The sequence below is a fragment of the Micromonospora eburnea genome, assembly GCF_900090225.1.
In the GTDB taxonomy this organism is placed as follows: Bacteria; Actinomycetota; Actinomycetes; order Mycobacteriales; family Micromonosporaceae; genus Micromonospora; species Micromonospora eburnea.
Map to the genome: position 1 here is coordinate 1,651,261 of NZ_FMHY01000002.1, position 913,410 is coordinate 2,564,670.

Consider the following 913,410-nt stretch of genomic DNA (forward strand, 5'->3'; position numbering starts at 1 on the left):
GTTCAGCCGGGCCGCCGCACGGGCCCGGGGCAGCGTCGCGTTCCTCGGCACCGCCCGCGCCGGCCGGGCCGCCACCACCGGCCCGCTCGTCGTGGTGGTGCTGGCCGTCGCCACCGCCGCGTTCTGCGGGGTGGTGGCGACCGGCATCGAGAACGGCCGGGACCGGGCCGCCGGGCGGGTCGTCCCCGGGGACGTGCTGGTCAACGGGGACCGGTTCGCCCCGGACACCAGCGAGGCGCTGGCCGCGCTGCCCGGGGTGCGCGCGGTCGCCCCGGTGCTCGTCGAGCCGAGCCAACGCCCGTCCGCCGACCAGGCCGGCCGGCTCAGCCGCGTACGGGAGATCCGGGTCCTGCTGGTCGACGGCGAGCGTTTCGCGGAGGTGGCCCGTCGCGCGGGCGTCCCGGTGACCGTCCCCGGCCCGCTGCGGGCCGTCGGCGACCCGACGGCGCCGATGCCGGGGCTGGTCTCCCCGGATCTGGCCGAGGAGTTCGCCGACGCCGGGCTCGCCGACCGGGACGGACGCAAACCCGCCTGGCTGGACGTGCAGGGCAACCGGCTGCCGGTACGGGTCGCCGGCACCGTCGAGGAGTTCCCGCTGATCGACCAGAAGATGACGCGTTTCCTGGTGCTGCCCTGGCCGGCGCTGCCGGCGAACGTTCCGCATCCGCTCGCCCCCACCGGCTTCGTGCTCGCCGGCACCGGAGTCGACCCGGACGCCGTGGCCCGCGTCGCCCAGGAGGGACAGCAGCGCTATCAGCGCAGCGGCACCCTGGTCGCCGGTGAACGGCCCCGCCCGCCGGAGGTGCTGGCCCGGTCGGCGGTCCGCGCCGAGCTGGGCGGCAGCGGGGTGAACGGCCTGCTGGTCTTCGGGTTCGTCGTCGGCGCGGTCGGTGGTGGCCTGCTCGGCCTGCTCGCGCTCGCGTTCGCGGTGCTCGCCGAGGCGCGCAGCCGGGGGCAGGTGCTGTCCCGGTTGCGCACCATGGGGCTGTCCCGCCGCCAGTGGCGGGGCCTGCTGCTGGTCGAGCTGGCCCCGTTGGTGCTGGTGTCGGTGCTCACCGGCGCGCTGGTCGGGGCGTTGCTGCCGGTGCTGCTCACCCCGGTGCTCGGCCTGCGCGCGTTCACCGGTGGGGTGGCGGTGCAGGCAGGTTTCGAACCCCGGCTGGTGGCCGGCGTGCTGGGCCTCGCCGTACTGGCCCTCGGCTTCGCGGTCACCGTCGAGGCCCTGAACAACCGCCGGATGCGCCTCGGCGAGGTGCTCCGGCTCGGAGAGGAGAGCTGACATGACAGGGACCGCCTACGGCCATCCGGGCTCGGCGCGTCTGGCGCCGCGCAGCGACCCCGGACAGCCGGCGCCCGCCGTACCGGACCTGGCTGCCCTTCAGCAGCGCGCCGCGCAGCGTGCCGCCGAACGGGCTGGCGGGCGGGACCGGCTGCGCGGGCACATCGTCTGCGACGGCCTGGTCCGGATCTTCAAGACCGAGGGGGTTGAGGTCGTCGCCCTCCAGGGCCTCGACCTGGTCATCGACCGGGGCGAACTGGTGGCGATCGTCGGCGCTTCCGGCTCCGGCAAGTCCACCCTGCTGAACATCCTCTCCGGGCTGGACACCCCCACCGCCGGCATCGCCCGGGTCGCCGAGTACGACCTGCTCGCCCTGTCGAACCGGCGTCGGCTCAGCTACCGCCGCCAGGTGGTCGGCTTCGTCTGGCAGCAGACCGGCCGCAACCTGCTGCCGTACCTGACCGCGCTGGAGAACGTGGAACTGCCGATGAAGCTGGCCGGCCGGCGGGGCGGGCGGGCGCGCCGGGAACGGGCTCGCGAGTTGCTCGACATGGTCGGCGTCGGCTACTGCGCGGACCGGAAGCCCGGCCAGATGAGCGGCGGCGAGCAGCAGCGCTGCGCGGTCGCCGTCGCGGTCGCCAACGACCCGGAGGTGCTCTTCGCCGACGAGCCGACCGGTGAGCTGGACGAGGCGACCGGCGCCGAGGTGTTCGCCGCGCTGCGGACCATCAACGCCGAGCTGGGCGTCACCATCGTCGTGGTCACCCACGACCACGCCGTGGCCGGCCAGGTTCGCCGGACCGTCGCCATCCGCGACGGCCGGACCTCCTCCGAGGTACGCCGAACCGCGCGGATCGCCGCCGACGGCAGCACCGAGCTGGTCAGCGAGGAGTACGCGGTGCTCGACCGGACCGGTCGGATGCAACTGCCGGCGTCCTTCGTGGACGCCCTGTCCCTGCGGGACCGGGTCCAGCTCAACCTGGAGCCCGACCATGTCGAGGTACGGCCCGGCGACCGGGCGCACGCCGAACGGAGTGAGGCATGAGCGAGCGTCAGCGAGCGAATCATCATTGCAGCGTCGCGCCTCATGCCGACGCCGAGCGGAGCGAGGTGGCGGCATGAGCGAGCAGGTTTCCGTGGCGCCGGGGGGTGCTGCCACCGTCATCGACGAGGTGGTCCGGGTGGAGGGGGTGAGCCGGACCTTCGGCAAGGGCGAGCACGCCGTGCACGCCGTACGGGAGGTGTCGTTCTCCGCCGGCCGCGGCGAGCTGGTCGCGGTTCGGGGCCGGTCCGGCGCGGGCAAGACCACCCTGCTCAACCTCGTCGGCGGCCTGGACCGGCCGGACGCCGGCCGGGTCCGGGTGGCCGGGCACGAGGTGACCGCCGCGAATGAGCGGGAACTGCTCGCGCTGCGCCGGGGCACCGTCGGTTTCGTCTTCCAGACGTTCGGGCTGGTGCCGATCCTGTCGGCGGCCGAGAACGTCGGGGTGCCGCTGCGGCTGGCGAAGGTGCCGGCCGCGGAGCGGGAGGAGCGGGTGGCCGTGCTGCTGGAGCTGGTCGGGCTGGGCGGGCACGCCGCGCAGCGCCCGTACGAGCTCTCCGGCGGGCAGCAGCAGCGGGTGGCGGTGGCCCGGGCGTTGGCGAACGAGCCGGATCTGCTGATCGCCGACGAGCCGACCGGTCAGCTCGACTCGGAGACCGGGCGGTCGATCATGGACCTGCTGCGGGCCGTGGTGCACGCCCGGGGCATGACCGCCCTGGTCGCCACCCACGACCCGGCCCTGATCGAGATGGCCGACCGTACCCTGACCCTCCGCGACGGCCGCCTGATCAACGACTGACCTCCGCCCGCCCCCACCCCCGTGGCTGCCGAGCCGGGGTGGGGGCGGGGCGGGTCAGTCGTGGGAGCGGCGGCGGTGGTAGGCGTAGGTGACGGCGAGCAGGAGCGGACCCCAGAGGAGCAGCGGGGCGTAGCAGGCCACCAGCAGCGCCAGGCCGGGCGGCGAGAAGCCCAGCCCGTCGCCCCGGACGAGAAGGCTGTGGACGGTCATTCCCCATGCGCCGTACCCCCAGACGAGGGTGACCCCGATGGCGCCGGCGGTGGCGACGGTGACCGCGAACGACGGTGGCACCCGGCGCCCGCCCAGCAGCGGAAGCCAGCGGGGAAACACCTCGCCCCACGGGCGGACCAGGCCGAGCGCGAGCAGGGCCAGCGCCTCCGAGACCACGCTCAGCGAGAGGATGTAGACGCTCTCCCCGCCGTGGGTGCGGGCCGGTGCGCCGTGCTCGTACGCGCCGATCGGGATCCCGGCGACCAGGGCGACCCGCCACAGGCCGGACGGCAGGACGACCAGCGGAATCAGGTGGGCGGCCCGGATCGCCCAGGTCGGCGCGGGGCGCCCGTCGCGCGGGTGGGCGACGGCGTGGGCGGTGGCGCTGGACACGCGAACTCCTCCGTTCGTCGGATGCCCGTCCAGCCTGCCGTCGCCGGACTCCGGCGATCATCCCGCCCGGCGGTGAGACGCCTCCCCGTAACGGGGGAGATCGGTCGTCAGAGTGCCAGCTTCATCCCCTCATGGCTGGCCACAAAGCCGAGGTTGCGGTAGAAGCGGTGCGCGTCGGCGCGGGTCTTGTCGGTGGTGAGCTGCACCAGCGCGCAGCCGCGTTCCCGGGCCCGGTCGATCGCCCAGACCATCATCTGCCGGCCCAGCCCTCGGCCGCGCAGGTCGGAGCGGACCCGGACCGACTCGATCAGCGACCGCTCGGCGCCGTGCCGGCCCAGCCCCGGGATGTACGTGATCTGCATGCAGCCGACCAGCTCGCCGCCCACCTCGGCGACGACCAGGTGGTTGCGCGGGTCCGCGTCGATGTCGGCGAACGCCCTCTCGTACGCGTCGTCCACCTCGGTGAAGTCGCGGGCCTTGCCCAGCATGTCGTCGGCGAGCAGTGCGATGACGGCGGGCAGGTCCGCGCGGACCGCCTCCCGGAAGATCACGTCGGTCATGCCGGGAGCGTGTCACAGCGACGCCCGACGATACGCCGTCACCCCGTGAGTCACCGGGCCGGGCAGCGCAGCCCCGTCCGGGGCACGGTCAGCGAGATCAGGTACGCGTCGACGGCGTCGGTGACGCAGGCGGTCTGCGGATAGGCCGTGTGCCCCTCGCCCTCCCAGGTGAGCACCCGCCCGACGCCCAGCATCGAGGCGAGCGCGGCGGTCTGCTCGTACGGGGTGGCGGGGTCGCCGGTGGTGCCGATCACCACGATCGGCGGTGCGCCGGACGCCTTCCCGGTCGGGTACGGATCCCGTGCGCCGGGCCACTCCACGCAGCCGAGCATGCCCACGGCCAGAGCCGGACCGAAGAGCGGGTACTTCTGCCGCCACTGCGACTGGAGCTGCCGGATCTGCTCCCGGCTCGGCTTCTCGGTCTCGTCCGCGCAGTTCACCGCCAGGTTGGCGTCGAACAGGTTCGAGTAGTGCCCGTCGTCCCCGCGCTCCGCGTACGCGTCGGCGAGGTCGAACACGCCGCCCGGGTCGCCGCCCTGCAACGAGTCGATGGCCCGGGCCAGCTCCTGCCAGCCCGCCTCGGTGTAGAGGGAGGAGATGATCGCGTAGAACACCCAGCCCGCGGTGGCCTCCCGGCCGTCCTTGGCGCGTACCGGGGAGACCCTGGCCTTGTCGATGGCGGCGGTGACCGCCCCCCGGGCGTCCGGGGCGATCGCGCAGCGGCCGGCGTTCGCCGCGCACCACTGGGCGAAGTTGTCGAAGGCCCGCTCGAAGCCCTTCGCCTGGCTCTCCGACCCGGCGATCAGCTTCTGCTGCGGGTCGACCGCGCCGTCGAGCACCAGCGCCCGCACCCGCTGCGGGTAGAGCTGGGCGTACACCGCGCCGAGCAGGGTGCCGTAGGAGTAGCCGAGGTAGGTGAGCTTGTCGTCGCCGACCGCCGCGCGTACCGCGTCCATGTCCCGGGCCGCCTGCTCGGTGCCGTAGAGCGGGAGCTGGTCGCCGTACCTGTCGCCGCAGCCCTTCCCGATCCGCCGGTTCAACGTGACGAACCCGTCGAAGGCGGCCTGGTCGCGGGGGTCGGGGTCGTAGCCGAAGTTGGCGTCCAGGTCGGCGTCGGAGATGCACTTGACCGGGCTGGACCGGTTCACCCCGCGGGGGTCGAACCCGACGATGTCGAACCGGTCGGTCACCGCGGTGGGCAGCCCGCCGAACGCCGGGCCGAACGACAGGTAGACGGCGGTGTCCACGCCGGAGGCCCCTGGCCCGCCCGGGTTGACCACCAGCGACCCGATCCGGTCGTGCTGCTTGTTGGAGCGGATCCGGATCAGCGCGATCTCGAAGGTCTCCCCGGTGCCGGGCCCGGCGGTCGCGCCGGTGGCCGCGCCGTTGCCCCAGTTCCGGGGTACGAGGATCCGGGCGCACTCGTAGCGCATGCCCGCCGCGCCCCGGCCGACCAACTCGTCGGGGACCTCGGGGCAGGCGCGCCAGGACGGGGCGGTGCCCGGGGGCGCCGCCGGACCCCGGCTCTCGGCGCGCGGGGCGAACGCCGGCAGCGTGCAGCCGGCGGTGAGCACCAGCGCGGCGACGAACCCGGTGAGGGCACGCCCTGGGGCGGGCCGGACCCGGCGGATCCGGTCGGAGAAGCGGGTCACGTGGGAGCCTTCCGTGATCATGTCCGAAGCCAGGCTACGCCCGGCCGGACGCGCCACCGACGATCGCCGCCGGATCCCCGCGCAGCACCTGGTCGACGTCGTAGCGGATCGGGCGCTCCAACTGGTCGTAGCGGCAGGAGCGGGGTTCGCGGTCGGGGCGCCAGCGGACGAACTGTGCGGTGTGCCGCAGCCGGTCGCCCTCCATCGCGTCGTAGCCGACCTCGACCACCAGCTCGGGGCGCAGCGGCTCCCACTCCAGGTTCTTGGTGCCGGTCCACCGGCTCACCCCGCCGGGGATGCGCTGGCCCCGCTCGTGGTCGCCGTGCACCCACGGATGGTCGCCACCGGTGTCGCGGTACGGCTCCAGCTCCGTCAGCAGCTCCTTGCGCCGAGCGGCGGTGAACGACGAGCTGACCCCGATGTGGTGCAGCACGCCGGCATCGTCGTAGAGGCCGAGCAGCAGCGAGCCGACCACCGGGCCGGACTTGTGCCAGCGGAAACCGGCCACCACCGCGTCGGCGGTGCGGGCGTGCTTGACCTTGAACATCAGCCGCTTGCCCGGCTCGTACGGCAGGTCGGCCGGCTTGACGATGAGGCCGTCCAGCCCGGCCCCCTCGAACACGTCGAACCAGCGCCGCGCGGTCTCCGGGTCGGTGGTCACCTGGGTGACGTGCACCGGCGGTTGGACCTTGGCGAGGGCCTGCTCCAGCCGGGCCCGGCGCTCCGGGTAGGGCCGGTCGGTGAGCAGCTCGTCGTCGAGGGCGAGCAGGTCGAAGGCGACGAAGTCGGCCGGGGTGGTCTCGGCGAGCAGCCGCACCCGGGAGGCGGCCGGGTGGATCCGCTGGGCGAGCAGCTCGAAGTCGAGCCGGGCCTGGCCGTCGGGGCCGTCCCGGCGGATCACGATCAGCTCGCCGTCGACCGCGCACCGGGGCGGGAGCTGGCGGCGGGCCTGCTCGATCACCTCCGGGAAGTAGCGGGTCATCGTCTTGCCGCCCCGGCTGGCCAGCTCGACCTCGTCGCCGTCGCGGAAGATGATGCAGCGGAAGCCGTCCCACTTCGGCTCGTACGTCAGGCCGGGGGCGGTGGGGAGTTGGGGCACGCTCTTGGCCAGCATCGGCTCGACCGGCGGATTGATCGGCAGGTCCACGGCGACCAGTCAATCAGACGCCACCGACAGTGGTGAGGCAGATCACCGTCGGTGCCGGGTGGCGTGTCCCGGTCCGGCCCGTTCGTCACCCGGGGCCGGATGGCAAAACCGCAGGTCAGCGCTACCGTTCGGCGCGTGCCGGAGTGGAGCTGCGGGTGCTGCGGGCGTTGGCGGGTCAGCGTGGAGCTGATTCGGGGGCAGTACCGGTACCGGCTGGTGCACCGCTACCGCCCGGAGCACGGCGGCGGCGCCAACGTCATCGGCGAGGTCGCCTCGGTGGCCGAGCTGGAGGAACTGCTCCGCCGGTACGCCCCGATCGGTTTGGCCGACCTTCGCGAGGCAGCGGCCCGACCCTGATCGGTCACCGGGCAAGCCCACCAGCCCGCCCCGCAGATGCCGGGCGGCCCCACCGGTCCCGGCCGTACCCTGGCGGGGTGTCCCCACAACGGGAGGTGGCCGTGCCCGAGCTGACGTACCCCGAGGTGGGGGCGACCCGCGACGGGCGCCTGCCGGCCGGCTACCACCACCTGCGTCACCGGGTCCGGCTGCCGGACGGCTGCTTCCCGGGCGCGGCCGACGCCGTGCTCGGCTGGCGGCTGCACCGGGCCGCCGGGGTGGCGATGCGTACCGACGCGCCCCGCGCCCGCGCGGGGGGTGCGGGTCACCCCCGGCCTCGGCCTCGGGCCGCTGCGGATCTGGGGCCCGACCGAGGTGGTCTGGGCGGTGGACGAGCCGGACCGGGCCGGATTCGGCTACGGCACCCTGCCCGGGCACCCGGAGGTCGGCGAGGAGGCGTTCCTGGTCAGCCGGGCGGGCGACGGGGTCTGGTTCGAGGTGACCGCGTTCAGCCGCCCGGCCCGCTGGTGGGCGCGGGCCGCCGGGCCGGCCGCCCAGGTCGTGCAGCACGTCTACGCCTGGTGGCTGGGGCGGACGCTGCGCCGGCTCTGCGCCGGTCAGTAGCCCGCGAACGAGCGGAGAGGCGCCCGGGGGCCGTACCGGGGCGCTTGTATGCCGGCCGCCTCCAGCAGCAGGCAGACCCGCCCCCGGTGGCCCCGGAAGGGCTCCAGCAGCGCCAGCATCCGGGCGTCGTCCCCGCGCGGCTCACCGGCGAGCGCCCAGGCCACGGTGTTCGGCACGTGGTAGTCGCCGACGCTGACCGCGTCCGGGTCGCCGTACGCGATCCGGACCACCTCGGCGGCGGTCCACCGGCCGATGCCGGGGATCGCGGTGAGCCGGCGGGTGGCCTCGGCGGCGTCGACGCAACGTTCCAGCCGGTCCGCGGCGGCGGCCGCGCGGCGCAGCGTGTCGGCCCGCCGCTGCTCCACCCCGAACGGGTGGAAGACCCAGTACGGGCTGGCCGCCACCGCCGCCGGTGCCGGGGGCAGCAGCAGCGACACCGGCCCGGGCGCCGGCTCGCGGAAGTGCCGGACCGTCGCGGCGTACGCCCGGTAGGCCTCCTTGCCGGTCACCTTCTGCTCCAGCACGGCCCGCAGCAGCCGGGGGAAGACCTGGCCGGTGGCCGGCATCCGCAGCCCGTGGTGCTCGCGGGCCAGCCGGGCCACCACCGGGTGGGCGGCGGCCAGGTCGGCGAAGCCGGCGAGATCGTCGCGGAGGCCGGCCACCGCGTCGGCCCGCTCGGCCACCCAGTCGGCCCCCGGCCCGTACGCCTCGGCGACCAGCTCGCCGGCGGCGGGGCGCAACGCGAGGGTGGCCGGCCCGGCCGGGGTACGGGTGGCCCACCAGAAACCGTCGGCGGTGATCCGGGCACACGGGTCGTACCGGCTGAAGGTGAGCGGCCGGACCGATGCGGCCAGCCGGTAGTCGGCCGGAGGGCGCAGCGTTCGGGTGACGGTGGGCAGCACCCCACAACTGTGCCAGGCCGGTGAACGCGGCGGCGGAGGCCGCGGCCGGAGCCACCGCGCGGATCAACGACGTACGGAGAAGATCCCGGGCGGCGGTGGGGTGGAGTCGGTGGCGTCGGCGTCGCGCACCACGGGAGCGCCCCCGGCGAACCGGTCCAGCTCCTCGCCGGCCAGCACCCGGCCCGGGAACCAGTCGCCGGCGGCCCGCCGGCTCAGTTCCGGCACCGGCGGCTCGACCCGGGACGCGACCAGCACCAGGTTGCCGTAGCGCCGGCCGCGCAGCACCGCCGCGTCGCCGACCAGGCAGGCCCGGGGCAGCAGCGTACGGACCGTGGCGACCTGGGCGCGGGCGTGCCGCAGCGGCGGGCCGTCGGCGATGTTCGCCAGGTAGGAGCCGCCGGGGCGGAGCACCCGGGCCACCTCGGCGGCGTATTCCACCGAGGTCAGGTGGGCGGGGGTGCGGGCACCGGCGAAGACGTCCGCCACCACCACGTCGTAGCTGGCGTCGCGGCTCGACGTCAGGGTGGCCCGGGCGTCGGCCACCCGCACCCGCAGCCGGGGGTCGGCGGGCCAGGGCAGCGCCCGGCGGACCAGCTCCACCAGGGCGCCGTCCACCTCGGACACCCGCTGCGTCGACCCGGGCCGGGTGGCCGAGACGTACCGGGGCAGGGTCAGCGCGCCCCCGCCGAGGTGCAGTACCCGCAGCGGGGCGCCGGCCGGGGCGACCAGGTCGATCGCGGCGGCCAGCCGGCGGACGTACTCGAACTCCAGGTGGGTCGGCTCCGCCAGATCCACGTGCGACTGCGGCGCGCCGTCCAGCAGCAGCGTCCACGAGCCCGGCCGGTCCGGGTCGGGCACCAGCTCGGCCTGCCCGGTGTCGACCGGCTCGACGATCCGGTCGGTGTCGCGTCTGCGGCCCATCAGCGCCCCCGGGCGGCCGAGGTCAGCACCCGGTGCAGCAGGCGGGCGTCGCCGAGCAGCCCGCGCAGCCGCCGCTCCAGGCCGGCGATCGGGACGAGGTTCTGCGGGGCCCGCGGGTCCTTGTACGGGGTGGAGGCGAACCTGGGCAGGGTGACCAGCGAGAGGTCGGCCAGCCCGATCGCCTCGGCCTCGGTCAGCTCGGCGGAGCACTCCACCCGGACGATCCCCGCCCAGGGCGCGCCGCCGGCCACCGGCAGTCGCAGGTACCAGGAGTAGCCGCCCCACGCGGTGCCGAGCCGGAACACCGGGCAGCGCTGGCCCGGGGCCAGCCCGGTCACCACCGCGCTCAGCCGGGCGTCCAGGTATTGGCTGTGCTGGGTCTTGATGTAGCCGAGGGTGCGGGGGAGGTTTCGGCGGCTGCGCAGCGGGCCGTCCACCACCAGCAGGTCGCCGTCGGTGCGCGCGGCGTCGGAGACCGCCACCTCCAGCGCGGTCAGCGGCGCCTGCACCGCGGCCGGTAACCTGCTCAGCTCACCGGTGCCGCTGACCCGGTGCACCGGGTAGCGGATCTGGCCGGCCACCACGTCCTGCGCCGACGGGCTGGCGGTGAACAGGCCCCGACCCACCCGGGTGCCGGCCAGTTCCGCCGCCCCGCGGTCCAGGTCGCAGCGGACCACCCCGGCGGCGTACGAGGCGGCGATGCCCGGGTACGAACTGCCGTCCTCCTCGGCCGTCCAGACGCTGGCGTCGATCCGGCGTACCCCGTCGACCAGCAGCACCACGTCCGGGGGGGCCACGTCCCGCCGGACGTCGAGCGCCCGCCAGTCCGTCGCCGGCAGCTCGACGTCGGCCTCGACCTGGGCGGTGCTCGGCGCCGCCGGCCCACCCCCGCCGGCCGCCTCGAACGACGCCCCGTACGCCGGATCCCACGCGTCGACGTAGAACCGCGTCACGTCGCCCCCGCCCCGCTCACGCTCCTCGCGTTCACCGGCCGGTCCGTTCCACGCGGGCCGTGCGGGCGTCCTTGCGGACCTCGAAGCGGACCGGGATCCGCTCGGCCAGCGCCGGCACGTGGGTGACCACGCCGACCATCCGGTCGCCCCGGGCGGCCAGGCTCTCCAGGGTGGCCGCCACGGTGTCCAGGGTGGCCGCGTCGAGGGTGCCGAAACCCTCGTCGAGGACGATCGACTCCAGGCTCGCCGCGGTGGTCGACATCCCGGCGAGCTGCTCCGACAGCGCGAGGGCCAGCGCCAGCGACGCCTGGAACGTCTCCCCGCCGGACAGCGTCCGCACCCCGCGCCGCAGCCCGGCGTCGTGGTGGTCGACCACGAAGAACTCGCCCTTGTCGTGGACCAGGTCGTACTGGCCGCCCGAGAGTTCCCGCAGGATCCGCGACGCGCCGTCGACCAGCAGGTCCAACGCCTCGGCCAGCAGCCAGCGTTCGAAGTTGTTGGCCCGCAGGTGCCCGGCGAGGGCCCGGGCCACCTGGGCCTCCCGCTCGTGGCCGGCCCGCTGCTCGTGCAGCTCGGCGGCCTGCGCCCGGCGTTCCTCCAGCCGGCGCAGCTCCGCGTCGGCGCGCTCCACCGCCACCGCGGCGTCCCGCAGCGGGTCGCCGGGCGCGGCCAGCCCGGCGGCGGTGAAGAGCGCGGCGATCCGTGCCTCGACCTCGCTGGTGGCGGCCTCGGCCTGCCCGACCGTGGCGGCCAGCCCGTCCCGGTCGGCGCGTCGCCGCTCGGCCTGCTCACCGGCCCAGCCGGCCAGGGCCGCCCAGGCGGCGGCCACGTCGTCCCGGTCGGCGGCCGGCGGGCCGAACCGGGCCAGCTCGTCCCGGGTGGCGTCGAACTGGCGCCAGGCGCGCCGCAGCCGGTCCTCCGCGCCGTCGAGCGTGCTCCGCGCCCGGCGGGCGGCGTCCCGGCCGGCCCGCACCGCGCCGGCGGCCTCCTCCAGGGTGCGGCGTAGCCGGGCATGCTCGTCCAGCGCCTCCCGCAGCGCGGCCGGGGCGGCGGCGTCGGCGAGCTGCTCGTCCAGCTCGGTCAGCCGGGCCCGCAACTGGTCGTGCTCGGCGCGGGCGCCCAGCAGCACCCGGTCCAGCTCGCGGGCGGCGGCGTCGCGCTCCTGCACCACCCGTTTGGCCGCCTCGCTGGCCGTCCGGGCCGCCTTGCCGGCGGCGACCGCCCGGGCCACCGCCGACCCGGCCGGCATCGCCGGCACCCGGGACACCTCCTGCTCGCAGACCGGGCACGGGCCGCCCGCGACCAGGTGCGCCCGCAGCGCCACCGCCTGGTCGGTGGCCTTCGCCTCCTCGTGCGCCCGGAACGCCGCCTCCAGCTCCGCCTCGGCCCGCTCGGCGGTCGCCCGAGCCGCCGCGAGGGCCCCGGCCGCCGCGTCGTGCTCGGTCTGCGCCGTGGTCACCGCCGCGAGAACGGTCGCCACCTCGCCGGTCAGCCGCTCCCGGTCGGCGTGCGCCTTGAGCAGCAGCCGCAGCGCGCTCTCGTCGCCGGCCGCGGCCAGCTCCCCGCGCAGCTTCTCCTCCCGCTCCTCGGCCAGCCCGACCGCCGCGGCGGCCTCGTCGGCCGCGCTCCGGGCCGCCGCCACCGCCCGCGCCAGCTCCGCGATCCCCTCGGGCGGGCGCACCTCGGCCAGCACGGTCAGCTCGGCGTCGAGCGCGGTCAGCGCCGCCGTCACCTCGCGCGCCGTCGCCCGGGCCCGGTCCAGCTCCGGTACGGCCACCGAGACCGCCTCGGCCAGCTCGCGCATCCGGTCCACCCGCTGCCCGGCGTCGGTCAGGGCCGCGTCGTCGACGTCGGCGAGGCCGCCGAGCATCTTGTCGACGGCCGCCAGCTTCGCCTCGGCCTGCCCGGCGCGCTCGGTGGCCTTCTTCTGCACCGCCTCGTAGACACCGAGGCCGAGCAGGTTGACCAGGATCTGCTGCCGGGTGGCCGGCTTGGCGTGCAGGAAGTCGGCGAACTGCCCCTGCGGCAGCACCACGCAGCTGGTGAACTGCTCGTACGGCAGCCCGACCGCGTCCAGCACCGCCTGCTCCATCTCGGCCGGGGTGCCGGCCACCACCTCGCCGAGATCCTCCGGGCTGAGCCCGGTGTCGAGCTTGGTGACGTCGAATCCGGCCGGCATGAGTTGGAGCCCGGCGTTGGCGGTCTTCACCGTGCCCCGGCCGTCCCGGCGGACCACCCGGGTGGCCACGTACCGGTCGCCGGCGGACTCGAAGACCAGCCGGACCCGGGCCTCGTTGGCCGACGGCGCGAGCGCGTTGGACAGGCCCCGGGCGCCGCCCCAGCGGGGCACCGTGCCGTAGAGGACGAAGCAGATCGCGTCGAGCACCGTCGACTTGCCGGAGCCGGTCGGCCCGACCAGGGCGAAGAAGTCCGCGTCGGTGAAGTCGACGGTGGTCTCCTCGCGGAAGACGGTGAAGCCCGCCATGTCCAGCCGCATCGGGCGCATCAGTGATCCACCTCCTCGATCAGTTCGTCGAAGAGTTCCCGGACGCCCTCGTCGGCGTGGCCCCGGCTGGTCAGGTAGTCGGCGAACAGCTCCCGGGGCGAGCGGCCGGCCCGCTGGGCGGCCCGGGTGGCGCTGCCGGGCGCCGGCACCAGCTCCGGGTCGATCCGGATCTCCAGCGCCCGGGGCAGCAGCTCCTGCACCTCCTCGCGCAGCCCGGCGCGGGGTTGCTCGCGGACGTACACCCGCAGCCAGCCGTCGGGCGGGTCGATCTCGGCGAGCTGGGCCAGGGTGCCCCGGACCGTACGCAGCGGGGTGGCCCCGGGCACCGGCACCTCCCGGATCCGGGCGGCCGTCGTCGCGGTCACCTCGACCAGGGTGACCGAGCCGACGTTCTCCTGCTCACCGAAGTCGACGGCGAGGGGGCTGCCGCTGTAGCGGATCGGGCAGGGGCCGATGACCCGCTGCGAGCGGTGCAGGTGGCCCAGCGCCACGTAGTGCGCGTTGCCGGGGAACACCGTGGCCGGGACCGCGTAGCCCAGCACGGTGTGCGCGTCCCGCTCGCCGCCGCCGGTGCTCGCCCCGACCACGGTCAGGTGGGCGGTGACCAGGTGCACCCGGTCCGGCTCGGTGAAACCCTCGGCCAGCTTGGCCAGCACCCGGCCGAGGTGGTCGGCGTACGTCTGGTTGGCCTCGGCGGCGGTCAGCTCGTACATCTCGACGGCGCGGACGGCGTACCGCTGGGAGAGGAACGGCAGCGCGGCGAGCTGCCAGCGCTCGCCGGCGGCGGTGACCCCGTCGACGACGTGCTCGGCCGGGTTGTCGCGGACGCTGCCGCGCAGCGTGATCCCGGCGGCCTCGGCCCACGGGCGCAGCGCGTCCAGCGCCGGGCCGTTGTCGTGGTTGCCGCCGATCGCCACCACATCCGCCCCGGTACGCCGCAGCGCGGTCAGCGCCCGGGTGACCAGCCGGGTCGCCTCCGGGGTGGGCGCGCCGGTGTCGTAGAGGTCACCGGCCACGATGACCAGGTCGGGGCGCTCGGCGTTGGCGATCTCGATCACCTGGGCGAGCACCCGCGTGTGTTCCTCGGCGCGCGACTGCCCCTTGAGGACCTTGCCGACGTGCCAGTCGGAGGTGTGCAGGATCTTCATGGGTTGTCACCGCCTCCCTAGAACGGGATGTCGTCGTCGGCGCCGCCGGAGCCGACCACCGCGAACGGGTCGGCCGCCTGGGTGATCGAGCGCAGCGTCTCCGAGGGCGCCCGGCCGGCCTCGGAGACCCGGGTCGCCCAGGCCGGGAAGGGGAACTCCAGGCAGAGCGGCACCGGGATGTCGGGCTGGTTGACGAACATGGTGCCCGGCTTGGCCAGCAGCGCCCGTTGCCGCTGCGCCGGCGGGAGGAAGCCGTATTCCGGGCGGGACGCCTCGGCCGGGTCGAGCCGGCCGACCACCCGGATCGCCGAGTTGGTGACGATCCGCCGCTCCACCTCGCTGGCGGTCTGCTGCGCGCCGACCAGGATCACCCCGAGCGAGCGGCCCCGCTCGGCGATGTCCAGCAGCACCTCCTTGATCGGGGAGGAGCCCTCGCGTGGCGCGTACTTGTTGAGCTCGTCGAGGACGACGAAGAGCAGTGGCTTGGCGGTGCCGGCCTTCTCCTTGCGTTCGAACTCGCTCTTGAGCGTCACGCCGACCACGAAGCGCTGCGCCCGGTCGGGCAGGTTGTGCAGGTCGACCACGGTGACCTGGGCGCTCTCCGACGTGTTGATCGAGTGCGGGCGGCGGGCGGCGAGGTCGCCGCGAATGAGCCGGCCGAGGTCCTTCTTGCTGCCGATCAGCCGGCGGGCGAACGCGTTGACCGTGCCCAGGCCGACCGCGCTGCCCGCCCAGTCGCCCCGGGTCTCGTCGTCGTTGAGCTGCTCGACGATGTGGTCGACCAGGTCGGCGTACGACCCGAGCCGGACGCCGTCGACGCTCACCCCGCCGTCGGCGGGCTGGGCGTACCGGGCCAGGTGGGCGGCGACCGAGTGGACCACCATCGTGTACTGCTGCCGCTCGTCGTCGGCGTCGGCGAAGACGTACGGCAAAAGACGGTCGGCGCAGAACTCGCACAGTGTCCAGTAGAAGCTGTCCACGCCGGTGAGCCGGCTGCTCACGTCCGGTGTGCCGGAGGAGTCGCCGACCCGGGGCGGCGCGTAGACCCGGACGTCGGGGAAGGCGCCGGCGGCCAGCCCGAGCCGCGCGTACCCGGCGCGGGTGGCGTCGTCGAGCCGGGCGTTGGGGTGGTCGAGGAAGAGCAGGTCCTCGCCCTTGACGTTGAAGATCAGCGCCTTGGCGTTGACCGCGTCGCCGCCGAGCACCCCCGAGCGGAAGACCGAGTAGAGCAGGAACGTGGCGAAGCTGGTCTTGGTGGCGACCCCGGAGATGCCGGAGATGGAGACGTGCGCGCCCCGGGTGCCGTCGAGGAAGTCGGCGTTGAGGTAGACCGGGACGCCGTCGCGGCCCATGCCCATCGGGATGCGCCGCTCCATCCGGTCGAAGTGCAGCGCGCGGGCCCGGGCGTCGCCTTCGGCCCGGTGCACGACCGCGCCCGGGGTGGGCGGCACGTACAGCTCCGGGTCCACCCGGGTGGTGGTGACCTCGGCGGCCTCCTGCACCTGGGCGGGCAGGGTGCCGTCGGCGATGGCGAAGACGTCGGAGTCGAACTGCGCCCCCTCGTGCCGGGCGCGGACCTGGGTGACCACCCCGGCGATCGTCACCGGCTCGCGGTCGGGCAGCTCGCGGCGGGTGACCACCACGTCGTCGAGCTGGAGGTAGCTGCCGGGGGAGACGGCCGTCCAGAAGGTGAGCGGGGTGGCGTCGGCGGTGCCGAGCACCCGGCCGACCTCGTCGCCCGGGCCGTCAAGCGGGTCGTCGGTCATCGGCGGTCTCCGGTCGGCTGGTCGTCTCGGTCGCGGCGCACGAGGAGCATCCTGCCCGAGGGATGCGACAGGTTGCCACGCGACGCGGCGGACACCACGTGCCCGGCCGGCGGATCGTGCGCGGCGGAGTCGGCCGCTCACCGTGGGTGTGCGGCCCGGTCAGGCGTTTCGCCTGCTCGGTGCATTACCGCTTTTCTGTCCTCCATTGACGGTCTGGTATCGGATGTGATTGCGCACTAAGCTGCCGAGTTCTGTTGTGTCGTCTCATGTGGAAGGTGGAGGTCAATGCGTCGAAGTCGTCAGATACTGTGCGGTTTGTTCACCGTTTCCGTATTGGTGGCCGTGCCGTCGACCAGCACGTCGGCCGCGCCGGTGGAATCGGACGTTACCGGCACGAAGGCCACGGCGACCATTCGATACACCGAACACGGAATTCCGCACATCATCGCCGACGGTTTCACCGGTCTCGGATACGGCTACGGATATGCGGTCGCGAAGGACAACATCTGCGTCCTCGCCAACTCGTACACGACCGTCCGCGCCCAGCGTTCGCGATTCTTCGGGCCCGGCGGCTCCGGCGACGTCACCGTCTCCTCGGCGACCACCAACCTCGCCAGCGACCTCTACTTCCAGCAGGTCAACAACTCCGGCGTGGTGTGGAGCCTGGTGTCGCAGGCCGCGCCGAGGGGTCCCCAGCGGGAGGTCCGCGACATGGTCGCGGGCTACGTCGAGGGCTACAACCGCTATCTGCGTGACGTCGGCGGCGCGGCCGGGATCGGTGACCCGACCTGCCGTGGCGGTGAATGGGTCACCCCCATCACCGAAACGGACGTGTGGCACATGCTCCACGCCATGGCGACGTACGCCGGCACGGGCAGCATGGTGGACGGCATCGTCAACGCCAGGCCGGGCACCGCGACCGGCGGCCTGGCCGCGAACGCCGAGACCGCGGCCCGTTTCCGGGCCGGCCTCGATGAGCGTTTCGGGGAGAACTCCCCGGGCAGCAACGGGATCGCCGTCGGCGCGGCGGGCGCGGCCCACGACAACAGCATTCTGCTCGGCAATCCGCACTTCATCTGGCAGGGTGTCAACCGGTTCTGGCAGGCGCACCTGACCGTGCCCGGCAAGCTGAACGCCGCGGGCGCCGGCCTGCTCGGCACGCCGTTCCTCTCCATCGGCTTCAACGACAAGATCGCCTGGACGCACACCTGGGCCGCCCCGGTGACGTTCGGCCTGTACGAACTCAGGCTCGCCCCCGACGACCCGACCTCCTACCTGGTGGACGGGAAGAAGGAGCGGATGCGCCGGACGAGCGTGTCGGTGCCGGTCAAGCAGCCGGACGGCAGGCTGGCCGTGGTCACCCGGACGCTCTACGCGACCCGTTACGGACCCGTGACGAGCAACGCGGCGTCGATGGACCTGCCGTGGACCGGCACCTCGGCCTACGCCGTACGGGACGCCAACGCCACCAACATGCGGCTGATGAACACCTCGTTCGGGCTCGCCACCGCGCAGGACACCGCGGGCGTCGTCGACGCGCTCTCCCGTACCCAGGGTCTGCCGATCTTCAACACCCTGGCGGTCGACCGGTCCGGCAACGCGCTCTACGCCGACATCCAGGTGGTCCCGCACGTCACCGACGCGCTCGCCCAGCGCTGCGCCACGCCGCTCGGGCAGTACCTGTTCCACGTCGCCGGGCTGGCCCTGCTCAACGGCGCCGACTCGACCTGCGCCTGGGGAGCCGACTCCGACTCGGTCGAGCCGGGGCTGCTCGGGCCGTCCCGGATGCAGCGGCTGGTACGCCGGGACTACGTGACCAACTCCAACCAGAGCCCGTGGTTGTCCAACCCGCACGCGCCGATCACCGGTTACCAGCGGATCCTGGGTGACGTCTACACCGAGCGCACGCCGCGTACCCGGGAGTCTCTCCTCAGCGTCGAGGAGGGGCTGGCCGAGGGCGGCTTCACCGCGGCGTCGATGCGGCAGATGCTCTTCACCAACCGGAGCCGGGTCGCCGAGCTGGCGGCGGCGGACACCGCGCGGATGTGTGCGGAGTTCCCCGGTGGGCTGGCGCCCTCGACCGGCGGACCGGTCGACGTCACCGGGGCCTGTGCCGCCCTGGCCAGCTGGGACCACACCTATTCACTGGACAGCCGCGGCTCCCTGCTCTTCGAGCGGTTCGTCATGAAGCTGGTGCCGAGCGCCCCGGTGCCGGCCTCCCTGCCGTGGCGGGTGCCGTTCGATCCGCAGGCGCCGCTGACCACGCCGAACACGCTCGACACCGGCCGGGCCGACGTGCAGCGGGCCTTCGGTGACGCCGTCGCCGAACTGCGTGCCGCGGGCATCCCGCTGGACGCCCGGCTCGGCGACCACCAGACGGTGACCCGGGGCAACCAGCGGATCCCGCTTCCCGGCGGGTCGTGGCAGATGGGGATCCTGAACGTGGTCCACCCGGTATGGCACCCGCAGGCGGGCAACGTCGAGGTGGCCACCGGCAGCACCTACATCCAGGTGGTGGCGTTCGACGGGAGTGGCTGCCCGAACGTCACCACGCTGCTGGCGTCGTCGCAGTCGGCCGACCCGACGTCGCCGTACCACGCCGACCAGACGGCGATGTTCTCGAACGGCCAGTGGGTGCAGAGCCGGTTCTGCGAGGAGTCCGACCTCGCCGCACCGGCGTCGCGGGTCGTACGGCTGACGAAGTAGTGATCCGGTGGAGCCGGGAGGGAGGCCTCCCGGCTCCCCGTCGAGGTGGTGAACGGGACGCCAGATCATGGAAGAGCAGCACGGGCGCGGGCACGCCTTCCCGGTGTGCCCGCGTCCGTGGCTGTGGCCGGGCGGGCTGTCCGCGTATCCGGGAGGCAGGCGGCTGCCCCGGACGGACGCCGGGCCGTCAGGCGGTGGGGGCGGCGCCGGCGGACGGTGCCGCGTCCACGTCGCGGGCGTAGCGGAGCAGCAGTACGCCGTCCTCGGCGGCCAGCACGTGGCGCAGCGGAAGCCGGCGCGGGGGGCTGTCGTCCCCGGCGGTGATCCGGCCGGGGCCGGCCCCGGCGAGCAGCGGTGCCACGGTCAGGCACAGCTCGTCCACCAGGTCGGCGGCGGTCAACGCGCCGAACAGGTACGGACCGCCCTCGCAGAGCAGTTGGGCCAGCCCGCGGCGGCGCAGCTCGGCGAGGCCGGCGGCGAGGTCCACCCGCTCCTCGCCGCAGCGGACGAGGTCGGCGACCTCGTCCAGTCCGGGCGGCGGCTCGACCCCGGTGCGGGTGAGCACCAGCGGCCGGACGGGCGCGTCGGCGAAGCACGCCTGGGCCGGGTCCAGGTCGAGCGAGCCGGAGACGACCACCAGGGTCGGGTACTCGGGCAGCCCGTGCCCCCGCCGCCAGGCCCGGCGGTCCTCGCTCAGCCGGGCCGCCCGGTAGCCCTCGTGGCGCAGCGTGCCGGCGGCCACCACGAGCCCGTCGCAGAGCATCCGGAGCAGGCCGAAGACCCGCTTGTCCGGCTCGCCGGAGAGCCCGGCGGAGTAGCCGCCCAGGGCGACCGCGCCGTCGGCGCTGGCCACGAAGTTCATCCGCAGGTGGGGTCGGGTGGCGCGGCCGTAGAGGGCGGCCAGCTCCGGGTCGGTCAGCGGCCCGGCCGGGGGCGCCGGCCAGATCCGCGCGATCGGCGTACCCGTGCTCATTCGCCGGCCGGACCGGTGACCGGAGGGGTCGGTTCGGGGGTACGGTGCTGGCAGTCGCACCACTTCCGACCTGGACAGTCGTCGTGCCGTCGTTCCCGGCACGCTCGGCAGATCATGCTGGCAGCCTAGTGCCGAGGGAGGATGGGGCAGCATGCCGCGTCAGATCTTCCAGCTCAAGGTGTCCCTGGCCGGGGTCCGTCCGCCGGTGTGGCGGCGGGTGCTGGTCCCCGGCGGCTACACCCTGGACCGGCTGCACCGGGTGTTGCAGCACGCGATGGGCTGGCGGGACTGCCACCTGCACTCGTTCGAGATCGACGGCCTCCAGTACGGCGAACCCGACTCGGACGGCGAGTTGGCGCTCCGCGACGAGCTGGACGTGCGGCTGGACGCGGTGGTGGGCAAGGGCAGCCGGTTCCGCTACACCTACGACTTCGGCGACTGGTGGGAGCACGACGTGGTGGTGGAGGACGCCTGCACCGCCGACCCGGACGAGCGCTACCCGTCCTGCCCGTACGGGGAACGGGCCTGCCCGCCGGAGGGCGTCGGCGGCCCGTCCGGATACGCCGTCCTGCTCGCCGCGCTCGCCGATCCGACCCATCCGGAGCACCAGGTGATGCGGGATTGGGCCGGCCCCGGCTTCGACCCGGACGCCTACGACGCGGCCCGGGCGACCACCCTGCTGCGCCGCTTCTGCTGACCGCGCCGCCATCGCCTCCGGATCGGCGCGGTAACGATCTGGGAACGCTCCCATAGGTCTATTGACACCCCTGGCGGCTGGGCGGCAATCTCATGGGAGCGCTCCCGCGAGTGGTCTGGATCTCATCTCCGCCCGCTCCCGGGTCGCCGCCGGTGACCCCCCTTTCTCAGGTCGATGGTGGCGAGACGCGCAACAGGCAACCCCACCACATGACACAGCCTCACCAGCGAAAGAGGGTCTCGGATGAGCGTCCCATCCCGCCGTCGTCGGCTCGCGGCCATCGCGCTCGCGTCCGTGACGGTGCTCGCCACCGCCGCCGCCTGCAGTGACGACTCGTCGGACAGCGGCAGTGACGGCCAGATCACTCTCGTCGTCGACGTCTTCGGCGACCAGGGCTTCGGCTACGAAGAGCTCTACAAGCAGTACGAGGCCGAGCACTCGAACATCAAGATCCAGGAGCGGGGCAAGGGCCTCGGCCTCGGGGACTACAACACCCGACTGACCCAGCAGATCACCGCCGGGTCCGGCGCCGGTGACGTGGTGGCCCTGGAAGAGGGCACCATCGTTCAGTACTACGCGCAGACCGACAAGTTCCAGAACCTCGCGGACTACGGCGCGAACGACTTTAAGGGCAACTTCCTGCCGTGGAAGTGGGAGGCGGGCACCACGCCGGACGGCAAGGTGCTCGGCCTCGGCACCGACGTCGGCTCGATGGCGCTCTGCTACCGCAGCGACCTCTTCAAGGCCGCCGGGCTGCCCACCGACCGGGAGCAGGTCGCCGCCCTCTGGCCCACCTGGGACGAGTTCATCGCCACCGGCCAGAAGTTCGCCGCCGCCGACAAGAAGCACAAGTTCATCGACTCGGCGACCAACTTCTACAACGTCGTGCTGATGCAGAAGGCGGGCGACGGCAGCGGCTACACCTACTACGACAAGAGCAACAAGCTGGTCATCGGCGAGAACCCGGACGTCAAGGCGGCGTACGACCTCACCACCAAGATGATCGCCGCGGGCCTGTCGAACAACCTCCAGTCGTTCTCCAACGAGTGGAACGCCGGTTTCAAGAACGGCACCTTCGCCACCATCGCCTGCCCGGCCTGGATGACCGGTGTCATCAAGGGCAACGCCGGTGACTCGGCGGCCGGCAAGTGGGACATCGCCAAGGCGCCCGGCAACGGCGGCAACTGGGGCGGCTCGTGGCTGGCCGTGCCGAAGTCCAGCAAGCACCCCAAGGAGGCCGCCGAGCTGGCCAAGTTCCTGACCAGCGCCAAGGGCCAGGTCGAGGCGTTCAAGGCGGTCGGCAACCTGCCGTCCTCGCCGCAGGCTCTGAGCGACCCGGCCGTCGGTGCCGCGACCAACGACTACTTCAGCAACGCCCCGACCGGCACCATCTTCGCCGCCGGTGCCACCTCGCTGAAGCCGGTCTACCTCGGCCCGAAGAACAACGCTGTCCGCACTGAGGTGGAGAACACCCTGCGCGCCGTCGAGCAGGGCAAGTCCGCCGACGAGCAGTGGCAGGCCGCGCTGAAGAACGGTGAGGCCGCCGGTAAGTGATCCGGCTGCCCCGGCCGCGGGTGGCGTCGACAGCCCTGGCTGTCGGCGCCACCCGCGGTGCCCGGAGAGCCCGGCGCCGCCCGTGTGGGCGGGTGGCGCCGGCCGAGGAGAAGGACTCCCCATGAGCCTCGACCTGCACGCCCCGGCGCCTCCCGGACGGGGACCGGCCAGCGCCGGCCGCCCCGCACACCGCCGCCGCGCCTCGTTCACCCGACTGGACCTGAAGTACTCGCCGTACCTCTACGTCCTGCCGTTCTTCCTGATCTTCGCGGTGTTCAGCCTGTATCCGATCATCTACACGGTCTGGATCGCGCTGACCGACCGGTCGCCGCTGAACCCGACGATCTCCTTCGTCGGCCTGGACAACTTCGTCGAGCTGATCACCGACGACCCGAAGTTCTGGAACGCCGTCGTCAACACGTTCGGCATGTTCCTGCTCTCCACCGTGCCGCAGCTGTTGCTGGCGCTGATGCTGGCCAACGCGTTGAACCGGAAACTGCGCGGGCAGACCTTCTTCCGGATGGCCATCGCCATGCCGATCATCACCTCGACCGCGGTCGTCGCGCTCGTCTTCTCGATGATCTATGCCAAGGAATTCGGCCTGATCAACTGGCTGCTCGACGCCGTCGGTATGGACAAGATCGACTGGCGGGCCAATCGGTTCGCCTCCTGGTTCGCCATCTCCACCATGGTCGACTGGCGGTGGATCGGCTACAACGCCCTGATCTACCTGGCCGCCATGCAGTCCATCAACAAGGACGTGTACGAGGCGGCGGCGCTGGACGGCGCCTCCCGCCGCCGCCAGTTCTGGTCGATCACCATCCCGCAGCTCCGCCCGACGATCATCTTCACGCTGATCATCTCGACCATCGGCGGGTTGCAGCTGTTCACCGAGCCGCTGCTGTTCACCAGCGGTGCCGGCGGCATCTCCGGCGGCTCGCAGGGCCAGTACCAGACCATCACGATGTACCTGCTCGACGTGATGAACCAACGCTTCCGGTGGGGCTACGCCGGCGCGGTCGCGCTCGTGCTCTTCCTGCTCATCGCGCTGATGTCGACGGTGAACTACCTGCTGGCCCGCCGCATCAGCTCAGACAAGTGAGGTGACGAGATGACGACCACCATGCTCCGCCCACCCTCCCGGCAGGCCGGCCCGGTGCGCGCAAGCCACCAGGCGGCGCGGCTCTGGAAGGCCAGCCCGCTGACCATGGTCGGGCTGATCCTCGGGGTGCTCCTGTCGCTCTTCCCGTTCTACTGGATGATCGTGATCGCCTCGCGTACGAACGACGCGGCCAACTCCTGGCCGCCGCCGTTCCTGCCCGGCGGCAACCTCGGCGAGAACATCCAGCGGGTGCTCGAAAACGGCGACGCCAACATCGTCAAGGGCCTGATGAACTCGTTCCTGGTCTCCGGCACGATCACCGTGGCCACGGTCTTCTTCGGCTCCCTCGCGGGCTTCGCCTTCGCCAAGCTCCGCTTCCGGGGCAAGAACGCGCTCCTGCTGATCATCCTGGCCTCGATGATGGTGCCCATCCAGCTCGGCGTGCTGCCGCTGTACATCCTGATGGCGAAGCTCGACTGGCTGAACTCCATGCCCTCGGTGACCGTGCCGTTCCTGATCGGCGGCTTCGGCATCTTCATGATGCGCCAGTACGCCGAGCAGGCCGTCCCCAACGAGCTGATCGAGGCCGCCCGGGTCGACGGCTGCTCGACCTGGGGGGTGTACTGGCACGTGGTGGCGCCCGCCCTGCGCCCCGCCGCCGCGGTGCTCGGCCTGCTCACCTTCATGGAGCAGTGGAACCAGTTCTTCTGGCCCTTCGTGGTGCTGGCCGACCCGGCCAACCCGACCGTCCAGATCTCCCTGCGAAGCCTGAACACCGCCTACTTCGCGGACAACTCGCAGATCTTCGCCGGTACGTTGATCGCCACCCTGCCCCTGTTCGTCGTGTTCGTCCTGTTCGGCCGCCAGATCATTGGCGGAATCATGGAAGGCGCCGTCAAGTCGTGAGCAACCCAGCCAGCCCGCCCGCCGTCGGCGTCCTCGACGAGGGTCCCGAGCTCACCTTCCCGCCCGGCTTCCTCTGGGGCGCGGCGACCGCCGCGTACCAGATCGAGGGCGCGGCGACCGAGGGTGGCCGTACCCCGTCGATCTGGGACACCTTCAGCCACACCGAGGGACGGACGGTGGCCGGGCACACCGGTGACGTGGCCTGCGATCACTACCACCGGATGTCCGACGACGTGCGGTTGATGGCCGACCTCGGGCTGAAGTCCTACCGCTTCTCGGTCTCCTGGTCCCGGGTCCAGCCGGGCGGGACCGGGCCGGCGAACCCCGAAGGGCTGGACTTCTACCGCCGGCTGGTCGACGAGCTGCTGGCCCACGACATCGTGCCGTGGCTGACCCTCTACCACTGGGACCTGCCCCAGCCGTTGGAGGACGCCGGCGGCTGGCCGGCCCGGGACACCGCCGGCCGGTTCGCCGACTACGCGCAGCTCGTGGCCGACGCCCTCGGCGACCGGGTGCAGCACTTCACCACGTTCAACGAGCCGTGGTGCTCGGCCTTCCTCGGCTACGGCTCCGGCGTGCACGCGCCGGGCCGCTCCGACCGGGCCGACGCGGTGCGGGCCGGGCACCACCTCATGCTCGGGCACGGGCTCGCCGTGCAGGCGCTGCGGGCTGCCCGCCCGCAGGCGCAGCTCGGCATCACGGTCAACCTCTACCCGGTCACCCCGTCGACCGACTCGCCGGAGGACGCGGAGGCCGCCCGCCGCATCGACGGGCTGGCCAACCGGTTCTTCCTCGACCCGGTGCTGCGCGGGGCGTACCCGGCGGACCTGCAGGCCGACCTGCGTCAGGTCACCGACTTCGGGCACGTCCGCGACGGCGACCTGGCGGTCATCTCGACCCCGCTCGACATGGTGGGCATCAACTACTACAGCCGGTACGTGGTCGCCGCACCGGCCGAGCGGCAGGAGCAGGAACGCTACTGGCGGGCGCCGACGTGCTGGCCGGGCAGCGAGGACGTCCGGTTCGTCAAGCGGGGCGTGCCGGTGACCGACATGGACTGGGAGATCGACGCCCCCGGCCTGGTGGAGACCCTGGAACGCGTCCACCGGGACTACACCGACCTGCCGCTCTACGTCACCGAGAACGGCTCGGCGTTCGTTGACGCGGTGATCGACGGCCGGGTCGACGACTCGGACCGGCTGGCATACTTCGACGCGCACCTGCGCGCCGCGCATGCCGCGATCAGCGCCGGGGTGCCGCTGAAGGGTTACTTCGCCTGGTCGCTGCTGGACAATTTCGAATGGGCCTGGGGTTACACCAAGCGCTTCGGGATGGTTTACGTCGACTATGACAGCCAGGCCCGAATCCCCAAGTCGAGCGCCAGCTGGTACGCGGAGGTGATCCGACGTAACGGCCTGGCCGCACAATAGGCTGGGGCAGCAGTTACGGACCGGCCCGGCACCCGACGCCGTAGCAGGTGCCGGGCCGGTCCGACGTCGGAGGAGCAGACGATGACAACGCAGCGCACGCGGTCGCTCGGGCGCCCGACCCTCGACGCGGTCGCCGCCCGCGCCGGCGTGGGACGCGGCACGGTATCCCGCGTGGTCAACGGCTCACCCCAGGTCAGCCCGGAGGCCCGGGCCGCCGTCCAGGCGGCGATCGCCGAACTGGGGTACGTGCCCAACCGCGCCGCCCGGGCACTGGTGACCCAGCGGACGGACTCCGTGGCACTGGTGGTCTCCGAGTCGGGGGAGCGGGTCTTCACCGAGCCGTTCTTCGCGGCCATCGTCCGGGGCGTCAGCTCGGAGCTGCTGGAGACACCGATGCAGCTCTGGCTGGCCATGGTGCAGTCGCCGCTAGAGCGGGAACGGGTCGAGCACCACCTGACCAACCAGCACGTCGACGGCGTGCTGCTGCTCTCCCTGCACGACGCCGACCCGCTGCCGACCCTGCTGGAGGAGCGTGGCCTGCCCACCGTGCTGGGCGGCCGGCCGGCCCGGATGCTGCACCCGGACGCCCAGCCCGCCTGGTTCGTCGACATGGACAATGTCGGCGGTGCCCGGCAGGCGGTCGAGCATCTCTTCGCGCAGGGGCGGCGGCGGATCGCCACCATCGCCGGCACCCAGGACATGGGCGCCGGCCTGGCCCGGCTGACCGGCTACAAGGAGGCCGTCCGGGCCGCGGGCGGCGACGTGAATCCGGACCTGATCGCGTACGGCGACTTCAGCGAGGGTGCCGGTGCCGCCTGCATGCGACAGCTGCTGGAGACCTGCCCCGACCTCGACGCCGTCTTCGTCGCCTCCGACCCGATGGCCTTCGGCGCCCTGCGTACGCTGCGGGAGGCTGGCCGCCGGGTGCCCGAGGACGTGGCGGTGATCGGCTTCGACGACGCCCCCATCGCCCGGCAGGCCGAGCCGCCGCTGACCACCGTCTTCCAGCCGGTGGAGGAGATGGGCCGCCAGATGGCCCGCCTTCTGGTCTCCCGCATCCGCGGCGACGAGGTTTCCAACCCGCAACTCGTCCTCGACACCGAGCTGGTCCACCGCGCCTCCGCCTGACCCCACCCCGTCGCGTCGATCATGGGGTTGTTGTCGCCGACCCACCGCTGGTTCCAGGGCGACAACCTCATGATCAACCGCTGCGCCGGGCGGGTCAGGACCAGCGGCGGAGTTCGCGCTTGGCCAGGGACGACCGGTGGACCTCGTCGGGGCCGTCGGCCAGGCGGAGGGTGCGGGCCTGGGCCCAGAGGGCGGCCAGCGGGGTGTCCTGGCTGACGCCGGCTCCGCCGTACCCCTGGATGGCCTTGTCGATCACCCACTCCGCCATCGCCGGCGTGGCGATCTTGATGGCCTGGATCTCGGTGTGCGCGCCCTTGTTACCGACGGTGTCCATCAACCAGGCGGTCTTGAGCACCAGCAACCGGGCCTGCTCGATGCGCACCCGCGATTCGGCGATCCACTCGCGTACCACGCCCTGCTCGGCGAGCGGCCGGCCGAACGCGACCCGGTCCAGCGCCCGCCGGCAGAGCAGCTCCAGGGCCCGCTCGGCCATCCCGATCAGCCGCATGCAGTGGTGGATCCGCCCCGGGCCGAGCCGGGCCTGGGCGATCGCGAAGCCGCTTCCCTCGGTGCCGACCAGGTTCTCCGCCGGCACCCGGACGCCGGTGAACTCGATCTCGGCGTGCCCGCCGTGTGGGGCGTCGGAGTAGCCGAAGACGGTCAGGCCCCGGCGTACCGTGACGCCCGGGGTGTCCCGGGGGACCAGGATCATGCTCTGCTGGCGGTGCCGCTCGGCGTCCGGGTCGGTCTTGCCCATCACGATGAAGATCTCGCAGCGCGGGTCCATCGCCCCGGACGACCACCACTTGCGGCCGTCGATCACGTACGAGTCGCCGTCGCGGGTGATCCGGGTGGCGATGTTGGTGGCGTCGGAGGAGGCCACATCCGGCTCGGTCATGCAGAAGGCGGAGCGGATCTCGCCCGCCAGCAGGGGCTTGAGCCAGCGGTCCCGCTGCGCGGCGGAGCCGAACTCGGCGAGCAGCTCCATGTTGCCGGTGTCCGGGGCGGCGCAGTTCAGCGCCTCCGGCGCCAGATGCGGACTGCGCCCGGTCAGCTCGGCGAGCGGGGCGTACTGGAGGTTGGTCAGTCCGGCGCCGTAGCGGGGGTCGGGAAGGAACAGGTTCCACAGGCCACGCGAACGGGCCTCGGCCTTCAACTCGTCCAGCACCGGCGGCCGGGCCCACGGGTCGCCGGCGGCGGCCACCTGCTCGGCGTGCACCGGTTCGGCCGGATACACGCACTCGGCGAGGAAGGCCCCCAGCCGGTCGCGCAGCTCGACCGTCCGGGCGTCGTACGCGAAGTCCATCAGTTCTCCCTGACCGCGTGCAGACCGTGCTCGACCAGCGGCGCCACCAGCTCGCCGATCCGGTCGAAGCCCCCGCCGAGCGTCTGCCCGAGGGTGTGTCGGTAGTGGATGCCCTCACAGATCACCGCGAGCTTGAAGCAGCCGAGCGCCACGTGCCAGTGCAGCGGGCCGACGTCGACGTCGCCGTGGCCCGCGTACCGGTCGATCAGCTCGGCTCCGGCGGGGAAGCCGGCCCGTGGGCCGAGACCGTCGGCGACCGGGTTGCCCTCCGCCGCGTCGCTGTCGCCCAGCACGTCCCAGTAGGTCAGCAGCAGCCCGAGGTCGGCGAGCGGGTCGCCGAGGGTGGCCATCTCCCAGTCGAGCACCGCCCGGACGGCGACCGGGCCGACCGCGGCGAGGAGGTTGTCCAGCCGGTAGTCGCCGTGCACGATTCGCCCGGCGTTCGCGCCCTCCGGCACGCTGCCGGCGAGCGCGTCGCGCAGCTCGTCGATGCCGGGCAGCGGGCGGCTGCGGGACCGGTCGAGCTGGCCGGCCCAGCGGCGTACCTGCCGCGCCAGGTAGCCGTCGGGGCGGCCGAAGTCGGCCAGCCCGACCGCGGCCGGCTCGACCGTGTGCAGTGCGGCGAGGGTGTCCATCATCGCCAGGGCCAGGTCGCGCCGCTGCCCGTCGGTGAGCCGGTCGGTCTGCGACCGGCTCCGGTAGACGACGCCGTCGACCTTCTCCATCAGATAGAACGGGGCGCCGATCACCTCGTCGTCGGGGCAGAACAGCAGCGCGCCGGGAACCGGCACCTCGGTGGGCGCCAGCGCGGAGATCACCCGGTGCTCGCGGGCCATGTCGTGCGCGGTGGCCAGCACGTGCCCGAGCGGCGGCCGGCGCAGCACCACCTCGCGGTCGCCGCCACGCAACAGGTACGTCAGGTTGGACCTGCCCCCGGTGACCAGCCGCGCCGAGAGGGGGCCGGTGACCAGCTCGGGCAGGTGCGTGGACAGGTAGGCGGCGAGCCGGTCGAGGTCGAGCCCACGGGGAGCCGGCCCGGTCGGGTTCCGCGCTGGATCGACGGCCGGATCGGTCATCCGGTTAGTTGATGGCAGCTCACCTTCCTTGTCAAGGCTGGAGTTTCCCGATGGGACATGCCGCTGCAACAGGGGCGAAATGGCCAGCCGGCAGGCTGGTGCCCAGCCTGCCGGCCACCGCCCGGCCGGCCCGCCGCAGCGAAGGGATCGGACATGTTGCTGAGAGTTCGGGTGACCCTGCCGGACCGACCCGGCACGCTCGGCCAGGTGGCCCGGACACTCGGCGTGGCCGGCGCCGACATCGTCCAGGTGGTGGTGCTGGAGCGGCTCGGCGGCCGGGCGGTGGACGACTTCACCGTGGTGTGGCCGGGCGCCGCCCGGATGGAACGGCTGCTGGCCGGCCTGGCCGCCGTCCCCGGCGTACGGGTGGACGGGGTGTGGCGGGCGATCGGCACGCCCACCACCTCGGGCCAGGACGCCGAACTGCTCGCCCAGATCGCCGCGAACCCGGCCGACGGGGTGGCCACCCTGGTCGACGCGGTGCCCGGGCTGCTCGCCGCGGACTGGGCGGTGGCCGCGGTCGTACCCCTGGACTGGGCCTCCCGAGCCGGCGCGGGCGCGCCCACCGTCGGGCACGCGAGCTGGCGGGCCCCGGTCCCGCCCCGGCTGCCGGAGGTGACCCCGCTGCGGGCCCGGGCGAGGACCGGCCCGGACGGGCACCACTACGCGGTCGCGCCGTTCGGCCGCGCCGGCCTGGTGCTGGTGGTGGCGCGGGACCACACCGAGCCCCTCACGGCCGCCGCGTTCCACTCCATCGAGGTGGACCGGCTCGCGCAGCTCGTCCGGGCGAGCGCGGTGATTCTCGGCGACCGGCTGGACCTGGTCGGCGCACCACCCGTGACCACCATCACCTGACCTGTCGCGCCGTTTCACCCGCGGGCAACGGCCGCGCAACACGCGGCCGGCAGGGTGATCACCGGGGAAGGGAGCGAACCATGGCGCTGTGGCGGATTCGGGCCACCGTGGACGACCGACCGGGCTACCTGTCGGTGCTCACCGCGAGTCTCGCGTTGCGCGGGATCAACATTCTCACCGTGCAGGTGCACACCACCGAGGTGGGAGCGGTCGACGACTTCCTCGTCGACGCGCCCGACCAGCTCACCGAGGCGGACCTGCGGGCTGCCGTCGAGCGGGGCCGGGGCCGGGACTGCTGGGTCGCGCGCAGCGAGGCGCGAGGGCTGGCCGACCAGCCCACCCGGGTGCTCGGCCTGGCCACCCGGCTGGTCCGCGACCCGGACGCGGCCGGCGAGGCGCTGCGTGCCCTGCTCGGCGCCGACCCGGTCACCTGGCGGCCGGCGCCGGCCGACCCGCCCGGCGGGGTGGGCGCCACGACCATGCTGCTGGCCGACGCGTCCGGTGGCTCGTACGAGCTGTCCCGGCGGGAGCCGACCTTCACCCCGGCCGAGTACGCCCGCGCCCAGGCCCTGATCGAGCTGGCCGGGGCCGTGATCCGGCGGGACGCCGACCGGGTCACCCTGGTGCTGCCCGACGCGGCCGAGGTGCTGGTCCGCTCGGCGACCGTCGACGATCTGCCCAGCGTGGCGCGGCTGCACGAGACCTGCTCGGACCGCAGCCGACGGCGGCGGTACCTGGGCGCGGCGGCCCTGCCGTCGCCGGCCCGGCTGCGCCGGCTGCTGGAGCCGGAACGGGGGCTCACCCTGGTCGCCACGGCCGGCCCCGGGGCGGCGGAACCCGTCGTGGCGATGGGCAACCTGCTCGGCGAGGGGGACGAGGCGGAGGTGGCGCTGCTGGTCCGCGACGACTGGCAGCGGCGGGGCCTCGGCTCGGCCCTGCTGCGGCGACTGCTCGGGCATGCCGACCGGGCCGGTTACGCCGCCGTGCTGCTGCACGTGGAGGCCGAGAACACGCCGATGCTGCGCACCGTACGCCGGTTGGGCCGGCCGGCGTCGGTGCAGCGGGACGGCACACTGCTGACCGTGGCGGTGCCGCTGGACGCCCAGCGGGCCGGGCTGCCCCGGCAGGCCGGCCCGACCGGTCGGTCGGGCCGGTCGGACTGACCCGACGGCCGGGTGCCGGCGCGGCCCGTACCGCAACGGCGCGGTGCGGGGACCGGCACACGGCCGGTACCGGCGCCGGGGCGAACCGGCGTCGCCTGGGCCGGCCCCCGGTGCGGGGGACGGTCACCCGGCAGGGCCCCCGGTGCGGGGGCCCTGCCGGGGCCGGGCCGCCGGGTGGGTCAGGTCGCCGGGTAGCTGCTGTAGTCGGGGAAGTTGCCGTAGAGCCGGCCGTCCCCGCCCACGGTGACCGCCTGCACCAGCAGGTCCCCGCCGACGAAGGCACCCTTCCAGGACGCGCCCCGGCCGCCGAACGGCTCCTCCCGGTCGCCCCGGGAGCGCGGCTTGTTGATGCCCACCTTGAACGCCTGGAGGTCGACCGCGAGCTTCCCGGCCAGTTCCTCGTCGTCGCAGGCGAGGGAGGCGACCAGCGCGCCGTTGGAGGCGTTCATCTGGGCCAACAGCTCGTCGGTGGTGTCCACCACGACGATGGTGTCGACCGGGCCGAACGGCTCGGCGTGCATCAGCCGGGACCGGCCGGGTGGGGCGAGCAGCACCGCCGGCGCCACGTACGCCGAGGTGTCCTGCCCGTCGAGGAAGGGCGCGTCGTCCAGCTTGCCCCGGTGCAGCGGCACCGCGCCGCCGCGTACCGCCTCGTCGACCTTGCGGCGCAGCTCTTCGGCCTTGGCCGCGCTGATCAGCGGCCCGAAGTCCAGCTCGGGCAGCGGGTCGCCGGCCTGCCAGGTCTCGTCCACCGCGAGTGGATGGCCGAATCGGACCGATCGGACCACCGGCAGGTACATGTCCAGGAACTCGTCGACCAGGTCCCGCTGGACCACGAACCGCGGGTACGCGGTGCAGCGCTGCTTGCCGTACTCGAAGCCCTTCTTCAGGTGGGTGGCGAGCAGGTCCCACTGGGAGAAGTTCCAGATGCCCCAGGCGTTGAGCCCCTCCTGCTCGATGAAGTGCCGCTTGTCGGAGTCGAGCAGCGCCGCGGCCACCTTGCCGCCGTTGGAGCGGCCGCCGACGAACGCCACCGCGCCGATTTCCGGGGCGCGTACCAGCACCTCGGACAGTTCCTCGCCGCCGCCGGAGAGCAGGGTGGCGGGCAGCCCGGCGCGGCGCAGCAGCGCGTGTGCCACGGTGAGGCAGACCGCGCCGCCCTGGGACGGGGTCTTGGCGATCACCGCGTTGCCGGCGAGCAACTGCACCAGTTCGGCGTGCACCAGCACGCTCATCGGGTAGTTCCAGGAGGCGATGTTGCTGACCGGGCCGGGCAGCGGCTCGCGGCCGTCGGCCAGCATCCGGTCGATCTCCTGCACGTACCAGCGCACGCCGTCCAGGGCGCGGTCGACGTCGGCGCAGGCCAGCCGCCACGGCTTGCCGATCTCCCAGACCAGCAGCATGGCGAGCAGGTCGCGGTGGGCGGTGAGCGCGTCGAGGGCCGCGCCGACCCGGGCCTTGCGCTCGGCGAGCGGGGTACGCGCCCAGTCGGCGTGCGCGGCGGCGGCGTGGGCGACGGCCGCCCGCGCCGCGTCGGCGTCGAGTCGGGCCAGGTGCACGAGCACGGTGTTGTCGATCGGGGTACGGGCCGGGGTCGGCGCGCCGACCGCCCGCCACTCGCCCTCGATCAGGTTGTGCAGGACGGCGCCGCCGTCGGGCGCGGTGCCGAAGGCCTCCGGCGCGGCGGCCACCGCGCGGGCGAGGGTGTCGGACCAGGAGGTGCCGTCGGCGATTCTGAGAGCCATCGCGATCTCCTCAGGGTTGACCAGGGAGCGGCGGCGTCGATGGCACCGCTGGTGTCGCGTACTGTCCCGCGTGGCCGAGCGCGCGGGCAACCGTACGCTCGTATGCCAGGACGGCCGGTCCATCGATTGGCGTCGGCCGTGTACGTCCCCTACGCCTCCGAGCTGGGCGTCCGTTTGGAGTCAATCGAGGTTGTTCGATCATGTGATCCGCCTCGGGGTGGCGCGGGCCGGCCCCGGATACGCGAACCGGCCGCCGGATCGAGGTCCGGCGGCCGGTCATGGCTGGCGAGTGGGATCAGCTGGTGAAGGTGATCTTGTCCCGCCGGCGCCGCAGCACCATCAGCGCAACGCCACCGCCGATGAGGACGAGGCCGGTGAGCGCGATGCCGGTCACCGCCACGCCGGTCACCGGCAGGCCGCCGCCGTTGTCGCCGCCGACAGAGGAGGACGGCAACGGGGTGTCGCTGGACTCACCCGGGGTCGGGGTCTCCTCGCCCGGGTTCGACGGCGTCGGGGTGGGAGTCTCCTCGCCCGGGTTCGACGGCGTCGGGGTGGGAGTCTCCTCGCCCGGGTTCGACGGCGTCGGGGTGGGAGTCTCCTCGCCCGGGTTCGACGGCGTCGGGGTCGGGGTCTCCCCGCCCGGGTTCGACGGGCTCGGCGACGGCGACCCGCCGGGCTTGGCGGCGCAGGTGTGGGTCAGGTTGAAGAAGTTCTGGGGCGTCGACCCCTGAACGGTCGACTCGCCGGTCTCAAGCTTCCAGCCGGCCGGCGTCGCGAACCAGACCTTCTTGGCGCCGTTGTCGGTCGTGTAGTGACCGTCGGTGAGCGTCTTGAAGGTGTCGGCGGTGCCGTCGTTGTTGGTGTCCCAGCCGATCTTCAGCGCGTCGATGCTCTTGACGCTGTTGCCCGGCCAGACGAAGACCCAGACGTCCTCGCCCGCCTGCTGGGTCGTCTTGCCCGTGCACTTGCCGAAACCCTGGTTGTATCCGTTGTTCGACGCCAGGATGTGCTGGTTGGCCTGGTGCAGGACGGGATGGGTGATTGAAGCTGCCCAGGCCGGAGTGGCAAGGGCGAGGCAGGCCGTGGCGGCGGCTGCGGTGAAGCCCGCACGCGCGACGCGCCGACGCTGTGGCATAAAGGATCCTCCGAAATCGTAAAAGGGGGGACGGTACATGATCCCATGGCGTACCTCCGCAGGCGACATCGGTCGATCGGATCGAGCTGGGACACCTGTCGTGTAACGCGGGAGACGAACGGGCCGGGTCAATTTCGTGGCGTGCCGGGTCTGACGGCGAATGGCGCTGCGACGTCGGCTCGGGGGGAGAGGTTCGTCTTCCCAAACGGGTGGCATCGACATTACATTGTCGGCTATCCATGGGAGCGCTCCCGCGCCTCGTGGTCCACCCACCACCACCCGCCGCCGGCAGGCCCCGACCACCCGACGACGCTCCGTCGGCCGGGCCGCCGTGCGACGCCACCCACAGGAGTTCGCCATGCCCCGTCCGATCCCGCCACCCGGTGGCCGGTCCCGGCTGCGCCGGCTGCTGGCCGCCGGCGCAGCCCTGGCCGTCGGCCTCGGCGCCGGTGTCGCCGTCGCCGTAACCGGCCCGTCCCCGGCCTCGGCCGCGCCCACCTTCAACTACGCCGAGGCGTTGCAGAAGTCGCTGCTGTTCTACGAGGCGCAGCAGTCCGGCAAGAAACCCACCTGGAACCGGGTCTCCTGGCGGGGCGACTCGGCGCTCACCGACGGCGCCAACGTCGGGCTCGACCTCACCGGCGGCTGGTACGACGCCGGCGACCACGTGAAGTTCGGTTTCCCGATGGCGTTCAGCGCCACGATGCTGGCCTGGGGCGCGGTCGAGTACCGGGCCGGCTACACCGCCTCCGGTCAGCTCCCGCACCTGCTCAACAACCTGCGCTGGGTCAACGACTACTTCGTCAAAGCCCACCCGTCGCCGAACGTCCTCTACGGACAGATCGGTAAGGGCGACGACGACCACAAGTGGTGGGGGCCGGCCGAGGTGCTGCCGATGGCGCGGCCCGCGTACAAGATCGACGCGAGCTGCGGTGGCGCGGACCTGGCGGGGGAGACGGCGGCGGCGATGGCCGCCTCGTCGATGGTGTTCCGCCCGACCGACGCCGCCTACGCCGACAAGCTGCTCGGGCACGCGAAGCAGCTCTACACCTTCGCCGACACGGTGCGGAAGAACTACCACGAGTGCATCACCGACGCGACCAACTTCTACAAGTCCTGGAGCGGTTACCAGGACGAGCTGGTCTGGGGCGCGATCTGGCTCTACCGGGCCACCGGCGACGCCACCTACCTCGCCAAGGCGGAGAGCGAGTACGACAAGCTCGGCACCGAGCCGCAGAGCACCCTGCGGTCCTACAAGTGGACCATCGCCTGGGACAACAAGCAGTTCGGCGCGTACGTGCTGCTGGCCAACCTGACCGGCAAGCAGAAGTACGTGGACGACGCCAATCGCTGGCTCGACTGGTGGACCGTCGGCGTCAACGGCTCGAAGGTGAACTACTCGCCGGGCGGGATGGCGGTCCTCGACTCCTGGGGTGCGCTGCGGTACGCCGCCAACACCGCCTTCGCCGCGCTGGTGTACAGCGACAAGACCACCGACGCCACCCGCAAGGCCCGTTACCACGACTTCGCGGTCCGGCAGATCAACTACGCGCTCGGTGACAACCCGCGCAACTCCAGCTACGTGATCGGCTTCGGGAACAACTCCCCGAAGAACCCGCACCACCGCACGGCGCACGGCTCCTGGTGGGACAGCATGACCGTGCCCACCGAGACCCGGCACGTCCTCTATGGCGCGCTGGTCGGCGGCCCCTCCTCGGCCAACGACGCGTACACCGACAGCCGGTCCGACTACGTGATGAACGAGGTCGCCACCGACTACAACGCCGGCTTCACCTCGGCCCTCGTGCGGCTGACCAACGAGTACGGCGGCAACCCGCTCAGCGGCTTCCCGGTCGCCGAGCAGCCGGACGTGGACGAGCTGACCGTGGAGACCACGGTGATGCAGGCCGAGACCCGGGCCACCGGGCTCAAGGTGATGATCTACAACAAGTCGGCCTTCCCGGCCCGGGCGCTGACCACCGCCAAGTTCCGCTACTACTTCCGCCCGGACGGCACCGGCCCGGTCCAGGTCACCCCCGGCTACACCCAGGGCTGCCCGTCGCCGACCACGGCCAAGCAGTACAGCGGCGACATCTGGTACGTCGAGGTCGACTGCACCGGTTACACCATCGCCCCCGCCGGGCAGTCGCAGCACCGGATGGAGGTCCAGTTCAAGGTCGGCGTGCCCGAGGGCGGCACCTGGGACCCGACCAACGACCCGTCGTACCAGACCACCGCCGGCCCGAACCGCAAGGTGCCGCTCTACCAGGACGGCGTACGGGTCTGGGGTGACGAGCCCACGCCGGGCACCTCGGACACCATCCCGCCCACCGTGCCCGGCACCCCGGTCGCGTCCGGGCTCACCGCCAACTCCGTCACGCTGAGCTGGACCGCCTCCACCGACACCGGCGGCAGCGGCCTGGCCGGCTACGACGTCAGCCAGGAGACGGTCGGCAGCGACGTGGTGGTCAAGTACCCGACCAGCACCAACACGCTGACCGTCGGCTCGCTCCAGCCGGCCCGCACCTACCGGTTCCGGGTGAGCGCCCGCGACAACGCCGGCAACCAGTCGGCGTCCTCGCCCGCGGTGGAGGTGACCACCCCGTCCGGCAGCGGCTCGGACACCACCCCGCCGACGGCGCCCGGCACCCCGACCGCCTCGGCGATCGGGCCGAACGGGTTCACCCTCGCCTGGGGGCCGGCCACCGACAACGTCGGCGTCACCGGCTACCGCGTCTACCGGCAGACCTTCCCCACCGACACCCTGGTCACCACGGTCACCGGCACCACGTACGCCGTCACCGGGCTGACGCCCGCCACCAGCTACACGTACTACGTGGTCGCGGTGGACGCCGCCGGAAACGCGTCGACCCCGTCGGCGACCGTCACGGTGACCACGGCGCCGGCCCAGCCCACCGCGCCGTGTCGGATCGACTACGTGACGAACGACTGGGACAGCGGGTTCACCGCGAACATCACGCTCACCAACACCGGCACGACCGCGATCAACAGTTGGACGGTCGCGTTCACCTTCCCGAACACCGGGCAGAAGGTGGGGCAGGGCTGGTCGGCCAACTTCACCCAGACCGGCACCGCGGTCACCGCGACGAACCTGTCGTACAACGGGACGCTGGCGCCGGGGGCGTCGACCGGCTTCGGCTTCAACGGCACCCACACCGGCGCCAACCCGAAGCCGACCTCCTTCACCCTCAACGGCACCGCCTGCACCGTCTCCTGACGTAGGCCCGGGTCGTGGCCGGTCACCGCGGAGCGGTGACCGGCCACGATGTCGTCGACGGCCGACCCGCCCGGGCCCCGGACATCGACGGTCTTGTGTCCACGTCCACGTGATCTCTATACTGCTTCAAAATTTCCACGATCATCGATGCCGCGGGGGGCAACCGATGGCTGTACGTCTGGGCGCTGGACGCGAAATCCAACTTCCACGCCACCACCGGCCGGATCCCGGGCCGCGCGTCCATCGTCGGGCGGCGCGGCCGGCGCTCGTCCGGCGGCCCGCCCAGCCTCGTCGCCCGGCGGCCCCGCCGCGGCGCTCCGGCGCTATCCGGTACCGGCCGTAGGTCCACCGCGCCGATCTCCTCATCCACCGACCGGTCCCGGCCCGATCTCCCGGGTCCGGCCGACCATCCTGCCTGCCCGTCGACGCTGAGTGTCCCGGCCCATCAGGGCCGGACGGCGGCGGCGGTGCGAGAACCGAGGCCGACGAGAGCCTCGGTTGTCGAGATTCATCGAACGCGGTAATCAAGCATGCTTCGAGGAGCACACATGGATGCGGTCCGCCTGCCGCTACCCTTCCGGCTGCGTCCCGGCCGGGCACGACTGCTGACCGCCGCGGCCACCGCGGTCCTCATGGTCACGGCGCTGATCAGCGCACCCCCGGCCGCGTCGGCCGCGACCGAGTACCGGCCGCCCGCGCCGCAGCAGGTGCCGACGGTGCCGGTGTCCCCGGTGGCCCCAGCCGCCTCGACAGCGCGGGCGGCGATGCCCGACGCGACCCGTAAGCCGGCACCGGCCTGGCCGGCCCCGGGAGCCGCCGAGGTGGACCTCGCCGCCGGTGCCGCCGCGCCGGTCGGCGCGGGCGCGCTTCCGGTACGCGTCCGCCCGGCGAGCGCGGGCGCGGTCTCCTCCGCCGGGCGGGCTCTCGCGCCCGCCGCCACCCCGTCACGCGTACGCGTGGAGGTGCTGGACCGGGCCACCACCGACCGGGCCGGAGTCCGGGGCGTCCTGCTCCGGATGGGCCGGACCGACGGTGTCCCGGGCGCGGGCAGTGCCGCGCTGACCGTCGACTACGCGAAGTTCGCCACCGCCTACGGCGCGGACTGGGCCGCCCGGCTGCGCCTGGTCTCGATGCCGGTATGCGCGCTCACCGAACCTGGCGCGAAGGAGTGCGTGGGTACGCCGCTGCGGTCGACGAACGATCTCAAGGCCCAGACTGTCTCGGCGGCCGTGCCGGTGTCCGGGACGAACAGCCTGGTGGCGGTGATGGCCGGCGACTCCAGCGCCGCGGGTGACTACAAGGCCACCTCGCTCCAGCCCTCCTCGACCTGGACGGCCGGCGGGAACTCCGGCGCGTTCACCTGGAACTACCCGATGCGGGTCCCGCCGTCGCTCAACGGGCCGGCACCGAGCCTCGCCCTGTCGTACTCGTCGCAGTCCGTCGACGGCCGCCAGGCGGCGAGCAACAACCAGCCCTCCTGGGCCGGTGAGGGCTTCGAGGCCAACCCGGGCGGCTTCATCGAGCGGCGCTACCTCGGGTGCGGCCAGGACATGGACGGCTCGGCCAACAACACCAGGAAGACCAGCGACCTGTGCTGGGCGACCGACAACGCCACGCTCTCCCTCGGCGGCCACTCCGGCGAGCTGCTCTACAACGCGACCGAGGGCCGCTGGCACCTGCGTTCGGACGACGGGTCGCGGATCGAGCGCAAGACCGGCGCGAGCAACGGCGACAACAACGGCGAGTACTGGGTGGTGACCACCACCGACGGCACCCAGTACTGGTTCGGGGTGAACCGCCTGCCCGGCTGGGCGTCCGGGAACCCGGTCACCAACTCCACGCTGACCGTGCCGGTGTTCGGCAACCACGCGGGCGAGCCCTGCCACGCCACCGCGTTCATCGACTCCTCCTGCGCCCAGGCGTGGCGGTGGAACCTCGACTACGTGGTGGACTTGCACGGCAACTCCGCCTCGTACTGGTACACCAAGGAGACCAACAGGTACGGCCGTAACCTCGACGCCAACGACGCCACGTCGTACGACCGCGCCGGCTACCTCGACCACATCTCGTACGGCACCCGCCGGGACAACGGCGTGGAGTCGGTGCTGAGCACCCCGGCGCCGGCGCAGGTGGTCTTCGGGGTGGCGGACCGCTGCCTGTCGAGCTGTGCCACCCACGACGCGGCGCACTGGCCGGACACCCCGTGGGACCAGCAGTGCACCGGGTCCAACTGCGGCACGGTCTTCTCGCCCACCTTCTGGACCACCAAGCGGCTGGCGACCGTGACCACCCAGGTCCGCTCCGGCAGCTCGTACTCCAATGTAGAGCGCTGGACGTTGACCCACACGTTCCCCGACCCGGGTGACGGCACCCGGGCCGGCCTGTGGCTGTCGAAGATCTCTCACGCCGGCCTGGTCGGCACGACCACCACCGTGCCGGACATCGAGTTCACCGGGGTGCAGCTGCCCAACCGGGTCGACACGATCGACTTCGCCGCGGCGATGAACTGGTGGCGGATCGCCAAGATCCAGACCGAGACCGGTGGCACGGTCAGCGTCACCTACTCCGGCCCGGACTGCGTGGCCGGCCAGACGCCGACACCGCAGACGAACACGAAGCGCTGCTACCCGTCAGTCTGGACGCCGGAGGGCTACAGCAACCCGGTCACCGACTGGTTCCACAAATACGTGGTGACCACCATCTACGAGCAGGACAACACCGGTGGGGTGCCACCACAGGGCAGCCCCCGGGTGGTGCACACCTACAGCTACCTCGACGGCGCGGCGTGGCACTACAGCGACGACGACGGCCTGATCGAGAAGAAGTACAAGACCTGGTCGAGCTACCGGGGCTACGGCCGGGTCGCCGTGACGTCCGGTGACCCGGGGGAGCAGACCTACACCGAGACCCGCTACTTCCGGGGCATGGACGGCGACCGGGCCGCGCCGTCGGGTGGCACCAAGTCGGTCACCGTCGACGGGTTCGCCGATGCGGACTGGTTTGCCGGCCTGACCCGCGAGGTCAAGACGTTCAACGGGCCGGGTGGGCCGGTGGTGTCGCGTGAGACGAGCGACCCGTGGGGTTCCGCGGCGACCGCGACCCGCACCATCAACGGCGACACGGTGACCGCCAGGTTCACCCGGGTCGCCACGACCCGCAACTACACCACGCTGGACGCCGGACGCGGCGAGCGGGTCACCCGGACCACGACCACCTACGACTCACTCGGCATGGCCACCCAGGTCGACGACTTCGGCCAGGACGGGGTCGCCGGCGACGAGCAGTGCCAGAAGATCGACTACGGCCCGCGCAACGACACCCTCTGGCTGATGGACAAGGTGCACCGCACCCGGTCGTACGCGGTGCAGTGCTCGGCGACCACCGGCACCCTCAGCGACGCCGACGTGATCACCGAGGAGCGGACCAGCTTCGACGGTCAGGCCTTCGGGACCGCGCCTACCCGGGGCCTGGCCACGAAGACCGAGAAGATGACGGCCTGGAACGCGGGCACGCCCACCTTCGCCACCGTCTCCCAGGGCACCTACGACGCGTACGGGCGGGTCACCGCGGCCTGGGACGCGATGAACGCCAAGACCACCACGGCGTACACCCCCGCCACCGGCGGGCCGGTGACCGCGACCACGGTCACGAACGCGATGCAGCACGTGGCCTCGACGACCGTGAACCCGGCGTGGGGCAACAACTCCGCGATTATCGACGCCAACAACAAGCGAACCGACCTCGCCTACGACGGCCTCGGCAAGCTCACCGCGGTGTGGCTGCCCGGCCGGGACAAGGCGACCCAGTCGGCCAGCGTCACCTTCAGCTACCTGATCCGCAACAACGCGGCCACCGTGGTCTCCACCTCCCGGCTGAACCCGGCCGGGGCGTACAACACTGCCTACGCCCTCTACGACGGCCTGCTGCGGCTCCGGCAGACCCAGTCGCCCTCGCCCTCGGGCGGGCGGCTGCTGACCGACACCTTCTACGACACGGCGGGCCGGGAGGCGAAGAAGTTCGACGGATATCACGTCGCCGGGGCGCCGGGCACCACGCTGGTCACCGCCACCGAGCGGGCGTTGGTGCCGACCCAGACCCGGACCGTGTACGACGGTGCCGGCCGGCCGACCGCGTCCATCTTCCAGCCCTACGACGCGGAGCGCTGGCGGACCTCCGTCTACTACGCCGGTGACCGCACCGACACCACGCCGCCGGCCGGGGGCACCGCCACCTCCACGCTCACCGACGCCCGGGGTCGAACCGTCTCGGTGCGCCAGTACCACGGCACGACCCCGACCCCGAATACGGCTGGCTCCTGGGACACCACGTCCTACGCGTACAACCGTAAGGGGCAGCTGACCGGCGTCACGGACGCGATGGGCAACCAGTGGCTCTACGAGTATGACCTGCAGGGCCGCCGGACCAAGCAGACCGACCCGGACACGGGCGTCAGCACCTTCGGGTACGACGCCGCCGACCGGATCACCTCGTCCACCGACGCTCGGGGCAAGAAGCTGGCGTACCTCTACGACTCGCTGGGCCGCAAGCGGGCGGTGTACGACAACGTCATCGGCGGCACCATGCGGGCGCAGTGGTACTACGACACGATCGCCAAGGGGCGGCTGTCGCAGTCGAACCGGTACGTCGGGGGCTCCGCTTACCAGACGAAGATCACCGGCTACACCGACCAGTACCAACCGACCGGGGTCCAGGTGGTGATCCCGGCCTCGGAGAACAACCTGGCCGGCACCTACGACTTCTCCAGCGCCTACAACGTCGACGGGAGCCTCGCCTCGACGAGCCTGCCGTCCACCGGTGGTGACCTGCCAGCCGAGACCCTCTCCTACACCTACGACGCGCTCGGTCAGGCCACCACGATGACCTCGCAGTACGGCGCGACGAACCTGTCCTACGTGGCGGGCACCACCTACAACGCGCTCGGCGAACTCGACCAGCTCACGCTCGACACGGACGACATCGCCGGCGGTCGGGTATGGCAGGCGTTCACCCACGAGCTGGAGACCGGGCGGTTGACCGGCGTCCGGGTGGACCGGGACACGGTCGCGCCCAACACGCTCTCCGACGTCCGCTACACCTACGACAATTCCGGCAACATCACCAAGGCGGTGGACGTCGCCCCGGATCCGGTCGACGACACCCAGTGCTTCACGTACGACCACCTGCGCCGGCTCACCGACGCCTGGACGCCGAGCAACGGCGACTGCACCGCCACGCCGTCGGCCACCGCGCTCGGCGGTCCGGCACCGTACTGGCACTCGTGGACGTTCGACCAGGCCGGCAACCGCAAGACGCAGGTGGTGCACACCAGCGCCGGCAACACCACCACGACGTACGGCTATCCGGCCGCCAAGGCGGCGCAGCCGCACACGCTGTCGACCACCACGACCGGGTCGCTGGTCCAGAACTACAAGTACGACGAGTCGGGCAACACGATCTGCCGGCCGGCGGGGACGGCCACCAACACCTGCCCGGCCGGGACCGGGTCGCAGGTGCTCACCTGGGATCCGGAGGGGCATCTGGAGACCAGCACCGACTCGACCGGCACGACCACCTACATCTACGACGCGGACGGCAACCGGCTCATCCGCCGCGATCCGGCCGGCAAAACCCTGTATCTGCCCGGCCAGGAGCTGCGGTACAGCAACAGCACCGCGACCACGGCCTGCACCCGCTACTACATGTACGGCGGATCGTTGGTCGCCTCGCGAACGGCCGCCGGCCTGACCTGGCTCGCCGCCGACCATCAGGGCACGGCGAACGTGTCGGTCAGCGCCAACGCCGCACAGACGGCCACGGTGCGCCGGCAGAACCCGTACGGCAACCCGCGGGGCGGCAGCCCGACCTGGGCCAACGACAAGGGCTTCGTCGGCGGCACCATCGACAACACCGGGCTGACCCATCTCGGCGCCCGGGAGTATGACGCCGCCACCGGCCGGTTCGTCTCCGTCGACCCGGTCTTCGACATGCAGAATCCGCAGTCCTGGACCGGATACGGGTACAGCAGCAGCTCGCCGGTCACCTTCAGTGACCCGAGCGGATTGAAGGAGTGCGCCGGCGCCTACACCTGCGACGGCAAGGGCGAGGGAGTGGGGAAGCCGCCGAAGGACGAGTGCTTCAACTACACCGGGACCGCCCAGCGTCGCTGCGATGAGAAAGGCCCCACCGGGCAGAACACGAGCGCCGGGCAGGCCACGGGTGGCTCGGGCTCCGGCAAGAACCCGACGTCGAACCTGCCGACCATCCCGCCGGAGAAGAAGCGGCAACTGGACAACTACATCCGGATGGTCATCGACCAGAACCCGGACACCTGGAACATCCCCGGCTCGCCCGCCTACAACGCCATCATCGTCCGCCTCAAGCACGCCCTGTTCGGGTCGCCCACTTGGAAGGACTATTGGGAGGCGCTGGACCAGATGGTGGTCACCACCGTCGTGGCCGTCGTCGGCGCCGCCCTCTGCCCGGAGACGGCCGGCGCGGGCTGCATGCTCGCCGTCGCGGCGTACGCCGGCGCCGCCGGGCAGTGCATGGACGACTGCGATGACACCCAGGCCGTGGCGCTGGCTGCGGTACTCAGCGCGGCGACCGGTGGTGGACCGAAACCGGCGCGGATCGCCCCAGGGTCGCTGCCGGCCGCGGAGGAGGCCGCGCTCAACGTCACCCTCGGGCACCTCGATGGCGGAACCATACCGACCGGCCCGCTTGCCACCCGCTGGGGCGTCACCTTCGAGAACAGAGAGGGACGGCTGCCGGGTCGCTCGTACCAGCTGGACCCTCAGAACTCGCCCTATACCGAGTACCGTGTGCTGGTTTCCGGGTCCCAAGGTGCCGGCCCGCTGCGAGTGGTGAGGAACGACGTCACCGGCGAGTTGTACTACACCTGGACCCACTACGGGCAGAGCGGCACTCCAGCCTTCGTGCAGATCAGGTGAGGTTGTGAAATTTCGTCCAGGGGTGAGCGCCGTGGCGGCCTCGGAGATCGAGGCCGCCACGGCGGCCGCCCGCGCACAGAACATGCGCGTGTATTTGCTGTCGACCGGAGCAGGCGGCGGGCGGGACGCCTTCTTCGACGCCGTCCGGGCGGCGCTGCCACTCGACCCGCCCCTGGTGAGCAACAACAGCTGGGACGCGCTGGCGGACTCGATGTTCGGCGGCCTGGTGCTCCTCGACGTCGGCCAGGTCCTCGTGGTGTGGACCGATGCGGCGGAAATGATCGTCACCGCACCCGAGGACGCCGACACCGCCGTCAGTGTGCTGGTGCAGACCGCAACCGATCTGGCCGAGCCGAAGTACACGCAGGGCCGCCCGCTCTCAGTCACGGTGTTGCTGGCCACGGACCAGTCGTAGTGGCGAGGCCTGAAGGGGTGAGGCCTGGCCTCCAGCGCCCGGTCCGCACCACCACCCGCCGTCGTCGCCGTGGGGTGGGTCGCGCCGTCAGTTGACGGGTGGATGGTGAGGCACCGGGGCAAGCTGACCTGATGGAGTGCGAGTTGCTGACCGTCGGGCACGGGGCCGCCGGCCGGGAGCGCCTCGCGGAGCTGCTGGCCGGCGCGGGGATCGCCCTCGTCGTGGACGTACGGCGCTACCCGGCCAGCCGGACCAACCCGGACGTCCGGCGCGAGGCGCTCGAACGCTGGCTGCCGGAGCGGGGGATCGACTACCGCTGGGAACCCCGCCTCGGTGGCCGCCGGCACGTACGCGCCGGGGAACCGGAGCCGGACACCTGGTGGACCGTCGCGGCCTTCCGGGCGTACGCCGCGTACACCCGGACGCCGGAGTTCGACGCGGCGCTGGACGCGGTGCTCGCCGACGCGGCGCGGCGGACCACGGCGGTGATGTGCAGCGAGAGCGTGTGGTGGCGCTGCCACCGACGCCTGATCGCCGACGTGGCCGTCCTCGGTCGCGGGGCGGCCGTGCGGCACCTCATGCCGGACGGCCGGCTCAGCCCGCACCGGCCGGCCGAGGGCGCCCGCCGCCTCCCCGACGGGCACCTGATCTGGGACGGCTGACCGGGCGGGAACCTGGTGGCAGAGCCGCGGATCACGCCGCTAGCCTGCCCGCATGCCGGAACTGATCACGCCGACCGCCCGCCTGCACCGGTCCTGGCTGGCTGCCCGGGACGACTGGGGGCGCGGCGTCCACCAGGACGGCAGCGGGCTACAGCCCACCGACGACGTGGACTCACCGGAGGGCTTCGCGGACTGGGTCGGGCGGCTGCGGGACGGCGCGGACGAGTCCCGGCCGCTGCCCAACGGCCTGGTCCCCGCGCTCTACTGGTGGATCGTCGAGGGCGACGAGGTGCTCGGCGCCATCTCCCTGCGGCTGCGGCTCAACGACTTCCTGCTGAACGCCGGCGGCCACATCGGCTACGGCGTCCGCCCCTCGGCCCGCCGTCGGGGCGTGGCGACCTTCGCCCTGGGTGCGGCGCTCGCGGAGGCGGCCCGGCGGGGCATCGACCCGGTCCTGGTCACCTGCGACGACAGCAACGTCCCCTCCGCGCGGACCATCGAGCGGCACGGTGGGGTGCTGGAGGACGTGCGGGACACCGAACTGGGGCGCACCCGGCGCTACTGGATCTCTCCCCGCTGAATCAGTCGCGCAGGTCCTCGGCGAGGAGGTCCATCAGCAGGCCGTCGTGCCAGCGGCCGTCCGCGCCGCGCTCGTAGCGGCGCATGATGCCCACCGGGCGGAAACCCACCTTCGCGTACGCCCGGATCGCCGCCGTGTTCGCCGCCGCCGGGTCGATGGTGAACCGGTGGTGGCCGTGCTCGTCGATCAGGTGCCGGACCAGGGTGCGGATGGCGTCGCCGCCCAGGCCCGCGCCGCGTACCTCGGGAGCGAGGAAGAGGTCCAGGCTGGCGTGGCGGTAGTCCGGTTCGGTCTCGGCGGAGCACTGGATCGCGCCGACCACCCGGCCGTCGTGCTCGATGGCGTAGACGGTCAGCTCGTCGTCGGCCAGGTCGGCGCGGATCTCCCCGGCCAGGTCGTCGCCGCCCCGCCACCAGCGCCGGACCTCCGGGGTGGCCCGGATCGCCGCGAGGGTGGGCACGTCCGCGTCCGTCGCCGGTCGCAGTGTCACCGCCCGCCCGCGCAGCACCGGTCAGCCCCGGATCTCGCCGTGCTCGACGCAGACCGCCGACCAGCCGGTCGGCACCACCTGCACCTTCATCCGCCGCCGGCAGTGCGCGCAGTAGCGCGGCGGCTCCAGCGCCCGGGCCGCCGCGCACGCCTCGTGGGCGCCGGCCTCGGCCGGCTCGCCGCAGCGGTCGCACCAGCGCTGCGGCGCCGTGGACTCGACAAGCTCGGTCACGTCGTCCTCACCGGGATGGATAGCGTCACAGGGTCGCCGACAGCGCCTTGACCGGCATCTTCAGGTCGTCGAGCAGCTTCAGGTCGTCGGTCGCCGACCGGCCCAGCGTGGTCAGGTAGTTGCCGACGATGACCGCGTTGATGCCGCCGAGCAGGCCGTCCCGGGTGCCCAGGTCGCCGAGGGTGAGCTCCCGGCCGCCCGCGTACCGGAGGATGGTGCGCGGCATGGCCAGCCGGAACGCGGCGATGGCCCGCAGCGCGTCCTTGCCCTCCACCACCGGCCGGTCGCCGAGCGGGGTGCCCGGGCGCGGGTTGAGGAAGTTCAGCGGGACCTCGTGCGGGTCCAGCTCGGCGAGCTGCGCGGCGAACTCGGCCCGCTGCTCCACCGACTCGCCCAGGCCGAGGATGCCGCCGCAGCAGACCTCCATGCCGGACTCGCGGACCATCTTCAGGGTCTCCCAGCGCTCCTCCCACGAGTGCGTGGTGACCACGTTCGGGAAGTAGGAGCGGCAGGTCTCCAGGTTGTGGTTGTAGCGGTGCACGCCCATCTCGACCAGCTCGTCGACCTGCTCCTGGGTGAGCATGCCCAGGGAGGCGGCGACCTGGATGTCGACCTCCGCCTTGATGGCGGCCACGCCCTCGCGCATCTGCTTCATCAGCCGGGCGTCCGGGCCGCGTACGGCGGCCACGATGCAGAACTCGGTGGCGCCGGTGGCGGCGGTCTGCCGTGCCGCCTCGACCAGCGCCGGGATGTCCAGCCAGACCGAGCGGACCGGCGAGGTGAACAGGCCGGACTGCGAGCAGAAGTGGCAGTCCTCCGGGCAGCCGCCGGTCTTCAGCGAGACAATCCCCTCGACCTCGACCTCCGGGCCGCACCAGCGCATCCGCACCTCGTGGGCGAGCTGGAGGGCGGCGGGCAGGTGCTCGTCGGGCAGGTTGAGCACGGCGAGGACACCGGCCTCGTCGAGACCGACGCCGTTCTCCAGCACCTGGGTCCGGGCCTGGTCGAGGATCTCTGGCATGGCTCGTACCCTACAAGGCCACCCGGCGGCGAGGAATCGGCTCCATGGCGGGGTCGGGCAGATCGTCCGAGGTCCGGCGGGTGGGTGGTAACTTCGCCCCGCGAGGTGGTCGACGGCGGGAGTGTGACAGTGGCGGACTGGCTGGCGGCCCTGGACCGCCGCGCCGAGCTGCGGGCCAGAGCGGGACTCACCCGTACGCTGCGCCCGCGCGCCTCCGGCGACGCCGTGGTCGACCTGGCCGGCAACGACTACCTCGGCCTGGCCGCGCACCCGGAGGTCACCGCCGCGGCGACGGCGGCGCTGTCCGCGTACGGGCTGGGCGCCACCGGGTCGCGGCTGGTGCGCGGCTCGACCGACGCGCACCACGCGCTGGAGGACGCCCTCGCGCAGTGGCTCGGCACCGACCGGGCGTTGGTCTTCTCCTCCGGCTACCTGGCCAATCTCGCCGCCGTCCGGGGCCTGGTGCGGCCGCGTACGCTGCTCGTCTCCGACGCCCACAACCACGCCTCGCTGATCGACGGCTGCCGGATCTCCGGCGCGGAGACCGTGGTGACCCCGCACGCCGACGTGGACGCGGTGGCCGACGCGCTCGCCGCCGCCCCGGGCCGGCCCGCGGTGGTGGTCACCGAGTCGGTCTTCTCCGTCGACGGCGACCTCGCCCCGCTGGCCGAGTTGCATGCCGTGGCCCGTCGGTACGGCGCGCTGCTGCTGGTCGACGACGCGCACGCGCTCGGCGTCACCGGCCCGGCCGGGGCGGGCGGGGTGGCCGAGGCGGGCCTGGCCGGCGAGCCGGACGTGGTGGTGACCGCCACCCTCTCCAAGGCGCTCGGCGGGGCCGGCGGGGTGGTGGCCGGGCCGGCGGAGTTCGTCCGCCACCTGGTGGAGACCGGCCGTACGTTCATCTTCGACACGGCGCTGCCGCCGGCGGTGGCCGCCGGCGTGCTGGCGGCGGTCCGGGTGGCCCGGTCCGGCGACGGGTTACGCGCCGAGCTCGCCGAACGGGCCACGCTGGCGGTCCGCCGGCTGGGCGTGGCCGGGCTGGACGTCTCCGCCCCCGACGCGGCGGTGGTGTCGGTCACCGCGCCCGGCCCGGAGGCGGCGACCGCGTGGGCGGCCGGGTGCCGGGAGCGGGGCGTCGCGGTGGGCTGCTTCCGACCGCCGTCCACCCCGGACAGCCGTTCCCGGCTCCGGTTGACCATCAACGCCGGGGTGACCCGGGCGGACTTCGTCCGGGCCCTGGACGTCATCGTGGACTGTGCCCCGAGGGAGGGCTCATGACTACTGGCTGGACCGGGCCGGTGCTGGTGACGGGCACGGACACCGAGGTGGGCAAGACCGTCGTGACCGCGGCGATCACCGCCGCCGCGCAGGCCGCCGGGCTGCGGGTCGCGGTGATCAAGCCCGGCCAGACGGGTACGGCCACCGGCGAGCCGGGCGACGTCGACTCGGTCACCCGGCTGGCCGCCCCGCTGACCGGCCGTACCCTGGCGGCCTACCCGGACCCGCTCGCCCCGCTCGCCGCGGCCCGGGTCGCGGAGCTGCCGCCGCTGGAGCTGTACACCGCCGTCGACGCGATCCGCGAGGAGGCCGACAAGCACGACCTGGTGCTCGTCGAGGGGGCCGGCGGGCTGCTCGTACCGATGGGGCTGCGGCCGTCGGGCGAGCCCTGGACGGTGGCCGACCTGGCGGTGTCGCTGGGGGCGCCGGCCGTGGTGGTGGCCCGCGCCGGGCTCGGCACGCTCAACCACACCGCGCTCACCCTGGAGGCGCTGGAGCGCCGGGCGATCCCGGCCGGCGTGGTGATCGGCGCCTGGCCGGCCGAGCCGGAGCTGGTGCACTGGGCCAACCTGACCGACCTGGCGCCCAACCTGCTCGGCGCGGTGCCGATGGGCGCGGGTGCGATGGACCCGGGGGTGTTCCGCCGCTCCGCGCCGGGCTGGCTCACCCCCGCCCTCTACGGGGTGCTCGACGACTGGCGGGCCTGGGCCGAGGACGCGAGCTGAACACCTGACTTTCGTCGGTGCCCGGCCCGGCCGGTCGTCGGTAGCGTGGCCGCCGTGGAATCCGACGACCCGGCCGGCCCGCCGAGGGGCCGGCGATGGCTCGGCGACCTGCTGCTGTGGGGCGCGTTGTCCGCGCCGGTGGCGTACGCGGGGGTCACCCCGCCCTATCCCCGGTACGCGGTGCCGCTGCTGCTCGGGTCGCTGGCGCTGCTCGCCCTCGCGGTGGCGGTCGGCCGCCGGCTGCCGCTCGCGGCGCTGGTGGCGGTGGTGTTCGGCTCGCTGGTCGACGGCAACTTCGTCTTCGCCATCCCGGTGTTCAGCTATCTCGCCGGCCGGCGCAGCGCCGGCGCCGGCCGGGTGGCGGTGCTCTTCGGCGTGATCGCGGTCGCCGGGACCGCGCTCAACCTCGGGCTGCTCGGCACCGGCCCGGCGACCTGGTTCCTGCTCGCCTCGGTGCTGCTCTTCGCCGGGGTGTTCCCCTGGCTGCTCGGTCGGCTCCGCCGGCAGCAGCGAGCGCTCGCCGAGGCCGGGCGGCGGCACGCCGAGACGGAGGAGCGGGAGCGGCGGGCGGCGGTGGACCGGGTGCGACTACGCGAACGGGCCCGGATCGCCCAGGAGATGCACGACTCGCTGGGCCACGACCTGAGCCTGATCGCGTTGCGCGCCGCCGCGCTGGAACTGGCCGCCGACCTGCCCCTCGCCCACCGGGCGGCGGCCGGCGAGCTGCGGGCCAGCGTGGCCGCCGCCACCGACCGGCTGCACGAGATCATCGGCGTGCTCCGCGAGGAGCGCTCCGGTTCCCTGCGACCGGCGGACGAGACGGTGGCGGAGCTGGTCTGCGGGGCTCGGGACGCCGGGATGGCGGTCGAGCTGCGGGACGGATCGGCCGAGGTCGAGCTGCCTCGGCTCACCGCGCACACGGTGCACCGGGTGGTCCGGGAGGCGCTGACCAACGCCGCCCGGTACGCCCCCGACGCCCCGGTGACCGTCACCGTCGACCGCGCCGACGGCGCGGTGGCGGTCAGCGTGGTGAACGGTCCCGCCCCGGCCGGCCCACTGCCGGGACCGGCCTCGCACGGCTCCGGGCTGCTCGCCCTGCGTGAGCGGGTCCGCCTCGCCGGCGGCGTGCTCGACGCGGGCCCCAGGGCCGGCGGCTTCGCGCTCTCCGCGCGCCTGCCGCTGGCCGGCGACGACGGTCGGGGCGTTCCGGGCGGTGTGGCGGAGCCGGCGACGGCCAGTGGCGTGGTGCGAAGCGACGCGACGAACGCCGTCCGGCCCGGCGGGCCCGGGGGACCGGTCGGGGAGGCCGACGACGGGGGACCGGACACCGGCCGGCCCGACCGGGCATCGGAGGACCGGACCGGCGCGGCGGCGCGGCGGCTGCGGGACGCCCGACGGCGGGCCCGGCGCAGCCTGCTGGTGGCGTTCGGCGCCCCCGCCGTCCTCGGCCTGGTGCTCGCCCTGGTCTACTACCCGCTGGCCACCGCGGGCGCGGTGCTCGACCGGACCGGGTACGAGCGGCTGCGCCTCGGCGACACCCGGGACAGCCTGGGGCTGCCCGAACGGCAGGCGGACCCGCCGACCGCGGACACCCCGTCGGGCTGCGAGTACTACACCGACGGCAACTTCCCCTTCGCGGAGCCGACCTGGCGGCTCTGCTTCTCCGACGGCCGGCTGGCCAGCAAGGAGCGGATCGCGTCGTGACCGCCGACCACGAGGGCCCCCTGCGGGTGGTGCTCGCTGACGACGAGGCGATGGTCCGCGCCGGGGTACGGGCGATCCTGGCCGCCGACCCGGGGATCGAGGTGGTCGGCGAGGCCGGGGACGGGCGGGCCGCCGTCGAACTGGTCCGCGCCCACCGACCCCGGGTGGCGCTGTTGGACATCCGGATGCCCAGGTGGGACGGGCTCGGCGCGGCGGGGGAGATCCGCCGGCTGGTTCCGGAGACTGCCACGGTCATGCTCACCACCTTCGGCGAGGACGACCTGATCGCCCGGGCGCTCGGCCACGGGGTCAGTGGCTTCCTGCTCAAGTCGGGCGATCCCCGGGAACTGCTCACCGGGATCCGTGCGGTCGCCGATGGCGGGGCTTACCTGTCACCCCGGGTGGCCCGCCGGGTGATCGAGCTGAGCGGCGGGCGGATGGCCCGCACCCCGTACGCCCGGGACCGGCTGGCCGGGCTGACCGACCGGGAGCGGGAGGTGCTGGCCCTGGTCGGGGCGGGACTGTCCAACGCCGAGATCGGCCGCCGGTTGCACCTCGTCGAGGGCACCGTGAAGAGCTACCTGACCAGCATTTTCACCCGGTTGGACGTGCGCAACCGGGTGCAGGCGGCGATCCTCGCGTACGAGGCGGGGCTGGTCCCGCCGACCGGCTGACCAGCCCCGCCCCGCTCACGCGTCGCGGCGGGCCAGCGCCCACCGGCCGACGGCCAGCGCGGCGGCCGCCCAGCCGGCGAGCAGCAGCAACCCCACCACCGCCGGGTACGGGTCGCGGTCCCCGCCGAGGAAGTGGTTGCCGGCCACTCCGGGGAACGCGTCGGCGATCCGGGTGAGCACGGTGATCCCCGGTTCCTGTAGCGACAACGGCACGATCATCAGCAGGGCGAAGAGCACGGTGAGGGTGAGCACCGCACCGCGCAGCGCCGCCGCCAGGCCCAGCGCCAGCACCCCGACCAGCGCCAGGTACGCGGCCGAGGCGACCACGTCGCGCACCGTCCCGCCCAGCGGGGCCCTGCCCCACTCGCCCAGCACCGGCCGGGCGACCGCCGCGCCGATGCCGCCGAGCAGCAGCCCGACCAGGAACGTCACGACGCCCACCACGACCGCCTTGGCCAGCAGCACCCGAGAGCGGGACGGGGTGCAGCGCAACGTGGTGCGGATGGTGCCGGTGGCGTACTCGCTGGTGATCGCGAAGAGACCGAGGGCGAGGACGACGTACTGGGTGAGTTCCAGCGAGCCGGTCACGATCTCGCCGACCCCGACGATCCCGGGGCCGACCGCGGGGTCGTCGTCGGTGTTGGCGTTGACGGCGTAGATGGCGAGCTGGGCGGTGGTGGCCGCCATGGTCAGCGCCGCCGCCAACACCGTCCACCAGGTGGACCGGACCGACCACAGCTTGGTCCACTCGGCGGCGACGGCCCCGGTGAACGGGCCGGTCGCCGGGGCGGGCCGGGACGCCGGCCGGGTGGTCGGCGGGACGGTGGGCAGGGCGGTCATCGGGCCTCGCTTCCGGTCGGGCCGGCGGCGTACTCGACGCTGTCGGCGGTGAGTTCCAGGAACGCCTCCTCCAGCGAGGCGGCCACCGGGGCCAGCTCGTGCACCCGCACCCCCAGCTCGTACACCAGGTCACCGACCCGAGCGGCGGAGGCGCCGGTGACGGTCAGCCCGTCCGCGTCGTACGCGGCGACGGTCGCGCCCTCGGCGGTCAGCCGGGCGCCCAACGCCGCGAGACCGGCCGGCTCGGGGCCGCGTACCCGAACCGACGCGGCCGGGCCGGCGGTGATCAGCTCGGCCAGCGGCGCGTCGGCGATCAGCCGTCCCCGGCCGAGCACGATGACCCGGTCGGCGGTCTGCTGCATCTCGCTCATCAGGTGGCTGGAGAGCAGGACGGTCCGTCCCTCGTCGGCGAGGGTCCGGGTGAACCGGCGGATCCAGCGCACGCCGTCCGGGTCGAGGCCGTTGACCGGCTCGTCGAGGAGCAGCACCGGCGGGTCGCCGAGCAGCGCTCCGGCGATGCCGAGCCGCTGCCCCATGCCCAGCGACAGCGTCCGTCCGGGCTTGTCGGCCGCGCGTCCGTCCAGCCCGACCAGGTCGAGCACCTCGGCCACCCGCCGGTCGGGGATGCCGCTGCTGCGGGCCATCGCCCGCAGGTGGGACCGGCCGGAGCGGGTCGGGTGGATGCCGGTGGCGTCCAGCAGCGCGCCGACCTCGTGCAGCGGGTGCCGCAGTGCCCGGTACGCCCGGCCGTTGACCAGGGCCTGTCCGGCGGTGGGCCGGTCCAGCCCGAGCACCATCCGCATGGTGGTGGACTTGCCCGCGCCGTTGGGGCCGAGGAAGCCGGTCACCTGCCCCGGCCCGATGTCGACGGTCAGGTCGTCGACCGCGGTCGCCGTCCCGAACCGCTTCGTCAACCCACGTAGTGTGATCATGCCTCGACGCTAGGCAGCGCGTGGGTGGTCGCGCCGCTGCCGATCGGCGTCGGCCCGCCCTGACTTTCGTCAGGTCCGCGGCGGATCTTCGGTCAGGTCCCGCAGCGCGTCGCCGGTCGTTCGGTCGGCGGGGTAGAACGCCTCGATGGCGAGTCCGGTCACCGTGACGTCGAGTGGAGTGCCGAAGACCGTGGTGGTGCTCAGGAAAGCCAGGTCCCGGCCGCCGTACCGATAGCGCAGGGGGACGACCACCGAGCCGGCGGCGGCCACCGCCGCGGGGTTCTCCTCCCCGCCGGGATATGCGCGCAGTTCCTCGTACAGGTCGTGGAGCGCGTCGTCGTCGGTGGCCGCGACCTGCTCGCGCAGCCGGTGCAGCAGATGGGCCCGCCACTGGGCCAGGTTGCGGATGCGGGGTGCCATGCCGTCGGGATGCAGGCTGAGTCGCAGGACGTTGATCGGTTCCGCCAGCAGGTGGGCGGCGCACCCGGCGGTGAGCAGGCCGACGGCGGCGTTGGCCTCCACCAGGTGCCAGTGCTGGTCGACGAGCAGCGCGGGGAAGGGGCCGTGCCCGTGCAGGATCTGCCGGGCCGCGTCGCGGACCGGGGCCAGCTCCGGATCGTCCAGGTCGTGCCGGGAGTACGCGGGCGCGTAGCCGCCGGCGAGCAGCAGCGTGTTGCGCTCGGCGAGCGGGACGTCCAGGTGCTCCGCCAGCCGAAGGATCAGCTCGGGGCTCGGGCGGGACCGGCCGGTCTCCACGAAGCTCAGATGCCGGGTCGAGATTCCGGTGTCGACCGACAGGCCGAGCTGGCTGAGTCGCCGGCGTCGACGCCAGTCGCGCAGGAGTTCGCCTACCGGCCGGCTGGGCACCGCCACCGTGGTCACGACACCAGACCCTAACGGGGCGCCTCGTCCACCGGCCATTACCCCTGAGGTAATCGACGCGCCGCCGCCCGAGCCGGAACGATCTCATCCCGAGGGCGCCACGACCGGCGCCGTGCACGAGATGGGGAGGAACCATGTCGGAGTTCAAGGAGCTGGCCGGCCGGTACATCGCGATCTGGAACGAGACCGACCCGGGGCAGCGCCGCCGGGCCATCGACGAGCTGTGGGCCGCGGACGCCCGGTACGTCGACCCGCTCGGCGTGGCCGAGGGCAGGGAGGCGATCGACCAGCTGGTCGGCGCGGTCCAGGGCCAGTTTCCCGGGATGCGATTCCGGCTGGTCGGGCCGGTCGACGGGCACCACGACCAGGTCCGTTTCAGCTGGGAGCTCGGGCCGGCCGAGGGTGCGGCGCCGGTTGCCGGCTTCGACGTCGCGGTCACGGACGGCGACGGGCGGCTGCGCCAGGTCTTCGGTTTCCTGGACCGGGTCCCGGCGGCCTGACCCCAACGAGAGGAAACGAGAGGAGCGGCAATGAGCGCGTACGCACTGGCCCATCTGCGCCGGGCACCCGTCCACGCCGAGGTGCTGGAGTACATGGAGCGCATCGAGGCCACCCTGGCTCCGTACGAGGGGCGGTTCATCGTCCACGGCGGGACCGTGGACGTGCTCGAAGGCGAGTGGCCGGGTGATGTCGTGATCATCGAGTTCCCGGACCTGGACAGCGCCCGCTCGTGGTACGCCTCGGCGAGCTATCAGGAGATCAAGCCCCTGCGTACGCGGCACCTGGCCGGCGAGCTCATCATTGTCGACGGGGTGGAGCCGGACCACGACTCGTCCCGGATGGCGGCCGACGTCCGCCGAGCCGCCAACCTGTGACGAGGGCGAACGCCGCTCATGCTGGCGTTCCTGGGGCGGTTCGTCTGCGGTGCCGGGCCACCGGCCCCCTCCGGGCGCGCGGGGTCCTGGTGGGGGTCAGGCCCGGCGGATCACGAACGCGTCCGGCATCCGGAAGGTGAGGTTGTCCGGGCACCACGGCGGTCGGACCACGGTCACCCCGTCGAGCAGCGGCGTCGCCTCGGCGACCACCACGGCCGCCTCCATCCGGGCCAGTTGCGCGCCCACGCACCGGTGCGGTCCGGCGCCGAAGGCCAGGTGCCGCCGGGAGCCGCGCTGCCCGGGCCGGAACTCGGCGGGGGCGGCGACCACCTCCGGATCCCGGCCGGCCCGGGCCAACCAGGCCACGATGCTGGTGCCGGCCGGGACGGCGGTGCCGCCCAGCGTGGTGTCCACCGCCGCCACCCGCCGCCAGGTGACGATCGGCGGTTCCAGCCGTAGCCCCTCCTCGACCACGTCGGCGACCCGGATCTCGCCGGAGCGGAGCCCGGCCCGCACCGCCGGTTCGCCGGCCAGCCGGTGCAGCAGCAGGGTGAGGAACTGCGAGGTGGTCTCCTGGCCGGCGACCAGCAGGAAGAACAGCGCGCCGACGACCACGTCGGCGGAGTGCCCGGCGTCGCGCAGCCGGGCGGCCAGCCCGCCGCCGGTCTCGGCGAACGTACGCAGCACGGTGTGGAACCGGCCGACCTCGGTGGCGAGGGCGAGCTGCCGATCCTCGTCGAGCGGCGCCCAGAACAGCTCCAGGGCGGCGCGGGCGAAGTCCTTGACCGCGCCGACCGGGGCGTCCGGCAGCTCGACCAGCCGGGCCAGCACCAGCAGCGGCAGGTCGGCGGCGAGTTCGGCGTACAGGTCGACCGGTGTGCCGGCGTCGAGGGCGGCGGCGAGCCGGGCCACCCGTCGCCGGACCAGGTCCGCCAGCCAGGGCTGCTGCGCGGCCACCCGGTCGGGGTGCAGCGCGTCGGCGACGATGCCGCGGATCTCGGGATGGCTGGCGGCCGAGTTGTTGGCCAGCGTCGGCGGCAGCCGGAACCGGTGACCGGCGAGGATCCGCAGGGCGGTCACCGGGATCGGGGTCACCGCGTCGAGGGCGTTGTCCGGCCGGAACGTCGCCGGATCGGTGAGCAGCCGCCGGACCAGCGCGTGCCGGGTCACCACCAGATGCGGCACGCCGACGTGGTCGACCACGGTCGCCGCGTCGGGCCACCGGCCGTCGACGGACTCCTCCCAGCCCCGGAACAGCACGGCGTCACGCTAGCGGGCGGCTCCCGGCGGAGCCGGGTCCAGCTCCCACACGGTGGTGTGCTTCACCCGTACGCTCTCCAGCGCCTCCGGCACCGGCACGTCGTACCCGGCCAGCTCGTGGAACCGCTCGCGGGGCAGGAACGCCCGGCCCGGGTCGCCGACCAGCACCCGGGCCCCGGACCGGGCGGCCCGGAGCAGGAAACGCAGCATCCGGCGGGCCATCGCCTCGCTGTAGAACACGTCGCCGGCCAGCACCACCTCGGCGTCCCCGGCGTCGCCGTCGAGGATGTCGCCGAGTTCGGCGTCGACGCGTACCCCGTTGGCCTCGGCGTTGAGCGCGACGGCCGCGACCGCGCGCTCGTCCACCTCGACGGCCCGGACGGCGGTGGCACCGGCGCGGGCGGCGGCGATGGCGACCAGGCCGGAGCCGGAGGCGAGGTCGAGCACCCGCCGTCCGGTGACCAGCTCGGGGTGGTCGGTGACGTAGCGGGCGAGCGCCTGCCCACCGGCCCAGGCGAAGGCCCAGAACGGCGGTGGTTGGGCGCTGCGGAACTGACCCTCGGTCAGCTCCCAGAGGCCGATCGGCTCGTCGGCCTGGTGCAGCCGCACCTCGGGGACGAAGGCGACCGGGGCGAGTCGGGCGTGCAGCCGGACGAAGGCCGCGGACAGGTCGGACACGGGGGTGATTCTGTCGTACGCCCCGGGGCCGGGATCAGTCGAGCTGGGCCGGTTCCAGCCCCAGCTCCCGGGCGGCGACGAGGCGGATCCACTCGGCGATCTGCCGCCGGGTGATCACCCGCTCGTGCACCGCGAGCTGCACCGCCAGGCCGTCCATCACCGCGCTGATCCGCCACGCCGCGCCCGCCGGGTCCGGGCAGTCGAACGTGCCGTCGGCCACCCCGTCGGAGATCACCTTGGCGAGGTCCTGCCGCCACCGCAGGTCCAGCCGGCGGGAGAGCTTTTCCAGCTCGGGGGTACGCAGCGACTCCGCCCAGCCGTCGATCCACATGGACCACGAGGTCGACCGGCCGGTCGGGGCGTAGAGGCGCAGCATCCGGCGCAGCTTCGCCAGTGGCGGGGCGGAGGAGCGGACCACCGTGTCGAGCCGGGTCAGGTCCTGTTCGACGGCGTACTCGAACGCCTGCGCGAGCAGTCGGTCCTTGGTGGCGAAGTGGTAGAAGACCAGGGCTTGGCTGACCCCGGCGGCCTCCGCCACGTCGACGGTGCGGGTGTTGGCGAGTCCGCGTTCCGCGATCACGTCACAGGCCGTGCGAAGCAGGGCATCCAGGCGGATTTCGGCGGCGCGTCTCGTCACGTCCGTTACCGTAACCCATCGATGTGACCACGGGGAGTTACCGGGGCGGCAGGTCGGGCGGGTGTCGGTCGCAAGCCGGACACTTCTCGTTTGGCGTGTCGGTACGCCCGCCCCCGCCGGGCTCGGAAGATCCCACCCAGGCTCCTAGGAAGCTCTACGCGAAGTCGGACGGCATCTCCCGGACGCGCCCGAAACGACACCCCGATTTGGCAACCGTTCCCGGCCTCGGCTAAAGTTCTCATCCGTCACCGGGAAACACCGGGGACACGCGGACGTAGCGCAGCTGGTAGCGCATCACCTTGCCAAGGTGAGGGTCGCGGGTTCGAATCCCGTCGTCCGCTCGGAGATGCCGCCGCCACGCATGTCGGGGGCAACCTCGGTGGAGTGGCCGAGAGGCGAGGCAACGGCCTGCAAAGCCGTGTACACGGGTTCAAATCCCGTCTCCACCTCGGCAGTAGACGAGGGCGATTGGCGCAGTGGGAGCGCGCTTCCTTGACACGGAAGAGGTCACTGGTTCAAACCCAGTATCGCCCACCAGCTCGATGAGCAGAAGGCTCGTCACCGGACACCGGTGGCGAGCCTTCCTGTTTCTCCGAGGCGCGTCTCGGCGGTTTCTCCCGGGCCCGTCGGCCACCGCTCACCCCGACGCGGTCAACAAGGCCTCCGCGACCGCCGTCCGGCTGCTCATCAGCGACCGGCCGTTCCGGTGTGTCACCACCAGGCCGGCCGCGCGCAGCGCGGTGAGATGCTGCGAGACGCCGGCCGGGGAGAGGCCCGTCCGCCGGGCCAGCTCGGTGGTCGACCGGGGCGCGTCCAGCGCCGCGAGTAGCCGCGCCCGCCCTCGACCGAGTACGGCGCCCAGCGCGTCCGGCGCGGCCGGTGGGCAGGCCCACAGCGCGCCGAGCCCCCGGGCGGGGTACGCCAGCTGCGGCACGTCCCCGGCGGCGATGCTGAGCACGGACGGCCAGACGAATACCGACGGCACCAGCACCAGCCCGCTGCCGTCGGGCACATCCGGAGCCGTGCAGTGCCGCTGGCTGATCAGCAGGGCGTCGCCCTCCCAGCGGACCCGCTCGTGCAGGTCGTTGAGGAGTCCGGCCGCGCCGTCCTCGGCCAGCCGGCGGGCCCGCCGGAACACCTCCGCGTCGAGCAGGGCCCGGATCCGGGGCCAGTCGCCGGCGAGGGCCAGCCGCCAGTACGCCTCGATCTCCTCGGTGAGCCGGCGCAGCCCGTCCTCGGGGTCGGCGTAGAGAGCGGACAGGGCCGGTGGTCGAGGGTCGGGATAGAGGTCCAGGTGGGCGCGGACGGTCCCGGGTGGGGTGGCGCGCAGGGCGGCGAGCTCCTGCCCCAGGTCGGGGGCCAGCCCGGCGGGCGGCGGGGTGAGGAAGTCCGCCAGGTACCCGGGCGCCGGCGGGACGAGGTGCCAGAGCAGGCCGTGGTCCGGGCCGACCAGGTTCGCCTCGGCCAGGCGTGGCCGGACCCGGTTCACCCAGGGCAGGTGGACCGCGTGCTGGCCGGCGTCGCGGAGCACCCGCACGCTGGCGACCGTCTCCCAGAGGCAGGACAACGCGAACCGGACCCGTGCCACGGCACCCGCCGACAGGCCGATCGCGACCACACCGCCTCCCTCGTTTCAGCCGGGACTGAAACATTACGACGATCGCCGGCGTGGACCCAGACTGGCCGGGTGAACGATCACCACAGTCTTGCCCTGCGCTTCCGTTCCCTGCACGTCCCCGGCGAACCGCTGGTCCTGGTCAACGCCTGGGACGCCGCGAGCGCCCGGATCGTCGCCGCCGCCGGCGCCCGCGCGGTCGCCACCACCAGCGCCGGCGTGGCCTGGAGCCTCGGTGTGCCGGACGGCGACGCCCTCGGCCGCGACACCGCCGTCGACCTGGTGCGCCGGGTCGTCGCGGCGGTTCCGCTACCGGTCACCGCCGACATCGAGTCCGGGTACGGCGGCACCGCCGACGAGGTCGCCGAGAGCGTCGCGGCGGTGGTCGCGGCCGGTGCCGTCGGCGTCAACGTCGAGGACGCCCGGCATGACGGGGCGACCCCGCTGCGGGAGGTCGACGATCAGTGCGACCGCCTGGCAGCCGTCCGTTCCGCCGCGGACCGGGCCGGGATCCCGCTGTTCGTCAACGCGCGCGTCGACACGTTCCTGCGTGGCGTCGGGGGCGTCGCGGAGACGGTGGCGCGGGCCCGGGCGTACCTGGCGGCCGGCGCCGACGGGGTGTTCGTGCCCGGAGTGGTCGACCCCGGCACGCTGGCCGCGCTGGTCGAGGCGATCCCGGCGCCGCTGAACGTCCTGGCCGGTCCGGGCGCCCCGGCCGTGGCCGAGCTGGCGAAGATCGGGGTGGCCCGGGTCAGCCTCGGCTCCTCCGTCGCCGAGGCCGCCTACGCGGTGGCCCACCGGGCCGCCGTGGAGGCGTTCGCCGCCGGGACGTACGCCGCCCTGGCCGACACCCTCGACTACGGCACGCTCAACGAGCTGATGCGCGGCTGACCCGCCACCCGTACGGGGTGCCGGCCACGGCCGGCACCCCCGGGCCCGTCCTGCCCGCGACCGGTCAGCTCCGCCGACCACGGGTGCCCGCGTGTCACAGCGGCGGCGCCACGTCTCGAGGCTCCTCGACCCGCCGGTACTCCACCGGCTCGGCCGTGGTGACCACCTCCCGGCGGCGGCGGCCCCAGATCAGCGCGGTCATGATCAGGCCGAGCACGCCGGCCGCCATCAGGATCCAGCCGACGACGTCCAGGCTGACCCCGCCGATGTCGGCGTCCAGCGCGAAGGTGAGGATCGCGCCGACCGCGATCAGGAAGATGCTGGTTCCGATTCCCACGACAGCCTCCTTCGGGGGACGGGTTGTGCTGTCGGTGGGAGTCAGTACCCCGACGGCGACCAGCGCAATCACGCCGTGGTCGGTCCGAGCGGCACCCGCGGGTGGGGGCACCCGCACGGCGATCTTGTCATCGGGTACAGTTCTACCCGTCGCCGACGAAGGCCGGCGGCACGCGGACGTAGCGCAGCTGGTAGCGCATCACCTTGCCAAGGTGAGGGTCGCGGGTTCGAATCCCGTCGTCCGCTCGCGATCTGCCCCTCGGGGGCCGACCGCCGCCGGTGTTCCGACCCGGCGGGCGCTCGGGCGATTGGCGCAGTGGGAGCGCGCTTCCTTGACACGGAAGAGGTCACTGGTTCAAACCCAGTATCGCCCACCAGAAATACGTACCCCGCACCGACGCGTGGCGCGAGCGGTCCGGACGTCCGGTCCAAGATCTGCAGGAACGCCGCTGGCCGGCACCCCGGGTTGCGGGGTGCCGGCCAGCGATGTTCATGTGGTTCGTGTTCTGTGGTTGTCAGCTGTTCCAGTGCTGGGCGACCAGGTCGGCGGCCTGCTGCTCCCACTGGGCGTAGGCATCCGGGTACGCCGACACCTGCACCGTCTGGGCGGCCTTGGTCAGCGGCATGTCCTGCCACCCGTCAACCTGCTTCAGACCCTTCAGGAACGCCGTCGTCGAGTACTCCGGATCGGTGATCTGCTCCGGCGAACCCCAACCCGAGCTCGGGCGCTGCTGGAACAGACCCAGCGAGTCATGATCGTTCTTGTCGCCGAGGTGGCCCAGGTTCTCCAGCTTCGACTCCTGCAGGCTCGTGGCGATCGACACCACCGCGGCCCGCTCCGGCATCCCGGCCTTCTTCGTCGCCGCGATGATCGCCTTCACGTTGCCGGTCTGCTCGTCGTTCAGACCGATCCTCGACTGCGCGCCCTGCACACCGTGCGGGATCAGCTTGCCGCTGTCCGGCTTGTCGGCCTGTACGACGGCCGGGTTGGCGTGCACCGGCTCAGCGGCGTGAGCCGCGATCGGACCAGCGAACACACCACCGGTGAAAGCCAGACCAGCAACACCAAGAACGCTCTTACGCAGCATCGTGTTCATGACAAGCTCCATTCGGGGGTTGGCGCACACCCGCCGACAAGAGGGGAGACGGCAATTTCCGTGTGCGCAAGCACCGTCAGGCGCTCAAAAGAGAAGGGGGAAAGTCTTCGACCGGAACGCTCACGGGGCGAGGGGGATCGCCTCTTCGCGGCGCCGGGACCATGTACAACGACCGACCACCCGGCGTCATTCCCGGGATCGGCCCACCCGCCGACGCGGGCGGCCATCACCCCCGGGGTTTGGGGGGCTCCTCGGTCGTGCAGCCCTGTACAACGACCCCCGCCCGTCGGCCATTCCGGCCGCAGGATGCCGCCGCCCACTCCCGAACCGGACATCCAGCACAAAACGTGGCGCCGGGTGGACGCGGAACTCCGTGATCCACTCCATGTGCCGCAAACGGTGGTCACCGGCCCCGCCGAGACCACCACATGCCGCACACGGAGTCGATCAAGACCTAGTGGAGGCGGACGGGCTCAGAAGCCCGACATCCGGCACCCGCCGGCACCGCCACATACCCGCACAGGAGGTCGACCAAGGCCCCGTCGAGGCCCGGGCGGGCCGGACCGCGAAGAGCTCCAGCCACGACCGGACCCAAGGCGACCCACTCCATGTGCCGCAAACGGTGGTCACCGGCCCCGCTGAGACCACCACATGCCGCACACGGAGTCGATCAAGGCCGGATCGCGAGGCAGGCAGGCTCGGAAGGGGGCGGCGTCCGGCCCCGTCGAGATCGCCGTATGCCGTGCACGGAGTCGATCAAGGGCGGGGTGGGTGCGGCGGGGGACAGGGGGCTTCTGCCCTCGGCAGATCCGCTCAACGTGAACGTGGCTCGTCGGTGAGGGCGGTAACGGGCAGGGTGGGGCGTATGAGACTGCTGGTGCTGGGTGGGACGGGGTTCGTCGGTGGGGCCGTGGTGTCCGAGGCGGTACGCCGTGACTGGTCGGTGACGGTGTTCAACCGGGGGCTGCACGGCGACGCGCCGGCGGGCGTACGCCAGTTGCGGGGGACAGGACGGCGCCGGACGGGCTGGCGGCGCTCTCCGGCGGTGCGTGGGACGTGGTGGTGGACACCTGGGACGGCGCGCCCCGGGCGGTGCGGAACGCGGCGCGGGCCCTGGCCGGTTCGGTGGGGCACTACGGCTACGTCTCCAGCTGCTCGGTCTACGCCCAGCCCGTGGAGCCGGGCTCGGCCGAGGACGCGCCGGTCGTCGAGGCGTCGGCCGACGCGGTGGACGGCGACTATCCACAGCTCAAGGCGGGCGGGGAGCGGGCGGCGGTGGAGGTCTTCGGCGAGCGGGCGCTGCTGGCCCGCGCCGGGCTGATCCTCGGGCCGGGCGAGGACATCGGGCGGCTGCCGTGGTGGTTGCGGCGGATCGCCCGGGGCGGCGAGGTGCTGGCCCCGGGGCCGCGGGACCTTCCGGTGCAGTACATCGACGCACGGGACCTGGCGAGCTGGCTGCTGGACCGGTGTGCCGAGGGCGCTGGCGGGGCGTACAACGTGGTGGGGCGCACCGGGCACACGACGATGGGTGAGCTGCTCGACGCGGCAGTCGCGGTCACCGGCGCGGACGCGGCGCTGCGCTGGACGGATCCGGGACCGATCCTGGCCGCGGGGGTCGTGCCCTGGAACGACCTGCCGATCTGGATCCCGCCGGGGCACGAGTTCCGCTGGATGCAGGACCTCGACGTCGAGCGGGCGTACGCGTCGGGGCTGGTCTGCCGGCCGGCGGCCGAGACGGTCGCCGACACCTGGTGCTGGCTGGGCGAGGTGGGTCAGGTGCCGCCCCGCGCCGGCCGGCCGGCCCGGGCCCCGCTGGGGCTCGACCCGGAACGCGAGGCGGACCTGCTGGCCGGTGTCGCCCGGCCGGCCTGACCGTCTCGGACCGGGGCGCGGGCGGCGTGTGGGCGGCGTGGGCTCAGGCCGGCGCGACCGGCACGTCGAGCACCTCCTCGACCGGGCGGCGCGGGGTGGTGCTGCCCGGCTGGCCGTATCCGATCCGCATTCCCATCTGCGGGGTGCCGAACCGGCCCAGGGACAGCCGCAGCGCCTCCCGCGCCCCGGACACCTCGATCGGCTGGGAGATCATCGACACGGCCAGCCCGGCGTCGGTGGCGGTCAGCAGCACCCGTTGCAGGGCCTGACCAGCGATGATCTGGTCGGCGGCCGTGTTCCCGGCCGACCCCAGCACCGCGACCAGCGGCTCCGGTTCGAAGTCCCGCCCCGGCCCCCGGTTACGCCCCCCGAAGCCGCGCTGCGGCAGCAGGTCCTGCGGCTCGCTCGGCGGGCCGCCGGCGGCGGTCGGCACGCCGTCGGGGCAGGGCTCGGAGCGGATCCAGGCGGTCCGCTCGGCGACGTACGCGGGGTCGCGTTCGAGGACCCGGTGGGCGCTGCGGGCGATCTCGGCGAACGCGTTGACCGCGCCGGTGCCGATCAGCAGCTCCAGCCAGCACTCCTCGGCCCGGGCGGCCTCGACGAGCCGCCACCGGGCGTCGGCGGGGACCGGGTCGGGCCAGAACGGGGCGCGGTTGCTGAACCGGCGGCCGATCGCCGCGTACAGGCTCTGCTCGGTGGGGGTGGGGCGGCGCGGCACGTCCGGTTCCAGCCGGGCCACCACGTTCGGGTCGGCGGGGTACGGCCGGAGCCGGACCCGGGCCGGGGTGCCCGCCACGGCGAGCGCCAGCCGCAGGTTGAACAGGGCCGCCCCGCAGGCGATCCGGGCGCCCCAGCCGCTCGGGTCGGTGGCGGCCAGCCCGCGCAGCGGGTCGACGGACACCTCGATCCCGCCGTCGCGCAGCCGGAACCGCCACGGCTGGGTGTTGTGCAGGGACGGTGCCCGGACGGCGTCTGCGGCGGCGGCCGTAAGCTGCTCGACGGTGAAGCCGGTGGTCATGGTGCTGCTCCTTCCGTGGCAGGCCGTGCCGCCTCCTGGTCGGCTCCCCTCTACGGTGCGTCAACCAGGGGTTACCCGAGCAGGGCCCAAGGTCCTCATCTTGTGGGGACCGTCTACCCGCCGCGGCGGCGCGGTCGGGACCTTCGGCCCGTGCACGATCGTGGGGCGCCGGGGTAGAAAGGACGGATGATCCGGGTGTTCCTGCTCGACGACCACGAGGTCGTCCGTCGTGGCCTTGCCGACCTGCTCACCAGCAGCGGCGACATCGAGGTGGTCGGTGAGTCCGGCTCCGCCCAGGAGGCGGCCCGCCGCATTCCGGCGCTCCGCCCCGACGTGGCGATCCTCGACGCCCGGCTGCCCGACGGCAACGGCATCGACGTGTGCCGGGACATCCGGGCCCTGGACTCCTCGATCAAGGGCCTGATCCTCACCTCGTACGAGGACGACGAGGCGCTCTTCGCCGCGATCATGGCCGGTGCCGCCGGGTACGTGCTCAAGCAGATCCGGGGCACCGACCTGGTCGACGCGGTCCGCCGGGTGGCGGCCGGGCAGTCCCTGCTCGATCCGGCGATCACCACCCGGGTGCTGGAGCGGATCCGCAGCGGCGTCGAGCAGCCGCGTGAGCTGAAGTCGCTCACCGAGCAGGAGCGGCGGATCCTGGAGTACGTGGCCGAGGGGCTCACCAACCGGGAGATCGCCGGCAAGATGTTCCTCGCCGAGAAGACCGTGAAGAACTACGTCTCCAGTGTGCTGGCCAAGCTCGGCCTGGAGCGTCGTACGCAGGCGGCGGTGCTGGCCACCCGGCTGCTCGGCCAGCGGCACTGAGGCGTCGCCGGCCACGGGCCGGGCTGCCGTGCCCGGCCCGGCCGGTCAGTCGCGCAGCGGGACGCTCCAGCGCACCTCGGTGCCGTGCGGGGCCACCCGGCTCAACTGGAAGTCACCACCGAGGCGTTCGGCCCGCTCGCGCAGGTTCACCAGGCCGCTGCGGGCCGCCTCCGGGTCGCAGCCGACCCCGTCGTCGGTGACCGTCACCGTCACCCAGCCGGCGTCGACCTGTACCGTCACCGACACCCGGTCGGCCTGCGCGTGGCGTACGGCGTTGGACAGCGCCTCGCGCAGCACGGCGGTGAGCTCGGGACGCAGCTCGTTCGGGACGGCGCTGTCGATCGGGCCGACCAGGTCCAGGCGGGGCCGGTAGCCCAACGACTCGGCGGCCACCTCGATCGCCTCGCGGATCTCGGTACGCAGCGCGGCGCTCATCGGTGTGCGCAGCTCGAAGATGGTCCGCCGGATGTCCCGGATGGTGGCGTCCAGGTCGTCGACGGCCTGGTTGATCCGCTTGGCCACCTCGGGGCGCGCGTTCATCGCCCCGCTCTGCAACTGCAGGCCGGTGGCGAAGAGCCGCTGGATCACCACGTCGTGCAGGTCGCGGGCGATCCGCTCGCGGTCCTCCAGGACCACCAGCAGCTCCCGCTCCTCCTGGCCCCGGGCCCGCTCCATGGCCAGCGCGGCCTGGCCGGCGAAGCTGTTGAGCAGCGCGGCGTCGTCCTCGCCGCTGGGCGCGCGGTCGGGTCGGTGGGCGATCACCAGGACACCGTGCAGGGTGTCGCCCGCGGCCAGGGGGGAGACCACGGCCGGGCCGGCGACCACCGGGCGGGGCCAGGACGCGGCCTCGGCGAGGTTGTCCAGCGACTCGTGTCGGCCCTCGGTGACCGAACCGCCGAAGGTGGTCTCGGCGGCCGGCAGCACCGCGCCGACCAGCGCTGCCGCGGTCTCGTCGGCGCCGTCGACCACCTCGACGGTGAACTGGCCCTCGTCCTCGTCGTAGAGCAGCACCAGCGCCAGCTCCGCCTCGGCGACCTCCCGGGCCCGCCGGGCCACCAGGGTCAGCGCGTCGGTCCGCCGGACCTCGCCGAGCAGCACCGAGGTGATCTCGGCGGTGGCGGCCAGCCAGCGTTCCCGCCGGTGCGCCAGCGCGTAGAGGCGGGCGTTCTCGATCGCCACGCCGGCCGCGGCGGCCAGCGCCACCACGATCTCCTCGTCGTCCTCGGTGAACTCGGCCGCGCCCTGCTTTTCGGCGAGGTAGAGGTTGCCGAAGACGTGGTCGCGGATGCGGACGGGCACGCCGAGGAAGCTGTGCATCGGGGGGTGGTGCGGCGGGAAGCCGTACGACTTGGGGTGCCGGGTGATGTCCGGCATGCGCAGCGGCCGCGGATCGTCGATGAGCAGGCCGAGCACTCCCCGGCCGTGCGGCAGCTCACCGATTTTCGCGTGCAGTTCCTCGCCGATGCCGTGGATGACGAAGTCGTGCAGCATCCGGTCGGCCCCGATCACGCCGAGCGCGCCGTACTTCGCCCCGACCAGCTCGCACGCCGACTGCACGATCCGCTGTAGCGTGCTGCGCAGGTCGAGGTCGGAGCCGATGCCCACCACCGCGTCGAGCAGGGCGCGTAGCCGCTCCCGGCTGGTGACCACCTCACCGACCCGGTCCAGCATCTCCTGGAGCAGCTCGTCGAGCCGCACCCGGGACAGCGGGGTCAGCCCCAGGGACGGGGTGACGTGCTCGTGCCGGGGATTCGGTGCGCTGGCCACCGACCGATGCTATCGCCCGGTGGCGGCCGGAGACGAGTCGCTACCGGTCCCCGCCGTGCGCCGCGGAGGTGTCGACGATCTCCTCGGTGGCCAGGCGCGGGGTGTGCGGGGGCCCGGCGTGTGCCGGGTCCTGTAGCCCCAACCGCAGCGTCAGGTACGGGTAGCCGAGCCCGGCCAGCAGTCGGCGCACGGTCAGCCGGGTGCCTTCCAGCTCGACCACGCCGCTGAGCGGCACCACGGAGACCCCGAGCCGGGTGGCGGTCAGCCAGGCGGACGAGAGCCCCTCTCCGGCCCGCAGCCAGTTGTCCGGCTCGTCCTCGGTGCCCCAGAGGATCCCGTAGCGGGCGGCCTGGTCGTGCCCGGGGCCGACCGGCAGGGTGCCGGGACGGCCGAAGTCCCGGCCCGGCACGGTGGTCTGCGGGGCCTGCTCGGGCAGCACCTCGGGTGGCAGCCCGGTGCCGGTGCCGGCCCGGCTGGTCCAGTACTCCAGTTCCTCGCGGGTCTGCGGGTCCTCGGCCGCGACCGTGCCGGCCTGCGAGGCCGCGGCGGCCAGATCCATCACCTGGTCCGGGTCGAGGATCTGGAGCCGTACGTCGTCCGCGTGGGCCGCCGCGACGATCTCGTCGAGGGCCGCGCCGGGCAGTGGCTCGTCGCTCACCGGGCGGCGGTCGGTGTGCCGGACCTGCATGCACTGCACGAGGCGCATCGCGTCCGGGTCCGCCCCGGTGTGCCGGAACCCGGTGAGCCGGGCGAGGAGTTCCGGCTGGCCCGGGTCGGGCATCCGCTCCACGACCGCCGTCCAGCCCTGGGCGGCCAGCGCCACGCACGCGTGGTGCAGCGCCGCGCCGCAGCTCAGCGTCACCAGCCGGCCCTCCGGGTCGGTGGCGCTGATCCGCAGGTCCCGCGCCATCCGCAGCTCCAGCGCGTCGGGGAGGACCTTCCAGCGCCACGGCTGGGTGTTGTGCACCGAGGGGGCACGACCGGACGTCGCGGCGGCCTCCGCGAGCGCGGTGGTCAGCGGGCGGCCGGTAGCCGGCGTCTCGTGGCTCATCGTCACGACCTTTCCGTTTTCCCCATCGTGCCGCACCCGGCCGTGTCCGGGTGGCGGTGCCTCCCCATCCTCTGCCACGCGGCGTCCGGTCACCCGGTGCGCCGGGCCTGCCGTGTTCGGGCCGTTGGACCCGTGCGGATTACCCGGGATGCCCTGCCCGGCAACGCGCCCCGCTGAGACGATCCGCACGTGGATGCGGAACCGCGCGAGTGCGTACCCGAGCGGCCGGTGCGGCAGCGCCGGCTGGACTGGCGGGAGTGGGCGCCGATCACCCTGCTCACCCTGGCGGTGCTGGTCGGCGCCGGGTTGTGGCTCGCCGGGCAGCGCGGCGCGGCCGACCTGGTCTGGGCGGCGGTGACCCTGGTGGCGCTGCTGCCGGCCGGCTGGACCACCGTGCGGCAGCTGTGGCGCCGGCAGTTCGGGGTGGACGTGATCGCCGTGCTGGCGCTGGTCGGCGCGCTGCTGGTCCGGGAGTACCTGGCCGGCGCGGTGATCGCCGTGATGGTCGCCACCGGGCAGGGGCTGGAGGACTACGCGCAGCGCCGCGCCAGCCGGGACCTGCGGGCGCTGCTGGAACGCGCTCCCCGGCAGGCCCGGCGGCGCGCCCCGGACGGTGGCATCGAGGTGGTGCCGCTGGACCAGGTGGCGGTGGGGGACCGGCTGGTGGTCGGTCCCGGCGACGTGGTGCCGGTGGACGGGACCGTCGAGGAGCCCGCGACGCTGGACGAGTCGGTGGTCACCGGCGAGTCGCAGCTGGTGACCCGCGGCGCGGGCGAGCAGGTGGCCAGCGGGGTGGTCAACGCCGGCGCGGGCTTCGGCATGCGGGCCCGCAAGAGCGCGGCGGAGAGCACGTACGCCGGGATCGTCCGGCTCGCCGAGGAGGCGACCGCGCGCAAGGCCCCGATGGTGCGGCTGGCCGACCGGTACGCCGCCGCGTTCGTGCCGTTCACCCTGCTGGTGGCCGGGGTGGCCTGGGCGGTCTCCGGCGAGTTCCTGCGGGCGGTGGCGGTGCTGGTGGTGGCCACCCCCTGCCCGCTGCTGCTGGCCACCCCGATCGCCATCGTCTCCGGGCTGTCCCGGGTGGCCCGGCGCGGGGTGCTGGTCCGCGACGGCGGGTCGCTGGAGCTGCTCGGCCGCGCCCGTACCCTGCTGATGGACAAGACCGGCACGCTCACCGCCGGCCGGCCGCGCGCCGCCCAGACGGTGGTCGCGCCCGGTGGCGACCGGGACGAGGTGCTGCGGCTGGCCGCCTCCGTCGAGCAGCTCTCCCCGCACGTGCTGGCCGCCGCCCTGGTCCGCCAGGCCCGCGCGCAGGGGCTGCCCCTGAGCGAGCCGGCGGACGTCACGGAGGAGCCGGGGCGCGGGGTCACCGGCCGGGTGGACGGCCGGCTGGTGCGGGTGGGCCAGCTCGACGGCGAGCCCCCCGAGTGGGCGCACCGGGTACGCGAGCGCGCCGAACTGGCCGGCCGCTCCACCGTCTGGGTCAGCGACGACCGTGGCCCGCTCGGCGCGATCCTGCTGGAGGACCCGGTACGCCCCGACGCCCGGCGTACCGTGCGGCGGCTCCGCGAGAGCGGGCTGGATCGCCTGGTCATGGTCACCGGCGACCGGCCGCGTACGGCCCGGCAGGTCGCGCAGACGGTCGGCGTGGACGACGTGTGGGCCCAGTGCTCGCCGCAGCAGAAGGTCGCCCGGGTGCAGGAGGAGTCGGGTCGGGCGGTGACCGTGATGGTCGGCGACGGGGTCAACGACGCGCCGGCGCTGGCCCAGGCGCACGTCGGGGTGGCGATGGGGGCCACCGGGGCGACCGCCTCCGCTGACGTGGCCGACGCGGTGCTCACCGTGGACCGGCTGGACCGGCTCGCCGACGCCGTCGAGATCGCCCGGTACGCCCGCCGTATCGCGGTGCAGAGCGCCACCGTCGGGATGGGGCTGGCCGTGGTCGCGATGGTGGCCGCCGCCGTGGGAAAACTGCCCCCGGTCGCCGGCGCGTTCCTCCAGGAGGGCATCGACGTGCTGGTGATCGTGAACGCGCTGCGTGCCCTGCGGGGCGGCCTGCGCCACCGGGACGTCCCGCCGCGGACCCGGGAGCTCATCGACCGGTACGCGGGCGAGCACGACGTCGTCCGTGAGGTGCTGAACCGGCTGCGCGACACCGCCGACCTGGTGGCGACCCGTCCGGACGACCCGGAGTGCGTGCCGGCGCTGCGGGAGGCGCACCGCCGGCTGGTTGACGAGGTGCTGCCGCACGAGGCGGCCGAGGAACGGCACCTGTACCCGGCGCTGGCCGACCCGTTGGGCAGCGTTGAGGCGACCTCGACGATGAGCCGGGCGCACGTGGAGATCGCCCGGCTGGTGGACCGGATCGGTGGGCACCTGGCGCAGCACCCGGACGGCCGGTTGCGCCGCGATGAGGTGCCCGACCTGCTCGCTGCCCTGTACGGCCTGGACGCGGTGCTGCGGCTGCACCTGGCGCAGGAGGAGGAGGACTACTTCTCGCTCAACCCGGAGGCGGGACAGGAATCCTCCGGCCGGTGACCGGCCCGTGTGTCGCGGCCACAGCGTCACGCGTTGGGCTGCGGGCTCAGCGTTCCCGGACCACCGCGACGGGGCAGTGCGAGTGGTGGATGAGCTGCTGGCTGACCGAGCCGAGCAGCATGCCGCGCAGCCCGCCCCGGCCCCGGCTGCCGACCACCACGAGCTGCGCCTCGCGGCTCGCCTCGACCAGCAGCGCCGCCGGGTTGCCCGGGGGCACCTGGACCTCGATCGGCACGTCCGGGAATGTCTCCCGCCACTGGGCCACGTCCTGTTCGACCGCTGTCCGCTCCGCGGCCTCCGGGTCGGAGTCGGGCGGCACCCGTCGCTCCCCGGACGGTCCCCAGGCCCGCAGCACCCGTAGCGGGACGTCCCGCTGGGCGGCCCGCTCGACGGCGAAGCCGAGGGCCAGCAGCGAGGATTCGGAGCCGTCCACGCCGACCACCACCGGCCCGGAGGTGGCCGCCTGCCCGTCGCGTACCACGATCACCGGGCAGTGCGCGTGGGCGGCGACGGAGACCGCGGTGGAGCCGGCGAGCAGGCCGCCGAAACCGCCTTGCCCCCGGGTGCCGAGCACCACCATCCCGGCCTCGGCCGAGCGTTCCTGCAACACCAGGGCGGGCGGTCCGTCGAGGACCTCGCCGTGCACGGTGAGGCCGGGCCGGTCGGCCGCGGCGGACTCCGCGGCCGACCGGACCAGCTCCTCGACCTGCTGCCGGGCGGTCTCGTCCGGCCAGATCCCCGGCGTGACCCCGGGGCCGACCCAGCCGGCAACCGTCAGCCACTCGAAGACGTACGCCAGCCGGACCGGTCGGCCCGAGCGGCCCGCCTCGTCCAGCGCCCAGTTCAGGGCCACCTTCGCGTCGGTCGAGCCGTCGTAGCCGACCAGGATCATCTCGGAACTCACCGTGTCTCCTTCCGCTCCGCGACGCCGTTCACCGGCCGTTCCGCAGGCCCTGCTCGGTCTCGCGGATCCACCGCCACTCGGCGACCCGGGGGTCGTCCTCGCCGTACCGGCGGGTGTAGTCGCGGCAGGACTGCCGGACGTCGATCATTTCCTGGCGCAGGTGCGCGGCGCGCGAGGCGAGCCCCGGCACCCGGTCGATGACGTCGATGACCAGGTGGAAACGGTCCAGGTCGTTGAGCATCACCATGTCGAAGGGCGTGGTGGTGGTGCCCTCCTCCTTGTAACCGCGCACGTGCAGGTTGTCGTGGTTGGCCCGGCGGTAGGTGAGCCGGTGGATCAGCCACGGGTAGCCGTGGTAGGCGAAGATGATCGGCTTGTCGCGGGTGAAGATGGTGTCGAACTCGTTGTCCGGCAGGCCGTGCGGGTGCTCCGACGGTGGCTGTAGGCGCATCAGGTCGACCACGTTGACCACCCGGACCTTCAGCTCGGGCAGGTGCTGGCGGAGCAGGTCGGCCGCGGCCAGGGTCTCCAGCGTCGGCACGTCGCCGGCGCAGGCGAGCACCACGTCCGGCTCGCTGCCGTCGTCGTTGCTGGCCCAGTCCCAGATGCCCAGGCCACGGCGGGCATGCTGGATCGCCTCGTCCATGGTGAGCCAGTTCGGCGCGGGCTGTTTCCCGGCCACCACCACGTTGATGTAGTGCCGGCTGCGCAGGCAGTGGTCCATGGTGGAGAGCAGGGTGTTGGCGTCCGGTGGCAGATAGACCCGGACCACCTCGGCCTTCTTGTTGACCACGTGGTCGATGAAGCCCGGGTCCTGGTGCGAGAAGCCGTTGTGGTCCTGCCGCCACACGTGGCTGGAGAGCAGGTAGTTCAGCGAGGCCACCGGTGCGCGCCAGGGGATGCGCCGGGTCACCTTGAGCCACTTGGCGTGCTGGTTGACCATCGAGTCGACGATGTGGATGAACGCCTCGTAGCTGGTGAAGATGCCGTGCCGGCCGGTCAGCAGATAGCCCTCCAGCCAGCCCTGGCACAGGTGCTCCGACAGCACCTCCATCACCCGTCCACCGGGGGAGAGGTGGTCGTCGCCGGGGACCGTGTCGCCGACGAACGCGCGGTCGGTGACCTCGAAGGCGGCGCCGAGCCGGTTCGAGGCGACCTCGTCGGGCCCGAACAGGCGGAAGGTCTGCGGGTTGCGGCTGATCACGTCGCGGACCCACGGGCCGAGCGCGCCGCTCGCCCCGGCGATCGGTTCGCCGGGTTGCTGGACGTCGACCGCGTAGTCGCGGAAGTCGGGCAGATCCAGGTCGCGGAGCAGCCGCCCGCCGTTGGCCACCGGGTTGGCGCTCATCCGCCGGTCGCCCCTGGGCGGCAGGGCGGCCAGCTCGGCGACGGGGGCGCCGGTGGCGTCGAAGAGTTCCTCCGGCTGGTAGCTGCGCAGCCAGCGCTCCAGCTCGGCCAGGTGCTCGGGGTTGGTCCGCACCTGGTCGACGGGCACCTGGTGGGCGCGGAAGGTCCCCTCGACCGGCTTGCCGTCGACCTCCTTCGGGCCGGTCCAGCCCTTCGGCGTACGCAGGATGATCATGGGCCATCTGGGGCGCTCGACGGGGCCGCCGGAGCGGGCCCGGCGCTGGATCGCGGCGATCTCGTCGAGCGCCCGGTTCATGGTCGCGGCGAGGCTCTGGTGGACCACGGCCGGGTCGTCGCCCTCGACGACGTACGGCTGGTGGCCGTAGCCGCGCATGAGTTCGAGCAGTTCCTCGGTGGGGATCCGGTCCAGGACGGTGGGGTTGGCGATCTTGTAGCCGTTGAGGTGCAGGATGGGTAGCACCGCGCCGTCCCGGGCCGGGTTGAGGAACACGTTGGACAGCCAGCTCCCGGCCAGCGGGCCGGTCTCCGCCTCGCCGTCCCCGATCACGCAGGCGACCAGCAGGTCCGGGTTGTCGAACGCGGCACCGTAGGCGTGGCTGAGCGCGTAGCCCAGCTCGCCGCCCTCATGGATCGAGCCGGGCACCTCCGGCGCCACATGGCTGGGGATGCCACCGGGGAAGGAGAACTGGCGGAACAGCCGGGCCAGACCGGTCTCGTCGCGGGTCACCGAGTGGTAGAGCTCGCTGTACGTACCCTCCAACCAGGTGTTCGCCACCAGCGCGGGACCGCCGTGGCCCGGGCCGGTGACGAAGATGGCGGACAGGTCCCGGTCGACGATGACCCGGTTGAGGTGCGCGTAGATCAGGTTGAGGCCGGGGCTGGTGCCCCAGTGCCCCAGCAGCCGCGGCTTGACGTGCTCCGGCCTGAGCGGTTCGCGCAGTAGGGGGTTGTCGAGCAGGTAGATCTGCCCGACGGTGAGGTAGTTGGCCGCCCGCCAGTAGGCGTCGAGCCGGCGCAGCTCGTCTTCGGTCAGGGGGCTGTGCAGGTCGAGAGCGGTGTCCATGCTGCATTAGCCTCTCGCGCGTCGGGGACTTCTGCCACCCGAGGGCGGATTTCCGTCCGGGCATGTCCAGCGTCGCCCGGTCGCCGCGAGTCTGGTCAGGGCCGTTGGTCCCGGAACGTGCGAGCGTCATCAATCCTCCACGCCCGTGGGGCCGAGTCCACGAACGACGATCACCGGTGCCGGCGAGTGGTAGAGCAGCGTCTGGCTGACCGCGCCCAGCATCCCCCGCAGTGGTTCCTCGCCCCGGGCCGCGACCACGGCGAGCTGCGCCGAGCGGGACTGGTCGACCAGGACGGTGCCCGGATCGCCGTGCAGCGTGTGGCACTCGGCGGCGACGGCGGGATGCCTTGCGCCATGTCGGGCCACCGCCTCGGCGAGCAGGTCGCCACCGTCGTCGTGGCGGCCGGGCTCGATGACCCGGATCGCGAGCAGCCGGGACCCGTGCCGCTCCGCGCAGTCGAAGGCGTAACCGAGGGCCGTGTCGCCGGCCTCCGACCCGTCCACGCCGACCAGCACCGGCCCCTGCGGCGCCGGCTCGGCCCGGCCCACCAGCACCGGGCAGCCGGCCCGGGCGGCGAGTTGCACGGCCGGGGCGTCGGACGGTACGCAGGTCGGGCAGTTGGCGATCCCGCCGTCACCGAGCGCCACCAGGTACGCCGAATCGGAGGCCCGGAGCAGCGCCTCGACCGGGGAGCCCTCGACGATCTTGCCGTGTACCGGGACCTCCGGCTCGACCTCGGCGGCTGCCCGTTCGGCGCGTTCCAGCAGCTCCTCGGCGGCGGCGCGCGGCCCGGCCACCGAGGGCTCCGCGAGGGCCGCCGCCCAGTTGAAGGCGTGCAGCAGGTGCAGCGGACGATCGTGCGCGGCGGCCTCGCCGGCGGCCGTGCGGACCACCTGGAGGTCCTCCTCCGAGTCGCCGACACCGACCACCACCGCGTCGAGGGTGGGCGTGGCCATCCCGCCTCACCTCCCGACCGCGCTCTCTCACCCACCGTAGTCGGGGGCGTGCCCGCCGTGGACCGAGACGGCCGAACCGGTGCCGGTTCCACCGGGCGGGGGCGGTGGTCAGCGGGGAGTGGGGACGGTGGGGTGTACGCGGACCACCACGGCGGTGGCGTTGTCGTCGCCGCCCTCGGCCAGGGTGGCGGAGAGCAGCGCGCCGACGGTCTGCGCCGGGTCCCGCCGTGCGGCCAGCAGGTCGCGTAGCCGGTGGTAGCCGAGCTGGTCGCTCACCCCGTCGGTGCAGAGCAGCCAGGTGTCACCCGTGCGCAGGGGGACGGCCAGCACGTCCGGCTCGGGCTTGTCCGGGTGGCCGACGTAGCGCAGCAGTTGGTAGCGGGCCCGGGCCGCCTCCGGTGAGGTCGCCGGCCACCAGCCGTGCAACACGCCGAGCCATGCCATGGTGTGGTCGACCGTCATCAGTTCCAGCAGCCCGTCGCGCAGCCGGTACGCCCGCGAGTCGCCGAGCTGGACCAGCCAGCCCTGCCCGCCGTCCGGCTCCGCGACCAGGGCGGTCAGCGTGCAGCCGGTCAGCCCGGCCAGCGCCGCCCCGGCCTGGCGTACCCGGAGTTGGGTCTCGGCGGTGGCGGCGCGCAGCTCGCGGGCGTCGACGGCCGGCCAGCCGGCGCGGACCTGCGCCACGAAGGTGTTCACGGCGGTGGTGCCGGCGACCCGGCTGCCCTCCCCGTCACCCATGCCGTCGGCGACCACGGCGAGCGGCAGCTCGGGGTCGACGTGCAGCACGTCGAAGTTCTCCGGATAGCGATGCCCCACCACGCTGCCGCCAGCGATCTCCAGGCTGAGCCGCCCGCCGGCCAGCCGGTGGGCGGCGTCGACGGGGCGGTCCGAGGAGTGGCGGCGGAACACCACCGGACGGTAACACCGGCCGAGGTGCGCGACCGGCGGGTCGCCGTCGTGTCGGGTCGGTCAACCCGCGGTTGTCAACCAGGGTTGACAACGCCCGGCTGTCAACCTATGTTGACATCATGAGTCAGGCGACGGAACTCGCGGCGGCCGCCGGCAGCACCGACCCGAGGGTCGGCCTCCGGGCGGTCCTCGCCCTGCGCCGACTGCTCGAGCGGCTGGAGGTGGTCCAGGTGGACAACGCCCGACGCCAGGGTTGGTCCTGGCAGGAGATCGCCGACGCGCTCGAGGTCAGCCGGCAGGCGGTCCACAAGAAGCACGCCGGGCGACCGGCGGTCCGAGGAAGCTGGGAGGCGTGATGTTCGAACGGTTCACCGACCGGGCCCGGGCGGTGGTGCAGCACGCGGTCGACGAGGCCCGCAGCGAGGGCCGGCGTCCGGTCGGCACCGAGCACCTGCTGCTCGGCGTGCTCGCCGACGGCGACAATCTGGCCGTCCGGGTGCTGACCGAGCAGGGCATCCGGGCCGAGGCGCTGCGCGCCGCGGTGGCCCGGCATCTCGCCTCCGGTGTCGACGGTCTCGGCACGGCCGACGCCGCGGCGCTGCGGGAGATCGGCATCGACCTGGCGGCGATCGTCGCGCGGATCGAAGAGTCCTTCGGCCCCGACGCGCTGCGCGAGGCGGAGCCCACCCCGCGCCGCCGCTGGGGCCGCCGCCACGATGGCGGCCGGTTCTCACCCCGGGCGAAGAAGGCCCTCGAACTCTCCCTGCGCGAGGCGCTCCGGCTGCGTCACCACCACATCGGAACGGAACACATCCTGCTCGGCCTGCTCCGGGAGGGCAACGGCCCGGCCGCGCAGGTGCTCGCCGAGGCCGGCGCCGACCTCGACGACCTGCGCCGCCGGGTGGAGGCGGCGCTGCGTACGGCGGCCTGACGGCCCGCTCGCCGCCGTCGCCGGCGTTCAAACCTGTTTGCGGTCTATGCGACATCGGTCGCCGTCGAGTCGCTGACCCCGTGCGGCTGCTGCACACTGGCGCCGTGAACGGTGGACACGACAAGCGCCCGGTGCCGGAGGTCAACCCGGCACCGCGCTCGGCGGTGGTGGTCAACCCGGTGAAGGTGACCGACCTCGACGGGTTCCGCCGGACCGTGAACGACGCCCTCGCCGCAGCCGGCTGGCCGGAGCCGGCCTGGTACGAGACCACGGCCGAGGACCCGGGCCACGGCCAGACCCGCGCGGCGGTGCGATCCGGCGCCGAGGTCGTCCTCGCCTGCGGAGGCGACGGCACGGTTCGCGCCTGCCTCACCGCGCTCGCCGGCACCGACGTGGCGCTCGCCGTGCTGCCCCAGGGCACCGGCAACCTGCTCGCCGCCAACCTGGGCCTCTCCAACGACCTGGCCGCCGGGCTGGAGGTCGCCGTCGAGCGCGGGCTGCGGCGCATCGACGTCGGCGTCGTCGGCGACCGGTGCTTCGCCGTGATGGCCGGAATGGGCTTCGACGCGCAGCTGCTCGACGCCACCTCCGAGCGGACCAAGAAACACCTCGGCTGGCCGGCGTACCTGGTGGGCGCGCTGCGGCACCTGCGGGACCGGCCGATGCGGGTCACCATCCGGATCGACGACCGGCCGCCGCTGCGCCGGCGGGCCCGCTCGGTCCTGGTCGCCAACGTCGGCCGGCTCCAGGGCGGCGTACGGCTGCTCACCGACGCCGAACCCGACGACGGCTGGCTCGACGTCGCGGTGCTCACCCCCCGTACGCTCGGCCACTGGCTGGCGATGGCGTGGGCGGTGCTGCGCCGGCGCGGCACCGTGCCCCGGATGGAGCTGTTCCGGGCGCGGCAGGTCGAGATCACCAGCAACCGGGACCAGCCCCGCGAGCTCGACGGGGACCTGATCGAGCCGGGCCGGTCACTGACCGCCGAGGTCCGGCCCGGCTCGCTGTGGATGTGCGTACCGCGGCCGGAGCGCCACCCCGACCTGTCGGTGGACGCCGACGCCGCGGCCGAGCGCGGTGAGCGCCTGGTCGAGGGGGCCCGCCGTGAGTAGCACCACCCCGGTCCCCGAGACCCGGCTCATGGCGGCCGACGAGCTCTGCGCCGAGGACGCCTGGCACACCCTGCGCCGCCACGGCTGGCGCCTGCTGCGGGACGCCCTCGTCCGGTTCCGCTACGGCGACGGCTTCAGCCACTCCCGGGCGTTGGCGTTGCAGCTCTGCCTGGCCGTGGTGCCGTTCCTGATCGCGCTCACCGGACTGATCTCCCATCTGGGCGTCGACGCTGGCGGCGAGGTGGTCGCCGACACCGTGCTCGCGCTCACCCCCGGCCAGAGCGAATCCGTCGTGCGGCAACTGCTCGCCGACGGCAGGCACACCGAACGCGTCGGCGAACTGGCGCTGTTCCTCGGCCTGCTGACCGGGCTGGTCGCGCTGACCACCACCATGGCCCAGATCGAGCGGGGCGCGAACCGCATCTACGGCGTCGAGCGGGATCGGCCCTTCCTGGCCAAGTACGTCCGCGCCGCCGTGCTCGCGGTGACCGCCGGCGTACCCGCGCTGACCGGGTTCCTGATCCTGGTCGGCGGGCGGGCGATGGGCGACTCGGTGCAGCGGCACCACGCCTGGGGTGGCTTCGCCGACGCCGGGTGGGACGTGATCCGCTGGCCGCTCAGCCTCGGGTTGACCGTGCTGGCCGTGGCGGTGCTGTTCCGGCACGCGCCCCGGCGTCACCAGCCCGGACTGTCCTGGCTGTTCTTCGGCGCCGGGATCGCCACCGCGCTCTGGTGGCTGGCGAGCCTGTTGCTCGCGGCGTACGTCAAGTACAGCGGTGGGTTCGGGCAGACGTACGGCCCACTGACCGGCATGATGGCCCTGCTGATCTGGGCCAACCTGACCGGGACGGCGCTCTTCGGCGGGCTGGCCTTCGCCGCCCAGCTCGAGGCTACGCGGATCGGCGTGGCGGAGCCGGCCCAGCCCGACCTCTGGGAGCCGGAGTCCGAGCCGTCCTCGACACCGGCGCGATGACCGCTCCCGGGCCGACAACGTGTACGTGACGCGCGAATCGGGTACAGCGCGCCTCGCGACCGACAAGGGAGGTGCGGGGTGACCGCGGTCAAGGAGGCCATCCGCCGGCCCATCGGCCATTTCGCCGGGCGCAGCCTCGCGGGGCTGGTCGCCGTCGCCGGCGCGGGCGTCGGGTTCGGCGTGCTGCTGATGCTCGTCCGGTTCCACTGGGAGCCGCTCTACCACGCCGACCACGAGGTGGCGGAGTGGTTCAACGCGCTGGTGGCGCCGCACCACCCCCTGGTCACCGTGCTCCAGGCGATCACCGACCTGGGCGGACGGCCGGTGCTGATCTGGCTGGTCACCATCGCGGTGCTGGGCCTGCTCATCCGCCGTCAGGGGCGGCTCGCGGTCTACCTGATCATCACCGGGGTCGGCGGGCTGATCCTCGACCCGTCCCTGAAGGCGCTGGTCGGGCGCCTCCGCCCGGTCGTCGACGTGCCGATCACCCACGCACCCGGCAACAGCTTCCCCAGCGGACACGCGCTCGGCTCGTTTGTCGCGTACGGGGCGTTGCTGCTGGTCTTCCTGCCGGCCATGGCGCCGCGGTGGCGCCGGCCGGCCATCGCCCTGGCCGGCCTGCTGGTGTTCCTGGTCGGGCTGACCCGGATCGCGCTGGGCGTGCACTTCGTCTCCGACGTGCTCGGCGGCTGGCTGCTCGGGGTGGCGTGGCTCGGCGTCACCGCGTACGCCTTCCGGCTGTGGCGGCGTGAGCGCGGCCGGCCGGTGCCGCCGATCGGCGAGGGCCTGGAGCCGGAGGCGGGGAAGGAGATCAGCCCCGCGTCGGACGAGGAGCACGTGCTGGAGCACCCCCGCTCGTCCCTCGCCGAGCTGCTGGTCGGCTGGGTGCTCGTCTTCGGCGTCCTCTACGCCTTCGGCATGTACGTCAGCCATCACGCCGGAGGCACGTTTCTCGACACCCTCGACACCGCGGTGCCGCGGTGGTTCGCGGCCCGGCGTACCGACTCGCTGAACGACCTGAGCTGGTGGTGGAGCAAGTTCGGCGACACCCACGCCATCCTGCTGGTCTCGCTGGTGTTCTGCCCGCTGGTACTGGCCGTCTGGAAGCGCTGGCGGCCGGTGCTCTTCGTGGTGCTGGCGATGTTCGGCGAGCTGAGCCTCTTCCTCGTCTCCGCCCGGGTGGTCGACCGCCCGCGCCCGCCGGTGACGAACCTGGACGGCCACCTGCCGACCTCGTCCTTCCCGTCCGGGCACATCGCGGCCACCATCTGCCTGTGGAGCGCGATGGCGATCATCGTGTTCGCCCGGACCGACCGCTGGTGGCGGTGGCTCTTCGTGGCCATGGTCGTGATCATGCCGGTCGGGGTGGCCACCTCCCGGATGTACCGGGGCATGCACCACCCGACCGATTTCATGGGCGCGATCCTGCTCGGCACCCTCTGGATCGGGCTGCTCTGCTGGGTGGTCCGCCCCAATGCCGACGTCCGGCAGGGCAACCGCCCGGCCATCGAGTCGGAGCAGGTGCACGAGCTGGACGACGAGCTGGCCAGGGCCGGCCGGGAGGACTGAGCGAACGCCGATGCTGCGCGTGATGACCTGGAACATCCTGACCGGCGGACGGGACCGCGACGGGACGGACCGGTGGGACCGGATCGTTGCGGTCGTCGCCGCGCAGCGCCCCGACGTGCTGGCCCTGCAGGAACTGCGCGGCCTCGACCGCGACGGCCGGATGAAGGAGCTGGCCGGCCGGTTGGGCATGACGCCGCACCTGGCCCGCTCCTGGCTCGGGCAGCCGGTCGCGGTGCTGGTCCGCGCGCCGCTGCGGGTGCTCCGCTCCGGCCGGGTGCGCCGCCCGTTCCACCACGCCACCGCCCAGGTGCAGGTGGCCACCGGGGCAGGCCCGCTGACCGTGTTCAGCACCCACCTGAATCCGCACTCGGGTGGGCGGCGGCGGATGGAGGCGGACTGGCTGGCGGTGGCGGTCCGGGCGGTACGGGGGGCGGCTGGCCCTGCTCGCCGGGGACCTGAACACCCTCGACCCGAACGTCGACCACACCGCGCGGCTGGCCGGCCTGCCCACCCTCTACCGGCGGCGGCACCTGCGTCGGGACGGTCGTACCGTCGACACCCGCGCGGTGTCCCGCCTGCTCGACGCCGGCCTGGTCGACCTCTGGCGGTATGCCGGTGGCGGCGAGCCCGACGGCGGCGGCGACCGTGAGGCGACCGTGCCGACCCGGCACGGCGGGGCGGAGTTCGCCCCGATGCGCCTGGACTACCTGCTCGCCACCCCGGAGCTGGCCGCCCTGACCGACGCCGTCCGGGTGGTCCGGGGCGGCGACGCGGACAACGCCTCCGACCACTGGCCGGTGCTGGCCGACCTGGCGTTGCCGCCGGCCTGAGCCGGCAGGCGGCGCCGCCGGCGTTGCCACTGCTCAGGATGCCGCAAGGCGCGGTGTCTCGGCCCGGGGAGACCGCGACCTGCCGCAACCCGAGTCGATCAAGGCGTGGGTCGGGCGCGGGTGACTCAGCGGAACAGGTTCACCAGGACCGTCAGCACCACCGAGGCGAGGACCGAGAAAAGGATCATCAGGAGGCAGCCGAGGCCGCCCCCGACCGGACGGATCTCGGTGTTTCCGATACGCATGGACTCACCCTGCCAGGCGGGCGGGTCACAGCGCGCGCAGCCGGGGGAGCAGCTCCTCCTGCGCCCAGTCCAGGAACATCGGCTGGCCGCCACCACCGACCTGGACGAGCGCCACGTGGGTGAACCCGGCGTCGACGAACTTCTTGAACGCCTCGACGTGCCGGTCCACGTCCGGCCCGCAGGGAATCCCCTCGGCCGCGTCCTCCTCGCGCACGAACTGGGTGGCCCCGGCGAACGCGGCCGGGTCGGGCAGGTTGGCGTTGACCTTCCAGCCCAGGCCGAACCAGCGGAACTGGTCGTGCACGATCTTGCGGCACTCGGCCTCGTCCGGGCCGTAGCAGATCGCCACCTGCCCGTAGCGCGGGCGGCCCGCACCGCCGGCCTCCTCGTACATCGTGATGAGGTGGGGCAGCGGTTCGGTGGCGATCAGGCCGTCGGCGTACTCGGCGGCGAGGGTGGCCGACTGCCGACCGGAAGCGGCGACGGCCATCGGCACCGGACGTCCGGGCCGATCCCAGACGTACGCGTCGGGGACGTCGAAGTGGTTGCCGGAGAAGGTCAGCGTCTCGCCGTTGAGCAGCGGCCGGATGATCTGAAGCGCCTCCTCGAACATCTCGTGTCGCTGCTCCACGTGCGGCCAGCCGCCGACCACGTGCTCGTTCAGGTTCTCCCCGGCGCCCAGGCCGAGGGTGAACCGGCCGTCCGAGAGCACCCCGAGCGTGCTGGCCTTCTGCGCCACCACGGCCGGGTGGTAACGGCGGATCGGGCAGGTCACGAAGGACATCAACCCGACCCGGTCGGTGGCGTGGGCGACCGCGCCGAGCACCGACCAGGCGTACGGCGAGTGGCCCTGCGAGTCGAGCCACGGGTAGTAGTGGTCGGACATGACGAGTTGGTCGAAGCCGGCCGCCTCGGCGCGTACGGCGTGGTCGATCAGTTCCTTCGGACCGGACTGCTCGCACATGAGGGTGTAGCCGACGCTGACCATGGCGCATCTCCTTCCCGGGCGGATCGTCCCCGGATACCCCGCCGCGCGGAGGCCAACCCTGTGTCCCCTTCCGGCCCGGGACACCTTGACGCTGAGCGGGATGCTGCCTACAGTCCGGCCTTAACCGGTTCAGGCCGGGTGGCGCAGTGTCCTGTGGTGGGGATGGCCGCCCTTGTGACGGCTCACGGCGACGTGAGCCGTCACGGGCCGCCGCACTGAGGGGCCGATCAACTTAACCGGTTGCCTTACGCGTTCCATCGCCCTACGCTGATGCCTGCGTCCGCTGGGAGCCGGGCGGCGGCTGTCGGGCTCAGCCGCTTGTCATCACCACCGCACCCCGATCTGGGCACGGGGAGACCTCCCTGAGGACACGTATGAAGAAGATGCTCTCCGTCGCGGGCGTCGCCCTGCTGACGGTTCTCGCCGCCGTCTTCGCCTTCGGGCAGCCGGCGCACGCCGCCGCCGGATTCTCCGTCTCGAACGGCAAGCTCTACGACGCCAACGGCACCGAGTTCATCATGCGCGGGGTCAGTCACGCGCACACCTGGTACGCGCAGCAGACCAGCTCGTTCGCCAACATCAAGGCCCTCGGCGCGAACAGCGTGCGGGTGGTGCTGTCCAGCGGCGACCGCTGGACCAAGAACGACGCCGCCGACGTCGCCAACGTCATCGCGCTCTGCAAGACCAACCGGCTGATCTGCGTCCTGGAGGTGCACGACACTACCGGTTACGGCGAGCAGAGCGGCGCGATCACCCTGGACCGGGCGGTCACCTACTGGCTGAGCATCGCCAGCGCGTTGCAGGGCCAGGAGAAGTACGTCATCGTCAACATCGGCAACGAGCCGTACGGCAACCAGGGCTACAGCACCTGGGCGACCGACACCGCCAACGCGATCAAGCGGCTGCGCGCCGGTGGGCTCACCCACACCATCATGGTGGACGGCCCGAACTGGGGTCAGGACTGGTCCTTCACCATGCGCGACAACGCCGCCACCGTCTTCAACGCCGACCCGCAGAAGAACACCGTCTTCTCGATCCACATGTACGGCGTCTTCGACACCGCAGCCGAGGTCACCGACTACCTGGGCCGGTTCCGCACCGCCAAGCTGCCCATCGTGGTCGGCGAGTTCGGGAACATGCACTCGGACGGCGACCCCGACGAGGACACCATCATGTCCTACAGCCAGGCCAACGGGATCGGCTACCTGGGCTGGTCGTGGAGCGGCAACGGGGGCGGCGTCGAATACCTCGACATGGTCACCAACTTCAACCCGAGCAGCCTGACCAGCTGGGGCCAGCGGATCTTCAACGGGGCCAACGGCATCAAGCAGACCGCCAGGGAGGCGTCGGTCTTCTCCGGCAGCACCCCGCCGCCGACCACCGCCCCGCCCACGACCGCCCCGCCGACGACCGCCCCGCCGACGACCGCGCCGCCCACCACGGCTCCGCCGACCAGCCCGCCCCCGGGCAACGGTGGCTGCACGGCCAGCTACGCGATCACCAACTCGTGGCAGGGCGGCTTCCAGGCCGAGGTCAAGGTGACCGCCGGCTCGTCGGCGATCAACGGCTGGACGGTGAAGTGGACCTACGCCAACGGCCAGACGGTCAGCCAGTTCTGGAACGCGACGATCACCAACAGCGGCTCGACGTACACCGCCCGCAACGTCGACTACAACGGCCGGCTCGGCGCCGGCGCCAGCACCACCTTCGGTTTCCTCGGCAGCGCGAGCAGCACCAACACCGCCCCGGCGGTGACCTGCACCGCGAGCTGACCCACCGGTGGCCGGGTCCGCACGGGCCCGGCCACCCCGCCGAAGCGGCCGGGGGAGGGGTGCTGTCCCGCCACCCCGCCGATCTGAAGTGGATCAGCCCTGGGCCAGCCGCGCGGCCCGCATCCGCAGGTAACGCTGCTCGGGAAGGCTCGTGGTCAGGCCGGCCGCCGCCCGGTAGTGGTCGACCGCCCGCTCACGGTCGCCGGCCATCTCGTACAGGTGGGCCCGGGCCGCGTCGAGGCGGTGGTGCCCGGCCAACCGGGGGTCGGCGTCCAGGGCGGCGAGGGCGGCCAGCCCGGCGGCCGGTCCGTGCACCATCGCGGTGGCCACCGCGCGGTTGAGCGACACCACCGGGTTCCCGGAGAGGCGCTCCAGCACCTGGTAGAGGGCGAGGATCTGCGGCCAGTCGGTCTGCGCGGCGGTGGCCGCCTCGTCGTGCAGCGCGGCGACGGCGGCCTGGAGCTGGTACGGCCCGACCGGTCCCCGGGACATCGCCCGGGTGACCAGCGCGGTCCCCTCGGCGATCGCCGTCGCGTCCCACCGGCCCCGGTCCTGGTCGGCCAGCGAGACCAGCTCGCCGGAGGGGCCGGTCCGGGCGGCGGCGCGGGCCTCGGTGAGCAGCATCAGGGCGAGCAGCCCGGCCACCTCACTGTCGTCGGGCAGCAGCGCGTGCATCCCCCGGGTCAGCCGGATCGCCTCCTCGGACAGGTCCACCCGGCGCAGGTCCGCGCCGAGGCTGGCCGTGTGCCCCTCGGTGAAGATCAGGTAGAGCACGTGCAGCACCGTGGCGAGCCGGCTCTCCCGTTCGCCCTCGTCGGGCATCCGGAACGGCAGCCCCGAGGTGCGGATGCGCTGCTTGGCGCGGCTGATCCGCTGCGCCATGGTGGCCTCGGGCACGAGGAAGGCGCGGGCGATCTCGGCGGTGCTCAGGCCGCCGACCGCCCGCAGGGTCAGCGCGATCGCCGACGCCGTCGACAGCGTCGGGTGGCAGCAGAGGAAGAGCAGGATCAGGGTGTCGTCCCGGTCCGTGACCAGCGGCTCGTCCGCGGCCGGCGCGGTCCACCGCTGGTCGCCCTCCCGCCGGGCGGCGCGGTCCTCCCGCTCACGTCGGGCGACCTCGGCCCGGACCAGCTCGATCATCCGGCGGTACGCGACCTGGATGAGCCAGCCACGCGGGTTGTCCGGCAGCCCGTCGGCCGGCCATCGGGTAGCCGCGACCAGCAGCGCCTCCTGCACCGCGTCCTCGGCGGTGGCGAAGTCACCGAACCGGCGGGCGAGCACGCCGAGGACCTGCGGCGCCAGCTCGCGCAGCAGGTCCTCGACGGTCCGGTCGAGGGCGGCCAGCGGTCAGATCTCCTGCGGCGGCGCGGACATGACCGGGTGCACCTCGATCGGCATGTTCAGCGGTCGCCCGCCGGGCCCCGGCGCGGTGGAGATGTGCGCGGCGATCTCGGCCGCCCGCTCCGGCGTCTCGCAGTCCACGATCCACCAGCCGGCGAGGAACTCCTTGGTCTCCGCGAACGGCCCCTCGGTGACCACCGGGGCGCCGCCCTCGCCCGCCCGGACGATCCGGGCCTGCTGCGGCCCGGCCAGCCCCTCCGCCTGGACCAGTTCCCCGTCGGCGGTGAGCTTCGCGTTGACCTCCCGCATGAACCGGATGTGCGCCTGGAACTCCTCCGGCGTCCAGGTGTCGATCGACGGGAAGTCGGTCGTGGCGGCGCTGAACTGCATCAAGAGCATGTACTTCACGATTCGCTCCTCACGGCTGCGCACCGATTCTCGGTGCTCCCATCCCCGGGTAGAAGCCGCCACCCCGGTTCTCGACATCCCCGCCGGAGGAATTTGGGACGAGCGCGCCGCACCGGGACCGAACCTCAGCGGAAAGCGGAGGGTTCCCGCAGGTCGGAGACGTGCGGGAACCCTCCCGTCGATGTTCGGCCGGGCCCGGTTCACCCAGGGTCGCCACGCGACGACCAGCGGTCGAGGAGTGGGTCAGCCGGCTCGGCAGGACACCGTCGGCCAGGTCCAGTTGCCGTTGTGCTGGATGGTGATCCCGAAGTTGTTGCCGCTGCCGTTGGGCCCGGCGACCAGCGTCTGGGAGTTGGGCCAGCTGGCGTTGATGTTCCAGGTGGCGATGACCTTCGCCGGGGAGGGGATATTCATCGTGACGGTCCAGGTGTTGGCGCCGGACACCGAGACGTTGAGGTTGTAGCGGTCGCTCCACTGCTGGCCGGCCGAGAGCGTCGCGGTGCAGCTACCGCCACCGCTGCCGTCGGGGGCCACGGCGCGGCCGGTCTGCGGGGAGATCATGCCGGCGCACAGGCCGCGACTGGCCAGATTCTGCGCGATACGCGGGATCGCCGCGAGCGTGTTGGCGGGCCAGTCGTGCATGAGGATGACCTGGCCGTTGGTGAGCCGGGCGTTGGCCTGCACGATCGCGTCGACGCTGGCGCCGTTCCAGTCCTGCGAGTCGACGTCCCAGATGATCTCGGTCAGGCCGTACTTGGCCTCCACCGACTTCAGGGTCGAGTTGGTCTCGCCGTACGGCGGGCGGAACAACTTCGGTGTGCCGCCACCCGCGTTGGCGATGGCCTGCTGGGTACGGGAGAGCTCGGAGTCGATCTGCGTCTGGCTCTGCTGGACCAGGTGCGGGTGGGTGTAGCTGTGGTTGCCGACCCACATGCCGGCGTCGACCTGGGCCCGGACCAGGGCCGGGTTTGCGGCCGCGTTCTGGCCCGTGTTGAACATCGTGGCCCGCAGCCCGTTCTGTCTGAGCGCGTTGAGCAGGGCGGAGGTGTTGCCGGACGGGCCGTCGTCGAAGGTGAGCCCGACGTACCCGTTGCAGGCGGCGGCCTGGGCCGGGGCGGCGGTGACGGCGAGGGAGATGGCGACGCTGCTCGCCGCGACCAGCGCGGCGGCGGCGAAGCCCGCGATCAGGGATCGCTTCGGTGGCTTTCGTGAGGTTCGCATACGGGGTGCGCCTCCTCCTGGCGGGGGCTGGCGGGGACGGGCGACGTGATACGACCCCCGACGGGGTTGCGACTGGTGGTGGTTGACCCGAAGGCCGGGTCGCCGGGCGATCCGTATCGACTGATATCGAGGCCTCTCGATGGCGACAGTATTGGTCCAGCCGTGTCGCGAAGTCAAGAACTTCCGGAAGTAGCGCGGCGATCTCTCCCGAGGAAGCCGTGGTTCTGGAGCCAGGAGGCGAGCCGGTGGCTCCGAAAATATTTCGGCACCATTCCGGTCGGCCGGGTGGCCCTCACTCGACGGCGGTCGCCTCCAGCAGCAACGCCTGCTCCGGGTGCAGCGCGGGCACCTGCACCCCCACCCGCCCCAGCACGCCCCCGCCGAGGGTCACCCCGTCGGCCGAGGCCAGCCAGCCGGGCGGGGCCAGCTCCAGCAGCGCCGGTTCCGGCACCCCGGCCGGCGGGCGCACCCGGTAGCGGCGGGACGGGTCGAGCCCCGGCAGGCGTACCGGGCCGGGCACCTGCGCCACCGACGTGGCCAGCCGCGAGACCGCGTACACCGCTCGGGACCGGTCGTGGGCGACCACGCCGTGTGCCTGCACGGCCGGGTCCGGGTGGTCGACCCGGACCACCCGGCCGGCGTGCAGCAGCGGACGCAGCCGCTTGTGCAGCGCGACCCAGGCGGCGAGTTCGGCGCGTTCGAGCGCGTTGATCGCGCTGATGTCCCACTCGATGCCGTGGTGGCCGAAGAGCGCGGTGACCGCCCGGAAACCCAGGTCGTGCACCCGGTTGGTGGTGTGCGAGCGGTCCGGCCCGAGGTGGGTGCCGATCAGCTCGGGCGGGAGCAGCAGCCCGGTCCAGCGCTGGATCGACAGACGTTCCAGGGCGTCGTTGCAGTCGCTGGCCCAGACCCGGTCGGTGCGGCGCAGGATCTCCAGGTCGACCCGTGCCCCGCCGGACGAGCAGCTCTCGATCTCGACGTGCGGATGCCGGGCGCGCAGCTCGTCGAGCAGCCGGTAGGCCGCCACGGTCTGCGCGTGCACCCCGGGCCGGCCGGCGTGCCCGGCCTCGGTGAGGTCCCGGTTGTGGTCCCACTTCAGGTACGCGATGCCGTCGTGCCCGCCGAGTAGCGCGTCCAGCCGGCCCAGCACGTGGGCGTACGCGTCGGGGTGGGCGAGGTCGAGCACCTGCTGGTGCCGCCACTCCGGGGGCAGCCGGCCGGGTGCCTGGAGCACCCAGTCCGGGTGGGCCCGGAACAGGTCCGAGTCGGGGTTGACCATCTCCGGCTCGACCCAGAGCCCGAACTGCATCCCGTGGCCGCGTACGTGGTCGATGAGCGGTTGCAGCCCGTCCGGCCAGACGTCGTCGTCGACCCACCAGTCGCCCAGCCCGGCCCGGTCGTGCCGGCGGCCCCGGAACCAGCCGTCGTCGAGTACGAAGCGTTCCACGCCCACCTCGGCGGCCCGGTCGGCGAGCCCGGTCAGCCGGTCCAGGTCGTGGTCGAAGTAGACCGCCTCCCAGACGTTCAGCGTCACCGGGCGAGGGGTGCGCGGGTGACCCGGGCGGGCCCGCAGGTGGCGGTGCAGCACGTCGCTGAGCCCGTCCAGCCCGTCGGCGGAGTGCACCGCGTAGAGCAGGGGAGTGGCGTACTCGGCACCGGGGGCGAGCCGGATCTCGCCGGGGGCGAGCAGTTCACCGCCGCCGAGGGTGGACTCGCCGGTCGGTCGACGTTCGGCCACCGTGACGTGGTCGCCGCTCCACGCGGTGTGCACCGCCCACACCTCGCCGTGCCCGAAGCCGAACCCGGGTGTGCCGGCCACCAGCAGCAGCGTGGCGTCGTGGCCGGTACGGCCGTGCCGGCCCTCGCGTACCCAGGCACCCATCGGCCACGGGTGCCGTTGCGGGGCGCGTTCGCGGCACCAGCGGCCGGTGAGGTCGAGCAGTTCGGTGGCGACCGCCGGTACCGGCAGCACCGGGGTCAGCTCCCGCACCTCGTACGGCCGGTCGCCGTCGTTGCGCAGCCGGTGCCGCAGCGTCAGCAGCCCGGTCGGGTCCATCGTGATCTCAACGGTCAGCGACAACCCCGCGCCGACGTCCACCCCCCGTACGGTGGCAAGGACGGGCCCCCCGTTAACGCCTGGTGCGGGTAAAGGGGCCCCTCCTAACACGTCCTGCCCGCCCGGGGCGGCGTCGTCGGCGATGTCGAGGCCGGTGAGGCGGAAGGCCGTCGACCAGTCCCGGCCGTCGCGGTGGCCGGACAGGCCCGGTCGGCCGCTCCAGCCGGCGCTCGCCTCGGGCAGCAGGGACAGCACGGTGGGTGCGTCGAAGCTGCTCGGTACCACCGGCGGGATGGTGGCGTCGACCAGGGCGGGCAGGTCGTCGGCGGGCAGCGGGCCGAGGTCGGCGCCCCAGTGCACGACCCGGGGCAGCCCCGGGCCGCGCGCGTCGAGCACCAGGCTGGTCCGGCCGCGGCGCAGGTGGAGGATCGTCATCCCTTGCTGGCTCCCAGGGTCAGGCCCCGGACGAACTGCTTCTGCAACAGGAAGAAGATCACCAGGGTGGGGATCGCGACCAGCACCGAGCCGGCCGAGACGAGGTTGTTGTCGGTGAAGAACTCGCCGCGCAGGTTGTTCAGCGAACTGGTCACCGGGAACTTGTCGCCGCTGCGCATCAGCACGGTGGCCCAGAAGAACTCGTTGTAGATCCAGGTCACCTCAAGGGTGGCGAGGGCGGCCAGGGCCGGCCGGCACAGCGGCATGGTGACCTGCCAGTACTGCCGCCAGACACTCGCCCCGTCGACCATCGCCGCCTCGTACAGCTCGTGCGGCAGGGCCTTCATGTAGTTGCTCAGCACGAAGACGCAGAAGCCGCACTGGAAAGCGACGTTGACCAGGATCAGCCCCCAGTAGCTGTCGTAGAGCAACTCCGAGTCGCTCAGCCAGGCCGGCAGCGGGATCTGGGTGAACATCCGGAACAGCGGGATCAGCAGGGCCTGCTGCGGCAGCAGGTTCGCCGCGGTGAACAGCCCGAGCAGGACGAGGTTGACCCGCCAGCTGAACCGGGCGATCACGAACGCCACGCAGGAGGCGAGGAAGAGGGTCAGCAGCACCGCCGGGACGGTGATGTAGACGGAGTTAAGGAAGTGTTTGCCGAACTCGGCGGTCCGCCAGGCGGTGACGTAGTTGTCGAGGGTCCAGCCGCCGAGTGAGACGTAACCGTGGGCGGCGGTGTACTGGTACGAACGCAGCGACGTCAGCACCGCCCAGAGGATCGGGAAGAGCCAGCCGACCGCCACCGTACCCAGGAAGAGGTGCAGGACCAGCCGGGCGGGCCGCAGCGGTCGGCGGCGCCCGCGTGGCGCGGCGGCTGTGGGCTCGCGGGTCGGCATCCCGGTCATCGCCGGCCCTCCCGCATCACGGTGGCCAGGTAGACGGTGATGAAGACCAGGGAGACGACCAGCATGATGGTCGCCAGCGCGGAGCCGAAGCCGATCCGGCTCGCCTCGCCCACCACGTTCGCGGTGACCAGCGCGGAGAGCAGTTCGAGGCCGTTGCGGCCCTTGTTGATGACCCAGACCAGGTCGAACGCGCGCAGCGACTCGATCACCGTCACCACCAGCACGATGATGTTGATCGGCCGCATCACCGGGAAGACGACCCGGAAGAAGGTGCTGGTCTCCGAGGAGCCGTCCACCGCGGCGGCCTCGCGCAGCGACGGGTCGACGCCCTTCAGGCCGGCCAGGTAGAGCAGCATGATGTAGCCGACGTGCCGCCAGCCGGCGGCGACGAGCACCGCCCAGATGTTGACGTGCGGGTCGCCGTACCAGTCGACCTGGCTGCCCAGTACGGCGTTGAGCAGGCCCTGGTCACGGCTGTAGATGAGCTGCCAGATGAACCCGATCAGCGCCAGGGAGAGCACCACCGGCAGGTAGAGCGCGGTCTGGTAGAACCGGCTGCCGCGCAGTTCCTTGTCGAGCAGCACGGCGAGGAACATCCCGAACGGGGTGGCCACCACGAACAGGGCGGCCAGCCAGAGCAGGTTGTTCTGGATCGCCGGCACGAACGGCGGGTAGATGTGCACCATGTCGTCGTAGTTCTGCCACCCGACCCAGTCGATTTCGCCGAGCGGGCCGATGCCGTCCCAGTTCGTGCCGGAGAGCAGCACGGTGGCCAGCGCCGGCAGCCAGACCAGGCCGACCACCAGCAGCAGGGGTATCAGCACCATCAGCGTGATCACCACGCGGTCGGTGCGGGACAGGAGCCGTAACCGGCGGCGGCGACCACCCGGGGAGGTGGTCGCGGCCGGCGCTGGTACGGCGTGATCCGCTTGGACCAGGGGCAGGTCGGACATGGTGTCCTCCCCCTTTCCGCCGTCAGCTGGTGAAGATCGACTTCTTCTGGTTCTCGATGCTGGTCAGCAGCCCGCCGATGTCCTTCGGGTCCTTGATGAACTGCTGGAACGCCGGGATGATCACCGTGGAGGCGAAGTCCGGCCGGGTGTCCCGGTCGAGGAACTGGGCGATCTCGGTGGCCGAGCCGACCAGTTCGGCGGCCTTCTTCTTCAGCGCGGTGTAGCCGCTGGTGTCCCCGCCGGAATTGGCGACCAGCGTGCCGGGGTCGCCCTTCACCATGATGTTCGCGGCGTCGACGCTGCCGATGAATTCGAGCAGCTTCTTGGCGTTCGCCTCGGACTTCGGCTTGCGGGCCATCATGTAGCCGTCGATGGGCGCGTCCAGGGCCTTGGCCCCGATGGTCGAGTCGATCTCGGGAAAGGTGAAGAAGTCGATGTCGTCCTGCTCGTCGTCGTTGAACTGTTGGGCGACGAAGAGGCCGAGCAGGTACATGCCGCTCTTCTTCTGCTGCAACGACTGGGCGGCCTCCTGCCAGGTCCGGCCCAGCGCGTCCGGCTGGTGCAGCGGCAGCAGCCCGGCCCAGGTGTCGAAGACCTTCCGCACCTTGTCGGAGGTCCACGCCTCCTTGCCGGCCATCAGGTCGACGTGGAACTGGTAGCCGTTGATCCGCAGGTTGAGGATGTCGAAGGTGCCCATGGCCGGCCAGCCGTCCTTGTCGGCGAAGGCGATCGGGTTGAGGCCGTCCTTCTTCATCTGCGCGCCGAGCGCGTTCAGGTCGTCGAGCGTGTTCGGCACCTGGTAGCCGTGCTGCTGCCAGACCGACTTGCGGTAGAAGACCGCCCACGGGTAGTACGACGCCGGCACGAAGTACTGCTTCCCGTCGTCCCCGGTGGACGCCTTCTTGAACGCGTCGGAGAATCCGGAGAGCTTGCCCCAGACGTCGCTGACGTCGCCGGCCAGCCCCTTGGCCGCGAAGAACCGCATCCGGTAGCCGGCGAACCAGGTGAACACGTCGTCCGGCTTGCCCTGCAGGTAGTTGTTGATGTTCTCCTGGAACGTGTTGTGGTCGACGGTGTTGATGTTGGCCTGAATCCCGGACGAGCTCTGGAAGGCGGCCGTCAGCTTGGCGAGGACGTCCTTCGGCGTCGGGTCCGAGGCGTTCGAGCCGACCGACACGGTCTTGGTGTCCGAACCGGAGCCGGAGTCGGAGCCGCAGCCGGCGAGCAGTCCCGTGCCGAGCAGCGCGCCCGCGCCGGCCGTCCCGGCGAGCAGCGAGCGGCGGTGGAGGCCGGCGACGGACGGGGGTACGAGTCGGGCGAGGTACTCGGCTTGCGATCGAGGACGGGACATCGTGCGCTCCTGCGTGATCGGCGGGCAGAGACAGTTCCACCGTGAATCCACATGTCCGAACACAAACAGCCGGTGGCGGTTGAAGCTACCCCCTGGTTTCGCGCTGTCAAGGGGTTGGCCTGAATCTCTGTCGATGTTGGAAAGTGTTGACTTGGGTGTGCTTCGGGGGCACCCTCTGCTGTCATGCGGAACTGGCAGGGAGCGGGCATCTGGTACGGCGCCGACTACAACCCGGAACAGTGGCCCGAGGAGACCTGGGCCGAGGACGTCACGCTGATGCGCCGGGCCGGGGTCAACCTGGTCTCGGTCGGGATCTTCTCCTGGGCCCTGCTGGAGCCTGCCCCCGGGCGCTACGAGTTCGGCTGGCTGGACCGGGTACTGGACCTGCTGCACGACGGCGGGATCAGCGTGGACCTGGCCACCGCCACCGCCAGCCCGCCGCCCTGGTTGGCCCACCGGCACCCCGAGACGCTGCCCCGCCGCGCCGACGGCACGCTCCTGTGGCCGGGCGGGCGGCAGGCGTACTGCCCCAGCTCGCCGATCTTCCGGGAGCGTTCGCTGGCCCTGGTCGAGGCCGTCGCCGGCCGGTACGCCGACCACCCGGCCGTGGTCATGTGGCACGTCTCCAACGAACTCGGCTGCCACAACGTGCACTGCTACTGCGACGTCAGCGCCGAGGCGTTCCGCCGCTGGCTGCGCTCCCGCTACGGCGACCTGGACGCGCTGAACGCCGCCTGGGGCACCGCGTTCTGGAGCCAGCGCTACCACGACTGGGCAGAAATCAACCCGCCGCGTACCGCCCCGACCTTCGCCAATCCCACCCAGCAGTTGGACTTCCTGCGCTTCTCCTCTGAGGAGCAGCGTGCCCAACTGCGTGCCGAGCGGGAACTGCTGATCCGGCTCGCCCCGCAGCCGGTCACCACGAACTTCATGATCGGCACGGGTGTGAAGCACCTGGACTACCACTCCTGGGCGTCCGACGTGGATGTGGTCGCCAACGACCACTACCTGATCGCCGCCCACCCGCGCCCGCACGTCGACCTGGCGTTCGCCGCCGACCACACCCGGGGCGTCGCCGGCGGCGGACCGTGGCTGCTGATGGAGCATTCCACCAGCGCGGTCAACTGGCAGCCGCGCAACGTCGCCAAGACCCCCGGCCAGCTACGCCGCAACAGCCTCGGGCACGTGGCGCGCGGCGCCGACGGGGTGCTGTTCTTCCAGTGGCGGGCCTCCCGGGCGGGCGCGGAGAAGTTCCACTCCGCGCTGGTCCCGCACGCCGGACCGGAGAGCAAGGTGTTCCGCGAGGTGTGCCGGCTCGGCGCCGACCTGGCGGCCCTCGCCGAGGTACGCGGCAGCCGGGTCGAGGCCGACGTCGCGATCCTGTTCGACTACGAGGCGTGGTGGGGCGTCGAGTTGGACTCCCATCCCAGCGTCGACGTCACGTACGTCGACCGGCTCGCCGCCCTGCACGGGGTGCTCTGGCGGGCCGGGGTCACCGCCGACGTGGTGCACCCGTCGACCGACCTGTCCCCGTACCGGCTGGTCCTGGTGCCCACCCTCTACCTGGTCCGCGACGCCGACGCGGCGGCCCTGCGGCGGTACGTCGAGGCCGGCGGGACCGCGCTGGTCACGTACTTCAGCGGCATCGTCGACGAGCACGACCACATCCGGCTCGGCGGCTACCCGGGCGCGTTCCGTGACCTGCTCGGGGTGCGGACCGAGGAGTTCTTTCCGCTGCGCGCCGGCGAGCGGGTACGCCTCGACGACGGATCGGGCGCGGACGTGTGGACCGAGTGGCTGCACGCCGAGGGCGCGGAGGTGCTCGCCGCGTACGCCGACGGGCCGCTGCCCGGTGTGCCGGCGCTGACCCGGCACGCCGTCGGCGCCGGCGCCGCCTGGTACGTCGGCACCCGGCTCGACGAGGCCGGCACCGACCGCCTGGTGGCCCGGCTGCTGGCCGAGTCCGGGGCCCGGCCGCCGGTGCCCGCTCCCGAGGGGGTGGAGGTGGTCCGGCGGCGCGGCAACGACCGGAGCTGGCTGTTCGTCATCAACCACGGCGACGCCGAGGCCCGGCTGGCCGTCACCGGCACCGAGCTGCTGAACGGTGGCGGGTGCGCCGGCGAACTGGTCGTGCCGGCCGGTGAGGTGGCGGTGGTCCGCGAGGAGACCGGATCGGCCGAGGCGGCCTGACCACCGCGTACCGTGCCGCGTGCGCCCGAAGGAGGTCCGATGCTCGCCCGGCAACGGCAGAGCGCCATCCTGGAACTGATCCGCCAGCGTGGCGGCGTCCGGGTCAGTCACCTGGTCAGCCGGTTCGGGGTGTCGGACATGACCATCCGGCGGGACCTGGAGGTGCTCGCCGAACGGGGGCTGATCGACAAGGTCCACGGTGGGGCGACCCTCGCCGGCCCCGGGTCGGCCGACGAGCCCGGCTTCGCCGCGAAGTCGATCCGGCAGCAGGCTGAGAAACGGGCCATCGCCGAGCGGGCCGCCCGCCTGGTCGAGCCCGGGATGGCGATCGCGCTCTCCGCCGGCACCACCACCGCCAGCCTCGCCGCCCGGCTGGCCGAGGTACGCGACCTCACCGTCGTCACCAACTCGATACCGGTCGCCGACGCCTTCCACCAGAATCCCCGCGCCGACCAGACCGTGGTGCTCACCGGCGGCCTCCGTACGCCGTCGGACGCGTTGACCGGGCCGGTGGCCGAGGCGGCCATCGCCGCGCTCAACGTCGACCTGCTCTTCCTCGGCGTGCACGGGATGAGCCCCCGCACCGGGTTCACCACCCCGAACCTGCTGGAGGCGGCCGTCAACCGGCGGTTGATCGACGCGGCCCGGCGGCTGGTGGTGCTCGCCGACCACACCAAGTGGGAGACGATCGGCATCGCGACGATCGCCCCGCTCGCGGAGGCCGACGTGCTCGTCACCGACGCCGGCCTGCCGGCGGAGGCCCGCCGGCAGGCCGGTGAGCAGGTCGGCGAGCTGGTGGTGGTGGACACTCGTTGAGCTGCGCCGACAGCCCCGGGACTACGGCGGATCTTCGGGCGCGCACGGACCGCTGTGACCGGCCGGCAGGGGGCACCGGCGGCGGTCCGGCATGATCCAGTCGCAGAACACCCAGTGCCGTACGTGTTGGGTGTCCTCCTCGGAGACGGTGGTGCCGGCGGCGTCGACCTCTGGCCAGGTGGCCAACGCCCGGGCCAGCCTGCGGGCCAGGCCGAGCGCCGCGTCGAGGCCGCCGACCAGCACCGGCAGATGGATCACGTGGCGGGGCGGGGAGGTGTCGGTCCTGGTGAACGCCGCGACGGCGGCCCGGGGCAGGGGCGCGAAGACCGGCCCGCCGGGCACCGGCGGCGGCTCAGCGGGGCCGCTCACGACTGGCGCCGCTGGGCCTGGGCGCTCTGCCAGTCGCGCAGCGCCCGCTTGATCCGGACGTTCTCCTCGTTCAGCCGGGCCACGTCGTGGTGCAGGCTGGCCAGTTCCAGCGCGACCCGGTGCAGGAAGTGCCGTACCTCCTGCGGGTCCAGGCCGCGCCGACCGAACCCCACGGTGGAGAACTGCCGGTCGCGGACGTTGCGTGGGTGCAGCCGGGGAGGTGCGCTGCCGTAGACGTTGCTTCGGTTCATCGGTCGGCTCCCTTCGCCGCGTTGGAGGGGCGGTCCTGCCCGGAGGGGGAGTTTCCGGGCAGGACCGCCCGCCCGGCGACCGCAGCCTCAATCGGCGGGTACGGCCACCGGGCTGCCGGTGGATGGTCCTGATGTCGGACAGGACGGGGTCGCAAAGACCCGTCTTTCCGTGATAGGTATTCGTCAAGTCGGATCGGGGCCGGGATCCGCGCATCCCGGCGCCCCATGTTGAGACCCGACGAGAGCCGGTATGCGTCTGCCACACGCGAGGCCGTCTCTCGTCACCTTCTCGGCTGTTGGCACAGCCGCGGTTGCCGCGCTTGCACCGGGCGTCCCCGGGGGCCGGTGATCACCCTCACCCGAAAGGCCACATTTCCAGTGGGTTCGAACTGGAGCAATGGTTCCTTCGCGGGCTTCGCCAACTTTTTCGAGAGGTGGATCATGCCGCACAAGCCGTTCATTCGGACGCTGCGGGCGCAGTGGCTCGGGCAACAGTTGCGTGCGTTGCGAGAGGAGCGGGGGATGACCTTGAAGCTCGTCTCGGAGCACCTGCAACGCGACATGTCGGCGCTGGGCCGCTATGAGCGCGCCGACTGGCCCATCCGGAAGGGCGACGTCATCGCGCTGCTGGATCTGTACGGTTTTCACAATGCGGCCGAGCGGGCCCGCCTGCTGGCGTTGGCCGAGGAGGTCTGGCGCACCGACCGCTGGGACGAGGACTACGGCGACGTCGTCGACTCCTCATTCATCGAGTACCCATGGCTGGAAGGCCGCGCCGAGAAGGTCTGTTGCTTCCACCTGACTCTGATCCCCGGGCTCCTTCAAACGCGGGAATACGCCGAGACCGTCATCCGTAATGCAGCAGAGGAAGGCGTTCCGGAGACGACGATCGCCCGCTGGGTGGAACTCCGCATGTCGCGCCAGGAGGTGCTGACGAAGAGTCGACCGATCAAGATCTCTACAGTGATTGACGAGGCGGTTCTGCGCCGGCAGGTGGGCGGAGCGCAGGTGTTTCACAGTCAGCTTCAACATCTCTTGCGTGTCCAGCGGATGCCAAACGTCCAGATCAGGATCTTGCCCGCCGCGGTCGCTCTCCACCCTGGACTCGACGGAACGTTCTGGATATTTTGTCTGCCTGACCCATACCCGGCTGTGGCTTACGTCGAGTCTCTCGGTGGGCGGCTCTACATTGAGTCGCCGAAGGCTGAGCGGTTCGTCCAGACCTACGACCGGCTGTGGAAAGCGGCGCTCAGCGAGGGCGAGTCCGTGGCGATGATCGAAACTATTGCAGAGGAGTTGTCATGAGCGAGAGCCTTCCTCCGGTTGCGTGGCATATCAGCACCAAGAGCGACAGCAATGGTGGGAGTTGCGTTGAGGCGGGGCCGTTGCTGGACGGGTCCGGGCGGGTGGCGGTCCGGCACAGCAAGGCGCGGGACGCCGCGACGATCATCTACACCGCCGACGAGTGGGCGGCCTTCGTCGGCGGCGTCAAGGACGGCGAGTTCGACTTCGGCGAGACTCTCGGCTGAACAACCCGCGGGATGACGGGTCCGTCCGGACGGGCGACGCGGGATGCGGCACATTGCGGTGTCCCGGAGGCCGAATACCCCCGCTTGCCGCACATGAAGTGGATCTGAACGGGGTGTGGGGAGTCCTGGTCGCCGGCTCGGCGTGTCGCGCGCTCGGCGGCCCGCATGTCGCGGCCACCCGCGCGGCCGCCGAGCGGCGACGCAAGATGCGGCATGTCGCGGTGTCCCGGAGGCCGGATACCCGCATATGCCGCACGTGGAGTGGATCAGGACGACGGGGAGGCCTGGCGGATGTCGTATTTGGAACGGTGCCTTTCAGACAGTTCACAGCCACGCCGGTTAACGTGCGCTGAGCAGGCGTCCGACGCTCCACAGTGGAGCGCCGACAAGCGGGAGTGGCGATGGTCTTCAAGAAGATGTTGAGCGCGTTCGGCGTGGGCGGTCCGAGCGTCGACACGGTGCTGACCAACCCGAACACCCGGCCCGGCCTTTCCCTCGACGGGCATGTCAACCTGGTCGGTGGCGACGCGCCGGCCAGCATCGAGCAGATCAGCATCAGCCTGGTCACCCGGGTGGAGGTCGAGAGCGGCGGCTCCGAGTACGCCGGCATGATGGAGTTTCACCGGATGCCGGTCAGCGGCCGGCTGGAGTTGGCCCCGAAGCAGCAGCTCTCCATCCCGTTCCAGTTCCCGATCCCGTGGGAGACCCCGGTGACCGACGTCTACGGGCACCGGCTGCACGGCATGACCATGGGGCTGCGTACGGAGGTGGCGGTGGCCCGGGCGGTCGACAAGGGCGACCTGGACCACGTGGCCGTGCACCCGCTGCCGATCCACGAGCGGATCCTTGAGGCGTTCCAGGCGCTCGGGTTCCGCTTCAAGCACGCTGACCTGGAGCGCGGCCACATCTACGGCGTGCAGCAGACGCTCCCGTTCTACCAGGAGATCGAGTTCTTCGCCGCGCCGCAGTACGCGCAGGCGGTCAACGAGGTCGAGCTGACCTTCGTGACCAGCCCGCAGGGCGTCGAGGTGATCCTGGAGTGCGACAAGCGCGGTGGCTTCTTCACCGGTGGCCAGGATGTCATCGGCCGGTACGCCGTCCCGCACAGCGACGCCAGCCGGACCGACTGGGTCCAGGTGGTGGACGGCTGGCTGCGCGAGACCACCTCGCGCTACGGCAGCCTGCGCGCCCAGGGCTACGGGATGCCGCCCGGCGGCCACTACCCGCCGCAGGGCCACTATGCGCCGCAGGGCCACTACGGCCACCAGGGCCACCAGGGTCACCGTGGCTCGGGGATGGGTGGCATGTTGGCCGCCGGCGCCCTCGGTGTGGTCGGCGGCATGGTCGCCGGTGAGCTGATCGAGGACGCCTTCGAAGGCTTCGGCGACGACGACGGTGGGGACGAGTAGCCCGACGAACGACGACGGTGGCCCCGGGACGGATCCCGGGGCCACCGCCGCTCTCAGGTGTTACTCACTCAACGTCGGGCCGCTCGGCGCTCGGCCATCGAGTGGCGTTCGCTACCGGCCTTGGCCAGACCACGGCTGAACAGGTACGCACCGGTCAGGACCGTCAGGAACCACCACGACAGGTTCGGGTTGGCCAGGTTCAGGCCGTTACCGCCCCCGCCGGGCCAGAACGCGGCGACGATGACGCCCGCCACGGCGATGGCGTAGACCCAGAACTCCGTGGTGAGCAGGGAGTGCTTGGTCTCGGTGCCCGGCGACGGAGCCGGATGCCGGTGACCGTCCTCCATCATCGGCATCTGACGGGTCTGGGCCTCCTGCATGGCCATCCGGTTGGGCGCTTCCTGCGCCGGCCGGTTCATCGGCCTGGTGGACGCAGCCTGCGTGCTCATCTTGTCCTCCTCGGATGCGATGAGTTGCCCTCGCCCCGCTACCGCGTTTCGGCCACGGCACGGTTCGCGTTTCGTGGCGGGGGCACCCCGGGTCTACCCGAGGGGATCGGAGAGGTAACACCGACCGGCGGCCGAATGTCGTCCCCCGGAGGCCCCTTCCGGTCGGCCCAGCGCGGCTTCCGGTCGGCCCAGCGCGGCCGACTGTGCGGTCCGGCCGGCGACCGATGCCGGGATCCTCACCGGCTGAGACGCTCGGCAGGAAACGGTTTGGACCGCCGGCCGTCGGGCACGCAACAAGGATCCCTAGAACGCTGCGAGGTGGTTGACGTGCGTGAGGACGACATGCGGCAGGACGCCGCCCGCCGGGCCGAGGAACGGATCGCCGGCGGCGTGTACGGCGAGGGTGCGCTCGACGAGGTCACGGTGCCGCAGACCGACGTGCTGCGGGTGATCCAGGAGGAGGATCCGGACGACCCGGCGCGCGTCCCGATCGACCCGAACGTGCTGCGCGACGGCGGGCCGACCCGCGGTCAGGGCGCGGTCACCACGACCGGGGGCACGGCCGGGCCGGCCAGCGCCCGCCGGGTGGCCCGGCAGCCGGAGCGGCACCGGGGCAAGGTGGCACCGACCACCACCGGCGACGCCACCACCGGTGGGCTGAGCACCCCGGCCGGTGGCTCGACCAGTGATGCCTCGTCGAGCGGCAGCCAGGTCGGCAACTTCACCGACGACAGACCCCACCCGGCCTGACCCGCCCCAGCCTTGGTCGATCATGAGGTTGGCGGCGCTCGCGAGACCGCCGTCAACTCATGATCAACGGGGTTGGGCTGGTTGGGGCCGGTGGTTCAGGTGGGGCGGACGATGCCCAGGCGCTGGGTGGCGCGGGTGAGGGCCACGTAGAGGTCGCTGTGCCCGCGCGGGGACTCCGCGACGATCCGGTCCGGGTCGACCACCAGGACCGAGTCGAACTCCAGGCCCTTGGCCTGTTCGGTGGTGAGCACCACCACGCGGTTGGCCAGCTCTGGTTGCTCGCCGACGGCGGCCTCGGGCAACGCGGCGGTGACCGCCGCGCCCAGGTCGTCGACCCGGCCGGCCGGCACGATCACCCCGAGCCGCCCGTCGGTCAGCCCGGCCGCCTCCCGCGCCGCCGCCTCCACCAGCTCCGCGGCGAGCCGCTCCGCGTCGACGGTACGGTCCCACGGCGGCACGCCGCTGGCGCGTACCGAGCGGGGTGGGCGCAGCGCCGGGTCGATCTCGGCGAGCACGTCCGCGGCGACCGCCATGATCTCGGCCGGGGTGCGGTAGCTCACGGTCAGCTCCTCCAACCGCCACCGGCCCGCCACGTACGGTTCGAGCGCCTCGGACCAGGACGGCGTGCCGGCGAGGGCGCCGGTCTGCGCCACGTCACCGACGATCGTCATCGACCGGCTCGGGCAGCGCCGCATCAGCAGCCGCCACGCCATCGGTGACAACTCCTGCGCCTCGTCGACAATGATGTGCCCGAACGCCCAGCTCCGGTCGGCGGCGGCGCGCTGCGCGGTGGTCAGCCGGTCGGACTCCTTCTGCCGTTCCAGCAGCTGGTCGGCGTCGAGCAGGTCGGTGACGCCGAGGATCTCGCCACCGTCCACCTCGTCCTCGACGTCGATCGAACGGGAGCCCCGGGCGATGTCCAGCACGCCCTCGGCGTACTCGCGTTGCAGGGACCGGATCCGTTCCCGGCGGCCCGCGGCGGCGCGCTCGTCCTCGCCGAGCAGTTCGGCCACCTCGTCCAGCAGTGGCACGTCGGCCGGTGTCCAACCGCCCGGCTCGCGGTGCAGCAGCGCCCGCTCGGCGTCGGTGAGCATGGGCGCGGCGGTGGCGATCCGGGCCGGATCGGCGTACAGGTCGGCGAGCAGGCGTTGCGGGGTGAGCACCGGCCACAGCTCGTCCAGCGCGGCGCGGACCGCGGGCTCCTCGCGCAGCTCCCGGCGGATCTCGGCGACGTCGGCCTCGGAGAGGAGGTTCTCCCCGCCGAGCGGGTCGGCGCCGATCCGCTCGGCCAACTGGGTGCCGAGCGTGTGCACGATCTCGATGTCGAACAGCGCCCGGGCCAGGTTGTGCGGGCGGTTCGACCGACGGATCCGGTCCCGGGCCTGGCGCACCACGGCCGGGTCGAGGGTGAGGATCTCCCGCTGCGGCAGCTCGATCTCCAGCGGCTCGTCGGGCACCCACTGCCGGTCCCGTACGGCGTTGGCCAGCACCTCGACCAGCACCGCGCGTCCCTTCAGCGCGGCGGTCTGCGCCGGCTCGGTCCGCCGGGCCTGCACCCCGGGGAAGAGATCGGCCTGGGTACGCAGCAGCACACCGGTTTCGGCCAGTGCCGGCAGCACCTGGGAGATGTAGCGCAGGAAGGTGGCGTTCGGGCCGACCAGCAGCACGCCCCGGGTGGAGAGCTGCTGCCGGTGGGTGTAGAGCAGGTACGCGGCGCGGTGCAGCGCCACCGCCGTCTTGCCGGTGCCCGGGCCGCCCTGCACCACCAGCACGCCCGGCAGGTCGGCGCGGATGATCCGGTCCTGCTCGGCCTGGATGGTCTCGACGATGTCGCGCATCCGGCCGGTGCGACCGGCGTTGAGCGCGGCGAGCAGGGATGCCTCGCCGGTCAGTTCCTCGTGGGCGGTGGGGGAGGCCGCGGCGATGTCCAGCACCTCGTCGTTGAGCCCGGTGACCTTCCGCTCCCGGGTGCGCAGGTGCCGCCGCCGGCGTACGCCCTGCGGGTTGGCGGCGGTGGCGAGGTAGAACGCGCGGGCGGCCGGGGCCCGCCAGTCCATCAGCAGCGGGTCGTAGTCGCCGCTGGTGTCGAAGATGCCGATCCGGCCGATGTAGCGGCACGTGCCGTCGTCGCCGTCGAGCCGGCCGAAGCACAGGCCGTTCTCCACCGCGGAGAACTGCTCGACCTGGTCGGCGTACATCTGGACGGCGGACTCGCGCTGCGAGCGGGCCTGCTGCGTGCCGCCGGTGGCCCGCAGCTCCTCGGTGAGCCGCCGGGAGGCCTGTTCGCGCAGGCCGTCCAGCCGGTCGTAGAGCGTCGAGACGTATTCCTGCTCGCGGCCGATCTCGTCGTCCTGGTGCAGCTCATCCGATGCGTCGCGGTGCGTTGACAAGCCGGCTCCTCGTTGCTTAAGCTAGCGTCAGGAATGGCTTATTCAAGCCATTCCTTTTGGTGTTTGAACTGAGAAAGATACCGCGTCGCGTCGCCGTGGACCAAGCCTGGCGGTCGGCCCGCCACCACGTCATCCCGCCACGCCGCGGCTCCCGGCATGACGAGGCGGGGGCCCGGCCGGCTCGCGCCGACCGGACCCCCGCCGGGTTCCCGCTTCCGGGTCAGCCCTTGGCCGCCTGGTAGAGCCGCTCCGGCGTGACCAGGCCGGCCAGCACCCGGCCGTCGTCGGTGATCAGCACGCTGAACAGCTTCCCGGTGAGCAGGTGCCCGCTGCCCCAGTCACCGCTCACCTTCGGCAGCCCGCCGAGCACCTGGGCCACCGCGTCGGCTCCGGCCGGCGCGCCCGGCTTCGCGTCGGCCTTCGGGCCGGCGGCCGGTCCGGCCGCGTCGAGCCGCGCCACCAGCACCGTGGTCCAGCCGGTGCCGACCGTACGCACGTCCGGGCCGTGCGAGCCCAGGTCGGTGTCCGGGCGGTGCTTCCCGGCCGGCCCGCCATCGTCGGTCGCCTCGGTGACGGAGACGCCCGGCGGCGGGTTGAACCGGAACTGGTCCTCGGCCGGGGTACGGAAGTCGACCTGGGTGAAGGCCACCTCGAACGCCGGCCGGTCGGCGCCGTCGGCGAGCACCTCGAACCGCAGCGGCACGTGCTCCTTCGCGTCCAACGCGATGCGTACCTGGTGCACCAGGGAGTCGGCGTCGCGCGGGGTCAGCACCAGCTCGTACGCGTCACGCCCGGCCACCCGGGCGGTGCGGCCGACGGTGACCGCGGTGGTCGGGTCGATCGCGGCGAGCGCCCGGTCGGCGGCGTCGGCCGGGGTGGCCGGCGGGGACGGCACGGTCGCCTCGCCCGCCGCCAGCGTCCGGTGCGACGCGGTGTTGGACCGGCTGTTCCACACCCAGACGTCCCGGCCGTTGCGCAGCATGTCCTGCTCACCGAGCGTGTCGACCAGGGCGAGCCGCTGCCGCTCCGGGCCCGCGTACCAGACCCGCAGGGTGTGCGTGCCGGTGAGCAGGCCGGCCAGTTCGTTCCCGCCAGCCGAGCCGGCCAGTTCGGCGATTGGCGGCAGCCCGAGGTCGGCGCGCTGCACCACCGTGCCGGAGAGCCCGTCGAGGCGGGACGTGCGCAGGTCGTCGAGCAGTTGCGCGGCGGTACGCGGTGGCAACGCCGGGTCGGCCCCGGCGGCGAACGTGCCGACCGCGGCCCCACCGCCGATCACGATGACCCCCGCGGCCACCGGGACCACCCAGCGCAGCACGGCACGGTTCTTGATTGTGGGCATGTTGGACACCTCCTGACCGTAATGGTGCACGTCGGTCGCTGTGCGGACGCTGAGGAGATTCCCTAGGGGGTGTCACCTGGTGGCACCCTTGGACGGGTGCGATTGCTGGTGGTGGAGGACGAGTCGCGGCTCGCGTACGCGTTGCAGCGGGGCCTACAGGCCGAGGGCTTCGCGGTGGACGTCGAGTCGACCGGGCCGGCCGGGCTGGACGCCGCCCGGCACGGCGGCTACGACGCGATGATCCTCGACGTGATGCTGCCCGGCCTCTCCGGCTACGAGGTGGTGCGCCGGCTGCGGGCCGAGGAGCACTGGTTGCCGGTGCTGATGCTCTCGGCCAAGGACGGCGAGTACGACCAGGCCGACGGGCTGGACTGCGGGGCCGACGACTACCTCACCAAACCGTTCTCGTACGTGGTGCTGCTGGCCCGGCTGCGGGCGCTGCTGCGCCGGGGCGCGCCGCAACGCCCTACCGTGCTCACGGTCGGTGACCTGCGGCTGGACCCGGCGCGGCGGCGGGTGACCCGGGCCGACGTCGAGGTGGCCCTGACCACCCGCGAGTACGCCCTGCTCGACTATCTGATGCGCCGGCCCGGCGAGGTGGTCTCCAAGACCGAACTGCTCGACCACGTCTGGGACGCCAGCCTGGACACCGCCCCGAACGCCGTCGAGGTCTACGTCGGCTACCTGCGCCGCAAGATCGGCCGCGACCGCCTGGAGACAATCCGCGGCGCCGGCTACCGCCTGCGATGAAGACGCAAGGAAGGGCCCCCTCTTATCGCCTCCGGTATAGGAAGAGTCCCCTGTTGACGCTCGGCCTGCGGGCCCGGCTGATGGTGCTCGGCGTGTTCGGGCTCAGCGCCGGGTTCGCGCTCGGCGGGGTGCTGCTGCTCGGCGCGCTCGGCTGGACCCTGCAACGCACGATCGACGCCGAGGCGTTCCAGACCGCGGACGCGGTCGCGCGGCTGGCCGCCGAGGACAGCCTGCCCGATCCGCTGCCGGTCGCCGGTGGCCAGCTCCGCGTCCAGGTCGTCGACGCCCAGGGCCGGGTCCGCGCCGCCTCCATCGACGCCGACCGGCTGATCCCGATGCTCCGTCCCGACCAGCTCCGAGCCGGGCAGCGCCAACGGCTCATGGAGGACGGGCGGCGGGTCGGCCTCAGCGGCCCGGTGCGGGTGGTGGCCGTACCGGTGGGTGCCCCCGCCGGCCCGCTCACGGTGCTGGTCGCCAAGTCGATGGCCGATGTCCGGCAGAGCCTGCACGTGGTCCGGACCCTGCTGCTGGTGGGGTTCCCGCTGCTGGTCGCCGGGCTGGCCGTGGTCGCCTGGCGGGTGGTCGGCGCGACGCTGCGCCCGGTCGAGGCGTTACGCAGCGGCGCCGCCGAGATCACCGGTCGGGCCGGGCCGGGGCGGCTGCCCGTACCGGCGGCGCGGGACGAGATCCAGCGGCTGGCGGTCACCCTCAACGACATGCTGGACCGGCTGGAGGCGTCGCGCGCCCGGCAGCGGGCCTTCGTCGCCGACGCCGCCCATGAGCTGCGCAGCCCGCTGACCAACATGCGTACGGAGCTGGAGGTGGCCCGGCGGCTGGGCGGCGCGACGGACTGGCCGGCGGTGGCGGAGAACCTGCTCGCGGACACCGACCGGCTGGCCCGGCTCGTCGACGACCTGCTGTTGCTGGCCCGCCTCGACGAGCAGTCGGCCCGGCCCGCCGGGCATCCGTCGCGGGCGGTGGGACCGGTGGAGCTGGGCGAGCTGCTGCGCACCGTCGCCGGCCGCTACCCCGCCCCGCCGGTACGCGTCACGCCGCCGGCCGGGCCGCTGTGGACCGAGGGCGATCCGGGGGAGTTGCATCGGGTGTTCGCCAACCTGGTGGAGAACGCGTTGCGGCACGCGTACGGCGAGGTGCTGCTGGCGGTCAGCGGCCCGCACCTCGACCCGCCGGTGCGCAACGGGAGCGGCGCGACGGAGCCGGCGAGGTCGACAGGACGGCGCGGGGCGTACCACCTGGTGACCGTGACCGACGACGGGCCGGGCATCCCGGCGGCCGACCGGGAGCGGGTCTTCGCCCGGTTCACCCGGCTGGACGACGCCCGGGCCCGGGACGCCGGCGGCACCGGGCTGGGGCTGGCCATCGTGCGGGAGCTGGTGCGCCGGGCGGGCGGCTCGGTGGAACTCGCCGACGCCGTTTCCCGGGACCGGGCGGCGACCGGGCCGGGGCTACGGGTGACGGTACGGCTGCCGGCGCTGGACGACCCGGAGACCGACTGACCGTGGCGGTCCCGCGCGTGGCCCCCGTCGGCCGGCCGCCGGGCCCGTCGTCCCGGCGGGGCGACGGGCCCGGTACGCGGGTCAGCAGCGCGGCACGTTCGGGATGAAACCGCTGTGCCCGGTCAGCACGTACGCGTCGGCGACGTACTGGTTGGTGCCGATCCGGTTCCAGACGTTGCTCGTGCCGTACGTGCCGGTCACGGTGGTGCCGGTGGTCTGGCAGTAGATGCTGACGGTCGCGCCGTGGGCGACGGAGCCGGCGACGGCGTAGCCGGTCCCGGGGCCGGAGCGGACGTTGAGGGTCCCGCCACCGGTGTTCACGGTGCCGCTGCCGATGCCGGTCACGCCGTTGACGAGCTGCATGTAGTACGTCCAGTTCCAGTACGGGCCGGGATCGGTGTGCGTCGCCCCCGGCACCTCGATGTGCCCGATGATGTGCGAGCGGTCCTTCGGGATGCCGTACTTGTTCGCGAGGTTGCGGGTCAGCGCCGCGGAGGCCCGGTACATGGCGTCGGTGTACCAGCTCGGGTTGTCGACGTAACCCTCGTGCTCGATCCCGATGGACTGGGTGTTGTACGTCCAGTTGCCGGCGTGCCAGGCGATGTCCTTCTCCCGGACCGACTGGGTGATCGCCCCGTCCGAGGAGCGGACCGTGTAGTGCGCGCTGACCTGGGCCGACGGGTTCTGGAACCAGCTGATCGAGCCGGCGTAGGAGCCCTGGGTGATGTGGATGACCACGTAGTTGATCCGGTAGTCGGTGGTGCGGTTGGCCACCGTGTAGTTGCCGGAGTAGGCGGGCGCCCAGGCGGCCGGCCCGTAGTCGGTGCTCAGGGTGCCGACGCCGCCGGTACCGAGTGCCGGCACCTGGGCCAGTTCGCCGCGCTGTGGGGCGGTCGGCCGGCCGGTGACCGTCAGCGTGCCGCCCCGGGTGGCGGTGAATCCGGTGGCGAGCAGGTCGTAGACGGTGTCGGCGTAGAGCCGGGCGACCGGCGGGCTGGTCGCGCCGCCGTACCGGGCGACCGCGCCGTACCACCGGCCGGCGTTCCCACGGTCGGTGGCGGTCAGGCCCGCCCGGTCGGCGTACGACCGCAGCACGGCGGCGGCTCCGGTGATGTTCGCGGCCGGGTCGGTGCGCAGTGCCGCGCGGTCGAGCCCGGTCAGGGTGGCCGCCTCGTCGAGGGTGCGCCCGGCCGGGTTGCTGGTGAGGTGCATCGGGCCGTACCCGCCCGAGGCGCTCGGTGCGCCTCCGTGCCCGTCCAGCCGGGTATCGGCGTAGCCGAGCGCGACGAGCAGGTCACGGGGCACGTCGTACCGGGCGGCGGCGGTGTCGAAGGCGGCGCTCAGCGGGCCGGCCGCCGGGCCGGCGGGTGCGGCGAGGGCGGGCCCGGCGCCGAGAGCGGACTGGGCGGACAGGCAGAGGGTCAGCGTCAGCATGGCGCCGACCAGGCGGTCCGGTCGACGCGGGGAGAACCGAAGGCGCACCGTAGCTCCTTTTCGGAGGACCCGGATGGGGGTCGGGTGGCCGTACGGTATACCGCGATGGCTGTCGATGTATAGATTTTGCGACAGAGCCGTGCTGCGTGGCGAGAATTTTCAGGCGGGTCAGCTCCGGCGGGTGCAGACCGGAGCGGCCCGGGCCACCGTGTCGGTGGACCAGACCACCGCGACCGTGAAGCAGTAGTCGGTGCTGCGGCTGAGCCCGTAGGCGGTGTAGCTGTCGGTCCCGGCGGGCAGTTCGAGGAAGGTGTGCTGCTCCTGCCCCGAGCGGCCCCCGGCCACCACCACCGGCCCCTCCGCGCCGGCCGGGTACGTCCAGTTCAGCACGATGCTGTCCCGCCGGTCGGTCAGCCGGACCGCTCCGGGTGGGGTGCCGGGGGAGGCTGCGGGCGCGGCGTTCGGCGTACCGGTGTGGGTCGGTGTGCCGCCGGTCGGCGTGCCGGTGGTGCCGGGCCCGGGGCCCGGGGTCTCGCGCGGCCGGTCCACCCGGGACACCCCGGCGATCACCGCGATGGTGCCGAGCAGCAGCGCCACGACCACCCCGGCGATCACCAGCGGCAGCCACGGGTTGGCCCGTGCCGCGGGCGTCGGTGGCCGGGGCACGGGCACCGGCAGGTAGCGCGACGGCGACTCGGGCTCGGCGGCGCGCGGCACCTGGCGTACGCCCTCCGGCTCGCCCTCGGTCAGCCCGAACACGGTGGGCGGCAGTGCGCTCTCCGCCGGCCGCCAGGGCTCGGCGGCCGGCTCGTGCGGCGGCCACGGGAAGTCGTCGAGCGGGTCGTCGGCGGCCTCGGGCGGAATCCGGGGGCTGGGCACACTCGGGTGGTCGCCCTCGGCCCGGTCCGGCGGGTGGTAGAGCGGAGGTTCGGGGAGGGTGGGCTCGGGCGGGCCCTCGGCGGCCGGTGGCACCCGGGCGGCGGGTACGACCGGAGTCTCCCGGGCCGGCGGCTCCGGGTCGGCGCCGAATTGTTCCGGGGCGACGTAGGCGGGTGCCGGGGTGGCGCAGACGTGGTCCGGGTCGGCGGCGGCCCGGGCCACCCCGGCCACCTGCGCGGCGAGCGGGTCGTCGGCGGGCAGGTGCAGCCCGCACAGCTCCTCGGCGAGCGACAGGTGCTCGTGGGACTCGGCGTACCGGCCGCAGTCGCGTTCCATCGCGCCGAGCCTGGCCAGCATCTTGATGCCGCTCGGGTGGCCGTCGCCGTACACCTCGCGGTGCAGCTCCCAGGTGTCCTGCAAGCGGTCGCGGGCGACGTCGCACTGGCCGCGGGAGTATTCCACGGTGGCCAGGTCGGCGTGGGCGGCCAGCACCCGCTGCGACTCCGGGCCGTCCCGGGCGGTCAGTTCGATGATGACCTCGGAGTAGAGCCGGGCGGCCCGGGCGTCGGCGCCGACCCGGTGCAGCACCGCGGCCAGGGTGGCGGCGGCGGTGATCGTGCGCTCGTCGGAGCGGCCGTGCAGCCGGGTGGCCGCCGCGTACGCGAAGGCGGCCCAGCCGCGCGCGGTGTGCGGCTCGCCGAGGGCGACCAGCACCCGGGCCTGGAGCCCGGCGGCCTCGGCCAGCTCGGGGGAGGCGTTGGCGGGATGTGGATCGGCGTCGGTCAGCGCGTCGGCGAGCAGCCGTTGGGCCCCGGCGAGGTCACCCTCGGCCACCAGGTGGTGCGCCTGGACAGTCAGTTCACCGAAGCCGGAGGTCACGCCCCATCGTGCTCGGCCGGCGACGGTAAGTACAACCCCCGCTGTGGATCAGTTTGGTCGGGATCCGGTCAGGTGATCGGCCAGCGTCTCGCTGATCCGGCGGAGCTGGTCCACCTGCGCGGGGCTCAACGCGTCGAACAGGTGCCGGCGTACCCCTTCGACGTGGCCGGGCGCGGCGGCGGCCAGGGTGGCGTGGCCGGCGTCGGTGAGGACGGCGAACTGCCCCCGCCGGTCGGTCGGGCACTCCTCGCGGCGGACCCAGCCCTCGGCCTCTAGCCGGGCGACCGCGTGCGAGAGCCGGCTGCGGGACGAGCCGGTGGTGTCGGCCAGCTCGCTCATCCGCAGCCGTCGCTCCGGGGCCTCGGAGAGCCGGACCAGGATCTCGTAGTACGCGTGCGGCATCCCGGCGTCGCGTTGCAGCTCGCGGTCGAGGGCGTCCATCAGCGCCCGGGAGGCGGCGAGGTACGCGCGCCAGGTTCGCTGCTCGTCGGGGTTCAGCCACCTCGTCATGGCGTCCATCATAGGGCAACTTGTTGAACGCTCAATCAAATCGCGCTACCGTCGGAGACATGGGAATCCACCGCCTCAACCACGCCGTCCTCTACGTCCGCGACCTTGAACGCAGCGTCGCCTTCTACCGCGACGTGCTCGGTTTCCGCCCGGTCCCGATGACGCCGGACGGCTTCCGCGGCGCCGCCTTCCTTCAGGCGCCCGACTCCACCAACGATCACGACCTCGGCCTGTTCGAGATCGGCGCCGCCGCCAGCCCGTCGCCGGCCGGCCGGGCCACCGTCGGCCTCTACCACCTCGCCTGGGAGCTGGACACCCTGGATGAACTGGCCGCCACCGCCGAGCGGCTGGCCGCCGCCGGCGCCCTGGTCGGCGCCTCCGACCACGGCACCACCAAGAGCCTCTACGGGCAGGACCCGGACGGCCTGGAGTTCGAGATCGTCTGGATCGTCCCGGCCGACCTGCTCGACGAGGCCGCCCTCGCCGCCCGCAAACGGATCGGCCGGCTCGACCTGGACCGGGAGCGGCAGCGCTACGGCGGCCAGACCCGCGGCGGGGTGGGGATCTCCGTCCCGGCCTGAACAGCCGATGCGGTAGAACGGCAGGATGTCGACCGACGCCGTCCTGCGCGAGCTGCTCGTCCGGCAGCTCGACCACTGGCTACCGGGGGCGCTGCACCGTTCCCGGCGGGCCACCCTCGCCCTCGCGTACGCCGGGAGTGACCCCGCGGGCGCGGCGGCCGCGCTGCGGGTGGTGGCCGAGTTCGCCGACCGGCTGCGCGGGCGGCGGCTGACCGTGCTGGTGCTCGCCCCCGACGGCACCGAGCTGCCGACCCGGCTCGGCGCGGTCGAGGCGACCCTGCCGGCCGACGTCGCCGTGCACGTGGTCCCCGGCCACCCGGACCGGCTGCCGGTGGCGCTCAAGGCCGCCGGCGCGGCGGGCGCCCCGCTGCTGACCGTGGTCGACGGCGGCGACCCCGACCCGGCCCTGCTGGCCGCCGCCGCGTCCGGCCGCCCGGCCGAGCTGCTGCTGGTCACCGAGCCCGGCCGGGCGCTGCGGCCGCTGCTGACCACGGCCGGTTTCCCGCTGGCCACCGAGGTGGAACTGGTCCCCGCCACCGATACACCGGCCCGGCTGCTCGGCTACGCCACCGGCTCCGACCGGGCGTTGGAGGCGCTCAAGGACGCGCTCTGGGACCTCGACGAGTACGCCGGGGTGCGCTACCGGGACCCGGCCGACCCCGCCGGCCGCCCGGTGGACATCAGCCTCGACCCGGAGCCCGGCCCGCTGCGCCGCGAACTGCTCGCCGAACTCGCCCGCTCCGGCCCCCGTACGGTGACCGAGCTGCGCCGCTTCGCGGTCACCTCGACGATCTACCGGGCCGCCGACGCCAACCGGGCGCTGGTCACGCTGCTCGCCGCGGGCGCGGTCACCCGCGAGCCCGAGCACGGCCGGCTCGGCGGGGACGTAATGATCACCGCCGACCCGGGCGGGACTGCTGAGCCAACTGCCTGACCACGATGGACGCGCCGGTCGCGATCACGCCGATGCTGAACAGCATCTGCCCGCACACCACCAACCGGGCGACCTGCCCCTGCGCGTGCACGTCGCCGTACCCGACGGTGGTGATCGTGCTCAGCGCGAAATAGAGGGCGTCCACCCGGGTCTGTAGCCCGACGAACTCGCCGGCCCGGTTGGTGGCGATCACAAAGTCGCCGAGGGCGAAGGCGAGCACCCCGGCGACCAGCGCGACCGCGAGGCGGACCAGCGAGCGGGTCGCCGCCTCGCCGGTCGGCCCGGCGGGTGCGAGCTGATCGCGTACCCGCCGGGTGATCGCGACGGCGACAGCCACCACCACGACCACGGTGCCGATCGTGCGCAGGACGAGGCGGACCGTGTTCGGGTCGTACGCCAGCGGCACGAGGAAGTACGCCGCGAGCAGCAGCAGGCACGCCACCAACGCCCGTCGGCGCTCCCGCCGGTACGTCCCGTCGGCCATGCGGCGATTCTCCGCCCCGACGCGGCCGGATCGGTGAAAACGGCCAAGCCACTCGGCCGGCACGCCCGAGGCTCGTGCCGCCGGACCTGGCCCGCTGGTCCGTCGTCTCGGTCGGGGTGTGGTGGCCGGCGCGCCAGGACAGGACAGCGGCCCCCGGTCAGCGGGGCTTTCCGCGGGCGATCAGCCGGCGTACGTGGCCGGGAGGCGTCCGCCGGGCCGGATCGGGCGGGGGCGCACCACCCCGGCGGGCAGCGGTTGCTCGCGGGCGGCCCGGAACGCGCCCGGGCTCACCCCGACCTCGCGGCTGAAGAAGCGGCCGAAGTTGGTCGGCTCGGGGAAGCCGAGCCACCGGCCGATCCGGCCGACCGGCTCGTCGGTGGCGGCGAGTAGCCGGCAGGCCTGCAACGCGACCCGGTCGTCGATCACCTGCTTCGCGCTGCGCCCGGTCACCGCCAGGCAGGCGCGGGTCAGCGTACGCACCGAGCAGCCGATCCGGGCGGCGTAGTCCTCCACCCGGCGGGTGCGCTGGTAGCCGCGCTCCAGCTCGCGGCGCAGCCGCTGGAAGGTGTCCGTCTCCGGGCGCGACGCGTGCCCCGACTCGCCGGACAGCAGCGCCAGCCGTAGCAACAGCACGGCGAGCTGGTGGCGCAGCAGCGCCGTGGCGGCGGGCACCCCCGCGTGGCGCTCCGCGTCCACGGTCAGCTGGGTCACCTCGCTGATCACCGCGTCCTCGTCCTCCCCGGCCAGTTGCCGGTACGCCGGCACCGCGTCCAGGTCGACGTCGAGGCCGCTCAGCGTGCCGGTGCTCCAGCTCACCACCGTCGCGTCGAGCTGCGGGCCGAGGCAGCGCAGCACCTGGCCGGGGCGGGCCCGCAATAGCGCGCCGGGCCGGCAGGGCAGCGCCCGGAAGTCCAGCTCGGCGCTGCCGTGGCCGCCCGTGATCAGGATCAGCAGGTCGGCGTCGAGCAGCACCGGGCGAGGCCAGCCGGGCTCGGGCGCGAGGTCACCGAGCGCGCCGGTGGTGATGCCGTCGATGTCGTGATCGAGGATGGGCGGGTCGGTGCGGGTGGCCGGAGGGAGCTGACCGGGAGTGACCATCGTCCCGACGTTAATCGCCGGCGGCGGATGTTGCACTTCGGCGGATTCGGGCATCCGGGACGGGTCTTGTCGCCGGGGACGCCGGCCGGCTAGGTTACCGATCGGTAGTGCCGGGGTCGCGCCGGAGCGGCCCGCGGCCCCCACCGACTCGCGATGGGGTGGGCATGACGGATCTGTTCTCGGTCGAAGGCAAGACGGTCCTGGTCACCGGCGGCTCGCGAGGGATCGGGCTCATGATCGCCCGAGGCTTCGTACGGGCGGGCGCGAAGGTCATCATCTCCTCGCGCAAGGCCGACGTCTGCGAACGGGTGGCCGAGGAACTGTCCGCCGAGGGGAGCTGCGAGGCGATCCCCGCCGACCTGAGCGCCGACGAGGGCGCCTCGGGGCTGGCCGCCGCCGTCCGCGAGCGCACCGACCGGCTCGACGTCCTGGTCAACAACGCCGGCGCCACCTGGGGCGCGCCGCTGGAGGCGTACCCGGAGAGCGCTTTCGACAAGCTCTGGGCGGTCAACGTCAAGGCCGTCTTCCGGCTCACCACCGCGTTGCTGCCGGCGCTGCGCGCGGCAGCCAGCGCCGACGACCCGGCCCGCGTGATCAACATCGGGTCGATCGACGGCCTCCGCGTGCCGTGGATGGAGGTGTACGCCTACTCGGCGACCAAGGCGGCCGTGCACATGCTCACCCGCAGCCTCGCCCACCAGCTCGCCGGCGAGCAGATCACGGTCAACGCGATCGCTCCCGGGCCGTTCGAGAGCAAGATGATGGCCTTCGCGCTGGACGACCCGGCGTCCCGGGCGGCGATCGAGCAACAGGTGCCGCTGGGCCGGATCGGTCGTCCCGAGGACATGGCGGGCACCGCGATCTACCTGTCGTCCCGGGCCGGGGCGTACCTGACCGGGGCGGTGATCCCCGTCGACGGCGGCATCACCACGCACGGCTGAGTCGGGGCGTACCCCGGGCCCGTGAGTTGCCGGAGCCGCGCGGACTCGGCAGATCCGCGCGGCCCGGGTGTGCGTCGTCAGCGGCCGGCGAGCAGCCGGTTGACCGCCGTGTCGACGTCCAGGTGCTCGGCCTCCCGGCCGCGCGGGACGACGACGTAGGTCCGGCGCAGGAAGCGCACGAGGACGCTGCGCGGGACCTCGAAGAGGGCGTTGCCGTCCGGGGACGACAGCGCGAGCGCGACGAAGTCGCCGCGCGGCGTGGCCCACGGCCAGACCCGGACGTCGCCGATGCCGGCCGGCTCGTCGAGCCCGGTGACCAGCAGTTCACGGGCGAACGACCAGCTCACCGCCTCACCACCGGCCGATTCGGCGTGGAACAGGACGTGGACCGCATACGGGTCAGCAGGGTCGTAACGCAAGCTGGCACGCACCGGCAATGCGGTGGCGTCAGGCGCGACGAGCCTTAGCGACGTCTCGACCTCTACGGTCGTCGGTCGAATGACACTCATGGACGTTCTCCCCCCGGCACCGCTGCGGAACGCGCGTGTCCCGCTTTTCCCATACTCAGGTGCTACTCCTGGCTACGCTCCGCCATACGCTGACTTCACCCAGTGGTGGGAAGGTGATGGGAAACGCCTCCGAGAATGCGAAAATTCTTGTAGGATTCCCTGTTCTGCCCAGTTCCGTGATCCCGCCCGGCAACGGGTGGTTCAGTCGTCGACTTACTCCGGTAACGTCCAGTCCTCAACGGGGGTGACGGTCCAGGGCGACACTGGGGGTGGAAATGGTCGCGACGGGTTCCTCAGTGGAGCCGGGGGCCACGGCCGACCCGCCGAAAGGAGCGGCCGGGGCAGCCGAAAGGCGGGGGTGCGAGGTGTCTGTGGAACGCGGTGGGCGGGGTGCCGGCGAGGGGCCCGGGGACGTCTCCGGCGTCGCCGTCGAGCCGCGGCCCGGAGGTGGCTGGCGGGAGCGGGTGCACACCACCCTCGACCTGATCCGGGCCAACCCCACCGGCCGGATCACCCTCAAGATCGTCATAGCCGTCGTCGGTGCCATCGTGGTCACCGTCGGTATCGCGCTCATCCCGCTGCCCGGCCCTGGCTGGCTGATTGTGATCGCCGGGCTCGGCATCTGGGCCGTCGAGTTCATCTGGGCCCGCCGGCTGCTCACCTTCACCCGGCGCAACGTGCAGGCCTGGACGCGCTGGGTGCTCCGGCAGTCACTGCCGGTGCGCTTCCTGCTGGGTGCGGTCGGGCTGGTGTTCGTGGCCGTGGTGCTGTGGCTGTCGCTCAAGTACAGCCTCGGCATCGACGTGGTGGCGCGGGCGCTGCACTACCTCGCGACGCACTGACCCCGGATTTTTGGTCTGGGTTCTCGATCAGGTAGAGTCATCGGCGCTGAGGGCGATTAGCTCAGCGGGAGAGCGCTTCGTTCACACCGAAGAGGTCACTGGTTCGATCCCAGTATCGCCCACCATAGGTAGCAGTGCGCGAACCGCGTCAGCGGTTTGTATTTGATCAAGGGCTGGGCCTTCGAGGTCCGGCCCTTGTCCGTCTCTGAGCACCGGAATCCTGAAGATCGGCGTGAGGCTGTCATCGAAGTTGACCACTATTTCGTGGATCAGGGCTTCGAAGAGGGCTTTCCTGGCGATGTGGTTGCCGTGGTTGAGGACGTCGCGGATGCGAGCGTGGATTTTGGACAGGTCGGCGGGGGCTGGTGCGGCGGGCGGCTGGTCCAGGTCGAGTTCGAGTTGTGCCTTGCGGGCGTGGAGGAGTCGTGACTGGTCGCGTAGGTTGGCCAGCCGGGTTCTGATGTTGTCGTCCTCGTCGTCGAGGGTGCCTTTCTCGAAGGCTGTCAGGTAGCGGTCGACGGCGGTGCTGTTGTCGGTGAGTTGTCTGTTGATCGCGGCGAGTTCGTCTTGGTAGGCGCTGGTCGACTGGGTGTGGCTGGTCTGGAACTCGGTAATGGCTTGGCTGATGACGGGGTAGTCGGTGGAGTAGAAGTCGAGGACGGCTTGGCGCATGGCGTGTTCGAGTTGTCGGCGTTGAAGCGGTGGTTGTCGCATTCGGCGTTGGTGCCGTAGCGGGCGCGGCTCCAGCAGATGTAGTAGCGGTAGCGGTGGTTGCGGCCGTGGGCGGCGGTGCCGATGTAGCGTCTCCCGCACTGGGGGCAGCGGATCTTGCCGGTGAGTTCGTAGTCGGAGGAGTTGGCCGCGCGCCGGCCGATGTCGGCGCTGCGTTTGGCGAGGATGCGTTGGGCAAGGTCGAACTGCTCGGTGGTGATGATGGCGGGGTGGGCGTCGGTGACGGCGATGTCACGGAAGTGTTTCTCGCCGAGGTAGACCCGGTTGGTGATGATCAGCTCGATGGTGTGTGGTGACCAGGACTTGCCCATGCGGGTGCGCAGGCCGCGGTCGTTGAGCATGGTCGCGATGGACTTCGTGCCCAGGCGGTCTCTTGTGTAGCTGTCGAAGATGAGCCGCACGGTCGCGGCTTCGGCCTCGTTGACCACCAGCTTGTGAGTCTTCTTGTCGACCAGGTAGCCCAGCGGTCGGGCGCCGCCGTTCCACAGGCCCTTCTCGGCTTTCTTCTCCATGCCGGCGACGAGGATGGCCGAAGAAACGTCGAAGGCGCGTTCCCAGATCTTCAGCATGCCGTCCATCCTGCACCGATTCCGGCAGCGGGAACATCAGCGATACCTGGGCACTGTCGCTCCATTGCAGGCCCTGTCGTCTGCGGGGAGCGATGCGCAACCGGGCGGTAAATCAATCGGGCGCAGCTCTCTCAGTAAGACCATCGCCTTGGCTGCGAGACGGCCTATGGGCGACGGGCGGTTAGGCCGGCGAGGGTGACGGTAACCAGGCGATGGACGGCTTCGTGGCTGGACATGGTGCCGGCTGCGGTGAGGGCATGCAGACAGTAGGTAGCCAACTCGTCGGTGGCCACGTCGTCGCGGAGGTCGCCGGCGTGCACGGCCTCGGCGATCAGCTGTTGGACGAAGTCGCGTAGTCGTTGCTGAGCGTGGTCGACGTGTTCGCTGCGGTGCAGCAGCGCGGCGAGTTCGCCGCCATGGTGGCGCGCGGAGTGGTGCTGGATGTGCGCGTAGGTGTGCAGAACAGTGTTGAGGCGCGCGATTGCCGGGGCGGCGGGATCGACGGCGGCGGTGAGTTGGTCGAGGTGTGCGGTGATCTGACGTTCGTGCCAGGCGGTGAGAACGGCTCGGGCGTCTGGGAAGTACTTGTAGAGCGTCGCGCGCCCGATACCGGCCTGCTCGGCGATCTGCGACATCGTCACCGCGACCAGGCCGTGCTTGGCCACCAGCGCGGCCATGGCATCCATGGCAGCGTCCCGAACCGCGGCGCGGTGCGCGTCGATCGTCTCGGTCCACAGCTTGGGCACGCCCCGATCCTACACAACGTCGACTAGTGAAACATAGTGTTGTTGACGAAGACAGATTGTCTCGATAATTTAGTGCATGGCTCGGCCTCCGTGGCAGCGGCGGCGTCAATTCGGGCAGATCAGAACGACATAGACATACAAGACAAGCCATTCGGGACCCCCGACGTCGAGGGCTGCACGAGGTGCGAGGGATGGATGGCCGGACTGAGAAGGGTCTACGTCTGGGCCGGGATGAGGCTCGAGCAGCCCAGCTGGCGCCAATAGGCCACGGCGTTTGCGTGCGGTAGGCGCCCGGCGCTGTACGTGGCTGCAGGAGCGGCAACCTCGGACCCTCCGCCACGCCGGCACCACCTCCCCCCTAGCCCCTAGCGGGGCCGGGCTCACCCTTAACAGACGATCAAGAAGGAGTTACCGTGCCGATTCTGATAGCCGAGGTCCGGACTGCTCGAGCACGTCGCTACCTCGCCCAGTTCTGCAAGCATGCCGCTGCCATGGGACGCGGCAGCCACACTCCCCGCATGCATCTGCACACCGAGACAGTCCGTCAGGACGTGCAGGTTGCCGCCGAATGGTCGGAGACTAGTGGCACGATCACCTTCACCCCGTGGGGCCAGGCCACACTCACGGCCGACAGCACAACGCTCACGTTGCGCATCGACAGCGCCGACGAGGATGGTCTGGCGCAGATCCGCGACATCATCACCCGCAACCTCGAGCGGTTCAGCCGACGGGACCCCCTGTCCGTGACCTGGCAGCGGCTCGACACTCCCGGCACCGCCCAGGTTCAGCACGCCGCCGGAACAACGCCTAAGCCCCGGCGCGGCTTTCGACGATCCCAGACGATCCTCCTCGCACTCGCCTCCGCTGTAGTCATCGGCCTGCACATCGGACTGGCGGGCACGGTCCTGGCCGAATCTCGGTGGACCGGCGTGGCCGTTAACGTCGCCGCCGCACTGGTCGTAGTCAAGATCGCGCTGGTCGTCTTGGCCCGCTTTGGAATCCGGCGCGGCAGGGAGCCGAAGAACTCCAACCGGAGGTAGGCGGCACCGCGGCTCACCACCACCGGCGAGGTGGTTTGCCTGCAGGCCCTGCGGGGCGATTGTAGCCTGTGGAACTGCCCGCCGGCTCAATACTCAGGCACTTGAGCGACCGAAGTCCTCGTCGGCACCTCGATGCCCGGGCGACTTCGGCGACAGGCCCGACCTCATTCGCGAACACCACCCGGCACCCACAGGTGTTGTAACGGCAAGCGGCCAACCTCGGCGCAACCCGCGACATTTGCCACCGCGCCGGCATGTTCAGTCGACCTCGACAAGCTGTGGCCCGACGCGTCCGCTCCTCGGCCGCCTACGGCACCCAACCCAGCCTCGCGCCCGACCCCGCGAGGGGGCGCCGACAGCAGCAGCCTACAGATGACCTTTCTACGGTGATCACTTAGTATTTGTGAGAGGGCGGTTCGGAGGGTTAGGTCCTTTTCGGGGCGAGAGCGAAAACCCCGGGCTCGGTCTCGGTCAGAATCTGGCGGCTGACCAGGCGTTTCAGCCTCGCGCGGGCACCTTCGACGTGCTTGGGTGAGGGCTCGACGCCGACGGCGATGCAGATGTCTTTGGCGCGCATCCCGGTGGGCGCGGCGTGGAGGACGGCTAGGATCTGCTGGTAGGGGGCGCTGGCGATGGTCGGATCCTCGGCCGTGAACTCGGCGGCGATCAGTGCTTGCAGGGTGGTGCGGGTGGTCGCCAGGTCGGCCAGTTCGCTGTCGATGCGGGTGAGTTCGGTGGTGAGCGTCGTGATCTGCTGGCGTAGCCGATCGGCGGTCTGACCTGCGGCGGTTTCGCGTTCGGCGATCAGGTCGAGGATCGTGGTGATGTTCACCGGTGCCGCCAGGATGGGGGTTGGTGCCGGTCGGCCGCCGGACCATGTTGGCCATCGACGCTCACAGCGTGCGGGACACCGATGACTCCGGTCGGCTCTCGTACTCGCGGGCGAGGCGGCGGTGCAGCATCAGCGTGCCGTTGACCTGTTCGACGATCCACCGCTTGCGGACCGGCACGAACCCCTGGCCGGTGTCGGAGCGTTTGACGATCTCGACGTCGATGCCCAGGACGGCGCCGTGGACCGCGACGTCCTGTTTGAAGCCGGCGTCCACCCGGGCCCGGGTGACCGTTGGGGTGTGCTCGGCGACCTTGTCCAAGAGCTTGATCCCGATCGCGTTGTCGGTGATCGAAGCGGCGGCCACCACCACGGCGATGATCAGGCCGAGGGCATCCACGGCCAGGCCCCGCTTACGGCCCGGGCACTCGCTTCGCGGCGTCCTTACCGGTCGTCGCCACGGGCACGTGGTTGGCCGCGCGCAGCGACTGGGTGTCCAACGCGACCGCGGTCGGGTCCTCCCGGCGGCCGGCCTTCTCCCTCGCCTGGCAGCGCAGCAGGTCATGGATCGCCTGGTCGGTGCCGTCGTCACGCCACAACGCGAAGTAGTAGTACGTCGCTGACTTCTGCGGCAGGTCGTGCGGCAGATACGCCCACTGACAGCCGGTCCGGTTCTGGTACAGGATCGCGTTCACGATCTCCCGCAGGTCGTAGTCGCCCTGATGACCCGAAACCGAGACGCGCTTGGCCTTCCACGCGTCCAGGAACGGGCCGATCAACGCCCACTGCTCGTCGGTGACATCACTGGGATACGGCTTTAGATCACCCATGACCAGCCCAACGCCGCTAACAGCCAACGGTTATGACCAGGATTCACCTTCGAGGCATCGAGCGGTTACGATTCGTGGTGAACCCGCAGGACGATCCCCAATCGGACTCAACCCGCAGACCAGATCAAAGATCTTCGAACCGCCCGCTGAGAAGAAACCGATCAGCACCTATTCGCGTGGGGCGGCCAATATTGTCGGCGCGATGAAACGGCATCGCGTGCGTCGCCTCGCCGTGGTCAGCTCTGCTGGGGTCGCCCCGCACTCGTACTCCGATGGCGGGTTTCTGTTCAACCGAGTCCTACTGCCATACGTGACGCGGGTGCTGGGTAAGACGATGTACGACGACATGCGGCGGATGGAAACGCTGGTCCGCGCCAGCGACCTGGACTGGACGATCGTGCGCCCGAACGGGCTCTACCACCTGCCGTCGCCCACCGACTACACCCTCGTCGAGGGCCACGCCGACGGCAGGTTCACCGCCCGTGTGGACCTGGCCGCCAGCATGCTGGCCCTGCTGGACGACGACCGCTACCTCCGCACCACCGTCAGCGTCATCACCACCGTCGACAACCCCACCCTGCTCCAGTGGATCCGCCGCGAAGCACTCGCCAAGAGCTGAGCCGATTCATCCGCATCGCTTCGAGGCGCTGGTAGCGGTCAGCGGATCCCCGCCCTCATCAACGCCGCCAACCCGCTCGGACGGTCTGCACGGATGTTGACCTGGCGTTGCAGCGTCCGCGAGGGTTGCGGCAAGTGTGTGCGCGGCTGGGACCGTGGACGTCAAGCACGCCGCCCGGGATGACCCAGGCTTCGTGCGGGCCCCGCGCTACGACGTGTCCCTGCCGTCCCAGGCCCGTGTGGCAGTGAGGCAGTTCGATGATGGGTCGGCCATGATGCGCTCCAGGGTGCGTTGGCCCATCCGACTCATGCCCGGGTTGCTGGCGACGTAGTACCAGACCAGTCCCATCGCCTGTACGAAGGCCCATGCCTTACCGCGCTCCCATTCTGGCTCGTCGCAGCCGAGGTTTTCGCGGAGGACCCACCGTGGTCCGGCTTCCAGCAGATGCCAGGCACCTACGAGATCCAGAGCGGGATCGGCGGGTGCGAGCCCACCGACGTCAAGAACACCTCTCAGGCGCCCGCCGGACACCAGCACGTTGCCGGAAATGAGATCACCATGGGTCACCACGTCTCTGGCTGCGCCGCGCGGCTGCTCCCGCATGACCGCCCACATCTGGCGAAGCCGCGCCACGTCCAGAAGGTGCTCGCTTTGTTGGAAACAGGTCTCCATCCATGCGTCGTGCGATTGCAGGTCTCCACCCCGGCCGTTGCCACTGAAGGTCCGGCCGCGCGTATCGATCGCGCGCACCTCCCTGATGAACTCGGCCAAGTCACGCGCGAACGTGACCGAATGGCCGGGGTCCTCGTCGGTGGCCACCGTGCCCGGTATCCAGGTCTGCACGGACCATGGAAGCTCGTAGCCTTCCCCAGGTTCACCGATCGCGACCGGTTCGGGCGTGGGGAACCGGGTCCGACCGAGCAGCTCACGAGCCGCCTCCGCTTCGGATTCCAGCCAGCGGCGCGTCGCTCGACGCCCCGAGACTCCAACGGGAACCGGGCCGCGAACTGCCCACCGATACGGAAGATGGCGTTGACGGTCCCCTGGGAAGCGACGGGCCGGATGGGTAGGCCGTGCCATTCGGGAAACTGCTCATCTACAAGCTTGCGGACAGTCTCAAGGGTTACGGTCAGCTGATCGGCATGCATCTGCACCCCGCGAGCGTCGCGTCCAGCGCCCGGCGGCCGCAACCCAGTTAGCCGCGTCTGTTGAGCCACTACGACCGCGACGTGGATGCGACAAGGCGACATGATCGCGGCAGCTCAAAGTCAACCCGATACGGGTGCACAGCGACGTCCGGAATGACAGGGGGCGCGAGAGTTCATACAATCCACCTGTCGTGGGCAGTGTGTGGAAGGCCTTAGCCAGCGGCTTTGGCGATGATGCGATTCATCTCCTCTCGACCGAAGGCCCGCATGGTCGTGGTACGGACGTTGCCCGCCCCGCCGAGCTGCAGGAACGCCGCGGTGGCGGTTTCGTCGTCGGGTGCCTCGACGACGGCCACGAGGTCGTAGGGACCGACGGTCCAGTAAATGTTCATGAGATTCGCCCCGAGATTCTGGGTCGCTGTGGCGAAGGCCTCGGCGCGCTTCGCGGTGTCCTTGTAGCCTCGGATCCCCTGATCGGTCCAGTTCAGCAACGCGACATACGTCGGCATGGTCCTTCACCTCCATGAAGAGACCTCATCGTAGGGCTGATTATGGGCATAATGGCCGGAATCCACCTCAAGTACGCATCAGAGCGAGTGAGGTTGCGTCCACGGGAGTGGTGTACGACTTGCCCGTGATGGGCGTGTTGCGTAGATGAGAGACGGCCATCGCGTCGATCCTTCAAGACGACCAAGTCAGAGAAGGAAGAAGAGGACGCGATGGCCGCTTCAGCGAGTGTGAACCCTGTTGACCTGCTGCGCGAGCAGATCGAGGGCGCGTCGCCTGATGTGTTGCAGGCGATGGTGAAGACGTTCGCGCAGGCGTTGATGTCCGCCGAGGCGGACGCGGTCTGCGGCGCGGGATATGGGCAGCGCAGCGATGAGCGGGTGAACTCCCGCAACGGTTACCGGCATCGGGAGTGGGACACCCGCGCCGGGACGATCGACCTGGCGATCCCGAAGCTGCGGCACGGCAGCTACTTTCCGGAGTGGTTGCTCACCCACCGGCGGCGGGCCGAGCAGGCCTTGGTCTCGGTCGTGGCCACGAGTTACCTGCTGGGGGTGTCGACGCGGCGGGTGGAGAAGCTGGTCGAGCAGCTCGGGATCCGGCAGCTGTCGAAGTCGCAGGTCTCGGAGATGGCCGCCCACCTGGACGCGCAGGTCGAGGCGTTCCGCAACCGGCCCTTGGACTCAGGGCATTACACGTTCGTGTGGATGGACGCGCTGACGATGAAGGTCCGCGAAGCCGGTCGCACCGTCAACGTCCACGCGCTGATCGCTGTCGGCGTCAACGCTGACGGCCAACGCGAAGTCCTCGGCCTCGACGTCGCCTCCGACGAAGACGGCGCCGGCTGGCTGGCGTTCCTGCGATCGTTGACCGCCCGCGGCCTGTCCGGTGTCCGCCTGGTCATCTCCGACGCCCACGCAGGCCTGGTGCATGCCATCGGGGCGGCTCTGCCCGGGGCCTCGTGGCAGCGGTGCAGGACCCATTACCTGCGCAACCTGCTGACCAAGGTGCCGAAGTCCGCGCAGCCGTGGATCGCCACCCTCGTCCGGACGATCTTCGACCAGCCCGACGCCGACGCCGTCCGCGCCCAGTTCGACAGGGTCGTGACCACCATCGAAGCGAAGTTCCCGGCCGCGGCCGAGCACCTCGATGCCGCCCGCGACGACCTCCTGGCGTTCACCGGCTTCCCGCGTGAGATCTGGCGCCAGATCTGGTCCAACAATCCTCAGGAGCGACTGAACAAGGAGATTCGCCGCCGCACCGACGTCGTCGGGATCTTCCCCAACCGGCCGGCGATCATCCGCCTCGTGGGCGCAGTCCTGGCCGAGCAGACCGACGAATGGACCGAAGGACGCCGCTACATGGGCCTGGAACTACTGGCCAAAGCCCGCCTGATCACCGTCGACACCAGCCAACACGACACCGACCAGCCCGACGCGGCGCCGATCGCCGCATAGCATCAGAACGGATCACGCGATGGCCGTCTCTTACACCACCAGCGCGGACGTGACCGCGAGTGATGCGAGCGATCACAGGATGGCGGCTCGCCCGGCGAGCTGGGCCTAGTACTCCAACGTCACTTGGCTTCGGCGTTGGGCGTGGCGTGGGCATGAGGACGGCCACCGCGTTGATCATCGATGGTTTGTGAGGACAACCGAAGATCGTGCGGTGGCCGTGGGCCACAGCCTAGACCTTGATCGGTGGCGGGTCATCCTGGACGAGGCGGTGACGCGTGTCGCTGACCGGTTCGTGCGGGCAGAACCGCGCCGGACGGCCGGACAGTTCGTGGAAGGGCTGCTGTCGGGCGTGGAGCGTAAGACCTGCTGGTCCCTGGCGGAACGGGCGGGTCACGCCGATCCGCAGGCGATGCAGCGGCTGCTGCGTACGGCGGTGTGGGACGCCGACGCCGTCCGAGACGACATCCAGGCATGGCTGATCGAGCAGCTCGGCCACCCCGACGGTGTCCTGGTCATTGACGAGACAGGCTTCCTCAAGAAAGGGGTGTGCTCAGTCGGGGTCCAGCGGCAGTACACCGGCACCGCCGGTCGCATCGAGAACAGCCAGGTCGGGGTGTTCCTTGCCTACGTGTCACCCGCGGGCCGCGCGCTGATCGACCGCAGGCTCTACCTACCCGAGACGACCTGGTGCGACCGTCCCGACCGGCTTGCCGCCGCCGGCGTCCCCGAGGTCGTTGAGTTCGCGACGAAACCGGCGCTGGCCCGGCAGATGATCGCCGACGCGTTGAACGCCGGCGTCCCGTTCGGGTGGGTGACCGGCGACGAGGTCTACGGCGCCGACCCCGACCTACGCGCTGACCTCGAACAGCACGGGATCGGCTACGTCCTGGCCGTGGGCTGTGACCGGCGGGTGGCGGTCAACGACGGCCGCACCCTCGTGCGTGTCGATGACCTCGCCGAGCGGATCCCCACCAGCGAGTGGCAGCTGCACAGTTGCGGGCCGGGCGCGAAGGGTCCCCGCGACTACTTGTGGGCCTGGATCACCACCGCCACCGGATCGGGTGAGCATCGGTGGCTGCTCATCCGCCGCAACCGGACCACCGGCGAGCTGGCCTTCTACCTGTGCTGGGCGCCTCGCCCGGTGCCGTTGCACACCCTCGTGACCGTGGCCGGCTCTCGCTGGAGCATCGAGGAGTTGTGAGGTTCCCCCGGTAGCTCGGAGAACATCACGGGATGGCTGAGGCGCAGCGGGCGGGGGCGCGGTGACAGTCCCAAAGCGGGTAAGGCTGCCACTTAGGGGCAAAGAAATCTCTTGACTTAGATATTTCCTGGCATCTAAGCTTCTTCATGTGGCGAGCACATATGACGAACTCAGGGACGCCGTCGAGGACTCGGGCGGCTTGTACGTGACGCACATGGCGGAGCTGCGAGACATTCGCGGCGCCGGGCGACTCTCGACTGGCATCTGCGCCGCAATCAGCGATGACCTCGCCTCGCACGGCCTGGGGCACCTCCCTCCGGATCTCCCCACCAGCCAGTGGGAGGAGGCACGCATCTACCGGCTGGGCAGCCCGATCGCGTCCGTAGTGACCGCGATCCTCTATCCGTCGGAGGCGGGCGACAAGACGCTCCGTAACCTCGCAGAGGACAACCCCCGGGAGATCTTGCAGCGCGTCCGGGAGCTGGTCAGCGAAGCCTGAGCAGCAACGACGGTTCAGCGTGTGGGTGACGAACTGAGTGACAACGTCCGCGATCAGCGCCGGACTCCCGCGGACGGCGGCGGACCGTTCGAGCAGGTGAAGCGGACATCTCGGCCAGCTCACTGACGCCCGATCATTCCTTCACACCGAAGAGGTCACTGGTTCGATCCCAGTGTCGCCCACGCAGGTCAAAGGCCACGTCCCGGCTTCGGGAGGTGGCCTTTCTGCTGTCATACAGCAGTCCGGTCATCGGGTCAGTGAGTCGCCGAGCCGCTTGAGGGCTTCTCTCGTCGCCTTCGATGAGACCTGGGTGTAGATCGCCATCGTTATTGAGAATCTTGCGTGCCGGAGTTCTTCTGGCGTCGTGGGCGGTGATCGGCTTGGCGCTTGCTCTCTCGCACCTGGTCTGCGAGGAGCGTTGGAAGTTGCGCGGCTCGATCGGTGTGCCGTGGCGGGTGGTGAAGACGATGGCAATTTGGTCCGGCTGTCTGTGATCGTTTACCCCATGATCCGCGCCGCCTCGGCTGACCTAGCCAGCCCTACGCAAGTACTTCTGTTCGCCGTTGGCTGGGCTTTTATGGGGACCGTGGGGATCATCGCGGGCCTGGTTGAGCTGCGGGATCGCGAGGCACGTCGACCGTCGAGCCTGCCGCGATGGTTGAGGTCATCGCCTTGGCTCGCAAGCCCGAGGCTGATGATCTTCGTCTCCTCCTTAGGCGTTGTCGTTGCGCTGGTTCTTGCGGTGCTCGGGCTGATCCGCCTCACGAACGAATGAACACAACCGTGGGCTTCGCTTCAACGTCCGGCCCTCGGGCTGGGTGACCAACTGAGTGACGACCGGGACGGCTGACAGCGGACGCCCACGGACGATGGCGGACTGTTCCGGCAGCTCACTCCGGCTACTCGCCCAGCTCATCGATGGCCGATAATTTTTTTCGGGACGAAGAGGTCCCTTCGGACGCTTTGACTACCCTGGCAATGGTCACCGCCGACGTGTGGGCCAAGCGGCCCATGCCGCAGCGACGGCGCAGAGCATTAGGCGGACGAATAGGCAACTCAGCGCGCCGCAAAGCAACGTGGCCGCAGCCCCAAGGCCTTCCACGGGCATCATCGTAGGGCGCTGAGCCAGCCGTGCCCGTAGCGTGCCCGATTCAGCGGTCAGTACCGGGCAGGACGGGGCGCTCGACGGGCCGAGTAACACTTCCCGTCAAACTCCGCATGGAGGCGTCGCTACGCACCGTGTAGATCAACCCGATTCCCAAGCTGAGAGTGCGCGGCCGCCCTGCCAGGGGCGGGTTCCGGCGGGTGGTGGAACGGGGCGTGGAGATCGTGCGGCTCAGCCAGGCGTTGGATGACATCTTCGACGGCGCGTCGTGCATCACGGGTACACCGACTACATCCGCGACTACGAAGTCATCGTCTACGTCGCCGCAGACCCGCCTACCGGCATCCCACCGGTCCACCTCCGCTACCTCTTCAAGTACTGCGTCGCAGCCGAGGTCCAGACGGCGGTGAGGCCCGATACCTGGCGTTGCTCGCTCGACGAGCGACGGTGAAGCCGCCACGACCGGCGCGGCACACCAGCCGCAGCGCGCTACCTCGGCGTTACACCCCCCAGGTGGTTGTTGTTCCGGCACCGGTGTTCATCGCAGGGTGAGCGGGGTTTCGGATTCGATGTGGGTCAGCTTCTCCGGGTTACGGACGTAGTAGACGCCGGTGATGCGGGCGTCCTCGATCCGGATCGCCATGACGCCGTCGATCTCGCCGTCTAGTCGTACGAGGAGGGCCGGGTTGCCGTTGACCACCGTCGGCTCACCGGTGAGCGTGCCGCCGACCCGGCCCAGATTGCCGAGGAACAGGCGGGCGACCTTGTCAGCGCCGGTGATCGGCCGCAGCACGGCCTGCTTGATGCCGCCGCCGTCGCCCACCAGGACGACGTCAGGGGCGAGCACGTCGAGGAGACCCTGCAGGTCCCTGGTCTCGACCGCGTGCTGGAACGCCCCCAGAGCCGCCCGGGTCTCGCTGGGGGAGGCCACCTGGCGGGGGCGGCGGGCATCGACGTGTTGGCGGGCGCGGTGCGCGATCTGGTAGACGGCCGCGGGGCTCTTGCCGACGGCGGCCGCGATCTCGTCGTAGCCGAGCTCGAAGGCCTCGCGGAGCACGAAGACGGCGCGCTCGGTCGGTGACAGTGTCTCCAGGACGATCATGAGCCCCATCGACACGCTCTCGGCGAGTTCGACGTCCTCGGCCACGTCCGGCGTGGTGAGCAGCGGCTCGGGCAGCCAGGGACCGACATAGGCCTCCTTGCGGCGTTTCATCGTGCGCAGCCGGTTCAGTGCCTGCCGGGTCGTGATCCGGACCAGGTAGGCGCGCTGGTCGCGCACCTGGCCCACGTCGACCTTGGTCCACCGCAGCCAGGTCTCCTGGAGGACGTCCTCCGCGTCGGCCGCCGAGCCGAGCATCTCGTACGCGACGGTGAAGAGCAGGTTCCGGTGGGCGAGGAAACTCTCGGTCGCCGGGTCGGCGGCGTGGTTCATATCTCGACCGTCCTTGCTTCGCGGGTGGGCCTGGTTACAGCAAGGCCCTGATCCTGGCTGGGCTGGCTGTGCTGCTGACGACGTTCTGGTTCTGGCGGGACCGGCGACGCCACGCTCGTACCCTGATCCGGGTCTGATCGGTGCGGTTGGCTGGCGAGCGGCCGGTCAGTCCGGTCGAAGCCGCGGCCGGGGCGGCCCATGCGTGGGATCACCCCGCGCCGACAGTCCACCACCCCGCCCGCGGCGCGTCTTCGTCAGCCGGTGAAGGGCTCAGGGCCGAAGCGGCCCCAGGCGATGAAGGTCGCAAGCACGACACAGCCCAGGTTCACGATGACCAACGTGGACTGACCGAGCCGGCCATGGATGATCGCCGCGCCGACCATGAGCAGAATCCAGCAGGCGGCGGTCACTGGCACCATGATCGGTGCGATGTCGAGCACGGCGGGCAGGATCAGGCCAACCGCGGCCAGGAGTTCGAGGACCCCGATGGTCTTGATGAAGCCGGCGCTTGCGTGTCCGGTCCATTCCCCGCCCTTGATCGCTGCCAGTTTCTCCTTGGGTATGAACGTCTTGGTGATGCCACCGGTTAGGGAGACCGCTGCCAGCAGTCCGGCAGCAATCCAAAGAGCGAGGTTCATGCGGTATTCCTTGCCTTGTGTAGGGGTGACTCCGGTGTCTTGGGCCCACGGGCGCGGGCGGAGTTCCAATGGGACACCGTCGATGGTCGGTAGCCGTTCGAGCTGGAATCGCTCGACGTGTGGCGCATGCTGTCGGTTCAGCGGGTGGCCAGCGCCTCGCCGTGCTTGGCCCGCAGCAACTCCTGGCGCTTGTCGTCCTTGACCCAGGTGAGCGAGCCGGGCTTGCGTGCCTCGGCCGCCAGATGCTTGACGGTGACCTTGCAGACCAACTCCTTGAGCTTCGCGCCCGGGCCGCCACCGAGGTACAACCCGTTCGCGGCGTCGTCCTTGGAAGCGAACTGGAAGATGCCGGCGCGACGCCCCAGGCTGATGCACTGGCCAAAGAACCCCAGGTTGATGGGCGTCGGCTGCTCACCCGCGATCCGCGCCAGCACCGTGTCAGCGGCGTGCGCGCCGATCCTCGTCGCGGCCTGGCAGCTCATCCGGAACGGCAGGTCCGACGGGGCCGCCGAATCCCCGGCCGAGAGGATGCGTACGTCGTCCACGCTCGTCAACGTCTCATCGGTGAGCAGGCGGCCGGCGGCGTCGGTGCTCAGCCCGCTGCGCGCGGCCAGGTCCGGCACGCCGAACCCGGCGGTCCAGACGGTCACCTGGCTCGGCAACGTGCGGCCGTCGCTGAGCCGCACGGCATCGCGGGTCACCGCCGTCACCTTCGCGCCGGGGCCGTCGACCACGGTCACGCCGAGTCTGGCCAGCCGCCTGGCAACCGAGCGCCGACCGCGCGCGTGCAGATACGGGCCGAGCACCCCGCCGCAGACCAGGGTCACCCTACGGCCCGCCTCCGCCAGCTCGGCGGCGGTCTCGATGCCGGTCGGACCGGCTCCGACAACCGTCACCGCCGCCGTCGTCGGCATGGCGTCGAGGGTCGGCCGCAGCCGCTGCGCCTCCTCCAGGCTGGCGATCGGGTACGCGAACTCGGCCGCTCCGGGCACACGCGGGTCGGCGCTGCCACTGCCCACCGCGTAGATCAGATAGTCGTAGCCGACCGTGCCGCCGGCCGCCAACGTCACGCTGCGCTCGGCCGCGTCAATACTGTTCACCGTGTCGACCACCAGCCGGACGCCCTCGGCCAGGACGTCTCGGTAGTCGACTACCGCGTCGTCGGACCCGCCCACCAGTTGGTGCAGGCGGATCCGCTCGACGAAGGTCGGGCGCGGGTTGATCAGAGTCACTGCCACGTCGTCGCGCTGGGTCAGGCGGTTGGCCGCCATCACACCGGCGTACCCGCCGCCGACCACGATCACATCGATGTTCCCAGTCATAGTGGCTCCTCCGTTGCCAGGGGTTCGGCCTCAAGACACCGGGGGACCGATCCTTCTGACAACGTGTGAGGCAGACCACTCCACGGGCGTGGGCCCGACACGCGGAGCCCTCACGGCCGGGCGACAGCTTCGAGGGGCCAACCGGGCTGTGCCCTGCTCACCGGCGGCGACTCACCGAGGCGGCAAGCTATGGCGTCCACAGCGTGCCGAGCGGCACGAGGTCGCGAATCCAGATGCTCTTCGTTCCGTCGGGCGTCGGCACAAGCACCCTGATGTCGGGGTGGTAGTCGAAGAGCACCTGGCGGTCGCGTCCGCATGGCCCGACCGGTCCGCGCCCGAAGTTGCCCACGGCCACGATCGTCGTTAGCTGGCGAGCGCCGGAGGCACGGGCATGAGCGAGCGCGACGAGTTCTGCGCACGGTTCGCCCGTGAAGTGGTAGAGGTTGATCCCGCCGTAGATGTGGCCGTCGGCGGCACGTACCGCTGCCCCCATGGTGTGTACGCCATCGACGCCGTCGGTGTTGGCATCGACGATCTGTCGGGCGTACTCGATCAGCTCTCGGTCATCGTTGTCCAGGTCACGCATGGACGCCAGCATCCGGCGAGACTACCGGCCGCACGCGCCGCCGCCGGGAGCGAAGCGGCCGAGGCGGAGCCTGACCGCCCACCTCAGCGACTGGCAGGGCGCTGTTGCGGGCGGCCGAGGCGGTGCACTCCGAGCCGGAGCGGCGGGCGTTCCGGCAGGTCGGTCAGGGGGTGCCCGTGTCGTTGTCCAGGTGGGCGGTGCTTGCATCCCGGACTCGGGCGACCAGCTGTTCCAGAGCGGCGATCTCGGCGCGCAGCGCCGCTCGGCCCTGTCTGGTCAGGCGTAACCAGGTGATGGGGCGCCGGCCTTCGTATCCCTTGACTACCTGGAGCATGCTCGCCTGTTCGAGGACACGAAGGTGCCGGTTGAGGTTGCCGTCGGTCAGCTTCAGCTCGTCGCGAAGGGTGGAGAAACTGCACTCCTGCGTCTCGCTCAGCACGGTGAGAATCGCGAGCCGTACGCGCTGGTGCACGACATCGTCCAACGCCAGCGCTGGATGAGCCGGGGGCTCTGGCTCGGGTGGCGATGGCGAATCAGCCACCGTTGGCCGCCCGCCAGCTCCGCCAGCCCCGGATCGCCGCGAACGTGAGCAGCGGCAGAGCCATCAGGGTGAGCCACATCCCCGGCCGCCAGTCGATTCGTCCGCCGAGGGAGTTCGGATGCCCACTCATAATGCCGGTCAGGTCGCCGTCGAGGATGTCGGTGGCCCAGCCTGGTAGGTATCCCATCGGGACCCAGCCGCACAGCCAGACCGTGAGGAGCGCGATCCACCCGCCGGCGATCATCAGACTCCGGCTGCGCTCTGCCCAGGCCAGGGCCATCACGGCCGCCGCGATCGGCAGCAAGGGGGTAAGCAGGCCGGCCAGCCAGAAGTGGTCCGGGCTCGGGTTCAGAGCGTCGGACTGTTGCTGTTCCTGTGTCGGCACGGCCGCGAGCACGGCCAGCAGGAGCAGAACGCCGAGGCCGGTACCGGCGAACAGTGGCCAGGCCACCCGCAGGCCCAGCGAGCGCGACCGCCACCGATACCAGGCGCCGACGGCGGCGAGCAGCATTGGTGTGCAGAGGAACCAGAACAGGTACGACGCGAGCGGGTCGCGTTGCTCGTCGGGCAGCCCGGCCCAGAAGGGGGAGTCGATGGAGATGCTGTAGGTCGCGGCGAATGGGTGGCGGTAGAGCGCGCTACTCGCAAGCAGTAGCGCGGCGATGCCGAGGGCTGGCAGCCATGCCCCGCCGTGTGCGCGTATCCGTGTCCGTCGTCGTAGTCGCTCCAGCTCGGCCAACGTCTGCGTTGCCTGTCCCTCGCTCGTCTGATCCATGGCGCTCCCAAGCTTTGCATCAGCACGATACTTTGCAACGCAAAGTGTAGTCGCCTCCCGACGCCTGGCAAGCGTCAGCATCGGGATGTGGCGTCGGCCAGGCCGGCGAGGAGGTGTCGAGCCGCGATCAACCGCCGGACAGTGCCGTGGATCGCCGTCGATCCGCCGGCGGTCGTTGCCCGGCCCGGTCGCGCGTCTTGGCCCGCACCGCGGCGAAGCCGCTGGCCCCGACCATCAGGTACAGCCCCCCGAACAGCCAGAAGGCCGCGAACAGGAAGCCACGTTCGACCATCGCGAGGATCATGACCAGCGCGCCGGCCAGCGCGGTCACCGCGTACGCCGCCCGGATTCCGCACGCGCACAGCACGCCGAGGGTGATCGGCCCGGCGACCCACAGCGCGACACCGACCCAGTCCATACCGAATTTGCCGGCGGCTACCGAGGACGCGGCCAGTAGTCCGGGCAGAGCCACGAACGCCGCCGCGGCGAGGTGCCACGACCGTACGGCGACCCGGCCGATCCCACGCCGAATCCTCGACGGCGCGATCGCCGCCACCCAGAGCAGGAGCGCGAGCGGGAAGTAGTACAGGCCGATCTCGCCCCCGACGAACGTGAGCGCGGTGAGAACCACCGCACCGGCGATCCCCGTCACGCCGCGCGCCCTGGCGGGCAGTGCGAACGGCGCGGCCGCGATGAGCGCCGGCAGCAGGGTGAGCATCGCGAGCCCGGGGCCGTACCGCTGCACGATGCTCTGCTCGTCAGGGCCGGCCTCGGTCAGATCCAGTGGCAGCGCCGTACGCAGCAGGAAGCTCACGCACACGGCGGTCAGCACGCCAACCGCCACGGCGATCGCACGTAGGGTTCGGCCGGCACGCGCCGCGTGGTCCAGAGCGCCGTCCGGAAGTGCGAGCTCGTCACGCGCCTGCCCCGCCACGGCCTGCGGGCTGCCGAGGCCGGCCAGGGCCTGTTTTATGGTTCGCCCGCTGGCCAGGGCATCGGCGATGTGCGCGCGGACATCCTCGATGATCTCCCGCACCGTGTCGGGCGGCGCGTCCGACAACTCCACGCCGAGTGCTCGCAGGTAGGTCTCTGCCGCCTCGGGTAGGACGTCGTTGGTCATGCTTCCTCCGCTATCAGCTCATCCACGTGCGGCTGGATGTCGCGCCACACCGCCGCGAACACGCGCAACTGCGCCCGTCCCTGGGCCGTGATCGCGTAGTACCGCCGGGCATGCCCCTGCTCGGGGGTCAGCCAACGGGTTTCGACGCTGCCCGCCTGCCGCATGCGGGCGAGCAGCGGATACAGGCTGCCCTCGCTCGCGGTCAGACCGCGGGCGACAAGCCAGTCGGCCAGTTCCAGGCCGTACATGTCGCGCTGCGCGAGCAACGCGAGCACGCAGTACTCGAGTACGCCCTTGCGGATGTTGGTGGTGATCCGCTCGCGCGTGTTGTCCATGGCAAACAAGATACCTTGCATAGCAAGGCATCGGGCGGCGGGGGGGGGGGGGGGGGGGGGGGGGGGGGGGGGGGGGGGGGGGGGGATGCCCCGCCGGTTGTCGGCGACGAACCGGCGGGTGAACACGAGGCAGGCTCCCGTGATCGCGGCTCGGGCGACCGGTGACACGCCGTCGTGCCGGGCGGCGTGGGTGCTGCCGTAGGCAGGCGTCCGGTCCGGGCGGCCGGGGCGAACGCCACCCGACAACCCGGCCGACCGGGTTCAGCCGTCGCCGGCGGACGTCCCGGAACCGGGCTCGGATCCGACCTGGTCGAGCTTGTGCGCCTGATCGGTGACGGCCGTCAGGAGGGCGGTCAGTGCGGGAGTTGGCGGGCTGTCTCGGGTGACCATGACCAGTCGGCGTCGGAGGGCGGCTTCGGCGACGTCACGGACGGCGAGAGCGGGGTCATGCGCCGGCAGGGTCAACGCCGGCATCAACGCGACGGCTGCCGCGACGCGGACGAGTTCGAGTTGAATGTTGGCGTCGCTGGAGCGGTGTCGCAGGTCGGGTTCGTAACCGCCGAGGGTGCGGCAGGTCCCGACAACCATGGCGTGATGGCCGGTCCCTTCGGCGGAGGCGGTCCAGACGTCGGATCGCAGCATGGCGACCGCGACGGGTCCACCCGACCTGGCCAGTGGATGCGTCGCTGGCAGCACCACCTTCAGCGGCTCTTCGAGTAGGAGCGCGTAGCGCAGTCCGGCCGGGCGGGGGCGGGGATGGCCGTCGTACTCGTCGCCGATGACCAGGTCGACCGCGCCCAGACGCAGGCCCGGCAACGTCTGTTCGAGTTCGAGCTCGAAGATCTCCAGGCGCACCTGTGGATGGTCGACCATCATGCGGGCCACGGCGGGCACCAGCAGGCGACGAGCCGCCGATTGCAGGCCGCCGGCCCGTACGGTGCCCCGGATGTCGCCGCTCAGGGCCGCCAGGTCCGCCTCTGCCGCCTCGGCCGCCGACAGCAGTACGCGCGCGTGCTGGGCCAGGAGGTGGCCGGCATCGTTGAGCCGTACGCCCCGCCCGGCCTTCTCGAACAGCGGGGTGCCGGCGTCCTTCTCCAGGATGGCCAGCTGCTGGGAGACGGTGGACGGGCTGTAGCCGAGCGCTGCGGCGACCGCCGCCAGGGTTCCCCGCTCCTCGAACTCACGCAGGAAGCGGAGGCGGCGGAGATCCAGCGCGACCATGCAGGAATCCTAACGAGTTAACCTCATCAATCATCGCTAGACCTGGCAAGTCCGGTCGCTGATCCTTGACGGCGTGGGTCCAGCATTGTGTCTTCTCTCCGCGGCGTGCTTCGGCGCCATGGCCATCTTCGGAAAGCTCGCCTACGACGCGGGCGTCTCGCCCGGGGCGCTGCTCCTGGTGCGCTTCGGTCTGGCGGCCGCGGTGCTGGCGACACTCCTGCTCCTGCGACCGGGCCTACGCGGTCCACAGCGAGAGCCGACCGGCCGTCCGGCGGCAGCGCGTGGCCGCGTGTTGGCCATCGCCATCGGCCTGGGCGCGGTCGGGTACGCCGCGCAGGCGGGCATGTACTTCTCGGCCCTGCGGCTGATGGACGCCTCGCTGCTGTCCCTGATCCTCTACACGTACCCCGTCCTGGTCACCGTGGCGGCGGTGCTGCTCGGCCGGGACCGGCTGACACCCGGGCGCTGCGCCGCGCTGGTGGCCGCGTCCGGCGGAACGTTGCTGGTCCTCCTCGGCGCTGGCGGTGTGAGCTTCCACCCGCGTGGGGCGCTCCTGGCCTTCGGTTCCGCGATCACCTACACGGTCTACATCCTCGTCGCCGACACCGTCGTGCACCGGCTGCCGCCCGTGGTCCTCTCCATGCTGGTGATGACCGGGGCTGCCGGCACCCTCGGCGCGCGCGCCCTGGTCACCGGTGGGGTCGACCTCGACTTCGGGCTGCCGGGCTGGTTCTGGCTGGCCTGTATCGCCGTCGTCTCCACCGTCTTGGCGATGCTCACCTTCTTCGCGGGTCTGAAGCGGACCGGCCCCTCGACCGCCGCCATCCTGTCGACCTTCGAACCCGTGGTCACCACGGCACTGGCCGCGCTCGTTCTCGGCGAGTCCCTGAGCCCCGTCCAGCTCGCCGGCGGGGCGTTGGTGCTGTCCTCCGTCGTTGTCCTGCAGGCCCGGCCGGCCCGGGAGCGCCGCCAGGACCAGGGCTCACGTCCGGTGCCCGGCCGGCCCGACTCCAAGATCCACGATGCGCTGGATCCGGCACCGGACGGCCCCACGGGACCGGCAGCGGTGGCGCGGTAGCCACTGCCGCCGCAGGTCAGGCGTATCGTGGTCGTCGTGTGGAGGTCGGCAACGCTCGGGGGAGGCAAACCGTGAGGCTCGGTCCCCACCTGCACCGCATCGGCAATGACCTGGTGGCGGTCTATCTGATCGACACCGACGAGGGCGTGACCGTCGTTGACGCCGGTCTGGCCGGCCACTGGCGAGAGCTGACCACGGCGCTCACCAGCATGGGCCGGTCACTCGGCGACATCCGTGGCGTCATCCTCACGCACGGAGACACCGATCACCTCGGTTTCGCCGAGCGGCTCCGGCGTGATCACGGCGTTCCGGTCTACGTCCACGGGGCGGACGCCGCCCGAGCACGAGGCGAGATCAAACCCAAGAACACCTGGGGGCGGATCAAACTCGGTGCGACGGCCCGCTTCCTCTGGTACGCGAGCCGCATGGGTGGGATGCGTACGACGTATCTCAGCGAGGTGGTCGAGGTCGACGACGGCCAAACGCTCGACCTGCCAGGCGCTCCGCGCATCATCGGGCTTCCGGGCCACTCACCCGGCAGCATCGCCGTCCATGTGCCTGTCGTCGACGCGATCTTCGTCGGGGACGGGCTCACGACCCGCCATGTGTTGACCGGCCGGCACGGCCCACAACCGGCCCCCTTCACCGATGACCCGGAGCAGGCGGTCGCCTCGCTCAACCGGCTCGAAGGACTGCCCGCGGCCTGGGTGCTACCCGGCCACGGCACACCGTGGAACGGAGGCGTCAAGGAGGCGGTGCGCCAGGTCAAGGCAGCGGCGGCGACCGGCACGAAAGGCTGATGGCCACAGTCGAGAGCCACGAGGCAGGACGGCAGGCGGGGCCTTCGGGTCGGTGCCGCGAACGCGGCGTCTGATCACCGCCAGACGACTGGCCTCCTGGCGACCAGAATTTCCATCATGAACAAGGCGCTTGACGGCAAGGTTGCTCTGGTTACCGGTGGTGGTCGTGGCATTGGCGCCGCGGTGGCCGTGCGCCTGGCCGAGGAGGGCGCCGATGTGGCGCTGACGTTCCAGCAGAACCAGCAACGCGCCGACGACGTGGTGGACCAGATCAAGGCCGCGGGACGGCGGGCAATCGCCGTGAAGGCGGACAGTTCCGACCCGGCGGCGGTGGTCGACGCGGTGAACCGGGTCGCCGGTGAGTTGGGTCGGTTGGACATCCTGGTCAACAATGCCGGGGCGTTCCTGCTCGGACCGCTGGAGCAGTTGAGTCTGGAGGAGTTCGAGCAGACCGTCGCGGTCAACATCCGGGCGCCGTTCGTCGCGTCGCAGGCCGCGGTACGCCACATGTCGGCCGGTGGGCGGATCATCAACATCGGCAGCAACGTGGCCGAGCGTGCGGTCTTCCCGGGCTTCTCGCTGTACGCGATGAGCAAGACCTCGCTGATCGGCCTGACCAAGGCGCTCGGACGCGAACTCGGTGGCAGGGCGATCACCGTGAACCTGGTGAATCCAGGAGCCACGGACACCGAACTGAACCCGGCCGACGGCCCCAACGCCGACACGATCAACGGGTTCACCGCCCTCGGCCACTACGCGGCGCCAGCCGACGTGGCCGCCGCGGTGGCGTTCCTCGCCAGCCCGGACGGGCGTTACATCACCGGGGCGACGGTCAACGTCGACGGCGGCTTCACCATCTGATCATCGGCTCACCGCCATACTGTCCAGCCTTGGCAAGACGCTCACCGGGCCCGACCGTTGATCAACGAGCGCCTGTCAGGAGCGTCAGGCGGCGATCGGCGTCCGAACCGACACGTCCGGCCGCGTTGGTTCGGACGCCTTGCTGGGCGGCGCGGGCGCTGTCGTCAGGGCAGCTCCGGCAGCGGCAGCGCGACAGCGGTGACGATCAGGCCGTCGGCGACCAGGAAGCGGCCGTGCAGCGCGGTCAGCGGCGGGCCGCCGTCCGTACGGGTGCCGTCGACCAGCAGCCGGGCGGTGAAGCTACGGGACGCGGGATCGATGGACAGCTCCGCCTCCTCGAAGCCCAGCCAGCGGCCGGTCACCGGGTACCACGCCTTGTAGACCGACTCCTTGGCGCTGAACAGCAGCCGGTCCCAGTGCGTCGACGGATCGGCGTGGGACAGGCGGCGCAACAGCTCCGGCTCGCCAGCGACGGTCACCGCCTCGCACACCCCGTCGGGCAGTACGCCGTGCGGCTCGGCGTCGATGCCGAGGCTCGCCAGCGCGGTGTTGCGGGCGACCGCGGCGGCCCGGTAGCCGGAGCAGTGGGTGATGCTGCCGACCACGCCGGCCGGCCACAGCGGTTCCCGCTTCGGCCCGGGACGGATCGGGGCCGGGGCGTACCCGAGGTGGCCGAGGGCTTCCCGGGCGCAGCGGCGGGCGGTGACGAACTCGCGGCGGCGGCTCTCGACCGCCCTCGCGACGAGGTCCTCCTCGCCGGGGTACGGCGTCTCACCGGGCTGGTCCGCGAACGCCTCGACGGAAACCACCGACGGTGGCAGCAGCGACTCGATCACGACGCCACCCCGAGGATCCGCCGCATCGGCTTCGGTTCGCCGCCCCGGCGCCCCCACTCGCGCGGGTAGCCCAGCGACACCTCCTCGAAGCGCACCCCGTCATGGTGGGTGGTGCGCGGGATGTGCAGGTGCCCGTAGACGGCGACGACCGCGCGGTGCCGGACGTGCCAGTCGGCGGTGCGTTCGGTGCCGCACCACTGGGCGAACTCCGGATACCAGAGCACGTCCGTCGGCTCGCGGACCAGCGGCCAGTGGCTGACCAGCACGGTCGGCAGCGCCGGGTCGGTCGCGGCCAGCCGGCGCTCGGTCTCGGCGAGCCGCGCCCAGCACCAGGACTCCCGATCCGGGTACGGGTCGGGATGCAGCAGCATCTCGTCGGTGCAGACCACCCCGGCGTCGTACGCCCGCCGCAGCGACTCCTCCTTGGTGCTGGTGCCCGGCGCGCGGAACGAGTAGTCGTAGAGCTGGAACAACGGCGCGACGGTGACCGGGCCACCCTCCCCGTACCACACCGGATAGTCGTCCTCGGGGGTCAGCACGCCGTTGTCCCGGCACATCCGTACCAGGGCGTCGTAGCGGTTTCGGCCGCGCAGCGTCACCGGGTCCGACGGGTGCGTCCACAACTCGTGGTTGCCGGGCACCCAGACCACCGTGGCGAACCGGTCGCGGAGCTGGCGCAGCGTCTCCTCGACGGCCCCGAAGAGTTCACCCACGTCACCGGCCACGATCAGCCAGTCGTCGGCTGTCTCCGGCCGCAGGCCGTCCACGATCCGGCGGTTCTCGGCGTACGACACATGGAGGTCACTGACCGCGAACAGCGAACCCGTCACCCGGTCGATCTTGCCATTGTCGCTCCCGAATGGATAGACGGGAGCCTGAGCAACAGGGGTCAGCCGGGCAAGGATGCCGGGCAACGGTGCCGCGACCCCGGCGGCGTGCAGGGCCGGACGGGATGAACGTCGACTCCTCACGGAAGGGACGACGGTATGCACCCGATGCTGCGTCGACTCGACGACCTCGCCGCTCACCTCGCCACCCGGCCGGACACCGCGGCGCTGCTCGGCCTCGGCTCGGCCGGCGTCGCGTACGACCGGCTGGACGCCCATTCCGACCTGGACTTCTTCCTCGTGGTCGCGGACGACGCGGTGCACCGCCACATCGAGTCGGTCGACTGGCCGGCCGCGCCCTGCCCGGTGGCCAACCGGTCGTTGTGGCCGGCCGGGTCGTCGGATCTGCTGCGTAAGAATCTGAACAACCTGTCAGCTCCTCGCTCAGCTCGTGAGCAGGCTGGCGAAGTGGTCGGTGGCGCGCAGCAGTTCCCGGGCGATGCCGGGTTCCGCGGCGGAGTGGCCGGCGTCGGGAACGATCCGCAGCTCCGCCTCGGGCCAGCGCCGCGCCAGGTCGTAGGCGGACGACGTCGGGCAGCAGAGGTCGTAGCGGCCGTTGATGATGACGGCGGGGAGGTGGCGGATCCGGTCCACCCCGTCGAGGAGTTGGGTGTCGCTGGCGAGGAAGCCGCCGTGCACCGCGTAGTGGGACAGGATCCGCGCGATGGGCAGCGCCTGTTCGTCGGCGGTGAAGTGGGCGAGCAGGTCGGGGTCGGGGCGCAGGGCGGAGTTGATCGCCTCCCAGCGTCCCCACGCCGCCGCGCAGGCCCGGGCCTCGGCGTCGTCGGGCCCGTGCAACCGCCGGTGGTACGCGGCGAGCACGTCGTCGCGCTCCGCCGCCGGGATCGGGGCGAGGAACCGGTCCCACTCATCCGGCTGGAGGTGGCGCAGGCCGCCCTGGTAGAACCAGTCCCGCTCGCTGCGCCGCATCAGCAGGACGCCGCGCAGGATCAGGCCGGTGACCCGGTCGGGGTGGGTCTGCGCGTACGCCAGGCCGAGGGTGACGCCCCACGAGCCGCCGAACACCAGCCAGGAGTCGATGCCGAGCCGGGCCCGGATCGCCTCCAGGTCGGCGACCAGGTGCCAGGTGGTGTTGGCGCGCAGCTCGCCGAACGGGGTGCTGCGGCCCGCGCCGCGCTGGTCGAACAGCACGACCCGGTAGCGGTCCGGGTCGAAGAAGCGCCGTGCCGCCGGCACCAGACCACCGCCGGGCCCGCCGTGCAGGAAGACCACCGGTACGCCGTCCGGCCGGCCCACCTCCTCCACGTACAGGTCGTGGCCGTCGCCGACCGCGATCCGATGGGTGGCGTACGGCTCGATCGGCGGGTACAGGGCTGGCTCGTTCATGACGACCCATCCTGCCCGGCCCGCCGCCGGCCGTGGGGGGCGGGCGACGGTCAGCAGGCGATCTGGCTGCCGAGGCCCTTCAGCAGGGCGTCGGCGACCCAGCCGGACACGCCGGTCGTGGTGTCCTTCAGGTAGGTCCAGCTGTGGGTGGTGTAGCCGTTCGCGGTGACCCCGTCGCCACTGGTGTAGCACCAGAAGTCGACGTTGTGGCTGAGCTGCCCGTATCCGTTCGAGGGGCAGGAGGTGTGCGGGCCGGTGCGGATGTTGATGTTGCTGCCGTTGAAGAGCTTGCCGCTGCCGCTGTCGATGTTGGAGTGAGGGTGGCTGCAGGTCGCGCTGGCCGGGGCGGCCACGCCGGTCACCACCACGCCGGTGCAGCCGACCGTCAAGGTGACGGCCGCCGCGATCGAGGACACCTTCCGCACGTCGATCAACTCCCCGTAAGTCTCAGCGGTACGCACAGTGATCCACATATTTGCATGCGGCGAGGTATGTGGGCAAGGCTGGCCGGTTCCTGACCGGCACCCCGGGGGCGGTGCCGGTCAGGAACGGTGCCGCGAGTCAGGCGTTGGCCGGGATGCCGGCGCCGGAGCCCGCCGTCGGCTCAGCGGCCGTCGACTCCTCGTCCGGGGCCGACCGTTGCGTCGGCGTGCGCACCGCGAACGCGTCGAAACTGGGGCCGTCCAGCACCACCCGCTCGCCGGTCGGAGCAGTGGCAGGTCGGTCCGGGGCGGCGTCCGTGAGCCGATCCGCGGGCGCCTGGTCGACCCCGCCGCGGTCGGCAGGCTCGGCAGCGGGTCGGCCCACCTGCGGGTACTCGGCGGTCTCGCTCCCGCCCGCCGCGGCTGCCATCACCGCGGCGGCGGCCAGGTCGGCCACCCGCTTCGCCTCCCGCTGCACCCGGGCGCGGGTCTCCTTGGCGTGCTGCTCGGCGAGGTCCGCCGCCCGGCGCGCGTCGTCCAGCCGCTTGGACTCGGCGGCCAGTTCCCGGCGTACCTCGACCAGGCGCTCCTCCAGCGCGGCCCCGTTCTGCTCGATCGTGACGATCTCCTGGCGGGCGCGTTCGAGCTGCTGGCCGACGGTCTCCAACTCGGCCTGGAGCTGCGCGAGAACCTCCTGCCGCTGTTGGATCTCCTGCTGCACCGTGGACAGTCGCTCCTGGTGCGCCGCCGTCTCCTCGTCGGCACGCTCGCGGACCTCGGTGGCGTACTGCTGGGCCTCGGCGACCAGCGCGGCGATGTCCCGTTCGGCGGCGCTGGCCCGGTCGGCCAGCTCCTGCTCGGCGGCGGCCCGCCGCTCGTCCAGCTCGCGGGCCATGGTGGCCTGCCACTGGGCCAGCTCCTGCTGCGCCTTGCTCCGGTTGGCCTGCACCTCCTGCTGGATCTGGGTACGGGCCGCCTTCACCAGCGCCTCCGACGCGGAGCGGGCCTGCTCGACCTGCTGGGTGCTCTGCTCGGTGATCCGCTTGGCCTCCTGCTGCGCCCGCTCGTGGGCGGCCTGCCCCTCGGCCCGCAGCTTCTCGGCCAGCTCCCGGATCGAGGCGAGTTCCGCCTGCGCGGCGGCCCGCTGCTCCTCCTGCGCCTTCTCCTGCTCGACGCGGCGTGCCGACAGTTCCTCGTCCAGCTCGCGCAGCTCCCGGGCGGCCTCCTCCCGCGCCGTGGCCAGCACCTTCTCCGCCTGGGCCTGGAGCTCGGCGGCACGCTTGGAGGCGGCCTCGCTGATCTGCCCGGCCTGCTTCTCGGCCAGGTCGAGGATCTGGTCGACCATCGGCCCGAGGTCCCGGAAGGACGCCCGGTCCACCTGCGCGGGCCGCTGCCGCAGCTCCGCCGCCTCGGCCTGGGTCCGCTGCATCTGCATGGTCAGCTCCCGCACCTGCCGGTGCGCCCGGTCCCGGTCGGCCGTCACCGCGGACAGTTCGCCGTCCATCTGCTGGACGTACCGGTCCACCTGGCGTTTGTCGTAGCCGCGCAGCACCAGGTCGAACCGCGGCCGCGCGGACACGTCGTCATGGGATGCGAACGGTTCCTCGCCGTTGGACATACGCCATCCTCCGTCAGTTCGCCAGCGCCGGGCCGGCGGGATGACCGCCCGGCAGGGCATGATGAGGCGCAACGGTACCGTCGTCGCCGCGCGGGCCCTGCCCCGCCCCGGCCCTCCGTCGGCGGGACCGGTGAACGCCCCGGTCCGGGGATCGAGGCGTTCGGCCGGCGGCCCCCGGCAGCCTGGGTCGAGACCACTGGCCAGGACCGCGACCCGCCCCGCATCATGACCGCTGCGACGACGACGCGAGAGCAGACGCGCACCGGACCGCGCGCCCGCCCGACCTCTACCTTCATCGTCGACCTCGGGTCGCGCTGAGCCTCAGGGCAGCGGGTGCGAGATGCCGCGAGCGTGGTCGGTGACCGACGCGCCGACCACGGTGGCGGTCAGCGGCAGCACCTCCAGGCAGCGGCGGACCGCCACCGCCACCAGCGGGTTCGGCACCCGCATGGAGAGCGTGCAGTGCGGCACCCAGCGCCCCGGCTGGTAGTGCTCGACCAGGCCGATGCCGGCCCGGGCCAGCCGGCGGTGCACCTCGGCGTGATGGGCCAGCAGCTCGGCGGTGGGCGCCGGCCCGAGCCAGAGCACCCGACCGACGAACTGGCCGGCGTGCTGGAACTCCAGCCGCAGCGGGGCCGCGACCACCATCCCGGCGAGGGCCTCGGCCACCCGGTCCGGGTCGAAGCGCGGCGCCACCGCCAGCGAGACGTGCGGGCGGTGCCGCTGCTCCAGCAGCGACCGCATGCTCTGCACACCCTCGGACTCCAACGCGTCCCAGAGCACCCGGATCCGCCGGGTGGCGTCGATGTCGAGATACAGCTCCAGCGCCGCGACCACCCGATCACCCTAGAGGTGAGGTTTGCCCGGCCCGGTGGGCGGTACTGCCCCAGGTGGCACCGACGGAGGAGCGTGGACCGTGGACGTGAACGACCTGCTGACCGACGCGTACGGCCGGCTGCCCGAGCTGGTGGAGTCGGCCGTCGCCGGGCTGAGCCCGGAACAGCTGCGCCGGGCCCCGGCGGCCGGGACGAACCCGGTCGGCTGGCTGGTCTGGCACCTGACCCGGATCCAGGACCACCACGTCGCCGACGTGCTGGGGGAGGCGCAGCTCTGGACCACCGGCGACTGGGCGGGCCGGCTGGGGCTCGCACCCGACCCGGACGACACCGGCTTCGGACACGGCCCCGACCAGATCGCCGCGGTACGCCCGGAGAGCGGCCAGGTGCTCGTGGACTACCACCGGGCGGTGGTCGACCGGACCCGGGCCTTCCTGCGCGGGCTGCGCCCCGCCGACCTGGACCGGGTGGTCGACGCGAACTGGGATCCGCCGGTCACCCTCGGCGTCCGGCTGGTCAGCGTGCTGGCCGACGACCTCCAGCACGCCGGACAGGCGGCGTACGTGCGCGGGCTCATCGCGCGGGGCTGATCGCCGCCCGGGCCCGGACCAGCGCGGCCTGCCCGAGCAGATGGAACGCCTGCGCCTCGGGCGAGGTGCCCGGCCCCGCGAAGTCCGGTGCCCCGCTCACCCCGGTCACCCGCCCGTACCGGTCGATCCGCCGGCCCGCGGCGGCCAGCAGATCCGCGCCGACCGCCAGCCAGGTCGCCGGCAGCCAGCCGTCCGCCACCCCGGTCAGCGCGGCGTACGCCAGCATCTGCGCGGTGTTCGCCTCACGGAACGTGCCGGGATCGTCGAGCACGTCGTGGAACAACCCGTCGTCGGCCCGGTGGGCCAGGCAGGCGTCCAGCACCGTCCGGGCGTGCCCGGCCAACTCGTCCCGAAGCCCGGCCGGCCAGGCCGGCGCGAGGCGTAGCGCCCGGGCGATCCCGGCGACCACCCAGCCGTTGCCGGTGCCCCAGAACTCCGCCCGATCCAGCTCGCCCCGGTCCTCGTCCCACCGCGCCGCGTACAGGCCGATGCGCTCGTCGTACAGCCGGCGGCGGTGCCCGACGACCTGGGCGGCGGCGACGTCGGTCCGGCCCAGCAGGGCGAGCAGCGGCACCACCATGTACACGGTGTCCGGCCAGACCTGGCGGTTGTCGAGCAGGTGGAACAGGGTGCCGTCGGCGGCCCGGGGCGCCCGCGCCACCAGCCAGTCGAGCTGCGCCGCCAGGGCGGCCGACCAGCGCGGATCCCCGTCCGTCGACGCCGCGTGCCGGACCGCCTCGCCACAGGCGGCGCCGTTGACCGCGCCGGCCTCGCCGGAGACGTCGCCGAGCCGGCCGTCCGGGTGCTGCCGGGTCACCGCCGCGTCGGCGACCAACACGGCCAGCTCGTCCCGACCCAGATCGAGCAGGGCGTGCCCGGTCACCCCCTGTTCCCACGACTGCCGCTGCATGGCCAGCAGCGCGGTCAGCACCCGATCTGTCGTCGTGTCCCGTGTCATGCGTATCCCGTACCCGTCGGTCGCCCCTGGGGCAAGGCCATCTCACCCGGATCGGGCGAGTTGGGTTCACCCGTCCGGCGGGGAACCTGCGGGGACCATTGGACACGGGGAGGACGAATGGGCGACTCGATGGCGCAGCGGCTGATCGAGCAGGTTGGCGGCCGGCACCCCGAGCTGCCGGAGACCACGGCCGGCACCGTCCGCCTCGACCTGCACGACGGCGGCAGCACCGAGCACTGGTACCTGACCATCGACGACCAGAACGTCCAGGTGACCCGCTCCACCGACGACGCCGACATGGTCGTCCACGCCAGCCGGGCCGTCTTCGACCGGCTCGCCGCCGGCAGCCCGCGCCTGGTGGCGGCGCTGCTGCGCAACGACATCAACGTGCAGGGCGACGTGCGGTTGCTGCTGACGCTGCGCCGGCTCTTCCCGGGCCCGTCAGGGGCCCGGCGTCCCCGTCAGGCCGACGGAGGTACGCGGCCCGGGACCGGGACGGAGACGCGATGAAGCAGAACCTGGCACACGTCCTCGCCGGCAACTCGTTCGCGCTCAGCGACGCGGAGGGCGACATGGAGGTCGACCCGCGGGTGCCGACGGGCCTGTTCTCCTTCGACACCCGGTTCCTGTCCCACTGGGTGCTCACCCTCGACGGGGAACGGCTGCACGCGCTGTCCCGGGACGACCTGGCGTACTTCGAGACGCGGTTCGTGGTCGTGCCCGGGGCCGCCAGCCACTACGTGGACGCCGACGTGTCGGTGATCCGGCACCGCTCCATCAACGAGGGCCTGCACGAGCGGATCACCGTCCTCAACCACTCGGCGGAACCGGCCGAGCTCATCGTACGGATGGAGATCGCCAGCGACTTCGCCGACACCGCCGAGATCCGCCAACCCGGGCCACGCCAACCGGTGATCACGGCAGCCTCGGACCACCGGCAGCTACGGATCTGCTACCGGCGTGAGCAGTTCTCCCGGGAAACCATCGTCTCCAGCACCGCGCCGGTGGACGTCGACCAGGGCGGCATGACCTTCCGGATCCGGGTCGACCCGGACGGCGAGTGGCACACCGACCTGTACGTCGAGATGGTCATCCACGGCGCCGGTGGGCGGGACCTGCGGCGCAGCCTGGCGGCGCACCGCCAGCGGGCACGCCTGGACATGCGCGCGGACCTCAAACAGTGGTTCGACCAGGCGCCGCAGCTCGCCAGCAACCGGCGATCCCTGGTGCGGGCGTACGAGCAGGCGTTGGCCGACCTGGCGGCGCTGCGCTACCTGCCGCTGTCGTACACCGAGCGGGTGCCGGTGGGCGGGCTGCCCTGGGCGATGACCCTGTACGGCCGGGACGCCCTCATCACCTGCCTGGAGACGCTGCCGTTCACCCCCGAGCTGACCCCCGCCACGCTGCGCATGTTGGCGCTGGTCCAGGGCAGCCAACCCGACGACCTGCACGACGAGGAGCCCGGCAAGATCCTCTCCGAGCTGCGGTACGGCGAGGCGGCCGCGTTCGAGGAGCAGCCCACCGCGGTCTACTACGGCGCGGCCGACACCACCCCGCTCTTCGTCATCCTGCTCGACGAGTACGAGCGCTGGAGCGGCGACGTCGACCTGGTCCAGGAGCTGCGCCACCCCACCCGGAGCGCGCTGGACTGGATCATCGAGTACGGCGACCCGATCGGCGACGGCTACCTGCGCTACCAACCGCGCAACACCGTCAACGGGGTGGCCAACCAGGTGTGGCGCAACTCGCCCGACGCCGTCGTGGACCGGCACGGCCACGAGCCGGCGTTCCCCCGGGCCACCAGCGAGCTACAGGGGTACGCGTACGACGCGATGGTCCGGGGCGCCCGGCTGGCCCGCCAGTTCTGGGGCGACCCGGCGTACGCCGAGCGGCTGGAGGCCAGGGCGGCGGCGCTGCGGGAACGGTTCAACCGCGACTTCTGGCTGCCGCAGCGCGAGTACTACGCCTTCGCGTTGACCCCGGACGGCGTGCCGGTCGACGCGCTCACCTCCAACCTCGGGCATCTGCTGTGGAGCGGGATCGTCGAGCCGGAGCGGGCCGGCGCGCTCGCCGGGCACCTGCTCGGACCGGAACTCTTCTCCGGTTGGGGGGTGCGGACGTACGCCGCCGGCCAGCGGCCGTACAACCCGGTCGGCGCACACCTGGGCGCGGTCTGGCCGTCGGACAACGCGGTCGTCGCCGCCGGCCTGCGCCGCTACGGGCACCACGAGGAGGCGGCCCGGGTCGCGGCCGGGATGTTCGCCGTGGTGGAGACGCTCGGTGGCTCGGTGCCCGAGGTGATCGCCGGCTACCCGCGTCCGGTGACCAAGTACCCGGTCCAGCTCCCGATGGCCGGTCGGCCGCAGTCGTGGTCCTCCGGGGCGCTGCTCATGCTGCTCGCCACCATGCTCGGGCTGAGCCCGTGCGGCGAGCACCTGCTGGCGGACCCGATGATCCCGGAGGGGTACGGCCGGATCGAACTGCTGGAGGTGCCCGGCCGGTGGGGGCGCGCCGACGCGTACGGCCGGGATCGCAGCAGCGTCGGCGGGCGTTCCCGCAAGGGCTGAGTCGCCGGTTCGCGTCCCGGGCCGGGCGCCACCGCGACCGAGGCCGCCGGGTCGAGGCCGTTCACCGCGGCCGTGTCACGCCGCCGGCGTACGTCATTCGGAACGCCCGTACGGCGGCGGCCTCGCCGACGAGTTCCTGCGGGCGGGGCGCGGCTCGGGCGGCGGCGAGGAGCCGACGGAGCATCTCCAGGCCGCCGTGCCCGTCGGGAACGGAACCGGCGAGCAGTCGCTCGACGGTCTCCGGGTCCATCCGGTGCGCGTCCATCTCGTGTCCCTCAGCGCCGCCACCGGTCGTCACGTCACACCGCCGCCCGCACCTCGGGCCCGGCGGGGGCGACGGCTGCCGCGCCGGCCGGTCAACCCATCGTCTTCGCCCCGTCGATGGACTCGCGGATGATGTCGGCGTGACCGGCGTGCTGCGCGGTCTCGGCGATCAGGTGCAGCAGCACCCGCCGCACCGACCAACTGGCCCCCGGCTCGAACCAGGGCGCCGACGGCAGCGGATGGCTGGCGTCCAGGTCGAGGGTGGCGATCAGCGCGTCGGTCTCACCGGCCACCCGGTCGAACTCGGCCAGCAACCCGGCGAGGGTCTCACCCTCGGTCATCCGGAACTGCCCGACCCAGTCGATCGGCTCGCTCCGCATCGCCTCGGCACCGCCCACGGCGAACCGCATCCACCGATCCTCGGTGGTCGCCACGTGCTTGATCAGCCCGCCGAGGCAGAGCTCGCTGACCGTGCTGCGCCGGGCGGCCTGCTCGTCGGTCAGACCCTGGACCGTCTGCCGGAGGAAGCCGCGATGCCGCCGCAGCGTGGTGCGCAGGTCCGCCCGCTCGCCGGTGAGGACCTGGTCGGAAACGCTCATGGCACCCGCCTTTCCATCGAGGGACGCGGACACCGTACGACCACCCACCGACAGGTTCGTGCTCGATCCCGGAAGCAGCGGCATCGGGTCGGTTCGAGGCCACTGGTTCCTGGATCGAGCACGATCTTGAGCTGTGTGGAGCGCGGTGAGCGTTGCCGACGGAGGGTCAGCCGCGCCGGGTGACGCCTTCCGGGTGCATGCCGGTGGCCTCCTCCAGCGCGTTGTCCGGGAGGTCCCCCTCGGCGCTGTCGTCCGGGAAGGTCCGTGCGGACGGACCCGGATCCGGCGGCGCGCCCGGGCCCGCCTCGGCGGCGCGGGTCGGCTCCACCGAGCCGAAGCCGTGCCGGCCGGCCGGCGGCCCACCCGGCGCTGCCCCGGCCGCCCGGCGTTCGCCGCGCCGGCCCTCGGCGACCGCGGGCTCCTCGCTGCCCTCGTCCATCGGCGCGTCCTCGCCGGCGCCCCAGGGCGGATCGGCGTCGAAGCCGTCGGTGGTGCCCCACGGCGCGACTTCCTCCGGCCCCCGCCCCTCGCCCCTGTCCGGGCGCTTCCTGCTGCTCATCGCCACCTCACCTGGCTGGGTTTCCGTGCCCGGGCTGAATGCCCGCCATCCGCCCGGTCATGCCGGGTCGGCGTCCCGCCGCGGGCGCTCGGCGACCGGGGGTCCGTGGCGGGCCTCGTCGACCACGCGGCACCCGGCGCGCCCGGCACGTCCCGCACGGACGGACGACGGGTGCCGGCGGCCACGCCGTTGTGCGCCGCCGGCCGCTGTGCTCAACGACCGGCCGTGACCAGGTGCCGGGTCGCCGCGCCCATCGCGGCGATCTTGCCGACCTTCGGCGCGCCCATCCCGACGATCTTCCCGATCTTCGGCACGCCCATCCCGACGGCCTTGCCGATCGTCTTCGACGACGATGTCAGCCCGCCGGCCCGGCCGAGCATGCCCCGAAGCACCTGGCCCGGCTTCTGCTGCTCGCCCATGTACGCGGTGACCACCACGAGCGCGCCGGTCAGCGCCGGGACCGCCCACTGGAGCAGCTTCAACTGGCGCTGCCAGGAGGCGACGTCGGTGGGGGTCTGAGAGTTCGGTTCGGTGACCCCGTCCGTGGGCGGACCGCCCGCCCGCTGCAGCCGCATGCCGAGCAGCCGGCTGTACCCGGTCACCGCCAGCGCGCCCAGGGTCAGCCCGGTCTTCACCGCACTGACCTTTCCCACCCCGGCCTGAGCGGCCATCCGCGGGCTCTCGGTGACCAGTTCGCCGACCGCGCCGGCGAGGTGCGTGCCGATCGCCGCCGCGTTGACCGGGGTCCAGCGGGCCCAGCCCGCCGACGCCACCGGCAGCCGTTGCGTGGCGTCGTCGATCTTCGCCGCCGCGCCGTTGACGCCGAGCGCGCCCATCAGCGATCCGCCGAACCAGGCCGCCAGGCCCAGATCGTGCATCGAGCGCAACGCCGTGTGCTGTTCGAACATCTGATCCCCCTCCGCGGTGTTCGGGCGGTGGGGCTTACCCGTGTTCGGACCGGCTACGCCCCGGTACACCGGCCACTCCCGCCGGACGGCCCCGGGTCGGTTCCGTTGCCGGCGACGACCCGAGCAAGGGCGCAGCGAGTTCCGGTCGCCTCAGCGTCGCGGCAGGGTGGCGGCGAACGCGGCGACCCGGGCCGCCAGCGGGGTGGCGGCGCGTACCCAGGTGAAGTGGTCCAGCGGGGCGCCGGCCTCGGACACCGGGTAGCGGTGCCGGGTCATCGGGGCGGCGGTCAGTTTGGCGCAGAGGTGGTCCAGCGTCTCGTGCGGGGTGTACTGGTCGTCGTCCACGCTGACCGCGAGGACCGGGGTGCGTACCCGCCCGACCGCCGCCTCGGCGTCGACCCCGTCGAGCACCGGGAACCGGCCGGTCCGGGCGGTGTGCGCCCAGTCCCGGATCACTCCGCGCACCTGCCGGCCACCGAACCCCCAGCCGGGCCAGACGCCGAGCAGCCGGGTGACCGCCGCGATCCCCTGGGTGAACGCCAGCACATTCCAGCCGTGCCGCCCCGGGTAGAGACGCCACCAGGGCAGGCCGACCGCCACCAGGGCCAGCCCGTCCACCGTGTCGGCGTCGTGCAGGGCCTGGTGCAGCACCGCGACCTGCCCACCGAGGGAGTGCCCGAGCAGCACCCGGACCCGGCCGTCCAGCCGAGGCTTGAGCGCCTCGAACACCGCGCCCACGTCGGCGGTCAGCTCGGCGTAGCCGTACCGGCAGGTGCGGGCGGGTCGCGGGGTGCTCTCGCCGGTGCCGCGCAGGTCGGCCACGATCACGGCCATCCCGGCGTCGCGCAGCGCGGCCGCGAAGGGCCGGTAGTAGCGGGCCCGTACGCCCATCGCCGGCCAGATCACCACCACCGGCGCACCGGGCGGCCCGTCCGGCTCCGGGTAGATCTGGACGCCGAGGCGTGCCCCGTCGACGTCGACGAACTCCTGCGTGTACTCCCCGCTCACCGGCTCAGCGTACGGCGGCAAGCTACCGATGGGTAGCAAGGGGTGGAGCAGTGACCAAAGTCCCTGGCCGGCGGCGCGGGAAGCGCTGAGAATACGTAAAGAGGTAACGCTGACTCCGGTTTATGGCGTGCCTCGCCCCAACCGTCTCCCGGAGGTGACCGGTGGTCCCCGCAACCTCGCTCTCCACGCTGGCCGAGGAGCAACTCGCGCTGGCCCGCGCCACCGGCAGCGGACGCAGCGCCCGGACAGTGCACGGCGGTCCCGACACCGCGCTGCGGCAGACGCTGATCGCCCTCGTCGCCGGGCACGCGCTGGCGGAGCACGCCAGCCCCGGTGACGCGACGCTCCAGGTGCTGCGCGGCCGGGTCCGCCTCACCGCGCAGGACCGGTCCTGGCCGGGGGAGGCGGGGGACCTGCTGGTGATCCCGGACGCCCGGCACGCGCTGTCCGCCGACGAGGACGCCGTCGTGCTGCTCACGGTCGCCCGCGGATGAGCGCCCCGTCGTCGACGGCCCGGTCGGCGCCACCGCGGCAGGCGGCCCGGCCGGTCCGGTCCCGCCGGCACCGCTACCTCCCGCCGCAGCACGGCGCCTGGGCGATGCTGCTCCTCCCGTACGCCGCGGCGGTCTGTGTCACCGGTCCGCGGTGGCCGCACCTGCCGCTGCTCGGCGCCTGGCTGGCCGGCTATCTCTTCTCCTACTACGCCCTCCTGGCGGTGAAGACCGGCCGCACCGACCGGGTACGTCCGCAGTTGCTGCTCTACGGCGTCGCCGCCGCGTCACTGGTCGCGCCGGTGCTGGTCGCCCGGCCCGGGGTCCTCGGCTACGCCCCGCTGTACGCGCTGCTCGCCGCCGTCAACGTCGGGTACGCCCGGGGGCGCCGTGAGCGGGCCCTGCTCAACGACCTCGCCTCGGTGGCGCAGAGCGTGCTGATGGTGTTCGTGGTGGCCACCGTCGCCGGGTCCCCGCCCGCCGAGCTGTCCGCGGTCGCCGGAGTGGTCGGCGCGTACCTGGTCGGCACGGTGCTCTATGTCAAGACGATGATCCGGGAGCGGGACAGCGTCGGCTACCGGTGGGCTTCCGGGGCGTACCACGTCGCGGCGCTGGTGGCGGTGGTGGCCGCCGGGTGGGGGCCGGCGGTGGCGGGCGTCTTCGTGCTGCTGTTGCTCCGCGCGGCGCTGCTGCCCGGCCGCCGGTTGGCGCCGGTCCGGGTCGGGATGGTCGAGCTGGTCGGTGCCCTGCTGGTGTTCGCCGCGGTGGTCGGGCACTGGGCCTGACCCGCGACGTAGGGGCCGGCGTCGGTGGTCTCCGACGCCGGCCCCGCGCTGCCGCCACTAGGGCTGGTCGCGCAGCATCCCCGGGCCGAACACCTCGTACGCGATCCGTTCGCTCGGTACGCCCCGGCGCAGCAGGCCGCTGCGAACTCCGGCCATGAACGGCACCGGGCCGCACAGGTGCACCCGCGCCCCGGGGGCGAGCGGGATCAGCTCCGGGTCGACCAGGCCGGCGGCGACGTCCGCCTTCAGCCCGGCCAGTTCTCCGTCGGCGGCGTTCTCGTACCACAGGCGCACCGACAGGTTCGGCAGTCGTTCCTGGAGTCGGGGCAGTTCGTGGCGGCGGGCGTGCGCGGCGGCGCTCCGGTCGGCGTGCACCAGCGCCACCTGGCGTTCCGGCTCGGTGGCGGCCAGGTGTGCCAGCGCCGCCATCGCCGGGGTGAGTCCGATGCCGGCGCTGACCAGCAGCAGCGGCTCGCCGTCGCCGATCGCGCTGACCTCGCCGAAGGGCGGGCTGAGCCGGAGCGTGTCGCCGGTGGCCACCTGCTCGTGCAGGTGGGTGGAGACCGCGCCGTCGGGCGCGCCGTCGGTGCCGCGCACCCGCTTGACGGTGATCCACCAGTGGTCGGTGCCGGGCTCCCCGGAGAGGCTGTACTGCCGGATCTGCTGGCCCTGGCCGTGCTCCAGGTCGACCGCGACCGAGACGTACTGGCCCGGGGTGAAGGTGGGCACCGGCCCGCCGTCGGCCGGGACCAGGGCGAACGACACGACGTCCGCGGTCTCCTGGATCTTCTCCGCGACCCGCCAGTCCCGCCAGACCGAGCCGCCCTCGGCCACCCCGGCAACGGTGTAGAGGCGTGCCTCCCGGGCGATCAGCTCGCAGGCCAGCAGCCAGTACACCTCGTCCCAGGCCGCCGCGACCTCGGGGGTGACGGCGTCGCCGAGCACCTCGCCGACCGCGGTGAGCAGGTGCCGCCCGACGATCGTGTACTGGGTGGCGGTGATGCCGAGCGAGGCGTGCTTGTGCGCGATCCGGTCCAGGATCGGGCCCCACGGCACCGTGCTGCCGCCGGTCAGGTGCTCGGCGTACGCGACGACGGCGGCGGCGAGCGCGGCCTTCTGCTGCCCGGTGGCCTGGTTGCCCCGGTTGAAGATGTCGAGCAGCTCCGGGTGGGCGTCGAACATCCGCTGGTAGAACCGGCCGGTGATGGCCTCGCCGTGGGCCTGTACGGCGGGCAGGGTGGCGGTCACCACTGCTGTTGAGGATTCCGAGAGCACGACTTTCTCCTCTGGGTCGACTGGGTCGAACCCCACGTAAAGGGAATATAGGATTCCTCTTTAGGGTCGAAGGTCCCGGGTCCGGGGTAGCCCTGGTCACAGCGCGGCAGCCGGGCGCATCGGCCCATGTCGGTGGGCCGCGCCCGGTGGCTACCTTCGACTGGTGAAACTCAACCGGTCGACGGACATGGCCCTGCGGATCGCCATGCTCACCGCCGCGTCCCCGGCCCGTACGACGGTGGACGAGCTCGCCACGCGGTTGGCGCTGCCCCGCAGCCACGTCGCCAAGGTGGTGCAGCGGTTGCAGCGGCTGGGCGCGCTGGTGACCGTGCGGGGGCGCTCCGGCGGGGTCGCGTTCGCCGAGCACGCCGGCGAGTTGACCGTCGGGCAGGTGGTCCGGGCCTTCGAAGGGGACGGCGAGGTGGTGGCCTGCGAGCAGTCGGCGTGCCCGCTGGTTCCGGGCTGCCGGCTCCGTGGCGAACTACGCCGGGCCCAGGCCGCCTTCCTCGACGTGCTCGACGGGGTACGCCTCAGCGACCTGGTCGGCGGCGCCGCCGGGCCGCTCCTGCTCCAGCTCGGCGGGCCGGCGACGGACACCTGAGCACGCCCACCGGGCGGACGGGCCCTCAGGCCCGGCGGAACTCCGCCCGCCAGCGGATCCCACCATCGGCGACGACGATCTCCTCGACCCGCACCGGGGTCAGCGGGCCGGCCGCGAAGGCGTCGACCTCGGCCCGGGTCAGCGGCCAGGGCGGGCCCTCGACGACCTCGTCGTCGCGCCGGCCGACCGCGATCGCCAGCAGCGCCCCGCCCGGTGCGACCAGCCGGCCGACCGCCGGGATCGCCCGCTGCCGCAGCTCGGCCGGAAGCGCCTGCACGTTCATGCTCTCCAGCACGAAATCGAACCCCTCCAGCCAGTCGGCGGGCGGGTCGAGCAGGTCGGCGGTCTCGTACCGGACCGGGGAGTCGGGGTGGCGGCGGCGGGCCGCCCGTACCGCCGTGGGGGAGATGTCGAAGGCGACGGTGGCGAAGCCGAGGCGGGCCAGATGTTCGGCGTCGCGGCCGAAGCCGCACCCGACGACCACGGCGCGCCGACCGGATCCGTCCGGCCGGGCCCGGTCGGTCCATTCGCTGAACAGGGAATGCGCCCGGTCGAGGTCCCACGGCACGACCGCCTCGCCCCGCTCGGCGTCGGCGTAGAGCCGCTCGAACCAGCCGGCCGGATCGCTCTGCACGGTGGCCGGGGAAGACAACCGGTGGGTCGGACCGTTGTCGTGCATGGACGCCTCCTCGCCTCCGGGCGGCCCGGGTGGGCGGACCCGCCGCAGCCTAACCGGACGGCGCACCGCACCCGGTGCCACAGGTCTGTCGGGGTGCCGGGCTAGGCTCGCTCCGGCGCGCCGCCCGTGGCGATCGAGCCGGTGAGCGGCACCACACCGCCGAGACCTGGGAGTACGACCAGTTGACCGCACAGCCTGAGACCCTGTACGGGGCCGACGACCTGACGCACCTGGAAGGGCTGGACGCCGTCCGCAAGCGTCCCGGCATGTACATCGGCTCGACCGACAGCCGTGGCGTGGGTCACCTCGTCAACGAGATCCTCGACAACTCGACCGACGAGGGTGTCGGAGGTCACGCCACCAAGGTCGACGTCATCCTGCGCGCCGACGGCTCGGTGCAGGTCGACGACGACGGCCGGGGTATTCCCACCGACGTGCACGCCAAGTCCGGCATCTCCGGCGTCGAGCTGGTGCTGACCCGGCTGCACGCGGGCGGCAAGTTCGGCGGCTCGGGCTACAAGACCTCCGGCGGTCTGCACGGGGTGGGCGCCTCCGCGGTCAACGCGCTCTCCCGGCGGTTCGACGTCACGGTCCGCCGCGGCGGCAAGATCCACGCGATGTCGTTCCGGCACGGCGTGCCCGGAATCTTCGACGGCGACGGGCCGGACGCGCCGTTCAGCCCGGGCCCGGGGTTGCAGATCGTCGGCGCGATGAAGCGCGGCCAGCGCACCGGCACCTCCATCCGCTGGTGGCACGACCCGCGCTACTTCGAGACCGGCGCGGCGCTCGACACCGAGGCGGTCCGGCTCAAGCTGCGCAACACCGCCTTCCTGGTCCCCGGCGTGGCGTACCGGCTGCGCGACGAGACCGGCGAGGAGGTCGTCGAGGAGAACTTCCACTTCCCCAACGGCCTCACCGACATGGTGGAATACCTCGCCCCGGCCGGCGACCGGCCGGTCTCCGGCACCCTGCTGGTCACCGGCGAGGGGACCTACCGGGAGAACGCCGCCGACGCCAACGGCGTGATGCAGTCCAACGTGCAGCGCCGGGCCGAGGTCGAGGTCGCGTTCCGCTGGGGCACCGGCTACGAGCGCACCGTCGAGTGCTTCACCAACACCATCCGCAACGCGCACGGCGGCACCCACCGCAAGGGCTTCGAGCGAGCCCTGGCGCGTACCCTCGCCGAGGCCGCCCGCAACGCCCGCGGCCTGCTCAAGCCCAAGGAAGACCCGCCCACCCTGGACGACGTCCTGGAGGGCATGACCGCGGTGGTGCACGTGCGGATCCCGGAGCCGCAGTTCACCTCGCAGACCAAGGACGAGCTCTCCACCGCCGGCATCACGAAGGTGCTCCAGGGCCTGGTCGAGCAACACCTGAAGTCCTGGCTGGAGGACCGGAAGACCAAGGCCGAGGCCCGGACGGTGCTCCAGAAGATCGTCGACGCGGCCCGGGTCCGGCTCACCCAGAAGCAGCAGAAGGACGCGGCCCGGCGCAAGACCGCCCTGGAGGGCGCGTCGATGCCGGCGAAGCTGGTCGACTGCCGGGCCACCGGGGTGGACCGCAGCGAGCTGTTCATCGTGGAGGGGGACAGCGCGCTCGGCACCAGCCGGATGGCCCGCTCCTCGGAATACCAGGCCCTGCTGCCCATCCGCGGCAAGATCCTCAACGTGCAGAAGGCGAACCTCCAGCAGGTGCTGGACAACGCCGAGTGCGCGGCCATCGTGCAGGTGCTCGGCGCCGGCTCGGGGCGTACGTTCGACCTCTCCGCGCTGCGCTACGGCCGGGTGCTCATCATGGCCGACGCCGACGTCGACGGCGCGCACATCCGTACCCTGCTGATCACGCTCTTCGCCCGGTACATGCGGCCGCTGATCGAGGCGGGCCGGCTCTACGCCGCGATGCCGCCCCTGCACAAGATCACCACCAGGGGGCGTAACCCGCAGACCATCTACACCTACACCCAGGCCGAGATGGAGGCGACGGTCCGCAAGCTGGAGAAGGCCGGCAAGCAGATCGTCACCCCGATCCCGCGCTTCAAGGGCCTCGGCGAGATGAACGCCGACGAGCTCTGGGAGACCACCATGAACCCGGCCACCCGGGCGGTCCGCCGGATCACCCTCGACGACGTCGAGGCCGCCGAGCGGATCCTCGAACTGCTCATGGGTGAGAAGGTCGAACCCCGCCGCAACTGGCTGATCGACTCGGCCGACCGGGTCGACCGCGACGCCATCGACGCCTGACCGCGATCGTTGGGGAAGGAAACGCTGAACCATGGCACGCCGTAGGGACGACCGCGCCCGCGCCGACCTGTCCGCCTTCGACCAGGCCGGCGCGCGGGTCTTCGACAACCCGCTGGTCACCGAGGTCTCCGACTCCTACCTGGAGTACGCCTTCTCGGTCATCCACTCCCGCGCCCTGCCCGACGCCCGGGACGGCCTCAAGCCTGTGCACCGGCGCATCCTCTGGTCGATGTACGAGCAGGGCCACCGCCCCGACCGCGGGCATGTGAAGTCGGCCCGGATCGTCGGCGACGTGATGGGTAAGTACCACCCGCACAGCGACGGGGCGATCTACGACGCGATGGTCCGCCTCGCCCAGGACTTCTCGCTCAACGTTCCGCTCATCGACGGGCACGGCAACTTCGGCTCGCCCGACGACGGTCCGGCCGCAGCCCGCTACACCGAGGCCCGGATGTCGCGGGAGGCGATGCTGCTCGTCGGCGAGCTGGGCGAGGACACGGTCGACGTCGAGCCCAACTACGACGGCTCGCTCACCCAGCCCACCGTGCTGCCGGCGGCCTTCCCCAACCTGCTGGTCAACGGCGCGTCCGGGATCGCGGTCGGCATGGCCACCAACATGATCCCGCACAACCTGGGCGAGGTCGTCCAGGCGGCCCGCTGGCTGATCAACCACCCGACCGCCACGCTGGACAAGCTCATGGAGTTCGTCCCCGGCCCCGACCTGCCCACCGGCGGGCTGCTGCTCGGTCTCGACGAGGTGCGCCGGGCGTACGAGACGGGGCGCGGCGTGGTGCGGATGCGCGGCCGGGTGGAGATCGGCCCGCTGGAGGGCAGCCGGGGCCGGCAGGCGATCACGGTCATCGAGCTGCCGTACGGCATCGGCGCCGAGAAGGTGATCGCGGCGATCACCAACGAGGTGAACAAGACCAAGCGCCTGACCGGCATCGCCGACGTCAAGGACCTCACCGACCGGGAGAACGGCACCCGGCTGGTCATCGAGTGCAAGGTCGGGGTCAACCCGCAGGCACTGCTGGCCGACCTCTACCGACTCACCCCCCTGGAGCAGTCCTTCGGGATCAACAACCTGGTGCTGGTGGACGGCCGGCCGCGGACCCTGGGGCTCAAGGCGCTGCTGGAGGTCTTCCTGGCCCACCGCTACGAGGTGGTGACCCGGCGCAGCGCGTACCGCAAGCGCAAGCGCGAGGAGCGGCTGCACCTGGTCGACGGTCTGCTGATCGCCCTGCTCGACATCGACAAGGTGGTCAAGCTGATCCGGGCCAGCGAGGACGCCCAGGCCGCCAAGGACGGCCTGATGCAGAAGTTCAAGCTCTCCGAGATCCAGGCGACCTACATCCTGGACACCCCGCTGCGGCGCCTCACCAGGTACGACCGGCTGGAGCTGGAAACCGAGCAGGCGAAGCTGCGCGCCGAGATCACCGAGCTGTCGCGGATCCTCGACGACGAGAAGGTGCTGCGCAAGCTGGTCTCCGACGAGCTGGCCGCCGTGGTCAAGCAGTTCGGCGCCCCGCGCCGCACCACCCTGGTCGACGGGGACCTCAAGGAGGTGCTGGCGGCCTCCGTACCGGCCGGGCCGCTGGAGGTCGCCGACGACCCGTGCCAGGTGATCCTCTCCGCGACCGGGCTGGTCGCCCGGACCGCGGCCGAGTCGGAGGAGGCCGCCGAGGGGCGCCGGCGCAGCGGCCGGGTCAAGCACGACGCGGTACGCGCCGTCGTGCACTCGACCGCGCGGGGCCGGGTGCTGCTGGTCACCAGCACCGGACGGGCCTTCAAGATCGACGTACTGCCGTTGCCGGTGCTGCCCGAGCAGTCCGGCACGGTGTCGCTGCGTGGCGGCATGTCCGCCGCCGAACTGGTGCCGCTGGAGCCGGGGGAGACGGTGGTGGGGCTGGCGCCGCTCGGCACGTCCGCCGAGGGGTCGCCCGGCCTGGCGCTGGGCACCCGGCACGGGGTGGTCAAGGTCTGCGCGCCCGAGTGGCCGGTCCGGTCGGACGAGTTCGAGGTGATCTCGCTGCGCGACGGCGACGAGGTGGTCGGGGCGACCTGGCTCACCGACGGCGAGGAGAGTCTGGCGTTCGTCTCCTCGGAGGCGTCGCTGTTGCGTTTCGGGGCGTCCCTGGTCCGGCCGCAGGGCATCAAGGGTGGCGGCATGGCCGGCATCAACCTGCCCGCCGGGGCGCGGGTGGTCTTCTTCGGCGCGGTACGCACCGACGACAAGGGGCACGGCGAGCCGATGGTGGTCACCTCGACCGGGGCCACCGTCAAGGTGACGCCGTTCAAGGCGTACCCCGCGAAGGGGCGGGCGACCGGCGGGGTGCGGGCGCAGCGGTTCCTCAAGGGCGAGCTGGATCTGTCGGTGGCCTGGGTGGGCCCGCGCCCGGTCGCCGCGACCGCCAACGGCGAGCCGGTGGACCTGCCGCCGGCGGACCCGCGCCGGGACGGCTCCGGTTTCGCCGTCATGCTCGGCCCCACCGTCGTAGGCCACCTCATCGAACGCGACTGACCCCCGCCCTCTTGCTGATCAAGGAGTTTGCGTCGCCCAGACGGCTGCTGGCGACGCAAACTCCTTGATCAGCTGAGTGGCTGGGTCAGAGCTCGGGTTCGGGGGTGGGGCGGGACGCCGGGGTGGTGCCGCGGAGGCGGGCGATCAGGCGCATGCCGTGGTAGATGACCAGGGCGGCGGCGGTGCCCAGGGCGATCCCGTTGAAGGAGAGGTCGCCGGCGGTGAGGGTGTAGTTGGCCGCGCCGACGATCACGGCGACAGCCGCCGTCATCAGGTTGACCGGGTCGTGGAAGTCGACCCGGTTCTCGATCCAGATCCGGGCGCCGAGGATGGCGATCAGGCCGTACAGCGCGGTGGTGGCGCCACCCAGCACCCCGGCCGGCACGGTGAGGATCAGCGCGCCGAACTTCGGGCAGAGGCCGAGCAGCACCGCCGCCACGCCGGCCACCCAGTACGCGGCGGTCGAGTAGACCCGGGTCGCCGCCATCACGCCGATGTTCTCCGCGTAGGTGGTGGTGCCGGAGCCGCCGCCGGAGCCGGCCAGCATGGTGGCGAGGCCGTCGCCGAGGAACGCCCGGCCCATGTCCCGGTCGAGGTTGCGGCCGGTCATCGCGGCGACCGCCTTGACGTGCCCGGCGTTCTCCGCGATCAGCACCAGGATCACCGGGATGACCAGCACCACCGCCCGCGCGCTGAAGCTGGGCGCGTGGAACTGCGGCAGCCCCACCCAGGCGGCCTCCTTCAGCCCGGTGACGGCGTTCGGGTCCAGCGCGCCGGTGAGGGCGGCGAACACCCAACCGACCACCACGCCGAGCAGGATGGACAGCCGGGCCAGGAAACCCCGGAAGACCACGGTGGCGAGCAGGATCGCGACCAGGGTGAGCACGGCGACCAGCGGTTGCGCCTTGACGCCGGTGCCGCTGCCGCCGCCGTCCCAGGCGACCGGGGCGAGGTTGAGCCCGATCAGCGCGACGATGGCGCCGGTCACCACCGGTGGCATCAGCGCGTCGATCCAGCGCGTACCGCCCAGCTGCACCGCCACGCCGACCAGGGCCAGCGCCGCACCGACCACCACGATGCCGCCCAGCGCCGGGCCGATGCCACCGCCGGCCTTGGCGGCCAGCACCGGGGCGATGAACGCGAACGACGAGCCCAGGTACGACGGCAGCCGGTTGCCGGTGATCAGCAGGAAGAGCAGCGTGCCCAGCCCGGAGAAGAAGAGCGTGGTGGCCGGGGGGAACCCGGTGATCAGCGGCACGGTGAAGGTGGCGCCGAACATCGCGACGACGTGCTGCACGCCGACGCCGACGGTACGCGGCCAGGACAGCCGCTCGTCGGGGTGCACCACGTCGCCGGGGCGCACGGACCGGCCGTCGCCGTGCAGTCGCCAGGGGGACCAGCGGGATCGTGGCTCGAGGGGGGACTGGGTCATGCTGCGCCCTTCGCGTCGTCAGGTGACGGGGGCGTGATCGACCCTGAGAGGTGTTTGTAGCACGTCACGGGGCGGGTGCCCGGGGCGGGGCCGGGGGTCAGGCCACCCCGGCAGGGCGGAACTGGACGCTGACCCGGGGGCCGACCGGGCGCGCGGTCTTCGGGATCGCGTGCTCCCAGGTGCGTTGGCAGGAGCCGCCCATCACCACCAGGTCGCCGTGGCCGAGCGGGAAACGCAGGCTCGCCCCGCCGCCCCGGGGGCGCAGCAGCAGCGGGCGCGGCGAGCCGAAGGAGACGATGGCGACCATGGTGTCGACGTGCGCCGAGCGGCCCAGGGTGTCGCCGTGCCAGGCCACGCTGTCCCGGCCGTCCCGGTAGAGGCACATCCCGGCGGTGACGAAGGGCTCGCCCAGCTCGGCCGCGTAGTGCCGGGTGAGCGCCGCACGCGCCTCGGTGAGCACCGGGTGGGGCAGCGGCCGGCCGGCGGCGTACCAGCAGAGCAGGCGGGGGACGTCGACCTCGCTGTCGTACATGGTGCGGCGCTCGGCCCGCCAGGGCACGTCGTGCAGCAGCGTGTCGAGCACCGCGTCGGAGCCCCGCACCCAGCCGGGCAGGTGCTCGACCCAGGCGCCCCGGCTCAGCTCGTGCCGACGCAGCCCGCCGGCGAGTGGGCCCAGGGTCGGCCCCTGCGCGGCGAAGTCGAGCATCGAGGGCTGGTACGTGAGGTCGGACACGCCGCCGATCCTACCGCGTGTTCGAACAGGCGTACGAGGACTGGCGGCGGAGGAACCGGAGGCGCGTACGGCGGCGGTCCGCGTCCAGGGGCCCAGGTCGATCGAGTCCGCCACGCGGCGCGGCCCGCGGCTGGGTCGCGCGGCGCGGCCGGTGACCTTCCACCGTGGTCGTCCATCCTGGTCAGTGGCCGGATCCGGGGCGCGCGACACGCCCGGCGGCGGTGCGGTGCGGCGGTATCGGCGGTAGGTTGGAGCCGTGCTTCCGATCGCGCTCACCTGTCCCGTGTGGTGGGTGGCGCGCTGGACGGCCCGCATGCTGGCCAGCCTGGCCGTGTTGGTCGCCTGCTCGCTCGGCGCCACCGCGTTGCCCCTCGGCCCGGCCGCGGCCGCGCAGGCCGCTCCCCGGTTCGCCGTGGACCCCGCCGGGGCCCTGACCCTCCGGACCGGTGCCGCCGTCTCGGCACCGGTCTCCGTGACCCGGCTCGCGCCGCGAGCCGGTGCCGCCGGCTGGTCCGGCGCCGACCAGGCCCGCGTCGCTGATCGGGCCGGCGCTGACCGGATCCGCGTCGCTGATCGGGCCGGCGTTGATCACGACGGCGCCGTCGACCGGGTCGGCGGCGGCGTCGACCGGGCCCGCGCCACTGATCGGGCCGGTAGCGCCGAGCGGCAGGTCGCCCCGGTCGGTGTGCCCGATCCGGTGGTGCCGCGTCGGGCCGTGGCCGTGCCGGTCGACCGGCAGAGTGTCCTGGTCGGGCTGGTCCCGGCGACCGTCGGCTCCCGGGCCCCGCCCGCCCGCTGACGATCCGCGGGCCGCGGCCCGCCCTCGCCGTACCGACCGAACCTCACCCCGCACCCGCCCGACGGCGGCCCGGCGGCGCCCGTTTCCGGTCGCGCCCCGCCCGCGGGCCCGTGCGGACCTCTCCGTCACGTCGTTCCTGTGAGGTGCCCGACCATGCGGCAGACCCTTCTCTACCACTTCCTCAGCAATGTTCCCGTGGCCGCCGCCATCTGGTCGGTCCTGCTCGTGTTCGCGCTGGGCCTGCTGGCCGTGCTGGTCGCCCGGCCGGAGCGGGACGTTGCGGCGGAGGCCGCCCCCGATCCGGCCGCCGAGGAGGCGGTCCGCCGTGCCGACCTGCGCCGGTACGCCGACGAGGTGGCGGTGGCCGCCGCCGGGGCCGCGCAGACCGCTCGCCGGCGCCGCGAGCAGTGGCAGACCGCCCAGGCGGCGGCCGACCGGGCCTGGCGGGCGTACGACGAGGCCGAGGCGGCCGCCCGGCGTCTCGCCGGTGCCGCCGTGCTGCCCGAGCCGCGGACCCTTCGCACGCCGGCCGAGTACGCGGCCCGGGAGCGGTGGCTGCACCACGCCGCGATGGCGGCGCACTGGCGGGGCGACCTGTCGGCCCGCCAACTCGCCGACGTCCTGGCCCACCGCAACGGGTGGGATCCGCGCCGGCACCCGGCCGAGCAGGAGATCGTCCTGGCCCGCGTCGTACGCGACGGCCGGCGGGCCGGCTGGCGGGCTGCCGCCGAGAGGGAGCGGCGGGCCTGGCGCGATGCCGAGCTGGCCGCCGAGGCGGCCCGCGCCCTGGCCGCGGAGGCGTGCGCCGCCGCCGAGGCGCTGCGCCCCGGGCCGGCCCTGGTACGCCGTACCGAGCCGGTGACGGCGGCCCGTGCGGCGGTGCCGGCCGGGCGGCCCGCGCGCTTCCGCCCGGCGCGGGTCGGCTGAATCGTTACCAAAACTCGGTGACCCCGGTCACTGTCTGCCCGGAAACGGTCATCTGGATCAGTGTGGGCGATCGGCTCCCGTAATTCCGGGTTGATCATCCATTCGGTGTCCGATTCTTGCCCGACAGTTCCGGTATAACGGCTCGTCCCATTGAGTTACGTCAGTCGCGAACTGTTCCGGTCGGCGCCGGTAATTCCGATGTTTAAGCAGCTCGGGGCGGTTGGCACGAGGCGGACCCACCGGTAGTGTCGGCGCGTCCGGTGCGGTTTCCGATCGCAGGTGGCGACGCCGCGCCGACCCGCTTAATCGTGATCTTTCACGAACCGGGGACCCAGTGCAACACCGGGGTGAATCCGCGAGCCACGGCCCGCGGTAGGGCGTTACTTCCCGCCCGAATCCGTCAGCTAACCCGGTAGGCGGCCACGGAAGGAGTGCCATCCGCGTGCCCACCTCCCCCCGATCCTCCCCCCGCCTCCACGGCGCCGCGGTGCCCTCGCTCGCCTGACCGGCGACCGAGCTTCCGGCAACCCGCCCCCCGCAGCCCGGCTCACCGGGCGCTTCCCTTTCCCGCGGCCACCCCGCCCGGCGAAGCGCGTGACCCCGTCCGCGCGTCGGGCCGGCGTGCGCTGCTTAGGCCCTCCGTGGAGGAATACGTGAAGCACCACCTGAAGCGTCAGCTGCGGCGCCTCGCGACCGAGCGCCCCTATCAGATCGTCGCCGGCTCCGCGGCGGCTCTCGTGCTCGCCGGCGGTGCCAGCGCCGCGCTGGCCAGCACCGACGAGGCGCCCGCCGGCCAGGAACACACCGCCGCCGTCGCCGAGCTGGCCCCCCGGCTCGGCGAGGTCGCCAGCCGCGGCGAGGCGCGCGTGGCCGCCCCGTCGCCGTCCGACTCGCCGAGCGCGTCACCGTCCGAGTCGCCGAGCGCGTCGGCGTCGCCGAGCAAGACCAAGGCGGACCCGGACGTGACCCGTACGGCGAAGCCGAAGCCCAAGCCGCCGGCGACCAAGATCCTCGACTACAACTACCAGGCGCAGACCGCCTTCTGGAACTGTGGTCCGGCCGCCGTGCGCAACGCGTTGAGCGCCAGCGGCATCGAGACCACCCAGGACGCGATGGCCGCCCCGCTGAGGGCCGGCGTGAACGGCACCAACTCGGCCGAGGACACCACCCGCGGGCTGAACCAGATGGTCAAGGGCAACCCGTACCGGACCCACATGATCCCCGGCCAGGCCGCGACCCCGGCCCAGATGGACCAGCTCCAGGCGGACCTGGTCAAGGCGATCAACGACGGTCGTGGCGTGGTGGTCAACATCGCGGGCTCCGCCACCGACACCAACGGCGGCTGGCACTCGTTCCCGGGCGGCCACTACATCGCCGTGGTCGGCTACAAGAACGACGGCCGGACGGCGCTGATCGCCGACTCGGCGAACCCGGCGCTCCCGTCGTACTGGATCACCACCATCGACCTGGCGAACTGGGCCGCCACCCGCGGCTACTCGGCCTGATCGCATCCCTCCCCCCCCCATCGGGCACCGGCTCCTGCGAGCCGGTGCCCGACCTTGTCTGCGCGGTGTCTTTCGCGGTTGGCCGGTCCGATGCGACACTGCGCCGTATGGCCGACGAGACGGGTAGGCGCCAGCTACTGCTGCTGCACGGCCTGGGCGCCACCGGCGAGGTGTGGCTGCCCTGGGCGCCGCTGCTGGAGCACCGGTGGGCGGGGCGCTGGCTGGCCCCCGACCTGGCCGGTCACGGCTGGTCGCCGCCGCTGTCGGCGTACTCCTTCGAGGCCCTCGGGGAGCGGGTGGTGGCGGGGCTCGGCCCGGTCGCCGACCGGCTCGGCCCCCACGACCGGCTGGTCGTGCTCGGGCACTCGCTCGGCGGGGTGGTGGCGTTGGCGCTCGCCGCGCGGACGCGTCGGCTGCCGGTCGACGCGGTGATCGGGCTCGGCATCAAGGTCGCCTGGTCCCCGGGCGAGCTGGACAAGGCCCGCGAGCTGGCCCAGCGGCCGGTGACCTGGTTCGCCAGCCGGGACGAGGCGGCCCGCCGCTACCTGCGGGTCGCCGGGTTGGCCGGGCTCTTCGCCCCCGACCATCCGGTGGTGGACGCCGGGCTGCGCCAGGAGGACGGCCGCTGGCGGCTGGCCATGGACCCGGCCGCGTTCGCGGTGGGGGAGCCGCGGCTGCCCGCCCTGCTCGCCGCGACCGACGTGCCGGTGCTGCTGGCCCGCGGTGAGCAGGACCCGATGGTGACCGACGCGCAGCTCAAGGAGCTGGGCGTGCCGGTGGTGACCCTGCCGGGGCTCGGCCACAACGCGCACGTCGAGGACCCCGCCGCCGTCCTCGACCTGCTCGCGCCGTACGCGGCGCCCGACCGGCCGTGACCTCGTCGCCTAGCCGGCGGGGCCGGTCAGCGGCCGGGCGGTGACCTTCCGCACGCGAGAAGACCGCCCCGCCGGTGGTGGCGGGGCGGTCAGGAGACGAGGGTGTCTCAGGCGGGGGGCGGCAGCGGCGAGCCGTCCGGCGCGACCGCGTCGGCGCGGCGCGGGGCCGGCGGGGCCCAGCCCGGTTCGAGCTGCCGCCGGGCGGCGTCGAGGAACGCCTCGGCGTACGACTCGGTGGGGAAGTCGCCCAGGTAACGGGTGCGGGTGGCCCAGCGGGCCGCCGCCTTCGGGTCGGTGTCGAGCAGCTCGGTCAACACCTCGTCCACGTTGGACATGTCCCGGTGCAGCACGTAACCCGAGGCGGCGAGGGGGAACCGCGCGACGAAGTCCGCGCCGTCGGCGCCCATGTCGGTGACCGCGTACGGCTTGCCGGAGTAGAGCCAGTCGGAGATGACCCCGGAGACGTCCGAGACCAACGCGTCGGCGCGGTTGACGCACTCGGTCAGGGTCAGCTCCCGGGTGGCCGCCGCGCCCCACAGGTGTGCCCGGCCGGTCGCCGCCTTGTCCGCGGCGAGCAGCTCGGTGAGCCGCGCCAGCTGCCGTGCCGAGGCCGGGTTCTGCGCGGTGTACGGGTGGTGCCGAAGGATCACCGTGGCGCCCCGGTCCAGCAGCCGGCGGAGCACGGTCTCGGCCACCGGCAGCGAGCAGTAGTTCGCGTCGGCGTGGTGCCCCGTCCAGGTGGGGGTGTAGAGCACGGTCGGCTGCGCCAGGCCGGCGACCGGCTCGCGGCGTACCTCGATCGCCTCCACCTGGGGCCGGCCGACCACGACGAACTTCTCGGCGGGGATCTCCACGCCGGCCCGGGCGTACCGGTCGATCGCCGCCTGGCCGGCCACGAAGATCTTGTCGAAGATCGCCGAGACCGGGTTGGCGCTCGGCGCCTTGTCGCTGTCGCCGTGGTGCAGCTGCACATGGGTGAGGTGGGAGAAGCGGATGCAGTGGCTGTTCTTCGCGCCGTGGTTGACGTAGAAGGCCGCCCGCAGGCTGGGGACCAGCGCCTCGTCCATGGCCTTCAACGTCGGGCAGAGGACCACCGGCGCGCGGGTCGCGGCGGCGATGGTGGGCAGGAACTCCGGCTCGCGCAGCAGGACCAGGAACGGCCGGCCGATCCGTTCCAGGTACGGCAGCCACATGGTGACCTGGTATTCCGACCCGGGCGGGGCGGAGAAGTAGAGCACGAACTCGGGCTGGTGCCGGCGCAACGCCCGGCCCACCGGGCCGCCCCCGGCCGGCGGCCGGAACCGCCGGCGCGCCAGGTCGAGCCCGACCGCGCCGCAGCCCGCGCCGACCAGCAGGGTGGCGGCCAGCGCCACCCAGCCGGGCAGGGCGAGGCCGGCGGCCACCGCCACCAGGGCGAGCAGCGCCGGCACCACGTCGCCGAGCCGGGCAGCGACCAGCGGGGCCCACGAGCGGACCGGAAGGTTGGCCGCGCGGATCTCCAGGGCGCCGGCGTCGCGCAGCGGCCCCACCAGCAGCACCAGGCCGAGCAGCACCAGCGCGGTGGCGGCCAGCGCCGGGTCGAAGCCGGCGTCGAGCCGGCGGGCGTACCCGACCAGGATCCCGGCGGCCACGAGCACCGACTCGGCGACACCGTCGGCGGTGGGGCGCACCCGGCGTTCCCACGCCGCGGCGGCCAGGGCGAGGACCCCGATCGCCAGCCCCCAACCGGTCGCCCCGGTGAGCGCCACCACGAGGAACGCCAGCACCGCCAGCCCGGTGGTCAGCACTCGGGCGAGCAGCTTGCGGACCAGGTCACCACGCATCGCTACCGCCTCCCGCCCGGCCCGGCGTCGCCGCCGCCGGCAACTGCTCCGACGACTCCAGCTCGGCGCGGCTGGCGCCGCGCCGCGACCTGGAGCCGTCGTCCGACAACTCCAGCTCGGGGCGGCTGGCGCCGTTGTCCGCCGGGTGTGCGTCCGGCTGGGTGGGCACGGCGGCGACCTGCTCGCCGGCCGCCGGCTCGCCGGGGGCCCGGCGGACGTCGATGACCTGGCCGGTCAGGTCGGAGACGAGTACGTCGAGGGAGGCCTGTGCGACCGCCTCGGCGGAGAGCAGGGTGTGCTCCGGCTCGTCGCCGAACGCCCTGGTCCGCATCGGGGTGGCGGTGCGCTCCGGGTTGACGCAGTTGACCCGTACGCCGAACTCGGCCCACTCGTCGGCGAGCGCCTGGGTCAGGTTGACCAGCGCGGCCTTGGTGGCCGAGTAGAGCGCGTACCGGGCCCGGCCCCGGGTGTACGAGCTGGAGGTGTAGAGCAGCAGCTGGCCCTTGGTCTGCTGGAGGTAAGGCAGCGACTGCCGGGCGATGGTGACCGGGCCGACGAAGTTCACGTGCAGGAGCTGGTCCATCGTCTCCTGGTCCATCTCCGCGAGGGCGCCCCGCTCCAGGATGCCGGCGGTGACCACCACGTGGTCGATCCGGCCGGTCGCCTCGAAGGCGGTCCGCAGCGCGGCGGCCACGTCCTCGGCCCGCTCGACATGGGTGCCGGTGGTGGAGCGGCTGAACGGGAACACCCGGGCGCCGTAGCCGCGGGCCAGCTCGGTCAGGTCGTGGCCGATGCCGTAGCTGCCGCCGAAGACCACGATGGTCCGGCCGGTCAGCTCCTCGGTGTAGCCGTGGTGGTCGGTCAGCCGGGGCGCCTGGGCGGCGGCGAGCTGGAAGAGCTTGTCGGCCAGGTGTACGTCGACCGGGTGGGTGACCTTGATGTTCTCGTCCGAGCCGTCGATCACCTTGATCGGCGTGCCGGGCAGGTAGCGCAGCACCACCCCGCAGTCGTCGGTGGCGGCGAAGTCCGGGTCGCCCTCGGCCCGCCGGTACGCCTCGCGGATGGTCGGCGAGCGGAACGCCTGCGGGGTCTGGCCCCGGCGGAGGGTGGAGCGGACCGGGATGTCGGTGATGCAGTCGTTCTCGTCGACCTGAATGATCGTGTCGGCCGACGGGATCGCCACGTCGACCGCCGCGTACGTCCACAGCGCGTTCACGCACTCGCGCACGATCCGGGCGCTGACCAGTGGGCGGACCGCGTCGTGGAAGAGGATGTTGACGTCGCCCTCGCCGATCGCGTCGAGCGCGATCCGGGTGGTGTCGTTGCGGGTGTCGCCGCCCTCGATCACCTTGCTGATCTTGCGGAAGCCCGCGCCGGCGACGATCCGCTGGGCCTCCGCGATGTGGCCGGCGGCCATCAGCACGATGATCTCGTCGATCTCCGGCGCGGCCTCGAAGACGGCCAGGGTGTGCTCGATGATCGGCTTGCCGGCGATCTTCAGCAGCTGCTTCGGGATGCCCAGCCCGAGGCGGGTTCCGGTCCCCCCGGCGAGGATCACGGCCACCGTTCGCGCGGGGCGCCACGGTGCCGGGTTGGCCGGCGTGGCGTCCGGTGCGGTGGTGCGGTCCTGCGTCATTGCGGTCCTCACTGCTCCACGGGTTGTCGGTGCACGGCGTCCGGACGTGACGTCCCGACGGCCGGCGCCGCCCGCGAGAGGGGTGACACCGACCGTCGGAACCGACCGCCGCGTCAGCGGCTGGCCATGTAGTCCTCGTACGCCTTGGTCACCTCGTCGGTGGGGCCGTCCATCCGGATGACGCCCGACTCCAGCCAGATCGACCGCTCACAGGTGTCGCGGATCGAGCCGATCGAGTGGCTGACCAGAAACACCGTACCCGCGTCCTCGCGCAGCTGGCGGATGCGCTGCTCGCTGCGCCGACGGAACCGGGTGTCGCCGGTGGCGAGGGCCTCGTCGATCAGCAGCACGTCGTGCCGCTTGGCGGCGGAGATCGAGAACCGCAGCCGGGCCTGCATACCGGAGGAGTACGTCCGCATCGGCAGCGAGCCGAAGTCGCCGCGCTCGTTGATCCCGGAGAAGGCGACGATCTCCGGGGCCTTCTTTTGGGCCTGTTCCGGGGTCATGCCCATGGCCAGGCAGCCGAGCACGACGTTGCGCTCGCCGGTCAGGTCGCCGAGCAGCGCGGCGTTGACGCCGAGCAGGGAGGGCTGGCCCTGGGTGTAGATCGCGCCCCGGTTGACCGGCATCAGCCCGGCGATGGCGCGCAGCAGGGTCGACTTGCCGGAGCCGTTGCTGCCGATCAGGCCGATCGCCTCACCCCGGTACGCGGTGAAGCTGACCCCCTTGACCGCGTGCACCTCGCGCAGCGTGGGCCGGTTGGGCTTGCGGGAGACGATCCGCCGCAGCGCGGCGACGGGGGAGGCGGGAGTGCCGGTGCCGGCGCCGTAGACCCGGTAGATGAGGTGTGCCTCGTCCACGATCACCGTGGGAATCCGCTCGCCGGTGGCCGTGGTGGCCGTGTCAGCGGGTGCGTTGAGCTCAGCCACGACCGTACTCCTGTTCGCCGCGCCAGAAGTAGACAAAACCGCCCAGGCCCACCACGACCGCCCAGGCCGTCGCCATGGCCCACAGCTGCGGTGCCGGCGAGGTCAGGGGGGTGTGCTCCAGCAGGGCGTGCCGGACCAGCTCGATGTAGATCAGCAGCGGGTTGACGTGCACGATCTGGGCCAGCAGCGCCGGGAGGTTCTTCTCGAACACCTCGACGCTGTAGAGCACCCCGGAGCCGTACATCCAGGTGCGCATGACGAACGGCATGATCTGCTTCATGTCGGTCAGCTTCGACCCGAGCCGGGCCAGGATCATCGCCATCCCGGCGTTGAAGATCGTTATGAGGGCCATCGCCGGGACCACCAGCAGCCACTGCACGGTGATCGGCTCGCCGGTGAGGAGCACGATCAACACCAGCACGGCGATCGCGTAGAGCAGGTTCCGGAACTGGGTGAGGGTCACCGCGAGGGGCAGGCTGGCGCGGGGGAAGTGCAGCGCCCGGACCAGCCCGAGGTTGCCGGTGATGGCGGTGGTGCCGCCGAGCACCACGGTCTGGGCGTAGTTGAAGACGAACACACCCACACACAGGTACGCGATGAAGTTGGGCACGTTCCTGCTGGTACCCAGGATGTAGCCGAAGATCAGGTAGTACACCGCCGCGTTGGTCAGCGGGGTCAGCACCTGCCACAGTTGGCCCAGCCGGGCCTGACTGAACGCGGCGACCGACTTGGCGTGCGCGTACGTGGTGATGAAGTGCCGGTAGGACCACATCTGCTTGACGTACGCGGTCAGGGTCGGTCGCGCGCCGGCGACGGTCAGGCCGTGTCGGGCAGCGAGTTCTGCCCGGGCGAGCCCGGAGTCGGCGTCGGCCACCGCCGTGTTGGCCATGGGTAGGCGCTCCGATTCTCTAGTGCGATAGAAGATCGTTGACGGCAGAGAGCGTGGGCGCGGATGAGGGCCGCCGCTCCGTCGATGCGTGGACGGTAGTTCAAAACACGTCGGGACGCAACCGTACCGTCGCTGCGGTACATTGTCCCACGTGACGACCGAGAAGAGGCGCGCTCCAGCCGGAGCGGCGGTGCTGCGGGGCGAGATCACCACGGCCATCCGCGGTGCTGTCATGCAGGAACTCGCTGCGGTCGGCTACGGGAGGCTCTCCATCGAGGCGGTGGCCCGCCGGGCCGGGGTGAGCAAGACCGCCATCTACCGCCGCTGGCGATCAAAGCTCGAGCTGGTGCTGGAGATCGTCGCGTCGGTGGCGGGGCGGAGCCTGCCGTTGCCGGACACCGGCGACCTCCGGGGCGACCTGGAGATGCTATTCCTGATCATGTCCCGGGCGCTGCGGCACCCGCTCGCGGCGCAGATCATTCCCGACCTGCTGGCCGAGGCCGCCCGCAACCCGCGCATCGCGCAGACCCTCGAGGAGGCCCTGCGGGCCAACCAGCGCGACGTGGGCGGCCAGCTCATCGGCCGGGCGATCGAGCGCGGCCAGCTCAGCCCCGACACCGATCTGGACCTGGCGGTCGACCTCATCGTTGGCCCGCTGTACTGGCGGCTCACCGTCTCCCGGGCGCCGCTGTCCGCGGCGGACCTGCCCCGACTGGCGGCCGCCGTCGCCACCGCACTGGAGGTAGCATGCCAACCGGCAGTCCGGACAGAACCGGACGTTCACCTATCCCCCATCACCGCGGTCATCGATCCCATAGGGTCATGACCCCGTCTCAACCCGCCAGTTCGGTCTCAACTGGACCGGCTAGCATCGCGTCCCGAACGAGCATCCTGTCGACAGGAGGAAGCCCATGTCTGGGCTGAACGCAGAATTCATCCCCCCGGCCCGACCGTTCATCGGTGAAGCCGAGATCGAAGCGGCTGTCCGGGTGCTGCGCAGCGGCATGGTGGTGCAGGGACCCGAGGTAAAGGCGTTCGAGGACGAGTTCGGCGAGCTGGTCGCCGGCCGGCACTGCGTCGCGGTCAACTCCGGCACCTCCGCCCTGCAGCTGACCCTGATGGCGCTCGGTTTCGGCCGCGGTGACGAGATCATCGTCCCCTCGTTCTCCTTCGCCGCGAGCGCCAACGCCGTACGCCTGGTGGGCGCCGAGCCGGTCTTCGTCGACATCGAGCCCGGCAGCTTCTGCGTCGACCCCGAGGCCGTCGCCGCCGCGGTCACCCCGCGCACCGTGGCGATCATGCCGGTGCACCTCTACGGTCACCCGGCCGCGATGGACCGGATCATGCAGATCGCCGAGCGGCACGGCCTCGCCGTGGTCGAGGACGCCGCCCAGGCGCACGGCGCCGCGCTCAACGGGCAGCCGGTCGGCTCCTTCGGCACCGCGGGTTGCTTCAGCTTCTACCCGACCAAGAACATGCACTCGCTCGAAGGCGGCATGATCACCACTGGTGACGCCGAGCTGGCCCGGACCCTGCGCCTGCTGCGCAACCAGGGCATGGAGCAGCGGTACGCCAACGAGATCGTCGGCGCCAACATGCGGCTCACGGACGTCGCCGCGGCGATCGGCCGGGTGCAGCTGCGCCAGCTCCCGGAGTGGACCGAGCAGCGACGGGCGAACGCGAAGTTCCTCGACACGAACATCACCGGCCTGGTGACCCCGCCGGTGGCCGACAACGCCAAGCACGTGTACCACCAGTACACGGTCCGGGCCCAGGGCAACCGCGAAGCCGCCCAGCGCCGCCTCACCGAGCTGGGCATCGGCAACGCGGTTTACTACCCGACCCCGATCCACCGGCTCAAGCCGTACCTGGCCGAGGATGGCAAGCCCGGCCCGTGGGACCTGCCGGAGACGGAGCGGGCCGCCGCCGAGGTGATCTCGCTGCCGGTGCACCCGTCGCTGAGCCAGGCTGACCTTGAGCGCATCGCCGAGGGCGCGAACCTCGCCGGGGGCGCCCGATGAGCGGGGGACGGAAGCTGCGCGCCGGCCTGATCGGCCTCGGTGCGATGGGCCGTAACCATGCCCGAGTCCTGTCCGGCCTCGATGGTGTGGAGCTGGTCGGCGTCGTCGACCCGGCCGGCGACGTCACCGGCACGCTGCGTGCCCCGGTCGTGCCCGAGCTGGACGACCTGCTGGCTCTGGGCATCGACTACGCGGTGGTCGCCTGCCCGACCGCGCTGCACGAGAAGATCGGCCTGGAGCTGGCCCGCAACGGGGTCGGCGCGCTGATCGAGAAGCCGCTGGCCCAGTCGGTGGAGGCGGCCAGCCGGCTCGTCGAGGCCTTCGAGACCGCCGGCCTGGTGGCCGGAGTCGGCCACATCGAGCGGTACAACCCGGCTCTGCAGAACCTGCGCGTACGCCTGGAGGCGGGGGAGCTGGGCGAGGTGTTCCAGGTCGTCACCCGACGGCAGGGCCCATTCCCGCACCGGATCGCCGACGTCGGTGTGGTGATGGACCTCGCCACCCACGACATCGACCTGACCAGCTGGGTCACCGGGCAGGAATACACGTCGGTCTCGGCGCGGACGGTCTCCCGCAGTGGCCGGCTGCACGAGGACATGGTCGCCGTGGTCGGCCAGCTCGCCGACGGCACGATGGTGAACCACCTGGTCAACTGGCTGAGCCCGCTCAAGGAGCGGTCCACCGTGGTCACTGGCGACAAGGGTTGCTTCGTGGCCGACACGCTCACCGCCGACCTCACCTTCTACGCGAACGCCGCCATCGACACCGAGTGGGAGGCGCTGCGCGCGTTCCGTGGGGTGGCCGAGGGTGACATGGTCCGGTACGCGATTCCGAAGCGGGAGCCGCTGCTGGTGGAGCACGAGCGGTTCCGCGACGCGGTCGAGGGCAAGGAGAGCGACATCGTCACCCTCCGGCAGGGGCTCCGGACGGTCCAGGTGGCCGCCGCTCTGCTCCAGTCGGCCGGCGACGGCAGCACGATTCAGGTCGGCAAGATGACGTCCCCCGACGCCATGCAGTCGGTGGGTCGGCCCTGATCCCAGGCGGTACCAGCGCCCGCCGACCCGGCCCTCGGGCCGGGCGGCGGGCCCGTCCGGCCGGACAGCAGCATCCCAATCTCTCACTAGGAGGACCCTGCATGGCACCGCCTGCCCGGCGGCCCCGACTCGCGGTGATCGTCGCCAACGGCATCACCGGGGATTCGCGCGTACAGAAGATCGCCATCGCCGCCGCCCGTGAGGGCTGGGACGTCACCTTGATCGGGGCCGCGACCGGCAACGTGGTCAAGCGGACCAAGATGGGGCCGATCGACGTCATCCGGGTGCCGGTCCGCAACTACCTGCGCCAGCTGCCGAAGGGCTCGCGGCTGCGCAAGATGGTGACCCAGTTCGCCATCGCCGACAAGCAGGATCTCGCCCGGAAGAAGGCTCTGCACCAGGCCTGGGTACGACAGACCACCGCGCAGATCGGCTGGTTGCGCGGGCACAGCGGCCAGTCCGGTGCCCGTAAGCTGCTGGGAATGCCGCCGAGCCGTGCGCTCGGTGCGGTGGTCCGCGTGCGCCGCGCCGCCCACCAGCTCCGGGTCAAGGCGTTCGGCTGGGAGCAGGGGCAGGGGCGGAAGTCGGGGCCGACCGGCAATTGGCGCAAGGACTGGCCCCATCTGCTCGATCTGGACCTGGCCTTCGGCCCGGTGATCGAGCGGCTGAAGCCGGATCTCATCCACGCCAACGACATCACCATGATCAACACAGCCGCGCTGACGGTGGCCCGGATGCGGGCGCGCGGTGAGCGGGTCGCGTGGCTCTACGACGCCCACGAGTACGTGCCGGGTGTCGACTGGCCGCGACCCGAGATGCAGAGCGCCTTCCCCGCCGTGGAGCGGGAGTTCATCCACCGGTCCGACGCGATCGTCACGGTGTCACCGGAGATCGCGGCACGGCTCCAGTCGGACTACCGGCTGCCGGAGCTTCCGTTGGTGGTGCGGAACACCCCCATCCGTGAGTCCATCGGCGCCCTCGACGACCCGCCGTCGGTGCGACTGGCCTGCGGGCTCGACGCGGACGTTCCGTTGCTGGTCTACTCCGGGTGGCTCTCCGCCGAACGGGGCCTGCGTACGGCGATCAACTCCCTGCCCGAACTCCCGCAGTTCCACCTCGCCATCGTCTCCGGACGGACCAGCCCGGAGCTGGAGTCCCTGCTGGACCGGGCGGATCTGCTGAACGTGCGGGACCGGATCCACGTGGTGCCCTACGTGCCGCAGCACGCGGTTCCGGACTACCTCTCCACCGCCGACATCGGCCTGATCTGCTCCAAGCGGACGCTGAACTACGAGCTGTCCCTGCCCACCAAGCTGGCCGAGTACCTGCACGCGGGCCTGCCCGTGGTGGCCAGCGACGTCAAGACCCTGGGCGAGTACGTCTCGCGGCACGGGGTCGGTGAGGTCTTCCGCTCGGACGACGAGGAGAGCTTCGTCGCCGCGGTGACCCAGGCGATGACCCGGCGGCAGGAACTGGTCGCGAACATCACCGAGCCGGTCCTGACGGAGCTGTCCTGGGAGGCGCAGGTCGATGCGCTGATGGGGCTCTATCGCAAGCTCTGCCCGGTGAAGCCCGTGCCACCGCAGCCGCCGGTGCCGTGGACCGTCGAGGAAGAGCTCGTGGTGCCGGAGGCGAATGCCGGGGACCGCCCGCTGGATGCGTGGCGGCCGCTCGGCAAGACCAGCGTCCGGCTGGGTCTCGGGCCCGCGAACTACGCCGGCCAGGCCGCTGCCTTCGCCAAGGCCATCTGCCGGGAGAACCCGGACGTGTCGGCCGAGGTGGTGATGCGCAAGGGGCCCAACACCTTCGTGTTCCCCGCCGACGTCTACATCGACATCGCCAGGCTCCGCCGGTTCGACGTGCAGATGGAGCAGCTTCAGCGCGTCATCGGGCGATACTCCCACATGATCGTCGACGCGTTCCTGCCCGTCTTCGGTCACCTGAACGGCGACAGCATCCAGGCCGACCTGCCGGCCCTGCGCCGGGCGCAGATCAAGGTCGCCCTCCTGGCCCACGGCAGCGACATCCGGCACCCCGGGCGCCACCTTGAGCGGCACGAGTACTCGCTCTTCCGGGACGCGCCCGACGGGATCCTGGACGTGCTCACCGTGCGGGCGGAGCGCAACCGCCGGATCGCCGACGAAGCCGGGCTTCCGCTCTTTGTGACCACTCCGGACCTGCTGGAGGACCTGCCCACGGCCACCTGGGCGCCGCTCGTGGTCGACGTGCAGGCATGGGCGAGCGACCACCCGGTCATGCAGCGGCCGCGCCCGGTCGTGCTGCACGCCCCCTCGGCCCGCTGGACCAAGGGCACGGATCGCATCCTGCCGGTCCTCAACGAGATGCACGACCAGGGCACGATCGAACTCAAGCTGGCCGAGCGGCTCGACTGGGCCGAGCTCCAGGAGCTGGTCAAGACCGCGGACATCGTGCTGGACCAGTTCGCCACCGGCGCCTACGGCACCTTCGCCGTGGAGGCGATGGCCGCCGGGCGGCCGGTGGTGGCATTCCTCAACGAGGAGATGCACCTGAAGTTCGGCGCCCGGCCGCCGATCGTCAACGCGACCCCGGGCACCCTGCGGAAGGCCATCGAGTCGCTGCTCGACGATCGGGAGAACGCGGCGCGGATCGGCGCGGAGTCGGTGGCGTACGCCCGTGACTTCCACGACGGTCGGCGTACCGCGAGCGCCTTCATGCCGTTCCTCATGAGCTGACGAAACAGCGGCGACGGCCGGCCAGCGCGCTGCTGGCCGGCCGTCGCCGGATTTCGTCCCCGGTCGGGCCGTCGTAGCGCCCGGGTCCGGTGATTTGGTGGCCTAGAGTTCCATCCCGGTCGTGACCGGGATGGTGGAAAACCGCTTGGCCAGCCGGGCACCCAGCGTGACGGTATAGACGTCGCTGGCCACGATGCGGTCCACCGAGCCGAAGTCGATGGCGTTGATCGCCCGGTTGAAGTCGCGGGAGAGTAGCAGCGGGCGCAACGCCCGGTAGGCCGGCATGAAGAGCCGGCCGTGCACCGCCCCCGAGACCCGCCGCTGCGCCCGGCCGAGCAGTGCCGCGGGCCGGCGCAGCGGGCGGGCGAAACTCCGCTCGGAGAGGCGTTCGACGGCGGCGGTCACGGCACCCGGAACGCGGAAGACCAGCAGCCTCTCCACCCGGCGTACCAGGAACTGCTCCTCCGGCCGGTCCGGGGCGTGGATCCGGGGCGCCGGCTGGATGTCCAGCTCCCGCCACTGCTCGGGCCTGGCCACCAGCAGTTCCACCTGGTCCCCCCGGGCGACCAGATGACCGATGTATTCCGCGACCCGCTCGGGTGGCTGGTTCAGCAGCGACAGGACGACCAGCCGGCCCGGCCGGCCGGCGTCGGACACCACGCCGCTCGCCTGCTTTTCGCCCGCCGCCTCGTCCCGGCCACTGATCCGGTCTCCGGCCGTCACCGGTCCACCCCCTCGCCCGTCCTGTCGGCCGCGCCCGCCAGCACCCGCAGCTTCGCCTCGAGCGGGGCGAGCACCGCCGACCGGGCGTACGTCTCGGCGTGCCGTCGTGCCGCCGCCCGCAGCTCCGGCGTCATGTCCTGGGCCAGCTTGCCGGCGGCGATCATCGACTGGGCGATCTGCTCCGGGTCCAGGCTGTCCGCGTTGAACCACAGGGGATAGCCGGTCAACACCTCGGTCGCCGCGATACCGGGCGCGTGCACCGAGACGATGGGCCGGCCGCTGGCCATGTACTCGAAGATCTTTCCCGAGGTGACGTAACGGGCGCCGCCGACGAGGAAGACCAGCACGTCGCTCTCCGCGTACGCCCGGGCGACCTCGGTCTTGGACACGGGCCCGCGATAACGCACACCCGTCTCGGGGTTGGCCGGACGCTCGACCCCCGGGTCGAGACCCAGCCGGTCCAGGAGCTTCATCTGGCTGCCCTGGAAGAAGCCGAGGTGGCCGAAGATGTCCAGGGTGGCGCTGGCCAGGTCGGGGTGGCGTCGGGCCAGGCGGAAGGCCTCGACCATCTCCTCCACCGGCTGCGCCTCGGTGACGGTGCCGACGTAGGAGAAACGTAGCCCGGCCGCCGTCCTCGTCGGCGCGGCGTCACCGGCCCCGCTGGGCCCGACCGGTTCTGGTTCGGCGAGCAGGTCCGGATCCCACCCGTTCGGCACCACCATCATCCGCTCGGCCACCTGGGGATACCGTTCGGCGTGCCAGGAGCGGAGCGCCTCGTTGACGAAGAGCACCGCCGAGGCGCTGGAGAGCACCCGCTTCTCCCAGGCCCAGACCGGATGCCCGGCGGGATAGGCCGGTTTCTCGGCGAAGAGGTCCAGCGTCCAGGAGTCGCGGTAGTCCAGGACGTACGGCACGCCGGTGAGGCGGTGGATCAGCCAGGCGGCGGCGAAGGAGGCGAACGGGTTCCCGGTCGCGACGATCACGTCGAACCGGCGGCGGGTGTGCAGCCGCAGCGCCTTGCGCACCGATGCCCAGGCCCACGAGGCGTAGTGCTCGGGGAACATGCGCTGACCGAACTGGTACAGGTTACGGGCGGTGACGGGCAGGAGCTGGCGGAACCGGCTGTACTTTCGGACGTCCCGCTCCCAGATGAACTGGTTCAGCCCAGGCCGCTCGACGCGGATACGCTCGTTCACCGCGTCGGCGAGCTTCTCGTCGAGAGAGCCGACCGCATCCTTCAGGAACCTCAGCGGTGCCGCGAACACGGTGACGTCCCAGCCCCGGGCCGTGAGGTGGTTGGCCGCGGCGAGCGACCGGTAGACGCCGCTGGCGCGCGAGGGCGGGAAGTAGAAGGAGAGGTAGAGCGCCCGGGGACGCCGGCCCTTAGCTCTGATCGGCATCAGCTTTTCCGGAAACGGTAGACAGGGGCAGGTCAACGAGGCCGTACGAGACGGGTACCTCGGTCAGTCCGTCGGCGACCAACCGTGCGGCCACCGGGACGGAGGCCGGGTCGCTCACCACCATCAGGTCGAACGACGAGTGCCGCAGCACGAACCGGTGCAGCACCTCGTGCCGGACATCCTGGGTGAACCGGCGAAGGGCGGGCGCGACGAGCCGGTTGTGGACGCGTCGGGCGACTTTCTGCTCGTATGCCTGGCCGGCCTTCTCCGAGAAGGACTTCAGCCGCCCTCGGCCGAGCGCGCCGAAGGCGCGGCGAGGCGCGTGGTACATGATCCGCTGTGCCGCCAGGAAGGGCGGGTGCAGCAGCTCCAGGCTCGCCAGCTCCTCCACCCGGACCTGCGGCGCAAAGCTCTCGTTGCGCCACGCCCTGAGCTTCGCGACCACCACGACCGCGTCTCCGCCGTCGGCCACCACCTGCGCCGACTCCTCGACGACCGCCCGTCGTCGGGTGGCCCCGAGGGCGAGGAAGACAACCTGGGTGCTCATCGGACCGCACGCTCCGGATTCGGCTCGGCCGGCACGGCGGGTGCCGGCGCGGGGAACCAGACATTGTGGTGCGCCTCGGCGACCGCCTCGTAGCCGTAGCGCCCGGCCAGGGTCCGGCGGGCCGGCGACAGGTCCATGCCGGCGGCGAAGCGGGCCCGCAGGCGCCGGTATCCTTCGGCCAGCGACTCCGCGTCCTCCGACACCTCGACCAACTCGCCGGCGGACTCCTCGATGCCGGCCAGGATCTCCTCGGGGCCACCGCAGCGGGTGACCAGCACGGGCATCCCCGCCGCCGATGCCTCCACCACGGTCATCCCGAAGGTCTCGAACTGGCTGGCATGGACCAGCAGGTCGTGTTCACGCATCAGCCGCAGGGCCTCCGCCGGGGGGAGCGGACCGGTGAACCGTACGGCCTCGGCGACGCCCAACTCGGCGGCGAGGTCGGCCAGCTCGCCGCGCAGCTTTCCGTCGCCGACCAGCGTCAGGGACAGCGTGGGGTCCTCCGAACGGCACGTGGCGAAGGCGGACAGCAGCCGTCGCACTCCCTTGCGGGGGATGAGCCCACCGACGTACAGCCAGCGGCGCAGTTCGGTGACCGGAGTCGGTCGGGTGGTGGCGAAGGAGACCGGATTCGGAATGAACTTGATCCGGTCGGCGTGCTGCGGGAAGGCCGCCACCAGCGGGTCCCGGACGGCCCGTCCCACCGCGAAGAATCCCGCGCACCGGCGCAGCACTTCCTCGTACATGGCCCGGGATTCGGGCTGAGCGAGCAGCGTGTCCAGATAGGTCGCGTGCTCGGTCACGAAGACCGGGGTGTCCGGGTGCGTGTTCTGCAGGGCGGCCCAGGCACTGGGGAGACCCACGTGCGCGTGCACCACCGACGCGGAGAGCTTTTCGCCCCGCAGCGCCGCACGGAGGGTCGCCTCGTGCCGGCGGGCGACCTCCGCGTGCGGCAGGCCGATCGGCAACAGGACCGGCAGGTTCAGCAAGGCCGCCCCGCCGGCGGTCGGGACCGGGCGCAGGGTGTGCGGGAGCAGCTGGTGGTGCGCCTGCGTGACCGCGCGTTCCTGCTCCGGGGTGGGGCGGTAGCCCCACTCGTCACAGTGGTAGACGGTGACCCGGTCGCATCCCGGGGCGGTCGCCTCGACCATCGCCTGGACGAAGGCACCGAGGAAAGGCCGCTGTGCCGTCGGGTACCAGGCGGTGACGATGGCGACATCGCTGGTGGAAGCTGGGGTCACTCGACTGTTCCTCCCTGCGGTGCGGCGTGTGGGCCGCGTCACGCTACCACCCGGTTCCGCCGCCCAGAGCCGAGCCGGGGTTGCTGCGGTTACGGCTACCCGAGGCGCTGGGCGAGGATCTCCACCACCCGCTCGGCCGCGTGGCCGTCGCCGTAGGGGAGCCCCTGCTCAGCGCTGGGCGTCGGGCGGGTGGCCGCCTCGATCCAGGCGGGCCGGCCGAGCGCGTCCGGGTCCGGGATCAGGCGGTTCCAGTCGCCCTCCAGGGTCTCCACCCACTCGGTCTCGGGGCGGAGGGTGGTGCAGGCCCGGCCGAGCAGGTACGCCTCCTTCTGCAGGCCGCCGGAGTCGGTCACCACACCCACGGAGCCGAGGACGGCGGCGACCAGGCCGGCGTAGCCGAGCGGGCGGCCGGCGTGCACCGCGCCCTGGTTGAGCTTGAGGCCCTGCTCGGTGGCGCGGGCCACCAGCCGCGGGTGGGCGAGCAGCGCCACCGGGACCGGGAGGTCGGCCAGCGCGGCGACGAGCGCGGCCAGGCGGGCCGGATCGTCGGTGTTGTCCGGCCGGTGCAGCGTCGCCACCAGGTACGGCTGGTCGGGGTCGATGCCGTCCGGCAGCGTCGGGCGGGCGTGCTCGCCGGCGAGCACGGCGTCGCGGACCCGCAGGCAGACGTCCACCATCACGTCGCCGCTGAGCACCGCGCGCTCGGCGAGCCCTTCGTTGGCGAGGTGCCGCAGCGCCTCCTCGGTCGGGGCGAGCAGCAGGTCGGCGGCGTGGTCGGTCAGGACGCGGTTGTGCTCCTCCGGCATGCGGCGGTTGAACGAGCGCAGCCCGGCCTCCAGGTGGGCGACCCGGATGTGCTGCTTCACCGCCGAGAGCGCACCGGCGAGCGTCGAGTTCGTGTCGCCGTAGACGAGGACCCAGTCCGGGCGCTGCTCGGCCAGTACCGGGTCGATGGCGGTCAGCACGCCGCCGGTCTGCGCGCCGTGGCTGCCGGAGCCGACGCCCAGGTGGACGTCCGGGTCGGGGATGCCCAGGCCGGTGAAGAACACGTCGGAGAGGTCGGCGTCGTAGTGCTGCCCGGTGTGCACGATCACGTGCTCGTGGCCGCTGCCGGCGAAGGCGGCCGCGATCGGCGCCAACTTGACCAGCTGCGGACGGGCTCCGACTACGCTGACGACCTTCACTGAACATCTCCTGCACGTCGAGTACCGGTAGGGGGTGTGCGGTGGCGGGTCCAGCCGCCGGGGGAAGCAGCGGTCCCGGCGTAGGACCATACGTCACGGGCCGCGCCGACACCCGGCAGCCCTGGGGGTTTCCGACCAGGTTTCGCCGAATCGTCGCCGTCCATTCCTACACCGGGTGACCGGGGTTCGGCCACCCGTGAGCCGGTCAGGCCGCGCCTCGGCGCGGCCGCGGAACCGTGTCGAGCCCCTGGACGTGGGCGCGCGCTCAGAAGATCGCCCTCAGGTACGGCACCCGGGCCGCGCCCAGCGACACCGCGAAGGACCCGACGATGACCCCCACACAGGTGAGCAGCGTGGCGGTGAGCGACTTGCCGAGCGGCCACTCCGGGAACGCCCACTGGATCAGCGCCAACAGCAGCAGGTGCACCAGGAAGACTCCGAAGGAGGCGTCGGAGAGCCGGACGATGAGCCGGCCGATCCGCTCGGACGGGCGGAGCCGGGCGCCGAGGCTGATCCCGACCAGGAAGACGCCGATCGCCGCGAGCGCCACGGTGGTGCCCACGTAGCTGACCGGGAAGAGCGCCTGCACCACGGGCAGGTCCGGCTTGCTGCCCCACCGCCACACCCCCTCGGCGAGCAGGACCGCGGTGCCCAGCAGCACCGCCACGAGCCGCCAGCCGCGCAGCCGTACGTGGTGCAGGGCCCAGCCGGCGAGGAAGTAGCCGACGTACGGCCACCACATGGTCCAGGCGCCGAGGCTGATCGGGCGGGGCGCGTGGAGCAGGCTCGCCGCGCCGCTGATCATGAACGCGCCCATCGTCCAGCCGAGCGCCACCGCCGCGGTGACGTACGCCCGGCGCCGGCCCCCGTCCGCGAGGAAGGTGGCCAGGACCGGAGTGATGACGTACAGCCCGGCGATCAACCACAGGAAGTACAGCGCCGTGTAGACGCGGGCGTCGATCAGCAGTGTCCCGATTTTCGTCGGGTCGAGCTCCTCGCCGCGCAGCGCCACCCGTACGACGAGCAGATAGACCAGGTGCCAGACCACCAGCGCGGGGAGGATCCGGACGAACCGCTTCCGATAGAACACCGCGGGTCCGGCCCGGTGCGCCCGGGGGGAGAGGAGCAGCGCGCCGCTGATCATCACGAAGACGGGCACCGTCCAGATCGCGCCGATGTCGATCGCCGTGGCCAGCCACCAGCGGCCGCCGCTCCGGTGATCGGCCTTGACGACGTAGAGCCCGACCACGTGGATCGCCACCACCCCGCAGATGGCGAGGATGCGTAGTCCGTCGAGACCGTACTGGCGGGCGGGCGGTGCGGCCGGGGACGCCGGCAGGGTTGGCTCGGCCGCGGCCGGGTGCAGGACGGCGGGGCTGGGAGTGTTCACCGTCGGAAGGTTAACCGGCGGGCCGATAACGGTGACCGTCGAGGTCCGACCTGGACCCCGCGTGCGGCGAGACCCGTTCGGAGATCGATTCCACTAACATGCACACGCCGCAGCGAGCTGTGGCCCGGAACGTGGCGCGCGGAGAACTCCGGGGGTGGGTCGTCGAGTGAGCGGCAGAGAAGCTGGCGTGCGGGATGGGCTCGACGATCCGCCGGATGGCGGTGTCGCCCCGGCCGGCGTGACCGCCGCCGGCGAGGCCCCGGCGCCCGAGGCGGGTGGCTGGCGGTGGTGGCCGTTGCTGGCCCTGGTCGGGATGGCTGCCTTCCTGGCGGCCTTCCTGTACTACGGCCGGCACCGGTCGCCGATCCGGTTCGGCGCGTTCAGCCATCCGCCGATCTACGGCGTCTGGGACCCCACCTGGGATCCGCTCACGCTGGTCGTCGTACCGGCCGCGCTGCTGCTTGCCGGGGTCGGCTGGGCGGTGACCGCCTCCCGCCGGATCCCATCGTGGGCCGTGCTGGGGTTGGTGGTCGGCGGGGGCGTGCTCGTCGCGACGGCCGTGGGGCTGGTCCGCGGGGACTGGCACGACCTCGTGCGGGGCGTGTCGACCGACGAGAACTCGCCGTACTACACCAGCGATCTGCACTTCCTGGACGAGCTGGGGGTACGCGGCTTCGCCGAGCGGCACCCGGAGATGACCACCCAGCTGCACTCCTACAACTCGCGTACCCACCCGCCCGGGATCCACATCTTCCTGTACGGGCTGTTCCGCCTCGTCGGCGCCGAGCACTCCCTGCGGATCGCCGTCATCATCGCCGTGCTCGCGCTCGCGGCGGCGGTGAACGCGTGGGCGATCGGCCGGCTGCTGGGCGGGGAGCGGGCCGGTCGGATCGCCGCCGTGCTGTTCGTGGCCGCGCCCGGACCGCTCCTGCTGGCCTACAGCAGCATGGACATGATCTTCGCGTTGGTGATCTCGGGCAGCGTCGCCCTGTTCGTGCTCGCCATCCACCGGCGCTCCACGCCGGTCGCGGCAGTCGCGGGCGCTGTCCTCGGGCTCGCCACGTTGCTGACCTTCGCCACCTCGTTCATCGCGCTGGCCGCTACGGTGGCGGTGCTGGTGCAGACCCGAAGCGCGCGTGCCTCGGTCCGGCTGCTCGGCGCATCGGTGGCCGGCGGGCTGGCCGTGGTCGTCCTGGCCCGGCTGACGCTCGGGATCGACGTGCTGGCCTCCTACCGGTCGTCCCCGGGAGCCGAACGTGCGTACGATCCGTACTGGATCGTGGCCAGCCCGTCGGCGTGGCTCATCTACGCCGGTCTGCCCCTGGCCGCGCTGGGCGTCGTCGCCCTGTTCCGCCCGCCCCTGGGCAGCCGTCGGGCTGTGCTGCCGCTGGTGCTCGTCCTGATCATGGTGGTCTGGGCATCCCTGCCACCCGTTGTCACCAAGCTGCGTCCCGGCGAGGTCGAGCGCACCTGGGCGTTCCTCTACCCGTTGGTCGCCGCGTCGGCGGGGCTCCTGGTCGATCGGTGGAGCCGAGGTCTCGGGCGCTGGTCCGGCCCGCTGGTGGCCGGACTGGTCCTGCTCTCGGTGGGGCAGGCGGTGCTGATTTCCGGCCTCTGGGACAACCTGAACTGAGCGCCGGGGCCGGCGTCCGCGTCCCCGTTCCCGAGGGCCACGCCGACGGCAGCGGGCCGGTGCGCTGACGTACCCTCGGCAGGGTCCTGCGCGGGCGCGGGGACAGCGGGCGTCGGCGTGAGATCGCCGGCTTCTCGGGCGAAAGGCAGAGAATTCAGCATGGGGTTCGACGACGCCGCACCGGTGCGGGCCGCCCGGGGCCGGGTGGTCATGCTGGTCGACAACGGGGTCCACGGCGACTCCCGCGTGCAGAAGGCGGCCCGCTCGGCCGCCGACGCCGGCTGGGAGGTGATCCTGCTCGGCCGCGCCCCGAACGGGCAGCCGCAGACCTGGCGGCTCGGCGGGGCGGAGGTACGCCTGATCGCCGTACCGGACCCGCTGCGCCGCAAGCGGCACGAGTTCCGCCGGGTCCTCCGGCGCGGCCCGCTGGCGTACCCGCCCAACGGGGTCGCCGCGCACCGCGCCCAGGCGATGCGGGCGTGGCGCACTGACCTGCGGTTGCGGGCGGCGGAGTTCACCCTCGCCGATCGGGCGGGCCGGCCGGTGTCCGGCTGGCGACGGCGGGCGCTGCGGGCCGAGGAGATCGCCGCCCGGGCCACGCAGAAGTGGGTCTCGTTCCGCTACTGGCAGCTCACCCGGGGGCAGCAGGCCCGGAAGAAGCTGAGCGGTCCGGTCGACAGCTTCTACACCTGGTTCTGGGAGGCCGTCCGCGGCGACGGGGCCTGGCGCCGGCTGGAGCCGGCCCTGTGGGACTGGGAGCTCGCGTTCGGCCCGGTCGTGGACGAGCTGCGACCGGATCTCATCCACGCCAACGACTACAAGATGCTGGGCGTCGGCGCCCGGGCCGCGCTGCGCGCGCGGGCCGCGGGGCGTCCGACGAAGCTGGTCTGGGATGCCCACGAGTTCCTGCCCGGGCTCAACCCGGCGCTGAGCCGCGGGCGCTGGCTCCGGGCCCAGTGCGCCCACGAGCGGGAGTACGCCCCGGTGGCCGACGCGGTGGTGACCGTCTCCGAGGCGTTGGCCGAGCTGCTCCAGCGCGAACATCGGCTTTCCGAACGTCCCGCGGTGGTGATGAACGCGCCGAATGTCGCCTTTGCCGGCGGTGGGTCGGCCGCTCCCGCTCCCGACCTGCGGGCGCTCTGCGGGATCGGTCCGGAGGTTCCCCTGCTCGCCTACTCCGGCGCGATCGCCCCGGTGCGTGGTGTGGACGTGGCGGTCGCCGCGTTGCCGAAGCTGCCCGAGGTGCACCTGGCGCTGGTCTCGCTGCCCCCGGGAAGGACTCGACCCCGTCGATCGCCGCGCTCCAGGCGCGTGCCGCCGCGCTGGGGGTCGCCGATCGGGTGCACGTGCTGCCGTACGTCGCGCACCACGAGGTGGCCGCCTTCCTCTCCGCCGCCGACGCGGCGCTGAGCCCGCTGCGCCACCTGCCCAACCACGAGATCGCGCTGAGCAACAAGTTCTTCGAGTACTCGCACGCCCGGCTGCCGCTGGTGGTCAGCGACGTACGGACCATGGCCGACACGGTCCGGTCGACCGGCCAGGGTGAGGTGTTCCGGGCCGACGACGTTGACGACTTCGTTCGCGCCGTACGGGCGGTGCTGGCCGACCCGCAGCGCTACCGGGCGGCGTACGACCGTCCGGAACTGCTCGACGCCTGGACCTGGGAGCGTCAGGCGGAGGTGCTCGACGGCGTGTACACGAGGCTGCTGGCGAAGCGGCCGGCGGGGACGAATCCGGGCGTATCGGTGAGGGCTGGCGCGGCCGGCTGAGGTGGCGGATCCGGCTGCGCCGCACCCGCTGCCGGCCGGGACGGTGACGGTCGATGGCCCGAAGGGTGCCGTAAACTCGCCGGGTCCTCGGAACGTCCGAAAAGCGGAGAGGCGGAAGATGGAGCTCGACACTGCGGTCGCGGCCTCGCGTGCCCGGGGACGGCTGGTGATGCTGGTCGACAACGGCGTCAACGGCGACTCGCGGGTGCAGAAGGCCGCCCGTTCGGCCGCGGACGCCGGGTGGGACGTCGTCCTGCTCGGCCGCTCCCCGCACGGGGCGCCGGAGACCTGGCGGCTCGGTGGGGCCGAGGTGCGGCTGCTGCCCATGCCCGATCCGCTCGCCCGCCGGCGGCACGAGTTCCGCCGCGCCTGGTTGCGGTGGCCGCTGGCGTACCCGCCGAGCGGGATCGCCCCGCACCGGGCCCAGGCGGTCAAGGCGTGGCGAGCCGATCTGGCGGTGCGTGCCGCCCGGCTGGCCCTCGCCGACCCGGCCACGCCCCGGCTCGGCCTGCGTCGGCGGGCGCTACGGGCCGAGGAACTGGCCGCCAAGGTCACCCAGAAATGGGTTTCCTTCCGCTACTGGCAGCTGACCCGCGCCCGTACCCGCCGGAAGTTCCGCAACCCCTGGGACCGGGCGTACACCCTGTTCTGGCAGCTGGCGAAGGGGGATGGCGCCTGGCGGCGGCTGGAGCCCGGCCTGTGGGACTACGAGCTGGCCTACGGGCCGGTGGTCGACGAGCTGCGCCCGGACCTGATCCACGCCAACGACTTCCGGATGCTCGGCGTGGCTGCCCGGGCCAAGATCCGCGCCGCCGTCGAGGGTCGCGAGATCAAGGTGGTCTGGGACGCCCACGAGTTCCTGCCCGGGCTCAAGCCGTGGCGGGACAACGCCCGCTGGCTCCCCGCGCACCGGGCGCACGAGCGGGAGTACGCCCCGTACGCCGACGCCGTGATGACCGTCTCCGGCGACCTGGCCGAGCTGCTGCGGCGGGAGCACGGGCTCGCCGAGCTGCCGGACGTGGTGCTCAACGCGCCGGCCGCGCACCACGAGGAGCTCGTCCCGGACGCCCCCGCGCCGGACCTGCGCGCACTCTGCGGCATCGGTCCCGACGTGCCGCTGCTGGTCTACAGCGGGGCCGCCGCCCGCCAGCGCGGTCTCGACATCATGGTCGACGCGCTGCCCCAGCTGCCCGGGGTGCACGTGGCGCTGGTGGTCAACAAGCCGACCGGCCCGTACGTCTCCGGGGTGCTGGCCCGGGCCGCGAAGCTCGGCGTCGCCGACCGGGTGCACGCGCTGCCCTACGTGGCCCACTGGCAGGTGGTGCCGTTCCTGTCCGGCGCCGACGCGGGGGTCATCCCGATCCACCACTGGCCCAACCACGAGATCGCGTTGATCACCAAGTTCTTCGAGTACTCGCACGCCCGGCTGCCGCTCGTGGTCAGCGACGTGAAGACGATGGCCGAGACCGTGCGGTCCACCGGCCAGGGCGAGGTGTTCCGCGCCGAGGACGTGGCCGACTACGTTCGCGCGGTGCGCGTCGTCCTCGCCGACCCGGCCCGCTACCGGGCCGCCTACGACCGCCCCGGCCTGCTGGCGAACTGGACCTGGGAGGCGCAGGCCGAGGTGCTCGACGGTGTCTACTCCCGGCTGCTGCCGGACCGCCCTCGGGCCGTGGCCGGCACGCCGGCGGAGCCGGGCGCGCCGCAGCCGCCGGTGGGAGCCGCCCGGTGACCCCACCCGACGTGACGGTCATCACCGCCGTCTACAACACCATGCCGTATCTCACCCGCTGCCTCACCTCGCTGGTGGAGCAGACGATCGGGCGGGACCGGCTGGAGGTCGTGGCGGTCGACGACGGTTCCACCGACGGCAGCGGCCGGGAACTGGACCGGTTCGCCCGGCTCTACCCGGGCACGGTCAAGGTGATCCACCAGCCCAACTCCGGCGGGCCCGCCGCGCCCAGCAACCGCGGCCTGGAGCACGCCACCGGCCGGTACGTCTTCTTCATCGGCTCCGACGACTACCTCGGTCCGGAGGCGCTGGAGCGGCTCGTCACGGCGGCCGACCGGTACGACTCCGACGTCGTGCTGGGCCGGACGGTCGGGGTCAACAGCCGCTACATCCACCAGGCGGTCTTCGCCCGAACCGAGCCCGACCTGGATCTGTTCGACTCGGCGTTGCCCTGGTCCCTGTCGAACACCAAGCTGTTCCGGCGGGACCTGATCGAGCGGCACGGGTTGCGGTACCCGGAGGACATGCCGGTCGGCAGCGACCAGCCGTTCACCATCGAGGCCTGCGTACGGGCCCGCCGGGTCTCCGTGCTGGCCGACTACGACTACTACTACGCGGTGCGCCGGCTCAACGCCCGCAACATCACCTACCGCAGCCGCCATCTGGAGCGGCTGCGCTGCGCCGAGTCGCTGGTGGAGTTCGTCGCCGGCCTGGTCGAGGCGGGCAAGCACCGCGACGCGATCCTGCTGCGGCACTTCACCTGGGAAGTCGCCAAGCTGCTGGAGAACGACTTCCTAGCGGTGGAGCGGAGCGTGCAGGAGCAGGTCCAGGCCGGCGTACGCGTGCTGGTCGAGCGCTACCTGACCGACGAGGTCCGTGACCAGCTGCCGATCCAGTCGCGGGTGCGGTTGGGTGCCGCCCGGTACGGGGAGCTGGACGACCTGCTCGCCGTCATCCGGCAGGACGCCGAGGAGGGCATCCCGCCGGCCGTGGTCGACGGCGACCGCTGGTACGCCGGCTACCCGGGCTTCCGGGACCCCCGGCTCGGCATGTCGGACCGCTGGTTCGAGGTCACCGACCGGGTCGCCGACTGGATCGCCCGACTGGACACCGTCTCCGTGTCGTTCCTCGGCAACCGGACCCTGGCGGTGACGGCCCGCAGCCCGCGGGGGGACCTGCCGCGGCTGGCCGCCGCGGTTCGGCTGCGCGCCGGCGAGGCCGTCAGCGCCGACGCCACGGTCGAGGCGGACGGCACCGGTGCCCTGGTACGGGCGCACCTGCCGCTCGCCCGGCTGCTCGCCGGCGTCGCCCCGGGCGGCGAGCGGCAGGTGGTCCGGGCGGAGGTCGAGGCGTTCGGTACGGTTGGTGAGACGGCCCTGCGCGGCCCGGCGCGGCCGGTGCCGCAGCGTACGGTGCAGCGGCGGGGAGGCCACCTGCACGTCCTAACCGCCACGACGAACCACAAGGGTGAGCTCGTGATCGCCGTAGCACCTCTGACGCCGCGCCGGCTGCTGGCCCGCCTGCGGCGCAGGCTTCCACTAGGAGGAAAGAAGTAGCCATGAACATCTGCGTCGTCGCCCTGGGCAAGATCGGGCTGCCGCTCGCCGTGCAGTTCGCGTCCAAGGGCCACCGGGTGATCGGAGCGGACGTCTCCGAGCGGGTTGTGCAGCTGGTCAACGACGGCGCGGTGCCGTTCCCCGGTGAGACCGACCTGGACACCAAGCTCAAGGAGGTCGTGTCCGCCGGGCTGCTCAGCGCGACCACCGACACGGCCGCCGCGGTCGCCGAGTCCGAGGCCGTCGTCGTGGTGGTGCCCCTCTTCGTGGACGCCGAGGGCGTGCCGGACTTCGGCTGGATGGACGACGCCACCCGCGCCATCGCCCGCGGCCTTAAGCCCGGCACCGTGGTCAGCTACGAGACGACGCTGCCGGTCGGCACCACCCGTAACCGCTGGGCGCCGATGCTGGAGGAGGGTTCCGGCCTCACCGCCGGCACGGACTTCCACCTGGTGTTCAGCCCGGAGCGGGTGCTCACCGGCCGGGTCTTCGCCGACCTGCGCCGCTACCCGAAGCTGGTCGGCGGCATCGACGAGGCGTCCGCCGCGCACGGCGTGCGCTTCTACGAGGCGGTGCTGGACTTCGACGAGCGGGCCGACCTCAACCGCCCGAACGGCGTCTGGGACCTGGGTTCGGCCGAGGCTTCCGAGCTGGCCAAGCTCGCCGAGACCACGTACCGGGACGTGAACATCGGCCTGGCGAACCAGTTCGCCCGGTTCGCCGACACCGTGGGCGTCGATGTCACCAAGGTCATCGAGGCCTGCAACACCCAGCCGTACAGCCACATCCACCAGCCCGGCATCGCGGTCGGTGGGCACTGCATCCCGATCTACCCGCGGATGTACCTGTGGAACGACCCGGCCGCCACGGTGGTCCGTTCGGCCCGCGAGGCCAACGCCGCCATGCCGGATTACGCCGTCGACCTGCTCGCCGCCGCGTACGGCGACCTGACCGGCGTGGGCGTGCTGGTGCTCGGCGCCGCGTACCGGGGTGGTGTGAAGGAGACCGCCTTCTCGGGGGTCTTCCCGACCGTCGAGGCGCTGCGCCAGCGGGGTGCCGTCCCGTACGTCTCCGACCCGATGTACACGAACGAGGAGCTGGCCGCGCACGGCCTGCCCGGATACGCCGGCGAGCCGGTGGCCGCCGCCGTCATCCAGGCCGACCACGCCGAGTACCGCACCCTCACCCCGGCCGACCTGCCGGGCGTGACCGTGCTGGTGGACGGCCGTCGGGTGACCGACCCGGCTCGCTGGGAGGGTGTCCGCCGGGTGGTCATCGGCGGCTGACCCCGCTGGGCCGTTGACGGGCCCCGGACCGGATCACCGGTCCGGGGCCCGTTCCGTCGTGGGGCGGCTCAGCCCTGGGCCAGGCCCGCGGGCGGGTTGTCGACGTCCCGGGAGACGACCTCACCCTTCTCGTCGACCCAGCCCTTGGGCCGGGCCGGGTTGCCGGCCACCAGCTGGTACGGCTTGACGTCCTTGGTGACCACCGAGCCGGCGGCGATCATCGCGTACTCGCCGACCTCGATGCCGCAGACCAGGGTGGCGTTGGCGCCGATCGAGGCGCCGCGCCGGACCAGGGTCGGGGTGATCGTCCAGTCCGGGTTCTGGGCACGCGGGCGGAAGTCGTTGGTGAACACCGCGCAGGGGCCGACGAAGACCTCGTCCTCGATGGTGACACCCTGGTAGACCGAGACGTTGTTCTGGATCTTCACGCGGTCGCCGACGGTGACGTTCGCGTCGACGTACACGTTGCGGCCGATCACGCAGCCGGCGCCGACCTGGGCGCTGGACCGGACGTGGGCCAGGTGCCAGACCTTGGTGCCGTCGCCGACCTTGGCGCCCTCCTCCACGTCGGCCGTGGGGTGGACGAAGATGTTGTCAGTCATCTCAACTCGCTCGCTGCAGGGCGCGTCGTCGCGCCGTCGGTGCCTGGTCGAGGCAGCATATCGATCCGTCAGTCCAGCAGTTCCGCCACCGCGTCGGCGGCGGGTCGGTCCGCCGGCAGCGGGTGCGCCGCCACCACCGCGTCGACCGGCAGCGCCGCGTACAGGTGCGGGAAGAGTGTCCCGCCCCGGGACGCCTCCCAACGCAGCGCGTCGCCGAGCCGGTCGGGATCCACCGCCAGCACGGTGAGACCGGTGACCCCGGCGAAGAACCGGCGGGCCGTCTCCACCACCTGGTCGGCGGCGGAGAGGTGGACGAACCCGTCCTGCTGATCCATCGCGGTGCCGGCGAAATGCCCTGTCGCCCGCGCCCGCTCCCACTCGTCGCTGCCCAGAATCTTGTAGATCACCACCGCAGCCTAGGGCGGGCCACCGGTCGCGGCGAGCCGGTTCCCGCGTACGCCCGCGCCCGCGCGGCGGAAGCGGGCATGCTCGGGTGGAGGTCCGCGGAGGGATGGCGATGCAGAGTTACGACGAGGACTGGACCGACGGCCAGCGGGCCGTCTACGACGAGTGCTACCAGGCCGCCGCCGAGTGGGCGGGCGACCCGGACACCCCCAGTGAGGACGTCCAGCACGTGATCAACCTCGGTCAGGCGGACGACGACACCTTCGGTGACTCGGAGACGGACTTCCCGCCGCTGCTCGACGCCGTCACCCAGGCCACCGGGGAGAACGTGACGAGCGTGCCGGCCAGCCACGCCGACCCGGGCTTCCGGGGTTTCGTCGACGGCGTCCGCGACGCGACGGCCGACGAGGTCTTCGGTCTCTGAACGGACCCGGGCATTCCCGTCCCGCCGGCGCTTCTGCCACCATTCGCAGGGCAGTATGTCGAACGGATTGGGGGCACGGGTGCGGATCCTCCTGGTCGAGGACGATCGTCGGGTGGCCGCCGCCCTGTCGTCCGCGCTGAGCCGGCGCGGCTACGAGGTGGAGCACGCCGCCACCGTCGAGGCCGCCCTCTCCGCCGCCCCCTGTGACCTGGTGCTGCTCGACCTGACCCTGCCCGACGGGGACGGCACCGACCTGTGCCGGGAGCTGCGCCGGCGCAGCGGCCAGCTCGGCATCATCGCGGTGACCGCCCGGGGGAGGAACGCGACCGGGTGCTCGGCCTGCGGCTCGGCGCCGACGACTACGTGGTGAAGCCGTTCTCGATGGTGGAGCTCCAGGCACGGATCGAGGCGGTGCTGCGCCGGGCCGCGTACGCCGCGCCGGAGCGTAACCTGATCGAGGCCGGCCCGGTCCGCATCGACGTGGGCGGCCGGACGGTCAGCGTGGCCGGCCGGCCGGTGGCGCTGACCCGCAAGGAGTTCGACATCCTGCTCTCCCTGGCCCGGCAGCCCGGCGTGGCGGTGTCCCGGGACCGGATCCTGCTGGACGTCTGGGGCACCACCTGGGCCGACCGGCACACCATGGAGGTGCACGTCGGATCGCTGCGCGGCAAGCTCGGCGACCCGACGCTGGTGGAGACCGTACGCGGGGTCGGCTATCGACTCCGCGGCGAGTGAGGGGGCCGGGGTGCGCCGCCGGCTGGTGATCAGCTACCTGCTGCTGATGGTGCTGGTGCTGTTCGCCCTGGAAACACCCCTGGCCGTCACCCTGGCCAGCCGGGAGACCGACCGGGTCCGCGCCGACCGGCTCGCCGACGCCACCCGGTTCGCCTCGCTCGCCAACCCGGCGTTGCGTGGACGCGGCTCCGGACCGCTCGCCGGGGAGCTGGGCGCCTACGACGACCTGTACGGCATCGGCGCGGCCGTGGTCGACCGGGACCGGCACACCGTGGTCGCCTCGACGAGCTGGCAGCCTGGCGCGGGCACCACCTTGGCCCTGGACATCGCGCTGTCCGGGCAGCAGTTCAGCGCGCCGGACTCGGTGTGGCCGTGGATGGACGGGCCGCTGGTGGTGGCGGTTCCGATCAACGACGGCGGCGAGGTGCTCGGGGCGGTGGTCACCGCCACCCCGGCTGGCAAGGTGCGGCGTACCGTCGCCACCTGGTGGCTGCTGCTCGCGGCGATCGGTCTGCTCGCGGTGCTGGCCTGCGTCTCCACCGCGTTCGGGCTGGCCGGTTGGGTGCTGCGCCCGGTCACCGAACTGGACGCGGTGACCCACGAGATCGCCGAGGGTGACCGCACCGCCCGGGTACGCCCGCGGCTCGGCCCGCCGGAGCTGCGCCGGCTCGCCGCCAGCTTCAACAACATGGCCGACGCGGTCTCCGATGTGATGGACCGGCAGCGGGCGTTCGTGGCGCACGCCAGCCACCAGCTGCGCAACCCGCTGACCGCGTTGCGGCTGCGGGTGGAGGAGCTGGGGCCGAGCCTGACCGGCGTCGACGGCCGCGCCGAGCACCGGCTCGCGCTGGAGGAGACCGACCGGCTGGCCACCCTGCTCGACGCGCTGCTCACCCTGGCCCGCGCCGAACGCGCGGAGAACCAGCGGGTCGTCGTCGACGCCGCCGAGGTGGCCGCGTCCCGGGTGGCCGCCTGGCAGCCGCTGGCCCGGCACCGGTCGGTCACCCTGCGGCTCGACACCGCCGACGCGCCCGCGTACGCCCGGACCGTGCCGACCGCCATCGACCAGGCGCTCGACGCGCTGATCGACAACGCGGTCAAGTTCAGCGGCGCCGGGGGAGAGGTGACGGTGACCGTGCGCGCGGCGGAGGGCGGCATCCTGCTCCAGGTGCGGGACACCGGACCCGGCATGACGACCAGCCAGATCGACCAGGCCACCGAGCGCTTCTGGCGGGCACCGGACGTGCAGAACGTCGACGGCGCCGGCCTGGGCCTGACCATCGTCGCGGTGCTGGTCGACGCCTCTGACGGCCGGTTGACGATGCGCCAGGGCCGGCCCCGGGGCCTGGTCGCCGAGGTGTGGTTCCCGGCACCGGGCGACCTGCGCGTCGAGCCGATCGCCGTCGACGCGGCCCGGCCCTGACCGGAGGTCAGGGCTTCGTCGACCGGTACCAGTCGGCCGCGCCGGGATGCAGCGGCAGCGGGGTGGTGGCGATCGCCGACCGGGGACTCATCCGGCCGGCTGCCGGATGGGTGGCGGCCAGTTCCTCCCGGCGTTCCATCAACAGCCGGGTCACCTCCCGGACCAGCGCCTCCGGCAGGTCCGCCCGGACGATCAGGTAGTTGGGGTTGGCCACCGTGCTGACCGGGTCCACCCCGTACACCGAGCGGGGGATGTCCCGGGTCACGTAGACCTGCCCGTACCCGCGGCGCAGCGGCTCGGTCCAGTCGCCCAGGTCGATCATCCGGATGGCGGTGCTGTCGGCCAGCTCCACCACGCCCCGCACCGGCAGGCCGCCGGAGAAGAAGAACGCGTCGATCCGGCCGGCGCGCAGCGCCGCCAGCGAGTCGTCCAGGCCGAGGTGCTCCTGGCGTACCCGGTCGCCGCCCAGCTGCGCCACCTCCAGCAGCCGGGTCGCGGTGATCTCCGTGCCGGAGCCGTCGGCGCCCACCGACACCCGCCGCCCCCGCAGGTCGGCCAGCGTCCGCACCGGACCACCGGCGGTGGTGACCAGGTGCAGCAGGTCGTCGTAGACGCGGGCCACGGCGAGCACGGCGGGATGCTCCGAACCGCGCGGCGGCAGCACGTCGGCCTGGGTGAAGCCCAGCTCCGCCTCGCCGGACCCGACCAGCCGGACGTTCTGCGCGGAGGCGGCGGTGACCACCACGCTGGCCCGCACCCCGGGCAGCTCCCGGTTGAGGATGGTGGCCAGCGACTGGCCGAAGGCGTGGTAGACGGCGGTCGGGCTGCCGGTGGCGATCCGGATCCGCACCGGCTCGGTCGGCTCATCCCGACAGGCGGCGAGCCCGAGCGCCGACACCAGCAGCATCACCAGAGCGGCCGGCGTGGCAGCTGCACGCCGGCCGCACACGGTCCAGTGTCGGCTCACGCGGTGCACTGTGCGACGGGCACCGCCTGTCGCGCAAGCCCGGCTGGTCAGCCGTCCGTCGCGGACGTACTGCTGAGCCGTTCGCCTCCGGCCGTACGGCTCAGCAGGCCGCCATCGACGGGAGGGCGGCGCTGTCCACGATCCGCATCCGGTGCGGACCGTTGGCGACGCTCACCAGGAAGCAGCCGGCACCCGGCCGGAGCGTCGCCGGGACCTCCAGCAGCGCCGCACCGCGTACCAGCACCGCGGCCAGGTCGCGGTCGGCCAGCCGGACGCCGAGACAGTGCCGGCGCACGTGCCGCCCGCCGGCCAGCAGAGCCGCGCGCCAGGCGGCCGCGGCCAGCCGGGTACGCCACATCCGCCGGGTCCGGGAGGCGCCGGGCACCGGGCCGCCGAGCAGCTCCCGGCGGCCCTGCCACCAGCCGCTCTCCAGCAGGGCCGCGTACGTCGACCGGTACTCCCGCGGCACCCACAGCCGGTGCAGCTCGTACCGGCGGCGCAGGCCGCCGGTGGCCAGCTCGTGCTCCACCGGCACGCTGAGCCGGCCGAGCAGCTGACCCATCCGGTGCGCGGCGTGCTCGCCGTTGAACTCGGCCGTGCCGCCGCGGTACGTCTCGCTGCCGAGCCGGCGGGTGTCGGTGGCCGGGGGCGGGGTGCACCGCACCAGGCAGGCGACCTCGAACGCGTCGGCCAGGGTCGGCCAGTCCATCGGTGCGGGTGCCGGCGACGACGGGCGGAGCCGGTCGAGCAGTGTGGTGGACTCGGGGGCCATCGGATGACTCCTTGTCGCGTCGGGGTTCTCCTACCGTGACCCCCGCTGCCGGCAGGACGGAACCGCTGCGCCCGAGCCTTGAGCAAAAATTGCGACTACAGCTCCGTCACCACGATGTCGAGCTGGCGGGGCCGTCCGGTCGCGCCCGGTTGCTCCTCCACCGCGTACTTCAGGTCCCGCAGCGTCCCGATCAGTGCGTCGGCGGAGCGCGGCCGGACCCCGGCCGTCAACAGGTCGCGGACCAGCCGTCCCTTGGTGGCCTTGTTGAAGTGGCTCACCACCGACCGGGTCGGCACTCCGTCGACGTCGCGTTCGTGCAGTACGCGGACCGTCACCGTCCGCTCCGCGACCTCCCCGCGTGGCGTCCAGGTGGCCGCGTACGCGCCCGAGCGCAGGTCCAGCACCGGGCCGTTGCCGGCCGCCGCCACCATCGCCGGAGCCAGCGCCCGACGCCAGTACGCCGACAGCGCGCCGAGCCCCGGCAGCCGCGTGCCGACCGGGCAGCGGTAGGGCGGGATCCGGTCGGTGAGGCGTACCGCGCCCCAGAGGCAGGAACTGACCAGCACGTAGCGGCGGGCCAGCCGGTCCGCCGCCGGTGGCAGCGAGGCCAGGTCGAGCGCCTCGTAGAGCACCCCGGTGTAGATCCGCCCGGCCGGCGCGGTGGCCGCCTCGCGCAGCCGGGCGTTGCGGCGCAGCTCGCCGCGCTGCCCCTCGCTCAGGCCCAGCGCGGCCCGGGCCGCCGCCTCGTCCGGCCCGGCGCAGAGCGCGACCAGGGCGGCCAGCACCGCGTCCCGGGCCGGGGTCAGCTCCGGCAGGGAGAGCCGCGACAGGTCCAGCCGGCGGCCCGTGCCGGTCTCGGCCTTCCCCTCGGACGGCGGCAGCAGGATGAGCATCGGCCCAGCGTACGGCCCGGGTTCAGCGCCACGGCCGGAGGGCGATCGGCGGGTGGTAGACGCGGAGGTCGCCGACCTCGGCGACGACGGCGGCGTCGGCCCGGTCGCCGAGCAGCAGGCGCAGCCGCCGTTCCGCCGGCGACCCGGCCTCGAACACGTACCCGGGCCGCTCGGCCCGCCCCACCCGCTTCCAGTACGCCGGATAGCGGTTCTGTCCCGGTGTCAGGTTGCCGTCGAGCACCCCGCAGGCGACCGCCTCGTCGGTGTTGAAGATCATCCGGTTGCAGGTCCAGTAGTCCCCGTACACCTCGTGCAGGCCGGCCCGGCGGACCGTGTCGGCCAGCTCCCGGGCCTGCCGCTCCTCGGCCCGGATCGACGGCGCGTCGGCGACGAACATCACGGTCGCCGCCACCGTCGCGGCGGTGATCGCGGCCAGCACGGCTCCCGCCGCCGCGCCCCCGATCCGGGCCGCCACGCCGGCCACGCCGGCCGGCCCCTGCCAGGCGCGTACGGCGGCCAGCCAGAGCGGCCAGAGCACCACCGGCAGCGAGATCTGCAGCACCGACAGGTAACGGGCGTTGCCCAGCGGGTCGGTCGCGGAGAGCGCGCTGCGTACGTAGGCGAGCAGGGTCAGCGCCGCGCCGGCGACCAGGGCGAGCCGCGCGACCGCCCGGACCCGGTCGGCGGCGTCGGCGGCCCGCCGGTACGCGACCACCCCGAGCACGGCGGCGGCCACCAGCAGCACCAGGTAGAGCGGCGCGAACCACTCCTGCCAGCGGGCGCAGCCGCTCGCCGGGCAGAGGCCACCGGCCAGCGGCACCCCCTCCAGCAGCCCGCCGTGCGCCCGCTCCGACCAGGAGGGAGGCGCGCCCGGCCGGGTGCTGATCCGCTGGAACACCGACAGCGAGTCCTGCCCGGGCGGGGCGGCGAGGTTGTCCTTGATCATCGGGGCGACCCCGACCAGGAACCCGGCCACCAGCAGCAGCCCCGGCCAGCCGATCAGGTCCCGGGGCGCCGCCCAGACCAGCAGCAGCCCGGCCACCGCCAGGTAGGGCACGATCAGCCAGTCCGACCACAGGGCCAGCCCGGCGAGCAGCCCGAACAGGCCCATGGCCAGCCAGCGGCGCCGTACTCGGCGTTCGCCGAGGGCCACCGCGATCAGCAGCATCGCCAGCACCGCCGGCTTCACCTCCGGCCGCCCGCCCACCACGGTGAGCTGGTCCCGGACCACCCGCTCGGAGCCGAGCGCCAGCAGCCCCACCACGAAGACGGCCAGCCAGGGGGAGAACAGCCGGCGGGTCAGCCGGTACGCCAACCAGAGGAAGACCGCGTACAGCGCCAACAGTGGCAGCCGCAGCACCGGCCAGCTCGGCCCGGCCCAGCCGACCAGCGGGGCGGCCAGGTACGACTCCAGCATGCCCATGTAGCGCTGGCCGTACAGGAAGATCGGCCGTTCGTGGTTGGCGGCGATGTGCAGGGCGGCGAGGCCGAACGTCGCCTCGTCGCTGTTCGAACCGGGCACCGTGAACAGCAGCAGGACCAGCCGGAAACCGACCCCGGCCACACCGAGCAGCAGCGCGACCAACGCCGGGCGGTCGAGCGTCGGACGCCACCGTCCCGGTCTCCGCACTGGTGTCGCCACGACCACGCCCCCGTCGTCGCCTGCGACCGCAGTCTGTCACGTGGCCGGCCCGCCCCGGGGTGGATCGGCGAGGTCGACTCGCATGGCCGCGTGCGGCCCGGTGTGGCAGGGTGGCAGCGTGCCACCGACACCTGCCGGAGAACTCGCCGTGCCGCGGCTGCATCGGGCCGCCCGGATCGAGGACGCCGTGCACGGTCTGGTGGAACGCCGGCTGCGTCGCACCGGGTGGAAGATCAACATCATCGCGTACGCCGGCTACGGCGCCCCGGGCTGGGCGCGGGTGCTCTGCCGGGTGCTGCTCGGCCGCCCCGACGTGCGGCAGCGGGCCCGGCCGGAGAAGGTCCGCGGCTGGCGCAGCTTCGCCACCCTGCCCGCCAAGTACGCCACCGTGACCATCGAGGCCGGCGACGTACGCCAGGAGGCGACCGCGGACCGCAGCGGCTTCGTCGACACCGTCATCGAGGCCGACTTCACCCCCGGCTGGGGCTCGGTACGCCTCAGCGTGCCCGATGCCGAGCCGGTCGAGGCCCTGGTCCGCGTCCTCGACCCGGAAGTCCGGTTCGGCATCCTCTCCGACATCGACGACACCGTCATGGTCACCGCGCTGCCCCGGCCGCTGCTCGCCGCCTGGAACACCTTCGTCCTCGACGAGCACGCCCGGGCCGCGGTCCCCGGCATGGCGGTGCTGTACGAGCGGCTGGTGACCGCCCACCCCGGCGCCCCCGTCTTCTACCTGTCGACCGGCGCCTGGAACGTCGCGCCGACGCTGACCCGGTTCCTCTCCCGGCACCTCTACCCGGCGGGGCCGCTGCTGCTCACCGACTGGGGCCCGACGGCCGACCGGTGGTTCCGCAGCGGCAAGGAACACAAACGGGCCACCCTGGCCCGGCTGGCCCGGGAGTTCCCGGACGTCCGGTGGCTGCTGATCGGCGACGACGGGCAGCACGACCAGGAGATCTACCGCGAGTTCGCCGCCGCGCACCCGGACAACGTGGCCGGGGTGGCGATCCGCCGGCTCTCGCCCACCCAGTCGGTGCTCGCCGGCACCCTGCCCGCCCCGGCCGGCCGCCCGTCCGCCGGCCCGGTGGGGCAGAAGTGGCTCTCCGCGCCGGACGGCGCCGGCCTGTGGAAGCTGCTGCGCGACGCGGGCCTGGTCTGACCCCGGGCCGGCCCGCCAGGGTCGGTGGCCGATGAGGGCTGGGACTTGTGACTCCAGGTCGGCGACAGCAAAGTGGTCAAACGGGTACTCACGGCTGGGCGTAGTCACGAGCCGGGGTTAAGGATATGCTTAACCTTCGGAATTGATCAGAGGGGGCCGGGTGCGCTGGGAGATCTTGATGACCACCCAGGTGGAGAGGTTCCTCGACGATCTTTACCAGGCGGATTCGACCAGTCATCGCCTGGTGAACCAAGCGATCCTCGTGCTCGAGCGGAATGGTTCTGCCGAAGGGCGACCTCTCGTAGACACGGTCACTGCATCGAGGATCTCGAACATGAAGGAGTTGCGCCCGCCATCGAGCGGGCGTACGGAGATCAGGATCCTGTTCGTGCTCGATCCATGGCGATCTGCGATCCTCTTGGTCGCAGGCGACAAGTCGGGGCAGTGGAAACGGTGGTACCGAGACGCGATACCTGAGGCGGAGGACCTGTACACGACCTATCTGAAGGAGCGCGAGAAGGAGTTGGGGTCATGAGCGAAGTCCGACGTTGGCGAGAGTCCGGGCATCTGGAGCGGGCGGTGGAAACGGCCGGCGGCCAGGAAGCGTTCGACGCCGCCATGGGAAAGATGCTCGACGAGGCGCGGGGCTGGCGGCTGGCCGACCTGCGAAAGCGGCGCGGCCTGACGCAGGAGCAGGTCGCTGACCGGATGAACGTCTCGACGGCACGTGTCTCACAGATCGAAAGTGGCGCGGTCTCCACGCAGGACGTGCTCAACCGTTACATCGAAGCCCTCGGCGGCACCTTGAAGCTCATCGCCGACTTCGGTGACGAGCAACTTAAGGTCGCGTGAGTCGCGGTCGCCGAGACCGCCGGCCGCGCCCGGACGTGGGGGAAACCGCCCCGAGAAGTGCCCCATCTCGTGCGCGAGCACCGCCACAGCTCCGGGGCCCGCTCCGGGGTGAGCTGGACACCGACCGGCGGGGACGTGCGTAGGGTGAGCACCCGGCCCAGGGTGAACACGAGCACGAGCAGTAGCGCGATGGCGACACCGACCACTAGCGGTCGGAAAGTCCGGGCGCCGGAGCCGTCCCAGTCGGTGCCGTACCCCAGGCCGACCGCCCCGATCCCGACCACCAGGCCGATCGTCAGGACGAAGAAGCCGATGAGCAGCGCGACGGACAGCACGGCCCGCAGCATGGTCTTCAATGTCGTTCCTCCCCGCGTGCGGCGAGCAGGCTATCGACGGGGAGGGATCGGCTACAAGACCCTTTCGGTGCCGGTCTGGTCAGGGCGGAGCCAGAGCACGCCCAGCGGCGGCACCCGCAGCGCCGCCGACGCCGGCATCCCGTGCCAGGGCACGCTCTCCGCGTGCACCGCGCCCAGGTTGCCCACGCCCGACCCGCCGTACTCGTGGGCGTCGGTGTTGAGCACCTCGGTCCAGGTGCCGCCGGCCGGCAGGCCGATCCGGTAGCCCTCTAGCGGGATGGCGGAGAAGTTGGCCACGCAGACCAGGGTCTGGCCGTCGGGGGCGATCCGGACGAACGACACGGTGTTGTTGGCGGCGTCGTCGCCGGAGATCCAGCGGAAGCCGGCCGGCTCGGTGTCCTGCGCCCACAGCGCCGGGCTGGCCCGGTAGCTCCGGTTCAGGTCGCCGACCAGGCGTTGCACGCCGGCCCGGGCGGGGTCGTGCAGCAGATACCAGTCGAGGCCGCGTTCCTCGCTCCACTCCCGGTCGTCGGCCAGCTCGCAGCCCATGAAGAGCAACTGCTTGCCGGGGTGCGCCCACATGTACGCCAGCAGCGCCCGTACGGTGGCCAGCCGCTGCCAGGTGTCGCCGGGCATCTTGCCGACCAGGGAGCCCTTGCCGTGCACCACCTCGTCGTGGCTGATCGGCAGCACGTAGTTCTCACTCCAGGCGTACGCCAGGGAGAAGGTGAGCTGATGGTGGTGGTGCTGCCGGTAGATCGGGTCCTTCGAGGTGTAGAGCAGGGTGTCGTGCATCCAGCCCATGTTCCACTTGAAGCCGAAGCCCAGCCCGCCCTCCCCGGTCGGGCGGGTGACGCCGGGCCAGGCGGTGGACTCCTCGGCGACCATCACCACCCCGGGATGCTGCTTGTAGACGGTGGCGTTGACCTCCTGGAGCAGCGCGATGGCCTCCAGGTTCTCCCGGCCGCCGTGCACGTTGGGCACCCACTGCCCCTCCTGGCGCGAGTAGTCCAGATAGAGCATCGAGGCGACCGCGTCCACCCGCAGCCCGTCGACGTGGAACTCGGCCAGCCAGTAAAGCGCGTTGGCGACCAGGAAGTTGCGCACCTCCCGGCGGCCGAAGTCGAAGACGTACGTGCCCCAGTCCGGGTGCTCGCCGCGACGCGGGTCGGGGTGCTCGTACAGCGGGGTGCCGTCGAAGCGGCCGAGCGCCCAGTCGTCCTTCGGGAAGTGGGCGGGCACCCAGTCGAGGAGCACCCCGATGCCGGCCTGGTGCAGCCGGTCGACCAGGTGGCGGAAGTCGTCCGGGTCGCCGAACCGGGCGGTCGGGGCGTAGTAGCCGGTGACCTGGTAGCCCCACGAGCCGCCGAACGGGTGCTCCATCACCGGCAGGAACTCCACGTGAGTGAAGCCCAGCTCGGTCACGTACGCGGTGAGCTGGTCGGCCAGCTCCCGGTAGCCGAGGCCGGGCCGCCACGAGCCGAGGTGCACCTCGTACACGCTCATCGGCTCCTGGTGCGGCCGCTGCCGGGCCCGCCGCGCCAGCCAGGCCGCGTCGCCCCACTCGTACGTCGAGCGGTGCACCACCGAGGCGGTGGCCGGCGGCACCTCGGTGCGCGCGGCGAGCGGGTCGGCCTTGTCCCGCCAGTGCCCGTCGGCGCCGAGGATGCGGTATTTGTAGCGGGCGCCGACCGGCACCCCCGGCACGAAGATCTCCCACACGCCGCTGGTGCCGAGCGAGCGCATCGGCCAGCCGTCGTCCGGCCCCCAGCCGGTGAAGTCGCCGACCACCCGCACCCCGCGGGCGTTGGGTGCCCAGACGGCGAACGCCACCCCGTCGTCGAGGACGCGGGCGCCGAGCGCCTCCCAGAGCCGCTCGTGCCGCCCCTCGCCGATCAGGTGCAGGTCCAGCTCGCCGAGGGTGGGCGGGTGGCGGTACGGGTCGTCGTGCACCGCGCCGTCGACCTCGACCCGGTAGTCGAGCACCTCGCCGGGAAGCACCGTCTCGAAGACACCGACCTCGTGCACCCGCTTCATCGGGCGCCGCTCGTCGCCGACCAGCACGGCCACGTCGGCCGCGCCCCGGCGCATGGTCCGGATGGTGGTACGCCCGTCGGCGGGGTGCGCGCCGAGCAGGCCGTGCGGGTCGTACGCCTCGCCGGCGATCAGCTGCTCCATCGTGCCTCGTCCTCCACGGCCGGTGCGGTGCCGCCGGAGAGGTCGGCGGGTACGTCCGCGACGGTCAGCTCCGCCGGCACGGCGGCCACCGGCTCCGGTACGGCCGGCGGGGTGGGCCGCCGCACGGTGAACACGTGCGCGGGTTGCAGGTACGGGTCGAGCCGGACGGCGTTGCGCTGCCCCCAGTCGTAGCTGGTCCCGGTCAACTCGTCGTGCACGGTGAACCGCTCGTGCCAGTCGAGGCCGAGCGCCGACATGTCGAGGGTGGTGTTGCCCCACTGCACCTCGCGGGAGTCGAACGAGCAGACCACGAGCACCGTGTTGCCGGTGTCCGGGTCGTGCTTGGACCAGCAGAGCAACGCCGGGTTGTCGATGTCGTGGAAGCGCAGGTTGCGCAGCCGGTGCAGGGCCGGGTTGTCGCGGCGTACCCGGTTGAGAATGGCGATGAACGGGGCGAGCGAGCGGCCCTGCGCCTGGGCCTGCGCCCAGTCCCGGGGGCGCAGCTCGTACTTCTCGTTGTCCAGGTATTCCTCGGCGCCGGGGCGGGCGACGTGCTCGAACAGCTCGTAGCCGGCGTACACGCCCCAGGAGGGGGAGAGCAGCGCGGCCAGCACCGCCCGGATCTTGAACATCGGCGGGCCGCCGTGCTGGAGCGAGGAGTGCAGGATGTCCGGGGTGTTGGGCCAGAAGTTGGGCCGCATGTAGTCGGCCGCCGCGACCAGCTCCTCGCAGTACGCCCGCAGCTCCGCCGCCGTCGTGCGCCAGGTGAAGTAGGTGTACGACTGGGTGAAGCCGACTTTGCCCAGGCCGTGCATGATCGCCGGGCGGGTGAACGCCTCGGCGAGGAAGAGCACGTCCGGCTCGACCCGCTTGACCTCCCAGATCAGCCAGTGCCAGAAGTCGAACGGCTTGGTGTGCGGGTTGTCCACCCGGAAGATCCGGATGCCCTCGCCGACCCAGTGCAGCACCACCCGCAGGATCTCCGCCCGGATGCCCTCCGGGTCGTTGTCGAAGTTCAGCGGGTAGATGTCCTGGTATTTCTTCGGCGGGTTCTCCGCGTACGCGATGGTGCCGTCGGCCCGGGTGGTGAACCACTCCGGGTGCTCGGTCACCCACGGGTGGTCCGGGGCGCACTGCAACGCCAGGTCCATCGCCACCTCCAGGCCCTGACCGGCGGCGGCGTCGAGGAACGCGCGGAAGTCCGCCGGCGTACCCAGGTCGGGGTGGATGGCGTCGTGGCCGCCCTCGGCGGCGCCGATCGCCCACGGCGAGCCGACGTCGTCCGGACCGGCGGTGAGCGAGTTGTTGCGGCCCTTGCGGTTGATCCGGCCGATCGGGTGGATCGGGGGCAGGTAGAGCACGTCGAAGCCCATCGCCGCGACGCCCGGCAGGCGGTCGACGGCGGTGCGGAGGGTGCCCGACCGGGCCGGCGCGTCCACGGTGGCCGGGACCGCCCCCTCCGAGCGCGGGAAGAATTCGTACCAGGCGGAGAAGAGCGCCCGGGGCCGGTCCACCCAGAGCCGGTGCTCGTCACCGGTGGTGACCAGCTCGCGGACCGGGTGGTCCCAGAGCAGCGGGGCCAGGTCGAGCGCCGGGCCGACCCGCCGGGGCAGCGCGTGGTCGTCGGCCCGCAGCGCGACCACCGCGGCCCGGACCCGCTCCCGGTCGGCTGCCGGGACCAGCTCCAGGGCCGCCTCCAGCACCCGGGCCCCCTCGGCCAGGTCGTTGGCCAGCTCGGCCGGGCCCTGGCCGGCGGCGAGCTTCTTGGTTACCGCGTTCTGCCAGGTCAGGTACGGGTCCTGGAACGCCTCGACGGTGAACCGCCACTCGCCCACCGCGTCCGGCCGGATGGCGGCGTGCCAGCGGTCCTGGCCGGGGTCGCCGGGGCGCATCCGGGTGAACGGGCGGGCCGCGCCGTCCGGGCCGAGCCAGACCACGTTGCAGCCGAGCGCGTCGTGCCCCTCCCGGTAGGCGCGGGCCGACACCGGCACGACCTCGCCGACGACCGCCTTGGCCGGATAGCGACCGCACGAGACGACAGGCGAGACGTCCTCGATCGGAAACCGTCCACTCACCGCCCCAACCTAACCCGCGAGATCGCCTCACGCTGACTACGGTGGTGAGAGGGGAACCCTTCTCTACCGGAGGCGTTAACAGGGGGCCCTTCCTTACAACAACGAGCGGTAGATGCCGAGCGTCCGGGCGGCGATCGCGTCCCAGGAGAAGTGCTCCACCGCCCGCCGCCGCCCCGCCCGGCCGAACTCGGCGGCGCGCGCCGGGTCGGCGAGGACCCCGTTGATCGCGGTGGCCAGGTCGGCCACGAAGCGCTCCGGCTCCAGCGGCCGGCCGCTGCCGTCGGCGGCCTGCTCGATCGGGACCAGCACGCCGGTCTCGCCGTCGGCGACCACCTCGGGGATGCCGCCGGTGGCGGTCGCCACCACGGCCGTCTCGCAGGCCATCGCCTCCAGGTTCACGATGCCCATCGGCTCGTAGACGGAGGGGCAGGCGAAGATGGTGGCGTGGGTGAGCACCTGGATCACCTCGTGCTTGGGCAGCATCGCGGCCACCCAGACCACGCCCGAACGGGTGGCCCGTAGCTCCGCGACCAGGCCCTCCACCTCGGCGGCGATCTCCGCGGTGTCCGGCGCGCCGGCGAGCAGCACGAGCTGGGTGTCGGCGGGCAGCTCCCGGGCCGCCCGCAGCAGGTACGGCAGCCCCTTCTGCCGGGTGATCCGCCCGACGTACACCACGCTCGGGCGGGACGGGTCGATGCCGAGCCGGTCCAGCACGTCGGTGCCGTGGTCCGGGGCGTACTGGGCGGTGTCGATGCCGTTGTGGACGACCCGTACCCGGTCCGGGTCCACGTCCGGATACGCGGTCAGCACGTCCCGCCGCATTCCCGCGCTCACCGCGATGATCGCGTCGGCGGCCTCGTACGCGGTCCGCTCGCACCAGGAGGAGAGCGCGTAGCCGCCGCCGAGCTGCTCGGCCTTCCACGGACGCAGCGGTTCCAGGCTGTGCGCGGTGACCACGTGCGGCACCCCGTGCAGCAGCTTCGCGGTGTGCCCGGCCAGGTTGGCGTACCAGGTGTGACTGTGCACCACGTCGGTGCCGGCGCAGTCGGCGGCCATCGCCAGGTCGACGCCCATGGTCCGCAGCGCCGGGTTCGCGCCGGCCAGCTCGACCGGCTCGGCGTACGCGGTGACCCCCGGCTCGTCGCGCGCCGCGCCGAAGCAGTGCACCCGTACGTCGGCGAGGCGGCGCAGCTCGCGTGCCAGGTACTCGACGTGCACCCCGGCCCCGCCGTAGACCTCCGGCGGGTACTCCCGGGTGAGCAGGTCAATGCGCAGCCCAGCGGAATCCGTCATGCCCGGCACCCTAGTGCAGAAGGTCGCCGCGCACCCGGCGCGGAACTGTGCCCGTACGAGTGGTGCCGTCGGGGCGGGACGGATAGCGTCGGTACATGACTGCCAAGGTGCTCGCGATCGTCCTGGCCGGCGGAGAGGGCAAGCGCCTGATGCCCCTCACCACCGACCGGGCGAAGCCCGCCGTCCCCTTCGGCGGGATGTACCGCATGGTCGACTTCGTCCTCTCCAACCTGGCGAACGCCGGCTATCTCAAGATCGTCGTGTTGACCCAGTACAAGTCGCACTCGCTGGACCGCCACATCACCACGACGTGGCGCATGTCGACCATGCTCGGCAACTACGTCACCCCGGTGCCGGCGCAGCAGCGCCGCGGCCCGTGGTGGTTCGCCGGGTCGGCCGACGCGATCTACCAGAGCTTCAACCTGATCTACGACGAGCAGCCGGAGTACGTGATCGTCTTCGGCGCCGACCACATCTACCGGATGGACCCGCGGCAGATGGTGGAGGACCACATCGCCTCCGGCGCCGCGGTCACCGTGGCGGGTATCCGCCAGCCGCTGTCGAGCGCGAACCAGTTCGGCGTGATCGAGGTCGGCGAGGACGGCCGGCGGATCCGGGCGTTCCGCGAGAAGCCCACCGACGCGGTGGGGCTGCCCGACGCGCCGGACCAGATCTACGCCTCCATGGGCAACTACGTCTTCACCGCCAAGGCCCTGGTCGACATCGTCGAGCGCGACGCCGAGGACAAGACCAGCAAGCACGACATGGGGGGCAGCATCATCCCGATGCTGGTCGAGCGGGGCGAGGCCAACGTCTACGACTTCCGGGACAACGAGGTGCCCGGCAGCACCGACCGGGACCGTGGCTACTGGCGGGACGTGGGGACGCTCGACTCGTTCTACGACGCCCACATGGACCTGATCAACGTCCACCCGGTTTTCAACCTCTACAACTTCGACTGGCCGATCTACAGCAACCAGCCGCCGTACCCGCCGGCGAAGTTCGTGCACGCCTGGGGGGAGCGGGTCGGCCGGGCGGTCAGCTCGATGGTCTCGCCCGGGTCGGTGATCTCCGGCTCGCTGGTGGAGAACTCGATCGTGTCGCCGAAGGTGAAGGTGCACTCCTGGGCGCACGTGGACGGTGCGGTGCTGATGGAGGGTGTCGAGATCGGCCGGCACGCGGTGGTCCGCCGGGCCATCCTGGACAAGAACGTCTACGTCCCGGAGGGCGCCGAGATCGGCGTCGACCTGGAGAAGGACCGGCAGCGCTACACCGTCTCCGACAACGGCATCGTGGTCATCGGCAAGGGTCAGCGCGTCGAGCCCTGACCGCCCACAACTTCGAGGAGGTTTCCGCAGTGGCCCATCCCCGTGCCGGGCAGCCGGCCGAGCCCGCCGACCTGGTCGACGTGCCCCGGCTGGTCACCGCCTACTACGCCGAGCACCCGGATCCGAGCGACCCGGCGCAGCAGGTCTCCTTCGGCACCTCCGGCCATCGCGGGTCCAGCCTGCGCAACGCCTTCAACTCCGACCACATCCTCGCCGTCACCCAGGCGCTCTGCGACTACCGCCGGGAGCAGGGCCTGGACGGTCCGCTCTTCCTGGCCCGGGACACCCACGCGCTCTCCGCCCCGGCGGCGGTCGACGCACTGGAGGTGCTCGCCGCCAACGACGTCACCGTGCTGGTGGACAGCCGCGACGGCTACACCCCGACCCCCGCGCTGTCGCACGCGATCCTCACCCACAACCGCGGGCGTACCGCCGGTCTCGCCGACGGCATCGTGATCACCCCGTCGCACAACCCGCCGGATGACGGTGGCTTCAAGTACAACCCCACCCACGGCGGGCCGGCCGACACTGACGTCACGAAGTGGATCCAGGACCGCGCGAACGCGATCCTCGCCGCCGGGCTCAAGGAGGTGGCGCGCATCCCGTACGCGCGGGCCCGCGCCGCCGACACCACCGGCGAGTACGACTTCCTCGCCCGGTACGTCGACGACCTCCCGGCCGCCCTGGACATCGCCGCGATCCGGGACGCCGGGGTGCGCATCGGCGCCGACCCGCTGGGCGGGGCGAGCGTGGCGTACTGGGGCGAGATCGCCGAGCGGCACCGGCTCGATCTCACGGTGACCAACCCGACGGTCGACCCGACCTGGCGGTTCATGACCCTGGACGGCGACGGCAAGATCCGGATGGACTGCTCCTCCCCGAACGCGATGGCCTCGCTGATCGCCGCCCGTGACCGCTACCAGGTCTCCACCGGCAACGACGCCGACGCCGACCGGCACGGCATCGTCACCCCCGACGGCGGCCTGATGAACCCCAACCACTACCTCGCCGTGGCGATCGGCCACCTGTTCCGTACCCGGTCCGACTGGGGCCCGGACGCGGCGGTCGGCAAGACCCTGGTCTCCTCCTCCATGATCGATCGGGTCGCCGCCGACCTGGGCCGGCCGCTGTTGGAGGTGCCGGTCGGCTTCAAGTGGTTCGTGCCGGGCCTGCTCGACGGCGCGGTCGGCTTCGGCGGCGAGGAGAGCGCCGGGGCGTCCTTCCTGCGTCGGGACGGCGGCACCTGGACCACCGACAAGGACGGCATCCTGCTCTGCCTGCTCGCCGCCGAGATCATCGCGGTGACGGGGCGGACCCCGAGCGAGCACTTCGCCGAGCTGGCCGACCGCTTCGGCGCGCCCGCGTACGCCCGGCTCGACGCCCCGGCAAGTCGGGAGGAGAAGGCCGTCCTCGCCAAGCTGTCGCCCGAGCAGGTGACGGCGACCGAGCTGGCGGGCGAGCCGATCACCGCCACCCTCACCACCGCCCCCGGCAACGGCGCGCCGATCGGCGGGCTCAAGGTGACCACCGCGTCGGGCTGGTTCGCCGCCCGACCGTCCGGCACCGAGGACGTCTACAAGATCTACGCCGAGTCGTTCCAGGGCCCGGAGCACCTCGCCCGGATCCAGGAGGAGGCGAAGGCGCTGGTCGACACCGCGCTCGCGAAGTCCTGACGGCGGCCCCGGCGTTCGTCCCGGACACCCGGGTGGGCAGCTCCCGCCTCAGCGGGGCGGGGGGAGTTCGCGTCGGCTCAGCTGCTCACGCAACTCCTCGGGAAGCAGCTCCCGGAGCTGGTCCGGCAGCAGCGGCAGGTCGAGCAGGCTGAGCTTGAGCTGGCTGCGCTCCTGAAACCGGCGGGGGTCGAGCCGGACCACCTGGCCGGCGTCGGGCACGTACCGGACCTCCACCGCGCCCTCTGTGGCGGCCTCGCGGATCACCAGGCCGTCCACCTCCATCGCGACCGGCGCCGAGCTGGGCCGCAGGTCGAGCCGGATGGTCTCCTCGGGGGAGAACACCACCGACCGGGAGATGCCCGACATGGGCGCGGAGGGGGTCACCACGACCGCCTGGGTGGCCGGTGACACCAGCGGGCCGCCGGCCGCGTAGCTGTACGCGGTCGAGCCGGTCGGCGTGCTCACCACGAGCGCGTCGCAGCGGTAGTAGCCGTACCGCTGATCGTCGACCGCCAGGGTGGCGGTGACGAAGCCGCGGCCCGGCTGCCGGACCAGGGCGACGTCGTTGAACGCCACCACGTCGTCCCCGCAGACGTCGCAGGCCAGGCAGGCGTGCGACTCGACGGTGAAGTCGTGCGCGGCCAGCCGGTCCAGCGCCCGCGGCAGGTCCGGCGGTTCCACCTCGACGAGGAAACCGACCCGGCCCACGTGCACCCCGAGCACCGGCTTCGGGTCCCGCACCGCGCCGCGCAGCGCCCCCAGCATCGTGCCGTCCCCGCCGATGCTGATCAGCGCGTCCGAGTGGGCGACCAGCTCCGCCGCCGGGACCGGATGCACCGATGCCGGGACCCGGTGCCGGTCCTCGGCGCGGACGGCCAGCGTCCTGCCGTGTCGGGCCGCCCAGCGGTCGATGGTCCCGACCACCTCGGAGACGTCCCGGGTGGGATGCAGCACCAGCCCGAACACATTCCCCGCCACCGGTACAGCTCACCATACGGGCGGGGTGCGGGGAGCGCGTACCGGAAGGTGCGCGGCGTGCGACCTGCGGCGCAGGTCCGGGCTGGGGACGGCCGTGGTACGCCGACCGCGGCGAGAGCAGCTACTTTGTGGGCAACTTATCCCTTTTCACGCCGTTGTTCCGACTGATGGCGTCGGCGAGAGGGCTGGGCATGGGCGGGGCAGTTGGTCTGCTACGGGCGGTCAGTGCGAAGCGGGCCGCCCTCAGCGAGGGGATCGGGCGCACCCGCCGACGAGACGGCTCGCTTGCCGCTGTGCGGTTCACCATGCGGTGGTTGGTCGCCGGAGTGCTGCGCCCGGCCCACTTCATCCTGCACCGCCGGTTCGACCGCCGGTTGGGCATCGAGACCACCGGCCGGACCGAGGTCACGTCCACGATGCGGTCCGCCGCCGCCCACGCCGACGGCACCCGCTACGAGTCGCTGCCACCGCACCAGGTCAGGGCGCTCCTGCGGCGCGTGCCGGTGGACTCGCCCGAGCGCTTCACCTTCATCGACCTGGGCTCGGGGAAGGGCCTTCCGCTGTTGCTGGCGGCGGACCACGGCTTCGGCGAGGTGATCGGGGTCGAGCTGGACCCGGGACTGCTTGAGCTGAGCCGGAGCAACGTACGGTCGTTCGAGGCCAGGACGCCGGAGCGAGCCGGTGTCGTCAGCGTCCTGCACGGCGACGCGGCGAGGTTCGTCCTGCCACCGCGCCCCACCGTGCTGTTCATGTTCAATCCGTTCGGCGAGGCCACGCTGCGGGTCGTCGTCGACAACGTCGAGCGTTCGCTGAAGGAGATCCCGCGACCGTTCTTCCTGCTCTACTGCAATCCCCTGCATCGGGAGGTGCTGGACGGTCGCCCGATGCTGCGGCGGATCTCCGCCGCCACGCGGTGGGCGTGCTACGCGGCTCGGGTTCCCGGATCAGCGGAGCCCGGACCGGATGACGTGTGCTGAAACATCCGAAAAGGTCGTCTCTTCCGTTTCTTCCGACCGGCTCGTCTCGTTGCACCGATGGGCATGGGCAGCGCCGGGGCGACGGCGTCGCCGGATCGAGCGACGACAAGGAGCGTCCGTGAGCGTTCTCCCTCCTGGAAGTCGGGTTTTGATAACCGGTGGCACCGGTTCATTCGGACAGACCATGGTGCGGCGACTGCTCGATCGTGGTGTCGCCGAAGTTCGGATCCTGAGCCGCGACGAGGCGAAACAGGACGCCATGCGCCGCGTGCTGGGCGACGATCGGGTCCGGTACCACGTAGGAGACGTCCGGAACGCCGATTCGGTGCTGCGGGCGAGCCGCGGCGTGGACCACGTCTTCCACGCGGCAGCGCTCAAACAGGTGCCGTCGTGCGAGTTCTTCCCGCTGGAGGCGATGCGGACCAACATCGTCGGCAGCGCGAACGTGATCGACGCCGCCGAACAGTGCGGAGTCCGGTCGGTGGTGCTGCTCAGCACCGACAAGGCCGTCTACCCGGTCAACGCGATGGGCCTGACCAAGGCCCTCATGGAAAAGCTGGCCCAGGCCCACGCCCGCGGCTGTCCGCGCGGCGCGACCACCGTCTCGTGTGTCCGGTACGGCAACGTGATGTACTCGCGCGGCTCGGCGATCCCGCTCTTCATCGAGCAGGTCAAGGCGGGCCGGGCACCGACGGTGACCGACCCCGGGATGACCCGCTTCCTGATGTCCCTCCACGAGTCGGTCGAGCTGGTGGAGCACGCCTTCCGGCACGCCCGTCCGGGCGACATCTTCATCCGCAAGGCGCCCGCCTGCACCATCGGCGACCTCGCCGCCGCCGTCTGCCACCTCTTCGACGTGCCGGCCAAGCTCGACATCATCGGCGTACGGCACGGCGAGAAGCGTCACGAGACACTCGCCAGCCGGGAAGAGCTGCTCCAGGCCGACGACTTCGGTGACTTCCTCCGGGTGCCCCTGGACGCCCGCGACCTCAACTACGCGCTCTACGTCTCCGAGGGCGAGCTGGGCGAGGGGCCGACAGAGGACTTCAACTCGGCCAACGCGCCGCGCCTCGGCGTACCCGAGATCGTCGAGCTGCTGAAGACGCTGCCGGAGGTGCGCGCCGAGCTCGCCCTCCGGGATCCGGTGCTGTCGTGCTGAGGATCGCCGTCACCGGAGCGGGTGGATTCCTCGGCTGGCACGTCCGGGTGCTGGCCTGCGTGCTCGGCTGGCCCGAGCCGCTCGTTCTCACCCGTGCCGAGCTCGCCGAACCGGCGGCGGTCGCCGCCAAGGTCGCCGGCGCCGACGCCGTGCTGCACCTGGCCGGCGTCAACCGGGGCGAGCCCGGGGCGGTGGCGGCGGGCAACGTCCAGCTCGCCGCCCAACTGGCACAGGGCCTCAAGCAGTGCGCCGAGCCGCCCCGCTCGATCGTGTTCGCCAACTCCGTGCAGGCCGGCAACGGCACACCGTACGGCGACGCCAAGGCGGCCGCCGCGCGGCTCCTGGCGGACACCGGCCTGCCCTTCGACGACGTGCTTCTGCCCAACCTCTACGGGGAGCACGGGCGCCCCTGGTACAACTCCGCCGTCGCGACGTTCTGCCGGGTCCTCGCCGAGGGCGGACAGCCCGAGGTGCACGTCGACCGGGAGCTGAGCCTGGTGCACGTCACCGACGCGGCAGCCCGTCTGCTGGGCGCCCCCGCCGACGGAACCTGGGATCCGGCCATGCCGGCACTGCGCGTCGGCGTCCGGGAACTGGCGGACCGCCTCGCGGGCATCGCCGCGATCTACCGCGTCGGAGAGCTACCGTCGCTGGTCGAGCGGCACGACGTCCGGCTGTTCAACACCTACCGGTCGCACTGCTTCCCGGGGCACTATCCGCTGGCCCTGCCGCGCCGGGCCGACGCCCGTGGCGAGCTGGTCGAGGCGGTCCGGGTGCACGGGGGACCGGGTCAGACCTTCTGTTCCGTCACCCATCCGGCCATGAGCCGAGGTGACCATTTCCACCTGGCCAAGGTGGAGCGCTTCGTGGTGCTGCGCGGATCGGCCGAGATCCTCCTGCGCCGGGTGGGCCACGACGGGGTCGTACGGTTCGCCGTGTCCGGTGACGATCCGGTGCTGGTCGACATGCCCACCATGTGGGCCCACAAGATCGTCAACACCGGGACGGAACCGCTGGTCACCCTGTTCTGGACCAACGAGCTGTTCGACCCGAGCCGGCCGGACACGTGGGCCGAGCCGGTCGAGGCGCCGATGGCGGTCCGCGCATGAGGGTCGGTCTGGTCAGCCAGTGGTATCCGCCGGAGCAGGCCCTCATCCCCAACAGCCTTGCCCAGGGGCTGGCCGAGTGGGGCCACGAGGTGCGCGTGTTGACGACGTTCCCGAGCTACCCGTACGGGCGGATCTATCCCGGCTGGCGGCAGCGGTGGCGTCACCAGGAGACACAGGGCCGGGTCATGGTCCGGCGCGTACCGGCATACCCGAGCCACGACACCTCCGCGGTCCGGAGGGCGCTGAGCCACCTCTCCTTCGGGGTCAGCAGCGCGGTCGGCGGCATCGGCTGGCTGCGTCCGGTCGACGTCACCTACGTCTACCATCCACCACCGACCGCGATCGCCGCCGCGGCGCTCGCCCGGATGGCGTCGCGGACACCGATGGTGCTGCACGTGCAGGATCTCTGGCCGGAGTCGGTGCTCGAATCCGGCATGGCGCCCGCCGGTCGTACCGGAAGGGCCCTGGAGCGGGGCGTCGAGGCGCTCATGCGGACGGCGTACCGCCTGGCGGCTGCCATCGTCGTCATCTCGCCCGGGATGGCAGACCGGGTGGTCGCCGGCGGGGCCGACCCCTCCCGGGTCCGCGTGGTGTGGAACTGGACCGACGATCACCTGTTCCGTCCCGTCCCGCCGTCGTCCGAGGCTCGCGCCGCCCTCGGCCACCGCGGGCGCTGCACCGTGATGTTCGCCGGCAACCTCGGTCTGTTGCAGGGGATCGAGACAGCCATCCGCGCCGCTGCGGCCGTTCGCGACCGGATCGACCTCGTCTTCGTCGGCTCCGGAGCGGACGAGGACGCCGCCCGACGCCTCGCCGGCGAACTGGGCGCGGACAACGTGCGGTTCGTCGGGCGCCGCCCACCCGACGAGATGGCCGAACTGTACGCGGCGGCGGACTGGCAACTGGTCTGCCTGCGTGACCGGCCCGCCCTCCGCGTCGCCATCCCGTCCAAGCTGCAGGCGGCACTCGCCTGCGGTGTGCCGGTGATCGCCTCGGTCGGTGGGGACGCCGCGGCGCTGGTCGAATCGACCCGGGTCGGCCTCGTCAGCCCTCCGGAGGACGTGGCCGCGCTCGCCGCCCGGTTCGCGGAGGCGGCGGCCACGCCGGCGGTGACTCGAACGGAGATGGGCCGGCGTGCCCGGACGGTGTACCAGGAGCGGATGTCGGTGTGGGTGGGAGTGGGGCAGCTCGAGGAGATCCTCACCAAGCTCGCAGCGCAGAAGGGACGGGCATGACCCGGGTCATGACGGTGGTGGGCACCCGGCCGGAGGTCATTCGGCTCTCCCGGGTGATCGCCAGGCTCGACGCCACGGTGGATCACCTGCTGCTGCACACGGGTCAGAACTGGGACACCCAACTGTCCGACATCTTCTTCAAGGAGCTGCGGCTCCGTGAGCCGGACCGGCTCCTCCGGGTCGACACGTCATCCCTCGGCCGGGTCCTGGGTAACGTGCTGATCGGGGTGGAGAACGCGATCGTCGAACTCCGGCCCGACGCCCTGCTCGTGCTCGGCGACACCAACAGCTGTATCGCCGCGCTGATAGCCCGCCGGATGCGGGTGCCGGTCTACCACATGGAGGCCGGCAACCGGTGCTTCGACCTGAACGTGCCGGAGGAGACCAACCGCCGACTCGTCGACCACGTCGCCGACTTCAACCTGGTCTACACCGAACACGCCCGACGCAACCTGCTTGCCGAGGGCCTGCACCCGCGCCGCATCCTGCACACCGGCTCACCCATGCGGGAGGTGCTGGCGCACTACCGGGACGACATCGCCCGCTCCACCGTGCTCGATCAGCTCGAACTGCGCCCCGGCGGATACTTCGTGGTCAGTGCGCACCGGGAGGAGAACGTGGACCGCCCGGACCGGTTGCACCGCCTGCTCGACTGCCTGCGGGCGGTACGCGACGAGTGGGGCCTGCCGCTGCTGGTGTCCACACATCCCCGCACCCGCAAGGCGCTGGAGGGGCTGGCGGTCGACGACAGCACGCTGGAGGGCGTCGTCTTCCACGAGCCGTTCGGTCTGTTCGACTACGTGCGTCTGCAGAGCAGCGCCCGCTGCACGCTGTCGGACAGCGGCACCATCAGCGAGGAGGCGGCGATTCTCGGCTTCCCGGCGGTGACCCTGCGGGAGTCGATCGAACGGCCCGAGGCGCTCGACGCCGGCGGCATCATCATGACCGGGCTGGACCCGCAGGGCGTGGTCGAGGCGGTCCGACTGGTGGTCGAGCAGGTTGCCGCCGACGGAGTGCCCTGTCCGGCGGACTATCGCGTGCCGGACACCTCCCGCAGGGTCGTCGACTTCATCCTCTCCACGGTCCGTCGGCACCATGCCTGGGCCGGCATCCGGGTCTGAGCGGGTTCACGTCCGGGGTGACCGCTGGCGGTGGTCGGTGATGGGGCGGGGGCCGCCGAGATCGCTCCGATCCATGTACGGGCATTGTCGGTCCGAAAGGCAGGGGAGCAGCGTGAGCAACCATCCGGTGTGGGATCGGGTCTACGAGACGTACACCTCGGATCATGCCGGGCTGAGCGACCGGCGGGCGTGTTCGTTCGCCTACCGGAGAGACATTCGGCCGCATCTCCGGCCGGCCACCGAGCGTCCGTGCCGGGTGCTCGACATCGGTTGCGGCCAGGGCGACCTGGTCGGACTCATGCAGGCCGACGGGATCGAGGCGTACGGGGTCGACATCAGCCCCGAACAGGTGGAGGTGGCACGCTCGCGGGGGTTGGACCGGGTCTGCCTGGGCGACTTCCACAGCCGATTGCGAGCGGAGCCGGGGACCTGGGACGCGGTGGTCGCCACCGACATCCTTGAGCATCTGTCGAAGGACGATGTGGTGCGGACGTTCGACGAGGTCCGGGCTGCGCTACGACCGGGTGGCCGGTTCCTGGCCCGCGTGCCCAACGCGGTGAGCCCGACCGGCGGTCACATCATGTACGGGGACATCACCCATCGCACCTGGTTCACTCGCCGCAGCGTCGCCCAGCTCGCAGCGGTGGCCGGGTTCGAGTCGGTCCGCATCTCCGCCTGCCCTCCGCCGGTGCACGGCTTCGCGAGTCTCGTGAGATCCGTTGTCTGGAGTTCGATCAGCGCGACCTGGAAGGTCGCTCTCGCGGCGGAGACGGGCCAGTTGCGCGGTCATATCGTGACCCAGAATCTCGTCTTCGTGGCGCGTCGCTCCGAGCATGCCGGTATGGGAAAGTTATAGCCCTTCGTGACTGTTGGTGCCACCCCTCGTTGAACTGGTCGTGGTGAGAATGATCAGGCCTGCGGCGGCGCCGGCCGCCATCGGAGGGCTGGCCCAGGCTCAACGGGACGCGGATCGGACCCGGCAGACGGGCCTGCCGCAGAGACGCCGGAAGGTCGCCCTCGTCACGCACGGGTTCGAGCAGGGCGGCGGCGTCCGGACCATCGCCCGGTGGCTACGTGGGGCCCTTGCCGAGACCGGTGGTTACCAGGTCGACGTGCACGATCTCGCGGTGTGGAGCCGGGACCCGTCCAGCCGTCGCCTGATCAGGCCGGCGACCTGGCTACGTGGCAGCCTCCGCGAGCCGCTGCACGCCTCACCCGGCTGGCACTGGGGCGCCAACGCGGTGGAGGTGGAGTGGATGCGTTACCGGCCCCGCCGGGAACTGTCCAGGCTCCTGCGCCGGTACGACCTCGTGCAGGTGGTGTGTGGGGCGCCGGCGTGGGCCGGGGTGGTGACCGGCCTGGGGGTTCCCGTCGTGCTCCAGGTGGCGACCCTGGCGTCGTGGGAACGCGCCGCACTGTTCGCGCAGGCCGGCGACGTCCAGGGCTACTGGCGCCGCCTGATGACGGCGGGCGTGTCGGCGCTGGAGCGGAGGGCGCTTCGGCAGGTCGACGCGGTGCTCGTGGAGAACGCGACCATGGCGGCCCTCGCGCGGTCGTCAGGGCAGCCGAGGGTCGTTCTGGCCCCTCCCGGGATCGACACGGACCGCTTCAAGCCGGCGTCGACGGGTTGGCGGGCCGATGGCTACCTGCTCTCGCTCTGCCGGCTGGCAGACCCCCGTAAGGGCCTGGATCGCCTGCTGGCGGCCTACGCCATGATGGTTCGAGCGGACCCCGGAACACCCGCCCTGATGCTGGCGGGCAAGGGCCGGTTGCCCGACGACCTCATGTCCCTCATCAACAGTCTCGGCCTGGTGGACCGGGTGCTGCTCCGGCCTGACGTGGCTTCCGCCGACCTGGTCGACCTGTATCAGGGTGCCTCGGTGTTCATGCAGGCATCCCATGAGGAAGGGCTGGGCCTGTCGGTCATCGAGGCGATGGCCTGTGGCCTGCCGGTGGTCTCCACCGCGAGTGCCGGCGCCTGCGAGTCGGTGGTGGACGGGTCGACCGGCTGGCTGGTGCCCTTGGAGCCGGCCGGCGACGTGCCGGCGGTCCTGGGTGCCCGGGCGCGGGCCGTCCTGAACGGCCCCGGTGGTGACTTCGGACGACGGGGCCGCGACCGCGTGGTGGAGCGGTTCTCCACGCGGATCGCACTTCAGGGCATCGTGGCGGTCTACGACGAGATTCTGTCCCCCTCGGGCGGAGACGGTGCGGTGCCCTGCCCGTCCCTGGCCGGCTCGGGGGAGTAGTCCGATGACCTCGTCCAAGGCGCCCTCGTCGACAACCGCCCCCGACCTGCGCAACGGCGGGGCCCCGACGTGCCACGTCCTGGCCACCTGCGGCGTCTTCGAGCCGGGCTTCCGGGGTGGCGGTCCGGTGAAGTCGGTGGCCCACGTGATCGACACTCTGCCGCAGGACATCGAGCTGATGCTGATCACTGGTGATCGTGACCTCGGCTCGTCCGATCCGTATCCCGGCCTTTCGGGCACCTGGGTCCGGCGCGGCCAGCGAGCCTCGGTCTTCTACCTGAACGCGCGTAGTCCGCGCAGCTGGTCGCGTCTCGTTCGAGTGCTCCGCAAGCAGCGGATCGATCTGCTCTACCTCAACAGCCTGTGGTCGTTCTACTCCCTGGTGCCGATCCTGGCGATCGTGGCCGGCCTGTTGTCGGTACCTGCCACACTGATCGCTCCGCGCGGAGAACTGTCTCCGGCGGCGCTCGGCCTGAAACGGCGCAAGAAGCAGATCTTCTTGCTGTTCTGGTCCCGCGTCCTGAAGCGGCTCGACGTCTGGTGGCACGCGTCCAACGATTTCGAACGGGCCCAGGTCCTGAACGTGTTTCCCTGGGCCCGGGTGCTGGTCCAGGGGTGCGAGGCCACGGCACCCGAGCAGCCAATTCCACCGAGCGGTCCCAACCCCGGGCCGCTACGTATCGTGTTCATCAGCCGGATCTCTCCGATGAAGAACCTGACACTCGCCCTGGCCGCACTGCGTTCTCTCGGCCAGCCGGTGGAGTTCGACATCTTCGGGCCGTTGGAGGACGGCCAGTACTGGGCCGGCTGCCAGCGGCTGATCGCGGACCTGCCCTCCCACGTCCGGGTCCGCTACCGCGGGGAACTCACACCGGAGCGGGTGCGCCCGACCTTCAGCGAGTACGACGCCTTCCTCTTTCCCACCCTCGGCGAGAACTTCGGACACGTCATTCTGGAGAGCCTGTCCGCCTCGTGTCCGATCATCTGCTCCGACGCCACCCCGTGGAGTGCGCTGATCGAAGAGGCGGGCGGAGTTATCGTCCGCCCGCTGACCGCGGCCCGGCTCGCGGCGGATCTGGAAACGCTGGCTCGAAGATCGCCACTGGATCGGCTACGGGCACGGCAGCAGGCCGAGGCGGCATACCGCTCCTGGCGGCAGCGGGTGTCCTCCGGAAACGTGCTCGCGGACGCGCTCACCGGTGAGGGGCGGGGGACATGACGAGGTCTGTGCTGGCGGGACTGGTCCTGCAGGCGGTGGCGGTGTGGTTCACCCATCGGGCGATCAACGGACAGTGGCTCACCCGCGTCGGTGGGCAGATGCTGTTGATGGCGGTGCTGTTCCACGGTGTCACCGAGATCGTGCAATGGGTCTGGCCGGGACGGAACGGGTACCGACAGCTCGTCAGCCAGGACACGCTCGACGACTGGACGCTGACGGTGTCGGCGGCGATCCTCCTGTACGCGCTCGCCTACGGGGCCATCTGTTTCGTCTGGCTCCCGCGGGCGCAGCCGCCGCCCGGCGCGGCCGGTCTCAGGGGCTCCTACATCGAGGGTCTCCGGCTGCGCTGGTTGCTGCTGCTGGCCGTGCTGCTGGTCGGCGTCACCGTCTCGGGTTCGGGGCTGGCCCCGCCCGCGCTCTACGGGCAGGACTCACCCACCGAGGGCAACTACGTGCTCTCCGGCCTGGTCAGTCAGTTTGTCATCACCATCGCCGGGCTCGTCGGGGCCGTCGCCCTGGTGCGCTTCGGCCGCCGTTGGGCGCTGCTGCTCCTGCTGGTCCAGGGCGGATTTCTCATCCTCGCCGGATCCCGGTCGATGGTCGTCTTCAGTGCGGTCCTGTCGCTGTACGGGGCGGCGCTCGCCGGCGTACGGCTGCCCCGCCGGCAGCTTGTCGGCGCGGCGTTGCTGGTGGGGTTCCTCGCGGTCTCGCTCTCCGCCGCCCGCGACGCTGTCGGACGTGACGCGTTCCTGCCCGAGCACGGCGCCGTGCGGGCGGAGGGCCTGGCGGACGGCGTCCGCGCGCTTTCGTCGCCCCAGAGCCAGGAGGCGATCCTCGATGACACCGTCTACCGGTTCGACGGCAACACCTTCGGCGCGCTCATCTACAACAGATTGCAGGAAGGTGCGCAGCCGGTCGGGTTGACCACCGTCTGGAACAACGTGCTTCTCGGCGTTCCGAGCTTCATCGACAAGGGCAAGCTGCAGCGGAGCCTGGAGGTGCGCAACGAGGAGAGCTACCTCGACATGCACTTCAGACTGGACCCGTCGATCGACTACCTCCCGGGCATGTTCGGTTCGATGCTCGGCTACTACGGGGTGGTGGGCCTCATGGTCCTGGCGATCCTGCTCGGGCTGGGGCTCGCCGCCATCGACCGGCTGGTCGCCGCGTCGGCCTCCGCCGTTCGGCTGCTGCTGGGCATGGGATTCGTGCAGTGCGCGCTGTCCTACGAGACCGGCCCACCCACGTTCATAACCACGCTGCGTGGCGTGGTGGCACTCATCGCCGTCGTCCTGGTCGTCAGATGGGCCGGCGCCCTCGTGCGCCGGCTCCGCCCGGAGGCTGCGGGAGCGGCGTGGCGACCGGAGACCCCGCGACGCGGGCCCGCCGGTCCGACGGCTGGTGAGGATCGGGCCCGGTCTCCCCGCCCGGCGCGAGACGCAGCGGCGGGGCAGGTGGCGGCGCGGGCCACCTGGGTGAACTGAGCGGCCGGCGGCAGCCGCTGCCGAGGTGAACCGGCAGCCTACGCGAGCCGGTCGAGCACGACCGGCAACCGGTTCTCGTAGGTGTGCTCCGAGTGGGCCCGCTTGCTGGCCGCGTCGCCGACCTCGGCTGTCCGGCGCGGATCATCGAGCAGTTCCCGCACCCGCTCCAGCAGCTCGGCGAAGGTCGTGAACGGGACGACCTCCCGGTCGGGGTCGAACATGTCCGGGAGGACTTCACGCCGCTCGCACAGCACGGCGGCACCGGCGGCCGTGGCCTCGAAGAGTCGGCAGTTGACGCTCTGCATCTCGGCAGGATGAAGGTTGTTCAGCACGCCGGCCGCGGTTCGGAAGACCCGCGACTTGGCCTCTCCGACGATGACACGCCCCTGGTGGATGCCCCGCGGCAGCATCCGAGCGACGTCGCGCGCGGGGGGCGCGCCGTAGATGGCGAGGGGGACATCCGCCTCGATCAGCCGGCGGACCAGCAGCATGCGGCTCGGGTAGGTGTTGCCGACGATGACGATCCTGCGCTGTGCGCCGGCCTCACCGATGGGGCGGTGTACCTGCGGGTTGCAGGCTTCGGGAAGGTAGCACGCCGGAGCGTCGAGCATGTCGACCAGACGCCGGACGAGCAGCGGATCCTTGAAGAAGAGCGCCGTGTAGGGTGCGGCCAGCATCCGTTGCCGGCCGAGGTTCGCCACGCAGTCCGGGAACCAGAGGGCCACCGGAACCTTGTTGCGCCGCAGCTCGCTCACCGTGTTCGGGGTGAGGTTCGAGTCGGTGGAGATGACGGCGTCGCACTCGTGCTCGAGTGCCCGTCGCGCCAGGTGTCGCTGTGCACGCGCCTCGACGCGCCGGGAGGCGCGCAGGGCGGTCGCGGCGACCTCCTGCCAGATGTACCCGCCGCGCTCCGGGTGGGTTGAGCCCAACAGGACCACGTCGTGTCCCATCCGGGACAGTGATGCCGAGACGTTCTCGGCGAAGTGATCGGGTCCGCTGGGTCCGATGATGCCGATCCGCATTGCGTTTCCTGCCTTCATCCGCGGTCGTACCGTCGCCATCCGGCGGCTGCCGTCTGCCGGGGATCGACCTGCTGGCCGTCGGGATCGGGGGCCGGCCTGCCGGTCGACGGCGACGAGGTTCATGGTCAGGTGTTGGTCGCTGGTGACGAGCACCGCCGTGTCAACGACTCATCGACATCGGGGGTGACGGCGCCGGAGCGGTGCTGCGCCTGAGGGGCGCGACCACCCCGTTGCTCACGGTCCGACGTCACGGCCCGGAGTTGACGGAGCATCAGCCCGAGCCCGAGGGCGGCCGCGCCGCTCGCGGCGCCCGCCGCGCCAGCCACACCGAAGACGGGAACAAGCGCGGCAAGCAGAGCGACGTTCAGCGCGGCCGCGGCGAGCTGGGCGCGGGCGACCGCCATCGGACGGCCGTAGCCACGCAGGACGTCGCCGCAGACCGCGGTGCCGGCGAGGCAGAGACCCGCGGGTACGAGCAGGGCGACCAGCGGCACGGCGGGTCGATAGGCGTCGCCGAAGACCGCCGGAATGATCCACGGGGCGCCGACCGCCAGCGGAATCAGGAGCAGCGCGGCGGCGACCAGGCCCGCCGCTATGGTGCGGCGGTGCAACCGCGTGGCCAGGTGGGTGCTGAGTGCCCGGGACGCGAGCAGGGGAAAGACCACGGCACCCAGGGCCGTGGCCACCGGCTGCGTCATGGCGGTGAGCGAGGTGGCGATCGCGTAGGTGCCCAGGACGGCCGGGGTGACCGCGATGGAGAGCACCAACTGGTCCAGCCGGACGGCGACCACGCCCGGCACCGCCGAGGCCAGATGGCTCAGGCCGAAGCGAGCCATCGGGCCGACCAGACGGACCCGGAATCTGCCGCCGGCCAGCCCCGCCCGGCGGGCCAGCAGGTACGCGAGGACGGCCTGCGTGGCCATTGAGGCCGTCAGTGCGACCAGGGCGCCGGTGAGGGTGAGGCGGTCAACCACGGCCAGGGGGAGTACCAGGGCGACGAACACCACGGGTTGATAGAGCCGCACGAGGTTCCACCAGGTGATGCGGCTGGCCTGGAGACCGAAGACGTAGCCCGCCTGGATGAACGACACCATGCACACCGCGAACATGAGGCGGTATCCGTTGACGACCGCCGTGCCCTGTCCCTGAGCGAGCCATGGCGCCACCAGCCACCCGAGGGCCAGGCCCACGAGTCCCGTCACCACCATGATGAGTCGGCAGGTCGCGACGTAGTCCTGGGCGTTCTTCGGGTCGCGGGCCACGTAGAAGGTGGTCGCTGCGGTCTGACCGAGTTCGCCGATGATCAGCGCGAGCCCGAACCACGCGATGATCGCGGCGTAGGCGCCACGGTCGGTGGGACCGAGCGCCCGCGCGATGACCACCCCACCGAGCACGTTGGCAGCCGCTGCGACCAGGTTGAACGTCGTCGCCGTGCAGAGCCGGCCGAGGAGTCCGTGCCGCTCCGGTCCGGCGGCCGCGGCGGAGGGTGGACGGTCCCGCTCCGCCCTCTGCGCATCTGTGCCCGCCGGCACCGTCGTCACTGGCCCACCCTGTCCAGGCATTTTGCTATCGCGGGCGACGGGTGGCTGTGCTGCCGCGCGTCGTGCCACCGCGGTCGGCCGTCACGAATGATCGGCCGCTGCCCACGAATTCCGGCATCGTCGCGTGGCCCTCCGCGGAGATGCCCTCGTGGCGGAGGACCTTGACCACCGTCACCAGCAGGATCCGCAGGTCCAGCCACAGGCTGCGACTGTCGACGTACCGGACGTCGTAGGTGAACTTCTCCTCCCAGCTGAGTGCGTTGCGGCCGTGTATCTGGGCCAGCCCGGTGATCCCCGGCCGAACCTCGTGCCGGCGTGCCTGTTCGGGCGTGTACCGGCTCAGGTACTCGGGCATCAGTGGTCGCGGACCCACCAGGCTCATGTCGCCCCGCAGCACGTTCCAGAGGGTCGGCAGCTCGTCGAGGCTCGTGCGCCGCAACCAGACGCCGAAGGGGGTCAGCCGGTCCTCGTCCCGGTGCCGGTCGACGCTCACCGGGAGCATCGTTCGGAACTTCCGGAGTTCGAAGAGCCTGCCCTCCCGGCCGGGCCGCAGCTGACGGAACAGCACCGGCCGCCCCAGGGCCAGCGCCACCGCGACGCCGACGACCAGCAGGATCGGCGCAAGGACGATCAGCGCGACGCCCGCGAGGATCACGTCCATGCCACGCTTGCACAGGTCGTACGCGCGGCGATCACCAATCACGATGTGCTCCAGCAGTTCGGTGGTCTGGTTCGTGGTGCCTCAGGCGGGTTGCCTTCTCCGGTCGTCAGCCCCGGCGGCGCCTGGCCCGGGCGGGAGCTCCTGGCGGTAGGCCGGAAAGAATCCGGTGCGAAGCAGGTCGCCGGTGCTCAGCCGCAGTCGCGCGGCGTGACGGGCCACCAGGTCGTCGTACCGCTTCCGGTCCAGGACGAGCGCACCGGTCCAGAATTCCGTCCGGGTACCGCCGAACGAGCACTTGAACCGGAACAGGCCGTCATCGGCCCGTACGCCGCCGCCCAGGTGCACCCTCGCGCATCCGTGCTCCGCCGCCCAGCTGAGAACGGTCCACAACAGCAGGCTGTTTGCGCCGTCGCGGCCGGCGGCAGGATCCGACCCCGCCAGGTGGTAGTGCAGCAGATCGGCGTGCCGCATCAACAGCGACGCGGCGACCACCGAGCCGTGCGGGTCGCGCACCTCGCAGGTGAGCAGCGACCGGCCGAGCCCGTCGTGCAGCAGCCGGTAGTAGCGGTCGGGGAAGAAGTAGCTCGGCGCGCTGCCGACGCGTTTCATCGTCTGCTCGTACAGATGGCGGAACGGGGAACCCACGTCGAGATCCGTGCTCTGTACGGTGCGGACGGCAGCCTCCAGCCCGACCCGCCGCGCCTTTCGGATCGCGGTGCGAGCCCTGCCGGCCATGCCGTTCCAGATCTCGTCGGGCGTACGGTCGACCGCCACCGTCAGGGTGTCGGGGCGCCGGACCATCGGGACGAGCCGGAGTGCGCGTACCGCGGCGACCGACGCCGGATCCATCGGGGAGAACCGCAGGAACAGGCTGACCAGTCCCTCGTCCCGCCACCGCTCGACCGCCTGCGACCAGCACCGGGCCAGTTCGTCCGGGGGGCGGTCGGCGGCCAGGTGGATGCCCGAGTACCCGTACGGGCTGGCCGCGTCGTGGACCTCGTCGTCGACCGACCGGACGAGGTACGGGACCAGCATCCCTTCCGGCGCGTACGCCAGTCGCCAGACGGCGGCGTCGGCGGCGGCTGCCGCGGCGCCGTAACCGGGGGTGAAGTAGACGTCGGGATACCGGGCCGGCCCCGTCGGGTTGTCCAGTTCGAGGAACTCCACCGTCAGCCACCGTTCAGGAAACGCTCGATCGCGGCGGTCACCCGATCCGCCTCCCCGTCGGTCAGCACCGATCCGCTGGGCAGGACGAGTCCGTGCGCGAACAGGTTCTCCGCCGCGCCGGTGAGGTACGCCTCGGCGCCGGCGAAGACCGGCTGTAGATGCATGGGTTTCCACACCGGTCTGGTCTCGATCCCGCCCGCCGCCAGCCAGGTGGCGAGGTCCGCGGCGCGCCAGCCGGCGACGGCCGGGTCGACGGTGATCGCCGTCAGCCAGCAGTTCGCGCCCTGGTCCTCCTCGGCCAGCACGTGCACGCCGGGGACGGTGGCGAAGAGCTTGGCGTAGCGCTCCCGCAGCCCACGCCGGCGCGCCATCATGCCGTCCAGCCGGCGCAGCTGGGCCCTGCCGAGGGCGGCGAGCAGGTTGCTCAACCGGTAGTTGTAACCGACCTCGACGTGCTCGTAGTGCGGCACCGGCTGGCGTGCCTGGGTGGACAGCCGCCGGCAGTGGGCCACCAGTTCGGCGTCGTCGGACAGCAGCATGCCGCCGCCCGAAGTCGTGATGATCTTGTTGCCGTTGAACGAGAGCACGGCGGCCCGGCCGAACGAGCCGGCGGCCCGCCCGTTCCGCACCGAGCCGAGCGCCTCGGCCGCGTCCTCCACCACCGGCACGTCGGCGTCCGCGCAGAGCGGGAGGATCCGGTCGTAGTCGGCGCACGCCCCGAACAGGTCCACGGGGACGACCGCCGCGATCCGGCGGCCCGAGCGGCGGAGGTCGTCGAGAGCCTGGTGCAGCAGGTCGGGGTCCAGGTTGCCGGTCGCGGGATCGCAGTCGACGAAGACCGGTTCCGCTCCCGTGTACACCGCCGCGTTCGCCGTGGCCACGAAGGTCAGCGTCGGCACGACGACGACGTCCCCCGGGCGGGTCCCGAGCGCGAGCAGCGCCAGGTGCAGCCCCGCGGTGCCGGACGACAGGGCCACCGCGTGGGCCAGGCCGATCCGCTCGGCCACCTCGTGTTCGAAGGCTCCGAGGTCCGGGCCCGCGGGCGCCACCCAGCCGGCTCGGAGCGCGTCCAGCACGTACGACTCCTCCAGCGCGCCCACGTCGGGGGCGGAGAGCAGGATCCGCTCGGTCATCGACGCCCCATGCGGGCCGGGGAGACCGGGGGCTGGCACGTCTGGTGTGGGGCAGTCACGGAGCGGCCTCCGACCTTCTCGGGGCGGGCGACGACCGGATGGGCCCGCTGAACGCTTCTTGTTGTCGTAACGAGCCCCGATCCTTGCCAGTAGCGGCTCTTGCTCGGAATTAGTGGCAATTCGGCGGAAAGGCGAGCGTCGCCCGGACCTGCTGGACCGGACCGGTCAGGGCCAGTCGTCGCCGGCGGCCAGCCGGCGGGTGAGCAGGTCGCGCAGCGGGATGGACTCGCCGTCGCGGCCGCCTCGCCCCACGATCAACGGCGCCGGCTGCGGTGACGGGTCGGCGCCGAACAGGCGTGCCCGGAGGCTGGGCGGAAGGCTCAGCAGGTAGAAGTTGCCCTGCGCGTCGACGGCGCGGATCCGGGCCCGGTCGACGTACCACCCGGTGAGCCGGCTGCGGTATGGCCGACCGCCGTCGTAGGGCTGGACGGTGAGCCGCACGCGACGCAGGCCGCGCTGGGTCGCCTCGGCCGCGAACCAGGCCACCAGCCGGGCGGCCTCCGCCGCCTCGTCGGCACGGCGCCGTTCGTCCGCGTCGGCGTGCGCGCGTACGGCGCGTTCCCGTTGCTCACGCCAGGCGTGCATCCCGTCGTCCACGAACCAGACGGTACGCGACGGATGACCGGGAGAACCTGCCTGGTTAGCACATCTTTGAGGGGTTCACGGCGTATTGTTCGCCGTGTGATGGAGCAGGCCTATCTGGGGGACGTCTCCCCAAAGCGACGGCCGCCGTGGAACCCGAACGGCCACCGGGGTGGCGGCCGCCGGCGTTGGTGGCCCCGACGCCGGTGGGCGCAGGTGGCGGCCGTGCTCGCGATCCTCGCGGTCCTGGTGACCGGTGGCGGTGGCCTTGCCGGCTGGCTGTATCTGCGATCGCTGGAGCACGAGGTCGACCGGGTCGACGCGTTCCAGGGCCTGCCGGAGGAGCAGCGGCCGGTGCGGGCGGCGGACTCGGCGCTCAACTTTCTGGTGGTCGGCAAGGACAAGTCCGAGCCGGGCGACAGTGTCTCGCGTACCGACACGATCATGCTGGTCCACGTGCCGCACAGCCGGGACCGGGCTCAGCTGATCTCGATTCCCCGCGACACCTGGACCACGATCCCGGAGTCGTTGCCGGAGGACGGCGGCGGACCGAGGAAGGCGAAGATCAACGCGGCGTACGCGTGGGGCGGGAGCCGGCTGCTGGTCCGCACGATCGAGCAGTTCACCGGGGTGCGCGTCGACCACGTCGTCGTGGTGGACTTCGCGGGCTTCGGCAAGGTGATCGACGTCCTCGGCGGGGTCGACGTCAACGTCGACAAACCGTTCACGCCACAGCAGGTGCCGGGCCCGGTCCTGCAACCCGGCGTGCACCGCATGGACAGCGCCCTGGCACTGGACTACGCCCGGCAGCGCAAGCAGTTCGCCGACGGTGACTTCAGCCGGATGCGGCACCAGCAGGCGCTCGTCGCCGCGGTGATGCAGGAGGCCGGCCGGAAGGGCGTGCTGGCCAACCCCGGCCAGCTCGACGACTTCCTCCGGGCCACCGCCGGTGCGGTGCAGGTGGACCAGAGCCTGTCGGTGGTCGACACCGTGTGGGACCTCCGCCAGATCCGGTCCCAGGACATCACCATGCTGACGAGCCCCACCACCGGGGTGGGCATGGTCGGCGACCAGAGCGTCGTCTTCCCGGACCTGCCGGCCTCGGCGAAGCTCTTCGCCGCGGTGAAGAACGACAAGATGGACGACTGGCTGGCCGAGAACCGCGCCGAGACCAACGGGAACTGAACCGGTGGCCCGGGACCGGGGTCCCGGGCCACCGGAGGTCAGGCCAGACCGGCCCGGCGCAGCGCCTCGGCCATCTCGCTGTTGACGGGCGCGGCACCGCCGCCGCGCCCCTGCCGCTGCTGCGGGCCGCCGCGGGAGCCCGCCCGGTCCCCGCGCCCGCCGCCCTGGCCGTCCCGCGGACCGCCGGCCTGGCCACCGCGAGCGCCCCGCTCCCGTCGGCCACCGTCACCCGTCGGCCGTCCGCCGCCGGCCGGCGCCTCGTCGTCCAGCCGCAGGGTCAGCGAGATCCGCTTGCGAGGTACGTCCACGTCCAGCACCCGGACCCGGACCACGTCGCCGGACTTCACCACGTCACGCGGGTCCTTCACGAAGGTGTGCGACATCGCGGAGACGTGCACCAGGCCGTCCTGGTGCACGCCGACGTCGACGAACGCGCCGAACGCGGCCACGTTGGTGACCACGCCCTCCAGCACCATGCCGGGCGTCAGGTCGCCGATCGTCTCGACCCCCTCGACGAAGGTCGCCGTCCGGAACTCGGGGCGCGGGTCGCGGCCGGGCTTCTCCAGCTCGGCCAGGATGTCGGCCACCGTGGGCAGGCCGAAGGTCTCGTCGACGAAGTCGGTGGCCCTGAGCCCGCGCAGGATCCTGCTCTGCCCGATCAGCGCGCGCAGGTCCTGCCCGGTGTGGGCGAGGATCCGCCGCACCACCGGGTACGCCTCGGGGTGCACGCTGGAGGAGTCCAGCGGGTCGTCCCCGCCGGGGATACGCAGGAAGCCGGCGCACTGCTCGAACGCCTTCGGGCCGAGGCGGGCCACCTTCTTCAGGTCGGCCCGGGTCCGGAACGGCCCGTTGGCGTCCCGGTGCAGCACGATGTTCTCCGCCAGCCCCGCGCCGATGCCGGAGACCCGGGTGAGTAGGGGAGCCGAGGCGGTGTTGACGTCGACGCCGACCGCGTTGACGCAGTCCTCGACCACCGCGTCCAGCGACCGGGACAGCTTCACCTCGGACAGGTCGTGCTGGTACTGCCCGACGCCGATCGAGCGCGGGTCGATCTTCACCAGCTCGGCGAGCGGGTCCTGGAGGCGGCGGGCGATGGAGACCGCGCCGCGCAGCGACACGTCCAGCCCGGGCAGCTCCTGCGAGGCGTACGCGGAGGCGGAGTAGACCGACGCCCCGGCCTCGGAGACCACCACCTTGGTCAGTTTCAACTCCGGGTGCCGCTTGATCAGGTCGCCGGCCAGCTTGTCTGTCTCCCGGCTGGCGGTGCCGTTGCCGATGGCGATCAGTTCGACCTGGTGCGCCGCGGCCAGCTTGGCCAGGACGTCGATCGAGGCGTCCCACTGCCGGCGCGGCTCGTGCGGATAGATTGTGTGGGTGGCGACCACCTTGCCGGTGGCGTCGACCACGGCCACCTTCACGCCGGTGCGCAGGCCCGGGTCCAGCCCCATGGTGGCGCGGGTGCCGGCGGGCGCGGCGAGCAGCAGGTCGCGCAGGTTGGTGGCGAAGACCCGGACGGCCTCCTCCTCCGCGGCCTGCCAGAGTCGCATCCGCAGGTCCGCGCCGAGGTGGATGAGGATCCGGGTACGCCAGGACCAGCGCACCGTGTCGGCCAGCCACCGGTCGGCGGGGCGCCCCTGGTCGCTGATGCCGAACCGGCCGGCGATGGCCGCCTCGTACCGGGTCGGGCCGGTGACCGCCGCGTCGGAGTCGCCCTCCGCCTCCGGGTCCATGGTCAGGTCGAGTACGCCCTCCTTCTCGCCCCGGAACATGGCGAGGATCCGGTGCGAGGGCAGCTTCGGGTACGGCTCGGCGAAGTCGAAGTAGTCGGCGAACTTGGCGCCGGCGCTCTCCTGGCCGTCGCGTACCCGGGAGACCAGGCGGCCCCGCGACCACATCTGCTCCCGGAGCGTGCCGATCAGGTCGGCGTCCTCGGCGAAGCGCTCGATGAGGATGGCCCGGGCGCCCTCCAGCGCGGCGGCCGGGTCGGCGACGCCCTTGTCCGCGTCCACGTAGCCGGCGGCGGCCGTCTTCGGGTCCTGCGTCGGGTCGGCGAGCAGCGCGTCCGCCAGCGGCTCCAGCCCGGCCTCGCGGGCGATCTGTGCCCGGGTACGCCGCTTCGGCTTGTACGGCAGGTAGATGTCCTCCAGCCGGGACTTCGAGTCGGCGGCCATGATCTGCGCTTCGAGGGCCTCGTCGAGCTTGCCCTGGGACCGGATCGACTCCAGCACCGCGGCGCGCCGCTCGTCCAGTTCGCGCAGGTAGCGCAGCCGCTCCTCCAGGGTGCGCAGCTGCGCGTCGTCGAGCAGGCCGGTGGCCTCCTTGCGGTAGCGGGCGATGAACGGCACGGTGGCGCCGCCGTCGAGCAGCTCCACGGCCGCCCGCACCTGACGTTCGGCGACGCCGAGTTCCTCGGCGATCCGCTGATGAACAGACTGGGTCACGATCTTGATCCGCCTTCTCGGGTGGGTTCCGTCCTGCATTGTGCCGCTCGCCCCCGACGGCACGCGCGACCCCCGGCCCGGCGCGGCGCCGCCCGGTCGCGTCCGTGACCCGTCGCTGCTGACCGGCCCGCTGCGCTACCGTGGGCGGATCATGGATGTACCTGCGGATCCGCGGACCCGGCGGCTTTTCGGGGGCAGCGCCCGGACGCTGGGCGACCTGGCTGCCAGCCCGTTCCGGGCCGACCGGGACCGGATCGTCGCGTCGCCGTTCTTCGCCCGGCTGAACGGCGTGACCCAGGTGATCAGCCCGGGCGGGTCCGGGCTGCTGGTGCACAACCGGCTCACCCACAGCCTCAAGGTCGCCCAGGTGGCCCGGGCGATCGCCGAGCGACTCACCGCCGACCCGGCGTACCGCGACCTGTTGGACAAACTGGGCGGCTGCGACCCGGACGTGGTGGAGGCCGCCGCGCTGGCCCACGACCTCGGGCACCCGCCCTTCGGGCACCTGGGGGAGCGGGTGCTGGACCGGCTGGCCCGCCAGCGGCTCGGGCTGCCCGACGGCTTCGAGGGCAACGCCCAGTCGTACCGGATCGTCACCAGCACGGAGATCCGCGGCGCGGCGACGACTGGGCTGGACCTGACTGCGGCGGTCCGGGCGGCGCTGCTGAAGTATCCGTGGACCCGCCTGGACCACCCGGACCCGCACCCGCGGCACCTGGACCCGGCGCCGCGCGGCGCGGCGGCCCCGCCGGACGACCCGGAGAGCGGGTCGGTGAAGTTCGGCGCGTACCGGACCGAGCTGGACGACCTGCGGCAGGCCCGGGAGCCGTTCGCCGGGCGGCTCCCGGACTGGCAGCAGACCCCGGAGGCGTCGGTGATGGACACCGCCGACGACATCGCGTACGCCATCCACGACGTGGAGGACTTCTATCGGGTCGGGGTGCTCCAGCAGGGCGCGGTGGCCGCCGAGCTGATGGCCTGGCAGCGGGAGAGCGGACGGTTCCGCGCGATCACCGACGCGGCGCTGACCGCTGCCGGCCGGCGGCCGGGCGCGGCCATCGAGCGGCTCCGCCGCCAGCTGCACCGCAAGGACGCCTGGATCGCCGACGACGAGGCGTTCGCCGCCGCCGTGGAGCACGTCCGCGAGGAGCTGGTGGACGGGCTGCTGGCGCTGCCGTTCGACGGCTCGATCGAGGCGGAGCAGTACGTGGCGCGCTTCTCCGCCCGCTGGTCCACCCGGTTCGTCGAGGCGATCACCGTGGCACCGGAGCCGGACGTCCGCTCGGGCCACGTGCTGCTGGCCAAGGCGCAGTGGCACGAGGTGCAGGTGCTCAAGTTCGTCCACCACCGGTTCGTGCTGGCCCGCCCCGACCTGGCGCTGCACCAGCGGGGCCAGGCGCGGCTGCTCGGCGCACTGGTGGAGGCGCTCTGGGAGTGGCTGCTCGACCCGGAGGAGGAGTCCCGGCTGCCGCGCCGGCTGCACGACCTGGTCGAGCTGGCCGAGGCGGAGCTGCACCCGCGTACGCCGGACCGGATCGGTCGGGCCCGGGGCCGGGCGATCGTGGACTTCGTCGCCCAGCTCACCGACGGTCAGGCGGTGGCGATGCTGGACGCCCTCTCCGGCCGCTCCGGCGCCCTCTGGACCGACGCCTTCGTGCTCTGAGTCAGGCGATGGCCTGCCACCAGCCGTCCACCGGCGGCGGATCGTCCACCACGACCCGCTCGCCGGGACGCGGCACCGCCAGCCGGACGTCCCGGGCCTTGGCCTCGGCCCAGAGCCGGTCCACCGGCTCGGACCAGTCGTGCAGGGCCAGGTTGAAGGTGGCCCAGTGCACCGGGACGAACAGGTCGCCACGCAGGTCCAGGTGGGCGGCGACCGCCTCCTCCGGGAACATGTGGATGCTCGGCCAGGCCCGGTCGTACGCCCCGATCTGCATCAGCGTGACGTCGAACGGGCCGTGCTCGGCGCCGATCCGGGCGTAGCCGTCGAAGTAGCCGGAGTCGCCGGTGTAGAAGACCTTCCGCTGCGCCCCGGCCACCACCCAGGAGCTCCACAGGGTGCCGTCGCGGCGCAACCCGCGGCCGGAGAAGTGCTGGGCGGCGGTGGCGGTGAGGGTCAGCTCGCCCACCCGATGGCTCTCCGACCAGTCCAGCTCGACGATCCGCTCCTCCGGCACGCCCCAGCGGTCCAGGTGGGCGCCGACCCCGAGCGGGACGACGAACGGCGCGGACTGGTGGGTGAGCAGCCCGAGTACGGTGGCCATGTCCAGGTGGTCGTAGTGGTCGTGCGAGATGACGATCGCATCGACGCGGGGCAGCTCGTCGAGGCGTACCGGCGGTTCGTGGATGCGGCGCGGACCGATCAGGGCGGAGGGGGAGCAGCGGTCGCTCCACACCGGGTCCACCAGCACCCGGCGCCCCTCGATCTCGATCAGGATCGAGGCGTGGCCGTACCAGACGATGCTCAGCTCGCGGGCGCGGTCCGCCGGGGCCGGATCGGCCGGGCGCAGCAGCGGGACGGCGTTGCCGGGCCGCCGCTTCTGCTTGCCGAAGAGCAACTCCTTGAGCAGGTTGCGCCCCGGGTCGCCGACCATCGTGCGGGTGCTCGTCGGGTTGTGGAAGGTGCCGTTCCGGAATCGGGGGGAGCGGGCGGCGCGTTCGGCCCGCGCTCCGGTGAGCCGGCCGCCGAGCTGCGCCGGCACGTCGCGGCCCACCCAGGCCAGCCCGGCCAGGGCCGCGACCCCGGCCGTCCGCCACAGCCGGCGGCTCAGTGCCCGCTCGACCGCCTGCTCCTCCGCTGCGCCCATCGCCGTCCTCCCGCCGTGTCCCGCCGGCCACCATCGCGTGCACCCGTGGCGTGGCGCAAGGTGGCCCAGGCCGCGCTGGCCCACCGCGGCCGCCGCTGGTGGCCGCCGCCACCGAGTACACGGTAGCCACCCGACGCCGGACATGGGTGATCCACTCCATGCTGCGCAAGCGGCGGTCACCTGGGCCGCCGAGACCACCACGTGCCGTACCCGGAGTCGATCAAGGCGTGGCCGGGGCCGGCCGCTGCGGTGGCGTACCCCGGAAACGGCCGACCGCCGCACCCGGGTGATGGTGCGGCGGTCGGTCGGTGGGTCGGTGGCGGGCGGAGCCGCCGTGGGCTCAGGAGCCCGGGGTGCCGGCGCGCAGGGCGGACGCCTTGAGGTAGTCCCGGTTGAGCCGGCCGATGTTGCTCAGCGGGATGCCCTTCGGGCAGGCCGCCGCGCACTCACCGATGTTGGTGCAGCCGCCGAAACCGGCCTCGTCGTGCGCGTCCACCATGCCGATCACCCGGGTGTACCGCTCGGGCTGGCCCTGGGGCAGCAGCGAGAGCTGGGTGATCTTGGCGGCGGTGAACAGCATTCCGGAGCCGTTCGGGCAGGCCGCCACGCAGGCACCGCAGCCGATGCAGGCCGCCGACTCGAAGGCGGCGTCCGCGTTGGCCTTGGCCACCGGGGTGGCGTGCGCCTCCGGGGCACTGCCGGTCGGCGCGGTGACGTACCCACCGGCGGCGATGATCCGGTCGAAGGCGTTCCGGTTGACCACCAGGTCCTTCACCACCGGGAAGGCCCGGGCCCGCCACGGCTCGATGTCGATCGTGTCGCCGTCGGAGAACTGCCGCATGTGCAGCTGGCACGCGGTGGTGCCGCGCTGCGGGCCGTGTGCCTCGCCGTTGATCATGAGGCTGCACATGCCGCAGATGCCCTCGCGGCAGTCGTGGTCGAACGCGATCGGCTCCTCGCCGGCGAGGATCAGCCGCTCGTTGAGCACGTCGAGCATCTCCAGGAAGGACATGTCCGGGGACACGTCCTCGACCTGGTAGGTCACCATCCGACCCTTGTCCTCAGGGCCCTGCTGGCGCCAGATGCGCAGGGTCAGATTCACTTGTAGCTCCGCTGCGTGGGGTGGACGTATTCGAACTGCAGGTCTTCCTTGTGCAGCACGGGCTGACCGGTGCCGGTGTACTCCCAGGCCGCCACGTAGGCGAACCGGTCGTCGTCGCGCTGCGCCTCACCGTCGGGGGTCTGGTGCTCGGCCCGGAAGTGGCCGCCGCAGGACTCCTCGCGGTGCAGGGCGTCGATGCACATGAGCTCGGCCAGCTCGAAGAAGTCGGCCACCCGGCCGGCCTTCTCCAGCGACTGGTTGAGCCCCTCGCCGTCGCCCGGGACGCGGACCCGCTGCCAGAACTGCTCGCGCAGGTCGCGGATCTCGTCGATCGCCTTGCGCAGCCCGGCCTCGGAGCGCTCCATGCCGCAGTGCTCCCACATGATCTGGCCCAGCTCCCGGTGGAACGAGTCCACCGTCCGGTCGCCGTTGATGGAGAGCAGCTTCTGGAGCCGCTCCTCGACGGCCGCGCGGGCCGCCACCGCCTCCGGGTGGCTGGCGTCGACCTTCCCGAACGAACCGGCGTTCGCCAGGTAGTTGGGCAGCGTGTTCGGCAGCACGAAGTAGCCGTCGGCCAGGCCCTGCATCAGCGCCGAGGCGCCGAGGCGGTTCGCGCCGTGGTCGGAGAAGTTGGCCTCGCCGATCACGAACAGGCCCGGGATGCTCGACTGGAGGTCGTAGTCGACCCAGAGGCCACCCATCGTGTAGTGCACGGCGGGGTAGATCCGCATCGGGACCTCGTACGGGTCCTCGCCGGTGATCCGCTCGTACATCTCGAAGAGGTTGCCGTACTTCGCCTCGATGGCCTTGCGGCCGAGCCGCTTGATGGCGTCGGCGAAGTCCAGGTAGACGCCGAGCCCGGTCGGGCCGACGCCGCGCCCCTCGTCGCAGACGTTCTTCGCGGCACGGGAGGCGATGTCGCGGGGGACCAGGTTGCCGAAGGAGGGGTAGATCCGCTCCAGGTAGTAGTCCCGGTCGTCCTCGGGGATGTCCCGGGGAGCGCGGTTGTCGCCCTTGGCCTTCGGCACCCACACCCGGCCGTCGTTGCGCAGCGACTCGCTCATCAGGGTCAGCTTCGACTGGTGGTCGCCGGAGACCGGGATGCAGGTCGGGTGGATCTGGGTGTAGCAGGGGTTGGCGAAGTACGCGCCCTTGCGGTGCGCCCGCCACGAGGCGGTGACGTTGCAGCCCTTGGCGTTGGTGGAGAGGTAGAAGACGTTGCCGTAGCCGCCGGAGGCGAGCACGACCGCGTCGGCCATCTCGGTGGTGATCTCACCGGTGACCAGGTCCCGCACCACGATGCCGCGCGCCCGGCCGTCGACGACGACCAGCTCCAGCATCTCGTGGCGGGCGTTCATCTCCACGTTGCCCAGGCCGATCTGCCGTTCGAGTGCCTGGTACGCGCCGAGCAGCAGCTGCTGACCCGTCTGGCCCCGGGCGTAGAAGGTGCGCTGCACCTGCGCGCCGCCGAACGAGCGGGTGTCCAGCAGGCCGCCGTACTCCCGGGCGAACGGGACGCCCTGGGCGACGCACTGGTCGATGATGTTGACCGACACCTCGGCCAGCCGGTGCACGTTCGACTCCCGGGAGCGGAAGTCGCCGCCCTTGACGGTGTCGTAGAAGAGCCGGTGCACCGAGTCGCCGTCGTTGCGGTAGTTCTTCGCGGCGTTGATGCCGCCCTGGGCGGCGATCGAGTGGGCCCGGCGCGGGCTGTCCTGGTAGCAGTAGGACTTGACGTGGTAACCCTGCTCGGCCAGGGTGGCCGCGGCGGAGCCGCCGGCCAGACCGGTGCCCACCACGATCACGGTCAGCTTCCGGCGGTTGGCCGGGTTGACCAGCTTCGCCTCGAAGCGGCGCCGCTCCCACCGGGTCTCGACGGGGCCGTCCGGGGCCTTGGTGTCGGCGATCGGGTCGCCTTCGGTGTAGAGATCCATGTCACGCCACCAATCCGGTGAGTACGGCGAACGGGACCACCAGGTAGCCGGCGCAGAGCACGACGGCGAAGACCAGGGCGGCGGCGCGGGCCCGCTGCTCGCCCTTCGGAGTCTGCTGGCCGAGGCTGCGGAACGCGCTGGCGGCGCCGTGCCGCAAATGGAAACCGAGCGTGACGACGGCCAGCGTGTAGAAGAGCGTGACGTACCAGCGCTCCGGGGCGAAGTCGGCGACCACGTTGCCGTACGGGTTGCTCGGGTCGCCCTGCGGGTTCAGGTGACCGGTGGTCAGGTCCAGGATGTGGTAGATCACGAAGAGCAGGATGATCACCCCACCCCAGCGCATCGTGCGGGCCGCATAGTTGACGTGCACCTTGCGGCGGTGCGCGTACGCCACCGGGCGGGCGGCGCGGGAGCGCATCGCCAGGACGGTGGCGGAGCCGATGTGGCCCAGCACCGCCGCGACCAGCACCGTGCGCTGGATCCACAGGTACCAGGTCGACGGCAGCAGCGGCGTACCGATGTCGCGCAGCCAGTGCGCGTAGTGGTCGAACGAGGTCTCGCCCGTGAACACCTTCAGGTTGCCGAGCATGTGCAGGATCAGGAACAGCACCAGGAGGATGCCCGTCACCGCCATGACGGCCTTGAGGCCGATGTTGGAGCGGATGGGCGACCGAGTTTTCGTGATTACCACGCGACCGACGCTAGGAGCCGTTCGATCAGTCGTCCAATGCATCGACCTCGCAGCCTTGATAGTCGTAGGCTATGAAGGTGCAGCTTCATCAGCTCCGATACTTCGTTGCGGTCGCAGAAGTACGACATTTCACCCAAGCGGCCGAGCTCGTGGGCATTACCCAGCCCTCTTTGAGTAAGCAAATTCACGCCCTGGAGACCGGCCTCGGGGCCCCGTTGTTCGAGCGGGTAAGGGGCAACATCGCCCTCACCGCGGCGGGGGAGGTGCTGCTGCCGCTGGCCAAGCGGATCCTCGCCGACGTCGACACCGCCACCCGGGAGGTGCAGGAGTTGGTGGGGCTGCGCCGCGGCCGGGTCCGCCTCGGCGCCACGCCCAGCCTGGCCACCTCGCTCGCGCCGCAGGTGCTGCGCCGGTTCCGCGACGCCCATCCCGCCGTCGACCTGCGCGTCGAGGAGGGCGGCTCCCAGGACCTGGTACGCGACCTGCTCCGCGGCGACCTCGACCTGGCGCTGATCATCATGCCCGCGGCCGGCACCGACCCGGGGCTGCGCGCCGACCCGATCCTGCGGGAGAGCCTGGTGGTGGCCTCCGTGGACCCGCTGCCGGCCGCCTCCGTCAACGGCGAGGTGCGCATCACCGATCTGCGCGAGCAGCCTCTCGTGATGTTCCGCGAGGGCTACGACCTGCGCGACGCCACCCTCCAGGCGTGCCGGGAGGCCGGCTTCGAGCCGACCCTCTCGGTGGATGGCGGGGAGATGGACGCGGTGCTCAGCTTCGTCGAGGCGGGGCTCGGCGTCGCGCTGGTGCCGGGCATCGCGGTGGCCCGCCGGCCCGGCATCCGGGTCACCCGGCTCGCCCGGCCCGGCGTGGGCCGGACCATCGCGGTGGCCCGCCGCCGGGACGTGGTGCCCACCCACGCTGGCCGCGAGCTGCGCCGCATCCTCCTGGAGTACGTCCACGACGCCACCGTCGGCAACGAACTCCCGCCCGGGGTCGAGCCGCTGCCGTAGGGCGTCGTCCGGCGCCTGAGCCGGCCGAGTCCGTCGTGCCCGGCCGGGTCGGCGCCACGTGTTCACCGAGGTGATTGGGAGCTCGACGGGGCAGTCCTCGCAATGAGGGTCATTCAGGTATTGGAGGGATGTGGCTGCCGTTCCGGCCCGATCGATGGTGAAACCGGATAATAATCACGTATTGGTCCATCGACGTGTATCCGGGCACGCGGTGCAGAGGCGCGGGGGTGTAGTGAATGTCGGATCTTGTAGAGACGCCGGTCAGGCCACTGAGTCGGCGTATGTTCATCAAGTCGGTGGGCGTTGCGGGAGCCAGTGTGGCGCTCTACGCCTACCTGCCGGGTGGCGGCACCCAAGCGCTGGCCCAGATTCCTGGGGGCACGCTTGACCCGACCACGGTGCCGAAGTTCGTTACACCGCTGCTCATCCCGCCGGCGATGCCACGGGCGGATGTCATCTGTTCGCGCGGCGAGCAGATCGACTACTACGAGATCTCGGTCCGCCAGTTCCAGGAGCAGATCCTGCCGGCGGGACTGCCGGCTACCACGGTGTGGGGATACGGCCCCGTTGGCGGGGGGAAGAAGCACGGACGCAAGCAGGCCGACCTCCATCACGCGCCGTCGCTGACCATCGAGGCGCGATACGACCGACCGGTCCGAGTCAAGTGGATCAACGAGCTGGTCGACCAGTGCGGCAACTTCCTGCCGCACCTGTTGCCGGTCGACCCGACCCTGCACTGGGCCAACCCGCCGCAAGGGACGGATCCCGCGGTAAACGGGTCGGGCCCGCGGGATTCGCGGCCCGAGTTCACCTCGACGCCGGGGCCGTACACGGGCCCGGTACCCCTGGTGACCCACGTGCACGGTGCGGTCGGGGTGGGCGACGAGAGCGACGGGTACACCGAAGCGTGGTACCTGCCCGACGCGGACGACATTCCGGCCGGCTTCGCCACTGTGGGCACCTGGTACAACTTCTTCAAGGGCAAGGCGGCGGCGAAGTTCGACGTGACCTGGAGGCCCGGGCTCGCCATCTTCCAGTACCCCAACACGGACCGCGCCTCGACCAACTGGTACCACGACCACACGCTGGGCCTGACCCGGCTCAACGTGTACGCCGGCCCGGCGGGCTTCTACCTCCTCCGCGGCGGCCCGGCCGGCGACGACGCGGTACGCGACAGCCGCACCGGTCGCCGGGCGGTCCTGCCAGGGCCGGCGCCGCAGGAGAACGATCCGCCGAACAGGCGCTACCGCGAGATCCCACTTGCGATCCAGGACCGGTCGTTCAACGCCGACGGGTCGCTGTTCTACCCCGACAGCCGCGCGTTCTCCGACGGCATCGTGGGCCCCTACATCCCGGACGGGCCGTTCTCGCCGATCTGGAACCCGGAGTTCTTCGGCAACACCATCATGGTCAACGGCAACACCTGGCCATTCCTGGAGGTCGAGCAGCGCCGCTACCGCTTCCGGGCCCTCAACGGCTGCGACGCGCGCTTCCTCATTCTCGACTTCAACCAGATCCCGGGCGTCGAGGTGTGGGCGATCGGAAACGAGGGCGGCTTCCTCGCCGCCCCGGTGAACCTCACCGCGACCAACGGGAACCAGCTGCTGATGAGCCCGGCCGAGCGGGCTGACCTCATCGTCGACTTCACCAACGTGCCGGTCGGGAACCATGTGCTGCGCAACGCCGGCCCCGACGGGCCGTTCCCGAGCGCCGCCGTCGCCGACCCGGCCACGACGGGCCAGATCATGCAGGTCCAGGTCGTGCCGCGAGTGGGGCCGGACCACACCACGCCACCGGAGTTCCTCCAGTTGCCGGGCATCACCCCGCTGCCGGCGGAGACGCTTACCCGGGGGCTGGCGCTCGTCGAGCAGGCGGCCACGGGATTCGACGCGAGCGGCGATCCCGTCGAGGGGCCGGTGGAGGTGCTCCTCGGCACCGTAGCCCCCGATCCGAACACCGGCGCCCTGGTGTGGACCGCGAGAGGATGGGCGGAACCGGTCACCGAGAACCCAGCGACCGGCGCCACCGAGGTGTGGGAGCTCTACAACACCACCGTTGACGCTCACCCGATCCACATTCACGAGGTGAAGTTCGAGGTGGTGAACCGCCAGGACATCATCGCGGACCCGGCCACCCAGACGGTTCAGGTCGTGGGTTCGACGCAACCCCCGCGGTCGTGGGAGACCGGCTTCAAGGACACCGTTGTGGCGCTCCCGGGCCAGGTGACGCGGGTGAAGGCACGGTTCAGCACCCCCGGCCAGTTCGTCTGGCACTGCCACATCGTGGAGCACGAGGACAACGAGATGATGCGGCCCTACCGCATCGGCCCGAGACAGCCCGGCCAGCCGGAATGACCCTGGCCGCCGCAGGCGGGATCAGAGCCGTCCGACCGGCAGAGCGAGGCGGACCGCGTCGGCGACCGCCCACTCTGCCGGTCCAGCCGGCAGCGTCCGGACGCGCTGTCACTCAGCCCCGTCAGCGCCCCTCGGCCTCGTCCATCGCCCGGTAGATGCGCTGCTCGGAGACCGGGTACGGGGTGCCGAGCGCCTGGGCGAAGATGTTCACCCGCAGCTCCTCGATCATCCAGCGGATCTGCCGTACCGCCGCCGACTGCCGTCTCGCCGGCGGCAGGGCGTTCAGCATGTCCTGGTACTCCCGCTGCACCACGGCGATCCGATCCTGCTGCTGCTTGTCCCGCTGCGGATTGCCGGGCAGCCGGTCCAGCCGGCGCTCGATCGCGGTGAGGTAGCGCAGCAGGTCGGGCAGGCGGGCGTACCCGGCCTCGGTGATGAAGCCCTTGTGCACCAGGCCGCCGAGCTGGTTGCGGATGTCGGCCAGGGCGGCCACCACGGCGAGGTTCCTCGTCGCACCGAGCCGCTGCTCCACCGCGTACGCGGCCGCGAGCACCTGGCGGACCCGGCCCATCACCTCGACCACGGTGTCGACCAGGTCGGCGCGTACCTTGTCGCGCAGCGCGGCGAAACCCTCGGCGTCCCAGGCCGGGCCGCCGGCGTCGGCGGTCAGCCGGTCGATCGCCGCGCCGGTGGCGTCCTCGATCAACGCCTGCACCCCGCCGTGCGGGTTGCGGGACAGCGCCAGCTTGGCCTCGTTGGAGAGGCGACCCTGGAGGAACTTCGCCGGGGACGGCAGGGTCAGCCGGAGCAGCCGCCGGGTGCCCGCCCAGTGCGCGGCCTCCTGCTCGGCCGGGGAGTCGAACACCTTCACCCCGACCGTGGTGCCCTCGTCGACCAGGGCCGGGTACGCGGTCACCGCGTACCCGGCGCGGACCTGCTCGATGGTGCGAGGAAGATCGCCGATGCTCCACTCGGTGAGCCCGGTCCGGGCCACGTCCGGCGCGGCGGCGGCGACGACCTGGCGTACCTCCTGGCGGAGTTGGCGTTGCAGGGCCGGCAGGTCCTTGCCCTCGGCGACCGGTTTGTCGTCGTCGCCGAGCACCCGGAAGGTGACCCGCAGGTGTGGCGGCAGCTTGTCCAGGTCCCAGGACTGCGGCGGCACGGTCACCCCGGTCATCCGGCGCAGCTGCCGGGCGAGCGCGTCGAGCAGCGGCTCCTCGCCGGGGGTGATCGCCGCCAGCGCCGCCCGGGCGTAGTCGGGCACCGGGACGAAGTTGCGCCGCAACGCCTTGGGCAGCGACCGGATCAGCGCGATGACCAGTTCCTCGCGCAGCCCGGGCACCTGCCAGTCGAAGCTCTCCGCCGGCACCTGGTTGAGCAGCGGCAGCGGGATGTCCACGGTGACCCCGTCGGTCGCGGTGCCCGGGTCGAAGGTGTAGGTCAGCGGAAGGGTCACCCCGTCGGCCCGCCACTCGTCCGGGTAGTCGGCCTCGTCCACCCCGCCGCGACCGGTGTTCACGAGCAGATCGCGGGTGAAGGTGAGCAGGTCGGGCCGCTCCCGGCGGACCTTCTTCCACCAGGTGTCGAAGTGCCGCCCGGAGACCACGTCGGCGGGGATCCGCTGGTCGTAGAAGTGGAAGATCGTCTCGTCGTCGACCAGGATGTCCCGCCGCCGGGCCCGGTTCTCCAACTCCTCCACCTCGGCGAGGAGCCGTTGGTTGTCCCGCCAGAACTGGTGGTGGGTCTGCCAGTCGCCCTCGACCAGGGCGTGCCGGATGAACAGCTCACGGGACAACGGCGGGTCGATCCGCCCGAAGTTGACCTTGCGGGAGGTGACGATCGGGATGCCGTACAGGGTGACCTTCTCGTACGCCATCACCGCGGCCTGCTTCTTCTCCCAGTGCGGCTCGCTGTAGCTGCGTTTGACCAGGTGCTGGGCGAGCGGTTCGACCCACTCGGGCTCGATCCGGCCGGCGACCCGGCCCCAGAGCCGGGAGGTCTCCACCAGCTCGGCGGCCATCACCCAGCGCGGCGGCTTCTTGAATAGCGCCGAGCCGGGGAAGACCGCGAACTTCGCCCCGCGCGCCCCCAGGTACTCGTGCTTCTGGGCGTCCTTGAGCCCGAGGTGGGAGAGCAGGCCGGGCAGCAGCGACTGGTGCACCTTCGGGGTGTCGATCTCCTCCGGCAGGTCCGCGCCGGCCCCGCGGCGCCCGTCCCCCTTTTCTCCGGTACGCAGCACCTGACGCAGCTGGCTGACGATGTCCTGCCACTCGCGGACCCGCAGGTAGTTCAGGTATTCCGCCTTGCACATCCGCCGGAACGCGCTGGACGACAGGGCCCGCTGCTGCTCACGCAGATACCGCCACAGGTTGAGGTACGCGACGAAGTCCGACTCCTTGTCGGCGAACCGGGCGTGCGCCTGGTCGGCCTGGGCCTGCTTCTCCGCCGGCCGCTCGCGCGGATCCTGGATGGAGAGCGCGGCGGCGATCACGATCACCTCGGTGGCGCAGCCGTTGCGCTCGCCCTCCAGGACCATCCGGGCCAACCGCGGGTCGACCGGGAGCTGGGCCAGCCGCCGGCCCAGCGCGGTGAGCCGCTTCGCCGGGTCGGTCTCGGCCGGGTCGAGCGCGCCCAACTCGTGCAGCAGGTTCACGCCGTCGGTGATGTTGCGCCGGTCCGGCGGGTCGATGAACGGGAACGCGGCGATGTCGCCGAGCCCGATCGAGGTCATCTGGAGGATGACCGAGGCGAGGTTGGTGCGCAGGATCTCCGGATCGGTGAACTCGGGACGGGAGGAGAAGTCCTGCTCGTCGTAGAGGCGGATGCAGATGCCGTCCGAGGTACGCCCGCAGCGCCCCTTGCGCTGGTTGGCCGACGCCTGCGACACCGGCTCGATCGGCAGCCGCTGCACCTTGAGCCGGCTGGAGTAGCGGGAGATCCGGGCGGTGCCCGGGTCCACCACGTACTTGATGCCGGGCACGGTCAGCGAGGTCTCCGCGACGTTGGTGGCGAGCACCACCCGGCGCCCGGCGTGCGGGGCGAAGACCCGGTGCTGCTCGGCGGTGGACAGGCGGGCGTACAGCGGGAGGATCTCGGTGCCGAGCAGGGACCGCTTCTTCTGCACCAGCTTGCCGAGCGCCTCCGCGGTGTCCCGGATCTCCCGCTCGCCGCTGAGGAAGACCAGGATGTCGCCGGGCCCCTCGGCGGCCAGTTCCTCGACCGCGTCGCCGATGGCCTGGATCTGGTCGCGGACGTTCTCCTCGTCGGCCTCGTCCTCATCCTCGCCCTCGGTGACCTCGACCAGCGGCCGGTACCGCACCTCGACCGGGTAGGTCCGGCCGGACACCTCGACGATCGGCGCCGGGTTGCCCTCGGCGTCGGCGAAGTGCTTGGCGAACCGGTCGGTCTCGATGGTCGCCGAGGTGATGACCACCTTGAGGTCGGGGCGGCGGGGAAGGAGCTGCTTGAGGTAGCCCAGAATGAAGTCGATGTTGAGGCTGCGCTCGTGCGCCTCGTCGATGATCAACGTGTCGTACTGGCGCAGCATCCGGTCGGTCTGCAACTCGGCCAGCAGGATGCCGTCGGTCATCAGCTTGACCAGGCTGTTCTCGCTGACCTGATCGGTGAAGCGCACCTTGTAGCCGACCACGTCGCCCAGCTCGGTGCCCAGTTCCTCGGCGATCCGGTCGGCGACGGTCCGGGCGGCGAGCCGGCGGGGCTGGGTGTGCCCGATCAGCCCGGTGATCCCGCGCCCCAGCTCCAGGCAGATCTTGGGTAGCTGGGTGGTCTTGCCGGAGCCGGTCTCGCCGGCCACGATCACCACCTGGTGGTCGCGGATGGCGGCGGCGATGTCGTCCTTGCGCTCGCTGACCGGCAACTGGGCCGGGTAGGTGACCACCGGCACGGCGGCTCGCCGGGCGACCAGTCGGGCCTCGGCCCGCGCCACCTCGGCCGCGATCTCGGCCAGCGCCGCGTCGCGCCGCTGCGGGTTGCGCAGCTTCCGGACCCCGTCCAGCCGGCGCTGGAGCCGGCGCTGGTCGCGGAACATCAGGGGGGAGAGGCGGCGGTGCAGGTCGCGGGCGGTCTCGGCGGCGGCGGGTACGGCTGGATTCTGCATGTCGTCGCCAAGGATAGGCAGCCGCGCGCCGGAGCGCTCCCGGGTTACCGCCGGCGGCCGGGATCCACGACACTCACCCGGCACTGCGTGAACGCCGCCGGACGCCGCACTAGAGTTGGCCGCCGACCGAGGTCGACGACGGGACGTGATGATCATGCGGGACACCGACCGGGCGCTGGTGCAGGCCGCCACGGCCGTCGCCAAGCTGCGCTGCCGAAGCGACAACCACAGCGTCGCCGCCGCCGCGCGGACCACCGACGGCCGGGTCTTCACCGGCGTGAACGTCTACCACTTCACCGGGGGCCCGTGCGCCGAGGTGGTGGCCATCGGCGCCGCCGCCACCCAGGGCGCCGGTGAGCTGGAGACCATCGTCGCGGTGGGCGACCGCGGCCGGGGTGTCATTCCGCCGTGCGGTCGATGCCGGCAGGTGCTCCTCGACTACTTTCCGTCGATCAAGGTGATCGTCGGTCCGATGGACGCGCTGCGCGCGGTCCCGGTCGCCGACCTGCTGCCCGAGACGTACGTCTGGTCGGACCACCAGGTGGAGGTGCCGGCCGCGCCGCGAACCGGGGTGTGGCCGCTGCCGGTGGTGCCGGGCAGCCGCCAGGCCGCGGAGGACTAGTCAGTCCCCGGACGCCACCTCCAGCATGGACGTGGGCACCGGGACCTGCTCGAAGCGGAGCACGCCCTCCGGCACCATCCAGCTCATCACCCGGGCGACCAGCCGCCCGGCGCGCACCGCGGGATCGTTGGCGTAGATCTCGCGGGCCATCTGTGGGTCCACCGAGAGCACGGCGAGACCGTGGATCCGCTCGTCGTCGCCGCCGAGGAACGGGCCGGCGGCCAGCAGCGCCCCCTGCTCCACCAGCCCCGCCTGGTGGGCCAGGTGCGCGTCCTGCAACCGGTCGACCGCGTCCTGGGGCAGCTCGGGCGGGTCGTCGGGACGCACCAGGAGGACCACGGTGTGCTGGTCGAATCGCATGCTCTCAGCGTAGGGCGCAAATGGGTTGAAAAAGGGTCACCCCGGGGTTCGGGCCCGCAGGGCGCGGATCGACCAGTCGAGGATCGGGGCCAGGTTCTCGGTCGCCGACCAGCCGTTGATCACCGAGAGCAGGTGCAGGTATCGCTCGCGACGAGGATCGTTCGCGGATTTCAGCCGGTCCAGCAGCCGTCGCCGGAGGTCGGTGTCGTCGGGGCGGCCGCAGAGCCGCGCGTACCGGTCCGTGATCGCGGCGACGACCGGATCGGCTCGGCGCGAGGTCGGATCGACGCCGGCGGCCAGGGCCGGCCCGACCTGCTCCCGGGCGACCGCGACCGCGTCCCGGCGTACGGCCGGCGTGCCGGCCCGGTCCGCCGCGTGCTGCTCCGCCAGCCGCCGCAGGCTGGCCCGAAAACCCGGGTCCTGGGCGAGTTCGGCCAACTCCACCCAGGCCTCGACCTGTTCGGCGTCGGCGTCGTCGGGGAGTTCCGGGGTCAGGGTGCGCCTGATCCCGGCGAACGCGGGGTCGGCCGGCAGGCCGGTGAAGGCGGCGTCCAGGAACTCGTCGATCAGTCGCCGGCGCTCGGCGTCGGAGAGCTTCGCCAGCTGGTGCACGAGCCTCATCTCCTCTGGTGTGGACCCGCGCCGGGCGACCGCGGTCAGCACCGCGCGCCGCAGCCGCAGCACCCGGATCTGGGCCGCCAGCGCCTCGGCGTGCGCCGCGGCGACCTCGGGCAGGGAGATCTCCCGGTCCACGATGCCGCGGATCGTGGCCAGGTCCAGTCCGAGGTCGCGCAGCGTGCGTACGAGGTCGAGCCGGGCGGCGGCGTCCAGGTCGTAGCGGCGCTGGCCGGTGGGGCTGCGGTCGGTGGGCGGCACGATCCCCTGGTCGGAGTAGAAGCGGATGGTCTTGACCGTCATCCCGGTCCGTCGGGCCAGGTCGCCGATCGAGTAGAGCCGCTCGCCGTTCATGCCCTTACCTTTGCGCCTCCCGTCAGGGGAGCCGCAAGCGCCACGCAGCGTCGCGTCGCCGTTCGCCCCGGCGGCGGAAGATCGACGATCCCGAGTTAGGTTCGCCTAACCTTCTCCGTTAAGGTAAGGCGAACCTAAGCCAACAGGACGGACTGCTCGTGACCAGCGTCGCCGTCCGGCCCGCCCGGGCCGGCACCCCCACCCGCCGAGGCGTCGGCCGCCGCCTCGCGGTCACCCTGGCGGCGGCGCTCCTGCTCACCGTCGCGCTGGCCGCCAGCCTGGCGCTCGGCAGCCGGCCGCTGCCCGTCGAGGCGGTGTGGGCCGCGCTCACCGCCCCGGACGGCGGGGAGGCCAGCACGATCGTCCGGGAACTGCGGCTGCCGCGTACCGCCCTGGGGTTGGTCGTCGGGCTCGCCCTGGCCCTCGCCGGCGTGCTCTTCCAGGCCGTCACCCGCAACCCCCTCGCCGAGCCGCGCATCCTCGGCGTCAGCGCCGGCGCGTCCGTCGGCGTGGTGCTGGCCATCGCCGTCTTCGGCGTCGGCACCCTCACCGGGTACGTCTGGTTCGGCGTCGGCGGCGCACTCCTCGCCGGCCTGCTGGTCTTCGCCGTCGCCAACCGCACCCGCGAGGGCGCCAGCCCGGTCACCCTCGCGCTGGTCGGCGCGGCCCTCGACGCCAGTCTCGGCGCCGTCGTGTACGCGCTGCTCAGCATCGACGCCCGCACCTTCGAGGAGTACCGATTCTGGGTGGTCGGCGGCCTGACCGGCCGGGACGTCGGCGTCGCCGGGCAGGTGCTCCCGTTCGTCCTCGCCGGCGTCGCGCTCGCCGCCCTGGTCGCCCGAGGGCTGGACGCGCTCGCGCTCGGCGACGACGTCGCCCGCGGCCTGGGGCACCGGATCGCGCTGGTCCGCCTCGGCGCCGGGGCGGCCGGCGTGCTGCTCACCGGCGCCGCGGTCGCCGCCGCCGGGCCGATCGCCTTCGTCGGGCTGGCGGTGCCGCACCTGGCCCGGGCACTGGTCGGCGCCGACCACCGGTGGACCCTGCTGGTCGCCGGACTGCTCGGCCCGGCCCTGCTGCTCACCGCCGACATCGTCGGCCGACTCGTCGCGCCGCCCGGCGAGATCCCGGCCGGCATCGTCACCGCGCTGCTCGGCGCGCCGCTGCTCGCCTACCTGGTCCGCCGCGCCCGGGTGGTGACCACGTGAGCGAGCGGAGCGAGCGAACCATCTGGCTCAGTAGCGTGGCGCCTCGCGCCGCCGGTGAGCGAAGCGAGGAGGCACCGTGAGCGAGCGAACCATTGGGCTCGGTAGCGTGGCGCCTCGCGCCGCCGGTGAGCGAAGCGAGGCGGCGGCGTGAGCGGGCCGAGTCTCGCCCTGCCCGGGCGGTCACTGCTGCGGGTCGGGCCGGTCACCGTACAGGTCCGCCGTCGCCCGGTGCTCGTCGCCGCCACCCTGTTCCTGCTGCTCGCCGGTGCCGTCGTGGTCAGCCTCTCGCTCGGCACCCCGTACGTCGCACCCGGTGACGTGCTGCGCTCGCTCTCCGGGGCCGGCACCCCGTACGACCTGGTGGTGCTGCACCTGCGACTGCCCCGCGCGGTGCTCGCGGCGCTGGCCGGGGCCGCGTTCGGCGTGGCCGGCACCCTGATCCAGAGCGTCGCCCGCAACCCGCTGGCCAGCCCCGACGTCATCGGTGTCACCCAGGGCGCCGGGCTGGCCGCGACGGTGGCCCTCACCGGCGGCGCCGCCGCGATCCTGGTCGCGCCGGCCGCGCTGCTCGGCGGCCTGGTCGCGGCGGTCGCGGTGTTCGCCCTCGGGGCCCGGCACGGGCTGGCGGCGCAACGTTTCGTCCTCGCCGGGGTGGCGGTGGCGTTCGCGTTCCGCGCGCTCACCGAGGTGGTGATGCTCACCGCCGACCCGATCGACGGGCTGCGCGCCCAGGTCTGGCTGATCGGCACCCTCGCCGGCAAGGGCTGGACCGAGGCCGCCTGGATCGGGGCCACCCTCGCCGTGCTGCTGCCGGTGCTCGCCTGGGCCGGTTGGGCGCTGCACAGCACCGCGCTGGACGACGACACCGCCCGCGGCGTCGGGCTGCGTCCGGTGGCCCGCCGGGTCGGGCTGGCCGCCACCGGTGTGCTGATCGCGGCCACCGTCACCGCCCAGGTCGGCGCGGTGGACTTCGTCGCCCTGGTCGCCCCGCAGGTGGCCCGCCGGCTGGTCCGGGGGGAGCGGCCACCGCTGCTCTGCGCCGCGCTGCTCGGGGCACTGCTGCTGGTGCTCGCCGACCTCGGCGGTCGCCGCCTGTTCGCGCCCACCCAACTCCCCGCCGGGGTGCTCACCGCCGCCATCGGGGGGCCGTACCTGATGTTCCTGTTGCTGCGTACCCGAGGGAGGCGGTCGTGACCGCGATGCTGTCCACCCGCGACCTGGTCGTCGGCTACGACGGCCGGACCGTGCTGGACGGGCTGGACCTCGACCTGCCCGCCGACGCGTTCACCGTCATCGTCGGGCCGAACGCCTGCGGCAAGTCCACCCTGCTGCGCACCATGGCCCGGCTGCTCGCCCCACGTCGCGGCGCCGTGCTGCTCGACGGTACGGCGATCCGCGACCTGCCCACCCGCGAGGTGGCCCGGCGCCTCGGCGTGCTGCCGCAGAGCCCGCTGGTGCCCGAGGGGATCACCGTGGCGGACCTGGTCGGCCGCGGCCGGCAGCCGTACCAGCGGTGGTGGCGGCAGTGGTCCCCGGACGACAGCCGGGCCGTCGAGCGGGCCATGGCCCTCGCCGACGTCGCCGGGCTCGCCGACCGGGCGGTGGACACCCTCTCCGGCGGGCAGCGGCAGCGGGTCTGGATCGCGATGACCCTCGCCCAGGACACCGAGGCGCTGCTGCTGGACGAGCCGACCACCTTCCTCGACCTCGCCCACCAGGTGGAGGTGCTGGACCTGCTGCACCGGCTGCGGGCCGAGCGTGGCCGGACCGTGGTCGCCGTGCTGCACGATCTCAACCAGGCCGCCCGGTACGCCGACCACCTGGTCGCCATGCGGGACGGCGCGGTGGTGGCGGCCGGGCCCCCGCGCGAGATCCTCACCGCCGACCTGGTCCGGGCGGTCTTCGGGCTCGACTGCGTGGTCGTGCCCTGCCCGGTCACCGGCGCCCCCCTCGTCGTGCCCGCCCTCACCCACACCTCGGCGGCCCCGCCCGCCCCGGCCGATTCTCCGGCCCGGCCTGCTGCTCCGGCTTCGCCTGTTGCGCCGGCCCCTCCTTCCGCCCTGGCCACCCCGGAGGCTTCCCCGGTTCCGGCTGCCGCGCCGGTCCCCCCTGCTCCGGCCCCGGCCGGCTCCTCCGTCGGCGACGCCTGAGCGCCCGCCGACCCGTACCACGAAAGGACCCTGATGCGTCGTCTCGCCGTCGCCCTCACCGCGGCCCTCGCCCTCGGTGTCGGTCTCACCGCCTGTGGGGAGAGCGACCCCGCCCCCGGTGCGGCCACCGGGGACACCCGGGAGATCACCCACGCGATGGGCACCACCAAGGTGCCCGCCGAGCCGAAGCGCGTGGTGGTGCTCGACACCGACAAGTTCGACACCGCGCTCTCGCTCGGCGTCACGCCGGTCGGCGCGGCGACCGCCGGTGAGGCGAAGAGCTGGCCCACCTACTTCGGCGCGGAGAAACTCGCCGGAATCAAGGCGGTCGGGGTGCTCACCGAACCCGACCTGGAGGCGATCAACGCGCTCAAGCCCGACCTGATCCTCGGCAGCAAGTTCCGCCAGGAGAAGTTCTACGACGAGCTGTCCGCCATCGCGCCGACCGTCTTCACCGAGCAGGTGGGCGTCACCTGGAAGGAGAACTTCCTCCTCGACGGCAAGGCCCTGGGCAAGGAGCAGCAGGCTCACGACCTGCTCGCAGCGTACGAGAAGCGGGCGAAGGAGTTCGGCGCCTCGCTCGGCGACGCCGCGTCCCGCCAGATCTCCATCGTCCGCTTCATGCCCGGCAACATCCGGGTGTACGGCCCGGAGTCGTTCTCGGGCATCGTCATCGGCGACACCGGGCTGGGCCGCCCCGTGCGGCAGCGCCTCGACGGCAAGAAGGACAAGCGCTTCGACCAGGTCAGCCCGGAGCGGGTCAACGAGGTGGACGGCGACGTCATCTTCGTCACCGCGTACGGCGAGAAGGCCGCCGCCGAGCAGACCAAGGTCACGGCCGGCAGCCTCTGGCAGGGTCTCGCCGCGGTCAAGGCCGGCAAGGCCCACGTCGTCGCCGACGAGACCTGGATGACCGGCATCGGCGTAACCGCCGCCAACAAGATCCTCGACGACCTGGAGAAGTACCTCTCCGCCTGACCCGTCGCGCCGCATCGCGCTCCTGCGGCCCGCAAGATCGCACTCGATTCAGGAAGTAGTGGCCTCGTCCGCATGGGAGGCCACTACTTCCCTGTTCGAGCATGATCTTCACGTCACGGCAGCGCGCCAGCCGCGGGCACGCAGTGCCGCGCGCACCTCGGTGAGGATTCCGTCGAAGTCGTGCCGAAAGCGTTTCGCTGTGACGTGCAGGACGATCCACTCCGCCCCGAGCAGCCGGTTGAGCCGTTGACGGTCCCGGTGGAACTGCTCCGGGTCGTCGTGCCACAGCCCGTCGTATTCGACCGCGACCCTGAACTCCGGCCACGCCAGATCCAGCCGGGCGATGAAGCGCCCCTGTTGCGACACCACCCACTGCGTCTCAGGGCGGGGCAGACCGGCACGCACCAGGCGCACCCGCGTGCGGGACTCCTGCGGGGACTCGGCGCCGGCGTCGGCAAGATCGACGGCGCGCAGCAACGATCGCCAGCCGCGCCTGCCGGCCCTGGCCAGGGCGTACTCCCGTAGGGCGGTGACGTCGGTGAGCCCACGGGCCAACAGGCCGTCGATGAGCACCACCGCCTCGATCACGTCGAGCCACCGCGCCAGGTCCCAGCAGGTACGCGCTGGCGAGGTGACCAGGATGCCCGCCCGCTCCACGACGTCGCCCGGGTCCACCTCGGCGCGGTGCACCCGCAGACCGCTCATTGGTCCCCGCTGGCCGGGCGCGCAGCCCGGCCTCGCCGGGGCGGCGTCGGAAGTCCGTGCCAGACGGACGGCCGGCGCGGAGCCAGGTGCCGGCGCGGCCGGTGCGGGGACGGGTGCCGAGAGGGCTCGTGGCGGTGTGGGGGTGAGCACGTCGACGGGCTGCTCGGGAGCGACGTGCCCGACGCGGTAGAGGGCGGCGGCCGAACGGCCGGCGATGGCGGTGCCGGCGGGCACCAGCCAGCGGAGCACGGCGGCGCACCGGTCGGCATGGGTCACGCTCAGCTGTGCGTCGGCGTAGACGTCGCGAAAGAGCGGCCGCCAAGCCGAGCTGCGGAGATCGTTACGGGTCAGCAGACCACGCCGCACCGCAACGGAGCCACGAAAGATCCGACCGCGCAGTTGGGGCGGTCGCCGAGGAGCTTTGGGCATACGCACACGCTGCCCGATTCCGTGCCCCGGCGCTGCCCCTGTGGATAACCCGGAACGCCGCTCGCCAAGATCGTGCTCAAACGCGGAAGTAGTGGCCTCCCAGGAGCTGGGAGGCCACTACATCATGGATCGAGTGCGATCTTGCCCGCCGCGGGACAGCGCCGGCGGGACCGCGCCGCGGGCGGGGGTGGGAGGTCAGGCGGCGGTGGACCAGATGGCGCGGAAGGCAGCGGCCTCGCCGGCCAGCCACTGTTCGAGTTGGTCGGGGCGGGCGGTGGTGGGCATGCGGTGGGCCTCGCCGCGCCGGACGTCGACCAGGACCGGCTCGGCGTGCGGCAGGACCGCGTCCATGTGCCGGGCCATCAGGTGCAGCGTGGCCAGGGTGGCCTCCTCGCTCGGCGGTGCCTCGTCGAAGTGCAGGCGGATCGCCTCGGCGCGGCCGTCGGCGTATCGGACACCGAACTGTGGGTTGATCTTGACGGGCAGGTCGCCCAGCATGGCCAGGGCGTCCCGGGTCTGCGCCAGGTCGACTCCGGCCGGGTCGCCGAGGGAGTGCAGCCAGGTGGTCGCGCCCGGCACGAGCGCCTCGTAGAGCGGACGCCAGCGGGGCTTGACCAGGTCGGTGACCTGGGCCAGGTGGGTGCCGCCGGTGTGGAAGGCGACGTCGGCCTTGAGCGCCTTGACGAACTGGCCGTGCGGGTTGAAGCCGTGCCGGCTCGCCCGCTGCTTGCGCAGGCCCCCGACGAAGGTGGCCTTGGTGGGCCCGGTGCGGTCCACATACCGGGTGAACCCGAGCAGGGTGGCGTAGGGAGTGACAGGGGCGGTGGAGGTGGGCGCAGTCACGAGCATCCTCCCAGGTCAACAGCTCGATTAGTACACACATTCTAATCGACGGGTCTGACATCGCCCAGGGTTCGTCGGCAGGCGCCCGCGTACCTGGATCCGGCTCACCCACGCCGGCCGGAGGGCGGTGGACGCCCACCGGGCGTCCCTCAACGACCTGCGCCAACGCTCGCAGGCGTGGACGGGCGAAGAGTAGACCGGCTCCGACCAGCGGGCGGCGCCGGCCGCCGGGGCGGACGGCCGGCGCCGCGGACGGCCCGCGAAGCAGGTGCTACAGCTGCCCGACGTCGGTGATCCGCACGACCGCCCCGCCGACCTCGTCGGAGGCCGCCAGGTCGATCTCGGCGCTGATCCCCCAGTCGTGGTCGCCCTCCGGGTCGTCGAGGATCTGGCGTACGGTCCACTTCTCCCGGCCCTGCTCGATCATGAGCAGCGCCGGCCCGCGCGCGTCCGGCCCGACCCCGATCCCGTCGTACGCCTCGAAGTACGGCTCCAGCGCGTCCGCCCACGCGTCCGCGTCCCAGCCCGAGCCGGCGTCGAGTTCGCCCAGCTCGTCCCAGCGGCGCAGGGCGGCCAACTCGACCCGGCGGAACAGCGCGTTGCGGACGAGTACCCGGAACGCGCGGGCGTTGCGGGTGACCGCCGGCGGCCGGTCGTCCAGCGACGCCGCGAGCTCCTCGACGTCGGACGGGTTGCGCAGCCGCTCCCACTCGTCGATGAGGCTGGAGTCGACCTGGCGGACCAGTTCGCCCAGCCACTCGATGAGGTCGACCAGTTCCTCGGTCTTGGCGTCCTCGGGGACGGTCTGCCGCAGCGTCTTGTACGCGTCCGCGAGGTAGCGCAGGACGAGCCCCTCCGAGCGGGACAGGCCGTAGAACTGCACGTACTCCGGGAAGGTCATCGCCCGCTCGTACATGTCCCGGACGACGGACTTGGGGGAGAGCTGGTGGTCGGCCACCCACGGGTGCCCCTGCCGGTACATCTCGTACGCCGACTCCAGCAGCTCGGCGAGCGGCTTGGGCCAGGTCACCTCGTCGAGCAGTTCGAGGCGGGCCTCGTACTCGATGCCTTCGGCCTTCATCGCGGCGACCGCCTCGCCGCGGGCCTTGAACTGCTGGGCGGAGAGCACCTGGCGCGGGTCGTCGAGGATCGACTCGATCACCGACAGCGCGTCGAGGGCGTACGACGGGGACTCGCGGTCCAGCAGTTCGATGGCCGCCAGGGCGAGCGGTGACAGCGGCTGGTTGAGCGCGAAATCGAGCTGGAGGTCGACGGTGAGCCGGACCCGGCGGCCCTGCTCGTCCGGTTCGGGCAGCTCCTCGACCACCCCGCCGGCCCGCAGCGCCCGGTAGATGGCGATGGCCCGGCGGATGTGCCGGCGCTGGGCGGCCCGGTCCTCGTGATTGTCGGTGAGCAGGTGGCGCATCGAGGCGAACGCGTCGCCGGGCCGGCCGATGACGTTGAGCAGCATCGAGTGGCTGACCTGGAAGCTGGAGGTGAGCGGCTCCGGCTCGGCCTCGACGAGCCGGTCGAAGGTGGGTTTGCCCCACCCGATGGATCCCTCCGGGGGCTTGCGGCGGACCACCTTGCGGCGCTTCTTCGGGTCGTCGCCGGCCTTGGCCAGGGCCTTCTCGTTCTCGATGACGTGCTCGGGGGCCTGCACCACCACCCGGCCGAGAGTGTCGAAGCCGGCCCGGCCGGCCCGGCCGGCGATCTGGTGGAACTCGCGGGCCTTGAGCAGTCGGGTCCGCGTGCCGTCGTACTTGCTCAGGCCGGTGAAGAGCACCGTACGGATCGGCACGTTGATGCCGACGCCGAGGGTGTCCGTGCCACAGATGACCTTGAGCAGCCCGGCCTGCGCGAGGGTCTCCACCAGGCGGCGGTACTTGGGCAGCATGCCGGCGTGGTGTACGCCGATGCCGTGCCGGACCAGCCGGGACAGCGTCTTGCCGAAGCCGGAGGTGAACCGGAAGTTGCCGATCGCGGCGGCGATCTGGTCCTTCTCGGCCCGGGTGCAGACGTTGACGCTCATCAGCGCCTGTGCGCGTTCCAGTGCGGCGGCCTGGGTGAAGTGTACGACGTACACCGGGGCCTGCTTCGTCTCCAGCAGTTCCTCAAGGGTCTCGTGCAGCGGGGTCATCGCGTACGAGAAGAGGAGCGGGACCGGCCGCTCGGCCGAGCGCACGACGGCGGTCGGCCGGCCGGTACGCCGGGTCAGGTCGTCCACGAAGCGCGTGGTGTCGCCGAGCGTGGCGGACATCAGGATGAACTGGGCCTGCGGCAGCTCGATGAGCGGCACCTGCCAGGCCCAGCCCCGGTCCGGCTCGGCGTAGAAGTGGAACTCGTCCATGATCACCTGGCCGACGTCGGCCCGGGTGCCCTCGCGCAGCGCGAGGTTGGCCAGGATCTCCGCGGTGCAGCAGATGATCGGGGCGTCGGCGTTGACGCTGGCGTCGCCGGTGAGCATGCCGACGTTCTCCGCACCGAAGACCTCGCAGAGCGCGAAGAACTTCTCCGACACCAGGGCCTTGATCGGCGCGGTGTAGAACGTGGTGCGGTCGTCGGCCAGGGCGGCGAAGTGCGCGGCGATGGCGACCAGGCTCTTGCCGGAGCCGGTCGGCGTGTTCATGATCACGTTCGCCCCGGAGACGATCTCGATGACCGCCTCCTCCTGGTGGGGATAGAGGTCGAGACCGCGCTCGGACGCCCAGCCGGCGAACGTGTCGTAAAGGGTGTCGGGGTCGGCGCTCTTCGGCAGCGCGGAGGTGAGAGTCATGGCGACTCCCATCGTGCCTGGATCATGCCCCGCCGCGCCAACCGGGCTCCCGCCTCCGGCCGCCGCGCCTGTTAGGAGGGGGCCCCTCTACAACGCCAGGCGTTAACAAGGGGCCCCTCCTTTCACCGGCGCCGGTGGATGAGGTCGAAGATCTCGCGGCCGGCGGTGAGGGCGCGGCGCTCGAACTTGGTCAGCGGGCGGTGCGGGGGGCGGGGCGCGTACCCGCCGTACACGTCGGCCAGTTCCGGGTCGGCGGTCAGCGTCTCGCGCATCGACACGGCGTACTCGGCCCAGTCGGTGGCGCAGTGCAGCGTCCCGCCGGGGGCCAGTCGGGACCGTAGCAGCGCCACGTGGGCCGGCTGGATGATCCGGCGCTTGTGGTGGCGGGCCTTCGGCCACGGGTCGGGGAAGAACACGTGCACCGCGTCCAGCGACCCCTCCGGCATCGCCCGGACCAGGTCCAACGCGTCGCCGTTGGCCACCCGGACGTTGGTGAGCGCGTGCCGGTCGACCAGGTCCAGCAGGTTGGCGATTCCGGGCGTGTGCACCTCGACCGCCAGATAGTGTCGGTCCGGATCGGCCGCCGCCATCGCCACGGTGGCGTCGCCCATCCCGGACCCGATCTCCAGCACCAGCGGGGCCCGCCGCCCGAACAGCGCCGTCGGATCGTACGGCCCGTCCAGGTCGGCGATCTCCAGGCCGTACGCGGGCCAGAGCCGGGCCAGCGCCGCGCGCTGCCGGTCGGTCATCCGGCCACGGCGCGGATGGAAGGTGCGGACGTGGGCGGCGTGGGCGGGCGGCACGGAGTTCTGGTCGGTGGCGGTCACAGCGATCCGAGCGTACGCGACCGACGCCGCGGCGCGGATGTGAGGTTGGCGGTAGGCGGCGACGGGCTCCAGGCCGAGGCGCCGGGAGGGGGCATGGTGTCAGTCACGCGAGGCACGGCGCTGCTGATCGCGGCCGCCGCCTGCGCCGCCCCGCTGCTCGGGGCGGCGCCCGCGCTGGCCGGTCCGCCCGCCGTCGCGCCCCGCCCCGCCGTACTGCCCGTCGCCGAGCCGGCTCCCGGTCCGCCGGAGGGTCAGCAACAGCCGCCCGCTGACCTGATCTTCGTTGAGGTGACCCCGAGCACTGTGGAAGCCGGTTACCTGGTCGGCCTCCGCGCGAGCTGCCGGGACAACTCGGTGCCGGCGATCGTGGTCTCCGACGCCTTCGGCCGGGTCCAGGTGCAGCCGCAGCGCGGGCTGCTCACCGCCTCACCGATGGTGAGCGAGCGCACCCGACCCGGCAACTACCGGGTCAAGCTGGAGTGCCCGAGCGGGCAGACCGCCTCGACGATGCTCCAGGTGGTCAAGGCGGTGAGGCCCAGCCGCGGGCCGGCCACCGGCTTCGGCGGGACCGCCGGGTCCGGGTTCGGCAAGTTCCTGGTGCCGGTCGGGCTGGCGCTGACCGTGGCCGGCGCGGTGGTCGGCGTGGCGGCGGCGCGTCGTCCCCGTACCGTCCGCCGCTGAGCGCGCCATGGCCTCCCACTCCGTCACCCGAGCGCCCGCCGGGGTGGCCCGCGCCCAGCGGCGTCGTCCCTGGTCGGCGCCGCTCGCCGTGGTGCTGGTGCTGCTCGGGATCTTCGCCACCGGGGCCGGGCTGGGCCGGACCGCCGGGCCGTTCGACTGGGTCGAGACGACCGGGGTGACGGGTACGGCCCAGCCGGCCCGGTCCCGGCAGCCGGCGAGCCGCCCGGTGAGCCTCTCCGTGCCGGCGATCAACGTGAGCGCGCCGGTCACCCCGGTCGGCCAGGCGAAGGACGGCTCGGTGGACGTGCCGCCGCTGAGCCAGCACGACCAGACCGGCTGGTACGACCGCGGCCCGGTGCCCGGCGAACCGGGCCGGGCGATCATCGTCGGGCACGTGGACACCAAGAGCGGCCCGGCGGTCTTCTACCGGCTGCGCGATCTCAAGCCGGGGGACCGGATCGAGGTGACCCGGGCGGACCGGAGCGTTGTGACCTTCAAGGTCGACACCGTCGAGTACTTCGACAAGGCCGACCTCCCCGCCGACCGGGTGTACGGCGAGGGCGGCCCGCCGGGGCTGCGCCTGATCACCTGTGGCGGGCAGTGGGTCGGCGGGCGGACCGGCTACGCGGACAACGTGATCACCTTCGCCTCGCTGGTCGACACCCGAGAGCCGTGACCGGCTCGGCGTGGCCGGTCAACCGCCGCCGACCACCGGTTGCCACGGGCGCAGCGACACGACCGTCACTCCCGGAGTGATGTAGTAGGGATCGGTCGCCATGATCTCCCGTACGGCGGTCGTGTCGCCGTAGAAGACGAGCATGGCGCCGGAGTCGTCCTGCCAGGGGCCGGCCGCCGCCAGGTGTCCCTCTTCGTACAGCCGGGCGAGTCGTTCGCGGTGCGCCGGACGGGCGGCGAGCCGGCGGTCATCATCGGTGAAGGCGAGTTCCAGTACGACCATGCCGTCACGCTAGGCGGCGGTGCGGGTCCGCGCTGTATCGCCGGATACGCCGGTCGGTCGTCGGTGCGGGCACCCGTCGCCCTGGTCGCCGGCCGGTGGCGTCGAGCGTGCCGGCCGGTGGGGTCGAGCGTGCGGGCCGGTGTGGCGTCGCCAGGTGATACTTGCCCGCGTGGACGGCGACGGGCTCGCGGCGGTGCCGCTCTTCGCGTTGCTCGATGAGCCGCGCCGGGAACGCATCGCCCGGCGTCATCCGTTGCGGCCGGTGCCGGCCGGCCAGGTCGTCGCCCGGTTCGGGGAGCCCGCCCGCAACCTGATCGTGCTGGAACGCGGCACCCTGACGGCCGGCTGTCACACCGTGGACGGGTCCCTGGTGCGGTTCGGCACGGTCACCGGCCCAAGCCTGATCGACAAGGCGTCCGTGCTGGACGGCGGGCGGCACACCGCGACCTGGACCGCCGCGCGCGTCTGTCGGATCCGGCTGCTGCCCACGGAGGTGCTGCGCGAACTCCTGCACGAGCTGCCCGTCGTGCGGGACCACGTGCTGCGTCAGATCGCCGCGCAGGTGAACCGAGACCGGCGGGCCCGGACCCGGGCCGCCGCGCCCCGCCCGGTCGCCCGGGTCGCCGACTGGCTCGCCGAAGCGCTGACCGGCCCGGGTCCTCGGATCGCTCTGCCCGGCGGCCAGCAGGGGCTGGGCGAGGAGCTGGGCCTGTCCCGGGTCACCGTCAACCGGGCCCTGCGGGTGCTCGTCCAGGCCGGTGCCGTACGCACCGAGCCCGGTGCCGTGGTGGTGCTGGACCCGAGCCGGCTCGCCGCGGCAGGGGCATGGGCGCCGTGAACCGGTCAGCTCTTGCCGGGCACCTGCTGGACCACCTCGAACTCCAGCAGGGTGGCCCCGCTGGCGACCGGCTTGCGCGGCTCGCCACCCTCGCCGCCGGCGTGCGCGGCGCGGGACGGCCCCTGCGCCCACGCCTGGTACGCCTCCTCCGACTCCCACTTCGTGTAGACGAAGTAGCGGGTCTCGCCGGCGACCGGGCGGAGCAGTTCGAAACCGAGGAAGCCGGGGGAGTTCTCCACCGCGCCGGCCCGGGCGGCGAAGCGCTTCTCCAGCTCCGCGCCGGCTCCGGGCGGGACGTCGATCGCGTTGATCTTCACGACTGCCATGCGTCCCACCCTACGGGTTCAGAACGCCTCGACGGCCGGCACCAGGTCGGCGTCCACCACGATCGGGGCGTGGTCGGAGGGAGCCTTGCCCTTGCGCGCCTCCCGGTCCACGTACGCCGAGCGGACCGCGCGGGCGAACGGCGCGGAGGCGTAGACCAGGTCGATCCGCATGCCCTTGTTCTGGTGGAACATCCCGGCCCGGTAGTCCCAGTACGTGAACGGGTGCGGGCCCTTCATCGGGGTGGGCACGACGTCGCTGAGCCCGAGGTCGCGCAGCGCGGCCAGGGCGGCCCGCTCGGCCGGGGTGACGTGGGTGGAGGTGACGAAGAGCGCCGGGTCCCAGACGTCGGCGTCGGTGGGGGCGACGTTGAAGTCCCCGCACACCGCCAGCGGCAAACCGGTGATCAGCTCCGGCTCCAGCGCGTCCCGTAGCGCCGCCAACCAGGCCAGCTTGTAGACGTAGTGCGGGTCGTCGGTGGCGCGGCCGTTCGGCACGTACACCGACCAGACCCGCAGCCCGGCGCAGGTGGCCGAGATGGCCCGCGCCTCGGGCAGGGGGAAGCCGGGCTCGCCGGGGAAGCCGACGGCCACGTCGGCCAGCCCGACCCGGGAGAGTACGGCCACCCCGTTCCACCGGCCGTCGCTGTGGCTGGCCGCCTCGTAGCCCAGCGCGCCCACCTCGGCGACCGGGAACGCCCCGTCGGGGCATTTGGTCTCCTGTAGGCACACGACGTCCGGCTCCGTGGTAGCCAGCCAGTCCAGCAGCCGGGGCAGGCGGGCCTTCACCGAGTTGACGTTCCAGGTCGCCAGACGCATGTCTCCAGCCTGCCGCATCGCCGGCCGCCCCGCCGTACCGCGTCGCCGGGGTGTCGCGCGGCTGGTGCCGCGTGACACCCCGGCCGGCCTGCCGTGGTCAGCGTTCCGGGGTGTCGCCCGGCCGGGTCTGCTCGGCGAGGAAGCGTTCCAGCTCGGCGCCCAGTTCGTCGGCGGTGGGCAGCGGGCCGGTCTCGGTGGCGAGCAGGTTCTTTCCGCCGTGCCCCCGGGCGAACGCGTCGTACTGCTCTTCCAGGGCCTGGACCAGGGTGGCGGCCTCCTCGGTCTGGGCGACCTGGCGGTCGATCTCCACCCGGACCACCTCGGCCGCGGAGCGCAGTTCCTCGGCGGGCAGCAGCAGACCGGTGCTGCGGGACACCGCGGCGAGCAACGCCTCGGCGGCGGCCGGGTACTCGGTCTGGGCGACGTAGTGCGGCACGTGCGCGGCGAAGCCGAGAGCGTCGCGGCCCTGCTCGCCGAGGCGGAACTCCAGCAACTGGCCGACGCTGCCGGGCACCTGGACCCGCTGGAGCCACGGCTCGTGTCCGCCGATCAGCTCGCGGCGGGTCGCGTGGGCGGTGACCCCGCTGGGCCGGGTGTGCGGCACCGCCATCGGGATCGAGTTGAGGCCGACGGTGAGCCGTACGCCGAGCCGGGTGGCCAGGCCGGCGACCGCGGCCACGAAGCGTTCCCACTGCAGGTCCGGCTCGGGGCCGGTGAGCAGCAGGAACGGGGTTTCGTCGTCGTCGTTCAGCTGGTGCAGCTCCAGCGCCGGGGCGTCGTATTCGGCCCAGCGGTCCTCGACGAAGGTCATCACTGGCCGGCGGGAGCGGTAGTCGAAGAGCTGGTCGACGTCGAAGCGGGCGACCGGCCGTGCTTCGAGGGAGGTGAGCAACTGCTCCCGGGCCAGCCGGGTGGCGCTGCCGGCGTCGACGAAGCCGGTCAGTGCCTGGATCAGCACCGGTTGGCCGAGGTCGGGCAGATCGTCGGTGAGTTCGTAGAGCTCGTGTGGGTCGAGCACCGGTGGAGACCTCCCTGGGTACGCGCGTACGGGAGGGCCATGCGGGGACGGCCTTCCCGTCCCGGCAAACGTACCGGCCGCTGTGGTCCATTCCGTTACGGGCCAAATGATGATCACGATTCGGCCACGCCCGGTGCCGGCCGGCCCGAATTGCCGATCCTGCCCGCCGCGTCCACCGACAGGAGGGTGTTGGCCCTCGGCCGAAAGTATGAGCTTATCGATCATCGACTAGCCCGTGGAGTGCTGCGACGTTCCTGCCCCGAGGGGTGCGGCCCGGTGCGGACCGGAGGTTCGACCGCTTCGCGAGGACTCGGCCGAGGGGAGCCGCACTATACGGCCGGGTCCGATTCCGCAGGTGGGAAGTGTGGTCAGGGCCACGCGTTCAACCTCGGTTACCGGTGTATTCGCCCCTTAGCCTCGTCGAATGCGTGACGACGGCACCCTCGACGACCAGCACGGCCTCGGCGGATCGACTGACCGTTCGGACGATATTCACTCCACCGTTCGGTCAACTGGCTCCGCAGAGCCCACCCCCCGACGCCTTTCCCTCGACCTCCTCCGTACCCGCCTGAAGGACCTCGCAAACCCCCACGCCGCCCGGCCCGGCCGCACCCGGCTGGCGGTCGCCGCCGGCGCGGTCTGCTGCCTCGGCCTGATCGGCGGCAGCCAGGTCGGCGCCGGTGCGAGCAACGATTCGTCGGCCTCCGTGTCGGCGCAGGAGGTCGCCCAGCGCGCGACCGCCGACGCCGCCTCCCGTGGGCTGGCCCGGGAGGCCCTCCCCACGACCCCGAGCGCCACCCCCAGCGCCGACCCGGACGTCACCCAGACGCCGACGGCGAAGCCCACGCCGACCGCCAAGCCCAAGGCGACCGCGAAGCCCAAGCCGAAGGCCAAGCCCACGCCGCGACGGATCGCGCCGGTGGCCGGGCTGGACGCGGACCAGATGGCCAACGCCGTGGCCATCGTCCGGGCTGGCCAGGAGATGGGCGTGCCGCGGCGTGGCCTGGTCATCGCGGTGGCCACCGCCATGCAGGAGAGCAACCTCTACAACTACGCCAGCGGCGTGCTGCCCGAGTCGCAGAACTACCCGCACCAGGCCATCGGTTGGGACCACGACTCGGTCGGGCTGTTCCAGCAGCGCCCGAGCAGCGGTTGGGGCACCGTGCGCGACCTGATGCAGCCCGCGTACGCCACGAAGCAGTTCCTCGCCGTCCTGGTGCAGATCCCCGGCTGGCAGAACATGGCGCTCACCGACGCCGCCCAGGCCGTGCAGATCTCGGCGTTCCCGTGGGCGTACGCCCAGCACGAGTGGCGGGCCACCGAGGTCGTCGACGCGGTTCTCGGCTGACGGCGCGGACGCGACCGCCGCTTGTGGATGGTTGTCCGGCACCCGTCCGGGTGCGGGGAATTGCCGGTCCCGGGTACACATGACTGGGGAATGACCCACCGCGCGTCGCCCAGCTCAACCATCGGGAGCCCTCGTGACCGACCCCGCGCCCGTCCACGGCGAGCCACCCGACCCCATCCCGCCCGCCGGGCCGCAGGACGTCCCCGAGACGCCGCCGGCCACGCTGTGGGACCGGATGCGGAACGACCCGCAGTACGCCCCGGAGCACCTGGCCCTGGAGGCGGTGCGCCGGCTCGGGCCGGAGGCGGCGCGGTGGGCCGCCCGGGAGCGGGCGCTGCGTCCGGGCCTGCCCCCGGGTGCGCTCGCCGACCAGGCGGTCCGCAGGTTCGTCAACCAGGCCCGGCTCTCCGGCGCGGTGTCCGGGGCGGCCGGGCTGCCCGGCGCGGTGATCGACGTGGGCGTGCTGGCCTGGACCCAGGCCCGGCTGGTGCTGCACGTGGCCGCCGCGTACGGCGTCGACCCGGCCCACCCCGACCGGGCGACCGACCTGCTCGTGTTGCAGAAGGTGCACAAGGCCGCCGAGAGCGCCCGGCTCGCCCTCGGGGTGGCCGCCGGGCGGGAGCGCGCCGGCGCACTGTTCGGCACGGCGGGGGACCGCCAGTTCGGCAGGGTGATGCTCCAGTTGGGTGTCCGGCTCGCCCGGATGGCCGGCGTGCGCGCGGCGAAGCGGGTCTTCGCCAAGGTGGTCCCCGGCGCGGCGATCATCCTCGGCACCTGGGCCAACTCCTCGGCCACCAGCGGCCTCGCCGACCGGGCCCGGGAGCTGTACCGCGCCGGCCCGGGGCCGTTGCCGGACCAGCGCCGGCCCTGATCGGCCGGACCTGTTGCCGGGCCGGCCCTGGGCTGGGTCGGGTCCCGCCGGCCCTGATCCGGGTCGGGTTCCGCCGGCCCTGAGCCGGACCGGCGCGGCCGGGGTCAGTCGGTGGCCCAGCCGGCGGCGGCCCAGGTCACCTCGGCGAGCCGGTTCTGGCCGGAGGGGTCGGGATGGAACCAGTCGAGGGAGTTCACGTCGGCGAGGCTGAACCGGGCCCGGTGCGCCGCCCCGTCGTCCCACCGGCAGCGGGACCCGTACGCCCGGCAGGCGGCGCGGAGCTGGTCGTCGTAGTCGTCGATCCGCTCCCGGAACCGGGCCCGCCGGGCCACGGCGTCCGGCGCGGTCGACGTCGCGTCGGCCAGCAGCGCCGGGCAGACACCGTGCGACCAGGCCCGTACCGCCCGGGGCTCGGTGTGGCCGAGTTCCCAGAGTCGGTACAGGTCGGGGATGCTCACCACCAGCACCCGGGCCTTCGGCCGCCCCTCCCGCAGCACCCGCAGGCCGGCGTCGACCTGTTTCCGGAAGGTGGCCACCGGGGTCATCGCATCGACGTCACCCCGGCAGGCGTCGTTCGCGCCGACCAGCACCGTGACGTAGTCCGCCCTGTCGCGTACCGCCGCGCGGGCCTGCTCGGCGAGCCCGGCCGCGCGGGCCCCCGGCGTCGCCCGGTCGTACGCCCGCAGCCCGGGAGCGTGCTCGCGCAGCCGGCGGTAGTGGCTGCGTACCCGGGTGCCGTCGCCGGTGGACCAGGAGTTGCGCTCGCAGCTCACCAGCACCAGGCAGGAGCCGAAGCCGGTGGTGATCGAGTCGCCCAGCGCGGTCATCACCGCCGGGGTGTCGGCAGGCGTCGAGCCGGACGCCCGGGGCGTCGCGGAGCCCGAGGGTCGGGCCGCCCCGGCCCCGTCGCAGGCCAGCGCCACGAGTGCCGCCAGGCAGGCCAGCGCGGCGACCCCACGTCGAGGCATCCTGTCCCCCGTCCGGTGCAACGAGCGGTACGCCGACCCTATGCGCGCCGGCCCTGCCCCAGAATCCCCTGTCACCAATCCGCCATAGACGACCGTCGTTAATAACCCCGTGGTAGGCGCGGATGTCCCCGACGCCGGGGTGGCGGGCAACTCGGGGCGGGACCGGGCCGGTTAGGGCGGTCGCTGCGGGGGTAGCCCGAAGAGATGACGCGATCACAGCCCCGCCGAGCCCGTGGCACGGTCGGCCACGCGTACAGTGCGCTGAACCTGCGGCTCGCGCTCGCCCTCTTCGGCCTGGTCACCATGACCGCCTTCGCGGTGCTCGCCTTCGCGGCGCACCTGGCGTGGCTGGGCGTGGTCTGCGCGATCCTCGCCGCCGTGGCCGTGGTCGACCTGGTCATCATCCAGCGCCGCCGCGCCGCCCGCCACCGCGAGCAGCCGGGCGTGCGGCACTCACTGTTCGAGTGACAGGAGCACGACATGCCGATCGCCACCACGAATCCCGCCACCGGGCAGGTGCTCAAGACGTACGACCCGATGTCGGACGAGCAGGTCGACTCCGCCATCGAACGGGCCCACCTGGCCTTTCGGCAGTTGTGCGACGACACCACCGTGGCCCAACGCGGCCGATGGCTCATCGCGGCGGCCGAACTGCTGGAGGCCGAACGGGACGAGACCGCCCGGATGATGACCACCGAGATGGGCAAGACGTACGCGGCGGCCCAGGCCGAGGTGACCAAGTGCGCGACAGCCTGCCGCTTCTACGCCGAGAACGCGGTGCGGATGCTCGCCGACGAACCGGCCGACGCCGCGGCGGTCAAGGCGAGGCGGGCGTTCATCCGGTACCAGCCGATCGGGCCGGTGCTCGCGGTGATGCCGTGGAACTTCCCGCTCTGGCAGGTCATGCGCTTCGCCGCCCCGGCCCTGATGGCCGGCAACACCGGCCTGCTCAAGCACGCCTCCAATGTGCCGCAGACCGCCCTCTACCTGGAGGAACTGTTCCGCCGGGCCGGCTTCCCCGAGGGCGCGTTCACCACCCTGCTGGTCGGTTCCGACGCCGTCGACCGGATCCTCAGCGACCCGCGGGTACGCGCGGCCACCCTGACCGGCAGTGAGGTCGCGGGCCGCTCGATCGCCCAGATCGCCGGCCGGGAACTGAAGAAGACCGTGCTGGAACTGGGCGGCAGCGACCCGTTCGTGGTGATGCCCTCGGCCGACCTCGACCGGGCCGCCGAGGTGGCCACCACGGCCCGCTGCCAGAACAACGGGCAGTCGTGCATCGCCGCCAAGCGGTTCATCGTCCACACCGACGTCTTCGACGCCTTCGCCGACAGGTTCGCCGCCCGGATGTCCGCGCTGCGGGTCGGCGACCCGATGGACGACGCCACCGACGTCGGCCCGCTGGCCAGCGAGCGGGGCCGCGCCGAGGTGCACGCGCAGGTCCAGGACGCGGCGGACAGCGGCGCCACCATCCTCTGCGGCGGGGAACTGCCCGCCGGGGACGGGTGGTTCTATCCGCCGACGGTGGTCACCGACCTGCGGCCGGGAATGCGAATGTGGGCCGAGGAGGTCTTCGGTCCGGTCGCCGGCCTCTACCGGGCCTCCTCATACGAGGAGGCGATCGAGATCGCCAACGGCACCAGCTTCGGCCTCGGCTCGAACGCCTGGACCACCGATCCGGCCGAGCAGGAGCGCTTCGCCGCCGACCTGGACGCCGGCAGCGTCTTCATCAACGGCATGACCACCTCATACCCGGAGTTGCCGTTCGGCGGCGTGAAGAACTCCGGCTACGGCCGCGAGCTGTCCGCCGTGGGCATGCGGGAGTTCTGCAACACCAAGACCGTCTGGGTCGGTGCGGGGGAGGCCGGTGCCGGCGCCGGCGCGCACGCCGAGTAGCCGGGACCGACCGAACACCGTCGTGGGCCGGGAACGCGCGGAACCACGCGGCCACCCCGGGAGCGGCGTTCCCCTACGCCGGATCCGGACGCCACAGCCAGAGCCCTTTGTAGTTGCCGTAGGCCACCAGGAGTGTCTTCGGGCTGAGCGCCACGGATTCGGCGGCCCAGGTGTAGACCGTGACCATGTCCACCTCGCGGCGGAGCGTCACGTTCCAGAGCCGGACCGTCTTGTCGTAGCCACCGGTGACGAGCCAGCCGCCATGGAAGTCGGAGGCCTTCACCGGCCCGTCGTGGCCGCGGAGCTCACCGAGCAGTCCGCCGCCCGGGTCCCGGATTTCCACCGACCCGGAGGAGGTCGGAACGTACCACGAGCTGGCGATGCCGGGGCTGCTGTAGCGCCTGGCCCCGGTGCGGGCGTCCCACATGCCGGCGCTGCCGTCCTCGGCCCGGCCGAGCACGGTTTTGCTGTCACCACTGAAGCGAACCTTGTTGATCACCTTGGCGAGGCCGGTGATGGACGTCAGCGCCTTGGTGCTGCCCACCTTCCACACCTTGATCGTGGTGTCGGCACCGCCGGCCAGCATGGTGCCGTCCGGGCTGAAACTCACCGTCGTCGACCTGGCGACCTTGAAGTCCAGCGTGGCGGTCTCCTGCCGGGTCGTCATGTTCCACAGTTTGATCTGACCACTGTCGTTGGCGCTGGCGAGCGTGTCGCCGTCGGGGCTGAAGCTCAGCTCGTCGATCACACCGTCCTGACCGAACAGCGTCCCGAGGAGTTTGCGGCCGTCGACGTCCCACAGGCGGATCATCTCGTCGTCGTCCGCGCTGGCCAGGATGGTGCCGTCGGGGTTGAACGCGAGGGCGGTCGGCTTCTTGTCGTACACGCGCACCGGTTTGGACTGCTGGTGCCGGTAGATGAGATTGGCGGCCGACGCGATGAGCAGCAGCGCGCACAGCGCGATGAGCACCCGTCGGGGCCAGCGTACGCGGGTGGCCGGAGTTCCCTCGCTGAGCATGGCGTCGCCCTGCGGCGGGCCGACCGGTTCGCCGGAGGGCGCGTCCCCAACGCCCGGCGGCCGGCGGTCCTTCTCCGGGGGCAGCAACCCCCGCGGGTCCATGGGCGAGGTGGGCGACGCGACGGACGGCACCGCCGCCGGGCGTACCGGGGATGGGTCCCGCCGAGTCGGCATGCCCACCTCCGCGGCCGCGTCCGTCCGGGTCGGCGCGAGGGGCGCCGACGCGCCGTCGACGCGGGTCGGGGCGGGTGGGAGGTCGTGCCGGGTCGGTGGTGGCGGCTGCGCCGGTACGTCCCGGCGGCCACCGGGTGGCGGCGACGGGAGCGGTGGCTGTGCCGGCACGGTAGGGGGCGGTCCGGGCGGGGGCGGGGCGTCGACGCGTGGCACCAGGAGCTCCGTGGCGGCGCTGTAGGTCAGCTCGGCGACCTGGCGGCGCAGCTCGCTGACGTCCGTCCCGTCCGCGCCGGCCACCGCGAGCAGCCGGGAGCGGACGGTGGCCAGCGCCGGCCGGGCCGCCGGCTCGTGGGCCAGCATGTCGGTGAGCACCGGCATGAGGTCGTCCGGCACCCCGGCCAGATCGGGCGCCACCTGCGGGTCGGCGATGCGCAGCAGCAACGAGTGCACTCCGCCCGCGCCGGGGTAGAGGTCGTGCCCGGTGGCGGCGTAGACCAGCGTGGCGCCGAGCGCGTAGATGTCCACGGCCGCGGTCAGGGCGCGCTCGCCCCGCACCTGTTCGGGGGACATGTACGCCGGGGTACCGATGAGCAGCCCGGTCTGGGTGAACCGGCTGTCCTGCTCGGTCAACACGGCGAGGCCGAAGTCGATGAGCACCGGGCCGTCGGGGCCGAGGATCACGTTCTGCGGCTTGAGGTCCCGGTGCAGCACGCCGGCCTGGTGCACGCGGGCGAGCCCGTCGGCCAGCATCGCCCCGGCCATCGCGGCCAACCGGACCGGCAGCGGCCCGCGCGCCGCGACGTACTGGTTGACCGTGGCGCCCGGAACGTACTGGACGGCGAGCCAGGCCGGATCACCCAGCGGGTCGGCGTCCTCCAGCCGCGCCACGCGGGACCCGTAGACCAGCTTCAGGTTCTCGATCTCGGCGGCGAACCGGCGCCGCAGGTCCTCGTCGCTGACCAGTTCCTGCCGGATCACCTTCACCGCGACCCGGTCCCCGGTGGAGGACACACCGAAGTAGACGTATCCCATGCCGCCGGCGCCGAGGAGGCGGAGCAGCCGGTAGTCGCCGAGTTGTCCCACCTCGTCCGCCACTGCCACCCCGCTCCGTCCCCCCGCGACGCAGCCGATCCTTCCACAGCGGACGGTCCCGGTGGTGCCGTCGTGGCCCTCCGGACAGCGCTGGCGGCTGCGGCCCCCGGCTGGCCACGGCCCGCCTTCAGTCCAGGCGGCGTTCCAGCACCTGACCAGGCCACGGGTCACGGCCGGGCCGGCGCACCGTGAACGGGTCGGTGGCGGTGAAGCCGCAGCCCTCGTAGAAGCGGACCAGGGCCCGGTCGTCGCCGCCGTAGCAGTCGACCCGCAGCAGCCCCAGCCCCCGGTCGCGGGCCAGCTCCGCCGCGTACGCCAGCAGCCGCGCCCCGATCCCGTTGCCGGCGTACGCGCGGTCGGTGACCAGCAGGTTGACGTACAACTCCGGCTCGGTGGCCGGTGGCACGTAGTCGGTGGCCGAACCCACCACCAAAGCACCCACGGTGGCGTTGCCGAGCATGGCCAGGTGGAGCCCACCGCCGCTGGCCCACGCGTCGGCCTGAGCGATCCGGCGCGGGTCGGCCGACGCGGGCTCGGTGCCCCACTGGCCGGTCCGGCCGCGCTCGGCCAGCCAGGCGGTGGCCCCGTCGAGCAGCCGCAGCACGGTGGCCGCGTCGTCCGGCCCGCCCGGCCGGATGGTGATGGTCCGCTGGTCCGTCATGCCGCCATGCTGCTATCAGCCGGGGCCCGCGGGCAAGATCGGGCGGCCCGCCGGAACCTCACGCCGCTGCCGCGCGCTCCCACGGCTGCGGTACGCGGACCGATGCCATGCCCGCCGCCGTCGCGGCCTGGATGCCCAGCTCGGTGTCCTCGAAGACCAGGCAGTCCGCCGGGGGTACGCCGAGCCGGCGGGCGGCGAGCAGGAACGCCTCCGGGTCGGGCTTGGGCCGGGTGTAATCCCCGGCGCAGACCAGCGCCTCGAACCGGTCGAGCAGACCCAGCGTGCCGAGCGAGGCGGTGACCCCCTCCCGGGTGCTGCCGGAGACCACCGCGAACGGGATCCGGCCGTGGGCGTCCTCGATATGCGCCAGCACCTCCGGCACGGCGGTCAACTCGGGCAGCGAACGGTGGTAGAGCTCCTCCTGCCGCCGGGCGACCGTGTCGACCGGCATGGTCAACCCGTGCCGCGCGTTGAGCGTGGCGATGATGTCGGCGATCGGGCGGCCACCCCAGGCGTAGAACAGCTCCTCGGGGAATTCGCAGCCCCACTCGTCCAGGGCCGAACACCAGGCGGCGTAGTGCAGCGGCATCGAGTCGACGATGGTCCCGTCGCAGTCGAACAGGTACGCGCGGAAGTCGCCGGGCGGCAGGGGCAGGCTCACCGGGGCAGGGTACTGCCTCCGCCGGAAAATGCGCTGGCCGGACCCGTGCCGGTCTGGTTGGGTCGGGCACCGTGGAGCGCAGCAGGATCGCCCGGGCGACGAGTTGACCGAGGTGCAGCGGATCGAGGTGGCCTCCGGGGCACCGTTCCGCGAGATCGGCATGACCGACGTCGCCGACATGCCGCCGTTGCCGCTGGACGTGCTGGCCGACCGCCAGCGGGCCGGCCGGGTGTGGGTGGCGGTGGACGCCAGAGAACGGCCGCTGGCCTTCGCGGTGGTCGACCTGGTGGACGGCTGCGCGCACGTCCTGCAACTCAGCGTGGACCCGGCGTACGCCCGGCGGGGGATCGGGCGGGGGCTGCTCGACGACGTGGCCGAATGGGCGGCCGGGCGGGGGCTGCCGGCGTTGACGCTGACCACCTTCCGCAGCGTGCCGTGGAACGGGCCGTACTACGCGCGCTGCGGGTTCCGGGAGCTGACCGGTGGGGAGGTCACCGCGGGGCTGGCCGAGCTGTTAGCCGCCGAGGCGGCGTTGGGCCTGGACCCGGCCGACCGGATCGCCATGCGCCGCTCCATCGAACGTTAAGGGTGGCGTGGCGACGCCTCAGATGATCATTCTCGACGGCGGTTCCAGCTCGGGGAAGTCCGGAACCGGGCATCCGGTTTCGCCCCCCGCTCGGCATACGCCGAGCCGTGCAGATCTTGGCGGGAAAGTGCCCCTACCGGGGCCACTTCCTTCCAAGATCGCCCAGCTCTGGCGATCTGACGGTCAGTGTGTGCCGCCGAGGTTGAGGACCACCACCCCGGCGATCACCAGGCCGGCGCCCATCACCTTCGTGACACTGAGCGGCTCGCCCAGGAAGGCGGCCCCGATCGCCATGATCGCGGCGGTGCCGAGCCCGGACCAGATCGCGTACGCGACGCCGACCGGGATCTCCTTGACGGCCAGGGCGAGCAGCCCGAACGACGACACGTACGCCACCGCCAGGCCGAGCGTCGGCCAGAGCCGGGTGAAGCCGTCGGTCGCCTTGAGCAGGCTGGTGCCGATCACCTCCGCGGTGATCGCGGCCAGCAGGAACACGTACGCCATTCCGGAAACTTACCGGTTCGGGTCAGTGGCGGCCGGACTCCTCGAGACCGCCGACGAACGACTGCCAGGCGGCCGGGGTGAAGCGCAGCATGCCGCCGCTGCGGTCCTTGGAGTCGCGGACCAGGACCACGCCGGGGAGGTTGTCGGCGACCTCGACGCAGTTGCCGCCGTTGGAGCTGCTGCGGGTGCTGGTGCGCCAGTTGGCGCCGGTCAGGTCAGCCATGGTCGCGCCTTCAGGAGTTGGATCGTCTGGTCGCGCGGCAGCGCGATCGACCTCAGAGTGTCCCAGACCTGCCACAGGGGAGCAACGTCCTTTGTCGTCCGCCCGGCCGCCTGGTCGTCCAGGTAGGCGACGTCGTCGCCGTCGTCGACGGTGGCGATGACGAACGGGCCGGCCTGCCCGGGGTGGAAGCCGGCGCGCAGCGGCAGCACGTGCAGCAGGACCCGGGGCCGCTGCGCCATGGCGGCCAGGTGGTCGAGCTGCGGCTGCATGATCTCCGGTTCGCCCCGGCGCAGCGCGGCCTCGTCGATGACGAATATGGCCAGCGGCGGCCGGGGCCGGTCGAAGACGGCCGCCTGGCGGGCGAGCCGGGCGGCCACGTAGCCCTCCACCTCGTCGTCGGCGAGCGGGCCGCTGCTCAGCACCGCGTGCGCATACTCCTCGGTCTGGAGCAGGCCGGGCAGCACGGACGGCTCGAACGAGCGGAGCGCGCTGGCCTCCTCCTCCACGTGGGCCCACGGCCGGAACCAGGCCGGCTCACGGCGGCGGACCACCTCCGGCCACAGCTCGCCGACCTCGCGGCCGAGCGCCTTGGACACCGCCGCCCGGTGCCGGGGGTGCGGGACCCGCCCCGGCGTCACCCAGCGGGCGGCGGTCTTCGGGTCCACCCCGACCCGTTCGGCGAGGGACTCCGCCGTCTCGCCCGCCTCGGCCATCGCCACTCGCAACGCGTCGTTCACAGCGGCCTCCACGAAGGACGTTCCAGACGTCCGCCGACCCTACCGTTACGCGGTGTGCTCGTCGCGCGACGCGCGGCAGGCTTCCGGTCAGTGGAACCGCCGCCGTGGCCCGAACCGTCGGCGGGACCGCGGGCCGCCCGGCCAACGGCGTCCGGGCGGCCCATCCAACGGCCACCGGGTACGACACCGCCTCTTCGGCCCGGTGCCCGCCCGCGACCACGAAGGAGGCTTCGCCCGTGCTGTTCCGGTCCCGACGTCGTGATCCCGTCCCGCCCCCGCCCCGCGTACCGGGTCCCCGGGCTTCCTGGGAGAACGCACGCACGCAGGTCTTTCCCACCGTGACCCCCGGCAGCGCCGGCAACCTGACACCGGCCCAGCGGTGGCGGGCCGGCGGCTGGCGGGAGGTGTGGCGTTCGACGAACCCCGCTGCGGTCAGCCGCCGCAACGCCGGCCCTGGTGGCGGGGCGGGGCGGTGAGCCGGCCGGGGCGACCGCACGTGTACATGCGGCCGCTGTGGCGGTGCCGGGCGTGCGGTGCGGACTGGCCGTGCCAACCCGCGCGGCTGGCGCTGCTGGTCGAGTACCGCGACGACCGGACCGCGCTGCTGGTCTATCTGAGCACCCTCATGCAGGAGGCGGGCGACCAACTCGCCCAGCTCAACGGCCACACCCGCCCGCCCGGCCTGACCGACCGCTTCCTCACCTGGGCCCGCGCCCGAGGCGGGACCCCGGGCGATTCCCCGGCATGATCGTGCTCGAACACGGAAGCAGTGGCCTCCCGATGAACTGGAGGCCACTGCTTCCTGGATCGAGCGCGATCATGCGCGTGGGGCGCGTGCCCCGGGGCGGTCAGGACAGGGCGCAGGCCTGTCCGTTGAGGGTGATCAGGGTGGGGTTGGGGTTGGGACCCTTGCCCGTCGAGCCGATCAGGCCGAAGGTGACCTCGGCACCCGGGGCGATCTTCGCGTTCCACGACTCGTTCGTCGCGGTGACCGTGGCGCCGGACTGGCTGACCTGCGCCGACCAGTAGCTGTTCACGTGCTGGTCGCCGGTGAAGGCCCAGCGCACGTTCCACCCGTTCACCGCCGTCTTGCCGGTGTTGCGCACGGTGACCTGGGTGTTGAAGCCGTCCGGCCAGCTCCCGTGGGTGGTGTACGTGACGGCGCAGGTCGGGGCGGGCACCGCCGCCGCGTCACGCTGGTCGGCGAGGAACGACGCCAGCCAGGCCAGCGCCGAGTTCCAGTTGATCGCCACCTCGTTGGTCGAGTACGAGTTGATGTCGTCGATGTAGCAGAACATCGGCTCGCAGCCGGCCAGCAGGTTGGCCACGAACGGGTCCTGGAGGGCGGCGTTCGCGCCACCGGCGAGGGAACCGGCCGGCGGGTGCGGCATGTTCGGGTCGAGCTGGTGGCCGAAGAGCCGGCTGTGCTGGTTCTGCGCCGCGTGCTCGCCCCAGCCGGTCACGTACGAGATGTTCAGCGCGTTGCGGCCGAGCAGGTAGTCGGCGGTCTGCACCGCCCCGTCCCGGTACTTCGCGTCCCGGGTCAGGTCGAACGCGGTGGCGAGCACGACCGCGTTGTTGATGATGTTGCCGTTGCCGCCCCAGACGTACGAGTTGGCGTCACCGGGCAGCGGCAGGCCGTACGCCTGGCCGCGCAGGGTGGCCAGGTAACGGTCGGCGGCGGCGGTCACCGAGGCGCGGATCCGGGCCCGCTCGGCGGCCGGCAGCGCGTTCGGCACGGTGGCCAGGTCGAGCCGGCCCAGCGCGGCGACGCTCTGCCAGCCGAAGGCGCCCCCGGCCTCGAACACGTCGGCGGTGTGCAGCGGCGACGCGGTGAGGTCGGTCAGGTACGCCTGCTCCCCGGTGGTCAGCCACAGCTCGACGGCCGCCCAGTAGAACTCGTCGGTGACGTTCGTGTCGTCGTACGCGCCACCGCCGTTGCCGTCGGTCGGCGAGGCGTACACCTCCGGGTGTGCCTTGGCCGCCGCGTACGCGGTCTTCGCGGCGGTGCCGCAGCGGGCCGCGAAGGCGGCGTCGTACGGGGCGAACAGCCGGGCGCACTGGGCGGCGACGGCGGCCAGGTTGAGGGTGGCCGCGGTGGACGGCGGGTGCAGCTCGCGCGGCTGCGGGTCGTCCTGCGGGGCGAGCGGCAGGCCGGTCCAGTTCCGGTCGTGGATCTTGTGGTGGGCCATGCCGGCGAGCGGCTGACCGGCCGGCACCTGCATCCGCAGCAGGAACTCCAGCTCCCAGCGGGCCTCGTCGAGGATGTCCGGGACGTTGTTGCCCCGCTCGGGCACGCGCAGCGTCGAGTCGCCCAGGGCCGTGCCGCCGGCGGCCGTCTCCGCGGTCTTGGTCCGCTCGAAGGCGTTCAGCAGCTGGTAGGTGGCGATGCCGCCGTTGACCACGTACTTGCCGTGGTCGCCGGCGTCGTACCAGCCGCCGCGCACGTCCAGGGAGTAGTCGCAGACGCCCTGCTGGCAGGGCACGTTGGTGTCGCCCTGGTTGGGCGCCACGCCGAGGTGCCCGGCCGGGCGGGCGTATTCGGCGCCGATCAGGTCGCCGTCGATCGGGGTGCCGCTGCGCTGGGCGTAGAAGAACTGGAGGGAGTCGGCGCGCAGCCGGTCGTAGAGGGTGCCGGAGAGGTCGAACGGGTGGCTGGTCTCACCGTCCACGACGAGCGTGTAGCCGGTGCCCGGGGTGCGGAACGACGAGAAGTCGACGGTCTGCACGTGCTGGCCGGACGCCGCGTCGACGCCGCGCGGCGTGGCCTGGCCGCTGGCCACCACCTTGCCGGACGCGGACTTCAGCTGCCAGGGCAGCGGATCGGTGGCGTCGGTGACCACGGTGGCGTTCTTCGGCCCGCCGGGCAGGTAGCCGACCTGGTTGACCCGCACCCGCGGGCCGGTGTCCGGCTCGTACGGCTGGGCCGGCTCGCCGCCGCGCAGCGAGACGTTGTCCAGGCAGACGGTCTGCGCCTGGGCGCTGCCGCCGACCTGGAAGATGACCTGCGCGGCGGGGTTGTCGTCCGAGGCGGTGAACGTCTTCGCGAAGTGCTGCGCGGTGCCGGTCGCGTTGGCGTTGACGCTCGCGTACGTGGTGTAGGGGGCGCTGCCGAGCTGGAGCACCGCCGTCACGGCCGCACCGGGGGTGGCGGAGATGTCGAAGGAGAGCTCGTACTCGGCGCCCGCGATCAGCGGCACCGCGTCCTGGCCGATGCCGGCGTCCCACGGGTTCGCCAGGCCGCCGGGGACGGTGGTGCACAGCCGGCCGTCGACGACCCCGAGGTCGCCGGTGCCGTACGAGAACCAGGGGCTGGTGCCGGCGCTGAAATCGCCGTTGCGGATCTGCTCGGGGGCGTCCGGGGGCACCTCGGCGAGGGCCGGGCTGGCGGCGGCACCGGTGAGGACGAGGGTGGTGGCCGCGGCGAACGCGGTGAGACGACGTCGGGATGGGGTCACGGAGATTCCTTCCGTGCGTCGGGGGTGGTGGGGGACGGGCGGGAGCTGGGAGCGCTCCCATTCGGGGTGATGTTTCCAGCGTGTTCTCCCGATGTCAATTGACCCGAGGCGATGAGATCGGGGCGTGCCCGGCAGTGAGATTCACCGCGCCACGCGGCATCCTCCTGATCTCCTAGAGACAACTGCGCCCTTCGCCTGGCAGGCTGCCTCCCATGACCCTGAAGCTTCGTTCCGTGGGGGCGAGCGACCGTGGGCTGATCCGCAGTGGGAACCAGGACGCCCAGCACGCCGGGAACTGGCTGGTCGCCGTGGCCGACGGCATGGGCGGCATGGCGGCCGGTGACCTGGCCAGCCGGATCGCCATGGACGCGATCGCCCCGCTGGACCTGGAGACCCCCGAGGACGCGTTGGTCGCCGCCCTACAGGGCGGCATCGAGCTGGCCACCGCGCGGATCCGGCAGGCCGTCGTCGAGGACCCCGAACGCCAGGGCATGGGCACCACCCTGACCGCGCTGCTCTTCGCCCGCACCGGTAGCTGCCTGGCCCTGGCCCACGTCGGCGACTCCCGGGCGTACCTGTTCCGCGAGGGCGTGCTGAAGCAGGTCACCCGGGACGACACCTTCGTGCAGATGCTGGTCGACCAGGGCGTGATCACCCCCGAGCAGGCGAGCAGCCACCCCCGGCGGGCCGTGGTGACCCAGGCGTTGCAGGGCGAGGAGGTCAACCCGGCGTACGCGACGATGGTGCCCCGGGCCGGCGACCGCTGGCTGCTGTGCAGCGACGGCCTCTCCAACGTGGTACGCGCGGACACCCTCGCCGAGGTGCTCGGCGAGTACGCCGACCCGCAGGCGTGCGTCGCCAAGCTGATCGACCTGGCGCTGCGGGCGGGCGGCCCGGACAACGTGACCGCGGTGATCGCCGACGTGATCGACGAGTAGCCGGCTCAGCGTCGGCGCGGTGTGGCGTGTCGGGTGGGCTCGGCGGTGGTCGGGTCCTCCGGCCACGGGTGCCGCGGATAGCGTCCACGCAGCTCCGCCCGCACCTGCGGGTAGCCCACCCGCCAGAACGAGGCCAGGTCGGCGGTGACCGCGACCGGCCGGCCGGCGGGGGAGAGCAGGTGCAGCAGCACCGGAACCCGCCCGTCGGCGATGCGCGGGGCGTCCCGCCAGCCGAAGGTCTCCTGGAGCTTGACCGCGAGCACCGGGGCGGCCGGGTCGGCGTAGTCCACCCGGATCCGGGAGCCGCTGGGCACGACGAGCCGTTCCGGCGCCAGCTCGTCCAGCCGGGCGGCCTGTCGCCAGTCGAGCAGCCGGCGTAGCGCCGCCACGACGTCGACCCGGGCCAGGTCGGCCCGGCGTCGGGCCCCGGCCAGCTCCGGGCCGAGCCAGGCGGGCGCGTCGGCGAGCAGCGCCGGGTCGGACACGTCGGGCCAGTCGTCGCCGAGTGCCTGCCGGCAGAAGGCCAGTCGCCGGCGTAGCGCCGTCGCGTCCGGCGTCCAGGTCAGCAGGCCCAGGCCGGTCTGGCGCAGCCCGGTGAGCGCGGCCTCGGCGAGCTGCGCCGGGTCCGGCGCCGGCAGCGGCCGGTCGACGAGTTCGATCGCGCCGAGCCGGATTACCTCGCGGGCCACCACGTCCCCGCCGGACCAGCCGACCTCGCGGTCGGTGCGCAGCAGCGGGCCGCCGGCCTCCCGCGCGGTCGCCTCGTCGACCGGGGTGGCGAGCCGGACCCGGGCGGTCGGCGCCCCGGGGGAGCGGTCGGCCACCGCGACCGCCAGCCACGCCGAGCCGACCAGCGCCGACCCGGCCGTCAGCTCCGCCGCGGTCCCCCCGGTCATCAGGTACGCCGAGCCGCCGGCCCGGCGCACCCGGGCGAGCCGTTCCGGGTACGCGAGCCCGACCAGCAGCCCGGCCGCGAGGTCGTCGGGGAGCCGGTCGGCGTCGCCGCTGCGTCCGGCCGGGGCGATCCGGCCCGGCCCGCCGCCGTTGCGGGGCACCGGTGCGGTGCCGCCGCCGTCCCGGGTCGTTCGTGCGTCCCGGCCGGCCCGCGCCGCTCCGGTGGGCAGGGCGGCGCGGAGGCGGCGTACCTCGGCGCGCCAGCGGGCCGTGGCGGCCGGGTCGGTGTTGCCGCGCAGGCGGCGCCACAGGGCGGTGAGGTCGTCGCCGGCCCCGGTGAGGGTCTCCTCGGCGAGCAGGGCGACCACCTCGGCGGCCCGGTCCGCGCCGACCCGCTCCGCGCCGTCGAGCAGTGCCCGGGCCAGCCGGGGATGGGTCCCGGCCGCCGCGATGGCCCGCCCCCGGGCGGTGATCCGGCCGTCCGGGTCCACCGCACCGAGCGTGGTCAGGGTCTCCCGGGCGACCGTGAGGGCGGCCGGCGGCGGCGGGTCGGGCAGCGCCAGCCCGCTGCCGTCCGGCGTGCCCCAGGCGGCCAGCTCCAGCGCGAACCCGGTGAGGTCGGCGGTGGCGATCTCGGGCTCCGGCTGCGGGGCGAGGTGGGTGTGGGCCACCTCCGACCAGCACCGGTAGACCACGCCGGGGGCCTCCCGCCCGGCCCGTCCGGCCCGCTGGGTGGCCGCCGCCCGGGACACCGGCACGGTCACCAGCGCCCCCAGCCCCCGGGCCAGGTCGGTCCGGGCCACCCGGCTCAGTCCGGCGTCGACCACCACCCGTACCCCGGGCACGGTCAGGCTGCTCTCCGCCACCGAGGTGGCCAGCACGACCCGCCGCCGATCGACCGTTCCGAGTCGCCGCGCCCCCTCCGGCGTGCCGGGTCGCGACGGTGCGGCGGCGACCGTACCGGGGCGGTTCGGGTCGTCCACCGGGCCGGCTGGTCGGAGCCGCAGCGCGGCGTCCTGCGCCGCGGCGGGCAACCGGCCGTGCAGTGGCAGTACGTCGACGTCGTCGCGCAGGTCGGCCAGACGGGCGGCGACCGCCGCGATCTCGCCGGCCCCGGGCAGAAAGACCAGGACGTCCCCGTCCCGCTCGCGCAGCGCCCGCCGGACCGTGGCGGCCACGTGGTCCAGCAGCGCCGGGTCGACCCGTCCCGCGCCGGGCGCGGCGACCGGCCGGGGCGGCGGTGCCCAGACCCGGGTCACCGGGTGCAGGGCCGCCTCGGCCCGGACCACCGGCGCGGGCCGGTCCGGCGGGTCGAGCAGCGCGGCGAACCGGCCCGCCGGCGGGGTGGCGGACATCGCCAGCAGCCACAGGTCGGGCCGCAGCGCGCCGCGGGCGTCCACGGTGAAGGCCAGCGCCAGGTCGGCGTCGAGCTGCCGCTCGTGGCACTCGTCCAGCAGGACCGCGCCGACACCGGGCAGCTCGGGATCGTGTTGCAGCCGCCGGACCAGCAGGCCGGTGGTGACCACCTCGACGCGGGTGTCCGGCCCGACCCGGCGTTCGCCGCGTACGGCGTACCCGATCCGGCCGCCGACCCGCTCGCCGAGCAGGGTGGCCATCCGGTGGGCGGCGGCCCGGGCGGCCATCCGGCGGGGCTGGGCGACCACCACCCGCCCGGTGACCTCGTCGGCCACCGCCAGCGGTGCGAGGGTGGTCTTGCCGGTGCCGGGCGGTGCCACCAGCACCGCCGCGCCGGCGGCGCGCAGCGCCCCGGTCACTGTCGGCAGCACCGCCCGGACCGGCAGGTCGAGGATCACGTCGGAGAGCACGGCCCCAATCTCGCATCCGGCGCTCGGGGGACGAGGACCGGTCCGCGCGGTCCCCTCCTAGTACGTCCCGTCGAGCTGCCCGCGCAGCTTGCTGAGCGACCGGGCGAGCAGCCGGGACACGTGCATCTGGGACACGCCGACCTGCTCGGCGATCTGCGACTGGGTCAGGTTGCCGTAGAAACGCAGCGTGAGGATCCGCTGCTCGCGTTGGTCCAGGGTGGCCAACGCCGGGCCCAGGGCGACCCGCAGCTCGGCCAGCTCGAACTCGCCGTCCTCGCCGCCGAGCAGGTCGCCCAGCTCGGTGGCCCGGTCGCCGTCGCCGGTCGGGGTGGACAGTGACACCGCGTTGTACGCGCGGGCCCCCTCCAGGCCCTCCAGGACCTCCTCCTCGGTGAGCTTGAGGTGGGCGGCGATGTCGGCGACCGTCGGCGAGCGGCCGAGCGTCTGCAGCAGTGTGCTGTTGGCGTCGGAGATGGCCAGCCGCAGCTCCTGGAGCCGACGGGGGACCCGGATGTCCCAGGTGCGGTCGCGGAAGTGCCGCTTGAGCTCGCCGATGATGGTCGGGATGGCGTAGCCGGCGAAGTCGACGCCCCGGGTCGGGTCGAACTTGTCGATCGCCTTGATCAGGCCGACCGCGGCGGTCTGCGCCAGGTCGTCGGTGGGCTCGCCCCGGCCGCCGTAACGGTGGGCGAGGTGGTTGGCGAGCGGCAGCCAGGCTTCGATCGCCCGGTCCCGCAGCGCGGGACGCGACGGGTGGTCGGTGGGCAGTGCGGCCATCGCGTTGAGCAGATCGGTGGCGCTGTCGGTGAGCGTGTGGGGGTCGAGCTTGCCGGGGGCGGGCGACGGTGTCGTCCGCTGCCCGCTGAGCGTTTGCGCGGTCATGGGCGGTCCTCCCTTGCACCTCGTCCACGGAGAGATGACGTGACGCTTCGGTTCAGCCTCGGTTGGCCCGTTCGGAAGCCACCCTAACCCGATCGGCCGCAGATAATCTAGCCGAAAGTATGATGCACTTAAGGGATGTGAGGGGATTGACCGTCTGAAACCGGGCGTGATGCCGACCCGGCGGAGCCGGCCACTGACGGACCGGTCGGCCGAGGAGTGCCGACCGACCAGCCATGACAGGACCCGACAAGCGGTTCGCACTGTCGACTTTCCGTCCTTGTCCCGCTGACGGGACCGCCCGTAGCGTCGGTTGTATCCGTCTTCGGAGGCATCGTGCTCGATCCCGCCGCCCCGCAACTTGTCGTCAACGCCCGGGTGCTCCAGTTCAGCTGGCTCCCGGCGGACCCCGACGCGGCTGCGGCGCTCGTGCCGGCCGGGTTGCGGCCCCGCCCCGACCGCCAGGTGTTCCTCTGCCAGTACGTGGTGGACGACGGCGAGCAGACCTCGGGCTTCGACGCGTTCTCCCTGACCTATCTCGGCCTCGCCCTCGACGGCATCGACCCGCTGCCGGTGGAGGGCATCCCGGGCGGCTGGTGGACCCACTACCTGGCCTCCACCCCTCAGGTGCGCGCCTTCGCCGTCGCCCGGGGTGCTCCGGTGGCGTCCGGCGAGACCCGGCTCGACCTGCGGGGCGAACATCTCACCGGCGAGACGATCGTGGACGGGGCGCCGATCATCCGTACCGTGGCCCGGGTCGGGCACACCGGCAGCCGGGTGTGCAGCGGGCACCAGCGGTACCTCACCGCCCGGGACGGGCAACTGTTCCACGCCGACTACCCGTACGTGGCGGAGCCGGTGACCCCGTTCGAGGTCGAGTCGGTCGAGTTCCTCGCCCCGCGGCACCCGCTCTACGCGCTGCGCCCCGCCAACCCGCTGGTGATCTGCGGGGGGCTCTACTCGCCACGGGCGTCGTTCGCGTACCCGCCGGGGCCGAACGCGCTCGACGATCCGTCGGCTGCCGCCGACCCCGGTACGGCCCACCCGTCGCCGGCGCGTCCGGCGAGCCTGCCGTCCGGCGCGTAGCCCGCCGACGGCGCTGACCGGGCGGCAGCGTACGCCGGTGTGGCGCGACGTGTCGGCTCGGCGAGGTTTCCCGCCGTCGAAACAGGTAACACAACCTCCGAACGGCAGGACCCCGGACGGCTTCCGACGCCGACAGACCCTGGTCGGCGGGGCCTTCCCGCGGGCCCGGCCGGACCCCCAGGCGTTCATCAGGAGGAGGCCACAGCATGCCCGCCGAGACGACGAACACCGTGACCGAGTACCGCGAGCAGGCGGTGGAGGGGGAACGGGGTGCGCTGGTGGCGGTCTTGTTGATGGTGATCCTCGGCGTGGCCGGCATCTTCGCCGTCTCCTGACCGACGGCGGGCGCCCCGGGAGACCCCGGGACGCCCGCCGCCTGCCGACCGCTCAGGGGCGGCTGCCCTCGCCGCCGGTGTGCGGCAGCCGCTCGGCCGGGATCACGCCGAGCCGGCCGGCCTGGTAGTCCTCGAACGCCTGGATCAGCTCGTCCCGGGTGTTCATCACGAACGGGCCGTAGTGCGCCACCGGCTCCCGGATCGGCTGCCCGCCCATCAGGTAGAGCTCCAGGGCCGGGGCGTTGCTGTCCTGCTTGGCGTCTGCGGTGAACCGCAGCGCGTCGCCCGGGCCGTGCACGGCGAGCTGGCCGAGGTGGATCGGACGGCGGTCGGTGCCCACCGTGCCCCGGCCGGCCAGCACGTAGACCAGCGCGTTGAAGTCCGGCCGCCAGGGCAGGCTCAGCTCCGCGCCGGGCTGCAACGTCACGTGGGCGATGGTGATCGGTGTGTGGGTCGAGCCCGGGCCCTGGTGCCCGGCGATCTCCCCGGCGATCACCCGGATCAGCGCGCCGCCGTCGGGCGTGGTCAGCAGCGCCGACTCCCGGCCGCGGATGTCCTGGTAGCGCGGCGGGTTCATCTTCGCCGCCCGGGGCAGGTTGACCCAGAGCTGGAGGCCGTGGAAGAGGCCGCCGCTCGTCACGAGGTGCTCCGGCGGCGCCTCGATGTGCAGCAGGCCGCTGCCGGCGGTCATCCACTGCGTGTCGCCGTCGGTGATGGTGCCACCGCCGCCCTGCGAGTCCTGGTGGTCCATGATCCCGTCGATCATGTAGGTCACCGTCTCGAAGCCGCGGTGCGGGTGCCAGGCCGTTCCCTTCGGCTCGCCCGGGGCGTAGTCGACCTCGCCCATCTGGTCGAGGTGGATGAACGGGTCCAGCTCGGTCAGCGGGACGCCGGCGAAGGCCCGGCGGACCGGGAAACCCTCGCCCTCGTAGCCGCTCGGCGCGGTGGTCACCCGGCGGACCGGGCGGTAGGTGGTGGACTCGTCCAGCTTCGGCAGGCGGGGCAGGACGAGGACGTCGTCGACGGTGATGGCGGGCATCGCGGGCTCCTTACTTGTCGGCCGGGGTGGACGACGCGTCGCGGTCGGCGCGCAGGCGCCGGCCGAGCCGCTCGAAGACCCGGGTGAGGCAGGCGACCTCGGCGTCGTCGAGGTCGTCCATCAGGTGGGTGCGTACGGAACGCAGGTGGTGCGGCGCGGCCTCGCGCAGCGCCAGCAGGCCGGCGGCGGTCAGCACGGCCTCGCTGCCGCGCCGGTCCTCCGGACAGGGCTGCCGGGCCACCAGGCCGCGCCGCTGCATGGTGGAGATCTGGTACGTCAGCCGGCTCGGCGAGAAGACCAGCCGGCTGGCCAGCTCGCCCATCCGCAGCCGCTGCCCCGGCGCCTCGGAGAGCAGGACCAGCACGTGGTAGTCGGCGAAGCTCAGCTCGCCGGCCGCGCGCAGGTCGTCCTCGAGCTGGGTGAAGAGCCGCTGGCTCGCCTCAATGTACGCGCGCCAGGCGGCCATCCGCTCGGGGTTCAGGCTCTCGGTCACGACTAGGAGAGTAGCACTGTTTCAAATTTCAACAAGTTCTTTCCGGCTGAGCGTGACCGGCGCGACAGAGCCGATAGGCGATGTGGTTGGAATTTGAAGCAAGCGCTCCGGCTACGGTCGGGGGATGGATGATCTCGACCTGCTCGACTGGCGGGAACAGGTGGCCCGGCTGCACCTTTCCGATCTCGACCTGGCCGGGTTCCGGGCTGCCCGTGACGACTTGTTCCGTTCGCACCCGTGCAGCCCGCTGCCCGCCGCCGAGCGATCCGGCTTCACCGGGCTGCGCTGGTTCCCGAACGATCCGGCCGCCGTGGTCGAGGCGCCGCTACGTCCGGCCGCCGGCACGGAGACCATCGACACCGGCGGACCCGACGGGGTCGTCCGGTACCGCCGGGTCGCGGTGGCCGAGACACCGTGGGGCCCGCTCACCATGTGGTGGATCGAGGCGTACGGGGGCGGGCTGTTCGTGCCGCTGCGCGACGCCACCTGCGGCGTCGAGACGTACGGGGGTGGGCGCTACCTGACCGACACCGTCAAGGGCACCTTCGGGCGGGGCCTGACCGTGCTGCCCGGTGGACGGGTCCGCCTCGACGCCAACTACCTCTACAACCCGAGCTGCGCGTACGACGACCGCTGGGCCTGCCCGCTCGCCCCGCCGGAGAACCGCGTCGACGTCCCGATCCGGGCGGGGGAGTTGGCGTACCGGGGCTGACGGCTGGGCGCCGCGGAGCCGGCCCGATCTGCGAAGGGCCGGCCCGCCGGTCGCAAAATCTTCCCGCTCATCGCCCCGCGCTAACGGGAGGTCGCGGTGGTGGGGAAGTGCATCCGGCCGAGCAACTGCCGGGCCTGGTCGGCCAGGTCGGCCTCCACGGTCACCGCGTACTGGTTGGCCCGTAGTGAGCTGGACGAGGTGAAGTCGCGCCGGCCGCCGGTCATCCCGTGGACCACCGCGCCGAACACGGCACCCCAGATCGCGCCGACCACCAGCCCGATCACGATCACCGCGACCCAGTTCCCGGCGGTGAAGATGCCGAAGAGCAGCCCGATGAAGAGCCCGAACCAGGCGCCGGTGCCCGCGCCCACCAGGGCGGCCCGGCCGGTGGTCAACCGGCCCATGATCGTCTCGACCAGGGTGAGGTCGGTGCCGATGATCGACGTTCGTTCCACCGGGAACCGGTTGTCGGCCAGATAGTCCACCACGCGCTGGGCGGACGGATAGTCCGGGTACGACCCGATCGTGACGGTCGGCGGGCCGGTCTGGGGTCCGTGTCCGTCCCCGCTCGGGGCGGCCGGACGACCGCCCGGCCCGGACGGGAGGTTGTCGCTGCCGGGCATCCCGGGTCGCCAGGCCGCGCTCGGCGTCGAGGGCGTGGTCATGAGCATCCTCCTTCGTCAAGCTGCGGCGTTCCCGTCCGTGCCGGTGGGTAACACCCGACGACGGCCGGGTCGCGTCGCGCATGCCCCCGGGCCGGGCGGGTAGCCACCGGCGTGGACGCCGGACGGATCAGCGAACACGGGTTCCTCGCGGACGGGCGTACCGCCGCGCTGGTGGACCGGGCCGGCGCGGTGAACTGGTGGTGCCCGGCCCGCTTCGACGGTCCGTCGGTCTTCGGGCGGCTGCTCGACGACGCCGCCGGGCACTGGAGCATCCGGCCCGAGGACGACTTCACCACCGAACGGTCCTACCTGGACGACACGCTGGTGCTGCGTACCGTCTTCACCACCCGGACCGGGCGGGTGGCCGTCACCGACGCCCTGGCGTTGGCGGCCGACGCGCGCGGCCACGAGATCGGCCTGCGCTCCCCACGGGTGCTCGCCCGGGTCGTCGACGGGCTCTCCGGCGAGGTGCCGATGCGGGTGGAGTACCAGCCCCACTTCGAGTACGGCCGGGTCCGCGCCTACCTCACCAGCACCGAGCAGACGGTCGACGCCGTCGCCGGCGGCACCCGGCTGAGCCTGCGCGCCAACGTCCCGATGACCTGCGGCGGCGGGACGGCGTTCGGCCGGTTCACCGCCCGCGCCGGCACCGCCCACCACTTCACTCTCGGGTACGCCCCGGCCTACGACGGCGGCGAGCCCGCGCTGCCCGACGCCGACCGGGTGCTGGTCGAGGCGGCGGCCGGCTGGCGGTCCTGGGCCGGGCTGCACGACTACCGGGGGCACTACCGTGACCAGGTGCGGCGCAGCGCGATGGTGGTGCAGGGGATGACCTACCAGCCGAGCGGCGCGGTCGTCGCGGCGGCCACCACCTCGCTGCCCGAGGAACTCGGCGGCGACCGCAACTACGACTACCGTTTCGTCTGGTTACGCGACTTCAGCCTCACCCTCCAGGCGCTCTGGCTGGCCGCCTGCCCGGACGAGGCGAACCGGCAGTTCGCCTGGGTGTCCCGGGCCATGGGCCTGATCGGTGACGAGCCCGCGCCGATCATGTACGGCGTCGAGGGCGAGCGTGACCTCACCGAGCACCGCCTCGACCACCTCTCCGGCTACGCCGGCAGCCGGCCGGTGCTCGTCGGCAACGACGCCTGGCGGCAGCGGCAGACCGACGTGCTCGGCGAGATTCTCGACGCCGCCTGGCTGATGCGGTACTACCTCGACCCGATGTCGTCCGAGGTCCGGCACCTGCTGCACGCCATGGCCGACCGGGCGGCGCTGGACTGGCGCCGGCCGGACGCCGGGATGTGGGAGGCGCGTGACGTCGAGCGGCACTACCTGTCGTCCAAGGTGGAGTGCTGGACCGCGCTGGACCGGGCGGTCCGGTTCGGGACGCGGATCGGCGACGCCGCCGACGTGGCGCGCTGGGCGGCGGCCCGGGACGAGGTACGCGAGGAGGTGCTCACCCGGGGCTGGAACGACCGGGTCGGCGCGTACACCGGGGCCTTCGACTCCGACGAACTGGACGCCTCGGTGCTGATCATGCCGCTGGTCGGCTTCCTGCCCGCCGACGACCCCCGGATGCGCGCCACCATCGACGTGGTGGAGCGCCGGCTGTCCCGCGACGGCCTGCTGCGGCGCTGGGACGGCGACCCGGCCGGCTTCGTGATCTGCTCCTTCTGGCTGGTCGGCTGCCTCGCCGAGTCCGGCGAGCTGGGGCGGGCCCGGCGACTGTTCGAGCAGCTCGCCGCGCAGGCCAACGACCTGGGGCTATATGCCGAGCAGATCGACCCGGCCACCGGCGAGCAACTGGGCAACTTCCCACAGGCCTTCTCACACATCGGGCTGATCAACGCCGCGGGCCGGATCACCGCGGCCGCCGAACGGCTCTGACCCGCCCAGCCCGCCCCTGGGGGCGGGAGGATACGGGCATGGATCTGCTGATCACTGCCGACACGCACGTGCCGAACCGGGCGCGGGACCTGCCCGCGCCGCTCTGGGCGGCGATCGACGCCGCCGACGTGGTGCTGCACGCGGGGGACTGGGTCGACATGTCGTTGCTGGACGCCGTGGCGGCGCGGGCCCGCCGGTTGGTCGGCGTGTACGGCAACAACGACGGGCCACAGCTGCGTGCCCGGCTGCCCGAGGTGGCCCGGGTCGAGCTGGCCGGGTTGCGGGTCGCGGTGGTGCACGAGACCGGGCCGAAGACCCGCCGGGAGGAGCGCTGCGCGGCCCGCTTTCCCGACTGTGACCTGCTCGTCTTCGGGCACTCGCACATCCCGTGGGACAGTGTCGCCCCGACCGGGCTGCGCCTGCTCAACCCCGGGTCACCCACCGACCGGCGGGCTCAGCCCTACGCGACCTATCTCACCGCGCGGGTGGCGGCGGGACGGGTCGACAAGGTTGAGCTGCACCGCCTGCCCCCGCGCTGACTGCCACCGGCCCGCCCAGCGTTCAGCTCTGCGGGATGAGGATCTCGAACCAGACGGTCGAGCCGCGCACCGTGGGGTCGGTGCCCCAGGCGTCGCTCAACTCCTCGATCAGCCCCAGGCCGCGCCCCCGGCTGCTCAATGTGTCGGTCTGCGCCCGGGTCACCTGGCCCCGGGTGCCGGAGTCGGCGACCGAGACCAGCAGCCGTTCCGCGCTCAGGTCGATCTCCACCCGGGCGGCGGTGCCGGCGTGCAGCAGCGCGTTGGTGGTCAGCTCGCTGGTGCACAGGACCGCGCCGCCGATCACCGTCTCGGGCACCTGCCACTCGGTGAGCTGAGCGGTCATCCAGTGGCGTACCCGGCTCGGCGCGGTCGGCTCCGCCGGCACCGCCATGCTGGCCGAGCGGCTCGGCCGCACCGCGTGCTCCACGGCCAGCAACGCCACGTCGTCCTCGGTCGCGCCGGGCACGGCGGCGGTGGCCGCCGCGCAGAGCGCCCGAGGATCGCCGCTGCTGGCGGACGTCACCGCCGCGCGCAGCCCGGTCAGCCCGGCGGACAGGTCCTGCCAGCGCCGCTCCACCACCCCGTCGCTGTACAACAGCAGGGTGTCGCCCGGCCCGAACGGCACCGCCGTGGTACGCGGGCGGTAGCCGAGACCCAACGGGGGGCCGGGGGACACCTCGACGTACTCGGCGGTCGGCTCGCCGCCGGCCGGGCAGCGCCGGATCAGCGGGGCCGGATGCCCGGCGCTGGCCAGCGTGATCCGCCCCTGGTCGGCCTCGATCACGCCGAACACCACCGTGACGAAGAGCTCCTGGGTCCCGCCCTCGGTGCCCAGGCTGGCGACCAGCCGGTCCAGACCGGCGAGCACGGCGTCGGGGCGGGGGTCGGTGAGCGCCAGCGCGCGTAGCGCCGCGCGTACCTGCCCCATCCGGGCAGCGGCCTGGACGTCGTGCCCGGCCACGTCACCCAGGACCACCCCGAGCGCGCCGCTGGGCAGCACGAACGCGTCGTAGAAGTCGCCGCCGGCGGCGTTGCCGTCCACACCGGGGTCGTACCGGGCGGCGATGCGTAACCGGGGCAGGTCGGGCAGCCGTTCGGGCAGCATGCTGCGCTGCAGGAGCTGGGCGGTGCCATGTTGGGTCTCGAAGCGGCGGGCCCGCTCGGCGGCCTGGCCGACCAGCTCCGCCGCGGCGGCGAGCAGCGCGCGTTCCGCCGGCGACCACAGGTGCGGCGTCTGGTAGCCGACGGTCATCGAGCCGCGGACCACCGACGAGCGCAGCGGCAGGGAGGCCAGCGAGCGGATCTTCTCGTCGTGCCGGTCCGCCGCGGAGTCCCGCAGCGGCTGCCCGTCGGTGGTGAACACGGGTACGCCGCTGCGGGCGGTCACCACCATCGGGACGGGCGACTCGGCCGGTACCCGCCGCCACAACGGTGGGAGCCGCTCGTCGGCCTCGTCCAAGAGTTCGCCGCGGACCCGGCGGACCATCCGCCAGGCCGATCCCTCGTCGACACCGAAGGAGACCCGGTCGGCGCCGAAGGAGTCGAGGCCGTAGCGCAGGGTGACCCGGGCGACGTCGTCGAGGGTGAGCGTGCCGGAGAGCGCGGCGGCGAAGTCGCTCAGGCTCTGCAACTGCCGGGTGACCTGGGTGGTCTGCGCGGCCACGCTGAGCACGCCGATGGTACGGCCGCCGCTGTCCCGCACCGGCGAGAAACCGCGGGTGAACACGCCCGGTTCGGTGGGCCCGGTCCGGTGCCGGTCGACCGGCAGCACCGCCTCCCGTTCCAGGAAGGGCTCACCCCGCCAGTACGCCCGTTCGACCACCTCCCCGGCACCCGGCTCGTGCCAGATATCGGCGAACACCTCCGCCGCCGGCCGCCCGAGCGCCCCGGGGTGCCGCGTCCCGATCAGCTCGGCGTACCCCTCGTTGTAGACCAGGATCAGGTCGTCGCCGTAGAGCAGGGCCATCGGCACGGGCGAGGCGAGCACCAGGTTGACCACGGCACGGAGGGCCGGATCCCACTGCTCGGGCGCTCCCAGCGGCGTGTCGGCCCACCGCAGCGACGACAGGTCGGCCGGGCCGGGCGCGGCGGAGCGCGGACCCGTCGGCGCTCCCGAGGTGGGGGCTGATGGCGTGGGCACCCGCCCGACCGTGCCTGGCATGACCGCAGCCTATCCGGAGGGTGGCGAAAAGGTGCCGTTCAGGCGACGCGGGGCGTCGGCCGGCGATCGGGGGGACCGTACCGATTCGTCGCGAATGCCAGGTAGTCGCGGTGGGCGGCGTGCCAGCGCGGCGACCGGGTATCCCGGCATCGCAATTCACGCGACGGGAGGGACAAGGTGGGGGAAACCCTCGCGGTCGGGCAGGTCAACATCGGGGCCGCCCTGACCGATCTGTGGAGAACACTGGTGCTCTTCGTGCCGAGAGCTGTCGCGTTCATCGTGATTCTCGTCGTGGGCTGGCTCGTCGCCCGAGCCGTCCTGAAGATCGTGGACGTGGCGCTGGAGCGGGTGGGTTTCGACCGGGCCGTCGATCGGGGCGGCATCAAGCGAGCGCTCGAACGCACCAGGTACGAAGCCAGCGACATCCTGGCCAAACTGGCCTACTACACGATCCTGCTGTTCACCCTCCAGTTCGCCTTCGGGGTCTGGGGACCGAACGCGATCAGTGATCTGATCCGGGGCGTCATCTCGTGGCTGCCGCGCGCCTTCGTGGCGATCATCATCGTGGTCGTCGCCGCCGCCATCGCCAACGCCGCCCGGGACCTGGTCGGCGGCGCGCTCGGCGGGCTCTCGTACGGCCGGGTGCTGGCCGGCCTGACCGCGGTCTTCATCCTGGCGCTCGGCGTGATCGCCGCGCTGAACCAGGTGGGCATCGCCACCACGGTCACCGAGCCGGTACTGATCGCGGTTCTCGCCACCGTGGCCGGCATCCTGATCGTCGGTGTCGGCGGCGGCCTGGTGAAGCCGATGCAGGCCCGCTGGGACGGCTGGCTCAACCGGATGGCGGAGGAGTCCCAGGCCGTCCGGGAACAGCGCCGGGCGGAGAACGCCGGCCGCCGCGACTACGAACGGCAGCTGGCCGACCGGGGCGCGCAGCCCACCCGGGCGACGCCGGAGCCGGCGTCCGGCGTCCCGGGCGGCACGTACCGGTCCGGGAAGGTGGGCGAGCAGAACCGGCAGTCCGGCCGGCCGAACGAGTGAGTCGGAGCGGGGGAGGGTCGCCCGTCGTTCGTGCCCCCGGGCGGCTCTCCCGGGCTCAGGCGAGATGCCGGGGATCCAGCGTGCGGGCCAGGGCGCAGACCGCGATCAGGCGGGTGAACAGCCAGTCCGGCCGCGACCAGTCGACCGGTTCGGCCGGCGGCTGCCAGCCGTGCTCCTCGGCCGCGGCGCGGACCCCCTCGGCGTACCCGGCGAGCGCGGCCACGGTCAGCGGGCGACTGTCGGCCTCCAGGCTGTCCCGTACGGCGGCGGCGTGCTGGTCGACCGCGGCGAGCAGGACCGGGTCGGCGGCGGCCGCGGCGAGACCGGCGGTGCCGACGGAGCCGGTGAGTGCGGTGAGGGCGGACCGCGCGGCGCCCGCCGCGGAGCGGCTCGACTCCCGGTTGTTCGGCACACGCATGGTGACCGAGGCTAACGTGGCGGGTGCCCGGCTCGGTAGACAGGTCGAGGCCCGGATCGTTCGGGTGTCGTCCAGTGCCCACGGGGACCGACCCGGTCGCCAGGGAGCAGGAGGCAACCGCGCGAACCGGGGCGGTGGGGCCGTGGAGGAACGGATGGGACAGCAGGCGGACGGACCGGACGAGGCGCACCGCCGCCCGGCGGGCGTGAACGATGCCACGGTCGCGGCGCTCGGCAAGCTCAGCGAGGCCCTGGAGACGGTCGAGCGGGCGCGTGGGCACCTCTATTCGCTGCACCAGATGATCGGCCACGCCGACCTGATGCTCGACGACGCGGTGGCGCTGTTCCGGTCGGCGGGCCACGACGAGATCGCCGAACTGGTGGACCGGGACCTGCTCGGCCGGAACGTGATCGCGGGACGCTGGACCTTCCAGATCGTCGAGGACTTCGACGACGGCTACTACGCGCTCTTCCGGGAGGTGGACCGCCGAGCCCGCGACGAGCTGGTCGGCGGCCGGCGTCACCTCCACGAGGCGGAGATGAAGGAACGCCGACGCAGCCCTGGCCGGCCGGGGCACGAGGCCCGGCCGAGCGCCGGGGGCTAGCCGCTCGGCGGAGCGTGCTCAACCACGCCGCCGCGAGCCCGCTACTCCATGGATCGAGCGCGATCTTGCGAGACCCGGCCGGCGGCGTCGTCGGCGACGATCACCGTCGCCACCATGAGGGCCACCACGAGGCTGAACAGCCAGGAACCGTCGGAGACCAGCTTGGCCGCGACGGGCGCCTGGGCGGCGGCGAGCAGGAAGCCCAGCCAGGCCAGGCGGCGCTGACGTGGGGTGAGGAAACCCGAGCCCTGTTGCATTCCGAAAGTTTTACTCGGGGCCTGGGCAGCGCCGTCCCCCGTTCGGCCGATTCTGGCTGGGCTGTCCGTTTTATCGGCCGGGTTGCCTTGTTTCGTAGCGCTTCGGTCGAGTCGCGCCGGTCCGTCCGGTCACCGCACCTCCGGGTGCCGTCGGGCCGGAAACCGTCGGCGGGCACCGGGAGCCTTCGGCAGGCACCCGGCGCCCGCCGGCTCACGCGTCCGGGCCGGTCCGGCCGATGGTCGACGGCCGGTACGCCCGGTCCGCGTCGGTCATCTCCCGCCGCTCGGCCTCCGGACCGGCGCCGCGGTCCACCGCCTCGGGTCCGTGGCCGAACGCGGACTCCTCACCGGCGTCGTTGCCGGTGACGTCGTCGGCCTGCCCGTCGACGGTCGACCGGGCCAGTGCCCGGTCCAGCTCGTGGAGCGGAGTACGGGTCTCGTCGCGCCACACGTGGCGGTCCTTGTCGGTCATTCTCTAGCGGTACCCGGGTGCGGTGATCGCAAACGGCCGAGGCGGCGACGTCAGGGGGTCGGCCGGTCCACCGTGCCCCGCCAGGCACCGGTCTCCTGACCGCGGCGCTCGATGAACTGCTTGAACCGGTCCAGGTCGGCCCGGGCCCGGCGGTCCACCAGACCGAGCTTGTCGCCGGCCTGCTCGACCACGCCCTGCGGCTCGAACTCCAACTGCAGGGTGACCCGGGTGTGTCCCTCGTCGAGCCGGTGGAAGGTCACCACGCCGGCCTGCCGGGTGCCCTCGGTCGACCGCCAGGCCACCCGCTCGTCCGGTAGCTGCTCGGTGATCTCGGCGTCGAACTCGCGCTTCACGCCGGCGATCTCGACCGTCCAGTGCGTCATCGTGTCGGTGAGCTGCCGAACCTCGTGGACGCCCTCCATGAAGCGGGGAAACGCCTCGAACTGCGTCCACTGGTCGTACACGGTACGGATCGGGACGGCGACGTCCACGTGTTCCATCACGCCACTCATCGCAGGCTCCTCCTGTTCCCGCCGGTGTCCGCACGGCCATCGTGGGCCGCTCCGCTCACCAGCGCGTCGTCTCGTTCTTGTGCCCGAGGGCGGCCCACACCTCGGAGATCGTCTGGTAACGGGTACCGACGGGCAGGCTCTCCAGGGCGGCGACGATGTCCGTCGGCGCCTGGTTCTCCCGGGCGTTGGCCACCAGCGCCTCACGGTCACCGGGCAGGGCGGTCATGGTGATGAACCGACCGAGGCGGCTGCGCGCCTCCACGTCGTCCATGCTCATCCCCTGCGGGTTGCCGCCGCGGCTCGCGCCGGCCGTCAGGGTCTTCGGCTCCGGCTGGTCCTCACCCGCCGGCTCCGGCTGGCGGGACTCGTCGACCCGTGAGCCACCAGCCCCCGGCCCCTGGACGAGACCGCTGACGTCCTGGCTCATGTTGTCGTCGACCCTGGGTGAGTGCTTGCTGTTGCCACGTTCCATGCCGACAGACATGCCCGAGGGGACCGGCGGTAAACCGGGCCGGACGGTCGGGCCGGTCATCGGGCGACGAACCAGCCGAAGCCGGTCACGCGTCGGCCGGGGCGCGCGGCGGCAGGACGGGCTCACCCGGGTCCCCGGCACCCGTCTGCATCACCCGGCCGCGCTGGAGTTCGGCGTTGACCTGTACGCCGAGCAGGAGGGCACAGTTGGACAGGTAGAGCCAGACCAGGAAGGCGATGACCGCGCCGAGACTGCCGTACGTCACGTCGTACGAGCCGAAGTTGGCGACGTAGAGGCCGAATCCGGCGGAGGCGAGAACCCAGGCCAGCAGGGCCAGGCCGCCGCCCGGGGTGAGCCAGCGGAACCGGGGCTGCCGAACGTTCGGGGCGATCCAGAACAGCAGCGACAGCAGCGTCATCGCGATCAGGGCGAGCAGCGGCCACTTCGCCACCGTCCACAGGGTGCGGGTCACCCCGCCGGCGTGCAGCCGGTCGCCGAGCGCGTCGGTGACCGGGCCGCTGACGATCAGCCCGGTGGCGGCCACGGCGAGCAGCAGCAACGACACCGCGGCCAGGCCGATCTGCAGCGGGCGCAGCCGGTAGAAGGGCCGCCCCTCGGCGACCCCGTAGACCGCGTTCGACGCCCGGGTGAACGCGCCGATGAACCCGGACGCCGACCAGAGCGCGCCGAGCAACCCGAAGCCGAGCAGCACCCTGGCCGAGTCCTGCTGCGCCACCACGCCGCGGACCGCGCTGACGAAGCCGTCGTTGCCGACCACCGAGCCCGCGCCGATGTCCCGGGCCAGGCCGACCACCGTGTCGACGGTCCGCTCGCCGTCGGAGACCAGGCCGACCAGGGCCACCACCACCACGGTGGCGGGAAAGAGCGCCAGCACCCCGTAGTAGGTCAGCGCGGCCGCCCAGTCCGCGCAGTTGTCCCGGACGAAGTTCCGCCCGCTGCGGGCCAGCACCCCGCGCCAGGTGGGCCAGCTCAGTTGGCGTATCCGCCGGGGGAACCGGGCCCGCCGGCCGGTGACCACCGGCTCCGTCGTCGCCGCCATGACCGCTCCCTCCGAGGTCCGACGCGCCGTGCGCGTGGCCCGGCGGTACCCCGTCAGGAAAATCGACAAACGCCGGTGCCGGTTTGCCGCCGGGACGTGGGGGAACGGTCACAGGAACCCATCGAGACTCCAGGAGGACGAGATGCCCGGGCGCGAGGTACTGCCCAGCACGCTGCGGCGTTCCCCGGACAAGGCGCAGCGGACCTGGGAGAAGACGCACGACTCGGCCGTGGAGACGTACGGCGAGGGACAGCGGGCGCACCGCACCGCCTTCGCCGCGTTGAAGCACGAGTTCGAGAAGGTCGGCGACCACTGGGAGCCGAAGGGACGCAAGGGCCCGAGCGACCAGCAGGCTGCCGGCGGTGGTCCGGCCCGACGGGCGCCGACGGCCGTCGGGGTGGACGCCAACGCGCCCAAGGAGCACCTGATGGAGGTCGCCCGGAAACTGGACGTGCCGGGCCGGTCCCGGATGAACAAGCCGGAGCTGGTCAAGGCGATCCAGAAGGCGAACGACAAGGCGACCCGCGAGGCGCGCGGCGGTCGCTGACCACGCCCGACGTGACGGGAGCCCGGGATCGGCCTCGGGCTCCCGTTGCCGTGCTCACCAGTGGCCGCCGCCGGGGGCCTCGATGTGCACGGCCTTGACCGTGCTGAACTCGTCGAGCAGCTCCGGGCCGTACCCGAAGCCCTGGCCGCTGCCGCGGCGCGGCTGCGCGGCACCGCCCGGCGCACCCCCGAAGACCGCGTTGATCTTGACGGTGCCCGCCGGCAGTTCCCGCCAGGCCCGGTGGGCGTGGCTCATCGAACCGGTCAGCACCGTGGCGGCCAGCCCGTACGGGGAGTCGGCCGCGCAGCGCAGCCCCTCGCTGAACGAGTCCACCACGACCACCGGGGCGACCGGCCCGAACGTCTCCTCGCGGACCAGGGCCATCTCGTGCCGGCAGTCGGCGACCACGGTCGCCGGGTAGAAGGCTCCCGGCCCGTCCGGTATCTCGCCGCCGGTGCGGACCCGCGCCCCTTCGGCCGTCGCCGCGGTGACCTGCCCGTGCACGTGGTCCCGGTGCCGCCGGTCGACCAGCGGCCCGAGCTGCGTGCCCGGGTCCCGGCCCGGGCCCACCCGGAGCGCCTCGGCCCGCTCGACCAGCGCGTCGACGAAGTCCTCGGCGAGGTCCCGGTGCACGTAGATCCGTTCCACCGCGACGCAGATCTGCCCGGCGTTGGCGAAACAGCCCAACGCCGCCTGCTCGGCCGCCCAGATCGGATCGACGCCGGTGTCGACCACCAGCGGGTCGCTGCCGCCGTTCTCCAGCAGCACCTTCGCGCGGGTGCGGGCGCCGGCGGCGGCGATCGCCCGGCCGGTGGCGGTGGACCCGACGTGGGCGACCACGTCCACGTCCTGCCCGGCCAGCGCCGCGCCCACCTCACCGCCACCGGTGAGCAGCGACAGCACGCCGGCCGGCAGCGCGGAGTCCAGCGCCCTCGCCAGCAGCCAGCCGGTGGCGGGGACGCGCTCGCTCGGCTTGTAGAGCACCACGTTGCCGGTGACCAGGGCCGCGCCGAGCAGCCCGCAGGAGACCGCCACCGGGTCGTTCCACGGGGTGATCGCGGCGACCACGCCGCGCGGCTCGGGGGCCATGAAGTCGAGCGCGGAGTGGGCGCCGTGCAGCGTCCGCCCGCCGCGTACCGGGCCCAGTTCCGCGTACTGCCGCAGCGTGCCGACACCGGCCGCCACGCCGCCGCGCGCGTCGTCCAGCGGCTTGCCCATCTCCGCCGTGGTGGCCCCGGCCAGTTCCTCGGCGACGGCCGCCACCGCGTCCGCCGCACGGTGCAGCGCCGCCGCCCGCTGCGCCGGATCGGTCGCCGCCCACTCGGCCGCCGCCTCCCGGGCGGCCTCGACCGCCTTGGCCACCTCGTCCGCCGTCGCCACCGGTACGGTGGTTACCGGGGAGCCGTCGGCCGGATCGTGTACGACCAGTTCGCCTCCCGCGCCCCCGGCACCCCACACTCCACCTATGAGCTGTGCAACCGTGTACATGCGGCAGTGGATGCCCCGGTGCGGGCGCGGCAAACGCGTTTCGCCCGGTAACCGGCCGGGTAGGAGGATCTGATGGAGCCCACCGGCACGGCGGACGCCGTCGTCGTCGGCGCCGGTCACAACGGGCTGGTGGCCGCGAACCTGTTGGCCGACGCGGGCTGGGACGTCCTCGTACTGGAGGCCACCCAGGTGCCCGGCGGGGCGGTCCGGTCCGCCCAGGTCACCGCCCCCGGCTACCTCAGCGACCTCTACAGCTCCTTCTATCCGCTTGGGTACGCCTCGCCGGTGCTGCGCGGGCTCGACCTGGACCGGTACGGGCTGGCCTGGACGCACGCCCCGGACGTGCTGGCCCACCTGTTTCCCGACGGGCGGGCGGCGGTACTCAACCGAGACCCGGACGTCACCGCGGCCTCGCTGTCGGCGTTCGCCCCCGCCGACGGGGACCGCTGGCGGCACGCGTACGCCGACTGGTGCCGGGTCGCCGAGCCGATGCTGGACACCATCACCACCCCGTTCCCGCCGGTCCGTGGCGGGCTGAACCTGCTGCGCCGGCTGCACGTGTCCGGGGCGCTCCGGCTGGCCCGGCGGCTGGTGGTGCCCGCACGCCGGCTCGGCGACGAGTTGTTCGACGGCGAGGGCGGGCCGGCACTGCTCGTCGGCTGCGCGGTGCACACCGACCTGTCCCCCGAGGACGCCGGGTCCGGGGTGTACGGGTGGCTGCTGGCCATGCTCGGCCAGCAGGTCGGCTGGCCGGTGCCGGTGGGCGGCGCCCAACTGATCACCGACGCGCTGGTGGCCCGGCTAATCGAGCGGGGCGGCCGGATCGACTACGGCACCCCGGTCGACCGGGTGCTCGTCGCCCGGGGCCGGGCGTTGGGGGTGCGTACCGCCGACGGCGCCACCTGGCGGGCCCGCCGGGCCGTGCTGGCAGATGTGCCCGCCCCGGCGCTCTACCTGGACCTGGTCGGCGCCGCGGCGCTGCCGACCCGGCTGGTCGAGGACCTGGCGCACTTCCGGTGGGACGGCTCCACGTTGAAGGTGGACTGGGCGCTGTCCGCACCGGTGCCGTGGAAGAACCCGGCCGTGGCGGGTGCCGGCACCGTACACCTCGGCGCCGACCTGAACGGGCTCACCGCGTACGCGGCGGCGCTGGCCCGGCAGGAGGTGCCCCGGGACCCGTTCCTGCTGGTGGGGCAGATGTCGGTGGCGGATCCGAGCCGCTCGCCGGCCGGCACCGAGTCGCTCTGGTCGTACACCCACCTGCCGTTCCGCCGGCACTGGCGGGCCGAGGAGATCGCCGCCCACCTGGAGCGGGTGGAGGGGGTGCTGGAGGAAGCCGCCCCGGGCTTCCGTTCGCTGATCGTCGGGCGGCACGTGGCCGGCCCGGCCGACCTGGAGGCCGGCGACCCGAGCCTGGTCGGCGGCGCGATCGGCGGCGGCACCGCGGCCGCGTACCAGCAGCTCTTCCTGCGGCCGATCCCCGGACTGGGCCGCGCGGACACCCCGGTGGACCGGCTCTTCCTGGCCAGTTCGTCGGCGCACCCGGGCGGCGGGGTGCACGGTGCGCCCGGCGCGAACGCCGCGCGGGCGGCCCTCGCCCGGGATCGCACCCTCACCGGCGGCCTGTACGCGGGCGCGATCGGCGCCGCGCACCGGACGCTCTACCGCTGAGCCCCGCCGCGGTGGGTGCGAGAACCGCACGCTGCGTCACGGTGGCGCAGCGTGGGGTCAGCGGGTGGTGCGAGGGTCGGCTCAGCCACCCAGGTTGCGGTGCCGGCTACGCAGCCGGAACGGCATCAGCGCGCTCTCGATCTTGGTGGCGGTGGTCATCTTCGAGTCGCCGTCCCGGCGCTCCTCGAAGCGGATCGGCACCTCCAGGATGGTGTGCCCGAGCTTGGTGGCGAGGTAGTGCATCTCCACCTGGAAGCTGTAGCCGTTGGACTGCACCCGCTCCAGCCCGATGTCACGCAGCGCGTCCGCCCGCCAGATCTTGAAGCCGGCGGTCAGGTCCCGGATCCGCACCCGCAGCAGCGTGTGCACGTAGAGGTTGGCCCAGCCGCTGAGCGCGCGCCGGTACAGCGGCCAGTTCTCGTCCAGCTCGCCGCCGGGCACGTACCGTGAGCCGATGACCACGCTGGCCTGGGTGGCGAGCAGCGCGCCGAGCATGCCGGGCAGCGCCTCGGGCGGGTGGGACAGGTCCGCGTCCATCTGCGCGACGAACTCCGCGCCCCCGTCGAGCGCCCGCCCGATCCCGTCCACGTACGCCCGGCCGAGCCCCTCCTTGCCCGGGCGGTGCGCCACCTGCACCCGCTCGGGGTGCTCCAGGGCCAACTTGTCGGCGACCTCACCGGTCCCGTCGGGGGAGTTGTCGTCCGCGACAAGCACCTTCAACCCGGGCAGCGGCAGGGCGAGAAGTCGCTCGACCAGCGTCGGAAGGTTGCCCGCCTCGTTGTAGGTCGGAACGACCACGGTCAGGCGTGCGTCGCGCCACGGCGAGGGCAACTGCACGGGTTCGATCATCACGGACATCCTCGGTCGGCCGACATCTTCACCTGAGAGGGTAGCCATTCGCCGCCGTCTGGTTGTACGGACGCCCGCTCGATCCCGTCCTGTCAAGATCTGTACACCCGTCCGGTGGCCGTACTGGTCAGGCCCTGATCGACCACCTGCCGCACACCTGGTCGGGCCCGGGTTCGGGCGGCTCTGGCGTTGGTGTGACTCGTTCGCGATATCAGTTCCAGCGGCTGCGACGAGTCATGCCAGCCTCAGCCGCACCACGCGGCCAGCCGCTCGCATCCCGGCCGGGTTAGCTTCTCGGGGGCGGCGGGTATCGCCGGACCGGGCCGGCGCGGCGGGGACGGGACGCCGGCCAGGCGGCACCGGCGGAGGCGGCTCCGCCGAAGTTGATGTTTACTCCTCGGGGGCTCGGGAACCATTCGCCCGTGCGACGGGACCACGAGCGGGATCAGTTCAGGTCAGCCCGGGTTGACCCGGCCGCTGTCCGGTTCCCGTCCGGCCTGTACGACGCGGTGCTGCTGGACCGGGACGGCACGCTGATCGAGGACGTGCCCTACAACGGCGACCCGGAGAAGGTCCGCCCCGTACCCGGAGCGCGGGAGGCCCTGGACCGGCTGCGCGCGGCCGGCCTGCGTCTGGCGGTGGTCAGCAACCAGTCCGGCCTGGCCCGGGGCTGCTTCACCGCGGACGAACTGCGCCGGGTCAACGCCCGGGTGGAGGAACTGCTCGGGCCGTTCGACAGCTGGCAGATCTGCCCGCACGGCGAGCCGGACGGCTGCGCCTGCCGCAAGCCGGCCCCGGGCCTGGTGCACGCCGCCGCCCGGGCGCTGGGCACCACGCCGACCCGGTGCGTCCTGGTCGGCGACATCGGTGCCGACATGGTCGCCGCCGCCGCGGCCGGCGCCGCCGGCATCCTGGTGCCCACCCCGGCCACCCGGCCGGCGGAGGTGACCGGCGCGCCCACGGTTGCCGGTGACCTGCCGGGCGCGGTCACGGAGATCCTGCGCCGGATCCGCCTGGTGGCCGCCCCCGCCGCCGTGCCCCGGCGCGGCACGGTCCTGGTGGCGCGCAGCGACGCCGCCGGGGATGTGCTGGTCACCGGCCCCGGCATCCGAGCGGTCGCCGCCAACGCGGAGCGGGTGGTGCTACTCTGCGGACCGCGGGGCCGGGCCGCCGCCGAACTGCTGCCCGGCGTGGACGAGATCGTCGAGTGGCCACTGCCGTGGATCGACGCCCCGGCCGGCGCGGTCGACCCGGCGGACCTGCGTCGACTCACCGACCGGCTCGCCGCGCTCGGCGCGGAGGAGGCGGTCGTCTTCACCTCGTACCACCAGTCGGCGCTGCCCCTCGCCCTGCTGCTGCGGATGGCGGGGATAGCCCGGATCAGCGCGATCAGCGACGACTACCCGGGCTCCCTGCTCGATGTCCGGCACCGGGTGCCGGTCGGGGTGCCGGAACCGGAACGGGCGCTCTCCCTCGCCGCCGCCGCCGGCTTCGCGCTGCCCGCCGACGACGAGCCGGGCCTGCGCCTGCGCGTCGACCGGCTGCCGCCCGCCCCGGCCGGGCCGGGGGAGCCGGGCTACGTCGTGCTCCACCCGGGCTCCTCGGTGGAGACCCGGGCCTGCCCGCCCGAACTGGCCGCCCGGATCGTCCGGGTGCTCAGCGCCGCCGGCCACCGGGTGGTGGTGACCGGCGGACCGGACGAACGGGAGCTGACCGCCCGGGTCGCCGCCGCCGGCGGCCTCGACCTGGGCGGATGCACCGGACTCGGCGAACTCGCCGCGGTGATCGCCCGGGCTGGCGCGCTGGTGGTCGGCAACACCGGGCCGGCGCACCTGGCCGCCGCGCTCGGCGTACCGGTGGTCAGCCTGTTCGCCCCCACCGTCCCGTTCGGGCAGTGGGGGCCGTACCGGGTGCCGGCCGTCCGGCTCGGCGACGCCGGGGCGGCCTGCCGGGACACCCGCGCCACCCGCTGCCCGGTCCCCGGCCACCCCTGCCTCTCGGCCGTCGAGCCGGGGCGGGTGCTGGAGGCGTTGCGGCTGCTCGGCGTACCCGCCGACGCGCCGGAGCCCCCGGCCGCGCGGCCGGCCGTCCCCGCCTGCGGGGTGGTGCGATGAACGTGCTGGTCTGGCACGTGCACGGGTCGTGGACCACGTCATTCGTGCACGGCAAGCACCGCTACCTGGTGCCGGTCACCCCGGACCGGGGCCCGTACGGCCTCGGCCGCGCGCGCACCTACCCCTGGCCGGACAACGCCGTCGAGGTGACCCCGCAGGAGTTGCGCCGGTCCGAGGTGGACGTGGTGCTGCTCCAGCGCCCGGAGGAGTTCGACCTGGCCTGCGAGTGGCTGGGCCGCCGGGTGGGCCGCGACGTGCCGGCGATCTACGTCGAGCACAACACCCCGAAGGGCGACGTGCCGAACACCCGGCACCCGATGGCCGGCCGGGACGACCTGCTGCTCACCCATGTCACCCACTTCAACGAGCTGTTCTGGGACAACGGCGGCAGCCGTACCGCGGTGGTCGAGCACGGGGTGGTCGCCCCGGCCGTCGAGTGGACCGGCGAGCTGGACCGGCTCGCCGTCGTCATCAACGAGCCGGTACGCCGCTGGCGGGTCACCGGCACCGACCTGCTGCCCCGCTTCGCCGAGATCGCCCCGCTGGACGTCTACGGCATGGGGGTGGCCGGACTGGCCGACCGGCTCGGCCTGCCGCCGGAGCGGCTGACCAGCCACGACGACGTGCCGCAGCACGCCATGCACGGTGAGCTGGCCCGCCGGCGGGCGTACCTGCACCTGTGCCGGTGGACCTCGCTCGGGCTCAGCCTGATCGAGGCGATGACCATCGGCATGCCGGTGGTGGCGTTGGCCACCACCGAGGCCGTGGAGGCGGTTCCGCCGTCCGCCGGCGCCCTCTCCACCCGGGTCGACGCGCTGCTGGAGGCGGCCCGCGGCCTCGTCGACGATCCGGTGGCGGCCCGCCGGGCGGGCGCCTCGGCCCGGGCCGCGGCCCGGAACCGCTACGGCCTGGAGCGTTTCCTCGCCGACTGGGACCGGCTGCTGGAGGAGGAAGTATGCGCATCGCGATGATCTCGGAGCACGCCAGTCCGCTCGCCGTTCTCGGCGGAGAGGACGCCGGCGGCCAGAACACGCATGTCGCGGAGCTCTCCGCCGCGCTCGCGGCCGCCGGCCACGACGTCCGCGTCTACACCCGGCGCGACGCCGTGGACCTGCCGGTGACGGTCCGCGCTCCCGACGGCTACGACGTGGTGCACGTGCCCGCCGGGCCGGCCGAGCCGGTCGCCAAGGACGACCTGTTGCCGTACATGCCCGCGTTCGGGGAGTGGCTCGCCGAGCGGTGGCGGGTCGGCGACTGGCAGCCCGAGGTGGTCCACGGGCACTTCTGGATGAGCGGCCTCGCCGCCCTCGCCGCCGGCCGCCGCACCGGGGTGCCGGTGGTGCAGACGTACCACGCGCTCGGCACGGTCAAGCGGCGCCACCAGGGCGCGCAGGACACCAGCCCGCCGGGCCGGATCGGGCACGAGCGGGAGCTGGGCCGCTCGGTCGACCGGGTGGTGGCGCAGTGCCAGGACGAGGTCGCCGAGCTGGTCCGGATGGGTGTGCCCCGGTCCCGGATCACCGTCGTCCCGTCCGGGGTGAACCTGGCCACCTTCGCCCCGCTCGGCCCCGCGGCCGAACGGGACGGCGCCCGGCCCCGCGTCCTCACCGTCGGCCGGCTGGTGGAACGCAAGGGCTTCCAGGACGTCATCCGAGCCACCGCCCTGGTCCCCGACGCCGAGTGCGTGGTGGTGGGCGGGCCGCCGGCCGGGTTGCTGGAGACCGACGCGTACGCGCTGCGGCTGCGGGCGCTCGCCCGATCCTGCGGGATCGCCGATCGGGTCAAGCTGGTCGGCGCGGTACCGCGCGAGGAGATGGGGCGTTGGTACCGCTCGGCGGACGTACTCGTCGCCGCCCCCTGGTACGAGCCGTTCGGGCTCACCCCCCTCGAAGCGATGGCGTGTGGCGTACCGGTGATCGGCACCGCGGTCGGCGGCCTGATCGACACGGTGGTGCCCGGCCGGACCGGCGACCTGGTGCCGGCCCGGGACCCCGCGGCGCTCGGCGCGGCGATCCGCCGGCTGTTCGGCGACCGGATCCGTCGCTTCGCGTACGCGACGGCGGCGCTGGACCGGGCCCGCACCCACTACTCCTGGTCGACCACCGCGGAGCGGCTCGCCGGGCTGTACGGCGAGGTGACCGCCGTGCGTCGGCGCACCCGGGTGGTCGCCTGATGGCGGCGCCGGGCTCCAACGGCAGCCGGCCGTCGATGGGGTCGCCGGGCTCCAACGGCAGCCGGCCGTCGGGGGTGTCGCCGGGCTCCAACGGCAGCCGGCCGTCGGCGGTGTCGTCGGGCTCCAACGGCGGCCGGCCGTCGGCGGCGTCGCTCGGGCCGGCCGTCGGCGGGACGGTGCTGGAGGACCACCTGACCCAGCTCGCCGCCGCGCTGCTGCCGTTGCGCCGCTCGGAGCAGCTGCTGGCCCGCTGGGGCGGGGAGCTGGCGCACCGGCTGGCCGCCGGTGGGCGGCTGCTGGTGGCCGGCAACGGGGGCAGCGCCGCCGAGGCGCAGCACCTCACCGCGGAACTGGTCGGCAAGCTCCGCGACGACCGGGAACCGCTCTCGGCCATCGCGCTGCACGCGGAGACCTCCGCGCTGACCGCGATCGGCAACGACTACGGCTTCCCGGAGGTGTTCGCCCGCCAGGTCCGCGCCCACGGCCGCCCCGACGACATCCTTCTGCTCATGTCCACCAGCGGGGCCAGCGCCAACCTGCTCGCCGCGGCCCGCGCCGGACGTGAGCACGGGCTGCGCTGCTGGGGCTTCACCGGCCCGGCCCCCAACCCGCTCGCCGACGCCTGCCACGAGAGCCTCGCCGTCGACTCGCCCGAGAGCCAGGTGGTGCAGGAGCTGCACCTGGTCGCCACCCACGTGCTCTGCGAGTACGTGGATCGGGCCCTGCCGGTCGCGCTCGCCGCACCGGCGGCGCACCGGGCGCCGGCCGGTCCGGTGCGTACCGGCGTCGAGGTGGTGCTCGGGGACGCCGCCGGTCGGGAGGTACAGACCGGATGAGGAGGTCGAGCGTGACGGGACCTGTGGTGGTGCTCGGTGACATCCTGTTGGACCGGGACGTCGAGGGCGTGGTGAACCGGCTCTGCCCGGACTCCCCGGTGCCGGTGCTCGACGAGAGCACGTACGCCGACCGCCCGGGCGGCGCCGGCCTGGCCGCCGTCTTCGCCGCCGCCGGGGGCGCCGAGGTCGCACTGGTCACCGCCGTCGCGGACGACGCGGGCGGGGCCCGGCTCGGCACCCTGCTCGCCGCCGCCGGCGTGCAGCTCTACGCGCTGCCGTTGCCCGGGGCCACGCCGGAGAAGGTCCGGCTGCGGGCCCGGGGCCGGGTGCTGCTGCGCCACGACCGGGGTGGGCCGGCCAGCCCACCCGGCGAGCCGAGCGAGGCGGTGCTGCGGCTGCTCGCCAGCGCCTCCGCCGTGCTGGTCAGCGACTACGGCCGGGGCGTGGCGCGGCAGCCGGCGCTGCGGGCCGCCCTCGCCGCCACCCGCGCCCCGGTGGTCTGGGATCCGCACCCGCGCGGCCCGACCGCGGTGCCCGGGGCGCACCTGATCACCCCCAACGAGCCCGAGGCGCGCGAGCTGGCCAAGGTGCGGCCGGAGGCCACCCGGCTGGTCACCGCGTCCCGCAGCGCCCAGGCGCTGCGCGAGCGCTGGCGGGCCGGCGCGGTGGCGGTGACCCTGGGCGGGGACGGGGCGCTGCTCTGCCACGCCGGATCCACCCCGCTGGTGGTGCCCGCCCCGACCAGTGCCGAGGGGGACACCTGCGGGGCCGGGGACCGGTTCGCCGCGTCGGCGACCCTCGCCCTGGCCCGGGGCGCGCTGGTCTCCGAGGCGGTGCAGGAGGCGGTCGCGGAGGCGTCCGCGTACGTGGCCGGCGGGGGAGTGGCCGCCGCGCTGCCCGCCCCGGTGCGGGCCGCCGCGCCGACGACGGTCACCGGCGGCGGGGCGCGGATCGGCGCGGCCGCCGCCGGCGCGGTGGTCGCCGAGGTACGCGCGGCCGGCGGCACCGTCGTCGCCACGGGCGGCTGCTTCGACCTGCTGCACGCCGGGCACGTGGCGACCCTGCAGGCGGCCCGGCAGCTCGGCGACTGCCTCGTCGTCTGCCTCAACTCCGACGCCAGCGTGGCCGGGTTGAAGGGACCGGGGCGGCCGGTCGTGCCACAGGGCGACCGCAGCCGGCTGCTCGCCGCGCTGGGCTGTGTGGACGCCGTGCTGGTCTTCGACGAGTCCACCCCGCACGCGGCGTTGTCCTGGCTGCGCCCGGACATCTGGGTCAAGGGCGGTGACTACGCCACCGGCGGCGGCGAGGAGACCCTCCCCGAGGCGGAGATCCTGGCCCGGTGGGGCGGGCACACGGTGGTCGTGCCGTACCTGGACGGCCGCTCCACCACCGACATGATCGCGGCGGCGGCGGAGGGGGCGGCGTGAGCGAGCGTCAGCGAGCGAACCATCAGCGCAGCGCCGTGCGGTCTCACGCCGGCGCCGAGCGGAGCGAGGGGACGGTGTGAGCGAGCGTCAGCGAGCGAACCATCAGCGCAGCGCCGAGTGGAGCGAGGGGGTGGCATGAGCAGCAGTCAACCTGGAGCCGGCCCGACCGTCCTGGTCACCGGCGGGTCGAGCGGGCTGGGTGCGGCGGTGGTCGTCGCGGTGGCCCGCGCCGGGGGCCGTCCCCTGGTGCTGGACCGGCAGCGGCCCGGCGACGGGGTGCCCTGGGTCGAGTGCGACCTGGCCGACACCCGGGCCGCCGAGGCGGCCACCCGCGAACTGGCGGAACGCTCCGGTGGCCTGGACGCCGTGGTCACCGCCGCCGGTGTGGACGTGCCGGGGAAACTGGCCGACGTCCCCGCGGAGACCTGGGAGCGGGTGGTCACGGTTGACCTGCTCGCCACGGCGGCGGTGATCCGGGCCGCCCTGCCCTTCCTGGAGGCGTCCCGGGGCAGCATCGTCACCATCGCCTCCACGCTCGGCGTCAAGGCGGTCAGCGACGCCACCGCGTACTGCGCGGCGAAGTTCGGGGTGGTCGGCTTCACCCGGGCGCTCGCCGCCGAGCTGGCCGGCACGGTCGGCGTCACCCTGCTGATTCCGGGCGGGATGCGCACCGCCTTCTTCGATGCGCGGGACGCGCAGTACCGTCCCGGACCGGACGCCGTGCTCAACGAGCCCGCCGACACCGCCGCCGCGGTCATGTTCGCGCTCTCCCAGCCGCGCGGCTGCGCCGTACGCGAGATGGTGGTCTGCGCCGAGCAGGAGTCGTCGTACCCGTGATCCTGGTGCTGCGGGCGCTCGGGGTCGGCGACCTGGCGACGGCCGCGCCGGCGCTGCGCGGCCTGCGGGCCGGCTTCCCCGGCCGGGAGCTGGTGCTGGCCGCGCCGGCCTGGCTGGCGCCGCTGGTCGACCTGGTCGGCGCGGTCGACCGGGTACTGCCCACGGACGGGCTGGCCGACCGGGCCACCTGGTCGGTCCCGCCGCCCGAGGTGGCGGTCAACCTGCACGGCCGGGGTCCACGGTCGCATCGGATGCTCGCCGCCACCCGGCCCGGCCGGCTGCTGGCGTTCGCCCACCCCGACGCCGGGCCCCCCGACGGCCCGGCGTGGGACGACGACGAGCACGAGGTCCGCCGCTGGTGCCGGCTGCTGCACTGGTACGGCCTGCCGGCCGACCCGGGCGACCTGGCGCTGCGCCGCCCGTCGGCGCCCGGATTCCCGGCCGGTGCCACCGTGCTGCACCCGGGCAGCAAGATCCCCGCCAAGCGCTGGCCGGCGGAGCGCTTCGCGGCGCTCGCCCGGTCGCTGGCCGCCCAGGGACACCGGGTGGTGCTCACCGGCTCCGCCGACGAGCGGGATCTGGCCCGACGGGTCGCCCGGGCGGCCGGGCTGCCGCCGGACGCCGTGCTCGCCGGCCGGACCGACCTGGCCGCGTTGGCCGCGCTGGTCGCCGACGCCCGGCTGGTGGTCAGCGGCGACACCGGGGTGGCCCATCTGGCCACCGGGTACGGCGTCGCCTCGGTGGTGCTCTTCGGCCCGGTGCCGCCCGCGCACTGGGGGCCGCCGGCGGACCGCCCCCGGCACCGGGTGCTCGGGGCCGCGCATCGGGTGCCGCTCGACCGGGACCGTGCCGGCGGGGCCCACCCGGGCCTGGCGGCGATCCCGGTCGACGAGGTGCTGGCCGCCGTGGACGAGGCGGAACGGGCGGTGCGGGTCTCCGGTGCGGTTACGGCGTAGCGATCCGGGCCGGCCGGGGTACGGACGCCGGCGGCGCGGGAAGGGCTGGCTCTTCGTCGATCCGAAGGGCGAGCCGGTCCGCGACCTCGACGAGCTGGCCCGGCTGCGGGACCTGGTCATCCCGCCGGCCTGGCGGGACGTCTGGATCTCGCCGTACCCGAACGGGCACATCCAGGCCACCGGCATCGACGCGGCCGGGCGCAAGCAGTACCTCTACCATCCGCGCTGGCGCGAGCAGCGGGACGAGGCCAAGTTCGACCACGTGCTGGAGGTGGCCCACCGGCTGCCGGCGCTGCGCGACCGGGTCGACCACGACCTGGCGCTGCGCGGGCTGCGGCGGGAGCGGGTCCTCGCCACCGTCGCCCGGCTGCTCGACATGGGCACGTTCCGGGTCGGCAACGACCAGTACGCCACCGGCGAGGACCCCACGTTCGGGGTGTCCACCCTGCGCCCCGAGCACGCCCGGTCCCGGGCCGGCTGCGTGGTCTTCGAGTTCCCGGCCAAGGGCGGCGTCGAGCAGATACGCCGGATCGAGGACCCGGAACTGTGTCGGGTGCTGACCAACCTGCGCCGCCGGCGGCGGGCCGAGGAGCGGCTCTTCGGTTACTGGGACGGCCGCACCTGGCGGGACGTCCGCAGCGACGAGGTGAACGACTACCTGCGCGACGCCAGCGGCGGGGAGATGACCGCCAAGGACTTCCGTACCTGGCACGCCACCGTGCTGGCCGCCACCGAGCTGGCGACGGTCGGCGCGCAGCGGTCGGCTACCGCCCGCAAACGGACGGTGGCCGGGGTGATGCGTTCGGTCGCCGAGTTGCTCGGCAACACGCCCACGGTGGCGCGTGCGTCCTACGTCGACCCCCGGGTGGTGGACCTCTACCACGACGGCGTGCTGGCCCCGGTGGAGCCGGAGATGCCGCGGGAGGCGGTGGAGAAGGCCGTGCTGGTGCTGCTGGAGGAGGAGAGCTGACCGACCCCGCCGTCAGTGCTGGGGGAGACCACGACGGGGTCGGGGGTTCGGGTGGCCGTGGGCGGCCGGTGGCGGCCACGCTGGCACGAAACGGCGTCGGCACCGGGCGGCCGTCCGCGACGGAAGGGTCGCGGACGCCTCGCCGCGGTCCCCCGATACCAGTGGGTCGTGTCGGTCTCCCGGCCTGGCCCGCAATCAGTATGTCGGCTCCGGGTTGACCAGGGACGCCGGTGTGTTGACGATGCGTGCCCGTTCCAGGTGCTGCGCCCGGTACGCCTGTGGCGTGGCCTCGTGCGCGGCCCGGAACGCCCGGCTGAAGTGCGCCTTGTCCCGGAACCCCCAGCGCGCGGCGATCGCCTGGACGGGCAGGTCCCGCAGGGCCAGGTCGGTGAGGTCGCGGCGGCAGCGTTCCAGGCGTTGGTCCCGGATGTACGCCGCGACGGTGGTCTCCTCCGTCTCGAAGAGCCGGTGCAGCGACCGGACCGAGATGTGGTGTGCCTCGGCGATGAGCTGGGGGGTCAGCGCCGCGTCGCCCAGGTGCTGGCGGATGTGGGCGCGCACCTGGGCCAGCAGCGCGCGCCGGCGTACCTCGGTGGGCACCGCGTCCACCGAGACCAGATGCCGGCCGAGCATGGTGGAGAGCAGGTCCAGACCGACCCCGCCCAGCCGCTCGGCGTCCACGGCGTGGTACTGCTCGGGATTGCCGGTGAGCTGGATGAGGTAGTTGGACAGCAGCGCCCCGATCCCCTCGGTGCCGGACATCCGGCCGGCGAACAGCGGGGCGAGCCGGCGGTTGGGCAGGGGCAGCGCGTCGTACGGGACGAAGGCGACGATCGAGCTGACGGATTCCCGCCTGTTGTCGTCGCCGTGGTGGCTGAGTTCCTGCGGGCGGGCGCAGTCGTAGAAGGTGAAGTCGCCGGGGCGGCAGACGCCGCGCTGCCCGTCCTGGTCCGCGATGCCGGTGCCGGTCAGGGTCAGCGCGAGCAGGTAGTAGTCAGCTTCGGAGCGCTGGATCAGCTTCCGGGTCCGGATCCCGTCCAGCGAGGGGTAGCGGTGGCGGACCAGCTGTATCGGTCCCAGGTCGAGGAACTCGGCCCGCGCGACGAAGTCGTCGGCGTGCTCGGTGCGGATCCGCATGAGCGCGGGCGTGGCGGCGAGCATGTCCAGCCATGCCCCGAACCGGTCGCGCGGGGGCACGGGCGCCGTGTCGAAGACCTGTCGCTTCAGCGTTGCGTCCATTGCCGGCCCCTGTGCTCGTCCTAATCGCGGATGACGCCCCACGGGCGCGCGTGGCGGCAGCCGTGGGGCGTCGGGCATCCGTCATCGACGGCCATGATCACTTCTGTTGCCCGGGTGTGCGGATCCGGGGTCAGTCGTTCAGCACCCGGGCGAGCCGGTCCCGGAAGCGCCGCTCCGAGTCGCTGACCACGTCGCCGCCGAGACCCAGGATGCCGCCGCTGGGGGCCGCGCCGACCACCTGATCGGCGATCTCCACCAGCCAGTGCCGGTACGCGCCCGCCTGTCCCTCGTCCACCTTGCCGGCCAGCAGGGCTGACGCCTTGGTGGCCCGGTCGAGCACGTCGTCGATCACCGCCTGCGGGTCGGCGGGCGCGACGACGGGCAGCTCCGCGCCGATCTCCGGGTCGCCCACCCGCGAGACGACCTCACCGGCCACGGCGGCCACCAGGGGGCTCGCCGACTCGCGTCCCGTGGCGATGGCCTCCAGCCCGGCGGCGCTCTCGGCCATGGTGCGTCGGGTGCCGTCGGACTCGGCCGCGCTCGCCGCGTTCACGACGGACTGCGGCAGTCCGACCAGCAGACCCCACTCCTCGTCGGAGAAACCGAACCCGGTGTACGCCGGCTGCTCGATCACGATCAAGCCCCTCTCGCCTGGTCGTCGTTGTCGACGGGCACCACGTCGGTGCCCGGGTCAGGCTAACGTGGTGGACCTGAGGCGGCATCGGGTCAACCCAGCCGGGGCAGCACCTCGCGCTGGTAGAGGTCGAGCAGGCCCTGCCAGTTGGGCCCGGTGTTCGTCACGTAGACCTCGTCGAAACCGGCCTGGGCGTACCTGTCGATCATCTCCAGGTGGGCGTCCGCGTTGTTGCCGCAGACGAAGAACTCCTTCATCGACTCCGGCCGCACCAGTTGCGCGGCCTGCTCGAAGTGCCGCGGCGACGCCAGCACCCGGGCCAGCTCGCCCGGCAGGCCCTCGTTCGGCCACTTCTCGTACGCGAGCCGCACGCCCTCTTCCTCGCTGTCGGCGTACGCCGCCTTGAAGCCGGCCTGGCACGGCTTGTCGCCGCCGCCGTTGTCCCGGAACCGGCGGACCATGTCGGCGTCCGGTCGGGTGCTGATGTAGCCGTCGCCGATCCGGGCCGCCAGGTCGATGGACTTCGGGCCGAAGCCGGAGACGTAGATCGGCGGGGGAGTGTCCGGGAGGGTGTAGATCCGGGCGTGCTGGACGGTGTAGTGCTCCCCGTAGTGGTTGACGAAGCGGCCCCGCCACAGCTTGCGCATCACCTCCACCGCCTCCTCCAGCATGCGCAGCCGGACGTCGGTCTGCGGCCAGGGGCCGCCGAGGATGTGTTCGTTCAGCGCCTCGCCGCTGCCGACGCCGAGCACGAACCGGCCGGAGTGCAGGACGGCGCTGGTGGCGGCCGCCTGGGCGATCAGCGCCGGGTGCAGGCGCACCGTGGGGCAGGTGACCGCCGTGGTCACCGGCAGCGAGCAGACCTGGCTCAGCGCCCCGATGGTCGACCAGACGAAGGGGCTCTGGCCCTGGGCGTCGACCCACGGGTGGTAGTGGTCGGAGATCCACAGTGCCGCGAACCCGGCCCGCTCGGCGGCACGGGCCTGCGCCAGCAACTCCGCCGGGGCGTACTCCTCGCTGGACAGGAAATAGCCGATCCGCATCGCTCCCCCTCGCCGCGTCCGTGGCCGGACGTCCGTCCGGCTGACGACAGCCGTACCCGGGAAGGTGGCGGCCCGAACGCCGGCGCGGCGTGCGATCAGCGGCGGAACATCGCGCGGATCGCGATCAGCAGGAGCAGGCCACCGACCACCAGGCCGAGCAGGCGTACGCCGGGGATGTCCGCGGCGGTGGTGGCGTCGGCGAGCAGCGTGGGGGACATGCTCGCACTCTCGCACGGCCGGTCCGGGTGCGCCAGGCGCTAACAGTAAGGATTGTTGACTATTTCCGGGTGTGGTGTGAACAATGGCAGCACCGCCGCAGGCGGCCGGCCGTGGGGAAAGACGGGGGTACGACAACGCATGAGCGAGCGCAGCGAGCGAATCTCGGGAGCGACCGGAGACCTGGCGGCTCTCGCCGCCGCCGTCCTGCAACCCGGGTTCGTCGGCACCACCCCGCCGTCCTGGGTGCGCCGGTGGCTCGGCGAGGGGCTCGGCTCCGTGGTCCTCTTCGCCCGCAACATCGTCGACCACGACCAGGTCGCCGCCCTCACCGCGGTCCTGCGGGCCGAGCGGCCCGACGTGATCGTCGCGATCGACGAGGAGGCGGGTGACGTCACCCGCATCGAGTCGGCCCGGGGCAGCTCGCGGCCCGGCAACTTCGCCCTCGGCGTGATCGACGACGAGCGCCTGACCGAGGAGGTCGCCCGCGACCTCGGCACCGAGCTGGCCGCCCTCGGGATCACCCTCGACTACGCCCCGGACGCCGACGTCAACTCCGACCCGGCCAACCCGGTCATCGGGGTCCGCTCGTTCGGCGCCGACCCGGCCCTGGTCGCCCGGCACACCGCCGCCTGGGTGCGCGGGCTCCAGGCCGGCGGGGTGGCCGCCTGCGCCAAGCACTTCCCCGGGCACGGCGACACCCACGTCGACTCCCACCACGACCTGCCCCGCATCGACGGCGACCGGGCCCGGCTGGACGCGGTCGAGCTGGCCCCCTTCCGGGCCGCGGTGGCCGCCGGGGCGCAGGCGGTGATGACCGGGCACCTGCTGGTGCCGGCGCTGGACCCGGAACTGCCGGCCACTCTCAGCCCCCGCGTCCTGGGCGGCCTGCTCCGCGAGGAGCTGGGCTTCCCCGGGGCGGTGGTGACCGACGCGGTGGAGATGCGGGCGGTCACCGACCGGTACGGCTTCGCCGGGGCGGCGGTCCGCGCCCTCGCCGCCGGGGCGGACGCGATCTGCGTGGGCGGTGAGCGGGCCACCGAGGCGGACGTGATCGAGCTGCGCGACGCCATCGTCGCGGCGGTGCTCGCCGGCCAACTGCCCGAGGAGCGGCTGGCCGAGGCGGCGAAGCGGGTCGGTCAGCTCGCCGCCTGGACCGTCGCCACCCGCGCCGGCCGGCCGGCCGTCGCCCGCCCGGGTGACGGATCGGCGGTCGGGCTGGCCGCCGCCCGCCGGGCCCTGCGGGTGGTCGCCGGCCGGGCCGGGCTGCTGCCGCTGGCCGGCCCGGCGCACGTGGTGGAGTTCGTCCCGCCCCGCAACATCGCGATCGGCGCGGAGACCCCGTGGGGGATCGCCGCTCCGCTGACCGAGCTGGTGCCCGGCACCACCACCGTCCGGTACGCCGCGGACGACGTCGTCGTCGACCCGGCTGCCCCGGCGGCCGGCCGCCCCCTCGTGCTGGTGGTGCGGGACCTGCACCGGCACCACTGGATGCGGGAGGCGGTGGCTCGTGCCCTGGCGGCCCGCCCGGACGCCGTGGTGGTCGAACTCGGCGTTCCCGAGCTGGTCACCGGTGCGGTGCACCTGGCCACCCACGGCGCCACCCGGGCAGCCGGGTACGCCGCCGCCGAACTCCTCACCGGCGCACGGTGAACGGCCGCTCGGCGAGGCGACGCCACGCGGCCCGGCGGCGGTTCACGGCTCGGCGACCACCAGGTCGGCGTACTCGGGGTGGCGCTCGATGAACGCCGCCACGAAGGGGCACTTCGGCACCAGCCGGTCGCCACGCTCGCGGAGCTGGTCCAGGGTGCCCCGGACCAGCGCCGCGCCGACGCCCATGCCCCGGTAGCGCTGGTCCACCTCGGTGTGCGTGAAGACCAGCAGCCCGCCGCGTGGCTGGTACGCGGTGAACCCGGCCAGCGCGTCATCGACCAGGATCTCGAAGCGGCGCTTGGCGGGGTTCTCCTCGACCAGGAAGCTCACCGGGCCATTGTCTCCCCGGAGCCGGCCGGCCGGTCCGGTTCGGCCGGCAATCGGTCCACCTCCTCGCCTCGTACCCTTGGCCGGGTGACGAACCGACGCCTTTCCCCCTCGTCGACCTCCACCCGCCGCGCCGCCGGCCTGCTGGCCGGCCTCGCGCTCGGTGCCGCGCTGCTGGCCGGATGCAGCTCGGAGGGTGCCTCCACCGACTGTGGCCTGGACGCCTGCACGGTCACCTTCGACCGCGGTGTCGAGGCCCGCGCCAGCATTCTCGGCGTCGAGGCGAAGTTGGTCGGGGTCCAGGACGACCAGGTCACCGTGGAGGTGGCCGGGGAACGGCTCTCGCTCACCCTCGGCCAGCAGGCCACCGAGGCCGGCGGCTTCCAGGTGACCCTGGACAGCCTCACCGACCAGCAGGTCGCGGTGCGGGTGGCCCGGAACCCGAACGGCTGAGCGGGAAGTCCGCCCCGGCGGGAGATCGTGCCGCCAGGTCACCCACCCGGAACGCTGCGCGACGGTCGGGGTGCCGGGAACGGCGTGACGCCGGTCGGGACCGCGATCCGTCGGGCCGGTCGCGCTGTCGGGCCGGTCGCCGTCGTCCGTCGCGGGACATTCGCGTCGGCTGCGTTTGTTCCGCCGATTTCGGGGGATCTGCTGCGCACGCCCCGGTTCCGGTCCGCCTCGGGCGGCCGGGCGTCCGGTGGTGCGCGGCCGGGCGTGACCGCTCCGCACAGGATTGACGGGCGGTGACTCCGGGCATACAGCGCGGTGATGAGGAAGGGAGGACAGCATGGCTGACGTCGCAAGTCGCAGCACGTCCCGGACCGGGAACGAGCCGTCCACCACGGAACTGGTGCAACGGGCCGCCGAGCAGGCCACCCGCCTGGTGCGGGACGAACTGGCGCTGGCCCGGGCGGAACTGACCCGCAAGGGCAAGCAGGCGGGGATCGGAATCGGTCTGCTCGGCGGCGGCGGGATGATGGCCTTCTTCGGCGCCGGCGCGGGGGTCGCCACGGTGATCCTGCTGCTGGCGCTGGTGCTGCCCGCGTGGCTGGCCGCGCTGATCGTGTCGGTGGCCCTCTTCCTGCTCGCCGGGCTCCTCGCCCTCGTCGGCAAGCGACAGGTGAGCCGTGCCGTCCCACCCGTGCCCGAGGCGACGGTCCGCAGCGTACGGGCGGACGTCGACACGGTCACCGCCGCGATGAGGGACGGGAGGCGGTCATGAGCGGCAACGGGACCGGGGACGTGGAGGCACTCCGCGAGGAGATCCGCCGGACCCGGGTCGAACTGGGTGAGACGATGGAGCTGTTGGCCGCCAGGGCCGATGTCAAGGCCCGGCTGCGGGAGTCCGCCGCGCAGGCGAAGGGCCGGATGCGTGAACAGGCCGCCCAGACCATGGCCCGGGTGCGCGGGCAGGCGTCGGGGAAGGCCCGGTTCGCCCGCGAGCAGGCGGCCGGGAAGGCCCGCCTCGCCCGGGCACAGGCCCAGGGGAAGGGCGCGACGGTCCGAGGTGGCCCGATACCGTGGGCGGTGGTCGCGGCCGGCGCGGTGGCGACCGTGGTGGTGCTGCTGATCGTCCGTGGGAGGCACAGGTGAGCAACAAGGTCGGCAAGGCCGCGTACAAGCCGGTCGGGGTGCTGCTCGGTCTGGCCGCCGGTACGGTCGCCGGGGTCATCTTCCGGCAGGTCTGGCGGGTCACGGCGGGCGACGGGGAGGCGCCCAGCGCCACCGACGAGAACCGGCGCTGGGGCGAGATCCTGGCCGCCGCCGCGTTGCAGGGCGCGATCTTCGCGGTCGTCCGGGCCGCCGTGGACCGCGGCGGGGCGATCAGCGTACGCCGGCTCACCGGGCACTGGCCCGACTGATCCCGCGCGCGAACAGGGCCTCTTCCCGCCGCGGGAAGGGGTCTTTCGCATGGCCCCGCCGACCCGGCCAGTGGACCCGTCGCGACCGTTCAGGTCACATGTCGGAGAATTTCGTCGGGTAGGCTGTGCAGAGTTTTTGCGTACGTGGTTTGCTGTCTCACGCTGTTGAGAGACGCGTGGGTTGAGAGAAGTCTCCTTTACCGGGGGCCGCCTCAGGCGCCGCTGCTCGAAAACGGCCAATCGGCCGCACGGCGTGCTCGGCCGCCAGTTTTAGAAGGAGATACACATGGCGCAGGGAACCGTGAAGTGGTTCAACGCTGACAAGGGCTTCGGCTTCATCACCGTCGATGGCGGGGGTGCTGACGTGTTCGTCCACTTCTCGGCCATCCAGACCAGCGGCTACCGCACGCTGGAGGAGAACCAGCGGGTGGAGTTCGAGATCGCCCAGGGTCAGAAGGGTCCGCAGGCCGAGCAGGTCCGCCCCATCTGAGCATGGCGCCGGCCCACGCCGGTCGCCGCGCAGCCCCGCGTCCCGTTCCGGGAGGCGGGGCTTTCCGCATTCACCGGTGATCCTCGACCTCAGCCACGGCCGCGCCGGGCCCGCAGACCGAAATAGAGCGTGACGAGTCCGATCAGGACGACGACCGGGCCGACGACCGCCCAGATCCGATGGCCGGTCATCACGCTGTCGCCCGCGTAACCCAGCCCCTGCACGGTCCAGAGCGCCCCCAGCACGACGGCCAGCAGCCCCAGGGTGAGCCGGAACCAACCCCTCATCGTTCCCCCTCCACCGACGGGCACCTGACTCCAGCATGCCCCCGGGAGCCGACCGGCGACGGCGCCGCGCCGACCGGCCCCCGGGCCCGGATCACCAGCGCTCGTGTACCTGCGGCCGGATCAGCTCGTCGTACGTCTCGCGGACGGCGGCCAGCTCCGCCCGGGACAGCGGCGGCAGGTCGGCCGTGGTGGCGTTGCGTCGCGCCTGCTCGGCGTCGCGGGCGCCGGGGATAACCACGGTGACGCCGGGCTGGTCGAGGATCCAGCGCAGCGCGAACTGGGCCATCGTCCGGCCGTCGCCGACCAGCGGCGCGAGCCGGCGTACGGCGGCCAGGCCGAGGTCGTAGTCGACCCCGGAGAACGTCTCGCCGACGTCGAAGGCCTCGCCGTGCCGGTTGAAGTTGCGGTGGTCGTTCGCCGGGAAGGTGGTGTGCTCGTCGTACCGGCCGGAGAGCAGACCACTGGCCAGCGGCACCCGGGCGATGATGCCCACCCCGGCCGCCGACGCCGCGGGCAGCACCCGGTCGAGCGGCTTGAGCCGGACCGCGTTGAGGATGATCTGCACGCTGGCCACGCCGGGCCGGGCGATGGCGGTGAGCGCCTGGTCGCAGGTCTCGACGCTGACCCCGTACCCGGCGACGCGCCGCTCGGCGACCAGGGTGTCCAGCGCGTCGAAGACCCGGTCGTCGGCGAAGACCTCGGTGGGCGGGCAGTGCAGCTGCACCAGGTCGAGGGTGTCCACGCCAAGGTTGGCCCGGGAGCGGTCGGTCCAGGCCCGGAAGTTGTCCAACGTGTACGCCTCCGGCGTCTGTGGCACCCGCCGGCCCATCTTGGTGGCCACGGTCAGCCCGTGCCCGGGGCGCTCGCGCAGGAACCGGCCGATCAGCCGCTCGCTGCGCCCGTCGCCGTACACGTCCGCGGTGTCCAGGAAGGAGACGCCGGCGTCGACCGCGGCGGCGAGCACGTCCAGGGCCGTGCTCTCGCTGACCTCGCCCCAGTCGCCGCCGAGCTGCCAGGCGCCGAGTCCGACGATGCCCACGTGCCGGCCCAGCCGGTCGAAGCTGCGCTGTTCCATCCCGGCAGCTTAGTGATCGGCTTGCCGGCGGGCGCGCCGGGTCGTACCGTTTAGCAAAACGTACGTACGGTTTTGGAGGCTGTCATGTGGGACCCGACCACCTACCTGCGCTACGGCGACGAGCGCTCCCGCCCCTTTTACGACCTGGTCGCCCGGGTCCCGGCCGAACGCCCCCGAGCCGTGGTGGACCTCGGCTGCGGCCCCGGCACGCTCACCGCCACCCTCGCCGGGCGGTGGCCGCAGGCCCGGCTGAGCGGGATCGACTCGTCCCCGGAGATGATCGCCCGGGCGACCGCCCTGGACACTCCGGCCACCTTCGCCGTCGGCGACGTACGGTCCTGGCGCCCGGAGCCGGACGTGGACGTGGTCGTCTGCAACGCGGTGCTCCAGTGGGTGCCCGGCCACCGGGAGCTGCTCACCCGCTGGGCCGCCACGCTGCCGGCCGGCGCTTGGCTGGCCGTCCAGGTCCCCGGCAACTTCGACGCCCCGTCGCACCGGGCGCTGCGTGCGGTCGCCGGGCGTGACCGGTGGCGGGAGACGGTAGCCCCGCTGCTGCGCGAGGCGCCCGTCGACGATCCGGTCGACTACGCCGCGCTGCTGGTCGGTGCCGGCTGCGCGGTCGACGCCTGGGAGACTACCTACGTGCACCTGCTCCCGGCCGCCGCCGGCGCGGACCACCCGGTGCTGGCCTGGATGGAGGGTACGGCGCTGCGCCCGGTCCGGGCCGCGCTGGATCCGGCCGGCTGGGCCGATTTCCGCGCCGAGCTGGAAATCCGACTCGCGCAGGAGTACCCGGTGCGGCAGGGTCAGGTGTACTTCCCGTTCCGCCGGATCTTCGCGGTGGCCCGCACCGGCGCCCGCGCTGAGGAGTGACCAGTGATCGACCCGTCCGCCTTCATCGCCGGACTGCCCAAGGTGGAGCTGCACGTGCACCACGTCGGCTCCGCCTCGCCCCGGATCGTCGCCGAGCTGGCCGCCCGGCACGAGGGACGCAGCCCCGTCCCGGCCGACCCGGAGGCGCTCGCGGACTACTTCGCGTTCCGCGACTTCGCCCACTTCATCGAGATCTATCTCAGCGTCGTGGACCTGATCCGCGACCCGGAGGACGTCTGGCTGCTCACCCACGAGGTGGCCCGGGAACTGGCCCGCCAGCAGGTCCGGTACGCCGAGCTGACCGTCACGCCGTACTCGCACGTGAACCGGGGGATCCCGGCGCCGGCGTTCTGCGAGGCGATCGAGGACGCCCGCAAGCGGGCCGAGGCGGACTTCGGCATCGCGCTGCGCTGGTGCTTCGACATCCCCGGCGAGGCGGGGCTGCCGGCCGCCGAGGAGACCCTGCGGATCGCGCTGGAGGAGCGGCCGGACGGGCTGATCAGCTTCGGCCTGGGCGGCCCCGAGATCGGGGTGCCGCGACCGCAGTTCAAGCCGTACTTCGACCAGGCCCGGGCCGCGGGGCTGCGCTCGGTGCCGCACGCCGGCGAGACCACCGGCCCGGAGACGATCTGGGACGCGCTGCGGGAGCTGGGTGCGGAGCGGATCGGCCACGGCATCTCGGCCGCGCTCGACCCCGAGCTGCTCACCCACCTTGCCGAGCGGCGGATCCCGCTGGAGGTCTGCCCCACCTCCAACGTCCGCACCCGGGCGGTGGCGACCCTCGACGAGCACCCGCTGCGGCAGCTCGTCGAGGCCGGGGTGCTGGTCACCATCAACTCCGACGACCCGCCGATGTTCGGCACCACCCTCAACGACGAGTACGCCGTCGCGGCCCGGCTGCTCGGTGTCGGTCCGGACGGGCTCGCCGGGCTGGCCCGGGCCGCGGTCACCGCGTCCTTCCTGGAGCCGGTCGAGAAGGCCCGGATCAGCGGCGAGATCGACGCGTACCTGGCGAGTGCCGGGTGACCGAGGTGTACCCGGCGGGTCCGGTGTCCTGACCGGGCCGACCCGCGCCGGACGGCCGGGCATGGCCCGGAGGCGGCGAGGCGGAGGAGTGGCGCGCGGCGGGAGCAAGGTGTGGGGGACCGAGGACTCCCGCCGCGCGCACTGATCCCGTCGGTCGAGGGTGTTACCGGGGCGTTCCGACCGACGGAACTGATGGGTTCGGAAGCGATCCTGACAGCCGGTCGGGCCGGCGTGGCGGTTGTTAACCCAGATCTAAGGAAGACTTGCGCCAGGCCACAGCAAAGGCCGGGCGAGGTCAGCGCGGCCGGGGCAGGCGGCGGCTCTTGTGCTCCCGGCCGTCCCGTGCCATCCGGCCGACCAGGCCGAACCGGTTGACCTGCCGGGGCGTCGCCTCCGGGTCGGCCAGCAACATCACCACGCTGGCCCCGCCGAGCCGGGCCTGGTCGATGCTGACCGACCCGTTGGCCTGCAACGCGACCCGCCGGGCGATGTCGAGCCCGAGCCCGGTGGAACCCTGGTCGCTGGCGCCCCGGCACAGCGCCCGATCCGGATCGGCGATGCCCGGGCCGGCGTCGTCGATGCGGATCGCCACCCAGCCGTCCCGCCGGCTGACCGCCACCTCGAACGCGGTGCCCTGGGGCGTGTAACGGAAGACGTTGCCGATCACCGCGTCGAGCGCGGCGGCCAACTCGGCCCGGGGCACCGGCGCCGGGATGCGTAGCTGAGCCCCGACGACCCGATGCGGCCGGTTCTGGTCACCCGCGAGGGCCGACCAGAAGACCATCCGCTCCCGGACCACCTCGCTCACGTCGCACGTCGCCGGTCCGGTCTCCTGGCTGACCGCCTTGCGGGTGGTCTTGATCAGCTGGTCGACCTCGCCCTCCAGGGTGACGATGGCCTGACGGATGCGCCGGATGCCGCGCCGGCGGTCGAGTTCCGCCGCGCTGAACGTCCCGATGCTGGTGTCGTCGGACTCCAGCGCCTCGGCGTCCAGCCGCAGCGCGGTCAGCGGCGTACGCAACCGGTGGGACAGGTCCGCGACGAGTTCCCGCTCGTCGGCGCGGAGCGCGACCAGCCGCTCCGCCATCCGGTTGAACGCGTGCCCGGCCTCGGCCAGCTCCCGCGGGCCGGTCGGCTCGACCCGCACGCCCAGTTCGCCGTCGCCGATCGCGAGGGCCGCCTTGACCAGCTCGCCGGTGGCGTCCACGGCGCGCGCGGCGACCCGGTCGACCACGATCACCACGGCCGCGACCAGCGCCGCCGCCACCGTGAGCAGCAGCAGCCACCGTCGGCCGGAACCCTCGTCGAGCACCCGGTCGGGGACGAAGACCTCCACCACGGCGACCTTGTCGCCGAGCAGCACCGGGTCCAGCCGGAGCACGCCGCCGGGCACGTCGGTGACCAGTGACCGCCGGTCGGCGCCGGCCCGGGCCAGCGCGGCAGGGTCGGCGTGACCTCCGGACTCGTCACCGCCGATGCCGTGTACGACCGGCCGCAGCGCCGGGTCGTCGTCGCTGGCCGCGACCGCGCGTTGGACGACCTCCGGGTCGGTGCTGACCGCGAGCGCGCCGGTGACCAGGGCGCTGCGTCGGGCCGCGTCGGCCAGCTTGTCGTGCCGCGACTGGTCGCCGAGGGTGAGCCCGAGCGGAATGAGGAAGGCGAGCGCGACGAGGGTGCACATGCCGGCCGTGAGCCAGGCCAGCGCGGGCCTCAGTCCGGCGCCACCAGCCGGAAGCCGACCCCCCGCACGGTGCGCAGGTAGCGCGGCTTCGCCGCGGACTCGCCCATTTTGCGGCGCAGCCAGTAGAGGTGAACGTCGATTGTCTGGTCCTCGCCGACCGACGGCTGCCGCCATACCTCCTCCAAGAGTTCCCGCCGGGACACTACCCGGCCGGGACGTGCGGCGAGATACGCCAGCAGGTCGAATTCCTTGCGGGTCAGCGCCAGCGGCTGCCCGTCCAGCACCGCGCTGCGCTCACCCACGTCCATCCGCAGCCCGCCGACGGTGTGCACCGCCGGCTGGACCGTACGGCTGGCCCGGCCCGCCCGGCGCAGCACGGTGGTGATCCGGGCATCCAGGTGGGCCCCGGTGAACGGCTTGACCATGTAGTCGTCGGCGCCCGCCCGCAGCAGCCGCACCACGGACTGCTCGTCGTCCCGGGCGGTGGCGATGATGATCGGCACGTCGGTGATCCCGCGCAGCATCCGCAGCGCGTCCGAGCCGTCCAGATCGGGCAGGCCGAGGTCGAGCACGACCAGGTCGGGGGTCTCGGCGGCGACCCGGCGCAGTGCGTCCAGCGCCGTACCGACGGCGTGCACGGCGTGCCCCCGGTCGGTGAGGGACCGCAACATCGCGCCGCGTACGACGTGATCGTCTTCGACCAGGAGCACGGTGGCCACGTCAAGACGGTACTCGGGGTGGCAAGTTGATCGCGTTGCGGCAGTTGAGGGAACCGGGCAAGCTGGGACGACGATGACGTTCACGCTGTTCCCCGACACCCGCCTGGCGCTCGCCCGGGACGCCCTCGCCGGCCTCTCGGTCGGTGACGCGCTCGGTTCCCAGTTCTTCGTACCGGGCCGGCGCCCGGCCGATCTCGCCGCGGGCCGGCTACCGGCGCCGCCCTGGCAGTGGACCGACGACACCGAGATGGCCTGTTCCGTGGTGGCCGCGCTGGGCGAGGCGGGACGGGTCGACCGGGACGCGCTGGCGCTCGCCTTCGCCGAGCGCTGCGAGCCGTACCGTGGCTACGGCCCGGGGGCGGTGGTCATCCTGCGGATGATCCGCACCGGTACGCCGTGGCCGGTGGCCGCCGCGTCCGCGTTCGACGGGCAGGGCTCCTGCGGCAACGGCGCCGCGATGCGGGTCGCCCCGCTCGGCGCCTGGTACGCCGACTCGACCCGGCGCGCCGCCGACCAGGCCCGCGCCTCCGCCGAGGTGACCCACGCCCATCCGGAGGGGATCGCCGGTGCGGTCGCGGTGGCGGTCGCCGCCTCCCTCGCCGCCCGGGCCCGGCTGGACGGGGGCCGACCCGAGCCGGCCCGGCTGCTCGGCGCGGTGGCCGGCGCGCTGGACCCGGGCGGCGAGCTGCACCGGGGCGTACGCCGGGCCGTCGCGCTGCTCGGCCACTCGGCGGCGGTGGCCGCCGACGCGCTCGGCAACGGCTCCCGGGTGACCGCGCAGGACACCGTCCCGTTCACGCTCTGGGTGGCCGCCACCCACCTCGACGACTATCCGGCCGCGATCCGCGTCTGCGTCGAGGCGGGCGGGGACGTCGACACCACGGCGGCCATCGTCGGCGGGGTGGTCGCCGCGTACGCCGGGGTCGGCACGCCGGGCGGCGTCCCCGAGGGCTGGCTCGCCGCCCGCGAGCCGCTGCCGGACTGGCTCCCCGCCTGACCGCCCCGCCCTCCACAGGATCCGTCCGGCGGGCCGTCGTGCGGGTGGGATTTCCTTGGCCAGCCCGTGTGGCCTGCCCTGTTCGGCCGCTACGAACTTGATGACGTGAGTGAATCGCCGGGTAGCCCGCTCACCACCGGCCGCCGTTGGCCCGCCAGGTCTGTGCCGGGGTGAGCCAGCCGGCCCGCCCGACCTGTTCCCCTCAACGGCTCCTCTGCCAGGAGCACGGAGTCTCGACCATCGTCGTCCGCCAGGCAATCTTCGCGCTCAGGACGGAGGGCCTGGTCGAGGGTGTCAAAGGCGTTGGCGTGTTCGTCGCCGAGCGGTTGCCGGGCGCCTCCGACAAGCCCGACCGCTAGAAGCCCGTGTTGCCACGCCGGGTTCCGGAGCGGCGACGTGGCGGTGCTCGGGCCGCCTGGTGAATCGTCTACGCCATCAGGTTCGTAGCGTCTGTGGGCCCATGTCGACGCTCACCGGACACCCGCCTGCGACGTGGTCGGACGGTCAGCCGAGCCGAGCGGCTGTCACCACAGCGGTACGGGACCGATAGCATCGCAGGGGCCGGTACCCGGCACCTTTGAACCCATCGACGACAGGAGTCACCGTGTCCGCACCCCGTACCCCCGTCGTGGCCGACCCCGTCGTCGTCGCCGCCGGGACGACGGCGGCCGACGCGGTGGCCGCGGCCGGGCTGCCCACCAACGGCCCGAAGGCCGTCGTGGTGGTCCGCGACCCGCAGGGCCAGCTGCGCGACCTGGACTGGAAACCGGCCGAGGAGACCCCGGTCGAGCCGGTCGCCCTCGACTCGCCGGACGGGCTGAACGTGCTGCGGCACTCCACCGCGCACGTGCTCGCCCAGGCCGTGCAGGACGTCTTCCCCGAGGCGAAGCTCGGCATCGGCCCGCCGATCGAGAACGGCTTCTACTACGACTTCCAGGTCGACAAGCCGTTCCAGCCGGACGACCTGGCGAAGCTCGAGAAGCGGATGCAGGAGATCATCAAGTCCGGTCAGCGGTTCCGCCGCCGCCGGTTCGGCAGCCTGGACGAGGCCCGGGGCGAGTTGGCCGCCGAGCCGTTCAAGCTGGAGCTGATCGAGGTCAAGGGGGAGGGGCTGGACTCCTCCGAGGTGATGGAGGTGGGCGGCGGCGAGCTGACCATCTACGACAACCTCGCCGCGAACGAGGACAAGGTCTGCTGGTCGGACCTGTGCCGCGGCCCGCACCTGCCGAACACCCGGCTGATCGGCGCGTTCAAGCTGATGCGCTCGGCCGCCGCGTACTGGCGGGGGTCGGAGAAGAACCCGCAGCTCCAGCGGGTGTACGGCACGGCGTGGCCGACCCGGGACGAGCTGAAGGCATACCTGAGGCTGCTGGAGGAGGCCGCCCGGCGCGACCACCGCAAGCTCGGCGCGGACCTCGACCTGTTCAGCTTCCCTGACGAGATCGGCTCGGGCCTGGCGGTCTTCCACCCCAAGGGCGGCGTGCTCAAGCGCGTGATGGAGGACTACGTCCGGACCCGCCACATCGAGGAGGGCTTCCAGTACGTCGGGACCCCGCACATCTCGAAGGAAGGTCTCTTCCACACCTCGGGCCACCTGCCCTACTACAAGGACACGATGTTCCCTCCCATGGAGATGGAGGGCAGCGACTACTACCTCAAGGCGATGAACTGCCCGATGCACAACCTGATCTACAGGTCGCGCGGGCGGTCCTACCGTGAGCTGCCGATGCGGCTGTTCGAGTTCGGGTCGGTGTACCGGTACGAGAAGTCGGGCGTCATCCACGGGCTGACCCGGGTGCGCGGCTTCACCCAGGACGACTCGCACTCCTACTGCACGCCCGAGCAGGCGCCGGCCGAGATCAAGCACCTGCTGGGCTTCGTGCTCGGCCTGCTGAAGGACTTCGGCATCGACGACTTCTACCTGGAGCTGTCGACCCGCGACGAGTCCCGGCCGGACAAGTTCGTCGGCTCGGACGAGGACTGGGCGACCGCGACCGCGGTGCTGGAGCAGTGCGCCCGGGAGACCGGGCTCGACCTGGTGCCGGACCCGGGCGGCGCGGCCTTCTACGGCCCGAAGATCTCGGTGCAGGCGAAGGACGCCATTGGCCGCACCTGGCAGATGTCGACGATCCAGTACGACTTCAACCAGCCGAAGGGCTTCGGGCTGGAGTACCAGGCGAGCGACGGCAGCCGGCAGCAGCCCGTCATGATTCACTGCGCCAAGTTCGGGTCGATCGAGCGCTTCATCGGCGTGCTCACCGAGCACTACGCCGGGGCGTTCCCGGCGTGGCTCGCCCCGGTGCAGGTGGTCGGCATCCCGATCCGCGAGGACCACACCGACTACCTCCAGGAGTTCGTCACGACGCTGCGCGCCGAGGGGATCCGGGCCGACGTCGACGCGGGCGACGACCGGATGCAGAAGAAGATCCGCAACGCCCAGCAGCAGAAGATCCCGTTCATGGTGATCGCCGGCGACGACGACGTGGCCGCCGGCACGGTGTCCTTCCGCTACCGGGACGGCTCGCAGCGCAACGGCGTACCGGTGGCCGAGGCGGTCGCCCACGTGCTCGACGTGGTCAACTCCCGGACCAACTCGGGGCCCTCGGCCGAGAGCTGAGCCCCGGCCCGGCCGTGGGCCGGCGTGACCTGCCGCGAACGGTGGTGCCCCGGCATCGGGACACCACCGTTCGCCGTGTCCGATGCCCGGCACGGCGGCGAACCCGACCAGCCACCCCGGCTCGGCGAAGCGCGGTGACCGTAGGATCGGCGGTGTGACTGGGGCGGATCGGCACTTCGACAGCGGCACCGACAACGGTCTGGCGGACGGGCTGGAACGGCTCTGGACGCCACACCGGATGACCTATATCTCCGGCGAGGACCGGCCCGCGGGCGGCTACGAGAAGCCCGCTGGCTGCCCGTTCTGCCTCGCCCCTGGCCTGCCCCCGGACGAGAGCCTGGTGGTCGCCCGGGGCGAGCACGTCTTCGCGGTGCTCAACCTCTACCCGTACAACCCGGGCCATCTGCTGGTCTGCCCGTACCGGCACGTCGCCGACTACACGGAGTTGGACGCGCCGGAGACCGCCGAGCTGGCCGCGTTCACCAAGGACGCCATGCGGGTGGTCCGCCAGGTCTCCAACGCGCACGGCTTCAACCTGGGCATGAACCAGGGCGGCGTGGCCGGTGCCGGCATCGCCGCCCACCTGCACCAGCACGTGGTGCCCCGGTGGGGTGGTGACGCCAACTTCATGCCGGTCATCGGCCGGACGAAGGTGCTGCCGCAGTTGCTCGCCGACACCCGGGACCTGTTCGCCAAGGCCTGGCCGGCCTGATCCGGCCCGGCCGGTCCGTGCGTGGTCGCGGTGGCGTCAGCGCGGCCGGCCACGGCCGCGGGCCGGCCGCCGCTCGACCATCCGGTCGGCATGCCGGGCGATCCAGAGGCAGACCCCGGCGAGCGGCAGTTCGACCAGCGCGGCCAGCAGCACCGACACCACCAGGTCGGGCCCGGTCGCGGCGGTCGTCACGTCGAACCAGGCGTCCACCACCAGCATGGTCGCGGTGCCGGTGGCGGCCAGCACCACCTGCCGGTTTCCCCGGTACGCGCACCAGGCGGTCAGCGAGAGCAGCGCCGCCAGCCCCAGGTCGAACCCGACCCAGGCGGCCCGGTAGTGCGCGCTCACGGCGTGCCGGGGCAGGGTCAGCGCGAGGTAGCCGGCCCACGGCAGGGTGAGCAGGGCCAGCGCCACGAAGGTGGGTGCCACCCAGCGCGGCAGCGGCTCGCTCGCCCGCTCGGTTTCGTCCGCCGTGGTGCTCATCGCTCCTCCAGGTCGCGGTGTGTCGCTGCCAAGATCGGCAGACCACGGAGCGCCCTCATCGACAGTACGATCTCGCGTATGGCTCTGCTGCACCGCGCGGAATTGCGCCCGTCGAAGCTTGACCTGCTCGCCGCCTGGGTCCCCGGCCGGCCGTGGTTCGCCGGGTCGGCGGCCGCCGGCCTCACCCGGGTGGGGGCCTTCCGCTTCGACGACCCGGCCGGCGAGGTCGGGATCGAGACCCTGCTCGTCCGGGCCGGGGACGGGCCGGTCCTACAGGTGCCGCTGACCTACCGGGGCGCCCCGCTGCCCGGCGCCGAGCAGTGGCTGGTCGGCACCACCGAGCACTCCGTGCTGGGCCCACGCTGGGTGTACGACGCCTGCGGCGACCCGGTCTACCCGCCCGCCCTGGCTGCCGCCGTACTCGCCGGTGCCGGCCAGGCGGAGGAGTACTTCGAGGTGGACGGCCGGCGCGAGGTCCGCGCGTCGGACACGAGCGTGACCGGCAGCCGGGTCGACGGGTTCGAGCCGCCGGTGGTCGGCGCGCCCTGGGCGGTGGTCGACGGCGATCCCACCCTGATCCGGGCCGATCAGGTCGAGTTGGCCCTGGTCCGGCGGCCCGCCCCCGCCGTGTCCGCCTCGGGCCCCTGTCTCGCCGCCACCTGGCCCGGCCAACCCACCCCTCTCCCGCTGGCCTACGCCACCTCCCACTAGGGCCACCAGATCCCGCCGCGTCCGGCACGTGATCCACTCCAGGTGCGGCATGTGGGGGTATCCGTCCTGCGGAAGACCACCACATGCCGCATCCTGCGTCGCCCGTCAGGAGTGGGTGTGTTCCTTGCGGAGCTGTTCGGCGAGGTGGGCCGGCATGGGTTCGTACCGGGCGAACTCGCGGCGGAAGGCGCCGGTGCCGGCGGTCATCGAGCGCAGCTCGACCGCGTACCGGAGCAGTTCGGTGGCGGGCACCTCGGCACGGACCAGGGTGCGCCCCTCGGCGTCCGGATCCGGCTCGGTGCCGAGCACCCGCCCGCGCCGGCTGGAGAGATCGCCCATCACGGCACCCACCGACGGGTCGGGCACCCGGATGGTCACCTCGTCGACCGGCTCCAGCAGCGTCGGCTGGCCCTTCTCGGCCGCGTCGCGCAGCGCCAGGGCCCCCGCGGTCTGGAACGCCGCGTCGGAGGAGTCGACGCTGTGCGCCTTGCCGTCGAAGAGGGTCACCCGCAGGTCCACCACCGGGGAGCCGGCGACCAGGCCGCGTTCCATCTGCGCCCGGACGCCCTTCTCCACCGACGGGATGTAGTTGTGCGGGACCGCGCCGCCGACCACCTTGTCGACGAACTCGAAGCCGGCGCCGCGGGGCAGCGGCTCCACCTCGATGTCGCAGACCGCGTACTGGCCGTGGCCGCCGGACTGCTTGACGTGCCGGCCGTGCCCCTTCGCGCCGACCGTGAACGTCTCGCGCAGCGCCACCCGGACCGGCTCGGTCTCCAGCTCCACGCCGCCGGCGCGTAGCCGGTCGAGCACCACGTCGGCGTGCGCCTCGCCCATGCACCAGAGGACCAGCTGGTGGGTCTCGGCGTTGCGCTCCAGCCGCAGCGTCGGGTCGCCGGCCACCAGCCGGGCCAGGTTACGGGCCAGGGAGTCCTCGTCGGACCGGCTCTTCGCCACGACCGCCACCGGCAGCAGCGGCTCCGGCATCTCCCACGGGGCGATGAGCAGCGGCTCCTCCTTGGCGGAGATGGTGTCGCCGGTCTCCGCGCTGCCCGACTTGGTGATCGCGCAGATGTCACCGGCGACGGCGGCGGGTACCTCGCGCAGCGCCGCGCCGAGCGGGCTGTAGAGATGACCGACCCGCTCGTCGGCGTCGTGGTCGGCGTGGCCCCGCTCGGTCATGCCGTGTCCGGACACGTGGATCACCTGGTCGGGGCGGAGGGTGCCGGAGAAGACCCGGACCAGGGAGACCCGCCCGACGTGCCGGTCCACGGTCGTCTTGACCACCTCGGCGACCAGCGGGCCGTCCGGGTCGCAGTCCAAGGGCGGCCGCGGCGAGCCGTCCACCCCGGTGACCGCCGGCAGCTCGTGCTCCAGCGGCGACGGAAACGCCGTCACCAGGCCGTCGAGCAGCACGTCCAGGCCGACCCCGGTCTCCGCGCAGACCGGTACCACCGGGTAGAAGTGGCCCCGGGCCACCGCCTTCTCCAGGTCGGTGACGAGCACCTCGGTGTCGATCTCCTCGCCGCCGAGGTAGCGGTCCATCAGGGTCTCGTCCTCGCTCTCCGCGATGATCCCCTCGATCAGCTCGTTGCGCGCCTCCGCGATCGCGGGCAGGTGCTCGGGGTCCGGTTCCCGTACCGCCGCCGGCAGCCCGGCCGAGTAGTCGGAGACCCGGCGGGTGATCAGCCCCATCAGGCCGACGACCGACACGCCGTCGTCGCCGAGCATGGGCAGGTAGAGCGGAAGCACGTTGTCGCCGAAGACCCGCTGGCAGAGCGCCACCGCCTCGTCGAAGTCGGCGCGCGGGTGGTCCAGCCGGGCCACCGCGACCGCACGCGGCATGTCGACCGCGGCGCACTCCTCCCAGAGCGCGGCGGTGGCCGCGTCCATCCCGTCGACCGCCGAGACGACGAACAGCGCCGCGTCGGCGGCCCGCAGACCGGCCCGCAGCTCGCCGACGAAGTCGCCGTAGCCGGGGGTGTCCAGGAGGTTCACCTTGACGTCGCGGTGCAGCAGCGGGGCGCAGCACAGGCTCACCGAACGCTGCTGGCGTACGGCGGCGGGGTCGTGGTCGCAGACCGTGGTGCCGTCGGTGACGGTGCCGGCGCGACCGATCGTGCCGCTGGCCGTCAGCAACGCCTCGACCAGCGTGGTCTTGCCCGCCCCGGAGTGCCCGACCAGCACCACGTTGCGAACCCTGCCGGGCTCGGTCACCACCGGCGCGCCGCCGGTGACACCCTTCTCCTGATTTTTCTGCGCCATCGCGGCGCACCTCCCTCAGCCGGTGGTGGTGGACCGCCGCGCGCGACGGGGAAGCGGGCCCGGGCGGGTGCCGCGGCGATATCCTCCGGTGGTCTCCTGAACGGCGGGTTCGCGGACGGGTGGTTCGGTGAGCTGGCTCACCTCCCACGCTCGATCTCACACCCGTTACCGACCCCGCACAAGGGCCGTCGGCCCTTCGAGCCGACCAGCCGTGCCGTCGTGCGCGTCGGGCCGTTATCGTGGGACCGCCATGGCGAAGATCTTCCAAGTAACGGCCCGGGCGGGCATGGCCCGCGTCGTGGAGCCGGTCGCGCGCGGTCTGCTCCGCGCCGGCGTGTCCCCCAACGCGGTCACCGTGACCGGCACCGTCGGCGTGCTCGTCGGCGCGCTCGGCTTCGGCGCCCGCGGCCACCTGGTCGCCGGTGCGCTGATCGTCACGGTCTTCGCGCTCACCGACCTGCTCGACGGCACGATGGCCCGGATGAGTGGTGGTTCCACCCGGTTCGGCGCCTTCCTCGACTCGAGCATGGACCGGGTCGCCGACAGCGCCGTCTTCGGCGCGGTCGCGTACTGGTTGGCCACCGAGGGCAATCATGCCGGGGTGGCCGCCGCGCTGCTCTGCCTGGCCGCCGGCGGGCTGGTCTCCTACGTCAAGGCCCGCGCCGAGGGGCTGGGCATGACCTGCAAGGTGGGCATCGCCGAGCGCACCGAGCGGCTGCTGATCGTCGGGGTGGGCGGTCTGCTCACCGGCCTCGGCGTCGACCTGGCGTTGCCGATCGCGCTCTGGCTGCTCGCCGCCGTCTCGATCTTCACGGTCGGGCAGCGCATCGTCCACGTGTACCGGCAGGCGCAGCAGGTCGGCCACGAGTGAACCTCACCGAGCTGGGCTACGCCGCCGGCTGGCGGCTGGCCCGCACCCTGCCCCGGCCGGTGGTCGCCGCCGCCTTCCGGGCGGGCGCCGACCGCGCGTACCGCCGGGGTGGCCGGGGTACGGCCCAGCTCCGGGCCAACCTGCGTCGGGTGGTCGGCCCGGACCTGCCCGAGGCGGAGCTGGACGAGCTGGTCCGGGCCGGCCTGCGGTCGTACGCCCGGTACTGGATGGAGGCGTTCCGGCTGCCGTCGCTGAGCCGCCAGGAGATCCTCGCCGGGTTCCGCCTCGACGGCGCGGACAAGCTCGGCGCCGACGTGGCGTCCGGCCGGGGCGCGGTGATCGCGTTGCCGCACAGCGGCAACTGGGACGCGGCCGGCGCCTGGGTCGCGGCCACCGGCTGGCCGATCACCACGGTCGCCGAGCGGCTCAAGCCGGAGGCCGTCTACGAGCGTTTCCTCGCCTTCCGCCAGGGCCTGGGCATGGAGATCCTGCCCACCCACGGCGGCGAACGGCCGGCGTTCGAGGTGCTGGTCGACCGGCTCCAGGCGGGTACGGTGGTGCCGCTGCTCGCCGACCGGGACCTCTCCGCACGCGGCGTGGAGGTGGACTTCTTCGGCGGCCGGACCCGGATGCCGGCCGGCCCGGCGCTGCTGGCGATCCGGACCGGCGCGCCCCTCTACGTCACCACGATGTGGTACGAGTCGGACATCGCGCGCGCCGCCCTCGACGGCCCGCTGGAGTTGCCCGACCCGAGCAGCGGCTCGCTGGAGGTCCGGGTTCGGGTGCTCACCCAACGGATCGCCGACGGTCTGGCCGCGGGCATCGCCCGCCACCCGCAGGACTGGCACATGTTGCAACGGATGTGGCTGGACCAGCGGACCGGCGGCCCGGGCGCTGCGCCGCAGCCGCCGGCCACCACCGGGACGATCTGAGGAGGGCCGGCGATGAGCGCGAGGAGTGCAGCGCAGCGGAGCCCCGCCGTCGCGAACGAAGGGCACTGACATGCGGATCGGCATCGTGTGCCCGTACTCCTTCGACGTGCCGGGCGGGGTGCAGAACCACGTCATGGACCTGGCCGAGGCGTTGATCGGGCTGGGCCACCAGGTGAGCGTGCTCGCCCCGGCCGACGAGGACTCGCCGCTGCCGCCGTACGTGGTGGCCGCCGGGCGGGCGGTGCCGCTGCCGTACAACGGCTCGGTGGCCCGGATCGCCTTCGGCCCGGTCTCCACCGCCCGGGTGCGGCGCTGGATCACCCGGGGCGACTTCGACGTGCTGCACGTGCACGAACCGTTCACGCCGAGCCTGTCGATGCTGGCCGTGCTCTCCGCCCGCGGCCCGGTGGTGGCCACCTTCCACACGGCGATGACCCGTTCCCGGGTGCTCTCCGCGGCGCAGGGGATGCTCCAGATCGTGCTGGAGCGGATCACCGCCCGGATCGCGGTCAGCGCCCTGGCCCGCAAGGTGCAGGTGGAGCACATGGACGGCGGCGCGGTGGAGATCCCCAACGGGGTGGCGGTGGCGAGGTTCGCCGGCGTCGAGCCGTTGCCCGGTTGGCCGGGGGAGTGCGCGCCGGGCACCGGCGGGACGGTGGGCTTTTTGGGCCGGTTCACCGAGCCCCGGAAGGGTTTCCCGATCCTGCGGGACGCGTTCGTCGCGCTCGCCCCGCACCGTCCGGGGCTGCGCCTGCTGGTGGCCGGGCCGGGCGACCCGGGCGACCTGTACGGGCAGTTCCCGGCCGGGCTGCGGGACCGGGTCACCTTCCTCGGCATGGTCCCCGAGGCGGACAAACCTCGCATGCTACGCAGCCTGCACCTGTACGTGGCACCCAACACCGGCGGGGAGTCCTTCGGGATGATCCTCACCGAGGCGCTCGCCGCCGGCACCACCGTGGTGGCCAGCGACCTCGACGCCTTCCGCCGGGTGCTGGACGGCGGGCGGGCCGGGCGGCTGTTCCCGACCGGCGACGCGGCGGCCCTGCGTACCGCCCTGGCCGAGCTGCTCGACGACGCGGACCGGCGGGCCGCGCTGACCGCCTGCGGCGACCAGGTGGTGGCCGGTTACGACTGGCCGGTGGTGGCCCGCCGGGTGCTGGAGGTGTACGCGGCGGCGATCGAGGCCACCGACGGTCGGGTCATGGACCAGGAATGGGTGGAACTGGGCTGAGCCGGGTGGCTGGCGAGGGCGGTGTGACCAGCGTGTCGGCCGGCGACCGGGCCGGCTCGGGCGGGAACGGAGCAGCACTACGATGCCGGGCATGTGGTGGGTGGTGGGCGCGCTGGTGGTCGTCGGGCTTGTCTCGGCGTACCTCTTCTGGACGGCCAACCGGGTCGAACGGCTCCAGACCCGCGCGGAGTCGGCGGCCCGGGCGCTCGACGCCCATCTGCTGCGTCGCGCGGCGGCCGCCGCGGTGCTGGCCGAGAAGCGGTACGGCGTGGAGCTGTACGCGGCCGCGCGGATCGCCCTGGACGCCGTCCCCGAGGAGCGGGAGGCCGCCGAGAACGACCTCACCCGGCAGTTGCGCGCGGTCGAGCTGGACCCGGACGATCCCGCCTGCGAGGCGGTGATCGCGGCGAGCCGCCGGCTGGCGCTGGCCCGGCAGGTGCACACCGACCTGGTCCGGGATGCCCGGGCGGCCCGCCGCCGCCCCTGGTGCGCCTGTTGCGGATGGGGCGCCGGCACGATCTCCCCCGGTACTTCGACGTCGACGATCCGACCCTCAGCACCGCGGCGGACGCCCCTACCGGCTGATCCCCGCCGGCCGCCCGGCTGGCCCCAACCAGGGGTGAGGCCGACCACAGAGCAGGCCACCGGGGGTCTGATTGGCTGTCGGAACGGCGTTGACCCGGCCGTAGCATTTCCGCAGCCACCCCCCGAGCATGCCGAGGAGCGATGACCCGTGCCCGAATCCACCTCCCCGAACGCCAACGTCACCCCCGTCGTCGGCACCGCCCGCGTGAAGCGGGGGATGGCCGAGATGCTCAAGGGTGGCGTGATCATGGACGTGGTCACCCCTGAGCAGGCCAAGATCGCTGAGGATGCCGGCGCGGTCGCCGTGATGGCGCTGGAGCGGGTGCCCGCCGACATCCGCGCGCAGGGCGGCGTCTCCCGGATGAGCGACCCGGACATGATCGACGGCATCATCAACGCCGTCTCGATCCCGGTGATGGCCAAGGCCCGGATCGGCCACTTCGTCGAGGCGCAGGTCCTACAGTCGCTCGGCGTGGACTACGTCGACGAGTCCGAGGTGCTGACCCCGGCCGACTACGAGAACCACATCGACAAGTGGGCGTTCACCGTCCCGTTCGTCTGCGGCGCGACCAACCTGGGCGAGGCGCTGCGCCGGATCACCGAGGGCGCGGCCATGATCCGCTCGAAGGGCGAGGCCGGCACCGGTGACGTCTCCAACGCCACCACCCACATGCGCAAGATCCGTAAGGAGATCCGCCGCCTCCAGTCGCTGCCGGCCGACGAGTTGTACGTCGCGGCCAAGGAGCTGCAGGCGCCGTACGAGCTGGTCAAGGAGATCGCCGAGACCGGCAAGCTGCCGGTGGTGCTCTTCACCGCGGGCGGCATCGCCACCCCGGCCGACGCCGCCATGATGATGCAGCTCGGTGCCGAGGGCGTCTTCGTCGGCTCGGGCATCTTCAAGTCCGGCAACCCGGCCCAGCGCGCCGCCGCGATCGTGAAGGCCACCACCTTCCACGACGACCCCGACGTGCTGGCCAAGGTCTCCCGTGGCCTGGGCGAGGCGATGGTCGGCATCAACGTCGACGAGATCCCGGTCCCGCACCGCCTGGCCGACCGCGGCTGGTGACGTGAAAGGAGGGGCCCCTTCTTAACGCCTCGCGTAGAGCAGGGGCCCCCTGTTAACACTTGAGAGGAGTGCAGGTGGCCGTACCCGTCATCGGGGTGCTCGCCCTGCAGGGGGACGTGCGCGAGCACGTCGCCGCCCTGGCCGGCGCGGGCGCGGAGGCTCGCCCGGTCCGCCGTCCGGCCGAGCTGGACGCGGTCGACGGGCTGGTCATCCCGGGCGGGGAGTCCACCACCATCAGCAAGCTGGCCGACGTCTTCGAGATGCGCGAGCCGATCGACAAGCGGATCACCGCCGGTCTGCCGGTCTACGGGTCCTGCGCCGGCATGATCATGCTGGCGTCCGAGGTGCTCGACGGCCGCCCCGACCAGCGCGGCTTCCAGGGCATCGAGATGACCGTCCGGCGCAACGCCTTCGGCCGGCAGGTCGACTCGTTCGAGGCGCCGGTGCGGATCGCCGGGATTGAGGGTGAGCCGTTCCACGCCATCTTCATCCGGGCCCCCTGGGTCGAGCGGGTCGGCGAGGGCGTCGAGGTGCTCGGCCGGGTCACCGACGGGCCGGCGGCCGACCGGATCGTCGCGGTCCGGCAGGGCAACCTGCTGGCCACCTCGTTCCATCCGGAACTCACCGGCGACCTGCGGCTGCACCGCTACTTCGTGGACCTGGTCCGCGCCGCGGTCTGAGCGCGAGGCATCCCCCGCGGGCATGTTCACCGTCCTGCGGTTGTTGTCCTCTGGCAGCGGCCGGTCCACCCCGCTGACCCGTTGCCCCGCGCCTTACCGGGTGCCGGGTGTGACAGACGGCTACACCTTCTCGGTAGGATTGCCGCGGTTCGGCAGGGCCCCAGCTCGCCGCAGCCGTCCACGCGGAGCCGTCCGGCCAGCGCCATCCGTACCGGTTGACCGCGGAATCGGCGCGGGAAGTCGACGCAGGCGTGGATCACTAACGGAGGTATGAGATGTCTGGCCACTCAAAGTGGGCGACCACCAAGCACAAGAAGGCCGTCATCGACGCCAAGCGCGGCAAGATGTTCGCCAAGCTGATCAAGAACGTCGAGGTGGCGGCCCGGACCGGCGGCGGCGACCCGGCCGGTAACCCGACGCTCTACGACGCCATCCAGAAGGCGAAGAAGAACTCCGTCCCGAACGACAACATCGATCGCGCGGTCAAGCGCGGCTCCGGCCTGGAGGCCGGCGGCGCCGACTACCAGACGATCATGTACGAGGGCTACGGCCCGAACGGCGTCGCGCTGCTCATCGAGTGCCTGACCGACAACCGCAACCGCGCCGCCACCGAGGTGCGCACCGCGCTGACCCGCAACGGCGGATCGTTCGCCGACGCCGGCTCGGTGTCGTACCTGTTCTCCCGCAAGGGCGTGGTGATCGTGCCGAAGGCCGGCACCACCGAGGACGACGTGATGATGGCGGTGCTGGACGCCGGCGCGGAGGAGGTCAACGACCTCGGTGAGGCGTACGAGGTGGTCTCCGAGCCGGGCGACCTGATCGCCGTGCGCACCGCCCTGCAGGACGCCGGCATCGAGTACGAGTCGGCCGAGTCCTCCCTCATCCCGAGCGTCAACGTGCCGCTGGACGAGGAGGGCGCGCGCAAGATCTTCAAGCTGATCGACGTGCTTGAGGACTGCGACGACGTGCAGAACGTCTTCGCCAACTTCGACGTCTCCGACGAGGTCATGGCGGCCGTCGGCTGACCCGCCGCCCCCGGCTGTACGCACCTCCCGGACAGGTCGTTGTCCGGGAGGTGCGTCTCATGGCCAGGGTGCTGCCGGATCCCGATGCGCTGGCGGACGCGACCCGCTGAACCAGAGTGCCGTCAGTCGCGCCTGGTGCGCTCGGCGATGGCCGGCAGGGCGCGTACGAACGAGGCCAGGCTCTTGTACGGTTCACCGTCCAGGACCCGCGCGGCCAGCCCGAACGGGAACCCGGTCACGCCGAGCACCGAGACCGCCGGGGCACCGGGCGATGTCTCGTGCTCGACCCACTCGCCACCGTAGGCGCGGATGACCACTTCGCCGGTGTAGGCGCCGATCAGCCGCCACCACAGGTCGAGGCGCTCGTCGGCGAGCGGCCCGTCGGCGAGCAGGTCGACGCACACCTCGTCGAGCGTCGACAGGCTCTCCGGTGACCAGTCCAGCCGGCGGTCGAACTGCCCGGACACCAGGTCCACACATTCGTCGGCGAGGGCGCGCAGGTACGTCGGGTCCGGTGCACTCACGGTTGGCGATCCTCGCATGGATCACCCCGCCCCGCCGCCTCGCCCGGCGGCCTCCGCTCGGCGGCGTACGGGTCAGGGCGGTGGCCTTCGTACCGGAGGTGGGACGGGGCGGGGGCGGGGCGCGAGGGTGGGGTCAGTTGACGGGTTCTCGGGTTCGCCAGGCGGTTCGTAGCGACGTCCGGCCGTTGGTGCGTAGCAGGGAGCCTTCGTAGACGCGGGCGCCGGCGGCGACGAAGGCGACCGCCGTGAGCAGCAGCAGGGCCAGCGACGGCAGCGGCTCCCAGCCGGCCGCGTCGCCGGTGAACATCCGCAGCGGCATCGCCGTCGGCGCCGAGAACGGCACGTACGACAGGATCCGCATGGCGGCGGCGTTGTCGTGCAGGAAGAGCACCGCGAAGAACGGCAGCATCACCGCGAGTTGCACCGGCAGCGACACCCCGCCGATGTCCTCCTGCCGGCTGACCAGCGCCCCGGCCACCGCCCACAGCGCCGCCAGCAGCAGGAAGCCGACCAGGAAGAACGGCACGAACCAGCCGATCGCCGGGCCGACCAGGGCGAGCAGATCGCCGTTGTCGGTGAGCTGCATCCCGGCGACCGTGGCCACGGCGACCAGCGCGATCTGCCCGAGCGCCAGCACGCACGCCGCCACGATCTTGCCGGCCAGCAGCGCCCGTACCGGCACGGCGGCCACGAGGATCTCGACGATCCGGGTCTGCTTCTCCTCGGTCACGCTCTGCGCGATCTGCACCCCGAACAGCTGGGACGTCGTGAAGAAGACGAACGCGAAGGCGAACGGCACGAGGAAGGCGGCCACCGGGTCCACCGCGTCCGGATCCAGCAGCCGTACCGTGGGTGCGCTGCTCAACGCCTTCACCAGGTCGTCGGGGGCCTCGTCCATGGCCAGCACGGTCGGCCCGGCGACCACCGCGGCGTCCACGTCGCCGGCCCGGACCGCCCGCTCGGCGGCGGCGTCGTCGGCGACCGTCCGGACGTCGAGGCCGGCCTCGCGCAGCGGGGCGGCGACGGACGCGGTCGCCGCGACCGTCGAGGGCGAGCCGGCCAGCAGGGCCGGCAGGACCGTGGCGGCCACGGCGATGAGCAGGAAGAACAGCGTGCCGATCAGGAACGTCCGATCCCGCAGCTTGACCCGGATCTCGCGGCCGGCGATCAGTCGGACCGCCTGGTAGGTGTTCATCGGTTGACCTCTCGGAAGATTTCGGCGAGGGACGGGGTGACCGGCCGGAAGACGCGGACCGGGCCGCGCGCGAGCGCGTCGCGCAGCACCCGCTGGTCGTCGGCGTCGGCGGCCAGGTCGAAGACCGCGCGGGGGCCGTCGAGGTCGACCAGGGTCACCCCCGCCTCGTCCCGCAGCCAGCCCGCGTCGCCGTCGACGACCAGCTCGAACCGGGGCAGGGTGTACGCCGCCCGCAGCTCCTCCCGGCCGCCGGCGGCCCGGATGACGCCGTCCGCGATGATCACCAGGTCGTCGCAGAGCCGTTCGACGACGTCGAGCTGGTGGCTGGAGAAGAGCACCGGTACGCCGGCCCGCGCCCGTTCCCGCAGTACGGAGACGACGGTGTCCACCGCCATTGGGTCGAGTCCGGAGAACGGCTCGTCCAGCACGAGGACCTCCGGGTCGTGCACCAGCGCCGCGGCGACCTGGGCCCGCTGCTGGTTGCCCAGTGACAGCGTCTCCAGCAGGTCGTTGCCGCGCCCGTCGAGTCCGACCCGGTCCAGCAGGTCGTCGGTGTTGCGGCGTGCCGTGGCGGGGTCGAGCCCGTGCAGGCGTCCCAGGTGGACGATCTGCTCCCGGACGGTCATCTTCGGGTAGAGGCCGCGTTCCTCCGGCAGGTAGCCGAACCGTCGCCGGTCCTGCCGGGTCAACCGGGAGCCACGCCAGAGGAGCTGGCCGGCATCCGGGGCGAGCACGCCGAGGATGATCCGCATGGTGGTCGTCTTGCCGGCGCCGTTGCCGCCGACGAAGCCGGTCATCCGTCCGGCCGTCACCTCGAAGGAGATGTTCTTGAGCACCTGGCGGTCGCCGAAGCTGCGATCGACGCCGTCCAGGCGGAGCGAGCTGGTCATGGCAGTGGACGCTAGCCGCGATCGCCCGGGGCGCCGTCCGTCCAACGGTTGATCATCCTGGTCCGTCGCGTGGCGGACCAGGTCAGCCGCCGGGCTGGACGATGCCCTGCTCGTACGCGAAGATCACCGCCTGCACCCGGTCCCGCAGGCCGAGTTTGGCCAGCACCCGGCTGACGTGGGTCTTCACGGTGGCCTCGCCGAGGTGCAGCGCGGTGGCGATCTCGGCGTTGCTGCCGCCCCGGGCGAGCAGTTCCAGGACCTCGTACTCCCGCTGGGTCAACGCCGCGGGCGGCGGGCCCGCTGGCCGCCGGCCGAGGCCGCCGGGCTGGGCGAAGGCGGCGATGACCCGCCGGGTGAGCGCCGGCGCGATCAGCCCGTCGCCCCGGGCCACCACGCGCACCGCGTCGATGAGGTCCTCCGGGGTGCCGTTCTTGAGCAGGAACCCGCTCGCTCCGGCGCGCAGCGCGGCGAACAGGTAGTCGTCCCGGTCGAACGTGGTCAGGACCAGCACCGCCGGGCCGTCCGGACCGCACTCGGCGGTGATCCGGCCGGTGGCCGCCAGGCCGTCCAGGACGGGCATCTGGACGTCCATCAGCACGACGTCGGGTCGGGTCGCGCGGGCCATGGACACCGCCCGCTCACCGTCGGCGGCCTCGCCCACCACCTCGATGTCGTCCTCCACCTCGAGGATGACGCGGAACCCGGTGCGGACCAGGTGCTGGTCGTCGGCGAGCAACACCCGAATGGGCCCCTCGACCTGGCCGGTTCGCTCGCTCATGCCGACCGCTCGCGGGCGAGCGGAATCCGGGCACGGACCCGGAAGCCGCCCTCCGGGCGGTGGCCGGCCTCCAGCACACCGTCGTGGGCGGCCACCCGCTCCCGCATGCCGATGAGACCCAGCCCGCCGCCGCCCGGCGGCTTGCCGGACCGTCCGTCATCGCTCACATCGACCTCGAGTTCCCGGGCCAGGTAACGGATCCGCACGTCCAGCACGGTAGCGCCGGCGTGTTTCACCGTGTTCGTCACCGCCTCCTGCACGATCCGGTACGCCGCCTGGGACACCGAGCGGGGCAGCGGCACGGGCTCCCCGTACACCCCGACGGTGGCGGTCAGGCCGGCCTCACGGGCGTTCTCGACCAGCTCCGCGACCTGCTCCACGCCGGCGGCGGCCGACCGGACGGTCTCGGCGCCGCCCGGGTCGCGCAGCACGCCCAGCATCCGGCGTAGCTCGTCGACGGCGGTCCGCGCGGTCTGCTCGATCGCGGCCAACGCCGTGCCCGCCTTCTCCCGGTCCCGGTCGAACACCCGCCGGCACGCCGCCGCCTGCACGCCCATCACCGAGACGTGGTGGGCGACGACATCGTGCAGCTCGCGGGCGATGCGGACCCGTTCGCCGATCACCGCCCGCTCGGCCGCCTCGGCCCGGGAGCGGCGTAGCTCCTCGGCCTGCGTACGCAGCTCGTGCTCGCGCCGGGCGGCCAGCCACGAGAGCTCGCCGAAGTAGTAGGCGAAGCCGAAGAAGAGCACGTTGAAGAGCACGCCGTTGATGATCGCGGCCAGCAGCGGCGGCACCGGTCCGGCGGCGCCGGTGAAGGCCACCGCGGACAGGTCGTCGATCCGCAGCGCCAGGGCCAGGCCGAGCCAGGCGAACATCGCCACGATCACCCCGATCCGCACCCGGCCGGCCGTGCGCCGGTCCGGCCCCCACGCGCCGAGGGTGTAGAGCGCGGCGAAGAGCGCGCCGGACGGCAGGTTGGTCAGCGGGATGGCGCGGGCCTGCCCGGCGATGAACGCCACCGAGATGACCACGGTGGTCGCCACCGGCCAGCGGCGTCGCCACACCAGTGGCACGGTGACCGCGAGCGACCACCAGATCTGCTCCGCCAGGGAGGGTGGGGTGCCGAACGGGAACGCTCCGGTGCTGCGGGCGAGGGCGAGGTCGAACAGGGCGAGTACGGCGACGGCGAGGGCGATCCAGGCATCGGCGCGCCGCTGGCCGGTGGTCGGCGCCGGGCGGCGCCAGGGGGCGGCGGGCGCGGTGCTCACCCGCTGACCATGCCATCCGTCGCCCTGAGGCGGGACGTCGGGCCACCGCGCCGAGGACAGCTCTGCCGGTCCGGGGTCGTGCTCGACGGCAGCGCGGCGAAACTCGGCTGACCGCCGCGCCGGCCGGTCCGTACCCTGCCGGCATGCTCGTTCCCGACCTGCCACTACGTACCGAGCGGCTGCTGCTGCGCCCGTTCACCGCCGACGACCTCGACGCCCTGATCGCCTACCGCTCCCGGCCGGACGTCACCCGGTTCCTCCTGCACGACCCGTACGACGAGGCCGCCGCCCGGGCGGCGCTGGAGCGCCTGCGCGGGCGTACCGCGCTGCGCGAACCTGGTGACGCGCTGAACCTGGCGATCGTCCTGCCGGAGACCGGCGAGCTGGTCGGCGACGTGCTGTTGGTGTGGACCAGCGCCGAGCACCGGCAGGGCGAGGTCGGGTACGTGCTGCACCCGGACCACACCGGCCGGGGGTACGTCACCGAGGCGGCCCGGGAGATGCTGCGGCTCGGCTTCGACGGCCTCGGCCTGCACCGGATCGTCGGTCGCCTGGATGCCCGGAACACCGCCTCGGCCCGGGTGCTGGAACGGCTCGGCATGCGCCGCGAGGCGTGCCTGCGGGAGAACGAGTTCGTCAAGGGCGAGTGGGCCGACGAGGCGGTGTACGCCCTGCTGGACCGGGAGTGGCGGGCCGGGGCAGCAAAGCGCTGACCCGACCCGCCCGGCGGTGTCCCGGCCCGGCACCCCCGTGCGCGCCGGGCCGGGATCGCGTCAGGCGGCGTGCCGACGCACCTTGACGGCGCTGTCGATGAAGCCCCAGACGACGATGACGGCGGTGAGCACGACGGTCGTGCGGGCCAGGTCCTGGTTGCCGCCCTCGCGCAGCCACTCGAACCGCTGGACCAGCTCCGGGTTGAGCAGCCGGTCGTTGAGCAGCAGCAAGACGAGCGGCACGGCGAACGCGAGGTCGAGCACCGTCTTGACCGTGACCAGCGGCCAGGTCCACCGGCGGGCCCGGTACTTCGCGATCTCCAGCCCGACGCTGGCGACCAGCACCGCCGCCAGCAGTGGCAGCCAGGAGCCCCACAGCGCCGGGTCGATCATCGGCAGCCGGGAGCCGTCGCCCGAGATCCAGGGATTGAAGTGCTGCCAGGGCAGGAACGCGATGGCGATCACCAGGAAGGCGATCGAGGCGCAGGTGTCGACCAGCGTCACCTGCCGCTCCTCCGGCGCCTCGGGCAGTTGATCGACGCTCCACTCCGGCAGGTTCAGCGGCTTGTTGGTGCGTTCGAACACGGCGAAGACGAGGGTGACCCAGAACGCGATCTGCACCGCGGTCTGCATCGCGCTGACCACCCCGGCGCCGATCGCCGAGCCCGGCTCGCCGTCGACCGTCGCCTTCACCACACCGGCGGCGACGCCCACGATGGCGGGAATGAAGGTGAGCAGCGTCCGTAGCAGCCGCCACCAGGTCAGGAAGTAGCGCGGGCCGATGAGCTGCAACCGGCGGTCGGCGTAGCGGGCGGCGAGCTGCTCGGGATTGCCCAGCTCGGTGAGCACCTCGCGCTCCGCGCTGCCACGGTCCTGCCCGCCGTCGGTGCGTCCGTCGATCATGTCCTCGATGGAGGCGCGCAGTTCGCTGGCGATCTCGGTGCGGCGCTGCGCGGGGACGTCGCGGAGGGTGGCGGCGACATAGCGGTCGGTCAGGGAGGTCATTGGTCCGCTCCTTGGATCAGGCTGGTGACGGAGGTCTGCACGGCGGCGAGGTCGTCGAGGAGGCGGTCCAGCACCGCTTCGCCCTCGTCGCTGGTGCGGTAGAACTTGCGCGGCCGGCTCTCCTCGGTGTTCCACTCGCTGGTCAGCAACCCCTGCTCCTCCAGCCGTCGGAGCAGGGGATAGAGCGTGTTCGCGTCGACCGGGAAGCCGTGCGCGTTCAGCCGTTGCAGCAGCGCGTAGCCGTAGTCGGGGTGGCGCAGGGCGACGAGGCTCGCCACCACGACGGTGCCGCGCCGCAACTCCTGTAGGTGGGTCCGGAGGACGTCCTCGCTAACCATGTCTCACACTATACCGTGTGCCACACACTATTGTGTATCTCGCATCGGCAGGCAGGCTGACAGGCGTGCCGTCTCCTCCTCCAGCGGGGCGAGCGCCGCCGGGGAGGAGACGGAGGCCACCTCCGGCGCGGACGGTGGAGCCGGTCGGACGGCCTGGGTAGGGTAGGCCCCGGTCCGGTCCGGGCCGTCAAGATCCATACCGCCGGGGGGCGCCACGCATGGCCGATTCGTTCGCGCATCTGCACGTGCACACCGAGTACTCGATGCTCGACGGGGCGGCCCGGCTGAAGGACCTCTTCGCCGAGGTCAGCCGCCAGGGGATGCCGGCGGTGGCGATGACCGACCACGGCAACATGCACGGGGCGAACGACTTCTACAAGCAGGCCATGGCCGCCGGGGTGAAGCCCATCCTCGGCATCGAGGCGTACGTGGCGCCCGAGTCGCGGTTCCACAAGCAGCGCGTCCGCTGGGGCCGGCCGGAGCAGAAGAGCGACGACGTCTCCGGCAGCGGCGGCTACACCCACATGACGATCTGGGCGGCGAACAAGACCGGCCTGCACAACCTGTTCACGCTCACCAGCCGGTCGTACACCGAGGGCTTCTTCGTGAAGTGGCCCCGGATGGACGCCGAGGTCCTCGCCGAGCACGCGGACGGGCTGATGGCCACCACCGGCTGCCCGTCGGGCGAGGTGCAGACCCGGCTGCGGCTCGGCCAGTTCGACGAGGCGCTGAAGGCCGCGGCCAGATACCAGGACATCTTCGGCAAGGAGAACTACTTCCTGGAGATCATGGACCACGGCATCTCCATCGAGCACCGGGTCCGCCAGGAGCTGCTGGAGATCGGCCAGAAGCTGGGCATCCCGCCGGTGGTCACCAACGACTCGCACTACACGCACGAGGCGCAGGCCGAGGCGCACGACGTGCTGCTCTGCGTACAGACCGCGGCGAACGTCGCCGACCCGAACCGGTTCCGCTTCGACGGCAGCGGCTACTACATCAAGTCGGCCGACGAGATGCGCGCGGTCGACAACTCCGACGCCTGGCTCGAGGGCTGCCGCAACACCCTGCTGGTCGCCGAGAAGGTCGACCCGGCCGGCATGTTCGAGTTCCGCAACCTGATGCCGCGCTTCCCGATCCCCGAGGGGGAGACGGAGGAGTCCTGGTTCCGTAAGGAGACCTTCAAGGGCCTGGCCCGCCGCTTTCCGAACGGGATCCCGGACACCCACGTCAAGCAGGCCGAGTACGAGCTGGGCGTCATCGTCCAGATGGGCTTCCCGTCGTACTTCCTCGTGGTCGCCGACTTCATCCAGTGGGCGAAGAGCCAGGGCATCGCGGTCGGACCGGGCCGTGGCTCGGCGGCCGGCTCACTGGTCGCGTACGCCCTGGGCATCACCGACCTGGACCCGCTGCCGCACGGCCTGATCTTCGAGCGGTTCCTCAACCCCGAGCGCGTCTCGATGCCGGATGTCGACATCGACTTCGACGAGCGCCGGCGCGGCGAGGTGATCAAGTACGTCACCGACAAGTGGGGCGAGGACAAGGTCGCCCAGATCGCGACCTTCGGCACGATCAAGGCGAAGGCCGCGATCAAGGACTCGGCCCGCGTTCTCGGCTACCCGTACGCGGTGGGCGACCGGATCACCAAGGCGATGCCCCCGGCGGTGATGGGCAAGGACATCCCGCTGTCCGGCATCTTCGACCCGAAGCACCCCCGATACGCGGAGGCCGGCGAGATCCGCGGCCTCTACGAGTCGGAGCCGGACGTCAAGAAGGTCATCGACACCGCGCGCGGCATCGAGGGGCTGATCCGGCAGACCGGCGTGCACGCCGCGGGTGTCATCATGTCCGCCGAGCCGATCATCGAGCACATCCCGCTGATGCGCCGTGACTCGGACGGGGTGATCATCACCCAGTTCGACTACCCGACGTGCGAGTCGCTCGGGCTGTTGAAGATGGACTTCCTCGGCCTGCGCAACCTGACCATCATCGACGACGCGGTCAAGAACATCCAGCTCAACCACGGTAAGGAGCTGGACCTGCTGGCCCTGCCGCTGGACGACAAGGCCGCCTACGAGCTGCTGGCCCGGGGTGACACGCTCGGGGTGTTCCAGCTCGACGGCGGGCCGATGCGTTCACTGCTGCGGCTGATGAAGCCGGACAACTTCGAGGACATCTCCGCCGTCCTCGCGCTCTACCGGCCCGGCCCGATGGGCGTCGACTCGCACACCAACTACGCGCTGCGCAAGAACAACCTCCAGGAGATCACGCCGATCCACCCGGAGCTGGAGGAGCCGCTACGGGAGATCCTGGCCCCGACGTACGGCCTGATCGTCTACCAGGAGCAGGTGCAGCGGGCCGCGCAGATCCTCGCCGGCTACAGCCTCGGCCAGGCCGACCTGCTGCGCCGGGCGATGGGCAAGAAGAAGAAGGAGATCCTCGACAAGGAGTTCGTGCCGTTCCGCGACGGCTGCCGCGAGCGCGGCTACTCGGACGAGGCGATCCAGGCGGTGTGGGACGTGCTCGTGCCGTTCGCCGGGTACGCCTTCAACAAGGCGCACTCCGCCGCGTACGGGCTGGTGTCGTACTGGACCGCGTACCTCAAGGCGCACTACCCGGCCGAGTACATGGCCGCGCTGCTCACCTCCGTCGGCGACGACAAGGACAAGATGGCGCTCTACCTGTCGGAGTGCCGGCGGATGGGCATCCAGGTGCTGCCGCCCGACGTGAACACCTCGGCCGGTCCGTTCACCCCGGTCGGGAAGGACATCCGCTTCGGTCTCGCCGCGATCCGCAACGTCGGCGCGAACGTGGTGGCCTCGATCATGCGGTGCCGCGACGAGAAGGGCGCGTACACCGACTTCTACGACTTCCTGTCCAAGGTCGACTCGGTGGTCTGCAACAAGAAGACCATCGAATCCCTGATCAAGGCCGGGGCGTTCGACTCGCTCCGCCATCCGCGCAAGGGCCTGCTCGCCGTGCACGCCGACGCCATCGACGCGTACGCCGACGTCAAGCGCAAGGAGGCGGTCGGCCAGTACGACCTCTTCGGTGCCGGGTTCGGTGACGCCGAGGCCGCCACGAGCACCACGGTTATGCCGACGATCGGCGAGGGGGAGTGGGACAAGCGGGACAAGCTCGCCTTCGAACGCGAGATGCTCGGCCTGTACGTCTCCGACCACCCGCTGTTCGGCCTGGAGCACGTGCTCGGCGCGGCGGCCGACTGCACCATCGCCGCCCTCTCCGAGGAGGGGACCGTGCCCGACGGCGCGGTGGTCACCCTGGCCGGCATCCTCTCCGGCGTGCAACGCCGGGTCACCAAGCAGGGCCGGGCCTGGGCCTCGGCTACGCTGGAGGACCTGGCCGGTGGCGTCGAGACGTTGTTCTTCCCCAACACCTACGAGGTGATCGGCCAGTACATCGCCGAGGACGCGATCGTGGTGGTCAAGGGGCGGGTGGACCGGCGCGACGACACGCCGCGGATCATGGCGATGGACATGTCCATGCCGGACATCAGCAGCAACCCCGCCAACAAGCCGGTCACCCTGACCATCCCGGTGCACCGTTGCACGCCGCCGCTGGTGGAACGGCTCAAGGAGACCCTGGTGCTGCACCCCGGCGACACCGAGGTGCACGTCAAGCTGCTCAACGGCGGCAAGGTCACCACGCTGCGGCTCGGCCCGTTCCGGGTGGCGCCCACCACCGCGCTGATGGGCGACCTGAAGAGCGTCCTCGGCCCGGCCAACGTGAGCTGACCGCGGGCGTACGGCCGCTGCGACGCGGCGCGGGCCGGCGTACGTACGCCGGCCCGCGCCGGTCGGGGCCGGTGCCGGCGTCGACCGCTGCTCCACGCGGTGGACGCCGACCCGGCCCTCGACGCGCTGACCACCCGGCGGTGCCCGGAAGCCGGTCAACCGGCGAGGGCGGACCTCACTTGGCCGTGCCGGTCACGATGCCCGGGTTGATGCACAGGCCCGGCGAGCTGCCGTTCTTCTCGGCGATCTCCAGGCAGCGGGTCACCTTGTCCACCTTGGCGTTGGTCTCGGTGATCTGCTTCTGGATCTCGGCGTTGCGGCGGTCCTGTTCGAGGTTGCGGGTCTGGGCGAGCTTGTCCTGGAACGCCTTGATGTTGCCTTCGGTCTTCTCGTCGTGGTTGACCCGGGTGATGGTGACCGACAGGATGTCGACGTCCTCGGACAGTCGGCGCTCGGCGTTGCTCTTGATGTTGTCCGCGAAGGGCTTGAGATCGACGTTCAGGCTCCCGGTCTTCGAGTCGATCCGCTCCAGCGGGTTGTAGGTGGAGAAGGCGTCGTTCACGGCGCTGTCGAGCTGTACGCCGACCCGCTGCCCGCGGAAGCTGTCGAAGTCGCCCTTGTAGTCCATGAACTGCTTCGGGGCGTTGTCGGGCTGGACCTGCCACTCGACCAGCACCTCGACGCACGCGTCGGCGAGGGTGCCGGTACGCACCCGGACGCAGTTGTTGTTGCCGATGTGGTCGTACTTCTGCCGTCCGGCGTCCCACTCGCCGACCCGCTGCCACGGCGCGACCCACTTCAGGCCGGAGCCGGTGACCTCACCGGTCGGCTTGCCGAAGCTGGTGACGATTCCGACCGAGCGGATCGGTACCGAGTGGGCGCTCGACGCGATGGTGAGGAAGAGGGTGGCGGCCAGGCCGGCGGCCGCCGCCAGCAGGCCCTGCCGCCGTAGCATGCGGCGCGGAGTCAACAGTGCGACGGCGACGGCGATGATCGTGGCGATGGCGGTGACGATCGCGAGGGTGAAGCCGGACGGCATGTGCGGCCCTTTCGTTCCCGGGGTGGCTGGTTGAGTCGATCATCAAGGTAGTCGCCCTGCACAACGTGCCTGGCCTGCCCCGTACCCGCCCCGATCGCGGTCGATGTGGGAAGTGGTGGTCTCCACCGTTCGAGCACGCTCTTGCCGTGACCGAGACGAGATACGACCAGCCGCGGGCGGCGCTCAGGTCCACCGGTACGGAATTGGCGCTGACCGCCCCCGCTGCGGCGGCGCTAGCGTCGGTCGCATGGAGCTGGAACAGGCGCGGAAACTGTGGCAGCCGGAGCCCGGCTGGCTGAACACCGCCAGTTACGGGCTGCCGCCCGAGCCGGCCTGGGTGGCGTTGCAGGCCGCCCTGGCGGACTGGCGGGTGGGACGGATCTCCTGGGAGGGCTGGGGCGAGGCCGTCGACCAGGCCCGTGCCGGGTTCGCCCGGCTGGTCGGGGTGGCCCCGGCGGACGTGGCGATCGGCAGCACCGCGTCTCAACTGCTCGCCCCGGTCGCGGCCGGGCTGCCGCCGGGGGCCACCGTGGTCGTCCCCGAGGTGGAGTTCACCTCGAACCTGTTCCCCTGGCTGGTGCAGCAGGAGCGGGGCGTCCGGGTCCGTACCGTACCGCCGGGCGGCCTCGTCGACGCGATCGACACCGACACCGACCTGGTCGCGTTCAGCCTGGTGCAGTCCTCCGACGGCACGGTCGCCCCGTACGACGAGATCGTCGCGGCGGCCCGGGCGCACGGCACCCTCGTCGCGGTGGACGCCACCCAGGCGTGCGGCTGGCTGCCCTTCGACGCGAGCCGGGCGGACGCGGTGGTGGTGTCGGCGTACAAGTGGCTGATGGCGCCGCGCGGCGTGGCCTTCGCCTACCTGGACCCGGCGCTGCGCGACCGGCTGCGCCCCGACGCCGCCGGCTGGTACGCGGGCCAGGACCCGCACGTCTCCTACTACGGCCCGCCGCTGCGGCTGGCCGACGACGCCCGGCGTTTCGACATCTCCCCGGCCTGGTTCAACTTTGTGGGAGCGGCACCCGCCCTGGAACTGCTCGCCGAGATCGGGCTGCCGGCCGTGCACGCGTACGACCTGGCGCTGGCCAACCGGTTCCTCACCGGGCTGGGCCGACCACCCGGCGACAGCGCGATCGTGACGGTGGAGGTGCCCGACGCGGCGGAGCGGCTGGCCCGCGCCGGGGTGCGCGCGGCGGTACGCGCCGGCCGGGTCCGGGCCTCGTTCCACCTCTACACCACGGAGGAGGACGTCGACCGGGCGTTGGACGCGCTGACGAGTTGAGCGCTGACCGAAGCCGCCGCGGGCGGTGCATCGAGGTGACGTGCGGCAGCCGGCGGTGCCGCCGGTAGACCGCCCACTGGGCCCGGGCGAGCGGTTCGGGGCGGGCCCGCCAGCCAGGCGACGAGGTGGCCGGCAGCGGCGCGTCGGCCAACACCATCTTGGATGGTTGCTGTTCGCGCCGTCCCAAACGCCGCTGGCCGGCACCCGGGTTGCGGGGTGCCGGCCAGCGGCGTTCATGTGGTTCGTGTTCTGTGGTTGTCAGCTGTTCCAGTACTGGGCGACCAGGTCAGCGGCCTGCTGCTCCCACTGGGCGTAGGCGTCCGGGTACGCCGACACCTGCACCGTCTGCGCGGCCTTGGTCAGCGGCATGTCCTGCCACCCGTCAACCTGCTTCAGGCCCTTCAGGAACGCCGTCGTCGAGTACTCGGGGTCGGTGATCTGCTCCGGCGAACCCCAACCACTGGACGGACGCTGCTGGAACAGGCCCAGCGAGTCATGGTCGTTCTTGTCGCCGAGGTGGCCCAGGTTCTCCAGCTTCGACTCCTGCAGGCTCGTGGCGATCGACACCACCGCGGCCCGCTCCGGCATCCCGGCCTTCTTCGTCGCCGCGATGATCGCCTTCACGTTGCCGGTCTGCTCGTCGTTCAGACCGATCCTCGACTGCGTGCCCTGCACACCATGCGGGATCAGCTTGCCGCTGTCCGGCTTGTCGGCCTGCACGACGGCCGGGTTGGCGTGCACCGGCTCAGCCGCGTGAGCCGCGATCGGACCAGCGAACACACCACCGGTGAAAGCCAGACCAGCAACACCAAGAACGCTCTTACGCAGCATCGTGTTCATGACAAGCTCCATTCGGGGGTTGGCGCACACCCGCCGACAAAAGGGGAGACGGCAACTCCGTGTGCGCAAGCACCGTCAGGCGCTCAAAGCAAAGGGGGAAAGTCATCGACCGGAACACTCACGGGGCGATGGGGGGATCGCCTCTTCGCGGCGCCGGGACCATGTACAACGACCGACCACCCGGCGTCATTCCCGGGATCGGCCCACCCGCCGAAGCGGGCGGCCCGGGGCCTGGGGGCTCCTCGGTCGTGCAGCCATGTACAACGACCCCCGCCCGTCGACCATTCCGGCCGCAGGATGCCGCCCCTCACCCCCGAACCGGACATCCGGCGCGAAACGCGACACCGGGTGATCGCGAAACTCCGTGATCCACTCCATGTGCCGCAAACGGTGGTCACCGGCCCCGCCGAGACCACCACATACCGCACACGGAGTCGACCAAGGCCCCCGCCGAGCGCCCGGCAGGCAGGCACGGAAGAGCTCCAGCCACGACCACACCCAAGGCGACCCACTCCATGTGCCGCACACGGCGGTCAGCCGCCCCGTCGAGACCACGACATACCGCACACGGAGTCGACCAAGGCCCGCCGAGGCCCGGACGGGCAGGCACGGAGAAGTGCCAGCCACACCCGAAGACAACCGGACCAGGGTGATCCACTCCATGTGCCGCAAACAGCGGTCACCGGCCCGCTGAGACCATCGCATGCCGTACGTGGAGTCGATCAAGGCGCGCCCGGTGCGTGACCTGGCGCACAAACGATACGAACCGGTTCCGTATCGAATCTAGCTCGCCTACGCTCAGGCGTCGTTACGAGTCTGCCCCGTATCGTATTTCGACGCGGGTGAACCGGGGGGAGAACCAGACATGGAACCGCACCAGAACACCGGACACCCGAGGAGGTGGGCGATCCTGGGGGTGTTGGTGATCAGCCTCCTCGTGGTCGTCCTCGACAACACCATCCTCAACGTCGCGCTGCGTACCCTCGCCGACCCGGTGCACGGGCTCGGCGCCAGCCAGGGCGAGCTGGAGTGGGCGATCAACTCGTACACGCTGGTCTTCGCCGGCCTGCTCTTCACCTTCGGTGTCCTGGGTGACCGCCTCGGGCGCCGGCGCTTCCTGCTTATCGGCCTGGCCCTGTTCGGACTGGCGTCGTTGGTCTCGGCGTACGCCCAGGACCCGGCGCAGCTGATCGCGGCCCGCGCGCTGATGGGCGTCGGTGGTGCGGCCATCATGCCGGTGACCCTGTCGATCATCTCCAACGTCTTCGATCCCCGTGAGCGGGCCCGGGCGATCGGCGTCTGGGCCGGTGCGGTCGGCCTCGCCGTGGCGATCGGCCCGGTCCTCGGCGGCGTCCTGCTGGAGCACTACTGGTGGGGCTCGGTCTTCCTGATCAACGTGCCGGTGGTGGCGCTCGGCCTGGTGCTGGTCGCCACGCTGGTGCCGGAGTCCCGCGACCCGAACCCCGGCCGGGTGGACCTGCCGGGCGTGCTGCTGTCCGTGGTCGGCCTGGTCGCCCTCACCTACGGCATCATCGACGGCGGCGAGCACGGCTTCGGCCGGCCGCAGGTCTGGGCCGCCATCGTCGGCGGGCTCGCGGTGCTGGCCTGGTTCATCATCCACGAGCTGCGCAGCGACCACCCGTCGCTGGACGTCCGGCTGTTCCGGGTGCCCCGGTTCGCCGCTCCGGTGGCGATGGTCGGGCTGGTCTTCTTCGCCGCGATGGGCGTGATGTTCTTCGGCGCGTTCTACCTCCAGCTGGTCCGTGGCTACAGCCCGCTGGAGAGCGGCCTGCTCTTCCTGCCGTTCGCGGTCGCCCAGCTGATCTTCGCCCCGCGCAGCGCCGCCATGGTCCGCCGCTACGGCGGCCGGGCCGTCTCCACCGTCGGGCTGCTGCTCACGGCCGCCGCGCTCGGCGCGTTCGTCCTCGTCGACGCGGAGACGCCGATCTGGATCTTCTCGGCGCTGGGCTTCGTCCAGGGCGCCGGGATGGCGAACATCATGCCGCCGGCCACCGAGTCGATCATGTCGGCGCTGCCCCGGGAGAAGGCGGGGGTCGGTTCGGCGGTGAGCAACACCGTCCGCCAGGTGGCCGGCGCGCTCGGCGTGGCGGTACTCGGCTCGGTGCTCTCCGCGGTCTACCGGGACCACATCGCCACGGCGCTCGCCGGTCTGCCGGCCCCGGCCCGGGCGGCGGCCGAGGAGTCCATCTCCGGCGCGTACGCGGCGGCGGCCCAGCTCGGCCCGGCGGCGCCGAGGCTGATCGCGGCGGCCAACGACTCGTTCGTCTCGGCGATGCACTGGGCCGCGGCGGTCTCCGCGCTGGTGGCCGCGTTCGGCATCGTCATCGTGCTGCGCTGGATGCCGGGCCGTCCGGTGCCCGCGCAGGCCGACGTCCGAGCGACCGAACCGGAGCTGGCTGGGACGGCCTAGGCTCGGCGACAATGTCTGACATGAGTTCCGCCGCCGGTGCTCCGCGGTCGCCCGGGCGACCGCGGAGCACCCGCGCGGACGAGGCGATCGTGCAGGCCACCCTCGACCTGCTCGCCGAGGGCAGCACGATCGAGGCGCTCTCCATCGAGGCGATCGCCGCCCGGGCCGGGGTGGGCAAGGCCACCATCTACCGCCGCTGGTCGGGCAAGGACGCCCTGCTGCTGGACGCGCTGCGGACCCTCAAGGGCATCCCGCCCGAGCCGGCGGGCCACTCCGTGCGGGACGACCTGGTGCTCCTGGTCGGCGCGATCGGGCACAACGTCGACCCCCGGGCCGCGAAGATCATGCCCTGCCTGGTGCCCGAGGTGAACCGCAGCCCGGTCCACTACCAGCTCTACCAGAACATGGTCGAGCCGCGCCGGAAGCTCATGCGGCAGGTGCTCCAGCGCGGCGTACGCACCGGGGAACTCCGCGCCGACCTGGACATCGAGCTGGCGATGGCGCTGTTGAGCGGGCCGATGCTGATGCAGCGGATGCTGCGGTGGCAGCCGGAACTGGATGACCGGATGCTGCCGGAGCGGATTGTCGACGCCGTCCTGGACGGCATGCGCGTCCGCTGACCGTCACCCGGCCCGGCCCGGCCCGGTCGGCCGCCCTGCTTGACCGCGGCGGCAGGACCGTGCCGGCGAGGCTCAGCCGGCCGGTGTACGCAGCCGGTGCAGCCGCAGCGCCAACTGCACCTCCAGTGCCCGCTCCGGCTTCTGCCAGTCCGCGCCGAGCAGCTGCCCGACCCGCTCCAGCCGCTGGGTCACCGTGTTGACGTGCACGTGCAGCAGCTCGGCCGCCCGGGCCAGGCTGCCGCCCATCCCGAAGTACGCCTCCAGCGTCTTCACCAGCGCGGTGCCCCGCCGGGCGTCGTAGTCCACCACCGGCCCCACCGTCGCGGTGAGGAAGCGGGCCACGTCCCGGTCGCCCGAGTCGCCGACCCCGCCCAGCAGCAGCCCGACGAAGCCCAGCTCGGCGGTGCTCGCGCCCTGCCCGGCGCGGCCCAGCGCGCCCAGCGCGGTCAGGCAGCGTTCCGCCTCGGCGAACGCGGTGGCCAGCGACGCCGGGCCGGTCGACGGCCCGCTCGCCCCCGCGGTCACCGGCCGGCCGGTGACCCGGGACAGGTCGCGGGCCACCGCGCGCGCCGCCCCGCCGGCGTCCCTGCCGGGCAGCATCAGCACCACCCGGCCGTCCCGCGCCGCGGCCAGGCCGCCCCGGGTCGAGGCGTACGTGGTGGCCCAGGAGAGCACCCGCTGCCGGGCCGAGCCGGTCGCGGCGAACGCGTCGTCGCCGACGGCCACCAGCACGTGCGGGGCGTCCAGGTCTACCCCGAGCCGGCGGGCCCGGCTGCGCAGCGCGTCGGTGTCCCGTAGCGGCCGGGCGATCAGGTCGTCCAGCAGTTCGCCGCGGACCCGTCCCTCCGCCTCGGCCACCGTCCGCCGGAACAGCAGCAGCAGCGCGGTCACCAGCGCGGCCCGTTCCAGGATCCGCTGGTCGGCGTCGACCAGCTCGCCATCCGGGCGCAGCACCAGCGCGCCGAGGTTCTCCGCGCCGGCCACCACCGCGGCGTACCAGAGCGGGCCCCGGCGGACGCTGCGCCCCTCGGTACGGGACGCGGCCACCGCCTCCACCAGGTCGGCCCGGTCCGGCTCCTCGATCTCGCCCACCCGGGCCAACCGTCGTCCCTCGGCGTCCAATGCCAGCAGCGCCCCACCGAGCACGTCGGTGACGGCCGCCGCCACGTCTTCCATCCCGCCGCCGCGTACCACGAGGGCGGTCATCCGGTCGTGGGCGGCGGCGGCGCGCTCCACCGAGCTGCTGTGCGCCCGGATCGTGCTGTTCGCCGCGGACAGCTCCGCCAGCGCCGAGCGGGTCTCCGCGAGTAGCCGGGCGGTGTCGATCGCCACCGCCGCGTGCGCCGCGAGGGAGACCAGCAGCGACACCTCCTCCCGGGCGAACGGTCGGGCCGACCGGTTGGCCGCGTACAGCACGCCGATCACGCTGGACCCGAGCCGCAGCGGTACGCCGAGGATGGCCACCAGGCCCTCCTCGCCGACCCCGCCGTCAATCTCGTTGGTGTGCCGGAAGCGGGCGTCCTCCTGGTAGTTCGAGGTGACGTACGGGGTGCCGGTCTGGGCCACCAGCCCGCCCAGGCCGTCGCCCATCTCCAGCCGCAGCCGTTGGAACCGGGCCGAGATCGAGCCGTCGGTGACCCGCATGTAGGTGTCACCGCGCTCGTCGTCGTTGAGCGTCATGTACGCCACGTCGGTCCCGAGCAGGATTCGGGCCCGGTGCACGATCGCCCGGAGCACGTCGTCCAGGTCGCGCAGCCCGGCCAGGTCGCTGGCCGTGTCGTACAGGCCGGACAGCTCGGTCTCCCGGCGGCGTCGGCGTTCCAGCAGCGCGCGGACCCGCAGCGCCACCACCTTCGCCTGCTCCAGCTCGGCCAGCCGCTCGGCCGGCAGGCCGGCTGCCCGGGCGGCGACCAGCGGCCCTTCGAACTCGACCGCGGCGGCCTCCCGGGCCAGCAGTTCCAGGAACTCGACCGGCGATGACATGACCGACATTGTGCGCGCGGCCACTAGTTGGCCGTCCAGCCCCCGTCGAGGGCGATCGAGGCGCCGGTGATGAACGCGGCCGGCGGCGAACAGAGGTACGCGACCAGCTCCGCCACCTCCTCCGGTTCGATCAGCCGCTTGATCGCCGCCCGGGCCAGCATGATCTTCTCGACCACCTCGTCCTCGCCGATGCCGTGGGTGGCCGCCTGGTCGGCGATCTGGCTCTCCACCAGTGCCGTCCGCACGTACGCGGGGTTGATGCAGTTGGCGGTCACCCCGTGCGCGGCGCCCTCCAGCGCCACCACCTTCGACAGCCCCTCCAGGGCGTGCTTGGCCGACACGTACGCCGCCTTGTAGGGCGAGGCCCGCAGCCCGTGCACCGAGGAGATGTTGACGATCCGGCCCCAGCCCTGCGCGTACATGTGCGGCAGGGCCCGTCGGATCAGCAGGAAGGGCGCCTCCACCATCACCCGGTGCAGGTATTCGAAGCGCTCGGTGGAGAACTCCTGCACCGGCGCGACGTGCTGCAGCCCGGCGTTGTTGACCACGATGTCGACGGTCGCGTCGAGTCGGTCCACCGCCGCCGCGTCGGCCAGGTCGATGCCCACGGACCGGCCGCCCGCCTCGGCGGCCACCGCCTCGGCCGCCGCCACGTTGCGGTCGACCACCAGCACCGTCGCGCCGGCCGCCGCCAGGCGCAGGGCACAGGCCCGTCCGATGCCGCTGCCACCACCGGTCACCAGGGCGCTACGACCGGACAGGTCTACGCGTACGACGTGGGGGACCGCCACGGGTTCTGCCGTCATGGCGCATGAAGTTACGAGCTGTGTGGCCGGGCGCACATGGCGTGCGGACACATACTCGGCCCATGGGATGTGTGGGCGAGCTCCGGAGGTTGACGGGGTCGCCCGGCTGGCTCCCCAGCAGTGTCAGAGGCGCCTGGCAGAGTGACCGGCGGCAGACACCAGAGGGCAGCGGGCGGTGGCGCGCGACGAAGGTGGGACGTGGCGATGACCGGAGCGGGCATCGCACGCCCAGCCCCGGGCGTGTCCCGGCCGGCGGTCGTCCGGCGGCATCGGTAGGGTGTCGAACACACGTACTGCTGGTGGTCGGGGAGGAGGCGGCGTGCGCGTGCTGGGCGTCGACCCGGGGCTGACCCGGTGCGGGGTCGGCGTGGTCGAGGGCGTGCCGGGGCGGCCCTGCACGCTGATCGCCTACTACGTCGTCCACACCGACCCGGACGACGAGCTGCCGCTGCGCCTGCTGCACCTGGACCGCTCCCTCACCGACCTGGTGGCCGAGCACCGGCCGGACGCGGTGGCCGTGGAGCGGGTGTTCAGCCAGCACAATGTCCGCACGGTGATGGGCACCGCCCAGGCCAGCGGGATCGCCGTGCTCGCCGGTGCCCGGGCCGGGCTGCCGGTGCAGACGTACACCCCTAGCGAGGTCAAGGCGGCGGTGACCGGATCGGGTCAGGCCGACAAGGCACAGATGACCATGATGGTCACCCGGCTGCTGCGGCTGCCCGAGCCGCCCCGGCCCGCCGACGCGGCCGACGCCCTGGCCCTGGCGATCTGCCACGTCTGGCGCGGCGGCACCCGGTCCAAGCTGGCCGCCGCGGCCGAGCGGGTACGACGAGGAGGAACGCGATGATCGCCAGCGTGCGCGGCACGGTGACCGCGACCGGCCCGGACCACGCGGTGGTGGAGGTGGGCGGCATCGGCCTGGCGGTGCAGTGCGCCCCCGGCACCCTCGCCGAGCTGCGGGTCGGCCAGCCGGCCCGGCTCGCCACCAGCCTGGTCGTCCGGGAGGACTCGCTCACCCTCTACGGCTTCGCCGACGACGACGCCAAGCAGCTCTTCGAGCTGCTTCAGACCGCCAGCGGGGTGGGGCCCCGGCTGGCCCAGGCCGTGCTCGCCGTGCACACCCCCGACGCGGTGCGCAAGGCCATCGCCAACGCCGACACCGCCGCGCTGACCCGGGTGCCCGGGATCGGCAAGAAGGGTGCCGAGCGGCTCGTTCTCGAACTGCGCGATCGGATCGGCCCGGTGCCGGTCGGCCCGGACGGTGCCGCCGGGGTCACCGCGGGCGCCTGGCCGGAGCAGGTGCGTCAGGCGCTGGTCGGGCTCGGCTGGACGGCCGCCCAGGCCGAGCAGGCGGTCGCCGCGGTCGCCGAGACCGTCGACGGGGCGACCCCGCCGGTGCCGGTCCTGCTCAAGCAGGCCATCCGCCTCCTGGGCCGGTCCCGTTGATGGGTGCGAGGACGCGTGTTGCGGGGCGGCTCGCCGGGGACGCGGCCGAGCCGGAATACGCGCTTGAGCCGGGTTTGCGAGCCCCGCAGCGGAAAATGAGGATCAGTTCATGACGGGCGACAACCTGGTCTCGGCGTACGTCAGCGACGCGGAACGGGACGCGGAGGTCAGCGTCCGGCCGAAGCGACTCGACGAGTTCATCGCCCAGCATCGGGTCCGCGATCAGCTTGACCTGCTGCTCAAGGGGGCGATGCGGCGCGGCTCCCCGCCCGACCACATCCTCCTGTCGGGCCCACCTGGCCTGGGTAAGCCGGTCTCGGTGGACGCCCTGGTGCTGCTTGAGGACGGTTCGCGGCGGCGCCTCGGCGAGATCACCGTTGGGGATCGAGTGATTAGCCGCACGGGCGAAGGCGCCACCGTGACGGCGGTGCACGAGCAGGGCGAACTCGACTCCGTTCGCATCCTCACCGCCACTGGCCGGGAGGTCGTGGCCGCTCCCGATCACCCGTTCTGGACCCCGGAAGGCTGGGTCAAGGCTGGAGACCTCACCGAACGCGACTCCGTGGCCAGTGTGCTGTGCCCGGATCTCGTCGCCGACAGCGCCCGGGACGTGGACGAGTACAAGCTCGCCGGTTATCTCGTCGGCGACGGCCGCACCACGGACCAGGTGACCTTCACCGGCGGCGACGAGGACGTGCTTGCCGACCTCCGGTCGACCTGCGACCGGCTTGGGCACGCCCACAACACGCGGCCCAACAGCGCTCGGAGTTCGGTGGTCAGGATCTCCGGGCTCAAGCCCTGGCTGGACGAGCACGGGCTGCTGGACAGGAACGCCGGGCAGCAGCGGGTCCCGGAGTTCGTCTTCCGAGGTGACAGTTGGCAGGTGTCGGCCTTTCTCGGCGCCTACTTCGCCTGCGACGGGACCGTGAGCCGCCGGGGACGCGACCGGTACGACGTGGTGGTCGAGTACCACAGCGCCTCTCGCGGGCTGCTCAGCGACGTACAGCACCTTCTTCTTCGGCTGGGAATCCAGTCGCGGTTGATGCCGAAGCGCGGCCGTTACCAGGGGCGGCCCCACGAGCCCTGGCGGCTGACCATCACCAGCCAGGATGATGTGGCCAGGTTCGTCCATCGGGTCACCGTGCCCGGCGAGCGGGGCCGAAGGCTGGCTGAGTGGGGGCCTCGCCGGGATCGTTTCGAGGAACGCCTGGCTGCCGACAGGGTGGTATCGGTCGAGCCCGCAGGGCTTACCGAGTGTCGCTGCCTCACCGTTGACGGAGACCACACCTTCACGGTCAACGACCTTGTCGTGCACAACACGACGTTGGCCAACATCGTGGCGGCCGAGCTGGGCTCGGGCATCCGGGTGACCAGCGGCCCGGCGATCGAGCGCTCCGGCGACCTGGCCGCCATCCTGACCAGCCTCGCCGAGGGCGACGTCCTGTTCATCGACGAGATCCACCGGATCGCCCGGCCGGCCGAGGAGCTGCTCTACAGCGCGATGGAGGATTTCCGGGTCGACGTGGTGGTCGGCAAGGGGCCCGGGGCCACCGCCATCCCGCTCGACGTTGAGCCGTTCACGCTGGTCGGCGCGACCACCCGCTCCGGCCTGCTCACCGGGCCGATGCGGGACCGGTTCGGCTTCGTCGCCCACCTCGACTTCTACACTCCGGCCGAGCTGGAGGCGCTGCTGTGCCGCTCGGCCCGGATCCTCGGCGTGCCGATCACCGACGAGGGCGCGGCCGAGATCGCCGGCCGGTCCCGGGGCACCCCGCGGATCGCCAACCGACTGCTGCGCCGGGTCCGGGACTTCGCCGAGGTCCGGGCCGACGGGGTGGTCACCCTGGAGACCTCCCGCGCCGCGCTCACCGTGTACGACGTCGACGCGCTCGGGCTGGACCGGCTGGACCGGGCGGTGCTCACCGCGCTGGTCGACTCGTTCCGGGGTGGCCCGGTCGGCCTCTCCACCCTGGCGGTGGCGGTCGGGGAGCAGCCGGACACGGTCGAGGAGGTCTGCGAGCCCTTCCTGGTGCGGGCCGGTCTGCTGGCCCGTACGCCCCGGGGGCGGGTGGCCACCGAAGCTGCCTGGCACCACCTGGGGCGTACGCCGCCGAATGGTACATTTGGCACGGATGTCCCTCCCGCGCCCGATCTGTTCTCCGTCTAGACCGCCCGGCCGTGATCCGAACGTGATCTGCACCGCATTCGGTCTTCCCAGGCACAGGGATTAGACTTCGCCGCGGTTTGTACAGGACGTAAGAATCCGCCTCCGCTCCGGTGCCCTCGGCACGGCGCGGAGACCAATGGGAAGGTCAGCACCGTGTTCTACGCAGCAGCGAGTGGTGGAGGAGCCGGCGGTCTGACGCCGATCCTGATGATCGCTCTGCTCTTCGGCGTCATGTATTTCATGATGATCCGCCCCCAGCAGAAGCGGCGTCGCGAGGCCGAGCAGATGCAGAAGGCGCTCGCCCCGGGCGACGAGGTCGTCACCATCGGCGGGCTCTACGGCACGGTCACCGGCGTGGACGACGAGACCGTCCTGCTGGAGGTCGCCCCGGGTGTGCAGACCCGGTACGCGCGTCCGGCGGTCGCCCGGGTGGTCACCCGCGCCGAGCGCCCCGAGACGATCGAGCCGGCCAGCGAGGACGCGGAGCCGGTCAAGGAATGACCACCGGCCCCGGACGGGGCAGCGAATTCAGCGCCATAAGTGGATAGTTGAGTCGGCGCTCGACGCCGGCACGCGGGGAACTTCGTCCGGCGCCGCCGCGTCGTCACCCCTGGGGGCGTGTCGGCGGACGGCGCCGACCCACCCGACCAGTCGGGCGGACACCCCCGGCCCGATATTCGTCGCCGCCCAGCGGCGCGACCGTACAGGGAGACAAGACAGCCGTGGCACCACCTCAGGGACAGATGCGGCCCGGACGGCAGCTCGCCGTGCTCGGGCTCATCTTTGTCGTCCTCTATCTCTTGGTGTTCTTCTCGGGCGGCGCCAGCGGTGGCTGGAAGGATCGGCTGGAGCCCCGGCTCGGTCTGGACCTGGTCGGCGGCACGCGGTTGACGCTCGAGGCCACCAACAGCGTGGACGGCAAGCCCCCGACGGCCGCCAACCTCGAGGAGGCGCGCCAGATCATCGAGAGCCGGGTCAACGCGTACGGCGTGGCCGAGGCCGAGGTGGTCACCGAGGGCAACCGGAACATCGTCATCTCCCTGCCCGGTGAGAACCGGGACCTGACCGACGTGGGCAGCGCCGCCGAGCTGCGCTTCCGCAAGGTCCTCAAGGCCACCGACGGCAGCGGTGCCACCGTCGCGCCCGCACCGAGCGCCAGCGCCAGCCCGGAGCCGTCGGGCAGCGCGACGCCGACCCCGTCGGGCAGCGCGACGCCGAAGCCGTCCGGCAGCGCCGAGCCGAAGGCCACCACCTCGCCGAGCACCGGCGGGCAGGGTGGCATGGCTCCGGCGCCGAGCGCCAGCGCCAGCGCCACGCCGACCCCGTCGGCCTCGGCGAGCGCGAGCGCCGCCGAGGAGCCGGTGTCGCAGAGCGTCGAGGAGCAGCGCAAGGCCGTCGAGCAGAAGGTCGGCAAGGACGCCTGGTCCGCCGCCAGTGGCCTGCAGGCCCCGGCCGATCTCACCGCCGACCCGGCGCTGGCCGAGAAGCTCAAGCCGTTCGGCACCCTCTCCCCGCAGGAGATCGCGGTGCTGCCGGTCGACATGCAGTTCAACGTTCCGACCATCACCTGCGCCCAGCTCGACAAGCGGCCGCCGGCGTCGATCAAGGACGAGAAGCAGCGGGCGGTGGCCTGCGAGTCCGGCGCCAAGTACCTGCTGGACGTGGCGAAGGTGGTCGGCACCGACGTCAAGAACGCGTCCGCCCAGCTCGACCAGGCCAGCGCCTGGGTGGTGAGCCTGAACTTCACCGGCAAGGGCCAGGAGCGGTGGACCGCGCTGACCCGCGAGTCGTTCAACAACGAGGGTCAGGCCTGCGACCAGACCGCGCTCGGCCAGGACGGCAAGTGCCGCGTCGCCGTGGTGCTGGACAACGAGATCGTCTCGTCCCCGGAGATCCAGGGCGTGCTGACCGGTGACTCGCAGATCACCGGCAACTTCGACAGCAAGAGCGCCAACCAGCTGGCCAGCCAGCTCCGCTACGGCGCACTGCCGGTGACCTTCGTGCCGCAGGAGCAGCAGAACGTCACCGCGACGCTGGGCGACAGCCACCTCAAGGCGGGTCTGCTCGCGGCCGGCATCGGCATGCTGCTGGTGATCATCTACTCGTTCTTCTACTACCGCCTGCTCGGCTCGGTCATCTTCCTGAGCCTGGTGCTCTCCGGTCTGCTGGTCTTCGGCTCCCTGGTGGTGCTCGGGCGGTCGATCGGGTTCACCCTCACCCTCGCCGGCCTCGCCGGCATGATCGTCTCGCTCGGTGTGGCGGCGGACTCGTTCGTCATCTACTTCGAGCGGCTCAAGGACGAGATCCGGGAGGGTCGCAGCCCGCGCAGCGCGGTGCCGCGGGCGTGGATCCGGGCCCGGCGGACGATCATCTCGGCGAACGCCATCACCCTGATGTCCGCCGTGGTGCTCTACATCGTCTCGGTCGGCGCGGTGAAGGGCTTCGCCTTCGCGCTCGGCCTGGCGACCGTCCTCGACCTGGTCGTCGTGTTCCTCTTCCGTCACCCGATCATGACGATGTTCGCCCGGACCCGGGCGTTCCTGTCCCCGCGGGTCAGCGGTCTCGGTCGGGCCCTGCCGGCCCGGTCGGCCGAGCAGTCCACCGCTCGCAACCCGCGCGTCAAGGAGGCCTGAGATGGCTAAGACTGGTCTGGCGTCCCGGCTCTACCGGGGCGAGGCCGATCTCAACATCGTCGGCCGGCGCAAGGTGTGGTTCGGCGTCGCCGGTCTGCTGGTGCTGGTCGCCGTGTTCAGCTTCGCGTTCCGTGGGTTCAGCCTCGGCATCGAGTTCGCCGGTGGTAACTCGTTCCAGGTGCCGGCCAGCGTCGGCACCCTCGACCAGGCCGAGGAGAAGGTCAACGCGGCGCTGGCGGCCGAGGGTGGCGGGGCCAAGGTGGTCACCGCGCAGAAGGTCGGCAGCACCAGCGGTGAGTACTACGAGCTGCGTACCGCGCAGCTCGAGCCGGAGCAGGTCAACGCGGTCAAGACCGAGATGGCGCAGTCGTTCGGCATCCAGCCGGATCAGATCAGCGGCAGCCAGGTCTCGGAGGCGTGGGGCAGCCAGGTCACCGAGCGGGCGCTGCTCGGTCTGTTGATCTTCATCGCGGTGGTGGCGATCTACCTGATCCTGCGCTTCGAGTGGCGGATGGCGATCGCCGCGATCGCCTCGCTGCTCACCAACCTGGTCCTCACCGCCGGCATCTACTCGCTGGTCGGCTTCGAGGTCACGCCGTCGACGATCATCGGTTTCCTCACCATCCTGGGCTTCGCGCTCTATGACGTGGTGGTGGTCTTCGACAAGGTCCAGGAGAACACCCGCGGCATCACCGCGAACAACAACACGACCTACGGTGAGGCGGCCAACCTGGCGCTCAACCAGAGCCTGATGCGGTCGCTGAACACCTCGGTGGTCGCCCTGCTCCCGGTCGGTGGTCTGCTCTTCATCGGTGCGGGCCTGCTCGGCGCCGGCACCCTGAAGGACCTGGGCCTGGTGCTCTTCGTCGGTATGGCGGTGGCGTTCCTGACCTCGATCCTGCTGGCCACCCCGGCGCTGGTGCTGCTGAAGAACCAGGACCCGCGGATCAACGCGCACACCAAGCGGGTGCTGGCCCGCCGGGGCGCGATCGCCCGGGGCGAGGTCACCCCGAAGGGCGCGCCGCGGGCTGTGGTGGCCGGCGACGACGCGATCGACCCGGAGGCGGCCGCCCTCGCCGGGGCCGCCCCGAAGGTGGGCTCCCGGCCGGCCGGCAAGCGTCCCTCCGGCGCCCGGGGCGGTCGACCCGGCGGCGGCAACCGGCCCGGCGGCGCGAAGCGCCGCTGACCGGCGACCGCCGACCCTGACCGGGCAGACCCGGTAGGAACCAACCGGACGGCGTCCGTCATGCTGTGCGAGCGGCATGACGGACGCCGTCGTCGTTTCGAAGGGACATGGGACGTACCGTGACGGAGACCCACACCACCGGTGTACGGGGAGACAGCGGCCCCGAGGTCGCCCAGCTGGTCGCCAGCCGGGTGCTGGACGTGCCGGACTTCCCCCAGCCCGGGGTCATGTTCAAGGACCTGATGCCGCTCTTCGCCGACGGTGCGGTCTTCCGCGAGGTGATCGACGGGATCATCGCGTACCACGGGCGGGACTCGTTCGACACGGTGGCCGGGATCGAGGCGCGCGGGTTCGTGCTCGCCGCGGCCATCGCGTACGCCACGGGGGTCGGGGTGGTGCCGGTGCGTAAGGCCGGCAAGCTGCCCCGCGCCACGCACGCCGCCTCGTACGCGCTGGAGTACGGCGAGGCGACCCTGGAGGTGCACCAGGACGCCTTCACCGCCGGTCACCGGGTGCTGGTGGTGGACGACGTGCTCGCCACCGGGGGCACCGCCGAGGCCACCCTCGACCTGGTCGAGCGGGCCGGCGGCACGGTCGCCGGCTTCACCGTCCTGCTGGAGCTGGGCTTCCTCGACGGGCGCGAGCGGCTCGCCCCGCGTCCGGTCCATGCCTTGCTGACCGTTTGACCCCCGGGCCGGCCGGGCCGACCCGACGACGTCCGTCCGGCGGAGGGGCGACGTACCCTGCGTACGGGTAGCATTGCCCTTTGCTGACCGGGCGGGCGACCGTCCGGCGGCGCGACGACCGGCCCGGCGGCCGGCGCGGCGCGCGGGCGCGCCGGGACCGCGAGGTTCCGGCGGCCGGCGCGGACCACGTCGACGGGGCGGCCGGCGCGGAACAAGGCCGGCCCTCGGGCCGGTTGAACAGGACGTCGGCCGGACGGCCGGCGCGATCCCGGCGAGCGGTGAGGAGGCCGGTGTCCCACGATGTCGCCCCTCCGGTGGAGGGCACGGTGCACCCGACAGGCGACGCGGACGGTTCGGCGACCGGGCAGAACGGCATGCTGCCGACCCGGATGACCGGCTCCGACGGCGGGCCCGACGCCAGGGCGGACGGCGGGGCGGTCGTGGTGCCGCTGCGGGCCGACGGCGCCGGGGAGTCCTCCGCCGGCGGTGGCTTCGCCCTCTCCAACGCCCCGACCGGGCGCCGGGTGCGCGCCCGACTGGCCCGGTTCAACGCGCCGTGGCAGACCTCCCAGGTCAGCGAGGTGCTGGAGCCGCTGATCGCGCTGCACCGGGAGAACCACCCCAAGGCCGACGCCCGGCTGCTGCAACGGGCGTTCGACACCGCGGCCCGCTGGCACTCGGGTCAGTACCGCAAGTCCGGTGACCCGTACATCACCCACCCCCTCGCCGTGGCGACCATCCTGGCCACCCTGGGGATGGACACCACCACGCTCGTCGCGGCGCTGCTGCACGACACGATCGAGGACACGGAATACACCCTCGACCAGATGCGCGCCGACTTCGGCGGTGAGGTGGCCCTGCTGGTCGACGGTGTGACCAAGCTCGACAAGGTCAAGCTCGGCGACGCGGCCAAGGCGGAGACCATCCGCAAGATGGTGGTCGCCATGGCCAAGGACCCGCGGGTCCTGGTGATCAAGCTGGCCGACCGGCTGCACAACATGCGTACCCTCACCTTCCTGCCCCGCCCGAAGCAGGAGCAGAAGGCCAAGGAGACGCTGGAGATCCTGGCCCCCCTCGCCCACCGCCTCGGTATGAACACCATCAAGTGGGAGCTGGAGGATCTCGCCTTCGGCACCCTCTTCCCCAAGCGGTTCGAGGAGATCAACCGGCTGATCGGGGAGCACCAGCCGCAGCGGGAGGCGCTGCTGCGCCAGGTGACCCAGAAGGTGTCGACCGACCTGAAGGCCGCCAAGATCAAGGCGGAGACGACCGGTCGGCCGAAGCACCTCTACTCGATCTACCAGAAGATGATCGTGCGGGGGCGCGACTTCAACGACATCTACGATCTGGTCGGGGTGCGGATCCTGGTCGACACGGTGCGGGACTGCTACGCGGCGCTGGGCGTCATCCACGCCAACTGGCAGCCGGTGCCGGGCCGGTTCAAGGACTACATCGCGATGCCCAAGTTCAACATGTACCAGTCGTTGCACACGACGGTCATCGGGCCCACCGGCAAGCCGGTGGAGATGCAGATCCGCACGTACGCGATGCACCGCACCGCCGAGTTCGGCATCGCCGCGCACTGGAAGTACAAGGAGCACAAGGGCACCCAGATCGTCGGCCCGCCGGCGCACATCGACGAGATGACCTGGCTGCGCCAGCTGCTGGACTGGCAGCGGGAGGCGGCCGACCCGAGCGAGTTCCTCGACGCGTTGCGCTTCGACCTGTCCAGCCAGGAGGTGTACGTCTTCACCCCGAAGGGTGACGTCATCCCGCTGCCGACCGGGTCGACGCCGGTGGACTTCGCGTACGCGGTGCACACCGAGGTCGGGCACAAGTGCATCGGCGCGCGGGTCAACGGCAAGCTGGTGCCCCTCGAATCGACGCTGTCCAACGGCGACGTGATCGAGATCTTCACCTCGAAGTCCGACACCGCCGGCCCGACCCAGGACTGGCTCGGGTTCGTCAAGAGCCCGCGCGCCCGCACCAAGATCCGCCAATACTTCAACAAGGAGCGGCGCGAGGAGGCGATCGAGGCCGGCAAGGACTCGATCGTCAAGGCGATGCGCAAGCAGGGCATGCCGTTGCAGCGGATGCTCACCCCGGACGCGTTGATGGCGATCGCCCGGGACCTGCATCTGGCCGACGTCGCCTCGCTCTACGCCGCCGTCGGCGACAGCCAGGTCTCCGCCCAGTCGGTGGTGCAGAAGCTGATGGCCACGTACGGCGGCGAGGAGGGCGCGGCGGAGGACATCGCCGAGACCGCCGTCGCCACCCGGCCGCCGCGCAGCCGGGCGTCCAGCCACGACCCGGGCGTGGTCGTCCGGGGCGTCAGTGACGTCTGGATCAAGTTGGCCCGCTGCTGCACGCCGGTGCCACCGGACGCCGTCTTCGGTTTCGTCACCCGCTCCGGCGGGGTGAGCGTGCACCGGGACGACTGCGCCAACGCGGAGGATCTGAAGGCGCAGAGCGAGCGGGTGGTCGAGGTGAGCTGGAAGCTCACCTCCGCGTCGACCTTCCTGGTCGCCATCCAGGTGGAGGCCCTCGACCGGCACAAGCTGCTGGCCGACGTCACCCGGGTGCTCTCCGACGAGCGGGTCAACATCCTCTCCGCCACCGTCACCACCACCCGGGACCGGGTGGCGGTGAGCCGGTTCAGCTTCGAGATGGCCGACCCGAAGCATCTCGGGCACCTGCTGGCCGCCGTCCGCAAGGTCGACGGCGTTTTCGACGCGTACCGGGTCACCTCGGGGGCCTGAGGCGCCATGTGAAAGCGCCCGCCGGCTTCGGCCGGCGGGCGCTTTCACATGTCCGTCAGGCGGGTCAGGCGCCCTGGATTTCGCTCATCGTCAGCTTCTTGATGACGACCTCCTTCTTCGGGTGCCCGCCCCCGGAGTTCTGGGCGAACGCGCCGTCGTCACCGGCCGCCCCGACCTGCTTGACCAGGTCCATGCCGCCGGTGATCGTGCCCAGCACGGTGTAGTTCGCGTCGAGCTGGGAGTCGCCGTACACGATGAAGAACTGGCTGCCGGTGGTGTCCGGGCCGGCGTTGGCCATCGCGATGACACCCTCCGGGTACGGCGGGCGCTTGTTGGTGGGCAGGTTCTCCTCGGCCATGCTGTAGCTCGGGCCGCCGGTGCCGTCGGTGTCCCGCCAGCCGTTGCCCGTCGCGCTCGGGTCGCCGCACTGGAGCACCTGGATGCCCGAGGTAACCAGGCGGTGGCACTTGGTGTTGTCGAAGAAGCCCTTGCTGGCGAGGTGGGTGAAGCTGCCGGCGGTGCAGGGCACCTGGTCGCGGTTGATCTTCGCGGTGATCGGACCGAGGTTGGTGTCGATCGTCATCGTCTGGCTGCCCTTGTTGTCCTGCTGGGTCGGCGGCAGCCCGACGTCCTTGATCTGTGCGGGGCGCCCCTCCTTGGGGACCTCGGTGTAGGCGCACTGCGCGTAGCCCGCGGTGTTGGCGGTGTTCTGCTTGTCGTCGTCACCACCGAGGGAGGTGACCAGCCACACCGTGCCGGCGACCACGAGCACCAGCACCGCCGCGGCACCGACGATGGCCTGCGTCTGCCGGCGCTTGCGCGCCTTGGCGGCGCGCTCGGTCATCTCCCGTTCGAGTCGGGCCCGCGCCGCCGCGCGCTGCCGCTCTCTGGTGGACGTCACGGTCACTCCTTACGGTGTTTCTCGGGCGCGGACGTTGCCGCTGCTGGGGTGTGTGGGGCGGCCGGGGTCAGCCGGCGCTGGGGCTCGCCGCCGGCGCGGCACCTGGCTCGCCGACGGTGAGGCTCTGGATCACCACGTCCGTCTTCGGCTTGACCTTGGCCCCGCTCCCATTGTCCACGGTTTCCAGGGCGCCGATTTTCTCCACCACGTCGAGCCCGGCGGTGACCTTGCCGATGACCGGGTAGACCGGCTTCTCGGGGTTGAAGTCCTTGAAGAAGATCAGGAACTGGCTGCCGTTGGCCCCCGGCGGGTTGGCGATCATGGCGACCGTGCCCTTCGGGTACGCCGGGGGCTGCTCCGGCGCCGGCGAGGCGGACGGGCTCGCCTCCGGCGCGGTGGGCAGGTTCTCGTCGTAGAACGAGTAGGCCGGGCCGCCGATGCCGGTGCCGCTCGGGTCACCGCAGCGCAGCGCGCCCTCGGCGGTGATCTCGTGGCACTTGGTGTTGTCGTAGAACGACTTGCCGGCCAGGTAGGAGATGCTCGCCGCCGCGCACGGCGCCGAGGCGAGGTCCAGTTCGGCGGTGATCGGGCCGCCCTGGTCGGTGGTGACCGTCATCGCCCGGGTGCCGTCGGTCGGCAGGCCGGTGGTGGGCGGGGTGCCGACGTCCTTGAGGTTGGTGTTGGCGCTGGCGTCCTGCGGGGTCCAGAGGCAGATGTCCTCGGCGGCCTTCGGCTCCGGTTTCGAGTCGAAGACGCCCAGTCCCCAGAGCGAGCCGACCACGATCAGCGCGAGCACGACGAACGCGCCGACCCCGGCCTGGATCTGCCGGCGACGCCTCGCGGCGGCGGCCCGCCGGGCGAGCTGCCGGTCGAGCTTGGCCCGCGCCAGTTTGCGCTGCCGGTCCCTGCTGGAAGCCACCCGTGCTCCCCTTCCTCTACGCTGGTCCTCGCCGGCGCTCTGCGTCTGCCCGCCCCATCGGTGCGCAGGTGCGCCACGCCACACGCCCGCCAGAGTGTACGGCCACCGGCTGGGAAAGTGGTGTACGAGGTTCGGTCCAAGATTTTTCGGACGTTCTCGCCGTGCCCTGCTGAGGCTCCTGGGACGGATGCGCCGGCGCAAGCCGATGGCCCGGACGACTAGGCTGCTGACAGGGGACGACGACTCGAACGGAAGGGGAGCGGACGTGCTCGTGGCCGGCTTTCCCGCGGACGCCTTCGGCACCAACTGCTATGTGGTGGCGACCGCGCCGGGGGAGCAGTGCGTGGTGGTCGACCCCGGGATCGGGGTGCTGGACCGACTCGACGCCGTGCTCGCCGAGCACCGCCTGCACCCGGCCGCCGTGCTGCTCACCCACGGCCACCTCGACCACACCTTCTCGGTGGCGCCGGTCTGCGGCGCGCGCGGCATCCCCGCGTACGTGCACCCGGAGGACCGGGAGCTGCTGGCCGACCCGGCCAAGGCGCTCTCGACGGATCTCACCCAGCTCTTCGGCGGTCGCCTGCCCTACGCCGAGCCGGACGACGTGGCCGAGCTGACCGACGGGGCCACGCTCCGCCTCGTCGGCCTGGAGATCACCGTCGACCACGCGCCCGGCCATACCGGCGGGTCGGTGCTGTTCCGGATGCCCGGCGCCGGCTCGCCCTGGGAGGCCGAGGAGATCTGCCTCTCCGGTGACGTGCTCTTCGCCGGCTCGATCGGCCGCACCGACCTGCCGGGCGGCAGCATGCCCCGCATGCTGGCCAGCCTCCGGGAGAAGGTCCTCCCGCTGGCCGACGACACCGTCGTCCTGCCCGGCCACGGCCCCGCGACCACCATCGGCCGCGAGCGCGCGACCAACCCGTACCTCATCGAGGTGGCGGGGATCGGCGGCGCGCGCCCGGCCGCGCCCACCCGCGGCCTGTAGACGCCGCGACCACGACCTGACCGCGCGGTCCGCGCGGCGCCCAAGGAGTACGCCATGAGCAAGCCCACGCCCATCTCCGGGTTCCCGGAGTGGACGCCCGCCCAGCGGATGATCGAGCAGTTCGTCCTCGACCGGATCCGGGCCACCTTCGAGCTGTACGGCTTCGCCCCCCTCGAAACCCGTTCGGTGGAGCCGCTGGACCAGCTCCTACGCAAGGGCGAGACCTCGAAGGAGGTCTACGTGCTGCGCCGGCTGCAGGCCGACCCGGAGTCGGCGACCGGCGACGACGCGCTCGGCCTGCACTTCGACCTGACCGTGCCGTTCGCCCGGTACGTGCTGGAGAACGCCGGCAAGCTCCAGTTCCCGTTCCGCCGCTACCAGATCCAGAAGGTGTGGCGGGGCGAGCGGCCGCAGGAGGGGCGCTACCGCGAGTTCCTCCAGGCCGACATCGACATCGTCGACCGGGACACCCTGCCGGCCCACTACGAGGCCGAGATGCCGCTGGTGATCGGGGACGCGCTGCGCTCGCTGCCGATCCCGCCGGTGCGTATCCAGGTCAACAACCGCAAGGTCTGCGAGGGCTTCTACCGAGGGGTCGGGCTGACCGACCCGGAGGCGGCGCTGCGCGCGGTCGACAAGCTCGACAAGATCGGCCCGGCGAAGGTGGCTGAGCTGCTGGCGGAGACCGCCGGGGCGAGCGAGGCGCAGGCCAAGGCGTGCCTGGCGCTGGCCGAGATCTCCGCGCCGGACGCGTCCTTCGCCGACGCGGTGCGCGCCCTCGGGGTGAGCGACCCGCTGCTCGACGAGGGCATCGAGGAGCTGATCGCGGTGGTGGAGACCGCGGCCGCGCACTCGCCCGGCCTCTGCGTCGCCGACCTGCGCATCGCCCGGGGCCTGGACTACTACACCGGCACCGTCTACGAGACGCAGATGATCGGCTACGAGCGATTCGGCTCGGTCTGCTCCGGCGGCCGGTACGACAACCTGGCCAGCGCCGGCAACGTCCGGTTCCCCGGCGTGGGCATCTCCATCGGGGTGACCCGGCTGCTCGGCCTGCTCTTCGGCGCCGAGGCGCTGTCGGTCTCCCGCAGCGTGCCGACCTGCGTGCTGGTCGCGGTCAACAGCGAGGACGAGCGGCCGGCGAGCAACCGGATCGCCGAGGCGCTGCGCTCCCGGGGCATCCCGACCGAGGTGTCGCCGAGCGCGGCGAAGTTCGGCAAGCAGATCCGGTACGCCGAGCGGCGCGGCATCCCGTACGTCTGGTTCCCCGGGGCCGAGGGCGACGAGGTGAAGGACATCCGCTCCGGCGAGCAGCTGGCCGCCGCGGCGGGCGAGTGGACCCCGGCCCGGGAGGACCTGAAACCGCTGGTGGGTCCCGCTTCGACTGGCGTGTGACGAGGATTCACCCTACGGTGGCGTAAGTTACGCCACCGTAGGGAGAACTTCGTGACCGTGCTCAGCCAGACCGCCCTTCTCCTCGAACTCGAGCCCGTGGTCGAGAAGAACCTCGACCGGCACCTGTCGCTGGCGAAGGAGTGGTTCCCCCACGAGTACGTGCCGTGGAGCGAGGGGCGCACCTTCGACGGTCCGCTCGGCGGCCAGGCGTGGACGGAGGCGGACGCGAAGCTGCCCGAGGTGGCCCGCACCGCGCTGATCGTCAACCTGCTCACCGAGGACAACCTGCCCTCGTACCACCACGAGATCGCCACGCTCTTCGGCCGGGACGGCGCGTGGGGCACCTGGGTGCACCGGTGGACCGCCGAGGAGGGCCGGCACGGCACCGCGATCCGGGACTACCTGACCGTGACCCGGGCGGTCGACCCGGTGGCCCTCGAACGGGCCCGGATGGTGCACATGTCGGCGGGTTACCGCAACGGCCACGACGACGAGGTGCTGCACTCGCTGGCGTACGTCTCGTTCCAGGAACTGGCCACCCGGATCTCGCACCGCAACACCGGCCGGGCTGCCGCCGACCCGATCTGTGACGCGCTGCTGGCCCGGGTGGCGGCCGACGAGAACCTGCACATGGTCTTCTACCGCAACCTGCTCGCCGCGGCCTTCGAGCTTGCGCCGAGCCAGGCCATGCGGGCGGTCGCCGACGTGCTGGCCGACTTCCAGATGCCGGGTGCCGGCATCGAGGGCTTCGCCCGAAAGTCGGTGGCCATCGCCCTGGCCGGCATCTACGACCTGCGCCAGCACCGGGACGAGGTGGTGAACCCGGTGCTGCGGCAGTGGAACGTCTTCGAGGTGTCCGGGTTGGACGCCGACGGCGAGGCCGCGCGTGACCAGATCGCCGCCCACTTGGCCGACCTGGACCGCCAGGCGTCCCGCTTCGAGGAGAAGCGCGCCGCCCGCGCCGCCCGGCTCGCCGCGATCCGCTGATCCGGTCCGCGCCGTTGATCATGATGTTGCCGTCCTGACACACCCAGGCGACTCGGCAACATAGATGACGCTCTGTGTCCATAATGTTGCGCCCTGATTGCTTTTCGAGCGGGCTCAATCAGGGCAAAGCGTCACCTTGCCAATGATCTTAAATATGTGAATACTTTGGTCACTCGGCCGGCTCCCCCAGGTCGGCCGGGTTGTCCTCGGGCGCGTCGGTGTGACGCTGCCCGTCACCCCCTCCTTGGAGGTTGTTACATGCGACCCACGAGGTCCTCGCTCCGCCGCGCCGTCGCCATCGCCGTGGCCGGCACCCTGGTCACGGGCTCGCTGCTCGGCGCACCCGCCATGGCGGCCCCTGCCTCGCCCGCATCCCCCGACGCCGCGGCCGACCTGGCCACCAAGCTCGGTGACCGCGCCGCCGGCGCCTACGCCGACAGCAGCGGCAAGATGGTCATCGCGGTGACCGACGCCGCGGCCGCGCGCCAGGTACGCGCCGCCGGCGCCACCCCGAAGCTCGTCACCCGCGGCGCCGACAAGCTCAAGGCGGCCACCGACGAGTTGGAGCGGTCCGCCAAGATCCCGGGCACCGCCTGGTGGGTCGACGCGGCCACCAACCAGGTCGTGGTCTCCGTCGACAGCACCGTCACCGGCGCCAAGCTGGAGCGGGTCAAGGCCGCCGCCGCCCGCACCGGCGGCACCGTCCGGATCGAGGCCGAGGCCGGCGTGCTGAGCACCCGCATCTCCGGCGGCCAGGCGATCTACGCCGGCGGCGGCCGCTGCTCGCTCGGCTTCAACGTGCGCAGCAGCTCCGGCACCACCTACTTCCTGACCGCCGGACACTGCACCAACATCGGCTCGACCTGGTACTCCAACTCCAGCCAGACCACTGTCCTCGGCACCCGGGCGGGCACGAGCTTCCCGGGCAACGACTACGGCATCGTCCGGCACAGCAACTCCGCCAACGCGACCGGCAACGTCTACCTGTACAACGGCACCTACCGGGACGTCACCGGCGCCGCCAACGCGTACGTCGGCATGAGCGTCACGCGCTCCGGCAGCACCACCGGTGTGCACAGCGGCTCGGTCCAGGCGGTGAACGCCACGGTCAACTACGCCGAGGGCAGCGTCTCCGGCCTGATCCGCACCAACGTCTGCGCCGAGCCCGGTGACAGCGGTGGCTCGCTGTTCAGCGGCAACAGCGCGGTCGGCCTGACCTCCGGCGGCAGCGGCAACTGCAGCTCCGGCGGCACCACCTACTTCCAGCCGGTCACCGAGCCGATGAGCGTCTACGGCGTCAGCATCATCTGACCCGGACCGACATCGGGTGGAGCGGGTCGCCGGCCTCCGGCGGCCCGCTCTCCGCGTCCCGCAGCCGGCGTGCCGGGAGCACGTCCCGAGCCGCAACCACGCCCGGTGGCGGTGGGGGACCGGGCGCCCTGACAGAATGCGGGGAGCAGACGTGGACCGCAGATGAGGAGACGCAAGTCGTGATCCGTACCCATGACGCCGGCAGCCTGCGCGCGACGGACGCCGGCACCACGGTGACGCTCGCCGGCTGGGTGGCCCGCCGGCGCGACCACGGCGGTGTCATCTTCGTCGACCTGCGCGACGGCTCCGGCGTGGCCCAGGTGGTCTTCCGCGAGGAGGACGCGCACGCGCTGCGCAACGAGTTCTGCGTGAAGGTCACCGGCGAGGTGACCCGCCGCCCCGAGGGCAACGAGAACCCGGAGCTGCCCACCGGCGAGGTCGAGGTCACCGCGAGCGCGCTGGAGGTGCTCTCCGAGGCGGCGCCGCTGCCGCTGCCGGTGGACGACCAGATCGAGGCCGGCGACGACATCCGGCTCAAGTACCGCTACCTGGACCTGCGCCGCAGCGGCCCGGCGAAGGCGCTGCGGCTGCGCTCGCGGGCCAACCAGATCGCCCGGAAGGTGCTGCACGAGCGGGACTTCCTGGAGATCGAGACCCCCACCCTGACCCGCTCCACCCCGGAGGGCGCCCGCGACTTCCTGGTGCCGGTGCGGCTCCAGCCCGGCAGCTGGTACGCGTTGCCGCAGTCGCCGCAGCTGTTCAAGCAGCTGCTCATGGTCGGCGGCATGGAGCGGTACTACCAGATCGCCCGCTGCTACCGGGACGAGGACTTCCGCGCCGACCGGCAGCCCGAGTTCACCCAGCTCGACATCGAGATGTCCTTCGTCGCCGAGGACGACGTCATCGAGCTCGGCGAGTCGATCGTCTCGGCGCTCTGGTCGGACCTGGCCGGCCACGAGATCTCCCGGCCGATCCCGCGGATCACCTGGCACGACGCCATGTCGCGGTACGGCTCGGACAAGCCGGACCTGCGCTACGGCGTCGAGCTGACCGAGCTGACCGACTACCTGCGCGGCACCGAGTTCCGGGTCTTCGCCGGCGCGATCGACGCGGGCGGCTACGTCGGCGCGGTGGTCATGCCGGGCGGCGCGAGCCAGACCCGCAAGGAGCTGGACGGCTGGCAGGACTGGGCCAAGGCGCGCGGCGCGCGGGGCCTGGCGTACGTGGTGCTCGACGCGGAGACCGGCGAGGCGCGCGGCCCGGTGGCCAAGAACCTCTCCGAGGCGCACCTGGCCGGCCTGGCCGACGCGGTCGGTGCCAAGCCGGGCGACGCGATCTTCTTCGCCGCCAGCACCAACACGCGGGAGGCGCAGGAGCTGCTCGGCGCGGCCCGGATCGAGATCGCCAAGCGGGCCAACCTGATCGACGAGAGCGCCTGGGCGTTCTGCTGGGTGGTCGACGCGCCGATGTTCGAGCAGACGGACGAGGGCGGCTGGACGGCGGTGCACCACCCGTTCACCTCGCCGAACGCCGAGTGGGTGGACCGGTTCGAGGAGGCGCCGGACCGCGCCCTGGCCTACGCGTACGACATCGTCTGCAACGGCAACGAGATCGGCGGCGGCTCCATCCGTATCCACCGGGGCGACGTGCAGCAGCGGGTCTTCCACCTGCTCGGCATCACGCCCGAGGAGGCGCAGGACAAGTTCGGCTTCCTGCTGGAGGCGTTCAAGTACGGCCCGCCGCCGCACGGCGGCATCGCCTTCGGCTGGGACCGGATCTGCATGCTGCTCGCCGGCGCGGACTCGATCCGCGAGGTCATCGCGTTCCCGAAGACCCGGGGCGGGTTCGACCCGCTGACCGGCGCGCCGACGCCGATCACCGCGCAGCAGCGCGCCGAGGCGGGCGTCGACGCCAAGCCGAAGGCGCCGACCGGGCCGCACGCCGGCACCGCCGGCCCGGCCGCACCGGTCGCCGACCCGACCTGATCCTGATCTGATGGAAGGCCAGCGTCACGGTGACGCGGGCCTTCCTGATCTCTGGGGGACGACGTGACGCTGCTCGTGGTGGGAGCCAGCGGGTTTCTGGGCGGGGAGGTGTGCCGGCAGGCACTGACGGCGGGGCAGCGCGTGATCGGCACGTACCACTCGGCCGCCGTCGAGGTGCCGGGAGTGTCCGCCTGCCGGCTCGACGTCACCGACCGCGCCGCCGTGCGCGCGCTGCTGACCGAGGTACGCCCCGACGCCGTCATCAGCACCCCGTACCGGTTCGACGACTGGAGGGTCACCGCCGACGGTGCGGCCCACGTCGCGTACGCCGCGGCCGAGGTGGGGGCGCGGCTGGTGCACCTGTCCAGCGACGCGCTGCACGGCGGGCGGCCGACGCCGTACCGCGACGACGACGTGCCGACCCCGGTGTACGCGTACGGGGCGGCGAAGGCGGCGGCCGAGACCGCGGTCCGGGCGGTCGATCCGGGCGCCGTGCTGGTGCGGACCTCGCTGATCGTGGGGGAGGGCAGCAAGCAGATCCAGCTCTGCCACGACGCTCTCGCCGGCCGGGCGGCCCTGTTCTCCGACGAGCTCCGCTGCCCGATCGACGTGACCGACCTCGCCGCCGCCGTGCTGGAGCTGGTGCCCTCCGACTACGCCGGCCCGCTCAACGTGGCCGGGGCGGATCCGGTGAGCCGCGCCGAACTGGGTCTCCTGGTCGCCCGGCGGTCCGGGCTCGACCCGGCCGGACTGAAGATCACGACCGCGGTCGCGGCCGGCGTGCACCGCCCCGCCGAGGTACGCCTCGACTCCTCCCGCGCCGCCGGCCTGCTGCGTACGCGGCTGCGCGGGGTCACCGAACTCCTCGCCTGACAGCCCTCGCCCGATCGCCTGTCGGATCATGCACACTTCCTGTGCACAACTCTTGTGCACAGGAAGTGTGCACAGATATTGTGCATCCATGGGGAACGACAGTAAGCCGGCACCACGTAACGTCCAGCTCGACCACCGCCAGGTGCGGGTGCTGGCGCATCCGCTGCGGATGCGGCTGCTCGGCGCGCTGCGGGTCAAGGGCCCGGCCACGGCCACCGCCCTCGCCGAACTGCTCGGCACCAACACCGGAGCGACCAGCTACCACCTGCGCCAACTCGCCGAGGTCGGCCTGGTCACCGAGGACCCAGACCTCGGCACCGGCCGGCAGCGCTGGTGGCGGGCCGCGCACGACGTGACCAACTGGGCGGCTACCGACTTCGACGACGACCCGGACGCCCGCGCCGCGATCGAATGGATCCAGGGTGACCAGGTGCGCCACCTCGTCGAACACGCCGAGCACTGGTTCGCGGCGCGCCAGGAGTGGTCACCGGCCTGGCGTGACGCGTTCGGCATGAGCGACTTCTTCATGACCATCACCTCCGAGCGGCTCAAGGCGCTCAGTGCCGAGGTGTGGCAGCTCCTCGAGCGCTACCGCGACGAGGCCGACCCCGACGAGCCCGGCGCGGAGCAGGTGCAGATCTTCCTCACCGCCCTGCCGCTGCTGGCCGACCTGCGGCTCGCCACCCCGCTGCCCGAGGAGGAGCGATGAGCGCCCTCTCCGTACGCCAGGTCCGGTTCCGCTACCTCACCCTCTACGGCCTGCGCTGGCTGCCCAGCGGCCTGCTGATCCCGGTGATGATCCTGCTGATGCAGGAGCGCGGCCTCTCGCTGTCCCAGATCGGCCTGGTCGCCACCGCACAGGGCCTCGTCGTCCTCGCGCTGGAGCTGCCGACCGGTGGGTTCGCCGACGCGCTCGGCCGCAAGCCGGTCCTCGCCGTCGCCTGGGTGATCGGCCTGATCTCGCTGGTCATCTTCGCGGTGGCCGACTCGTTCTGGCTCTTCTTCCTGGTCTGGGCCTTGCAGGGCGTCTACCGGGCGCTCGACAGCGGCCCCATGGAGTCCTGGTACGTCGACGCCACCCTGGCCGCCGACCCGCACGCCGAGTACGAGCGCGGCCTCGGCCATGCCGGCACCGTCATCGGCCTCGCCATCGGTGCCGGCGCACTGCTCAGCGGCGGCCTGGTCGCGATCGGCCCGGTCGGGCCGATCAGCGCGCTGACCCTGCCCGTGCTGGTGGCCATCGCCCTGCACGCCGTCTCGCTGATCGCCCTGTTCGTGCTGATGCAGGAGACCCGACCGGCCACGGGAGCCGCCGCGCTGCGTGCCTCGGTGGTCGAGGCGCCCCGGATGGTCGGGCAGGCGATCGGCCTGCTGCGCCGCTCGCGGGTGCTGCTCGCCCTGGTCGCCGTCGAGCTGTTCTGGGGCTTCGGCATGGTCACCTTCGAGTCGCTGCTGCCGATCCGGCTCTCCGAAGTGGTCGGCGACGCCGACCGGGCCGCCGCGCTGCTCGGCCCGGCCGGCTCGGCCGCCTGGCTGGCCAACGCGGCCGGCGCCGCGCTCACCCCGTTCCTGCTGCGCCGGCTGGGCGCCGCGCCCGCCGCCGCGCTCATGCGGATCCTCCAGGGCGTGACCGTGGTCGGGATGGGACTGCTCGCCGGCCCGGTCGGCGTGCTCATCGCCTACCTGGCCTGCTACACCGTGCACGGGGCGTCCAACCCGCTGCACATGGGGCTGCTGCACCGGCAGGTCGACGGCCCGTACCGGACCAGCGTCATCTCGCTGAACTCGATGATGGCGCAGCCCGCCGGCGCGCTCGGCGCGGTGGTCCTCACCGTCCTGGCCGACCGCACCAGCGTCAGCCTCGCCATGCTGGTCGGCGGGGTGGTGCTCGCGCTGGCCGCGCCGCTCTACCTGCCGGCCTGGCGCGCCAGCCGGAACGCCGCGCCCGTCGGTCAGCCGCCGCAGGTCGACCACGCGGAGCCCGAGGACCCTGCCGCCGCCCCGCCCGACCCCGCCGCCGAGCCGGCTCAGGCGCGCTGAGTGCAGACCCGTTAGGAGGGGGCCCCTGCTATGCATGAGGCGTTAACCGGGGGCCCCTCCTTCTCCTCAGCCGAGGTTGACCGAGGTGCGGGGTTCGGTGCCGGTGAAGCCGAGCCGGCGGTAGAGCCGGATCGCCCCGAGGTTGTCGGTGAAGACGCCGAGCGCCACGTGGTCGTACCGGGCGAAGAGGGCGCGGGTCATCCCGGCGGTGAGCGCCGCGCCGAGGCCCCGCCCGCGCCGGTCGGTCGCCACGGTGAGGCCGGCGAGGAAGCCGATGTCGCCCCGGCTGCGGTCCGCCCCGCAGGCGACCAGGCGGTCGCCGTCGCGGATGCCGTACCAGTCGACGATCCGTCGGTCGCCGGGACGGGAGGTGGTGCTCGGGTAGGACGCCTCGATCAGCGCCTCCAGGGCCGGGTGGTCGGCCTCGGTGAGGCGGACCATCCGCTCCTCCTCCGGCTGTCGTGGTGGCGGCGTGGTCGTCCACAGGAAGTCCCACTCGTCCACCCGCGCCACGGTCAACCGCCCGGCCACCTCCTCGGGCGAGACGCGGGGCAGGTGCAGCCACTGCCCGGCGTGCAGCGTCCCGTCCGCGACCAGCCCGGCGAAGAGGTCCAGCGCCGCCCCGGCCGCGCCGAGCGCGCCGCCGGCCGGTCCCTGATCCGGCGGGAGCAGCCAGCCCACCGCGCCGTCCCGCCGCCACCCGTGCGCGTCGTGGCCCCGCCACAGCGCGTGCCGGGCGTACGGGTGGTGGCCGGTGGCGGCGAGCAGCGTGTCCCGACCCGCCAGAACCTGGTCGGCAGTGATCATGCGACCAGCCTACGAGAGGCGAATCCGTGAGCCTGATCCGATCCGTACGCCCGGTATGCCTGCCCGGCCCGCGTTGCGCCCTGCGCGAGTGGGCGGACTCCGACGCGGAGGCGCTGCACGCGCTGGCCAACGAGCCGCAGGTTGCCGACCGTACGCTGGACGAGAACCCGCCCTCGCTGACCGAGGTGCGCGCGGTCCTGCCGGCCTGGCGGGACGCGGCCGGCGGCGAGCCGCGGCTCGCGTACCACCTGGCCGCGGTCGCCGGGGACCGGCTGGTGGGCCTGGGCACGCTGACCGTGACCAGCGCGGCACACCGGCGCGGGGAGATCGGCTACGTGGTCCACCCGGAGCACTGGGGGCAGGGCCTCGGCACCGAGGTGGCCCGCCTGCTGCTGCGCCTCGCCTTCGAGCAGGTGGGCCTGCACCGGGTGGAGGCGAGCACCCGGCCGGACCACACCGCCTCCTGGCGGGTGCTGGAAAAGGTCGGGATGCGGCGGGAAGGGCTCAGCCGCGACCACCTCTTCGTCCGAGGGAGTTGGTGGGACTCGCTGCGCTACGCCGTACTCGCCACCGACCGCTGACCCCGCCGGCCGGGTCCGGTTCCACCGTGGAGATTGACGAGCGGACCGATCGGGTACATCCCTCGCCAACCCCGCTGGGACCCCCACCCGAGGAGCGACCATGTTCGCCAGTCTCGCCGCCATCGTGTTCGGCTTCGCGCTGCTGCTCGACTTCCTGGACACCAACCTCGGCGCCCCTGCCCTGTTCAACGCGCAGACCCTCAGCCTGATCGGTTTCCTGCTGCTCGCCCTGCACCTGGCCGGGTTCGGCAGCGGCCGGGGCCGCTGGTACCGGGGGCGGCGCCCGGGTCGTGGCTGACCGGAACGGATCATCGCGGGCCGAGCCACGGCGCGATTCCAGCGTCGTCGGCCCGGCCCGGTAGTGTTCTCGTGATGCAGTCCGACGCCCTCTTCACCATCGGCGAACCCGCCGGAGCGCCCGGCGCCCCCGCGGGCGCCACCGGCGTGGACGGGTTCGCCGCCGCGCACGCGGACTCGCCCCTGCCCGTCCGGATGCGGCCGGCGAGCATCGACGAACTCGTCGGGCAGGATCACCTGCTCGCCCCGGGCGCGCCACTGCGCCAGCTGGTCGAGGGCGCGGCGCCGATGTCGGTGATCCTCTGGGGGCCGCCCGGCAGCGGCAAGACGACCATCGCCCACCTGGTGGCCCGGGCCACCGACCGCCGCTTCGTCGCGATGTCCGCGCTGACCGCCGGCGTGAAGGACGTCCGCGCGGTGATCGACACCGCCCGCCGGCAGCGGCGTGCGGGCGGTCCGCCGACCGTGCTCTTCATCGACGAGGTGCACCGGTTCAGCAAGACCCAGCAGGACTCGCTGCTCGCCGCGGTGGAGGACCGGACGGTCACGTTGCTCGCGGCGACGACCGAGAACCCGTATTTCTCGGTCATCTCACCGCTGCTGTCCCGCTGCGTGCTGCTCACCCTCCAGTCCTTGGACGACGACGCGGTGCGCGGCCTGCTGCGCCGGGCGGTCGTCGACGAACGCGGGCTGGGCGGTGCGCTCACCCTGGAGACCGGGGCGGAGGAGCATCTCGTCCGCCTCGCCGGCGGCGACGTACGCAAGGCGCTGACCGCCCTGGAGGCGGCGGCCGCCACCGCCACCGCCCTCGGCACCGGGCGGATCGACCTGGCCACCGCCGAGCAGGCCGTCGACGTCGCCGCCGTCCGGTACGACCGGGACGGCGACGCCCACTACGACGTGATCAGCGCGTTCATCAAGAGCATGCGCGGCTCGGACGTGGACGCGGCGCTGCACTGGCTGGCCCGGATGCTGGTGGCCGGCGAGGACGCCCGGTTCATCGCCCGACGCCTGGTCATCTTCGCCAGCGAGGACGTCGGTATGGCCGACCCCGCCGCGCTCACCGTCGCCACCGCCGCCGCGCACGCCGTCGAGTACGTCGGGCTGCCCGAGGCCCAGCTCAACCTGGCCCAGGCGGTGATCCACCTGGCCACCGCCCCCAAGTCCAACTCGGCCACCACGGCGATCGGCGCGGCCATCGCCGACGTACGCGCCGGCCGGGGCGGGCCGGTGCCGCGGGCCCTGCGTGACGCCCACTACGCCGGCGCCCGTGGTCTCGGGCACGGCGCCGGCTACCGCTACCCCCACGACGACCACCGGGGGGTGGTGACCCAGCAGTACGTTCCGGACGATCTCGTCGGGACCGACTACTACCGGCCCAGCGGGCACGGCGCGGAGCGTGCGTTGGCCGGCCGGCTGCCGCTGCTGCGCCGGATCGTCCGTGGGCTGCCGACACCGGCGGTCCGCGAGGGGGCCGGCGCTCCGGTCGCCGCGTCCGCCGCTCGTCCGGTCGGCGCGGCTCAGGGCGACGGGGTGAACGAGGGCGGCGACGACGCCGTCGAGGAGGGGCAGCAGTGATGGCGCGTGGTCCGGAGCGGCCGGAGGACGGCCCCGACGAGCGGCGCGACCGGGGCGCCAAGGGTCGCCGGTGGGGGCGGGGCAGAGCCGAGGCCGAGCCGGACGAGGCGACCGTCGGCGAGGAGTTCGGCTGGATCGACGACCTGCGTACGGCCAAGCAGCAGCGCGCCGACCTCGGCCCGGACGCCGACGGTCCCGCCGCCCCGCCGCCGGCGCGCAGCGGGCCGCCCCCCGCGGGCCCGGTGCCACGGCCCGGCCCGCCCGCCCCTGAGCCGCCGCACGGTTCCCACCCGGGTCCGGTGCCGCGGCCCGGCCCGCCCGCACCCGAGCCGCCGCACGGTCCCCACCCGGATCCGGTGCCGCCGCCGCGGCCCGGCCTGTCCGCCCCCGAGCCGCCGCCCGGCCAGCCCGGTCCGGGTCGGCCGTCAGCCCGGCGCGGTCCGGCCGGCGCTGGACCGGCCATGCCCCCGGTACGCCCCACCGGGCCCGATCCGGCGGCGGCCCGCCGCCCGGTCGACGGGCCCTGGCCCGGTACGCCCGAACCGCCCCGCCAACCCGCCGAGCCGCCCCGACCGCCGCGCCGAGGCCCGGACGTGCCCACCGGACAGCAGAGCCTGATTCCTCCGGCCCCCGCCCGTCCGGGCGAACCGGCCGGCCCGCCGGGACGGGCGATCCCGCCAGCCGTACCAGCGCCGGATCGTGCCCCGGACGGCCAGGTGCCCGGGTCTGGCTGGCAGCCGCCCGGTCCCGCCGTACCACCCACTCCCCGCGGCCGGCACGGCGCCGGCGGACCCGGCCCGTACGTCGACGGGGCAGCCCCGCCCGGACGACCCGGGTCCGGTGGCGGCCGGCGGTCGCTGCCCGACGACGTCGAGGCCCGCCCGGTCTCCGGGGCCGGCCGGCGGGCCGCCGCCGAGCCGGCTGCCGGCCGGGTCAGCGTGCCGTCGGCATCCGGTGCCGCCGGGCCGCCCGTTGCCGGCCACCCCGGCGTCGACCCGGGGACCGGCGTCCCGGGGGCCCCCGAGCCCCGGCGTCGCCGTGGAGTTCGGGAGCCTGAACCCTCGGGGCTGTCCGGGGTGGACGGCCCCGCCGGGCCGGAGGGCGGCCGACGCCGGGCCGCCGAGCCCGACCAGCCGGTGGCGGTGCCACGCAGCGGGAACGCCCCGCCGGTCCCGGGTGTCCCGTCCGACTCGCCCCCCGGACGCCGGGCGGAGGTCCCGGGCACGCCGGCGGCGCGGCGTGCCGCCCCCGATGCTCCGGCCGGTCGTCGGGCGGCTCCCGTCGACGAGCCGACGGTGGCCGGTCGTCGGGCCGTGCCCGAGGAGCAACCGGCCGGTCGCCGGGCGGCTGCCGAGGATCCGGGTGGTCGCCGGAGCGCTTCCCCGCCGGCCGGCCGCCGGGCGGCCCCCGATGGCGGGGCGGCGGGGGCCGGCCACCGGGCTGCCCCGGTCGATGAACCGACGGTGGCTGGTCGTCGGGCGGCTCCGGTCGACGAGCCGACGGTGGCTGGTCGTCGGGCCGTGCCCGAGGAGCAACCGGCCGGTCGCCGGGCGGCTGCCGACGATCCGGGTGGTCGCCGGGCGGCACCCGGCGACGAGCCGACCGCGGCTGGTCGCCGGGCCGCCCCCGAGGCGCGGGGTGCGCGGCGGTCCACCGGCGGGGCTCCGCAGACCCCGGGCCCGCGCCGCGCGGCCCGCGAGGAGACCGACGACACGCGGTCGCCGCGCCCAGAACGACCGGCCGACTGGCTCCGGCAGGCCGGCCAGGCCGCCCACGGCGACCCGGCCGCGCCACCGGCGGGCCCCACCGGCGCTCCGGTCGGCGAGCCGACCGGCCGACCCGGCACTCCCGCCGGGCCCGACCGCGCCCCGGCCGGCCGGGCCGGCGCGGCCGTGCCGCCCGTGAAGCCCGACCAGACCGGACCCGCCCGGGGCGCCGCACGTCCCGCCGGCCCGTCCGGCCGCCCTGCCGGCCCCGAGGCGGCCAGCCGGGCCGCCGGCCGATCGGTCGGTGCGGGCACCGACACCGGTGGCCTGCCGACGACCGGGGATCCCGGCCGGGCCGGCGGTCCCGGGTCAGCCGGCGACGCCGACCGCACCGGGGGCCTTCCCGTTGGTGGGGCCGGTGGTCGCGGCGGCGCCGACCGCACCGGGGGTATCCCCGTCGGCGACGCCGACCGCACCGGGGGTATCCCCGTCGGTGGGGCCGGTGGTCGCCGCGCCGCGGACGATCCGGCCCGCACCGGAGGCTTCCCCGTCGCAGGGGATCCCGCTCCGGTCGGCGGCCGGCCGCACGGCGGCGACGCCGGACGTGATCCGTCGATCCGGGGCGGCCGTCCCGGACCGGCCCCCGGCCAGCCTGGCCGGCCCGGCCCGGGTGTGGCTGACGCACCCGGCACCGCCCCGGCCCAGGGTGCCGCCCGGCCCGGCCCGGACGGTCCCGTCCCACGGCCGGGCGGCGACGACGGGCGCGGCCCGCAGACCGGCGGCGAGCCCGCTGGGCGTATCGGGGCGGCCGGCGCTCCGGCGGTGGCCCGGGCGGCCGCCTCCGTGGCCCGTCCCGGTGGGCCCGACGAGCGGCCGGCCGGCCGGGCGGTCCCGCCCGGAGCGGAGCCGAATCGGCCCGGACCGGCCGGCGCGGCAGCCGTACCCCCGCCTGGGCGGCCCGGCGAGCCGGCGGCGGCTCGGGCCGCCGTGGTCGTAGCACCGGGGGAGCCGGCGGAGCCGCGACCCGGACCGGCCGACGTGGCCGGACCGGCGCGGCGGGCCGAGGCGCCGCCGGCACAGGTCGGTGGCCTGCGCGGTGCCCGCTCCGAACTGCGCCGGCAGATGCGCGAGCGGCGGCGGCTGCGGTTGGGCATCCTCGTCCTGGTCAGCGTGGTGCTGCTCGGGGCGGTCCCGCTCTACTTCGGGCTGCGCGCGCTCAGCCACGACCCCGTCTTCAACACCCTCGACGGGCTGGACGTGCCCAGCTGGGCGGCGGTGAAGACCGTCGACCACGAAAGCGGCAGCCGCTGGTGCCTCCAGGACTGCCGGCTGCGGGAGCGGACCATCGAGTCGCAGCGGGCGCCGAAGGAGACCGCGCAGGCGTACGAGCAGGCCCTGGCCGCGGACGGCTGGCGGCGCTGGAAGAACGACCGTTGCCCGGAGCAGCCGGTCGAGGGCAGCTACACCTGCTGGCGTCGGGACGAGCTCACCCTCGACCTCTGGGTACGCGAACCCACCTGTGTGCCGGCACCGGTGGACGGGCAGCCCGCCCCGTCTCCGGCGACCGCGCCCGCAGCGGAGGAGTGCACCGGGTCGTTGGTGCAGGTGAAGGTCCGCAACGCGATCGACGACGAGCGGACCGGGCCGCAGCCGACCACCGACCCGTCCCTCACCGGCGTGGATCCGTTCCCGTCCCTCACCGACGATCCACTCGGGGAATTGACACCCTCACCGTCGTGAGCAGTGCTCCATCACGGACGGTAGGGTCTGTGGCGGGCGGGCCCGGCCGTGCCCGCCGGCCGCGGTGGGCCGGTGTGGGGCCGAGCGGGTGTGACGGTCGCGTATTCCGGGGCGTGGGGCCTCGGGACACTGCTTGAGGAGGACATGGGCATGAGTGGTGGCGAGATCGCTTGGCTGATCCTGTCCGGCGCGTTTCTGATGCTGGTGCTCGTGCTGGCGGTGCCGATCCTGCGGCTGCGGCACACCGTGGACGCGACGACCCGCATGATCAACGACCTCAACGACCGGACCGCGCCGCTGCTCGGTGACGTCAACGCCACGGTGAAGAACGTCAACACGGCCCTGGAGCAGACGCAGACCACCCTCGACGGGGTCAACCTCCAGCTCGCCAAGGTGGACACCATGACCACCCACGCCCAGAACGTCACCGCGAATGTGGCGAACCTCGCCGCCGTGGTCTCCGCCGCCGCCGCGAACCCGCTGGTCAAGGTGGCCGCCTTCGGCTACGGCGTACGCCGGGCCGCGGCTGCCCGCCGGCACGCGGAGGACGATCGAGAGGCCCGCGACATCATCAAGCAGCGGCGCCGCGCCGAGAAGCGCGCGAACCGGTGACCCGGCCGAGCGGGAGGATGTGACATGAAACGCGTGTTCTGGCTGGGCATCGGCCTGGCCGTGGGGGTGCTGGTGGTCCGCAAGGCCACCCGCGCCGCGCAGGCGTACACGCCGACGGGCATCGCCAGCGGTCTGTCCGAATCCGCCGGCGGCCTCGTCGAGTCGGTCCGCAGCTTCGTGGAGGACGTCCGGATCGGGATGGCTGAGCGGGAGCAGGAGATCCACGAGGCCTTCGCCCGCGGCGAGTTGTACGACGACCAGTTCGCCGAGTTGCGGGACGATCCGCGCATCGGCGACCGAGAGATTTTTCCGGAGGAGCACCAGCGATGAAGACGGCGGAGATCAAGCGGCGGTACCTCGCCCATTTCGAGGCGAACGGCCATGCCGTGGTGCCGTCCGCTCCGCTGCCCGCCATCAGCGACCCGAACCTGCTGTTCGTCAACGCCGGCATGGTGCAGTTCGTCCCCTACTTCCTGGGCCAGCAGACCCCGCCGTACCCCCGCGCGGTCAGCGTCCAGAAGTGCATCCGCACCCCGGACATCGACGAGGTCGGCAAGACCAGCCGGCACGGCACGTTCTTCCAGATGAACGGCAACTTCTCCTTCGGCGACTACTTCAAGGAGCGGGCGATCCCGCTCGCCTGGGACCTGGCCACCAAGTCGGTCGAGGCGGGCGGCTTCGGGCTCGACCCGGAGCGGATCTGGGCGACGGTCTACCTCGACGACGACGAGGCGTACGAGATCTGGCGTAAGACCGGCGTGCCGGTCGAGCGGATCGTGCGGCGCGGCAAGGCGGACAACTTCTGGTCGATGGGCATCCCCGGCCCGTGCGGTCCCTGCTCCGAGCTCTACTACGACCGGGGCCCGGCCTACGGGCGTGAGGGCGGCCCGGAGGTGGACGAGGACCGCTACCTGGAGTTCTGGAACCTCGTTTTCATGCAGTTCGAGCGGGGCCCCGGGGTCGGCAAGGAGGACTTCCCGATCCTCGGTGACCTGCCGGCGAAGAACATCGACACCGGCATGGGCCTGGAGCGGATGTCCTCGATCCTCCAGGGCGTCGACAACCTCTACGAGATCGACGAGGTCAAGCCGATCCTGGACCGGGCCGCCGAGCTGACCGGCAAGCGGTACGGCGCGCGCTCCGGCCACGCGGCCAGCGAGTCGCACCCGGACGACGTTCGGCTGCGGGTGATCGCCGACCACGTGCGTACCGCGCTGATGCTGATCGGTGACGGGGTGACCCCGTCCAACGAGGGCCGCGGCTACGTGCTGCGCCGGATCATGCGCCGCGCCATCCGGGCGGTCCGCCTGCTGGGCTACCAGGACCGGGCGCTGCCCGAGCTGCTGCCGGTGGCCCGGGACTGCATGGCCCCGTCGTACCCGGAGCTGGCCGAGGAATTCGGCCGGATCTCCCAGTACGCGTACGCGGAGGAGGACGCCTTCCTCGCCACGCTGCGCGCCGGCACCACGATCCTGGACACCGCCATCGCCGAGACCAAGTCGGCGGGGCAGTCGTCGATCTCCGGCGACAAGGCGTTCCAGCTGCACGACACGTACGGCTTCCCGATCGACCTGACCCTGGAGATCGCGGCCGAGCAGGGGCTCCAGGTCGACGCGGAGGGCTTCCGCCGGCTGATGGCCGACCAGCGCAGCCGGGCCAAGGCGGACGCGCAGGCGCGCAAGACCGGCCACACCGACGTGTCGGCGTACCGGTCGGTGCTCGACGGCGGCGGTGCGGTGGAGTTCACCGGCTACACCGAGCTGAACCGGGAGTCCCGGGTGCGGGCGCTGCTCGCCGGTGGGGCGCAGGTGGCCGCAGCGGTTGAGGGGGACACCGTCGAGCTGGTGCTCGACACCACCCCGTTCTACGCCGAGGGCGGTGGCCAGCAGCCGGACCAGGGCCTGATCACGGTCGGCGGCGGCCAGCTCGAGGTCTTCGACGTGCAGCAGCCGGTGCCGGGTCTGATCGTGCACCGGGCCAAGGTGGTCCGGGGCGAGGTGCGCGCCGGCGAGACCGGGTACGCCGAGATCGACGTGTCCCGGCGGCGGGCGATCTCCCGGTCGCACACCGCCACCCACCTGGTGCACCAGACCATGCGCAACTTCCTTGGCGAGTCGGCGACCCAGGCGGGTTCGCTGAACGCGCCGGGCCGGCTGCGGTTCGACTTCAACACCCCCACAGGGGTGGCGCCGAGCGTCCTGCACGACGTGGAGCAGCAGGTCAACGAGGTGCTGCTGGCCGACATGGAGGTGCACGCCTTCATCACCACACAGGAGGAGGCGCGCCGGATCGGCGCGATGGCGCTCTTCGGCGAGAAGTACGGCGAGCGGGTCCGGGTCGTCGAGGTCGGCGACTACGCGCGGGAGCTGTGCGGTGGCACGCACGTGGCCCGCTCGGCCCAGCTCGGCCTGGTCAAGATCCTCTCCGAGTCGTCGGTCGGTTCCGGTGTCCGCCGGATCGAGGCGCTGGTGGGCATGGACGCGTTCGGTTTCCTGGCCCGCGAGCACCTGCTGGTCTCCCGGCTTGCCGAGCTGTTCCGGGTCCCCGGCGACCAGGTCGCCGACCGGGTCGAGCAGACCGTCACCCAGCTCCGCGACGCCGAGAAGGAGCTGGAGAAGCTGCGCGCCCAGCTGGTGCTGGGCGGGGCGGCGGCGCTCGCCGGGCAGGCGAAGGACGTGCACGGCGTCGCGTACGTCGGCACCGAGGCGCCCGAGGGCGCGGCCACCAACGACGTGCGGACCCTGGCCCAGGAGATCCGGGGCCGGATCGACCCGGCCCGCCCGGCGGTGGTCGCCGTGGCGGCCCGCGCGAACGGCAAGGCGTCCTTGGTGGTGGCCGTCAACCAGGCCGCCCGGGGGCGGGGCCTGACCGCGAAGGACCTGGTGAAGGCGGCCTTCTCCGGCCGGGGCGGCGGCAGCGACGACCTCGCCCAGGGCGGCGGCCTGCCCGCGGCGGAGGCGCCGAACCTGCTGCTCACCGTGGAGAAGGCGATCGCCGAGGCGTGATGGACGCACCGATCGAGGCCAGGGCGGACCGGATGGTCCGCCCTGGCCCGTGCCGGAGGGACGTGCCGGTAGATGGCTGAACTGACCCGTGGCGTACGACTCGGGGTCGATGTCGGGCAGGTCCGGGTCGGGGTCGCCCGGTCCGATCCGCACGGCATCCTGGCCACCCCGTTGGTCACCCTCGCTCGCGATCTGACCGCGGCGCCGGATACGGTGCCCACCGACATGGCCGAGCTGGTCCGGCTGGCCGCCGAGCACGAGGCGGTCGAGATCGTGGTCGGTCTGCCGGTCAACCTCGCCGGTAAACATGGCCCGGCGGCGACGAACGTATCGGCGTACGCTGCCCGTTTGGCTGATGTAATGGGGTCGATTCCGGTGACGCTGACGGACGAGAGGATGTCGACCGTGGTCGCGAGCCGTAGGCTGGCCGAACGGGGCGTCCGGGGAAAGCGCCAACGGGCGGTGGTCGACCAGGCCGCCGCGGTGGAGATTCTGCAGAGCTGGCTGGACGCGCAGCGGAGGCGGACGCAATGATCGACGACCTTGACCTGGTGTTCGACGAGCAGGAGAGAGGGGAGAAGGGCCGGCACCGGCGCGGCGCGGTACGTAAGCGCCAGGGCAAGTCGGGTGGCCGAGGCAAGACGATCTTCGCTCTCCTGATGGCGTTCGTGCTGCTGGGCGGCATCGGCGGCGGCGTATACGTCGGTTTCGACCGGATCAGCAACTACTTTGTCACGCCGGACTACGACGGTCCGGGTTCGGGCGAGGTGCTGGTGCAGGTCAAGTCCGGCGACACCCTCACCGACATCGGCAACACGCTGTACGACGCCGGGGTCGTGAAGAGCACCAAGGCGTTCATCGAGGCGGCCGACGCGAACTCCCGCGCCAAGAACATCCAGGTCGGCAGCTACAAGGTCCGCAAGCAGATGAAGGCCGCCGACGTGGTCACCCTGCTGCTCGACCCGAAGAGCCGGGTGGTCAACGGGGTGACCATCCCCGAGGGCACGATCAGCCTCAACATCTACGCGATCCTGGCCAAGGAGACCAAGATCCCGGTCGCCGAGTTCAAGAAGGCCGCGGCGGACCCGGTCAAGCTGGGCGTGCCGGAGTTCTGGTTCAACCGCGGCGACGGCAAGAAGAACCCGAAGAAGAGCATCGAGGGCTTCCTCTACCCGGCGACCTACGAGATCCCGCCGAAGGCGACCGCCGAGCAGATCCTGTCGATGATGGTGCAGCAGTTCCTCGATGTCACCGAGCGGATGAACTTCGTGGAAACGGTGCAGAAGGAGCGGAAGATCTCGCCGTACGAGGCGTTGATCACCGCCTCCATCGCCCAGGCCGAGTCGGTCGACCCGAAGGACTTCCCGAAGGTGTCCCGGGTGATCTACAACCGGGTCTACACCGACAGATACCACTGCCACTGCCTGGAGATCGACAGCGCGATCAACTACTGGCTGCGGCTGCAGGGCAAGGACCCGAAGGACTCCGACGTCCTCAAGCAATCGGAGATCAACGACCCGAACAACCCGTACCGGACGCACGGCGCGGACGGGCTCACCATCACGCCCATCAGCAACCCGGGCGAAGGGGCGCTCAAGGGTGCGATGGATCCGCCGGAGGGTCCCTGGATCTATTTCATGACCATCGACAAGAAGGGCACCATGGGCTACGGCTCCAACGACGCCGAATACAAGCAGCTCCAGAGGACCATGTGCCAGAACAAGGTGCTGACCGGAACGAACTGCAAGTTTTGAGGGCCGCCGTCGTCGGGAAGCCGATCGCCCACTCGCTCTCCCCAGTCATCCACGAGGCCGGGTACGCGGCGGCCGGGCTCGCCGGGTGGTCGTACACCCGGATCGAGTGCGCGGCCGACGAGCTGGCCGGCCTGGTCGCCGGCCTGGGCCCGGAGTGGGCCGGGCTGTCGGTGACCATGCCGGGCAAGGAGGCGGCGCTCGCGGTGGCCGGCGAGGTCTCGCCGGTCGCCGCCGTCGTCGGTGCCGCCAACACCCTGGTACGCCGGCCCGACGGCTCCTGGTACGCCGACAACACCGACGTGACCGGCATGGTCGACGTGCTCACCGCCGCCGGCTGCGCGGCGGGCGCCGTGGTGACCGTGCTCGGGGCGGGCGGCACCGCCCGGGCCGCCCTCGCCGCGGCGGCCCGGATCGGCGCGGCCGAGGTGACCGTGGTGGCCCGCCGGCCCGAGGCGATCGACGAGCTGCGCCCGGTGGCCGCCGCGGTCGGGGTGCCCCTCGCCGGCGCCGACTGGGACGGCGCACCGGCGCACGCCCGCGCCGATCTGGTGATCTCGACGGTGCCGAAGGGGGTGGCCGACCCGCTCGCCGGGCACTTCGACTGGCGGCCGGGGTCGGTCTTCTTCGACGCGCTCTACGATCCCTGGCCCACTCCGCTCGCCACGACGGCGCTTGCCGCCGGCTGTCGGGTGGTCTCCGGGCTCGATCTGCTGCTGGCCCAGGCGGTCGGCCAGTTCACGCAGTTCACCGGCGTGCCGGCCCCGGTCGACGCGATGCGCGCGGCACTGGCGTCATCCCGCGCCTGACCCCGCCCCGCCCCACCCGGGCTGCCGCCGTCGGACAACGGGCGTTGATCAAGAGGTTTGCGTCGGCATCGATCTCCAACCAGACGCAAACTCCTTGATCGACCGGGTGGGACTGGGGAGGGGTGTGTGGTGGGGGATCCGCGGGAGCGTGGGGACGGGATCGGCTGGGTGAGCCGGGCGGTCTTTGGCGACGAGCGGTTGTGGCTCCGAACTGCCCGCGACGCCACCTCCCCGCCGGCGGGTCACCGGTCCGTTGCCCGGTACGCGGTGGTGCCCTCGGTCGAGCGGGCGAAGTTCCTGCTGCCGCTGGCGTCCCGCCGGATCGGGGCGGCGTCGACGCTGGCGTACAACGCGTTGCGGCCGCCCAGGGTGCGGGCCAACCGGCTCGCGGTCGGCGTGCTGGCCGGGCTGGGGGCCACCCGGCTGGCCCGGATGCCGGTGCTCACCGTGGCGGCCCCGACCGACGTGGATCTCGCCGAGCTGCTGCTCACCGCGGACCTGTCCCGGGTGGCGGGCCGGCCGTTGCACGCCGCGATCGGCATCCGCCCGCCCGACCCGCACCACAAGCCGACGTTGCAGCTGTTCGACGACCGTGGCGTCGCGTGGGCGTACGCGAAGGTGGGCTGGAACGACGCGACCCGGGCGATGGTCCGCGCGGAGGCCAGGGCGCTGCACGGGCTGCCCCGCGACGTCGGCGACCTGCCCGCGGCGCCCCGGCTGCTGCGCGAGTTCGGCTGGCGCGACCTGGCGGTCACCCTGGTCGAGCCGATGCCCGCCGGGGTACGCCGGCTGCCCCGGCCGGAGCGGCCGGAGGTGGCGGCGATGCTCGCCGTCGCCCGGCGCGGCGGCCCGGCGGCCCCGGCCCGCCCCCTCGCCGGCTCCGCGTTCCTGGCCGACCTCATCGCCCGCGCCGAGCGCGCCGGCGGCCCGGTCGGCGCCGCGCTGGCCGCCCTCGCCGACCGCGACGGCGCGACCCGCCTGGAGTTCGGTGACTGGCACGGCGACTGGGTGCCGTGGAACCTCGGCATCCATCGGGGGCGCCTGTTCGCCTGGGACTGGGAGAACAGCGGCGTCGGGCGGCCGGTCGGCTTCGACCTCGCCCACCAGGCGTTCCAGAGTGCCCTGTCGCTGCGCGGACGGTCGGTGCCCGAAGCGGCCGGCGAGATGACCACGGTGCTGGACCGGTACGGCGGGAGGCTCGGCCTCGACCCGGCCCGCCGGCGTCTGGTCGCTGACGCCTATCTGGTCGAGTTGTGGCTGCGCACCGCTGAACTCGCCGCGGCCGGCGGCGGCTGGAGCGGCAGGCTGCATCCCGCGCTGCTGCGCGTGCTCGCCGACCGGCTGGGCTCGTCGCGCGGCTGAGCCGGCTGTCGGGGAGCCGACCGGCACGCCCGTATCGACATCTCAGAGTGTCTTCCCCACTACCCGCCGCGAGGATGATCCGGTAGGGTCACCGGTTGGCTACTATCCGTCCTCGGTGGCGGGTGTGATCCGGCCCGGGAGGCGTGGGGGAACCCCTGGGACCCCGAGGTGCGGGGAGGTCCAGCCGGTGGCTGGCAGGGCATGGGAACCGATGAGCGCGCTGCGCGCCACGCAGCCCGGGACGGCTGGTGCGGGCCGGTGATGACGCTCAGCTATGCCTGCGCGGTCCTCGCCGTGCTCGTGCCGGCCGCTCTCGTGCCGTGGCTGGCCAGCAGGTGGGTGCCGGTCGTGGCCGCGAGCCGGGCGACCCAGCGGTTGCGTGTCGCCGTCGCCGGGCTCACCGTCGCGTTCGGCCGGCTCGGTGCCGCCGTGACCGTGCTGCTCGCCGGCTCGGCTCTGGTCGTCGCCGTCTGCTGGCCGCTCGGCGAGGCCCTGTCCCGGCTCGAATCCCGCGTCGACCAACCGGTGTTCGACTATGTGCACGCCCGGCAGGTCGAGCCGTGGACCGAGGTCACGGCCTTCGTCACCGCGATCGGCGACCGGTACCCGCTTGCCTGGGTCACCGTGCTGGCCGCCGTCGCGCTCGCCGTCGTCCGGCGTGGCCGGCGCCGGTGGCTTCCACTGGTCGCGCTGCCGCTGCAGTTCATCGTCGAGCAGTACGTTCAGGAGATCCTCAAGCGGGTGGTGGACCGTGGCCACCCCCCGACGGACCTGGGCACCTATCCGTCCGGCGGCTGCGCCCGGGTGTTGATGACCTTCGGCACCGTCCTGGTGCTCACCGCGCTCACCTGGCGTATTCCCCGCCAGGTCCGGGTCGGTCTGGTCACCGCGCTGGCCGTGCTGGTCTCGGTAGAGGGCTACACCCGCGTCTATGCCGAGAAGCACTGGTTCACCGACGTGCTCGGGGGCTGGGTCTTCGGCACCCTGCTCACCGGCGTCATGGTGCTCGCCGTACTGGTGGCCGAGGGGCGGGTCCTGCCCGCAACGGACCGTCCCGTCCCCGCGCCGCGAGAGCAGGTGACCGCCAGCAGCTGACCCCGCGACACCGTCCCCTGCCACCCCTCGCACGGAAGTCGGGCCACGATGTGACCACCCTTCTCGTCGCCTCCACCGGTGGGCATCTCGCCGAGTTGTACGACCTGCGGCCTCGGCTGGGTCTGCCGGACGACTGCGTCTGGGCGACTTTCGACTCGCCGCAGAGCCGGTCCCTGCTGGACGGTCAGGAGGTCATCCACGTCCCGCCCGCGACCACCCGGGACGCCGTCGGCGCGATCCGCGACCTGCTTGCCGCCCGCCGCGTGTTGCGGGGCGGGCGGTTCACCCGGGTGGTCAGCACCGGTGCCAGCGTGGCCATGTCGTTCTTCGTCCCGGCCAGCCGCCGGGGCCTGGAGTGCCACTACATCGAGAGCGCGACCCGGACCGACGGGCCCTCGCTCACCGGCCGCCTGGTCGCCCGGGTGCCGGGCACGGGGCTCTACACCCAGCATCCGGGTTGGGCCGACGCGCGGTGGCGCTACGGCGGCACGGTCTTCGACGGCTACCAGCCGGTTCGGCAGGCCCGCACCCGGCCGGTGTCCCGGATCGTCGTCGCCCTCGGCGCCCACCGGCGCTTCGCCTTCCCCCGCCTGCTGGCCCGCCTGGTCGAGGTGGTGCCGCCGGAGGCGGACGTGCTCTGGCAGGTCGGGTCGACCCGCATCCCCCGGATGCCGGCCGGCGCCCGCGCCCAGGTCCCGTACGCGGAGCTGCACCAGGCGATGCGGGAGGCGGACGTGGTGGTGACCCACGCGGGGGTCGGCTGCGCGCTGGCCGCCCTGCGGGCCGGCCGGCGGGCCGTCTGCGTGCCGCGTCGCCGGCGGTACGCCGAGCACGTCGACGACCACCAGGTCGGACTCGCTCGGCAACTGGACCGCCGGGGCCTGGTCCTGGCCAGGGAGGCTGACGCGGTGACCGTCGAGGACCTGGTGGAGTCGACCGCCTGGCGGGTCGCGGTGACCGGGACCGTCGCGCCGTTCCGGTGGACGGCGGCGGCATGAGGAGCATCCACAACCCGTGATCTCACAACCTCTCTGGGAGGCGCCAGTGCTTGACAGAACGTCTCGACCGGGACGGCGGCGGTGGCTGGCCGCCCTCGCCGTGCCGGTGCTCGCCGTCGGGCTGTTCGCCGCGCCGGCCCGCGCGGCGGGCCTCACCCCGGTCACCAGCACGCTCACCTCGGCGAACCCGGCGGATGACATCCCGCACGCACAGAACGGTGACACCAAGGCGTTCGCCGAGATCGGCGGCACCGTCTACGTGGGTGGGTCGTTCACCTCCGTGAAGGCGGCGGCCGACGCCGGCTGGACCGCCCGCAACTACCTCTTCGCGTACGACCGCGCGACGGGCGCGCTGAAGACGGGCTTCGCCCCGGTGCTGGACGGCGCGGTGCACGCCCTCGCGGTCAGCCCCGACGGCAAGCTCATCGTCGGCGGCGCCTTCGCCAACGTCAACGGGGTCAGCCGTAAAAACCTGGTCGAGCTGGACCCGATCACCGGCGCCACCGTGACCAGCTGGGTCGGACGCGGCGACGGCGGCCTGGTCCGGCGTACCATCGTGGTCGGCAACCAGCTCTACCTCGGCGGCGCGTTCCACTGGATCAACGGCACCCAGCACTCCCTGCTCGCCCGGCTGAACGCCAGCACCGGCGAGATCGACCCGACGTTCCAGATCGACGCCAGCGTCGCCCGGTACAGCAGCGAACTGGTCTGGAGCCTCGCGGTCTCGCCGGACCACCGGACGCTCGTCGCGGTCGGCAACTTCACGCAGGTCAACGGGCAGGCCCGAAACCAGGTCGTGATGGTGGACCTGGCCAACACCCCGGCGGTGGCGAACTGGAGCACCCAGCGGTACGTGGCGCCCTGCTACAACGCGTCGTTTCCCTTCTACGCCCGGGACGTCGACTTCTCCGACGACGGCACCTACTTCGTCGTCATCGCCGACGGCGGCCGGGGCGACGGGGCGTACTGCGACGCGATCGCCCGGTTCGAGACCGCCGACCGGGGTGCCGGCATCGACGCCACCTGGGTCGACTACACCGGCACCGACTCGGTGACCTCGGTCGAGGTCACCGACAACGTGGTCTACGTGGGCGGCCACTTCCGCTGGCTGAACAACGCCAACGGCAGCGACACGGCCGGCGCCGGCGCGATCAACCGGTACGGCCTGGGCGCCCTCGACCCGATCAACGGCCTGCCGCTGGTCTGGAATCCGACCCGCTCCGGCGCACCCTCGGGCACCACCGCCTGGGGCCCGATCGTCTGGGAGCTGTGGCGCGGCAGCACCGGCCTCTACGCCGGATTCGACTCCGACGGCCTCGGCAACGAGTACCACGGCCGGATGGGCCTGTTCCCGCTCTCCGGCGGTCGTACGGTCGCGGCGACCAACGCGCCGTCCGCGGCGTCCGGCTATCTCTACCTCTCCTCTTCGGACGGGCAGGCGACCAGGGTGCCGTTCAACGGGACCACCCTCGGCACCCCGGTCAGCACCACCCAGCCGAACCTCACCGCCGCCGGGGCGTCGTTCTCGATCGGCAACAAGCTCTACTGGTCGAAGACCGACGCGGGCGCGCCGAACGGCAGCTACCTCGATGTGTCGATCTTCTCGGGCGGCTCGGTCGGCGCGCCCTGGGTCAGCAGCGGCTACAACGACTGGTTCAAACCGGCGACGATGAACGGCGCCTTCTATCTCGACGGCCGGATGTACTACACCAGGTCCGGCACGAACAGCCTGTTCTACCGCTACCTGGAGCCGGACGGCTACATCGTCGGCTGCACCGAGTTCACCCTGCCCAGCACCGGGCTGGCCTGGGGCAGCGTGCGCGGTATGGCCTGGGTGAACGGCAAGATCGTATACGGCTGGACGGACGGCTCGCTGCGCTCGGTGCCGTTCAACGCCTCGGCGGTGGACGGCGCTGCCGCGGTGCAGCTCGCGCCAGCCGGCGGCGCGGTGAACTGGTCGAGCAAGACGCTCTTCTTCGCCACCTCCTGAAGGTCCGACACCACATGGACGCTGGTCGAACTCCCACCCCACATCGCGCGAGGACCTGACCGATGGACGTGACCGACGTCGCCGCCCGGCAGCACCCCGTCGGCCTCGCCGAGCTGGCCCGTATCCCGTTGCGACGCTGGCGGGCGGTGCTCGCCGTGGCGGCGTCGGTGCTGGCGGCCGTCCTGGTCTACCTGTTCGTGCTGCCGGCGAGCTTCACCGCGACCACTGCCGTGGTGGTCCGCCCGGTGGTCACCGACCCGTTCTCGGTGCCCTCCGGCGGTGCCGACCGGGCGGTGAACATGACAGCCGAGAGCGGGATCGCGACCAGCAACGAGGTCATCGACAAGGTCGCCGGCATCACCGGCCGGCAGGCCGAGGACGTGGCCGACGCGCTCCAGGTGGAGGCCCCGGTCGGCGGCCAGGTGATCCGCTTCGAGTACTCGGCGCACAGCGAGCGGGAGGCGGTCGACGGCGCCAACGGGGCGGCTCAGGCGTACCTGGACCTGCGCCGAGGCATCTACGAGAACCAGCGTACGGCGGTGCTGAAGTCGTACGACGACACCATCGCGGTGGTGACCGCCCAGCGCGCCACCACACAGCGGTCGCTGCCCACCAACCAGTCGACGGCGAACCCGTCGCCACGGACCAGCGCCCTGCTGGACCAGTTGCGGGCGCTCAACGACCAGCTCGCCACGCTGGCCGAGCAACGCTCCAAGATCGCCTCTGCGGACCTCAGCCCCGGCTCGATCACCAGCGCCGCCCGCGCGCCGGTCCCCTCCAGCCGGGACGCCGCCCCGCTGATCATCCTCGGTGGCCTGCTCGGCGGGCTGCTGCTCGGCGGGCTGGCGGCGTTCGTCCGGGAATCCCTGGACCGGCGGCTGCGGACCACCAGCGAGGCGGTGTCGGCGATCGGCGCACCGCTGCTCGGCACCGTCCGCCGCGCCCGGGGCGGCCAGCCCGACGAGGCCGACCTGCGCTACCTGGCGCTGGCGCTGGCCCGTTGGGTGGACGGCCCGGACCGTGGCCCGCTGGTGGTGCTCTCCGCCGCCGCCGACGAGGGACGCGAGCAGGTGAGCGCCGGGCTTGCCGTGGTGCTCGCCGGCCGTGGCCACGAGGTGTGGCTCGGGGTCACCCCGGAGAGTCTGGGCCGGATCCGCCCGCTGCTGCTGGACGCCCAGCACCGCAACCCGCCGGTGGAGCCGGTGCCGGCCAGGCCACCCCGGCAGTGGCCGCCCCCACCGGTCGGCTTCGGCGGCCCCGCCGTCCCGGTCAGTGGCCCCGCCGTCCCGGCCGGTGATGAGCCGGAGACCCTGGTCATCCCGAAGGTACGCAAGCCGCGTCCGTTCCCGACGCCAGGCACCGGGAACGGCGCGGCGTACCGGTCCACCGCCACCGCGGACCCGGCCCGGGACTCGCTGGCCGCCCGGCCGGCGGCGGGCGCTGCCCCCTCCCGCACCGGTGGGCAGGGGCTGTGGATCGGCGCCGGCACGATCCGGCTCGTCCCACTCGACGCCCCGCCGGCAGGCGACGGCCTCACCCTGCTCGACGCGCCGCCCGCACTCGACGACGAGCGGGGCGTACGGGCCGCCCGGGAGGGACGCGCGGTGCTGGTGGTCGCCCGGGACCGGACCCGCCTGCCGCAGCTGGCCCGACTCGTGGAGCGGCTGCGCTCGGTCGGGGTGGAGCCGTTCGGATTCGTGCTGACCGGAGGGGGCCGTGACTGAGCGGGGCCGGCCGGCCGGGGCGTACCCGGCGGTGACCGTGGTGGTCGCCACCCGGGACCGCCCGGGGCTGCTGGAACGGGCCGTCGGCGCGGTGCTCGACCAGGACTACCCCGGCCCGGTGGAATGCCTGGTGGTCTACGACCACACCGACGTCCGGCCGCTGGACCTGCCGGTGCCGGCCGGCCGGACGCTGCGCCACGTCCACAACAGCCACTCCCGGGGGCTGCCCGGCGGCCGCAACACCGGCGCCACCGAGGCGTCCCACGACCTGCTGGCCTTCTGCGACGACGACGACCACTGGCTGCCCGGCAAGCTGCGCCGGCAGGTGGAGTTGCTGACCGCCCGCCCGGACGCCGCCGCCGTCAGCTGCGGCATCCGGCTGGCGGGCCCGGGCGTCGCCAGGGAACGGCGGCTCGAAGTCGGCGAGGTGACCCTCGCCGACTTCGTCGAGGACCGGATCATGGAGGTGCACTCCAGCACCATCCTGTTGCCTCGCGCCACCTGGGACGCGGTCGGCCCGGTCGACGAGGAACTGCCCGGCGGCTACGGCGAGGACTACGAGTGGCTGCTGCGGATCGCCGCGCGGGGACCGGTGGTCATCGTGCCCGAGGTACTGGTGGTGGTGGACTGGCACGGCGGCTCGTTCTTCTTCGGCCGCTGGGCGACGATCGTCGAGGCCACCCGCTACCTGATCGACAAGCACCCCGAACTGGCCGGCAGCCGGACCGGACTGGCCCGGCTGCACGGGCAGATCGCCTTCGCCCTCGCCTCCGGCCGGCGGCGCCGGGAGGCGGTGCGGGAGCTGGGCCGGGTGCTCCGGCTCAACCCCTGGGAGAAGCGGGTGCTGGTGACCGTGCCGGTGGTGCTCGGTCTGCTCTCCGGGGAGCGGGTGCTCCGGCTGGCCCAGCGGACGGGGCGGGGTGTCTGACCCAGCGGCCGGGACCGCCGCGTGGCCGGCGGCCGGTGGCCGGAGGGGCGGCCCGCGGCCGTTACCCGTCTGGCCGCTGACGGCGATGTTCGCGCTGGTGCCGCTCTGGTGGGCGCTCGGCGCCTTCTACCTCGGCTGGTCGGTGTTCGGGGTCGTCCTGCTCGCCCTGCTGGTGGCCCGCGGCCGGGTGCCGCTGCCCACCGGCACCGCCTGCTGGCTGGTCTTCCTCGTCCTGGTGCTGCTCAGCGCCACCCGGCTGGACCGGGCCACCGCCTACCTGACCTTCGGGCTGCGCTACGGCTTCCTGGTGACCGCCCTGGTGGTCGGCGTGTACGTGTACACCCTGGTCCGCGAGCAGACCTCGTGGGACCGGGTGCTGCGCCCGCTCGGCTGGTACTGGCTGGGCATCGTGGCGCTGGGCTGGCTGGCGGTGCTCGTGCCCACCTTCGCGCTGACCACGCCGGTGGAGATGGCCCTGCCGGGCGGGGTGGCCGGTGAGCGCTACCTCCAGGCGCTGACCCACGTCCACGCGAACGAGTTCAACCCGCTGTCCCGGGCGCCGATCTACCGCCCCACCGCGCCGTACCCGTACACCAACAACTGGGGGACGGCGTACGCGCTGCTGGTCCCGTGTGTGCTGGCGTACCTGACCTCGGTGCGGACCGGGTGGTTCCGGGTGGCGCTCTGGGTGTCGCTGCCGCTGTCGGTGGTGCCGGCGTTCCTGACCCTCAACCGGGGCATGTTCGTCGGCCTCGGCGCCGGGCTGCTCTACCTGGCGCTGCGCGCCCTGGTCCGGGGCAACGCGCGGCTGATCGTGACGATCGGCGGGCTGGTCCTGCTGGTCTGGATCGTCAGCCTGGTCGTCCCGGTACAGGAGATGATCAACGCGCGAGTCGCCAGCACCGGCACCAACGCCGACCGGATGGACCTGTACGCGCGGACCTGGCAGGCGGTGGAACGCTCCCCGCTGCTCGGCCACGGCGCGCCGAAGAGCGTGGACACCACGCTGGCCGAGGAGCCGCTGGGCACCCAGGGCCTGCTCTGGCAGATTCTCTACAGCCACGGCATCCCCGCGCTGCTGGTCTTCCTGGCCTGGCTGGTGCTGGTCGCCCGGCGGCTGGCCGTCGCGGTCTCGCCGGCCGGGCACTGGCTGAGCACCGTCCCGGTGATCGCGCTGGTGGTCATCCCGGTCTACGCCTACCTCGACCCGAACCTGTCGGTGATCTTCTTCGCCGTGGGGGCCGGGCTGGCGGCGGTCGCCGGGCCGGTGAACCGGGCCCCGCTCGGCCCGTCCAGCCTGTCCAGGCCGGCCCCGTTGACCCGGTGGCGGGAGGGGACGACATGACCGGGCCGGGTACGTCGGCCACCGCCACCACCGGCGAACGCGAGGTCCGGCGTGGTACCCGCAGCGGGCTGGTCGGGCTGGTCGGGGCGGCCGTCAACGGACTGCTCGGCTTCGCGCTGACCGTGTTGATCGTCCGTGGGCTGGGACCCGCCGGCTCCGGCGCCGTGTTCACCGCGATCGGTGTCGTCACCGTGCTGGGCGGGCTCTGCTGTGCGGGCGCGGACACCGCGCTGGTCTGGGCGCTGCCCCGCCGGACCACGGGCCGCGACGGGGACGCCGCTCGCCTGCTGCCGGTCGCGCTGCTGCCGGCGCTGTCGTTCACCGTGGCCGTGGCGGCGGCCGGCGTCGTCCTGGCCGGGCCGCTGGCGCCGGTGTTCTTCGACCCGGGTACGAGCGGCGGCGCCGACCTGTTCCGGTTGGCCTTCGCCGGCCTGCCGTTCGTGGTGGCGCTGGCCGTGCTGCTCGCCGCCGTTCGCGGGGTCCGCCCGGTAACCGCCCTGGTCGCCGTGCAGTACGTGCTGCTTCCCGCGGCCCGGCCCGCGCTGGTGCTGGTCGCGCTCGCCGCCGGCGCGGGGGTGACCGGTGTCTTCGCCGGCTGGCTCGCCCCCGCGCTGGTGGCCGGGCTGGTCTGCGTGGTGTTGCTGGTCCGGCCGCTCGGCCTCGCCGCCGGTGCCACCCTGCGTCCGACCGGCCGGGACTGGCGCATGCTCTGGGGGTTCGCGCTGCCCAGGGCCGCGTCGGCGGCCGTCGACGCCGGCAGCATGTGGCTGGCCGTGCTGCTCACCGCCGCACTCGCCGACCAGGTCGAGGCCGGCGTGATCGGTGCGGTCGGCCGGTACGCCCTCGCCGGGCTGCTCGTCATGCAGGGCCTGCGGGTGGCCGTCGCCCCGCAACTGTCCCGGCTGCTCGGTCAGGGCCACGCCGTCGAGGCGGCGATGGTCTACCGGCGGGTCACCAGCGTGGTCATCGCGTTGTCCTGGCCGGGGTACCTGCTGCTCGCGATCTTCGCGCCGGGCTTCCTGCTGCTGTTCGGCGCGGATTTCACCGCCGGTGCGTCCGCCCTGGTGGTCCTCGCCGGGGCCATGATGGTCAACTCCGGTACCGGCATCGTGCAGACGATGCTGCTGATGAGCGGCAGCAGCGGGCGACACCTGTTCGCCGCCGCCACCGGTCTGGTGCTCAACGTCGGGCTGGCCCCGGTGTTGATCCCGCCGTACGGCGCACTCGGCGCGGCGCTGTGCTGGGCCGCCGGCATCACCGTGGAGAACGTGGTCGCCGCCGTGGCCGCCCGCCGGGTCGTCGGGGAACCGCTGGTCACGCGGGGGGTGCTGCGCGTCGCGCTGGTCTCGGCGTCGGCCACCGCCGCCGTGGCCGGGACCGTGGCGGCGGCGGCCGGCCGTGGCGTGGCCGGACTCGCCCTCACCCTCGGGGTCGCGGCGCTGCTCGCCGTCGCGCCGCTGCCGCACCCCCGGGTACGCCGACGCCTGCGGGCCGCCCTGGTGGGGTGGACGCCGCGATGACGAGGAGGAGCGCATGGCGACGCTGCGGGACCGGGTGAAGGCGCTGGCACCCGCGCCGCTCGTGACCGGGGTGCGCGAGTCCCTGGTCCGGTACGGGGAGCGCACCAGCGACCGACGCCCGCTGCCGGACTTCCTCATCATCGGCACCAAGCGCGGCGGCACCACCTCGCTCTGGCGCTACCTGCTGGAGCACCCGCTGGTGCCCCGGCTCTTCCCGGCCTGGAACACCAAGACCTCGCACTACTTCGAGGACAACTTCGTCCGGGGCGAGGCGTGGTACCGCTCGCACTTCCCCACCGTGAAGCAACGGCAGGCGCTGGAGCGCCGGCACGGTGGGCCGTCCCGGGTGGGGGAGGCCGCGCCGCTGTACATGTTCCACCCGCTGGCCCCGGGGCGGGTCGCCGACCTGGTCCCGTCGGTGAGGCTGATCGTCCTGCTGCGGGATCCGGTGGAGCGGGCGTACTCGCACTGGAAGGAGCGGCGTGCCGAGGGCGTGGAGCCGCTGGGCTTCGCCGCGGCCCTGGCCGCCGAGGAGGAGCGGACGGCGGGGGAGCGGGAGAGGCTGGTCGCCGACCCGACGTACGTCAGCAACGCCTACGACTGGTACAGCTACCGGGCCCGGGGCCGCTACCTGGATCATCTGACGCCCTGGCTGGACCGGTTCGGCCGGGAGCAGTTGTTGGTCCTGCCCAGCGAGACCCTCTACCGGGAACCGGCCACCACGTACGCCCGGGTGCTGGACTTCCTCGGCCTGCCGCCGTACCGGCTCGACCGGTACGAGGTGTTCAACGACCGGCGCGGCGGCGCCATGGACCCGGCGGTCCGGGCCGAGCTGACCCGGTACTACGCGCCGCGCAACCAGGCCCTCGCCGACCGGCTGGGTATGACCTTCGACTGGGCGGGCTGACCCCCGCGCCACCACTGCCCGCTCCGTCCTGCGGACGTCCGTGTCCGCTGGGCGGGACGGGACGGGCGGCGCACCGGAGCGGCCACCGGGCGTGACAGACTGACCGTTGTGTTGCGCTGGTTGACCGCAGGTGAATCGCACGGACCCGCCCTCGTCGCGCTGCTGGAGGGGGTGCCCGCCGGCATCGAGCTGACCACCGGGGAGATCTCCGGTGAGCTGGCCCGCCGCCGGCTCGGCTATGGCCGGGGCGCCCGGATGTCGTTCGAGCAGGACGAGGTCGAGTTCATCGGTGGCCTGCGGCACGGCGTGACGATCGGCAGCCCGGTGGCGATCCGGGTCGGTAACTCCGAGTGGCCCAAGTGGCAGACCGTGATGGCCGCCGACCCGGTCGACCCGGAGGAACTGGCCGGGCAGGCCCGCAACGCCCCGCTCACCCGCCCCCGCCCCGGCCACGCCGACCTGGCCGGCATGCAGAAGTACGGCCACACCGACGCCCGCCCGATCCTGGAGCGGGCCAGTGCCCGGGAGACCGCCGCCCGGGTCGCCGTCGGCACGGTCGCCAAGGCCCTGGTGAGGCAGGCGCTCGGCGTCGAGATCGTCTCCCATGTGGTGGAGTTGGGCCCGGTAGCGGTCAAGCCCGGCCTGCGTCCGACCCCCGAGGACGCCGCCCGGATCGACGCCGACCCGCTGCGCTGCCTCGACCCGGAGGCCAGCGCCCGGATGGTGGCGGAGGTCGACGCCGCGAAGAAGGCGGCCGACACCCTCGGCGGCGTGGTCGAGGTGCTCGCGTACGGGGTGCCGCCGGGGCTGGGCAGCCACGTGCAGTGGGACCGCAAGCTCGACGCCCGGCTGGCCACCGCGCTGATGTCGATTCAGGCGATCAAGGGCGTGGAGATCGGCGACGGCTGGCAGCAGGCCCGCTCGCGGGGCTCCGAGGCGCACGACGAGATCATGCCCACCGCCACCGGCGTACGGCGGGTGACCGACCGGGCCGGGGGGCTGGAGGGCGGCATCACCACCGGCGAGCCGCTGCGGGTGAAGGCGGCGATGAAGCCGATCTCCTCGCTGAACCGGGCCCTGTCCACGGTCGACGTCACCACCGGCGAGCCGGCCACCGCGATCAACCAGCGTTCCGACGTCTGCGCCGTGCCGGCCGCGGCGGTGGTGGCCGAGGCGATGGTGGCCCTGGTGCTGGCCGAGGCGGCGGTGGAGAAGTTCGGCGGCGACTCGATCGCCGAGATGCGCCGGAACCTGACCGGCTACCTCGATGCGTTGGTGATCAAATGAGCACCCGGCCGGTCTGTGTGCTGGTCGGGGCGCCCGGCTCCGGCAAGACCACGGTGGGGGAGGCGCTCGCCGCGGCGCTCGGCGTCGCGTTCCGGGACACCGACACCGACATCGAGGAGATGGCCGGCAAGCCCATCCCGGAGATCTTCGTGGACGAGGGGGAGGAGCATTTCCGTACCCTCGAACGGGCGGCGGTGGCGGCGGCGCTGGCCTCGCATCCGGGCGTGCTCGCCCTCGGCGGCGGCGCGGTCCTCGCCGAGGAGACCCGCGCCGCGCTGGTCGGGCACACCGTCGTGCACCTGTCGGTGGAGTTGCCCGACGCGGTGAAGCGCATCGGCCTGGGCGCCGGCCGCCCGTTGCTGGCGCTCAACCCACGGGCCACCCTCAAATACCTGATGGAGCAACGCCGCCCGCTCTACGCGGAGGTGGCGACCGCGACGGTGGTCACCGACGGGCGCACCCCGGAGGAGATCGCCGCCGATATTCAGGCGGTCCTGAAACACTGAGCGTGTCCCCACAACCCACAGTGGAGTATGCCGGGGCATACTACTAAGCGCATTCCTGCGCTTACCGGTGAGGTGGGTGGATGGACTTCGACATGTGGATCCGGGCGCTGAAGGCCGCACGTGCGAGTGCGGACGTCTCGCAGGAGCAGCTGGCGAGCCTGGTCAAGTGGAGTCCGTCCACCGTCGCGGCGATCGAGACCGGCCGGCGGAGGCCGACCCGGGAATTCGCGATCGCGGCGGACGAGGTCCTGGGGACCGGCGGCCTGCTGGCCGAACTGCTGGAGGCGGCCGACCGGGAACGTTCGCCGAGCTGGTTCGCCACGTGGCGTTCCTACGAGTCGCAAGCCGCACGGCTGCGCGCCTTCGAGCCCTGTCTGATCCCGGGGCTGCTCCAGACCGAGGAGTACGCCCGCGCGATCATCTCGGCCGGCGGACTGAACTCGCCGGAAAAGGTCGACGAGTTGGTCAGCGTACGGATGGAGCGGCAGCAACTGCTGACCCGCGACGATCCGCCGGAACTCGTCGCCATCCTCGACGAGAGCGCGCTGCGTCGGCCGGTCGGCGGCCCTGCGGTGCTGGATTCGCAACTCGGGCACCTGCTGGAGCTTGCCCGGCTCCCGCACGTCCGGCTCCACGTCATTCCCAATGATGTCGGCGCGCATGTCGGGCTTGCGAGCGGGTTCATTCTGGCGGACCTGCCCGGTGACGAGCAGGTGCTGTATCTGGAGACCGCCGCCCGGGGGCAGGTCGTGGACGATCCGGACGCGTTGCGTCTGATTCGGCGTAAGTGGGATAGCCTGCTGGGTGAAGCTCTCTCCGAGCGGGCCTCGCTGGATCTGATCACGAAGCTGAAGGTGACCCCATGATCGTCATCGGTGGCCCTCGCTGGCGGACGTCGACCCGGTCCGCAGATGGCGGTGGCAACTGCGTCGAGGTCGCGGACAACCTGCCGGGTCGGGTGCTGGTCCGCGACAGCAAGGATCGGCAGGGGCCCGTGTTGGCCTTCGGTCCCGCGGCCTGGCGCGCATTCCTCGGGTACGCCAAAACCCGCTCGTAGCCCGGCCTCGGTGGGAATTTCACGGCATTGCGCCTGCCGCTGCCTGGAACACGTTGCTTGTCGCTCCCTGTGGACCTGATGACGCAAACGATTCAGGCGCGCTCGGCCGAGAGCGATTCGTTTACGACATCAGGTTCACAGGGAGCGGGAACCTGACTGTCCAGGGGGCTTGGCGACACTGTCCAGGGCGCTCGGCGACGTCAAAGCCCGTTCCCGGCTGGCCGATGATCAGCTCACGATCGGGCAGCAGCGACGGGGCCCGCGAGGCGTATCGATCCCGCCACGTTGTGGACACCCGCCACCCGTAACTGTCCGCTCGACTAGGCTGCCCGCGATGGACGAGGTGACCCGCATTCCGGTCGGCGGCGAACGGCCGTACGACGTGCTGGTGGGGCGTGACCTGCTCGACGCGCTGCCCCCGCTACTGCCCGACGCCTCCCGGGTGGCGGTGCTGCACGCGCCACCGCTGAAGGCGCTGGCCGATGCGCTCGGCGAGCGGCTGCGCGCGGCCGGGATGGCCCCGCTGCCGATCGAGGTGCCCGACGCCGAGGCCGGCAAGCACGTCGACGTGGCCGCCGCCTGCTGGGACCGGCTCGGCGAGGCCGGGTTCACCCGTACCGACGCGGTGGTCGGGGTGGGCGGCGGCGCGGTGACCGACCTGGCCGGCTTCGTGGCGGCCTGCTGGCTGCGCGGGGTGCGTTGGGTGCCGGTGGCGACCTCGCTGCTGGGCATGGTCGACGCCGCGGTCGGCGGCAAGACCGGGATCAACACGGCGGCCGGCAAGAACCTGGTCGGCGCCTTCCACCCGCCGGCCGGGGTGCTGTGCGACCTCGCCACCCTGGACAGCCTGCCCCCGGTCGACCTGGCCGCCGGTCTGGCCGAGGTGGTCAAGTGCGGGTTCATCGCCGATCCGGTGATCCTCGACCTGGTCGAGCGGGACCCGGCCGCCGCGCTGGACCCGACCGGTCCGGTCACGCGGGAGCTGATCGAGCGGGCCGTGCGGGTCAAGGCGGACGTGGTCTCCGGAGACCTCCGCGAGTCCGGGGTACGCGAGGTGCTCAACTACGGGCACACCCTGGCGCACGCGATCGAGAAGGTGGAGGGATACCGCTGGCGGCACGGTCACGCCGTCGCGGTGGGCCTGGTCTACGCGGCCGCCCTGGCCCGGCTCGCCGGTCGGCTGGACGACGCCACCGCCGAGCGGCACCGGGCCGTGCTGGGCCTGCTCGGCCTGCCCACCGGCTACCGGGCCGACGCCTGGCAGCGCCTGCTGGCCACCATGCGGGTGGACAAGAAGGCCCGGGGGAGCACGCTGCGCTTCGTGGTGCTGGACGGGCTGGCCCGCCCGGCGATCCTGGCGGGCCCGTCCGACGAGCTGCTGGCGTGCGCCTACCGGGAGGTGTCCGGGTGAGGGTCTACGTGCTCAACGGGCCGAACCTGGGGCGGCTCGGCACCCGCCAGGTCGACGTGTACGGGATGACCAGCTACGCCGACCTGGTGAGCATGTGTGTGGAGACCGGCCAGGAGTTGGGGCTGGACGTGGTGGTCCGGCAGACCGATGCCGAGCACGAGCTGCTTGGCTGGCTGCACGAGGCGGCGGACGAGGGGGCGGCGGTGGTGCTCAACCCGGCCGCCTGGTCGCACTACTCGATCGCGGTCCGGGACGCCTGCGCGATGCTCCGCGCCCCCCTGGTCGAGGTGCACATCTCCAACATCCACGCCCGGGAGGAGTTCCGGCACCACTCGGTGGTCTCCGCCGTGGCGACCGGGGTGATCTGCGGCCTCGGCGTGGACGGCTACCGGCTGGCCCTGCGCCACCTGGCGAGCCGGGCGGCCGTCGAGGGTCGCTCTGCGTGATGTTCGGCACGTTTTCGGCCCGTCGCGCCGGTCAGCGGATCAGCGGGGCGCGCAGCGCGGCGGATCGGGTCTGGCACTACTAGTAGAATTCCTAGGTCTGTCCGCCAATTGATGATCAAGGCAGGAAATGGCCACCACCAACGACCTCAAGAACGGCATGGTACTCAACCTCGACGGCGAGCTCTGGGCAGTCGTCGAGTTCCAGCACGTCAAGCCCGGTAAGGGCGGCGCGTTCGTGCGTACCACGCTGAAGAACGTGCTGTCCGGAAAGGTGGTCGACAAGACCTTCAACGCGGGCACCAAGGTCGAGACCGCGACCGTGGACAAGCGCACCATGCAATACCTGTACGCCGACGGCGAGGATTACGTCTTCATGGACCTGGAGACGTTCGACCAGATCACCGTGCCCGGCGGGACCGTCGGCGAGGCGGCCAACTACCTCCTCCCCGAGGCCGAGGCGACCGTCGCGACCCACGAGGGCGTGCCGCTCTACATCGAGCTGCCGACCTCCGTCGTGCTGGAGGTCACCTACACCGAACCGGGTCTGCAGGGCGACCGGTCGACCGGCGGCAACAAGCCGGCCACCGTCGAGACCGGCGCGACCGTCCAGGTGCCGCTCTTCATCACCACCGGCGAGAAGATCAAGGTCGACACCCGCGACGGCCGTTACCTCGGCCGCTCCTGATGGCTGAGGGTCCCAAGCAGCAGATGCCGGCGCGCCGCAAGGCGCGCAAACGGGCACTGGACGTGTTGTTCGAGGCCGACCTGCGGGACCGGCCGCCGGTCGAGGTGCTGGCCGGCTACCTCGAACGGATCGAGAAGCCCCGCCCGGAGCACCTGGGTTACGCGGTGAGCCTGGTCGAGGGCGTCGCTGCGCACCTCGACCGGATCGACGAGCTGATCGCCAGCTACGCCGAGGGTTGGACGCTGGACCGGATGCCGACGGTCGACCGCAACCTGGCCCGGATCGCCGTGTACGAACTGCTCTACATCGACGAGATCGACGACGCGGTGGCGATCAGTGAGGCCGTCGAGCTGGCCCGGCAGATGTCGACCGACGACTCGCCGCGCTTCCTCAACGGCATCCTCGGCCGGATCGCCGAGTACGCCACCCGCTGACCCGGCGTAAGTCGAGTCACACCGACCACGTAAAGGGCCCGTGCCGGACGGCACGGGCCCTTTACGTGGCGACAGCGGTCAGTTCGCGAAGAACGCCCGCGGGTCGGCGACCAGCACACCGTGCTCGGTCAGCCGCTCGATCAGGCCCGACGGCGAGGCGTCGTAGACGATCGCGAGGGCGCGCAGGTCGTCGGCGCGGATGGAGAGCACCCGGCCGTTGTAGTCGCCGCGCTGCTGCTGGATGGCGCGGGCGTACCGGGCGACGTAGGCCAGTTCCTCGGAGGCGTCGTCGTAGAGGCGCTCCAGGTCCAGCACGATCTTGCTGGTGGGCTCGTGTCGCACCCCGCTGCCGTCGGGCAGCAGCTCCGAGACGGGAACGCGGTAGAACTCGGCCAGTTCCGCCAGGCGGGACACGGTGACGGCGCGGTCGCCACGCTCGTACGAGCCGACCACCACGGCCTTCCACCGCCCGTTCGACTTCTCCTCCACACCCTGCAGGGACAGACCCTGCTGCTGGCGGATGGAGCGCAGGCGGGCGCCCAGCGACTTGGCGTATTCAGAGGGCATTCGGACACTCCCAGTGCTGCTCGGGGTTCACCCAGCTATCGCTACGGAGCGTGACGGTACGGGGATTGCGACACCTGGTCAAGTGCCGTGACCTTACCGTTGGGGAGCCTGGGGGAGGTTATCCGCATTTCTGCCATCCTGACCCCGGGGTCAGTGCCGGCGGAGGTCGGCCCGGTGACCGCTGGTAACGTGGCGTGAAGCCCCGGTACGGCCCCACGCGGCCACACCGGAAATCCAGACATCCTTTAACGACCCGTCCCGTGAGGCGGGGAAGGAGGTCCGCCGTGGCCTACCCACCGGCTGCCCAATCGTCGCCGCCGCGACAACCCTCGGTGAAGGTGATCCTCGCCGCAGCGGACGTGTCGCGGGTGGTCGACCGCATCGCCCACCAGATCCTGGAGAAGACCCAGGGTGCCGCCGACACCGTCCTGCTCGGCATACCCACCCGCGGCGTCCCGCTGGCGAGGCGCCTCGCCGCCCGGATCAGCACCTTCGAGGACGTGACCGTCCCGGTCGGCGTGCTCGACATCACCCTCTACCGCGACGACCTGCGCCGGCAGGCCACCCGCGCGGTCGGCCCCACCGAACTGCCCAGCGGCGGGATCGACGGCAGCCGGGTGATCCTGGTCGACGACGTGCTCTTCTCCGGTCGTACCGTGCGGGCCGCCCTCGACGCGCTCAGCGACGTCGGGCGGCCGGCCTCCGTGCAACTCGCCGTCCTGGTCGACCGCGGCCACCGCCAGTTGCCGATCCGCGCCGACTACGTCGGCAAGAACATCCCCACCGCGCTGGCCGAGAACGTCAAGGTCACCCTCGCCGAGACCGACGGCGTCGACGAGGTCCGGCTGTACCCAGGAGCCGCCGCATGATCAGGCACCTGCTCTCCGGGGCCGACCTGGACGCCGCCACCGCCACCCAGATCCTGGACACCGCGGCCGAGATGGCCACCGTCGCCGGCCGCGAGGTCAAGAAGCTGCCCGCGCTGCGTGGACGGACCGTGGTGAACCTCTTTTACGAGGACTCCACCCGGACCAGGATCTCGTTCGAGGCGGCCGCCAAGCGACTCAGCGCCGATGTGATCAACTTTTCCGCGAAGGGCTCCAGCGTCGCCAAGGGCGAGAGCCTGAAGGACACCGCGCTGACCCTCCAGGCGATGGGGGCCGACGCGGTGGTCGTCCGGCACCCCGCCTCCGGCGCCCCGCACCGGCTGGCCAACTGGGTGGACGGGTCCGTGGTCAACGCCGGCGACGGCACCCACGAGCACCCCACCCAGGCGCTGCTCGACGCGTACACGATGCGCTCCCGGCTGGGCCGCCTCGCCGGCCTGCACGTGGCGATCGTCGGCGACGTGCTGCACTCCCGGGTGGCCCGCTCCAACGTGCTGCTGCTGTCCACCCTCGGCGCCAAGGTCACCCTGGTCGGCCCGCCCACCCTCATCCCGGTCGACATTCCCCAGGCGCTCGCGCCGGGCACCGATGTCTCGTACGACCTCGACGCCGTTCTACCAGGTGTGGACGTGGTGATGATGCTGCGGGTGCAGCGGGAGCGGATGAACGACTCCTACTTCCCCTCGGCCCGCGAGTACGCCCGCCGTTTCGGGCTGGACGGGCCGCGCCTGCGCCGGCTGCCCGAGCACGCGATCGTCATGCACCCCGGCCCGATGAACCGGGGCATGGAGATCACGCCCGAGGTCGCCGACTCGCCCCGCTCCACCATCGTCGAACAGGTCGCCAACGGGGTCTCCGTGCGGATGGCCGTGCTCTACCTGCTGCTCGGAGGGAACAACCGGTGACCGCGTACCTGATCAAGAACGTCAGCGTGGTGGGTGGCGAGCCGACCGACCTGCTGATCCGCGACGGCGTCGTGGCCGAGACCGGTGCGGGGCTGACCGCGCCGGACGCCACGGTGCTCGACGCCACCGGCCTGGTCGCCCTGCCCGGCCTGGTCGACCTGCACACCCACCTGCGCGAACCCGGCCGGGAGGACGCCGAGACCGTCGAGTCCGGCTCCCGGGCGGCGGCGCTCGGCGGCTACACCGCGGTCTGTGCGATGGCCAACACCTCGCCGGTCGCCGACACCGCCGGGGTGGTCGAACAGGTGTGGCGGCTCGGCCGGGAGGCCGGGCTGGTCGACGTGCAGCCGATCGGCGCGGTCACCGTCGGCCTGGCCGGCGAGCGCCTCGCCGAGCTGGGCGCGATGGCCGACTCGGCGGCCCGGGTGCGGATCTTCTCCGACGACGGGCACTGCGTCGCCGACCCGATGCTGATGCGCCGGGCCCTGGAGTACGTGAAGGCGTTCGACGGGATCATCGCCCAGCACGCCGAGGAGCCCCGGCTCACCGAGGGCGCGCAGATGCACGAGGGCGAGGTCTCCACCCGGCTCGGCCTGACCGGCTGGCCGGCGGTCGCCGAGGAGGCGATCATCGCCCGGGACGTGCTGCTGGCCGAGCACGTCGGCAGCCGGCTGCACATCTGCCACGTCTCCACGGCCGGCAGCGTGGCGGTGCTGCGGCACGCCAAGGCGCGCGGGGTGCGGGTGACCGCCGAGGTGACCCCGCACCACCTGCTGCTCACCGACGAGAGGGCCACGACCTACGACCCGGTCTACAAGGTCAACCCCCCGCTGCGGACCGCGAGCGACGTGGCCGCGCTCCGGGCCGCCCTCGCGGAGGGCGTGATCGACATCGTCGCCACCGACCACGCCCCGCACGCCGTGGAGGACAAGGAGTGCGAGTGGGCGTACGCCCGGCCGGGCATGCTCGGCCTGGAGACGGCGCTCTCCATCGCGTTGGACGTGCTCGGCCCGCGGTGGGACCTGATCGCCGAGCGGATGTCGCGCACCCCGGCCCGGATCGCCGGGCTGGACGGGCACGGCGTCGACCCGGCCCCCGGCGTGCCGGCCAACCTGACCCTGGTCGACCCGGCCGCCCGCCGCGTCATCGAGCCGGCGGAACTGGCCAGTCGCAGTCGCAACACCCCGTACGCCCGCATGACGCTGCCGGGTCGCATCGTGGCGACCTTCCTGCGCGGCGAGCCGACGGTCCTGGACGGAAAGGCTGTTCGGTGAGCGCGAGGAGTGCAGCGGAGCGGAGCCCCGCAGTCGCGAACGAAAGGCAAACACAGTGACCGCGAAGCGCAGGCCCGCGATCCTCGTACTCGAGGACGGGCGCACGTTCCACGGCGAGGCGTACGGCAGCGTCGGGGAGACCTTCGGCGAGGCGGTCTTCAACACCGGCATGACCGGCTACCAGGAAACCCTGACCGACCCGTCGTACCACCGCCAGGTGGTGGTGCAGACCGCGCCGCACATCGGCAACACCGGCGTCAACGGTGAGGACGACGAGTCGTCCCGGATCTGGGTCGCCGGGTACGTGGTCCGCGACCCGGCCCGGATCAGCTCCAACTGGCGGGCCACCGGCAGCCTGGCGGACCGGCTCGCCGCCGAGGGCGTGGTCGGCATCAGCGGTGTGGACACCCGGGCGCTCACCCGCCACCTGCGGGACCGGGGCGCGATGCGGGTCGGCATCTCCAGCGTTGACGACGACCCGCGCGCCCTCCTGGAGCGGGTCCGCCGGTCGCCGCAGATGGTCGGCGCGGACCTCTCCGCCGAGGTGACCACCGCCGAGCCGTACGTGGTGCAGGCGCAGGGGGAGCACCGGTTCACGGTCGCCGCGCTGGACCTGGGCATCAAGCGCAACGTGCCGCGCCGACTGGCGGCGCGCGGGGTCACCACCCACGTGCTGCCGGCGACCGCCTCCATCGAGGATCTGCTGGCCACCGGCGCGGACGCGGTCTTCTTCTCGCCCGGACCGGGCGACCCGGCGACCGCCGACGGTCCGGTCGCGCTGGCCCGGGAGGTGCTGACCCGGCGGATCCCGCTCTTCGGCATCTGCTTCGGCAGCCAGATCCTCGGCCGGGCGCTCGGCTTCGGCACCTACAAGCTCGGCTACGGCCACCGCGGCATCAACCAGCCGGTGCTCGACCGGGTCACCGGCAAGGTCGAGGTGACCAGCCACAACCACGGCTTCGCCGTGCAGGTGCCGGGCGCGCAGGTCGGGGCCGTGGTCCCCGACCAGGTGATCGACACCGAGTTCGGCGGTGTCCAGGTGTCACACGTCTGCCTCAACGACAACGTGGTCGAGGGGCTGCGGGCCATGGACGTGCCCGCCTTCACCGTCCAGTACCACCCGGAGGCAGCGGCCGGCCCGCACGACGCGGACTACCTCTTCGACCGCTTCGCCGAGCTGATCGAGGGCGGTGTCGCCCGCGACCCGAATCACAGTGAAGGCGGAAAGAATGCCTAAGCGGACCGACCTCAAGCACGTCCTGGTGATCGGCTCGGGGCCGATCGTGATCGGTCAGGCGTGCGAGTTCGACTACTCCGGCACGCAGGCCTGCCGGGTGCTGCGCAGCGAGGGGATCCGGGTCAGCCTGGTCAACTCCAACCCGGCGACGATCATGACGGACCCGGAGTTCGCCGACGCCACGTACGTCGAGCCGATCACCCCGGAGTTCGTCGAGCTGGTCATCGCCAAGGAACGCCCCGACGCGCTGCTGCCCACCCTGGGCGGGCAGACCGCGCTGAACACCGCGGTCGCCCTGCACGAGGCCGGCGTGCTGGAGAAGTACGGCGTCGAGCTGATCGGCGCCAACATCGAGGCGATCAACCGGGGCGAGGACCGGCAGCTGTTCAAGGACATCGTGGCCAAGGCCGGCGTACGCCTCGGCCTGGCCGACCCCTCGTCGCTGGTGCCGCGCTCCCGGGTCTGCCACTCCATGGCCGAGGTCGAGGAGACCGTCGCCGAGCTGGGCCTGCCGGTGGTGATCCGGCCGTCGTTCACCATGGGTGGCCTCGGCTCCGGCATGGCGCACACCGACGAGGACCTGGCGCGGATCGCCGGCGCCGGCCTGGCCGCCAGCCCGGTGCACGAGGTGCTCATCGAGGAGAGCGTGCTCGGCTGGAAGGAGTACGAGCTCGAACTCATGCGCGACCGCCACGACAACGTGGTGGTGGTCTGCTCGATCGAGAACGTCGACCCGATGGGCGTGCACACCGGCGACAGCGTCACCGTCGCCCCGGCCATGACCCTGACCGACCGGGAGTACCAGCGGCTGCGCGATCTCGGCATCGCGGTGCTGCGCGAGGTCGGGGTGGACACCGGCGGCTGCAACATCCAGTTCGCGGTGAACCCGGCCGACGGCCGGATCGTCGTGATCGAGATGAACCCCCGGGTGTCCCGTTCCTCGGCGCTGGCCTCGAAGGCCACCGGCTTCCCGATCGCCAAGATCGCCGCGAAGCTGGCCATCGGTTACACCCTGGACGAGATCCCCAACGACATCACCCTGAAGACCCCGGCGGCGTTCGAACCGACCCTGGACTACGTGGTGGTGAAGATCCCCCGGTTCGCCTTCGAGAAGTTCCCCGGCGCCGACCCGGAGCTGACCACCACCATGAAGTCGGTCGGCGAGGCGATGAGCCTCGGCCGCAACTTCACCGAGGCGCTGAACAAGGCGATGCGCTCGCTGGAGACGAAGGCGGCCGGTTTCTGGACCCGGCCCGACCCGACCGACGCGACGAAGGAGAACACCCTCGCCGCGCTGCGGATGCCGCACGACGGCCGGCTCTACACGGTCGAGCGGGCGCTGCGGCTCGGCGCGACGATCGCCGAGGTCGCCGAGGCGTCGGGCGGGATGGACCCCTGGTTCCTGGACCAGATCGCCGCGCTGGTGGAGCTGCGCGCCGAGATCGTCGACGCCCCGGTGCTCGACGTGGACCTGCTGCGCCGGGCCAAGCGGGCCGGCCTGTCCGACCGCCAGCTCGCCGCGCTCCGTCCCGAGCTGGCCGCCGAGGACGGCGTCCGCACCCTGCGCCACCGGCTCGGCGTACGCCCGGTCTACAAGACCGTGGACACCTGCGCCGCCGAGTTCGAGGCGACCACCCCGTACCACTACTCCACGTACGACCAGGAGACCGAGGTGGCGCCCTCGGCGCGGCCGAAGGTGATCATCCTGGGCTCCGGGCCGAACCGGATCGGGCAGGGCATCGAGTTCGACTACTCGTGCGTGCACGCGGTCATGGCCCTGCGGGAGGTGGGCTACGAGACGGTCATGGTCAACTGCAACCCGGAGACCGTCTCCACGGACTACGACACCGCCGACCGGCTCTACTTCGAGCCGCTGACCTTCGAGGACGTACTGGAGGTCTGGCACGCCGAGGACTCCTCCGGCCGCTCGGTCGGCGGGCCGGGCGTGGTCGGGGTGGTCGTGCAGCTCGGCGGGCAGACCCCGCTCGGCCTGGCCCAGCGGCTCAAGGATGCCGGCCTGCCGGTGGTCGGCACCTCGCCGGAGTCGATCCACCTGGCCGAGGAGCGTGGCGCGTTCGGCGCGGTGCTGGCCCGGGCCGGGCTGCGCGCCCCGGCGCACGGCATGGCCACCTCCTTCGAGGAGGCAAAGTCGATCGCGGACGAGATCGGTTACCCGGTGCTGGTCCGCCCCTCGTACGTGCTCGGCGGGCGGGGCATGGAGATCGTCTACGACGACGCCACCCTGCGCGAGTACATCGGCCGGGCCACCGACATCTCGCCCGACCGTCCGGTGCTGGTGGACCACTTCCTCGACGACGCTATCGAGATCGACGTGGACGCGCTCTGCGACGCCGACGGGGAGGTCTACCTCGGCGGCGTGATGGAGCACATCGAGGAGGCCGGTATCCACTCCGGCGACTCGTCCTGCGCGCTGCCGCCGATCACCCTGGCCGGCTCCCACCTGGCACAGGTGCGCCGCTACACCGAGGCGATCGCCCGTGGGGTCGGCGTCCGCGGCCTGCTCAACGTCCAGTACGCGTTGAAGGACGACGTGCTGTACGTGCTGGAGGCGAACCCGCGGGCGTCCCGGACGGTCCCGTTCGTCTCCAAGGCCACCGCCGTGCCGCTGGCCAAGGCGGCGGCCCGGATCGCGCTCGGTGCCACCATCGCCGAGCTGCGCGCCGAGGGGATGCTGCCGCCCGCCGGGGACGGCGGCACCATGCCGGCCGACGCCCCGATCGCGGTCAAGGAGGCGGTGCTGCCGTTCAAGCGCTTCCGTACCCCGGCCGGCAAGGGCATCGACGTGCTGCTCGGCCCGGAGATGAAGTCCACCGGTGAGGTGATGGGCATCGACACCGGCTTCGGTCAGGCCTTCGCGAAGTCGCAGGCGGCGGCGTACGGGTCGCTGCCGACCGCCGGGAAGATCTTCGTCTCGGTGGCGAACCGGGACAAGCGCGGCATGATCTTCCCGATCAAGCGCCTGGCGGACCTCGGTTTCGAGATCGTCGCCACCGCCGGCACCGCTGAGGTGCTGCGCCGGCACGGCATCGCCTGTGAGCAGATCCGCAAGCACTACGAGTCGGGCGCGGGCGAGGACGCGGTGTCGCTGATCCTCGGCGGCGACGTGGCGCTGGTGGTGAACACCCCGCAGGGCTCCGGCGCGAGCGCCCGCTCCGACGGGTACGAGATCCGCAGCGCGGCGGTGACGGCGGACATCCCCTGCGTCACCACCGTCCCGGGCGCCGCCGCCGCGGTCATGGGCATCGAGGCGCGGATCCGCGGCGACATGCACGTCCGCCCCCTCCAGGACCTCCACGCCGCCCTGCGAGCCAACGAGTGACCCCCGGGCTCCCGTCGATCATGAAGTTGTTGCCGGCCGCTTCGGCGCGTCGTGACAACAACTTCATGATCGACCCCCGGGGGCGGGGAGGGCGGGCGTGATGTTCGAGCGGGCGGTGCGGCCGTGGTTGTTCCGCGTGGGGGGCGGGGACGCGGAGGCGGCGCACGAGTGGACGTTGGCGCGGCTCGCCGCGGTGTCCCGGCGGCCGGCCATCCTCGCGGGGATGCGGGCCACCTACTTCCGGCGGGCGCCGCGCACCGTGTTCGGGGTGGACTTCCCGAACCCGGTCGGGCTGGCGGCCGGCATGGACAAGAACGGCGTCGCGTTGCCGGCCTGGCCGGCGCTGGGCTTCGGTTTCGTCGAGGTCGGCACGGTCACCGCACACGCCCAGCCGGGCAACCCCCGGCCCCGGCTGTTCCGGCTGCGCGAGAGCGAGGCCGTGGTCAACCGGATGGGCTTCAACAACGCCGGCGCCGAGGCCCTGGCGGCCCGGCTCGCGGCGCTGCCCCGGCCGATCGGCGTACCGCTGGGCATCTCGCTCGGCAAGTCCAAGGTGACCCCGCTGGACGAGGCGGTCGAGGACTATCTGGCGTCCTACCGGGCGTTGCGGGGGCACGGGGACTACTTCGCGGTCAACGTGTCCTCGCCGAACACCCCGGGCCTGCGGTCCCTACAGGACCGGTCCCACCTGGACGCGCTGCTCGCGGCGCTGGTGGGGGAGAAGCCGGTGCTGGTGAAGATCGCCCCGGACCTCACCGAGCCGGCCATCGCCGAGCTGCTGGAGGTCTGCCTCGACCGCGGCGCGGCCGGGGTGATCGCCACCAACACCACCCTGGCCCGGGACGGGCTCGCCGTGGCCGACCGGGCGCGGGGTGGGGAGAGCGGCGGCCTGTCCGGCCGTCCGCTGGCCGGGCGTGCCCGTGAGGTGGTCGCCTTCGTGCAACGGGAGACCGGTGGCCGGCTGCCGGTGATCGGGGTCGGGGGCATCGTCGACCCGGACGACGCCGCTCGGATGTTCGACGCCGGCGCGAGCCTGGTCCAGCTCTACACCGGGTTCATCTACCGGGGCCCGGCCCTGGTCCGGTCGGTCGCCCGGGCGACCGCCGGGGAGCGTTGAGCGGCGGCGGCCCGCCCCGGGGTGGGCCGCGCCACCGCGAGGACAAGGAGAGCGCGTGACACCCGAGGAGATCCTCGCCGTCGACCGCCGGCACGTCTGGCACCCGTACGCGGCGCTGCCGCCGGCCAGCCCGCCGTACGTGGTGGAGAGCGCCGAGGGCGTACGGCTGAGACTGGCCGACGGCCGGGAACTGGTCGACGGGATGTCGTCCTGGTGGGCGGCGATCCACGGCTACCGCCACCCGGTGCTGGACGCCGCCGTCACCGACCAGCTCGGCCGGATGAGCCACGTGATGTTCGGCGGCCTCACCCACGAGCCCGCGGTACGCCTGGCCCAAACCCTGGTCGAGCTGGCCCCGGAGGGCCTGGAGCACGTCTTCCTGGCCGACTCGGGCTCGGTCAGCGTCGAGGTCGCGCTGAAGATGTGCCTGCAGTACCAGCGGGCCACCGGGCGGCCGGAGCGGCGCCGGCTGGGCACCTGGCGGGGTGGCTACCACGGCGACACGTTCCACCCGATGAGCGTCTGCGACCCGGAGGGCGGCATGCACCACCTCTGGGGGGACGTGCTGCCCCGGCAGGTCTTCGCGCCGGTGCCGCCGGGCGGCTTCGACACCCCGCCCGAGCCGGCGTACGAGGCGGCCCTGGTGGAGGCGGTGGAGCGGCACGCCGACGAACTGGCCGCGGTGATCGTGGAGCCGGTGGTGCAGGGCGCCGGCGGGATGCGTTTCCACCATCCGCACTACCTACGGGTGCTGCGCGAGGTGACCCGGGCGCACGGCATCCTGCTGGTCTTCGACGAGATCGCCACCGGCTTCGGCCGGACCGGCGCCATGTTCGCCGCCGAACACGCCGGGGTCACCCCGGACGTGCTCTGCGTCGGCAAGGCGCTCACCGGCGGCTACCTGACCCTGGCCGCCGCGCTCTGCACCCCCGAGGTCGCCCGTGGCATCTCGGCGGACGGGGTGCTGGCACACGGTCCGACCTTCATGGGCAACCCGCTCGCCTGTGCGGTCGCCAACGCCTCCCTGGGCCTGCTGCGGGCCGGAAACTGGGCCGGCCGGGTGGCGGAGATCCAGGAGGGGCTGCGGGCCGGCCTGGAGCCGTTGCGCGGCGTCCCCGGCGTGGCCGACGTACGGGTGCTCGGCGCGATCGGTGTGGTCCAGCTCGACCACGAGGTGGACCTGCCCCGGGCGACCGCCGCCGCGGTCGCGCAGGGCGTGTGGCTGCGGCCGTTCCGCGACCTCGTCTACACCATGCCGCCGTACGTCACCGATCCGGCGGACGTGGCGCGGATCGTCGCCGGCGTCGAGGCGGCGGTCAAGGCCGGCTGAGCCGTATCCCGGCCGTTTCTGGCCGCCGGGTCGCCGACCGGGCCGCGCGGGCCGGGGACGGAACGACCGCCCGCACGGGCGGGGCAGGACGACGACGGCGTGCCCGGGTACCCGTCGACGCGGACCGCGGCGCGACGCCGCGCGAGGAGAAGGAGAGTCGCGATGGAGAGCTTCGGCGCCCGCCTGCACAGGGCCGTGGCCGAGCGGGGACCGCTCTGCGTGGGTATCGACCCGCATCCGGGGCTGTTGGCCCGTTGGGGGCTCGCTGACGACGTCGAGGGCCTCGACCGGTTCAGCCGGACGGTGGTGGAGGCGCTCGGTGACCGGGTCGCGGCGGTCAAGCCGCAGTCGGCCTTCTTCGAGCGCTTCGGGTCGCGAGGAATCGGGGTCCTTGAGTCAACTATCCGACAGTTGCGAAATGCCGGGGCACTCGTTGTCCTCGACGCCAAGCGCGGCGACATCGGGTCGACGGTCAGCGCGTACGCCTCGGCGTACCTTGATCCATCCAGCCCCCTGTATGCCGACGCGGTGACGGCGAGCCCCTACCTGGGAGTAGGTTCGCTCGCGCCGATGTTCGAAGTGGCCGCCGCGCACGGTGGCGGGGTCTTCGTCCTGGCGCTCACCTCCAACCCGGAGGGCGCCACCGTGCAGCGCGCCGTGGGAGCCGACGGGCGGACCGTGGCGCAGACCGTCATCGACGAGATTTCCCAGCTCAACCGGGGTGCCGAGCCGCTCGGCAGCTTCGGTCTGGTGGTCGGCGCGACGGTCGGCGACACCGGCCACGACCTCTCCACGGTGAACGGTCCCCTGCTCGCCCCCGGACTGGGCGCGCAGGGCGCCACGGCCGCCGACCTGCGTACCGTGTTCGGCCCCAGCCTGCCCTCGGTGCTGCCGTCGTACTCCCGGGAGGTGTTGCTCGCCGGGCCGGACCCGGCCGCCCTGCGCGCCGCCGCCGAGCGGGCGCTGGCCGACTGCCGGGCCGCGCTGGCGGTCGGTGACTGACTGACGGCTCGGTCACTTTACGATGATCATCGCGCGCCCACGTTGCCGAAAACTCCGTTGACCGCTAGTTTTCCCCGCGCTGGGAACCACGGACCCCTTTGGTTGCCAGCGACACCACGTTTCACAGAAGCGGCGGAAACTACCGCCCGCCGCGTTAGGGACCTGAGGAGAACTGGTGCCGCTCCCGTCATTGACCCCCGAGCAGCGCGCTGCCGCGCTGGAGAAGGCCGCGGAGATCCGCAAGGCCCGTGCCAAGCTGAAGGAGGACCTCAAGCAGGGCAAGACCAGCCTCGCCACCGTCCTTGAGCAGGCCGAGTCGAACGACGTCGTCGGCAAGCTGAAGGTGTCGGCCGTCCTCCAGGCGATGCCGGGCATCGGCAAGATCCGGGCCACCCAGATCATGGAGAAGCTCAAGATCGCCGACAGCCGTCGCCTGCGCGGCCTGGGCGAGCAGCAGCGCAAGGCTCTGCTTGGAGAGTTCGCCGCCAACTGAACGCCGCACCGTGTAGAAACAAGCGGTGAGCACGGATGACGAGGCGCGCCCGGCGGCTCGGCTCACTGTCCTGGCCGGTCCTTCCGGGGCCGGCGGGGAGAGTGTCGTCGAGCGGGTCCGGGCGCGCTTTCCGTCTCTGTGGGTGCCGGTGGCCGCCACCACCCGACCGGCGTGCCCCGGCGAGGTGGACGGCGTCGACCGGATCTTCCTCGACGCGGCCGAGTTCGATCGGATGATCGCCGCCGACGAGTTGCTGGAATGGTGCCGGATCGGGCCGTACCGGCGCGGGGTGCCGCGGGCGGGCGTGCGGGCCCGGCTCGCCGTGGGACGGCCGGTGCTGCTGCCGCTGGACCTGCCCGGCGCGCTCGCCGTCCGGGCCGTGGTGCCGGATGCGGAGCTGGTGCTGCTCGCCCCGCCGGCGTACCGGCCGGACCCGGCCGTCGCGGCCGCCTTCGCACACGCCGTGGTGCACGACCGCACGGAGCGTGCGGCGGAGGAGCTGGTAGGCTTGCTCGGTTCTTCCTTCCTGGCTCCGGCCCAACCGCGCCCGAGCGGTTGAGAGACCACCGCCCCCGGGCGGTGCACGAGACGCAGAGGTAATTCGTGGGATCCATCGCCACCAACCCCGAGGGCATCACCAACCCGCCGATCGACGAGCTCCTCGAGAAGACGACCTCGAAGTACGCTCTGGTGATCTTCGCCGCCAAGCGCGCGCGCCAGGTCAACGCCTACTACAGCCAGCTCGGTGAGGGCCTGCTGGAGTACGTCGGCCCGCTCGTGGAGACCACCCCGCAGGAGAAGCCGCTCTCCATCGCGATGCGCGAGATCAACGCGGGCCTGCTCACCGCCGAGCCGACCGACCAGCCGTAGCCCCGTCCGCGTCGATGTCCGCCGAGATCGTTCTCGGGGTCGGCGGTGGCATCGCCGCCTACAAGGCGTGTGAGCTGCTCCGACTCTTCACCGAGTCGGGCCACCGGGTCCGGGTCGTGCCGACCGCGTCGGCGCTCCGCTTCGTCGGGGCGCCGACCTGGGCCGCGCTCTCCGGGCAGCCGGTCGCCGACGACGTCTGGTCGGACGTGCACGAGGTGCCACACGTACGCCTCGGGCAGCACGCCGACCTGGTCGTCGTGGCCCCCGCCACCGCCGACCTGCTCGCCAAGGCCGCGCACGGCCTCGCCGACGACCTGCTCACCAACACCCTGCTGACCGCCCGCTGCCCGGTGGTGCTCGCCCCGGCCATGCACACCGAGATGTGGGAGCACCCGGCCACCGTCGCCAACGTGGCGACCCTGCGGTCCCGGGGGGTGCGGGTGATCGAGCCCGCCGTGGGGCGGCTCACCGGCAAGGACACCGGCAAGGGCCGGCTGCCCGACCCCGCGGAGATCTTCGCGGTCGCCCGTCGGGCCCTGGCCCGGGGCGTCGACGCCCCGGCCGACCTGGCCGGCCGGCGCGTGGTGGTCACCGCCGGCGGCACCCGGGAGCCGCTCGACCCGGTGCGCTTCCTGGGCAACCGCTCCTCCGGCAAACAGGGGTACGCGTTCGCCCGTGCCGCCGTCGCGCGGGGCGCCCGGGTCACCCTGGTCTCGGCCAACGTCGCGCTCGCCGATCCGGCCGGGGTGGACCTGGTCCGGGTGGGCACCACCGAGGAGCTGCGCGAGGCGACCCTGGCGGCGGCCGCGGAGGCGGACGTCGTGGTGATGGCCGCGGCCCCCGCCGACTTCCGTCCGGCCAGCTACGCGACCGGTAAGATCAAGAAGGCGGAGGACGGCAGCGCGCCGACCATCGAGCTGGTCACCAACCCGGACATCGCCGCCGAGCTGGGGCAGCGCCGGCGGCCCGGGCAGGTGCTGGTGGTCTTCGCCGCCGAGACCGGTGACGCCGAGGCCAACGGCCGGGCCAAGCTCGCCCGGAAGCGGGCGGATCTCATCGTGATCAATGAGGTCGGCGTGGACAAGGTCTTCGGCGCCGACACCAACGCCGCCACCGTGATCGGTGCGGACGACTCGGTGCACCGGCTGCCCGAACAGCCCAAGGAGGACCTGGCCGATGCCGTCTGGGACCTCGTGCACGCTCGCCTGATTGAGCAATCCTGACGGTTGGCACCTTCCGTTCCCGGGGTCACGCTGGGATCGCGGTGACTAAACTGCCGCCGAGCGACCTTTCTAGAAGTTTTCACATGCTTAGGAGTGCCGTGACACGTCTCTTCACGTCCGAATCGGTCACGGAAGGCCACCCGGACAAGATCGCCGACCAGATCAGTGACGGCATCCTCGACGCGCTGCTCACCCGGGACCCGCACAGCCGAGTCGCGGTCGAGACCCTGATCACCACCGGCCAGGTGCACGTCGCCGGTGAGGTCACCACGAAGGCGTACGCCGACATCCCGACCATCGTCCGGGACACCATCCTGAACATCGGCTACGACTCGTCCAAGAAGGGCTTCGACGGGGCGTCCTGTGGGGTCAGCGTCTCCATCGGCTCCCAGTCGCCGGACATCGCGCAGGGCGTCGACAACGCCTTCGAGCTGCGTACCGGCTCGTCGGAGAGCGCGCTGGACGCGCAGGGCGCCGGCGACCAGGGCATGATGTTCGGCTTCGCCTGCTCCGAGACGCCCGAGCTGATGCCGCTGCCGATCGCGCTCGCGCACCGGCTGGCCCGGCGCCTGGCCGCGGTACGCAAGGACGGCACCGTCCCGTACCTGCGGCCGGACGGCAAGACCCAGGTGACCATCGAGTACGACGGGCTGCGCCCGGTCCGGCTCGACACCGTCGTGGTCTCCAGCCAGCACGCCGCGGACATCTCGCTCGAGTCGCTGCTCACCCCGGACATCCGCGAGCACGTGATCACCCCGGAGCTGGAGGGCCTCGGCCTGGAGACCGACGGCTACCGGCTGCTGGTCAACCCGACCGGGCGGTTCGAGATCGGCGGGCCGATGGGCGACGCCGGCCTCACCGGCCGGAAGATCATCGTCGACACCTACGGCGGGTACGCCCGCCACGGCGGCGGCGCGTTCTCCGGCAAGGACCCGTCCAAGGTGGACCGCTCCGCCGCGTACGCGATGCGCTGGGTGGCGAAGAACGTGGTCGCCGCCGGCCTGGCCGAGCGGTGCGAGGCGCAGGTCGCGTACGCGATCGGCAAGGCGCACCCGGTGAGCCTCTTCATCGAGACCTTCGGCACCGAGACGGTGCCGGTCGCCTCGATCGAGAAGGCCGTCGCCGAGGTGTTCGATCTGCGCCCGGCCGCGATCATCCGGGACCTCAACCTGCTCCGCCCGATCTACCAGCAGACCGCCGCCTACGGCCACTTCGGTCGGGAACTGCCGGACCTGACCTGGGAGAGCACCGACCGGGCGGCCGACCTCAAGTCGGCCGCGGGAGCCTGACCGGCACCAGGCGCAGCGACCGGCGACCCGCTGAGGGGTCGCCGGTCGCTCGTGTCTGCGTGGACCTTCCCCTGGCCCACCTCGACCGGCAGTTCGACTACCTGGTGCCGGCCGAGTTGGACGCCCAGGCGCAGCCCGGGGTACGGGTGAAGGTGCGCTTCGCCGGCCAGCTCGTCGCCGGCTGGCTGCTGGAGCGCGTCGCGGAGTCCGACCACCCCCGCCCCCTGTACCTGGAAAAGGTGGTCTCCCCGGTGCCGGTGCTGGCGCCGGAGGTGGCCCGGCTGGCCCGGGCGGTCGCCGACCGGTACGCCGGCAGCCTCGCCGACGTGCTCCGGCTGGCCGTCCCGCCTCGGCACGCCCGGGTGGAGAAGGAAGACACCGGGCCCTCCGGCCCGGCCGACGGCGGACGCACCCCGGAGGCCGTGGACCCGCGCGGGTGGCGGGACTATCCGGCCGGTCCCGCCCTGCTGCGCGCGCTCACCGACGGGCGGGCGCCCCGCGCGGTCTGGTCGGCCCTGCCCGGCGAGGACTGGGCCGCCCGGTACGCCGACGCGGTCGCCGCCGTGGTCGCCGGTGGCCGGGGCGCGGTCGTCGTGGTGGCTGACGCCCGGGACCTGGAACGCCTCGACACCGCCCTGACCGACGTCCTCGGGCCGGGGCGGCACGTCTGCCTCTCCGCCGCGCTCGGTCCGGCCCGCCGGTACCGGGCCTTCCTCGCCGCCCGGCGGGGCGACGTGCCCGTGGTGATCGGCACCCGGGCGGCGATGTTCGCCCCGGTCGACCGGCTCGGCCTCGTCGCGATCTGGGACGACGGCGACGACCTGCACGCCGAGCCTCGGGCGCCCTATCCGCACGCCCGGGAGGTGCTGCTCACCCGGGCCCAGCTCGGTGAGGCGGCCGCCCTGGTCGGCGGGTACGCCCGGACCGCCGAGGCGCAGCTGCTGGTGGAGACCCGCTGGGCCCGGGAGGTGGTCGCCGACCGGGCGACCGTACGCGCCCGGATGCCGGCGATCGCGCCGACCGGGGACGACCCGCAACTCGCCCGCGACCCCGGGGCGGCCTCCGCCCGGCTGCCCAGCCTGGCGTGGACCGCCGCCCGGGACGCGCTCCGCGCCGACCTGCCGGTGCTGGTGCAGGTGCCCCGCCGCGGCTACCTGCCCTCGATCGCCTGCGCCGACTGCCGTATGCCGGCCCGTTGCCCGCACTGCGCCGGACCGCTCGCCCTGCCCGCCGCCGAAGGCGTCCCGGCCTGCCGCTGGTGCGGCCGGGTCGCCGCCGCGTACGCCTGCCCGGAGTGCGGGGGGCGGCGGCTGCGCGCCGCGGTCACCGGCGCCCGGCGCACCGCCGAGGAGCTGGGTCGGGCCTTCCCCGGCGTGCCGGTCCGCACCTCCGGACGGGAGGAGGTGCTGAGCGTGGTGCCGGGCGGGGCCGGCCTGGTGATCGCCACCCCGGGCGCGGAACCGGTCGCCGACGGCGGCTACGGCGCGGTCCTGCTGCTCGACTCGTGGGCCCTGCTCACCCGGGCCGATCTGCGGGCCGGGGAGGAGGCGCTGCGCCGCTGGCTGGCCGCGGTCGCGTTGGCCCGGCCCGGCGCGGCGGGCGGCCGGGTGGTGGTGGTCGCCGACGGCGGCCTCGCGCCGGTGCAGGCGCTGCTGCGCTGGGACGCGGCCTGGTTCGCCGCCCGGGAGCTGGCCGAACGGCGTGAGCTGGGCTTCCCGCCGGCGGTCCGGATGGCCAGCGTGACCGGTCCGGCGGACGCGGTCGCGGACCTGCTCGCCGGGGCCCGGCTGCCCGCCGGCGCCGAGGTGCTCGGCCCGGTACCCGCCGACGAGGGACGGGAGCGGATGTTGGTTCGGGTGCCCCGGGCCCGCGCCGCCGCCCTCGCCGAGGCGCTGCACGCGGCCGCCGGGCAGCGTACCGCCCGCAAGGCCGTCGATCCGGTCCGGCTCCAGGTCGACCCGCTGAGCCTCTTCTGACCGGCCCGGCGCGGTCGATCCGGGTGAGCCCTGTTGGTCGGCCCGGCACCCCACCGCGCTGACCAGCACGGTTGTCGCACACCTCGTCCGGCAAATGGGTGGAGACCGCGTGATAACATCGCCCGTCATGCCCGGACGCACGATGACTCCAGGTCACGGCGCGGCGTCAGACGCGCCGGGCTGGAGTTGCCGGAGGCTGGCCGCGACACAGGCGGCAGTACGTCGAGCCGGCGCCGAATCGATGATGTCAACCAGCCGGTGAGCAGGGGTGGACCACTCGTGACCGTTCGTCAATCGATCGTCTTCAACGGTGACCTCGGCAGCGGCAAGAGCACCGTTTCCGTCGAGATCGCCAAGCGGCTGGGGCTGCGCCGGGTCAGCGTCGGCGACCTCTACCGGCAGATGGCCCAGGAGCGGCAGATGACCGCCCTCCAGCTCAACCTGCACGCCGAGCTCGACCAGGCCGTCGACGGGTACGTCGACCAGCTCCAGCGGGACATCGCCGCCTCCGGCGAGCGGCTGGTGATGGATTCCCGGCTGGCCTGGCACTTCTTCACCGACGCGCTCAAGGTGCACATGATCACCGAGCCGACCGAGGCGGCCCGGCGGGTGCTCGCCCGCCCGTCCGGCCCGGCCGAGAGCTACACCTCCCTGGAGGAGGCCCGGACCAAGCTCAAGGAGCGCAGCGAGAGCGAGCGCGGCCGGTTCATCGTCCGGTACGGCGTCGACAAGGCCCTGCTGCGCAACTACGACCTGATCTGCGACACCACGCGGGCCAACCCGGAGCAGGTGATCCAGCACGTCATCGACGTCTACGAGGGGCGGCTCGGCGCCGAGGTGCTGCGCGAGGGCAACCCGCTGCTGCTGCTCGACCCGGCCCGGGTCTACCCGACGGAGGACATCGCCACCCTTCGCGGCCTCTGGGACTCCGAGTTCGTGGGTGACGTGGCCGAGGCGGGCGACGAGGCCCTGCCCCCGCTGACCATCGGCTACACCGGTGAGTACTTCTTCGTGGTGGACGGCCACCGGCGGCTCAGCGCCGCCCTGCAGAGCGGTTTCCCGCTGGTTCCCGCCAGGCTGGTGGGCGAGGTGGACGAGCCGGTGGTCGGCGGGATGAGCGCGATCGACTACTTCGCCGCCCAGGCCCGTCCCAGCGTGATCCACGACTGGGCGGCCGCGCACGGTATCCAGCTCCCGCTGCCCGAGCACGCCCTGCTCGGTGGCGACGCGGTGCTCGCGGGGGAGCCGGGCACCGGTGCCTGAGCCGGGCGTCCCGGCCCACACGTCCGTCACTCTCGGTGAGATCGTCGGGGGTGGCGTGGCGTCGGGCACCGATCGCGGCACGCCGGCAGGGGCGGCGGGGGCGACTCCGTAGACTGGTACGGCCGCACCCGTTCCAGACAAGGAGCCACCCCGCGTGACCGTCCAGCCCATCCGTCTGTTCGGGGACCCGGTGCTGCGCACGCCGGCCGACCCGGTAGTCGACTTCGACGCCGAGCTGCGCAGGCTGATCGCCGACCTGACCGACACGATGCGCGATCGGGGCGGTGCCGGCCTGGCCGCGCCGCAGCTCGGGGTGGGCCTGCGGGTGTTCACCTTCGACGTGGACGACGTCGTCGGGCACCTGGTCAACCCGGTGCTGGAGTTCCCCGACGAGGAGGAGCAGGACGGCCCGGAGGGCTGCCTGTCCATCCCCGGGCTCTACTTCGACACCAAGCGTCGGCAGAACGTCATCGCCAAGGGCTTCACCGGGCACGGCGATCCGCTGCAGATCGTCGGCACCGGGCTGATGGCCCGCTGCGTCCAGCACGAGACCGACCACCTCGACGGGGTCCTCTTCGTCGACCGGCTGGATCCGGCCGGCCGGAAGGCGGCCATGAAGGCGATCCGCCAGGCCGAGTGGTACGACCCGGACGCGCCGCCGACCGTCAAGCTCAGCCCGCACGCCGCCGGCAGCCCGTTCGGCCTGGGGCGGTGAGGCGGATGCGTCTGGTCTTCGCCGGCACGCCGGCCGTCGCCGTCCCCGCCCTGGACGCCATCGCCGCGTCCGGCCACGAGCTGCTGGCCGTGGTCACCCGTCCCGATGCGCCGGCCGGGCGCGGGCGGGGTCTGGTCCGCTCCCCGGTCGGCGCGTGGGCCGACGCGCACGGCGTCGAGGTGCTCACCCCGGCGAAGCCCCGCGAGCCCGAGTTCCTGGACCGGCTCCGCGAGCTGGCCCCGGACTGCGTGCCGGTGGTCGCGTACGGCGCGCTGGTGCCGCCGGTGGCGCTGGAGATCCCCCGGCATGGCTGGATCAACCTGCACTTCTCGCTGCTGCCGGCCTGGCGCGGCGCGGCCCCGGTGCAGCATGCCGTGCTGCACGGCGACGAGCTGACCGGAGCCAGTGTCTTCCAGTTGGAGGAGGGGCTGGACACCGGGCCGGTGTACGGCACGGTGACCGACGAGATCCGCGCCACCGACACCTCCGGGGATCTGCTGGACCGGCTCGCCCGGTCGGGCGCCGGACTGTTGGTGGCCGTCCTGGACGCGCTGGAGGCCGGGACCGCCCGGGCCGTGCCGCAGCCCGCCGACGGGGTGTCCCTCGCGCCGAAGCTGACCGTCGAGGACGCCCGGATCCGCTGGGTCGACCCGGCGTTCGCGGTGGACCGCCGGGTTCGCGCCTGCACCCCGGCGCCCGGCCCGTGGACCACGTTCCGCGGCGACCGGGTGAAGCTCGGTCCGGTCACCCCGCTGACCGACGGCCCCGAGCTGAAGCCCGGCGAGCTGCTGGTCGAGAAGTCCCGGGTGCTGGCGGGCACCGCCACGGTCCCGGTGTGCCTCGGTGAGGTGCGGGCGGCCGGCAAGAAGGCCATGTCGGCGAGCGACTGGGCGCGCGGCGCCCGGGTCGCCGCTGGGGAGGTGTTCGAGTGACCGGGACGTCCGAGCCCCGGGGCGACCGCTTCTCGGTCGACGGTCCGCGCGGCGGGTCGGCCGACAGCCGCGACGCCCGCGGGCCCCGGGACAGCGAGCGCGCCGCCGGGCGTGGCTCCCGGTACGGGTCCGGCCCGCGCGCCGACGACGCCGGCCGGTTCGGTGGCGGGCGGTCCCGCGAGGGCCGGCCCGTCGGCGGGGAGCGCGCCGAGCGCCCCGGCCGGCCGGCGCGGGAGGGGCGCTTCGGCGACCGCCGGCCCGCACGGCCGGCCGTCGACCTGCCCCGGCACGTCGCGTACGAGGCGATCGCGGCGGTGCACCGGGACGACGCGTACGCCAACCTGGTGCTGCCGGCGATGCTGCGGGACGAGGGGCTGACCGGGCGGGACGCCGCGTTCGCCACCGAGCTGACCTACGGCACGCTGCGGCACACCGGCACCCTGGACGCGATCATCTCCGACGCGGCCGGCCGGGACGTGCAGCGGATCGACCCGCCGGTGCGGGACGCGCTGCGGCTCGGGGCGTACCAACTCCTGCACACCCGGGTGCCGGCGCACGCGGCGGTCTCCTCCACGGTGGACCTGGTGCGGGCCGTCGGCCCCGGGGCCACCGGCTTCGCCAACGCGGTGCTCCGCGAGGTGGCCACCCGCGACCTTGACGGCTGGGTGGCCAAGCTCGCCCCGTCGGCGGAGACCGACCCGATCGGCCACCTGGCGTTGGCGTACAGCCATCCGCAGTGGATCGTCCGGGCGTTCGCCGAGGCGCTCGGCGGCGACCTGGGCGAGACCGCGCGCCTGCTGATCGAGGACAACGAGCGCCCGCCCGTACACCTGTGCGCCCGCCCGGGCCTGGCCGATCCGGTGGAGCTGGCCGACGAGGTCGGCGGCGCCCCGGGCGCCTTCTCGCCGTACGCGGTCTATCTGTCCGGCGGTGCGCCGGGGGACCTGCCGGCGGTGGCCGAGGGGCGCGCCCATGTCCAGGACGAGGGTTCCCAGCTGGTGGCGAACGTCCTCGCGACCGCGCCGCTGGACGGCCCGGACGGCCGCTGGCTGGATCTGTGCGCCGGCCCGGGCGGCAAGGCCGGCCTGCTCGGCGCGCTCGCCGCGCAGCGCGACGCCCGGCTCACCGCGGTCGAGGTCGCCGAGCACCGGGCCCGGCTGGTCGCCCAGGCCACCCGGGGCCTGCCGGTGAACGTGCTGAACACCGACGGGCGGACGGTCGGTGCCGACCCGAAGCTGCCGGAGGGGCACTTCGACCGGGTGCTGGTCGACGCCCCGTGCACCGGGCTCGGCTCGCTGCGGCGCCGGCCGGAGTCCCGCTGGCGGCGCCAGCCGTCGGACCTGCCGCCGCTGACCCGCCTGCAGCGGGAGCTGCTCACCGCGGCGTTGCGGGCGGTCCGGCCCGGCGGGCTGGTCGCGTACGTCACCTGTTCCCCGCATGTCGTGGAGACGCACGTGACGGTGACCGAGGCGTCACGTCGCTGCGGCTTCCCGGTCGACTTCGTCGACGCCCGGCCACTGCTGCCGGCCGGCATGCCGGGGCTCGGGGACGGGCCCACGGTGCAGTTGTGGCCCCAACGCCACGGCACCGACGCCATGTTCCTGGCCCTCCTCCGCAAGGGCTGACCCCCACCCCCCGCCCCCCACCCTGACAAGTTGATCAAGGAGTTCGCGTCAGGAAACTGACGCGCCGCGACGCAAACTCCTTGATCAGCGGGCGGGGGCGTGGTGGTGGGGGGTGGGGCCATCCTGGCGGGGGAGTGGGTACGCGGGATGGGGTGTTCCGTTGACTCGGTAGATCGGTACATGTAAGTGTTCCGATCGCTGGTTCGTCGGCACCCGGGCTTCACCCGAGCCCAGGGGTCGCGCCCATCCCGTTCGCCCCGCTGACCCCCACGAGGAGTCTCCATGAGACGTCGCACCCCGACCGCGGGCCTCGCGCTCGCCCTCTTCGCCGCGATGACGGCGACCCTGGGCGGGACCTCCGCCTCCGCCGCCCCCGCCCCGGCGGCCGCGCCGACCGCCCTGGCCGCCCCGGACATCTCGGTGACCAACGTGCAGGCCCATCTGGCCCAGTTCAACACCATCGCCACCAGTAACGGCGGCAACCGGCGGGCCGGCTCGGCCGGCTACACCGCCTCGGTGAGCTACGTGAAGTCCAAGCTCCAGGCCGCCGGCTACAGCGTCACCGAGCAGACCTGCACCAGCTGCACCTACCCGGCGAGCAACCTGATCGCCGAGTGGCCGCAGGGCCCGGCCGACCAGATCGTGATGTTCGGCGCCCACCTGGACAGCGTCGCCGCCGGCCCGGGCATCAACGACAACGGCTCCGGCTCGGCCACCCTGCTGGAGAACGCCCTGGTGCTGGCGCAGCAGAACCCGACCATGACCCAGCGGGTCCGGTTCGCCTGGTGGAACGGTGAGGAGCAGGGCCTGCAGGGCTCGAAGTTCTACGTCAACTCGCTGAGCGCCACCCAGAAGAGCTACATCAAGGCGTACTACAACTTCGACATGGTCGCCTCGCCCAACGGCGGCTACTTCATCAACCGGGTCACCTCGACCACGGCCGCGCCGCTGAAGGCGTACTGGGACTCGTTCGGCCTCCAGCCGGAGGAGAACACCGAGGGGCAGGGCCGCTCCGACGACTACTCGTTCGCCAACGCCGGCATCCCCACCTCCGGCTACGCGGCGGGCGCCAGCTACACCAAGACGTCCGCGCAGGCCAGCAAGTGGGGCGGCACCGCCGGGGCGGCGTACGACTCCTGCTACCACAAGGCGTGCGACACCACCGGCAACATCAACGCGACCATCCTCGACCGGGCCGCGGACGGTGTCGCGTACGCGATCTGGCAGCTCGCGGTCGGCGGCACCCCGACCAACGACTTCTCCATCTCGGTGAACCCGACCTCCGGCAGCGTGGTCCGGGGCAGCGCCACCACCGCGACCGTCAGCACCGCCACCACCAGTGGCAGCGCCCAGACCGTCAGCCTCTCCGCCACCGGCGCGCCCAGCGGGGTGACGGTGTCGTTCAGCCCGTCCTCGGTCACCTCGGGCGGTTCGGCCACCATGACGGTCAGCGCCTCGTTGACGGCGACCACCGGGACGTACACCATCACGGTCATCGGCACCGGGCCGACGACCCACAGCACCACCTACAGCCTCACCGTGACCGGCACCGGCGGCTGCACCGGCGGGCAGCTCATCGGCAACGGCGGCTTCGAGTCCGGCAGCACGCCGTGGACGGCGACCTCGGGCGTGATCACCAACGCCCAGGGGCAGCCGGCGCGGACCGGCTCGTACAAGGCGTGGCTGGACGGGTACGGGACGTCGCACACCGACTCGCTGTCGCAGTCGGTGACCCTCCCGACCGGGTGCGCCAGCTACACCCTGGCGTTCTGGCTGCACATCGACACCGCGGAGACCACCTCGTCGACCGCGTACGACAAGCTGACCGTCCAGGTGGGCACGACCACGCTGGCGACGTACTCGAACCTCAACGCCGCCAGCGGCTACACGCAGCGCACCTTCAACCTGGCCGCGTACGCCGGGCAGACGGTGACCCTGAAGTGGACCGGCGTGGAGGACACGTTGTTGCAGACCAGCTTCGTCATCGACGACGTGACGCTTCAGGTCGGCTGACCGACTGCGGGCGGGGTGGGGCCGACCGGCAGCGACGGTCCCACCCGGCCCCGGTCACCGGACCGGCAGCCCCTTGTTGCCGGCGCCCTTCAGCGAGCGGGTCAGCGCCCGGTCGCTCAGCCAGAGGAAGCACTGCACCCCGCGGTTGCCGTCGTTCCACTCCGCCTCGAGCGGGTGGTAGATGATCGTGCCGGCCCGGTACTGCAGGTTGCCGTCGTTGGGCACCTTCACGTACGTCGCGGTCAGCCCGCGGCACGCCTTGTGCGCCCGCTCCGAGCTGCGCTGGAACTCCGCGTACGTGACGTCGGGGAACGGGTAGACGCCGACGAACTCGGCGTGGTGCTTGGCGGTGCAGGCGACCGGCCGCATCTCCTCGATGTCGTCCTTGTTGAGCTTCGGCTCGAAGCAGCCCAGCGCCAGCGGGGAGCCCGGCGCGAGGGCGTCACGCAGGCTGGCGCTGCGCAGGGTGACGTTGGCGTCGTCCAGGCTGTCCACCTCGGAGAGGTCGCAGCGGAACCAGCGGGCCCCGCCGCCCCAGGCCTGCGTCGACGGGAAGACGACCGTGAGCAGCAGCCGTCCCGAGCGCCAGTCGGCGCCGACGGCCTTGCTGACCTGCCGGTCGCACTCGGCGTGCGCGGTCCGCATCCCGGTCGACCCGGCCTTCGGGGGAGTGCTCCGGCCGGCGTCCGCACCGGTCAGCGTCCCCACGTGCAGCGTCTCGGCGCGGTGCGAGGTGGTGCAGTCGATCGGGCCGTAGCCGCTGAGGTATCCGACCTCCTGGATCGTGGCGTGGCAGACCCCGGACTCCGGCACGAATCCCTCGACGGCCGGGAAGGCGGGCCAGTCGTCGGTCAGATCCCGGTCCACCCCGGCCGGGGCGCCGCAGCCGGCCAGCGCCAGCACCGCCGTCGCACCCACGGCGGCCGCCGTCCACCATCGCCGCATCGCACCCGACCTCCCCGTCCACAGTGGCGTGCGCCGCCTGGTGCTGATGAGAAGGGGACCTTCTCCACCGAGGCGTCAGTAAGGGGCCCTTCCCTACACCTCACCCCACGGCGGTGGAGCATACGGCACCGGGGCCGCGCCGCCGACAGCGAACGGCGGCGTTCGTACACTGGCCCGGTGACCGTACCGCCGCCGATCGTCGCGCCGAGCATCCTGGCCGCCGATTTCGCCCGCCTCGCCGACGAGGTCCGTGCCGTCGAACACGCCGCCGACTGGCTCCACGTCGACGTCATGGACAACCACTTCGTGCCGAACCTGACCATCGGGCTACCGGTGGTGCAGAGCCTGCGTGCGGCGACCGAGCTGCCGTTCGACGTGCACCTCATGATCGAGGACCCGCGGCGCTGGGCCCCCGGATACGCCGACGCCGGGGCGTACAACGTCACCTTCCACGCCGAGGCGTGCGACGACCCGGTGGCGCTGGCCAAGGACCTCCGCTCGGCCGGGGCGAAGGCAGGGCTGGCGATCGACCGGGACACCCCGATCGAGCCGTACCTGGAGCTGCTGCCCAGCTTCGACACGCTGCTGATCATGACGATCAAGGCCGGCTTCGGCGGGCAGCGGTTCATCCCGCAGTTGCTGGACAAGGTGCGCACCGCCCGGCGGCACGTGGACAGCGGCCATCTGGAGTTGCGGATCGAGGTCGACGGCGGGATCGCCGCCGACACCATCGAGCAGGCCGCCGCGGCGGGCGCGGACGCCTTCGTCGCCGGCACCGCGGTCTACGGCGCCGACGATCCCGCCGAGGCGGTACGCCGCCTGCGGGGCCTGGCGGAACGCGCGGCCCACGGCGGCTGACGTGGATTCGGCCGACGAGCGACCCGATGTCGTCCTGGTCGTCGACGACGACGAGGACATCGCGCGGTTCGTCGAGTTCAACCTGCGCCTGCACGGCTTCGAGGTGCTGCACGCCGCCGACGGCCAGGAGGCGCTTGAGGTGATCGAGCGGCACCGGCCGGACCTGGCCGTGGTCGACCTGATGATGCCGCGCATCGACGGCCTGGAGCTGACCCGTCGGCTGCGCGCCGACCCGATGACCTCGGCGCTGCCGGTGATCATGCTGACCGCCAAGGGCATGACCGTGGACAAGGTCAACGGCCTCAGCGCCGGCGCCGACGACTACCTGGTGAAACCCTTCGACACCGCCGAGCTGGTCGCCCGGGTCAGCTCCACGTTGCGCCGCAACAAGGAGTTCCGTGAGGTCTCCCCGCTGACCGGGTTGCCCGGCAACAGCCGGATCCGGCGGGAGATCAGCGACCGGGTACGCAGCGGGGTCGACTACGCGGTCGGATACATCGACATCGACCGGTTCAAGAGCGTCAACGACCGGTACGGCTTCGTCCGGGGCGACGAGTTCATCTCCGCCCTGGCCCGCAGCCTGCACCGGGCGGTGGTGTCGATCGGCCTGCCACCGGCGTTCCTCGGCCACGTCGGCGGCGACGACTTCGTCATCGTCTGCGCTCCCAACCAGGTCCGGCCGCTGACCAGCCGGGCGGTGGTCGACTTCGAGAAGGCCGCCGACGCCCTCTACGACCCCACCGACCGGGAGCGCGGCTTCGTCGAGCTGAAGGACCGGCGGGGCAACATCAGGCGGGCCGCCCTGGTCACCCTCTCCATCGGGGTCTCCCTCTCCGACTCCGGCAAGCGCTTCACCAGCCCGCTGGAGGCGATCGCCGTCGCCTCGGAGATGAAGACGGTCGCCAAGAGCCAGCCCGGGTCGTACGTCGCGGTCGACCGCCGGCGCGGGGTCACCTGAACCGGGCATTCCTCGCTGTGAGGTAGCTCGCCTCTCTGGCGCTGCCCCCCACTCGGCGTGTAAGACTTTCGGTATACCCACCACGCGCTGGCGGGGCTCGGTGAAATTCCGAACCGGCGGTGATCCACGGCCCGACCGTGGTAAGCCCGCGACCCGGACGGCTTCGGCCGGAAGGTGGACCTGGTGAGAATCCGGGGCCGACGGTTGGGGTGCGGCTCGTCCGCCCCCAGACAGTCCGGATGGGAGACAGCGCGCGGGACGGGGAGGCCCCTGCCGGCCGCTGGCATCGTCAGCCGTCGCCTGGGCTTCCCGGGGTCGGCGTCGCCGTCCCCGGGTCTCCGCCGCCGCGTGTCCGCGGCATCCGTGCCGTAACCTCCCAGCCCCGCCCGCGCGACCGGCGAGCGAGAGGGCAGGGACAGGCGATGGCGAGCGTCTCCGTCGACGAGGCGATGCGCCGTGCGATCACCCTGGCCGCCCGCGGTCTCGGCACCACCAGCCCCAACCCGGTGGTCGGCTGCGTGCTGCTCGACGCGGCCGGCGAGATCGTCGGCGAGGGCTTCCACGCGTACGCGGGCGGCCCGCACGCCGAGATCGTCGCCCTCGCCCAGGCCGGCAAGCGGGCCCACGGCGGCACCGCCGTGGTCACCCTGGAACCCTGCGACCACACCGGCCGCACCGGCCCGTGCAGCCACGCCCTCATCGCGGCCGGGGTCGCCCGGGTGGTGGTCGCCGTGCCCGATCCCAACCCGGTCGCCTCCGGCGGCGCGGCCACCCTGCGCGCCGCCGGGGTCGAGGTCGAGACGGGGGTACGCGCCGAGGAGGCCGAGGCCGGCAACGTCGCCTGGCTCACCTCGATGCGCCGCGGCTGGCCGTACGTCATCTGGAAGTACGCCGCCACCCTCGACGGGCGGTCCGCCGCCGCCGACGGCACCAGCATGTGGATCACCTCGGAGGCGGCCCGGATCGACGTGCACGCCCTGCGGGGCACCGTCGACGCGGTGATCGCCGGGGTGGGCACCGTGCTCGCCGACGACCCCCGGCTCACCGCCCGCAACCTGCGCGACGGCACCCTGGCCATCCGGCAGCCGCTGCGGGTGGTGGTGGACAGCTCGGGGCGTACCCCGGTCGACGCCCGGGTCCGCGACGGCGCCGCCCCGACCTGGATCGCCACCGCCGACGAGGTCGGCGCCGGCCCGGACGGCCGGGTCGACCTGCCGGCGCTGCTCGCGGAGCTGCACCACCGCGGCGTCCGGGCCGCCCTGCTGGAGGGCGGCCCCCGGCTGGCCGGCGCGTTCCTCGCCGCCGGCCTGGTCGACAAGGTCGTCGGGTACGTCGCGCCGAAGCTGCTCGGCGCCGGCCCGACCGCGCTGCTCGACGCCGGCGTGACCACCATCGCCGACGTCATCGACCTGGAGATCACCGACGTCACGCAGGTCGGTCCCGACCTGCGGATCACCGCGCTGCCCCGGAAGAGGGAGGCCTGAAGATGTTCACCGGCATCGTCGAGGAGCTGGGCGAGGTCATCCGCACCACCGAGACCGGGGGCGACTCCGCGCTGGTCGCCGTTCGCGGCCCGCTGGTCACCTCCGACGCCCGGCACGGCGACTCCATCGCCGTCAACGGGGTCTGCCTGACCGTGGTCGACGTCGACGGGGACGTGTTCACCGCCGACGTGATGGGGGAGACCCTGCGCCGCACCGCGCTCGGCGCGTTGCGTCCGGGTGACCCGGTCAACCTGGAGCGGGCCGCCGCGCTGAACAGCCGGCTCGGCGGGCACCTGGTCCAGGGCCACGTCGACGGGGTCGGCGAGATCCTCTCCCGGGAGCCGGCCGAGCAGTGGGAGACGGTCCGTTTCCGGCTGCCCGCCTCGCTGTCCCGGTACGTGGTGGAGAAGGGCTCGATCACCGTCGACGGCGTGTCGCTGACCGTCGCCGGGGTCGGCGACGACTGGTTCGCCGTCGGGCTGATCCCCACCACCCTCAAGCTCACCACCCTCGGCGCCAAGGGCGTCGGAGACCCGGTCAACCTTGAGGTGGACGTGCTGGCCAAGTACGTCGAGCGGCTGCTCGGCGACCGCCTCATCGGAGGCGACCGCTGATGGGCCCGCTCGGCTGGCTGCTCGACGCCCAGCTCCAGGTCGCCGGTTCGGCGGTGCTGGTCCGGGAGATCGTCGGCAACGTCTTCGGCCTGGGCTCCGCGCTGTTCGGGCTGCGCCGGCTGGTCTGGGCCTGGCCGATCGGCATGATCGGCAACGCGCTGCTGTTCACCGTGTTCCTCGGCGGCGCCTTCGCCACCCCGCAGGCACACGACCTCTACGGCCAGGCCGGCCGCCAGGTCTTCTTCTTCACGGTGAGCCTGTACGGCTGGTGGCGCTGGTCGCGCAACCGTCGCGCTGGTTCGGGGGAGCAGCCGGCGGTCACCCCGCGCTGGGCCACCGGCCGGGAGCGGCTCGGCCTGCTCGTCGCCGCGGTGGTCGGCACCGCGGCCGCGTACCCGGTGCTGGCCGCGCTCGGCTCGTGGGGGCCGCTGCCCGACGCCTGGATCCTGACCGGCAGCCTGCTCGCGACGTACGGCATGGCCCGTGGCTGGGTGGAGTTCTGGCTGATCTGGATCGCGGTCGACGCGGTCGGCGTGCCGCTGCTGCTGCGCGGCGGCTTCTATCCGTCGGCCGTCATGTACCTGGTCTACGGCGGGTTCTGTGCCGCCGGACTGGCCGCCTGGTGGCGTACCTCGCGGGCCACGACGCCGGCCCGCACCCAGACCCCGCCGACCTACTCGGAGGCCGTGGCATGAGCGAGCGAATCGTCAGGCTCAGTTCTTGGGTGCCTCATGGCGGCACGGAGCGAAGCGGAGTGCCGGCATGAGCGAGCGCAGCGAGCGAATCATCAGGCTCAGTCTTTTGGTGCCTCATGGCGGCACGGAGCGAAGCGGAGTGCCGGCATGAGCACGAGGTTCGGATCCATCGAGCAGGCGGTGGCGGACATCGCCGCCGGCCGGCCCGTCGTCGTGGTCGACGACGAGGACCGGGAGAACGAGGGCGACCTGATCTTCGCGGCCGAGTTGGCCACCCCGGAGCTGCTCGCGTTCATGGTCCGCCACACCTCGGGCTACATCTGCGTGCCGCTCACCGAAAGCGAGTGCGACCGGCTGGACCTGCCGCCCATGCACCACACCAACCAGGACCGGCGCGGCACCGCGTACACGGTGACCGTGGACGCCCGGGAAGGGGTCAGTACCGGGATCTCGGCGGCCGACCGGTCACACACCATCCGGCTGCTCGCCGACGCGGGCACCGACCCGACCGACCTGGCCCGACCCGGGCACGTGGTGCCGCTGCGGGCCCGGGAGGGCGGGGTGCTGCGCCGGCCCGGCCACACCGAGGCGGCCGTGGACCTGACCCGGCTGGCCGGGCTGCGCCCGGCCGGGGTGCTCTGCGAGCTGGTCAACGACGACGGCACCATGATGCGCCTGCCGGACCTGGAGAAGTTCTGCGCCGAGCACGGGCTGACCCTGATCACCATCGCCGACCTGATCGCGTACCGGCGGCGCACCGAGAAGCAGGTGGAGCAGGTCGCCGAGGCGCGGATGCCCACCCCGTACGGGGTGTTCCGGGCGCTCGGCTACCGCAGCGAGCACGACCCGGCCGAGCACGTCGCGCTGGTCATGGGCGACCTCGGTGACGGCGCGGACGTGCTGGTCCGGGTGCACTCCGAGTGCCTGACCGGCGACGTGTTCGGCTCGCTGCGCTGCGACTGCGGCCCGCAGTTGCAGGCGGCCCTGGCCCGGGTCGCCCAGGAGGGGCGCGGCGTGGTGCTCTACGTGCGCGGGCACGAGGGGCGCGGGATCGGGCTGCTGCACAAGCTCCAGGCGTACCAGCTTCAGGACCAGGGGCGCGACACCGTGGACGCGAACCTCGACCTGGGGCTGCCCGCCGACGCCCGGGACTACGGCACCGGCGCGCAGATCCTTTACGACCTCGGCGTGCGCTCGATGCGGCTGCTGACGAACAACCCGGCCAAGCGTGCCGGCCTGGAGGGGTACGGCCTCACGGTGAGCGGCCGCGAGGGGCTGCCCGTCCGGTCGAACCCGGAGAACGTGCGCTACCTGCGGACCAAGCGGGACCGGATGGGCCACCTCCTGGAGGGGCTGGACGAGGTGACCGAGGCGCCGATGGGCCGTACGGTCGCCGGCGACGAGATCGGAGCATAGCGATGGCAGGGTTCGGGGAACCGGGCGTCACCTCGGTGGAGGCGGCCGGGCTGACCGTCGGCATCGTGGCCGCGCGCTGGCACGGCGACCTCACCGACCACATGGTCGACCGGGCGGTGGCCGCCGCTGAGGCGTGCGGTGCCCGGCCCGTGGTGGCCCGGGTGGCCGGCTCGGTGGAACTGCCCGTGGTGGCCCAGGCGATGGCCCGCCGGTACGACGTGGTGGTCGCCCTCGGCGTGGTGGTCCGGGGTGCCACGGCCCACTTCGACTACGTCTGCAAGTCGGTGACCGAGGGGCTGACCCGGGTCGCGCTGGACGAGGGCAAGCCGGTGGCGCACGGGGTGCTCACCGTGGACACCATCGAGCAGGCCCGGGACCGGGCCGGCCTGCCCGGGTCGGCCGAGGACAAGGGCTGGGCGGCCACCGTGGCGGCCCTGGACGCCGCCCTGGCCATCCGCGGCCTCGACGCCACCAACGGCCACCGCGTCGGCTTCGCCTGACCGGTGGCCCGTGGCCGCCCGGTCGGTCGCTACCTGGGGGCCGGTGCGGCCTCGACCGGCTCGGCGGCCGGCGTGGCGTCGGCCGGGGCGGTGAGGCGGCGGCCAGTGAGCAGGTAGCCGGCCGCGACCAGCAGCACCGCCGCGATCGCCCCGTACAGCAGGCGGTAGTCGACCAGACCGACCAGGAGCGCGCCAGCCCCGATCGCCACCGCCTGCGGCCCGCTGGCCAACGCGTCCAGCGCGGCCGAGACCCGGCCGACCAGGTTTGGCGGGGTACGTCGCTGGATCAACGTCATGGTGCCCACCATCGACATCGGCAGCCCGAGACCGATCAGCATGATGCCGACGAAGGCGAGCACCAGGCCCGGACGGACCATGGCCAGGGCGCCTGCGGCGAGGACGGCCACGCCGAGCGCCTCCTGAATGGTGGGAACGGTTGACGGAGATCAAGGCGCCGACCCGGGTGGTGGCCGGCGGTCCGGCCAGCCGCCTGCCGCAGGACCGGCTCGCCGCGATGGCCGCCCGGATGCCCGCCGGCGAGCTGGCGACGATCGACGCCGGGCACGCGGTGCCCGCTACCCGCCCGACGAGTTCCACGCGGCGGTACGCGCCTTCCTCGCCTGATCGACTCGGTGTGCGGCAAGTGGTGGTCTCGTGCTCTGTTTTGACCACAACCTGCCGCAAGCGGAGTTGATCAAGTAGGTCGGGGGCCGTCAGAGCCGGCCGGCCTCGATGATCCGGCTGAGGAACTGCCGGGTACGCGGCTGCGTCGGCTCGCCGAGCACCTGCGCCGGCGGCCCGGCCTCCACCACCCGGCCCCCGTCGAGGAAGCAGACCTGGTCGGCGACGTCGCGGGCGAACCCCATCTCGTGGGTGGCCAGCACCATGGTCATCCCGTCGGCCTTCAGCTCGCGGATCAACGTCAGCACCTCGCCCACCAGTTCCGGGTCCAGGGCCGAGGTGACCTCGTCCAGCAGCATCAGCCGGGGGGAGTTGGCCAGCGCCCGCACGATGGCCACCCGCTGCTGCTGCCCGCCGGAGAGCCGATCCGGGTACGCGTCCGCCTTCTCGCCCAACCCCACCCGGTCGAGCAACTCCCGAGCCTGGTCCTCGGCCTCCGCGCGGGCCCGCCGGTGCACCCGACGCGGTGCCAGGGTGATGTTCTGCAGCACGGTCAGGTGCGGGAAGAGGTTGTACGACTGGAAGACCATGCCGATCCGGCGGCGGACCAGGTCGGGGTCGACCCGGGGGTCGGAGATGTCCTCCCCGTCCAGCTCGATGGTGCCGTCGTCCAGCTCCTCCAGCAGGTTGACGCAGCGCAGCAGGGTCGACTTGCCCGATCCGGACGCCCCGATGAGCGCCACCACCTGATGTTCCTGGACGGTCAGGTCGAGCCCGTCGAGCACCACGTGGCCACCGAACTCCTTGCGCAGCCCTCGGCAGTTCAGCACGGACATGTCAGCCTCCGGACTGGCGTCGGGCCGCGCGCAGCGTCACCCAGTCGGTGACCGCGATCAGCGGGATGGCGAGCAGCACGAACAACACCCCGGCCAGGATGTACGGGGTGAAGTTGAAGCTCTGCGCGGTGGCGATCTGGGCGGCGCGTACGGCGTCGATCGGCCCGGCCAGGGAGACCAGGCCCACGTCCTTCTGCAACGCCACCACGTCGTTGAGCAGCGGCGGGGCGACCCGGCGGACGGCCTGCGGCAGCACCACGTGCCGCATGGTCTGCCGGTAGGTCAGCCCGAGCGACCGGGCCGCGGCGAGCTGGCTCGGGTGCACCGACTCGATGCCGGCCCGGAAGACCTCGGCCAGGTACCCGCTGTAGGTGAGCACCAGCGCGAGGCCGCCGAGCACCAGCACCGGTGGCATTCCCTGCAACCGCAGGCCCGGCACGCCCAGCGTCAGCACGTAGAGCACGATGATCAGCGGCAGGCCCCGGAAGGTGTACGTGTAGCCGGTGGCGAGCGCCCGTACCGGGAAGAAGACCGGGCCGCGCAGGGTGCGCAGGAGCGCGATGACCAGCCCGAGCAGCAGCGCGCCGGCCGCGCAGCAGACCAGCAGCCGGACGTTGAGCCAGAGCCCGTCGAGCACCGCCGGCAGGGCGTCCCGGGCGATCGCCGGGTCCAGGAACGACGTGCGGACCCGGTCCCAACCCGGTGCGCCGGTGACGGCGGTGACCAGCAGCGTGCCGAGCGCCGCCGTGGAGGAGGCGGCGACCAGCACGCTGCGTACGGTCTGTCGGCGTCGGTACGCGGTCCGCCGCTGTTGGGCGGCCGAGGGGGCGTGGAGCAGCAGGCTCACGTGAGCTCGCGCGCTCCGGCCGCCTGGGCGAGCCACTTCTGCTGGAGTTCGGTGAGGGTGCCGGCCTTGGTGAGCTGGCTGATGGCGTCGTTGACGCACGGGGTGAGCGGGGAGTCCTTGTCCAGCAGCAGCCCGAACGCCTCGGGCGCGCCGACCTGCGGCACCTGGCCGACGATGGTGGCGTCGGTGAGTTCCGCGCCGGTCATGTAGAAGGCGGTCGGCAGGTCCACCACCAGGCCGTCGAGCTGTCCGTTCTGCAGCGCCTTCTTGGCGTCGTCGTTGTTGTTGAAGACCTGTGGCTTCCGGGTCGGCTTGATCACGTCGGTGATCGCCTGGTAGCTGGTGGTGCCGACCTGGGCCCCGAGGGTGGCGTTCTTCAGGTCGGCCAGCGAGTTCTTTCCGGCGATCTTGGAGGATTTCAGCGCGATCACGGTCTGCCGCACCAGGTAGTAGGGCGCGGAGAAGTCGACCGCCTGCTTGCGCTCGTCGGTGATGGAGAACTGGTTGATGTCGAAGTCGAAGGTCTTCGGCCCGGGGGCGATGGCGGCGTCGAACTTCACCCGGGTCCAGGTGACGTCCTCGCGGGCGTACCCGAGCTTCTCGGCCACCGCGTACGCCACGGCCGCCTCGTAGCCCTCCCCGTTGTCCGGCTTGTTGCCGCGGAACCACGGCTCGTACGCCGGCTCGTCGGTGGCGATGGTGAGCTTGCCGGTGGTCCGCGTCGGCATCTTGTCCTTCGTGCAGGCCGCGGCGGGAGGGTTCGGGGTGGGGGACGGATCGTCCTGGGGCGCGCAGGCGGCGACCGCGGCGAGCACGGCGCCGGCCGCGCCGAGAGCGAGGATGCGAGGGGTATTTACCATGGTCAACATGGTAGGGCCACGGGGCGTGCGAGGCCGAGACCTGTCCCACAGTTGTGGATCAAGTTCGGTCGGTCGGGCCGTCCCGACCACCGGGCCGGGCCGGACCCGCCGCACGCGGCCGCGTCGGCGAGCTGGAAGAATCGCCTTCCGTGAAGACGTTCGAGGAGCTGTTCGCCGAGCTGCAGGCCAAGGCCGCCGCCGGCACCCCGGGCTCGGGCACGGTCGCCGCGCTCGAAAAGGGGGTGCACTTCATCGGCAAGAAGGTCGTCGAGGAGGCGGCCGAGTCGTGGATGGCCGCCGAGCACGAGGGGCCCGAGCGGGCCGCCGAGGAGATCTCCCAGCTGCTCTACCAGGTCCAGGTGCTGATGCTCGCCACCGGTCTTGAGCTCAAGGACGTCTACCGACATCTGTGAGTGTTCCCGCCCGCTGATCATTCCGATCGATCGAAGGAGCACTCCACCCATGCTGCGTGTCGCCGTACCCAACAAGGGCGCCCTGGCCGAGTCGGCCGCCCAGATTCTGCGCGAGGCGGGCTACCGCCAGCGCACCGACCCGAAGGACCTGGTCTGCCGGGACGAGTCCAACGATCTCGAATTCTTCTACCTCCGCCCCAAGGACATCGCCACCTACGTCGGCTCCGGTGACCTCGACGTCGGCATCACCGGACGCGATCTGCTGGTCGACTCCGGCGCGCCGGCCGAGGAGGTCGTCGACCTGAACTTCGGCCGCGCGACGTTCCGGTTCGCGGCCCGCCCCGAGGACGTGGACTCCGTCCAGCAGCTCGGCGGGCACCGGATCGCCACCGCGTACCCGGGCCTGGTCGAGCGGCACCTGGCGGAGTTGGGCATCAAGGCCGAGGTGATCCGCCTCGACGGCGCGGTGGAGAACGCCATCCGTCTCGGCGTGGCCGACGTGGTCGCCGACGTGGTGGAGACCGGCGCCACGCTGCGCCAGGCCGGGCTCGTGGTGTTCGGGGAGCCGCTGCTGCGCTCCTCGGCCGTGCTGGTCCGCCGGATCGGCGCTCCCGGCTGTGCCCAGGCGGACCAGTTGCTGCGCCGGCTGCACGGCGTGCTGGTCGCCCGGCGTTACGTGATGCTGGCCTACGACGTGCCGGCCGGGTTGCTCGACCGGGCCAGCTCGCTGACCCCCGGCATCGAGTCGCCGACCGTCTCCCCGCTGCACCGCGAGGGCTGGGTCGCCGTGCAGGCGATGGTCCTGAGCGACGACGTGCACCGGATCATGGACGAGCTCTACGAGCTGGGCGCGCGGGCGATCCTGGTCACCAACATCCACGCGTGCCGATTGTGAGACCGCTGTCGGCCCCGGCCGCCCTGTCGCTGGTCGTCCTCGGCGGGGTGGCCTCGGCCGCACAGGGCGCCGTCAACGCCGAGCTGGGGCAGCGGGCCGGCGCCCCGGTGCTCGGCGCCGTGGTCAACAACCTCGGCGGCTGCCTCCTCGTCCTGGTCGGGCTGGTCGCCCTTCCCTCGATGCGGGCCGGGCTGGTCGCGCTGCGCCGGGCCGGCCTGCCCTGGTGGTCGTATCTGGGCGGGCTCGGCGGCGCGGCGATCGTGGTGATCGCCACGTACGTCGTGCCGGTGCTCGGGGTGGCCGTGTTCACCATTGCCCAGGTGACCGGTGGCAGCCTGGGCGGGCTGGCCGTGGACCGGGTCGGCCTGTCCCCGGTGGGGCGGCTGTCGCTCACCGCGCCCCGGGTCGCCGGAGGGCTGCTCGGCATCGCCGCGGTCGCCCTCGCCCAGCTCGGCCGTCCGGTCGGTGATCTGGCGGTGGGGCTGGTCCTGCTCGCGGTCGCCGGTGGGCTGGCGGTGGCCCTGCAGTCCGCGCTGAACGGCCGGGTCTCCGCCGCCGGGACCACGGCGGCCAGCATCGCGGTCAACTTCGCCGTCAGCACCCCGCCCATCTTCGCCGTGGCCGCGCTGGTCGGGGCGTTCACCGCCGGGCCGCACTGGCCGGGGCAGTGGTGGCTGTACGTGGGCGGCCTGCTCGGGGTCGCTATCGTGCTCGCCCTGTTGGTCGGCGTACGCGCGGCCGGGGTGCTGCGGACCGGCCTGGCGCTGGTCGCCGGGCAGCTCGGCGGTGCACTGGTGCTGGATCTGGCGCTGCCCGGCGGCGCCGGGGCGCGCTGGCCGGTGCTGGCCGGCGCCGGGCTCACCGCGGTGGCGGTGCTGGTGGCCGGCCTGTCGAGGCGGGCACCCGTCAGTGTGGCGGCGGAACGCGCGCCGGAGCCGGGTGGCAGACTGGTCGCGTGAGCGAGCGGAGCGATTCAGTGGTGACCGTGCGGCCCCGGCGGATCCGGCTGGTCTGCTGGGTGTCGGCTGCCCTCCTGCTGGTGGTGTTCAGCCTGGTGGCCACCTCGCTGACCGGCGGCACCGGCAACGGCTACGGCACGTTCCAGCGGGGCGACCAGATCGCCATGATCGGGCTGGGTGTCTTCGGCGCCCTGGGCATCCTGCTCTTCACCCGTCCCCGGGTCGTGGCCGACGCCAAGGGCGTCCGGGTCCGCAACGTGCTCGGCTCGCACGAGCTGCCCTGGGAGGTCATCCGCGGGGTCCGGTTCGACCGCGGTGCCCCGTGGGCCAGCCTGGAGCTGCACGACGACGACCTGCTGCCGATGATCGCCCTCCAGGCCGCCGACAAGGAGCGCGCGGTCGAGGGCGTACGCGCCCTGCGCCGCCTCCACCAGGCCCACCTGGCCTCCCTCACCAACACCCCCCGCTGACCCGTACGCACACCTCCGGGGAAAGCGTTGCCTCCGAACGCTGGGCGGCGGCACTTTCGGGGAAGCTGGGCGGATCTTGAGGGTGTGACCCGCCATGCGGAGGTGGTTTGAGGGTGGGTGGGGTGAGGGTGTAGTGTTGCGAGGTCGACCAGACTGCCTCCGTCCCTGACGTGCGGGCGGTCTTGAAGCGGAGCGCCTGCTCCCACCCGAGTCGCCGCGAAGGTGGCCGGGTCCGGTCCCCCGGTTCCGGGCACGTCCCGGTCCCGGATGCGCGATCATGTGATCGTGCCGACCGGTCGAGTGGGCCCTGGCGTGCGCCGGGGCCTTCTGCTTTCCGGGTCGGCTCCCGCCCGGGAGCCCGCGGAGTCGGCACCGTAGGAGACTCGACTCGAGGAGGCCCCATCAGCGTCGAACCACGCGTGAACGAGCAGATCCGGGCACGTGAGGTCCGACTGGTCGGCCCTGAAGGTGAGCAGGTGGGCATCGTCCCGCTGGAGCGCGCCCTTCAGCTGGCCGCGGACGTCGACCTGGACCTGGTCGAGGTTGCGCCGATGGCGCGCCCGCCGGTGTGCAAGCTCATGGACTTCGGCAAGTTCAAGTACGAGAGCGCACTGAAGGCGCGCGAAGCGCGGCGTAACCAGCAGCAGACCGTCATCAAGGAGATGAAGCTCCGGCCGAAGATCGACCCGCACGACTACGAGACCAAAAAGGGTCACGTGGTGCGGTTCCTCAAGGCCGGCGACAAGGTCAAGGTGACGATCATGTTCCGCGGTCGCGAGCAGAGCCGCCCGGAGCTGGGTTACCGGCTCCTGCGCCGGCTTGAGTCCGAGATCTCGGAGCTGGGGTACGTCGAGGCCGCGCCGAAGCAGGACGGCCGTAACATGATCATGGTGCTCGCGCCGCACCGCGCCGTGAAGGCGTCCGCCACGGCGGCCCGCGGCGGCGCGCCGCGCGAGCGGGAAGCGGGTGCCGCCGAGGCGCCTCCGGCCGAGGCGGCCGGGCCCGCCGGGACCACCGGCGAGTAACAGGGGAGAAGACGTTCCAATGCCGAAGATGAAGAGCCACACGGGTATGGGCAAGCGGGTCCGCGTGACCGGCAAGGGCAAGATCGTTGCCCAGCAGGCCGGCATGCGGCACAACCTGGAGAAGAAGGCCTCCACCCGCACCCGCCGGCTGACCGGCACCGTCGAGGTGGCCAAGGCCGACGTCAAGCGAATCAACAAGATGCTCGGCCGCTGACGCGCGCCACCTGAACCGAAGAAGGAGTTGAGATGGCACGCGTCAAGCGGGCTGTGAACGCCCAGAAGAAGCGTCGTACCCTGCTGGAGACCGCGAGTGGCTACCGCGGTCAGCGCTCCCGCCTCTACCGCAAGGCCAAGGAGCAGGTGCTGCACTCGATGCAGTACGCCTACCGGGACCGTCGCGACCGTAAGGGCGACTTCCGGCAGCTCTGGATCCAGCGGATCAACGCCGGCGCCCGGGCCAACGGCCTGACCTACAACCGGCTGATCCAGGGCCTGCGCCTGGCCGGCATCGAGGTCGACCGGAAGATCCTGGCCGACATGGCGGTCAACGACGCCGCGTCGTTCGCCGCGATCGTCGAGCTCGCGCGCGCCGCCGTGGCGGCCGAGGGCACCGGTGGCGCCGCGGCCCAGGCCGCCTGATCCACCCGCAACAGCAGATCGAGGCGTCTCCCATGCATTCACCATCGCGCGGGAGGCGCCTCGACGCTGTCTCCGGCCCGTTCACCCCGCGTACCCCGAGGGTCGTCGCGGCCCGCCGGCTGCACCGCCGCCGCGACCGCGACACCACCGGCCGGTTCCTGGCCGAGGGACCGCAGGCCGTCCGTGAGGCCCTCGCCCGCGGCGGCACCGTCGTCGAACTCTTCGGCACCCCGGCCGCCCTCGACCGGTACGCCGATCTGGCCGCCGCGGCCGCCCGTGCGGACGTACCGGTCTCCGAGGTCACCGACGAGGCCCTCGCCGCGCTCGCCGAGACGGTCGCCCCGCAGGGCCTGGTCGCCGTCTGCCGGCAGCTCGACGTGCCCCTGGACACCGCCCTGGCGCGCGGGCCGCGGCTGGTCGCGGTGCTGGCCGAGATCCGCGACCCGGGCAACGCCGGCACCGTGCTGCGCACCGCCGACGCCGCCGGCGCGGGCGCGGTGGTCTTCGCCGGGGACGCGGTCGACCCGTACAACGGCAAGTGCGTGCGGGCCTCCGCCGGCAGCTTGTTCCACGTCGACGTGGTCCGCGCCGCCGACCCTCTCGCGGCGGTCGAGGCGCTGCGGGCCGCCGGGCTCACCGTCTTCGCCACCACCGGGTACGGCGACAGCGACCTCGACGACCTCGCCGACGCCGGCCGGCTGGCCACCCCCACCGCCTGGCTCTTCGGCTCCGAGGCACACGGCCTGCCCGAGGAACTGACCGAGGCGGCCGACGCCCGGGTCCGGGTGCCGCTGCACGGGCGCGCCGAGAGCCTCAACCTGGCTGCGGCGGCGGCCGTCTGCCTGTACGCTTCAGCGAGAGCACTGCGCTGACCTCCGTCATGCGCACACACAGCAGGGGGAGCCGTCCACGTGATGAACGCGCCACGGCGTTCGTTTAGCCAGCCCGCCGGTGTCGGCGGGCGGCGGGCCTGACCCTTCCCCCTGCGTAACTCCCACCGGCGGGCTGCGGCGAAGCCGCGCGTCCGTAGACTCGCCTAGCCGCCCGTGAGGGCCGGCGCCGCCGTGAGGGAGTACCCGTACGCCATGAGCTACCGCAACGATCCGTACGACCCGAAGCAGGTCGCCCTGCTCGACCCCGACGCCCTGGCCGAGGCCGTGGCCGAGGCCGAGAAGGCGTTCGCCAACGCCACCGACCCGGACGCGCTGCACGCGCTGCGCCCCGCGCACCTCGGGGACCGGGCCCCGGTCTCGCTGGCCCGCCGGGAGATCGGCGCACTGCCGCCGGCCGCCAAGTCCGACGCCGGCAAGCGGGTCAACGAGGCCCGCCGCGCCATCGAGACCGCGTACGCCGCCCGCCAGGAGATCCTGGAGCGGGAGCAGGCCGAGCGGGTGCTGGTCGAGGAGCGGGTCGACGTGACCCTGCCGTACGACCGGCGGCCGCGCGGCGCCCGCCACCCGCTCAGCACCCTGATGGAGCAGATCAGCGACCTGTTCATCGGGATGGGCTACGAGATCGCCGAGGGTCCCGAGGTCGAGCTGGAGTGGACCAACTTCGACGCGCTGAACATCCCCGCCGACCACCCGGCGCGCGGCCTGATGGACACCTTCCACATCGCCCCGCCGTCGGGGGCGGAGAGCTCCGGCCTTGTTCTTCGCACCCACACCTCGCCGGTGCAGGCGCGCACCATGCTCACCCGTAAGCCGCCGATCTACGTGGTCGTACCCGGCCGGGTCTACCGCACCGACGAGCTGGACGCCACCCACGCGCCGGTCTTCCACCAGGTCGAGGGCCTGGTGGTGGACAAGGGCATCACCATGGCGCACCTGCGCGGCACGCTCGACCACTTCGCCCAGGCGATGTTCGGCGAGGGCGCGAAGACCCGGTGGCGGCCGCACTACTTCCCGTTCACCGAGCCGTCGGCCGAGTTCGACGTCTGGTTCCCGGAACACCGGGACGGGCCGCAGTGGGTCGAGTGGGGCGGCTGCGGCATGGTCAACCCGCGGGTGCTGCGCGCCTGCGGCATCGATCCCGAGGCCTACTCCGGATTCGCGTTCGGTATGGGCATCGACCGGACGGTGATGTTCCGGCACGGGGTCAGCGACATGCGGGACATGGCCGAGGGCGACGTGCGGTTCACCCGCGCGTTCGGGGTCTGACGGTGCGGGCACGAGTTACGGAGACGGTGGTTTAACGGTCATGCGAGTTTCTGTCAGTTGGCTGCGGGAGCACGTCGAACTCCCCGCCGACCTGCCCACCGGCGACCTGGAGCAGGCGCTGGTCGACCTCGGCATCGAGGTGGAGTCCATCGAGGACCTGCGGGAGTCGGTCACCGGCCCGCTGGTGGTCGGCGAGGTCCTGGAGATCGAGGAGCTGACCGGCTTCAAGAAGCCCATCCGCTTCTGCAAGGTCGACGTCGGCGCCGCCAACGGCACCGGCGAGCCGCAGGAGATCGTCTGCGGGGCGCGCAACTTCGCCCCGGGCGACCGGGTGGTGGTGATCCTCCCCGGCGGCGTGCTGCCCGGCAACTTCGCCATCGGGGCGCGCAAGACGTACGGGCGCAACTCCAACGGCATGATCTGCTCCGCCAAGGAGCTGGGCCTGGGTGACGACCACTCGGGCATCATCGTGCTGCCCGAGGACACGAAGGCCCAGCCCGGCGACGACGCCCGCCCGGTGGTCGGTCTCGACGACGTGGTGGTCGACCTGGAGATCACCCCCGACCGCGGGTACGCGTTGAGCGTGCGGGGCATCGCCCGCGAGCTGTCGCACGCCCTCGGCGTGCCGTTCCGTGACCCGGCCGCCGGGGACGCGCCGGGCGCCACCGCCGAGCCGGCGTACCCGGTCGAGGTGCGGGACACCGTCGGCTGCGACCGGTTCGCCGCCCGGATGGTCCGCGGCGTCGACCCGACCGCGCAGACGCCCGGTTGGATGTCCCAGCGGCTCACTGTCGCCGGCATCCGCAGCATCTCGCTGGCGGTCGACATCACCAACTACCTGATGCTCGAACTCGGCCAGCCGATGCACGCGTTCGACGCCGACCGGATCAGCGGGCCGCTGGTGGTCCGCCGCGCCGAGCCCGGGGAGAAGCTCACCACCCTGGACGGTGTGACCCGGGCGCTGGTCGCCGAGGACATGGTCATCTGCGATGATTCCGGGCCGATCTCGCTCGCTGCGGTGATGGGCGGCGAGACCAGCGAGGTCGTCGCCTCCACCACGAACGTGCTCTTCGAGGCGGCGCACTGGGACCCGGCGATGGTGGGCCGCACCGCCCGTCGGCACAGGCTGTTCAGTGAGGCGGCCAAGCGCTGGGAGCGGGGCGTCGACCCGACCCTGCCCCTGATCGCGCTGGAGAAGGCGGTCCGGCTGCTCACCGAGCACGGCGGTGGCACCGCCGGCGCGGAGATCCTCGATGTCTCCCACGTCCGGCCGCGTACCCCGGTCACCCTGCCGGCCGATCTGCCGTCGCGCCGGGTGGGGGTGACGTACTCGCCGGAGCGGGTGGTCGAGCTGCTGGAGCAGGTCGGCTGCACGGTCGAGCGGGGCACCGACCGGCTCGACGAGGACCCGGGCGAGGTCGGGGTGGCCGCCCGCGGTCGCGCCGAGGTGCTGACCGTGACCCCGCCGAGCTGGCGACCCGACCTCACCGACCCGGCCGACCTGGTCGAGGAGGTGGTCCGCCTCGACGGGTACGACCGGGTGCCGTCGGTGCTGCCCACCGCGCCGCCCGGCCGTGGCCTCACCTGGCAGCAGCAGCGCCGGCGGTCGATCGCCCGGTCGCTCGCCGAGCGGGGGTACGTCGAGGTGCTGGCGCACCCGTTCGTCTCCGTGGAACTGGCCGATCAGCTCGGCCTGCCCGCCGACGACCCGCGCCGGCCGGCGGTACGGGTGGCCAACCCGCTGTCCGAGGAGGAGCCGCTGCTGCGTACCACGCTGCTCGGCCCGCTGCTCGGCATCCTCAAGCGCAACGTGGGCCGGGGCCAGCGCGACGTGGCGATCTACGAGATCGGTGCGGTGTTCCACCCGCGGCCCGGCGTCGGCGCGCCGCCGGCCATGGGCGTGGACCGCCGGCCCACCGACGAGGAATTCGCCGCCGCCGACGCGGTGGTGCCGGACCAGCCGCGGCACGTCGCCGTGGCGCTGGCCGGCGAGATCGAGCCGGCCGGCTGGTGGGGCGCGGGCCGGGCGGCCGGCTGGGCGGACGCCGTGGAGGCGGGCCGGGACGTCCTCGCCGCCGCCGGCATCCCCGCCGACCGGGTCACCGTGCGGGCCGCCGAGCGCGCCCCCTGGCACCCCGGCCGTTGCGCCGAACTGTTGGTGAACGGCACCCCGGTCGGCTACGCCGGTGAGCTGCATCCGGCCGTGCTGGCGGCGCTGGAGCTGCCCCGCCGTACCTGCGCCATGGAGCTGAACCTGGACGCGCTGCCCGCGGCGCCGATGGTGGCCGGCCCGGCCGTCTCCACCTTCCCGCCCGCGCTGATCGACGTGGCGCTGGTGGTGGACGAGTCGGTGCCCGCCGCCGAGGTCGAGCGGGCCCTGGTCGAGGGGGCCGGCGACCTGCTGGAGGACGTCCGGCTCTTCGACGTGTACGCCTCCGAGCAGCTCGGCGCGGGCCGCCGGTCGCTGGCGTACAAGTTGACGTTCCGGGCCCCGGACCGGACGCTCACCGGCGAGGAGACGGTGGCCGCCCGCGACGCGGCGGTGGCCGAGACCGCCCGTCGCTTCGGCGCCACCCTGCGCGGCGCCTGACGCCCCCACCACAGCGGGGTCCCTTCCTGCGGGAAGGGACCCCGTCACTCCTCGTCGGGATCCAGCTCGCCGAGATCGCGCAGACGCGACAGGTCTCGTACGGTGATTCGCCGGTAGTCGGTGTCGACGAGGCGGTCGGTGCGGAGTCCGCGGAGAGCCTTCTGAACGGACGTCTCCGCTGCTCCGCAGATGGTGGCCAGCTCGGGCTGGGTGAGGCGGACGTCGATGACCATTCCGTCCCGGCTTCGCCGGCCGTGGGTCCTACACAACTCGGCGATCACCCGAGCCACCCGGATCTTGACCGCGTACGAGGTGAAGTCGATGCGGCGACGGTTGGACCAGCGCAGCCGGTCGGCGACCATGGCCGCGAGTTCGAGTGCGGCCCCGGGATGATCCTTCAGGAACCGGGTGAAGGTTTCCCGGGGAATGACGCTGTACCGGGTCGGACCGCAGGTGGTCACCGTCGCCGAGCGGGGTTGGTCGTTGAGTGCCGACATCTCGCCGACGAGGTCGCCCCCGACGCGTAGGGACAGCAGCGCCGAGCGCCCGTCAGGAAGATGTGCCGTCACCTTCGTCAGCCCTTCCTCCAGCAGCACGAGGTGTGACTCGCGTGTCCCCTGATGGATCAGGATCTGGCCGGCCGGCACCTGCCGGCGGACGCCCAGGCCGAGGATGACCGTGCGGACATGCGGGTCCAAGCGCTGGAGGAATGTTCCATAGGGCCACTGGGCCTCCGGACCACTTCGCCGCATCAGCCGCCTCACTCTCCCCGTCCAGCGAAAGCCGTCGAAGCGTAGCCGAACCTGCACGTAGCGCGATGCCCCGCGGAGCAGGGCGACCAGCACGGCGTGGAGAACCAGCAGCGCCAACACCTGCGCCGGTGTCCAGCCGGCCACCAGAAGGAGCTCGGTGAGGAGGTCAACCATGGTCTCAGCACAGCGCGGACGCGGCGGCGGGATACCCGACGAAGGTGGGAAGCCGGGTAGCCGACAACCTCGACGGATGCCGTACTTCTACGGGGTTCTGCCTCGGCGATGGCGGTTCCATGTGCCTGCGGTCCCGCCGGCGGTGGCGGGCTGATGGCGAAGGGGCGACACGTCGATGCACCATCCCGAGCGACGGCTGTTGATCTGCGTGGACATGGAGCGGTACAGCCGCCGGAGCAATCTGCAGCAGTATGAGGCGCAGAAGGAGTTCCCCAACCTTCTGCAGGGGGCCGCCAGCGCGGTCGGACTGGACCGGATGACCTGGAGCACCCAGCAGGCTGGCGACGGAGAGCTGGCGATCCTGCCCCGCGACGTACCGGAGTCGCGGGTGATCGGTCGTTTCGTTCCCGAACTGAACAGGCGGCTGCGTGCCTACAATCTGAGCCGGGTGGATGCTGCCCGGATCCGCCTGCGAATCGCCGTGCACCAGGGCCTCGTGCATCTCGACGGGGCGAACGGCTTTCCCGGCTCCGCCGTCGTCTTTGTCTGCCGGCTCTGCGACGCCGGCCCGGTGAAGCGAGCCCTGGCGGCCTTCCCGGACGCGGGCGTGGCGCTCGTCGTATCCACCGAGATTTTTCGGGATGTGGTCTCCGAGTACCCGGAGGAAATGCGACCGGAGCGTTTCCGGCGGGTCCGGGTCAGCCACGCGGACAAGGAGTTCGAGGAGTCCGCCTGGGTCTGCGTGGTGGACGAGGACCTGTCCTCGATGCCGTTGGACGGTGACGACCGGACGGACCGGGCCAGCCGGACCGAGCGGAGCTCGTCGACCTCGACCGGCCGACCGGCGTCCCGTTCCTCCGGTTCCGTCGGCCCAGGTGGCGGCGGCATTCGTACCGGTGACATCTGGGTGAACGGGCCGAACGCCATCGGTACCAATGCGACGGCGATCGGCTCGGTCGGTCGCGACGCCGTCTTCGGCCGAGACGGCGATCAGCGATGAACACGTTCGTCGACTCATCCCGGGAGGACCGGGAAGCACCGCCGCCGGACCCGGATGGGCCGGTGGAGCCGCCGTCTGATCCCGATGAGGACGCACCAGACTCGACGGCCGCCCTGGACGGGGACGGCGTGGACGAGGACTTGGACGAGGAACCGCTCGACCCGCTCGACGTCATCGGCCGGCTCTCCGCCCTGCTCGGCGCCCCGTCCGGGATCGGGGTCGGGGACGTGCACGTCCGAGGCCAGAATGCGACCGGGACCGGGGCGACCGCGATCGGCACGCTGAACGTCACGATGGCGGGCGCGGGTGGCGGGCGAACCTGGTCGGAGCTGCTGAGCGGGATGGCAGTGCGGCACTTGGCCGACGGCTACGCCGTAGCACCGAGCGACCAGCAGCTCGATCGGCGCCTCAAGCAGCGCAGCCTGGTCTGCCTTTCTGGACAGAACGGCAGCGGGCGGTACACGGCGGCGTGTCTAGCCTCCGCTAGGCGCCACGGCTACGACCGGGTGGGTCTGCTGAACGCGGAGAGCCCGGCGGACCTGATCCACGCAGCCGGCGCCCTGCGTCCCGGACACGGCTACGTCCTGCGCCTGGATGAGGCGGGGGTCCGGGAGCTTGACGGGATGACCCTGGTCGGTCTGGCCACGCGCGTCGAGGCCGCGACCGCCACCGTGGTGCTTGTCGGTGACTTCCTGCGACGCGACGAGTTCGCCGCTCACCTCGTCGAACATCAGTCCCCTGCGGCAGCCGACGTCTTCCGGGCGCAGCTCCGCCAGCAGTTACGGAGCCGGTGTGTCGGAGGGTGCGGGGACGGTTGCGCCAGGCGGTGCGTCGACCTCTACGTCGAGGACGAATGCGCCACCCACCCGCTGCTTCTGGCCTACCTGAACGGTGGTCCCCGTCCGGGCGAGGTGGCCCGGGTGGTCGACCTCATCGCGCAGCACCCGGTCCGGGGAGCGGAGCTCACACAGCGGTTGGAGAGACTGCTTCCCCGACAGTTGCGTGAGCGGGCTGGTCGGATCCTTGACTGCGCGGACTCCGGCACGGACGTCGCGGGATTCTGGACCGACGCCGACCGTCGTGCCTTCCGGATTTCCTGTGCGGTGCTGGCCGGACAGCCAGTGGTGGAGATTCATCAGGCGGCGCGGCTCCTGGCCGCGCCCGACCTGCCGGGGGCCGTGCCGAACGCCGGGCCATCGGGTCGGGCCGGCGCGGCGCTCGATTCCCTCCTGGGTCCCACCCTCCGACAGGCCGTGCTAGTGATGGATGACGACCGGCTTCCGGCCGGCCGGCGGATCGAGTTCGCCCCGGGAAATGACGCCCTGCGTGCCGCTCTGCTGGACGTCGCGTGGGAGGACTGGTGGCTGCCCGAGCAGCTGTTGCGCTGGTGGAGCGAGCTCGCCCGGGACGGCATGCCGGGAGTCAGGCAGGCGGCCGCCGGCGCGATCGGCTGGTCGGCCGGCCACGGTGTGCAACACGCGCTGCGGGTCGTGGACCAGTTGGCCCGCGAGCGCCGCGCCAGCGTGCGGCAGGCGGCGGCCATCGCGCTGGTCGCCATGGCGATGCAACCCCCGTTGCGGCAACGGATCCGCGCCGAGCTGGATGGGTGGGCCGCAGGCGGCGCGGCGCACCTGCGTGACACCGTGGCACGTGCATACGCCCTCGGCCTGGCCCGCCTCTGGCCCGACGCGGCGCTCGTGCAGCTGCGCCAGGTGGCGCAGGCGCGGATGCAACGGTGGCAGAACTCCGTGGTCCGCGGCTTGGTGCAGGTGTACGAGGCGGGGCACGCGCCGAACGTCATGGCCGCTTTGGCCGAATGGACCGCCTCGCCCGAACCCGAGGTGCGTCTGCATGCCGGGCGGGCGATGCGTATCCTCGCCGACCGATGGTCGCCCGCGCCCCGCGAACACTGGCCCGAACTGCTGGATCTGGCCCGCGGCGGCACCGTCTCGCTGACCGACCTGGCCACCTGCTGGGCGGGCGCGCTCGCCCTCCCCGGAACCGCTTACCGCACCTGGCGGACGCTCGGGTTCTGGCTCAACCGCGCCGACGGGCACCCCGAGGTCGCGGCGTACTGCCTGAAGCTGCTGAGCCTGGTGGTGGACGGCCGCGAACCGCTCCGGCGCCGCCTGGACCACCAGCTGCGGCATGTCTGGGGCCCTCTCATGCCCCACAACACCCTGCTCGACGACGTACGACGACTCACGGACGAGGACCACCCATGAGCAATCACCCCCACGCGAACCCGAGCGTCCACACCTCCGTTCCCCGCCAGACGGAGCGTCGCCGCTGGTGGCATGCCATCTTCCCGCCCCAGGAACCGACCTTCATCACGCCGCCTCCACCGCCTCCGGCAGATGTCAGCGCGTCCTATCGCCAGGACGCGCCGCAGCCCATCCTCGTGCCCGCGAGGGGAGACGCCTTCGACTTCCGTCTCCATGCCGTCTACAACTGGACGGGCCGGAACATGACCTACGACGAGCTTCGGTTCCGGGCTGAGCGTTACCTGCTCTGGGCCGGTGGCATTGTCCGTGAGCAGGCCGTCGACCTCGCCCGGCAGCACGAACCGCACCGCTCGTACGAGTTGGAGCAGGCGTTGAGCGCGCGCCTCTCGGGGCAGCGCTGGCCCCGCCAGGGCAACCTGCCGTACTTCACAGTGCAGGTCAGGGTGAGTCCGGACGAGCGCGTCCGGGAGCGGTTGCGACCGTACTGGGAAGACCGGATCAAGTTGGAGTGCGACCACGAGCTCGAGAAGATCAAGGCGTGCCAGGCTGACGACCTGACCCGGCGCTGGTGCGCGGTCCTGCTGAACCTCGAGGACGACCCGGTGACCGCGCACGCGGCGCGACTGGCCGGGGAGCAGTTCGCCGAGGTCTTCCGACGCTATGTGGCGGAGCGGCGGGAGGCGGTGCCGGAGTTGGTGCAGCTGCTCCGGGAGGCGGTGCGCGGGCACAACGACCTCGGCATGGGGCCGTCGGAGTACACGCAGGCGTGGGACGCCGCCCTGCGTACGTACGAACGACAGCACCGGCTCACCGAACGAACGAACTGACGCCTCGACCGAGGGAGCCCTTCCCGGCGCCGAGAAGGGCTCCGGAGCCACGTGGCATGGGTGAGCGATGCGTCGAGCCGCCATGACCGTCGTGAAATACTCTGGAATACTGGTCCAAAACGGGCAAAACATAGGGCAACCGACATGGCCATGCGGGGTGGGGCGGCGGAGCTGCCGGGGAGCCGTGAGCCCCCGAGCCGGGCCGGTTTCGTCGAACTGCTCTTCGACGTGGTGCTGGTCTTCGCCTTCACCCGCCTCACCGAGCGACTGCTCGAACAGCTCAACTGGTCCGGCTTCTATTCGTCGATGCTGCTGACCCTGGCCCTGTGGTGGCTCTGGTACCGGATGGCCTGGACGGCCAACCGCTACGATCCGGCCCGCCCGATGATCCAGGTCATGGTCATCGTGACCATGCTCGGCGCCCTGCTGATGGCGGCCGCGTTGCCGGCGGCCTTCCGGGAGCGCGGAGTCGTCTTCGCGGGGGTCTTTGTCGCGATCGAGGTGTTCCGGCATCTCTGGCTCGTACTTTTCGGCGGCGGAGGCCCGCACGTGCGCCTGGTCACTGCCCGGATCGTCTTCTGGGCCTGCCTCTCGGCGGTGCCGTGGATCGCCGGGATCTTCGCCCATCACGAGGCGCGCGTGATCTGGTGGACGGTCGCGGTGCTCATCGACTACGCCGGCGGGCTGCTCGACTTTCCGACGCCCGGGCTGGGACGTGCGGGACTGCGGGGCCAGCCGATCGCGGAGGAACACCTGACGGAGCGCTACCGACAGGTGCTCATCATCGCCTTCGGGGAGAGCATTCTGACCTCGGGTATCCACTTCAGTCCGTACGGCTTCCAACGCGACCGGACGGCCGCGCTGGTGGTGGCCTTCGTGATCACCGTGCTGTTCTGGCAGATCTACTACTACCGGGCCGGTGAGCTGCTCCCCGCCGCCATCGCGTCGTCCCGGGCCCCAGCGTACGTCGGTGACCTCGCGTCGTACGCGCATCTGATCATGGTGATCGGCGTGGCGGTCAGCGCGGTGGGGGACACGCTGGCCATCTCGCAGCCCTTCGGCGACGCCACGCTGTCCCGGATCGCGGTCATCCTCGGCGGGCCGGCGCTGTTCCTGCTCGGCCGGTCGATGCTCGACTACGCCGGTTTCAGTCGGGTCTCCTGGTCGCGGCCGATCGGGCTGCTGGCGCTCGGGGCGCTGACCCCGGTGGCCCTGCTGCTGCCACTCCTGCTGGTGGCCGTGACCGCCGTGGCGGTGCTGGCCGGGGTCGCCACCTCGAACGTCATCAGCTGGCGGCTGTACCCGAGGAGGATGACTCCACCGCCCGGCCTGCCGCCTGAGGGCTGAGGGCGCGGAGCCCGTGTGCCGGGACCGGGCGTCGACCATCGGTCGAAGTTCATGCAGAGCACTGCATGAACTTGCACTGCTCCGTCGATCCTGCTAGCCTTCATTGCATAGTCATGCGGAGGTGGGTATGGGCATCCGAGTCGCGGTCGCCGGGGCCAGCGGGTACGCCGGTGGCGAGCTGCTCCGCCTGCTCGCCGGTCACCCCGAGTTCGACCTCGTCGCCGCCACCGCCCACTCCTCGGCCGGCCAGCCGGTCATCGCCGTACACCCGCAGCTCGCCGGGCTGGACCTGGTCTTCGGGGCGACCGACCCGGCCACCCTGGCCGACGCGGACCTGGTCTTCCTGGCCCTGCCGCACGGCCAGTCGGCGGCCCTCGCCGCGGCCCTGCCCGAGACGGTCAAGGTGGTCGACCTCGGCGCCGACCACCGGCTACGCGACGCGGACGCCTGGGCCCGGTACTACGGCGGCCCGCACGCCGGGGCCTGGACTTACGGCCTGCCCGAGCTGCCCGGCCAGCGGGCCGCAATCGCCGCGGCCAGCCGGGTCGCCAGCACCGGCTGCTACGCGGTGGCCACCACCCTGGCGCTCGCCCCGCTGATCGCCGCCGGCGCGGTCCTCCCGGCGGACGTGGTGGTGGTCGCAGCCTCCGGCACCTCCGGGGCGGGCCGGGCCGCCAAGGCGCACCTGCTCGGCAGTGAGGTGATGGGCGACCTGTCGCCCTACAAGGTCGGCGCCCACCAGCACGTGCCCGAGATCAAGCAGGCCACCGGGGCGACCGGCCTCTCCTTCACGCCGGTGCTCGCCCCCATGCCGCGTGGCATCCTCGCCACCGTCACCGCCGTCCCCACCGGCGACGCCGACCCACGCGAGGTGCTCGCCACGGCGTACGCGGACGCGCCCTTCGTGCACCTGCTCCCCGAGGGCGCGTGGCCGCACACCGCCGCCACCGCCGGCTCGAACTCCTGCCACCTCCAGGCCACCGTCGACGTCGACTCCGGCCGGGTGATCGTGGTCAGCGCCATCGACAACCTCGGCAAGGGCGCGGCCGGCCAGGCCGTGCAGAACGCCAACCTGATGTTCGACCTCCCCGAGACCACCGGCCTCCCGATCTTCGGAGTCGCACCGTGAGCGCGAGGAGCGCAGCGCAGCGGAGCACCGCAGTCGCGAACGAAAGGACGGCACCCGTGAGCGCGAGGAGCGCAGCGCAGCGGAGCACCGCAGTCGCGAACGAAAGGACGGCACCCGTGAGCGCGAGGAGCGCAGCGCAGCGGAGCACCGCAGTCGCGAACGAAAGGACGGCACCGTGACCGTCACCACCCCCCGAGGCTTCCGGGCGGCCGGCGTCGCCGCCGGACTCAAGGCCAGCGGCGCCAGCGACGTGGCCCTCGTGGTCAACGACGGCCCCGACGCCGGGGTCGCCGGCGTATTCACCGCCAACCGGGTCAAGGCCGCCCCGGTGCTCTGGACCCAGCAGGTCGTCCGGGGCGGCGTGGTTCGCGCCGTGGTGCTCAACTCCGGCGGGGCCAACGCCTGCACCGGCCCGGCCGGCTTCCAGGACACCCATGCCACCGCCGAGCACACCGCCGCCGTGCTCACCGCGAGCAGTCCCCGGCTGATGCTCGGCGCGGGCGAGGTCGCGGTCTGCTCCACCGGCCTGATCGGCGAGCGGCTCCCCATGCCCGCCCTGCTCTCCGGCGTACGCGGTGCGGTGCGCGGCCTGTCCCGCGACGGCGGCCTGCCGGCCGCCGAAGCGATCATGACCACCGACACCCGGCCCAAGACCACGGTCTCCGCCGGGAGCGGCTGGACCGTCGGCGGCATGGCCAAGGGGGCCGGCATGCTCGCCCCCGCGATGGCCACCATGCTCTGCGTGCTCACCACCGACGCGGTGGCCGGCCCGGAGACCCTCGATGCCGCGCTGCGGGCCGCCACCCGGGTCACCTTCGACCGGATCGACTCCGACGGCTGCATGAGCACCAACGACACGGTGCTGCTGCTGGCCAGCGGCGCGTCCGGCATCGAGCCCAGCGAGGCCGAGCTGACCGCCGTGGTCACCGCCGCCTGCCACGACCTCGCCCAGCAGCTCATCGCCGACGCGGAGGGCGCCACCAAGCAGATCGCCATCGACGTGGTCGGCGCGGCCACCGAGGAGGACGCGGTCGAGGTCGGCCGGTCGGTGGCCCGGAACAACCTGGTCAAGACCGCGCTGTTCGGCAACGACCCGAACTGGGGCCGGATCCTCGCTGCCGTCGGCACCACCGCGGCCGCCTTCGAGCCCGACCGGGTGGACGTCGCGGTCAACGGGGTGTGGGTGTGCCGGGGCGGGGCCGCCGCCGAGGACCGGTCCAAGGTCGACCTCACCGGCCGGGACGTCACCATCCGGATCGACCTGCACGCCGGCGACGCGGTGGCGACCGTCTGGACCAACGACCTGTCGCACGCGTACGTGCACGAGAACTCGGCGTACTCATCGTGAGCGCGAGGAACGCAGCGCAGCGGAGTCCCGCAGTCGTGAACGGAAGGCGGGCGCGGTGAGCGCGAGGAACGCAGCGGAGCGGAGTCCCGCAGTCGTGAACGGAGGGCGGGTGCGGTGAGCGCGAGGAACGCAGCGCAGCGGAGTCCCGTAGTCGCGAACGGAAGGCTGGTGCGGTGAGTCTCAGCGCGGACCTCACCCGGGCCCAGGTCAAGGCCGAGACGCTGATCGAGGCCCTGCCCTGGCTGGCCCGTTTCTCCGGCGCCACCGTCGTGGTCAAGTACGGCGGCAACGCGATGATCGACCCCGAGCTCCAGCGGGCCTTCGCCGCCGACATGGTCTTCCTCCGGTACGCCGGCCTCAAGCCGGTCGTCGTGCACGGCGGCGGGCCGCAGATCTCCGCCATGCTGGGGCGGCTCGGCATCGTCAGCGAGTTCAAGGGCGGGTTGCGGGTCACCACCCCGGAGGCGATGGACGTCGTCCGGATGGTGCTGGTCGGGCAGGTCGGCCGGGAACTGGTCGGCCTGATCAACGCGCACGGCCCGTTCGCCGTCGGGCTCTCCGGCGAGGACGCCGGGCTGTTCACCGCCGTACGCCGCCCGGCGTACGTGGACGGGCAGCCGATCGACGTCGGGCAGGTCGGCGACGTGGAGTCGGTGGATGTCTCGGCGGTGGCCGACCTGATCGCGACCGGCCGGATCCCGGTGATCTCCACCGTCGCGCCGGACGCCGACGGGGTGCTGCACAACCTCAACGCCGACACGGCCGCCGCCGCGCTCGCCGTTGCCCTGGAGGCGCGCAAGCTGGTCGTCCTCACCGACGTGGCCGGCCTCTACGCCGACTGGCCGGACACGTCCAGCCTGATCAGCGAGATCAACACCGACGACCTGGCGAAGCTGCTGCCGTCGCTGGAGTCGGGGATGGTCCCGAAGATGGAGGCCTGCCTGCGGGCGGTGCGCGGGGGAGTGCCCGCCGCGCACGTCGTCGACGGCCGGGTCGCCCACTCCACGCTCCTGGAAGTCTTCACCTCGGAGGGATTCGGCACCATGGTGGTGGCGGAATGACCACGCTCGTCGAACGCTGGGGCCAGTCCATGATGGACAACTACGGCACCCCGCCGCTCGCGCTCGTCTCCGGCTCCGGCGCCGTCGTGGTCGACGAGGCCGGCCGGGAGTACGTCGACCTGCTCGGCGGTATCGCGGTCAACGCCCTCGGCCACGCCCACCCGGCCGTGGTGGCCGCCGTGTCCAGGCAGGTCGCCACCCTCGGGCACGTCTCCAACCTGTTCGTCGCGGAGCCGCCGGTCGCCCTCGCCGAGCTGCTGCTGGCCCTCGCCGGACGTTCCGGGCGGGTGTTCTTCGCCAACTCCGGCGCGGAGGCGAACGAGGCCGCGTTCAAACTGTCCCGGCTCACCGGGCGCACCCACGTGGTCGCCACCCGGGGCGGCTTCCACGGCCGGACCATGGGCGCCCTGGCGCTCACCGGCCAGCCGGCCAAGGCCGACCCGTTCCGCCCGCTCCCCGGTGACGTCACCCACGTCCCGTACGGCGACGCCGCCGCCCTGGCAGCGGCGGTCACCGACGCCACCGCCATGGTGATCGTCGAGCCGATCCAGGGCGAGAACGGGGTCGTCGTACCGCCGCCCGGCTACCTTGCCGAGGCCCGGCGGATCACCGCCGCGCACGGCGCCCTGCTGGTGCTCGACGAGGTGCAGACCGGCGTCGGCCGTACCGGCCACTGGTTCGCCCACCAGGCCGAGGGCGTCGAGCCGGACGTCATCACCCTGGCCAAGGGGCTCGGCGGGGGCCTGCCCATCGGCGCCTGTCTGGCCTTCGGCCGGGCCGCCGACCTGCTCGCCCCCGGCTCGCACGGCACCACCTTCGGCGGTAATCCGGTCAGCTGCGCCGCCGCCCTCGCCGTGATCGCCACCATCGCCAACGAGGGGCTGCTCGACCACGTCAAGCGGATCGGGGAGCGGCTGCGGCGGGGGATCGAGGCGCTCGGCCACCCGCTGGTCACCGAGGTCCGCGGCGCCGGTCTGCTGCTCGGTGTCGTGTTCGCCGAGCCGGTCTCCGGCGCGGTGGCGAGCGCGCTGCGCGAGGCGGGCTTCCTGGTCAACCCGGTGCAGCCCGGCGTGGTCCGACTCGCCCCACCGCTGATCCTCACCGCCGACCAGGCCGACGCCTTCCTGTCCGCCCTCCCCGCCGCCCTACGGACAGCCACCGCAGACCTTGCCGGGAAGCGGCCCCCGGAGGGGTCGAAACCTACCGAGATCTCGACCGAGGCGACCACCACGGAGGCGAACGCATGATCCGGCACTTCCTGCGGGACGACGACCTGACCCCCGCCGAGCAGTCGGCCGTCCTCGACCTCGCCGCCCGGATGAAGGCGGACCGGTTCGGCCTCCAGCCCCTGGCCGGGCCGAGGTCGGTGGCGGTGCTCTTCGACAAGCAGAGCCTGCGGACCCGCTTCTCCTTCGACGTCGGCATCGCCGAACTGGGCGGGCACCCGATCGTGGTGGACACCCAGGTCACCCACTTCGGGCGGGGTGAGACCCTGGCCGACGCCGGCCGGGTGCTCTCCCGGTACGTGGCGGCGATCGTGCTGCGTACCCACGGCGACGACCGGATCGCCGAGGTCGCCGCGCACGCCACCGTGCCGGTGATCAACGCGCTCACCGACACCTACCACCCGTGCCAGCTCCTCGCCGACCTGCTCACCATCCGCGAGCGGTTCGGCGCCACCGCCGGACGGACCCTGGCGTACGTCGGGGACGCGGCGAACAACATGGCGCACTCGTACCTGCTGGCCGGGGCGACCGCCGGGATGCACGTCCGGGTCGCCGGGCCGGCCGGGTTCCAGCCCGACCCCGAGGTGGTCGCCCGGGCCGAGAAGATCGCCGCCGGCACCGGCGGGTCGGTCCGCGTGCTCACCGACCCGGTCGACGCGGTCCGGGGCGCACATGCGGTCGCCACCGACACCTGGACCTCGATGGGGCAGGAGGCCGACGGGCTGGACCGGATCACCCCGTTCCTGCCGTACCAGGTCAACGACGCGCTGCTCGGCCACGCCGCGGCGGACGTCATCGTGCTGCACTGCCTGCCCGCCCACCGGGGCGAGGAGATCACCGACGAGGTGCTCGACGGGCCGCACAGCGCGGTCTTCGACGAGGCGGAGAATCGCCTGCACGCCCAGAAGGCGCTGCTGACGTTTCTCCTGGAGGCATCCTCATGACCGCCCCGCTGACCCGTGCCGCCCGGCACGCCCGCATCGTCGAACTGATCCGCGACCGGGCCATCCACTCGCAGACCGAGCTGGCCGACCTGCTCGCCGGCGACGGGATCCAGGTCACCCAGGCCACCCTCTCCCGCGACCTCAAGGAGCTGGGGGCGGTCACCGCCCGCGGCGGTGACGGGCGCGGCGTCTACCTGATTCCCGAGGACGGCCACCGGCCGCTGCGCGAGGCCGAGGCCGCACCGGCCCGGCTCGTCCGGCTGTTGAGTGAGCTGCTCAACGGGGTCGACGCCAGCGGCAACATCGCCGTGCTGCGTACCCCGCCGGGTGCGGCCCACTACCTGGCCAGCGCGTTGGACCGAGCGGGCCTGCCCGAGGTCGTCGGCACCATCGCCGGCGACGACACCATCCTCGTCGTGGCCCGCGAGGCCGTCGGCGGTGCCGCACTGGGCGACAAGCTCGCCGCGTGGGCCCGCCGGGAAGAGTTCGTTGAAGGGAGCACCACGTCATGACCGAGCGGGTAGTCCTGGCGTACTCCGGGGGTCTCGACACCTCCGTCGCCATTCCCTACCTCGCCGAGCAGACCGGTGCCGAGGTGATCGCGGTCGCGGTCGACGTCGGCCAGGGCGGCGAGGACATGAACGTCATCCGGCAGCGCGCGTTGGACTGCGGCGCGGCGGAGTCCGAGGTGGTCGACGCGCGCGACGAGTTCGCCGCCGAGTACTGCCTGCCGGCGATCCGCGCCAATGCCCTGTACATGGACCGCTACCCGCTGGTCTCGGCGCTGTCCCGGCCGCTGATCGTCAAGCACCTGGTCGCCGCGGCGAGGAAGCACGGCGGCACCATCGTGTCGCACGGCTGCACCGGCAAGGGCAACGACCAGGTTCGCTTCGAGGTCGGCCTGGGCGCGCTCGCGCCCGACCTGAAGATCATCGCGCCGGCCCGGGACTTCGCCTGGACCCGGGACAAGGCGATCGCCTTCGCCGAGGAGAAGGGGCTGCCGATCGACGTGTCGGCCAAGTCGCCGTACTCGATCGACCAGAACCTGTGGGGCCGCGCGGTCGAGACCGGCTTCCTGGAGGACATCTGGAACGCCCCCATCGAGGACCTGTACTCGTACACCGCCGACCCGGCGCAGGAGCGGGACGCCGACGAGGTGGTCATCACCTTCGACGCGGGCGTGCCGGTCGCCATCGACGGCGAGACGGTCACCCCGTACCAGGCGATCCTGGAGCTGAACCGGCGCGCCGGCTCCCAGGGCGTCGGCCGGCTCGACATGGTCGAGGACCGGCTGGTCGGCATCAAGAGCCGCGAGGTGTACGAGGCCCCGGGCGCGGTCGCCCTGATCACCGCCCACCAGGAGCTGGAGAACGTCACCATCGAGCGGGACCTGGCCCGGTTCAAGCGCGGTGTCGACCAGCGCTGGGGCGAACTGGTCTACGACGGCCTCTGGTTCTCGCCGCTGAAGCAGGCGCTCGACGCGTTCGTCGACGACACCCAGCGGCACGTCTCCGGCGAGGTGCGGCTCACCCTGCACGGCGGTCGGGCCACGGTCACCGGGCGGCGTTCCGAGGCCAGCCTGTACGACTTCGGCATGGCCACCTACGACACCGGCGACACCTTCGACCAGTCCCTCGCCAAGGGTTTCGTGCAGTTGTGGGGCCTGCCGAGCAAGATGGCCGCCGCGCGGGACGCCCGGCTGGGCGGTGCCTGATCGTGAACAGCACAATGGGTGGGGTGGACGACAAGAGCCTGACCGAGAACAGCGCCGCCGCCAACCGGACGAGTCTCTGGGGAGGCCGGTTCGCCGGCGGACCCTCCGAGGCGCTCGCGCGGCTGTCGGTGAGCGTCCAGTTCGACTGGCGCCTCGCCCCGTACGACATCGCCGGCTCCCGGGCGCACGCCCGGGTCCTGGCCGGCGCCGGCCTGCTCGACCCTGAGGAACTGGGGAGGATGCTGGCCGCCCTGGACGACCTGGAGGCCGCCTGCGCCTCCGGGGCGTTCCGGCCGACCGTCGACGACGAGGACGTGCACACCGCGTTGGAGCGCGGCCTGCTGGAGCGGCTCGGCAGCCTCGGCGGCAAGCTGCGCGCCGGCCGGTCCCGTAACGACCAGGTCGCCACCGACCTGCGGCTCTATCTGCGTGATCACGCCCGAGGCGTGGCCGCTCGGCTGGTGGAGCTGGCCGAGGCCCTGGTCGAGCAGGCGGGACGGCACGTGGACACGGCCGCCCCCGGGATGACCCACCTCCAGCACGCCCAGCCGGTCACCTTCGGGCACTGGCTGCTCGCCCACGTGCAGCCGCTGCTGCGTGACCTGGAGCGGCTGCGCGACTGGGACCACCGGAGCGCGATCAGCCCGCTCGGCGCGGGCGCGCTGGCCGGTTCGGGCCTGCCGTTGGACCCGGTGGCGGTCTCCAAGGAGCTGGGCTTCCGGACGTCCTTCGCCAACTCGATGGACGCGGTCGCCGACCGGGACTTCGTCGCCGAGTTCCTCTTCGTCACCGCGATGATCGGCGTGCACCTGTCCCGCCTCGGCGAGGAGGTGGTGCTCTGGACGTCGCACGAGTTCGGCTGGGTCGAGCTGGACGACGCGTTCGCCACCGGGTCGTCGATCATGCCGCAGAAGAAGAACGCGGACATCGCGGAGCTGGCCCGGGGCAAGTCCGGACGGCTCGTCGGCGGGCTGATGAGCGTGCTCACCATGCTCAAGGGCCTGCCGATGACCTACGACCGGGACATGCAGGAGGACAAGGAGCCGGCCTTCGACGCGGTCGACACCCTGGAACTGCTGCTGCCGGCCCTCGCCGGGATGATCTCCACGATGACGGTCCGCGTCGACCGCCTGGTGGCCGCCGCGCCGGTCGGCTTCTCGCTCGCCACCGAGGTGGCCGACTGGCTGGTCCGCCGGAACGTGCCGTTCCGCGACGCGCACGAGATCACCGGCAAGCTGGTGGCGCTCTGCGTGGCCCGGGACTGTGCCCTGGACGAGGTCTCCGACGACGACCTCGCCGCGGTGAGCCCGCACCTGGACCCGTCGGTGCGGGACGTGCTCTCGGTCCGCTCCGCCCTGGCGGCCCGGACCACCCCGGGCTCGACCGGCCCCGGGCCGGTGGCCGACCAGCTCGCCGCCGCCGCGGACAAGCTGGCCGGCTGGCGGGACTGGGCCGCCGAGCAGGTCGTGCCCCGCTGACCCCGGCACTGCAAGAAGGCCCTCGGCGTGCTGCCGAGGGCCTTCTTGCCGTTTGAGGACCGCCATGTCAGGACCGGACGTGCCGGGTCGCGAGGGTGTGTCTCAGCGGGGGAGCGGTCACGCCGTCGGTCGCTCGCGCTTCGGCAGCTTCGCCACCACCGCGTCGTACGACCCGTCGACGGCCTCGATCAGCTCGTCGTCCGGGATGCCGCCGTCGAGCCGCAGCGTGTTCCAGCCGGACCGGCCGATGTAGGGGAGGGGCGGGCGTCGTCCGGGAACCGGTGCAGCCACTCGTCGGCGGCCTCCCGGGACGGGCCGCACTTCACGCCCACCCGGGCCTCGCCGTCCGGGGAGCCGAGGAAGGCGAAGATCCTGCTGCCCACCTTGACGACCTCGTCGCCCTCCCACGGCTGGTCCGGCCACGCGCCCGGCTTCGCCAGGCAGTACGTCAGCATCTCGTCGCGCGTCATCGCGTCTTCGTCCTGTCCACCCGGCCAGTGTTGCCGGGCGCTGTGACAGTCTTCGCCGGTCAGTCGGCGGTGCCGGTGCGGACGGCCAACCGCTCGTAGCGCTGGCGGGCCGCCTGGGCGCTGCCCAGCCCCAGCCCGAAGGCGATCGCCTGCCAGGTCATGCCCCGGCCGCGGGCCGCCTGCAACAGGCCGGCCTCCAGCGTGTCGACCTCCGCGCGGACATGCGGGATCAGGGTCAGCGCGGCCATCAGGTCGGCCTGGTCCACCGGGTCCTCGCCCGGTTCCAGCTCCGCCCCGCCGGCGAGGGCCATCACCAGGGTCGCCGCCTCATACGCGTCGGGGACGTCCGGGTGGGCATAGCGCCGGCGTCGAGCGTTCGTGCCGGCGTGCCGCTCCGCGATCCGCATCAACGCCGTGTAGTTGCGGTGGGCTCGGGCCTGGGCCGCGTCCGGAGCGGTGAACGGGTCGTTGTCCAGCGTGTCCATGCCGTCCATCAGAACCTATTGAACGGCATTTTGTCAACACCCTGTTGACAGCGGATCGTGTTCATACTTTCGGGTTGCCGGATAGGGTTCATCCGTGACCGGCACCCATCTCGCGCCCCTCGCCGACCTGCTCGCCGGGCCGGTGGTCCCCGCCGCCCGGGGACTGCTCGGTTGCCGGCTCACCAGCCACGGGGTCACCGTCCGGATCACCGAGGTCGAGGCGTACGCGGGCACGGCCGGGGATCCGGCGTCGCACGCCCACCGGGGGCGTACCCCGCGCAACGCGGTCATGTTCGGCCCCTCCGGGCACGCCTACGTCTACTTCACGTACGGCATGCACTGGTGCGTCAACGTGGTCACCGGTCCGGACGGCGAGGCGTCGGCGGTGCTGCTGCGGGCCGGCGAGGTGATCGACGGCCTTGACGTCGCCCGGACCCGCCGGCCTGCCGTACGCCGGGAGGTGGATCTGGCGCGCGGACCCGCCCGGCTCTGCGCGGCGCTGGGCATCGACCGGTCCGTCTACGGCGCGGATCTGCTCGGCGACGGTCCGGTCCGGCTGCGGCCTCCGCTCGACCCGGTGCCGGAGGCGTCGGTCGCGGCCGGCCCCCGGGTCGGCGTCACCGGCGCCCACGACGTGCCCTGGCGGTTCTGGATCGCGGGCGACCCGACCGTCAGCGCCTACCGCCGGCACGTGCCCCGCGTCCGTCGCTGAGCGGGCGGTCGGCGCGGCGGGGCGAAATTCTGTCGGTGGGCGTGGCCATAATCACCACACCCCGCTCGCCGACGGACCGGAGGACCCGACATGACAACCCTGCTCGCGATCGGCACCGGCAAGGGACTCTTCCTCGCCACCAGCCCCGACCGGCGCGCCTGGGAGGTGAGCGGCCCGCACTTCCCGATGACCGGCGTCTACGCGGTCGCCGTCGACAAGCGTCGCGGGCGGCCCCGGGTGCTCGCCGGCATGACCAGCTCGCACTTCGGGCCGAGCGTGGCGACCAGCGACGACCTCGGCGCCTCCTGGCAGGAGCCCGACCAGGCGCCGGTGGCCTTCCCGGCCGACACCGGAGCCAGCCTCGGCCGGGTCTGGCAGCTCACCCCGGCCGGCGCCGACCAGCCCGACGTGGTCTGGGCCGGCACCGAGCCGGCGGCGCTGTTCCGCTCCGACGACGGCGGGCGCAGCTTCCAGCTCGTCCGGGCGCTCTGGGACCATCCGCACCGGGAGTCCTGGGATGCCGGCTTCGGCGGCCAGGCGATCCACAGCGTGCTGCCGCACCCGAGCGACCCGGCCCGGATGGCGGTGGCGATGTCCACCGGCGGGGTCTACCGCACCGAGGACGCCGGGGCGAGTTGGGCGCCCGGCAACACCGGCATCCGGGCCTACTTCCTGCCCGACGAGTGGCCCGAGTTCGGGCAGTGCGTCCACAAGATCGCGCGCGACGCCGGCAACCCCGATCGGCTCTACGCGCAGAACCACCACGGCGTCTACCGTTCCGACGACGACGGCCGCACCTGGACCTCGATCGCCGCCGGCCTGCCCAGCGACTTCGGCTTCCCGATGGTCGCCCACCCGTCCCGCCCCGGCACGGTCTACGTCTTCCCGCTGGCCGCCGACGCCCAGCGCTTCCCGGTCGACCACCGCTGCCGGGTCTACCGCTCGGCCGACGCGGGCGACAAGTGGGAGCCGCTCTCGGCCGGGCTGCCCGACGAGCCGTTCTACCCGTCGGTGCTGCGTGACGCGATGTGCGCCGACGACGCAGACCCCGCCGGGGTCTACTTCGGCACCCGGTCCGGCGAGGTCTACGCCAGCCGGGACGAGGGGGATTCCTGGTCGCTGGTCGCCGCCCACCTGCCCGATGTGCTCTGCGTCCGCGCCGCGGTGATCTGAGTGGTCACCGTGCTGCTGCCCGGCCCGCTGCGGGGCGAGGCCGGTGGCGCGAGCCGGCTCACCGTCGCCGCCAACGGCACGCTGCGGACCGTCCTGGACGAGCTCGACGGCGCCTGGCCCCGGCTGGGCCGCCGGATCCGCGACGAGCGCGGCGAGCTGCGCCGCTACGTCAACGTCTACGTCGACGGCGAGGACTGCCGCCACGCCGGGGGGCTGGACACCCCGGTCGGTGAGGGCGCGGAGGTGCAGGTGCTGCCGTCGGTGGCCGGCGGCTGACCGGAGCGACGGCTTCCTCCGCGCGGGTGGTGAGGTGGGCCACGCGGATGGCGGTTCCTGGCGGAATAGTTGACTCGTCAAATATGTTGTGCGGTGCGATCCAGGGCCATCCCGGCCCCGGGCGGCACGCGAGGAGCTGTCATGCAGTTCGGAGTCTTCACCGTCGGCGACGTCACGGTCGACCCGACCAACGGGCGGCTGCCGTCCGAGCATGAGCGGATCAAGGCCATGGTGGCCATCGCGCTCAAGGCCGAGGAGGTCGGCCTCGACGTCTTCGCCACCGGCGAGCACCACAACCCGCCGTTCGTGCCCTCGTCACCGACCACCATGCTCGGCTGGATCGCCGCCCGTACCGAGCGGCTGCTGCTCTCCACCTCGACCACGCTGATCACCACCAACGACCCGGTGAAGATCGCCGAGGACTACGCGATGCTGCAGCACCTGGCCGACGGCCGGGTGGACCTGATGCTGGGGCGTGGCAACACCGGCCCCGTCTACCCCTGGTTCGGGCAGGACATCCGCAACGGCATCCCCCTCGCGATCGAGAACTACGACCTGCTGCACCGGCTGTGGCGCGAGGACGTGGTCGACTGGAAGGGCCGCTTCCGCACCCCGTTGCAGGCGTTCACCTCGACCCCGCGCCCGCTCGACGGGGTGCCGCCGTTCGTCTGGCACGGCTCGATCCGCAGCCCCGAGATCGCCGAGCAGGCCGCGTACTACGGGGACGGCTTCTTCGCCAACCACATCTTCTGGCCCAAGGAGCACACCCAGCGGATGGTCGGCCTCTACCGGCAGCGGTTCGAGCACTACGGCCACGGCTCCGCCGACCAGGCCATCGTCGGGCTCGGCGGCCAGGTCTTCATGCGGAAGAACTCCCAGGACGCGGTCCGCGAGTTCCGCCCGTACTTCGACAACGCCCCGGTCTACGGGCACGGGCCGTCGCTGGAGGAGTTCAGCCGCGAGACGCCGCTGACCGTGGGCAGCCCGCAGCAGGTCATCGACCGTACGCTGGGCTTCCGCGAGTATGTCGGCGACTACCAGCGCCAGCTCTTCCTGATGGACCACGCCGGGCTGCCGCTCAAGACCGTCCTGGAGCAGCTCGACCTCCTCGGCGAGGAGGTCGTACCGGTGCTGCGCAAGGAGTTCGACTCGCTGCGCCCGGCGCACGTGCCGGCGGCACCGACGCACGCCGCGCTGCTCGCGGCCCACGAGGCGAGCCTGGCCGGGGCGGAGGAGGGGCGATGACCCGGCGCACCCTGGCCGTGGTCTCGGCCGGTCTCGGCCAGCCCTCCTCCACCCGGCTGCTCGCCGACCAGCTCGCCACGGCCGCCCGTGACGAGCTGGTCCGGCGCGGCGCCGAGGTGGAGATCCGCCCCGTCGAGCTGCGCGAACACGCGCACGACGTGGTGAACCACCTGCTCACCGGCTTCCCGCCGGCCGCCCTCCGGGAGGCGCTGGACACGGTGGCGAGCGCGGACGGGCTGGTCGCGGTCACCCCGATCTTCAACGCCTCGTACAACGGGCTGTTCAAGTCCTTCTTCGACGTGGTGGACAAGGACGCCCTGGCCGACCGGCCGGTGCTGATCGGAGCCACCGGCGGCACCGCCCGGCACTCGTTGGCGCTGGAACACGCGGTCCGGCCGATGTTCGCGTACCTGCGGGCGGTGGTGATGCCGACGGCGGTCTTCGCGGCGCCCGAGGACTGGTCCGGGGACGGCGTCGAGGACGCCCTGCGGGCCCGGATCCGGCGGGCCGGCACCGAACTGGCCGAGCAGGTGGAGCGGCGCCCGGCCGCGCCCGGCCCGGCCGACCCGTTCGCCCTCACCACCAGCTTCGAAGACCTGCTCGCCGGCCGCGACTCGGCCTGACTCCAGCGCGTTCCGCCCCGTAAGGAGGGGTCCCCTGTTAACGCCTCGCGTTAACAGGGGACCCCTCCTTACGCTCAGTCCGTCGGCTCGTACGGGTGGGCCACCAGCACCGGACAGTGGGCGTGCTGCACGAGCGCCTGGCTGACCGAGCCGAGCAGCAGCCCGGCGAAGCCGCCCCGGCCGCGCGACCCGACCACCATTAGCGCCGCCTCCCCACTCGCCGCGATCAGCGCCTGCTCCGCGGAGGCGGCCCGGACCGGCCGCTGCGAGACGGCCAGCACCGGATGGTCCGCGCGGATCCGGGCCGCCGCCCGGGCCAGCAGCTCCGTCGATTCGGACTGCTCGGCCGCCGCCGCCCCGGCCGCCTCCGCCGGCGCCGCCCCGGCCCGCTCCGGCGGGAGGACGTGCACCAGCACCAGCTCGGCGCCCCGGCGTACCGCCTCGTCGGCGGCGATCCGGACGGCCAGGTCGGCCGACTCGGAACCGTCCACCCCGACCAGCACCGGCCCGTCGACCGGAATCGGTTGCTCGGCCGGACGGATCACCAGCGCCGGGCAGTGCCCGTGCTGGGCGACCTGGCCGCTCACCGAACCGAGCAGCAGGCCGGCGAAGCCGCCGACGCCCCGGCTGCCGACCACCACGAGATCCGCCCGGCGGGACTCCTCGACCAGGGTGGCGCCCGGGCCGCCGGCCACCTGGCGGACCTGCACCCGCAGGCCCGCATGCCGCTCGGTCAGCTCCGCCGCGACCTGTTCGAGCATCTTCTGCGCCTCCGCGGTGGGCGCCGGCACCCCGAGGTCGTACGGGTTCAGCGGCACCCCGTAGCCGAGCGGATGCAGGTAGCCGTGCACCAGGTGCAGCGGCCTTGACCGTTGGACGGCGGCGCGGGCGGCGTGCTCGGCGGCGGTCAGGCTGGTCGACGATCCGTCGACGCCCACCACGACAGGTCGGTTCACTGGCATCCCTCCGGTCGGCTCAGACCATTCTTGACGGCGAATTGCCTGGCACACCGCATTTGCCCCGACACCCGCTTCGGTACACCGAGGTTGGTGCACCAGGATCGACTCCGGTGCGGTCTGTGGTGGTACCACCATCCGCGCGACCTGGAGTGGAACAACCGCGCTCCGCGCCGACCGCGGGTGGCGGTCGGCGCGGATGCGGTCGGCGGGTCAGGCGGTGGCCCTGTCCTTGTGGTGCCGGACGATGGCCAGTGGGCTGCGGGAGTGGTGCAGCACCGCGTGGCTGACCGAGCCGAGCAGCAGCCCACCCAGGCTGCCCCGGCCGTGCGCGCCGACCACGGTCAGCTGCGCGTCGGCGGACTCCTCGACCAGCGCCCGGGCCGGGGCCGCGGCGACCAGCTTCTGCCGTACCCGGACCTCCGGGTAACGCTCGGCCCAGCCGGCCACCGCCTCGGCGAGCACCCGCTCCTCCTCGGCGCGCAGCTTCTCCGGGTCGTACACCAGCGGCATGATGTCGCCGGGGCCGATCGGGGACGGGTAGCGCCAGGCGTGTACGGCGACCAGGTCGGTGCCACGCTGCGCCGCCTCGGCGAAGGCGAAACCGATCGCCTCGTCGGAGATCGGGGAGCCGTCCACCCCGACCACCACCGGGCCGTCGGCCCGCAGCTCACCCCGGACCACCAGCACCGGGCAGTCGGCTCGGGCCGACAGCTGCACGGCCGCCGAGCCGACCAGCAGCCCGGCGAAACCGCCCAGGCCACGGTGGCCGAGCACCAGCAGCGCGGCGTCCCGGCTCGCCCGCAACAGCACCGTGACCGGGCCGCCGTCGACCACCTCACCGGTCACCGGGAGCTCGGAGTCGATCTTCCGCGCCTCGTCGACGGCCTCCGCGACGATCTTCTCGGCCCCCTGCCGCAGTTCGCTGTCCGGCAGCTTGACGGCGATCGGGCCGAGCGGGGTGCCGAGCAGCGGCCACAGGAACGCGTTCACCACTCGCAGCGGCCGGCGCCGGCCCGCCGCCTCCCGCGCGGCCACCCGCACCGCGTCCAGTGCGGAGGGGGAACCGTCCACACCCACCACGATCGGGGCACCAGCTCTGTCGGTCATCACGTCCTCCCTTCCTCCACCACCAGCGTTCTCCGCCGGCCGGCCGGGCGGCAGAGGCTTGCGCCCGCGGCGTCCGGGACCATCGGCCCTGACGGTTCGGGTCCTGCGGAGGTGGAATGGAGTCGGGAGGATCGGCCAGGAGGACGGCGATGCCCACCGCCGCCAGGTCGTGCCCCTGCCCGAGGGACCCGCTGGCCGGCCGGATCCCGCGCCGCGCCGTGGAGGTGTGCATGACCCCGTTGGAGATGCTCCGCGAACACCCCTTCCTCGCCGGCCTGCCCCAGGAGTGGCTGCCCCGGCTGACCGGCTACGCCCGTCCGGTGGTCTGGCACCCCGGGCACCGGTTGTTCCGCGCCGGCCGGCCCGCCGAGCGGTTCTGGCTGGTCCGTGGCGGCGAGGTGGCGCTGGACTTCCCGGTGCCCGGCCGCGGCGACGTGGGGATCGAGACGATCGGTCCGGGCGGGGTGCTCGGCTGGTCCTGGCTCTTCCCGCCGTACCGCTGGCAGTTCGGCGCGGTCGCCGTGCGGCGCAGCACCGCCGTCGAGTTCGACGCCGCCGGGGTACGCCGGCTGATGGAGTCCGACGACGCGCTCGGCCGCCAGCTCGTCACCCGGTTCATGAGCGTGGTCGTGGACCGGCTCCAGGCGTCCCGGGTACGCCTGCTCGACCTGTACGCCTATCCGAGCTCCGAGGAAAGCTGAGCCTGCCGCGGCGCCGTGGCCCGAGCGGCCGTCGGCGTGCCCACCGTGGACGCGGTCCGCTATCCGCTCATCCCCGCGGTCGGGTCGATGCGCCGCCGGACGACCAGCTCGTCCACCTCCAACCGACCGATGCGCAGCTCCCGGATCGTCGCCCGGCGGATGAACAGGCGCCCGATCGCCAAGGTGCCCACCGCCACCGCGCCGACCGCGGCCGCGGCGAGCGCCAGAGGCGCGGCCGCCGTGGGGCCGAGCGCGCGCGGTCCGGCCGCCGTGGGGCCCACCAACCGGGGTCTGGCGGCCCACCCGCCGTTGTGCGACGGGGGCGGGGCGTGGCGGCGGGACGCCGGGCCGTGGCGGTGGTGGGCACAACGCCGGGATGCGGTCATGTCCCGATCCTCCGGGGCAGGCCGGCCACCGGGGCGGGTTCGGTCGGGCGTCCACCTCCCGGATGACCCGGCGGACCGGGGCCGGGGTACACCCCACATCCGGCGGGACGGCGACGACGGGAGGCGCGGCGGCGGGGCCGGACGGTGGCGTTCGGCGGGCCGGAGGTTCCGATCCCGTCGGTGGGCCCGCGTATCCTCCGACCCGTGACCAGTGAGGTGCGGCTCCGTCCGGTGCGTGACGATGACCTGCCGGCGTTCTTCGCGCACGGACAGGATCCGCAGGCCAATTGGATGGCCGCGTTCGGCCCGAAGGACCCGGCCGACCGGGCCGCCTTCGACGCCCACTGGGCGCGCATCCGCGCCGACCCGCGCATCGTCCCGCGGACCGTGACGGTCGGCGGCGAGGTGGTCGGGCACGTGGTCGCCTTCCCGGTGGGGGAGCTCACCGAGGTCAGCTACTGGATCGACCCGGGGCGCTGGGGCCGGGGCCACGCCACGGCCGCGCTGGGCGCGCTCCTGCGCGAGCTGCCGCAGCGGCCGGTGCATGCGCGCGCCGCGAAAGACAACGCCGCCTCCCTCGCCGTGCTCCGCAAGTGCGGCTTCGTCGTGGTCGGCGAGGACTCGGGGTACGCAGAGAGCCGCGGCACCGAGGTCGAGGAATTCGTACTGGAGATGTCCGTCTGGTCGGACGACCGGGCCGGCGGCTAGTCTCCCCCGGGTGAACTGGCTGGAACTCGTCGGCTGGGCCGGCTCCGCGCTGCTGGTCTGGTCGCTGCTGCAGACCCGCATCCTGCGGCTGCGCGCGCTCAACCTGGTCGGCTGCCTCATCCTGATCGGCTACAACGCCGCCGTGCAGGTGTGGCCGATGGTCGGGCTGAACGTGGTGCTTGCCGTGATCAACATCTGGTATCTGCGGGCGATGCTGGCCACCCGGCACGACGAGCAGACGTACCAGGTGGTCGAGGTGGGCACCGGCGACGCGTTCCTGGCCCACACGCTGCGCGTACACGGTGCCGACATCGCCCGGTTCAACCCGGACTTCCGCTGGGACCCGGCCGCCGGCCGGTCCGCGTTCCTGGTGGTGCGGGCCGATGAGGTGGTCGGCGTGGTGGTGTCGCACGCCGAGGCCGGCGGGGTGGCCCAGATCGACCTGGACTACGTCACCCAGCGGTTCCGCGACTTCACCCCGGGCGAGTTCGTCTACCGGCGCAGCCGCCTGTTCACCGACCGCGGCTTCCGCCGGGTGGTCAGCCCGCCGGGCATGGTCGCCCCCTACTACCACCGGCTCGGCTTCCGTCGGGAGGGCGACGCGTACGTCCTCGACCTGCCCACGGCCGCCTGACGGCGGAGCTCTCAGCCCCCAAGCCTGTCGTCCGGGGCGAGTCGATCCGGTCCGGGAGACGGTCAGGCGATGGTGAGGTTCTGCAGGCGCACCTGGCCGCGCGCCACCAGCCGGCCGTCGTCGTCGGTGATCTCCACCACCCAGAGCTGCTGGCTGCGGCCCCGGTGGATCGGCGTGCCCACCGCGGTCAGCTCCCCGTCCCGCACCGCGCGCAGGAAGTCGGTCTGGTTGGACACGCCGACGACGCGGCCCTGGTCGCCCAGCCATACGGCGCCGCCGATGCTGGCCGCCGTCTCCACCACCGAGCAGTAGACCCCGCCGTGCTGGATCCCGTACGGCTGGTGCAGTTCCGGCCGGACCTGCCAGCGGATCACCACCCGGTCCCCGCTGACCTCGTCGAACTTGAGCCCCAGCATGGCCCCGAAGCCCCCGTTCAGGTCCGGCATCTCCACGTCAGCTCCTCCTCGCCTCCGCTGGCGCCGCCAGCCTAGTGGTGCCCGGTGGGCAAACCCGCTACGGGCCAGGGCCGGTGATGGGGGAGAATCGGTGATCGTGACCGACAGCAACCTCCCGCACGGGCGGGACTCTCTGACCGAAGACCTGCGGTGGCGAGGCCTGATCCAGGACTCGACCGACCTCGACGAGCTGCGCGAGCTGCTCGACGGCGGGACGGCCACCTTCTATGTGGGCTTCGATCCGACCGCCCCGAGTCTGCACGTCGGCCACCTCATGCAGGTCATCACCGCGCGTCGGCTCCAGCTCGCCGGGCACCGGCCGCTGCTGCTGGTCGGGGGTGCCACCGGCCAGATCGGCGACCCGAAGGAGAGCGCCGAGCGGACCCTCAACCCGCCCGAGGTGGTCGCCGGCTGGGTTCAGCGCATCCGCGACCAGCTCGCGCCGTTCGTCTCGTACACCGGGGAGAACGCGGCCCAGCTGGTCAACAACCTGGACTGGACCGGCGAGATGTCGGTGGTGGAGTTCCTCCGGGACGTGGGCAAGCACTTCCCGGTGAACAAGATGCTGGCCCGCGAGGTGGTCAAGGCCCGGCTGGAGACCGGCATCAGCTTCACCGAGTTCAGCTACCAGCTCCTCCAGGCAAACGACTTCTTCGAGTTGCACCGCCGGTACGGCTGCCAGCTCCAGTACGGCGGCTCCGACCAGTGGGGCAACATCACCGCCGGGGTGGACTACATCCGTCGGCGAGGGGCTGGCCCGGTGGACGCCTTCACCACGCCGCTGGTCACCAAGTCCGACGGCACGAAGTTCGGCAAGACCGAGGGCGGCTCGGTCTGGCTCGACCCGGCGATGACCAGCCCGTACGCCTTCTACCAGTTCTGGGTCAACGCCGATGACCGGGACGTGAGCCGCTACCTGCGCTACTTCAGCTTCCGTTCCCGGCAGGAACTGGAGGAGCTGGAGAAGGCGACTGCGGAACGCCCGCAGGCGCGGCTCGCCCAGCGGGCGCTCGCCGAGGAGCTGACCACCCTGGTGCACGGCGAGCGGGAGATGGCGCAGGCGGTCGCGGCCAGTCAGGCGCTCTTCGGTCGCGGCTCGCTTGAGGAGTTGACGCCGGAGACCCTGCGTGCCGCGCTGACCGAGGCCGGGCTGGTCCACCTCACTGAGCTGCCGGACGTCGCCGGCCTGCTCAAGGAGTCGGGCCTGGTGCCGAGCATGAAGGAGGCCCGGCGGGTGATCGCCGAGGGCGGTGCCTACGTCAACAACAACCGGATCGCGGCGGTGGACGCCACCGTCTCGCCGGCGGACCTCCTGCACGGCCGGTACCTGGTGCTGCGCCGGGGCAAGCGCTCGTTCGCCGGTGTTGAGCTGCGCAAATAGCCGTACGTCGACAATGTGACGCGGGACGCGCCCGGCGGATTTGACGATCAAACCGCCGGGCGCGTAACTTTCTCTCTGCCAGCGCGGAACGGACGAAACAGGGCGAAAGACCTGGAAGGCCGGAGTGCTGGACCGACAAACCGGGTGGTGCCCCGGATTCGCCGGGAGGCGGATTTGGCGAGGCGGAACCGACCGGGTAAGGTTGTCGGCCGGCAGGGAAACCGGGCGAGTGAGCGGGTAACCGCATCGGCCGTCCTGCTGAAATCCTCGGAACTTCCGACGGAAGTCGGTTGGATCGGGGTGCCCGGAAAAAGGGTGGAAGCACGACAAACCGCGAAACACCGGTTTGACACGGCAGAAACCACCGGGTAACGTAGTAAAAGTGCCCGGCGCGAGAGCGGCGGGTGAGTGAACGAAATGCCCCGGATGGGGGTCCTGCGGTGCGGGGCTTTCGGATGGTGTGTGGTTGTTCTTTGAGAACTCAACAGGGTGCTTGATAAGCCAGTGCCAAATTGTTTGATACCCCGGACTGGTCAGGCTTTGGTCTGTCTGGTTGGGATTCCTTTGGCAACACTTTTGTTGCCGGGATGGATTGTTCAACAAGTTTTTGTTGGAGAGTTTGATCCTGGCTCAGGACGAACGCTGGCGGCGTGCTTAACACATGCAAGTCGAGCGGAAAGGCCCTTCGGGGTACTCGAGCGGCGAACGGGTGAGTAACACGTGAGCAACCTGCCCTAGGCTTTGGGATAACCCCGGGAAACCGGGGCTAATACCGAATAGGACCTCCTGTCGCATGGTGGGGGGTGGAAAGTTTTTCGGCCTGGGATGGGCTCGCGGCCTATCAGCTTGTTGGTGGGGTGATGGCCTACCAAGGCGACGACGGGTAGCCGGCCTGAGAGGGCGACCGGCCACACTGGGACTGAGACACGGCCCAGACTCCTACGGGAGGCAGCAGTGGGGAATATTGCACAATGGGCGGAAGCCTGATGCAGCGACGCCGCGTGAGGGATGACGGCCTTCGGGTTGTAAACCTCTTTCAGCAGGGACGAAGCGTAAGTGACGGTACCTGCAGAAGAAGCGCCGGCCAACTACGTGCCAGCAGCCGCGGTAAGACGTAGGGCGCGAGCGTTGTCCGGATTTATTGGGCGTAAAGAGCTCGTAGGCGGCTTGTCGCGTCGACTGTGAAAACCCGCGGCTCAACCGCGGGCCTGCAGTCGATACGGGCAGGCTAGAGTTCGGTAGGGGAGACTGGAATTCCTGGTGTAGCGGTGAAATGCGCAGATATCAGGAGGAACACCGGTGGCGAAGGCGGGTCTCTGGGCCGATACTGACGCTGAGGAGCGAAAGCGTGGGGAGCGAACAGGATTAGATACCCTGGTAGTCCACGCTGTAAACGTTGGGCGCTAGGTGTGGGGGGCCTCTCCGGTTCCCTGTGCCGCAGCTAACGCATTAAGCGCCCCGCCTGGGGAGTACGGCCGCAAGGCTAAAACTCAAAGGAATTGACGGGGGCCCGCACAAGCGGCGGAGCATGCGGATTAATTCGATGCAACGCGAAGAACCTTACCTGGGTTTGACATGGCCGCAAAACCTGCAGAGATGTGGGGTCCTTCGGGGGCGGTCACAGGTGGTGCATGGCTGTCGTCAGCTCGTGTCGTGAGATGTTGGGTTAAGTCCCGCAACGAGCGCAACCCTCGTTCGATGTTGCCAGCGCGTTATGGCGGGGACTCATCGAAGACTGCCGGGGTCAACTCGGAGGAAGGTGGGGATGACGTCAAGTCATCATGCCCCTTATGTCCAGGGCTTCACGCATGCTACAATGGCCGGTACAATGGGCTGCGATACCGTGAGGTGGAGCGAATCCCAAAAAGCCGGTCTCAGTTCGGATCGGGGTCTGCAACTCGACCCCGTGAAGTCGGAGTCGCTAGTAATCGCAGATCAGCAACGCTGCGGTGAATACGTTCCCGGGCCTTGTACACACCGCCCGTCACGTCACGAAAGTCGGCAACACCCGAAGCCGGTGGCCCAACCCTTGTGGAGGGAGCCGTCGAAGGTGGGGCTGGCGATTGGGACGAAGTCGTAACAAGGTAGCCGTACCGGAAGGTGCGGCTGGATCACCTCCTTTCTAAGGAGCACCATCCGTCGAAGGACGGTATGGAGCCCGCGGCCCGCGAATGTCGGGTCGGGGTGCTCATTGGCGGAGACACTGGCGAGTCGGTTCCGGCAACGGCCTGATGTTCTAGTACGGCCATCCCTTCGGGGTGGTGGGGAACGAGCGGATGGTGCGGCTGGGTATCGGTGACAGGCACCCTGTTGGGTCCTGAAAGAACAACCATGGGTTGTCTTTCAGTGGCTTGGACGAGCGGACGACGCTTGTCGGGCGCCAGGCACGGCCTGGTTCCATATACCGCCGGCGGTGGCCGGGTCTGGTGTGGGGCGGTTCGGGTTGTGGGTTGGTCGTTTGTTGAGAATTGCACAGTGGACGCGAGCATCTTTGTGGTCAAGTTGTCAAGGGCGAACGGTGGATGCCTTGGCACCAGGAGCCGATGAAGGACGTGGGAGGCCGCGATAGGCCTGGGGGAGCTGTCAACCAAGCTGTGATCCCAGGGTGTCCGAATGGGGGAACCCGGCTGGAGTCATGTCCAGTCACCCGCACCTGAACACATAGGGTGTGTGGAGGGAACGCGGGGAAGTGAAACATCTCAGTACCCGTAGGAAGAGAAAACAAATAGTGATTCCGTGAGTAGTGGCGAGCGAAAGCGGATTGAGGCTAAACCGGCTGCGTGTGATACCTGTCAGGGGTTGCGTGGTCGGGGTTGTGGGACCCTGCTGAGTGTGCTGACACGCGCTCAAGGAGTTACAAAGCCAGTTGCTAGTCGAATGGTCTGGAAAGGCCGACCGTAGACGGTGACAGTCCGGTAGGTGAAAGTGGCTGGTCTTCTGTGGGTGTTCCCGAGTAGCGGCGGACTCCTGTAATCTGCCGTGAATCTGCCAGGACCACCTGGTAAGCCTAAATACTTCCTGGTGACCGATAGCGGACGAGTACCGTGAGGGAATGGTGAAAAGTACCCCGGGAGGGGAGTGAAATAGTACCTGAAACCGTTCGCCTACAATCCGTCGGAGCCTTGCGGGGTGACGGCGTGCCTTTTGAAGAATGAGCCTGCGAGTTAGTGGCATGTGGCGAGGTTAACCCGTGTGGGGGAGCCGTAGCGAAAGCGAGTCTGAATAGGGCGTTTGAGTCGCATGCTCTAGACCCGAAGCGGAGTGATCTAGCCATGGGCAGGCTGAAGCGCGGGTAAGACCGCGTGGAGGGCCGAACCCACCAACGTTGAAAAGTTGGGGGATGACCTGTGGTTAGGGGTGAAAGGCCAATCAAACTCCGTGATAGCTGGTTCTCCCCGAAATGCATTTAGGTGCAGCGTCGCGTGTTTCTTGCCGGAGGTAGAGCACTGGATGGTCTAGGGGGCCTACAAGCTTACCGAAATCAGCCAAACTCCGAATGCCGGTAAGTGAGAGCGCGGCAGTGAGACTGCGGGGGATAAGCTTCGTAGTCGAGAGGGAAACAGCCCAGATCACCAGCTAAGGCCCCTAAGCGTGTGCTAAGTGGAAAAGGATGTGGGGTCGCATAGACAACCAGGAGGTTGGCTTAGAAGCAGCCACCCTTTAAAGAGTGCGTAATAGCTCACTGGTCAAGTGGTTCCGCGCCGACAATGTAGCGGGGCTCAAGCACACCGCCGAAGCTGTGGCACTCACACAATGACTTCGCCAGGTCTTGATATCTGGTGCAGGTGTGTGGGTGGGTAGGGGAGCGTCGTGCCGGGGGTGAAGCAACGGGGTGACCTAGTTGTGGACGCGGCACGAGTGAGAATGCAGGCATGAGTAGCGAAAGAAGGGTGAGAAACCCTTCCGCCGGATGACCAAGGGTTCCAGGGCCAGGTTATTCCGCCCTGGGTGAGTCGGGACCTAAGGCGAGGCCGAGAGGCGTAGTCGATGGACAACGGGTTGATATTCCCGTACCCGCGAAAGAGCGACCCTGACGAACCTCGTTGTGCTAACCACCCGAACTGTGGGCGGTCTTCGGACCAAACACGGGGAGCGTGGGAACCTGGCGGGTAGTAGTCAAGCGATGGGGTGACGCAGGAAGGTAGCTGAGCCCGGCCGGTGGTTGTGCCGGGGTAAGCGTGTAGGCCGTGCTGTAGGCAAATCCGCAGCACATGTAGGCTGAGACGTGATGCCGAGCCGATTCAGGTGAAGTCAGTGATCCTATGCTGCCGAGAAAAGCCTCTAGCGAGTTCTTAGCGGCCCGTACCCCAAACCGACACAGGTGGTCAGGTAGAGAATACCGAGGCGATCGGGCGAACTGTGGTTAAGGAACTCGGCAAATTGCCCCCGTAACTTAGGGAGAAGGGGGGCCGGAGACGTGAAGCCCCGCGCGGGTGGAGCGTTGTATGGCCGCAGAGAGCAGGGGGAAGCGACTGTTTACTAAAAACACAGGTCCATGCGAAGAAGTAATTCGATGTATATGGACTGACGCCTGCCCGGTGCTGGAACGTTAAGGGGACCTGTTAGCTCTTCGGGGCGAAGCGGAGAACTTAAGCGCCAGTAAACGGCGGTGGTAACTATAACCATCCTAAGGTAGCGAAATTCCTTGTCGGGTAAGTTCCGACCTGCACGAATGGCGTAACGACTTCCCCACTGTCTCAACCACAGGCCCGGCGAAATTGCACTACGAGTAAAGATGCTCGTTACGCGCGGCAGGACGGAAAGACCCCGGGACCTTTACTATAGCTTGACATTGGTATCCGAATTAGCTTGTGTAGGATAGGTGGGAGCCGGTGAAGTCCATACGCCAGTATGGGTGGAGGCAATCTTGAAATACCACTCTGGTTGGTTTGGGTATCTAACTTCGGACCGTTATCCGGTTCAGGGACAGTGTCTGGTGGGTAGTTTAACTGGGGCGGTTGCCTCCTAAAGGGTAACGGAGGCGCCCAAAGGTTCCCTCAGCCTGGTTGGCAATCAGGTGTTGAGTGCAAGTGCACAAGGGAGCTTGACTGTGAGACTGACGGGTCGAGCAGGGACGAAAGTCGGGACTAGTGATCCGGCACTGGCATGTGGAAGCGGTGTCGCTCAACGGATAAAAGGTACCCCGGGGATAACAGGCTGATCTTCCCCAAGAGTCCATATCGACGGGATGGTTTGGCACCTCGATGTCGGCTCGTCGCATCCTGGGGCTGTAGCAGGTCCCAAGGGTTGGGCTGTTCGCCCATTAAAGCGGTACGCGAGCTGGGTTTAGAACGTCGTGAGACAGTTCGGTCCCTATCCGCCGTGCGCGTAGGATACTTGAGAAGGGCTGTCCCTAGTACGAGAGGACCGGGACGGACGAACCTCTGGTGTGCCAGTTGTCCCGCCAGGGGCACGGCTGGTTAGCTACGTTCGGAAGGGATAACCGCTGAAAGCATCTAAGCGGGAAGCTCGCTTCAAGATGAGGTATCCCACCCACCTTGGTGGGGTAAGGCCCCCAGCTAGACGACTGGGTTGATAGGCCGGAAATGTAAGCCCGGTAACGGGTTCAGTTGACCGGTACTAATAGGCCGAGGACTTGACTACTAAGCTGCTACGCGTCCACTGTGCAACTCCCGACAAACGAACAACACCCCCAACAAGGTTTGGGTTGGTTGGTTGTTTGATATGTCGATAGAGTTACGGCGGTCATGGCGGAGGGGAAACGCCCGGTCACATTCCGAACCCGGAAGCTAAGCCCTCCAGCGCCGATGGTACTGCACTCGGGAGGGTGTGGGAGAGTAGGACACCGCCGGACAAACTTTCCAGTCAAGGGCCGCCCCAGCAGGGTCGGCCCTTGACTGCGTTAGCGTCTTTGCGACGCACTTAGGAAGGATGTACCTGTGAGTTCAGGACCGCAGGGCGGGGACCGCCCCCGTCGTTACGAGGACCGCGCCGAGCGTGAGCAGGGGCGCGGCGACGCCCGCCGCGACGACCGCCCCTCGTACCGGGGCGGCCGCGACGACCGTTCGCGCGGCGGGGACCGCCGTGAGGGTGGCTTCCGGTCGGATTCCCGCGACGGCGGTTTCCGGAGCGGCGAGCGCCGTGACGCAGGTTTCCGTGCCGGCCCACGCGAGGGCGGTGCCCGCCGCGATGACCGCGAGGGCGGCTTCCGTGGCGGTGACCGCCGTGAGGGTGGCTTCCGCCGCAACGACAACCGTGACGGCGGATACCGCGCGGGTGGCGCTGATTCCCGCGGTGGCGAGCGCCGGGATGACCGCGAGAGCGGCTTCCGTGGTGGTGAGCGCCGTGAGGGTGGCTTCCGTGGTGGTGATCGCCGGGAGGGCTTCCGGTCGGGTCCGCGCGAGGGAGGCTTCCGCCGCGAGGAGCGGCGTGAGGGCGGCTTCGGCGGTGGTGAGCGCCGTGAGGGCTTCCGGCGGGACGACCGTGAGGGCGGTTTCCGTGGTGGCGAGCGCCGTGAGGGTGGCTTCCGTGGTGGTGACCGTGAGGGTGGCTTCCGTGGTGGCGAGCGCCGCGAGGGTGGCTTCCGTGGCGGTGACCGTGAGGGCGGTTTCCGCGGTGGCGAGCGCCGCGAGGGTGGCTTCCGTGGCGGTGACCGTGAGGGCGGTTTCCGCGGTGGCGAGCGCCGCGAGGGTGGCTTCCGCGGTGGTGAACGCCGTGAGGGCTTCCGGCGAGACGACCGCGAGGGCGGTTTCCGCGGTGGTGACCGCCGCGAGGGCGGCTCCGGCGGTGGCGAGCGCCGTGAGGGCTTCCGGCGGGACGACCGCGAGGGCGGTTTCCGTGGTGGCGAGCGCCGCGAGGGTGGCTTCCGCGGTGGTGACCGTGAGGGCGGTTTCCGTGGTGGTGAGCGCCGTGAGGGTGGCTTCCGCGGTGGTGACCGTGAGGGTGGCTTCCGTGGCGGTGACCGCCGTGAGGGTGGCTTCCGGTCGGGTCCGCGCGAGGGAGGCTTCCGCCGCGAGGAGCGGCGTGAGGGCGGCTTCGGCGGTGGTGAGCGCCGTGAGGGCTTCCGGCGGGACGACCGTGAGGGCGGTTCCCGCGGTGGCGACCGTGAGGGTGGCTTCCGCGGTGGCGAGCGCCGTGAGGGCGGTTTCCGCGGTGGTGACCGTCGGGACGGCTTCCGCCGGGATGATCGCGAGGGCGGTTCCCGTGGCGGTGACCGTCAGGGTGGCTTCCGCGGTGGTGAGCGCCGCGAGGGTGGCTTCCGCCGGGACGACGCGGGGCCCCGGGACGGTGGCTTCCGCCGCGAGGAGCGGCGTGAGGGCGGCTTCCGTGGCGGTGAGCGCCGGGAGGGCTTCCGCCGGGACGACCGCGAGGGCGGCTTCCGGGCCGGTCGGGAGCGTACCGAGCGGGACGGGGAGCGCCGTGGCTACGGCGACCGCCGGCCGGGCGGTCCCGGTCCGCAGCGGGAGCGCCGGGACGACCGGCGGGAAGGGGGCGAGGGGCGCGAGGCCGAGCGGGTCGTCGCGCCGGCGCTGCCCGATGAGGTGGTCGCCAGCGACCTCGATTCCACCGTCCGGGCCGAGCTGCTGTCGCTGGCCAAGCCGGTGGCGGAGACCGTCGCCCGGCATCTGGTCGCGACCGGCCTGCTGATCGACGATGACCCGGCGGAGGCGCTCGCGCACGCGCTGGCCGCCCGCCGGCTCGCGTCGCGGATCGCCGCGGTGCGGGAGGCGGTCGGGCTGGCCGCGTACCACGCTGGGGAGTGGCAGACCGCCATCGCCGAGCTGCGGACGTACCACCGGATGAGCGGGTTGCAGAGCCACCTGGCGGTGCTGGCCGACTGCGAGCGGGCGCTGGGCCGCCCGGAGCGGGCGATCGACCTGTTCCGCGGCGCGGACCGGGAGAAGCTCGACCGAGGCGTCGCGATCGAGCTGTTGATCGTTGCGGCGGGAGCGCGGGGCGACCTCGGGCAGAAGGACGCGGCCGTGGCGATGCTGCAGGTGCCCGAGCTGACCACCGACTCGACGGAGCCGTGGGCGGCGCGGCTGCGCTACGCGTACGCGGACGCGTTGCTGGCCGTGGGCCGGCGCGAGGAGGCGCGGGAGTGGTTCTCCCGGGCCACCGACGTGGACGCCGAGGGCGAGACCGATGCCGCCGAGCGACTGCTTGAACTCGACGGCGTGGTCATCGAGGGCGACGACGAGGACGACGAGGAGTTCGCGGCCGGCCCGGGTGCTCCCGGTGCCGTTACCGCCGAATCGGACGCCGACCTCACCGGCGCCCGCCGGTCCGACGACGAGGACGACGACGACCGTGGCGAGGACGACGACGACCTCGACGGGGACGTGGACGAGTTCGACGACGAGGACGACCTCGACGACGATGACGACGACCTCGACGATGACGACGACGAGCTGGACGGTGACGCGGGCCCGCTGGCCCAGGAGCGCGAGCAGCCGGACTCGGGGGAGCGGGCTGACGCGTCGGCCGGTTACCGCGACCGGGACGGTGCGGACCTCGGCGACGACGAGCTGACCGACGCTGAGGCGTCGTCGCTCGCCGACGCGGCAGGAGCCCCGGAGACGGCGGGAGCCTCGGACGTGCGGGATCGGGGCGACGCGCCGGCCGGCGTGGACGGCGACGCGGCGCCGGGCCGTGACGCGGAGGTGGACCGCCGGTGACCGCGAGCGCCGGGGAGCGGCTGGTCGACGGGTACACCCTGGTCGTCTTCGACCTGGACGGGGTGATCTATCTGATCGACCGGCCGATCCCCGGCGCGGTCGAGGCGGTCGGCCGCCTGCACGCCGAGGGCCGGGCGGTCGCGTACGCGACCAACAACGCCTCGCGTCGCTCCAGTGAGGTGGCCGACCTGCTCACCGGCATGGGCGTACCGGCGCGGGCGGATGAGGTGCTCACCTCGGCCGCGGCCACCGCCGAGCTGTTGCGCGACCGGCTGCCGGCCGGTGCACCGGTGCTGGTGGTCGGGGCGGAGGCGCTGCGGGCGGAACTGCGTGCCGTCGGGCTGCGCCCGGTGTCGACGGTCGACGAGCAGCCCGCCGCCGTCGCCCAGGGCTACGGCCCGCAGGTCGGGTGGGTCGATCTGGCCGAGGCGTCGCTCGCGGTACGGGCGGGCGCACCCTGGTACGCGACGAACACCGACCGGACGCTGCCGAGCCCGCGCGGCCCGCTGCCGGGCAACGGGTCCCTGGTCGCGGTGCTGCGTACCGCGCTGGGACGGGATCCGGACGTGGTGGTGGGCAAGCCGGAGCCGGCGCTGTTCGCCACCGCCGCCCGTCGGGCCGGCGCCGGGCGGACCCTGGTGGTCGGGGACCGCCTGGACACCGACATCGAGGGTGCCCGCCGGGCCGGACTGGACAGCCTGCTGGTGCTCACCGGCGTCAGCGACGTACCCGAGCTGCTGGCCGCCCCCGAGCCGCGCCGGCCGACGTACGTCTCCATCGACCTGGCCGGGTTGTTCGATCCAGCGGCGGTGGTGCGGGTGCCGGGTACGCCTGACACCGGTGGCTGGTCGGTGACCGTGACCGACGGTGAGCTGGCCCTCGACGGCGCGGGACGCCCCCTCGACGCCCTCGCCGCGCTCTGCGCGGTGGCCTGGTCGGCGGGGGCCGAGGCGCGGGTGCGGCCGGCGTCCCCGGCGGCGGAGGAGGCCATCGCGGCGCTGGGCCTGTCCGGCTGACGGACCGCCCCGGGCGGGTCAGATCAGCTTGCGCAACTTCATCAGGTCGAGCGGGTTCGCCTTGATGGACACCCGGCGGCCGGCCACCGCCTTCGCCAGGTCGAGCTGGCCGTGCACCAGCGCGACCAGGTCGTCGCTGTTGGTGCTGAGCGCGATCTTGGCCTGGGGGTCGTCGCCGTCGGTCAGGCCGGTCAGCCGGCCGTTTTCGAGGCGGCCGTGGAACGCGGTGTCCAGATCGGTGATCCGGCAGGCCAGGGTGCGGTCGAGGTCGATCCGACCCGTCGCCTCGGCGTGCCGGTCCAGCCGGTCGGCCAACTCTTGCAACGCCTGCCGGCACTCGTCCACGCTGGCCACATCGTCTCCTCACCACGCACCACGCCGTTCCCCGGCACCGTACCGCAATGGGCGGTGCGGGGTGCCCGGTAGCGTGACACCTGCACACCCGCCCCCGCGGAAGGACTCAGGCATGCAGGACGCGTGGCGCGCCTACCTCGAGCTGGCCATGGGCCTGACGGAGGCGCCCCGGAAGAAGGCCCAGGACGCCGTGCGGCGCGTGGTCGGCCAGGGCGGCGCGACCGCCGCCCAGCTCCAGGCGCTCGCCGAGGAACTCGTCTCCACCGGTATGGCGAACCGCGAGGCGCTGACCAAGCTGGTCCGCTTCGAGGTGGACCGTGCGCTCGGCGCGGTCGGGCTGGCGACCGCCGACGAGGTCGCCGAGCTGACCCGCCGGGTGCGGGAGCTGGAACGCCAGCTGCGTGAGGCGAAGGCCGCCCCGCCACCGGCCGAGCCGGCCGCCGCCGCTCCGGTCTCCGCCCTGCCGGACCGGCCGGCGCCCACCCCCACGAAGGGGGTGGCGAAGAAGGCGATCGCGAAGAAGGCGATCGCGAAGAAGCCGGCCGCCGCGGCGACGCCGCGGACCTCGACCGAGGAGTCGCCGGCCACGCCGGCGAAGAAGGCGACCGGCCGCAAACAGACCGGCGGTGCCGGGTCGTGACCGGCCCGTACCGGCCCACGCCGCCGCCCGGCCCGCGTCCGGGTCCGCCACCGGCCGGCCCCCGCCCCGGGCCGCCGCCGGGGGTACGGCCCGCACCCGCCCCGGCCGAGGACGTCGGGGACGCCCGGCACCCGGCGGTGGACGCCGCCGTACACGCCATGATCAATGCTGAGGCGCTCTCCCCGGCGGACCAGATCGCCCAGTACGAGGCGGCGTACGAGACGCTGCGCGAGACCCTGGCCAGCATCGACCAGACCTGACCCGACCGGAGAGAGAACCACCCATGGCACGTCGTACCCGGCTGGATGCCGAACTCGTCCGCCGCGGTCTGGCCCGCTCCCGCGAGCAGGCGGCCGCGCTGGTGGAGGCCGGCCGCGTCCAGCTGCGCGGAGTGCCCGCGCGCAAGGCCGCCGCGATGGTCGACCCGGCCGACCCGCTGCTGGTCACCGGCGAGGACCCCACCACGGAGTACGTCTCGCGGGGCGGGCACAAGCTGGCCGGCGCGCTCGCCGCGTTCGCGCCCGGCGGGCTGGGCGTCACCGGCCGGCGGTGCCTGGACGCCGGCGCCTCCACCGGCGGTTTCACCGACGTGCTGCTGCGCGCCGGCGCCGCCGAGGTGGTGGCCGTGGACGTCGGGTACGGCCAGTTGGCCTGGTCGCTGCGCAACGACGTACGGGTGCGCGTCTTCGAGCGCACCAACGTGCGTACCCTCACGCCGGAGGTGATCGACGGTGCGGTCGACCTCACGGTGGCCGACCTGTCGTTCATCTCGCTGCGGCTGGTGCTGCCGGCGCTGGCCGGCTGCACGAGGCCCGACGGCGATCTGGCGCTGATGGTCAAGCCGCAGTTCGAGGTGGGCAAGGAGCGGGTCGGCGCGGGCGGCGTGGTCCGGGACCCGGCACTGCGCGCCGAGGCGGTGCTCGACGTGGCCACCGCGGCGGCGCAGCTCGGCCTGGGGCTGGCCGACGTGGCCGCCAGCCCGCTGCCGGGGCCGAGCGGCAACGTCGAGTTCTTCGTATGGTTACGCCGGGACGCGCCCGCCGCGGACCCGGAGCGGGTACGCGCGGTGGTGGCCGCCGGCCCGCAGGGCTTCCCGTCCCCGGCCGAGGCGCCGGATTCCGCGAGCGAGGAGGTGCCCGGGTGAGCCGGACCGCTCTGCTGGTGACGCACACCGGCCGTCGACGTAGCACCGAGCACGCGCGGGCGGTGGCGGCGGACCTCATCGCGGCCGGCTTCGAGGTGCGGGTGGTGGCCGAGGAGGCCGACGACCTGGACCTGCCCGGTGTGGTGCCGGTGACCGGCCCGGAGGCGGCCGAGGGCGCCGAGATCGTCTTCGCGCTCGGCGGGGACGGCACCTTCCTGCGCGCCGCCGAGCTGGCCCGGCCGGCGAAGGCGCCGCTGCTCGGCATCAACCTCGGCAAGGTCGGCTTCCTCGCCGAGGCGGAGATCGACGACCTGGACAGCGCGGTCCGCTGCGTCGTCGGGCGCGACTACACGGTGGACGAACGGCTCACCCTCGACGTGACCGCCGAGTTCGACGGTGGCCCGACGATCGAGTCGTGGGCGTTGAACGAGATCAGCGTGGAGAAGGGCGAACGCGCCCAGATGCTGGAACTGCTGGTCGACGTGGACGGTCGGCCGCTGTCCCGGTACGGCTGCGACGGGGTGGTCTGCGCGACCCCGACCGGCTCCACCGCGTACGCGTTCTCCGGCGGCGGGCCGGTGGTCTGGCCGGAGGTGGAGGCGCTGCTGCTGGTGCCGATCAGCGCGCACGCGCTGTTCAGCCGTCCGTTGGTGACCGCGCCGACGTCCACCTTCGCGATCACGGTGGACCCGTTCACCACCCTCGCGGTGCTGTCCTGCGACGGGCGGCGGGTCTACGACCTGCCTCCGGGGGCCCGGGTTACCGTGCGCCGAGGCGCGCTGCCGGTGCGGATCGTCCGGCTCAAGGCGCGCCCGTTCACCGACCGGCTGGTGGCCAAGTTCGACCTGCCCGTGCAGGGCTGGCGCGGCAGCCGCCGCTGAGTGCGGGCTCAACAGTCGGGGTGGGACGGAGCGCGGTCGGAGTGCCCCCACCACGTCGACAACGGGTTACGGTAGGGGCTTCCTCCCCCGGAGGCGGGGTGCCGTCGCCGGGGCCGGTAGCGGCCGTCGAGTCGACGGTCGCCGGGGCGTACGGGCTGCGCTGAGGTGGAGTCCGGGCGGCGGCGGCGAGGCCCGTGCCCGCTCGGACGCGTGGTCCGGCGGCTGCGGGCCCGGCCAGGGGGTGGTCGGGAACGCGGCGGTCGGGGTGCCGGAGGAGTCGTGGCCGGCCGCGGCGGGCGGACCGGTGAGCCGGACCCGGTCGGGTGTCGACCCTGGCCAGGTCGTCGGCTGCGTGAGCCGACGCCGGAGGAAGCGGCGGCTCGCGAGCCGAGCGGTGGACTCCGTCCGGCACCCCGACCATCAGCCCGTACCGTTGCCGTTCGCCGGCGGCCGGCCCCGCCATGGGTACGCCGGTGCCTGCGCTGACGGCGCGGGGTGGGACGGCGGGGAGCCGCCCGGCCCCGGCGCCTCAGATCCAGCCCTGACGGGCGGCCTGGAAGGCGAGCCCCGGCCGGGTGTCCACGCCGGCGGCGGTCATCAGGTCGCCCAGCCGACGCTGCACGGTACGGCGGCTCACCCCCAGCTGGGAGGCGATGGACTTGTCCGGGACGCCGGCCACGAAGAGGGCGAGCAGCCGAACCTCGTCGGGGTCCGGCCGGTAGCCGTCGGCGGTTAGCCCGTCGACCGGCGGGGCGGACGAGCGCAGCGGCGTGGATATCCGCCAGTAACTCTCGAAGAGGGCGATCAGCGCGTCGAGCAGCTGGCTGCGGCCGATCACCGCGGCGCTCGGTTCGCCGCTCTCCCGCTCCGGCACCAGCGGGCAGATCGCCGTCCGGCCGTCCACGATGGCCAGCCGTACCGGCAGCCGGTCCAGCACCCGGGCCTGTTCTCCGGCGCGTACGCCCCGCTCGATGTCCTCGAGTCCGCCCGGTTCGAGGAGCAGCTCGCGCTCGTAGATGGCCCGGTAGCGGACCCCGCGCGCCAGCGCGTCGAACTCCTCGGCGTTGTCCTGGCCGAGCATGGCCAGCGGGTTGGCCCGGCAGAACCACAGCACCTCGACCCGCGCGCCGTCCTGCACATCCCGCAGGCGCTCGCGGAGCACCCGCGCCCCGGTTATCACCTCCACCAGGTGGTCGGCGTCGTGCCGGCGCATCCCGGCGCGGTACTCCTCGGTCAGCTGGTTGACCGCCGCGCGGGCCGCCTCCAGCGCCTCCTGCCGGCGCAGCAGCGCCTCGCCGAGCGGGACGTCGGGGGCCAGCGGCCGTAGCGGCGCGTCCGGCTCCGGCCCGGTCGGCAGCACCAGGCCCTTGCCGCGCAGGGCCTCTAGCTGTGCGACGACCTCCACGCGCGGACGCCGCAGCCGCTCGACGAGTTCCTCGACCCTGGCCGTGGTGAGCTGGACCAGGGAACGGTAGAGCTCCTCCTCGCCGGAGGTCAGGCCGATCATGTCCAACACGGGGCAGAACTGTACGACGTCACACGGTGTGCCCCGATGCGGCCTCGTCGGCTGGTCAACTGTCGGGGGCCGCGTCTAGTGTCGGGTGCTGTGCTGGAAGAGCTGCGCATCACCGGGTTGGGCGTCATCGAGGACACCACGCTGCCGTTGACCGGCGGGATGAACGTCATCACCGGAGAGACCGGTGCGGGCAAGACCATGGTGGTGACCGGCCTCGGCCTGCTCTTCGGCGGCCGGGCGGACGCCGGCCGGGTGCGCGCCCAACCGGGCCGCGCGGTGGTGGAGGGGCGGTTGCGGCTGCGCGGCCGGGTGGCCGGGACGGTGCATGCCCGGATCACCGACGCCGGCGGCGAGCCCGACGAGGACGGTTCGCTGCTGCTGAGCCGGACGGTCACCGTGGAGGGGCGGTCCCGGGCGCACCTGGGCGGCCGGAGCATGCCGGTGTCGATGCTGGGCGAGGTCGGCGAGCAGGTGGTGGCCGTGCACGGCCAGTCCGACCAGCTCCGCCTGCTGCGCCCGGCCGAGCAGCGGGCCGCGCTGGACCGGTTCGCCGGCCCCGAGCACGAGAAGCTGCTCGACGCGCTGCGGGAGGCGTACACCCGGTGGCGGACGGTGGTCGACGATCTGGCCGATCGGCGGCGCAACGCCCGCGCGCGTAACCAGGAGGCGGATCTGCTCCGTCTCGGCCTCGACGAGATCACCCGGGTCGACCCGCAGCCCGGCGAGGACGACGACCTCAAGGCGGAGGCGCAGCGGCTGGAGCACGCCGAGGGGCTGCGTACGGCGGCCCAGCTGGCCCACCAGTGTGTGGCCGGCGGGGTGGAGGCGGCCGATGACACCCCTGACGCCACCGCGCTGCTCGGCACCGCCCGGCGCACCCTGGAGGCTCAGGCCGGCACCGACCCGGCTCTCGGTGAGCTGGCCGGGCGGCTGGAGGAGGCCGCGACCCTGGTCGCCGACGTGTCCGCCGAGCTGTCGGCCTACCTCGCCGGGCTGGACGCCGATCCGGCGCGGTTGCAGGCCGTCTACGAGCGGCGGGCCGCGTTGCGCGGGCTCACCCGCAAGTACGCGGACGACGTCGACGGGGTGATCGCCTGGGCCGAGCGGGCGCGCACCCGACTGTCCAGTCTGGACACCTCAGACGAGCTGCTCGACGAGCTGGACAGGGAGGCGTCCCGGCTGGCCGGCGAGGTGGCCGAGTTGGCCGGGCGGGTGTCCGTCTCCCGGCAGGAGGCCGCGGGCCGCTTCGCCGAGCAGGTCACCGTCGAGCTGGCCGGGCTGGCGATGCCGCACGCCCGGATCGAGGTGGCGGTGCTGCCGCGCCCGGTCGGGCGGGCCGAGCCGAGCCTGCCGGTCAACGGGGTGGAGGCCGGGGTCGGCCCGGACGGCGCCGACGAGGTGGAGCTGCGGTTGCTGGCTCACCCGGGTGCTCCCGCGCTGCCGTTGCAGCGGGGTGCTTCCGGGGGTGAGCTGTCCCGGGTGATGCTCGCCATCGAGGTCGTCTTCGCCGGGTCCGGTGGCCCGCCCACCCTGGTCTTCGACGAGGTCGACGCCGGGGTCGGTGGGCAGGCGGCGGTGGAGATCGGCCGGCGGCTGGCCCGGCTGGCCCGTAGCCACCAGGTCCTGGTGGTCACCCACCTGCCGCAGGTCGCCGCGTTCGCCGACCGTCATCTGGTGGTGGCGAAGGACACGGGGGGAGCGGTGACCACCAGCGGCGTCCGGGTGGTGGAGGATACGGAGCGTGCCCGGGAACTTGCCCGGATGCTTGCTGGTTTGCCGGATTCCGATCTGGGTATCGCCCATGCCGAGGAACTCCTGGCCGTGGCGGCCAAGGAAAGGCGTCCGTGATCCCAGGTTTGTGACCGCAAGCACACCGGCGTGCGCTCCGGTGTGCTTCCCTGGGTAGGCGGCCCTGTTCAGGGCATGTCGCGACAGCAAACCCTGTTTCCCATGCCAGGATGGTCACGATGCGTCTACCCACGTTGCGCCGGACCCGGAACGCGGAACCGGGCTCAGTCCTCGGCACCGCCCGCCTCGACCGCCGGACGAAGCGTCTGGTCGGCCGGCTCCGGCCCGGGGACATCGCGGTCATCGACCACGTCGACCTGGACCGGGTGGCGGCCGACTCGCTGGTCGCGGTCGGGGTCGCCGCCGTGCTCAACGCCAAGCCGTCGGTCTCCGGGCGCTACCCGAATCTCGGCCCCGAGGTGCTGATCTCCGCCGGCATTCTGCTTCTGGACGATCTCGGTGAGAGCGTTTTCGAGCAGATCCGCGAGGGCGACGTCGTGCGGATCGAGGGCAACACGGTCTATGTCGGCGACGAGCCGGTCGCGCACGGCGCCCTGCAGGACGCCGAGACGGTGGCCAAGTCGATGGCCGACGCCCGGGAGGGGCTGTCGGTTCAGTTGGAGGCGTTCGCCGCCAACACCATGGACTACCTCAAGCAGGAACGTGACCTGCTGCTCGACGGTGTCGGCGTGCCGGAGATCCAGACCCAGGTCCAGGGCCGGCACTGCCTGATCGTGGTCCGGGGATACGACTACAAGGCCGACCTGGACGTGCTGCGCCCCTACATCCGGGAGTTCAAGCCGGTGCTGATCGGCGTGGACGGTGGGGCGGACGCCCTGGTCGAGGCCGGCTACACCCCCGACATGATCATCGGCGACATGGACTCGGTCACCGACGACGTGCTGCGCTGCGGCGCCGAGGTGATCGTGCACGCCTACCCGGACGGGCGGGCTCCGGGCCTGGCCCGGGTGGAGGGTCTCGGCGTGCCGGCGATCACCTTTCCGGCCGCGGCCACCAGCGAGGACCTGGCCATGCTGCTGGCCGACGAGAAGGGCGCCTCACTGCTGGTGGCCGTCGGCACCCACGCCACCCTGGTGGAGTTCCTGGACAAGGGCCGGGGCGGCATGGCCTCCACCTTCCTGACCCGGTTGAAGGTGGGCGGCAAGCTGGTCGACGCCAAGGGTGTGAGTCGGCTCTACCGGCAGGGCATCTCCGGCTCGTCGCTGCTGCTGCTGGTGCTCTCGGCGGTGGCCGCGATGGCCTCGGCGGTGGCGGTCTCCACGGTCGGCAAGGCGTATTTGGGTGTGGTCTCCGAATGGTGGGACAATTTCGTGTTCCAGCTCGGCCAGCTCTTCTAGCTTCCCGACCGATCAAGAGGCTGCAAGCGTGATCAACTTTCGTTACCACGTGGTGTCCCTGACCGCGGTTTTCCTGGCGTTGGCGATCGGCCTGGTCGTCGGCACGGCCGCCCTCAACGGGCCGGTCGCCGACTCGCTCAAGGAGCGGGTCAACGGCCTGAGCAAGGACAACCAGCAGATGCGCCAGACGGTCAACAGCATGCAGAAGCAACTGAACACGGAGGAGGACTTCGCCGCCGAGATCGCGCAGGTCGTCCTCCCCGGCAAGCTGGCCAGCCGCCGGGTGGTGGTGGTCGACCTGCCCAGCGGACGGGAGCACACCGAGGGCGTGGTGAAGATGCTCCAGACCGCCGGAGCCAACGTCGTCGGCCAGATCGACATCCAGGACAAGTTCATCAACCCGGACAGCAACAACAACCTGCTGGAACTGGCCGGCACCGCTGCCCGCCCGAACAGCGTCTCCACCGCCAACCTGCCGGGCAACGGGCACGGTGTGGAGACCTCCAGCGCCCTGCTGGCCAGCGTCCTGCTGGACCGGCCGCAGGGCACCCCGTCGGTCACCGACGCGGACCGCCGGACGGTGCTGCAGACGTACGCGAGCGCCGGCTATCTCACCGCGCAGGACAAGGTCTCCGGGCCCGCCGAGGCGGTCGTGCTGGTCACCGGGCAGCCGTACGTCGACAAGGACTCGGCGAAGAAGGACGAGTCGGTGGTGAAGATCGCCGAGCAGTTCGACCAGGCCGGGGCGATCGTGGTCGGCGGCATGGGCTCGGCCGGTGGCAACGTCGTCGCGTGGGTCCGGGGCGACCCCGTGCTGTCCCAGAGCATCTCGACCGTCGACAACGCCAACACGGTGCAGGGCCAGCTCGTCACCGCGCTCGCCATGGCGCAGCAGCTGACCGAGAAGAAGGCCGGCCAGTACGGTGTCGGTGACAACGTCGCGTCGCTGGTGCCTAGACTGCCGCAGTGAGCGGGCGGAGCGCGCGAACCACCGGGCCCGGTGGCCGGGCGCCGCGCGCCGCCGAAAGTCGGAGCGGGGCGGGGCGGGCGTGAGCTGGCGGCCGCTGCCCGGTCCGCACGGTACTGCGCTGGGAATCCGGATCGGAGGGGTCGCGTGAGACTGGGTCGACTGCTGGCCGTCGGCGCGGGGGTGGTCGCCGCCCGCTACGTGCTGCGGGAGGTGCGTACCTCCCCGGGTGCGCCGGCGCTGGAGCGCACCAACTTCCGCGGCCGTACCGTCACCCTGGCCGCCGGGCCGGCCCTGGCTGTCGGGGCCGCCACCGCGGGCGCGCTCGGCGCGGGCAGCGCCCCCGCCGGGGCCGCCGCCCTGCTCGCCGGGGTGGGCGCCGGTACGGTCGGGCTGTACGACGACATCGTCGGCGCGCGCCCCGAGCAGAAGACCGCCAAGGGGTTCGCCGGGCACCTCGCCGCCCTGCGCGAGGGGCGGGTCACCGCCGGGCTGGTCAAGATCGTCGGGGTCGGCGCGGCCGGCCTCGGCGCCGCCGCACTCCTCGCCGCCGACCGCCGGGTGGCCGCCCACCCCCGCCGCCAGCGGGCCGGTGTCCTCGGCCGTGGGCTCGACGTGCTGCTCGGCGCCGGCGTGGTGGCCGGCACCGCCAACCTGGTCAACCTGCTCGACCTGCGCCCCGGCCGGGCGCTGAAGGCGGGCATGCTGCTCGGCGCGCCGCTCTCCACCGGCCCGACCGGGGGATCGCCGCGGGCGCTATCGGTGCCGCCGCCGGGCTGGTCCGAGAGGACCTCGACGAGCGGGTGATGCTCGGCGACAGCGGCGCCAACGCGCTCGGCGCGCTGCTCGGGGTGAGCCTGGCCGCGCGGACCGGCCCGCTCGGCCGGGCGGGCGTGCTCGCCGTGCTCGCCGCGCTCACCGCCGCCAGCGAGAAGGTCAGCTTCACCCAGGTCATCCAGCGGACCCCGGGGCTGCGGGAACTCGACGCGCTGGGCCGGCTCGCGGACTGACGTGGCTAAACCGGCACCCCTCGCCGGCGCCGGCCGGGTGGCCGGAGCGGCCGCCCTCATCGCCGTCCTCACCGTGGTCAGCCGGCTCGCCGGCTTCGGCCGTACCGCCGTCTTCACCTGGACGCTCGCCCAGACCGACCTCGGCGGCGCGTACGTGGTGGCGAACAACCTGCCGAACTTCATCTTCGAGATCGTCGCCGGCGGGGCGCTGGCCAGTCTCGTCGTACCGCTGTTGGCGGCGGCGGCCGAGGCGGGCGACCGGCGCGCGGTGGCCGCCACCACCGGGGCCCTGCTCACCTGGGTGCTCGCCCTGCTGGTGCCGCTCGCCGTGCTGGTCGCGCTGCTCGCCGACCCGTTGGTGTCGCTGCAGGGGAGCGGCCTCACCGAGGCGCAGCAGCAGGTCGGGGCGCGGATGCTGCGGCTGTTCGCTCCCCAGCTGCCGCTGTACGGCGTCGGCATCGTGCTCACCGGGGTGCTCCAGGCGCACCGGCGGTTCGCCTGGCCGGTGATCGCTCCGCTGCTGTCCAGCCTCACCGTCATCGCGGTCTACCTCGGCTTCACCGCCGCCGAGGGGCGGCAGGCCACCGTCGGCGGGGTCAGCCCCGCCGGTGAGCTGCTGCTCTCCGGCGGCACCACGCTCGGCGTGGTGGTGCTCTCGCTGTCCCTGCTCATTCCGCTGCGCCGGCTGCGGCTGCCGCTGCGGCCGGGCTTCCGGTTCCCGGCCGACGCCCGGGCCCGGGTCGGCGCGTTGGCCGTCGCCGGGGTGGTGACCGTGGCCGCACAGCAGGTCGCCCTGATGGTGGCGCTCAACCAGGTCTCCTACGGGTCGAAGGCCAGCCCGGGCATCTACAACATCGCGCAGACCATCTACTTCCTGCCCTGGTCGGTGTTGGCCGTACCGCTGGCGGTGGCCGCGTACCCGACGCTGGTCGCGGCCCGGGCGGCCGGCGACGAGCGGACCTACCGGAAGACCCTGGCCCCGGCGGTACGCGGGGTGGTGCTGTTCAGCCTGCTCGGGGCGGCGGCGCTGGTCGGCACCGCGGTCCCGGTCGGGCACTTCTTCTTCGCCGGGTCGCCGGAGGCCGCCCGCACCGCTGCGGCCGCCATCGCCGGATTCGCCCCCGGCCTGCTCGGCTACGGCCTCTTCGCCGTGCTCACCCGGGCCCTGTACGCCCGCGGCGAGACCCGGTCGGCGACCGTCGCCACCGCCGTCGGCTGGTTGACCGTGCCGGCGCTGGCGGTCCTGCTCGGCCGCCTGCTGCCGCTGGCCGACCGGGTCCTGGCGGTGGCCCTGGCCACCTCCGGGGGCATGCTGCTCCTCGGCGGCCTGCTGATCGCCGCCGTGTTCCGTTCCGCCGGCCGGGCCGCTCTGGCGGGCGTCGGCCGGGCCGGGGCCGCCGGCCTGCTCGCCGCCGTGGTCGCCGGGCTCGGCGGGGTGGTCGTCTCCCGCTGGCTCGCCGGCCTCTGGACCCCGACGATGGCGCAGGCGCTCGTGCAGGGCATGCTGTCCGGAGCCGTGGTCGGCATCCTGTTCCTCGCCGTGGCCCGGCTGACCGATGCGCGGGACGTCCGGCCGCTGCTCGCCGCCGTGGCCCGCCGGCTCGGGCGGCGACCGCCGGGCGGCGGTACCGGCACGCAGGGGGACCAACGCCCCGCCGACCGGGGCGACGGGAAGGAGACCGTTACGCGGTGAGCGCGAGGAGTGAGCCGGGTTTGCGAGCCCCGCAGTCGCGAACGAAGACCAGCCCGGTGAGCGCGAGGAGTGAGCCGGGTTTGCGAGCCCCGCAGTCGCGAACGGAAGGTAGGCAATGACGGACGCCTCGTCGGCATCGCGCTGGCCCGGCACGGTGGCTCTGGTGCTCGCCTCCAGCACCGGCGGGGTGGGGCAGCACGTCCGCTCGGTGGCCCGGGGGCTGACCGCCGCCGGAACGTCCGTGCTGGTGTGCGGTCCGGCCGCCACCCAGGAGCAGTTCGACTTCACCGGGGTGGGTGCCCGGTTCGCGCCGGTGCAGATCCCAGCCAGCCCCACCCCGGCCGACGCCCGGGCCGTCGCCGCGCTGCGTCGGGCGCTCGCGGCCACCGACGTCGACGTCGTGCACGCGCACGGCCTGCGGGCCGGTCTGGTCGCCGTACTCGCCCGGCCGGCCGCGCCGCTGGTGGTCACCTGGCACAACGCCGTCCTGGCCGGTGGGCTGCGCGGAGGGCTGTCCCGGCTCGTCGAGCGGGTCGTCGCCCGCGGCGTACGGGTGGCGCTGGGCGCCTCCGAGGACCTGGTGGAGCGGGCCGCCGCGCTGGGTGCGGCCGACGCCCGCCTCGCCCCGGTCGCCGCGCCGACGCTGCCCGCGCCGCGTCGCCGCCGGGCCGCCGTCCGCGCCGAGTTCGGGGTCGGCCCCGACCAGCCACTGATCCTCTCCGTGGGTCGGCTGCACCCGCAGAAGCGGTACGACATCCTGGTCGACGCGGCCGCCCGGTGGCGTACCCGGGCACCGGCGCCGCAGGTGTTGATCGCCGGCAGCGGGCCCGCGTACCTCCAACTCGCCGCGCGGATCTCGGCCGCCCGGGCGCCGGTGACCCTGCTCGGGCACCGCACCGACGTGGCCGACCTGCTGGCCGGTGCTGACCTGGCCGTGGTGACCAGCGACTGGGAGGCCCGCCAGCTCTTCGCCCAGGAGGCGCTGCGCGCCGGCGTACCGCTGGTGACGACCGCGGTGGGTGGCCTGCCGGAGCTGGTCGGCGACGCCGCGCTGCTGATCCCCGCCGGCGACGTCGACGCGGTCGACGCGGCGGTCCGCGACCTGCTGGACGACGAGCCCCGCCGGGCCGACCTGGCACGCCGGGGCGCCGCGCGGGCCGCGACCTGGCCGACCGAGGCGGACACCGTGGCCGCCCTGGCCGCGCTCTACGCCGAGCTGGTGCCCGAGCCGTCGACGGGAAACCGGTGATGCTGCGCAAACTCACCCCGGTGCTGTTGACCCTGGTCGTGGTGGCCCTGGGCATCACCGCGCTGGCCGCCCGCCCCGAACGGGGTGACCCCGATCGCGGCGCCGACTTCGTGGTGCTGGCCGGGGTGGCCGGGCTGCGCTGGGACGACGTGGACCCGGAATCCACCCCGACGCTGTGGCGGATGGCCGAGGAGGGCTCCATCGGCTCCCTCTCGGCGCGCTCCGCGCACCGGCCCACCTGCCCGGTCGACGGCTGGCTCACCCTCGGCGCCGGCAACTTCGCCGCCTGGAACGGCAGCCGGGTGGCCGGCGGCTGCCCGGCCACTGGGGTGACCGTCGAGCAGCCGGACCGGATCGGCGCCAACCTGCCCGACCAGGAGAGCGTCGTCGCGTACAACCAGGACAAGCTCGCCTGGGGTGCCACCCCGGGAGCGCTGTCGGAGTCCGTGCGCTGCTCGGTGGCGATCGGGCCGGGTGCCGCGGTGGCCGCCGCCCGCCCGTTCGGCCGGGTCGACCGGTACGCGCCGGCGCTGCCCGCCGATCCGGCCGAGCTGCTCGGCTCCTGCGTGTTGAGCATCGTCGACCTGGGCATCGTCGACGGCGCGGACCGGGCGACCCGAAACGCCCAGGCCCGCCAGGCCGACGCCCAACTCGCCCGGGTGCTCGCCGCCCGGCCGCCCCGCTCGCTGGTCCTGCTCGCCGGCGTCTCCGACACCGACACGCCGTCCCGGCTGCACGTGGCCGTCGCCAACGGCCCGGGTTGGGAACGGGGCTGGTTGACCTCACCGAGCACCAACCGTCACGGCTACCTGCAACTGGTCGACCTGGCCCCCACCGCACTCGCCGCGCTGGACCGGCCGGTGCCGGATCGGCTCTTCCTCGGCCGCGCCGCGGTGCCGATCGATGGACGTCCGGCCGACCTGCGTACCGCGATCGACGAGCGGACCGACGCGGACCGCGAGGCCGGCGCGCGGCGCCCGGTCGCCGGCTGGTTCTTCACCGTGCTCGCCACCGCCCAGCTCGCTCTTTCCGTGGCGGTCCTGCCGCTGCTGCGCCGGGCCCGTCGGCACGCCGGGCCGCACGGGCCCGAGCCGGTGTCCCGGCGGGTGGTGGCGGCCGTGGAACTGCTGCTGATCGCCGCCGCGCTCGCCGTCCCGGCCGCCCTGCTCGCCGACGTCGTGCCGTGGTGGCGGGGCCAGCATCCCGGGTGGTGGTTCTCGGCGGTGACCGTTGCGCTGATCGTCGGGGGCACGGCCGTCGTCCGGTTCAGTCCCGGGCACGATCGCACCCTGGGCCCGCTCGGCGCGGTGGCCGGGCTGGCCACCCTGGTGGTCGGCGTCGACGTGCTCACCGGCTCCCGGTTGCAGCTCAACGGCGTGGTCGGGTACTCCGCCCTGGCGGGCGATCGGTACGCCGGCCTCGGTGCCGTCGGGCTGGGTGTGTTCATCGCCGGCTCGCTGCTCTGCGGCGGTTGGCTGGCCCAGCGGGCCCCCCGGGCCTGGCGTCCCATGGTCATGGTGGGGGTCGGCAGCGCCGCCGTGGTCGTCGTCGGCAGCCCCTACCTCGGGGCGGACTCGACCGGCGCGATCGCGCTCACCGCGGGGGTGAGCGTGGCCGCGGCGATCTGCACCGGCGGCTGGCTGACGATGAGCCGGCTGGCCTGGGCCACCATGGCCGGGCTGGCGCTCACCATCGGCTTCGCCATGATCGACCTGCGCCGGCCAGAGGCCGAGCGGGGCGCGGTGGGCCAGTTCCTGGCCGCGTTCGGCGACGGCACCGGCGGGCTCATCGTGCACCGGTCGAGCGCCGCGAACGTCGAGACCCTGGTCAACAGCCCGCTCACCGTGTTGGCCGTGGCCGGTGCCGCGCTGGTCTGGCTCGCCCTGCTCCAGCCCTGGGGTGGCCTGATGCGGCTGTTCGGCATTTACCCGGCGATCCGGGCCGCGATGGCCGGCACCGGGGTGGCCGCCGGCATCGGCGGGGTGCTGGGCGGTGTGGCGCTGGACGTGGCCGGGGCGGCGGGCGCCCTGGTGGTGCCGATGGCGGCGCTTGCGGCGCTGCGGGTGCTCGACCATGCCACCGACCGCACCCAGCCCGGCGGGCGGCCCAGCGTCGAGGCCGGCTCCGGTGCGGCTGGTGGACCGAGCGGCGGTGACCGTCCGGGTGGTGGCCGGACGCCCGGCGCCGTCGGCCCGGGAGGTGCCGGACAGCCTTCCGGCGACGCCGGTCCGGCCGGCGCGTCGGACTCGACGACGGAGGCCGGGGACGGCTGCCCGGACGCCCGGGGCGAGACGGAGACGGCCGGATCGGTGGCGGCCGGTCGTCCGGCGCGGGTGCCCGCCCAGGGCGTCCCGGCATCGACCGTGGTGCCCACCGCCTGAGGCGGACCCGGTTTCACGTGCGTCGACGGCGGGTGCGACGCCGGGCTGGGGCGGGGGAGGTGTTACCGTGGAATCCCGTGGATCGCGTGATCACTCTGCTGATCGGCACGGCGGTTCGCACGACCGCGACGGACGACACGGGAGCAGGCGTTGGCCCCATCAGCACGGACGACCAGGCACATTTTCGTCACCGGGGGCGTCGCCTCCTCGCTGGGTAAGGGCCTCACCGCCTCCAGCCTCGGCACCCTGCTGACCGCGCGCGGGCTGCGCGTGGTGATGCAGAAGCTCGACCCGTACCTCAACGTCGACCCGGGGACGATGAACCCGTTCCAGCACGGTGAGGTCTTCGTCACCGAGGACGGTGCCGAGACCGATCTCGACGTCGGCCACTACGAGCGGTTCCTGGACCGGGACCTGTCCGGCAAGGCGAACGTCACCACCGGGCAGATCTACTCGGCGGTGATCGCCAAGGAGCGGCGTGGCGAGTACCTGGGCGACACGGTTCAGGTCATCCCGCACATCACCAACGAGATCAAGTCGCGGATCCTCGGCATGGGCGAGCCGGACGCCGAGGGGCAGGTCCCCGACGTGGTGATCACCGAGGTCGGTGGCACGGTCGGCGACATCGAGTCGCTGCCGTTCCTGGAGGCGATCCGGCAGGTCCGCCACGACCTGGGCCGGGACAACTGCTTCTACCTGCACGTCTCGCTGGTGCCGTACCTGGCGCCGTCCGGCGAGCTGAAGACCAAGCCGACGCAGCACTCGGTGGCGCAGCTGCGCAGCATCGGCATCCAGCCGGACGCCTTGGTGCTGCGCTGCGACCGGGACATCCCGGACAAGGTCAAGGAGAAGCTCTCCCTCTACTGCGACGTGGACCGGGAGGCGGTCACCGCCGCCCCGGACGCGCCGAGCATCTACGACATCCCGAAGGTGCTGCACCGCGAGGGCCTCGACGCGTACGTGGTACGCCGGCTCGGCGTGTCCTTCCGGGACGTGGACTGGTCCCGCTGGGACGACCTGCTGGAGCGGGTGCACCAGCCGCGGCACACGGTGACCGTGGCGCTGGTCGGCAAGTACGTCGACCTGCCCGACGCGTACCTGTCGGTGAGCGAGGCGATCCGGGCCGCCGGCTTCGGCCACCGGGCCCGGGTGCAACTGCGCTGGGTGCCCAGTGACGACTGCGTCACCCCGGCCGGCGCGGCGGCCGCCCTGGCCGGCGTCGACGGCATCGTCATTCCCGGCGGTTTCGGCGTACGTGGCATCGAGGGCAAGATCGGCACCGTCCGGTACGCCCGGGAGAACGGCATCCCGCTGCTCGGCCTCTGCCTCGGCCTGCAGTGCATGACCATCGAGGTGGCCCGCCACCTGGCCGGCCTCGACGGGGCGAACTCGCTGGAGTTCGACGAGGAGGCCAAGCACCCGGTGATCGCCACGATGGCCGACCAGGAGGACATCGTCGCCGGCAAGGGCGACCTGGGCGGGACCATGCGGCTCGGGGCGTACCCGGCGAAGTTGGCCGAGGGCTCGCTGGTCGCCGAGGCGTACGGCAGCACCGAGGTCAGCGAGCGGCACCGGCACCGGTACGAGGTGAACAACGCCTACCGCGACCAGCTCACCAAGGCCGGCCTGCACATCTCGGGCACCTCGCCGGACGGACGGCTGGTCGAGTTCGTCGAGCTGGACCGGAAGCTGCACCCGTTCTTCGTGGCCACCCAGGCGCACCCGGAGCTGAAGAGCCGCCCGACCCGGCCGCATCCGCTGTTCGCCGCGTTCGTCGAGGCCGCCGTCGCGTACTCCCAGGCCGACCAGCTCCCGGTCGACCTGGCGACCGCCCCGCCGGAGGCGGCGGCCGCGAAGGCGAGCCGCAAGGGCGCCGCCGCCGCGGCGAAGGCGACGTCCGCGTCGTGAGCGCGGTCGAGCACCGGTACGAGGTGACCGGCCACCGGGAGGTCTGGTCCGGCCGGATCTTCTCGGTGGTCAGTGACGACGTCACCATGCCCGGCGGTGGCACCGCTTCCCGGGAGTACGTCCGGCATGTGGGCGCGGTGGCCGTGGTGGCGCTGGACGAGGCGGGACAGGTGGTGCTGATCCGGCAGTACCGGCATCCGGTCGGCCGGCACCTGTGGGAGTTGCCGGCCGGGCTGATGGACGTCAGCGGTGAGGACCTGGTCGCCGCCGCGGCCCGGGAACTGGCCGAGGAGGCCGACCTGACCGCCGGCACCTTCGACGTCCTGGTCGACCTGCACAGCTCGCCGGGCTTCTCCGACGAGGTGGTCCGGGTCTTCCTGGCCCGCGACCTCGCCGACGTGCCCGTCGAGCAGCGGCACGACCGGCGCGACGAGGAGGCCGACCTCCAGGTCGTCCGGGTCGACCTGGACGAGGCGGTCGGGATGGTCCTGGCGGGGGAGATCACCAACGCCGCCGGCGTGGCCGGGCTGTTGGCCGCTGCCCGGGCGCGGGCGGGCGGCTTCACCGAGCTGCGTCGGCCGGAGGCGCCGCTGCCCCGGTGAACGGGTCGGACAGCGGAGGGGCCGTGCGGTGTGATCACCCGCACGGCCCCTCCGCGTTACTGTCGTCGTCAGTCGCGCAGCGGGCGCCCCTGGCCGTCGACACCGCCGTTGATCAGGATCAGGATGCCGTCGATGAGACCCCAGATCGAGCCGAGGCCGCAGGTCACGACGCTCACCACGAGCTGGAGGACGCCCGTCTTGGTGTCGCCCATGTAGAAGCGCCCGGCGCCGAAGAAGCCAAGCAGGATTCCGAGGATGCCCGCGACGACCTTGCTCTTGTCGGAGACACCCTGGGGTTGGTAAGAGGGAGTGGTCATGAGCGGTCAGGGTAGTGATCGGAACCGGCGCTGTCCGCATCGCCCCTCGGGTAATCGGTCGATATTCACGAATACTGTCCTGACGGCTGAGGCGCTTCCCACCGCTCAGCCCAGTTCACGCCTGACACATCGTCAGGACGACGAGCCACCGGATATCACTGTGTTGGCCTCCAGGGGGTTTCCGTGCGCCTAGACTCCCGCCCGCGGGACCGGTTGACCGGGTCGGCAAAGGGGCCGCCGCGGCGCCGTGCAGTCGGGGACCAGCGCCCCGGGAGGAAGGTGACTGCATCGTGAAGGTCGGAATCCCCCGTGAGGTCAAGAATCACGAGTACCGCGTCGCGATCACACCCGCTGGCGTCAACGAGTTCACCCGCCACGGCCACGAGGTGTTCGTGGAGTCCGGCGCGGGCGTCGGCTCCAGCATCGCCGACGAGGAGTTCGCGGCCGCCGGCGCGAAGATCCTCGCCAGCGCGGACGAGGTCTGGGACACCGCCGAGCTGGTGCTCAAGGTCAAGGAGCCGGTCGCCGAGGAGCACCACCGGATGCGCGCGGGGCAGGTGCTCTTCACCTACCTGCACCTGGCCGCCTCCCGCGAGTGCACCGACGCACTGGTCGACCGCGAGGTCACCGGCATCGCGTACGAGACCGTCGAGCTGCCCGACCGCTCGCTGCCGCTGCTCGCCCCGATGTCCGAGGTGGCCGGTCGACTCGCCCCACAGGTGGGCGCCTTCTACATGATGCGTACCGGCGGTGGGCGGGGCGTGCTGCCGGGTGGCGTCTCCGGCGTCTACGCGGCCAAGACGGTGGTCATCGGCGCCGGCGTCTCCGGCATGAACGCCGCCGCGATCGCGCTGGGCATGCAGTCCGAGGTGCTGCTGCTGGACAAGAACGTCGCCCGGCTGCGTCAGGCCGATGCCATCTATCGTGGCCACCTGCAGACCGTGGCCTCCAACGCGTACGAGATCGAGCGGGCCGTGCTCGACGCGGACCTGGTGATCGGCGCGGTGCTGGTGCCCGGGGCGAAGGCGCCGAAGCTCGTCTCCAACGAGCTGGTGTCCCGGATGAAGCCGGGCAGCGTGCTCGTCGACATCGCCATCGACCAGGGTGGCTGCTTCGAGGACTCGCGCCCCACCACGCACGCCGATCCGGTCTACAAGGTGCACGAGTCGATCTTCTATTGCGTGGCGAACATGCCCGGGGCGGTGCCGAACACCAGCACCCACGCGCTGACGAACGTCACCCTGCCGTACGCCCTCGAACTGGCCAACCAGGGCTGGCGTCAGGCGCTGCGCAACGACCCGGCCCTGGCGCTGGGCCTGAACACCCACGCCGGCAGGGTCGTCTACGGCCCGGTCGCCGAGGCGCACGACATGGACGTGCTGCCGTTGGCCGAGGTGCTGGCATGAGGGGCGCAGCCTGACCGCCGCAGAGTCCGGGGCCGGCCCGGGTGTGCAGCCCGCGCCGGCCCTGCGCCGTGCCGTCCGGGGCTACCTGGACCACCTCACCGTCGAGCGTGGCCTCGCCGCGAACACCCTTGCCTCGTATCGCCGGGACCTGGACCGCTACCTGGCGACCCTGGCCGCGGCCGGGGTGGCCGACCTGGCCGCCGTCGGGGCCGCCGAGGTCGAGGGGCACCTGGCCCGGCTGCGTGCCGGCGACGCCGACCACCCGCCCCTGTCGGTGTCGTCGGCGGCCCGCGCCGCCAGCGCCGTGCGCGGCCTGCACCGCTTCGCGCTGCGCGAGGGGCTGGCCGGCGCCGACCCCAGCCGCGACGTCCGCCCGCCCACCCCGCCGCGCCGGCTGCCCCGGGCGTTGCCGGTCGACGACGTCATCCGGTTGCTGGAGGCCGCCGGCCCGGGCACCGGCACCGGCGACGCGGCGTCCCGCGCGCTGCGCGACCGGGCGCTGCTGGAGTTCCTGTACGGCACCGGCGCGCGTATCTCGGAGGCGGTCGGCGCGGCGGTGGACGACCTGGACGTGGACGAGGGGACCGTGCTGCTGCGCGGCAAGGGTGGCCGGACCCGCCTCGTGCCGGTCGGCGGGTACGCGGTCGAGGCGCTGCGCGCCTGGCTGGTGCGCGGCCGTCCGGCACTGCTCGCCGCCGGCCGGGGCACCCCGGCGGTCTTCGTCAACGCCCGGGGTGCGCCACTGACCCGGCAGGGCGCCTGGACCGTCCTGCGTGGCGCCGCCGAACGGGCCGGCCTGCCGGTGGCCGGAGCCGACGCGGTCTCCCCGCACACCCTGCGCCACTCGTACGCGACCCACCTGCTCGACGGCGGCGCGGACGTCCGGGTGGTGCAGGAACTGCTCGGCCACGCCTCGGTGACCACCACCCAGGTCTACACGCTGGTCACCGTGGAGCGACTGCGCGAGGTGTACGCCACCGCCCACCCACGGGCCCACGGCTGACCTCTTCGGACCCCTACCGGCGGCAGGGCGGGCCGACACGCCGACCCGGTACCGAACGCGCTGCTGGCGCGTGGCGTACAGTCGGCATGGCGTGGACCTCATCGGCGACGAACCGGGGGTACGCAGCGGCGCCGCGAGGGACGTCGGACGGCTCCGACACCGGGTGGTCGTCGGGAGGGGGCAACGAGGACATGGCTGGCAACGCGGACCGTGCCGAGACCTGGACGTCGGAGCTCCGTGAGCAGCAGGCGTCGCTCGGCGCCGACCTTGGTCCCGCCGACCCGGCCGCGTACACGATGCGCAGGCCGATCCCGGAGCCGATGCCGACCGACCGGCACGGCCCGGCGCGGATCATCGCGATGGCCAACCAGAAGGGTGGCGTCGGCAAGACCACCACCACCATCAATCTGGGTGCCGCGCTCGCCGAGTACGGCCGCAAGGTGCTGCTGGTCGACTTCGACCCGCAGGGCGCGCTCTCCGTCGGCCTGGGCGTCAACCCGCACAACCTCGACCTCTCGGTCTACAACCTGCTCATGCAGGACGATGTCACCGCCGACGACGTCCTGATCAAGACCGACGTGGCCGGGCTGCACCTGCTGCCGGCCAACATCGACCTCTCCGCCGCCGAGATCCAGTTGGTCAACGAGGTCGCGCGGGAGATGGCCCTGGCCCGGGTGCTCAAGTCGATCCGCAAGGAGTACGACTTCATCCTGATCGACTGCCAGCCCTCGCTGGGCCTGCTGGCGATCAACGCGCTGACCGTGGCGCACGGCGTGCTCATCCCGCTGGAGTGCGAGTTCTTCAGCCTGCGCGGGGTCGCGCTGCTGCTGGACACCATCGACAAGGTGCGCGAGCGGCTCAACTTCGATCTGGAGCTCGAAGGCATCCTCGCCACCATGTACGACAGCCGCACCACCCACTGCCGCCAGGTGCTCCAGCGGGTGGTGGAGGCGTTCGGCGACAAGGTCTACCAGACCGTGATCACCAAGACCGTGAAGTTCCCTGAGTCGACCGTCGCCGGCGCCCCGATCACGACCCTCGATCCGGCCTCCTCCGGCGCCCGCAACTACCGTCAGTTGGCCCGTGAGGTGATCGCCGCCGAGGCCGAACGGTAGGTCGAACGCCGGGTGCCCGGGTCGTGGACTAGGGTTTTCCGGTGACCGCACCGCCCCTCGACCCGCCCGCCGGCCCGGGCCGCGCCGCCGACCCGGCAACCGGTGCCGAGGCCGAGGGTGCCGTCCCGGCGGCCCACGCCGAGCCGGCCGCGGAGGTTGACGGCGTCGGCCCGGCCGACCCCGCCGAGGATTCCGGCAGGTTCACCGTCCGGCTGGACAACTTCACCGGCCCGTTCGACCTGCTGCTGCAGCTCATCAGCAAGCACAAGCTCGACGTCACCGAGGTGGCCCTGCACAAGGTCACCGACGAGTTCATCGCGTACCTGCGCGCGATGGGGGACCAGTGGGACCTGGACGAGACCAGCGAGTTCCTGCTGGTCGCCGCCACCCTGCTCGACCTGAAGGCGGCCCGGCTGCTGCCCGCCGCCGAGGTGGAGGACGAGGAGGACCTCGCCCTGCTGGAGGCCCGGGACCTGCTCTTCGCCCGGCTGCTGCAGTACAAGGCGTACAAGGAGGCGGCGGCGCACCTGGCCGAGCTGGAGGCGGTCGGGGGCCGGCGCTACCCACGGGCGGTCACCCTGGAACCCCGGTACGCCGAGGCCCTGCCCGACCTGGTGCTCGGCATCGGTCCCGAGCGGCTGCTCAAGCTGGCGTTGAAGGCGATGACCCCGAAGCCGGTGCCCGAGGTGTCCATCGCGCACGTGCACATGGTCCGGGTCAGCGTCCGGGAGCACGCGGAGATCATCTCCGCCCGGCTGCGGCGCGCCGGCACGGCGACCTTCACGCTGCTCTGCGCCGACTGCGAGATCACCCTGGAGGTGGTGGCCCGCTTCCTGGCCCTGCTGGAGCTGTACCGGCAGGGGCTGGTCGCCTTCGTCCAGGAGCAGGCCCTGGAGGAGCTGACCGTCCGGTGGACCGGCCCCACCGACGGCGACACCGAGCTGACCGTCGACGAGTACGCCGGCTCCGCCGAGCCGGCCGCCCCGGTGGCGCCCACCGGCGACGACACGGCAACCACGCGGGAGGATCGTGATGAGTGACGAGGAGCGCCGAGACTCGCTGGCCGACCAGGCGGCGGCCTGGGTCCCGCCGTGGCAGCGCCCCGCACCCGCACCCGCGCAGCGCCCTGAGCCGGATCCGGAGTCCGAGTCCGAGCCTGAGTCCGCCGGGCAGGTCGCCGAGCCCCAGCCCGCAGCAGATCTTGGAAGCGAACGGCACCAGGAGGGGCTGATGCCTTCCAAGGTCTCCACGGCCGACGAGACGGAGCCGCAGGCCGCTCCGGATCTTGACGCGGAAGCGCCCGTGCAGGCGCCGAGCGGGGCCGAGATCCCCGAGGAGAGCAGTGGGGGCGAGACGGGGGCGGCGGGGACCGCCGGGCTCGGAGACTCGGCGGGGGAGGGGGACGAGAACGGCGTACCCCCGAAGCGGGGGCGGCGGCGGGCGTCGCCGGAGCCGGCGCCCGAGCTGGGCGACGCCGAGCTGCGGGGGGCGCTGGAGGCGATTCTGCTGGTGGTGGACCAGCCGGTCAGCGAGCTGACCCTGGCCCAGGTGCTGGAACAGCCCCCGGAGCGGATCGGCCCGATGCTCGACGACATCGCGGCCGGCTACACCGCCGCCGGGCACGGCTTCGAGCTGCGCCGGGCCGCCGGAGGCTGGCGGCTCTACACCCGCCCGGAATACGCCGGCTACGTGGAGCGGTTCGTGCTGGACGGGCAGTCCGTCCGGCTCACCCAGGCCGCGCTGGAGACGCTGGCCGTGGTCGCCTACAAGCAGCCGGTGACCCGGTCGCGGATCTCCGCGATCCGGGGTGTCAACTGCGACGGGGTGCTCCGTACCCTGGTCTCCCGCGGCCTGGTCGAGGAGTGCGGCACCGAACCGGACAGCGGGGCGTTCCTCTACCGGACCACCACGATGTTCCTGGAGAAGCTGGGGCTGAACTCGGTGGACGACCTGCCGCCGCTGGCCCCCTTCCTGCCCGACGACGTAGAAGAGCTTGCCGATGCGACGCGATGAACGTGCCCCGAAGCCCGATGCCCCCGTGTACGACAGCGCCGAGCGCCTGCAGAAGGTGCTCGCCGCCGCCGGGGTGGGATCGCGGCGCGCCTGCGAGGACCTGATCTTCCGGCGCCGGGTCACCGTCAACGGCCGGGTCGCCCAGCTCGGCGACAAGGCCGACCCGAGCCGCGACGTGATCTACGTCGACGGCGAGCGGCTGCAGGCCGACACCCGACTGGTCTACCTGGCCATGAACAAGCCCCGCGGTGTCGTCTCCACCATGGCGGACGAGAAGGGCCGTGCCGCGCTGTCGGACTTCCTCGGCAACCGGGTGGAGCAGCGGGTCTACCACGTCGGGCGGCTCGACGCGGACAGCGAGGGCCTGCTGCTGCTCACCAACGACGGCACCCTCGCCCACCGGCTCATGCACCCGTCGTACGGGGTGTCGAAGACGTACCTCTGCGAGGTGGCCGGGCCGATCCCGCGCAACCTGGGCAAGCGGCTGGCGGCCGGCGTCGAGCTGGAGGACGGGCCGGTGCAGGTCGACTCGTTCAAGGTGGTGGGCACCCTGGGCAAGACCGCCCAGGTGGAACTGACCCTGCACGAAGGGCGCAAACACATCGTCCGGCGGCTGCTGGCCGAGGTCGGCCACCCGGTGAGCCGGCTGGTGCGTACCTCGATCGGGCCGATCCGCCTCGGCGACCTGCGCGCCGGACGGACCCGGCGGCTCACGAACGCCGAGGTCGCCGCCCTGTTCAAGGCGGTGGGTGACTGACCGGTCGTTCCGGGTACGCGCCCCGGTAGGCTTCCTCGCGGCCGGTGACGGCTCCGGGTCGTGGCGCGTCGAGTTGGAGTTGTCGGGCGCCCGCGGTGTCGCGGGTCGCGCCGGTGACGTCGCCGCGCGGCCCGCCACGGCCGCGGGCATCATTGACGAGGACAACCGCTCAACGGCGCCGGACACACCGGCGACCGGCGAGGTACGGGCTGAGGAGGCACACGGTGGGGGAGAACGAACGGACCGGGCGGTGCGTGGTCGCGGTGGACGGGCCATCCGGTTCGGGTAAGTCCACCGTCTCGCGGCGGCTCGCCGTCCACGTCGGGGCTCGCTACCTCGACACCGGTGCGATGTACCGGGCGATCACCTGGGCGGTGCTGCGCTCCGGCGTCGACCTGACCGACACCGAGTCGGTGGCCAAGGTCGCCAGCGAGGTCGACCTGCACATCGGCACCGACCCCCAGGGGTACGGCGTGACCGCTGACGGCGTCGACGTGGCGAAGGAGATCCGTGGTCCCGAGGTGACCGGCGCGGTCTCCGCCGTGGCCGCCGTGCCAGCCGTACGCGAGCTGCTGGTCGCCCGGCAGCGGCAGATGATCGCGAACGCCGGCCGGATCGTGGTCGAGGGCCGCGACATCGGCCTGGTGGTGGCCCCGGACGCCGACCTGAAGGTCTACCTGACCGCCTCGGCGGCGGCCCGCGCCCAGCGGCGCAGCGCCGAGGACGCCGCCGACGTCGCCGCGACCGCCGCCGACCTGGCCCGCCGCGACAAGCTCGACTCGACCCGCAAGATCAACCCGCTCCAGCAGGCCCCGGACGCGGTCGTGCTCGACACCACCGAGCTGGGCATCGACGAGGTCGTCGCCCGGCTGCACGAGCTGCTCACCGAGCGAGGCGTGGCGTGAGCGAACGGAGCGAGCGAACCATCATGCTCGGTAGCGTGGCGCCTCACGCCGCCGTGGAGCGAAACGAGGCAACGGCGTGAGTGACGAATTTGGGGGCTGGGTCGAGCTGCGCGAACCGGAGCTCGACGCCGAGGAACCGGTTGGCCCGCAGCCGGTGGTGGCCGTCGTCGGCCGGCCCAACGTGGGCAAGTCGACGCTGGTCAACCGGATCATCGGCCGCCGACAGGCGGTCGTCGAGGACATTCCTGGCGTGACCCGCGACCGGGTCCCGTACGACGCGCAGTGGAACGGCCGGGCGTTCACCGTGGTGGACACCGGCGGCTGGGAACCCGACGCGAAGGACCGCGCCGCGGCGATCGCCGCGCAGGCCGAGGCCGCCGTCGTCACCGCCGACGTGGTGCTCTTCGTGGTCGACGCGACGGTCGGCTCGACCGATGTGGACGAGGCCGCGGTGAAGATGCTGCGCCGCAGCGCCAAGCCGGTGATCCTGGTGGCGAACAAGGCCGACAACGCCGCCGTCGAGATGGAGGCGACCACGCTCTGGTCGCTCGGCCTCGGTGAGCCGTTCCCGGTCTCCGCGCTCCACGGTCGGGGCTCCGGCGATCTGCTCGACGCCATCATGGACGCCCTGCCCGAGGCCCCGAAGGTGGTGGAGCACCGCCCCCGCGGCCCGCGCCGGGTGGCCCTGGTGGGCCGGCCCAACGTCGGCAAGTCCAGCCTGCTCAACCGCTTCTCCGGCGAGGAGCGGGCGGTGGTCGACTCGGTCGCCGGCACCACCGTCGACCCGGTCGACAGCCTGGCCGAGATCGGCGGGGAGACCTGGCAGTTGGTGGACACCGCCGGCCTGCGCAAGCGGGTGGGCAAGGCCAGCGGCACCGAGTACTACGCCAGCCTGCGTACCGCCTCGGCGATCGAGGCGGCCGAGGTGGCCGTGGTGCTGCTCGACGCCAGCGAGGTGATCAGCGAACAGGACCAGCGGATCCTCACCATGGTCGTGGAGGCCGGCCGGGCCCTGGTCATCGCGTTCAACAAGTGGGACCTGGTCGACGCCGACCGCCGCTACTACCTGGACAAGGAGATCGACCGGGAGCTGCGCCGCATCCCCTGGGCGATCCGGCTCAACCTGTCGGCGAAGACCGGCCGGGCCGTCGACAAGCTCGCCCCGGCCCTGCGCAAGGCCCTGGCAAGCTGGGAGACGCGGATCCCGACCGCGCAGCTCAACCAGTGGCTCACCGCCCTGGTCCAGGCCACCCCGCACCCGGTACGCGGCGGTCGTGCGCCGCGCGTCCTCTTCGCCACCCAGGCCGGGGTGGCCCCGCCGCGCTTCGTGCTGTTCACCACCGGCCCGCTGGACGCCGGCTACCAGCGCTTCGTCGAGCGCAAGCTCCGCGAGGAGTTCGGCTTCGAGGGCAGCCCGATCGAGATCTCGGTACGCCCGCGCAAGAAGCTCGGCCCGGGCGGGCGCGGTAAGGCCCACGGCTGACCCTGCGTACCCCCGCTGGGCGCGGCCTTCCTTGGCCCTCAAGGGAGGCCGCGCCAGCGGGGAGGGGGCCTGTGCGCGGTGCGAAGATCCTGCGCTAAGCTGTACCGGCTGCCGCAGGGGAGACCTGGCGGGGGCATCGGGACGTGGCGCAGTTTGGTAGCGCACTTGACTGGGGGTCAAGGGGTCGTCGGTTCAAATCCGGCCGTCCCGACAAAGAAAAAGCCCTGACCAGCAGGAACGCTGGTCAGGGCTTTTTCTTTGTCTATGGAGTTTTGAACCGCCCCCCGAAAACCCCCCATTTACCGGGTGCGGCAATCAGGTTTGTCATCGGTGTGCGTCGTTGTGCGTTGCGGATGGGGGCGGTCCGTCGGGGTTGGTGCCGAGTCGCTCGAGGATGTCGGAGACGTCCGGGGCTTGGACGGGCTTGGCGATGTAGTAGGTGTCGGTGACCTCCTCGCTGGAGTGTCCGAGCTGTGCCGCGGCGCTCTTGGTGTCGGCCTCCTCCTTGATGAGGGTGGCCACGGTCTTGCGGAAGGTGTGTGGGGTGACCCAGGCGAGGTTGGTGTCGGCACGTGCCTGGCGCCACTGACGGCGCACGTTGTTGGGTGACAGCCACGTGCCGCGTCGGGAGGCGAAGATCGCGTCATGGGGGTTGTCGGCGGCGCCGAGCTTGCGGGCCAGGAGCATGCCGACCGCGAATCGGGGCAGCACGACCATCCGGTTGTACCGTGCCAAAACTCGTTCGACGGCCGTGACCTGGCATTTCGAAGATTGCGTCAGGCTGCCCGGTGGTACTCGTTGATCACTCCGCCGAGTCGTCGTCGGCGCCGTACGGGCTTGTTGATCGGGATGACGATGGCCGGGTCGTGGTTGGGTGGCCGCTGCTGCCGACCTTGGTGTGGCCGGTGGGTGTTGAAGTGGTCGACGTACTCGCCGACCACGGCCAGCGCGTGTCGTTCGTTGTAGATCAACAGGTGGTCGGTGCATTCGTTGCGGAGGCTGCGGCCCCAGCGTTCGATGAAGCAGTTCGCCCGCGGGGTGCGAGGCGGGGTCTTGACCACCGTGATGCCTTCGGCGGCGAAGACGTGATCAAAGGCGGTTGGGTACTTGCCGTCGCGGTCGCGGATAAGAAACCGGAACCGGTTGGCACGCTCGCCCAGGTCCATGAGGAGGTTGCGGGCTTGCTGGACCACCCACTGTCCGGTGGGGTGCGCGGTGATACCGAGCAGGTGAACCCTTCGGGTGGCCACCTCCATGACCACCAGCGCGTACAGGCGCCGCAGCAGGATCGTGTCGAGGTGGAAGAAGTCGATCGCTAACAAGCCGGTGGCCTGGTTGCGCAGGAACGTTCGCCAGTTGGTGTCCTGCTGGCGGGGCGGCGGGTCGACACGTCGGCGGGCCAGGATCCTGCGGATCGTGCCCGCTCCGACGCGATAGCCCAGCCGCTGCAGTTCGCCTTGGATTCTGCGGTGGCCCCATCGCGGGTTCTCGCGGGCCAGCCGTAGCACCAGGTCGCGGATTTCGTGGCTGGCGGGTGGCCGGCCTGGCTTGTTTGGGTAGGTCCAGTGGCGTTGTACCAGCCGCCGGTGCCAGGCCAGCAACGTCGCCGGAATGACGATTCGGTGTTCCCGTATGTGGTGGGGCAGCAGGCGGGCCAGGGCGGACAGGATCGCCCGGTCCGGCCAGGACAGTCGCGGCCGGCCCGGAACCTGGCGGCGTAGCACCGCCAGCTCATGCCGTAACGCGAGGACCTCGACCAGCAGCGCCTTGTCGCCGCGGATCAGTAGCCCCAAACCGCTGAACAGGCGGATCATCCCCAAGTACAGCAACCGCACGACCATACCGGCGATCATCAGCCCGAGCCGAGAAAACCGAGCTCACAGTATGTGCGACGAGTTCTGGCACGGTACACGGCACCTGGGGCTTCGGCTACGGCTACTCGCCGTACGACGGCAGCCCCACCAGCACCCAGTACCTCAGCGGCGGCGGCCTGACCAACGAGACCGTGACCACCGAGTACGACAAGACCACGGGCCTGCCCACGTCACTGAAAACCACTGACGGCAACAGCACCTACGTCGCCGCCCAGGACTACACCTCCTATGGCGAGCCAACCGTCACCAAACGCAAGACCGCCACCGGGAAATATGTCGACGACGTCACCGACTACGACCTGACCACCCGGCGGATCGCCCGCACCGCGATCAAACCGGAAAACGTCGCCAGCACCGTCTCCGACCGCAACTACACCTACGACGACGCCGGCAACATCACCTCCATCGCCGACACCCCACAAATCGGCGCCGCCGACACCCAGTGCTTCCGCCAAGACAAACTGCGTCGACTGACCTCAGCGTGGACGCCCAAGGCCGGTATTACCTGCGACACCGATCCCACCGTGGCCAACCTGGGTGGCCCAGCCCCCTACTGGCTGGACTGGAGCTTCGACGCGGTCGGTAACCGCACCGAGGAGATCTCCCACAGCAGCGCCGGAGAGACCAAGCGCACCTACGACGTCCCCACCGGCGGTCCCGGTGTGGTGCGGCCCCACGCGGTCACCGAGGTCACCACCACCGCACCCGGCCAAAACCCGGTCACCACCAATTACGACTACGACAGCACCGGCAACACCACCTGCCGCCCCGCCGGAACCACGGCGAACACCTGCCCCCCACCCGGTAACGGCTCGCAGAACCTCACCTGGGACGCCGAAGGACACCTCGCCTCCGTCACCCATGGCGGGACCACCGTCGAGACCAACATCTACGACGCCGACGGCAACCGGCTCATCCGCCGCGACGCCACCGGCACCACCCTCTACCTCCCCGGCCAGGAGATCCGCCGGGACAACAGCTCCATCACCACCGGCACCCGCTACTACACCTTCGCCGGCAAACTCGTCGCCTCACGCAACGGAAGCGGCCTGACCTGGGTCTACAGCGACCACCAAGGCACCCAACACACCGCCATCGACGCCGCAAGCCAAGCGGTCACCACCCGGCGGCAAACCCCCTACGGCCGATCCCGCGGCACCCAGCCAGCATGGCCGAATCCGAAGGGCTTCGTCGGCGGCGACCCCGACCCCACCGGACTCACCCACCTCGGCGCCCGCGAATACGACCCCGCCATCGGGCGATTCGTCAGCGTCGACCCACTGATGAACACGGCAGACCCACAGCAATGGAATGGCTACAACTACGCTAACAGCTCACCCGTCACCCATAGTGACCCGACCGGCCGCAGCCCAGAAGACGCGCAGTGGAGTACTGGAAAGCCGTCGCACCATTCAGAGATCAATACCCAGCTCCGATATGGTGGCTCTGGCTGCGGTGGCGAATGTAAGGCGCGGCAGAGAGGCGGCAAAAAAAATAACACCTGGGGTCCGGTGAGATTCGGCTGTCAAGTGCCCTTATCCTGTAAGGGCCTATCGCCGTCGACCAAACCGGCAGCGCAGGCAGATCCTCCCCGCCCGACTGGCCAGTGGCTGTGTCTAGCCAAAAAATGCGTCAAGGGCTCACCGATGATGCAATGCGCCAGCGACGGCGACTGCAGCAACGTTTACCCATATATGGAAGGCGGAGACTATAACTGTGGTCGATCTTTCCTCTGTATCCTTAAGGGGACCGCAGACGTTATCGGTATAGCGCTAATCATTTCGGCTCCAGCGCTCGCCGCAACCGCCGGCCCCGCCTTCGGCATGCGCACTCTCTATGTTACGGCAGCCAACCCGTCCGCATCAGAGCTTAGGGCGGCGCAGTATATGCTGGACCGTGGAGCATCGAGGGTCATTCTTCGCGATCCCGTGGGTACAAGGGCGGGTGGCATGACTAGCGATCTGCTGGTGGATGGTGTCAATTGGGACGTCTATACGCCGACAAGTGGGACAGTTAAAAGCATTCTGAGCAAGGTGGCCAAAAAGCATGATCAGGTGCATGGGGGCGGCGTCATTGTTGATCTTGCCGAAGTGGATTTGTCGGCGGAGCAGTTCGGCGACAATGCGTTGATCCGAGTGAAGGGCTTCATTCGAAGCTGGGGTGGGCAACCCATGCGTGGCGTGGAATTCATAGGAGGATAGCATTGGCTAAAATGATCTGCGTCTGCGGGGCGACTCTTAGGGACGACGACCCCGATAACAGCTTTCTATTGCTGTCGCATCGCGAATTCGACGTCGAGCTTGATAGCGTGCACCTGTTGGGCTTGGCGAGAAGAGTAATTCACTGTTCGACGTGTCGGCGGCTGTGGGTTTTTTGGAAAGACGGAGAAAGGGCAACGGAATATCTGGTTAGCCCGGGGTCGCCGGGCTTCCCCGACCCCCGTTAACCTCAATGCCGCTTGGTTAACCCGAGTTCCGCAGTTCGTAGGAACACGAGCGTGATCAGTTTCGTGTCGCTGCTGGTCACGGGCCCGTGGACGACTTTCGGCCGGCCTGCGGGCTCGAAAGCGTAGTAACACGACCAGAGATTCGTATCTTGTGCAGCCAAGGATGTCGTGGTTTTGTTCGTAGTCATGTATCTGCGGTTCACGTCGCGGACGAACGCCGACGGCAGCGTCAGGGCCCCGGCAAAGTCGTGATGGTGTCTGGCTTGATGTGGTTGGTGTAGCGCCCTTGCTGGTGGTAGCAGGGCGGGCATGACCGGTTCAGATGATCATCAAGGTTCTCTACACCTTGTTGATCGTCCGAAGTGAGTCATGCCCGCCCTGCCATCATCGCTGATCTCGTCTGTGTGCGCCGCACCGGCTGCCCAGGGTCGGGTAGCCGGAGGGAGTTTCACCCTCCGGCTCCCACAGATCCCGGCGTGACAGTCTCCTGTCACCGTGTGGGGTTCCAAAACGTCGTCACTGCGGTTAACCTGCGCCGATCTGGTGCCCGGCCGCATCGTCGGGCATGATCTTGATCTATGGCGGCTCGGCTGTTGTACCACGTGTTCTGCCGTGTCTGCGGCTGGCTGGCGCTAACCACGTCCACCAGCGCGGCCAAGGATGTGGAGATCCTCGTCCTGCGGCACGAGAACGCCGTCCTGCGCCGGCAGCGCCCGAAGCCGCGACTGGACTGGGCCGACCGCGCCGTGCTCGCCGCCCTGATCCGGCTGCTGCCTCGGACGTTGAAGGCGCACCGCCTGGTCACCCCGGCCACGGCGCTGGCCTGGCATCGGCGACTGATCGCCCGCCGCTGGACGTACCCGCGCCGTCAGGGCCACCCGCCCGCCGACGTCGCGGTTGCCCGGCTGGTCGAGCGGATGGCCCGTGACAATCCCGGCTGGGGCTACCAGCGAATCCGGGGTGAATTGCTCGGCCTGGGCCACGACATCGGCGCGTCCACGATCCGGCGGATCCTCAAGCGGGCCGGCATACCGCCGGCACCGCAGCGCCGCGATCACACCACCTGGCGCCGGTTCCTGCACACGCAGGCCTCGACGATCCTGGCGTGCGACTTCTTCCACGTCGACTGTGCTGTCACGCTGCGGCGCCTGTACGTGTTCTTCGTGATGGAAGTCGGAAGCCGCTACGTGCACGTCCTGGGCGTGACGGCGAACCCGGACGGGGCGTGGACGTTGCAGCAGGCCCGCAACCTGCTCATGGAACTGGGCGAGCGGGCCGGCCGGTTTAGGTACCTGATCCGCGACCGGGCCGGGCAGTTCACCGCCGCGTTCGACGCGGTCCTGGCCGATGAGGGCATCACCGCCTGCAAGATCCCACCGCGCAGTCCCCGGGCCAACGCGTACGCGGAGCGGTTCGTGCGCACCGTCCGCGAGGAGGTCACCGACCGGATGCTGATCACCGGCGAGCGACACCTGCGCCAAATGATGGGCCGCTACGCCCGCCACTACAACGGCCGCCGCCCGCACCGGTCGCTGCAGCTGCGACCGCCACGCTCCGATCGGCCCGTCGTCGACCTCACCCTAGAGCGGATCAAACGACGACCCGCGCTTGGTGGCTTGATCAACGAGTACGAGCGGGCTGCGTAAAAGGCCAGCTCAGCGCCCGTGAAGGGGTTTTGGAACCCTACAGGCTACATGGCGCCGGAGCAGGCCCGTCCTGGGGGTGGCCTCGATGTCCGGGCCGACGTGTACGCGATCGGGGCGCTGATCTACCACATGCTCACCGGCAGGGCTCCCGGTACCGCGGAATACGGCCTCGTTGGATCCGTCCCCTCCCGGCCGGCACTCCGGCCGTCGAAGCTCAGGCCCGGCATACCGACGTACGTCGACGAGGTCGTACTCCGGGCGCTTCATCGCGATCCGCACCGACGTTGGGCATCCGCCGCGGCCTTCGCCGAAGCACTCGACAATACCGTCGGCATAGCACGGGCGCGAGACCAGGTCAGGGCTCACCGGTGGCGTCGACGTGCCCTCCGGGTGCCGGCAAGCGTGGTCACGATCGTCGCCGCCGCGCTTGCCCTGTCCGGTTCTGCCGGCCCCGTAGGAGCTGTCGCTCCTGGCTGGGTACGGGTGAGCGACACTTCGGGCATGCTCTCGATCGCGGTGCCCGACGGCTGGGCGAAGCAGCTGAAGGACACGGGCTGGAATCCGGCGACGGTACGCCTCGCGCCGGGCCAGGCGCCCGGTCTCCTGGTCGGGCCGGATCTCAGCGCGTGGCCGGACCCAGGCAGCGGGGTGCCCGGCGTGTTCGCCGGCGCCAGCAGGTCGCTCGGTGCGGGGCAGGCAGCTCCGGCGCTGCCAGCCCACAACGGATGCACCCCGCACCCGGCACGTCCGGTTGCCGTTGGCGGCCTGACGGGCTGGGTACGGGGATGGGCCGGGTGCCACGGTACGTCGATCTCGTTCAGCGAGGTTCTTCTGGCTCCAGCGCACAACGGCTATGGCGTATACATCCAGATCAAGCAGGTGGACCAGATCGAACGGACCGACCAGATCCTGGACAGCCTGCGCGTGAAAGACTCGCTCGCGCCGCAAGCCACCGGTTCCGGGACCGTGATTCAGCGTTCGGCGCCTGACCGACCATCCTTGGCGGCGACGCCACCGCAGGACAACTGATCAGAACCGTTCCCACGGGCCATACATGCCGGCCAGCCGGTACCGTCGGGTCTCCGTCCTACCGTCTAACCGCTTGACGGTGGTCACGACCGTTTGCTTCTCGATCCGGTACGAGGTGAACGTCATTACCTTGTCTCCGGCCGCGCTGGAAGGGTCGCCCTTGATGACGGGCCGCGCCTCCCGGGTCGTCCCGTCGAATCCGACCTGGATCGGAACGAGCGCCTGCTGCCTTGCGGCACCAGGGTTGCCGAGTTCGACGAGCACGAGCGCATCCTCCCGGGCCGGCGCGTTCGCGGGTTCTTCGACGAGGAACTCCCCATAGACCGGCCGTGCCCCACCTGGGAGCATCCGGCAGGGGATGTCGAGGCCGTTCGAACCCTCGCGGAACCGTACGACATCGTCCGCCCCACCACAGAACGTCAACCCTTTCACAGCGACATTGCGCCAGTCGGTTTTGCGGATCTCGCTCTGCTCGTCACCCCGGGACGTCCCCGTCGTCGCCCCAACTGGCGCAGTCGACGTGGCTGGTGTGGTCGGTTCAGCCAGCGCCGTCGACGGTACGGCGGAAGGCGTGCCGCTGCCGATCGGCGCAGGCGAACCGGCGGGCGCCGCATCTCCCGGACGTCGTTCCGGCGAGGTACATGCGGCAGTGACGGTAAAAGCAAGGACGAGGACCAACAGGGACTTGGTACGCATACAGACCTTCCATTCGTGAAGAGTGGCTGTCCCGAGTTGAGATGCGCTGTTCTCGGCTCCAGTTCACGCGGAAGTGTCAGGTTGCCGACCTGCGGTTCGCTGACCTGATCCACGCCAGCACGCTGTCATGCCGCGAGATGGGCGCCGCCTCGCTCTCCGATCGCTGGGCTCGGTAGGGCGGCGCGCGCCCGTGGCTCCCCTCTGTGTCAAGACACCGCCGGGAGGAGAGTTCTATCCTGGGTTTCGGCGGGTCCGGGAAGTGACTTCTCCGAAGAGCCGGCTGGGGGATGCAAGTCGGTCACGCTGGAGTCAGTGGTCGTTCCCCGTTGTCCTCCCGGGCCCGCCGCCGCGGCTGTGGCGTCGTTGATCATGCATCGGTAGACGATGTCGGACAGGCGCCGTTTCAGCGCGCGCATGGCTTCCATCGATGTCTTGCCGGCGGCTTTCTTCCGGTCGAAGTAGGCGCGGCCTTCGGTGGGGTTGCGCAGCTGGACGGTGGCCATGATGTGCAGGACCCGGTTGATCTGCCGGTTGCCGGCTCGGGAAAGCCGGTGGCGTACCTGCTCGCCGGAGGATGCGTCGATGGGGGCGGTGCCGTTCCAGGAGGCGAAGTGGGCCCGGTTGGGGAAGCGGGTGATGTCTGCGACCTCGACCAGCAGCCGGGCGGCGCCGGATGGTCCGATGCCGTGCAGGTCCATCAGGGTGGTGCCGGTGGAGGCGACCAGTTCGGTCAGTTCCTTGTCGGCTTCCTTGGAGCGTCGGTAGACCCGTTCGAGGTCGGCGATCAGTTCCGCGGCGACCCGGCGTCGGGCCTTGCCGACCGCGTCACGGGGCCGGACCGTGGCCAGTAGTGCCTTGGCCTGGGCGGCGGACAGACTCTTCTTCGCCCCACCCGGTATGAGTTCGAGGAGCAGTTGGTGCAGCTGGGAGACCATGCGGGTGTGGTCCTCGCCGAGGGAGCGGCGCCGGTCGACCAGGATCCGCAACAGCGCCAGCTGCTCATCGTTGACCAGCGGGCGTAGCCCGGTCATGCGGGTGCCGACCAGCGCGATGGAGTGGGCGTCGGTGGCGTCGGTCTTGCGGCCCTGCCCGGTGGCGAACACTCGCGCCCTGGCGGACAACTTCGGTGGCACGTCGACGACCTGCTCGTCGTCGGCCAGCAGCCGGTTGGCGATGTGCCGGCCGATGCCCTGGCAGCCCTCGATCGCCCACATCCGGTGCGGCCACTGCCTGGCGTACTTCCTCATCGCCGCGTAGCCGTCCCGGCCGGTGTCGAACCGGCCGCCGCCGACGACGGTCTCGTCGCTGGTCATGACCTCGATCGTGGCAGAGCGCTTGTGCGGGTCCATCCCGATGACCACACGATCTGACGTGACACTCAACGCGTCCTCCGATGCTCGATCCATCTCGGTTGTCGAGCCGGGAGGGCAACGCTACTTCGAGCCGAGCAAACCCCTCTTGAGCCTCTCCCCGCCCTGGGGCGACGCCCGGGCCGCGCAGGCCAGATGAGAGCCACACGACCAGCGTGGGCAGCCGAAATGAGAGCGACAGCCCGGGCGCCTCGACCGAAGCCTGGCCGGGCCACGGTCGCAGGTCAATGAAACAAGTAGCCGAGATGAGTGCGTTGGCATTGCGGTCTCAGATGACTCGTCCCGCGTCGGTGCCTGCCGCAGTTGCCGGATGCCGCTGTCCGCCTGGTTTGGGGTTGCGTCATGGTGCGGATGGGCGGGCTGCCCATTTCGGGACCCAGACGTCACCGGGCTGGTGGCGGTGCGGTGCCGAGCGGATGTAGCTCCGTAGCATGGCCAGTGCCGGGTGTGGGTTGTCGCGGTGCCAGATGAGGTAGTGCGGGTATACCGGGGTCGGGTTGAGGATAGGGATGCGGCGCAGGTCGTAGTTCGCCGGCCACAGCATGCGGGTGAGCTTGCCGACCAGGGAGGCCAGTGTCGGCGATTCGGCCAGCACGTCCAGCAGGTGGTCGGTGCCGAAGTTGGGGCCGATCCGCTCGATCGTGAGTCCGAATTCGGCGCCCAGGTCGTCGTAGTAGGCGGCCCATTCGGTGCCGGGGGCGATGCCGGGGATCCAGATCCGTTGGCCAGTCAGGTCGGCCATGGTGATGTGGCTGGCGGCGGCGAGCGGGTGCCCCGGTCCGGTCAGCAGTTGGTGTGGATCGTCCAGCACCCGGGCCGCCCGGATGCCCGCTGGCAGTTCCCGCACCGGCACGGTGACCGCCCGGAATGTGGCATCGATCGTCCCGGCTTCGACGGCGGCGATCGCGGCGGCCGCGTCCGACTCGACCAGGGTCACCACGTCGAGCTCGGTCTCCGGATGTACCTGGTGGAAGTCGCGCAACAGGCCGGCCGGACCGATCCTTCGGTTCAGTACGTCCACTCGCAGTGCCCGGCGGCCCGGTCGGACGGAGCTCACCGCGCGCTCGGCCAGCTGGATCATTGCGCGCGCGTGTGGGAGGAATGCCTGCCCGTCGATGGTGAGTGCGGCGCCTCGCGGCGTACGCGTGAACAAGCGCACTCTGAGAACGTGTTCCAGCGCCGCGACGCGCTTGGACACGGCCTGTTGGCTGATGCCGAGCCGGGCCGCCGCCTCGCCGAAGTAGCGGTCGTCGGTGACCGCCAGGAAGGCCCGAACGGAGCCTAGATCGAGACCTTCGACAACCTCTGGTTGTGAATCGTCCGCGTGTCGGTTGTTGGACACCTTTGCCCCCGCCCTGCTCGAATACCTGCTCTCGGGAAGTCTACAACCGGAGGATGTGGTGGACTCTTTTGTGCATCTCCACGTGCACACCGACTACAGCATGCTGGACGGCGCCGCCAAAGTCGCCCCGCTGACTGCCGAGGTGGCGCGGCTGGGGATGCCTGCGGTGGCGATGAGCGACCACGGCAACGTGCACGGGGCGTACGAGTTCTTCCACGCCGCCCGCAAGGCCGGCGTCAAGCCGATCATCGGCATCGAGGCGTACCTGGCACCCGGCAACCGTCATGACCGCCGTCCCGTGTTCTTCAGTGACAACGTGGCGTTGCGGAAGTCTGACGACGAGACCGGCGCGGGCGGTGACGTCTCCGGCCGCGGCCTTTACACGCATCTGACCATGTGGGCGGCCGACGCCCGCGGCCTTGCCAACCTGTTCCGGTTGCAGTCACGGGCCTGGCTGGAAGGCCACATCCAGAAGTACCCGCGGATGGACGACGAGTTGCTCGCCGAACATGGGGCCGGGCTGATAGCCACCACCGGGTGCCCGTCCGGTGAGGTGCAAACACGGCTCCGGCTCGGCCAGTACGACCAGGCGGTCGAGGCGGCGGCGCGCTACCGAGACATCTTCGGCGCGGACAACTACTTCCTCGAGCTGATGGATCATGGGCTACCGATCGAGCGCCGGGTCCGCGACGATCTGCTCCGCCTCGGCCGTCATCTGGGTCTTCCGCCGCTGGCCACCAACGATTCGCATTACGTCACCGAGGACCAGGCGGCCGCGCACGACGCGCTGCTCTGCGTCGGCACCGGCAAGCGGCTGGCCGACACCGGCAGGTTCCGGTTCGGCGGCAGCGGCTACTACCTGAAATCCGCCGCGCAGATGCGCGCCCTCTGGGACGACGAGGTCCCCGGCGCGTGCGACAACACGCTGCTGGTGGCCGACCGGATCGGAGCCTACGACGAGATTTTCGCCCACCGCGACCTGATGCCCCGCTTCCCCGTTCCCGAGGGCGAGACCGAGTCCAGCTGGCTGCGCGCCGAGACCCTGCGCGGGGCCCGGCAACGATACGGCGAGATGCCGCCGCCCGAGGTACTCGCCCGGATCGACCACGAGCTGTCAGTGATCGACACCATGGGCTTTCCCGGCTACTTCCTGGTGGTAGCCGACATCTGCGCATACGCCCGGAAACAGGGCATTGGGCTCGGCCCCGGCCGGGGCTCGGCGACCGGCTCGATCGTCGCCTACTGCACCGGGATCACCCAGCTCGACCCGATCGAGCACAAGCTGATCTTCGAGCGGTTCCTCAACCCCGAGCGGATCTCCATGCCGGACGTCGACCTGGACTTCGACGACCGCCGGCGCGACGAGATGATCGAGTACGTCACCCGGCGCTACGGCGATGACCGGGTCTGCCAGATCGTCACGTTCGGCACGATCAAGGCCAAGGCGGCGGTGAAGGACGCCTGTCGGGTGCTGGGTCTGCCGTACGCGCTGGGCGACCGCATCACCAAGGCGTTCCCGCCAGCGGACGGCGGCAAGGAGATCCCGCTCGCGGCGATCCACGACGGCGGCCACCCACGCCACGGCGAGGCCGCCGAACTGCGGCGCATGTACGAGCAGGAGCCGGACGTACGCCTGGTGCTGGACAACGCGGCAGGCCTGGAAGGGCTCACCCGCGGGACCGGCATCCACGCGGCCGGGGTGATCCTCTCGGCGGAGCCGCTGCTGGACGTGATCCCGCTGGTCCGGCCCAAAGCCGCAGGCCCGGTGATCACCGGGTTCCCGTTCACGCAGGCCGAGGAGATGGGCCTGCTCAAAATGGACTTCCTGGGCCTTCGGAACCTCACCGTCATCGGCGACGCCATCGCCAACGTGCGCGCCAACAAGGGCATCGACATCGACATCCTGCAGGTGCCGCTGGACGACGCGAAGACGTACGAGCTGCTGGCCCGCGGCGACACGCTCGGCGTCTTCCAGCTCGACAGCGGCGGTATGCGCGCCCTGCTGCGGCTGATGCAGCCCACCACGTTCACCGACATCGCCGCTGTCAACGCGCTCTACCGGCCCGGCCCGATGGAGATGAACGCGCACACCAACTACGCGCTGCGCAAGACCGGCAAGCAACCGGTCGAGCCGATCCACCCTGAGCTCGCCGACGCCCTTGAACCGATCCTCGGCGACACCTATCACCTGGTCGTCTTCCAAGAGCAGGTGATGGCGATCGCGCAGCAGCTAGCCGGCTACTCGCTGGGCGCCGCCGACAACCTGCGCCGGGCGATGGGCAAGAAAAAGAAAGAAGTGCTGGACGCCGAGTGGGACCGGTTCGCCGCAGGCATGTGCGAGCGTGGCTTCTCGCCGGCGGCGACCCGAGCGATCTGGGACGTGCTGGTCCCGTTCAGCGGCTACGGATTCAACAAGTCACACACCGCGGGGTACGGCCTGGTGTCGTACTGGACCGCTTATCTCAAGGCCAACCACCCCAGCGAGTACCTCGCCGCACTGCTCACCTCAGTCGGCGACGACAAGGACAAGCTCGCCATCTACCTTGCCGACTGCCGCCGTCTCGGCATCGCCGTGATGCCACCGGACGTCAACGAGAGCCGCCTCGACTTCGCCGCGGTCGGCACCGGCATCCGCTTCGGCATGGGCGCGGTCCGCAACGTCGGTGCCAGCGTGGTCGAGGCGATCGTCGCCGCCCGCGAGTCGCGCGGCAAGTTCACCGACTTCGCGGACTTCCTCGCCAAGGTGCCGCCCGTGGTGTGCCAGAAACGGGTGATCGAATCGCTCGCCAAGGCCGGCGCGTTCGACGGGCTCGGCCACCACCGCAAGGGCCTGGTCGCCGTCCACGAGCAGGCCGTCGACGCGGTCATCGGCGTCAAGCGCAACCAGGCCCTCGGCCAGGAGCCCCTCTTCGGCGACCTGGGCGGCGCCAGCGTCGCAGTGACCATTCCCGAGGGGGAGTGGGACCGGTCCACCCTGCTTGCGTACGAGCGAGAGATGCTCGGCCTCTTCGTCTCCGGTCACCCCCTCGACGGCACCGAGCACGTGCTCCGGAAGCACCGCGACATGGGCCTGGCCGACCTGTTGGCCTCGGGACGTACCGATGGCCCGATCCGGGTGACCGGCATCATCGCGAGCCTGCAACGCAAGATCACCAAGCAGGGACACGCGTGGGCGGTGCTCACGCTGGAGGACCACGACGCGGCCGTGGAATGCCTGGCCTTCCCCAAGACCTACGAACGGTGCGAAGCGACACTTGCCCAAGACCGAGTGGTGGGCGTCCGGGGAAGGATCACCGTCCGCGACGAGACGATGAGCATCCACGTGGAAGAGGTGACGCCGCTCGACATGACGGGCGAGGACGCGCCGATCGTGCTGGCGCTGCGGGACACCCAGGTAACGCCGCAGCTCGTCAACGAGCTGAAGCAGATCCTGACCCGCCACCACGGCAGTGCGCCGGTGCACGTACGGCTGGCGTGCGCCAGTGGGCGTACCACCTTGCTGGATCTGAAGGCCTGCCGGGTAGCATCAGGCCCGGCGCTCTACGGCGACCTCAAGGCGTTGCTGGGCGCCGCAGCGATCGGTTCCTAAGCACGGGTGCGGCAGGCTGGATTCGGTCCCGCAGACCAGTAGCACAATCCGTTCCTAACCGCTCAGATCATCGCGCGCCCCACCTTGCCCCAGATCGGGTGCACGCTTCTGCCGCCGTCCGGGCGTTACCTGGCGTTTCCTGTGTGGGTGACACTTAACTTCTGTCGGGAACTGTCGGCCGCCGATTGGATCGCCCACAGCGACCTGCCGTGGCAGCGGCTTGTGGGCCTCGGCCCTGCGGGCTTCGACGCCTACGCGCGGCTTCGGTTCCTGCCCGATCCGACACGTCCCGGCCAAAGCGAGAACGACGTCGACGCGGACTGGCCCATCGAGCAGCTGCCCACCCTCTTCGAGGTGCTGGCCACCCACACCACGACCCCCGAAGACTGCTACTTCTGCGTCTGGGAAGGCTTCGGCGACGCCGACGTCGCAGCCGACGACGACGCCGTGTACATCGACGAAGAGAACACAGGCGCCCCGCTCGAGCGACTCGGCGGCCAGCCGGGACTGGCACCCACACCCGCTGCCCTGCCCTCGGCACCGCGTGCGCCCAAGGTTGTGGTGCCCCACCGTGCGTACTGGTTGTTTCGAGGGCCGTTAGCCGCCGTCGGCACATGGGACACCGCTGTGGGGTGGCCGGGCCAGCGTCGTCTCAGCAACGCCGAACCGGCATTCGCCTGGCCCGCTGACCACGCCTGGTGCGTGGCCAAGGACGTCGATCCGCATTGGGCCGGGATCGGCGGGACTCGGGCACTGATCACCCAACTCACCACCGACCCGCGCCTCGACGTGGTCCCCGCTGACCCCACCCAGGACCAGCCGCTCTACCGATGAACAGCCCGGTGCCCCGTTGACGAGTGCTTTGCGGACCGCTGACAGGGCCTGCCGTCGGAACGCACGGATCTGCCGCTGAGCGCTCGGATGTCGGGCGGCCGTGGGTCACCGTGTATCGGGCGACCTCCGATCGCATCGTTACGATCATGGTCGACCCGGGGAGTGTTTGAAGACGTTGGGACGCACGCTGCATTGCCGCCGGATGGCGAAGCTTCCGGCTCTGACTGACGCGGAAGACCTCGTTGCGCTGAACGCCACCGTCGACGGCCGGTTGGTCGCCGTCTCGACCTGCGGTAGCCGGCGCAACGGGCTGCCCGGCCTGCGGGTACGGGTTCACCTGCACGAAGCCGGGGACGACTGGCGTCCGGTGGCACTGACCGGTGTGACGATAGCCCCGAACAAGGTGGATCTGCTGCCTGACGGAGATTTCCTGCTGGTCCAGTCCCGATGCGTCCGCCGGCCGTTCGAGCCGGTGCCGGACAACGCACAGGTATTCAACGCCTCCGGTCAAGCGTTGCGGTCATTCCGGATCGGTGATGGCGTCGAACACCTCGCCATCGACGAGCCGGGCACCATCTGGGTCGGCTACTTCGATGAGGGCATCTACAGCGGGGATCCGCTCAGCGCTGGCGGTCTCACGCGGTTTGACGAGTACGGTCGGCAGTTGTGGACCTACTGGCCGCCATCCGGATTCGACCACATCGCCACCTGCTACGCATTGAACGTGAGTGCTCGCACGGCTACCTTCCCTCTGCTCGACGTCGGCTGTCGTGGCAATTTCCGAGACCTCTCGAAGTGCGTCAGCGATGACCTGCAGTGGACTGGGGCCGCCCAGATGCTCGGCGACAGGTAGCGCGACCGATCTGATTTCTCGCTGGTCATGGCGTACGGCGCGCAGCGGGCGGGCGACGACCCTCGACAGATCAGGCGTTCGTTACTGGGGAGGCCTGCTACAGCCAGCTTTCGCGCTGTCGTTGCAGTCCGTCGAGGATCAGGTCGAGTCCGATCTCGAACTCCTCGGTGTACGCGTAGCTAGAGCCCAGGGCGCGGTGGACGATCATCTCGGTGAGGTGCGGGAACTCGTCGTGGGGCATGTGCTTCAGGATCGATCCCGCCACGTCCTCGAGGTCGACGGATGATTTGAAGGGCAGGCTGAGCTCCTGGAGCGTGAACCCGTAGATGTAGCTGTCCAGCACCGAGAGCGCGTGTGCCCCGCCGGCGATCGAGAAGCCGGCCGACCGTAGGCAGCCGATTACCGCGTTGTGGTGGCGCAGAGTCGCGTGGCCGGGGTTCGTCCGTGAGTCCATCAGGCTGATCGCCCACGGGTGGCGGATCAGTGCGCCGCGCATCGAGACTGCCCGCCGTCGCATCGCGGCTCGCCAGTCGACGTCGTCCGACGGGAGTTCGATCTCGCTGAAGACGAGGTCGACCATGCCGTCGAGGATCACGACCTTGTTGCGGAAGTGGTGGTACAGCGACGCGGCCTCGACGTCGAGCCGCTCGGCGAGCTTGCGCATGCTCGGCACACCGTTGCCGGCCTCGTCCGCCAGCGCGACCGCCGTGCGAAGCACCACCTCCTTGCTGAGCGGGTTGCGGCGCGGTGCCGGCCTGCCGGCTGACTCCACGGCCACGAGTTCCTCCTGCCTTGGTTGCTTGGACGGCTTGACAACCTTACACCGTTAGGTCATATCCTAACGCCGTTAGGCTGGCTCTTGCAGTGTTGGGGCGGTTGGCGGCGAACTGAGGAGATGGTCGTGGAACCAATCGGTTTGGACGGAGCCAAGAAGCCGGGCGCAGGAAAGAGTGTGTGCATTGAACCTCGACACCGTCGGGGCCAACGATCGCGAGGGCGTGTTCGGTGCTGGCCCAGTCGATGCCCGCGGTTGGTCGACGCATCGAGGGGTCGTGTTCGACACTCATGGTGTCCTCCTTGCTGTTGCAGCAGCAGGTGGGCACCCAGTGGTCTCAGGACACGGAAGCCGGTCGCTCACTGATCGGCGCTCGACGGCGCTCAGCCCTGTCGCCAGTCATACGTGTCCTGGGACCACCGGGCCCCGCGGAACTCATGCCGGACCTCTCAGGGTCGAGCGGACAAGGCGGTGGCCCGGTAGGGACCAGGTGCGCCGACGACCCGAAATCGCCGGCACCAGACACGGTGCCCGACGAGACCGCCGACAGGAGGAGTCTGCGCAGTGAGCGGATGCGGATGTCCTCGTCGCGTGCAGCTGTTTCAGTGACGGACTTGGTACGTCAGGTGGCTGGCTTCCGGGGTGGCCGTCGTACTGAGCAGATCGAGTTGCGGCCCGTTGCCGCCGTCGAAAAGTGCGGTGCCGGAGCCGAGGAGAAGCGGCGCGATGTGTAGCCGCAGGCGGTCGACCAGCCCGGCCCGCAGCGCCTGCTGGATGATCGAGGCACCGCCCATGATGTGGACTCGCTTGTCAGCGGCCGCCGCAGTGGCTGCCTCGACCGCGGCAGCCACCCCGCCGGTCACGAACGTGAATGTGGTGTCGCCCTTGCGGACCTGGTCGTGCGGACGGTGGGTGACGACGAAGACCGGCATCGCGAAGAAGCCGTTCTCATTGGCCCAGCCGTCGGTGTCGTCGTACACCTGCCGGCTGGTGATGACCGCGCCCGATGCGGCGAACGTCGCTGCGATGAGCTGCTGCCCCTCCTCGTGCTGGAGCCAGGCGTGCAGACGCTCGCCGCCCCTGCCGTATCCGGGAAAGATTGCAAGGTCAGGTCCGGTGACGAACCCGTCCACTGACATGGAGATGTCCGCTTCAACGATTGCCATGCCCATGTAGACGAGCGCCGGCCGGAAACTCTCCGGTATGAACATCGGATGGACGACGCGATGTTCGCCGAGCTGACCGGCCGGTACTACCGGGAGCTGCATGTGTACTGCTACCGGATGCTCGGCTCGGTGGAGGCGGCCGAGGACCACGTGCAGGAGGTGTTCCTTCGGGCGTGGCGCGCCCGAGACCGGTTCGACGGGCGTTCGAGCGTCCGAACCTGGCTGTACCGCATCGCCACCAACACTTGCCTGGACACGCTGCGCCGGGGCGCGCCGCGGTTGCAGCCGTACCCGGATCACCTGCTCGATGAGCAACCCGGCCCCGAGGCGGTGGCGGTGGACCGGGAGACAATGTCGCTGGCATTCCTGGCGATGATCCAGTTGCTGCCGCCGCGCCAGCGCGCCGTGGTGATCCTTCGTGACGTGCTGTCATGGTCGGCCGGCGAGGCAGCCGATCTGCTCGGCACGACGGTACGTGCCGCCAACAGTGCCCTGCACCGGGCCCGGACGACCATGCGGCAGCGATGGCCGGACGGCCGTCTGGCGTGGGCACCTGTCGGCGAACCCGACGCGGCACAGCGGAAACTGCTGGCACGGTACATCGCCGCCCATGAGCAGGCCGATGTGGAGGGCCTGATCGAACTGCTGCGAGAGGATATCCGCCTGACCATCGAGCCGCAGGTCGGCGAATGGACCGGCCGGCCGGCCGTCGCGAGGGCACTGCGCGAGGGCATGAACCTGCCCGGCCATTGGCGGATGGTGCCGACCGCAGCCAATGGCCAACTAGCGGCCGGCGCCTACGTGCGGGCGGCCGGCCAGACCGCGTTCCGCCCGTTCGGAATCGCTGTGCTCAGCGTCGAGGCGAAAGCACTGACGGCGATCGACATGTTCGAAGACCCAAAACTGCTTACTGCATTCGGCCTGCCCACGAGCCTGTAATCCGTAACATCCGGAGGCAGCACGTCGGCGCACAGACCAGAGCCGGACTCCATCCGCCGCCCCCGGCGGCATGATCAGGTGCACTGTACTCGGCTACTTGTTTCATTGACCTGCGACCGTGGCCCGGCCAGGCTTCGGTCGAGGCGCCCGGGCTGTCGCTCTCAATTCGGCTGCCCACGCTGGTCGTGTGGCTCTCATCTGGCCTGCGCGGCCCGGGCGTCGCCCCAGGGCGGGGAGAGGCTCAAGAGGGGTTTGCTCGGCTCGAAGTAGCGTTGCCCTCCCGGCTCGACAACCGAGGTGGATCGAGCATCGGAGGACGCGTTGAGTGTCACGTCAGATCGTGTGGTCATCGGGATGGACCCGCACAAGCGCTCTGCCACGATCGAGGTCATGACCAGCGACGAGACCGTCGTCGGCGGCGGCCGGTTCGACACCGGCCGGGACGGTTACGCGGCGATGAGGAAGTACGCCAGGCAGTGGCCGCACCGGGTCTGGGCGATCGAGGGCTGCCAAGGCATTGGCCGGCACATCGCCAACCGGCTGCTGGCCGACGACGAGCAGGTCGTCGACGTGCCACCGAAGTTGTCCGCCCGTGCGCGGGTGTTCGCCACCGGGCAGGGCCGCAAGACCGACGCCACCGACGCCCACTCCATCGCGCTGGTCGGCACCCGCATGGCCGGGCTGCGCCCGGTGGTCAACGATGAGCAGTTGGCTCTGCTGCGGATTCTGGTCGACCGGCGCCGCTCCCTCGGCGAGGACCATACCCGGATGGTGTCCCAGCTGCACCAACTGCTGCTGGAACTGATCCCCGGTGGGGCGAAGAAGAGTCTGTCCGCCGCCCAGGCCAAGGCACTGCTGGCCACGGTCCGGCCTCGGGACGCGGTCGGCAAGGCTCGAAGGCGGGTCGCCGCAGAGCTGATTGGTGACCTCGAACGGGTCTACCGGCGCTCCAAGGAGGCAGACAAGGAACTGAAGGAACTGGTCGCCTCCACCGGCACCACGTTGATGGACCTGCACGGCATCGGGCCGTCCGGCGCCGCCCGGCTGCTGGTCGAGGTCGGTGACATCACTCGGTTCCCGAACCGGGCCCACTTCGCCTCCTGGAACGGCACCGCCCCCATCGACGCGTCCTCCGGCGAGCAGGTACGCCACCGGCTTTCCCGTGCCGGGAACCGGCAGATCAACCGGGTGCTGCACATCATGGCCACCGTCCAGCTGCGCAATCCCACCGAAGGCCGCGCCTACTTCGACCGGAAGAAAGCCGCCGGCAAGACATCGATGGAAGCGATGCGCGCCCTGAAACGGCGCCTGTCCGACATCGTCTACCGATGCATGATCAACGACGCCACAGCCGCGGCGGCGGGCCCGGGAGGACAACGGGGAACGACCACTGACTCCAGCGTGACCGGCTCTCATCCCCCAGCCGGCTCTTCGGAGAAGTCACTTCCCGGACCCGCCGAAACCCAGGATAGAACTCTCCTCCCGGCGGTGTCTTGACACAGAGGGGAGCCAGAGTCGTGAGCGGCTGACCCATCTCTACGCCGCGTCGCGTCGATGATCGGAGATACCTTCACCGTGCGAAACGACCTCGACCAGATCGAAGCGGCTTTCGTCGGCACGCCGCTGGCCGGGCTGCCGATCGGTTACGGCCCGTCGGGCACCGTCCTCGTCGCCGACCCTAATTGCCTGCAGGAGGCCTGGCAGGCGGCCGACGCGCTGGTGCCGGTCATCGGACGCCGGCCCGTCATGGTCACCGACGACTTCGACTTCGACGACACGCGGAGGATCCGGCCCGAACCCGAGCCGGGTCCGTCGGAGTTGGAGCTACGCGCGTTCGCCGAGGCCGCTGAGTCTTCCGAGCCCTGGCTGACCTACCGCCACTACAGCGAGGACGACGAGGTCGAGGAGGGTGAAGTCGAGTACTACGCCCGTGGCGTGGCCGGTGTCGACCTCACGGCCCTGGTGTCAGATGTGGCGCTGCCGACTTCGCGCCCGGCGCTGGAGCGGGCGCTGTACGATCGGCTGCTCACCGACGCCGACCTGTACGCCCGGGTGCTTGCCGGCGTGCGGTTCGTGACGCAGACCGACTACTGGTACACGCCTACCAGCGTCCTGCTCATGCTAGTGCCCACCAGCGACATCCGCACCTCGGGGTACTGGGTGGACTTCTACGGTGCGCACACCCGGCAGCACCAGCGGATGCTCGCCGAGGTCATGGCGCAGTGGAGTCACCGGTGGGACGCCCGCCTGGTCGCGTCGTGGGGCACCATGCTGCAGTTCCAGGTGGGTCGTCGACCGGCGCCGGGTGACGAGGCGTGGACCGCGGCCGGCCAGCTCAAGGCGCTCGCCCCGAACCTCGACCTAAGCCGGTGGGAGTGTCTTGCCCGCCAGCGACGCGTGGTTCGTGCACAACCGACCCTGACACCTCGGGCACAGAGCCTCCGCCAAGATCTGTCGCGTTGGCTAGCGCTCGGTCGGCGGCAGTTGCGGATGTTCGGCTGATCGCAGTTTCTAGTGGTCAGCGCTCGTGACTGGAAGGGAGTCCGGCGATCTTCCCTTGGCCTGGCACCAGCCATTCGGCGATGTCGGCGACCACGGCCGGGTCGACGTGCTGCGGCGGCTCATACTCGGCGGGCGTGGACGGGCCCGAGCCGGGGAAGAACAGATGGTTGTCGGCGTCATAGATGCGGATCACGACGTCAGGCCGCTGGGCGAGTCCGGCCTGCCAGCTCGTGAGGTCGTCGTCAACGGTCACCTGGTAGTCGCGGCCGCCCTGCAGGATGAGCATCGGTTTGTCCAGCGCCGCCGCGGTCGCGACCGGGTCGTCGCCGCGTAGGTCCAGCCAGTATGAGGCAGGCCAGCCGAACGGCAGGTCCGCAGCCGGGGTCGCTGGCGACAGGTCGGGGCTGTCAATGAGCGCCGCCTGCTGCGTGAACGCCTCCACAGCGGCCTGGGGGATCGAGTCGGGGGTCATCGAGGCGAGGTAGCGGACGACGCGGACGGCGGCACGGTGCATCGGCTGCGTGTCCCCGGCCAGGATCACCAGGCCCGCGACGGACGCCTCGGCAGCCGCGACCCGGGGGGCGGCTCTGCCGCCCATGCTGTGGCCGAGGACAAACACCCGCTCGGGATCCACCGTCGGCTGCTGCTGGAGCAGACGGACGGCGGCGACCGCGTGCGGCACGTACTCGTCGGCCACTGTGGAACCAGGCTTCATGGCCATGCGGCTGTGGGCAAAGGCAAGTTTGTCGAAGCGGGCCACCGCCACGCCACGGCTGGCCAGCCCCCACGCCAGGTCCTTCAGCGGCTTGTTCACCCCGCTGGTCTCGTCCCGGTCGAAGGGCCCGCCGCCGCTGAGCAGCACCACACCGGGCTGAGGACCGCGTCCGCGGGGCAGGGTATGGGTGCCGGACACGGCGAGTGGGCCGGAGCCGACGGTGACCTCATGCTCGGTGAACCGTTCGGGGGCTGAATAGCTCGGTGGCTCCCAGGACGTGACAGTCGGCAGCGAAAGCCGCAGGCCGTGCATCATGCCCGCATCGTCGACCGACATGATCACTGTGACCTCGCCATGCTCGCAGGTCAGCGGGACGCTCACCCGAACCAGCCCCGCCTCGGCACGCTCGCTCACCGGCTCCCCAACGGCCGCGACCGTCCCGACCTTGGAGATCTCGCCCGCCCAGGCAGCCTGCAGCGTCTCGGCGGACACCAACGCCCGCAACTGCGGGGTGAACAGCTCCGCGATCTCCACGAAGCGCCCTTCCCGTGCCATCCCGACAACTGCTGCGGCGACCGTCCTCGGTTCCGTGTTCACCATCATCCCGACACCGCCATTCTCATGTTTTGCGAACGGTAGCACATCGTGAGATCGTTGGGCTGTGGACACGTTGGAACTCCTGGGACACCCCGTACGGCTGCGGATCGTTCACGCCATGCGCGGCGGGCGGATGCTCACCACCGCCCAGCTCTGCGCGCGGCTACCCGACGTCTCGAAGGCCATGGTCTACCGGCACATCGATCTACTCGCCGCCGGTGGAATTGTGGAGATCGCCGAGGAACGCCGTGTACGCGGCGCCGTTGAGCGCCACTACCGACTGCGCCAGGACCGTGCCTCCATCGACCCGGAGACGGCCGCATTGCTGTCGCGCGACGACCACCGGCGCGGTTTCGCCGCAGCGGTGGCCGCCCTGGTCGCCGAGTTCAACGCCTACCTCGACCGTGGAAACACCGACCCGACGACCGACCCCGTCGGCTACCGACAACACGCAATCTGGCTTAACCGCGACGAAGTCAACACCATGATCAGAATACTGCGCGACGCGATCGCGCCCCAACTGGCAAATCCGCCCACCCCCGACCGCACCAGATACCTACTCAGCCCCATCCTCTTCCCCAGCGAAGAACCACCCACCGACACCACCTGAGGCACCACGTCGGCCCGCGGCCTTCGGCGCCAACCATCCCTGCCCCAGGCAGCTCGCCGGGCACATCCACCAAACGTTCGGCTCTGTCTCACATTCGGTCGTGACCGAAGGCAGTCGAGGTCGTTGAGATCGTGTGCAAGATCGATGATCTTACGAAGACGGTGTTCTCAGGGCTAGTGCCGTGACCACGAACGTTCACGGTGTTGGTTGACACGCCGTCCGGCGTGTCGGTCGGACGGCGTCGTGGCGGTCAGGCTGTGGCGGTGGCAGATCCTGTACGCGTGCGGCGGCTGAGTGATCAGGAAGGTCAGCAGCTGCTCAGAATCACCCGCCGGGGAACCGGTTCACCGATCCGACTGCGACGGGCGATGGTCGTGCTCGCGTCTGCTGGCGGGAACACGGTGCCGGCCATCGCCCGTCTCGTGCAAGCCGATGAGGACACGATCCGGCAGGTCATCCACCGGTTCAACGAGATGGGGATGGCCAGCCTGGACCCTAATGGGCCTTACCGGGAACCCGGCGGCATTGCTTCTTGACGTTGCTGCAGGAGACTCGGACGGTAGCCGCTGGCAGGTGAGCACTCTTGGACCCTGGACGTTGAGTCCTGCACTGAGACCGTGCCCCTGTCGGTGTTCTGGGGAGGCTTGACCGTTGATGGGGTGTCGTGCCGTCCGAGCGTTCGACCCTGCTCGGGATGAGCACTGATCCATTAGGGCACGTGCTGTCCTCCTCCTGGCTGCTGATCGATGCCATCGAGGTTGAGGAGGGGCAACGTTGCTGTTCGTCGGTGATGACTGGGCCGAGGACCACCATGACGTGGAGCTGCAGGACCAGACCGGACGAGTGCTGGCAAGGCGGCGGTTGCCGGAAGGCATCACGGGTATCGCAGCCCTTCATGCACTGGTCGCCGAACGTGTGGCTGGGGAGGATGCCGGGGACAGCCGAGACGATGTCAGCGTGGTGGTGGGTATCGAAACCGACCGGGGCCCGTGGGTCGAGGCGCTGATCGCTGCCGGCTATCAGGTTTTCGCGATCAACCCGAGGCAAGCGAGCCGGTTCAAGGAGCGTTACGGCGCCTCAGGAGCCAAAAGCGACAAGGGTGACGCGCACGCGTTGGCGGACATGGTCCGCATCGACCGGGCGCAACTGCGTCCGGTCGCTGGTGACACGTCATCGGCTCAAGCGATCAAGGTGGTCGCCCGGGCACATCAGACGATGGTCTGGGAGCGGACCCGTGCGGTTCTGCGGCTGCGGTCGGCGCTGCGGGAGTACTTTCCGGCCGCGTTGGTCGCCTACGAGAAGTTGGGGCTGGCCGGCGCTGACGCTCTGGAGTTGTTGCAGGCAGCGCCGTCTCCCGCGGAGGCTGCGGCACTGGATGTCGAGGTGATCATCGCGGCGCTGCGGCGGGTTCATCGACACAAGGTTCACGCCAAAGCAGCGGACATCAGCGCCGCTCTGCGCAGTGAACACCTGGGCCGTTCGGCAGCGGTTACTGAGGCCTACGCCGCTACGGTTGCCGCGCTGAGCGCCGTGATCGCAGTCTTCAACATTCAGATCAAGCAGTTGGAACGACAGGTTGAGGCGCACTTCATCGATCATCCCCAGGCCGCCATCTATCGGTCGCAGCCGGGCATCGGCGTCGTCACCGGAGCTCGGCTGCTGGCGGAGTTCGGCGACGACCCTGACCGCTACAACAGTGCAAAGGCGCGCAAGAACTATGCCGCGACCAGCCCGGTCACCAGGGCATCGGGCAGAAGCAAAGTGGTCATGGCCCGCTACGTGCACAACGACCGCTTGGTCGACGCGCTGCACGCCCAGGCATTCTCCGCCGTCAACGGCTCGCCCGGCGCCCGCGCCTACTACGACAAGCAACGCGCCCGCGACGTCGACCACGGCCGAGCCCTGCGGCAAGTCGCCAACCGCCTGGTCGGCATCCTTCACGGTTGCTTAAAAACCGGCACCGCTTACGACGAGAACATCGCCTGGCCGCATCAATCAGCCGCTACTGCTTGACACCGAATCGGCATGGGGTGTCTCAGTGGGCGGGTGGCCGTCCCCGCCAGATCAGTAGCGACGAAGAGCAGTTCATCGTCGAGACGGCCAACACCCGCCCCGAGAAGCTGGGGCGGCCGTTCACCCGCTGGAGCATCCGCAAGCTTGCCGACCACCTGTGCCTTCACACCACCCGACGGGTCCGGATCGGGCGGGAACGGCTGCGGCAGATCCTGCACCGACACCGGATCACCTTTCAACGGACGAAGACGTGGAAGGAGTCCACCGACCCGCACCGCGATGCCAAACTCACCCGGATCGAGTACGTGAGCAGCCACTTCCCGCAGCGGGTGTTCGCGTTCGACGAGTTCGGCCCCTGGTGATCCGCCCGCAGGCCGGCGCTGGGTGGGCACCGGCCGGGCACCCGCACCGGCTGCCCGCGAACTACCACAAGCTGCACGGGGTCCGGCAGTTCCACGGCTGCTACTCGGTGGGTGACGACCAATTCTGGGGCGTGGTCCGGCGTCGCAAGAGCGCCGCGCACACCCTGGCCGCGCTCAAGTCGATCCGGGCTGCGCGTCCGGACGGGGCGCCGATCTACGTCATCCTGGACAACCTGTCCGCGCACAAAGGCCTCAAGATCCGGGCGTGGGCGGCCCGGAACAAGGTCGAACTGTGCTTCACCCCGACCTACGCCTCTTGGGCCAACCCGATCGAGGCCCAGTTCGGGCCGCTGCGCACCTTCGTCATCGCCGGCTCGAACCACCCGAACCACCCGGCGCTGACCCGACGGTTGCAGGCCTACCTGCGCTGGCGCAACGCCAACGCCCGCCACCCCGACGTCCTGGCCGCCCAACGCCACGAACGCGCCCACATCCGCAGCGAACGCCAACGACGCTGGGGACAGACCGCCACCCGAGCGGCCTGACCGCAACACCATGAACGTTCGTGGTCAGAGCACTAGGGACTGCCGGTATCCAGCGGCCCCCGGTCGGGCGACCAAGGCCGGCCCGGAGGGCAACTCGACCTGTTCTGCGTCGAGCGCAGTCAGGAGCATCATGGCCCATGTCAATCGTCCCGCTGATCTAGGGTGACCTGGTGCCTTCGAAATCCGTGACAACCGTCCTGTTCGATTTCGCTTGGACCCTGTTCGCCAGAGACCCCAACCGCTGGGTCGGCAGCGCGGCGGCCTTGATCGGCCGGGAGGTGGCCGCCGGTGAGGCGGAGCGCATCGCCTCGGATTTCGCTGAGTTGCTGCGGACGACGGCTACGGACCCTGCTCACATCGCCCGGGACTTGGACCCACAGGTGTGGGACCGGGCGATTCTGGCTGTCCTGCAGCAAATCCGTGGGGTGGACTTGCCGTTTGCGCGAGCCCTGCACGAAACGCGCGCCGAAGCGCTGACGCCGTACGCGGACACGGCGTCCACTCTCGCCGCGCTGAGTGCCCGCGGTATTCGCCTTGGCGTGGTCAGCAACGTGGGCTGGAACATTCGCATCTGCTTTGCGAGGCATGGGCTTGACCGCTACATCGATGCATTCGTTCTTTCCTACGAGGTCGGCTTCGTCAAACCCGATGTACGAATCTGGCGCACCGCAGTCGAAGCCCTGGCGGCACAGCCAGATCGAACGTTGATGGTTGGCGACCATCCCGGATGCGACGGCGGTTCCGTGGCCGTCGGCATACCGGCCCTGGTGCTGCCGATGGTGAGTTCGCCAGCCCAGCCTCGCGGGTTCGATCAGGTGCTGGCGTTGACCGGAATCTGAAGCCGGTTCGGTTCCTGGTTTGTCGAGGTTGCCCAATGCGCTTCGGGAAAGATCTCCGATTCTTCCAGCATGACGTCGAGCCGAAGGCAGTCAAGAACCGAATGCACTTCGATATCCACGTCGGCGGCGGCCGGCACGAGCCGTTGGAGGTGCGCTGGCCGCGGGTCCAGGCGATCGTCGACAAACTGGTGGCAGCAGGCGGGACCGTACTCCGGGTCGACGCACCGGACGGTGCCCCTGACCATGTGACGATGGCCGACCCAGAGGGCAACGAGTTCGACGTCCTTTAGGCCCGTTCGGCCGGGCAGCTGGCCAAGCCGTAGCCGTCGACAGCGTCACGCAGGTCCTAATACCGATGTGTCACGCAGGTCCCGAGACCGGACAGACGGCGGGCCAGCGTGTCGGGCTCCACTTGATGCGTTACGGATCGCTGTCACTTGATCTGTGACACGTCCGGCTAGACGATCTTGCGTTGGATGTTAGTCGGTGTGGTGTGGTTCGGGCTGGGGAGGTGGCTGCCAGGCGGTTTCCTCGCCGGGGCCGACGGTTATCGGGTCGACTCCCGTGCCCGTGAGGTGCCAGGACTCGTAGTGGTGATCGGGGCCGACGTGTAACTCGGCGCCGTTGTCGAAGGTCAGGTGAAGGGCGCCCTTGCCGTGGATCTCAACGCTGCTGATGGTCTGGCCGAACAGGTCCAGGACGGGTGCCAGGCTGGCGCCGGTGCCGGGGTCAAGTTCGTGCCATTGCCCGTGCGGGTCGCAGAGTAGGAACGGAGTTTCGATGGCCAGTTCGGCGTCGACACGGTAGCCCTCGTCGGGGTCGAGCGCGGAGAGGCTGAGCCGGACCTGGTGGTCGAAGGCTGTTCGGTCGACACGGCAGCCGGTCAATGGGGTGGGGACTTTCATCGGGCATGTCCTGTGTGCTGGCGTGGAGGTTCGGGTTTGCGGACTTTGAATCTAGCGATTTGCTTGGTCGTGGTGCGGGGGACTTCGGTGAGGAGTTGGTCGCCGTCGTGGACGCGGAAGGTGGTGTCGGCGGCTTCGACGGTGAGCGTTTGACCGGCGTGGCCGATGCCGACGTGGATTTTCTGGCTGGCGATGACGAGGACGCCGCGGCTGCTGACGCGTCGTTCGACGCGGAGTGGCTGGGTTGCCGGGGTGGGTGGAGGTCCGGCGGGCCGGGCGTCGCGGATGCGGGCTTGTTCGGCCGGGGTAAGCGGGTTGGGCAGGCTGCGTAGCAGGGTTCGGTCGGTGTCGAGGAGGTGCAGCACGCCGCGGTCGAGGCGGATGGTGACGCGTCGGCCGGCGAGGTGGTAGCCGATGGGGTGTTGCCGGCCGGCGAGGCTGACCAGGCCGATGGCGTTGACGAGCCGGTCGACCTCGACGGGAGCTCCCGGCTTAAGCTGGCCGGCGGTGACCGGCGGCGGGCCGGCGTGACGGCCGCCGTCGGCGAGGAGCTGACGCAGGTGGGCGGGGGTGAGCCGGGAGGGCAAGGTCTTGAGCCGGACACCGTCGAGGAGCAGGTGAACCACGGTGGTGTCGGCCCAGAGGCCGATAACGAGTCCGGCCCTGGCGGGCCCGAGCCAGAACTGTTGCCCGCAGACGGCGAGGTTGCCGGAGGCAGGAACGGTGCGGGTGATCTCCACAGCCAGGTTGACGGGGTCAACGCCGTTGGCCGACAGCACCAGCGGAGCGGGCAGGGCCGGTGGATCCTGCGACTCCGCTGTCGGTGCCGGTCGGGGTGCGGGCACGGGCACGGCGGTGGTCAGAGCGGGCGGCAACCTGAGCGGCAGTTGCCCGTCGGTGGGGCGGGTGGTGAACCGGTCGGCCGGGAACGCCATGTCCAGCGACTGGTGAGGCCGGTTGGTGTTGTACTCGGTGCGGAAGGCGTCTACGGCGGTCTGCACGGCCTCCAGGTCGGGCCAGACCTCGACGTCGTCGAGCAGTTCTCGTTGCAGAATCTGGTGGAACCGCTCGACCTTGCCTGTGGTGGTGGGGGTGCGGGGTTTGGTGTTGCGGGCCACGATGCCGTTCTCCCGGCAGATCCGTTCGAACATCACCTCGGCCGGGCGGGGCCGGCTGAACCGGCCGGTGAACTGCTTGCCGTTATCAGTCAGCACCTCCTCGGGCACTCCGAACCGTTGCAGCGCTTCGGCGAAGGCCAGGCAGACGGCCCGGCCGGTGGCCCGCCGGACCACCGTGGCGATGACGCAGAACCGGGAGTGGTCGTCCACCCCGGTGACGACCTTGAGTTCGGCGCCGCTGGCCAGCGTGATTCCACCGACGATGTCCAGCTGCCACAGCTCCATCGGCCGATCCCGTTCCCAACGCCGGTAATCCTCCCGCCGACGTCGACGACGAACCGGGTCAATGAGGCCGTGCCGTACCAGGACCCGGTAGATGGTGCTCAGCGACGGCACCGGACCAGGACAGCCGAGGCGGCCCAGCTCGAACTGCAGCCGGCGCTGGCCCCACCGCGGATGCCCACGGCGCAGTTCGCAGATCGCCGCCTCAACCTCCGGGCTGGTCTGGGCCGGATGGGCATGCGGGCGATGAGAACGATCGGCCAACCCGTCCAGGCCCGGTTGCGTCCACGGGAGTGGTGTACGACTTGCCCGTGATGGGCGTGTTGCGTAGATGAGAGACGGCCATCGCGTCGATCCTTCAAGACGACCAAGTCAGAGAAGGAAGAAGAGGACGCGATGGCCGCTTCAGCGAGTGTGAACCCTGTTGACCTGCTGCGCGAGCAGATCGAGGGCGCGTCGCCTGATGTGTTGCAGGCGATGGTGAAGACGTTCGCGCAGGCGTTGATGTCCGCCGAGGCGGACGCGGTCTGCGGCGCGGGATATGGGCAGCGCAGCGATGAGCGGGTGAACTCCCGCAACGGTTACCGGCATCGGGAGTGGGACACCCGCGCCGGGACGATCGACCTGGCGATCCCGAAGCTGCGGCACGGCAGCTACTTTCCGGAGTGGTTGCTCACCCACCGGCGGCGGGCCGAGCAGGCCTTGGTCTCGGTCGTGGCCACGAGTTACCTGCTGGGGGTGTCGACGCGGCGGGTGGAGAAGCTGGTCGAGCAGCTCGGGATCCGGCAGCTGTCGAAGTCGCAGGTCTCGGAGATGGCCGCCCACCTGGACGCGCAGGTCGAGGCGTTCCGCAACCGGCCCTTGGACTCAGGGCATTACACGTTCGTGTGGATGGACGCGCTGACGATGAAGGTCCGCGAAGCCGGTCGCACCGTCAACGTCCACGCGCTGATCGCTGTCGGCGTCAACGCTGACGGCCAACGCGAAGTCCTCGGCCTCGACGTCGCCTCCGACGAAGACGGCGCCGGCTGGCTGGCGTTCCTGCGATCGTTGACCGCCCGCGGCCTGTCCGGTGTCCGCCTGGTCATCTCCGACGCCCACGCAGGCCTGGTGCATGCCATCGGGGCGGCTCTGCCCGGGGCCTCGTGGCAGCGGTGCAGGACCCATTACCTGCGCAACCTGCTGACCAAGGTGCCGAAGTCCGCGCAGCCGTGGATCGCCACCCTCGTCCGGACGATCTTCGACCAGCCCGACGCCGACGCCGTCCGCGCCCAGTTCGACAGGGTCGTGACCACCATCGAAGCGAAGTTCCCGGCCGCGGCCGAGCACCTCGATGCCGCCCGCGACGACCTCCTGGCGTTCACCGGCTTCCCGCGTGAGATCTGGCGCCAGATCTGGTCCAACAATCCTCAGGAGCGACTGAACAAGGAGATTCGCCGCCGCACCGACGTCGTCGGGATCTTCCCCAACCGGCCGGCGATCATCCGCCTCGTGGGCGCAGTCCTGGCCGAGCAGACCGACGAATGGACCGAAGGACGCCGCTACATGGGCCTGGAACTACTGGCCAAAGCCCGCCTGATCACCGTCGACACCAGCCAACACGACACCGACCAGCCCGACGCGGCGCCGATCGCCGCATAGCATCAGAACGGATCACGCGATGGCCGTCTCTTACACCACCAGCGCGGACGTGACCCCAGGCCCCCAGGCCCTCATCCCGATACCAGCCCAACCAGCGGCGCACCGTCTGCCGGGACACACCGAACCGCTCGGCAACCTCAGACACCGGAAGCCCGGCCTGGACCTCCAACACTGCTCGGTAACGCTGCTCCGTCACGCTCATCTCCACCAGCACTCGGCGGAGTGTCACGCATCAAGTGAAGTCACCGTGTAACGCATCATCCGGAGTACGACAGACGGCGGGCCAGCGTGATGTGAAAACTTTCTTTACGAGATCAGGCAACCCGCGCCGCGGACCGCTTGCGCCGCCGAACCTGGGCCGGGCCGATGGCCCGCCGCCGAGCCTCTGGCCTTCGGCCGCCAGCGCGTCGGTGGTAGCCCGCTGGCGGCGCGCAACATACGACGAAGCCCCGGGCCGCCATGTGTGCTGGCTAGATCCAGGGCTTCCGTGTTGATCGGGACAAGGGCGGGTGCCTCCGGCGGGGCCTCGGGCACTCCGGGATGGTGGCGCCATCCCGACAGCCTCCGTCTGGGCAGAGCCGAGTGGGCAGGCCCCACCCACTCCACGGTGTGCGGACGAAGGCCGACGGGATGGCTAGGAGGCGCAGCGCGGAAGGTCGACGCCGGTCGAGTGGGTGACTAACCGGGTGACAACCGGGACGGACTGCGGACGGCCGTGCCCTCGGTCGGGGGCGCGGCCTCTGTCGCCGCATGGCGCACGGCGAGGTCACGTCCGCGCTGGTGGTGTAAGAGACGGCCATCGCGTGATCCGTTCTGATGCTATGCGGCGATCGGCGCCGCGTCGGGCTGGTCGGTGTCGTGTTGGCTGGTGTCGACGGTGATCAGGCGGGCTTTGGCCAGTAGTTCCAGGCCCATGTAGCGGCGTCCTTCGGTCCATTCGTCGGTCTGCTCGGCCAGGACTGCGCCCACGAGGCGGATGATCGCCGGCCGGTTGGGGAAGATCCCGACGACGTCGGTGCGGCGGCGAATCTCCTTGTTCAGTCGCTCCTGAGGATTGTTGGACCAGATCTGGCGCCAGATCTCACGCGGGAAGCCGGTGAACGCCAGGAGGTCGTCGCGGGCGGCATCGAGGTGCTCGGCCGCGGCCGGGAACTTCGCTTCGATGGTGGTCACGACCCTGTCGAACTGGGCGCGGACGGCGTCGGCGTCGGGCTGGTCGAAGATCGTCCGGACGAGGGTGGCGATCCACGGCTGCGCGGACTTCGGCACCTTGGTCAGCAGGTTGCGCAGGTAATGGGTCCTGCACCGCTGCCACGAGGCCCCGGGCAGAGCCGCCCCGATGGCATGCACCAGGCCTGCGTGGGCGTCGGAGATGACCAGGCGGACACCGGACAGGCCGCGGGCGGTCAACGATCGCAGGAACGCCAGCCAGCCGGCGCCGTCTTCGTCGGAGGCGACGTCGAGGCCGAGGACTTCGCGTTGGCCGTCAGCGTTGACGCCGACAGCGATCAGCGCGTGGACGTTGACGGTGCGACCGGCTTCGCGGACCTTCATCGTCAGCGCGTCCATCCACACGAACGTGTAATGCCCTGAGTCCAAGGGCCGGTTGCGGAACGCCTCGACCTGCGCGTCCAGGTGGGCGGCCATCTCCGAGACCTGCGACTTCGACAGCTGCCGGATCCCGAGCTGCTCGACCAGCTTCTCCACCCGCCGCGTCGACACCCCCAGCAGGTAACTCGTGGCCACGACCGAGACCAAGGCCTGCTCGGCCCGCCGCCGGTGGGTGAGCAACCACTCCGGAAAGTAGCTGCCGTGCCGCAGCTTCGGGATCGCCAGGTCGATCGTCCCGGCGCGGGTGTCCCACTCCCGATGCCGGTAACCGTTGCGGGAGTTCACCCGCTCATCGCTGCGCTGCCCATATCCCGCGCCGCAGACCGCGTCCGCCTCGGCGGACATCAACGCCTGCGCGAACGTCTTCACCATCGCCTGCAACACATCAGGCGACGCGCCCTCGATCTGCTCGCGCAGCAGGTCAACAGGGTTCACACTCGCTGAAGCGGCCATCGCGTCCTCTTCTTCCTTCTCTGACTTGGTCGTCTTGAAGGATCGACGCGATGGCCGTCTCTCATCTACGCAACACGCCCATCACGGGCAAGTCGTACACCACTCCCGTGGACGCAACCCACGGCGACGGAGGGAGGGGCGGGTTAGCAGTGCCAGGTCGTGCCCGGCAGGCGGAGCCAGTTCTGGTGCGTCCAGCCGACGTGGACGGTGGAAGTACCAGGGACCCTGTAGTACAGCAGGGACCACCTGTCGTTCCCGGTACCGAGTGTCGCGCCGGTGGAATAGCAGAGCTCGAACGCCTCGACCTGCGCGCCGAGCATCGTGAGTACCTGGCAGGTGTTGTTCGTGCAGCTGTGGAGCCCGGCAATGTTGTCGTATTGCGCGAAATTGTGGCCGTAGTAGCTTTCCATTGCGGCCGAGTCGTCGCACCAGAGCGTTTGGGCTTTGCTCGTCAGGTACCACTCATTGGTCCACCCGGCCAATTTCTGCTGCGGGTGGTAGACGACGTCCCAATACGCTGTGCCGTTCAGCGTCTCCCCGGTTTTGTAGCAGAAGTCGGTGACGGGATTGGCGGGCGTGATGAGCGTCAGCCACGGCGACGCGCTCGTGGGTTTGAGATGGATGCCGGTGCCGTCCACCCGGCCGTAGTTAGTGAACTGGCCGTACGACGTGGCACCCGCGTCGCCGGAGGGCCCGGCGGATGCCACGCTCGCCGGCATTGTGGCACCGAGCAGTGCTGAGATCGCGAGGATCATTAGGCCCTTGCGCAGCATCGTCCAACCTTTCGAGGTATCCCGAACCGGGATTAATCGAGAACCTTGCATGTGTAGCTTTCTAGCACAGTTGACGGCTGCCAGTTGCCCCGTACTGCAGATCTTGAAAGGTCAGCTTGGCCCACGGGCGCGCGGCGGAAGGCTGGCGGCGGGCGAGGCCCAGTGGTGCAGCAGTGGGGTACAGCAACCGACCACACCAAGCGGAACCATGGTGACCACCATCGGACCGTTGACCAGCCGCGCGAGCCGAACCGGACCTCATTGCCGATCTCTGGGGGTCAAGGGGTCGTCGGTTCAAATCCGGCCGTCCCGACAGTGTGAGGGTTCCCGCAGGTCAGAGACTTGCGGGAGCCCTCTTTTCATTGCTTGACATGGATGCCTGGTCTAGCGCGCCGCTGTTGGGCTCCTGACTCGGGCAGGTTGTCATGCCACTACTGGATCTTCAGAAGCTCACCGACGGACTGTCTCGGACCTGGGCCGGGTTCCTGCGGGGCTGGGACCGGTCGCTGCGGGCGGGAAACTACCCGGAGACGACCCGGTACAACTACCTCCTCGCTGCCGCTCAACTCGGCCGCTTTCTGGGGAGTGCTCGCCGGATCCGGACGCCGACGGCGGGGCCGACGACCCGTGCGCGGTGACGCGGGTGCATGTGGAGGCGTTCCAGGCCTGGATGATCGAGACCAGGTCCGCGTCGACCGGTTTGAACAAGCACAAGGGTCTGCAGCAGGTCTTTAAGTGGCTGCTTGTCGATGAGCAGGCCATCGACCGATCACCGATGGACCGGGTTCGGCAGCCGACGACGTCCCGCAAGTTGATTCCGGTCCTGCGTGACGAGGACACCAGTAAGGTGCTCGACGCGTGCAAGGGCAGAGGCTTGGCCAATCTGCGTGACGAGGCGTTGATCCGACTGCTGTGCAACACCGGCGTCCGCCGGTCCGAGGTCGGTAACCTCCTTGTCGCGGACGTCAATCTGAACACCGAGTCGGTGCGCTTCCACGGCAAGGGCGCGAAGGACCGACGGGTGCGGTTTGGACCCAAGACCGCCCGGGCGGTGAGCCGGTATCTGCGAGTCCGGGACAAACACAAGGGTGCCGCCCTGCCGAACCTGTGACTGGCGCAACGTGGCGGGGCGCCCTTGACGCCGAACGGCATCAAGATCCGGCTCAAGCGGCTCGGCCAGGTAGCTGGAGTTCCTGATGTGTACGCGCATCGCTGGCGCACAACTTCGCCCACGAGTGAAAGCGTGCCGGTGGGGACACCGGCGATTTGATGCTGCTGCTGGGCTGGACCTCCGACGACATGCCCCGTCGTTCCCGCCGGCAGACGCGAGCACGACCATCGCCCGTCGCAGTCGGATCGGTGAACCGGTTCCCCAGCGGGTGATTCTGAGCAACTGCTGACCTTCCTGATCACTCAGCCGCCGCACGCGTACAGGATCTGCCACCGCCACAGCCTGACCGCCACGACGCCGTCCGACCGACAGGCCGGACGGCGTGTCAACCAACACCGTGAACGTTCGTGGTCACGGCACTAGACAAGAGGAATGATCGATCAAGGGCTGCCCTCATGATCAGCCGGGGTCGATGCCGCCGCCCGACAGGTTAAAGATCAAGTTAGTACATGATCCACTTGGGCTTGCCTGCCAGCTAGCCCACCGGCAGCGCTGCGGCAGGTTGTGTCAGCAGGCGGCGCAGCCCGGTCGGGGTGTGACCCACGTGGGCTCGTAGCGTCCGGCACAGGTGCGCCTGATCGGCGAAGCCGAGGTCTGCGGCGAGCACGCCGAGCCGAGGCTCACCGGCTGCCAACCGGTCCAACGCGCGCGCGACGCGGACGCGGTTGCGGTAGCGGGTGAGCGACACCCCGAGTTCCCCGGTGAACGCTCGGCTCAGCCGGTAAGGCGAGACGCCGAGCAACGCCGCCAGCGGCAACAAGCCGCCGGCGGCGGGATGATCGGCGCCGATCAGCTCACGAGCCGCCTCGACGAGTGGGCGGTTACCACCGGCGGTGTTCGCTCCGGCTGGGGTGGGCTCGGTGACGGCCTGCGTGATCGCGTGGCTCATCAGCTTCAGCAGTTGCTCAGTGAGCGCGAAGTCGACGTCTCCGGTCCGAGCGGCGGCGACAACCCGCCGATGTGCCAGATCTGCTTGCGCGTCGACGTAGATGGTCGGCCTTACCCGCTGGGTATCGCCGGCGAGGGCTCGCCACAGTGCGGGGGCCAGGGTTACTGAGGTGCAGACGTCGCCGCCGGCCGGGTGGGCGAAGCGCTCCTCCTGGCCGGGCACACCGAGATAGGCGACGGTGGGGTCGAGATCGGCGCAGACGCCGCCGGTCCTTCTGCGGAATCTGCCCTGCCGCACGATCACGACCCGGAAGCTGTCGTGCGCCTCAGCCACGGACCAGTTCCTGTGGTCGTCTCGGCAGGTGACCGCGGTGACGGTGTACTCGGGCCGAGCCGCGACCTCAACGAACGAAAGCACGGACCGACGCTACCCGCAGGGTCTGACAGCCGGCGCTTGCAAGGATCTTCAAGACAACGCGTGCCGGTCGGCGGAGGCTGTGGGCACCCCGATTTTGAAGGAGTTATTGACATGCCTGCACTGGCCGAACTCGCCACGATCGTCATCGACTGCGCCGAACCCGGTCCACTTGCGGCGTTCTACCGGACGGTGACCGGCTGGGAGGTCACGTACAGCGACGCCGACTGTGTATATCTGGGCGGCAATGCCGCCATTCAGCTCGGCTTCCAGCATGTCGCGGGCTACCAGCCGCCGACCTGGCCCGATCCCGCGAAACACGCCCACCTCGACTTCAAGGTCGCCGACATCGACCACACCGTCAAGGAACTGCTGGCACTCGGTGCGACCAAACCCGAGTTCCAACCCGGCGGCGATGAGTGGACCGTGCTTACCGACCCCGCGGGACACCCGTTCTGCTTGGCCGCCGGCCTCTGAACCCGGGTCCTCACACCACGATTACCACAGGTAGGGAGCATGGCTTCAATACGCAACGAAATTTCGATCAAATCCAGTGCTGACGATGTCTGGAAGGTCATCGGCGACTTCGGTACGGGTCCTTCGCGCATGGCGCCCGGTTACGTCGTCGACACCCGCATCGACGGAGATTGTCGAGTCGTCACCTTCGCCGACGGCACGGTGGCACGCGAACGGTTCATTTCCGTCGATGGCGATGCTCGCCGGATCGTCTATACGGTCATCGGAGATACCCTCTGTCCCAATCATGACAACGCCTCGATGCAGGTCGTCGCTGAAGATCAGCACCATTGTCGACTGATCTGGATCCACGACGTGCTACCCGACGATCTCGCCGTGCCCATCCAAACGGCGATGGCCCAGGGCGCAGCCGTCATCAAACGGACCCTGGAATCCCGCGCCGGGCGGGCCTGACTGGGGTCGCCACCCGCTCGCACTGGTCACGCGGTCGTGGCCCGGCTCTGGCGACCTGCCGCACCTGCTATGGCCGCTGCCACGGCGAGGCCGACGCAGGCCGAGACGATCGCGAGCAGTGGGAGCCACGGAACGGTCATCGAGACATGCACTCCGGTGCCGGCGAGGTCGGCGGCGACTGCTCGTCGGACGAGCCAGCCGAGGAATGCGGTGGTGAGTCCGCCGAGGACCAGACCGGCGCCGGTGATGAGGGCGGCTTGCCAGAGCGCGGTGCGACGCAGCTGGTCGCGTGTCGCGCCGAGCAGGCCGAGTGCTCGGTGTTGCCTGCGTCGTTGGGTGGCGCCGATGAGGGTGGCGTTGACGACGGCGATGGCGGCATAGACCCCGGCTGGGCCGAGCAGGATGGTGAGGCCGAAGTTGTTACTGCGCCGGACCTGGTCAGTGACGTCGGTGATCCATTCCTCAGCCGTCAGTACCCGGCTGTCGGTGCCGGTCAGAGCTTGGCCGAGAGCTGCCCTTGCCGCGCCGGTTTCGGTGCCTGAGAGAGTGTTGGGTAACTGGAGTATTACGTCTGGTTGAGTTCGTCGTCGAGGCGTCGGGCTGCTTCGGTCTCGATTGGGCCTTGCGGTTCGATGTCCTCGCCGGCGAGGCGGGCGGCCATCAGGCGGATCATGGCGACTTTGATCATCGCTTCGGCGTGTGCGGGTTTGCGCTCGTAGTCGCGGGCCAACCGTCTGCACCGTCCCAACCAGGCGAAGGTTCGTTCCACCACCCAACGTCGGGGTAGCACCTGGAAGCCTTTCACGTCGGCGTTGCGGGCGACGATCTGCAGGTCGATCCCGGCGTGCGTGCGGGCCCATGCCAGCAGGCCCGCGTCGACCCGGTTGACGTAGCCGGCGTCGGCCCAGACCAGGCCCAACAGCGGGAACGTCTCGGTGATCCCCGCGAGGACCAACTTGGCGCCGGCACGCTCTTGTATCGACGCGGAATGCACCACCGCCTTGAGCAACAGTCCGCAGGCGTCGACCAGGACATGGCGCTTACGGCCCCGAGTGTGTTTGCCGGCGTCGTAGCCGACCGCCTCACCGCCCTGGTGGCTGTGCGCGGTTTGCGAGTCCAGCACCGCGGCCGATGGCTGCGGGTCACGTCCCTCGTGGCGGCACGTCCCGCATGACCTCGTGCCATGGGACGTGGCCTACCGGTGGTTTCGCTGCTGGAGTACCGACGGGACGTGGGACCGGGGGTATGACCGGCTGCGAGACGCGGTGCGGGTGGCGCCGTACCGGTCCGCAGCACGTACAGGATTGTGTCGATGACTAACCGACGTGGATACCGCAACGGCCGACCGCCCCGACGCGGATTTCGCTGCGGCAGCAACGGCTCGATCACTGTCCACTGCCCATCAGTCAACGACGACTCGTACGCCGGTTTACAGACACGGCGACACAGACGTGATCTTCGCTGACACAGTCAGCGAAGATCACGTCCAGGCATCACAACACTCTCTGAGGCGGACGACGACGTCATCCGGACGGCAATCCCGGCACCCGGGGTATCGCTTCTCCACTGCCCGTCCACGAGCACAGCCGGAAGAGCCGGCGGATGGTTAGCCCAGATCGCCGAAGTAGCCCGCCTCCTCGCCGAGGAGCAACGGCACGTCGTACACCGACATGTCCGGCCGGTGCCGGGCGTAGCGAACCCGGTGTCTCCACCGTTGGTGTTCGAACGCCATGTCGGCGTCGATCTCGACCACGACGGTGGGGTCGACTTGTACGTATCGCAGCGGTTTCGGGTCGGTCGAACTGGCCGGACCGGGATGCGGGCAGCGGCGCTGGCCAGGGGTGGACCACGGCGCCGCGGTGTGGTGCGGGGCGCGGTGGGCGCAGCAGCGCCGCGAGTTCCTGGCGTTGGCCTTGGGTCAGCGGGTGGGTGCGTCCGGTGTAGCGTAGCCGCTGCCTGCGGTCGAACCGTCCGACGAGGGCGGTGTCCGGGTGGCTGATGCTGCCGGTTACCCCACCGATTATCGCTTCGGTCACCAGCCTGGTTCGGAACTTCCACCAGCCGCGGCGGCCGGGCTCGTATCGGCCGTCCAGGCGTTTGCTGACCACGCCTTCGATGCCTGCGGCGACGGTCCAGTGCAGCAGCCAGTCGGCCACTTGCCGCATGTCGGTCGTCTGTGGTGTGAGGGTGAGTTGCGCTGGTGCGTCGGTGAGCAGGTGTTCCAGCCGGGCGCGTCGCTGTGACAGCGGCTGCTGGAGGAGTATCTGTCCGCCGGTGTCGGTGAGGAGGTCGAACAGCACGTAGTGGGCGGGGGAGTCGTGTGCCAGGCGCAGCAGGTCGCGGCCGGCGGTGACCCGGCGTTGCAGGAGCGCGAAGTTGGTCCGACCCCGATCCAGGCGATCAGCTCACCGTCGAGGACCACCCCCGGCGGGATCGCGGCGCGGATGGCGCGGGTGATGTCTGCTGGCACCGTCGGATATCAGAATGGTCCGAATTGCCTGGGGCCGCGCCATGGCGGCGGGCCCTACGGTGTGTCGCTTGGCAGGACCGCCCCCATGCGGCGCGCTTGGGGCCAGCGCGCCGCGTGCTCTGGGTGGCGACTGAAAGCCCGCGCGGCTTCCGAATCTGGCCGAGATGAGTACCTTCATCATGGCCCGCTCGGCGCAAATCAACGCTGCCTGTGGCGGTCACGCTTTTCTCCGCTACGTGCACCACCACGGCGATTTGTCGATATCAGGCGGTGCTGGTGTCGTGCATCGCGCGGTTGGTGAGCACGTCGTCCATGTGCGTCTCGGCCCAAATCTTGAGGCCGCGCATCATCTGATGCAAGGACAGACCGAGCTCGGTCAGCTCGTAAGAGACCGTGACGGGCACGGTCGGCACCACGGTGCGGCTGATCAGCCCGTCGCGCTCCAGAGAGCGCAGCGTCTGAGTCAGCATCTTCTGGCTCACACCGGCCAGCAGGCGGGATAACTGCGAGTAGCGCATCGGCCGCGGCTCGCCGACGCAGTCGGGCCCGCTGCCCAGAGCGGCCAGAATCAGCGCGACCCATTTGTGGGAGATGCGGTCAAGCAGCTGGTGACTAGGACATACCGCTAGGAAAGCGTCATATTCGATCTTTGCCTGCGCCGTCTTCTGGGACGCTGTCGTCGCCATCGGCGACTCCTCCAACCGTTGGGTGCCTAACGAACCTGCAAGTGCCTACTTCCCGATAGAGAGTAACGCGGTCACAGTGGAGCAAGTATCCGGCAGGCGGAATTATCGCCTGGCCCAAACACGAAGACAAAGGTACGAGCATGATCTCCACTTCCCTTCCCGGCGGTACCTGGACGCTGGGAGACCTGACCGTCACCCGGTTCGGCTACGGCGCTATGCAGCTCGCCGGCCCCTGGGTCATGGGACCGCCCGCCGACCACGACGGCGCCCTCGCCGTCCTCCGCGAGGCCGTCAACCTCGGCATCACCCACATCGACACCGCCGACGCCTACGGGCCGCACGTCACCAACCAGCTGATCCGCGAAGCGCTGCACCCATACGCCGAATCGCTGCATATCGCGACCAAGGTCGGCGCAACCCGCGACGAGCAGGGCGGCTGGCCGCCGGCCCGCGACCCGGAAAGCCTGCGCCGGGCCGTCCACGACAACCTCGAAACTCTCGGCCTCGAGGTACTCGACCTGGTCAACCTCCGGCTCGGCAACGCCGAAGGACCCCAGCCCGGCCCGATCGCCGAGGCATTCGAGACGCTTGTCGAACTCCAGCGGCAGGGCCTGATCCGGCACCTCGGGGTGAGCAACGCGACGGCCGAACAGGTCACCGAGGCGAAGGCGATCGCGCCGATCGTGTGCGTGCAGAACATGTACAACCTCGCGCACCGCCAGGACGACGAGTTGATCGACGCGCTCGCCGAAGAGGGCATCGCCTACGTGCCCTTCTTCCCCCTCGGCGGCTTCAGCCCGCTGCAGTCGTCGGAACTCTCGGCCGTGGCCGCCCGGTTGGAGGCGACACCGATGTCGGTCGCCCTGGCCTGGCTGCTGCAGCGCTCGCCGAACATCCTGCTGATCCCCGGCACCTCCTCCACAGCCCACCTGCACGAGAACGTCGCCGGCGCGGGCCTCTCGCTCTCCGCCGACGACCTCACCGCGCTGGACAACATCGGCCGCTAGCGGGACATCAACCGGCCCACCGCGGTGTGAGACCAGCAGGCACGAGTCTCAAACAACCGACCGGCCCGAAGACGCGCCATAGTTGCGGTGGTGCACGTGGACGGTCCACGTGCACCACCGCAACCTCGTACCGCGAGTCGAACAAGACCAGGACCGCGGTTACTCGTGGTTAGCAATGCGGGCGGCGTACGCGTGCCAGTCGCCCGCGGCTGCGCGCTGCCACGCCACGGCGCTGCTGATGTCGATGCCAAGGCAGCGGGCAAGCACCGCGGCGGGGAGTTCGACGCGAGTTGGAACAGTGCCGCGGTGCGAGCGGCGCGGGCGGGCACGCCGATCGCCGAGAGGCGCTTGCGCAGCGCCTCGGGGCTGATCGGCTGAGTCCACGGCCGGCCGGGGAAAATCCATGGTGCTGCGCCCGCCAGCCGCGCAGCATCGCCTCAACCATCGCGTCCTCGGGCCGCAGATGCACCACGCCGGTCGTGAACCCCATGCGCGCCGAACCCGGCACCTCAAGGCCTTGACGCTGCGCCATCCGCCCATCCCCTCCGATGGGCATAACGTGCATCAGATGCAAGAGCTGCGGTCAGTCACCAGACGGGACAAGCCATGCAGAAGACTCGGAATCTGCAGCGCGCGATCCGCCTGGAGCGTCAGTGGCCGTGCATCTAACGGAATTCCCGAGGGTTGGGGAAGTAGGTGGTCAGGTTCCGGCCGGCCCGTGACTGCAGGTACACCCCGCCGGTCTCGCGGAAGGCGATACACCTCCACCCGTCCTGCTCCAGACTCGCCGGTGTCTCACGAGACAGCCCATTGGCCCCGAAACTTCGCCTAGATCAGTAGCTCCTGTCTGCGTTCGTGACGCACTGATGGGTTGTTTTCGGCGTCACGGAGGGCTTGGGTGGTGACCCGGGAGGCGAGCAGGAGCGCGGCGAGCACGAGTCCGAGGGCTGCGGCGATGAAGGGTGCGTGGATTCCCAGGCTGCGTCCGAGCATGCCGCCGGCGAGGGCTCCGAGGGGGACGACACCCAGGACGACCAGGCGGTAGGCGGCGGTGACGCGGCCGAGGAGTTCGTCGGGGACTGCTGCTTGGCGCAGGGTGCTGACGACGATCTGGTTCAGCGAGGTGGCGATGGCAGCGCAGAACATGCTGGCAAGGGCGAGGGGTGTGTTGTGACTCAGGCCGAGGATGGCGTAGCTGGCGGCCGGGGTGAGGGCGGCGAGCCAGGTGGTGGGGCCGCCGCCGATACGGGGCACGACGTGTTCGGCGAGCAGTGAGCCGGCGATCGCGCCGGCGGCGGGGACGGCGATGAACAGGCCGTAGCGTGACATGGGCATGTGGTACGGGCCGGTGATCAGCAGAACGAGCAACCCGCCGGTGGCCGCGCCGAAGAAGTTGATTGCCGCCGAGATGAACGCGACCCGGCGCAGCAGGTCGTGGTGCCAGAAGTGGGCCCATCCGGAGCGGATGTCCTGGGTGATGGTGGTCGGGGTCGAGTGGCGGCGCTGCTGTTCCCCGCTGGTGGGGCGCAGCGCGGGCAGCAGTAGAGCTGCCAGGCCGGCGAGGGCGAACGCGGCCGCGCCGGTGTAGAAGGCCGCTGATGCTGCCAGCGCGAACAACGCCGCCCCGGCAGGCGGACCGATGAAGGTGTTGATGACGGACTGGGTCGCGAACAATCGGCCGTTGGCGCGCTCGAGCTGCTCGCGTGGCAAGAGACGGGGCGGGATGGTCAGGGCGGCGTTGTCGACCATCGTCTCGGCGCAGCCGGCTAGGAACACTGCGGCGTAGAGCAGTGCGACGTGGCGCCATCCATTCGCCAAGGTCACGGCGAGCAGCGCGAACCCGGCCGCGCGCAGCCAGTTGCCAGCGGTGAGTATCCGACGTCTGTCCATCCGGTCGGCCATCGCGCCGGCGGGGAGGGTTGCGACCAGCCAGGGCAGGAACTGCACCACCGTCATGCCCGCCACCGCGAGCGGGTCACGGGTCAGCGTGGCGACGAGCAGCGGCGCCGCGGCCTGCAGTAGCCCGTCGGCGAGGTTTGAGGACGCTTGGGACGCCCACAGCGCCGTGAACGATCTGCGTGGGGCGGCGGCAGGCACGGTCTGTCTCCTGATGCTGTTCTCATGGGTGATTGGCTGATTGGGGGTGAGCATGCCACTGGGGTGGTCTCACATGCAACAATGCCTTTGGCCATGAGAGGAGCTGATGGTGAGGTTCGGCCACATCTCGGGCGACCGCATGCTCGACCTGGTGAACACCGTTGCCTGGCGCCTCGGCGGGCGCGAACGCGCCGAGAACCTGAAGACCTTCTCCGACGTCGTCGACTGGTGCGTCGAGTCCGACCTGATCAGCGGAGACGAGGCCGTGGCCTTGCGCGACCTCGCCGGCCAGGACGACGACCAGGCCGAGCGGGAACGGCAACAGGTCATCGAAGCGCGCGAGAGCGCCTACGCGGCTCTCTTCGAGGATGACACCGAAGCCGCCGCAGACCTCGCGGGCATGTACCGGGCGGCGATCGCCGCAGCCGACCTGGTCCGCACCGGCGACCGCTGGCAATGGCGAGACCGGGAAACCGACCTCTGTTTGCCCCGCAATCGCATCGTCCGCGGGCTCGTGGCTCTCACCCAGCGCGACGACCTCGACCGCCTCCACCAGTGCGAAGACGCCAAGTGCGGCTGGGTTTATCTCGACACATCACCGCGGCGGAACCGCCGCTGGTGCAACACGAAGGACTGCGGCGACCGCAACCGCGCCCGCGCCTACTACGCCCGACAAAAGGCGAAGAGCCACCGGCCCTGATTCCTTCACCGCCTGCGATCGTGGACTCACGACGCCGAGACTCAATCAACGTCCCCGGCCAGTACAGCTAGAAGCGGACACCGCACCAATGTCGCAGAGCAGGTGCTGGTGCAGAGTTCGGCGAACCTGACCGTCAGCAACGCAGAACAGGCCTGGAACAACGCGCTGACCCTGGTCGGGGAACACCGCCGTCTACAACGCGTACGTCGCCTACTTCAACGACCTGGCGGCCCAGATGAAGAACAACGACTACTACCGGACCACCTCCGGCGGCAACGCAGAGTCGTACTTCTTCCCGCGCGCCGGCTCGAGCGCCAGCACCGACACGATCTACAACATGCTCGACGAGAACGTCACCTGCGAGGGCAACACCTCGGTCGGCACCGAGACGGGACGCACCGTCATCCGGATCGGCATGTGGGACTTCAGCCGCAACGCCATCGCGACCAAGCTGCGTGAGCTGGCCGACCGGAAGTGCTGGGTCGACGTCGTCTACACCGAGATGGGCGGGGACGTGCGGAGCATCCTCGGCGGGCACGACCGAATCCAGCTCTACCGGATCAGCGGCAGCTACATCGTCCACTCGAAGTACATGTTGATCGAGGGGACGTACCGTGGCCTGCGGGACACCAAGTGGGTGATCACGGGCAGCCACAACTACTCCGACCAGGCGCTGCGGGAGGACGACGAGGCTCTGCTGCGGATCCGGTCGGCGACCATCCACGACCAGTACCGGTCGAACTTCTGGGCGCTGCGCGCCGCAGGCGTGCCGCAGAGCTGACCCCCCGGGGCGGTAGGGACGGCCGGGGGCGCTCTTGGGGAGGGCGAGTGGGGGGTGGCCCCCCGGGCAGGACTTCGTCCTGACCGTTGCCACGAAGGGACCGGAGGCTCCCGGGCTCGCCGTATTGGCGGCTTCTCGTCTCATCCATCTGGCATGTCCCGGTTGTCGTTCTCGGTGAGGATGAGGGCATGCCTGCATGGAACAAGTGGTGGGGTCGGCTCGCCGCAGTCGTTGCTGCGGTCGTGTTCTCGGTGTTCGTGCCGGTCGCGGCCTGGGCGTCCTCGGGGACCGGCGAGCGGGTGGTGGAAGCCGTCCGGCGTAGGCCGCTAGGCGGCGCGGGCACGTTCTGCTGCCTGGTGGTTATCGCCGCGGTCGTGCTGCTGGTGATGTGGTTGAGTCGCCGCCGGCGGGACAGGCAGCAGCGCTGACGTGGTCGGGTGGGACAAGGCGACCAGCGCGGTAAATCCGGCTTGACATTTCTTGAGCCGTGCACTTCGTCATCTGGCTGGCCCATTGGAACGGCTTCATCGCCTGATCCAGCCCGGCCCCTCCGCCCGCGGCAAGAAGGCCGACCGGATCCAGGCCGTCTGGTGTAACGCAATGACGGGCTCTTGGGGCCCCGGTAGCGGCCACAAGCTTGACCCAGTCCCCGGGTTCCGGAAGCCACAACGTGTCGGGACGGCGAGCCGCGGCCGGCCACACGTGGCGGCACGTCACACGGCCGGGTGACCAGCGCCCGACGCCGGCCCGCGCGCCACGCCGGCCAGTACTGTCACAGGCGTTGGAGCGGCGGTCGTGGAAGTGGTGCCGCGCCCGCCGCTCCCACCATGTCGCCCGAAGGGGTTCCCGAGTCGGCCCAGCTTCCTTGCCGCCCGCCCTCCGGCCTGTGGTGACGGGGCCGACGGGCCATTAGGGGGCCGCCGCCCACAGCAGCGGAGGATTGTCCGTCGCCCGTCGCCTGTCGCCCGTCGCCCAACAGTCATCCAGCCGCGCCCGCTCATCGCGGACCTTCTGGCGCAGATCCGAATCCGGTAGTGGCCGGGGCCGTGAGGGCTCAGCGAAAACTCCTTTGCCGCATACGATGGCTCTTGCTGTAGTGGGACGACCGTCAGCGCCCCGTTTGGTAGGTACAGGCTGAACTCCGCGACGTCGAGCAGACCCTCGCCCTGCTGCTCTGGTTCCGCCGCCTGCGCATCCGCTGGGAAGTCCGCGACGACGGCTCGGCGGCGGCAGCCGGGCGCGGATCATCCACGAAACCTTCCTCACCCTCGCCCGCGTCATCATCTGCTGGCGCCGGCTCCAACACTCAAGAGTGAGGAGCTCCAAGCCAGCCTGTGCTTGCGCCCGAGCAGCGAAAGGCGAGATCATCACGCATGCTCCACTCCTCGCCCGAGGACGACGGGACCTCACCGACGGTTTCTACGCCGGCCTTCGTGGGCCGTGATCGGGAGCTGGCGGCGCTCAGTGGGGCCTTGGCCCGGCCACCGGCGATCGTGCTGGTAGAGGGCGAGGCGGGGATCGGCAAGAGCCGACTGCTGCGAGAGTGGTTGGCCGGGCCGCACCAGCGCACCACCCTGGTCTCGGTGTGCCCACCGCTTCGAGAGTCGCTCACGTTGGGACCGATCGTCGACGCGTTCCGGGGGATCGACCGGCCGGCGTCGCGATTGCGGCTCACCGAGCTTGCGGGTGCGCTACGGCCCCTGTTCCCTGAATGGTCCTCGGACCTGCCGCCAGCATTGCCGCCCTTGGACGATGCGAAAGCGGCACGGCATCGCCTGTTCCGCGCCCTGGACGAGCTGCTCCGGGCTCTGCGTGTCGACGTTCTCGTGCTCGAGGACGCTCACTGGGCCGACGAGGTGACCTTGGAGTTCCTGCTGTTCGTCACCTCCCGACAGCAGTCGGACGGGCCGAGCCTCGTGATCTCCTATCGGCCGGAGGAGGTGGACAGCGGATCGCTGTTGCTGCGGCTGACGTCCCGGCTGCCTGCTGGCGTGACCCAGCTGAGGATCGCCCTGGCGCCGTTGCGACCCGACGACACGGCAGCGCTGGTGTCCTCGATGCTGGACGGCAACCCGATATCGCAGGAGTTCACGACGTTCATGCACGAGCGGACCGGTGGTGTTCCGCTGGCGCTGGAGGAGTCGGTTCGCCTCATGTGCGACCGTGCCGATCTCGTCTTCCGCGACGGGCAGTGGGTCCGGCTGAGGCTGCGCGAGCTACAGGTGCCGCCAACGGTGCGCGACTCCACCCGGGAGCGGGTGGGCCGTCTGTCGCCGACGGCCCAGCAGGTGTTGCGAGCCGCGGCGACGTTGGCTGAGCCGTCATCGGTTGCCACGATCGCGGCGACCGCCGGTCTGTCATCAGATGCGTGTCGAGGCGCTATCGCGGAGGCGGCCGATGCCGGTGTCCTGGACGGGGACGACCGCGGCCACTGGCGATTCCGGCATGTGCTGGCCGCCACGGCTGTCTACGAAGCGATCCCGTTGACCGATCGCAGACACTTCCACCTGCTGGCGGGCCGGGCGTTGGAGGACATCCATCCGCCGCCTGTCGCACGCCTTGCCCGCCACTTCCGCGAGGCGGGCGAGACGGAGTCCTGGGCGCGGTACGCCGAGCAGGGCGCCGAGCTGGCCATGGCCTCGGGTGACCACACCAAGGCGGTCGGCTTGCTGGTCGATCTGTTGTCGTGGTCTGAGCTGCCGCCGTCGGATCGGGCACGAGTCGCGCGTATCGCCGGAGTAGCCGCACTGGGCCGTCGTGAACCGGTCGACGAGGTCTACCACCGCGTGATCCGTACCTTGCGCTCGGTGCTGGAGACTCCCGGTCTCTCCGCACGCCAGCAGGCCGAGATCCGCAACCCCCTGGGCCGGCTCCTGATCACCGGGGGTGAGGCACAGGCCGCACTCATCGAGCTCGAGCAGGCGGTGGCCAACCTCGACCATGACCCGGTCGAGGCGGCTCGGGCGATGACCTATCTCGGATGGGCCTATGCGGGACCGTGGCCCGCGTCGACTCATCGGCGTTGGCTGGATCGCGCCGCTGAACTCACCGCCGAAATCGCTTCTCCCGCAGAGCGGCTGAACCTGGCTGGCAACCGTGCCGCCGCGTTGCTCATGCTCGGCGACGAGGAGGCCTGGGACGTTGTCGCCGACCTGCCCATCGACGGTGCGGCTTCGGCGGAGCGTCTCGACGTGGCCCGCATCCACGCAAATGTCGGCACCGGCGCACTGATCTGGGGTCGGTACGCCGAGGCGGAGAAACATCTCGTCGTGGCCATGCGCCTTGCCGAGGCCGAGCAGGCGTCCCGGTTGCAATACAACATCCGACTCGAACAGGCCAACCTGGCGTGGCTCACCGGTCGGTGGGAGGGTCTCGCGGAGCGAAGCGCGGCACTCGCCGATGCCGACCGAGACCGGCCGGCGCTCTACCTCGGCAGCATTCGGCTCGCGGCCCGGCTGGCAGCCGCGGCCGGACGGCGGCGCGCTGCGGAGGAGCAGTTCCGGCTGGTCCTTGAGGAGTCCGCCCGTCTCGGCGCAGCCGACGACACGATGGAGGCCGCCGCTGCGCTGGCCAGACTGTGGCTGACGGACGGAAACAGCGGCCGGGCGCTGCAGATCACGAACGAGCCGATGGACACAATCCGGAGAAAAGGCATCTGGGTCTGGGCGACCGACCTCGTCCCCGCCCGGATCGAGGCGCACCTCGCCGCAGGCGACCTTGAGGCCGCGGCACGCCTGGGCGACCAGTTCGCCAGAGGACTGCGTGGCCGCACGGCGCCTGCGCCTCGTGCGGCGCTCGTCGTATGCCGTGCCCAGCTGCTCTCCGCAGCCGGAGACCACGCCCGCGCGGCGACGGCATACGACCGGGCGGTACGCGCCTGGAGCGCTTTGCCGCGCCCCTACGACGCCATCCTCGCCCGCGAGCGTCAAGCCGAGGCGCTCATGTCGCAAGGCCGGCTCGAGCAGGGCCGAGAGTTGCTGGCCGCACAGTACGAGCAACTGTTCAGGCTCGGAGCGCGCGGCGATGCAGACCGTGTCGCACAGCGGCTTCGCGAACACGGCGCCGAGGTTCCGCGATTGTGGCGCGGCGGTCGACGGGGGTACGGCGACCGGCTCTCACCTCGTGAGCTCGACGTGGTCCGACTGGTTGTCGCCGGCAAGACGAACCGGGAGATCAGCCGGATTCTGGCCAAGTCGCCGGCCACGGTGGATCAACAGCTGCGCGCGGCGATGCGCAAGTTGAAGGTGACCTCCCGGACCTCGCTCGCGGTCAAGGCCGTAGAGGCCGGAGTGTTCGCAGAAGAGGATTCTCTCCACGACCCGTCGTGAAAATTGACGTATCCGCTGGATAGCGAAGGCCGCTCGGCCCGCCCGAGCATGAATCCATGATCCATGGCCCCAGGGCAGCGCATGCCTGAGCGACCTGTCGCGCCTGACGACTCCGTCACCGAGCACCAGCGATCACTCGAGCTGTCGCGCGAGCCGCGCGTCGACGCCCGCGATGCCGACGACGTCGACGACGCCGACAACCACAAGAGCCACGACCCCTACCAACCTCTGTAGGTCGAAGGACCCCCACATGAGACTAAAAGCCCTCATCGCTGCGCTGGCCGTAGCGGTCGGCCTGAGCATGATCTCGCCGCCATCGGCGTCGGCCGCTGAGCCGGATCCCGGTGCGGCCGCCAGCAAGATCGCCTCGGACCTAAAGGACCGCTTCCGCAAGGAGCCGGCCTCCGACTTCTGGATCACGTTCGCCACCAAGGCCGATCTCGCCCCCGCAAAGAAGATCACGGACTGGACTGCCCGCGGCCAGTTCGTCTACGACACGCTGAAAGCGGCAGCGAAGCAGTCGGTGACGTCCGTCTCCCCAAAGCTCGACGCAGCAGGCGTGAAATACACCTCCTACCCGATCGCCAACGCTGTGCTCGTCAAGGGCGGCACCGAGAAACTCGCCCTCAACGTTGCCTCGGTGGCGCAGGTCGCCGAGATCCACGCGACGCCGCAGGTCGCGCTGGTCGAACCCGTGGACGAAAAGAGCCCAGCCGACCGAGCCGTACGCCCCGCCGCCCCGAAGACCACCGCCGACGCGAGCACCGTCTCGTGGGGTCTGGACGCCATTCACGCCCCCCAGGCCTGGGCCATGGGCGCCACCGGTGCGGGCATCACCGTGTCCAACCTCGACTCGGGCGTCCAGTTCGACCACCCAGCGCTGATGGACTCCTACCGTGGCAACAAGGGCGACGGCACGTTCGACCACAACTACAACTGGATGGTTACCCGGGGCACGTGCACGGGCGCGCCGTGCGACGACAACGGACACGGCACGCACACCATGGGCACCATGGTCGGCGACGACGGCACCAACCACGTCGGCGTCGCCCCGGACGCGCAGTGGATCGCGACGAACGGCTGCTGCGACAGCACCGGCGCCGAGTCGCTGCTCAAGTCCGGCTGGTGGTTGCTCGCCCCCACCGACGTCCACGGCAACAACCCGGACGTCTCCAAGCGCCCCCACGTCATCAACAACTCGTGGGGCCAGAGTGCGGAGCACAACTTCGACGACTTCTTCCAGGCCATCGACGAGGCATGGACCTCTGCGGGCATTTTCAGCGTCTGGTCATCGGGCAACACCTCGCCGTACGCGGCCTGCGACACCGTCTCCTCGCCCGGCTCCGCCGAGAGTGCCTACTCCGTCGGCGCCTACGCGTCGAACGGCACGCTCGCGTCGTTCTCCCGCAAGGGCGAGGGTGAAGGCGGCCGGATCAAGCCCGAAATCTCCGCCCCCGGCGAGTCCGTCCGGTCGTCCTACCCGAACAACAGCTACACCGAGATGTCCGGCACATCGATGGCGGCTCCCCACGTCGCCGGTGCCGTCGCGGCGCTGTGGAGCTACGACCCGACCCTCATCGGGCAGGTCGAGGAGACCCGCCGCCTGCTTGCCGAGTCGGCCGTCGACGTCGACGACACCGAGTGCGGCGGCACCAGCGCCTTCAATAACAAGTACGGCGAGGGCCGGCTCGACCTCGTCCGCCTGCTCGAGCTCGCGCCGCGCCAGGGCGGCACCCTGACCGGTGTCGTCACCGCCGACGGCGCCCCGGTCCTTGGCGCCGAGGTGACGGTCAGCGGCCCGTTCAGCCGGTCCATCGGAACCGACAAGGACGGCCGGTTCAGGATGAACCTCCCGGTCGGCGACTACCAGATCAGCACCAAGGTCTTCGGCTACCTGACCGCGACCGCGAGCGCCACGATCACCCTGGGCCAGAACACCTCGCTCGAGGTTGCCCTCACCGCCGCGGCGCGCCACGACATCAGCGGCAGGGTCGTCGACCACAAGAAGCAGCCCGTCCCGAACGCCGACGTCTCCGTCAAGGACACGCCGCTGGCCGCGGTACGCACGGACGCCAACGGCGCTTTCACGATCCCCGCTGTCCCCGAGGGCGGCTACACGCTGAACATCAAGCCAAACGCCTGCTTCTCGCCCACGACCGTCCCGCTGACCGTCGGCGCGCAGAACGGCTCGCCCGAGATCCCGGTCGCGCTCGTCATCGACGAGGGCGGCTACAGCTGCGCCGTCTCCGAGGGCGAGTACCTGCGCGGCACGGACCCGGTCGCGTTCCCGAGCGGCGTGTGGGCGACGGTGAAGCTGCCGTTCCCGATCGCGCTCTACAACGGCAGCCACGACACCCTGGGTATCAGCCTGCGCGGCGTGATCTCCCCGGACGCCTCCACCGGACCCGGCACCGGCGGTGCCGGCGTCTTCCCGTTCTACGTCCAGACCCCCGTCCAGTTCGCTCCCGGCGGGGGAGTCTTCACGGCGGCCACCAAGGTCAACGGCGAGGACGCGTTCGTCGTCGAGTACCGCAACGCCAAGATCTGGGCCTACCCGATCCGGTCGGAGTACACGGAGCCGGTCGACTTCTCCGTCACGCTCACCCGCTCGGGCACCGTGATCTTCGGGTATGGCGACGGCATCGGCACCGACGACCCGGTGACCGCCGGCGCCCGCACCATCACCGGCATACAGGGCTGGGCCGGCGTCGACGGCATCCGGTTCTCCGACAACGCCCCGGTGCTGTACGACGGAATGATCGTCACCTACGACCTTCCCGACTGGGGCTACCTCGACGCGACCATCGTCGACCAGAACGACGGGCTGCCCGTGGCCGGGGCCAAAATCTCCTTCACGGACAAGAATGGGCTCGTCGAGACCGTCACGACCAACGGCACGGGCATCGTGCACCGCCAGCTTCCGGTCGGCGACTACACCATGACGGTCGACGCGCCGAACTACACGAGTGCGGCATACCCCTTCACCCTCGACAAGCTCTACGCAAAGGCCAAGATCGACGCGCGTCTGACCACGGGTGTCGCCGGCCTGAAGGCCGACGGCCTCGACGTGGTGCTGGGCACCGACCAAAAGGGCGTCGGCACGCTGACGCTGACCAACACCGGCTCGGCACCGCTGAACTACGACCTGGGCGAGGCGGCGCGCCACCCCGAGCTTGACGCCGCCGGCGCCAGCACGCGCACCGGGACGGGTGCGGACAGCACGATCGACCTCACCGCGTGGAAGGCCGGCGCGCGCGGCATGAAGCCGTCGAACGTCGACGGCACGGCTGCGACGGCGAGCGCCGCGGAAGCACAGGCGGCCAGCAAGGTCGGCACGACCTCCGGCGGAGATGTCATCACCCGGGTCCCCATCCCAGGCAAGATCGAGGAAAAAGAGCCCTCCGGCATCGGATACGACGGCGATGTCTGGGTCCATGACTACAACGCGCGGACCAACACCGCCTACACGGTGACGGGCAAGCCGACCGGCAAGGTCTTCGACGCCTCGTGGAACCCCACGTACCGGGCGTTCGACATGGCGCTCGACACCAAGACCGGTGACATGTGCCAGATGGAGGACAGCCCGGCCAGCTACATCCACTGCTTCGACCGCGAGACCGGGAAGGAGACCCGGCAGATCAAGGGTGACTGGTCCACGCTGCAGCTGACCGGACTCGCCTACAACCCGACGGAGGACGTGTTCTACGTCGGCGGCCGGGCGAACGGCATGATCGGAACCGTCGCCGGAACGACGCACGACAACGCGGGCGCGCTGCTGTCCTTCTGCGCCCCGCCGCTGCCCGAGGTGATGGGCCTGGCCTACAACCAGGCGTCCAACACCATCTGGTACACCGACCTCACCACGAACAGGCCCACCCGGCTGCTGCAGGTCGACCCCGACGACTGCTCACTCGTCAACGCGTGGTGGTTCCCGGGCCAGAAGGTGGGCCAGGGCGGCGGCCTCGAGACCGACTCGACCGGGGCGCTGTGGGCGGCGGACCAACTCGCCGACGACGTCGTGCTGGTCGACGTCGACGACGATCTGCTCACCGACCTGCCGTGGCTGTCGCTCTCCTCGACCGGCGGCACCCTCGCCCCGGGTGAGTCGACGACCGTCAAGGTCTCGATCTCCTCCAAGGACGCCAAGCCAGGAGTCCTCGCCGCGAACATCGTGATGCGCTCCGACTCCGGACGCCAGTCCAAGACCTACGTCCCAGTGACGCTCACGACCACGAAGTACCAGGTCGGCGTCAACGCCGGCGGCCCGTCGTTCACCGACGGCTCCGGCTACACCTGGTCCGGCGACCAGGCCTCCCGCGACGGGGCATGGGGCTACGAGGGAAAGACGAAGGCCACCTCCACGCAGGCCGGGATCGACGGCACGACGGACGACGCCCTGTTCCAGTCGCAGCGCACCACGCCGGGCAAGGACCTGACCTACACCTTCCCCGACGCGCCCAAGGGCACCTACGCGATCGATCTCGGGTTCGCCGAAATCGAGAAGGCGGCCAACGGGAAGCGGGTGTTCGACGTCCTCGTGGACGGCTCGCTGACGCAGTACGCGTACGACCCGGCCGCGGCCGTGGGCCCGGACGCCGCCGACTGGCGCACTGCCGTCGTGAAGCACGAGGGCGGCCCGCTGACCGTGGAGCTACGGGGTTCGAGGGGACTGCGCGCCCCGAGCATCGCCGCGTTGCGTGTGACGCTCGACCCGCGCGCAGACAAGGCGGAGCCGGAGCCCCAGCCCGAGCAGCCGGAGCCGGGCCCCGTGCCCGTGGCCCCCGCCGGTCGCTCCTACTCGATGAAGGTGACCGACGGGCTCTACCGCCAGGGTACGGAGGAGTCCGGGTGGCACGGCGATGACGCCTGCGGCGTGCTGTGGTTCGACTCCAGCTTCCTGTTCCCGTTCTACGACACGGCCTGGGACGGCGTGTGCGTGACGACGAACGGCGCGCTGGTCTTTGACCGCGCCAGCTCGCTGGGGAACAACACGGCACTGCCGTCGCGGAGTCCGATCGATGCGATCTATCCGCTCTGGGACGACCTCATCGTCGACGACCAGGCAGGCATCTACCTCGGCACAACCGAGGTGGACGGGCTGGCGGCACAGGTCATCGAGTGGCGCGACGTCACCTTCTACAGTGACCGGACGGCTTGCGTGAGTTTCTCGGTCACCCTGATCGCCGACGGACGGATCCAGATCGGGTACGGCGACGGCGTCGGCGGCGACAACCCGCTCACCCGCGGGTCGTCGGCAACGGTCGGCGTGGAGAGCCTGACGCGCAACCCCGCGAGCCAGTACTCCTTCAACCAGCCCGTCCTGAAGGCCGGCCTGGGGCTGCAGTACACCCTCCCGGCCGCGGGCACAATCGAGGGCACGGTCACCGACGCGAACGACGGCAAGCCGATCGAGGGCGCGATCGTCACGCTCAAGGGGCCGGCCGGTGAGCGGGTCATCACGGCCGACGCAAAGGGCCGGTGGAAGACTCAGGCGCTGGTCGGCGAGAACACCGTGCAGGTTTCGGCGCCGAACTACGTCACCGCCAGCCACCCCGTGACCATCACGAAAAAGGATCAGTCCGAGGTGGTCGACACGGCGTTGACCACGGGCGTCGCCACCGTCAGCGGAGGTAACCTCGACTGGTTCCTCGGCCCGGACCAGAAGGCGACGGCCGACGTGACCGTGACCAACACCGGCTCCGCCCCGCTCGAGGTACGACTCAGCGAGCAGAAGCGCACCAGCGACGGTGGGAACGAGGCCGCCGACCTTCCGTGGCTGACCCTCACGGGCGCGGCCGCGGCCGGCACAGTCACGCTCGCGGTCGGCGAATCCACCACGGTCACGGCGACGGCCGACAACGCCGACGTCGATCCCGGCGTGCTCGTCGGGGACGTGCTCGTGGCGTCGAACGCCGGCAAGGGCGAGGCCCAGCTCCGGCCGGTCCGCCTGGCGACCTCGGCCTACTGGAAGGGCGTCGACGTCGGCGGATCCGGGCACGTCGGTGCCGACGGCTTCGTCTGGTCGCCCGACCAGCGGCTCGGCTCGGGGCCATGGGGCTACGTCGGCGGCACGGCGCGTGCCACCAAGGCCGACATCGGCGGCACGGAGGACGACGACCTGTTCCGCACCCAGCGTACCGGCAAGACGTTCACCTACGTGTTCAAGAACGCGCCCGCCGGCACGTACCAGATCGGCCTCGACTTCGCGGAGATCGAAAAGGTCAAGGCCGGCAGGCGTACCTTCGATGTTCTGGTCGACGGCAAGGCCGTGCTCCACGACCACGACGTGCAGGCGAAGGCGGGCGCGCTGACCGCGGACGTGAACACGGTCACCGTCAAGCACACCGGCGGCGACCTGGAGGTCGAGTTCCGCAGCGAGGTCGGCGAGCGCGACCCGATCCTCAACGCCCTGAAGGTCCAGGAGGACCCGCGCCCATGAGATAGCCGAACCAGCCCTCCAGTAGAGGTCAGAGCCTCCTCGGGACATCATCCCGAGGAGGCTCTGACCGCGACTACCGAGTTTGAGGCTCTGGCCCGCATTCGCACACCGACCCGCCGCAGCCCGCGGGTACCGGTTGGCCGTTGCGCCTGCACTCGGCTTCGTGGATCGTTATGGGGCTCGGGCTGTCACAGGTTGGTGAAAAGATCTTTGCCGTGAGCGGATGGATCTACAACGATCGCCCTGCGGGCGTCAGGTTCCTGGCCGAGCGGATCGCGGAGCCGGGTCGCGGGGAGATTGAGGACGAGATCTGGGATTGGGTCGTGCGAGGCGAGGACGACGCCGACGAGTTCGTGGACTTCTTCGACGTGGACGAGCAGCGCCACGGCGCCACTGATGAAGAACTCAGGGCGGCGTACGAGAAGGCGCTGGCCGCTCGGCGGGAGCAGCAGCGTGAGTGGGGTGAGGTGCGGAGCAACCTCACCCGCGCCTTTGCTGAGCTCAACGAGCTCGGCGTGTTGGCCAGGGAGAACTTCAGCTGCTGTGGCACCTGCGCGGCAGCCGAGATCCACGACGAGCGGGACGACTCCCGGCACTGGCACGGGTACCTCTGGTACCACCAGCAGGACACGGAGTCGCTGCTCGCGAGCGAGGATGGCGAGGTCTACCTCGGCTACGGCGCCTATCCGCCAGCGGACTTCGACGAGGTCGCCTATGCCGCCCTGCCAGAGGCCGAGCAGCAGGCCCGCTACCAGGCCGACCTGGAACGCCTACTGGACGAGATCGTATTTCCGGTGCTCCGCAAGTACGGGATGCGGGTGGAGTGGAACCGCGAGCAGTCCAGGCGGATCCGGGTGACCGGCGCCCAGTGGTATGCGCCGTTGATCTGAGGGGGTGGCTCGTGACTTCTATCCGTTTTGCGGGCGGCTGATCTTGCGGGCAAGTACCCGACCTAGCCCCGACCGCCGATGCGCGCCCGCCACGCCCTCGGCGACGCAGACGGTATCCGCATCCTCCTGCGTGCCCTGACCAGAGCCCTCGCCGACCTCGACGCCGAACCACAAGAAGCGACCATCACACTCGCCAACCAGGTTCGCAGTAGCTTCGCCAAGAAGTGAAACCGGCCTGGCGAAGATCGCCCACGTGCCCAGGTGGGTGCACAGGCCGGAGGATGGCAACCGCTCAACGGAGGCGGGCCGCATTTCAGGGATGACCCGGGCCAACGAACCGGCGTCTCGTAACGGCGGGTCAGCCAGGCAGGTCCGAGCCGTACGCCGCGCATCCGCTGGCTGAACTGAACGAGCACGAGAGTAGGGGATCTGCGCGTTGCCGGTAAGAATTCGGCTGCGCGGCGACAAGTATGGGCGTGAGACCACCACCTGGAGGTTCGGTGCCGAACGCGCAGCGGACGAATGCAGACGGTCAGCGTCTGACCGACCTGTTCCGTCAACATGGGGACGCCGTATTCGCCTACGCCAGGGATCGGCTGGGCCCTGAGGACGCCCGAGATGTCGTCGCCGAGGTGTTCGCCGTGGCGTGGCGGCGTCTGGAGAGCATCAAGCACGGCCAGGAGCGGCCGTGGCTGTTCGGGGTGGCACGGCGGCTGATGATGCAACAGTGGCGCGACCGCGCGGGACAGACGGCCTTGCACGTCCGCCTGCATTGCCAGGCCGGCCCCGGAGACGGCGAGCATTTCGCCCCGGCCGCCGTCCAGCGGGCCGACGTGTTGGCGGCGCTGGATGCGCTGCCGGAAGGCGACCGGGAGGTGCTGCTGCTGCGCTACTGGTACGACTTCAGCGGTCGTGAGTCGGCAGGGGTGCTGGGCTGTACTGCGGCGGCGTTCGCCGTCCGACTGCACCGGGCACGTCGCCGGTTCGAGCAGGTCTACGGGCGGCGATCCGGTGAGCCGAAGCCGTCAGCCACGGGCAGTGTGCCGGCGTACACGAGGGGGCTTCAGTGAAGCGGCACGACAGCGTTACCGAGGAACTCATCAGGCAGGCCCGGCCCGACGATCGGGTGAGCTTCACGACAAGCGCGCAGGGAGAGGCACTGGTCGCTCGGATCCTCGACACGCCGCGACAGCCGCGGCGCCGGTCGCGGAGAAAGGCGGCGGGCATCGCGGGTGTGGTCGTGGTTGGTGCCTTGTTCGCTGGTGGCGCCACCGCGGCGATTGGCGGTTATCACGCGCCTACCGCCCCGCCCGAGGCGCAGCCCGCGAATGGCGATGCCTTCGTGTGCGCCACGGAGGGGATGCATCGGATGGGCGACACCACGGCCAGGGAGGGCGAGACCCCGGTCGACGCGTGCCGGAGAACGTGGCACCGTATCTTCAGCCTCGACGCTCCGACCCACCTGTACGCGTGTGTGCAGCGGGTAAAGGCGAGCCCATCCCCGGGAGGCAGCGTTTCCCCGTCACCGGAGTGGGGAAGGCTCGTTTACGTCATCGACGGCCAGCAATTCAAGAACGCGCCTGAGACGTGCGGTTCGGTCGGTATGCTCGTAGCGCCTAACGGGAACTGAATGCGTGCGCCGGGGGAGAATGCACTCCCCCGGCGCACGATGTCTATTTGTCCTGCGAGTAGTTGGGCTTTCGCGGGGAAGGTGCTCTACCGCAGACGTGAACGCCGTCGATCATGTCGTTCGGGCTGCCGGGTCCGCCGTCGTTTCGCGTGTCCAGAGTCGGGTTCGATCGGAAGTTACCAGGCGCGACCGTCACGATTCTGCTCCACACGCTTGTCGGTTCCGGCGTGTCCGTGAGACCCTGCTCAGGATGGCGGCGTCGACGGTTGTTGATGTCGCGGTGACACCGTCTTCGTATGCCGGCAGCATTGAGCGTGTCAATGGCGAGTCATCTGAGGTGCGGTTCCGGCGCGGGGACGGCGAGGAGGCCGTCTGCGGCTTGGACCGGCTGTCGGTTGATGCGATACTCGTGGGCCGACCGGTTTGGCAGTTTCATTGGTGCAAAGGCCGGCCGTTCTATTCGGGCTGGTACTGATCGGCGACCACCTTGCCTGGGTTGTCCTGCCGTGCGACGCCGGCGATGCCCAGAAATATGCCCCATGCGGCTAGCAGCACCGCGACGAGTGTGTTCCACCAGCTCGGTGTGAGCCAGGGGAACGAACCCACGATGAACACCACCGCGGCGGCGATGCCCACTGCTCTTCCACGGGGTCCACTGCTCGTCGACCAGGTGAGCATCACCGCGGCGACGGCGAAGCCCAGTAGCGCCAAATGAAGGGCGCCGAACATCGAGCTAATGAGCAGAGCCAACACGTCAGGGGACAGGTGAATCCCAAATACCGGGTATACCAGGCGACCGACGACGAGCAGAAGCACCAGGAGAGCGACGAGAGCGACAGCAAGGGCGGTCACTCCGATGTTGATCCGCGCCGAACGATCGGCTCTGCGAGCGCCGAAGAGTCCACGTGCGCCGGCTCCCCAGCTCACGATCGCGAAGAACAGCAACTCATCACCCCACGACAGCAGCGACTTACCGCTGTCGACCCACGCCGTCATGTCGGCTGCCTCGGACGGCACGCCCGGGAGCAGCGAGAGGAGGAGAAGCGCAACGCCGGCGAGCAACGCGCCTGCGGCCACCAGAAATCCATGTACGCGTTCGGCAGGTGGCCTCGTGGTTGGTCTCATCGTCGCTCAGCCTAAACGGCCCATTATCCCACTGTCGCTCGGCCCAGCGAGACTCGCACTGGGCCACTCGGTGGATCCGGAAGACCGGCACAGGGGGTGCGATTGATTGAGAGCCGGCGGGACGTGGCCCGCATCAGCGGCAGGAAGGGCCGCGGCATCTCCGACGTCGAGTCCAGCGATAGTTGACCTTCTGTGACTGTTCAGACCTCACCCACGGCGGCGTCCGATGGTGAAAGAAACGCGGTCTGTGGTCTGCGACCGGATCGCGGTCCCGCTCAAGGGGTTGAAGTGACGACGATGGCGGAGCCTGCGACGACGATCACCGGGGACGGGTCGCGCGACAGAACGCTGCTGCTGTCGGCGGCCGGGGTGCCGTTGGGCACGCTCGCCTTTGTTGGCGACGAGTTGCCGAAAGCGGCAGGCCACATCGTGCTGACGCTGACCAGCAATGAATTCGCCTGGGGTGCAGCCGCGCTGGTGGCGGGATACCTGGTTCGTCGCGCGCGCCGAGCGCCGATGGTGGCGACCGCGTTCGGTGGCTCGGGCTGCGGGTTTCTGGCAGTTGGATGTAATCGCAGCACTTGGCGTGACGCCACACCGTCGTAGACATGTCGGACATGGGACGCTGGGCCGGGCGTTGGACGGATTGATGCCGTTACCTGGGGCTTCGACCACGAGCCTGGACCCAATGGCGCGACCAACGACCAGGCTGGTGTTAAGGATAGTCACGCACGTCGATGGGGCGCGCGCCTTATCTGCGGCAGATCCGGATGCGGAGCCTCGGCTACGTAGCTACCCAGAGTGGCGCGAACAAGGCGAGCCCGTTGATCTCCTTACTGATGGCCGAAGAGCTGATTTACGAACCTCCGCCCTGACGCACCCTGACTACGGCGGACCGCCTCGCTTCGTCGAGGCCGATAAGGGATTGGCGGGGCTGGTGGCAGGCACGGAAACGAAGGACCCGCCAAGCGAAGCGACGCAGAGCAGGGGCGACTTCTGGCTTTCCACTGCCCTGTCGGCCGGCTTTGTCTTAATTTGCGGTGGAGCATGCCACCTGCTGGGCTGGTGGTGGGCTGCCCAGCGGCTCTACCCGGCTGCTGGGGCGATCCTTCTCGTGCGGCTTCTGGAACGGCTCGGGCGACATGTCCAGCGTCGGCGAAGCATCCAGAGGACCGGCTCCCGCCGTGTCCTAGGTGGTTGGCTCGTCGGCACGCTCCTGGCCCTCATGGCGATGCTTTCGATCATGCGCTATGCGGATGATGACGCTTGGGGTGTGATTGTTCTAGTAGCCGTGGCGCTCGTCTTTTTTGGATGCGTGGTCGCCGCGACTCTAGAGGCCGAGCGAATCGAGCAAGACCGAGCCACCTTCCGCTGATTCCTCGCCGCTCAGTCATGTGGTGTGCTGGTCAGCCGCTCATCTCGGTAGTTCAGGATGCCCGCTCGGTTCAGAGGCCAGCTACCCGCGGTGACCGCTCTTGATCGGTCACCATGCACGGACGGCGGCAGATGCGTGCGCCTTCCCACGAGTCGCCTCGTGGAGCCCCGGTGAGGCCGCCGCACAGCGGCATCTTCCGCTCAGTGGCGACGCGGTTCGGAGGCCCCTGAACGAGAAGTGAACCTGCACGGCGGGGGCCGCGACTGAACAGGCGAAGGAGGGCAGATGGCCGATGAGTTGTTGGTGGTTCGCTGCCAGTTGGGCGAACGTGACGCCTTCGCTGAGTTGATACGGGCATGGCATCCGGCGATCGAGCGGTACGTCGGGCGGATGCTGACCGGGCCCGACGACGATGTGGTGCAAGAGGTCTGGCTGGCGGTCTTCAAGGGGCTGCCGCGGCTGCGGCAGCCGGGCCGGTTCGCCCCCTGGCTCTTCGCCATCGCTCGCCGGGCTGTGATGAACCGACTGCGTGACGTCTATGCCCGCCCGGAGCCCGAGTTGGTCGACGACGTGCCGGGCGCCGACGAGGCGGAAGCGGTGGTCGATCGGGAGACGCTCGGTGGCGCGTTGGCGGCGCTTCCGGTCCGGGAACGGGAGGTGCTGCTGCTGTTCTATTTCGAGGATCTGCCGCTGGACCTGTGCGCACAGATTTGCGCTGTTCCGGTCGGCACCATCAAGTCGCGGCTTAACCGGGCACGGAAGTTGTTGCGCCGCGAGTTGGCGCGGAAGGGGTACGAAGCATGACGCCCGAAGACCTGCTCAAGCGGCTCGACGCACCGTTGTCGCTGCGTAAGAGGGTCGGATACGTGACGCTAGCGCTTACCGGGCTCGCCGGCAGCGGCCTGATCGGGCTGCTGTGGGCTACCGAGCCCGGGCTGCCACCACGGACGACGGTGGCGCTCGCGGTACTGGCGGCGATCGGACTGTGCTGGGCGGCTCTCGGCGGCTGGGCCGTGACCCGCAGGACGCCGATGTTCGCTCAGGATCGCGTCGTCGCCGGCTGGCTCGGACTGGGCGCCTGGCTGCTGTTCACCGTCGGTGCGCTGGTCATTACCACCCTGCGGCACAAGCTCGAGCCGTCGTTGCTCGTCGTGGTATTAGCGTTGGGCGTCCTGGCCATCGCTAATCTACGCACCGCCCGCCGTACGCGGGCGGACCTGCTACACCGCAAGGAACAGTTGAGCCAGCTTCCATGAGCCGCGAGCCACGCCCCCATCGGCTGAGCGTGCATCCGGAGCTTTGCCGGCGCAGATGCGGACGCCTCGAACACCGCGCGAGGCAGCAGAGAAGGCTGCAAGGGGAACTGCGATCACTGTGTTTGCTGCCGCGCACGCGTAGGCGAGTCGTCGCTTATCCTTATGGCCGTGCCGGGATCTCTGTCGCCCCGCCTCGCCTCGATCGTGAACGCGCTTCCCCTTCAGCCGCACTCCCGCGTCCTCGAAATCGGATGCGGGCACGGGGCGGCCGCACGAGCGGTCGCAACCCGACTCACCACCGGCCACATCTTGGCCATCGACCGGTCTGCCACTGCTTTCGCCCAGGCAGAGGCCGCCGCAGTGGACGAGATCAGGTCCGGCCGCATGAGCCTCCGCCGCATTGCGGCCGAGGACTTCGTCCTGCAGACCCAGGAAGAGCCGTACGAGATCATATTCGCCGTCCGCGTTGGCGCCCTCGACGGGCGCCACCCGAGACTGGTCAGCGGGTGCTGCAGCGTATCGCCGGGGCGACCAAGGCAGACGCTCGGCTCTTCATCGACGGCGGCGATCCGCTTCGTGAGCTACCCATTCCGCGGCCCTGAGCCGAACGAAGGGGCTCGGCGGTCGATGTAGCGACGCAGCGGCCGGGCCTCCCTGCCCCAGCTGACCAGCGCTACATCGACGCCTTGGACGGGTATGCGTCCACGGCAACCCCGACACACTGTCATCGGCAGGAGCGGATGCCGAACCGGGTCACCACCCGTAACGTTGCGTAGCGTGCGGATCGCGGCAGATGCGGATGCCGCGTAAGCCTGTTGTGACGGTCGTTTGCCACGAAAAGGCAGACGGCGGCCAACAGCGGTGTCTACAGCGGTGGGGTTATAGCAGTGGGCGGACGGCGGCCCGGGCCAACGCCTCGGCGGATGCGCGCGGGGCGGCGGCTGCGGCCGGTCCTTGGGAGTAGTAGCGCAGGAACGCTTCGTGGAAGCATGCGCCGATCAGTAAGGACGCGGTTGCGTCCGGGTCTGCGTCGGGGTTGATGCGTTCGATGGCCTGCTCGGCTCGGAGGTAGTTGGCGAAGATGGCGACCGCCTTGTCAGGGCCGCCGCGGTGCCGGTTCATCGCCACCCGGTGTGCTGCCATGCGCTGCGGGTCGGCGAGGAGCGCGCCCAGCATGGGAATCGATTGCTGGTAGAAGTCCAAGACCGCGTGCGCGAGTTCGGCGAGGTTGTTCTCGACGTCGCCGATGCCTGGCCGGACCGAAATCCGGGACAGGCCGGGCAGCCTCTCCTTGAGGACGGCGAGCAGCAGTTGCTCCTTGTCGTCGAAGTACTTGTAGAGCGTGGGCTCCGAGACCTTCGACGCCTGCGCGATCTCCTTTGTCGTGGCCAGCGCAACTCCGCGTGTCCGCAGGATCTGCTCGGCCGCGTCGAGGATCCGTTCCCGAGTGCTCATGCCGCCCTCGTCTCATCGGTTGACAGGTTAGTGATTACTAGCCCAGTACGGGGGCTAGTAATCACTAACCCCTTGGAGGGCATGCATGCGCCTCACCGTCTTTGGCGCCACCGGCGGCACCGGACAACACGTCGTGCTCCAGGCGCTCGCCGCCGGCCATCACGTCACCGCTGTCGTGCGTGACCCGGCCCGCCTGCCGCAGGTCGACCACCCACGACTCGAACCGGTGACCGCCGACGCCATGAACCCCGACGCGATCCGGCCAGCCGTGACCGGCCAGGACGCGGTGGTATCAGCGTTGGGCCCGCGCGCCAGAACGAACGCCTCGGTGTGCGCCGACGGCGCCTCCGCGATCATCACCGCGATGCGCGCCGCAGGCACCCGGCGCCTGATCGTCGTCACCGCCAGCGGACACGTCGTCGACGCCGGCGACGGCCCATTCACCCGCACCGTGGTCAAGCCAATGCTGCGGCGCTACCTCCGGGAGGGATTCGCCGACTTCGCCCGCACCGAGCAGGCCGTCCGCGACAGCGACCTGGACTGGACGATCATGCGACCGCCGCGCCTCACCGACGGCAAGCACCGCCCCTATCGCACCGCCATCGACCGCAACGTCCGCGGCGGCATCACCATCGCCCGCGTCGATCTCGCCCACGCCATCCTCGCCGCACTGAACAACCCGACCACCGCCGGCCACACCATCTCGCTGGGGTACTGACCATGAAGAAACGAATCATCATCACCCTCAGCCTGCTGCTCGTCGGCGTACTCGGCGCCGCAGGCGCCGTCGGATACCTCGCCTTCGTCCGGCCACCCGCTAACCCGCCAGCCGAAGCCTGCGCCGACGGCCGCAAGCCAGACGCGCGTCCCACCGTCGTCGCGGCCGGCTCCAGCTCGACCCAGGGCACGCTCGGCGCCGACTGGGTGGCCGCACTTCGCGAACGGCCCGAATACCGCGAGTACGAGTTCGTCAACGCCGGCATCAACGGCAACACCAGCACCGACCTGCGCCAGCGAGTCGATACCGACATCGTCGCGTGCCGCCCCACCGCGGTCACGATCCTGATCGGCGGAAACGACCTGCGCGATGGCGTACCGCTGGATCAGTACCGGGACAACCTCGGCGCGATCGTCGACCGTGTCAAGTCCCGCACCGGCGCCCGAATAGCGTTGATGTCCCTGCCGCCGATCGGCGAGGACCTGGACGCCGAGCTCAACCAGAAACTCGGCGCACACAACACCGTGATCAAAGAGATCGCGACCCGCACCCAGGTCGACTACCTGCCCGTACACGAGCGGCTGGCCGACCTCCTCCGGCAGCGCGGCGGCGACCCCGCACCATACGACTTCAGCTTCCTGCTGGCCTTCGGCGCGGCGACCCAGCACTACCTGTTCGGCCAAAGCTGGGACGAGGTCGCCCGCAACGGCGGACGCGAACTGCACGTCGACCACATCCACCTCAACGACCGAGGCGGCGCAATCATCACCGAACTCGCTGCTCAATGGCTGGCCACCTAGGAACCGAAAAGGATCGATACGCGATTCGTTCGTAATCTCGAACAGCTCCACCGATCATGAAGGCGCCCGCTGCCCACTCGCGACCGAGATCTGGTCAGACCGTTGTTCTCCCGTGCCTCCGGACGGCCGAGCACAGTGCAGACCGAGATAGACGTCGCATTCTCGCGAGCCCATCACGTCGGCCAGGCGCCAACACCCGCATACCGAGTCAGCCAGCACCATCAAGATCACGTGCACGCTCACCGGCAGATCCGTCCAACTGCGCCGGGCAAACGGGTGTAGTGCTCGGCGGCGAGGTCGAGATGTCCGGCCCGTTCGTCTGGGCGGGTACGCACCGCGTCGAGCCGGTGAAGGTTGCCGAGCCGCGTCGCGATCTCCTCGACGGCGGCTCAGCCCGGCATGTGGGCCGTCGAGCTCGCCGACCGCGATCGCGGCTGAGCGCGGCAACGGGCAAGCTGGGCTACGAAGGCGCTGGCCAGGGCATCACGAAATGCGGCTGCGTCATCCTCACCGGCGGTTGCCGCACCCTGCGTCAGAGCACCGCCAGCCCCCGCGGAACCGGCGACATCGTCCGCGTCGCCTTGCACCTCACCCACTTCGAATACCGATACCTACCCGAATCTTGTTGGGATCACGTTGTTGGGTCTTGTCGCCGCCGCTACTGCCGGCGCTGCCGGTCTCGCGATGCTCGGCGGGTCACGGCGGTTTCCCGCTGCATACGCGACAGCTTTTCGGGATTGCGCACATGGTAGGCGCCGGTGACCTGGCCGTTCTCCACTCGCACCGCCAGCACACCGTCGATTTCGCCGTCAACTCGGACGAGCAGCCCCGGGCGACCATTGATCTGCACCAGCTCGACCGACCTTTCTGCGTCGCGTCTCCACCAGCCAGCGGCCAGGAGGCGAGCAACGTTGTCGATCCCGACGACGGGCCGCAGCAAAGCATGCTTGACGCCGCCGCCATCGCTTAGGGCGACGACGTTCGGCGCGAGGATGTCGAGCAGGCTCTGCAGATCGCCGGTTTCGACCGCCCGCTGGAAAGCCTGGAGCGCGGCTCGGTGCTCGGCAGGGGAGCCGGTGCCGCGGGGCCGGCGCGCAGCGACGTGTGCCCGTGCCCGGCGGGCGATCTGACGTACCGTAGCCGGAGCCTTGCTCACGGCTTCGGCGATCTCGTCGTAGTCCAGATCGAACACCTCGCGCAGCACGAACACCGCCCGCTCGGTCGGCGTGAGCGTCTCCATCACCAGCAGCATCGCCATCGAGACGCTGTCGGCCAGTTCGACGTCCTCGGCCACATCCGGCGAGGTCAGCAGCGGCTCGGGTAGCCACGGCCCAACATAGGACTCCTTACGCCGGCCCAGCGTCCGCAGCCGTTTCAGCGCCTGCCTGGTGGTGATCCGGATCAGGAACGCGCGCTGGTCCAGCACCGTGCCCAGGTCGACGCCCACCCACCGCAGCCAGGTCTCCTGTAGCACATCCTCGGCGTCGGCGGCGGAGCCGAGCATCTCGTAGGCGAGGGTGAACAGCAGGTTGCGGTGGGCGACGAACGCTTCGGTGGCCGCGTCCATGCGACTGCCAGGAGCTGTGGCCGTCGGTTGCTCAGTTCGTTCGCTCATCGCTGGTTCCTGCCTGTTCGTTCGCGACCGTGCCATATCCATGCGATCCCGGTCCCCGCCGCTGCGTGACACCGACCAGCGGTGGGCTGTGTCACATGGGTTTCGGCGTCACAAGGAGCGGGGCGCCGGGATCTCTTGCTCGTAATGACGCAACACCGCGAGTAAGGAAGTCCCAGCATGCCCACATCCACGACGACCAACCTCCGGTCGCGCATGCCCAACCCTCTCCCGTTCGTCCCCGAGATGGCGGTGGTCGGCGAAGGCCTGCACAAGGTCATCAAGAACGGCTCGGTTCCGCAGGTCACCATCCACCTGCTGCAGTTGCGCGCCGGGCAGATGCTCGGCAGCACGTACTTCACCATCCGGGAGACCGGCAACCTCCGCAGGATCGGGGAGTCGGAGGAGCGCATCACTGCCGTGGCTACCTGGCGGGACGCCACCTACTTCACCGACGCCGAACGGGTCGCGCTGGAGCTGGTGGAGGCCGTCCTGACCCCGAACCCATCCGGGGAGCGAGTCCCCGACGAGCTGTACGCCAAGGCGTCCGCGCACTACGACAACAAGGCGCTCTGGACGCTCATCATGGCGATCGCCCACATCGGCTTCTTCACCCCCGCCGCACTCATCGCCAAGCCGATCCCCGGCATGCCCCCCGGCCAGAACTACAGCGAATAAGAAGGGCACTACAGCATGAGCATCACCAGGTTTGCGGTGGCAGGGGCAACCGGGCGGCTGGGCCGACACGTCGTCGACGTCCTGACACAGAGGGGACACCAGGTCGTGCCGATGTCCCGGGCCACCGGCGTGGACATCATCACCGGTGACGGTCTCGCCGAGGCCCTCACCGGGGTCGAGGCCATCATTGACGTCGCCTCGTGGCACTCCTCCGACCAGGAGGCGGCGACGGAGTTCTTCCGCACGTCGGCCCGTAATCTGCATGAGGCGGGTCGGAAGGCGGGGGTCGTCCAGATCGCCATGGCGTCCATCATCGGCGTCGACAAGGCCACCGCCGGTTTCGTCGCCGCCAAGAAGGTGCACGAGGAACTCCTCCTGTCCGGCCCGTTGCCCGTCCGCATCCTGCGGGCCGCGCAGTTCCACGAGTTCGTCGGTCAGCTCCTGGACTGGCAGCAGGGCGACGTCGCCTACATCCCGGCCCTGCCCACCCAACTCGTGGCCTGCCGCACCGTGGCCGAGGCACTGGTCGACCTTGCCCTCGAGTCCGACGCCCCCGCCCCTGGAGAACCGATCCCCGAGATCGCCGGGCCCCGTAAGGAGACCATGTCGGAGGCGGCCCAACTCCTCGGCGCCCGCCGAGGCATCAAGGTCGTCGGCGTCGACGGCTCCGGCATGCCCGATGCCGAGATCGCCGCCGACGGCGGGTTCCTGCCTAGCCCGCACGCCAAGCTCGCCGGACCCACCTTCCGGGAATGGCTCGGCACCCAACCCTGACCCGGCTGGAGCCGGCCGCGCGGGCGGCCGGCTCACCGGCCTCGGCACCGAACGGCCGCGGAATCGATTTCGCGGCGCGCGACACCACCAACAAGTGAGGACGAGGGGTATGGCAAACACGAAGGCGCAGGCTCCGGCGGTCACGTCGCGCCGCTGGGCCGCGCTGTTCTTCATCGGGCTGGGCCAGCTCATGATCATTCTGGACGCGACCGTCGTCAACATCGCGCTGCCGTCGCTCCAGCGCGACCTGGGGATTTCCGACGGCGATCGGCAGTGGATCCTGACCGGGTACACGCTGGCGTTCGGTAGCCTGCTGTTGCTCGGCGGTCGGATCGCCGACTACACGGGCCGCAAGCGGGCCTTCCTGGTCGGGCTGCTCGGCTTCACCGCGGCGTCGGCGCTCGGCGGCGCGGCGACCAACTTCGAGATGCTGTTGAGCGCCCGCGTTTTGCAAGGCGCGTTCGGGGCACTGCTCGGGCCGTCCGCGCTGTCCTTGCTGACGGTGACGTTCACCCAGCCGAGGGACCGTGCCAAGGCCTTCGGGATCTGGGGCGCCATCTCAGCAGCGGGCGGCGCGGTCGGGCTGCTTGCCGGCGGGGCACTGACCGACTACCTGGACTGGCGCTGGTGCCTCTATGTCAACATCCCGATGGCGCTGATCGCGGCGATCGGCGGGTACGCGGTGCTCGCCGAGTCGCGGCGCGCGGGCAAGGCCCGCTTCGACATCGCCGGCGTGCTGCTGGTGACCGGCGGGCTGGTCGCGATCGTGTACGCCACCAGCCAGGCCGAGTCCGCCGGCTGGGGCTCGGCGAAGGCCACCGGCCTGCTGGCCGCCGGCGCGGTGCTGCTCGCCGCCTTCGCCCTCGTGGAGAGCCGGGTACGGCAGCCGCTGCTGCCGCTGCGGGTCATCGCCGACCGGACCCGCGCCGGCGCCTACCTGTCCGTCGGCTTGGCCGTCATCGGAATGTTCGGGGCGTTCCTCTTCATGACCTACTACCTGCAGATCGTCAAGGGATACTCGCCGATCAGGACGGGCGTGGCCTTCCTCCCGATGGTCACGGCGGTCCTGATATCGGCCGGCGGCCTCGCCACCCGGTTGCTGCCCAAGCTCCCGCCGCGGACGCTGATCGTGCCCGGCATGCTCATCAGCTGCTGCGGCATGCTGTGGATGCTCACCCTCGACACCGGCACCGGCTATGCCGGCGGCGTACTGGTCGCGCAGCTTCTGCTCGGCTTCGGCGCGGGCATGATCATGCCGGTGGCCCTCAACTACGCCACCCACGGCATCGACCGAGGCGACTCGGGCGTGGCCTCGGCCAGCTTCAACACCGCGCAGCAGATCGGCAGCTCGATCGGCACAGCGCTGCTCAACACCATCGCCACCAGCGCGACCGTGGACTACCTGGCCTCGCACGGCTCGGGCCCGGCCATCGCCAGGCAAGCCATGGTGGAGGGCTTCGGGGCGGCCAGTGTCTGGGCCGCAGGGATCATCGCGGCTGGCGCGCTGATCATCGCCGTACTGATGAATGCCCCACGTCCCGGGCACCACGACGCCGCCGAGGGCACCGAGAGCACCGAGCCGCTGCTCGTACCCGCCTGACGGCCCATCCGCCGAGTGCCGACACCGCACCCACCCGGCATCCGACCACCAAGGAGAGATCCCATGTCAACGCCGACCAAGCTGCCCTCATCTGCTCACGCGGAGCGGCCCGTCCGGCCCAGGTTCTTCGGCCTCATGAAGGCGAGTACGGCCTTCCTGTCCGCCGCGCTGCTGGTGCAGGGGATCACCGCCGGACAGCTGCTGTCCAACGGGGGCAGCCGCCAGTTGCACCATGCCACCGGCCCCATCGTCACGGTCGCGATGGTCCTGCAGATCATCGCCGCGCTCCTGGCGTGGCGCGCGGGCCACGGATCGGCGCGATACCCGGCCGTCAGCGCGCTCCTTTTCGTGCTGATCAGCGTCCAGTTCGTGGTCGGTGGGAGCGGCAACACTGCCGTCCACGTCCCACTCGGCGTGGCGCTGTTCGGCGCGAGCGCCATCCTGATGGCACAGGTATGGTCGGCCCGCCCCACCCACACCGACTGAACTGAGAGCCCGACTCACCCACCCACCCACCCACCCACCCACCCAGCTACGTCGTCGGCGCCGCGCACGGTAGGACCGTGACGTTCAATTTTTTGAGTTTCGGGGGTTTCATGCCCGTTGGTTATCTGATCACTGTGGCGTTCGTCGCGCTCGGCACGCTGTTCGCGCTGCGGCCGGTGCCGAGCTCGCGCCCGCTCGGCCGCCCGAGCTACTACGTCGGCCTGGCCGCCAACGAGCTGCCGTTCGCGGCTTTCTTCTGGATGTTGCTGCTGCCGACGGCGCTGGCGTTCGCCGAAGGTGACATCCACTCGGCGGGCGGCTGGGCGGTCGTCGCCCTGGCCGCCGTGACCGCGATCGGGCTTGCGGTCATCGCCTATCGCGCGCTGGGAGAGCGCGACAGGATCGAGCGCGCCATGGCCGACGGGCTCGGCGCCGGGTGGCGCACCACCCTCGACGCCGACCTCGCCGAAGGGCTGCGGCACCGCCGCCCGTGGGCCCGCATCGTGCTGCGGCCCATCTTCCGACGCCGGAGAGACGTCCGGCGCGTGGCCAACCTCGCCTACGGCGACGCAGGCCGCAGAAACCTGCTCGACGTCTACCACCACCGTTCACGACCCGAGGGTGCGCCCGTCATGATCCACCTGCACGGAGGCGGATACTCCGGCGGCCGCAAGAACAGCCAATCGCTGCCGCTGCTCTACCACTTGGCCAGCCGGGGCTGGGTGTGCATCAGCGCCAACTACCGGCTGAGGCCACAAGCCCAGCACCCCGACCACCTGATCGACCTCAAGAAGGTGATCGCCTGGGTGCGGGAACACGCCCACGAGTACGGCGCCGATCCGGCGACGCTGTTCGTGGCGGGCAGCTCGGCGGGCGGGCACATGGCGGCGCTGGCCGCGCTCACCCCAAACGACCCCGCCTTCCAACCGGGCTTCGAGGACGCCGACACCTCCGTTACCGCCGCCATCTACCTCAACGGCTGGTTCGGCGGCTACTGGGACCAGGGACCAGAGTCCTCGCCGCTGGCCCACATCACCGCGGACGCACCACCGTTCCTGGTGGCACACGGCGACCTGGACCCGCTGGTGCCGGTGGCCGACGCCCGGCATTTCGCCGACCAGCTCCGCCGTACCTCCACCAACGCCGTCGTCTACGCCGAGCTGCGCGGCGCCAACCACGCCTTTGACCTGTACCACTCCGTTCGCTTCGAGGCGGTCGTCGACGCGATCGAGGCCTTCACCGCCTGGGTGAGATCACGGCAAGGGCGGGCCGAACCCGGCGGCTTGATCGGCAGGACGAAGACGTCTGGTTCGCCTTCGTAGCCCAGGTCGGCCAGCGGCACACCGAACGCATAGAGTGCTGCTCTGGCTCAGTCCTCCAGGTGGAGTTGCTGGGTGCTGAGCCACCGGGCCAGTGCTGGCCGGTCCACGAGCATGATGCGGCACAGCAGCGCCACCTCCCGCGCCTGAGCGGTCGGGCGGCCGGTGGTCACCAGCAGCGCGACGTCGGCGCGGCAACTGCCCGCCAGGGCGGGACCACGCTGCTGAGCGCGTCGGAGTTCAACACGATGTTCCCCGGGCGGAACTCCTCCTATACATACGGGGGGCTGACCGACGCGATGGCCGTGTTGCCCGCCTTCGCCGCCACCGGCGACGAGCGGACCCGCAAGCGGGAGCTGGCCGCCTTCCTGGCCAACGTCGACCACGAGTCCGGTGGTCTGGCGTACGTCGAGGAGATCGACCGCGCCGCATGGGGCACCTACTGCGACGGCGGCCAACCCTTCGGCTGCCCCGCCGGGCGCAGCGCCTACCACGGGCGGGGGCCGATCCAGCTCAGCTGGAACACCAACTACAAGGCCGCCGGCGACGCGCTCGGGCTGGACCTGCTCGGCAACCCCGACCTGGTAAAGACCGACCCGTCGGTGGCGTGGCAAACCGCGCTGTGGTTCTGGATGACCCAGCCGGGCGCGGGCACCACGACCGCGCACGCCGCGATCACCGGTGGCGGGGGTTTCGGCGAGACGGTCCGCAGCATCAACGGGGCCCTGGAGTGCGGTGGTGGGAACGCCGCCCAGGTGCGGGCGCGGGTCGAGGCGTACCGGCGCTTCACCGCCGCCCTGGGTGTCGACGCCGGTGACGAGAGCGCTGACGTGCTGAGCGCCAAGTGGGAGTGGCAGGGATGACGTACCCGACTGGTCCGGAGGCCGCCGAGACGGCCAAGCCCTTCTTCATCCTTTATCTGGAGGGATCCGAGTACGCGGAGGAGTTGCGCCGGCTCAGCTACTGGGTGGAGGACCTGCTGCTGCCGGTGTACGGCGCCGAGGTCACCTCCAGCACCCCGTGGTGCCCTCGTTGGCGGGAGCACCCGGAAGCGATCGCCTACCTGCACGGGCTCTGGCTCGCCTGGCAGGAGCGCACCGGCCCGCGGGCGCAGCCGTCCGACCCGGCCACGTGGCACCAGAGCTACCTCTGGCCGACCATGGACGCGCTGCGTAGCCCCAACGGCCCCTTCGCCGGTTGCAAGCCCGGGGGCCACCGGCCCAAGGAACGCCCCCGGGTTGAGCGCGACGACGGTCCGGACTGCTGAGGGCACGCGCGGCGAGGACGAGATCGCGCTGCGGACCACACGGCTAGTGGTTCTTTTTAACCTTTGCGCTTTTGCTGGTCGGCTTGGGTGCGGGCGCGGTGGATGGTTTACCGACGTCGTGGCGGGGTGCGCGGTGTCGGTTGGGGCTGCCGGGTGGACGTCCGGGGCCTGGCCGGGCGGGTTTTGGTGCCTGCGCGGGATGGCTGGTCTTCGGCCGGAGGTTCCGAAATCCGCGGCGGACCCGGGCGGGGAAGCGTTCGGGTCGGGTCGGGTCGGTGCGTCGTTCCCAGGGACGATGCAGGTCGTCGGTGAGGCCGCGGGCCAGCCGTAGTTGGGTGTGTGCGGTGAGGATCAGCCAGGTCCAGGTGTCGGCCGCGTTCGGGTCGCGCAAGCGGGGTCGGGTCCAGCCGAGGGTCTGTTTGAGCAGCCGGAAGGCACACGAACGGTCCAGAAGGAGCGCTACGCGGTGGGGCCGCTGAGTGTGCCGACATGGGTCGGCGCGGAACAATGCCGTCCTGTAGCGGGAACCGGCCGCGAGCAGCGTCCTATCTCATGGCGGGCCCGGCGCGATGGTTTCGCACGTTCGCCGGCCCACCGGCCGGTCAACCGGGTGGCGCCTCGGGTTGACCGGCTGGTGCGCGATTACCAGGCTACGACGCCCTGGGCGCTCGGCTGGATGGTGCCGATCTGCAGCGACTTTCATGGTGATGGCCGAGGCTTCGGCGGGCGGGAACTCCGACAGCTCGGCCGGCGCGGGGCTGCCTCCGGGCAGAGCGACGGATCGGCCATCGCTTCGCTAAACCCAGCCGTACACGACCTCCAGGTACCTGCGGGTGGTCCGCCTGCTATGGGCGGTGAGTGTGATCAGCCGGGCACGCTGGTCGTGCGGGTCGACCACGGGATGGCTCGTCGGCGCGGGTGTGTTCCGCCTGTGTTGCGGCACAGCGGCACGCGGTGGGGAATTTGTCGTTGCCCTTTCAAGTACAGCGCGGGTCGCGACTGGGGGTGCGGCCGTCGCTGTCCGTGGTGCCTGGTCATTGCGCTGTCTGGTGAGGGTGTTGAGCGCATGGACGCTGAGGTGGAAGGAAGGAGAGTCTGGTGGGTCATTTCTTCGGCTGCGTTCCGAGGTAGGCGAGTACTGCGGTGACGCGGCGGTGGCTGCTGTCGTCCGGGGGCAGGTCGAGCTTGGCGAAGATGTTGCTGATGTGCTTGTGCACGGCGCGTTCGGTGATGTGCAGGCGGGCTGCGATTGTGCCGTTGGTGTGTCCCTCGGCCATGAGGGAGAGGACTTCCCGCTCGCGTGGGCTCAGTTCGTCCAGCCGGCTGGACGGGCGGTCTGCGACCAGTTGTGAGATGACCAGCGGATCGACGGCGGTGCCGCCGGCGGCGACGCGGCGCATCGCGTCGAGAAAGTCGTCGATCCGCGCTACCCGGTCTTTGAGCAGGTAGCCGACGCCGCCTTGACCGCCGGCGAGCAGTTCGGCAGCGTAGGCGCGCTCCACGTACTGGGAAAGCACGAATACTGGCAGATCGGGGTGGGTCTGGCGTGCGGCGCGTACGGCACGTAGGCCCTCGTCGCCGAAAGTGGGTGGCAGTCGGATGTCGACCAGGGCAATGTCCGGCCGGTGCTGGTCGACTGCGGCGAGGAACTCGTCGACCCGGTCGACAGCGGCGGCCACCTCGAATCCGGCGGTGGACAGCAGTAGCCCGAGTCCTTCCTGTAGCAGCACGTTGTCTTCGGCGATTACGACGCGCATGGCAGCTCTACCCGTAGTGTCGTCGGGCCGCCCGTTGGACTGTGCAGTGTCATTGTCCCGTCGAGGGCGGCGGCCCGGTCCGCTACACCGGCCAGGCCGGTTCCATGGTATGGGTCGGCTCCGCCGCGGCCGTTGTCGGTTACCTCTACCACCAACCGGTTGCCGCCCTGGTCGAGGGTCAGTGTGATCTCGGTGGCGCCGCTGTGTTTGACGACGTTGGTCAATGCCTCGGCCGCGACGAAGTAGGCGGCGCTTTCCACGGCGGCGGGCGGCCGTACCAGCGTGCCGATCGACGTGCGCACCGGCACGGGGGATTCGGCGGCAAGCGTCCGTACCGCCTCGGCCAGTCCCCGGTCGGCGAGGATCGGGGGGTAGATGTTGCGGACGACCTCGCGGAGTGCGGTCAGGGTCTGTTCGACGCCGGTGTGGGCCCGCTCGACGAGCTGGTTGGCGGTGTCTGGGTCGATGTCGCGTTGCCGTTGCGCGAGGCCCAACTGGATGGCCACGGCGACGAGGCGCGCCTGCAGGCCATCGTGTAGATCCCGCTCGATCCGGCGCAGCTCCGCTGCGTGGGCGTCCAGGGCACCCGCGCGTGTGGTCGAGAGCTGCTCGACCCGTGCGGTCAGGCAATCGCGGGCTGAGGGCGCCAGCATGGCCCGGTATGCCTTGGCCTGTGCTGCCGCGATCACCGGCCCGGCCCAGAGCAGCAGTGCCGTCGAGCCAGCGGCGATCGGCAGCGGCACGGCCAGCGCCCGCGTCCAGCTGTCGATCTTGACGAAAAAGTCGATCGGGGCGCCGTCCGGCACCCACCACACCAGCGCGACGACGGGTGCGGTGATTGCGCACAGCCATACGGCCAGACAGCACAGGGCCAGCGAGGTGCCGGCCAGAGCGTGCAGCACAAGCCATAGCAAGTCTCGCCAGGTCGCCGGGTCACGGGCCAGCGTGCGCAGCTGTGCGAACGAAGAACCGGAGAACTCGGCGTACCGCTGCGGCACCACACCCCCCAGCAGCCGCCCCGCCCGGCGCCGCTCGACGGCCGCCAACGACCGGACGACCCGTAGCGTTCCCGCCAGCAGCGGCACCCCGATCAGTGCAAGACACAAGGCTCCGGCCACCGCAAGGGCCAGCAACGCGCCGGCTGCGGCCACCGCCGTGACACCACCGCGCAACAGGTACGCAGTCGCCTGGGCCGCCCGTCGCATGATCCCATTGTCGTCGAGCAGCGCGACCATCACCTTGAAGCTGTCTCGTTGCTGCTCGTCGGCGTCATCCCCGACAGGCCGGCCACCATGGACACACGGCTGAGCTCGGCCGCCCGGATACGGTCGGCGACCGCGGGGAAAGGCGATGCCGACCCCCTCAAGCGCCCGCACCGCGATGTGCCGGGACCCGTAGACCCGGGGACAGCGCGCACCTCAAAAGCCGATTCGTAGCCATGACACCAAGTCCAGCGTGAAGAGTTGCCGGTCACAGTGACACCAGCTGGCGTCTTGAGGTGTAGCTGGCACCACCCCGCTTCCGGATGACCGCGACACTGCGCAGGCGTCTCATGCGCTCCTACCGTCATGCCCGGGTCGGCGCAGAAAGCGCCGTGGGACGGGCGACAGACGTATCGGAGGCGGGCGGCCCCGGGCCTAGGCGGGCCTTACACCGGCATCCATCACGACGTCCGACGGCGGCTGGCGAATACATCCGACAGGACACCTGATGATCGGCGGACCGAATGACTATCGTGATCGATGCACGAGTGGCGCCCCTCGGGGATCGCTTAAAAAGGCGGCAAGGCCTGACGGCTTTCTTGCTGATCTCGTTCGGCACCGCCTGGGGGTGGGAGGCGATGGCCCACCTGGTGCTTGGCTGGTCGCTGGTCAACCCGCTGGTGCAGGCGCCGGCCGGGTTCGCGCCGGCGATCGCGGCGCTGGTGGTCCGGCGCTGGGTCACCCGGGAAGGTTTCACGGACGCCGGCTCACGCCTGCGGCTGCGCACCGCCTGGCGGTACTACCTGCTAGCGTGGCTGGGCCCGCTCGGCGTCGCCGCTGCGGTGATTGGCCTCGCCGCGGCGACCGGGCGATGGGAACCTTCCTTCCGCCCGGTAGCGGACCTGATTCCAGGCGTGCCCGTCTGGGCGGTGCCCCTGCTGCTCTGTGTGCTCGCCCTGGTCGCCACCATCGTCTTCTGGGGTGAGGAGTTCGGCTGGACCGGCTATCTGCTGCTACGTATCTATCCCGGCCGTCCGCGCCGCGCCGCACTGGTAGCCGGCCTGATCGCGGCGGTCTGGCACTACCCACTGGCGCTGCTCGGCTACGTCGAATATCGCCCCCTGGCCATGGGCATGCTCGGATGGACGGCGTGGATCATGTGCCAGGAAATCATCCTGGCCTGGCTGCGGTCCTGCAGCCGCAGCGTCTGGCCAGCCTGCCTGGCGCATGCCGGCAACAATCTGGTGCTGGCCCCGCTGACCACCGCGCTGCTGCTCGGCCCGAGCGGCTTCGGCGAGAACGGCATACAACTGCTGGTGGTGCTGGTGCTGGCAACCGTCGCGGCCGGGCCGTTCCTGCAAGCCAGCCGGGAACAATGAGTCGAGGTTCCACGACAAGCGTGGCCGACGTCATCCGGACCGTCACCGCCAGCAACCGAACGCGAAGTACGGCGTGGTTCTGTTCGCCGTACTGCTGCTGGCCGGCTGGTGGATCGCCCGCCGCGCGGGTGAGCGGATGCCGGCGGCGGTGTAGCGCCGGTGGGCATGCTGCTCGCGGTGGCGGGGAACCAGCCGATCGTGTCCGCCGTGAACAGGCCGCGCCTCTACATGACGCTGTCGGGCATCCTGGTGCTGGCCGATCGGAGCACCGACCCGTCGTTCCCGTCGGACCACGCCACGATGGCCGGCGCGGTCGCGGCCGGCCTGCTGGCCGTGGCCGCCGCTGCGGTGATGGTCTCGCCCGGATCTACATCGGTGCGCACTACCCGGTGATGCGCCGGCTGGTGGGTAACCTGCGCAGACTTGGTTCCTGGGACGATGACTGGCAGGTCCCGGCGACGTCGGCTCATTGTCGTCTGCCTGCTTGACCTGCCGGCATTGCGGTCCGGGTTTCGGCTGCCGTCTTGATGAGCTGTGCGGTTTCGTCGGGGTGCGAGACCATCGGGAGGTGGCTGGATGCGACTTCGCTGGTGGTCGCGCCCATGCGGTTGGCGAACATGCGCTGCGCGTCCGGTGGGATCGCTTGGTCCTGGGTGGCGATGAGGTACCAGGACGGTAGCGATTTCCAGGCCGGAACGCCCATCGCTTCCGAGAAGGTTGAACTGGCAGTTGGCTGCTGTACGGCGTGCATCACCTTGGCCCGCACCGGGTCGACGTCGGCCGCGAAGTGCCGGACGAAGTCGTCCTGCTGCTGCCATATGAAGCCCTGCTTGTCGGTGAACAGGTGCGCCAGCGCCGGTGGTGTGGGTCCCTGCGACAGCAGCGCACCCAGCGATTCACCTTGGTCCAGCCCAAAAGCCGCGATATACGCCAGCCCGACCACGTTCGGCGCGTCGGTGCCGAGGGCGGTCATGATCTGGCCGCCGTAGGAGTGTCCGGCGACGATCGTTGGGCCGTCCTGCAATATTAGGACCTGGCGTAGCCGGGCGACATCTTCGGCCGTCGAGGACAGGGGGAACTGTGGGGCCGTCACGTGGTAGCCATCGGCCTGTAGACGCTCGATAACGCCGCTCCAGCAGGAGCCGTCGGCCCACGCGCCGTGGACGAGGACGATGTTCGGTCGGCCATTCATGTGGTTTCCTTCCCTACCGAATGGGGTGTTTGTTTCTGCCACGTTGGCTTCCAAGCGACGGCGGATATCCGTACGTTGACTGTGCCGGGCGCCCTAACTAGGTGCATTTAAGGCGTGAATACCAGATCGGCCTAGGCGTAAACGTGCGCGATCGAGAACCGAAGTACCGCGTCGGCGTACCCGAGCCAGACCCTCAAGCCCAGGCAGCGTCGTGCTCGGCCCAGCAATGATCAGCCGCCCAGCCACATTGAGGCCCGCTTGATGTGTGCGAGCTGTGCGGCGAAGGCGACCAGTGCGACCACCACACCGACCGCGATCGCCAACGTGGCGGATCCGCTGGCCACTCCGGCCAGCAGGGTCGCGCCCAGGCCGATCAACAGTGTGTTGACGGCACCCACCATGGCCGCCATGGTCAGTAGCAGTTGCCAGCGAGAGCGGCTGCCGCCAACCGCCGCCACGATCGTTTGCATGTCGCCGCCGCCGGTTACCGCGTCGGCGAAGAAGTCGTGCTCGCCGGCGAACTGGCGGTGGTAGTAGGCGCGAATACGCTGGATGCGCTTGAGATCCAGCGCGTTCTCTACCATGTTCTGCACGAGCCGGGCGAAGGTGAGCAGCCCAGTGATTATCAGGGCCGGCAGCACCGCACCAAGGTACGGCTTGATCAGGTGTCCGCTACTGGAAACGAAGCCCAGCCCGATCAGCGCGGCGGACAGCAGTGACAGGAACACCGTCGTCCGCCCGACGGACTCGGTGACTGTGGCGCCGCGCGAGGTCTGACGCACGAAGTGCTCAGTGGTCAGGGCGGTGAGCAGTCGCTGCTCGCGCGCCTCATCGTCCATGCCGTCGCCCCCTCCAGCGCTGCCCACCCCTCACATCACGGATGACAAGACCCATCCCCAGGTCAATCCACACTGCCCGAGCCTCTGTTGCTCAGGGCCGACCGAGGTGACGGACGACAAGACCAAGCCTCGATGATGGACGGGGCGGCCCGGGACTCGTAGATTCCGGCCGCCCCCTCACATCCTTGAGGACGAGGACCTGCACTCGCGGGACATCGCGGAAATTGGAAAGGCTGTGACCTCTCGGCCTCTCTGATGGTGAGTTCAGGGCACCGCCCGAAGCGTGATGAACCATTACTGGTGACGTGCACCGGACTGACCGGCTCATGCGTGGATGGACAAGACTTTGGGGCCGCTGGAGTGCGTCGCGGCGGAGCGGAATGGCGCATCGCCGACCGCAATCCGCAGCGCTTCATGCTTCGGGTCCTGGCCGCACGGCAGCCAGTCGAACGGTGGTGATCCGGACTCAAAGCGAATGACGGGGCTGTTTGCGCACTTTATGTGTTGATGCTTAGACGACGAAACCTACCGGCCAGCCCCGGCATCGTCGTCGGTTGTGGTCACGACACGCGCTTCGAGGTGCCCGTCCCCACACACCTGTTCTGCGGCGGCCCGGCGTCATCGTCACCCACCACGGCACCCTCACCGATGCGCCTAGCTGTACCAGCGCTTCGACCGCCGCGACGATGTGATCAAAGCGATGCTGCGCCCCTGACGGGGCGACGCGGGCCGGCGACCAGGCTTCCGAGCGCTCGGCGGGACCGTACGGATCACCGGCGGCCAAGCGGAACAGCACGACTTTGGCTGGCCCTGGACGGGTCAGGGGCACCCACATCGCCCCTTACTACTCGTGAGAACCTACAGCTGCGCCTTTTCGAGCGCTTCCTGAAGGCGGAGGCATGCCACCGGACGGCCGGGGCAGCCCTGGCGACACACGACTGCATTCGCTAGCGGTTTCGTGAGGAGTTGGGTGCGGACCCGTAGCACGTGCTCGTCGATGCCCAACGGGTGGTCCTCGCCGAGGCAACGGCTTCCCGACATCGCAGCGGCCAACCTCATCCGCTCGCAGCGGGCATCAGACAAGATCAGCCCTGGCCTGCGTGCGCAGGCCAGGGCCGGCTATGTCCCGGCGGGATGCTGCCGGGCTCGGTTTCTTTGAGTCAGCTTGTCGCCTTGGCGGCCTGGTCGATCAGGTCCGCGACGACCTTCGGGTGGCTGAGCATCGCGCAGTGGGACGAGGTCGGCACCTCGACGACCTTGCGGGCGTTGGCGCGGCGGTACATCCAACGCTCAGCTGCGGGCGGAATGGCCTTGTCCTGACCGGCGACCAGCCCCCACACCGGGACCGTGTGCCACGCGGCAGCCGTCGTCGGGTAGGTAAAGGAGTCGGCGTCGAACGGTCGCTGGGTGGCCTGCAGGAGCTGGAAGGCGTGCTTGGAGATGTCCGCGGCGAACGCGGCCTGGCCGTTCGGGCTCAGGTACAGGTCGGTTCCGGTAGTGCCGTCGGCCTTCGTGTACGAGACCGGCACGCTGACGGGCAGGACCTCGCTGCCGGGGAACTTGTTGATCAGGTCACCCTGCGTCTCGCCGACGTCGGGCACGAACGCGGCGATGTAAACCAGCGCCTTGACGTTGCTCTTGCCGGCCGCGGCGTTGGTGATGACGGTGCCACCCATGGAGTGGCCGACCAGCACGACCGGCCCGGGGATGGAGTCCAGCAGACTCGCGATGTACGGGGCGTCGGTCGGGATACCTCGCAGCGGGTTCGCCCCGCAGATCGTGGTGTAGCCCTCGCCCTGAAGGTAGGCCAGGGTCTGGTTCCAGCACGACGAATCGGCGTACCCGCCGTGCACCAACACGATCGTCGGCTTGACCTTCGGGTTGGACCGGCCAGCCGTGGCCGCGGCCGCGGTGTCCGTACCGAACGGACTGGCCATCATCGCTGCGGCTCCGGCCACCGCCACGCCGGTCGCCAACAGGTCGCGGCGTGAAACATGTGCATCCATTGTGATCTCCTCACTCCTGCGAGCTGTGCTTGGTTGTTGGAACGGCAACAGCGGACGAACGCACCCGCTACATCAACGTCTGGCGAGCAAGCTGGGTGTGGCAGGGGGCAGCGGGCCGTGTTCGCGGCCTGGCGGATGAGGTCAGCGACCGCGCCCGGCTGGGAGACGTAGACGGCGTGGCTGCCGATCGCCTCGGTGGTGACCGCGCCGACGCGGGCGGCCATCGTCCGCTGGGCCGGTGGCGGGATCATGTGGTCGTTGGTGGCGACGAGGTAGAACGCGGGCTTGGACCGCCACGCCGGCTCGGTCACGACGCCGCCGAGGGCGGCGACGTCCCACGGGACCTGCGAGTCGGCGAGGAAGGCGCGTCGGCGGCGGGCAGGTCGGCGGCGAACGAGCCGGCGAACTTCGAGCGGTCGAGGAACAGCCAGCCGGCGCGGGGCGGCAGGATCGGCGTGCCGAGCTGGAGTCCCGCTGGCACCCGGTCTTCGGCGACCGGCAGCAGGAACTGGTGCTCATCGGAGTGGGCCTGGACGGCGACGGCCTGCGGAACGCACTGGCCGCCTGCCTGCTGACCGACCGGGAGATCACGGCGGGGGAGGACGCTTGGCGGGACCCGCCCGACCCGTTCCCCGAATGGGATCTCGGCGACCTGCACGACCACGACCTCGCGGAACCGGTTTGGGTTCCGGCTTGACGATGCCGACCACACTCACCGCCGACGAGGCCTGGCCGCCCTGCTCGCCGCCGGGGGCGCCGTCCCGGTGGGCGTACGCCACCGGCGCCGCAGACGGCCGGCGGCCGACAGCTGCTGCGATCGGGCTCTGCTCTCGTCGGCGACGCCATGCCGGCTGCACCGGCCGCCGTGCCGGTGCAGCCGGCCCTGACCATGCCCTGGTGGCCGCCGGCCTGACCACGAGCACTGCTGCGCCTCGCGCGGCGTGCAGGCGCAACTCCAGGCGGTCCAACGGCTCAGGGTCGATGATGGGCGGAAGAGCTGCCTTCGACCAGGGTGAGCTGCCCGTCGGCCCCGGCCGAGGCCAAGTGTCGGGCCACGGCGAGGTCGTGCTCCGGTTCGGTAGCCGGTGCCGCCAGCGAGCCGATCGCCAGGTGCGACCAACTTGCGGGCGGCTGCCGGTCGTCTGCGGCGGCACCGACAAGGCGGGGGGCCTGCCCTGCCCAGTCGGTGCGCGCTGTGCTCATCGCGACTGCTGCGGGCCGCGGCGGGCGTATTTGGCGTGGAACTTCTCCACCCGGCCCTCGGTGTCGAGTAGGCGTTGCTTGCCGGTCCAGAAGGGGTGGCTGGCGGAGGAGATCTGCACGTCGATGACGGGGTAGGTGTTGCCGTCGGTCCAGTCGATCGTCTGGTCGCTGGTGGCGGTGGAGCGGGTGAGGAAGGCGAAGTCGGCGGCGCGGTCGCGGTAGACGACGGGTTTGTAGCTGGGGTGGATGTCGGGCTTCATGCGGGTTCTCCTTGAGTGTCGGTGTCGGTGTCGGGTGGGTTGAGGCCGGCGAGCGGGAAGCAGCCGGTGAAGGGGTCGTCGTAGCCGCGCCAGGTGTCCTCGCCGTCGGCGAGTTCGGCGTCGGTGAGCAGGCAGCTGGCGAGGGTGCGGTGCAGGCCGGCGGGGTCGAGGTCTAGGCCGATGAAGACGAGATGCTGGTGCCGATCGCCGTAGTAGGGGTCCCAGTCGAGGGTGGCGGCGAGCCGGCGGTGGTCGGACACCTCGTCCCAGTGCGGGTCGGGGAGGGCGGCCAGCCAGCGGCCGAGGGAGCCGAGGCTGAGGCCGCCGCCGGCGAAGTCCCAGGCGATGACCGTGTCCGGTTGGCTGGCCAGCCACAGGTGCCCCCGGGAACGGATCACTTCGGTGTTGACCTCCTCGAGGACGTCGTGCAGCCGTCGTGGGTGGAAGGGGCGGCGGGCGCGGAAGACCACGGACACCACTCCGCAGTCGGGGTGTGGATCGTGCAGGCCGAGGCGGTGGCCCTCCAGCCCGCGGGTCAGGACGCCGGGGGTGTCGGGGCGGTGCCGGCGGGTGCCGCGCAGCTCGCGGGTCAGCGCGCCGGCGTCGACCAGGTCGCCGTCGACCCGCACCTGGGTCGCCCATGGCACCATGCGCTCCAGCAGCACCGACAGCCGGCTGGTGTCGTATGCGCCCTCTCGCGACTGTCCCCACAGCACGAGGGTGTCGGCGTACTCGATCTGGCGGACGATGACGTCGGCGAGCCCGCGGTGGTCGTTGTCGGCGGCGTGGATGCCGAGGGTCTTGAGGTCGTCGGTGCTGGCCAGCCCGTCGAGCAGGTGCTCGGCGTCGACGACGGTGACGTACGAGTCGACGTGCAACAGGTCGGTGATCGGCGCGCCGTCGACCAGGCAGTGCGCGCAGACGGCGGCGACGGCTTCCGGCTCGACCACCTCCGGCAGCATCAGCAGCAGATCCCGGTGCGGGTGGGTGCGCGCCAGCCGGGCGAGGGTTGGCAGCACGTCCTCGCGCAGGGTGCAGGAGACACAGCCGTGCGCGAGGGTGATGCGTTCGTCTTCGAGTATTCCCTCGCTGTCGCGCACGATCCGGTGGACGGTTCCGGTGCCGAGGCCGGCGAGGTCGTGCCGGATCAGCAGCAACGACGGGTCCGCTGCGAGCAGGCTACGGGCTACGGCGTACGTGGCGGACGGCCAGAAGCCACTGAGCACGGTCAACGACGGTCGGGCGTCGGACGCCGGAACTCCGGCGTTGGCCGGTGCGAGCGGGGACGTCGACATCACAGTCCTCTCGACTAGTTGAAAACGATTGTCATTATAGGCACGTGGTCGACGGCGAGTCGCAGGTGAGGTCCTCTCGCACGAAACGCCACGGCGGCTCGGTGGCGTCGGTGACGCAGGGGTCGCAGTGCGGTGTCACATCCCGGCGTCTGGTCGGCATGGACGTGGCCCGCTTCGCCGCCGAGCCCGCTCGCCTCTTCGTGGGCCCACGACTCTGCCGGCCGTCCGGCTTTCTGGCCAATGCCCTGGAGGTGCTGGCCCCGGCTCGTCAGTGCCGGTCGAGGTCGTTGGGGACCCCGAGTGGAGACCGCCGATCAGCCACGGTAAGAATGAAAACCATTATCGTTATGGCAAGCCTTGAGGAGTACTTGTGTCCCGTCGCTGTGATGTCACCGGCGCAAAGCCGAGCTTCGGCAACGCCGTGTCCCACTCCCACCGGCGCACCCGCCGCCGGTGGAACCCCAACCTGCAGAACCACCGCTACTGGCTGCCCTCGGAGCGGCGCTGGGTCCGCCTGACGCTCACCGCCAAGGCGCTGAAGACCGTGGACCGTAAGGGCATCGAAAAGGTCGTCGAGGAGCTGCGCGCCCGGGGGGTGACGGTCTGATGGCCCGGCAGACCGACGTCCGCCCGATCGTCCGGCTGCGCAGCACCGCCGGCACCGGCTACACGTACGTCACCCGCAAGAACCGCCGCAACGACCCCGACCGGATGGTGCTGCGCAAGTACGACCCGGTCGTCCGCCGGCACGTCGAGTTCCGAGAGGCGCGCTGACATGGCCCGCAAGAGCCTCGCGAACCGACAGGCCCGCCGCGCCGACCTGGTCACTCGCCACGCGCAGCGCCGCGCCGAGCTGAAGCGGACCATCGCTCACCCGGACACCGACCCGGCGGTGCGGGACGCCGCCGCCCGCCAACTGGCGCAGTTGCCCCGCGACTCCAGCCCGGTGCGGCTGCGCAACCGGGACGTCATCGACGGCCGACCACGAGGCGTGCTGACCCGCTTCGGGTTGTCGCGGGTGCGGTTTCGGGAAATGGCGCTGCGGGGCGAGCTGCCGGGGATCCGCAAGGCATCCTGGTGACGAAGTCGCCCACCACGCTGACGCCTGAATCGGCGACGTCGGCGCAACTTCATGCGGGTGTAAGACGAGGAATGACCGGGCCGTAGGCCGCGAAACACGGACGGGTTTCATCGAGTTGGAGGAGGCCGCCCGGCGTGGTGTTCGCGCCGGCGGCCGCCTCGATCGCCCTGCCGACCCGTACGAAGCGTGGTGGGTCAGCAGGAGGAGTAGTGAGTCCCGGACCGGCAACCCGTGACAGACCGCGCACCGAAGCTCCTCGGCCGGACGCGCGGATCGAGGCGCCGGCAACCCCTCGGCGACTCGGCATGGTCGAGGCGAGTCCGAAGTGACAGCCCCGACGCGGCGTGGCTCCTCGCCGGGCCGGGCACGGAGCCACGCCGCATCGACAGTTCGTTCGCGTCGGGCTCGTCGACGCCCGGCACGCTCACCTGCAGTGCTTGAGCACGGCCAGGACGAGAGAGACGGCGGGAACCGTGGTGAGCGCGTAGTGCATCCGGCCCTGCTTGCGGTAGCGGCGTACGAGGCGGGCGTGGCGTAGGTGCCGAAGCTGGTGCGACACGTGCGGGGCGGGTAGCTGCAGTGCGCCCGAGAGTTCGGTGACGCACGCGTCGGCTCGCGTGAGCTGCTGCAGGATGCGAATGCGCGCCGGGTGGGCGATGGTGCGGAGCAGCTCGCTGATCTCCTCGATCGAGGCGGGTTCGGCGGTCACGGCGCGGGGCGGGAAATCGTGCGGAACGCGTCGCGCAGGCGGTGTGCCGCCAGTGACATGAGCAGGACGGCGGCGGCGGTTAGCGAGATGCTGCCACCGGCAGCGACGTTCGACAGCCGGGAGAGCCACAGTCCCGCGGCGGCGCTGCCGGCGCCGAGCATGGCGGCGAGAGCGGTCATGGGGGCGAGGCGGTCGGTCCAGGCGCGGGCGGCCGCGGCGGGGGCGACGATGAGTGCCAGGGCGAGGATGGTGCCGACGGCGGGCACGATCGCGACGACGACGAGGTCGACCAGCAGCAGGAGAGCGAGGTCGAGCAGCCGGACGCGGTATCCGGCGGCGCCGGCGCCGGCGGGATCGAAACCGACGTACTGCAGGTGCCGGCCGCCGAGGGCGAGCGCCGCGGCGGTGAGTACCAGCAGGGCGATGGTCACGACCAGGTTCTCGGTGGTGACGGTGAGGATCGAGCCGACGAGGAAGGCGGACAGGTCTCGGCTGAAGCCGTTCTGGGTGGCGACCAGTGCGACGCCGAGCGCGAAGCCGGCGGAGAGGATGACGCCGGTGGCGGCGGTGGCCTCTTGGCCGCGGGTACGCGCCAGCACGGCGACGGCGGCAGCGGTCAGCAGGCCGGCGACCACGCCGCCGAGGTAGATGTTGATGCCGAGGATCGACGCGGCGACCACGCCGGGGAACGTGGCGTGGGCCATGGTCATGGTGAAGAACGACAGCCGGCGCAGCACGACGTGTACGCCGACCAGACCGGTGAGCACCCCGACGGCGACGGCTTCGATCAGGGCGCGGCCGAAGGCGTCCTGCGGCAGCCAGCTCACCGGGTCACCGTCGCGGGCGGGTGGGGTCGGCGGCGCAGCTGGCCGGCGAGCAGGGCGAGCAGGTAGCAGGCCACGAGGGTGAGCACCACCGCGGCGGCGGAGGTGAGCCGGACGCCGTATCGGACGGACGCGGTCCAGCTGGCCAGTAGGCCGAGGTAGGCGGCGAGGCCGGTGACGGCGGTGGCGATCACGGCCATGGCGGTGAGCCGGTCGGTCAGCAGGCGCGCGGTGGCGGCGGGCACGATGAGCAGGGCGATCACCAGGATGGTGCCGACGGCCTGTACGGCGGCGACGACGACCAGCGCGACGGCCGTGTTGAGCCCGAGATCGAGCAGGGTGAGGCGGTATCCGGCGGTGGCGGCGGCGATGGGGTCGAAGGCCCGCAGGATTAGCGGCCGGGCGGTGACGGCGAGGCCGATGAGCACGATCGCGGCCAGCACGGTGGTCTGGGCGAGCTGAGCGGGGGTGACGGTGAGCAGCCGGCCGAACAGGAACGCGGTCAGGTCGCTGGTGTAGGAGTGTTGACGGGAGACGAGCACCACGCCGAGCGAGAACATGGCGGTCAGCAGCACGGCCACCGTGGTGTCGTCGCTGAGCCGCCCCCAGCGGGTGAGCACGGTGAGCGCGACCGCGGTGAGCAGGGCGGCGACGAGCGCGCCGCCGGCGATGCCGGTCCAGCCGGCGACGAGGAATCCGATGACCACGCCGGGAAAGACGGTATGGGTCAGCGCGTCGGCGACGAAGGCCAGCCGGCGCAGGAAGACCAGCACGCTGACCGGCCCGCACACCACGGCGAGCAGGAGCAGTTCGGCGAGGGCGCGGCCCATGAACAGCACACCGAACGGCGCGACAAGATCACTCATGGCGTCACCGTCCGGGCCGCGCCGGCGTGCAGGTCGGCGGCCTGGCTGCCGTAGCCGTAGGTGCCGGGTAGCTCCGCGAGGATCTGTTTGGTGGGGCCGGTGACGACGCGGCCGCCGTGGATGAGGCAGGCGGTGTCGGCGAGGTCGCGGGCCAGGCGCAGATCGTGGGTGCTGAGCAGAACGGCGGTGCCGGCGGCGGCGAGGTCCCGCAGTTGGGTCACGATGACGTCCTGGCTGGTGACGTCGAGACCGTTGAAGGGTTCGTCCATGAGCATCAGTCGGGTCTGGGCGGCGATGGCGCGGGCGAGCAGGACCCGTTGGCGTTGGCCTCCGGACAGCAGCCCGAAGCGGGTGAGTGCCCGGTCGGCCAGCCCGACTCGCTTTAGCGCGTCCGTGGCGATGGCGCGGTCGGTCGCGCGGATCTGCCGTAGCCAGCGGGTGGGCCGGTAGCGGCCCATGAGCACGACGCCGGCGGCGGTGACGGGGAAGTCCGCGTCGAGGGTGTCGACCTGCGGCACGTAGGCGGCTGCGCCGCGGGCCTGCCGGGCCGGCCGTCCGGCGACGGTGATCGCGCCGGCGAGGACGTCGGCGAGCCCGACGACGGCCTTGATGAGGGTGGACTTTCCGGCGCCGTTGGCGCCGACGAGGGCGACGATCTGGCCGGGCTCCACCGTGAGGTTCACGTCGGTGAGGACAGCGCGGCGCCGGTAGCCGACGCTCGCCTGCGCGAGGTGCAGGGCAGCGTCGGCCACCGGCGGGCTGGTGGGCTCAGCCACCGAGGGCCGCCACGATGGTGTCGGTGTTGTGTTCCTCGGCGCCCAGGTAGGTGCCCTGGGGGGTGCCTTCGGGGCCGAGGCTGTCGCCGTAGAGGGCATCCTCCCCGCCGACCACCTTCACGCCGGCCTGGCGGGCGATCGCCTCGGCGGCTTTGGGCGGCAGGGAACTCTCGCTGAAGATCGCCTTGGTGCCGGTGGCCTTGATCTTCGCCACCAGGTCGTTGATCTGGGTGGCGGACAGTTCGGCGCTGGTGTCCAGGCTGGGGATCACCGCGCCGATGAACTGCAGCTGGTAGCGGTCGATGTAGTAGCCGAACGCGTCGTGGTTGGTGACCAGCTTGCGGGCGTCCGCCGGCAGGGCGGCGAACTTGCGCTCGTTGTCCGCGTCGAGCTTGTCGAGCTTCGCCGCGTACGCCTGGAAGTTCGCGCGGTAGGTGTCGGCGTGGTCGGGGTCGGCGGTGACGAGGGCCTTCTCGATGTTCTCCGCCATGATCTTTGCGTTGCGGGGGTTGTGCCAGATGTGCGGGTCGCCGTCCTTCGTCTCTTCGTCGTCGGGGTCGCCCTTGCGCAGGGCCACTCCCTGTGAGGTGTCGACGACGGTTCCCTTGAAGCCGGCCGAGGAGATGGTGTCGTCGAGCCATTCCTCGAGTCCGACGCCGTTCTTGATGACGAGCTTGGCGGCCCCGATCGCCTGGATGTCGGCGGGGGTGGGCTCGTAGTCGTGGGGGTCGACGTTCGGCTTGATGATCTGGGTGACGCTGGCGGCGTCGCCGCCGACGTTGCGCGTGAAGTCGGCGACCTCGGGCGTCGTGGCGACCACGGCGATGGTGCCGTTCTTCGCCGCGGTCGCGGTGCCGGTGTCGGCACCGCAGCCGGCGACGGTGCCGATCGTCGCTATCGCCAGGACGGTGCCGAGCATACGGGTGGACAGGTTCACTACCGCTCCTTGCTCATCGGATGATCGGAACGGTAATCATTTGCAATAAGCACGTCTAGCTGTCAGGTGCTCATATCAGCACCCGTGCAACCATCGCCGGTCCTACTCGTACGGTTCGGCGGGCGCGCTGATCTTCTCCCAGGTACTCACCTCGAAGTAGGGGACGTCGGCGTCGTTGACGGGGTCCTTGACGGTGTGCGGGATCCACCGGCCGGTGGCCCGTACCCAGGTGTTCGCCGGTGCCTGCGGCACCTGGCCACGTAGGCCGATCTTGATGGGGACGCCGTCGGCGGCGCAGCAGGACAGCACGATGCGCGCGAGCATGGGCTGGCCGTCCGGCTCGGGAGCGATGAAGCCGGTCAACTGGATACGCCGGTCCTGCAGGGTCCGGCCGTGGTCATAGACGGCCCGGTAGCCGTAGTCGAGGAGGGCGAGGTCGGCCGGGTCGCCGGGCGGCAAGGGCGGGTAGGCGACGTCCCGGTTGTCGGCCAGGGCGGAACCGGCGCGTGACACGGTGTCGGCGCCAAGCGCCGGCGGGACGACGAAGAGCAGGGTGAGCGCCGGCGCCAGCAACAACCAGCCGACGCCCGGTCCCGAGCGGCCGTGACCGTGTCCGTCGTCGTCCGGCTTGGCCTCGGGCCGGTTGAGATGTCGCAACTCCTGCAGGAGTGCCACGATCGCGGCGATGACCAGCAGCGTTCCGGCGGCGATGAGGAAGGGCCGCAGTCCCTGTTTGACGTAGCGCAGGTACAGGTCGGTGATGCTGGCGCGCAGGATCGCGCCGCCGAGGAAGAGCATCACCATTGCCTGCGAGGCCCGATTCACCAGATCACCGTCCCGACCGTGGCCGCAACGAGTACGGCGAGGGCGAAGGTGGCCGGTGCGAACCGGGCGGCGAACCGTCGCCCGAACATGCCGGCCTGCATGGACACGAGTTTCAGGTCGACCATGGGACCGACCACGAGGAAGGCCAGCCGGGCGGTCAGGGAGAACTGCGACAGCGACGCGGCGACGAACGCATCCGCCTCGGAGCAGATCGACAGCAGCACGGCCAGCGCCGCGAGGGCGAGCACCGACAGCATCGGTCGGGCGGCCAGGTCGTGCAGGAGTTGCTGGGGTACGGCCACGTTGATGGTGGCCGCGGCCATGGCGCCGACGACGAGGAACCCGCCGGCGTGGATGATGTCGTGCCGGCAGGCGGTCCAGAACGCCGTCATCCGGGGCAGCCCGTCGAGGTGGGCACGGTGCGGCAGGCGAATCCACTCCGTGCGGCCCAGCCGCAGCCACAACCATCCCATCAACAGGGCGACCACCAGACCGGCACCGCCCCGGGCGACGACCATCTCCGGATTGCGCGGGAACGCGACCGCCGTGGCGGTGAGCACGATCGGGTTGATCGCTGGCGCGGCGAGCAGGAACGCCAACGCGGCAGCCGGGGTGACCCCGCGGCGGATCAGCGACCCGGCGATGGGCACCGAGCCGCACTCGCAGCCGGGAAGGACCACCCCGGCGACCCCGGCGACCGGAACCGCGAGCGCCGGGTGGCGAGGCAGGGCCCGGGCCCAGAACGAGCGCGGTACGAACACCGCGATGACAGCCGACAACACCACCCCGAAGACGAGGAACGGCACCGCCTGCACCATCACCGACACGAACACCGTCAGCCACGTCTGTAGACGCGGGTCGGCGACCAGCGCGCCGATCTGCCGGTGCAGGACGCCGACCAAGATGAGCAGGGCGACCAACACCTCGACCGAGCCGATCGTCCGCTCCCTGACAGGGGCGGTGGGCGGGGGGCCTGGGGTCGCCGAAACGGCTGGCGGGATAGGGGCTGCGGGCTCGGTCGTGCTCAGGGCGAATCACCTTCTCTGGCCAACGACCGCATCCTAATGTGATCGCCCCATTACAGAACGCTTAAAATGGGTGATGCTCATCCCGATTGGGAAGCCGGCGACGGGCATCGCGAATGGGATTTGTCTACGGCGCCGGTTGCCATGGCCCACGATCCCGCCTTCGTCGGGAATCAGGTTGAGCTCACCGCACGGCTGCGGCCGGGCAATGAGCGATGGCACTCGCCGTCGCCGTCTCACCGTGCCCGGGGCGGTAGCCGCGCTCGGGGCGGGGCAATGGAACGTTCCGGTGGTCGAAATCGGCGGTGTCTGTCGCCGCCGGCCGTCGACCTGTATCCAGGTGGGCGCTCGCCAACGGCTTGGAGTCGCTGGTTCTGCGACGGCTCCATTCGCTGGACCACGTTGTTAGCCGGTGATGACACGGGGTGTGAACATATGCGCAATGCATAATGGGTTCGGATGTCACGTGACCACCGACGTCACGGGAGGACAGGGAATCGGGCGTCGAGGCAGGCGCTGTGACGAGTGGAGACGGCGGACGGTGACCGAGGCGATGCCCACTACGACCCGCAATACCCGGCAACGTGCCGAGGTGTTGGCGCTGCTGCGCGAGGTGGAGGGCTTCCACAGCGCGCAGCAGCTGCACCAGATGCTCGTCGACCGCAAGGCGCGGGTCGGCCTGACCACCGTCTACCGGACGCTGCAGATGCTGGTGGACAGCGGCGAGATCGACTCGACACGGCTGCCGGGTGGGGAGTATCTGTACCGGCGGTGTAGCCAGAGCCGGCACCACCATCACCTGGTGTGCCGTGAGTGCGGCCGCGCGGTCGAGGTCGCGGGCCCGGCCGTGGAGCGGTGGGCCGACCAGGTTGCCAGCCAGCACGGTTACACCGACGTCGGCCACACCCTGGAGATCTTCGGCACGTGCGGTAAGTGCGCCGCCTGATCTGATCGGTGAGATCCGCTCCGGCTCGCTCGTTGGCCCACGCGGCGGCGTTGCGCCGGTGGAACTCATGCGCCCACTGGGTGAATGCCGCCCAGTCCTGCACCGTGTCGTCCACCGCCTTTACGAGCTGGGCGAGGGCTGCCTGGTTGGCGGGCTCGAACTCGGCCAGCGGGCCGACCGTGCCTCGCTCCGCCCGCCGCACGTAACTGGACCTGCTGAACCAGGTCAACAGGTCGCCGCCGACGTGCTCGCGGAGGAACTCCACGTCGCCGGCGTCCTCGACCTTGTTTCCGACCACCGACAGCGCCACGCCGTAGTCACGAGCGTAGCCGGCGTACTGCCGGTAGACCCCGACGCTGCGCACCGTCGGCTCGCACACCAGTACCGTGCGGTCGAAGCGGGTGAACAGCCCGGAGGCGAACGAGTCCGCGCCCGCGGTCATGTCCACCACGACGTACTCACCAGGCCCGTCGAGCATGTGATTGAGCGCAGCTCCACCGCCCCCACCTTCGAGTGGTAGCAGGCCACGCCGAGATCGTCCGCGGCGAACTCGCCAGTGACCGCCAACCGCACCCCATCGACCTCTCGCACGCAGGCGGCGTAGATCGGGTTGTCCTTGGCCACCCGCAGCAGCCGCGAACCGCGCCCCGGCGGAGTCGTCTTGACCATTCGATCCGCGCTGGTGATGCGAGGGTTAGCGCCGCGAAGGTAGCCCTTGATGGCTGACAGGTGCTCACCGAGCGGCCTCACCGGTGGCGGCGCGTCCGCGTCCCCGCCGAGGGCGGCAGCGAGGTGCTGGTTGATGTCGGCGTCGATGGCCAGCACCGGCAGGCACTGGCCGGCGAGATGCCGGGCGAACAGTGCGGCGAGCGTTGTCTTGCCGCTGCCGCCCTTGCCTACGAACGCGACCTTCACCGCTAACGCCCTCCCTCTCTATTGGAAACGGTTTCCATGAGCGGGAGCGTACGCGATGGGTCGGGCCTGCCGAGCGGTATCCGGGCGACTCGCCGCAACGATTCGCCACCGGGCAGTTCACCCACTTCTCGATCGTCACTACCTCCGGTGCAACACCTCGCCGCTGAACCGCCGTATGGTGCGTAGGTCGTCGCGCTGTCCCCGGTCACTTCGACCAGAAACAGCAGATGCCGCACACCGGGAAGTGCCACGGCCGCGTCCATGACCGGAGGCCTCCGCAGTCAGGCCGTAGCGGTGCGCGTCCGCCAATGCCTGCGCGTCCGTGCCGCCGGAGCGGTGCCCGGCAAGCAGGAACAGGTAACACTGGACCTGCTCGCCGGGCACGCGAGGTGCCGGGCGGTTTAGCAGCCACGCAGCTCTGGTGACTGGTTGAGCAGTTGTCCCCGGGTGGAGATGAACCTGCGGTACGTGTCGGAGTCCACAGCGCCCAGCCTGAACGCCGCCACCCGGTGGCAGTTCTGGAACGCCAACTTCACCCCGAAGTGCCGCTCCAGGCTCGCCCGGATGGCATCGCTGGCCAGTGCGCGCAGCAGCTGCCCGCGCTCCGCCTCGGTGGGCGGTGGCACGACGTTGTCGGCGAATTCGGTGTCAGACGATTCCAGGTCGGCGACCACACGACTGACGGTGTTCCAGGCGTACGGGAGGGAGTCCCGGACGCAGGCGACGAAGGCATCGTCGTCCACGGGGCCGGTCTCGGCGGCTTCGAACAGGGCAGGCGGCACGGTGAGAGACATGGTCCTCCTCAGGGCCTTAATGACCATGATTGCCGTTAGCGTTACGCTCCGAGCACATCACGTCACCAGGCCCAGGTCAACACTCGACACCTGTCCCGGCCCAGGTGGCCGCTGTTGGTCGTCTTTGCTCGGGCGGGCGCATCGCTAGTGCGGACTGATGCAAGCCGCTGCCCTGGATTACCGCGGCCCGGAGCGCGCATCCGCTCCGGGCCGCAGTGACGGCCTATACGCGGGCGACCACAGGAATCGTGAGCTCCCCGACCTGCGGAATCGTGAGGATCACGGTGTCGCCGGGCACAATCTGGCCGACGCCCTCGGGCGTTCCCGTCGCGATGATGTCGCCGGGCTGCAGCGTCATCACCTCCGAGTACACGGCGATGAGCTTCGCCACGCCATAGATAAGGTACGACGTGTTCGACTTTTGCCGCAGTTCGCCGTTGACCGTGAGCCAGAAATCGAGGTGCTCCGGGTCGGGTACCTCGTCGGCAGTCACGATGAACGGGCCGATGGGGGTGAAGGTGTCCATCGACTTACGGAAGGAGCGGTCCTCCTCGCCGCGCAGGGTGATGTCGAGGAGGGGCGTGTAGCCGAAGACGTGGTCCAATGCTTCGGCCTCGGACACGCGCGACGTCGTGCTGCCGATGATCACGCCGAGTTCGGCCTCGTGGTCGAAGCGGCGGTCCGGCCACGGCAACTCGATCGCGCCGTCGGGGCCGGTGATGGATGTGGAGGCCTTCAGGAAGCCCTTGCGGACCTCGGCGGTGAGGATCTCGCGGCCTTGGTAGACACCGCTCTCGCCGCCCATCTCCGCCTGGTGCTTGTGGTAGTTGACCGGGGCGGCCACGATGTTGCGCGGGCGGGGCTGCGGCGCGCGCAGGGTGACGTCCGCTTGGGGCGTGCCGCCTCCGGTGGCGACGCGCTCGTGCGCGACCGGGCGGGCGGCGTGCCACCTGGTGATGAGTTCGTTCATCCGCTCCGGGACGGGCGTGTTCGGGGGGACGAGATCGGTCAGGTCGACGATCGTGCCGTCGATGGCGAGGGCCCCGAGCCGGTCGTCGGCGTAAACGCAGACACGCATCAGGCGTTCCCCGCTCACGCCACAGGCCGAGCGCGGTGATCGCCGGGCGGTCGGTGTAGGAGAACAAGATCGCGTCCTCGCCGGTCGGGTTGTGGTGGGAGTGCTCGTACCAGAGCGGAATTGCGATCGTGTCACCCGTCGCCCAGTCGATCCGCTTGCCATCGATGATCGAATACCCGCTGCCGCGCACGACGTGGTAGACGGCGCTGTGCGTGTGGCGGTGCGCCTTTGTGTCCACGCCTGGGCGGACGAGCTGGAGGTACGCCGATATCGTGGTCATGACCGGCCCACCGGTGGTCGGGTTCTTGTACTCGATGATGATGTCGTCGTACGGGTCGCCCTCGCCGTCACGGAGGTGATCGAGGGCCGCGAGCGCGTCGCTGAGCTTGTAGACCAGGGGTTGCGTCAGCGCGTGCGGTTGCCCCCAGGTTTTGCCCAGCAGGCCGTGGGCGTACGCGGCGGGGAACGGCTTCTCCACGCCCTGGACGTCGTCGGTCTCTTCGATGATGTACTGGTTCATCCGGCTGATCAGGGGAGAGTCCAGGCCGTCGAGCCAGATCATCGGGCCGTCGCCTTCGTGGCCGTGTTCGTGCCAGTGCATCGCGGGGGTGAGCAGGAAGTCGCCGACCTCCATCGGGACGCGTTGGCCGTTGACGACCGTGTACGCGCCCTCGCCCTCAATGATGAACCTGAGGGCGCTCGGCGTGTGCCGGTGCGGCGGGGCGACCTCGCCGGGGAGCACCAGCTGCACGGCCGCCCACAGTGAGTCGGTCGCACCGGTGCGCTGGTCGGGGCGCGAGCCGGGGTTGCGGAACCCGAGCACACGGCGCAGCGCGTCCTCCAGCGGCACGACCTCGCCGGCCCACATCAGGAGCTTCCTGGTCTGCTCCCACCGCCAGATGTGCGGCACCAGGTTCGTCCTGGGCTCCGGGCCGATGCCGCCCATGAGCTGCCACAGCGGCGAGTAGTGGTCCTCCCGTAACTGTGAGTAGAACGGCTCGGTGTCAACGGCAGTGTCGGCAGTCATGGTGTTCTCAGTTCCGTCCTGGTCGATTCTGTATTGCAGACTACGCTTCTGGTAGATGGAATAATGGACTGTGTGGCGCTGCGAGGCAAGCCCCGGCGTACGGTGGCCATCCAGCGGGGCGTTCCGCCCGTACGCAGGTCGAACACGACGAGGAGCGACGCGATGCCCGACGCAGTGGACCGCGACGACACCAGGCGCAGCGTCCTGGGTCGCGCGTTCGAGATCCTGGACTGCCTGGCCGGTGGTCACGAGATGACGGTGACCGGGATCTGCGCGGACACCGGCCTCCCGCCGGCGACCGTGCATCGGATGCTCGCGGCCCTTGTGGAGTGGGAAGGCGTCGAGCGGGTGGCTCGAGGCCGCTACCGTCTTGGGCCCCGCATCTGGCGGCTGGGCATCGGAGCCCCGCAACTGCGCCGGTTGCGGGAACTCGCCCAGCCTTACCTCGTGGATCTGCACGTCATGACTCGCGGCACGGTGTACCTCGGCATGCGTGACGGGGCCAATGCCGTGTTCGCCGATCGAATCACCCGGGTGAAGCCCACCCCCGGCTCGTCCCGAGCGACCCGGCGGATGCCGCTGCAGGGCACCGGATGCGGGCGGGTGCTGCTCGCCTACAGCGAAGACGCCTGGGATCAGTTGTGCGAGGAGGCGGCGCAGTCCGAAACCCTCGCGGCCGCCCTTCCCGGCCTGCGGGACCATCTCGCCCAGATTCGGCGCCAGGGCATCGGCATTTTTCGCAACGACGGCCTGCCCGGGCGCACATCGGTGGCTGCTCCCGTCTTCGGAGAGGACGGCGGCATCGTGGCAAGCGTGGCGGTCTCGTTCCCCGACACCCGCATCCCGGAGCCCCGGACGATCGCACCGCGGGTGCTCGACACCGCGCGATTCATCAGCGCGGACCTGGCGCGCCAGTCCGGCTCCGCCGTCTTTCCGAGCGTCACCGCAACGCTTCGATGAGCGATCTGCGGAACCAGTCGAACTCCGTGGATGGCAGCTCGCGGCGGACGGTGTAGAGCGCCGACTCGCTGATCGGCACGTCGAACGGGAGAGCGAACACCCGCAGGAGCCCGTTCGACTCGAAGCGTTGCGCCGCGCTCGAGGGCGCGAACGAAAGCAGTTCGGTTCCGGCCAGAACGGCGGGTAACCCGGAGAACGACGGGATGACGAGCGCGACCTTGCGGTCGATGCCGAGCTCGCCGATCCGCAGGTCGTAGGACCGGTGTCCGCTCTCGCCGGCCACCCCGACGTGCTGCTCGAACTCGAATTCGGCGAGCGTGGGGGTGGCGCCGATGCGGGGGTGGTCGGGCGCGCAGACGCCGACGTAGGCCTGGGTGAACAGCGGTTCACGCAGCAGATCGGGGGCGTCGAGCCGGGTGGCGCAGATTACCGCGTCGGCCTGGCCGGACCGCAGCTCCCGCACCACAGTGGAGAACGTGAGCGCGCCGACGTCGAGCACGACGTGCGGCGCCTCGGTACGGATGCGGTGCAGGATCCGTGGCAGGAGCCCGGTCACCCCGACGTCGGTCAGGCGAAGCCGGAACGTCCGGGTGGACTCCTCGGGCCGGAACCTGGACGCGTGGGACATCACCTCGTCCATGGACTCGATGAGCTGCCGCAGCCGGGGGTAGAGGTCCTCGGCGATGGGGGTCGGCTCGAGCCGGTTCCCGCGCCGCAGGAAGAGCGGATCGTTGAACAGGTTCCGGAGCCGTCGAAGGGTGTAGCTCACCGAGGGCTGACTGATGAACAGGCGCTCGGCCGTGGCGGTCGCGCTGGCCGTCTCGTAGACCAGGACGAAAACGCGGATCATCCCGATGTCGTAGTCGACCACGGAGCGAACTATAGATGGCATCTATGTGCCGATCCAGTTTTCGTTGTTTGGGCTGAAGTGGGTCGCTCCTTAACCTTGCCGAAACACGTTGCGGCCTGCGTACGAGGGAGATCGATGACGACCATCCGGGAAGCGGTCTTCGGGCTGCTCCGCCGTCATGGCATGACCACGGTGTTCGGCAACCCGGGGTCGAACGAGCTGCTCTTCCTCAAGGACTTCCCCAGCGAGTTCCGCTACATCCTCGGCCTCCACGAGGGCGCCGTGATGGCGATGGCCGACGGCTATGCCCAGGCCAGTGGCCAGTCGCCGCTGGTGAGCCTGCACTCGGCTGCCGGCACGGGCAGCTCGATGGGCGTTTTGCCGAACACGGTCTATGCGAAATCGCCCGTCGTGGTGCTCTCCGGGCAGCAGGTGCGGGACACGGTCGGGCAGGACGTCATGGTCTCGAGCCAGGAGGCGGCGCTGCTGCCGAGGCCGCTGTCGAAGTGGAGCACGGAGCCGCTCGGCGCCGGAGATGTCCTTCGTTCCCTTGCCCAGGCCATCCACATCGCTAACCTCGCACCCAAGGGCCCGACACACGTCTCCGTCCCCTACGACGACTGGGAGCGCGAAGCGGGGGAGAACGCCGATTTCACCGTCGGGCGTGCCGTGGCTGACGCGACCGCCCTCGCGGACCGGCACCTCGACGAGATCACGGCGAGTCTCGACGCCGCGAGCCACCCGGTGCTCGTCCTCGGCCCGGAGGTCGACGCGACCCACGCCAACGACGACGCCGTGCGGCTCGCCGAGCGTCTCGCCGCTCCGGTCTGGGTTGCGCCGTCGCCGGCCCGCTGCCCGTTCCCCACGACCCACCCCCTGTTCCAGGGCGTCCTGCCGGCGAACGTCGTCGGCATCGCCCAACTGCTGTCCCGCCACGATGCCGTGCTCGTCGTCGGTGCGCCGGTGTTCCGGTACCACCATCAGCACCCGGGACGCTATCTGGCCGATGGGTCGCGGCTCATCCACATCTCCAATGACCCGTCGGAGGTGGCCCGGGCGCCGTTCGGGGACGCCTACCTGGCACCGATCGACGATGCACTGGCCCGTCTCGCCGGGAATGTGCAGGCGCGCGACGCCTCGCCGCCGCCACGATCCGAGCGCGCCGCCGGCATCGACCGTGCGAACCGCATGCACCCCGACACGGTGTTCCGGGCGATCTCCGACCTGGCACCCGAGGACGCGATCCACGTGGTCGAGTCCACGTCGACGGCCGAGTCGTTCTGGTCGAACGTCGCGATGCGCCACCAGGGCTCGTTCTACTCGGCGGCCGCCGGCGGCCTCGGGTTCGGGTTGCCAGCCGCAGTGGGCGTGCAGCTCGCTCAGCCCGAGCGGCGTGTGGTCGCCGAGATCGGTGACGGATCGGCGAACTTCGGCCTGGTCGGTCTCTGGACGGCGGCGCGCTACCGGATCCCGGTCACCTTCGTCGTCCTCCGCAACGACACCTACGGTGCGTTGGTCAGCTTCGGTCGGCGACTTTCGGCCACCGGTCTCCCCGGCTTCGAACTGCCTGACATCGACTTCGTGCAGCTCGCCAACGGCTACGGCGTCGCGGCCGAGTCCGTGTGCACAGAAGCGAGATTGCGTGAGTCGCTCACGAAGGCGTTCGCCGGGGACGAGCCGGTGCTCATCGAGGCCCACACCTACTACGAGTAGAGAGACGCGCGACCAGCATGAGGATCAAGATAGAGAATCTCCAGCTGCGCTACGGCCCGTTCACCGCGATCCAGGACATGGATCTGGAGATCGGTGACCGCGAGTCGGTCGTGCTGCTCGGCAAGTCCGGCTGCGGCAAGACGAGCACGATGCGGTGCATCGCGGGCCTGGAGGAACCGACAGCGGGACGCATCACCATCGGTGAGACCGTGGTGTTCGATGCCGAGGCCGGCATCAACCTCCCGCCGAACAAGCGCAATGTCGGCATGGTGTTCCAGTCCTATGCGGTTTGGCCGCATATGACCGTGTTCGAGAACGTCGCCTACTCTCTCAAACTGCAGAAGCTCGCCAAGGCCGAGATCAGGCAGCGGGTGGCAGAGGCGCTCGCGCTCGTCGGCCTGGAGCGCTTCGCCGATCGTGGGGCGAGCCTGCTGTCCGGAGGTCAGATGCAGCGCGTCGCGCTCGCCCGCAGCCTGGTCATGCGGCCGGCGGTGCTCCTGCTCGACGAGCCGTTGTCAAATCTGGATGCGCGCCTGCGCGACCGACTTCGAGTGGAGCTGCGGGAGATCCAGCTGCGCCTCGGCTTGACCACCGTTTACGTGACCCATGACCAACTCGAGGCGTTCGCGCTCGCCGATCGCATCGCACTCATGCAGGACGGCGTGATCGTGCAGGTGGACGAGCCGGACGCGATGTACAACACGCCGGCGAGCGCCTCCGTCGCGCATTTTCTCGGGGTCGCGAACGTGCTCGACGTGACCCACTCCGGCGGGGACGCGTGGTCCCTGACCGGCACCGGGCTGTCGATCACGTCCACCGCGCCGGTGACCGGCGCCGACCTGGGCGGGCTGAAGGCTTGCGTGCGCAGTGAGGACATCCATCTGGCCGCGGAGAAGCCCGTCGGCTTGAACGTGTACCCGGCGACGGTCCTCGTCTCCAGCTTCCAGGGAGCCAGCACTCGCTACGCGGTGAGCGTCGGCGGGAAGCTCGAACTGGACGTGCTCTCGTCGGCGCGCGGTGGCAGGCGGTTCGAGGCGGGCGCGCAGGTGTGGTTGTCCATCGACCCGGCCGCCGTGCAGGTCCTGCCGGAGACGGCCACCGCCCAGGCGAGCCCGGGTACCGCCGACATCGTCGCGCCTCGGGAACGGGTGCGCTCATGAGTACCGCACGATCAACGCTGAAACGGGCGCGTCGTGAGCTTCCCGGCGGCGTCCTCGCCGTGGTGCTGGCATTCCTCATCGTGTTGCCGGTGGCGTACATCGTCATCGCCGCGCTGGCCACCCAGGTGCCCCGGCCGGGCAGTGCGGGCATCGGCTCGTTCACGTTCGACAACTTCACGGTCCTGGCCACGTCGAACGGTGTGCGGAGCCTGCTGAACTCGGTGGTGATCGGGGCAGGGGCGGCGGTCGTGTCGCTTGTCGTGGGCGCCAGTCTCGCGTTCATCGCGGCCCGCACGGACGCCCCCTGGCGGCGCTTCATCTACCTGGCAGGGATGGCGCCGATGTTCCTGCCGTCGATCGTCGGGTCGCTTGCCTGGTCACTCCTGGCCAGCCCGAGCGCGGGCTACATCAACATCGCGTTGCGTGACCTCGGCCTGCCGGTCACGTTCGACGTCTACTCGCACGGCGGGCTCGTCTTCGTGCTCGGCATCTACTACGCGCCGTACACGTTCATGCTCACCTACAGCTCGTTCTCGATGATGAACGCCGACCTGGAAGAAGCCGCCGCGGTGCACGGCGCGAGCCTGCGGCGCATGCTGCGGACGGTGACGTTCCCGTTGGCGGTGCCGGCCCTCGTGGGCGCCGCGATCCTCTCCTTCGCCCTGGCCATGGAGAACTTCCCGGTCAATGCCATCCTCGGCAACCCCGGTGGCATCGAAACCCTCCCGACGTACATCTACCGCCTGATGGCCTCCTCGCCGGTGCAGGCCAACGCCGCCGCGGGCATTGCGATCGCCCTGACGGCCGCCCTGCTCGTCGCGACCTACCTGCAGCAGCGGGTGGTGAACCGAAAGCGGTTCACCACCCTCACGGGCAAGGGGAACCGGCCGCGCCGGGTGCCGCTGCGGTGGGGACGGTGGGTGGCGACGGCGTTCGCGGTGCTGTACTTCGCGATCTCGGTGATGCTGCCGATCCTCGCGCTGGTCGCGACGTCGATGTCGGGGTCGATGTACGTCACCCACATCGCTGATCTTTTCAGTCGCGGCTTCACCCTGGAACGGCTCGCGGAGGCCGTCAGCCAGGCCGACTTCCGGACCTCGACGGTCAACTCGATCGTGGTCGCGGTGGTCGCGGCGGTCATCGGCACGACGATCGCGTTCTCCACGTCGTACGTGCGTTACCGGACCACGTCGCGGCTCGGCCAGTTCCTCGAGCAGGTGAGCATGTCGCCGCTGGCCATTCCGCAGGTGGTGCTCGGCATGGGCATCCTGTGGGCCTGGCTGAGCCTTCCGTTCCCGGTGTACGGGACGATCGCGATCCTCGCCATCGCCACGATCGCGGTGACGATGCCGCAGGCGTACCGGAGTGTGTCCTCGTCGATGTTGCAGCTCGATCCGGACCTGGAGAACAGCGCTGTCATTCTGGGTGCCGGCCGATTCCGGGCGATCCGGAATGTGACCGTGCCGCTGATGCGTACCGGCATCGTGTCCACCGTGCTGCTCCTGCTGATGCTCGGCATGCGGGAGATGAGTGCGGTGATCTTTCTCTACACCTCGGACACCCGCGTGTTGTCGATCCTCGTCTTCCACAGTTTCGAGAACGGCAGCATCAGCTTCTCGGCGGCGATCAGTCTCGTCTTCGTCGTGGTCATCGCCCTGATCGCCGTCACGACCCAGCTCGTAGGAATCAGGGAGCGGCGTTTCAAGGAAACGCGCGTCTGAGCCGACGAGGTCAACATCCCCCTCACCCCCAACCCCAAGGAAGGCATAGCCATGCGAATCCGTAAAGGTGCGCTCGCCTGTGTGGCGGCGCTCGCCCTGGTGACAAGCCTCGCGGCATGCGGTGGCGGCGGCAGCGGTAGCGCTGTCATCAGCGACGACGCCAAGGTCGACACCACCAATGGCCTCGTTGTCGACGGCGAGGTCATCGCCGACCAGACGACCTACGACGCGGCGAAGAAGCAGACGCTGACGCTGTACACCTCCTACCAGGAGGCGAACCAGAAGGCGTTCAACGCGGCCTTCACCGCCGACACCGGTATCAAGGTCGAGTTCGTCCGCGACGTCACGAACAAGCTGTCCGAACGCGTCCGCTCAGAGGCCGGCGCCGGCAAGCTTGCCGCCGATGTCATCATCACCTCGGACTTCGCCGTCGCCGACGACTTCAACAAGGAAGGCATCTGGGAGCCGTACACGGCGGCGCCCGTCAAGGGCCAGGATGACCTGCTGCTGGACGGTGGCGCCTTCACCAAGTTCGCGAACGTCGCGGTCACCTTCGCGTTCAACACCCAGCAGGTGCCGAAGGAGAGCGCCCCGACGTCGTGGAAGGACCTGCTGAAGCCGGAGTACGCCGGGAAGATCGGCATCACCACCGGCACAGCCGGCGGGTCGTCGATCGCGCTGAACCGCTTCATCCAGGAGAAGGTGGACCCTGACTACTGGACGAAGATGGCCGCCCTTCGGCCGAAGATCTTCGACAGCGGTGGTGAGCGCCAGCAGGCGCTGGCCCGGGGCGAGCTCGCGGTGGCCACGGCCGGGACCGCAGCCGTCAACGTGGCGGTCGTCAAGGACCAGGCGCCCATCGATTACGTCGTGCCGAAGGAGGGGCTGGTGCTCTTCAGCTTCTTCATCGGCAAGTCGGCGACGGCGAAGAACACGGAGGCCGCGAAGGTGTTCCTCAACTACGCGCTGTCGAAGCGTGGCCAGAAGGTGATCACACAGGTCGGCGACTACTCCGTTCGTGCGGACGTCGACCCGCCGGTGGCTGTGGGGCGCAAGCTGCCGGCGCTGGGCTCTGATCAGGTGTGGGTCATGCCCGCTGAGGGCGAGGTCGAGCACGGCAAGGCCGACGCCGCGATCTGGAAGGCGGCGTTTGGACGCTAGTCCACCACGCCCATGGCCTCGCCGGGTCCGGCGATGATCGGGCCGGCGAGGCCATGCCCACGACGAGAAGTGAGTGGCCTGTGACGACGGGAGCCAACGCACCGCGGCGAGGCGGCCTGCTCCGGGCGTTGCGACACCCGGGATACCGGATGTTCTGGGTGCCCTTCGGTCGAACACCGGCACCTGGCTCTGCAGCCTGACAGCGCCGTACGTGCTCTACCAGACGACAGGCAGCGCCGTGTGGGTCGGCTGGGCCGCGGTCGCGCAGTTCGCCCCCGAACTGATCTTCGCGCCCCTCGGCGGGACGCTCGCCGACACCCACCCTGCTGCTGTTGTGGGCACAGGCCGGACTCGCCGTGACCGGCCTTTTCATGCGGCTGCCCGGGCCTTCGGCCCGCAGGAACCGCTGGTCCTCGTCGGGCTGCTCACGCTGTTCGGCATCCTCAACGGGATCAACAATCCGGCGTGGCAGTCGCTCGTCAACGATTTCGTGCCGCCTGCGGAGATCTTCTCGGCGGTGACCCTCAACTCCCTGCAGTTCAACCTGGCCCGGGCCTTCCAATGTCCGCCGGCGCACTGCTGGCCACCCTGGATGCCACGCGGGCCTTCTTTCTCAACGCGGTCTCGTTCGTGTTCGTGATCGCCGCGTTGCTCGTCGTCCGTGCGCATCCGGCGCGGTGCGGCCCCCCGAACCGCCGCCGGCTTCGGCCCGGGTTGGCGAGGCGGTCGGCTTCATCCGTGGCAACCCCGGGAGCCGGATCACGATCCTGCTGTCGGTCATGCTCGGCCTGTTCGGCAATCCGGTCTTCCAGCTCACCGTGGTGTTCGCCGAGGACGTCTACGAGGTCGGTCCGGCCGGTCTCGGCCTGCGCACCTCGGCCCTGGGCGTGGGATCCGTGCTGTTCGCGGTCGCCGGTGCGCTTCGGCGGGTGCCGTCGGTGCCGGATTTTTCGCAGCGATCAGCGGCGTCAACAGCGCACTTCCAGCTTCTTGCCGGCGACCTCATACGCGGGCGGGTGCTCGCGGTGCGCCACATGTTCTACTCGGCGGCGATTTCGCGCGGACCGTTGGCCAGGGCATCGCCACCGACACGTGGGGGTGCGGTGGGCGACGATCGGCGCCGGTGTCGTCCTGGCGGTCGGGGCGCTGATGATCGGCGTCTGGCCGCGTCATCCCGGCCGCGCGGCACTCGACGCCGTCCCTCCCTGATGCTCGAGTGCCAACAGTGAAAATGGAAGAAAGTTCTGCAGCATAGAATGCTGCCATGACGGCATCAGCGAAGCCCGAACAGCCCACGTACCCGATCGGCTCGGTGGACAAGGCGCTGAGGCTGCTCACAATCGTCGCGGCCAACCCGGCGGGCATTCGCATCGGCGACGCGAGCCGGATGCTGGGTGTGGCGCCGTCGACGGCGCACCGACTCCTGCAGATGCTCGCGTTGCACGGCTTCGCGAGCCAGGACCCGGCGACGAAGACGTACCGGCCCGGCGAGGCGATCCGCCGCCTGGTCAACCCGCGTGAGCGGGCGCGGCAGCTCGCCCGTCCCGTGCTAGGCGAACTGGTCGACGAGTTCAAGGAGACGGTGCATCTCGGGGCGCTGGAGGGGAGCCTGGCGCTGACGCTGCTTTCCGTGGAGAGCCCACACATGCTCCGTGTCGGGAATCGCCAAGGCCACGCCCAGCCGGCACACCTGAGCGCGATGGGCCGGGTGCTGCTCTCCGGGCTCGACGCGGATGAACTCGGCGAACTGATCACGGCAAGCGGTGCGGCTGTCGATGCCGGAAGGCTGGCCACCCACATCGAGTCGATCCGGACGTTCGGATTCATCGTCCAGCACGGCGAGGTGGAGCCGGGGGTGAGCGCCCTGGCCGTGCCAGTGCGGGGGCCCGGCGACACGGTCGACTACGCGGTCGGCGTGACCTTCCCGACCAGTCGGGTGGCCAGCGCGGACCTCCCGCACCTCGCAGAGGCGACGCAGCGTGCGGCGGCCGCACTCGAGGCCGAGTTACGCCGCTGAGCTGCGTCGCCTGAGCCACGCCGTCGTCAGACCGGATACCTGCGCTGCGTCGGCGCCTTCGCCAGCGGCATGAACATCCAGTCGAGGTTCGCGTAAGCCGTGGGATCGTGGTCCTTGAACGCGTGGTTGCGCAGGTGGCGCCCGATGCCCTCGATGTGGAACAGCTCGCCGGCCACCCGCGCCAGGCGCTGGATGTTCCCGACGTGGGCAAGGCGCCGGTCCTGGTAGGCGGCCAGCGCCGACGCGACGTTCTCGGCGCCAACCAGTGCCTCGACGATCGCCACCGAGTCGTCAAGCGACTGCGCACCGCCCTGGGCGAGGTACTGCAGCATGGCGTGCGCCGCATCGCCGATGAGCGCCACCCGGCGATCGACCCAGGTGTCTGCCGCTTCCCGGTCGTACATGGGCCAGCGGATGTCGCGGCTGAGGTACGTGCCCGCGTTCTGGACTGCGTCGCAGCAGCCCGCGAAGCGCGCATCGAGCTCCTCCGGGGTGCCCCAGTCGTCGTGGTCCGGGGAGTATCTGTCGGACTTGAATACCGCCACGTTGTTGTAGACGCGGCCCCCGCGCAACGGGTACTGGATGAGGTGCATGTTCGGGCCGAGCCAGCACAGCACCGCCGGCGACGACGTGACGTCCGCGCCGACGACGCCGGTCGGTACAGTGCCGCGGTAGGCGACATAGCGCGAGGGTACGAGCGCGTCGCCGATGATCCCGTCGCGCAACTTCGAGCGCACTCCGTCGGCCCCGATCACGGCGTCGGCGATGTACTGCGTGCCGTCGGCACACGTGACGAGCACCGTATCGTCCGGTCGGTTCTCGGCGGTGAGCACCTCGCGGCTGTTCTCCAGCGTCACGAGCCCGCTCTCGCGGCATCCTTCGAGCAGCGCGGCGTGCAGATCCACACGGTGCGCGACGACATACGGATACCCGTAATGCGCGACGAACTCTTCGCCGAGGTCGATCGTGGCGATCGTCGCGCCGGTCACCGCATCGATGTAGACCTTGCGCTCCGGGAATACTGCGTCCTTGGTGACCTTGTCAAGAACGCCCAGCTGGTCCAACGCGCTCAGGGCGTTCGGCGCGAGCTGGATGCCGGCGCCGACCTCACCGAACTCCGGTGCGCGTTCGAGGACGTGCGCGCGCGTGCCGGCGCGCGCAAGTCCGAGCGCGGTGGCGAGGCCGGCGATCCCCCCGCCGGCGATGAGGATGCCCACTCTGACGGCCTGACCCGACATGGTTCCCCTCTCCGCACCGACGCTTCTGGTCGAGGACCACCGAAGCGCGGAGCGCGTTCCATAATGAGGAATACGATTCTGGCGCGCAGAATATGAAGAAGCCGGGCGGATCGTCAACGGAGCGACCGGCAGGTTCCGCCCAGTGAGAGAAGGCGTACACCTCTGCGGCGGCCCGTACCTACAGTGACCGGCGAATCCGCCAAAGCCGGGAGCCCACGTGACCACCACCCGAGACGCCCGCGGTTGGCCCTCCGCCACCGACGACGACAATCGCGTCGGCCCGCTCGCCGACCTCCGCGTCGTCGACATCGCGACCCTGTTCGCCGGACCGAGCGCCGCGACGATCCTCGCCGACTTCGGCGCCGACGTCCTCAAGATTGAGCACCCGCGTCAACCCGATGGCGCACGGACCCATGGCAAGAGCAAAGCCGGCAAGGGCCTGTGGTGGCTCATGCTCGGACGCAACAAGCGGACCGCCACCCTCGACCTGTCCACCCCGGAAGGTCGCGAGATCATGCTCGCACTGGCCCGCGAGGCCGACGTCGTCATCGAGAACTTCCGGCCCGGCACCCTCGAGCGGTGGGGCCTGGACTACGAGACCTTGGCTGCGGACAACCCCGGGCTCGTCCTGGCGCGGGTGACCGGGTTCGGGCAAGCGGGCCCGATGGCGCGACGTCCAGCCTTCGGCACCCTCGCTGAGGCGATGAGCGGCTTCGCGCACTCGACGGGGCAGCCCGACGGGCCGCCGACCCTCCCGCCGCTCGCCCTTGCCGACAACATTGCCGGCCTGGCCGCGGCGATCGCAATCCTCACGGCATTGCACGCGCGCGCCGGTACCGGACAGGGCCAGGCGATCGACCTCGCGATCATCGAACCGATCCTGGCGATGCTCGGCCCGCAACTGCTCGCATTCGACCAGCTCGGCCACGTCACACAGCGGGCGGGCAACCGTTCGGAGAACAACGCGCCGCGCAACACCTACCTCACCAAGGACGGCCACTGGGTGGCGATCTCCTCGAGCTCCACCTCCGTCGCGCAGCGGGTCATGCGCCTCGTCGGACGGCCCGACCTCGTCGAACAGCCGTGGTTCGTCTCCGGCGTAGAGCGCGCCAAGCACGCCGACGAGATCGACGACGCGGTCGCGAGATGGATCGCGGACCGCCCCATGAGCGACGTCATCGCGGCGTTCGAGGCGGCCCATGCGGCCATCGCGCCGGTGTACGACATGTCCCAGGTCGTCGCCGACGAGCAGCTCGGGGCGATCGGCGCCATTGCGACGGTGGACGATCCGGACCTCGGCCCGGTGCGCATGCAGAACGTGCTGTTCCGGATGTCGAAGACGCCCGGCGCGATCCGGCACACCGGTCGGGCCCACGGCGCCGACACCAACGCGGTGCTCGCCGGGCTCGGCTACGACCCGGACACGATCGCCCGGCTGCACGCGGACGGGATCGTCTGATGGCCCCCGGCTGGGAGCTCGCGCTCGCCTGGCTCTACGTGCCGGCGACCCGCCCGGACCGCTTCATGAAGGCGGCCGCCGCGGCCGACGGCGTGGTCGTCGACCTGGAGGATGCGGTCCACCCGACGCAGCGGTCCGCGGCCCGCGCGGGTCTCGCTGACGCCATCGGAGCCGGGCTCGGTGTGCCCACCGTGGTTCGCATCAACTCGCCGTCGAGCCCCGACTTCGCCGCCGACGTCGCCGCAGTCGGCCCGCTCGTACGCGCGGGCGCGATCGTGGCGGTGCGCGTGGCCAAGGTGGACAGCGCGAACGACGCGTACCGAGCCGCCGAGGCTACGGCCGACTGGGGGCTCGAGCGCCGCCTGATCTGTCAGCTCGAGTCGGCCCGCGCGATAGCGGCCGCCCACGAGATCGCCGCCGTGCCCGGTGTGCACTCGCTGATGCTCGGCGAGGCCGACCTCCGCGCCGACCTGGGCCTCGCCCGCGGCACGACCGACGACGAGGGGCTTACGCTCGCGCGACAGACCGCGGTGCTCGCCGCGCGGGCGGCAGGCCTGCCCGCGCCGGTCGCGAGCGCCTACGTCAACGTGACCGACATCGACGGCCTCGCAGCCTCGTCTCGTCGCCTCCGAGCACTGGGCTTCCTCGGCCGCAGCTGCATCCATCCGACCCAGGTCGCCATGGTCCGCGACGCGTTCCGGCCGACCACGGCGGACGTGGCCTGGGCCCGATCAGTGCTCGACGGCGCCCGCGCTGCCGGCGACGGGCAACGGGCCGTGTCGGTCCTGGCCGACGGGTCCTTCGTCGACGCGCCGGTCGTCCGGCAGGCCGAGATGATCGTCGCACTGGCCGAGAGGAAAATTGATGGCTGACCGGGCACGCATCGTCGGTGGCACCCGGAGCAACGGCGCTCGGGTCGAGATCGTCGACCTCGGCCACGCCCTCCATCCGGCGATCCCCGTGTCGCCGAGCCATCCAGGGTACCGGCACGCGCTCATGCGCCGGCACGGCGACGCGGTGCGTGCCGACGGCACGTCCGGCGCGAATGACCTGCTCGTGCTCGGCACCCACACCGGCACGCACATCGACGCGCTGGCGCACATCAGCCATGACGGACTCCTGCACGGCGGCGTGGAGGCGGCGGAGGCGCAACGCAGCGGGCGGTTCACCACCCACGGCGTCGACCAGATCCCACCGGCGATCGTGCCCGGGATCCTGCTGGACGTGCCCCGCGCCCTCGGCGTCGACCGACTGGCGCCGGCCCAGCCGGTCACGCCGGCCGAACTGGCGGCCGCCGCGGCGCTACTCCCCGGTGGCGAGGCAGCCATCCCGAACGGAGCGGCACTGTTGGTGCGTACCGGGTGGGCCCAGCTCTGGAACCGGGGGCCGGAGTTCGTGGGGCATGACTCCGGCGTACCTGGCCCGGACGCGGCCGGGGGCGAGTGGCTCGCGGCCCACCAGCCGTGCTTCGTCGGCAGTGACACAACCGCGTTCGAGCACATCCCCGCAGGGGAGGGCCACGCCCGTCTCCCAGTCCACCGGCTCCTGCTGGTCGAGCGGGGCACACCCATCATCGAGATGCTCGACCTCGAGACGCTCGCCGCCCGAGGTGGCCCGGTATTCGACTTCGTCCTGGCGCCCCTGCCGCTCGTCGGCGCGACCGGGTCACCCGTGCGGCCCCTAGCCGTGTTCGAGACGGAGACAGCATGACCAACCCGACCCTGAGCACCCGGCTTGCCGCCTTCGCCGTGGAGACGGCCGCGCAGCTTCCGGAGCGCATTGCCGCCGACGCGCAGGCGCGGATCGTCGACACCGTCGGCATCGCGATCGCCGCGATGGACACCGAGCCGGTCCGGGCGGCCCTGGCGCTCGCCCGCGAGTGGGGCGGCAGCCGACAGGCCACGGTCCTCGGCTTCCCGGACCGCGTGCCGGCACCCGTCGCTGCGCTGGTCAACGGGACGGCGGCGCACGCGTTGGATTTCGACGACACACACCTGCCGTCGATCCTGCACCCGAGCGCGTCGGTCGTGCCCGCGGCCCTGGCCGCCGCCGAGATGGCGGGCGCCAGCGGACGCACCGTCCTGGCCGCGGTCGCCGCCGGCGCCGAGATCACGATCCGGCTCGGCAACGGCGCCGACGATCCCGACCTCGGCAACAACATCTTCTTCGAGCGGGGCCTGCACGCCACGTCGATCTGTGGGGCGATGGGCGCGGCCGTGGCGGCGGCAGTCGTCCTCGGGCTGGACGTCGAGACCACCCGCCACGCCCTCGGCATCGCCGGGAGCATGGGCGGCGGGCTCATCGAGGCCAACCGCAAGGGCGGCAGTGTCAAACGGATCCACTGCGGGTGGGCGGCCCACGCCGGCGTGACGGCAGCACAATTCGCCCGGCAGGGCCTGACGGCGCCCGACACCGTGTTGGAGGGCCGGTTCGGCTTCTTCAACGCCTATACAGGCCTGCATCCGGTTTCCGAGACCTTCCTCGACGGCCTCGGCGAGGACTGGGAGCTTGACCGCTGCTTCGTGAAGCCGTACCCGACCAACGTCTTCACGCACACCGGCATCGACGCCGCGCGGCGGCTCGCGGAACGAGGCATCCCGATCGAGTCGATCGAGCGGGTCGACCTGTCCGTACCAATGGCCGTGACCCGTACGATCGCCGAGCCGCGGGAGGCGAAAATTCGGCCGGAGAGTCCCTATCACGCGCAGTTCAGCGGGCCCTTCACATTCGCGATCGCGTACCGCGGCGGCAGCGGCCTCGGCGTCTACCTCGACGACTTCACCCAGGCGATGCTCGACGACCCGGTCGTGCGCCGGCTCGCCGAACGGGTGCACTACGTGCCGGACCCCGAGTGCGAGGCCCTCTACCCGGAGCGGCTGCCGACCATCGCCCGGGTACACCTCACCGACGGCACGACCGTCGAGGAGCGCGTCCTGGCCAACCTGGGCATGGCCGAGCGCCCGATCCGGCCCGAGCAGCTGCGGCACAAGTTCGATCTCAACGTGCGCCGGCTGGGCGGCCAGCGTGCGGCCGCCCTGAGCGCGGCACTGCGTGCCCTGCCCGTGGCACCGTCCGTGTCCGACCTGCTGCGGACCCTCGAATGGGCCCCTCACGATTCGGGTCGGTATTCCGCTGCGTGACAGCTCAGCTTTCCCGACAAGCCCCTTTCGGCTTCGCTGACCGGCGGAGCAGACGAGAAGGAGTCCCCATGGCAGATCTCATCGAGTCCTCGGCGTTCCACCTCACCGAGGAGCAGATCGCGATCCGCGAGGCGATCGACGAGCTGTGCAAGCCGTTCGACAACGACTACTGGCGCGCCCTTGACGAGGAGCGCCGCTACCCAGAGGAGTTCGTCAACACGCTCTACGACGCCGGCTGGATGAGCATGTTGATCCCAGAGGAATACGGGGGCGGCGGGGCCGACATCCGGGACGCGGCGGTCGTGCTCGAGCAGCTCGAACGCCGCGGCTGCCACGCGGGCGCCGCGCGGGCCGGCATGTACACGATGGGGGCGATCCTCCGACACGGATCACCGGAGCAGAAGGCCGCATGGCTTCCGCGGATCGCGTCCGGGGAACTGCGCCTGCAGTCCTTCGGCGTCACCGAGCCCGACGCCGGCAGCGACACGACCCGGATCCGCACGTTCGCTCGCCGGGAAGGCGACGAGTACGTCGTGAACGGGAACAAAATCTTCATCTCCCGGGTGCAGCACTCGGACCTGTTGCTCCTGTTGACCCGGACGACCAAGCGAGAGGACTCGGCCAAGCCGACCGACGGCTTCACCGTGCTTCTCGTCGACCTCCGCAAGGCGTTGGCTGACGGCACGATCCGGGCCACCCCGATCAAGACGATGGTCAACCACGAGACGAATGAGCTCGCCATCGAGAACCTCCGCGTCCCGGTCGCCAACCGGATCGGGGAGGAGGGCAAGGGCTTCCGCGTGATCCTGTCCGGAATGAACTCCGAGCGAGTCATCGTGACCAGCGAGTACATCGGTGCCGGCTTCTATCTCATCGGCCGCGCCGTCGAGTACGCGAACGAGCGGGAGGTGTTCGGCCGCAAGATCGGTATGAACCAGGGCGTCCAGTTCCCAATCGCGCAGGCCTACACGAACCTCCAGGCGGCGTCGCTCATGCGGTGGCGGGCGGCCGAGCTGTACGCCGCGGGCGGTAACCCGCGGTTCGAGGTCAACGCGGCCAAGCTGCTCGCCTCGCAGGCGCTCTGGCAGGCGGCCAACGCGGCGTTCGACACGTTCGGCGGCTACGCGGCAGCCGAGGAGTACGGCATCGAACGCAAGTTCCGCGAGGCCCGACTCCCGTCGACCGCACCTATCAGCAACAACATAGTCCTGGCCGGCATCGCCCACGGCACGCTCGGCCTGCCGAAGTCGTTCTGAGCGCCGTGACGTCCGCCATGACCGAGACCGGTGTCACCGAAGTGCTCGCAAACTTCGCCGTCGGGGAGGACACCCCGCACGGTGACCACGCCGCCGAGGTATCCCGGGCGCTTGTCGACACGGTCGCCGTATCAGTCGGCGCCGCGGGCACGGACGGCGAACGGATTCTCCGGACGTGGGCCGAGCGCGAGACCGCTGCCGGACCGGCGACCGTGTGGACGTCGGGCCGTGGCACCTCCGCCTCGCTCGCAGCGCTCGTGAACGGCACCGCCGCCCACCTGCTCGACTACGACGACATCTCGCCGAGCATGCCCCTGCACCCCAGTGCCGTACTCATGCCCGCCCTGGTCGCCGTGGCCGAGACGCGCGACGTACCTCCCGAGCGTTTCGTCGACGCGTACGACGTCGGCGCCGCAACTTTCCGCGCCGTCGCCGAGGTGCTCCCACAGCACGTGCACTACGCGCGTGGCTGGCACACCACGTCGACTGTCGGCCGAGTCGCGGTCGTGGCGGCGCTCGCACGGCTGGTCGACGCCCGTCCCGACGTGGCACGGAACGCGCTCGGCATCGCCGCGTCGCTGGTCGCGGGCAGCCGCCAGAACTTCGGATCGATGACCAAGCCCCTGCACGCCGGCACGGCCGCCCGCGACGGCGTCCTGGCGCTGGAGCTCGCGGAGGCGGGATTCACCGCGAACCCGTCCGAACTCGAGTCGGCGGGCGGCTTCCTGGAGCGCTACGGCGACCCGGACCTGTCGCCGGTGGGCTCGACGGCCGACACCCTCGGCGAGCGGCTGGAGTACTGGATCGACGCCTGGATCGACGACTGGGGACTCAAGCGATATCCGAGCTGCTACGCGACCCACCGCGGCATCGACGCGATCCTGCAGCTGCGCGGGCGGTTGGCTGGGCGCGTCCCGACCAGCATCACCGCCACCCTTCACCCGCGCGGCACCCGGGCCCTGCGGGACAGCGCGCCGGCCACACCCACACAGGCGAAGTTCAGCCTCGAGTACACCCTCGCGGCTGCCTACCTGCGCGGCGACGTGGCACTCGCAGACTTCACCGACGACGGCTTCGACGACCCTGCCGTTCACGCGCTGATGGGCTCGGTGACGGTACGAGAGAATCCCGTGCCGCCGGCGGGGCCAGCGGGCTTCACGACTGGATACACCGTGGTCCAGCTCGCGTTCGCCGACGGGACCACCGCGTCGGCGCGGGTCGACGTCACGCACGGCCAGTCGAGCCGCCCGCTCACCGATGTCGAACTGCGCACGAAGTTCCAGGACTGCTGTGCTGCCGGAGGGCTCGGCGCCGAGGAGACCGAGCGGCTGTACGCCGCGGTCGCCGACAGGCCTGGGCCAGCGTTCACCGCATCCATTCCGAGGAAGGGGCACCGATGACCACCGGCAAGCCGACCGTTGTCGTTCAGGAGGAGGGCATGCGCGAGGGCATGCAGATCGAGAGCGCGGACATCCCCGTGGCCGAGAAGATCCGACTCCTCGACGCGCTCTCGAAGACCGGCCTGAAGCGGATCATCGTCGGGGCCTTCGTCAGCCCGAAGTGGGTCCCGCAGATGGCCCGGGTCGAGGAGGTCATCGAAGGTTTCACGCCGGTCGACGGGGTGCAGTACACCGCGATCGTGCTCAACCCGAAGGGCGCGGAGCGGCGGGCGGCGTACGGCCACAAGCTGACGCTCCCGGATCCGACCCTCGGACGGACCAAGGTGCACCTCTGCGACGTCTTCGTGCGGCGGAACATCAATCGCAGTCAGGCCGACGAGATCGACTCCATCCCGCAGGCGATCGAGGCGGCGCGGGCCGCCGGGGCGACCAGGGCAGAGATCTCAATCAACGCGGCCTGGGGCTCCAACTGGCTCGGGAAGTTCGACGAGGACGAGCGCATGCGGCTCCTTCAGCTGCAGTACGACGCCTGGTCGGCGGCGGCAATCCCCGTCACCCAGATCCACCTGGGCGACCCGATGAGCTGGAACACCCCAGCGGCCGTCCGGTCGATGTTCCGCCGCATCCTCGCGACCTGGCCCGAGGTCCGCGACTTCCACCTCCACCTGCACGACGCGCGGGGCATGGCGATGCTCTCGGCGTACACCGCGATCCAGGAGCTCGACGAGCGCCACACGCTGCTCCTCGACACGGCGATCGGCGGCATGGGCGGTTGCCCGTACTGCGGCAACGGCCGCGCCACCCGGATGATCCCGACGGAGGACTTCGCCCACCTCATGGAGGCCGAGGGCATCGAGACCGGCCTGGACGTGACGGCCCTCGTCGAGGCCGGCGTGATCGCGCAGGAGGTCGTCGGTCACGAGCTGTGGTCAAAGGTGACCGCCGCAGGTCCGCGCCCGACCGGACGCGACGTGTACCCGATGGACATGCCGTTCGTGGAGACGTTTGAGCAGGCCCAGCATTTCCGGCTCGGCCCGTCGGTGTACGAGGGCGCGCTGTCGCCGTGGCGGCAGCCCGTGCGGTCCACAGCCCGGGACGAGTACGAGGCGCGGCTCGCCGCGCAAGAGGAGAAGGCGTGAGCGCGAACTCGCTGAGTGACATCCGCGTTATCGAGATCGGCACCAGCATCGCCGTGCCGTACGGCTGCCAGATCCTGGCCGACTTCGGCGCCGAGGTCATCAAGGTCGAACGGTGCGGCGGTGGCGACGAGGCTCGGCGCTGGGCGCCGGTGCGGGAGGGCGTTTCCGTCACGTTCCTCGCGTTCAACCGGCACAAGAAGTCGGTCGTCATCGACTACAAGGACGCCCGTGGCAAGCAGGTTCTCGAGGAGCTGATCGCCTCGGCCGACGTCGTGGTACAGAACCTGCGGCCGGGTGCGCTCGCCGCGGCCGGCTTCGACTGGGAACGGCTCCGGGAACTCAACCCGCGCCTGATCTACGTGGAGATGACCGGGTACGGGCGGACCGGCCCGCGGCACCTGCAGCCGGCCTACGACGCGATGCTGCAGGCATACTCGGGCGTCGTCGCCATGACCGGGTCGGACGACGGACCGCCGGCCCGAGTGCCGCTGTCGATGATGGACATGAGCACCGGCATGTGGCTCGCGCTGGGCGTGTTCGAGGCGCTGCGCCGCCGGGACAAGACCGGGCAGGGCGTACACATCGAGGTGTCGCTCTTGCAGACCGCGCTCGCGTGGGTCACGGCGCCGCTCATGAGCGTCGCGGCCGGGGAGCCGGTGCCCGAGCGGCTGGGCTCCGGATTCCGGGGCAACGTCCCCAACGGGGCGTTCCCGACGTCGGACGGCTACGTCTTCCTCTCCGCGGGCAACAACGACACGTTCCACCGGCTGCTCGACGCGATCGAGGCGCCAGAGCTCGCGAACGAGCCGGGCTTCGAGGACAACCTGGCCCGGGTCAGGAACAGGCGTCTGGTCAACGACAGGCTCAGCGAGGCGACGTCGGCGTTCACGACCGACGAGCTGCTGGCGCGGCTCACCACAGCCGGCGTCCCGCACTCGGCGGTGAACACGCTCGACCGGGTGCTCACGGACCCGCAGGTGCAGGCGCTCGGCCAGATCGTCACGGTGGAACACCCGAGGCTCCGGGACCTCAGCGTCGTGAGCGCGCCGATCACGTTCGACGGCGAGTATCTGGAGCACCGCGGTCACGCTCCCGAGCTCGGCGTCGACACCGTCGCCGTGCTCGGCTCGTTGGGGCTGGCCGCGCAGGAGATCGACGCGCTGATCGAGGCGCACGTTATCGAGGCAGCGCCGCAAGGAGTGGCGTCATGAACGACGGACTCGCTGCGGGGGAAGAGAACGAGGTCGTCTACCAGGTCCGGGGCCGGGCCGCCTGGATCACGATCAACCGGCCGCACCGCCGCAACGCGATGAGCCGGAACACGGTCCGGCTGCTCACCGAGGCGTTCGTCGAGGCGGGGGAGGACCCCGACGTTTGGGCGGTCGTCATCACCGGCGCTGGCGACAAGGCATTCTGCGCCGGCGGCGATATGAAGGAGATGGACGACATCGCGCGTGCCGGCCGCCAGGTTCACACGCCGATGACCGGACTCCACCGCGCCCTGCTCGAAGTAATGATCGAGACCTACAAACCGGTGGTCGCCGCGATCAACGGCCATGCGATCGCCGGCGGATGCGAGATCGTCCTCGCCTCCGACGTGCGGATCGCCGTCGAGGGCGCGACGATCGGGCTGACCGAGGCGCGGCGCGGCATGGGCGCGAACTTCGGCTCGGTCGTGCTTCCCCGGCTGATCCCCCGCGCACTGGCCATGGACCTGCTCTACACCGCCCGCACGATTCCGGTGGAGGAGGCGCGGGATCTGGGGCTGATCAACCGGGTCGTTCCGCGTGAGACGTTCGCCGACGAGGTGCAGGCGTATCTCGACCAAATTCTTGCCAACTCGCCGGTGTCGCTGCGCCGCTACAAGGAGATGGCGACGAAGAGCTGGGGCCTGCCAGTGTCGACGGCTCTGCGGCTGAACGTCGGGCCGAACCCGTACACGAGCGAGGACCGGGCAGAAGGAGTGCGCGCGTTCCTGGAGAAGCGGGCACCGGAATGGAAGAACCGGTAGGAGGACCGATGGAGTTGCTCGACCGCGACGTGTGGACCGGCCGGATCGGCGCGGGCGGGTGGGTGCCCGGCGAGGGCACGCAGATCCCGGTCCGCGAAGCCGCGACCGGTGACCAGCTCGGCACCCTCGGCGGCGCATCCGTCGAACAGGTCGCCGAGGCCGCCCGGCGGGCCCGGCTGGCGCAGCACACCTGGGCCGCGCTCCCGCCCGCGCAGCGGTCGGCTGTCCTGAGGGCGGCGGCCGACGTGTTCGAGCGGGAGGCCGAGCAGATCTCGACGTGGATCGTCCGGGAGTCCGGCAGTACCTGGACGAAGGCGCGAAGCGAAATCATGGCCGCCGCCGCGGAATGCCGGGAGGCCGCGGCCCTGCCGAGCCACCCACACGGGCAGGTGCTTCCGAGCAACAAGGAACGCTGGTCGGTCGCCCGGCGGGTGCCCGTCGGTGTCGTCGCGGTGATCGCGCCGTTCAACTACCCGTTGACGCTCGCGATCCGGTCGGTGGCGCCCGCACTCGGTCTCGGCAACGCGGTTCTGCTCAAGCCCGACCCGCGCACCTCGGTCAGCGGCGGTGTGGTCCTGCGGCGCGTCTTCGAGGCGGCGGGCCTGCCGGCCGACGTTCTTCAGGTTCTTTCCGGTGGGTCCGAGGTCGGCGCCGCCGTCGTCGAGGCGCCGGAGGTGCGGGTCGTCTCGTTCACCGGGTCGACGGGGGCGGGCCGTCGCGTGGGGGAGGCGGGGGCCCGGCTACTCAAGCGGGTCCACCTCGAACTCGGCGGCAACAACGCGATCCTTGTGCTTCCGGGCGCCGACATCGAGTGGGCGGCGGCCGCCGGCGCGTACGGCTCCTTCCTTCATCAGGGCCAGATCTGCCAGACGGCGGGCCGTCATCTGGTCCACGAGTCGCAGTACGACGGCTACGTCGCGGCGCTCGCCCGGATCGCGTCCTCGCTCACCGTGGGAGACCCGTATCGGGAAAAGGTCCAACTCGGCCCGATCATCGACGACGGTCAGGCGGCCGGCGTGCTGTCGATCATCGCGGACACGGTGCGGGCCGGTGGCACCGTCGTCGCGGGCGGCGAGACGAACGGTCGGTTCGTCCGGCCGACGGTGCTCGGCGGCCTGTCGACCGCCATGCGCGCGTGGCGGGAGGAAATCTTCGGACCCGTCGCCCCGGTGCTGTCGTACCGCGATCTCGAGGAGGCGGTCGACATCGTCAACGCCTCGGAGTACGGCCTCTCGGTCGGCATCCTCGGCGACGTCGGCACCGCGCTGTCTCTGGCCGATCGGATCCAGAGCGGCAAGGTGCACATCAACGAGCAGACGGTCAACGACGAGGCGAATGTGCCGTTCGGCGGGGTCGGCGCCTCCGGCAACGGCGCCCGCTTCGGCGGCCCGGACGCGAACATCGAGGCCTTTACCGAGACCCAGTGGGTGACCGTGCGACCCGAGATCGAGCACTATGTCATCCGACCATGACGTTCACCGGCCGGCCGATCAGTGTCCACAGCGTTATGCGACGGCCCGTTGGGGCCGATCAAACAGAGGAAGGTCGTCGAAGCGCGATGAATATCGTCGTACTTGTCAAGCAGGTGCCTGATTCGGGCGCGGACCGCAACCTGCGTTTGGACGACAACACCGTCGACCGCGGTTCGGCGAGCAACGTCATCAATGAGATGGACGAGTATGCCATCGAGGAGGCGTTGAAGATCAAGGAGGCGCACGGCGGTGAGGTCACGATCCTGACCATGGGTCCGGACCAGGCGACCGAGTCGATCCGTAAGGCGCTGTCCATGGGGCCGGACAGGGCCGTGCACGTGGTGGACGACGCGTTGCACGGTTCGTGCGCGGTGGTCACCTCGAAGGTGCTCGCGGCCGCGCTCGGCCAGTTGGGCGCGGACCTGGTGATCTGTGGTGCGGAGTCGACCGACGGTCGGGTCCAGGTGATGCCGCACATGATCGCCGAGCGGCTGGGTGTGGCCGCGCTGACCGGTGCGCGCAAGCTCACCGTCGACGGGTCGACCCTGACGGTGGAGCGGCAGACGGAGGAGGGCTACGAGGTGGTCACCGCCTCGACCCCGGCCGTGGTCTCCGTGTGGGACACGATCAACGAGCCGCGTTACCCGTCGTTCAAGGGCATCATGGCCGCGAAGAAGAAGCCGGTGCAGACGCTCGCCCTGGCTGATTTGGGTGTCGCCGCCTCCGAGGTGGGTTTCGACGGGGCGACCAGCACCGTGCTCGAGCACACCAAGCGCCCGCCGCGCTCCGGCGGCGAGAAGATCACCGACGAGGGCGAGGGCGGCGTGAAGCTGGTCGAGTTCCTCGCCACCGAGAAGTTCGTGTGAGGTCTGGACATGTCTGAGGTTCTCGTCGTCGTCGAAGCCACCCGGGAGTTCGGCGTCAAGAAGGTCACCCTGGAGATGCTCACCCTCGCCCGCGAGCTGGGCACCCCGAGCGCGGTCGTGCTCGGTGGCGCCGGCGCGGCGGCGGCGCTGGGCGCCAAGCTGGGCGAGTACGGCGCGGAGAAGGTCTACGCCGCCGAGGGTGAGGAGATCGACGGCTACCTGGTGGCCCCGAAGGCCACCGTGCTGGCCGACCTCGTCGCTCGGGTGCAGCCGGCGGCGGTGCTGCTCGCCTCGTCCCAGGAGGGCAAGGAGATCGCCGCCCGGCTCGCCGTGAAGCTGGACAACGGCATCCTGACCGACGTGGTCGCCCTCGAAGCGGACGGCACCGCGACCCAGGTCGCCTTCGCCGGCTCCACCATCGTCAAGTCCAAGGTCACCAAGGGCCTGCCGCTGGTGACCGTGCGGCCGAACTCGCTCACCCCGGCCCCGGCCCCGGCCACCCCGGCCGTCGAGCAGCTCACCGTCTCCGTCGGTGACGCCGACAAGTTGGCCCGGGTCGTCGAGCGGGTCGCCGAGCAGAAGGGCTCCCGCCCCGAGCTCACCGAGGCGTCCGTCGTCGTCTCCGGCGGCCGCGGGGTCGGCAACGCCGACAACTTCAAGCTGGTCGAGGAGCTGGCCGACCTGCTCGGCGGCGCGGTCGGCGCGTCTCGCGCGGCGGTCGACTCCGGGTTCTACCCGCACCAGTTCCAGGTGGGCCAGACCGGCAAGACCGTCTCCCCGCAGCTCTACATCGCGCTGGGCATCTCCGGCGCGATCCAGCACCGCGCCGGCATGCAGACCTCGAAGACCATCGTCGCGGTCAACAAGGACGGCGAGGCGCCGATCTTCGAGCTGGCCGACTACGGCGTGGTCGGCGACCTGTTCAAGGTCGTCCCGCAGGCCGCCGAGGAAATCCGCAAACGCAGGTAACCCAAACTGTCGACCCTGCTCTGGGCGGAGGACGACGGATGGCAGGCGCAGCTGAGTTCGCCGGTGGGGGAGTGGCTGACATGGGATGGCATTGGGACGTGATGCGCAATGCCGTTCTGTCCGGATATGCGGACGCCTCATGGCGCAGCACCAGCCAGCTCCGCGACCATCGCGGACTCGCCGCGCGTGGCCTGCGACAACCAGCCGAACACCCGTACCGCACTCAGGTGCAGCAGTCGAACCAATACCCCTGCCATCCTGCGTCACTGCCGCGAAGCAGCAGCTCACATCGTGTGCGACGAGTTCTGGCACGGCTACAGGGGTACGTCGAGACGCATGTGGTGACCCGGCGTAACGCCCGGGGTGGGGCGCAGCGCGGCTGAGCATCTGATCGCGGTTGCGGTGCTTGTACCGGCGTGCAGTCGCCGACGGGCTTATCCCGGAGGCAGACAGTCCCGCGTTGAAGGTGGCCAAGCCGCGGCGGTTGCCGAGCACCGGGCGGGCGTTGGAGGATACTCGGCGAGCCCTCGCTCCCCCCGGGTCAACACAGCCGTCGGCCGCCCGTTCCCCCGCAGACCGCTCTCCCCAAGGACGACCATGACCGCCTCGACCGTCACCGCCGTCATTGACCTCGACCTGATCGGTCCCACTATCTCCCGCCATGTCTACGGCCACTTCGCGGAGCACCTGGGGCGCTGCATCTACGGCGGCTTCTGGGTGGGGGAAGGCTCCGCGACCCCGAACGAGGGCGGGATCCGTCTCGATGTCGTCGAGGCGCTGCGCCGCATCGGCATCCCGAACCTGCGTTGGCCGGGCGGCTGCTTCGCCGACGACTACCACTGGCGCGACGGGATCGGCCCGCGCAAGCTGCGCCCCCGCATGGTGAACTCCCACTGGGGCGACGTGGTCGAGGACAACGCCTTCGGCACGCACGAGTTCATGGCGCTGTGCGAGCTGCTGGGCGCGGACCCGTATATCTCCGGCAATGTCGGCTCGGGCAGCGTGCGGGAGATGTCCGAGTGGATCGAGTACCTGACCCGCGGCGACGACTCCCCGATGGCCGCCCTGCGCCGTGAGAACGGGCGCGACGAGCCCTGGCGGGTCCCGTTCTGGGGACTGGGCAACGAGGCGTGGGGCTGCGGCGGCAACCTGCGCGCCGAGCAGTTCGCCTCGCTGGCCCGCCAGTACGCCACCTACGTCCGCGACCACGGCGACAACACGGTCTACCGGATCGCCGCTGGCGCGAACACCGACGATTACCACTGGACCGAGACACTGCTGCGTTCCTTCGACGACCTCGCGGCGTACGGCTCCCGCGCCTGGCCGTTCCAGGCCGTCTCGCTGCACTACTACACGATGACCCGGGGCTGGTCATCGAAGGGCGCGGCCACGGGCTTCGACGAGGAGGAGTGGTACCTCGCGCTGCGAAACGCGACCCGGATCGAGGAACTGGTCTCGCGCCACGAGGCCGTCATGGACCGCTGGGACCCGCAGCGCAAGGTTGGCCTCGTCGTGGACGAGTGGGGTACCTGGTGGGACGTGGAGCGTGGCACCAACCCGGGCTTCCTGTACCAGCAGAATACGCTGCGCGACGCACTGGTCGCCGCCGTGCACTTCGACACGTTCCACCGCCACGCGGCCCGCGTCGTGATGGCGAACATCGCGCAGACCGTCAACGTGCTCCAGGCCATGATCCTCACGGACCCGGAGACGGGCGCGCTGGTGCTCACGCCCTCCTACCACGTGTTCGCGATGAACCGGGCCCACCATGACGCGGCGTCGCTCGCCGTGACCTTCACGGGCGAGGTCCCGATGCGCGAGGTGGCGGGGGAGAGTCTCGCGACGGTCTCGGCCTCCGCCTCGACGCGCGGCGACACGGCGCTGGTCTCCCTGTCGAACCTCGACGCGCAGCGTCCGACGGCGGTCGTCCTCGACTTGCGCGGTCGCCGCGTGACGGGCTACCGGGCCACCGTCCTGACGGCTGACGCGCTCGACGCGCACAACACGCCGTCGGCCACGGGCGTCGCCCCACGCGAGCACGCCGGGATCACAGACCATCCGCGTGGCCTGGAGGTCGAGCTGCCCGCGCACGCGTACGTGACGGTGGCGCTGGACCTTGCCTAACCGTCGACCACTGGATCGTCACGACCCGCGCGAGCATGTCGTACGGGGTGCCGGTATGCGGCGCGCCGTGTCTCGTGGCCGGTGGCGACGGCCTGTCCTACGACATCGCCGACGGCCTTGAGGGCTCTCGTCTGAGCCGACATCGTCTTCGTCTCCGGCTACCGGAACTGGACGAACCGCCGGCGGCCGTCGTGGACGCGCTGATCGGACGCGGTCAAGGCGATCGGCCTGGTGCTGCCATACCTCGCCGGGAAGCTGTCCGGTGACTCGATCCGGGGATCTATCCCGGTGGGCTCGATCGTCGAGCTGAACACGACGGTGGCCCGCGACGAGGTGCGCCACCGGTCCAGGTCTCGGCGGCCCTGCCGCTCAGTGGCGGCGCCATTCAGTTCTCGCGGCGACGTTTCCAGGGCAGGTGTCATCCCGTGCCCTCCTGTGCCGGCGGCGAGGCTGGCCGGCAGGGTGTCCCGGGTAGACCAGATGCCTGTCGCGGTGACCGCGTGCCGGGCCTTCGACGTGGAGGAAAAGGGGTCGCCGTGCGTGCCGATGTCCACGGCCGGGCCTGCTCGGCGCTCAGGCGTGCCAACCCAGCTCGGCGCACCAGGCGTTGCCCAGCACCTGGTCTATGCGTCGGACGTCAACTCGTCGGGGTCGTACGGCTCGATGATTTTCAGCCCTTTCACGAACTGGTCGGACATGGCCTCGGCCGGGCAGACCGGGATGAGTCAGGGGGCCTGATCCACGGTGATGCCGGGGAGGTGCCCCAGCCGCGCGCCGGCTGCGGCTCGTCCCCGGCGGACAGCCGCGTTCGCCGTGACCTCAGGCAAGGGTGGCGCGCTCTCCGGCGGCGAGGGTGAGACGGCGGGTACGTCGGATCCCATCCCGGTCGCGCCACCGGGCTTCGATGGTGGTGTCCGCGGTGGCCGCGAGTTTCGCTGTCACCACGGACCCGTCCACCCAGGCGAGTTTCTGGACGGTGACCGCGCCTCGGGCCCGCAGGCCGGCCACCGAGCCGGTGGCCCACGCGGTAGGCAGGGCGGGCAGCAGCTCGATGACGGGGGCGGCATCATGCACGAGGTGGCTCTGCACGAGCAGTTCCGCGATGGCCGCGGTGACGCCGAAGTTCCCATCGATCTGGAACGGCGGGTGGGCGCACAGCAGCGAGGGGTACACCCCGCCCTGGTGCTCGGAGGCGGCCGGGGTCAGGTACGCGCCGAGCAGCCGGTGCGCGGCGTCTCCGTCACCGAGCCGGGCCCACAGGCCGACTTTCCAGGCGATCGACCATCCGGTACCGGCGTCACCGCGTTCCGTGAGCGACCTGCGTGCCGCCTCGCGCAGCCGGGGATCGCGGGCGATCGTCTGTCCCGGGTAGAGGCCGACCAGGTGGGACAGGTGCCGGTGGTGCGGCTCGACCTCCGGGTACTCGGCCGACCACTCCAGGATCTGTCCGCGCGAGCCGATCCGTAGCGGCGCCAGACGGGCCAGCGCGGCGCGCACCTCGTGGAGGCTGGACACCGCCACGTCGTCGAGCGGCAACCCGACGCTCTCCACCGCCGCCTGCGCCTCCAGGACGAACTCGAACAGCTCGCGGGCCAGAGTCAGGTCCATCGCCGTACCCGCGTCGACGCTGGCCGGGCCGTCGCCGGTGCGGAACTCGTTCTCCGGGCTGATCGACGGTGAGGTCACCAGGTGGCCGTCCCGGGCATCGACGAGCAGGTCCAGCACGAAGCGCGCCGCGTCCAGTGCGACCGGCAGCGCCACCTCGGCCAGGAAGCTCAGGTCCCGGCCGAAGCGCCAATGCTCGGCCAGATGCAGCGACAGCCACGCCCCGGCCAACGGCCACTGCGCCCACTTTGGGTCGCCGTACCCCTTGCCCACCGGCACCGTGATGCGCCACAGGTCGGTGTTGTGGTGGCAGGCCCAGCCGCGCGCACGGTAGATCCCGCGGGCCGTAGCCCGGCCGGCTACCGCGAGGTCGGTGACCAGGCGCAGCAGTGGCTGGTGGCACTCGGCCAACGCCGTGGTCTCCGCCGGCCAGTAGTTCATCTGGGTGTTGATGTTCACCGTGTACTGGCAGTTCCACGGTGGTGCCACCTGGTCGTTCCAGATGCCTTGCAGGGTGGCGGGCTGGCTTCCCGGGCGCGAGGCGGCGGCGAGCAGGTACCGGCCGAAGGCGAAGGCCAGTGCGCACAGCTGCTCGTCCGGATCGCCTTCGGCACGGCGAGCCAGCCGGACGTCGGTGGGCAGCTCTGGCGCGGCGGCGTCGAGGACCAGGCGTACCCGGTCCATCAGTGCCCGGTGCTCGGCCACGTGAGCCGCGCGCAGCGCCGCCCACCCGGCCGCGCCCGCCACCCGTACCTCCTCCGCGCAGCGAGCGAGGCACGCCTCGGCGTCGCGGGTGGGCGGGGTGCCCCAGTCCGTGAAGCCGGTGCGGATCGCGACGAACACCGTCACAGCGGCGGCTGCGCGTACGGTGAGAACCGGCCCGTCGGCCCGCTCCTCGACCCGCACGGCAGCCCCGTCGCCCTCGACCACGGCCGTACACAAGGCGGCGGCACGCATCGCCGGAATCTGCTCATCGCTCAGTACCACACCGTCGGTACGCGGCCAGGGCACCACGTGGCGCGGTGCGGTCAGCAACAGCGCCAGCCCGGCCTGCCCGTACCCCCGGATTGCCGCCCGGGGCTGCGGTGTCGCCCATCGCAGGTCCAGCCGAAGGCCTTCCTGGTCGGTAGTGGACAGACGCACTACCAAAACCTGGTGTCCGACGCTCGCGAACACCTCCTGCCGGACCATGCCGCGCTCCACCACCGCGACACCGTCGCGCAGGTCCAGCCAACGCCCGTAGGTCGCGCCGGCCGAGCCGTTCCGGTCCACGTGGCTGATCCGCAGGTCGCCGACCGGCTGGTACGCCTCAGCATCAGCACCCTGCGTGCCCCGCAGCAGCGATCCCGCCTCCACCGACCGTCCGGTCCGGACCAGGTCGCGTACTTCCGCCAGCAGTCCGGGCGGCACGTCAGGCGGTGCTGTCTCACCCGGGCCCGACCAGAAGGAGTCCTCATTGAGGCTGATCCGTTCGTCCGGAAACCGGCCATGCACCATGGCGCCCAGCCGGCCGTTGCCCACCGGCAGCGCCTCTTGCCAGCCTCCCGCCGCAGCCAGGAACCTCAGCTCCGCGCGCGGCTCCCGTAGCATCCGCATCTCCATGCTCCCGTCCGATGAACCGCCCAGGACGGCGGCGAAGCCGAGCATGCCAGCCCGAAACGTGCCTCGGCGACCCAGCGTCAGGCCGCTATCCCGGAGTGGACGAGAAGGTCGCCAGCGACTTCGTCCTTTCGAAGTGGCACCCATGGTGGGGCTACTCATGTCGAAAATTATCGGCGCTGTTGAGGTCAGGAAGCCCCCCTGTCGGGCCGTGGCCTTGCTGGCAGCAGGGCCGTTGACGAATCACTTGGCACTTAGTAGCCTCAGCGAACGAGATCGTGGTATGTAAAAGTTTCGATAATTTTCACAGCGCAAACGATGATCTCGCAAGCGACGTGGCCCACAGCTGACCCGTCGGTGAGGCGACTCGTCAGCTCCTACCTGCAGTGCCCACCGCTGGTGAGACCTTTACCCTGATTCGCCGCGGTCACCCCCCAGCCGCCGCGGCTCACGATTACCGTATGGAGGGCCGTTGAAACGCGTCCGGACCACCGCAGCCATCATCGCCACAGTCGCGCTCCTCGTCGCCGGCTGTGGGGGATCGGGTGGCAAGTCCAACTCGTCCGATTCGAAGACCTTCGACTTCTGGTCGTTTGCCAACATCAACCAGAAGGCCGACGTCGACGTCTACACCAAGGCGCACCCGGATGTGCACGTCAAGCTCACCGAGGTGGGCAGCACGACCGAGACCGCGCAGGCGCTGACCACCGCGCTGGCCGGTGGCAAGGTGCCCGACCTGGTGCTGATCCAGGCAGACGATCTGCCGAAGTTCATGCAGTCTCCGGATAACTTCGTCGACCTCACCACGCTGGGCGCCGGCAACATCAAGGGCAACTACCTCGACTGGGTGATGGCACAGTCGACGACCAAGGACGGCAAGATCATCGGCGTGCCGACCGACGTCGGCGGCTTGGCGGTCGCCTACCGTACCGACCTGTTCAAGGCAGCCGGCCTGCCCACCAATCGGGACGAGGTCTCCAAGCTCTGGCCGACGTGGGATGACTTCATCAATGTCGGCAAGACGTACGTCCAGAAAACAGGCAAGCCGTTCGTAGACAACACGCCGACGAGCGTCTTCTTCCAGGCGGTCAACCAGGGCAGCGAGCGCTACTACAGCGCCGACCACAAGCTGGACTACGACAACGCACAGGTCAAGGCGGCGTTTGACGTGACGCTGAAGGCCTTCGGCGCGGGCATCTCCGCCAAGCAGGGGTCGTTCTCATCCGGCTGGACCGCGGCCATGAAAAAGGGTGACTACGCGGTGGTGTGCTCACCGTCCTGGATGCTCAGCCAGATGAAGACGAACGCTCCCGAAACCAACGGCAAGTGGGATATCGCCACCATCCCCGGTGGCTCGGGAAACTGGGGTGGCAGCTTCCTCGCCATCCCCAAGCGCGCCAAGCACGCGAAGGCGGCGTGGGACTACATCTCTGAGATGCAGTCGCCGCAGGGTCAGCTGGCACACTTCCTGTCGCAGGGATCGCTGCCCACTACGCCGTCGGTCTACACCGACCCGCAGTTGGTCGGAAGGACCGACCCGTTCTTCAACAACGCACCGGTCGGCAAGATCTACACACAGTCGGTGGTGGGGCTCAAGCCCTTCTACTTCGGTCCGCAGGACGGCCCTATCGGCACCGAGTTCCTCAACACGCTCACCAGTGTCGAGCAGGGCAAGGTGGACCCGGCCAATGCTTGGAATACCGCGCTGACCAATGTCAAGAACGCTGTACGCGGTTGACGGACGACTGATGGGCGGCAGCCGGGTTTGCCCGGCTGCCGGACATGGGGAAGGTAGCGCTTTGACCACCATGCTCGGCCCGGCCGCGGCCGCACCGGAGCTCCCGAGACCCAGCCGCAGGCGGCAGATTCAGCAGGGCGTACGGGAGCGACTGGCACCTTACGCGTACGTCTCGCCGTTCTTCGTGCTCTTCTTGATCTTCGGCCTCTTCCCGTTGCTGTTTACCTTCTACATCTCCCTGTTCGAGTGGGACCCCATCGGCGATCACCACTTCGTGGGGCTGGCCAACTTCTCCGAACTCGTGCACGACCCGCGCTTCTGGGGGGCGCTGCGTAACACGTTCAGCATCTGGTTGCTGTCGACCGTGCCGCAGTTGCTACTGGCGCTCGGCCTGGCGCACCTGCTCAACCATGCGCGGCTGCGGCTGGCCACGTTGTTCCGGATGTCGGTGCTCGTTCCCTATGTCACCTCGGTGGCGGCGACGACGATCGTCTTCGCCCAGATGTTCGACCGGGACTACGGCATGATCAACTGGTTCCTCCAGTTGCTGGGCTTTCAGCATATCGATTTCACCGCGTCGCTGTGGGGTAGCCACATCATGATCGCTACGATGATCGCCTGGCGCTGGACCGGATACAACACGCTGCTGTACCTCGCCTCGCTGCAGGCGGTTCCCCGGGAACTGTTCGAGGCCGCCTCCGCGGACGGTGCGAGCGGCTGGAAGCAGTTCCTGCACGTCACCATTCCCTCACTGCGGCCGATCATCGCATTCACCGTCGTGACGTCGACCATCGGCGGGCTGCAGGTTTTCACCGAGCCGCTGCTGGCCAACCCGATCGGTGGACTCACGTGCGGGGCGGCACGGCAATGTCAGACCGTCACCCTCTACCTTTACGAGCAGTCCTTCGGGCAGTTCCACTTCGGCTACGGCGCGGCGGTCGGTGTCGCACTCTTCGTCATCGTCGTGGCCGTCTCCGGAATCAACTATCTGCTGGCCACCCGCATCCGCTCGGAGCGCCCATGAAGCCCGCACCCTCGACCGCCGTACCCAGGCGGGCCAGGCGGCGCCACGCCAACCGCGTCCCGATCGCGGTGTACGCACTGCTCACCCTCATGGCGCTCGTCAGTGTCTTTCCGCTCTACTGGATGTTCGTGGTGGCCACAACGGACTCCGCTACCGCGACGACTCTCCCACCGCACCTCTCGCCCGGCGGCAACTTCCTGCACCTGGCGAAGCTGGTCTTCACCATCGTGCCGTTCGTGCATTCCCTGCTCAACAGCCTCATCATCGCCACCACGGTCGCCGTAGGCCAGGCAGTGCTCTGCGCATTGGCCGGCTTCGCCTTCGCCAAGCTGTCCTTCCCGGGCCGCAACACGCTGTTCCTCATCGTCGTGCTGACCATGACGGTGCCGGCCCAGTTGGCCGTGGTCCCGCAGTACCTGATCATCTCCGAGTTCGCCTGGGTGGACAGCCTGCAGGCGGTGATCGTTCCCGGGCTGGTCAGCGCGTTCGGCATCTTCTGGATGCGCCAGCACATCGGCAACAGCATCGATGACGAGCTGATGCACGCGGCGCGCGTGGACGGCGCGACCACCTGGCAGATCTTCTGGCGGATAGCCTTCCCGCTGGTACGCCCGGCGGCATTCGTGCTCGGGCTGTTCACGTTCGTCTACGCCTGGAACGACTTCCTGTGGCCGTTCATCGTGTTGAAGTCGCCGGAGAACTACACCGTCCAGATCGCCATCAAGGCACTGCAGCAAAACCGGGACATCGATTTGGGTCTGGCCATGTCCGGCTCATTCCTGGCCACCATTCCGCTGCTGGTGCTGTTCGTCTTCGTCGGGCGCCGCCTGGTGCAGGGAATCATGGAAGGCGCGTTCAAGGGGTGAGGCCCCTTGCACAGGTATCGCCACCGTTCCTGGCCCGGCACCGCCTGTCGGCTCGCTCCAGTACGTCGGGTCGCCCAATGGAAGGTGATTTTGCGAGATTACAACCGATCCCAACTGTCGCGCCGAGCGCTCTTGGGGAGAGGGGCACTAGCGCTCGCCGGGTTATCGGTGGGCGTGCCGGGGGCCGGCGTTCCCCGCGTCGAGGACCTCGGGAAAGCCGGGTGGCGCGGACCCGTTCGGGCCGGTGGTGGTGGCGAACCCCGAAAACGGGGCATCGTACGCACGCGCCGTGCGGCTCGGGGGATCGAGCTCCTTGCGGGCGACAGGGACCTGCGCACCTGGGGACCGTGACCTCGGTGACCCGGGCAGATGGACGCGGTTGTCCTGTGCGATCCCCGGGAGGCTACGGCCGGTTCACCATGCCGCTGGCACGTACGGGATCGTGGCGGGAGCCCGGCCTCGTCTTCGTGGTGACCGGTCCGTACTACCCCGAAAACGGTCCCATCCAGGCCGGCGTGGTGCAACTGCCCTGACACTGCGGCTGCGGTTGCGGCAGTAATGCGCGCCCGCTGCCCGGGTGCGCAGCCTCGGTCCTGCAGATGACGAAGCTCGCCCATCCCTCGGTGCCCTGGGTGGAGAGCTCCCTGTCCATCGCCACCCACAGGCCAACGTCTACCTGTACCTGTCCGGATGGTCGCCGAAGTACTTCCCACCACAGCTCGTGCGGCAGGCCGGCGCATTGCTGCGGCACAAGGTTGCAGTTCGGCTCGGACTTCCCTGTCCTCACGCCCGACCGCTGGGCGGCCGACTCCGCGGCTCGAAAGGTCAAGGACGAGGCACGCCCCTCATCCTCAAGGAGAACGCCCTGCGCCTGCTCGGCCTGGGTCTGACGCGGTGCTTACGGCTGGCGGTCGTAACCTTGATCACCTTCAGAACCAAGGACGAGTGATGACAAGTATCCGCCGCCGGCTGTCCGGCCGGCTCCGGCGTGCCCATCGCCACGCGGCCACGGAGCCCCCGTACGCCTTCACTGTGCGGCGCAAGCTGCGCGTGCCGATGGACGACGGCGTCGAGCTGGTCGCCGACCTCTACCTACCGGTCGGCGCGGTGGAACCGCCGTTGCCCACGATCGTCGTCCGCTCGCCGTACGGCCGGCACGGCTCGCTCACCCACGCGCCGGCGTTGGCCGCCGAGGGGTTCACCGTTCTGGTGCAGAGCTGCCGGGGCACGGGCGGCTCCGGTGGCAGATTCAGACCCCAGCTCGACGAGCAGCGCGATGGCATGGCCACCCACCGGTGGGTACGCCGCCAGCCCTGGTTCACCGGCACGGTCGCGACGTACGGGGAGAGCTACCTCGGCTACACCCAGTGGGCCGTGGCGGGACGGATGCGGCGTGAGGACCCCGGGAACGCCCCCGACGCCCTGTGCCTGAACGTCACGATGGCCGACTTCGGCGCGATCACCTGGAATAACGGAGCCTTTTCGCTGGGCGGCTCGCTCGGCTGGTCGCGCCTGATGGACCTGCGGGGCCTGCGCGGCGTCCTGGTCAGGGCGCGGCTCGCGCGGCGGCGGGACCGGAAGCTGACCGAAGCCTTCGACGTCCTGCCCCTGTCTCGCGGCGACACCGCCGTGGCGGGCCACCCGATCAGCTGGTACCAGGACTGGCTGGCCCACGAGAAGCTCACCGACGACTACTGGACCCAGCAGTCGCACACCGCGTCGGTGCCCGACGTCACCGCACCCGTGTACATGGCCACCGGCTGGTACGACATCTTCCTGCCCTGGCAGCTGCGCAACTACGCCCAACTCGCCGCAGCCGGTCGCCCGCCGCGGCTGACCATCGGCCCGTGGGGCCACGGGAGTGAGCAGAGCCTGTTTCTCGCCGAGTCGATCGCGTTCCTCAAGGAACACTTCGCCGGCGCACCCGCGACCCGGCCAGCGCCCGTTCGCGCCTTTGTCACCGGCGCGGGGCAGTGGCACGACCTACCCGCGTGGCCACCGCCGGGCACCGTGGCGCAGCGGTGGTACCTGCACCCGTCCGGGCTGCTCGACCCGGCCGTCCCCGACGTGGGCATCACCCGCTACACCTACGATCCCGATCAGCCCACACCCGCACTCGGTGGCCCCAGCACGGGCCCGGCCCCTGGGCCGGTCGACAACAGCGCCCACGAACGCCGCGCGGACGTGGCCGTCTTCCGCAGCCCACCGCTGGATCACGCGATTGTCCTCGCCGGGGAGCCGATCGCCCATGTCCGGTTCCGCTCGACGGCAGCCAGCGCGGACGTGTTCATCCGGATCTGCGACGTGCACCCCGACGGCCGCTCCATGAGCGTGTGCGACGGCATCCGCCGCATCGGCAGCATCGGCACCGCGGCCACCGACCCGCAGCCCGACGAGGACGGTTTCGTCGATCTGGATGTACCGCTGTGGCCGGCATTCCACCGCTTCGCTGCCGGCCACCGTCTCGCCGTGCAGGTCAGCTCCGGAGCGCATCCGCGCTACGCCCGCAATCCCGGCACCGGCCAACCCGCCGCCACTGCGGCCACCACGGTACGGGCAGAGCAGGAGATCTCCCACGAACGAGCCCACCCGTCCCGGATCGACCTGCCGGTATGGGCGTCATGAGCGCCGGAGCGCCGCGAACACAGCTGTCAAGGTGCCCGTCCCGCCAGATAACCCGCTCGGTTGGACAACGCCGGGTTCCGTCGCCGTAGGGCTCCAGCGGGCGTTGCTCATCCGTGCCCGAATCGCCGCGGCAATCCCCGACCCCCGCGGCCACCCGTCCGTCCGATCTGTATCAATCAACGTCGATTGACAGATGTCTGTACCGCAGGGACAATATGTGCCCTGTACATGTTCGTCAGGGGCCGGACATCTCGCGGGCTAGCGGCCCCGCGGGCGACGCGAGCAACCGAACAAGCCGTCACGCGTAACGGCTTGCTCGTATCTGTGCACAGCGCGCCGGCGTAGGTGTCGGGCGATGACGGCTGACGTCTCCTTCGACGCCGAACGAAGCGGGGAGCGCCGATGTCCCCGCCGACGGGCGGCGCCCCCTCACAAACAGGGCGCACACGATGTCGCGGACAAACCCGCGACGCATTGCTCGGAAGGAGTGCGATGAGACGCACGAGCAGACGCGGCCGGTACCCCCTGATGGCGGCCGCGGCGACCGCGCTGGCGTTGGCTGGCGCTGCCTTGGTGGTACCCGGCCAATCACAGGCAGCCAACCCGACCGCCGGATGCGGTAAAGCACCGACGCTGGCGAGCGGTACCTACACGATCCAGAGCAGTGGCCAGAGCCGCTCCTACATCCTCAGCGTGCCGGGCAACTACGACCCCAACCACCCGTACCGTTTGATCTTCGGCCTGCACTGGTTGAACGGTACCGCCAACGACGTCGCCACCGGCGGCTCCGACGGCGCGGCCTGGGCCTTCTACGGACAGAAACAACTGTCCAACAACAGCACGATCTTCGTGGCGCCCCAGGGCATCAACAACGGCTGGGCCAACACCAACGGTCAGGACCTGACCCTCATCGACGACCTGACCCGATTGGTCGAGGGCGGCCTGTGTGTCGACACGTCGCTGGTGTTCGCGATGGGCTGGAGCTACGGCGGCGCGATGAGCTACGCGATCGCCTGTGCCCGACCGACCCTCGTCCGCGCCGTCATCGTCTACTCCGGCGCCAACCTCAGCGGCTGTAACGGCGGCACACAGCCCGTGGCGTACTTCGGCATCCACGGTATTCACGACAGCGTCCTGAACATTTCCAACGGTCGCTCGCTGCGGGACACGTTCGTCAGGAACAACGGGTGCGCCGCTCAGAGCCCCCGCGAGCCGACCCAGGGCAGCCTGACGCACATAACCACCGCCTACTCGGGCTGCCGGCCGGGGTACCCGGTCCAGTGGGCCCCGTTCGACGGCGACCACACTCCCGACCCGGTGGACGGATCCACCGCCACCAGCGGCACCCGGACTTGGACCTCCGGCGAGGTCTGGACGTTCATCAGCCAGTTCCAGAGCAACGGCTCACCGCCCAGCTCCGCTCCGCCGAGCTCCACGCCGCCGAGTTCCGCTCCGCCGAGCTCGCCGGCGCCCGGTACCGCCTGCACAGCGAGTTACCGCACGGTCAACTCGTGGCCCGGCGGCTTCCAGGGCGAAGTCACGGTGACGGCCGGCCGCTCCGCGATCAACGCCTGGACCGCCGGATGGACGCTCAGTAGCGGCCAGACCATCACCCAGCTGTGGGACGGCACGCTTACCGTCAGCGGCTCGAACGTTTCGGTCCGCAACGTCTCGTACAACGGCTCCTTGCCGGCGTCCGCGTCAACAACCTTCGGCTTCCTCGCCAGCGGTACACCGTCGAGTCCGTCGCTGAACTGCACCAGCCCATAAGTACGACCGGGAAGCGGCGGACCTGTAGGGGTCCGTCGCTTCGCTGCTGGCCAGCCTGGAGCCAGCACGGTTGTCTACCGGCGGATGTCCTGGCGGATGCCCGTCGTGATCACCGAGTGAATCCTGGCCCGCCACGGCCGGACCGAGTGGAACTGAAGCACCGAGGCCGCTACGCGGTGCCTGCGCCCGCGCTGAGATCCCTGGTCGTATGAGCGCGGATGCCCGGATCGGGTGAGTCGGCGAACCGGGCGACGACCGCGCGGACATGTTCCTGAGCGGGTTCGGCGAGGCCGTCGTAGACCGAAACGAACAGTTCCCGGGCGCGGGCCCGGGGCCAACCGGGGGGCATCAGATGGATGGGCAGATGCGGGTCGAGGACGGGAAAGCGCCGGTAGGTATCCATGACCTCGGTGCGGGTCCCGACCGCCTGGGCGCCAGTGATCCGCCCCGCACGGATGCGCGGGAGCAGCGGCTCCCACCGCTGGATGAACGTCTCGTACTGTTGGGCGATGGCGGCCACGTCCCAGGCCTCGAGCGGGGACCGGTTACTCGTGCTCGCCAGGTCCACGTGACGCGCTCGGAATACGCTCATCGCACCAATGCCAAAGGCCCTGAGGCCATTCTCGACGGTCGGGTTCAGCGCGTCGGGGGAGACCCACAGCCCGTCGAACAGCGACGCGAAGCCCAGCCATCGCAGCTGGTCCCGCAGCGCGCGCCGGTGACCGTTCGCCTCCTGGGGCAAGGAGAAGGCGACCAACGTCCAGCACCCGTCCCACGAGTCCAGCCCGGCGGCGAATCCGACGATCCACGCTCCGCCGCTCACCAGTTCGTCGGCGGCCGCCTGGGTCAGCCGGTACGAGCTGTGCCGCCCTTCCCGGCAACTCTCGAGGACTCCTCGGCGGGCCAGCCGGCTGATGGCCGTGCGGGCTCCGGCGGTGCTGACCCCTGTCTCACCCAGCAGCGCGACGATCGACGCCGAGGGCAGCCAGGCACGCGTACGCGCGGTGTAGTCCGCTATCAAGGTCATTGCCATGCCCTGCGGTGAGCTGCCTGCCTGGCGACGGGGTAGCCGTACTGAGCCGGCGAGGTCGGAGACTATTTCCTCCATTTCATACGGGATTACCACGGTACGCTCCGATGCTCGAGGTTGGACAGGGCCGACGACATCGACAGGTCCATGATTATGCGCGGCGACCCATGGTGCCTGGCCGACGCCTTGGGGGCCCGGGGGAGCCCCGCCGGCGGGCAGCGGACGAGCCCCGGGGTCGGATGTCGCGATTCCGCGCCGCCTGACTCCGGGCTCAGCATGCGCCCGCCACCGCCGTGCGGAAGTGGCCAGCGCCGGCCCACGCGTCGGGCCCGGCTCAGCCGGAAGCCACGCGCCGGCTCGCAAGCGCCCGTACTATGACCGCCCAGCACCGAACCAGGAAGGATCCGCCCGATGGCATCCGTATTCCATGTGGCGACCGACGGTTCGGATCGCGCCGACGGCTGCGCCGAGCGGCCATTCCGGACGATCAATCGGGCGGCCGGCGTCGCGCAGCCCGGTGACACCGTGGTGGTGCACGCGGGGGAGTACCGCGAGTGGGTGAAGCCACGCTATGGCGGCCTCAGCGACTCCCGCCGCATCACTTACGAGTCGGCGGCTGGCGAGCATGTTGTGATCAAGGGATCGGAACGCATAACAGGTTGGGAGCCACTCGGCGGGACGGTATGGAAGGCAGTTGTCGACAACTCGCTGTTCGGCTCGTTCAACCCGTTCGTGCAGGAGGTGGCCGGCGACTGGATCGTCTACCGGAAGGGCGCGCCACGCACGCACCTCGGCGACGTCTACCTGAACGGGGTGAGTTTCTACGAGGTGGCAACCCGGGCGGAGGTCGACGATCCGCCACGGCGCACCGAGGTCGTCGACGACTGGACCAGGGTGACCCATCCGGTCCGCAATCCCGACCAGACGCAGCTCGTCTGGTATGCCGAGGTCGGTGAGCAGACGACGATCTGGGCCAACTTCCAGGGCGCCGACCCGAACACGGAGCTGGTCGAAATCAACGTACGCCGCTGCGTCTTCTACCCGGAACAGCCACACCTGGACTACATCACGGTCCGCGGATTCGAGCTGGCGCACGCGGCCAGCCCGTGGGCACCACCGACCGCCGATCAGCCGGGCCTGATCGGGCCCAACTGGGCAAAGGGGTGGGTCATCGAGGACAACGTGATCCATGACGCCAAGTGCTCGGCGATCTCGATCGGGAAGGAAAGCTCGACCGGGCAGAACCACTCGGCGCTGCGCGGGGACAAGCCGGGCTACCAGTACCAGTTGGAGTCGGTCTTCGCGGCCCGCCAGATCGGGTGGGACCGCGAGCACATCGGGTCGCACGTGATCCGCCGCAACACGATCTACGACTGCGGCCAGAACGCGATCGTGGGTCACCTCGGATGTGCGTTCTCCACGATCGAGGACAACCACATCTACGACATCGGCGTGAAGCGCGAGTTCTACGGGTACGAGATCGCCGGCATCAAGCTGCACGCGGCCATCGACGTGCTGATCCGGCACAACCGGATCCATGGCTGCTCGCTCGGGACGTGGCTGGACTGGCAGGCACAGGGCACTCGGCTGTCGCGCAACGTCTACTACCACAACAGCCGGGACCTCTTCGTCGAGGTCAGCCACGGCCCCTACCTGGTGGAGCACAACGTCTTCGGCTCGCCCGCGGCGCTGGAGCTGTTCAGCCAGGGAGGTGCCTTCGTCAACAACCTGATCTGTGGCACGCTGCGGCTGGAGCCGGTGCTGGACCGCGCTACGCCGTATCACCGGCCGCACAGCACCCAAGTCGCCGGGTACGCGGTGATCTACGGTGGCGATGACAGGTACGTGGGGAACCTCTTCCTGGGCGGCGACCCGAGCGCAGCCTACGCGACGGGCGCGGAGGGCGAGGGGCCACCGTTGGGCGGCACCGCCGGATACGACGGCCATCCAGCATCGTTCGACGAGTACCTGGCCCGCCTCGACGACCAGCCACCCAGCGACCAGCAGAAGTACCTCGACGTGAAACAACCGGTGTACGCCCGCGCAAACGCCTACGCCGCGGGGGCCCGGCCGTTCGAGGGTGAACGTGAACCACGGGTATTGGGCGCCGCGACAGCGATCGTTGTCGACGAGGGTGACGCGGTCTGGCTCATCACCGATCTCCCCGAAGCGTTCGACGAGGCTCGCATCGGTGTGGTCACCGGCCGGGATCTGGAACGGGTCCGTTGCGCCGACGCGGAGTTCGAGGAGGCAGGCGGCGGCCCTGCCGTCATGGACATCGATCTCACGGGCGAACCCAGGCAACCTGGACGAGATGGCGCAGTCGGCCCGATCGCGGGCCTTCCGTCCGGGACGAGCCGAACGCGCATCTTCTGATGACAGACCCGTCCGGGGCGGTCCTGACTGTCCTGGCCAACGGGTAAGCGTGTGGGGCTGGTGCGGCGGGCTCGGTGCGAGGCCGGGTCCGCCGCACCGCGGTGCCGGCCGAGCGAGGCCGACAACGACCTTTGGATTCACGGCCGTACCGTCACGGCGCCGATTGTGGGGCCGCGGCCGGCCCGCGCTTGGCCCGCTGGATCTGCTCGTAGACGTGGGTCCGCAGTTCGGTGAACCGGGGCAAGACACGGGTGGTGAGCTGATCGCGCTCGTGCGGGAGGTCGATCACGAGGTCCTCCTGCCTATCTGCTGGCAACCACGAACGGTAGTTGCAGGTCAACTACCGTTCGATGCCTGCTTGGTTGCTGTGCTGGTCCGTGCAGCGGCGAGCAGGCTCAGCGCGGAGGCACGGGGTGCGGGGTCGGGTAGTGCGAGTGCGGCGGGGACGCGGAACGGTGGGTCTGGCTGGACGAGGGCGACGGCGGTGGAGTCTTGCGAGACGGCGCCGGCGGGGAGCAGTGTCCAGCACCTTCCAGAGGCAATGGGCCCGGCAAAGAGGTCTTGGACTCGGGTCAGAGCCGGCCCCACGCGGGGGGTGAAACCGGCCGCTTGACAGGCGGCCGTGACCAGGTCGTAGACGCCGGGGTTATCTGCGCGGGCGGGTCGGGCCAGGGGGAGTTCAGCGAGCGTGGCGAGGTTGCTGGCGATGCGGGCGTATGCGGCGGGGACGGCCAGGACGAGCGGCTCGTCCCAGAGGTGATGAACCCGCACGCCCGGGGTGTCCGGTGGCGCTGTCACGAATGCGGCATCGAGGTCGTCAGCGGCGAGGGCGGCGAGCTGACCGGTCGTTGAGGCGGAGCTTGTCACCTGGAGCGTGATGCCGGGTTGGGCGTTGCGGACAGATGCAAGAGCAGCTTCGATACGCGGGTTGAACACGACGCTGCTGCCGATGCGCAGTAAGCCGGTGTTACCGGCGGCGATGTCGACGGCGGCAGCGGCGGCACGATCGATGCCGCGTAGCGCGCGGCGCGCGTGGGCGAGGAATGCCTGGCCGTCCGGGGTGAGCCGGGCCCGACGGTGGGACCGGTCGAACAAGGTCAGTCCGAGTTCGCGTTCCAGCTGCGCGACCTGCTTGCTTACCGCTGATTGCACGATGTGCAGGGACTCCGCGGCCCGGCCAAAGTGTTCACACTCGGCGACGGCGACGAAATAGCGCAGCTGCCGGACCTCCATCGCCACTGCCCTCCTCGCGTCAATCGATTCCTTTTGGTGATTGTTTCATGGCTGGGTTGCTCGTTGATCGGTCCTGGTGGGACCGGCAGGCTTTCCGCTAGCGAGGTCGAGGACCTCCGGGGGCCCTCACGTTGGGTGAACCTCTTCTGTCCGGGTTGTCAGGATCCCTTGGGGAGGACGTCGTGGCTGCGGCAACAACGATTGTGAACGCGAAGGTATTCGACGGGACGAGGTCGCAGGACTGGACTTCGGTCCGGTTCGCTGACGGGCTGATCACCGAGTGCTCGGCGGCCTCGGCCGCCCGGGAAGGCGACGAAGTGATCGACGCGGGTGGCGGGACTGTGCTTCCCGGTCTGATCGACGCGCACGTGCACCTCGTTCCCGGCGCCCTCGAGCAGTCGTTGACCTTCGGCGTTACCACCGTTCTCGACATGTTCAGCAAACCCGACCTGGTGGCCAGGGCCAAGGAGCAGGCCGGCTCCCGTCCGGACGTGGCCGATGTGCGTTCCTCGGGTGTCGGTGCCACCGCGCCCGGCGGGCACCCGTCGATAATGTATGCCCCGTTCCCCACGTTGACCGCCGCCGGCCAGGCTGAGCAGTTCGTGGCGGAACGGATTGCGGAGGGATCGGACTATCTAAAGATCTTTTCCGGTACCGGGAGTCTCTGGCCGTCGCTGGACTCCGAAACCATCAAAGCACTGGGCACTGCCGCGCACGCCCGCGGCTTGGTCGTCGTCGCGCACGTGAGCTCGACGGCCGGTGTCGAGGAGGTCGTGTCCCCCGGTGTCGACGTGATGGCCCACGTCCCCGCGGACGCCGAGCTGGACAAGGCCCTGGCCCGACGCATCGCCGAGGCCGGAATCGTGGTCGGTCCGACGCTGGCCACCATCGAGAACACCCTCGGTGAACCGGGTGGCGCAGCAGTGGCAGGAGACCCGCGGCTCGCTGAGGCCCTCGGGGACGCCTGGACCCGCCGGTTGACCTCGGGTGCCTCAGGATTTCGTAACCGGGCAATGCCGCCCTACTCACGGGCCGAGGACAACGTGCGGCGACTGACCGAGGCGGGGGTCACGCTGCTGGCGGGCACCGACGCCCCGAACCCGGGGACCGTGTTCGGAGCAAGCCTGCACCGGGAGCTGGAACTCCTTGTCCGGTGCGGCATCAGCCCGGCACAGGCCCTGGCCGCTGCCACAACCGAACCGGCACGAGTGTTCGGCCTCGCCGACCGAGGACGGGTCGCGGCCGGGCAGCGCGCGGACCTGGTCCTCGTATCCGGTAACCCGTTGACGGACATCACAGCAACACGCGCGATTGAGCGGATATGGCGCGCGGGCACAGCCTGCGATCGACGCGCCTTCGTCGCGAGCGCTGCCGAAGCCGAGCAACTCGACGCTTTCGACGCCCGGGTCGCCGAGGCCGTAGCAGCCGTGCGCGAACGCCGGTCCAACTTCGATCCGAGGAAAGCCCCCTGAACGCGGGTCCCGTAGCTCATGGAACGCTCCAGGGCGAGGATCTCGGTAGCCATCTGCTCGACCACCACGGTGGCGGCGCGTTGGCCGGGCGGCGTGACGGTCTGCTGCCGGGCAGCCGCGACGAGGGCTTCGGCTACCTGCAGGGCGTTCTTGACATGGCTGCGGCGGAGCAGGGCGGTGATCCGGTCGACGTCGGCGTGCCGGATCGCGGCCGGCGTCTGCCAGCACGCCAGCACGATCATGGGCCGCCGCGCCGGGGGCCAAATGAGGCGCTCGCGGGAAGCGGCCCACGTCCGTGGCCGGGTACCAGAGGCTGATCATCAGCTCGCGGTGGGCCGGGGTGGCCGTCCACGGGTCGGCACGGGAGCGGTCGATCGGGTGCGGGTTGACCGTACCCACCGGATACGGCACGGTCGGTGCCGGCAGTGACAGCCGAGCCGGCCCATCAGCTTCCGGCTGGGCCTGCGGTGCGACGCTGCGGGACTCACGAGGGTGCCGCGGACGCGACCGTGACGCGGCCGACAACAGCTTTCACCCACATTCGCACCGGGGATAACCCCCGTAGCCAGCAACGCCCTCGGTGCCTCTCGTCACGCCGTGACGCGTCCGTCTGCCGGGCGACAGGGCACGTCACGGCGGTCCTGTGGTCAGGCTCACCCCGTGCCGGCCCTGCCGGCCGGCAGCGCTCGGTGCGATCATCGATGCGCTACGTGACCGCGGACGTCTGGTGCATGGGGGGAACGTGCCCGTCGACAGTGGCTTCGGCGCCCTGCTGCGCGCCCTGCGTCGCGGCCGAGGGCTCACCCAGGAGATGCTCGCCGAGGCGTCCGGCTCCAGCGTGCGCGGCATCCGGGAGATGGAGAACGGCCGGGTCCGCAGTCCACAGCGGCGCACCCTGGCCCTGCTCGCCGACGCCCTGGACCTCGACGCCGCCGACCGGCGGCGCTTCCTCGACCTGGCCCGTCCCGCCGCGCCGGTCCCGTGCGGCGGCGAGCCGGCCGGGCGGATGGCCGGCCCCGCGGTGCCCGACCCGGCGATGACCGGGTGCCCGCAGGCGGAGGCGTCCGAGGCGGCGGTGACCGGGCGGGTCCCGGAGCAGGCGCGCGGTGTGGTGACCGGCGAGCGGGCATCCGGGCCGGTCGGCGTGGGCAGCACCGCACCCGGGCCGGCCGGCGACGCCGTCCGATGCGAACCGTCCGGCCCGCCCGTGCCGGCGGAGCTGCCCGCGCCGGTGCCGGACCTGACTGGCCGTACCGCCGAACTCGCGGCGCTGGCGCACCTGGCGGCGGGCACGTCGGCCGGGCCGGACGACGCCGGGCCCCGGGTGGCCGTCCTGCACGGTCCGGCGGGTACCGGCAAGACCAGCCTCGCCGTGACCGCCGGGCACCGGGCGCGTGCCGCGTTTCCCGACGGCCAGCTCTACGTGGACCTCGCCGCCACCGGATCGGGTCGGGGCGAGCCGGGCGACGCGCTCGCCGGGCTGCTGCGCTCGCTCGGTGTGCCCGAGGACCGGATCCCCGCCGAACCGGGGCAGCGCGGCAAGCTGTTCCGGACCCTCACCCGGGACCGCCGGCTCCTCCTGGTGGTGGACGCCGCCGCCGACGAGGCGCAGGTGCGACCGCTGCTGCCCGCCGGCCCGCGCTGCCTCGTGCTGGTCACCGCCCGCCAGCCGCTGGCCGGGCTGGCCGCCGCGCGGGTGCCGCTCGGGCTGCTCGAGCCCGCCTCCGCGCGGGCGCTGATCGGCGCCATCGTGGACGCCCGCCGGGTGGCCGCGGACCCGGCCGGCGTCGACCAGCTCGCGGCGCTCTGCGGTTACCTGCCGCTGGCCCTGCGGATCGCCGGCAACCGGCTGGCGACCCGCCCCGACTGGCCCGTGCGGCACCTGGTGGACCAGCTGCGCGACCAGCGCCGCCGGCTGGCCACCCTGACCGCCGGCGACCTGGGGGTACGCGCCGCCTTCGAGGTCTCGTACCGGCAGCTCTGCCCGGCGACGGCGGCCGTGTTCCGGCGGGCCTCGCTCATCCCCGGCGTCGACTTTGACGCCGAACTGGTCGCGGCGGTGGCCGGCACCGACCACGCTGCGGCCCTGCCGGCCGTCGAGGAACTCGTCGACGCGGGCCTGCTGTCGTCGTGCGGCGACCGCTACCAGTTCCACGACCTGGTCCGCCTCTTCGCCCAGGAGCGCCTCGACGCCGACGAGACCGCGTCGCAGCGGCGCGCCGCGCACGACCGCATGCTCACCTGGCTGCTCGACCGGGCAGTCGGGGCCGCCGCCACCTTCGACCCGACCGGTCGGGGCACCGCCACCCCGTTCGCGGGGCACCGGGCCGCCGCCGGCTGGCTGGACCGCGAGTCCGCGCACTGGCTCGCCGCGCTGCGCGAGGCGGCCCGCCAGGGCCGGCACGCCGACGTCGTACGCGTCGCGAAGGCGTTGCACTGGTATTCCGACGTCGCCACCCACCGGCACCGCTGGGACGAGATCTTCTCGCTCGGGGTGACGGCGGCGCAGGAGCTGCGCAGCCAGCGCGACGAGGTGGTGCTGCTCAACTTCCTCGGCTGGGCCCGGTACTTCTGCCGGGACCGGCACGCCGAGGCGCTGGCCGCCCTCGACCGCGCCCTCGACCTTGCCGAGCGGTTGGGCGACGCGCGCGAGCAGGCGTGGGCGCTGACCTACCGCGCCGCCATCGCCGTGCGCACCGGACGGGCCGACACCGCGGTGCCGGCCGCACGGCGGGCCGTGGCGCTGTTCCGTCGGGTCGGCTACGAACTCGGCGCGTGGTGCGCCACCAACGTGCAGGGCAGCGCCCTGGCGGCTACCGGCCGGTACGCCGAGGCGACCGAACTGCACCGGGCCGCCCTCGCCTTCTACCGCGGCGACACCGGTCTCAGCGGCACCGGGGCGCTCGTCGGGCAGGCGAGTACGACGATGAGTCTCGCCGCGGCGCTGGCCGGGCTGGGCCGGCTCGGGGAGGCCGTCGCCGAGTACGGCCACGCCGGGGTGATGTTCCGGCGGGCCGGTGCGCCGTTCGGCGAGGCGCTCGCCGCGTACCGGCACGGGCTGGCGCTGTCGGAGCTGGGTGAGCCGGCGGCGGCGCGCGGCGAGCTGCGCCGCGCCCAGCGGTTGTTCGCCGCCGTCGCTAGCCCCTGGTGGGAGGCGCAGGCGCTGGCGGCGCTCGCCTCCGTGGCACCGGCCGGGACCGCGGACGCCCGGCTGCTGCGCCGCCGGGCGCTGGATCGCTGCGGCGAGCTGGACGCGCCCGAGGTGCGGGGCCTGCGCGCCCGGCTGCGCCGCGAACTGGCGGAGTGACCGGTGGGCCCGACGCCGCGGCGTCGGGCCCACCGGTCCGGTCGGACGGGTCAGGAGCAGGTGTCGCCGTCGAGCTGGAACGACGCGGGAATGGTGGCCGGGCCGTCGGCGGTGAAGCCGACGCTCACCGAGCCGCCTGCCGGCAGCGACGCGTTCCACGCGTCGTTGCTCACCCGAACGGCGGAACCGGTCTGGTTGAACACGCCACCCCAGTGGCCCTGGACGAGCTGGCCGCCGTCGAAGGTCCAGCTGAGGTTCCAGCCGGTCCGGGCCGGGCCGTCGTTGTAGATCGTCACCGCGGCGGCGAATCCCGTCGCCCACGAGTCGGTGACCACGTACGAGACGCGGCAGGTGCTGGTCTGCGCGCCGGTCACCGGCACGAGGTCGCCGAAGTCGTCGCGGGCGGTGGCGAAGTCCTGGAAGCCGAAGCCGGGACCGGCCGAGCGGGTCGTCGTGCCGGCGGCGAGGATCGTCCCGTCGGCGTTGACCGCGTATACGGGCCCGCCGCTGTCGCCGCTGCGGGCCGAGTCCTCCCCGTCGAGCTGGGTCGCCTCGACCAGGTCCTCACGGTCGTCGTAGTGGAACTCCACCCGCAGGTTACAGATCGGCCGCCCGATCGCCCACGCCGACGTCGCCCCCGACTGGCAGAGGAGCTGACCGGGGAAGACCTCCGTCCAGCCGGTCACCCGGGCGCGCACCGTGTCGTGCGAACCGCCCACGTAGACGTGACCGCCGGGTGAGGGAGTGCTGATCAGCATGGTGTCGTGGTCGGCGTTCTTGTGGGTCTGCGTACCGATCGGCTCGCCGGCCCCGTCGGTCCACTGTGCGCCGATATCGCCGCAGTGCCCCGCGCTGAGCAGGTAGCCGGCCGAGGAGGCGGCGTCGCGTACGCCGAAGCCGGTGCTGCATCCCGCGCCCGCCCAGATCCGGGCGCCGCCGCTCCACGGCGCGCTGTCGTCCTCGCGGGAGCGCGGCGTCAGCTCCTCGGCACGTACGACGGTGGTGCGGACGCCGGTGCCGGGCAGCTTCGGCGGCGTGGCGCCGGGCTCGACCGCCACCTCCACCCCGCTGCCGTCGGCCCGCAGCCGCACCCCGTGCACCGCGTTGTGGCGGTCGGCGACGGGCGCGAGCCGGGCCGCCGCGGCCGCCAGCTCGCCGCGCGAGTAGCGGGCGGCGGTCACCTCGACCGGCGCGATCCGGCGGGCGGTGGCCACGGCGGCGGCCACGTCGGACGGCAGGCTGCCCTTCCACCACAGCACGACGTGGTCGCCGACCAGGCCGATGCCGGCGAACCCCGGACGCGTGGTGGCGCCCACCGCCGCCTTGATGCCGGTGGCGGCGTCGACCAGCGGGGCCTGCGCCAGCATCGCGTCGCGGGTGTCGGCGGGGATCAGGTCCAGCACCGTGGCGTCCCGGTCGGACGCCGCCGGCGGCGCGGCGACGCCGCCGGCCGGCACGGCCAGTGCGACGCTCGCCGCGAGCAGCCCCGCGGCCGTGGCCCGGGACAGGGTCTTCCAGGTCTGTGTCATGACCGCAAGCCAACCGGCGGCGAACCGGTGGCGACAGGCAGGACGCCCGGCAGGACCGCTCCTGCCGGGCGTCCTGCCGGGCGTCCTGCCGGGCCCGCACACCGGGTGCCCGGCCGCCGGGGGCAACAGCCGCAGATGCCGTACCTGGTGAGGTTCCAGGTGCCGGCGGGGCCGTCGGCGTCCTCGTTGGCCCAGATCCGCAGGGTGTCACCCGTGGTGATGTTGAGGCCGGTGAGCAGCACCTGCCCGATGCCGGCGTTGATGTCCGCGCCAGCGCCGTAGAGCCACTTGCCAGCCGGGCAGGAGCCGATCCGGTTCGCCTGCGGGTTGCTGACGCTCGTTCCGGTCACCGCGATCCGCTTCAGTCCCGCCGGGGCATGGCGCAGAGCGCGAAGGAGGTGGCGTTCCAGCCGGCCGGGGCGGTGCTCTGCACCGCGACCGCCCGGACCGTCACCGAGGCCAGGTCGAACGACGGCACCACCTGGTCGAGCACGACGTCACCGGCACCGCCGTTGATCCGCCCGCCCACGCCGACGACCTTCTTCGTCCCGCAGCTCGCCGTGACCAACACCAGGTACCTGTCCGTATTCCTCACCTGCGCGCTCGACAAGGTCGACGGGACCTACGACTACCGCTCCTACCTCGTCCTGAGATCGCCGGGCGGCTTCGGGTGTCGCACAACGCGGTGTACGTCTGGCGACGGCGGTGGCTGGCCAGGGTGCGGCCGGTTTGGCCTCGAAAGGCCCGTCGGGTAGTGGTTGCCGGCTATCCGACGCCCAGCTCGATGCCCTCGCGGCTGCGCTTGAGGAGGGCCCCGCCGCGCACGGCTGGGTCGAAGACCAGCGTTGGACCCTGGCCCGGGTGGCGGAGCTGATCGCCCGGCTGTTCCGGCTGCGATACACGCTGCGCGGGGTGTCGTTGTTGTTGCATTGCGTCGGCTTCAGCCCGCAGGCGCGCAAACATTGACCGGGCAGCGGTTGCGGCGAATCATTCGTAGATCAGTTCGACGGATCGGCCAGCCGTTCGGGACTACGGCCGCACGGGACCCGGGAATCGGCGTCGGTGACTATCTGGCGTCCGGGGGCAATTGGCCGTGCGGGCTGACGAAAGAGCTGGCAGAGGGCTGGCGGCCGGGTATTCCCGTACCCGGCCGCTCCCGGTCACGAGCCACGGATGACCCGTGCGGCCTCGTCCCCGATGACGCCTGCGGCGGCGCTGCCGGCCGCCCACTTGGCCGCCTTCCAGACCCCCTTGCCGACGACCTTGGCCGCCTGCTCTGCGGCTTCAGGGTCCTCCCGGACAGCCGCCGAGACGCCACGAATCGCCATACGGATCAGACCTACTGCCAGTCCCGTTGCGATAATCAACTCTCTCACCTCCTTCGCCGACCGTGGACCCGCCCGACCCGATGCGCCGGCCGTACCACGTCCGCCCGGGCTACCGATCTGGACGACGGTCGGTGAGGCCAGTAGAGCAGCGGGCCATCCGCACCACCTGACGGCACTTCGGATGTCATACGTTCGGCGGTCGCTCACGTCCAGCGCGCGTGGTGCCATGAAATATGTCCACAAGCGAGTCCGCCGGGCCGGTGAGCGACTCGGCTCGGATGCTGCCCGCGAACGACGCGTTGGACCGGGTCACCGCGCTCTGTGGCGCGGCGATGCGCACCACCGTCGCGGTCGTCGGCGGCACCGCCGCCCTGGTGGGCATCGTGCCGCCGGTCCGCGCGTGGCCCGTGGTCGTCGCCGTGGCGGTGAGCATCGGCTGGTCGGCGGTGTTCGCCTGGATCGCGCTGGACACCGGCCTGCGCGGCTGGCTGATGGCCGTGGACCTCGCCGTCACCTCCGTGTTCTGCCTGGCTCAGGGGAGGCTGGTCGCCGAACCGATCCTGCCCGGCGGGGTGAGCTGGATCGCGGGCCTGGCCACCATGAGCATCGTGATCGCGAATTTCGCCTGGCGGCCGCACGTCGCGGTACCGGCCGGGCTCGTGATCGTCATCGCGCACCTTGTCGGCGCGCGGTGGGGCGGTGCGGCCGACGGAGGGCTGGTGCCCGCCGGCATCCAGGTGGTGCAGGTGGCCGCCACGGCGGCGCTGATGACCGTGCTACGGCGGGCCGCCCGTGCCGCCGACGAGACGCTGGCCGCCGCCCGGGCCGCCCAACAGGCCGCCGAAGCGGAACGGGTCCGGCGGGCTGACGAACGGGAACAGAACCGGCGCATGCACGATACGGTGCTAGCTACCCTGGTCACCATCGGTGCCGGCGGCGTACCGGCTGGTTCCGCCATGCTCCGGGAGCGAGCCGCCAGGGAACTGGCCCTACTCGGGCAGGTCGGCCAGGCGCCGCGCGTCGACGAGACGGTGTCGCTCGACGCCCATCTGCGTGCGGCCGGCGCTTCCACCGGTCTGCCGATCAACTGGCGACTGGCAGCGTGCCCAGCGCCAGCACCGGTTGCCGCTGCATTCACCGGCGCCACGGTCGAGGCGCTCGCCAACGTCGCCCGACACGCGCGCGGCGGCCGGGTCGAGGTCCGGTTGACCGCCGTCGACGGCCGGATTCGGGTCGAGATCACCGACGACGGTCCGGGTTTCGACGCGGGACAGGTGCCGGGCCACCGGTACGGCATCCGGGAGGCGATCGTCGGCCGGATGCGCTCGGTGGACGGCGATGCCGAGGTCAGTTCCGACGTGGGCCATAAGACGACTGTGCTGCTGCGATGGCCGCGATGAGCACCGACGCCAGGACCGCCGACGCAACGGCCACCGGTGTGACGGCGCAGGTGGCGGCCAGGTATGCCCGCGGGGCCACCATCGCCGCGGTCGTGATCGCCGGCTGCTGGCACCTCGGGTTCGACCTGCCGTCGGCCATCATCAACTGGACGGTGTACCGGTGGCCCTGGCTGGTGGCCGGCGTCTGGCTGGTGTACGTCGTCATCGGTGCTGTCGGCGCGGTGCTGCTGCTCACCGGGGCGACGCGGCGACGGGCCGCGCGGCTGCTCGCCGTCGCTGCGGTGGGCGTCGCCGCGGCACTGCTCGCCGCATGTCCTCCTGGGACGCTGGACACCCCCGCAAACTGGGCCACCGGCTCGGTGGGCTGGCTGGCCGTGATCGTGTTGTGGCGCCGACCGTTGGCCGAACTGCTGGTGTTCCTCGCGGCGAACGCGTTGCTGATGCTCGGGGTGATGATCGTCGCGGACGCGCTCGACCGGATCTCCTTCGCGCGGTACGTGATGGTGATCCTGGGCAGCCTGACCTTGCAACTGGGCTACAGCATCAGCACCCATGGCTTCGACACAGCCGCCCGGTGGGCCGCCGAGAACTCGGCCCGGCGGGCCGAGGCGATGGCTCGGCGGACCGCGATCGAGGTGGTGGCGCTGGCCCGGGCCGAACGGTTCCAGACGCTGCGGCGCGCCACCGCGCCGATCCTCGCCGAACTGGCCGCCGGGGCGGATCCCGCCGAGCCGGGGATGCGGCACCGCTGCGCGGTGGGGGCGGCCCGGCTGCGCCGCCTGATCGCGGAGACCGACGACAACCCCGAGCCGCTGCTGCATGAGGTACGTGCCTGCGCCGACGTCGCCGAGCGGCGGGGGGTCATGGTCTCGCTCAACGCGGTGGGCGTACTGCCCGTACCGCCGGTGGCCGTGCGCCGGGCCCTGACGGAGGCGCCGATCGAGGTGCTCAGCGGTGCCCGGACGTACGCCCGGGTGACGGTCGTGGGCACCGACGCTGGCGTGGTCCTCAGCGTCATCGCCGACGCCCCGGATGTTGCGGTGCATCCGCACTCTGAGGTCGCCATCGACCAGCACCGAGAGAATGGACGCATATGGATCGAAACGCGATGGCCCGCCGAGTGACCGTCGCGGTCGTGGAGGACCAGCCCGTTGCGGTACAAGGCATCCGATCGTGGATCGAGCAGGATCCGCTGCGGCGGGCGGAGGTGATCGCCAGCGGGCCCACCATCGCCTCGGTCCTCGACGGACCCGGCTGCCACGCCGACGTGCTGCTGCTGGACCTCGAGCTCAACGGCGTGCTCGTGACCGACCAGGTCGCTGACCTCTGCGCCGACGGGCGGCGGGTCATCGTCTACTCCAACCACGACGACCCGAAGACCATCATGACCGTCACCGAGGCGGGCGCGGCCAACTTCATCGCCAAGCACGAAAGCGGCGAGCACTGCGTCGAGACGATCATCGCGGTGGCCACCGACCGCCCGTACGTCACGCCGTCCGTGGCCGGGGCGATGCTGGCCGAGGAGGCGGTCCAGCGGCCGCAGCTGTCGACACGCGAACGGACGGCGCTGCTGCTGTGGTTCCAGTCGATGTCGAAATCCTCCGTGGCCAGCCGGATGGGGCTCAGCGAGGCGACCGTGCGGCAGTACATCGACCGGGCCCGGATCAAGTTCGCGAAGGTCGGGCGGCCGGCACCGACCAAAACGGCGCTGCTGGCCAGGGCGATCGAGGACGGCCTGATCCGGGCCGACGAGGTCGGTGACTACCAGTCGCGGGCGTCGAGCCCGCCGCCCGCTGGGCGCTGAGCGGCCTACCCCGGGGGAGGCGCAAGGCGACGCCTCTCCCGGGGACATCTGGTCCGGTCTACTCGACCAGGTGCCGCAGCGAGTCCTCAAGGTGCCGCGCGTAGCTGCGCTGGCCCGCCTCGTTCGGGTGGAACGTGCCCAGCACGTCGCCCTGCCCGGCCAGCGACTCCGGCATCGTCCGTACCCACCGGGACGGTGCCGCGGCACAGTAGCCGTGGTTGGTGAACTCGTCGAACATTCCGGAGACGTGCTGCCATCCGTGCCGTGTCGCCGCGGCCCCGACAGCGGCGTTGAGCCCGCCCAACACGCGACCGTCCGCCCACACCGACTCGTCCGGCGACAGGTTCAGCACCTGGCATGGCTCGACCGGCCCCTTGCGCAACGGATTGAAGTACTCGTTCAGGTAGACGTCCGACGCGCCGACCCCGAGCGTCCCGGTCAGGGCCGTGGACAGCCGGTCGTACCCGGCGGGCAGCGCAGCGAGGTTACGGTCGAACACGGCCTGCCGGCGGGTGCAGTCGTAGAACGGGACCAGCAGGCAGGGCATCAGGACGTCCTCGACGACCCGGGTGTCGTTGATTCCCACGGTCACCAGCACCGCGTCCGGCTGACGCGAACCGATGATTCGCTTCGCCTCCGGCACCTGCGCCGGGATCGGCCGGCCCGGCACCCCGGTGATGCCACCGAAGTCACCCAGCAGCCCGGCATCGATCGACGCGCCGGTACAGGCCAGGTGCACCACGGTGACCGAGCTGCGCCGGTCCGCCTGTTCCAGAGCCGCCGCCGCGCCCAACGCGCCAGCCGCCGCCGATCGGTGGCAGCGCGTGTCCTGCCACCGGAGATTACCTGCGGCGGGACTGCCCTCACCCGCCGCCACGGAGTCCCCGAGCACCACGAGCAACAGGTCCCTGACCCGGATCGCGCGGGCACCAGCCGCCACCTGCCGCCCACCGGCGCTGGCCTGCACCTGCACGACGTGCGAGCCGTCGGTGTCGTACGACACCGCCTGCTCGCAGCCGCCGGTCAGCGAGTAGTCCCGGCCACCGGTCGAGATGCGGTACGTCAGGCCAGGGTCGCACGGCGCCCCACCGGGGAAGCCGACAATGATCGTTGCCGGGTATGACGTGTGCTGCACCTGCGCCGGGGTGTTCGACGGGATGCCGGTGAAGCGGGCTGGCACCGACCAGTCGATCTCCAACGGGCGGGCACAGCCGATCTCGTCGACCGGGTAGCCAGGGTAAGAGTCAGCACACCGGTCCAGGTCGTCGGGCACCCCGTCGCCATCACCGTCGCGTGGCGGCTCCTCTGGCAGCGGCAGCGGACCGGCCGCGTACGAGTCGCCGGCACCGGTGGAGTTGGTCCGGTCAAGCACCAGGACAAGCTTTTCGGTGCCGAAACCATCGCCGAGAGTGACGGTACTGCCGTCGGGAAAGGTCCGGCCGTATGGGAAGGGCAGCGTGAATGAGGTCGAGCCGGCACCGGAAGAATCCGTGGTCAGCCCCGCTCCCGGCACCCTGAGAGCATTGTCCGGATAGCAGCCGGGTGCCTCCTCCCACGCCTCGACGCTGAACGACTGTCCCGGATAAAGGTTGTCGGTGACCTCGATGCTGACCCGCAGTTGGCCGTTCAGCCGAGACAGCGTGACCGTGCCGGCCGCTTCATACTGAGGGTGACCGTCGCAGCCGATGCCACCGACCCGGTAGAGGGTGTGGGCGGCGGACGGCGAGGGCGACGGAGCCGCGACCTCATCCCCTGCCGACCCCACGTCCGCGCCGAAGGCGGGATACGCCACCGGCATCAGCGCGAGCACCACCAGGGCCGACAGGGTCGACGCCGCAGTGGCCGAGAACCGCAGTCGCATACCAAACTCCTTCGACATTGGAGTGACCTGCGGCCAGTACAGCGGCGCGCCGGCCCGCCGGCCTGACACCCCTTCGGTTGACAGCCGATCAACCGTCACGAGACCGACCACGGGTTCAACACCATGGCGGGTGCGACCGGTCGGGGCGCTGGGGTGCCTCGCCGTCAAGCGGCTCGGGCCCGGCTCGACGAGGGTTTCGCCCCAGGGGCGGAGGACCTCAGCCGTTGCGCGGGACGCCCAGCTTGAGCCGGGCCGGCATTCCCGAGGTTCTGGTGCGGATGCGCTCGGACCGGGTGCTGCGCCGGCCCGCGCCACCCCGGCTGCCCGGCACCACCGGCCGCCCACCAAGGCATGGCGGCGAGTTCATCTTTGGCGACCCGGGCAGCTGGGGCGCCCCGGACGTGGCCACGACCACCGACACCCGTCTCTACGGCACCGCAACCGTGCGGGCCTGGCACCGGCTGCACCCGTGGTTGACTCACCGCACCGCCTGGACCAGCCAGCACGGCCCGCTGCCGATCATCGAGGGCACCGTGATCCTGCTCCAGGTCGACCGGCTGCCACCAGGTGCCGTCGCGAAACCCGTCTGGCTCTGGTGGTCGCAGGCGACCGCCACTGACGCCGAGGTTGACCTGCTCTGGCAGGCGTTCCTACGCCGCTTCGACATCGAACACACCTTCCGCATGCTCAAACAAACCCTCGGCTGGACCAGCCCGAAACTGCGAGACCCGCACGCCGCCGACCGCTGGACCTGGCTCGTCTTGACCGCCTACACCCAACTCCGCCTCGCCCGAGGCGCCGTCGCCGACCTGCGCCGCCCGTGGGAACACCCCGCGTCACCCGAGCGGCTCACGTCCGCCCGCGTCCGGCGCGCGTTTCGGCACCTACGTACCAAAGCCGGCAACCCCGCCCGCGCACCGAAACCCTCCCGGCCAGGCCCTGGGCGACCGCCCGGACACCCCAACCGCCACCGAGCCGCCCGCCACGACGTCCACATCGTCACCGCCACCACCAGCACAAAACTGAAAGGCGGCACTGTCAGCGGCCAGTTGGAATTCCCCAAGGACGGCCATCTGTTACGTGACGCTCCGCGATCGCGACGGCAGGCTGTCGCGTTGACGTCGCGGTCGCGTTCGGGGTTTCACCTAGGTCTGCAACCGGATGCGGCTGCCTCGGCGGCATGGGCATGATCAGCGTCGGTAGATCCGTTGTCAAAAGGGGACGACACGTGGGACTCACACGACGCGCGGCACTGGCCGGGATAGCCGGATGTGGGGCCGCGTTGGCGGCCGGCCACCCGGGGACGGCCGCATTCGGTCGGTCCGGCCAGGAAGCCCGCCCTGACCTACGGTCCGCGCTGGACGCGGTGGTGGCCGCCGGCGCCGTGTGGGCGATCGCCGAGGTACGCACCAACTCCTCGGTCTGGCGCGGCGCCAGCGGCACCGCCGAACTAGGCGGTACCCGCCCGGCCCCGGTCGGCGGCCGGTACCGGGCGGGCAGCGTCACCAAGACGTTCGTCGCCACGGTGGTCCTGCAACTGGTCGGCGAGGGCCGGCTCGGCCTGGACGACAGCCTCCAGCATTGGCTGCCCGGCCTGGCACCGGACGACGCTGCCATCACCGTGCGCAACCTGCTTCAACACACCAGCGGCCTGTACGACTACACCGCCGCCCTGCTCCCCGACAACGACAGCTTCCTACGCATCCGGTTCACCACCTTCACGCCCAGCCAACTCGTGGCGGTCGCCGCCGCCCACCCCGCCGCGTTCCCGCCAGGCACCGGACAGGCGTACTCGAACACCGACTACATCCTGCTCGGCATGCTCATCGAACGAGTCACCGGCCGGCCGTACCGGGACGAGATCCGGCTACGCCTCCTCGACCCCCTCGGCCTGCGACACACCCAACTGCCCGGCACTTTTCCCCTGGTCACCGGCCCGCACGCCAACCTGTACATCCCCGTCAAACGGCAGGGCCGCACCGTGCCTGTCGACGTGACCATGATGAACCCCTCCATGGCCGGGGCCGCCGGCGAAATCATCTCCACGACAGCCGAACTCAACCGGTTCTACCGGGCCCTGATCGGCGGGCGACTGCTACGCCCCAGCGAGCTGCGGGACATGCGGAACCCACGTGGCACTGGCTTCGGACTCGGCCTGGAGGTCGCCGAACTCGACGGCACCACCGTGGTCGGGCACGGCGGTGGCGGGCCCGGCTTCCTCGGACTGTCGTTCACTTCGCTCAACGGCACCCACCAGATCACCCTCACCACCGCACCGTGGGGCGGCGACCCCACACCCGCCATGATGGCCATGCTGAACACCGCGCTCGCCCCCGTCGGCACCGTCCAGACGCCCCCGACACAGCCAACCCGAGCCGCTGGCACTACCAACACGTACCGTGATCAATAGCGGCCAGATGGCTCCCCACTAACTGGCCGTCTGCGGGGAATTCCTGGTGGCCGCCGACACGGCACGAAGAAAACGAAGACTTCGAATAACCCGAGGCCACGCCGCACAGGTTAAAAATCAAGCTAGGCCGTGTTTCAGAATCGGTCAGCAGGTGCCATGATGTGTCGCTCGCCTGAGGAACTGAGGGGATTCGGATGTTGCACTTGCTGTTCCTGCAGTACACGGGGTCGGAGCAGGAAGCGGAGCCGTTCGTCGCCGGTCATGTCCTCTTCTTGGAGCGCTATCACCACGAGGGGACGTTCTTGGTGTCCGGGCAGGCGGTGCCCTCGGCGGAGGGCGGCGCCATCGTGGCCTGCGCCGTCGATCGTGCAGCAGTCGAGCGGATTCTTGCGGAAGACCCGTTTGTCGTGGCGGGGGTCGCTACGTACACGGTTACGACGATCGATCCAGGGCGGGTTCACCCGGCGCTGGCGGGCATCCTTGGGGTCGACGCCTCCCGGGTACGCGGCTGATGCCGACTACAACCACTCGTTGACGGTGGCGATGTGCACGGTGGCGTGGTAGCGGACGGCGAGTTTGATGCCCCTATGGATGTCAAGCGGTCGATGGCAGGCTGGTTTGCTGCGGTGTCCGAGCGATGAGGTCGTAGAGCTCGCGTGCGACGTAGCGTTTCAGGCAGCGGATCGCTTCGCGTCTGGTTTTGCCTTCGCTGACGCGTCGGTCGATGTAGGCGCGGGTGCGCATGTCCCAGCGAAGTCGCGCGATGACGATCATGTAGAGGGCTGAGTTGGCTTGGCGGTCGCCGCCGCGGTTGAGCCGGCGTCGTTGGGTTTTGCCGGAGGACATCTCGATGGGGCTGACTCCGCAGAGGGCCGCGAAGGACGATTCGCTGGTGAGCCGTTGCGGGTTGTCGCCTGCGGCCACAAGCAGAGCTGCTGCGGTGTCGGGGCCGACGCCGTAACGCTGCAGCAGCTCGGGTGTGTGGGCGTTGATGGCCTCGGTGATCCGCTGGTTGAGGTCGTCGACCTCACTGGTGAGTTCGATGATCCGGCGAGCCAGCAGGCGCAGGGTGTATGCGGCGGCTGCCGCGGGTGTGTCCGGCTGGCCCGGCTCCAGGTCGGCGCATCGGCGGATGAGCTTGGGGTTACTGAGCCCGGTCATCGGGTCGCGCAGCGCCGGGTCGGCGCCGACGAGGACGGCTTTGAGCTGGTTGATCGCCTGCGCTCGCGATTTGGTGGCCGAGGCCTTGGCCAGCTTGAACAGCCGTATCCGCTCGACATGGCCGTCGCCTGCCTTGGCGAGGGCGGTGGCTCTGCCGGAAAGGACCGCTCGAGCTGCTGCTTCGGCGTCGATGGCGTCGGTCTTGCCTCGGCGGCGCCGGTGGGCCTTGTCCGGCTGGTTGACCTCGATGACGCCGATTCCTGCGGTCAGTAGATGGCGAGTCAGCGCCGCGCCGTAGGAATGCGTGCCCTCCACCCCAGATCGCCGAATCGGGCCGAGCGCAAGGGCCCAGTCCAACATCGCCTGGTAGCCCTCGGCGGTGGTGGGGTAACTACGGCTGTCTAGCAGAACACCGTGGATGCTGACGGCCGCCGCGACGTGGACGTCCTTGTGCGTGTCGACGCCAAGGATCACCTCAACGGCGGTGTCATGCTGTTCGGCCGATGGCGGGTGCGACATGCTGGACACGGTTGTTCGGCTCCTGACGGCTCGGGAACGGATGGCCGTCGCCGGGCCGGCAGGGGCGGTCAGGACTGTGATGGCGCCTTGTTAGCGGCAAGGCCCCTATCGGGACACGTCCCGCCGGTCCGGCGGCAGCAAGCACCACCCGGGACCCGAGCCGACAGATCAAACTCAAGGCACCGAAGGGCCGGTCGTAACGCGGGTCAGACCCGAGCACCGGGCAGCACTCGATCATTCTCACAGTCGTAGCGGGTGGCCAGAGCTCGGTTGCGTTTCAGCTGGTTGATGCCGCACTCGACCGCGTGGCGCTGCCGATAGATGTGCGGGTCGAAGCTCGGCGGTCGGCCGCCCTGGGAGCCCTTTTTGCGGCGATTCGCGGCTTGGTCGGCCTTGATCGGGATGGTCGCGGCGATGCCCCGCCGGGCCAGGTGCTGCCGGTTGCCCCTGGAGCTGTACGCCTTGTCGGCCAGCACCCGGTCCGGTCGGGTCCTGGGCCGGCCGCCGCCCGGGCGGGGAACCCGGATTTCTCGCAGGACCGGCACGAACTGTGGGCTGTTCCCCGCGCTGCCCGGCGGTCAGCACTGTCGACAACGGCTTGCGGCCCTGTTCGCAGGCCAGATGAAGCTTCGTGGTCAACCCGCTCCGCGACCGCCCCAACGCGTGATCGGCCGTTCGGTCTCGACACCACCGGGCGACTCGACCTGCAACTCGGGTCGCGAACGAGCGCCGGCGGCGTGCTGATGGGCGCGGGCGATGGTGGAATCGACGCTGACGTCCCAGGTGATCAGCCCGGCGTCGTCGCCGCGGGTCTGCAACCCGGTGATGATCTTCAGCCAGATTTTCCAGTGTGCTGCCACCTGCCGAACAGCCCGTAGATCGTCTGCCAGGGCCCGTAGCACTCCGGTACGTCCCGCCACGGCGACCCGACGCGGGTACGCCACCGGATCCCGTCGATGAGCCGCCTTTTACTCCACTTCGGCGGACGTCCTGACTTCTTCGGCTTTGGCAGCAGCGGCTCCAGCACCGCCCACTGTGCGTCGGTCAGGTCATGCCGCCTCGTCACCGGTATCGTGGCCACGACGTCTCCGTGCAGATGGTCGTCTTGGTCGATGAACCATCTACCGGAGACCTCACTGTCTAACGATCACCGACACGCCGAACGCGCTGCGTCAGACGATCTCGATCCACGTCCGCAACCTGATTTTCCAGCCCATCCGCTCTTGCGGCTCAAGCGACGTGGGTGGCGCGGGAGCGAAGGAAACGGCGTTCGGCGGCGTTGCCGGTGAGCGCGGCGGCGCGCTCGTAGGCTACCGCGGCCTCTTCGGCACGGCCTAGCCGGCTGAGCAGGTCGCCGCGTACCGCGTGGAGCACATGGTGGTGGTCGAGGCCGCCGAGGGCGTCTACGAGCGGTAGGGCGACGGCCGGGCCATGCACCTCGGCCACTACGACCGCGCGGTGCAGCGCGACGACCGGACCGGGGGCCAGCCCCGTCAGGTGGTCGTACAGCGCGAGGATCTGCGGCCAGTCCGTGCCAGCGGCCGTCGTGGCGTCACTGTGCACGGCGTTGATGGCGGCCTGCAACTGGTACGGGCCCGGCCGATCGCGGCGCAAGCACCGCCTGACCAGGTCCTGGCCCTCTTCGATCAACACGCGGTCCCAGAGAGCGCGGTCCTGGTCGGCCAGGCGCACGAGTTCGCCGCCAGGGCCGGTGCGCGCTGGCCGCCGCGACTCGATCAGCAACATCAGCGCAAGCAGGCCGAGCACCTCCGGCTCGTCGGGCATCAGCGCCGCGAGCAGGCGCCCGAGCCGTACCGCCTCGGCGCTCAGGTCGTCGCGGGCGAGGCTCTCGCCTGAGCTCGCGGTGTAGCCTTCGTTGAAGATGAGGTACACGACGGCGAGGACCGCGCGGAGGCGATCGGGAAGGTCGGCGTCGCGGGGCACCCGGTACGGGATGCCTGCATCACGGATCTTGCCCTTGGCGCGGACGAGCCGCTGAGCCATGGTCGGCTCAGGCACGAGGAACGCGCGCGCGATCTCGGCGGTGGTGAGCCCGCCGAGCAGCCGGAGCGTGAGCGCCACGCGGGTGGCGGGCGCGAGCGCGGGGTGGCAGCAGGTGAAGATCAGGCGGAGGCGGTCGTCGCGCACGGGGCCTTCCTGTCCGGGGTCGGGTGCATCGTCAGGCGCCCGCAGCAACAGCGCCTCGGCGTGCCGGTCGGCCCGCGTCGACTCGCGGCGCAGACGGTCGATCGCCCGGTTACGGGCGGTCGTGATGACCCAACCGGCCGGGCTGGGCGGCACCCCGTCGACCGGCCAGCGCTGCACGGCCGTGGCGAACGCATCCTGAACCGCGTCTTCGGCGACATCGATGTCGCCGAAGACGCGGACCAGGATCGCGACAGCGCGGCCATACTCCTTGCGGAAGATCCGCTCGATGTCGCCGCTCATACCACGGGCCGCACCTCAACCGGCAGCGTGGCGGCGCGAGCCATCCTGGCGCCCCATGCCAGAGCGGCGTCGAGGTCCGGTGCGTTGATGATCGTAAAACCGCCGAGGTGCTCTTTGCCCTCAGTGAACGGGCCGTCGGTGAGCAGCGCTTCGCCGTCGCGGTCGCGGACGACCGTGGCGGTGCTGGCCGGGTGAAGACCGACGGAGAAGACCCAGGCGCCGGCCGCCCGCATCTCCTCGGCCAGCGCGCCGAGATCCGCCATGATCGGGGCGAGGATCTCTCGCGACGGCGGGTCACCATCGGGCTGGTAAACGCTGAGCAGGTACTGCCTCATGTCACGTGATCCTCTCAGGCGGCCGGGCGGTAGGTCGCGATGATCACACCGGTAGTCGTCGGCACCGCCTCGACCAGCTCCAACCTGCCGTACGCGTGCTCGCCCTCGGCGAACAGCTTCGTCCCCGTGCCGAGCGTGAGCGGGTGGATCGACAGCGTGTAGACGTCAACCAGGCCCGCCCTGGTCAGTGGCCGAACCAGCTCGCCGCTGCCGAGCACGACCAGGTCGCCCTCGACGTCGCGCTTGAGCCCGGCCACTGCGTCGGCCACGTCGCCCTTCAGCAGGGACGAGTTCTCCCACGGTAGGGGCTCGGCCAGGGTGCGCGAGGCGACGTACTTGTGCTTGCGGTTGAGAACCTCGGTGTACGGGTTGCCGTCGGTCTGCCTCGACCAGAACCGGTAGAACTGCTCGTAGGTGCGGCGGCCGAAGAGCATCCCGCCGTCCGCGCTCATGCCCTTGCCCATCGTCTCGGCCATGACGCGGTCGGCGTACGGGTGGGCCCAGCCGCCGTGCGGAAAGCCTCCCCGCTCGTCCTCGTCGGCTCCGCCCGGTGCCTGCATGACCCCGTCGAGCGTCACGTTCTCGACCACAACGAGCTTGCCCATCGCGCTCTCCCTGCGTGCAGGGCCAGCCCCTTGCCAGCCCGTCACCAGCTACACGAACGAACCGCCCCCGGATCGACAAGGCGCGTAGGAAACTTTCACCCGGGGCCCGCAGCCGGGCCTCGATCCGACCACTCGTGCGTACCCACTGCTTTGCCGCGATGAGGGTGTCGAGAACGGCTCAGGTTGATCGCACCAAAGGGCGCGAGCGCCAGAGCCCGCAGCGGGGATCACCCGTTACCTAATGAGTCCCGAACGGCCCGCCCGGTCCGCGGGATGCCTGCCCGTTACCTGGCCCTTGAGGTCGCCAAAAAGATCGGCGGCGTGGGCTCGGCGAGCCGTTCGTGGGTGGTCCGGCTCGCTGAGTACACGCCTGCACACCTCTGGACCGAGCCAGGTCTCGTGCAAGACCGGCGGACCTTGGCGGGGCCGGACCACCTCGTGACCTTGGGCAGGATGTTGATCGTGGTTGCAGCCGCGCCGACGTCAGCGGACAGTTGGTGCCGGAGTTCGCTGGCGAGCGCGCGCAGAGCGTGCGACTCGTCCGCGTGCAATGGCTGCTCGCAGGCGTCGCGGTCGTCGGGTATCGCTTGGGCGAGGGAGTTCAGCAGCCGTATGTATACGTCCTTCGCGGCCACGGTAAGAAACATTCCTCCCGCGCTCTCGCCGAAGTACCAGTCGTGGAAGTTCTGGCGAAACCGACGAAGGTCTTGTCGCGTCGGGACTTCGGTGGGTCGCCAGTACCGTGGAAGGCACTTGGAGATGTGGAACAGTTGTTGGTAGCTTTCCAGCCGCTTGTCCCGCAGCGCGCGATCGTATGAGTGTTCAAGGTCCAGGCGTTTGGTGGACCGCGTTGTGAGGTACGTGGCGACGGCGCTGAGAAGCGCTCCGAGAACCACGCCGACGAGGCCGACGAACGCCGCCATTGCATCATCCTCTCGTCCGGGCCGTGCATGTGACGTACCCCGGATGCAACCCTCGGGCCGGGCGACCCGGATCACAATCACCAAGCGGACAGCCGCCATCCGGTCATCGGCACGCGCGTGTACGGGATCGAGCCGACGCCTGCGCCGGACATCTAGGGGGAGTGACGGGAGTTCCTGCCTTCCGGCGCGCCCGCTCGGCGGCAGATCCGCGCACGTGATCATGCGCTCATTGCGTCCCACGGCGTGGCGGGCCGCTCAGGAGCAAGTGATCTACTCGATGGGTGAGCAACCTGCGAGATCTCATCGTCCGCTGGCAGCACGGCTGGGGCGTGGCTCGCGCGCTGCCCGCCGCCGAAGACGTAGGCGGCGCGTTGCGGGTCCGGTGCATGCAACCCGGCCGCGACATCGAGTATGTCGCGCTCGATGCCGGCGAGGACTTCACGTCGCTCACCACGCTGGCTGAGCTGGTCGCTGGCGAGGACTCCGTCACATGGCTGACCGTGCCCACCACCGACCCGGCGCGGGCGGCCTCGGCTCTGGCCGCCGCTGGCCTGATCGTGCTTAAGCACTCGGAACTGCTGATGACAGCCGATTTTCGCGGGCATCCGCAGAGCATGCCCGTCGCACCGTACCGGCTCCTGACCCAGGTCGACTCGCACAGAGGCGACAGCGTGGTCACGGCCACGGTACGGCACGAGTCGGGAGAGGTCGGTGCGCGCGGGACGATGGGACTGGCCGGTACGGATGCGGTCGCAGACCGGATCGAGACCATGCCGGCTCATCGCCGCAAAGGCCTAGCCAGCGCGGTCATGAGCGCACTAGCCCGTTCCGCGATCGAAGAAGGCGTTGAACAGGGCATTCTCATCGCCAGCGAGGACGGTCAACGCCTGTACAGGACGCTCGGCTGGCAGCCGGTGGCCGATGTACTGATCGCAACGACGCCCGGCAACACGTACCCGTCCTGAACGGCGCAGATAGCGTCGGCCGACCCACGCCTCTCGGCGTCGCCGAGGCGAGCGCGCAATCCAACGCCCGACGACAACGGCGTGCTGATCTCGGCACGTCCGGACGTGAGTCAGCCCGGAGAACAGTCACCGTGCGTAACGAGCGCTTCGTGGCAGAAGCGGATACCCGGCGCGTCCGCTCTATCGGGCGGGCTCGACGGGCGGATCGTGCCGATGGCAGCATGACCGCGTGGTACCGCTAAGGGTGATCAGAGGCGACGCGACCAGTCCCCAGGCCAAGGGGCCAAAGATCATCGCTCATATATCTGCAACGACCTCGGCGGATGGGGTAAGGGCTTTGTCCTGGCGATCTCCCGCCGGTGGCCGGCGCCCGAACGTGCCTACCGACAGTGGCACCGCGAGCGCTCCGGCAACGACTTCGGCCTTGGCGCCACGCAGCTGGTCCAAGTTCAGCCCGACACCTGGGTGGCCAACATGGTCGCCCAGCGCGGCATCCGCAGCGGCAGCAGCGGGCCACCGATCCGATACGACGCTGTTGCGGAGTGCCTGAACGCGGTCGCCGAGCACGCCGGGAGGTTGATCGCCTCGGTCCACATGCCGCGCATCGGCTGTGGCCTTGCCGGCGGCCGGTGGGACCGCATCGAACCGCTCATCGTCGAGGCCTTGTGTGACCGCGACATCGCCACCACCGTTTACGACCACGGTTGACCGGTCGGCACAACGCTCGTATCGCGCCCACTGCGGCAGATCTGGATGGCTGCTTACTGTAGCCGCACTCAATCTGCGCAGGAGAACGGTCCTCGGGTGACCGCGAGCAGGGCTACCGGTGGGGAACCCAACGGTCAGTAGAGCTGGACCTCCCAAGAGGCAAGGTCTGCTTCTCCAGAAGGAAGCTTGCCAGTGCAGTACTGGTAGAGCCACGTCGCGGCGCGACGCTCGGCGTACTTCTCGTTGGTTGGGACTCCGTGCTCGTCAAGTTCGAGGACATTAGCGAAGATAGCGAAGCATGTCTCCATCTGAGAAGGTGAGTCCTTCAACTCGTCCCAGTAGTTGATTCCCTCGGTGCTGCGTCCTCAACTCGGCGCGTCCGGCTGAGCTGGTTACCTTGCGTGACGAGCGCTACGCGGCATGTGCGGAAGTTGCCGGCACTCGCAGACCGATCGAATGTGCCAGGATCGGCTGGCACTGGCGTGGTTACGCGTGGCCGCCTACGGTCACCGTGCCGATGGTCAGCTCTGGTTTGCCCTCTAGGATTTCCCCGATACGTTCCACCTGGTCGTCGAGATCCCGACGCTCGGCGACAGTGAGCGGCGTAAGCGGCTCGACCGTGACGTGCAGTTTGCGTCCGGAGCGGCGCTGGTGCCACACACCTGCGACGGTGCCGTGGATGAGCAGTACCGGAAAGTTGCCGGCCTGACCGCCGGCGAGCGCGCGTTGCGCGGCAGGTCCCGGGAAGAGCCGCTCACGCGGGTGGCAGCCAACGGTGTAGGCGTCGAAGTATGGCAATAGCCGCACACCGTGCGGTGGCGTGGGTGGCGGCGCGGTGTCGCCGGCACGGACCCAAGCGGGGCTGCCGTCGACGTCGACCTGCTCCAGTTCACCGGCGAGGGAGTCGAACAATTCGGTCGCCCAGCGGCGAGGCGCGGATAGCCACTGCGCGAACTGCTGCGGTGTGGCCGGGCCGTACGCGTGCAGGTAGCGCCGGACCAGGCCGGCGAGGGCGTCGGAAGCCTGGGCCGGCTGAAATCCGGGTAGCCACCGCCGTGGGCTGGTGTAGGTGACCTTCCGCCCTCGGTTCGGGCCGAAACATAGTGCCCCGCGGTGCGCGGCCAGGTGCATGACCTGCCGCCAGCGCGGCCACATGGCCCCGAAGGCCGGCACCACCGGGTCGGCGGCCCAGGGGCCCGTGCGGGCGGCCACCTCTGCGCTGAGTTCGTCGATGGTCAGTTCCGCGTCGGCCAACGCCGCCGCGACCGCCGCGACGACCTCGTCGGTTTGGTCGGGAGTCAGCCGCGAGTCGGCAGGCATGCTGTTCGAAGAAGGTGGGATCGCGCCGAGCGCGCCGGTCCACAGTGGCAGCTCACGGGTCGGTAGCAGGTGCACGGTACCGCGTGGCCCGAACGTCTTGACCAGACTGCGTTCGCGCCACAACGCATCAGCAACATCGACCCGGGTCGCACCTGCGACGCGCAGCCCGATCGACACCTCAGCGGCGGACAGCACCTGAGCGTGCGCGCCGCACACGGCGGCTACAGCATCGGCGGGTTCACCGTCGCGTACCGGGGCGGACAGCCCGTGCCGATCAAGCCGTCGGCCCGATACATCGGACCAGGACAGCCGCGGCACGGCGGTAGAACGGCTGGTCATCCGAGCACATCTCCCACTGTCGTCGCTGAAGTGTTGGTGATGATGGTGCGGGCACCGCGCCGGCCGCCGGCAGCACCGCCCTGGTACGTCGCCGCGTCGTGACGAACGAGTGGACCTCCGCGCCCGACGGGCGGTGGGACCGGTAGCACCTGAGTGTGGGCGGTCGTGGTATCTCCGGCCTTGTCCGGTCTTCGGATGGCCGTTGAACGCGTCGTCTTGCTGGCCTGGACCGGGCGGTCCGGGCCAGCAAGACGTCTGCCCTAAGGGGTTGCGGTCAGCGCAACGGGCGGAAGAATTCCCGCATGTCGTCGACCAGGAGGTCGGGTGCTTCCATGGCGGCGAAGTGCCCGCCGCGGCTGAACTCGGCCCAGTGCACCACGTTGTGATCGCGTTCGGCGAGGGGCCGGATGGTTAGGTCATTGGGGAACACCGCCACCCCGGTCGGTACCGGCGACCGAGTCTGGACCTGGCCCCAGGTGCGGGCCCCTTCGTAGTAGATGCGGGCCGCGGACCCGGCTGTGCCGGTCAGCCAGTACACCGAAACGTCGGTGAGGATTAGGTCACGGTCGATGGCATCTTCGGGCAGCTTGGCGGCCGGGTCGGTCCATTCCTTGAACTTCTCGACGATCCACGCGAGCTGGCCGACCGGTGAGTCGGTGAGGGCGTAGGAGATTGTCTGCGGCCGGGTTGCTTGGACGATGGCATACCCACTCATGTCACGACCCCAGGTCGTCATGAGCTCGAGGCGGGCCTGGTCGGCCTCGGTGAGGCCGGCCAGCTCGGCAGGATCGCCGGAAGGGAAGGTGCCCAGGTTGTTGACGTGCACGCCGATCACATGATCGGGGTCGATGCGGCCGAGTTCGGGGGAGACGATCGAGCCGGTGTCCCCGCCCTGCGCGCCGTAGCGGTGGTAGCCGAGGCGTTTCATCAGCTCGACCCAGGCGCGGGCTACCCGGCTGGTGTCCCAGCCCGGGGCGGCGGGCGGACTGGAAAAGCCGAACCCGGGCAGCGACGGCGCCACGACGTGGAAGGCGTCAGCGGGGTCGCCGCCGTGCCGGCCGGGATCGGTCAGCGGGCCGATGATCTTCATGAACTCCACGATCGAGCCGGGCCAGCCGTGGGTGATGATGAGCGGCAGTGCTCCCGGCTCGGGGGAACGGACGTGCAGGAAGTGCACGTTCTGTCCGTCGATATCGGTGGTGAACTGGGGAAATTCGTTCAGCCGCGCCTCGTGGGCACGCCAGTCGTAACCGGTGCGCCAGTAGTCGGCCATGTCTTTCAGGTAGTCCAGAGGCACCCCGGCTTCCCAGGCGACGCCGGGCAGCTCGTCGGGCCAGCGAGTCTGGGCGAGCCGCTGGCGCAGGTCGTCGAGGCGATCCTGGGGGATGTCGATCTGAAATGGGATGATCTCTTCGCTCATGGCAACCACGCTACGGCCATGCTAGGACAGCTTCGGCCCTAGGTGAGTGGCAAACTTGACGGCATGTTGGAGACGTCCGCCCGGCTGCTGCGCCTGCTCTCGCTGCTGCAAACCCCGCGCGATTGGACCGGCGCCGACCTGGCGCACCGCCTTGAGGTCGACGTGCGGACCGTGCGCCGTGACATCCAGAAACTGCGCGATCTCGGCTACCCGGTGCACGCCACCCCTGGCGCGGCCGGCTACCGGCTCGGCGCCGGAACGAAGCTGCCGCCGCTGCTACTGGATGACGAGGAGGCCGTGGCCGTCGCCATCGGGCTACGCACCGCCGCCAGCGGCACGCTCACCGGCATCGAGGAAGCGTCCCTACGCGCACTGGCAAAGCTCGAACAGGTACTGCCATCACGCGTGCGACACCGGGTCACCCTGCTGCACTCGGTCACCGTCACGGTTCCCGCCGCCGGCCCCACCGTGGATCCGGACGTGCTGACCGCCGTCGCCGCCGCCTGCCGCGAGCACCAGCGGCTCCGCTTCGACTACCACCGCCACGACGGCACCACCTCGGTACGCGACACCGAACCGCACCGACTGGTGCACACGGGCCGGCGCTGGTACTTGGTGGGGTGGGACACCGAGCGGTGCGACTGGCGCACGTATCGGGTCGACCGGATCCGTCCCCGCATCCCGGCCGGCCCGCGATTCAGCCCCCGACAGGCACCCGATGTCGACCTCGCTGGCTACCTCGCCCGCGGCGTGTCCACCGCGCCGTACCGCTACCAAGCCCAGATCACCCTGCACGCGCCAGCCGAGACCGCCGCCGAACGCATCCCACCCACCATCGGCGTCATCGAAGCCGTCGACCCACACACCTGCCTACTGCGCACCGGATCCAACACCCTCGACGAACTCGCCATCTACGTCGCACTGTTCGGCTTCCGCTTCCAGATCCACGAACCACCCGAACTGATCGCACACATCCGCGACCTCACCAGCCGACTCACCGACGCCGTCCGCTGACCGCCAGTTCATGATCCATAATGGCTAGCGTGCAAACCGCTCTCACCGGCGCAACACCCAGTCAGACTGTTCGCAAGCGTTTGCGCTCGCTGGCTGCGCTGGAGCTCATGAACATCCCACTGCAAGGCGGGGTGTGGTTCGGCGTGGTCGGGCTACCGGCTACGGCAACCAACCTGGTCGGCTTCGGCTTGTTTGCGCTATTGCTTATCGAGGGCGCCGCGTACTGGGTAGCCAAACTGCATCAGATGGACGTTCGCCGACGCCACCTTCCGGCTTTGGCGGCATTTCGCGCGGCCCGCATCGTCAACCCGCTGCTCCTGGCCGCTGGCGTCGTGGCCACTGGATCCGTCGCGGCGACGGATCCAGGGCGAACCTCCTGGCCAGGACTGGCCTTTGCGCTGTTCGCGGTCCTGGAGCATGTCAACTACTTTTACGTCCAGCTCATGCATGACACGCTCGCGGACCTGCGCCGACTACGGTCGGTCGGTCTGCGTGTCTCCCACCTCGCCCGCGACATCGCTCGGGCCGCGTCCGATGCATCTGTGCGATGACGACCTGACGTCACGAAGGACCGGCGAGGCCCTTGCATGCCCCTGGAACTGTCCAATCGGGTGTAAATGCTCGGGCCCGCAGGCCGCAGGCAGCCAGCGCAGTGACATCGGCAGAGTCGTGAGCGGCTGGTCATGTTCCGGAGACCATGTACGCGGCGAGGATGTAGTTGGGGTGCCGGTCGAGGTTTTTGCGGGCTCGGTCGTAGCGCATGGTGGTTCGGGGATCGGCGTGGCGGGCGGCGATCTGCACGTCGCGGAGGCTGACGTCGGCGTCGAGCATGGTGGTCACAAAGGTGTGGCGCAGCATATGTGGGTGCATCCTCGGCATCCGGATTCCCGCGGCCTGGGCGAGGTGTTTGAGGCGGCGGGTAGCGGCGTGTCGGTCATCCGCCGACCGTGGGTGTTGCGCAGGATCGGCCCGGCGGTGCGGTTGTCGACGGCCCGGTCGATGGCTCGGGCCACCGCAGGTGGTAGTGGGACGAGGACGACCTTGGCCGCCTTTGCCACGTACGTGTAGGACCCGGTGTCCGTGTTCCTTGCCCAGGTCGGCGATGTTCGACCCGCAAGCCTCGAAGATCCGCAGCCCGAGTAGGCCCCAGGATGGCGACCAGGGCGAAATGGTTCAGGTTCGAGGACTTCCGGGCGGTGGTGATCAAAGCTTCGAACCGCAGGTGCCCCAGTTCGAGGGCCGGCGACTCGGCCGGCACAGTGGGCCGGCGGATGTAGTCGGCCGGCGAGTGCTCCAGGATCGCGTCGATGACGCAGACCCGATAAGACCCAACCACGACCGACAGCCGACGGGACACCGTCGAGGGCTGGTACCGGCGTACGTCTTGCAGCCAGCGCACGTACCGCTCGATATCCACCCGCGCCGCAGTCAGCGGGTCCAGGTCGTGGTCGGCGCACCAGCGAAGGAAGACTCGCAGGTCAGACTCGGTGTGCACGTGAGTCTGGCCACGGTAACGGCCCAGGAAGGCCGACACTGCGGCCCGCACAACGAGTTGATCGCCAGGTACGACACCGGAAGCCGAAGCAGGAGAGGAAGTCATACATCACTGTGCGTCACCATCGGCGATGAACACGAGTCCACCTGAAGGGGCAGATGTGTGCGCTGCGGTCGGTCGTCTGTCGGCTGGTTGGTGGGTCGTAGAATCATCGGGCTTCACGGGGCCAGGCCCGGCCAAGGTGGGTTCTGCGGATGGGACAAGGGCGGTGAAAGCCATCCGGTCACGGCGAGCAATCTCTCGACCAGACCTGGGCGGTGCTGTGTGCACCCATCTCTACGCCGCGTCGCGTCGATGATCGAAGATACCTTCACCGTGCGAAACGACCTTGACCAGATCGAAGCGGCTCTCGTCGGGCCGTGATCGACAACGTCCGCGCCGGCGGCTGGCGGATCGGGTTCCTCGGCCCGGTCGATGACACTTCGCCCGACGACCTAGCCAAAGACCTCGCGTTGGAGAGGGCGGCACCGGCCATCGCGCTATCGGTCTTCGACAGCGACTGCGCCTTCGCCACGGCGGCTGATCCCTCCGGCGGCGCGATCGAGTTCTACCTCAACGAGGAGATCGTGCGGGCCCTCGTCGACGACAACGACAGATTCGAGCCACTCAACAGCCAGGCCGCCGCCGGACTGCTGACGTGGGCCGAGAAGGCCGGCCTCGTCGCCAGCCCCGACGGACTCGCGACCGCACTTGAGGAGAGCCCTGGTCCGTTCGGTGGCGGGATCCTCGAATTTACCGAGGCCCTCGGCATCGCGGAGTTCCCCGGCTAGAAGATCATGACCGCACGCATCATCCGCGATCCGGCAAACCTGATCTCCGTTACCGAGTGTGCGAACGCGGTACTCGCGGCATTAGAGTGCGCCGATCGAGTGTTGTTAAGTGCTCGTCGTAACGGCTCCGGCACTTGATTGATCCCTATGACGTGACGACAACCCCGCCGATACCTGTGCGTCCGGCCGGGGTGCCTACGAGCTCGACCGTGAGGCCGGCGCGGACGCGTTCCCCGAGGACGTCGACGATGGCATCCGTGACTCCGGACACGAGGCGGGTAACGATCTCGTCGGCGTCGGGTCGGCTGAACGCCGCCTCTCTGATGCCGAATGTAACGCTGGGTGAGGGCGCTTGTGCTGGCGTACCGCCGATACCCCATCGGTTGGGCGGCAGGCCGATCAACTGCACGACCGCAATGCTTCGGGCCCACTCCCCGTAGACGGCGACGACCGCGTCGGTCAGGTTCCGAATCAGGGCGGTCTCCCGGCCGGCCAGGTCGCTCTCCAGCACATGCACGCTGAGGTGGGGCATACCATCCTCCGTGAACAGTTGATCGCAAACTAGCTTTGACTGCAAAGATATTTGGGAGGTGGGCGGATGTCAACGCCCGGCACCACGGATGACGCGGTCAGGGAATTGCTCCTGGTGATGCCAAGGCTGGTCGGCAGGATCAAGCGCCTGCCATTGCCAGAACAGCTTCGGTCGCTTGATCTGGCGCCGCGGCACCTGTCGATGCTGTCCCTGCTCCTACTGGACGGTCCGCTGACCGTCTCCCAGCTAGCCCGGATGCTGGGTGTGGCACCGACCACGGTGAGCCTGATCGTGAGCGATCTGAGCCGCCGAGGAGTCTTGGTACGACGCGAGGACGACGCCGACCGCCGCCGCCGCATCGTCGACATCAGCCCTGAGAGTCGTTCCGCCATCGCCCAATGGCTCACTCCGGGTGCCCATGCCTGGCGCCAGGCCCTCGCACCGCTGAGCCCAGCACAACAACGCACATTCGTCGACACCATGCTCAGGTACGAGGCGGCCGTCTCTACCCAGACGCAAACGGCACCCGCGAGCGGTTAGAAGCACACCACGCCGATAGGGACGCGCGCTGCCTACGACGCACTGTCGTCGGCAGATCCGGTAGTTGACGCGGCGACCTATGAACGTGTTTGTAGCGGAACGTAGCCGCCAGAGACCAGATCAGACCGCTCCGATCGGGCCGCCGAACCCCCGGCGAACCCGTGGTGGGACAGTCTCCGAGGCTGAGGCAGAACTGCGGTCAGACCCAACCACGGCGGCAGGCGTGCCAGCCGAGCTGCATCCGGGTGGTGGCGCCGGTCGTCTCCATGAGGGCGCGGAGACGCCGCTGGACCGTGCGGGCCGAGGTACTGAGCTGGTGGGCGAGCGCCCGATCGGTGAGGCCGGCGAGCATGAGCTGCAGGATCTGCCTGTCCATCGGGTCCAGCCCGGTCCCTTTGACAGCGAACGGGCGCGCCGAGGCCCAGACCGCTTCGAAGAGCTCACCGGCCAGCGCAGCGAGCGGCCAGCGCAGCATCACCGACGACTGGTCGCTGATCTGCACCATCGCCGTGGCGTCGTCGGCAATTGCGATCTTGCGCAGCGGCTCGTCGGCGATCCGCACCTGCGCTCCTTCCTCAAGCCTCTTGTGGAGGGCACGGGTCGCTGCGGGCTCCTGCAGGAAGGCCGTGTCGACGACGATGCGATAGACGACACCGGTCGCGGCGTGGCGGCGTACCCGCTCCAGCGCGTCGGTCTCGTCCTGACCGCGCCGTACCGGGAGGTCCTCGCTCGTGGTCTCCTCGAATGTGTCGGCGGCGGGGATCGCCTGGTTGCCGCCCGACTGGAAGGCGCGGATGGTGCGCTGGGCGCTGTATTCGAGCTGGAGCAGCCGGTGGGCGACCGACTCGGGCCCCTCGATGAGCTCGACGAGGTCGTGGCCTCGGGCGGGCGCCATCTCGCGGTGATAGGTCTCCGCGAACTGAGCGAGCAGCTCCTCGGAGCGGCGTAGCTGCTCGCGGGACCGGGCCAGCCGCGGGCCGAGAACCAGCTCGGGCGGGGAGGTGATCATCGCTCCGTTGGGCCCGGGGTGGACCAGGCCCGTGTCGGCCAGCCGGTTCAGCGACGCGGTGATGACGGCGACCGGCCAGCCGAGCTCGTCGGCGAGCCGGTCGACGCCGACGCCGGGGAACGCGATGACGCCGCGGTAGACCGCCTCGTCCAGTGGTACCAGCTCGTCGAGCACGCGTTCCTCCTGCCGGTCGTCCCAGCGTGTGCCGGGTGTCGAATTCTCGCCATGTCGCCGTCTCGCCATGCCGGAGCCGGCCGGCGGAGACGGCGGTTCCGCGAGAGTAGGGCACGTCCCACCCCACTGCTCGTCCAGGAGCTCTGCATGTCAGATCATCGCCGCGCCCGCGGCCCGGTCAGCGTCCTTGCCGCTCTGGCTATGGTCGCCGCTCTGCCGGCGCTCGGGGCCGAGGCCGCCCGGGCCGCCGACCAGCCCGCGCCGCCCGCCGTCGCTGCGGCGCCCGCGGGCCAGCTGCGGGCCTTCACGCTCGTCACCGGTGACGAGGTCACGGCTCGGGTCACCGCCGACGGCGGCCTCGCCGACGTACGCCTGCGTGACGTGTCAGGACGCGACGCGTTGTTCACCACGTTCACCGACGCCGGAGGCACCTACGTCCTCCCCGCCGGGATCGAGGCCCAGATCGACACCGGCCAGGTGGACCGAGACCTGTTCAACATCACCAAGCTGCTCGCTGACGGGTACGACGACGCCAACCGCGACACCCTGCCCGTGATCGTCACCTACGCGACCGTGCAGCAGGCCGACGAGCTTGCGAAAAGGGCACCGGCCGGAACGCAGATCACCGCGCGGCTCTCCCTCATCAAGGGCGCGGCGGTGCGCATCCGCAAGGACCAGGCCGCCGGCGTCTGGCGTTCGCTCGCCCCAGCGAGCACGCCGCCCGCTCCATCGAGCGACACCGCCGAGAAGCCGTCGGTCCAGCGCCTCCCGGCTGCCCGGATCTGGCTGGACGAGATCGTCCACTCCAGCGACAAGAGCGGCGACAGCGGCAGCCCGACGGTGCCGCTGACCGGCGCCGACGTCGCCCACCGGCTCGGCTTCGACGGCACCGGTGTGAAGGTCGCCGTCCTCGACACCGGCTACGACACCGGTCACCCGGACCTGGCCGGGCGGGTCGTCGCCGAGCACAGCTTCATCGGCTGGGAGGGCGTCGAGGACCGCAACGGCCACGGCACCCACACCGCCTCCACGGTCGCCGGGACGGGTGCCGCATCGCAGGGCGCGTACGCCGGCATGGCGCCCGGCGCCGACCTGCTCATCGGCAAGGTGCTCGACAACACCGGCGCGGGCTACACCTCGGGGATCATCCAGGGGATGCAGTGGGCCGTCGACAACGGCGCAAGGGTGGTGTCGATGTCGCTCGGTGCCACTGGCGCCGAGTGCGAGGGCCCGGACGTCGACGCCGTCGAGGCCCTCAGCGATCGGGCTCTCTTCGTGATCGCGGCCGGCAACAGCGGCCTGCCCGGCTCGGTGTCGACGCCGGGGTGCGGCCCCGGCGCGCTGACGGTCGGCGCGGTGGACCGGCACAACGCCTCGGCGTACTTCACCTCGCGGGGCCCGGTCTTCGGCGGAACCGCCGCCAAGCCGGACATCGCGTCGCAGGGCGTCGACGTGGTCGCCGCCCGCGCCGGCGGCCGGGGCGACCTGGCGTACGTCGCCTACTCCGGCACCTCGATGGCCACCCCGCACGTCGCCGGAGGCGCAGCGCTCGTGTTCGACGCCCGGCCCGATCTCACTCCGGCAGAGGTCAAGAAGGTGCTCACCTCCTCGGCCGGCGACACCCGCTCGAACGTGCTCGAGCAGGGCGCCGGCCCGATGGACGTGGGCCGTGCCGTCACCCAGCAGGTGGTCGGGGCGCCCAATCTGCGGCTGGGCGACTTCTCCTACCCGCAGAAGTCGCTTCCGGTCACCCAGGCACCGATCACCTTCACCAACCTCGGCAGCACGGCCGTCACGCTCAAGCTTGAGGTCGAGGAACTCGTCGGTGGGGACGGCGTCACCCCTGTGCCCGCTGCCATGGTCCGGCCGCTCGCGAGTCATCTGACGGTGGGCGGCGGCCAGAACGCCTCCGTCCCGCTGCGGATCGACCCCGGACTGCCGGTCAAGGACGCGGCGTACGGCACGGTCACCGGCCGCCTGGTCGGCACCGCGAAGGGCGTCCAGGTCGAGGTGCCGTTCAGCCTCCACCTCGAGGAGCCCTCCGCAGACGTGACCGTCGTGGGCATCGACCGGTTCGGCAACCCGGCGGCAGCACCGTCGATGTGGGACCTCATCGATCCGACCCGCGGCCGGGCGTGGCACGTCGGGTTCGGCGCTGACGGCACCACCACCACGCGGCTGCGGCTGGGCACCTACACGATCGCCGCGAACGTCATGACCCGTGATGAGCCCACCAACGCCAGCGGCGTGACATCGGTTGCCTTCCTCGCCCGGCAGAACGTCAAGATCGACGGTGACGCGACGATCACCCTGGACGCACGCGACGCGCGGCCGCTGAGCTGGCAGACCGACCGCGCCAGCCAGCCGTTCGGGTACACCGTCGGCTACACCTACGATCTGACCGGCAGCGGCATCAGGCTGTCGAGCTTCGCCACCGCGCCGTCGTATGTCGACGCCGTGTACACCGACTCGACGGGCAGGCGTGACGAGCGATTCACGTTCGGCGTGACGACCCGCGCGTACGCGCCGCGGGCGACGGTGGCCACCCAGGCCGGACCGCTCGACTACTGGTCGGTGGTGCAGACACCGCCGCTGCACGGTCAGGGCACCGCGCCGCTCGTCGCGGTCGATCCGGCCGAGCTCCTCGACCAGGACCTGACCGGGAAGGTCGCACTCGTCGCCGTACAGCCGCCCTGGCCCCTCGGCACGGTCGTCCGGGACGCCGCCCGGGTGGGCGCGGTCGCGGTGATCGCCTACTACCCGAGCCTGGTCGGCAAGGTGACCCCGCCGGGAGAGAGCGGGGCGTCGATCCCCGTCCTCACCGTCCGCTCCGACGAGGGTGCCCGGTTGGCCGCGGCGGTGGCCGCCGGCCCGGTGACGCTGCGTTGGTCCGGAGAGCAGCCGGAGACGAGCCCGTACGTCTACAACCTCGCGTGGCTCACGACCGGCACGGTGGCGACCGGCACCCAGCGGGTCCACGACAGTGAGCTCTCCGCGCAGCGGGCCGGCTACTACACCCAGGGCGACAGCCGCACCCTCTGGACCGACGTACAGTTCAGGATCCCCGGAATGTCCAGCTCGCTCTGGGCGGCCGGCAGCACCGTCGGGGTCCTCGCGCCCACCGAGCGGACCGACTATTTCACCGCCCATCCGCAGGTCGCCTGGACGAGCATCGTGGCACCCGGCGTGGCCAACAGCGGCGGGGCCTTCGACGGCCCGCGGAGCCGGACCGCCGGCCAGGAGACGACGAGCTGGTACAAGGCGCCCACCGGGATGTCCCTGTCGACCGACGGCAGGCCGCTGTTCCAGCGCGACGCCAACCGACTGCGGGTGAGTGTCCCCTGGTTCGGTGACGCCGGCGGACACGACGCCCTCGGCGCCTATCCGGACAGCCGTAGCGTCACCGTCAACGTAGACGGGCAGCCGGCGAAATACGACGGTGGCGTGATCATCCTGCCCGACGACGAGGCCACGATCACGGCCCGGGCGACCTGGCAGCGGCCGGTCGGGTTCGGCGCGATCCGCTGGTCGATCGGGATCGCGGAGGACACTGCGTGGACGTTCCGCACCAGCGCTGGGCAACAGGGCGCGCAGGGCGTCCCGGTGCCCGTGCTCGACCTGCCGCTCAGGCTGACCAACACGGTCCCCGGCGGCACCGCCGTGCCGTTGCGGTTGTCGGCCGTCACCAACAGGTCTGGCGGGAAGCCAGTTCCGGTCACCGGGGCCAAGGTCTGGTACGCGGCCGGATCGCAGAGTTCGGTCGCGGGAATCCCTGCCAGCGCCTGGACCGAGCTGCCGGTCACCGGCACGGGCACACAGCAGGCGGCCACCGTGCCCGCTGTGCCGGCGAGCAGCGGCTACGTCCATCTGAAGGTTGAACTCACGACCGCGGACGGTGCCACCGTCACCCAGACAATGGTCCGGGCCTACGGCCTGGACTGAGCGGCGCCGGCGGCTCGGGGCCCGCGGCCGGATTCTGGTCGCGGGCCCCGCCGTCGGCGATGCCCGGGTTGCCGCCCCCGGCGTCGAACCCGTCGTAAAAGATGAGGATCGAGCCAGGGCGCGTCCTGGACGGCACCGCCTCAAGAGGATCTACCTACATCGGCCCCTCTCCGCGCTCGTGGCGCATATGAAGATCAAGCTAGGGGAGGGCGTTCAGGAACGGCTTATGGCTGTTCATGAACTCCCAGCCGTAGTACCGATCCCAGTTGATGGACCAGGTCATGAGGCCGCGTAGGTTCGGTGACGTGCCGCCTCGCAGGGCGTACCCCCCGCAGGACGTGCCGCGGACCAGGCAGTTGAGGGCGGCCTGGACTGCCGCGGGCGAGGTGAAGCCGTTGCCGGCGCTGCCCGCGGCGGGGGTGCCGAACGCGATCTGGTCCTGGCGGAGGGCGGGGAACGTGAAGCCGGTGCCCGCGACCGGGAATCCGGCGGCGAGCATGTCGGTCATGGCGATGTGGAAGTCCGCGCCGCCCATGGTGTGGTACTGGTTGTCCAGGCCCATGATGGGCCCGGAGTTGTAGTCCTGGACGTGCAGGACCGTGATGTCGTTACGCAGGGCGTAGATGACGGGAAGGTACGCCCCGGCGCGCCGGTCGCAGCCACCACAGTTGCCGCCGTAGAACTGGTATCCGAGCTGGACGAAGAACGTCTCGGGCGCCATCGTCAGCACGAATCCGTCGCCGTAGCGGGCTTTCAGGGTCTTCAGGGCGGAGATGAGGTTGACGATGACCGGCGTGGTCGGGCTGGCGACGTTGTTGTCTCCCGCGTTGAGGGTCAGCGAATGGCCCTCGAAGTCCACGTCCAGTCCGTTGAGGCCGTAGCGGTCGATGATGGCGCTCACCGAGCTGACGAAGGCGTCCCGCGCGGCCGTGGTGTTCAGCTGCACCTGGCCGTTCTGCCCGCCGATCGACAGCAGGATCTTTTTGCCCTGCGCCTGCTTGGCCCGGATGGCCGCGACGAAGTCGGCGTCGCTTTCCACGTTCGGGCATTCGGCCGCCGGGCACCGGTTGAACCGGATATCGCCGGAGGTCACCGACGTCGGTTCGCCGAAGGACAGGTTGATGATGTCCCACGCCGCCGGCACGTCGGCCAGCCGCAGGTAGCCGCTGCCGTTCGCGAAGCTTGCGTGCAGGTAGCCGATCAGCGCGTGCTTGGGCAGTCCGGTGTTGCCGCATCCCGTCGTGGTCCCGCTCACCGCGCCACTCCTGGCCGACTCACCATTTCCGTTGTACGCCGTGACGGTGTACGAGTGGGTCGAGCAGGTGGGCAGCCCGCTGACCGTCGCGGTGGTGCCGGTCCCCGTGGCGACCCGGGTCGCGCCTTCGTAGACGTAGTACCCGGTCGCACCGCTGGAGGCGTTCCACTGCAACGAGATCGACGTGTTCGTGGTGCCCGTGATGGTCAGGCCCGACGGAGTCGGGGGTGCGCTCGTGCAGCCGGTCGTGGTGACGGTGACCGTGCCGGACTTCGCCGACTCGCCGTTGGCGTTGTACGCCGCCACCGCGTACGTGTGAGTGGAGCAGGTGGCCAGGCCGGTGATCGTGGCGCTCATCGCGGTCGTGTCGGCCCGGATGGTGGTGCCTTCGTAGACCCGGTAGCCGGTCACGGTCCCGCTCGACGGGCCCCAGGACAGCGCTACCGACGTGTTCGTGATCGAGCCCAGGGTCGGGGTGCCGGGCACGCCCGGTGGCGCGGCGCCGCCTGGGCCGTCGAGTGAGATGTCGTCGGCGAAGTACGTGCCCTGGCCGTACCAGCCGTGGGTGTAGACCTCGACGCTGGTCTGGTTGGCCGCTGTCGTGAAGTTCACGGTCAGCTGCGTGTAGTTCGCCGCGTTCGGCGTCCACGTAGACGCCCCGCCGGTGATGCCGAGGTAGACGTAGCTGCCGCGGACCCACCCGGTGAGGCTGTACGTCGTGTTGGGCAGCACGGCGACGGTCTGCGTGCATTGGGCGGTGTCGGAGGCCGACGCCGGGCCCTGCAGCGCTTTGGTGCCGGTGTGCACGGGTGTGGTGACGACCGAGCCGAGGCTGCAGGTCCATGGCGCGAGCACGCCCGATTCGAAGCCCGGGTTGCTCAGCAGGTTGGCCGCGGCGGCGGGGGCAGCGCCGACGACTGCGCCCACCGCGACGGCCAGGGTCGTCGCCGACGTCAAGAGCAGGTATCGAAGACTGTTCATGCGTATATTATTAGGAAAGTTTCCTAACCTTTCTAGGGCCGCCCCCGGGTGATGAAGCCGAGGACCTCCGGCCAAGCCTGTCGAGCAGCGATCGTGCGGTTGGAGATTGAGCGCCGCAGCGGCGCTGCCGACCCGGATCCCCTCCCGCAGGTCGCCGAGATCCCGCCTCTATGGTGGGCCGATGGCGTCGGTCAGGCAGATCCAGGTCACCTTCGATTGCGCAGAACCTGAGCGCGTCGCTCGTTTCTGGTGCGAGGTGTTGGGGTACGTCGTACCGCCGCCCCCGGAGGGGTTTGCCACCTGGACCGATTTCGATCGCACGCTGCCGCCTGAGAAGCAGGGCTCAGCGTTCGCCTGCAGTGATCCCTCAGGGGTGGGCCCGCGACTGTACTTCCAGCGCGTTCCCGAAGGCAAGGTCGTCAAGAACCGGCTGCATCTTGACGTACGGGTCGGCACCGGGCTCGTGGGTGAAGAGCGCCTGGCCGCACTCGAGGCCGAATGCGCACGACTGGTCGCGCTCGGCGCGGTACGCGTGCGACTACTGCGCGCCGACGGCGACAACGAGTCGTGCCTCGTGATGCAGGACATCGAGGGCAACGAGTTCTGCCTCGACTGAGTGACCGCGAAGGTGACACCCTCGCGAGTCGACTGGTCCAGCACTACCGGCCGATCCGGCTCTGGCAAACGGTGCCGGCCTCCCGCTCGGCACGCTGGGGCCGACCGGCTGGGTTGCCGGCCTGCTCCAGCGGGCCGCGACCGGGCTGACCGGGTTCGCCGACGCCTCGACACAGCGGTCAAGGCCGCGCCGGGGCGTGTCCTCGGGGCGTGAGGGGGGTGTTATCCGAACGTGAGGAGAAGGCGGCCTGCTGCTTCCATCGTTCGATGTTCACGCCCGCCACGAGCAGCCACAGGCAGAGCGTTCCTTCGCCGAGGAGCGCGGGCAACTGGATCCAGGGGACCAGGTGGGCGGCGAACCCCGGTGCCAGGATGTTGGTGAAGCTGTAGATCAGGTAGGCGAGGCCGTCGATCGCGAGCAGGACGCCGATCGTCGTGGGGAGGAACCTCGACCTGAGGAGCAGATAGCCCATGCAGAGGAGGTCGAAGCCGAAGAACACCGTGTGGATGGTGTAGTCGATGCCGGACAGGTCGCCGGGCAGGTAGGCCAGGGCCTGCAGCTGTGCCGCCGGAAGCGCGTTCGCGTAGGGGCCGTCGCCCGTGAGGACCAAAGGCGCGAACTGGTTGACCAGGCCGGCGGCCTCGATGGCGGTGCCGACCAGGATGAAGAACACGTCCAGCAGGGCGAGCCGTCGGTTCACCACCTTGAGCAGGTCATAGAAGATGACTGCCAGGCCGACGTTGGTCACGGTGACCACCACGTGCGCGGCGAGGCCGGACCGGTAGAGCAGCTCATGGCTCGCGATATTGTGGGCCGTGGTCACCGGATCGGGCGTGACCAGCATGGCGGGGACAACGCTGATGGCGAAGGCACCCCCGACGATGTTGATGAGGTAGAGCAGGCCGGCAGCCCGGGCCAGCCGGCGCGGTGAGGCGCCCGCAGCGGAATCCATCACAGGCCTTCCTTGACGCGTGCGGATGACGATGCTCCGACGGCCGGCATCGACTGCAGGGTGATGACCTCGTGGCCGCGCAGCGCCTCGAGGAACGGTTGGAAGCTGCCGGCGACGAGGCAGCGCACGACCGGACCGGCGGCCTCGACGGCGCTGACGCCGGACGCCCGCTCGATCTGTCGCACCGGGGGCGCGTCAACAAAGCTGATCTCGACCCGCCAGGCCGGATGTTTCGTAGTCATGATCGAGAATCTAGGGAGCGCGGAGGGCGTCGCCATCAGTGCAACCACTGAGCCGGTACTGAGCGGCCGACATTGGGAAGATCACGGTCCGTAGTACGGTCGGTCGGTGCCCAGACCCACTCACCGATCGGGCAACCTGCCCGTCGAAGCGACGAGCTTCGTCGGCCGTCGTCACGAGCTGGCCGAGGCCAGGAAGAAGTTGACCGCCGCGCGGCTGGTCAGCCTGGTCGGGCCGGGTGGGGTGGGCAAGACGCGTCTGGCGCTCCGCGTCGCGACCGACCTCCGGCGTGGGTTCGGCGACGGCGCCTGGCTGGTCGAACTCGCCGAACTGGCGGATCCGGCGCTCGTCGGCCATGCCGTCCTGGCCGCTCTCGGCCTGCGCGACCAGGCCGCGACCGAGCCGGCGGCCCTGCTGCGGCCCTACCTCAGGGACAAGCAGTTGCTGCTGGTCGTCGACAACTGCGAGCACCTGCTCGACGCGGCCGCCCGACTCGTCGCCGATGTGATCACTACAGCGCCGGGGGTACGCGTGATCGCGACCAGCCGGGAGCCGTTGTCGGTGGCCGGTGAGCACGTGCTGCCCGTTCCTCCGCTCCAACTGCCGTCACCGTGCGCCTCCGAGCCCCTCGCCCAGCTTCGCCAGAACGAGGCGGTCACCCTCTTCGTCGAGCGTGCCGCAGCCGCGTCGGGCAGCTTCGGCCTGACCACCGGCAACCAGGCCGCGGTCGTCGATGTGTGCCGCCGGCTCGACGGGTTGCCGTTGGCGATCGAGCTGGCGGCGGTGCGCACGCGGGCGCTGAGCCCCGAGCAGATCCGCGATCGGCTCAGCGGCCGGTTCGACCTGCTCACCGGCGGCAGTCGAGCCGCGCTGCCGCGCCATCAGACGCTGCGCACCACGATCGAGTGGAGCTACAGCCTGCTGGCGCCGGCCGAGCGGACGCTGTTGGCGCGGTTGGGCGTGTTCGCCGGTCGGTTCACCCTCGACGATGTCGAGGCGGTGTGCTGCGGCGACGACCTGCCGGCACCAGGTGCGCTCGACCTGTTGTCGTCGTTGCTGGACAAATCGCTGGCGACCAAGGAGGAGGTCGCCGGCACCGCCTGCTACCGGCTGCACGAGACGATGCGTGAGTACGCCCGCCTCAAACTGCGGGAGGCTGGCGAGGAAGAAATCGTCGAGGAGCGCTGCGCCGATTACTACCTGGCGTGTTGTCGGCAGTTCGCGGCGGAGGGACGCTTCCGGCTGCTCGACTGGCTGGCCTGGGCGGAACTGGAAGTCGACAATGTCCGAGCCGTCCTGCGCCGCTGTGCCGACCGGCGCGACTTCCGGCGCGGAGTAGACATCGCTACCGGCCTGATCTGGTACTGGGTCACCCGCGCCACGACCGAGGGGGTGCGGTGGCTCGACGAGTTGCTCGCCGGGGTCGCTGATCCGGTCGCGCACCCGTGGTCGTACTTCGTCCGTGGGTTCCTCGCTGTGCTGCAGAACGACCCGGCGGCGGCCATGCCGGCGCTCGACCGCGCCGTGGCGGCGGCCCGCTCCGCGGGACAGTCGGATGTGCTGGCGCAGTCGCTGGCCATGGCGTCGGTCGCCGCGAACCTGGCCGGCGATCGAGCGTCCGCCGTACGGCTGCTCGACCGGGCCCGCGTCGCCGCCACCGGCCTGGACGACCTGGGTACCACCCTCATGCTGCACCAGGCCCCGGCGCTCAACGGCCTCCTCGACGGCGACCTCGACACCGTCAGGTCCGCCGCAGGGGAGGGCGCGCGGCTCAGCCGCGAAGCGGGCGACCTGTACAGCCTCGACATGATGCTGATGAACCAGGGCTTCGCCGCGCTGCTCACCGGCGACCTTCCCGAGGCCGAGCAGCGGTTTACCGAAGCGCTGCGCATCGCCCACCAACTCGACGACCGGGTGGCCCAATGCCACCTGCTCGGCGCGCTCGGCTGCTGTGCGGCTGCCTCGCGCGAGTCGCGGCTGGCAGCACGGCTCCTCGGGGCGATGGAACGCCTGCGCGACGAAGCGGGCGCGCGCGTCAACGCGGGAATGGCTCCGGCCCTGACTCAGGCCGCCGCGTCGGTGACGGCCGCGCTCGGTCCGAGATTCGAGTCGGAGTTCACCGCTGGGCAGCAGTTGAACCGAGACGCTGCGGTACGGCTCGCACTCCGTGAGCTCCCTTCTCCGGCCGCCGTAAACCCGGAACGCGGCAGCGCGGGGATTCTCGGCGAGCGCGAAACCGACGTCGCGCGGCTGGTCGCTGACGGTCTTACCAACAAGCAGATCGGGGCACGCCTGTTCATCTCCGAACGCACCGTCGAAACCCACGTACGCAACATCCTCAACAAGCTCGGCTTCACCTCAAGGGCCCAGATCGCCGCCTGGATGGCCACGCCGGACCACTGAGCCTTCTCCAAGCTGATCTTGCAGCTCATGGTGGGTGCAGGCAGCCCGGACACCGGTGAAGGCGAGGCTCCAGGTGAGACAGCAGTCGGTGCCCTGCCCATTGCCTGTCCGGTCAGGGTGTTGAGCGCTTGGACGCTGAGGTGGAAGGAAGAAGAGTCTGGTGGGTCATTTCTTCGGGTGCGTTCCGAGGTAGGCGAGTACTGCGGTGACGCGGCGGTGGCTGCTGTCGTCCGGGGGCAGGTCGAGCTTGGCGAAGATGTTGCTGATGTGCTTGTGCACGGCGCGATCGGTGACGTGCAGGCGGGCTGCGGTTACCCCGAGCCGAACCCACAGCTCATCGGGCCGGCAGGGTGAACGCCAAGCTAAGGTCCTTCGCGCCGGGCGGCTCCGAGGAAGGCGTACGTCAGGAGGCCCGTGACCGCCAGGATGGCTGCGATCGCCGCCGCGGGTCGGCTGGTGTGGGGCTGGCCCTGCCACGTGGCGAGAGCCTTCCACGTGCTCGACTGGGGAAACAGGGCGGCGACGACCGTCCAGCCCAGCGGGAGGAACCAGGCGCGGGCGGCGCCAACGACCGTCGCGCACATGGCGGTCAGGCCCAGCAGGCCGGCGGCGTCGCGCAGCACCAGCGCGGCAGGGCCGAAACGGGCGCCAGTGGGCAGGGTGGCGAGCAGCACGACGAACACGAGCGCCAGCGCGGCCAGCAGGTGCAGTGCCCGCCACCGGGTCCAGCGTAACGAGGCTGAGCGTTCCAGGTCCTCGTCCGGGGTGGCCAGCGTGGTCGACAGGACCGCCACCATCAGCACGACCGTCAGCACGACGATCAGGGCACCGGCGTCGCGGTCGTCGGAGAGGGTCAGCCACAGGGCCCAGATCAGGGCCGCGGCGCCGACGGACGCGGCCAGGGCCAGTGGTACGCGTCGCGCGCGCAGGTAGAGGCTCACCGTGACAGCAATCCGGTGCTGTCCTGGCAGGCCAGGATCGCATTGCGCACTGCCGCCACGCGGGACAGCGCCTCCGACGTCGGCAGCTTCTGCAAGCCCTGCCAGAGCGCGACCGCCTCGGCGTTGAGCTCAGGATCCTCCTCGATCGTCTCGTCGGGTGTGACGCCGACGTCGGGGACCGGCTGGCGGCCGAGCAGGTAGTAGGCGGCTGCCCGTTCGACCGCGCTGCGGCGCTGGCACTGGCCGGTGTTCTCGACGCCGAGGCCGAGGACGATCTCGGGGACCACGGTGGCGGGATAGGCCAGGCCGCCGTGGGCGTCGATCCGTACGGTGATCGTGACGACGTTGTCGTCGCGAGTGGTGGGGAGCGGTTCCCCCACAGCCCACCGTTCCTGGTGCACCTCGGTCGGCGCGTCCGGCAGCTTCGCGAGGACGGCCAGACCCTCGCGGGCGAGCGGGGTCAGCGTGTCGAGCACGTTGGCGTTGACTCGGGTGACGCAGATTTTCGGCGCGTCGTCGGTGCAGACGAGTTCGCGGGCGACCGGGTCGATTGGCGCGACGAGGGCGGCCTCGGCGCGGGGGACGATCGCCGCCGCGGCGCCGAAGCCGAGCAGTGCCGGCAGCACGGCGGCCATCCGGACGCACGGGCTGCGGGCGATCAGCAGCACCGCCCCGGACAGCGCGAGCGCGCCCATCCAGATCGCGAGCGCGCCGGTCACCCGCGGGTCGATGGTCTGGAACGGGTAGAAGTGGCCGCCGCCGTAGACCGGGGACAGGACCGCGCCCATCCAGTGGGGCCGCATGATCGCGGTGAAGAAGACCAGCAGTACGCCGGCCACGGCGAGCGCGGGGGCGGTCACCAGGGCGGGCAGCAGCCGCCCGATGCCCAGGCCGAGCCAGGCCGCCGCGACCATGGAGAACGCGCCGGCCAGCACGATGACGACGATGTCCGGCGGGAAATAGGCGGCGGTGGGGGCGATCCGCACGCCGCCCGCGACGATCACGAGCAGATAGGCGAGCCCGAGCGTGGCTCCCATCGCGACGAGGACCGGCAGCATCCGCCGCGCGCGGGACCGAGGTGTGGTGGCGAACAGCTCACCGACCTTGGCCCGGTGCTCGCGGCGGCCCTGCCAGGCGCCCGCGGCCAGGGCGAGCGGCCACAGCAGGATCATGTATTCCTTCGCGGTCAGCACGAGGGGCATCCAACCCTCCGACCAGCGTCCCGCGTCGACGTAGAGGGCGGCGACGCCGATCGCCAACGCGAGCAGGGCGGCGCCGGCCGCGGCGGAGCGGCGTAGCTCGAGTCCTAGGGCGCTCATCGGGCGGCCTCCGCGCGGTGGCGGCGCAGCAGGGCCGAGTAGCCGCGTTCGGCGGGGCTGTCGCCCGCGTGGCCGTCGTCGCCGAGCGCAACCAGCGCGGCGGGCGTGCCCTGCCACACCAGCCGGCCCTCGTTGATCAGCACCACCTCGGTGCAGGCGGCGACCACATCCTCGACCAGATGGGTGGAGACCAGCACGCAGGCATCCACGCCCAGGTCGCGCAGCAGCTCGCGCAGGTCGAGGCGCTGCTCGGGGTCGAGACCGACGGTCGGCTCGTCCAGCAGCAGCACCTGTGGGTCGTTGACGATGGCCTGGGCGATGCCGGCCCGGCGCAGCATGCCGCCGGACAGTGTCTTGAGCCGGGCGTCGGCCTTGGCGCTGAGCCCGACGCGGTCGATCGCGCGCTGCGTGGCCGCCGGGATGGCGGCCTTCGGCATCTCCTTCAACCAGGCCATGTACGTCACGAACTCGCGCACGGTGAATCGCGGGTAGAAGCCGAAGTGCTGCGGCAGGTAGCCCAGCGCGCGCCGGGCCGGGCGCAGGTCGGCGCGAGCGTCGACCGGGGTGCCGAGCAGGGTCAGCCGGCCGTCGGATGGCTTGAGTACCGTCGCGAAGGCGCGCATCAGCGTGGTCTTGCCCGCGCCGTTGGGCCCCAGCAGGCCGTGGACACCGGTAGCCAGGTTCAGGTCGAGACCGTCGACCGCCAGGTGACGTCCGGCACGTACCTTCAGCGCCTCGGCGTGGATGGCCCAGGGATGGGTGGTGGCGACCGTCTCGGCCGTGCTCACCGCTCGCATGGTGGTCCTTTCAGAATGAGGGCAGGCGCCGGAAACTGCCGGCGCGCAGGAGGGTCAGGGCGGCCAGCACGACCGTGGCGAGGGCCCATGGGCTGGTGGCGGCGGGCTCAAGCAGCGCGGGCAGCTCGGCGGTGGCGAGGCTGGGGGCGACCACGGCGGCGGTCCAGGCCGCCATCAGGCCGATCGCGGCGCGGTGTACGCCGATGGCGGAGCCGAGCAGCAGCGTGGCGCAGGTGAAGGCCAGGCAGGGCAGCAGCATCAGCGCGGGGTTCGCCCGATTCGCGCCGGCGGTGGCGAACACGGCGAGCACCGGGACGACGAGGACCAGCACCATGGCGGTACGCCGTAGCAGCATTGTCAGACCGGCCGACGGGGTGCCGGCGATCAGCTCCCAGGCCGGGTCGGCGCGCCTGCTCCAGGCGGCCGCGACCCCGGGCAGCGGCGCCAGGGGCGCGAGCAGCAGCACCAACGAGGGCAGCCCGGGCAGATAGTGCGTGAGTAGGGCGGCGGTGCCGAGTACGGCGGCCGTCATGGCGATCCAGGGCAGCAGCGCCGCCACGAACCAGCGCTGCCTCGTCGGCGTACGGAAGAAGGCTCTGGGTTTCGGGACGGGGCCGGCGGCGATCGCGCGGTCGATGGCGATCGCGACCTCGGCGATCAGGGCTCGCGACTCGGTCGTGGTGCTGCCGGCCAGGCGGGCACGGCAGTCCGCGCAGGCCTCCAGGTGCACCTCGATCGACCAGACGGTCACCTCGTCCAGGCCGCTGTTGCCGTCGGCGTAGCGGTGGATCTTGTCGAGGGTGGGATGCGTGCTCATGACAGGGCCTCCCGCAGGGCGATCCGGGCGCGGCGTACCCGGGACTTGACGGTGTTCTCCGGCACGCCCAGCAGCACGGACGTTTCGCGGATGGAGAGGCCGTCGAGAACAGTGGCGCGAAGCGCCTCGCGGGCCTCGATCGGCAGGGCGGCCAGGGCCTGTTCAAGCTCCTGCCCCACCCGGACGGCCATCACCTCGTCCTCGGCGGCGGGCACGACCGCGTCGGCCGCGTGTACCTGCGGCACCTGGGCCCGCCGGGAGCGGCGCCGGAACGCGTCGACCAGGCGGTGTGCGGCGATGGTCCACAACCAGCCGACGGCGCTGCCCTCGACGGCGTCGCCGGCGAAACTGCCGGCCGCCCGCCAGACCGCCAGGTAGGTCTCCTGAAGCACGTCGGCGACCACATCCGGGTCAGCGCACCGGCGGCGCAGCCGCACCTCCAGCCATGGCGCCGTTCGCCGGTAGAGTTCGTCGAAGGCCCGCCGGTCACCGTGGGCCACGCGGCGTACGAGCTCCTGCTCGTCGGCCTCGTCCAAGCTCTGTCTCACACCGGGTAAGACGACGGTCTCCTCATGGTCCGGTCCACACAAAGGTGTGATCGCTGCCACTGCCGTCGATCGGCCGAACGGCACACAGCCGTGTAGCCGGCGGATGTGGTCGACGTCGTCGTCGCGCACCAGGCAGGAGAGACGGCGCGCTTCCGCAGGTGGGCCAGCGCTCGAAGAGGTGGGGCAGGCGGGGATTCCTTCGCCGGTGCCGGTGACCGTGATCTGCGCGCCGGTCGCGCGCCGGTCGCCCTGACGATCACCCGTGCGCTCGGGGTCGGCGTGCACATCGGGCACGTCGGTGTCCACCTGCTGGTCGAGGATGACTCCTTTCGCCGCGTACCAAGGCGCGGCCCCGGCTACTGCCAGGCGGACGAGCGCGGCCGGATCAACGCGGACGGGGTTGTTGTTCCTCGGCCCGGGAGACGGCAGCGATGTCGTCGATGCCCGTCACGCCGGCCCCCGTGATTCGGCTACCACCCGCTGTGGTGCAGGAGGCCGGGGGAGAGGTGCACCCACTGCCGTCGAGCCGCTTTCGCCGGCCGGTCGATGATCGCGCCGGGCCGGCGGCACGACGGACACCGGTGACGTTGGTGCCCGACGGTCAGGGCGCGTACTGGGTGCGCAATTTGCCGGTATCCCAACCGGCGCGGTGCGCCCCGGCCTGGTAGGCGCTCTCCAGGAAGTCGAGGACCGTGGCGTGGGGGTCGGTGGCGGCGCGGGCGTCGTCGTACGTCAGCAACGCGAGGTGCGCACCCCGGCTCTCGATCCAGCGCGCCTGCGCGGGGCGCAGCGGTTCCTCGGTGAGGCCGTCGGGCTCGGGCGCGGTGTAGGAGTAGAAGGCCGGCTCGGGAATGTTCTGGTCGCCGAACCAGAAGCCGGCGCTGATCACCTCGTGCGAGTACGCCTCCCTGGTCACCGGGTCGACGGTGTCCGGCTGCGGCACCCGGCGGCCGGAGAACCGGGTGACCGCGATGTCGAAGGTGTGCCAGAAGTGGTGCACCGGGCTGGTCTTGGCGTTGCACCGGGCGGCGTACTCCTCCAGCACCAGCCCCACCTGGCTGAGTACCTGCCAGTACCGGTTGACCCAGTACGGGTCGTACGCGGCGTGCGTGGTGTCCTCGGCGAACGGGATGCTGTCAGTCAGGTCGTAGGGCTTGGCCTCGATGTGGGCGCGGATGCCGAGATGCGAGAGCGCGGTGAACAGTCGCTCGTGAAACGCCGCGACGGACAGGCCCTGCAACGGGAAGGAGACCGTCTGTCCGGCCAGGGTGTTGATGACCAGCCGGTGATCGACGAAGTCGAAGTCGATCGCGAACATCACGTCCCGGCCCATGGGTCGGGACGTGATGCCGCGGCCGGTCAGGTGGAACGGCACATGCCACCAGTGGTTGCGCGGTGGTGCCTGGTCCAGCCGGATCTTGCCGACGATCTGTGCGAACCGGTGGACGGTTTCCTTCGAGTCCGCCCATTCGGACAGCGGGATCGGCGGGAACAACTCGGTCATCCGGACTCCTTCGACAGCATGCCGTGCACCATTCAGGCCTATGCCGGCATCCTTCCCGATCCGAGGGCCGTACGGGCGTCATGCAGCTTCGCCGTTGGCGGCGGGTCGTGAACGTGAAAATCTCCTGTGGTCTGAAGGACGTCTCGTGACTCGGTGGAGGCTTTGCCCGGCAATGCGCCCTACGCCCGGGTCAAGGCTGGCGTGATCAGCGCCGTCGAGTCCTCGGTATGGGCGGAGATCGCGGCGCACACCCACAACAAGCTGTCGTGGTTCCTCGCCCCCGTGAAACCAGAGGAATGGGCTGACCGGGTGCCCCGGCTGCTCGACGTACTTGTCAACGGGTTGGGGTCGGACGACGCGCGACGCGCCGGCCGGCGTTGCACGTTCCGGCGAGGGTGACGGAGATCAGCACAATCATCGATCGTCAGCTCGGGTCGAGTTCTTTGATGAGCAGTTCGATCTGATCTCGCTGCTCGAAGCCGAGGCTCTCGTACAGTGCGAGCGACAGCTCGAGCGGTTGACGGGCGTCATCCCGGCGGCCGAGAGCGATCAGCGCCCGTCCGGTTCCCTCGTAGGCGCGGGCCTGGCCGTCCGAGGCCTGGATGTCGGTGGCCAGGCTGAGCGCCTCTTCGTGGTATCGCACGGCGTCCTGGGGCTTCCCGGCTGCCGTCAGGGTTTCGCCGAGGGAGTTGAGGAAGTGCTGCCGGTCGTGTCGGTTGCCGGTCTGCTCAGTGATGGCCAGGGCATGCTGGTGGTACGCGACGGCGTCCTGGTGGTGGCCCTGCAGGCTGCGGGCTTTGCCGATGCTGTCGAGGACGCCGGACTCGCCGGAGCGGTCGCCGACCTCCCGGAGAAGCACCAGCGCCTCTTCGAAGTAGCCGATGGCCGGGCCGGGGTCGTTCCGATCGATGCTGATCAGGCCGAGATTGAACAGGGCATACCCGACGTTGAGGGGCGCGGCGGCTTGCCGGGCCTTTTCGAGGGCGCGCAGTTGAGCGTCGGCGGCGGCCTCGAATCTGCGGAGTCGCCGGTTGGCGTTGCCGATGTTGGTGAGGCAGCGAGCCTCGCTGAGCAGATCGCCGAACTCGATCGCGATGAGCAGGCTCTGTTCGTAGTGGACGATGGCTGTTTCGAGCTGGCCGAGCCGGCCGAGGACCAGGCCGAGGTTGAGCAGGACGCGGGACTCGGTGTGCCGGTCGCCGATCGCCCGTAGCAAGCTGACGCAGTGGGTGAGGTGCTCCTGGGCGGCCGGGTAGTCGCCGCGGCGTAGGCAGAGGTTGCCCAGTCCGTTGCGGGCGGCTGCCTGGACCGCCGGGTCGGGGTCGGTCAGGGCGAGGGTGTGCAGGGTGAGGCCGTCGTCGTGCAGCGATCGGGCGTCGAGGTAGCGGAACAGGATCCGGGAGAAGACGCCGGGTGCGTCGTGGGCGACGGCGATGAGATTGGCTCGCTCGGCGTCCAGCCACCGCAGGGCTTGCGCGGCGTCGGCCATCGGGGCCACGTGGTGCGTGCCGGTGATCTCGGGCCGGAAGCGGCGTTCGGCCGGGGCGTACAGGTCCATCGCGGCCGAGGCCGCCTGACGGTAGTAGTCGACCAGGTTCCGCCGAGCGTCGCCTCGCTCGATCTCGTCGGGCAGTTGTTGGACGAACGCCCGCAACAGGTCGTGGAACCGGTAGCGGCCTTCGGCGTGCTGGATGAGCAGGTGCGCGTCGAACAGTTCGTCCAGCAGCCGCTCGGTGGTGGGGAAGTCGACGCCGAGAACCGCGCAGGCGGCGTACGCCGTGACGTCGTCGCCGGGATGTGCTCCGAGCAGGCGCAGCAGCCGTTGCTGGGCCTCGGTGAGGTCGACATAGGACAGTTGCAGGGTCGCGTGGACGTCATGATCGACGGTACGCAGTTCGGCGAGGCGGCCGTGTTCGTCGCGTAACCGTGCGGCGAGGTAGGCGACCGACCAGTGATCTCGGTGGGCGAGGCGCGCGGCCGCGACGCGGATGGCCAACGGAAGGTAGCCACACAGGGCGAGGACCTCGTCGACGGCTTCGGGCTCTGTGGCGGCACGGGCGCCGGCAACGCTGATGAACAGCGCGCGGGCGCTGTCGGGGTCGAGGGCGTCCAGCGAGACGCGTACCGAGCCGTCGAGCGTGAGGCGCCGGCGGGAGGTGACGAGGACGAGGGAACCGGGCGCGCCGGGGATGAGAGGACGGGCCTGATCGGCTGCGGCGACGTTGTCGAGGAGGAGCAGAATGCGTTTGCCGGCGATGGTGTGCCGCCACAGCGCGGCCCGTTCGGCGAGGCCGGCGGGAATCTGCCCGTCGGGTACGCCCATCGTGCGTAGCAGGACCGACAGTGCCTCGCCCGGTTCGGCGGGTTCGCAGGCGGGGGAGAAGCCGCGCAGGTCGACGAAGAGCTGGCCGTCGGGGTAGCGGTCGGCGAGCTGATGCGCGATATGGACCGCGAGGGCGGTCTTGCCGATACCCCCCATGCCGTCGATCACGCAGATCGCCATCCTGCCGTGGGCTGCGGCGGCGGCCGCGAGGCGCTGGACGTCATCGTGGCGGCCGGTGAAGTCGGGCACGTCATAGGGCAGCGACCGGGGGACGGCGGGCGGCACGGGCGCCTGCGGTTCGGCCGGATCCAGCTCGTCGCGCAGGATCCGGGCGTGCAACGCCGCCAGGGCGGGCGTCGGGTCGATGCCGAGCTCATCGGCCAGGCGCTGCCTGGCCGCGGCGTATCGCTGCAGGGCTTCGGCGCGGCGGCCGTCGCGGTAGAGGGCGACCAGCAGCAACGACAGGACCCGCTCCCGCAGCGGCTGCTCCTCGTGCAGGCGCAGCAGCTCCCCGGTGATCTTCTTGTGGTGCCCGCCCTGCAACTCCCGTTCGAGGCACTCCTCCCACGCGACGAGGTGCTCCTCGCGTAGGCCGGCACGCAGCCGCTCGAGCCGCTCGGTTGCCAGGAGGCCGGCGAGAGGTTCGCCGCGCCAGAGCGCCAGTGCCTCCCGCAGCGACCCGGAGTCGCTGGTGGTGGCGGCCCCGGCGACGGCCGCGCGGAAGACGTGAACGTCCACTTCCGCGGCGGGCAGGTCGAGCAGGTAGCCGTGGGCCTGGCGTTCGATGGCGGCGCCGACGGGCCTGAGCGCGCTGCGCAGCCGGGAGACGTACGTCTGGATCAGTCCGTTCGGATCTTTCGGCGGCGTCTCACCCCACAGATATGCGATCAGCCGCTCGACGGGAACCACCCGCCCGGCCTCCAGCGCCAGGACCGCCAGCACGGTGCGCTGCATGGCCGACCCGAGTGGCAGGGCGGTGTCCGCACCGTCGACGGTGACCGGTCCCAGCAGCCGCACGCGCATGTCTCATGGTGACCGACCCGGTTGCGACGCGTGTTCGAAGGCCGCACACCTGTTGCCTGGCTCACTTCGGCTGGGCGTACAGCGGCAATCCAGCCGCCGTCAAGCGCGGCTTCCTAACCTCCGCCCGGCAATTTTCCCGTGTCCTGGAGGCCCGTTCCCAGTGAGTTCTGTCCTATCTCGACGCAGATTGGAGCGCCTGTCGCGTTCCCGCTCGCTGGCCGGGGCGGTGTGCGCCGCCGTGGTCGCCGGCCTTCTGGTCGCCCCGCCGGCCACCGCCGCGCCCCTGCGCGCGAAGGCGCAGCAGGAGCACCCGGTGCCCGGTGTACGGGTGCCGGCGCCGCCGGCCGCCCGGGTGCTGACGGCCCGCACACCGGTGCAGCAAACTGCGGTGTGGCCGGCGGCCACGATCGCCGAGGTGGACCTCGGCGCGGCGAGGCTGTCCGTCGAGGATCGCCGGCTGGGTGCCCGCTCCGGGGCTGGGACGACCGCCGCGACCGTACGCGCCGGGACCTCGCCGGTGTGGGTGCGGACCGGTGGTCGAGGACCGATCGGCAAGCTACGGGTGCAGGTGTACGACCACGCCGCGGCCCGCCGGGCCGGTGCCGACGCGCTGCTCGTGAAGGTGTCGAGCACGACGGCGGCGGGTGCCGCGACGGTGCTGGTGGACTACTCGTCCTTTGCCAGCGCGTACGGGGCCGACTGGGCGCAGCGGCTGCGGTTCACGGCGCTGCCCGACTGCGCGCTCGTCACACCGGAGCTGCCGCAGTGCGCCGGCCGCCCGGTCGAGACCCGCGGCGATTCGGCCGCGAAGACCGTCTCGGCGCTGGTCGCCCTGGCGCCGTCGGAGGCCGGCACACTGTTGGCGCTGTCGTCCGGTCCATCCGGCAACGCCGGCAGTTATGCCGCTACGCCACTGTCGGCGTCGGCCACCTGGGGCGCGGGCGACAACTCCGGCGCGTTCACCTGGTCGTACCCGATGCGTACGCCGCCGGGTCTGGGCGGCCCGGAGCCGTCCCTGGCGTTGAGTTACTCCTCGTCCAGTGTGGACGGCCGGATGGCGGCCAGCAACAACCAGCCCGGCTGGGTCGGCGAGGGCTTCGACCTGGACGCCGGTTACATCGAGCGTAAGTATCGCGGCTGCGCCGAGGACATGGCCGGCGGGAACAACACCACCAAGTCCGGTGACCTGTGCTGGGCCACCGACAACGCCACCCTCTCGCTGTCCGGGCACGCCGGTGAGCTGCTGGTCGACACGGCGGGCGGCTGGCACCTGCGCTCTGATGACGGTACGCGGGTCGAGCGGCGCACCGGGGCGGCCAACGGCGCCCGCAACGGCGAATTCTGGGTGGCGACCACGCCGGACGGCACCCAGTACTGGTTCGGCGACCAGACCCAGTCGGCGCTCACCGTGCCGGTGGCCGGTAACCAGACGGGCGAGCCGTGCCACGCCGCCGCGTTTGTCGACTCGTTCTGCACCCAGGCCTGGCGGTGGAACCTCGACCACGTCGTGGACACCCACGGCAACACGATGCGCTACTCGTACACCAAAGAGACCAACAAGTACGCGCGCAACATGAAGGACACCGACCTGGCCGGGTACGACCGGTCGGCGTACCTGAACCGTATCGACTACGGCACTCGCAACGACCGGACCGAGACCGCGCCGATGCAGGTCGTGTTCGACACCGCGGACCGCTGCCTGACCGACTGCGCGACTCACGACGGCGTGCACTGGCCGGACGTGCCCTGGGACCAGGAGTGCAAGGCCAGCCCCTGCCGCAACGGCGCCCCGACCTTCTGGAGTACGCGCCGGCTGACGAAGATCACCACGCGCACCGGCGGCAACGACGTCGAGTCGTGGACACTCACCCAGTCCTTCCCGGACCCGGGCGACGGCACCCGGGCGGGCCTGTGGCTCGACCGGATCTCCCACACCGGGCTGGTCGGCGGCTCCACCCCGCTGCCCGACATCGTCTTCACCGGTACGCAGCTCAACAACCGCGTCGACACGACCACCGACGGCTACCCGGCGATGAACTGGTGGCGCATCAAGGACATCGACACCGAGTACGGCAGCCGGATCGAGGTCACCTACTCCGACCGCGACTGCGCCGTCGGCAGCCGGATGCCCAACCCGGGCGACCTGGCCGCCAACCACCTGCGCTGCTACCCGGTGAAGTGGACCCCGGAGGGCAAGACCAGCTCAATTCTCGACTTCTTCCACAAGTACGTCGCGAAGACCATCACCGAGTCCGACCTGACCGGCAGCGGCTCGCCGCGCAAGATCACCAGCTACGAGTACGTGGGTGATCCGGCATGGCACTACACGGACGACGACGGGCTGATCAGCCCCGACGACAGGACGTGGTCGGACTGGCGCGGCTACGCCGCGGTGCGGGTGACGGTCGGTGACCCGGGATCGCAGACGTCGGCGGAGAACCGCTACTTCCGCGGTATGGGAGGGCAACTTCCCGCGGCTGGGGCCGCCCCGGCGGTAACCGACGAGGACGCGTACGCGGGGATGGTCCGCGAAAAGGTCACCTATGACGGCCCGGGCGGTGCGGAGATCTCGGCCGACTCCTACAGCCCGTGGCAGTCCGAGCCGACGGCCACCCGGACCATCGGCGGCAGCACTGTCCACGCACGACACATCGGGGTAGCGGCAAAGTACAACCGGACCGCGCTCGACGGCGGACGTGGCGACCGGACGACCAGCGAGACCACCGTCTTCGACAGCTACGGCGCACCGGTACGGATCGAGGACCACGGTGACGACGCGGTCACCGGGGACGAGAAGTGCTCGCTGACCGACTACACCCGCAACGTCACCGCCTGGATCATCGCCACCGCCCAGCGCACCCGCACGTACGCGGTCACCTGCGCCGCGGCCGACGCGGGCGGACTGACCGACGCCGACGTCATCTCCGACGACCGGGTGTCCTACGACGGTCAGGCGTACGGGACGCCGCCGGTCAAGGGCGACGTCACGAAGACCGAAACTCTCAAGACGTACAACGGCGGGCAGCCCGACTACCTGACCGCGACGCGGACGTTCGACGCGTACGGGCGGGTCCTCAGCAGCACGGACGTGCGCGGCAACGTCACCACCACCAGCTATACGCCGGCGGCAGGCGGGCCGGTGACGGCCGTCGGTACGACGCTGCCGCTCGGCTGGACCACCACGGCAACCTTGCAGCCGGCGTGGGGAGCGACGCTGACCCAGACCGACCAGAACCAGCGTACGACCGAGTGGGCGTACGACGGACTGGGCCGGACGACGGCCGTCTGGCTGCCCGGTCGCGACCGGGCAGCCCAGCAGACGCCGAACATGAAGTACGCCTACCTGGTCCGGGGCAACGCACCGACGGTCGTGACGACCAGCCGGTTGAACGCCGCCGGCGGCTACGTCGTCCTGCGGTCGCTCTACGACGGGCAGCTGCGCATGCGGCAGACCCAGGCCGCCGACTCCGCCGGGGGACCGAACGCGGTGCTGACCGACAGCTGGTACGACACCGCGGGCCGGCCGATCCGGGTGACGGATCCGTACCTGTCCACCCAGCCGCCGGGCATCGACCTGATCCGGTCCACGGGCGTCATCCCGGTCGCCGGTGAGTCCGTCTACGACGGGGCGGCCCGGGTCATCGCGTCGATCCGCAAGGTCAACGTTCCGCCGGGCGGTAGCCCGGGCGGCGTGGAGCGGTGGCGGACCACGACCGCCTACACCGGCGACCGGATCGACTCCACCCCGCCCGCCGGCGACACCGTCACCTCGAAGGTCATGGACGCTCACGGTCGCACGGTGCAGCTTCGCCAGTACCACCCGGGTGCGGTCGCCGGTTCAGCCAACCGGGCCGACTACGACCTGACCACCTACAAGTACAACAGCAAGGAGAAGCTGGTCAGGCTCACCGATCCGGCCGGCAATCACTGGGACTACACCTACGACCTGCACAACAATGTGGTCACGACCGACGATCCGGACAAGGGCCACAGCAGCGCCACGTTCAACGCTTTCGGCGACCAGCTGACGTCCACCGACGCCCGCGGCATCACCCTGGCGTACACCTACGACCAGATCGGGCGGAAAACCTCCGTCCGGGACGGGTCGGCGAGCGGACCGCTGCGCGCCCAGTGGACCTACGACACGGTCGCCCTGGGCCAGACGACATCGACGACGAGATACGACGGCACCGACGCGTACGTCACCGAGACCCTCGGCTACACCGCCGACTACCAGCCCACCAGCGTCCGGTACACCATTCCCGGCAGCACCGTGGGCGGTGCCTACACCTACTCCTACACCTACTATCCGGACGGGTCGCGGCTGTCGGTGCGGCTTCCGGCGATCGGCGATCTCAAGCAGGAGACGCTCAAGTACGGCTACGACGCCCTCGGCCAGGCCACGACCGTCCGGTCCGGTTACGGCGTGACGGCGGAGACCGACCTGGTCACGCAGACCGCGTACACGTCGTTCGGTGAACTCGGCGCGTATACGCTGCGTAACAGCGGCGGCAACACGGTGGCGGTGACCCGGACCTACGAGACCGACACCCGGCGCCTCGCCCAGATCTGGACGGCCAAGCAGACCGAGTCGACCACCGTCGCCCACGTGCGCTACAGCTACGACGACGCGGGCAACGTCACCAAGGTCAGCGACGTGGCCACCGCGGACACGCAGTGCTTCCGCAGCGACCACCTGCGCCGCCTGACCGAAGCCTGGACGCCGGCCGGCGGGGACTGCACCGCCGATCCCACCACCGCGGGCCTGGGCGGCCCAGCCAGGTTCTGGCAGTCGTTCGGCTACGACCTGGCCGGTGACCGCACCTCGCTGGTGGAGCATGGCACCTCGGCGGGTGACCGGACCACCACCTACACCATTACGGCCGGCAGCCACAAGCTCGCCGCCACCACCACGAAGGACGACGCCGGCACGACGAGCGCCACCTGGGAGTACGACGCGGCGGGCAACACCACCACGAGACCGGGCAATGCCGGTACCCAGACCCTGACCTGGGACAACGAGGGCCACCTCGGCAAGGTCAGCGGCCCTGCCGGGCCGACCAGCTACCTCTACGACGCCAACGGCGCTCGACTGACCCGCACCGACCCGGCGGGAACCACGCTCTACCTACCCGACCAGGAGCTGCGCTACGCGTCCGGTAGTCGCACCGCCACCCGCTACTACAGCCACGCCGGCAACCCGATCGGCGTACGCTCGTCGGCCGGGCTGACCTGGCTGTCCGGCGACCACCACGGCACCGCCCAGATCTCGGTCAATGCCGTTACCCAGGCGGTGGCCGTGCGCCGGGAGACGCCGTTCGGGCAGCTGCGGCAGACCAGCGGCAGCTGGCCGGCGGCGATGGACAAGGGCTTCGTCGGCGGCACCACCGACAACACCGGCCTGACCCATCTCGGCGCCCGCGAGTACGACCCCGGGACCGGACGGTTCATCTCCGTCGACCCCGAACTCGACACCAGCGATCCGCAGCAGCTCAACGCGTACACGTACTCGAACAACAATCCGATCACGCTGTCCGATCCGGCCGGCACCAAGTGGAACTGGGGCAAGGTCCTCAAGGTCACGGCTGCCGTGGTCGCCGTCGCGGCGGTGGTCGCCGTCGCGGTGGCTGTGCCCGCCGCGATCCCGGCGATGGCCGCGGCCGCGGCCAACGCCGCCAGTGGCGCGGCCATGATGGGCGCCACCGCCGGCATGGCTGCCACCGCCGGCCTTGCGGCGGCCGCCGGTGAGGCCGCCGCCGCCACCGCTGTGGTGGCCGGAAGCGGCGTCATCGCCAGCACCCTGTACATGGCCGGCAAGATTGTCAGCGGCTACGAGCAGGGCGACTACCCGTCAGGGCCGGTCGGCCCCCGAACACCCGCAAGCCGCAAGACCGCAGCTGCGCCCACCCGGCCCAATGGCCCGGTACGGGAAGCCTTCCCGGGACAGCCAGGGCGACCGGACGGCGAGACGGTCATCGCCGGACACGGCCAGCGGACCCTCTCCACTTTTGAGATGCCCGAGGGAACCACCGGGGTCTTCTACGCCGAGCACACAAAGTCGATTTACGAATCCCAGGTCAAGGCCATCGGGACTGGCGATGCTCCGATTCACGATAAATGGACGTTCAAGCCCGGCGACACCCTGCCGGACTACATGGTTCACCCGCACGATGGCCTCGAACTCGCCGGCAACCCGTGGGTCATCGACACGACGGGTAGCCACAAGGGTGCCGTTCGGCTGTCGTCGCTGCTGGGAAAGAACATGGGCCGGGTCCATTTCGCCTTCTGTCGCGGCGATGTGGCGCCGAGCGTGGAGGAAATTATCGCCGACAACCCCATCTGGGGACCACCAGCCGCCGCACCGGGCTGGAACCGGGGGAATGCCCGCAACACGGGGGACCGGGACTGACGACACGCCGTCCCTCGATCGCACACCGGTGAGCTCGCACGACATCCCTGTGGCCTGACCATCTCTTCATCCGGGCCGCCCGCCGCATGCCGGCGGGCGACCCGGCCCATTCCGACCAAGGAAAACCATGCCTGTATCCGCAGACCGCCGCCTGCAACGGCTGGCGGCGGTCCTTGTCACCGCGCTGACGACCGCCACGTTCCCGATCACCATCGCGCCCGCCCGGGCCGCGCAGCCGGCCACGCCCGCCTGCACCACCGCCCAGCCGGGCGCCGCCGCGGCGACCGCCACGGCCAAGGCCTGCAAGCAGCGGGTGGAGGTGCTCGGCCGGCGCACCGAGAGCAGCCAGACGTTTGCCCGCCCGGAGGGCGGCTACACCACCGAGCAGTACCTCGTCCCGCGATGGGCACACCGGCCCGACGGTTCATGGACCGATGTCGACACGACGCTGACCACCGCCGCCAACGGCACGATCACGGCGAAGGCCGGCGTGCTGCCCGTGACCTTCTCGCCCGGCGGCAGCGGCCCGGCGGCCACCGTCCGCGACGGCGCCAAGACCCTGTCGATCACCTGGCCCGGCGGCCCGCTGCCGGCGCCCACGCTCGCCGGGGACACCGCGACGTATCCGGAGGTGCTGCCCGGCGTCGACCTCGCGCTGACCGCGACGGCGACCGGCTTCTCCGAGGTCCTGGTCGTCAAGTCCGCGCAGGCCGCCCGGCAACCGAAGCTGGTCTCCGTCTCGTTCAAACTGACAACCGACGGTGTGACCACGCGCGCCGCCGGCGGTGGTCTGGAAGCCACCGACGAGAAGGGGCGTGCGGTCTTCACCTCGCCGGCACCGCAGATGTGGGACTCGGCCGACCAGACCTCGCACGGCGTACGGCGGTCGGCCCGCCGGGCCACCATGCCGGTACGGGCCTCCGCCGGAAAGCTCACCGTGACTCCCGACGCCGCGATGCTGACCGCCGCGGACACCGTGTACCCGGTCTACATCGACCCGTCGTGGTCAGGTGGCCTGCGAAACAACAACTGGGCCATCGTCATGAGCAAGTATCCGGACTCCGCGGGGCTGTCCATGGAGAACGCGAGCACCAAGGGCGGTGTCGGGCACGGCCGGGTCTGCGACTTCGACTCCAAGGGCAACTGCCTGAGTACCCAGTACGTCGTGCGGACCATGTTCCAGCTCGACACCAGCGGGCTGCGCGGCCACCACGTCACCAAGGCGTCCTTTCTGATCAAGCAGCTGCACTCGTGGACCTGTAACCCGGCGACCACCGCCAAGCTGTGGCACATCGACAACGCGGCCAACTGGGAGAACTTCTCCGGCGTCACGTGGAACTACACCAACGACTGGAACAAGTTCCGCTGGTACGAGACGACGACCGCCTGGGCGAGCCGGCGTACCGACAGCGCGTACGGCTGCTCGGGGCCGGGTGACGACGAGTTCGACGTCACCGGCTGGACACGTGACGTCGCGGCAAGCGGGGGCTGGTACCTCGGCCTGGGGCTGCGGGCTGACAACGAGAACGACATCAACCAGTGGAAGCGGTTCGACGCCGGCACCGCGCGGCTGGCCGTCGACTACAACGACCCGCCCACGACCCCCGACTGGCTCCAGGTCGACGGGCGCGACTGCGTCCAGGGCGCCAACCGGCCGGTGATCCCCACCGCGACGCCGCAGCTGTCCGCCCGCGCCTGGGACCCTGACGGCGACCCGATGCAGCTGTGGTTGGCCGCCCAGAAGTGGGGCGGCAGCGCGTTCAACGGCCCCGAACTCGCCGGCTACCAGGACTGGGTCGCCAACGGGACTCGCGGCTACTGGACCACACCCCCGCTCGACGACGGCGGCATCTACGCCTTCCGCGCCCAGGCCAACGACTACGGCCGCGGCGGCATCGGACCGGTCACCAACCTTCCCGGCAACTGCGAGTTCGAGGTCGACACCACCGACCCCGTCGCACCGACGGTGACCGGCGACCTCTACACCAACGGCTGCGACGCCTGCGGCGAGATCGGCCGCACCGGCACCTTCACCTTTCGCAGCTCACCCGACGTCACGCACTTCCGGTGGGGCTTCGGCACGGCCACCAACGACACCTGGGCCACCCGCCCCGGCGACCCGGTGACCGTCACCTGGACCCCGCCCGAGGGCACTACCCTGCAGCAGAACCTCGTCGTCGTCGCGGTCGACCGGGCCGGCCGCACCAAGGACAACTCGGCCGCCAAGTACCAGTTCACCGTCAAGCTGCCGCAGCCCGCCAAGGCCCAGTGGCCGCTCGACGACCCCGGCACCGGCCTGACCAACGCCCAGAACCCGGGCACCCTCGACCTGACGGTCACCGGCGGCACGTGGCAGCCGACCGGTCGCATCCCCGGCGGCACCGGCACGCTTGAGTTCAACGGCACCAGCGACTTCGCCACCACCACGGGGCCCGCCGTCGACACGGCCAAGGGCTTTTCCGTCGCCGCGTGGGTCAAGCTCTCCGACACCACCATTTCGCACACCGCGCTCAGCCAGGACGGCGTACACAGCACCGGATTCAAGCTGCAGTACTCGATCACCTGCAAGGGCTGGCGGTTCGTCATCCCGAGAAGCGACAGCGTTTCACCGGGGCAGGTCGACGCCTGCGGACCGGCCGCCAAGCCGAACGTCTGGACCCATCTGGCGGCCAGTCTCGACCCGGCCTCGGCGACCATGACGCTGTACGTCAACGGGCAGAAGGCCGCCACCGCACAGGCGCCGCCGGGCTTCACGACGTCCGGCCCGTTCGTCGTCGGGCGTACGCGGTGGGACGACGGCAACTACGACTTCTGGAAGGGCGGCATCACCGACGTCCGCGTCTGGGATCGGGTGATCAGCGCGAACGAGGCCGCGGTGGCGGCCGACGGCGGCAGTCCGGGGGAGTGGCACTTCGGTGAACCGGGCAAGGGGCCGGCCCTGGACTCCTCGCCGTACGCCCACGACCTGACGTTCATCCCGAACGCCAACGTGCCCACGTCGGGTGCCGGCCAGACCGGTACCGGCCTGCAACTCGACGGCACCGGGTACGCCGAGACCGACCAGGTCCTCAACACCGATCAGTCGTTCACGGTCTCCGCCTGGGTGCGCCTGCACCAGATGCCGGTCGGCAACGCCGTGATCGTCAGCCAGGACGGCAGCGTCAACAGCGCCTTCCATCTGCGGTACGCGGGCATCGGTGGCGGCGCCGGCAAGTGGGCGTTCACCTGTGTCACGCCGGACAGCACCTCGCCGGCGATCCTCGATGCGCTCAGCGTCAACACTGTCGGCAGCGGTGACCTGAACGTCTGGCAGCACCTGGTCGGCGTGTATGACGCCACGGCCGGGCAGCTGCGGCTGTACCTGAACGACGTCCTGCAGAACACCACCGCGTGCACGGTGGGCGCGTCGACCGGCAGTTTCGCGATCGGCCGTTCCCGCTGGATGAGCGCCGTCGCCGACCGCCTGATCGGCGACATCGACGAGGTCAGGGTGTACGCGGGCGCCGTGCCGGCCACCAAGATCCTCACGGTCGACGGCTCGCGGACCAGCCAGGTACGCCTGGACGGCACGACCAACTGCGCGGCGATCCCGGCCGGCAACACCACCGACCCGCGTGGGGTCATCATGTGGGGCTGCAACGGCGGCGACGAACAGCGGTTCACCTACGATCCCGACCGCCGGTCGCTGTCGGCGCTGGGCAGCTGCGTCGAGGTCAAGGACGGCGTATCCGCCAGTGGAACGCTGATCCGCATGGCCACCTGCAACGGCAGTGCCGCGCAGATCTGGACCTACGATCCGACGACGCAGGCGTTCGGCGCGCTGGGGAGGTGCCTCGACGTGCCGAACGGCAAGCCGGATCCGGGGGTGAGCCTGCAGTTGTACACGTGCAACGCCACCAACGCTCAACGGTGGCGCCTCGGCTGACGAGCGCAGCCGAACGACCACCAGCTGATCCGCGCGCGAGCCCCCGACCTTCGACCGGCGGGCCTGCTCGACACCCTGCAGATTGCGCGAGCCAAGGACCTTTCCCAGCCCTTGGCCGCGCTGGTGGAAAGCCTCCGGCCGCCGCGAGCATCGGCTCGCGGCGGCCGGTGTCGCCCCTTCCGTCAAGCTGGCCGACCATCCGGCTCGTTCGACGTCACCGACGCGCTGCTATGCACCGACGGGCCGGCGTGGGTCCCTGGTCGACCTTGTCCCGACACCCGAGTGCCGCTGCGGGCACGCAGGCAGGTACGACGGGCTGAACTGCGGGTGTATCGACGTCGCGCGGCCGCGTCGGGCAGTGGCTCGGGTCGGGCTCGCGGTCCAGCGCCGGCGGTGATCGTGCGACGGGCGTAGGAGCCGACGGCGGCCATCTTCCACAGGTGTCCGATGACCTGCCGTACGTCGGTCCGTAGGTTCGGTTCGACCGTTGTGGCGACTGGCCCGTGTCTTGCGGACGAGAGACCTCGAGCCGCTGGTCGACGGGTGGTGTGGGGAGGATGGGCACGCAGATGCGAAGAGGGAAGCTTGCCTGGCGCGGCTCGGTGGCGGCCTTGGCGGTCGTGGCCGCCGGCCTGCCGGCGACCGGCGCGCTGGCCGGGCCGGGGGCCGACGGACGCCCGGCCAGCGCGCAGGGGTCGTACCCGGAGGGCTGCGCGCAGTGGTCGTACCCGGAAGACCCCGGTTTTGTCGCCACGAGTCCGGGGGAACTTGATGCCGCTAAAGCCAGTTGGGAAACGCCGGAATACGGCTACTATACGGGCCATAATCCTGCTACTCCTGGCACAGCGGTCAATTCCCCATGGCAGCTCACGGCGGTAAACGCGTCCACCGCCTACGCCCTGGGGTACTGCGGGCAGGGCGTCACGCTGGGCATGATGGATTCGGGCTACAGGCCGACGCACGAGGCGTTTCAGACCGAGCTGATCGAGTCGGTGACAGGGGAGGGTGTCTACGGCACGTCCGGCTACGGGTACCGTGGCGCGACCCCGGCGAACCCTTTTACTGCCGGCGAGTGGTTCACCGTGGCCGGTGATCAGGCGAGAACAAGTGACTACTCGCACGGGACCGGTATGCTCGGGGTCACCTCCGGCATGCGCGATGGTGTAGACCAGCACGGCATCGCCTTCGGGTCGAAGATGTATGTTGCCAAGACCGGCGGTTCCGACAGCCAGTCCCACGGCCCCTTCCACGATTACGTGTACTGGTACACAGCCAACAAGGCCCTGGTCGACGCAGGCGCCCAGGTCATCAACAGCAGTTGGGGCTCTTATGTCCAGACTCTTGACAGAACCCGCTATGACGGCCTGGGGCGCGACCTTGGAGTCAACGGCAATCTCGCCAACGCATACCAGGTGGCTGGCAAGGACAGCGCCAGCGCCACGGCAATGGCGACCATTATCCCCAACGAGTACCTGAAGGATCTGGAGTACCAGTATTTCTTCTTCAAGAAGAGCTATTCGGAAGGCGGCATTCAGTACAATCCGAACTACCCCGGGCGTTCCTTCATGGACGCCATCTGGGACGCCATCAAGGACAGCGGTGCCGTCAACGCGAGGTCGGCCGGCAACAACGACTGGAGCAACCCGTACTTCCGCCCGGCGTACCCCCTCTTCAATCCCCTGGCGGAGAAGCAGTGGGTAGCCGTCGGCGGGGTGCAGCCGCCCACCGCGACCAACCCCGAATACACGAAGCAGTTCGGGTACAACGAGGCGGGGCTCGCCAAATGGTGGAACGTGTCCACCCCTTCAAGCAACGTTCGGACCACGAGCAGCGCTGGTGACACCAACTACGCAAACTCAAGCGGCACGTCACCGGCGACGCCGGTTGCGACAGCGGTGATGGGGGTTCTGCTCTCCCGCTATCCGGACATGGACGCCAAGCAGGTGCGTGAGCTGATGTTCACCACGGCGAACAACAAGATGTCCGACGGCGTGAGATTCCTCGGCACCGGGCAGACCTCCCCCTCCGGGGAATCCATCGCCTGGACCGCTCCCGACGGTCTTCCGGACGAACGCTGGGGCTGGGGGATTCCCGATCTGGCCAAGGGCATGTACGGCCCCGGCCAGCTCCTGAGCCCCATGACCTACAACATGGATAAGGCGCCCCTGGACGTCTGGTCGAACGACATCAGCCAGATCGCGATCAAGGAAAGGGAAAGGGAAGATCTGGAGTGGCTGGCGGGCTACAAGGAGCAAGGCATTGCCTACGCCGGTGAATTCAGCCCCAACGTGCTGAACCCGGACGGCACGCTTGACAAGCAGGCCTTCATGCTTCAGGGCATTTTGGGTGATCCCCACGTCCAAGCCATCACTAACGGCCATCCCGAGTTGTACGACAAGATCTCCTACGAGGATGCCGTCAAGTGGCGCAAGGAATGGATGGACGAGCGCGCGGCCTACATCCAGAACAACATCGACAACCACCTCTACACGGCTTCCCTGACCAAGCAAGGCGCTGGGACGCTGATCATGACGGGCGACGCCACCTACGAGGGCGGCACGACGGTTGAAGGCGGTAAGCTTTCGATCACCGGCGCGCACGCAAGCTCGATCAACGTCAAGGGCGGCACGCTCGGCGGCAGTGGCAGCGTGGGTGGCAGCGTGACCGTCACCAGCGGCGTGCTGCGGCCCGGGCTCGCGTCCGACGAGGCCACGCAGCTCACCGGCACCTCCGCGGGCAACGTCCTGAACGTCGGCGGGAACGTGACCGTCGGCAGGCAGGGTCGCGTCGCCGTCACGATCTCCGGCGACCGGGACTACACGAGCGTCCGGGCGGGGGGCCAGCTGGTGCTGGACGGCGAGCTGGACCTGGACGTGCGGGGCAAGCTGACCCCGGGCACCGTGTTCACGATCATGAGCGGTAGCTCGATCAAGGGCGCCTTCCACGCGCTGCCCGAGAACCGGGCCCTGAACGTGGGCGGTTACCTGTTCCGGGTGTCCTACAAGAACAACAGCATGACGCTGACCGTCATGCACGCGGTGCCGAACAACGGGAAGTAGGCCGTGATCTGCGGCTTGACCACGGTCGAGCCGTGGTGAAGGGGCCGTGAGGAGAGGTGGGCCGCGACGCCGATTTCGGCGTTGCGGCCCACCAATTCGTCCGGCCCGTGCGCTGCCGAACCCGAGGAGGCCGGGCATGACCGACACTGCCGTTCAGCAGCGCCGGCCCGCGTACGCCGTGAACGTCGCCGCCGCCGCGGCCACACTGGGACTGCTGGCCTTCGCCGCCGACTTTGTCGGCGGCGTCGTCGGCCACGTGGTGGTCGCGCTGACCTCCAGTGGATTCGCCTGGGGGCTGGCCGCTGTCCTGGCCGGCCGGTACGCGGAGACCACGCGGCGGGCCGCCACCGGTGCCACCGGCCTGCTGGTCCTGGCCACCGCGTTGTACTACCTACTCATCCTGCTGGTCAGCCGCCGGTGGAGCGGTGCCACCTTGGAAGACGGCAGTTCGGCCAACATGGCCGGACTGCGCTCGGTCGCGGTGATGACTTCGGTGTGGCTGGCCGGGTCGCTGCTTGCCGGCCCGCTGCTCGGACTGCTCGGCCACGCAGTACGCGCCAACACCACCCGCAGCGCGGCCCTCGCCGCCGGTACCGCATGCGGGCTGCTATCCGCCGAGGGCTGGCACGCGATCGTGCAGGCGCCACCGTGGCACCTGCTCGCCTCTGGTGATTCATTCCTCTACGGCGTCGCGTTCGGTGAGATCGTGCGAGTGGTGCTGCCGCTGGCTGTACTGGTGTGGCTGGTCGCGGCGCACCGTCTCGGCCGGGCCTGGCCGATGCTGCTCGCTGCCACCGTCGCCGCCGCGACGGCCGGCACCCTGCTGTGGTACGCCTTGGGGCTGGTCCAGGGTGTTTGAGGTGCAGCGCGCTCCGGCTCGTGCAGAGTGAAAGTCGACCACGATGAGGTGGACTCGTGGCCAGACACCGGCGTCGTCCCAGTTCCGCAAGCGGCGCCATCCCCGACCGAGCCCGAGCTCTTGCGGCAGGTACTTTCGGGATTGCACTGTGGAGCGCGAAAAAAGATCCCGCGCAACACCTTGCGACCCCGGTAGCGGTGTCGTCGTGGTGGGCGGGGTGGCAGCAGCGGCGTCCCGGCCCGCAGTTCGTCCGAGACGGTCCACGGCGGCTGCTCACCCCTCCTTACCGTTGTCGTCTTTTGTAGAGAGTGATTCGCCGTTCAGGTGAATCGGGGCTCAGCCGCTGGAGCGCCGGCCGCAACTGCCACATCGCGGACCGGCTGGCAGGTCGGCGTCACTGGCCGCGACCGATACAGCCGCAAACGCCACCTGGACTACGAGCGGCGCTCAGGGCCACCAGCCGGCACGTTGACCACTACGCCGCCCAAGCTTGACTTGCTCGGGCGGCGTGAAGCCTGCCACAAACCTACAGAAACCCGCGACCGGACGTTACTGGGCGTCGCGGCGCAGCGTGAACCAGAAGGTCGGCACCGAGTTGGTGCCCGGTGTGACGTCGATTAGTTCCCAGCCGGGGAACCTGGCGCGGAGCTCGTCGGCTGTGACGCCCGCCGCCCATGACGTGACTTCGGGGATCGGATTGCCGAGCGGCTCGGGGCCGTACCCGAACATCAGCAACCGTGCTCCGGGAGCGGCGCGGTGGGTGAGCCCGGCGGCGTAGGCGTCGCGGCGGTGCAGCGGGATCCCGCAGTAGCAGCTCAGGTCGAAGAACAGGTCGAAAGGGCCCGGCACGTCCAGCTCGTCGAGGCGGGTGGCGTCTCCGTGCAGCAGCCGTACCGCCGCCCCCGCCGCCGCAGCCTTCTCCCTGGCCTGGTCGACGGCGCGGTCGATCAGGTCGACGGCCGCCACCTCCCAGCCGTGCCGTGCGAGGTAGATGGCGTTGGTCCCCGTGCCGCAGCCGAGTTCGAGGGCGCGGCCGGGCGGCAGCGCGCCGTGCCCCTCTACCAGGTCGACCAGCTCGGGCGGCGTCACGCCGGTGTCCCACGGTGGTTTGCCGGTGCGGTAGTAGCCCTTCAGTGCGAGGTAGACGGACTCCTCCTCCGAGTCTCGCTGCGTTGAGGCCAGGTCCGGTTCCGGCCTCTGGGTGGCGTTGGGCTGGTCCATCGTTTCCTCCAAGTATCTAGAGTTGAACTCTAGTGGCGTACTCTAAAGATGGACTCGCAGTATGGTCAAAGTCAAGCGGGCGGTCAAGCGAGCCGAGCGCTCACGCCGCACCCTGAGAAGGTCGTCGAGGCGGCTCGCGAGCTGTTCATCGCGCAGGGTTGCGGCGCGACGAAGCTGCAGGACGTCGCGGACCGGGCGGGCGTTGCCCGTCCAGACGGTCTACTTCGTCTTCCGCAACAAGGGCACGCCTGTTCAAGGACGTCGTCGACACGTCCATCGCCGGGGACACCCGCGAGATCCTGGGCCGGGTCGTTCCGATCAGTCGCAGATCGCGGCTGCCGCAGCCACCGACCCTGAGACCGCCGCACAGTGGCCGGACGCCCCCGAGTCGTCCACAGCCGGCAGATCAGCCCGGATCCGAACCTCAGCTCCCGCACAGCACCTGCCGGTCCGGGATCCGTTTACGTCCCGGGTGCCGTGGACTGCGGTTTGGGCAGCAGCGGCTCAATGCGCTGCCACAGCCCGTCCGACACGATTCACGGCGGCTGCTCGCCGCGCCTCACGGCCCGACATCGCAGGTCACTCTCCACAGCAGACGACAGGCCCGAAGATCATTTTGTTAGGAGCTTTAAGTCCCCCAGCAGGCAAGCAGGATGAAATGGTGCCCACGCCGTCACTCGCCAATTACTAGAGGTTCAGCAGCCGGGACGTGAGCAACCCGAGCGCCAGGGCCGCCCCGCCGAGACAGACCAAGCCAACGACAAGCCGACCTTCCGGAGAGGGCGGCTCTTTGAAGCCCGGTGAAACGCTTCCGGCCTGCCCTCGTATACGTCCCTTGGGCGCTCTTCCACTTGAGGTAGAGGTGCAGGTGCACTGAACCGGATACGGCGAGTCCCGCGATGTGCTTGATAGCCCGCAGAACGACGTCGGGTGGCCACTCGATTCAGGCGAGCGGCCACCCGACGGGCGTGCCAGGTGAAGGGGGCCATTACGGCCCTGGCTTCAGTCGGCTTCAGTCAGTTCAGCGGGATGGCGAAGAGGCGGAACCCGGGTGGCTATCGGATTGCGTCGACCCCCGCGCAACCCGCACCCCACCGCCACCCGCACCGATCGGCAGCTGAGGATCCACCCGCTTCCTCTACCTGCGGATCTGGGTCAGAGCGCGTCCACGCGACCGACGAGGTTGACCTTGACGCCAATGCGGTCGAACATCGCGGCCTTGGCGACGAGCGCCTTGTCGGCGGTCTCGGCGTCGGGGGCGTAGACGAGCTGGGCGTGGTTCGCCTTGTGGCGAGCCATGAACTGGTCGCGGCTGATGTCGTGCAGCACGACGTGCGCGATCGGCCATTCGGGGTTCGTGGCATCCTTCCGCCGCTGCGTCTCCTCGGCGGGCAGCTCGACCACGCTGCCCCGGAAGATGTCGGCCTGCAGGATCCCATCGGCGATGAAGACACGCGAGAGCACGACCTCGCCAGGCTTCGATACGCCGTTGATGGTCGAACCGCCGGCGGGGAAGAACACCGGGCCCTGGCGCCAACCCTCGGCCTTGTCCCACCCGCCCAGGTGTGAGCCGGGCACCGAACCGGAGATCTCGTACACCCACACGAAGCGGCCGTCGTAGTCTTCGCCCCAGCGTACGTCGTGCAGCGTGTTGTCGGGGACGAGGCCCATCGCCGTCCACACCCGGTCGGTGACGAGCGCGTCCACCGCGACGCCCTCGTCCACCTCGTTGAAGTGCGGGAACGCGCGACCCGCGAACAGCTCACGCGAACCGTCGCGCGAGAACACCGGCGGGCGCTCTGTCGAGTTCAGGATGCCCTCGGCGAGATCGGAGGCCGGCACCAGGTCCTTGAGCCCCTGCTGGTACTGGATCCCGACGGCGTCGAGACCGAAGTCGTCGGCGATACGCAGCGCCGCGATGTACATCTTCAGCTGCCACCGCACCTGCGCCTCGGTGAGCTCAGTGGCCTCGTCGGTGCCGAACCGGAAGGTCATGCCCTTGCTCGTCAGCCAGTCGCGGGCGGCGTCGGCCTCGGCGTCCGCCACCGTCAGCATCTCGGCGTACAGCGCCGACTGCGACAGGCGCTCCTTGTAGATGCCGAGCTGGTTGAGCAGTTCGTCGTCGAAGATCGCGTTGTACATGCCCATGCAACCCTCGTCGAACACGCCGATGATGCCCTTGTCGGCGAGCAGCTGATCGCCGAGGGCGCGGCCGAGTTCGACCTCTGGCGTGTCGGGCAGGGCGGGAAGCGGCCGCACGTGCGAGTCGTCGTGGGTGATGCGCCCGGATTCGGTCCATTCCTTGAGCCCGCGCTTGAACCAGTCGTCGGTGAAGTCGACCGACCAGATCGTGGAGTATTCCTTGCCCATCTTGGTCAGGCCGGCGTTGAGCCCGAGGAGACCGACCAGGCCCGGCCATTCCCCGGCGAAGTTCGCGACCGTGAGGATAGGGCCTTCGTGGGTGCGGAGCCCCGCGAGGACGTGGTGCGAGTACTGCCACACGGCCTCGGCGACGATGAGCGGGGCATCCGTCGGGATGTTCTTGAAGACCTCCAGCCCCATGCGCTGGCTCGAGATGAACCCGTGCCCCGTCTCGGGGTCGACCTCGTTCGCGCGTACGACGCTCCACCCGAGCTCCGCGAAAGCCGCCGTCACGTCGGCCTCCATCTGCGCCTGCGTTGGCCAGCCGGCCTTGTTGGCCGACTCGCGGAGGTCGCCGCTCGCGATGAGATAGGCGGTTTTCGGTACGGCGACGGGCCGCTGCGTCTTCGCGGGCATCGTGTAGGTGCTCATGTAGGGGTTCCTTCCGTACGTTGCAGGGCGGCGAGGGCGTGCACGACTTCCTTGCTGCCCCGATAGAGGTCCAGGTACAGGTCGAACAGGCGGTCGTAGGTCGCGGCGCGGTCCGCGTCCGGCTCGACGACCGTCTCGACGGGGTTCCAGTCCTCGATGCGAGGAGCCGCACCATCCGGCGCGACCGCTCCCGCGGCGAGGAATGCGGCACCGTAGCTGGCGCCGATCGTGATTCGGGGTACCTCCTGGACCAGGCCCGTCACATCCGACACGACCCGCAACCACAGCGATCCCTGGGTCCCGCCACCCACCGCGACGATGCGACGGATATCGGCGCCGGCGGCCCGCATCGTCTCCACGTTGTGGCGAACACCCAGCGCGGTCGCCTCGAGCGCGGCCCGGTACAGGTCGCCACGGCCATGCGTGACGGTCAGTCCCGCGATCACGCCTCGCGCCTCCGGATCGAGGATCGGCGTGCGTTCACCGGCGAAGTACGGGAGCATCAACAGGCCCCGGGCACCCGGACCGGATTCCTCGGCCTCGGCGAGGAGCGTCGGGTAGTCGGCATCCGACAGCTGTTTCAGCCAGGCCGTCAGCGCACCCGACGTCGCAAGGCCTCCGGCGAGGTTGCGCGTACCCGGGAACGCGCCGACGGTGGTCCACATAGAGGGCGTACGCAGGGTCGTGGTGCCGGTGGCGACGAGGAACATCGTGGTGCCGTACATCAGCATGAGGTCGCCCGGCCGGTGCGCCCCCGCGCTCACCGCCTCGGTCCAGGCGTCGATCGTGCCGACGATCACGGGCGTGCCCTCGGGGATGCCGGTGGCGCCGGCCGCGGCGGCGGTCACCGTCCCGGCGATCTCCTGGGGCCAGCGCAGCGGCGGCGCCTCGATTCCCGGCGCGTACCGCTGCCACCACGGTTCGTGCCAGCGCTCGGACTCGACGTCGTACAGCGGAGAGACCTGGCTGGCCGACTGGTGGTCGAGCACATACGACCCGGTGAGCTGAAAGGCCAGCCAGCTCGCAGGCATGAACAGCCGCCGAGCACGGCGATATACCTCGGGCTCCTCGTCGGCGATCCACGCGATCTTCGGCCCGCCGGCCTGGGTGGTGAGCGCGGATCCTCCGATGCGGGTGATCTCGTCAGCACCGAGCTCGCGGGTGAGCCGTTCGATCTGAGCAGTCGCGCGGGTGTCGATGCCGTAGAGGATGGCTGGCCGTACCGGATCGCCCTGCTCGTCGACGAGCAGCACACACGGACCCATGCCGCTCACGCCCACGCCTGCCACGGAGATGCGGTGCACCGACGCCTCGGCGACGAGGCGGCGGCTGAGTTCGACGAACTCCGCCCACCAGACCTGCGCGTCCATCTCGACCCACCCGCTGCGTGGGCGCTCGACGTCGTGCGCGACGGTGGCCGACGCGATGATCTGCCCACGCTCGTCGACGAGAACGCCTTTGCTGCTCGATGTGCCGATGTCGACGCCGATGGTGCCGCGCTTCACGACGCCATCTCCGTCGCGTCGCGCCCGAGCCGCGCGCGCCGCAGCTCGCCGCGCAGCACCACCGTACGGGCCGGATCGCTGTTTCCCTCGATGCGTTCCAGGAGCAGACGTGCCGCCGTGACGCCCATGTGCCGCGCCGGCAGCCGGACGACGGTGACGACATCGGGGGTGAGCGTGGTGAACGGTAGCGAACCGACGACGGCGACGCCGATGTCGGGAGGCGTCAGGCCGCGTTCGGTGAGGACCTGCAGCGCTCCGACACCGAGGAGGTTGTTCGCCGCGACGACGGCGTCAGGCCGCAGCGGCGGGCTGTCGAGCAGCTGCGCGACAGCCTCTCGTCCACCCGCGACCCGGAAGCTGGAGTGGAGCAGCAGCCCGGTGAGATCGACATCGGCGCGAGCGGTCATCGCGTCGCGCCACCCCTTCGCGCGCTCGACCGCGGTCTCGACGTTGTCGGGACCGGTCATGCAGGCGATGCGGCGGTAGCCGGCGTCGAGCAGCGCCTCCGTCGCCAGCCGACCCGCGGTCCGGTTGTCCATCACCACGGTGTCCACGTCGTAGCCCGAGCGGCGGTCGACCGCGACGACCGGTCGACCGTCGGCGAGAACGTCATCGAGATCGGTGTGGTCCGACGCGGCCGCGATGATGACTCCGGCCATGCTCCCGGCCATCGCGATGCGCAGGTAGGAGTTCTCCTTTTCCGTACGGGCGTCGGAGTTGCACAGCACGACCGAGTAACCGACCTCCTGCGCGACGTCCTCCACTCCGCGTGCCATCTCGGTGAAGTAGGGGTTCTCTATGTCTGGGATGATCAGCGCGATCACCTCAGTGCTCTGCTTACGCAGGGTGCGGGCGGCACGGTTGGGCGTGAACCGCAGCTTGCCGGCCGCCTCGCGAACCGCCTGCGCCTTCTCCTCTGAGACGGCGGCTCCGTTGAAGACACGTGAGACAGTCGCCGGCGAGACGCCGGCCAGCTTCGCGACCTCATAGATGGTGGCCATCAGTGCCTCTCTGCCCGGAGCGCGCCGGGACGGATGGTGAACGTGAACGGATGTGTGTCGCGCTTGAGTTTCCTGCACGAACACCCCTGTCGAGCGATCACATCGACGCGTCCTCCGTCGAGGTGCTGCACACGTTCTCCCGCAGTCGGTCCCACACCACGTCCAGCCGGCGTCGGGCGTCGTCGTCCAGTCCCGGGAGCGGCCGTCGGCAGGTGCCCAGCGGCGTCGACTGCTTGCCCGCGAGATACTTCGCTGCCGCGAACACCCCCTCCTGGACGAGCGCCTGGACGGTGTCGTTGATCCGGGTCTGCACCGTGCGCGCCCCGTCGACGTCACCGCGAGCGTGGCGTGCCCGCAGCGACCGGAACAGCTCGATCTGCAGTCCGATCGTCGTCCCGATCGCCCCCCTCGCGCCGATGGAGAGAGCCGGCAGGTACAGCTCGTCGAAGCCGTTGATGAGCGTCAGGTGCGGATACCGCTGAATCAGCCGCTCCGCGCCGTAGAGGTTCTGCGACGTGTGCTTGATCCCGACCACCTGGGACAGTTCGAGAAGGCCTTCGAACCCGCCGTCCGAGATGTCGCGGCCGGTGAACTGCGGGATGTTGTAGAGGATGAACGGGATGTCAACGGCATCGATGACGGCACGGAAGTGGGCGACGACCTCCGCGGCCGAATACTTGTAGTACAGCGGCGGAATCATCGAGATCGCCGCTGCGCCGGCCTCGCGTGCGGCCTCCGCGAGCGAGATCGCCTCCCGCGTCGACAGCGCACCCACATGCGCGTACACCGGGACCCGTTCGCCCGCCGCCTCCACGGCGGACCGAGTGAGCGCGATCCGCTCGTCGGTGCTGAGCAGGAGGCCTTCGCCGGACGAACCGGCGACGTACACGCCCTCGACTCCTCGCGCGATATCGCGGTCCACCATCAGCGCGAACGCGTCGAGATCGAGACTCTCGTCGGCCCGGATCGGCGTCGGGGCGGCGACGACCAGCCGGTCGCCGAGGATGCCGGTCACCACGCGGTCCACCCACCGTCCACGACGAGGTTCGCCCCGGTCATGTATCGCGACGCGGCGGAGGCGAGGAAGATGAGGGCGCCGTTGTACTCGTCGGCCTCCGCCATTCTGCCGATCGGCATGCGCGCCGTGTAGTTCGCCTGGAACTTCGCGTCCTGCGTGTCACGGCGTACACCGGATGGGGTGAGGGTGTTCACCCGGATGTTTGCCTTGCCCCAGTAGGTGGCGCAGTAGCGCGTCAGGTTGTAGAGACCGGACTTCGCGGCGGAGTAGGCCACCGGTTTGATGAAGGGGATGCCGGTGTCCTCCGCCTTGTACGCGTAGATGTCCTGCACCGGGGAGACCATCCCGTAGATCGAGCCGATGTTGATGATCGATCCCTCAAGCCCCGCCTCGCGCATGCGTCGGCCGGCTGCCTGCGTCACCAGGAAGGTGCCGACGAGGTTGGTGTCGACGACCTCACGGAACACCTCGGCGGGAAACTGCTCGAACGGCCCGGACACCTCCGGCGGGGCGCTGGGCTGGGTGTCGAGACCGGCGTTGTTCACCAGGATCGTCGGGACACCCCACGTCCGCACGATCCGATCGAAGCCCGCCTCCACGCTGGCCTGATCGGTGATGTCCATCGTGACCGCCAGCAGCCGGTCGGCGTCGACGGTGACGCCGAGCTTCGCCGCCGGGTCAGCCACCTCGCTGCGCGAGGTCACCGCCACACGAGCGCCGCGTGCGTGCAGCGCCTTGACGAACTCGGCGCCGATCTGGCCGAAACCACCGGTCACGACGGCGATGTGGTTGTGCACCGAGAACAGCGGATCGAACGCTTCCGACATGGTCGATACTCCTTCTGTTGCGGCTTGTCAGCCCTTGACGGATCCTGCTGTCAGGCCGGACACGATGCCGCGCTGGGCCCACAGGAAGAAGATGATCGCCGGGAGCGCGAACAGCAGCGCGCACAGCATGACGACATTCATCGGCGTGTAGAACTGCCCGAGGAACGAGGCAAGTCCCACCGGGGCCGGCCACAGGTCCGAGTCCGAGATGAATGTGTTGGCGAACATGAACTCGTTCCAGCCGTCGAAGAACGCGATGACGGCGGCGGCGGCGATACTCGGGCGGACCAGCGGCAGCACGATCGTGAACAGCATGCGCAGGCGCGAACACCCGTCGATCCGTGCTGATTCCTCGATCTCGTAGGGGATTTTGTCGATGCCGCTCTTGATGATGAACATGCTCACCGGCATCACGAAGGCGGTGTCCGCGAGTATGAGCCCCCAATGGCTGTTCAGCAGGCCCGCGCCCGCGAAGATCGAGTACAGCGGCACGATGATGAGCGCCTCTGGCAGCATCTGGGTGCTGAAGAAGATGAACCCGGCAACGCCTCGTCCGTGGAAGCGGTAGCGGCTGAGCGCGTATGCCGCCATCGTGGCCAGCACGAGACTGAGGATCGTCGTCCCCGCGGCAATCACGAAGGAGTTGCCGAGCCAGCGCAGGATCGGGACCTCCGCGAGGAAGCTGCCCCACTGGCCGATGTTCGCGAACTCCGGAATCAGAGGCTGACCGTCGCGGTAGAGGGACTGCTCGGTCCCCAGCGACGTGCCGAGCATCCAGTAGACCGGAAAGCCGGTGAAGACGACCAACAGCGTGATGAGGATCGCCTTGCCGAGACTGCCCATGCGGGCGAGGACGCCACGCCGGCGCGGCAGCTTGGTCGAGGTGAGAGAGGTGGTCATCGCTGGCTCTCCTGACGCTCCTGGATCTGCTCCACGACGAAGTAGACGGCCGTCACGAGCAGCGAGAGGACGAGACCGAGCGCGCCGATCGCGGCCGCGCGGCCGAGATTCTGGTCCTGGAAGGCGGTGCGGTAGACGTTGACGACGAGGGTGTTGGTCTTGTCGAGCGGCCCGCCGCCGGTGATCAGGAAGATGATCTCGAATCGGCGGATCGACCAGATCGTCATCAGCAGCGTGATGACGCGAATCGTCGGCATGATGTGGGGGAGGGTGACGGCACGGAACGACTGGAGTGGCGAGGCGCCGTCGACCCAGGTGGCCTCGCGCAGCTCGTGCGGCACGCTCTGCAGTGCGCTCAACATGACGAGCATGACCAGCGGCGTCAGCTTCCACACCGTGGCGAGGGTTACCGAGAGAAGTCCGTATCGCGGGTCGACCAGCCAGCCGTGCTGGCCAAATCCGAGCGCCGTCGTGCTGCGGTTGAGGATGCCCTGCTCGTTGTTGTAGATCCAGACGAAGATCAGGGCGGCCGCGACGGTGGGCACGGCCCACGGGACGGTGGCGATGGCGCGGACGATGCCGCGCCCGCGGAACGCCTTGTTCAGCAACAGCGCCGCCGCGGTGCCGATGCCGACGGCGAAGACGACCGTGAAGAGCGTGTACAGCAGGGTTGTGCCGACCGAGGCCCAGAACTTGTCGCTGGCGAGCAGGTAGTCGTAGTTGTCCAGCCCGACGGACCGGCCGCCGGAGGGATTTACCAGCTTGGTCGCGGTGAATGACAGCAGAACTCCGCGGACCAGCGGAAAGACGGTGAAGATCGCCAGGTACGCGATCGCCGGGAAGAGGAAGAGATAAGCGCCGTTACGCTCGATGAAGGGCGAGAGCTTCCCTCTGCCGCGCCGCCGATTCACGGACCGCGCGCCGCGCTGCGGTGTCTGCGCCCTCTCGGCCGTGTTCGTGACCATCGTGGTCCTTTCCGTTGGGCGGGGGTGGGCGGCGCAACCGCCCACCCCCCGCGCAAATCAGCCGAGCTCTGCCTTGAGCGCCTTCTGCACGTCGGCGAGCTTCGCCGCGACGTCACCGCCGTTGACACGCAGGCCCTCGACAGCCGTCAGGAATTCACGCCAGATGACCTTGCTCTCGGTCTCGAATCCCTCGACGAGGGTCGAGCGCGAGGTCTTCGCGGCCTCCAGGAACTGGGTGGCCCACGGGTTCGCCTTGAGGAACTCGGGGTCGGGCTCGACATCAGTGGCCATCGCCGAGGCGCCCAGACCGGCACGGATGGCGGTCTGTCCCTTCTCGCCGAGCACCCAGCGAACGAAGTCCTTCGCAGCCGCCTTGTTCTTGCTCGCCGCGTTGACGGCGATGATCAGCTGCGAGTTGGAGCCCGCGTTGGCCATGGGGAGTGGCGCGGCACCCAGGTTCTGACCGTTGATCACGTTCTTGGGATTGCTCGTGAGGGTGGTCGCGACGCCCGAGTTCTCGAACAACATGCCGACCTGGCCCTGGCCGAACTTGGCGCGGAAGGTCGACGCGTCGTCGCCGATCGGCGCGACGCCGGACTTGAAGGTCTCCAGGAAGGACTCGACCGCCTTGACGTTCGCGGGGGCGTCGATCGTGAGCGCCTTGCCGTCGCTCAGTCCGCCGCCGAAGCCGTAGATCCAGTTCGCCATCTCGAGCGTCCAGCCGTCGATCTCGGCGGTCTGGTGGCGCCCGGCCCAGCCGGCGATGCCGCGCTTCTCCTTGATGGTCTTCGCGGTCGCGAGGAACTCGTCGAACGTCGTGGGGACCTTCAGGCCGAGCTCGGCAAAGAGGTCCTTGTTGTAGATGACCGTGTTGTAGGTCGGTCGCTCCCAGTTGAACCCGAACTGCTTCTTCTGGAAGAAGCCCGCCTTGTTGGTGCCGTTCAGCGAGTCGCCCAACTCCTTCGCGATGTCATCGAGCGGCTCGAGCACCCCGGCGTCGGCGAGCGACGCGAACTGGCTGTCCTGCAGCACCATCACGTCCGGGCCGCCACCTGCGCCCAACTCGGTGCTGAGCTTGTCGGCGTAGTTCGCGAACGGGATCTCGATCTTCGTCAGCGAGACATTCCCGTCAGGACCGGTGTAGTCCTTCACCGCGTCCCAGAGGATCGGCCCCTTGCCATCCTCGAGGAACTGCCAGTTGGAGAAGGTCAGTTTGCCGCCGCTGTTGCCGGACGAGTTGTCACCGTCCCCAGCGCTGCACGCGCTCAGCGCAAGCACGGCGGCGGCCGCGATGCTCATGGCCTGCACGCCGCGTCGTGTCCCGCCCGCTCGTGGTGATGTCAGGCCCTTGAACAACTTCATTGGGTACTCCTTTGTTGCGCGTCATCGGGGTGTTGACGCTGCGGGGGTGATATATTTATCTACGGAGTGACGCATGAAATCGATTTCACGGGCAGGGTACTCGGCCCCCGTGATCTTGTCAATAGCAAACGATGTTGCGTGCACATGAATCCAAGAAGCTCCATCCGCGCCTCAGCCGAGCCACGCACGGCCGGATGCCGGCCGGCTCGCCGCGCTCTCCGCAGATCCGTCACCCTGCGTAGCGGTGGGCGCCCATTCGGTGCCGGCCGACCCGGCGGGCAACCGGTCGAGCAGCTCGGCGCGCGCGCCGGCCGGAGCGCGCCCGAGCACCGTTCCCGCGGACGGGGCGGCAGGTCAACGAACAGTCCTTCGACCTCCGCGCGCAACGCCAGCGGGACGTCGACCCCGTCGTGCGAGTCGAGCGGTCATCGCCCCCACTCCGCGGCCCAGGCTCACGCGGCCCGCGACCGGCCGCCGGCGCCGGGCCGTAGCGGATCTGACATCTGAGAAAGGCGCGTCGGCCTCAGCCGGCGTCGTCGATGAGGGTGGCGAGGCCGTCGAGGGTGCGTGCGAGGCCGAACGTCCAGGCGCGCTCGGCGTGCCACGCGCTGCCCTGCGCTTCGCCGGCGGCGGAGCCGATGCGGACGGCGCGGGGGTAGGTGTGGGGATCGAAGGCGCGGGCGAGGACGGGTAGGTTGGCGGCCCACCAGTCGGCGTCGCTCATCGCGGTGTCGGTCGTGGCCCGGGCGGCGTCGTGGGCCGATCGGCAATGGGACTGCACGAACCCGAGCAGGTAGGTCAGGGCGGCGTCGATGTCGACGTCGGAGAGCCCGGTGTCGTCGAATGCGGCGAGCTCGTGCTCGTACTTGGCCATCACGCCCGGCCCGAGCGGGGGGCGGCTCAGGGCGGCGACCTCGGTGAGCCAGGGGTGGGCGGTGAGCAGGTCCCGGTTGGCCTCGGCCACCGCGGTGAGTCGTTCGCGCCACGGCTGCCCGGCCCACGGAGTGCGGGTCATCCGTGCGTAGCGGGCGTCCACCATCAGGTCGAGCAACTCGGGCTTGCCGGGCACGTAGGTGTAGACCGACATCGTCGAGACCCCGACCCGCTCGGCCACCGCGCGAATGGTGACCGCGGTCAGGCCCTGCTCGTCGGCAAGCGCGAGCGCGGCGTCGACGACCTGCGTAATGGTCAGGGACCGGGCCGGCCCCTTGCGCCGCGCCGTGTCGGACGGCTCCCCCCACAGCAGGGCGAGTGTGCGGCTGGGTTCACCTGATCCGGTGCGGTTCTGAGGCACGGGAAGATTCTGCCACACCTTTGTTATACGGCGTACAGTATACGGTGTATAATGTCATCGGATCGCTCGCCACGACAGGAGGCCTGCTTGCGCAACCGTTCATCGGCCATGCCTCGTCCCGCTACCGCCGAGGTGCCCATGCCGCGTCCGGCGCCGACCACCGGACCCGTGTCCACCGGCGCGAAGGGGCGCCCCTCGGGCGTCCCCCAGTCGCAGGTCACGCGCCGGAGCGTCCACCGCCGGCGTCAACTCGGACGAGGAGGCCATCGATGACCCGCACCACGACCACCCGCGCCGCCGCCCCGACCGCCACAGGGGTCATCGAGTCGACAGGAGCTGACCGCATGCGCATCACCGAGTCCGCCATCTCGCTCAACGTTCCCGACGTCCAGGCCTCCGCCTCCTGGGTGCAGCAGCATCTCGGGTTCACCGAAGTGATGGCTGCCGACGGGTTCCGCTCCCTGACCCACCCCGAGGCGGGGTTCAATCTCATCTACCTGCGCGCCGGGCTGCCGACGTTCAAGCCGGCGTCGGCTGCCGGCCGCGCCGACGGGCTGCTGGTCGTGTTCACCGTCGATGACATCGACGCCGACTACGCGCGGCTGCGGCGGGAGGGGGCCGAGATCGTCACCCCGATCGAGACCGAGCCGTGGGGGGAGCGCTACTTCCAGATGGCCGACCCCAACGGGGTGATCTACCAGCTCGTGCAGTGGGTCTCACCGCCCGACCCACAGCACGCTGGCTGATCCTCCGGCGCGGTGGCGGTGCCGTCGTGCTGGCGGCACCGCCACCCCTGAGAAACGTTCCATGGGCGCCGCTGACCACCGGGCGCCCACAGGAGTGCCCGACCGATGGCGGCGGGGCCGTACGCGGTCAGCACCGGCCCGGACGGCGCGGTAGCTCGCCCAGGGTCGGTCACCCGTTCCGGACGGGCATAGCCGTACCGGCCGCCGGGCGGCGCGGTGTCCTCGGTCCCCGGTCAGATGATTCGATCGTGCATTCTTCGACAAACGGGAGGTACGGGGTGCGACTCGGGCGGTTCGCGGTCGTCTTCCAGCCGGGCGACCCACCCCGCACCGGCACGGTCAGCTTCTACGACCCCGCCGGCGGCGCGCTGCCGGACGAGTGCGACGAGGTGGGCGAGTGCCGCGAGCTGGAACTCGCCCTGCCCCTCGACGGCCCGGTGGCCGCGTGGCAGGTGCCGGTCTGTGCCGTACCGGTCGGCGACGCCGTCCGCCACCTCGTCGCGCTGCGCGACGAGGACGCCACGCCCGCCGCCGCGTTCTGGTCGGCCGTGGCGGTCACCGGCCTGCACCTGGTCGCCCGCGGTCGGCTGCTGCCCGGCATCTCCCCGAACGGATACGACAGCTGGCGGGTAGGCCCGTTCGACGTCTCCGATGTGGAGCGCATCCGCGCGCTTGCCGCGGCGATGCCCCCTGAGGCCCGTGCCGTACCGATCGATCCCTTCGCCGAACAGCTCGTGCTGCCCGAGGCGCAGGGGCTCGTGCGGGCGTTCCTGGACGCGGTGGCCGACACCCTGCCCCGGACTCCGGCGGCTCCCTGGCTGACCGGTGACGCCCGGTTCACCGGTCTGGATCCCGAGCCCGTGACCGACCTGCGCGAATGGGCTCAGGAGGTCTCCGCTGGGGTGGACACAGGGCTGCGGGTGGCGCTGCGGCTGGAGGGGCGGGGCAACTTCGAGAACACAGGTCTCACCGCGGTGGTCCGCATGCGCAGCCTCGCCGACCCGACGCTGGTCAGCGACGCGGCGGCGCTGTGGAAAGGTGATGAACACGGTCTCGGTGAGCGGGCCACCTTCGAGGCGATGCTCGCGGTGCGCCGGGCAGCGGCAACGTGGCAACCCCTGGACCGGCTTCTCGACGAGGCTGCCCCGGTCGAGCTGGAGCTGCTCGACGAGGACCTGGTTGACCTGCTCGGTGGGGCCGAGGCGCGGCTCGCGGCGGCCGGCGTCGACGTCCAGTGGCCGCCGCAGCTGTCCCGCGAACTCGACGCCCGGGTCCTGATCGGATCGCCGCCCGAGCAGCCGCCGGACGTGGCCCGCTTCTTCCGCTCCGCCGCTCCGGTGACGCAGAGCTGGCAGCTCACCCTGGCCGGCGAGCCGCTGACCGATTCGGAGATGGATGTGGTCGCCAAGTCACGGCCCATCGTCCGCCTACGCGAGCAGTGGGTGGCGGTCGCGCCGGAACTGGCCGGCAAGGCCCGGGAACGGCAGCTACCGCCGCTGAAGGCGTACGACGCACTGGCCGCGACGCTGATCGGCAGCACGGAGGTCGAGGACGAGCGGGTCGAGGTGGTGGCCGACGGCTGGCTGAGCGCCCTGCGCGATCGGATCGCCGAGCCGGAGGACGGCCTGGAAAGGCTGACGGCCCCCAGCGGACTGGACGGCGCTCTCCGCGACTATCAGCTGCGCGGACTGCGCTGGCTGGAACGGATGACCTCGCTCGGCTTCGGGGGCTGCCTCGCCGACGACATGGGGCTGGGCAAGACCGTCACGGTCATCTCACTGCACCTGCGCCGCCAGGCCGACCCGGTTCACGCCGGACCAACCCTGGTCATCTGTCCCGCATCGGTGCTCGGCAACTGGGAACGGGAAATCCGCCGGTTCGCCCCCGGCGTACCGGTCCGCCGATTCCACGGATCTGCCCGCTCCCTCGACGGCCTTGCCGGCGGGTTCGTGCTGACCAGCTACGGCACCATGCGGCTGGACGCCCCGGCGCTGAGCGGGCGGCCATGGGGAATGCTCGTCGCGGACGAGGCACAGTACGTGAAGAACCGGCTCAGCGGCACCGCGAAGGTGCTGCGTGAGATTCCCGCCCGGGCTCGTGTCGCGCTCACCGGCACACCGGTGGAGAACAACCTCACCGAGCTGTGGGCCATCCTCGACTGGACCACCCCCGGCCTGCTGGACACGGTCGGCGCGTTCCGAACCCGCTGGGCCCGACCGATCGAGGTGGACCGTGACACGACCAGCGTCGAGCGGCTGTCCCGCCTGGTCCGACCCTTCCTCGTGCGGCGGCGAAAGTCCGACCCCGACATCGCCCCGGAGCTGCCGCCCAAAACCGTGACCGACCACCTGGTCTCGCTCACCGGCGAGCAGACGATGCTGTACCGCCGGGTCGTCGACGAGGTGATGGCCGAGATCCGCTCCAGCACGACCAGCATCGCCCGCCGTGGCCTGGTACTGAAGCTGCTCGTCGGCCTCAAGCAGGTGTGCAACCACCCGGCGCACTATCTCAAGGAGCCGCACGGCAAGCTCTCCGGACGCTCCGAGAAGCTACAGCTCCTCGACGACCTGCTGGAGACCATCCTCGCCGAGGACGGCGCCGCCCTGGTGTTCACCCAGTACGTGCAGATGGCGCGGCTGCTGGAACGGCACCTGGCCGAGCGGGGCGTGCCGGCGCAGTTGCTGCACGGCGGCACGCCGGTGCCCCGACGCGAGGAGATGGTGCAGCGGTTCCAGACCGGTGCGGTTCCCGTGTTCCTGCTCTCGCTGAGGGCGGCCGGCACCGGTCTCAACCTGACCCGCGCCGACCACGTCATCCACTACGACCGTTGGTGGAATCCGGCGGTGGAGGAACAGGCCACCGACCGCGCGTACCGGATCGGGCAGACCAAGCCGGTGCAGGTGCACCGGCTGATCGCCCAGGGCACCCTGGAGGAGCGGATCGCCGCCCTGCTGGAGTCCAAGCGGGAACTGGCCGACGCGGTACTGACCGGCGGTGAGACCGCCCTGACCGAACTGTCGGACGCCGAGCTGCTGCGGCTCGTGCAGTTGCCCAACGAGGAATGAGGGACGTGGACTTCGACTTCGACGACGAGCTGGACGGTGACGCCGGACCGGCCGAGGACGACGGGCGGGCCCGCAGCTTCCCGGCGTTCGGCCCGGGCAAGCGGATCGGCAGGAAGTTCGCCGACACCTGGTGGGGCAACTCCTGGATTGAGTCGATGGAGCGTACGGCGCTCGACCCGGAGCAGCTCAAGAAGGGCCGGCGGTACGCCTTCGCCGGGCAGGTCGGGTCGATCACGGTGAGTCCGGGCCGGATCTCCGCGCCGGTCCACGACGGCGACCAGTACACCCCGCACGACACGGTGGTACGCATCGGGACCCTCTCCGACACCGAATGGGACCGCCTGCTGGACAGGGTGGCCGCCAAGGCGGGGCACATCGCCGCGCTGCTGGACCGGGACATGCCGCACGACCTGGTGAACACCGCCGACGACGCCGGAGTGCGGCTACTGCCCGACTACGGTGACCTGGAGCCGGAGTGCGACTGCCCGTCCTGGGACCACCCCTGCCGGCACGCCGCCGCCCTGTCGTACCAGGCGTCCTGGCTGCTGGACCGGGACCCGTTCGTGCTGCTGCTGATGCGTGGACGGGCGGAGCCGGAGCTGATCGAGGAACTGCGCTCGCGCAACGTCGGCCGAGCGATCGCAGCCGAGGAGGCGGAGGTCACCGGCACCCGGGCCGAGGAGGCGTACACCACCGCCCAGGCGGCGTTGCCCGGGCCGCCGGCGCCGGTGCAGGGCGAGGCGATGCCGCTCGCGCCCCTGCTTGCCGCGCACGATGCGCCGGGCATCGACGCCGAGGCGTTGGGGATCCTCGCCGCGGACGCTGCGTCCCGCGCCAGGCGCCTGCTGGCCGCGGCCCCCGCCGAGGTGCTCGCCCCCGAGTACCACGCCTGGCAGGACGCCGTGCGGCTCGCGTCGCGGATGCCGCGCTCGCGGGCCGCGAAACGGCTCGGGGAAGCCAGCGGCCGGGCCGGCGAGTTGCCCCGGGCGATCAAGGCGTGGGAGTACGCCGGCGGCGCCGGCGTGGACGCCGTCGACGCGGTCTTCGTCCCGCCGAAGGAACTGGCCTCCCGGGTCACCGAAGCGCTGCACGAGACGTGGGAAGGCGGCGGCGCCGCGCCGGAGCTGAAGAACTGGCGCAACCGCTGGACCGTCGGCCGGCAGGGACAGATCCGCTACGGCCGCGACGGCCGTTGGTACCCGTTCCGCCGCCGCCACGGGCAGTGGTGGCCCGCGGGGCCGCCCAGCCCCGGCCCGGCCGACGCGCTGCACGACGTCCTGAAGGACTGAACCGTCGCGGACGTCCGCAGCCGCAAGCCGTATCGGTTCATTCATTCATTCCTTCCTATCGCTGCTGTGGTCCGTTGACATGCTGCTTACGCTCGAGCGGGACGACCTACGGTGCGTTGGCCTCACCGACGAGTCGCGGCCGGGGTTCCTGAGAACATGGCCATCGGCTCCAGGGACGCCAGCGTTGGCGTGCGGCGATGCATCCTGGATGGGGGGCCGAGTCGTGGTGGAAAATGACTGGCGCACCGTCGTCGCCTGGTTGCGACAATTGTGCGCCGGCCCCACACCGGAACAACGAACTGTCGCCAAGGCGCTGGCGGTGCAGCTCGGTGCGCGCACGCCCGTGCCCGTCGCCGCCGCCCTGCTGCGGGCACAGCTCCGGCTGCCCCTGAGTCTGCCGGCTCCGCGGCCGATAGGCGATGCCGAACTCGACTACTTGCAGAATTTGGCGGGTGAGGTCGGCCTGCGCATCCCGGGAATCGACGCCATAAACGACCGGGACACGCTCGATGCGTGGATCATGGTGGCACGCGCCCGGCAGTCGATTGCCCATCTGAGGCGCCTGAAGCCTGAAGTCGGTGACGTGGTCGTGACCGTCGACCGGCAGACGACCGCCCACCGGCACCGGCAACTCGCCTCGCTCAGCAGGACGGGCAGACTGAACTTCCGCGGTGGCCGTGGCGGGCGGACATGGCCCCAGTTCGTGACCCGTGTCGTGAAGCCCGCAAGCAGTGAGTATCCCGAGGTCATGCGCCTCGTTGCCGAAGAGCTCGCGGCGAGCGACAAACACCCCGAACTGGTCTCCGACAGCGACCTGCGGCGCCTTGCCCCGTGGAAGGTCGAACGGACGGCGGGAATGGCGGCTCGCGTAACGCTCCGGGACGCCATCATGACCGCTGCCGAAGAACGTCCTCTGCAGGTGGTGCTGGAACGCCACCCCGAGATGCTCGCCCAGGTTGTCAGCGGCAACCACGGAACGTGGGTGCGGCCGCAGGTCCAGTTCGGCAACCACTACATGGCCGATTTCCTGATAGCCGCGAGGACGTCAATGGGCCTGCGGTGGACGCTCGTGGAGCTGGAGAGCCCCACCAAACGGCTCACGAATGCCAGCAACGGCAAGGCGTCACCCACCCTGCGGCACGCGGTCGACCAGATCGAGGACTGGCGTGCCTGGCTGACAGCCAACCTTGCCGTTGCCCGAAGCCCTCGAGAGGAGGGTGGCCTGGGGCTGCCCGGCATCACGGCCGACGCCCGCGGATTGATCATCATCGGTCGCGAGAGCGTGGAGGACAGTGGGAGGGGGCCTCGGGAACTGCTCTTCACCCGGAACAGGATCGAAGTCCGGACCTACGACTGGCTGCTCAAGGCAGTGAGCGAGAGCCATCCACTCGGCTGGGGCCTGCTCGAGCAGGAGGTCGGGTGGGATGACGAGGACGAACCGTTCTAGGCCTGCGCCGCAGTCGTCAGCGGCTGGGCGACACAGAAGATGATCGAGGATCAGCGCCCACCGACCTGTTGAGGTCGCTCGCGCTGATCAGCACCGGCCCGAGTGCCGATGCGCTCCTTCCGCAGCCGGTCCTGCTCCGGGTCCTGTTGGCCCGCCGCTCGGCGTCCGGCCGTGGCGGCTTGGAACAGCGCGGCTGTTGACCTGAGGTGGGCGACCAGCTCCGCCGGACCGCTGATCTCGAACGGCAGCCCGATCGACGCCAGCCGGAGCGTGTGCCATTCCGGAGTGTCCGGCGGCGCGAGCCACCGGCAGGTCCCGTCGGGCTGGTCGGTCAGGGTGCCTGGCGGCGGCCCGCCGAGGCGGTCGACCACGTGTGCAGCCGGTGCGTGGATCAGCACGTCAGCCGGGAATGTCGGGGCCATCTGCAAGGTCCGGCTGGCGATGAAGGCGGCCACGTCCCCGCCGGGTACCTCAGTCGTGGCCGCCCGGGCACCGGTCGCGACGAGGTCCGTGACCCGGTCCAGCCGAAAGGTCCGCCAGTCGTCGCGGTCGAGGTCGAAAGCGAGCAGGTACCAGCGCCGCCCGGCCGGCACCAGGGCGTGCGGCTCGACGTGCCGGCCCTCGTCGCGGTACCGGAAGCGCAGCCGCTCGTGGTTGGCGATCGTCGCGGCGGCGACGACCAACGTGTCGGGGTCCACTGGCTCCGGGGCGAGAGAGAACGGGTGGGCCACCGTGGCGGAGGCCAGGGTGTCAACCCTGCGGCGCAGCCGGGCCGGCAGGACCTGGAGCAGCTTGCGCAGCGCACGCACCGCCGCATCGTCCACACCGGCCACCGCCTGCGCGGCCGCCGTGCGCAGCCCGATGGCCACGGCGACCGCCTCGTCGTCCTCCAGTAGCAGCGGCGGCATCGCGGCGCCGGCCGTCAGCCGGTACCCGCCCGACCCGCCCTGCTCGGCGTGCACCGGGTAGCCCAGCTCGCGCAGCCGGTCGATGTCGCGCCGCACGGTCCGGCCGGACACCCCGAGCCGCTGCGCCAGTTCGCTTCCCGGCCACAGCCGAGGGGTCTGTAACAGCGACAGCAGGGACAGCAGTCGGGCGCGCGCGTCGGACACGGCTGCCATTGTGCCGCTCGACTAGGACGAGAACTGACCTATACGGCCTCTACCGTGGGCGCAGTCGCTACGACCGAGGGAGATTCACCATGAGCAGCACCGCACCCGCCGGGTACACGACCGTCGCGCCGTGGATCGTCACGCCCGACACCGGGCAGTTGCTGGATTTCATCACCGCGGTGTTCGACGGGGTCGAGCTGGGCCGGGTACGGCTGGAGGACGGGACCATCGGCCACGCCGAGATCCGCGTCGGCGACACCGTCCTACTCGCGTTCGACCAGCGGCCGGACTGGCCGGCCATGCCCTCGCTTCTGCGGGTGTTCGTCGCCGACGCCGACGCAACGACCGAACGGGCGGTCGCCGCCGGAGCCCGAGTGGTCACCGCAACGGCCACTCATGCCTTCGGCCAGCGGGGCGGCCGGGTACGCGACCCGTTCGGCAACATCTGGTGGATCAGCAGTGTGGTCGAGGACGTCGCACCCGAGGTAGGAATGCGGCGGCTCGCCGAACCGCCGTACGCCGAAGCGATGCGCGACGCCCAGGAGACCCTGGACCGGGAACTGAGCGGCCGCACCGACAGCGTCGTCAGCCGCCCACTGATCGGCTGAGCTGGGGCAGGGCCACATCGAACCCGTCACGCGGCCTTGCCGGGGAAACCGCCCCCGCAGCAAAGGACTTCGCGACCCAATCCGCCGCCCGTCGCTACCCGCATCAAAAACGCACTCCTCTCGGCACGAGCGTGCGCCTCTTGCCCTCTCTCCACCTTGGACACCGGAAGACCCGAGGACGTCGACCCGGACGGCTACCCGCTCGGGTTCACCGGCCGCCGTCCTGCCGAAGGTGCGATCAACGGCTCAGTGAGCTGCTCACGGGGCTCGGTCAGCGTAGTCCGGCGAACAGGTCGTCCTCGGGCGTCGGCGCGTCGGTGATGTCGCGGACCCGGACGAAGGTCTCCACGCCCATCAGCTCGGTGAACCGTTCCTGGCCAAGCTGTAGGAAGAAGATGTTCTCGGCCTGGCTGGCGTGCGCCGCCAACGACTCGAACTTCTGCGCGCCGTAGCCGCTCGTGTCCACCCAGGTGGTGATCTCGTCGTCGGGCAGGCCGAGCTGCGGCATCGCCTCCGACGGCCCCTCCGGCTCGGGAAACTCGACGCCAATCTCCTTCATGACGCGGCCGAACTCCTGAAAGGCGCTACGCGGCACGGTGGTCCAGTACACCTTCGAGGGAATGTTCGTTTGCTCGATGGCGGCCATGGTGATGCGGTGCGCCTGGATGTGGTCCGGATGGCCGTAGAAGCCGTTCTCGTCATAGGTGACAACGACGTCGGGCCGATAGCGGCGGATCAACTCGGCCAGCCGGTCGGCCGCCTCCGCCACCGGCGTGTTCCAGAACGCGCCGGGCGCGTCGTTGGCCGCCCAACCCATCATCCCGGAGTCCGCATAGTCGAGCGTCTCCAGGTGCGTGACCTTCAACGCCTCGCAACTGGCCGCCAACTCGGCCCGGCGCATCGCTACCACGGCCTCCGGGTCGTGCCCCGGGTCGCCCGGCTTGACCCCGCCGGGCCCGTCGCCGCACCGCCCGTCCGTGCAGGTCACGAGCACAGTCGTGACCCCCTCCGCCGCGTACCGGGCGAGGATGCCGCCCGTGCTGGTCGCCTCGTCGTCAGGGTGCGCGTGCACCGCCATCAAGGTCAGAGATCGCTCGGCCACCCCACCACAATACGAGGGATGCCCGACGCACTAGCATTGCCGCGGTCCGCGACGGCTGCTGAAACGAGGCGAGATGCGTTGGCTCCGGCAGTTGCTGGGTAGCAGGCGGGTCCAGCTCGATCCGGGACGACAGCAGGCGCTGCTGCGGGACGTCCGGCAGCGATACGGCGCCCGCTCACAGGTCCGGTTTCCGGAACAGGTCGAGGCGATCACCCAGCTGCTGAACGACGACGACGGCCTGGTGGTGGCGGCCCGGATCGTCAGCGAGGCCGCCGACGAGGCCCACGCGGACCTACAGGCCCAGGCTCACGACGTACACCGACGGACAGGCCGGCGGCTCCTGGTGCACCGCCGAAACTACCGGCCGCTGTGGAAGGAGGCCGGAGCGGCGCTGCGGTGGCCGCTGTTCGCGCTGCCGAGCGGCCTCCACCCGTACGCGCAGGTGTCCGCCGCCGTCGTGGTGGTCGGTAGCCGGGCGCCCCGGCTCGGCCGGGTGTCCGACCCGAACCCGCTCCTGACCCGCGTGTTCGAGGTGCTCGACCTCACCACCGCCAGCTGGGAGTACGGCCGGGTGCGGGTAGACACCGATGCCGCAGCCCTGGCCGATCGACTGATCTCGACTGCCGGGCAGGTCCTCGCGGCCATCGACGACCCGCCCCGGCTACCGCCTCCGGTCCGCGAGCTGATGCGCCGCAACAACACCCTCGACGTCCACGATCCGGCCGGCCCGCAGGTGGTCGGCGGAATCAATCTGGGCGCGAGAATGCGCGAGACCTTCCTGGTCTGAGACACCACACCGGACCCGAACAAGGTCCACGGGTAGGGCAGTTCGTCACGTCCCCGGCCGTCGCCCCTGCGATCCGTGCCGCCATGCGACAGCGGGGGGTGGAAGTCCGGTCACCGCCCTCACGTCGACGTCATCGACGGCCTTCTCCTGGTTACCGCCGGACGCACATCGCCGGTCCCCACCGACGTCACGACGCGCCTCGCAGGTAGGCGAGCACAGCCGAGACACGGCGGTCGGAGTCGGGGTCGAGTTCGAGCTTGGCGAAGATGTTGCCGACGTGCTTGCGGACCGCCGCCTCGCTGACCACGAGGTGCTCGGCGATGGTGGGGTTGGTGTAACCCTCAGCCATCAGTGCGAGGACCTCACGCTCGCGTTGGGTGAGCGCCGCCAGCGGACCGTGGTTGCGGCGTCGGGCGAGGAGGTGGCGAACGACGTCGGGGTCGACGACCGTGCCGCCTGCGGTCACCCGATCGAGATTGTCGAGAAAGTCGTGGACGTGGCTGACCCGGTCCTTGAGGAGATAGCCGATCCCGCCGCCCGTGGTGGACTCGAGCAGATCGGCGACGTACGCGTCGGCGATGTACGCGGACAGGAGGACGATCGCGATGTCGGGGTGCTGGGCGCGGATGGCGACGGCGGCGCGGAGTCCTTCGTCGGTGTGGGTCGGTGGCATGCGGATGTCGGTGAGGACGAGGTCGGGCCGTTGGTTGGCGGTGTAGACGAGCAGCGCGTGGGCGTCCGCGACCGCGGCGATGACCCGGTGGCCGGCCTTCTCCAGAATTCCGGCGAGTCCCTCCCGCAGGAGTGCCGCATCCTCGGCGATCACAATTCTCAGTGACCGTCTCAGTTCACGCTGATAGGGCATGTCATTCTCACGTTGGTCGGGCCTCCGGGCGGGCTGGTGATGTCGAGGGTGCCGTCGATGGCGTCGATGCGGGCGGCGAGCCCGGCGAGCCCGGACCCTCGGGCGGGGTCGGCGCCGCCGTGACCGTCGTCGACCACGGCCATGGTCAGGGTGTTCCCGGCAACCCAGGCGTGCACCTGGGCGCCACGGGCGCCGGAGTGGCGGGCGACGTTGGTCAAGGCCTCGCTGACGAGGAAGTACGCCGCGGTCTCTACTCGTGCGGGGAGTCGCCCCGCCAGGTGGAGTTCGGTGTCGACCGGGACCGGGGAGCGGTCGGCCAGTTCGTGAATCGCGGCGGCAAGTCCGTGGTCGGTGAGCACCCTGGGATGGATGCCGCGTACGGTGGCCCGCAGGTCCTCCAAGGCCTCCTCGGCGAGGGTGTGGGCTCTGGTGACCAGGTCGAATGCGGGGCCTTTGTTCAGTTCGAGTTCGGCCTGCCCGAGTGTCATGGTGAGAGCGACGAGGCGTTGCTGCGCGCCGTCGTGCAGGTCGCGTTCGATGCGGCGGCGCTCCGCCTCGAAGGCGTCGACGACTCCGGCGCGGGAGCGGCGTAGTTCGGTGACCGCAGCGACCAACCGCGCCTCAGGTGGATCAAGCAGGAGCCGGGCGAGCGCGGCCTGGGCGCTGGCAAGTACGGTCACCAGATACGCGGCGACGGCGAGGGCCAGGACCCCGACCGCCAGGGCGGCCCCGGCCTCGGCAGCATGATCGATCCGCCAACCGAACAGCTCCACCGCGTCGTACCGGACCAGGACAGGCGCGAGGATCAGCACGATCGGGGTTGTGATCGCCAGCGTCAGCACGACGGCGTCAACCAGCCACCCGACGGTCGCGAGGAGGACGGCGTAGCCGATCTCGGGCCACGAGACCGGCAGGGTGCGCCAGGTGCGCAGCCGTTCCCGCAGCCTCGGGCGCTCGCCACCGGACGGCTGCGGAAGCACGAGCCGGAGCCGGGCTCGTTCGATCTCGGCGATGACGGTTGTCACCAGGGGCAGACTGGCCAGCAAGAGGAGTCCGGCCACGATCACGGCGGTCAGAGCCCCGAGAGCGATCACCGCCGTGAGCACCAGAAGTACGCCGATCCCGAGCGGCACCGTCGAGGCGAGGTAGGCGAGTGACCTCCACGGCCAGGCCGAGGTCAGGAAACGCCACGGCCGACCGCGTACGGCGGACCAGGCGTCGGCGTGGCGCTTCACGTCGCCAAGCGTAGGAGGTGTGAGTGCCGTTGACGGTAGCGCCAGCGCTACCCGTGATGTCGCGCCTGAGCCAGTGCGCGGAACCCGCGGGCTAGCTGGACTGGACGCATGACGACGCAGACACTGACGGCACCCGCTGTCGCCCTTGAAGGCGTGACCCGCACGTACCGTTCTCGTGCGGGCGGCGTTCACGCGGTGCGTGGCATCACCCACGCCTTCGCCGGCGGTAGCTTCACCGCGATCATGGGCCCCTCAGGCTCCGGGAAATCCACCCTGCTCCAGCTCGCCGCTGGGCTCGACAGGCCCAACCACGGACGGGTGACCATCGGCGGCACCGTTCTGGACAGCCTCAGCGAGACCGCCTTGACCAAATTCCGGCGGACCTCGATGGCGTTCATCTTCCAGTCCTACAACCTGCTCGATGCCCTGACGGCCTTTGACAACGTCGCCCTGCCAGCCAGGCTCGCGCGACTGCCGGTCGACGGGGCAGCGGTGACCGACGCGCTGGACCGGGTCGGGCTGCGGGATCTGGCGAGGCGCCGGCCACCCGAACTCTCCGGCGGCCAGCAGCAGCGGGTCGCGATCGCCCGCGCTCTCTACGGCAAGCCCAACGTGATCTTCGCCGACGAACCCACCGGCGCACTCGATCGCAACACCGGCCGCGCGGTCCTCGCGCTGCTCCGCACCCTGGCCGACGGCGGACAGACCATCGTGATGGTGACCCACGACCCGCTCGCCGCCTCCTACGCCGACGAGACCCTCTTCCTCGCCGACGGCCAGATCGTCGGCCGACTCCAGGGCGCCGACGCCGCCGCCATCGCCAGGCGCATGAACGACCTGGAGCAGTGATGAACCGGCTCTCCCGTCAGACCGTCCGCACCTCGTGGGCGGCCTATCTCGGCGCCTTCGTCGCCCTCGCAGGCGGCGTCATCCTGATCGCCACCACGGTCAACCTGATCGGCTCGGTCGACGCCACCCTCACCGGCCTCGGCAGCGCGGCGACCCGGGAGCAGCGCCAGCAACTCGACGATCTCACCTCGATGTTCGGCATCATGTCGGCGATCTCCCTGTTCATGGCGATCTTCGTCGTTGGCAGCACCTTCGGATTCGTCGTCGCGACCCGCCGCCGCGAACTAGGACTGCTGAGACTCATCGGCGCGACCGGGCGTCAGGTGCGCCGCCTCGTCCTCGGCGAGTCGGTCGTCGTCGCTGTCGCTGCGATCATCGTCGGATGCTTCGTCGCAACACCGCTGGCGACGCCCGTTCTCGACCTGATCCGCCGCATCGGCCTCACCGACCTCCATCTGGTCGCCCCACCGGCGTGGCTGTCCTGGGCGATCGCCGCTCCCACCGGCATAGTCGTAGCGATGCTGGGAGCATGGCGCTCCTCCCGCCGGGCCGCCAAGGTCCCACCGTCCGCGGCACTGCGCGAGGCAACCATCGAACGCAGCCGCCCCAGCATTCTGCAACTGGTCGTCGGCACTCTCTGTCTCGCCACCGTGGTCACCGTAACCGTCCTGACCCAGCACGCGGAGCCGCTCTTCGCGCTGGTGAGCTCCGTCCTGCTGCCCGAGGTCATCGTCATCGGACTCATGTGCTTCGGGACCCTCCTCGTCCCACGACTCGCAGCGCTCCTCGCGCGCCCCTTCGTCAACCGCGACGTCGCCGCCCGGCTGGCCCGGGACGAACTCCGCGCCGCCGTACGCACCACCACCTCGATCGCCGCGCCCGTCATCGCGATCTCGGCCATAGCCGGCTCGTTGTTGGTCGCGCTGAGCTTCACCGCCGACTGGACATCAGCCCAGGACCGCGCCCAACTCGCCGCGCCCCTGGTCGTTCGCCCCGGCGCGGGGCACGAGGCTGAGACCGCGGCCAAGTTGGCAGAAGATCCTTCCGTGAAGCTGGTCGACGCCCGCCGCCGACTCACCGTGCCGTTCGGCGATGACGGCAACGAACGCCTGGAGGTCGACGCCGTCGACCCCACCACTGCGGCCGTGGCTCGCGGCCTGCACGCCACGAAGGGCAATCTCGGCGACCTTCACGGGGCCACCGTCGCAATCTCCGCCACCCAGGCGATCGACAGCGGCACCGGCCTCGGCGGCCACCTCAAGGCCAGGGTCAACGGCCGGCCGGTCGACCTGACGATCGTCGCGGTGGTACCCGCCGCTCCCGACCTCTACGGCGAGATCCTCCTCCCCGCCGACCTCGTCGCCGAGGACCTCGACAACACACCAGTCGGCGAACTGTTCGTCGTCCTCGACGGAGGCGCCGAAACCGGTGCGGCAAGGGCAGCTCTCGGCCAGGCCCTGACCGGCACCGACAGCCGGGTACTGACGGCTGAGGAATGGATCACCGACGTCACTGACCAGGTCCGGCGCAGTAACAACTTCGGCCTCACCATCCTGCTCGGCCCAGCCGGGGTCTATGCCGCCATCGCCGTCGTCAACGCCACCCTCATCGGCGCCACCCAACGACGCAGGCAACACCGAGCACTCGGCCTGCTCGGCGCGACGCGCGACCAGCTGCGTCGTACCGCGCTCTGGCAAGCCGCACTCATCACCGGCGCCGGTCTGGTCCTCGGCGGACTCACCACCGCATTCCTCGGCTGGCTCGTCCGACGGGCAGTCGCCGCCGACCTCGCCGGCACCGGAGTGCATGTCTCGATGACCGTTCCGTGGCTCCCACTGCTCACGATCGTCTCGGCCTGCGTCGGCCTCGCCGGGGCAGCGGCCATAGCAGGTGCGGCAGGTCGCCGGAGCCGGGTCACGACCGCATGACCAGTACGAGCGGGCGGCGGCCCCAGCGTCCGACGTTCCGGGGTTCATGGAGGTCTCGCACAACCTGTAGCGCTGCCGCGCCCAGGTGGTGGCGCGACTATGAAAAGCCCTTCTCGTCCAGGCCGGCCTCTCGGTTTTCGGGGGAGTCATGCTCTGCTTCCGCGGAGAGGGCCTGTCGTAGCTGGCGCCGTAGCGGCCGGCTGATCACGACCTCCACCACGGCGGTGACCAGGCAGGTCACGGCCAGCCACCCCAACGCTTGCAGGGCGGAGATTCGGGCGGTGACCGGCAGCAGCGCGAGTAGCGTGACCGCGGCGGCGAGCCGGGGCCAGACCAGGGCCCGGGCTCTCCGGCTCAGCCGCCACTGGAATGCCGCGTGGGCCACCAGGAACAGCGCGACCCCACCGTAGAGGGCGTAACGGCCGAGTTCGTCGAGTGGGTCACCACGTTGGTAGGCGTGGACGTTTCCGACCAGTGGCGGCGTGTGCTTGAGCCCGACGGAGAGCAGCATGACGCCGGCGATCATCGGTAGGTGCAGGTAGGTGTAGCCGTCCCGGGCGAGGGCCACCCGCCTGGCCGGTTCAGCCTCCCGTAACGCGTGTTCTCCGGTCAGCGTGGAGAGGTCGAAGTAGATCCACTCCAGTGCGCCGGCGACGAGGACCGCGAACGCCGAGGCGATGAGCAGGCCTGGTGTGTTGGGCAGGTCGGTGCCGGCGATACCGATGGCCACCAGGACCTCGCCGAGCACCACGATGATGATCAGATTGTGCCGCTCCGTCCAGTGCCGGGCGGAATGGATGGCTCGTGCTGGAAACGGTAGCGCCATGCCGAAGCCGTAGTCCACGGCCACGGCGGCCCCCCAGAGCACCACCTGGCCGACCCTGACCCGCTCGGAAGGCAGGCCGGACGAGGGCAGCAGCACCGCAGCAGCCAGCAACAGACCGGTGGCGACGCTCAACGGCAGGGTGAGCGCGAAAACGTCGCGCACGCGCAGTCCCGGCGAGGCGTACAGCCGCAAAGCCAGGTAGAACGTGCGTACCAGGACGAAGAGGATGACGAAGGCAAGCCCGCTATCGACGCCCCCCGGCAGGTCGTCGAACACCTCTCGAATGGTGACGGCCAGCAGGAACAGGACCGGCGTAGAGCCGAGGATCACCAGCCGCGACAGACCGTAGTTGGCCCTCACTCGGTTGCCCAGCCAGGCGAACAGCGACCACGACCACCACAGCAAGGTGAGCACCAGCAGCCCGTGCACCACACCGAGCGTGCTGTGTTCCGCGGTCATCAACGTGGTGACCTGGATGAACGCGAAGACGAACACCACGTCGAAGAACAGTTCGGCGGTGGTGACGTTGGTCTTCTCGGTGACCGGGCGTAAGCCCCTGCGTAGCCGCTCCACGAGCGCCCCCGGCGGTCATGCGCGGCCAGGACGCGCGAACGAGTCCGAGGACCGACAGGACGGCTTCTCCTCATCACCGCCACGAACGGATGCCGGGTGGCTCTCGGGGCGGCGCCTAGGGCAAATCGTACGCCGACTGGCGGCGGCCCGATGTGGGCCTGACAAAGTCGCCGCACCGATGAAAGTCGGCCTCCGTCTTTCGCTATGGCGGTGGCCAGCCGCCAACCGGCCCTGGCCTGTCGGCCGAGGTGCTGTCTATGGCGGCGCCCAGCGCCACACCGTCTCCGAACCGCCGCGGCTCGGCATCTGTTGCTGCTGCGGCGGCCCGAGTGCCTTGGTCAACGCGGTACCGAGTTGCTGGCAGCGCTCCCCGAAGGGGCGAAAGCCGTAGCGGGGAATCAGCCAGACGGCTCCGCCGCCGCGTCCGGCTGCCACCTGCCGGGCGAGCCCGGCCGGGTCCTCAGCCTCGATCCGCTGTCGGTAGTCGGTCCAGTCCAGTCGGCCTGGCCACTTCTGCTCGGGAAAGCTGAGCAGTCGCGGCCGATGACGCAGCCGCCGGATGATGTCGGGCCCGAGCTGGTCCGGGCAGAAGACCACCGTGTCGGCGTCGGTGACCTGCCGGTTGAGAAGATCAGCGAGGACAGCGGCGTCGGTGCGGGGGCGAGCCACCAGCACGGCGTCCACCGCCAGCCAGGAGACCGTCAGACCGGCGACCACCAGGGTCATCCAGCGTCTCGGCAGCAGCGTCGCACCGACACCGAGCACCAGCACCGCCAGGGGTAACACGACTGCGGCGTACCGGGTGACCACCGCCGATCCGGTGAGCCAGGATACGGCGAAGGCGAGAAGCAGGGTGGCGGCGCCGGTCGCGCCGATCAGGCGGGCGCGGCGGCCGTCCGCGATCGCTCCCCAGGTCATGAGCGGCCAGGTGACCAGCACCAGCGCGGCGGCGGGTGGCACGTTGGCGGCCGACCACTCGGTCACCACGGACAGCAGGACCTGAATTCCGCTGCGTCCTGTCCAGGGCGTACCGGTGTGTTGGTTCTGGTACAGGAACGTCGGGAGCCAGGGAAGGAACAGTACGGCCCCGGCGGCCAGCCCGCCGATGCTCCACCAGGCTGCGCGGGAGCGCTCGCGCAGCAGTGACACCAGCAGGCCGACCCCGACCACGGCGTACAGGAAGAGCGCCCAGTAGTGGGTGAGCAGCAGCAGGCCGGCGATGACGGCCAGGCCGAGCGCCCGCGTGGGACCGGGGCGCCGACGGACCCCTTCCAGAGCGAGGACGCCGAGCAGCACGAGCAGGACCACCAGGGTGTACGGGCGGGCCTCGGTCGCATATCGCACCAGCCACGGGTTGCCGGCCGCGAGAACCAGCGTGACCAGACCCGCGTTCGAGCGTCGGGCCGTGACGTACCAGAGCGGCAGGGCGGCGGTGGCGAACAACCCGGAGAGGCTGCGCACCGCCCAGTCTCCGGTGCCCACCAGCCCCATCCAGCCGTGCAATAGCAGGTAGTAAAGGGGTGGGGCGCCGTCGCCGCGCAGCGCGGCGAACATCTCGGGTAGTGGCAGTCGGGCGATCGCCACGCTCTGCGCCTCGTCCAACCACAGCGGCGAGGTGGCACAGAAGCGCAGCACAACACCGGCGGCGAGGACCAGCGCGACGAGCGCGGCCAGGGCTTTCCCGCCCGAGTAGCCCCGCCATCCGGCCGTTGGCGTACGCCGGCCCGCCGCGGTCATCGCCGGCCCTGATCCGCCCCCGCTCGGGTCGGGGCCGCCCGGCCACCGCCGCCGCCGGCCTCCGACTTGCCCTCGTGGTAGTCGTCTTCCACGTTGACGGACCAGAGGTCGTGCGCCGCACCGCCGATGTTCTCCACCGCCCGCATCGCGGTCAGCATCGAGTGATCCTGGTTGTTGTACTTGTGCATCCCGTTGCGTCCCACCGGGAAGAGGTTCGGCGCCACCTGCGCCAACCACTCCCGTAACACGTCGACGTGTTCGGCGTACCCGGCGTCGTAGACCGGGTACGCCTTCGGGACCCGCACCACGTAACCCGCCTCCACCTCACCGTTGACCAGGCCCAGCTCGGTCAGCTCCGTGGTGGCCAGGGCGATCAGTTCGTCGTCCGGCATGTTCCAGAGGTCGTCGCCCTCGTTCACGAAGTACTCCAGGCCCAGGCAGGTGTAACCGTCCTTGACCAGGTGCGGCGACCAGGAGCCGAAGTTCTGTACCCGACCGACCCGCACGCCAGGGGTGTGCACGTAGATCCAGTTGTCGGGAAAGACGTCGCGAACCGGCAGCACCAGGGCGACGGTCAGAAAGTCCCGGTACGTCAACCCGTGGGCGGCCCGGGCGACGTCCGGCGGCGGGTCCATCGCCAGCACCAGTTGGGTCAACGGCATCGAGGAGATCAACCAGTCGCAGTCGATCCGCTCGGTCCGCCCGTCCCCGGAGACCGTCACCCCGGTGACCCGGCCGCCGTCGCGGTGCACCCGGACCACCGACCGATGCAGCCGCACCTCACCCCCGCCGGCCTCCACCAGATCCCGGGCCCGCTGCCACATCATTCCCGGGCCCAGTCGCGGGTACTTGAACTCGTTGATCAGCGTGGTGATCTGCTCCTGGTCGCGCTGGGGCCTGCTGCGGCGGAGTGCCTCGCGGACCGCGTTGCCCAGCGACAGGTTCTTGATCCGTTGCGCGGCCCAGTCCGCCTGAATCTGGGTACCGGGAACTCCCCAGACCTTCTCCGTGTATGTCTTGAAGAAGATGCCGTAGAGCCGGCGACCGAAGCGCGCCGTCACCCAGCCCTCGAAGTGGCTCTGATCCTCGGGCGGCCGAACCCGCGCCCAGACGTACGAGCCGACGCAGCGGGCGGCTTCCACCGGGCCGAGGTTGCGCAGCGCGTTCGTCGGCTTGAGCGGGTAGTCGTACAGCCGGCCCTGGTAGAGGATGCGGCTCATCCGGGGGCGATTCAGAAAGTCCTCCGCCGGCAGGATCTCGTGCCACAGGTCGCGGACCTCGTCGATCTTGGTGAAGAACCGGTGTCCGCCCAGGTCGAACCGCCAACCGTCGCGTTCCACCGTGCGACTGATCCCGCCGACCTCGCCGTCGGCCTCTAGCACCAGCGGCCGCTGCCCGGCTCGGAGCAACATCAGCGCGGCGGTTAGCCCGGCCGGTCCGGCGCCGATCACGACAGTCCGCCCCGCGTCGCCCCCGTCTGATCCACTCGGCCGCGTTGTGGGGGTGAGGCCCGAGCCGTGCGTCATCCCACTGCCTCCCAGGCTTTCGGTCACCGACGGCGGTGCCTTCCCCGATTGGGGCGCACCGAACCGCAGTGATCGGCCGGGTTGGCCGGGGCGCGTCGGACACACCCTGTCCGGCAAGCCCGGCAACGGGATGAAGCGGACAGGGCGTTTCGGTCACCTGGTGGGGCGGTGTCCTCCGACGCGGCGCCGCCCGGTGGCCCTGGGGGCCGGTGCCGGGCCTGGCAGCGCGGCGTTCGTTCCCGCCGCTGGGGCGGCTGTATCCGCGTCAACCAGTGGTAGCGGACGCGGCTGAGGGCTGCCGGTCGGACCGTGGACGTGGGGCCGGCCCCCCTCCCAGGTGACCTCGTCGAGCCAGAGCTGCCGGCCGGGCGGGCTCGTCCCGACGGCGCCCGGTTGCCAAGCGTGATACAGCAGCCAGGTGCGTCCGTCGTACTCGACCATGGCGGCGTGCCCGGGGCCGGACGCCGCGGAATCGCTGCGCAGGATCGGATTCTCCGGCGCCTTCTCGCAGGGGCCGGCGGGCGTGTCGCACGTCGCGTACCCCTCGGCGTACGCCTTGGAGGCGTAGCCGTTGCCCGAGTAGAAGAGGAAGAGGCGGCCGTCGTGGCGCCACAGGAAGGGGGCCTCGACCACCGTCCCCTCCCACGGGCCGGTCTGCTTCAACAGCCGCGTCGGCTCGCCGACCAGTTGCAGCCCGTCGGCGGAGAGGCGTTGCGACCACAGCCAGGTGTCCGCGCCGATCGCGTTGCCGTCGTTCTTCCAGACCAGCCAGAGGCTGCCGTCGCTGTCCCGGAACGGGCTGGGGTCGATCGCGCCGCCCTGATCCGGGGAGCAGACCAGGGGAGTGGTGGAGTCATCCCGGTACGGCCCGGCGGGTGAGTCGGCGACCGCCCGTCCGACGCACTGCTTCCCTGACGCGTGGTCGGCGGCGCTGTAGAAGAGCAGGTAGCCCCCCGATGCGCTGTCGATGATCTCCGGCGCCCAGGTCTGACCGGGGTCGGCCCAGCTCGGCAGGGCGGGCAGCGCGTCTCCGGCCGGCTTCCACGTCACCAGATCCGGCGAGGTCAGCACCGGCACGTTCTGCCCCCGCTGTTGGTGTGCACCAGGTACCAGGTCGAGCCGACCCGGATGGCCTGCGGATCCGGGCTGTCCCCGGTGTAGACGGGGTTGACGAAGCTCAGCGCACCGACGGATGCCACCGTGGGGGAATACCGCCGCACCGCGAAGCCGACCGTCGCCGCGATGGCGACGACGAGCGTCACGATGACCGCGGCACGGCGGTATCGGCTGTGGTGAGCCGTAACGTCGACCAAGAGAGGTTTGTCCAATCCGGGGTTGAAGGGCGGCAGACCCTAGGGACAACCCGGCCCGAGGAACAGCTCTTCCCATGGGTATCAAAGGCGACCAGAGGGGGATGTGCCCGTCCTGGCCGGGGTGCCCGGTCCAGCGCGATTGGGAGACGCTGTGGGGAACAGATGGCAGGCCGGCTGGGCCGGGCGTCGAGGCATGCTCGGAGCCGACCGGGTACCTGCTTCCTGGCGCTTCGCTGTCACCACGTTCATCGGTGCAAAGGCCGTGCTGACGCTGGTCGGAATGCTCGCGCTGATTGCCTTCGACCGGATGTCCTGGGCGCCGCCTGCCGACGAGTGGACGATGCGCGACCAGCAGCAAACGGTCTCCCCGCACCGTTGGCTGTCGTTCTGGTTCGCCTGGGATTCGTTCCTCTACGACCATCTTTCCGGGCTGCCGCTGGACCGGCCGTGGCGGGAGTTCGGCTTCCCGCTGCTCTACCCGTTCCTGGGTCGGGCGCTGGCGCCGCTGCTGGGCGGGCACACCGCGATGGCGCTGCTGGTGGTAGCCAACTTCGCATTCCTGCTGATGCTCTACTACGCGCACCGGCTCGGGGAGGGGCTGCTCGGCGACGACGTCGCTGCCCGCCGATTCGTCCGGTATCTCGTGTTGCTGCCGGCCGCGTTCCTGTTCCAGGCGGCGCTGACCGAGTCGCTGTTCCTGTGCCTGGCGCTCGCCGCCTTCCACTATGCCGAGCGGCGGCGGTGGGTGCTCGTCGGCGTGGTGGGGTTCTTCCTGGCGCTGAGCCGCTCGGTCGGGTTTCTCGTCGTGGTGCCGCTCGCCTCGATGCTGCTGTCGCAGCACGACCTCCGGTTCGGTCGGCGCGTGCTGTGGGGGTGCGTGCGCGCGGGTTGGCCGCTGCTGCTGCTGCCGTCGGGATGGCTCACCTTCATGGCGTTCTGCCGATGGCAGGGGGGTGACTGGTTCGCCTACCAGCACGCCCAGAAGCAGGGCTGGGGTGTCAGTGTGCAGAATCCGCTGGGCGTGCTGTGGCACGGCCTGGCCGGGGGGTCGCTCGCTGATGCCCTGCGGGCCGGGGCTGCCGGGCTGGCGTTGGTCGTTCTGGTCGCGGGCGTCCGCCAGATCGGCCTGCCCTACGTCGTGTACGGCGTGATGATGGTGTTGGTGCCGCTGTCGATGGGGCCACCGGTATACAAAAGTCTGCTGCGCTACCTGCTCGCCGCTTTCCCGGTGGCGCTCGTGCTGGCCGGCTGGGCCCGGCCCGCGGCACTTGACCGGTGGCTGACGGCCGGCCTGGCCCTCCTGCAGGGCGTGCTCTTCGTGATCTGGCTCGCCTACTGGAACCACTTCATCATCTGACCCGGTAGCGGCACGCGGACTCCGACCATGGCTGGATCCGAGGCCATGCGGGGGCGTCGGATCGGTACAGCCAATGCTGAATTCAGGAACTGCTGTACTCTCGCCGGGTGGAGACGTTGACGTACGGGCAGGTGCTCGCCCGGTTCGGTCATGCACTGTCTGACCCCATCCGGGCACGGTTGCTCCTGGCGCTGCGGGACGCTCCGAGCTATCCGGCCGAGCTGGCGGACCTGCTGGGCACGACACGCCAGAACCTGTCCAACCACCTGGCCTGTCTGCGTGGCTGCGGTCTGGTGGTCGCGGTGCCACAGGGCCGACGGATCCGGTACGAGTTGGCCGACGCGCGACTCGCGCACGCGCTCGGTGACCTGCTGAATCTGGTGCTGACGGTGGACCCGGCGGCGTGCCCGGACGCTGACGGGAAGGGGTGCTGCTGATGTCCGGCTCGTTGCTCCAGAGTCAGCAGGGCAGCCTCGCGGCTCGGCGGGCCGTGCTCGCTCGGCGAGTGCGGCTGCTGGTGGCCGCGACGATCACCTACAACGTGATCGAGGCGGTAGTGGCGATTACCGCCGGTGCCGCCGCCTCGTCTACCGCGCTGATCGGCTTCGGTCTCGATTCGGTCATCGAGGTGTCGTCGGCGGCGGCGGTGGCGTGGCAGTTCGCCGGACGTGACCCCGAAGCGCGGGAGAAGATCGCGCTGCGGATCATCGCGATGTCGTTCTTCGCGCTGGCCGCCTACGTCACCGTCGATTCGGTCCGCGCGCTCGTCGGCAACGGGAAGGCCGAACACTCCACCGTGGGTTTGGTCCTGGCCGCCCTGTCTCTGCTCATCATGCCGGTGCTGTCCTACGCGCAGCGGCGGGCCGGGCGTGAGCTGGGCTCCCGGTCGGCGGTGGCCGACTCCAAGCAAACCCTGCTCTGCACCTACCTGTCGGCGGTGCTGCTCGCCGGCCTGGGTCTCAACAGCCTGTTCGGCTGGTCATGGGCTGATCCACTGGCCGCGCTCGTCATCGCCGCCGTGGCCATCAAGGAAGGGCGAGAGGCATGGCGCGGGGACGCCTGCTGCGCGGTACCTGTCAATGGCCCGAACCCACTCACCGTCCAGGCTGATGGCGCCGACGACTGCGGGTGCAGGCCCGGCTGCTCCTGCTGCACAAGCGAGGCCAAGTGATCTTCCAAGGCAATGCCGAACCGGTGCGCGTCGCCGAGTGGCGCACGGATCGTGGCCATGGGCGTACGCCTGCCCTCTCGCCAGTCTCCGCCGGTAGCGCTGCATGGACAGAGGGCGGCCTACTGATGGTGGTCGCGTTTCCCGGCCCGGTGGCCGTGCCCTAGACTCCGCCGATGCTTGAGGTGTCGGGAGACTTCGAGATCCACATTACTGCTTACGCCTCCCAGGCCGCGCAACTGTCGGCGTTCGCCACCGAACATGGCGTGAAGTTCGTCCACATCGTGCTCGATCGTGGCGCGTACGCCTCTCAACCGATGCTCACCCTGACCGGGCGAGGCACCCTGGCCGAGCAGCACGCCGCGGTGAGTCGATGGCAACACGAACTGCGCGAAGCAGGGATCTACCCGTGCCGGTCGAAGATCGAGGCGGCACCGTGGTGCGTCGGCGTGCCGCAGTCGGATGAGCAGGCGGCAGCCGGGCCGGCTGACCGATACTTCGAGCATCACGTCAAACTGCTGCTGTCCAGCACGGCGGTGGCGGACCTGGTGGCGCTCACCGATCTGGTCGCACCGTACGGAGCGCGGCTGTCACGCAACGCCCGCCGCGAGTTCGCGGACGGCGCGCAGGAGCGGTTCGTCAACCAGCGCTGCCACGGGGTCGGGCTCGTCACGGCCCGGCAGCGACTGGACGAACTCGTCGAGGCGCTCCGGGCCGCGGGTCACGAGCCCACGACAGTGGAGCAGGAGTACGTCGCTTTCGACAGCGACCTCCACCACGATCACGGCTGGCTGGACTCGCCCAGACCGGGCGCGCGTGGCTGGGTAGTGGAGCGCGAGAACAAGATGAGGTCCGCGCCGGCGGGCTCGCCGGACTACCCGCCGACCTACCAGCCGCTACCCGCCAGCCCGACCGTCCGGCAGAGGGCGGCGTTCGACCCCGCCCTCAAGCAGTACCCGAACGCCTACCGCGCCGGCGAGCCTGACTTCCTCGTCGCCGCCACAGGCCGGCAGTGGACCAACGCCCGACGTGCCGCCATGGGTCACATCCTGGCGGCCGTCGCCGCAACAACCTGGGGCCAGCATCTGGTGCTGCGCGGCAGCGTCACCATGGCGGCCTGGGTCGGCGACGCCGCCCGCGAGCCGGGCGACCTCGACTTCGTCGTCACCCCGCACACCATCACCAGCGACAGCACCGACGCCCGGGCGCTGCTCGACGACATCAGGACCGCCATCCGAGCCGCGCCCGGCGCCGGCCTGCAACCAGATCGGATCACCGAGTCCGCCATCTGGACGTACGAACGAGCCGACGGACGCCGCCTGCTCATCCCGTTCAGCACACCGGAGGCACCCGACGGCCACATCCAGATCGACATCGTCTTCGGCGAACGACTTCCCCTTCCGCCAGAGGTGCTGAAACTGCCCGACGTGGACGAGCCGATACTGGCCGCGCCCGCCTCGCTGGCCCTGGCGTGGAAGCTGCTGTGGCTGGCCACCGACATGTACCCGCAGGGCAAGGACCTCTACGACGCGGTCCTGCTCGCCGAACACACCACCGTCGACCAAGCCCTCGTCCGCCAGCTCATGCGACCAGAACTCGGCTCCGAGGCCGACACCTTCACCGCCGAAACCGTCCTGTCCTGGCAGGTCGACTGGACCAACTTCACCGACGAGTACCCCGGCATCCCGGGCAGCGCCGAGCAGTGGACCAGGCGGCTCGCGCTGGCCCTCGACTCCGCCTGGACCTGACCAAGCCCGGACTCCTGTCCATGCCACGGAAGCAGTCCGGGCGACATATGGTCAAGGGGGGCCTGAACCGCCGCAGGCGGCGTTCAGCGTTGGAAGGCCGAACGAACCGAGCCACCGACAATCGCGCACCACGTGTCCACGTCGACCTTCCCATTGGGCACCAGGCCGTGTAGGCGCTGCATGTCCTGGACCGCCTTCATGGTGGTGTGGTCGAATTCGCCGCTCATCGTGACGTCGTCGTACCCCTTGCGACCGAGCAGGTACTGCAGCGCGTTGACGGGAAGACCGCTGGCGTCCTTGCCGAGCGTCGGCACAAGCGCCTCCCAGGTGGCCGCGTCGAAGGTCGCGTCCGGGTCGACCGGAATCCCGTGGTTGGCCTGGAAGTCGGCCACGGCCGCGTTCATGTCGTAGCCGAAGTCGCCGTTCGGGTGCAGCGGGTACCCGAGATCCGCGAGCAGGTACTGCGCGACCTGCACAACCGGGCCGTCCACGAAGCGCCAGATGTCGGGCCACCGGCGTGCGGGGATGGCCGGTTGCTGGGTACCGAGTGCCGCCGCGACGCGCGAGCGCACCATCGGGAACAGCCGGTAGAAGGCGGTGCCCGGGCACTGGGTGGGGTAGAAGTCCCAGTGGCCGAAGATGTCCCATGGCTGCAGCCGGAACTGCTGACACACCGCGACGCACAACCTCACCAGCGCGTCGAGCTGTGCGTCGGGCGGGGTCTCGGTGATGTACGTGCCCTCGTTCTCGATCCCGATCGCGTTCCCGTTCTCGCCCGGGCAGTGTGCGGCGATGACCTGGTGCGCGCCCGTGTCGAGCGTCTCCAGGGTGCGGTGGCGGCCCTCCAGCACGTAGCCGCCGCGGCTGACCGTGAAGTGCTGTCCGGTGTCCGCCCAGCCGTTGCCGTCCATGTGCAGGTTCTGGCAGTCCCGCGCCAGTTGCATCGCGTGGTCGCGCGAGTAGTCCGTGACGTTCGGAAACGCCATGTGGTGGAGGATGATCTTGTTGGTGAGGTTGCCGGTGATCTGAATCGCTCCCCCTGGCGGACGCGCACCCCAGGTGTCGCAATCGATGATCCAGGGGAACATGGCGCTGGGCGCGGCACCAGCCGGTGCCGCCACGAACAGTTCAGTGCCGACGACCGCCGCGATCCCAGTACCCAGACCTGCCTTGAGCAAGGTGCGACGATCGACCTCGTGCCGATGAGTTGACACGCGCTGCCTCCATGAGGGTGGGGAACAACAACGACAACTGCTGTGGGTTGGCGCATGATAGTGACGCACGTCAACATAGACCAAACACGAAGCGAATGTCCGGCCGCTCAGCGCCGGGTGGCCGGGTGAAAGGTCCGATATCGCCCCCGGTGCGCCGATCAGGTCGAGCGAGGGCCGCGGAGGACGGATGGCTCAGCAGGCGGCGGGTACGGTCTCCCGCGCCGCGCGGGCGAGCCTCTCGTCGTGCGGCCGACCCAGCTCACCGGCGAGCTTGATGATCCGGTCGAGCAGCGCCAGCGCCTCGTCGTAGCGGCCCGTCGCGCGGCACGTCTCGGCGTAGGTGTGCAGTACGTCGATCTCCAGCTGTACCTCGGCCAGCGGTTCCAGCAGTTCGAAGGCGCGCTGGTGGTGTTCGAGCGCCTTCTCGGGTGAACCCATGATCCGCAGCGCCACACCGAGATAGTTGTGGCACCACGCCTGGTTGTGTTGGAGATTGTTCCGCTCGGACAGCCGCAACGCCTCATGCAGCGTTCGTAGCGACTCCGCCGGGTCGTGCGATGCCAGTGCGACGCCGAGGGTGACCAGCCCGGTGATCTGGGCGGGCCCGTCGGCCAGGGCGACGGATGCCCGGGCGAGTTCGACGGCCTCGCTGTGCCGCCCGAGGTGAAGTGCCACCCACCCGTCGAAGGCCAGCGCCTGTGATCGCCCGGCCTGGCTTCCGATCTTCTCGAACAGCTCGCGTGCCCGCCGGAACTGCGCCTGTGCCGCTTCGAGTTCGCCGAGATCCCGGCGCACGAAGCCGATGCGCAGCGCCAGACCCGCTCTGAGTCCGTCGTCGTCCGGACCGGACTGCTCGGCCAACTCGTAGGCGGACAGCGCCTCGGCGAGGCGTCCGGCGGCGGCACGGGCGTAGCCGAGGTCCGCGAGCAGCGAAGCCCGCTGCTGGCTCCGGCCGAGACGTGCCGCGGCGGCCGCGGCGGCTTCGAGCAGACGCGCCTGGTCGTCGGTACCGCGGTGCCGGAAGAACCAGACCCGCATGGCCTGCGGCAGTTCGGCCACCACCTCGTCCACGCCGAGCCGCACGGCGGCGTCGAAACAGGCCACCAGGTTGACGTACTCGAGGTCGAACCAGGCCATGGCCTTCGCCGGATCGCCGGGCGAGGGTTCCTTGCGGTACGGCGAGGGCAGTGCCTGGTCGTGGGCGACAGCCTGCGCCAGGTAGTGCCCCAGGACCCGGCGCAGTGCTGCCTCGGCCTGCGGTTCCTCGTCGGCGGCGAGGTCCGCCGCGTACTGCCGGATCAGGTCGTGCATCCGGTACCGCCCGGGCGAGGGCTCCTGGACCAGGTGGGCGTCGACCAGTTCCTCCAGCGCCGCGCCGACCCGGTCGGGTGGCAGGTCGGCGAGCGCGCCCGCCACCGCCGCGTCGAAGTCGGCACCCGGCAGGACGCCCAGCAGCCGGAACATGCGGCGCTGGACCGCGTCGAGCTGTCGGAGCGACATGCTGAACGCCGAGTCGAAGCGGCTGGGGGTGGCACGCAGCCGCTCGGCCAGCACCGCCACCGTCCAGCCGGGGCGGTGGCGGAGCCGTGCGCCCGCCATCCGCAACGCCAGCGGGAGCCCACCGCACTGCCCGAGCACCTGGCTGACCGCTTCCTCGTCGGTGGGCGCGAGCCCGGCCGCCCGGCCGAACAGGCGTGCCGCGTCGGCGTTGGTCAGCGGCTCCAGGGACACCGGCGGCACCCCGTCCAGGCTGACCAGCCGGTGGCGGCTGGTGACCAGGACCGCGGACTTCCCCGCGCCGGGGAGCAGCGGGCGTACCTGATCCGCGTCGACCGCGTTGTCGAGCACGACGAGAACCCGCCGGCGGGACAGCTCCGACCGCCAGAGCGCCGCGCGTTCGGTGGTGCCGGCCGGGGGGTGCGTGACGTCCAACGCGCCCAGTAGCCGGCCCAGCGCGGCGTGCGGCTCCAGCGGTTCCTGGCCCGGGGTGAAGCCGTGCAGGTCGAGGTAGAGCCCGCCGTCCGGATACGCCGTGGCGAGCCGATGGGCCACATGTACGGCGAGGCTGGTCTTACCCACGCCCGCCATGCCGTCGATCGCGACCGTGCCGGCGGTGTTCAGCAGCTCTTCGACCAGCGCGGACTCCGGCTCTCGGCCGGTGAAGTCGAACAGGTCGGCGGGCAGGTCGTTGCGGCGCGGGGCGGGCGCCGCGCCGGCCCTGGATGCCTCGGCCCACACCGCGCGCAGTGGCCGGGGGTCGCGTCCCACGGCCCGGCACAGCGCCACGACGGCCTCCCACGGCGGCACGAGCTGACCGGTCAGGTACCGGGACAGCGAGGAACTGCTCAGACCGGTCTGGCGGGCGAGAGCGCGCAGGCTGAGCCCGCTCAGCTCCTTGATCCGGGCGAGCTGAGCCACCAGTCGCTCCTGGGGGCTGGACACGTGCAACACCGTACCGTCCCGCTCCGCCGGGCCGGATCGACGAAGTGTTTGCGCTGCTCAACCGGCTTCTACGTGTCCCACGGTGTCCCACGGGTCACGCGGGCCCCGGCCCGCCGATGGTCGGATGACTCCTGTCAGAAACACCTGCGACCAAGGAGAAGCGATGTCGACCGAGCGCATGCCGAACCCGGCCGTTCTGATCCCCGAGGCGATGGAGGCCCTGATGGGGGTCAACCGGGCCATCGCGGGCGCCGGAGTGGACGGCAAGCTGCTGGCGCTGACCCACCTGCGGGCGAGCCAGATCAACGGCTGCGGCCCCTGTGTCGCCGGGGGCGTCCACCAGGCCCGCCAGCACGGCGTGACCGCAGACCAGGTGCACGCCGTTGCCGCGTGGCGGGAGACGCCATGGTTCAACGACGAGGAGCGCGCCGCGCTGGCCCTGACCGAGGCCGTGACCCGGCTCGCCGACCGGCCGGACCCGGTGCCGGACCCGGTGTGGGACCTGGCCGCCAAGCACTTCGACCAGAAGGAGCTGGCCGCGCTGCTGCTCAACATCGCGATCACCAACGCCTTCAACCGGCTCAACGCGCCGACCCGTCAGCAGGCGGGCAAATGGTGACATCGCTCCTGATCGTCACCGCCGAGATCGATCACGGCTGAAACGCCCGGCCCCGGGGCAGGGGCCACCGACCGACACCGCACGAAGTCACCCGCCACAGAAAGAGGAACCTGCCATGCCGACCACCACGAAGACCACCGCCGCGAACGCCAAGAAGTACGACGGTTTCACCGAGGAGGAGCGCGACGCGATGAAGGAGCGCGCCAGGGAGCTGAAGTCGAGGGCTCGGCGGGGCGCGAAGGCCGACACGGAGAGCGAGGTGCTCGCGAAGATCGCCGAGATGCCGGAGCCCGACCGGGTGATCGCCGAGCGGTTGCACGCCGTGATCAAGGCCAACGCACCGGTCCTCACGCCCAAGCTGTGGTACGGCATGCCCGCGTACGCCCGCGACGGCAAGGTGGTCTGCCACTTCCAGCCGGCGGCGAAGTTCAAGACGCGGTACGCAACGCTCGGCTTCAGTGACGAGGCGAACCTCGACCAGGGCACCATCTGGCCGACCTCGTACGCCCTGGCCGAACTGACCGTCGACGACGAGGCGAGGATCGGCGCGCTCGTGCGGCAGGCGGTGAGCTGAGGACCGGCCGTACGCCCCCGGAACGGCTCACCGGACCTGCTGAGTGACACGGCGTAGCGGCGAGGTTGCTCAAATGGCCTTTACTTGGCGGCAGGGGTGCATACCGAGGAGGAGCGGTGGCGTTGGTCGCGGTGCGGGATGTCGTACGGGACGTGGTGGCGGAGCTTGCCCCGGAGGAGTTGCCGCTGGTGGACGGGTTGGCGGTGTACGACGACGACTCCGTCGTACGAAGACTGCGCCGAGCCAAGCCGCGACGTGAGCCGCTCGGCTTCGGCTGGGGCGAGGTCGTCGGTCTGTTGACGCCGGTGGTCTGGCTGGTGCTCGACCAGGTGGCGGAGCGGTTCGCGGATGCCGCGGTCGCCGGCACCACCCGCAAGGCCAGGGGGCTGCTACGCCGGTTCCGGCGTGGCAGCCGCCCGCCCGCCACCATCCCGTCGCTGACCGAGGATCAACTCGCCGAGCTCCGCCGAGACCTGCTCGACCAGATGCAGCAGCCGGAGTCGGAGGAATGGACCGCGGAGCAGGTCGTTGACGTGATCATCCGCAGGCTGGCCCGAGGTGCCGATCCGGACCCCGCCGCCAGCCCGGTCGGGCCGAGTCCGGCGAGCTAGCCGATGGAGAGCGCCTCGTCCCGCGTCGACGAGCGCGCGTTGGGAGCGGGCACGACGGCGAGGTTCGCGCTCCTGGTCGCCCTGCTGGTGGCGAGCAGCAGCCTGATGGTGCTCTACGTGGCCATCGCGCTGTCCACGTACGACGGTTTCGGTTGTTCGTTGGCGGCCGGGGTGGCCCCGGACAGCGACCCGGCGGCGGCGGTGATAGCGAAACGCGCGCTCCAGTGGGAGGCGTACTTCGACTGCACCAAGCGCTACGCCGCGCCGCCGCCGTGGTGGGTGCTGGCCGGCTGGTGGGCGATCCTGGCGCTGTTCACGGCCGGACTGTTCTGGGTGTTGCCGGCGTGGAAGGCCCGCCGTGGCCGGGTGGTGCCGCTGGCCGCGATGGACCCCGACGGTGAGATCGCGGCCACGGTGGCCGAGCTGGCCACGGTCGCGGGCCTGGCCCGTCCGCCCCGGGTGGTGGTCGACCCGGCCATGGTGGCATCGACCGGGGCGGTCGTGTTCGGCCGGTCCGGGCGGGCGACGGTGCGCCTGGACGGCGGCCTGGTCGCCAGGCGGGTGACTGATCCGCGCCGGTTCCGGGCGATCCTCCTGCACGAACTCGCCCACATCGCCAACCGGGACGTGACGATCACCTACCTGACCGTGGCCATGTGGCGGGTGTACGCCGTGGTCGCCCTGCCACCCTTTCTGGCCTGGTGCGCCTGGATGTTCCGGGGCGCCTCGGACTCGGTGGTGTGGTCCAGCGAGGCGCCGATCGTCGCTCGCGGCCTGCTGATCACCGGTCTGCTCACCGTACTGGTCTATCTGGCCCGGTTGGACGTGCTGCGCAGCCGGGAAATCTACGCCGACCTCGCCGCCGTGCGCTGGGGCGCCGATCCGGCGGGCTGGTCCGCGGCGAGCCCCCCGCCGGTCACCGGCCGTGGGCGGCGCGCGCTGCGCTGGTTCGTCGAACTGTGGCGGCTGCACCCACGATGGGACACCCGGCGGACCGCGCTGACCGACCCCGCCGTGCTCTTCGGCGTCCGCGCGCTTCCGCTGGTGCTGACCGGCATGACCGCGGCGATCACGCACACCCACGTGATGTACGCCCTGACCCAGTACATCCTGTTGGCCGTATGGGCACAGCACGTGGCGGCGCTGCTCTCGGCCGGTCTGGTCGCGGGCGTGGTGGGCATCGCGCTGTGGCGTGCCGTGGTGTACGCGGCGCTGACCGGCCAGCCGGCTCCGTCCAGCGCGCGAGCGGGTCTGTGGCTCGGGCTCGGCATGGCGGCGGGCGGGGTGGCCGCGGGCCAGGGGACGGTCAACGACTGGCTGCCCGCCAGACCGTGGTTGCTGGTGCTCGTCGTGCTGGCCGGGATGGCGTTCACCTGGTGGCTGACCCGGTGCGCACGGTTGTGGGTGGGCGCCTGGCGCGGACGGTCGCTGCGGCCGGTGGCGCTGTTGAACGTGTTCACCGCGGCCCTGGCACTGTCGCTCTGGTTGCTCTGGTGGCACACCCAGGGTGTCGCGTTCGCGGCAGGGTGGTCGATCGACATCGCCGATGTCCGGAACTACCTGGCGTCCCCGGTGGTGGGCCGAGAGTCGGCCCCACCGTCCGTCTCGTGGCTCGACGTGCTCGTCGTGGCGATCATGACTGTGGCGGGTGTCGTGGCCAACGCGCCGCTGGCCCTGCTGGCGGTTGCCGGCCTGTGGGTCGTGCCGTTGCTGGCGTGGTTGTCACGCCCCGGCGTCGGCCCACCCCGCTGGCTGCGCGACGCGGCGTCCGGCGGCGGCCACGCCCCGCTCGGCCCACCGCTGCCGAGCCTGCGCCGGGTCCTTGTCCCGGTCCTGATCGGCGGCGCGTGCGGTGGCGCCACGGCGGTGGCGGTGTTGGCCTGGCTGCACGCGCGCAAGCAGGTCGAGTCCTCGCCCACCACCTTCCTGGTGGCGACCACGGCCGGGATGATCCTGGTCCTGCTGGTCTCGGCCGCGCTGGCGGCGTACGCCGGTCGGGCGGCGGTGCCGGCGCACCGGCTGCCGGCCGCGCTGATCGGTGCGGGCGGCGCCACCCTGCTCAGCTTCGCCGCCGTCGTCGCGTTGCGCGCCGCCGATGGATGTGTGCCCGCGCTGGCCATCGGCGCCGAATCGTGCTCCTGGAACCTCGCCGTGGCGAAGCAGCTGTTCACCAGCGCCCTCGTTCCCGCCGCCCCGTTCACGGTGCTGGTGGCGGGCGTGGTCGCCCTGCCGGGGGCACGTGCCACGAGGCGGCCCGGATCGACGCGAGCGACCGGACCGGCACGGCCGGGTTCGCCGGCATCGGCGGTGCTCGGCCGGGCCTGCGCGCTGGCCCTGGTCGCGGCCGTGCTGGCGCTGGCCACCGTGGCCGCCGTCCAGCGGTCGCCGCAGGCCTCCCGCATACCCGCACCCGCGGACGTCCAGCGGGTTGCCCGTAACGGGGGAGCCGTCGTGGACGAGGACGCCCCGGTGTCGGCCCTGTCGAGAGCGTTGCAGGTGGAGGCGTGGCGTGACCGTGGCGGTGGCCGGCTGATGGACCGCTTCTACCACCATCGCCGCGACCTGTTCGCGATGGTCACGGCCGAGGTCAACGCCGGGAAGTACATCACCGACCTGGACAGCGTCCGCCCGCTGTGTGTCGACATCGCGGACGATGCCCGCGCCGCGTACCGCTTCTTCCGCGTCCCCGACCCGAAAGCCGAAGAGCTGTGGGAGAGCTTCTACGAGAACGCCGTACTGGGTGGGACGGACTGCCAGCGGTCCCTCGACGCGGACGACGCCGACAGCTTCAACGCCGCCATGCGCCGGCTCGCCACCGCCCAGGACACCAGCCACGCCATCGATGATCGTATCGACGCCTTGATCCGTGCGGGCGGGCTGTGAACCCGACATCGCGTTCTGGCATCGGAACCATTCGTTCCTCAGGTTCGCTGCCAGCGGACTTCGCCGCCGACGACAGTCGTGATGACCTTGGTGCGCAGCACCGCGTCCGGCGACTCCCGGTAGGGATCGGTGTCCACCGCGATGAAGTCGGCGAGTTTGCCGGGCGCGAGAACCCCCTTGCGGTCACCCTCGCCCGCCGCGCAGGCCGCGCCCAGGGTGTGGGCGCTGATCGCCTCGGCCATGCTCAGCCGCTGCTCAGGCTGCCAGCCACCGACGGGGGTGCCGTCGGGGCGGGCGCGGGTCACCGCGGCGTACAGCGCGGCGAAGGGGTCGGGGCTTTCGACGGGGGCGTCGGAGCCGAAGGCCAACGTGACACCGGCGTTCAGCATGCCCCGCCAGGCGTAGGAGGCCAACTCGTGGCCGGCCAGCAGGGAGTCGACCAGATCGATATCGCTGGTGCAGTGCACCGGCTGCATCGAGGCGACGATGCCCAGCCTGGACATCCTGGCCAGGTCGGAGGGCCGCAGGTGCTGCGCGTGCTCGATGCGGTGCCGCAGCCCCGGCGTACGGCCGAGCGCCTCGTAGGCGTCGATGACCAGGTGGTTGGCTCGGTCGCCGATGGCGTGCGTGGCCACCGCGATGCCGGCACCCGCGGCCCTGGCGAACAGCCTGACCAGATCCTCGTACGGCGTGACCGCGATGCCGACGTTGCCCTGTTCGCCGGCGAAGGATTTGCTCATGTGGCAGCTGTGCGAGCCGAGCGCCCCGTCGCTGAAGATCTTCACGGGCCCGGTGCGGAACCAGTCGTCGCCCTGCCCGGTGCGGCGGCCCTCGGCGATGGCCGTATCCAGGTGAACCATGGGGATTGCCTTGTGGACGCGCAGCTTCAGCTCGCCGGCGTCGCGCATGGCCAGGTAGGCGGCCCGGCAGTCCTCGCCGTCGATGTCGTGCACGCTGGTCAGGCCGAGCGCGAGCAATTCCTCCTGGGCGGCGCGCAGCAGACTGCGCAGGTCGGGGGAGACCATGAGGTCGCGCAGCGGGTCCGAGGCCGCCTCGCGGAGGAGGCCGGTCGGCTCCCCGCTCGCGTCCCTGACGATCTCGCCGCCCACCGGGTCGGGAGTGCTCGCGTCGATGCCGGCCAGCCGCAGGGCCGCGGAGTTGGCCCATACGGTGTGGCCGTCCACGCTGGGCAACACGACCGGCAGTTCGGGGCAGACGGAGTCCAGCGCGTACCTGTCCGGCCGCGCGGGCGGATCCCAGGTGTTGCTGTTCCACCGGCCGCCGAACAGCCAGGCGCCCGGCCGCAGCCGCGCTGCGTGCTCGGCCACCATGGCGAGGGCCTCGTCCAGGCTGCGCGCGTCCCGAAGGTCGACGGCGCCCAGGCTCTGCGCGTACTGCGCGGTGTGGATGTGGGCGTCGTAGAGCCCGGGGAGCACCGCGGCACCCTCCAGGTCGATCAGCTCCGCTCCCCTGCCCGCGGCCGCGCGTACCTCCGCCTCCCTGCCGACGGCCAGGAGGCGGTCGCCGTCCACGGCCATGGCCTCGGCCAGCGGGTTGCCGCCGTCTCCCGTGTGGATGGCGGCGTTGCGGTACACGCGAATACTCATGTGACTCTCACCGTTCTCGAGGGGCGGCGATCCATCACAGTAGGAGCCCGGGACAGAAGATGGAAGCGTCGCGTCGCAAATGCCGATCATGAACGTTCGGCCGTCGGGTGGGCGGCGCCGCGTCCCCGGCCGGCTGCCGGGAACGTATGCGACGGGCCGCTGAGGTCCGGGCAGGTCGCCATCGGTACGGTCAGCACGCCGACGACGGTGAGTGGGTGCTCTACAATCGACGCTGCTCCGACGAGGGGCTGGGAAATCGACAGTCTCCACAGGATCCGGGCTACCCGGAGGAGGCGCATGGAGAGCGAGACTCTGGGTGGGGACGGTGTCCTGGACCCGGATGGCGCCATGGAGCAGATGCGGGCCTGGAAGGGGCGCATCGACAAGCTCGCCGCCGACACGAAGGTGATGAGTGATCGCCTGCAGGACCTACGGGTCACGGTCGCGGACGACAGCGGGCTGGCCGAGGTCACGGTCGACTCCACCGGCGCGCTGTTGGACCTGCGCCTGGGCCGGCAGATTCAACGGGTCTCGCCCGAGGTGGTGGCCCAGGCGGTCATGACCGCGATCCGGCGGGCGAAGGGGCAACTGGCCGAGCGGTCGCGGCAGATCATCGCGGATACCGTCGGTACCGAGTCGGCGGCCGCGCGGGCGATCGCCGAGCGGGTGGACAGGCAACTGCGCCCCGATCCGGAACCCGGGTCGGGCGAGCCCGGCTCGTACGACGGCCACGGCTGGCGAGGATGAGCGGCGCAGCCGGCTGGACAGCCGACCCCGAGCAGATCCGCGCGCACGCCGCGGCCATCGAGGCGTTGCGCTCCCGGTTCGAGGCGGTCCGCGGCGCGAGCACCCACATCGCGCAGGACGACCAGGCGTACGGGCTGCTCTGCGGTTGGATCTCGGCGATTCTGGAGGACCGGCACGTCCGCCAGGACGAGCTGGTCGCGTACGTCGACGAGAACCTGCGGTTGGTCGCGGACGGTCTGCGCCGCACCGCCGACAACTACGGCGGCGTCGACAGTGACGTGGCTGGCTCGATGAGCACGATCAGCAGGCGGTTGAGCGCGTGACCGACGAGTCGCTGGTCGCGGACGTCCGGTCCACCCGTGAGGTGTGGACCGGCTCGTCGCTGGCCGACGGGGTCGAGGGCCTGGTCGACGCGATCCGCAGTGAGGGCTGGGTGGACGACCTGCTCGCCGGGGCGTCCCTCGGGCTGGATGTGGCCGCGACGGTGCTGGACCCGTTCAGCGCGTTGCTGGCCAACGGCCTCGGTTGGGCGATGGAATACTTCGAGCCGCTGCGGGAGATGCTCGACTGGCTGACCGGCATGCCCGACGTGGTCGCGTCGCACGCGGCGACCTGGGACAACATGGCCGGCCATCTGCAGCGGATGGCGGCCGACCTGCAGGCGCACCTGTCCGGGGACCTGCCGGACTGGCGGGGTCACGCCGCCGAGGCGTACCAGTCGCTGATGAAGAACAACGTCGACGCGGTCGCGGGCCTGGGGGGCGCGGCCGCGGCGATGGCGGCCGCCACCCAGGCTGCGGGGAACCTGGTCTCCTTCACCCGCGACATCGTCCGTGACCTCATCGCGGACCTGGTCGCCCGAGTGATCGTCTGGGCGGTCGAGGCGATCTTCGTGGTCACCATCCCGGTGATCGCCGCGCAGATCACCGCCGCGGTGCTGAAGTGGGCGGGCCGCATCCTGAGCTACACCACCGCGCTCGTCACCAGCCTGACCAACCTGTCCAAGCTCATCAACGGCTGAGCGGGGGGATCGTGGCGAAACCCAAAGGACCGCACGGCCGCCCCGGCGACGGCGACGGCGGTGACGGCGGCGACAACAGCGGTGTGCCGCGGCAACGGGGTGGCGGCTCGCACGGCAGACCCACCACCGTCGCCGAGACCCACCGGGCCGTCACCGAGGCCGCGGAGGGCGGCCGGCCCGGCGGACCGCGCTCCCAGGACGGCAAGCCCGCCGGTTCGGAGAGCGACGGCCCGAAGAACGACCCCGAGCTGGGCAAGCACGACCCACAGACCCTGGAGGAGATCGCCAAGGCCCGCCAGCAGATCGCCGGCAAGCTCCAGGACATGGCCGACGACGCGTGGGACCACGTCGACCAGAACCGGGACTCGATTCTTCAGCAGGAGGGCTACCAGCGGCAGCGGGAGAAGCTCCTGGAGAAGGGCTACCCCGAGGATGTGGCGGACCTGATCGTGGAACGTACGGCGCTGGGCACCGAGTCCCACCGTCACCTCGCCAACGCGATCGACGCCGAGGGGAACACCATCCTCGACCCGGAGACAGGCTTCCGGCTACGCGCCGAGGTCGGCTACGACGCCCAGGGTGTCGAGACGCCGAGGATCAAGGACCAGGACTTCCGGCCGGACGTCATCCTCGAGCGGCAGTACAAGGACTCCGTCACCGACGAGCTCGACTGGGAGGTCGCGCATGCCTACGACCTCAAGACCGGCCTGAAGACCGGCATCGAGCCGAGCTGGGCCAACAAGGTGCAGCGAACGCTCGACCTGCCCAACCTGCCGGAGGAGCTACGGCCGACGCAGCGACCGCTGAGCGTAGACTGACCCGGGCCCGGGCACCGACCTGCGAAAGGTACGTATGTCCTCTGCTGACAAGGCACGGCGGTGGCGGCAGATCCTGTCCGAGCTGCGGCCCGAGCTGCCGGGAGAGTGGTTCCTCCGCGGCACCGGGCTCGGCAGCGTGCTGGCACGCGAGCCACTGGGCTGGTCCCTGGCCTGGATCGGATACTCCGGCTCGCCAACCCGGCCCGTGGGCTGGGTTTCCGCCGGCGTGCAGCCGCTCGTGGCACCCTTCGTCAGCTGGGTCATGACCTATGGCGTCCGGATGGACGAGGTTCGATCGGGGCCGTCGACCATCGACCTGCTGTCCGACGCGGCGGCCGGTCAGACACGGCAGTTCGTGCTCGATGCCGGCCTGGAGAAGATCGACGGTTGGCCTCCCGCGCGCCTCGCCGACGTGGCCGAGCGGGACTTCGCCCAAGATCCGCGCCGGCGCCGCACGCACTGGCACCAGCTACCGGGTTGGCGGGTGGTCAACGGCACGGCGTCGCCCGTCGAGCCCGCGACACAGCTCGCCGAGCTGTGTCACGACCGAGCCCGCGAGACCTCCGGCAAGGGGGCCCGGCAACTGGTGGAGCAGGCCACGTTCTACGAGCGGCTCACCCAGGAATGGCACGAGGGAGAACGCGAGGCGGCTCTCCGGTTCCTGGCCGAGCAACGGGATCAGGCACTGGCCGCCCAGAAGCTCGACAAAACGCTCACCCCGTAGGCCGCCGCACCGGATGCGCTCCCGTCGACCTGGCCCGCTCAGTGACCGTGGTCCAACCGCTCCACCACCGGCGCCAACGCCTCGGGCACCCGTACCTGCACGGCCCCGGCGGATTCTCCCGCCACGACGCGTACCGGGTGGAACTCGCCGCCGTGCCACCAGAAGAGCTGGTCGGTGCAGGGATCGGCGGCTGCCGTGAACATGGAGTTGGCCAGGCGGTGCAGGGCCACGGCGCTGTCCTGCACGCGGCCGACCACGCGGTGCAGCATCACCGCGCTGTACTGCGGCGCCGCGATCAGCGCGCCGTTGTCGGCCCCGTCGGGCAGGAACCGCTTGACGGACATGAGGGCGGTCGTGACGAACGGGTTGCCGTCCGAGGCGAGCAGGCGAACCGATCCACCGGTGGGCAGCTCATGATCCCGTACGTCGAGGGAGACCAGTTCGCGCTCCACGGTCTGGCGTACGGCGAGGCGAACCAGCTCTTCGGGATCACGGCCCAGCCGCGCCGCCTGGGCGAGGGTCAGCAGGTCCAGACGCTCGGGCCGGTTCACCACCACCACCGCGGTGAACTGCGCACCGAACGGCATCGCCAGGTAGTCGTCGGCCTCGGTGGCCGCAGCCGCCGGGACGAGCCGCAGCCGGAGCTGCTCCACATCGGCCGGCCCGAGTTCGGCGGAGACGTGGTCCGGCAACTCCCGGCGAACCGCCGAGACCCAGTCGGCCACCAGCTCGGGCCACGTCTGGCGGGGCTGATCCTGGCAGCGACGCAGCAGCGGGACCAGGGACACCCGGGCCCGACCGCCCGGCACGGCGACGATGACCTCATCGCTGTCCGCCGCGACGCGCGCTCCCGGGAGGCGAACCGGCAACGCGTCCTCGACCAGAGCGCGGACGTTGCCCATCGGGTCTAGGTTCTGCGACGACGCCACGCTGCATTCATACCATCGGCCTGGGACGACAGCGACTCCCGCCAGCAGCAGTCGGCGTCCTGGCCCAGCCCGGCATGCCGCCCTCGGCGGACGCGGCCACCTCGGCGAGCCGTACGGGATAATCCGATCCGGGGGGATTGGACGTTAACTGCCCGCCTTCTCCGGCGGCAGCGGCCTGTTGCGTTCGGGTTCGTTCGAATCCGTTCGGAACATGACTCATCCGTTGTCCGGCCGCAATTTCGTCGCCATGCTGTGCGTGCTCCGGCGGATTGTCACCCCGTCGCCATCATGGGGAGATGGTGACGAAAAAGGTCTCTACACAGGGCCGGCGCTGATGCTCTGCACGCACAGTCCGTATCAGCCACGCTGGCCGCACCGACTAATGACGGGGGAGTCGCGTGTATCGGCAAAGAATAGCGTTACCACCCGAGCTCGGGCGTAGGGCAACAACTGAGCGGAATGCTAGACCGGCCGCCTGGGACAGTTACTCGTCCGCTCTGCGGTTCGGCCTTCTCGGCCCCGTGGTGATCTGGAGTGCTGATCCGAGCCGTGACGAGAGCGTCGAGCGGAGGCTCTCGGAGAACAAGGCCCGGGGCACACTCGCCGTCCTGCTGTTACGGGCCAACCGGTTCGTGACCCAGGCGCAGATGAGCCAACTGTTGTGGGACACCCCGCCGGACTCGGCGCGCTCGAACATCCGGTCCTATGTGGCGCGTGTGCGGAAGGCGCTCGACCTTGCCGACCTGGGAGTGTCGAGGCTCTCGTCGGTCAAACGGTGCGGGCCGTCGGATGGTGGTTCGTACAGCCTGCGCGTGGAGCCCATGGAACTGGACGCCGATGTCTTCGTGCGCCTGGTTCGGCGTGCGGGCGAGGAGGCGCGGGCCGGAGCGGTGGCCAGGGCCGCGGCAATGCTGCGACTCGCGTTGGGACTGTGGCGGGGCGATGCCGGCCACGCCGATCTGGCGGTGGCGGATTCCCTGCGGGCGCAGCTCGACGCGCTCAACCAGCTTCGGCTGGTGGCCCAGGAGGACCTGCTGTCGCTCCAACTCCGCCTCGGGGAACACCGGCTCCTGATCCCGGAGATCCGGGGCCTGCTGACGGAGCACCAGATGCGGGAGGGGCTCTGGGCGCAGCTGATGCGCGCCCACTACCGCTCGGGCGACATCGGTGGGGCCCTGAATGCGTACAAGGAGTACTGGCGGGTTTTGGACCGCAATCTCGGGGTGCAGCCCGGCCCCATGCTCCAGCAATTGTACAGGTCAATTCTGGACCGCGACGACGAATCGGTGTAGCGAGCGACGACGCGTTCGCCATGCGATGCCGTGCCAGGATGCGTTTCGCCGACCCACCCTGGGGCGGATCCGTGAATGGGAGGAAGAATGACTGCACCCGCTCAGAACATCGAGGAGCTCATCAGTCAGATCCAGGCTGATGAGTCGAACACGGCAGCCGCGGTCGACTCGATCGACGCGTCGTTCAGCGAGCTGGCCGGGGTCTCCTCGGAGGAACTCCAGAAGTTCCTCGAGGAGCAGGTCGGGATGAACCCGGACGAGGGTGTTCAGGGAACCTTTGTCTCCGTCGTCGTCACGCCTGCGACCCACTGCTGACCTAAAGGACGTCTCGTAACTCGGTGAAGGCGTTGCCTGGCAACGGTGGTGTGTCACCCGGCGAGGATGATGTTGTGAAGATGGGCGATGCCCGAAGCAGCATCGGCCAATGTGTGGGCGGCACGGCGGTAGTCGCGCAGGATCTTGAAGCACTTCATACGGGCCAGAGCGTGTTCGACCTGCGCTCGGACGGTGCGGTGTTGCTTGTTCAGGTCGGCTTTCCACTCGGGTAGCTCGCTGCCGTCGGTGGGTTTGCGGTACGGGATGATCACGTCGGGGTTGCCGCGGTAGGCGCCGTCGGCCATGACCGGCCGTCCGGCCAACTTCTGGTCGATACCACTGGTCCGGTAGACGATGGTGTCGTTGCGGTTGCCCGGTTGCGGGTCGCCGAGAGCGACGACGAGGCGGGTGTGAGCGTCGATGGCGACCTGCAGGTTCGTGCTGTAGCGGTAGTTCTTGCTGGGGGCGGCCAGCCGGTGGTCCCGGGTCGGGACCAGGGTGCCGTCGACGATGGCGATCTGGTCGACCCGACGCCTGCGTACCGGGGCCAGGGCCAGCAGCGGGCCGAGGCTGTCGATGACCCGGTGCGCGGCGGAGTGCGACACTCCGAACAGCGGACCGATCTGCCGCATCGTCAGGTTCGTCCGCCAGTACACAGCCACCAGCAACACCCGATCGGCAAGGTCAAGCGACCACTGCCTGCCCGGCCGGCCATCGGCGATCGCGTCACCGCCACGCTCGGCGACCAGCCTGACCAGGCGACGGAACTGGGCGGGTTGCAACCCGGTGAACGGGAAGATCCACTCCTGGCGGGCTGCCGAGATCACCTGCACCCAGACATGATCCACCATGGACCGGTTACCGAGTTACGAGACGTCCCTTAGGCAGCCATGACTGAAAGCACAGGGGCACTCGAGCTTCTGCGCGCCCGGGCGCTGGGTTTCTTCACCCCGCGCCCGGGTCGGCGCCCAGCTCCGCGCCAAATCGGCAACAACATGAACGATTTCCAGCCCGATTACGCGGTACTGGCCATGCTGGGCCTGACGGAGGACCGGATAGTTCGAGTGGAACGTTGCGCCTCGCGGCGCGTCGTTCTGATGGTGGAGCTCGACGACGGATCGGCGCGCCTCGTGAAGTTCCCGGACGCTGACGCGGAACTGGACAACGACTACGAGCGGGTCGTACTGGGCATGCTCAAGGAACTGGAGCTGCCGCCGCAGGTCCGGCAGACGGTGCCACAGATCGTCGCGTGCGGCGACGGCACCCGGGCCATCGCCCTCGACGTGGTGAAGGACTGCGACAGCCTGCGTGAACTGGTGCAGCGTGATCGGGCGGTCGACATCAGGCACCTGGTGAACCTGGCCGCCGCACTCGCCGGCCTGCACCAGGCGCCGATCCAGGACGCATACCGCAGGTACCCCGAGTGGCTGCTCCACCCTCCGGTGCCGACCTCCACGCTGCTGACCCCGTACGAGTACGCCCATGGCGCGGGGCTCGACTTCGACATCTACCTGCGGGCGATGCAGGAGCTGGAGCCGGAGTTCCGCGAACTACACGAACAGTGGCGGCCGGAGACGATCGTCCACTACGACCTCCGGGACGACAACATTCTCTTCCCGCGCGGCCCCGGCGCTGAGTGTCCGGTCCGGCTCATCGACTGGGAACTCGCCGGGTTCGGCGATCCGTGTTTCGACGTCGGCTACCTGGTCGGCCAGTTCCTGGTCGATTCGGTCCGCCGGCACGGCGATGCCGAGGCCCTGGCCGCGGCGCGGCGTAACGCCCGTACCTTCCTGAGCGCCTACCGCGCGCTCGCGGGCATTCCCGACGACACCGAGCTACGGATCCTGCGCTACGCCGGCGTCGCACTGCTCCTTCAGGCCGCGATGCGGCTGCAGCAACTCGGCATGCTCAACCAGGTCGGCTACCTGTGCCTGCTGTACGGCAAGCGGCTCATCGCCGATCCGACGCTGAAGGTGATCATGAAATGACGGCATACCTCGACGTCATTCGCCGGATCGCTGACGAGGTGGTGATTCTCGACGAGAGGACCTTCTCGCACCCCCGGTTCGGTCGACTTACCCCACCGCGTGACATGGAGGCGCGGTCCGACTACCCCGTGGTCTCCTACCTGTCCCGCGTGATCTATCTGACCTACTACGCCGGCGACGACGCCGCCGCCCGCCTGCTGATCGGCGGTGGCAAGGTGGCCGCGGCCCTGGTGGACCACGAGGACTACGAGTTCACGGAGCTGATCCACGCGGCGAACACGGGCACCGGGTACCGCGTGCGGGGGTGGCGCATCCGTGGCGTCCGTGACGGTGGCTGGCTGGTAGAGAAGGACGCCATCACGGTGCTGGCCTCCGCCGCCGACCTGATCCACGACGGTCCGCTCGAGGTCGGCGCCGAGGTCTCGGTCGTGCTGCCGCCGTGCCGACGCTATGCGGTGCTCGGCTGGTACATGGCCGTCGGTGATGAGGGACCGCCGCACAAGTCCGACCAGTCCACGATGATCCGTGTCTACTTCACCCTCGCCGGCCCGGACGCGGCACCGGACGTGATGCGGGTCGTGACGACGGCGCTGAACCGCCGGAAGGTCGCCTTCAACTTCAAGATGGCCAACCATCCGACCGCCTACGTCCGGCGCGACGCCGGGGTGCTCTACCTGCGCGAGGCCGACTGGCGCCAGCACGAATCCGTGGTGCCGGAGATGTACGGGCAGCTCACCGGCAAGCTCAGGGACGACCGCCCGTGCTTCGTCAAGCCGCTGCTGCCGGGCATCTCGTTCGCGGTGGAGCCGCAGGTGCGCGGGCGCACGGTGAGTTTCGGTGAGAACCGGTGCACCCTCGTGGCGGAGGGCCTCGTCGCCGCCCACGCCCGCGGCGTCACCGACCTGGCCGGCCGGGTCGAGGCGATCGCCGAGCGGTTCCGCCAGGAGGGCCTGTCGATCGAGCGCCCGTACGAGGCACCCCGGCCACTGCTCGGGGCGCCACGGTGACGGCCGGCGCCGAGACGGCGGCCCCCGTGCGTTCGATGGATGGCCCCTTCGTGGCACGCCGCTGTGTCCGCTCCGGCGGCGGCTACCGATGGTTCGAGCAGACGCTCGCGTCCGGCGAGTACCTGGACACGGCCCAACTGTGGCGCCTCTCCGACGTCCTGCCGGCGGGCCGGGTGGTGGCCGCGCTGCCCGAGATGGTCCGACCGGATCTGGCGGCCTGGCCGGTGCTTCCCTCGCCGGCGCTGCTGTGCGACGCCCTGTTCGGGGCCAGCCCGGACGCGGACGCCGAACCCTGGGAGAACGCCTGCGAGGCGCTCGGCGCCTTCCTCGGCCGGGTGCATTCCGTACCGGCAGCCGAGGTGTCGTTCCTGCCGGTCCGGCGCCAGGCGGCCTGGTTGGCCGCGGCGTCCACGGTCACGGCCAGGGTCGCCGCCGCGCGCGCCGATCTGGACCGGCGCGGCGACGGGCTCCTGGCGGCGGCCGCCGCCTCGGCGGGCCCGCAGGATCGGCTTGACTGCCTGGTACACGGTCGGTTCTCGTCCGGTCTGTCGGTGGCGCTCGAACGTCCGGTGGTTCTCGGCTGGCGGGAGGCCGGCGTGGGCGACCCGGACCGGGACCTGGCCTTCTTCCTCGCGGAGCTCGTCGAGGCGGCGGCCGTGGGCACCGGGGCGGCCCGGCTTCCCGGCCTGGTCGGCCGTTTCCTCGCCGGCTACACCACCATGGCGGGGCGTTTCTGCCCCGACCGGCTGCCGGGGCTGGTCGCGGACCGACTCCTGGAGCACTACGCGCAGGGCGTCGTGGCGGTCGGTTCGGCGGATCACATCGAGCAGGTGGTGGCCGCCGTGACCGCGCGGTGGCGGGAACTGGCGGACCTTCTCGGGGACGGTGACCGGTGAACGAGACACGCCACGACCTGAGCGAGGTCCGGCTCATGGTGATCGGCTCCTGCTCCGTCGCGGTGCTGGGCCTGCCGCACATCCTGCTGTGGCTCAAGAGCCGGCTGCGGCTGCGCCGGATCCGGGTTGTCCTGACTCCGATGGCCACCCGGCTCGTCACCACGGACTCGATCCGCCGTGTGGCCGGTTGCGAGGTGTACGCCGGCTGGGACGACCTGCCCGCCGACGCGCGCTCGCACGTGTCGCTGGCGGAGTGGTCCCAGGTCGCGATCGTGCTGCCGGCCACGGCGGACCTCGTCGGCAAGATGGCCAACGGCATCGCGGACAACCTCGCGACGTCGACGATCATGGCGCTCTCCTGCCCGGTGATCGTGGTTCCCTCGACCAACGCCACCACCTGGGCGAAGCCGGCCGTACGTCGCAACGTGCGGCAGCTCAGAGCAGACGGATTTACGGTCGTCGAGCCCGTGCAGGGCCTGGCGGTCGCCGGCGACACGTCGGAACCGGGCTCCATGGGGGATTACCGGCCCGCGTTGCTGCAAGCGCTGGTGCGGGCCGCCGGCGGCGAACCGCACGACCAACAACGGATCGAAGCAGAGAATATGGGGGACTGTCATGTCCGTAAGTAGCGGTACGGTTCTGCGTCGCGTTCCCGAACTCCTCGTCGAGGTTGACAGTTCCCACCAGGTACGGGTCCATCACGATCGGCGGATCTTCGAGTTCGGTCACCACGCGATGTCGCTGCTCGACGTGTTCTACGAGCCGCGTTCGCTGGCCGAGGGAATCCAACGGCTGCGTCCGAGGCTCACCGGCCACCGTGCCGTCGAGGAACTCGTGGGCACGCTGACCGCCATGGTGAACGCGGGCATCCTGACGACGGAGGCCCCGGACGGTTTCACCGACCTGATGTTTCCCATCGGCGGGTACGGGCTGGCGTACCTGAACATCGCCATCCTGGAAGACCCGCTACGCAAGGGCCTCTTCATCAAGGCGATCGAGGAGACCGTCACTCCCGACGACGTCGTCCTGGACCTCGGCACCGGCTCCGGGATCCTGGCGATCGCGGCGGCTCGCGCGGGAGCCCGGCACGTCTACGCCCTTGAGCCGGCCCGCTCCGGCGACCTCGCCGCCAAGGTCATCGCCCACAACGGCTACGCGGATCGGGTGACGATGATCCGCGGCTGGTCGACGACGACGGAACTGCCGGAACGGGCGACCGTGCTGACCACCGACATCGTCGGCAACGACTGCCTCGACATGGTGATCTGGGAGAACCTGCAGGACGCCCGCCGACGGCTGCTGACCCCCGATGCCCGGCTCATTCCCGATTCCTTCGAGACCTACGTCTACCTCGCGTGCATGCCGGAGGACATGCGGGCGCGGCACCGCGTCCTGCCCGAGCACATCGAGCGCTGGCAGGACCGCTTCGGGATGGACTTCTCGCCGATGCTGGAGGAGGACCTGAAGCGGGTCGCCGGATTCTACGAGCGCCCGGAGAAGGTCCAGGAATGGGAGCGGATGTCCGAGCCGGTGCCGTTGTACACCCTCGACCTGAACACCGACGTGCGGAAGTTCGCGAACACCGTGACGGTGCCGGTCTCCCATTCCGGAGTGGTGAACGCGGCCATCGTCTTCTTCAAGGGACGGATCGGCCCCACCACCTACCTCTCCACGGCGCCGTGGGACGGCGGTGACCGGAGCCACTGGTACACCGCGGGGTGGGCCTTCGCCGACGGGCGCCGGGTGAAGCCCGGCGACCAACTGACGCTGACCTATCACTACGAGGGCGACGGCCGCGCCCGCATCGTGCTGGACGGGGAGGAGACGCTGTGAAACTACGCGCCAGCGCACCGAAGGTGAACGGTGTCGGCACCCACCGGGAGGTGACGAGCGCGCAGACGTACGCCCGGATCACGCCGCACCTGTTGCGGGCCGGCATCACGCGGGTGGCCGACATCACCGGGCTCGACCGGATCGGCATCCCCGTCTACAACGCGATCTCGCCGCGCTCGAACGACATCATCTCGGTGTACAACGGCAAGGGCCTGACGGCGATCGACGCCAAGACGTCGGCGGCGATGGAGGGCATCGAGCGCTTCTCCGCCTGGCTGCCCCGACGTCCCGACGCGATCGCGACCTACGACGAACTCGTCGCGGAGGGCAGATCCGTGATGCACCCCGGCGAGTACGTCTTCGAGCTGGCCCCCTACTACGCCGACGATCTCCCGATCTCGTGGACCCTCGGGTACGACCTGCTGAACGAGGAGGAGGTGTTCGTCCCGCAGGACGGCGCCTGCTACTCGCCGAAGTTCCACGAGGCGCCCTGCTACAAGATCACTACGACGAACGGGCTGGCCTCGGGAAACACGATCGAGGAGGCGATCTGCCACGCGCTGTGCGAGGTGATCGAGCGGGACGCGATCACGATAAGCGAGGTGCTCAGCAGCCAACTCTGTCAGGTCCTGGAAAAGGGCCTGTCCGCGGTGCCCGCGCAGTCCCGCGAGGTCACCGGCTTCCTGCGGGAACTCAACCCGCACGTGGCCGTCAGCTCGCTGCCGGAACGCGCCCAGTCGCTCATCGCGAAGATCCATGCGGCCGGGCTGGAGATGAGGGTGATCCAGCTCAACAGCGACCTCGGCATCCCGAGCTTCATGGCCGCCACCGCCGAGGACATGGGCCCGACGGTTTCGCAGGGCCACGGTGGGTTCGGCACCCACCCGGACGCGGAGGTGGCGATCATCCGCGCCATCACCGAGTGCGCCCAGGGCCGGGTGGTCGACATCCAGGCGATGCGGGAGGACATCTCCCTGCCGGGCAGCGACGTGCCGAAGCACATGTACCACGTACGCCGCTCGTCCACCTTCGACAAGGGCGCCTGGATCTGGAAGCCGATGGGAAAGGTGCTCGACGCCGCGGACCTGGTCACGTACCAGCACGACGACCTGATGGACGACATCCGCCTGATGCTGGACCGGCTCCGCCGTGCCGGCATCAAGCGGGCCATCGTGGTCGACTTCTCGCCACCCCGCATTCCCGTCAGCGTCGTCCGGATGATCGTGCCCGGACTCGAATCGTGGGCGGTGGACCACTGCAAGCTGGGTGACCGTGCGACGGCCGCCTGGAAACGCGCGGTGCAGGACATCGCAGCACGACACCGCACCCTCGCCACCACGAGCGCACGCTAGGGAGAGCCACCGATGAGCGCTGTTGTGTATCTGGGTCCGAGTCTTCCCCGCGCGGCGGCGGTCGAGGAACTCGACGCGGAGTACCTGCCGCCGATCGCGCGCGGCGACCTCGCGGAGCTGCTGCGTCGACCCGTACTGCCGAAGGCCGTCGGCATCGTCGACGGCAAGTTCCTGTCGACCCTGTGCGTGTCGCCGAAGGAGGTCCTCGAACTCGTCGACCGTGGCGTCAAGGTCTTCGGTTCCTCCAGCATGGGCGCACTGCGGGCGGCGGAATGCCACCACTGGGGCATGGTCGGAATCGGGAAGATCTTCGAGGCGTACCGCACGGGGGAGGTGGACGCTGACGACGAGGTCGCCATCGCCTTCGACGAGGAGACCGGCGTGCCCGTCTCCGAACCGATGGTCAACCTGCGCTTCGCCGTCAAGGCCGCGCAGGAGTCCGGCGTCGTGCAGCCGGCGACCGCCGAGGCGTTCCTGCGCGCGGCGAAGAGCATCTACTTCCCGCAGCGCACCGCGCGCGCGGCGCTGCTCGCCCTCCGGGGCGCCGTACCCGATGCCGAGCACGCGGCGCTGTCGCACTACTTCGCCACCGCCGCGCCGGACACCAAGGCCGACGACGCGCGGCTGCTGCTCCGCGCCGTCCGCGAGTATCTGGCGGGCAACCAGGACCGGAAGATCGAGCGGGCGTTGGGGGTGCACCGTGGCGGAGTCGCCCTCCCGGCTTAGCCCGGAGCAGGTCGAGCATTTCCGGCAGCAGGGCTACCTGTTGCCCGTCGAGGTGTTGACGCCGGCGGAGGTCGACGCGACCGTCGCCGCCTACCGGACCTACCGTACGGTGACCGACCGGGCCGGCGGCCTGCTGAAGCGCCGGTGGAACTATCCCAAGATCCACCTGGTCGTGCGCTGGGCGGACGCGTTGGTCCATCACCCTCGGCTGCTCGACATCGCGACCAGCCTCGTCGGGCCGGACCTGCTGGTCTGGTCGACGAACCTGTTCGTCAGGACAGGGCACAGCACCAGCCGCCTGGCCTGGCACCAGGACGCACCGTACTTCGGGTGGGAGGGAGCCGAGGGCAGGGCGGTACGCATCTGGCTGGCATTGACCCGGACGACTCGCGGCAACGGCACGATGCTGTACTGCCGCCGGTCGCACGCGGCCGGTCTGGTCCGGCACGACTTCGTCGACCGTACGCTCACCGGCCTCATGCAGGGCGAGCGGGCGGACTACGAGGTCCACGAGGAGGACGTGGTCGCGGTGGAGATCGAGGCCGGCCAGGCGTCGCTCCACCAGCCCACGACGGTGCACAGCAGCGGCCCGAGTTCCACCGACGACGAGCGGATCTGCTTCGCGGTGGACTACCTGGCGCCGTCGATCCGTCCGCTGCACGGGCCGGACAGCGCCCTACTCGTCCAGGGAGAGGACCGGTACGGCCACTTCCTGCCCGAGCAGCGTCCGGCCACGGACTTCTCACCGGACGCGCTGCGCACCTTTCGGGAGGCGGTCCTCCTGCGTGACCAGCGGTTGTCCAAGGTCATGCAGGTGATACACGCCGAGCGGGCCGCCGAACGTGTCGCGTAGGTCTGAGCTGCCGCCGGGTCGCCCTGGCTGCGGCCCGGCTCCGTTCCGGTGGCAGGGTGTCGACGTCGTGCCGCCGTGGCCGGCGGAATCGCCCGGTGTCTCCGGTCGCGTCGCGCTGGACGACTGGTTTCCCCCGGTGATCAACCAGGGCACGGTGCCGCTGTGCACCGCGGCGGTGGTGACGGCGCTGGCGACCTACTTCGCGCGACGTGCCCGCGACGCGGTGGTCCGGCCATCGGTGCTCTTCAACTATCGGATGGCGCGGCGTCTGATGGGGGAACCCAACCGGCGCGGCACGCACATCGAGTCCAGCATCGCTGCGTGGCAGCGGTTCGGAATGCCGGACGAGACCGCGTGGCCGTGGACCGCCTCGACCGTCGACGCCGACCCGCCGGCCGGTCTCGCGTCGTCGCCGGGCTGCTCGTCGGAGGTCGCCTCCTGGCGGATCCGCCATGAAACGGTCGCGGCGTCGCGGTACCTCGACGTGCTGCGCGCCGCGATCGGCGTGGGGCTGCCGGTGGCGTGCGAGTTCCCGCTGTACGTCTCCCAGTTCTCCGCCTTCGAGACCGGCGCTATTCCGCTGCCGAGGGAGAACGAACGGTCGCTGGGCCGGCACGTCGCTCTGCTGGTCGGTTTCGACGACGCCGGCCGGCACCTGCGGGTCCGCAACAGTTGGGGCCCAGAATGGGGCGATCGGGGTTACGGCACCCTGCCCTACGCCTACCTCGAACAGGGGCTGGCAGGGGACAGTTGGCTGATCGTGGAGAACAGTTGGGTCGTCGCGAGAAATGGCGAGGAATCTGGCGTCGTGAGGTTGGCCGATGACGGTGTCGGAGCGTAGCCGAGCGGTACGGCTGCTCAAGTGGGCGGCATTGACGGTGATAGCCGTCGAATTGTTGCTGGTCGCGACCAGGGTGCTCGACCTCGGTGACGCGGTGATCATCGCGATCGGGCTCGAGGCGCTGTGCGGCGTGCTGGCGCTCAGCCTCGCCGTCACCGCCCGCGTGATGTATCGGCGGCTTCGCCAGGCCGGAGTGGGGCGGTGGGACGCGTTCCTTCAGGCGGCCAGCGGCGTGCTTCCCCGACCCATGGTCACGCTGCTCCGTCACGAACTCGGTGGCCTCGTCTCGATGATCCTGCTCCTACGCCGCCGCAAGGACGTGCCGGCGGGCGCCACCGTGATCCGATACGGTGCGGCCCACAAGGCGTTTCTCCTGGTGATGATCGTGCTTACTCCGGTGGAGATCGTGCTCGTGGAGCTGCTCGTGCCGTGGGCCTGGCTGCGCATCGGCCTGCTCGTCCTCGCGGCCTTCGGCCTCGAGTGGCTGTTCGGGTTCTTCTCGGGTGTGCACACGCGGCCGCACTACGTCGACGCCCACCGCCTGGTGCTCCGCACCGGACACCTGGCGGCCGTCTCCGTCGACGTCAGCTCCATCCGCGCCGTGCGACGCGAGATCCACGACAAGTACAAAGGGCTCGTCTCCGTCAAGGATGACGTCGTGGCGGTGCCGGGAATGAGCGGCACCGCACTGACGGTGACGCTGGAGCCCGGCACACCGGTTCGAGTGCAGGGCCGTGGGACCGTGCACGCCCGCGAGGTCCGGTTCGACGCGGACGACCTCGACGCCGCCATCAGGTCCATCAGGGAACGGGCGGGATCGCTCGACGGCCGGTAGTGCACCGGCTGATCCGCACCGCCAAAAGGAGAACCATGCGTCCGGTCCTGATCTACCCCCCGTTGACCGACCCGACCTGCGGCTACCACTCGCTGTGTTACCTGGACTCCTACGCCCGGGCACAGGGACAGGCGGCGGCCACCATCATCGACGCCAACATCGAGGCGTTCCACCACTCCTACACCGACCTGCCGTACGACTGGCTGACCCGGCAGGCGTCGGTCCCCTCCGCGTTCGACGATCGGATGTCGCCCGGCGCGGCTGCCGCGATGCGGTTGCGTGCCGGTCTGGTGTCGCCCGAGCAGACCGCCGACGCCGTTCGGGTGTTACGGGACCCGCTGCGCTTCTACGACTACTCGCAGTACCAGAACGCTGTCGAGACCATCGCCGGTTGGATGAACACGCTGGGCGCGGCGGGGCTGCCCGGCCAGTTCCACAACGGCTTCGAATTCCAACCGTACGACCGGTTCAACTCGTCGTCCGTCCGGGACCTCACCGACGAGGCGATGCTCGCCCGGCTGAGTAACGCGTTCACCCCGTACTATCGCGAGGAGCTGCTGCCCCGGCTGGTCGCCGGCGGCCACGACGTGGTCGGCGTCAACATCACCTTTGTCTCGCAGCTGCCGTTCGCGCTGTGGATGGCGCGGCTGATCCGCCGGGCACTGCCGGACGCGTTCCTGGTCGCCGGGGGCACCGAGGTCTCCGACGTCTGGAAGTACGCGCTGGACAAGAGCATGGTGTTCCAGATCTTCGACGTGTTCGACGCGCTGGTGGTCGGCGAGGGCGAGACCGCGTACGTGGAGATCCTCGACGCCCTCGACGCGGGCCGGCTGCCCAGCGGCCACCCCAACGTCCGGCTGCACCCGAGGTACGGCATCGGCCGGGCCCTGCCGATGTTCAAGTACGAGCAGCTCGCCACCCTGCCGACGCCGGACTACTCGACGCTGCCGTGGGAGCAGTACCTGAGCCCGGAGCCGTTCGTGTACTACTCGCCGACCCGGGGCTGCTACTGGAACAAGTGCACGTTCTGCGACTACGGCCTCAACGGCGACAGCCCGACCAGCCCCTGGCGGCAGGGTCCGGTCGACAAGATGGTCTCCGACGTCACGGCGATCTCGCAGTTCGCCAGGTTCATCTACTTCTCGGTGGACGTACTGGCGCCGGCGACCATCCTGCGCTTCGCCGAGCGGGTGGTCGAGTCGGAGCTGGACTTCCGGTGGGGGGCCGAGATCCGCCTGGAGAAATACTGGTCGGTCGAGCGGTGCCGCACTCTGAAGGACAGCGGGTGTGTCTCCGTCTCGGTGGGCTTCGAGTCGGCGAGCCAACGCATCCTCGACCTGATCGACAAGGGCACCACCCCGGCCCAGGTGTCGCAGACGATAGATGCCATGACACAGGCCGGCATCGGCGTGCAGATGATGGGGTTCACCGGCTTCCCCTCGGAGACGGCGGACGAGGCCATGGAGTCGATCAGTTTCCTGCGCGAGCACCGCGAGTTGTGGACGTTCGGCGGACTGGGCACGTTCATGCTCACCGCCGGGGCGATCGTCGCCAAGCAACCCGAACGGTTCGGGCTGCGTAACGTCGTGCCGTATCCCGACCACGACATCGCTCGGGCCCTCAGCTTCGAGCAGATCGACGGCACGCTGGACGAGGGTGAGCTGGCCAAACTGGAGGAGGCGAAGGCGGCTCTGACGAGCAACGACCTCGGACGGCCCTGGGTCGGCGGGACGGACTGCGCGCACACCTACCTCTACCAGGACCGGTACGGCATGGACATCCTGAAGGTGGTGGGGCCCGCCCAGCCGGACCGCGCGGCCCGCTACGTCCTCAACGGCACGCTGATCCGCCGTCCCGAGCCCGAGGTGGTGCGGCAGTACCAGTACTTCTACTGGTCCGGCCGCAACAGCTCCGACCGGCCGGGCCGGTTCGCCTTCCGGCGAATCGACGGTCGGCTGTATCTCATCCCGGACGCCCTGGTGCCCCTGCTCCAACTGTTTGCCGTGCCACGCGATCTCCCGGCGGCGGAACTCGCGCTCACCGGCGTACCACCGTCCGTCGCCCGGCAGGCGTGGGACTTCATCGTCGGCCGCCGGCTGGTACGCCCCGAGCCTCCGGGGTCACCCTCGATGAAGCTCAACCCGCCCGGCGCAGCGGACGGGCCCGGCCTGGGCTCCGGCCCGAGATTCAGGTCGTCGGGGCGACCACCCGGATGATGCTCGCCCCGCTCACCGTGCTGCCGTCGCTGACCACGGCGGTGACGAGATTGTAGTAACCGGGTTCGGCATCGGTGCCGATCACGATGGTGCTGACGGGGCGTTCGTCGGGCCCGCCAGAAGGACGAACCGGTGCAGCCTCGAAGGTGGCCGGCCCCGGGTCTGCCGCGGCCTTGAGGTCACCTGTCGTGGCGTACGGACCGGTCAGGCGCGCGGTCAGCTCGACCTGCGGCGGGGCCACGGCAGGCTGCTCCGGGGACTCGACCGTCCAGTGCACGGTCAAGGTCTGCCCAGGCTGGTACGGCCTGTCGATGTCTCCCGCCTCGCAGCAGCTGTACGTCACCGACGTGGCCCCTTCCGGGCCGGCGGGCTCGGTGCCGCAGGCTGCCAGCAACGGCAGGACAAGGCAGGCGAGGAACCGCATCCGAGACACGTTCACACAGCGGATCGTACGAGCCCCGCGCCAGCGACGGTCAGCCGGCGACCGCCAGGTTCGCGGCCGGCCGGCGACGCGGGACAGCGAGCAGAACGAAGCCTCGATCACAGAGGACGGTGCGGTAGCCGTCCGATGCCAGGCGGTGAGACACGATCACCGGCACGGGTCACCTTTAAGCTGTTCGTTCATCGTCTTGTCGGCCGATGACCCGCTTCTCTAGCCTGAGCCGCTTGAGGTCCGGCGGGGGAGCGACGCGATGGAACTGCAGATTCGGCTCTTGGGTCCGGTCGAAGTCTTCACCGGCGGCCAGGATGTCACCCCTGGAGGGGCCAAGCGGCGGGCGGTTCTGGCGGGGTTGGCGCTCGAGGCGAATCGGCCCGTCTCGCTGACCCGGTTGGCCGGCATGGTGTGGTCCGACGTCCCGCCGGCCTCCGCCGTGGCCAACCTGCGATCCCACGTCGCCGCGCTGCGGCGCACGGTGGGCCCTCGCCTCATCGCCCGCCCGCAGGCGTACGAGTTGCAGTTGACGGCGCATGAGCTGGACGTGACCGAGTTCCAGCGGCTGGCGGGGGAGGGCCGCGCCATGCTGGCCACGCATGACCCGGTCGGTGCCATCGGGAGACTGGGGAGCGCCCTGGCGCAGTGGCGTGGCGCCTGCGGCGACGGCCTGCCGCGCGGCACGGCCCTGGACAATCGCTGGGCGAGCCTCGACGAGCAGCGGCTACAGGTCTTCGAGGAGTTGGCCGAGGCCCGACTGGCCGCCGGCCAGCATGCGCAGATGCTGGCTGAGCTGCGTGGCCACGTCGCCGCACACCCGTTGCGGGAGCGGGCCTGGGCACAGCTCATGCTCGTCCTCTATCGCTGTGGGGACGTGCCGGCGGCGCTTGCCGTCTACCAGGATGCGCGGGCCGTCTTCAGCGAGCAGCTCGGCATCGAGCCCGGTGGCGAGTTGACCGGCCTGCACCGCGCGGTGCTCGACCGGGCACCGGAGTTGTCGTGGACGACCCCGGCCGGGCCCGCGGTCGTGCCGGCCGCGCCGGCCGAGGTGGGGCCGTCCGTCGGGTGGGCGGTGCCGCGCGAGCTTCCGGCGGACCTGGTCACCTTCGTCGCCCGTCCCCGGGAGACTGCGGACGTCGTCGCCGCCCTGCGCGGTCCGGCACCGGCCGCAGTGGTCGTCACCGGCGCAGCGGGCAGCGGCAAGACGGCGCTGGCGGTCCGCGCCGCGCACCAGGTGGCCGCCGACTTCCCCGACGGGCAGGTCTTCGTGGACCTCGACCACCGGACCGCGGTGACGCCGGGTGAGGTGCTGGCCCGGGTGCTGCGCGCGTTGGGGGTGCCGGCGGCCGAGGTGCCCGAGAACGCCGACGAGCGGGCCGGCTGGTTCCGGTCGATGGTGGCCGGGCGCCGGTTGTTGGTGGTCGTGGACGGTGTCACGAGGGCGGCCCAGGTACGGGCGCTGCTTCCCGCCGGTACGGGGCCCGCCCTGATCGCTGTCGCCTCCCGGCGTCTGGGCAGCCTGGACGGCGTTCGCCGGGTGACGTTGCGGCCGCTGGGCGTGGCGCAGGCGCGGGACCTGCTCGCCACCATCGTGGGACGGCAACGGCTGACGGCCGATGGCGCGGCGATGGCGGAACTGGTCGGACTGTGCGCCGGCTCGGTGCTGGCGTTGCGGGTCGCCGGTGCGCGCCTGGCGCGCTGGCCGGCCATGCCGGTGGCCGCCCTCGTCGCCCAGCTCGGCGACGACCGCCACCGGCTCGACCTGCTCGCCGACGAGGACCTGTCGGTGCGCGCCAGCCTGGCCAGTACCGTTGCCGCCGTCCGCGCCGAGGACGAGCTGGCCGGCCCGATTCTGGCCCTGCTCGGTGCCCACCCCGACACGCCGGATCTGGTGGACCGGGCCGCCACCCAGCTCGGGGTCAGCACCCAGCGGATCCGGCGAGCGTTGGACAGCCTCGTCGACGCTCACCTGCTCGCTCCGGACGGTTCCGCCGGCCACCGCCTGCCGGCGCTGGTCCGCGAGTACCTGGCCGAGCTGGCCGCCGTGCCGGCCACACCCCCGTACGCCCTGGCGGGCCCCCGGATCAACCCGGTCGCTGCCTGAGCGGCGGAGCGTCGCCGCGTAAACCTGCTGACCCGCAACGTGGCCCCTCGGCCGCTCCTGTCGTGCCGGCTGGTGTCGAGCCGGAATGTATCTCGACGATATCGATGCGTATAGAAGGCGTTCCTAGCCTGCACTCGTCGTGTCTCCAAGGGACCGGAGGGTGGCGGTGAAGGGACGATCACGGGGCCTCCTGATCGGGGGGCTGGTGGTGGCCATGGTGGCCACGTTGGGTGGGATGGAGGCGCTACCGGGCCGTGATTCCGGCCGAGCCGATCAGGCGGCGGGTGGCGACAAGGATGAGTCGGGTGGCCTGCTGTCGCGGCTGGGGGACGCCGCGCGTGGGCTGGCCGACGGTGGCGAAGGCCGGGCGCGGCCGGAGGTGGTCGGCGCCGGGTTGTTCCAGGCGGAGAAGCCGCTGGCGGGCAAACGTGGCCGGCGCAGAAGCGGGTCAGGGAGTTGACCGGCGAGCGGACGGCGAACACCAGGACGTACCGGCTCTCGGATGGTCGTACCCAGGCGGAGATCTCGGCGGTGCCGGTGCACTATCGGGACGCGAAGGGCCGATGGCAGGCGATCGACACCACCGTGCGCCCCACCGGCGACAAGGGATACGTACAGGGCAACCGCACCAACACCTTTACCAGTCTGTTCGGGGACAGCTCGAAGGATCTGGTCCGGTTCGAGGCCGATGGTCGAAGCGTCGAGCTGGGCTTGGCCGGCGCGGCGAGGAGTGTGACGCCGAGCGCCTCCGGGTCGACGGTGACCTATCCGGGTATCGCCGGTGGCGCCGACGTGGTGTACGACGTCACGTCGACGGCCCTGAAGGAGAAGATCGTCCTGGCGAAGGCGCCGGCCGGGCCGGTGTCGTACACGTTCACGCTGCGGACGGTGGGCCTGAGCGCGCAGCAGCGCGCGGACGGTTCGATCGCGTTCGTCCGCCCGTCCGGTGGTGAGCCGGTGTTCGTGATGCCGGCGCCGTTCATGTACGACTCGAAGGACGACAGGACGTCTCCGCACGGCAGGGTGTGGTCGGACAGGGTGACCCAGCGGGTGCGGCAGATGTACGGGCAGACCACCGTCACGGTGTCCGCCGATGCCGGCTGGTTGGCCGATCCGGCGCGGGTGTATCCGGTGGTGATCGACCCGACCATCAAGATCCAGCCGGTGCCGACGGACGCGCAGGACGTGCAGATCTACTCGGGCGACACCGGCAGGAACTACAACGACACGTACCAGTTGAAGGTCGGCACGGACGAGACGCAGACGTGGCGATCGTTGCTGAAGTTCAATCTGGGCTCGATCCCGGCGAACACGGCGATCGACGATGCCCAGTTGCAGTTGTACTACGACCAGACCCACACCACGTATGCGTACGACGTGCCGATGGAGGCCGGCCGGATCACCTCGGCGTGGAGGGCGGACACCGCGACCTGGGCGAGCATGGCCGGCAACGTCGCCGGTGCGCCGGCCGCCAACGTCGTGACGGTGGACGACGGGGACGCCGGCACGTCGGTGGTGGGCAGTTGGCCGTACTCGGGCAACACCGACATGACGTCGAAGGCGGTCAACGGCGACTACCGGGTGAACAACGACGCCGCGACCGGCGACACGCACACCTGGACGCCGACCCTGACCGAGTCGGGCGACTACAAGGTCGAGGTGCACTACGTCGGCGCTTTCGACCGGGCCACCGCCGCCCCCTACACCGTGTACTACTCGGGTGGGTCGAAGACGTACCACGTCGACCAGACCACTCCGGACAGCGCCGGCGCGTGGGCGACCCTGGGCGTGCACCCGTTCGTCGCCGGCACCAGCGGCAAGGTCGTGCTGGGTGATGTGGCGAACAAGGCGGTCATCGCCGACGCCGTCCGGTTCACCAAGGTCGGGGCGTTCAAGGCGAGCGGCAAGTCGAGCGTGTGGAACTCGTTCCCGGTGCGCAACCTGGTGCAGGACTGGGTCAACGGGACGTACCCGAACCACGGGTTCATGGTCAGGGCGGTGGACGAGGCCACCAAGGGCCGGGGCGGGCCGATCTACGAGGCGTCGGAGTACGCGTACGCCAACGACCGGCGCGACCACAACCTGCCGAAGCTGGTCGTCACGTACGGCCGGCCCGGGGTGGCGGTGAACCCGCCGACGACGGTCACGGCGACCGGCGCGGTGCTGGACTGGCCGGCGTACGTGGATCCGTCCCCGGCCGCGGACGACAACATCGTCGAGTACCAGGTGCACCGGAGCGTGCTCCAGAACTTCACCCCGTCCGCGGCGACGCTGATCGCCCCGGTGCCGCCGGGCGCACGGACGTACCAGGACACCACGGCGGTCCCGACGGCGGCGGACAACACCGACCCGATGGCGCGGAAGTTCTACTACTACATGGTGGCGGTGAAGACCGCCGACGGTCGGCTGATCGCCGGTCCGACCCAGCCGGCGATGCTGCCCAAGGCCGGGCAGATCACCCGGATCTACCGCACCGGGGTGGAGGACACCACCCTGTCCGCGGCCCGCCCCACCGAGAACGTCGACGTCTACGGCGGCGCGTCCGGCGATCCCTACGTCTCGCCGGGGAACAACTCGACCTACTACGGCAGGACCCGCGGCCTGGTGAAGTTCCCCGCCCTGGCGGGCATCCCCACGGACGCCCAGGTCGTCGGCGCCGAGCTGCGGATGTGGAACGCCTACCTCCTCCCGGGCACCAACACCAGCGAGTACGTCGACGTGTACCGGTTGACCCGGCCGTTCAACCAGACCGGCGCGACCTGGAACACCTCGGACGGCACCACGGCGTGGAGCACCCCGGGCGGTGACTACGACACCGGCTGGAAGGCCGGGTTCAACGGGTTCACCAACGACCCGGAGTGGGAGACCTGGGACGTCACCTCGCCGGTGAAGGGCTGGCTGACCAGCCCGGCCAGCAACTACGGGCTGCTGCTGCGTATGCGCGACGAGGCCGCCCAGACCGCGCGGGCGATGCTGCTCTCCGCGGAGGCGCCGGAGCCGATGCTGCGCCCGACGCTGGAGGTCACCTACCTGGAGCAGACCGCCGAGTCGACCTACTACGCCGCCGAGACCCCGCAACTGCTGGTACCGGACACCAACTACACCGTTCCGGTGACGGTGTCGAACCCGACCCTGGCCACGTGGAACCCGACCGACTGGGAGATCTCGTACGACTGGAAGCGGGCCGACGGCGTCACCGACGGCGCGGACCCCAGCTTCGAACTCCGTACGCCGCTGCCGGCGAGCGTTCCGCCCGGCGGCACCGTCGACGTCGCGGCGCAGGTGAAGGCCCCACCGTCGTCGACGGAGGGGAACAAGCGCACCGACTACGTCATCGAGTGGGAGCTACGGAACAAGAACACCGGCAAGAAGCTGTCGGAGACCACACCCATCGAGCCGCTGGCGCAGCGGGTGGCGGTGGAGGAGCCGACCTCCGACCAGCTCGGTCTGGAGAAGTTCTACTCGTACGCGGGCAAGAACACCGGTGCCGGCGGCACGTTGATGAACAACCTGTACTCCGGCAACACCGTCTGGTCGTACGACGCGTTCACGAACCCGTCGCGTGGTCTGTCGACGTTCGTGCGGCTGGCGTACAACTCGCTCGACACCTCCGACACGGTCGCCGGCTACGGCTGGTCGTTGCAGGCGTCGTCGCTGATGCGGCTCGGCACACCGCTGGACTTCCACCCGAACCAGAATCCGACGAAGGTCACCATGACCGATGGTGACGGCACCAGCCACTGGTTCACCTGGGACGCGACCACCTCGACGTGGAAGAGCCCGAAGGGCGTGCACCTGTATCTGGAGAAGGTCACCAGCCTCGACTGCAAGCCGAACACGCAGGAGCCGAAGGCGTGGCGGCTGACCAGGCCGGACCGTACGCAGTTCTACTACGACTGCGAGGGTTTCCTGTCCAGCGCGGTGGACAACAACGGCAACGAACTGGTGTTCACCTACGAGGAGCGCAAGTCGAACAACGCGCCGACGAAGTTCCTCCGCTACCTCACCGACCCGTCCGGCCGGCGGACGCTGACCGTCGACTACTACGTCAAGGGCCAGGACTACGACTACATCGACGACACCAACTGGACCCGGAAATCGGCGACCAAGCTGACCAACCCGAAGATCATTGACCACGTCTCGCAGCTCACCGACATCTCGGGCCGGAAGATGACCTTCACCTACACGGACAAGGGTCTGCTCGGTGAGCTGGTCGACGGCGCCGGGTCGACGAGCGGTGCGGCGAAGGTGTTCAGGTTCGCCTACGACATGACGCAGGGGAACAAGAACGTCAAGCTGGTCAAGGTCACCGACCCGCGTGGTAACGCCACCGGTCTGACGTACAACTATCCGCAGACCGGGGACGACCCGAAGTTCCACTGGACCACGAAGTCGTACCGGGACCGGCTGCTCAACGACACCACCTTTGGCTACCTCGACCCGGACGGTCCGCAGGGCAGGAACATCAACACCACGGTTACCGACGCGGAGAACCACGCCACCGTCTACCAACTGGACGGCTTCGGCCGCCCGTACCAGACGACGGACGCGAAGAACCAGGTCACCAAAATCGAATGGGACGACGACCACAACGTCGCCAAGCTCACCGAGCCCAACGGCGCCGCGTCGACATGGACGTACGACGCCAAGACCGGTTACCCCACCGAGATCAGGGACGCCGAGGCGGTCAGGAACGGTTGGCCGGGCACGGTGTTGACCTACCAGCGTCAGCTCAACGGCTACGTGGCCGACCTGACCGAGAAAACCAGCTCGGCGGGCCGGAAGTGGACCTTCGGGTACGAGCCCGACGGTGACCTGTCCTGGGTGGTCGATCCGATCGGCAACACCACCCCGGCGGCGGACGACTACAAGACGTCCTACACCTACGACGCGTGGGGGCAGATGCTGACGGCGACCGACGCCAACGGCAACACCACCGGGTACGACCAGTTCGATCCGAACGGCTACCCGCAGATCATCATCGACGCGGACCGCAAGCAGACGAAGTTCGTCTACGACGTACGGGGCCAGGTCCGCAAGGTCACCGACGCGCTCGACCACGACACCACCCAGAGCTACGACACGTTCGGTCGCCCGCTGGAGAACAGGGTGGCCAAGAAGCAGGCCGGCGACGACTGGATCACCACTCCGGCACCGACGTACGACGCGAACGACAACGTCGTCGAGTCGACTGCGGCGAACGGCGCCGTCACCACGGCCTTCTACGACGCGGCCGATCAGCTCATGTGGACCAGGGCCCCGGTCGACGTCGTGGGCGACCCGGAGCGCAAGACCTCCTACACCTACGACAAGGTCGGCAACCTGAGAACCACCACCGAGCCGAAGGGCAACCTGACGCCGCAGGCCGGTGACCACACCACCACCAACGCCTACGACCCGATCTACCAGCTCACCAGCGTCACCAACGCCAAGGGTGAGCCGATCACCTACGAGTACGACAACGCCGGCAACGTCGTCACCGTGGTCGACCCGCGTAAGAACGCCACCACCGACCCGGCCGACTACACCAGCAAGATGGAGTACGACCGGGCGCACCGGGTCACCAAGACCATCGACGCGATCGGCAAGTTCACCACCAACACCTACGACCGCGACGGTCTGGTCACCGCGACCACCGACCAGTCGGGCAACACCACCGAGGTCACCCTCGACGCCCGGGGCATGCCCACCGAGGTGAGGGTGCCGCACAAGTACGACGGCGCCACCATCACCTACCGCACCACCCGGTACGAGTACGACCAGGTCGGCAACCAGACCAAGGTGATCACCCCGCGCGGCGTGGCCACCACCGACGACCCGGACGACTTCGCCACCGTCACCGTCTACGACAAGCTCAACCGGGTCAAGGAAACCCACACCGCCTACGACAAGGACGACGCGCGCTACCAGACCGCCGACGTCACCACCTACACCTACGACGCAGTCGGCCGCCTGATCACCCTGTCCGCGCCACCGTCGGCCGGGCAGACAGTTCGGAACGACACCACCTACACCTACTACGACAACGGCTGGACGAAGTCGTCCACCGATCCGTGGGACATCGTCACCGCCTACGACTACAACAAGCTCGGTGCCCAGACCTCAAGGACGGTCACCTCGGCGGGTGGGTCGTCGAACCGGACCATGACCTGGTCCTACTTCCCCGACGGCAAACTGGCGACCCGCACCGACGACGGCGTGCCCGTCGGCCAGCAGGTCGTCCTGGTCGACAACTCCGACTTCAACAACACCTCGACCACCGGCACCGGCACCTGGACCGCCGCCGACACCGCAACCGGCAGATACGGCACCGACTACGCCACCCGCCCGGCCGGCACCGGCACCAACACCTTCACCTGGCAACTCAACGTCCCGCAGGCCGGCACGTACGAGGTGTTCGCCTACTACCCGCAGGTCACCGGGGCGGCCACCGACGCCAAATACACCGTCAACCACGGCGGCGGCAACACCGTCAAGACCGTCAACCAGACCACCAACACCGGCACCTGGTTCAGCCTCGGCTCCTACCGCTTCACCGAGGGCAACACCCAGAGGGTGACGCTGTCCGACCAGGCCACCGGCACGGTGGTCGCCGACGCCGTCAAACTCGTCCGCGACAACTCGGGCGAGGTCGACGACGAAAAGGTGGACTACCGCTACCGCTACGACCCCAACGGCAACCAGACGATCATCGAGGACAGGAGCGCCGGCGCACTGGTCGACACCTACGAGATGACCTACACGGGTCTCAACCAGGTCGAGACGGTACGCGAGTACAAGGCGGGCGGGCTGAAGAACACGACGTCCTTCAGCTACAACGAGAACGGGTCCCCGCTGACGGTCGGGCACGACCGGACGTACTCCGAGTACACCTACGAGGCGCGGGACCTGGTGGAGACGGTGCTCAACGGAGCGTCCGCGAACGATCCCGAGCGGAAGACGACAACCTTCACGTACACCGACCGGGGAGAGCGACTCCGTCAGGTCAAGGGCAACGGCAACGTGGTCGACCACACGTACTACCTGGACGGGCTGCCGAAGACCCAGGTCGAGAAGACGGCCGGCGGCAGGCTCGTCGCCGACTACCACATGGAGTACGACCTCAACGGCAACCGGAAACGCAGCACGACGACCAAGATGAACGCCGACGACAACTCGGCCACGTTGAGCACCCAGTACGACTACACCTACGATCCGCGCGACCGCATCGCCTCGGTCATCAGGACCGGGACCGGCGCCGGGGTGGAGAACTACGTCCACGACGCCAACAACAACGTCCTCACCCAGTCGGTCGACGGGGCCACCACCAGCTTCGAGTACGACCGGAACCGGCTGTTGACGTCGACCACGTCCGGGCTCAGGTCCTCCTACAACTACGATCCGTTCGGTCGCCTGGACGCCGTCACCGCCGGTGGCACGCTCCTGCAACGGAACGTCTACGACGGCTTCGACCGGATCGTCGAGAACCGGACCAGCACGTCGGTCACGAAGTTCACGTTCGATCCCCTGGACCGTACGAGGACCGAGACGACCAACGCTGGTACAGCCAAGGCGGAGACCACCACCTTCAACTACCTGGGCCTGTCGCGCGACGTCATCGACGAAGAGGTGGCGGGCTCGGTGACACGGTCGTACCGGTACTCGCCGTGGGGGGAACGACTCGCGCAGGTCACCTACAAGTCGGGCGGTGCCAAGGAGTACGCCTACTACGGGTACAACACGCACACCGATGTCGAGGTGCTCACGGGCGCCGGCGGAAACGCGCTGGCCACCTACGGGTACACCGCCTACGGCAGCGATGACACCGCCCAGTTCACCGGTCTCGACAAGCCGGATCCGGCGAACCCGGACAAGAAGCCGTACAACACCTACCGGTACAACGCCAAGCGGGTGCAGGGCGGCGGTTCCGGAACCTACGACATGGGCTTCCGGAAGTACGATCCGGGTCTCAACCGGTTCCTGACCCGGGACAGCTACAACGGCGCCCTGGCCGATCTGCGGCTCGGCCTCGACCCGTGGAACGCCAACCGGTACGCCTTCGCCGGCGGCAACCCGATCTCCCGCGTCGAGATCGACGGTCACTCGTCGTGCAGTTGGAATCCGCTCACCTGGGGAGACTGCGCGAAGGACGCCTACAACGCGGTGGACGAATTCGTCACCAACACGGTTCCCGAGTTCGTGACCGAGGACATCCCCGAATGGTGGAACGAGACGGCCGTGCCGGCGTTGGAGGACGCCTGGGAGGACGTCAAGCAGGGGGCCAGTGACGCCTGGGACAAGACGAAGGAAGTCGCCAACCAGGTGATGGACTCCGACTTCGTCGCGGGTGCCGCTGACTGGTGGAACAAGTACGGCGGATACGTGGGCCTGGGGGCCGCGGCGCTCTGCATCGTCATCTCCGCCGGTGCCTGCACCGGGCTCGCCCTGATCGTCGCTGGCGCGAGCATCATGTCTCGCGGCTACAACCTGCGGGAGAAGGAGAAGGCCGGGACCGCCACGACGACGGACTATGTCGACGCGGGCACCGGCGCCGCCATGGATCTGATGTTCGCCTTCGTGCCAGGGGCCCGGGTGAAGGGAGTCAAGTTCTGGGACACTCCGTTCAATACCTTCGTCGCCGGATCTGCGGCTCAGGCCGGAGCCTGGACGGCTGGCCAGCTCTATCCCGGCGGCCTATTGTTCAACACATTCCTCGAAGGTAAGTAGGCAGTCCGCGGTCATGCCGTGACGACGTGTCGGGGGTCGCTGGGCGACGGGTCCGGCGACCCCCGAGCACGGTGCTGAGGGGGCCAACATGGGGCGTGACTTCCACGACCGGCGAGCGCGGGTACTTGTCGCCGTGATCGCCGTTCTGGCGATGCTCTTCCTGGTGCCCGCGGCATCGGTGGCGGGCACGTTCCGGTTCCGGAACGGCACGTACAGCGACGGTCAGGTCGTCGACGGCCTCGCGTTGACGGTCGTGCGGGGCCGGTCGGGCGAGGCGAAGGTGGAGTATTTCGTCGACGCCAAGCGGTATGAGACCTGGGTCGACTGCGGCGCCTCCTGCCCGAAGGAGGGCGACCGGATGGAGGTCGAGTACTCCGCCAGTGACCCGACGAAGGTGGTCCGGAACCGGAAGCGCCCGTACTCGGCTCTCGACGTGGGCGCGCTGTCTCTGATCGGACTCGGCATCGTGGCCTGCGCGATTCTGCTGCGCCGCGACCTGACGGCCCGTCGGTGAGATGACGCCGCCTTCGGCGGCGACGTTGGGAACAGTTGGAATCGACCCCGAAGGTGGGTTCACGATGACGAACGACAGCCCGGCCGCTCGCGAGGGAACCATGTCCGTCACCCTCAGCCGTCCGGCCGGCACCTTCCTCTACGCCGCCAGCAAGCCCCGTCTGTCACTCGACGGCGGCGATCCGGTGGCGCTCTCCTGGGGCACCCACCGCCTTCCGGTCACCGCCGGTCGCCATCGCGTGCAGGCGTGGGTGCCGTACCTCCTTCCGCGCCGGGCCGGTCGCGCGGAGGCGGTGGTCGCCGTCGCGTCCGGCCGCACCGCCGAGATCGAGTACGTCGCGCCGGTGGTCACCTTCGCGAAGGGCCACCTCGGGGCGCCGAGCCGGCGGAAGGCGAAGCGCTCCTCCGCGGTGATGGTCTTCAACGGCATCGCCGCCGTCCTGTTCGTGCTCATGCTGGCGGTGACGATCCTCGGTCGGTAGCTGACCGACGAGCGGCGCGGTCCCGTCCGCCGGCATACCGATGGACGGGACCGGGCCGACATGCCGCTACCCGCCACGCCTCGCGGTGTCGACGATCTGCGCGCATGGCAGCTCGGCCCCGTCCTGCCAGCGGCTTCCCGCCACGGCGACGGGGTAGCTGACCTCAGTGGCCTGTCCGTCGGCGGTTTCCACCGAGAACCGTATCGACAGCGGCTCGGTCGAGAACGCGCTGGCGCACTCGATGCTCAGCCTGACGTCGATCCAAACGGTGCCGGCGGGGCGTAGCAGCCGAGACTGGCCGGTGTCATGGAGCCGGAGGCCGGGGCGCTGACCGGTGGCGGCACGAACCGTGACCGGCGCGGGGCCAGCGTTGATCACTGCCAGTTGCCCGTTCATCTCAAGGACACCGATGGCGTTCGAACCCCCGCCACTGATCGATGCGGGGAAGGCCACGAGTGAGACCGCGGCGTTCCGCTCCCGCTCCTGCCGCGAGTCCCGCAGCTCGTTGACGCCGACGCCGCCGAGGACAACGCCGACCACGAAGGCGGCGACGAGCCCCAGGTTCATCTTCCGCCTGGTCGTCAGGCGGCCAGGGGCGGTGCCGTCCGCCGGCTGGCTGTCGAGCTCGTCCAGGTCGATCACTTCGCGTTCCGCCGGCATGACGTCAGCCTAGAGCTGTCTCCGGCCGCGCGGGTGCCGGCCGCACCGCCGGGACCGCCGGTACCGGTTGGTGTCGTCGAATATCGCGGGACCGGCGCCGCCGGGACGGCTACCGTCGCCAGGTGACATCGAACTTGGACTGTGTCGGGCTCGGCGTGACCGATCGCGCCGGTATGCGGCGGTTGGTGGACATCGCGTTGGCGGGCGCCGAGCGACTGGGGGAGGCGGACGGGGTATCGGTGCTGCGCTGGCAGGATCCCAGCGGCGCCAGGCTGGTGCTGGGCGTGCGGGGTGACGAGGTCGTCGACCTGTTGCCGTCGTACGCCGGTACGCCGGGGGCTCGACTGGCCGACGTCCGCGCGGTGAACGAGGACGTGGCCGTCGCCGACGTCCTCGACGACGGCGGCGAGCAGGCCACCATGCTCGCCGCCGAGCTGGAGCAGCGGCGGCTGCTGCCCGCCGCGACCGGCCCGGTGGGCGGGCTGGCCTGCGTGGTCGCGCTCGGGGTCGACGTCGCCGTGTACGCCGACGCCGAGGCGTTCGCCGCGTCGGACGCGAGCCTCGTCGGCGACAGGGACGACCCCGGCGACCCGCCGGCGCACGTCGTGGAGCAGGGCTGGCCGTGGCCGCCACGGATGGCCACCGAGTCGTTCGTCTCGTACGGCGTGTTCGGCGAGCCCGCGCAGGCGCAGGCGTACGCACGGCTCAACGGCACGGTGCTCGGCGCGGAACCGCGGACGGTCACCGCGACCGGGCAGCGGTTCGTCGCCGCTCGGGTGCGTACCGCCGGGTTCGAGGCCGACGTCTGCCTGCCGGCCGGCGACGCCGGGGGCGTGCCGCAGCCCGGCAACGTCGTCGCCGGGACCGTGTTCCTGGTCGGCTCGCTGCCGGTCCCGACGGCGGCCGGCGGTGGCGCCGCCCCGGCCAAGCGTTCCTGGCTGCCGTGGCGGCGTTGAGAGGTCAGCCACGCTGACGCCCCGGGGTGACGGCGGCCGGTGGCCGGAGCCGGCCCGCCTCGACCGGCCGTCGACGTCGGCTCGACCCGTCCGTGGTCACGTCGATGCCGGTCGGAAGTCGTGCGTACCGGCCCTGGTATGGGCGGGCCGGTGGATGCCGGTACGGGTCGACCGGGCAGCCGGCGGGCGGCGGAGATGACCAGCGACGGCCTGCTCACCACACTGTCGTACGTGGCCACCCGGTACGACCGGTTGGCGCCGCCGGCCGTCGGTCCCGGCGCTGGTCCGGTGAGCGCCCCCGGCCCGCCTCACTCGCCGAACTGGGGCGTGGGTTGGCACAGTTGGGACAGGACCGCGCGCAGCGTGGTGGCGAAGGCTGCCGGGTGCTGGGTGTAGCCGGCATGCGCGCCGGGGAATTCGACCACCGGCAGGCCCAGCCGCGCGGCCACCGCGTCACCTCCGCGACCCGGGTAGTACGCGCGGCTCTCCACGCCCACGCCGATGACGATCGGGATCTCGCTCACCGTCAGCGCGTCGTAGTCCGGCTCGAACGCCACGAATGGCGCAAACTCCCGGGTCATGAGGTATTCCGCGTTTCCCATGAACCGGCTCACCTCCCGCAGCGGCCGCGGGCCGTAGGCCGCGAGCCGCTGGCCCACCCGCATGGCCCCGCCGAGCAGCCGTCGCCCGACCCGGTTGTGCACCACGGCCGGGCTGTCGGCACGGTCGATCGTCGTCATGAACCGGAGGTAGCTCGGCCACGGCCCCTCGCGCCGCGTGATCTCGTCGAGTTCGTCGATCAGGGCGCGGTCGCCGGCGGACAGGAGGCTGAAGACCGGCGGCTCATGCGCGATCAGCCCTTCGACCACATCGCGGTGTCGGGCGGCCAGATCCAGGCCGATGAGCGCGCCGCCGCTGCCGCCGAACACCAGCGCCGAGGTGAGCTGGTGATGGGCGAGCACAGCGAGCGCGTCCGCGCTCTGCTCCGCCATCCGCAGCGGCGCGCTCCGATCGTCGACGGTGCTCCGCGAGTTGCCGCGCCGGTCGTAGGTGAGCACGGTGTAGTCGTCGGCGAGCGCCTCCGCCACCTGGCTGTAGTAGCCGGCGTCCCCGCCACCACCGGAGATCATCAGCAACGCGGGCCCGTTGCCGCGGCGCTCGCAGTACAGTGACGCGCCGTCGGTGCGGATCATGTCGGTCTGGATCACTTCAGGCCTCCTGCAAGGGTGTCGAAGGCGTGGTCGACCGCGGCGATGTGGTCGGTGGTGACCTCGTCGGCAGTCGCACCGGCGAGCATGCGGCTCGCGGTCTCGGCGTAGACGGTGCGGAACGCGGCGATGACCAGTGCCGCGGTCAGCCGGGGGTGCGGATCGATGTCGGCGAGCAGGCCAGCGAGGTGGGCCTCCAGTTCCTCGACCGCCTCGCGGGCCCTGGCGCGTAGCGCGGCGGAGTCGAGGACCGTACGCCAGAAGGAGGGGAACGAGTCCTGGAACCCGCCGAGCGGGTGGCCCTGCTTGGCCAGCCCGACGAAGAGTCGCCGCAGCGCGTGCATCGGCGGCTCGCCCGCGTCGCGCTCCCGGATCGCCCTGGTGAGCAGCTCGTGCGCCTGTGGGAGGCGGTCGAGGAGGATGTCCTCCTTGCGCGGAAAGTAGTTGAACACCGTCACCTTCGACACGTCCGCCGCTTCGGCGATCTCGGCGACCGTCACACCGTCGAACCCGCGCTCGACGAACATCGAGGTGGCCACGTCGGCGATGCGTTGCCGCGTCTCGGCCTTCTTCCGTTCACGCAACGAAGCCACGGTAAAAAATATACCGGACTCAAACTTGAGTCCGGTATACAAATTTTCCCTCGGGGTCAACCCGTGGTGGCGGGATCGAACTCGCGGTGCTCCACCAGGACCAGCCAGTTGCCGGAGTTGTCGCGGGCGACCGCCTCCACCCCGTACGGCCGCTCGGCCGGCTCCTGAATGAACTCGACGCCCTTGGCGCGCAGCTCCTGGTAGGTCTTGCGGCAGTCGTCCACGTTCAGCCCGAGCCCGAACAGACCGCCCTCGTCCTGCGCGCGACGCAGGGTGGCCGCCACCTCCGGCGAGTACGGCGGACCGGGCGGGGTCAGGTGCACCTGCAGTTCCGGCTGGTTCGGATGGGTGATCGTGCACCAGCGGTACGCGCCGTCACCCACGGTGATGTCCGTCTGCTCGACGAACCCGAGCACGTCGAGGTAGAACGCCTTGGCCGCGTCGATGTCCTTGACCAGCACGGTAATGATGGAGATGTTGGTAATCACGCGACCAGACTAGGAACTGGCTGGTCAGGCCGGCTTGTCCTCGCTTGCGGAGCGGCGTCGCTCGGCGAGCCCCCACATCAGCAGGAAACACCCGGGGATCCGCGGCGCCCCGGTCGCGGCCCAGCGCCGGTGGAACTCGCTCGGCGTCTCCCCGACGAGGTCGCGGAAGCGGCGACTGAACGAACCGAGGCTGGTGAATCCGACGGCGTGGCAGACCTCGGTGACGCTGAGGTTGGTGGCCCGCAACAGGTCCTGCGCCCGCTCGATCCGGCGACGGGACAGGTGGGCGGCGGGGGAGAGACCGTAGGTGACGGTGAAGAGCCGCTGGAAGTGGTATCTGCTCACCCCCGCGACCGCGGCGACGGTGGCCAGGTCCAGCGGCTCGGCGTAGTGCCGGTCCATGTGGTCCCGGGCGCGGCGCAGGTGAACCAGCAGGTCGGCCGGGGCCTGACGGGGCGGGACGCTCATCAGGTCCAGGATAGGAGGTCGGACGTCGTCGGCGGCGGTCCGCACCTCCCCGCCGTCAGGCGTCGATCTCGATCACGTTGGTGGGCATCCGCCGGGGCACGGGCGGCAGTTCCGCGTCGGGTCCCCAGCCCACCCGGACCACCAGGTACGGCTCGCCCACACCGGCCAGCAGGTCGCGCATCATCCGGCGCGGCCAGGCCACTTCGATGGCGTCGCTGATCGGCGCGGTGGCCAGCCCTTCGGCGGTCGCGGTGAGCAGCAGCGCCGACAGCGCCTCACCGCCCCGCAGCCAGGCTGTGCGGTCGTCCCGAGGGCCGAAGAGGATCACGTACGCCGCGCCCCGGTCGAAGTCGGCGCCGGGGCTCAGCCCGGCGGCACCGCCGGGTGCGTGGTCGCGTAGCGGCACCCGCCGGGGTGCGGGACGGACGGCCGTGGCAGTGGGCACCCCGTCGCCGCTGTCGGCCGGTCGGTCGGTCCACCGACGCAGCTCCTCCAGGTACGCCGGGTCGGCCAGCTCGGCGTCGGCCGCGCGGGCGGTGGAGACGGCCAGCATCGGCATCTGGTCCGGCCGCACGACGTGCAGTTGGGTGCCCTCGGCCTCGACCGCGGCGCGCAGCAGGGACAGCAGCGCATCGGACACCGGCCGGTCGCTGTACGCGCGGCGGTCGGTGCGTCGCCGGGGGATGGCGTCCACCAGGCGACCGGCCGTGATGTCCAGCTCGACCGGGCCGGTGGTGCGCAGCCGGGCCAACAGCGCCGGATCGTCCGCGTCGGGGAGCCGTGCGACGGTCACGCCCCAGCCGACGGCGGCCAGGGACACCCGGGCGTGGTGCAGGGCGGCGCCGCAGCTCAGCGCCAGCAGCCGGCCGTCCGGGTCGGTGGTGCCGAGTTGCCGTTCGGGGTCGGCCCGCAGTTCGAGGGCGTCCGGGGTGATCCGCCAGCGCCAGGGCTGGGTGTTGAACACCGAGGGCGCGTGGAGGGACTGCCGGGCCGCCGCCTCGAGCATCCGTACTGTGGGCGCCTGCTCCCTCCCGGTCGATGGCTGGATCATGGTGGCGCCCCCTTGCTACTCGTGCCCCGCCCATCCTCTGCGGGCGCGGACGGCGGGGACAGGGCCGGAGGGCCCGCGACAACCGGGTCTGTGGTCCCGGCTCAGACGGCCTGCGGCGGGGTCGGCGGTACGGCCAGGGCGAGGGTGAGGTCGAGGACGGTGGCCGGGTCGTGCAGCCGGTCGCCGTACAGCTCGCGCAGCTTGCCCATCCGGTAGCGGACGGTCTGCGGGTGCACGAACAGGTCGGCCGCCACGTCGTCGCGGCGGCCCTGGTGCAGCAGCCAGGACCGCAGTGTCTCGGCGAGCCGGTGCGCGGTGGCCGGGGGCAGCGACGCCAGCGGGCGCAGCGCCTGGGCGCGCAGGTCGGCCAGTCCTTCCGGGTCCATGCTGAGCAGCAGCTCGGCGAGGTGTTGCTCGGTGTCGACCGGGCCGGCGTCCGGCGTGCCGAGGCCGAGCGCCAGCGCCCGGGTGGCGCGCTGGTAGGAGGTGGAGACCCGGTGCCATGGCCGGGCCGGGCCGAGCACCGCCCGGTGCCCGGACAGCAGCCGGGTGAGCTGCCGGCGCCGGCCGCCGTGCACGTCCGGCACCAGCAGGACGGCCAGCTCCTCGACCGGGTCCATCCCGGGCAGGTCCTCGCCACTCTCCAGGGTGTGGGTGCTGAGCAGGGCGAGCACCGCGCGCAGGTTCCGGCGGGGCAACAGCACGACGGTGAGGGTCTGCGGCAGCGGCCAGTCGGCCCGCTCGGCGCTGCGCCGCAGGATCTCCTCCGGCTCCCCGGCGAGCAGTTGCTGGGCGAGGCGTTCCAGGTTCCGGCGCCGGGCCCGGCCGGCGCTGGCCAGTTCGTCCGCGTGTCCGGCTACGCTGGCCGCCGACAGCTCGTCGATGTACGCGAACATCAGCTCGGCGAACTCGGCCACCGTCCCGGCGGCCAGCCCGCTACGTACAGTGGTGGCGGAGACCTCGCGCCACGCCACCCGCGCACCCACCCGGTACGCGGCCAGCAGCGCGTCCATGCTCCGCCCGGAGCGGGCCTCCCCACTGCCCAGGGCGTACGCGGCCTCCAGGGCGGGGGTCAGCGGGGTGCTCGGGTCGGTCGACTGCGCCCCCTCGATGAGGTGCAGGAACGTGCCGAGGGCGATGCGGACGGCCTTCTCGATCTTCTCCCGCATGGCGCCCTTCAGCGCGCCGGAGTAGGCGGGCACCTCGGCGGTGATGGCGCTGACGGTCCGTTCGGCCACCACGGGGAGACGGTCGCGGAGCCGGGAGGCGACCCGTTCGTCCAGTTCGAGATGGCCGGCGTGACGCGTCGTCCCGGACTCGTCCAGCATCTTGTTCTCTCCGCACAAAAACCTGTGATTGATTCACCTTTGTCGGACAAGATGTTATGCGATCGGGTAGCCACCCTGGTCACATGACCACAACCGCCCGCCCGAGGGTCTCCTTCCGGCACCGGCTGCTGCGACTGGCCGAGACGGTCACCACCCCGCTGCTGCCGGAGGACTACCTCGACCTGGTCGCGCCGCTGCGGGCCGGCGCCGACCTACGTGGCCGGATCGTCGCGGTACGCGCGGAGACCCGGGACGCCGCGACCGTGGTCATCGAGCCGGGCCGCGGCTGGCGTGGTCACCGGCCCGGACAGTACGTGCGCCTCGGCGTGGACGTCGAGGGGGTACGCCAGTGGCGGGCGTACTCGCTCACCTCGGTGCCGGGCGGCGCGCAGCGCCGGATCGCCATCACGGTGAAGGCGATCCCGGACGGCAAGGTCAGCAACCACCTCGTCCGCCGGGCCCGGCCCGGCACGATCGTCCAGCTCGACCAGGCGCAGGGCGACTTCGTGCTGCCCGAGACGACCCCCGAGCGGATCCTCTTCCTCACCGCCGGCAGCGGCATCACCCCGGTCATGGGGATGCTCCGTGCCGGCCTGCCCGACCGGGCCGACGTCGTGCTGGTGCACTCGGCGCCCACCGGGGACGACGTCATCTTCGGCGCGGAGCTGCGGGCGCTCGCCGCGCGCGGTGCGCTGCGGCTGGTCGAGCGGCACACCGACACCGACGGGCTGCTCGGCGTCCACGAACTGGACGACCTCGTGCCCGACCACACGCAGCGGCAGACCTGGGCGTGCGGGCCAATCGGCCTCCTCGACGCGGTCGAGGCGCACTGGGCCGCCCGGGGCGTCGCCGACCGGCTGCACACCGAACGGTTCCGGCCCACCGTGATCTCCCCGGGGGACGGCGGCACGGTGACCTTCACCGGTGCCGGCGTGACCGCCGAGGCCGACGGGGCCACCTCGATCCTGGACGTCGGCGAGAACGCGGGCGTGCTCATGCCGTCGGGCTGCCGGATGGGGATCTGCTTCGGCTGCGTCGTGCCGCTGCGCGAGGGCGCGGTCCGCGACCTGCGCAACGGCGACCTCACCACCGCCGTCCCCGGCGACGGCGTACTCATCCAGACCTGCGTGTCGGCGGCCGCCGGTACCTGCGACATCGAACTCTGACAGGAGGCCGCGGACGTGACCGTGATCCAGAAGAAGGCCGTCAACCCGATCGCCCACCTCACCGCCGAGGACATCGAGATCCTCGGCAAGGAGCTGGACGCCATCCGCGACCGGGTGATCGCCGACCGGGGCGAGCGGGACGCGCGCTACATCCGGCGGGTGGTCAAGACCCAGCGGACGCTGGAGATGAGCAGCCGAGCCGTGCTGCTCTTCTCGCTCTTCCCGCCGGCCTGGATCGTCGGCACCGCCGGCCTCGCCGTGGCCAAGATCCTGGAGAACATGGAGATCGGCCACAACGTCCTGCACGGCCAGTGGGACTGGATGCGCGACCCCAAGATCCACTCCACCACCTGGGAGTGGGACCACGTCTCCCCGGCCGAGCAGTGGAAGCACTCGCACAACGAGCTGCACCACCGGTACACCAACGTGCTCGGCAAGGACAACGACCTCGGGTACGGCATCATGCGCGTCGACGAGGACCAGCCGTGGAGCCCGGGCCACCTGGGCCAGCCGTTCTACAACCTCCTCAACGCCTGCTTCTTCGAGTACGGCATCGCCGCGTACGACCTGGAACTGGGGCAGAACCTGCGCGACGGCGGGTACAAGACCCCCGAGTTCCGGGCCCGGGCCCGGGCGGTCGGCCGCAAGATCCGCCGCCAGGTGCTCAAGGACTACGTGATCCACCCGCTGCTCTCCGGCCCGTCGTTCCTGACCACGTTGGCCGCCACCTTCACCGCGAACCTGATCCGCAACGTGTGGAGCCATTCGGTGATCATGTGCGGGCACTTCCCGAGCGGCGTGGAGACGTTCGAGAAGACCTCGATCGAGGGCGAGACCAAGGGCGAGTGGTACCTGCGGCAGATGATCGGCTCGGCCAACATCAGCGGCAGCCGGCTGCTGCACATCATGACCGGCAACCTCTCGTACCAGATCGAGCACCACCTCTTCCCCGACCTGCCGAGCAACCGCTACCAGGAGATCGCCCCGCAGGTCCGGGCGCTCTTCGACCGGTACGGGCTGCGGTACACCACGGGACCGCTGCCCAAGCAGGTCGCCTCCGCCTGGTGGAAGGTGATCCGGCTGTCGCTGCCCAACCGGAAGGGCAAGGCACCGAAGGCGGTGGCCCCGGCGTCGCTGGTCAGCTCGGCCGGCGCCTGACCGCCGCCGGGTCCACCGGACGCCCCGGGCCCCGGCCACCGGTCGTCGACGCCGCCCCGGCGAGCACCGCGTCGTACAACTCCTCCAGCCGCCCGGTCTGCCGGTGCAGGTCGAAGTGCGCCTCGACGTGCTCCCGGGCGGCCGCGCCGAGTCGGGCCCGCAGCGCCTCGTCGCCGAGCAGCGCGTCGAGGTGCTCGGCGAGCGCGGCCCGGTCGCGTTCGGCGCCGAGCAGGCCGGTCTCGCCGTGCCGTACCGCCTCGGGGATGCCGCTGTGATAGGTCGCGACGGCCGGTAGCCCGGCCGCGCCGGCCTCCAGGATGGTGGTGGGCAGCCCCTCGCAGTCGCCGTCGGGGGCGGTCCGCGACGGCGCCGCCAGGATCCGCGATGCGGCCAGGTGGCGCCGGACCGCCTCCGGGCTCTGCGCGCCCAGGAACGTGGCGTCCAGGTCGAGTTCGGCGGCCCGCTGCCGGGCCGCGGCCTCAAGCGGTCCGTCGCCCACGAAGAGCAGCCGCGGCCGGCGGGCGGCGGGCAGCATCCCCGCCGCCTCCACCAGGTCGTCGACGCCCTTCTTGGCCACGAACCGGCCCACAAAGATCACGTCCCACTGCTTCGGCGTCTCCCGGACGGGGGGCGGGATCGGCACGCCGGTGTGGTGCACCCGCACCTTGGCCGGGTCGGCGCCGAGCGCGACCGCCCGGTCGCGGATGAACTCCGACACCGCGATGATCAGGGCCGCCCGGTCGAACGCCTGCCGCAGGTGCCGCCGGGCGCGGGCCCCCCGCGCCCCGGGCCGCGCCGGTTGCCGGGTGACGTCCTGCCCGTGCAGGGTCACCACCAGAGGTACGCCGAGCCGCCGCGCGCTGCCGCTGACCAGCCAGCCGTCGCCGCCGAAGTGGGCGTGCACCAGATCCGGCCGCAGCCCGGCCAGCGCGGCGTCCAGCCGGGCCGACCGGCCGGTGAGCTTGAGCCCCAGCAACTCGACCCGGCCACGTGGATCGTCGGCGAAGGCGACGACGTCGCTGTTCCGGGCCACCGGGGAGGCCACCCTGACCGCACCCAGGTAGTGGGGCCGCCACCGGGTCAGCGCGTCACCCTGGCCGCGGACGAAGGTCTCCGACCCGGGCAGCAGGTGACTGCGCCAGATCACCGCCCTGCTTCCGGACATGGCCGCGACCCTACTGCCGGCCGCCGCCGGCCACCGGGTCCGGCTCCCCGACCACGGACGGCAGCGACTCGGCGTGGGCGGCCCGCGGACCGCTCGGCACGGTGTCGGCGCGGCGTGCGTCCGGCGCCGGTGGCCGCCCGCCACGACGGCGGTTGAGCAGCCGATCGCGCAGCCGGTGCCGCAGGTCCGGCGGGATCAGCCAGATCTGCAGGTAGGTCACGTAGTCGAGGAAGCTCGGCCGGCCGTGCCGGCGGGCCTCGGCGAGCAGCATCCGGAACACCCGCGAGCTGCGCGTGGGGGCCGCCATCGAGCCGATCACACTCATCGCCAGCGCCGCGTACGCCCGGGGGGTGAGCAGCGGGCGGATGGCCCGCAGCCACTCGAACTGCGCCTCCCAGGGCGACTCCAGGCTGATCCGCGGTCGGTCCTCGTCCTGGTGCCAGACGACCAGCGGCTCGGCCGTCATCACCAGCTCGACGTCGGGATGGCTGACCGCACGCAGCGTCCAGTCCAGCTCCTGCTGGCGGCGCAGGCCGACGGTGAACGGCACCCGACGCAGCAGCTCGGTGGGCGCCATGATGGTCGAGGTCTGGATGAAGCCGTCGCCGTGGAACAGCCCCCGACGCACGGTCAGGTACTCGCTGACCGGCTCACCCGGCTCGGGCAGCCGGCGCGGCAGCACGAACTCGGCTCGGGGCGTGCGGTTGATCAGCCGGCTGGCCACGATCGGCAGCGGCGCCCGAGCCGTACGGGCCGCCGCCAACTGCGCCGCGAGCTTCTCGGGCAGCCACTCGTCGTCGTCGTCGAGGAAGGCGATCCACGGCGCCCGGGCCTCGCCCACGCCGACGTTGCGGGCGTTCGGCGCGCCACCGCGTTCGGGCAGCGGCACGACCCTCAGCCGGTCGTCCCGCAGCGTGGCCAGCACCGCCCGGGTCGCCTCGTCCCCGCCGTCGATCACGACGACGACCTCGATGGTGTCGATGGTCTGGGCCAGCGCGCTGCGCACGGCGCGGACCACCAGGTCCGGGCGGTCGCAGGTGGGAATGACCACGCTGACGTCAGGTGTACGGGTCATGAAAACCAGCTCACTAACACGTGATTTCGAGGTGTATTCGCCGTCGTGAAACCGATGGATGGCGGGTGCCGTCCGGACCGGCTCAGTTTTCAGAGGTCCTGCGAACGCTAATCGGCGCAACGTGTGCAACGGGTTAATAGCGGGTGCCAGTTGTATGCCGAACAGAGCGATTGCTGATGTCCTGGCAGGTAGAAGCCGGTCCAACGTCGGTTCCAGGACAATTTCGACAGCGGCCCGGCCGCCTTGCCGCCGCGATAATCTGCCGTACACTCGCCCGGGCACCGCCCGGACGAAGAATGGGAGAGATCCTTCATGCAGTTCGATGCCGCGTCGCGGCACGGCCGCCGGGGCCGGGTGGTCATGCTCGTCGACAACGGGGTGGAGGGCGACTCCCGGGTGCAGAAGGCCGCCCGTTCGGCGGCCGACGCGGGCTGGGACGTGACCCTGCTCGGGTGCGCCCGGGTCGACAGCGAGCGCGACTGGCGGCTCGGCGGGGCCCACGTCCGGGTGCTGCCGTTGGGCGCGCCCAACGGCCGCCCGGCCGGGCCGCGCGAGCGGCTGGTCAGCCGGGGCGGGCTGCCCCTGCGCGCCGCCCGGCTGGCCCGCCGGCCGGTCGAGCACGCCCAGGTCGCCTTCTGGCGCGGGCTGCGGGGCGACCGGGCCTGGCGGCGGCTGGAGCCCGGCCTCTGGGGCTACGAGCGGCTCTTCGGCCCGGTCATCGACGAACTGCGGCCCGACCTCATCCACGCGCACGACTTCCGGATGCTCGGCGTGGCCGCCCGCGCCAAGCTGCGCGCCCAATCCGCCGGCCGGCCGACCCGACTGGTCTGGGACGCACACGAGTGGCTGCCCGGCGCCAAGCCCCGACGGGACAACGCGCGCTGGCTGCCCGCCCACCTCGGCTACGTGCGGGAGTACGTCGGACACGCGGACGCGGTGGTCACCGTCTCCGACTCGCTCGCCGAGCTGTTGCAGCGCGACCACCAACTGGCCGAGCGCCCGGCCGTGCTGCTCAACGCGCCGGTGGCCGCCGACGAGCCGGCCGGCGACGCCGAGCCCGTCCCCGACCTGCGGCGGCTCTGCGGTGTCGACCGGGACACCCCGCTGCTGGTCTACAGCGGCGCGATGGCGGCGCAGCGCGGCCTGGACACCGTGGTCGAGGCGCTGCCCGGGCTGCCCGGCGTGCACCTGGCGATGGTGGTGGGCGACCCGGCCGCCCGGTACGTGCGACAGGTGCTGGCCCGGGCCGACCGGCTCGGCGTGCCCGACCGGGTGCACGTGGCGCCGTACGTGCCGCACCGGCAGTTGGTGGCGTTCCTGAGCGCCGCCGACGTGGGGCTCATCCCCCTGCACCACTGGCCGAACCACGAGATCGCGCTGATCACCAAGTTCTTCGAGTACTCGCACGCCCGGCTGCCGATCGTGGTCAGCGACGTGCGGACCATGGCGCAGACCGTCCGGGCCACCGGCCAGGGCGAGGTGTTCCGGGCCCGGGACGTGGCCGACCTGGTGCGTGCCGTCCGGGCGGTGCTCGCCGCACCGGACCGCTACCGGGCCGCGTACGAGGGGCCGCAGTCGCCGCTGCCCGGCTGGACCTGGGAGGCACAGGCCGAGCGGCTGGAGGCGCTCTACCAGCGGTTGCTGGCCGACGACCCGACGAGCACGGAGGCGCTCACCTGATGGGCGTCCCCGACGTGAGCGTGGTGGTGCCCGTCTACAACACCATGCCCTACCTGACCGGCTGCCTGCGGTCGCTGGTGGCGCAGACGATCGGCCTGGACCGGCTCCAGGTCGTCGCCGTTGACGACGGGTCGACCGACGCCAGCGGCGCCGAGCTGGACCGGTTCGCCGCCCGCCACCCCGGCGTGTTCACCGTCATCCACCAGGCCAACTCGGGCGGGCCCGCCGGCCCGTGCAACCGGGGCCTGGACGCGGCCACCGGCCGGTACGTCTTCTTCGTCGGCGCCGACGACCACCTCGGGCCGGACGCCCTGCGCCGGCTGGTGGAGGCGGCCGACGCCTGGGAGTCCGACGTGGTGGCCGGCCGCGTGGTGGGAGTCAACAGCCGGCACATCTACCAGGACATCTTCGCCCGTACGCAGGCCGACGTGGACCTGTTCGACTCGCCGCTGCCGCGCTCGTTGGCCAACACCAAGCTGTTCCGGCGCGAGCTGCTGGAGAAGTACGGCATCCGCTACCGGGAGGACCTGCCGCTCGGCAGCGACCTGCCGTTCACCCTGGAGGCGTGCTACCGGGCCCGCCGTGTCTCGGTGCTGGCCGACTACGACTACTACTACGCGGTCCGCCGGCACAGCGCCACCAACATCACCTACCTGAGTCGGCACGCGGACCGGCTGCGGACGGCCGAGGCGACCACCGCGTTCATCGCCGAGCTGATCCCGCCCGGAAAGCAGCGGGACGCCGTCCTCGCCCGCCGCTTCGACCACGAGATTGCAAAACTGCTCGAGGACGACCTCCTCCGCCTCGACCGGGAGACCCAGCAGCTCGTCCACGACGGCATCGGGCGGCTCGCCCGGGCCCACCTCACCGACGGGATCGCCGGCCAGCTCAACGCCGAGACCCGGATCCGGCTGGCGCTGGCCCGCGATGGCGCGCCCGACGACCTGCTCGCCGTGATCCGCCAGGACGCCCGGACCGGGGTGCCGCCCACGGTCGTCGAGGGCGACCGCCGGTATGCGGCGTACCCCGGCTTCCGCGATCCGGAGCGCGGCCTGCCGGACTCCTGTTTCGAGGTGACCGGGGCGCCCGACTGGTCCGCCAAGCTCGACGCCACGGCGCTGGCCTGGGAGAGCGACGAGCGCGGCGAGAAGGTCCTCACCATCACCGCGGTCAGCCCGCTGCCCGACCTGGCGGCGGCGGGCGCGGAGCCCCTCGCGGTCAGCGCCGAGGAGATCCCGGCCGAGGTCAGCGCCGTCGGGTGCGGCGAGCGCGGCACCACGCTGCGAATCCGGTTCCGGGTCGACGAGCTGCTCGCCGGCAGTGGGGTGACCGGGCAGCGCCGGGCGGTCTCCGCGCAGGTCGGCGGCTTCGACCCGGGGCGGGCGGTCGGCGCGCAGACGGCCACCGGCGCGGCCGGCTCCGCCGCCGTACGCGCCCCCCGGGTCCGGGCGGCGGTGCCGTTGGTCCGGCGGCGCGGCCGCCGGCTGTACGTGGTCACGCCGGTACTCGACGACTCCGGCCGTCTGATGATCTCGGTGGTTCCGGTGACCGCCTCGCGGGTCGCCGCCCAGTTGCGCCGGACGCTGCGCCGGACCAGGTAGCGACCGCCCGTTCGGCGGGCGCCACCGAAGGTCCCGTCCGCACCCGGGCTCGCCGGGCGTACGTCCCGGCGCCGCCCGGCGAGAAAAGCGCTGGGCGGCGCCACCGACCCGAGCTACCGTCGGGGTATGCAGATCAGGCGCGACACCGCCGCGGCCGCGCGAGCTCACCGCTCGCCGGTTGCCGCCGCCTGATCACTCGACCCCTCGCCGGCGACCGGAAACGGTCCGCCGGCGTCGTCGCACTCCGATCCCGTCCGCAGGCCCTTTCCGGTCGCACCGACCCGGAAGGCCCACGCCATGACACCCGACGAGATCGTCCGCACCTTCCTCGACCACTATCACCGGCGGGACCACCGCACCGCGCCGGAGAGTTCCCTGATCCCGCCGCCGGGCGACCCGGTGCTGTTCACCACCTCCGGCATGCACCCGCTCACCCCTTACCTGGCGGGACGCCCCCACCCCGCCGGCCGACGCCTGGCCAACGTGCAGCGCTGCCTGCGTACCACCGACCTGGACGAGGTCGGTGACGCCACCCACCTGACCGTCTTCGACATGCTCGGCTCCTGGTCACTCGGCGACTACGGCATCGGGACCAGCGTCCGCTGGGGACACGAACTGCTCACCGAGGGCTTCGGCGTCGACCCGGGACGGCTGCACGCGACCGTCTTCGGCGGCGACGACCAGGTCGGCCCGGACGAGACCGCCTGGGCGACGTGGACGGAACTGGGCGTACCGGTCGAGGCGACCGGTGCGGAGAACTGGTGGTCCAACGGCCCGACCGGCCCCTGCGGGCCCGACTCGGAGATCTTCGTGTGGACCGGGGAGGGGCCACCCACCGGCACGCCCAGCGGCGACGACCGGTGGGTGGAGGTGTGGAACCACGTCCAGATGCGCTACCACCGGCACGACGACGGCCGGCTCACCCCGCTGCCGATGTCCAACATCGACACCGGCATGGGGCTGGAACGCCTGGAGATGGTGCTGCGCGGCGACCGCTCGGTCTTCACCGGCGACGGGCTGCGACCGTGGGTGGACGCCGTCCGCGACCGGTGGCCGCTGGACGGCCCGGACCTGCGGATCGTCGTCGACCACCTGCGCTCCGCCGTGGTGGTGCTGGGTGACGGGGTACGCCCCGGCAACACCGGACGGGGGTACGTGCTGCGCCGGCTCGTCCGGCGGGCGCTCACCGTGCTGTGGCGGGACGACCCGGAGCGCGGCCTGACCGAGTTGCCCGTCGACCCGTACGCGGACACCCTGCGCCGTTTCCGGCAGCCGGCCGAGGCCGGGCGGCTACGCGCGGTGCTCGCGGACGAGGAGCGGCGCTTCCGCGGGCTGCTGCGGCGAAGCCGCCCCCTGGTCGACCGGCTGCGGGCCCGTGGGCCGCTGGCCGAGCCCGACTACCGCTGGCTGCACGACACCCACGGGCTGCCCCGCGACCTGGTCGACGGCCTGCTCACCGCAGCAAGCTGATCGTTCAGCCTTCCCGCGCCGGGTGGGCCGCGGCGAAGGCCAGGAGGAGTTCGGCGGTCCGCGGTGGGTCCTCAAGCATGGGCGAGTGTCCAAGACCCGCCAGCAACTCGACTTTCGCGCCCGGCACGGTGCGGTAGTCGGCGGCGGAGGAGGACCGCCACCTCCGGTCCTCCTCGCCGAAGATCACCAGCAGCGGCTTGCCGAGGTCCGCCAGTCGATCCGGGAGCGTGCGCTGCTCCAGGTAGTCGTCGGCCGCCTGGTCCGTCGCCGTGAAGGCGTGGTAGGTCATGCCCCGTACGTCGTCCACGAGCTGTTGTGGGATCTCGTAGCCCGGGCGGCTGAACCCGGTGCTCATCGCCCGGCGGAGCAGGCCGTCGGTCCGTAGCCGCCACAGCAGGTGGCCGACGACCGGGGCGGCCATGAGCCGGCCGGTGGGCCCCTGCGAGAGGAAGGCGTCCAGGCGCGGTCCGGAGTTGATGAGCGCGAGCGCGGTCACCAGGTCGCCGCGCTGCTCGGCGAGAGCGGTGGCAACCGAGCCGCCGGTGGAATGGCCGACCACCACGGCGTGCTTGACGCCGAGCAGGTCCAGCACCTGGCCGACCCGGCGTCCCTGCTCCGGGATCCCGTAGCCGGGACCGGTCGGTTTCGCCGAGCGGCCGTGCCCGAGCAGGTCGATCCGAATGACGCGATGGGACTCCGCCATGATCGGCACCACCGGGTCCCACCAGCGGGTCGACCCGGCGAGCCCGTGGATGAGCACGATCGCGGGAGCATCCTGGGGACCGTGCTGGCTCACATGGATGTTCCCGCCGTCGAGCGAAAGGGTCGATTCCACCGCAGCCTCCGCCTCCTGCCGCTCCACCAGCAACGCGTTCACCAGAAGCAACCCGACGACCACGAGAAGGATGGCCGGGCCGATGATGAGGCGTCTCCGGCGGGTGGGCTTGCTCCGTGTTGAGGAAACAGACATGAGCCCACTGTCGCCGTGCGGCTGCGCCGGCGGATTGAACAAATGTTCCGGTCAGTCGGCTCGCCTAGTGCCGCATCAGGGAACGTTTGCGTCGTGACGACGCGCCGTGCGGGTGCTGGTCCGGGCGGTGCGGTGTCGCCAGGCTGTCCGGGTGGCAGAACGGGTACGTGTACGCGAGATCGATGACGACGAGGGGCAGCGGCTGCGGCGGATCATTCGTAGAGGCACCGGTTCGGTGGTGACCTGGCGGCGAGCGCAGATGGTGCTGCTGTCCGCGCAGGGCATGTCGGTGGCGAAGATCGCCGAGGTGACGTTCACCAGCGCGGATCGGGTCCGGGACGTGATCCACAATTTCAACGCCGACGGCTTCGGCTCGCTCTACCCGAAGTACAAGGGCGGCCGGCCGAGAACGTTCACCCTGCCGGAGCGGCGTGAGATCAAGAAGATCACCAAGTCCAAGCCGGCCGAGCATGGCCTGCCGTTTTCGACCTGGAGCCTGGCCAAGCTGGCCGACTTCCTGGTCGCCGAGGGGGTGGTCGACGACATCAGCCACGAGGGCCTGCGGGTCCTGCTCCGCGAGGAGGGCGTGTCATTTCAACGGGTGAAGACCTGGAAGACCTCCCGCGACCCGGACTACGCCATCAAGAAGGCCCGGGTCGAGCACCTTTACGCGATCGCTGACGGCGAGGTCATACCCGAGGACGGCGAGCCCGAGGTCGTGTTCTGCCTGGACGAGTTCGGCCCCTTGAATCTCCAACCCCACCCCGGACGGCAGTGGGCCGAGCGCGGTGGACAACACAAGGACCCTGACCGCGAGCCCCGGCCCCGCCGGCGGGCGACCTACACCCGACCACACGGGATCAGGCACCTGTTCGCCGCCTACGACCTGGGCAAGGACAAGCTCTACGGCCACATCAAGCCGACGAAGACCCGCACCCGGTTCCTGGAGTTCTGCCGCTACCTGCGCAGCCTGCACCCGCCGCAGACCCGGATCGCGATCGTGCTCGACAACTACTCCCCGCACCTGAGCACGAAGAAGGACACCCGGGTCGGCGACTGGGCCGCAGCCAACAACGTCGAGTTCGCCTACACCCCGACCAACAGCTCCTGGCTCAACCGCATCGAGGCCCAATTCACCGCCCTGCGCTACTTCACCCTCGACGGCACCGACCACACCAGCCACACCGAACAGGGCAGCATGATCCGCCGCTACATCATCTGGCGGAACAAGAACGCCGCCAATGAACGCCTACGCGAGGTAGTCAACAGGGCGAACGTTGCCTGATGCGGCACTAGCATGTGACGATGCGGTCCACCACGCGTGAACGTGACGGTGCGACGGTGTGGGACGTCGCGCCCCCGGCCCGACCCAGCCGAGTGGCCGGTGTCGGCATGGCCGGGTTCCGTGACCGTGGCTCGACCAGCGGTGGCCACCGGGTGATCCCGCACCCGGCCGTGACGCTGGTCCTGGAGTTCGGCACCGGCCCGCTCATCGTGGACGCCGCCGCCGGCCGGCAGCACCGGGGCAGCCTCGTCGCCGGCCTCGGGTTCGGGGGCGGCTCCCGGGTGCGGGGCGAGCACTTCGAGGCCGTGCAGGTGCGCCTGTCCCCGCTCGTCGCGCGCGCCGTCCTGGGCATCTCTCCGGCCGACCTGGACGGCGCCGTGGTCGCCCTGGACGACCTGTGGGGCCGGGAGGCGTTGCGCATCCGCGAACAACTGGGCGATGTGTCGTCGTGGGCGGACCGTTTCGCGCTGATCGACGCGTTGCTCGCCCGCCGGAGTCAGGCGCGGTCGTCCGTGGACCCGGAGGTGGCCTGGGCCTGGCACCGGATCGTCGCCTGCCACGGCCGGGTCCGGGTCGACCGGCTGGCGGCCGAGGTCGGTTGGAGCCGCAAACGTCTGTGGTCCCGGTTCCAGTCGCAGATCGGCCTGCCGCCCAAGCGCGCCGTCAGGTTGGTCCGCTTCGACCATGCCGCCCACCGCCTGGTCGCGGGTGGGGACGCGGCCGGAGTCGCGGCCGACGCTGGCTACGCCGACCAGTCCCACCTGCACCGGGACGTCGCGGCATTCGCCGGGGTGACCCCGGCGGCCCTGACCGGCGAACCATGGCTGGCCGTCGACGACATCGCCTGGCCCACCCACGCCTGACCTTGTCACCGCGCGGCGGGCGCGACTCGCCGAGGCGATGCGGGAGGCGGCGGAAGGTGCGCCGGCCGCCACGATCAGTCAGGATGACCCCCGGGGAGACCGTCGTCGGGCCGCGCCGCCGGCCCGGCCGGAAGGAGACCGGTGTCGTCGTCCATGCTGCTGTCCCGTCGCGACCTGGCGTTCCTGCTCCACGACTGGCTGGACGTGGCCCGGCTGACCGAGCGGCCCCGCTACGCCGAGCACTCGCGGGAGACCTTCGACGCCGCGCTGGACCTCTCCGCCCGGGTCGCCGCCGAGCGGTTCGCCACCCACAACCGGGCGGCCGACCTCACCGAGCCCACCTTCGACGGTCGCCAGGTTCACACCATCCCTCAGGTCAAGGCCGCCCTGGACGCCTTCGCCCAGACCGGGCTGCTGGCCGCCACCATGGACTCCGCGATCGGCGGTATGCAGCTCCCGCACGTGGTCGCCGCCGCGTGCCTCGCCTGGTTCCAGGCCGCCAACGTGAGCACCGCCGCGTACCCGTTCCTCACCCTCGGCAACGCCAACCTGCTGCTCGCCCACGGCAGCGCCGAGCAGATCGACACCTGGGTCCGCCCGATGGTCGAGGGACGGTTCTTCGGCACCATGTGCCTGTCCGAGCCGCAGGCCGGCAGCTCCCTCGCCGACCTCACCAGCCGGGCCGAGCCGCAGGACGACGGGACGTACCGGCTGTTCGGCACCAAGATGTGGATCTCCGGCGGGGACCACGAGCTGGCCGAGAACATCGTTCACCTGGTCCTCGCCCGGCTCCCCGGCGGCCCGCCCGGGGTGAAGGGCATCTCGCTGTTCATCGTGCCGAAGGTGCTCCTCGACGCCGACGGCGCGCTCGGCCCGCGCAACGACGTGGTGCTGGTCGGGCTCAACCACAAGCTCGGCTACCGGGGCACCACCAACACCGTGCTCAACTTCGGCGAGGGCGTGCACCGGCCGTACGGGCGGCCCGGGGCGGTCGGCTACCTGGTGGGCGAACCGCACCAGGGGCTGGCGCAGATGTTCTACCTGATGAACGAGGCGCGGATCGGTGTCGGCGCCGGCGCGACCGCCCTCGGCTACACCGGCTACCTCAAGTCCCTCGCGTACGCCCGGCAGCGCCCCCAGGGGCGGCCGGTCGCCGACCGGGACCCGACCACGCCACAGGTGCCGATCGTGGCGCACGCCGACGTCCGGCGGATGCTGCTGGCGCAGAAGAGCTACGTGGAGGGCGCGCTCGCCCTGATCCTCTACTGTGGCCGGCTGCTCGACGAGGAGAAGACCGCCCCCGTCGAGGCCGACCGCGACCGGGCCCACCTGCTGATGGACGTGCTCACCCCGATCGCCAAGAGCTGGCCGTCGCAGTGGTGCCTGGCCGCCAACGACCTCGCCATCCAGGTGCACGGCGGGTACGGCTACACCCGCGACCACGACGTCGAGCAGCACTGGCGGGACAACCGGCTCAACCCGATCCACGAGGGCACGCACGGCATCCAGGCCCTCGATCTGCTCGGCCGGAAGGTCACCATGCGCGGCGGGGCCGGGCTGGAACTGCTGCTGGAGACGATCCGGGCCACGGCGACCCGGGCCTGGAAGGCCGAGGGCGAGGCGGCCGACCTCGCCGGGCGGCTCGGCGTGGCGGTCGACCGGGTCGCGACGGTCACCCGCCGGCTGCACGGCACCGGCGACCCGGAGCTGGCGCTGGCCAACGCCACCCTCTATCTGGAGGCGGTCGGGCACGTGGTGATCGCCTGGATGTGGCTGGAGCAGCTGCTCGCCGTCGAGGCGTCGGGCAGCCCGAGCGGCCCGGACGCCGACTTCCTCGCCGGTAAGCGCCAGGCCGCCCGCTACTTCTTCCGTCACGAGCTGCCCCGGACCGGGCCGCAGTTCGACCTGCTGGAGAGCCTGGACCGGACCACCCTGGACACCCGGGAGAGCTGGTTCTGAGCGTCGGCGCGGGCGCTGAGGGCAGCGAATTAGCACAGGCCGGACCGGTCGTGGAAGGGCCATCCGCCCCGGATTATTACAAGCGGTGGTAGATCGCACATTCGCCCTGATCACGGACACTTCGCCGGCCGGCCGCGCCTAGCATGCCGGCGTGACGATGAGCAAGTGCGACCACGCGTACGACTACCACGATCTGCTCGGCCTGCACCACTCCATGCTGCTGCGCCGGAAGATGCGCGGCGACGGCCCGGCGCCGTACGAGGGGCAGGCGTCCGCCGGGGCGCTGCTGGCGACCTGGCCGCAACGAGCGGACGACCAGCGGCTGCTGCGGGAGAGCCTGGCGCTGCTGGAGCCGCTCACCGACGCGTTGACGTACCTGTACGCGGCGCTGTTCCGGGACGGACCGCACCTGAGGTCGCTGTTCCCCGACTCGCTCGCGGCCCAACGCGACCGGCTCGCCTGGTCGGTGCGGCAGCTCATCGACGGGCTGGATCAGCCGGAGAACGTCGTGTCACTCTTCCAGGAGCTCGGCCGGGCGCACCGCAAACTCGGCGTACGCGCCAGCCACTACCAGCCGTTCGGTACGGCGCTGATGGAGGCGCTGCGGGCCTACGCCGGCACCGGCTGGCGCCCCGAACACGATGACGCCTGGTCACGGGCGTACCAGTTCCTGGCCGGTGTGATGAGCAACGCCGCCACGGGGGAGCTCTCCGCGCCGCCGTTCGTCAGGGGCACCGTGGTCCACCACGAGCTGCGCGGCCCCGACCTGGCGGTCCTACGGGTACGCACCGCCGAGCCGTACGACTACCGGGCCGGGCAGTACGCCACGGTCGGAGCCGGGCAGCTGCCGCACACCTGGCGCTCCTACTCCATCGCCAACCCGCCGAGCGGGGACGGGGTGCTGGAGTTCCATGTGCGGGCGACCGGCGCCGGCCGGCTCAGCGACGTCCTGGTGCACCGGACCGCTGTGGGTGACGTGCTGCGGCTCGGCCCGGCGCGTGGCGCCACGACCCTCGCGGCCACCTCGGACAGCCGCGTGCTGCTGGTCGCCGGCGGCACCGGCCTGGCCGCGATCCGGGCGCTGCTGGGTGAGCTGGCCGGACGGGTCAGCCCGCCGGCAACCTGGCTGTTCTTCGGCGCCCGCACCCGGGACGACCTGTACGACCTCGAATCGCTGCACTCGTTCGCGGGCCGCCTCCCGTGGCTGCACGTGGTGCTGGCGGTCTCCGACGGCGACGCCGGCCCGTACGAGCCCGGCACGGTGGTGGACGCCGTGACCCGCTACGGCGACTGGGCCGGACACGACGCCTACCTCGCCGGACCGTCGACCATGGTCACGGAACTGGCCCACCGCCTGGTAGACCTCGGCGTCGAGCCGCACCGCATCCGGTACGACCGCCAGTAGCCCCACCCGCCCGCACGGCACCCCCACTGCCGAGCGCCGGCCCGGCGGCGGAAAGGTCGCGCACGATCGTGGAAGTAGTGGCCTCGTGCCGCCGGTGACGCCACCACTTCCCCGAACGAGCGCGATCTCGGCAGGTGCCGGCCGGGATATGTGACCGACCTAGCGCAGCCAACGCAGCGCGGCGTCAGCGGTGTCCTCAGGGCTGCTGTTGAAGGCGATCGCTGCGCCGGGAGCATGCTGCCGGACCAGGTTGACCACCTTCTCGAATAGCTCAAGCAACGGCTCGTGCTTGCGGATGCCGCCCCCCACCACCACGCAGGCATAGTCCTTTCGGGTCAGCGCCTCGACGATCGCCCCTTCGGCGTTCTCGTCGGGGACCACCAGGCACATGTCGGCCTCGACACCATGATCGGCGAATCGGGCCTGGCCACGGGCTATCGCCGCCACGACCGGCTCGGGATCCCAGCCGGGGATCCTCACGGGATCGAGACCGATCACCAGCACTCGTCCCAGTGCCATGCGTCCTCCCACGTCCCGTCAGCCACCGTCAGTCTACCGTCGGCGACGGCGGTCACCCGGTGGTGCGGCCCTGTTGGGCTGGGCGTTCGCTCCCGCCACCGAGCCCGCCCCGGACGTCACCACCGTCGCCCCTGTACGAGGACCAGCGCAGTGGCTTCACCGCCGGCTGGGCCGCGGGTGGCGCCGGCACCGTCATCGGCGTCGGTGCGCTGGTCACCGTGGCACTAGCCCGTCCGTACGTGACCGGGAGGCCGTCAGAGGCCGAACATCGGGCGGCAAGCAGCCATCCCGTCGATCCTCACCGCCAGCCGCTCCTGCTGGGTCCACTTCTGCCTGGTGAGCCGTAGGCGGTCGGACACGACGGCCTCGTCGCCACGGGCGTCGACCGAGATGCCGTCAGGCTCGTAGCCGAGCTTGCGGGACACTCCCTGGGAGGCGTGGTTGTCCTGGAACACCTCGGTGAGCGCCGCGCGCGCGTCGAGGTGGTCGAAGGCCAGCGTGAGCAGACCGCTCCGAGCTTCGGTGCCGTAACCCTTGCCCTGGTGTTCGATCCCCAGCCAGGAGGAGGTGGCGACCTCGCGAACAACCGGGAAGTCGCGTGCCCGGAGTGTCACCACGCCGAGCGGGTTCCCGCCGGAGAAGACCGTGAGACCGAGGCGCCACGCCGCCACGGTCCACTCCGCGAGCTGACTCCAGTGTCCCTGTAGGACGGACCGTGCCCGATCCTCCGGGCTGCCGTCGGTCCACGGGGTGAGGAACGGCCGCTCGTCGGGCCGGTGTACGCCGTTGGCTGCCAGGCGCGCGAGCGCCGCGAGTTCCTCCCCCCGGGGCAGGCGGAGTTCGAGTCGTGGCGTGACGATGGAAAGGCCGTACAGGGGCCACAGGTCAGCAAGCACGGACCCGATCGTGACGACTTGGCCAGCGCCGCGCCACCGAGTTCCGGGCCGTGCGCTGCGACGGGCCAGCACCCGGAACCACACCGAGCCTGACCCGACGCACCAGGACCTCGGGGCATGCCCGCATATCGAAGTGGGCGTGCCGGTCGGGGTCGGCGCCACACAACGTAGGCCAGGATGGCGTAGGACGGCTGCCGTACCGGCCCGGGGTCAGGTGGCGGTGAGCTTGTCGACGTCGGGGGCGTAGACGGTCATCCAGTGCGGGTGCAGCCGGTAGAAGACCACGTCGTTGTCCCAGTCGAAGGCCTCGTCGCCGTAGCAGTCCTTGAAGTAGGTGAGCAGGTCCGGCCAGTCCGCGGCAGGCTCGCTGTCCGGCGGGTTGAGGATCTCCACCGTGCCGTGCGTGAACACGCCCAAGTCCTCGCCACGCATGTGCGCGACGCTGGCGGCCGGCCGGGCGGCGAGGTGGCGGGCCTTGGCGGCGCTGCGCGCCGTCCCGAAATGCCACCTGCCGTGTAGGAAATGCCCGTCCACGCCGCTGATCCGCGGCTCGCCCTTCGCCGTCACGGTGGACAGGGCAAGGGTGCACATGCCGGTGAGCACCTGGGTGAGTTGCCCCGCGGTCATGGTGCGCCCACCGATGATCGAGCGGAGATGCGAGGTGGAGCGGGACAGGGAGGAGTCCAGGAGGCCCTGGAGCTCTTTGAGATCTTCCGGCGTTTCGCGCATCGAGGTCCTTGTCTGTTCGTCTGACCGGTTCACGTCCACCTTCGACGTCGACCGGAGAACCATGTTCGAGCAAAAACCTGACACCCTGCGTCGCATTTCTTCACCCAGCAACGATCAGTCGCGCGGGAGTTCTCCACGCACCTGCCCGGGCCAGCGGGCGCGCCCGGGTCAGCGTGGGAGGCGGCCAATCATGACGAGGACGAGAACTTCTCCGCCTCCTTCATCGCCGCCTTGTACTCCTTGTCGGCAACCGTCAGTTTCTCCTGAAGTTTGAGCATGGCGTCGCGCTGCTCCTCGGGCGTCCTGCCGGGGTTGACCTCGGTCAACAACGCCATCACCGAGGGGGTGTTCGCGGCTGGCGTGTACGGGTTCGCCGGGTTCAGGAGATGCTCGACATGGCTGAGCGCCATCGAGACGGTGCTCACCTTCTCGCGAGCCCGCAGAAGCCTGGCCTGCACCTTCTGCTCCTCGGGGCTGAGATTCTCGACTTCTGAATCTGAGTCCATGGCTGGTCATCCCCTCCGTGATGGACGATTACGGATGTCGCCGGCGCGGCCGGTTCGGTCAGTGCCGGGCCACGTAGACGGTGTTCGCGGCCTCCCGGCCCTGAAGCGGGTTGGGGAAACGGACGACGTGCGCCACCGAGGTCGGAAACACCTCGGTCAGCACCCGCTGGAACGCCGAGTCGGGCGGGTCGTTGGACCAGAGCGCGAAGACGCCGTCGGAATGCAGCAGCGCGGCGAGCCGGCGTAGCCCGTCCACGGTGTAGAAGGCGGCGTGGCTGGGGTGCAGCACCTGGCGGGGCGAGTGGTCCACGTCGAGCAGCACCGCGTGGAACCGCCGGCCCGGTGCCTCCGGGTCGAAGCCGGTGCCGCCGGCGACGGCCGCGAAGAAATCGGCCCGCACCAGCCGGGTACGCGGGTCGACGGCCAGCCCGGCGGTGAACGGCAGCAGGTCCCGCCGGTGCCAGTCGATCACGTCCTCGATCGCCTCGACCACCAGCAGCGAGCGGACCCGGGGATCCTCCAGCGCGGTACGCGCGGTGTAACCGAGCCCGAGACCGCCCACCACCACGTCCAGGGCGTCCCCGGCCAGCGGCGCGAGCCCGAGCCGGGCGAGTTCGATCTCCGCGACCGGGAACAGGCTGGACATCAGGAACTCGTCGTCGAGCTTCACCTCGTACACGTCGACGTCGAGCGACGGGTCGCGGCGTCGGCGCAGGCTGATCTCGCCGATCGGCGTCTCCCGCCAGGCCAGTTCCTCGAATCGAGCCGCCACCCGGTGGTCCTCTCCGCCGCTCCGACCCGGATGTTACCGGCCCGTCGCCGTGCGGCCGGGCCATCCGCGCTGCTCGGCCCCCTTTTTCGCCGGCGGCGGCATCGCCCGCCCAACCCCGGGTACGCCTACGGCGACTCCAGTTCGGCTGGCGGCGACTCTTTCCGCCCCGGCGCTCCGGACCCGACAAGGCCGGTCTGACGCCGCGGCGGCGCGGAGCCGTCGCCGGTCGAGGACGGCGGTGAAGGGAGCGGAGCGTGGCGGACATGCTGGCCGGGCGGCTGCACGTGGCCGAGCGGGCGTTGCGGATGGAGACGGTGCCGGTGCCCGAGCCGGGGCGCGGGCAGGTGCGGATCCGGGTCGCCGCCGCCGGGGTGTGCCTGTCGGACGTACACCTGATCGACGGCACCCTCACCCCGCTGTACCTGTCCGGCGACGTGGTGACCCTCGGTCACGAGGTCGCCGGCACCGTGGACGCGCTCGGCGAAGGGGTGCGGGGCTGGCAGCCGGGCCAGCGGGTGCTGCTCCAGGCGGGGGAGCGGGACCGGTTCGGTCTGGTGCTCACCCGCGGCGTCGACTACGACGGCGGCTGGGCCGAGTACGCCCTCGCCCGCGAGGACACCCTGGTCCCCGTCCCGGACCTGCTCCCGTTCGAGCAGGCCTGCATCATCCCGGACGCGGTCTCCACGCCCTGGGCGGCGGTGACCGACACCGCACGGGTACGGCCGGCGGAGGCGGCCGGGGTGTGGGGCGTCGGCGGGTTGGGTGCGCACGCCGTGCAGTTGCTGCTGCTGGTCGGCGCGGCCCCGGTGATCGCGGTGGATCCGCTGCCGGCGGCCCGCGACCGGGCGATCGCCCTCGGCGCGGACGTGGCCCTCGACCCGAAGGACGGCGGCTTCAAGGACGCCGTGCTGGAGTTGACCGGCACCCGAGGGCTGGACGTCGCGTTCGACTTCGCCGGCGTCAACGCGGTTCGCGAGCAGGCCATGACCGTGCTCGGCCGGCACGGCCGCCTGGTCCTCGCCGGCATCGCCAACCAGCCGATCACCATCCCGTCGGACAGCCGGTTCAGCTACAACCGGCAGGCGGTGCTCGGCCACTACGGCTCGGAGGCCGAGCATGTCGGGCAACTGGTGACGCTCACCGGGCTGGGCCGGCTCGACCTGTCCGCCTCGGTCAGCGACGTGCTGGCCCTGGCCGACGCGCCCGAGGCGGTGCGCCGGGTGCACGACAAGCAGGGCAACCCGATCCGGCTGATCCTGCGCCCGTGAGCCGGGCAGCCGCGTCCGCGCCGACCGCGCCCCGCACGTCGGCGTCCACGGGCTAGCGCCGACCGCCCGGCCGGCGGTCCCGGCGCGAACCGCCCGGCCGGCGGGGCGGATCAGCTGGCGGGCCGGGCGGCCACGACGACCGTGTCGAGGGCCTCGGCACTGCCACCGTCGGCGGTGGGCACCGGCCGGGTCGCGGTCTCGGCCCGCTGGATCCGCAGCCCGGTGAGCCCCTCGACCACGGCCCCCGGGGTGAGCAGGATCCGCGGGGCCTGCGGGCCGCCGACGCCATGGGTGAGGTTGGCGAGGTCGTGGCCGACGACGACCAGGGTGCCGCCGGGCCGCAGTGCCCGCCGCGCCGCGTCGAGCACCCCGGCCAGTTCCTCGGCGGGCAGGTGCAGGTAGCTGATCAGAACCAGGTCGTAGCTGCCGGGCACCGGCTGGTACGCGGTGACGTCGGCGACCCGCCACTCGACCGGTACGCCCCGGTGGGCGGCCAGTTCGCGTCCCCGTTCGACGGCCACCGGCGAGAAGTCCACCGCGGTGACCCGCCAGCCGCGCTCGGCCAGCCAGACCGCGTTGCGTCCCTCGCCCGCCGCCAGGTCGAGTGCGCTGCCGGGGGTGAGCCCCTCGACCGACTCGACGACGAACCGGTTCGGCTTCACACCCCACACCAGTTCCGGCGTGTCGGCGTACCGCGCGTCCCAGGCGTTGCTGTCCACGGTGCCTCTCCCTTCTGCGGCGTCGCCCCGCCGGTGACCGTACCGGCCGCTGCAATCGTTCCCACGGCGGCCACCGTCAGTCCACGTCTTGGCCGTGATCGCACACGCTGTGCGGTGAGACGTGGCTTCGGGGCCATGGGACACCGCCGGTTGCCGCAACCCGAGCGGATCAAGGTGCGAGGCGGCCACGGAGGGTCCACATGGCATCGACGGAGCGCATATCCTGTGCCCCGACGACCCACCGGAGGGGACGCGATGCCGTCGCGGCAGGACCAGCTCCACTCGTACCAGTTCACCGTCCAGCGGGCGGTCGCCGCGCTGGTGATGCGGGAGACCGACCCCGCGCAGTCGCCGTTTCGGCGGCTGGCCGGTGCGGGCCTGGCCAGCGTGCTGGTCGCCGTCATCGCGCTCGGCGGCGTCGCCCTGTACGGCCTCTTCGCCGGTGGCGGCAACTCCTGGCGCGACCCGACCGCGGTGATCGTGGAAAAGGAGTCCGGCGCGCGCTTCGTCTACCGGGAGGAGAAGCTCCACCCGGTCCTCAACTATGCCTCCGCGCTGCTGATCATCGGGGCGGAACGGCCGAAGACGGTTCTGGTCTCCCGCCGCTCCATCGACGGGGTGCCGCGCGGAGTGCCGCTCGGCATCGCCGACGCCCCGGACTCGCTGCCCGCGTCGGGGCGGCTGGTCCGCGGGGCGTGGACGGTCTGCTCGATCAGCGCCGGCGACGCCGGGCGTACGGAGGCGCGTTCGGCCCTGTTGATCGGGCGGGACGCCACCGGCGGTCGGCCCCTCGGCGAGCAGGGGCTGCTGCTGCGCCACCCGGACGGCAGCCTGCACCTGCTCTGGCACGACCGGCGTTACCTGCTCCGCGACACCGACCGGGTGCTGGCCGCACTGGCCGCGACCCGGGAACGGGCCGTGCCGGTGGCCCCGGCGCTGATCAACACGGTGCCGGCCGGCGCCGACCTGGCCCCGCCCCCGATACCCGACCTCGGCGAGCCCTCCGACCGGGTCGCCGGCGCCACCGTCGGCGACGTCTACCTGGTGCGCAACTCCGGCGGGGGCCGCCAGTACGCGGTGGCCGAGCGGGGCGGGCTGGCCGGGGTCACCGAACTTCAGGCCGCGCTGCTGCTCGCCCGGACCGGCCAGGGTGACCCGAAGCCGATCACCCTCGGTCGCTTCGCCGCCCTGCCCAAGCTCCCCGACCGGGTGCCGGCCGGGCCCACCGCGCCGCCGGCCGTGCCGCCCCGGCTGGCCACCGTGGACGGCGGCGCGCTCTGCGTCCGGGTCGGCGACGACACCGGCGTACGCGACGTCCGGCTGGGCGCCACCCCGCCGGACCTCTCCGCCGCCGCCCGCACCGTGACCGGTCGAGGTGGGCTTGCCGACCAGGTGGTGGTCGAGCCCGGCCGGGGCGCGGTGGTCGAGGCCGCGGCGGCGCCCGGGGCCACCGGCGGCGCGCTCTGCGTGATCACCGACCTGGGCCGGCGGTACGTGCTCGCCGGCGGCGACGTGCTCGGCATGCTCGGCTACGCCGGCGTACGCCCGGTCCGGCTGCCGGCGAGCCTGGTCAGCCTGGTGCCGGCCGGCAGCCCACTCGATCCGACCGCCGCCCGCACGGTCGCCCCGACCTGACCCCGCGCGATGCCCCGGCCCGGATCGTCGCGCAGCAGGCCCGGAAGTTGGCCCGGCGCGGGTCGAGGCGTCGCTCGCGCCGTCTCCGGTCAGCGGGTCGGCGCCGCGTGCCCGGCCGGCACGCGGGTCAGGCCGCGGGCTTGCGCAGCGCGGTCACCGCGAAGTCGGCGTCCTCCCGCCACGGGCGCAGGTCCCAGGTGGCGAAGCGGTGCTCCAGCCGGAGGCCGGCCGCCACCGCGTCGGCGTCGAAGTCGGTGAGCGGATAGCCGCGGTCGGTGCCGAAGCCGACCACCACGATCCCGTCCGGCCTAAGGTGCGCCGCGATCCGGCTCAACACCGCCCGCTCGGTGCCGGGAGCGACGAACGCCAGCACATTGCCGGCGCACACGGCGGCGTCGAACGGCTCCGGCTCGCCCTGGGCGGCCAGGTCCAGGTCGGCGAGGTCACCGACCAGCCAGCGCGGCCCGGGGTGGTCGGCGCGGGCCGCCTCGACCAGCGCCGGGTCGGCATCCACCCCGACGACGCGGTGGCCCCGAGCGGCGAGCGCGGCACCCACCCGGCCGGTGCCGCACCCGGCGTCCAGGATTCGCGCGCCCGGCCGGACCATCGTGTCCAGCAGTCGCGCCTCACCGGCCAGGTCCGCCCCCTCGGCGGCGAGTCGGCGGAAGCGGTCGATGTACCACTGCGAGTGCCCAGGTCCGGTATCGGTCACCCAGCGGGTCGGCTTGCCCATCCCGCCACCGTAACCGGATCATCCCCGGCCGGCTTCGACAGGGTACGTCCGGCGTCGGATCGCCGGGTCGCGGGGTGGCGGGGCCGGCGCGGCCTCGCCGTCCTGGGGCGGCTCGGCGATCAGCAGCTCGGCCGGTACCGGCTCGACCTCGACCCTGCAGTCGTGGAACGTCGGTGCGCCACCCAGGTCGGTGTCCCGCACGGCGGTCACCGCGTTGACGGTGGCCCGCCCCGGGCTCAGTCGCGCCCAGTACGCCTTGTAGGTGAACGCCAGCCCCGGCCGGGTCGCGTCGTCCACGGCAACCGCCGCGAGGAAGGCGCCCCGGTCGTTGCGTACCCGTACGGCGTCGCCGTCGACGAGGCCGCGCGCCGCCGCGTCGTCCGGGTGCAGGTGCACCCGGGGCGGCTCGGTCCGCCGGAGGTGCCAGGGCAGCGAGGCGAAGGTGGAGTTCATCAGGAACCGGCCGGCCGGGGCGATGAGCACCAGCGGAAACCGGCGGGCCAGCTCCGGGTCGGCGGCCTCGGCCGGCGGGGTGTGGCCGGGCAGCGGATCCACCCCCTGCCGGGCCAGCGCCGGGTCGTGCAGCCGCGCCCGGCCGTCCGGGGTGGGGAAGCCGCCGTCGGCGAACGGGGCCGTCCCGACCGCCACCCCGGTGGCCCGCGCGTACGTCCGCTCGCGCAGCTCCTCGAAGCTGAGCCCGGTGCCGCGTAGCAGCTGCCGGGCCAGGTCCTCGTCGCTGTCCCGCAGCCGAGGGTGGTCGATGCCCAGCGCGGCGGCGATCCGGCGGAAGATCTCGGTGTTCGGCAGCGCCTCGCCGGGTGCCCGGGTCACCGGCAGGTTCAGCGTCGTGTAGTGGTGGCCGTAGGAGGTCTGCAGGTCCAGGTGCTCAGGCTGCATGGTGGCCGGCAGCACCACGTCGGCGAAGTCGCAGGTGTCGGTCCAGCGCTGCTCCAGCACGACGGTGAACAGGTCGTCGCGGCGCAGGCCGGCGAGCAGCCGGGCCTGGTCGGGGGCGGTGGCGGCCGGGTTGGCGTTGAACACCACCAGGGACGTCACCGCCGGGTCGGCCTCCCCGGTGAGCACGGTGGCGAGCCGGCTCATGTTCACCAGCCGGGCCGGTGGGGCCGGCATGTCCGCCGGGCGGACCACCGACCCCAGGTCGACCCGGTGGTGCCCGCTGGTCGTGACGAGGGCGCCCCCGCCCGGGTACCGGAAGTCGCCGGTGACCAGCGGCAGCGCGCAGATCGCCCGGATCGCCTGGCCGGCGCCGTGGTGCCGTTGCAGGCCCAGCCCGACGCGGACCGCGGTGGGCCGGGTGGCGGCGATCCGCTCCCCGAGGCGGCGGACCACCTCGACCGACAGGCCGCACTCGGCGGCGGCCCGCTCCACCGGCCACTCGTCGAGCCGGGCCGTCAGCTCCGGCCAGCCGACGGTGTGCGCCGCCAGCCACTCCTCGTCGGCGGCACCGGCGTCGAGGACGTGCCGCATCAGCCCGAGCGCCAGCGCGGCGTCGGTGCCGGGCAGCGGGGCGATGTGCTCGTCGCTGCGGGCGGCGGTGTCGGTGCGCAGCGGGTCGATCGTGACGAGGTACGCGCCGCGCTCCCGGGCCTGCTGCACGAACGGCCACAGGTGCAGGTTGGTGGCGAGGGGGTTGGCGCCCCAGAGCACGATCAGCTTCGCGGCGACGATCGACTCCGGCTCGAACCCGACCGAGCCGCCGTAGATCGAGCGTTGCGCGGCCCGGGCGGCGGCGGTGCAGATGGTGGTGTCCAGCCGCGACGCGCCCAGGTGGGCGAAGAGCCGTGGGCCCATGCTCCAGCCCTGCACCAGCCCCATCGTGCCGGCGAAGTAGTAGGGCAGGACGGCCTCCGGACCGTCCCGGTCGATGCTCGCGCGCAGCCCGGCGGCCACCCGGTCGATCGCCTCGGCCCAGCTCGCCGGCCGGTAGGAGAGCCGCCCGGCGCCCTTCGGGCCGGTGCGCACGTACGGCGTGGTCAGCCGGTCGGGGCCGTTGACCGCGTCGAGGTATCGGTTGACCTTGCCGCAGAGCGCGCCCCGGGTGAACGGGTGGTCGCGGTCGCCCCGCAGGGCGACGGCCCGGCCGTCCTCCACGGTGAGCTGCCACACGCAGGTGTCCGGGCAGTCCAGTGGGCAGGCGCCGGGGTGGGTGGTGCGGGCCATGGGCGGAGCCTACCGACCCGCCGGGTTGAAGGGGACTCTCGTGTTGAGCGATATGACTCTCCGGCATATTTGCTGCCGCAGAGTCATGTCGCTCTTCACAGGTGTCGCCTTCGGCGGGCGACACGCCGGAACGCGTGAGATGACGGCGTGCTCAGCCGGGCAACAGCCGGGGCAGGGCGCGCAGCGCGGTCCGTACCGTGTCCCCGTCGGTGCCGAGGCCGGCCCCGCTGAGCGCCAGCTCGTCTCGGCCCTGTTCCTGGCCGGTACGCCCCGGCTGGCCCGCGGCGGCCCTGGTCACCCGCTGGTCGCCGGTGTGGCGTACCCGGGACATCCCGACGCCGGACGACCACCCGGCGGAGACCGACGCGGCGGTGGACGCTGTTTGCCCCTGACGGGCGCGGGTAACCGAGCACGGCTCCAGCTCGCTGCGCCGAGCTGGAGCCCCCGCGGCCCCAGGGCGTGCCGCGCGGCGACGGACGCGTCGAGCCGGAGTCGTCGAAGACCCGGCGCGGACGGCGACGACAGGAGGCGGCGTGCGCTTTCCCCGATTCGTCGAGGCGGTGTCCCGCCGCGCCGAGCTGCCCACCGGGCAGGCCGCGACAATCTCCCGCGCGGTGTTGCAGACCCTCGCCGAGCGGGTGACCGCCAGCGAGGCGGACGACCTCGCCGCGCAGCTGCCGGACGAGCTGGGCGACTACCTGGCCGCCCCGACCGCCGGTGGCGCGACCGGGGGAGGGGTTGCCTTCCTGCGCCGGGTGGCCGAGCGGGCCGCCGTCGACCCGGCGGTCGCCGAGGTCGGCACCCTGGCGGTGCTCGCCACGTTGCGTGAAGCGGTGACGGTCGGCGAGTTCCAGGACCTGGTGGCGCAGCTGCCGAAGGGATTCGACGCGATGGTCGATCCGATCCCACGCCACGACGACCGGTGATCGCTCCGAGTCTATTCTCTCCAGTGTGAACTGGTTCGTCTCCGCCGGCAGCCGCCCCCCGGCGCCGGTGCGGTTGTTCTGCCTGCCCTACGCCGGTGGCGGCGCGAGCGTCTTCCGGCGCTGGCAGGAGGGGCTCGGCCCGGACGTCGAGGTGCTGCCGGTGCAGCTACCCGGCCGGGAGAACCGAATCACCGAGGACCCCCACTTCGACGTCGCCGACGTGGCCGCCGCGATCGCCTCCCGCGCCGACCGCCCGTACGCGATCTACGGTCACTCGATGGGCGGCCGGGTCGGCTTCGAGGTGGTCCGGGAGCTGCGCCGGACGGGGGCGCTCCTGCCGCTGCGGCTGTACGTCGGCGCCGCCCGCGCCCCGCACGTTACCGCGGCCAGCTTCTTCGACGGACTGTCCCGGGTGGACGACGCGGAGCTGCTGCGCCGCCTCGCCGACGGCGGCGGCCTGCCCGTCGAGGTGCTGGACTACCCCGATCTGGTGGAGCTGCTGTTGCCGCTGCTGCGGGCCGACTTCGGCCGGGTGGACGGCTACCGTTACCTGCCCGGCGAGCCGCTGCCAGTGCCGATCGTCGCGTTCAGCGGCGTACGCGACCGGGCGGTCGCGCGTGAGCACAGCGCCGCCTGGGCCGAGCACACCGCCGCCGGGTTCACCCTGCGCGAGATCGACGGTGGGCACTTCTTCCTGCTCGACCAGCTCGCCGACCTGCTGGCCGCGATCCGCGCCGACCTGTCCGCCGCGGTGGCGCGGTGAGCGATCACCACTGTCGGGGCGGGTCGGCGAGTTCGTCGTCGGGCAGCTCCTGGGGCTGTGCCACCCAGGCGGAGTAGACGGGCAGGCCGTGCCACGGGCCGCCGGCGCTGTCGGTGGCCACGGCCACCACCGCGTACGGGTGGCCGAACCGCAGCTCCGCCACGCGTACGGTGCGCTCGGGCGGCAGCCCCGTGACCATGGCGAACGCGGTCACCGCGGCGGCCTCGAAGCCGTACCGCCCGTAGCGGGCCACCGCCGACTGGACTGCGCCGAACCTCGGGGCCGCCGACCCGAGCAGCGTGCCGAGCGCCCGCGCGGCATCGTCGAAGCCGAACCCGGCCGGCGTCAGGTCGTGCCGGCTCTCCGCCGACCAGCACGGCAGCACCGCGCTGACCCGTTGCTCAGGAGTGAACGCGCGGACGGTCTCCTCGCGTAGCGTCCACAGTGGCGTGTCGCCCAACGGCAGATCGGACAGCGAGCGCTGGCGCGGCCCGATTCCGTCCGGGGCGGTGGCCGCGTCGGCCGCGACCTGCTGGGCGGCGGCGAGCACGTCCGCCGCCGGCACGTCCGCCGCGGCGGCCACCGAGACCACCAGCAGCCCGGCCTCCCCGTCGCCGGCCGCCGGCCGGGCCGGCGCGGCGTGCACCGCGACGTCACCGGCCCGCGCGGTGGACGCGATCCAGCACCGGTGCCCATGGCCGGGGGTACGCAGCACCCGCTCCAGCCGGCCCGCCCAGGCGCTGCCCGGCCCGAGCCGGTCGGCGGCTGCCACCTCGAACGGCTCCGCCCAGGACACCCGGGTGGCCAGCGCGCTGGCCAGGATCAGTAGGAGGTCCGGCGCGACGGTGATCGGGAACCGGTCGATCAGTCCGTCGGTGTGTTCCCGCGCCCACGTGTCCAGCGCCGCCTGGTCGGGCAGCGGGCCGGTCTGTGTCCGTTCCGGGAGGGTCGCCCGCCAGCCCGCCAGCCCCGCGAAGGGCTCCCGTTCCCAGAGGGCGGTGGCGGCGGCGACCAGCGGATGCGGCGCTGCCAGCAGCGCGTGGGCCGCCACGGCGGCGCTGTCCACGTCGGTGCCGAGCGCCTCCGTCAGGCGGGTGCGGGTGTCGCCGGTGGCGGCGGGGCCGGCGAGCGCGAGAAGCAGCCAGGCGCCGAGCGGGGAGGCCACGTGGTGGGCGTCCCCGGCGGCGCGGTGCAGGCGCTCGGCGTACTGGGCGAGGGGTTCGTGGAGACGATTCACCGCTCCACTGTGCCGGTTGCCGCCGGGAACGTCACGACCATAGCTCGAACGGCTCGTCGATCTCCTCGCCGGCCAGGAACGCCGGCAGCAGCTCGGGTAGCCGTCCCGGATAGCAGCGCGGTCGCTCGGCGATCACCTCGGCGACCGGCCACCAGCGGAACCCGAAGTAGTCCTCCACCTCGTAGTCGAGCCGGTGTGTCTCGTCCACGTCGGGTCCCCGCCCGGGCAGCCGGACCGGGACCACCACCTCGTCCTGCAGGTGGCGCGACTGGCGGTGGATGAAGCTGGCCCGCCGCCGCCAGGTCGGCGCCCCCACGTCGGCCGGTCCGACCAGGATGCCGGTCTCCTCGCGTAGCTCCCGCACCGCCGCGTCGAGGTACGTTTCCCCGGGGTCGAGCCCGCCGCCGGGCAGCTCCCACCAGGTGCCGAGGTGGGGGTGGTCCGGGTCGCGGGTGTGAAACAGCAGCAGCCGCTCGGCGGCGTCGAGCACCACCACCCGGACCGCTTGACGTTCGCGTATCGGCAGGTCGCGGGGCAACTCCGGGAACATCGTTTCCTCCGTGCTCGGTCCGGTCACCCGCGAGCGGGCGTCGACGAAGCGGGCCACCTCGGCCGGGAAAGGATACGGCCCCACCGGGTTTGGCCGCGATCCGGCGGGTATGTGCCGGCCCCGGCCGGAGGATAGGCTGCCGGCCGTGGCAGGTCTGTTGAGGAGTGTGGCGTCCCGGTTCGGCCGGATCACCGGGGGCGTGGCCGCGCCCGCCCCTACCGCCGGGCCGATCCCGGCCCAGGTGGCCCGGCGCCGCCAGGTCGCCGCGCTGCAGCGGCGCGAGCTGTCGTACGCCCCGGAACTGGACGGGCAGGCCGACCCGGGGGAGATCGTCTGGACCTGGGTCCCGTACGAGGACGACCCCCGCCAGGGCAAGGACCGGCCGGTCCTGGTGGTCGGCCGGCAGAGCCGTACCCTGTTCGGGCTGATGCTCTCCAGCCAGAGCGACCGGGACGGCCAGCGGCACTGGCTCGCCCTCGGCCCGGGCGACTGGGACCGTGACCAGCGCCCCAGCTGGGTACGCCTCGACCGCGTGCTCACGATGCGTGAGGACGGCATCCGGCGCGAGGGCGCGGTGCTGGACCGGCCGCGGTTCGACCGGGTGGGCCAGGCGCTGCGCGCCGGCTACGGCTGGCGCTGATCGGGCGGCCCATGGACGATCAGCTCGCCGCCCGGGTCGCCGAGGATTTCGGCCTGGCCCTGATCACCGCCGTGCCCGTGGAGTTCGGCGCGGATCCCACCGCCGAGCTGTGGCGGGCCGGCACCGTCGACGGCCACGAGTACGCGGTCAAGCTCAGCGGCGGCGGCACCCCGGCCGGGCTCGTGGTGACCGCGGGGCTCGCCCGGCGGGGCGTACCGGGTGTCCCGGCGCCGGTGGCCACCCGGGACGGGCGGCTCAGCGCCGTTCACGACGGACGCCGGCTCACCGTGGTCCCGTGGATCTCCGGCGAGCGGGCCGCCGACGGCGGGATGCGCCCCGCCCACTGGCGTCGGTACGGTGCGCTCCTCGCCGCCGCGCACGCGGCGCCGCTGACCGACGAGCTGGCCGGGCTGCCCCGGGAGGACCACACCCACGCCGCGGTCGCGGCGGCGGTGCGGGAGACCGACGGGCGGCTGCGCGCGGTGGACGACTCGGCCGACCGGTGGACCCGGGAGGTGGCCGCGCACTGGCGGGCGGCCGCCGCCGACACGGCGCGGTTGCTGGACCGGGTCGACCGGCTCGGCGCGGAGCTGCGGGCCCGGCCGGCCGAGCTGGTGGTCTGCCACGGTGATCCGCACCTGGGCAATGTGCTGCTGAGCCCGGACGGGGAGGTCTGGCTGATCGACTGGGACGACGCGGTGCTCGCCCCGCGGGAACGTGACCTGATGTTCGTCCTCGGCGGCGGGCCGGCCTGGGCCTTCGACAGCCGGCTCGACGAGGCCGCCTTCCGGGCCGGCTACGGTCCGATGCGGCCGGACCCGGTCCGGCTCGCGTACCACCTCGGGGTTCGAACGCTCGACGACCTGTGGAGCTGGTCGGCGGAGGCGGCCGACCCGGGCCGATCCGAGGCCGACCGGGTCCGGGCCCTGCGGATCCTGGCGGGGCTGCTGTCGCCGTCGGGTCTGGTCAGCCTCGCCCGCGGCGCGCTGCACGACCTGGGCCGCTGGGACGGCTGACCGCCCCGCCGTGGCGGTCGGCTGCCGCCCTGACGACCGCGGCCCGGCCGCTCAGCACTCGGCGAGCTGCGGGGTGTCCACGAGCTGCCGGGGGCGCTGCGCCGCGCCGACGCTCTTCGCCTGGTACATCGCCGCGTCGGCCCGGCAGAGCGCGTCAGCCAGCTGCGTCGGGCAGTGCACCGGGGCGAGCCCGACGGAGGCGGTCACCTGCACGGTGCGGGCGCCGAGCGGGATCGGCGCGGCGAGCGCCTCGCAGAGCCGACGGGTGGCGTGTTCGATCCACCGCCGGTCCACCGTGGGGCTGGCCAGCAGCCCGGCGAACTCGTCCCCGCCGAGCCGGGCGACCAGGTTGTCCCCGGCGAAGGCGGACAGCCGCTGCGCCACGCTGACCAGCACCTGATCGCCGGCCGCGTGCCCGTAGCGGTCGTTGACCAGCTTGAAGTCGTCAAGGTCGAGCACGACCGCCACCAACGGCTTGCCGGCGGCGTCGGTCAGCAGCGTCGCGGCCAACCGGTAGAAGGCCCGCCGGTTCGGCAGCCCGGTGAGCGGGTCGTGGCTGGCCGCGTGCCGCTCGGCCACCAGCTCGGCCTGGAGCAGCTCGATCTCCGCCTCCGCCCGCAGCGCCCGGCGGCGCAGCTGCCAGGCGGAGACGAGGGCGCCGGCGGCGGAGATACCGGAGGCGACGGTCATCGGATCCGGCACGCGCCCTCCCTCACCGCGGCTGTCGGCCTCGCCGGGCGGCACCTGAACCGACCGGGCCAGACCGTGTTCTTCCTGGTCATAACCGGTAGCGGGGTGACCCTCAGTGAACGGATGGGTACGCCGCTTGTGCGCTATCATGCTCGCTGTCCATTGCAGATGCAATAGCAGATGCACGTGCATCTTCATCCTCAGTCGACAGAATCCCGTCGCCGTCTACCGCCCCTCCCCGCGGCACCGGCTGGCTCACCCCACGGAGGGACGCCCCATGCAGCAGCCACAGAACGGCGTGCCGACCACTGAGCTGCCACCGGTGCGGTGGCAGAAGAGCCGACGCAGCAATCCGAGCGGCAACTGTGTCGAGCTGGCCGAGCTACCCGACGGCGCCGGCATCGCGGTACGCAACTCCCGGCATCCCGAGGGCCCGGCGCTGATCTACACCGTGGACGAGATCGCCGCGTTCGTGCTCGGCGCGCGCGACGGCGACTTCGACAACCTGATCACCGGCTGATCGCCGGCCCGTGCGGCGACGAAGTCGGCTCGGCCACCCGGAGGGGTTCACCTCACCGAGGGTCCATGGCATGCTTACACGTCGGCCGGGCTGGGGCGTCCGGTCGGGACAGTCGGCAGGTTGAAGGACGGCCAGGTGACGACGGTGTCCGCTGAGGGAGGCCCGACCAGCGGGCCGACAGTGTTGCGCATGCTGCTCGGGGGCAGCTGCGCCGGCTCCGCGAGGGCGCCGGAGTGAGCCGGGAGAGCGCCGGCTGGGAGATCCGCTCCTCCGAGTCGAAGATCAGCCGGATGGAGCTGGGCCGGGTCGGCTTCAAGGAACGCGACGTCGCCGACCTGCTCACCCTCTACGGCGTCACCGCCGCCGAGGAACGCGGGGCGCTGCTCAAGCTGGCCCGCGACGCGAACAGCCCCGGCTGGTGGCACCGCTACGGCGACGTGCTGCCCTCCTGGTTCCAGTCCTACCTCGGGCTGGAGGCCGCGGCCGCGCTGATCCGCACGTACGAGGTCCAGTTCGTCCCCGGCCTGCTCCAGACCCCCGAGTACGCCCGGGCGGTGATCCTGCTCGGCCACCGGGGCGCCCCGCCGGCCGAACTCGACCGGCGGGTCAACCTGCGCATGGAGCGCCAGCAGGTGCTGCGCCGCGGCGGCCCACCGCAGCTCTGGGCAGTGCTCGACGAGGCCGCGCTGCGCCGGCCCATCGGCGGCGTCGAGGTGATGCGCGGGCAGCTCGACGCGCTGATCGAGGCCACCGCCTCGCCGCAGGTCCGGCTCCAGATCATTCCCTTCGACGCCGGCGGCCACGCCGCGGCCAGCGGCGCGTTCAGCATCCTCCGCTTCGGTGACGCGGACCTCCCGGACATCGTCTACATCGAGCAGCTCACCAGCGCGATCTATCTGGACAAGCGTGACGACCTCGACTATTACGCGCTGGCCATGGAGCGGCTCTGCGTGGAGGCCGCGCCCCCGGAGCGGACCCGTGAGCTGCTGACCCGCATCCGCGACGACCTCTACCCGGGCTGACCCGACTCCCCGCCCCCGGCCCTCACCGGGGTCGGGGAGCGTCCCCGGCTGGCCGTCACCAACCCGACCCGTCGGGCGGAGCCGGGCACCGGCTGGTGCCGCGCGCGGCGCGCCAGGCAGACTGGTCCACCATGTCGCCGTTCACGCCCGCACTACGGCTGCACGATCGGTACGTCCTGCGCGAGCGCATTGGGCTCGGCGGGATGTCCGAGGTGTGGCGCGCCGACGACGAGGTGCTGCACCGCCCCGTCGCGGTCAAGGCCCTGGCCACGCAGCTCGCCGCCGACCCGCAACTGCGGGCCACCATCCAGCGCGAGGCCCGCGCCGCGGCCCGGCTCACCCACCCACACGTCACCCAGGTGTACGACTACGCCGAGGCCACCCTGCCCGACGGCACCCTGGTGCCGTACCTGGTGATGGAGCTGGTCGAGGGACACACCCTCGCCGACCGGCTGACCGGTGGGCCGCTCGCCTGGCCCGAGGCGGTCCGGCTGGCCGGTCAGGTCGCCGCCGCACTCGCCGCCGCGCACCGGATCGGCGTGGTGCACCGCGACATCAAACCCGGCAACGTGATGCTCACCGAGACCGGCGCGAAGGTCCTCGACTTCGGCATCGCCACCCTCGCCGGGCCCCGGCACCCCCTCGCCGGCCAGACCGGTGAACTGCTGATGGGCACGCCCGCGTACTTCGCCCCGGAACGGATGACACCCGGCCCGCCGAATCCCGCCAGCGACGTGTACGCCCTCGGCGCGCTGCTCTACCGCACCATCACCGGACGGGCCCCGCTGCCCGTGCAGACCTGGCAGGACGTGCTCGACGTGCAGGCCCGGCAGACGCCGATCCCGCCGCTGCACGTCCCCGGGCTGCCCGCCGACGTCGCCGAACTCACTCTGGCCTGTCTGTCCGTCGACCCGGCCCGGCGGCCCACCGCCGGTCAACTCGCCGCCCGGTTCGGCGCCGGCCAACCCGCCGACCCGCCCACCGCGATCCTGCCCACGGTCGCCCGGCCCGAGCATCCGCGAACCCTCATCGACCGGGCTGCCGCGCCGGTGCGCCCGGGCCCGCCGGCGACCACCTCCCGGCAGCCCGCCCGGTCCAACCGACTCCTCGGCGTACTGGTCGCCGCCGGGCTGGCGCTTCTGATCGGCCTGGTCGGCACGCTGCTGCTCGACGACGACCCAGACCAGCCGCAGGGCGGCGGCACGGCCGCCACAACGCCGGCCGACGAGCCCGCGCCGGAGGCGACCGACACCCCCGAGCCGTCCGCCACGCCCGAGCCGGCCACCACCCAGCCGATGCCGGTCACCCTGCGCCAGCTCGCCGCCCAGTTCGTCGAGGTGCTCGGCCAGGCGTACGCCGACCGGAAGATCGACCGCAAGATCGCCGAGGACCTGCGGAAAAAGGCCACCGAGCTGGAGCGCAAGCAGAAGGATCGGGGCAAGCGCCTCGCCGACCTGCGTAAACGGATCGCCGACGCGGCCGAGGACGAGAAGATCGACTCTGAAACGGCCGACGCCCTGCTGGCGCTGCTCGACGCGTACGAGCAACTGGGCGGCGGCGGCCGCGACGAGGGCTGACCGGGCGGACCAGTGCCGTGCGCCCGCATCCGCCGCCCACGCGTCCCGCGTCCGGTGTACGCCGTTCTCGCAGGGTTTCATCCCATCCACGTCACGCGTGTCGCGTGACGTGGATGGCGCAGTGAGCAGGTGAGCGTGCCAACGAGCCCTGCCCGCCCGATCGCGCGCCGCGCCTGGGCCCTTCAGAGCCTGCCCGCCCCGACGAGTCCTTGATCGACTCCGTGTACGGCATGTGGTGGTCTCGACGGGGCCGGTGACCGCTGTTTGCGGCACATGGAGTGGGTCGCCTTGGGTGCGGTTGTGGCTGGCACTCTTCCGTGCCTGCCTGCCTGCCCGGGCCCCGGGCTGGGGGCCTTGGTCGACTCCGTGTGCGGTATGTGGTGGTCTCGGCGGGGCGGGTGACCACCGTTTGCGGCACATGGAGTGGATCACGGAGTTTCACGATCGCCCGGCGCCTGTTTTGCGCCGGATATCCGGTTCGGGGGTGTGGGGTGGCGTCCCCTCGGACGGAATGGTCGCGCGTCGGGGGTCGTTGAACCCGGGTGCACGGCCGAGGAAGACCCCTGACCCTGGGGGCGGCCCGCTTCGGGCGGTCCGCTTCGGCGGGGCTCGACTGCCATGTCGCCCCGCGTGGGCGGGTTGTGCCCCCGTTTGGGTGGGTGTCGCCTGGCTTGGATGGGCTGTCGCCCCGCGTGGGCGGTTTGTACCGGCCCATGGTCTGCTGTCGGCGGGCGCCCCAGGCCCCGGACCCGGACCCCGGGGAATGACGCCGGGTGGTCGGTCGTTGTACATGGTCCCGGCGCCGCGAAGAGGCGATCCCCCCATCGCCCCGTGAGCGTTCCGGTCGAAGACTTTCCCCCCTTGCTTTGAGCGCCTGACGGTGCTTGCGCACACAGAATTGCCGTCTCCCCTCTTGTCGGCGGGTGTGCGCCAACCCCCGAATGGAGCTTTGTCATGAACACGATGCTGCGTAAGAGCGTTCTTGGTGTTGCTGGTCTGGCTTTCACCGGTGGTGTGTTCGCTGGTCCGATCGCGGCTCACGCGGCTGAGCCGGTGCACGCCAACCCGGCCGTCGTGCAGGCCGACAAGCCGGACAGCGGCAAGCTGATCCCGCACGGTGTGCAGGGCGCGCAGTCGAAGATCGGTCTGAACGACGAGCAGACCGGCAACGTGAAGGCGATCATCGCGGCGACGAAGAAGGCCGGGATGCCGGAGCGGGCCGCGGTGGTGTCGATCGCGACGAGTCTGCAGGAGTCGAAGCTGGAGAACCTGGGCCACCTCGGCGACAAGAATGACCATGACTCGCTGGGTCTGTTCCAGCAGCGTCCGTCCAGTGGTTGGGGTTCGCCGGAGCAGATCACCGATCCCGAGTACTCGACGACGGCGTTCCTGAAGGGCCTGAAGCAGGTTGACGGGTGGCAGGACATGCCGCTGACCAAGGCCGCCCAGACGGTGCAGGTGTCGGCGTACCCGGATGCCTACGCCCAGTGGGAGCAGCAGGCCGCTGACCTGGTCGCCCAGTACTGGAACAGCTGACCGACCCGAAAGGACCCCTCCCTCCTGGGAGGGGTCCTTTCGTGTTCGTCCCTCGACGGGACGGGCGCTGGGACAGAGTCCTGGAATGAGGATGAAACTGGGCGCTGCGGTGGTACTGGTGCTGCTGGCGGGGGCGTGTACCGAGACGACACCGCGTACCTCCGCCGCTCCGCACGCCACGTCCCCGGCCCCCGGGCCGAAGAACGAGCCGAAGAACCACCTCACCGTGGTGGCCGCCGGGGATCTGCTGGTGCATCCGCCGCTCACCGAGCAGGCCGCCGCCGACGCGCGGGAGGCGGGCCGCGACGGCCACGACTTCAGTCGGGTGCTCGCCGCGATCCGTCCCCGGGTGAGCGCCGCCGACCTCGCCATCTGCCACATGGAGACACCGCTGGCGGAGCCGCAGGGTCCGTTCACCGGATGGCCGGCCTTCAGCGTGCCGCCGGAGTTGGCCGACGCGGCGGCCTGGGCCGGGTTCGACACCTGCTCCACGGCGTCCAACCACTCACTGGACGAGGGCATGGAGGGCATCACCCGGACCCTGGACAACCTTGACCGGGTCGGGTTGCGGCATACCGGCACGGCCCGCAGCGCGGAGGAGGCGACCCGGACGAACATCCTCGACGTGGCGGGCGTCAAGGTCGCGCAGCTGTCGTACGCGCTGAGCTTCAACGACATCCCCCTGCCGGAGGGCAAGCCGTGGGCGGCGAACCTCATCGACCAGGAGGCCATTCTGGCGGCGGCGCACCGGGCGCGAGCGGCCGGCGCCGAGATCGTCATTCTCTCCATGCACTGGGGGACCGAGTACCAGAACGCGCCGAACGACGACCAACTGGACCTGGCCCAACAACTGCTCGCCTCGCCCGACATCGACCTGATCATCGGGTGCCACGTCCACGTGGTGCAGCCGTTCGAGAAGATCGGCAAGAAGTGGGTGGCCTACGGGATGGGCAACCTCACCGCCCGGTTCGACGACGGCTCCCCGGAGAACACGCAGGACGCCGTGGTGCCCGAGTTCACCTTCACCCGCACCGGCTCGGGCGGCTGGGAGGTCAGCAGCGTGAGCGTGCTGCCGACCTGGATGGAGTACCGCCCGGCGGCTCGCGTGGTCGACCTGGTCAGCGCGGCCAAGGACCCGGCGGTGCCCGCCGCCGAGCGGGCGCACTACGCCGAGATCGAGAAGCGCATCAACGGGTACGTGGGCATGCGCGGTGCCTTCGAGGCAGGTCTGCGCCCCATCTCCTGATGTCCTGTCCTGCGGTCCGGCCGGCGGGGGGCGTCTTTCCGACCCTTGGGCAGTTACCGTGCACGGCAACTGCCCAAGGGCCGGCCGCTGCTCAGACCAGGCCGTGTTCGAGCATCGCCTCCGCCACCCGCCGGAAGCCGTTGATGTTCGCGCCGGCCACGTAGTCGCCGGGCAGGCCGTACTCCTCGGCGGTGGCCCAGCAGCGGGCGTGGATGTCCCGCATCGTCTCCCACAGTCGCTTCTCCGACTGGGCGAACGTCCACGAGTCCCGGCTGGCGTTCTGCGCCATCTCCATGGCGCTCACCGCCACGCCGCCGGCGTTCGCCGCCTTGCCCGGGGCGAACTTGACCCCGGCCCCGGCCAGGATGCGGACCGCCTCCGGGGTGGTGGGCATGTTCGCCCCCTCGACCACCGCGATGCAGCCGCCGGCCACGAGTGCCGCCGCCTCCGCGCCGCCGATCTCGTTCTGCGTCGCACAGGGCAGCGCGAGATCGCAGGGCACCTCCCAGACGGTACGACCGGAGACCGCCACCGCGTGCGGCACGTGCCGGACGTAGTTGTCGAGCCGGACCCGGCGTTCCTCCTTCAGTTCGCGCAGCAGCTCCAGGTCGATGCCGGCCTCGTCCAGCACGTACCCGTCCGAGTCGGAGCAGGCCACCACTCTGCCGCCGAGCTGGTGCACCTTCTCGATGGCGTAGATCGCCACGTTGCCCGAGCCGGAGACCACCACCCGCTTGCCCTCCAGGCTGTCCCCGGTCTGCTTCAGCAGCTCCTCGGCGAAGAACACCGCGCCGTACCCGGTGGCCTCACGGCGCACCTGCGCGCCTCCGTAGGCCAGGCCCTTGCCGGTGAGCACCCCCGACTCGTACCGGTTGGTGATCCGCTTGTACTGGCCGAACAGGTAGCCGATCTCCCGACCACCGACCCCGATGTCGCCGGCCGGCACGTCGGTCTGCGCGCCGATGTGCCGGTACAGCTCGGTCATGAAGCTCTGGCAGAAGCGCATCACCTCCCGGTCCGAGCAGCCCTTGGGGTCGAAGTCCGCCCCGCCCTTGCCGCCGCCGATCGGCAGGCCGGTCAGCGCGTTCTTGAAGATCTGCTCGAAGCCGAGGAACTTCACGATGCCCAGGTAGACCGACGGGTGGAAACGAAGGCCGCCCTTGAACGGGCCCAGCGCGCTGTTGAACTCCACCCGGAAACCACGGTTCACCCGGATGCGGCCCTGGTCGTCCTCCCACGGCACCCGGAAGATGATCTGCCGCTCCGGCTCGCAGATCCGCTCGATGATCCGCGCGTCCGCGTACTCCGGGTGGCGGGCCAGGGCCGGGCCGATGCTCTCCAGCACCTCCCGTACCGCCTGGTGGAACTCGGGCTCACCCGGGTTGCGGTTGACCACATTTGCGTACACCGTGTCGACGGTCTCCGGCATAACCGACACGTCCCTTCCGGTTCACCGGGCGGCAGCCCGGTCGTCCCCTGCCGTATCGGTCCGCGCTGACCGTCACCGGATAAGATAAACGCCGTCATCGGGTTCACTGGTCGGGTGGACGAGTTGATCTGGGACACAGTCCGGGCCTCCCGCGGCTGGCTGGACGCCGCCAACGGCGCCGGAGACGCCGAGCTGACCTGCCGCATCCTCAAGCTCACCGAGGAGGCGGGGGAGGTCGCCGCCGCGTGGATCGGGACGCTCGGGCAGAATCCGCGCAAGGGGGTCACCCACACCCGCGAGGACGTCGCGGCGGAACTGGCGGACGTGGTGTTCACGGCGCTCGTCGCGATCGAGAGCCTGGGGCTGGACGCGCGGTCCGTGGTGTCGGGGTGCGCGGCCAAGGTGCGGTCCCGCCTGACCTAGGCTAGCGCCCCCGCGACAGTTGCGTCACCCGTACGCTTCGTGTCCGGTGTTCGCCGCCATGGCGAACGCGGTGACCGGCGCGGGAAGCGGCACGTACAGTCGGGCGGTGGACCGTACCGAATCCTTGCCGGCGCAGACCCTCCCACCTGGCGTGGGGCCGACCGACCCGGGCAGTGTGCTGCTGCCCGGCCACGACGTGCCGCTCGGCCGCTACACCACGGTGCGGCGGCTGCTGCCGCAGCGGCAGCGGCGGATGGTCGGGGCCTGGTGCTTCGTCGACCACTTCGGACCGGACGATGTCGCCGAACGGCCCGGGATGGAGGTGCCGCCGCACCCGCACACCGGGCTCCAGACGGTCACCTGGCTACTCGACGGCGAGATTCTGCACCGGGACAGCCTGGGCAACGTGCAACCGATCCGCCCCGGGCAGCTCAACGTGATGACCTCCGGCCACGGCATCGCCCACTCGGAACGGTCCCCGGCGGCGCGTCCGCCGCTGATGCACGGCGTCCAGCTCTGGGTGGCGCTGCCGGACCCGGCCCGCGCCGGCGCGGCCGACTTCGCCCACCACGCGGACCTTCCCGGGTGGCGCGACGGCGACCTGGAGGTGATGCTGCTGGTCGGCGAACTGGGCGGTGAGCGCTCCCCGGCGGTGGTGCACACGCCGCTGGTCGGGGCGCAGCTCGAGGTGCGTGGGCTGGCGCCGGTCAGCCTGCCGCTGCACCGCGACTTCGAGTACGGGCTGCTGGCGATGTCCGGCTCCGCCGAGGTGGACGGGGTGCCGTTCGCCCCGGGCGCGTTGCTCTACCTCGGCACCGGTCGGGACACGCTGACGGTACGCGCCGCCCCCGGCAGTCGGCTGCTGCTGCTCGGTGGGACGCCGTTCGAGGAGCCCCTGGTCATGTGGTGGAACTTCGTCGGCCGGTCGCACGAGGAGGTCGTCGCGGCTCGGGAGGACTGGATGGCGGGTCGACGCTTCGGCAGGGTCGCCGACGATCCGGCGCCGCCGCTGCCCGCCCCGGCGCTGCCCACGACCCGGTTGAAGGCCCGGGACCGGCACGGTGGCCTGCGCGGCTGAATGCCCGGCTCCGGTCCGGGTACCCGCGGGCATGCCGACCAGTGCGATTTCCAGCATCGAGGAGAAGAAGCGGCTGGTCCGCCGGCTCGCCGGGGACGGTCGCGGGTTCGCCGAACGGTACGGATTCCGGGTCACCAACAATCCGTCCCAGCTGTTCCAGGTGCTCTATCTGTCCGTTCTGCTCGCCCGCCGGGGAGATTTCCGCAAGGCGGTCGACGCCGCGCAGGCGTTGCGGGACAACGGCTGGGACAGTGCCGCCCGGATGGCCCGGTCGATGCAGACCGACCGGGTACGCGTACTGCGCGAGGCCGGTCAACGGGGCGATGTGGACGCGCTCGCGGACACCCTCGGCGATCTCGCCCGCGCCCTGGTGGACCGTTACCGGGGCGACCTGCGTCGGCTGCGTACGGCGGCGCAACAGGATCCGGCCCGCGAGCGGCGACTGCTCGCCGCGCTGCCCGGCGTGGACGATCAGGTGATCGACCTCTTCCTGCGCGAGACGCAGGCGGTGTGGCGTGAGGTGGCGCCGGTAGCCGACCGGCGAGCGCTCGTCGCGGCCCGCCGGCTCGGTCTCGGACGATCCGCCGACGACCTGGCCGGGCTCGCCGGCAGTGGTGAGTCGGAGCGGCTGGCCTGGCTGGTGGGGGCACTGGCCCGGGTGGACCTGGAGAAGCGGTACGCGGAGCTGACCGGCTGACCTCACGACGTGCGCCGGGACACAATTTCGCGATACTCACCCGATCGGATGATTCCATATCGTATGATGATCGTGGCAGTGATGCCCGCCCGGTTCGGGCGAACAGTCACCGCCTGGCGGTCGCGACCCGGTTCGGGCGTGATCGGCAGGGACAGGTGTTGCGTGGCGCCCCAGGTCGCGGTTCGTGGCCCGGGGCGCCCGCCTGTCCACAGTCGGCTATTTGGCCAGGCCGGCAAGCAGGTTCACCGTCGCTGCCACGATGATCGCACCGAACAGATATGACAGCAGCATGTGCCGCAGCACGGTCCGGCGTAGCTCGGCGCTGCTCAGGTCGGTGTCGGAGACCTGGAACGTCGCGCCCACGGTGAACGCCAGGTAGGCAAAGTCCGCGTAGCAGGGCGGTTCACTCTGGTGGAAGTCGACACCGCCGGGCTCACCGCCGTAGTAGAGCCGGGCGTAGCGGGCGGTGAAGACGGTGTGCACCACGAACCAGGAGACCACCACGCTGAGCACGCCCAGAGCGCCTCTGAGCGACACGGGGATGTCGGGCCGCAGTGGACGCGCGGCGGTCAACAGCACACCGACCGCCAGGAGGCTGACCAGGCAGGCGGTCAGGAGCAGCGCGTCTCGTGTGGCGCGGTTCGGGTCCTCGTGCAGGGCCAGCCGGGCCGTGGCCGCGGCGTCCGATCGCCACAGCCGGCGCCAGACCAGGACCAGCCAGGCCAGCGCGGCGGTGTCCCAGCCCACCAGCGGGCCGAGGGTCGGCGACAGGAGCACCCCGACGACCGCACCGCACACGACCCCGACCAACCCCATCACGGCGAGCTGGATCCCGGCCGGAATGTGTTCGCGGGGGTGGCGGTCCGCCCCGGGCACCGGTGGGTGTCAGATGCCGCGCAGGTGTTGCGACACCCGCTCGTGGCGTTCCCGGGACTGCGCCGCACGCTGCGAGCGGCCCACCTCCGGGGCGGCGTCGATGCCGGCCGACCGGGCCACCTCGGTGCCGTTGGCGTAGTCCACCGGAGGCAGCGCCCGCAGCGCCTGCAACACGTCCGGGGGCGCGCCTTCCCGCTCGGCCTCGCGGATGACGTCGTCCTTGCCGGCCGGGTAGTCCAGCGCCGACAGGTACTCAAGGACGTCGGTGTAACTCGCCATGGGTCGGGCTCCTCGCGCCTGTAGTTGCGGTCACGACCGGCGGCGGTTACCCGGCGCGCGGCCGGTCACGCGCGACCGCCGCGAATTTCGGGGCCGTTTCCGTCGCGGGCCGGTGGGTAGGCGGCAAGGCGCGAGGCAGCCGGAAGAGGGGACGACCGATGAACTTCGAGACCTTCGTCGACAAGGTCGCACAGCGGGCCCGAACGTCCCCGGACCGGGCGGTCGAACTGACCCGGGCCACGGTGGAGACCCTCGCCGAGCGGCTGACCGGGGGCGAGGTGCTGGACCTGGCCGCGCAGTTGCCGAAGCCGCTGCAACGGATGCTGAAGCCGCATCCCGACACCGAGGCGGCCGACCGGTTCGGGGCGGCCGAGTTCGTGGCCCGGGTGGGGCAGCGGGCCGGTGTCGACGGCAACGCGGCCCGCGACGCCGTACGGGCGGTCTTCACCACCCTCCGTGAGGCGGTCACCAGCGGCGAGTTCGAGGACGTGGTCGTGCAGATGCCACGCGACTACCGGGACATGGTGGAGCCGGCCCTGGCGCCCGACGCGATGCGGCGCTGAGCCCGCTCGCTGCCGGGGTGCTGACCGTCAGCGCGGGCGGCTGGCGGCCCACCGCCGACGGACAGGCGGATCAGGCGACCGCGCCGGCCGCGCGCAGCGCGGCGATCCGCTCGGCGTCGAAGCCGGCCTCCACGAGCAGTTCGTCGGTGTGCTCGCCGGGCCGCGGCGGCGGCCGGCGTACGGAGGTCGGAGTCGCGGAGAAGCGTGGCGCGGGGGCGGGCTGGGTGACCCCGCCGTGGTCGACGAAAACGCCCCGGGCGGCCAGGTGCGGGTGGTCGGGGGCCTCCGCCCAGTCCAGCACCGGCGCCACGCAGGCGTCGGTGGCGGCGAGCAGCGCCGTCCACTCGTCCCGGGTCCGGGTACGGAACAGTCGCGCCCACGCCGCACGCAGCGCCGGCCAGTTCGCCGGGTCGGTCCGGTCCGGGGCCTCGTCGCCGTCGAGGGGGAACCCGGTGAGCCGGACCAGTTCGTCGTAGAACCGCGGTTCCAGCGCACCCACCGCGAGATACCGTCCGTCGGCGCACCGGTAGGTGTCGTAGAAGGGTGCCCCGCCGTCGAGCAGGTTCACCCCGCGCGGGTCCTGCCACATGCCGGCCCGGCGCATCGCCTGGATCTGGGCGGACAGCACGGACACACCGTCCACGATGGCCGCGTCGACGACCTGACCGGGGGCGCCGGCGCGGACCGCGTACAGGGCGGCGACGACGCCGAGGGCCAGCATCATCCCGCCCCCGCCGAAGTCGCCGAGCAGGTTCATCGGCGGCACCGGACGGTCACCGGCCCGGCCGATGCCGTGCAGCGCGCCGGTCAGCGCCAGGTAGTCGATGTCGTGGCCGGCGGTGTGGGCGAGCGGACCGTCCTGGCCCCAGCCGGTCATCCGCCCGTACACGAGTGCGGGGTTGGCGGCGAGGCAGTCGTCGGGGCCGAGGCCGAGCCGTTCGGTGACCCCGGGCCGGAAGCCCTCGACCAGCGCGTCCGCGCCGGCGACCAGGGCCAGTACCACCTCACGTCCGGCGGCCGACTTGAGGTCGACGGCGATCGAGCGGCGGTTGCGGTTCAGCAGGTCGCCGGGGATGTCGCCGAACCCGCCGGGAGCGGTGCGGTCGACGCGGACCACCTCGGCGCCGAGGTCGGCCAGCATCATGGCGGCGAAGGGTCCGGGTCCGATGCCGGCCAGCTCGATGACCCGTACGCCGGTGAGGGGCCCGTGGTCGCTCATCGCGCCACGATAGGACGTTCGGGCACAGGCGTACCACCACGCAGCGGTTGACCAGGGCAATCATCTGGACGGGTTGTGCCGCGGGGGGACTTGGCGGGCGAGGTCGGGTGCCCTAGCCTGGTGCGCGGCGAGGGGAGTACTTCCCAACGAACCATCCCGGTCAGTACGGCGTGCCCGGCGCGCCTCGGGTGGTTGCCCACGCAGGTGGGTGAAGGAGACCTCGAACATGACACCATGTTCGAGGAGTGCGTTATGCCGGAATTGTCATATCTGTCCGCTGGCGCGTTGTCATCGATCGGCACCCCCACCCTCTGGGCCGCGACGATCGCCGGCGTGCTCGCCCTGCTGGTGCTGGACTTCCTGGTCACCCGCCGCCCGCACGAGGTGTCGCTACGCGAGGCGTTGGGCTGGTCGGCGTTCTACCTCGCCCTGCCGCTGGCCTTCGGCGTCTGGCTGTGGTTCCGGTACGGCTCGGAGCAGGGCGTGGAGTACCTCACCGGCTACCTGGTGGAGAAGTCCCTCTCGGTCGACAACCTCTTCGTCTTCATGCTGTTGCTGGCGGCGTTCGCGGTGCCCGCCGTGCTCGCCCAGCGGGTGCTGCTCTACGGCATCGCCGGCGCCCTGGTGCTGCGCGCGGTCTTCATCGCCGTCGGCGCCGCCGCGCTACAGACGCTCGACTTCGCCTTCCTGCTCTTCGCGGTCGTGCTGATCGCCACCGCGGCGAAACTGCTCCGCGACGCCCTCTCCGGCCACGAGCAGGAGGTCGAGATCAACAGGATGCGCTCGGTCAGGCTGCTCCGCAGGGTCATGCCGGTGGTCGACGGATACCGGGGCACCAGGATGACCGTCCGGGAGCAGGGCCGCCGCGCGCTCACCCCGCTCGCTCTCGTGGTGGTCGCGGTGCTCACCACCGACATCGTTTTCGCCGTCGACTCGGTGCCCGCCGTCTACGGCATCACCGAGGACCCGTACCTGGTCTTCGGCACGAACGCGTTCGCGCTGCTCGGCCTGCGCGCGCTCTACTTCGTGCTGCACGCCGCGCTGAGCCGCCTCGTGCACCTCAGCTACGGACTGGCCGCCATCCTCGCCTTCATCGGCGTCAAACTCGGCCTGCACTGGGCGCACGGCATCTGGCCGGGCGTCCCGCAGATCCCCACGCTCGCCTCGCTCGGCGTGATCCTCGGTGTCCTGCTGCTGGTCACCATGACCAGCCTGCGCGCCACCCGGGGGAAAGGAGGGGCCCCTTATTAACGCCTGCTGTCGAGAGGGGTCCCCTTCTTACCAACCAGGGCGTGGCTCGGCGGGAGTTGGTCGGAAGTTGACGGGCGGCCCGCCGGCAGGTGGTACGACAGACGGGTGGGAATCGTGTCACCGGGGTTCCAGGGCCGGCCGCGTTCGGCCGAGCCGGCCCTGCCGCCGGGGCAGTACCTCACCGAGGACTGGCCGGTGCTCTCCGCCGGCCCGACGCCGAAGGTGCCGCTGGACACCTGGGAGTTCGTCGTCACCGTCGAGACCGGTGCGGAGTACCGCTGGTCCTGGGACGAGCTGATGGCCCTGCCGCAGGAGACCCCCACCGTCGACATCCACTGCGTGACCCGCTGGTCGAAGCTCGGCACCAGCTGGCAGGGCGTCTCGCTGGACACCCTGCTCGACGGCATCGACACCACCGCCCGCTACGCGCTGGCCCACTCGTACGGCGGCTACAGCACCAACCTGCCGCTGGACGACCTGCGTGGCGGGCGGGCCTGGGTGGCGCACACCTTCGCCGGCGGCCCGCTCCCCGCCGAACACGGCGGTCCGGCCCGGCTGCTCGTCCCGCACCTCTACTTCTGGAAGTCGGCGAAATGGGTACGCGGCATCCGGCTGCTCGTCGACGACCAGCCCGGCTTCTGGGAGACCGCCGGCTACCACGACTACGGCGACCCCTGGCGCGAGCAGCGCTACCAGGGAGACTGACGTGTCCGCGCCGAGCGCCGGCGGCCGGGTCGCCACGCCGTTGACCTGGCGGGTGGCCCGCCTCGCCGAGCGCCGGATCGAGACGCCGACCGCGCAGACCCTGGTGCTGGACGTGCCCGGCTGGCCGGGGCATCTGCCCGGGCAGCACCTCGACGTCCGGCTCACCGCCGCCGACGGCTACCAGGCGGCCCGGTCGTACTCGCTCGCGGCGCCGGTGGCGGACGAGCGGATCGCGCTGACCGTGCAGCGGGTACCCGACGGCGAGGTGTCGCCGTACCTGACCGAGGTGTACGGCGAGGGCGACCCGGTGGAGGTGCGCGGACCGGTCGGCGGCTGGTTCGTCTGGCGTACCGACGAGACCGCGCCGGTGCTGCTGGTCGCCGGCGGCTCCGGCGTGGTGCCGCTGATGGCGATGGTCCGGGCCCGCCGCGCCGCCGGCAGCCGGGCCCCCTTCCGGCTGATCTACTCGGTGCGCACCCCCACCGACGTCTTCTACGCCGACGAGTTGCGCCGCCGGGTCCGCGACGACCAGGGCCTCGACGTCGCGTACGTCTACACCCGCCAGGCGCCCGAGGGCTGGCGCGGCGAACCGCACCGGATCAACCTGGCCGACGTACGCGCCCACGGCTGGCCGCCCGATCTGGCGCCCCTCTGCTACGTCTGCGGCCCCACCGGGTTTGTGGAAACCGTGGCGGACCTGCTGGTGGGGCTGGGTCACCCGAGCCGGCGGGTGAAGACCGAACGCTTCGGCCCCACCGGCTGAGCACCGAGGAGGACGCATGACGGACATGTCCTACGTGGACGGCAACATGCTCGACGGGCCGTTGCGGGAACTCTTCGCGATCGACCTGAGCGCCGCCACCGGGCGGTGCGCGTCCTGCGGTGCGGCCGGCCCGATGGCCGGGCTGCACGTCTACTCGCACGCGCCTGGCCTGGTGGCCCGCTGTCCGGCCTGCACCGGAGTGATGCTGCGGCTGGTCCGCGCGCCCGACCGGGCCTGGCTGGACCTGCGCGGGGCCACCTACCTGGAGGTGCCGATGCCGTTCGACCAGCCCCACCCCGGCCCGCTGTGACAGCCCGCCCTCGAACCGCCGCCGTTGCGGCGGCGGCCTCCGCCCAGGCCGGCGAGGAGGTGGGCGCTGTTCACCCGACCGTCACCGGGCCCGGGTGACCCGTCCCGGAGATTGGCGACCGCGGAGGCGGTCCCGAGGCGGGGGAAGCCCGGCCGAGGCAGCCGGTGGGGGCGCGCTGATGGATGCCGATCAGGTGCGCGACCCGGTTGGACAGGGGGCACGCCGGTGGCCGAAATTGGGCAACGTGAGATATCTGCGTACCGACGGGCGGGTCGGGATCCGCCGCCCGCGACCCGACGACGAGGCGGAGTTCATCGCCGCCGCCCGGCGCAGCCGGGACCTGCACCACCCGTGGCTGTCGGCCCCGGACGACCCGGAGCGGTACGCGGCGTACCTGCGCAAGATCCGGGGGCGGCACGACGCCGGTTACCTGTTCTGTGACGTGGCCACCGGGGAGATCGCCGGCTACGCCAACATCAGCGGCATCGTCATGGGCGCGCTACGCGGCGGCTACCTGGGCTACGCCGCCCTCCTCCCGTACGCCGGCACCGGGCATGCCTCGGCCGGGGTCCGGCTGGTCGTCGCGCACGCCTTCACCGCGCTCGGGCTGCACCGGCTGGAGGCGAACATCCAACCCGGCAACGAGCCGTCGAAGCGGCTGGCCGCCCGCCTCGGCTTCCGGTTGGAGGGCTTCTCGCCGGACTACCTCTTCGTCGACGGGGCGTGGCGGGACCACGAGCGGTGGGCGATCACGGCACCGGCGCCCGAGCCGGGCTGACCGTCGCCGCGGCGACGGGATCCTGGGCCCGCGCCGTGCGGAAGCCGGCCAGGGAGCGGTCGGGCCTCCGCCCGCCGCCCCCTGTCCTCGGGTCAGCGTCCGGGGCCGCGTGCCTGCGGGCGCTGTCCGGTCAGCCGCTGCAACTTCGCCTCCTTGTGCTCCACGCGCCGGCGCTGCCGGGGCGTGAGCTGCGGGCGGCGAGTCTGCTGACGGTAGTTGGACGTGCGTCGCTCGGTCGGCAGGATGCTCACAGCGGGTTCCCTCCTATCGTCTGGACCGCGAGCGGGACGTCCCGCAGCGCCGGCACCTCCTGCCGCTGCGGCTCCCGCGTCAGGGTCGCGGTGCCACGGTCCGGCCGCACCTCCAGGTACGGCGGGACGTCGTTCTCGGCCTGACCGGCCATCGCGACGGCCACCGGGGCGCGGCACTGCCGGTCCGGCCGGACCTGGATGGTCTGACCGGGGCTGACCAGGTACGAGGCCCGGTTGACCTTGCCGCCGTCGACCGTGAACGTGTTGTGCGCGACCAGGTCGCGGGCCTCGTTGATGGAACGGGCGAACCCGGCGCGGTGCACCAGCGCGTCCATCCGCTGCTCCAGTTGACTGGCCAGGTTCTCCGTCGAGTCACCGGGTTGGCTGACGGCCGCCACCAGGGCCCGGGCGAGCTGCCGGTCCCGCAGCTCGTAGCGGGCGCGTACCTGGTGTCGCGCGGTGTCGTCCAGCCAGGGTCCGCCCGGCGCGGGCCGCGGCCCGCCACGTACGCCCACCGGGTGCCGTTGCCGCCGCATCCGGTAGCCGTACGCGGGGTGGATCGGGAACACGTCCTCCGGCGAGGGACGTACCGTGGTCCGGACCGCCATGTCGTTTCCTCCCTCGGCTCTCGTGGTCCCACCAGCCTCCGTCGCTGCCGGGTGAGGCCGCCCCACCCGGCCCGGGTGACGTCCCAGCCAGCGGCACATGCGCCTCCACGATCGGCGGTGGCACGTTTGCCGCTCCCGTCGGCGGGAACGGGAGCGGGCATGACGAAACCTCGTGTGGTGATCGTGGGGGCCGGATTCGCCGGATACCACGCGGCGAAGACGTTGAGCCGGCTGGCCGGCGAGCGGGCCGAGATCGTCCTGCTGAACACGACCGACTACTTCCTCTACCTGCCGTTGCTGCCCGAGGTCGCCGCCGGAGTGGTCGAGCCGACCCGGATCGCCGTGCCGCTCGCCGGCACCCTCGACGGGGTCCGGGTGGTGATCGGCGAGGCCGACCAGGTGGACCTGCAGAACCGCTGGGTCGGCTACCGCTCCCCGGAGGACGAGCACGGCCGGCTCGCGTACGACCGCCTGGTGCTCTCCGTCGGCAGTGTCAACAAGCTGCTGCCCATCCCCGGCGTGACCGAGTACGCGCACGGCTTCCGCGGCCTGCCCGAGGCGCTCTACCTGCACGATCACGTGGTCCGTCAGATCGAGCTGGCCGAGCTGACCGAGGACCCGGCCGAGCAGCGAGCCCGGACCACCTTCGTGGTGGTGGGTGCCGGCTACACCGGCACCGAGGTCGCCGCGCACGGGCAGCTCTTCACCGACCGCCTCATCGCCCAGCGTCCCCACCTCAAGGTCCGCCCGCGCTGGATGCTGCTCGACGTGGCGCCCCGGGTGCTGCCCGAGCTGGACCAGCGGATGTCGGTGACCGCCGACCGGGTGCTCCGCCGGCGCGGGGTGGACGTGCGGATGGGTACCTCGGTCTCCGAGGCCACCCCGGACGGCGTCATGCTCACCGACGGTGAGTACGTACCGACGTGCAGCCTGGTCTGGTGCGTCGGGGTACGCCCCGACCCGTTCGTCGCCGAGCTCGGACTGCGTACCGAGAAGGGGCGGCTGGTGGTCGACGAGTACCTCAACGTGCCGGGCTGCCCCGAGGTGTACGCCTGCGGCGACGCGGCCGCCGTGCCCGACCTGAGTCGCCCCGGACAGATCTGCGCGATGACCGCCCAGCACGCGCAGCGCCAGGGCAAGCTCGCGGCGCACAACATCGCCGCCTCGTACGGCCAGGGCACGCGGAAGCCGTACAAGCACTACGACCTGGGCTGGGTGGTCGACCTGGGCGGCAAGGAGGCGGCGGCCAACCCGCTGAAGGTGTCGCTGTCCGGCCTGCCGGCGAAGGCGGTCACCCGTGGCTACCACCTGTTCGCCATGCCGGGGAACCGGGCCCGGGTGGGCGCCGACTGGGTGCTCGACGCGACGCTGCCCCGCCCCTCGGTGCGGCTCGGCCTGGTCCCCGCCAACGCGGTCCCGCTGGAGAGCGAGTCCCCCGAGGTGGTGGCCCGCGCCACCCGCTAACCCCGCCGCCCACTCCGCCCGGCCCGCGTCGTGGCGGGTCAGCGGCCGCGCCCGCGTCGACGCACGCGGCGGCCGCTGCTGGTGGCGGGTGGGGGGAGGGCGCGGGCGGTGGGGGTGAGCTCGCGGAGCAGGATCTGGATGATGCCGGCCGCCGGGATGGCCAGCAGGGCGCCCACCAGGCCGGCCAGTTCGGCCCCCAGCAGTACGCTGATCAGCACGGTCAGCGGGTTGAGCCGGACCGCCCGGGACATGATGACCGGTGACAGCAGGTGGCTCTCCGTCTGCACGTAGACGATGAAGAAGCCCAGCACGATCAGGCCGGTGGTGGGGGAGTGCAGGAAGCCGGCGGCGCCGGCGATGACGGCGCCCAGCGTCGACCCGACCAGCGGGATCAGGTCCAGGAGCGCGACCAGCAGGGCGATCACCGCGGCGAACGGCACGCCGGTGAGCAGGAGCACCAGGAAGGTCATCCCGCCGAGCAGCACACTGATCAGCAGGTTCCCGGTGAGGTAGCCGGTGATGGCGCGGGAGGATTCCCGGCCGATCCGGCGCAGCCGCTCCGCCCGGCGGTCGCCGGCCAGGGTCAGCGTGGTAGCGATGATCCGCGGTGCCTCCAGCACCATCAGGTACGCGAGCACCACGATGGTGACGATCCCCGCCACGGTCTGGGCCGCGCCGCGCAGCACCCCGATGGCCGGCTGGCCGAGCTGGGAGCCGAGCTGCTCGAGCTGGGCGGAGTGGGAGACGGCGAGCTGGCGCAGGTGGAACCGCTCCAGCAGCCGGCCGAGCGGGCCGTGACCCTCGCGGGCCTCCCGGAGCAGCTCGGGCGCCCGTTCGGCGAACCTGGTCACCTCGCTGACCAGCGGCACCAGGATCACCGCGGCCAGCGCGGCGAGCAGCACGAAGGCGGCCACGAAGACCAGCAGGGTGGCCAGGGTCCGGCGTCGGACGAACCGGCGTTGCAGCCGGTCGACCAGGGGCTTCAGGGCGACCGCGAAGAACGCGGCGATGAGGATCCAGATCAGCACCTGTTGGATCGCCCGGATCAGTGCCAGGGCGGCCAGGGCGGCGAGCACCAGGCCGATCACGATCAGCGTGCGCCGGGCGGTGGACCGGTCCTCGGCGTTGCTCATCCGGCGCAGCTACCCGCGTTCGCCGCCGGGAAACGCGGCCGGTCCGCCTCAGCCGACGGCGAGGTCGGCGTCGGTGGCCGGGCGGGTGCCGGCGACGAACTCGTCCAGGGCCGCTCCGTGCAGCACTGCGCCGGGCACCGGGTCCCGTGCGACCCGGGCGGCGAGTCGGCGTACCGGGAGCCGGTCGGGGTGGTGGGCGGCGGCGAGTACCAGGTTGCCGTAGCGCCGGCCGCGCAGCATGCGCCGGTCCGCGACCAGGCAGACGTCGGCGAAGACGGCGCGCAGCGTGGCCACCTGGGTACGCGAGAAGACCAGCGGCGGCAGGTCGGTGACGTTGACCAGGTAGACGCCGTCCGGGCGCAGCACCCGGGCCGCCTCGGCGACGAACTCGACGCTGGCCACCTGCCGGGGCATCCGGGCCGCCCGGTAGACGTCGGCGAGCACCAGCTCGTACGCCCCGGACGGCGCGGCGGCGACGGCGTCCCGGGCGTCGCCGACCTCCACGGCGACCTCGGCCGGCGCCGGTGGCAGCTCGCGGCGGACCAGCTCGACCACCGCCGGGTCCCGCTCGATCACCCGCTGCGGGGAACCCGGTCGGGTGGCGGCCAGCCAACGCGGCAGGGTGAGCGCCCCTCCGCCCAGGTGCAGCGCGGCCAGCGGCCGGCCCGGCGGGGCGAGCAGGTCGACCACCGCGGCCATCCGGCGGACGTACTCGAAGTGCAGGTGGCGTGGGTCGGCGACGTCCACGTACGACTGCTCCACCCCCGCGGCGAGCAGCGTCCGCCCGGTGGGCCGGGCCCGGTCCACCACGATCTCCAGACGCTCCGCGCTCCCCACGGCGGGCAACGGTACCCGGCGCGGGCCGGCGGGCGTGCCGCCCGCCGGCCCGAACCGGCTCATCCGGCGTTGATACCGGCGCCCGCCTCGTCGATGGCGTCGTCGATCCGCCGGGCCAGGTCCACGTCCAGCGCGGTCACCCCGTCGACCTGTTGGGTCTGTACGGTCAGCACGGCACTGTCCGGGTCGGGACGGCCGATCTGCGGGCCGCGCCCGGTCTCGCTGCGGAGCTGATCGAGTCGGTCGAGTACCCGGTCCAGGTTCCCCGCCGGCAGTTCGATGGTGCGCACCAGCGACTGCCGGTCGCTGGACCAGTACCGCAGTCGGGCGAGCGCGTCGCGCAACTCCTGCTCGTCCAGCGGCGCGGTGGCGGACGTCGGGCCAACCAGGCCGCCGCCGGGCGACGCCGGGGCCAGCAGGTCACGCAACCCGTCCGGTACGCTCAGCGACTCGACCAGCTCGCCGTCGGCGTCGGCCAACGCGGCCAGGGTCGCCTCGGCCTGGTAGCGCGCCTGCTCCGGGGTGAGACGGCTGCGGCGGCCCACCTCGGCCAGGAAGCCGGGCAGGTCCCGGTGCCGTCCGATGCCCTCCACCGGCACCACGTCGTGCAGCTTCAGCGGCACCGCCTCGAGCAGCCGTTGGCGTTCGGCCTCGCCGAGCGCGCAGGCGAGAGCGAGCACCGTCGCCTCGGCCGCCACCTTGGCGGTGGAGAAGTCCACCCCGGCGCGGCGGCTGACGTCGTCGACGAGATCCCGGTAGCCCAGCGTGGTCACCCGCGCGCCCGGGGCCTGGTCGGGGAGGGGCCGGGGGCGTTCCGGGACGCCGGCCGGCGGCGGTGCGGGACCACCGCGTGTGGTGTTGGGCTTGTGCCGTCCGGCCGGTGGCGGGCCGGAGCGTTCCCGCTGGTCCAGCGAGGTGACCTGCTTGGACGCGCTCAGGCTGGCGCCGGTCTGGCTCGGCCGCCGACCGCGTTCCCGGGCATCCCGGGCCAGGGCCCGGCGGCGCTGGTTGTCGCCCTCCATCTGCTTGCGCATCGTCGCACCTCGTTCCTCGTCGGTTCCGCCTTTCGCGGCCCGCCTTCCCGGCGCCGCCGGGAAGGAAACGGATGCCGCTGGCGGCCGGCGAGCTTCACTCGCCGGGGGTGAGGGGCGCTCACCCCGCGGTGTTCCATGATCGGGGTGGACCGGAAGACTTCCGACGCACGCGGAAGGGAAGGTCGTCATGAAGAGGATCATCGAGATCGTCCCCGCCCGCCCGGGCTGGTACGCGAGGTGGCAGGTCACGCCGGAGGCCACCCGCTGTTACCCGGTGACGCTGTGGGCGCTGCTGGAGGAGGCCGACGGCACCGGGCGTGAGGTGGTCGGCGTCGACTGCGTGGGGCAGTGGCCCGGAGCGGACGACAACGAGGCCGGTGGCGACTTCGTCCGCTATCTCTTCCAGACGCCTGATTCCGGGGCTCCCGATGACGCCGAGTCACTCACCGTGGCGGAGCTGCGCGAATCGGGGCCGCGCCGGCAACCGGTCCCGGCCTCCTGAGCCATCCTCCCGGCCCCCGACCCCTGGTCCCAGGGTCGGGGGCCATCCCCTGCCCGCACCCGGTGCCAGCCGGATCCCGTGGCTCGAATGCTGAACATTTTCGGCGAACCGCCGCGGTCGTGGCCGCCACCCAGGAACATCGTCAGGTGGGGGAAGTGACACCAGCTGCCTGGGGGGCGACAGTATGAGGTTCTCCGTCGTTGACACCGGTTACGACCAGCGGCAGGTGGACTCCTGCCTGGATGAGCTGGGGATCCGGTTGGTCCGGCTCGCGGCGCGCGCGGAGAGCGCCGGCGGAGTCGGCCGCGAGTGGGACCGGATCCGGCAGGAGGCGACGTATCTCTGCGACTTCCTGCGCCGGCGTAGCGCGCCGGGCGACGACGCGGTCGTGCGGGCCGGTGCGGCACTCGTCGAGCGGGAGGCCGCCGAACTGCTGGCCCGGGCGCGCGGCGAGCTGGAGGCCGCCCGCGAGGAGGCCCGCCAGGTCCGCGAGCAGGCGTACGCGGAGGCGATGCGGGCGCGCCGCGACGTCGAGGCGGCGCTGCTGACCCGCCGGCGGCGGGAGGCCCGGATGGAGGAGATCCTCTCCGGGGTACGCGGCGAAACGGTGCCGGCGGACACCCCGACCGCCGCGGCCGGGGTGCCGGCGACCCGGGCGGCCACGGGTGCTCCCGGTGACTCCGCGACCGGGCCGACCGAGCGGAGTGCTGCCTGAGCCTCGGCTCAGACCAGCAGCGCGGCGACCACGGTGGTGGCACGCTCCTCGTGCTGGGCGTACGCGTCGGGGAAGGCGGAGACCTGGACGGCCTGGGCCGCCTCGGTGAGGCTGAGGTTCGTCCAGCCCGGCACCTCGGCGAGCGCCGCGAAGAAGGCGCGGGCCGCGTACGCCGGCCGCATCAGCTGGGCGACCGTGCCCCAGCCGCTGCTCGGCCGCTGCTGGAACAGCCCGACCGAGTCGTGGTCGGAGCCGCTGCCCTGGTGCGGGTAGTCGTAGGACTCCGGCAGCACGTCGCTGGCCAGGTTGTACAGGTTGCTCTCCTGCATGGCGGTGGCGACGGCCACGACGAGTGCCCGGCGTGGCATCTTCATGGCCCGTCCGGTGTCGACGATCACCTTGGCGTTGTCCATCTGGCGCTGGTCCAGGCCGGCGACCGGACGGGGGTGCTTCGGTCGGCTGACTTTCTGCGGCGCCTTCCTGGTGGCCGTCGGGCTCGGGGTGGCCGTCGGGGTCGGGGTGACCGGGACCGGCACGGCCACCACCGGCGGGGCGGTACGCGTGAAGTCGCGGGAGGCGCGTTGCTCGGCGGCGGCGCGGTCGGCGAGCGCCTCGCGGGCCGGCTCCTGGCGCTGCCCGGTGTCCCGGGCGCCCACGACACCGATCAGGCCGAGACAGCAGATCACGCCGGCCGCGAGAGCGGCCCGGGCGGGTGTCGACGTGAACGGGCCACGGCGAGGGGGCGCGGTCCGGTGTCGCCCGATGCTCCGTTCGGCCGATGCGGGGTCGATCGTCTGGCCACAGACGCAGGTCTCGCCTTGGTTCTGCTGCGGGGGGTGGTCGGGGTGCACCCGCCGAGGTTAGAAACCTTTCCGGCCCGCACCGCCAGGTCGATTGGTGGCATGCGCCACAATTTGCCATGATCCACCCCCGCATATCGCTCAGTGAATAGTGAATGCCGCGTCATATGTCTTTCGGGTTTGTCGGTAATGGGCGAAAGGGTGGATGGAAGCGGCCATACGATCCACGTCCTGGTGCTGCGCCACGGCATCCGCCGTTCGGCGGACGTACGCCCTCGCCATCCGGGGCACGGCTCCTCGGCCGAGCGGCCGCTGCAGGGTGTGACGCAGGATGCGGCAAGTGGTGGTCTTCCGGAGGCGGGATGCAACCACATGCCGTACCTGGAGTGGATCATGCCGCCCGGCGGTGGCGCGGGGGTGGCGGCGGGGGCCGGGGTGCCCGGATCCCGGTCACGCCGGCATGCCGGCTCGATACGATGCGGACGGTGACGGAGCAGCGGGTCGATGAGCGGGCCGCCGGCGACCCGGCCGGCCACCGGGACCGGCGGGGGCTGGTGGTCATCGTCGTCGCCGGCCTGCTGGCCGTGCTGCTCGCCGGCCACCGGGCGGTGCCCAACGTTCACGGCCTGGGCAGCCTGATCGACAGCGCCACCCCGCTGCTCGGGCTGGGCGTACCCCTGCTCGGGCTCGTGGCGTTGCTGCGCCGCTCCCGGCGCGCGCTGCTGGCGGTGCTCGTCCCGGCGGTCGTCTGGCTCGCGCTCTACGGTCGCGTCTGGCTGCCGCCGGCGGCCGCCGCCGGGCCGGCCTCGATCCGGGTGGCCAGCCAGAACCTGCGCTCCGGGAACCCCGACCCGGCCGCCACGGCCGGCGCGCTCGCCACCTCGAACGCGGACCTGATCGGGTTGCAGGAGGTCGACGACGACGACCGGATCGACGCCGCGCTGCGCCAGCGGTACCCGCACCGGGCCGCGGTGTCGACGGTCGCGCTGTGGAGCCGGTGGCCGATCCGCGACTCCGTCGGCGTGGACACCGGCCTGGGCTGGGACCGCGCGCTGCGCGCGGTGGTCGCCACGCCGCAGGGCGACCTGGTGGTGTACGTGGTCCACCTGGGCTCCGCCCGCGCCGGGCACACCGCCACCCGGGACGAGACCCTCGCCGCGCTGGCCGCCACCGTGCGGGCCGACGACGCGTCCCGCCTGGTGGTGCTCGGCGACCTGAACACCGCCACCACCGACCGGGTGTTCGTCCCGCTCACCCGGCTGTTGCACGACGCGCAGGCCGACGCCGGGCAGGGGTTCGGCTTCACCTGGCCGGCGACGCTGCCGGTCGCCCGCCCCGACCACGTGCTCTACCGGGGGCTCACCCCCACCTCGGCGGGCGTGCTGCACACCCCGGACAGCGACCACCGGGCGGTGACCGCCGGCTTTCGCTGGTGACGGGTCAGCGTCGCCCGTTCTCGGCGGGGGTGACGGTGAGCCGGTGCCGGCTGGTGTCGTCGCTGGAGAACGGCCACAGCCGATCGGCGTAGGCGGCCAGGTCGGCCAACTGATCGCGGGTCAGCCCGGCGGAGGAGATCTCGGCGTGCACGTCGGCCCGGTACCGGCCGTCGTCGTCGCGGCCGAGCTTCGCCTCCGCCGTCACCTCGACGGTGTGCGCCTCATCAGTGATCTTGGCGGCCGCCTCCACCGCCGCGTGGTGCAGGCAGGACGCGAACGCCGCAGCCAGCAACTGCTCGGGCGTCAGGCCGGTGCAGTGCGGCGCCAGCGGGGACGCCAGGGCTGTGGAGAACCCGCCGTCCTCGGTGCGTACATGACCCCCCGCGGCGGTCGCCGTGGCCTTCTCGGGCAGCCAGGAACTCGGCTTCGGCATCGCGTTCCTCCCGTCACTCACCCGCCCGGCTACCCGGCCCCCGCACCCCGAAACGGGCCTGGCCCGGCCAGTCAGCGGGCCGCGCCGGGCGGGCCCACGTCGGCGGGCACCGCCTCGGTCGCCTCGCCGGCCGCCCGGTCGGTCCAGGGGGACACCGGTGCCGGGTGCCGCCGCGACTCCGCCACCAGCATCGGCACGTACACCCGGGCGTCCACCAACTCGGCGAGCAGCAGCGCGGCCATCAGGCTGGTCGGTCGGGCGGCCGGCTCGTCGGCCAGGCAGCGTCGGCACAGGTCGGCGATCTCGGCCGGCAGGCCGGCGATCTCGGGCAGCGGCTCCGGCGGCCGGCGTCGGCGCGCGCCGAGCAACTGGGTGGTGCTGCCGGCGGCATACGGAAGCCGCCCGGTCAGGCAGTAGTAGAGCAGCACACCGACGGCGTACATGTCGGCGGCGGGGGTGGCCGGCTGCCGGTCGAGTTGCTCCGGCGCCAGGTAGGCAGGAGTGCCCACCACGACCCCGTCCGGGGTGTGGTCGGGAACGCCGGCCGGGGTGGCGATGCCGAAGTCGAGCACCTTCACCCCGGACGGGGCGAGGATGACGTTCGCCGGCTTCACGTCGCGGTGCACGATGCCGTGCGCGTGCGCGGCGGAGAGCGCCGCGCTCACCTCGGCGCAGACCCGAGCCGCGATCCGCCAGTCCAGCGGGCCGTCACGCAGGTGCTCGGCGAGCGTCTCGCCCTCGGCCAGCTCCATCACGATGTACGGCACCTCCCGGCCGTCCGCCGCCGTCGCGGTGCCGAAATCGTGCACGCTGGCCACGTTCGGGTGCACCAGCCGGGCGGCGGAGCGGGCCTCCGCCCGGATCCGCTCGGCCGAGCTGACCTCCCCGTCCAGCCCCGGGGAGATCAGCTTCACCGCGACGGTCCGGTCCAGCACGAGGTCGTGCGCCCGCCACACCTCCGACATCCCGCCGACGCCGACGCGCCGTTCGAGGTCGTACCGCCCGGCCAGCGTCCGCATCGACCGCTCCTCGTCCGCCCCGCCCGGGGACCGTTCCCCCGGCGCCGCGGGATCGCGGTACCCCCGGCCGGACCAGGGCAAACCGCCGGGGGGTTTCCCGGCCAGGGGCGGCCGACGCGGGGTAGCTTCCCCGCAGGGGCGTCGTGACGTCGCGGATCGGCGGGGAAGCGGAGGGCAGGGGTGGCTCTGGTGCGCGTACGGTTCGTCGGCGGGCCCGCCGACGACCTGGTCCGGGACCTGCCGGCCGACCCGGCCGGGGCGCCGCCCCAGCGGTGGATCATGCGTCACCCGGACCGTCCGGCCCCCGGCGGCGGCGAGGTCGACCACCTCTACGAGCGGGACCGTCGCGACGGCTGGGGCACCTGGACCATGCGGTACGTGCGCACCGAACCGTTCGGCGCCACCGAGTGACCCGGGTGCCGGCCGGGCCGCCGCCTGCCGGCCCGCACAGCTGGTACACAGGATCGGGACAGGAGCGGCACAGCGGACACGCCCACGATGGGGGACATGGTCATGGACGGGCAGGCCGCGCAGGGCCGGATCGAGCTGCGCCGACCGGACGGCGACCCGGTGCGCGTACTGGTGGTGGACGACGAGCCGACCCTGACCGACCTGCTCTCGATGGCCCTGCGCTACGAGGGCTGGCAGGTGAGCACCGCCGGCAACGGGATGGCCGCGATCAGCGCTGCCCGGCAGTTCAAGCCGGACGCGGTGGTGCTCGACGTCATGCTCCCCGACCTGGACGGATTCCAGGTGCTGCGGCGGCTGCGCGAGGAGACGCCCACCGTGCCGGTGCTCTTCCTGACCGCCCGGGACGCGGTGGAGGAGCGGATCGCCGGGCTCACCGTCGGCGGCGACGACTACGTCACCAAGCCGTTCAGCCTGGAGGAGGTGATCGCCCGGCTGCGCGCCCTGCTGCGCCGCTCCGGGTTCGCCGTCGCCACCCGCGAGGACGCCGTGCTCACCGTCGGCGACCTCACCCTCGACGAGGACAGCCACGAGGTACGCCGCGGCGGCGACCTGATCACCCTCACCGCCACCGAGTTCGAGCTGCTGCGCTACCTGATGCGCAATCCGCGCCGGGTGCTGAGCAAGGCGCAGATCCTCGACCGGGTCTGGAACTACGACTTCGGCGGCCAGGCCAACGTGGTCGAGCTGTACATCTCCTACCTGCGCAAGAAGATCGACGCCGGCCGCGAGCCGATGATCCACACACTGCGGGGCGCCGGGTATGTCCTCAAGCCCGCGGAGTGACCGGCCCGGGCGGCTGCGTGACTGGCTGGCCGGCTGGTCGCTGCGCCGCCGCCTGGTGCTCTCCGTGGTGGCGCTGCTCGCCCTGGTCAGCGTCGGCATCGGCGGCCTGACCACGGTCGCCCTGCGGCACTTCCTGGTGGCCCAGGTCGACGACCAGCTCACCGGGGACCAGCAGCGCCGGCAGGAACGCCGGACGTCCCCGTTCGACCTGCCGCAGTGGCGGGAGGGCGCCGTCACCCTCGCCGTGCCGCCCGGATTCCCGCAGGACTCCATCGCGGTCAAGATCGTCAACGGGCGGGTCGTCCAGGCCAGCCGGCAGGCCGCCGCGAAGGCCGTGCCGCTGTCGGCCGGTGAGGTGGCCGCGCTGACCCGGGTGCCTGCCGACGGTCGGCCGCACAGCGTGGAACTCGTCGACCGGGGGGACTACCGGGCGGTGGCCCGCCAGGTGCCCGACGGCGACGTACTGGTCTTCGCCATCCCGCTCGCCGGCGTGGAGCAGACGGTCATGTGGATGCTGGTCGCCCAGGCGGGCGTGGTCACCGCCGGGCTGCTCATCGCCGGCAGCCTCGGCGCGCTGATCGTCCGGGCCGCCCTGCGCCCGCTGAACCGGGTCGCCGCCACCGCCGGCCGGGTCACCGAGCTGCCGTTGGACCGCGGCGAGGTGGCGCTGTCGATCCGGGTGCCGGCGGCGGACACCGACCCGCGTACCGAGGTGGGGCAGGTCGGCGGCGCTCTCAACCGGATGCTCGGCCATGTCGCCGCCGCGCTCGCCGCCCGGCAGGCCAGCGAGACCCGGGTACGCCAGTTCGTCGCCGACGCGAGCCACGAGCTGCGCACCCCCCTGGCGGCCATCCGGGGGTACGCCGAGGTGGCCCGGCGGGGTCGGGTCGAGGTCCCGCCCGACGTGGCGCACGCACTGCGCCGGGTGGAGTCGGAGAGCACCCGGATGACCAGCCTCGTCGACGACCTGCTGCTGCTCGCCCGGCTCGACTCCGGCCGGCCCCTCGCGGCCGAGCCGGTCGACCTCACCGCCCTCGTGGTGAACGCGGTCAGCGACGCGCACGTGGCCGGCCCCGACCACCGCTGGGAGCTCGACCTGCCCGACGAGCCGGTCAGCGTCACCGGCGACGGCCACCGGCTGCACCAGGTGGTGGCCAACCTGCTCGCCAACGCCCGGGTGCACACCCCGCCGGGCACCACGGTCACCACCCGGCTCGCGTCGGCGGCCGAAGGCGTCGTGCTGAGCGTCACCGACGACGGCCCCGGCGTCCCGGCCGAACTCCAGCCGGAGATCTTCGAACGCTTCGCCCGTGGTGACAGCTCCCGGTCCCGGGCCCACGGCAGCACCGGCCTCGGCCTGGCCATCGTGGCCGCCGTGGTGGAGGCCCACCACGGACGGGTCGAGGTGTCCAGCCGTCCCGGCCGTACCGTCTTCACGGTGCTGCTACCGCGGTCCACAGCCGACGCATAGGTCGTTCATGGGGCCGGGCCAGCGGGCCACCGGAGGCTGGCCGGCATGGACAGAACAGAGAGCCTGCTGACCGCGCCCACGCCGGACGCGACGGCGAGCGACACGGCCACCGCCCCGGAGCCGCTGCCGGCGCGTACGCCCTTCGAGCCCGCACTCCGCGACCCGCGCTGGGCGCGACCGGCGCTGGCCGGACTGTTGCTGGCCACCGCCCTGCTCTACCTGTGGGGCCTGGGCGCCTCGGGCTGGGGCAACGCGTTCTACTCGGCGGCCGTGCAGGCCGGCTCGGAGAGCTGGAAGGCGTTCTTCTACGGTTCCTCCGACGCGGCCAACTCGATCACCGTCGACAAGACGCCCGCCGCGCTGTGGCTGATGGCGCTCTCGGTCCGGATCTTCGGGCTGAACAGCTGGGCGATCCTGGTGCCGCAGGCGCTGCTCGGGGTGGCCTCGGTCGGCGTCCTGTACGCCGCCGTCCGCCGCTGGTACGGCCCGGTGGCCGGCCTGCTGGCGGGTACGGTGCTCGCGGTCACGCCGGTGGCCGCCCTGATGTTCCGGTTCAACAATCCCGACGCGCTGCTGGTGTTCCTGCTGATCGCCGCCGCGTACGCGACGACCCGCGCGGTGGAGACGGCGAGCACCCGGTGGATCGTGCTGGCCGGCGCGCTGGTCGGCCTCGGCTTCCTCACCAAGATGCTCCAGGCGTTCCTGGTGATCCCGGTCTTCGCCGGGGTCTACCTGCTGGCCGCGCCGACCGGTCTCTGGCGGCGGATCCGGCAGCTGCTGCTGTCCGGCCTGGCGGTGCTGGTCGCCGCCGGCTGGTGGGTGGCGATCGTGGAGCTGGTCCCGGCCGGCGCCCGCCCCTACATCGGCGGATCGCAGCACAACAGCATCCTGGAGCTCACCCTCGGCTACAACGGCCTGGGTCGGATCACCGGCAACGAGGAGGGCAGCGTCGGCCCCGGCCGGATGGGTGGCGGTGGCGGTGGCCCGTTCTCGGGGCAGACCGGACTGCTGCGGATGTTCGACACCGAGGTCGGGGGCCAGGTGTCCTGGCTGCTGCCGGCCGCGCTGCTCCTGCTGGTCGCTGGGCTGGTGCTGACCGGGCGGGCGGCGCGTACCGACCGGACACGGGCCGGACTGCTGCTCTGGGGTGGTTGGCTGCTGGTCACCGGGCTGATCTTCAGCTTCATGTCCGGGATCTTCCACCCGTACTACACGGTGGCCCTGGCCCCGGGGGTCGGCGCGCTGGTCGGCATCGGCGCGACCCTGCTGTGGCGGGCCCGGAGCGGCCCGGACCGGCGTCGAGGGCTGGCGGCCGGCGTCCTGCTCGCCGTCACCCTGGCCGTCACCACCTGGTGGTCCTGGCGGCTGCTCGGCCGCAGCGCCGACTGGTACCCCTGGCTGCGCAGCGTCGTGCTGATGACCGGCCTGGCCGTGGCCGTGCTGCTGGTGGTCGTCGACCGGCTGCCCCGCCGGGTGGCGCCGCTGCTGCTGGCGTTCGGCGCGGCGGCGGCCCTCGCCGGCCCGGTCGCGTACTCGCTCCAGACCGCGTCGAGCCCGCACACCGGATCGATTCCCAGCGCCGGCCCGTTCGTGGCGCGCGACTTCGGCCCGGGCCGCGGCGGGTTTCCCGGCGGCGGCCAGTTCCCCGGCTTTCCGGGTGGCGGCGCGACCGGCGGCGAAGCGCAGGCCGGGAAGTTCCCCGGTCGCCCTGGCCGTGACGGCGGCACGAGCCAGTTCCCGGCGGTGCCGGGTGGCGGTCCGAACGGCCAGTTCCCGGGCTTCCCGGGCGCCCCGAACGGCACCGACCCGAACGGCGGCACCGACCCGAACGGCACCGACCCGAACGGCGGCACCGACCCGAACGGCACCCGGCAGGACGGTGGTTTCCCTGGCCTCCCCGGTGGCCAGGGTCAGTTCCCGGGCGGCGGCCGGGCGGCGCGCGGTGGCGGCATGGGCGGGCTGCTCGACGCCCGCGAGCCGAGCGCGGAGCTGAAGGCGCTGCTGACGGCCGACGCCGACGCGTACACCTGGGTCGCCGCGACCGTCGGCTCGAACAACGCCTCCGGCTACCAGCTCGCCACCGAGCGGCCGGTGATGCCAGTCGGCGGCTTCAACGGCAGCGATCCGGCCCCGACTCTGGCCCAGTTCCAGCGGCACGTCGCGGACGGGCGGATCCACTACTTCATCGGCGGCGGTGGGTTCCGGGCCAACGGCGGCAGCAACGCCTCCCAGGAGATCGCCACCTGGGTCGCCGACAACTTCACCGCCCAGACCGTCGACGGCGTCACCGTGTACGACCTGAGCAGCGGAAAGCGGGGCTGACCGTGACCTGGACGAGCGAACCGCGGGCCGCGGTGCGGGCCCGACCGACGACGCCGACCGCCGTGCTGGACGTGGTGGTTCCGGTCTACAACGAGGAGACCGATCTCGGGCCCTGCGTCCGGCGGCTGCACGCCCACCTCACCGCGCACTTCCCGTACCCGTTCCGGATCACCGTGGCCGACAACGCCAGCGTCGACGGCACCCTGGCGGTGGCCGAGGCGCTCGCCGTGGAGCTGCCCGAGGTGAGCGTGCTGCACCTCGACGCCAAGGGACGAGGGCGGGCGCTGCGGGCCGCCTGGTCCGCCTCCCCGGCGCCGGTGCTGGCGTACATGGACGTGGACCTCTCCACCGACCTGGCGGCGGTGCTGCCGCTGGTGGCGCCGCTCATCTCCGGCCACTCGGACCTGGCCATCGGCACCCGGCTGGCCCGGACCAGCCGGGTGGTCCGGGGCGCCAAGCGGGAGGTGATCTCGCGCGGCTACAACCTGCTGCTGCGCGGCACCCTCGCGGTCCGGTTCTCCGACGCGCAGTGCGGGTTCAAGGCGATCCGCGCCGATGTGGCCGCCCGGCTGCTGCCGCTGGTCCAGGACACCGGCTGGTTCTTCGACACCGAGCTGCTGGTCCTGGCGCAGCGGGCCGGCCTGCGCATCCACGAGGTGCCGGTGGACTGGGTGGACGACCCGGACAGCCGGGTGGACATCCTGGCCACCGCCCTGGCCGACCTGCGCGGCATCGGGCGGCTCGGTCGGGCGCTGGTCACCGGCGCGCTGCCCCTGGCGGAGCTGCGCGAACAGCTCGGGCGGGCACCCCTGCACCCGCCGCCGGCGCAGGTGCCGGTCGGGCTGCCCCGGCAGCTCGCCCGGTTCGCCGCGGTCGGGGTGGCCAGCACCCTCGCGTATCTGGTGCTGTTCGTGCTGGCCCGGGGTCCGCTCGGGGCGCAGCCGGCGAACCTGCTGGCGCTGCTGGTCACGGCGGTGGCCAACACGGCCGCCAACCGGCGGCTCACCTTCGGCGTCACGGGCCGCCGTCACGCCGGCCGGCACCACCTCCAGGGGCTGCTCGCCTTCGCCCTCGGACTGGCCCTGACCAGTGGTTCCCTGGCGCTCCTGCACGTCACCGCACCCACCCCGCCCCGGACCCTGGAACTGGCCGTGCTCATTGCCGCGAACCTGGCCGCCACCGCCCTACGCTTCCTCCTGCTCCGCCTGGCCATGCACCACCACCGCCCCTGACCCCACCCCCGTCGATCATGAAGTTGTTGTCACGACACGCCGGAGCGGTGTGGCAACAACTTTCATGATCAGCGAGGTCCGGGGGCAGCGGGGGCGGTCGGTGGGCGGGGGTGGCAGGGTGGTGGGGTGTATCGGGAGGGGGCGGCGGCGGGGATCCGTGGGGCGGTGGTGTGGGAAAGCGTCGCCGCCGGTGGGGCGGCGACCCGGGTGCTGCCGGACGGGTGCCTGGACCTGCTCTGGTCCAGCCGGGCCGGGCTGTTGGTCGCCGGCCCTGACCGGACCGCGCATCTCTCCGCAAGCACGGCAGGCGAGCGGTGGGTCGGGCTGCGCCTGCCGCCCGGCACGGGTCCCGCCGTCCTCGGCGTCCCCGCCGACGAGCTACGGGACCGGCGCATCCCGCTCGCCGACCTCTGGGGTCGGACGGCCGCCGACCTGGCCGACCGGGTGGCGGTGGCCGCGGAGTCCGGCGATCCGCCACCGCCCGGCGCGACGCGTGCCGCTTCCCCGGGTGGGCCGGCCAACGGCCGGTGGGATCGCTCCGGGGTCGGCCCCGGCCGGCACCCGCTGCACCGGCCGAGCCGTGCGGAGGCGGTGGCCGCCGTGCTGGAGGCGGTCGCGGTGGCGCGGCTGCACGCCGCCGGCGGGCCCGATCCGCTCGGTGCGCGGGTCGCCGCCCGGCTCGCGGCCGGCGCCACCGTGGCGGCCACCGCCGCCGAGGTCGGCCTCGGCGCGCGGGCGCTGCACCGGCGCAGCCAGGCCCTCTTCGGGTACGGCCCGAAGACCCTCGCCCGCATCCTGCGGATGCGCCGGGCGCTCGACCTGGCCCGCGCCGGCACCCCGCTGGCCGAGGTCGCCGCGCTGACCGGGTACGCCGACCAGCCCCACCTGACCCGAGACTTCAAGCATTTCACCGGCGTCCCCCCGACCCACCTCCTCCAGCCGCGTTGATCAAGGAGTTTTCGTCCGGTTAAAGATCGACTTGGACGCGAACTTCTTGATCAACCGGGTTTGCGGCGGGGGTTCACGGGAGGGTTCACAGCGGGGCGAAGAGGTCGATGGCGTTGCCGTCGGGGTCGTGGAGGACGGCGTAGCGCTGGCCCCAGACGGCGTCCCACGGCGGCAGGTGGCCGTGGTGGCCGGCGGCGGTCAGCTCGGCGTACCAGCGGTCGACCTCGGCGGGGTCGGCGCAGCGGAAGGCCAGGCTCACCCGGGGGCTGCCGGTGGCCAGGGTGTGGCCGGGGTCGAAGGTCCGGATCAGCTCGACGGTGTCCCACGCCAGCCGGACACCGTTGTCCAGGGTGATCTCCACGTGTGCCTCGCGCTCCGCGTCGGGCGGGATCGCCAGCCCCAGCCGGCGGTAGAAGTCCAGCGTGCGGCCCATGTCGGTGACGGCCATGCCGATCAGGTCGAAATGCGGTGTCATGGCCGTCACGGTAGGGCCGGGTGGGTCGGGGCGTCTTGAACGGAACGGACGGGGGCGGAGTGTCGGGTGTGCCCGACACGGGCCGCCTCGGCGGCGTACGGTAAGGAACAAGTCCGGCTAAAAGGCCGAAAGCCCCTATGTCGGGCCGGCCTCCATCAACGGCGAGGGAAGGGGGCAGCCGTGACGTACCTGGCCTACCTGGACGCGGGCTCCGGCAGCCTGATCGTGCAGGCGGTGGTCGGCGGGGTGGCTGGCGCGGCGGTGGCCGCGAAGCTCTACTGGCGACGGCTGGTGGCCCGGTTCCGCCGGCAGCCCACCGACCGGAGCTGACCGGGGTGGCCGTCTCCGACGCCGACGCCCGGCTGGAGCCGGGGTCCTTCCGCGACCCGGGCAACCGCGTCTTCCACCGCCGGGGCGAGGTGCTGCGCGGCCTCGACGAGCGGTCGGCCCGCGACTGGCGGGCCCTCGCCGCCAGCGACTTCTTCCGCGACCTGCTCGCCGCCGGCAAGGTGTGCGGCACCGAGGAACTGGTCCCGGCCCCGGTCGACCTGCCCTGGGCCGCGGTGCTGCGACACGAGCGCATCCCGTTCGTCTCCCACCCGTACGAGTGGTCGTACGGGATGCTGCGCGACGCCGCGCTGCTGCACCTGGAGGTGCTGCGGTCGGCCGTGGCCGCCGGCTTCACCACCAAGGACGGCTCGGCGTACAACCTCCAGTGGCGGGGCGCCACGCCGGTCTTCATCGACGTCGGCTCGTTCGAACCGGCCCGCGACGGGGAGCCCTGGGCCGGCTACCGGCAGTTCTGTCAGACCCTGCTCTATCCGCTGCTGCTCCAGGCCCATCTCGGGCTGGACTTCCAGCCCTGGCTGCGGGCCCGGATCGACGGCATCGAGCCGGACCAGATGCGCCGCCTCTTCTCCGGCACGCGCCGGCTGCGCCCCGGTGTGCTCACCCACGTCCACCTGCACGGCGCGATGCAGGCCCGCCACGCGCACGCCAGCACCAGCGACGTGCGAGCCCAACTGCGGGCCGCCGGCTACTCCCGGGAGTTGGTCCTGGCGACGGTACGCGGCCTGGAGAAGCTGGTCCGGCGGCTGGACGCCCGGCCGGGGGAGAGCCACTGGGCCGACTACCAGCGCACCTGCGCGTACTCGGTGCCGGACCGGCGGGCGAAGGAGGAGTTCGTCGACCGGGCGGCGGCCGTGACCATGCCAGGGCTGGCGCTCGACCTGGGTGCCAACGACGGCCGGTACGCCCGGATCGCCGCCCGGCACGCCGACCACGTGGTCGCGGTCGAGCAGGATCCGGCGGTGGTCGACGGGCTCTACCGCGCGTTGCGCGACGAGCGGGAGCAGCGGATCCTGCCGCTGGTGATGGACCTCGCCGACCCGTCGCCGGGCGGGGGCTGGCGGGGCGTCGAGCGGGCCGGCTTCGCCGACCGGGCGCGGGCCGACCTGGTTCTCGCGCTGGCGCTGGTGCACCACCTGGCGATCGGCCGGAACGTGCCGCTGGCCGAGGTGCTGGACCAGTTCGCCGGGCTGACCGCGCCCGGCGGCACGCTGGTGGTGGAGTTCGTCCACCCCGAGGACCCGATGGCCCGGCGGCTGCTGGCCAACAAACCGGACGGGCTGTTCCCGGATTACCGGCGCGAGGCGTTCGAGCGGCTGCTCGTGGCGCGCGGCCGGATCCTCCGCCGGGTCGAGCTGCCGTCCGGCACCCGGACGCTCTACCAGGTGGTGACCGTTGGCTGAGCAGACTCTCGCACCCCCCGAGGTACGCCCGGTCGCGCCGACGCCGTCCGGCCGCCGCGTCGCCTGGCGCAGCGAACTGGGCCGGCTGCTGGAGGTGGTGGCGCTGGTCGGGCTGGTGGTCACCCAGCCACTGCTGGACGTGCTCGGCCACAGCCCGGACTTCTTCCTGTTCCACCGCGCCGCCCCGGCCGACGTGCTGCTCCTGGCGGCCCTGATCGCCATCGTGCCGACCGTGCCGTTCGCCCTGTTCGGCGCGGTCAGCCTGCTGGTCGGCCGGATCGCCCGGGCGGTCGTGCACACGCTCGTGGTCGGGTTGCTGCTGGCCGCGCTCGCCGTCCAGGTGGGGCGGCACGTGACACCGCTGCGCGGCGTACCGCTGCTGCTGGTGGCGGGCGTGGTCGGCGCCGCCGCGGCGGTCGCACACCGGCGGTGGCGGGCCCTCGGGCAGGTGCTGCGGCTGGCCGCGGCCGGGCCGGTGGTCTTCGTCGGCCTCTTCGTCTTCGCCTCGCCGGCCTCGGCGGTGGTGCTGCCGAAGGGCCACGGTGGATCCGCCGGGGTGGCCGGCGCCGGTGCCCACCCGCCGGTGGTCATGATCGTGCTGGACGAGCTGCCGCTGGTCTCGCTGCTCGGTGCGGACGGGCGGATCGACGCCACCCGGTACCCGAACTTCGCCGAACTCGCCGACGGGTCGACCTGGTACCGGAACGCCACCGGCGTCAGCGGCTGGACGCCGTACGCGCTGCCGGCCATGCTGACCGGCCGGTACCCGGCCCAGTCGGTGGCCCCGCACTACTCGCAGTACCCGGACAACCTGTTCACCGCCCTGGGCGGGCTGTACGAGATCAAGGCCGAGGAGAGCATCACCCGGCTCTGCCCGCCCAGCCGGTGCGAGCAGCCGGCCAGCCCGGAGCAGGGGCTCGGCGTCCTGGTCCGGGAGAGCGGCAAGCTGCTGCGCCAGGTCACCGCGCCGGTGGACAGCCGGATCGATCCGGAGAACTCGTACCGGGAGCTGACCCGGGCCGAGGCGGGGCTGGACGCCGCCGAGCCGGTCCCGGCGGACCCGAAGTTCCGCTGGGACGCCCTGAACGCCAACCAGCCGGCCCGGTTCACCAGCTTTCTCGCCGGGCTGCGCCCGTCGTCCCGGCCCACCCTGCACTTCCTGCACCTGCTGATGCCGCATGCGCCGTGGGCGTACCTGCCGTCCGGGGCGCAGTACGCCGCGCCGGAGGACCTGCCCAACGACGGTGCCGGCTGGGTCGACCTGGCCCGCCAGCGGCATCTGGCCCAGCTCGGCTACACCGACCGGCTCATCGGCGAGACGCTGCGGGCGCTGCGGGCCACCGGGCTCTACGACAAGGCCCTCGTCCTGGTCACCGCCGACCACGGGGTGAGTTTCCGGCGGGACTGGCAGGGCCGGGGGATGGACGCCATCAACCACGCCGCCGACCAGGTCGCCTGGGTGCCGATGTTCGTCAAGGAGCCCGGCCAGCGGGCCGGCCGGATCGACGACCGGAACTGGCAGCACGTCGACCTGCTGCCCACCATCGCCGACGCGACCCACATCAAGATCCCCTGGCACATGGACGGCCGTTCGGCGCAGCAGACCCCGCGTGAGCGGGCCGAGAAGCTGTTCTACGACCAACCCGGCGAGCCGGTGCGGATCTCCGGCGGGGTGCCGTCCCCGCCCGCCCCGCCCGCCCCGGACCCGCTGGTCGGCTCCCGGGTCGGCGACAAGCCCACCGGCGGTACGGCCACCGTGGCGAACCTCGCCGCGTTCCGCGCCGTCGACCCCGCGGCGGGCGAGCTGCCCGCTCTGGTCTGGGGCACCGTGCCGGCTTCGGTGCCGAACGGGACGAAGCTCGCGGTGGCGGTCAACGGCACCGTCGGCGCGGTCGTCCCGGTCGTTCCGCCCGACAAGGGCGGCCGCCGGTTCGCCGCCTTCCTCCCCGACGACCGGCTCTTCACCGCCGGGGCCAACCGCCTGGACCTCTACCGGGTGGCCGGCGATGGCAGCCTGCGCAGGCTCCACCTGTCCTGACCGCGTCCGCGCCCTGCGCAAGCCTGCGTGGCCACCCCGGCCGGAGCCGGGGTGGCCACGCTTTTCCCGGGTTTCTGAGCCGGCCGGCCGGGAATCGGGTGACGCATACCTCACCACAGAACCACCACGAGCGGTGTCCTCCAGACCGTAAGTACGGTAAAAGCGAAGGCAACTCAATGAAGATCTTGCCGGCGAAGCGAGGAACAGATGACGGAAGTCAAGCTCGACCACCCCGGTGGCCAGCTGTCGATGCCGGTGCAGTCCGCGGTCGAGGGCCCCGGCGGAATCAAGGTGGGCGCCCTGCTCAAGGAAACCGGGATGACCACCTACGACCCCGGTTTCGTGAACACCGCGTCCTGCTCGTCCGCGATCACCTACATCGACGGTGACGCGGGCATCCTGCGGTATCGGGGCTACCCGATCGAGCAGCTGGCCGGGAAGTCCTCCTTCCTGGAGGTCTCGTACCTGCTGATCTACGGCGAGCTGCCGACCCAGCAGCAGCTGACCGAGTTCAGCGAGCGGATCCGGCGGCACTCGCTGCTGCACGAGGAGATGCGCCGCTTCTTCGACGGCTTCCCGCGCGACGCGCACCCGATGGCCGTGCTCTCCTCGGCGGTCAGCGCGATCTCGACCTTCTACCAGGACAGCCTGGACCCGTTCGACTCCGAACACGTCGAGATGTCCACGGTGCGGCTGATGGCGAAGGTCCCGACCATCGCCTCGTACGCGTACAAGAAGTCGATCGGGCAGCCGCTGCTGTACCCGGACAACTCGCTGGGCTACGTCGAGAACTTCCTGCGGATGACCTTCGGCGTGCCGGCCGAGCCGTACGAGGTCGACCCGGTGGTGGCTCGGGTGCTGGACATGCTGTTCATCCTGCACGCCGACCACGAGCAGAACTGCTCCACCTCGACCGTGCGCCTGGTCGGCTCCAGCAACGCGAACCTCTTCGCCTCGGTGTCGGCCGGGGTGAACGCGCTGTTCGGCCCGCTGCACGGCGGCGCCAACCAGGCCGTGCTGGAGATGCTCCAGAAGATCCAGGCCGACGGCGGCGACGTCCGCTCCTTCGTGCAGAAGGTGAAGGACAAGCAGACCGGCGTGAAGCTGATGGGCTTCGGCCACCGGGTCTACAAGAACTACGACCCCCGCGCCGCGATCGTGAAGCAGGCCGCCCAGGACGTGCTGGGCCGGATGGCCAAGCCGGACCCGCTGCTGGACCTCGCGGTGCAGCTGGAGGAGATCGCCCTCGCCGACGACTTCTTTGTCTCCCGGCGGCTCTACCCGAACGTGGACTTCTACACCGGCCTGATCTACAAGGCCATGGGCTTCCCGACCAAGATGTTCACGGTGCTGTTCGCCCTGGGCCGGCTGCCCGGCTGGATCGCCCAGTGGCGCGAGATGATCAACGACCCGGAGACCAAGATCGGCCGCCCGCGGCAGATCTACACCGGCTCCGCCGCGCGGGACTACGTCCCGGCCGGCGAGCGCTGACCTCCGGCTGACGACGAAGGCCGCCGACCCCGCACGGGGCCGGCGGCCTTCTCGCGTACGCGGTGTGTGCCGGTCAGTGGCTCCGGTCGCCGGTGCCCGCGGTGACGGGCAGGTCGCCGAGCACCCGGTTGATGATGTGGATCCGGGCGTCGACGGCCCGGTAGTCGGCGCACACGGTGTCGGCCTTGCCAGCCAGCCGGGCCGTCGTCCCGTCGCCGGTGACCTTGATCTTCGTACCGGCGAGCGTGGTGACCTCGCCGGCGGCCGTCAGGTCGGACAGCGACAGCGACCCGGCGACGAGGTGTTCGCGAAGCAGGTCGCGGAGCTGGCCCTTGTCCTTGATGAAGAGTTCGTCCAGGTTCTCCTCGGAGAAGTGCTTCGCGAACGCGTCGTCGCTGGGCGCGAGGATGGTCACCCCGGACTTCTCGTGCAGCTCGCCCGCCATGTCCGCGGCCCGTACCGCCGACTCGAACGTGGTGAGCACGGGCAGCCACTGCAGGGCCACCTCCGGCGGCTCAGCGGCCAGCGACCCCGGGTTGCCCGGTTCGGTACCCGAGGGCAGCGCGTCACACAGCGGCCCATGGACGGCGACCGCCGACGGCGCGGCCGCACCGCCGGTCGCTGCCGCCGCGCGATCCGCCGGCCCGGCATCGGAGCAGGCCGTGCCGGCGAGGGCCAGGGACAGGCCCACCGCGGCGAGCGCGGCCAGCCGGCGCCGTGGGTGACGACGGTGGGCCGCCCGGCGGGGGCGGGACGGTACGGTGGCGAGCTGGTCCACGGCGTTCTCTCCAGGTCAGGTCGGGTCGTACCGGCCGGCCCTGAGGCCCCGAGCCGGCCGGTACGACGATCAGCGGGTCACAGGCGAGCGCACTGGCCGCTCTTCGGGCCGGTGACCGAGTTGGCCAGCTCCAGGTTCACCGGAGCCGCGGCGTTGCCGCCGCAGGACAGCGGGCCGTTGACCGTGTTGCCGGCCAGCAGCGGCGCACCACCCCGGTTGTTCGACACCTCGACCGGGCCGGTGACCGTGGCGTCGGCGACGACCACCGGGCCGCTGGCGCCGGTGATCCGGACCGGACCGGTGACCTTGCTGTCGGTCAGGAAGACCCCGGCGGCGCCGTTGGCGTCGACCGGGCCGGTGATCGACGAGCCGGTCGCGACCAGCGTGGCGCCCGGCTGGACCCGGACCGGACCGTTCACCGTCGCGTCCTTCAGGCAGGTGAAGCCGGAGACGACCAGCTGGCCGTCGCGCTTGCCGGTCAGGGTCGGGTACACCCGCTCGCCGGCCACCAGGTTCTCGACACCCAGCTCGTCGAGCAGCAGCGGGATCAGGCCCCGCTCCGGCTGGTTCAGCGGGACGACGTACCCGTCGGCGGTCTTGACGACCTGCCAGCCGTGGGCGGCAATGCGCTCGGCCACCGTGGTCCGCAGGCCGGCCGGACCGTCGGTGCGCGCCCCGTTGTACTGCTCCTCGGTGAGCTTGTACGCGCACGGTGCGTTGTCGAGGATCAGGTTGTCCTTCGGCGCGTCGATCGGCGGCGGGGCCTCGCCCGGGTGCGGGGCCGGGTACGCCTCGATCGGGCGGGACCCGCGGAAGACGATCCTGCCGGTGTTCGACACCTGGAACCTGATCGCCTCGGCCCGCGCCGTGGTGATCGCGGTCAGGTTCGCCCGGTGGTAGTCGAGGAACTGGTTGAACGTCCACAGCGCGGAGAAGGTCTTACGCCGCCGGTTGTTCGCCGTGTTGCCCTCGTCGGGGCGGGTGGGGCCGCCGGAGCTGCGCAGTTCGAGCAGCGAGTTGACCACGTTCTTGAGCCCGGCCGTGTTGCGGAGGATCGTCTCCTCGCTCAGACCCACGCTTCCACCGCCGTTGCACCCGTACGGGCACGGCCACCAGCCGTCCTTGGCGCCCTGGGTGTACATGTGGCCCTCGATCATGTGCTGCGACTCGTCGAAGATCGACTGGGCCACGTTCTGGTGCCGCGGCGGCAGCATGGGCAGGTCACCGGCGTTGGAGTTGCCGAACTCGTGACCGTCGTAGCTGGCCACCGGGTGGTAGTCGCGCAGCATCCGTACGAACGCGGCGTTCTCCGGCTGGCGGATCAGCGAGTAGTCCCGGTTCAGGTCCTGCCCGGTGGAGTTGCCCCGGGTGTTGGCCGCCCGGCCGTCACCGTTGATCGTCGGCACGATGAGCACGGTGGTGTGCGACAGCAGGTCGATGGTCCGGGCGTCGTTGCTGAAGGCCAGCTTGCGCGCCATGATCAGGCACGCCTCCCGGTCACCGGGCTCGTTGCCGTGCACGTTGCAGTTGATCAGCAGCGGCGAGGTCTTGGCCACCGCCTCCGGCGTGGCCGGCGGGGTGGGGTAGCCGATGACGAACATGTTGATCGGCCGGCCGAGCACGGTCTTGCCGATCTCGGTCACCCGGACGCGGTCGCTCGCCGCGTCGAGCGCCGCGGTGTACGCGTACTCGTTGACGTCGCTCGTGTACTGCGCCGCCAGGGTGGTCTCCCACTGGGTCCGCAGGTTCTCACCCGGCACGTTCGGGTCGCCCCACGGAGCCGTGGTGGCGCCGGAGACCGGCTCCGAGTACGGCTGTGCGGTGGTCCCGAAGCGGGCGCGGACCCGCCACTCGAACCGGGCGCCCGGGTTGAATCCCGAGTCGGCGAAGGTCGGCGACTCGTTGTTGATCTGGCGGTTCGGCCGCCAGACGCCGGTGATCACGGCGGGCCCGGTGGCCGACCCGTCGTCGGCGACCGGGGTGCGCTCGATCTGGTAGTCGGTGGCGCCGTCGACCGGCGTCCAGGCGAGGGTGGCGTAGCCGTCACCCTGCACGACCGTCAGGTTCTGCACCTGGTTCGGTTCGGCCTGGGCGGCGACACCAACCGGTACGGCGTAGGCGGGCGCGGGTGCGACGGCCGCCGTGAGGGTGGCGGCGAGCAGGACGGAGAAGATGGTCGTCCGTCTGTCTCTCATGGAAGCTCCAGAACAGGTGGGATGACACGGTGCGGACAGCACACGCCAGCCGTCCCGTTCGCGAGCGACCGCCACAGATTTCTTGAGGATGATCTGAGAATCGATGGGCGTCCCACGCGCCCGCCGTCTAGCTCGGCCGTAGCCGGTAGCCCACCCCGCGTACGGTCTCCACCAGGCCGGCGTCCGCGAGCTTGCCGCGCAGAGCCGCGACGTGGACGTCGAGGGTGTGTCCGGCCTTCCAGGTGGTCTGCCAGATGTCCATCAGCAACCGCTCCCGGGGCACCACCGTGCCCGCCTGCCGGGCCAACGCCATCAGCAGGTCGAACTCCTTGCGGGTCAGGCTCACCTCGCGGCCGGAGAGCCAGACCCGCCGGGCGCTGAGATCGACCCGCAGGTCGCCGACCTCCAGCGCCGTCTCGGCTCGCGCGGCGCGGGCCGTACGGCGCATCACCGCCTCGATCCGGGCCTGCAACTCCGCCATGGAGAACGGCTTCACCACGTAGTCGTCGGCGCCCGCCCGCAGCCCCGCCACCCGGTCCCGCTCCTCGGACCGGGCGGTCACCGCGATGATGGCGACGTCCTCGTTGCGCCGGCGGATCTGCCGGCACAACTCCAGGCCGTCCCGGTCGGGCAGGTTGAGGTCGAGCAGGACGAGGTCGACCGGACCCGCCGTGACCGCCTCCGCCGCGGTGGTGGCCGGGATGACCACGTAGCCCCGGCGGCGCAGCGCGGCACCCAACGCGGACGCGACTCGCAGGTCGTCCTCCACCATCAGCACCCGCACCGCGTCTCCTCGGCCCTCGTCCCGACAGGTCCACGCGAGTCTGTCCGATGAAACCGGCCGTGAACAGCCCGGATGCAAGATCGTGACCGGCGGATGGCGTGCCGGTGCCCGTATCGCCGATCAACGCTGCCGGGTCGGCCCGCCGGCCCGGCCGAGGGGCGGGGGATTTCCGGTCATCGGGTCACGGACATGTTCACCGGTCGGGTCTACAGTGGGTCTGAGCTGCTCGTTCATGACCTGTCCCGTCGACCTGCTGGCTCCCACCGATCCCGTGGAGGCTGCCGCATGACCGAGTTCACGGTGTGGGCGCCCGAAGCCGCCCGGCTCCGCCTGCCCGGCAGCATCCGGTACGAGCTGCACGTCGGCGCCTTCACCCCGGAGGGCACCTTCGACGCGGCCATCGGCCACCTCGACCACCTCGTCGACCTCGGCGTCGACCTGGTCGAGCTGCTGCCGGCCAACGCCTTCGACGGCGGGCCGGACGGGCTCAGGCGGCTGGTCGACGCGGTGCACGCCAAGGGGCTGGGGATGATCCTCGACGTGGCCCACTATCGTTTCGGGCACCGCCACCTCGGCGACAGCCTGCTCAGGTGGCTGCGCGACTACCACGTCGACGGACTGCGGCTGGGCGGCGTACCCGCCACGCCCGGTGCCCGGCCCGGCGCCGAGCTGACGGCGGCGGTGGAGTCGCTCTCCGCTCACCTGGGTCGGCCGCTGTCGCTGATCGCCGAGCCCGACCTGAACGGTCCGGCCCAGCACGCCCTGCCCACCCTGCTCACCGAGGACCGGGTCGCCCAGCAGCTCTCCGCCGGCCTGCTGCGCGTCGGCGCCACCCTGCTGATGACCGCGCTGCTCACCCCGATGCTCTTCATGGGGGAGGAGTGGGCGGCCGGCACGCCGCGGCAGTTCGCCGCCTACGGCCGGCCGGCGGGGGAGATACCCGACCGGCGGACCCTCGTCCGGGGCCGGCTGGACTGGGCCGAGCTGGACAAGCCCGAGCACCGCGAGGTGTACGACTTCTACCGGCGGCTGATCGCCGTGCGCAAGAGCCGACCCGACCTGTCCGACCCGCGGTCGAACCGGATCGACGTACGGCACGGCGACCGGTTCCTGCTGACCCGCCGGGGCGAGTGCCTGGTGGCGGCGAACCTGGCCGGCAAGCCGCAGCGGATCAACCTGCCCGGCCTGGTCCGCACCGTGCTGCTGGCCACCGCGACCGGCGTCACCGTGATGCGCGACGGGATCGAGCTGCCGCCCGAGTCGGCCGCGATCGTCGCGCTCTGACCGTCGGACGGGCGGCTGCCGGGCGGTCCCGGGCCGGAGCCGGGTGGACGGTCAGGGAATCGGCCACTCGTGGACCGGGCGGTTGCTGTGCATCAGGTCCATGTAGTGGCGCATCACCTCGCGCAGCGCCGCCGGCCGGTCCAGATGGTCGGCGGCCTCCAGCCGGTGCAACGTCTCCACCTGCCAGGTCGCGCCGTTGCGGCCGGTCAGGCAGCGCTGTTCGACGATGCCGAGCAGCCGGTCCCGCTCGCCCGGGTCGAGGCCCCACCGGTCGAGCCCGTGATACGCCAGGGGCAGCAGCCGACGCAGCACCAGCTCGGTCGCCGGCAGGTAGCCCAGCCCCGGCCAGAACACCTGGGCGTCGATGCCGTACCGGGCGCAGCTGGTGAAGTTCTCCTCGGCGGCGCTGAACGACATCTGCGACCACAGCGGCCGGTCGGATTCGGCCAGCGCGCGGACCAGGCCGAAGTAGAAGGCCCCGTTGGCGATGGTGTCCAGCACGGTCGGGCCGGCCGGCAGCACCCGGTTCTCCACCCGCAGGTGCGGGCGCCCCCTCAGCACGTCGTACACCGGGCGGTTCCAGCGGTAGACGGTGCCGTTGTGCAGTCGCAACTCGGCCAGCCTGGGTACGCCACCGCTGGCCAGGGCCTCGGCCGGGTCCTCCGGGTCACAGACCGGAAGCAGCGCCGGGAAGTAGCGCACGTTCTCCTCGAACAGGTCGAACACGTTGGTGATCCAGCGTTCCCCGAACCAGACCCGCGGGCGTACCCCCTGGGCCTTGATCTCCTCGGAGCGGGTGTCGGTGGCCTGCTGGAACAGTGGCACCCGGGTCTCCCGCCACAGCTCCCGGCCGAAGAACAGCGGCGAGTTCGCGCCGAGCGCGACCTGCACGCCGGCGATGGCCTGGGCGGCGTTCCAGTAGTCGGCGAACTGGGCCGGGCTGACCTGCAGGTGGAACTGGGTGCTGGTGCAGGCGGCCTCCGGGGTGATGGTGTCCGCGGTGACGGCCAGCCGCTCCACCCCGCTGATCGCGATCCGCAGGTCCTCGCCGCGGGCGGCGAAGATCTGTTCGTTGAGTAACGCGTAGCGTGGGCTCGCCGAGAGGGCGCCGGCGGTCAGGTGCTCGGGTCGCAGGGTGGGCAGGATGCCGATCATCACCATGTGCGCGTCGACCGTACGGGCCTTCTCCTCGGCGGCGTTCAGGCTGGCCCGCACGTGTTCCTCGAACTGTGCGGTGCCGGTGCCGGTGAGCCGGCGCGGCACCACGTTGATCTCCACGTTGAACTGGCCCAGCTCGGTCTGGAAGCTGGGATCGGCGACCGCCGCCAGCACGTCCGTGTTGCGCATCGCCGGCTGGAACCCGTCGTCGACCAGGTTGAGCTCGATCTCCAGGCCGGTCATCGGCCGCTCCACGTCGAAGCGGGACTCCCGCAGCATCTCGGCGAAGACGTCCAGGCAGCGCCGGACCTTCTCCCGGTAGCGGGCCCGGTCCTCGCGGCCGAAGGTGCGTACGCTGACGGCCTCGCCCATGGTCACCACCCTGTCACCGTTGGCTCCCCCTAACCTCGCACGGGACGATGGGGCGGGGAAGACCCGAAGGACCCATAACTACCCAACCGCGGGCATCGTGATTCCCGCCGCGTCCCACGCGCGTGTCGCGGTCCGGCCGGGCCGGACGGCTACCATGGCCGTCGACCGGGTGGGGGAGTGGCTGATGCGCGAGAAGATGGTCCGGCTGTTCGTGGTGGCGGCGATCGCCGAGGCATGCTCGTGGGCGGGGCTGCTCGCCGGCATGGCGGTCAAGTACGGCCCGCCGCGCAACGAGATCGGCGTGCACGTGTTCGGGCCCGTCCACGGCGCGCTCTTCGTAGCGTACGGGATCGTCGTCCTCGTGGTGGCCCGACAGCGGCGCTGGTCCCTGCCGCGCACGGCGGTCGCGCTGCTCTGCGCGGTGCCGCCGTTCGCCACGGTGCTCTTCGAGCGCTGGGCCCGCCGGCGCGGCCTGCTCGGCGAGCCGGCGCGGGCCGGGCGGCCGCTCACCCCGGTGGGCTGACCGCACGGCGGGTCGGCGTCGTTCGGCCGTCGCGGCCCCGGTGTTGCTGACCGTCGGGGATCGATGGCGGGTTCGACCGCTCGCACCGGGTCCAGGTGGGCGCGGAACCTCAGGTGAGGGCCGAGCAGGCGGCGACGCCGAGCACCAGCAGCACGCCGAGCGCCGCCTGGAGCAGCAGTGGTGGGCCCAGGTGTGACCAGACGGTGGCGGTACGCGGGGTCAGTAGCTGACCGGTGGTCAGGTTGACGATCCGCTCGATCCGCGGCGGCAGGTCCGCGTCCCGCTGAGTTTGCAGGGTGAGCTGTAGGTGGTCGCCACGGTGCAACGCGCTCTGCGGCAGGTGGCCGTGCAGCTCCACCTCCAGCAGCCGGTCCGCGGTGTCGCGCAGGCGTACCGGGGTGACCAGGAACTCGGGGCCCTTCTTCAGCTCCTTGAAGCTGCGCCCGCCGCCTCCGCCGCCACGGCGTAGCAACCGGAACAGCAGCCGCACCAGGCCGGCGGCGGCCAGCACCACGACGAGCACCGGCTGGCCGACCCGCACCTCGCGCGGGTAGCCCTCCATGTGGCGGAGCAGCCGTCCGGTGACGATCCGTTCGGTCGGGTGGACGACACGCCGGACATGCAGGTCAGCATCCATGATCACCACCGAGAGTCCGATTCGGTTCACTGATGGTAGCGATTCCAGGGGTTGAAAGGCGTGAATGAACGTCGGTCACGCGGCCGGCGGCCCAGGTGACATCCCCGATGGCGCGGGTATGCGTGCGGCCGAGCTGGAAAGGGGTCGAGCATGCAGCTGTCCTTCCTGCGTCCGCTCTACGACCGTCCCGGGCCGTGGTGCTCGGTGTACCTGGACGCCTCCCGGGACACCCACGACTCCCGGCCCGCGGTCGACCTGCGCTGGCGGGCCCTGAAGGGGCACCTGCTGGAGCAGGGCGCCGACCCGGTGACCGTCGACGCGGTCGAGGAGGTCGTCCGGCGACACGACCCGATGCCCGGCGACTACGGTCTGGCCGTCTTCGCCACCCGGGGCCGGGTGGTGCTCACCGAGTACCTGTCCGCGCCGCCACTACGGGACCTGGCCACCTGGGCCCTGGTGCCGCACACCATGCCGCTGGTCGCCCAGCGGGGCGAGCAGGTCGCCTGGGTCCGGGTGCTGGCCGACCGGACGGGGGCGGACGCCGTCGCCATCAGCGCCGGCGGGGTGCCCCGACGGGCACAGGTCAAGGGGCGGGAGAGCTGGCAGTTGCGCCGGGTCAAGCCGGGCGGCTGGTCGCAGTCCCGCTACCAGCGCGCCGCGGTGGAGGCCTGGCACCACAATGCCGGCGACGCCGCGGCGGCCACCGCCGAGCTGGCCGAGAAGGTCGGCGCGGACGTGGTGGTGGTGGCCGGGGACATCCGGGCCACCGGCATGATCGCCGCCCAGCTGCCGGAGCGCTGGCAGGATGTCCTGGTGCGTACCGACGCCGGTGCGCGTACCGGCGGCGCCGATCCGGCCGCGATGGACGACATCACCGTGCAGACCATCGCCGAAGTGGCCGACCAGCGGATATCCGCCGCGCTGGACCGGTTCGGCATGCAGGAGGACGTCGGGGCGGGCCTGGACGCGGTGGTCGCCGCCCTGCAACGCAACCAGGTCGACACGATGCTGATCGTGGACGACCCCTCGGCCGACAACGAACTGTGGATCGGCCCCGAGCCGACCGAGATCGCGACCGACCCACGGCAGCTGGAGGCGATGGCGGTGGCCGATCCGCAACGGGTCCGCGCCGACGCCGCGCTGCTGCGTGCGCTGGTCGGCACTGACGCGGAACTCACCGTGCTCGCGCCAGAGGAGGCGCCCGAACTCATCGACGGGGTCGGCGCGGTGCTGCGCTACGTCGACGCGAGCACCCCCGGTCGCGGCAACGGCTGACCGTACGCTCGCCGATGGTCGTCACCCCGCCCGCCGGGCGGGGTGGCGGCGTTCCACCTACATGATCCACTCCAGATGTGGCATGTGGGTGTATCCAGCCGCCGGGAGACCACAACTTGCCGCATCCCGCGTCGCCCCCACCACGGCGCGGCCTGATCCACTCCGTGTGCGGCATGTTGCGGTCTCCAGGCGGCGGGAGACCGCAACATGCCGCATATCGCGACGATTACCCCCTCGACGTGCCTGGGTGCGGTCCGAGGATTGGTCCGGCCCGTGGGGTGATGCCCGTTTAGGCCCCATAGGGACGGGAAGTCGGGCCGCGTGGTGAGCGAACGAGGCAAGGTGGGGCCGGTGCGGAAGGTGTCCGTGGGGCGGGTGGCCGACGGCGCCGTCCTGGCCGGAGACCGGGTGGTGGCGGTGGGCAGCGCGGCCCGCGTCCTGGTGTCGGCGACGGTACGGGCGTTGCGCGGCGACGACTGCGCCGACCTCGGTAACGCCAACCCCCTCTCCCGGTTCACCGGGGCACCCGAGCCGGTGCGGCGAGCCGCCGCCACCCGGGCCGCCGGCCGGCTCGCGCTGACCCCCGAGCAGATCGCCGAGGTCGACGCCGAACAGGTGGCAGGCTGGATGGTCGACCAGTATCCGGCCCGCCGCTGGCCCGGCGTGGTGGTCGGCTCGCCGCACGGGGCGGCGGCCCACCTGGCCGTGGCGCTGGGCGTGCCCTGGCTGCCCGCCGCGTTCGAGATGGCGGTGCACTGGACCCGTGGCGCGGTCGACCGTCCCCGGGCCGCGCTCGACCACGGCGCCGCCCTCGCCGGCCGGCTGCTCGCCGGCAACCGCGCCGTACACGTCCGGCAGGTGCACTGCCCGGCCAGCCGGGGCGCGTCCGCCGGCGCCACGGTCGCCCTCGCCGTACGGTGGCGTGCCCTGCCCGGGGCGTACGCCCGGTTCCTGGCCGAACACCTGGCCCCCGGCGCGCCGGTGCTGCTGCTGCACGACGCCCGTACCTGGCCGGTGCTGGACGATGGACGGGGGCACAGTTTCCAGCTCGGCTCCCCCGCCAGCGGTCTCGACCCGGTCGACTTCCACCCCGACGCGCCCGCGCTGCGCCAGGTGCTCCGCTCCGCCGGCGGCGACGGGGCGCGCTGGGAGCCGCCGGACGTCTCCTGCCCGTCCGCGTATGCCGAGAACGGGGTGGAACCCGGTTTCGAACACAGCGCCCGGTACTGGAGCGGCCGGCACGGGCATCCGCTGCACCGGGTGCTCGTCCCGCAGCCCGACGCGCTGAGCGCCGCCACCGCCGACCTGTACCGGCGCTGGCTGCGCCAGGCCGGCAAGACCGGCGACCGCCTGGTGGTCGAGTGCGGCCGGCTGCTGGACCCGTGGCAGGTGATCCGGGCCGGCCTGGTGCCGTACTGGTGCGAGAACGCGACCCGGCGTCGGGTGGAGGGGGTGGAGTGGTGGCTCGCCGGCAGCGAGCCGTTCAGCTCGGTGGACGTGCTGCCGGAGCCGCCGGGCGTTCGCTCGCCCGCGCTGGCGGGCCTGCCGCAGTGGCTCGCCGTGGCCGGCTTCGGGCTGCGCCGTCGGGCGCTGGACCGGGGGGTGGCACGCGGCTATCCGGTCGCCTCGGTGCCCACCCGGCGGGCCACCGAGGTGCTGCGCAACCAGCCGTACGACCTGCCGGTCCCGCCGCCGCTGCGAATGGCCGAGGCCCTCGCGGCGCTCCGGGACGCGGGCGCCCACCAGGGGCTGCTGGTCTCCTGACCGCCCCGACCCGACGTGCCCCGGCCGGCCGCCGCGGGCCCGGTCGGCGGGCCCCGGCACCAACCCCGGCGAAACATCCTCGCGATCCCGCGGTCCGTGATTGAGTACCTACGGAGCGGGAACACCGCTCGCTGCGAAGACGGCCCACGACGCCGTGCGGCGGGCTGCCGCCGCTCCTGGCGTTCCGTCACGTAACCCACTTCCGGCCCGGCGCGTGGCCCGACCACGCCCACGACCGGTCTTCCCGATCCGGGCGGGGGACCTTCCTGAGGGAGGCGCGGATGTTCGGACAGACCACCACACCCACACCACCACCCACCGAGCGGGGCCTGGAGGACCTCGACGCGGCGGCCCTGGCGTACGCGGCACGGATCGAGGGGCTGCCGCCCGAGCGGCGACAGGAGGCCCGCGACGATCTGGTCCGCTTCGCGTTGCCCTTCGCCGGCCGGCTCGCCCGCCGCTACCGGGGCCGCGGGGAGCCGCTGGAGGACCTGGAGCAGGTGGCCCGGCTCGGCCTGGTCAACGCCGTCGACCGGTACGACCCGGAACGGGGCTCGTTCACCGCGTACGCGGCGATCACCATCGTCGGGGAGATCAAGCGGCACTTCCGGGACCGCACCTGGGGCGTGCACGTGCCGCGCCGGCTGCGCGACCTGATTCTGGAGGTGGGGCAGGCGACCGCGGCGCTGACCAGCGAGTTGTCCCGGGCGCCGTCGGTCGCCGAGCTGGCCGAACGGCTGGAGACGCCGGAGGAGGAGATCCTGGCCGCGCTGGAGTCGGCCGCCGGCTACAGTCCGGCCTCGCTCAACGCGCCGGTCGGCGGGGAGAGCTCCGCCGAGTTCGGCGACCTGGTCGGCGAGTCGGACAACGACCTGGAGTCGGTCGACGACCGGGTGACCGTCAGCGGCCTGCTGCACCGGCTGCCCTGGCGGGAGCGGCGGATCCTGGCCATGCGCTTCTACGGCAACCAGACCCAGGCGGAGATCGCGGCCCGGTTCGGCATCTCCCAGATGCACGTCTCCCGGCTGCTGTCGCGGGCGTTGACCTGGCTACGGCAGGCGATGCTCGCCGACGCCCCGCCGCCCTGGCAGAACGGCGCGGCCGAGGCCGAGCCGGTGAAGGCGAGGATCTCGGTTCGGCAGAACGGCGACCGGGTGGTCGTCGAGGTCGGCGGGGAGGTCGACCGGGACGGCGCGGACCAGCTCCGCCGGGCGATGCTGGAGGCGGTGACCGGGCAGCCCCGGGAGGTGGTCGTCGACCTGGTCGGGGCGGGCGGCTTCGACGCCGGCGGGATCGCCGCGCTGATGGCCGGCCGGGACGCCGCCGCCCGTACCGGGGTGCCGCTGCGGCTGACCCGGGTGCAGCCGGCGGTACGCCGCTCGCTCGCCGCGGCCGGCCTGCCGGCGGTCGACTGACCGTACGCGGAAAGGCGTCACGACCGGGTCCGGACGACTCGCGGGGAACTGCCGCACGGGATGCGGCGGACGGGCCGGCGCCGTGGGCACCGGCCCGTCCGACTGGTGTCCCGATCAGGTCTCCGTGGTGTCCCCGGGGCCGCGCGGGTGCCGCCAGCGGTCGTCCCGCTCCGGTTCCGCCCGGTGCGCGCCCAGGACCGTGTCCTCGGGCTCGTCGGTCTCCTCGAAGCTGGGCCGGATGATCTCCTCGGGCTCGGGCACGACGACCGGCCGGGCGCCGGACACCGGCGCGGGCTGGTACTCGACGGCCTCGCGGGCACCGTGCGCGCCCTCGACGGCCGGCGACTCCGGTTTGCGTGGCACGTGGTGCAGCTCCTCGGCGAAGTGCTGCGGCGGCTTGGTGGTGCGCTGCGGCAGGTCGGCACCGAGGTCGGCGACGAGGGGCCCGTACTTGGCGTCGAACGCCGGCCGCTCGGAGCGGATCCGCGGCAGCCGGTCGAAGTTGCGCAGCGGGGGCGGGCAGGTGGTCGCCCACTCCAGCGAGTTGCCGAAGCCCCAGGGGTCGTCCACGGTCACCCGTGCCCCGTACCGCCAGGACTTCCAGACGTTGTACATGAAGAACAGCGTGGAGATGCCGAGGACGAACGAACCGATCGACGAAATCGTGTTCAGGACGGTGAAGCCGTCGCCGGGCAGGTAGTCGGCGTAGCGGCGGGGCATGCCCTCGTTGCCGAGCCAGTGCTGCACGAGGAAGGTCGCGTGGAAGCCGAGGAACATCGTCCAGAAGTGCACCTTGCCCAACCGCTCGTCGAGCAGTCGCCCGGTCATCTTGGGGAACCAGAAGTAGATCCCCCGAAGAACGCGAAGACCACCGTGCCGAAGAGCACGTAGTGGAAGTGCGCCACGATGAAATAGGTGTCGGTGATGTGGAAGTCGACCGGCGGGCTGGCCATCAGCACCCCGGTGAGGCCGCCGAGCAGGAAGGTGACCAGGAAGCCGACGGCGAAGAGCATCGGCGTCTCGAAGGTGATCTGGCCCTTCCACATCGTGCCGATCCAGTTGAAGAACTTGACGCCGGTCGGCACCGCGATGAGGAAGCTGAGAATGCTGAAGAACGGCAGCAGCACCTGCCCGGTGCCGAACATGTGGTGTGCCCACACGCTCAGCGACAGCACGGTGATCCCGATGGTGGCGAACACCAGACCGGTGTAGCCGAAGATCGGTTTGCGGGAGAAGACCGGGATGATCTCGGTGATGATCCCGAAGAACGGGATCGCGATGATGTAGACCTCGGGATGGCCGAAGAACCAGAACAGGTGCTGCCAGAGCATGGGCCCGCCGGTGGTCGCGTCGTAGACGTGGGCGCCGATGAGCCGGTCGGCGGCCAGCGCCAGCAGCGCGGCCGCCAGCAGTGGGAACACGACGATAATCAGGACGCTGGTGAGCAGGATGTTCCAGGTGAAGATCGGCATCCGGAACATGGTCATCCCGGGCGCGCGCATGGTGACGATGGTGGTGATCAGGTTGACCGCGGTGAGGATGGTGCCCAGACCGCTGATGACCAGGCCGACCACCACCATGTTGGGCCCCATCCCAGGGGAGTGCTGGGCGTTGCTCAACGGCGGGTAGGCGAACCACCCGAAGTCGGCCGATCCGCCCGGGGTGAGGAAGCTGCCGAACAGCATCAGGCCGCCGAAGAGGAACAACCAGTAGCCGAAGGCGTTCAGCCGGGGGAACGAGACGTCCGGAGCGCCGATCTGGATCGGGACGAGGAAGTTCGCCATCCCCAACGCCGCGGGCGTGGCGAAGAGCAGCAGCATCGCGAAACCGTGGGTGGTGAAGAGCTGGTTGTACTGCTCCGGGGAGAGGAACTGCAGCCCCGGTCGGGCCAGTTCTCCCCGGATCAGCATCGCCTCGATCCCGGCGGCCAGGAAGAAGCCGAAGGCCGTGCTCAGATACATCAGGCCGATCAGCTTGTGGTCCGTGGTGCGCAGCAGCCGCCACAGCGAGTTGCCCGGGGTCGCCACCCGGACCGGACCGGGATAACCGCCGAACTCGGCCGGCGCGAGGATCGCGGGCCCGCGGTCTCGTGGCGGCTCGGTGACTACCTGCTTGGGCATGGCTCGCACCCCGTCCTGACGGCAAAGGGACGGGCACACCTACCCGGCCCTCTGCCTATGAAACCAGGCGAGAGCGGTAATTTCGGGCAGTTCGCCAGGCTGCCGTCGGTGCCGGCCACCCGGCGCTACTCAGCGGGGGAGCGGATCACGGACGGTGAGCAGCCCGAGCGCGATCATCCCGAGGCCGAGCCCGAAGTGCAGCCAGCTGTCGGCGAGGTTGACCGGGATGAAGTTCGCCGCGGTGCCGCGGTTGATCACCAGACCGTAGAGCCAGAGCACGACGTAGATCGCCCCGCCGCCGACCAGGAAGGCGCGGGCACCGGGGACCGTGCGGGACATCGCCAGGCCGGCGACGCCGAACGCGAGGTGCAGGAGGTTGTGCAGCACGGAGACCTGGAACGTGCCGAAAAGCTTCGCGCCCGACTCGTGCCCGGCCCAGTACAGGTCGTGGAAGTTGCTGGTGATCCCCGGCAGGAAGCCGAGCACTCCGATGATCAGGAAGAGCACGCCGACGGACGCGGAGGCCCGGCGGGCCGGGGCCCGGCCGTCGGCCGGGTTGCGCCGCCCGCGCGAGTGCGCCATCGCGTTCGTCATGCCGGCCTCCTCAGCCAAGGGACCGGCGACTTACCCGCCGGCACCGGCGGCAAACGGCGCGGCCCGCCCCGGCGGGGGCCGACGCGGTGCGGCAGGTCGTGGTCTTCCAACGGCCGGAGACCATCACCGGTCGCACCGGAGCGGATCATGTGGGGGTTGGCAGCAGGGGCCGTGGAGCGAGCCGGCGGACCTGTTCGTACAGGCCCACGTACCGCTCTGCCATCACCGCCGGCGTGAACCGGGCGGCGGCCGTACGCCGGCACTCGTCCGGGTCGAGCAGGCCGGCGGCCAGCACCAGGTCGCCCAGTTCCTCCTCGTCGGTGGTGAGCAGGCCGGTGCGGCCGGGCTCGATCAGCTCCGGCAGGCAGCCGCGGGCGACGGCCACGACCGGGGTGCCGAGGGAGAGCGCCTCGACCACCGCCGTGCCGCCCGGCTCCTCCCACCGCAGCGGGAAGAGGGCCGCCCGCGCCCCGGCCAGCAGGTCGTCCCGCTCCCGCCCGGCGACCGTACCGACCCAGCGGACCAGGTCGCCGTCGACGTACGGGGCGACGTGGTCGTAAAAGAACCGCACGTCCGGATTCTGCCGGGCCTCGTCGCCGGCCGCGGCCAGGTCCGCCGGCCGGTGGTACGGCCCGACCGGGCCGGCGAGCACCAGCGGGAAGCCGACCTGCCGCGCCAGCCGGGCCCCCAGGTCCTGCCCCTTGCCCGGGTTGATCCGACCGAGGATGACGGTGTGGTCGCCCTTCTCCACCCTCGGCCGGCGGTCGGCGTCGACCGCGAGCGGCGTGGACAGGTGCACGTGCCCGACCGAGTGCTCCCGCAGGGCACGCGGCGCCCGGGCCAGCTGCGAGGCGGACACCCCGTTGACCCGTACCCGGACGCCGCCGTCGAGGTTGCCGTACAGCTCCGGGTGCTTGGCCAGGTCCCAGTGCAGGGTGTGCAGCACCGGCGGGCCGTCCGGTCCCATCGCGGCCATGGTGGCCAGCCCGACCGCCTCCACGTGGTCGTGCACCAGGTCGATGTCGTCGCGGGCGCGCAGCGCGCGCACCACCCCGTCGAGGTGCGCCTGGGACACCCCGCAGACCTGGTTGTACGGCCGTTGCAGGGCGTGGAACTGCCCGTCCGGGAAGACCCAGATCCGCTCGTCGACCGGCAGCGTGCTGGTCTCCACCGAGGCGAGCACCACCCGTACGCCGAGTTTGCGCAGCTCCGGCACCAGGGTGGCGACCACGTTCTCGATGCCGCCGTAGCCGGGCGGTGGCACGGACAACCAGGGACCCGCGTTCATCAGCACGGTCAGACTCATGGCCCGGTCACACCGCCACCCGGCGGCGGGGCAACCGGTGCCGCAACTGGGCCAGCGGCGGCCGCTCCTCGATGGAGACGTCGCTGACCACGATCTCCCGGTCGAGGTTGGGCAGCGTGTCCGAGCCACCGCGTCGGAACTGGGTCAGCAGGGCCGTCGGCAGCGCGCCCGGGCTCGCCGAGCCCCGCCGCTGCAACCGGGCCCAGGCGGTGAGCAGGATCTGGGCGGACATCCGGCCCAGGGCGGCGGTGTCCTGATGGCGGTGCTTACGCTCGCCCAGGTCCACCTGGGCGAGGGCGTCCAACCCGACCAGCTCCAGCAGGTCGATGAGCATGGCCGTCTCCACGCCGTACCCGGAGACGAACGGCACCTGCTCCAGCACCTCGCGGCGGCCGGCGTACTCCCCGGCGAGGGGCTGCACGAAGCCGGCCAGCTCCGGCCAGAAGAGGTTGAGCAGCGGACGGGCCATCAGCTCGGTCACCCGCCCGCCGCCGTCCGGCTCCACACTGGTCACCCCGACCAGCGGCCGGTGATAGAAGCCCTTGACGAAGTCGACCGACGGGTCGGTCAGCAGCGGGCCGAGCAGCCCGGTGACGAAGTGCGGCCGGAACTCACGCAGGTCGGCGTCGACGAAGGCGACGACGTCACCCCCGGCCGCAGCCAGCCCGGCCCAGAGCGCGTCGCCCTTGCCGGTCAGCCGGGGCAGCCCGCGGGTCATCACATCCTGGCTGACCACCTCGGCGCCCGCCGCCCGGGCCACCTGCGCCGTCCGGTCGGTCGAGCGGGAGTCCACCACGAGCAGCTCGTCGACCAGCGGCACCCGGTCCATCAGGTGCTCCCGGATCGTCGACACGATCGCCCCGACGGTGGCCTCCTCGTTGCGCGCCGGCAGCACCACGCTGACCCGGCTGTCGCCCTTGGCCCGCAGCAGCCGCCGTACCGGCCAGTCCCCGGCCGACGTGGTGCGGTACGTGGCCCACGCCTCCACCACCGGTGAGACGATCGTTCCTGAATCCCGCACTGGCACACCCCCAGGTCGTGGTGGAAACGCGGGGCGAGGTTTTCCCGCAAACCAACCCGCACTAACCGGATCATGCCTAACAGCGTGCCGAGTGCCCGCGCGCCCGAGGGTTCCCCGCCGGTGAACGTTTGATCGCACCCCCACCCGGGGAGAGCCGAGTGTGACGGCGGCGAGGGGACGAGGGTATGCGCACGTGCCGGGTGGGACTGGTGGGAGCCGGCGGGGTGGCGCAGCGCCACGCCCGGGTGCTGACCGGCTTCGAGGACGTGGAACTGCTCGGGGTGACCGATGTCGCCCCGGACGCGGCCCGGGCGCTGGCCGGGACGTACGGCGGCCGGTCCTTCACCGACGTGACGGACCTGCTCGCCGCCGGCCCGGACGCCGTGTACGTGTGCGTACCGCCGTTCGCGCACGGACCGGTGGAGGAACTGGTGATCGAGGCCGGCGTGCCGATGTTCGTCGAGAAGCCGGTGGCGGCGGACCTGGAGACCGCCGAGCGGATCGCCGCCCTGGTCGAACGGCGGGGACTGCTCACCGCCGTCGGCCACCACTGGCGCTACCTGCATGCGGTCCAGCAGGCCCGGGAGCTGCTGGCCGACCGCCCGGTGCGGATGGTCGACGGGGCCTGGCTGGACAAGGTGCCGCCGGTGCCCTGGTGGGCCCGGTGCGACCGCTCGGGCGGCCCGGTCGTCGAGCAGGCCGCGCACGTGCTGGACCTGGTGCGGCTGCTGGCCGGCGAGGTGACCGAGGTGACCGCGTACGGCGACGGCAGCCCGCCGCCGGTGCCGGACGCCGACATCGACTCGGTCACCGCGGCCACCCTGCGCTTCGCCTCCGGCGCGGTCGGCACCCTCGCCGCGGCCTGCGTGCTCACCTGGAAACACCGGGCCGGCGTGGAGGTCCTCGCCGACGGGCTGGCGCTGTCGCTGGCCGAGGACGGGATGCTGATCCGCGACGCCGACGGCGAGCGGCAGGTGCCCGCCGACCCGGACGGCGCCCGGGTGGCCGTCGACCGGGCCTTCGTCGACGCGGTCCGGGGAATCGGCGACGACGTCCGCGTCCCGTACGCCGAGGCGCTGCGTACCCAGCGGCTCGCCCTCGCGGTGGCCGAGTCGGCGCGGACCGGGCGGGCTGTGGCGTTGCCCACCGGGCCGGCGGCGCGGCTCAGCGCGCCGGTGGCCGACGCGGCGCCGCCCGAGGTGACCCTGCCGGGGGTGACCATCGATGCGTGACCGGGTCGTGGTGGTCACCGGACCGGGCCAGGTCGAGCTGGTCGAGCAGGAGGCGGCCGAGCTGCGCGAGGGCACCTTCCGGGTGGCGACCCTGTTCAGCGGCGTCTCCGCCGGCACCGAGCTGAGTTACGTCAAGGGCACCAATCCCTACCTCAACGTCACCTGGAACGCCGACCTCGGCCTGTTCCAGCCCGGCGCGGCCAGCACCCCGTACCCGGTGACCCGGCTCGGCTACATGCAGGTCGGTCGGGTGGTGGAGAGCCGTACCCCGGCGGTCGCGGTGGGCACGGTGGGCGCGATGACCTACGGCCACCGCAGCGGGCACGTGGCCGACCCGCTCGCCGAGCGCTTCGTCCCGCTTCCCGACGACCTCGACCCGCTGCTCGGCGTCCACGTCGCGCACATGGGCCCGATCTGCGCCAACGGGCTGCTGCACGCCGCCGCCGACCTGTGCGGCGCCGACGTACGCTCGCTCGGCGACGGCGTGCGCGGCCGGCGGGTGGCGGTGGTCGGCAGCGGGGTGGTCGCCCTGCTGACCGCGCTCTTCGCCCGACGGCACGGCGCCGCCTCCGTGGTGGTGCTCGATCCCACCCCGGCCCGCCGCCGGGTGGCCGAGGCGCTCGGCCTGGAGACCCTGGACCCGGCGGCGGACGACCCGGCGGTGGTGCTGAAGGCCCGGTGGCACCACGCCGCCGGCGACCGGGGTGCCGACGTGGTCTTCCAGTGCCGGGGGCAGCCCTGGGCGCTGCGGCTCGCGCTGCGCCTGCTGCGCCCCCAGGGCACCGTGATCGACCTGGCCTTCTACCAGTCCGGGGCGGACGAGGTCCGGTTCGGCGAGGAGTTCCATCACAACGGGCTGTCGCTGCGCTGCGCCCAGATCGGGCGGGTGCCGCGCGGCCTCGCCCACACCTGGGACCGGGAGCGGCTCTCCGCGGAGACCATCGAGCTGCTGCGGCAGTACGGCCATCTGGTGCGCGAGCATCTCGTCTCGGCGGTGCTGCCGCTGGCGGAGGCACCGGCCCTGCTGACCGACCTGGCGCAGCGCCGGCGGCAGGAGCTACAGGTGGTCCTCACCGGCTGATCCTGGCCGGCCCGCCTCGGACGGGCCGACGGCCAGACCGCTCCTGAGCTGCGGAAACGGACACGGATCCGGACACCTGGCAACGCTGCGCCCCGGCGGGGGTCACAATCGGCCCCGGTTCGCGTACCGTTGCCGCTCATGGGTGTGTCGCAACGGTTGAAGAGCAGGTTCCGGCGGTTCCTCCAGCGCCCGGGGACGACGGTCGACCTGGCCCCGCTGGAGAAGCTGCTGCCGGCCGTCGAGGCCCGCGAGGCGGAGCTGGAGAAGCTCACCGACGCCGAGCTGACCGAGGCCGCCGGACAGGCCGAGGGGTACGAGGAGATCTGCGCGATCGGCCGCGAGGCGGCCCGCCGCGGCCTCGACCAGCGGCCGTACGACGTCCAGCTGCTCGGCGCGATGGCGCTGCTGTCCGGCAAGGTCGCCGAGATGGCCACCGGTGAGGGCAAGACGCTCACCGCGACCATCGCCGCGTACGGGCACGTGCGGATGGGCAACGGCCCGGTCCACGTGCTCACCGTCAACGACTACCTGGCTCGCCGCGACGCCGAGTGGATGGGGCCGGTCTACACCCTGCTCGGGCTCACCGTCGGCTGGGTCAACGAGGCCTCCACCCCCGAGGAGCGGCGCGCCGCGTACGCCTGCGACGTCACCTACGTCTCGGTCAGCGAGGCCGGCTTCGACTTCCTCCGCGACCAGCTCGTCACCGACCTCGCCGACAGGGTCCAGCCGGCGCTGACGACCGCCATCGTCGACGAGGCCGACTCGATCCTCATCGACGAGGCCCGGGTGCCGATGGTGCTCGCCGGCGCGGTCCCCGGCGAGCAGGACCCGGTGCACGCGGCCGCGGCGCTGGTCCGTGGCCTGCGCAAGGGCAAGCACTACACGATCGCCGAGGACGGGCGCAGCGTCGCCTTCACCTCGGCCGGCCTGGCCACCGTCGAGGCCAAGCTGGGCGGCATCGACCTGTACGACGAGGAGCACGTCGGGCAGCTCTCCGCGGTCAACGTGGCGCTGCACGCGCACGCCCTGCTGCACCGCGACGTCGACTACATCGTCCGGGACAACTCGGTCGAGCTGATCGACGAGATGCGCGGCCGGGTGGCCCAGCGCCGCCGCTGGCCGGACGGGCTCCAGGCGGCGGTCGAGGCGAAGGAGGGCCTGGACGCCACCGCCGAGGGCGAGGTGCTGGGCACCGTCGCCGTGCAGGCGTTCATCGCGCTCTACCCGAAGGTCTGCGGGATGACCGCGACCGCGGTGCTCGTCGGCGATCAGCTCCGTGAGTTCTTCGGCCTCGAGGTGGCGGTGATCCCGCCGAACACCCCGTGCGTACGCGAGGACGAGCCGGACCGGATCTACGCCACCCGCGCCGAGAAGGAGGAGGCGCTGATCGACGAGATCAGGCGCTGCCACGAGGCGGGCCGCCCGGTGCTGGTCGGCACCCTGGACGTGAAGGAGTCCGAGGGGCTCGCCGCCGGGCTCCAGGCGGCCGGCGTGAACTGTGTCGTCCTCAACGCCAAGAACGACGACGAGGAGGCGGCGATCATCGCCGAGGCCGGCGCGTACGGCGCGGTGACCGTCTCCACCCAGATGGCCGGCCGGGGTGTCGACATCCGCCTCGGCGGCAGCGACCAGTCCGACCGGGAACGGGTGGCCGACCTCGGCGGCCTCTACGTGATCGGCAGTGGCCGGCACGACAGCCGCCGGGTCGACGACCAGCTTCGCGGCCGGGCCGGCCGGCAGGGCGACCCGGGCGGGTCGGTCTTCTTCGTCAGCCTGGAGGACGACCTGGTCGTCCGGCACGCCGGAGACACCGTCCCGGCGTCGCCGCGGATGAACGCCGACGGCCTGGTCACCGACCCGCAGGTCGACTACGCGGTGGAGCACGCCCAGCGGGTCGCCGAGGGCGTCAACCACGAGATCCACCGCAACACCTGGCGGTACAGCGTGGTGATCGAGCAGCAGCGCAAGGCCCTCGCCGAGCGCCGGGAGCGGCTGCTGACCAGTGACATCGCCGCGCTGATGCTGCTGGAGCGGGTGCCGGAGAAGGCCGGCGAGATGGACGAGGACCTGCTGGCCGAGGTGGCCCGCAAGATCGCGCTCTACCACCTGGACCGGCTCTGGGCCGAGCACCTGGCCGAGCTCTCCGAGGTGCGCGAGGGCGTGCACCTGCGGGCGTTGGGCCGGCTCGATCCGCTGGACGAGTTCCACCGCAGTGCCGTACCGGCGTTCAACGCGCTCGTCCCGGAGATCGAGACGCGGACCATCGCCACCTTCGAGGAGACGGAGTTCTCCGACGGCTGGGAGCCGGACGCCGCGAAGCTGGTCCGGCCGAGCGCCACCTGGACGTATCTGGTGCACGACAACCCGTTCGGCTCGGAGCTGGACCGGCTGATCGCCTCGGTGGGCCGGCGGCTGATCTCCGGGTCGCGCTGACCTCGACAAGGGGGTCCCGTCCGGCGGATGCCACGCCGGAAGGGACCCCTTTGTGCTGTTTCGAACCGGGTCTGCGAGGGTAGTAGGCCGGGGCTTCGAGCCAGGCCGGGCTTCGGGCCGGGCTTTTCGAATGAGGGAGAGAGACAGCGGATGGCACAGGCGACGGGGTCGGATCGGGACAGCGCGCGGGCGGGGGTGGCGGGGGCCGCCCGGTGAACCTGGACACACGGGAGCCCGTGTTCGACACGCTCGGGGCGCTGGAGGCCGCCGCGCTGCTACGCGAGCTGACCGCCGGCCTCATCGCGGTCGCCGACTTCGACGACGCGCTGACCCGGCTGGTCCGCATCGCCCGCGACGCCGTACCCGGGGTCGACTGCTGCGGTTTCACCGCCCTGCGGGCCGGCGAGCCCGCCGGGGTGGCCGCCTCGGACACCGGCCGGGCCGAGCTGGACGACCTCCGGCACGGGCCGGAGACACCGGCGATGACCGCGATCCACCGCCGCGAGATGATCATCGCGCCCGATCTCGACCGGGAGGCGCGCTGGCCGGCCTGGACCGGCCGGGCCCGCGGCCTCGGCGTGCGCGGGGCGATCTCCGCGCCGGTCGACGTGGACGAGCAGGTGATCGGCGCGATCAACCTGTACGCCGAGTCGGCCGACGTGCTCAGCCCCGGTCACCAGCTCGTCGCGATGTTGCTCGCCGAGCACGCCGGGCTGCTCCTCGCCGCCGTCCGGGACCGGGAGCGGCAGGCCGCCCGGGCCGACCAGCTCGACTCGGCGCTGCTGGAGGAGGGGGTCGTCGGGCAGGCCGTCGGTGTGATCATGACGCAGCGCGGCTGCCCGGCGCCGGAGGCCCTGGCCGTGCTCCGCACCGCCGCCTCCTCATTGGACATCCCGCTGCGCGAGGTGGCCGAGCGGCTGATCCGCACCGTCTCCCGGTCCCGGGACAACTGAGCGACACTCGTTTCGCCCCGTTGGCCCTCGGGTAGCACCCTGGACTGGTGGACCGCGCCGACCCGGGGAGGGACCGATGGAGAGCCGACTGCGGGTGCGGGGACACCCCATCCAACCGATGCTGGTGACGTACCCGTTCGGACTCTTCGTCAGCGCCGCCGTCTTCGACCTGGCGGACGTCGCCGGCGGCCCCGCCTTCCTCGGCGAGGTGGGCTACTGGACGGCCATCGCCGCCCTGGTCGCCGCCGCGCTCACCGCCGTCGCCGGAATGGTCGACCTGTGGGACGTGCGGGCCGACCGGACCCTCCGCACCGCGGTCGCCTGCCACCTGGTCAACGCCGCCATGGCGGCGCTGTTCCTGCTCACCTGCCTGATCCGGGCGCAGGCGCCGCAGCGCGGCGCGACCGGCGTCGCACTGGCCACCGAACTGCTCGCGCTGGCCGCCGGGTCGGTCGGCGTGTGGCTCGGCGCCCGGCTGATGCGCCAGTTCGACCGCGGCCGGTCCGCCGAGCCGAACGGCCTGGAAACGCTCGGTGACCCGGCCGTCGCCACCGTGGAGATCATTCGACCGCGGGCCTGACCGGTCGGAAAACGCCTTGCCGCCCGCCGCCCGGGGCCGGGAGGCTCGGCGCATGAGCGCGGATCGTGACTTCGAGAGGCTGATCGCCGAGGGTGCCGCCGCGCCCGTCGACGGCTGGGACTTCTCCTGGCTCGCCGGGCGGGCCACCGAGGAGCGCCCGCCCTGGGGGTACGCCCGCCTGGTCGGTGCCCGGATGGCCACCGTCGATGCCGCGCTGGACGTCGACACCGGCGGGGGCGAGGTGCTGGCCGAGGTGCCGGCCCCGCCACCGCTGCTGGTCGCCGTCGAGGCCTGGCCGCCGAACGTCGCGGTCGCCCGGCGTACACTGCGCCGGGTCGGCGCCACCGTCGTCCAGGTGTCCGGACGGCCGTCGCTACCGTTCCGGGACGGCTCGTTCGATCTGGTGGTCAGCCGGCACCCGGTGGAGACCTGGTGGGACGAGATCGCCCGGGTGCTGCGCCCCGGCGGCAGCTATCTCTCCCAGCAGATCGGCGCGGGCACGATGCGGGAGCTGAGCGAGGCGATCCTCGGGCCGCTCCCGCCGCCGGACACCCGCCACCCCGAGCAGGCGGTCGCGGCTGCCGAGGCCGCCGGGCTGCGGGTCGTTGACCTGCGTACGGCGACCCTGCGCGCGGTGTTCCACGACATCGGCGCGGTGGTCTACTTCCTGCGCAAGGTGATCTGGACGGTGCCCGGCTTCACCGTCGAGCGCCACCACGAGGCGCTCCGCCGCCTGCACGACCGCATCCGCGCCGAGGGCTGCTTCGTCGCCCACGCCCAGCGCTTCCTCATCGAGGCCCGCGCGGACAGCACGCGTTGATCAAGGAGTTCGCGTCGGAGTCGATCTCCAGCCAGACGCAAACTCCTTGATCAACCGACTGGGACCCGGGGCCGGGCCGGGGTGGGGTGGGGTGGGGTTAGTGGTGGGTGGTGTGGTGGGTGGCCAGGAGGTCGGTGCCGAAGTCGCTGGAGGGGCGGCGCAGCACGGTGTGCGCGTGGTTGCCGTCCTCGGTGGTGTTGTCGTACTCGATCAGCAGGTCGTCGCCCTGGATCCGGTAGTAGTGCCGCTGCCCCGGGTGGGGAGGGCCGGCCCAGGCGAAGTGCAGCTCCCCGCCGGCCAGCCGGCCCGCCTCGCGGGCGGCCAGCTCCGGCGGGAGCCGGTCCAGGTAGAGCGCGACGAGCTGGTCGAGCAGCGCCCGTCCGCTCGGGGTTAGCCGGTCCCGGGGTACGCCGAGCGGATCGAGCCGCCCGGGGGCGGTGGCCCGGGTGGCGCTGATGATGTCGGCCGGCGCCTCCTCGGCGATGATCGCGGCGGCCCGCCCGGCGGAGCCGAGCGCGTCGAGCAGTTCGCGGCCCAGGTCCTCCTCGGGGCCGAGCGGCCGGGAGACCGGTCGGCCGGCGTGCCGGACGGTGGCCGGGTTGGCGCCGAGGAAGAGCGGGGCGGGGGAGACCTGGTCGTCGACCAGGGTCATGCTCACCGACAGGTGGTGCCCCTCGAACCGCCATCCCCACCGGTCGTCGCGGGCCGGGTCGCCGAAGACGGCCACCCAGTAGTCGCCGCTGTGTCGGCCGCGCCGCCAGCCCTCCGCCCGGTCGAGCACCTCCTCCAGCGCGACGACCGCCATCGCCTGGGCGTACGCGGCCGGGCTGAGCGCGGTGGCGAGCAGCCGGTGGGCGGCCTTGCGGGCGGTGACGTCCAGGTCGGCGAGGCTCACCCCGGGCCGTGGTCGGGGCCGGTATTCCAGCCACCGCCGGGCCGTGTCGTCGTCGAAGTCGCGCCGGGCCCGCTGCCGGGCCGGCTCGTCGAGCGCCGCCAGCAACGCGCCGGCCGCCGTGCGCATCTGCTCGGGTACGGGATCCTCCACCGCCCCTGTATACGCCAGGCCGGCCTGCCGCGCGGGTCCCACCCTTGATAGCTTGCCGAGCCGGTGCCGAGCCGGTGCGGAGGGGCGGGCGGAATGGACGATCGGGTGTACGTCGGCAACGCTGGCGTGGACGGCGCGACCGACGCGGGCTGGCTGCTCGGCCACTTCAAGCCGCCCGGCGACGTCCGGCACAGCACCGAGGTCGAGGTGAAGTGGGGCGCGCACCCCGCCGGGGAGGCACGCTCGGCGTGGGCGACGGGTGAGCGGCGTACCGCCCTGCTGGTGCTGGTCAGCGGCGCGTTCCGGATCGAGTTGCCGGACCGCACGGTGGTGCTGCGCCACCTGGGTGACTACGTGGTGTGGGGCCGGGGCGTGGACCACTCCTGGTACGCCGAGCGGGATTCGGTGGTGCTCACGGTGCGCTGGCCGTCGGTGCCCGGCTACCGGGTGGAGCCGCCGGTCCGGCGCTGAGCGGGGGAGTGCCGCGTACCGGCCGTCCCAGCATCCGATATTGCCTACTAAACCTATAGGGTTTACCTCCTAGAGTGAGGGAGTACGCGCCGCTCCGTACCGGGAGGACGATGATGACCCGCACCGACCCTTCCGACCTGCTCGCCGTCGCCGCCCGCTGGGCCGACCCGGCCGGCTGGCCGGTCCGGCTGCGCTTCGACCCGGCCGAGCGGTGGTACGCGCGCCTGGCCGGCGACGACGGACACGAGGTGTGGGCGCTGAGCTGGCTGCCCGGGCAGGGCACCGACCTGCACGACCACGGCGGCTCCTCGGGCGCCTTCCTGGTCGTCGTCGGCACCCTCACCGAGGAGACCGTCCACGACGGCCGGCTGCGTCCCCACCGGCTCGACGCCGGCGCGGGCCGGCGCTTCGGCGCCCGACACGTGCACGTCGTCACCAACCGGGGGGACCGGCCCGCGGTCAGCGTGCACGTCTACCGGCCCGCGCTGCGCCGGATGACCCAATACCGTCTCGTCGCCGGGCGGCTCCTGGTGGCCGAGGTGGCCGAGGCCGGCGTCGCCTGGTGAGCCGCATCCCCGATCCCAGTCACGGAAGGACCCGAGCATGCCGCAGACCCCGACCCCGACCGAGCGCTGTCCGGTCCCGCCGCCCGGCTCGCGGGGGATCGACGAGATCCTCGCCGCCGCCCGTGCCCGGCTGCGCCGTCTCGACCCCGAGCAGGCGCACGTCGCGCACCGGCGCGGGGCGCTGCTGGTCGACATCCGCCCGGCCGGCCAGCGCGCCGCGCACGGCACCGTCCCGGGTGCCCTCGCCGTGGAGCGCAACGTCCTGGAGTGGCGCTTCGACCCGCGCTGTCCGACCCGGCTGCCGCAGGCCGTCGACTACGACGTGCCGGTGGTGATCCTCTGCCAGGAGGGCTACACGTCCTCGCTGGCCGCCGCCGCGCTGCGGGACCTCGGCCTGCGCCGGGCCACCGACGTGGTCGGCGGGTTCGCCGCCTGGCGCATCGCCGGGCTGCCCACCCTCGGCCCCACCCCGCCGCTGCGACCCTCGCCCGTCACGCCCCCGGTCACCGCCGGCCGGGCGCCCCGCTGACCGCCTCGCCGCACCCCGGCGGGGCGGGCGCGACCGCAAGCCCAGGAGGATCAATGTCCGTCATCGCCATGTCCGCCCGCCCGTACCGGCCCGGCCGCCCCGACCGGACCGGGGCGCCCCGCCCCCGCACCACGCCGACCCTGACCATCACCCTCGACCTGGCCGCCGCCGCGTCGACGCCCGCGCTGGCCCGCCTGGTCGACGTGCTCGACGAACTCGCCGCGGCCGGCGAGGGGGTGCTGCGGCCGGCGGAGCACGACGCCCGCACCGTGGTCGGACTGCGACACCCGGCCCCGCCGCAGCCCGGGGCGGCCGAGGTCGAGGAGCCCGACACGGTACGCATCCTGGCCGGCACCCGGGTGGTCCGCCAGGGCGGCAGGCGGATCCCGCTGACCCGCATCGAGTACGACCTGCTGCTCTTCCTCGCCGAACACCCCCGACGGGTGTTCACCCGGTTGCAGCTGCTCAGCAACGTCTGGGGATACGAACACGCGGTCGCGCGCACCGTGGACGTCCACGTACGCCGGTTGCGGGCCAAGCTCGGCGCCGACACGCCGCTGGTGGCCACCGTCTACGGGGTCGGCTACCGGCTCGCCGACGAGGCGCGGATCGTGGTCGACCGCGAGTCCTGAACACACCCGCGTCGCGCGGCGTGCCCGGACAACGGGCGCGCCGCGCTCACGTTCGCGGTGCCTCACCAGCCATACTGAATCGGGCGGGGACCCCCCGTAACGGGTCATCTCGTCGCTCTGCTGTAATCATCAGGCCTCGTACGCAGAGCGAGCAGTCGGCTCCGATGTGTTCGTCAATTGTCACATTCATGCAACGTAGCCGCCCCTTGACCCTTGCGAAGGCGCCGGGAAGCATCGATTACGCGGCGTCCCGGGCCGTGGGGACAAACCCGGACCAGCCAAGGAGGACCATGTCGGTCAGCCCCGCCTCGTCGCGCGCCGGATGGCATACGTCGCAACCCGCGGTCCCCGGTCGTCCCCCCGGCGGCCAGCGTCGCCCCGCCAGCACCACCACGCCGGTGCTCACGGTCACCCTCAACATCCCGCTGTCCTGTGAGGAGTCGCTGAGCCCGGCCGCCCGCCAGCTGCTCGAGGCCGCCCGTGAGCTGCTGGAACGAGGCGACGCCGTGATCACCGGCGGCCCGGTGGAGCGCCGGCCCGACCCGGTGCCGGCCGGGCGGTCCCCGGCCCGGCCCGTCGCGCCGACCATCCCGGCCCTGCACATCCTGGCCGCCTCCCGGTCCGTGCTGCGCGACGGCGAGCCGCTGCCGCTGACCCGGCTGGAATTCGACCTGCTGCTGCACCTGGTCGCCCACCCCCGTCGGGTGTTCACCCGGTTGCAGCTGCTCAACGCCGTCTGGGGCTACGAACACGCCGGTGTGCGCACCGTCGACGTGCACGTGCGCCGGCTGCGCGGCAAGGTCGGGGTGGACGTACCGCTGGTCACCACCGTCTACGGCGTCGGCTACCGGCTCGCCGACGACGCCCGCGTCACCATCGACCGCGCCGGCTGACCCGGGGCCGGGCAGCCCGCCCGCGCCCTCCGGCAGGAGCCCCGACCAGTCGGTCGATCGGCGTGGTCACCACCGCCGCCGCCCGGCACCATGGGCGGATGCGCGTCCGTCCGATCTCCCCCGAGCGACTCGTCACCGAGCTGGCCGACCGGCTCGCCGGCACCGTCGTACCCGGCCGGCTGCGGGTGGCGGTCGACGCTCCACCGGCCGCCGACCCGGACGCCCTCGCCGCCGCCCTGGTCGATCCGCTGCGCGCCGCGGGGCGTCCGGTGCTGCACGTACGGGCCGCCGACTTCCTCCGCCCCGCCTCGGTCCGCCTCGAACACGGCCGGACCAACCCCGACGCGTACTACGAGGGCTGGCTCGACGAGGCCGGGTTGCGTCGGGAGGTGCTCGACCCGGCCGGCCCCGGCGGTTCGGGGCGGCTGTTGCCCTCGCTCTGGGACGCCGTCGCCGACCGGGCCAGCCGGGCCGCGTACGTCGAACTGCCGCCCGGCGGGGTGGTGCTGGTCAGCGGAGCGCTGCTGCTCGGCGGCGGGCTGCCGTTCGACCTCACCGTGCACGTGGAGCTCAGCCCGGCCGCGCTGGACCGGCGGACCGACCCCGGACTGCGCTGGACCCTGCCCGCCTTCGCCCGGTACGCGGACGAGGTGGCCCCCACCTCCTTCGCCGATGTGGTGGTCCGGGCCGACGACCCCCGCCACCCGGCCCTGGTCGAGGCCGGCTGACCCGCCCCGGCCGAGCCGGACGCCGACGGCCGAGAACACCGAAGGATGTTGCGCCGAGCGGGCATTGTGGTCCTGTGAGTGACGTCGCCCTCTACTACCCGTACATCAACCTGCCCGGCGACAGTTGGGTGAAGGCCGCCGCCCTGCACTGGCCCCAACTCGGCCGGATCCGCCCACGTGGCTACCCGGGCCTGCGCGACTCCGACACGGTCAAGCGGCTCCGGGACGAGCTGGACTTCGTCATCGAGGTGCGACCCGGCTGGGGAGGGAGCCGCCGGCCCTGGGTGGACGGCGATCCGCGGGCGATGGCGGACCGCCTCAGGCTGGGCACCGACGACCAGGTCGAGACGTTGTTTTACGACTTCCTCGACCGGTACGCGGACGAGCTGACGCCTCGCTACGGGGCCAAGGCGCTCGGCGTCGAATCCGTCGACACCTGGGACGTGTACGACGAGCTCCTGCCGCTCGACCCCCGTCTGGAAAAGGTCCATCCGAGCAAGATGTCCTACCGATTGGCGCAACGGCTGGCGACGGACGGGTTGCTGGTGTCCCAGAGATACCAGTGGCGCCGGGCGTCCGACGGAAGGGTGCTGCGGGTCGGCGACCTGGCGATGCACTCCCGCTTGGCGGGCGTCTACTTAGCGATCTTGGCGGACGTCGTCGCCCGCGAGAACGGGATGACGCCGGTGACCGATCAGCCACTGATCTCCGCCGTCACCTCGGGCTGGACGATCGAGGCGATGGCACAGATCCTGCTCGCCGACGACACCGAGACGGCACCGGAGGGCCAGCCGGACTACAGCCAGGTGTTCGCGGTGCTGGCGCTACAGACGGTCGTTCCGCGCGACCTGGCCGAGGTGCCGGTCGAGCGGATCATCGAGGCGCGCCGGAGACTGCTGCCGCAGCTCATGCGCTACCGCGAGTTCCTCGACTCGCTCACCCCGGACCTCGTGGCGATCAGCGGGATCCGGGATCCGGACGTACGGGCGGCCAAACTGCGCAATCACGTGGAGAGCAAGGTCGCGCACCCCCTCGAAGAGATGGAACGAACGCTCGGTCGGCTCGGCCTGCAACCGGTCCGAGCCGTACTCGGTCTCCAGACGCTCGCCCCGCCGGCGGCGTTGGGCGTGCTCGCCAACGCTGTCCACCTGCCGCCGGTCGTGACCAGCGCGGGCGTTGCCGCGCTGTGCCTGGTCGGGGCGGTGAGCGGCGCCCTGGACCAGCGAAGGCAGACCACCGCCGGCCATCCCGCCGGCTATCTGCTGGACCTACGGCGTGAACTGGGCCCGTCCGACACCGTTGCGCAGATCCGGTCCGCCATCCGGCGGGCGGTGCCCGCACCACGACGCCCCACGAGGCGGCCAGCACGAGGACCGGGACAGCCCTAGCAGGTCCTGCGGGCTGGCAGCACGAACGCCGGCAGAAATCCGCAGGCTCCTGGTTTGAGCCGGAGTGGGGACGGGTATTCGCCCGGCTCACAGCGCACGGGTGATCCGCCCGTGCGTCCATCGGAGCACGTCCGGGGCGCTCGCCGCCCCGGACCGTCATGAGTCGCCAGGAAAGGCAGGCAAGCGATGCTCGTCCACGACACGACAGCCACGGGCCGCTCCCAGGCGGAGGTCGACCAGATTCGGCAGTCCCTTCAGTCGCGATACGACGAGCTGTCCGCCGAGTACGAACAGGCCGTACTGCAGAGCCAGGTGCTCCGGCTGGTCGAGATCGGCGACACCGCCGGCGACGACCAGGCCGACAGCGGCACCAAGACCGCCGAGCGGGACACCGCCCAGTCCCTGCTGCGTAGCATCCTGGACCGGCGCGCCCAGTTCGAGCACGCGCTCACCCGCCTCGAAGAGGGCACCTACGGCTTCTGCGAGGGCTGCTCCGCGCCGATCCCGGTGGAGCGGCTGGAGATCTTCCCGTCCGCCACCTCCTGCGTGACCTGCAAGCAGAACCGGGAGCGGCGGGCGGCCTGATCGCTCCCCGGTTGCCGGCCGGTCCCCTGCCCGGTGGCTTACCAGATGGGTGAGATCAAGGTAGGCACCGCATCGTGGACCGACCGGACCCTGCTCGACTCCGGCTGGTACCCGCCCAGCGCCGACAACCCGGAGCGGCGGCTGGCCTACTACGCCCGGCAGTTTCCGCTGGTCGAGGTGGACGCCACCTACTACTCGCCACCCGCCGAGCGGACGGCCCGGCTGTGGGTCGCGCGTACCCCGCCCGGCTTCACCTTCAACGTCAAGGCGTTCAGCCTGCTCACCGGGCATCCGACCCGGGTCGGTGCGCTCTATGCGGACCTGCGCCCGGCGACGGAGAAGAAGAACCTCTACCCGGACGACCTGCCGTCGCAGGTGTACGAGGAGGTCTGGAGCCGGTTCCTGTCCGCCCTCGACCCGCTGGTCGAGGCGGGCCGGCTCGGCGCGGTGCTGTTTCAGTTCCCGCCCTGGTTCACCATCAAGCGGGACAACAAGCAGTACCTGCTCGAGGTGGCGCGACGGTGCGCGCCGCTGCGCCCGGCCTTCGAGTTCCGGCACGCCTCCTGGTTCGCCGGCGACAACGCCGACGAGACGCTGGGCTTCCTGCGCGAGCACGACCTGACGTACGTCTGCGTCGACATGCCGCAGGGGCACCGGTCGTCCGTACCGCCGGTGCTGGCGGCCACCGCCGACCTCGCCGTGGTCCGCTTCCACGGCCACAGCGACAGGTGGACCAGCAAGGACATCCACGAGAAGTTCGGCTACGACTACTCCGACCGGGAGCTGCGCGACTGGGCGCCGAAACTGCGGGAGCTGGCCGGCGCCGCCGAGCAGACCCACGTTCTCATGAACAACTGCTACCGGGACCACGCCCAACGCAACGGCCAGCGCTTGCAGGCGCTGCTCGCCGACTGACGGCGGAATCACCCTCGCGGGGTGAGCCCGGCTCACCCGGTTCCCGGCCAGCCTGGACGGTGTGTGCGGTCCGTGCGGGACCGCGAGGCCGACAGGAGGTGGGCCATGACGGTGCGGGTCGTAGCGGATCGACGCCGCGGCGGGGTGCTGCACGTGGTCGGGAGGTCCGACCCGCCCCGACGGGGCGCACGGCCCGGTCGGTTCAGCCCGACCCGGCTGTGGCGGGGGCCCAGTGGCCCGCCGCGACGCACCGACGACCGACGCTGGGAAACCGACGCACGGGGGTGGGCAGATGGCTGAGCAGCTGATTTCCGCGTTCGAGTCCTCGCTGGACAAGACGAACGTGATTCTCAAGGAGATCGAGCAGGCGTACGGCTGGCCGAAGGAGCAGCGCAACCAGTCCTACGCGGCGCTGCGTACGGTGCTGCACCTGCTGCGGGACCGGATGCCGGTGCAGGAGAGCGCCGAGTTCGCCCAGCAGTTGCCGGTGCTGCTGCGCGGCATCTACTTCGACGGTTGGCAGCCGGAGAGCGTGCCGATCAAGTTGAACCGCGACGACTTCCTCTACGAGGTCCGCCAGGGCTTCCCGTACGACGTGGAGGGCGGTCCGCAGCGGGTGGTGCAGGTCGTGCTCGACACCCTGCGCCGGCACGTCAACCAGGGTGAGTGGCAGGACGTGAAGTCGAACATGCCGCAGGACCTCAGCCGGATGATCCCGTGACGGGTGCCGTCCCGGCCCGCTCCGCCGTACCGGTGGGGCGGGCCGCCGGCGTACCGGACCGGCGGCGCGCCCCGCGGCGGGTGACCGGCCGCGAGCGCGGACCGGGGGTGGGAGTGCTCCGCCTTCCCGTGGTCCGCTCCATGTTCCGTACGCGGTGGTCTCCGGCACCCACCGGCACCGCCGTATACGGCACACGAAGTCGATCAAAGCCGCCGGGCCGGCGAACCGTCCGTTTCGCCCGACCTTCCCGTCTACCGTGTGGTTAGAGGAGATCGCGCGTGGGGTACCACCCGCCGGACGAGGAACCCCGACCGACGACGGGGCGGCAACCGAGGGAGCACCGATGGCACTCGACGACGACGACATGCAGACCAGCGGCGGCGGCCCCGAGGGGCCCGCCGACGGTGGAGCCACCCCCGGCCAGCGGGACGGTGGCGCGGACGGCGGCGCCGACCGCGGCGCGGAGCGTGGGGCCGATCGCGGCGCCGACCGGGGCGCCGAGGGGCCGGCCGACGGCGGCGCCACCCCGGGCAAGCAGGACGGCGGCGCGGACGGCGGCGCCGAGGGTCCGGCCGACGGCGGCGCGACCCCCGGCCAGCGCGACGGCGGCGCCGACGGCAGCGCCCGCTGACGAATCGCCATGACGTACCTCGACCCGCCGGGCAGCGACGGCCGCCCGGCGGTTCCGTCTCCCGCGACCGTGACCGGGCCTGAGGCCGCGACCGGAATTGAAAGCGCGACCACCACCGTGCCTGAGACCACGACCGCGGCTGGGGCCGCGGCGCTCGCCCGTTGTGTGGCCGTCGACCCGGCCAAGTTCGCCGCCGACCACTGGGGGCGCAACCCGCTGCTGTCCCGGGCAGCCGAGCTGCCCAACCGGAACGGCTTCACCGACCTGTTCAGCCCCGCCGACGCCGACGAGCTGCTGAGCCGGCGCGGCCTGCGTACCCCGTTTCTTCGGGTGGCCAAGGACGGCGAGCTGGTGCCGGCGGCACGCTACACCGGCGGCGGGGGCGCGGGCGCCGAGATCGGCGACCAGGTACTCGACGAGAGGGTCCTCCAGCTGTACGCCGACGGCGCGACCCTGGTGTTGCAGGGGCTGCACCGGATCTGGCCGGCCCTGGTCGACCTGGCCCGCGACCTGAGCGCCGTGCTGGCCCAGCCCGCCCAGGTCAACGCCTATCTGACCCCGGCCGGCAGCCAGGGCTTCGCCACCCACTACGACACCCACGACGTCTTCGTGCTCCAGGTCGACGGCCGCAAGCACTGGCGCATCCACCCGCCCGTGCTGCCCGATCCGCTGGAACGGCAACCCTGGGGCGGGCGGGCCGACGAGGTCTCGGCCACCGCCGAGGGGCGGCCCGCGCTGGACGTGGTGCTCGCCCCGGGCGACGCGCTCTACCTGCCTCGGGGCTGGTTGCACAGCGCCAAGGCGCAGCAGGCCAGCTCGCTGCACCTGACCGTGGGCATCCGGGCGCTGACCCGGTACGCCCTGGTCGAGGAGCTGCTGGCCCTCGCCGCCGAGGAGCCCCGGCTGCGGTCCGGGCTGCCCCTCGGCGTCGACGTGACCGACTCGGACGCCATCGAGCCGGAGCTGACCGAGACGGTGGAGGCGCTGCGCGACTGGTTGCTGCGGGCCGACCCGGCGGCGGTGGCCGCCCGGCTGCGGGACCGGGCCTGGCCGGCCAGCCGCCCCGCGCCCATCCGGCCGCTGGCTCAGGCCGCCGCGCTGGCCGCCCTGACCCCGGACAGCCGGGTCGCCCCGCGCGTGGGCCTGCGCTGGCAGCTCACCCGGACCGGGGACGCCGGCAGGGTGGCGCTACGCCTGTTCGACCGCACCATCACCCTGCCGGGCACCTGCGAGCCGGCGCTGCGCGCAGTGCTGGCCGGCGAGGTGACCCGGGTCAGCGACCTGCCCGGCCTCGACGACGACGCCGACCGCCTGGTCCTCACCCGCCGCCTCCTCAAGGAAGCAGTCCTGACCCCCGCCTGACCCTGCCCGGAGTCCGTTGATCACGAAGTTGCTCCGGGCGACACGCCGGGCGCGTGACAACACTTCATGATCAACCCGAGCCGGGCGGTGGGGTGGGTTAGCGGGCAAGGGTGAGGAGGAGGATGGTGGTCACCAGGCCGGCGGCGACGACCAGGGTGATCGGGCGGGGGGTCAGGACGGCGTGGCGGCGGTCGGCCAGCAGCCGGGCCGGCGCCAGCCCGACCAGCGGGCCGAGCAGCGTCACCACCAGCGCCAACACCGGCATCCCGACCGCCAGGTCGCCGCCGGAACCGGTGCCCAACGCCCGCGCGGCCGCCCCCAGCGCGTACGCCACGATCGACCCGCCGACCCCGCAGCCCACCAGCAGCGGGTTCGTCGAGCTGGGCAGCTCGCCCCGCTGGCGGATCCGGTCCAGCAACTCCCGTACCCCGCGCAGCCGGGGCACCGGGTCGCCGGTGGCGTCCCGGGCCGGCCCGGGCGGGTCGCCCAGCCGGCCGCCGGAGCGCACCCGGGACCGCAGCTCCCCCCACAGGTGGGCGGCCTCGGCGTCCACCCGGTCCACCAGCTCCCGCGCCTCGGCCGCCTCCGCCTCGGCCCGGCGGACCTGCTCGACGGCCTCGGCCACGGCCCGGTCGGCGGCGGCGCACTGCTGCGCGTACCAGGTGTGCGCCTCGGCGCGCTGGGCGGCCACCCGGGCGGTCAGCTCGGCGAGCCGACGGAGCTGGGCGGCGTACGTCTCACTGGTCACCGGTTCGTTCATCGGGACGGACCATAGGGGATGATCACCTGTCCGGTGCGGTGCATCGCCCGGTCGAAGTAGAGGCCTCGCCACGGGCGCGGGTACCAGTCCGGCCCACCGGTGCCCGGGTAGAGCGAGGAACCCAGCTCCGCGCCCTGCACGTCAAGCGCCACCCACGCCCCGATCTGGTCCGTACGCGCCGCCGGGCCGCCCAGGTCGGCCCGCATCCGGGCCACCCCCCGCCACCAGGCCAGCACGTGGGTACGCCGTTCCGGCCCGTCGTGCAGGATCCGGCGCAACTGCTCCAGCCCGGTCCGCCGGCCAGCCTTCCCGGCGAGCTGCCCGGCCGCCGCGTCGACCGCGTACAGCAGCAGGTAGTGCGGGCTGCTCGGAGTGCCCGGAGCACCGAGCCCGTCGCCCACCTCGGCCATCAGCTCGGGCACGGTCTCCTCGTCGTACCAGGCGGCGTCATCGGCCAGGTCCTCGTAGAGGGCGCGGGCGGCCGGGTCGGCGTCCGGGTCGAGGCAGGCGATCGAGAACCGGGCGGTGCCGGGCCGGTGCTGCCGGGCCAGGGACCGGGCGGCGGCGTCAAGCACCGCGCACGCCTCGTCCACCCGGGTGCCGAGCACGGCCAGGTTCCGGCCGGGCGCCCGGGGCAGGCGCAGCGCCGCCGAGCGGGCCTGCACGTCGATGATCTCCCCGAGCAGGGCCACCGGGCTGCGCGGCACCCCCTGCTCGGGGACGGCCAGCGCGCGGAAGTCCGGCGCGTCGACGAGCCGCGGGATCGCGTCGCCGTCGAAGAGCCGGGCCGGGGAGGCGTCCTGCGGGCGCATCCGCCACAGCCGGTGCTGCAACTCGCTCCACGTCTCCCAGTCGCTGGCCGACGGGATCCGCGCCACCTGGTTCCCCTCGACCAACCCCGACTCGGCGTTGACCACCGCGTGGTGCCGGGGCAGCGACTGCGCCGCGTCGTTGCGTTCGGCCAGGATGCGCAGCGCCTTCGGCAGCGCGATCCGCAGGGTGAACTGGGCGACCAGCGCCGGGCGACCCCACAGCGCCTCGATGCCGCGTACGTCCTGCGAGGCGAGCACCAGGTGGATGCCCTGCGAGCGGCCCCGCCGGGCCAGGTCCTCCAGCAGGTCGGCGGCCTCCCGGGCGACCACGTCCCGGCCGGCGAGCAGCGCCTGGAACTCGTCCACCACGGCCACGATGCGCGGCCACCGCCCGGTCGGGTCCACCGCGCGCAGCTCGGCGAGCTTGGTGACCTCGTGCTTCTTTGCCGCGTCCGCCCGGCGGCGCAGCTCCTCGGCGAGGAAGCGCAGCAGGGCCAGTCCGAACTCCCGGTCGGTGTTGACGTTGATCCCGACCAGCCGCATGTGCGGCAGCCAGCTCGGGTCCCGTCGGCCCTGGGCGAACCGGGCGAAGGACACCCCCTCCTTGAAGTCCAGCAGATAGAACTCCAACTCCGCGGGGGAGTAGCGGGCGGCGAGCGCGCCGATCCAGGCGAAGATCAGGTTGGTCTTGCCGGTGCCGGACGGGCCGCCGATCAGCGCGTGCGGCGGGTAGTCGCCGAGGGTCAGCAGCACCGGCCGCCCGTGCCGGCCCTCGCCGATCGGCGCGGTGAGCGTGTGCGCCGAGTCCTCCCGCCAGTAGTCGTCCGGCGGCGGGAGCAGGTCGGTGAAGGGCGCCGGCGGGGGGCCGGCGTTGACCCGGGAGGCCACCTCCCGGCAGGTCTCGGTGACCAGCCCGGCCGGGGGCGGCTCGTCGAGCACGACCGGCAACCCGGCGATCCGGGCGTCGCCCGGCTCCACCACGATCCGGGTCACCGTCGGGTCGTCCGGCACCTCCGTTCCGCGCACCACCAGGTGCACGCCGCAGGCCGCCCCGGTGCGTACCACCCGGTCCAACTGGCCCCGCTCGTGCCGGGACAGCTCGTCGCCGCCGAGCAGCACCGCCACCCGCCACGGCTCCGGCCGGCGGCCGGTCGCGGCGGCCAGTTCGCGCAGCGACGCGTACTCGCCGGCCAGCACGGTCTCGTTGATCCGGCGGATCTGCTCCACCAGGTCGTCCAGCAGCCGGCCCAGTCCGCCCGGCCCGACGAAGGTGAGCAGCCCGGCGGTGCCGAGCGGGGCGAACCCGGCCAGGCCGCCGCCGAGGCGCTCCGGGTCGTACCCGAACAGCCGGACGGTGCCCGGCTCGGCGCGCCCCAGCGAGCGCAGCAGCAGGGCGGGCACCAGCGCGGCGACGCCCTCCCGGTCGCCGCCGGCCAGATGCACGTGGCCGGCGTCGAGCAGCGGCACCAGCGCCGGCACCGGCTCGGCGTCGGGGATGCGTACCGTCCCGACCCGGACCACGCCGGGCCGCTCGGCCCGGCCGGCGGGGGTGACCCGCCACCGGTCCCACGCCGCGGACGCCGCGCCGGGTGCCTCCCGCTCCGCCGCCGCGGCGGCCCGCCGGACCAGTTCCGCGATCCGGGCGCCGTGCCGGGCGTCGATCTCGGCCAGCCGGCCGTCGCGGGCCTCGCCCACCCGCTCGGGTACGGCCGCCGCGGCCCGCCGCACCCGGGCCAGCCGCTCCCGGCCGGCGGCCAGGTCGGCGTCGGCGTCGGCCAGCCGGTTCCGGGCCGCGCCGAGGGCCTCGGAGAGCAGGCCCCGGACCCGAGACACCAGCTGGGTGCGGACGTCAGCCATGCGCGCCCCGCGACGCTTCCCGTTCCTCGGTGTCCTTCGGCAGGTCGCGTCCGAGCCGGTCCAGCAGCACCCCGGCGACCACCCCGGCGGTGACCGCCGGATCCGCGGCGTGCGGCTGCTCCTGGTCCTCGCCACGGCGGGGCGGGGGCATCCGGCAGACCCGGGTGAGCAGGGTGTCCAGCACCGGCGGTGGCAGCCCCGGCAGCAGGTCACGGACCCGCCCGTCCAGTTCGCGGCGCAGCCGGCCCAGGTCGTCGGCGCGGGGTG

At 71.6% G+C, this 913,410-nt stretch carries 810 protein-coding genes, 7 tRNA genes, 3 rRNA genes, 30 pseudogenes and 2 riboswitches (2 of these 852 cut by a window edge); of the genes and pseudogenes, 506 read left to right on the top strand and 344 right to left on the bottom strand.

Annotated features, from left to right (window positions below; genetic code table 11):
* From GA0070604_RS07820 to GA0070604_RS07830, 3 genes are all read left to right on the top strand, one after another.
* Positions 1 to 1,279, top strand: partial view of an FtsX-like permease family protein gene (locus GA0070604_RS07820; RefSeq protein WP_091116563.1) — the end only. The gene continues 1,442 nt to the left of window position 1, outside the view; 1,279 of the gene's 2,721 nt are visible here — the last part of the coding sequence; its start codon lies off the left edge, out of view; the stop codon is at positions 1,277 to 1,279.
* Position 1,280: 1 nt separating this feature from the next.
* Complete coding sequence (locus GA0070604_RS07825; RefSeq protein WP_091116565.1) at positions 1,281 to 2,324, top strand: ABC transporter ATP-binding protein; 1,044 nt, start codon at positions 1,281 to 1,283, stop codon at positions 2,322 to 2,324.
* 73 nt (positions 2,325 to 2,397) lie between these two features.
* The gene (locus GA0070604_RS07830) at positions 2,398 to 3,120 is read left to right on the top strand and encodes an ABC transporter ATP-binding protein (protein ID WP_091116569.1); all 723 of its coding nucleotides are present in this window, start codon (positions 2,398 to 2,400) and stop codon (positions 3,118 to 3,120) included.
* 54 nt (positions 3,121 to 3,174) lie between these two features.
* Here the strand turns inward: GA0070604_RS07830 and GA0070604_RS07835 are convergent, their stop codons facing one another.
* From GA0070604_RS07835 to GA0070604_RS07850, 4 genes are all read right to left on the bottom strand, one after another.
* On the bottom strand, positions 3,175 to 3,723 hold the full coding sequence (locus GA0070604_RS07835) for a hypothetical protein (protein WP_091116572.1): 549 nt from the start codon (positions 3,721 to 3,723) through the stop codon (positions 3,175 to 3,177).
* 107 nt (positions 3,724 to 3,830) lie between these two features.
* On the bottom strand, positions 3,831 to 4,283 hold the full coding sequence (locus GA0070604_RS07840; protein ID WP_091116576.1) for a GNAT family N-acetyltransferase: 453 nt from the start codon (positions 4,281 to 4,283) through the stop codon (positions 3,831 to 3,833).
* Between the two features lie 50 nt (positions 4,284 to 4,333).
* Complete coding sequence (locus tag GA0070604_RS07845; protein ID WP_167363409.1) at positions 4,334 to 5,956, bottom strand: alpha/beta hydrolase; 1,623 nt, start codon at positions 5,954 to 5,956, stop codon at positions 4,334 to 4,336.
* Between the two features lie 13 nt (positions 5,957 to 5,969).
* Positions 5,970 to 7,082 (bottom strand): ATP-dependent DNA ligase, encoded by a 1,113-nt coding sequence (locus GA0070604_RS07850; protein WP_091116579.1) that lies wholly within the window; start codon positions 7,080 to 7,082, stop codon positions 5,970 to 5,972.
* A 135-nt stretch (positions 7,083 to 7,217) separates the two neighbouring features.
* Here GA0070604_RS07850 and GA0070604_RS07855 point away from each other — a divergent pair, with 135 nt between their 5' ends.
* From GA0070604_RS07855 to GA0070604_RS34105, 3 genes and pseudogenes are all read left to right on the top strand, one after another.
* Positions 7,218 to 7,439, top strand: a complete 222-nt coding sequence (locus GA0070604_RS07855) for a hypothetical protein (protein WP_091116582.1) — start codon at positions 7,218 to 7,220, stop codon at positions 7,437 to 7,439.
* 125 nt (positions 7,440 to 7,564) lie between these two features.
* Positions 7,565 to 7,636 (top strand): annotated as a pseudogene (locus GA0070604_RS34100) (DUF1990 domain-containing protein); the annotation flags it as partial.
* A gap of 100 nt (positions 7,637 to 7,736) precedes the next feature.
* A complete protein-coding gene (locus GA0070604_RS34105; RefSeq protein WP_341845333.1) occupies positions 7,737 to 8,042 on the top strand; it encodes a DUF1990 family protein in 306 nt (101 codons plus the stop codon).
* Here GA0070604_RS34105 and GA0070604_RS07865 read toward each other — a convergent pair.
* The 6 genes from GA0070604_RS07865 to GA0070604_RS07890 form a co-directional block, all read right to left on the bottom strand.
* Entirely contained in the window at positions 8,036 to 8,944 is a 909-nt protein-coding gene (locus GA0070604_RS07865) for a DNA-3-methyladenine glycosylase family protein (RefSeq protein ID WP_091116585.1), read from the bottom strand. The two genes, GA0070604_RS34105 and GA0070604_RS07865, sit on opposite strands and share 7 nt — an antisense overlap.
* Before the next feature lie 63 nt (positions 8,945 to 9,007).
* On the bottom strand, positions 9,008 to 9,865 hold the full coding sequence (locus GA0070604_RS07870) for a spermidine synthase (protein ID WP_091116589.1): 858 nt from the start codon (positions 9,863 to 9,865) through the stop codon (positions 9,008 to 9,010).
* Positions 9,865 to 10,818: a hypothetical protein gene (locus GA0070604_RS07875; RefSeq protein ID WP_091116592.1), complete on the bottom strand. Its 954-nt coding sequence runs from the start codon at positions 10,816 to 10,818 to the stop codon at positions 9,865 to 9,867. The genes GA0070604_RS07870 and GA0070604_RS07875 overlap by 1 nt, the downstream gene beginning before the upstream one ends.
* A 31-nt stretch (positions 10,819 to 10,849) precedes the next feature.
* Complete coding sequence (locus GA0070604_RS07880) at positions 10,850 to 13,324, bottom strand: AAA family ATPase (protein ID WP_091116596.1); 2,475 nt, start codon at positions 13,322 to 13,324, stop codon at positions 10,850 to 10,852.
* Positions 13,324 to 14,472, bottom strand: a complete 1,149-nt coding sequence (locus tag GA0070604_RS07885) for an exonuclease SbcCD subunit D (protein WP_091116600.1) — start codon at positions 14,470 to 14,472, stop codon at positions 13,324 to 13,326. Before GA0070604_RS07885 ends, GA0070604_RS07880 begins: the two co-directional genes overlap by 1 nt.
* Before the next feature lie 17 nt (positions 14,473 to 14,489).
* Entirely contained in the window at positions 14,490 to 16,238 is a 1,749-nt protein-coding gene (locus tag GA0070604_RS07890) for an ATP-binding protein (RefSeq protein ID WP_091116604.1), read from the bottom strand.
* A gap of 372 nt (positions 16,239 to 16,610) precedes the next feature.
* On the opposite strand from GA0070604_RS07890, the gene GA0070604_RS07895 reads away from it, so the two are divergent.
* Positions 16,611 to 18,944, top strand: coding sequence for a penicillin acylase family protein (locus GA0070604_RS07895; protein WP_208601984.1), 2,334 nt, complete (start codon positions 16,611 to 16,613; stop codon positions 18,942 to 18,944).
* A 187-nt stretch (positions 18,945 to 19,131) separates the two neighbouring features.
* Here the strand turns inward: GA0070604_RS07895 and GA0070604_RS07900 are convergent, their stop codons facing one another.
* Positions 19,132 to 19,917, bottom strand: a complete 786-nt coding sequence (locus GA0070604_RS07900; protein ID WP_091116611.1) for a pyrimidine reductase family protein — start codon at positions 19,915 to 19,917, stop codon at positions 19,132 to 19,134.
* A gap of 151 nt (positions 19,918 to 20,068) precedes the next feature.
* On the opposite strand from GA0070604_RS07900, the gene GA0070604_RS07905 reads away from it, so the two are divergent.
* The 6 genes from GA0070604_RS07905 (at position 20,069) to GA0070604_RS07930 (ending at position 26,734) form a co-directional block, all read left to right on the top strand.
* Positions 20,069 to 20,614: a plasmid pRiA4b ORF-3 family protein gene (locus tag GA0070604_RS07905; RefSeq protein WP_091116615.1), complete on the top strand. Its 546-nt coding sequence runs from the start codon at positions 20,069 to 20,071 to the stop codon at positions 20,612 to 20,614.
* A 243-nt stretch (positions 20,615 to 20,857) separates the two neighbouring features.
* Positions 20,858 to 22,168: an ABC transporter substrate-binding protein gene (locus tag GA0070604_RS07910; RefSeq protein ID WP_091116621.1), complete on the top strand. Its 1,311-nt coding sequence runs from the start codon at positions 20,858 to 20,860 to the stop codon at positions 22,166 to 22,168.
* A 121-nt stretch (positions 22,169 to 22,289) separates the two neighbouring features.
* Positions 22,290 to 23,270, top strand: a complete 981-nt coding sequence (locus GA0070604_RS07915) for a carbohydrate ABC transporter permease (RefSeq protein ID WP_091116624.1) — start codon at positions 22,290 to 22,292, stop codon at positions 23,268 to 23,270.
* A gap of 21 nt (positions 23,271 to 23,291) precedes the next feature.
* Positions 23,292 to 24,176, top strand: a complete 885-nt coding sequence (locus tag GA0070604_RS07920) for a carbohydrate ABC transporter permease (RefSeq protein WP_208602237.1) — start codon at positions 23,292 to 23,294, stop codon at positions 24,174 to 24,176.
* Complete coding sequence (locus tag GA0070604_RS07925) at positions 24,173 to 25,606, top strand: GH1 family beta-glucosidase (RefSeq protein ID WP_091116632.1); 1,434 nt, start codon at positions 24,173 to 24,175, stop codon at positions 25,604 to 25,606. Before GA0070604_RS07920 ends, GA0070604_RS07925 begins: the two co-directional genes overlap by 4 nt.
* 81 nt (positions 25,607 to 25,687) lie before the next feature.
* Positions 25,688 to 26,734, top strand: coding sequence for a LacI family DNA-binding transcriptional regulator (locus GA0070604_RS07930; RefSeq protein ID WP_091116635.1), 1,047 nt, complete (start codon positions 25,688 to 25,690; stop codon positions 26,732 to 26,734).
* Positions 26,735 to 26,828: 94 nt separating this feature from the next.
* On the opposite strand, the gene GA0070604_RS07935 is transcribed toward GA0070604_RS07930, so the two are convergent.
* Together GA0070604_RS07935 and GA0070604_RS07940 are read right to left on the bottom strand one after the other, a co-directional pair.
* On the bottom strand, positions 26,829 to 28,040 hold the full coding sequence (locus tag GA0070604_RS07935; RefSeq protein WP_091116638.1) for an acyl-CoA dehydrogenase family protein: 1,212 nt from the start codon (positions 28,038 to 28,040) through the stop codon (positions 26,829 to 26,831).
* Positions 28,040 to 29,116 (bottom strand): phosphotransferase family protein, encoded by a 1,077-nt coding sequence (locus tag GA0070604_RS07940; protein ID WP_091116642.1) that lies wholly within the window; start codon positions 29,114 to 29,116, stop codon positions 28,040 to 28,042. Before GA0070604_RS07940 ends, GA0070604_RS07935 begins: the two co-directional genes overlap by 1 nt.
* Positions 29,117 to 29,269: 153 nt before the next feature.
* Between GA0070604_RS07940 and GA0070604_RS07945 the strand changes: the two genes are divergently transcribed.
* Together GA0070604_RS07945 and GA0070604_RS07950 are read left to right on the top strand one after the other, a co-directional pair.
* Positions 29,270 to 29,971, top strand: a complete 702-nt coding sequence (locus GA0070604_RS07945; protein ID WP_091116646.1) for an ACT domain-containing protein — start codon at positions 29,270 to 29,272, stop codon at positions 29,969 to 29,971.
* Positions 29,972 to 30,051: 80 nt separating this feature from the next.
* The gene (locus tag GA0070604_RS07950) at positions 30,052 to 31,134 is read left to right on the top strand and encodes a GNAT family N-acetyltransferase (protein WP_091116649.1); all 1,083 of its coding nucleotides are present in this window, start codon (positions 30,052 to 30,054) and stop codon (positions 31,132 to 31,134) included.
* Between the two features lie 179 nt (positions 31,135 to 31,313).
* On the opposite strand, the gene GA0070604_RS07955 is transcribed toward GA0070604_RS07950, so the two are convergent.
* On the bottom strand, positions 31,314 to 32,879 hold the full coding sequence (locus GA0070604_RS07955; protein ID WP_091116652.1) for an aldehyde dehydrogenase family protein: 1,566 nt from the start codon (positions 32,877 to 32,879) through the stop codon (positions 31,314 to 31,316).
* A 295-nt stretch (positions 32,880 to 33,174) separates the two neighbouring features.
* On the bottom strand, positions 33,175 to 34,014 hold the full coding sequence (locus tag GA0070604_RS33875) for a hypothetical protein (RefSeq protein ID WP_091116656.1): 840 nt from the start codon (positions 34,012 to 34,014) through the stop codon (positions 33,175 to 33,177).
* Positions 34,015 to 34,372: 358 nt separating this feature from the next.
* Here GA0070604_RS33875 and GA0070604_RS07965 point away from each other — a divergent pair, with 358 nt between their 5' ends.
* From GA0070604_RS07965 to GA0070604_RS07990, 5 genes are all read left to right on the top strand, one after another.
* Positions 34,373 to 37,252: a glycoside hydrolase family 9 protein gene (locus GA0070604_RS07965; protein WP_091116659.1), complete on the top strand. Its 2,880-nt coding sequence runs from the start codon at positions 34,373 to 34,375 to the stop codon at positions 37,250 to 37,252.
* A gap of 548 nt (positions 37,253 to 37,800) precedes the next feature.
* Positions 37,801 to 44,202: an RHS repeat-associated core domain-containing protein gene (locus GA0070604_RS07975; RefSeq protein ID WP_091116666.1), complete on the top strand. Its 6,402-nt coding sequence runs from the start codon at positions 37,801 to 37,803 to the stop codon at positions 44,200 to 44,202.
* Between the two features lie 22 nt (positions 44,203 to 44,224).
* Positions 44,225 to 44,617 (top strand): barstar family protein, encoded by a 393-nt coding sequence (locus tag GA0070604_RS07980; RefSeq protein ID WP_091116669.1) that lies wholly within the window; start codon positions 44,225 to 44,227, stop codon positions 44,615 to 44,617.
* Between the two features lie 131 nt (positions 44,618 to 44,748).
* Positions 44,749 to 45,279: a DUF488 domain-containing protein gene (locus GA0070604_RS07985; protein ID WP_091116673.1), complete on the top strand. Its 531-nt coding sequence runs from the start codon at positions 44,749 to 44,751 to the stop codon at positions 45,277 to 45,279.
* A gap of 52 nt (positions 45,280 to 45,331) precedes the next feature.
* The gene (locus tag GA0070604_RS07990; protein ID WP_091116680.1) at positions 45,332 to 45,859 is read left to right on the top strand and encodes a GNAT family N-acetyltransferase; all 528 of its coding nucleotides are present in this window, start codon (positions 45,332 to 45,334) and stop codon (positions 45,857 to 45,859) included.
* A 1-nt stretch (position 45,860) separates the two neighbouring features.
* Here GA0070604_RS07990 and GA0070604_RS07995 read toward each other — a convergent pair whose 3' ends face one another.
* Genes GA0070604_RS07995 through bioB form a run of 3 tightly spaced genes read right to left on the bottom strand, consistent with a single transcriptional unit; the run spans position 45,861 to position 47,601 of the window.
* Positions 45,861 to 46,367 (bottom strand): GNAT family N-acetyltransferase, encoded by a 507-nt coding sequence (locus tag GA0070604_RS07995; RefSeq protein WP_091116685.1) that lies wholly within the window; start codon positions 46,365 to 46,367, stop codon positions 45,861 to 45,863.
* Positions 46,368 to 46,370: 3 nt separating this feature from the next.
* The gene (gene bsaP, locus GA0070604_RS08000; RefSeq protein WP_091116688.1) at positions 46,371 to 46,580 is read right to left on the bottom strand and encodes a biotin synthase auxiliary protein BsaP; all 210 of its coding nucleotides are present in this window, start codon (positions 46,578 to 46,580) and stop codon (positions 46,371 to 46,373) included.
* 25 nt (positions 46,581 to 46,605) lie between these two features.
* Positions 46,606 to 47,601 carry a biotin synthase BioB gene (gene bioB / locus GA0070604_RS08005; RefSeq protein WP_091116692.1) on the bottom strand — a complete coding sequence of 332 codons (996 nt, stop codon included), beginning with the start codon at positions 47,599 to 47,601 and terminating at the stop codon, positions 46,606 to 46,608.
* Positions 47,602 to 47,730: 129 nt separating this feature from the next.
* Between bioB and GA0070604_RS08010 the strand changes: the two genes are divergently transcribed.
* Genes GA0070604_RS08010 through GA0070604_RS08025 form a run of 4 tightly spaced genes read left to right on the top strand, consistent with a single transcriptional unit; the run spans position 47,731 to position 51,982 of the window.
* On the top strand, positions 47,731 to 48,879 hold the full coding sequence (locus GA0070604_RS08010; RefSeq protein WP_091116695.1) for an 8-amino-7-oxononanoate synthase: 1,149 nt from the start codon (positions 47,731 to 47,733) through the stop codon (positions 48,877 to 48,879).
* Positions 48,876 to 49,604 (top strand): dethiobiotin synthase, encoded by a 729-nt coding sequence (bioD, locus tag GA0070604_RS08015; RefSeq protein WP_091116698.1) that lies wholly within the window; start codon positions 48,876 to 48,878, stop codon positions 49,602 to 49,604. Before GA0070604_RS08010 ends, bioD begins: the two co-directional genes overlap by 4 nt.
* 54 nt (positions 49,605 to 49,658) lie before the next feature.
* On the top strand, positions 49,659 to 51,308 hold the full coding sequence (locus tag GA0070604_RS08020) for a sensor histidine kinase (protein WP_091126966.1): 1,650 nt from the start codon (positions 49,659 to 49,661) through the stop codon (positions 51,306 to 51,308).
* On the top strand, positions 51,305 to 51,982 hold the full coding sequence (locus GA0070604_RS08025; RefSeq protein WP_091116704.1) for a response regulator transcription factor: 678 nt from the start codon (positions 51,305 to 51,307) through the stop codon (positions 51,980 to 51,982). Before GA0070604_RS08020 ends, GA0070604_RS08025 begins: the two co-directional genes overlap by 4 nt.
* A gap of 15 nt (positions 51,983 to 51,997) precedes the next feature.
* Here the strand turns inward: GA0070604_RS08025 and GA0070604_RS32290 are convergent, their stop codons facing one another.
* The 3 genes from GA0070604_RS32290 to GA0070604_RS08040 all read right to left on the bottom strand — a co-directional run bounded on the left by GA0070604_RS32290 (position 51,998) and on the right by GA0070604_RS08040 (position 54,627).
* A complete protein-coding gene (locus GA0070604_RS32290; RefSeq protein ID WP_091116707.1) occupies positions 51,998 to 52,822 on the bottom strand; it encodes an ABC transporter permease in 825 nt (274 codons plus the stop codon).
* On the bottom strand, positions 52,819 to 53,754 hold the full coding sequence (locus tag GA0070604_RS08035) for an ATP-binding cassette domain-containing protein (RefSeq protein WP_091116710.1): 936 nt from the start codon (positions 53,752 to 53,754) through the stop codon (positions 52,819 to 52,821). The genes GA0070604_RS32290 and GA0070604_RS08035 overlap by 4 nt, the downstream gene beginning before the upstream one ends.
* Before the next feature lie 69 nt (positions 53,755 to 53,823).
* Positions 53,824 to 54,627, bottom strand: a complete 804-nt coding sequence (locus GA0070604_RS08040; RefSeq protein WP_377592838.1) for a helix-turn-helix transcriptional regulator — start codon at positions 54,625 to 54,627, stop codon at positions 53,824 to 53,826.
* 143 nt (positions 54,628 to 54,770) lie between these two features.
* Between GA0070604_RS08040 and GA0070604_RS08045 the strand changes: the two genes are divergently transcribed.
* A complete protein-coding gene (locus GA0070604_RS08045) occupies positions 54,771 to 55,136 on the top strand; it encodes a nuclear transport factor 2 family protein (RefSeq protein ID WP_091116717.1) in 366 nt (121 codons plus the stop codon).
* Positions 55,137 to 55,166: 30 nt separating this feature from the next.
* Positions 55,167 to 55,511, top strand: a complete 345-nt coding sequence (locus GA0070604_RS08050) for a DUF1330 domain-containing protein (RefSeq protein WP_091116720.1) — start codon at positions 55,167 to 55,169, stop codon at positions 55,509 to 55,511.
* A 96-nt stretch (positions 55,512 to 55,607) separates the two neighbouring features.
* Here GA0070604_RS08050 and GA0070604_RS08055 read toward each other — a convergent pair whose 3' ends face one another.
* The 3 genes from GA0070604_RS08055 to GA0070604_RS08065 are packed head-to-tail and all read right to left on the bottom strand — an operon-like array spanning position 55,608 to position 58,086.
* On the bottom strand, positions 55,608 to 56,771 hold the full coding sequence (locus GA0070604_RS08055) for a cytochrome P450 (protein ID WP_091116724.1): 1,164 nt from the start codon (positions 56,769 to 56,771) through the stop codon (positions 55,608 to 55,610).
* Positions 56,772 to 56,780: 9 nt separating this feature from the next.
* On the bottom strand, positions 56,781 to 57,449 hold the full coding sequence (locus GA0070604_RS08060) for a class I SAM-dependent methyltransferase (protein WP_091116728.1): 669 nt from the start codon (positions 57,447 to 57,449) through the stop codon (positions 56,781 to 56,783).
* A 34-nt stretch (positions 57,450 to 57,483) separates the two neighbouring features.
* Positions 57,484 to 58,086, bottom strand: coding sequence for a TetR/AcrR family transcriptional regulator (locus tag GA0070604_RS08065; RefSeq protein WP_091116731.1), 603 nt, complete (start codon positions 58,084 to 58,086; stop codon positions 57,484 to 57,486).
* A 268-nt stretch (positions 58,087 to 58,354) separates the two neighbouring features.
* On the opposite strand from GA0070604_RS08065, the gene GA0070604_RS08070 reads away from it, so the two are divergent.
* The 3 genes from GA0070604_RS08070 to GA0070604_RS08080 all read left to right on the top strand — a co-directional run bounded on the left by GA0070604_RS08070 (position 58,355) and on the right by GA0070604_RS08080 (position 58,623).
* A tRNA-Gly gene (locus GA0070604_RS08070) sits at positions 58,355 to 58,427 on the top strand.
* Between the two features lie 37 nt (positions 58,428 to 58,464).
* Positions 58,465 to 58,535, top strand: a tRNA-Cys gene (locus tag GA0070604_RS08075).
* Positions 58,536 to 58,548: 13 nt separating this feature from the next.
* Positions 58,549 to 58,623, top strand: a tRNA-Val gene (locus GA0070604_RS08080).
* A 100-nt stretch (positions 58,624 to 58,723) separates the two neighbouring features.
* Here GA0070604_RS08080 and GA0070604_RS08085 read toward each other — a convergent pair.
* Positions 58,724 to 59,704, bottom strand: a complete 981-nt coding sequence (locus tag GA0070604_RS08085) for an ArsR/SmtB family transcription factor (protein WP_208601986.1) — start codon at positions 59,702 to 59,704, stop codon at positions 58,724 to 58,726.
* Positions 59,705 to 59,773: 69 nt separating this feature from the next.
* Here GA0070604_RS08085 and GA0070604_RS08090 point away from each other — a divergent pair, with 69 nt between their 5' ends.
* Positions 59,774 to 60,592: an isocitrate lyase/PEP mutase family protein gene (locus GA0070604_RS08090; RefSeq protein WP_091116735.1), complete on the top strand. Its 819-nt coding sequence runs from the start codon at positions 59,774 to 59,776 to the stop codon at positions 60,590 to 60,592.
* Between the two features lie 94 nt (positions 60,593 to 60,686).
* On the opposite strand, the gene GA0070604_RS08095 is transcribed toward GA0070604_RS08090, so the two are convergent.
* A complete protein-coding gene (locus GA0070604_RS08095) occupies positions 60,687 to 60,929 on the bottom strand; it encodes a DUF6458 family protein (protein WP_091126968.1) in 243 nt (80 codons plus the stop codon).
* Between the two features lie 172 nt (positions 60,930 to 61,101).
* On the opposite strand from GA0070604_RS08095, the gene GA0070604_RS08100 reads away from it, so the two are divergent.
* Both GA0070604_RS08100 and GA0070604_RS08105 read left to right on the top strand, forming a co-directional pair.
* Positions 61,102 to 61,174: transfer RNA gene (locus GA0070604_RS08100), tRNA-Gly, on the top strand.
* 56 nt (positions 61,175 to 61,230) lie between these two features.
* Positions 61,231 to 61,305: transfer RNA gene (locus GA0070604_RS08105), tRNA-Val, on the top strand.
* Between the two features lie 138 nt (positions 61,306 to 61,443).
* On the opposite strand, the gene GA0070604_RS08110 is transcribed toward GA0070604_RS08105, so the two are convergent.
* On the bottom strand, positions 61,444 to 62,025 hold the full coding sequence (locus GA0070604_RS08110) for a hypothetical protein (protein WP_091116739.1): 582 nt from the start codon (positions 62,023 to 62,025) through the stop codon (positions 61,444 to 61,446).
* 865 nt (positions 62,026 to 62,890) lie between these two features.
* On the opposite strand from GA0070604_RS08110, the pseudogene GA0070604_RS08115 reads away from it, so the two are divergent.
* A pseudogene (locus tag GA0070604_RS08115) lies at positions 62,891 to 63,897 on the top strand (NAD-dependent epimerase/dehydratase family protein).
* A 43-nt stretch (positions 63,898 to 63,940) separates the two neighbouring features.
* Here GA0070604_RS08115 and GA0070604_RS08120 read toward each other — a convergent pair.
* Positions 63,941 to 64,915, bottom strand: coding sequence for an Acg family FMN-binding oxidoreductase (locus GA0070604_RS08120; RefSeq protein WP_091116743.1), 975 nt, complete (start codon positions 64,913 to 64,915; stop codon positions 63,941 to 63,943).
* Positions 64,916 to 65,101: 186 nt separating this feature from the next.
* Here GA0070604_RS08120 and GA0070604_RS08125 point away from each other — a divergent pair, with 186 nt between their 5' ends.
* On the top strand, positions 65,102 to 65,740 hold the full coding sequence (locus tag GA0070604_RS08125) for a response regulator (protein WP_091116747.1): 639 nt from the start codon (positions 65,102 to 65,104) through the stop codon (positions 65,738 to 65,740).
* Between the two features lie 45 nt (positions 65,741 to 65,785).
* On the opposite strand, the gene GA0070604_RS08130 is transcribed toward GA0070604_RS08125, so the two are convergent.
* Positions 65,786 to 67,456, bottom strand: coding sequence for a GAF domain-containing sensor histidine kinase (locus GA0070604_RS08130; RefSeq protein WP_208602238.1), 1,671 nt, complete (start codon positions 67,454 to 67,456; stop codon positions 65,786 to 65,788).
* Positions 67,457 to 67,547: 91 nt separating this feature from the next.
* On the bottom strand, positions 67,548 to 68,558 hold the full coding sequence (locus tag GA0070604_RS08135; protein ID WP_091116754.1) for an Acg family FMN-binding oxidoreductase: 1,011 nt from the start codon (positions 68,556 to 68,558) through the stop codon (positions 67,548 to 67,550).
* Between the two features lie 189 nt (positions 68,559 to 68,747).
* On the opposite strand from GA0070604_RS08135, the gene GA0070604_RS08140 reads away from it, so the two are divergent.
* Positions 68,748 to 71,096: a heavy metal translocating P-type ATPase gene (locus tag GA0070604_RS08140; protein ID WP_091116757.1), complete on the top strand. Its 2,349-nt coding sequence runs from the start codon at positions 68,748 to 68,750 to the stop codon at positions 71,094 to 71,096.
* 46 nt (positions 71,097 to 71,142) lie between these two features.
* Here the strand turns inward: GA0070604_RS08140 and GA0070604_RS08145 are convergent, their stop codons facing one another.
* From GA0070604_RS08145 to GA0070604_RS08160, 4 genes are all read right to left on the bottom strand, one after another.
* Positions 71,143 to 72,000, bottom strand: coding sequence for a universal stress protein (locus tag GA0070604_RS08145; RefSeq protein ID WP_091116762.1), 858 nt, complete (start codon positions 71,998 to 72,000; stop codon positions 71,143 to 71,145).
* Between the two features lie 28 nt (positions 72,001 to 72,028).
* Positions 72,029 to 74,431, bottom strand: coding sequence for a phosphoketolase family protein (locus GA0070604_RS08150; protein WP_091116765.1), 2,403 nt, complete (start codon positions 74,429 to 74,431; stop codon positions 72,029 to 72,031).
* Between the two features lie 129 nt (positions 74,432 to 74,560).
* Entirely contained in the window at positions 74,561 to 75,388 is an 828-nt protein-coding gene (locus GA0070604_RS08155) for a universal stress protein (RefSeq protein WP_091116769.1), read from the bottom strand.
* 108 nt (positions 75,389 to 75,496) lie between these two features.
* Positions 75,497 to 76,297, bottom strand: a complete 801-nt coding sequence (locus GA0070604_RS08160) for a PP2C family protein-serine/threonine phosphatase (protein ID WP_091126969.1) — start codon at positions 76,295 to 76,297, stop codon at positions 75,497 to 75,499.
* Positions 76,298 to 76,416: 119 nt separating this feature from the next.
* Between GA0070604_RS08160 and GA0070604_RS08165 the strand changes: the two genes are divergently transcribed.
* The 8 genes and pseudogenes from GA0070604_RS08165 (at position 76,417) to GA0070604_RS34115 (ending at position 81,712) form a co-directional block, all read left to right on the top strand.
* Complete coding sequence (locus tag GA0070604_RS08165; protein ID WP_091116773.1) at positions 76,417 to 76,653, top strand: HTH domain-containing protein; 237 nt, start codon at positions 76,417 to 76,419, stop codon at positions 76,651 to 76,653.
* A pseudogene (locus GA0070604_RS34450) lies at positions 76,653 to 76,856 on the top strand (Clp protease N-terminal domain-containing protein); the annotation flags it as partial. The gene GA0070604_RS08165 and the pseudogene GA0070604_RS34450, both read left to right, overlap by 1 nt.
* Positions 76,857 to 77,024: 168 nt before the next feature.
* A pseudogene (locus GA0070604_RS34455) lies at positions 77,025 to 77,213 on the top strand (Clp protease N-terminal domain-containing protein); the annotation flags it as partial.
* A 119-nt stretch (positions 77,214 to 77,332) separates the two neighbouring features.
* Positions 77,333 to 78,340 carry a diacylglycerol/lipid kinase family protein gene (locus GA0070604_RS08175; protein WP_091126970.1) on the top strand — a complete coding sequence of 336 codons (1,008 nt, stop codon included), beginning with the start codon at positions 77,333 to 77,335 and terminating at the stop codon, positions 78,338 to 78,340.
* A complete protein-coding gene (locus tag GA0070604_RS08180; protein WP_167363410.1) occupies positions 78,333 to 79,313 on the top strand; it encodes a YihY/virulence factor BrkB family protein in 981 nt (326 codons plus the stop codon). Before GA0070604_RS08175 ends, GA0070604_RS08180 begins: the two co-directional genes overlap by 8 nt.
* A gap of 78 nt (positions 79,314 to 79,391) precedes the next feature.
* Positions 79,392 to 80,882, top strand: a complete 1,491-nt coding sequence (locus GA0070604_RS08185) for a phosphatase PAP2 family protein (protein ID WP_091116780.1) — start codon at positions 79,392 to 79,394, stop codon at positions 80,880 to 80,882.
* Positions 80,883 to 80,904: 22 nt separating this feature from the next.
* Positions 80,905 to 81,531: an endonuclease/exonuclease/phosphatase family protein gene (locus GA0070604_RS34110; RefSeq protein ID WP_341845334.1), complete on the top strand. Its 627-nt coding sequence runs from the start codon at positions 80,905 to 80,907 to the stop codon at positions 81,529 to 81,531.
* Between the two features lie 7 nt (positions 81,532 to 81,538).
* The gene (locus GA0070604_RS34115) at positions 81,539 to 81,712 is read left to right on the top strand and encodes an endonuclease/exonuclease/phosphatase family protein (RefSeq protein ID WP_341845335.1); all 174 of its coding nucleotides are present in this window, start codon (positions 81,539 to 81,541) and stop codon (positions 81,710 to 81,712) included.
* Between the two features lie 270 nt (positions 81,713 to 81,982).
* Here the strand turns inward: GA0070604_RS34115 and GA0070604_RS08195 are convergent, their stop codons facing one another.
* The gene (locus GA0070604_RS08195; protein ID WP_091116784.1) at positions 81,983 to 82,945 is read right to left on the bottom strand and encodes a TIGR03557 family F420-dependent LLM class oxidoreductase; all 963 of its coding nucleotides are present in this window, start codon (positions 82,943 to 82,945) and stop codon (positions 81,983 to 81,985) included.
* A gap of 374 nt (positions 82,946 to 83,319) precedes the next feature.
* Here GA0070604_RS08195 and GA0070604_RS08200 point away from each other — a divergent pair, with 374 nt between their 5' ends.
* Positions 83,320 to 84,717 carry a cellulase family glycosylhydrolase gene (locus tag GA0070604_RS08200; protein WP_091116787.1) on the top strand — a complete coding sequence of 466 codons (1,398 nt, stop codon included), beginning with the start codon at positions 83,320 to 83,322 and terminating at the stop codon, positions 84,715 to 84,717.
* Positions 84,718 to 84,810: 93 nt separating this feature from the next.
* Here the strand turns inward: GA0070604_RS08200 and GA0070604_RS08205 are convergent, their stop codons facing one another.
* The 7 genes from GA0070604_RS08205 to GA0070604_RS08235 form a co-directional block, all read right to left on the bottom strand.
* Complete coding sequence (locus GA0070604_RS08205; RefSeq protein WP_244161784.1) at positions 84,811 to 85,998, bottom strand: RNA polymerase sigma factor; 1,188 nt, start codon at positions 85,996 to 85,998, stop codon at positions 84,811 to 84,813.
* Between the two features lie 66 nt (positions 85,999 to 86,064).
* Positions 86,065 to 86,457 carry a YciI family protein gene (locus GA0070604_RS08210; RefSeq protein ID WP_208602241.1) on the bottom strand — a complete coding sequence of 131 codons (393 nt, stop codon included), beginning with the start codon at positions 86,455 to 86,457 and terminating at the stop codon, positions 86,065 to 86,067.
* A gap of 252 nt (positions 86,458 to 86,709) precedes the next feature.
* Positions 86,710 to 87,687: a polysaccharide deacetylase family protein gene (locus GA0070604_RS08215; protein ID WP_091116797.1), complete on the bottom strand. Its 978-nt coding sequence runs from the start codon at positions 87,685 to 87,687 to the stop codon at positions 86,710 to 86,712.
* 292 nt (positions 87,688 to 87,979) lie between these two features.
* A complete protein-coding gene (locus tag GA0070604_RS08220) occupies positions 87,980 to 90,178 on the bottom strand; it encodes an alpha-galactosidase (RefSeq protein ID WP_091116801.1) in 2,199 nt (732 codons plus the stop codon).
* Positions 90,175 to 91,083, bottom strand: a complete 909-nt coding sequence (locus GA0070604_RS08225) for a carbohydrate ABC transporter permease (RefSeq protein WP_244161785.1) — start codon at positions 91,081 to 91,083, stop codon at positions 90,175 to 90,177. Before GA0070604_RS08225 ends, GA0070604_RS08220 begins: the two co-directional genes overlap by 4 nt.
* Positions 91,080 to 92,036: a carbohydrate ABC transporter permease gene (locus tag GA0070604_RS08230; RefSeq protein ID WP_091116805.1), complete on the bottom strand. Its 957-nt coding sequence runs from the start codon at positions 92,034 to 92,036 to the stop codon at positions 91,080 to 91,082. The genes GA0070604_RS08225 and GA0070604_RS08230 overlap by 4 nt, the downstream gene beginning before the upstream one ends.
* A gap of 22 nt (positions 92,037 to 92,058) precedes the next feature.
* Positions 92,059 to 93,387, bottom strand: coding sequence for an ABC transporter substrate-binding protein (locus GA0070604_RS08235; RefSeq protein WP_091116808.1), 1,329 nt, complete (start codon positions 93,385 to 93,387; stop codon positions 92,059 to 92,061).
* Positions 93,388 to 93,570: 183 nt separating this feature from the next.
* Here GA0070604_RS08235 and GA0070604_RS08240 point away from each other — a divergent pair, with 183 nt between their 5' ends.
* Complete coding sequence (locus GA0070604_RS08240) at positions 93,571 to 95,577, top strand: beta-galactosidase (RefSeq protein WP_091116812.1); 2,007 nt, start codon at positions 93,571 to 93,573, stop codon at positions 95,575 to 95,577.
* Between the two features lie 39 nt (positions 95,578 to 95,616).
* Complete coding sequence (locus GA0070604_RS08245) at positions 95,617 to 96,393, top strand: DeoR/GlpR family DNA-binding transcription regulator (protein WP_091116816.1); 777 nt, start codon at positions 95,617 to 95,619, stop codon at positions 96,391 to 96,393.
* Positions 96,394 to 96,414: 21 nt separating this feature from the next.
* Here the strand turns inward: GA0070604_RS08245 and GA0070604_RS08250 are convergent, their stop codons facing one another.
* Together GA0070604_RS08250 and GA0070604_RS08255 are read right to left on the bottom strand one after the other, a co-directional pair.
* Positions 96,415 to 96,762, bottom strand: a complete 348-nt coding sequence (locus GA0070604_RS08250; RefSeq protein ID WP_244161786.1) for a hypothetical protein — start codon at positions 96,760 to 96,762, stop codon at positions 96,415 to 96,417.
* Positions 96,759 to 97,013 carry a DivIVA domain-containing protein gene (locus tag GA0070604_RS08255; protein ID WP_091116818.1) on the bottom strand — a complete coding sequence of 85 codons (255 nt, stop codon included), beginning with the start codon at positions 97,011 to 97,013 and terminating at the stop codon, positions 96,759 to 96,761. The genes GA0070604_RS08250 and GA0070604_RS08255 overlap by 4 nt, the downstream gene beginning before the upstream one ends.
* Positions 97,014 to 97,454: 441 nt before the next feature.
* Between GA0070604_RS08255 and GA0070604_RS08260 the strand changes: the two genes are divergently transcribed.
* From GA0070604_RS08260 to GA0070604_RS08270, 3 genes are all read left to right on the top strand, one after another.
* Complete coding sequence (locus GA0070604_RS08260; RefSeq protein WP_091126973.1) at positions 97,455 to 98,318, top strand: helix-turn-helix domain-containing protein; 864 nt, start codon at positions 97,455 to 97,457, stop codon at positions 98,316 to 98,318.
* Positions 98,315 to 98,542 (top strand): DUF397 domain-containing protein, encoded by a 228-nt coding sequence (locus tag GA0070604_RS08265; protein ID WP_091116821.1) that lies wholly within the window; start codon positions 98,315 to 98,317, stop codon positions 98,540 to 98,542. The genes GA0070604_RS08260 and GA0070604_RS08265 overlap by 4 nt, the downstream gene beginning before the upstream one ends.
* Positions 98,543 to 98,943: 401 nt before the next feature.
* Complete coding sequence (locus GA0070604_RS08270; protein WP_091126974.1) at positions 98,944 to 99,951, top strand: sporulation protein; 1,008 nt, start codon at positions 98,944 to 98,946, stop codon at positions 99,949 to 99,951.
* A 68-nt stretch (positions 99,952 to 100,019) separates the two neighbouring features.
* Here the strand turns inward: GA0070604_RS08270 and GA0070604_RS08275 are convergent, their stop codons facing one another.
* The gene (locus GA0070604_RS08275; RefSeq protein WP_091116824.1) at positions 100,020 to 100,400 is read right to left on the bottom strand and encodes a hypothetical protein; all 381 of its coding nucleotides are present in this window, start codon (positions 100,398 to 100,400) and stop codon (positions 100,020 to 100,022) included.
* 327 nt (positions 100,401 to 100,727) lie between these two features.
* On the opposite strand from GA0070604_RS08275, the gene GA0070604_RS08285 reads away from it, so the two are divergent.
* Positions 100,728 to 101,150, top strand: a complete 423-nt coding sequence (locus GA0070604_RS08285) for a hypothetical protein (protein ID WP_091116832.1) — start codon at positions 100,728 to 100,730, stop codon at positions 101,148 to 101,150.
* 95 nt (positions 101,151 to 101,245) lie between these two features.
* Here GA0070604_RS08285 and GA0070604_RS08290 read toward each other — a convergent pair whose 3' ends face one another.
* A complete protein-coding gene (locus tag GA0070604_RS08290) occupies positions 101,246 to 103,540 on the bottom strand; it encodes a HelD family protein (protein ID WP_091116835.1) in 2,295 nt (764 codons plus the stop codon).
* Positions 103,541 to 103,760: 220 nt separating this feature from the next.
* A complete protein-coding gene (locus tag GA0070604_RS08295; RefSeq protein WP_091116839.1) occupies positions 103,761 to 104,879 on the bottom strand; it encodes a LolA family protein in 1,119 nt (372 codons plus the stop codon).
* A gap of 96 nt (positions 104,880 to 104,975) precedes the next feature.
* On the opposite strand from GA0070604_RS08295, the gene GA0070604_RS08300 reads away from it, so the two are divergent.
* Positions 104,976 to 105,629 (top strand): response regulator transcription factor, encoded by a 654-nt coding sequence (locus tag GA0070604_RS08300; protein WP_091116842.1) that lies wholly within the window; start codon positions 104,976 to 104,978, stop codon positions 105,627 to 105,629.
* Between the two features lie 80 nt (positions 105,630 to 105,709).
* The gene (locus GA0070604_RS08305) at positions 105,710 to 107,146 is read left to right on the top strand and encodes an ATP-binding protein (RefSeq protein WP_091126975.1); all 1,437 of its coding nucleotides are present in this window, start codon (positions 105,710 to 105,712) and stop codon (positions 107,144 to 107,146) included.
* 81 nt (positions 107,147 to 107,227) lie between these two features.
* Here GA0070604_RS08305 and GA0070604_RS33385 read toward each other — a convergent pair whose 3' ends face one another.
* The 3 genes from GA0070604_RS33385 to GA0070604_RS08320 all read right to left on the bottom strand — a co-directional run bounded on the left by GA0070604_RS33385 (position 107,228) and on the right by GA0070604_RS08320 (position 110,857).
* The gene (locus tag GA0070604_RS33385; RefSeq protein WP_244161788.1) at positions 107,228 to 108,628 is read right to left on the bottom strand and encodes an N-acetylmuramoyl-L-alanine amidase; all 1,401 of its coding nucleotides are present in this window, start codon (positions 108,626 to 108,628) and stop codon (positions 107,228 to 107,230) included.
* 120 nt (positions 108,629 to 108,748) lie between these two features.
* Positions 108,749 to 110,338 (bottom strand): tetratricopeptide repeat protein, encoded by a 1,590-nt coding sequence (locus tag GA0070604_RS08315; protein WP_091116846.1) that lies wholly within the window; start codon positions 110,336 to 110,338, stop codon positions 108,749 to 108,751.
* A 48-nt stretch (positions 110,339 to 110,386) separates the two neighbouring features.
* The gene (locus GA0070604_RS08320; RefSeq protein ID WP_091126977.1) at positions 110,387 to 110,857 is read right to left on the bottom strand and encodes a MarR family winged helix-turn-helix transcriptional regulator; all 471 of its coding nucleotides are present in this window, start codon (positions 110,855 to 110,857) and stop codon (positions 110,387 to 110,389) included.
* A 50-nt stretch (positions 110,858 to 110,907) separates the two neighbouring features.
* Here GA0070604_RS08320 and GA0070604_RS08325 point away from each other — a divergent pair, with 50 nt between their 5' ends.
* Entirely contained in the window at positions 110,908 to 111,429 is a 522-nt protein-coding gene (locus GA0070604_RS08325; RefSeq protein ID WP_091116849.1) for a VOC family protein, read from the top strand.
* A gap of 25 nt (positions 111,430 to 111,454) precedes the next feature.
* On the top strand, positions 111,455 to 112,363 hold the full coding sequence (locus tag GA0070604_RS08330) for a hypothetical protein (RefSeq protein WP_091116853.1): 909 nt from the start codon (positions 111,455 to 111,457) through the stop codon (positions 112,361 to 112,363).
* On the opposite strand, the gene GA0070604_RS08335 is transcribed toward GA0070604_RS08330, so the two are convergent.
* Positions 112,323 to 112,847 carry a potassium channel family protein gene (locus tag GA0070604_RS08335; RefSeq protein ID WP_091116857.1) on the bottom strand — a complete coding sequence of 175 codons (525 nt, stop codon included), beginning with the start codon at positions 112,845 to 112,847 and terminating at the stop codon, positions 112,323 to 112,325. The two genes, GA0070604_RS08330 and GA0070604_RS08335, sit on opposite strands and share 41 nt — an antisense overlap.
* Before the next feature lie 180 nt (positions 112,848 to 113,027).
* Positions 113,028 to 113,945, bottom strand: a complete 918-nt coding sequence (locus GA0070604_RS08340) for a helix-turn-helix domain-containing protein (protein WP_091116860.1) — start codon at positions 113,943 to 113,945, stop codon at positions 113,028 to 113,030.
* A 164-nt stretch (positions 113,946 to 114,109) separates the two neighbouring features.
* Between GA0070604_RS08340 and GA0070604_RS08345 the strand changes: the two genes are divergently transcribed.
* Positions 114,110 to 114,886, top strand: a complete 777-nt coding sequence (locus tag GA0070604_RS08345) for a glucose 1-dehydrogenase (RefSeq protein ID WP_091116863.1) — start codon at positions 114,110 to 114,112, stop codon at positions 114,884 to 114,886.
* 77 nt (positions 114,887 to 114,963) lie between these two features.
* On the opposite strand, the gene GA0070604_RS08350 is transcribed toward GA0070604_RS08345, so the two are convergent.
* Complete coding sequence (locus GA0070604_RS08350) at positions 114,964 to 115,395, bottom strand: SsgA family sporulation/cell division regulator (protein ID WP_007457244.1); 432 nt, start codon at positions 115,393 to 115,395, stop codon at positions 114,964 to 114,966.
* Between the two features lie 275 nt (positions 115,396 to 115,670).
* Here GA0070604_RS08350 and GA0070604_RS08355 point away from each other — a divergent pair, with 275 nt between their 5' ends.
* The 3 genes from GA0070604_RS08355 (at position 115,671) to GA0070604_RS08365 (ending at position 116,666) form a co-directional block, all read left to right on the top strand.
* Positions 115,671 to 116,237 (top strand): TIGR02611 family protein, encoded by a 567-nt coding sequence (locus GA0070604_RS08355; protein WP_091116866.1) that lies wholly within the window; start codon positions 115,671 to 115,673, stop codon positions 116,235 to 116,237.
* Positions 116,238 to 116,287: 50 nt separating this feature from the next.
* Positions 116,288 to 116,362 (top strand) — tRNA-Val (locus GA0070604_RS08360).
* A gap of 31 nt (positions 116,363 to 116,393) precedes the next feature.
* Positions 116,394 to 116,666 carry a hypothetical protein gene (locus GA0070604_RS08365; protein WP_091116869.1) on the top strand — a complete coding sequence of 91 codons (273 nt, stop codon included), beginning with the start codon at positions 116,394 to 116,396 and terminating at the stop codon, positions 116,664 to 116,666.
* A 74-nt stretch (positions 116,667 to 116,740) separates the two neighbouring features.
* Here the strand turns inward: GA0070604_RS08365 and GA0070604_RS08370 are convergent, their stop codons facing one another.
* Together GA0070604_RS08370 and GA0070604_RS08375 are read right to left on the bottom strand one after the other, a co-directional pair.
* Positions 116,741 to 117,538 carry a recombinase family protein gene (locus GA0070604_RS08370; RefSeq protein WP_167363411.1) on the bottom strand — a complete coding sequence of 266 codons (798 nt, stop codon included), beginning with the start codon at positions 117,536 to 117,538 and terminating at the stop codon, positions 116,741 to 116,743.
* Positions 117,539 to 117,702: 164 nt separating this feature from the next.
* Positions 117,703 to 118,284: a TetR/AcrR family transcriptional regulator gene (locus GA0070604_RS08375; protein WP_091116876.1), complete on the bottom strand. Its 582-nt coding sequence runs from the start codon at positions 118,282 to 118,284 to the stop codon at positions 117,703 to 117,705.
* A 413-nt stretch (positions 118,285 to 118,697) separates the two neighbouring features.
* Between GA0070604_RS08375 and GA0070604_RS08380 the strand changes: the two genes are divergently transcribed.
* Positions 118,698 to 119,324: a DUF2218 domain-containing protein gene (locus GA0070604_RS08380; RefSeq protein ID WP_091116880.1), complete on the top strand. Its 627-nt coding sequence runs from the start codon at positions 118,698 to 118,700 to the stop codon at positions 119,322 to 119,324.
* Between the two features lie 424 nt (positions 119,325 to 119,748).
* On the opposite strand, the gene GA0070604_RS08385 is transcribed toward GA0070604_RS08380, so the two are convergent.
* Entirely contained in the window at positions 119,749 to 120,156 is a 408-nt protein-coding gene (locus GA0070604_RS08385) for a hypothetical protein (RefSeq protein ID WP_091116884.1), read from the bottom strand.
* Positions 120,153 to 120,983, bottom strand: a pseudogene (locus tag GA0070604_RS34120) (IS5 family transposase). Before GA0070604_RS34120 ends, GA0070604_RS08385 begins: the two are co-directional and overlap by 4 nt.
* Here GA0070604_RS34120 and GA0070604_RS08395 point away from each other — a divergent pair.
* Positions 120,982 to 121,602, top strand: a complete 621-nt coding sequence (locus GA0070604_RS08395) for an NAD(P)-dependent oxidoreductase (protein ID WP_279615675.1) — start codon at positions 120,982 to 120,984, stop codon at positions 121,600 to 121,602. The pseudogene GA0070604_RS34120 and the gene GA0070604_RS08395 sit on opposite strands and share 2 nt — an antisense overlap.
* Positions 121,603 to 121,809: 207 nt before the next feature.
* On the opposite strand, the gene GA0070604_RS08400 is transcribed toward GA0070604_RS08395, so the two are convergent.
* Both GA0070604_RS08400 and GA0070604_RS08405 read right to left on the bottom strand, forming a co-directional pair.
* A complete protein-coding gene (locus GA0070604_RS08400) occupies positions 121,810 to 122,682 on the bottom strand; it encodes a phosphotransferase (RefSeq protein ID WP_244161790.1) in 873 nt (290 codons plus the stop codon).
* Positions 122,683 to 122,962: 280 nt separating this feature from the next.
* Complete coding sequence (locus tag GA0070604_RS08405) at positions 122,963 to 123,259, bottom strand: GYD domain-containing protein (RefSeq protein WP_091116888.1); 297 nt, start codon at positions 123,257 to 123,259, stop codon at positions 122,963 to 122,965.
* A 210-nt stretch (positions 123,260 to 123,469) separates the two neighbouring features.
* On the opposite strand from GA0070604_RS08405, the gene GA0070604_RS08410 reads away from it, so the two are divergent.
* The 3 genes and pseudogenes from GA0070604_RS08410 to GA0070604_RS08420 all read left to right on the top strand — a co-directional run bounded on the left by GA0070604_RS08410 (position 123,470) and on the right by GA0070604_RS08420 (position 126,414).
* Positions 123,470 to 124,714, top strand: a complete 1,245-nt coding sequence (locus GA0070604_RS08410; protein WP_091113630.1) for an IS256 family transposase — start codon at positions 123,470 to 123,472, stop codon at positions 124,712 to 124,714.
* Positions 124,715 to 124,925: 211 nt separating this feature from the next.
* Positions 124,926 to 125,912 (top strand): annotated as a pseudogene (locus GA0070604_RS08415) (IS701 family transposase); the annotation flags it as partial.
* 151 nt (positions 125,913 to 126,063) lie between these two features.
* Positions 126,064 to 126,414: a hypothetical protein gene (locus GA0070604_RS08420; protein WP_091116891.1), complete on the top strand. Its 351-nt coding sequence runs from the start codon at positions 126,064 to 126,066 to the stop codon at positions 126,412 to 126,414.
* A 246-nt stretch (positions 126,415 to 126,660) separates the two neighbouring features.
* On the opposite strand, the pseudogene GA0070604_RS33400 reads toward GA0070604_RS08420, so the two are convergent.
* Positions 126,661 to 126,883 (bottom strand): annotated as a pseudogene (locus GA0070604_RS33400) (site-specific integrase); the annotation flags it as partial.
* A gap of 36 nt (positions 126,884 to 126,919) precedes the next feature.
* Here GA0070604_RS33400 and GA0070604_RS08430 point away from each other — a divergent pair.
* Together GA0070604_RS08430 and GA0070604_RS08435 are read left to right on the top strand one after the other, a co-directional pair.
* On the top strand, positions 126,920 to 127,189 hold the full coding sequence (locus GA0070604_RS08430) for a hypothetical protein (RefSeq protein ID WP_141721252.1): 270 nt from the start codon (positions 126,920 to 126,922) through the stop codon (positions 127,187 to 127,189).
* 545 nt (positions 127,190 to 127,734) lie between these two features.
* A pseudogene (locus GA0070604_RS08435) lies at positions 127,735 to 127,964 on the top strand (YxiG-like protein); the annotation flags it as partial.
* A gap of 93 nt (positions 127,965 to 128,057) precedes the next feature.
* Here the strand turns inward: GA0070604_RS08435 and GA0070604_RS08440 are convergent.
* Positions 128,058 to 128,951: an RNA polymerase sigma-70 factor gene (locus GA0070604_RS08440; RefSeq protein WP_091116898.1), complete on the bottom strand. Its 894-nt coding sequence runs from the start codon at positions 128,949 to 128,951 to the stop codon at positions 128,058 to 128,060.
* A 50-nt stretch (positions 128,952 to 129,001) separates the two neighbouring features.
* Between GA0070604_RS08440 and GA0070604_RS34460 the strand changes: the two are divergent.
* Positions 129,002 to 129,079: pseudogene (locus tag GA0070604_RS34460) on the top strand (DUF6458 family protein); the annotation flags it as partial.
* 126 nt (positions 129,080 to 129,205) lie between these two features.
* Here the strand turns inward: GA0070604_RS34460 and GA0070604_RS08445 are convergent.
* The 8 genes from GA0070604_RS08445 to GA0070604_RS08480 all read right to left on the bottom strand — a co-directional run bounded on the left by GA0070604_RS08445 (position 129,206) and on the right by GA0070604_RS08480 (position 135,489).
* Positions 129,206 to 129,589, bottom strand: coding sequence for a DoxX family protein (locus tag GA0070604_RS08445; protein WP_091116901.1), 384 nt, complete (start codon positions 129,587 to 129,589; stop codon positions 129,206 to 129,208).
* Between the two features lie 137 nt (positions 129,590 to 129,726).
* Positions 129,727 to 130,911 carry an NAD(P)/FAD-dependent oxidoreductase gene (locus GA0070604_RS08450; RefSeq protein ID WP_091116905.1) on the bottom strand — a complete coding sequence of 395 codons (1,185 nt, stop codon included), beginning with the start codon at positions 130,909 to 130,911 and terminating at the stop codon, positions 129,727 to 129,729.
* A gap of 187 nt (positions 130,912 to 131,098) precedes the next feature.
* Positions 131,099 to 131,497 carry a cytidine deaminase family protein gene (locus GA0070604_RS08455; RefSeq protein WP_208601988.1) on the bottom strand — a complete coding sequence of 133 codons (399 nt, stop codon included), beginning with the start codon at positions 131,495 to 131,497 and terminating at the stop codon, positions 131,099 to 131,101.
* A 163-nt stretch (positions 131,498 to 131,660) separates the two neighbouring features.
* On the bottom strand, positions 131,661 to 131,969 hold the full coding sequence (locus tag GA0070604_RS08460; protein WP_244161793.1) for a winged helix-turn-helix domain-containing protein: 309 nt from the start codon (positions 131,967 to 131,969) through the stop codon (positions 131,661 to 131,663).
* 61 nt (positions 131,970 to 132,030) lie between these two features.
* Positions 132,031 to 132,813: a hypothetical protein gene (locus GA0070604_RS08465; RefSeq protein ID WP_141721253.1), complete on the bottom strand. Its 783-nt coding sequence runs from the start codon at positions 132,811 to 132,813 to the stop codon at positions 132,031 to 132,033.
* A 127-nt stretch (positions 132,814 to 132,940) separates the two neighbouring features.
* Positions 132,941 to 133,933: a DUF1700 domain-containing protein gene (locus GA0070604_RS08470; RefSeq protein WP_208601989.1), complete on the bottom strand. Its 993-nt coding sequence runs from the start codon at positions 133,931 to 133,933 to the stop codon at positions 132,941 to 132,943.
* Entirely contained in the window at positions 133,930 to 134,268 is a 339-nt protein-coding gene (locus GA0070604_RS08475; RefSeq protein WP_091116920.1) for a PadR family transcriptional regulator, read from the bottom strand. The genes GA0070604_RS08470 and GA0070604_RS08475 overlap by 4 nt, the downstream gene beginning before the upstream one ends.
* Before the next feature lie 261 nt (positions 134,269 to 134,529).
* Entirely contained in the window at positions 134,530 to 135,489 is a 960-nt protein-coding gene (locus GA0070604_RS08480; protein WP_091116924.1) for a LysR substrate-binding domain-containing protein, read from the bottom strand.
* A gap of 73 nt (positions 135,490 to 135,562) precedes the next feature.
* Between GA0070604_RS08480 and GA0070604_RS08485 the strand changes: the two genes are divergently transcribed.
* The 3 genes from GA0070604_RS08485 (at position 135,563) to GA0070604_RS08495 (ending at position 138,228) form a co-directional block, all read left to right on the top strand.
* Complete coding sequence (locus GA0070604_RS08485) at positions 135,563 to 136,567, top strand: DMT family transporter (protein ID WP_377593414.1); 1,005 nt, start codon at positions 135,563 to 135,565, stop codon at positions 136,565 to 136,567.
* Positions 136,568 to 136,638: 71 nt separating this feature from the next.
* Positions 136,639 to 137,367 (top strand): MBL fold metallo-hydrolase, encoded by a 729-nt coding sequence (locus tag GA0070604_RS08490; RefSeq protein WP_091116933.1) that lies wholly within the window; start codon positions 136,639 to 136,641, stop codon positions 137,365 to 137,367.
* 117 nt (positions 137,368 to 137,484) lie between these two features.
* Positions 137,485 to 138,228 (top strand): SDR family NAD(P)-dependent oxidoreductase, encoded by a 744-nt coding sequence (locus GA0070604_RS08495; RefSeq protein ID WP_091116936.1) that lies wholly within the window; start codon positions 137,485 to 137,487, stop codon positions 138,226 to 138,228.
* A gap of 164 nt (positions 138,229 to 138,392) precedes the next feature.
* Here the strand turns inward: GA0070604_RS08495 and GA0070604_RS08500 are convergent, their stop codons facing one another.
* The 7 genes from GA0070604_RS08500 to GA0070604_RS08530 form a co-directional block, all read right to left on the bottom strand.
* Positions 138,393 to 139,064: a 4'-phosphopantetheinyl transferase family protein gene (locus GA0070604_RS08500; protein WP_091116940.1), complete on the bottom strand. Its 672-nt coding sequence runs from the start codon at positions 139,062 to 139,064 to the stop codon at positions 138,393 to 138,395.
* Entirely contained in the window at positions 139,061 to 139,894 is an 834-nt protein-coding gene (locus GA0070604_RS08505; protein ID WP_091116942.1) for a metallophosphoesterase family protein, read from the bottom strand. Before GA0070604_RS08505 ends, GA0070604_RS08500 begins: the two co-directional genes overlap by 4 nt.
* A 194-nt stretch (positions 139,895 to 140,088) precedes the next feature.
* Positions 140,089 to 140,319, bottom strand: a complete 231-nt coding sequence (locus tag GA0070604_RS08510) for a hypothetical protein (protein WP_091116945.1) — start codon at positions 140,317 to 140,319, stop codon at positions 140,089 to 140,091.
* 16 nt (positions 140,320 to 140,335) lie between these two features.
* On the bottom strand, positions 140,336 to 141,298 hold the full coding sequence (pip, locus tag GA0070604_RS08515; protein ID WP_091116948.1) for a prolyl aminopeptidase: 963 nt from the start codon (positions 141,296 to 141,298) through the stop codon (positions 140,336 to 140,338).
* 50 nt (positions 141,299 to 141,348) lie between these two features.
* Entirely contained in the window at positions 141,349 to 141,723 is a 375-nt protein-coding gene (locus GA0070604_RS08520; RefSeq protein WP_091126978.1) for a hypothetical protein, read from the bottom strand.
* Positions 141,724 to 141,859: 136 nt separating this feature from the next.
* Complete coding sequence (locus GA0070604_RS08525) at positions 141,860 to 143,338, bottom strand: hypothetical protein (protein WP_091116951.1); 1,479 nt, start codon at positions 143,336 to 143,338, stop codon at positions 141,860 to 141,862.
* Positions 143,339 to 143,659: 321 nt separating this feature from the next.
* The gene (locus tag GA0070604_RS08530) at positions 143,660 to 144,175 is read right to left on the bottom strand and encodes a 2'-5' RNA ligase family protein (protein ID WP_091116955.1); all 516 of its coding nucleotides are present in this window, start codon (positions 144,173 to 144,175) and stop codon (positions 143,660 to 143,662) included.
* A gap of 79 nt (positions 144,176 to 144,254) precedes the next feature.
* Here GA0070604_RS08530 and GA0070604_RS08535 point away from each other — a divergent pair, with 79 nt between their 5' ends.
* The gene (locus GA0070604_RS08535) at positions 144,255 to 144,764 is read left to right on the top strand and encodes a mycothiol transferase (RefSeq protein WP_091116958.1); all 510 of its coding nucleotides are present in this window, start codon (positions 144,255 to 144,257) and stop codon (positions 144,762 to 144,764) included.
* On the opposite strand, the gene GA0070604_RS08540 is transcribed toward GA0070604_RS08535, so the two are convergent.
* Positions 144,748 to 145,722: a glycoside hydrolase family 88 protein gene (locus tag GA0070604_RS08540; RefSeq protein WP_244161794.1), complete on the bottom strand. Its 975-nt coding sequence runs from the start codon at positions 145,720 to 145,722 to the stop codon at positions 144,748 to 144,750. The two genes, GA0070604_RS08535 and GA0070604_RS08540, sit on opposite strands and share 17 nt — an antisense overlap.
* A 117-nt stretch (positions 145,723 to 145,839) precedes the next feature.
* On the opposite strand from GA0070604_RS08540, the gene GA0070604_RS08545 reads away from it, so the two are divergent.
* Positions 145,840 to 146,232, top strand: a complete 393-nt coding sequence (locus GA0070604_RS08545) for an SCP2 sterol-binding domain-containing protein (RefSeq protein WP_091116964.1) — start codon at positions 145,840 to 145,842, stop codon at positions 146,230 to 146,232.
* Positions 146,229 to 148,289 carry an amylo-alpha-1,6-glucosidase gene (locus GA0070604_RS08550; protein WP_091116968.1) on the top strand — a complete coding sequence of 687 codons (2,061 nt, stop codon included), beginning with the start codon at positions 146,229 to 146,231 and terminating at the stop codon, positions 148,287 to 148,289. The genes GA0070604_RS08545 and GA0070604_RS08550 overlap by 4 nt, the downstream gene beginning before the upstream one ends.
* Before the next feature lie 61 nt (positions 148,290 to 148,350).
* On the opposite strand, the gene GA0070604_RS08555 is transcribed toward GA0070604_RS08550, so the two are convergent.
* The 5 genes from GA0070604_RS08555 to GA0070604_RS08575 form a co-directional block, all read right to left on the bottom strand.
* Positions 148,351 to 148,554: a hypothetical protein gene (locus GA0070604_RS08555; protein ID WP_091116971.1), complete on the bottom strand. Its 204-nt coding sequence runs from the start codon at positions 148,552 to 148,554 to the stop codon at positions 148,351 to 148,353.
* Positions 148,555 to 148,645: 91 nt separating this feature from the next.
* Positions 148,646 to 149,152: a DinB family protein gene (locus GA0070604_RS08560; protein ID WP_091116975.1), complete on the bottom strand. Its 507-nt coding sequence runs from the start codon at positions 149,150 to 149,152 to the stop codon at positions 148,646 to 148,648.
* Between the two features lie 166 nt (positions 149,153 to 149,318).
* Positions 149,319 to 149,711 (bottom strand): hypothetical protein, encoded by a 393-nt coding sequence (locus tag GA0070604_RS08565; protein WP_091116978.1) that lies wholly within the window; start codon positions 149,709 to 149,711, stop codon positions 149,319 to 149,321.
* Between the two features lie 212 nt (positions 149,712 to 149,923).
* Entirely contained in the window at positions 149,924 to 150,619 is a 696-nt protein-coding gene (locus GA0070604_RS08570) for a hypothetical protein (protein ID WP_091116981.1), read from the bottom strand.
* 150 nt (positions 150,620 to 150,769) lie between these two features.
* Positions 150,770 to 151,627, bottom strand: coding sequence for an alpha/beta hydrolase family protein (locus GA0070604_RS08575; protein ID WP_091116985.1), 858 nt, complete (start codon positions 151,625 to 151,627; stop codon positions 150,770 to 150,772).
* A 161-nt stretch (positions 151,628 to 151,788) separates the two neighbouring features.
* Between GA0070604_RS08575 and GA0070604_RS08580 the strand changes: the two genes are divergently transcribed.
* Together GA0070604_RS08580 and GA0070604_RS08585 are read left to right on the top strand one after the other, a co-directional pair.
* Positions 151,789 to 152,121, top strand: coding sequence for a cupin domain-containing protein (locus GA0070604_RS08580; protein WP_091116988.1), 333 nt, complete (start codon positions 151,789 to 151,791; stop codon positions 152,119 to 152,121).
* Positions 152,118 to 152,903, top strand: a complete 786-nt coding sequence (locus GA0070604_RS08585; RefSeq protein WP_091116992.1) for a YwiC-like family protein — start codon at positions 152,118 to 152,120, stop codon at positions 152,901 to 152,903. The genes GA0070604_RS08580 and GA0070604_RS08585 overlap by 4 nt, the downstream gene beginning before the upstream one ends.
* Positions 152,904 to 152,960: 57 nt before the next feature.
* Here GA0070604_RS08585 and GA0070604_RS08590 read toward each other — a convergent pair whose 3' ends face one another.
* Complete coding sequence (locus GA0070604_RS08590; protein WP_244161795.1) at positions 152,961 to 154,178, bottom strand: globin domain-containing protein; 1,218 nt, start codon at positions 154,176 to 154,178, stop codon at positions 152,961 to 152,963.
* Between the two features lie 163 nt (positions 154,179 to 154,341).
* Here GA0070604_RS08590 and GA0070604_RS08595 point away from each other — a divergent pair, with 163 nt between their 5' ends.
* Complete coding sequence (locus tag GA0070604_RS08595; protein WP_091117000.1) at positions 154,342 to 154,779, top strand: RrF2 family transcriptional regulator; 438 nt, start codon at positions 154,342 to 154,344, stop codon at positions 154,777 to 154,779.
* A gap of 25 nt (positions 154,780 to 154,804) precedes the next feature.
* On the opposite strand, the gene GA0070604_RS08600 is transcribed toward GA0070604_RS08595, so the two are convergent.
* A complete protein-coding gene (locus GA0070604_RS08600; RefSeq protein ID WP_091117003.1) occupies positions 154,805 to 155,458 on the bottom strand; it encodes a class I SAM-dependent methyltransferase in 654 nt (217 codons plus the stop codon).
* Between the two features lie 182 nt (positions 155,459 to 155,640).
* Between GA0070604_RS08600 and GA0070604_RS08605 the strand changes: the two genes are divergently transcribed.
* Positions 155,641 to 157,698: a DNA gyrase/topoisomerase IV subunit B gene (locus tag GA0070604_RS08605; RefSeq protein ID WP_091126979.1), complete on the top strand. Its 2,058-nt coding sequence runs from the start codon at positions 155,641 to 155,643 to the stop codon at positions 157,696 to 157,698.
* Positions 157,699 to 157,729: 31 nt separating this feature from the next.
* Positions 157,730 to 160,219 carry a DNA gyrase/topoisomerase IV subunit A gene (locus tag GA0070604_RS08610; protein WP_091117007.1) on the top strand — a complete coding sequence of 830 codons (2,490 nt, stop codon included), beginning with the start codon at positions 157,730 to 157,732 and terminating at the stop codon, positions 160,217 to 160,219.
* Between the two features lie 85 nt (positions 160,220 to 160,304).
* Here the strand turns inward: GA0070604_RS08610 and GA0070604_RS08615 are convergent, their stop codons facing one another.
* Positions 160,305 to 161,651 carry a uracil-xanthine permease family protein gene (locus GA0070604_RS08615; RefSeq protein WP_091117010.1) on the bottom strand — a complete coding sequence of 449 codons (1,347 nt, stop codon included), beginning with the start codon at positions 161,649 to 161,651 and terminating at the stop codon, positions 160,305 to 160,307.
* 97 nt (positions 161,652 to 161,748) lie between these two features.
* On the bottom strand, positions 161,749 to 162,384 hold the full coding sequence (locus GA0070604_RS08620; protein WP_091117014.1) for an alpha-ketoglutarate-dependent dioxygenase AlkB: 636 nt from the start codon (positions 162,382 to 162,384) through the stop codon (positions 161,749 to 161,751).
* A 256-nt stretch (positions 162,385 to 162,640) separates the two neighbouring features.
* Between GA0070604_RS08620 and GA0070604_RS08625 the strand changes: the two genes are divergently transcribed.
* The 4 genes from GA0070604_RS08625 (at position 162,641) to GA0070604_RS08640 (ending at position 166,490) form a co-directional block, all read left to right on the top strand.
* On the top strand, positions 162,641 to 163,183 hold the full coding sequence (locus GA0070604_RS08625) for a hypothetical protein (protein WP_091117017.1): 543 nt from the start codon (positions 162,641 to 162,643) through the stop codon (positions 163,181 to 163,183).
* Between the two features lie 153 nt (positions 163,184 to 163,336).
* Entirely contained in the window at positions 163,337 to 164,110 is a 774-nt protein-coding gene (locus tag GA0070604_RS08630; RefSeq protein ID WP_091117021.1) for a hypothetical protein, read from the top strand.
* A gap of 289 nt (positions 164,111 to 164,399) precedes the next feature.
* Positions 164,400 to 164,544, top strand: a riboswitch (cyclic di-AMP (ydaO/yuaA leader).
* 207 nt (positions 164,545 to 164,751) lie between these two features.
* A complete protein-coding gene (locus GA0070604_RS08635) occupies positions 164,752 to 165,615 on the top strand; it encodes a C39 family peptidase (protein ID WP_208601990.1) in 864 nt (287 codons plus the stop codon).
* Positions 165,616 to 165,722: 107 nt separating this feature from the next.
* Positions 165,723 to 166,490, top strand: coding sequence for an alpha/beta fold hydrolase (locus GA0070604_RS08640; protein ID WP_091117027.1), 768 nt, complete (start codon positions 165,723 to 165,725; stop codon positions 166,488 to 166,490).
* A 107-nt stretch (positions 166,491 to 166,597) separates the two neighbouring features.
* On the opposite strand, the gene GA0070604_RS08645 is transcribed toward GA0070604_RS08640, so the two are convergent.
* From GA0070604_RS08645 to GA0070604_RS08660, 4 genes and pseudogenes are all read right to left on the bottom strand, one after another.
* Positions 166,598 to 168,313: a CDP-glycerol glycerophosphotransferase family protein gene (locus tag GA0070604_RS08645; RefSeq protein ID WP_091117030.1), complete on the bottom strand. Its 1,716-nt coding sequence runs from the start codon at positions 168,311 to 168,313 to the stop codon at positions 166,598 to 166,600.
* A 157-nt stretch (positions 168,314 to 168,470) separates the two neighbouring features.
* Positions 168,471 to 169,949: pseudogene (locus GA0070604_RS08650) on the bottom strand (D-ribitol-5-phosphate cytidylyltransferase); the annotation flags it as partial.
* A gap of 113 nt (positions 169,950 to 170,062) precedes the next feature.
* Positions 170,063 to 170,878: an ABC transporter ATP-binding protein gene (locus GA0070604_RS08655; RefSeq protein WP_091117035.1), complete on the bottom strand. Its 816-nt coding sequence runs from the start codon at positions 170,876 to 170,878 to the stop codon at positions 170,063 to 170,065.
* Positions 170,871 to 171,767, bottom strand: coding sequence for an ABC transporter permease (locus tag GA0070604_RS08660; protein ID WP_091117037.1), 897 nt, complete (start codon positions 171,765 to 171,767; stop codon positions 170,871 to 170,873). Before GA0070604_RS08660 ends, GA0070604_RS08655 begins: the two co-directional genes overlap by 8 nt.
* A 190-nt stretch (positions 171,768 to 171,957) precedes the next feature.
* On the opposite strand from GA0070604_RS08660, the gene GA0070604_RS08665 reads away from it, so the two are divergent.
* From GA0070604_RS08665 to GA0070604_RS08680, 4 genes are all read left to right on the top strand, one after another.
* Positions 171,958 to 172,593 (top strand): TetR/AcrR family transcriptional regulator, encoded by a 636-nt coding sequence (locus GA0070604_RS08665; RefSeq protein ID WP_208602243.1) that lies wholly within the window; start codon positions 171,958 to 171,960, stop codon positions 172,591 to 172,593.
* Between the two features lie 85 nt (positions 172,594 to 172,678).
* Positions 172,679 to 173,788 carry a DegT/DnrJ/EryC1/StrS family aminotransferase gene (locus GA0070604_RS08670; protein WP_091117045.1) on the top strand — a complete coding sequence of 370 codons (1,110 nt, stop codon included), beginning with the start codon at positions 172,679 to 172,681 and terminating at the stop codon, positions 173,786 to 173,788.
* Complete coding sequence (locus GA0070604_RS08675; RefSeq protein WP_091117048.1) at positions 173,785 to 174,822, top strand: Gfo/Idh/MocA family protein; 1,038 nt, start codon at positions 173,785 to 173,787, stop codon at positions 174,820 to 174,822. Before GA0070604_RS08670 ends, GA0070604_RS08675 begins: the two co-directional genes overlap by 4 nt.
* Before the next feature lie 101 nt (positions 174,823 to 174,923).
* Positions 174,924 to 177,536, top strand: coding sequence for a glycosyltransferase (locus GA0070604_RS08680; RefSeq protein WP_091117052.1), 2,613 nt, complete (start codon positions 174,924 to 174,926; stop codon positions 177,534 to 177,536).
* 102 nt (positions 177,537 to 177,638) lie between these two features.
* Here the strand turns inward: GA0070604_RS08680 and GA0070604_RS08685 are convergent, their stop codons facing one another.
* From GA0070604_RS08685 to GA0070604_RS08710, 6 genes are all read right to left on the bottom strand, one after another.
* Complete coding sequence (locus GA0070604_RS08685; protein WP_091117056.1) at positions 177,639 to 178,259, bottom strand: hypothetical protein; 621 nt, start codon at positions 178,257 to 178,259, stop codon at positions 177,639 to 177,641.
* The gene (locus GA0070604_RS08690; RefSeq protein ID WP_091117059.1) at positions 178,256 to 179,659 is read right to left on the bottom strand and encodes a glycosyltransferase; all 1,404 of its coding nucleotides are present in this window, start codon (positions 179,657 to 179,659) and stop codon (positions 178,256 to 178,258) included. The genes GA0070604_RS08685 and GA0070604_RS08690 overlap by 4 nt, the downstream gene beginning before the upstream one ends.
* The gene (locus tag GA0070604_RS08695; protein ID WP_091117063.1) at positions 179,643 to 180,206 is read right to left on the bottom strand and encodes a hypothetical protein; all 564 of its coding nucleotides are present in this window, start codon (positions 180,204 to 180,206) and stop codon (positions 179,643 to 179,645) included. The genes GA0070604_RS08690 and GA0070604_RS08695 overlap by 17 nt, the downstream gene beginning before the upstream one ends.
* The gene (locus GA0070604_RS08700; protein WP_244161796.1) at positions 180,203 to 181,447 is read right to left on the bottom strand and encodes a glycosyltransferase; all 1,245 of its coding nucleotides are present in this window, start codon (positions 181,445 to 181,447) and stop codon (positions 180,203 to 180,205) included. The genes GA0070604_RS08695 and GA0070604_RS08700 overlap by 4 nt, the downstream gene beginning before the upstream one ends.
* A gap of 95 nt (positions 181,448 to 181,542) precedes the next feature.
* Entirely contained in the window at positions 181,543 to 182,631 is a 1,089-nt protein-coding gene (gene wecB, locus GA0070604_RS08705) for a non-hydrolyzing UDP-N-acetylglucosamine 2-epimerase (protein WP_091117066.1), read from the bottom strand.
* 265 nt (positions 182,632 to 182,896) lie between these two features.
* Positions 182,897 to 184,021, bottom strand: coding sequence for an acyltransferase (locus GA0070604_RS08710; protein ID WP_167363412.1), 1,125 nt, complete (start codon positions 184,019 to 184,021; stop codon positions 182,897 to 182,899).
* Between the two features lie 187 nt (positions 184,022 to 184,208).
* Between GA0070604_RS08710 and GA0070604_RS08715 the strand changes: the two genes are divergently transcribed.
* The 5 genes and pseudogenes from GA0070604_RS08715 to GA0070604_RS08735 all read left to right on the top strand — a co-directional run bounded on the left by GA0070604_RS08715 (position 184,209) and on the right by GA0070604_RS08735 (position 191,997).
* Positions 184,209 to 185,654: a glycosyltransferase family 39 protein gene (locus tag GA0070604_RS08715; RefSeq protein WP_091117074.1), complete on the top strand. Its 1,446-nt coding sequence runs from the start codon at positions 184,209 to 184,211 to the stop codon at positions 185,652 to 185,654.
* Positions 185,655 to 185,864: 210 nt separating this feature from the next.
* Positions 185,865 to 187,423 (top strand): annotated as a pseudogene (locus GA0070604_RS08720) (glycosyltransferase family 4 protein).
* A 169-nt stretch (positions 187,424 to 187,592) separates the two neighbouring features.
* The gene (locus GA0070604_RS08725; protein ID WP_091126981.1) at positions 187,593 to 189,155 is read left to right on the top strand and encodes a glycosyltransferase family 4 protein; all 1,563 of its coding nucleotides are present in this window, start codon (positions 187,593 to 187,595) and stop codon (positions 189,153 to 189,155) included.
* Positions 189,152 to 190,711 carry a glycosyltransferase family 2 protein gene (locus GA0070604_RS08730; protein ID WP_091117077.1) on the top strand — a complete coding sequence of 520 codons (1,560 nt, stop codon included), beginning with the start codon at positions 189,152 to 189,154 and terminating at the stop codon, positions 190,709 to 190,711. The genes GA0070604_RS08725 and GA0070604_RS08730 overlap by 4 nt, the downstream gene beginning before the upstream one ends.
* A gap of 2 nt (positions 190,712 to 190,713) precedes the next feature.
* Positions 190,714 to 191,997, top strand: coding sequence for a nucleotide sugar dehydrogenase (locus GA0070604_RS08735; protein ID WP_091117079.1), 1,284 nt, complete (start codon positions 190,714 to 190,716; stop codon positions 191,995 to 191,997).
* Between the two features lie 68 nt (positions 191,998 to 192,065).
* On the opposite strand, the gene GA0070604_RS08740 is transcribed toward GA0070604_RS08735, so the two are convergent.
* A complete protein-coding gene (locus GA0070604_RS08740; RefSeq protein WP_091117083.1) occupies positions 192,066 to 192,599 on the bottom strand; it encodes an acyltransferase in 534 nt (177 codons plus the stop codon).
* Positions 192,600 to 192,667: 68 nt separating this feature from the next.
* The gene (locus tag GA0070604_RS08745; protein ID WP_091126982.1) at positions 192,668 to 193,006 is read right to left on the bottom strand and encodes a DUF952 domain-containing protein; all 339 of its coding nucleotides are present in this window, start codon (positions 193,004 to 193,006) and stop codon (positions 192,668 to 192,670) included.
* Positions 193,007 to 193,110: 104 nt separating this feature from the next.
* Between GA0070604_RS08745 and GA0070604_RS08750 the strand changes: the two genes are divergently transcribed.
* From GA0070604_RS08750 to GA0070604_RS08760, 3 genes and pseudogenes are all read left to right on the top strand, one after another.
* Positions 193,111 to 193,428: a hypothetical protein gene (locus GA0070604_RS08750; protein WP_244161797.1), complete on the top strand. Its 318-nt coding sequence runs from the start codon at positions 193,111 to 193,113 to the stop codon at positions 193,426 to 193,428.
* A 79-nt stretch (positions 193,429 to 193,507) separates the two neighbouring features.
* A pseudogene (locus GA0070604_RS08755) lies at positions 193,508 to 194,163 on the top strand (response regulator transcription factor).
* A gap of 10 nt (positions 194,164 to 194,173) precedes the next feature.
* Positions 194,174 to 195,586, top strand: a complete 1,413-nt coding sequence (locus tag GA0070604_RS08760; RefSeq protein ID WP_091117086.1) for a sensor histidine kinase — start codon at positions 194,174 to 194,176, stop codon at positions 195,584 to 195,586.
* A gap of 7 nt (positions 195,587 to 195,593) precedes the next feature.
* On the opposite strand, the gene GA0070604_RS08765 is transcribed toward GA0070604_RS08760, so the two are convergent.
* From GA0070604_RS08765 to GA0070604_RS08780, 4 genes are all read right to left on the bottom strand, one after another.
* A complete protein-coding gene (locus GA0070604_RS08765) occupies positions 195,594 to 196,493 on the bottom strand; it encodes a TAXI family TRAP transporter solute-binding subunit (protein ID WP_091126984.1) in 900 nt (299 codons plus the stop codon).
* Positions 196,494 to 196,653: 160 nt separating this feature from the next.
* Positions 196,654 to 197,325 carry a hypothetical protein gene (locus GA0070604_RS08770; protein WP_091117090.1) on the bottom strand — a complete coding sequence of 224 codons (672 nt, stop codon included), beginning with the start codon at positions 197,323 to 197,325 and terminating at the stop codon, positions 196,654 to 196,656.
* 95 nt (positions 197,326 to 197,420) lie between these two features.
* Complete coding sequence (gene yaaA, locus GA0070604_RS08775; RefSeq protein WP_091117094.1) at positions 197,421 to 198,218, bottom strand: peroxide stress protein YaaA; 798 nt, start codon at positions 198,216 to 198,218, stop codon at positions 197,421 to 197,423.
* Between the two features lie 22 nt (positions 198,219 to 198,240).
* Positions 198,241 to 199,860: a hypothetical protein gene (locus tag GA0070604_RS08780; RefSeq protein WP_091126985.1), complete on the bottom strand. Its 1,620-nt coding sequence runs from the start codon at positions 199,858 to 199,860 to the stop codon at positions 198,241 to 198,243.
* Positions 199,861 to 199,942: 82 nt separating this feature from the next.
* Between GA0070604_RS08780 and GA0070604_RS08785 the strand changes: the two genes are divergently transcribed.
* From GA0070604_RS08785 to GA0070604_RS08795, 3 genes are all read left to right on the top strand, one after another.
* Complete coding sequence (locus GA0070604_RS08785) at positions 199,943 to 201,019, top strand: App1 family protein (protein ID WP_091117097.1); 1,077 nt, start codon at positions 199,943 to 199,945, stop codon at positions 201,017 to 201,019.
* Positions 201,020 to 201,197: 178 nt separating this feature from the next.
* A complete protein-coding gene (locus tag GA0070604_RS08790; protein WP_091126986.1) occupies positions 201,198 to 201,554 on the top strand; it encodes a type II toxin-antitoxin system RelE/ParE family toxin in 357 nt (118 codons plus the stop codon).
* Positions 201,551 to 201,871 carry a helix-turn-helix domain-containing protein gene (locus tag GA0070604_RS08795; RefSeq protein ID WP_091117100.1) on the top strand — a complete coding sequence of 107 codons (321 nt, stop codon included), beginning with the start codon at positions 201,551 to 201,553 and terminating at the stop codon, positions 201,869 to 201,871. The genes GA0070604_RS08790 and GA0070604_RS08795 overlap by 4 nt, the downstream gene beginning before the upstream one ends.
* Positions 201,872 to 202,278: 407 nt before the next feature.
* Here the strand turns inward: GA0070604_RS08795 and glgB are convergent, their stop codons facing one another.
* From glgB to glgA, 3 genes are all read right to left on the bottom strand, one after another.
* Entirely contained in the window at positions 202,279 to 204,405 is a 2,127-nt protein-coding gene (gene glgB / locus GA0070604_RS08800) for a 1,4-alpha-glucan branching protein GlgB (RefSeq protein ID WP_091117104.1), read from the bottom strand.
* Positions 204,393 to 206,480, bottom strand: coding sequence for an alpha-1,4-glucan--maltose-1-phosphate maltosyltransferase (locus tag GA0070604_RS08805; protein WP_091117108.1), 2,088 nt, complete (start codon positions 206,478 to 206,480; stop codon positions 204,393 to 204,395). The genes glgB and GA0070604_RS08805 overlap by 13 nt, the downstream gene beginning before the upstream one ends.
* A gap of 93 nt (positions 206,481 to 206,573) precedes the next feature.
* A complete protein-coding gene (gene glgA / locus GA0070604_RS08810) occupies positions 206,574 to 207,773 on the bottom strand; it encodes a glycogen synthase (RefSeq protein ID WP_091117112.1) in 1,200 nt (399 codons plus the stop codon).
* Positions 207,774 to 207,868: 95 nt separating this feature from the next.
* Here glgA and glgC point away from each other — a divergent pair, with 95 nt between their 5' ends.
* On the top strand, positions 207,869 to 209,101 hold the full coding sequence (glgC, locus tag GA0070604_RS08815; RefSeq protein ID WP_091117115.1) for a glucose-1-phosphate adenylyltransferase: 1,233 nt from the start codon (positions 207,869 to 207,871) through the stop codon (positions 209,099 to 209,101).
* Between the two features lie 29 nt (positions 209,102 to 209,130).
* The gene (gene pgm, locus GA0070604_RS08820; protein WP_091117117.1) at positions 209,131 to 210,774 is read left to right on the top strand and encodes a phosphoglucomutase (alpha-D-glucose-1,6-bisphosphate-dependent); all 1,644 of its coding nucleotides are present in this window, start codon (positions 209,131 to 209,133) and stop codon (positions 210,772 to 210,774) included.
* A 48-nt stretch (positions 210,775 to 210,822) separates the two neighbouring features.
* Here pgm and GA0070604_RS08825 read toward each other — a convergent pair whose 3' ends face one another.
* Entirely contained in the window at positions 210,823 to 211,752 is a 930-nt protein-coding gene (locus tag GA0070604_RS08825) for an NAD(+)/NADH kinase (RefSeq protein WP_091117120.1), read from the bottom strand.
* 191 nt (positions 211,753 to 211,943) lie between these two features.
* On the opposite strand from GA0070604_RS08825, the gene GA0070604_RS08830 reads away from it, so the two are divergent.
* The 9 genes from GA0070604_RS08830 (at position 211,944) to GA0070604_RS08870 (ending at position 222,302) form a co-directional block, all read left to right on the top strand.
* Positions 211,944 to 212,729: a class I SAM-dependent methyltransferase gene (locus tag GA0070604_RS08830; protein WP_167363413.1), complete on the top strand. Its 786-nt coding sequence runs from the start codon at positions 211,944 to 211,946 to the stop codon at positions 212,727 to 212,729.
* A gap of 184 nt (positions 212,730 to 212,913) precedes the next feature.
* Complete coding sequence (locus GA0070604_RS08835) at positions 212,914 to 213,888, top strand: polysaccharide biosynthesis protein (RefSeq protein ID WP_244161798.1); 975 nt, start codon at positions 212,914 to 212,916, stop codon at positions 213,886 to 213,888.
* Positions 213,882 to 214,997 (top strand): polysaccharide biosynthesis C-terminal domain-containing protein, encoded by a 1,116-nt coding sequence (locus tag GA0070604_RS08840; RefSeq protein ID WP_091117131.1) that lies wholly within the window; start codon positions 213,882 to 213,884, stop codon positions 214,995 to 214,997. Before GA0070604_RS08835 ends, GA0070604_RS08840 begins: the two co-directional genes overlap by 7 nt.
* Positions 214,994 to 216,232 (top strand): glycosyltransferase family 4 protein, encoded by a 1,239-nt coding sequence (locus GA0070604_RS08845; RefSeq protein WP_091117134.1) that lies wholly within the window; start codon positions 214,994 to 214,996, stop codon positions 216,230 to 216,232. The genes GA0070604_RS08840 and GA0070604_RS08845 overlap by 4 nt, the downstream gene beginning before the upstream one ends.
* Positions 216,229 to 217,353 (top strand): non-hydrolyzing UDP-N-acetylglucosamine 2-epimerase, encoded by a 1,125-nt coding sequence (gene wecB, locus GA0070604_RS08850; protein WP_091117137.1) that lies wholly within the window; start codon positions 216,229 to 216,231, stop codon positions 217,351 to 217,353. Before GA0070604_RS08845 ends, wecB (GA0070604_RS08850) begins: the two co-directional genes overlap by 4 nt.
* Positions 217,354 to 217,465: 112 nt before the next feature.
* Positions 217,466 to 218,209: a class I SAM-dependent methyltransferase gene (locus tag GA0070604_RS08855; RefSeq protein WP_167363414.1), complete on the top strand. Its 744-nt coding sequence runs from the start codon at positions 217,466 to 217,468 to the stop codon at positions 218,207 to 218,209.
* A gap of 49 nt (positions 218,210 to 218,258) precedes the next feature.
* Positions 218,259 to 219,599 (top strand): glycosyltransferase family 4 protein, encoded by a 1,341-nt coding sequence (locus tag GA0070604_RS08860; RefSeq protein WP_091117143.1) that lies wholly within the window; start codon positions 218,259 to 218,261, stop codon positions 219,597 to 219,599.
* A gap of 4 nt (positions 219,600 to 219,603) precedes the next feature.
* Positions 219,604 to 220,818, top strand: coding sequence for a glycosyltransferase (locus GA0070604_RS08865; RefSeq protein ID WP_091117145.1), 1,215 nt, complete (start codon positions 219,604 to 219,606; stop codon positions 220,816 to 220,818).
* Positions 220,815 to 222,302: a eukaryotic translation initiation factor 3 subunit L gene (locus GA0070604_RS08870; protein WP_141721255.1), complete on the top strand. Its 1,488-nt coding sequence runs from the start codon at positions 220,815 to 220,817 to the stop codon at positions 222,300 to 222,302. The genes GA0070604_RS08865 and GA0070604_RS08870 overlap by 4 nt, the downstream gene beginning before the upstream one ends.
* A gap of 38 nt (positions 222,303 to 222,340) precedes the next feature.
* Here GA0070604_RS08870 and GA0070604_RS08875 read toward each other — a convergent pair whose 3' ends face one another.
* The 6 genes from GA0070604_RS08875 to GA0070604_RS08900 all read right to left on the bottom strand — a co-directional run bounded on the left by GA0070604_RS08875 (position 222,341) and on the right by GA0070604_RS08900 (position 228,471).
* Complete coding sequence (locus GA0070604_RS08875) at positions 222,341 to 223,324, bottom strand: CgeB family protein (protein ID WP_208601992.1); 984 nt, start codon at positions 223,322 to 223,324, stop codon at positions 222,341 to 222,343.
* Between the two features lie 125 nt (positions 223,325 to 223,449).
* Complete coding sequence (locus GA0070604_RS08880; protein WP_167363415.1) at positions 223,450 to 224,865, bottom strand: lipopolysaccharide biosynthesis protein; 1,416 nt, start codon at positions 224,863 to 224,865, stop codon at positions 223,450 to 223,452.
* A gap of 25 nt (positions 224,866 to 224,890) precedes the next feature.
* Positions 224,891 to 225,568, bottom strand: coding sequence for a sugar transferase (locus tag GA0070604_RS08885; protein WP_279615677.1), 678 nt, complete (start codon positions 225,566 to 225,568; stop codon positions 224,891 to 224,893).
* A gap of 39 nt (positions 225,569 to 225,607) precedes the next feature.
* Positions 225,608 to 226,693 carry a GNAT family N-acetyltransferase gene (locus GA0070604_RS08890; RefSeq protein WP_091117154.1) on the bottom strand — a complete coding sequence of 362 codons (1,086 nt, stop codon included), beginning with the start codon at positions 226,691 to 226,693 and terminating at the stop codon, positions 225,608 to 225,610.
* Between the two features lie 2 nt (positions 226,694 to 226,695).
* Complete coding sequence (locus GA0070604_RS08895) at positions 226,696 to 227,826, bottom strand: aminotransferase class I/II-fold pyridoxal phosphate-dependent enzyme (RefSeq protein WP_091117157.1); 1,131 nt, start codon at positions 227,824 to 227,826, stop codon at positions 226,696 to 226,698.
* A gap of 225 nt (positions 227,827 to 228,051) precedes the next feature.
* On the bottom strand, positions 228,052 to 228,471 hold the full coding sequence (locus tag GA0070604_RS08900) for a hypothetical protein (RefSeq protein WP_091126988.1): 420 nt from the start codon (positions 228,469 to 228,471) through the stop codon (positions 228,052 to 228,054).
* A gap of 99 nt (positions 228,472 to 228,570) precedes the next feature.
* On the opposite strand from GA0070604_RS08900, the gene GA0070604_RS08905 reads away from it, so the two are divergent.
* A complete protein-coding gene (locus GA0070604_RS08905) occupies positions 228,571 to 229,653 on the top strand; it encodes an LCP family protein (RefSeq protein ID WP_091117161.1) in 1,083 nt (360 codons plus the stop codon).
* Between the two features lie 38 nt (positions 229,654 to 229,691).
* Here the strand turns inward: GA0070604_RS08905 and GA0070604_RS08910 are convergent, their stop codons facing one another.
* Complete coding sequence (locus GA0070604_RS08910) at positions 229,692 to 232,133, bottom strand: Tex family protein (protein ID WP_091117164.1); 2,442 nt, start codon at positions 232,131 to 232,133, stop codon at positions 229,692 to 229,694.
* A 112-nt stretch (positions 232,134 to 232,245) separates the two neighbouring features.
* Here GA0070604_RS08910 and GA0070604_RS08915 point away from each other — a divergent pair, with 112 nt between their 5' ends.
* On the top strand, positions 232,246 to 233,757 hold the full coding sequence (locus GA0070604_RS08915) for a deoxyguanosinetriphosphate triphosphohydrolase family protein (RefSeq protein ID WP_091126989.1): 1,512 nt from the start codon (positions 232,246 to 232,248) through the stop codon (positions 233,755 to 233,757).
* Between the two features lies 1 nt (position 233,758).
* Here GA0070604_RS08915 and GA0070604_RS08920 read toward each other — a convergent pair whose 3' ends face one another.
* The 4 genes from GA0070604_RS08920 to GA0070604_RS08935 all read right to left on the bottom strand — a co-directional run bounded on the left by GA0070604_RS08920 (position 233,759) and on the right by GA0070604_RS08935 (position 238,622).
* The gene (locus tag GA0070604_RS08920) at positions 233,759 to 234,901 is read right to left on the bottom strand and encodes an MBL fold metallo-hydrolase (protein ID WP_091117167.1); all 1,143 of its coding nucleotides are present in this window, start codon (positions 234,899 to 234,901) and stop codon (positions 233,759 to 233,761) included.
* A gap of 340 nt (positions 234,902 to 235,241) precedes the next feature.
* Positions 235,242 to 236,003, bottom strand: a complete 762-nt coding sequence (locus tag GA0070604_RS08925; protein ID WP_091117169.1) for a succinate dehydrogenase/fumarate reductase iron-sulfur subunit — start codon at positions 236,001 to 236,003, stop codon at positions 235,242 to 235,244.
* Positions 236,000 to 237,937, bottom strand: coding sequence for a fumarate reductase/succinate dehydrogenase flavoprotein subunit (locus GA0070604_RS08930; RefSeq protein ID WP_091117172.1), 1,938 nt, complete (start codon positions 237,935 to 237,937; stop codon positions 236,000 to 236,002). The genes GA0070604_RS08925 and GA0070604_RS08930 overlap by 4 nt, the downstream gene beginning before the upstream one ends.
* A gap of 1 nt (position 237,938) precedes the next feature.
* Positions 237,939 to 238,622, bottom strand: a complete 684-nt coding sequence (locus GA0070604_RS08935) for a succinate dehydrogenase cytochrome b subunit (RefSeq protein WP_279615718.1) — start codon at positions 238,620 to 238,622, stop codon at positions 237,939 to 237,941.
* A 77-nt stretch (positions 238,623 to 238,699) separates the two neighbouring features.
* On the opposite strand from GA0070604_RS08935, the gene GA0070604_RS08940 reads away from it, so the two are divergent.
* Together GA0070604_RS08940 and GA0070604_RS08945 are read left to right on the top strand one after the other, a co-directional pair.
* Positions 238,700 to 239,638 (top strand): LysR family transcriptional regulator, encoded by a 939-nt coding sequence (locus tag GA0070604_RS08940; protein WP_091117176.1) that lies wholly within the window; start codon positions 238,700 to 238,702, stop codon positions 239,636 to 239,638.
* A gap of 296 nt (positions 239,639 to 239,934) precedes the next feature.
* A complete protein-coding gene (locus GA0070604_RS08945) occupies positions 239,935 to 241,992 on the top strand; it encodes a multicopper oxidase family protein (RefSeq protein ID WP_208601993.1) in 2,058 nt (685 codons plus the stop codon).
* A gap of 121 nt (positions 241,993 to 242,113) precedes the next feature.
* Here the strand turns inward: GA0070604_RS08945 and hrpA are convergent, their stop codons facing one another.
* On the bottom strand, positions 242,114 to 246,109 hold the full coding sequence (hrpA, locus tag GA0070604_RS08950; RefSeq protein ID WP_091117182.1) for an ATP-dependent RNA helicase HrpA: 3,996 nt from the start codon (positions 246,107 to 246,109) through the stop codon (positions 242,114 to 242,116).
* Positions 246,110 to 246,263: 154 nt separating this feature from the next.
* On the opposite strand from hrpA, the gene GA0070604_RS08955 reads away from it, so the two are divergent.
* The gene (locus GA0070604_RS08955) at positions 246,264 to 246,731 is read left to right on the top strand and encodes a cytidine deaminase family protein (RefSeq protein ID WP_244161799.1); all 468 of its coding nucleotides are present in this window, start codon (positions 246,264 to 246,266) and stop codon (positions 246,729 to 246,731) included.
* Here the strand turns inward: GA0070604_RS08955 and GA0070604_RS08960 are convergent, their stop codons facing one another.
* Together GA0070604_RS08960 and GA0070604_RS08965 are read right to left on the bottom strand one after the other, a co-directional pair.
* Positions 246,732 to 247,091, bottom strand: coding sequence for a YciI family protein (locus tag GA0070604_RS08960; RefSeq protein WP_091117187.1), 360 nt, complete (start codon positions 247,089 to 247,091; stop codon positions 246,732 to 246,734).
* A 36-nt stretch (positions 247,092 to 247,127) separates the two neighbouring features.
* A complete protein-coding gene (locus GA0070604_RS08965) occupies positions 247,128 to 248,060 on the bottom strand; it encodes a MerR family transcriptional regulator (protein ID WP_091117190.1) in 933 nt (310 codons plus the stop codon).
* A 158-nt stretch (positions 248,061 to 248,218) separates the two neighbouring features.
* Here GA0070604_RS08965 and GA0070604_RS08970 point away from each other — a divergent pair, with 158 nt between their 5' ends.
* The 4 genes and pseudogenes from GA0070604_RS08970 to GA0070604_RS08985 all read left to right on the top strand — a co-directional run bounded on the left by GA0070604_RS08970 (position 248,219) and on the right by GA0070604_RS08985 (position 252,393).
* Entirely contained in the window at positions 248,219 to 249,265 is a 1,047-nt protein-coding gene (locus tag GA0070604_RS08970; protein ID WP_091117192.1) for a FecCD family ABC transporter permease, read from the top strand.
* 147 nt (positions 249,266 to 249,412) lie between these two features.
* The gene (locus GA0070604_RS08975) at positions 249,413 to 250,459 is read left to right on the top strand and encodes a FecCD family ABC transporter permease (protein ID WP_244161800.1); all 1,047 of its coding nucleotides are present in this window, start codon (positions 249,413 to 249,415) and stop codon (positions 250,457 to 250,459) included.
* A pseudogene (locus tag GA0070604_RS08980) lies at positions 250,456 to 251,262 on the top strand (ABC transporter ATP-binding protein); the annotation flags it as partial. The gene GA0070604_RS08975 and the pseudogene GA0070604_RS08980, both read left to right, overlap by 4 nt.
* 186 nt (positions 251,263 to 251,448) lie before the next feature.
* On the top strand, positions 251,449 to 252,393 hold the full coding sequence (locus GA0070604_RS08985) for an ABC transporter substrate-binding protein (protein ID WP_091117194.1): 945 nt from the start codon (positions 251,449 to 251,451) through the stop codon (positions 252,391 to 252,393).
* A gap of 108 nt (positions 252,394 to 252,501) precedes the next feature.
* On the opposite strand, the gene GA0070604_RS08990 is transcribed toward GA0070604_RS08985, so the two are convergent.
* The 4 genes from GA0070604_RS08990 to trmB all read right to left on the bottom strand — a co-directional run bounded on the left by GA0070604_RS08990 (position 252,502) and on the right by trmB (position 257,973).
* Positions 252,502 to 253,527 (bottom strand): endonuclease domain-containing protein, encoded by a 1,026-nt coding sequence (locus GA0070604_RS08990; protein ID WP_091117197.1) that lies wholly within the window; start codon positions 253,525 to 253,527, stop codon positions 252,502 to 252,504.
* Between the two features lie 195 nt (positions 253,528 to 253,722).
* Positions 253,723 to 254,370: a hypothetical protein gene (locus GA0070604_RS08995; RefSeq protein WP_091126992.1), complete on the bottom strand. Its 648-nt coding sequence runs from the start codon at positions 254,368 to 254,370 to the stop codon at positions 253,723 to 253,725.
* Positions 254,371 to 254,641: 271 nt separating this feature from the next.
* Positions 254,642 to 257,146, bottom strand: coding sequence for a DEAD/DEAH box helicase (locus GA0070604_RS09000; protein ID WP_091117199.1), 2,505 nt, complete (start codon positions 257,144 to 257,146; stop codon positions 254,642 to 254,644).
* A 122-nt stretch (positions 257,147 to 257,268) separates the two neighbouring features.
* Complete coding sequence (gene trmB, locus GA0070604_RS09005; protein WP_091117201.1) at positions 257,269 to 257,973, bottom strand: tRNA (guanosine(46)-N7)-methyltransferase TrmB; 705 nt, start codon at positions 257,971 to 257,973, stop codon at positions 257,269 to 257,271.
* Positions 257,974 to 258,066: 93 nt separating this feature from the next.
* On the opposite strand from trmB, the gene GA0070604_RS09010 reads away from it, so the two are divergent.
* Positions 258,067 to 258,654 (top strand): hypothetical protein, encoded by a 588-nt coding sequence (locus GA0070604_RS09010; protein WP_091117204.1) that lies wholly within the window; start codon positions 258,067 to 258,069, stop codon positions 258,652 to 258,654.
* A 7-nt stretch (positions 258,655 to 258,661) separates the two neighbouring features.
* Positions 258,662 to 259,330, top strand: coding sequence for a class F sortase (locus GA0070604_RS09015; RefSeq protein WP_091117206.1), 669 nt, complete (start codon positions 258,662 to 258,664; stop codon positions 259,328 to 259,330).
* A gap of 18 nt (positions 259,331 to 259,348) precedes the next feature.
* On the opposite strand, the gene GA0070604_RS09020 is transcribed toward GA0070604_RS09015, so the two are convergent.
* The gene (locus GA0070604_RS09020; RefSeq protein WP_091117209.1) at positions 259,349 to 259,612 is read right to left on the bottom strand and encodes a YciI family protein; all 264 of its coding nucleotides are present in this window, start codon (positions 259,610 to 259,612) and stop codon (positions 259,349 to 259,351) included.
* Positions 259,613 to 259,781: 169 nt separating this feature from the next.
* On the opposite strand from GA0070604_RS09020, the gene GA0070604_RS09025 reads away from it, so the two are divergent.
* On the top strand, positions 259,782 to 260,450 hold the full coding sequence (locus GA0070604_RS09025; RefSeq protein ID WP_167363416.1) for a Crp/Fnr family transcriptional regulator: 669 nt from the start codon (positions 259,782 to 259,784) through the stop codon (positions 260,448 to 260,450).
* 5 nt (positions 260,451 to 260,455) lie between these two features.
* On the opposite strand, the gene GA0070604_RS09030 is transcribed toward GA0070604_RS09025, so the two are convergent.
* The 3 genes from GA0070604_RS09030 to GA0070604_RS09040 form a co-directional block, all read right to left on the bottom strand.
* On the bottom strand, positions 260,456 to 260,776 hold the full coding sequence (locus tag GA0070604_RS09030) for an antibiotic biosynthesis monooxygenase family protein (protein ID WP_091117215.1): 321 nt from the start codon (positions 260,774 to 260,776) through the stop codon (positions 260,456 to 260,458).
* A gap of 18 nt (positions 260,777 to 260,794) precedes the next feature.
* Positions 260,795 to 261,592 carry an exodeoxyribonuclease III gene (locus GA0070604_RS09035; RefSeq protein ID WP_091117218.1) on the bottom strand — a complete coding sequence of 266 codons (798 nt, stop codon included), beginning with the start codon at positions 261,590 to 261,592 and terminating at the stop codon, positions 260,795 to 260,797.
* A 97-nt stretch (positions 261,593 to 261,689) separates the two neighbouring features.
* Entirely contained in the window at positions 261,690 to 262,610 is a 921-nt protein-coding gene (locus GA0070604_RS09040) for a proteasome assembly chaperone family protein (protein ID WP_091117221.1), read from the bottom strand.
* Between the two features lie 424 nt (positions 262,611 to 263,034).
* Between GA0070604_RS09040 and GA0070604_RS09045 the strand changes: the two genes are divergently transcribed.
* Positions 263,035 to 263,958 (top strand): peptidase M23, encoded by a 924-nt coding sequence (locus GA0070604_RS09045; protein ID WP_091117224.1) that lies wholly within the window; start codon positions 263,035 to 263,037, stop codon positions 263,956 to 263,958.
* 133 nt (positions 263,959 to 264,091) lie between these two features.
* A complete protein-coding gene (locus GA0070604_RS09050) occupies positions 264,092 to 264,829 on the top strand; it encodes an EcsC family protein (protein WP_091117227.1) in 738 nt (245 codons plus the stop codon).
* Positions 264,830 to 264,933: 104 nt separating this feature from the next.
* Here the strand turns inward: GA0070604_RS09050 and GA0070604_RS09055 are convergent, their stop codons facing one another.
* The gene (locus tag GA0070604_RS09055; RefSeq protein ID WP_091117230.1) at positions 264,934 to 265,797 is read right to left on the bottom strand and encodes a GDSL-type esterase/lipase family protein; all 864 of its coding nucleotides are present in this window, start codon (positions 265,795 to 265,797) and stop codon (positions 264,934 to 264,936) included.
* Between the two features lie 204 nt (positions 265,798 to 266,001).
* Here GA0070604_RS09055 and GA0070604_RS09060 point away from each other — a divergent pair, with 204 nt between their 5' ends.
* Together GA0070604_RS09060 and GA0070604_RS09065 are read left to right on the top strand one after the other, a co-directional pair.
* A complete protein-coding gene (locus GA0070604_RS09060; protein WP_091117233.1) occupies positions 266,002 to 266,265 on the top strand; it encodes a DUF6343 family protein in 264 nt (87 codons plus the stop codon).
* Between the two features lie 12 nt (positions 266,266 to 266,277).
* On the top strand, positions 266,278 to 267,693 hold the full coding sequence (locus tag GA0070604_RS09065; protein ID WP_091117236.1) for an NADP-dependent succinic semialdehyde dehydrogenase: 1,416 nt from the start codon (positions 266,278 to 266,280) through the stop codon (positions 267,691 to 267,693).
* A 73-nt stretch (positions 267,694 to 267,766) separates the two neighbouring features.
* Here the strand turns inward: GA0070604_RS09065 and GA0070604_RS33880 are convergent, their stop codons facing one another.
* The 3 genes from GA0070604_RS33880 to GA0070604_RS09080 all read right to left on the bottom strand — a co-directional run bounded on the left by GA0070604_RS33880 (position 267,767) and on the right by GA0070604_RS09080 (position 271,299).
* A complete protein-coding gene (locus GA0070604_RS33880; RefSeq protein WP_091117239.1) occupies positions 267,767 to 269,980 on the bottom strand; it encodes a WD40 repeat domain-containing serine/threonine protein kinase in 2,214 nt (737 codons plus the stop codon).
* Between the two features lie 124 nt (positions 269,981 to 270,104).
* Positions 270,105 to 270,638 (bottom strand): GNAT family N-acetyltransferase, encoded by a 534-nt coding sequence (locus GA0070604_RS09075; protein ID WP_091117241.1) that lies wholly within the window; start codon positions 270,636 to 270,638, stop codon positions 270,105 to 270,107.
* Positions 270,639 to 270,696: 58 nt separating this feature from the next.
* Complete coding sequence (locus GA0070604_RS09080; protein ID WP_091117244.1) at positions 270,697 to 271,299, bottom strand: HAD family hydrolase; 603 nt, start codon at positions 271,297 to 271,299, stop codon at positions 270,697 to 270,699.
* Positions 271,300 to 271,411: 112 nt separating this feature from the next.
* Between GA0070604_RS09080 and GA0070604_RS09085 the strand changes: the two genes are divergently transcribed.
* Positions 271,412 to 271,885: a GNAT family N-acetyltransferase gene (locus GA0070604_RS09085; protein WP_244162176.1), complete on the top strand. Its 474-nt coding sequence runs from the start codon at positions 271,412 to 271,414 to the stop codon at positions 271,883 to 271,885.
* A gap of 183 nt (positions 271,886 to 272,068) precedes the next feature.
* On the opposite strand, the gene GA0070604_RS09090 is transcribed toward GA0070604_RS09085, so the two are convergent.
* The 3 genes from GA0070604_RS09090 to GA0070604_RS09100 are packed head-to-tail and all read right to left on the bottom strand — an operon-like array spanning position 272,069 to position 273,325.
* Positions 272,069 to 272,389, bottom strand: a complete 321-nt coding sequence (locus tag GA0070604_RS09090; protein WP_091117250.1) for a DMT family transporter — start codon at positions 272,387 to 272,389, stop codon at positions 272,069 to 272,071.
* A gap of 22 nt (positions 272,390 to 272,411) precedes the next feature.
* Entirely contained in the window at positions 272,412 to 272,612 is a 201-nt protein-coding gene (locus tag GA0070604_RS09095) for a DUF397 domain-containing protein (protein WP_091117253.1), read from the bottom strand.
* On the bottom strand, positions 272,600 to 273,325 hold the full coding sequence (locus GA0070604_RS09100) for a Scr1 family TA system antitoxin-like transcriptional regulator (RefSeq protein ID WP_377593416.1): 726 nt from the start codon (positions 273,323 to 273,325) through the stop codon (positions 272,600 to 272,602). Before GA0070604_RS09100 ends, GA0070604_RS09095 begins: the two co-directional genes overlap by 13 nt.
* Positions 273,326 to 273,755: 430 nt before the next feature.
* Here GA0070604_RS09100 and GA0070604_RS09105 point away from each other — a divergent pair, with 430 nt between their 5' ends.
* Entirely contained in the window at positions 273,756 to 274,097 is a 342-nt protein-coding gene (locus tag GA0070604_RS09105; protein ID WP_244161801.1) for a hypothetical protein, read from the top strand.
* A 100-nt stretch (positions 274,098 to 274,197) separates the two neighbouring features.
* On the opposite strand, the gene GA0070604_RS09110 is transcribed toward GA0070604_RS09105, so the two are convergent.
* The gene (locus GA0070604_RS09110) at positions 274,198 to 276,807 is read right to left on the bottom strand and encodes a glycoside hydrolase family 9 protein (RefSeq protein WP_091117258.1); all 2,610 of its coding nucleotides are present in this window, start codon (positions 276,805 to 276,807) and stop codon (positions 274,198 to 274,200) included.
* A 212-nt stretch (positions 276,808 to 277,019) separates the two neighbouring features.
* On the opposite strand from GA0070604_RS09110, the gene GA0070604_RS09115 reads away from it, so the two are divergent.
* The gene (locus tag GA0070604_RS09115; protein ID WP_091117261.1) at positions 277,020 to 277,745 is read left to right on the top strand and encodes a PP2C family protein-serine/threonine phosphatase; all 726 of its coding nucleotides are present in this window, start codon (positions 277,020 to 277,022) and stop codon (positions 277,743 to 277,745) included.
* Positions 277,746 to 277,750: 5 nt separating this feature from the next.
* On the opposite strand, the gene GA0070604_RS09120 is transcribed toward GA0070604_RS09115, so the two are convergent.
* Positions 277,751 to 280,465 (bottom strand): ATP-dependent RNA helicase, encoded by a 2,715-nt coding sequence (locus GA0070604_RS09120; RefSeq protein ID WP_091117263.1) that lies wholly within the window; start codon positions 280,463 to 280,465, stop codon positions 277,751 to 277,753.
* Positions 280,466 to 280,522: 57 nt separating this feature from the next.
* Positions 280,523 to 281,347: a SigB/SigF/SigG family RNA polymerase sigma factor gene (locus GA0070604_RS09125; RefSeq protein WP_091117266.1), complete on the bottom strand. Its 825-nt coding sequence runs from the start codon at positions 281,345 to 281,347 to the stop codon at positions 280,523 to 280,525.
* A gap of 333 nt (positions 281,348 to 281,680) precedes the next feature.
* Here GA0070604_RS09125 and GA0070604_RS09130 point away from each other — a divergent pair, with 333 nt between their 5' ends.
* A complete protein-coding gene (locus tag GA0070604_RS09130; RefSeq protein WP_208601994.1) occupies positions 281,681 to 282,430 on the top strand; it encodes a hypothetical protein in 750 nt (249 codons plus the stop codon).
* Between the two features lie 206 nt (positions 282,431 to 282,636).
* Complete coding sequence (locus GA0070604_RS33885) at positions 282,637 to 282,765, top strand: hypothetical protein (RefSeq protein WP_255509960.1); 129 nt, start codon at positions 282,637 to 282,639, stop codon at positions 282,763 to 282,765.
* A gap of 52 nt (positions 282,766 to 282,817) precedes the next feature.
* Here the strand turns inward: GA0070604_RS33885 and GA0070604_RS09135 are convergent, their stop codons facing one another.
* Complete coding sequence (locus GA0070604_RS09135; RefSeq protein WP_091117269.1) at positions 282,818 to 283,804, bottom strand: pirin family protein; 987 nt, start codon at positions 283,802 to 283,804, stop codon at positions 282,818 to 282,820.
* A 10-nt stretch (positions 283,805 to 283,814) separates the two neighbouring features.
* The gene (locus GA0070604_RS09140; protein WP_091117271.1) at positions 283,815 to 284,297 is read right to left on the bottom strand and encodes a MarR family winged helix-turn-helix transcriptional regulator; all 483 of its coding nucleotides are present in this window, start codon (positions 284,295 to 284,297) and stop codon (positions 283,815 to 283,817) included.
* Positions 284,298 to 284,421: 124 nt separating this feature from the next.
* Here GA0070604_RS09140 and GA0070604_RS09145 point away from each other — a divergent pair, with 124 nt between their 5' ends.
* Entirely contained in the window at positions 284,422 to 285,009 is a 588-nt protein-coding gene (locus GA0070604_RS09145; protein ID WP_091117273.1) for a DUF1684 domain-containing protein, read from the top strand.
* Positions 285,010 to 285,089: 80 nt separating this feature from the next.
* Here GA0070604_RS09145 and GA0070604_RS09150 read toward each other — a convergent pair whose 3' ends face one another.
* Entirely contained in the window at positions 285,090 to 285,674 is a 585-nt protein-coding gene (locus GA0070604_RS09150) for a general stress protein (RefSeq protein ID WP_091126994.1), read from the bottom strand.
* 111 nt (positions 285,675 to 285,785) lie between these two features.
* On the opposite strand from GA0070604_RS09150, the gene GA0070604_RS09155 reads away from it, so the two are divergent.
* Both GA0070604_RS09155 and GA0070604_RS09160 read left to right on the top strand, forming a co-directional pair.
* Positions 285,786 to 287,564 carry a glycoside hydrolase family 15 protein gene (locus GA0070604_RS09155; RefSeq protein ID WP_091117276.1) on the top strand — a complete coding sequence of 593 codons (1,779 nt, stop codon included), beginning with the start codon at positions 285,786 to 285,788 and terminating at the stop codon, positions 287,562 to 287,564.
* A 38-nt stretch (positions 287,565 to 287,602) separates the two neighbouring features.
* Positions 287,603 to 288,103, top strand: coding sequence for a metallophosphoesterase family protein (locus GA0070604_RS09160; protein WP_091117278.1), 501 nt, complete (start codon positions 287,603 to 287,605; stop codon positions 288,101 to 288,103).
* 22 nt (positions 288,104 to 288,125) lie between these two features.
* Here GA0070604_RS09160 and GA0070604_RS09165 read toward each other — a convergent pair whose 3' ends face one another.
* Positions 288,126 to 290,264, bottom strand: coding sequence for an ATP-binding SpoIIE family protein phosphatase (locus GA0070604_RS09165; protein ID WP_091117281.1), 2,139 nt, complete (start codon positions 290,262 to 290,264; stop codon positions 288,126 to 288,128).
* A gap of 177 nt (positions 290,265 to 290,441) precedes the next feature.
* Here GA0070604_RS09165 and GA0070604_RS09170 point away from each other — a divergent pair, with 177 nt between their 5' ends.
* The gene (locus GA0070604_RS09170; RefSeq protein ID WP_091117284.1) at positions 290,442 to 291,305 is read left to right on the top strand and encodes a mechanosensitive ion channel family protein; all 864 of its coding nucleotides are present in this window, start codon (positions 290,442 to 290,444) and stop codon (positions 291,303 to 291,305) included.
* Between the two features lie 55 nt (positions 291,306 to 291,360).
* Here the strand turns inward: GA0070604_RS09170 and GA0070604_RS09175 are convergent, their stop codons facing one another.
* Positions 291,361 to 291,723, bottom strand: coding sequence for a DUF6401 family natural product biosynthesis protein (locus tag GA0070604_RS09175; RefSeq protein WP_091117286.1), 363 nt, complete (start codon positions 291,721 to 291,723; stop codon positions 291,361 to 291,363).
* Between the two features lie 154 nt (positions 291,724 to 291,877).
* Here GA0070604_RS09175 and GA0070604_RS09180 point away from each other — a divergent pair, with 154 nt between their 5' ends.
* Positions 291,878 to 292,327: a hypothetical protein gene (locus GA0070604_RS09180; RefSeq protein WP_091126995.1), complete on the top strand. Its 450-nt coding sequence runs from the start codon at positions 291,878 to 291,880 to the stop codon at positions 292,325 to 292,327.
* 41 nt (positions 292,328 to 292,368) lie between these two features.
* Here the strand turns inward: GA0070604_RS09180 and GA0070604_RS09185 are convergent, their stop codons facing one another.
* From GA0070604_RS09185 to GA0070604_RS09205, 5 genes are all read right to left on the bottom strand, one after another.
* Positions 292,369 to 292,584 carry a hypothetical protein gene (locus GA0070604_RS09185; protein ID WP_091117287.1) on the bottom strand — a complete coding sequence of 72 codons (216 nt, stop codon included), beginning with the start codon at positions 292,582 to 292,584 and terminating at the stop codon, positions 292,369 to 292,371.
* A 211-nt stretch (positions 292,585 to 292,795) separates the two neighbouring features.
* Positions 292,796 to 293,056, bottom strand: coding sequence for a hypothetical protein (locus GA0070604_RS09190; protein ID WP_091117289.1), 261 nt, complete (start codon positions 293,054 to 293,056; stop codon positions 292,796 to 292,798).
* Between the two features lie 50 nt (positions 293,057 to 293,106).
* Complete coding sequence (locus GA0070604_RS09195) at positions 293,107 to 293,568, bottom strand: SRPBCC family protein (protein WP_091117291.1); 462 nt, start codon at positions 293,566 to 293,568, stop codon at positions 293,107 to 293,109.
* A 55-nt stretch (positions 293,569 to 293,623) separates the two neighbouring features.
* Positions 293,624 to 294,040 carry a DUF2795 domain-containing protein gene (locus tag GA0070604_RS09200; RefSeq protein WP_091117294.1) on the bottom strand — a complete coding sequence of 139 codons (417 nt, stop codon included), beginning with the start codon at positions 294,038 to 294,040 and terminating at the stop codon, positions 293,624 to 293,626.
* A gap of 85 nt (positions 294,041 to 294,125) precedes the next feature.
* Positions 294,126 to 295,100: a YihY/virulence factor BrkB family protein gene (locus tag GA0070604_RS09205; protein WP_091117296.1), complete on the bottom strand. Its 975-nt coding sequence runs from the start codon at positions 295,098 to 295,100 to the stop codon at positions 294,126 to 294,128.
* A gap of 142 nt (positions 295,101 to 295,242) precedes the next feature.
* Between GA0070604_RS09205 and GA0070604_RS09210 the strand changes: the two genes are divergently transcribed.
* Positions 295,243 to 295,647 (top strand): ChaB family protein, encoded by a 405-nt coding sequence (locus tag GA0070604_RS09210; RefSeq protein ID WP_091117299.1) that lies wholly within the window; start codon positions 295,243 to 295,245, stop codon positions 295,645 to 295,647.
* Positions 295,648 to 295,701: 54 nt separating this feature from the next.
* Here the strand turns inward: GA0070604_RS09210 and GA0070604_RS09215 are convergent, their stop codons facing one another.
* Positions 295,702 to 297,135 carry an aldehyde dehydrogenase family protein gene (locus GA0070604_RS09215; protein WP_091117302.1) on the bottom strand — a complete coding sequence of 478 codons (1,434 nt, stop codon included), beginning with the start codon at positions 297,133 to 297,135 and terminating at the stop codon, positions 295,702 to 295,704.
* 72 nt (positions 297,136 to 297,207) lie between these two features.
* Between GA0070604_RS09215 and GA0070604_RS09220 the strand changes: the two genes are divergently transcribed.
* Complete coding sequence (locus tag GA0070604_RS09220; RefSeq protein WP_091117304.1) at positions 297,208 to 298,806, top strand: phytoene desaturase family protein; 1,599 nt, start codon at positions 297,208 to 297,210, stop codon at positions 298,804 to 298,806.
* 81 nt (positions 298,807 to 298,887) lie between these two features.
* Here GA0070604_RS09220 and GA0070604_RS09225 read toward each other — a convergent pair whose 3' ends face one another.
* Positions 298,888 to 299,655, bottom strand: a complete 768-nt coding sequence (locus GA0070604_RS09225; protein ID WP_091117307.1) for a polyprenol monophosphomannose synthase — start codon at positions 299,653 to 299,655, stop codon at positions 298,888 to 298,890.
* A gap of 422 nt (positions 299,656 to 300,077) precedes the next feature.
* Between GA0070604_RS09225 and GA0070604_RS09230 the strand changes: the two genes are divergently transcribed.
* The 8 genes from GA0070604_RS09230 to GA0070604_RS09265 all read left to right on the top strand — a co-directional run bounded on the left by GA0070604_RS09230 (position 300,078) and on the right by GA0070604_RS09265 (position 308,968).
* Complete coding sequence (locus GA0070604_RS09230; protein ID WP_091117310.1) at positions 300,078 to 301,769, top strand: HAD-IIIA family hydrolase; 1,692 nt, start codon at positions 300,078 to 300,080, stop codon at positions 301,767 to 301,769.
* Complete coding sequence (locus GA0070604_RS09235) at positions 301,766 to 302,740, top strand: glycosyltransferase (protein ID WP_091117313.1); 975 nt, start codon at positions 301,766 to 301,768, stop codon at positions 302,738 to 302,740. Before GA0070604_RS09230 ends, GA0070604_RS09235 begins: the two co-directional genes overlap by 4 nt.
* Positions 302,725 to 303,942, top strand: a complete 1,218-nt coding sequence (locus tag GA0070604_RS09240) for a glycosyltransferase (RefSeq protein WP_091117316.1) — start codon at positions 302,725 to 302,727, stop codon at positions 303,940 to 303,942. Before GA0070604_RS09235 ends, GA0070604_RS09240 begins: the two co-directional genes overlap by 16 nt.
* Positions 303,942 to 304,778, top strand: coding sequence for a D-sedoheptulose-7-phosphate isomerase (locus tag GA0070604_RS09245; RefSeq protein WP_244161802.1), 837 nt, complete (start codon positions 303,942 to 303,944; stop codon positions 304,776 to 304,778). The genes GA0070604_RS09240 and GA0070604_RS09245 overlap by 1 nt, the downstream gene beginning before the upstream one ends.
* A gap of 26 nt (positions 304,779 to 304,804) precedes the next feature.
* Positions 304,805 to 306,205: a PfkB family carbohydrate kinase gene (locus GA0070604_RS09250; RefSeq protein WP_377593415.1), complete on the top strand. Its 1,401-nt coding sequence runs from the start codon at positions 304,805 to 304,807 to the stop codon at positions 306,203 to 306,205.
* A 135-nt stretch (positions 306,206 to 306,340) separates the two neighbouring features.
* A complete protein-coding gene (locus GA0070604_RS09255) occupies positions 306,341 to 307,042 on the top strand; it encodes an SDR family oxidoreductase (protein WP_091117321.1) in 702 nt (233 codons plus the stop codon).
* A complete protein-coding gene (locus tag GA0070604_RS09260) occupies positions 307,039 to 307,998 on the top strand; it encodes a glycosyltransferase family 9 protein (RefSeq protein ID WP_091117324.1) in 960 nt (319 codons plus the stop codon). The genes GA0070604_RS09255 and GA0070604_RS09260 overlap by 4 nt, the downstream gene beginning before the upstream one ends.
* Positions 307,982 to 308,968 carry a DNA topoisomerase IB gene (locus GA0070604_RS09265; RefSeq protein ID WP_091117327.1) on the top strand — a complete coding sequence of 329 codons (987 nt, stop codon included), beginning with the start codon at positions 307,982 to 307,984 and terminating at the stop codon, positions 308,966 to 308,968. The genes GA0070604_RS09260 and GA0070604_RS09265 overlap by 17 nt, the downstream gene beginning before the upstream one ends.
* A 195-nt stretch (positions 308,969 to 309,163) precedes the next feature.
* Here GA0070604_RS09265 and GA0070604_RS09270 read toward each other — a convergent pair whose 3' ends face one another.
* The 4 genes from GA0070604_RS09270 to GA0070604_RS33890 form a co-directional block, all read right to left on the bottom strand.
* Positions 309,164 to 310,207, bottom strand: coding sequence for an AraC-like ligand-binding domain-containing protein (locus GA0070604_RS09270; RefSeq protein ID WP_091117330.1), 1,044 nt, complete (start codon positions 310,205 to 310,207; stop codon positions 309,164 to 309,166).
* A gap of 130 nt (positions 310,208 to 310,337) precedes the next feature.
* Positions 310,338 to 310,841, bottom strand: a complete 504-nt coding sequence (locus GA0070604_RS09275; RefSeq protein ID WP_091126997.1) for a hypothetical protein — start codon at positions 310,839 to 310,841, stop codon at positions 310,338 to 310,340.
* Between the two features lie 92 nt (positions 310,842 to 310,933).
* A complete protein-coding gene (locus tag GA0070604_RS09280; protein WP_091117332.1) occupies positions 310,934 to 311,884 on the bottom strand; it encodes a TIGR03557 family F420-dependent LLM class oxidoreductase in 951 nt (316 codons plus the stop codon).
* 95 nt (positions 311,885 to 311,979) lie between these two features.
* The gene (locus GA0070604_RS33890) at positions 311,980 to 312,102 is read right to left on the bottom strand and encodes a hypothetical protein (protein WP_279615678.1); all 123 of its coding nucleotides are present in this window, start codon (positions 312,100 to 312,102) and stop codon (positions 311,980 to 311,982) included.
* 139 nt (positions 312,103 to 312,241) lie between these two features.
* Here GA0070604_RS33890 and GA0070604_RS09285 point away from each other — a divergent pair, with 139 nt between their 5' ends.
* Positions 312,242 to 313,753, top strand: a complete 1,512-nt coding sequence (locus GA0070604_RS09285) for a glycoside hydrolase family 3 protein (RefSeq protein ID WP_091117335.1) — start codon at positions 312,242 to 312,244, stop codon at positions 313,751 to 313,753.
* A gap of 42 nt (positions 313,754 to 313,795) precedes the next feature.
* Here GA0070604_RS09285 and GA0070604_RS09290 read toward each other — a convergent pair whose 3' ends face one another.
* Positions 313,796 to 314,083, bottom strand: a complete 288-nt coding sequence (locus GA0070604_RS09290) for a GNAT family N-acetyltransferase (RefSeq protein ID WP_091117337.1) — start codon at positions 314,081 to 314,083, stop codon at positions 313,796 to 313,798.
* Between the two features lie 84 nt (positions 314,084 to 314,167).
* Here GA0070604_RS09290 and GA0070604_RS09295 point away from each other — a divergent pair, with 84 nt between their 5' ends.
* The 5 genes from GA0070604_RS09295 (at position 314,168) to GA0070604_RS09315 (ending at position 316,435) form a co-directional block, all read left to right on the top strand.
* Positions 314,168 to 314,533: a hypothetical protein gene (locus tag GA0070604_RS09295; protein WP_091117339.1), complete on the top strand. Its 366-nt coding sequence runs from the start codon at positions 314,168 to 314,170 to the stop codon at positions 314,531 to 314,533.
* Between the two features lie 337 nt (positions 314,534 to 314,870).
* Positions 314,871 to 315,305, top strand: coding sequence for a phage holin family protein (locus tag GA0070604_RS09300; RefSeq protein WP_091117341.1), 435 nt, complete (start codon positions 314,871 to 314,873; stop codon positions 315,303 to 315,305).
* Positions 315,302 to 315,676 (top strand): DUF3618 domain-containing protein, encoded by a 375-nt coding sequence (locus tag GA0070604_RS09305; RefSeq protein WP_091117344.1) that lies wholly within the window; start codon positions 315,302 to 315,304, stop codon positions 315,674 to 315,676. Before GA0070604_RS09300 ends, GA0070604_RS09305 begins: the two co-directional genes overlap by 4 nt.
* On the top strand, positions 315,673 to 315,945 hold the full coding sequence (locus tag GA0070604_RS09310; protein WP_091117347.1) for a DUF4235 domain-containing protein: 273 nt from the start codon (positions 315,673 to 315,675) through the stop codon (positions 315,943 to 315,945). The genes GA0070604_RS09305 and GA0070604_RS09310 overlap by 4 nt, the downstream gene beginning before the upstream one ends.
* Before the next feature lie 286 nt (positions 315,946 to 316,231).
* Positions 316,232 to 316,435 carry a cold-shock protein gene (locus GA0070604_RS09315; protein WP_007075740.1) on the top strand — a complete coding sequence of 68 codons (204 nt, stop codon included), beginning with the start codon at positions 316,232 to 316,234 and terminating at the stop codon, positions 316,433 to 316,435.
* An 89-nt stretch (positions 316,436 to 316,524) separates the two neighbouring features.
* Here the strand turns inward: GA0070604_RS09315 and GA0070604_RS09320 are convergent, their stop codons facing one another.
* Together GA0070604_RS09320 and GA0070604_RS09325 are read right to left on the bottom strand one after the other, a co-directional pair.
* Positions 316,525 to 316,722 carry a hypothetical protein gene (locus GA0070604_RS09320; RefSeq protein ID WP_091117350.1) on the bottom strand — a complete coding sequence of 66 codons (198 nt, stop codon included), beginning with the start codon at positions 316,720 to 316,722 and terminating at the stop codon, positions 316,525 to 316,527.
* 91 nt (positions 316,723 to 316,813) lie between these two features.
* The gene (locus GA0070604_RS09325; protein WP_091117353.1) at positions 316,814 to 317,797 is read right to left on the bottom strand and encodes an aldo/keto reductase; all 984 of its coding nucleotides are present in this window, start codon (positions 317,795 to 317,797) and stop codon (positions 316,814 to 316,816) included.
* An 84-nt stretch (positions 317,798 to 317,881) separates the two neighbouring features.
* Between GA0070604_RS09325 and GA0070604_RS09330 the strand changes: the two genes are divergently transcribed.
* Complete coding sequence (locus tag GA0070604_RS09330) at positions 317,882 to 318,670, top strand: trans-aconitate 2-methyltransferase (protein WP_091117355.1); 789 nt, start codon at positions 317,882 to 317,884, stop codon at positions 318,668 to 318,670.
* A gap of 3 nt (positions 318,671 to 318,673) precedes the next feature.
* Positions 318,674 to 319,696 (top strand): adenosine deaminase, encoded by a 1,023-nt coding sequence (locus GA0070604_RS09335; protein ID WP_091117357.1) that lies wholly within the window; start codon positions 318,674 to 318,676, stop codon positions 319,694 to 319,696.
* A gap of 295 nt (positions 319,697 to 319,991) precedes the next feature.
* Here GA0070604_RS09335 and GA0070604_RS09340 read toward each other — a convergent pair whose 3' ends face one another.
* Together GA0070604_RS09340 and GA0070604_RS09345 are read right to left on the bottom strand one after the other, a co-directional pair.
* On the bottom strand, positions 319,992 to 321,377 hold the full coding sequence (locus GA0070604_RS09340) for a HAMP domain-containing sensor histidine kinase (protein WP_091117360.1): 1,386 nt from the start codon (positions 321,375 to 321,377) through the stop codon (positions 319,992 to 319,994).
* Positions 321,378 to 321,406: 29 nt separating this feature from the next.
* Positions 321,407 to 322,096, bottom strand: a complete 690-nt coding sequence (locus GA0070604_RS09345) for a response regulator transcription factor (RefSeq protein WP_091117363.1) — start codon at positions 322,094 to 322,096, stop codon at positions 321,407 to 321,409.
* 73 nt (positions 322,097 to 322,169) lie between these two features.
* Here GA0070604_RS09345 and GA0070604_RS09350 point away from each other — a divergent pair, with 73 nt between their 5' ends.
* From GA0070604_RS09350 to GA0070604_RS09365, 4 genes are all read left to right on the top strand, one after another.
* Positions 322,170 to 323,093, top strand: coding sequence for an ADP-ribosylglycohydrolase family protein (locus GA0070604_RS09350; RefSeq protein WP_091117365.1), 924 nt, complete (start codon positions 322,170 to 322,172; stop codon positions 323,091 to 323,093).
* Between the two features lie 170 nt (positions 323,094 to 323,263).
* Positions 323,264 to 323,452, top strand: a complete 189-nt coding sequence (locus GA0070604_RS09355; RefSeq protein ID WP_377593362.1) for a GntR family transcriptional regulator — start codon at positions 323,264 to 323,266, stop codon at positions 323,450 to 323,452.
* Between the two features lie 245 nt (positions 323,453 to 323,697).
* Positions 323,698 to 325,710 (top strand): threonine--tRNA ligase, encoded by a 2,013-nt coding sequence (gene thrS / locus GA0070604_RS09360; protein ID WP_091117371.1) that lies wholly within the window; start codon positions 323,698 to 323,700, stop codon positions 325,708 to 325,710.
* 154 nt (positions 325,711 to 325,864) lie between these two features.
* Positions 325,865 to 326,422 carry an HIT family protein gene (locus GA0070604_RS09365; protein ID WP_091126998.1) on the top strand — a complete coding sequence of 186 codons (558 nt, stop codon included), beginning with the start codon at positions 325,865 to 325,867 and terminating at the stop codon, positions 326,420 to 326,422.
* 36 nt (positions 326,423 to 326,458) lie between these two features.
* On the opposite strand, the gene GA0070604_RS09370 is transcribed toward GA0070604_RS09365, so the two are convergent.
* Positions 326,459 to 326,905, bottom strand: a complete 447-nt coding sequence (locus GA0070604_RS09370) for a hypothetical protein (protein ID WP_091117374.1) — start codon at positions 326,903 to 326,905, stop codon at positions 326,459 to 326,461.
* 78 nt (positions 326,906 to 326,983) lie between these two features.
* Between GA0070604_RS09370 and GA0070604_RS09375 the strand changes: the two genes are divergently transcribed.
* Complete coding sequence (locus tag GA0070604_RS09375; protein WP_091117377.1) at positions 326,984 to 327,616, top strand: CG0192-related protein; 633 nt, start codon at positions 326,984 to 326,986, stop codon at positions 327,614 to 327,616.
* A 105-nt stretch (positions 327,617 to 327,721) separates the two neighbouring features.
* On the opposite strand, the gene GA0070604_RS09380 is transcribed toward GA0070604_RS09375, so the two are convergent.
* On the bottom strand, positions 327,722 to 329,881 hold the full coding sequence (locus GA0070604_RS09380; protein WP_091117380.1) for an elongation factor G-like protein EF-G2: 2,160 nt from the start codon (positions 329,879 to 329,881) through the stop codon (positions 327,722 to 327,724).
* Positions 329,882 to 330,131: 250 nt separating this feature from the next.
* Between GA0070604_RS09380 and pgsA the strand changes: the two genes are divergently transcribed.
* The 7 genes and pseudogenes from pgsA to GA0070604_RS09415 all read left to right on the top strand — a co-directional run bounded on the left by pgsA (position 330,132) and on the right by GA0070604_RS09415 (position 336,271).
* Positions 330,132 to 330,752 carry a phosphatidylinositol phosphate synthase gene (pgsA, locus tag GA0070604_RS09385; RefSeq protein WP_091117383.1) on the top strand — a complete coding sequence of 207 codons (621 nt, stop codon included), beginning with the start codon at positions 330,132 to 330,134 and terminating at the stop codon, positions 330,750 to 330,752.
* Entirely contained in the window at positions 330,749 to 331,684 is a 936-nt protein-coding gene (locus GA0070604_RS09390) for a phosphatidylinositol mannoside acyltransferase (protein WP_091117385.1), read from the top strand. The genes pgsA and GA0070604_RS09390 overlap by 4 nt, the downstream gene beginning before the upstream one ends.
* Positions 331,685 to 331,754: 70 nt before the next feature.
* Positions 331,755 to 332,915 carry a glycosyltransferase family 4 protein gene (locus GA0070604_RS09395; protein WP_091117388.1) on the top strand — a complete coding sequence of 387 codons (1,161 nt, stop codon included), beginning with the start codon at positions 331,755 to 331,757 and terminating at the stop codon, positions 332,913 to 332,915.
* An 82-nt stretch (positions 332,916 to 332,997) separates the two neighbouring features.
* Positions 332,998 to 333,500, top strand: a pseudogene (locus GA0070604_RS09400) (hypothetical protein).
* 148 nt (positions 333,501 to 333,648) lie between these two features.
* A complete protein-coding gene (pdxS, locus tag GA0070604_RS09405; RefSeq protein ID WP_091117390.1) occupies positions 333,649 to 334,566 on the top strand; it encodes a pyridoxal 5'-phosphate synthase lyase subunit PdxS in 918 nt (305 codons plus the stop codon).
* Between the two features lie 74 nt (positions 334,567 to 334,640).
* Positions 334,641 to 335,246, top strand: coding sequence for a pyridoxal 5'-phosphate synthase glutaminase subunit PdxT (gene pdxT / locus GA0070604_RS09410; protein ID WP_091126999.1), 606 nt, complete (start codon positions 334,641 to 334,643; stop codon positions 335,244 to 335,246).
* Between the two features lie 275 nt (positions 335,247 to 335,521).
* Positions 335,522 to 336,271: a YebC/PmpR family DNA-binding transcriptional regulator gene (locus GA0070604_RS09415; protein ID WP_091117392.1), complete on the top strand. Its 750-nt coding sequence runs from the start codon at positions 335,522 to 335,524 to the stop codon at positions 336,269 to 336,271.
* A gap of 122 nt (positions 336,272 to 336,393) precedes the next feature.
* Here GA0070604_RS09415 and GA0070604_RS09420 read toward each other — a convergent pair whose 3' ends face one another.
* From GA0070604_RS09420 to GA0070604_RS09440, 5 genes are all read right to left on the bottom strand, one after another.
* The gene (locus tag GA0070604_RS09420) at positions 336,394 to 336,795 is read right to left on the bottom strand and encodes a hypothetical protein (protein ID WP_208601995.1); all 402 of its coding nucleotides are present in this window, start codon (positions 336,793 to 336,795) and stop codon (positions 336,394 to 336,396) included.
* Between the two features lie 133 nt (positions 336,796 to 336,928).
* Positions 336,929 to 337,990 (bottom strand): ABC transporter permease, encoded by a 1,062-nt coding sequence (locus tag GA0070604_RS09425; RefSeq protein ID WP_091117396.1) that lies wholly within the window; start codon positions 337,988 to 337,990, stop codon positions 336,929 to 336,931.
* Positions 337,987 to 338,880 carry an ABC transporter ATP-binding protein gene (locus tag GA0070604_RS09430; RefSeq protein ID WP_091117398.1) on the bottom strand — a complete coding sequence of 298 codons (894 nt, stop codon included), beginning with the start codon at positions 338,878 to 338,880 and terminating at the stop codon, positions 337,987 to 337,989. The genes GA0070604_RS09425 and GA0070604_RS09430 overlap by 4 nt, the downstream gene beginning before the upstream one ends.
* Before the next feature lie 82 nt (positions 338,881 to 338,962).
* Complete coding sequence (locus GA0070604_RS09435) at positions 338,963 to 339,658, bottom strand: response regulator (RefSeq protein WP_091117400.1); 696 nt, start codon at positions 339,656 to 339,658, stop codon at positions 338,963 to 338,965.
* Complete coding sequence (locus GA0070604_RS09440) at positions 339,655 to 340,926, bottom strand: sensor histidine kinase (protein WP_091117404.1); 1,272 nt, start codon at positions 340,924 to 340,926, stop codon at positions 339,655 to 339,657. The genes GA0070604_RS09435 and GA0070604_RS09440 overlap by 4 nt, the downstream gene beginning before the upstream one ends.
* Before the next feature lie 143 nt (positions 340,927 to 341,069).
* Here GA0070604_RS09440 and GA0070604_RS09445 point away from each other — a divergent pair, with 143 nt between their 5' ends.
* Entirely contained in the window at positions 341,070 to 341,639 is a 570-nt protein-coding gene (locus GA0070604_RS09445; RefSeq protein WP_091117407.1) for a GNAT family N-acetyltransferase, read from the top strand.
* 60 nt (positions 341,640 to 341,699) lie between these two features.
* On the opposite strand, the gene GA0070604_RS09450 is transcribed toward GA0070604_RS09445, so the two are convergent.
* Together GA0070604_RS09450 and GA0070604_RS09455 are read right to left on the bottom strand one after the other, a co-directional pair.
* Positions 341,700 to 342,644 carry a permease prefix domain 1-containing protein gene (locus GA0070604_RS09450; protein ID WP_091117410.1) on the bottom strand — a complete coding sequence of 315 codons (945 nt, stop codon included), beginning with the start codon at positions 342,642 to 342,644 and terminating at the stop codon, positions 341,700 to 341,702.
* Positions 342,641 to 342,982, bottom strand: a complete 342-nt coding sequence (locus GA0070604_RS09455) for a PadR family transcriptional regulator (protein ID WP_091117413.1) — start codon at positions 342,980 to 342,982, stop codon at positions 342,641 to 342,643. The genes GA0070604_RS09450 and GA0070604_RS09455 overlap by 4 nt, the downstream gene beginning before the upstream one ends.
* A 218-nt stretch (positions 342,983 to 343,200) precedes the next feature.
* On the opposite strand from GA0070604_RS09455, the gene dnaE (GA0070604_RS09460) reads away from it, so the two are divergent.
* Entirely contained in the window at positions 343,201 to 346,734 is a 3,534-nt protein-coding gene (gene dnaE / locus GA0070604_RS09460) for a DNA polymerase III subunit alpha (RefSeq protein WP_091117415.1), read from the top strand.
* Positions 346,735 to 346,909: 175 nt separating this feature from the next.
* Here the strand turns inward: dnaE (GA0070604_RS09460) and GA0070604_RS09465 are convergent, their stop codons facing one another.
* Positions 346,910 to 347,773 carry an SPFH domain-containing protein gene (locus GA0070604_RS09465; protein ID WP_091117418.1) on the bottom strand — a complete coding sequence of 288 codons (864 nt, stop codon included), beginning with the start codon at positions 347,771 to 347,773 and terminating at the stop codon, positions 346,910 to 346,912.
* A 247-nt stretch (positions 347,774 to 348,020) separates the two neighbouring features.
* On the opposite strand from GA0070604_RS09465, the gene GA0070604_RS09470 reads away from it, so the two are divergent.
* Positions 348,021 to 349,058: an aminotransferase class V-fold PLP-dependent enzyme gene (locus tag GA0070604_RS09470; protein WP_091117421.1), complete on the top strand. Its 1,038-nt coding sequence runs from the start codon at positions 348,021 to 348,023 to the stop codon at positions 349,056 to 349,058.
* 258 nt (positions 349,059 to 349,316) lie between these two features.
* Here GA0070604_RS09470 and GA0070604_RS09475 read toward each other — a convergent pair whose 3' ends face one another.
* Positions 349,317 to 349,898: a hypothetical protein gene (locus GA0070604_RS09475; RefSeq protein ID WP_091117423.1), complete on the bottom strand. Its 582-nt coding sequence runs from the start codon at positions 349,896 to 349,898 to the stop codon at positions 349,317 to 349,319.
* Between the two features lie 865 nt (positions 349,899 to 350,763).
* On the opposite strand from GA0070604_RS09475, the gene GA0070604_RS09480 reads away from it, so the two are divergent.
* The gene (locus tag GA0070604_RS09480) at positions 350,764 to 352,329 is read left to right on the top strand and encodes an MFS transporter (RefSeq protein ID WP_091117426.1); all 1,566 of its coding nucleotides are present in this window, start codon (positions 350,764 to 350,766) and stop codon (positions 352,327 to 352,329) included.
* A gap of 11 nt (positions 352,330 to 352,340) precedes the next feature.
* Positions 352,341 to 352,949, top strand: coding sequence for a TetR/AcrR family transcriptional regulator (locus GA0070604_RS09485; protein WP_091117428.1), 609 nt, complete (start codon positions 352,341 to 352,343; stop codon positions 352,947 to 352,949).
* A 72-nt stretch (positions 352,950 to 353,021) separates the two neighbouring features.
* Here GA0070604_RS09485 and GA0070604_RS09490 read toward each other — a convergent pair whose 3' ends face one another.
* Together GA0070604_RS09490 and GA0070604_RS09495 are read right to left on the bottom strand one after the other, a co-directional pair.
* Positions 353,022 to 354,941, bottom strand: a complete 1,920-nt coding sequence (locus GA0070604_RS09490) for a helix-turn-helix domain-containing protein (RefSeq protein WP_091117430.1) — start codon at positions 354,939 to 354,941, stop codon at positions 353,022 to 353,024.
* 14 nt (positions 354,942 to 354,955) lie between these two features.
* Positions 354,956 to 355,738: a 3-hydroxybutyrate dehydrogenase gene (locus GA0070604_RS09495; protein ID WP_091117432.1), complete on the bottom strand. Its 783-nt coding sequence runs from the start codon at positions 355,736 to 355,738 to the stop codon at positions 354,956 to 354,958.
* A 319-nt stretch (positions 355,739 to 356,057) separates the two neighbouring features.
* Between GA0070604_RS09495 and ruvC the strand changes: the two genes are divergently transcribed.
* The 10 genes and pseudogenes from ruvC (at position 356,058) to GA0070604_RS09535 (ending at position 366,615) form a co-directional block, all read left to right on the top strand.
* Complete coding sequence (ruvC, locus tag GA0070604_RS09500; protein WP_091117434.1) at positions 356,058 to 356,585, top strand: crossover junction endodeoxyribonuclease RuvC; 528 nt, start codon at positions 356,058 to 356,060, stop codon at positions 356,583 to 356,585.
* Entirely contained in the window at positions 356,582 to 357,184 is a 603-nt protein-coding gene (gene ruvA / locus GA0070604_RS09505; protein WP_091117437.1) for a Holliday junction branch migration protein RuvA, read from the top strand. Before ruvC ends, ruvA begins: the two co-directional genes overlap by 4 nt.
* Positions 357,185 to 357,293: 109 nt before the next feature.
* Positions 357,294 to 357,504, top strand: a pseudogene (locus GA0070604_RS32910) (Holliday junction branch migration DNA helicase RuvB); the annotation flags it as partial.
* Positions 357,505 to 357,671: 167 nt separating this feature from the next.
* Positions 357,672 to 358,310 (top strand): annotated as a pseudogene (locus tag GA0070604_RS34125) (LAGLIDADG family homing endonuclease); the annotation flags it as partial.
* A gap of 96 nt (positions 358,311 to 358,406) precedes the next feature.
* On the top strand, positions 358,407 to 359,351 hold the full coding sequence (gene ruvB, locus GA0070604_RS33420; protein ID WP_279615719.1) for a Holliday junction branch migration DNA helicase RuvB: 945 nt from the start codon (positions 358,407 to 358,409) through the stop codon (positions 359,349 to 359,351).
* Positions 359,352 to 359,504: 153 nt separating this feature from the next.
* On the top strand, positions 359,505 to 359,852 hold the full coding sequence (yajC, locus tag GA0070604_RS09515; protein ID WP_091117442.1) for a preprotein translocase subunit YajC: 348 nt from the start codon (positions 359,505 to 359,507) through the stop codon (positions 359,850 to 359,852).
* A 221-nt stretch (positions 359,853 to 360,073) separates the two neighbouring features.
* On the top strand, positions 360,074 to 361,984 hold the full coding sequence (secD, locus tag GA0070604_RS09520; protein ID WP_208601996.1) for a protein translocase subunit SecD: 1,911 nt from the start codon (positions 360,074 to 360,076) through the stop codon (positions 361,982 to 361,984).
* Between the two features lies 1 nt (position 361,985).
* Positions 361,986 to 363,170, top strand: a complete 1,185-nt coding sequence (gene secF, locus GA0070604_RS09525; RefSeq protein WP_091117447.1) for a protein translocase subunit SecF — start codon at positions 361,986 to 361,988, stop codon at positions 363,168 to 363,170.
* A gap of 119 nt (positions 363,171 to 363,289) precedes the next feature.
* Positions 363,290 to 363,856, top strand: a complete 567-nt coding sequence (locus tag GA0070604_RS09530; RefSeq protein ID WP_091127000.1) for an adenine phosphoribosyltransferase — start codon at positions 363,290 to 363,292, stop codon at positions 363,854 to 363,856.
* A gap of 314 nt (positions 363,857 to 364,170) precedes the next feature.
* Complete coding sequence (locus tag GA0070604_RS09535) at positions 364,171 to 366,615, top strand: RelA/SpoT family protein (protein ID WP_377594277.1); 2,445 nt, start codon at positions 364,171 to 364,173, stop codon at positions 366,613 to 366,615.
* Between the two features lie 64 nt (positions 366,616 to 366,679).
* Here the strand turns inward: GA0070604_RS09535 and GA0070604_RS09540 are convergent, their stop codons facing one another.
* Positions 366,680 to 367,516 (bottom strand): peptidylprolyl isomerase, encoded by an 837-nt coding sequence (locus GA0070604_RS09540; RefSeq protein WP_091127002.1) that lies wholly within the window; start codon positions 367,514 to 367,516, stop codon positions 366,680 to 366,682.
* A 67-nt stretch (positions 367,517 to 367,583) separates the two neighbouring features.
* Positions 367,584 to 368,435 (bottom strand): peptidylprolyl isomerase, encoded by an 852-nt coding sequence (locus tag GA0070604_RS09545; RefSeq protein ID WP_091117449.1) that lies wholly within the window; start codon positions 368,433 to 368,435, stop codon positions 367,584 to 367,586.
* Between the two features lie 265 nt (positions 368,436 to 368,700).
* Here GA0070604_RS09545 and GA0070604_RS09550 point away from each other — a divergent pair, with 265 nt between their 5' ends.
* The 8 genes from GA0070604_RS09550 to GA0070604_RS09585 all read left to right on the top strand — a co-directional run bounded on the left by GA0070604_RS09550 (position 368,701) and on the right by GA0070604_RS09585 (position 378,011).
* A complete protein-coding gene (locus GA0070604_RS09550; protein ID WP_091117451.1) occupies positions 368,701 to 369,420 on the top strand; it encodes an MBL fold metallo-hydrolase in 720 nt (239 codons plus the stop codon).
* A gap of 54 nt (positions 369,421 to 369,474) precedes the next feature.
* On the top strand, positions 369,475 to 370,815 hold the full coding sequence (gene hisS, locus GA0070604_RS09555; RefSeq protein WP_091117454.1) for a histidine--tRNA ligase: 1,341 nt from the start codon (positions 369,475 to 369,477) through the stop codon (positions 370,813 to 370,815).
* Positions 370,816 to 370,866: 51 nt separating this feature from the next.
* Positions 370,867 to 371,802, top strand: coding sequence for an acyl-ACP desaturase (locus GA0070604_RS09560; RefSeq protein WP_091117456.1), 936 nt, complete (start codon positions 370,867 to 370,869; stop codon positions 371,800 to 371,802).
* Between the two features lie 258 nt (positions 371,803 to 372,060).
* Positions 372,061 to 373,113 (top strand): S1 family peptidase, encoded by a 1,053-nt coding sequence (locus tag GA0070604_RS09565; RefSeq protein ID WP_091117458.1) that lies wholly within the window; start codon positions 372,061 to 372,063, stop codon positions 373,111 to 373,113.
* 179 nt (positions 373,114 to 373,292) lie between these two features.
* Positions 373,293 to 375,098, top strand: coding sequence for an aspartate--tRNA ligase (gene aspS / locus GA0070604_RS09570; protein ID WP_091117460.1), 1,806 nt, complete (start codon positions 373,293 to 373,295; stop codon positions 375,096 to 375,098).
* Positions 375,099 to 375,161: 63 nt separating this feature from the next.
* The gene (locus GA0070604_RS09575) at positions 375,162 to 375,971 is read left to right on the top strand and encodes an SDR family oxidoreductase (RefSeq protein ID WP_091117463.1); all 810 of its coding nucleotides are present in this window, start codon (positions 375,162 to 375,164) and stop codon (positions 375,969 to 375,971) included.
* Positions 375,972 to 376,059: 88 nt separating this feature from the next.
* A complete protein-coding gene (locus tag GA0070604_RS09580; protein WP_091117465.1) occupies positions 376,060 to 376,680 on the top strand; it encodes a winged helix-turn-helix domain-containing protein in 621 nt (206 codons plus the stop codon).
* The gene (locus GA0070604_RS09585) at positions 376,677 to 378,011 is read left to right on the top strand and encodes an MFS transporter (protein ID WP_091117467.1); all 1,335 of its coding nucleotides are present in this window, start codon (positions 376,677 to 376,679) and stop codon (positions 378,009 to 378,011) included. The genes GA0070604_RS09580 and GA0070604_RS09585 overlap by 4 nt, the downstream gene beginning before the upstream one ends.
* A 66-nt stretch (positions 378,012 to 378,077) precedes the next feature.
* Here GA0070604_RS09585 and GA0070604_RS09590 read toward each other — a convergent pair whose 3' ends face one another.
* A complete protein-coding gene (locus tag GA0070604_RS09590) occupies positions 378,078 to 378,818 on the bottom strand; it encodes a GNAT family N-acetyltransferase (RefSeq protein WP_091117470.1) in 741 nt (246 codons plus the stop codon).
* Between the two features lie 26 nt (positions 378,819 to 378,844).
* Between GA0070604_RS09590 and GA0070604_RS09595 the strand changes: the two genes are divergently transcribed.
* The 27 genes from GA0070604_RS09595 to nusB all read left to right on the top strand — a co-directional run bounded on the left by GA0070604_RS09595 (position 378,845) and on the right by nusB (position 408,592).
* Positions 378,845 to 379,399, top strand: a complete 555-nt coding sequence (locus tag GA0070604_RS09595) for a GNAT family N-acetyltransferase (protein WP_208601997.1) — start codon at positions 378,845 to 378,847, stop codon at positions 379,397 to 379,399.
* Between the two features lie 100 nt (positions 379,400 to 379,499).
* Positions 379,500 to 379,697, top strand: coding sequence for a hypothetical protein (locus GA0070604_RS09600; protein ID WP_091117472.1), 198 nt, complete (start codon positions 379,500 to 379,502; stop codon positions 379,695 to 379,697).
* Between the two features lie 74 nt (positions 379,698 to 379,771).
* Positions 379,772 to 381,274, top strand: coding sequence for a replication-associated recombination protein A (locus GA0070604_RS09605; protein ID WP_091117474.1), 1,503 nt, complete (start codon positions 379,772 to 379,774; stop codon positions 381,272 to 381,274).
* Positions 381,275 to 384,102: 2,828 nt separating this feature from the next.
* Entirely contained in the window at positions 384,103 to 384,720 is a 618-nt protein-coding gene (locus GA0070604_RS34130) for a hypothetical protein (protein WP_091127004.1), read from the top strand.
* 150 nt (positions 384,721 to 384,870) lie between these two features.
* Positions 384,871 to 385,332: a DUF948 domain-containing protein gene (locus tag GA0070604_RS09620; RefSeq protein WP_091117479.1), complete on the top strand. Its 462-nt coding sequence runs from the start codon at positions 384,871 to 384,873 to the stop codon at positions 385,330 to 385,332.
* Positions 385,333 to 385,356: 24 nt separating this feature from the next.
* Positions 385,357 to 385,662: a DUF6167 family protein gene (locus tag GA0070604_RS09625; RefSeq protein WP_091117482.1), complete on the top strand. Its 306-nt coding sequence runs from the start codon at positions 385,357 to 385,359 to the stop codon at positions 385,660 to 385,662.
* Positions 385,659 to 388,337, top strand: coding sequence for an alanine--tRNA ligase (gene alaS, locus GA0070604_RS09630; RefSeq protein WP_091117485.1), 2,679 nt, complete (start codon positions 385,659 to 385,661; stop codon positions 388,335 to 388,337). Before GA0070604_RS09625 ends, alaS begins: the two co-directional genes overlap by 4 nt.
* A 72-nt stretch (positions 388,338 to 388,409) precedes the next feature.
* Positions 388,410 to 388,871 (top strand): Holliday junction resolvase RuvX, encoded by a 462-nt coding sequence (gene ruvX / locus GA0070604_RS09635; protein WP_091117487.1) that lies wholly within the window; start codon positions 388,410 to 388,412, stop codon positions 388,869 to 388,871.
* Positions 388,868 to 390,091 carry an endolytic transglycosylase MltG gene (gene mltG, locus GA0070604_RS09640; protein ID WP_091117490.1) on the top strand — a complete coding sequence of 408 codons (1,224 nt, stop codon included), beginning with the start codon at positions 388,868 to 388,870 and terminating at the stop codon, positions 390,089 to 390,091. Before ruvX ends, mltG begins: the two co-directional genes overlap by 4 nt.
* Positions 390,088 to 390,897, top strand: coding sequence for a shikimate dehydrogenase (locus tag GA0070604_RS09645; RefSeq protein ID WP_091117493.1), 810 nt, complete (start codon positions 390,088 to 390,090; stop codon positions 390,895 to 390,897). Before mltG ends, GA0070604_RS09645 begins: the two co-directional genes overlap by 4 nt.
* A 126-nt stretch (positions 390,898 to 391,023) precedes the next feature.
* The gene (locus GA0070604_RS09650; protein ID WP_091117495.1) at positions 391,024 to 392,259 is read left to right on the top strand and encodes a hypothetical protein; all 1,236 of its coding nucleotides are present in this window, start codon (positions 391,024 to 391,026) and stop codon (positions 392,257 to 392,259) included.
* Between the two features lie 261 nt (positions 392,260 to 392,520).
* Entirely contained in the window at positions 392,521 to 393,354 is an 834-nt protein-coding gene (locus GA0070604_RS09655; RefSeq protein ID WP_167363418.1) for a phosphatase PAP2 family protein, read from the top strand.
* Positions 393,355 to 393,404: 50 nt separating this feature from the next.
* Complete coding sequence (locus GA0070604_RS09660) at positions 393,405 to 394,352, top strand: glycosyltransferase (RefSeq protein WP_091117501.1); 948 nt, start codon at positions 393,405 to 393,407, stop codon at positions 394,350 to 394,352.
* 85 nt (positions 394,353 to 394,437) lie between these two features.
* Positions 394,438 to 396,342, top strand: coding sequence for a delta-60 repeat domain-containing protein (locus tag GA0070604_RS09665; protein ID WP_091127005.1), 1,905 nt, complete (start codon positions 394,438 to 394,440; stop codon positions 396,340 to 396,342).
* A 62-nt stretch (positions 396,343 to 396,404) separates the two neighbouring features.
* Positions 396,405 to 398,066: a hypothetical protein gene (locus tag GA0070604_RS09670; RefSeq protein ID WP_091117505.1), complete on the top strand. Its 1,662-nt coding sequence runs from the start codon at positions 396,405 to 396,407 to the stop codon at positions 398,064 to 398,066.
* Positions 398,059 to 398,994, top strand: a complete 936-nt coding sequence (locus tag GA0070604_RS09675) for a glycosyltransferase family 2 protein (RefSeq protein ID WP_091117508.1) — start codon at positions 398,059 to 398,061, stop codon at positions 398,992 to 398,994. The genes GA0070604_RS09670 and GA0070604_RS09675 overlap by 8 nt, the downstream gene beginning before the upstream one ends.
* A gap of 85 nt (positions 398,995 to 399,079) precedes the next feature.
* On the top strand, positions 399,080 to 400,339 hold the full coding sequence (locus GA0070604_RS09680) for an O-antigen ligase family protein (protein ID WP_208601998.1): 1,260 nt from the start codon (positions 399,080 to 399,082) through the stop codon (positions 400,337 to 400,339).
* A complete protein-coding gene (locus tag GA0070604_RS09685) occupies positions 400,336 to 401,859 on the top strand; it encodes an MATE family efflux transporter (RefSeq protein ID WP_091127006.1) in 1,524 nt (507 codons plus the stop codon). Before GA0070604_RS09680 ends, GA0070604_RS09685 begins: the two co-directional genes overlap by 4 nt.
* Positions 401,860 to 401,872: 13 nt before the next feature.
* Positions 401,873 to 402,766 carry a sulfotransferase domain-containing protein gene (locus tag GA0070604_RS09690; protein ID WP_091117510.1) on the top strand — a complete coding sequence of 298 codons (894 nt, stop codon included), beginning with the start codon at positions 401,873 to 401,875 and terminating at the stop codon, positions 402,764 to 402,766.
* 108 nt (positions 402,767 to 402,874) lie between these two features.
* A complete protein-coding gene (aroC, locus tag GA0070604_RS09695; RefSeq protein WP_091117512.1) occupies positions 402,875 to 404,053 on the top strand; it encodes a chorismate synthase in 1,179 nt (392 codons plus the stop codon).
* The gene (locus GA0070604_RS09700) at positions 404,050 to 404,559 is read left to right on the top strand and encodes a shikimate kinase (protein ID WP_091117514.1); all 510 of its coding nucleotides are present in this window, start codon (positions 404,050 to 404,052) and stop codon (positions 404,557 to 404,559) included. Before aroC ends, GA0070604_RS09700 begins: the two co-directional genes overlap by 4 nt.
* 80 nt (positions 404,560 to 404,639) lie before the next feature.
* Entirely contained in the window at positions 404,640 to 405,425 is a 786-nt protein-coding gene (locus tag GA0070604_RS09705) for a helix-turn-helix domain-containing protein (RefSeq protein ID WP_091117516.1), read from the top strand.
* Positions 405,422 to 405,616 carry a DUF397 domain-containing protein gene (locus GA0070604_RS09710; protein ID WP_091117518.1) on the top strand — a complete coding sequence of 65 codons (195 nt, stop codon included), beginning with the start codon at positions 405,422 to 405,424 and terminating at the stop codon, positions 405,614 to 405,616. Before GA0070604_RS09705 ends, GA0070604_RS09710 begins: the two co-directional genes overlap by 4 nt.
* Positions 405,617 to 405,950: 334 nt before the next feature.
* The gene (aroB, locus tag GA0070604_RS09715; protein ID WP_091117521.1) at positions 405,951 to 407,027 is read left to right on the top strand and encodes a 3-dehydroquinate synthase; all 1,077 of its coding nucleotides are present in this window, start codon (positions 405,951 to 405,953) and stop codon (positions 407,025 to 407,027) included.
* Positions 407,024 to 407,473, top strand: a complete 450-nt coding sequence (aroQ, locus tag GA0070604_RS09720; RefSeq protein ID WP_091117524.1) for a type II 3-dehydroquinate dehydratase — start codon at positions 407,024 to 407,026, stop codon at positions 407,471 to 407,473. The genes aroB and aroQ overlap by 4 nt, the downstream gene beginning before the upstream one ends.
* Before the next feature lie 127 nt (positions 407,474 to 407,600).
* Entirely contained in the window at positions 407,601 to 408,158 is a 558-nt protein-coding gene (efp, locus tag GA0070604_RS09725) for an elongation factor P (protein WP_091117526.1), read from the top strand.
* Positions 408,159 to 408,181: 23 nt separating this feature from the next.
* The gene (gene nusB / locus GA0070604_RS09730) at positions 408,182 to 408,592 is read left to right on the top strand and encodes a transcription antitermination factor NusB (RefSeq protein ID WP_208602248.1); all 411 of its coding nucleotides are present in this window, start codon (positions 408,182 to 408,184) and stop codon (positions 408,590 to 408,592) included.
* Between the two features lie 78 nt (positions 408,593 to 408,670).
* On the opposite strand, the gene bldD is transcribed toward nusB, so the two are convergent.
* A complete protein-coding gene (gene bldD, locus GA0070604_RS09735; protein WP_091117532.1) occupies positions 408,671 to 409,159 on the bottom strand; it encodes a transcriptional regulator BldD in 489 nt (162 codons plus the stop codon).
* A 284-nt stretch (positions 409,160 to 409,443) separates the two neighbouring features.
* Between bldD and pyrR the strand changes: the two genes are divergently transcribed.
* From pyrR to GA0070604_RS09830, 19 genes are all read left to right on the top strand, one after another.
* Positions 409,444 to 410,028, top strand: a complete 585-nt coding sequence (gene pyrR / locus GA0070604_RS09740; protein WP_091117534.1) for a bifunctional pyr operon transcriptional regulator/uracil phosphoribosyltransferase PyrR — start codon at positions 409,444 to 409,446, stop codon at positions 410,026 to 410,028.
* Positions 410,025 to 410,951, top strand: a complete 927-nt coding sequence (locus tag GA0070604_RS09745; RefSeq protein ID WP_091117537.1) for an aspartate carbamoyltransferase catalytic subunit — start codon at positions 410,025 to 410,027, stop codon at positions 410,949 to 410,951. The genes pyrR and GA0070604_RS09745 overlap by 4 nt, the downstream gene beginning before the upstream one ends.
* On the top strand, positions 410,948 to 412,225 hold the full coding sequence (locus tag GA0070604_RS09750; protein ID WP_091117540.1) for a dihydroorotase: 1,278 nt from the start codon (positions 410,948 to 410,950) through the stop codon (positions 412,223 to 412,225). The genes GA0070604_RS09745 and GA0070604_RS09750 overlap by 4 nt, the downstream gene beginning before the upstream one ends.
* A 55-nt stretch (positions 412,226 to 412,280) precedes the next feature.
* A complete protein-coding gene (carA, locus tag GA0070604_RS09755) occupies positions 412,281 to 413,462 on the top strand; it encodes a glutamine-hydrolyzing carbamoyl-phosphate synthase small subunit (RefSeq protein ID WP_091117543.1) in 1,182 nt (393 codons plus the stop codon).
* Positions 413,455 to 416,802 (top strand): carbamoyl-phosphate synthase large subunit, encoded by a 3,348-nt coding sequence (gene carB, locus GA0070604_RS09760; protein ID WP_091117546.1) that lies wholly within the window; start codon positions 413,455 to 413,457, stop codon positions 416,800 to 416,802. Before carA ends, carB begins: the two co-directional genes overlap by 8 nt.
* A gap of 97 nt (positions 416,803 to 416,899) precedes the next feature.
* A complete protein-coding gene (locus GA0070604_RS09765; protein ID WP_091117549.1) occupies positions 416,900 to 417,919 on the top strand; it encodes a quinone-dependent dihydroorotate dehydrogenase in 1,020 nt (339 codons plus the stop codon).
* 55 nt (positions 417,920 to 417,974) lie between these two features.
* Complete coding sequence (locus tag GA0070604_RS09770; RefSeq protein ID WP_091117551.1) at positions 417,975 to 419,249, top strand: adenosylmethionine--8-amino-7-oxononanoate transaminase; 1,275 nt, start codon at positions 417,975 to 417,977, stop codon at positions 419,247 to 419,249.
* Positions 419,250 to 419,411: 162 nt separating this feature from the next.
* A complete protein-coding gene (pyrF, locus tag GA0070604_RS09775) occupies positions 419,412 to 420,251 on the top strand; it encodes an orotidine-5'-phosphate decarboxylase (RefSeq protein ID WP_091117554.1) in 840 nt (279 codons plus the stop codon).
* Positions 420,252 to 420,426: 175 nt separating this feature from the next.
* Positions 420,427 to 420,744, top strand: a complete 318-nt coding sequence (gene mihF / locus GA0070604_RS09780; protein ID WP_073835268.1) for an integration host factor, actinobacterial type — start codon at positions 420,427 to 420,429, stop codon at positions 420,742 to 420,744.
* A 25-nt stretch (positions 420,745 to 420,769) separates the two neighbouring features.
* Entirely contained in the window at positions 420,770 to 421,303 is a 534-nt protein-coding gene (locus tag GA0070604_RS09785; RefSeq protein WP_091117557.1) for a nucleoside/nucleotide kinase family protein, read from the top strand.
* A gap of 44 nt (positions 421,304 to 421,347) precedes the next feature.
* The gene (gene rpoZ, locus GA0070604_RS09790; protein WP_013285517.1) at positions 421,348 to 421,614 is read left to right on the top strand and encodes a DNA-directed RNA polymerase subunit omega; all 267 of its coding nucleotides are present in this window, start codon (positions 421,348 to 421,350) and stop codon (positions 421,612 to 421,614) included.
* 14 nt (positions 421,615 to 421,628) lie between these two features.
* Positions 421,629 to 422,837, top strand: coding sequence for a bifunctional phosphopantothenoylcysteine decarboxylase/phosphopantothenate--cysteine ligase CoaBC (gene coaBC / locus GA0070604_RS09795; protein WP_091117560.1), 1,209 nt, complete (start codon positions 421,629 to 421,631; stop codon positions 422,835 to 422,837).
* Between the two features lie 83 nt (positions 422,838 to 422,920).
* Complete coding sequence (gene metK, locus GA0070604_RS09800; protein WP_091117563.1) at positions 422,921 to 424,126, top strand: methionine adenosyltransferase; 1,206 nt, start codon at positions 422,921 to 422,923, stop codon at positions 424,124 to 424,126.
* A 59-nt stretch (positions 424,127 to 424,185) separates the two neighbouring features.
* Entirely contained in the window at positions 424,186 to 426,102 is a 1,917-nt protein-coding gene (locus GA0070604_RS09805; RefSeq protein WP_091117565.1) for a primosomal protein N', read from the top strand.
* Between the two features lie 279 nt (positions 426,103 to 426,381).
* Positions 426,382 to 427,365: an AAA family ATPase gene (locus GA0070604_RS09810; protein WP_091117568.1), complete on the top strand. Its 984-nt coding sequence runs from the start codon at positions 426,382 to 426,384 to the stop codon at positions 427,363 to 427,365.
* A gap of 154 nt (positions 427,366 to 427,519) precedes the next feature.
* The gene (gene def, locus GA0070604_RS09815; RefSeq protein ID WP_091117571.1) at positions 427,520 to 428,080 is read left to right on the top strand and encodes a peptide deformylase; all 561 of its coding nucleotides are present in this window, start codon (positions 427,520 to 427,522) and stop codon (positions 428,078 to 428,080) included.
* A 5-nt stretch (positions 428,081 to 428,085) separates the two neighbouring features.
* Positions 428,086 to 429,012 carry a methionyl-tRNA formyltransferase gene (gene fmt / locus GA0070604_RS09820; RefSeq protein ID WP_091117573.1) on the top strand — a complete coding sequence of 309 codons (927 nt, stop codon included), beginning with the start codon at positions 428,086 to 428,088 and terminating at the stop codon, positions 429,010 to 429,012.
* Positions 429,009 to 430,637: an RsmB/NOP family class I SAM-dependent RNA methyltransferase gene (locus GA0070604_RS09825; RefSeq protein ID WP_244161806.1), complete on the top strand. Its 1,629-nt coding sequence runs from the start codon at positions 429,009 to 429,011 to the stop codon at positions 430,635 to 430,637. Before fmt ends, GA0070604_RS09825 begins: the two co-directional genes overlap by 4 nt.
* A 282-nt stretch (positions 430,638 to 430,919) precedes the next feature.
* Complete coding sequence (locus GA0070604_RS09830) at positions 430,920 to 432,650, top strand: M28 family peptidase (protein ID WP_091117576.1); 1,731 nt, start codon at positions 430,920 to 430,922, stop codon at positions 432,648 to 432,650.
* A 54-nt stretch (positions 432,651 to 432,704) separates the two neighbouring features.
* On the opposite strand, the gene GA0070604_RS09835 is transcribed toward GA0070604_RS09830, so the two are convergent.
* Positions 432,705 to 433,595 carry a septum formation family protein gene (locus tag GA0070604_RS09835; protein WP_091117579.1) on the bottom strand — a complete coding sequence of 297 codons (891 nt, stop codon included), beginning with the start codon at positions 433,593 to 433,595 and terminating at the stop codon, positions 432,705 to 432,707.
* Positions 433,596 to 433,772: 177 nt separating this feature from the next.
* Between GA0070604_RS09835 and rpe the strand changes: the two genes are divergently transcribed.
* The 7 genes from rpe (at position 433,773) to ribH (ending at position 440,120) form a co-directional block, all read left to right on the top strand.
* Complete coding sequence (gene rpe, locus GA0070604_RS09840) at positions 433,773 to 434,453, top strand: ribulose-phosphate 3-epimerase (RefSeq protein ID WP_091117581.1); 681 nt, start codon at positions 433,773 to 433,775, stop codon at positions 434,451 to 434,453.
* A gap of 1 nt (position 434,454) precedes the next feature.
* Positions 434,455 to 435,411, top strand: coding sequence for a GGDEF domain-containing response regulator (locus GA0070604_RS09845; protein WP_091117584.1), 957 nt, complete (start codon positions 434,455 to 434,457; stop codon positions 435,409 to 435,411).
* Between the two features lie 82 nt (positions 435,412 to 435,493).
* Positions 435,494 to 435,666, top strand: a riboswitch (FMN riboswitch).
* Between the two features lie 167 nt (positions 435,667 to 435,833).
* A complete protein-coding gene (gene ribD / locus GA0070604_RS09850) occupies positions 435,834 to 436,895 on the top strand; it encodes a bifunctional diaminohydroxyphosphoribosylaminopyrimidine deaminase/5-amino-6-(5-phosphoribosylamino)uracil reductase RibD (protein WP_091117586.1) in 1,062 nt (353 codons plus the stop codon).
* 2 nt (positions 436,896 to 436,897) lie between these two features.
* The gene (locus GA0070604_RS09855) at positions 436,898 to 437,509 is read left to right on the top strand and encodes a riboflavin synthase (protein WP_091117588.1); all 612 of its coding nucleotides are present in this window, start codon (positions 436,898 to 436,900) and stop codon (positions 437,507 to 437,509) included.
* Entirely contained in the window at positions 437,509 to 438,204 is a 696-nt protein-coding gene (pnuC, locus tag GA0070604_RS09860) for a nicotinamide riboside transporter PnuC (RefSeq protein WP_091117592.1), read from the top strand. The genes GA0070604_RS09855 and pnuC overlap by 1 nt, the downstream gene beginning before the upstream one ends.
* A gap of 147 nt (positions 438,205 to 438,351) precedes the next feature.
* Complete coding sequence (locus GA0070604_RS09865; RefSeq protein WP_091117595.1) at positions 438,352 to 439,620, top strand: bifunctional 3,4-dihydroxy-2-butanone-4-phosphate synthase/GTP cyclohydrolase II; 1,269 nt, start codon at positions 438,352 to 438,354, stop codon at positions 439,618 to 439,620.
* 2 nt (positions 439,621 to 439,622) lie between these two features.
* Positions 439,623 to 440,120, top strand: coding sequence for a 6,7-dimethyl-8-ribityllumazine synthase (gene ribH / locus GA0070604_RS09870; protein ID WP_091117597.1), 498 nt, complete (start codon positions 439,623 to 439,625; stop codon positions 440,118 to 440,120).
* A 29-nt stretch (positions 440,121 to 440,149) separates the two neighbouring features.
* On the opposite strand, the gene GA0070604_RS09875 is transcribed toward ribH, so the two are convergent.
* The 4 genes from GA0070604_RS09875 to GA0070604_RS09890 all read right to left on the bottom strand — a co-directional run bounded on the left by GA0070604_RS09875 (position 440,150) and on the right by GA0070604_RS09890 (position 443,284).
* Positions 440,150 to 440,527, bottom strand: coding sequence for a hypothetical protein (locus tag GA0070604_RS09875; RefSeq protein ID WP_091117599.1), 378 nt, complete (start codon positions 440,525 to 440,527; stop codon positions 440,150 to 440,152).
* A 306-nt stretch (positions 440,528 to 440,833) separates the two neighbouring features.
* On the bottom strand, positions 440,834 to 441,577 hold the full coding sequence (locus tag GA0070604_RS09880) for an amino acid ABC transporter ATP-binding protein (RefSeq protein WP_091117602.1): 744 nt from the start codon (positions 441,575 to 441,577) through the stop codon (positions 440,834 to 440,836).
* Between the two features lies 1 nt (position 441,578).
* Positions 441,579 to 442,415: an amino acid ABC transporter permease gene (locus GA0070604_RS09885; protein ID WP_091127008.1), complete on the bottom strand. Its 837-nt coding sequence runs from the start codon at positions 442,413 to 442,415 to the stop codon at positions 441,579 to 441,581.
* Between the two features lie 5 nt (positions 442,416 to 442,420).
* A complete protein-coding gene (locus tag GA0070604_RS09890; protein ID WP_091117604.1) occupies positions 442,421 to 443,284 on the bottom strand; it encodes an ABC transporter substrate-binding protein in 864 nt (287 codons plus the stop codon).
* 149 nt (positions 443,285 to 443,433) lie between these two features.
* On the opposite strand from GA0070604_RS09890, the gene GA0070604_RS09895 reads away from it, so the two are divergent.
* From GA0070604_RS09895 to pheT, 10 genes are all read left to right on the top strand, one after another.
* Positions 443,434 to 443,697: a phosphoribosyl-ATP diphosphatase gene (locus GA0070604_RS09895; protein WP_091117606.1), complete on the top strand. Its 264-nt coding sequence runs from the start codon at positions 443,434 to 443,436 to the stop codon at positions 443,695 to 443,697.
* Between the two features lie 49 nt (positions 443,698 to 443,746).
* Positions 443,747 to 444,592, top strand: a complete 846-nt coding sequence (hisG, locus tag GA0070604_RS09900; protein ID WP_091117609.1) for an ATP phosphoribosyltransferase — start codon at positions 443,747 to 443,749, stop codon at positions 444,590 to 444,592.
* On the top strand, positions 444,580 to 445,551 hold the full coding sequence (locus GA0070604_RS09905; RefSeq protein WP_244161807.1) for a DMT family transporter: 972 nt from the start codon (positions 444,580 to 444,582) through the stop codon (positions 445,549 to 445,551). The genes hisG and GA0070604_RS09905 overlap by 13 nt, the downstream gene beginning before the upstream one ends.
* 17 nt (positions 445,552 to 445,568) lie before the next feature.
* Entirely contained in the window at positions 445,569 to 446,021 is a 453-nt protein-coding gene (locus tag GA0070604_RS09910; RefSeq protein ID WP_091117614.1) for a PH domain-containing protein, read from the top strand.
* A gap of 419 nt (positions 446,022 to 446,440) precedes the next feature.
* Entirely contained in the window at positions 446,441 to 447,046 is a 606-nt protein-coding gene (infC, locus tag GA0070604_RS09915; RefSeq protein ID WP_091117616.1) for a translation initiation factor IF-3, read from the top strand.
* A gap of 19 nt (positions 447,047 to 447,065) precedes the next feature.
* Complete coding sequence (gene rpmI, locus GA0070604_RS09920; protein WP_091117618.1) at positions 447,066 to 447,260, top strand: 50S ribosomal protein L35; 195 nt, start codon at positions 447,066 to 447,068, stop codon at positions 447,258 to 447,260.
* A 32-nt stretch (positions 447,261 to 447,292) separates the two neighbouring features.
* Positions 447,293 to 447,685 (top strand): 50S ribosomal protein L20, encoded by a 393-nt coding sequence (gene rplT, locus GA0070604_RS09925; protein ID WP_091117620.1) that lies wholly within the window; start codon positions 447,293 to 447,295, stop codon positions 447,683 to 447,685.
* Positions 447,686 to 447,717: 32 nt separating this feature from the next.
* Positions 447,718 to 448,557, top strand: coding sequence for a TrmH family RNA methyltransferase (locus tag GA0070604_RS09930; RefSeq protein ID WP_091117623.1), 840 nt, complete (start codon positions 447,718 to 447,720; stop codon positions 448,555 to 448,557).
* 213 nt (positions 448,558 to 448,770) lie between these two features.
* Complete coding sequence (pheS, locus tag GA0070604_RS09935) at positions 448,771 to 449,844, top strand: phenylalanine--tRNA ligase subunit alpha (RefSeq protein WP_091127009.1); 1,074 nt, start codon at positions 448,771 to 448,773, stop codon at positions 449,842 to 449,844.
* 40 nt (positions 449,845 to 449,884) lie between these two features.
* Positions 449,885 to 452,434, top strand: a complete 2,550-nt coding sequence (gene pheT / locus GA0070604_RS09940; protein WP_091117626.1) for a phenylalanine--tRNA ligase subunit beta — start codon at positions 449,885 to 449,887, stop codon at positions 452,432 to 452,434.
* A 44-nt stretch (positions 452,435 to 452,478) separates the two neighbouring features.
* Here pheT and GA0070604_RS09945 read toward each other — a convergent pair whose 3' ends face one another.
* A complete protein-coding gene (locus tag GA0070604_RS09945; RefSeq protein ID WP_244161808.1) occupies positions 452,479 to 453,360 on the bottom strand; it encodes a Crp/Fnr family transcriptional regulator in 882 nt (293 codons plus the stop codon).
* A 175-nt stretch (positions 453,361 to 453,535) separates the two neighbouring features.
* Here GA0070604_RS09945 and GA0070604_RS09950 point away from each other — a divergent pair, with 175 nt between their 5' ends.
* From GA0070604_RS09950 to argH, 12 genes are all read left to right on the top strand, one after another.
* Entirely contained in the window at positions 453,536 to 454,360 is an 825-nt protein-coding gene (locus GA0070604_RS09950; RefSeq protein WP_091117628.1) for a hypothetical protein, read from the top strand.
* Entirely contained in the window at positions 454,357 to 456,585 is a 2,229-nt protein-coding gene (locus GA0070604_RS09955; RefSeq protein WP_091117631.1) for a hypothetical protein, read from the top strand. The genes GA0070604_RS09950 and GA0070604_RS09955 overlap by 4 nt, the downstream gene beginning before the upstream one ends.
* A 176-nt stretch (positions 456,586 to 456,761) precedes the next feature.
* Positions 456,762 to 457,412, top strand: a complete 651-nt coding sequence (locus GA0070604_RS09960; protein WP_244161809.1) for a hypothetical protein — start codon at positions 456,762 to 456,764, stop codon at positions 457,410 to 457,412.
* A gap of 144 nt (positions 457,413 to 457,556) precedes the next feature.
* Positions 457,557 to 458,759: a low temperature requirement protein A gene (locus GA0070604_RS09965; RefSeq protein WP_091117634.1), complete on the top strand. Its 1,203-nt coding sequence runs from the start codon at positions 457,557 to 457,559 to the stop codon at positions 458,757 to 458,759.
* Positions 458,760 to 458,886: 127 nt separating this feature from the next.
* Positions 458,887 to 459,888 (top strand): N-acetyl-gamma-glutamyl-phosphate reductase, encoded by a 1,002-nt coding sequence (gene argC / locus GA0070604_RS09970; RefSeq protein WP_091117636.1) that lies wholly within the window; start codon positions 458,887 to 458,889, stop codon positions 459,886 to 459,888.
* 175 nt (positions 459,889 to 460,063) lie between these two features.
* Positions 460,064 to 461,236, top strand: coding sequence for a bifunctional glutamate N-acetyltransferase/amino-acid acetyltransferase ArgJ (gene argJ, locus GA0070604_RS09975; protein WP_091117638.1), 1,173 nt, complete (start codon positions 460,064 to 460,066; stop codon positions 461,234 to 461,236).
* 173 nt (positions 461,237 to 461,409) lie between these two features.
* Positions 461,410 to 462,297: an acetylglutamate kinase gene (gene argB, locus GA0070604_RS09980; RefSeq protein ID WP_091117641.1), complete on the top strand. Its 888-nt coding sequence runs from the start codon at positions 461,410 to 461,412 to the stop codon at positions 462,295 to 462,297.
* Positions 462,294 to 463,544 carry an acetylornithine transaminase gene (locus GA0070604_RS09985; protein ID WP_091117644.1) on the top strand — a complete coding sequence of 417 codons (1,251 nt, stop codon included), beginning with the start codon at positions 462,294 to 462,296 and terminating at the stop codon, positions 463,542 to 463,544. Before argB ends, GA0070604_RS09985 begins: the two co-directional genes overlap by 4 nt.
* Positions 463,541 to 464,467 carry an ornithine carbamoyltransferase gene (gene argF, locus GA0070604_RS09990; protein WP_091117647.1) on the top strand — a complete coding sequence of 309 codons (927 nt, stop codon included), beginning with the start codon at positions 463,541 to 463,543 and terminating at the stop codon, positions 464,465 to 464,467. The genes GA0070604_RS09985 and argF overlap by 4 nt, the downstream gene beginning before the upstream one ends.
* On the top strand, positions 464,464 to 464,979 hold the full coding sequence (locus GA0070604_RS09995; protein WP_091117649.1) for an arginine repressor: 516 nt from the start codon (positions 464,464 to 464,466) through the stop codon (positions 464,977 to 464,979). Before argF ends, GA0070604_RS09995 begins: the two co-directional genes overlap by 4 nt.
* Positions 464,976 to 466,181, top strand: a complete 1,206-nt coding sequence (locus tag GA0070604_RS10000) for an argininosuccinate synthase (RefSeq protein WP_091117652.1) — start codon at positions 464,976 to 464,978, stop codon at positions 466,179 to 466,181. Before GA0070604_RS09995 ends, GA0070604_RS10000 begins: the two co-directional genes overlap by 4 nt.
* A gap of 14 nt (positions 466,182 to 466,195) precedes the next feature.
* The gene (gene argH / locus GA0070604_RS10005) at positions 466,196 to 467,659 is read left to right on the top strand and encodes an argininosuccinate lyase (RefSeq protein WP_091117654.1); all 1,464 of its coding nucleotides are present in this window, start codon (positions 466,196 to 466,198) and stop codon (positions 467,657 to 467,659) included.
* A 117-nt stretch (positions 467,660 to 467,776) separates the two neighbouring features.
* Here the strand turns inward: argH and GA0070604_RS33430 are convergent, their stop codons facing one another.
* The 3 genes and pseudogenes from GA0070604_RS33430 to GA0070604_RS10015 all read right to left on the bottom strand — a co-directional run bounded on the left by GA0070604_RS33430 (position 467,777) and on the right by GA0070604_RS10015 (position 468,614).
* Positions 467,777 to 467,950 (bottom strand): MmcQ/YjbR family DNA-binding protein, encoded by a 174-nt coding sequence (locus GA0070604_RS33430; RefSeq protein ID WP_244162270.1) that lies wholly within the window; start codon positions 467,948 to 467,950, stop codon positions 467,777 to 467,779.
* A gap of 38 nt (positions 467,951 to 467,988) precedes the next feature.
* Positions 467,989 to 468,129: pseudogene (locus GA0070604_RS33435) on the bottom strand (MmcQ/YjbR family DNA-binding protein); the annotation flags it as partial.
* A gap of 59 nt (positions 468,130 to 468,188) precedes the next feature.
* Entirely contained in the window at positions 468,189 to 468,614 is a 426-nt protein-coding gene (locus GA0070604_RS10015) for a DNA-binding protein (RefSeq protein ID WP_091127012.1), read from the bottom strand.
* 94 nt (positions 468,615 to 468,708) lie between these two features.
* On the opposite strand from GA0070604_RS10015, the gene GA0070604_RS10020 reads away from it, so the two are divergent.
* The 5 genes from GA0070604_RS10020 (at position 468,709) to GA0070604_RS10040 (ending at position 472,643) form a co-directional block, all read left to right on the top strand.
* The gene (locus GA0070604_RS10020; protein WP_091117657.1) at positions 468,709 to 469,326 is read left to right on the top strand and encodes a DNA-3-methyladenine glycosylase; all 618 of its coding nucleotides are present in this window, start codon (positions 468,709 to 468,711) and stop codon (positions 469,324 to 469,326) included.
* Positions 469,327 to 469,416: 90 nt separating this feature from the next.
* Positions 469,417 to 470,499 carry a WD40/YVTN/BNR-like repeat-containing protein gene (locus GA0070604_RS10025; protein WP_091117659.1) on the top strand — a complete coding sequence of 361 codons (1,083 nt, stop codon included), beginning with the start codon at positions 469,417 to 469,419 and terminating at the stop codon, positions 470,497 to 470,499.
* Positions 470,500 to 470,775 (top strand): ubiquitin-like small modifier protein 1, encoded by a 276-nt coding sequence (locus tag GA0070604_RS10030; protein ID WP_091117662.1) that lies wholly within the window; start codon positions 470,500 to 470,502, stop codon positions 470,773 to 470,775. It abuts the gene before it with no gap.
* Between the two features lie 141 nt (positions 470,776 to 470,916).
* Entirely contained in the window at positions 470,917 to 472,020 is a 1,104-nt protein-coding gene (locus GA0070604_RS10035) for an LLM class flavin-dependent oxidoreductase (RefSeq protein WP_091117664.1), read from the top strand.
* Complete coding sequence (locus tag GA0070604_RS10040) at positions 472,017 to 472,643, top strand: FMN reductase (RefSeq protein ID WP_091117666.1); 627 nt, start codon at positions 472,017 to 472,019, stop codon at positions 472,641 to 472,643. The genes GA0070604_RS10035 and GA0070604_RS10040 overlap by 4 nt, the downstream gene beginning before the upstream one ends.
* A 74-nt stretch (positions 472,644 to 472,717) precedes the next feature.
* Here the strand turns inward: GA0070604_RS10040 and GA0070604_RS10045 are convergent, their stop codons facing one another.
* Together GA0070604_RS10045 and GA0070604_RS10050 are read right to left on the bottom strand one after the other, a co-directional pair.
* Complete coding sequence (locus tag GA0070604_RS10045; protein WP_091117669.1) at positions 472,718 to 473,605, bottom strand: universal stress protein; 888 nt, start codon at positions 473,603 to 473,605, stop codon at positions 472,718 to 472,720.
* A 207-nt stretch (positions 473,606 to 473,812) separates the two neighbouring features.
* Positions 473,813 to 474,709 (bottom strand): universal stress protein, encoded by an 897-nt coding sequence (locus tag GA0070604_RS10050; RefSeq protein WP_091117672.1) that lies wholly within the window; start codon positions 474,707 to 474,709, stop codon positions 473,813 to 473,815.
* Positions 474,710 to 474,939: 230 nt separating this feature from the next.
* On the opposite strand from GA0070604_RS10050, the gene GA0070604_RS10055 reads away from it, so the two are divergent.
* A complete protein-coding gene (locus GA0070604_RS10055; protein ID WP_091127013.1) occupies positions 474,940 to 475,410 on the top strand; it encodes a cyclic nucleotide-binding domain-containing protein in 471 nt (156 codons plus the stop codon).
* A gap of 59 nt (positions 475,411 to 475,469) precedes the next feature.
* Here the strand turns inward: GA0070604_RS10055 and GA0070604_RS10060 are convergent, their stop codons facing one another.
* Entirely contained in the window at positions 475,470 to 475,796 is a 327-nt protein-coding gene (locus GA0070604_RS10060; protein ID WP_208601999.1) for a hypothetical protein, read from the bottom strand.
* A 204-nt stretch (positions 475,797 to 476,000) separates the two neighbouring features.
* Between GA0070604_RS10060 and GA0070604_RS10065 the strand changes: the two genes are divergently transcribed.
* Both GA0070604_RS10065 and GA0070604_RS10070 read left to right on the top strand, forming a co-directional pair.
* Positions 476,001 to 476,504 (top strand): GNAT family N-acetyltransferase, encoded by a 504-nt coding sequence (locus GA0070604_RS10065; RefSeq protein WP_091127015.1) that lies wholly within the window; start codon positions 476,001 to 476,003, stop codon positions 476,502 to 476,504.
* Positions 476,505 to 476,514: 10 nt separating this feature from the next.
* Positions 476,515 to 477,138, top strand: a complete 624-nt coding sequence (locus tag GA0070604_RS10070; protein WP_091117675.1) for a hypothetical protein — start codon at positions 476,515 to 476,517, stop codon at positions 477,136 to 477,138.
* A 62-nt stretch (positions 477,139 to 477,200) separates the two neighbouring features.
* Here the strand turns inward: GA0070604_RS10070 and GA0070604_RS10075 are convergent, their stop codons facing one another.
* Complete coding sequence (locus tag GA0070604_RS10075) at positions 477,201 to 477,584, bottom strand: PaaI family thioesterase (RefSeq protein WP_208602251.1); 384 nt, start codon at positions 477,582 to 477,584, stop codon at positions 477,201 to 477,203.
* A gap of 106 nt (positions 477,585 to 477,690) precedes the next feature.
* Between GA0070604_RS10075 and tyrS the strand changes: the two genes are divergently transcribed.
* The 4 genes from tyrS (at position 477,691) to rrf (ending at position 484,789) form a co-directional block, all read left to right on the top strand.
* Complete coding sequence (tyrS, locus tag GA0070604_RS10080) at positions 477,691 to 478,974, top strand: tyrosine--tRNA ligase (protein WP_091127016.1); 1,284 nt, start codon at positions 477,691 to 477,693, stop codon at positions 478,972 to 478,974.
* A 607-nt stretch (positions 478,975 to 479,581) separates the two neighbouring features.
* Positions 479,582 to 481,096 (top strand): 16S ribosomal RNA (locus GA0070604_RS10085).
* Between the two features lie 373 nt (positions 481,097 to 481,469).
* Positions 481,470 to 484,578: ribosomal RNA gene (locus GA0070604_RS10090) — 23S ribosomal RNA — on the top strand.
* Between the two features lie 94 nt (positions 484,579 to 484,672).
* Positions 484,673 to 484,789: ribosomal RNA gene (rrf, locus tag GA0070604_RS10095) — 5S ribosomal RNA — on the top strand.
* The 16S, 23S and 5S rRNA genes sit together here, the layout of an rRNA operon.
* A 91-nt stretch (positions 484,790 to 484,880) precedes the next feature.
* On the opposite strand, the gene GA0070604_RS32915 is transcribed toward rrf, so the two are convergent.
* Positions 484,881 to 486,560: a hypothetical protein gene (locus GA0070604_RS32915; RefSeq protein ID WP_141721257.1), complete on the bottom strand. Its 1,680-nt coding sequence runs from the start codon at positions 486,558 to 486,560 to the stop codon at positions 484,881 to 484,883.
* Here GA0070604_RS32915 and GA0070604_RS34235 point away from each other — a divergent pair.
* Positions 486,537 to 487,188 (top strand): annotated as a pseudogene (locus tag GA0070604_RS34235) (tetratricopeptide repeat protein); the annotation flags it as partial. The gene GA0070604_RS32915 and the pseudogene GA0070604_RS34235 sit on opposite strands and share 24 nt — an antisense overlap.
* Before the next feature lie 421 nt (positions 487,189 to 487,609).
* Complete coding sequence (locus GA0070604_RS10115) at positions 487,610 to 488,629, top strand: HAD-IIA family hydrolase (RefSeq protein WP_091117681.1); 1,020 nt, start codon at positions 487,610 to 487,612, stop codon at positions 488,627 to 488,629.
* A gap of 18 nt (positions 488,630 to 488,647) precedes the next feature.
* Here GA0070604_RS10115 and GA0070604_RS10120 read toward each other — a convergent pair whose 3' ends face one another.
* Positions 488,648 to 488,983, bottom strand: a complete 336-nt coding sequence (locus GA0070604_RS10120) for an alkyl sulfatase C-terminal domain-containing protein (RefSeq protein ID WP_091117682.1) — start codon at positions 488,981 to 488,983, stop codon at positions 488,648 to 488,650.
* A 112-nt stretch (positions 488,984 to 489,095) separates the two neighbouring features.
* Here GA0070604_RS10120 and GA0070604_RS10125 point away from each other — a divergent pair, with 112 nt between their 5' ends.
* Genes GA0070604_RS10125 through GA0070604_RS10140 form a run of 4 tightly spaced genes read left to right on the top strand, consistent with a single transcriptional unit; the run spans position 489,096 to position 491,648 of the window.
* On the top strand, positions 489,096 to 489,623 hold the full coding sequence (locus tag GA0070604_RS10125) for a phasin family protein (protein WP_091117683.1): 528 nt from the start codon (positions 489,096 to 489,098) through the stop codon (positions 489,621 to 489,623).
* On the top strand, positions 489,620 to 489,883 hold the full coding sequence (locus tag GA0070604_RS10130; protein ID WP_091117685.1) for a hypothetical protein: 264 nt from the start codon (positions 489,620 to 489,622) through the stop codon (positions 489,881 to 489,883). Before GA0070604_RS10125 ends, GA0070604_RS10130 begins: the two co-directional genes overlap by 4 nt.
* A gap of 23 nt (positions 489,884 to 489,906) precedes the next feature.
* A complete protein-coding gene (locus GA0070604_RS10135) occupies positions 489,907 to 490,767 on the top strand; it encodes a TlyA family RNA methyltransferase (protein ID WP_091117691.1) in 861 nt (286 codons plus the stop codon).
* The gene (locus GA0070604_RS10140; RefSeq protein ID WP_091117693.1) at positions 490,764 to 491,648 is read left to right on the top strand and encodes an NAD kinase; all 885 of its coding nucleotides are present in this window, start codon (positions 490,764 to 490,766) and stop codon (positions 491,646 to 491,648) included. The genes GA0070604_RS10135 and GA0070604_RS10140 overlap by 4 nt, the downstream gene beginning before the upstream one ends.
* Before the next feature lie 529 nt (positions 491,649 to 492,177).
* On the opposite strand, the gene GA0070604_RS10145 is transcribed toward GA0070604_RS10140, so the two are convergent.
* Positions 492,178 to 493,155 (bottom strand): helix-turn-helix domain-containing protein, encoded by a 978-nt coding sequence (locus tag GA0070604_RS10145; protein ID WP_244162180.1) that lies wholly within the window; start codon positions 493,153 to 493,155, stop codon positions 492,178 to 492,180.
* Between the two features lie 99 nt (positions 493,156 to 493,254).
* Here GA0070604_RS10145 and recN point away from each other — a divergent pair, with 99 nt between their 5' ends.
* The 9 genes and pseudogenes from recN (at position 493,255) to GA0070604_RS10190 (ending at position 506,120) form a co-directional block, all read left to right on the top strand.
* A complete protein-coding gene (gene recN, locus GA0070604_RS10150; RefSeq protein WP_091117695.1) occupies positions 493,255 to 495,012 on the top strand; it encodes a DNA repair protein RecN in 1,758 nt (585 codons plus the stop codon).
* Positions 495,013 to 495,131: 119 nt separating this feature from the next.
* Positions 495,132 to 496,310 (top strand): putative cytokinetic ring protein SteA, encoded by a 1,179-nt coding sequence (gene steA, locus GA0070604_RS10155; protein ID WP_091117696.1) that lies wholly within the window; start codon positions 495,132 to 495,134, stop codon positions 496,308 to 496,310.
* 28 nt (positions 496,311 to 496,338) lie between these two features.
* Entirely contained in the window at positions 496,339 to 497,280 is a 942-nt protein-coding gene (locus GA0070604_RS10160) for a copper transporter (RefSeq protein WP_091117698.1), read from the top strand.
* A gap of 144 nt (positions 497,281 to 497,424) precedes the next feature.
* A pseudogene (locus GA0070604_RS10165) lies at positions 497,425 to 498,287 on the top strand (hypothetical protein).
* Between the two features lies 1 nt (position 498,288).
* Positions 498,289 to 499,980 carry a murein biosynthesis integral membrane protein MurJ gene (gene murJ, locus GA0070604_RS10170; RefSeq protein ID WP_091117700.1) on the top strand — a complete coding sequence of 564 codons (1,692 nt, stop codon included), beginning with the start codon at positions 498,289 to 498,291 and terminating at the stop codon, positions 499,978 to 499,980.
* A gap of 115 nt (positions 499,981 to 500,095) precedes the next feature.
* Positions 500,096 to 501,229: a glycosyltransferase family 4 protein gene (locus tag GA0070604_RS10175; protein WP_091117701.1), complete on the top strand. Its 1,134-nt coding sequence runs from the start codon at positions 500,096 to 500,098 to the stop codon at positions 501,227 to 501,229.
* On the top strand, positions 501,229 to 503,610 hold the full coding sequence (locus GA0070604_RS10180) for a hypothetical protein (protein WP_091117702.1): 2,382 nt from the start codon (positions 501,229 to 501,231) through the stop codon (positions 503,608 to 503,610). Before GA0070604_RS10175 ends, GA0070604_RS10180 begins: the two co-directional genes overlap by 1 nt.
* A 150-nt stretch (positions 503,611 to 503,760) precedes the next feature.
* Positions 503,761 to 505,518: a CTP synthase gene (locus GA0070604_RS10185; protein WP_091117703.1), complete on the top strand. Its 1,758-nt coding sequence runs from the start codon at positions 503,761 to 503,763 to the stop codon at positions 505,516 to 505,518.
* Complete coding sequence (locus GA0070604_RS10190) at positions 505,515 to 506,120, top strand: NUDIX domain-containing protein (protein WP_091117705.1); 606 nt, start codon at positions 505,515 to 505,517, stop codon at positions 506,118 to 506,120. The genes GA0070604_RS10185 and GA0070604_RS10190 overlap by 4 nt, the downstream gene beginning before the upstream one ends.
* 68 nt (positions 506,121 to 506,188) lie before the next feature.
* On the opposite strand, the gene GA0070604_RS10195 is transcribed toward GA0070604_RS10190, so the two are convergent.
* Complete coding sequence (locus GA0070604_RS10195) at positions 506,189 to 506,437, bottom strand: TM2 domain-containing protein (RefSeq protein ID WP_091117707.1); 249 nt, start codon at positions 506,435 to 506,437, stop codon at positions 506,189 to 506,191.
* A gap of 290 nt (positions 506,438 to 506,727) precedes the next feature.
* On the opposite strand from GA0070604_RS10195, the gene ald reads away from it, so the two are divergent.
* The 9 genes from ald (at position 506,728) to GA0070604_RS10240 (ending at position 515,330) form a co-directional block, all read left to right on the top strand.
* Positions 506,728 to 507,843 carry an alanine dehydrogenase gene (gene ald / locus GA0070604_RS10200; protein WP_091117708.1) on the top strand — a complete coding sequence of 372 codons (1,116 nt, stop codon included), beginning with the start codon at positions 506,728 to 506,730 and terminating at the stop codon, positions 507,841 to 507,843.
* Between the two features lie 10 nt (positions 507,844 to 507,853).
* Positions 507,854 to 508,846 (top strand): site-specific tyrosine recombinase XerD, encoded by a 993-nt coding sequence (locus tag GA0070604_RS10205; protein WP_091117709.1) that lies wholly within the window; start codon positions 507,854 to 507,856, stop codon positions 508,844 to 508,846.
* Positions 508,847 to 509,037: 191 nt separating this feature from the next.
* Positions 509,038 to 509,961: a ParA family protein gene (locus GA0070604_RS10210; protein WP_091117710.1), complete on the top strand. Its 924-nt coding sequence runs from the start codon at positions 509,038 to 509,040 to the stop codon at positions 509,959 to 509,961.
* A 41-nt stretch (positions 509,962 to 510,002) separates the two neighbouring features.
* Positions 510,003 to 511,001, top strand: a complete 999-nt coding sequence (locus GA0070604_RS10215) for a segregation and condensation protein A (protein ID WP_244161810.1) — start codon at positions 510,003 to 510,005, stop codon at positions 510,999 to 511,001.
* Positions 510,994 to 511,974 (top strand): SMC-Scp complex subunit ScpB, encoded by a 981-nt coding sequence (gene scpB / locus GA0070604_RS10220; RefSeq protein ID WP_091117711.1) that lies wholly within the window; start codon positions 510,994 to 510,996, stop codon positions 511,972 to 511,974. The genes GA0070604_RS10215 and scpB overlap by 8 nt, the downstream gene beginning before the upstream one ends.
* Entirely contained in the window at positions 511,961 to 512,731 is a 771-nt protein-coding gene (locus tag GA0070604_RS10225) for a pseudouridine synthase (RefSeq protein ID WP_091117712.1), read from the top strand. Before scpB ends, GA0070604_RS10225 begins: the two co-directional genes overlap by 14 nt.
* Before the next feature lie 224 nt (positions 512,732 to 512,955).
* Positions 512,956 to 513,636 carry a (d)CMP kinase gene (gene cmk / locus GA0070604_RS10230; RefSeq protein ID WP_091117716.1) on the top strand — a complete coding sequence of 227 codons (681 nt, stop codon included), beginning with the start codon at positions 512,956 to 512,958 and terminating at the stop codon, positions 513,634 to 513,636.
* A 76-nt stretch (positions 513,637 to 513,712) separates the two neighbouring features.
* Entirely contained in the window at positions 513,713 to 515,119 is a 1,407-nt protein-coding gene (der, locus tag GA0070604_RS10235; protein WP_091117718.1) for a ribosome biogenesis GTPase Der, read from the top strand.
* Positions 515,120 to 515,256: 137 nt separating this feature from the next.
* Positions 515,257 to 515,330: transfer RNA gene (locus GA0070604_RS10240), tRNA-Pro, on the top strand.
* A 113-nt stretch (positions 515,331 to 515,443) separates the two neighbouring features.
* On the opposite strand, the gene GA0070604_RS10245 is transcribed toward GA0070604_RS10240, so the two are convergent.
* The gene (locus tag GA0070604_RS10245; RefSeq protein ID WP_091127017.1) at positions 515,444 to 515,836 is read right to left on the bottom strand and encodes a tyrosine-type recombinase/integrase; all 393 of its coding nucleotides are present in this window, start codon (positions 515,834 to 515,836) and stop codon (positions 515,444 to 515,446) included.
* 59 nt (positions 515,837 to 515,895) lie between these two features.
* A complete protein-coding gene (locus GA0070604_RS10250; RefSeq protein ID WP_244161811.1) occupies positions 515,896 to 516,954 on the bottom strand; it encodes an integrase core domain-containing protein in 1,059 nt (352 codons plus the stop codon).
* A 170-nt stretch (positions 516,955 to 517,124) separates the two neighbouring features.
* Between GA0070604_RS10250 and GA0070604_RS33440 the strand changes: the two genes are divergently transcribed.
* The 3 genes from GA0070604_RS33440 (at position 517,125) to GA0070604_RS10265 (ending at position 522,114) form a co-directional block, all read left to right on the top strand.
* On the top strand, positions 517,125 to 519,194 hold the full coding sequence (locus tag GA0070604_RS33440) for an RHS repeat-associated core domain-containing protein (protein ID WP_244161812.1): 2,070 nt from the start codon (positions 517,125 to 517,127) through the stop codon (positions 519,192 to 519,194).
* An 823-nt stretch (positions 519,195 to 520,017) separates the two neighbouring features.
* Positions 520,018 to 521,085 carry an integrase core domain-containing protein gene (locus GA0070604_RS10260; protein WP_091117723.1) on the top strand — a complete coding sequence of 356 codons (1,068 nt, stop codon included), beginning with the start codon at positions 520,018 to 520,020 and terminating at the stop codon, positions 521,083 to 521,085.
* 501 nt (positions 521,086 to 521,586) lie between these two features.
* Positions 521,587 to 522,114 carry a hypothetical protein gene (locus tag GA0070604_RS10265; RefSeq protein WP_141721258.1) on the top strand — a complete coding sequence of 176 codons (528 nt, stop codon included), beginning with the start codon at positions 521,587 to 521,589 and terminating at the stop codon, positions 522,112 to 522,114.
* On the opposite strand, the gene GA0070604_RS31715 is transcribed toward GA0070604_RS10265, so the two are convergent.
* The 3 genes from GA0070604_RS31715 to GA0070604_RS10280 form a co-directional block, all read right to left on the bottom strand.
* Entirely contained in the window at positions 522,115 to 522,810 is a 696-nt protein-coding gene (locus GA0070604_RS31715; protein WP_141721259.1) for an RAD23 family protein, read from the bottom strand.
* 206 nt (positions 522,811 to 523,016) lie between these two features.
* Positions 523,017 to 524,216, bottom strand: a complete 1,200-nt coding sequence (locus GA0070604_RS10275; protein ID WP_425256103.1) for an IS110 family RNA-guided transposase — start codon at positions 524,214 to 524,216, stop codon at positions 523,017 to 523,019.
* 304 nt (positions 524,217 to 524,520) lie between these two features.
* Positions 524,521 to 525,522: a LysR family transcriptional regulator gene (locus GA0070604_RS10280; RefSeq protein WP_091117727.1), complete on the bottom strand. Its 1,002-nt coding sequence runs from the start codon at positions 525,520 to 525,522 to the stop codon at positions 524,521 to 524,523.
* 55 nt (positions 525,523 to 525,577) lie between these two features.
* Between GA0070604_RS10280 and dnaE (GA0070604_RS10285) the strand changes: the two genes are divergently transcribed.
* From dnaE (GA0070604_RS10285) to GA0070604_RS10295, 3 genes are all read left to right on the top strand, one after another.
* Positions 525,578 to 529,111 carry a DNA polymerase III subunit alpha gene (gene dnaE / locus GA0070604_RS10285; RefSeq protein ID WP_167363608.1) on the top strand — a complete coding sequence of 1,178 codons (3,534 nt, stop codon included), beginning with the start codon at positions 525,578 to 525,580 and terminating at the stop codon, positions 529,109 to 529,111.
* 147 nt (positions 529,112 to 529,258) lie between these two features.
* Positions 529,259 to 529,945: a hypothetical protein gene (locus GA0070604_RS32920; RefSeq protein WP_208602001.1), complete on the top strand. Its 687-nt coding sequence runs from the start codon at positions 529,259 to 529,261 to the stop codon at positions 529,943 to 529,945.
* 202 nt (positions 529,946 to 530,147) lie between these two features.
* Entirely contained in the window at positions 530,148 to 530,798 is a 651-nt protein-coding gene (locus tag GA0070604_RS10295; protein WP_091117729.1) for a hypothetical protein, read from the top strand.
* Between the two features lie 97 nt (positions 530,799 to 530,895).
* Here the strand turns inward: GA0070604_RS10295 and GA0070604_RS10300 are convergent, their stop codons facing one another.
* Positions 530,896 to 531,576 carry a TetR/AcrR family transcriptional regulator gene (locus tag GA0070604_RS10300; RefSeq protein ID WP_091117731.1) on the bottom strand — a complete coding sequence of 227 codons (681 nt, stop codon included), beginning with the start codon at positions 531,574 to 531,576 and terminating at the stop codon, positions 530,896 to 530,898.
* Positions 531,577 to 532,175: 599 nt separating this feature from the next.
* On the bottom strand, positions 532,176 to 532,784 hold the full coding sequence (locus tag GA0070604_RS10305; protein WP_208602002.1) for a dihydrofolate reductase family protein: 609 nt from the start codon (positions 532,782 to 532,784) through the stop codon (positions 532,176 to 532,178).
* Positions 532,785 to 532,787: 3 nt separating this feature from the next.
* Here GA0070604_RS10305 and GA0070604_RS10310 point away from each other — a divergent pair, with 3 nt between their 5' ends.
* The 3 genes from GA0070604_RS10310 (at position 532,788) to GA0070604_RS10320 (ending at position 536,180) form a co-directional block, all read left to right on the top strand.
* Entirely contained in the window at positions 532,788 to 533,678 is an 891-nt protein-coding gene (locus GA0070604_RS10310; protein WP_091117734.1) for a sigma-70 family RNA polymerase sigma factor, read from the top strand.
* Positions 533,679 to 534,032: 354 nt separating this feature from the next.
* Complete coding sequence (locus GA0070604_RS10315) at positions 534,033 to 535,175, top strand: IS110 family RNA-guided transposase (protein ID WP_091127021.1); 1,143 nt, start codon at positions 534,033 to 534,035, stop codon at positions 535,173 to 535,175.
* 57 nt (positions 535,176 to 535,232) lie between these two features.
* Positions 535,233 to 536,180 (top strand): DUF4253 domain-containing protein, encoded by a 948-nt coding sequence (locus tag GA0070604_RS10320; protein ID WP_091117735.1) that lies wholly within the window; start codon positions 535,233 to 535,235, stop codon positions 536,178 to 536,180.
* Between the two features lie 16 nt (positions 536,181 to 536,196).
* Here GA0070604_RS10320 and GA0070604_RS10325 read toward each other — a convergent pair whose 3' ends face one another.
* On the bottom strand, positions 536,197 to 537,564 hold the full coding sequence (locus tag GA0070604_RS10325; RefSeq protein WP_208602003.1) for an alpha/beta hydrolase: 1,368 nt from the start codon (positions 537,562 to 537,564) through the stop codon (positions 536,197 to 536,199).
* Between GA0070604_RS10325 and GA0070604_RS10330 the strand changes: the two genes are divergently transcribed.
* The 6 genes and pseudogenes from GA0070604_RS10330 (at position 537,557) to GA0070604_RS10360 (ending at position 542,151) form a co-directional block, all read left to right on the top strand.
* Positions 537,557 to 538,102: a helix-turn-helix domain-containing protein gene (locus GA0070604_RS10330; protein WP_091117737.1), complete on the top strand. Its 546-nt coding sequence runs from the start codon at positions 537,557 to 537,559 to the stop codon at positions 538,100 to 538,102. The two genes, GA0070604_RS10325 and GA0070604_RS10330, sit on opposite strands and share 8 nt — an antisense overlap.
* Positions 538,103 to 538,365: 263 nt before the next feature.
* Positions 538,366 to 538,638: a helix-turn-helix domain-containing protein gene (locus GA0070604_RS10335; protein ID WP_244161816.1), complete on the top strand. Its 273-nt coding sequence runs from the start codon at positions 538,366 to 538,368 to the stop codon at positions 538,636 to 538,638.
* 238 nt (positions 538,639 to 538,876) lie between these two features.
* Complete coding sequence (locus GA0070604_RS10340; protein ID WP_091117740.1) at positions 538,877 to 540,115, top strand: IS110 family RNA-guided transposase; 1,239 nt, start codon at positions 538,877 to 538,879, stop codon at positions 540,113 to 540,115.
* Between the two features lie 23 nt (positions 540,116 to 540,138).
* Positions 540,139 to 541,022 (top strand): annotated as a pseudogene (locus GA0070604_RS10350) (IS630 family transposase); the annotation flags it as partial.
* Positions 541,023 to 541,192: 170 nt separating this feature from the next.
* A complete protein-coding gene (locus tag GA0070604_RS10355; protein ID WP_244161817.1) occupies positions 541,193 to 541,861 on the top strand; it encodes an HAD family hydrolase in 669 nt (222 codons plus the stop codon).
* A 35-nt stretch (positions 541,862 to 541,896) separates the two neighbouring features.
* On the top strand, positions 541,897 to 542,151 hold the full coding sequence (locus GA0070604_RS10360; RefSeq protein WP_244161818.1) for a VOC family protein: 255 nt from the start codon (positions 541,897 to 541,899) through the stop codon (positions 542,149 to 542,151).
* A gap of 189 nt (positions 542,152 to 542,340) precedes the next feature.
* Here GA0070604_RS10360 and GA0070604_RS10365 read toward each other — a convergent pair whose 3' ends face one another.
* Entirely contained in the window at positions 542,341 to 542,766 is a 426-nt protein-coding gene (locus tag GA0070604_RS10365; protein WP_091117743.1) for a DUF6188 family protein, read from the bottom strand.
* Positions 542,763 to 544,499, bottom strand: coding sequence for an IS481 family transposase (locus GA0070604_RS10370; protein ID WP_341845354.1), 1,737 nt, complete (start codon positions 544,497 to 544,499; stop codon positions 542,763 to 542,765). The genes GA0070604_RS10365 and GA0070604_RS10370 overlap by 4 nt, the downstream gene beginning before the upstream one ends.
* A 63-nt stretch (positions 544,500 to 544,562) precedes the next feature.
* On the opposite strand from GA0070604_RS10370, the gene GA0070604_RS10375 reads away from it, so the two are divergent.
* Entirely contained in the window at positions 544,563 to 545,807 is a 1,245-nt protein-coding gene (locus tag GA0070604_RS10375) for an IS256 family transposase (RefSeq protein ID WP_091113630.1), read from the top strand.
* Here the strand turns inward: GA0070604_RS10375 and GA0070604_RS33900 are convergent.
* The 3 genes from GA0070604_RS33900 to GA0070604_RS10390 all read right to left on the bottom strand — a co-directional run bounded on the left by GA0070604_RS33900 (position 545,746) and on the right by GA0070604_RS10390 (position 548,644).
* On the bottom strand, positions 545,746 to 546,009 hold the full coding sequence (locus GA0070604_RS33900) for a helix-turn-helix domain-containing protein (RefSeq protein WP_425256115.1): 264 nt from the start codon (positions 546,007 to 546,009) through the stop codon (positions 545,746 to 545,748). The genes GA0070604_RS10375 and GA0070604_RS33900 overlap by 62 nt on opposite strands.
* Positions 546,010 to 546,626: 617 nt before the next feature.
* Positions 546,627 to 547,871 carry an IS256 family transposase gene (locus GA0070604_RS10385; RefSeq protein ID WP_091113630.1) on the bottom strand — a complete coding sequence of 415 codons (1,245 nt, stop codon included), beginning with the start codon at positions 547,869 to 547,871 and terminating at the stop codon, positions 546,627 to 546,629.
* Between the two features lie 143 nt (positions 547,872 to 548,014).
* Positions 548,015 to 548,644 carry a hypothetical protein gene (locus GA0070604_RS10390; RefSeq protein WP_091117744.1) on the bottom strand — a complete coding sequence of 210 codons (630 nt, stop codon included), beginning with the start codon at positions 548,642 to 548,644 and terminating at the stop codon, positions 548,015 to 548,017.
* Positions 548,645 to 549,278: 634 nt separating this feature from the next.
* Between GA0070604_RS10390 and GA0070604_RS33450 the strand changes: the two genes are divergently transcribed.
* Positions 549,279 to 549,755 (top strand): tyrosine-type recombinase/integrase, encoded by a 477-nt coding sequence (locus GA0070604_RS33450; RefSeq protein WP_244161820.1) that lies wholly within the window; start codon positions 549,279 to 549,281, stop codon positions 549,753 to 549,755.
* A 535-nt stretch (positions 549,756 to 550,290) separates the two neighbouring features.
* Here the strand turns inward: GA0070604_RS33450 and GA0070604_RS10405 are convergent.
* On the bottom strand, positions 550,291 to 551,121 hold the full coding sequence (locus tag GA0070604_RS10405; protein ID WP_091117746.1) for a helix-turn-helix domain-containing protein: 831 nt from the start codon (positions 551,119 to 551,121) through the stop codon (positions 550,291 to 550,293).
* A 111-nt stretch (positions 551,122 to 551,232) separates the two neighbouring features.
* Here GA0070604_RS10405 and GA0070604_RS10410 point away from each other — a divergent pair, with 111 nt between their 5' ends.
* Both GA0070604_RS10410 and GA0070604_RS10415 read left to right on the top strand, forming a co-directional pair.
* Positions 551,233 to 551,595 (top strand): VOC family protein, encoded by a 363-nt coding sequence (locus GA0070604_RS10410; protein ID WP_091117749.1) that lies wholly within the window; start codon positions 551,233 to 551,235, stop codon positions 551,593 to 551,595.
* Between the two features lie 39 nt (positions 551,596 to 551,634).
* Complete coding sequence (locus GA0070604_RS10415; protein ID WP_091117751.1) at positions 551,635 to 552,048, top strand: SRPBCC family protein; 414 nt, start codon at positions 551,635 to 551,637, stop codon at positions 552,046 to 552,048.
* Positions 552,049 to 552,074: 26 nt separating this feature from the next.
* On the opposite strand, the gene GA0070604_RS34240 is transcribed toward GA0070604_RS10415, so the two are convergent.
* From GA0070604_RS34240 to GA0070604_RS10445, 6 genes and pseudogenes are all read right to left on the bottom strand, one after another.
* Positions 552,075 to 552,614, bottom strand: coding sequence for an FtsX-like permease family protein (locus GA0070604_RS34240; RefSeq protein ID WP_425256116.1), 540 nt, complete (start codon positions 552,612 to 552,614; stop codon positions 552,075 to 552,077).
* Positions 552,614 to 553,183 (bottom strand): annotated as a pseudogene (locus GA0070604_RS10425) (IS5 family transposase); the annotation flags it as partial. The gene GA0070604_RS34240 and the pseudogene GA0070604_RS10425, both read right to left, overlap by 1 nt.
* Before the next feature lie 155 nt (positions 553,184 to 553,338).
* A pseudogene (locus tag GA0070604_RS34245) lies at positions 553,339 to 553,458 on the bottom strand (transposase); the annotation flags it as partial.
* A 196-nt stretch (positions 553,459 to 553,654) separates the two neighbouring features.
* Positions 553,655 to 553,801 carry a hypothetical protein gene (locus tag GA0070604_RS33455; RefSeq protein WP_244161821.1) on the bottom strand — a complete coding sequence of 49 codons (147 nt, stop codon included), beginning with the start codon at positions 553,799 to 553,801 and terminating at the stop codon, positions 553,655 to 553,657.
* Positions 553,802 to 554,156: 355 nt separating this feature from the next.
* Positions 554,157 to 554,444: pseudogene (locus GA0070604_RS33460) on the bottom strand (ATP-dependent DNA ligase); the annotation flags it as partial.
* Positions 554,445 to 554,781: 337 nt separating this feature from the next.
* Entirely contained in the window at positions 554,782 to 555,204 is a 423-nt protein-coding gene (locus tag GA0070604_RS10445; protein WP_091117753.1) for a winged helix-turn-helix transcriptional regulator, read from the bottom strand.
* Positions 555,205 to 555,344: 140 nt separating this feature from the next.
* Between GA0070604_RS10445 and GA0070604_RS10450 the strand changes: the two genes are divergently transcribed.
* A complete protein-coding gene (locus GA0070604_RS10450) occupies positions 555,345 to 556,211 on the top strand; it encodes an aldo/keto reductase family oxidoreductase (protein WP_091117755.1) in 867 nt (288 codons plus the stop codon).
* An 828-nt stretch (positions 556,212 to 557,039) separates the two neighbouring features.
* On the opposite strand, the gene GA0070604_RS10460 is transcribed toward GA0070604_RS10450, so the two are convergent.
* A complete protein-coding gene (locus tag GA0070604_RS10460; protein WP_091117760.1) occupies positions 557,040 to 558,308 on the bottom strand; it encodes an MFS transporter in 1,269 nt (422 codons plus the stop codon).
* A gap of 106 nt (positions 558,309 to 558,414) precedes the next feature.
* Here GA0070604_RS10460 and GA0070604_RS10465 point away from each other — a divergent pair, with 106 nt between their 5' ends.
* From GA0070604_RS10465 to GA0070604_RS10500, 9 genes are all read left to right on the top strand, one after another.
* The gene (locus GA0070604_RS10465) at positions 558,415 to 559,008 is read left to right on the top strand and encodes a CGNR zinc finger domain-containing protein (RefSeq protein WP_091117762.1); all 594 of its coding nucleotides are present in this window, start codon (positions 558,415 to 558,417) and stop codon (positions 559,006 to 559,008) included.
* A 235-nt stretch (positions 559,009 to 559,243) separates the two neighbouring features.
* The gene (locus tag GA0070604_RS10470) at positions 559,244 to 559,789 is read left to right on the top strand and encodes a phospholipase D-like domain-containing protein (RefSeq protein WP_091117764.1); all 546 of its coding nucleotides are present in this window, start codon (positions 559,244 to 559,246) and stop codon (positions 559,787 to 559,789) included.
* A 188-nt stretch (positions 559,790 to 559,977) separates the two neighbouring features.
* Positions 559,978 to 560,217: a hypothetical protein gene (locus tag GA0070604_RS10475; RefSeq protein ID WP_091117766.1), complete on the top strand. Its 240-nt coding sequence runs from the start codon at positions 559,978 to 559,980 to the stop codon at positions 560,215 to 560,217.
* A gap of 1,005 nt (positions 560,218 to 561,222) precedes the next feature.
* Positions 561,223 to 564,117, top strand: coding sequence for an ATP-binding protein (locus GA0070604_RS10480; protein ID WP_244161822.1), 2,895 nt, complete (start codon positions 561,223 to 561,225; stop codon positions 564,115 to 564,117).
* A gap of 172 nt (positions 564,118 to 564,289) precedes the next feature.
* Positions 564,290 to 570,556, top strand: a complete 6,267-nt coding sequence (locus tag GA0070604_RS10485) for a S8 family serine peptidase (RefSeq protein ID WP_244161823.1) — start codon at positions 564,290 to 564,292, stop codon at positions 570,554 to 570,556.
* Positions 570,557 to 570,771: 215 nt separating this feature from the next.
* Positions 570,772 to 571,446 (top strand): DUF6891 domain-containing protein, encoded by a 675-nt coding sequence (locus tag GA0070604_RS10490; protein WP_141721260.1) that lies wholly within the window; start codon positions 570,772 to 570,774, stop codon positions 571,444 to 571,446.
* Between the two features lie 78 nt (positions 571,447 to 571,524).
* The gene (locus GA0070604_RS32310) at positions 571,525 to 571,674 is read left to right on the top strand and encodes a hypothetical protein (RefSeq protein ID WP_167363419.1); all 150 of its coding nucleotides are present in this window, start codon (positions 571,525 to 571,527) and stop codon (positions 571,672 to 571,674) included.
* 272 nt (positions 571,675 to 571,946) lie between these two features.
* Positions 571,947 to 572,516, top strand: a complete 570-nt coding sequence (locus GA0070604_RS10495) for an RNA polymerase sigma factor (RefSeq protein ID WP_167363420.1) — start codon at positions 571,947 to 571,949, stop codon at positions 572,514 to 572,516.
* Complete coding sequence (locus GA0070604_RS10500; protein WP_091117777.1) at positions 572,513 to 573,076, top strand: hypothetical protein; 564 nt, start codon at positions 572,513 to 572,515, stop codon at positions 573,074 to 573,076. The genes GA0070604_RS10495 and GA0070604_RS10500 overlap by 4 nt, the downstream gene beginning before the upstream one ends.
* A gap of 456 nt (positions 573,077 to 573,532) precedes the next feature.
* Here the strand turns inward: GA0070604_RS10500 and GA0070604_RS10505 are convergent, their stop codons facing one another.
* Positions 573,533 to 574,153, bottom strand: a complete 621-nt coding sequence (locus GA0070604_RS10505) for a hypothetical protein (RefSeq protein ID WP_091117780.1) — start codon at positions 574,151 to 574,153, stop codon at positions 573,533 to 573,535.
* 336 nt (positions 574,154 to 574,489) lie between these two features.
* Between GA0070604_RS10505 and GA0070604_RS31725 the strand changes: the two genes are divergently transcribed.
* The 5 genes from GA0070604_RS31725 to GA0070604_RS34250 all read left to right on the top strand — a co-directional run bounded on the left by GA0070604_RS31725 (position 574,490) and on the right by GA0070604_RS34250 (position 577,465).
* The gene (locus GA0070604_RS31725) at positions 574,490 to 574,807 is read left to right on the top strand and encodes a hypothetical protein (protein WP_141721261.1); all 318 of its coding nucleotides are present in this window, start codon (positions 574,490 to 574,492) and stop codon (positions 574,805 to 574,807) included.
* Between the two features lie 331 nt (positions 574,808 to 575,138).
* Positions 575,139 to 575,576 (top strand): hypothetical protein, encoded by a 438-nt coding sequence (locus tag GA0070604_RS32930; protein WP_141721262.1) that lies wholly within the window; start codon positions 575,139 to 575,141, stop codon positions 575,574 to 575,576.
* Between the two features lie 285 nt (positions 575,577 to 575,861).
* Positions 575,862 to 576,380, top strand: a complete 519-nt coding sequence (locus tag GA0070604_RS10515; RefSeq protein WP_091117782.1) for an RNA polymerase sigma factor — start codon at positions 575,862 to 575,864, stop codon at positions 576,378 to 576,380.
* Positions 576,377 to 576,832, top strand: a complete 456-nt coding sequence (locus GA0070604_RS10520; RefSeq protein WP_091117783.1) for a hypothetical protein — start codon at positions 576,377 to 576,379, stop codon at positions 576,830 to 576,832. The genes GA0070604_RS10515 and GA0070604_RS10520 overlap by 4 nt, the downstream gene beginning before the upstream one ends.
* Before the next feature lie 162 nt (positions 576,833 to 576,994).
* On the top strand, positions 576,995 to 577,465 hold the full coding sequence (locus GA0070604_RS34250) for an SAM-dependent methyltransferase (protein WP_377594152.1): 471 nt from the start codon (positions 576,995 to 576,997) through the stop codon (positions 577,463 to 577,465).
* Positions 577,466 to 577,711: 246 nt separating this feature from the next.
* Here the strand turns inward: GA0070604_RS34250 and GA0070604_RS10530 are convergent, their stop codons facing one another.
* Positions 577,712 to 578,287, bottom strand: coding sequence for a TetR/AcrR family transcriptional regulator (locus GA0070604_RS10530; RefSeq protein ID WP_091117784.1), 576 nt, complete (start codon positions 578,285 to 578,287; stop codon positions 577,712 to 577,714).
* Between the two features lie 85 nt (positions 578,288 to 578,372).
* On the opposite strand from GA0070604_RS10530, the gene GA0070604_RS10535 reads away from it, so the two are divergent.
* Positions 578,373 to 579,005 (top strand): NAD(P)-dependent oxidoreductase, encoded by a 633-nt coding sequence (locus GA0070604_RS10535; RefSeq protein ID WP_091117785.1) that lies wholly within the window; start codon positions 578,373 to 578,375, stop codon positions 579,003 to 579,005.
* A gap of 2 nt (positions 579,006 to 579,007) precedes the next feature.
* On the top strand, positions 579,008 to 579,805 hold the full coding sequence (locus GA0070604_RS10540; protein WP_091117786.1) for an SGNH/GDSL hydrolase family protein: 798 nt from the start codon (positions 579,008 to 579,010) through the stop codon (positions 579,803 to 579,805).
* 658 nt (positions 579,806 to 580,463) lie between these two features.
* Here GA0070604_RS10540 and GA0070604_RS10550 read toward each other — a convergent pair.
* On the bottom strand, positions 580,464 to 581,372 hold the full coding sequence (locus tag GA0070604_RS10550; protein WP_208602007.1) for an RNA polymerase sigma-70 factor: 909 nt from the start codon (positions 581,370 to 581,372) through the stop codon (positions 580,464 to 580,466).
* Between the two features lie 261 nt (positions 581,373 to 581,633).
* Here GA0070604_RS10550 and GA0070604_RS10555 point away from each other — a divergent pair, with 261 nt between their 5' ends.
* The 7 genes from GA0070604_RS10555 (at position 581,634) to GA0070604_RS10585 (ending at position 587,541) form a co-directional block, all read left to right on the top strand.
* A complete protein-coding gene (locus GA0070604_RS10555) occupies positions 581,634 to 582,095 on the top strand; it encodes a carboxymuconolactone decarboxylase family protein (protein WP_091117789.1) in 462 nt (153 codons plus the stop codon).
* A gap of 15 nt (positions 582,096 to 582,110) precedes the next feature.
* On the top strand, positions 582,111 to 582,869 hold the full coding sequence (locus GA0070604_RS10560) for an SDR family oxidoreductase (RefSeq protein ID WP_091117790.1): 759 nt from the start codon (positions 582,111 to 582,113) through the stop codon (positions 582,867 to 582,869).
* 109 nt (positions 582,870 to 582,978) lie between these two features.
* On the top strand, positions 582,979 to 584,469 hold the full coding sequence (locus GA0070604_RS10565; RefSeq protein ID WP_091117791.1) for an MFS transporter: 1,491 nt from the start codon (positions 582,979 to 582,981) through the stop codon (positions 584,467 to 584,469).
* 63 nt (positions 584,470 to 584,532) lie between these two features.
* Positions 584,533 to 584,955: a hypothetical protein gene (locus GA0070604_RS10570; protein WP_141721263.1), complete on the top strand. Its 423-nt coding sequence runs from the start codon at positions 584,533 to 584,535 to the stop codon at positions 584,953 to 584,955.
* A gap of 77 nt (positions 584,956 to 585,032) precedes the next feature.
* The gene (locus tag GA0070604_RS10575; RefSeq protein WP_208602008.1) at positions 585,033 to 586,277 is read left to right on the top strand and encodes an alpha/beta hydrolase; all 1,245 of its coding nucleotides are present in this window, start codon (positions 585,033 to 585,035) and stop codon (positions 586,275 to 586,277) included.
* Positions 586,278 to 586,336: 59 nt separating this feature from the next.
* The gene (locus GA0070604_RS10580) at positions 586,337 to 587,137 is read left to right on the top strand and encodes a chitinase (protein WP_244161824.1); all 801 of its coding nucleotides are present in this window, start codon (positions 586,337 to 586,339) and stop codon (positions 587,135 to 587,137) included.
* Positions 587,134 to 587,541 carry a DUF4913 domain-containing protein gene (locus GA0070604_RS10585; RefSeq protein ID WP_091117795.1) on the top strand — a complete coding sequence of 136 codons (408 nt, stop codon included), beginning with the start codon at positions 587,134 to 587,136 and terminating at the stop codon, positions 587,539 to 587,541. Before GA0070604_RS10580 ends, GA0070604_RS10585 begins: the two co-directional genes overlap by 4 nt.
* A 43-nt stretch (positions 587,542 to 587,584) precedes the next feature.
* Here GA0070604_RS10585 and GA0070604_RS34135 read toward each other — a convergent pair.
* The 3 genes and pseudogenes from GA0070604_RS34135 to GA0070604_RS10600 all read right to left on the bottom strand — a co-directional run.
* Positions 587,585 to 587,974, bottom strand: a pseudogene (locus GA0070604_RS34135) (NF041680 family putative transposase); the annotation flags it as partial.
* A gap of 670 nt (positions 587,975 to 588,644) precedes the next feature.
* A complete protein-coding gene (locus GA0070604_RS10595) occupies positions 588,645 to 589,298 on the bottom strand; it encodes a response regulator (RefSeq protein WP_091117796.1) in 654 nt (217 codons plus the stop codon).
* Complete coding sequence (locus tag GA0070604_RS10600) at positions 589,286 to 590,533, bottom strand: sensor histidine kinase (protein ID WP_208602009.1); 1,248 nt, start codon at positions 590,531 to 590,533, stop codon at positions 589,286 to 589,288. The genes GA0070604_RS10595 and GA0070604_RS10600 overlap by 13 nt, the downstream gene beginning before the upstream one ends.
* A 491-nt stretch (positions 590,534 to 591,024) precedes the next feature.
* Between GA0070604_RS10600 and GA0070604_RS10605 the strand changes: the two genes are divergently transcribed.
* Positions 591,025 to 591,879, top strand: coding sequence for a CPBP family intramembrane glutamic endopeptidase (locus GA0070604_RS10605; RefSeq protein ID WP_091117797.1), 855 nt, complete (start codon positions 591,025 to 591,027; stop codon positions 591,877 to 591,879).
* Positions 591,880 to 592,038: 159 nt separating this feature from the next.
* Complete coding sequence (locus tag GA0070604_RS32320; RefSeq protein WP_091117798.1) at positions 592,039 to 592,272, top strand: hypothetical protein; 234 nt, start codon at positions 592,039 to 592,041, stop codon at positions 592,270 to 592,272.
* 73 nt (positions 592,273 to 592,345) lie between these two features.
* Here GA0070604_RS32320 and GA0070604_RS10615 read toward each other — a convergent pair whose 3' ends face one another.
* The 4 genes from GA0070604_RS10615 to GA0070604_RS34255 all read right to left on the bottom strand — a co-directional run bounded on the left by GA0070604_RS10615 (position 592,346) and on the right by GA0070604_RS34255 (position 596,347).
* Positions 592,346 to 593,071 (bottom strand): alpha/beta fold hydrolase, encoded by a 726-nt coding sequence (locus GA0070604_RS10615; RefSeq protein WP_091117799.1) that lies wholly within the window; start codon positions 593,069 to 593,071, stop codon positions 592,346 to 592,348.
* Between the two features lie 230 nt (positions 593,072 to 593,301).
* On the bottom strand, positions 593,302 to 593,910 hold the full coding sequence (locus tag GA0070604_RS10620; protein WP_091117800.1) for a hypothetical protein: 609 nt from the start codon (positions 593,908 to 593,910) through the stop codon (positions 593,302 to 593,304).
* 1,160 nt (positions 593,911 to 595,070) lie between these two features.
* A complete protein-coding gene (locus GA0070604_RS10625) occupies positions 595,071 to 595,916 on the bottom strand; it encodes an alpha/beta fold hydrolase (protein WP_091117801.1) in 846 nt (281 codons plus the stop codon).
* Positions 595,847 to 596,347: an alpha/beta fold hydrolase gene (locus GA0070604_RS34255; RefSeq protein ID WP_377594162.1), complete on the bottom strand. Its 501-nt coding sequence runs from the start codon at positions 596,345 to 596,347 to the stop codon at positions 595,847 to 595,849. Before GA0070604_RS34255 ends, GA0070604_RS10625 begins: the two co-directional genes overlap by 70 nt.
* A 23-nt stretch (positions 596,348 to 596,370) precedes the next feature.
* On the opposite strand from GA0070604_RS34255, the pseudogene GA0070604_RS10635 reads away from it, so the two are divergent.
* Positions 596,371 to 596,613: pseudogene (locus tag GA0070604_RS10635) on the top strand (GTP-binding protein); the annotation flags it as partial.
* 502 nt (positions 596,614 to 597,115) lie between these two features.
* Here the strand turns inward: GA0070604_RS10635 and GA0070604_RS10640 are convergent.
* Both GA0070604_RS10640 and GA0070604_RS10645 read right to left on the bottom strand, forming a co-directional pair.
* Positions 597,116 to 597,379, bottom strand: a complete 264-nt coding sequence (locus GA0070604_RS10640) for a type B 50S ribosomal protein L31 (protein ID WP_091117802.1) — start codon at positions 597,377 to 597,379, stop codon at positions 597,116 to 597,118.
* Positions 597,376 to 598,677 (bottom strand): CobW family GTP-binding protein, encoded by a 1,302-nt coding sequence (locus tag GA0070604_RS10645; protein WP_208602010.1) that lies wholly within the window; start codon positions 598,675 to 598,677, stop codon positions 597,376 to 597,378. Before GA0070604_RS10645 ends, GA0070604_RS10640 begins: the two co-directional genes overlap by 4 nt.
* 367 nt (positions 598,678 to 599,044) lie before the next feature.
* Between GA0070604_RS10645 and rpmB the strand changes: the two genes are divergently transcribed.
* Genes rpmB through rpsN form a run of 3 tightly spaced genes read left to right on the top strand, consistent with a single transcriptional unit; the run spans position 599,045 to position 599,755 of the window.
* Positions 599,045 to 599,281 (top strand): 50S ribosomal protein L28, encoded by a 237-nt coding sequence (gene rpmB, locus GA0070604_RS10650; protein WP_091117804.1) that lies wholly within the window; start codon positions 599,045 to 599,047, stop codon positions 599,279 to 599,281.
* Positions 599,281 to 599,448 (top strand): 50S ribosomal protein L33, encoded by a 168-nt coding sequence (gene rpmG, locus GA0070604_RS10655; RefSeq protein WP_089006390.1) that lies wholly within the window; start codon positions 599,281 to 599,283, stop codon positions 599,446 to 599,448. Before rpmB ends, rpmG begins: the two co-directional genes overlap by 1 nt.
* Before the next feature lies 1 nt (position 599,449).
* On the top strand, positions 599,450 to 599,755 hold the full coding sequence (rpsN, locus tag GA0070604_RS10660) for a 30S ribosomal protein S14 (protein WP_091117805.1): 306 nt from the start codon (positions 599,450 to 599,452) through the stop codon (positions 599,753 to 599,755).
* Between the two features lie 424 nt (positions 599,756 to 600,179).
* On the opposite strand, the gene GA0070604_RS10665 is transcribed toward rpsN, so the two are convergent.
* The 7 genes from GA0070604_RS10665 to GA0070604_RS10695 all read right to left on the bottom strand — a co-directional run bounded on the left by GA0070604_RS10665 (position 600,180) and on the right by GA0070604_RS10695 (position 605,693).
* Positions 600,180 to 600,464, bottom strand: a complete 285-nt coding sequence (locus GA0070604_RS10665) for an ArsR/SmtB family transcription factor (protein ID WP_167363422.1) — start codon at positions 600,462 to 600,464, stop codon at positions 600,180 to 600,182.
* Positions 600,461 to 601,291 (bottom strand): metal ABC transporter permease, encoded by an 831-nt coding sequence (locus tag GA0070604_RS10670; protein ID WP_091117807.1) that lies wholly within the window; start codon positions 601,289 to 601,291, stop codon positions 600,461 to 600,463. Before GA0070604_RS10670 ends, GA0070604_RS10665 begins: the two co-directional genes overlap by 4 nt.
* Positions 601,288 to 602,154 (bottom strand): metal ABC transporter permease, encoded by an 867-nt coding sequence (locus GA0070604_RS10675; protein WP_091117808.1) that lies wholly within the window; start codon positions 602,152 to 602,154, stop codon positions 601,288 to 601,290. The genes GA0070604_RS10670 and GA0070604_RS10675 overlap by 4 nt, the downstream gene beginning before the upstream one ends.
* Complete coding sequence (locus GA0070604_RS10680; protein ID WP_244161825.1) at positions 602,151 to 602,930, bottom strand: metal ABC transporter ATP-binding protein; 780 nt, start codon at positions 602,928 to 602,930, stop codon at positions 602,151 to 602,153. The genes GA0070604_RS10675 and GA0070604_RS10680 overlap by 4 nt, the downstream gene beginning before the upstream one ends.
* Complete coding sequence (locus GA0070604_RS10685; RefSeq protein ID WP_244161826.1) at positions 602,923 to 603,867, bottom strand: metal ABC transporter substrate-binding protein; 945 nt, start codon at positions 603,865 to 603,867, stop codon at positions 602,923 to 602,925. Before GA0070604_RS10685 ends, GA0070604_RS10680 begins: the two co-directional genes overlap by 8 nt.
* A gap of 102 nt (positions 603,868 to 603,969) precedes the next feature.
* Positions 603,970 to 604,692 carry a TIGR03943 family putative permease subunit gene (locus GA0070604_RS10690; protein ID WP_167363423.1) on the bottom strand — a complete coding sequence of 241 codons (723 nt, stop codon included), beginning with the start codon at positions 604,690 to 604,692 and terminating at the stop codon, positions 603,970 to 603,972.
* On the bottom strand, positions 604,689 to 605,693 hold the full coding sequence (locus GA0070604_RS10695; RefSeq protein ID WP_091117811.1) for a permease: 1,005 nt from the start codon (positions 605,691 to 605,693) through the stop codon (positions 604,689 to 604,691). Before GA0070604_RS10695 ends, GA0070604_RS10690 begins: the two co-directional genes overlap by 4 nt.
* Positions 605,694 to 606,270: 577 nt before the next feature.
* Here GA0070604_RS10695 and GA0070604_RS10700 point away from each other — a divergent pair.
* Entirely contained in the window at positions 606,271 to 606,663 is a 393-nt protein-coding gene (locus GA0070604_RS10700; protein WP_167363424.1) for a Fur family transcriptional regulator, read from the top strand.
* Positions 606,664 to 607,101: 438 nt separating this feature from the next.
* Here GA0070604_RS10700 and GA0070604_RS33465 read toward each other — a convergent pair whose 3' ends face one another.
* The 4 genes and pseudogenes from GA0070604_RS33465 to GA0070604_RS34260 all read right to left on the bottom strand — a co-directional run.
* Positions 607,102 to 607,578: a nucleotide-binding protein gene (locus GA0070604_RS33465; RefSeq protein ID WP_244161827.1), complete on the bottom strand. Its 477-nt coding sequence runs from the start codon at positions 607,576 to 607,578 to the stop codon at positions 607,102 to 607,104.
* 401 nt (positions 607,579 to 607,979) lie between these two features.
* Positions 607,980 to 608,372, bottom strand: coding sequence for an SCO5389 family protein (locus GA0070604_RS10710; protein ID WP_091117813.1), 393 nt, complete (start codon positions 608,370 to 608,372; stop codon positions 607,980 to 607,982).
* A 223-nt stretch (positions 608,373 to 608,595) separates the two neighbouring features.
* Complete coding sequence (locus GA0070604_RS10715) at positions 608,596 to 609,450, bottom strand: fumarylacetoacetate hydrolase family protein (RefSeq protein ID WP_091117814.1); 855 nt, start codon at positions 609,448 to 609,450, stop codon at positions 608,596 to 608,598.
* Between the two features lie 121 nt (positions 609,451 to 609,571).
* Positions 609,572 to 610,477 (bottom strand): annotated as a pseudogene (locus GA0070604_RS34260) (cupin domain-containing protein); the annotation flags it as partial.
* A gap of 162 nt (positions 610,478 to 610,639) precedes the next feature.
* Here GA0070604_RS34260 and GA0070604_RS10725 point away from each other — a divergent pair.
* Entirely contained in the window at positions 610,640 to 611,437 is a 798-nt protein-coding gene (locus tag GA0070604_RS10725) for an IclR family transcriptional regulator (protein WP_091117815.1), read from the top strand.
* Here GA0070604_RS10725 and GA0070604_RS10730 read toward each other — a convergent pair.
* Positions 611,418 to 612,308: a LysR family transcriptional regulator gene (locus tag GA0070604_RS10730; protein ID WP_167363425.1), complete on the bottom strand. Its 891-nt coding sequence runs from the start codon at positions 612,306 to 612,308 to the stop codon at positions 611,418 to 611,420. The two genes, GA0070604_RS10725 and GA0070604_RS10730, sit on opposite strands and share 20 nt — an antisense overlap.
* Before the next feature lie 114 nt (positions 612,309 to 612,422).
* Between GA0070604_RS10730 and mdlC the strand changes: the two genes are divergently transcribed.
* The 7 genes from mdlC to GA0070604_RS10765 all read left to right on the top strand — a co-directional run bounded on the left by mdlC (position 612,423) and on the right by GA0070604_RS10765 (position 620,059).
* Positions 612,423 to 614,000 carry a benzoylformate decarboxylase gene (mdlC, locus tag GA0070604_RS10735; RefSeq protein WP_091117817.1) on the top strand — a complete coding sequence of 526 codons (1,578 nt, stop codon included), beginning with the start codon at positions 612,423 to 612,425 and terminating at the stop codon, positions 613,998 to 614,000.
* 17 nt (positions 614,001 to 614,017) lie between these two features.
* A complete protein-coding gene (locus GA0070604_RS10740; protein WP_091117818.1) occupies positions 614,018 to 615,160 on the top strand; it encodes an ABC transporter ATP-binding protein in 1,143 nt (380 codons plus the stop codon).
* Positions 615,157 to 616,881, top strand: coding sequence for an ABC transporter permease (locus tag GA0070604_RS10745; RefSeq protein ID WP_091117819.1), 1,725 nt, complete (start codon positions 615,157 to 615,159; stop codon positions 616,879 to 616,881). Before GA0070604_RS10740 ends, GA0070604_RS10745 begins: the two co-directional genes overlap by 4 nt.
* Before the next feature lie 81 nt (positions 616,882 to 616,962).
* Positions 616,963 to 618,042 carry an ABC transporter substrate-binding protein gene (locus GA0070604_RS10750; RefSeq protein ID WP_208602011.1) on the top strand — a complete coding sequence of 360 codons (1,080 nt, stop codon included), beginning with the start codon at positions 616,963 to 616,965 and terminating at the stop codon, positions 618,040 to 618,042.
* A 73-nt stretch (positions 618,043 to 618,115) separates the two neighbouring features.
* The gene (locus tag GA0070604_RS10755) at positions 618,116 to 618,682 is read left to right on the top strand and encodes an MFS transporter (RefSeq protein ID WP_091117821.1); all 567 of its coding nucleotides are present in this window, start codon (positions 618,116 to 618,118) and stop codon (positions 618,680 to 618,682) included.
* Between the two features lie 37 nt (positions 618,683 to 618,719).
* Positions 618,720 to 619,271: an MFS transporter gene (locus tag GA0070604_RS10760; protein WP_091117822.1), complete on the top strand. Its 552-nt coding sequence runs from the start codon at positions 618,720 to 618,722 to the stop codon at positions 619,269 to 619,271.
* A 35-nt stretch (positions 619,272 to 619,306) separates the two neighbouring features.
* Positions 619,307 to 620,059: an IclR family transcriptional regulator gene (locus tag GA0070604_RS10765; protein ID WP_091117823.1), complete on the top strand. Its 753-nt coding sequence runs from the start codon at positions 619,307 to 619,309 to the stop codon at positions 620,057 to 620,059.
* Between the two features lie 26 nt (positions 620,060 to 620,085).
* Here the strand turns inward: GA0070604_RS10765 and GA0070604_RS10770 are convergent, their stop codons facing one another.
* Complete coding sequence (locus tag GA0070604_RS10770; protein ID WP_208602012.1) at positions 620,086 to 621,276, bottom strand: FAD-dependent monooxygenase; 1,191 nt, start codon at positions 621,274 to 621,276, stop codon at positions 620,086 to 620,088.
* A gap of 238 nt (positions 621,277 to 621,514) precedes the next feature.
* Between GA0070604_RS10770 and GA0070604_RS10775 the strand changes: the two genes are divergently transcribed.
* The 13 genes from GA0070604_RS10775 to GA0070604_RS10840 all read left to right on the top strand — a co-directional run bounded on the left by GA0070604_RS10775 (position 621,515) and on the right by GA0070604_RS10840 (position 637,133).
* On the top strand, positions 621,515 to 622,756 hold the full coding sequence (locus GA0070604_RS10775; RefSeq protein WP_091117825.1) for a CaiB/BaiF CoA transferase family protein: 1,242 nt from the start codon (positions 621,515 to 621,517) through the stop codon (positions 622,754 to 622,756).
* Positions 622,756 to 623,628, top strand: a complete 873-nt coding sequence (locus tag GA0070604_RS10780) for an HpcH/HpaI aldolase/citrate lyase family protein (protein WP_091117826.1) — start codon at positions 622,756 to 622,758, stop codon at positions 623,626 to 623,628. The genes GA0070604_RS10775 and GA0070604_RS10780 overlap by 1 nt, the downstream gene beginning before the upstream one ends.
* Positions 623,621 to 624,466: a cyclase family protein gene (locus tag GA0070604_RS10785; RefSeq protein ID WP_091117827.1), complete on the top strand. Its 846-nt coding sequence runs from the start codon at positions 623,621 to 623,623 to the stop codon at positions 624,464 to 624,466. Before GA0070604_RS10780 ends, GA0070604_RS10785 begins: the two co-directional genes overlap by 8 nt.
* Positions 624,463 to 625,896 (top strand): MmgE/PrpD family protein, encoded by a 1,434-nt coding sequence (locus GA0070604_RS10790; protein WP_091117828.1) that lies wholly within the window; start codon positions 624,463 to 624,465, stop codon positions 625,894 to 625,896. Before GA0070604_RS10785 ends, GA0070604_RS10790 begins: the two co-directional genes overlap by 4 nt.
* 68 nt (positions 625,897 to 625,964) lie before the next feature.
* Positions 625,965 to 627,152 carry an acyl-CoA dehydrogenase family protein gene (locus tag GA0070604_RS10795; protein WP_091117829.1) on the top strand — a complete coding sequence of 396 codons (1,188 nt, stop codon included), beginning with the start codon at positions 625,965 to 625,967 and terminating at the stop codon, positions 627,150 to 627,152.
* A gap of 17 nt (positions 627,153 to 627,169) precedes the next feature.
* Positions 627,170 to 628,552, top strand: coding sequence for an MmgE/PrpD family protein (locus GA0070604_RS10800; RefSeq protein WP_091117830.1), 1,383 nt, complete (start codon positions 627,170 to 627,172; stop codon positions 628,550 to 628,552).
* Entirely contained in the window at positions 628,549 to 629,691 is a 1,143-nt protein-coding gene (locus GA0070604_RS10805) for a beta/alpha barrel domain-containing protein (protein WP_091117831.1), read from the top strand. The genes GA0070604_RS10800 and GA0070604_RS10805 overlap by 4 nt, the downstream gene beginning before the upstream one ends.
* On the top strand, positions 629,688 to 630,902 hold the full coding sequence (locus GA0070604_RS10810; protein ID WP_091117832.1) for a CaiB/BaiF CoA transferase family protein: 1,215 nt from the start codon (positions 629,688 to 629,690) through the stop codon (positions 630,900 to 630,902). Before GA0070604_RS10805 ends, GA0070604_RS10810 begins: the two co-directional genes overlap by 4 nt.
* A complete protein-coding gene (locus GA0070604_RS10815) occupies positions 630,899 to 631,702 on the top strand; it encodes an enoyl-CoA hydratase/isomerase family protein (protein ID WP_091117833.1) in 804 nt (267 codons plus the stop codon). Before GA0070604_RS10810 ends, GA0070604_RS10815 begins: the two co-directional genes overlap by 4 nt.
* A gap of 8 nt (positions 631,703 to 631,710) precedes the next feature.
* A complete protein-coding gene (locus tag GA0070604_RS10820; protein WP_091117834.1) occupies positions 631,711 to 633,174 on the top strand; it encodes an aldehyde dehydrogenase family protein in 1,464 nt (487 codons plus the stop codon).
* An 86-nt stretch (positions 633,175 to 633,260) separates the two neighbouring features.
* Positions 633,261 to 634,040, top strand: coding sequence for an electron transfer flavoprotein subunit beta/FixA family protein (locus tag GA0070604_RS10825; protein WP_091117835.1), 780 nt, complete (start codon positions 633,261 to 633,263; stop codon positions 634,038 to 634,040).
* 9 nt (positions 634,041 to 634,049) lie between these two features.
* The gene (locus GA0070604_RS10830; RefSeq protein ID WP_091115428.1) at positions 634,050 to 635,009 is read left to right on the top strand and encodes an electron transfer flavoprotein subunit alpha/FixB family protein; all 960 of its coding nucleotides are present in this window, start codon (positions 634,050 to 634,052) and stop codon (positions 635,007 to 635,009) included.
* 597 nt (positions 635,010 to 635,606) lie between these two features.
* Positions 635,607 to 637,133, top strand: a complete 1,527-nt coding sequence (locus GA0070604_RS10840) for an alpha-N-arabinofuranosidase (protein WP_091117836.1) — start codon at positions 635,607 to 635,609, stop codon at positions 637,131 to 637,133.
* Positions 637,134 to 637,291: 158 nt separating this feature from the next.
* Here GA0070604_RS10840 and GA0070604_RS32945 read toward each other — a convergent pair whose 3' ends face one another.
* On the bottom strand, positions 637,292 to 637,687 hold the full coding sequence (locus tag GA0070604_RS32945; RefSeq protein ID WP_208602377.1) for a hypothetical protein: 396 nt from the start codon (positions 637,685 to 637,687) through the stop codon (positions 637,292 to 637,294).
* On the opposite strand from GA0070604_RS32945, the gene GA0070604_RS33905 reads away from it, so the two are divergent.
* Positions 637,680 to 637,871, top strand: a complete 192-nt coding sequence (locus tag GA0070604_RS33905; protein ID WP_279615722.1) for a non-reducing end alpha-L-arabinofuranosidase family hydrolase — start codon at positions 637,680 to 637,682, stop codon at positions 637,869 to 637,871. The two genes, GA0070604_RS32945 and GA0070604_RS33905, sit on opposite strands and share 8 nt — an antisense overlap.
* Positions 637,872 to 637,952: 81 nt before the next feature.
* On the opposite strand, the gene GA0070604_RS10850 is transcribed toward GA0070604_RS33905, so the two are convergent.
* Positions 637,953 to 640,334 carry a glycoside hydrolase family 95 protein gene (locus GA0070604_RS10850; protein ID WP_167363426.1) on the bottom strand — a complete coding sequence of 794 codons (2,382 nt, stop codon included), beginning with the start codon at positions 640,332 to 640,334 and terminating at the stop codon, positions 637,953 to 637,955.
* A 475-nt stretch (positions 640,335 to 640,809) separates the two neighbouring features.
* Here GA0070604_RS10850 and GA0070604_RS10855 point away from each other — a divergent pair, with 475 nt between their 5' ends.
* From GA0070604_RS10855 to GA0070604_RS10880, 6 genes are all read left to right on the top strand, one after another.
* Positions 640,810 to 642,075 carry an ABC transporter substrate-binding protein gene (locus tag GA0070604_RS10855; protein ID WP_091117838.1) on the top strand — a complete coding sequence of 422 codons (1,266 nt, stop codon included), beginning with the start codon at positions 640,810 to 640,812 and terminating at the stop codon, positions 642,073 to 642,075.
* Between the two features lie 70 nt (positions 642,076 to 642,145).
* Entirely contained in the window at positions 642,146 to 643,099 is a 954-nt protein-coding gene (locus GA0070604_RS10860) for an ABC transporter permease subunit (protein WP_091127025.1), read from the top strand.
* A gap of 68 nt (positions 643,100 to 643,167) precedes the next feature.
* Positions 643,168 to 643,965: a carbohydrate ABC transporter permease gene (locus GA0070604_RS10865; protein WP_244161831.1), complete on the top strand. Its 798-nt coding sequence runs from the start codon at positions 643,168 to 643,170 to the stop codon at positions 643,963 to 643,965.
* A gap of 386 nt (positions 643,966 to 644,351) precedes the next feature.
* Complete coding sequence (locus tag GA0070604_RS32325) at positions 644,352 to 644,498, top strand: hypothetical protein (RefSeq protein WP_167363427.1); 147 nt, start codon at positions 644,352 to 644,354, stop codon at positions 644,496 to 644,498.
* 415 nt (positions 644,499 to 644,913) lie between these two features.
* A complete protein-coding gene (locus GA0070604_RS10875; protein WP_091117840.1) occupies positions 644,914 to 646,590 on the top strand; it encodes a CocE/NonD family hydrolase in 1,677 nt (558 codons plus the stop codon).
* A gap of 528 nt (positions 646,591 to 647,118) precedes the next feature.
* Positions 647,119 to 648,360, top strand: a complete 1,242-nt coding sequence (locus GA0070604_RS10880; RefSeq protein ID WP_244162182.1) for a CE1 family esterase — start codon at positions 647,119 to 647,121, stop codon at positions 648,358 to 648,360.
* A 169-nt stretch (positions 648,361 to 648,529) separates the two neighbouring features.
* Here GA0070604_RS10880 and GA0070604_RS10885 read toward each other — a convergent pair whose 3' ends face one another.
* Positions 648,530 to 649,387, bottom strand: a complete 858-nt coding sequence (locus tag GA0070604_RS10885; protein WP_341845337.1) for a PaaX family transcriptional regulator — start codon at positions 649,385 to 649,387, stop codon at positions 648,530 to 648,532.
* Between the two features lie 414 nt (positions 649,388 to 649,801).
* On the opposite strand from GA0070604_RS10885, the gene GA0070604_RS10890 reads away from it, so the two are divergent.
* Complete coding sequence (locus tag GA0070604_RS10890; RefSeq protein WP_091117843.1) at positions 649,802 to 651,766, top strand: right-handed parallel beta-helix repeat-containing protein; 1,965 nt, start codon at positions 649,802 to 649,804, stop codon at positions 651,764 to 651,766.
* Between the two features lie 151 nt (positions 651,767 to 651,917).
* Here the strand turns inward: GA0070604_RS10890 and GA0070604_RS10895 are convergent, their stop codons facing one another.
* Both GA0070604_RS10895 and GA0070604_RS10900 read right to left on the bottom strand, forming a co-directional pair.
* Positions 651,918 to 652,055 (bottom strand): hypothetical protein, encoded by a 138-nt coding sequence (locus GA0070604_RS10895; RefSeq protein WP_244161832.1) that lies wholly within the window; start codon positions 652,053 to 652,055, stop codon positions 651,918 to 651,920.
* A gap of 47 nt (positions 652,056 to 652,102) precedes the next feature.
* On the bottom strand, positions 652,103 to 652,999 hold the full coding sequence (locus GA0070604_RS10900) for a LysR family transcriptional regulator (RefSeq protein ID WP_141721265.1): 897 nt from the start codon (positions 652,997 to 652,999) through the stop codon (positions 652,103 to 652,105).
* A 182-nt stretch (positions 653,000 to 653,181) separates the two neighbouring features.
* On the opposite strand from GA0070604_RS10900, the gene GA0070604_RS10905 reads away from it, so the two are divergent.
* Both GA0070604_RS10905 and GA0070604_RS33485 read left to right on the top strand, forming a co-directional pair.
* Positions 653,182 to 654,471 carry an amidohydrolase family protein gene (locus GA0070604_RS10905; RefSeq protein WP_091117845.1) on the top strand — a complete coding sequence of 430 codons (1,290 nt, stop codon included), beginning with the start codon at positions 653,182 to 653,184 and terminating at the stop codon, positions 654,469 to 654,471.
* A gap of 742 nt (positions 654,472 to 655,213) precedes the next feature.
* On the top strand, positions 655,214 to 657,778 hold the full coding sequence (locus GA0070604_RS33485; RefSeq protein WP_244161833.1) for a helix-turn-helix domain-containing protein: 2,565 nt from the start codon (positions 655,214 to 655,216) through the stop codon (positions 657,776 to 657,778).
* A gap of 50 nt (positions 657,779 to 657,828) precedes the next feature.
* Here GA0070604_RS33485 and GA0070604_RS10920 read toward each other — a convergent pair whose 3' ends face one another.
* The 3 genes from GA0070604_RS10920 to GA0070604_RS10930 are packed head-to-tail and all read right to left on the bottom strand — an operon-like array spanning position 657,829 to position 659,902.
* Positions 657,829 to 659,307 carry a cellulose binding domain-containing protein gene (locus GA0070604_RS10920; protein WP_091117847.1) on the bottom strand — a complete coding sequence of 493 codons (1,479 nt, stop codon included), beginning with the start codon at positions 659,305 to 659,307 and terminating at the stop codon, positions 657,829 to 657,831.
* Positions 659,304 to 659,657, bottom strand: a complete 354-nt coding sequence (locus tag GA0070604_RS10925) for a hypothetical protein (RefSeq protein ID WP_091117848.1) — start codon at positions 659,655 to 659,657, stop codon at positions 659,304 to 659,306. Before GA0070604_RS10925 ends, GA0070604_RS10920 begins: the two co-directional genes overlap by 4 nt.
* Before the next feature lie 11 nt (positions 659,658 to 659,668).
* The gene (locus GA0070604_RS10930; RefSeq protein ID WP_141721266.1) at positions 659,669 to 659,902 is read right to left on the bottom strand and encodes a hypothetical protein; all 234 of its coding nucleotides are present in this window, start codon (positions 659,900 to 659,902) and stop codon (positions 659,669 to 659,671) included.
* A 134-nt stretch (positions 659,903 to 660,036) separates the two neighbouring features.
* Between GA0070604_RS10930 and GA0070604_RS32950 the strand changes: the two genes are divergently transcribed.
* Entirely contained in the window at positions 660,037 to 660,273 is a 237-nt protein-coding gene (locus tag GA0070604_RS32950) for a helix-turn-helix domain-containing protein (RefSeq protein ID WP_208602013.1), read from the top strand.
* 194 nt (positions 660,274 to 660,467) lie between these two features.
* Here the strand turns inward: GA0070604_RS32950 and GA0070604_RS31740 are convergent, their stop codons facing one another.
* The gene (locus GA0070604_RS31740; RefSeq protein WP_141721267.1) at positions 660,468 to 660,683 is read right to left on the bottom strand and encodes a hypothetical protein; all 216 of its coding nucleotides are present in this window, start codon (positions 660,681 to 660,683) and stop codon (positions 660,468 to 660,470) included.
* Positions 660,684 to 660,868: 185 nt separating this feature from the next.
* Here GA0070604_RS31740 and GA0070604_RS10940 point away from each other — a divergent pair, with 185 nt between their 5' ends.
* Genes GA0070604_RS10940 through GA0070604_RS10950 form a run of 3 tightly spaced genes read left to right on the top strand, consistent with a single transcriptional unit; the run spans position 660,869 to position 663,839 of the window.
* Complete coding sequence (locus GA0070604_RS10940; protein WP_091117850.1) at positions 660,869 to 662,035, top strand: sensor histidine kinase; 1,167 nt, start codon at positions 660,869 to 660,871, stop codon at positions 662,033 to 662,035.
* Positions 662,032 to 663,159 (top strand): hypothetical protein, encoded by a 1,128-nt coding sequence (locus GA0070604_RS10945; RefSeq protein WP_141721268.1) that lies wholly within the window; start codon positions 662,032 to 662,034, stop codon positions 663,157 to 663,159. Before GA0070604_RS10940 ends, GA0070604_RS10945 begins: the two co-directional genes overlap by 4 nt.
* Positions 663,144 to 663,839 carry a response regulator transcription factor gene (locus tag GA0070604_RS10950; protein ID WP_244161834.1) on the top strand — a complete coding sequence of 232 codons (696 nt, stop codon included), beginning with the start codon at positions 663,144 to 663,146 and terminating at the stop codon, positions 663,837 to 663,839. Before GA0070604_RS10945 ends, GA0070604_RS10950 begins: the two co-directional genes overlap by 16 nt.
* Before the next feature lie 58 nt (positions 663,840 to 663,897).
* Here GA0070604_RS10950 and GA0070604_RS10955 read toward each other — a convergent pair whose 3' ends face one another.
* Entirely contained in the window at positions 663,898 to 665,700 is a 1,803-nt protein-coding gene (locus tag GA0070604_RS10955; RefSeq protein WP_091117853.1) for a GDSL-type esterase/lipase family protein, read from the bottom strand.
* A 263-nt stretch (positions 665,701 to 665,963) separates the two neighbouring features.
* Here GA0070604_RS10955 and GA0070604_RS33490 point away from each other — a divergent pair.
* The 3 genes and pseudogenes from GA0070604_RS33490 to GA0070604_RS10970 form a co-directional block, all read left to right on the top strand.
* Positions 665,964 to 666,728 (top strand): annotated as a pseudogene (locus GA0070604_RS33490) (transposase); the annotation flags it as partial.
* 200 nt (positions 666,729 to 666,928) lie between these two features.
* A complete protein-coding gene (locus tag GA0070604_RS10965) occupies positions 666,929 to 668,110 on the top strand; it encodes a serine hydrolase domain-containing protein (protein WP_244161836.1) in 1,182 nt (393 codons plus the stop codon).
* Positions 668,111 to 668,313: 203 nt separating this feature from the next.
* A complete protein-coding gene (locus GA0070604_RS10970; RefSeq protein WP_208602014.1) occupies positions 668,314 to 668,622 on the top strand; it encodes a YciI family protein in 309 nt (102 codons plus the stop codon).
* A gap of 82 nt (positions 668,623 to 668,704) precedes the next feature.
* On the opposite strand, the gene GA0070604_RS10975 is transcribed toward GA0070604_RS10970, so the two are convergent.
* From GA0070604_RS10975 to GA0070604_RS11000, 6 genes and pseudogenes are all read right to left on the bottom strand, one after another.
* Positions 668,705 to 669,790: an IS110 family RNA-guided transposase gene (locus GA0070604_RS10975; RefSeq protein ID WP_091117855.1), complete on the bottom strand. Its 1,086-nt coding sequence runs from the start codon at positions 669,788 to 669,790 to the stop codon at positions 668,705 to 668,707.
* A 206-nt stretch (positions 669,791 to 669,996) separates the two neighbouring features.
* Positions 669,997 to 670,856 (bottom strand): annotated as a pseudogene (locus GA0070604_RS10980) (IS5 family transposase).
* Positions 670,857 to 671,020: 164 nt separating this feature from the next.
* Positions 671,021 to 672,238 (bottom strand): RNA polymerase sigma factor, encoded by a 1,218-nt coding sequence (locus GA0070604_RS10985; protein ID WP_091117856.1) that lies wholly within the window; start codon positions 672,236 to 672,238, stop codon positions 671,021 to 671,023.
* The gene (locus GA0070604_RS10990; protein ID WP_091117857.1) at positions 672,235 to 672,573 is read right to left on the bottom strand and encodes a YciI family protein; all 339 of its coding nucleotides are present in this window, start codon (positions 672,571 to 672,573) and stop codon (positions 672,235 to 672,237) included. Before GA0070604_RS10990 ends, GA0070604_RS10985 begins: the two co-directional genes overlap by 4 nt.
* Before the next feature lie 14 nt (positions 672,574 to 672,587).
* Positions 672,588 to 673,178: a dihydrofolate reductase family protein gene (locus GA0070604_RS10995; RefSeq protein WP_091117858.1), complete on the bottom strand. Its 591-nt coding sequence runs from the start codon at positions 673,176 to 673,178 to the stop codon at positions 672,588 to 672,590.
* A 284-nt stretch (positions 673,179 to 673,462) separates the two neighbouring features.
* On the bottom strand, positions 673,463 to 674,101 hold the full coding sequence (locus tag GA0070604_RS11000) for a hypothetical protein (RefSeq protein ID WP_091117859.1): 639 nt from the start codon (positions 674,099 to 674,101) through the stop codon (positions 673,463 to 673,465).
* Positions 674,102 to 674,382: 281 nt separating this feature from the next.
* Between GA0070604_RS11000 and GA0070604_RS11005 the strand changes: the two genes are divergently transcribed.
* Both GA0070604_RS11005 and GA0070604_RS11010 read left to right on the top strand, forming a co-directional pair.
* A complete protein-coding gene (locus GA0070604_RS11005) occupies positions 674,383 to 675,066 on the top strand; it encodes a GNAT family N-acetyltransferase (protein WP_208602015.1) in 684 nt (227 codons plus the stop codon).
* 474 nt (positions 675,067 to 675,540) lie between these two features.
* A complete protein-coding gene (locus GA0070604_RS11010; RefSeq protein WP_341845338.1) occupies positions 675,541 to 675,774 on the top strand; it encodes a macro domain-containing protein in 234 nt (77 codons plus the stop codon).
* A gap of 134 nt (positions 675,775 to 675,908) precedes the next feature.
* Here GA0070604_RS11010 and GA0070604_RS34265 read toward each other — a convergent pair whose 3' ends face one another.
* The 3 genes from GA0070604_RS34265 to GA0070604_RS11025 all read right to left on the bottom strand — a co-directional run bounded on the left by GA0070604_RS34265 (position 675,909) and on the right by GA0070604_RS11025 (position 678,853).
* Positions 675,909 to 676,121, bottom strand: a complete 213-nt coding sequence (locus tag GA0070604_RS34265; RefSeq protein WP_091117860.1) for a DUF7677 family protein — start codon at positions 676,119 to 676,121, stop codon at positions 675,909 to 675,911.
* Between the two features lie 139 nt (positions 676,122 to 676,260).
* The gene (locus GA0070604_RS11020; protein ID WP_091117861.1) at positions 676,261 to 677,433 is read right to left on the bottom strand and encodes a winged helix DNA-binding domain-containing protein; all 1,173 of its coding nucleotides are present in this window, start codon (positions 677,431 to 677,433) and stop codon (positions 676,261 to 676,263) included.
* A gap of 274 nt (positions 677,434 to 677,707) precedes the next feature.
* Positions 677,708 to 678,853 carry an epoxide hydrolase family protein gene (locus GA0070604_RS11025; RefSeq protein WP_091117862.1) on the bottom strand — a complete coding sequence of 382 codons (1,146 nt, stop codon included), beginning with the start codon at positions 678,851 to 678,853 and terminating at the stop codon, positions 677,708 to 677,710.
* Between the two features lie 63 nt (positions 678,854 to 678,916).
* Between GA0070604_RS11025 and GA0070604_RS11030 the strand changes: the two genes are divergently transcribed.
* Both GA0070604_RS11030 and GA0070604_RS11035 read left to right on the top strand, forming a co-directional pair.
* On the top strand, positions 678,917 to 679,867 hold the full coding sequence (locus tag GA0070604_RS11030) for a helix-turn-helix transcriptional regulator (RefSeq protein ID WP_091117863.1): 951 nt from the start codon (positions 678,917 to 678,919) through the stop codon (positions 679,865 to 679,867).
* Positions 679,868 to 679,896: 29 nt separating this feature from the next.
* Positions 679,897 to 680,418, top strand: coding sequence for a hypothetical protein (locus GA0070604_RS11035; RefSeq protein ID WP_244161837.1), 522 nt, complete (start codon positions 679,897 to 679,899; stop codon positions 680,416 to 680,418).
* A gap of 130 nt (positions 680,419 to 680,548) precedes the next feature.
* Here GA0070604_RS11035 and GA0070604_RS11040 read toward each other — a convergent pair whose 3' ends face one another.
* Entirely contained in the window at positions 680,549 to 681,037 is a 489-nt protein-coding gene (locus GA0070604_RS11040; RefSeq protein WP_091117865.1) for a tyrosine-type recombinase/integrase, read from the bottom strand.
* Positions 681,038 to 681,781: 744 nt separating this feature from the next.
* On the opposite strand from GA0070604_RS11040, the gene GA0070604_RS11045 reads away from it, so the two are divergent.
* Complete coding sequence (locus GA0070604_RS11045; RefSeq protein WP_091117866.1) at positions 681,782 to 682,192, top strand: hypothetical protein; 411 nt, start codon at positions 681,782 to 681,784, stop codon at positions 682,190 to 682,192.
* Positions 682,193 to 682,337: 145 nt separating this feature from the next.
* Here the strand turns inward: GA0070604_RS11045 and GA0070604_RS11050 are convergent, their stop codons facing one another.
* The gene (locus GA0070604_RS11050) at positions 682,338 to 682,724 is read right to left on the bottom strand and encodes a tautomerase family protein (RefSeq protein ID WP_091117867.1); all 387 of its coding nucleotides are present in this window, start codon (positions 682,722 to 682,724) and stop codon (positions 682,338 to 682,340) included.
* A 66-nt stretch (positions 682,725 to 682,790) separates the two neighbouring features.
* Between GA0070604_RS11050 and GA0070604_RS11055 the strand changes: the two genes are divergently transcribed.
* Positions 682,791 to 683,264, top strand: coding sequence for a MarR family winged helix-turn-helix transcriptional regulator (locus GA0070604_RS11055; RefSeq protein ID WP_091117868.1), 474 nt, complete (start codon positions 682,791 to 682,793; stop codon positions 683,262 to 683,264).
* Between the two features lie 199 nt (positions 683,265 to 683,463).
* Here GA0070604_RS11055 and GA0070604_RS31745 read toward each other — a convergent pair whose 3' ends face one another.
* Positions 683,464 to 684,447 carry a helix-turn-helix transcriptional regulator gene (locus GA0070604_RS31745; protein ID WP_141721269.1) on the bottom strand — a complete coding sequence of 328 codons (984 nt, stop codon included), beginning with the start codon at positions 684,445 to 684,447 and terminating at the stop codon, positions 683,464 to 683,466.
* A gap of 147 nt (positions 684,448 to 684,594) precedes the next feature.
* On the opposite strand from GA0070604_RS31745, the gene GA0070604_RS11060 reads away from it, so the two are divergent.
* Complete coding sequence (locus tag GA0070604_RS11060; RefSeq protein WP_167363428.1) at positions 684,595 to 688,389, top strand: S8 family serine peptidase; 3,795 nt, start codon at positions 684,595 to 684,597, stop codon at positions 688,387 to 688,389.
* A 199-nt stretch (positions 688,390 to 688,588) separates the two neighbouring features.
* On the opposite strand, the gene GA0070604_RS34465 is transcribed toward GA0070604_RS11060, so the two are convergent.
* Positions 688,589 to 690,625 carry a fibronectin type III domain-containing protein gene (locus GA0070604_RS34465; RefSeq protein WP_091117870.1) on the bottom strand — a complete coding sequence of 679 codons (2,037 nt, stop codon included), beginning with the start codon at positions 690,623 to 690,625 and terminating at the stop codon, positions 688,589 to 688,591.
* Between the two features lie 181 nt (positions 690,626 to 690,806).
* Between GA0070604_RS34465 and GA0070604_RS11070 the strand changes: the two genes are divergently transcribed.
* Positions 690,807 to 691,241, top strand: a complete 435-nt coding sequence (locus GA0070604_RS11070) for a VOC family protein (RefSeq protein WP_091117871.1) — start codon at positions 690,807 to 690,809, stop codon at positions 691,239 to 691,241.
* A gap of 178 nt (positions 691,242 to 691,419) precedes the next feature.
* On the opposite strand, the gene GA0070604_RS11075 is transcribed toward GA0070604_RS11070, so the two are convergent.
* Together GA0070604_RS11075 and GA0070604_RS11080 are read right to left on the bottom strand one after the other, a co-directional pair.
* A complete protein-coding gene (locus GA0070604_RS11075) occupies positions 691,420 to 692,193 on the bottom strand; it encodes a DUF4386 domain-containing protein (RefSeq protein ID WP_091117872.1) in 774 nt (257 codons plus the stop codon).
* Complete coding sequence (locus GA0070604_RS11080) at positions 692,193 to 692,435, bottom strand: hypothetical protein (protein ID WP_141721271.1); 243 nt, start codon at positions 692,433 to 692,435, stop codon at positions 692,193 to 692,195. Before GA0070604_RS11080 ends, GA0070604_RS11075 begins: the two co-directional genes overlap by 1 nt.
* 106 nt (positions 692,436 to 692,541) lie before the next feature.
* On the opposite strand from GA0070604_RS11080, the gene GA0070604_RS33910 reads away from it, so the two are divergent.
* Positions 692,542 to 694,836, top strand: a complete 2,295-nt coding sequence (locus tag GA0070604_RS33910; protein ID WP_091117874.1) for an ATP-binding protein — start codon at positions 692,542 to 692,544, stop codon at positions 694,834 to 694,836.
* 362 nt (positions 694,837 to 695,198) lie between these two features.
* On the opposite strand, the gene GA0070604_RS11095 is transcribed toward GA0070604_RS33910, so the two are convergent.
* The 6 genes from GA0070604_RS11095 to GA0070604_RS11120 all read right to left on the bottom strand — a co-directional run bounded on the left by GA0070604_RS11095 (position 695,199) and on the right by GA0070604_RS11120 (position 700,762).
* Complete coding sequence (locus tag GA0070604_RS11095; RefSeq protein WP_091117875.1) at positions 695,199 to 695,777, bottom strand: hypothetical protein; 579 nt, start codon at positions 695,775 to 695,777, stop codon at positions 695,199 to 695,201.
* The gene (locus GA0070604_RS11100; protein ID WP_091117876.1) at positions 695,774 to 697,096 is read right to left on the bottom strand and encodes a hypothetical protein; all 1,323 of its coding nucleotides are present in this window, start codon (positions 697,094 to 697,096) and stop codon (positions 695,774 to 695,776) included. The genes GA0070604_RS11095 and GA0070604_RS11100 overlap by 4 nt, the downstream gene beginning before the upstream one ends.
* The gene (locus tag GA0070604_RS11105; protein ID WP_091117877.1) at positions 697,093 to 697,893 is read right to left on the bottom strand and encodes an ATP-binding cassette domain-containing protein; all 801 of its coding nucleotides are present in this window, start codon (positions 697,891 to 697,893) and stop codon (positions 697,093 to 697,095) included. Before GA0070604_RS11105 ends, GA0070604_RS11100 begins: the two co-directional genes overlap by 4 nt.
* Positions 697,894 to 697,903: 10 nt before the next feature.
* Complete coding sequence (locus GA0070604_RS11110; protein WP_091117878.1) at positions 697,904 to 698,710, bottom strand: anti-sigma factor; 807 nt, start codon at positions 698,708 to 698,710, stop codon at positions 697,904 to 697,906.
* Positions 698,707 to 699,258: an RNA polymerase sigma factor gene (locus GA0070604_RS11115; RefSeq protein WP_167363429.1), complete on the bottom strand. Its 552-nt coding sequence runs from the start codon at positions 699,256 to 699,258 to the stop codon at positions 698,707 to 698,709. The genes GA0070604_RS11110 and GA0070604_RS11115 overlap by 4 nt, the downstream gene beginning before the upstream one ends.
* A gap of 601 nt (positions 699,259 to 699,859) precedes the next feature.
* A complete protein-coding gene (locus tag GA0070604_RS11120) occupies positions 699,860 to 700,762 on the bottom strand; it encodes a DUF5996 family protein (RefSeq protein ID WP_091117880.1) in 903 nt (300 codons plus the stop codon).
* Between the two features lie 153 nt (positions 700,763 to 700,915).
* Here GA0070604_RS11120 and GA0070604_RS11125 point away from each other — a divergent pair, with 153 nt between their 5' ends.
* Positions 700,916 to 701,161 carry a hypothetical protein gene (locus tag GA0070604_RS11125; RefSeq protein ID WP_091117881.1) on the top strand — a complete coding sequence of 82 codons (246 nt, stop codon included), beginning with the start codon at positions 700,916 to 700,918 and terminating at the stop codon, positions 701,159 to 701,161.
* Between the two features lie 25 nt (positions 701,162 to 701,186).
* Here the strand turns inward: GA0070604_RS11125 and GA0070604_RS31750 are convergent, their stop codons facing one another.
* On the bottom strand, positions 701,187 to 704,108 hold the full coding sequence (locus tag GA0070604_RS31750; protein ID WP_141721272.1) for an AfsR/SARP family transcriptional regulator: 2,922 nt from the start codon (positions 704,106 to 704,108) through the stop codon (positions 701,187 to 701,189).
* Positions 704,109 to 704,295: 187 nt separating this feature from the next.
* Here GA0070604_RS31750 and GA0070604_RS11150 point away from each other — a divergent pair, with 187 nt between their 5' ends.
* The 4 genes from GA0070604_RS11150 to GA0070604_RS11165 all read left to right on the top strand — a co-directional run bounded on the left by GA0070604_RS11150 (position 704,296) and on the right by GA0070604_RS11165 (position 718,360).
* On the top strand, positions 704,296 to 710,517 hold the full coding sequence (locus tag GA0070604_RS11150) for a putative adhesin (protein ID WP_167363431.1): 6,222 nt from the start codon (positions 704,296 to 704,298) through the stop codon (positions 710,515 to 710,517).
* Positions 710,518 to 710,644: 127 nt separating this feature from the next.
* Positions 710,645 to 714,442: a LamG-like jellyroll fold domain-containing protein gene (locus GA0070604_RS11155; protein WP_091117884.1), complete on the top strand. Its 3,798-nt coding sequence runs from the start codon at positions 710,645 to 710,647 to the stop codon at positions 714,440 to 714,442.
* Between the two features lie 557 nt (positions 714,443 to 714,999).
* Positions 715,000 to 717,501, top strand: a complete 2,502-nt coding sequence (locus GA0070604_RS11160; protein ID WP_141721273.1) for a S8 family serine peptidase — start codon at positions 715,000 to 715,002, stop codon at positions 717,499 to 717,501.
* Positions 717,502 to 717,637: 136 nt separating this feature from the next.
* Positions 717,638 to 718,360, top strand: a complete 723-nt coding sequence (locus GA0070604_RS11165; RefSeq protein ID WP_091117886.1) for a hypothetical protein — start codon at positions 717,638 to 717,640, stop codon at positions 718,358 to 718,360.
* A gap of 549 nt (positions 718,361 to 718,909) precedes the next feature.
* Here GA0070604_RS11165 and GA0070604_RS11170 read toward each other — a convergent pair.
* Positions 718,910 to 719,581 (bottom strand): class I SAM-dependent methyltransferase, encoded by a 672-nt coding sequence (locus tag GA0070604_RS11170; RefSeq protein WP_091117887.1) that lies wholly within the window; start codon positions 719,579 to 719,581, stop codon positions 718,910 to 718,912.
* A gap of 48 nt (positions 719,582 to 719,629) precedes the next feature.
* Between GA0070604_RS11170 and GA0070604_RS34270 the strand changes: the two genes are divergently transcribed.
* A complete protein-coding gene (locus GA0070604_RS34270; protein ID WP_208602016.1) occupies positions 719,630 to 719,938 on the top strand; it encodes a helix-turn-helix domain-containing protein in 309 nt (102 codons plus the stop codon).
* 798 nt (positions 719,939 to 720,736) lie between these two features.
* On the opposite strand, the gene GA0070604_RS11180 is transcribed toward GA0070604_RS34270, so the two are convergent.
* The 9 genes from GA0070604_RS11180 to GA0070604_RS11220 form a co-directional block, all read right to left on the bottom strand.
* Positions 720,737 to 722,374 (bottom strand): fucose isomerase, encoded by a 1,638-nt coding sequence (locus GA0070604_RS11180; protein ID WP_091117888.1) that lies wholly within the window; start codon positions 722,372 to 722,374, stop codon positions 720,737 to 720,739.
* The gene (locus tag GA0070604_RS11185) at positions 722,371 to 723,879 is read right to left on the bottom strand and encodes an FGGY-family carbohydrate kinase (RefSeq protein WP_091117889.1); all 1,509 of its coding nucleotides are present in this window, start codon (positions 723,877 to 723,879) and stop codon (positions 722,371 to 722,373) included. Before GA0070604_RS11185 ends, GA0070604_RS11180 begins: the two co-directional genes overlap by 4 nt.
* Entirely contained in the window at positions 723,876 to 724,964 is a 1,089-nt protein-coding gene (locus tag GA0070604_RS11190) for a LacI family DNA-binding transcriptional regulator (protein WP_244161838.1), read from the bottom strand. The genes GA0070604_RS11185 and GA0070604_RS11190 overlap by 4 nt, the downstream gene beginning before the upstream one ends.
* 13 nt (positions 724,965 to 724,977) lie before the next feature.
* Positions 724,978 to 725,907, bottom strand: coding sequence for a dihydrodipicolinate synthase family protein (locus GA0070604_RS11195; protein ID WP_167363432.1), 930 nt, complete (start codon positions 725,905 to 725,907; stop codon positions 724,978 to 724,980).
* A complete protein-coding gene (locus GA0070604_RS11200) occupies positions 725,892 to 726,725 on the bottom strand; it encodes an SDR family oxidoreductase (protein ID WP_091117892.1) in 834 nt (277 codons plus the stop codon). Before GA0070604_RS11200 ends, GA0070604_RS11195 begins: the two co-directional genes overlap by 16 nt.
* A gap of 27 nt (positions 726,726 to 726,752) precedes the next feature.
* Complete coding sequence (locus GA0070604_RS11205; protein WP_208602017.1) at positions 726,753 to 727,625, bottom strand: carbohydrate ABC transporter permease; 873 nt, start codon at positions 727,623 to 727,625, stop codon at positions 726,753 to 726,755.
* The gene (locus tag GA0070604_RS11210) at positions 727,622 to 728,590 is read right to left on the bottom strand and encodes a carbohydrate ABC transporter permease (protein ID WP_091117893.1); all 969 of its coding nucleotides are present in this window, start codon (positions 728,588 to 728,590) and stop codon (positions 727,622 to 727,624) included. The genes GA0070604_RS11205 and GA0070604_RS11210 overlap by 4 nt, the downstream gene beginning before the upstream one ends.
* 57 nt (positions 728,591 to 728,647) lie before the next feature.
* Positions 728,648 to 729,952 carry an ABC transporter substrate-binding protein gene (locus tag GA0070604_RS11215; RefSeq protein ID WP_091117894.1) on the bottom strand — a complete coding sequence of 435 codons (1,305 nt, stop codon included), beginning with the start codon at positions 729,950 to 729,952 and terminating at the stop codon, positions 728,648 to 728,650.
* Between the two features lie 523 nt (positions 729,953 to 730,475).
* A complete protein-coding gene (locus GA0070604_RS11220; RefSeq protein WP_091127030.1) occupies positions 730,476 to 731,246 on the bottom strand; it encodes a TetR/AcrR family transcriptional regulator in 771 nt (256 codons plus the stop codon).
* Positions 731,247 to 731,515: 269 nt separating this feature from the next.
* Between GA0070604_RS11220 and GA0070604_RS11225 the strand changes: the two genes are divergently transcribed.
* The 4 genes from GA0070604_RS11225 (at position 731,516) to GA0070604_RS11240 (ending at position 737,793) form a co-directional block, all read left to right on the top strand.
* A complete protein-coding gene (locus GA0070604_RS11225) occupies positions 731,516 to 731,992 on the top strand; it encodes a VOC family protein (protein WP_244161839.1) in 477 nt (158 codons plus the stop codon).
* A gap of 248 nt (positions 731,993 to 732,240) precedes the next feature.
* Positions 732,241 to 735,057: a DEAD/DEAH box helicase gene (locus GA0070604_RS11230; protein ID WP_244161840.1), complete on the top strand. Its 2,817-nt coding sequence runs from the start codon at positions 732,241 to 732,243 to the stop codon at positions 735,055 to 735,057.
* Positions 735,054 to 736,346, top strand: coding sequence for an SWIM zinc finger family protein (locus GA0070604_RS11235; protein ID WP_244161841.1), 1,293 nt, complete (start codon positions 735,054 to 735,056; stop codon positions 736,344 to 736,346). The genes GA0070604_RS11230 and GA0070604_RS11235 overlap by 4 nt, the downstream gene beginning before the upstream one ends.
* A gap of 223 nt (positions 736,347 to 736,569) precedes the next feature.
* Positions 736,570 to 737,793, top strand: a complete 1,224-nt coding sequence (locus GA0070604_RS11240; RefSeq protein ID WP_091117897.1) for a Shedu anti-phage system protein SduA domain-containing protein — start codon at positions 736,570 to 736,572, stop codon at positions 737,791 to 737,793.
* A gap of 50 nt (positions 737,794 to 737,843) precedes the next feature.
* Here the strand turns inward: GA0070604_RS11240 and GA0070604_RS33505 are convergent, their stop codons facing one another.
* Positions 737,844 to 738,905 (bottom strand): WYL domain-containing protein, encoded by a 1,062-nt coding sequence (locus GA0070604_RS33505; RefSeq protein WP_091127032.1) that lies wholly within the window; start codon positions 738,903 to 738,905, stop codon positions 737,844 to 737,846.
* 89 nt (positions 738,906 to 738,994) lie between these two features.
* Between GA0070604_RS33505 and GA0070604_RS11250 the strand changes: the two genes are divergently transcribed.
* Positions 738,995 to 739,513 (top strand): VOC family protein, encoded by a 519-nt coding sequence (locus GA0070604_RS11250; RefSeq protein WP_091117898.1) that lies wholly within the window; start codon positions 738,995 to 738,997, stop codon positions 739,511 to 739,513.
* A 271-nt stretch (positions 739,514 to 739,784) separates the two neighbouring features.
* Here the strand turns inward: GA0070604_RS11250 and GA0070604_RS11255 are convergent, their stop codons facing one another.
* Positions 739,785 to 740,615, bottom strand: coding sequence for a PIG-L family deacetylase (locus tag GA0070604_RS11255; RefSeq protein WP_091117899.1), 831 nt, complete (start codon positions 740,613 to 740,615; stop codon positions 739,785 to 739,787).
* A 73-nt stretch (positions 740,616 to 740,688) separates the two neighbouring features.
* Here GA0070604_RS11255 and GA0070604_RS11260 point away from each other — a divergent pair, with 73 nt between their 5' ends.
* Complete coding sequence (locus GA0070604_RS11260; protein ID WP_091117900.1) at positions 740,689 to 741,402, top strand: hypothetical protein; 714 nt, start codon at positions 740,689 to 740,691, stop codon at positions 741,400 to 741,402.
* Positions 741,403 to 741,589: 187 nt separating this feature from the next.
* Here GA0070604_RS11260 and GA0070604_RS11265 read toward each other — a convergent pair whose 3' ends face one another.
* A complete protein-coding gene (locus GA0070604_RS11265; protein ID WP_208602257.1) occupies positions 741,590 to 742,237 on the bottom strand; it encodes a response regulator transcription factor in 648 nt (215 codons plus the stop codon).
* A gap of 8 nt (positions 742,238 to 742,245) precedes the next feature.
* Positions 742,246 to 743,502, bottom strand: coding sequence for a sensor histidine kinase (locus GA0070604_RS11270; RefSeq protein WP_091117902.1), 1,257 nt, complete (start codon positions 743,500 to 743,502; stop codon positions 742,246 to 742,248).
* Positions 743,503 to 743,610: 108 nt separating this feature from the next.
* Between GA0070604_RS11270 and GA0070604_RS11275 the strand changes: the two genes are divergently transcribed.
* Together GA0070604_RS11275 and GA0070604_RS11280 are read left to right on the top strand one after the other, a co-directional pair.
* Positions 743,611 to 744,351, top strand: coding sequence for an ABC transporter ATP-binding protein (locus GA0070604_RS11275; protein ID WP_091117903.1), 741 nt, complete (start codon positions 743,611 to 743,613; stop codon positions 744,349 to 744,351).
* A gap of 203 nt (positions 744,352 to 744,554) precedes the next feature.
* Positions 744,555 to 746,279, top strand: a complete 1,725-nt coding sequence (locus tag GA0070604_RS11280; protein ID WP_341845355.1) for an FtsX-like permease family protein — start codon at positions 744,555 to 744,557, stop codon at positions 746,277 to 746,279.
* A gap of 97 nt (positions 746,280 to 746,376) precedes the next feature.
* On the opposite strand, the gene GA0070604_RS11285 is transcribed toward GA0070604_RS11280, so the two are convergent.
* The 5 genes from GA0070604_RS11285 to GA0070604_RS32965 form a co-directional block, all read right to left on the bottom strand.
* A complete protein-coding gene (locus GA0070604_RS11285) occupies positions 746,377 to 747,678 on the bottom strand; it encodes a low temperature requirement protein A (RefSeq protein WP_091117905.1) in 1,302 nt (433 codons plus the stop codon).
* 255 nt (positions 747,679 to 747,933) lie between these two features.
* Positions 747,934 to 749,415, bottom strand: a complete 1,482-nt coding sequence (locus GA0070604_RS11290; protein ID WP_091117906.1) for a glycosyltransferase family 39 protein — start codon at positions 749,413 to 749,415, stop codon at positions 747,934 to 747,936.
* Positions 749,412 to 750,941 carry an NAD(P)/FAD-dependent oxidoreductase gene (locus GA0070604_RS11295; RefSeq protein ID WP_091117907.1) on the bottom strand — a complete coding sequence of 510 codons (1,530 nt, stop codon included), beginning with the start codon at positions 750,939 to 750,941 and terminating at the stop codon, positions 749,412 to 749,414. Before GA0070604_RS11295 ends, GA0070604_RS11290 begins: the two co-directional genes overlap by 4 nt.
* Before the next feature lie 153 nt (positions 750,942 to 751,094).
* Entirely contained in the window at positions 751,095 to 752,012 is a 918-nt protein-coding gene (locus GA0070604_RS11300; RefSeq protein ID WP_208602018.1) for a glycoside hydrolase family 43 protein, read from the bottom strand.
* Positions 752,006 to 752,203 carry a hypothetical protein gene (locus tag GA0070604_RS32965; protein ID WP_208602019.1) on the bottom strand — a complete coding sequence of 66 codons (198 nt, stop codon included), beginning with the start codon at positions 752,201 to 752,203 and terminating at the stop codon, positions 752,006 to 752,008. The genes GA0070604_RS11300 and GA0070604_RS32965 overlap by 7 nt, the downstream gene beginning before the upstream one ends.
* Before the next feature lie 202 nt (positions 752,204 to 752,405).
* Between GA0070604_RS32965 and GA0070604_RS11305 the strand changes: the two genes are divergently transcribed.
* From GA0070604_RS11305 to GA0070604_RS11320, 4 genes are all read left to right on the top strand, one after another.
* Complete coding sequence (locus tag GA0070604_RS11305; RefSeq protein WP_244161844.1) at positions 752,406 to 753,611, top strand: hypothetical protein; 1,206 nt, start codon at positions 752,406 to 752,408, stop codon at positions 753,609 to 753,611.
* A gap of 107 nt (positions 753,612 to 753,718) precedes the next feature.
* Positions 753,719 to 754,048, top strand: coding sequence for an ArsR/SmtB family transcription factor (locus GA0070604_RS11310; protein ID WP_091117909.1), 330 nt, complete (start codon positions 753,719 to 753,721; stop codon positions 754,046 to 754,048).
* The gene (locus GA0070604_RS11315; protein WP_091127033.1) at positions 754,048 to 754,782 is read left to right on the top strand and encodes a cation efflux transmembrane domain-containing protein; all 735 of its coding nucleotides are present in this window, start codon (positions 754,048 to 754,050) and stop codon (positions 754,780 to 754,782) included. The genes GA0070604_RS11310 and GA0070604_RS11315 overlap by 1 nt, the downstream gene beginning before the upstream one ends.
* Before the next feature lie 173 nt (positions 754,783 to 754,955).
* On the top strand, positions 754,956 to 756,527 hold the full coding sequence (locus tag GA0070604_RS11320) for a nucleotidyl transferase AbiEii/AbiGii toxin family protein (RefSeq protein WP_091117910.1): 1,572 nt from the start codon (positions 754,956 to 754,958) through the stop codon (positions 756,525 to 756,527).
* An 83-nt stretch (positions 756,528 to 756,610) separates the two neighbouring features.
* Here the strand turns inward: GA0070604_RS11320 and GA0070604_RS11325 are convergent, their stop codons facing one another.
* Positions 756,611 to 757,741: a peptidoglycan recognition protein family protein gene (locus tag GA0070604_RS11325; protein ID WP_091117911.1), complete on the bottom strand. Its 1,131-nt coding sequence runs from the start codon at positions 757,739 to 757,741 to the stop codon at positions 756,611 to 756,613.
* Between the two features lie 192 nt (positions 757,742 to 757,933).
* Positions 757,934 to 760,183: an ATP-binding protein gene (locus GA0070604_RS11330; RefSeq protein ID WP_244161845.1), complete on the bottom strand. Its 2,250-nt coding sequence runs from the start codon at positions 760,181 to 760,183 to the stop codon at positions 757,934 to 757,936.
* A gap of 163 nt (positions 760,184 to 760,346) precedes the next feature.
* Between GA0070604_RS11330 and GA0070604_RS11335 the strand changes: the two genes are divergently transcribed.
* The 4 genes from GA0070604_RS11335 to GA0070604_RS11350 all read left to right on the top strand — a co-directional run bounded on the left by GA0070604_RS11335 (position 760,347) and on the right by GA0070604_RS11350 (position 764,870).
* The gene (locus GA0070604_RS11335; protein ID WP_091117913.1) at positions 760,347 to 760,802 is read left to right on the top strand and encodes a carboxymuconolactone decarboxylase family protein; all 456 of its coding nucleotides are present in this window, start codon (positions 760,347 to 760,349) and stop codon (positions 760,800 to 760,802) included.
* Between the two features lie 115 nt (positions 760,803 to 760,917).
* Positions 760,918 to 761,376 (top strand): iron chaperone, encoded by a 459-nt coding sequence (locus GA0070604_RS11340; protein WP_091117914.1) that lies wholly within the window; start codon positions 760,918 to 760,920, stop codon positions 761,374 to 761,376.
* 116 nt (positions 761,377 to 761,492) lie between these two features.
* A complete protein-coding gene (locus tag GA0070604_RS11345) occupies positions 761,493 to 761,987 on the top strand; it encodes a hypothetical protein (protein WP_091117915.1) in 495 nt (164 codons plus the stop codon).
* Between the two features lie 3 nt (positions 761,988 to 761,990).
* On the top strand, positions 761,991 to 764,870 hold the full coding sequence (locus GA0070604_RS11350) for a M48 family metallopeptidase (RefSeq protein ID WP_091117916.1): 2,880 nt from the start codon (positions 761,991 to 761,993) through the stop codon (positions 764,868 to 764,870).
* 38 nt (positions 764,871 to 764,908) lie between these two features.
* Here GA0070604_RS11350 and GA0070604_RS11355 read toward each other — a convergent pair whose 3' ends face one another.
* Positions 764,909 to 766,477, bottom strand: coding sequence for an amidohydrolase (locus tag GA0070604_RS11355; RefSeq protein ID WP_091117917.1), 1,569 nt, complete (start codon positions 766,475 to 766,477; stop codon positions 764,909 to 764,911).
* Between the two features lie 297 nt (positions 766,478 to 766,774).
* Here GA0070604_RS11355 and GA0070604_RS11360 point away from each other — a divergent pair, with 297 nt between their 5' ends.
* The 5 genes from GA0070604_RS11360 to GA0070604_RS11380 are packed head-to-tail and all read left to right on the top strand — an operon-like array spanning position 766,775 to position 769,787.
* Positions 766,775 to 767,224 (top strand): YbaB/EbfC family nucleoid-associated protein, encoded by a 450-nt coding sequence (locus GA0070604_RS11360; protein ID WP_208602020.1) that lies wholly within the window; start codon positions 766,775 to 766,777, stop codon positions 767,222 to 767,224.
* Positions 767,221 to 767,547 (top strand): hypothetical protein, encoded by a 327-nt coding sequence (locus GA0070604_RS11365; RefSeq protein WP_091117918.1) that lies wholly within the window; start codon positions 767,221 to 767,223, stop codon positions 767,545 to 767,547. The genes GA0070604_RS11360 and GA0070604_RS11365 overlap by 4 nt, the downstream gene beginning before the upstream one ends.
* Complete coding sequence (locus GA0070604_RS11370) at positions 767,544 to 768,245, top strand: WXG100 family type VII secretion target (RefSeq protein ID WP_091117919.1); 702 nt, start codon at positions 767,544 to 767,546, stop codon at positions 768,243 to 768,245. Before GA0070604_RS11365 ends, GA0070604_RS11370 begins: the two co-directional genes overlap by 4 nt.
* Positions 768,246 to 768,256: 11 nt before the next feature.
* Entirely contained in the window at positions 768,257 to 769,063 is an 807-nt protein-coding gene (locus GA0070604_RS11375; RefSeq protein WP_091117920.1) for a hypothetical protein, read from the top strand.
* Positions 769,064 to 769,097: 34 nt separating this feature from the next.
* Complete coding sequence (locus GA0070604_RS11380; protein WP_091117921.1) at positions 769,098 to 769,787, top strand: hypothetical protein; 690 nt, start codon at positions 769,098 to 769,100, stop codon at positions 769,785 to 769,787.
* 38 nt (positions 769,788 to 769,825) lie between these two features.
* Here the strand turns inward: GA0070604_RS11380 and GA0070604_RS11385 are convergent, their stop codons facing one another.
* Entirely contained in the window at positions 769,826 to 770,689 is an 864-nt protein-coding gene (locus tag GA0070604_RS11385; protein WP_091117922.1) for a hypothetical protein, read from the bottom strand.
* A gap of 548 nt (positions 770,690 to 771,237) precedes the next feature.
* On the opposite strand from GA0070604_RS11385, the gene GA0070604_RS11390 reads away from it, so the two are divergent.
* Both GA0070604_RS11390 and tvaA read left to right on the top strand, forming a co-directional pair.
* Positions 771,238 to 772,008, top strand: a complete 771-nt coding sequence (locus tag GA0070604_RS11390; protein ID WP_167363434.1) for an AfsR/SARP family transcriptional regulator — start codon at positions 771,238 to 771,240, stop codon at positions 772,006 to 772,008.
* A gap of 87 nt (positions 772,009 to 772,095) precedes the next feature.
* Positions 772,096 to 772,323, top strand: coding sequence for a thioviridamide family RiPP peptide (gene tvaA / locus GA0070604_RS11395; protein ID WP_091117924.1), 228 nt, complete (start codon positions 772,096 to 772,098; stop codon positions 772,321 to 772,323).
* 53 nt (positions 772,324 to 772,376) lie between these two features.
* Here tvaA and GA0070604_RS11400 read toward each other — a convergent pair whose 3' ends face one another.
* Positions 772,377 to 773,156 carry a transposase family protein gene (locus tag GA0070604_RS11400; RefSeq protein ID WP_091127035.1) on the bottom strand — a complete coding sequence of 260 codons (780 nt, stop codon included), beginning with the start codon at positions 773,154 to 773,156 and terminating at the stop codon, positions 772,377 to 772,379.
* 57 nt (positions 773,157 to 773,213) lie between these two features.
* Between GA0070604_RS11400 and GA0070604_RS11405 the strand changes: the two genes are divergently transcribed.
* The 11 genes from GA0070604_RS11405 (at position 773,214) to GA0070604_RS11455 (ending at position 784,870) form a co-directional block, all read left to right on the top strand.
* The gene (locus GA0070604_RS11405) at positions 773,214 to 774,311 is read left to right on the top strand and encodes a phosphotransferase family protein (protein WP_091117925.1); all 1,098 of its coding nucleotides are present in this window, start codon (positions 773,214 to 773,216) and stop codon (positions 774,309 to 774,311) included.
* Complete coding sequence (locus tag GA0070604_RS11410; protein WP_091117926.1) at positions 774,308 to 775,318, top strand: T3SS effector HopA1 family protein; 1,011 nt, start codon at positions 774,308 to 774,310, stop codon at positions 775,316 to 775,318. The genes GA0070604_RS11405 and GA0070604_RS11410 overlap by 4 nt, the downstream gene beginning before the upstream one ends.
* Positions 775,319 to 775,353: 35 nt before the next feature.
* Positions 775,354 to 776,214 (top strand): phosphotransferase, encoded by an 861-nt coding sequence (locus GA0070604_RS11415; protein WP_141721275.1) that lies wholly within the window; start codon positions 775,354 to 775,356, stop codon positions 776,212 to 776,214.
* Between the two features lie 35 nt (positions 776,215 to 776,249).
* Entirely contained in the window at positions 776,250 to 776,843 is a 594-nt protein-coding gene (locus GA0070604_RS11420; protein ID WP_091127036.1) for a flavoprotein, read from the top strand.
* Positions 776,830 to 778,047 carry a 50S ribosomal protein L11 methyltransferase gene (locus tag GA0070604_RS11425; RefSeq protein ID WP_091117928.1) on the top strand — a complete coding sequence of 406 codons (1,218 nt, stop codon included), beginning with the start codon at positions 776,830 to 776,832 and terminating at the stop codon, positions 778,045 to 778,047. The genes GA0070604_RS11420 and GA0070604_RS11425 overlap by 14 nt, the downstream gene beginning before the upstream one ends.
* Positions 778,044 to 779,399, top strand: coding sequence for a YcaO-like family protein (locus GA0070604_RS11430; RefSeq protein WP_091117929.1), 1,356 nt, complete (start codon positions 778,044 to 778,046; stop codon positions 779,397 to 779,399). The genes GA0070604_RS11425 and GA0070604_RS11430 overlap by 4 nt, the downstream gene beginning before the upstream one ends.
* Before the next feature lie 12 nt (positions 779,400 to 779,411).
* Complete coding sequence (locus GA0070604_RS11435) at positions 779,412 to 780,125, top strand: TfuA-like protein (RefSeq protein WP_091117930.1); 714 nt, start codon at positions 779,412 to 779,414, stop codon at positions 780,123 to 780,125.
* Positions 780,100 to 780,978: a phytanoyl-CoA dioxygenase family protein gene (locus GA0070604_RS11440; protein WP_167363435.1), complete on the top strand. Its 879-nt coding sequence runs from the start codon at positions 780,100 to 780,102 to the stop codon at positions 780,976 to 780,978. Before GA0070604_RS11435 ends, GA0070604_RS11440 begins: the two co-directional genes overlap by 26 nt.
* Before the next feature lie 67 nt (positions 780,979 to 781,045).
* Positions 781,046 to 781,819 carry a C1 family peptidase gene (locus GA0070604_RS11445; RefSeq protein ID WP_091117932.1) on the top strand — a complete coding sequence of 258 codons (774 nt, stop codon included), beginning with the start codon at positions 781,046 to 781,048 and terminating at the stop codon, positions 781,817 to 781,819.
* Entirely contained in the window at positions 781,800 to 782,654 is an 855-nt protein-coding gene (locus tag GA0070604_RS11450; RefSeq protein WP_091117933.1) for a hypothetical protein, read from the top strand. The genes GA0070604_RS11445 and GA0070604_RS11450 overlap by 20 nt, the downstream gene beginning before the upstream one ends.
* A 35-nt stretch (positions 782,655 to 782,689) precedes the next feature.
* Positions 782,690 to 784,870 carry a B12-binding domain-containing radical SAM protein gene (locus tag GA0070604_RS11455; RefSeq protein ID WP_091117934.1) on the top strand — a complete coding sequence of 727 codons (2,181 nt, stop codon included), beginning with the start codon at positions 782,690 to 782,692 and terminating at the stop codon, positions 784,868 to 784,870.
* On the opposite strand, the gene GA0070604_RS11460 is transcribed toward GA0070604_RS11455, so the two are convergent.
* On the bottom strand, positions 784,842 to 785,309 hold the full coding sequence (locus GA0070604_RS11460; RefSeq protein WP_244161846.1) for a hypothetical protein: 468 nt from the start codon (positions 785,307 to 785,309) through the stop codon (positions 784,842 to 784,844). The genes GA0070604_RS11455 and GA0070604_RS11460 overlap by 29 nt on opposite strands.
* Positions 785,310 to 785,562: 253 nt before the next feature.
* Here GA0070604_RS11460 and GA0070604_RS11465 point away from each other — a divergent pair, with 253 nt between their 5' ends.
* From GA0070604_RS11465 to GA0070604_RS11485, 5 genes are all read left to right on the top strand, one after another.
* The gene (locus tag GA0070604_RS11465) at positions 785,563 to 787,407 is read left to right on the top strand and encodes an AfsR/SARP family transcriptional regulator (RefSeq protein ID WP_091117935.1); all 1,845 of its coding nucleotides are present in this window, start codon (positions 785,563 to 785,565) and stop codon (positions 787,405 to 787,407) included.
* Between the two features lie 166 nt (positions 787,408 to 787,573).
* The gene (locus tag GA0070604_RS11470; protein WP_091117936.1) at positions 787,574 to 787,867 is read left to right on the top strand and encodes a hypothetical protein; all 294 of its coding nucleotides are present in this window, start codon (positions 787,574 to 787,576) and stop codon (positions 787,865 to 787,867) included.
* Positions 787,864 to 796,113, top strand: coding sequence for a golvesin C-terminal-like domain-containing protein (locus tag GA0070604_RS11475; RefSeq protein ID WP_091117937.1), 8,250 nt, complete (start codon positions 787,864 to 787,866; stop codon positions 796,111 to 796,113). Before GA0070604_RS11470 ends, GA0070604_RS11475 begins: the two co-directional genes overlap by 4 nt.
* 88 nt (positions 796,114 to 796,201) lie before the next feature.
* Entirely contained in the window at positions 796,202 to 796,627 is a 426-nt protein-coding gene (locus GA0070604_RS11480; RefSeq protein WP_091117938.1) for a hypothetical protein, read from the top strand.
* Between the two features lie 64 nt (positions 796,628 to 796,691).
* Positions 796,692 to 797,108: a hypothetical protein gene (locus GA0070604_RS11485; RefSeq protein WP_141721276.1), complete on the top strand. Its 417-nt coding sequence runs from the start codon at positions 796,692 to 796,694 to the stop codon at positions 797,106 to 797,108.
* Positions 797,109 to 797,174: 66 nt separating this feature from the next.
* Here the strand turns inward: GA0070604_RS11485 and GA0070604_RS11490 are convergent, their stop codons facing one another.
* Positions 797,175 to 797,768 (bottom strand): hypothetical protein, encoded by a 594-nt coding sequence (locus tag GA0070604_RS11490; RefSeq protein ID WP_091117940.1) that lies wholly within the window; start codon positions 797,766 to 797,768, stop codon positions 797,175 to 797,177.
* 122 nt (positions 797,769 to 797,890) lie between these two features.
* On the opposite strand from GA0070604_RS11490, the gene GA0070604_RS11495 reads away from it, so the two are divergent.
* Complete coding sequence (locus GA0070604_RS11495) at positions 797,891 to 798,724, top strand: hypothetical protein (protein WP_141721277.1); 834 nt, start codon at positions 797,891 to 797,893, stop codon at positions 798,722 to 798,724.
* Between the two features lie 308 nt (positions 798,725 to 799,032).
* On the opposite strand, the gene GA0070604_RS11500 is transcribed toward GA0070604_RS11495, so the two are convergent.
* From GA0070604_RS11500 to GA0070604_RS11525, 6 genes are all read right to left on the bottom strand, one after another.
* Entirely contained in the window at positions 799,033 to 799,932 is a 900-nt protein-coding gene (locus GA0070604_RS11500; protein ID WP_208602021.1) for an alpha/beta fold hydrolase, read from the bottom strand.
* Positions 799,929 to 800,525, bottom strand: coding sequence for a TetR/AcrR family transcriptional regulator (locus tag GA0070604_RS11505; protein ID WP_377593761.1), 597 nt, complete (start codon positions 800,523 to 800,525; stop codon positions 799,929 to 799,931). The genes GA0070604_RS11500 and GA0070604_RS11505 overlap by 4 nt, the downstream gene beginning before the upstream one ends.
* Positions 800,526 to 800,581: 56 nt before the next feature.
* The gene (locus GA0070604_RS11510) at positions 800,582 to 801,013 is read right to left on the bottom strand and encodes a VOC family protein (protein ID WP_091117943.1); all 432 of its coding nucleotides are present in this window, start codon (positions 801,011 to 801,013) and stop codon (positions 800,582 to 800,584) included.
* 24 nt (positions 801,014 to 801,037) lie between these two features.
* Complete coding sequence (locus GA0070604_RS11515; protein ID WP_244161847.1) at positions 801,038 to 801,481, bottom strand: helix-turn-helix domain-containing protein; 444 nt, start codon at positions 801,479 to 801,481, stop codon at positions 801,038 to 801,040.
* Between the two features lie 55 nt (positions 801,482 to 801,536).
* Entirely contained in the window at positions 801,537 to 802,532 is a 996-nt protein-coding gene (locus GA0070604_RS11520) for an Acg family FMN-binding oxidoreductase (protein ID WP_091117944.1), read from the bottom strand.
* Positions 802,533 to 802,633: 101 nt separating this feature from the next.
* Positions 802,634 to 803,860 (bottom strand): PucR family transcriptional regulator, encoded by a 1,227-nt coding sequence (locus GA0070604_RS11525; RefSeq protein WP_091117945.1) that lies wholly within the window; start codon positions 803,858 to 803,860, stop codon positions 802,634 to 802,636.
* Between the two features lie 83 nt (positions 803,861 to 803,943).
* On the opposite strand from GA0070604_RS11525, the gene GA0070604_RS11530 reads away from it, so the two are divergent.
* A complete protein-coding gene (locus tag GA0070604_RS11530) occupies positions 803,944 to 805,026 on the top strand; it encodes a ferredoxin reductase (protein ID WP_091117946.1) in 1,083 nt (360 codons plus the stop codon).
* Positions 805,027 to 805,041: 15 nt separating this feature from the next.
* Positions 805,042 to 806,184, top strand: a complete 1,143-nt coding sequence (locus tag GA0070604_RS11535; protein WP_091117947.1) for a fatty acid desaturase family protein — start codon at positions 805,042 to 805,044, stop codon at positions 806,182 to 806,184.
* Here GA0070604_RS11535 and GA0070604_RS11540 read toward each other — a convergent pair.
* Both GA0070604_RS11540 and GA0070604_RS11545 read right to left on the bottom strand, forming a co-directional pair.
* Positions 806,165 to 807,349 (bottom strand): glycosyltransferase, encoded by a 1,185-nt coding sequence (locus GA0070604_RS11540; RefSeq protein ID WP_091117948.1) that lies wholly within the window; start codon positions 807,347 to 807,349, stop codon positions 806,165 to 806,167. The two genes, GA0070604_RS11535 and GA0070604_RS11540, sit on opposite strands and share 20 nt — an antisense overlap.
* A 10-nt stretch (positions 807,350 to 807,359) precedes the next feature.
* Positions 807,360 to 808,424, bottom strand: a complete 1,065-nt coding sequence (locus GA0070604_RS11545; RefSeq protein ID WP_091117949.1) for a glycosyltransferase family 2 protein — start codon at positions 808,422 to 808,424, stop codon at positions 807,360 to 807,362.
* Between the two features lie 312 nt (positions 808,425 to 808,736).
* On the opposite strand from GA0070604_RS11545, the gene GA0070604_RS11550 reads away from it, so the two are divergent.
* From GA0070604_RS11550 to GA0070604_RS11560, 3 genes are all read left to right on the top strand, one after another.
* The gene (locus GA0070604_RS11550) at positions 808,737 to 810,104 is read left to right on the top strand and encodes a glycosyltransferase (protein WP_208602022.1); all 1,368 of its coding nucleotides are present in this window, start codon (positions 808,737 to 808,739) and stop codon (positions 810,102 to 810,104) included.
* Positions 810,104 to 811,705 (top strand): glycosyltransferase family 2 protein, encoded by a 1,602-nt coding sequence (locus GA0070604_RS11555; protein ID WP_091117950.1) that lies wholly within the window; start codon positions 810,104 to 810,106, stop codon positions 811,703 to 811,705. Before GA0070604_RS11550 ends, GA0070604_RS11555 begins: the two co-directional genes overlap by 1 nt.
* A gap of 297 nt (positions 811,706 to 812,002) precedes the next feature.
* Complete coding sequence (locus GA0070604_RS11560; RefSeq protein WP_091117951.1) at positions 812,003 to 813,175, top strand: alanine--tRNA ligase-related protein; 1,173 nt, start codon at positions 812,003 to 812,005, stop codon at positions 813,173 to 813,175.
* A 4-nt stretch (positions 813,176 to 813,179) separates the two neighbouring features.
* On the opposite strand, the gene GA0070604_RS11565 is transcribed toward GA0070604_RS11560, so the two are convergent.
* On the bottom strand, positions 813,180 to 814,145 hold the full coding sequence (locus GA0070604_RS11565) for an alpha/beta fold hydrolase (protein WP_091127041.1): 966 nt from the start codon (positions 814,143 to 814,145) through the stop codon (positions 813,180 to 813,182).
* A 151-nt stretch (positions 814,146 to 814,296) separates the two neighbouring features.
* Between GA0070604_RS11565 and GA0070604_RS11570 the strand changes: the two genes are divergently transcribed.
* The 4 genes from GA0070604_RS11570 to GA0070604_RS11585 all read left to right on the top strand — a co-directional run bounded on the left by GA0070604_RS11570 (position 814,297) and on the right by GA0070604_RS11585 (position 819,657).
* Positions 814,297 to 815,430 (top strand): IS630 family transposase, encoded by a 1,134-nt coding sequence (locus tag GA0070604_RS11570; RefSeq protein WP_091127042.1) that lies wholly within the window; start codon positions 814,297 to 814,299, stop codon positions 815,428 to 815,430.
* A gap of 20 nt (positions 815,431 to 815,450) precedes the next feature.
* Entirely contained in the window at positions 815,451 to 816,293 is an 843-nt protein-coding gene (locus GA0070604_RS11575) for a helix-turn-helix domain-containing protein (RefSeq protein ID WP_091127043.1), read from the top strand.
* Between the two features lie 153 nt (positions 816,294 to 816,446).
* A complete protein-coding gene (locus GA0070604_RS11580; RefSeq protein ID WP_091127044.1) occupies positions 816,447 to 818,252 on the top strand; it encodes an acyl-CoA dehydrogenase in 1,806 nt (601 codons plus the stop codon).
* A 157-nt stretch (positions 818,253 to 818,409) separates the two neighbouring features.
* Complete coding sequence (locus GA0070604_RS11585) at positions 818,410 to 819,657, top strand: globin domain-containing protein (RefSeq protein WP_244162185.1); 1,248 nt, start codon at positions 818,410 to 818,412, stop codon at positions 819,655 to 819,657.
* 159 nt (positions 819,658 to 819,816) lie between these two features.
* Here the strand turns inward: GA0070604_RS11585 and GA0070604_RS11590 are convergent, their stop codons facing one another.
* The 5 genes from GA0070604_RS11590 to GA0070604_RS11610 all read right to left on the bottom strand — a co-directional run bounded on the left by GA0070604_RS11590 (position 819,817) and on the right by GA0070604_RS11610 (position 823,079).
* Positions 819,817 to 820,176, bottom strand: a complete 360-nt coding sequence (locus GA0070604_RS11590) for a hypothetical protein (RefSeq protein ID WP_091117953.1) — start codon at positions 820,174 to 820,176, stop codon at positions 819,817 to 819,819.
* A gap of 254 nt (positions 820,177 to 820,430) precedes the next feature.
* Positions 820,431 to 821,072 carry a GNAT family N-acetyltransferase gene (locus tag GA0070604_RS11595; RefSeq protein ID WP_091117954.1) on the bottom strand — a complete coding sequence of 214 codons (642 nt, stop codon included), beginning with the start codon at positions 821,070 to 821,072 and terminating at the stop codon, positions 820,431 to 820,433.
* A 210-nt stretch (positions 821,073 to 821,282) separates the two neighbouring features.
* The gene (locus tag GA0070604_RS11600) at positions 821,283 to 821,801 is read right to left on the bottom strand and encodes a pyridoxamine 5'-phosphate oxidase family protein (RefSeq protein WP_091117955.1); all 519 of its coding nucleotides are present in this window, start codon (positions 821,799 to 821,801) and stop codon (positions 821,283 to 821,285) included.
* A 188-nt stretch (positions 821,802 to 821,989) separates the two neighbouring features.
* Complete coding sequence (locus tag GA0070604_RS11605; protein ID WP_091117956.1) at positions 821,990 to 822,307, bottom strand: hypothetical protein; 318 nt, start codon at positions 822,305 to 822,307, stop codon at positions 821,990 to 821,992.
* Positions 822,308 to 822,365: 58 nt separating this feature from the next.
* Positions 822,366 to 823,079, bottom strand: coding sequence for a polyamine aminopropyltransferase (locus GA0070604_RS11610; RefSeq protein WP_091117957.1), 714 nt, complete (start codon positions 823,077 to 823,079; stop codon positions 822,366 to 822,368).
* Between the two features lie 263 nt (positions 823,080 to 823,342).
* On the opposite strand from GA0070604_RS11610, the gene GA0070604_RS11615 reads away from it, so the two are divergent.
* Entirely contained in the window at positions 823,343 to 824,347 is a 1,005-nt protein-coding gene (locus GA0070604_RS11615; protein ID WP_208602260.1) for a zinc-binding dehydrogenase, read from the top strand.
* Between the two features lie 110 nt (positions 824,348 to 824,457).
* Here the strand turns inward: GA0070604_RS11615 and GA0070604_RS11620 are convergent, their stop codons facing one another.
* Positions 824,458 to 825,066, bottom strand: a complete 609-nt coding sequence (locus GA0070604_RS11620) for a class I SAM-dependent methyltransferase (RefSeq protein ID WP_091117959.1) — start codon at positions 825,064 to 825,066, stop codon at positions 824,458 to 824,460.
* Positions 825,067 to 825,321: 255 nt separating this feature from the next.
* On the opposite strand from GA0070604_RS11620, the gene eccB reads away from it, so the two are divergent.
* Positions 825,322 to 826,701 (top strand): type VII secretion protein EccB, encoded by a 1,380-nt coding sequence (eccB, locus tag GA0070604_RS11625; protein ID WP_091117960.1) that lies wholly within the window; start codon positions 825,322 to 825,324, stop codon positions 826,699 to 826,701.
* A 127-nt stretch (positions 826,702 to 826,828) separates the two neighbouring features.
* On the opposite strand, the gene GA0070604_RS11630 is transcribed toward eccB, so the two are convergent.
* The 3 genes from GA0070604_RS11630 to GA0070604_RS11640 form a co-directional block, all read right to left on the bottom strand.
* Positions 826,829 to 827,434: a class I SAM-dependent methyltransferase gene (locus GA0070604_RS11630; RefSeq protein ID WP_091117961.1), complete on the bottom strand. Its 606-nt coding sequence runs from the start codon at positions 827,432 to 827,434 to the stop codon at positions 826,829 to 826,831.
* Between the two features lie 18 nt (positions 827,435 to 827,452).
* A complete protein-coding gene (locus GA0070604_RS11635; RefSeq protein WP_091117962.1) occupies positions 827,453 to 829,615 on the bottom strand; it encodes a molybdopterin-containing oxidoreductase family protein in 2,163 nt (720 codons plus the stop codon).
* A 151-nt stretch (positions 829,616 to 829,766) separates the two neighbouring features.
* The gene (locus tag GA0070604_RS11640) at positions 829,767 to 829,946 is read right to left on the bottom strand and encodes a hypothetical protein (RefSeq protein WP_091117963.1); all 180 of its coding nucleotides are present in this window, start codon (positions 829,944 to 829,946) and stop codon (positions 829,767 to 829,769) included.
* A 202-nt stretch (positions 829,947 to 830,148) separates the two neighbouring features.
* On the opposite strand from GA0070604_RS11640, the gene GA0070604_RS11645 reads away from it, so the two are divergent.
* Both GA0070604_RS11645 and GA0070604_RS11650 read left to right on the top strand, forming a co-directional pair.
* Positions 830,149 to 830,541, top strand: coding sequence for a DUF2267 domain-containing protein (locus GA0070604_RS11645; protein ID WP_091117964.1), 393 nt, complete (start codon positions 830,149 to 830,151; stop codon positions 830,539 to 830,541).
* A 25-nt stretch (positions 830,542 to 830,566) separates the two neighbouring features.
* Positions 830,567 to 831,304: a thioesterase II family protein gene (locus GA0070604_RS11650; protein WP_091117965.1), complete on the top strand. Its 738-nt coding sequence runs from the start codon at positions 830,567 to 830,569 to the stop codon at positions 831,302 to 831,304.
* Positions 831,305 to 831,308: 4 nt separating this feature from the next.
* On the opposite strand, the gene GA0070604_RS11655 is transcribed toward GA0070604_RS11650, so the two are convergent.
* Both GA0070604_RS11655 and GA0070604_RS11660 read right to left on the bottom strand, forming a co-directional pair.
* Positions 831,309 to 832,541: a hypothetical protein gene (locus GA0070604_RS11655; protein WP_091117966.1), complete on the bottom strand. Its 1,233-nt coding sequence runs from the start codon at positions 832,539 to 832,541 to the stop codon at positions 831,309 to 831,311.
* Positions 832,542 to 832,572: 31 nt separating this feature from the next.
* On the bottom strand, positions 832,573 to 833,175 hold the full coding sequence (locus GA0070604_RS11660; protein WP_244161848.1) for an NUDIX hydrolase: 603 nt from the start codon (positions 833,173 to 833,175) through the stop codon (positions 832,573 to 832,575).
* A gap of 61 nt (positions 833,176 to 833,236) precedes the next feature.
* Between GA0070604_RS11660 and GA0070604_RS11665 the strand changes: the two genes are divergently transcribed.
* On the top strand, positions 833,237 to 833,731 hold the full coding sequence (locus GA0070604_RS11665) for a type II toxin-antitoxin system PemK/MazF family toxin (protein ID WP_091117967.1): 495 nt from the start codon (positions 833,237 to 833,239) through the stop codon (positions 833,729 to 833,731).
* 11 nt (positions 833,732 to 833,742) lie between these two features.
* Positions 833,743 to 834,747 (top strand): phosphotransferase, encoded by a 1,005-nt coding sequence (locus GA0070604_RS11670; protein WP_091117968.1) that lies wholly within the window; start codon positions 833,743 to 833,745, stop codon positions 834,745 to 834,747.
* 51 nt (positions 834,748 to 834,798) lie between these two features.
* Here GA0070604_RS11670 and GA0070604_RS11675 read toward each other — a convergent pair whose 3' ends face one another.
* Positions 834,799 to 835,449 (bottom strand): GGDEF domain-containing protein, encoded by a 651-nt coding sequence (locus GA0070604_RS11675; RefSeq protein ID WP_167363436.1) that lies wholly within the window; start codon positions 835,447 to 835,449, stop codon positions 834,799 to 834,801.
* Positions 835,450 to 835,714: 265 nt separating this feature from the next.
* Here GA0070604_RS11675 and GA0070604_RS11680 point away from each other — a divergent pair, with 265 nt between their 5' ends.
* The 5 genes and pseudogenes from GA0070604_RS11680 to GA0070604_RS11700 all read left to right on the top strand — a co-directional run bounded on the left by GA0070604_RS11680 (position 835,715) and on the right by GA0070604_RS11700 (position 841,338).
* Complete coding sequence (locus GA0070604_RS11680) at positions 835,715 to 835,957, top strand: DUF397 domain-containing protein (protein WP_091117970.1); 243 nt, start codon at positions 835,715 to 835,717, stop codon at positions 835,955 to 835,957.
* Between the two features lie 135 nt (positions 835,958 to 836,092).
* Positions 836,093 to 836,979 (top strand): annotated as a pseudogene (locus GA0070604_RS11685) (helix-turn-helix domain-containing protein).
* A gap of 131 nt (positions 836,980 to 837,110) precedes the next feature.
* A complete protein-coding gene (locus GA0070604_RS11690) occupies positions 837,111 to 838,556 on the top strand; it encodes a protein kinase domain-containing protein (RefSeq protein WP_091117972.1) in 1,446 nt (481 codons plus the stop codon).
* Between the two features lie 954 nt (positions 838,557 to 839,510).
* The gene (locus GA0070604_RS11695; protein ID WP_091117973.1) at positions 839,511 to 840,092 is read left to right on the top strand and encodes a hypothetical protein; all 582 of its coding nucleotides are present in this window, start codon (positions 839,511 to 839,513) and stop codon (positions 840,090 to 840,092) included.
* An 85-nt stretch (positions 840,093 to 840,177) separates the two neighbouring features.
* The gene (locus GA0070604_RS11700) at positions 840,178 to 841,338 is read left to right on the top strand and encodes a CapA family protein (RefSeq protein ID WP_091117974.1); all 1,161 of its coding nucleotides are present in this window, start codon (positions 840,178 to 840,180) and stop codon (positions 841,336 to 841,338) included.
* A gap of 91 nt (positions 841,339 to 841,429) precedes the next feature.
* Here the strand turns inward: GA0070604_RS11700 and gdhA are convergent, their stop codons facing one another.
* Positions 841,430 to 842,767, bottom strand: a complete 1,338-nt coding sequence (gene gdhA, locus GA0070604_RS11705) for an NADP-specific glutamate dehydrogenase (RefSeq protein ID WP_091117975.1) — start codon at positions 842,765 to 842,767, stop codon at positions 841,430 to 841,432.
* A 114-nt stretch (positions 842,768 to 842,881) separates the two neighbouring features.
* Here gdhA and GA0070604_RS11710 point away from each other — a divergent pair, with 114 nt between their 5' ends.
* The 3 genes from GA0070604_RS11710 (at position 842,882) to GA0070604_RS11720 (ending at position 844,965) form a co-directional block, all read left to right on the top strand.
* Positions 842,882 to 843,190, top strand: a complete 309-nt coding sequence (locus tag GA0070604_RS11710) for a MazG-like family protein (RefSeq protein WP_091117976.1) — start codon at positions 842,882 to 842,884, stop codon at positions 843,188 to 843,190.
* A 106-nt stretch (positions 843,191 to 843,296) separates the two neighbouring features.
* A complete protein-coding gene (locus tag GA0070604_RS11715; RefSeq protein ID WP_091127046.1) occupies positions 843,297 to 844,268 on the top strand; it encodes a pirin family protein in 972 nt (323 codons plus the stop codon).
* Positions 844,269 to 844,299: 31 nt separating this feature from the next.
* Positions 844,300 to 844,965, top strand: coding sequence for a hypothetical protein (locus tag GA0070604_RS11720; protein ID WP_091117977.1), 666 nt, complete (start codon positions 844,300 to 844,302; stop codon positions 844,963 to 844,965).
* Positions 844,966 to 845,181: 216 nt separating this feature from the next.
* Here the strand turns inward: GA0070604_RS11720 and GA0070604_RS11725 are convergent, their stop codons facing one another.
* Both GA0070604_RS11725 and GA0070604_RS11730 read right to left on the bottom strand, forming a co-directional pair.
* On the bottom strand, positions 845,182 to 845,841 hold the full coding sequence (locus tag GA0070604_RS11725; RefSeq protein ID WP_208602024.1) for a DUF1345 domain-containing protein: 660 nt from the start codon (positions 845,839 to 845,841) through the stop codon (positions 845,182 to 845,184).
* Between the two features lie 9 nt (positions 845,842 to 845,850).
* Positions 845,851 to 846,120, bottom strand: coding sequence for a DUF2795 domain-containing protein (locus GA0070604_RS11730; RefSeq protein WP_091117978.1), 270 nt, complete (start codon positions 846,118 to 846,120; stop codon positions 845,851 to 845,853).
* A 158-nt stretch (positions 846,121 to 846,278) separates the two neighbouring features.
* Here GA0070604_RS11730 and GA0070604_RS11735 point away from each other — a divergent pair, with 158 nt between their 5' ends.
* The gene (locus tag GA0070604_RS11735) at positions 846,279 to 846,683 is read left to right on the top strand and encodes a DUF2267 domain-containing protein (protein ID WP_091117979.1); all 405 of its coding nucleotides are present in this window, start codon (positions 846,279 to 846,281) and stop codon (positions 846,681 to 846,683) included.
* Between the two features lie 70 nt (positions 846,684 to 846,753).
* Here GA0070604_RS11735 and GA0070604_RS11740 read toward each other — a convergent pair whose 3' ends face one another.
* Positions 846,754 to 847,902, bottom strand: coding sequence for a CaiB/BaiF CoA transferase family protein (locus GA0070604_RS11740; RefSeq protein WP_091117980.1), 1,149 nt, complete (start codon positions 847,900 to 847,902; stop codon positions 846,754 to 846,756).
* A 252-nt stretch (positions 847,903 to 848,154) separates the two neighbouring features.
* Here GA0070604_RS11740 and GA0070604_RS11745 point away from each other — a divergent pair, with 252 nt between their 5' ends.
* From GA0070604_RS11745 to GA0070604_RS11765, 5 genes are all read left to right on the top strand, one after another.
* Positions 848,155 to 849,153: a TerC/Alx family metal homeostasis membrane protein gene (locus GA0070604_RS11745; RefSeq protein ID WP_091117981.1), complete on the top strand. Its 999-nt coding sequence runs from the start codon at positions 848,155 to 848,157 to the stop codon at positions 849,151 to 849,153.
* 114 nt (positions 849,154 to 849,267) lie between these two features.
* Entirely contained in the window at positions 849,268 to 849,858 is a 591-nt protein-coding gene (locus GA0070604_RS11750) for a sulfite oxidase-like oxidoreductase (protein WP_208602262.1), read from the top strand.
* A 1-nt stretch (position 849,859) separates the two neighbouring features.
* On the top strand, positions 849,860 to 850,621 hold the full coding sequence (locus GA0070604_RS11755) for a ferredoxin reductase (protein ID WP_091117983.1): 762 nt from the start codon (positions 849,860 to 849,862) through the stop codon (positions 850,619 to 850,621).
* Positions 850,622 to 850,637: 16 nt separating this feature from the next.
* Positions 850,638 to 850,931: a DUF6510 family protein gene (locus tag GA0070604_RS11760; RefSeq protein WP_091117984.1), complete on the top strand. Its 294-nt coding sequence runs from the start codon at positions 850,638 to 850,640 to the stop codon at positions 850,929 to 850,931.
* A gap of 244 nt (positions 850,932 to 851,175) precedes the next feature.
* Positions 851,176 to 851,709: a GNAT family N-acetyltransferase gene (locus GA0070604_RS11765; RefSeq protein WP_244161849.1), complete on the top strand. Its 534-nt coding sequence runs from the start codon at positions 851,176 to 851,178 to the stop codon at positions 851,707 to 851,709.
* Between the two features lie 92 nt (positions 851,710 to 851,801).
* Here GA0070604_RS11765 and GA0070604_RS32335 read toward each other — a convergent pair whose 3' ends face one another.
* Both GA0070604_RS32335 and rpsD read right to left on the bottom strand, forming a co-directional pair.
* Complete coding sequence (locus tag GA0070604_RS32335) at positions 851,802 to 851,960, bottom strand: hypothetical protein (RefSeq protein ID WP_167363437.1); 159 nt, start codon at positions 851,958 to 851,960, stop codon at positions 851,802 to 851,804.
* Positions 851,957 to 852,568 (bottom strand): 30S ribosomal protein S4, encoded by a 612-nt coding sequence (gene rpsD / locus GA0070604_RS11770; RefSeq protein ID WP_167363438.1) that lies wholly within the window; start codon positions 852,566 to 852,568, stop codon positions 851,957 to 851,959. Before rpsD ends, GA0070604_RS32335 begins: the two co-directional genes overlap by 4 nt.
* Positions 852,569 to 852,727: 159 nt before the next feature.
* On the opposite strand from rpsD, the gene GA0070604_RS11775 reads away from it, so the two are divergent.
* Complete coding sequence (locus tag GA0070604_RS11775; protein WP_091117987.1) at positions 852,728 to 854,032, top strand: NAD(P)/FAD-dependent oxidoreductase; 1,305 nt, start codon at positions 852,728 to 852,730, stop codon at positions 854,030 to 854,032.
* Positions 854,033 to 854,070: 38 nt separating this feature from the next.
* Here the strand turns inward: GA0070604_RS11775 and GA0070604_RS11780 are convergent, their stop codons facing one another.
* Genes GA0070604_RS11780 through GA0070604_RS11790 form a run of 3 tightly spaced genes read right to left on the bottom strand, consistent with a single transcriptional unit; the run spans position 854,071 to position 857,036 of the window.
* On the bottom strand, positions 854,071 to 855,165 hold the full coding sequence (locus GA0070604_RS11780; protein WP_091117988.1) for an AI-2E family transporter: 1,095 nt from the start codon (positions 855,163 to 855,165) through the stop codon (positions 854,071 to 854,073).
* 48 nt (positions 855,166 to 855,213) lie between these two features.
* On the bottom strand, positions 855,214 to 856,065 hold the full coding sequence (locus GA0070604_RS11785; protein ID WP_167363439.1) for a spermidine synthase: 852 nt from the start codon (positions 856,063 to 856,065) through the stop codon (positions 855,214 to 855,216).
* On the bottom strand, positions 856,062 to 857,036 hold the full coding sequence (locus GA0070604_RS11790) for a DUF2267 domain-containing protein (RefSeq protein WP_091117989.1): 975 nt from the start codon (positions 857,034 to 857,036) through the stop codon (positions 856,062 to 856,064). The genes GA0070604_RS11785 and GA0070604_RS11790 overlap by 4 nt, the downstream gene beginning before the upstream one ends.
* A 187-nt stretch (positions 857,037 to 857,223) precedes the next feature.
* Between GA0070604_RS11790 and GA0070604_RS11795 the strand changes: the two genes are divergently transcribed.
* The gene (locus tag GA0070604_RS11795) at positions 857,224 to 857,538 is read left to right on the top strand and encodes a hypothetical protein (protein WP_091117990.1); all 315 of its coding nucleotides are present in this window, start codon (positions 857,224 to 857,226) and stop codon (positions 857,536 to 857,538) included.
* Between the two features lie 184 nt (positions 857,539 to 857,722).
* On the top strand, positions 857,723 to 858,253 hold the full coding sequence (locus GA0070604_RS11800) for an ATPase (protein ID WP_091117991.1): 531 nt from the start codon (positions 857,723 to 857,725) through the stop codon (positions 858,251 to 858,253).
* 8 nt (positions 858,254 to 858,261) lie between these two features.
* Here GA0070604_RS11800 and GA0070604_RS11805 read toward each other — a convergent pair whose 3' ends face one another.
* A complete protein-coding gene (locus GA0070604_RS11805; RefSeq protein WP_208602025.1) occupies positions 858,262 to 859,104 on the bottom strand; it encodes a hypothetical protein in 843 nt (280 codons plus the stop codon).
* A gap of 434 nt (positions 859,105 to 859,538) precedes the next feature.
* Between GA0070604_RS11805 and GA0070604_RS11810 the strand changes: the two genes are divergently transcribed.
* On the top strand, positions 859,539 to 860,489 hold the full coding sequence (locus tag GA0070604_RS11810; RefSeq protein WP_244161850.1) for an endonuclease/exonuclease/phosphatase family protein: 951 nt from the start codon (positions 859,539 to 859,541) through the stop codon (positions 860,487 to 860,489).
* A 4-nt stretch (positions 860,490 to 860,493) separates the two neighbouring features.
* Here the strand turns inward: GA0070604_RS11810 and GA0070604_RS11815 are convergent, their stop codons facing one another.
* Both GA0070604_RS11815 and GA0070604_RS11820 read right to left on the bottom strand, forming a co-directional pair.
* Positions 860,494 to 860,922, bottom strand: a complete 429-nt coding sequence (locus tag GA0070604_RS11815) for an OsmC family protein (RefSeq protein WP_091117993.1) — start codon at positions 860,920 to 860,922, stop codon at positions 860,494 to 860,496.
* A 71-nt stretch (positions 860,923 to 860,993) separates the two neighbouring features.
* Complete coding sequence (locus GA0070604_RS11820) at positions 860,994 to 861,941, bottom strand: serine/threonine-protein kinase (protein ID WP_091117994.1); 948 nt, start codon at positions 861,939 to 861,941, stop codon at positions 860,994 to 860,996.
* A gap of 189 nt (positions 861,942 to 862,130) precedes the next feature.
* Here GA0070604_RS11820 and GA0070604_RS11825 point away from each other — a divergent pair, with 189 nt between their 5' ends.
* The 6 genes from GA0070604_RS11825 (at position 862,131) to GA0070604_RS11850 (ending at position 869,168) form a co-directional block, all read left to right on the top strand.
* The gene (locus tag GA0070604_RS11825; protein ID WP_244161851.1) at positions 862,131 to 862,352 is read left to right on the top strand and encodes a hypothetical protein; all 222 of its coding nucleotides are present in this window, start codon (positions 862,131 to 862,133) and stop codon (positions 862,350 to 862,352) included.
* A gap of 102 nt (positions 862,353 to 862,454) precedes the next feature.
* The gene (locus tag GA0070604_RS11830; RefSeq protein ID WP_091127050.1) at positions 862,455 to 863,195 is read left to right on the top strand and encodes a response regulator transcription factor; all 741 of its coding nucleotides are present in this window, start codon (positions 862,455 to 862,457) and stop codon (positions 863,193 to 863,195) included.
* Complete coding sequence (locus tag GA0070604_RS11835; protein ID WP_091117996.1) at positions 863,173 to 864,666, top strand: sensor histidine kinase; 1,494 nt, start codon at positions 863,173 to 863,175, stop codon at positions 864,664 to 864,666. The genes GA0070604_RS11830 and GA0070604_RS11835 overlap by 23 nt, the downstream gene beginning before the upstream one ends.
* Before the next feature lie 45 nt (positions 864,667 to 864,711).
* Positions 864,712 to 866,988, top strand: a complete 2,277-nt coding sequence (locus GA0070604_RS11840; RefSeq protein ID WP_091117997.1) for an ArnT family glycosyltransferase — start codon at positions 864,712 to 864,714, stop codon at positions 866,986 to 866,988.
* Between the two features lie 2 nt (positions 866,989 to 866,990).
* Positions 866,991 to 868,220: a bifunctional glycosyltransferase family 2/GtrA family protein gene (locus GA0070604_RS11845; protein ID WP_091117998.1), complete on the top strand. Its 1,230-nt coding sequence runs from the start codon at positions 866,991 to 866,993 to the stop codon at positions 868,218 to 868,220.
* Between the two features lie 126 nt (positions 868,221 to 868,346).
* A complete protein-coding gene (locus GA0070604_RS11850; RefSeq protein ID WP_091117999.1) occupies positions 868,347 to 869,168 on the top strand; it encodes a helix-turn-helix transcriptional regulator in 822 nt (273 codons plus the stop codon).
* An 85-nt stretch (positions 869,169 to 869,253) separates the two neighbouring features.
* On the opposite strand, the gene GA0070604_RS11855 is transcribed toward GA0070604_RS11850, so the two are convergent.
* Positions 869,254 to 869,643, bottom strand: coding sequence for a VOC family protein (locus GA0070604_RS11855; RefSeq protein WP_091118000.1), 390 nt, complete (start codon positions 869,641 to 869,643; stop codon positions 869,254 to 869,256).
* A 180-nt stretch (positions 869,644 to 869,823) separates the two neighbouring features.
* Here GA0070604_RS11855 and GA0070604_RS32340 point away from each other — a divergent pair, with 180 nt between their 5' ends.
* From GA0070604_RS32340 to GA0070604_RS11870, 4 genes are all read left to right on the top strand, one after another.
* On the top strand, positions 869,824 to 869,973 hold the full coding sequence (locus GA0070604_RS32340; RefSeq protein WP_167363440.1) for a hypothetical protein: 150 nt from the start codon (positions 869,824 to 869,826) through the stop codon (positions 869,971 to 869,973).
* Positions 869,974 to 869,978: 5 nt separating this feature from the next.
* Complete coding sequence (locus tag GA0070604_RS11860) at positions 869,979 to 871,394, top strand: methyltransferase domain-containing protein (RefSeq protein WP_091118001.1); 1,416 nt, start codon at positions 869,979 to 869,981, stop codon at positions 871,392 to 871,394.
* Positions 871,387 to 873,432 (top strand): sulfatase-like hydrolase/transferase, encoded by a 2,046-nt coding sequence (locus GA0070604_RS11865; protein WP_091118002.1) that lies wholly within the window; start codon positions 871,387 to 871,389, stop codon positions 873,430 to 873,432. The genes GA0070604_RS11860 and GA0070604_RS11865 overlap by 8 nt, the downstream gene beginning before the upstream one ends.
* Before the next feature lie 207 nt (positions 873,433 to 873,639).
* Positions 873,640 to 874,923 carry a citrate synthase gene (locus GA0070604_RS11870; RefSeq protein ID WP_091118003.1) on the top strand — a complete coding sequence of 428 codons (1,284 nt, stop codon included), beginning with the start codon at positions 873,640 to 873,642 and terminating at the stop codon, positions 874,921 to 874,923.
* A 73-nt stretch (positions 874,924 to 874,996) separates the two neighbouring features.
* On the opposite strand, the gene GA0070604_RS11875 is transcribed toward GA0070604_RS11870, so the two are convergent.
* The 3 genes from GA0070604_RS11875 to GA0070604_RS11885 all read right to left on the bottom strand — a co-directional run bounded on the left by GA0070604_RS11875 (position 874,997) and on the right by GA0070604_RS11885 (position 878,680).
* Positions 874,997 to 875,701 (bottom strand): fasciclin domain-containing protein, encoded by a 705-nt coding sequence (locus tag GA0070604_RS11875; RefSeq protein WP_091118004.1) that lies wholly within the window; start codon positions 875,699 to 875,701, stop codon positions 874,997 to 874,999.
* A gap of 77 nt (positions 875,702 to 875,778) precedes the next feature.
* Entirely contained in the window at positions 875,779 to 877,896 is a 2,118-nt protein-coding gene (locus tag GA0070604_RS11880; RefSeq protein ID WP_091118005.1) for a M14 family zinc carboxypeptidase, read from the bottom strand.
* A gap of 127 nt (positions 877,897 to 878,023) precedes the next feature.
* Entirely contained in the window at positions 878,024 to 878,680 is a 657-nt protein-coding gene (locus tag GA0070604_RS11885) for a response regulator transcription factor (protein ID WP_091118006.1), read from the bottom strand.
* A 285-nt stretch (positions 878,681 to 878,965) separates the two neighbouring features.
* Here GA0070604_RS11885 and GA0070604_RS11890 point away from each other — a divergent pair, with 285 nt between their 5' ends.
* Positions 878,966 to 879,964, top strand: a complete 999-nt coding sequence (locus GA0070604_RS11890; protein WP_244161852.1) for a DUF3459 domain-containing protein — start codon at positions 878,966 to 878,968, stop codon at positions 879,962 to 879,964.
* Between the two features lie 51 nt (positions 879,965 to 880,015).
* Here the strand turns inward: GA0070604_RS11890 and GA0070604_RS11895 are convergent, their stop codons facing one another.
* Complete coding sequence (locus GA0070604_RS11895; RefSeq protein WP_091127051.1) at positions 880,016 to 881,494, bottom strand: glutamate-cysteine ligase family protein; 1,479 nt, start codon at positions 881,492 to 881,494, stop codon at positions 880,016 to 880,018.
* A gap of 184 nt (positions 881,495 to 881,678) precedes the next feature.
* Here GA0070604_RS11895 and GA0070604_RS11900 point away from each other — a divergent pair, with 184 nt between their 5' ends.
* Complete coding sequence (locus GA0070604_RS11900) at positions 881,679 to 882,017, top strand: DUF3817 domain-containing protein (protein WP_244161853.1); 339 nt, start codon at positions 881,679 to 881,681, stop codon at positions 882,015 to 882,017.
* A gap of 109 nt (positions 882,018 to 882,126) precedes the next feature.
* On the opposite strand, the gene GA0070604_RS11905 is transcribed toward GA0070604_RS11900, so the two are convergent.
* Positions 882,127 to 882,663: a hypothetical protein gene (locus GA0070604_RS11905; RefSeq protein ID WP_208602264.1), complete on the bottom strand. Its 537-nt coding sequence runs from the start codon at positions 882,661 to 882,663 to the stop codon at positions 882,127 to 882,129.
* Positions 882,664 to 882,804: 141 nt separating this feature from the next.
* Here GA0070604_RS11905 and GA0070604_RS11910 point away from each other — a divergent pair, with 141 nt between their 5' ends.
* The 3 genes from GA0070604_RS11910 (at position 882,805) to GA0070604_RS11920 (ending at position 887,108) form a co-directional block, all read left to right on the top strand.
* On the top strand, positions 882,805 to 883,929 hold the full coding sequence (locus GA0070604_RS11910; RefSeq protein WP_091118009.1) for a baeRF2 domain-containing protein: 1,125 nt from the start codon (positions 882,805 to 882,807) through the stop codon (positions 883,927 to 883,929).
* 360 nt (positions 883,930 to 884,289) lie between these two features.
* Positions 884,290 to 885,693 carry a hypothetical protein gene (locus GA0070604_RS11915; RefSeq protein WP_091127053.1) on the top strand — a complete coding sequence of 468 codons (1,404 nt, stop codon included), beginning with the start codon at positions 884,290 to 884,292 and terminating at the stop codon, positions 885,691 to 885,693.
* A gap of 281 nt (positions 885,694 to 885,974) precedes the next feature.
* The gene (locus GA0070604_RS11920) at positions 885,975 to 887,108 is read left to right on the top strand and encodes a SigB/SigF/SigG family RNA polymerase sigma factor (protein WP_091118010.1); all 1,134 of its coding nucleotides are present in this window, start codon (positions 885,975 to 885,977) and stop codon (positions 887,106 to 887,108) included.
* 114 nt (positions 887,109 to 887,222) lie between these two features.
* Here GA0070604_RS11920 and ctaD read toward each other — a convergent pair.
* The 4 genes and pseudogenes from ctaD to GA0070604_RS11940 form a co-directional block, all read right to left on the bottom strand.
* Positions 887,223 to 889,228, bottom strand: a pseudogene (gene ctaD / locus GA0070604_RS11925) (aa3-type cytochrome oxidase subunit I).
* A 129-nt stretch (positions 889,229 to 889,357) separates the two neighbouring features.
* On the bottom strand, positions 889,358 to 889,822 hold the full coding sequence (locus GA0070604_RS11930; RefSeq protein WP_091118011.1) for a DUF4383 domain-containing protein: 465 nt from the start codon (positions 889,820 to 889,822) through the stop codon (positions 889,358 to 889,360).
* A gap of 145 nt (positions 889,823 to 889,967) precedes the next feature.
* On the bottom strand, positions 889,968 to 891,128 hold the full coding sequence (locus GA0070604_RS11935) for a glycosyltransferase (RefSeq protein ID WP_091118012.1): 1,161 nt from the start codon (positions 891,126 to 891,128) through the stop codon (positions 889,968 to 889,970).
* Positions 891,129 to 891,135: 7 nt separating this feature from the next.
* The gene (locus GA0070604_RS11940; protein ID WP_244162186.1) at positions 891,136 to 892,116 is read right to left on the bottom strand and encodes a glucosyl-3-phosphoglycerate synthase; all 981 of its coding nucleotides are present in this window, start codon (positions 892,114 to 892,116) and stop codon (positions 891,136 to 891,138) included.
* Between the two features lie 218 nt (positions 892,117 to 892,334).
* Here GA0070604_RS11940 and GA0070604_RS11945 point away from each other — a divergent pair, with 218 nt between their 5' ends.
* From GA0070604_RS11945 to GA0070604_RS11970, 6 genes are all read left to right on the top strand, one after another.
* Positions 892,335 to 893,381, top strand: a complete 1,047-nt coding sequence (locus GA0070604_RS11945; protein WP_091118014.1) for a Gfo/Idh/MocA family protein — start codon at positions 892,335 to 892,337, stop codon at positions 893,379 to 893,381.
* Positions 893,374 to 894,462 (top strand): zinc-binding dehydrogenase, encoded by a 1,089-nt coding sequence (locus GA0070604_RS11950; protein WP_091118015.1) that lies wholly within the window; start codon positions 893,374 to 893,376, stop codon positions 894,460 to 894,462. Before GA0070604_RS11945 ends, GA0070604_RS11950 begins: the two co-directional genes overlap by 8 nt.
* A 138-nt stretch (positions 894,463 to 894,600) precedes the next feature.
* Complete coding sequence (gene secA2, locus GA0070604_RS11955; RefSeq protein WP_091118016.1) at positions 894,601 to 896,895, top strand: accessory Sec system translocase SecA2; 2,295 nt, start codon at positions 894,601 to 894,603, stop codon at positions 896,893 to 896,895.
* Between the two features lie 212 nt (positions 896,896 to 897,107).
* Entirely contained in the window at positions 897,108 to 897,848 is a 741-nt protein-coding gene (locus GA0070604_RS11960) for a GAF and ANTAR domain-containing protein (RefSeq protein ID WP_091118017.1), read from the top strand.
* Between the two features lie 76 nt (positions 897,849 to 897,924).
* Positions 897,925 to 898,428 carry a DUF2231 domain-containing protein gene (locus GA0070604_RS11965; RefSeq protein ID WP_091118018.1) on the top strand — a complete coding sequence of 168 codons (504 nt, stop codon included), beginning with the start codon at positions 897,925 to 897,927 and terminating at the stop codon, positions 898,426 to 898,428.
* Positions 898,429 to 898,480: 52 nt separating this feature from the next.
* On the top strand, positions 898,481 to 899,248 hold the full coding sequence (locus tag GA0070604_RS11970) for a class I SAM-dependent methyltransferase (RefSeq protein WP_091118019.1): 768 nt from the start codon (positions 898,481 to 898,483) through the stop codon (positions 899,246 to 899,248).
* Positions 899,249 to 899,345: 97 nt separating this feature from the next.
* On the opposite strand, the gene GA0070604_RS11975 is transcribed toward GA0070604_RS11970, so the two are convergent.
* The gene (locus tag GA0070604_RS11975) at positions 899,346 to 900,293 is read right to left on the bottom strand and encodes a DUF3500 domain-containing protein (RefSeq protein WP_208602026.1); all 948 of its coding nucleotides are present in this window, start codon (positions 900,291 to 900,293) and stop codon (positions 899,346 to 899,348) included.
* 93 nt (positions 900,294 to 900,386) lie between these two features.
* On the opposite strand from GA0070604_RS11975, the gene GA0070604_RS11980 reads away from it, so the two are divergent.
* The 12 genes from GA0070604_RS11980 to GA0070604_RS12040 all read left to right on the top strand — a co-directional run bounded on the left by GA0070604_RS11980 (position 900,387) and on the right by GA0070604_RS12040 (position 909,714).
* The gene (locus GA0070604_RS11980) at positions 900,387 to 900,764 is read left to right on the top strand and encodes a cupin domain-containing protein (protein ID WP_091118021.1); all 378 of its coding nucleotides are present in this window, start codon (positions 900,387 to 900,389) and stop codon (positions 900,762 to 900,764) included.
* A 113-nt stretch (positions 900,765 to 900,877) separates the two neighbouring features.
* On the top strand, positions 900,878 to 901,330 hold the full coding sequence (locus tag GA0070604_RS11985) for a cysteine dioxygenase (protein ID WP_091118022.1): 453 nt from the start codon (positions 900,878 to 900,880) through the stop codon (positions 901,328 to 901,330).
* Positions 901,331 to 901,367: 37 nt separating this feature from the next.
* A complete protein-coding gene (locus GA0070604_RS11990) occupies positions 901,368 to 901,859 on the top strand; it encodes a rhodanese-like domain-containing protein (protein ID WP_091118023.1) in 492 nt (163 codons plus the stop codon).
* Positions 901,860 to 901,912: 53 nt separating this feature from the next.
* Complete coding sequence (locus GA0070604_RS11995) at positions 901,913 to 902,491, top strand: winged helix-turn-helix domain-containing protein (RefSeq protein WP_091118024.1); 579 nt, start codon at positions 901,913 to 901,915, stop codon at positions 902,489 to 902,491.
* Between the two features lie 290 nt (positions 902,492 to 902,781).
* Entirely contained in the window at positions 902,782 to 903,384 is a 603-nt protein-coding gene (locus tag GA0070604_RS12000; RefSeq protein ID WP_091118025.1) for a winged helix-turn-helix domain-containing protein, read from the top strand.
* Positions 903,385 to 903,482: 98 nt separating this feature from the next.
* Positions 903,483 to 904,112 (top strand): nucleoside/nucleotide kinase family protein, encoded by a 630-nt coding sequence (locus tag GA0070604_RS12005; protein WP_091127054.1) that lies wholly within the window; start codon positions 903,483 to 903,485, stop codon positions 904,110 to 904,112.
* A 74-nt stretch (positions 904,113 to 904,186) separates the two neighbouring features.
* Positions 904,187 to 905,500 carry a DUF6236 family protein gene (locus GA0070604_RS12010; protein WP_091118026.1) on the top strand — a complete coding sequence of 438 codons (1,314 nt, stop codon included), beginning with the start codon at positions 904,187 to 904,189 and terminating at the stop codon, positions 905,498 to 905,500.
* A gap of 186 nt (positions 905,501 to 905,686) precedes the next feature.
* The gene (locus GA0070604_RS12015) at positions 905,687 to 906,085 is read left to right on the top strand and encodes a TraR/DksA family transcriptional regulator (protein WP_091118027.1); all 399 of its coding nucleotides are present in this window, start codon (positions 905,687 to 905,689) and stop codon (positions 906,083 to 906,085) included.
* A gap of 45 nt (positions 906,086 to 906,130) precedes the next feature.
* Positions 906,131 to 907,000 carry a DUF72 domain-containing protein gene (locus GA0070604_RS12020; RefSeq protein ID WP_091118028.1) on the top strand — a complete coding sequence of 290 codons (870 nt, stop codon included), beginning with the start codon at positions 906,131 to 906,133 and terminating at the stop codon, positions 906,998 to 907,000.
* A gap of 292 nt (positions 907,001 to 907,292) precedes the next feature.
* On the top strand, positions 907,293 to 907,721 hold the full coding sequence (locus tag GA0070604_RS12030) for a DUF2267 domain-containing protein (RefSeq protein ID WP_091118030.1): 429 nt from the start codon (positions 907,293 to 907,295) through the stop codon (positions 907,719 to 907,721).
* Positions 907,722 to 908,064: 343 nt separating this feature from the next.
* Positions 908,065 to 908,352, top strand: a complete 288-nt coding sequence (locus GA0070604_RS12035) for a hypothetical protein (protein ID WP_091118031.1) — start codon at positions 908,065 to 908,067, stop codon at positions 908,350 to 908,352.
* 9 nt (positions 908,353 to 908,361) lie between these two features.
* Positions 908,362 to 909,714, top strand: coding sequence for a cupin domain-containing protein (locus tag GA0070604_RS12040; protein ID WP_091118032.1), 1,353 nt, complete (start codon positions 908,362 to 908,364; stop codon positions 909,712 to 909,714).
* Between the two features lie 97 nt (positions 909,715 to 909,811).
* Here the strand turns inward: GA0070604_RS12040 and GA0070604_RS12045 are convergent, their stop codons facing one another.
* The 3 genes in view from GA0070604_RS12045 to GA0070604_RS12055 are tightly spaced (each overlapping or abutting the next) and all read right to left on the bottom strand, a layout consistent with a single transcriptional unit that may run on beyond the window.
* Complete coding sequence (locus tag GA0070604_RS12045) at positions 909,812 to 910,474, bottom strand: hypothetical protein (RefSeq protein ID WP_091118033.1); 663 nt, start codon at positions 910,472 to 910,474, stop codon at positions 909,812 to 909,814.
* Positions 910,471 to 913,143, bottom strand: coding sequence for an FtsK/SpoIIIE domain-containing protein (locus GA0070604_RS12050; protein ID WP_091118034.1), 2,673 nt, complete (start codon positions 913,141 to 913,143; stop codon positions 910,471 to 910,473). Before GA0070604_RS12050 ends, GA0070604_RS12045 begins: the two co-directional genes overlap by 4 nt.
* Positions 913,136 to 913,410, bottom strand: the 3' end of a protein-coding gene (locus GA0070604_RS12055) for a hypothetical protein (protein WP_091118035.1). It continues 616 nt past the right edge of the window; 275 of the gene's 891 nt are visible here — the last part of the coding sequence; the start codon falls outside the window, past its right edge; the stop codon is at positions 913,136 to 913,138. Before GA0070604_RS12055 ends, GA0070604_RS12050 begins: the two co-directional genes overlap by 8 nt.

Excerpts from the sequence above, each read along its gene's own strand:
- GA0070604_RS07825 (WP_091116565.1), top strand. The coding sequence starts at position 1,281 with ATGACAGGGACCGCCTACGGCCATCCGGGCTCGGCGCGTCTGGCGCCG.
- GA0070604_RS07830 (WP_091116569.1), top strand. The coding sequence starts at position 2,398 with ATGAGCGAGCAGGTTTCCGTGGCGCCGGGGGGTGCTGCCACCGTCATC.
- GA0070604_RS07840 (WP_091116576.1), bottom strand. The coding sequence starts at position 4,283 with ATGACCGACGTGATCTTCCGGGAGGCGGTCCGCGCGGACCTGCCCGCC.
- GA0070604_RS07845 (WP_167363409.1), bottom strand. The coding sequence starts at position 5,956 with ATGATCACGGAAGGCTCCCACGTGACCCGCTTCTCCGACCGGATCCGC.
- GA0070604_RS07870 (WP_091116589.1), bottom strand. The coding sequence starts at position 9,865 with ATGGGCCGCAGACGCGACACCGACCGGATCGTCGAGCCGGTCGACACC.
- GA0070604_RS07880 (WP_091116596.1), bottom strand. The coding sequence starts at position 13,324 with ATGCGCCCGATGCGGCTGGACATGGCGGGCTTCACCGTCTTCCGCGAG.
- GA0070604_RS07885 (WP_091116600.1), bottom strand. The coding sequence starts at position 14,472 with ATGAAGATCCTGCACACCTCCGACTGGCACGTCGGCAAGGTCCTCAAG.
- GA0070604_RS07890 (WP_091116604.1), bottom strand. The coding sequence starts at position 16,238 with ATGACCGACGACCCGCTTGACGGCCCGGGCGACGAGGTCGGCCGGGTG.
- GA0070604_RS07900 (WP_091116611.1), bottom strand. The coding sequence starts at position 19,917 with ATGAGCACGGGTACGCCGATCGCGCGGATCTGGCCGGCGCCCCCGGCC.
- GA0070604_RS07905 (WP_091116615.1), top strand. The coding sequence starts at position 20,069 with ATGCCGCGTCAGATCTTCCAGCTCAAGGTGTCCCTGGCCGGGGTCCGT.
- GA0070604_RS07910 (WP_091116621.1), top strand. The coding sequence starts at position 20,858 with ATGAGCGTCCCATCCCGCCGTCGTCGGCTCGCGGCCATCGCGCTCGCG.
- GA0070604_RS07915 (WP_091116624.1), top strand. The coding sequence starts at position 22,290 with ATGAGCCTCGACCTGCACGCCCCGGCGCCTCCCGGACGGGGACCGGCC.
- GA0070604_RS07920 (WP_208602237.1), top strand. The coding sequence starts at position 23,292 with ATGCTCCGCCCACCCTCCCGGCAGGCCGGCCCGGTGCGCGCAAGCCAC.
- GA0070604_RS07930 (WP_091116635.1), top strand. The coding sequence starts at position 25,688 with ATGACAACGCAGCGCACGCGGTCGCTCGGGCGCCCGACCCTCGACGCG.
- GA0070604_RS07935 (WP_091116638.1), bottom strand. The coding sequence starts at position 28,040 with ATGGACTTCGCGTACGACGCCCGGACGGTCGAGCTGCGCGACCGGCTG.
- GA0070604_RS07940 (WP_091116642.1), bottom strand. The coding sequence starts at position 29,116 with ATGACCGATCCGGCCGTCGATCCAGCGCGGAACCCGACCGGGCCGGCT.
- GA0070604_RS07945 (WP_091116646.1), top strand. The coding sequence starts at position 29,270 with ATGTTGCTGAGAGTTCGGGTGACCCTGCCGGACCGACCCGGCACGCTC.
- GA0070604_RS07950 (WP_091116649.1), top strand. The coding sequence starts at position 30,052 with ATGGCGCTGTGGCGGATTCGGGCCACCGTGGACGACCGACCGGGCTAC.
- GA0070604_RS07955 (WP_091116652.1), bottom strand. The coding sequence starts at position 32,879 with ATGGCTCTCAGAATCGCCGACGGCACCTCCTGGTCCGACACCCTCGCC.
- GA0070604_RS33875 (WP_091116656.1), bottom strand. The coding sequence starts at position 34,014 with ATGCCACAGCGTCGGCGCGTCGCGCGTGCGGGCTTCACCGCAGCCGCC.
- GA0070604_RS07965 (WP_091116659.1), top strand. The coding sequence starts at position 34,373 with ATGCCCCGTCCGATCCCGCCACCCGGTGGCCGGTCCCGGCTGCGCCGG.
- GA0070604_RS07975 (WP_091116666.1), top strand. The coding sequence starts at position 37,801 with ATGGATGCGGTCCGCCTGCCGCTACCCTTCCGGCTGCGTCCCGGCCGG.
- GA0070604_RS07985 (WP_091116673.1), top strand. The coding sequence starts at position 44,749 with ATGGAGTGCGAGTTGCTGACCGTCGGGCACGGGGCCGCCGGCCGGGAG.
- GA0070604_RS07990 (WP_091116680.1), top strand. The coding sequence starts at position 45,332 with ATGCCGGAACTGATCACGCCGACCGCCCGCCTGCACCGGTCCTGGCTG.
- bioB (WP_091116692.1), bottom strand. The coding sequence starts at position 47,601 with ATGCCAGAGATCCTCGACCAGGCCCGGACCCAGGTGCTGGAGAACGGC.
- bioD (WP_091116698.1), top strand. The coding sequence starts at position 48,876 with ATGACTACTGGCTGGACCGGGCCGGTGCTGGTGACGGGCACGGACACC.
- GA0070604_RS32290 (WP_091116707.1), bottom strand. The coding sequence starts at position 52,822 with ATGACCGCCCTGCCCACCGTCCCGCCGACCACCCGGCCGGCGTCCCGG.
- GA0070604_RS08035 (WP_091116710.1), bottom strand. The coding sequence starts at position 53,754 with ATGATCACACTACGTGGGTTGACGAAGCGGTTCGGGACGGCGACCGCG.
- GA0070604_RS08045 (WP_091116717.1), top strand. The coding sequence starts at position 54,771 with ATGTCGGAGTTCAAGGAGCTGGCCGGCCGGTACATCGCGATCTGGAAC.
- GA0070604_RS08050 (WP_091116720.1), top strand. The coding sequence starts at position 55,167 with ATGAGCGCGTACGCACTGGCCCATCTGCGCCGGGCACCCGTCCACGCC.
- GA0070604_RS08110 (WP_091116739.1), bottom strand. The coding sequence starts at position 62,025 with ATGAACACGATGCTGCGTAAGAGCGTTCTTGGTGTTGCTGGTCTGGCT.
- GA0070604_RS08120 (WP_091116743.1), bottom strand. The coding sequence starts at position 64,915 with ATGACCACCGGCTTCACCGTCGAGCAGCTTACGGCCGCCGCCGCAGAC.
- GA0070604_RS08125 (WP_091116747.1), top strand. The coding sequence starts at position 65,102 with ATGATCCGGGTGTTCCTGCTCGACGACCACGAGGTCGTCCGTCGTGGC.
- GA0070604_RS08135 (WP_091116754.1), bottom strand. The coding sequence starts at position 68,558 with ATGAGCCACGAGACGCCGGCTACCGGCCGCCCGCTGACCACCGCGCTC.
- GA0070604_RS08150 (WP_091116765.1), bottom strand. The coding sequence starts at position 74,431 with ATGGACACCGCTCTCGACCTGCACAGCCCCCTGACCGAAGACGAGCTG.
- GA0070604_RS08155 (WP_091116769.1), bottom strand. The coding sequence starts at position 75,388 with ATGGCCACGCCCACCCTCGACGCGGTGGTGGTCGGTGTCGGCGACTCG.
- GA0070604_RS08165 (WP_091116773.1), top strand. The coding sequence starts at position 76,417 with ATGAGTCAGGCGACGGAACTCGCGGCGGCCGCCGGCAGCACCGACCCG.
- GA0070604_RS34110 (WP_341845334.1), top strand. The coding sequence starts at position 80,905 with ATGACCTGGAACATCCTGACCGGCGGACGGGACCGCGACGGGACGGAC.
- GA0070604_RS08195 (WP_091116784.1), bottom strand. The coding sequence starts at position 82,945 with ATGGTCAGCGTCGGCTACACCCTCATGTGCGAGCAGTCCGGTCCGAAG.
- GA0070604_RS08200 (WP_091116787.1), top strand. The coding sequence starts at position 83,320 with ATGAAGAAGATGCTCTCCGTCGCGGGCGTCGCCCTGCTGACGGTTCTC.
- GA0070604_RS08210 (WP_208602241.1), bottom strand. The coding sequence starts at position 86,457 with ATGCTCTTGATGCAGTTCAGCGCCGCCACGACCGACTTCCCGTCGATC.
- GA0070604_RS08215 (WP_091116797.1), bottom strand. The coding sequence starts at position 87,687 with ATGCGAACCTCACGAAAGCCACCGAAGCGATCCCTGATCGCGGGCTTC.
- GA0070604_RS08220 (WP_091116801.1), bottom strand. The coding sequence starts at position 90,178 with ATGACGATCCTCCACCTGCGCCGCGGCCGGACCAGCCTGGTGCTCGAC.
- GA0070604_RS08225 (WP_244161785.1), bottom strand. The coding sequence starts at position 91,083 with ATGACCGGGATGCCGACCCGCGAGCCCACAGCCGCCGCGCCACGCGGG.
- GA0070604_RS08230 (WP_091116805.1), bottom strand. The coding sequence starts at position 92,036 with ATGTCCGACCTGCCCCTGGTCCAAGCGGATCACGCCGTACCAGCGCCG.
- GA0070604_RS08235 (WP_091116808.1), bottom strand. The coding sequence starts at position 93,387 with ATGTCCCGTCCTCGATCGCAAGCCGAGTACCTCGCCCGACTCGTACCC.
- GA0070604_RS08240 (WP_091116812.1), top strand. The coding sequence starts at position 93,571 with ATGCGGAACTGGCAGGGAGCGGGCATCTGGTACGGCGCCGACTACAAC.
- GA0070604_RS08245 (WP_091116816.1), top strand. The coding sequence starts at position 95,617 with ATGCTCGCCCGGCAACGGCAGAGCGCCATCCTGGAACTGATCCGCCAG.
- GA0070604_RS08255 (WP_091116818.1), bottom strand. The coding sequence starts at position 97,013 with ATGAACCGAAGCAACGTCTACGGCAGCGCACCTCCCCGGCTGCACCCA.
- GA0070604_RS08260 (WP_091126973.1), top strand. The coding sequence starts at position 97,455 with ATGCCGCACAAGCCGTTCATTCGGACGCTGCGGGCGCAGTGGCTCGGG.
- GA0070604_RS08265 (WP_091116821.1), top strand. The coding sequence starts at position 98,315 with ATGAGCGAGAGCCTTCCTCCGGTTGCGTGGCATATCAGCACCAAGAGC.
- GA0070604_RS08270 (WP_091126974.1), top strand. The coding sequence starts at position 98,944 with ATGGTCTTCAAGAAGATGTTGAGCGCGTTCGGCGTGGGCGGTCCGAGC.
- GA0070604_RS08275 (WP_091116824.1), bottom strand. The coding sequence starts at position 100,400 with ATGAGCACGCAGGCTGCGTCCACCAGGCCGATGAACCGGCCGGCGCAG.
- GA0070604_RS08295 (WP_091116839.1), bottom strand. The coding sequence starts at position 104,879 with ATGCCCACAATCAAGAACCGTGCCGTGCTGCGCTGGGTGGTCCCGGTG.
- GA0070604_RS08305 (WP_091126975.1), top strand. The coding sequence starts at position 105,710 with ATGGTGCTCGGCGTGTTCGGGCTCAGCGCCGGGTTCGCGCTCGGCGGG.
- GA0070604_RS08320 (WP_091126977.1), bottom strand. The coding sequence starts at position 110,857 with ATGGACGCCATGACGAGGTGGCTGAACCCCGACGAGCAGCGAACCTGG.
- GA0070604_RS08325 (WP_091116849.1), top strand. The coding sequence starts at position 110,908 with ATGGGAATCCACCGCCTCAACCACGCCGTCCTCTACGTCCGCGACCTT.
- GA0070604_RS08330 (WP_091116853.1), top strand. The coding sequence starts at position 111,455 with ATGTCGACCGACGCCGTCCTGCGCGAGCTGCTCGTCCGGCAGCTCGAC.
- GA0070604_RS08335 (WP_091116857.1), bottom strand. The coding sequence starts at position 112,847 with ATGGCCGACGGGACGTACCGGCGGGAGCGCCGACGGGCGTTGGTGGCG.
- GA0070604_RS08340 (WP_091116860.1), bottom strand. The coding sequence starts at position 113,945 with ATGGTCACTCCCGGTCAGCTCCCTCCGGCCACCCGCACCGACCCGCCC.
- GA0070604_RS08345 (WP_091116863.1), top strand. The coding sequence starts at position 114,110 with ATGACGGATCTGTTCTCGGTCGAAGGCAAGACGGTCCTGGTCACCGGC.
- GA0070604_RS08350 (WP_007457244.1), bottom strand. The coding sequence starts at position 115,395 with ATGAGTGTCATTCGACCGACGACCGTAGAGGTCGAGACGTCGCTAAGG.
- GA0070604_RS08355 (WP_091116866.1), top strand. The coding sequence starts at position 115,671 with ATGGTCGCGACGGGTTCCTCAGTGGAGCCGGGGGCCACGGCCGACCCG.
- GA0070604_RS08370 (WP_167363411.1), bottom strand. The coding sequence starts at position 117,538 with ATGCTGAAGATCTGGGAACGCGCCTTCGACGTTTCTTCGGCCATCCTC.
- GA0070604_RS08395 (WP_279615675.1), top strand. The coding sequence starts at position 120,982 with ATGACCAGCCCAACGCCGCTAACAGCCAACGGTTATGACCAGGATTCA.
- GA0070604_RS08400 (WP_244161790.1), bottom strand. The coding sequence starts at position 122,682 with ATGGCACGGCCTACCCATCCGGCCCGTCGCTTCCCAGGGGACCGTCAA.
- GA0070604_RS08405 (WP_091116888.1), bottom strand. The coding sequence starts at position 123,259 with ATGCCGACGTATGTCGCGTTGCTGAACTGGACCGATCAGGGGATCCGA.
- GA0070604_RS08410 (WP_091113630.1), top strand. The coding sequence starts at position 123,470 with ATGGCCGCTTCAGCGAGTGTGAACCCTGTTGACCTGCTGCGCGAGCAG.
- GA0070604_RS08430 (WP_141721252.1), top strand. The coding sequence starts at position 126,920 with ATGATCCGCGCCGCCTCGGCTGACCTAGCCAGCCCTACGCAAGTACTT.
- GA0070604_RS08440 (WP_091116898.1), bottom strand. The coding sequence starts at position 128,951 with ATGAACCACGCCGCCGACCCGGCGACCGAGAGTTTCCTCGCCCACCGG.
- GA0070604_RS08445 (WP_091116901.1), bottom strand. The coding sequence starts at position 129,589 with ATGAACCTCGCTCTTTGGATTGCTGCCGGACTGCTGGCAGCGGTCTCC.
- GA0070604_RS08450 (WP_091116905.1), bottom strand. The coding sequence starts at position 130,911 with ATGACTGGGAACATCGATGTGATCGTGGTCGGCGGCGGGTACGCCGGT.
- GA0070604_RS08455 (WP_208601988.1), bottom strand. The coding sequence starts at position 131,497 with ATGCGTGACCTGGACAACGATGACCGAGAGCTGATCGAGTACGCCCGA.
- GA0070604_RS08465 (WP_141721253.1), bottom strand. The coding sequence starts at position 132,813 with ATGGATCAGACGAGCGAGGGACAGGCAACGCAGACGTTGGCCGAGCTG.
- GA0070604_RS08470 (WP_208601989.1), bottom strand. The coding sequence starts at position 133,933 with ATGACCAACGACGTCCTACCCGAGGCGGCAGAGACCTACCTGCGAGCA.
- GA0070604_RS08475 (WP_091116920.1), bottom strand. The coding sequence starts at position 134,268 with ATGGACAACACGCGCGAGCGGATCACCACCAACATCCGCAAGGGCGTA.
- GA0070604_RS08480 (WP_091116924.1), bottom strand. The coding sequence starts at position 135,489 with ATGGTCGCGCTGGATCTCCGCCGCCTCCGCTTCCTGCGTGAGTTCGAG.
- GA0070604_RS08495 (WP_091116936.1), top strand. The coding sequence starts at position 137,485 with ATGAACAAGGCGCTTGACGGCAAGGTTGCTCTGGTTACCGGTGGTGGT.
- pip (WP_091116948.1), bottom strand. The coding sequence starts at position 141,298 with ATGAACGAGCCAGCCCTGTACCCGCCGATCGAGCCGTACGCCACCCAT.
- GA0070604_RS08525 (WP_091116951.1), bottom strand. The coding sequence starts at position 143,338 with ATGTCCAACGGCGAGGAACCGTTCGCATCCCATGACGACGTGTCCGCG.
- GA0070604_RS08540 (WP_244161794.1), bottom strand. The coding sequence starts at position 145,722 with ATGACACGGGACACGACGACAGATCGGGTGCTGACCGCGCTGCTGGCC.
- GA0070604_RS08545 (WP_091116964.1), top strand. The coding sequence starts at position 145,840 with ATGGGCGACTCGATGGCGCAGCGGCTGATCGAGCAGGTTGGCGGCCGG.
- GA0070604_RS08550 (WP_091116968.1), top strand. The coding sequence starts at position 146,229 with ATGAAGCAGAACCTGGCACACGTCCTCGCCGGCAACTCGTTCGCGCTC.
- GA0070604_RS08555 (WP_091116971.1), bottom strand. The coding sequence starts at position 148,554 with ATGGACGCGCACCGGATGGACCCGGAGACCGTCGAGCGACTGCTCGCC.
- GA0070604_RS08560 (WP_091116975.1), bottom strand. The coding sequence starts at position 149,152 with ATGAGCGTTTCCGACCAGGTCCTCACCGGCGAGCGGGCGGACCTGCGC.
- GA0070604_RS08565 (WP_091116978.1), bottom strand. The coding sequence starts at position 149,711 with ATGAGCAGCAGGAAGCGCCCGGACAGGGGCGAGGGGCGGGGGCCGGAG.
- GA0070604_RS08570 (WP_091116981.1), bottom strand. The coding sequence starts at position 150,619 with ATGTTCGAACAGCACACGGCGTTGCGCTCGATGCACGATCTGGGCCTG.
- GA0070604_RS08585 (WP_091116992.1), top strand. The coding sequence starts at position 152,118 with ATGAGCGCCCCGTCGTCGACGGCCCGGTCGGCGCCACCGCGGCAGGCG.
- GA0070604_RS08600 (WP_091117003.1), bottom strand. The coding sequence starts at position 155,458 with ATGCACGACAACGGTCCGACCCACCGGTTGTCTTCCCCGGCCACCGTG.
- GA0070604_RS08610 (WP_091117007.1), top strand. The coding sequence starts at position 157,730 with ATGGCACGCCGTAGGGACGACCGCGCCCGCGCCGACCTGTCCGCCTTC.
- GA0070604_RS08615 (WP_091117010.1), bottom strand. The coding sequence starts at position 161,651 with ATGACCCAGTCCCCCCTCGAGCCACGATCCCGCTGGTCCCCCTGGCGA.
- GA0070604_RS08630 (WP_091117021.1), top strand. The coding sequence starts at position 163,337 with ATGCGGCAGACCCTTCTCTACCACTTCCTCAGCAATGTTCCCGTGGCC.
- GA0070604_RS08640 (WP_091117027.1), top strand. The coding sequence starts at position 165,723 with ATGGCCGACGAGACGGGTAGGCGCCAGCTACTGCTGCTGCACGGCCTG.
- GA0070604_RS08645 (WP_091117030.1), bottom strand. The coding sequence starts at position 168,313 with ATGCGTGGTGACCTGGTCCGCAAGCTGCTCGCCCGAGTGCTGACCACC.
- GA0070604_RS08660 (WP_091117037.1), bottom strand. The coding sequence starts at position 171,767 with ATGGCCAACACGGCGGTGGCCGACGCCGACTCCGGGCTCGCCCGGGCA.
- GA0070604_RS08670 (WP_091117045.1), top strand. The coding sequence starts at position 172,679 with ATGTCTGGGCTGAACGCAGAATTCATCCCCCCGGCCCGACCGTTCATC.
- GA0070604_RS08675 (WP_091117048.1), top strand. The coding sequence starts at position 173,785 with ATGAGCGGGGGACGGAAGCTGCGCGCCGGCCTGATCGGCCTCGGTGCG.
- GA0070604_RS08680 (WP_091117052.1), top strand. The coding sequence starts at position 174,924 with ATGGCACCGCCTGCCCGGCGGCCCCGACTCGCGGTGATCGTCGCCAAC.
- GA0070604_RS08690 (WP_091117059.1), bottom strand. The coding sequence starts at position 179,659 with ATGCCGATCAGAGCTAAGGGCCGGCGTCCCCGGGCGCTCTACCTCTCC.
- GA0070604_RS08695 (WP_091117063.1), bottom strand. The coding sequence starts at position 180,206 with ATGAGCACCCAGGTTGTCTTCCTCGCCCTCGGGGCCACCCGACGACGG.
- GA0070604_RS08725 (WP_091126981.1), top strand. The coding sequence starts at position 187,593 with ATGCTGGTCGACAACGGCGTCAACGGCGACTCGCGGGTGCAGAAGGCC.
- GA0070604_RS08735 (WP_091117079.1), top strand. The coding sequence starts at position 190,714 with ATGAACATCTGCGTCGTCGCCCTGGGCAAGATCGGGCTGCCGCTCGCC.
- GA0070604_RS08740 (WP_091117083.1), bottom strand. The coding sequence starts at position 192,599 with ATGACTGACAACATCTTCGTCCACCCCACGGCCGACGTGGAGGAGGGC.
- GA0070604_RS08750 (WP_244161797.1), top strand. The coding sequence starts at position 193,111 with ATGGCGATGCAGAGTTACGACGAGGACTGGACCGACGGCCAGCGGGCC.
- GA0070604_RS08765 (WP_091126984.1), bottom strand. The coding sequence starts at position 196,493 with ATGCTGCTGGTGTCGGCGCTCGGGCTCGCCGCCTGTCGGGATGAGCCG.
- GA0070604_RS08770 (WP_091117090.1), bottom strand. The coding sequence starts at position 197,325 with ATGGCCCCCGAGTCCACCACACTGCTCGACCGGCTCCGCCCGTCGTCG.
- yaaA (WP_091117094.1), bottom strand. The coding sequence starts at position 198,218 with ATGCTCATCCTGCTGCCGCCGTCCGAGGGGAAGGCCGAGACCGGCACG.
- GA0070604_RS08785 (WP_091117097.1), top strand. The coding sequence starts at position 199,943 with ATGGCCGCGTGCGGCCCGGTGTGGCAGGGTGGCAGCGTGCCACCGACA.
- GA0070604_RS08790 (WP_091126986.1), top strand. The coding sequence starts at position 201,198 with ATGACCACCCAGGTGGAGAGGTTCCTCGACGATCTTTACCAGGCGGAT.
- GA0070604_RS08795 (WP_091117100.1), top strand. The coding sequence starts at position 201,551 with ATGAGCGAAGTCCGACGTTGGCGAGAGTCCGGGCATCTGGAGCGGGCG.
- glgB (WP_091117104.1), bottom strand. The coding sequence starts at position 204,405 with ATGGAGCAGCTGATCGCCGGCGAGGCGTACGACCCGCACGGCCTGCTC.
- glgA (WP_091117112.1), bottom strand. The coding sequence starts at position 207,773 with ATGACGGATTCCGCTGGGCTGCGCATTGACCTGCTCACCCGGGAGTAC.
- glgC (WP_091117115.1), top strand. The coding sequence starts at position 207,869 with ATGACTGCCAAGGTGCTCGCGATCGTCCTGGCCGGCGGAGAGGGCAAG.
- GA0070604_RS08830 (WP_167363413.1), top strand. The coding sequence starts at position 211,944 with ATGGGCGGGGCAGTTGGTCTGCTACGGGCGGTCAGTGCGAAGCGGGCC.
- GA0070604_RS08835 (WP_244161798.1), top strand. The coding sequence starts at position 212,914 with ATGGTGCGGCGACTGCTCGATCGTGGTGTCGCCGAAGTTCGGATCCTG.
- GA0070604_RS08845 (WP_091117134.1), top strand. The coding sequence starts at position 214,994 with ATGAGGGTCGGTCTGGTCAGCCAGTGGTATCCGCCGGAGCAGGCCCTC.
- wecB (WP_091117137.1), top strand. The coding sequence starts at position 216,229 with ATGACCCGGGTCATGACGGTGGTGGGCACCCGGCCGGAGGTCATTCGG.
- GA0070604_RS08860 (WP_091117143.1), top strand. The coding sequence starts at position 218,259 with ATGATCAGGCCTGCGGCGGCGCCGGCCGCCATCGGAGGGCTGGCCCAG.
- GA0070604_RS08865 (WP_091117145.1), top strand. The coding sequence starts at position 219,604 with ATGACCTCGTCCAAGGCGCCCTCGTCGACAACCGCCCCCGACCTGCGC.
- GA0070604_RS08870 (WP_141721255.1), top strand. The coding sequence starts at position 220,815 with ATGACGAGGTCTGTGCTGGCGGGACTGGTCCTGCAGGCGGTGGCGGTG.
- GA0070604_RS08875 (WP_208601992.1), bottom strand. The coding sequence starts at position 223,324 with ATGCGGATCGGCATCATCGGACCCAGCGGACCCGATCACTTCGCCGAG.
- GA0070604_RS08895 (WP_091117157.1), bottom strand. The coding sequence starts at position 227,826 with ATGACCGAGCGGATCCTGCTCTCCGCCCCCGACGTGGGCGCGCTGGAG.
- GA0070604_RS08900 (WP_091126988.1), bottom strand. The coding sequence starts at position 228,471 with ATGCACGCCTGGCGTGAGCAACGGGAACGCGCCGTACGCGCGCACGCC.
- GA0070604_RS08905 (WP_091117161.1), top strand. The coding sequence starts at position 228,571 with ATGGAGCAGGCCTATCTGGGGGACGTCTCCCCAAAGCGACGGCCGCCG.
- GA0070604_RS08910 (WP_091117164.1), bottom strand. The coding sequence starts at position 232,133 with ATGCAGGACGGAACCCACCCGAGAAGGCGGATCAAGATCGTGACCCAG.
- GA0070604_RS08915 (WP_091126989.1), top strand. The coding sequence starts at position 232,246 with ATGGATGTACCTGCGGATCCGCGGACCCGGCGGCTTTTCGGGGGCAGC.
- GA0070604_RS08920 (WP_091117167.1), bottom strand. The coding sequence starts at position 234,901 with ATGGGCGCAGCGGAGGAGCAGGCGGTCGAGCGGGCACTGAGCCGCCGG.
- GA0070604_RS08930 (WP_091117172.1), bottom strand. The coding sequence starts at position 237,937 with ATGGATCTCTACACCGAAGGCGACCCGATCGCCGACACCAAGGCCCCG.
- GA0070604_RS08940 (WP_091117176.1), top strand. The coding sequence starts at position 238,700 with ATGAAGGTGCAGCTTCATCAGCTCCGATACTTCGTTGCGGTCGCAGAA.
- hrpA (WP_091117182.1), bottom strand. The coding sequence starts at position 246,109 with ATGCAGAATCCAGCCGTACCCGCCGCCGCCGAGACCGCCCGCGACCTG.
- GA0070604_RS08955 (WP_244161799.1), top strand. The coding sequence starts at position 246,264 with ATGCGGGACACCGACCGGGCGCTGGTGCAGGCCGCCACGGCCGTCGCC.
- GA0070604_RS08960 (WP_091117187.1), bottom strand. The coding sequence starts at position 247,091 with ATGCGATTCGACCAGCACACCGTGGTCCTCCTGGTGCGTCCCGACGAC.
- GA0070604_RS08965 (WP_091117190.1), bottom strand. The coding sequence starts at position 248,060 with ATGAACGGCGAGCGGCTCTACTCGATCGGCGACCTGGCCCGACGGACC.
- GA0070604_RS08985 (WP_091117194.1), top strand. The coding sequence starts at position 251,449 with ATGCGTCGTCTCGCCGTCGCCCTCACCGCGGCCCTCGCCCTCGGTGTC.
- GA0070604_RS08990 (WP_091117197.1), bottom strand. The coding sequence starts at position 253,527 with ATGCCCAAAGCTCCTCGGCGACCGCCCCAACTGCGCGGTCGGATCTTT.
- GA0070604_RS09000 (WP_091117199.1), bottom strand. The coding sequence starts at position 257,146 with ATGACTCTCACCTCCGCGCTGCCGAAGAGCGCCGACCCCGACACCCTT.
- GA0070604_RS09010 (WP_091117204.1), top strand. The coding sequence starts at position 258,067 with ATGGTGTCAGTCACGCGAGGCACGGCGCTGCTGATCGCGGCCGCCGCC.
- GA0070604_RS09015 (WP_091117206.1), top strand. The coding sequence starts at position 258,662 with ATGGCCTCCCACTCCGTCACCCGAGCGCCCGCCGGGGTGGCCCGCGCC.
- GA0070604_RS09020 (WP_091117209.1), bottom strand. The coding sequence starts at position 259,612 with ATGGTCGTACTGGAACTCGCCTTCACCGATGATGACCGCCGGCTCGCC.
- GA0070604_RS09030 (WP_091117215.1), bottom strand. The coding sequence starts at position 260,776 with ATGGCAGTCGTGAAGATCAACGCGATCGACGTCCCGCCCGGAGCCGGC.
- GA0070604_RS09035 (WP_091117218.1), bottom strand. The coding sequence starts at position 261,592 with ATGCGTCTGGCGACCTGGAACGTCAACTCGGTGAAGGCCCGCCTGCCC.
- GA0070604_RS09045 (WP_091117224.1), top strand. The coding sequence starts at position 263,035 with ATGCGTGACGACGGCACCCTCGACGACCAGCACGGCCTCGGCGGATCG.
- GA0070604_RS09055 (WP_091117230.1), bottom strand. The coding sequence starts at position 265,797 with ATGCCTCGACGTGGGGTCGCCGCGCTGGCCTGCCTGGCGGCACTCGTG.
- GA0070604_RS09060 (WP_091117233.1), top strand. The coding sequence starts at position 266,002 with ATGACGCGATCACAGCCCCGCCGAGCCCGTGGCACGGTCGGCCACGCG.
- GA0070604_RS09065 (WP_091117236.1), top strand. The coding sequence starts at position 266,278 with ATGCCGATCGCCACCACGAATCCCGCCACCGGGCAGGTGCTCAAGACG.
- GA0070604_RS09075 (WP_091117241.1), bottom strand. The coding sequence starts at position 270,638 with ATGACGGACCAGCGGACCATCACCATCCGGCCGGGCGGGCCGGACGAC.
- GA0070604_RS09090 (WP_091117250.1), bottom strand. The coding sequence starts at position 272,389 with ATGGCGTACGTGTTCCTGCTGGCCGCGATCACCGCGGAGGTGATCGGC.
- GA0070604_RS09095 (WP_091117253.1), bottom strand. The coding sequence starts at position 272,612 with ATGGCTGACCTGACCGGCGCCAACTGGCGCACCAGCACCCGCAGCAGC.
- GA0070604_RS09100 (WP_377593416.1), bottom strand. The coding sequence starts at position 273,325 with ATGGCCGAGGCGGGCGAGACGGCGGAGTCCCTCGCCGAACGGGTCGGG.
- GA0070604_RS09115 (WP_091117261.1), top strand. The coding sequence starts at position 277,020 with ATGACCCTGAAGCTTCGTTCCGTGGGGGCGAGCGACCGTGGGCTGATC.
- GA0070604_RS09125 (WP_091117266.1), bottom strand. The coding sequence starts at position 281,347 with ATGACCGCGCAAACGCTCAGCGGGCAGCGGACGACACCGTCGCCCGCC.
- GA0070604_RS33885 (WP_255509960.1), top strand. The coding sequence starts at position 282,637 with ATGCCCGCCGAGACGACGAACACCGTGACCGAGTACCGCGAGCAGGCG.
- GA0070604_RS09135 (WP_091117269.1), bottom strand. The coding sequence starts at position 283,804 with ATGCCCGCCATCACCGTCGACGACGTCCTCGTCCTGCCCCGCCTGCCG.
- GA0070604_RS09145 (WP_091117273.1), top strand. The coding sequence starts at position 284,422 with ATGGATGATCTCGACCTGCTCGACTGGCGGGAACAGGTGGCCCGGCTG.
- GA0070604_RS09150 (WP_091126994.1), bottom strand. The coding sequence starts at position 285,674 with ATGACCACGCCCTCGACGCCGAGCGCGGCCTGGCGACCCGGGATGCCC.
- GA0070604_RS09160 (WP_091117278.1), top strand. The coding sequence starts at position 287,603 with ATGGATCTGCTGATCACTGCCGACACGCACGTGCCGAACCGGGCGCGG.
- GA0070604_RS09165 (WP_091117281.1), bottom strand. The coding sequence starts at position 290,264 with ATGCCAGGCACGGTCGGGCGGGTGCCCACGCCATCAGCCCCCACCTCG.
- GA0070604_RS09175 (WP_091117286.1), bottom strand. The coding sequence starts at position 291,723 with ATGCGTGTGCCGAACAACCGGGAGTCGAGCCGCTCCGCGGCGGGCGCC.
- GA0070604_RS09180 (WP_091126995.1), top strand. The coding sequence starts at position 291,878 with ATGGGACAGCAGGCGGACGGACCGGACGAGGCGCACCGCCGCCCGGCG.
- GA0070604_RS09185 (WP_091117287.1), bottom strand. The coding sequence starts at position 292,584 with ATGCAACAGGGCTCGGGTTTCCTCACCCCACGTCAGCGCCGCCTGGCC.
- GA0070604_RS09190 (WP_091117289.1), bottom strand. The coding sequence starts at position 293,056 with ATGACCGACAAGGACCGCCACGTGTGGCGCGACGAGACCCGTACTCCG.
- GA0070604_RS09195 (WP_091117291.1), bottom strand. The coding sequence starts at position 293,568 with ATGAGTGGCGTGATGGAACACGTGGACGTCGCCGTCCCGATCCGTACC.
- GA0070604_RS09200 (WP_091117294.1), bottom strand. The coding sequence starts at position 294,040 with ATGGAACGTGGCAACAGCAAGCACTCACCCAGGGTCGACGACAACATG.
- GA0070604_RS09205 (WP_091117296.1), bottom strand. The coding sequence starts at position 295,100 with ATGGCGGCGACGACGGAGCCGGTGGTCACCGGCCGGCGGGCCCGGTTC.
- GA0070604_RS09210 (WP_091117299.1), top strand. The coding sequence starts at position 295,243 with ATGCCCGGGCGCGAGGTACTGCCCAGCACGCTGCGGCGTTCCCCGGAC.
- GA0070604_RS09215 (WP_091117302.1), bottom strand. The coding sequence starts at position 297,135 with ATGTACACGGTTGCACAGCTCATAGGTGGAGTGTGGGGTGCCGGGGGC.
- GA0070604_RS09220 (WP_091117304.1), top strand. The coding sequence starts at position 297,208 with ATGGAGCCCACCGGCACGGCGGACGCCGTCGTCGTCGGCGCCGGTCAC.
- GA0070604_RS09225 (WP_091117307.1), bottom strand. The coding sequence starts at position 299,655 with ATGATCGAACCCGTGCAGTTGCCCTCGCCGTGGCGCGACGCACGCCTG.
- GA0070604_RS09235 (WP_091117313.1), top strand. The coding sequence starts at position 301,766 with ATGAACGTGCTGGTCTGGCACGTGCACGGGTCGTGGACCACGTCATTC.
- GA0070604_RS09240 (WP_091117316.1), top strand. The coding sequence starts at position 302,725 with ATGCGCATCGCGATGATCTCGGAGCACGCCAGTCCGCTCGCCGTTCTC.
- GA0070604_RS09245 (WP_244161802.1), top strand. The coding sequence starts at position 303,942 with ATGGCGGCGCCGGGCTCCAACGGCAGCCGGCCGTCGATGGGGTCGCCG.
- GA0070604_RS09255 (WP_091117321.1), top strand. The coding sequence starts at position 306,341 with ATGAGCAGCAGTCAACCTGGAGCCGGCCCGACCGTCCTGGTCACCGGC.
- GA0070604_RS09270 (WP_091117330.1), bottom strand. The coding sequence starts at position 310,207 with ATGGACGCAACGCTGAAGCGACAGGTCTTCGACACGGCGCCCGTGCCC.
- GA0070604_RS09280 (WP_091117332.1), bottom strand. The coding sequence starts at position 311,884 with ATGCGGATCGGCTATTTCCTGTCCAGCGAGGAGTACGCCCCGGCGGAG.
- GA0070604_RS33890 (WP_279615678.1), bottom strand. The coding sequence starts at position 312,102 with ATGTCCCCCACGCTGCTCGCCGACGCCACCACCGCCGCGGACATCCCC.
- GA0070604_RS09285 (WP_091117335.1), top strand. The coding sequence starts at position 312,242 with ATGAGCGAGCGCAGCGAGCGAATCTCGGGAGCGACCGGAGACCTGGCG.
- GA0070604_RS09300 (WP_091117341.1), top strand. The coding sequence starts at position 314,871 with ATGGCTGACGTCGCAAGTCGCAGCACGTCCCGGACCGGGAACGAGCCG.
- GA0070604_RS09305 (WP_091117344.1), top strand. The coding sequence starts at position 315,302 with ATGAGCGGCAACGGGACCGGGGACGTGGAGGCACTCCGCGAGGAGATC.
- GA0070604_RS09315 (WP_007075740.1), top strand. The coding sequence starts at position 316,232 with ATGGCGCAGGGAACCGTGAAGTGGTTCAACGCTGACAAGGGCTTCGGC.
- GA0070604_RS09320 (WP_091117350.1), bottom strand. The coding sequence starts at position 316,722 with ATGAGGGGTTGGTTCCGGCTCACCCTGGGGCTGCTGGCCGTCGTGCTG.
- GA0070604_RS09325 (WP_091117353.1), bottom strand. The coding sequence starts at position 317,797 with ATGGAACAGCGCAGCTTCGACCGGCTGGGCCGGCACGTGGGCATCGTC.
- GA0070604_RS09330 (WP_091117355.1), top strand. The coding sequence starts at position 317,882 with ATGTGGGACCCGACCACCTACCTGCGCTACGGCGACGAGCGCTCCCGC.
- GA0070604_RS09340 (WP_091117360.1), bottom strand. The coding sequence starts at position 321,377 with ATGTGCACCCTCGTCGCGCTCGCCTTCCTCATTCCGCTCGGGCTCACC.
- GA0070604_RS09350 (WP_091117365.1), top strand. The coding sequence starts at position 322,170 with ATGACGTTCACGCTGTTCCCCGACACCCGCCTGGCGCTCGCCCGGGAC.
- GA0070604_RS09370 (WP_091117374.1), bottom strand. The coding sequence starts at position 326,905 with ATGAGCACCACGGCGGACGAAACCGAGCGGGCGAGCGAGCCGCTGCCG.
- GA0070604_RS09375 (WP_091117377.1), top strand. The coding sequence starts at position 326,984 with ATGGCTCTGCTGCACCGCGCGGAATTGCGCCCGTCGAAGCTTGACCTG.
- GA0070604_RS09380 (WP_091117380.1), bottom strand. The coding sequence starts at position 329,881 with ATGGCGCAGAAAAATCAGGAGAAGGGTGTCACCGGCGGCGCGCCGGTG.
- pgsA (WP_091117383.1), top strand. The coding sequence starts at position 330,132 with ATGGCGAAGATCTTCCAAGTAACGGCCCGGGCGGGCATGGCCCGCGTC.
- GA0070604_RS09395 (WP_091117388.1), top strand. The coding sequence starts at position 331,755 with ATGCGGATCGGCATCGTGTGCCCGTACTCCTTCGACGTGCCGGGCGGG.
- GA0070604_RS09415 (WP_091117392.1), top strand. The coding sequence starts at position 335,522 with ATGTCTGGCCACTCAAAGTGGGCGACCACCAAGCACAAGAAGGCCGTC.
- GA0070604_RS09425 (WP_091117396.1), bottom strand. The coding sequence starts at position 337,990 with ATGAACACCTACCAGGCGGTCCGACTGATCGCCGGCCGCGAGATCCGG.
- GA0070604_RS09430 (WP_091117398.1), bottom strand. The coding sequence starts at position 338,880 with ATGACCAGCTCGCTCCGCCTGGACGGCGTCGATCGCAGCTTCGGCGAC.
- GA0070604_RS09435 (WP_091117400.1), bottom strand. The coding sequence starts at position 339,658 with ATGAGCGAGCGAACCGGCCAGGTCGAGGGGCCCATTCGGGTGTTGCTC.
- GA0070604_RS09445 (WP_091117407.1), top strand. The coding sequence starts at position 341,070 with ATGCTCGTTCCCGACCTGCCACTACGTACCGAGCGGCTGCTGCTGCGC.
- GA0070604_RS09450 (WP_091117410.1), bottom strand. The coding sequence starts at position 342,644 with ATGACCTCCCTGACCGACCGCTATGTCGCCGCCACCCTCCGCGACGTC.
- GA0070604_RS09455 (WP_091117413.1), bottom strand. The coding sequence starts at position 342,982 with ATGGTTAGCGAGGACGTCCTCCGGACCCACCTACAGGAGTTGCGGCGC.
- dnaE (WP_091117415.1), top strand. The coding sequence starts at position 343,201 with ATGGCCGATTCGTTCGCGCATCTGCACGTGCACACCGAGTACTCGATG.
- GA0070604_RS09465 (WP_091117418.1), bottom strand. The coding sequence starts at position 347,773 with ATGCCGTCCGGCTTCACCCTCGCGATCGTCACCGCCATCGCCACGATC.
- GA0070604_RS09470 (WP_091117421.1), top strand. The coding sequence starts at position 348,021 with ATGGAGCTGGAACAGGCGCGGAAACTGTGGCAGCCGGAGCCCGGCTGG.
- GA0070604_RS09475 (WP_091117423.1), bottom strand. The coding sequence starts at position 349,898 with ATGAACACGATGCTGCGTAAGAGCGTTCTTGGTGTTGCTGGTCTGGCT.
- GA0070604_RS09480 (WP_091117426.1), top strand. The coding sequence starts at position 350,764 with ATGGAACCGCACCAGAACACCGGACACCCGAGGAGGTGGGCGATCCTG.
- GA0070604_RS09485 (WP_091117428.1), top strand. The coding sequence starts at position 352,341 with ATGTCTGACATGAGTTCCGCCGCCGGTGCTCCGCGGTCGCCCGGGCGA.
- GA0070604_RS09490 (WP_091117430.1), bottom strand. The coding sequence starts at position 354,941 with ATGTCGGTCATGTCATCGCCGGTCGAGTTCCTGGAACTGCTGGCCCGG.
- GA0070604_RS09495 (WP_091117432.1), bottom strand. The coding sequence starts at position 355,738 with ATGACGGCAGAACCCGTGGCGGTCCCCCACGTCGTACGCGTAGACCTG.
- ruvA (WP_091117437.1), top strand. The coding sequence starts at position 356,582 with ATGATCGCCAGCGTGCGCGGCACGGTGACCGCGACCGGCCCGGACCAC.
- secF (WP_091117447.1), top strand. The coding sequence starts at position 361,986 with ATGGCTAAGACTGGTCTGGCGTCCCGGCTCTACCGGGGCGAGGCCGAT.
- hisS (WP_091117454.1), top strand. The coding sequence starts at position 369,475 with ATGAGCAAGCCCACGCCCATCTCCGGGTTCCCGGAGTGGACGCCCGCC.
- GA0070604_RS09565 (WP_091117458.1), top strand. The coding sequence starts at position 372,061 with ATGCGACCCACGAGGTCCTCGCTCCGCCGCGCCGTCGCCATCGCCGTG.
- GA0070604_RS09580 (WP_091117465.1), top strand. The coding sequence starts at position 376,060 with ATGGGGAACGACAGTAAGCCGGCACCACGTAACGTCCAGCTCGACCAC.
- GA0070604_RS09585 (WP_091117467.1), top strand. The coding sequence starts at position 376,677 with ATGAGCGCCCTCTCCGTACGCCAGGTCCGGTTCCGCTACCTCACCCTC.
- GA0070604_RS09590 (WP_091117470.1), bottom strand. The coding sequence starts at position 378,818 with ATGATCACTGCCGACCAGGTTCTGGCGGGTCGGGACACGCTGCTCGCC.
- GA0070604_RS09600 (WP_091117472.1), top strand. The coding sequence starts at position 379,500 with ATGTTCGCCAGTCTCGCCGCCATCGTGTTCGGCTTCGCGCTGCTGCTC.
- GA0070604_RS09605 (WP_091117474.1), top strand. The coding sequence starts at position 379,772 with ATGCAGTCCGACGCCCTCTTCACCATCGGCGAACCCGCCGGAGCGCCC.
- GA0070604_RS34130 (WP_091127004.1), top strand. The coding sequence starts at position 384,103 with ATGCGCGAGCGGCGGCGGCTGCGGTTGGGCATCCTCGTCCTGGTCAGC.
- GA0070604_RS09620 (WP_091117479.1), top strand. The coding sequence starts at position 384,871 with ATGAGTGGTGGCGAGATCGCTTGGCTGATCCTGTCCGGCGCGTTTCTG.
- GA0070604_RS09625 (WP_091117482.1), top strand. The coding sequence starts at position 385,357 with ATGAAACGCGTGTTCTGGCTGGGCATCGGCCTGGCCGTGGGGGTGCTG.
- alaS (WP_091117485.1), top strand. The coding sequence starts at position 385,659 with ATGAAGACGGCGGAGATCAAGCGGCGGTACCTCGCCCATTTCGAGGCG.
- ruvX (WP_091117487.1), top strand. The coding sequence starts at position 388,410 with ATGGCTGAACTGACCCGTGGCGTACGACTCGGGGTCGATGTCGGGCAG.
- mltG (WP_091117490.1), top strand. The coding sequence starts at position 388,868 with ATGATCGACGACCTTGACCTGGTGTTCGACGAGCAGGAGAGAGGGGAG.
- GA0070604_RS09655 (WP_167363418.1), top strand. The coding sequence starts at position 392,521 with ATGACGCTCAGCTATGCCTGCGCGGTCCTCGCCGTGCTCGTGCCGGCC.
- GA0070604_RS09670 (WP_091117505.1), top strand. The coding sequence starts at position 396,405 with ATGGACGTGACCGACGTCGCCGCCCGGCAGCACCCCGTCGGCCTCGCC.
- GA0070604_RS09680 (WP_208601998.1), top strand. The coding sequence starts at position 399,080 with ATGTTCGCGCTGGTGCCGCTCTGGTGGGCGCTCGGCGCCTTCTACCTC.
- GA0070604_RS09685 (WP_091127006.1), top strand. The coding sequence starts at position 400,336 with ATGACCGGGCCGGGTACGTCGGCCACCGCCACCACCGGCGAACGCGAG.
- GA0070604_RS09690 (WP_091117510.1), top strand. The coding sequence starts at position 401,873 with ATGGCGACGCTGCGGGACCGGGTGAAGGCGCTGGCACCCGCGCCGCTC.
- GA0070604_RS09700 (WP_091117514.1), top strand. The coding sequence starts at position 404,050 with ATGAGCACCCGGCCGGTCTGTGTGCTGGTCGGGGCGCCCGGCTCCGGC.
- GA0070604_RS09705 (WP_091117516.1), top strand. The coding sequence starts at position 404,640 with ATGGACTTCGACATGTGGATCCGGGCGCTGAAGGCCGCACGTGCGAGT.
- GA0070604_RS09710 (WP_091117518.1), top strand. The coding sequence starts at position 405,422 with ATGATCGTCATCGGTGGCCCTCGCTGGCGGACGTCGACCCGGTCCGCA.
- aroB (WP_091117521.1), top strand. The coding sequence starts at position 405,951 with ATGGACGAGGTGACCCGCATTCCGGTCGGCGGCGAACGGCCGTACGAC.
- efp (WP_091117526.1), top strand. The coding sequence starts at position 407,601 with ATGGCCACCACCAACGACCTCAAGAACGGCATGGTACTCAACCTCGAC.
- nusB (WP_208602248.1), top strand. The coding sequence starts at position 408,182 with ATGCCGGCGCGCCGCAAGGCGCGCAAACGGGCACTGGACGTGTTGTTC.
- bldD (WP_091117532.1), bottom strand. The coding sequence starts at position 409,159 with ATGCCCTCTGAATACGCCAAGTCGCTGGGCGCCCGCCTGCGCTCCATC.
- GA0070604_RS09745 (WP_091117537.1), top strand. The coding sequence starts at position 410,025 with ATGATCAGGCACCTGCTCTCCGGGGCCGACCTGGACGCCGCCACCGCC.
- carB (WP_091117546.1), top strand. The coding sequence starts at position 413,455 with ATGCCTAAGCGGACCGACCTCAAGCACGTCCTGGTGATCGGCTCGGGG.
- pyrF (WP_091117554.1), top strand. The coding sequence starts at position 419,412 with ATGGAGAGCTTCGGCGCCCGCCTGCACAGGGCCGTGGCCGAGCGGGGA.
- coaBC (WP_091117560.1), top strand. The coding sequence starts at position 421,629 with ATGTCCGCCGAGATCGTTCTCGGGGTCGGCGGTGGCATCGCCGCCTAC.
- metK (WP_091117563.1), top strand. The coding sequence starts at position 422,921 with ATGCTTAGGAGTGCCGTGACACGTCTCTTCACGTCCGAATCGGTCACG.
- fmt (WP_091117573.1), top strand. The coding sequence starts at position 428,086 with ATGCGTCTGGTCTTCGCCGGCACGCCGGCCGTCGCCGTCCCCGCCCTG.
- GA0070604_RS09830 (WP_091117576.1), top strand. The coding sequence starts at position 430,920 with ATGAGACGTCGCACCCCGACCGCGGGCCTCGCGCTCGCCCTCTTCGCC.
- GA0070604_RS09835 (WP_091117579.1), bottom strand. The coding sequence starts at position 433,595 with ATGCGGCGATGGTGGACGGCGGCCGCCGTGGGTGCGACGGCGGTGCTG.
- ribD (WP_091117586.1), top strand. The coding sequence starts at position 435,834 with ATGGCGAGCGTCTCCGTCGACGAGGCGATGCGCCGTGCGATCACCCTG.
- GA0070604_RS09855 (WP_091117588.1), top strand. The coding sequence starts at position 436,898 with ATGTTCACCGGCATCGTCGAGGAGCTGGGCGAGGTCATCCGCACCACC.
- pnuC (WP_091117592.1), top strand. The coding sequence starts at position 437,509 with ATGGGCCCGCTCGGCTGGCTGCTCGACGCCCAGCTCCAGGTCGCCGGT.
- GA0070604_RS09865 (WP_091117595.1), top strand. The coding sequence starts at position 438,352 with ATGAGCACGAGGTTCGGATCCATCGAGCAGGCGGTGGCGGACATCGCC.
- ribH (WP_091117597.1), top strand. The coding sequence starts at position 439,623 with ATGGCAGGGTTCGGGGAACCGGGCGTCACCTCGGTGGAGGCGGCCGGG.
- GA0070604_RS09880 (WP_091117602.1), bottom strand. The coding sequence starts at position 441,577 with ATGTCCGTGCTGAACTGCCGAGGGCTGCGCAAGGAGTTCGGTGGCCAC.
- GA0070604_RS09890 (WP_091117604.1), bottom strand. The coding sequence starts at position 443,284 with ATGGTAAATACCCCTCGCATCCTCGCTCTCGGCGCGGCCGGCGCCGTG.
- hisG (WP_091117609.1), top strand. The coding sequence starts at position 443,747 with ATGCTGCGTGTCGCCGTACCCAACAAGGGCGCCCTGGCCGAGTCGGCC.
- rpmI (WP_091117618.1), top strand. The coding sequence starts at position 447,066 with ATGCCGAAGATGAAGAGCCACACGGGTATGGGCAAGCGGGTCCGCGTG.
- rplT (WP_091117620.1), top strand. The coding sequence starts at position 447,293 with ATGGCACGCGTCAAGCGGGCTGTGAACGCCCAGAAGAAGCGTCGTACC.
- GA0070604_RS09930 (WP_091117623.1), top strand. The coding sequence starts at position 447,718 with ATGCATTCACCATCGCGCGGGAGGCGCCTCGACGCTGTCTCCGGCCCG.
- pheS (WP_091127009.1), top strand. The coding sequence starts at position 448,771 with ATGAGCTACCGCAACGATCCGTACGACCCGAAGCAGGTCGCCCTGCTC.
- pheT (WP_091117626.1), top strand. The coding sequence starts at position 449,885 with ATGCGAGTTTCTGTCAGTTGGCTGCGGGAGCACGTCGAACTCCCCGCC.
- GA0070604_RS09945 (WP_244161808.1), bottom strand. The coding sequence starts at position 453,360 with ATGGTTGACCTCCTCACCGAGCTCCTTCTGGTGGCCGGCTGGACACCG.
- GA0070604_RS09950 (WP_091117628.1), top strand. The coding sequence starts at position 453,536 with ATGCACCATCCCGAGCGACGGCTGTTGATCTGCGTGGACATGGAGCGG.
- GA0070604_RS09955 (WP_091117631.1), top strand. The coding sequence starts at position 454,357 with ATGAACACGTTCGTCGACTCATCCCGGGAGGACCGGGAAGCACCGCCG.
- GA0070604_RS09965 (WP_091117634.1), top strand. The coding sequence starts at position 457,557 with ATGGCCATGCGGGGTGGGGCGGCGGAGCTGCCGGGGAGCCGTGAGCCC.
- argC (WP_091117636.1), top strand. The coding sequence starts at position 458,887 with ATGGGCATCCGAGTCGCGGTCGCCGGGGCCAGCGGGTACGCCGGTGGC.
- GA0070604_RS09985 (WP_091117644.1), top strand. The coding sequence starts at position 462,294 with ATGACCACGCTCGTCGAACGCTGGGGCCAGTCCATGATGGACAACTAC.
- argF (WP_091117647.1), top strand. The coding sequence starts at position 463,541 with ATGATCCGGCACTTCCTGCGGGACGACGACCTGACCCCCGCCGAGCAG.
- GA0070604_RS09995 (WP_091117649.1), top strand. The coding sequence starts at position 464,464 with ATGACCGCCCCGCTGACCCGTGCCGCCCGGCACGCCCGCATCGTCGAA.
- GA0070604_RS10000 (WP_091117652.1), top strand. The coding sequence starts at position 464,976 with ATGACCGAGCGGGTAGTCCTGGCGTACTCCGGGGGTCTCGACACCTCC.
- argH (WP_091117654.1), top strand. The coding sequence starts at position 466,196 with ATGGGTGGGGTGGACGACAAGAGCCTGACCGAGAACAGCGCCGCCGCC.
- GA0070604_RS10015 (WP_091127012.1), bottom strand. The coding sequence starts at position 468,614 with ATGGACACGCTGGACAACGACCCGTTCACCGCTCCGGACGCGGCCCAG.
- GA0070604_RS10025 (WP_091117659.1), top strand. The coding sequence starts at position 469,417 with ATGACAACCCTGCTCGCGATCGGCACCGGCAAGGGACTCTTCCTCGCC.
- GA0070604_RS10035 (WP_091117664.1), top strand. The coding sequence starts at position 470,917 with ATGCAGTTCGGAGTCTTCACCGTCGGCGACGTCACGGTCGACCCGACC.
- GA0070604_RS10040 (WP_091117666.1), top strand. The coding sequence starts at position 472,017 with ATGACCCGGCGCACCCTGGCCGTGGTCTCGGCCGGTCTCGGCCAGCCC.
- GA0070604_RS10045 (WP_091117669.1), bottom strand. The coding sequence starts at position 473,605 with ATGCCAGTGAACCGACCTGTCGTGGTGGGCGTCGACGGATCGTCGACC.
- GA0070604_RS10050 (WP_091117672.1), bottom strand. The coding sequence starts at position 474,709 with ATGACCGACAGAGCTGGTGCCCCGATCGTGGTGGGTGTGGACGGTTCC.
- GA0070604_RS10055 (WP_091127013.1), top strand. The coding sequence starts at position 474,940 with ATGACCCCGTTGGAGATGCTCCGCGAACACCCCTTCCTCGCCGGCCTG.
- GA0070604_RS10060 (WP_208601999.1), bottom strand. The coding sequence starts at position 475,796 with ATGACCGCATCCCGGCGTTGTGCCCACCACCGCCACGGCCCGGCGTCC.
- GA0070604_RS10075 (WP_208602251.1), bottom strand. The coding sequence starts at position 477,584 with ATGCCGGACCTGAACGGGGGCTTCGGGGCCATGCTGGGGCTCAAGTTC.
- GA0070604_RS32915 (WP_141721257.1), bottom strand. The coding sequence starts at position 486,560 with ATGCCGGGCGACGGTCTCCGCCACCGGCTTGGCCAGCGACAGCAGCTC.
- GA0070604_RS10125 (WP_091117683.1), top strand. The coding sequence starts at position 489,096 with ATGCAGGACGCGTGGCGCGCCTACCTCGAGCTGGCCATGGGCCTGACG.
- GA0070604_RS10135 (WP_091117691.1), top strand. The coding sequence starts at position 489,907 with ATGGCACGTCGTACCCGGCTGGATGCCGAACTCGTCCGCCGCGGTCTG.
- GA0070604_RS10145 (WP_244162180.1), bottom strand. The coding sequence starts at position 493,155 with ATGATCGGCCTGACCTCCGGCGAGGAGGAGCTCTACCGTTCCCTGGTC.
- steA (WP_091117696.1), top strand. The coding sequence starts at position 495,132 with ATGCGTCTACCCACGTTGCGCCGGACCCGGAACGCGGAACCGGGCTCA.
- GA0070604_RS10175 (WP_091117701.1), top strand. The coding sequence starts at position 500,096 with ATGACGGACGCCTCGTCGGCATCGCGCTGGCCCGGCACGGTGGCTCTG.
- GA0070604_RS10180 (WP_091117702.1), top strand. The coding sequence starts at position 501,229 with ATGCTGCGCAAACTCACCCCGGTGCTGTTGACCCTGGTCGTGGTGGCC.
- GA0070604_RS10195 (WP_091117707.1), bottom strand. The coding sequence starts at position 506,437 with ATGACCACTCCCTCTTACCAACCCCAGGGTGTCTCCGACAAGAGCAAG.
- GA0070604_RS10210 (WP_091117710.1), top strand. The coding sequence starts at position 509,038 with ATGGCTGGCAACGCGGACCGTGCCGAGACCTGGACGTCGGAGCTCCGT.
- scpB (WP_091117711.1), top strand. The coding sequence starts at position 510,994 with ATGAGTGACGAGGAGCGCCGAGACTCGCTGGCCGACCAGGCGGCGGCC.
- GA0070604_RS10225 (WP_091117712.1), top strand. The coding sequence starts at position 511,961 with ATGCGACGCGATGAACGTGCCCCGAAGCCCGATGCCCCCGTGTACGAC.
- GA0070604_RS10245 (WP_091127017.1), bottom strand. The coding sequence starts at position 515,836 with ATGGTCGTGCTGCCCCGATTCGCGGTCGGCATGCTCCTGGCCCGCAAG.
- GA0070604_RS10260 (WP_091117723.1), top strand. The coding sequence starts at position 520,018 with ATGGCGGCTCGGCTGTTGTACCACGTGTTCTGCCGTGTCTGCGGCTGG.
- GA0070604_RS10265 (WP_141721258.1), top strand. The coding sequence starts at position 521,587 with ATGCTCTCGATCGCGGTGCCCGACGGCTGGGCGAAGCAGCTGAAGGAC.
- GA0070604_RS31715 (WP_141721259.1), bottom strand. The coding sequence starts at position 522,810 with ATGCGTACCAAGTCCCTGTTGGTCCTCGTCCTTGCTTTTACCGTCACT.
- GA0070604_RS10275 (WP_425256103.1), bottom strand. The coding sequence starts at position 524,216 with ATGGATCGAGCATCGGAGGACGCGTTGAGTGTCACGTCAGATCGTGTG.
- GA0070604_RS10295 (WP_091117729.1), top strand. The coding sequence starts at position 530,148 with ATGGCGAAGCTTCCGGCTCTGACTGACGCGGAAGACCTCGTTGCGCTG.
- GA0070604_RS10305 (WP_208602002.1), bottom strand. The coding sequence starts at position 532,784 with ATGTTCATACCGGAGAGTTTCCGGCCGGCGCTCGTCTACATGGGCATG.
- GA0070604_RS10310 (WP_091117734.1), top strand. The coding sequence starts at position 532,788 with ATGGACGACGCGATGTTCGCCGAGCTGACCGGCCGGTACTACCGGGAG.
- GA0070604_RS10315 (WP_091127021.1), top strand. The coding sequence starts at position 534,033 with ATGGACCCGCACAAGCGCTCTGCCACGATCGAGGTCATGACCAGCGAC.
- GA0070604_RS10320 (WP_091117735.1), top strand. The coding sequence starts at position 535,233 with ATGATCGGAGATACCTTCACCGTGCGAAACGACCTCGACCAGATCGAA.
- GA0070604_RS10360 (WP_244161818.1), top strand. The coding sequence starts at position 541,897 with ATGCGCTTCGGGAAAGATCTCCGATTCTTCCAGCATGACGTCGAGCCG.
- GA0070604_RS10365 (WP_091117743.1), bottom strand. The coding sequence starts at position 542,766 with ATGAAAGTCCCCACCCCATTGACCGGCTGCCGTGTCGACCGAACAGCC.
- GA0070604_RS10375 (WP_091113630.1), top strand. The coding sequence starts at position 544,563 with ATGGCCGCTTCAGCGAGTGTGAACCCTGTTGACCTGCTGCGCGAGCAG.
- GA0070604_RS33900 (WP_425256115.1), bottom strand. The coding sequence starts at position 546,009 with ATGAGCGTGACGGAGCAGCGTTACCGAGCAGTGTTGGAGGTCCAGGCC.
- GA0070604_RS10385 (WP_091113630.1), bottom strand. The coding sequence starts at position 547,871 with ATGGCCGCTTCAGCGAGTGTGAACCCTGTTGACCTGCTGCGCGAGCAG.
- GA0070604_RS10390 (WP_091117744.1), bottom strand. The coding sequence starts at position 548,644 with ATGCTGCGCAAGGGCCTAATGATCCTCGCGATCTCAGCACTGCTCGGT.
- GA0070604_RS10410 (WP_091117749.1), top strand. The coding sequence starts at position 551,233 with ATGCCTGCACTGGCCGAACTCGCCACGATCGTCATCGACTGCGCCGAA.
- GA0070604_RS10415 (WP_091117751.1), top strand. The coding sequence starts at position 551,635 with ATGGCTTCAATACGCAACGAAATTTCGATCAAATCCAGTGCTGACGAT.
- GA0070604_RS10445 (WP_091117753.1), bottom strand. The coding sequence starts at position 555,204 with ATGGCGACGACAGCGTCCCAGAAGACGGCGCAGGCAAAGATCGAATAT.
- GA0070604_RS10450 (WP_091117755.1), top strand. The coding sequence starts at position 555,345 with ATGATCTCCACTTCCCTTCCCGGCGGTACCTGGACGCTGGGAGACCTG.
- GA0070604_RS10465 (WP_091117762.1), top strand. The coding sequence starts at position 558,415 with ATGGTGAGGTTCGGCCACATCTCGGGCGACCGCATGCTCGACCTGGTG.
- GA0070604_RS10470 (WP_091117764.1), top strand. The coding sequence starts at position 559,244 with ATGAAGAACAACGACTACTACCGGACCACCTCCGGCGGCAACGCAGAG.
- GA0070604_RS10475 (WP_091117766.1), top strand. The coding sequence starts at position 559,978 with ATGCCTGCATGGAACAAGTGGTGGGGTCGGCTCGCCGCAGTCGTTGCT.
- GA0070604_RS10485 (WP_244161823.1), top strand. The coding sequence starts at position 564,290 with ATGCCGACGACGTCGACGACGCCGACAACCACAAGAGCCACGACCCCT.
- GA0070604_RS32310 (WP_167363419.1), top strand. The coding sequence starts at position 571,525 with ATGCGCGCCCGCCACGCCCTCGGCGACGCAGACGGTATCCGCATCCTC.
- GA0070604_RS10515 (WP_091117782.1), top strand. The coding sequence starts at position 575,862 with ATGGCCGATGAGTTGTTGGTGGTTCGCTGCCAGTTGGGCGAACGTGAC.
- GA0070604_RS10520 (WP_091117783.1), top strand. The coding sequence starts at position 576,377 with ATGACGCCCGAAGACCTGCTCAAGCGGCTCGACGCACCGTTGTCGCTG.
- GA0070604_RS34250 (WP_377594152.1), top strand. The coding sequence starts at position 576,995 with ATGGCCGTGCCGGGATCTCTGTCGCCCCGCCTCGCCTCGATCGTGAAC.
- GA0070604_RS10530 (WP_091117784.1), bottom strand. The coding sequence starts at position 578,287 with ATGAGCACTCGGGAACGGATCCTCGACGCGGCCGAGCAGATCCTGCGG.
- GA0070604_RS10535 (WP_091117785.1), top strand. The coding sequence starts at position 578,373 with ATGCGCCTCACCGTCTTTGGCGCCACCGGCGGCACCGGACAACACGTC.
- GA0070604_RS10540 (WP_091117786.1), top strand. The coding sequence starts at position 579,008 with ATGAAGAAACGAATCATCATCACCCTCAGCCTGCTGCTCGTCGGCGTA.
- GA0070604_RS10550 (WP_208602007.1), bottom strand. The coding sequence starts at position 581,372 with ATGGACGCGGCCACCGAAGCGTTCGTCGCCCACCGCAACCTGCTGTTC.
- GA0070604_RS10555 (WP_091117789.1), top strand. The coding sequence starts at position 581,634 with ATGCCCAACCCTCTCCCGTTCGTCCCCGAGATGGCGGTGGTCGGCGAA.
- GA0070604_RS10560 (WP_091117790.1), top strand. The coding sequence starts at position 582,111 with ATGAGCATCACCAGGTTTGCGGTGGCAGGGGCAACCGGGCGGCTGGGC.
- GA0070604_RS10565 (WP_091117791.1), top strand. The coding sequence starts at position 582,979 with ATGGCAAACACGAAGGCGCAGGCTCCGGCGGTCACGTCGCGCCGCTGG.
- GA0070604_RS10570 (WP_141721263.1), top strand. The coding sequence starts at position 584,533 with ATGTCAACGCCGACCAAGCTGCCCTCATCTGCTCACGCGGAGCGGCCC.
- GA0070604_RS10585 (WP_091117795.1), top strand. The coding sequence starts at position 587,134 with ATGACGTACCCGACTGGTCCGGAGGCCGCCGAGACGGCCAAGCCCTTC.
- GA0070604_RS10595 (WP_091117796.1), bottom strand. The coding sequence starts at position 589,298 with ATGCGCGTCGTAATCGCCGAAGACAACGTGCTGCTACAGGAAGGACTC.
- GA0070604_RS10600 (WP_208602009.1), bottom strand. The coding sequence starts at position 590,533 with ATGGTCGCGCTGCTCGACGACAATGGGATCATGCGACGGGCGGCCCAG.
- GA0070604_RS10605 (WP_091117797.1), top strand. The coding sequence starts at position 591,025 with ATGACTATCGTGATCGATGCACGAGTGGCGCCCCTCGGGGATCGCTTA.
- GA0070604_RS10615 (WP_091117799.1), bottom strand. The coding sequence starts at position 593,071 with ATGAATGGCCGACCGAACATCGTCCTCGTCCACGGCGCGTGGGCCGAC.
- GA0070604_RS10620 (WP_091117800.1), bottom strand. The coding sequence starts at position 593,910 with ATGGACGATGAGGCGCGCGAGCAGCGACTGCTCACCGCCCTGACCACT.
- GA0070604_RS10625 (WP_091117801.1), bottom strand. The coding sequence starts at position 595,916 with ATGGATGCACATGTTTCACGCCGCGACCTGTTGGCGACCGGCGTGGCG.
- GA0070604_RS10640 (WP_091117802.1), bottom strand. The coding sequence starts at position 597,379 with ATGAAGCCCGACATCCACCCCAGCTACAAACCCGTCGTCTACCGCGAC.
- rpmG (WP_089006390.1), top strand. The coding sequence starts at position 599,281 with ATGGCCCGGCAGACCGACGTCCGCCCGATCGTCCGGCTGCGCAGCACC.
- rpsN (WP_091117805.1), top strand. The coding sequence starts at position 599,450 with ATGGCCCGCAAGAGCCTCGCGAACCGACAGGCCCGCCGCGCCGACCTG.
- GA0070604_RS10675 (WP_091117808.1), bottom strand. The coding sequence starts at position 602,154 with ATGAGTGATCTTGTCGCGCCGTTCGGTGTGCTGTTCATGGGCCGCGCC.
- GA0070604_RS10700 (WP_167363424.1), top strand. The coding sequence starts at position 606,271 with ATGCCCACTACGACCCGCAATACCCGGCAACGTGCCGAGGTGTTGGCG.
- GA0070604_RS10710 (WP_091117813.1), bottom strand. The coding sequence starts at position 608,372 with ATGTCTCTCACCGTGCCGCCTGCCCTGTTCGAAGCCGCCGAGACCGGC.
- GA0070604_RS10715 (WP_091117814.1), bottom strand. The coding sequence starts at position 609,450 with ATGCGTGTCTGCGTTTACGCCGACGACCGGCTCGGGGCCCTCGCCATC.
- GA0070604_RS10725 (WP_091117815.1), top strand. The coding sequence starts at position 610,640 with ATGCCCGACGCAGTGGACCGCGACGACACCAGGCGCAGCGTCCTGGGT.
- mdlC (WP_091117817.1), top strand. The coding sequence starts at position 612,423 with ATGACGACCATCCGGGAAGCGGTCTTCGGGCTGCTCCGCCGTCATGGC.
- GA0070604_RS10740 (WP_091117818.1), top strand. The coding sequence starts at position 614,018 with ATGAGGATCAAGATAGAGAATCTCCAGCTGCGCTACGGCCCGTTCACC.
- GA0070604_RS10745 (WP_091117819.1), top strand. The coding sequence starts at position 615,157 with ATGAGTACCGCACGATCAACGCTGAAACGGGCGCGTCGTGAGCTTCCC.
- GA0070604_RS10765 (WP_091117823.1), top strand. The coding sequence starts at position 619,307 with ATGACGGCATCAGCGAAGCCCGAACAGCCCACGTACCCGATCGGCTCG.
- GA0070604_RS10780 (WP_091117826.1), top strand. The coding sequence starts at position 622,756 with ATGGCCCCCGGCTGGGAGCTCGCGCTCGCCTGGCTCTACGTGCCGGCG.
- GA0070604_RS10785 (WP_091117827.1), top strand. The coding sequence starts at position 623,621 with ATGGCTGACCGGGCACGCATCGTCGGTGGCACCCGGAGCAACGGCGCT.
- GA0070604_RS10790 (WP_091117828.1), top strand. The coding sequence starts at position 624,463 with ATGACCAACCCGACCCTGAGCACCCGGCTTGCCGCCTTCGCCGTGGAG.
- GA0070604_RS10795 (WP_091117829.1), top strand. The coding sequence starts at position 625,965 with ATGGCAGATCTCATCGAGTCCTCGGCGTTCCACCTCACCGAGGAGCAG.
- GA0070604_RS10800 (WP_091117830.1), top strand. The coding sequence starts at position 627,170 with ATGACCGAGACCGGTGTCACCGAAGTGCTCGCAAACTTCGCCGTCGGG.
- GA0070604_RS10805 (WP_091117831.1), top strand. The coding sequence starts at position 628,549 with ATGACCACCGGCAAGCCGACCGTTGTCGTTCAGGAGGAGGGCATGCGC.
- GA0070604_RS10815 (WP_091117833.1), top strand. The coding sequence starts at position 630,899 with ATGAACGACGGACTCGCTGCGGGGGAAGAGAACGAGGTCGTCTACCAG.
- GA0070604_RS10820 (WP_091117834.1), top strand. The coding sequence starts at position 631,711 with ATGGAGTTGCTCGACCGCGACGTGTGGACCGGCCGGATCGGCGCGGGC.
- GA0070604_RS10825 (WP_091117835.1), top strand. The coding sequence starts at position 633,261 with ATGAATATCGTCGTACTTGTCAAGCAGGTGCCTGATTCGGGCGCGGAC.
- GA0070604_RS10830 (WP_091115428.1), top strand. The coding sequence starts at position 634,050 with ATGTCTGAGGTTCTCGTCGTCGTCGAAGCCACCCGGGAGTTCGGCGTC.
- GA0070604_RS10840 (WP_091117836.1), top strand. The coding sequence starts at position 635,607 with ATGACCGCCTCGACCGTCACCGCCGTCATTGACCTCGACCTGATCGGT.
- GA0070604_RS33905 (WP_279615722.1), top strand. The coding sequence starts at position 637,680 with ATGTCCACGGCCGGGCCTGCTCGGCGCTCAGGCGTGCCAACCCAGCTC.
- GA0070604_RS10850 (WP_167363426.1), bottom strand. The coding sequence starts at position 640,334 with ATGCGGATGCTACGGGAGCCGCGCGCGGAGCTGAGGTTCCTGGCTGCG.
- GA0070604_RS10860 (WP_091127025.1), top strand. The coding sequence starts at position 642,146 with ATGCTCGGCCCGGCCGCGGCCGCACCGGAGCTCCCGAGACCCAGCCGC.
- GA0070604_RS10875 (WP_091117840.1), top strand. The coding sequence starts at position 644,914 with ATGACAAGTATCCGCCGCCGGCTGTCCGGCCGGCTCCGGCGTGCCCAT.
- GA0070604_RS10880 (WP_244162182.1), top strand. The coding sequence starts at position 647,119 with ATGGCGGCCGCGGCGACCGCGCTGGCGTTGGCTGGCGCTGCCTTGGTG.
- GA0070604_RS10885 (WP_341845337.1), bottom strand. The coding sequence starts at position 649,387 with ATGACCTTGATAGCGGACTACACCGCGCGTACGCGTGCCTGGCTGCCC.
- GA0070604_RS10890 (WP_091117843.1), top strand. The coding sequence starts at position 649,802 with ATGGCATCCGTATTCCATGTGGCGACCGACGGTTCGGATCGCGCCGAC.
- GA0070604_RS10900 (WP_141721265.1), bottom strand. The coding sequence starts at position 652,999 with ATGGAGGTCCGGCAGCTGCGCTATTTCGTCGCCGTCGCCGAGTGTGAA.
- GA0070604_RS10920 (WP_091117847.1), bottom strand. The coding sequence starts at position 659,307 with ATGACACAGACCTGGAAGACCCTGTCCCGGGCCACGGCCGCGGGGCTG.
- GA0070604_RS10940 (WP_091117850.1), top strand. The coding sequence starts at position 660,869 with ATGTCCACAAGCGAGTCCGCCGGGCCGGTGAGCGACTCGGCTCGGATG.
- GA0070604_RS10945 (WP_141721268.1), top strand. The coding sequence starts at position 662,032 with ATGAGCACCGACGCCAGGACCGCCGACGCAACGGCCACCGGTGTGACG.
- GA0070604_RS10950 (WP_244161834.1), top strand. The coding sequence starts at position 663,144 with ATGGCCCGCCGAGTGACCGTCGCGGTCGTGGAGGACCAGCCCGTTGCG.
- GA0070604_RS10955 (WP_091117853.1), bottom strand. The coding sequence starts at position 665,700 with ATGCGACTGCGGTTCTCGGCCACTGCGGCGTCGACCCTGTCGGCCCTG.
- GA0070604_RS10975 (WP_091117855.1), bottom strand. The coding sequence starts at position 669,790 with ATGTCGCACCCGCCATCGGCCGAACAGCATGACACCGCCGTTGAGGTG.
- GA0070604_RS10985 (WP_091117856.1), bottom strand. The coding sequence starts at position 672,238 with ATGAGCGGCGACATCGAGCGGATCTTCCGCAAGGAGTATGGCCGCGCT.
- GA0070604_RS10990 (WP_091117857.1), bottom strand. The coding sequence starts at position 672,573 with ATGAGGCAGTACCTGCTCAGCGTTTACCAGCCCGATGGTGACCCGCCG.
- GA0070604_RS10995 (WP_091117858.1), bottom strand. The coding sequence starts at position 673,178 with ATGGGCAAGCTCGTTGTGGTCGAGAACGTGACGCTCGACGGGGTCATG.
- GA0070604_RS11000 (WP_091117859.1), bottom strand. The coding sequence starts at position 674,101 with ATGGCGGCGTTCGTCGGCCTCGTCGGCGTGGTTCTCGGAGCGCTTCTC.
- GA0070604_RS11010 (WP_341845338.1), top strand. The coding sequence starts at position 675,541 with ATGGTCGCCCAGCGCGGCATCCGCAGCGGCAGCAGCGGGCCACCGATC.
- GA0070604_RS11020 (WP_091117861.1), bottom strand. The coding sequence starts at position 677,433 with ATGACCAGCCGTTCTACCGCCGTGCCGCGGCTGTCCTGGTCCGATGTA.
- GA0070604_RS11025 (WP_091117862.1), bottom strand. The coding sequence starts at position 678,853 with ATGAGCGAAGAGATCATCCCATTTCAGATCGACATCCCCCAGGATCGC.
- GA0070604_RS11030 (WP_091117863.1), top strand. The coding sequence starts at position 678,917 with ATGTTGGAGACGTCCGCCCGGCTGCTGCGCCTGCTCTCGCTGCTGCAA.
- GA0070604_RS11050 (WP_091117867.1), bottom strand. The coding sequence starts at position 682,724 with ATGCCCCACCTCAGCGTGCATGTGCTGGAGAGCGACCTGGCCGGCCGG.
- GA0070604_RS11055 (WP_091117868.1), top strand. The coding sequence starts at position 682,791 with ATGTCAACGCCCGGCACCACGGATGACGCGGTCAGGGAATTGCTCCTG.
- GA0070604_RS11060 (WP_167363428.1), top strand. The coding sequence starts at position 684,595 with ATGTCAGATCATCGCCGCGCCCGCGGCCCGGTCAGCGTCCTTGCCGCT.
- GA0070604_RS34465 (WP_091117870.1), bottom strand. The coding sequence starts at position 690,625 with ATGAACAGTCTTCGATACCTGCTCTTGACGTCGGCGACGACCCTGGCC.
- GA0070604_RS11070 (WP_091117871.1), top strand. The coding sequence starts at position 690,807 with ATGGCGTCGGTCAGGCAGATCCAGGTCACCTTCGATTGCGCAGAACCT.
- GA0070604_RS11075 (WP_091117872.1), bottom strand. The coding sequence starts at position 692,193 with ATGGATTCCGCTGCGGGCGCCTCACCGCGCCGGCTGGCCCGGGCTGCC.
- GA0070604_RS11080 (WP_141721271.1), bottom strand. The coding sequence starts at position 692,435 with ATGACTACGAAACATCCGGCCTGGCGGGTCGAGATCAGCTTTGTTGAC.
- GA0070604_RS11100 (WP_091117876.1), bottom strand. The coding sequence starts at position 697,096 with ATGAGCGCCCTAGGACTCGAGCTACGCCGCTCCGCCGCGGCCGGCGCC.
- GA0070604_RS11105 (WP_091117877.1), bottom strand. The coding sequence starts at position 697,893 with ATGCGAGCGGTGAGCACGGCCGAGACGGTCGCCACCACCCATCCCTGG.
- GA0070604_RS11110 (WP_091117878.1), bottom strand. The coding sequence starts at position 698,710 with ATGAGCACGCATCCCACCCTCGACAAGATCCACCGCTACGCCGACGGC.
- GA0070604_RS11120 (WP_091117880.1), bottom strand. The coding sequence starts at position 700,762 with ATGACCGAGTTGTTCCCGCCGATCCCGCTGTCCGAATGGGCGGACTCG.
- GA0070604_RS31750 (WP_141721272.1), bottom strand. The coding sequence starts at position 704,108 with ATGCGCGTGCGGCTGCTGGGACCGGTCACCGTCGACGGTGCGGACACC.
- GA0070604_RS11155 (WP_091117884.1), top strand. The coding sequence starts at position 710,645 with ATGCCTGTATCCGCAGACCGCCGCCTGCAACGGCTGGCGGCGGTCCTT.
- GA0070604_RS11160 (WP_141721273.1), top strand. The coding sequence starts at position 715,000 with ATGGGCACGCAGATGCGAAGAGGGAAGCTTGCCTGGCGCGGCTCGGTG.
- GA0070604_RS11165 (WP_091117886.1), top strand. The coding sequence starts at position 717,638 with ATGACCGACACTGCCGTTCAGCAGCGCCGGCCCGCGTACGCCGTGAAC.
- GA0070604_RS11170 (WP_091117887.1), bottom strand. The coding sequence starts at position 719,581 with ATGGACCAGCCCAACGCCACCCAGAGGCCGGAACCGGACCTGGCCTCA.
- GA0070604_RS34270 (WP_208602016.1), top strand. The coding sequence starts at position 719,630 with ATGGACTCGCAGTATGGTCAAAGTCAAGCGGGCGGTCAAGCGAGCCGA.
- GA0070604_RS11180 (WP_091117888.1), bottom strand. The coding sequence starts at position 722,374 with ATGAGCACCTACACGATGCCCGCGAAGACGCAGCGGCCCGTCGCCGTA.
- GA0070604_RS11200 (WP_091117892.1), bottom strand. The coding sequence starts at position 726,725 with ATGTCGGAAGCGTTCGATCCGCTGTTCTCGGTGCACAACCACATCGCC.
- GA0070604_RS11205 (WP_208602017.1), bottom strand. The coding sequence starts at position 727,625 with ATGACCACCTCTCTCACCTCGACCAAGCTGCCGCGCCGGCGTGGCGTC.
- GA0070604_RS11210 (WP_091117893.1), bottom strand. The coding sequence starts at position 728,590 with ATGGTCACGAACACGGCCGAGAGGGCGCAGACACCGCAGCGCGGCGCG.
- GA0070604_RS11215 (WP_091117894.1), bottom strand. The coding sequence starts at position 729,952 with ATGAAGTTGTTCAAGGGCCTGACATCACCACGAGCGGGCGGGACACGA.
- GA0070604_RS11225 (WP_244161839.1), top strand. The coding sequence starts at position 731,516 with ATGACCCGCACCACGACCACCCGCGCCGCCGCCCCGACCGCCACAGGG.
- GA0070604_RS11235 (WP_244161841.1), top strand. The coding sequence starts at position 735,054 with ATGAGGGACGTGGACTTCGACTTCGACGACGAGCTGGACGGTGACGCC.
- GA0070604_RS11250 (WP_091117898.1), top strand. The coding sequence starts at position 738,995 with ATGAGCAGCACCGCACCCGCCGGGTACACGACCGTCGCGCCGTGGATC.
- GA0070604_RS11260 (WP_091117900.1), top strand. The coding sequence starts at position 740,689 with ATGCGTTGGCTCCGGCAGTTGCTGGGTAGCAGGCGGGTCCAGCTCGAT.
- GA0070604_RS11275 (WP_091117903.1), top strand. The coding sequence starts at position 743,611 with ATGACGACGCAGACACTGACGGCACCCGCTGTCGCCCTTGAAGGCGTG.
- GA0070604_RS11280 (WP_341845355.1), top strand. The coding sequence starts at position 744,555 with ATGTCGGCGATCTCCCTGTTCATGGCGATCTTCGTCGTTGGCAGCACC.
- GA0070604_RS11290 (WP_091117906.1), bottom strand. The coding sequence starts at position 749,415 with ATGACCGCGGCGGGCCGGCGTACGCCAACGGCCGGATGGCGGGGCTAC.
- GA0070604_RS11295 (WP_091117907.1), bottom strand. The coding sequence starts at position 750,941 with ATGACGCACGGCTCGGGCCTCACCCCCACAACGCGGCCGAGTGGATCA.
- GA0070604_RS11315 (WP_091127033.1), top strand. The coding sequence starts at position 754,048 with ATGTCCGGCTCGTTGCTCCAGAGTCAGCAGGGCAGCCTCGCGGCTCGG.
- GA0070604_RS11320 (WP_091117910.1), top strand. The coding sequence starts at position 754,956 with ATGCTTGAGGTGTCGGGAGACTTCGAGATCCACATTACTGCTTACGCC.
- GA0070604_RS11335 (WP_091117913.1), top strand. The coding sequence starts at position 760,347 with ATGTCGACCGAGCGCATGCCGAACCCGGCCGTTCTGATCCCCGAGGCG.
- GA0070604_RS11340 (WP_091117914.1), top strand. The coding sequence starts at position 760,918 with ATGCCGACCACCACGAAGACCACCGCCGCGAACGCCAAGAAGTACGAC.
- GA0070604_RS11350 (WP_091117916.1), top strand. The coding sequence starts at position 761,991 with ATGGAGAGCGCCTCGTCCCGCGTCGACGAGCGCGCGTTGGGAGCGGGC.
- GA0070604_RS11355 (WP_091117917.1), bottom strand. The coding sequence starts at position 766,477 with ATGAGTATTCGCGTGTACCGCAACGCCGCCATCCACACGGGAGACGGC.
- GA0070604_RS11360 (WP_208602020.1), top strand. The coding sequence starts at position 766,775 with ATGGAGAGCGAGACTCTGGGTGGGGACGGTGTCCTGGACCCGGATGGC.
- GA0070604_RS11365 (WP_091117918.1), top strand. The coding sequence starts at position 767,221 with ATGAGCGGCGCAGCCGGCTGGACAGCCGACCCCGAGCAGATCCGCGCG.
- GA0070604_RS11380 (WP_091117921.1), top strand. The coding sequence starts at position 769,098 with ATGTCCTCTGCTGACAAGGCACGGCGGTGGCGGCAGATCCTGTCCGAG.
- GA0070604_RS11385 (WP_091117922.1), bottom strand. The coding sequence starts at position 770,689 with ATGGGCAACGTCCGCGCTCTGGTCGAGGACGCGTTGCCGGTTCGCCTC.
- tvaA (WP_091117924.1), top strand. The coding sequence starts at position 772,096 with ATGACTGCACCCGCTCAGAACATCGAGGAGCTCATCAGTCAGATCCAG.
- GA0070604_RS11405 (WP_091117925.1), top strand. The coding sequence starts at position 773,214 with ATGACTGAAAGCACAGGGGCACTCGAGCTTCTGCGCGCCCGGGCGCTG.
- GA0070604_RS11410 (WP_091117926.1), top strand. The coding sequence starts at position 774,308 with ATGACGGCATACCTCGACGTCATTCGCCGGATCGCTGACGAGGTGGTG.
- GA0070604_RS11415 (WP_141721275.1), top strand. The coding sequence starts at position 775,354 with ATGGATGGCCCCTTCGTGGCACGCCGCTGTGTCCGCTCCGGCGGCGGC.
- GA0070604_RS11420 (WP_091127036.1), top strand. The coding sequence starts at position 776,250 with ATGGTGATCGGCTCCTGCTCCGTCGCGGTGCTGGGCCTGCCGCACATC.
- GA0070604_RS11425 (WP_091117928.1), top strand. The coding sequence starts at position 776,830 with ATGTCCGTAAGTAGCGGTACGGTTCTGCGTCGCGTTCCCGAACTCCTC.
- GA0070604_RS11435 (WP_091117930.1), top strand. The coding sequence starts at position 779,412 with ATGAGCGCTGTTGTGTATCTGGGTCCGAGTCTTCCCCGCGCGGCGGCG.
- GA0070604_RS11450 (WP_091117933.1), top strand. The coding sequence starts at position 781,800 with ATGACGGTGTCGGAGCGTAGCCGAGCGGTACGGCTGCTCAAGTGGGCG.
- GA0070604_RS11455 (WP_091117934.1), top strand. The coding sequence starts at position 782,690 with ATGCGTCCGGTCCTGATCTACCCCCCGTTGACCGACCCGACCTGCGGC.
- GA0070604_RS11465 (WP_091117935.1), top strand. The coding sequence starts at position 785,563 with ATGGAACTGCAGATTCGGCTCTTGGGTCCGGTCGAAGTCTTCACCGGC.
- GA0070604_RS11480 (WP_091117938.1), top strand. The coding sequence starts at position 796,202 with ATGGGGCGTGACTTCCACGACCGGCGAGCGCGGGTACTTGTCGCCGTG.
- GA0070604_RS11485 (WP_141721276.1), top strand. The coding sequence starts at position 796,692 with ATGACGAACGACAGCCCGGCCGCTCGCGAGGGAACCATGTCCGTCACC.
- GA0070604_RS11490 (WP_091117940.1), bottom strand. The coding sequence starts at position 797,768 with ATGCCGGCGGAACGCGAAGTGATCGACCTGGACGAGCTCGACAGCCAG.
- GA0070604_RS11515 (WP_244161847.1), bottom strand. The coding sequence starts at position 801,481 with ATGAGCGTCCCGCCCCGTCAGGCCCCGGCCGACCTGCTGGTTCACCTG.
- GA0070604_RS11520 (WP_091117944.1), bottom strand. The coding sequence starts at position 802,532 with ATGATCCAGCCATCGACCGGGAGGGAGCAGGCGCCCACAGTACGGATG.
- GA0070604_RS11525 (WP_091117945.1), bottom strand. The coding sequence starts at position 803,860 with ATGCTGGACGAGTCCGGGACGACGCGTCACGCCGGCCATCTCGAACTG.
- GA0070604_RS11530 (WP_091117946.1), top strand. The coding sequence starts at position 803,944 with ATGACCACAACCGCCCGCCCGAGGGTCTCCTTCCGGCACCGGCTGCTG.
- GA0070604_RS11540 (WP_091117948.1), bottom strand. The coding sequence starts at position 807,349 with ATGTCCGGAAGCAGGGCGGTGATCTGGCGCAGTCACCTGCTGCCCGGG.
- GA0070604_RS11545 (WP_091117949.1), bottom strand. The coding sequence starts at position 808,424 with ATGACCCGTACACCTGACGTCAGCGTGGTCATTCCCACCTGCGACCGC.
- GA0070604_RS11550 (WP_208602022.1), top strand. The coding sequence starts at position 808,737 with ATGCAGTTCGATGCCGCGTCGCGGCACGGCCGCCGGGGCCGGGTGGTC.
- GA0070604_RS11555 (WP_091117950.1), top strand. The coding sequence starts at position 810,104 with ATGGGCGTCCCCGACGTGAGCGTGGTGGTGCCCGTCTACAACACCATG.
- GA0070604_RS11560 (WP_091117951.1), top strand. The coding sequence starts at position 812,003 with ATGACACCCGACGAGATCGTCCGCACCTTCCTCGACCACTATCACCGG.
- GA0070604_RS11565 (WP_091127041.1), bottom strand. The coding sequence starts at position 814,145 with ATGTCTGTTTCCTCAACACGGAGCAAGCCCACCCGCCGGAGACGCCTC.
- GA0070604_RS11575 (WP_091127043.1), top strand. The coding sequence starts at position 815,451 with ATGCGGTCCACCACGCGTGAACGTGACGGTGCGACGGTGTGGGACGTC.
- GA0070604_RS11580 (WP_091127044.1), top strand. The coding sequence starts at position 816,447 with ATGCTGCTGTCCCGTCGCGACCTGGCGTTCCTGCTCCACGACTGGCTG.
- GA0070604_RS11585 (WP_244162185.1), top strand. The coding sequence starts at position 818,410 with ATGAGCAAGTGCGACCACGCGTACGACTACCACGATCTGCTCGGCCTG.
- GA0070604_RS11590 (WP_091117953.1), bottom strand. The coding sequence starts at position 820,176 with ATGGCACTGGGACGAGTGCTGGTGATCGGTCTCGATCCCGTGAGGATC.
- GA0070604_RS11600 (WP_091117955.1), bottom strand. The coding sequence starts at position 821,801 with ATGCGCGAAACGCCGGAAGATCTCAAAGAGCTCCAGGGCCTCCTGGAC.
- GA0070604_RS11605 (WP_091117956.1), bottom strand. The coding sequence starts at position 822,307 with ATGGACTCAGATTCAGAAGTCGAGAATCTCAGCCCCGAGGAGCAGAAG.
- GA0070604_RS11615 (WP_208602260.1), top strand. The coding sequence starts at position 823,343 with ATGCTGGCCGGGCGGCTGCACGTGGCCGAGCGGGCGTTGCGGATGGAG.
- eccB (WP_091117960.1), top strand. The coding sequence starts at position 825,322 with ATGCCGTCGCGGCAGGACCAGCTCCACTCGTACCAGTTCACCGTCCAG.
- GA0070604_RS11630 (WP_091117961.1), bottom strand. The coding sequence starts at position 827,434 with ATGGGCAAGCCGACCCGCTGGGTGACCGATACCGGACCTGGGCACTCG.
- GA0070604_RS11635 (WP_091117962.1), bottom strand. The coding sequence starts at position 829,615 with ATGGCCCGCACCACCCACCCCGGCGCCTGCCCACTGGACTGCCCGGAC.
- GA0070604_RS11640 (WP_091117963.1), bottom strand. The coding sequence starts at position 829,946 with ATGTCCCGGGTACGCCACACCGGCGACCAGCGGGTGACCAGGGCCGCC.
- GA0070604_RS11670 (WP_091117968.1), top strand. The coding sequence starts at position 833,743 with ATGGACGATCAGCTCGCCGCCCGGGTCGCCGAGGATTTCGGCCTGGCC.
- GA0070604_RS11680 (WP_091117970.1), top strand. The coding sequence starts at position 835,715 with ATGCAGCAGCCACAGAACGGCGTGCCGACCACTGAGCTGCCACCGGTG.
- GA0070604_RS11690 (WP_091117972.1), top strand. The coding sequence starts at position 837,111 with ATGTCGCCGTTCACGCCCGCACTACGGCTGCACGATCGGTACGTCCTG.
- GA0070604_RS11695 (WP_091117973.1), top strand. The coding sequence starts at position 839,511 with ATGAACACGATGCTGCGTAAGAGCGTTCTTGGTGTTGCTGGTCTGGCT.
- GA0070604_RS11700 (WP_091117974.1), top strand. The coding sequence starts at position 840,178 with ATGAGGATGAAACTGGGCGCTGCGGTGGTACTGGTGCTGCTGGCGGGG.
- gdhA (WP_091117975.1), bottom strand. The coding sequence starts at position 842,767 with ATGCCGGAGACCGTCGACACGGTGTACGCAAATGTGGTCAACCGCAAC.
- GA0070604_RS11720 (WP_091117977.1), top strand. The coding sequence starts at position 844,300 with ATGCCGACCAGTGCGATTTCCAGCATCGAGGAGAAGAAGCGGCTGGTC.
- GA0070604_RS11730 (WP_091117978.1), bottom strand. The coding sequence starts at position 846,120 with ATGGCGAGTTACACCGACGTCCTTGAGTACCTGTCGGCGCTGGACTAC.
- GA0070604_RS11735 (WP_091117979.1), top strand. The coding sequence starts at position 846,279 with ATGAACTTCGAGACCTTCGTCGACAAGGTCGCACAGCGGGCCCGAACG.
- GA0070604_RS11740 (WP_091117980.1), bottom strand. The coding sequence starts at position 847,902 with ATGAGCGACCACGGGCCCCTCACCGGCGTACGGGTCATCGAGCTGGCC.
- GA0070604_RS11745 (WP_091117981.1), top strand. The coding sequence starts at position 848,155 with ATGCCGGAATTGTCATATCTGTCCGCTGGCGCGTTGTCATCGATCGGC.
- GA0070604_RS11760 (WP_091117984.1), top strand. The coding sequence starts at position 850,638 with ATGACGGACATGTCCTACGTGGACGGCAACATGCTCGACGGGCCGTTG.
- rpsD (WP_167363438.1), bottom strand. The coding sequence starts at position 852,568 with ATGGCGGTCCGGACCACGGTACGTCCCTCGCCGGAGGACGTGTTCCCG.
- GA0070604_RS11775 (WP_091117987.1), top strand. The coding sequence starts at position 852,728 with ATGACGAAACCTCGTGTGGTGATCGTGGGGGCCGGATTCGCCGGATAC.
- GA0070604_RS11780 (WP_091117988.1), bottom strand. The coding sequence starts at position 855,165 with ATGAGCAACGCCGAGGACCGGTCCACCGCCCGGCGCACGCTGATCGTG.
- GA0070604_RS11785 (WP_167363439.1), bottom strand. The coding sequence starts at position 856,065 with ATGAGCCGGTTCGGGCCGGCGGGCGGCACGCCCGCCGGCCCGCGCCGG.
- GA0070604_RS11790 (WP_091117989.1), bottom strand. The coding sequence starts at position 857,036 with ATGCGCAAGCAGATGGAGGGCGACAACCAGCGCCGCCGGGCCCTGGCC.
- GA0070604_RS11795 (WP_091117990.1), top strand. The coding sequence starts at position 857,224 with ATGAAGAGGATCATCGAGATCGTCCCCGCCCGCCCGGGCTGGTACGCG.
- GA0070604_RS11800 (WP_091117991.1), top strand. The coding sequence starts at position 857,723 with ATGAGGTTCTCCGTCGTTGACACCGGTTACGACCAGCGGCAGGTGGAC.
- GA0070604_RS11815 (WP_091117993.1), bottom strand. The coding sequence starts at position 860,922 with ATGCCGAAGCCGAGTTCCTGGCTGCCCGAGAAGGCCACGGCGACCGCC.
- GA0070604_RS11820 (WP_091117994.1), bottom strand. The coding sequence starts at position 861,941 with ATGCGGACGCTGGCCGGGCGGTACGACCTCGAACGGCGCGTCGGCGTC.
- GA0070604_RS11830 (WP_091127050.1), top strand. The coding sequence starts at position 862,455 with ATGGACGGGCAGGCCGCGCAGGGCCGGATCGAGCTGCGCCGACCGGAC.
- GA0070604_RS11835 (WP_091117996.1), top strand. The coding sequence starts at position 863,173 with ATGTCCTCAAGCCCGCGGAGTGACCGGCCCGGGCGGCTGCGTGACTGG.
- GA0070604_RS11840 (WP_091117997.1), top strand. The coding sequence starts at position 864,712 with ATGGACAGAACAGAGAGCCTGCTGACCGCGCCCACGCCGGACGCGACG.
- GA0070604_RS11855 (WP_091118000.1), bottom strand. The coding sequence starts at position 869,643 with ATGACACCGCATTTCGACCTGATCGGCATGGCCGTCACCGACATGGGC.
- GA0070604_RS11870 (WP_091118003.1), top strand. The coding sequence starts at position 873,640 with ATGACGGAAGTCAAGCTCGACCACCCCGGTGGCCAGCTGTCGATGCCG.
- GA0070604_RS11880 (WP_091118005.1), bottom strand. The coding sequence starts at position 877,896 with ATGAGAGACAGACGGACGACCATCTTCTCCGTCCTGCTCGCCGCCACC.
- GA0070604_RS11890 (WP_244161852.1), top strand. The coding sequence starts at position 878,966 with ATGACCGAGTTCACGGTGTGGGCGCCCGAAGCCGCCCGGCTCCGCCTG.
- GA0070604_RS11895 (WP_091127051.1), bottom strand. The coding sequence starts at position 881,494 with ATGGGCGAGGCCGTCAGCGTACGCACCTTCGGCCGCGAGGACCGGGCC.
- GA0070604_RS11900 (WP_244161853.1), top strand. The coding sequence starts at position 881,679 with ATGCGCGAGAAGATGGTCCGGCTGTTCGTGGTGGCGGCGATCGCCGAG.
- GA0070604_RS11910 (WP_091118009.1), top strand. The coding sequence starts at position 882,805 with ATGCAGCTGTCCTTCCTGCGTCCGCTCTACGACCGTCCCGGGCCGTGG.
- GA0070604_RS11920 (WP_091118010.1), top strand. The coding sequence starts at position 885,975 with ATGTTCGGACAGACCACCACACCCACACCACCACCCACCGAGCGGGGC.
- GA0070604_RS11930 (WP_091118011.1), bottom strand. The coding sequence starts at position 889,822 with ATGACGAACGCGATGGCGCACTCGCGCGGGCGGCGCAACCCGGCCGAC.
- GA0070604_RS11935 (WP_091118012.1), bottom strand. The coding sequence starts at position 891,128 with ATGAGTCTGACCGTGCTGATGAACGCGGGTCCCTGGTTGTCCGTGCCA.
- GA0070604_RS11945 (WP_091118014.1), top strand. The coding sequence starts at position 892,335 with ATGCGCACGTGCCGGGTGGGACTGGTGGGAGCCGGCGGGGTGGCGCAG.
- GA0070604_RS11950 (WP_091118015.1), top strand. The coding sequence starts at position 893,374 with ATGCGTGACCGGGTCGTGGTGGTCACCGGACCGGGCCAGGTCGAGCTG.
- secA2 (WP_091118016.1), top strand. The coding sequence starts at position 894,601 with ATGGGTGTGTCGCAACGGTTGAAGAGCAGGTTCCGGCGGTTCCTCCAG.
- GA0070604_RS11965 (WP_091118018.1), top strand. The coding sequence starts at position 897,925 with ATGGAGAGCCGACTGCGGGTGCGGGGACACCCCATCCAACCGATGCTG.
- GA0070604_RS11970 (WP_091118019.1), top strand. The coding sequence starts at position 898,481 with ATGAGCGCGGATCGTGACTTCGAGAGGCTGATCGCCGAGGGTGCCGCC.
- GA0070604_RS11980 (WP_091118021.1), top strand. The coding sequence starts at position 900,387 with ATGGACGATCGGGTGTACGTCGGCAACGCTGGCGTGGACGGCGCGACC.
- GA0070604_RS11985 (WP_091118022.1), top strand. The coding sequence starts at position 900,878 with ATGACCCGCACCGACCCTTCCGACCTGCTCGCCGTCGCCGCCCGCTGG.
- GA0070604_RS11990 (WP_091118023.1), top strand. The coding sequence starts at position 901,368 with ATGCCGCAGACCCCGACCCCGACCGAGCGCTGTCCGGTCCCGCCGCCC.
- GA0070604_RS11995 (WP_091118024.1), top strand. The coding sequence starts at position 901,913 with ATGTCCGTCATCGCCATGTCCGCCCGCCCGTACCGGCCCGGCCGCCCC.
- GA0070604_RS12000 (WP_091118025.1), top strand. The coding sequence starts at position 902,782 with ATGTCGGTCAGCCCCGCCTCGTCGCGCGCCGGATGGCATACGTCGCAA.
- GA0070604_RS12005 (WP_091127054.1), top strand. The coding sequence starts at position 903,483 with ATGCGCGTCCGTCCGATCTCCCCCGAGCGACTCGTCACCGAGCTGGCC.
- GA0070604_RS12015 (WP_091118027.1), top strand. The coding sequence starts at position 905,687 with ATGCTCGTCCACGACACGACAGCCACGGGCCGCTCCCAGGCGGAGGTC.
- GA0070604_RS12020 (WP_091118028.1), top strand. The coding sequence starts at position 906,131 with ATGGGTGAGATCAAGGTAGGCACCGCATCGTGGACCGACCGGACCCTG.
- GA0070604_RS12030 (WP_091118030.1), top strand. The coding sequence starts at position 907,293 with ATGGCTGAGCAGCTGATTTCCGCGTTCGAGTCCTCGCTGGACAAGACG.
- GA0070604_RS12035 (WP_091118031.1), top strand. The coding sequence starts at position 908,065 with ATGGCACTCGACGACGACGACATGCAGACCAGCGGCGGCGGCCCCGAG.
- GA0070604_RS12040 (WP_091118032.1), top strand. The coding sequence starts at position 908,362 with ATGACGTACCTCGACCCGCCGGGCAGCGACGGCCGCCCGGCGGTTCCG.
- GA0070604_RS12045 (WP_091118033.1), bottom strand. The coding sequence starts at position 910,474 with ATGAACGAACCGGTGACCAGTGAGACGTACGCCGCCCAGCTCCGTCGG.
- GA0070604_RS12050 (WP_091118034.1), bottom strand. The coding sequence starts at position 913,143 with ATGGCTGACGTCCGCACCCAGCTGGTGTCTCGGGTCCGGGGCCTGCTC.